The organism is Streptococcus sp. FSL W7-1342 (assembly GCF_037966635.1).
GTDB lineage: Bacteria > Bacillota > Bacilli > Lactobacillales > Streptococcaceae > Streptococcus > Streptococcus salivarius_D.
The window spans coordinates 921,691-1,844,436 of the sequence record NZ_CP150200.1; the positions used below are offsets into that span (position 1 = coordinate 921,691).

General features: G+C 40.0%; 870 protein-coding genes, 7 tRNA genes, 1 other RNA gene, 28 pseudogenes, 3 riboswitches and 2 other annotated features (1 of these 911 only partly in view). Of the genes and pseudogenes, 309 read left to right on the forward strand and 597 right to left on the reverse strand.

The window, feature by feature from the left end; translation table 11 throughout:
- Positions 1 to 62: 62 nt before the first annotated feature.
- On the forward strand, positions 63 to 1,031 hold the full coding sequence (locus NSQ79_RS04000) for a DUF1002 domain-containing protein (RefSeq protein ID WP_013990439.1): 969 nt from the start codon (positions 63 to 65) through the stop codon (positions 1,029 to 1,031).
- A 140-nt stretch (positions 1,032 to 1,171) separates the two neighbouring features.
- Positions 1,172 to 2,434, forward strand: coding sequence for an NRAMP family divalent metal transporter (locus NSQ79_RS04005; protein WP_164332277.1), 1,263 nt, complete (start codon positions 1,172 to 1,174; stop codon positions 2,432 to 2,434).
- A 126-nt stretch (positions 2,435 to 2,560) separates the two neighbouring features.
- Here the strand turns inward: NSQ79_RS04005 and NSQ79_RS04010 are convergent, their stop codons facing one another.
- The 4 genes from NSQ79_RS04010 to yghU all read right to left on the reverse strand — a co-directional run bounded on the left by NSQ79_RS04010 (position 2,561) and on the right by yghU (position 5,641).
- The gene (locus NSQ79_RS04010) at positions 2,561 to 2,803 is read right to left on the reverse strand and encodes a type B 50S ribosomal protein L31 (RefSeq protein ID WP_003093591.1); all 243 of its coding nucleotides are present in this window, start codon (positions 2,801 to 2,803) and stop codon (positions 2,561 to 2,563) included.
- A gap of 105 nt (positions 2,804 to 2,908) precedes the next feature.
- Positions 2,909 to 3,841, reverse strand: coding sequence for an FAD:protein FMN transferase (locus NSQ79_RS04015; protein ID WP_175062618.1), 933 nt, complete (start codon positions 3,839 to 3,841; stop codon positions 2,909 to 2,911).
- Positions 3,828 to 4,772, reverse strand: a complete 945-nt coding sequence (locus NSQ79_RS04020) for a bifunctional oligoribonuclease/PAP phosphatase NrnA (protein WP_060972466.1) — start codon at positions 4,770 to 4,772, stop codon at positions 3,828 to 3,830. The genes NSQ79_RS04015 and NSQ79_RS04020 overlap by 14 nt, the downstream gene beginning before the upstream one ends.
- An 80-nt stretch (positions 4,773 to 4,852) precedes the next feature.
- Complete coding sequence (gene yghU, locus NSQ79_RS04025; protein ID WP_070655777.1) at positions 4,853 to 5,641, reverse strand: glutathione-dependent disulfide-bond oxidoreductase; 789 nt, start codon at positions 5,639 to 5,641, stop codon at positions 4,853 to 4,855.
- A 174-nt stretch (positions 5,642 to 5,815) separates the two neighbouring features.
- Here yghU and add point away from each other — a divergent pair, with 174 nt between their 5' ends.
- The 16 genes from add to dltD all read left to right on the forward strand — a co-directional run bounded on the left by add (position 5,816) and on the right by dltD (position 21,705).
- Entirely contained in the window at positions 5,816 to 6,826 is a 1,011-nt protein-coding gene (gene add, locus NSQ79_RS04030; RefSeq protein ID WP_339313901.1) for an adenosine deaminase, read from the forward strand.
- A 184-nt stretch (positions 6,827 to 7,010) separates the two neighbouring features.
- A complete protein-coding gene (locus NSQ79_RS04035; protein ID WP_021144015.1) occupies positions 7,011 to 7,607 on the forward strand; it encodes a thymidine kinase in 597 nt (198 codons plus the stop codon).
- A 37-nt stretch (positions 7,608 to 7,644) separates the two neighbouring features.
- Positions 7,645 to 8,724: a peptide chain release factor 1 gene (gene prfA / locus NSQ79_RS04040; RefSeq protein WP_004182370.1), complete on the forward strand. Its 1,080-nt coding sequence runs from the start codon at positions 7,645 to 7,647 to the stop codon at positions 8,722 to 8,724.
- On the forward strand, positions 8,721 to 9,554 hold the full coding sequence (gene prmC / locus NSQ79_RS04045; protein WP_129852271.1) for a peptide chain release factor N(5)-glutamine methyltransferase: 834 nt from the start codon (positions 8,721 to 8,723) through the stop codon (positions 9,552 to 9,554). The genes prfA and prmC overlap by 4 nt, the downstream gene beginning before the upstream one ends.
- A complete protein-coding gene (locus NSQ79_RS04050; RefSeq protein ID WP_129852270.1) occupies positions 9,541 to 10,152 on the forward strand; it encodes an L-threonylcarbamoyladenylate synthase in 612 nt (203 codons plus the stop codon). The genes prmC and NSQ79_RS04050 overlap by 14 nt, the downstream gene beginning before the upstream one ends.
- Before the next feature lies 1 nt (position 10,153).
- Positions 10,154 to 10,591, forward strand: coding sequence for a GNAT family N-acetyltransferase (locus NSQ79_RS04055; protein WP_048790438.1), 438 nt, complete (start codon positions 10,154 to 10,156; stop codon positions 10,589 to 10,591).
- Positions 10,592 to 10,722: 131 nt separating this feature from the next.
- Complete coding sequence (gene glyA, locus NSQ79_RS04060) at positions 10,723 to 11,973, forward strand: serine hydroxymethyltransferase (protein ID WP_201712361.1); 1,251 nt, start codon at positions 10,723 to 10,725, stop codon at positions 11,971 to 11,973.
- Between the two features lie 5 nt (positions 11,974 to 11,978).
- The gene (locus NSQ79_RS04065) at positions 11,979 to 12,956 is read left to right on the forward strand and encodes a nucleoid-associated protein (protein ID WP_004182031.1); all 978 of its coding nucleotides are present in this window, start codon (positions 11,979 to 11,981) and stop codon (positions 12,954 to 12,956) included.
- 1 nt (position 12,957) lies between these two features.
- The gene (locus NSQ79_RS04070; RefSeq protein ID WP_201712360.1) at positions 12,958 to 13,569 is read left to right on the forward strand and encodes a lysozyme family protein; all 612 of its coding nucleotides are present in this window, start codon (positions 12,958 to 12,960) and stop codon (positions 13,567 to 13,569) included.
- A 30-nt stretch (positions 13,570 to 13,599) separates the two neighbouring features.
- Positions 13,600 to 15,339, forward strand: a complete 1,740-nt coding sequence (locus tag NSQ79_RS04075) for an ABC transporter ATP-binding protein (protein WP_060972473.1) — start codon at positions 13,600 to 13,602, stop codon at positions 15,337 to 15,339.
- Positions 15,329 to 17,077, forward strand: coding sequence for an ABC transporter ATP-binding protein (locus NSQ79_RS04080; RefSeq protein WP_014634614.1), 1,749 nt, complete (start codon positions 15,329 to 15,331; stop codon positions 17,075 to 17,077). Before NSQ79_RS04075 ends, NSQ79_RS04080 begins: the two co-directional genes overlap by 11 nt.
- A gap of 175 nt (positions 17,078 to 17,252) precedes the next feature.
- Positions 17,253 to 17,384 carry a teichoic acid D-Ala incorporation-associated protein DltX gene (locus NSQ79_RS04085; protein ID WP_002885174.1) on the forward strand — a complete coding sequence of 44 codons (132 nt, stop codon included), beginning with the start codon at positions 17,253 to 17,255 and terminating at the stop codon, positions 17,382 to 17,384.
- A gap of 8 nt (positions 17,385 to 17,392) precedes the next feature.
- Positions 17,393 to 18,943 (forward strand): D-alanine--poly(phosphoribitol) ligase subunit DltA, encoded by a 1,551-nt coding sequence (gene dltA, locus NSQ79_RS04090; protein ID WP_339313908.1) that lies wholly within the window; start codon positions 17,393 to 17,395, stop codon positions 18,941 to 18,943.
- Positions 18,940 to 20,187, forward strand: a complete 1,248-nt coding sequence (gene dltB / locus NSQ79_RS04095; RefSeq protein WP_339313910.1) for a D-alanyl-lipoteichoic acid biosynthesis protein DltB — start codon at positions 18,940 to 18,942, stop codon at positions 20,185 to 20,187. Before dltA ends, dltB begins: the two co-directional genes overlap by 4 nt.
- Before the next feature lie 17 nt (positions 20,188 to 20,204).
- Positions 20,205 to 20,444, forward strand: a complete 240-nt coding sequence (gene dltC, locus NSQ79_RS04100) for a D-alanine--poly(phosphoribitol) ligase subunit DltC (RefSeq protein ID WP_002891149.1) — start codon at positions 20,205 to 20,207, stop codon at positions 20,442 to 20,444.
- Positions 20,437 to 21,705 (forward strand): D-alanyl-lipoteichoic acid biosynthesis protein DltD, encoded by a 1,269-nt coding sequence (dltD, locus tag NSQ79_RS04105; protein WP_070475609.1) that lies wholly within the window; start codon positions 20,437 to 20,439, stop codon positions 21,703 to 21,705. The genes dltC and dltD overlap by 8 nt, the downstream gene beginning before the upstream one ends.
- 151 nt (positions 21,706 to 21,856) lie before the next feature.
- On the opposite strand, the gene NSQ79_RS04110 is transcribed toward dltD, so the two are convergent.
- On the reverse strand, positions 21,857 to 24,493 hold the full coding sequence (locus tag NSQ79_RS04110; RefSeq protein ID WP_339313913.1) for a calcium-translocating P-type ATPase, PMCA-type: 2,637 nt from the start codon (positions 24,491 to 24,493) through the stop codon (positions 21,857 to 21,859).
- A 216-nt stretch (positions 24,494 to 24,709) separates the two neighbouring features.
- Entirely contained in the window at positions 24,710 to 26,440 is a 1,731-nt protein-coding gene (pabB, locus tag NSQ79_RS04115) for an aminodeoxychorismate synthase component I (protein WP_138261524.1), read from the reverse strand.
- A 146-nt stretch (positions 26,441 to 26,586) separates the two neighbouring features.
- Between pabB and NSQ79_RS04120 the strand changes: the two genes are divergently transcribed.
- From NSQ79_RS04120 to NSQ79_RS04135, 4 genes are all read left to right on the forward strand, one after another.
- Positions 26,587 to 26,937, forward strand: a complete 351-nt coding sequence (locus NSQ79_RS04120) for a hypothetical protein (RefSeq protein ID WP_049527929.1) — start codon at positions 26,587 to 26,589, stop codon at positions 26,935 to 26,937.
- Between the two features lie 251 nt (positions 26,938 to 27,188).
- Positions 27,189 to 29,438, forward strand: a complete 2,250-nt coding sequence (gene metE, locus NSQ79_RS04125) for a 5-methyltetrahydropteroyltriglutamate--homocysteine S-methyltransferase (RefSeq protein ID WP_049554094.1) — start codon at positions 27,189 to 27,191, stop codon at positions 29,436 to 29,438.
- A gap of 186 nt (positions 29,439 to 29,624) precedes the next feature.
- Positions 29,625 to 30,500, forward strand: coding sequence for a methylenetetrahydrofolate reductase [NAD(P)H] (metF, locus tag NSQ79_RS04130; protein ID WP_021144026.1), 876 nt, complete (start codon positions 29,625 to 29,627; stop codon positions 30,498 to 30,500).
- 148 nt (positions 30,501 to 30,648) lie between these two features.
- Positions 30,649 to 31,635: an IS30 family transposase gene (locus NSQ79_RS04135; protein ID WP_339313329.1), complete on the forward strand. Its 987-nt coding sequence runs from the start codon at positions 30,649 to 30,651 to the stop codon at positions 31,633 to 31,635.
- Between the two features lie 86 nt (positions 31,636 to 31,721).
- On the opposite strand, the gene NSQ79_RS04140 is transcribed toward NSQ79_RS04135, so the two are convergent.
- The 5 genes from NSQ79_RS04140 to NSQ79_RS04160 form a co-directional block, all read right to left on the reverse strand.
- On the reverse strand, positions 31,722 to 33,440 hold the full coding sequence (locus tag NSQ79_RS04140; protein ID WP_045768628.1) for a phospho-sugar mutase: 1,719 nt from the start codon (positions 33,438 to 33,440) through the stop codon (positions 31,722 to 31,724).
- A 152-nt stretch (positions 33,441 to 33,592) separates the two neighbouring features.
- Positions 33,593 to 34,153 carry an ECF transporter S component gene (locus NSQ79_RS04145; protein WP_013990460.1) on the reverse strand — a complete coding sequence of 187 codons (561 nt, stop codon included), beginning with the start codon at positions 34,151 to 34,153 and terminating at the stop codon, positions 33,593 to 33,595.
- A gap of 66 nt (positions 34,154 to 34,219) precedes the next feature.
- On the reverse strand, positions 34,220 to 34,792 hold the full coding sequence (locus tag NSQ79_RS04150; protein ID WP_004182105.1) for an ECF transporter S component: 573 nt from the start codon (positions 34,790 to 34,792) through the stop codon (positions 34,220 to 34,222).
- A 28-nt stretch (positions 34,793 to 34,820) separates the two neighbouring features.
- Positions 34,821 to 35,366 (reverse strand): phosphopantothenoylcysteine decarboxylase, encoded by a 546-nt coding sequence (gene coaC, locus NSQ79_RS04155; protein WP_073687142.1) that lies wholly within the window; start codon positions 35,364 to 35,366, stop codon positions 34,821 to 34,823.
- Positions 35,359 to 36,042, reverse strand: a complete 684-nt coding sequence (locus tag NSQ79_RS04160) for a phosphopantothenate--cysteine ligase (RefSeq protein ID WP_073687143.1) — start codon at positions 36,040 to 36,042, stop codon at positions 35,359 to 35,361. The genes coaC and NSQ79_RS04160 overlap by 8 nt, the downstream gene beginning before the upstream one ends.
- Positions 36,043 to 36,236: 194 nt before the next feature.
- On the opposite strand from NSQ79_RS04160, the gene NSQ79_RS04165 reads away from it, so the two are divergent.
- The 3 genes from NSQ79_RS04165 to NSQ79_RS04175 all read left to right on the forward strand — a co-directional run bounded on the left by NSQ79_RS04165 (position 36,237) and on the right by NSQ79_RS04175 (position 40,185).
- A complete protein-coding gene (locus NSQ79_RS04165; protein ID WP_073687144.1) occupies positions 36,237 to 37,907 on the forward strand; it encodes a formate--tetrahydrofolate ligase in 1,671 nt (556 codons plus the stop codon).
- Positions 37,908 to 38,105: 198 nt separating this feature from the next.
- Positions 38,106 to 38,780 carry a response regulator transcription factor gene (locus NSQ79_RS04170; protein ID WP_002891134.1) on the forward strand — a complete coding sequence of 225 codons (675 nt, stop codon included), beginning with the start codon at positions 38,106 to 38,108 and terminating at the stop codon, positions 38,778 to 38,780.
- A complete protein-coding gene (locus NSQ79_RS04175; protein ID WP_049527921.1) occupies positions 38,770 to 40,185 on the forward strand; it encodes a HAMP domain-containing sensor histidine kinase in 1,416 nt (471 codons plus the stop codon). Before NSQ79_RS04170 ends, NSQ79_RS04175 begins: the two co-directional genes overlap by 11 nt.
- Before the next feature lie 83 nt (positions 40,186 to 40,268).
- Here NSQ79_RS04175 and rpsT read toward each other — a convergent pair whose 3' ends face one another.
- Positions 40,269 to 40,505: a 30S ribosomal protein S20 gene (gene rpsT / locus NSQ79_RS04180; RefSeq protein WP_004182129.1), complete on the reverse strand. Its 237-nt coding sequence runs from the start codon at positions 40,503 to 40,505 to the stop codon at positions 40,269 to 40,271.
- A gap of 69 nt (positions 40,506 to 40,574) precedes the next feature.
- Entirely contained in the window at positions 40,575 to 41,495 is a 921-nt protein-coding gene (gene coaA / locus NSQ79_RS04185; protein WP_004182393.1) for a type I pantothenate kinase, read from the reverse strand.
- A gap of 112 nt (positions 41,496 to 41,607) precedes the next feature.
- Between coaA and NSQ79_RS04190 the strand changes: the two genes are divergently transcribed.
- The 8 genes from NSQ79_RS04190 to NSQ79_RS04225 all read left to right on the forward strand — a co-directional run bounded on the left by NSQ79_RS04190 (position 41,608) and on the right by NSQ79_RS04225 (position 49,355).
- Entirely contained in the window at positions 41,608 to 42,198 is a 591-nt protein-coding gene (locus NSQ79_RS04190) for a class I SAM-dependent methyltransferase (protein WP_004182394.1), read from the forward strand.
- A complete protein-coding gene (locus NSQ79_RS04195) occupies positions 42,195 to 43,472 on the forward strand; it encodes a pyrimidine-nucleoside phosphorylase (RefSeq protein ID WP_004182395.1) in 1,278 nt (425 codons plus the stop codon). Before NSQ79_RS04190 ends, NSQ79_RS04195 begins: the two co-directional genes overlap by 4 nt.
- Positions 43,473 to 43,505: 33 nt before the next feature.
- On the forward strand, positions 43,506 to 44,168 hold the full coding sequence (deoC, locus tag NSQ79_RS04200) for a deoxyribose-phosphate aldolase (protein WP_004182396.1): 663 nt from the start codon (positions 43,506 to 43,508) through the stop codon (positions 44,166 to 44,168).
- Positions 44,155 to 44,553: a cytidine deaminase gene (locus NSQ79_RS04205; protein WP_049527913.1), complete on the forward strand. Its 399-nt coding sequence runs from the start codon at positions 44,155 to 44,157 to the stop codon at positions 44,551 to 44,553. Before deoC ends, NSQ79_RS04205 begins: the two co-directional genes overlap by 14 nt.
- Before the next feature lie 67 nt (positions 44,554 to 44,620).
- Positions 44,621 to 45,685 carry a BMP family protein gene (locus NSQ79_RS04210; RefSeq protein ID WP_284443953.1) on the forward strand — a complete coding sequence of 355 codons (1,065 nt, stop codon included), beginning with the start codon at positions 44,621 to 44,623 and terminating at the stop codon, positions 45,683 to 45,685.
- A 113-nt stretch (positions 45,686 to 45,798) separates the two neighbouring features.
- The gene (locus NSQ79_RS04215; protein WP_049527909.1) at positions 45,799 to 47,337 is read left to right on the forward strand and encodes an ABC transporter ATP-binding protein; all 1,539 of its coding nucleotides are present in this window, start codon (positions 45,799 to 45,801) and stop codon (positions 47,335 to 47,337) included.
- Positions 47,330 to 48,397, forward strand: a complete 1,068-nt coding sequence (locus NSQ79_RS04220) for an ABC transporter permease (protein WP_014633041.1) — start codon at positions 47,330 to 47,332, stop codon at positions 48,395 to 48,397. Before NSQ79_RS04215 ends, NSQ79_RS04220 begins: the two co-directional genes overlap by 8 nt.
- Before the next feature lies 1 nt (position 48,398).
- Positions 48,399 to 49,355 carry an ABC transporter permease gene (locus NSQ79_RS04225; RefSeq protein ID WP_013990475.1) on the forward strand — a complete coding sequence of 319 codons (957 nt, stop codon included), beginning with the start codon at positions 48,399 to 48,401 and terminating at the stop codon, positions 49,353 to 49,355.
- 104 nt (positions 49,356 to 49,459) lie between these two features.
- Here the strand turns inward: NSQ79_RS04225 and NSQ79_RS04230 are convergent, their stop codons facing one another.
- Entirely contained in the window at positions 49,460 to 50,095 is a 636-nt protein-coding gene (locus NSQ79_RS04230) for an MBL fold metallo-hydrolase (RefSeq protein WP_013990476.1), read from the reverse strand.
- A 95-nt stretch (positions 50,096 to 50,190) separates the two neighbouring features.
- Between NSQ79_RS04230 and NSQ79_RS04235 the strand changes: the two genes are divergently transcribed.
- From NSQ79_RS04235 to NSQ79_RS04315, 17 genes are all read left to right on the forward strand, one after another.
- Entirely contained in the window at positions 50,191 to 52,701 is a 2,511-nt protein-coding gene (locus tag NSQ79_RS04235) for a bifunctional DnaQ family exonuclease/ATP-dependent helicase (protein ID WP_013990477.1), read from the forward strand.
- Positions 52,702 to 52,834: 133 nt separating this feature from the next.
- Positions 52,835 to 53,317, forward strand: coding sequence for a DUF5590 domain-containing protein (locus tag NSQ79_RS04240; RefSeq protein ID WP_004182029.1), 483 nt, complete (start codon positions 52,835 to 52,837; stop codon positions 53,315 to 53,317).
- Positions 53,318 to 53,321: 4 nt separating this feature from the next.
- Positions 53,322 to 54,503 carry a pyridoxal phosphate-dependent aminotransferase gene (locus tag NSQ79_RS04245; RefSeq protein WP_013990479.1) on the forward strand — a complete coding sequence of 394 codons (1,182 nt, stop codon included), beginning with the start codon at positions 53,322 to 53,324 and terminating at the stop codon, positions 54,501 to 54,503.
- Between the two features lie 36 nt (positions 54,504 to 54,539).
- The gene (asnS, locus tag NSQ79_RS04250; RefSeq protein WP_002891115.1) at positions 54,540 to 55,886 is read left to right on the forward strand and encodes an asparagine--tRNA ligase; all 1,347 of its coding nucleotides are present in this window, start codon (positions 54,540 to 54,542) and stop codon (positions 55,884 to 55,886) included.
- Between the two features lie 26 nt (positions 55,887 to 55,912).
- Complete coding sequence (locus tag NSQ79_RS04255; protein WP_013990480.1) at positions 55,913 to 56,320, forward strand: hypothetical protein; 408 nt, start codon at positions 55,913 to 55,915, stop codon at positions 56,318 to 56,320.
- A 109-nt stretch (positions 56,321 to 56,429) separates the two neighbouring features.
- Positions 56,430 to 57,629, forward strand: a complete 1,200-nt coding sequence (locus NSQ79_RS04260; protein WP_013990481.1) for an MFS transporter — start codon at positions 56,430 to 56,432, stop codon at positions 57,627 to 57,629.
- A 353-nt stretch (positions 57,630 to 57,982) separates the two neighbouring features.
- The gene (locus tag NSQ79_RS04265; RefSeq protein ID WP_002891112.1) at positions 57,983 to 58,363 is read left to right on the forward strand and encodes a RidA family protein; all 381 of its coding nucleotides are present in this window, start codon (positions 57,983 to 57,985) and stop codon (positions 58,361 to 58,363) included.
- 174 nt (positions 58,364 to 58,537) lie between these two features.
- Positions 58,538 to 59,191, forward strand: a complete 654-nt coding sequence (queC, locus tag NSQ79_RS04270; RefSeq protein WP_004182407.1) for a 7-cyano-7-deazaguanine synthase QueC — start codon at positions 58,538 to 58,540, stop codon at positions 59,189 to 59,191.
- Positions 59,191 to 59,634 carry a 6-carboxytetrahydropterin synthase QueD gene (gene queD / locus NSQ79_RS04275; RefSeq protein WP_004182408.1) on the forward strand — a complete coding sequence of 148 codons (444 nt, stop codon included), beginning with the start codon at positions 59,191 to 59,193 and terminating at the stop codon, positions 59,632 to 59,634. Before queC ends, queD begins: the two co-directional genes overlap by 1 nt.
- Complete coding sequence (gene queE, locus NSQ79_RS04280; protein ID WP_004182409.1) at positions 59,627 to 60,343, forward strand: 7-carboxy-7-deazaguanine synthase QueE; 717 nt, start codon at positions 59,627 to 59,629, stop codon at positions 60,341 to 60,343. The genes queD and queE overlap by 8 nt, the downstream gene beginning before the upstream one ends.
- A gap of 122 nt (positions 60,344 to 60,465) precedes the next feature.
- A complete protein-coding gene (gene queF / locus NSQ79_RS04285; RefSeq protein ID WP_004182410.1) occupies positions 60,466 to 60,957 on the forward strand; it encodes a preQ(1) synthase in 492 nt (163 codons plus the stop codon).
- A gap of 257 nt (positions 60,958 to 61,214) precedes the next feature.
- The gene (locus NSQ79_RS04290; RefSeq protein WP_049527899.1) at positions 61,215 to 63,284 is read left to right on the forward strand and encodes a serine protease; all 2,070 of its coding nucleotides are present in this window, start codon (positions 61,215 to 61,217) and stop codon (positions 63,282 to 63,284) included.
- A gap of 126 nt (positions 63,285 to 63,410) precedes the next feature.
- Positions 63,411 to 64,181 carry a DUF1003 domain-containing protein gene (locus tag NSQ79_RS04295; RefSeq protein ID WP_013990485.1) on the forward strand — a complete coding sequence of 257 codons (771 nt, stop codon included), beginning with the start codon at positions 63,411 to 63,413 and terminating at the stop codon, positions 64,179 to 64,181.
- A complete protein-coding gene (rapZ, locus tag NSQ79_RS04300) occupies positions 64,162 to 65,052 on the forward strand; it encodes an RNase adapter RapZ (RefSeq protein ID WP_013990486.1) in 891 nt (296 codons plus the stop codon). The genes NSQ79_RS04295 and rapZ overlap by 20 nt, the downstream gene beginning before the upstream one ends.
- Entirely contained in the window at positions 65,049 to 66,023 is a 975-nt protein-coding gene (locus NSQ79_RS04305; RefSeq protein WP_014633047.1) for a YvcK family protein, read from the forward strand. The genes rapZ and NSQ79_RS04305 overlap by 4 nt, the downstream gene beginning before the upstream one ends.
- Entirely contained in the window at positions 66,020 to 66,931 is a 912-nt protein-coding gene (gene whiA / locus NSQ79_RS04310; RefSeq protein ID WP_004182012.1) for a DNA-binding protein WhiA, read from the forward strand. The genes NSQ79_RS04305 and whiA overlap by 4 nt, the downstream gene beginning before the upstream one ends.
- A 17-nt stretch (positions 66,932 to 66,948) precedes the next feature.
- Positions 66,949 to 68,346, forward strand: coding sequence for a C69 family dipeptidase (locus tag NSQ79_RS04315; RefSeq protein WP_339313924.1), 1,398 nt, complete (start codon positions 66,949 to 66,951; stop codon positions 68,344 to 68,346).
- A gap of 56 nt (positions 68,347 to 68,402) precedes the next feature.
- Here NSQ79_RS04315 and NSQ79_RS04320 read toward each other — a convergent pair whose 3' ends face one another.
- The gene (locus tag NSQ79_RS04320) at positions 68,403 to 69,224 is read right to left on the reverse strand and encodes a PrsW family glutamic-type intramembrane protease (protein WP_014633050.1); all 822 of its coding nucleotides are present in this window, start codon (positions 69,222 to 69,224) and stop codon (positions 68,403 to 68,405) included.
- Positions 69,225 to 69,383: 159 nt separating this feature from the next.
- Between NSQ79_RS04320 and NSQ79_RS04325 the strand changes: the two genes are divergently transcribed.
- The 3 genes from NSQ79_RS04325 to NSQ79_RS04335 all read left to right on the forward strand — a co-directional run bounded on the left by NSQ79_RS04325 (position 69,384) and on the right by NSQ79_RS04335 (position 72,004).
- A complete protein-coding gene (locus tag NSQ79_RS04325; protein WP_339313926.1) occupies positions 69,384 to 70,928 on the forward strand; it encodes a zinc ABC transporter substrate-binding protein AdcA in 1,545 nt (514 codons plus the stop codon).
- Positions 70,929 to 71,146: 218 nt separating this feature from the next.
- Positions 71,147 to 71,545 (forward strand): hypothetical protein, encoded by a 399-nt coding sequence (locus tag NSQ79_RS04330; RefSeq protein WP_004182418.1) that lies wholly within the window; start codon positions 71,147 to 71,149, stop codon positions 71,543 to 71,545.
- Between the two features lie 144 nt (positions 71,546 to 71,689).
- On the forward strand, positions 71,690 to 72,004 hold the full coding sequence (locus tag NSQ79_RS04335; protein WP_004182419.1) for a hypothetical protein: 315 nt from the start codon (positions 71,690 to 71,692) through the stop codon (positions 72,002 to 72,004).
- Positions 72,005 to 72,058: 54 nt separating this feature from the next.
- Here NSQ79_RS04335 and NSQ79_RS04340 read toward each other — a convergent pair whose 3' ends face one another.
- Positions 72,059 to 73,066 (reverse strand): YeiH family protein, encoded by a 1,008-nt coding sequence (locus NSQ79_RS04340; RefSeq protein ID WP_004182420.1) that lies wholly within the window; start codon positions 73,064 to 73,066, stop codon positions 72,059 to 72,061.
- A 172-nt stretch (positions 73,067 to 73,238) separates the two neighbouring features.
- On the opposite strand from NSQ79_RS04340, the gene NSQ79_RS04345 reads away from it, so the two are divergent.
- Positions 73,239 to 73,952 (forward strand): glycoside hydrolase family 73 protein, encoded by a 714-nt coding sequence (locus tag NSQ79_RS04345; protein ID WP_004182421.1) that lies wholly within the window; start codon positions 73,239 to 73,241, stop codon positions 73,950 to 73,952.
- Positions 73,953 to 74,044: 92 nt separating this feature from the next.
- On the opposite strand, the gene NSQ79_RS04350 is transcribed toward NSQ79_RS04345, so the two are convergent.
- Positions 74,045 to 74,953 carry a LysR family transcriptional regulator gene (locus NSQ79_RS04350; protein WP_004182422.1) on the reverse strand — a complete coding sequence of 303 codons (909 nt, stop codon included), beginning with the start codon at positions 74,951 to 74,953 and terminating at the stop codon, positions 74,045 to 74,047.
- Between the two features lie 207 nt (positions 74,954 to 75,160).
- On the opposite strand from NSQ79_RS04350, the gene glmS reads away from it, so the two are divergent.
- The 10 genes from glmS to NSQ79_RS04400 all read left to right on the forward strand — a co-directional run bounded on the left by glmS (position 75,161) and on the right by NSQ79_RS04400 (position 83,974).
- Positions 75,161 to 76,969 (forward strand): glutamine--fructose-6-phosphate transaminase (isomerizing), encoded by a 1,809-nt coding sequence (gene glmS, locus NSQ79_RS04355; RefSeq protein ID WP_048675607.1) that lies wholly within the window; start codon positions 75,161 to 75,163, stop codon positions 76,967 to 76,969.
- 117 nt (positions 76,970 to 77,086) lie between these two features.
- Positions 77,087 to 77,419, forward strand: coding sequence for a zinc ribbon domain-containing protein YjdM (locus NSQ79_RS04360; protein WP_156209689.1), 333 nt, complete (start codon positions 77,087 to 77,089; stop codon positions 77,417 to 77,419).
- A gap of 200 nt (positions 77,420 to 77,619) precedes the next feature.
- Positions 77,620 to 78,261, forward strand: a complete 642-nt coding sequence (locus tag NSQ79_RS04365) for an amino acid ABC transporter permease (RefSeq protein WP_002891087.1) — start codon at positions 77,620 to 77,622, stop codon at positions 78,259 to 78,261.
- A gap of 8 nt (positions 78,262 to 78,269) precedes the next feature.
- Entirely contained in the window at positions 78,270 to 78,899 is a 630-nt protein-coding gene (locus NSQ79_RS04370) for an amino acid ABC transporter ATP-binding protein (RefSeq protein WP_164332015.1), read from the forward strand.
- 12 nt (positions 78,900 to 78,911) lie between these two features.
- Positions 78,912 to 79,763 (forward strand): amino acid ABC transporter substrate-binding protein, encoded by an 852-nt coding sequence (locus NSQ79_RS04375; protein WP_021144064.1) that lies wholly within the window; start codon positions 78,912 to 78,914, stop codon positions 79,761 to 79,763.
- 113 nt (positions 79,764 to 79,876) lie between these two features.
- On the forward strand, positions 79,877 to 81,292 hold the full coding sequence (locus NSQ79_RS04380) for a Y-family DNA polymerase (RefSeq protein WP_164332014.1): 1,416 nt from the start codon (positions 79,877 to 79,879) through the stop codon (positions 81,290 to 81,292).
- The gene (locus NSQ79_RS04385; RefSeq protein WP_013990497.1) at positions 81,289 to 81,666 is read left to right on the forward strand and encodes a hypothetical protein; all 378 of its coding nucleotides are present in this window, start codon (positions 81,289 to 81,291) and stop codon (positions 81,664 to 81,666) included. Before NSQ79_RS04380 ends, NSQ79_RS04385 begins: the two co-directional genes overlap by 4 nt.
- On the forward strand, positions 81,644 to 81,925 hold the full coding sequence (locus NSQ79_RS04390) for a DUF5960 family protein (protein ID WP_164332013.1): 282 nt from the start codon (positions 81,644 to 81,646) through the stop codon (positions 81,923 to 81,925). Before NSQ79_RS04385 ends, NSQ79_RS04390 begins: the two co-directional genes overlap by 23 nt.
- A gap of 161 nt (positions 81,926 to 82,086) precedes the next feature.
- Positions 82,087 to 83,106, forward strand: coding sequence for an alcohol dehydrogenase AdhP (gene adhP / locus NSQ79_RS04395; protein WP_004182428.1), 1,020 nt, complete (start codon positions 82,087 to 82,089; stop codon positions 83,104 to 83,106).
- Between the two features lie 283 nt (positions 83,107 to 83,389).
- Complete coding sequence (locus tag NSQ79_RS04400) at positions 83,390 to 83,974, forward strand: GNAT family protein (RefSeq protein ID WP_339313931.1); 585 nt, start codon at positions 83,390 to 83,392, stop codon at positions 83,972 to 83,974.
- Between the two features lie 289 nt (positions 83,975 to 84,263).
- Here NSQ79_RS04400 and guaA read toward each other — a convergent pair whose 3' ends face one another.
- Entirely contained in the window at positions 84,264 to 85,826 is a 1,563-nt protein-coding gene (gene guaA, locus NSQ79_RS04405) for a glutamine-hydrolyzing GMP synthase (protein ID WP_002883901.1), read from the reverse strand.
- A 164-nt stretch (positions 85,827 to 85,990) separates the two neighbouring features.
- Here guaA and NSQ79_RS04410 point away from each other — a divergent pair, with 164 nt between their 5' ends.
- The 18 genes from NSQ79_RS04410 to trmFO all read left to right on the forward strand — a co-directional run bounded on the left by NSQ79_RS04410 (position 85,991) and on the right by trmFO (position 103,234).
- Positions 85,991 to 86,689, forward strand: coding sequence for a UTRA domain-containing protein (locus NSQ79_RS04410; protein WP_004182430.1), 699 nt, complete (start codon positions 85,991 to 85,993; stop codon positions 86,687 to 86,689).
- 65 nt (positions 86,690 to 86,754) lie between these two features.
- Positions 86,755 to 87,087, forward strand: a complete 333-nt coding sequence (locus tag NSQ79_RS04415; protein WP_002883908.1) for a putative DNA-binding protein — start codon at positions 86,755 to 86,757, stop codon at positions 87,085 to 87,087.
- 32 nt (positions 87,088 to 87,119) lie between these two features.
- Positions 87,120 to 88,682 (forward strand): signal recognition particle protein, encoded by a 1,563-nt coding sequence (ffh, locus tag NSQ79_RS04420; RefSeq protein ID WP_022496665.1) that lies wholly within the window; start codon positions 87,120 to 87,122, stop codon positions 88,680 to 88,682.
- Positions 88,683 to 88,794: 112 nt separating this feature from the next.
- Positions 88,795 to 89,322, forward strand: coding sequence for an ECF transporter S component (locus NSQ79_RS04425; protein ID WP_339313934.1), 528 nt, complete (start codon positions 88,795 to 88,797; stop codon positions 89,320 to 89,322).
- A gap of 22 nt (positions 89,323 to 89,344) precedes the next feature.
- A complete protein-coding gene (locus NSQ79_RS04430; RefSeq protein ID WP_004182431.1) occupies positions 89,345 to 89,860 on the forward strand; it encodes a transcription repressor NadR in 516 nt (171 codons plus the stop codon).
- 94 nt (positions 89,861 to 89,954) lie between these two features.
- Positions 89,955 to 90,644, forward strand: a complete 690-nt coding sequence (locus NSQ79_RS04435; protein ID WP_002883906.1) for an XRE family transcriptional regulator — start codon at positions 89,955 to 89,957, stop codon at positions 90,642 to 90,644.
- Positions 90,645 to 90,772: 128 nt separating this feature from the next.
- Entirely contained in the window at positions 90,773 to 91,627 is an 855-nt protein-coding gene (ylqF, locus tag NSQ79_RS04440; protein ID WP_073686981.1) for a ribosome biogenesis GTPase YlqF, read from the forward strand.
- Entirely contained in the window at positions 91,614 to 92,384 is a 771-nt protein-coding gene (locus tag NSQ79_RS04445; RefSeq protein ID WP_004182433.1) for a ribonuclease HII, read from the forward strand. The genes ylqF and NSQ79_RS04445 overlap by 14 nt, the downstream gene beginning before the upstream one ends.
- Positions 92,385 to 92,390: 6 nt before the next feature.
- Positions 92,391 to 93,311 (forward strand): ROK family protein, encoded by a 921-nt coding sequence (locus NSQ79_RS04450; protein WP_004182434.1) that lies wholly within the window; start codon positions 92,391 to 92,393, stop codon positions 93,309 to 93,311.
- Between the two features lie 66 nt (positions 93,312 to 93,377).
- Positions 93,378 to 94,217: a DNA-processing protein DprA gene (dprA, locus tag NSQ79_RS04455; protein WP_004182435.1), complete on the forward strand. Its 840-nt coding sequence runs from the start codon at positions 93,378 to 93,380 to the stop codon at positions 94,215 to 94,217.
- A 167-nt stretch (positions 94,218 to 94,384) separates the two neighbouring features.
- A complete protein-coding gene (gene topA / locus NSQ79_RS04460) occupies positions 94,385 to 96,529 on the forward strand; it encodes a type I DNA topoisomerase (RefSeq protein WP_004182436.1) in 2,145 nt (714 codons plus the stop codon).
- Between the two features lie 183 nt (positions 96,530 to 96,712).
- A complete protein-coding gene (locus tag NSQ79_RS04465) occupies positions 96,713 to 97,387 on the forward strand; it encodes an ABC transporter ATP-binding protein (protein WP_164332011.1) in 675 nt (224 codons plus the stop codon).
- Between the two features lie 4 nt (positions 97,388 to 97,391).
- Positions 97,392 to 98,120, forward strand: a complete 729-nt coding sequence (locus NSQ79_RS04470; protein WP_004182438.1) for a hypothetical protein — start codon at positions 97,392 to 97,394, stop codon at positions 98,118 to 98,120.
- Between the two features lie 445 nt (positions 98,121 to 98,565).
- Positions 98,566 to 98,754 carry a hypothetical protein gene (locus NSQ79_RS04475; RefSeq protein WP_254594024.1) on the forward strand — a complete coding sequence of 63 codons (189 nt, stop codon included), beginning with the start codon at positions 98,566 to 98,568 and terminating at the stop codon, positions 98,752 to 98,754.
- Between the two features lie 133 nt (positions 98,755 to 98,887).
- Positions 98,888 to 99,712: a TraX family protein gene (locus tag NSQ79_RS04480; protein WP_004182440.1), complete on the forward strand. Its 825-nt coding sequence runs from the start codon at positions 98,888 to 98,890 to the stop codon at positions 99,710 to 99,712.
- A 34-nt stretch (positions 99,713 to 99,746) separates the two neighbouring features.
- Positions 99,747 to 100,406 carry a response regulator transcription factor gene (locus NSQ79_RS04485; protein ID WP_004182441.1) on the forward strand — a complete coding sequence of 220 codons (660 nt, stop codon included), beginning with the start codon at positions 99,747 to 99,749 and terminating at the stop codon, positions 100,404 to 100,406.
- A complete protein-coding gene (locus tag NSQ79_RS04490) occupies positions 100,397 to 101,773 on the forward strand; it encodes a HAMP domain-containing sensor histidine kinase (RefSeq protein ID WP_004182442.1) in 1,377 nt (458 codons plus the stop codon). Before NSQ79_RS04485 ends, NSQ79_RS04490 begins: the two co-directional genes overlap by 10 nt.
- Positions 101,774 to 101,890: 117 nt before the next feature.
- Positions 101,891 to 103,234 (forward strand): methylenetetrahydrofolate--tRNA-(uracil(54)-C(5))-methyltransferase (FADH(2)-oxidizing) TrmFO, encoded by a 1,344-nt coding sequence (gene trmFO, locus NSQ79_RS04495; RefSeq protein WP_004182443.1) that lies wholly within the window; start codon positions 101,891 to 101,893, stop codon positions 103,232 to 103,234.
- A 60-nt stretch (positions 103,235 to 103,294) separates the two neighbouring features.
- On the opposite strand, the gene NSQ79_RS04500 is transcribed toward trmFO, so the two are convergent.
- On the reverse strand, positions 103,295 to 104,440 hold the full coding sequence (locus NSQ79_RS04500; RefSeq protein WP_004182444.1) for a cobalamin-independent methionine synthase II family protein: 1,146 nt from the start codon (positions 104,438 to 104,440) through the stop codon (positions 103,295 to 103,297).
- Positions 104,441 to 104,607: 167 nt separating this feature from the next.
- Here NSQ79_RS04500 and ndk point away from each other — a divergent pair.
- The 9 genes and pseudogenes from ndk to deoD all read left to right on the forward strand — a co-directional run bounded on the left by ndk (position 104,608) and on the right by deoD (position 115,802).
- A pseudogene (gene ndk, locus NSQ79_RS04505) lies at positions 104,608 to 105,021 on the forward strand (nucleoside-diphosphate kinase).
- A 1,142-nt stretch (positions 105,022 to 106,163) separates the two neighbouring features.
- Positions 106,164 to 109,277, forward strand: a complete 3,114-nt coding sequence (locus tag NSQ79_RS04510; protein ID WP_045772413.1) for a GbpC/Spa domain-containing protein — start codon at positions 106,164 to 106,166, stop codon at positions 109,275 to 109,277.
- Positions 109,278 to 109,436: 159 nt separating this feature from the next.
- Entirely contained in the window at positions 109,437 to 110,117 is a 681-nt protein-coding gene (gene rpiA / locus NSQ79_RS04515) for a ribose-5-phosphate isomerase RpiA (protein WP_002884973.1), read from the forward strand.
- 120 nt (positions 110,118 to 110,237) lie between these two features.
- Positions 110,238 to 111,449, forward strand: a complete 1,212-nt coding sequence (locus NSQ79_RS04520; protein WP_070847313.1) for a phosphopentomutase — start codon at positions 110,238 to 110,240, stop codon at positions 111,447 to 111,449.
- Position 111,450: 1 nt separating this feature from the next.
- Positions 111,451 to 111,996, forward strand: coding sequence for a DUF1697 domain-containing protein (locus tag NSQ79_RS04525; RefSeq protein ID WP_045768663.1), 546 nt, complete (start codon positions 111,451 to 111,453; stop codon positions 111,994 to 111,996).
- Between the two features lie 18 nt (positions 111,997 to 112,014).
- Complete coding sequence (locus NSQ79_RS04530) at positions 112,015 to 112,824, forward strand: purine-nucleoside phosphorylase (protein WP_014633078.1); 810 nt, start codon at positions 112,015 to 112,017, stop codon at positions 112,822 to 112,824.
- A 3-nt stretch (positions 112,825 to 112,827) separates the two neighbouring features.
- Positions 112,828 to 114,075 (forward strand): chloride channel protein, encoded by a 1,248-nt coding sequence (locus NSQ79_RS04535; RefSeq protein ID WP_045001701.1) that lies wholly within the window; start codon positions 112,828 to 112,830, stop codon positions 114,073 to 114,075.
- Positions 114,072 to 114,785 carry a type 1 glutamine amidotransferase gene (locus NSQ79_RS04540; RefSeq protein ID WP_013990524.1) on the forward strand — a complete coding sequence of 238 codons (714 nt, stop codon included), beginning with the start codon at positions 114,072 to 114,074 and terminating at the stop codon, positions 114,783 to 114,785. The genes NSQ79_RS04535 and NSQ79_RS04540 overlap by 4 nt, the downstream gene beginning before the upstream one ends.
- Before the next feature lie 306 nt (positions 114,786 to 115,091).
- Positions 115,092 to 115,802: a purine-nucleoside phosphorylase gene (deoD, locus tag NSQ79_RS04545; protein WP_004182452.1), complete on the forward strand. Its 711-nt coding sequence runs from the start codon at positions 115,092 to 115,094 to the stop codon at positions 115,800 to 115,802.
- A 73-nt stretch (positions 115,803 to 115,875) separates the two neighbouring features.
- On the opposite strand, the pseudogene NSQ79_RS04550 reads toward deoD, so the two are convergent.
- Positions 115,876 to 116,061 (reverse strand): annotated as a pseudogene (locus NSQ79_RS04550) (ISL3 family transposase); the annotation flags it as partial.
- 221 nt (positions 116,062 to 116,282) lie between these two features.
- On the opposite strand from NSQ79_RS04550, the gene NSQ79_RS04555 reads away from it, so the two are divergent.
- The 20 genes from NSQ79_RS04555 to NSQ79_RS04650 all read left to right on the forward strand — a co-directional run bounded on the left by NSQ79_RS04555 (position 116,283) and on the right by NSQ79_RS04650 (position 134,339).
- Positions 116,283 to 116,447 carry a hypothetical protein gene (locus NSQ79_RS04555; protein WP_002883920.1) on the forward strand — a complete coding sequence of 55 codons (165 nt, stop codon included), beginning with the start codon at positions 116,283 to 116,285 and terminating at the stop codon, positions 116,445 to 116,447.
- Positions 116,448 to 116,567: 120 nt separating this feature from the next.
- Positions 116,568 to 118,400, forward strand: a complete 1,833-nt coding sequence (gene lepA, locus NSQ79_RS04560) for a translation elongation factor 4 (RefSeq protein WP_004182454.1) — start codon at positions 116,568 to 116,570, stop codon at positions 118,398 to 118,400.
- Between the two features lie 47 nt (positions 118,401 to 118,447).
- Positions 118,448 to 119,566 (forward strand): hypothetical protein, encoded by a 1,119-nt coding sequence (locus NSQ79_RS04565; RefSeq protein WP_004182455.1) that lies wholly within the window; start codon positions 118,448 to 118,450, stop codon positions 119,564 to 119,566.
- A gap of 359 nt (positions 119,567 to 119,925) precedes the next feature.
- Entirely contained in the window at positions 119,926 to 120,267 is a 342-nt protein-coding gene (locus tag NSQ79_RS04570) for a hypothetical protein (RefSeq protein ID WP_004182456.1), read from the forward strand.
- A gap of 213 nt (positions 120,268 to 120,480) precedes the next feature.
- Positions 120,481 to 122,157, forward strand: coding sequence for an acetolactate synthase AlsS (alsS, locus tag NSQ79_RS04575; RefSeq protein WP_004182457.1), 1,677 nt, complete (start codon positions 120,481 to 120,483; stop codon positions 122,155 to 122,157).
- Between the two features lie 15 nt (positions 122,158 to 122,172).
- Positions 122,173 to 122,892: an acetolactate decarboxylase gene (gene budA, locus NSQ79_RS04580; RefSeq protein ID WP_073689341.1), complete on the forward strand. Its 720-nt coding sequence runs from the start codon at positions 122,173 to 122,175 to the stop codon at positions 122,890 to 122,892.
- Positions 122,893 to 123,071: 179 nt separating this feature from the next.
- On the forward strand, positions 123,072 to 123,503 hold the full coding sequence (locus NSQ79_RS04585; RefSeq protein ID WP_155164456.1) for a pyridoxamine 5'-phosphate oxidase family protein: 432 nt from the start codon (positions 123,072 to 123,074) through the stop codon (positions 123,501 to 123,503).
- A 4-nt stretch (positions 123,504 to 123,507) separates the two neighbouring features.
- On the forward strand, positions 123,508 to 124,374 hold the full coding sequence (locus NSQ79_RS04590) for a hypothetical protein (RefSeq protein ID WP_004182459.1): 867 nt from the start codon (positions 123,508 to 123,510) through the stop codon (positions 124,372 to 124,374).
- A 162-nt stretch (positions 124,375 to 124,536) separates the two neighbouring features.
- Positions 124,537 to 124,860, forward strand: coding sequence for a macro domain-containing protein (locus NSQ79_RS04595; RefSeq protein ID WP_050806086.1), 324 nt, complete (start codon positions 124,537 to 124,539; stop codon positions 124,858 to 124,860).
- Positions 124,861 to 124,946: 86 nt separating this feature from the next.
- Positions 124,947 to 125,396: a MarR family transcriptional regulator gene (locus NSQ79_RS04600; RefSeq protein WP_004182460.1), complete on the forward strand. Its 450-nt coding sequence runs from the start codon at positions 124,947 to 124,949 to the stop codon at positions 125,394 to 125,396.
- A gap of 18 nt (positions 125,397 to 125,414) precedes the next feature.
- Entirely contained in the window at positions 125,415 to 126,254 is an 840-nt protein-coding gene (locus tag NSQ79_RS04605; protein WP_339313950.1) for an SDR family oxidoreductase, read from the forward strand.
- A gap of 48 nt (positions 126,255 to 126,302) precedes the next feature.
- Positions 126,303 to 127,262 carry a zinc-binding dehydrogenase gene (locus NSQ79_RS04610; RefSeq protein WP_004182462.1) on the forward strand — a complete coding sequence of 320 codons (960 nt, stop codon included), beginning with the start codon at positions 126,303 to 126,305 and terminating at the stop codon, positions 127,260 to 127,262.
- Positions 127,263 to 127,991: an ABC transporter ATP-binding protein gene (locus NSQ79_RS04615; RefSeq protein WP_155164453.1), complete on the forward strand. Its 729-nt coding sequence runs from the start codon at positions 127,263 to 127,265 to the stop codon at positions 127,989 to 127,991.
- On the forward strand, positions 127,984 to 129,504 hold the full coding sequence (locus tag NSQ79_RS04620; RefSeq protein ID WP_004182464.1) for an ABC transporter permease/substrate-binding protein: 1,521 nt from the start codon (positions 127,984 to 127,986) through the stop codon (positions 129,502 to 129,504). The genes NSQ79_RS04615 and NSQ79_RS04620 overlap by 8 nt, the downstream gene beginning before the upstream one ends.
- The gene (locus tag NSQ79_RS04625; protein WP_049527197.1) at positions 129,501 to 130,121 is read left to right on the forward strand and encodes a DNA repair protein; all 621 of its coding nucleotides are present in this window, start codon (positions 129,501 to 129,503) and stop codon (positions 130,119 to 130,121) included. The genes NSQ79_RS04620 and NSQ79_RS04625 overlap by 4 nt, the downstream gene beginning before the upstream one ends.
- Before the next feature lie 106 nt (positions 130,122 to 130,227).
- Complete coding sequence (locus NSQ79_RS04630) at positions 130,228 to 131,028, forward strand: PhzF family phenazine biosynthesis protein (protein WP_004182466.1); 801 nt, start codon at positions 130,228 to 130,230, stop codon at positions 131,026 to 131,028.
- 318 nt (positions 131,029 to 131,346) lie between these two features.
- On the forward strand, positions 131,347 to 131,949 hold the full coding sequence (locus NSQ79_RS04635) for an ECF transporter S component (protein WP_339313953.1): 603 nt from the start codon (positions 131,347 to 131,349) through the stop codon (positions 131,947 to 131,949).
- Entirely contained in the window at positions 131,949 to 132,740 is a 792-nt protein-coding gene (locus tag NSQ79_RS04640) for an energy-coupling factor transporter transmembrane component T (protein ID WP_004182467.1), read from the forward strand. The genes NSQ79_RS04635 and NSQ79_RS04640 overlap by 1 nt, the downstream gene beginning before the upstream one ends.
- Positions 132,716 to 133,552, forward strand: a complete 837-nt coding sequence (locus NSQ79_RS04645) for an ABC transporter ATP-binding protein (RefSeq protein ID WP_049554291.1) — start codon at positions 132,716 to 132,718, stop codon at positions 133,550 to 133,552. Before NSQ79_RS04640 ends, NSQ79_RS04645 begins: the two co-directional genes overlap by 25 nt.
- Positions 133,539 to 134,339 (forward strand): ABC transporter ATP-binding protein, encoded by an 801-nt coding sequence (locus NSQ79_RS04650; protein WP_003005192.1) that lies wholly within the window; start codon positions 133,539 to 133,541, stop codon positions 134,337 to 134,339. Before NSQ79_RS04645 ends, NSQ79_RS04650 begins: the two co-directional genes overlap by 14 nt.
- A 155-nt stretch (positions 134,340 to 134,494) precedes the next feature.
- Here the strand turns inward: NSQ79_RS04650 and NSQ79_RS04655 are convergent, their stop codons facing one another.
- The gene (locus tag NSQ79_RS04655; protein WP_049554290.1) at positions 134,495 to 135,121 is read right to left on the reverse strand and encodes an IS6 family transposase; all 627 of its coding nucleotides are present in this window, start codon (positions 135,119 to 135,121) and stop codon (positions 134,495 to 134,497) included.
- Between the two features lie 39 nt (positions 135,122 to 135,160).
- On the opposite strand from NSQ79_RS04655, the pseudogene pnuC reads away from it, so the two are divergent.
- A pseudogene (pnuC, locus tag NSQ79_RS04660) lies at positions 135,161 to 135,484 on the forward strand (nicotinamide riboside transporter PnuC); the annotation flags it as partial.
- Positions 135,485 to 135,680: 196 nt separating this feature from the next.
- On the opposite strand, the gene NSQ79_RS04665 reads toward pnuC, so the two are convergent.
- Genes NSQ79_RS04665 through NSQ79_RS04675 form a run of 3 tightly spaced genes read right to left on the reverse strand, consistent with a single transcriptional unit; the run spans position 135,681 to position 137,089 of the window.
- Positions 135,681 to 136,028 (reverse strand): hypothetical protein, encoded by a 348-nt coding sequence (locus NSQ79_RS04665; protein ID WP_049527179.1) that lies wholly within the window; start codon positions 136,026 to 136,028, stop codon positions 135,681 to 135,683.
- A gap of 35 nt (positions 136,029 to 136,063) precedes the next feature.
- Positions 136,064 to 136,534 carry an HXXEE domain-containing protein gene (locus tag NSQ79_RS04670; RefSeq protein ID WP_049527176.1) on the reverse strand — a complete coding sequence of 157 codons (471 nt, stop codon included), beginning with the start codon at positions 136,532 to 136,534 and terminating at the stop codon, positions 136,064 to 136,066.
- A gap of 15 nt (positions 136,535 to 136,549) precedes the next feature.
- Positions 136,550 to 137,089 carry a TetR/AcrR family transcriptional regulator gene (locus NSQ79_RS04675; RefSeq protein WP_155222369.1) on the reverse strand — a complete coding sequence of 180 codons (540 nt, stop codon included), beginning with the start codon at positions 137,087 to 137,089 and terminating at the stop codon, positions 136,550 to 136,552.
- Positions 137,090 to 137,221: 132 nt separating this feature from the next.
- Here NSQ79_RS04675 and NSQ79_RS04680 point away from each other — a divergent pair, with 132 nt between their 5' ends.
- From NSQ79_RS04680 to NSQ79_RS04690, 3 genes and pseudogenes are all read left to right on the forward strand, one after another.
- A complete protein-coding gene (locus NSQ79_RS04680; protein ID WP_004182475.1) occupies positions 137,222 to 138,124 on the forward strand; it encodes a cation diffusion facilitator family transporter in 903 nt (300 codons plus the stop codon).
- A gap of 111 nt (positions 138,125 to 138,235) precedes the next feature.
- A complete protein-coding gene (hemH, locus tag NSQ79_RS04685) occupies positions 138,236 to 139,330 on the forward strand; it encodes a ferrochelatase (protein WP_045001710.1) in 1,095 nt (364 codons plus the stop codon).
- Positions 139,331 to 139,426: 96 nt separating this feature from the next.
- Positions 139,427 to 140,463: pseudogene (locus NSQ79_RS04690) on the forward strand (alcohol dehydrogenase catalytic domain-containing protein).
- 168 nt (positions 140,464 to 140,631) lie between these two features.
- Here NSQ79_RS04690 and NSQ79_RS04695 read toward each other — a convergent pair.
- Entirely contained in the window at positions 140,632 to 141,495 is an 864-nt protein-coding gene (locus NSQ79_RS04695; protein WP_049554287.1) for a LysR family transcriptional regulator, read from the reverse strand.
- A gap of 115 nt (positions 141,496 to 141,610) precedes the next feature.
- Between NSQ79_RS04695 and NSQ79_RS04700 the strand changes: the two genes are divergently transcribed.
- Both NSQ79_RS04700 and NSQ79_RS04705 read left to right on the forward strand, forming a co-directional pair.
- The gene (locus NSQ79_RS04700; protein ID WP_164332009.1) at positions 141,611 to 142,582 is read left to right on the forward strand and encodes an alpha/beta hydrolase; all 972 of its coding nucleotides are present in this window, start codon (positions 141,611 to 141,613) and stop codon (positions 142,580 to 142,582) included.
- An 84-nt stretch (positions 142,583 to 142,666) separates the two neighbouring features.
- A complete protein-coding gene (locus NSQ79_RS04705) occupies positions 142,667 to 143,524 on the forward strand; it encodes an alpha/beta hydrolase (protein ID WP_164332008.1) in 858 nt (285 codons plus the stop codon).
- Between the two features lie 50 nt (positions 143,525 to 143,574).
- Here the strand turns inward: NSQ79_RS04705 and NSQ79_RS04710 are convergent.
- Positions 143,575 to 143,820: pseudogene (locus tag NSQ79_RS04710) on the reverse strand (low temperature requirement protein A); the annotation flags it as partial.
- A 69-nt stretch (positions 143,821 to 143,889) separates the two neighbouring features.
- Between NSQ79_RS04710 and NSQ79_RS04715 the strand changes: the two are divergent.
- The 3 genes from NSQ79_RS04715 to NSQ79_RS04725 are packed head-to-tail and all read left to right on the forward strand — an operon-like array spanning position 143,890 to position 146,337.
- Positions 143,890 to 144,606, forward strand: coding sequence for an ABC transporter ATP-binding protein (locus NSQ79_RS04715; protein ID WP_037599909.1), 717 nt, complete (start codon positions 143,890 to 143,892; stop codon positions 144,604 to 144,606).
- 1 nt (position 144,607) lies between these two features.
- Entirely contained in the window at positions 144,608 to 145,690 is a 1,083-nt protein-coding gene (locus tag NSQ79_RS04720) for an ABC transporter permease (protein WP_164332007.1), read from the forward strand.
- 23 nt (positions 145,691 to 145,713) lie between these two features.
- Complete coding sequence (locus NSQ79_RS04725; RefSeq protein WP_164332006.1) at positions 145,714 to 146,337, forward strand: TetR/AcrR family transcriptional regulator; 624 nt, start codon at positions 145,714 to 145,716, stop codon at positions 146,335 to 146,337.
- Between the two features lie 98 nt (positions 146,338 to 146,435).
- Here the strand turns inward: NSQ79_RS04725 and NSQ79_RS04730 are convergent, their stop codons facing one another.
- Positions 146,436 to 147,479 carry an aminotransferase class I/II-fold pyridoxal phosphate-dependent enzyme gene (locus NSQ79_RS04730; RefSeq protein WP_081370417.1) on the reverse strand — a complete coding sequence of 348 codons (1,044 nt, stop codon included), beginning with the start codon at positions 147,477 to 147,479 and terminating at the stop codon, positions 146,436 to 146,438.
- 117 nt (positions 147,480 to 147,596) lie between these two features.
- Here NSQ79_RS04730 and NSQ79_RS04735 point away from each other — a divergent pair, with 117 nt between their 5' ends.
- Both NSQ79_RS04735 and NSQ79_RS04740 read left to right on the forward strand, forming a co-directional pair.
- The gene (locus NSQ79_RS04735) at positions 147,597 to 148,478 is read left to right on the forward strand and encodes a LysR family transcriptional regulator (RefSeq protein WP_339313959.1); all 882 of its coding nucleotides are present in this window, start codon (positions 147,597 to 147,599) and stop codon (positions 148,476 to 148,478) included.
- Between the two features lie 27 nt (positions 148,479 to 148,505).
- On the forward strand, positions 148,506 to 149,270 hold the full coding sequence (locus tag NSQ79_RS04740; RefSeq protein WP_164332005.1) for a nucleoside phosphorylase: 765 nt from the start codon (positions 148,506 to 148,508) through the stop codon (positions 149,268 to 149,270).
- Between the two features lie 62 nt (positions 149,271 to 149,332).
- Here the strand turns inward: NSQ79_RS04740 and NSQ79_RS04745 are convergent, their stop codons facing one another.
- Together NSQ79_RS04745 and NSQ79_RS04750 are read right to left on the reverse strand one after the other, a co-directional pair.
- A complete protein-coding gene (locus tag NSQ79_RS04745; protein WP_164332004.1) occupies positions 149,333 to 149,968 on the reverse strand; it encodes an HAD hydrolase-like protein in 636 nt (211 codons plus the stop codon).
- Between the two features lie 176 nt (positions 149,969 to 150,144).
- Positions 150,145 to 151,086, reverse strand: coding sequence for a VWA domain-containing protein (locus tag NSQ79_RS04750; protein WP_254594392.1), 942 nt, complete (start codon positions 151,084 to 151,086; stop codon positions 150,145 to 150,147).
- 128 nt (positions 151,087 to 151,214) lie between these two features.
- Between NSQ79_RS04750 and NSQ79_RS04755 the strand changes: the two genes are divergently transcribed.
- Positions 151,215 to 152,183 carry an ABC transporter substrate-binding protein gene (locus NSQ79_RS04755; RefSeq protein WP_164332003.1) on the forward strand — a complete coding sequence of 323 codons (969 nt, stop codon included), beginning with the start codon at positions 151,215 to 151,217 and terminating at the stop codon, positions 152,181 to 152,183.
- Positions 152,184 to 152,228: 45 nt separating this feature from the next.
- Here NSQ79_RS04755 and NSQ79_RS04760 read toward each other — a convergent pair whose 3' ends face one another.
- The 7 genes and pseudogenes from NSQ79_RS04760 to NSQ79_RS04790 all read right to left on the reverse strand — a co-directional run bounded on the left by NSQ79_RS04760 (position 152,229) and on the right by NSQ79_RS04790 (position 160,011).
- Positions 152,229 to 153,569 carry an MATE family efflux transporter gene (locus NSQ79_RS04760; RefSeq protein WP_339313962.1) on the reverse strand — a complete coding sequence of 447 codons (1,341 nt, stop codon included), beginning with the start codon at positions 153,567 to 153,569 and terminating at the stop codon, positions 152,229 to 152,231.
- Between the two features lie 81 nt (positions 153,570 to 153,650).
- Positions 153,651 to 154,349, reverse strand: coding sequence for an ABC transporter permease (locus NSQ79_RS04765; protein WP_339313964.1), 699 nt, complete (start codon positions 154,347 to 154,349; stop codon positions 153,651 to 153,653).
- Positions 154,342 to 154,905, reverse strand: coding sequence for an ABC transporter ATP-binding protein (locus NSQ79_RS04770; protein ID WP_339313966.1), 564 nt, complete (start codon positions 154,903 to 154,905; stop codon positions 154,342 to 154,344). Before NSQ79_RS04770 ends, NSQ79_RS04765 begins: the two co-directional genes overlap by 8 nt.
- A gap of 60 nt (positions 154,906 to 154,965) precedes the next feature.
- Complete coding sequence (locus NSQ79_RS04775; protein WP_171021848.1) at positions 154,966 to 155,985, reverse strand: IS30-like element IS1139 family transposase; 1,020 nt, start codon at positions 155,983 to 155,985, stop codon at positions 154,966 to 154,968.
- An 86-nt stretch (positions 155,986 to 156,071) separates the two neighbouring features.
- Positions 156,072 to 156,344, reverse strand: a pseudogene (locus tag NSQ79_RS04780) (ATP-binding cassette domain-containing protein); the annotation flags it as partial.
- A 290-nt stretch (positions 156,345 to 156,634) separates the two neighbouring features.
- A complete protein-coding gene (locus NSQ79_RS04785) occupies positions 156,635 to 158,179 on the reverse strand; it encodes a glycosyltransferase family 39 protein (RefSeq protein WP_254734797.1) in 1,545 nt (514 codons plus the stop codon).
- A gap of 173 nt (positions 158,180 to 158,352) precedes the next feature.
- Positions 158,353 to 160,011 (reverse strand): NFACT RNA binding domain-containing protein, encoded by a 1,659-nt coding sequence (locus NSQ79_RS04790; RefSeq protein ID WP_339313971.1) that lies wholly within the window; start codon positions 160,009 to 160,011, stop codon positions 158,353 to 158,355.
- A 676-nt stretch (positions 160,012 to 160,687) separates the two neighbouring features.
- On the opposite strand from NSQ79_RS04790, the gene NSQ79_RS04795 reads away from it, so the two are divergent.
- The 10 genes from NSQ79_RS04795 to nt5e all read left to right on the forward strand — a co-directional run bounded on the left by NSQ79_RS04795 (position 160,688) and on the right by nt5e (position 171,454).
- Complete coding sequence (locus tag NSQ79_RS04795) at positions 160,688 to 161,488, forward strand: TraX family protein (RefSeq protein WP_004182498.1); 801 nt, start codon at positions 160,688 to 160,690, stop codon at positions 161,486 to 161,488.
- Positions 161,489 to 161,621: 133 nt separating this feature from the next.
- Positions 161,622 to 162,170 carry a DJ-1 family glyoxalase III gene (locus NSQ79_RS04800; protein ID WP_164332000.1) on the forward strand — a complete coding sequence of 183 codons (549 nt, stop codon included), beginning with the start codon at positions 161,622 to 161,624 and terminating at the stop codon, positions 162,168 to 162,170.
- 339 nt (positions 162,171 to 162,509) lie between these two features.
- Positions 162,510 to 163,283: a dihydroorotate dehydrogenase electron transfer subunit gene (locus NSQ79_RS04805; RefSeq protein WP_241003659.1), complete on the forward strand. Its 774-nt coding sequence runs from the start codon at positions 162,510 to 162,512 to the stop codon at positions 163,281 to 163,283.
- A gap of 9 nt (positions 163,284 to 163,292) precedes the next feature.
- On the forward strand, positions 163,293 to 164,249 hold the full coding sequence (locus NSQ79_RS04810) for a dihydroorotate dehydrogenase (protein ID WP_014633111.1): 957 nt from the start codon (positions 163,293 to 163,295) through the stop codon (positions 164,247 to 164,249).
- Between the two features lie 235 nt (positions 164,250 to 164,484).
- On the forward strand, positions 164,485 to 165,180 hold the full coding sequence (pyrF, locus tag NSQ79_RS04815; protein WP_013990581.1) for an orotidine-5'-phosphate decarboxylase: 696 nt from the start codon (positions 164,485 to 164,487) through the stop codon (positions 165,178 to 165,180).
- 87 nt (positions 165,181 to 165,267) lie between these two features.
- Positions 165,268 to 165,897, forward strand: coding sequence for an orotate phosphoribosyltransferase (pyrE, locus tag NSQ79_RS04820; protein ID WP_004182503.1), 630 nt, complete (start codon positions 165,268 to 165,270; stop codon positions 165,895 to 165,897).
- A gap of 83 nt (positions 165,898 to 165,980) precedes the next feature.
- Positions 165,981 to 167,432 (forward strand): amidase, encoded by a 1,452-nt coding sequence (locus NSQ79_RS04825; protein ID WP_164331998.1) that lies wholly within the window; start codon positions 165,981 to 165,983, stop codon positions 167,430 to 167,432.
- 104 nt (positions 167,433 to 167,536) lie between these two features.
- Entirely contained in the window at positions 167,537 to 168,385 is an 849-nt protein-coding gene (locus tag NSQ79_RS04830; protein WP_118058029.1) for a transporter substrate-binding domain-containing protein, read from the forward strand.
- Positions 168,386 to 168,443: 58 nt separating this feature from the next.
- The gene (locus NSQ79_RS04835) at positions 168,444 to 169,097 is read left to right on the forward strand and encodes an amino acid ABC transporter permease (protein WP_118058028.1); all 654 of its coding nucleotides are present in this window, start codon (positions 168,444 to 168,446) and stop codon (positions 169,095 to 169,097) included.
- A gap of 110 nt (positions 169,098 to 169,207) precedes the next feature.
- Complete coding sequence (gene nt5e, locus NSQ79_RS04840; RefSeq protein WP_164331997.1) at positions 169,208 to 171,454, forward strand: cell surface ecto-5'-nucleotidase Nt5e; 2,247 nt, start codon at positions 169,208 to 169,210, stop codon at positions 171,452 to 171,454.
- A gap of 35 nt (positions 171,455 to 171,489) precedes the next feature.
- Here nt5e and NSQ79_RS04845 read toward each other — a convergent pair whose 3' ends face one another.
- The 3 genes from NSQ79_RS04845 to NSQ79_RS04855 form a co-directional block, all read right to left on the reverse strand.
- On the reverse strand, positions 171,490 to 172,431 hold the full coding sequence (locus NSQ79_RS04845; RefSeq protein WP_079119912.1) for an AraC family transcriptional regulator: 942 nt from the start codon (positions 172,429 to 172,431) through the stop codon (positions 171,490 to 171,492).
- 141 nt (positions 172,432 to 172,572) lie between these two features.
- On the reverse strand, positions 172,573 to 173,943 hold the full coding sequence (gene mnmE / locus NSQ79_RS04850; protein WP_045768697.1) for a tRNA uridine-5-carboxymethylaminomethyl(34) synthesis GTPase MnmE: 1,371 nt from the start codon (positions 173,941 to 173,943) through the stop codon (positions 172,573 to 172,575).
- Positions 173,944 to 174,070: 127 nt separating this feature from the next.
- Positions 174,071 to 175,414 (reverse strand): sodium:alanine symporter family protein, encoded by a 1,344-nt coding sequence (locus tag NSQ79_RS04855; RefSeq protein WP_004182511.1) that lies wholly within the window; start codon positions 175,412 to 175,414, stop codon positions 174,071 to 174,073.
- A gap of 96 nt (positions 175,415 to 175,510) precedes the next feature.
- Positions 175,511 to 175,617: riboswitch (glycine riboswitch) on the reverse strand.
- A 295-nt stretch (positions 175,618 to 175,912) separates the two neighbouring features.
- Between NSQ79_RS04855 and pcrA the strand changes: the two genes are divergently transcribed.
- From pcrA to NSQ79_RS04955, 20 genes are all read left to right on the forward strand, one after another.
- A complete protein-coding gene (pcrA, locus tag NSQ79_RS04860; protein ID WP_164331996.1) occupies positions 175,913 to 178,222 on the forward strand; it encodes a DNA helicase PcrA in 2,310 nt (769 codons plus the stop codon).
- A 120-nt stretch (positions 178,223 to 178,342) separates the two neighbouring features.
- A complete protein-coding gene (locus NSQ79_RS04865) occupies positions 178,343 to 179,623 on the forward strand; it encodes an O-acetylhomoserine aminocarboxypropyltransferase/cysteine synthase family protein (RefSeq protein ID WP_164331995.1) in 1,281 nt (426 codons plus the stop codon).
- Between the two features lie 60 nt (positions 179,624 to 179,683).
- Positions 179,684 to 180,439 carry an HAD-IIB family hydrolase gene (locus tag NSQ79_RS04870; RefSeq protein ID WP_164331994.1) on the forward strand — a complete coding sequence of 252 codons (756 nt, stop codon included), beginning with the start codon at positions 179,684 to 179,686 and terminating at the stop codon, positions 180,437 to 180,439.
- A 63-nt stretch (positions 180,440 to 180,502) separates the two neighbouring features.
- Complete coding sequence (gene tpx, locus NSQ79_RS04875; RefSeq protein WP_118185277.1) at positions 180,503 to 180,997, forward strand: thiol peroxidase; 495 nt, start codon at positions 180,503 to 180,505, stop codon at positions 180,995 to 180,997.
- 124 nt (positions 180,998 to 181,121) lie between these two features.
- The gene (locus NSQ79_RS04880) at positions 181,122 to 181,742 is read left to right on the forward strand and encodes a restriction endonuclease subunit S (RefSeq protein ID WP_164331993.1); all 621 of its coding nucleotides are present in this window, start codon (positions 181,122 to 181,124) and stop codon (positions 181,740 to 181,742) included.
- A gap of 88 nt (positions 181,743 to 181,830) precedes the next feature.
- On the forward strand, positions 181,831 to 182,064 hold the full coding sequence (locus NSQ79_RS04885; protein ID WP_004182516.1) for a DUF1858 domain-containing protein: 234 nt from the start codon (positions 181,831 to 181,833) through the stop codon (positions 182,062 to 182,064).
- Between the two features lies 1 nt (position 182,065).
- The gene (locus tag NSQ79_RS04890; protein WP_149561325.1) at positions 182,066 to 183,412 is read left to right on the forward strand and encodes a DUF438 domain-containing protein; all 1,347 of its coding nucleotides are present in this window, start codon (positions 182,066 to 182,068) and stop codon (positions 183,410 to 183,412) included.
- Between the two features lie 119 nt (positions 183,413 to 183,531).
- Entirely contained in the window at positions 183,532 to 184,413 is an 882-nt protein-coding gene (truB, locus tag NSQ79_RS04895; protein WP_014633124.1) for a tRNA pseudouridine(55) synthase TruB, read from the forward strand.
- Entirely contained in the window at positions 184,410 to 185,321 is a 912-nt protein-coding gene (locus NSQ79_RS04900) for a bifunctional riboflavin kinase/FAD synthetase (protein ID WP_014633125.1), read from the forward strand. Before truB ends, NSQ79_RS04900 begins: the two co-directional genes overlap by 4 nt.
- Before the next feature lie 69 nt (positions 185,322 to 185,390).
- A complete protein-coding gene (locus tag NSQ79_RS04905; RefSeq protein ID WP_013990597.1) occupies positions 185,391 to 185,804 on the forward strand; it encodes a Spx/MgsR family RNA polymerase-binding regulatory protein in 414 nt (137 codons plus the stop codon).
- Positions 185,797 to 186,078: a UPF0223 family protein gene (locus tag NSQ79_RS04910; protein ID WP_004182521.1), complete on the forward strand. Its 282-nt coding sequence runs from the start codon at positions 185,797 to 185,799 to the stop codon at positions 186,076 to 186,078. Before NSQ79_RS04905 ends, NSQ79_RS04910 begins: the two co-directional genes overlap by 8 nt.
- Positions 186,068 to 186,835: an inositol monophosphatase family protein gene (locus NSQ79_RS04915; protein WP_013990598.1), complete on the forward strand. Its 768-nt coding sequence runs from the start codon at positions 186,068 to 186,070 to the stop codon at positions 186,833 to 186,835. The genes NSQ79_RS04910 and NSQ79_RS04915 overlap by 11 nt, the downstream gene beginning before the upstream one ends.
- Positions 186,836 to 186,914: 79 nt before the next feature.
- Positions 186,915 to 188,225 (forward strand): RsmB/NOP family class I SAM-dependent RNA methyltransferase, encoded by a 1,311-nt coding sequence (locus NSQ79_RS04920; protein WP_118171831.1) that lies wholly within the window; start codon positions 186,915 to 186,917, stop codon positions 188,223 to 188,225.
- A 125-nt stretch (positions 188,226 to 188,350) separates the two neighbouring features.
- Positions 188,351 to 189,226, forward strand: coding sequence for a phosphate ABC transporter substrate-binding protein PstS family protein (locus tag NSQ79_RS04925; protein ID WP_049553689.1), 876 nt, complete (start codon positions 188,351 to 188,353; stop codon positions 189,224 to 189,226).
- Positions 189,227 to 189,228: 2 nt separating this feature from the next.
- On the forward strand, positions 189,229 to 190,143 hold the full coding sequence (pstC, locus tag NSQ79_RS04930; protein WP_002885101.1) for a phosphate ABC transporter permease subunit PstC: 915 nt from the start codon (positions 189,229 to 189,231) through the stop codon (positions 190,141 to 190,143).
- Positions 190,133 to 191,017, forward strand: coding sequence for a phosphate ABC transporter permease PstA (pstA, locus tag NSQ79_RS04935; RefSeq protein WP_022495957.1), 885 nt, complete (start codon positions 190,133 to 190,135; stop codon positions 191,015 to 191,017). The genes pstC and pstA overlap by 11 nt, the downstream gene beginning before the upstream one ends.
- 10 nt (positions 191,018 to 191,027) lie before the next feature.
- A complete protein-coding gene (gene pstB / locus NSQ79_RS04940) occupies positions 191,028 to 191,831 on the forward strand; it encodes a phosphate ABC transporter ATP-binding protein PstB (RefSeq protein ID WP_003092580.1) in 804 nt (267 codons plus the stop codon).
- A gap of 12 nt (positions 191,832 to 191,843) precedes the next feature.
- Positions 191,844 to 192,602: a phosphate ABC transporter ATP-binding protein PstB gene (gene pstB / locus NSQ79_RS04945; protein ID WP_045768705.1), complete on the forward strand. Its 759-nt coding sequence runs from the start codon at positions 191,844 to 191,846 to the stop codon at positions 192,600 to 192,602.
- A 28-nt stretch (positions 192,603 to 192,630) separates the two neighbouring features.
- Complete coding sequence (gene phoU, locus NSQ79_RS04950) at positions 192,631 to 193,284, forward strand: phosphate signaling complex protein PhoU (protein WP_175062682.1); 654 nt, start codon at positions 192,631 to 192,633, stop codon at positions 193,282 to 193,284.
- A gap of 133 nt (positions 193,285 to 193,417) precedes the next feature.
- Positions 193,418 to 195,958, forward strand: coding sequence for a M1 family metallopeptidase (locus NSQ79_RS04955; protein WP_175062614.1), 2,541 nt, complete (start codon positions 193,418 to 193,420; stop codon positions 195,956 to 195,958).
- Between the two features lie 162 nt (positions 195,959 to 196,120).
- On the opposite strand, the gene xerS is transcribed toward NSQ79_RS04955, so the two are convergent.
- Both xerS and NSQ79_RS04965 read right to left on the reverse strand, forming a co-directional pair.
- Complete coding sequence (gene xerS, locus NSQ79_RS04960) at positions 196,121 to 197,191, reverse strand: tyrosine recombinase XerS (RefSeq protein ID WP_164331990.1); 1,071 nt, start codon at positions 197,189 to 197,191, stop codon at positions 196,121 to 196,123.
- Positions 197,192 to 197,446: 255 nt separating this feature from the next.
- Positions 197,447 to 198,436 (reverse strand): lipoate--protein ligase, encoded by a 990-nt coding sequence (locus NSQ79_RS04965; protein ID WP_002885026.1) that lies wholly within the window; start codon positions 198,434 to 198,436, stop codon positions 197,447 to 197,449.
- Between the two features lie 123 nt (positions 198,437 to 198,559).
- Between NSQ79_RS04965 and NSQ79_RS04970 the strand changes: the two genes are divergently transcribed.
- On the forward strand, positions 198,560 to 199,687 hold the full coding sequence (locus NSQ79_RS04970; RefSeq protein ID WP_013990606.1) for a hypothetical protein: 1,128 nt from the start codon (positions 198,560 to 198,562) through the stop codon (positions 199,685 to 199,687).
- 109 nt (positions 199,688 to 199,796) lie between these two features.
- On the opposite strand, the gene glgP is transcribed toward NSQ79_RS04970, so the two are convergent.
- From glgP to NSQ79_RS04985, 3 genes are all read right to left on the reverse strand, one after another.
- Positions 199,797 to 202,058, reverse strand: coding sequence for a glycogen/starch/alpha-glucan family phosphorylase (gene glgP / locus NSQ79_RS04975; protein WP_339313294.1), 2,262 nt, complete (start codon positions 202,056 to 202,058; stop codon positions 199,797 to 199,799).
- A gap of 1 nt (position 202,059) precedes the next feature.
- Positions 202,060 to 203,559: a 4-alpha-glucanotransferase gene (malQ, locus tag NSQ79_RS04980; RefSeq protein ID WP_164331989.1), complete on the reverse strand. Its 1,500-nt coding sequence runs from the start codon at positions 203,557 to 203,559 to the stop codon at positions 202,060 to 202,062.
- A 252-nt stretch (positions 203,560 to 203,811) separates the two neighbouring features.
- Positions 203,812 to 204,816, reverse strand: a complete 1,005-nt coding sequence (locus tag NSQ79_RS04985; protein ID WP_164331988.1) for a LacI family DNA-binding transcriptional regulator — start codon at positions 204,814 to 204,816, stop codon at positions 203,812 to 203,814.
- A gap of 180 nt (positions 204,817 to 204,996) precedes the next feature.
- Between NSQ79_RS04985 and NSQ79_RS04990 the strand changes: the two genes are divergently transcribed.
- From NSQ79_RS04990 to NSQ79_RS05080, 19 genes are all read left to right on the forward strand, one after another.
- Positions 204,997 to 206,244: an extracellular solute-binding protein gene (locus NSQ79_RS04990; protein WP_164331987.1), complete on the forward strand. Its 1,248-nt coding sequence runs from the start codon at positions 204,997 to 204,999 to the stop codon at positions 206,242 to 206,244.
- Positions 206,245 to 206,333: 89 nt separating this feature from the next.
- Positions 206,334 to 207,692, forward strand: a complete 1,359-nt coding sequence (locus NSQ79_RS04995; RefSeq protein WP_339313297.1) for a sugar ABC transporter permease — start codon at positions 206,334 to 206,336, stop codon at positions 207,690 to 207,692.
- Positions 207,692 to 208,528: a sugar ABC transporter permease gene (locus NSQ79_RS05000; protein WP_004182537.1), complete on the forward strand. Its 837-nt coding sequence runs from the start codon at positions 207,692 to 207,694 to the stop codon at positions 208,526 to 208,528. Before NSQ79_RS04995 ends, NSQ79_RS05000 begins: the two co-directional genes overlap by 1 nt.
- Before the next feature lie 15 nt (positions 208,529 to 208,543).
- Complete coding sequence (ugpC, locus tag NSQ79_RS05005) at positions 208,544 to 209,680, forward strand: sn-glycerol-3-phosphate ABC transporter ATP-binding protein UgpC (RefSeq protein ID WP_002884983.1); 1,137 nt, start codon at positions 208,544 to 208,546, stop codon at positions 209,678 to 209,680.
- Between the two features lie 344 nt (positions 209,681 to 210,024).
- Positions 210,025 to 210,339, forward strand: a complete 315-nt coding sequence (locus tag NSQ79_RS05010) for a YdcP family protein (RefSeq protein WP_000420681.1) — start codon at positions 210,025 to 210,027, stop codon at positions 210,337 to 210,339.
- A gap of 15 nt (positions 210,340 to 210,354) precedes the next feature.
- Positions 210,355 to 210,741: a YdcP family protein gene (locus NSQ79_RS05015; protein WP_000985040.1), complete on the forward strand. Its 387-nt coding sequence runs from the start codon at positions 210,355 to 210,357 to the stop codon at positions 210,739 to 210,741.
- Between the two features lie 39 nt (positions 210,742 to 210,780).
- On the forward strand, positions 210,781 to 212,175 hold the full coding sequence (locus NSQ79_RS05020; RefSeq protein WP_002368310.1) for an FtsK/SpoIIIE domain-containing protein: 1,395 nt from the start codon (positions 210,781 to 210,783) through the stop codon (positions 212,173 to 212,175).
- A 2-nt stretch (positions 212,176 to 212,177) separates the two neighbouring features.
- Positions 212,178 to 212,333 (forward strand): hypothetical protein, encoded by a 156-nt coding sequence (locus NSQ79_RS05025; RefSeq protein ID WP_002390709.1) that lies wholly within the window; start codon positions 212,178 to 212,180, stop codon positions 212,331 to 212,333.
- Positions 212,334 to 212,365: 32 nt separating this feature from the next.
- Positions 212,366 to 213,556, forward strand: coding sequence for a MobT family relaxase (gene mobT / locus NSQ79_RS05030; protein ID WP_002368311.1), 1,191 nt, complete (start codon positions 212,366 to 212,368; stop codon positions 213,554 to 213,556).
- A 42-nt stretch (positions 213,557 to 213,598) separates the two neighbouring features.
- Positions 213,599 to 213,820, forward strand: coding sequence for a hypothetical protein (locus tag NSQ79_RS05035; protein ID WP_001009056.1), 222 nt, complete (start codon positions 213,599 to 213,601; stop codon positions 213,818 to 213,820).
- 116 nt (positions 213,821 to 213,936) lie between these two features.
- The gene (locus tag NSQ79_RS05040) at positions 213,937 to 214,434 is read left to right on the forward strand and encodes an antirestriction protein ArdA (protein ID WP_002368312.1); all 498 of its coding nucleotides are present in this window, start codon (positions 213,937 to 213,939) and stop codon (positions 214,432 to 214,434) included.
- A 13-nt stretch (positions 214,435 to 214,447) separates the two neighbouring features.
- Positions 214,448 to 214,840 (forward strand): conjugal transfer protein, encoded by a 393-nt coding sequence (locus NSQ79_RS05045; protein ID WP_025186755.1) that lies wholly within the window; start codon positions 214,448 to 214,450, stop codon positions 214,838 to 214,840.
- On the forward strand, positions 214,824 to 217,271 hold the full coding sequence (locus NSQ79_RS05050; RefSeq protein ID WP_002368314.1) for an ATP-binding protein: 2,448 nt from the start codon (positions 214,824 to 214,826) through the stop codon (positions 217,269 to 217,271). The genes NSQ79_RS05045 and NSQ79_RS05050 overlap by 17 nt, the downstream gene beginning before the upstream one ends.
- A gap of 2 nt (positions 217,272 to 217,273) precedes the next feature.
- On the forward strand, positions 217,274 to 219,451 hold the full coding sequence (locus NSQ79_RS05055; RefSeq protein WP_007556404.1) for a membrane protein: 2,178 nt from the start codon (positions 217,274 to 217,276) through the stop codon (positions 219,449 to 219,451).
- Positions 219,448 to 220,449, forward strand: a complete 1,002-nt coding sequence (locus NSQ79_RS05060; RefSeq protein WP_014262668.1) for a bifunctional lysozyme/C40 family peptidase — start codon at positions 219,448 to 219,450, stop codon at positions 220,447 to 220,449. The genes NSQ79_RS05055 and NSQ79_RS05060 overlap by 4 nt, the downstream gene beginning before the upstream one ends.
- Entirely contained in the window at positions 220,446 to 221,378 is a 933-nt protein-coding gene (locus NSQ79_RS05065; RefSeq protein WP_041250823.1) for a conjugal transfer protein, read from the forward strand. Before NSQ79_RS05060 ends, NSQ79_RS05065 begins: the two co-directional genes overlap by 4 nt.
- A gap of 289 nt (positions 221,379 to 221,667) precedes the next feature.
- Positions 221,668 to 221,739 carry a tetracycline resistance protein gene (locus NSQ79_RS05070; RefSeq protein WP_230373340.1) on the forward strand — a complete coding sequence of 24 codons (72 nt, stop codon included), beginning with the start codon at positions 221,668 to 221,670 and terminating at the stop codon, positions 221,737 to 221,739.
- Positions 221,740 to 221,754: 15 nt separating this feature from the next.
- Positions 221,755 to 223,674, forward strand: a complete 1,920-nt coding sequence (tet(M), locus tag NSQ79_RS05075; RefSeq protein WP_014262666.1) for a tetracycline resistance ribosomal protection protein Tet(M) — start codon at positions 221,755 to 221,757, stop codon at positions 223,672 to 223,674.
- A 117-nt stretch (positions 223,675 to 223,791) separates the two neighbouring features.
- A complete protein-coding gene (locus NSQ79_RS05080; protein ID WP_076640876.1) occupies positions 223,792 to 223,959 on the forward strand; it encodes a cysteine-rich KTR domain-containing protein in 168 nt (55 codons plus the stop codon).
- A gap of 56 nt (positions 223,960 to 224,015) precedes the next feature.
- On the opposite strand, the gene NSQ79_RS05085 is transcribed toward NSQ79_RS05080, so the two are convergent.
- Positions 224,016 to 224,369, reverse strand: a complete 354-nt coding sequence (locus NSQ79_RS05085; protein WP_014262665.1) for a helix-turn-helix domain-containing protein — start codon at positions 224,367 to 224,369, stop codon at positions 224,016 to 224,018.
- Between the two features lie 510 nt (positions 224,370 to 224,879).
- Here NSQ79_RS05085 and NSQ79_RS05090 point away from each other — a divergent pair.
- The 5 genes from NSQ79_RS05090 (at position 224,880) to NSQ79_RS05110 (ending at position 227,925) form a co-directional block, all read left to right on the forward strand.
- Entirely contained in the window at positions 224,880 to 225,305 is a 426-nt protein-coding gene (locus tag NSQ79_RS05090; RefSeq protein ID WP_000804877.1) for a sigma-70 family RNA polymerase sigma factor, read from the forward strand.
- On the forward strand, positions 225,302 to 225,532 hold the full coding sequence (locus NSQ79_RS05095; RefSeq protein WP_001224508.1) for a helix-turn-helix domain-containing protein: 231 nt from the start codon (positions 225,302 to 225,304) through the stop codon (positions 225,530 to 225,532). Before NSQ79_RS05090 ends, NSQ79_RS05095 begins: the two co-directional genes overlap by 4 nt.
- 461 nt (positions 225,533 to 225,993) lie before the next feature.
- Positions 225,994 to 226,197, forward strand: coding sequence for an excisionase (locus NSQ79_RS05100; RefSeq protein WP_000814510.1), 204 nt, complete (start codon positions 225,994 to 225,996; stop codon positions 226,195 to 226,197).
- 81 nt (positions 226,198 to 226,278) lie between these two features.
- Positions 226,279 to 227,496 (forward strand): tyrosine-type recombinase/integrase, encoded by a 1,218-nt coding sequence (locus NSQ79_RS05105; RefSeq protein ID WP_001291569.1) that lies wholly within the window; start codon positions 226,279 to 226,281, stop codon positions 227,494 to 227,496.
- A 336-nt stretch (positions 227,497 to 227,832) separates the two neighbouring features.
- On the forward strand, positions 227,833 to 227,925 hold the full coding sequence (locus NSQ79_RS05110) for a type I toxin-antitoxin system Fst family toxin (protein ID WP_004182539.1): 93 nt from the start codon (positions 227,833 to 227,835) through the stop codon (positions 227,923 to 227,925).
- Positions 227,926 to 228,071: 146 nt separating this feature from the next.
- On the opposite strand, the gene NSQ79_RS05115 is transcribed toward NSQ79_RS05110, so the two are convergent.
- From NSQ79_RS05115 to NSQ79_RS05185, 15 genes are all read right to left on the reverse strand, one after another.
- Positions 228,072 to 228,260, reverse strand: a complete 189-nt coding sequence (locus NSQ79_RS05115; protein WP_002884867.1) for a twin-arginine translocase TatA/TatE family subunit — start codon at positions 228,258 to 228,260, stop codon at positions 228,072 to 228,074.
- Positions 228,261 to 228,272: 12 nt separating this feature from the next.
- Entirely contained in the window at positions 228,273 to 229,001 is a 729-nt protein-coding gene (tatC, locus tag NSQ79_RS05120; protein WP_045772432.1) for a twin-arginine translocase subunit TatC, read from the reverse strand.
- On the reverse strand, positions 228,988 to 230,673 hold the full coding sequence (locus tag NSQ79_RS05125; RefSeq protein WP_164331985.1) for an FTR1 family protein: 1,686 nt from the start codon (positions 230,671 to 230,673) through the stop codon (positions 228,988 to 228,990). The genes tatC and NSQ79_RS05125 overlap by 14 nt, the downstream gene beginning before the upstream one ends.
- Positions 230,651 to 231,856, reverse strand: a complete 1,206-nt coding sequence (gene efeB / locus NSQ79_RS05130; RefSeq protein WP_049528419.1) for an iron uptake transporter deferrochelatase/peroxidase subunit — start codon at positions 231,854 to 231,856, stop codon at positions 230,651 to 230,653. The genes NSQ79_RS05125 and efeB overlap by 23 nt, the downstream gene beginning before the upstream one ends.
- 5 nt (positions 231,857 to 231,861) lie before the next feature.
- Positions 231,862 to 232,734 (reverse strand): iron uptake system protein EfeO, encoded by an 873-nt coding sequence (efeO, locus tag NSQ79_RS05135; protein ID WP_004182544.1) that lies wholly within the window; start codon positions 232,732 to 232,734, stop codon positions 231,862 to 231,864.
- Positions 232,735 to 232,990: 256 nt separating this feature from the next.
- Positions 232,991 to 234,037, reverse strand: a complete 1,047-nt coding sequence (locus NSQ79_RS05140; RefSeq protein WP_045002074.1) for an ABC transporter substrate-binding protein — start codon at positions 234,035 to 234,037, stop codon at positions 232,991 to 232,993.
- Between the two features lie 11 nt (positions 234,038 to 234,048).
- A complete protein-coding gene (locus NSQ79_RS05145; RefSeq protein ID WP_004182546.1) occupies positions 234,049 to 234,804 on the reverse strand; it encodes an ATP-binding cassette domain-containing protein in 756 nt (251 codons plus the stop codon).
- Positions 234,801 to 235,769, reverse strand: coding sequence for an iron chelate uptake ABC transporter family permease subunit (locus tag NSQ79_RS05150; RefSeq protein ID WP_004182547.1), 969 nt, complete (start codon positions 235,767 to 235,769; stop codon positions 234,801 to 234,803). The genes NSQ79_RS05145 and NSQ79_RS05150 overlap by 4 nt, the downstream gene beginning before the upstream one ends.
- Positions 235,766 to 236,719 carry an iron chelate uptake ABC transporter family permease subunit gene (locus NSQ79_RS05155; RefSeq protein WP_037605572.1) on the reverse strand — a complete coding sequence of 318 codons (954 nt, stop codon included), beginning with the start codon at positions 236,717 to 236,719 and terminating at the stop codon, positions 235,766 to 235,768. The genes NSQ79_RS05150 and NSQ79_RS05155 overlap by 4 nt, the downstream gene beginning before the upstream one ends.
- Positions 236,720 to 237,082: 363 nt before the next feature.
- On the reverse strand, positions 237,083 to 240,796 hold the full coding sequence (locus NSQ79_RS05160) for a pullulanase (protein WP_049528425.1): 3,714 nt from the start codon (positions 240,794 to 240,796) through the stop codon (positions 237,083 to 237,085).
- A 119-nt stretch (positions 240,797 to 240,915) separates the two neighbouring features.
- Positions 240,916 to 245,163, reverse strand: coding sequence for a GBS Bsp-like repeat-containing protein (locus NSQ79_RS05165; protein WP_339313305.1), 4,248 nt, complete (start codon positions 245,161 to 245,163; stop codon positions 240,916 to 240,918).
- 272 nt (positions 245,164 to 245,435) lie between these two features.
- Positions 245,436 to 247,193 (reverse strand): dihydrolipoyl dehydrogenase, encoded by a 1,758-nt coding sequence (gene lpdA / locus NSQ79_RS05170; RefSeq protein WP_049529174.1) that lies wholly within the window; start codon positions 247,191 to 247,193, stop codon positions 245,436 to 245,438.
- 171 nt (positions 247,194 to 247,364) lie between these two features.
- Positions 247,365 to 248,753 (reverse strand): dihydrolipoamide acetyltransferase, encoded by a 1,389-nt coding sequence (locus tag NSQ79_RS05175; RefSeq protein WP_049529118.1) that lies wholly within the window; start codon positions 248,751 to 248,753, stop codon positions 247,365 to 247,367.
- A 229-nt stretch (positions 248,754 to 248,982) separates the two neighbouring features.
- The gene (locus NSQ79_RS05180; protein WP_013990622.1) at positions 248,983 to 249,981 is read right to left on the reverse strand and encodes an alpha-ketoacid dehydrogenase subunit beta; all 999 of its coding nucleotides are present in this window, start codon (positions 249,979 to 249,981) and stop codon (positions 248,983 to 248,985) included.
- Between the two features lie 24 nt (positions 249,982 to 250,005).
- Positions 250,006 to 250,977 carry a thiamine pyrophosphate-dependent dehydrogenase E1 component subunit alpha gene (locus tag NSQ79_RS05185; RefSeq protein ID WP_004182555.1) on the reverse strand — a complete coding sequence of 324 codons (972 nt, stop codon included), beginning with the start codon at positions 250,975 to 250,977 and terminating at the stop codon, positions 250,006 to 250,008.
- 186 nt (positions 250,978 to 251,163) lie between these two features.
- On the opposite strand from NSQ79_RS05185, the gene NSQ79_RS05190 reads away from it, so the two are divergent.
- The gene (locus NSQ79_RS05190) at positions 251,164 to 252,420 is read left to right on the forward strand and encodes a hypothetical protein (protein WP_070849982.1); all 1,257 of its coding nucleotides are present in this window, start codon (positions 251,164 to 251,166) and stop codon (positions 252,418 to 252,420) included.
- Positions 252,410 to 253,699 (forward strand): hypothetical protein, encoded by a 1,290-nt coding sequence (locus NSQ79_RS05195; protein WP_045769105.1) that lies wholly within the window; start codon positions 252,410 to 252,412, stop codon positions 253,697 to 253,699. The genes NSQ79_RS05190 and NSQ79_RS05195 overlap by 11 nt, the downstream gene beginning before the upstream one ends.
- A gap of 167 nt (positions 253,700 to 253,866) precedes the next feature.
- On the opposite strand, the gene NSQ79_RS05200 is transcribed toward NSQ79_RS05195, so the two are convergent.
- From NSQ79_RS05200 to NSQ79_RS05210, 3 genes are all read right to left on the reverse strand, one after another.
- Complete coding sequence (locus tag NSQ79_RS05200; protein ID WP_004182558.1) at positions 253,867 to 255,804, reverse strand: DUF2207 domain-containing protein; 1,938 nt, start codon at positions 255,802 to 255,804, stop codon at positions 253,867 to 253,869.
- Positions 255,805 to 255,879: 75 nt separating this feature from the next.
- A complete protein-coding gene (locus NSQ79_RS05205) occupies positions 255,880 to 257,148 on the reverse strand; it encodes a dihydroorotase (RefSeq protein WP_164332315.1) in 1,269 nt (422 codons plus the stop codon).
- A gap of 19 nt (positions 257,149 to 257,167) precedes the next feature.
- Positions 257,168 to 257,821: a uracil-DNA glycosylase gene (locus tag NSQ79_RS05210; RefSeq protein ID WP_004182560.1), complete on the reverse strand. Its 654-nt coding sequence runs from the start codon at positions 257,819 to 257,821 to the stop codon at positions 257,168 to 257,170.
- A gap of 203 nt (positions 257,822 to 258,024) precedes the next feature.
- Between NSQ79_RS05210 and NSQ79_RS05215 the strand changes: the two genes are divergently transcribed.
- From NSQ79_RS05215 to NSQ79_RS05230, 4 genes are all read left to right on the forward strand, one after another.
- A complete protein-coding gene (locus NSQ79_RS05215) occupies positions 258,025 to 259,044 on the forward strand; it encodes an IS30-like element IS1139 family transposase (RefSeq protein WP_171021848.1) in 1,020 nt (339 codons plus the stop codon).
- Positions 259,045 to 259,209: 165 nt separating this feature from the next.
- Complete coding sequence (locus tag NSQ79_RS05220; protein WP_070578518.1) at positions 259,210 to 260,406, forward strand: cation diffusion facilitator family transporter; 1,197 nt, start codon at positions 259,210 to 259,212, stop codon at positions 260,404 to 260,406.
- A gap of 229 nt (positions 260,407 to 260,635) precedes the next feature.
- Entirely contained in the window at positions 260,636 to 261,982 is a 1,347-nt protein-coding gene (locus tag NSQ79_RS05225; RefSeq protein WP_164332314.1) for a DUF1958 domain-containing protein, read from the forward strand.
- A 186-nt stretch (positions 261,983 to 262,168) separates the two neighbouring features.
- The gene (locus NSQ79_RS05230; RefSeq protein WP_164332313.1) at positions 262,169 to 263,509 is read left to right on the forward strand and encodes a D-alanyl-D-alanine carboxypeptidase family protein; all 1,341 of its coding nucleotides are present in this window, start codon (positions 262,169 to 262,171) and stop codon (positions 263,507 to 263,509) included.
- Between the two features lie 26 nt (positions 263,510 to 263,535).
- Here NSQ79_RS05230 and NSQ79_RS05235 read toward each other — a convergent pair whose 3' ends face one another.
- From NSQ79_RS05235 to NSQ79_RS05255, 5 genes are all read right to left on the reverse strand, one after another.
- The gene (locus NSQ79_RS05235; RefSeq protein WP_164332312.1) at positions 263,536 to 264,387 is read right to left on the reverse strand and encodes a patatin family protein; all 852 of its coding nucleotides are present in this window, start codon (positions 264,385 to 264,387) and stop codon (positions 263,536 to 263,538) included.
- Positions 264,384 to 265,004 (reverse strand): SGNH/GDSL hydrolase family protein, encoded by a 621-nt coding sequence (locus tag NSQ79_RS05240; RefSeq protein WP_048790925.1) that lies wholly within the window; start codon positions 265,002 to 265,004, stop codon positions 264,384 to 264,386. Before NSQ79_RS05240 ends, NSQ79_RS05235 begins: the two co-directional genes overlap by 4 nt.
- A gap of 3 nt (positions 265,005 to 265,007) precedes the next feature.
- Positions 265,008 to 266,585 (reverse strand): lipopolysaccharide core heptose(II) kinase RfaY, encoded by a 1,578-nt coding sequence (locus tag NSQ79_RS05245; protein ID WP_048790926.1) that lies wholly within the window; start codon positions 266,583 to 266,585, stop codon positions 265,008 to 265,010.
- A gap of 17 nt (positions 266,586 to 266,602) precedes the next feature.
- Complete coding sequence (locus NSQ79_RS05250; RefSeq protein ID WP_004182567.1) at positions 266,603 to 266,881, reverse strand: hypothetical protein; 279 nt, start codon at positions 266,879 to 266,881, stop codon at positions 266,603 to 266,605.
- A gap of 247 nt (positions 266,882 to 267,128) precedes the next feature.
- Positions 267,129 to 268,565, reverse strand: a complete 1,437-nt coding sequence (locus NSQ79_RS05255) for a glycoside hydrolase family 1 protein (RefSeq protein ID WP_118058340.1) — start codon at positions 268,563 to 268,565, stop codon at positions 267,129 to 267,131.
- Positions 268,566 to 268,810: 245 nt separating this feature from the next.
- Between NSQ79_RS05255 and NSQ79_RS05260 the strand changes: the two are divergent.
- Positions 268,811 to 270,060 (forward strand): annotated as a pseudogene (locus NSQ79_RS05260) (ISL3 family transposase).
- A gap of 47 nt (positions 270,061 to 270,107) precedes the next feature.
- Here NSQ79_RS05260 and NSQ79_RS05265 read toward each other — a convergent pair.
- The 5 genes from NSQ79_RS05265 to NSQ79_RS05285 form a co-directional block, all read right to left on the reverse strand.
- Entirely contained in the window at positions 270,108 to 271,244 is a 1,137-nt protein-coding gene (locus tag NSQ79_RS05265) for an AI-2E family transporter (RefSeq protein ID WP_045771763.1), read from the reverse strand.
- Between the two features lie 78 nt (positions 271,245 to 271,322).
- Positions 271,323 to 271,919, reverse strand: a complete 597-nt coding sequence (locus tag NSQ79_RS05270) for a histidine phosphatase family protein (RefSeq protein ID WP_045771764.1) — start codon at positions 271,917 to 271,919, stop codon at positions 271,323 to 271,325.
- Positions 271,916 to 272,524, reverse strand: coding sequence for a histidine phosphatase family protein (locus NSQ79_RS05275; RefSeq protein WP_045771765.1), 609 nt, complete (start codon positions 272,522 to 272,524; stop codon positions 271,916 to 271,918). The genes NSQ79_RS05270 and NSQ79_RS05275 overlap by 4 nt, the downstream gene beginning before the upstream one ends.
- Entirely contained in the window at positions 272,521 to 273,123 is a 603-nt protein-coding gene (locus tag NSQ79_RS05280; protein WP_049529296.1) for a histidine phosphatase family protein, read from the reverse strand. Before NSQ79_RS05280 ends, NSQ79_RS05275 begins: the two co-directional genes overlap by 4 nt.
- An 18-nt stretch (positions 273,124 to 273,141) precedes the next feature.
- Entirely contained in the window at positions 273,142 to 273,960 is an 819-nt protein-coding gene (locus NSQ79_RS05285) for a Cof-type HAD-IIB family hydrolase (RefSeq protein ID WP_049529297.1), read from the reverse strand.
- Between the two features lie 194 nt (positions 273,961 to 274,154).
- On the opposite strand from NSQ79_RS05285, the pseudogene NSQ79_RS05290 reads away from it, so the two are divergent.
- Positions 274,155 to 274,292 (forward strand): annotated as a pseudogene (locus tag NSQ79_RS05290) (IS110 family transposase); the annotation flags it as partial.
- 318 nt (positions 274,293 to 274,610) lie between these two features.
- Here the strand turns inward: NSQ79_RS05290 and NSQ79_RS05295 are convergent.
- The 14 genes from NSQ79_RS05295 to NSQ79_RS05360 form a co-directional block, all read right to left on the reverse strand.
- Complete coding sequence (locus tag NSQ79_RS05295) at positions 274,611 to 276,047, reverse strand: flippase (RefSeq protein ID WP_164332311.1); 1,437 nt, start codon at positions 276,045 to 276,047, stop codon at positions 274,611 to 274,613.
- A gap of 2 nt (positions 276,048 to 276,049) precedes the next feature.
- The gene (locus NSQ79_RS05300; protein WP_049529298.1) at positions 276,050 to 277,990 is read right to left on the reverse strand and encodes an HAD-IA family hydrolase; all 1,941 of its coding nucleotides are present in this window, start codon (positions 277,988 to 277,990) and stop codon (positions 276,050 to 276,052) included.
- An 8-nt stretch (positions 277,991 to 277,998) separates the two neighbouring features.
- Positions 277,999 to 279,087: a UDP-N-acetylglucosamine 2-epimerase (non-hydrolyzing) gene (wecB, locus tag NSQ79_RS05305; RefSeq protein WP_014633177.1), complete on the reverse strand. Its 1,089-nt coding sequence runs from the start codon at positions 279,085 to 279,087 to the stop codon at positions 277,999 to 278,001.
- Between the two features lie 18 nt (positions 279,088 to 279,105).
- Positions 279,106 to 280,014 (reverse strand): glycosyltransferase family 2 protein, encoded by a 909-nt coding sequence (locus tag NSQ79_RS05310; RefSeq protein WP_004182577.1) that lies wholly within the window; start codon positions 280,012 to 280,014, stop codon positions 279,106 to 279,108.
- Positions 280,015 to 281,112, reverse strand: coding sequence for a polymerase (locus NSQ79_RS05315; protein ID WP_254594391.1), 1,098 nt, complete (start codon positions 281,110 to 281,112; stop codon positions 280,015 to 280,017).
- A 174-nt stretch (positions 281,113 to 281,286) separates the two neighbouring features.
- A complete protein-coding gene (locus NSQ79_RS05320) occupies positions 281,287 to 282,366 on the reverse strand; it encodes a glycosyltransferase (protein ID WP_045769158.1) in 1,080 nt (359 codons plus the stop codon).
- A 1-nt stretch (position 282,367) separates the two neighbouring features.
- Positions 282,368 to 283,237: a glycosyltransferase gene (locus tag NSQ79_RS05325; RefSeq protein WP_004182580.1), complete on the reverse strand. Its 870-nt coding sequence runs from the start codon at positions 283,235 to 283,237 to the stop codon at positions 282,368 to 282,370.
- A 4-nt stretch (positions 283,238 to 283,241) separates the two neighbouring features.
- A complete protein-coding gene (locus NSQ79_RS05330; RefSeq protein WP_049529299.1) occupies positions 283,242 to 284,063 on the reverse strand; it encodes a LicD family protein in 822 nt (273 codons plus the stop codon).
- On the reverse strand, positions 284,063 to 284,803 hold the full coding sequence (locus tag NSQ79_RS05335) for a WecB/TagA/CpsF family glycosyltransferase (RefSeq protein WP_004182582.1): 741 nt from the start codon (positions 284,801 to 284,803) through the stop codon (positions 284,063 to 284,065). Before NSQ79_RS05335 ends, NSQ79_RS05330 begins: the two co-directional genes overlap by 1 nt.
- 5 nt (positions 284,804 to 284,808) lie before the next feature.
- Complete coding sequence (locus tag NSQ79_RS05340) at positions 284,809 to 286,176, reverse strand: sugar transferase (RefSeq protein WP_014633183.1); 1,368 nt, start codon at positions 286,174 to 286,176, stop codon at positions 284,809 to 284,811.
- Between the two features lie 80 nt (positions 286,177 to 286,256).
- The gene (locus NSQ79_RS05345; RefSeq protein WP_004182584.1) at positions 286,257 to 287,003 is read right to left on the reverse strand and encodes a tyrosine-protein kinase; all 747 of its coding nucleotides are present in this window, start codon (positions 287,001 to 287,003) and stop codon (positions 286,257 to 286,259) included.
- A 9-nt stretch (positions 287,004 to 287,012) separates the two neighbouring features.
- Positions 287,013 to 287,705 (reverse strand): capsular polysaccharide biosynthesis protein, encoded by a 693-nt coding sequence (locus NSQ79_RS05350; protein WP_004182585.1) that lies wholly within the window; start codon positions 287,703 to 287,705, stop codon positions 287,013 to 287,015.
- An 8-nt stretch (positions 287,706 to 287,713) separates the two neighbouring features.
- Complete coding sequence (cps4B, locus tag NSQ79_RS05355; protein WP_096832812.1) at positions 287,714 to 288,445, reverse strand: capsular polysaccharide biosynthesis protein Cps4B; 732 nt, start codon at positions 288,443 to 288,445, stop codon at positions 287,714 to 287,716.
- Positions 288,446 to 289,906 carry an LCP family protein gene (locus NSQ79_RS05360; protein ID WP_118186165.1) on the reverse strand — a complete coding sequence of 487 codons (1,461 nt, stop codon included), beginning with the start codon at positions 289,904 to 289,906 and terminating at the stop codon, positions 288,446 to 288,448.
- 451 nt (positions 289,907 to 290,357) lie between these two features.
- On the opposite strand from NSQ79_RS05360, the gene NSQ79_RS05365 reads away from it, so the two are divergent.
- Positions 290,358 to 291,119, forward strand: coding sequence for an IS110 family transposase (locus tag NSQ79_RS05365; protein WP_002886742.1), 762 nt, complete (start codon positions 290,358 to 290,360; stop codon positions 291,117 to 291,119).
- 19 nt (positions 291,120 to 291,138) lie between these two features.
- Entirely contained in the window at positions 291,139 to 291,525 is a 387-nt protein-coding gene (locus NSQ79_RS05370; protein ID WP_045768432.1) for an IS110 family transposase, read from the forward strand.
- Positions 291,526 to 292,323: 798 nt separating this feature from the next.
- Here NSQ79_RS05370 and NSQ79_RS05375 read toward each other — a convergent pair.
- Positions 292,324 to 292,908: a uracil-DNA glycosylase family protein gene (locus NSQ79_RS05375; protein WP_004182588.1), complete on the reverse strand. Its 585-nt coding sequence runs from the start codon at positions 292,906 to 292,908 to the stop codon at positions 292,324 to 292,326.
- A gap of 40 nt (positions 292,909 to 292,948) precedes the next feature.
- Positions 292,949 to 294,355 carry a dipeptidase PepV gene (gene pepV / locus NSQ79_RS05380; RefSeq protein ID WP_118186136.1) on the reverse strand — a complete coding sequence of 469 codons (1,407 nt, stop codon included), beginning with the start codon at positions 294,353 to 294,355 and terminating at the stop codon, positions 292,949 to 292,951.
- Positions 294,356 to 294,707: 352 nt separating this feature from the next.
- Here pepV and NSQ79_RS05385 point away from each other — a divergent pair, with 352 nt between their 5' ends.
- The gene (locus NSQ79_RS05385; protein WP_002885057.1) at positions 294,708 to 294,893 is read left to right on the forward strand and encodes a 4-oxalocrotonate tautomerase; all 186 of its coding nucleotides are present in this window, start codon (positions 294,708 to 294,710) and stop codon (positions 294,891 to 294,893) included.
- A gap of 72 nt (positions 294,894 to 294,965) precedes the next feature.
- Here NSQ79_RS05385 and NSQ79_RS05390 read toward each other — a convergent pair whose 3' ends face one another.
- From NSQ79_RS05390 to NSQ79_RS05420, 7 genes are all read right to left on the reverse strand, one after another.
- Positions 294,966 to 295,487 (reverse strand): DUF2798 domain-containing protein, encoded by a 522-nt coding sequence (locus NSQ79_RS05390; protein ID WP_164332346.1) that lies wholly within the window; start codon positions 295,485 to 295,487, stop codon positions 294,966 to 294,968.
- An 85-nt stretch (positions 295,488 to 295,572) separates the two neighbouring features.
- Complete coding sequence (locus tag NSQ79_RS05395) at positions 295,573 to 296,046, reverse strand: GNAT family N-acetyltransferase (RefSeq protein WP_004182591.1); 474 nt, start codon at positions 296,044 to 296,046, stop codon at positions 295,573 to 295,575.
- A 43-nt stretch (positions 296,047 to 296,089) separates the two neighbouring features.
- Positions 296,090 to 296,449 (reverse strand): 50S ribosomal protein L20, encoded by a 360-nt coding sequence (rplT, locus tag NSQ79_RS05400; protein ID WP_002885090.1) that lies wholly within the window; start codon positions 296,447 to 296,449, stop codon positions 296,090 to 296,092.
- A 56-nt stretch (positions 296,450 to 296,505) separates the two neighbouring features.
- Complete coding sequence (gene rpmI / locus NSQ79_RS05405; RefSeq protein ID WP_002885093.1) at positions 296,506 to 296,706, reverse strand: 50S ribosomal protein L35; 201 nt, start codon at positions 296,704 to 296,706, stop codon at positions 296,506 to 296,508.
- A 38-nt stretch (positions 296,707 to 296,744) separates the two neighbouring features.
- Positions 296,745 to 297,275: a translation initiation factor IF-3 gene (gene infC / locus NSQ79_RS05410; protein WP_002885108.1), complete on the reverse strand. Its 531-nt coding sequence runs from the start codon at positions 297,273 to 297,275 to the stop codon at positions 296,745 to 296,747.
- A gap of 13 nt (positions 297,276 to 297,288) precedes the next feature.
- Positions 297,289 to 297,411 (reverse strand) — a sequence feature (ribosomal protein L20 leader region).
- Between the two features lie 23 nt (positions 297,412 to 297,434).
- Positions 297,435 to 298,115 (reverse strand): (d)CMP kinase, encoded by a 681-nt coding sequence (gene cmk, locus NSQ79_RS05415; RefSeq protein ID WP_002885119.1) that lies wholly within the window; start codon positions 298,113 to 298,115, stop codon positions 297,435 to 297,437.
- Between the two features lie 21 nt (positions 298,116 to 298,136).
- The gene (locus NSQ79_RS05420) at positions 298,137 to 298,775 is read right to left on the reverse strand and encodes an SAG1386/EF1546 family surface-associated protein (RefSeq protein ID WP_004182593.1); all 639 of its coding nucleotides are present in this window, start codon (positions 298,773 to 298,775) and stop codon (positions 298,137 to 298,139) included.
- Between the two features lie 45 nt (positions 298,776 to 298,820).
- On the opposite strand from NSQ79_RS05420, the gene NSQ79_RS05425 reads away from it, so the two are divergent.
- Entirely contained in the window at positions 298,821 to 299,018 is a 198-nt protein-coding gene (locus NSQ79_RS05425) for a ferredoxin (protein WP_004182594.1), read from the forward strand.
- Here NSQ79_RS05425 and NSQ79_RS05430 read toward each other — a convergent pair.
- The 11 genes from NSQ79_RS05430 to queG all read right to left on the reverse strand — a co-directional run bounded on the left by NSQ79_RS05430 (position 299,002) and on the right by queG (position 310,840).
- Positions 299,002 to 299,502, reverse strand: coding sequence for an EbsA family protein (locus tag NSQ79_RS05430; RefSeq protein ID WP_045001780.1), 501 nt, complete (start codon positions 299,500 to 299,502; stop codon positions 299,002 to 299,004). The two genes, NSQ79_RS05425 and NSQ79_RS05430, sit on opposite strands and share 17 nt — an antisense overlap.
- A 56-nt stretch (positions 299,503 to 299,558) precedes the next feature.
- Positions 299,559 to 300,782: a peptidase T gene (gene pepT, locus NSQ79_RS05435; RefSeq protein ID WP_014633191.1), complete on the reverse strand. Its 1,224-nt coding sequence runs from the start codon at positions 300,780 to 300,782 to the stop codon at positions 299,559 to 299,561.
- Positions 300,783 to 300,861: 79 nt separating this feature from the next.
- The gene (locus NSQ79_RS05440) at positions 300,862 to 302,988 is read right to left on the reverse strand and encodes a GBS Bsp-like repeat-containing protein (protein WP_301357479.1); all 2,127 of its coding nucleotides are present in this window, start codon (positions 302,986 to 302,988) and stop codon (positions 300,862 to 300,864) included.
- 157 nt (positions 302,989 to 303,145) lie between these two features.
- A complete protein-coding gene (gene lepB / locus NSQ79_RS05445; protein ID WP_002884860.1) occupies positions 303,146 to 303,703 on the reverse strand; it encodes a signal peptidase I in 558 nt (185 codons plus the stop codon).
- A gap of 121 nt (positions 303,704 to 303,824) precedes the next feature.
- Entirely contained in the window at positions 303,825 to 305,054 is a 1,230-nt protein-coding gene (locus NSQ79_RS05450; protein WP_164332338.1) for a tetratricopeptide repeat protein, read from the reverse strand.
- Complete coding sequence (locus NSQ79_RS05455) at positions 305,044 to 306,222, reverse strand: AI-2E family transporter (protein WP_138261856.1); 1,179 nt, start codon at positions 306,220 to 306,222, stop codon at positions 305,044 to 305,046. The genes NSQ79_RS05450 and NSQ79_RS05455 overlap by 11 nt, the downstream gene beginning before the upstream one ends.
- A gap of 9 nt (positions 306,223 to 306,231) precedes the next feature.
- Positions 306,232 to 306,714: an 8-oxo-dGTP diphosphatase gene (locus NSQ79_RS05460; protein ID WP_002885066.1), complete on the reverse strand. Its 483-nt coding sequence runs from the start codon at positions 306,712 to 306,714 to the stop codon at positions 306,232 to 306,234.
- Between the two features lie 154 nt (positions 306,715 to 306,868).
- A complete protein-coding gene (gene ftsX / locus NSQ79_RS05465) occupies positions 306,869 to 307,798 on the reverse strand; it encodes a permease-like cell division protein FtsX (RefSeq protein ID WP_003092823.1) in 930 nt (309 codons plus the stop codon).
- Entirely contained in the window at positions 307,791 to 308,483 is a 693-nt protein-coding gene (ftsE, locus tag NSQ79_RS05470; protein WP_002885005.1) for a cell division ATP-binding protein FtsE, read from the reverse strand. The genes ftsX and ftsE overlap by 8 nt, the downstream gene beginning before the upstream one ends.
- Before the next feature lie 87 nt (positions 308,484 to 308,570).
- A protein-coding gene (gene prfB / locus NSQ79_RS05475; protein WP_096833329.1) for a peptide chain release factor 2 occupies positions 308,571 to 309,669 on the reverse strand; the annotation gives its coding sequence in 2 pieces (ribosomal slippage) (positions 308,571 to 309,596 and positions 309,598 to 309,669; 1,098 coding nt in all).
- A 52-nt stretch (positions 309,670 to 309,721) separates the two neighbouring features.
- On the reverse strand, positions 309,722 to 310,840 hold the full coding sequence (queG, locus tag NSQ79_RS05480; protein ID WP_014633196.1) for a tRNA epoxyqueuosine(34) reductase QueG: 1,119 nt from the start codon (positions 310,838 to 310,840) through the stop codon (positions 309,722 to 309,724).
- A gap of 93 nt (positions 310,841 to 310,933) precedes the next feature.
- On the opposite strand from queG, the gene NSQ79_RS05485 reads away from it, so the two are divergent.
- Positions 310,934 to 311,791 (forward strand): metallophosphoesterase, encoded by an 858-nt coding sequence (locus NSQ79_RS05485; RefSeq protein WP_164332333.1) that lies wholly within the window; start codon positions 310,934 to 310,936, stop codon positions 311,789 to 311,791.
- A gap of 25 nt (positions 311,792 to 311,816) precedes the next feature.
- Here NSQ79_RS05485 and NSQ79_RS05490 read toward each other — a convergent pair whose 3' ends face one another.
- The 5 genes and pseudogenes from NSQ79_RS05490 to NSQ79_RS05510 form a co-directional block, all read right to left on the reverse strand.
- Positions 311,817 to 312,563, reverse strand: a complete 747-nt coding sequence (locus tag NSQ79_RS05490) for an NADPH-dependent oxidoreductase (RefSeq protein WP_004182603.1) — start codon at positions 312,561 to 312,563, stop codon at positions 311,817 to 311,819.
- Between the two features lie 109 nt (positions 312,564 to 312,672).
- Positions 312,673 to 315,357 (reverse strand): cation-translocating P-type ATPase, encoded by a 2,685-nt coding sequence (locus NSQ79_RS05495; RefSeq protein ID WP_138261852.1) that lies wholly within the window; start codon positions 315,355 to 315,357, stop codon positions 312,673 to 312,675.
- A 264-nt stretch (positions 315,358 to 315,621) separates the two neighbouring features.
- On the reverse strand, positions 315,622 to 316,008 hold the full coding sequence (locus tag NSQ79_RS05500) for a DUF1934 domain-containing protein (RefSeq protein WP_002884910.1): 387 nt from the start codon (positions 316,006 to 316,008) through the stop codon (positions 315,622 to 315,624).
- Between the two features lie 24 nt (positions 316,009 to 316,032).
- A pseudogene (locus NSQ79_RS05505) lies at positions 316,033 to 316,797 on the reverse strand (nucleoside phosphorylase).
- A 4-nt stretch (positions 316,798 to 316,801) separates the two neighbouring features.
- Complete coding sequence (locus NSQ79_RS05510) at positions 316,802 to 317,668, reverse strand: GNAT family N-acetyltransferase (RefSeq protein WP_004182606.1); 867 nt, start codon at positions 317,666 to 317,668, stop codon at positions 316,802 to 316,804.
- A gap of 178 nt (positions 317,669 to 317,846) precedes the next feature.
- Here NSQ79_RS05510 and yidA point away from each other — a divergent pair, with 178 nt between their 5' ends.
- Complete coding sequence (gene yidA / locus NSQ79_RS05515; protein ID WP_004182607.1) at positions 317,847 to 318,653, forward strand: sugar-phosphatase; 807 nt, start codon at positions 317,847 to 317,849, stop codon at positions 318,651 to 318,653.
- A complete protein-coding gene (locus NSQ79_RS05520; protein ID WP_339313323.1) occupies positions 318,653 to 319,867 on the forward strand; it encodes an aminoacyltransferase in 1,215 nt (404 codons plus the stop codon). The genes yidA and NSQ79_RS05520 overlap by 1 nt, the downstream gene beginning before the upstream one ends.
- A gap of 101 nt (positions 319,868 to 319,968) precedes the next feature.
- Here the strand turns inward: NSQ79_RS05520 and NSQ79_RS05525 are convergent.
- The 5 genes and pseudogenes from NSQ79_RS05525 to yycF form a co-directional block, all read right to left on the reverse strand.
- Positions 319,969 to 320,245: pseudogene (locus tag NSQ79_RS05525) on the reverse strand (ISL3 family transposase); the annotation flags it as partial.
- A 171-nt stretch (positions 320,246 to 320,416) separates the two neighbouring features.
- Positions 320,417 to 320,776, reverse strand: a complete 360-nt coding sequence (locus NSQ79_RS05530; protein WP_004182609.1) for a YbaN family protein — start codon at positions 320,774 to 320,776, stop codon at positions 320,417 to 320,419.
- Positions 320,777 to 320,834: 58 nt separating this feature from the next.
- Positions 320,835 to 321,647, reverse strand: coding sequence for an MBL fold metallo-hydrolase (locus NSQ79_RS05535; protein WP_004182610.1), 813 nt, complete (start codon positions 321,645 to 321,647; stop codon positions 320,835 to 320,837).
- Between the two features lie 5 nt (positions 321,648 to 321,652).
- Complete coding sequence (vicK, locus tag NSQ79_RS05540; RefSeq protein WP_002885062.1) at positions 321,653 to 322,993, reverse strand: cell wall metabolism sensor histidine kinase VicK; 1,341 nt, start codon at positions 322,991 to 322,993, stop codon at positions 321,653 to 321,655.
- A complete protein-coding gene (gene yycF, locus NSQ79_RS05545) occupies positions 322,986 to 323,693 on the reverse strand; it encodes a response regulator YycF (RefSeq protein WP_002884978.1) in 708 nt (235 codons plus the stop codon). The genes vicK and yycF overlap by 8 nt, the downstream gene beginning before the upstream one ends.
- A 285-nt stretch (positions 323,694 to 323,978) precedes the next feature.
- Between yycF and NSQ79_RS05550 the strand changes: the two genes are divergently transcribed.
- The 8 genes from NSQ79_RS05550 to NSQ79_RS05585 all read left to right on the forward strand — a co-directional run bounded on the left by NSQ79_RS05550 (position 323,979) and on the right by NSQ79_RS05585 (position 330,148).
- Positions 323,979 to 324,746 carry an amino acid ABC transporter ATP-binding protein gene (locus NSQ79_RS05550; RefSeq protein ID WP_070578559.1) on the forward strand — a complete coding sequence of 256 codons (768 nt, stop codon included), beginning with the start codon at positions 323,979 to 323,981 and terminating at the stop codon, positions 324,744 to 324,746.
- Positions 324,747 to 324,755: 9 nt separating this feature from the next.
- A complete protein-coding gene (locus NSQ79_RS05555; protein WP_004182611.1) occupies positions 324,756 to 325,589 on the forward strand; it encodes a transporter substrate-binding domain-containing protein in 834 nt (277 codons plus the stop codon).
- Positions 325,590 to 325,606: 17 nt separating this feature from the next.
- Complete coding sequence (locus NSQ79_RS05560; protein ID WP_002886251.1) at positions 325,607 to 326,305, forward strand: amino acid ABC transporter permease; 699 nt, start codon at positions 325,607 to 325,609, stop codon at positions 326,303 to 326,305.
- An 11-nt stretch (positions 326,306 to 326,316) separates the two neighbouring features.
- Positions 326,317 to 326,967 carry an amino acid ABC transporter permease gene (locus tag NSQ79_RS05565; protein ID WP_002886253.1) on the forward strand — a complete coding sequence of 217 codons (651 nt, stop codon included), beginning with the start codon at positions 326,317 to 326,319 and terminating at the stop codon, positions 326,965 to 326,967.
- Positions 326,968 to 327,157: 190 nt separating this feature from the next.
- Positions 327,158 to 327,925, forward strand: coding sequence for an amino acid ABC transporter ATP-binding protein (locus NSQ79_RS05570; RefSeq protein WP_002884172.1), 768 nt, complete (start codon positions 327,158 to 327,160; stop codon positions 327,923 to 327,925).
- An 11-nt stretch (positions 327,926 to 327,936) separates the two neighbouring features.
- The gene (locus NSQ79_RS05575) at positions 327,937 to 328,770 is read left to right on the forward strand and encodes a transporter substrate-binding domain-containing protein (RefSeq protein ID WP_164332335.1); all 834 of its coding nucleotides are present in this window, start codon (positions 327,937 to 327,939) and stop codon (positions 328,768 to 328,770) included.
- A gap of 17 nt (positions 328,771 to 328,787) precedes the next feature.
- Positions 328,788 to 329,486: an amino acid ABC transporter permease gene (locus tag NSQ79_RS05580; RefSeq protein ID WP_045772066.1), complete on the forward strand. Its 699-nt coding sequence runs from the start codon at positions 328,788 to 328,790 to the stop codon at positions 329,484 to 329,486.
- Positions 329,487 to 329,497: 11 nt separating this feature from the next.
- On the forward strand, positions 329,498 to 330,148 hold the full coding sequence (locus NSQ79_RS05585) for an amino acid ABC transporter permease (RefSeq protein WP_002886253.1): 651 nt from the start codon (positions 329,498 to 329,500) through the stop codon (positions 330,146 to 330,148).
- A 77-nt stretch (positions 330,149 to 330,225) separates the two neighbouring features.
- Here NSQ79_RS05585 and NSQ79_RS05590 read toward each other — a convergent pair whose 3' ends face one another.
- The 13 genes and pseudogenes from NSQ79_RS05590 to metK all read right to left on the reverse strand — a co-directional run bounded on the left by NSQ79_RS05590 (position 330,226) and on the right by metK (position 342,893).
- A complete protein-coding gene (locus NSQ79_RS05590) occupies positions 330,226 to 331,107 on the reverse strand; it encodes a DNA/RNA non-specific endonuclease (protein WP_175062606.1) in 882 nt (293 codons plus the stop codon).
- Positions 331,108 to 331,168: 61 nt separating this feature from the next.
- Positions 331,169 to 331,357: a DNA-directed RNA polymerase subunit beta gene (locus NSQ79_RS05595; protein ID WP_003097027.1), complete on the reverse strand. Its 189-nt coding sequence runs from the start codon at positions 331,355 to 331,357 to the stop codon at positions 331,169 to 331,171.
- A 1-nt stretch (position 331,358) separates the two neighbouring features.
- On the reverse strand, positions 331,359 to 332,630 hold the full coding sequence (gene murA, locus NSQ79_RS05600; protein ID WP_164332337.1) for a UDP-N-acetylglucosamine 1-carboxyvinyltransferase: 1,272 nt from the start codon (positions 332,628 to 332,630) through the stop codon (positions 331,359 to 331,361).
- 67 nt (positions 332,631 to 332,697) lie between these two features.
- On the reverse strand, positions 332,698 to 332,934 hold the full coding sequence (locus tag NSQ79_RS05605; protein ID WP_002890830.1) for a DUF1146 family protein: 237 nt from the start codon (positions 332,932 to 332,934) through the stop codon (positions 332,698 to 332,700).
- A gap of 321 nt (positions 332,935 to 333,255) precedes the next feature.
- On the reverse strand, positions 333,256 to 334,359 hold the full coding sequence (locus tag NSQ79_RS05610; protein ID WP_013990687.1) for a glycosyl hydrolase family 8: 1,104 nt from the start codon (positions 334,357 to 334,359) through the stop codon (positions 333,256 to 333,258).
- 8 nt (positions 334,360 to 334,367) lie between these two features.
- Entirely contained in the window at positions 334,368 to 335,678 is a 1,311-nt protein-coding gene (locus NSQ79_RS05615) for a glycosyltransferase (protein ID WP_014633211.1), read from the reverse strand.
- 144 nt (positions 335,679 to 335,822) lie between these two features.
- A complete protein-coding gene (locus NSQ79_RS05620) occupies positions 335,823 to 336,611 on the reverse strand; it encodes a hypothetical protein (protein ID WP_070578567.1) in 789 nt (262 codons plus the stop codon).
- Positions 336,612 to 336,613: 2 nt separating this feature from the next.
- On the reverse strand, positions 336,614 to 337,765 hold the full coding sequence (wecB, locus tag NSQ79_RS05625) for a UDP-N-acetylglucosamine 2-epimerase (non-hydrolyzing) (RefSeq protein ID WP_084871399.1): 1,152 nt from the start codon (positions 337,763 to 337,765) through the stop codon (positions 336,614 to 336,616).
- A gap of 1,079 nt (positions 337,766 to 338,844) precedes the next feature.
- Positions 338,845 to 339,090: pseudogene (locus tag NSQ79_RS05630) on the reverse strand (IS110 family transposase); the annotation flags it as partial.
- 15 nt (positions 339,091 to 339,105) lie between these two features.
- Positions 339,106 to 339,876, reverse strand: a pseudogene (locus tag NSQ79_RS05635) (IS3 family transposase); the annotation flags it as partial.
- A gap of 184 nt (positions 339,877 to 340,060) precedes the next feature.
- Positions 340,061 to 340,462: pseudogene (tnpA, locus tag NSQ79_RS05640) on the reverse strand (IS200/IS605 family transposase); the annotation flags it as partial.
- A gap of 105 nt (positions 340,463 to 340,567) precedes the next feature.
- The gene (locus NSQ79_RS05645; RefSeq protein ID WP_339313329.1) at positions 340,568 to 341,554 is read right to left on the reverse strand and encodes an IS30 family transposase; all 987 of its coding nucleotides are present in this window, start codon (positions 341,552 to 341,554) and stop codon (positions 340,568 to 340,570) included.
- A 145-nt stretch (positions 341,555 to 341,699) separates the two neighbouring features.
- Positions 341,700 to 342,893 (reverse strand): methionine adenosyltransferase, encoded by a 1,194-nt coding sequence (gene metK, locus NSQ79_RS05650; RefSeq protein WP_013990694.1) that lies wholly within the window; start codon positions 342,891 to 342,893, stop codon positions 341,700 to 341,702.
- A 279-nt stretch (positions 342,894 to 343,172) separates the two neighbouring features.
- Here metK and birA point away from each other — a divergent pair, with 279 nt between their 5' ends.
- Complete coding sequence (gene birA / locus NSQ79_RS05655) at positions 343,173 to 344,111, forward strand: bifunctional biotin--[acetyl-CoA-carboxylase] ligase/biotin operon repressor BirA (protein WP_013990695.1); 939 nt, start codon at positions 343,173 to 343,175, stop codon at positions 344,109 to 344,111.
- On the opposite strand, the gene NSQ79_RS05660 is transcribed toward birA, so the two are convergent.
- The 4 genes from NSQ79_RS05660 to miaA all read right to left on the reverse strand — a co-directional run bounded on the left by NSQ79_RS05660 (position 344,098) and on the right by miaA (position 347,598).
- On the reverse strand, positions 344,098 to 344,283 hold the full coding sequence (locus NSQ79_RS05660; protein WP_002883500.1) for a DUF3272 family protein: 186 nt from the start codon (positions 344,281 to 344,283) through the stop codon (positions 344,098 to 344,100). The two genes, birA and NSQ79_RS05660, sit on opposite strands and share 14 nt — an antisense overlap.
- Before the next feature lie 217 nt (positions 344,284 to 344,500).
- Positions 344,501 to 346,153 (reverse strand): DNA polymerase III subunit gamma/tau, encoded by a 1,653-nt coding sequence (gene dnaX / locus NSQ79_RS05665; protein ID WP_339313332.1) that lies wholly within the window; start codon positions 346,151 to 346,153, stop codon positions 344,501 to 344,503.
- The gene (locus tag NSQ79_RS05670; protein ID WP_282098161.1) at positions 346,153 to 346,653 is read right to left on the reverse strand and encodes a GAF domain-containing protein; all 501 of its coding nucleotides are present in this window, start codon (positions 346,651 to 346,653) and stop codon (positions 346,153 to 346,155) included. Before NSQ79_RS05670 ends, dnaX begins: the two co-directional genes overlap by 1 nt.
- Before the next feature lie 33 nt (positions 346,654 to 346,686).
- Positions 346,687 to 347,598 (reverse strand): tRNA (adenosine(37)-N6)-dimethylallyltransferase MiaA, encoded by a 912-nt coding sequence (gene miaA, locus NSQ79_RS05675; RefSeq protein WP_013990698.1) that lies wholly within the window; start codon positions 347,596 to 347,598, stop codon positions 346,687 to 346,689.
- A 75-nt stretch (positions 347,599 to 347,673) separates the two neighbouring features.
- Here miaA and NSQ79_RS05680 point away from each other — a divergent pair, with 75 nt between their 5' ends.
- Together NSQ79_RS05680 and NSQ79_RS05685 are read left to right on the forward strand one after the other, a co-directional pair.
- Positions 347,674 to 347,850: a DUF3042 family protein gene (locus NSQ79_RS05680; protein WP_003092510.1), complete on the forward strand. Its 177-nt coding sequence runs from the start codon at positions 347,674 to 347,676 to the stop codon at positions 347,848 to 347,850.
- A gap of 178 nt (positions 347,851 to 348,028) precedes the next feature.
- Positions 348,029 to 348,191 (forward strand): annotated as a pseudogene (locus NSQ79_RS05685) (IS3 family transposase); the annotation flags it as partial.
- Between the two features lie 30 nt (positions 348,192 to 348,221).
- Here the strand turns inward: NSQ79_RS05685 and NSQ79_RS05690 are convergent.
- The 3 genes and pseudogenes from NSQ79_RS05690 to NSQ79_RS05700 all read right to left on the reverse strand — a co-directional run.
- A pseudogene (locus NSQ79_RS05690) lies at positions 348,222 to 348,389 on the reverse strand (major capsid protein E); the annotation flags it as partial.
- Positions 348,390 to 348,662: 273 nt separating this feature from the next.
- On the reverse strand, positions 348,663 to 348,905 hold the full coding sequence (locus tag NSQ79_RS05695) for a hypothetical protein (RefSeq protein WP_013990700.1): 243 nt from the start codon (positions 348,903 to 348,905) through the stop codon (positions 348,663 to 348,665).
- A 205-nt stretch (positions 348,906 to 349,110) separates the two neighbouring features.
- Positions 349,111 to 349,824: a phage minor head protein gene (locus NSQ79_RS05700; protein ID WP_339313335.1), complete on the reverse strand. Its 714-nt coding sequence runs from the start codon at positions 349,822 to 349,824 to the stop codon at positions 349,111 to 349,113.
- 119 nt (positions 349,825 to 349,943) lie between these two features.
- On the opposite strand from NSQ79_RS05700, the gene NSQ79_RS05705 reads away from it, so the two are divergent.
- Both NSQ79_RS05705 and NSQ79_RS05710 read left to right on the forward strand, forming a co-directional pair.
- Positions 349,944 to 350,144, forward strand: coding sequence for a hypothetical protein (locus NSQ79_RS05705; RefSeq protein ID WP_228382819.1), 201 nt, complete (start codon positions 349,944 to 349,946; stop codon positions 350,142 to 350,144).
- A 17-nt stretch (positions 350,145 to 350,161) separates the two neighbouring features.
- Positions 350,162 to 350,404, forward strand: coding sequence for a tyrosine-type recombinase/integrase (locus NSQ79_RS05710; protein WP_231910695.1), 243 nt, complete (start codon positions 350,162 to 350,164; stop codon positions 350,402 to 350,404).
- A gap of 11 nt (positions 350,405 to 350,415) precedes the next feature.
- On the opposite strand, the gene NSQ79_RS05715 is transcribed toward NSQ79_RS05710, so the two are convergent.
- The 14 genes from NSQ79_RS05715 to NSQ79_RS05780 form a co-directional block, all read right to left on the reverse strand.
- Positions 350,416 to 350,487 (reverse strand) — tRNA-Arg (locus NSQ79_RS05715).
- Positions 350,488 to 350,537: 50 nt separating this feature from the next.
- Positions 350,538 to 350,885, reverse strand: coding sequence for a 50S ribosomal protein L19 (gene rplS / locus NSQ79_RS05720; RefSeq protein ID WP_002883489.1), 348 nt, complete (start codon positions 350,883 to 350,885; stop codon positions 350,538 to 350,540).
- A gap of 130 nt (positions 350,886 to 351,015) precedes the next feature.
- A complete protein-coding gene (locus tag NSQ79_RS05725; RefSeq protein ID WP_045772075.1) occupies positions 351,016 to 352,239 on the reverse strand; it encodes a voltage-gated chloride channel family protein in 1,224 nt (407 codons plus the stop codon).
- A 9-nt stretch (positions 352,240 to 352,248) separates the two neighbouring features.
- On the reverse strand, positions 352,249 to 352,521 hold the full coding sequence (locus tag NSQ79_RS05730; RefSeq protein WP_138261695.1) for a chorismate mutase: 273 nt from the start codon (positions 352,519 to 352,521) through the stop codon (positions 352,249 to 352,251).
- Positions 352,522 to 352,594: 73 nt separating this feature from the next.
- Positions 352,595 to 354,130 carry a ClC family H(+)/Cl(-) exchange transporter gene (locus NSQ79_RS05735; protein WP_138261696.1) on the reverse strand — a complete coding sequence of 512 codons (1,536 nt, stop codon included), beginning with the start codon at positions 354,128 to 354,130 and terminating at the stop codon, positions 352,595 to 352,597.
- 51 nt (positions 354,131 to 354,181) lie between these two features.
- Positions 354,182 to 354,625: a flavodoxin gene (locus NSQ79_RS05740; protein ID WP_002883520.1), complete on the reverse strand. Its 444-nt coding sequence runs from the start codon at positions 354,623 to 354,625 to the stop codon at positions 354,182 to 354,184.
- Positions 354,626 to 354,992: 367 nt separating this feature from the next.
- A complete protein-coding gene (locus tag NSQ79_RS05745) occupies positions 354,993 to 355,364 on the reverse strand; it encodes a hypothetical protein (RefSeq protein WP_061652392.1) in 372 nt (123 codons plus the stop codon).
- Between the two features lie 11 nt (positions 355,365 to 355,375).
- Positions 355,376 to 356,095 carry a matrixin family metalloprotease gene (locus NSQ79_RS05750; RefSeq protein WP_301357535.1) on the reverse strand — a complete coding sequence of 240 codons (720 nt, stop codon included), beginning with the start codon at positions 356,093 to 356,095 and terminating at the stop codon, positions 355,376 to 355,378.
- 119 nt (positions 356,096 to 356,214) lie between these two features.
- Entirely contained in the window at positions 356,215 to 356,997 is a 783-nt protein-coding gene (locus tag NSQ79_RS05755; protein ID WP_138261697.1) for an alpha/beta hydrolase family protein, read from the reverse strand.
- A gap of 134 nt (positions 356,998 to 357,131) precedes the next feature.
- Positions 357,132 to 358,793: a ribonuclease J gene (locus NSQ79_RS05760; protein ID WP_045768839.1), complete on the reverse strand. Its 1,662-nt coding sequence runs from the start codon at positions 358,791 to 358,793 to the stop codon at positions 357,132 to 357,134.
- 179 nt (positions 358,794 to 358,972) lie between these two features.
- Positions 358,973 to 359,731 (reverse strand): ABC transporter ATP-binding protein, encoded by a 759-nt coding sequence (locus NSQ79_RS05765; RefSeq protein WP_002883503.1) that lies wholly within the window; start codon positions 359,729 to 359,731, stop codon positions 358,973 to 358,975.
- Positions 359,728 to 360,597 carry a branched-chain amino acid ABC transporter permease gene (locus NSQ79_RS05770; RefSeq protein ID WP_002883493.1) on the reverse strand — a complete coding sequence of 290 codons (870 nt, stop codon included), beginning with the start codon at positions 360,595 to 360,597 and terminating at the stop codon, positions 359,728 to 359,730. The genes NSQ79_RS05765 and NSQ79_RS05770 overlap by 4 nt, the downstream gene beginning before the upstream one ends.
- A gap of 9 nt (positions 360,598 to 360,606) precedes the next feature.
- Positions 360,607 to 361,608: a tryptophan ABC transporter substrate-binding protein gene (gene trpX, locus NSQ79_RS05775; protein ID WP_014633226.1), complete on the reverse strand. Its 1,002-nt coding sequence runs from the start codon at positions 361,606 to 361,608 to the stop codon at positions 360,607 to 360,609.
- Positions 361,609 to 361,744: 136 nt separating this feature from the next.
- On the reverse strand, positions 361,745 to 361,966 hold the full coding sequence (locus tag NSQ79_RS05780; protein WP_014633227.1) for a DUF4649 family protein: 222 nt from the start codon (positions 361,964 to 361,966) through the stop codon (positions 361,745 to 361,747).
- 98 nt (positions 361,967 to 362,064) lie between these two features.
- Here NSQ79_RS05780 and tnpA (NSQ79_RS05785) point away from each other — a divergent pair.
- Positions 362,065 to 362,378 (forward strand): annotated as a pseudogene (gene tnpA / locus NSQ79_RS05785) (IS200/IS605 family transposase); the annotation flags it as partial.
- A gap of 358 nt (positions 362,379 to 362,736) precedes the next feature.
- Here tnpA (NSQ79_RS05785) and pyk read toward each other — a convergent pair.
- The 9 genes from pyk to NSQ79_RS05830 form a co-directional block, all read right to left on the reverse strand.
- Positions 362,737 to 364,239, reverse strand: a complete 1,503-nt coding sequence (gene pyk, locus NSQ79_RS05790) for a pyruvate kinase (protein WP_004182640.1) — start codon at positions 364,237 to 364,239, stop codon at positions 362,737 to 362,739.
- Between the two features lie 70 nt (positions 364,240 to 364,309).
- Positions 364,310 to 365,329: a 6-phosphofructokinase gene (pfkA, locus tag NSQ79_RS05795; protein WP_049528851.1), complete on the reverse strand. Its 1,020-nt coding sequence runs from the start codon at positions 365,327 to 365,329 to the stop codon at positions 364,310 to 364,312.
- A 94-nt stretch (positions 365,330 to 365,423) separates the two neighbouring features.
- The gene (locus NSQ79_RS05800) at positions 365,424 to 368,534 is read right to left on the reverse strand and encodes a DNA polymerase III subunit alpha (RefSeq protein ID WP_339313342.1); all 3,111 of its coding nucleotides are present in this window, start codon (positions 368,532 to 368,534) and stop codon (positions 365,424 to 365,426) included.
- 214 nt (positions 368,535 to 368,748) lie between these two features.
- Complete coding sequence (leuD, locus tag NSQ79_RS05805) at positions 368,749 to 369,339, reverse strand: 3-isopropylmalate dehydratase small subunit (RefSeq protein ID WP_002884116.1); 591 nt, start codon at positions 369,337 to 369,339, stop codon at positions 368,749 to 368,751.
- 11 nt (positions 369,340 to 369,350) lie between these two features.
- Positions 369,351 to 370,742 (reverse strand): 3-isopropylmalate dehydratase large subunit, encoded by a 1,392-nt coding sequence (leuC, locus tag NSQ79_RS05810; RefSeq protein WP_014633231.1) that lies wholly within the window; start codon positions 370,740 to 370,742, stop codon positions 369,351 to 369,353.
- Between the two features lie 30 nt (positions 370,743 to 370,772).
- Complete coding sequence (locus tag NSQ79_RS05815) at positions 370,773 to 371,054, reverse strand: DUF1294 domain-containing protein (RefSeq protein WP_004182644.1); 282 nt, start codon at positions 371,052 to 371,054, stop codon at positions 370,773 to 370,775.
- A gap of 4 nt (positions 371,055 to 371,058) precedes the next feature.
- Positions 371,059 to 372,096, reverse strand: coding sequence for a 3-isopropylmalate dehydrogenase (gene leuB / locus NSQ79_RS05820; protein ID WP_013990718.1), 1,038 nt, complete (start codon positions 372,094 to 372,096; stop codon positions 371,059 to 371,061).
- A gap of 18 nt (positions 372,097 to 372,114) precedes the next feature.
- Entirely contained in the window at positions 372,115 to 373,671 is a 1,557-nt protein-coding gene (locus NSQ79_RS05825; RefSeq protein WP_037601116.1) for a 2-isopropylmalate synthase, read from the reverse strand.
- Between the two features lie 346 nt (positions 373,672 to 374,017).
- The gene (locus NSQ79_RS05830) at positions 374,018 to 374,710 is read right to left on the reverse strand and encodes a phosphoglycerate mutase (RefSeq protein ID WP_002884137.1); all 693 of its coding nucleotides are present in this window, start codon (positions 374,708 to 374,710) and stop codon (positions 374,018 to 374,020) included.
- Between the two features lie 256 nt (positions 374,711 to 374,966).
- Here NSQ79_RS05830 and NSQ79_RS05835 point away from each other — a divergent pair, with 256 nt between their 5' ends.
- Positions 374,967 to 375,902, forward strand: coding sequence for a dihydroorotate oxidase (locus NSQ79_RS05835; protein ID WP_004182647.1), 936 nt, complete (start codon positions 374,967 to 374,969; stop codon positions 375,900 to 375,902).
- Here the strand turns inward: NSQ79_RS05835 and NSQ79_RS05840 are convergent.
- The 18 genes from NSQ79_RS05840 to NSQ79_RS05925 form a co-directional block, all read right to left on the reverse strand.
- Positions 375,899 to 377,377: an IS1182 family transposase gene (locus tag NSQ79_RS05840; RefSeq protein WP_339313346.1), complete on the reverse strand. Its 1,479-nt coding sequence runs from the start codon at positions 377,375 to 377,377 to the stop codon at positions 375,899 to 375,901. The genes NSQ79_RS05835 and NSQ79_RS05840 overlap by 4 nt on opposite strands.
- Before the next feature lie 149 nt (positions 377,378 to 377,526).
- Positions 377,527 to 377,727, reverse strand: coding sequence for a hypothetical protein (locus NSQ79_RS05845; protein ID WP_002883994.1), 201 nt, complete (start codon positions 377,725 to 377,727; stop codon positions 377,527 to 377,529).
- Positions 377,728 to 377,787: 60 nt separating this feature from the next.
- Positions 377,788 to 378,063 carry an HU family DNA-binding protein gene (locus NSQ79_RS05850; RefSeq protein WP_002884048.1) on the reverse strand — a complete coding sequence of 92 codons (276 nt, stop codon included), beginning with the start codon at positions 378,061 to 378,063 and terminating at the stop codon, positions 377,788 to 377,790.
- 136 nt (positions 378,064 to 378,199) lie between these two features.
- Positions 378,200 to 378,772, reverse strand: coding sequence for a YpmS family protein (locus NSQ79_RS05855; protein WP_004182648.1), 573 nt, complete (start codon positions 378,770 to 378,772; stop codon positions 378,200 to 378,202).
- Positions 378,765 to 379,640: an SGNH/GDSL hydrolase family protein gene (locus tag NSQ79_RS05860; RefSeq protein WP_164332255.1), complete on the reverse strand. Its 876-nt coding sequence runs from the start codon at positions 379,638 to 379,640 to the stop codon at positions 378,765 to 378,767. The genes NSQ79_RS05855 and NSQ79_RS05860 overlap by 8 nt, the downstream gene beginning before the upstream one ends.
- Positions 379,633 to 380,475 carry a DegV family protein gene (locus NSQ79_RS05865; RefSeq protein WP_045768844.1) on the reverse strand — a complete coding sequence of 281 codons (843 nt, stop codon included), beginning with the start codon at positions 380,473 to 380,475 and terminating at the stop codon, positions 379,633 to 379,635. Before NSQ79_RS05865 ends, NSQ79_RS05860 begins: the two co-directional genes overlap by 8 nt.
- Positions 380,476 to 380,544: 69 nt before the next feature.
- Positions 380,545 to 382,215, reverse strand: coding sequence for a DNA repair protein RecN (gene recN, locus NSQ79_RS05870; protein WP_004182651.1), 1,671 nt, complete (start codon positions 382,213 to 382,215; stop codon positions 380,545 to 380,547).
- 8 nt (positions 382,216 to 382,223) lie between these two features.
- Positions 382,224 to 382,670, reverse strand: coding sequence for an ArgR family transcriptional regulator (locus NSQ79_RS05875; RefSeq protein ID WP_004182652.1), 447 nt, complete (start codon positions 382,668 to 382,670; stop codon positions 382,224 to 382,226).
- Positions 382,657 to 383,484 (reverse strand): TlyA family RNA methyltransferase, encoded by an 828-nt coding sequence (locus NSQ79_RS05880; protein WP_004182653.1) that lies wholly within the window; start codon positions 383,482 to 383,484, stop codon positions 382,657 to 382,659. The genes NSQ79_RS05875 and NSQ79_RS05880 overlap by 14 nt, the downstream gene beginning before the upstream one ends.
- Entirely contained in the window at positions 383,477 to 384,349 is an 873-nt protein-coding gene (locus NSQ79_RS05885) for a polyprenyl synthetase family protein (RefSeq protein WP_045768845.1), read from the reverse strand. Before NSQ79_RS05885 ends, NSQ79_RS05880 begins: the two co-directional genes overlap by 8 nt.
- A complete protein-coding gene (locus tag NSQ79_RS05890; protein WP_002888853.1) occupies positions 384,349 to 384,564 on the reverse strand; it encodes an exodeoxyribonuclease VII small subunit in 216 nt (71 codons plus the stop codon). The genes NSQ79_RS05885 and NSQ79_RS05890 overlap by 1 nt, the downstream gene beginning before the upstream one ends.
- On the reverse strand, positions 384,554 to 385,882 hold the full coding sequence (xseA, locus tag NSQ79_RS05895) for an exodeoxyribonuclease VII large subunit (RefSeq protein WP_164332254.1): 1,329 nt from the start codon (positions 385,880 to 385,882) through the stop codon (positions 384,554 to 384,556). Before xseA ends, NSQ79_RS05890 begins: the two co-directional genes overlap by 11 nt.
- Before the next feature lie 186 nt (positions 385,883 to 386,068).
- The gene (locus tag NSQ79_RS05900; RefSeq protein ID WP_096832717.1) at positions 386,069 to 386,827 is read right to left on the reverse strand and encodes a hypothetical protein; all 759 of its coding nucleotides are present in this window, start codon (positions 386,825 to 386,827) and stop codon (positions 386,069 to 386,071) included.
- A 127-nt stretch (positions 386,828 to 386,954) separates the two neighbouring features.
- Entirely contained in the window at positions 386,955 to 387,599 is a 645-nt protein-coding gene (gene nth, locus NSQ79_RS05905; protein WP_070578600.1) for an endonuclease III, read from the reverse strand.
- Positions 387,599 to 388,297: a DnaD domain-containing protein gene (locus NSQ79_RS05910; protein WP_014634316.1), complete on the reverse strand. Its 699-nt coding sequence runs from the start codon at positions 388,295 to 388,297 to the stop codon at positions 387,599 to 387,601. Before NSQ79_RS05910 ends, nth begins: the two co-directional genes overlap by 1 nt.
- A gap of 72 nt (positions 388,298 to 388,369) precedes the next feature.
- Positions 388,370 to 389,314, reverse strand: coding sequence for a homoserine O-succinyltransferase (gene metA, locus NSQ79_RS05915; RefSeq protein ID WP_013990730.1), 945 nt, complete (start codon positions 389,312 to 389,314; stop codon positions 388,370 to 388,372).
- Between the two features lie 172 nt (positions 389,315 to 389,486).
- Complete coding sequence (locus NSQ79_RS05920) at positions 389,487 to 390,005, reverse strand: adenine phosphoribosyltransferase (RefSeq protein WP_002884049.1); 519 nt, start codon at positions 390,003 to 390,005, stop codon at positions 389,487 to 389,489.
- 81 nt (positions 390,006 to 390,086) lie between these two features.
- Positions 390,087 to 390,458, reverse strand: a complete 372-nt coding sequence (locus tag NSQ79_RS05925; RefSeq protein ID WP_339313350.1) for a hypothetical protein — start codon at positions 390,456 to 390,458, stop codon at positions 390,087 to 390,089.
- Between the two features lie 146 nt (positions 390,459 to 390,604).
- Between NSQ79_RS05925 and NSQ79_RS05930 the strand changes: the two genes are divergently transcribed.
- A complete protein-coding gene (locus tag NSQ79_RS05930) occupies positions 390,605 to 391,624 on the forward strand; it encodes an IS30-like element IS1139 family transposase (protein WP_171021848.1) in 1,020 nt (339 codons plus the stop codon).
- Positions 391,625 to 391,639: 15 nt separating this feature from the next.
- Here NSQ79_RS05930 and NSQ79_RS05935 read toward each other — a convergent pair whose 3' ends face one another.
- The 14 genes and pseudogenes from NSQ79_RS05935 to NSQ79_RS06000 form a co-directional block, all read right to left on the reverse strand.
- A complete protein-coding gene (locus NSQ79_RS05935; RefSeq protein WP_339313352.1) occupies positions 391,640 to 392,146 on the reverse strand; it encodes a hypothetical protein in 507 nt (168 codons plus the stop codon).
- On the reverse strand, positions 392,139 to 394,352 hold the full coding sequence (recJ, locus tag NSQ79_RS05940) for a single-stranded-DNA-specific exonuclease RecJ (RefSeq protein ID WP_164332252.1): 2,214 nt from the start codon (positions 394,350 to 394,352) through the stop codon (positions 392,139 to 392,141). Before recJ ends, NSQ79_RS05935 begins: the two co-directional genes overlap by 8 nt.
- A gap of 305 nt (positions 394,353 to 394,657) precedes the next feature.
- Entirely contained in the window at positions 394,658 to 395,062 is a 405-nt protein-coding gene (locus NSQ79_RS05945; RefSeq protein ID WP_045001800.1) for a GNAT family N-acetyltransferase, read from the reverse strand.
- A gap of 1 nt (position 395,063) precedes the next feature.
- Positions 395,064 to 395,774, reverse strand: coding sequence for a class I SAM-dependent methyltransferase (locus NSQ79_RS05950; RefSeq protein ID WP_014633247.1), 711 nt, complete (start codon positions 395,772 to 395,774; stop codon positions 395,064 to 395,066).
- A gap of 11 nt (positions 395,775 to 395,785) precedes the next feature.
- Complete coding sequence (locus NSQ79_RS05955) at positions 395,786 to 396,553, reverse strand: SDR family oxidoreductase (RefSeq protein ID WP_164332251.1); 768 nt, start codon at positions 396,551 to 396,553, stop codon at positions 395,786 to 395,788.
- Positions 396,553 to 397,482, reverse strand: a complete 930-nt coding sequence (gene rnz, locus NSQ79_RS05960; protein ID WP_002884122.1) for a ribonuclease Z — start codon at positions 397,480 to 397,482, stop codon at positions 396,553 to 396,555. The genes NSQ79_RS05955 and rnz overlap by 1 nt, the downstream gene beginning before the upstream one ends.
- A 31-nt stretch (positions 397,483 to 397,513) precedes the next feature.
- On the reverse strand, positions 397,514 to 398,155 hold the full coding sequence (locus NSQ79_RS05965; RefSeq protein ID WP_004182664.1) for a cystathionine beta-lyase: 642 nt from the start codon (positions 398,153 to 398,155) through the stop codon (positions 397,514 to 397,516).
- On the reverse strand, positions 398,148 to 399,386 hold the full coding sequence (gene hflX, locus NSQ79_RS05970) for a GTPase HflX (protein WP_164332250.1): 1,239 nt from the start codon (positions 399,384 to 399,386) through the stop codon (positions 398,148 to 398,150). Before hflX ends, NSQ79_RS05965 begins: the two co-directional genes overlap by 8 nt.
- A 378-nt stretch (positions 399,387 to 399,764) precedes the next feature.
- Positions 399,765 to 400,934, reverse strand: a pseudogene (locus NSQ79_RS05975) (FtsW/RodA/SpoVE family cell cycle protein); the annotation flags it as partial.
- 140 nt (positions 400,935 to 401,074) lie between these two features.
- Positions 401,075 to 405,874 carry a glycoside hydrolase family 70 protein gene (locus NSQ79_RS05980; RefSeq protein WP_175062568.1) on the reverse strand — a complete coding sequence of 1,600 codons (4,800 nt, stop codon included), beginning with the start codon at positions 405,872 to 405,874 and terminating at the stop codon, positions 401,075 to 401,077.
- 209 nt (positions 405,875 to 406,083) lie between these two features.
- Positions 406,084 to 410,640 (reverse strand): glycoside hydrolase family 70 protein, encoded by a 4,557-nt coding sequence (locus NSQ79_RS05985; RefSeq protein WP_045768855.1) that lies wholly within the window; start codon positions 410,638 to 410,640, stop codon positions 406,084 to 406,086.
- A 429-nt stretch (positions 410,641 to 411,069) separates the two neighbouring features.
- Positions 411,070 to 415,545 (reverse strand): glycoside hydrolase family 70 protein, encoded by a 4,476-nt coding sequence (locus NSQ79_RS05990; protein WP_339313356.1) that lies wholly within the window; start codon positions 415,543 to 415,545, stop codon positions 411,070 to 411,072.
- Between the two features lie 264 nt (positions 415,546 to 415,809).
- The gene (locus NSQ79_RS05995; protein WP_061652380.1) at positions 415,810 to 416,832 is read right to left on the reverse strand and encodes a glycosyltransferase family 2 protein; all 1,023 of its coding nucleotides are present in this window, start codon (positions 416,830 to 416,832) and stop codon (positions 415,810 to 415,812) included.
- 33 nt (positions 416,833 to 416,865) lie between these two features.
- The gene (locus NSQ79_RS06000) at positions 416,866 to 418,128 is read right to left on the reverse strand and encodes a carbohydrate-binding domain-containing protein (protein ID WP_049528828.1); all 1,263 of its coding nucleotides are present in this window, start codon (positions 418,126 to 418,128) and stop codon (positions 416,866 to 416,868) included.
- A 376-nt stretch (positions 418,129 to 418,504) separates the two neighbouring features.
- Between NSQ79_RS06000 and NSQ79_RS06005 the strand changes: the two genes are divergently transcribed.
- Both NSQ79_RS06005 and NSQ79_RS06010 read left to right on the forward strand, forming a co-directional pair.
- Positions 418,505 to 419,284 (forward strand): polyphosphate polymerase domain-containing protein, encoded by a 780-nt coding sequence (locus tag NSQ79_RS06005; protein ID WP_049528825.1) that lies wholly within the window; start codon positions 418,505 to 418,507, stop codon positions 419,282 to 419,284.
- Positions 419,277 to 419,960, forward strand: coding sequence for a DUF4956 domain-containing protein (locus tag NSQ79_RS06010; protein ID WP_004182674.1), 684 nt, complete (start codon positions 419,277 to 419,279; stop codon positions 419,958 to 419,960). Before NSQ79_RS06005 ends, NSQ79_RS06010 begins: the two co-directional genes overlap by 8 nt.
- A 135-nt stretch (positions 419,961 to 420,095) precedes the next feature.
- Here the strand turns inward: NSQ79_RS06010 and NSQ79_RS06015 are convergent, their stop codons facing one another.
- The 33 genes from NSQ79_RS06015 to cdaA all read right to left on the reverse strand — a co-directional run bounded on the left by NSQ79_RS06015 (position 420,096) and on the right by cdaA (position 448,783).
- Positions 420,096 to 420,686, reverse strand: coding sequence for a hypothetical protein (locus NSQ79_RS06015; RefSeq protein ID WP_224119022.1), 591 nt, complete (start codon positions 420,684 to 420,686; stop codon positions 420,096 to 420,098).
- Positions 420,687 to 420,726: 40 nt separating this feature from the next.
- Complete coding sequence (locus tag NSQ79_RS06020; protein ID WP_004182676.1) at positions 420,727 to 420,873, reverse strand: hypothetical protein; 147 nt, start codon at positions 420,871 to 420,873, stop codon at positions 420,727 to 420,729.
- 202 nt (positions 420,874 to 421,075) lie between these two features.
- Positions 421,076 to 421,390, reverse strand: coding sequence for a phosphoribosyl-ATP diphosphatase (hisE, locus tag NSQ79_RS06025; protein WP_045768861.1), 315 nt, complete (start codon positions 421,388 to 421,390; stop codon positions 421,076 to 421,078).
- 8 nt (positions 421,391 to 421,398) lie between these two features.
- On the reverse strand, positions 421,399 to 421,737 hold the full coding sequence (hisI, locus tag NSQ79_RS06030) for a phosphoribosyl-AMP cyclohydrolase (protein WP_004182677.1): 339 nt from the start codon (positions 421,735 to 421,737) through the stop codon (positions 421,399 to 421,401).
- Positions 421,734 to 422,492, reverse strand: coding sequence for an imidazole glycerol phosphate synthase subunit HisF (gene hisF / locus NSQ79_RS06035; protein WP_004182678.1), 759 nt, complete (start codon positions 422,490 to 422,492; stop codon positions 421,734 to 421,736). Before hisF ends, hisI begins: the two co-directional genes overlap by 4 nt.
- A 1-nt stretch (position 422,493) precedes the next feature.
- Positions 422,494 to 423,213: a 1-(5-phosphoribosyl)-5-[(5-phosphoribosylamino)methylideneamino]imidazole-4-carboxamide isomerase gene (gene hisA, locus NSQ79_RS06040; RefSeq protein ID WP_004182679.1), complete on the reverse strand. Its 720-nt coding sequence runs from the start codon at positions 423,211 to 423,213 to the stop codon at positions 422,494 to 422,496.
- Between the two features lie 48 nt (positions 423,214 to 423,261).
- On the reverse strand, positions 423,262 to 423,870 hold the full coding sequence (gene hisH, locus NSQ79_RS06045; RefSeq protein WP_045768862.1) for an imidazole glycerol phosphate synthase subunit HisH: 609 nt from the start codon (positions 423,868 to 423,870) through the stop codon (positions 423,262 to 423,264).
- Positions 423,867 to 424,451 (reverse strand): imidazoleglycerol-phosphate dehydratase HisB, encoded by a 585-nt coding sequence (hisB, locus tag NSQ79_RS06050; RefSeq protein ID WP_149561274.1) that lies wholly within the window; start codon positions 424,449 to 424,451, stop codon positions 423,867 to 423,869. Before hisB ends, hisH begins: the two co-directional genes overlap by 4 nt.
- A gap of 19 nt (positions 424,452 to 424,470) precedes the next feature.
- On the reverse strand, positions 424,471 to 425,754 hold the full coding sequence (gene hisD / locus NSQ79_RS06055; RefSeq protein ID WP_164332248.1) for a histidinol dehydrogenase: 1,284 nt from the start codon (positions 425,752 to 425,754) through the stop codon (positions 424,471 to 424,473).
- On the reverse strand, positions 425,751 to 426,401 hold the full coding sequence (gene hisG / locus NSQ79_RS06060) for an ATP phosphoribosyltransferase (protein WP_045768865.1): 651 nt from the start codon (positions 426,399 to 426,401) through the stop codon (positions 425,751 to 425,753). Before hisG ends, hisD begins: the two co-directional genes overlap by 4 nt.
- On the reverse strand, positions 426,394 to 427,374 hold the full coding sequence (locus tag NSQ79_RS06065) for an ATP phosphoribosyltransferase regulatory subunit (RefSeq protein WP_045768866.1): 981 nt from the start codon (positions 427,372 to 427,374) through the stop codon (positions 426,394 to 426,396). The genes hisG and NSQ79_RS06065 overlap by 8 nt, the downstream gene beginning before the upstream one ends.
- Complete coding sequence (hisC, locus tag NSQ79_RS06070) at positions 427,371 to 428,423, reverse strand: histidinol-phosphate transaminase (RefSeq protein ID WP_045768867.1); 1,053 nt, start codon at positions 428,421 to 428,423, stop codon at positions 427,371 to 427,373. The genes NSQ79_RS06065 and hisC overlap by 4 nt, the downstream gene beginning before the upstream one ends.
- Positions 428,424 to 429,194: 771 nt before the next feature.
- Positions 429,195 to 429,584: a hypothetical protein gene (locus tag NSQ79_RS06075; protein ID WP_048790760.1), complete on the reverse strand. Its 390-nt coding sequence runs from the start codon at positions 429,582 to 429,584 to the stop codon at positions 429,195 to 429,197.
- Positions 429,565 to 430,488, reverse strand: a complete 924-nt coding sequence (locus NSQ79_RS06080; RefSeq protein WP_070849136.1) for a phosphodiester glycosidase family protein — start codon at positions 430,486 to 430,488, stop codon at positions 429,565 to 429,567. Before NSQ79_RS06080 ends, NSQ79_RS06075 begins: the two co-directional genes overlap by 20 nt.
- Positions 430,489 to 430,649: 161 nt before the next feature.
- Positions 430,650 to 431,384 (reverse strand): PHP domain-containing protein, encoded by a 735-nt coding sequence (locus tag NSQ79_RS06085; protein ID WP_164332256.1) that lies wholly within the window; start codon positions 431,382 to 431,384, stop codon positions 430,650 to 430,652.
- 8 nt (positions 431,385 to 431,392) lie between these two features.
- Positions 431,393 to 432,037 carry a TIGR01906 family membrane protein gene (locus NSQ79_RS06090; protein WP_164332247.1) on the reverse strand — a complete coding sequence of 215 codons (645 nt, stop codon included), beginning with the start codon at positions 432,035 to 432,037 and terminating at the stop codon, positions 431,393 to 431,395.
- Positions 432,027 to 432,800, reverse strand: a complete 774-nt coding sequence (locus NSQ79_RS06095; RefSeq protein ID WP_164332246.1) for a TIGR01457 family HAD-type hydrolase — start codon at positions 432,798 to 432,800, stop codon at positions 432,027 to 432,029. The genes NSQ79_RS06090 and NSQ79_RS06095 overlap by 11 nt, the downstream gene beginning before the upstream one ends.
- A gap of 1 nt (position 432,801) precedes the next feature.
- Positions 432,802 to 433,545 (reverse strand): acyl-ACP thioesterase domain-containing protein, encoded by a 744-nt coding sequence (locus tag NSQ79_RS06100; RefSeq protein ID WP_164332245.1) that lies wholly within the window; start codon positions 433,543 to 433,545, stop codon positions 432,802 to 432,804.
- Positions 433,546 to 434,682: a radical SAM family heme chaperone HemW gene (gene hemW / locus NSQ79_RS06105; RefSeq protein ID WP_004182690.1), complete on the reverse strand. Its 1,137-nt coding sequence runs from the start codon at positions 434,680 to 434,682 to the stop codon at positions 433,546 to 433,548.
- A 95-nt stretch (positions 434,683 to 434,777) separates the two neighbouring features.
- A complete protein-coding gene (locus tag NSQ79_RS06110; protein WP_037605587.1) occupies positions 434,778 to 435,518 on the reverse strand; it encodes a hypothetical protein in 741 nt (246 codons plus the stop codon).
- Positions 435,519 to 435,723: 205 nt separating this feature from the next.
- Entirely contained in the window at positions 435,724 to 436,809 is a 1,086-nt protein-coding gene (locus NSQ79_RS06115; RefSeq protein WP_004182692.1) for a hypothetical protein, read from the reverse strand.
- A 64-nt stretch (positions 436,810 to 436,873) separates the two neighbouring features.
- Positions 436,874 to 437,920, reverse strand: coding sequence for a dTDP-glucose 4,6-dehydratase (gene rfbB, locus NSQ79_RS06120; protein WP_002884100.1), 1,047 nt, complete (start codon positions 437,918 to 437,920; stop codon positions 436,874 to 436,876).
- A 269-nt stretch (positions 437,921 to 438,189) separates the two neighbouring features.
- Entirely contained in the window at positions 438,190 to 438,783 is a 594-nt protein-coding gene (locus tag NSQ79_RS06125; protein ID WP_004182693.1) for a dTDP-4-dehydrorhamnose 3,5-epimerase family protein, read from the reverse strand.
- The gene (gene rfbA / locus NSQ79_RS06130; RefSeq protein WP_002883992.1) at positions 438,783 to 439,652 is read right to left on the reverse strand and encodes a glucose-1-phosphate thymidylyltransferase RfbA; all 870 of its coding nucleotides are present in this window, start codon (positions 439,650 to 439,652) and stop codon (positions 438,783 to 438,785) included. Before rfbA ends, NSQ79_RS06125 begins: the two co-directional genes overlap by 1 nt.
- A gap of 213 nt (positions 439,653 to 439,865) precedes the next feature.
- A complete protein-coding gene (locus NSQ79_RS06135) occupies positions 439,866 to 441,212 on the reverse strand; it encodes a PHB depolymerase family esterase (protein ID WP_004182694.1) in 1,347 nt (448 codons plus the stop codon).
- A gap of 185 nt (positions 441,213 to 441,397) precedes the next feature.
- Positions 441,398 to 442,486, reverse strand: coding sequence for an FAD-binding oxidoreductase (locus NSQ79_RS06140; protein WP_004182695.1), 1,089 nt, complete (start codon positions 442,484 to 442,486; stop codon positions 441,398 to 441,400).
- A 64-nt stretch (positions 442,487 to 442,550) separates the two neighbouring features.
- Positions 442,551 to 443,378 carry a ZIP family metal transporter gene (locus NSQ79_RS06145; RefSeq protein WP_004182696.1) on the reverse strand — a complete coding sequence of 276 codons (828 nt, stop codon included), beginning with the start codon at positions 443,376 to 443,378 and terminating at the stop codon, positions 442,551 to 442,553.
- A gap of 12 nt (positions 443,379 to 443,390) precedes the next feature.
- Positions 443,391 to 444,179, reverse strand: coding sequence for a Nif3-like dinuclear metal center hexameric protein (locus NSQ79_RS06150; protein ID WP_004182697.1), 789 nt, complete (start codon positions 444,177 to 444,179; stop codon positions 443,391 to 443,393).
- Positions 444,169 to 444,855 (reverse strand): tRNA (adenine(22)-N(1))-methyltransferase TrmK, encoded by a 687-nt coding sequence (locus NSQ79_RS06155; protein ID WP_004182698.1) that lies wholly within the window; start codon positions 444,853 to 444,855, stop codon positions 444,169 to 444,171. Before NSQ79_RS06155 ends, NSQ79_RS06150 begins: the two co-directional genes overlap by 11 nt.
- A 98-nt stretch (positions 444,856 to 444,953) precedes the next feature.
- A complete protein-coding gene (locus NSQ79_RS06160; RefSeq protein ID WP_037605588.1) occupies positions 444,954 to 445,394 on the reverse strand; it encodes a GtrA family protein in 441 nt (146 codons plus the stop codon).
- A gap of 2 nt (positions 445,395 to 445,396) precedes the next feature.
- A complete protein-coding gene (gene glmM, locus NSQ79_RS06165; protein ID WP_004182700.1) occupies positions 445,397 to 446,749 on the reverse strand; it encodes a phosphoglucosamine mutase in 1,353 nt (450 codons plus the stop codon).
- A 220-nt stretch (positions 446,750 to 446,969) separates the two neighbouring features.
- Complete coding sequence (locus tag NSQ79_RS06170; RefSeq protein WP_004182701.1) at positions 446,970 to 447,935, reverse strand: CdaR family protein; 966 nt, start codon at positions 447,933 to 447,935, stop codon at positions 446,970 to 446,972.
- Positions 447,932 to 448,783 carry a diadenylate cyclase CdaA gene (cdaA, locus tag NSQ79_RS06175; RefSeq protein ID WP_004182702.1) on the reverse strand — a complete coding sequence of 284 codons (852 nt, stop codon included), beginning with the start codon at positions 448,781 to 448,783 and terminating at the stop codon, positions 447,932 to 447,934. The genes NSQ79_RS06170 and cdaA overlap by 4 nt, the downstream gene beginning before the upstream one ends.
- 101 nt (positions 448,784 to 448,884) lie before the next feature.
- Here cdaA and murT point away from each other — a divergent pair, with 101 nt between their 5' ends.
- Together murT and gatD are read left to right on the forward strand one after the other, a co-directional pair.
- Entirely contained in the window at positions 448,885 to 450,228 is a 1,344-nt protein-coding gene (gene murT, locus NSQ79_RS06180; RefSeq protein ID WP_004182703.1) for a lipid II isoglutaminyl synthase subunit MurT, read from the forward strand.
- Entirely contained in the window at positions 450,228 to 451,016 is a 789-nt protein-coding gene (gatD, locus tag NSQ79_RS06185; RefSeq protein ID WP_004182704.1) for a lipid II isoglutaminyl synthase subunit GatD, read from the forward strand. The genes murT and gatD overlap by 1 nt, the downstream gene beginning before the upstream one ends.
- Positions 451,017 to 451,068: 52 nt before the next feature.
- Here the strand turns inward: gatD and mprF are convergent, their stop codons facing one another.
- The 5 genes from mprF to udk all read right to left on the reverse strand — a co-directional run bounded on the left by mprF (position 451,069) and on the right by udk (position 457,476).
- Complete coding sequence (mprF, locus tag NSQ79_RS06190) at positions 451,069 to 453,624, reverse strand: bifunctional lysylphosphatidylglycerol flippase/synthetase MprF (protein ID WP_164332244.1); 2,556 nt, start codon at positions 453,622 to 453,624, stop codon at positions 451,069 to 451,071.
- On the reverse strand, positions 453,621 to 454,340 hold the full coding sequence (locus NSQ79_RS06195) for an alpha/beta hydrolase (protein ID WP_013990774.1): 720 nt from the start codon (positions 454,338 to 454,340) through the stop codon (positions 453,621 to 453,623). The genes mprF and NSQ79_RS06195 overlap by 4 nt, the downstream gene beginning before the upstream one ends.
- A gap of 194 nt (positions 454,341 to 454,534) precedes the next feature.
- Positions 454,535 to 454,795 (reverse strand): YiaA/YiaB family inner membrane protein, encoded by a 261-nt coding sequence (locus NSQ79_RS06200; RefSeq protein WP_002883990.1) that lies wholly within the window; start codon positions 454,793 to 454,795, stop codon positions 454,535 to 454,537.
- Positions 454,796 to 454,884: 89 nt separating this feature from the next.
- Positions 454,885 to 456,804, reverse strand: coding sequence for an ABC-F family ATP-binding cassette domain-containing protein (locus tag NSQ79_RS06205; RefSeq protein ID WP_045772115.1), 1,920 nt, complete (start codon positions 456,802 to 456,804; stop codon positions 454,885 to 454,887).
- 36 nt (positions 456,805 to 456,840) lie between these two features.
- The gene (udk, locus tag NSQ79_RS06210; RefSeq protein ID WP_002890688.1) at positions 456,841 to 457,476 is read right to left on the reverse strand and encodes a uridine kinase; all 636 of its coding nucleotides are present in this window, start codon (positions 457,474 to 457,476) and stop codon (positions 456,841 to 456,843) included.
- 91 nt (positions 457,477 to 457,567) lie between these two features.
- On the opposite strand from udk, the gene NSQ79_RS06215 reads away from it, so the two are divergent.
- Positions 457,568 to 458,650, forward strand: coding sequence for a DEAD/DEAH box helicase (locus NSQ79_RS06215; protein ID WP_045772116.1), 1,083 nt, complete (start codon positions 457,568 to 457,570; stop codon positions 458,648 to 458,650).
- A gap of 52 nt (positions 458,651 to 458,702) precedes the next feature.
- Here the strand turns inward: NSQ79_RS06215 and NSQ79_RS06220 are convergent, their stop codons facing one another.
- The 4 genes from NSQ79_RS06220 to NSQ79_RS06235 all read right to left on the reverse strand — a co-directional run bounded on the left by NSQ79_RS06220 (position 458,703) and on the right by NSQ79_RS06235 (position 463,075).
- Entirely contained in the window at positions 458,703 to 459,866 is a 1,164-nt protein-coding gene (locus NSQ79_RS06220) for an ATP-grasp domain-containing protein (protein ID WP_164332243.1), read from the reverse strand.
- 46 nt (positions 459,867 to 459,912) lie between these two features.
- Entirely contained in the window at positions 459,913 to 460,653 is a 741-nt protein-coding gene (locus NSQ79_RS06225; protein ID WP_002884014.1) for an alpha/beta hydrolase-fold protein, read from the reverse strand.
- Between the two features lie 46 nt (positions 460,654 to 460,699).
- The gene (locus tag NSQ79_RS06230) at positions 460,700 to 461,527 is read right to left on the reverse strand and encodes an alpha/beta hydrolase (protein ID WP_002884105.1); all 828 of its coding nucleotides are present in this window, start codon (positions 461,525 to 461,527) and stop codon (positions 460,700 to 460,702) included.
- Positions 461,528 to 461,641: 114 nt separating this feature from the next.
- On the reverse strand, positions 461,642 to 463,075 hold the full coding sequence (locus NSQ79_RS06235; RefSeq protein ID WP_045772117.1) for an NADP-dependent glyceraldehyde-3-phosphate dehydrogenase: 1,434 nt from the start codon (positions 463,073 to 463,075) through the stop codon (positions 461,642 to 461,644).
- Positions 463,076 to 463,267: 192 nt separating this feature from the next.
- Here NSQ79_RS06235 and NSQ79_RS06240 point away from each other — a divergent pair, with 192 nt between their 5' ends.
- Positions 463,268 to 464,287, forward strand: a complete 1,020-nt coding sequence (locus NSQ79_RS06240; protein WP_171021848.1) for an IS30-like element IS1139 family transposase — start codon at positions 463,268 to 463,270, stop codon at positions 464,285 to 464,287.
- 181 nt (positions 464,288 to 464,468) lie between these two features.
- Here NSQ79_RS06240 and ptsP read toward each other — a convergent pair whose 3' ends face one another.
- The 5 genes from ptsP to acnA all read right to left on the reverse strand — a co-directional run bounded on the left by ptsP (position 464,469) and on the right by acnA (position 471,710).
- Positions 464,469 to 466,202: a phosphoenolpyruvate--protein phosphotransferase gene (gene ptsP, locus NSQ79_RS06245; protein WP_002884022.1), complete on the reverse strand. Its 1,734-nt coding sequence runs from the start codon at positions 466,200 to 466,202 to the stop codon at positions 464,469 to 464,471.
- A gap of 4 nt (positions 466,203 to 466,206) precedes the next feature.
- On the reverse strand, positions 466,207 to 466,470 hold the full coding sequence (locus NSQ79_RS06250; protein WP_045772118.1) for a phosphocarrier protein HPr: 264 nt from the start codon (positions 466,468 to 466,470) through the stop codon (positions 466,207 to 466,209).
- Between the two features lie 261 nt (positions 466,471 to 466,731).
- Positions 466,732 to 467,907, reverse strand: a complete 1,176-nt coding sequence (icd, locus tag NSQ79_RS06255) for an NADP-dependent isocitrate dehydrogenase (RefSeq protein WP_045768878.1) — start codon at positions 467,905 to 467,907, stop codon at positions 466,732 to 466,734.
- Positions 467,908 to 467,920: 13 nt separating this feature from the next.
- Complete coding sequence (locus NSQ79_RS06260; protein ID WP_002884029.1) at positions 467,921 to 469,045, reverse strand: citrate synthase; 1,125 nt, start codon at positions 469,043 to 469,045, stop codon at positions 467,921 to 467,923.
- A gap of 1 nt (position 469,046) precedes the next feature.
- On the reverse strand, positions 469,047 to 471,710 hold the full coding sequence (gene acnA / locus NSQ79_RS06265) for an aconitate hydratase AcnA (protein WP_004182713.1): 2,664 nt from the start codon (positions 471,708 to 471,710) through the stop codon (positions 469,047 to 469,049).
- Positions 471,711 to 472,041: 331 nt separating this feature from the next.
- Between acnA and nrdH the strand changes: the two genes are divergently transcribed.
- From nrdH to nrdF, 3 genes are all read left to right on the forward strand, one after another.
- Positions 472,042 to 472,266, forward strand: coding sequence for a glutaredoxin-like protein NrdH (nrdH, locus tag NSQ79_RS06270; RefSeq protein ID WP_045768879.1), 225 nt, complete (start codon positions 472,042 to 472,044; stop codon positions 472,264 to 472,266).
- A gap of 90 nt (positions 472,267 to 472,356) precedes the next feature.
- A complete protein-coding gene (gene nrdE / locus NSQ79_RS06275; RefSeq protein ID WP_013990782.1) occupies positions 472,357 to 474,516 on the forward strand; it encodes a class 1b ribonucleoside-diphosphate reductase subunit alpha in 2,160 nt (719 codons plus the stop codon).
- A gap of 157 nt (positions 474,517 to 474,673) precedes the next feature.
- Complete coding sequence (gene nrdF, locus NSQ79_RS06280) at positions 474,674 to 475,633, forward strand: class 1b ribonucleoside-diphosphate reductase subunit beta (protein WP_014633295.1); 960 nt, start codon at positions 474,674 to 474,676, stop codon at positions 475,631 to 475,633.
- A gap of 91 nt (positions 475,634 to 475,724) precedes the next feature.
- On the opposite strand, the gene ileS is transcribed toward nrdF, so the two are convergent.
- The 17 genes from ileS to NSQ79_RS06365 all read right to left on the reverse strand — a co-directional run bounded on the left by ileS (position 475,725) and on the right by NSQ79_RS06365 (position 493,197).
- On the reverse strand, positions 475,725 to 478,523 hold the full coding sequence (ileS, locus tag NSQ79_RS06285) for an isoleucine--tRNA ligase (RefSeq protein WP_045768880.1): 2,799 nt from the start codon (positions 478,521 to 478,523) through the stop codon (positions 475,725 to 475,727).
- 246 nt (positions 478,524 to 478,769) lie between these two features.
- The gene (locus NSQ79_RS06290) at positions 478,770 to 479,645 is read right to left on the reverse strand and encodes a DivIVA domain-containing protein (protein WP_002884119.1); all 876 of its coding nucleotides are present in this window, start codon (positions 479,643 to 479,645) and stop codon (positions 478,770 to 478,772) included.
- Positions 479,646 to 479,697: 52 nt separating this feature from the next.
- The gene (locus tag NSQ79_RS06295) at positions 479,698 to 480,501 is read right to left on the reverse strand and encodes a YlmH/Sll1252 family protein (protein WP_339313368.1); all 804 of its coding nucleotides are present in this window, start codon (positions 480,499 to 480,501) and stop codon (positions 479,698 to 479,700) included.
- Positions 480,501 to 480,758 carry a YggT family protein gene (locus NSQ79_RS06300; protein WP_004182719.1) on the reverse strand — a complete coding sequence of 86 codons (258 nt, stop codon included), beginning with the start codon at positions 480,756 to 480,758 and terminating at the stop codon, positions 480,501 to 480,503. The genes NSQ79_RS06295 and NSQ79_RS06300 overlap by 1 nt, the downstream gene beginning before the upstream one ends.
- 3 nt (positions 480,759 to 480,761) lie before the next feature.
- Positions 480,762 to 481,346 (reverse strand): cell division protein SepF, encoded by a 585-nt coding sequence (locus NSQ79_RS06305; protein ID WP_004182720.1) that lies wholly within the window; start codon positions 481,344 to 481,346, stop codon positions 480,762 to 480,764.
- A gap of 4 nt (positions 481,347 to 481,350) precedes the next feature.
- Positions 481,351 to 482,034, reverse strand: coding sequence for a YggS family pyridoxal phosphate-dependent enzyme (locus tag NSQ79_RS06310; RefSeq protein ID WP_004182721.1), 684 nt, complete (start codon positions 482,032 to 482,034; stop codon positions 481,351 to 481,353).
- A 2-nt stretch (positions 482,035 to 482,036) separates the two neighbouring features.
- Entirely contained in the window at positions 482,037 to 483,359 is a 1,323-nt protein-coding gene (gene ftsZ / locus NSQ79_RS06315; protein WP_014633298.1) for a cell division protein FtsZ, read from the reverse strand.
- Between the two features lie 28 nt (positions 483,360 to 483,387).
- On the reverse strand, positions 483,388 to 484,764 hold the full coding sequence (gene ftsA, locus NSQ79_RS06320; protein WP_014633299.1) for a cell division protein FtsA: 1,377 nt from the start codon (positions 484,762 to 484,764) through the stop codon (positions 483,388 to 483,390).
- 126 nt (positions 484,765 to 484,890) lie between these two features.
- Positions 484,891 to 486,033, reverse strand: coding sequence for an FtsQ-type POTRA domain-containing protein (locus NSQ79_RS06325; RefSeq protein ID WP_013990787.1), 1,143 nt, complete (start codon positions 486,031 to 486,033; stop codon positions 484,891 to 484,893).
- A 9-nt stretch (positions 486,034 to 486,042) separates the two neighbouring features.
- Positions 486,043 to 487,113, reverse strand: a complete 1,071-nt coding sequence (locus NSQ79_RS06330) for a UDP-N-acetylglucosamine--N-acetylmuramyl-(pentapeptide) pyrophosphoryl-undecaprenol N-acetylglucosamine transferase (protein WP_339313372.1) — start codon at positions 487,111 to 487,113, stop codon at positions 486,043 to 486,045.
- Between the two features lie 3 nt (positions 487,114 to 487,116).
- Positions 487,117 to 488,469 carry a UDP-N-acetylmuramoyl-L-alanine--D-glutamate ligase gene (gene murD, locus NSQ79_RS06335; protein WP_164332223.1) on the reverse strand — a complete coding sequence of 451 codons (1,353 nt, stop codon included), beginning with the start codon at positions 488,467 to 488,469 and terminating at the stop codon, positions 487,117 to 487,119.
- 127 nt (positions 488,470 to 488,596) lie between these two features.
- On the reverse strand, positions 488,597 to 488,866 hold the full coding sequence (locus NSQ79_RS06340; protein WP_049528741.1) for a DUF3165 family protein: 270 nt from the start codon (positions 488,864 to 488,866) through the stop codon (positions 488,597 to 488,599).
- Between the two features lie 19 nt (positions 488,867 to 488,885).
- The gene (typA, locus tag NSQ79_RS06345; protein ID WP_002884130.1) at positions 488,886 to 490,736 is read right to left on the reverse strand and encodes a translational GTPase TypA; all 1,851 of its coding nucleotides are present in this window, start codon (positions 490,734 to 490,736) and stop codon (positions 488,886 to 488,888) included.
- Positions 490,737 to 490,880: 144 nt separating this feature from the next.
- Positions 490,881 to 491,849 (reverse strand): ROK family glucokinase, encoded by a 969-nt coding sequence (locus tag NSQ79_RS06350; protein WP_045768883.1) that lies wholly within the window; start codon positions 491,847 to 491,849, stop codon positions 490,881 to 490,883.
- Entirely contained in the window at positions 491,842 to 492,048 is a 207-nt protein-coding gene (locus NSQ79_RS06355; RefSeq protein ID WP_004182729.1) for a YqgQ family protein, read from the reverse strand. Before NSQ79_RS06355 ends, NSQ79_RS06350 begins: the two co-directional genes overlap by 8 nt.
- Before the next feature lie 86 nt (positions 492,049 to 492,134).
- Positions 492,135 to 492,587 (reverse strand): Fur family transcriptional regulator, encoded by a 453-nt coding sequence (locus tag NSQ79_RS06360; RefSeq protein ID WP_004182730.1) that lies wholly within the window; start codon positions 492,585 to 492,587, stop codon positions 492,135 to 492,137.
- 88 nt (positions 492,588 to 492,675) lie between these two features.
- The gene (locus tag NSQ79_RS06365) at positions 492,676 to 493,197 is read right to left on the reverse strand and encodes a Dps family protein (RefSeq protein ID WP_004182731.1); all 522 of its coding nucleotides are present in this window, start codon (positions 493,195 to 493,197) and stop codon (positions 492,676 to 492,678) included.
- A 109-nt stretch (positions 493,198 to 493,306) separates the two neighbouring features.
- Between NSQ79_RS06365 and NSQ79_RS06370 the strand changes: the two genes are divergently transcribed.
- Positions 493,307 to 493,963: a prepilin peptidase gene (locus NSQ79_RS06370; protein WP_339313375.1), complete on the forward strand. Its 657-nt coding sequence runs from the start codon at positions 493,307 to 493,309 to the stop codon at positions 493,961 to 493,963.
- A 31-nt stretch (positions 493,964 to 493,994) separates the two neighbouring features.
- Here the strand turns inward: NSQ79_RS06370 and NSQ79_RS06375 are convergent, their stop codons facing one another.
- The 6 genes from NSQ79_RS06375 to NSQ79_RS06400 form a co-directional block, all read right to left on the reverse strand.
- Positions 493,995 to 495,353, reverse strand: coding sequence for a serine hydrolase (locus tag NSQ79_RS06375; RefSeq protein ID WP_013990793.1), 1,359 nt, complete (start codon positions 495,351 to 495,353; stop codon positions 493,995 to 493,997).
- Between the two features lie 97 nt (positions 495,354 to 495,450).
- Positions 495,451 to 496,056 carry a superoxide dismutase SodA gene (gene sodA, locus NSQ79_RS06380; RefSeq protein WP_004182735.1) on the reverse strand — a complete coding sequence of 202 codons (606 nt, stop codon included), beginning with the start codon at positions 496,054 to 496,056 and terminating at the stop codon, positions 495,451 to 495,453.
- 95 nt (positions 496,057 to 496,151) lie between these two features.
- Positions 496,152 to 497,186, reverse strand: a complete 1,035-nt coding sequence (holA, locus tag NSQ79_RS06385) for a DNA polymerase III subunit delta (protein WP_004182736.1) — start codon at positions 497,184 to 497,186, stop codon at positions 496,152 to 496,154.
- Positions 497,187 to 497,253: 67 nt separating this feature from the next.
- On the reverse strand, positions 497,254 to 500,076 hold the full coding sequence (ppc, locus tag NSQ79_RS06390) for a phosphoenolpyruvate carboxylase (protein ID WP_004182737.1): 2,823 nt from the start codon (positions 500,074 to 500,076) through the stop codon (positions 497,254 to 497,256).
- Positions 500,077 to 500,251: 175 nt separating this feature from the next.
- Positions 500,252 to 500,647, reverse strand: a complete 396-nt coding sequence (locus tag NSQ79_RS06395) for a DUF4430 domain-containing protein (RefSeq protein WP_004182738.1) — start codon at positions 500,645 to 500,647, stop codon at positions 500,252 to 500,254.
- Complete coding sequence (locus NSQ79_RS06400; RefSeq protein ID WP_037605591.1) at positions 500,644 to 501,117, reverse strand: membrane protein; 474 nt, start codon at positions 501,115 to 501,117, stop codon at positions 500,644 to 500,646. The genes NSQ79_RS06395 and NSQ79_RS06400 overlap by 4 nt, the downstream gene beginning before the upstream one ends.
- 289 nt (positions 501,118 to 501,406) lie before the next feature.
- Here NSQ79_RS06400 and NSQ79_RS06405 point away from each other — a divergent pair, with 289 nt between their 5' ends.
- The 4 genes from NSQ79_RS06405 (at position 501,407) to NSQ79_RS06420 (ending at position 504,656) form a co-directional block, all read left to right on the forward strand.
- Positions 501,407 to 502,135, forward strand: a complete 729-nt coding sequence (locus NSQ79_RS06405; protein ID WP_013990797.1) for a metal ABC transporter ATP-binding protein — start codon at positions 501,407 to 501,409, stop codon at positions 502,133 to 502,135.
- Positions 502,125 to 502,964, forward strand: coding sequence for a metal ABC transporter permease (locus tag NSQ79_RS06410; RefSeq protein ID WP_004182741.1), 840 nt, complete (start codon positions 502,125 to 502,127; stop codon positions 502,962 to 502,964). Before NSQ79_RS06405 ends, NSQ79_RS06410 begins: the two co-directional genes overlap by 11 nt.
- A 38-nt stretch (positions 502,965 to 503,002) precedes the next feature.
- A complete protein-coding gene (locus NSQ79_RS06415; protein WP_164332222.1) occupies positions 503,003 to 503,929 on the forward strand; it encodes a metal ABC transporter substrate-binding protein in 927 nt (308 codons plus the stop codon).
- A gap of 79 nt (positions 503,930 to 504,008) precedes the next feature.
- Entirely contained in the window at positions 504,009 to 504,656 is a 648-nt protein-coding gene (locus tag NSQ79_RS06420; protein ID WP_164332221.1) for a metal-dependent transcriptional regulator, read from the forward strand.
- A 50-nt stretch (positions 504,657 to 504,706) separates the two neighbouring features.
- Here the strand turns inward: NSQ79_RS06420 and htpX are convergent, their stop codons facing one another.
- From htpX to NSQ79_RS06505, 17 genes and pseudogenes are all read right to left on the reverse strand, one after another.
- Positions 504,707 to 505,606: a zinc metalloprotease HtpX gene (gene htpX / locus NSQ79_RS06425; protein ID WP_118185988.1), complete on the reverse strand. Its 900-nt coding sequence runs from the start codon at positions 505,604 to 505,606 to the stop codon at positions 504,707 to 504,709.
- 1 nt (position 505,607) lies between these two features.
- Complete coding sequence (locus NSQ79_RS06430; protein ID WP_164332220.1) at positions 505,608 to 506,168, reverse strand: LemA family protein; 561 nt, start codon at positions 506,166 to 506,168, stop codon at positions 505,608 to 505,610.
- A gap of 148 nt (positions 506,169 to 506,316) precedes the next feature.
- A complete protein-coding gene (locus tag NSQ79_RS06435) occupies positions 506,317 to 507,318 on the reverse strand; it encodes a DNA/RNA non-specific endonuclease (RefSeq protein WP_049528716.1) in 1,002 nt (333 codons plus the stop codon).
- Between the two features lie 148 nt (positions 507,319 to 507,466).
- Positions 507,467 to 510,973 carry a YSIRK-type signal peptide-containing protein gene (locus NSQ79_RS06440; protein WP_164332219.1) on the reverse strand — a complete coding sequence of 1,169 codons (3,507 nt, stop codon included), beginning with the start codon at positions 510,971 to 510,973 and terminating at the stop codon, positions 507,467 to 507,469.
- Positions 510,974 to 511,505: 532 nt separating this feature from the next.
- Positions 511,506 to 511,751: pseudogene (locus NSQ79_RS06445) on the reverse strand (hypothetical protein); the annotation flags it as partial.
- Between the two features lie 14 nt (positions 511,752 to 511,765).
- A complete protein-coding gene (locus tag NSQ79_RS06450) occupies positions 511,766 to 512,701 on the reverse strand; it encodes an Rpn family recombination-promoting nuclease/putative transposase (RefSeq protein ID WP_164332218.1) in 936 nt (311 codons plus the stop codon).
- Between the two features lie 77 nt (positions 512,702 to 512,778).
- Positions 512,779 to 514,383, reverse strand: coding sequence for a type I restriction-modification system subunit M (locus NSQ79_RS06455; protein ID WP_164332217.1), 1,605 nt, complete (start codon positions 514,381 to 514,383; stop codon positions 512,779 to 512,781).
- Between the two features lie 42 nt (positions 514,384 to 514,425).
- Positions 514,426 to 515,170 (reverse strand): annotated as a pseudogene (locus NSQ79_RS06460) (hypothetical protein).
- Between the two features lie 183 nt (positions 515,171 to 515,353).
- Positions 515,354 to 516,550, reverse strand: a complete 1,197-nt coding sequence (locus NSQ79_RS06465; protein ID WP_164332216.1) for an HAD family hydrolase — start codon at positions 516,548 to 516,550, stop codon at positions 515,354 to 515,356.
- An 18-nt stretch (positions 516,551 to 516,568) separates the two neighbouring features.
- A complete protein-coding gene (locus tag NSQ79_RS06470) occupies positions 516,569 to 517,744 on the reverse strand; it encodes a restriction endonuclease subunit S (protein ID WP_164332215.1) in 1,176 nt (391 codons plus the stop codon).
- Positions 517,725 to 518,480, reverse strand: coding sequence for a hypothetical protein (locus NSQ79_RS06475; RefSeq protein WP_164332214.1), 756 nt, complete (start codon positions 518,478 to 518,480; stop codon positions 517,725 to 517,727). Before NSQ79_RS06475 ends, NSQ79_RS06470 begins: the two co-directional genes overlap by 20 nt.
- Before the next feature lie 70 nt (positions 518,481 to 518,550).
- Positions 518,551 to 519,690, reverse strand: a complete 1,140-nt coding sequence (locus NSQ79_RS06480; RefSeq protein WP_164332213.1) for an AbiH family protein — start codon at positions 519,688 to 519,690, stop codon at positions 518,551 to 518,553.
- A 21-nt stretch (positions 519,691 to 519,711) separates the two neighbouring features.
- On the reverse strand, positions 519,712 to 522,702 hold the full coding sequence (locus tag NSQ79_RS06485) for a type I restriction endonuclease subunit R (protein ID WP_175062565.1): 2,991 nt from the start codon (positions 522,700 to 522,702) through the stop codon (positions 519,712 to 519,714).
- 163 nt (positions 522,703 to 522,865) lie between these two features.
- Positions 522,866 to 523,168, reverse strand: a complete 303-nt coding sequence (locus NSQ79_RS06490) for a helix-turn-helix transcriptional regulator (RefSeq protein ID WP_049528689.1) — start codon at positions 523,166 to 523,168, stop codon at positions 522,866 to 522,868.
- A 1-nt stretch (position 523,169) separates the two neighbouring features.
- A complete protein-coding gene (locus tag NSQ79_RS06495; protein ID WP_045001823.1) occupies positions 523,170 to 523,523 on the reverse strand; it encodes a type II toxin-antitoxin system RelE/ParE family toxin in 354 nt (117 codons plus the stop codon).
- Positions 523,524 to 523,760: 237 nt separating this feature from the next.
- Positions 523,761 to 524,525, reverse strand: coding sequence for an SDR family NAD(P)-dependent oxidoreductase (locus NSQ79_RS06500; protein ID WP_061652208.1), 765 nt, complete (start codon positions 524,523 to 524,525; stop codon positions 523,761 to 523,763).
- A 14-nt stretch (positions 524,526 to 524,539) separates the two neighbouring features.
- On the reverse strand, positions 524,540 to 525,712 hold the full coding sequence (locus NSQ79_RS06505; protein WP_045771825.1) for an Mbeg1-like protein: 1,173 nt from the start codon (positions 525,710 to 525,712) through the stop codon (positions 524,540 to 524,542).
- A 109-nt stretch (positions 525,713 to 525,821) separates the two neighbouring features.
- Between NSQ79_RS06505 and NSQ79_RS06510 the strand changes: the two genes are divergently transcribed.
- Positions 525,822 to 526,448 carry a Pr6Pr family membrane protein gene (locus tag NSQ79_RS06510; RefSeq protein WP_045771826.1) on the forward strand — a complete coding sequence of 209 codons (627 nt, stop codon included), beginning with the start codon at positions 525,822 to 525,824 and terminating at the stop codon, positions 526,446 to 526,448.
- A gap of 37 nt (positions 526,449 to 526,485) precedes the next feature.
- Here NSQ79_RS06510 and NSQ79_RS06515 read toward each other — a convergent pair whose 3' ends face one another.
- Positions 526,486 to 527,328: an HAD family hydrolase gene (locus NSQ79_RS06515; RefSeq protein ID WP_164332211.1), complete on the reverse strand. Its 843-nt coding sequence runs from the start codon at positions 527,326 to 527,328 to the stop codon at positions 526,486 to 526,488.
- A gap of 151 nt (positions 527,329 to 527,479) precedes the next feature.
- Between NSQ79_RS06515 and NSQ79_RS06520 the strand changes: the two genes are divergently transcribed.
- From NSQ79_RS06520 to NSQ79_RS06535, 4 genes are all read left to right on the forward strand, one after another.
- Positions 527,480 to 527,869 carry a sodium transporter gene (locus NSQ79_RS06520; protein ID WP_118058024.1) on the forward strand — a complete coding sequence of 130 codons (390 nt, stop codon included), beginning with the start codon at positions 527,480 to 527,482 and terminating at the stop codon, positions 527,867 to 527,869.
- 190 nt (positions 527,870 to 528,059) lie between these two features.
- On the forward strand, positions 528,060 to 528,962 hold the full coding sequence (locus tag NSQ79_RS06525; protein WP_118058017.1) for a glycoside hydrolase family 25 protein: 903 nt from the start codon (positions 528,060 to 528,062) through the stop codon (positions 528,960 to 528,962).
- Between the two features lie 112 nt (positions 528,963 to 529,074).
- A complete protein-coding gene (locus tag NSQ79_RS06530) occupies positions 529,075 to 529,548 on the forward strand; it encodes an aminoacyl-tRNA deacylase (protein ID WP_013990824.1) in 474 nt (157 codons plus the stop codon).
- 2 nt (positions 529,549 to 529,550) lie between these two features.
- Positions 529,551 to 530,189 carry a histidine phosphatase family protein gene (locus tag NSQ79_RS06535; protein WP_013990825.1) on the forward strand — a complete coding sequence of 213 codons (639 nt, stop codon included), beginning with the start codon at positions 529,551 to 529,553 and terminating at the stop codon, positions 530,187 to 530,189.
- A 149-nt stretch (positions 530,190 to 530,338) separates the two neighbouring features.
- On the opposite strand, the gene NSQ79_RS06540 is transcribed toward NSQ79_RS06535, so the two are convergent.
- From NSQ79_RS06540 to NSQ79_RS06550, 3 genes are all read right to left on the reverse strand, one after another.
- Entirely contained in the window at positions 530,339 to 531,241 is a 903-nt protein-coding gene (locus tag NSQ79_RS06540) for an HAD family hydrolase (RefSeq protein WP_013990826.1), read from the reverse strand.
- A 319-nt stretch (positions 531,242 to 531,560) separates the two neighbouring features.
- Complete coding sequence (locus NSQ79_RS06545) at positions 531,561 to 532,040, reverse strand: hypothetical protein (RefSeq protein WP_004182767.1); 480 nt, start codon at positions 532,038 to 532,040, stop codon at positions 531,561 to 531,563.
- A gap of 13 nt (positions 532,041 to 532,053) precedes the next feature.
- Entirely contained in the window at positions 532,054 to 533,307 is a 1,254-nt protein-coding gene (locus tag NSQ79_RS06550; RefSeq protein ID WP_045771831.1) for a LysM domain-containing protein, read from the reverse strand.
- A gap of 227 nt (positions 533,308 to 533,534) precedes the next feature.
- Between NSQ79_RS06550 and lysS the strand changes: the two genes are divergently transcribed.
- Together lysS and NSQ79_RS06560 are read left to right on the forward strand one after the other, a co-directional pair.
- A complete protein-coding gene (lysS, locus tag NSQ79_RS06555; RefSeq protein ID WP_045771832.1) occupies positions 533,535 to 535,025 on the forward strand; it encodes a lysine--tRNA ligase in 1,491 nt (496 codons plus the stop codon).
- Between the two features lie 53 nt (positions 535,026 to 535,078).
- Positions 535,079 to 535,624 carry a hypothetical protein gene (locus NSQ79_RS06560; protein ID WP_045771833.1) on the forward strand — a complete coding sequence of 182 codons (546 nt, stop codon included), beginning with the start codon at positions 535,079 to 535,081 and terminating at the stop codon, positions 535,622 to 535,624.
- A gap of 39 nt (positions 535,625 to 535,663) precedes the next feature.
- Here NSQ79_RS06560 and NSQ79_RS06565 read toward each other — a convergent pair whose 3' ends face one another.
- Positions 535,664 to 535,972, reverse strand: a complete 309-nt coding sequence (locus NSQ79_RS06565; RefSeq protein WP_038675707.1) for a hypothetical protein — start codon at positions 535,970 to 535,972, stop codon at positions 535,664 to 535,666.
- A 197-nt stretch (positions 535,973 to 536,169) separates the two neighbouring features.
- Here NSQ79_RS06565 and NSQ79_RS06570 point away from each other — a divergent pair, with 197 nt between their 5' ends.
- Positions 536,170 to 537,504 carry an Nramp family divalent metal transporter gene (locus tag NSQ79_RS06570; protein WP_038675706.1) on the forward strand — a complete coding sequence of 445 codons (1,335 nt, stop codon included), beginning with the start codon at positions 536,170 to 536,172 and terminating at the stop codon, positions 537,502 to 537,504.
- A gap of 35 nt (positions 537,505 to 537,539) precedes the next feature.
- On the opposite strand, the gene NSQ79_RS06575 is transcribed toward NSQ79_RS06570, so the two are convergent.
- Positions 537,540 to 537,752 (reverse strand): YdbC family protein, encoded by a 213-nt coding sequence (locus tag NSQ79_RS06575; RefSeq protein ID WP_002886106.1) that lies wholly within the window; start codon positions 537,750 to 537,752, stop codon positions 537,540 to 537,542.
- A gap of 124 nt (positions 537,753 to 537,876) precedes the next feature.
- Here NSQ79_RS06575 and NSQ79_RS06580 point away from each other — a divergent pair, with 124 nt between their 5' ends.
- Together NSQ79_RS06580 and NSQ79_RS06585 are read left to right on the forward strand one after the other, a co-directional pair.
- Positions 537,877 to 538,161: a hypothetical protein gene (locus NSQ79_RS06580; RefSeq protein WP_004182773.1), complete on the forward strand. Its 285-nt coding sequence runs from the start codon at positions 537,877 to 537,879 to the stop codon at positions 538,159 to 538,161.
- Between the two features lie 95 nt (positions 538,162 to 538,256).
- A complete protein-coding gene (locus NSQ79_RS06585; protein ID WP_045768912.1) occupies positions 538,257 to 538,796 on the forward strand; it encodes a biotin transporter BioY in 540 nt (179 codons plus the stop codon).
- 45 nt (positions 538,797 to 538,841) lie between these two features.
- On the opposite strand, the gene NSQ79_RS06590 is transcribed toward NSQ79_RS06585, so the two are convergent.
- The 3 genes from NSQ79_RS06590 to NSQ79_RS06600 form a co-directional block, all read right to left on the reverse strand.
- Positions 538,842 to 539,159: a CHY zinc finger protein gene (locus NSQ79_RS06590; RefSeq protein WP_080936856.1), complete on the reverse strand. Its 318-nt coding sequence runs from the start codon at positions 539,157 to 539,159 to the stop codon at positions 538,842 to 538,844.
- A complete protein-coding gene (locus NSQ79_RS06595; protein WP_004182776.1) occupies positions 539,159 to 540,445 on the reverse strand; it encodes a U32 family peptidase in 1,287 nt (428 codons plus the stop codon). The genes NSQ79_RS06590 and NSQ79_RS06595 overlap by 1 nt, the downstream gene beginning before the upstream one ends.
- 95 nt (positions 540,446 to 540,540) lie before the next feature.
- On the reverse strand, positions 540,541 to 541,470 hold the full coding sequence (locus tag NSQ79_RS06600; RefSeq protein WP_045768913.1) for a peptidase U32 family protein: 930 nt from the start codon (positions 541,468 to 541,470) through the stop codon (positions 540,541 to 540,543).
- A 238-nt stretch (positions 541,471 to 541,708) separates the two neighbouring features.
- Here NSQ79_RS06600 and NSQ79_RS06605 point away from each other — a divergent pair, with 238 nt between their 5' ends.
- Positions 541,709 to 542,005 carry a DUF3270 domain-containing protein gene (locus NSQ79_RS06605; RefSeq protein WP_002886140.1) on the forward strand — a complete coding sequence of 99 codons (297 nt, stop codon included), beginning with the start codon at positions 541,709 to 541,711 and terminating at the stop codon, positions 542,003 to 542,005.
- Positions 542,006 to 542,037: 32 nt separating this feature from the next.
- On the opposite strand, the gene NSQ79_RS06610 is transcribed toward NSQ79_RS06605, so the two are convergent.
- From NSQ79_RS06610 to NSQ79_RS06645, 8 genes are all read right to left on the reverse strand, one after another.
- Positions 542,038 to 543,024 (reverse strand): IS30 family transposase, encoded by a 987-nt coding sequence (locus tag NSQ79_RS06610; RefSeq protein ID WP_339313385.1) that lies wholly within the window; start codon positions 543,022 to 543,024, stop codon positions 542,038 to 542,040.
- Positions 543,025 to 543,145: 121 nt separating this feature from the next.
- Complete coding sequence (locus NSQ79_RS06615; RefSeq protein ID WP_004182777.1) at positions 543,146 to 543,586, reverse strand: YtxH domain-containing protein; 441 nt, start codon at positions 543,584 to 543,586, stop codon at positions 543,146 to 543,148.
- Between the two features lie 12 nt (positions 543,587 to 543,598).
- Positions 543,599 to 543,997: a DUF948 domain-containing protein gene (locus NSQ79_RS06620; protein ID WP_002885965.1), complete on the reverse strand. Its 399-nt coding sequence runs from the start codon at positions 543,995 to 543,997 to the stop codon at positions 543,599 to 543,601.
- 124 nt (positions 543,998 to 544,121) lie between these two features.
- Positions 544,122 to 544,913 carry a prolipoprotein diacylglyceryl transferase gene (gene lgt / locus NSQ79_RS06625; RefSeq protein WP_004182779.1) on the reverse strand — a complete coding sequence of 264 codons (792 nt, stop codon included), beginning with the start codon at positions 544,911 to 544,913 and terminating at the stop codon, positions 544,122 to 544,124.
- Positions 544,913 to 545,842, reverse strand: a complete 930-nt coding sequence (gene hprK, locus NSQ79_RS06630) for an HPr(Ser) kinase/phosphatase (RefSeq protein WP_339313388.1) — start codon at positions 545,840 to 545,842, stop codon at positions 544,913 to 544,915. Before hprK ends, lgt begins: the two co-directional genes overlap by 1 nt.
- 127 nt (positions 545,843 to 545,969) lie before the next feature.
- Positions 545,970 to 546,233 (reverse strand): PspC domain-containing protein, encoded by a 264-nt coding sequence (locus tag NSQ79_RS06635; RefSeq protein ID WP_002885986.1) that lies wholly within the window; start codon positions 546,231 to 546,233, stop codon positions 545,970 to 545,972.
- A 65-nt stretch (positions 546,234 to 546,298) separates the two neighbouring features.
- On the reverse strand, positions 546,299 to 546,739 hold the full coding sequence (locus NSQ79_RS06640) for a SprT family protein (protein ID WP_084871435.1): 441 nt from the start codon (positions 546,737 to 546,739) through the stop codon (positions 546,299 to 546,301).
- Positions 546,726 to 548,858 (reverse strand): Tex family protein, encoded by a 2,133-nt coding sequence (locus tag NSQ79_RS06645; protein ID WP_164332209.1) that lies wholly within the window; start codon positions 548,856 to 548,858, stop codon positions 546,726 to 546,728. Before NSQ79_RS06645 ends, NSQ79_RS06640 begins: the two co-directional genes overlap by 14 nt.
- Positions 548,859 to 549,127: 269 nt before the next feature.
- Here NSQ79_RS06645 and NSQ79_RS06650 point away from each other — a divergent pair, with 269 nt between their 5' ends.
- The 3 genes from NSQ79_RS06650 to NSQ79_RS06660 are packed head-to-tail and all read left to right on the forward strand — an operon-like array spanning position 549,128 to position 550,982.
- Positions 549,128 to 549,259 (forward strand): SPJ_0845 family protein, encoded by a 132-nt coding sequence (locus tag NSQ79_RS06650; RefSeq protein ID WP_002885949.1) that lies wholly within the window; start codon positions 549,128 to 549,130, stop codon positions 549,257 to 549,259.
- A gap of 5 nt (positions 549,260 to 549,264) precedes the next feature.
- The gene (locus NSQ79_RS06655; protein ID WP_004182784.1) at positions 549,265 to 550,167 is read left to right on the forward strand and encodes a permease; all 903 of its coding nucleotides are present in this window, start codon (positions 549,265 to 549,267) and stop codon (positions 550,165 to 550,167) included.
- Positions 550,167 to 550,982, forward strand: a complete 816-nt coding sequence (locus NSQ79_RS06660; RefSeq protein WP_164332208.1) for a TIGR03943 family protein — start codon at positions 550,167 to 550,169, stop codon at positions 550,980 to 550,982. The genes NSQ79_RS06655 and NSQ79_RS06660 overlap by 1 nt, the downstream gene beginning before the upstream one ends.
- A gap of 52 nt (positions 550,983 to 551,034) precedes the next feature.
- On the opposite strand, the gene NSQ79_RS06665 is transcribed toward NSQ79_RS06660, so the two are convergent.
- From NSQ79_RS06665 to NSQ79_RS06700, 8 genes are all read right to left on the reverse strand, one after another.
- Positions 551,035 to 552,696: a SulP family inorganic anion transporter gene (locus tag NSQ79_RS06665; RefSeq protein ID WP_049553772.1), complete on the reverse strand. Its 1,662-nt coding sequence runs from the start codon at positions 552,694 to 552,696 to the stop codon at positions 551,035 to 551,037.
- Positions 552,697 to 552,944: 248 nt separating this feature from the next.
- Positions 552,945 to 553,559 (reverse strand): hypothetical protein, encoded by a 615-nt coding sequence (locus tag NSQ79_RS06670; protein WP_045768919.1) that lies wholly within the window; start codon positions 553,557 to 553,559, stop codon positions 552,945 to 552,947.
- A 95-nt stretch (positions 553,560 to 553,654) separates the two neighbouring features.
- Positions 553,655 to 554,296: a GDSL-type esterase/lipase family protein gene (locus tag NSQ79_RS06675; protein ID WP_045768920.1), complete on the reverse strand. Its 642-nt coding sequence runs from the start codon at positions 554,294 to 554,296 to the stop codon at positions 553,655 to 553,657.
- Positions 554,297 to 554,322: 26 nt separating this feature from the next.
- On the reverse strand, positions 554,323 to 554,934 hold the full coding sequence (locus NSQ79_RS06680; RefSeq protein ID WP_045768921.1) for a type II CAAX endopeptidase family protein: 612 nt from the start codon (positions 554,932 to 554,934) through the stop codon (positions 554,323 to 554,325).
- Between the two features lie 103 nt (positions 554,935 to 555,037).
- On the reverse strand, positions 555,038 to 555,436 hold the full coding sequence (locus NSQ79_RS06685) for a hypothetical protein (protein WP_235289482.1): 399 nt from the start codon (positions 555,434 to 555,436) through the stop codon (positions 555,038 to 555,040).
- Positions 555,405 to 555,782 (reverse strand): hypothetical protein, encoded by a 378-nt coding sequence (locus tag NSQ79_RS06690; RefSeq protein WP_045768923.1) that lies wholly within the window; start codon positions 555,780 to 555,782, stop codon positions 555,405 to 555,407. Before NSQ79_RS06690 ends, NSQ79_RS06685 begins: the two co-directional genes overlap by 32 nt.
- A gap of 12 nt (positions 555,783 to 555,794) precedes the next feature.
- Positions 555,795 to 556,157 (reverse strand): TIGR02328 family protein, encoded by a 363-nt coding sequence (locus tag NSQ79_RS06695; protein ID WP_045768924.1) that lies wholly within the window; start codon positions 556,155 to 556,157, stop codon positions 555,795 to 555,797.
- Entirely contained in the window at positions 556,154 to 556,546 is a 393-nt protein-coding gene (locus NSQ79_RS06700; protein ID WP_164332207.1) for a YbgA family protein, read from the reverse strand. The genes NSQ79_RS06695 and NSQ79_RS06700 overlap by 4 nt, the downstream gene beginning before the upstream one ends.
- 176 nt (positions 556,547 to 556,722) lie before the next feature.
- Here NSQ79_RS06700 and NSQ79_RS06705 point away from each other — a divergent pair, with 176 nt between their 5' ends.
- Positions 556,723 to 557,142, forward strand: a complete 420-nt coding sequence (locus NSQ79_RS06705; RefSeq protein WP_045768926.1) for an SP_0198 family lipoprotein — start codon at positions 556,723 to 556,725, stop codon at positions 557,140 to 557,142.
- A gap of 99 nt (positions 557,143 to 557,241) precedes the next feature.
- Positions 557,242 to 557,439: a hypothetical protein gene (locus NSQ79_RS06710; protein ID WP_045768927.1), complete on the forward strand. Its 198-nt coding sequence runs from the start codon at positions 557,242 to 557,244 to the stop codon at positions 557,437 to 557,439.
- 246 nt (positions 557,440 to 557,685) lie between these two features.
- Here NSQ79_RS06710 and NSQ79_RS06715 read toward each other — a convergent pair whose 3' ends face one another.
- From NSQ79_RS06715 to NSQ79_RS06725, 3 genes and pseudogenes are all read right to left on the reverse strand, one after another.
- On the reverse strand, positions 557,686 to 558,435 hold the full coding sequence (locus NSQ79_RS06715; RefSeq protein WP_045768928.1) for a CPBP family intramembrane glutamic endopeptidase: 750 nt from the start codon (positions 558,433 to 558,435) through the stop codon (positions 557,686 to 557,688).
- Positions 558,436 to 558,526: 91 nt separating this feature from the next.
- Positions 558,527 to 558,838, reverse strand: coding sequence for a hypothetical protein (locus NSQ79_RS06720; RefSeq protein ID WP_037603930.1), 312 nt, complete (start codon positions 558,836 to 558,838; stop codon positions 558,527 to 558,529).
- Positions 558,839 to 558,945: 107 nt separating this feature from the next.
- A pseudogene (locus NSQ79_RS06725) lies at positions 558,946 to 559,531 on the reverse strand (TetR/AcrR family transcriptional regulator).
- 155 nt (positions 559,532 to 559,686) lie between these two features.
- Here NSQ79_RS06725 and NSQ79_RS06730 point away from each other — a divergent pair.
- Positions 559,687 to 560,280 carry a class I SAM-dependent methyltransferase gene (locus NSQ79_RS06730; protein ID WP_045768929.1) on the forward strand — a complete coding sequence of 198 codons (594 nt, stop codon included), beginning with the start codon at positions 559,687 to 559,689 and terminating at the stop codon, positions 560,278 to 560,280.
- Between the two features lie 96 nt (positions 560,281 to 560,376).
- Here NSQ79_RS06730 and NSQ79_RS06735 read toward each other — a convergent pair whose 3' ends face one another.
- The 7 genes from NSQ79_RS06735 to NSQ79_RS06765 form a co-directional block, all read right to left on the reverse strand.
- Entirely contained in the window at positions 560,377 to 561,066 is a 690-nt protein-coding gene (locus NSQ79_RS06735) for an alpha/beta hydrolase-fold protein (RefSeq protein WP_045768930.1), read from the reverse strand.
- On the reverse strand, positions 561,047 to 562,063 hold the full coding sequence (locus NSQ79_RS06740) for an ABC transporter substrate-binding protein (RefSeq protein WP_002885936.1): 1,017 nt from the start codon (positions 562,061 to 562,063) through the stop codon (positions 561,047 to 561,049). Before NSQ79_RS06740 ends, NSQ79_RS06735 begins: the two co-directional genes overlap by 20 nt.
- A 20-nt stretch (positions 562,064 to 562,083) precedes the next feature.
- Positions 562,084 to 562,839, reverse strand: coding sequence for an ABC transporter ATP-binding protein (locus NSQ79_RS06745; RefSeq protein WP_004182849.1), 756 nt, complete (start codon positions 562,837 to 562,839; stop codon positions 562,084 to 562,086).
- Positions 562,840 to 562,843: 4 nt separating this feature from the next.
- The gene (locus NSQ79_RS06750; RefSeq protein ID WP_045001837.1) at positions 562,844 to 563,887 is read right to left on the reverse strand and encodes an iron ABC transporter permease; all 1,044 of its coding nucleotides are present in this window, start codon (positions 563,885 to 563,887) and stop codon (positions 562,844 to 562,846) included.
- 169 nt (positions 563,888 to 564,056) lie between these two features.
- Positions 564,057 to 564,806 (reverse strand): CPBP family intramembrane glutamic endopeptidase, encoded by a 750-nt coding sequence (locus NSQ79_RS06755; protein ID WP_013990861.1) that lies wholly within the window; start codon positions 564,804 to 564,806, stop codon positions 564,057 to 564,059.
- Positions 564,807 to 564,855: 49 nt separating this feature from the next.
- Complete coding sequence (locus NSQ79_RS06760) at positions 564,856 to 565,695, reverse strand: DUF4300 family protein (protein WP_045768931.1); 840 nt, start codon at positions 565,693 to 565,695, stop codon at positions 564,856 to 564,858.
- Between the two features lie 282 nt (positions 565,696 to 565,977).
- Positions 565,978 to 566,520: a TetR/AcrR family transcriptional regulator gene (locus NSQ79_RS06765; RefSeq protein WP_014633356.1), complete on the reverse strand. Its 543-nt coding sequence runs from the start codon at positions 566,518 to 566,520 to the stop codon at positions 565,978 to 565,980.
- A gap of 171 nt (positions 566,521 to 566,691) precedes the next feature.
- Between NSQ79_RS06765 and NSQ79_RS06770 the strand changes: the two genes are divergently transcribed.
- Positions 566,692 to 568,458 (forward strand): MDR family MFS transporter, encoded by a 1,767-nt coding sequence (locus NSQ79_RS06770; RefSeq protein WP_045768932.1) that lies wholly within the window; start codon positions 566,692 to 566,694, stop codon positions 568,456 to 568,458.
- A gap of 52 nt (positions 568,459 to 568,510) precedes the next feature.
- Positions 568,511 to 569,941 (forward strand): IS1182 family transposase, encoded by a 1,431-nt coding sequence (locus NSQ79_RS06775; RefSeq protein ID WP_339313395.1) that lies wholly within the window; start codon positions 568,511 to 568,513, stop codon positions 569,939 to 569,941.
- Between the two features lie 70 nt (positions 569,942 to 570,011).
- On the opposite strand, the gene NSQ79_RS06780 is transcribed toward NSQ79_RS06775, so the two are convergent.
- The 3 genes from NSQ79_RS06780 to NSQ79_RS06790 form a co-directional block, all read right to left on the reverse strand.
- Positions 570,012 to 571,715: a glycosyltransferase family 2 protein gene (locus NSQ79_RS06780; protein ID WP_045768934.1), complete on the reverse strand. Its 1,704-nt coding sequence runs from the start codon at positions 571,713 to 571,715 to the stop codon at positions 570,012 to 570,014.
- Between the two features lie 475 nt (positions 571,716 to 572,190).
- The gene (locus tag NSQ79_RS06785) at positions 572,191 to 572,826 is read right to left on the reverse strand and encodes a copper homeostasis protein CutC (RefSeq protein WP_045771848.1); all 636 of its coding nucleotides are present in this window, start codon (positions 572,824 to 572,826) and stop codon (positions 572,191 to 572,193) included.
- A gap of 37 nt (positions 572,827 to 572,863) precedes the next feature.
- Positions 572,864 to 573,433 carry a TetR/AcrR family transcriptional regulator gene (locus NSQ79_RS06790; RefSeq protein WP_002885959.1) on the reverse strand — a complete coding sequence of 190 codons (570 nt, stop codon included), beginning with the start codon at positions 573,431 to 573,433 and terminating at the stop codon, positions 572,864 to 572,866.
- 125 nt (positions 573,434 to 573,558) lie between these two features.
- On the opposite strand from NSQ79_RS06790, the gene NSQ79_RS06795 reads away from it, so the two are divergent.
- Both NSQ79_RS06795 and NSQ79_RS06800 read left to right on the forward strand, forming a co-directional pair.
- The gene (locus NSQ79_RS06795) at positions 573,559 to 574,401 is read left to right on the forward strand and encodes a DegV family protein (protein ID WP_339313399.1); all 843 of its coding nucleotides are present in this window, start codon (positions 573,559 to 573,561) and stop codon (positions 574,399 to 574,401) included.
- Between the two features lie 228 nt (positions 574,402 to 574,629).
- Positions 574,630 to 575,802, forward strand: coding sequence for an MFS transporter (locus tag NSQ79_RS06800; RefSeq protein WP_339313401.1), 1,173 nt, complete (start codon positions 574,630 to 574,632; stop codon positions 575,800 to 575,802).
- Positions 575,803 to 576,198: 396 nt separating this feature from the next.
- Here NSQ79_RS06800 and NSQ79_RS06805 read toward each other — a convergent pair whose 3' ends face one another.
- On the reverse strand, positions 576,199 to 576,639 hold the full coding sequence (locus NSQ79_RS06805) for a GNAT family N-acetyltransferase (protein WP_070655130.1): 441 nt from the start codon (positions 576,637 to 576,639) through the stop codon (positions 576,199 to 576,201).
- Positions 576,640 to 576,651: 12 nt separating this feature from the next.
- Positions 576,652 to 577,425 (reverse strand): alpha/beta hydrolase, encoded by a 774-nt coding sequence (locus NSQ79_RS06810; RefSeq protein ID WP_316241181.1) that lies wholly within the window; start codon positions 577,423 to 577,425, stop codon positions 576,652 to 576,654.
- A 323-nt stretch (positions 577,426 to 577,748) separates the two neighbouring features.
- Here NSQ79_RS06810 and NSQ79_RS06815 point away from each other — a divergent pair, with 323 nt between their 5' ends.
- From NSQ79_RS06815 to NSQ79_RS06830, 4 genes are read left to right on the forward strand one after another with little or no spacing between them, the layout of a single operon-like run.
- Positions 577,749 to 577,994, forward strand: coding sequence for a hypothetical protein (locus tag NSQ79_RS06815; RefSeq protein WP_001813542.1), 246 nt, complete (start codon positions 577,749 to 577,751; stop codon positions 577,992 to 577,994).
- Positions 577,991 to 578,326, forward strand: coding sequence for a hypothetical protein (locus NSQ79_RS06820; protein ID WP_000806926.1), 336 nt, complete (start codon positions 577,991 to 577,993; stop codon positions 578,324 to 578,326). The genes NSQ79_RS06815 and NSQ79_RS06820 overlap by 4 nt, the downstream gene beginning before the upstream one ends.
- 12 nt (positions 578,327 to 578,338) lie before the next feature.
- Positions 578,339 to 578,707, forward strand: coding sequence for a hypothetical protein (locus tag NSQ79_RS06825; RefSeq protein ID WP_000567222.1), 369 nt, complete (start codon positions 578,339 to 578,341; stop codon positions 578,705 to 578,707).
- On the forward strand, positions 578,694 to 578,993 hold the full coding sequence (locus NSQ79_RS06830) for a DUF5960 family protein (protein WP_001072467.1): 300 nt from the start codon (positions 578,694 to 578,696) through the stop codon (positions 578,991 to 578,993). Before NSQ79_RS06825 ends, NSQ79_RS06830 begins: the two co-directional genes overlap by 14 nt.
- Positions 578,994 to 579,110: 117 nt before the next feature.
- On the opposite strand, the gene msr(D) is transcribed toward NSQ79_RS06830, so the two are convergent.
- The 7 genes and pseudogenes from msr(D) to rlmD all read right to left on the reverse strand — a co-directional run bounded on the left by msr(D) (position 579,111) and on the right by rlmD (position 588,650).
- The gene (msr(D), locus tag NSQ79_RS06835) at positions 579,111 to 580,574 is read right to left on the reverse strand and encodes an ABC-F type ribosomal protection protein Msr(D) (RefSeq protein WP_000420313.1); all 1,464 of its coding nucleotides are present in this window, start codon (positions 580,572 to 580,574) and stop codon (positions 579,111 to 579,113) included.
- 119 nt (positions 580,575 to 580,693) lie between these two features.
- Complete coding sequence (mef(A), locus tag NSQ79_RS06840; RefSeq protein WP_000417519.1) at positions 580,694 to 581,911, reverse strand: macrolide efflux MFS transporter Mef(A); 1,218 nt, start codon at positions 581,909 to 581,911, stop codon at positions 580,694 to 580,696.
- A 385-nt stretch (positions 581,912 to 582,296) separates the two neighbouring features.
- The gene (locus NSQ79_RS06845; RefSeq protein WP_000873143.1) at positions 582,297 to 582,467 is read right to left on the reverse strand and encodes a hypothetical protein; all 171 of its coding nucleotides are present in this window, start codon (positions 582,465 to 582,467) and stop codon (positions 582,297 to 582,299) included.
- A 944-nt stretch (positions 582,468 to 583,411) separates the two neighbouring features.
- A complete protein-coding gene (locus tag NSQ79_RS06850) occupies positions 583,412 to 585,499 on the reverse strand; it encodes a heavy metal translocating P-type ATPase (protein WP_339313407.1) in 2,088 nt (695 codons plus the stop codon).
- Entirely contained in the window at positions 585,483 to 585,845 is a 363-nt protein-coding gene (locus NSQ79_RS06855; protein ID WP_002890511.1) for a metalloregulator ArsR/SmtB family transcription factor, read from the reverse strand. Before NSQ79_RS06855 ends, NSQ79_RS06850 begins: the two co-directional genes overlap by 17 nt.
- Positions 585,846 to 585,859: 14 nt before the next feature.
- Positions 585,860 to 586,693: pseudogene (locus NSQ79_RS06860) on the reverse strand (ZIP family metal transporter).
- A 601-nt stretch (positions 586,694 to 587,294) separates the two neighbouring features.
- Positions 587,295 to 588,650: a 23S rRNA (uracil(1939)-C(5))-methyltransferase RlmD gene (gene rlmD / locus NSQ79_RS06865; protein ID WP_073950856.1), complete on the reverse strand. Its 1,356-nt coding sequence runs from the start codon at positions 588,648 to 588,650 to the stop codon at positions 587,295 to 587,297.
- Between the two features lie 213 nt (positions 588,651 to 588,863).
- Between rlmD and NSQ79_RS06870 the strand changes: the two genes are divergently transcribed.
- The 3 genes from NSQ79_RS06870 to NSQ79_RS06880 are packed head-to-tail and all read left to right on the forward strand — an operon-like array spanning position 588,864 to position 591,471.
- On the forward strand, positions 588,864 to 589,412 hold the full coding sequence (locus NSQ79_RS06870; RefSeq protein ID WP_339313409.1) for a carboxymuconolactone decarboxylase family protein: 549 nt from the start codon (positions 588,864 to 588,866) through the stop codon (positions 589,410 to 589,412).
- Positions 589,413 to 589,451: 39 nt separating this feature from the next.
- The gene (locus NSQ79_RS06875) at positions 589,452 to 590,516 is read left to right on the forward strand and encodes an acyl-CoA dehydrogenase family protein (protein ID WP_339313411.1); all 1,065 of its coding nucleotides are present in this window, start codon (positions 589,452 to 589,454) and stop codon (positions 590,514 to 590,516) included.
- Positions 590,517 to 590,532: 16 nt separating this feature from the next.
- Positions 590,533 to 591,471 carry an ethanolamine utilization protein EutJ gene (locus tag NSQ79_RS06880; RefSeq protein ID WP_339313413.1) on the forward strand — a complete coding sequence of 313 codons (939 nt, stop codon included), beginning with the start codon at positions 590,533 to 590,535 and terminating at the stop codon, positions 591,469 to 591,471.
- A gap of 15 nt (positions 591,472 to 591,486) precedes the next feature.
- On the opposite strand, the pseudogene NSQ79_RS06885 reads toward NSQ79_RS06880, so the two are convergent.
- The 12 genes and pseudogenes from NSQ79_RS06885 to NSQ79_RS06940 all read right to left on the reverse strand — a co-directional run bounded on the left by NSQ79_RS06885 (position 591,487) and on the right by NSQ79_RS06940 (position 603,038).
- Positions 591,487 to 592,908, reverse strand: a pseudogene (locus NSQ79_RS06885) (LCP family protein).
- Positions 592,909 to 592,919: 11 nt separating this feature from the next.
- Positions 592,920 to 593,744, reverse strand: a complete 825-nt coding sequence (gene pheA, locus NSQ79_RS06890) for a prephenate dehydratase (protein ID WP_301357140.1) — start codon at positions 593,742 to 593,744, stop codon at positions 592,920 to 592,922.
- Positions 593,735 to 594,226, reverse strand: a complete 492-nt coding sequence (locus NSQ79_RS06895) for a shikimate kinase (RefSeq protein ID WP_339313416.1) — start codon at positions 594,224 to 594,226, stop codon at positions 593,735 to 593,737. Before NSQ79_RS06895 ends, pheA begins: the two co-directional genes overlap by 10 nt.
- Positions 594,219 to 595,502, reverse strand: coding sequence for a 3-phosphoshikimate 1-carboxyvinyltransferase (gene aroA / locus NSQ79_RS06900; RefSeq protein ID WP_003093644.1), 1,284 nt, complete (start codon positions 595,500 to 595,502; stop codon positions 594,219 to 594,221). Before aroA ends, NSQ79_RS06895 begins: the two co-directional genes overlap by 8 nt.
- 80 nt (positions 595,503 to 595,582) lie before the next feature.
- Positions 595,583 to 596,533 (reverse strand): L-lactate dehydrogenase, encoded by a 951-nt coding sequence (locus NSQ79_RS06905; protein WP_070847375.1) that lies wholly within the window; start codon positions 596,531 to 596,533, stop codon positions 595,583 to 595,585.
- A gap of 89 nt (positions 596,534 to 596,622) precedes the next feature.
- The gene (locus NSQ79_RS06910) at positions 596,623 to 596,961 is read right to left on the reverse strand and encodes a YlbF/YmcA family competence regulator (RefSeq protein ID WP_070847373.1); all 339 of its coding nucleotides are present in this window, start codon (positions 596,959 to 596,961) and stop codon (positions 596,623 to 596,625) included.
- A gap of 9 nt (positions 596,962 to 596,970) precedes the next feature.
- Positions 596,971 to 598,077 (reverse strand): prephenate dehydrogenase, encoded by a 1,107-nt coding sequence (locus tag NSQ79_RS06915; protein ID WP_070847371.1) that lies wholly within the window; start codon positions 598,075 to 598,077, stop codon positions 596,971 to 596,973.
- A gap of 29 nt (positions 598,078 to 598,106) precedes the next feature.
- Positions 598,107 to 599,273, reverse strand: coding sequence for a chorismate synthase (aroC, locus tag NSQ79_RS06920; RefSeq protein WP_021144474.1), 1,167 nt, complete (start codon positions 599,271 to 599,273; stop codon positions 598,107 to 598,109).
- Positions 599,274 to 600,341, reverse strand: a complete 1,068-nt coding sequence (gene aroB / locus NSQ79_RS06925) for a 3-dehydroquinate synthase (RefSeq protein WP_013990891.1) — start codon at positions 600,339 to 600,341, stop codon at positions 599,274 to 599,276.
- A 12-nt stretch (positions 600,342 to 600,353) separates the two neighbouring features.
- Positions 600,354 to 601,211, reverse strand: a complete 858-nt coding sequence (locus NSQ79_RS06930; RefSeq protein ID WP_301357139.1) for a shikimate dehydrogenase — start codon at positions 601,209 to 601,211, stop codon at positions 600,354 to 600,356.
- A complete protein-coding gene (gene aroD / locus NSQ79_RS06935) occupies positions 601,201 to 601,878 on the reverse strand; it encodes a type I 3-dehydroquinate dehydratase (protein WP_049528987.1) in 678 nt (225 codons plus the stop codon). The genes NSQ79_RS06930 and aroD overlap by 11 nt, the downstream gene beginning before the upstream one ends.
- Positions 601,875 to 603,038, reverse strand: coding sequence for a class I SAM-dependent rRNA methyltransferase (locus NSQ79_RS06940; protein WP_339313419.1), 1,164 nt, complete (start codon positions 603,036 to 603,038; stop codon positions 601,875 to 601,877). Before NSQ79_RS06940 ends, aroD begins: the two co-directional genes overlap by 4 nt.
- 161 nt (positions 603,039 to 603,199) lie before the next feature.
- Between NSQ79_RS06940 and NSQ79_RS06945 the strand changes: the two genes are divergently transcribed.
- From NSQ79_RS06945 to NSQ79_RS06970, 6 genes are all read left to right on the forward strand, one after another.
- On the forward strand, positions 603,200 to 605,386 hold the full coding sequence (locus NSQ79_RS06945) for an LTA synthase family protein (RefSeq protein ID WP_070655107.1): 2,187 nt from the start codon (positions 603,200 to 603,202) through the stop codon (positions 605,384 to 605,386).
- 175 nt (positions 605,387 to 605,561) lie between these two features.
- Positions 605,562 to 605,747 carry a hypothetical protein gene (locus NSQ79_RS06950; protein ID WP_002886071.1) on the forward strand — a complete coding sequence of 62 codons (186 nt, stop codon included), beginning with the start codon at positions 605,562 to 605,564 and terminating at the stop codon, positions 605,745 to 605,747.
- Between the two features lie 641 nt (positions 605,748 to 606,388).
- Positions 606,389 to 606,739: a helix-turn-helix transcriptional regulator gene (locus NSQ79_RS06955; RefSeq protein ID WP_339313989.1), complete on the forward strand. Its 351-nt coding sequence runs from the start codon at positions 606,389 to 606,391 to the stop codon at positions 606,737 to 606,739.
- Between the two features lie 2 nt (positions 606,740 to 606,741).
- A complete protein-coding gene (locus NSQ79_RS06960) occupies positions 606,742 to 607,623 on the forward strand; it encodes a hypothetical protein (RefSeq protein ID WP_339313421.1) in 882 nt (293 codons plus the stop codon).
- Positions 607,624 to 607,868: 245 nt separating this feature from the next.
- Complete coding sequence (locus NSQ79_RS06965) at positions 607,869 to 608,234, forward strand: ImmA/IrrE family metallo-endopeptidase (RefSeq protein WP_339313423.1); 366 nt, start codon at positions 607,869 to 607,871, stop codon at positions 608,232 to 608,234.
- Positions 608,235 to 608,250: 16 nt separating this feature from the next.
- On the forward strand, positions 608,251 to 608,946 hold the full coding sequence (locus NSQ79_RS06970; RefSeq protein ID WP_339313425.1) for a hypothetical protein: 696 nt from the start codon (positions 608,251 to 608,253) through the stop codon (positions 608,944 to 608,946).
- Here the strand turns inward: NSQ79_RS06970 and NSQ79_RS06975 are convergent.
- Positions 608,941 to 609,705, reverse strand: a complete 765-nt coding sequence (locus NSQ79_RS06975; protein WP_339313426.1) for a hypothetical protein — start codon at positions 609,703 to 609,705, stop codon at positions 608,941 to 608,943. The two genes, NSQ79_RS06970 and NSQ79_RS06975, sit on opposite strands and share 6 nt — an antisense overlap.
- A gap of 159 nt (positions 609,706 to 609,864) precedes the next feature.
- Between NSQ79_RS06975 and NSQ79_RS06980 the strand changes: the two genes are divergently transcribed.
- Positions 609,865 to 611,028 (forward strand): site-specific integrase, encoded by a 1,164-nt coding sequence (locus tag NSQ79_RS06980; RefSeq protein ID WP_339313427.1) that lies wholly within the window; start codon positions 609,865 to 609,867, stop codon positions 611,026 to 611,028.
- A 57-nt stretch (positions 611,029 to 611,085) separates the two neighbouring features.
- Here NSQ79_RS06980 and eno read toward each other — a convergent pair whose 3' ends face one another.
- Positions 611,086 to 612,390, reverse strand: a complete 1,305-nt coding sequence (gene eno / locus NSQ79_RS06985) for a surface-displayed alpha-enolase (RefSeq protein ID WP_002886048.1) — start codon at positions 612,388 to 612,390, stop codon at positions 611,086 to 611,088.
- Between the two features lie 205 nt (positions 612,391 to 612,595).
- Here eno and NSQ79_RS06990 point away from each other — a divergent pair, with 205 nt between their 5' ends.
- Positions 612,596 to 613,051: a YueI family protein gene (locus NSQ79_RS06990; RefSeq protein ID WP_339313428.1), complete on the forward strand. Its 456-nt coding sequence runs from the start codon at positions 612,596 to 612,598 to the stop codon at positions 613,049 to 613,051.
- A gap of 30 nt (positions 613,052 to 613,081) precedes the next feature.
- On the opposite strand, the gene NSQ79_RS06995 is transcribed toward NSQ79_RS06990, so the two are convergent.
- Genes NSQ79_RS06995 through ccpA form a run of 3 tightly spaced genes read right to left on the reverse strand, consistent with a single transcriptional unit; the run spans position 613,082 to position 616,338 of the window.
- Complete coding sequence (locus NSQ79_RS06995; protein ID WP_339313429.1) at positions 613,082 to 614,197, reverse strand: glycerate kinase; 1,116 nt, start codon at positions 614,195 to 614,197, stop codon at positions 613,082 to 613,084.
- A gap of 12 nt (positions 614,198 to 614,209) precedes the next feature.
- Positions 614,210 to 615,277, reverse strand: coding sequence for an MmcQ/YjbR family DNA-binding protein (locus NSQ79_RS07000; RefSeq protein ID WP_339313431.1), 1,068 nt, complete (start codon positions 615,275 to 615,277; stop codon positions 614,210 to 614,212).
- A 59-nt stretch (positions 615,278 to 615,336) separates the two neighbouring features.
- Positions 615,337 to 616,338, reverse strand: coding sequence for a catabolite control protein A (gene ccpA / locus NSQ79_RS07005; protein ID WP_014634136.1), 1,002 nt, complete (start codon positions 616,336 to 616,338; stop codon positions 615,337 to 615,339).
- Positions 616,339 to 616,650: 312 nt separating this feature from the next.
- On the opposite strand from ccpA, the gene NSQ79_RS07010 reads away from it, so the two are divergent.
- Positions 616,651 to 617,733, forward strand: coding sequence for a Xaa-Pro peptidase family protein (locus NSQ79_RS07010; protein ID WP_339313433.1), 1,083 nt, complete (start codon positions 616,651 to 616,653; stop codon positions 617,731 to 617,733).
- A gap of 96 nt (positions 617,734 to 617,829) precedes the next feature.
- Here NSQ79_RS07010 and NSQ79_RS07015 read toward each other — a convergent pair whose 3' ends face one another.
- The 25 genes from NSQ79_RS07015 to argF form a co-directional block, all read right to left on the reverse strand.
- Positions 617,830 to 618,198, reverse strand: coding sequence for a S1 RNA-binding domain-containing protein (locus tag NSQ79_RS07015; protein ID WP_002886108.1), 369 nt, complete (start codon positions 618,196 to 618,198; stop codon positions 617,830 to 617,832).
- A 1-nt stretch (position 618,199) separates the two neighbouring features.
- Positions 618,200 to 619,606, reverse strand: a complete 1,407-nt coding sequence (locus NSQ79_RS07020) for a Cof-type HAD-IIB family hydrolase (protein ID WP_021144483.1) — start codon at positions 619,604 to 619,606, stop codon at positions 618,200 to 618,202.
- Between the two features lie 146 nt (positions 619,607 to 619,752).
- On the reverse strand, positions 619,753 to 620,217 hold the full coding sequence (gene smpB, locus NSQ79_RS07025; RefSeq protein ID WP_002885905.1) for an SsrA-binding protein SmpB: 465 nt from the start codon (positions 620,215 to 620,217) through the stop codon (positions 619,753 to 619,755).
- Between the two features lie 21 nt (positions 620,218 to 620,238).
- Entirely contained in the window at positions 620,239 to 622,692 is a 2,454-nt protein-coding gene (gene rnr, locus NSQ79_RS07030; protein WP_339313436.1) for a ribonuclease R, read from the reverse strand.
- 62 nt (positions 622,693 to 622,754) lie between these two features.
- Positions 622,755 to 622,991, reverse strand: a complete 237-nt coding sequence (gene secG / locus NSQ79_RS07035) for a preprotein translocase subunit SecG (RefSeq protein WP_002886135.1) — start codon at positions 622,989 to 622,991, stop codon at positions 622,755 to 622,757.
- 45 nt (positions 622,992 to 623,036) lie between these two features.
- Positions 623,037 to 623,183: a 50S ribosomal protein L33 gene (gene rpmG / locus NSQ79_RS07040; RefSeq protein ID WP_002890443.1), complete on the reverse strand. Its 147-nt coding sequence runs from the start codon at positions 623,181 to 623,183 to the stop codon at positions 623,037 to 623,039.
- A complete protein-coding gene (locus NSQ79_RS07045; protein WP_339313437.1) occupies positions 623,173 to 624,396 on the reverse strand; it encodes a multidrug efflux MFS transporter in 1,224 nt (407 codons plus the stop codon). The genes rpmG and NSQ79_RS07045 overlap by 11 nt, the downstream gene beginning before the upstream one ends.
- A 50-nt stretch (positions 624,397 to 624,446) precedes the next feature.
- Positions 624,447 to 625,040, reverse strand: coding sequence for a dephospho-CoA kinase (coaE, locus tag NSQ79_RS07050; RefSeq protein ID WP_037605601.1), 594 nt, complete (start codon positions 625,038 to 625,040; stop codon positions 624,447 to 624,449).
- Positions 625,037 to 625,858: a DNA-formamidopyrimidine glycosylase gene (gene mutM, locus NSQ79_RS07055; protein ID WP_004182932.1), complete on the reverse strand. Its 822-nt coding sequence runs from the start codon at positions 625,856 to 625,858 to the stop codon at positions 625,037 to 625,039. The genes coaE and mutM overlap by 4 nt, the downstream gene beginning before the upstream one ends.
- Positions 625,859 to 625,902: 44 nt before the next feature.
- On the reverse strand, positions 625,903 to 626,802 hold the full coding sequence (era, locus tag NSQ79_RS07060; RefSeq protein ID WP_002886016.1) for a GTPase Era: 900 nt from the start codon (positions 626,800 to 626,802) through the stop codon (positions 625,903 to 625,905).
- 22 nt (positions 626,803 to 626,824) lie between these two features.
- Complete coding sequence (locus NSQ79_RS07065) at positions 626,825 to 627,229, reverse strand: diacylglycerol kinase family protein (RefSeq protein ID WP_004182934.1); 405 nt, start codon at positions 627,227 to 627,229, stop codon at positions 626,825 to 626,827.
- A complete protein-coding gene (gene ybeY / locus NSQ79_RS07070; protein WP_002886021.1) occupies positions 627,210 to 627,707 on the reverse strand; it encodes an rRNA maturation RNase YbeY in 498 nt (165 codons plus the stop codon). Before ybeY ends, NSQ79_RS07065 begins: the two co-directional genes overlap by 20 nt.
- A 216-nt stretch (positions 627,708 to 627,923) precedes the next feature.
- Complete coding sequence (locus NSQ79_RS07075; RefSeq protein ID WP_049528961.1) at positions 627,924 to 628,763, reverse strand: PRD domain-containing protein; 840 nt, start codon at positions 628,761 to 628,763, stop codon at positions 627,924 to 627,926.
- Between the two features lie 103 nt (positions 628,764 to 628,866).
- Positions 628,867 to 629,463, reverse strand: a complete 597-nt coding sequence (gene recR, locus NSQ79_RS07080; protein WP_002889030.1) for a recombination mediator RecR — start codon at positions 629,461 to 629,463, stop codon at positions 628,867 to 628,869.
- Between the two features lie 141 nt (positions 629,464 to 629,604).
- Positions 629,605 to 631,719: a penicillin-binding protein PBP2B gene (pbp2b, locus tag NSQ79_RS07085; protein WP_049528957.1), complete on the reverse strand. Its 2,115-nt coding sequence runs from the start codon at positions 631,717 to 631,719 to the stop codon at positions 629,605 to 629,607.
- Between the two features lie 121 nt (positions 631,720 to 631,840).
- Positions 631,841 to 632,677, reverse strand: coding sequence for an NAD(P)H-hydrate dehydratase (locus NSQ79_RS07090; RefSeq protein ID WP_045768965.1), 837 nt, complete (start codon positions 632,675 to 632,677; stop codon positions 631,841 to 631,843).
- A 3-nt stretch (positions 632,678 to 632,680) separates the two neighbouring features.
- Positions 632,681 to 633,535: a bifunctional methylenetetrahydrofolate dehydrogenase/methenyltetrahydrofolate cyclohydrolase gene (locus NSQ79_RS07095; RefSeq protein WP_049554162.1), complete on the reverse strand. Its 855-nt coding sequence runs from the start codon at positions 633,533 to 633,535 to the stop codon at positions 632,681 to 632,683.
- Positions 633,536 to 633,684: 149 nt separating this feature from the next.
- Positions 633,685 to 634,461, reverse strand: coding sequence for an alpha/beta hydrolase (locus NSQ79_RS07100; RefSeq protein ID WP_049528953.1), 777 nt, complete (start codon positions 634,459 to 634,461; stop codon positions 633,685 to 633,687).
- A gap of 154 nt (positions 634,462 to 634,615) precedes the next feature.
- The gene (locus NSQ79_RS07105) at positions 634,616 to 634,756 is read right to left on the reverse strand and encodes a FeoB-associated Cys-rich membrane protein (RefSeq protein ID WP_002890392.1); all 141 of its coding nucleotides are present in this window, start codon (positions 634,754 to 634,756) and stop codon (positions 634,616 to 634,618) included.
- Positions 634,757 to 634,773: 17 nt separating this feature from the next.
- Positions 634,774 to 636,912 carry a ferrous iron transport protein B gene (gene feoB / locus NSQ79_RS07110; RefSeq protein WP_004182940.1) on the reverse strand — a complete coding sequence of 713 codons (2,139 nt, stop codon included), beginning with the start codon at positions 636,910 to 636,912 and terminating at the stop codon, positions 634,774 to 634,776.
- Positions 636,909 to 637,385, reverse strand: coding sequence for a ferrous iron transport protein A (locus tag NSQ79_RS07115; RefSeq protein ID WP_037599232.1), 477 nt, complete (start codon positions 637,383 to 637,385; stop codon positions 636,909 to 636,911). The genes feoB and NSQ79_RS07115 overlap by 4 nt, the downstream gene beginning before the upstream one ends.
- 171 nt (positions 637,386 to 637,556) lie before the next feature.
- Positions 637,557 to 638,291 (reverse strand): amino acid ABC transporter ATP-binding protein, encoded by a 735-nt coding sequence (locus NSQ79_RS07120; protein WP_013990918.1) that lies wholly within the window; start codon positions 638,289 to 638,291, stop codon positions 637,557 to 637,559.
- Positions 638,291 to 638,971, reverse strand: a complete 681-nt coding sequence (locus tag NSQ79_RS07125) for an amino acid ABC transporter permease (protein ID WP_002886081.1) — start codon at positions 638,969 to 638,971, stop codon at positions 638,291 to 638,293. The genes NSQ79_RS07120 and NSQ79_RS07125 overlap by 1 nt, the downstream gene beginning before the upstream one ends.
- Positions 638,972 to 639,284: 313 nt before the next feature.
- Positions 639,285 to 639,515 carry a DUF1797 family protein gene (locus NSQ79_RS07130; protein WP_002885970.1) on the reverse strand — a complete coding sequence of 77 codons (231 nt, stop codon included), beginning with the start codon at positions 639,513 to 639,515 and terminating at the stop codon, positions 639,285 to 639,287.
- 68 nt (positions 639,516 to 639,583) lie between these two features.
- A complete protein-coding gene (gene argF, locus NSQ79_RS07135; protein WP_049528950.1) occupies positions 639,584 to 640,564 on the reverse strand; it encodes an ornithine carbamoyltransferase in 981 nt (326 codons plus the stop codon).
- Positions 640,565 to 640,806: 242 nt separating this feature from the next.
- Here argF and NSQ79_RS07140 point away from each other — a divergent pair, with 242 nt between their 5' ends.
- The 3 genes from NSQ79_RS07140 (at position 640,807) to NSQ79_RS07150 (ending at position 643,990) form a co-directional block, all read left to right on the forward strand.
- Entirely contained in the window at positions 640,807 to 643,077 is a 2,271-nt protein-coding gene (locus NSQ79_RS07140) for an ATP-dependent Clp protease ATP-binding subunit (protein ID WP_037620401.1), read from the forward strand.
- A gap of 142 nt (positions 643,078 to 643,219) precedes the next feature.
- Positions 643,220 to 643,678 (forward strand): NUDIX hydrolase, encoded by a 459-nt coding sequence (locus NSQ79_RS07145; protein WP_049528946.1) that lies wholly within the window; start codon positions 643,220 to 643,222, stop codon positions 643,676 to 643,678.
- A gap of 9 nt (positions 643,679 to 643,687) precedes the next feature.
- A complete protein-coding gene (locus NSQ79_RS07150; RefSeq protein WP_002885967.1) occupies positions 643,688 to 643,990 on the forward strand; it encodes a DUF1827 family protein in 303 nt (100 codons plus the stop codon).
- Positions 643,991 to 644,035: 45 nt separating this feature from the next.
- On the opposite strand, the gene NSQ79_RS07155 is transcribed toward NSQ79_RS07150, so the two are convergent.
- From NSQ79_RS07155 to parE, 14 genes and pseudogenes are all read right to left on the reverse strand, one after another.
- A complete protein-coding gene (locus NSQ79_RS07155; protein ID WP_049528942.1) occupies positions 644,036 to 644,998 on the reverse strand; it encodes a Gfo/Idh/MocA family oxidoreductase in 963 nt (320 codons plus the stop codon).
- An 84-nt stretch (positions 644,999 to 645,082) separates the two neighbouring features.
- On the reverse strand, positions 645,083 to 646,318 hold the full coding sequence (locus NSQ79_RS07160) for an aminoacyltransferase (protein ID WP_164332194.1): 1,236 nt from the start codon (positions 646,316 to 646,318) through the stop codon (positions 645,083 to 645,085).
- On the reverse strand, positions 646,296 to 646,979 hold the full coding sequence (locus tag NSQ79_RS07165; RefSeq protein ID WP_049528939.1) for a VTT domain-containing protein: 684 nt from the start codon (positions 646,977 to 646,979) through the stop codon (positions 646,296 to 646,298). The genes NSQ79_RS07160 and NSQ79_RS07165 overlap by 23 nt, the downstream gene beginning before the upstream one ends.
- Before the next feature lie 82 nt (positions 646,980 to 647,061).
- Positions 647,062 to 647,682, reverse strand: a complete 621-nt coding sequence (locus NSQ79_RS07170) for a DUF3862 domain-containing protein (RefSeq protein WP_049528931.1) — start codon at positions 647,680 to 647,682, stop codon at positions 647,062 to 647,064.
- A 45-nt stretch (positions 647,683 to 647,727) separates the two neighbouring features.
- Positions 647,728 to 648,077, reverse strand: a transfer-messenger RNA (tmRNA) gene (gene ssrA / locus NSQ79_RS07175).
- A gap of 249 nt (positions 648,078 to 648,326) precedes the next feature.
- Positions 648,327 to 648,398: transfer RNA gene (locus NSQ79_RS07180), tRNA-Arg, on the reverse strand.
- Between the two features lie 69 nt (positions 648,399 to 648,467).
- Positions 648,468 to 649,670, reverse strand: coding sequence for a 30S ribosomal protein S1 (gene rpsA, locus NSQ79_RS07185; RefSeq protein ID WP_003094841.1), 1,203 nt, complete (start codon positions 649,668 to 649,670; stop codon positions 648,468 to 648,470).
- Positions 649,671 to 649,790: 120 nt separating this feature from the next.
- Positions 649,791 to 649,862, reverse strand: a tRNA-Gln gene (locus tag NSQ79_RS07190).
- Between the two features lie 68 nt (positions 649,863 to 649,930).
- Positions 649,931 to 650,011 (reverse strand) — tRNA-Tyr (locus tag NSQ79_RS07195).
- 60 nt (positions 650,012 to 650,071) lie between these two features.
- Positions 650,072 to 650,302 (reverse strand): DUF2969 domain-containing protein, encoded by a 231-nt coding sequence (locus NSQ79_RS07200; RefSeq protein WP_045771880.1) that lies wholly within the window; start codon positions 650,300 to 650,302, stop codon positions 650,072 to 650,074.
- A 118-nt stretch (positions 650,303 to 650,420) separates the two neighbouring features.
- Positions 650,421 to 651,452, reverse strand: a pseudogene (locus NSQ79_RS07205) (branched-chain amino acid aminotransferase); the annotation flags it as partial.
- Positions 651,453 to 651,608: 156 nt separating this feature from the next.
- Positions 651,609 to 654,065, reverse strand: a complete 2,457-nt coding sequence (gene parC / locus NSQ79_RS07210) for a DNA topoisomerase IV subunit A (RefSeq protein WP_049527438.1) — start codon at positions 654,063 to 654,065, stop codon at positions 651,609 to 651,611.
- A gap of 703 nt (positions 654,066 to 654,768) precedes the next feature.
- Positions 654,769 to 655,842, reverse strand: coding sequence for a hypothetical protein (locus tag NSQ79_RS07215; protein WP_004182951.1), 1,074 nt, complete (start codon positions 655,840 to 655,842; stop codon positions 654,769 to 654,771).
- A gap of 12 nt (positions 655,843 to 655,854) precedes the next feature.
- Complete coding sequence (parE, locus tag NSQ79_RS07220; protein WP_048790638.1) at positions 655,855 to 657,810, reverse strand: DNA topoisomerase IV subunit B; 1,956 nt, start codon at positions 657,808 to 657,810, stop codon at positions 655,855 to 655,857.
- A gap of 137 nt (positions 657,811 to 657,947) precedes the next feature.
- Between parE and plsY the strand changes: the two genes are divergently transcribed.
- Positions 657,948 to 658,589 carry a glycerol-3-phosphate 1-O-acyltransferase PlsY gene (gene plsY, locus NSQ79_RS07225; protein ID WP_339313439.1) on the forward strand — a complete coding sequence of 214 codons (642 nt, stop codon included), beginning with the start codon at positions 657,948 to 657,950 and terminating at the stop codon, positions 658,587 to 658,589.
- A gap of 117 nt (positions 658,590 to 658,706) precedes the next feature.
- Here the strand turns inward: plsY and NSQ79_RS07230 are convergent, their stop codons facing one another.
- The 9 genes from NSQ79_RS07230 to NSQ79_RS07270 all read right to left on the reverse strand — a co-directional run bounded on the left by NSQ79_RS07230 (position 658,707) and on the right by NSQ79_RS07270 (position 665,494).
- On the reverse strand, positions 658,707 to 659,084 hold the full coding sequence (locus NSQ79_RS07230) for a helix-hairpin-helix domain-containing protein (protein ID WP_002885939.1): 378 nt from the start codon (positions 659,082 to 659,084) through the stop codon (positions 658,707 to 658,709).
- 74 nt (positions 659,085 to 659,158) lie between these two features.
- On the reverse strand, positions 659,159 to 659,413 hold the full coding sequence (locus tag NSQ79_RS07235; RefSeq protein ID WP_002886199.1) for a DUF1912 family protein: 255 nt from the start codon (positions 659,411 to 659,413) through the stop codon (positions 659,159 to 659,161).
- A gap of 112 nt (positions 659,414 to 659,525) precedes the next feature.
- Complete coding sequence (gene mmuM / locus NSQ79_RS07240) at positions 659,526 to 660,476, reverse strand: homocysteine S-methyltransferase (RefSeq protein WP_049553995.1); 951 nt, start codon at positions 660,474 to 660,476, stop codon at positions 659,526 to 659,528.
- 11 nt (positions 660,477 to 660,487) lie between these two features.
- Positions 660,488 to 661,864, reverse strand: a complete 1,377-nt coding sequence (locus NSQ79_RS07245; protein WP_049553996.1) for an amino acid permease — start codon at positions 661,862 to 661,864, stop codon at positions 660,488 to 660,490.
- Positions 661,865 to 661,993: 129 nt separating this feature from the next.
- Entirely contained in the window at positions 661,994 to 662,593 is a 600-nt protein-coding gene (gene yihA / locus NSQ79_RS07250; protein ID WP_002885996.1) for a ribosome biogenesis GTP-binding protein YihA/YsxC, read from the reverse strand.
- Positions 662,594 to 662,602: 9 nt separating this feature from the next.
- A complete protein-coding gene (gene clpX / locus NSQ79_RS07255; protein WP_002890340.1) occupies positions 662,603 to 663,829 on the reverse strand; it encodes an ATP-dependent Clp protease ATP-binding subunit ClpX in 1,227 nt (408 codons plus the stop codon).
- A 17-nt stretch (positions 663,830 to 663,846) separates the two neighbouring features.
- Positions 663,847 to 664,017, reverse strand: coding sequence for a hypothetical protein (locus NSQ79_RS07260; protein WP_002886174.1), 171 nt, complete (start codon positions 664,015 to 664,017; stop codon positions 663,847 to 663,849).
- Between the two features lie 4 nt (positions 664,018 to 664,021).
- A complete protein-coding gene (locus NSQ79_RS07265; RefSeq protein WP_045001870.1) occupies positions 664,022 to 664,525 on the reverse strand; it encodes a dihydrofolate reductase in 504 nt (167 codons plus the stop codon).
- Between the two features lie 108 nt (positions 664,526 to 664,633).
- Positions 664,634 to 665,494 (reverse strand): thymidylate synthase, encoded by an 861-nt coding sequence (locus NSQ79_RS07270; RefSeq protein WP_014633426.1) that lies wholly within the window; start codon positions 665,492 to 665,494, stop codon positions 664,634 to 664,636.
- Between the two features lie 305 nt (positions 665,495 to 665,799).
- Between NSQ79_RS07270 and NSQ79_RS07275 the strand changes: the two genes are divergently transcribed.
- The 5 genes from NSQ79_RS07275 (at position 665,800) to NSQ79_RS07295 (ending at position 669,775) form a co-directional block, all read left to right on the forward strand.
- Positions 665,800 to 666,966 carry a hydroxymethylglutaryl-CoA synthase gene (locus NSQ79_RS07275; protein ID WP_014633427.1) on the forward strand — a complete coding sequence of 389 codons (1,167 nt, stop codon included), beginning with the start codon at positions 665,800 to 665,802 and terminating at the stop codon, positions 666,964 to 666,966.
- A 1-nt stretch (position 666,967) separates the two neighbouring features.
- Entirely contained in the window at positions 666,968 to 668,239 is a 1,272-nt protein-coding gene (locus tag NSQ79_RS07280) for a hydroxymethylglutaryl-CoA reductase, degradative (RefSeq protein WP_004182960.1), read from the forward strand.
- 168 nt (positions 668,240 to 668,407) lie between these two features.
- Complete coding sequence (locus tag NSQ79_RS07285) at positions 668,408 to 668,857, forward strand: DUF1836 domain-containing protein (protein WP_002885964.1); 450 nt, start codon at positions 668,408 to 668,410, stop codon at positions 668,855 to 668,857.
- Complete coding sequence (locus NSQ79_RS07290; protein ID WP_002886236.1) at positions 668,850 to 669,527, forward strand: hemolysin III family protein; 678 nt, start codon at positions 668,850 to 668,852, stop codon at positions 669,525 to 669,527. Before NSQ79_RS07285 ends, NSQ79_RS07290 begins: the two co-directional genes overlap by 8 nt.
- 56 nt (positions 669,528 to 669,583) lie before the next feature.
- Positions 669,584 to 669,775 (forward strand): PspC domain-containing protein, encoded by a 192-nt coding sequence (locus tag NSQ79_RS07295; protein ID WP_002886147.1) that lies wholly within the window; start codon positions 669,584 to 669,586, stop codon positions 669,773 to 669,775.
- Positions 669,776 to 669,849: 74 nt separating this feature from the next.
- On the opposite strand, the gene NSQ79_RS07300 is transcribed toward NSQ79_RS07295, so the two are convergent.
- The 15 genes from NSQ79_RS07300 to mvk form a co-directional block, all read right to left on the reverse strand.
- Positions 669,850 to 670,908, reverse strand: coding sequence for a DUF3114 domain-containing protein (locus NSQ79_RS07300; RefSeq protein WP_155164733.1), 1,059 nt, complete (start codon positions 670,906 to 670,908; stop codon positions 669,850 to 669,852).
- A 29-nt stretch (positions 670,909 to 670,937) separates the two neighbouring features.
- The gene (locus NSQ79_RS07305) at positions 670,938 to 671,876 is read right to left on the reverse strand and encodes an alpha/beta hydrolase (protein ID WP_155164732.1); all 939 of its coding nucleotides are present in this window, start codon (positions 671,874 to 671,876) and stop codon (positions 670,938 to 670,940) included.
- Between the two features lie 49 nt (positions 671,877 to 671,925).
- Complete coding sequence (thrS, locus tag NSQ79_RS07310; RefSeq protein ID WP_155164731.1) at positions 671,926 to 673,872, reverse strand: threonine--tRNA ligase; 1,947 nt, start codon at positions 673,870 to 673,872, stop codon at positions 671,926 to 671,928.
- A 400-nt stretch (positions 673,873 to 674,272) separates the two neighbouring features.
- A complete protein-coding gene (locus tag NSQ79_RS07315; protein WP_118184688.1) occupies positions 674,273 to 675,595 on the reverse strand; it encodes a glycosyltransferase family 4 protein in 1,323 nt (440 codons plus the stop codon).
- Positions 675,596 to 676,594, reverse strand: coding sequence for a glycosyltransferase (locus NSQ79_RS07320; RefSeq protein ID WP_045771897.1), 999 nt, complete (start codon positions 676,592 to 676,594; stop codon positions 675,596 to 675,598).
- Positions 676,595 to 676,724: 130 nt separating this feature from the next.
- Positions 676,725 to 679,730, reverse strand: a complete 3,006-nt coding sequence (locus tag NSQ79_RS07325) for an FctA domain-containing protein (RefSeq protein ID WP_164332197.1) — start codon at positions 679,728 to 679,730, stop codon at positions 676,725 to 676,727.
- A 392-nt stretch (positions 679,731 to 680,122) separates the two neighbouring features.
- Positions 680,123 to 680,815 carry a 5'-methylthioadenosine/adenosylhomocysteine nucleosidase gene (locus tag NSQ79_RS07330; RefSeq protein ID WP_014633435.1) on the reverse strand — a complete coding sequence of 231 codons (693 nt, stop codon included), beginning with the start codon at positions 680,813 to 680,815 and terminating at the stop codon, positions 680,123 to 680,125.
- A gap of 66 nt (positions 680,816 to 680,881) precedes the next feature.
- Complete coding sequence (gene macP / locus NSQ79_RS07335) at positions 680,882 to 681,142, reverse strand: cell wall synthase accessory phosphoprotein MacP (protein ID WP_004182968.1); 261 nt, start codon at positions 681,140 to 681,142, stop codon at positions 680,882 to 680,884.
- Between the two features lie 3 nt (positions 681,143 to 681,145).
- Positions 681,146 to 681,694 (reverse strand): NUDIX hydrolase, encoded by a 549-nt coding sequence (locus NSQ79_RS07340; protein WP_045768981.1) that lies wholly within the window; start codon positions 681,692 to 681,694, stop codon positions 681,146 to 681,148.
- A 79-nt stretch (positions 681,695 to 681,773) separates the two neighbouring features.
- A complete protein-coding gene (glmU, locus tag NSQ79_RS07345) occupies positions 681,774 to 683,156 on the reverse strand; it encodes a bifunctional UDP-N-acetylglucosamine diphosphorylase/glucosamine-1-phosphate N-acetyltransferase GlmU (RefSeq protein ID WP_164332198.1) in 1,383 nt (460 codons plus the stop codon).
- Positions 683,157 to 683,438: 282 nt separating this feature from the next.
- Positions 683,439 to 686,099 carry a magnesium-translocating P-type ATPase gene (gene mgtA / locus NSQ79_RS07350; RefSeq protein ID WP_164332199.1) on the reverse strand — a complete coding sequence of 887 codons (2,661 nt, stop codon included), beginning with the start codon at positions 686,097 to 686,099 and terminating at the stop codon, positions 683,439 to 683,441.
- A gap of 224 nt (positions 686,100 to 686,323) precedes the next feature.
- Positions 686,324 to 686,479, reverse strand: a riboswitch (M-box (ykoK) riboswitch).
- A gap of 463 nt (positions 686,480 to 686,942) precedes the next feature.
- A complete protein-coding gene (gene fni / locus NSQ79_RS07355) occupies positions 686,943 to 687,947 on the reverse strand; it encodes a type 2 isopentenyl-diphosphate Delta-isomerase (RefSeq protein WP_164332200.1) in 1,005 nt (334 codons plus the stop codon).
- Positions 687,948 to 687,995: 48 nt separating this feature from the next.
- Positions 687,996 to 688,991: a phosphomevalonate kinase gene (locus NSQ79_RS07360; RefSeq protein ID WP_164332201.1), complete on the reverse strand. Its 996-nt coding sequence runs from the start codon at positions 688,989 to 688,991 to the stop codon at positions 687,996 to 687,998.
- The gene (mvaD, locus tag NSQ79_RS07365; protein ID WP_164332202.1) at positions 688,984 to 689,928 is read right to left on the reverse strand and encodes a diphosphomevalonate decarboxylase; all 945 of its coding nucleotides are present in this window, start codon (positions 689,926 to 689,928) and stop codon (positions 688,984 to 688,986) included. Before mvaD ends, NSQ79_RS07360 begins: the two co-directional genes overlap by 8 nt.
- Entirely contained in the window at positions 689,910 to 690,788 is an 879-nt protein-coding gene (gene mvk / locus NSQ79_RS07370) for a mevalonate kinase (protein ID WP_164332203.1), read from the reverse strand. Before mvk ends, mvaD begins: the two co-directional genes overlap by 19 nt.
- Positions 690,789 to 691,050: 262 nt before the next feature.
- Between mvk and NSQ79_RS07375 the strand changes: the two genes are divergently transcribed.
- Entirely contained in the window at positions 691,051 to 691,614 is a 564-nt protein-coding gene (locus tag NSQ79_RS07375; protein WP_164332204.1) for a nucleotidyltransferase family protein, read from the forward strand.
- 354 nt (positions 691,615 to 691,968) lie between these two features.
- On the forward strand, positions 691,969 to 693,456 hold the full coding sequence (locus tag NSQ79_RS07380; protein ID WP_339313446.1) for an IS1182 family transposase: 1,488 nt from the start codon (positions 691,969 to 691,971) through the stop codon (positions 693,454 to 693,456).
- On the opposite strand, the gene NSQ79_RS07385 is transcribed toward NSQ79_RS07380, so the two are convergent.
- From NSQ79_RS07385 to NSQ79_RS07445, 13 genes are all read right to left on the reverse strand, one after another.
- A complete protein-coding gene (locus tag NSQ79_RS07385) occupies positions 693,433 to 694,749 on the reverse strand; it encodes an FAD-containing oxidoreductase (RefSeq protein ID WP_002886137.1) in 1,317 nt (438 codons plus the stop codon). The genes NSQ79_RS07380 and NSQ79_RS07385 overlap by 24 nt on opposite strands.
- A gap of 141 nt (positions 694,750 to 694,890) precedes the next feature.
- Positions 694,891 to 695,691, reverse strand: a complete 801-nt coding sequence (locus NSQ79_RS07390) for an alpha/beta hydrolase (RefSeq protein WP_164332268.1) — start codon at positions 695,689 to 695,691, stop codon at positions 694,891 to 694,893.
- A gap of 35 nt (positions 695,692 to 695,726) precedes the next feature.
- Positions 695,727 to 696,089, reverse strand: coding sequence for a hypothetical protein (locus tag NSQ79_RS07395; RefSeq protein ID WP_004182977.1), 363 nt, complete (start codon positions 696,087 to 696,089; stop codon positions 695,727 to 695,729).
- 241 nt (positions 696,090 to 696,330) lie between these two features.
- On the reverse strand, positions 696,331 to 697,443 hold the full coding sequence (ald, locus tag NSQ79_RS07400; RefSeq protein WP_164332267.1) for an alanine dehydrogenase: 1,113 nt from the start codon (positions 697,441 to 697,443) through the stop codon (positions 696,331 to 696,333).
- A 295-nt stretch (positions 697,444 to 697,738) separates the two neighbouring features.
- Positions 697,739 to 697,969: a gamma-glutamyl-gamma-aminobutyrate hydrolase family protein gene (locus NSQ79_RS07405; protein WP_084871515.1), complete on the reverse strand. Its 231-nt coding sequence runs from the start codon at positions 697,967 to 697,969 to the stop codon at positions 697,739 to 697,741.
- 99 nt (positions 697,970 to 698,068) lie between these two features.
- Positions 698,069 to 699,205 (reverse strand): amidohydrolase, encoded by a 1,137-nt coding sequence (locus NSQ79_RS07410; RefSeq protein WP_138261726.1) that lies wholly within the window; start codon positions 699,203 to 699,205, stop codon positions 698,069 to 698,071.
- Positions 699,206 to 699,451: 246 nt separating this feature from the next.
- Positions 699,452 to 700,171, reverse strand: a complete 720-nt coding sequence (locus NSQ79_RS07415) for a pseudouridine synthase (protein ID WP_138261727.1) — start codon at positions 700,169 to 700,171, stop codon at positions 699,452 to 699,454.
- 129 nt (positions 700,172 to 700,300) lie between these two features.
- Positions 700,301 to 700,984, reverse strand: coding sequence for a VIT family protein (locus NSQ79_RS07420; protein ID WP_002890291.1), 684 nt, complete (start codon positions 700,982 to 700,984; stop codon positions 700,301 to 700,303).
- Positions 700,985 to 701,074: 90 nt separating this feature from the next.
- A complete protein-coding gene (locus NSQ79_RS07425) occupies positions 701,075 to 701,845 on the reverse strand; it encodes a nucleoside phosphorylase (RefSeq protein ID WP_138261728.1) in 771 nt (256 codons plus the stop codon).
- 78 nt (positions 701,846 to 701,923) lie between these two features.
- Complete coding sequence (locus tag NSQ79_RS07430) at positions 701,924 to 702,418, reverse strand: DUF6773 family protein (protein ID WP_138261729.1); 495 nt, start codon at positions 702,416 to 702,418, stop codon at positions 701,924 to 701,926.
- A 13-nt stretch (positions 702,419 to 702,431) separates the two neighbouring features.
- On the reverse strand, positions 702,432 to 702,629 hold the full coding sequence (locus NSQ79_RS07435) for a helix-turn-helix transcriptional regulator (RefSeq protein ID WP_004182985.1): 198 nt from the start codon (positions 702,627 to 702,629) through the stop codon (positions 702,432 to 702,434).
- A gap of 178 nt (positions 702,630 to 702,807) precedes the next feature.
- Positions 702,808 to 703,791 (reverse strand): rhodanese-related sulfurtransferase, encoded by a 984-nt coding sequence (locus NSQ79_RS07440; RefSeq protein WP_155213925.1) that lies wholly within the window; start codon positions 703,789 to 703,791, stop codon positions 702,808 to 702,810.
- A gap of 189 nt (positions 703,792 to 703,980) precedes the next feature.
- Positions 703,981 to 704,682 (reverse strand): glucosamine-6-phosphate deaminase, encoded by a 702-nt coding sequence (locus tag NSQ79_RS07445; protein ID WP_060971296.1) that lies wholly within the window; start codon positions 704,680 to 704,682, stop codon positions 703,981 to 703,983.
- 151 nt (positions 704,683 to 704,833) lie between these two features.
- Between NSQ79_RS07445 and queA the strand changes: the two genes are divergently transcribed.
- On the forward strand, positions 704,834 to 705,877 hold the full coding sequence (gene queA / locus NSQ79_RS07450; RefSeq protein ID WP_045771918.1) for a tRNA preQ1(34) S-adenosylmethionine ribosyltransferase-isomerase QueA: 1,044 nt from the start codon (positions 704,834 to 704,836) through the stop codon (positions 705,875 to 705,877).
- Positions 705,878 to 705,973: 96 nt separating this feature from the next.
- Here queA and NSQ79_RS07455 read toward each other — a convergent pair whose 3' ends face one another.
- From NSQ79_RS07455 to NSQ79_RS07465, 3 genes and pseudogenes are all read right to left on the reverse strand, one after another.
- On the reverse strand, positions 705,974 to 707,761 hold the full coding sequence (locus tag NSQ79_RS07455; RefSeq protein WP_070847542.1) for an ABC transporter ATP-binding protein: 1,788 nt from the start codon (positions 707,759 to 707,761) through the stop codon (positions 705,974 to 705,976).
- Between the two features lie 12 nt (positions 707,762 to 707,773).
- Positions 707,774 to 709,510 carry an ABC transporter ATP-binding protein gene (locus tag NSQ79_RS07460; protein ID WP_164332265.1) on the reverse strand — a complete coding sequence of 579 codons (1,737 nt, stop codon included), beginning with the start codon at positions 709,508 to 709,510 and terminating at the stop codon, positions 707,774 to 707,776.
- Positions 709,511 to 709,744: 234 nt separating this feature from the next.
- Positions 709,745 to 709,900: pseudogene (locus NSQ79_RS07465) on the reverse strand (recombinase XerS); the annotation flags it as partial.
- Positions 709,901 to 710,121: 221 nt separating this feature from the next.
- On the opposite strand from NSQ79_RS07465, the pseudogene NSQ79_RS07470 reads away from it, so the two are divergent.
- From NSQ79_RS07470 to NSQ79_RS07490, 5 genes and pseudogenes are all read left to right on the forward strand, one after another.
- A pseudogene (locus tag NSQ79_RS07470) lies at positions 710,122 to 710,538 on the forward strand (cyanophycin synthetase); the annotation flags it as partial.
- Between the two features lie 109 nt (positions 710,539 to 710,647).
- Positions 710,648 to 711,430, forward strand: coding sequence for an ABC transporter ATP-binding protein (locus NSQ79_RS07475; protein ID WP_111686648.1), 783 nt, complete (start codon positions 710,648 to 710,650; stop codon positions 711,428 to 711,430).
- A gap of 18 nt (positions 711,431 to 711,448) precedes the next feature.
- Positions 711,449 to 712,390 (forward strand): ABC transporter substrate-binding protein, encoded by a 942-nt coding sequence (locus NSQ79_RS07480; RefSeq protein ID WP_111686649.1) that lies wholly within the window; start codon positions 711,449 to 711,451, stop codon positions 712,388 to 712,390.
- A 10-nt stretch (positions 712,391 to 712,400) separates the two neighbouring features.
- A complete protein-coding gene (locus NSQ79_RS07485) occupies positions 712,401 to 713,420 on the forward strand; it encodes an iron ABC transporter permease (RefSeq protein WP_111686650.1) in 1,020 nt (339 codons plus the stop codon).
- Positions 713,417 to 714,427, forward strand: a complete 1,011-nt coding sequence (locus tag NSQ79_RS07490; RefSeq protein WP_111686651.1) for an iron ABC transporter permease — start codon at positions 713,417 to 713,419, stop codon at positions 714,425 to 714,427. The genes NSQ79_RS07485 and NSQ79_RS07490 overlap by 4 nt, the downstream gene beginning before the upstream one ends.
- A gap of 90 nt (positions 714,428 to 714,517) precedes the next feature.
- Here NSQ79_RS07490 and NSQ79_RS07495 read toward each other — a convergent pair whose 3' ends face one another.
- The 3 genes from NSQ79_RS07495 to NSQ79_RS07505 all read right to left on the reverse strand — a co-directional run bounded on the left by NSQ79_RS07495 (position 714,518) and on the right by NSQ79_RS07505 (position 715,944).
- On the reverse strand, positions 714,518 to 714,721 hold the full coding sequence (locus NSQ79_RS07495) for a hypothetical protein (protein WP_037598693.1): 204 nt from the start codon (positions 714,719 to 714,721) through the stop codon (positions 714,518 to 714,520).
- Positions 714,722 to 714,750: 29 nt separating this feature from the next.
- The gene (locus NSQ79_RS07500) at positions 714,751 to 715,113 is read right to left on the reverse strand and encodes a hypothetical protein (RefSeq protein WP_250319948.1); all 363 of its coding nucleotides are present in this window, start codon (positions 715,111 to 715,113) and stop codon (positions 714,751 to 714,753) included.
- Positions 715,114 to 715,326: 213 nt separating this feature from the next.
- Positions 715,327 to 715,944, reverse strand: coding sequence for an SAP domain-containing protein (locus tag NSQ79_RS07505; protein ID WP_164332264.1), 618 nt, complete (start codon positions 715,942 to 715,944; stop codon positions 715,327 to 715,329).
- A 160-nt stretch (positions 715,945 to 716,104) separates the two neighbouring features.
- Between NSQ79_RS07505 and NSQ79_RS07510 the strand changes: the two are divergent.
- A pseudogene (locus tag NSQ79_RS07510) lies at positions 716,105 to 717,354 on the forward strand (ISL3 family transposase).
- Positions 717,355 to 717,552: 198 nt separating this feature from the next.
- Here NSQ79_RS07510 and rplL read toward each other — a convergent pair.
- From rplL to NSQ79_RS07600, 18 genes are all read right to left on the reverse strand, one after another.
- Complete coding sequence (rplL, locus tag NSQ79_RS07515; RefSeq protein ID WP_037613517.1) at positions 717,553 to 717,921, reverse strand: 50S ribosomal protein L7/L12; 369 nt, start codon at positions 717,919 to 717,921, stop codon at positions 717,553 to 717,555.
- Positions 717,922 to 717,995: 74 nt separating this feature from the next.
- Complete coding sequence (gene rplJ / locus NSQ79_RS07520) at positions 717,996 to 718,499, reverse strand: 50S ribosomal protein L10 (RefSeq protein WP_021152203.1); 504 nt, start codon at positions 718,497 to 718,499, stop codon at positions 717,996 to 717,998.
- 31 nt (positions 718,500 to 718,530) lie between these two features.
- Positions 718,531 to 718,667 (reverse strand) — a sequence feature (ribosomal protein L10 leader region).
- A gap of 122 nt (positions 718,668 to 718,789) precedes the next feature.
- On the reverse strand, positions 718,790 to 719,998 hold the full coding sequence (locus tag NSQ79_RS07525; protein ID WP_014633462.1) for an ABC transporter permease: 1,209 nt from the start codon (positions 719,996 to 719,998) through the stop codon (positions 718,790 to 718,792).
- 9 nt (positions 719,999 to 720,007) lie between these two features.
- Positions 720,008 to 720,712, reverse strand: a complete 705-nt coding sequence (locus tag NSQ79_RS07530) for an ABC transporter ATP-binding protein (RefSeq protein ID WP_045769013.1) — start codon at positions 720,710 to 720,712, stop codon at positions 720,008 to 720,010.
- Positions 720,705 to 721,958: an efflux RND transporter periplasmic adaptor subunit gene (locus tag NSQ79_RS07535; protein WP_045769014.1), complete on the reverse strand. Its 1,254-nt coding sequence runs from the start codon at positions 721,956 to 721,958 to the stop codon at positions 720,705 to 720,707. The genes NSQ79_RS07530 and NSQ79_RS07535 overlap by 8 nt, the downstream gene beginning before the upstream one ends.
- A 62-nt stretch (positions 721,959 to 722,020) precedes the next feature.
- Positions 722,021 to 722,776 carry a class I SAM-dependent methyltransferase gene (locus NSQ79_RS07540; protein WP_049529400.1) on the reverse strand — a complete coding sequence of 252 codons (756 nt, stop codon included), beginning with the start codon at positions 722,774 to 722,776 and terminating at the stop codon, positions 722,021 to 722,023.
- Between the two features lie 366 nt (positions 722,777 to 723,142).
- Positions 723,143 to 726,322, reverse strand: coding sequence for a carbamoyl-phosphate synthase large subunit (carB, locus tag NSQ79_RS07545; protein ID WP_049529401.1), 3,180 nt, complete (start codon positions 726,320 to 726,322; stop codon positions 723,143 to 723,145).
- Positions 726,323 to 726,552: 230 nt separating this feature from the next.
- Positions 726,553 to 727,641, reverse strand: coding sequence for a carbamoyl phosphate synthase small subunit (locus NSQ79_RS07550; protein WP_002885900.1), 1,089 nt, complete (start codon positions 727,639 to 727,641; stop codon positions 726,553 to 726,555).
- Positions 727,642 to 727,804: 163 nt separating this feature from the next.
- Entirely contained in the window at positions 727,805 to 728,731 is a 927-nt protein-coding gene (locus tag NSQ79_RS07555; RefSeq protein WP_002890256.1) for an aspartate carbamoyltransferase catalytic subunit, read from the reverse strand.
- A 24-nt stretch (positions 728,732 to 728,755) separates the two neighbouring features.
- Entirely contained in the window at positions 728,756 to 730,033 is a 1,278-nt protein-coding gene (locus NSQ79_RS07560; protein WP_045769018.1) for a solute carrier family 23 protein, read from the reverse strand.
- A gap of 189 nt (positions 730,034 to 730,222) precedes the next feature.
- The gene (gene pyrR, locus NSQ79_RS07565) at positions 730,223 to 730,744 is read right to left on the reverse strand and encodes a bifunctional pyr operon transcriptional regulator/uracil phosphoribosyltransferase PyrR (RefSeq protein ID WP_002886175.1); all 522 of its coding nucleotides are present in this window, start codon (positions 730,742 to 730,744) and stop codon (positions 730,223 to 730,225) included.
- Between the two features lie 220 nt (positions 730,745 to 730,964).
- The gene (locus NSQ79_RS07570; RefSeq protein WP_014633469.1) at positions 730,965 to 731,855 is read right to left on the reverse strand and encodes an RluA family pseudouridine synthase; all 891 of its coding nucleotides are present in this window, start codon (positions 731,853 to 731,855) and stop codon (positions 730,965 to 730,967) included.
- Complete coding sequence (gene lspA, locus NSQ79_RS07575) at positions 731,839 to 732,300, reverse strand: signal peptidase II (RefSeq protein WP_175062547.1); 462 nt, start codon at positions 732,298 to 732,300, stop codon at positions 731,839 to 731,841. Before lspA ends, NSQ79_RS07570 begins: the two co-directional genes overlap by 17 nt.
- 8 nt (positions 732,301 to 732,308) lie before the next feature.
- On the reverse strand, positions 732,309 to 733,214 hold the full coding sequence (locus NSQ79_RS07580) for a LysR family transcriptional regulator (protein WP_149561215.1): 906 nt from the start codon (positions 733,212 to 733,214) through the stop codon (positions 732,309 to 732,311).
- Positions 733,215 to 733,329: 115 nt separating this feature from the next.
- Entirely contained in the window at positions 733,330 to 734,568 is a 1,239-nt protein-coding gene (locus NSQ79_RS07585; RefSeq protein ID WP_175062546.1) for a CD20-like domain-containing protein, read from the reverse strand.
- Positions 734,569 to 734,814: 246 nt separating this feature from the next.
- Positions 734,815 to 735,282, reverse strand: a complete 468-nt coding sequence (locus tag NSQ79_RS07590; protein WP_014633472.1) for a helix-turn-helix domain-containing protein — start codon at positions 735,280 to 735,282, stop codon at positions 734,815 to 734,817.
- A 451-nt stretch (positions 735,283 to 735,733) separates the two neighbouring features.
- Positions 735,734 to 735,898 carry a hypothetical protein gene (locus NSQ79_RS07595; RefSeq protein WP_004183021.1) on the reverse strand — a complete coding sequence of 55 codons (165 nt, stop codon included), beginning with the start codon at positions 735,896 to 735,898 and terminating at the stop codon, positions 735,734 to 735,736.
- A 55-nt stretch (positions 735,899 to 735,953) separates the two neighbouring features.
- Positions 735,954 to 737,312, reverse strand: coding sequence for a hypothetical protein (locus tag NSQ79_RS07600; RefSeq protein WP_175062545.1), 1,359 nt, complete (start codon positions 737,310 to 737,312; stop codon positions 735,954 to 735,956).
- Between the two features lie 281 nt (positions 737,313 to 737,593).
- On the opposite strand from NSQ79_RS07600, the gene NSQ79_RS07605 reads away from it, so the two are divergent.
- Positions 737,594 to 738,352: a peptidylprolyl isomerase gene (locus NSQ79_RS07605; RefSeq protein ID WP_175062544.1), complete on the forward strand. Its 759-nt coding sequence runs from the start codon at positions 737,594 to 737,596 to the stop codon at positions 738,350 to 738,352.
- Between the two features lie 36 nt (positions 738,353 to 738,388).
- On the opposite strand, the gene NSQ79_RS07610 is transcribed toward NSQ79_RS07605, so the two are convergent.
- Positions 738,389 to 740,290 (reverse strand): beta-glucoside-specific PTS transporter subunit IIABC, encoded by a 1,902-nt coding sequence (locus tag NSQ79_RS07610; RefSeq protein ID WP_301357000.1) that lies wholly within the window; start codon positions 740,288 to 740,290, stop codon positions 738,389 to 738,391.
- 305 nt (positions 740,291 to 740,595) lie between these two features.
- Between NSQ79_RS07610 and NSQ79_RS07615 the strand changes: the two genes are divergently transcribed.
- Positions 740,596 to 741,231, forward strand: a complete 636-nt coding sequence (locus tag NSQ79_RS07615; protein ID WP_175062542.1) for a nucleotidyltransferase — start codon at positions 740,596 to 740,598, stop codon at positions 741,229 to 741,231.
- Positions 741,232 to 741,301: 70 nt separating this feature from the next.
- Here NSQ79_RS07615 and NSQ79_RS07620 read toward each other — a convergent pair whose 3' ends face one another.
- From NSQ79_RS07620 to NSQ79_RS07655, 8 genes are all read right to left on the reverse strand, one after another.
- Complete coding sequence (locus NSQ79_RS07620; protein ID WP_301356995.1) at positions 741,302 to 742,693, reverse strand: amino acid permease; 1,392 nt, start codon at positions 742,691 to 742,693, stop codon at positions 741,302 to 741,304.
- 168 nt (positions 742,694 to 742,861) lie between these two features.
- Positions 742,862 to 743,119, reverse strand: coding sequence for a DUF896 family protein (locus NSQ79_RS07625; RefSeq protein WP_045769030.1), 258 nt, complete (start codon positions 743,117 to 743,119; stop codon positions 742,862 to 742,864).
- Between the two features lie 12 nt (positions 743,120 to 743,131).
- Positions 743,132 to 745,168: a glycine--tRNA ligase subunit beta gene (gene glyS / locus NSQ79_RS07630; protein WP_045769031.1), complete on the reverse strand. Its 2,037-nt coding sequence runs from the start codon at positions 745,166 to 745,168 to the stop codon at positions 743,132 to 743,134.
- A gap of 208 nt (positions 745,169 to 745,376) precedes the next feature.
- On the reverse strand, positions 745,377 to 746,294 hold the full coding sequence (gene glyQ, locus NSQ79_RS07635; protein WP_002886077.1) for a glycine--tRNA ligase subunit alpha: 918 nt from the start codon (positions 746,292 to 746,294) through the stop codon (positions 745,377 to 745,379).
- 281 nt (positions 746,295 to 746,575) lie between these two features.
- Positions 746,576 to 747,820, reverse strand: a complete 1,245-nt coding sequence (locus NSQ79_RS07640; RefSeq protein WP_339313465.1) for a hypothetical protein — start codon at positions 747,818 to 747,820, stop codon at positions 746,576 to 746,578.
- A gap of 105 nt (positions 747,821 to 747,925) precedes the next feature.
- Complete coding sequence (nagA, locus tag NSQ79_RS07645) at positions 747,926 to 749,074, reverse strand: N-acetylglucosamine-6-phosphate deacetylase (protein ID WP_164332296.1); 1,149 nt, start codon at positions 749,072 to 749,074, stop codon at positions 747,926 to 747,928.
- A gap of 84 nt (positions 749,075 to 749,158) precedes the next feature.
- Positions 749,159 to 750,790 (reverse strand): Na/Pi cotransporter family protein, encoded by a 1,632-nt coding sequence (locus NSQ79_RS07650; protein ID WP_049529410.1) that lies wholly within the window; start codon positions 750,788 to 750,790, stop codon positions 749,159 to 749,161.
- A gap of 136 nt (positions 750,791 to 750,926) precedes the next feature.
- Entirely contained in the window at positions 750,927 to 752,003 is a 1,077-nt protein-coding gene (locus NSQ79_RS07655; protein ID WP_045769034.1) for an SH3 domain-containing protein, read from the reverse strand.
- 224 nt (positions 752,004 to 752,227) lie between these two features.
- On the opposite strand from NSQ79_RS07655, the gene NSQ79_RS07660 reads away from it, so the two are divergent.
- Entirely contained in the window at positions 752,228 to 752,737 is a 510-nt protein-coding gene (locus tag NSQ79_RS07660) for a YgjV family protein (protein WP_049529420.1), read from the forward strand.
- A 17-nt stretch (positions 752,738 to 752,754) separates the two neighbouring features.
- On the opposite strand, the gene NSQ79_RS07665 is transcribed toward NSQ79_RS07660, so the two are convergent.
- From NSQ79_RS07665 to NSQ79_RS07775, 23 genes are all read right to left on the reverse strand, one after another.
- Positions 752,755 to 753,576 (reverse strand): Cof-type HAD-IIB family hydrolase, encoded by an 822-nt coding sequence (locus tag NSQ79_RS07665; RefSeq protein ID WP_049553886.1) that lies wholly within the window; start codon positions 753,574 to 753,576, stop codon positions 752,755 to 752,757.
- Positions 753,577 to 753,593: 17 nt separating this feature from the next.
- The gene (locus NSQ79_RS07670; protein WP_004183048.1) at positions 753,594 to 754,250 is read right to left on the reverse strand and encodes a glucosaminidase domain-containing protein; all 657 of its coding nucleotides are present in this window, start codon (positions 754,248 to 754,250) and stop codon (positions 753,594 to 753,596) included.
- 90 nt (positions 754,251 to 754,340) lie between these two features.
- On the reverse strand, positions 754,341 to 754,682 hold the full coding sequence (locus tag NSQ79_RS07675; protein ID WP_002886165.1) for a P-II family nitrogen regulator: 342 nt from the start codon (positions 754,680 to 754,682) through the stop codon (positions 754,341 to 754,343).
- A gap of 10 nt (positions 754,683 to 754,692) precedes the next feature.
- On the reverse strand, positions 754,693 to 755,928 hold the full coding sequence (locus tag NSQ79_RS07680) for an ammonium transporter (RefSeq protein ID WP_013991001.1): 1,236 nt from the start codon (positions 755,926 to 755,928) through the stop codon (positions 754,693 to 754,695).
- Positions 755,929 to 756,064: 136 nt separating this feature from the next.
- On the reverse strand, positions 756,065 to 756,931 hold the full coding sequence (rsmI, locus tag NSQ79_RS07685; protein WP_049553887.1) for a 16S rRNA (cytidine(1402)-2'-O)-methyltransferase: 867 nt from the start codon (positions 756,929 to 756,931) through the stop codon (positions 756,065 to 756,067).
- Positions 756,932 to 756,933: 2 nt separating this feature from the next.
- Positions 756,934 to 757,254 carry a DNA replication initiation control protein YabA gene (yabA, locus tag NSQ79_RS07690; protein WP_002887582.1) on the reverse strand — a complete coding sequence of 107 codons (321 nt, stop codon included), beginning with the start codon at positions 757,252 to 757,254 and terminating at the stop codon, positions 756,934 to 756,936.
- The gene (gene ricT, locus NSQ79_RS07695) at positions 757,241 to 758,047 is read right to left on the reverse strand and encodes a regulatory iron-sulfur-containing complex subunit RicT (RefSeq protein ID WP_049529414.1); all 807 of its coding nucleotides are present in this window, start codon (positions 758,045 to 758,047) and stop codon (positions 757,241 to 757,243) included. The genes yabA and ricT overlap by 14 nt, the downstream gene beginning before the upstream one ends.
- Positions 758,044 to 758,919, reverse strand: coding sequence for a DNA polymerase III subunit delta' (locus NSQ79_RS07700; RefSeq protein ID WP_049529415.1), 876 nt, complete (start codon positions 758,917 to 758,919; stop codon positions 758,044 to 758,046). The genes ricT and NSQ79_RS07700 overlap by 4 nt, the downstream gene beginning before the upstream one ends.
- Before the next feature lie 8 nt (positions 758,920 to 758,927).
- Positions 758,928 to 759,557, reverse strand: a complete 630-nt coding sequence (gene tmk, locus NSQ79_RS07705; protein ID WP_045769039.1) for a dTMP kinase — start codon at positions 759,555 to 759,557, stop codon at positions 758,928 to 758,930.
- Positions 759,558 to 759,680: 123 nt separating this feature from the next.
- Positions 759,681 to 759,753: transfer RNA gene (locus tag NSQ79_RS07710), tRNA-Thr, on the reverse strand.
- Positions 759,754 to 759,845: 92 nt separating this feature from the next.
- On the reverse strand, positions 759,846 to 761,831 hold the full coding sequence (tkt, locus tag NSQ79_RS07715; protein WP_339313471.1) for a transketolase: 1,986 nt from the start codon (positions 761,829 to 761,831) through the stop codon (positions 759,846 to 759,848).
- 259 nt (positions 761,832 to 762,090) lie between these two features.
- A complete protein-coding gene (tpiA, locus tag NSQ79_RS07720; protein ID WP_002890214.1) occupies positions 762,091 to 762,849 on the reverse strand; it encodes a triose-phosphate isomerase in 759 nt (252 codons plus the stop codon).
- A gap of 254 nt (positions 762,850 to 763,103) precedes the next feature.
- Positions 763,104 to 764,300 carry an elongation factor Tu gene (gene tuf, locus NSQ79_RS07725; RefSeq protein WP_002890213.1) on the reverse strand — a complete coding sequence of 399 codons (1,197 nt, stop codon included), beginning with the start codon at positions 764,298 to 764,300 and terminating at the stop codon, positions 763,104 to 763,106.
- 236 nt (positions 764,301 to 764,536) lie between these two features.
- Positions 764,537 to 765,817, reverse strand: a complete 1,281-nt coding sequence (locus NSQ79_RS07730; RefSeq protein WP_164332297.1) for an FtsW/RodA/SpoVE family cell cycle protein — start codon at positions 765,815 to 765,817, stop codon at positions 764,537 to 764,539.
- A gap of 274 nt (positions 765,818 to 766,091) precedes the next feature.
- Positions 766,092 to 766,508, reverse strand: a complete 417-nt coding sequence (locus NSQ79_RS07735) for a F0F1 ATP synthase subunit epsilon (RefSeq protein ID WP_002890211.1) — start codon at positions 766,506 to 766,508, stop codon at positions 766,092 to 766,094.
- 12 nt (positions 766,509 to 766,520) lie between these two features.
- Complete coding sequence (gene atpD, locus NSQ79_RS07740) at positions 766,521 to 767,927, reverse strand: F0F1 ATP synthase subunit beta (protein ID WP_002885994.1); 1,407 nt, start codon at positions 767,925 to 767,927, stop codon at positions 766,521 to 766,523.
- 76 nt (positions 767,928 to 768,003) lie between these two features.
- Positions 768,004 to 768,882, reverse strand: coding sequence for a F0F1 ATP synthase subunit gamma (locus tag NSQ79_RS07745; protein WP_002886026.1), 879 nt, complete (start codon positions 768,880 to 768,882; stop codon positions 768,004 to 768,006).
- An 18-nt stretch (positions 768,883 to 768,900) separates the two neighbouring features.
- Positions 768,901 to 770,406, reverse strand: coding sequence for a F0F1 ATP synthase subunit alpha (gene atpA / locus NSQ79_RS07750; protein WP_014633492.1), 1,506 nt, complete (start codon positions 770,404 to 770,406; stop codon positions 768,901 to 768,903).
- A gap of 15 nt (positions 770,407 to 770,421) precedes the next feature.
- Entirely contained in the window at positions 770,422 to 770,958 is a 537-nt protein-coding gene (locus tag NSQ79_RS07755) for a F0F1 ATP synthase subunit delta (RefSeq protein ID WP_014633493.1), read from the reverse strand.
- Entirely contained in the window at positions 770,958 to 771,455 is a 498-nt protein-coding gene (gene atpF / locus NSQ79_RS07760; RefSeq protein ID WP_002886161.1) for a F0F1 ATP synthase subunit B, read from the reverse strand. Before atpF ends, NSQ79_RS07755 begins: the two co-directional genes overlap by 1 nt.
- Before the next feature lie 20 nt (positions 771,456 to 771,475).
- Positions 771,476 to 772,183 carry a F0F1 ATP synthase subunit A gene (atpB, locus tag NSQ79_RS07765; protein ID WP_004183075.1) on the reverse strand — a complete coding sequence of 236 codons (708 nt, stop codon included), beginning with the start codon at positions 772,181 to 772,183 and terminating at the stop codon, positions 771,476 to 771,478.
- A 33-nt stretch (positions 772,184 to 772,216) separates the two neighbouring features.
- Positions 772,217 to 772,414, reverse strand: coding sequence for a F0F1 ATP synthase subunit C (locus tag NSQ79_RS07770; protein ID WP_004183077.1), 198 nt, complete (start codon positions 772,412 to 772,414; stop codon positions 772,217 to 772,219).
- Positions 772,415 to 773,309: 895 nt separating this feature from the next.
- On the reverse strand, positions 773,310 to 774,329 hold the full coding sequence (locus NSQ79_RS07775) for an IS30-like element IS1139 family transposase (protein ID WP_171021848.1): 1,020 nt from the start codon (positions 774,327 to 774,329) through the stop codon (positions 773,310 to 773,312).
- Positions 774,330 to 774,447: 118 nt separating this feature from the next.
- On the opposite strand from NSQ79_RS07775, the gene NSQ79_RS07780 reads away from it, so the two are divergent.
- On the forward strand, positions 774,448 to 775,623 hold the full coding sequence (locus NSQ79_RS07780; protein ID WP_004183079.1) for a peptidoglycan bridge formation glycyltransferase FemA/FemB family protein: 1,176 nt from the start codon (positions 774,448 to 774,450) through the stop codon (positions 775,621 to 775,623).
- Between the two features lie 474 nt (positions 775,624 to 776,097).
- On the opposite strand, the gene NSQ79_RS07785 is transcribed toward NSQ79_RS07780, so the two are convergent.
- The 7 genes from NSQ79_RS07785 to NSQ79_RS07815 all read right to left on the reverse strand — a co-directional run bounded on the left by NSQ79_RS07785 (position 776,098) and on the right by NSQ79_RS07815 (position 781,073).
- A tRNA-Thr gene (locus NSQ79_RS07785) sits at positions 776,098 to 776,168 on the reverse strand.
- Between the two features lie 57 nt (positions 776,169 to 776,225).
- Positions 776,226 to 776,579, reverse strand: coding sequence for an arsenate reductase family protein (locus NSQ79_RS07790; RefSeq protein WP_014633495.1), 354 nt, complete (start codon positions 776,577 to 776,579; stop codon positions 776,226 to 776,228).
- Between the two features lie 34 nt (positions 776,580 to 776,613).
- Entirely contained in the window at positions 776,614 to 777,108 is a 495-nt protein-coding gene (locus NSQ79_RS07795) for a methylated-DNA--[protein]-cysteine S-methyltransferase (protein WP_045768746.1), read from the reverse strand.
- Positions 777,109 to 777,163: 55 nt separating this feature from the next.
- Positions 777,164 to 778,342 (reverse strand): 3-phosphoglycerate dehydrogenase family protein, encoded by a 1,179-nt coding sequence (locus tag NSQ79_RS07800; protein ID WP_004183085.1) that lies wholly within the window; start codon positions 778,340 to 778,342, stop codon positions 777,164 to 777,166.
- Positions 778,343 to 778,360: 18 nt separating this feature from the next.
- Positions 778,361 to 778,918 (reverse strand): GNAT family N-acetyltransferase, encoded by a 558-nt coding sequence (locus NSQ79_RS07805; RefSeq protein ID WP_045768722.1) that lies wholly within the window; start codon positions 778,916 to 778,918, stop codon positions 778,361 to 778,363.
- Between the two features lie 12 nt (positions 778,919 to 778,930).
- The gene (gene serC, locus NSQ79_RS07810; protein WP_045768723.1) at positions 778,931 to 780,025 is read right to left on the reverse strand and encodes a 3-phosphoserine/phosphohydroxythreonine transaminase; all 1,095 of its coding nucleotides are present in this window, start codon (positions 780,023 to 780,025) and stop codon (positions 778,931 to 778,933) included.
- Between the two features lie 154 nt (positions 780,026 to 780,179).
- A complete protein-coding gene (locus NSQ79_RS07815; RefSeq protein WP_049529419.1) occupies positions 780,180 to 781,073 on the reverse strand; it encodes an ROK family protein in 894 nt (297 codons plus the stop codon).
- 115 nt (positions 781,074 to 781,188) lie between these two features.
- Here NSQ79_RS07815 and NSQ79_RS07820 point away from each other — a divergent pair, with 115 nt between their 5' ends.
- On the forward strand, positions 781,189 to 781,584 hold the full coding sequence (locus tag NSQ79_RS07820; protein WP_002884456.1) for a VOC family protein: 396 nt from the start codon (positions 781,189 to 781,191) through the stop codon (positions 781,582 to 781,584).
- Positions 781,585 to 781,627: 43 nt separating this feature from the next.
- Here the strand turns inward: NSQ79_RS07820 and NSQ79_RS07825 are convergent, their stop codons facing one another.
- From NSQ79_RS07825 to folB, 8 genes are all read right to left on the reverse strand, one after another.
- Positions 781,628 to 782,527, reverse strand: a complete 900-nt coding sequence (locus NSQ79_RS07825) for an SPFH domain-containing protein (protein ID WP_004183097.1) — start codon at positions 782,525 to 782,527, stop codon at positions 781,628 to 781,630.
- Between the two features lie 311 nt (positions 782,528 to 782,838).
- The gene (locus NSQ79_RS07830; protein WP_045768446.1) at positions 782,839 to 783,906 is read right to left on the reverse strand and encodes an ABC transporter substrate-binding protein; all 1,068 of its coding nucleotides are present in this window, start codon (positions 783,904 to 783,906) and stop codon (positions 782,839 to 782,841) included.
- Complete coding sequence (locus tag NSQ79_RS07835; RefSeq protein WP_164332053.1) at positions 783,899 to 784,675, reverse strand: ABC transporter permease; 777 nt, start codon at positions 784,673 to 784,675, stop codon at positions 783,899 to 783,901. Before NSQ79_RS07835 ends, NSQ79_RS07830 begins: the two co-directional genes overlap by 8 nt.
- Positions 784,672 to 785,466 carry an ABC transporter permease gene (locus tag NSQ79_RS07840; protein ID WP_164332052.1) on the reverse strand — a complete coding sequence of 265 codons (795 nt, stop codon included), beginning with the start codon at positions 785,464 to 785,466 and terminating at the stop codon, positions 784,672 to 784,674. Before NSQ79_RS07840 ends, NSQ79_RS07835 begins: the two co-directional genes overlap by 4 nt.
- The gene (locus tag NSQ79_RS07845; protein ID WP_002884517.1) at positions 785,450 to 786,604 is read right to left on the reverse strand and encodes an ABC transporter ATP-binding protein; all 1,155 of its coding nucleotides are present in this window, start codon (positions 786,602 to 786,604) and stop codon (positions 785,450 to 785,452) included. The genes NSQ79_RS07840 and NSQ79_RS07845 overlap by 17 nt, the downstream gene beginning before the upstream one ends.
- 46 nt (positions 786,605 to 786,650) lie before the next feature.
- The gene (murB, locus tag NSQ79_RS07850) at positions 786,651 to 787,553 is read right to left on the reverse strand and encodes a UDP-N-acetylmuramate dehydrogenase (RefSeq protein WP_070579544.1); all 903 of its coding nucleotides are present in this window, start codon (positions 787,551 to 787,553) and stop codon (positions 786,651 to 786,653) included.
- A gap of 189 nt (positions 787,554 to 787,742) precedes the next feature.
- On the reverse strand, positions 787,743 to 788,234 hold the full coding sequence (folK, locus tag NSQ79_RS07855) for a 2-amino-4-hydroxy-6-hydroxymethyldihydropteridine diphosphokinase (protein WP_004183105.1): 492 nt from the start codon (positions 788,232 to 788,234) through the stop codon (positions 787,743 to 787,745).
- Positions 788,231 to 788,590, reverse strand: coding sequence for a dihydroneopterin aldolase (gene folB, locus NSQ79_RS07860; protein WP_004183107.1), 360 nt, complete (start codon positions 788,588 to 788,590; stop codon positions 788,231 to 788,233). The genes folK and folB overlap by 4 nt, the downstream gene beginning before the upstream one ends.
- A 220-nt stretch (positions 788,591 to 788,810) precedes the next feature.
- Here folB and NSQ79_RS07865 point away from each other — a divergent pair, with 220 nt between their 5' ends.
- Positions 788,811 to 790,262, forward strand: a complete 1,452-nt coding sequence (locus NSQ79_RS07865; protein WP_175062645.1) for an alpha-amylase — start codon at positions 788,811 to 788,813, stop codon at positions 790,260 to 790,262.
- A gap of 31 nt (positions 790,263 to 790,293) precedes the next feature.
- Here NSQ79_RS07865 and folP read toward each other — a convergent pair whose 3' ends face one another.
- The 9 genes from folP to NSQ79_RS07910 all read right to left on the reverse strand — a co-directional run bounded on the left by folP (position 790,294) and on the right by NSQ79_RS07910 (position 799,559).
- Positions 790,294 to 791,094, reverse strand: a complete 801-nt coding sequence (gene folP, locus NSQ79_RS07870; protein WP_045771948.1) for a dihydropteroate synthase — start codon at positions 791,092 to 791,094, stop codon at positions 790,294 to 790,296.
- 8 nt (positions 791,095 to 791,102) lie between these two features.
- Positions 791,103 to 791,666: a GTP cyclohydrolase I FolE gene (gene folE, locus NSQ79_RS07875; protein WP_002884345.1), complete on the reverse strand. Its 564-nt coding sequence runs from the start codon at positions 791,664 to 791,666 to the stop codon at positions 791,103 to 791,105.
- Between the two features lie 145 nt (positions 791,667 to 791,811).
- A complete protein-coding gene (locus NSQ79_RS07880; protein WP_164332050.1) occupies positions 791,812 to 793,656 on the reverse strand; it encodes an APC family permease in 1,845 nt (614 codons plus the stop codon).
- 66 nt (positions 793,657 to 793,722) lie between these two features.
- Positions 793,723 to 794,985, reverse strand: a complete 1,263-nt coding sequence (locus NSQ79_RS07885; RefSeq protein WP_084870981.1) for a folylpolyglutamate synthase/dihydrofolate synthase family protein — start codon at positions 794,983 to 794,985, stop codon at positions 793,723 to 793,725.
- A gap of 162 nt (positions 794,986 to 795,147) precedes the next feature.
- A complete protein-coding gene (locus tag NSQ79_RS07890) occupies positions 795,148 to 795,396 on the reverse strand; it encodes a KH domain-containing protein (RefSeq protein WP_014632751.1) in 249 nt (82 codons plus the stop codon).
- 11 nt (positions 795,397 to 795,407) lie between these two features.
- Positions 795,408 to 795,680 carry a 30S ribosomal protein S16 gene (rpsP, locus tag NSQ79_RS07895; RefSeq protein WP_002884675.1) on the reverse strand — a complete coding sequence of 91 codons (273 nt, stop codon included), beginning with the start codon at positions 795,678 to 795,680 and terminating at the stop codon, positions 795,408 to 795,410.
- 162 nt (positions 795,681 to 795,842) lie between these two features.
- Positions 795,843 to 797,222, reverse strand: coding sequence for a hypothetical protein (locus NSQ79_RS07900; RefSeq protein ID WP_049553626.1), 1,380 nt, complete (start codon positions 797,220 to 797,222; stop codon positions 795,843 to 795,845).
- A gap of 111 nt (positions 797,223 to 797,333) precedes the next feature.
- Positions 797,334 to 798,512, reverse strand: coding sequence for a GHKL domain-containing protein (locus tag NSQ79_RS07905; protein ID WP_004183121.1), 1,179 nt, complete (start codon positions 798,510 to 798,512; stop codon positions 797,334 to 797,336).
- Between the two features lie 309 nt (positions 798,513 to 798,821).
- Positions 798,822 to 799,559, reverse strand: a complete 738-nt coding sequence (locus NSQ79_RS07910) for a LytTR family DNA-binding domain-containing protein (RefSeq protein ID WP_004183124.1) — start codon at positions 799,557 to 799,559, stop codon at positions 798,822 to 798,824.
- 213 nt (positions 799,560 to 799,772) lie between these two features.
- On the opposite strand from NSQ79_RS07910, the gene NSQ79_RS07915 reads away from it, so the two are divergent.
- Positions 799,773 to 801,095 carry a matrixin family metalloprotease gene (locus NSQ79_RS07915; RefSeq protein ID WP_339313481.1) on the forward strand — a complete coding sequence of 441 codons (1,323 nt, stop codon included), beginning with the start codon at positions 799,773 to 799,775 and terminating at the stop codon, positions 801,093 to 801,095.
- A 776-nt stretch (positions 801,096 to 801,871) separates the two neighbouring features.
- Positions 801,872 to 802,750, forward strand: a complete 879-nt coding sequence (tehB, locus tag NSQ79_RS07920) for an SAM-dependent methyltransferase TehB (RefSeq protein ID WP_014634885.1) — start codon at positions 801,872 to 801,874, stop codon at positions 802,748 to 802,750.
- Between the two features lie 83 nt (positions 802,751 to 802,833).
- Here the strand turns inward: tehB and NSQ79_RS07925 are convergent, their stop codons facing one another.
- Together NSQ79_RS07925 and NSQ79_RS07930 are read right to left on the reverse strand one after the other, a co-directional pair.
- The gene (locus NSQ79_RS07925) at positions 802,834 to 803,586 is read right to left on the reverse strand and encodes a DUF4767 domain-containing protein (RefSeq protein WP_014634886.1); all 753 of its coding nucleotides are present in this window, start codon (positions 803,584 to 803,586) and stop codon (positions 802,834 to 802,836) included.
- 96 nt (positions 803,587 to 803,682) lie between these two features.
- Positions 803,683 to 804,048: pseudogene (locus tag NSQ79_RS07930) on the reverse strand (LLM class flavin-dependent oxidoreductase); the annotation flags it as partial.
- Between the two features lie 646 nt (positions 804,049 to 804,694).
- Between NSQ79_RS07930 and NSQ79_RS07935 the strand changes: the two are divergent.
- Both NSQ79_RS07935 and NSQ79_RS07940 read left to right on the forward strand, forming a co-directional pair.
- Positions 804,695 to 805,522, forward strand: coding sequence for an exodeoxyribonuclease III (locus NSQ79_RS07935; protein WP_014634889.1), 828 nt, complete (start codon positions 804,695 to 804,697; stop codon positions 805,520 to 805,522).
- A gap of 72 nt (positions 805,523 to 805,594) precedes the next feature.
- The gene (locus tag NSQ79_RS07940; RefSeq protein WP_064520968.1) at positions 805,595 to 806,074 is read left to right on the forward strand and encodes a QueT transporter family protein; all 480 of its coding nucleotides are present in this window, start codon (positions 805,595 to 805,597) and stop codon (positions 806,072 to 806,074) included.
- 40 nt (positions 806,075 to 806,114) lie between these two features.
- Here the strand turns inward: NSQ79_RS07940 and NSQ79_RS07945 are convergent, their stop codons facing one another.
- From NSQ79_RS07945 to NSQ79_RS08010, 14 genes are all read right to left on the reverse strand, one after another.
- Complete coding sequence (locus NSQ79_RS07945) at positions 806,115 to 807,743, reverse strand: hypothetical protein (protein ID WP_021143753.1); 1,629 nt, start codon at positions 807,741 to 807,743, stop codon at positions 806,115 to 806,117.
- Between the two features lie 109 nt (positions 807,744 to 807,852).
- Positions 807,853 to 808,839 (reverse strand): WYL domain-containing protein, encoded by a 987-nt coding sequence (locus tag NSQ79_RS07950; protein ID WP_021143752.1) that lies wholly within the window; start codon positions 808,837 to 808,839, stop codon positions 807,853 to 807,855.
- An 80-nt stretch (positions 808,840 to 808,919) separates the two neighbouring features.
- Positions 808,920 to 809,663 (reverse strand): hypothetical protein, encoded by a 744-nt coding sequence (locus NSQ79_RS07955; protein WP_227862308.1) that lies wholly within the window; start codon positions 809,661 to 809,663, stop codon positions 808,920 to 808,922.
- Between the two features lie 401 nt (positions 809,664 to 810,064).
- Positions 810,065 to 811,078, reverse strand: a complete 1,014-nt coding sequence (locus tag NSQ79_RS07960; RefSeq protein WP_070476696.1) for a diacylglycerol kinase family lipid kinase — start codon at positions 811,076 to 811,078, stop codon at positions 810,065 to 810,067.
- A gap of 9 nt (positions 811,079 to 811,087) precedes the next feature.
- Positions 811,088 to 813,046, reverse strand: a complete 1,959-nt coding sequence (gene ligA, locus NSQ79_RS07965) for an NAD-dependent DNA ligase LigA (protein WP_070476695.1) — start codon at positions 813,044 to 813,046, stop codon at positions 811,088 to 811,090.
- A 50-nt stretch (positions 813,047 to 813,096) separates the two neighbouring features.
- Entirely contained in the window at positions 813,097 to 813,606 is a 510-nt protein-coding gene (locus NSQ79_RS07970; protein ID WP_048790327.1) for a QueT transporter family protein, read from the reverse strand.
- Positions 813,607 to 813,696: 90 nt separating this feature from the next.
- Positions 813,697 to 814,656: a YihY/virulence factor BrkB family protein gene (locus NSQ79_RS07975; RefSeq protein WP_048790326.1), complete on the reverse strand. Its 960-nt coding sequence runs from the start codon at positions 814,654 to 814,656 to the stop codon at positions 813,697 to 813,699.
- A gap of 1 nt (position 814,657) precedes the next feature.
- Positions 814,658 to 815,518, reverse strand: a complete 861-nt coding sequence (locus tag NSQ79_RS07980; protein WP_004183173.1) for a methionyl aminopeptidase — start codon at positions 815,516 to 815,518, stop codon at positions 814,658 to 814,660.
- 39 nt (positions 815,519 to 815,557) lie between these two features.
- A complete protein-coding gene (gene spxR / locus NSQ79_RS07985; RefSeq protein WP_002884454.1) occupies positions 815,558 to 816,838 on the reverse strand; it encodes a CBS-HotDog domain-containing transcription factor SpxR in 1,281 nt (426 codons plus the stop codon).
- On the reverse strand, positions 816,831 to 817,376 hold the full coding sequence (locus NSQ79_RS07990) for a GNAT family N-acetyltransferase (protein WP_164332044.1): 546 nt from the start codon (positions 817,374 to 817,376) through the stop codon (positions 816,831 to 816,833). Before NSQ79_RS07990 ends, spxR begins: the two co-directional genes overlap by 8 nt.
- A 65-nt stretch (positions 817,377 to 817,441) precedes the next feature.
- Positions 817,442 to 818,704, reverse strand: a complete 1,263-nt coding sequence (locus NSQ79_RS07995; protein ID WP_013991032.1) for a UDP-N-acetylglucosamine 1-carboxyvinyltransferase — start codon at positions 818,702 to 818,704, stop codon at positions 817,442 to 817,444.
- 85 nt (positions 818,705 to 818,789) lie between these two features.
- The gene (locus tag NSQ79_RS08000) at positions 818,790 to 821,030 is read right to left on the reverse strand and encodes a DNA internalization-related competence protein ComEC/Rec2 (RefSeq protein WP_339313492.1); all 2,241 of its coding nucleotides are present in this window, start codon (positions 821,028 to 821,030) and stop codon (positions 818,790 to 818,792) included.
- Positions 821,020 to 821,715, reverse strand: coding sequence for a helix-hairpin-helix domain-containing protein (locus NSQ79_RS08005; RefSeq protein ID WP_004183181.1), 696 nt, complete (start codon positions 821,713 to 821,715; stop codon positions 821,020 to 821,022). The genes NSQ79_RS08000 and NSQ79_RS08005 overlap by 11 nt, the downstream gene beginning before the upstream one ends.
- A gap of 108 nt (positions 821,716 to 821,823) precedes the next feature.
- Positions 821,824 to 822,579: a 1-acyl-sn-glycerol-3-phosphate acyltransferase gene (locus NSQ79_RS08010; protein ID WP_048790321.1), complete on the reverse strand. Its 756-nt coding sequence runs from the start codon at positions 822,577 to 822,579 to the stop codon at positions 821,824 to 821,826.
- Positions 822,580 to 822,709: 130 nt separating this feature from the next.
- Here NSQ79_RS08010 and NSQ79_RS08015 point away from each other — a divergent pair, with 130 nt between their 5' ends.
- From NSQ79_RS08015 to NSQ79_RS08025, 3 genes are read left to right on the forward strand one after another with little or no spacing between them, the layout of a single operon-like run.
- Positions 822,710 to 823,645, forward strand: a complete 936-nt coding sequence (locus NSQ79_RS08015; protein WP_129852028.1) for a polysaccharide deacetylase family protein — start codon at positions 822,710 to 822,712, stop codon at positions 823,643 to 823,645.
- Positions 823,646 to 823,694: 49 nt separating this feature from the next.
- Positions 823,695 to 824,459, forward strand: a complete 765-nt coding sequence (locus NSQ79_RS08020; RefSeq protein WP_037599202.1) for a tRNA1(Val) (adenine(37)-N6)-methyltransferase — start codon at positions 823,695 to 823,697, stop codon at positions 824,457 to 824,459.
- 3 nt (positions 824,460 to 824,462) lie between these two features.
- Positions 824,463 to 824,732 (forward strand): GIY-YIG nuclease family protein, encoded by a 270-nt coding sequence (locus NSQ79_RS08025; protein WP_084870988.1) that lies wholly within the window; start codon positions 824,463 to 824,465, stop codon positions 824,730 to 824,732.
- 91 nt (positions 824,733 to 824,823) lie between these two features.
- Here NSQ79_RS08025 and NSQ79_RS08030 read toward each other — a convergent pair whose 3' ends face one another.
- The 5 genes from NSQ79_RS08030 to NSQ79_RS08050 all read right to left on the reverse strand — a co-directional run bounded on the left by NSQ79_RS08030 (position 824,824) and on the right by NSQ79_RS08050 (position 829,342).
- Complete coding sequence (locus NSQ79_RS08030; RefSeq protein WP_045768432.1) at positions 824,824 to 825,210, reverse strand: IS110 family transposase; 387 nt, start codon at positions 825,208 to 825,210, stop codon at positions 824,824 to 824,826.
- Positions 825,211 to 825,331: 121 nt separating this feature from the next.
- On the reverse strand, positions 825,332 to 825,991 hold the full coding sequence (locus NSQ79_RS08035) for a transposase (protein WP_339313495.1): 660 nt from the start codon (positions 825,989 to 825,991) through the stop codon (positions 825,332 to 825,334).
- Between the two features lie 271 nt (positions 825,992 to 826,262).
- The gene (locus tag NSQ79_RS08040; protein ID WP_301357180.1) at positions 826,263 to 827,849 is read right to left on the reverse strand and encodes a DEAD/DEAH box helicase; all 1,587 of its coding nucleotides are present in this window, start codon (positions 827,847 to 827,849) and stop codon (positions 826,263 to 826,265) included.
- Positions 827,850 to 828,043: 194 nt separating this feature from the next.
- Positions 828,044 to 828,949: a magnesium transporter CorA family protein gene (locus tag NSQ79_RS08045; protein WP_004183190.1), complete on the reverse strand. Its 906-nt coding sequence runs from the start codon at positions 828,947 to 828,949 to the stop codon at positions 828,044 to 828,046.
- 12 nt (positions 828,950 to 828,961) lie between these two features.
- Positions 828,962 to 829,342 carry a PH domain-containing protein gene (locus NSQ79_RS08050; protein WP_004183191.1) on the reverse strand — a complete coding sequence of 127 codons (381 nt, stop codon included), beginning with the start codon at positions 829,340 to 829,342 and terminating at the stop codon, positions 828,962 to 828,964.
- A 103-nt stretch (positions 829,343 to 829,445) separates the two neighbouring features.
- Positions 829,446 to 829,565: riboswitch (TPP riboswitch) on the forward strand.
- 81 nt (positions 829,566 to 829,646) lie between these two features.
- Here NSQ79_RS08050 and thiT point away from each other — a divergent pair.
- Positions 829,647 to 830,222: an energy-coupled thiamine transporter ThiT gene (gene thiT, locus NSQ79_RS08055; protein WP_004183193.1), complete on the forward strand. Its 576-nt coding sequence runs from the start codon at positions 829,647 to 829,649 to the stop codon at positions 830,220 to 830,222.
- Positions 830,223 to 830,511: 289 nt separating this feature from the next.
- On the opposite strand, the gene NSQ79_RS08060 is transcribed toward thiT, so the two are convergent.
- The 3 genes from NSQ79_RS08060 to murF all read right to left on the reverse strand — a co-directional run bounded on the left by NSQ79_RS08060 (position 830,512) and on the right by murF (position 834,532).
- The gene (locus NSQ79_RS08060) at positions 830,512 to 832,056 is read right to left on the reverse strand and encodes a peptide chain release factor 3 (RefSeq protein ID WP_002884210.1); all 1,545 of its coding nucleotides are present in this window, start codon (positions 832,054 to 832,056) and stop codon (positions 830,512 to 830,514) included.
- 348 nt (positions 832,057 to 832,404) lie between these two features.
- Complete coding sequence (locus tag NSQ79_RS08065; protein ID WP_339313499.1) at positions 832,405 to 833,070, reverse strand: TIGR02206 family membrane protein; 666 nt, start codon at positions 833,068 to 833,070, stop codon at positions 832,405 to 832,407.
- An 88-nt stretch (positions 833,071 to 833,158) separates the two neighbouring features.
- A complete protein-coding gene (murF, locus tag NSQ79_RS08070) occupies positions 833,159 to 834,532 on the reverse strand; it encodes a UDP-N-acetylmuramoyl-tripeptide--D-alanyl-D-alanine ligase (RefSeq protein ID WP_045769093.1) in 1,374 nt (457 codons plus the stop codon).
- A gap of 142 nt (positions 834,533 to 834,674) precedes the next feature.
- On the opposite strand from murF, the gene NSQ79_RS08075 reads away from it, so the two are divergent.
- The 3 genes from NSQ79_RS08075 to NSQ79_RS08085 are packed head-to-tail and all read left to right on the forward strand — an operon-like array spanning position 834,675 to position 836,737.
- The gene (locus NSQ79_RS08075; RefSeq protein WP_235289488.1) at positions 834,675 to 835,370 is read left to right on the forward strand and encodes a hypothetical protein; all 696 of its coding nucleotides are present in this window, start codon (positions 834,675 to 834,677) and stop codon (positions 835,368 to 835,370) included.
- On the forward strand, positions 835,339 to 836,064 hold the full coding sequence (locus tag NSQ79_RS08080) for a hypothetical protein (protein ID WP_149561203.1): 726 nt from the start codon (positions 835,339 to 835,341) through the stop codon (positions 836,062 to 836,064). Before NSQ79_RS08075 ends, NSQ79_RS08080 begins: the two co-directional genes overlap by 32 nt.
- A complete protein-coding gene (locus NSQ79_RS08085) occupies positions 836,036 to 836,737 on the forward strand; it encodes a hypothetical protein (RefSeq protein WP_045769091.1) in 702 nt (233 codons plus the stop codon). The genes NSQ79_RS08080 and NSQ79_RS08085 overlap by 29 nt, the downstream gene beginning before the upstream one ends.
- Before the next feature lie 100 nt (positions 836,738 to 836,837).
- On the opposite strand, the gene NSQ79_RS08090 is transcribed toward NSQ79_RS08085, so the two are convergent.
- The 22 genes from NSQ79_RS08090 to NSQ79_RS08195 all read right to left on the reverse strand — a co-directional run bounded on the left by NSQ79_RS08090 (position 836,838) and on the right by NSQ79_RS08195 (position 860,287).
- Positions 836,838 to 837,692 (reverse strand): cysteine ABC transporter substrate-binding protein, encoded by an 855-nt coding sequence (locus NSQ79_RS08090; RefSeq protein ID WP_339313503.1) that lies wholly within the window; start codon positions 837,690 to 837,692, stop codon positions 836,838 to 836,840.
- 42 nt (positions 837,693 to 837,734) lie between these two features.
- Complete coding sequence (locus NSQ79_RS08095) at positions 837,735 to 838,493, reverse strand: amino acid ABC transporter ATP-binding protein (RefSeq protein ID WP_045769089.1); 759 nt, start codon at positions 838,491 to 838,493, stop codon at positions 837,735 to 837,737.
- Between the two features lies 1 nt (position 838,494).
- Positions 838,495 to 839,172 carry an amino acid ABC transporter permease gene (locus NSQ79_RS08100; protein WP_002891585.1) on the reverse strand — a complete coding sequence of 226 codons (678 nt, stop codon included), beginning with the start codon at positions 839,170 to 839,172 and terminating at the stop codon, positions 838,495 to 838,497.
- A complete protein-coding gene (locus tag NSQ79_RS08105; protein WP_002884251.1) occupies positions 839,132 to 839,812 on the reverse strand; it encodes an amino acid ABC transporter permease in 681 nt (226 codons plus the stop codon). The genes NSQ79_RS08100 and NSQ79_RS08105 overlap by 41 nt, the downstream gene beginning before the upstream one ends.
- Positions 839,813 to 840,250: 438 nt before the next feature.
- Positions 840,251 to 841,297 carry a D-alanine--D-alanine ligase gene (locus tag NSQ79_RS08110; RefSeq protein ID WP_164332039.1) on the reverse strand — a complete coding sequence of 349 codons (1,047 nt, stop codon included), beginning with the start codon at positions 841,295 to 841,297 and terminating at the stop codon, positions 840,251 to 840,253.
- A 175-nt stretch (positions 841,298 to 841,472) separates the two neighbouring features.
- Positions 841,473 to 842,843: an LPXTG cell wall anchor domain-containing protein gene (locus tag NSQ79_RS08115; RefSeq protein ID WP_164332038.1), complete on the reverse strand. Its 1,371-nt coding sequence runs from the start codon at positions 842,841 to 842,843 to the stop codon at positions 841,473 to 841,475.
- A gap of 27 nt (positions 842,844 to 842,870) precedes the next feature.
- Entirely contained in the window at positions 842,871 to 843,926 is a 1,056-nt protein-coding gene (locus NSQ79_RS08120; protein ID WP_164332037.1) for a hypothetical protein, read from the reverse strand.
- A gap of 610 nt (positions 843,927 to 844,536) precedes the next feature.
- Complete coding sequence (gene copZ, locus NSQ79_RS08125; protein ID WP_004183213.1) at positions 844,537 to 844,740, reverse strand: copper chaperone CopZ; 204 nt, start codon at positions 844,738 to 844,740, stop codon at positions 844,537 to 844,539.
- Positions 844,741 to 844,814: 74 nt separating this feature from the next.
- The gene (locus tag NSQ79_RS08130) at positions 844,815 to 847,043 is read right to left on the reverse strand and encodes a heavy metal translocating P-type ATPase (protein WP_339313507.1); all 2,229 of its coding nucleotides are present in this window, start codon (positions 847,041 to 847,043) and stop codon (positions 844,815 to 844,817) included.
- Between the two features lie 3 nt (positions 847,044 to 847,046).
- Positions 847,047 to 847,478 (reverse strand): CopY/TcrY family copper transport repressor, encoded by a 432-nt coding sequence (locus NSQ79_RS08135; protein WP_002891594.1) that lies wholly within the window; start codon positions 847,476 to 847,478, stop codon positions 847,047 to 847,049.
- Positions 847,479 to 847,645: 167 nt separating this feature from the next.
- A complete protein-coding gene (locus NSQ79_RS08140; RefSeq protein ID WP_260449954.1) occupies positions 847,646 to 848,776 on the reverse strand; it encodes an MFS transporter in 1,131 nt (376 codons plus the stop codon).
- Between the two features lie 774 nt (positions 848,777 to 849,550).
- Entirely contained in the window at positions 849,551 to 850,333 is a 783-nt protein-coding gene (gene trpA / locus NSQ79_RS08145) for a tryptophan synthase subunit alpha (protein WP_221739263.1), read from the reverse strand.
- A gap of 3 nt (positions 850,334 to 850,336) precedes the next feature.
- Positions 850,337 to 851,545 (reverse strand): tryptophan synthase subunit beta, encoded by a 1,209-nt coding sequence (gene trpB, locus NSQ79_RS08150; RefSeq protein WP_084870992.1) that lies wholly within the window; start codon positions 851,543 to 851,545, stop codon positions 850,337 to 850,339.
- Complete coding sequence (locus tag NSQ79_RS08155) at positions 851,542 to 852,123, reverse strand: phosphoribosylanthranilate isomerase (protein WP_118184833.1); 582 nt, start codon at positions 852,121 to 852,123, stop codon at positions 851,542 to 851,544. Before NSQ79_RS08155 ends, trpB begins: the two co-directional genes overlap by 4 nt.
- Positions 852,110 to 852,877 carry an indole-3-glycerol phosphate synthase TrpC gene (trpC, locus tag NSQ79_RS08160; RefSeq protein ID WP_183138268.1) on the reverse strand — a complete coding sequence of 256 codons (768 nt, stop codon included), beginning with the start codon at positions 852,875 to 852,877 and terminating at the stop codon, positions 852,110 to 852,112. Before trpC ends, NSQ79_RS08155 begins: the two co-directional genes overlap by 14 nt.
- Complete coding sequence (gene trpD / locus NSQ79_RS08165; protein WP_138261716.1) at positions 852,874 to 853,878, reverse strand: anthranilate phosphoribosyltransferase; 1,005 nt, start codon at positions 853,876 to 853,878, stop codon at positions 852,874 to 852,876. The genes trpC and trpD overlap by 4 nt, the downstream gene beginning before the upstream one ends.
- Positions 853,879 to 853,967: 89 nt before the next feature.
- Positions 853,968 to 854,534, reverse strand: coding sequence for an aminodeoxychorismate/anthranilate synthase component II (locus tag NSQ79_RS08170; protein ID WP_013991050.1), 567 nt, complete (start codon positions 854,532 to 854,534; stop codon positions 853,968 to 853,970).
- On the reverse strand, positions 854,531 to 855,886 hold the full coding sequence (trpE, locus tag NSQ79_RS08175; RefSeq protein ID WP_118184839.1) for an anthranilate synthase component I: 1,356 nt from the start codon (positions 855,884 to 855,886) through the stop codon (positions 854,531 to 854,533). Before trpE ends, NSQ79_RS08170 begins: the two co-directional genes overlap by 4 nt.
- Positions 855,887 to 855,964: 78 nt before the next feature.
- Positions 855,965 to 856,243, reverse strand: a complete 279-nt coding sequence (locus tag NSQ79_RS08180) for a chorismate mutase (protein WP_045002037.1) — start codon at positions 856,241 to 856,243, stop codon at positions 855,965 to 855,967.
- A gap of 577 nt (positions 856,244 to 856,820) precedes the next feature.
- Complete coding sequence (locus NSQ79_RS08185; RefSeq protein WP_014634923.1) at positions 856,821 to 857,171, reverse strand: PBECR2 nuclease fold domain-containing protein; 351 nt, start codon at positions 857,169 to 857,171, stop codon at positions 856,821 to 856,823.
- A gap of 94 nt (positions 857,172 to 857,265) precedes the next feature.
- Positions 857,266 to 859,614 carry an HAD-IC family P-type ATPase gene (locus NSQ79_RS08190; protein WP_195214555.1) on the reverse strand — a complete coding sequence of 783 codons (2,349 nt, stop codon included), beginning with the start codon at positions 859,612 to 859,614 and terminating at the stop codon, positions 857,266 to 857,268.
- Positions 859,615 to 859,777: 163 nt separating this feature from the next.
- The gene (locus NSQ79_RS08195) at positions 859,778 to 860,287 is read right to left on the reverse strand and encodes a hypothetical protein (protein ID WP_061652303.1); all 510 of its coding nucleotides are present in this window, start codon (positions 860,285 to 860,287) and stop codon (positions 859,778 to 859,780) included.
- A gap of 302 nt (positions 860,288 to 860,589) precedes the next feature.
- Here NSQ79_RS08195 and NSQ79_RS08200 point away from each other — a divergent pair, with 302 nt between their 5' ends.
- On the forward strand, positions 860,590 to 860,889 hold the full coding sequence (locus NSQ79_RS08200; RefSeq protein ID WP_002884818.1) for a YbaB/EbfC family nucleoid-associated protein: 300 nt from the start codon (positions 860,590 to 860,592) through the stop codon (positions 860,887 to 860,889).
- A 119-nt stretch (positions 860,890 to 861,008) separates the two neighbouring features.
- Here the strand turns inward: NSQ79_RS08200 and NSQ79_RS08205 are convergent, their stop codons facing one another.
- Complete coding sequence (locus tag NSQ79_RS08205) at positions 861,009 to 861,626, reverse strand: hypothetical protein (protein WP_013991059.1); 618 nt, start codon at positions 861,624 to 861,626, stop codon at positions 861,009 to 861,011.
- 1,100 nt (positions 861,627 to 862,726) lie between these two features.
- On the opposite strand from NSQ79_RS08205, the gene NSQ79_RS08210 reads away from it, so the two are divergent.
- On the forward strand, positions 862,727 to 863,428 hold the full coding sequence (locus NSQ79_RS08210; protein WP_013991060.1) for an ABC transporter ATP-binding protein: 702 nt from the start codon (positions 862,727 to 862,729) through the stop codon (positions 863,426 to 863,428).
- A gap of 14 nt (positions 863,429 to 863,442) precedes the next feature.
- Positions 863,443 to 866,085 (forward strand): FtsX-like permease family protein, encoded by a 2,643-nt coding sequence (locus tag NSQ79_RS08215; RefSeq protein ID WP_049528382.1) that lies wholly within the window; start codon positions 863,443 to 863,445, stop codon positions 866,083 to 866,085.
- A 51-nt stretch (positions 866,086 to 866,136) separates the two neighbouring features.
- On the opposite strand, the gene NSQ79_RS08220 is transcribed toward NSQ79_RS08215, so the two are convergent.
- The 3 genes from NSQ79_RS08220 to NSQ79_RS08230 form a co-directional block, all read right to left on the reverse strand.
- On the reverse strand, positions 866,137 to 866,865 hold the full coding sequence (locus NSQ79_RS08220) for a MerR family transcriptional regulator (protein WP_013991063.1): 729 nt from the start codon (positions 866,863 to 866,865) through the stop codon (positions 866,137 to 866,139).
- 174 nt (positions 866,866 to 867,039) lie between these two features.
- Entirely contained in the window at positions 867,040 to 867,630 is a 591-nt protein-coding gene (locus NSQ79_RS08225; protein WP_049528387.1) for a 3'-5' exonuclease, read from the reverse strand.
- Between the two features lie 48 nt (positions 867,631 to 867,678).
- Positions 867,679 to 868,215 carry a DUF536 domain-containing protein gene (locus NSQ79_RS08230; RefSeq protein WP_002884601.1) on the reverse strand — a complete coding sequence of 179 codons (537 nt, stop codon included), beginning with the start codon at positions 868,213 to 868,215 and terminating at the stop codon, positions 867,679 to 867,681.
- 202 nt (positions 868,216 to 868,417) lie between these two features.
- Here NSQ79_RS08230 and NSQ79_RS08235 point away from each other — a divergent pair, with 202 nt between their 5' ends.
- Together NSQ79_RS08235 and NSQ79_RS08240 are read left to right on the forward strand one after the other, a co-directional pair.
- On the forward strand, positions 868,418 to 868,585 hold the full coding sequence (locus NSQ79_RS08235) for a hypothetical protein (RefSeq protein WP_153300619.1): 168 nt from the start codon (positions 868,418 to 868,420) through the stop codon (positions 868,583 to 868,585).
- Positions 868,586 to 868,731: 146 nt separating this feature from the next.
- Complete coding sequence (locus NSQ79_RS08240) at positions 868,732 to 869,091, forward strand: metal-sulfur cluster assembly factor (protein WP_013991066.1); 360 nt, start codon at positions 868,732 to 868,734, stop codon at positions 869,089 to 869,091.
- 157 nt (positions 869,092 to 869,248) lie between these two features.
- On the opposite strand, the gene ilvD is transcribed toward NSQ79_RS08240, so the two are convergent.
- Positions 869,249 to 870,952, reverse strand: a complete 1,704-nt coding sequence (ilvD, locus tag NSQ79_RS08245; protein ID WP_002884316.1) for a dihydroxy-acid dehydratase — start codon at positions 870,950 to 870,952, stop codon at positions 869,249 to 869,251.
- Positions 870,953 to 871,079: 127 nt separating this feature from the next.
- On the opposite strand from ilvD, the gene NSQ79_RS08250 reads away from it, so the two are divergent.
- Positions 871,080 to 872,261 (forward strand): NAD(P)/FAD-dependent oxidoreductase, encoded by a 1,182-nt coding sequence (locus NSQ79_RS08250; protein ID WP_049528392.1) that lies wholly within the window; start codon positions 871,080 to 871,082, stop codon positions 872,259 to 872,261.
- A gap of 71 nt (positions 872,262 to 872,332) precedes the next feature.
- Here the strand turns inward: NSQ79_RS08250 and NSQ79_RS08255 are convergent.
- The 5 genes from NSQ79_RS08255 to NSQ79_RS08275 all read right to left on the reverse strand — a co-directional run bounded on the left by NSQ79_RS08255 (position 872,333) and on the right by NSQ79_RS08275 (position 875,743).
- Positions 872,333 to 872,419: transfer RNA gene (locus NSQ79_RS08255), tRNA-Ser, on the reverse strand.
- 58 nt (positions 872,420 to 872,477) lie between these two features.
- The gene (gene trmB / locus NSQ79_RS08260; RefSeq protein ID WP_003096317.1) at positions 872,478 to 873,119 is read right to left on the reverse strand and encodes a tRNA (guanosine(46)-N7)-methyltransferase TrmB; all 642 of its coding nucleotides are present in this window, start codon (positions 873,117 to 873,119) and stop codon (positions 872,478 to 872,480) included.
- Positions 873,120 to 873,128: 9 nt separating this feature from the next.
- Entirely contained in the window at positions 873,129 to 873,920 is a 792-nt protein-coding gene (locus tag NSQ79_RS08265; protein WP_002884270.1) for a phosphotransferase family protein, read from the reverse strand.
- A 57-nt stretch (positions 873,921 to 873,977) separates the two neighbouring features.
- Positions 873,978 to 875,015 carry an ABC transporter permease gene (locus NSQ79_RS08270; RefSeq protein WP_049528398.1) on the reverse strand — a complete coding sequence of 346 codons (1,038 nt, stop codon included), beginning with the start codon at positions 875,013 to 875,015 and terminating at the stop codon, positions 873,978 to 873,980.
- On the reverse strand, positions 875,012 to 875,743 hold the full coding sequence (locus NSQ79_RS08275) for an ABC transporter ATP-binding protein (protein ID WP_149561190.1): 732 nt from the start codon (positions 875,741 to 875,743) through the stop codon (positions 875,012 to 875,014). The genes NSQ79_RS08270 and NSQ79_RS08275 overlap by 4 nt, the downstream gene beginning before the upstream one ends.
- A gap of 64 nt (positions 875,744 to 875,807) precedes the next feature.
- Here NSQ79_RS08275 and NSQ79_RS08280 point away from each other — a divergent pair, with 64 nt between their 5' ends.
- Entirely contained in the window at positions 875,808 to 876,227 is a 420-nt protein-coding gene (locus tag NSQ79_RS08280; RefSeq protein WP_037599159.1) for an HIT family protein, read from the forward strand.
- Entirely contained in the window at positions 876,224 to 876,523 is a 300-nt protein-coding gene (locus NSQ79_RS08285; protein ID WP_014634939.1) for a hypothetical protein, read from the forward strand. Before NSQ79_RS08280 ends, NSQ79_RS08285 begins: the two co-directional genes overlap by 4 nt.
- Before the next feature lie 180 nt (positions 876,524 to 876,703).
- Here NSQ79_RS08285 and NSQ79_RS08290 read toward each other — a convergent pair whose 3' ends face one another.
- The 24 genes and pseudogenes from NSQ79_RS08290 to NSQ79_RS08405 all read right to left on the reverse strand — a co-directional run bounded on the left by NSQ79_RS08290 (position 876,704) and on the right by NSQ79_RS08405 (position 898,206).
- Positions 876,704 to 876,871: a hypothetical protein gene (locus NSQ79_RS08290; RefSeq protein ID WP_014634940.1), complete on the reverse strand. Its 168-nt coding sequence runs from the start codon at positions 876,869 to 876,871 to the stop codon at positions 876,704 to 876,706.
- A gap of 575 nt (positions 876,872 to 877,446) precedes the next feature.
- Positions 877,447 to 878,055 (reverse strand): DUF4230 domain-containing protein, encoded by a 609-nt coding sequence (locus NSQ79_RS08295; protein ID WP_002884297.1) that lies wholly within the window; start codon positions 878,053 to 878,055, stop codon positions 877,447 to 877,449.
- A 17-nt stretch (positions 878,056 to 878,072) separates the two neighbouring features.
- The gene (locus NSQ79_RS08300) at positions 878,073 to 878,198 is read right to left on the reverse strand and encodes a hypothetical protein (RefSeq protein WP_002884447.1); all 126 of its coding nucleotides are present in this window, start codon (positions 878,196 to 878,198) and stop codon (positions 878,073 to 878,075) included.
- 435 nt (positions 878,199 to 878,633) lie between these two features.
- Positions 878,634 to 880,739 carry an ATP-dependent Clp protease ATP-binding subunit gene (locus NSQ79_RS08305; RefSeq protein ID WP_339313521.1) on the reverse strand — a complete coding sequence of 702 codons (2,106 nt, stop codon included), beginning with the start codon at positions 880,737 to 880,739 and terminating at the stop codon, positions 878,634 to 878,636.
- 725 nt (positions 880,740 to 881,464) lie between these two features.
- Positions 881,465 to 881,719, reverse strand: coding sequence for a Txe/YoeB family addiction module toxin (locus tag NSQ79_RS08310; protein ID WP_070579630.1), 255 nt, complete (start codon positions 881,717 to 881,719; stop codon positions 881,465 to 881,467).
- 3 nt (positions 881,720 to 881,722) lie between these two features.
- Positions 881,723 to 881,977: a type II toxin-antitoxin system Phd/YefM family antitoxin gene (locus tag NSQ79_RS08315; RefSeq protein WP_060971904.1), complete on the reverse strand. Its 255-nt coding sequence runs from the start codon at positions 881,975 to 881,977 to the stop codon at positions 881,723 to 881,725.
- Between the two features lie 141 nt (positions 881,978 to 882,118).
- A complete protein-coding gene (locus tag NSQ79_RS08320) occupies positions 882,119 to 883,210 on the reverse strand; it encodes a nucleotidyltransferase (RefSeq protein WP_070579632.1) in 1,092 nt (363 codons plus the stop codon).
- Between the two features lie 5 nt (positions 883,211 to 883,215).
- On the reverse strand, positions 883,216 to 883,956 hold the full coding sequence (locus NSQ79_RS08325; protein WP_013991077.1) for a class I SAM-dependent methyltransferase: 741 nt from the start codon (positions 883,954 to 883,956) through the stop codon (positions 883,216 to 883,218).
- Between the two features lie 443 nt (positions 883,957 to 884,399).
- Complete coding sequence (rsfS, locus tag NSQ79_RS08330) at positions 884,400 to 884,753, reverse strand: ribosome silencing factor (protein ID WP_014632696.1); 354 nt, start codon at positions 884,751 to 884,753, stop codon at positions 884,400 to 884,402.
- 23 nt (positions 884,754 to 884,776) lie between these two features.
- On the reverse strand, positions 884,777 to 885,367 hold the full coding sequence (yqeK, locus tag NSQ79_RS08335; RefSeq protein WP_049529230.1) for a bis(5'-nucleosyl)-tetraphosphatase (symmetrical) YqeK: 591 nt from the start codon (positions 885,365 to 885,367) through the stop codon (positions 884,777 to 884,779).
- Entirely contained in the window at positions 885,364 to 885,996 is a 633-nt protein-coding gene (locus NSQ79_RS08340; RefSeq protein ID WP_037599152.1) for a nicotinate-nucleotide adenylyltransferase, read from the reverse strand. Before NSQ79_RS08340 ends, yqeK begins: the two co-directional genes overlap by 4 nt.
- Before the next feature lie 107 nt (positions 885,997 to 886,103).
- On the reverse strand, positions 886,104 to 886,421 hold the full coding sequence (gene yhbY / locus NSQ79_RS08345; RefSeq protein WP_002884193.1) for a ribosome assembly RNA-binding protein YhbY: 318 nt from the start codon (positions 886,419 to 886,421) through the stop codon (positions 886,104 to 886,106).
- Between the two features lie 236 nt (positions 886,422 to 886,657).
- Entirely contained in the window at positions 886,658 to 887,776 is a 1,119-nt protein-coding gene (gene yqeH / locus NSQ79_RS08350; protein ID WP_049529229.1) for a ribosome biogenesis GTPase YqeH, read from the reverse strand.
- On the reverse strand, positions 887,776 to 888,303 hold the full coding sequence (locus tag NSQ79_RS08355) for a YqeG family HAD IIIA-type phosphatase (RefSeq protein ID WP_164332029.1): 528 nt from the start codon (positions 888,301 to 888,303) through the stop codon (positions 887,776 to 887,778). The genes yqeH and NSQ79_RS08355 overlap by 1 nt, the downstream gene beginning before the upstream one ends.
- Before the next feature lie 137 nt (positions 888,304 to 888,440).
- On the reverse strand, positions 888,441 to 889,358 hold the full coding sequence (locus tag NSQ79_RS08360; RefSeq protein WP_049529228.1) for a DMT family transporter: 918 nt from the start codon (positions 889,356 to 889,358) through the stop codon (positions 888,441 to 888,443).
- A gap of 76 nt (positions 889,359 to 889,434) precedes the next feature.
- Complete coding sequence (locus NSQ79_RS08365; protein WP_037611907.1) at positions 889,435 to 889,818, reverse strand: hypothetical protein; 384 nt, start codon at positions 889,816 to 889,818, stop codon at positions 889,435 to 889,437.
- 96 nt (positions 889,819 to 889,914) lie between these two features.
- Complete coding sequence (gene gatB / locus NSQ79_RS08370; RefSeq protein WP_003018306.1) at positions 889,915 to 891,357, reverse strand: Asp-tRNA(Asn)/Glu-tRNA(Gln) amidotransferase subunit GatB; 1,443 nt, start codon at positions 891,355 to 891,357, stop codon at positions 889,915 to 889,917.
- Complete coding sequence (gene gatA, locus NSQ79_RS08375) at positions 891,357 to 892,823, reverse strand: Asp-tRNA(Asn)/Glu-tRNA(Gln) amidotransferase subunit GatA (RefSeq protein WP_014632690.1); 1,467 nt, start codon at positions 892,821 to 892,823, stop codon at positions 891,357 to 891,359. The genes gatB and gatA overlap by 1 nt, the downstream gene beginning before the upstream one ends.
- Entirely contained in the window at positions 892,823 to 893,125 is a 303-nt protein-coding gene (gatC, locus tag NSQ79_RS08380) for an Asp-tRNA(Asn)/Glu-tRNA(Gln) amidotransferase subunit GatC (RefSeq protein WP_002884769.1), read from the reverse strand. The genes gatA and gatC overlap by 1 nt, the downstream gene beginning before the upstream one ends.
- Positions 893,126 to 893,264: 139 nt before the next feature.
- Positions 893,265 to 893,705, reverse strand: a pseudogene (locus NSQ79_RS08385) (glycosyltransferase); the annotation flags it as partial.
- A 20-nt stretch (positions 893,706 to 893,725) separates the two neighbouring features.
- The gene (locus NSQ79_RS08390; protein ID WP_014632688.1) at positions 893,726 to 895,165 is read right to left on the reverse strand and encodes a 6-phospho-beta-glucosidase; all 1,440 of its coding nucleotides are present in this window, start codon (positions 895,163 to 895,165) and stop codon (positions 893,726 to 893,728) included.
- A gap of 156 nt (positions 895,166 to 895,321) precedes the next feature.
- Positions 895,322 to 895,873, reverse strand: a complete 552-nt coding sequence (locus NSQ79_RS08395; RefSeq protein ID WP_014632687.1) for an isochorismatase family cysteine hydrolase — start codon at positions 895,871 to 895,873, stop codon at positions 895,322 to 895,324.
- 66 nt (positions 895,874 to 895,939) lie between these two features.
- Positions 895,940 to 896,725: a GTP-sensing pleiotropic transcriptional regulator CodY gene (gene codY, locus NSQ79_RS08400; protein WP_002884784.1), complete on the reverse strand. Its 786-nt coding sequence runs from the start codon at positions 896,723 to 896,725 to the stop codon at positions 895,940 to 895,942.
- A 266-nt stretch (positions 896,726 to 896,991) separates the two neighbouring features.
- Positions 896,992 to 898,206 (reverse strand): pyridoxal phosphate-dependent aminotransferase, encoded by a 1,215-nt coding sequence (locus NSQ79_RS08405; RefSeq protein ID WP_014632686.1) that lies wholly within the window; start codon positions 898,204 to 898,206, stop codon positions 896,992 to 896,994.
- 359 nt (positions 898,207 to 898,565) lie between these two features.
- Between NSQ79_RS08405 and NSQ79_RS08410 the strand changes: the two genes are divergently transcribed.
- Positions 898,566 to 899,018 (forward strand): universal stress protein, encoded by a 453-nt coding sequence (locus tag NSQ79_RS08410; RefSeq protein WP_002891687.1) that lies wholly within the window; start codon positions 898,566 to 898,568, stop codon positions 899,016 to 899,018.
- 81 nt (positions 899,019 to 899,099) lie between these two features.
- On the opposite strand, the gene NSQ79_RS08415 is transcribed toward NSQ79_RS08410, so the two are convergent.
- The 4 genes from NSQ79_RS08415 to NSQ79_RS08430 form a co-directional block, all read right to left on the reverse strand.
- Positions 899,100 to 899,852 carry a hypothetical protein gene (locus NSQ79_RS08415; RefSeq protein WP_014632685.1) on the reverse strand — a complete coding sequence of 251 codons (753 nt, stop codon included), beginning with the start codon at positions 899,850 to 899,852 and terminating at the stop codon, positions 899,100 to 899,102.
- Between the two features lie 69 nt (positions 899,853 to 899,921).
- Positions 899,922 to 900,722 carry a pyruvate formate-lyase-activating protein gene (gene pflA, locus NSQ79_RS08420; protein WP_014632684.1) on the reverse strand — a complete coding sequence of 267 codons (801 nt, stop codon included), beginning with the start codon at positions 900,720 to 900,722 and terminating at the stop codon, positions 899,922 to 899,924.
- Positions 900,723 to 900,908: 186 nt separating this feature from the next.
- Positions 900,909 to 901,631, reverse strand: coding sequence for an LPXTG cell wall anchor domain-containing protein (locus NSQ79_RS08425; RefSeq protein WP_014632683.1), 723 nt, complete (start codon positions 901,629 to 901,631; stop codon positions 900,909 to 900,911).
- A gap of 353 nt (positions 901,632 to 901,984) precedes the next feature.
- Positions 901,985 to 903,316 carry a hemolysin family protein gene (locus tag NSQ79_RS08430; RefSeq protein ID WP_339313528.1) on the reverse strand — a complete coding sequence of 444 codons (1,332 nt, stop codon included), beginning with the start codon at positions 903,314 to 903,316 and terminating at the stop codon, positions 901,985 to 901,987.
- 110 nt (positions 903,317 to 903,426) lie between these two features.
- Between NSQ79_RS08430 and NSQ79_RS08435 the strand changes: the two genes are divergently transcribed.
- A complete protein-coding gene (locus tag NSQ79_RS08435; RefSeq protein WP_014632681.1) occupies positions 903,427 to 904,209 on the forward strand; it encodes an ABC transporter ATP-binding protein in 783 nt (260 codons plus the stop codon).
- A gap of 183 nt (positions 904,210 to 904,392) precedes the next feature.
- Here NSQ79_RS08435 and NSQ79_RS08440 read toward each other — a convergent pair whose 3' ends face one another.
- The 14 genes from NSQ79_RS08440 to dinB all read right to left on the reverse strand — a co-directional run bounded on the left by NSQ79_RS08440 (position 904,393) and on the right by dinB (position 917,205).
- The gene (locus NSQ79_RS08440; RefSeq protein ID WP_164332028.1) at positions 904,393 to 906,459 is read right to left on the reverse strand and encodes a sodium:proton antiporter; all 2,067 of its coding nucleotides are present in this window, start codon (positions 906,457 to 906,459) and stop codon (positions 904,393 to 904,395) included.
- An 8-nt stretch (positions 906,460 to 906,467) separates the two neighbouring features.
- Positions 906,468 to 906,710, reverse strand: a complete 243-nt coding sequence (locus NSQ79_RS08445; RefSeq protein WP_002891697.1) for a hypothetical protein — start codon at positions 906,708 to 906,710, stop codon at positions 906,468 to 906,470.
- Positions 906,707 to 907,255, reverse strand: a complete 549-nt coding sequence (locus NSQ79_RS08450) for a class I SAM-dependent methyltransferase (RefSeq protein ID WP_049529030.1) — start codon at positions 907,253 to 907,255, stop codon at positions 906,707 to 906,709. Before NSQ79_RS08450 ends, NSQ79_RS08445 begins: the two co-directional genes overlap by 4 nt.
- Positions 907,252 to 908,196, reverse strand: a complete 945-nt coding sequence (locus NSQ79_RS08455; RefSeq protein WP_014632678.1) for a TIGR01212 family radical SAM protein — start codon at positions 908,194 to 908,196, stop codon at positions 907,252 to 907,254. Before NSQ79_RS08455 ends, NSQ79_RS08450 begins: the two co-directional genes overlap by 4 nt.
- An 83-nt stretch (positions 908,197 to 908,279) precedes the next feature.
- Positions 908,280 to 909,356 (reverse strand): SepM family pheromone-processing serine protease, encoded by a 1,077-nt coding sequence (locus tag NSQ79_RS08460; RefSeq protein WP_002884703.1) that lies wholly within the window; start codon positions 909,354 to 909,356, stop codon positions 908,280 to 908,282.
- Entirely contained in the window at positions 909,334 to 909,831 is a 498-nt protein-coding gene (gene coaD / locus NSQ79_RS08465; protein ID WP_014632676.1) for a pantetheine-phosphate adenylyltransferase, read from the reverse strand. The genes NSQ79_RS08460 and coaD overlap by 23 nt, the downstream gene beginning before the upstream one ends.
- 32 nt (positions 909,832 to 909,863) lie before the next feature.
- Entirely contained in the window at positions 909,864 to 910,412 is a 549-nt protein-coding gene (rsmD, locus tag NSQ79_RS08470; RefSeq protein WP_231910681.1) for a 16S rRNA (guanine(966)-N(2))-methyltransferase RsmD, read from the reverse strand.
- A gap of 139 nt (positions 910,413 to 910,551) precedes the next feature.
- Positions 910,552 to 911,472, reverse strand: a complete 921-nt coding sequence (trxB, locus tag NSQ79_RS08475) for a thioredoxin-disulfide reductase (RefSeq protein WP_014632674.1) — start codon at positions 911,470 to 911,472, stop codon at positions 910,552 to 910,554.
- Between the two features lie 65 nt (positions 911,473 to 911,537).
- Complete coding sequence (locus NSQ79_RS08480; RefSeq protein ID WP_002884393.1) at positions 911,538 to 911,762, reverse strand: DUF4059 family protein; 225 nt, start codon at positions 911,760 to 911,762, stop codon at positions 911,538 to 911,540.
- 211 nt (positions 911,763 to 911,973) lie between these two features.
- Entirely contained in the window at positions 911,974 to 912,717 is a 744-nt protein-coding gene (locus tag NSQ79_RS08485) for an amino acid ABC transporter ATP-binding protein (RefSeq protein WP_014632672.1), read from the reverse strand.
- A complete protein-coding gene (locus NSQ79_RS08490) occupies positions 912,717 to 913,463 on the reverse strand; it encodes an amino acid ABC transporter permease (RefSeq protein WP_096832659.1) in 747 nt (248 codons plus the stop codon). The genes NSQ79_RS08485 and NSQ79_RS08490 overlap by 1 nt, the downstream gene beginning before the upstream one ends.
- A 596-nt stretch (positions 913,464 to 914,059) precedes the next feature.
- Entirely contained in the window at positions 914,060 to 914,890 is an 831-nt protein-coding gene (locus NSQ79_RS08495) for a transporter substrate-binding domain-containing protein (protein ID WP_004183337.1), read from the reverse strand.
- A 214-nt stretch (positions 914,891 to 915,104) separates the two neighbouring features.
- Positions 915,105 to 915,995: a hypothetical protein gene (locus NSQ79_RS08500; protein ID WP_004183338.1), complete on the reverse strand. Its 891-nt coding sequence runs from the start codon at positions 915,993 to 915,995 to the stop codon at positions 915,105 to 915,107.
- 100 nt (positions 915,996 to 916,095) lie between these two features.
- The gene (gene dinB, locus NSQ79_RS08505; protein WP_045769047.1) at positions 916,096 to 917,205 is read right to left on the reverse strand and encodes a DNA polymerase IV; all 1,110 of its coding nucleotides are present in this window, start codon (positions 917,203 to 917,205) and stop codon (positions 916,096 to 916,098) included.
- 267 nt (positions 917,206 to 917,472) lie between these two features.
- Here dinB and pflB point away from each other — a divergent pair, with 267 nt between their 5' ends.
- From pflB to NSQ79_RS08525, 4 genes are all read left to right on the forward strand, one after another.
- Positions 917,473 to 919,785 (forward strand): formate C-acetyltransferase, encoded by a 2,313-nt coding sequence (gene pflB, locus NSQ79_RS08510; protein ID WP_045769046.1) that lies wholly within the window; start codon positions 917,473 to 917,475, stop codon positions 919,783 to 919,785.
- A 158-nt stretch (positions 919,786 to 919,943) separates the two neighbouring features.
- On the forward strand, positions 919,944 to 920,081 hold the full coding sequence (locus NSQ79_RS08515; protein ID WP_004183341.1) for a hypothetical protein: 138 nt from the start codon (positions 919,944 to 919,946) through the stop codon (positions 920,079 to 920,081).
- 14 nt (positions 920,082 to 920,095) lie between these two features.
- Positions 920,096 to 921,790 (forward strand): oleate hydratase, encoded by a 1,695-nt coding sequence (locus NSQ79_RS08520; protein WP_084871005.1) that lies wholly within the window; start codon positions 920,096 to 920,098, stop codon positions 921,788 to 921,790.
- 287 nt (positions 921,791 to 922,077) lie between these two features.
- Positions 922,078 to 922,746: the 5' portion of a carbonic anhydrase family protein gene (locus NSQ79_RS08525; RefSeq protein WP_014632664.1), read on the forward strand. Its footprint extends 114 nt past the window's final position; the window shows 669 of its 783 coding nt (coding positions 1-669); its start codon is at positions 922,078 to 922,080; the stop codon falls past the right edge of the window.

Here is a 922,746-nt window from a genome sequence, read left to right on the forward strand (position 1 = left end):
TCATAGCCAGTCGTCCTTTAGGAGATTATGGAATAATATTCTATTTTCGAAAGGAAACACACATGAAATTGAAAAAACTTCTTGTTACTGGGATGGCTTTATTGGCTTCAGTAACAGCCTTCACTTCGGTTGCGCAAGCAGCAACCTCATCGCAAGTCCAAAAGGTTATTGATGAATCTTATGTTCAACCAGACTATGTGATGGGTTATTCATTGTCGGAAGAGCAGCGAAATGAAACCTTGAATTTGTTAGGGTATGACAGTAGTAAGGATACTAATGTCAAGACCTTGACGACATCTGCATATGCGAATATTATGAACGTTGCAGATGATTCTAGTCTTCAGCTATATTCTTCGGTTAAGATTGCTAAGCTAGGTGCTAAGGAAACCTTGAGTGTAGAGATTGTGACACCGCAAAATATCACGAAAATCACTCCAGATATGTACCGTAATGCTGCCACGACACTTGGTATCGAACACGCCAAGATTACGGTAGCAGCACCAATCGCAGTTACTGGAGAAAGTGCCTTGGCTGGTATTTACTATTCCCTTGAGCAAAATGGGGCTAAGGTCTCAGATGAAAGCAAAGAGCTTGCGCAAGAGGAACTTAAAACCCTTTCTCAAATTAATGAGGAAAATTCAGGCAAGAGTGACTATGATGCGGACAAGCTTAATGTAGCTATGACTGATATTAAGTCAGCAGTTGCTGATAAAGGGGATAAGTTGACTGAAGACCAAGCTAAAACGATTGTTCAGCAGACTATCAATAATTACAACTTGGATCTTTCTGATACGCAAATTAACCTTCTGGTGAATTTTGCTATGAATTTATCTAAGTCTTCAATCATTGATAGTGCTAGCTTTAAGTCAACCTTGAGTTCACTTAAAGATTCTATCGTTTCGAAAGCTGGTAATACCTTCTCTGGAATCAACCTAAACTTTAATGCCAACAAAGCGGTTGAGAACAGCAAAAATATCTTTGCACAAATTTGGCAAGCTATCGTAGATTTCTTTACAGGACTGTCTAAATAGTAAAAGAGCTATCCGTTTGGATGGCTTTTTTCTATTTTTCAGAAAATATGTGAAATGCTATTGAAATTATTCCAACAATTGTGTACAATGGTAAACATCAATTCAGATTATTCTGAAAATTTGTTTTAGGAGATTCTCTTATGTCACAAACAAGTGTATCTAGTCAGTCTACCTGGCGTAGTAAAATAAAAGCAATGGGACCCGGTATCCTAATGGCTTCAGCGGCCGTAGGTGGTTCCCACATCGTTTCATCAACCCAAGCGGGTGGTTCTTATGGATGGGCCTTGTTAGGCTTGGTTATTCTTGCCAACCTCTTTAAATACCCGTTCTTCCGTTTTGGTGCTGAGTATACCGCAGATACAGGTAAAACCCTCGTTGAAGGTTATGCTGAGAAAGGTAAATTCTATCTTTGGGTATTCTTCATTTTGAATGTTTTCTCAGCTTTGGTTAATACTGCGGGAGTTTCTATTCTTTGTTCAGCCATCATTGCTAGTGCCTTTCCAATGCTTGGTTTGAGTATTACCACATGGTCAATCATTTTGGTTGCCATTATCTGGGGTATGTTACTCTTTGGTGGTTACAAACTTCTTGATGGTATGGCTAAATGGATCATGTCAGCTTTGACTATTGCAACAGTGGCAGCAGTTATTATTGCGGCAATCAAACACCCTGAGTACAGTGCTGACTTCGTTGAAAAAACACCATGGCAGCTCGCAGCCCTTCCATTTATCGTTTCACTTCTTGGATGGATGCCAGCACCAATTGAAATTTCAGCCATTAACTCACTTTGGTCAGCTGAGAAAAAGAAAACTGTTGATTTCAACACTGATGATGCCCTCTTTGACTTTAACGTTGGTTACATCGGAACAGCTATTCTTGCGGTATTCTTTGTAGCACTCGGGGCTCTTATTCAGTATCCAACTGGTAAGCCAGTAGAAGCAGCATCAGCCAAGTATATTGCACAGTTTGTTGGTATGTACGCATCAGTGCTTGGTGAGTGGTCACGCTATTTGATTACCTTTATCGCTTTCTTGTGTATCTTTGGTACTGTAATTACCGTTATTGATGGTTACTCACGTGTTAACGAAATTTCTCTTCGTCTTTTGTTTAACCAAAAAGAAAAAAATCAAACACCTTTGAATGTTTGGATGACCTTGACAGCTATTCTTGGTCTCATCATTATTTTCTTCTTCCAAGGTCAAGTAGCAACCATGCTTCGTTTCGCCATGATTGGTTCATTCCTTACAACACCTTTCTTTGCGCTTTTGAATTACGTACTTGTTACTAAAGAGAAGAAAGACCTTCCAATTTGGTTGAAAGGACTTGCTATCGCAGGTTTGATCTTCTTGTTTGGGTTTGCTCTCTTCTTTATCTGGGCTTTGGCTATTGGTAAAGCAGGTTAATAGGATTAAACGGTTTCCATGTGGAAGCTGTTTTTTTATTTTATAAAGATGGGAGTAGGAGAGTTTATACTCAAGAGCATACAAAAAAGCCATTCCAATCGGAATGGCTTAACAACAAGATGTTGCTTATTTGAGACCGTATTTTTTGTTGAAACGATCCACGCGTCCGTCTGCTTGAGTGAATTTTTGACGGCCAGTGTAGAATGGGTGTGAATCTGATGAAATTTCTACACGGATAAGTGGGTAAGTTTCACCTTCGAATTCAACTGTTTCGTTTGAGTGTTTAGTTGAACCGCTAAGGAATTGGTAACCAGTAGTTGTGTCCATGAATACTACTTGACGGTAATCTGGATGGATATCTTTTTTCATGTTAAAATATTTCCTTTCTGCCATGGTACTTTCCGCACCATAGTTTTTTTAACTATTTTAGTTTATCAAAAGGTGGTCTTCTTGACAAGTCTTTTTTACTATTTTTTAGGAAATTCGCATTTTGTAAATGCCACCTGTCTGAAAGCAGTGATTATCTTTATCAACGATGATTGCTTCAAGCTCAGCTTGTGAACTAACTTCTTGGAATATGTGTTCGAGACTAGAGCCAAATAAGCGGGTTGTCCAAATTTCACCATCCACTGAGAGGGATGAAATAATGGTAAGGCTGGCTAGGTCACTGGAGACTGGATAACCAGTCTGGCTATCAAAAATATGATGGTAGGTTTTGCCATCTATCTCAAAAGTTCGTTCATAGATTCCCGAAGTGACAACAGACTGATCTCTTATAGCAAGCACCATAAGATTTGTGTTTCTAGTCTCCTTAGGATTTTGAATACCAATTCGCCATTTGTGGTCAGGATTATGGAGAGCTGGTCCAAAGGTTAGGACATTACCTCCGAGATTGATTAGGGCACTGGTTACTTTTTCAGCTTTAAGAAAATCTGCAATACGATCTGCAATATATCCTTTTGCCAGAGCACCAAGATCAATTTTCATCCCTTTTTCTTTAAGAAAAACGCTTTGATTTTCCTCGGATAGAAGAATGGCATTGGGATTGATGATATCCAGGAGCGGACGAATTTCTTCAGGAAGAGGCAGCTTAGCATCAGAAAAACCAATACGCCAAGTCTGAATGAGAGGCCCAATAGCAATATTAAGGTGACTTCCAGGTTGGCAGCTATGCCATTTTCCAAGAGAAATAAGTTCAAAAAGTTCTGGGTGAACTGTCACTGAATGTAAGCCTGCTGCCTTGTTAATTTTCATGAGTTCGGAACTGTCGTCATTGGCTGAGAAGCGCTTATTGTAGGTATGCAGAAGTGCTTCAACTTGGTCTAGCAGGGGTTCTGGTTCTTCATGATAGATAGAGACGTCAATCACAGTTCCCATGAGACGTACACGACGATTAGTGAGTTGCATGGGCAACAGTATCCTTGATTTCTTGATAGATTTGTTCGTTTTCTTCTAAGCTGTAGGAATTGGCACCACTAGCAAGTGGGTGGCCGCCACCATCATGGCGTTTGGCAATCTCGTTGATGACAATGCTTTTACTACGTAGACGGACACGGTAATGTCCTTCAGGCTGCTCTACGAAAATAGCCCAAGATTCGACACAATCAATACGGCCTGGAGTGCCAACAATGGCAGAACTTTCAGCATCAGTGACATTGAATTCATCCAAAATCTTTCGTGTCAAGACAACTCGAGCTGCACCATTTTCATCAACTTCTAGATTATCGAAAACATAACCTTGTAGTTTAGCAATTTTGAAAGGGAAACTGTCCATACGACGAGCCATTGCTGCAAAATCAAAGTCGTATTCACGAAGTTTAGCCGCGATTTGAAGTGTTTTAGGAGTAGTAGATGGAAATAGGAAGCGGCCTGTATCGCCAACAATACCATTGTAGAGAACACGAGCAGCAACATCTGACAAGGAAAGTCCAAGGCTGAGGGCCCAGTCAGTCACAATTTCGCTGGCACTTGAAGCAGTCGTATCAACAAGTAGAAGATCACCGTAGGCATCATCATTAGGATGATGGTCAATTTTGATAAGGAAGTCACCTTTATCAAAACGGTCGTCGTCGATACGAGGGGTGTTGGCTGTATCGGTAACAATAACAAGCGCCCCTTCATAATCTTGGTCAGTTACCTCATCCATCTCAGCAATCCAAGATAAGGTAGGCTCATTGACACCTGCCGCAAGAACCTTTTTATCTGGAAAGTTTGTTTTTAAAATTTCCTTCAGTCCTACCTGACTACCAATGGCATCAGGGTCAGGTCTTTGGTGGCGGTGAATAATAATAGTGTCGTAGGCTTTGATTTTTTCTAAAATAGCTTGAAATACAGTCATGAATGTCTCCTTATAATTTTGCTTCTATTATATCATGAAACAATAGAAAAACGGTTGGCCTAGGCAAACCGTTATAAAAATTAGATCTCTTTATAGTCAACTTCAAGTCCACGTTTAACCGCTGGACGGTTGGCAATTTTTTCAGTCCAAGCTTGAAGATGCTTGTATTCTTTAACATCAAGGAAAATACCAGCCTTATCCCAAATCTTATCTTGAGCAAGACGACCATACCAAGACCAGATGGCGATATCAGCGATAGTGTACTCATCACCAGCAATATAAGGTTTGGTTGCTAATTCTTTATCAAGCAAGTCAAGTTGGCGTTTGGCTTCCATGGCAAAACGGTTGATGGCATATTCGATTTTTTCAGGTGCATAGTGGAAGAAGTGCCCAAAGCCACCACCTAGAAAAGGAGCAGCACCTGTTTGCCAAAAGAGCCAGTTGAGAACTTCCGTACGTTTTGCGTGATCAGTTGGAATGAGTTTGCCGAATTTTTCAGCCAAGTAAAGGAGGATGTTAGCTGATTCGAAGACACGAACCGGTTGGTCTTCAGAGTAATCCATCATGGCTGGAATCTTTGAGTTTGGATTGATTGAAACAAAGTCTGAGCCAAATTGGTCACCATCGCCAATCTTAATACGATAAGCATCATAACCTGCTTGAGTCACACCAAGTTCTTTCAATTCTTCCAGCATGATAGTTGCCTTGATACCATTTGGTGTCGGAAGAGTATAGAGTTGGAAAGGTTGGTCACCTTTAGGTAAAGTTTGTTCAAAACGTGCACCAGCTGTAGGTTGATTGAGGCCACCCCAGGCACCTCCCATAGAGGTTGGGTTTTCCCAAACTTCTGGTAAAATATAGTCAGACATAAAGTTTCTCCTTGTATTCTTGATAGTTACATCCTAACAAAATGCTAATGGCATTTCAAGAATCGACTACGTCCTATTAGGCGCGACACCTTGACTTTTTCCATAAGAATGATAAGATAGTAAAAATTATTTTTTATCTGATAAAAAACATATTGTTTAGAGAGGAAGAAAAGAATGACTGCTATTGATTTTCATAAGTTGGCTAAAACAGAACTACACTGCCATTTGGATGGTTCTCTATCATTGGAAACCATTCGCCACCTAGCTGACTTGGCACAGATTGAGTTACCTGAGGACGATGCGGAGCTCAAACACCATGTGACAGCACCGGCTACCTGTGAGAGTCTCCTAGATTATCTTGAGGCTTTTGATTATATTCGTCCTTTGCTTCAAACAAAGGAAGCTTTGACCATTGCGGCTTATGATGTTGCTAAACAGGCTGCTCTTGAAAATGTTATCTATATTGAAGTGCGTTTTGCTCCAGAATTGTCGATGGATAAGGGATTGACTGTCGCTGAAACCATTGATGCTGTTTGTCATGGCTTACGTCAAGCTCAAGAAGAATTTGGTATTGTAGCCAAGGCTCTAGTTTGTGGCATGCGCCAATCAGATCAAGAATTAACGGCTCGTATTCTTGATGAAGCAAATGAAGTTGAAAATAGTGACTTTGTTGGTTTTGATTTTGCCGGAGATGAGCATCATTATGGACCTAAAGCGATTAAACCTCTAATTGAACAAGTCCAAAGTTACAACCGTCCGATGACTTTCCATGCTGGTGAGTGTGGCTGCCCCGCCTTTTTGGCTGAGTCGATTGCCATGGGAATTAAGCGTAATGGACATGCAACGATCTTGGCTCAAGAGCCTGAGCTTTTGGAAGAGTTTGTCAAAAATGGTGTCACAGGAGAGTTATGTTTAACAAGTAATCTCCAGACCAAGGCAGCCGTTACAGTTGATGATTTTCCTTATCTAAAAATGAAAGCGGCAGGTGCTAATATTACTATTAATACGGACAATCGTACCGTTTCTGATACAAACCTGACCAAAGAGTACGAACTCTATCACAAGCATTTTGATAGCTCAGTTCAAGACTTCTATGCCCATAATAAGACGGCAATCGAAGCGTCATTTGCTAGTGATGAGGAGAAAGCAGAACTTCTTGAAAAATTGGCTAAAGCCTATTCATAGGAAGTAAATAGACTGGCGAAACTTTATAAAGGTGATAAAATTGAGCCAATTGGAACATCAGTCAAACCTATTATAAAAATAAGGGAGTGAGGCGAACTTTTTTCAAAAATTGTTCAGTCTCCCTCCCTTTTACGCTTGGAATTATGATAAAATAAGTACAATACATATTTTAGAGGAGACTGGTTTGGCACAACTTTATTTTCGCTACGGCACCATGAATTCTGGGAAATCCATTGAGATTCTTAAGGTTGCCTATAATTACGAAGAACAAGGAAAACCAGTGGTACTATTGACCAGTCGTTTGGATAATCGAGATGGGGTCGGCTATATCTCTAGTCGTATTGGCATGAAGCGGAAGGCCTATCCTATTGGTGATGATACGGATATTTTTGGTTACATTGCTAATATGGATCCACGACCTTACTGTGTTTTAGTTGATGAGGCACAGTTTTTGACCCGTGCGAATGTCTATGATTTGGCACGAATTGTTGATGAGTTAGATATCCCAGTGATGGCTTTTGGTCTCAAAAATGATTTTCAGAACAATCTCTTTGAAGGTTCTAAATATCTTTTGCTATTGTCTGATAAGATTGATGAAATCAAGACTATTTGTCATTATTGCTCGAGAAAGGCAACCATGGTTCTTCGTATGGAAGATGGTAAGCCAGTTTATGAGGGAGCACAAGTTCAAATTGGAGGACACGAGAGTTATATCTCTGTTTGCCGAAAGCACTGGTTTAATCCACCTCAAGAAAACATAATCCCTTTGAATAAGGCCTAAAAACGACTATTAGTTATATAAGGAGTAAAGATAACAAATGAATATTTATGATCAGTTACAAGCGGTTGAAGACCGTTATGAGGAATTGGGTGAATTGCTTAGTGACCCTGAAGTCGTTTCAGACACTAAACGCTTCATGGAGTTGTCACGTGAAGAGGCAAATACTCGTGAAACAGTGACAGCTTACCGTGAGTACAAGCAAGTCATCCAAAGTATCTCAGATGCTGAAGAGATGATTAAGGAAGCAAGTGGTGATCCTGACTTGGAAGAAATGGCTAAGGAAGAACTCAAAGAATCCAAAGCTGCTAAAGAAGAGTACGAAGAACGTTTGAAAATTCTTCTCTTGCCAAAGGACCCTAATGATGACAAGAATATCATCCTTGAAATCCGTGGGGCTGCAGGTGGTGATGAAGCTGCCTTGTTTGCAGGTGACCTTTTAGCTATGTACCAAAAATACGCAGAAACACAAGGTTGGCGCTTCGAGGTCATGGAAGCCTCTTACAATGGTGTTGGTGGTATCAAAGAAGTGGTTGCCATGGTTTCAGGACAATCAGTCTACTCTAAACTCAAATATGAATCTGGAGCACACCGTGTGCAACGTGTGCCTGTGACTGAGAGCCAAGGTCGTGTTCATACCTCGACAGCAACTGTTTTGGTTATGCCAGAAGTTGAAGAAGTAGAGTACGAAATTGATCCTAAGGACCTTCGTGTCGATATCTATCACGCTTCTGGTGCCGGTGGTCAGAACGTCAATAAGGTTGCGACTGCGGTTCGTATGGTTCACATTCCTACTGGAATCAAAGTAGAGATGCAAGAAGAACGTACACAACAGAAGAACCGTGATAAAGCCATGAAGATTATCCGTGCGCGTGTTGCGGACCACTTTGCACAGATTGCTCAAGATGAACAAGATGCTGAGCGTAAATCTACTGTTGGTACAGGGGACCGTTCAGAGCGTATCCGTACTTACAACTTCCCACAAAACCGTGTAACGGATCACCGTATTGGTTTGACCCTTCAAAAATTAGATACGATTTTGGCTGGGAAAATGGATGAAGTCATTGATGCTCTTGTTCTTTACGATCAAACTCAAAAATTGGAAGAGCTTAACAAATGATTTTAGCGGATGTTCTGGCTGACTATGAAAAGCAGCTTGAGGCTGTTGGAGAAGAGCCAGAGGCCCTTTCCTTTGTTTATCGTGGTTTGAAGCAATGGGACCTGACTCATTTTGTTCTTCAATTGCGTCAGGAAGTTTCAGAGGAGGATGCTGAGCTATTAGCTCATGCATTTAGCCAACTAAAGAATCACCAGCCTGCCCAGTATATCTTGGGCTATGAAGACTTTCATGGCTTACGTTTTCAGGTTGATGAGCGTGTCTTGATTCCACGTCCTGAAACTGAGGAATTAGTGGACTTGATTTTAGCGGAGAACCCAAGCACAGAGCTTAAGGTTCTTGATATTGGAACTGGGAGTGGTGCAATTTCGGTATCCATGAAAAAGAGTCGTCCTCTTTGGCAAGTAACAGCTAGTGACTTATCAGTGGATGCGCTAGAGCTTGCCCAGGAGAATGCTAAGCTAAATCAGGTAGCCATCAGCTTTGTTCAATCAGATGTTTTCGAAAATATTTCTGGTAGTTTTGATATCATTGTGTCAAATCCTCCCTATATTTCTGAAAATGATAAGAACGAAGTTGGGCTCAATGTCCTGGCTAGCGAGCCAAAGATGGCCTTGTTTGCTGATGAAGAGGGACTTGCCATTTATAGACAGATTATTGAGGAGGCAGATAAGTATTTGACTCCTAGTGGAAAGCTCTACTTTGAAATTGGCTATAAGCAGGGCCAGGATTTGAAGAAACTCTTGTCTCTACATTTTCCTGATAAGCGAGTGCGTGTCCTTAAGGACCAATTTGGACAAGATAGAATGGTCGTGATGGATGATGAAAAGTAAGAAAATATTAAGAGAAATCTTGGCTGACGGTGGTGCAGTTGTTCTTCCTACAGAGACTGTCTATGGTCTATTTGCTAAGGCTATGGATGAGAGTGCTGTAAACCATGTCTATGAGCTGAAAAATCGTCCTAGAGATAAAGCCATGAATTTGAATGTTGCTTCTTATGAAGATATCTTGTCTTATTCGAAAGAGCAGCCCAAGTATTTAAAACAATTGTATGATGCTTTTTTGCCTGGACCTCTGACCATCATCTTAAAAGCTAATGATCAAGTACCTAGATGGATTAATTCAGGTTTGGCGACAGTTGGCTTCCGTTTGCCAGACCATCCTGTCACTAGAGAACTGATTCAAGCGGAAGGTCCTTTAATTGGTCCCTCAGCCAATAAGTCTGGGAAGGCTAGTGGTCGTTATTTTGACCAAATAAGAGACCAATTTGATTTTCAGGTGACTGGCTATCAAGATGATGATGCCTTGTTAGGTGTAGATTCGACAATTTTGGATTTGTCTGGCAACAAGGTGAAAATTTTACGGCAAGGTTCTATCACTCAAGAAGACATTCTTGCCAAGCTACCAAAAATCCCTTTCGAGGAGGTATAACATGCTACGTGATTTGATAGCGTCAGATGTTGAAGCAATTTGTGAGATTAACAAAGAGGCTTTAGGTTATGCTTTTAGTTCAGAGGAAACGGCTAGTCAACTAGCTAGATTATCCAAAGACCCACATCATTTTCTACTAGGTTATGAGGATGATGGTAGTCATGAACTCCTTGGCTACGTTCATGCAGAGGTTTATGAATGTCTCTATTCCAATGCAGGATTTAATATCTTGGCTTTAGCAGTTTTACCTCAAAGACAAGGGATGGGGATCGGTAAAATTTTACTTGAAGGGTTGGAGCAAGAAACAAAAAGACGCGGTTATGAGTTTATTCGCTTAAATTCTGCAGACCATCGTCTGGGTGCGCATGCATTTTATGAAAAAGTAGGTTATACTTGTGATAAGATGCAGAAACGGTTTATTAAATTGACAAAAGGATAAGACTTATTGGCGGCTCTACCCGAGTTGACCAGAGAATAAATGACTAACAGAGACCTATGGAAGTGTGAGATAATTTCCAACTGTATGTGGGTGAGTTGATTGAACCCCATTAGACCTCAAAGGAGACCTCTATGATTTTTGATAAAGAAGATTACAAAGGATTTGACCCTGAACTATGGAACGCCATCGATGCTGAGGCAGAACGTCAGCAAAACAATATTGAGTTGATTGCCTCTGAGAACGTGGTATCTAAAGCAGTAATGGCTGCTCAAGGAACTCTCTTGACTAACAAGTACGCAGAAGGCTATCCAGGTAAACGTTACTATGGTGGTACAGACGTGATTGATGTGGTCGAGTCTCTTGCTATTGAGCGTGCCAAAGAACTTTTTGGAGCAAAATTTGCCAACGTGCAACCTCACTCAGGTAGTCAAGCCAATGCAGCAGTTTACATGTCTTTGATCCAACCAGGTGATACGGTTATGGGAATGGATTTGTCAGCGGGAGGACACTTGACACATGGTGCACCAGTTAGCTTCTCTGGTAAGACCTATAACTTTGTGGCTTACAACGTTGATAAAGAAACTGAACTCCTTGATTACGATGCTATTCTTGCTCAAGCTAAAGAAGTACAACCAAAACTCATCGTTGCTGGGGCTTCAGCTTACTCACGTATTATTGATTTTGCTAAATTCCGTGAAATTGCTGATGCTGTAGGTGCTTACCTCATGGTAGATATGGCTCACATTGCAGGTCTTGTAGCGTCTGGTCATCATCCAAGTCCAGTTCCTCATGCACATGTGACAACAACAACAACCCACAAGACACTTCGTGGTCCTCGTGGAGGTTTGATTTTGACTGATGATGAAGATATCGCTAAGAAATTGAATTCTGCGGTTTTCCCTGGTTTGCAAGGTGGACCATTGGAACACGTTATTGCTGCTAAGGCTGTTGCTCTTAAAGAGGCACTTGATCCTGCCTTTAAGGAATATGGGGAAAATGTTATCAAGAATGCTGCTGCCATGGCTGACGTTTTCAATCAACATCCAGATTTCCGTGTTATCTCAGGTGGCACTAACAATCACCTCTTCTTGGTTGATGTTACTAAAGTTGTTGAAAATGGTAAAGTTGCACAAAACGTTCTTGAAGAAGTTAATATTACTTTGAATAAGAATGGTATTCCTTACGAGCAATTGTCTCCATTCAAGACATCAGGTATCCGTGTTGGTAGTCCAGCCATTACAAGTCGTGGTATGGGTGAAGCTGAGAGCCGTAAAATTGCTGAATTAATGGTTGAAGCTTTGGAAAATCACGATAAACCTGAAGTTTTGGAACGCATTCGTGGAGAAGTTAAAGCTCTTACAGATGCTTTCCCACTTTATTAAAAACTATGTTAGATTTATATATTAAACGCATTATCATTCACCAGTTTTCGCCAAATGATACGGAGCTGGTTTTAGCAGAGGGGCCTCTTGAAATAACGCCACGCTTAGATGAGTATTTTCGAAAGAAACTCTCTAAAGTTTTCTCAGATGAGGCTAAACGTGGCTATTTCGATGCAGAGAATGTTTTCATCAGTCATCTAGGAGATGACTTGATGGAAAGCTCAGTCAAGATTGCCCAACTTTGGAAGGAAGAATTTGTCATTTCTGAAGATCAAAAGACCAATGATTTGGTCTTTATTCAGTTTGACAAAGAAGGGCAAGAATATTTTGCTTTCTTGCGTATTGCACTCAAGGATAGTTTGATTCATTCTTTGGGAGATAGCCAACATCCTATTCAATTGTCACAAAATAATTTGCCTTCTGCGGCCCAGACACCTGATGAAGCTTTGGTAATCAATCGTAGTAGTAAGCAGTATTATTTGATTGAAAAGCGAATCAAGCATAATGGAAGCTTTGCCAATTATTTCTCTGAAAATCTGTTGCAAGTCCAGCCTGAACAATCTGTCAAGAAATCGATTAAGATGGTTGAAGACACTGCCCAGAAGATTGCTGAGAATTTTAATCAGGATGACTTTAACTTCCAAGGAAAAATGAAATCTGCTATTTTCAATAATTTGGAAGAAGACCAAGAGTTATCACCTGAAAAATTGGCAGACCAGCTCTTTGATAATAATTTGACAGCTCGTTTGACCTTCGTTGATGAGCTCAAAGAGGCCATACCTGAGCCTATCTCGGTATCAGATATTGACCATTCGCGTCAAATTAAGAAATTAGAGAATCAAAAATTATCGTTATCGAACGGAATTGAGTTAATTGTGCCTAATAATGTGTATCAGGATGCTGATAGTGTTGAGTTTATTCAAAATCCTGATGGCACCTACTCTATTCTCATCAAAAATATCGAGGATATCATCAATAAATAATATGTTTAAATGGATAAGACGTCTGGCGGTTTTTGTCGTAGTCCTTATCATAGTTATCCAATGCTATCGAATCCATGCCAATATTCAACATGTCTTAACCTATGAATTCATGGTTAAGGAGGTTTTGGCAGAGGACGACATTGATAATACAACCAATGTCGATTTGGTTCTGGCTATGATCTACACAGAAACCAAGGGGAAGACAGATGACGTGATGCAGTCCAGTGAAAGTTCTACAGGGGTGACCAACTCCATAACAGATCGAAAAGAGAGTATTCGTCAAGGGGTGACGGTGCTGTCGGAAAATCTGGAAGAAGCTGCCCACCATAAGGTGGATCCTTGGACAGCAGTACAAGCCTATAATTTTGGTAAGGCCTATATCGATTATGTGGCTGATAATGGTGGAGTGAACACCGTCGAACTCGCAAAGGCTTACTCTAAAAATGTCGTTGCTCCGAGTCTAGGAAACACCAGTGGGCAAACATACACCTATTACCAACCGGTTGCCATGTACTATGGTGGCGGAAAACTTTATACAAATGGCGGAAATATTTACTACGCTAAGGAAGTACAGTTTAATCTCTTTTTGATGCGTATGTTCTCACGCCTCTAAGAGTAAGGACGTTAAACTTAGGAAAGACAAATGAAAGCATTATTAGTTTATTTTAGAGGATACGTCAAAGACAGTATCCTGGGACCCGCTTTTAAATTAATCGAAGCCAGTTTCGAACTCTTGGTCCCTCTAGTGATTGCTGGAATTGTCGACACAACTATTCCAAATAAAGACCAAAATCATCTGTTTATGATGATTTTTCTCTTGTTCGGACTTGCCGTTATTGGGGTTGTTGTTGCTATTTCAGCACAGTATTTTTCATCCAGAGCAGCAGTTGGCTATGCCCGAGGTTTAACCAATGATTTGTATGCGAAGATCATGCGTTTATCAAAGGAAAAGCGGGATGAGATTGGAACGTCAAGTTTGGTGACACGTTTGACTGGTGATACCTTTCAAATCCAAACGGGCATCAATCAATTTTTGAGGCTCTTTTTGAGGGCACCGATTATCGTGACGGGAGCCATTATTATGGCATTCCGAATCAGTCCACGCTTGACCATTTGGTTTCTTGGCATGGTCTTGGTATTGACCCTTATTATTGTAATAGCAAGTCGCATCGTCAATCCTTTATACGCCAAGATTCGAGTGATTAATGAATCAATTGTTACCAATACGCGTCAACAACTTGAAGGTATGAGGGTTATTCGGGCTTTTGATCGGAGTGAGCGTGAATTAGATAATTTTACTGCCGTCAATAAAGACTTGAAGAAGTGGCAGCTCAAAACAGGAGTGATAGCAAGTCTCATTAGTCCTTTGACTTTCTTGGTTGTTAATATGACCTTGATTGCTATCCTTTGGCAGGGAAATCTGCAAATTCAAGCTGGCCTTTTGTCTCAAGGGATGCTGATTGCTCTGGTCAATTATCTCTTGCAAATTTTGACGGAGCTCCTTAAATTAGCCATGATGTTGACCAATCTAAACCAAAGTTTTATTTCAGCGAAACGGGTAAAAGCTATTTTTGAACTCCAAGATGAGGATATTGAAGCACCTTTAGAAGTCCGAACTTCTAGTCAGGCTTCTACAGTGCTAGCTATTGATCAGATGACCTTTACCTATCCTACAGCTAGTTCGCCATCACTCCAAGAGATTCATGTAAGTCTTACTCAAGGTCAGTCACTAGGTATTATTGGTGGTACAGGTTCGGGTAAATCGACATTGGTGAACTTAATCATGAACTTATATCAGCCTCAGATTGGTTCATTAGCTATTTTCAAAGATCAAAAATCACCAAAAAATCTTAAAGAGTGGCGTTCTTGGGTTGCCTATGTCCCGCAAAAAGCTGAGTTATTTAGAGGAACCATTCGTTCAAACTTGTCATTAGGGCTTGACCACGAACCGAGTGAGCAAGAACTCTGGCATGCGCTTGACATGGCTCAGGCTGCTGATTTTGTAAGGGATAAGGACCTTGGTTTAGATGAGCCAGTTGAGTCATTTGGCCGTAATTTTTCGGGGGGTCAACGTCAACGTTTGACTATTGCGCGTGCGCTGATGAGACCAGCACCATTCTTGATTTTGGATGACTCCACCTCAGCCCTAGATTACTTGACTGAAAGTCGCTTACTAGCGGCTATCAGAGACAATCTTAAATCAACGAGTCTGATTATTATTTCGCAAAGAACAAATAGTCTAAAAGCTGTTGATCAAATTTTGGTGCTTGATAAGGGACATCAAGTTGGCTTGGGTAATCATGAAGAATTGCTTGCCACAAATAAACTCTATCAAGACATTCATTATTCTCAACATCAAAAGGAGGTCGCTGATGAAGGCTAGAAATAATAAATCAACGCTTAAACGTTTAAGTAGAGATATCTTAAGTCAGCGCTACCTCTTTGCCTTAGCAACTGTTGGGACCATTATTCAAGTTGCCTTAACGGTTTACTTACCTATCTTAATTGGTGATGCAGTGGACGCTGTTCTTAAGATGAACGCCGTTCTATTGATGTCACGTTTAATTTGGCAGATGCTTGTAGTTATCTTAGCTAATAGTGCAATCCAGTGGCTTAACCCTTTGATTTATAATCGATTAATTTATTCATATAGCGAAAGTTTACGTGAACGAGTCATGATGAAAATTCATGCTATGCCACTTAGTTACCTTGATCGTCAAGGAACTGGAGACATGGTTAGCCGTGTGACTACAGATAGCGATCAGTTAAACAACGGACTTCTCATGGTCTTTAACCAATTTTTCGTTGGGCTTTTGACTATCTTTGTCATAATCATTACCATGGCTCGGTTAGACTGGTTCATGATGCTCTTAGTTCTAGTGATGACGCCTCTGTCAATGCTTGTGGCACGTTTTATCGCAAAGAAGAGCTATCAACTCTATCGCAATCAAACTAAATGGCGAGGTGTGCAGACTCAGTTGATTGAGGAAAGTCTGACTCAAGAAGCTTTAGTACAGAGTCTAAATGCTCAAGACCAGATGGTTAGGAGTTTTAAAGACGTCAATGGTAAGTATGCTGATTATTCACAGGGTGCTATCTTTTATTCGTCAGCGGTTAACCCAGCTACACGTTTTGTTAATAGTCTAATCTATGCTCTCATTGCAGGTGTTGGTGCTTATCGAATCATGTCGGGTGGCGCTTTTACAGTGGGACAATTGACTACCTTCCTAAATTATGTCACCCAGTATACCAAACCTTTTAATGATATCTCATCTGTTCTATCTGAACTTCAAAGTGCTTTGGCCTGTGCTGATCGCCTTTATATGATATTGGATGAAGAGGAAATAACAGAAACAGGTAAGGCGGTCTTGGAAGAAGCAGATGTGCAGGGACGTTTTCAATTTGACCATGTCCAATTTGGCTATTTGCCTAATAAACCTCTTATCAAGGATTTGAGCATTGATATCCCTGCCGCAAGTACTGTTGCCATTGTTGGTCCAACAGGAGCGGGGAAATCTACCTTGATTAACCTACTTATGCGTTTCTATGATTTGGACAAGGGGAACATTCTACTGGACGGTAGACCTATTACAGATTATACTCGTGAGAGTCTTCGGAAACAGATTGGGATGGTTTTGCAGGAAACTTGGCTTGAGGTCGGCACTATTCATGATAATATTGCCTATGGAAATCCAGAAGCCAGTCGTGAAGAAGTCATAGCAGCGGCCAAGGCTGCCAATGCTGATTTCTTTATTCAGCAGTTGCCTCAAGGCTACGACACCTACTTGAATGATGCGGGGCAATCCCTTTCTCAGGGACAACGTCAGCTTTTGACCATTGCTCGCATATTTGTCAATGTGCCTAAAATCTTAATTTTGGATGAAGCCACTTCTAGTATCGATACTCGTACAGAGCTTCTCATTCAAGAGGCCTTCGCTAAATTAATGAAATGTCGAACAAGTTTCATCATTGCCCATCGATTATCTACCATAGAGAATGCGGACCTTATTTTGGTCATGAATAATGGAGATATCGTTGAACACGGAACCCATGAACAACTGATGCAAGCTAAGGGAATGTACTATCGTATGCAGACGGCCCAAAAGACACAAAATAGTTAAATCCGACAGAGCTTTTAAGCTCTGTTTTTTATGATTTTAGCCAATCATTTATCACGGAAGCTTATTAATGAAAAAGAAATGAAATTTAGTTATTTTTTCTTTTTTATTGGAAAAAATACTGATAAGATGGTAAACTAAAGAGGATATTATATAAAAAAAGGTATCGAAAATTAGAATGTTAAAACATAAAAACGTCCTAGTGTTTTTAGGACAAACCTTGCTTTATTTCGCCATTTTTATGGCCCTAATTTATCTCTACAATTACCTAGGACAAGGTCAAGGTAATTTTATCTATAACGAATTTTAGGAAGAATAATGACGAATACAAAAATTAAAGATATGATTGAAACGATTGAGCAGTTTGCTCAATCACAACCTGAATTTCCTGTTTACAATATTTTAGGGGAAGTTCATACTTACGGTGACTTAAAAGCTGATTCGGATAGCCTAGCTGCCAAGATCGATAGTCTTGACATTCCAGAAAAATCACCTGTTGTGGTTTATGGCGGTCAAGAGTATGAAATGTTGGCAACTTTTGTAGCTTTGACTAAATCTGGTCATGCTTATATTCCAATTGATAGTCACTCAGCTCTTGAGCGCGTGACGGCTATCGTAGAAGTAGCAGAGCCTAGTCTGATTATTGCAATTAATGACTTCCCACTTGAGGATGTTCAAGCGCCAATCGTGACATTGGACCAAGTGACGACTGCTTTTGAAAGTAAGACTAGCTACGAAGTGACTCATCCTGTTAAGGGTGATGATACTTATTACATCATCTTCACATCAGGAACTACAGGTAAGCCTAAAGGGGTACAAATTTCTCACAATAATCTCCTTAGTTTCACTAACTGGATGATTACGGACAAGGAATTTGCGACTCCAAAACGTCCCCAAATGTTGGCGCAACCGCCTTACTCATTTGACCTATCGGTAATGTACTGGGCACCTACATTGGCACTTGGAGGAACACTCTATGCACTTCCTTCAGCCATTACGCAGGACTTCAAGAAACTCTTTGAAACGATTTTCTCACTTCCAATTGCTATTTGGACATCGACCCCATCATTTGCAGACATGGCAATGTTGTCTGAAGACTTCAATGCAGAGAAGATGCCGAAAATTACGCATTTCTATTTTGATGGAGAAGAGTTGACTGTCAAGACTGCTCAAAAGCTTCGCCAACGTTTCCCAGAGGCACGTATTATCAATGCTTATGGACCAACTGAGGCAACAGTAGCCTTATCAGCAGTAGCAGTAACTGATGAGATGCTGGCTAACCTTAAGCGTTTGCCGATTGGTTATACCAAGGAAGATTCACCAACTTATATTATCGATGAGGATGGGAATATCCTTCCAAATGGTCAACAGGGTGAAATCATCGTATCAGGACCAGCAGTTTCCAAAGGCTACATGAATAATCCTGAAAAGACAGCTGAAGCCTTCTTCGAGTTTAATGGTCTCCCTGCTTACCATACTGGTGATGTTGGAACGATGACTGATGAAGGTCTCCTTCTTTACGGTGGCCGTATGGACTTCCAGATTAAGTTTAATGGTTTCCGTATTGAGTTAGAGGATGTTTCACAAAACCTTAATAAGTCTAAGTACATTGATTCAGCAGTAGCTGTACCACGTTACAATAAAGACCATAAGGTTCAGAACCTCTTGGCTTATGTGATTCTTAAGGATGGCGTTCGTGAGCAGTTTGAACGTGATATCGATATTACTAAGGCTATCAAGGCTGACTTAGAAGATATCATGATGTCTTACATGATGCCAACCAAGTTCCTCTATCGTGAGAGTTTGCCTTTGACACCAAATGGGAAGATTGATATCAAGGGCCTTATCAGTGAGGTTAACAACCGATGATAGACTTCTTGAAACAGCTACCTCATTTAGAAGCCTACGGTAATCCCTTCTATTTCATCTACCTTGGATTAGCTCTATTGCCAATCTTTGTGGGTCTCTTCTATAAAAAGCGTTTTGCGATTTATGAATGTTTGGTAAGTCTAGCCTTTATTGTTCTTGCTCTGACAGGAACACATGCTAGTCAATTACTAGCCTTACTCTTCTATATTATTTGGCAAATCATTTGGGTTTATTCATACAAACATTACCGTAGTCAAAAGGATAATAAATGGGTTTTCTATTTACACTCGTTTCTTGTAGTCCTTCCCTTGATTTTTGTTAAGGTAGAGCCTGCGATAAATGGTACTCAGTCGCTTTTAAACTTTTTTGGTATTTCTTACTTGACCTTCCGATCAGTTGGAATGATTATCGAGATGCGGGATGGTGTCCTTAAAGAGTTTACACTTGGAGAGTTCCTCCGATTCATGCTCTTTATGCCAACCTTTACGAGTGGTCCCATTGATCGCTTCAGACGCTTTAACGAAGACTATCAAGCAATTCCTGAGCGAGACGAGCTGATGAATATGTTGGAGCAAGCTGTAAAATATATCATGCTTGGTTTCCTCTATAAGTTTGTTTTGGCGCAGATTTTCGGAAGTATGCTCTTGCCTTCACTGAAAGCACAAGCTTTGGCTCAAGGTGGTATCTTTAATTTACCAACACTTGGTGTCATGTATGTTTTCGGTTTTGATCTCTTCTTTGACTTTGCGGGTTACTCGATGTTTGCCTTGGCAGCATCTAACCTTATGGGGATTAAGAGCCCAATCAACTTTGACAAACCTTTCGTCTCAAGAGACTTGAAAGAATTTTGGAATCGTTGGCATATGAGCTTGTCTTTCTGGTTCCGTGACTTTATCTTTATGCGTTTGGTTATGGTTTTGATGCGAAATAAAGTTTTCAAAAATCGTAACACGACTTCAAATGTGGCCTATGTCATTAATATGATGGTTATGGGATTCTGGCATGGGATTACTTGGTACTACATTGCTTACGGTATTTTCCATGGTATTGGTCTAGGACTTAATGATGCCTGGTTGCGCAAGAAGAAGACCATTAATAAAGAACGTAAGAAAGCTGGTCTTGAGCCACTTCCTGAAAATAGATGGACGAAGGCTTTGGGAATCTTTATTACATTTAACACTGTTATGTTGTCATTCTTGATTTTCTCTGGATTCTTGAATGACCTTTGGTTCACTAAAAAATAAGTAAAGGAATTATAAAAATGGATGTAAAATCAGAAGTTATTGAAATTATTGATGAACTCTTCATGGAAGATGTTTCAGACATGATGGATGAAGACCTTTTCGATGCTGGTGTTCTCGATTCAATGGGAACAGTTGAGCTTATCGTTGAATTGGAATCACGTTTCGATATTCGTGTGCCAGTTTCAGAATTTGGTCGTGATGACTGGAACACAGCTAATAAGATTGTTGAAGGGGTAACGGAGCTTCGCAATGCTTAAGCGTTTATGGCAAATTTTTGGCCCTATAATCTGTGCCTTAGTCTTGGTAGTAGTAGTTATTTTTTCCTACCCTCAAGGCAGAAAACATAATTATGAGGTTGAAAAACGTAACGCAGTAACCTTGACAACTGAGAACTTTAAGAGCCGTATTAATAAGACGACAGCTCTTTCTGATAAGAATCATCGATTTGTCCCTTTCTTTGGGTCTAGTGAGTGGTTGCGTTTTGATGCCCTTCATCCAGCTGTTTTAGCTGAAAAATACGACCGTAACTATCGCCCATATTTTATTGGACAACGTGGGGCTGCCTCTCTAAACCAATATTTGGGAATGCAACAAATGCTTCCTGAATTGAAAAATGGGACAGCAGTCTACGTCTTGTCACCACAGTGGTTTACTAAAAAAGGTTACAATTCTGCGGCTTTCCAGCAGTTCTACAATAACGACCAACTTAGTAGTTTCTTAAGTCAAAATCAGACGGATGCAAATTCTCAATATGCTGCTCAGCGTATCTTAGAGATGAAACCTGAGGTTACTATGAAATCTCAACTTTCTAAAGTGGCTAATGGACAAGATTTAAATTCTCTTGATAAGACTTATATTCAATTTATGGCAGAGCTTAATAAGCGAGAAGATGCCTTGTTCAGTCCTTTTGCAGCATCAAATAATGCAAATTACGACAAGAAGGTTCTTCCTTATCTTAAAGAGTTGCCAGACAAGTTCTCTTACGAGGCACTTGACCAGGTTGCCGTAAGAGATGCAGAAGCTCATACCAAGTCAAACGACTTTGGTATCGATGACCGTTTCTATAAGAAACGTTTGGCTAAAAAGATTGGTAAACTTAAAGGTTTCCAAAAGAATCTTTCGTATGAAGTTTCACAAGAATACGGTGACCTACAGTTAGTCTTAAATCAATTTGCGAAGTCAAATACTAACGTTATCTTTGTCATCCCACCTGTTAATAGCAAGTGGATGGCTTATACGGGACTAAGTCAAGAAATGTATGACGCTACGGTTTCTAAAATCCGTTATCAATTGGAAAGTCAAGGCTTCACCAATATTGCTGACTTCTCAAAAGATGGAGATCAACCTTACTTCATGCAAGATACCATTCATATGGGATGGAAAGGTTGGGTAGCCTTTGACAAGGCTGTTGATCCATTTGTAAGTAATCCAACACCTGCACCTAGCTATAACTTGAACGACCGCTTTTATAGTAAGGATTGGGCAGGTTATACAGGGGCTCCTAGTCAGTTTAAGTAGTATTACTTAATAAATCAATCAAAAAGGCTTGTTAAAGCCTTTTTATGTTATGATCTTTCCACGGTATTACCTTCGGAAATTATTAAAAAGGATTGGGATAACTCTCAATCCTTTTTATCCTTTTAAGTTTTATAATACGTTATACAGATAGTTATTTGTTTTTAGTTAGAGCTTTTCGAATTAAATCTGCAGGGATGATCAAAACCGCGATAAGAAGTGCAACGATATAGTGTTGAACGTCCATTGGAACGGTACTAAATACTTTACCACCGAATTGAATGATCAATGTTTGAACGACAGCAATAGAAATCATTACAATTGAGAATTTCTTGTTTTCGCCGATATGTTCAAAAACATTGAATCCATTACTACGTGTATTAAGTGAGTTGAAAATGACAGCATAGATAAATACTGTAAAGGTGAATGTTGTTACCATTTCAAAGTTGCCAGTTCCATTTGTGATAAAGTCTTGGATACCACCAACATTTTTAAGAATTGCTAAACATACGACAGTAATGAAGATGCTAGCTACACCGATAGCAGATTTCATATAGCCAGTAAGAATATTTGCCTTCTTAGCAACTGGTTTTTCATTCATGTAACGATCTAGCGTAGGTTCTTCACCAAAGGCAAGGGCAGCAAGTGTGTCCATGATAAGGTTGATCCAGAGAATTTGGATAATTGTAAATGGTTCTTTGAGGCCCAAAAGTGGTGAGAGAAGTGACATAGCAATTGTAGTCACGTTTACGGTTAATTGGAAGATAATAAATTTACTTACTGACTTACTCATAGTACGTCCATAGAGGACGGCTTTTTCAATCGAAGTCAATGAGTTATTCAAGATAACGATATCTGAGGCTTCACGTGCGACTTCAGTACCATCACCCATTGAGAATCCGACATCAGCCGATTTAAGGGCAGGTGAGTCATTGACTCCATCACCTGTCATACCAGCAACCATATCGAGGTCTTGAGTTGCCTCAATAAGACGTTTTTTATCCATTGGAAGGGCACGACTGACCACTTTTAAGTGAGGCAATTGTTGTTTGAGTTCTTGATCTGAGAGGGCAGAAAGTTCATCGTGAGTAAGGACAAGGTCATTTTGACCAGTAACGATACCGGCTTCTTTAGCGATAGCAACAGCGGTTTCTTTACGGTCACCAGTTACCATAACTACTTGAACCCCTGCACGGTTCATTGTTTCAACAGTTTGTTTAATTGAAGAACGAACGTTATCACGGATACATACGATACCAATCAAGACTTTATCATTACCATCTGTATTTAGGATAGCAAGCAAACGCATTGAACGATTAGCTTGTTCCAATGATAATTCTTGGAAACGAGCTTTAATATCATCTGTAAAGTTTTGTTTATTACCCTCTTTATCAAGATAGTAGTAGCAGTCGTTTAGGATGAATTCTGGAGCACCTTTGATGTAGGTTTTTCCATCGTTAGTCGTTACACTTGCGAATTTTGTTGCTGAGTTGAATTGTTGCTTCTCAGTAATTGTATTCGTATCGAAATCAAGTTGAGAACGTCCGATAAGGAAATCAAGAAGTGCACGATCAGTGGCGTTACTACCAACAGCACTGCCATCAGCTACCATGGCATCGTTATTAAGACCGATACCATTAATCATTTCAGCTTTTAGGCTATCTGACATTGTGTCAAAATCAGGAGCATCAGTTTCACCAGTAGCCGCATAAAGTGTTCCATCAGCAAGGAAGAAGTCAACTACAGATAGTTTACCTTCAGTGATAGTACCAGTCTTATCACTGAAGAGGATATTCATGTATCCGGCTGTTTCAATGGTATCAGGATGGCGAACCAAGATATTTTGAGCTAAAAGTCGTCCTGAGTTCATTGAAGAAACGAGTGCCAACATCATTGGAAGACCTTCTGGAACGGCCATGATGATGATTGTAACCGCAAAGAGAATTGTTTCAATGATAAGAAGGAAGATTGAACCACCATTGAGGTTATTAGCCTTATTAAGGGCAATAAAGCCTAAAACAAGGTTGATTACTGAATATGCAGCACCTGCACTATAACCGAGGACACCGATGTTTCCAGCAAGCTTGTTGAGTTTTTCTTTGGATGGTGAATCTTTACTATCTTCTTGAAGAGAAGTATTGATGCTTCCTAGAACGGTATTATCACCAATTTGTGTAGCTTCCATAACGGCTTCGCCTGAAGTAACAACTGTACCACGGAAGACTTTGAGCTCTGTAAAGAGGTCGGAAGAGTCTGGCTCTGCTTGATCACCAAGAGGAAGTTTTTTAGCATCTTCACTTTCACCATTAAGGACAGCTTGGTTTACTTTTAATTCACCTTCCAAGATGATACCATCAACTGGGATCTTGTCCCCTGATTGAAGGAGAATCTGATCACCTTTCACAATATCATCAACGAGAACCTCTTTAAGTTTACCATCACGATAAACCTTAGCATTAGTTTTTGAAGCCTCTTCCTGAAGAGTGTTGAACTTTTGCTCATTTCGGTATTGTGAGACTGCTGAAAATCCTGTAGACATCAAAATGGCGAAAATTAGTGAGATAGCCTCATACCAATTAGCTTCACCAATAGCAGGGAAAATCATTCCAACAAAGTTGAAGATGATTTTTAATCCTAAGGCAGCCAAGAGGATAAGAATCCATTGATCTTGGAAGGCTTCGATAAAGATTGAGAGGAGCGAGTTTGCCTCTTTACTAGAGAGCCTATTATCGCCATGGGCGTTTTTACTTGCTTGAACTTCAGCAGAAGTCAAGCCTTTAAATTTTTTCATTTAAGGTTTTGTATCCTTTCTAAATTATTACTGAGTTTTAAGGCTAGTAAATTATAAGCCAAAAAGTTCATCATTACAGTCACGATAACTGAATAACCATCAGTAAGTATTATACTTTATTTTACTATTAAGTTGTTGATTTTTCACCAATAGAATATTGAAGTTTCTTTTCTCTTTAGCAAGTGTAGGAGTGTACAAAGAACCCGCATTTTTTATTTAGAGATAATTCTGTTTTTTCACCTTCAATTCATACAACCCTCTCACCGCATTGCATCCATAGATGGCCTGAGCCTGTTCCATATCTTTTAAGGTCAAGACTTTTTCTTTAAGCTTATTATCAGCAATAAGTCTTTGTCTGTAGATGCCATTTAAGAGGCCGAGGTGAACGGGTGGTGTGTAGAGTTGGTCTTTGATTTTAAGAACGATGTTACCGATAGAGGTTTCTAGGAGTTGCCCCTCATGATTATAATAAATTTGTTCGTGAGGTTCGATACTAAGGTGAGGACGGTAACTTGTTTTGAAGAAGGTATAGGGGCTATCCAACGGATGCCTTTGCTCAACTAACCTTGCTTGGCAGAAGTCATTAGATAAGTTTGTTAATTGGGTATGTTCAAACTTCAGTTCACCATCTTTTGCAAGTGACATTTTAAGACGGTAGTCTTTGTCAAGGTTTAGTGATTGGCACAGAGCTTCGACTTGATAGTGTGCTTTTTCTGCATTGAAAGGATAGTCAAAGTAGCGACTGCTCTCTTGCAAGCGTTTCATATGCTCCTCAAGAAATAGCAGTTTTCCTTGATGGACACGACCAGTTGAAATGAGATTGAATTTGGGGTTCTGACGGTATAGAACAGCAGCTTTTTGCTTGGTTTCTTCATATTCAGCTTCCCAGTTGCTATCCCAGGTAATACCTCCTCCGACACCATAGATAGCTTTGGTTCCTTCCATTTGTAGTGTTCGAATGGCCACGTTGAAAATACTAGGTCCCTGTGGCATCAAGATACCAATAGCTCCACAATAGACACCTCGAGGCTGTTTTTCAACCTTCTTAATAATCTCCATGGTTGCTATTTTTGGGGCACCTGTAATCGAGCCGCATGGAAAAAGGGCTTGGAAGACATCGCTTAAACTACTATTTGGTAGGAGTTGCGTCTCAATAGTCGAAGTCATTTGCCAAACCGTAGAGTATTGTTCAACTTGGCAAAGGCTCTTGACATCCTCACTTCCTATTTTTGAAATACGATTCATGTCATTTCTAAGAAGATCGACAATCATCATATTTTCAGAGCGATTTTTCTGATCCTGAGCTAGCCACTGGGCTTGTTTGAGGTCAGATTCACTTGTCAAACCACGATTAGTAGTACCTTTCATAGGACGAGTGGTCAATCTATCACCATCTTTTTTAAAAAAGAGTTCTGGGCTTATGGAAATGATAGAGACATCATCGTGCTGAATAAAGGCATTGTAATGTGCATTTTGCTCAACAACCAATCGGTTATAGATGGCAAAGGGATCAGCTGTCAGGTTCTGTTGAAGTTGAACAGTATAATTGACTTGATAAGTATCACCTTGTCGAATATGGTGGTGTATTTGCTCAATAGCAGCCTTGTATTCCTCTGCAGAAGTTAGCTCTTGCCAAGATTTTGGTAAGGCAATTGGCTCATAAGCAAGTGGAATAGGCTCTATTTGAACAGTTTCATGAATAGTGAAGTAGAGGAGATACTCTGACATTAATGGACCAGCAATAACCTGAAATTTTGTCTCGAAGGCAGGGGCTGCTTCATAGGAAACATAACCTACTGCATAATAGCCTTCATTTTGATAGGCTTCGACTTCAGCTAAAAGGTGCTTAACTTCCTTAATGTTCTTTGTTTTTAGTTCTTTAATGGCATCAGTAAAGATTTGTCTGGCGCCAAGTTCCTTAAAATCAATAACAGTTTTCTTATGCATACTTAAAGTATAACATAAGAAGTTTCCCTCTGGTTCTTTTTCATGTTTTAATTCTCTTTCTCAAAATTTTAACTAAAAATGAACTTTTTTGACAGTTTTACATATGTTATAATAGTGGTGACTAAAAGAAGATTTCAGAGGGAAGTATGACAAAAAAAAACAATTTAAAGAAGGGCAACAGCAGTCTTTCAAACCATAAAATGAAAAAAGGCACTTCTAAGAATTCATGGAAGCATCAAATGTATGAGCTAGAAATTGCCATTGCTAAAGAGTCAAGTAACAAAAAAAGAAATGAACTAATTAAAATTCATAATGGCTATATGAGTGAGTATGATAGCTTAAAGAAACAAATCATTTGGTTAGCCGTATTAGGAATTTGTTTCTTATTGGTATTGGTAGTTTTTGGTTATTATATTTGGAAAAGTTACAATAGTGAGAATATGTCTTATACATCATCTTGCCTTCAAGAGAAAGTACTGAGCACTTATAGAGCTTAGTGTTCCAATCCTAGTAAATAATAGAGTCTCTAGACAAAAGTCTAGGGATTTTTTTGTTAAAAAAGGTTTTATCAGGTTGATGTATAGTTATTAGCTATAACAATATCTAAACAAAAGGAGATAACGGTAGCTAGAAACCCATTACTTTATAGGTTATAGTCTAAAACTATATATAGAGAAAACTAATAGCAATTATACAGCCACCCATTTCTTTGGTAAGATAAGTTCAACAACAAAGAGGAGGACACAAGATGTCAACTACTATCATTGGTTTCCCACGTTTGGGTGAATTCCGCGAATTAAAATTTACAACAGAAAAATACTTTAGAAATGAAATTACTGCAGATGAACTCTTAGCAGCAGCCAAAGACTTACGTGCAAAACACTGGAATATTGTTAAAGAGAAGGGTATCAGTGAAATTCCTTCAAATGATTTTTCACATTACGATAACTTCCTTGATGCAGCTTTCCTTTTCAACGTCGTACCTGAATCTGTTCAAAACTTGGATTTGACAGATCTTGAACGTTACTTTGCTTTGGCGCGTGGTTACCAAGGTGAAAAAGGGGATGTACGTGCCCTTCCTATGAAAAAATGGTTTAACACTAACTACCATTACATCGTTCCTAAATTTGAAAAAACAACAGAAGTTAAACTTGCTGGTCACAAGATTTTTGATGAGTACCAAGAAGCTAAAGAATTGGGACTTAACACACGCCCAGTTGTGGTTGGACCATTCACATTCCTTCAATTATCTGACTTTGAAGATGGTGTGAAAGCAGAAGACTTTGTAGACAGCTTTGTGGCAGCTTACCAAGAAGTCTTCGCAAAATTGGCTGAGCTTGGTGCGACTCGTATTCAACTCGATGAGCCAGCTCTTGTTAAAGATTTGACAGCAGAAGAAAAAACTCTCTTTTTGAACCTCTACAACAAACTCTTGGCTGATAAGAAAGGCCTTGAAGTCTTGATTCAAACTTACTTTGGTGATGTTCGTGATGTCTACAATGACCTTGTGAACTTGCCAGTTGATGGTATTGGTCTTGACTTTGTTGAAGGTAAGAAAACACTTGAATTGGTTAAAGGTGGTTTCCCAGCTGATAAGACTCTCTATGCCGGTATCGTCAATGGTAAAAACATCTGGCGTAACAACTACGAGAAGAGTCTTGAAATTCTTGAACAAGTGCCAGCTGAAAATGTTGTTTTGACAACATCTTGCTCACTTCTTCATGTACCATTTACAACTGCTAACGAAGAATTTGAACCAGCTATCTTGAACCACTTTGCTTTTGCGGTTGAAAAATTGGACGAATTGCGTGATTTGGATGCTATCCGCAATGGTCAAGGTGCAGAAGCCCTTGCTGCAAACAAAGAACTCTTTGCGACTGAGCGTGTTGGTGAAAATGCTGAACTTCGTGCCCGTATTGCAGGCTTGACTGAAGCTGATTACACTCGTTTGCCAGCATTTGCAGAACGTGAAGCGATTCAAAAAGATGCTTTCAAACTTCCATTGCTTCCAACAACAACTATCGGTTCATTCCCTCAAACTAAGGAAGTTCGTGCTAAACGTTTGGCTTTCCGTAAGAATGAATTGTCACAAGAAGAATACGATGCTTTCCTTGCTGAAATCACTGATGAATGGATTAAATGGCAAGAAGAAGTTGGATTTGACGTGCTTGTACACGGTGAATTCGAACGTAACGACATGGTTGAGTACTTCGGTCAAAACTTGTCAGGCTACCTCTTCTCTAAAAATGGTTGGGTGCAATCATATGGTATGCGTGGGGTTAAACCACCAATCATCTGGGGTGATGTCACTCGTCTTAACCCAATAACTGTGAAATGGTCTAGCTACGCACAAAGCCGTACTGACAAACCTGTTAAAGGTATGTTGACTGGACCTGTTACTATCCTTAACTGGTCATTCCCACGTGAAGACATCTCTATTAAGGATTCAACTCTTCAAATTGCTCTTGCAATCAAAGATGAAGTCCTTGACCTTGAAGCTGCAGGCGTGAAAATTATCCAAATTGACGAAGCTGCTCTTCGCGAAAAATTGCCACTCCGTCGTAGTGACTGGTATGAGGATTACCTTGACTGGGCAATTCCAGCCTTCCGTTTGGTACACTCAACAGTAGCACCAGACACACAAATCCACACTCACATGTGTTACTCAGAATTTACAGATATCATTCCAGCTATCGACAACTTGGATGCTGACGTTATCTCATTTGAAGCTAGTCGTTCAAATCTTGAAATCTTGGATGAACTTAAAGCTCAAAACTTCCAAACAGAAGTTGGACCTGGGGTTTACGATATCCACTCACCACGTGTCCCACAAGACGGTGAAATTGACCACACTATCGAAGCAATCTTGGCTAAAGTACCAAGCGGTAAAGTATGGATCAACCCTGACTGTGGTTTGAAGACTCGCGGAATCAAAGAAACTAAAGAAAGCTTGATCAAGCTTGTAGAAGCTGCAAAAGCAGCTCGCGAAAACTTGTAAGCAGAAGTTATCATATGTTGAAGACCTTCTTCCTTAAGTGTAGAAGGTTTTCAATAGCGAATAATGTTCTAAAGATTTTTGCAAGCAGGCTATGATTAACAAGTGTTTAACTGAACTCATGAAGTCAGTAGGCACTTAAAACAGCTTTCGTCTTAACAAAAATCTAAAAAGAAGAAGGTATAAAATATGACAAGCCAAACACCATCACTCTCTTTTGAAGTCTTTCCACCTAACCCAGCAGTAGGTAATGAAAAAATCCTACGTGCTCTTGAGGATATGCAAGGATTGGCTCCACACTTTATCAGTGTGACAGCTAGTAATAACAAATATAATATCAAAGAGACGACGGTTCCTTTGGCAGATCATATTCAAAATGACCTAGCCATCCCAACGATTGCCCACCTTCCAGCTATCTATTTGAGTAAAGAAAAGGTTGCTGATACCTTACGTGACTTGGATGCCGTTGGTGTACACCGTATCTTAGCCCTACGTGGCGATATCATTCCTGGTGTGGAACCTCTTAAAGACTTTAAATATGCCACTGATTTGATTGAATTTATCAAGGAAGAAGCTCCTCAATTTGATATCATCGGTGCCTGCTATCCTGAAGGGCATCCAGATTCGCCAAATCAAATCTCTGATATCCAAAACCTTAAGAAAAAGGTTGATGCAGGTTGTTCTGGTCTTTTAACCCAACTCTTCTTTGACAATGAACGTTTCTATGATTTTCAAGATAAATGTACCTTGGCTGGAATTGATGTACCAATTCATGCGGGTATTATGCCAATTTTGAATCGTAACCAAGCTCTACGTTTGCTTAAGACTTGTGAGAATATCCATTTGCCACGTAAGTTCCGTGCCATTTTGGATAAGTATGAGCATGATCCTGAGTCACTTAGAGCGGCAGGTCTTGCTTATGCGATTGACCAGATTGTCGACCTTGTTACTCAAGATGTTGCAGGCGTTCACCTCTACACCATGAATAATGCAGAAACTGCTCGTCATATTCACGAAGCTACTCATTCCTTGTTTAAGCATCATTCACAAGTTAGCGCTCTATAATTGAATCATAAAACTACCACCTATAGTTTAATCTATAGGTGGTTTCGTGTTTATAGTATCTTGAATATACAATATAAGTGCACAATAAAAACTCATAAGATTTTCTAGTAAAATAGAATTGAACGAACTAGTTACGAAAGGAAATCTTATGAGCTACCATCATTTTACCATAGACGAGCGTGAAAGTATTCTCATTTACCGTACGCAAGGCCTAAATTTTTCTCAAATTGCTAAGTTACTTCATCGTCATCCATCTAGTATTAGTCGTGAGTGGAAGCGCCATACAAAATCAGGAGCTTATTCTCCAAATCATGCACAGGAATCGTACCATAATGCCAAATCACACTGTGGGCGGAAACGGATGCTTGAAATAGATCACAATTTAAGCAATACCATCAAACATCTATTTCTCGATTACCAATGGTCTCCTGAAGAAATAGAAGGTCGGTTGCGCTTAGAGTATGGGAAAACTGTTGTTAGTTATCAAACAATCTATAGAGCCATTTATCGAGGACATTTTGAGGATGACTCATTATCTCATGGTGCTCGTGGTGTCATTCGTAAACTTCGTCATCGTGGGAAAACACGTCATACTAAAGGTCATGTTGAAAATAGAGGGAAAATATCCATTTCTCATACAATTCACGAAAGACCAGAAGAAGCTAATAATCGAACTAGAATAGGAGATTGGGAAGCCGATACTGTTGCAGGTAAAACTGGAAAAGCTTGTTTAGTGACTCTAACAGACCGTTATTCTCGTTTTCTAAAAATCAAAAAGGTAGCTGTTAAGAAAAGCAAGTTGGTAATAGAAGCTATGGTAAAACTGTTAGAACCCTTGACGAAGTATACAGTAACTCCTGATAGAGGGAAAGAATTCACCTATCATCAGAAATTGAGTGATCAATTGAACATTGAAGTCTATTTTCCTGACCCTCATGCTCCATGGCAACGAGGAACCAATGAGAACACGAATGGATTACTTAGAGAATATTTTCCAAAGGGTAGTGATCTAACATTGGTTGATGATCAGACTATTCAGCTATGGGAGAACAAACTTAATAATAGGCCACGAAAATGTCTTAACTGGAAAACACCTTATGAAGTATTCTATGGGGAAAGTATGCACTTAATTTGACAATTCAAGATGCAAAAAGTAACTTCCTTAATTCTAGTAGTGTAATGTATAAAAAAGACTTAGAGCTTAGCTCTAAGTCTTAAATATTATTCGCCTACGAAAGCATTGATCTCTGCTTCGATATTCGCAATTTTTTCTTTAGCATCTGCTTCAGATTCACCAACTGTAGCGATGTAGAATTTGATTTTTGGTTCTGTACCTGAAGGACGAACGGCAAACCATGAATCATCAGCCAAGATGTATTTAAGTACGTTACTAGGAGGAGTTGTTAATTTTTCAACGCCGTCAGCAGTAGTAGCTGTTTGTTCCAAGAAGTCTTCTGTCTTAGCAATGTCTGTGTTGTTGAATTGTTTAGGAGCATTGCCACGGAATTTATCCATGATTTTCTTGATTTCAGCAGCTCCGTCAACACCTGAAAGGGTAACAGAGATTGTTTTTTCTGCGAAGTAGCCGTATTGTTTGTAGATTTCTTCGATACCATCTGCCAAAGTCATACCACGTGAGCGGTAGTAAGCTGCGATTTCAGCAACGATAAGAACAGCTTGGATAGCGTCTTTGTCACGTACGAATGGTTTGATGAGGTAACCGAAGCTTTCTTCGAAACCAAGCATGTAAGTGTGGTTGTGTTGTGTTTCAAATTCATGAATTTTTTCACCGATAAATTTGAAACCAGTCAAGACGTTAAACATCGTTGCGCCGTAGCTTTCTGCAATCTTAGTAACCAACTCAGTTGATACGATTGATTTACAGAGGGCAGCATTGGCAGGAAGTGTACCAGCTGTTTTGTGAGCTTCAAGAATGTATTTAGCAATGATAGCTCCGATTTGGTTACCAGAAAGGTTGAGGTAAGAACCATCTGGTTGACGAATTTCAACACCAAGACGGTCAGCATCGGGATCAGTTGCAACCAATACATCAGCGTCTACTTTGCGACCAAGTTCTTCAGCAAGAGCAAATGCTTCTTGGTTTTCAGGGTTTGGAGATTTAACAGTTGAGAAGTCAGCATCTGGAACAGCTTGAGCTTCAACAACTTGAACAGCTTCAAATCCAGCTTGCGCAAGAGCACGACGTGCCAACATTTCACCAGTACCATGAAGTGGAGTGTAGACAATCTTCATGTCACGACCGTATTCATTGATTAAGTCTTGGTTGATGTTAACGCCTTTAACTTCTTTCAAGTATTCAGCGTCGACGTTTTCACCGATAACTTCAATCAAGCCGCTAGCTTTGCTTTCTTCAAGGTCAGCCAATTGCACAGTGAAAGGATTTTCGATAGCACGGATGTAGTCTGTCAATGCATCTGCATCTGCTGGTGGCATTTGTCCACCATCTTCTCCGTAAACCTTGTAACCATTAAATGGTGCAGGGTTGTGGCTGGCTGTTACCATGATACCAGCAAATGTGTGAAGATGACGTACTGCAAATGACAATTCAGGTGTTGGACGAAGGCTTTCAAATACGTAAGATTTAATACCGTGAGCTGCCAAAACTTGTGCAGATTCAAATGCAAATTCTGGAGAGAAGTGACGGCTGTCATAGGCAATAGCAACACCACGTTTTTTAGCTTCTTCCCCTTTTGAGTCAATCAATTGGGCCAAACCTTCAGTTGCTTGGCGAACAACGTAAATGTTAATGCGGTTAGTACCAGCACCAATCAATCCACGCATACCAGCTGTACCGAATTCAAGGTTGGTATAGAAGGCATCTTCTTTCGTTTTTTCATCCATTGCGACCAACTCATCATGAAGGTAAGCAGGCAATTCAGCGAAGTCGAGCCATTTTTGATAATTTTCAGTGTAAGACATAGCAATCTCCTTTATATTTTTAACCGCTTACATTATAACAAATTTTTTCAGAAAATTCTAGCGATAATTGTAAATCTTTTTAAAAAGAAAATGGTATCTAAAATGTAAATGAAAATAAAAGAGCCAAGACATATCAGTCTCGACCTAACTAATTATTTTAATCTTTCAAGTGTCGGAACGGCTGCAGTTGTGACAAGAACTGTAGCAATAACTTCAATAAGAGAGTTTGTTGTCAAAATTAAAGCAAGAAAATGTTGAAAACTACCACCATAGATGTTACCGAAGAAGATATAAATTCCCAATAGAACAAAAATGGTATTGGTCATAGACCCGACAATAGCAGCTGTCACTAAACCAGTACGATTGTGTAGCCATCGATAGACGAAGTAAGGAGTCACTCCGATTAAAATACGTGGAAACAGTGCAATAATGAGAGAATAGAGATTTCCATGTGAGACAAAGGGACTAAAGAGGAAACTTGCTGGCGTCAAAACCAATGTATTCATGGTCACACTAAAGAGGCCCATGAGGAGTCCCAAAATAGCTCCGATTCTAGGTCCATAAATGACGGAAGCGATAACAACAGGAATATGAACTAAGGTCGGTTGAATACCAGACGGAACAAATTCGAGAATGAAGGAAGTTACAAAATGAATGGTGAGCATTACTGCAAAAAAGATGGCAATTCTTGCAATAGCGGTTGATTTTTTCATAAAAATTCTCCTTAACAGTTTATAGAATAGTATCTGATTTTCGGCACTATCCATAGATTAAATGATTTACTTTTTCAATCGTAAAAGCATAGGAGTGATACTTACTGTCAAAAGTCCAGCAATAATCATTTCAGCAATCGAATTTGTTGTGAAAATGGTTGCCATTAGTGTTTTGCCACCTGCTGTGTAGAAGTTAGGGATTAGGAAGTAGATGCCAAGAAGTACGAAAAATGTATTTGTGAAAGCACCTAAAACCCCAGATAGAGCCAGACCTAGACGATTTTGAAGTAATTTGTAGACAAAGTATGGGAAAATACCGATTAGGATACGAGGGACGATGGCAATGACTGCAGATGCCCAAGTTCCCCCTTCAACAAAAGGACTAAAGAGATAGCTACTAACCGTATAGATAACAGTGTTGCGAATAATACTCATAATTCCCATGAAGCCACCCAAATAAGCTCCAATTTTAGGACCGTAGACGATGCTAGCGATAATAACTGGGATATGGGTTAGGGTTGGTTTGATTGGAAGTACAAAAGCAGCAAAGATGGTTTGACTGAGTACTTCGATTACAACCATTGTAGCTATCAAGAGGGATAACTGAGCCGTTTGGTTTGCTTTATTTTTCTTATTCATCATAAACTCCTTTTTATTCTCTGCAAGGCTATTTTGTTAAAGCATTGTCAATGGATTCAATAATGTCATCAATATTAGCTAAGGCACCACGTCCTGTATCTCCACAAGCCAGTAAACCTGATTTTGGAAGAATTTCTTGGTAGCCAAGGTCATGCAAAGTATCTAGATTCTTCTTAGTCAGTGGATTTTCATACATTTTCGTATTCATTGCAGGGGCAATTAGTTTAGGTGTGGTGCTAGGTAAAGCTAAAGCAGTAGCAGTAAGCATATTATCGGCTAAACCATGTGCTAATTTGGCAATGGTATTTGCTGAAGCTGGAGCTACAATAAAGAGGTCAGCTTCTTTACCTAAGTCAATATGATTAATACGTTCAGCCAATTTCTCTTCCATGACATCAGTGTGAACAGGATTCTTCGAAAGGACTTGAAGTGTCAGAGGAGTGATAAAGGCTTGCGCAGCTTCAGTCATAATGACGTGAACATCATAACTTTTTTTCTTTAACCTGCTTGTTAGATCAGCTGTTTTATAGGCAGAAATTGATCCTGAAACAGCAAGGATGATACGTTTAGTCATGGCATATCCTTTCAAATAAAGCTTGAGCAATAGCAGATTTAGTCGTAACCTTCTCCTCGTTTTTTTCGTCAACTAGATAAGCAATATGTTGATCTTGAGTGATATCACTCAAGTCGTTGGCAACAATAATATCAGCTTTATTGCGTTTCAGACTTGCACGAGCAACCTTAAAAAGCTCTTCTTTACTTACATTAACCAAAAGTTTGAAGCCAATCAATTGAATAGCAGGATTCCATTGTTTGACGAGGCTAATGACCTTCGGTGTTTTTTTAAGAAAAAGAACCTGATAATCAGAAGCTGATGAAATCTTGCTTTCAGTGTTAGATTTATGCAAGAATTGAGCGAGATCTTCGGTGTCCTCCAATTCAGCGAAATCCGTCATATAAATAGGAGTATAATCAGAGACTGCCATACTATGTATAAGAACATCGTGCTCTTTAACGAGTGGCTCCATTTTTTTGAGAAGACTTTCTACGTTCGTAATTTCTGTAATCTTTAGATTTTCTTTCGGTTCTGGTTTAACCGCTGTCTTGGTCGTTACTAAGGTTACATGGTGACCCTTAGCCAAGAAAAGTTCAGCGATTTCCTTTCCTAGATAACCTGTTGAATGGTTTGTGATTCCACGTACAGCATCAATCTTTTCAGTGGTACCACCCGATGTAATCAAAATTTTCATAGTAGTATTGTACTAAAAATTGAGTCTTTAGTAAATAAATAGTAGGTATTTTTGGGGTGTACCCCTATAAATTAAAGTTATAACGTTTTATAACAAAACAAAAACCGAACATTGAAAAGTAATTAACCAAAAATAATGCGTTTTTTATTAAACTCTGATATAATAGACTTTAGAAAAATATAGAGGAGTGTCTCATGAAAACAGATATCGAAATTGCTCAAAGTGTAGAATTAAAACCAATCACAGAAGTAGTTGAAAAAGTTGGAATCGGCTTTGACGATTTGGAACTCTACGGAAAATATAAGGCAAAATTGTCATTTGATAAAATCAATGCAGTCAAAGACAATAAGCCAGGAAAATTGATTTTGGTGACAGCTATCAACCCAACACCAGCTGGTGAAGGGAAATCAACCATGTCAATTGGTCTTGCAGACGCTCTTAACAAAATTGGTAAGAAAACAATGATTGCCCTTCGTGAACCATCTCTTGGTCCGGTTATGGGAATCAAAGGTGGTGCTGCAGGTGGTGGTTACGCTCAAGTGCTTCCGATGGAAGATATCAACCTCCACTTCACAGGGGATATGCACGCTATTACTACAGCAAATAATGCTTTGTCAGCCCTTCTTGACAATCATATTCACCAAGGAAATGCTCTCGGCATTGACCAACGTCGTATCATTTGGAAACGTGTGGTTGACCTTAATGACCGTGCGCTTCGTCATGTAAATGTTGGTCTTGGCGGACCACTTAATGGTATTCCACGTGAAGATGGTTTTGATATTACTGTTGCGTCTGAAATCATGGCGATTCTTTGCTTGGCTACTGATATTAATGACCTTAAAGAACGTTTGGCTAACATTGTAGTTGCCTACCGTTATGACCGTACACCAGTTTATGTACGTGATCTTGAAATTGAAGGTGCGCTTACCCTTATTCTTAAAGATGCCATCAAACCTAATTTGGTACAGACAATTTATGGAACACCAGCCTTGGTACACGGTGGTCCATTTGCCAATATCGCTCACGGATGTAACTCAGTTCTAGCTACAGCTACAGCTCTTCGTTTGGCTGATTATACGATTACTGAAGCAGGTTTCGGTGCTGACCTTGGTGCTGAAAAATTCCTTGATATCAAGACTCCAAACCTCCCAACAACTCCTGATGCTGTTGTTATTGTTGCGACACTTCGTGCCCTTAAAATGCACGGTGGGGTAGCCAAAACTGACCTCTCTGAAGAAAATGTTCAGGCCGTTCGTGATGGCTTCGCAAACTTGAAACGTCATGTGGAAAACGTTCGTAAATTTGGTCTTCCAGCAGTCGTTGCTATTAACGAATTTGTTGCTGATACAGAAGCTGAAATTGCAGCCCTTAAAGAACTTTGTGCAGAAATCGATGTTCCTGTTGAATTGGCTAGCGTTTGGGCTAATGGTGCTGATGGTGGTATTGACCTTGCCAACGCAGTAGTTGATGCTGTTGAAAATGGTAATGCCGACTATAAACGTCTTTATTCTGATGATGATAGCTTGGAAGCAAAAATCACTAAGATTGTTACTGAAATCTATGGTGGTAAATCAGTTGTCTTCGAGAAAAAAGCTAAGAACCAACTCAAACAATTTGCAGAATTCGGTTGGGATAAATTGCCAGTATGTATGGCCAAAACACAATATAGCTTCTCAGATAACCAATTCTTACTTGGAGCACCAGAAGGTTTTGATATCACTATCCGTGAATTTGTTCCTAAAACAGGTGCTGGATTTATCGTAGCTCTTACAGGTGACGTCATGACTATGCCTGGTCTTCCAAAAGCACCAGCAGCCCTCAAGATGGACGTAGCTGAAGACGGAACAGCTGTTGGTTTGTTCTAAGAAGAAATATCGATATAAAACAGTACCTATTGGTGCTGTTTTTTTGTTTGAGTTATGAAAAACTTAAGGAAAGTTTAGTAGACTAAAGCTAAATAAAATAAGATCAAAGCACTAGATGATTACGTCTATTTTAGATATAATGATAAAACTTAGTCAAAGTGTTATTTGTATCTTTGACACCTAACAAGGGGGATAACTATGATTAAAATACTACTAGTAGAAGATGATTTGAGTTTGTCGAACTCAGTTTTTGATTTTTTAGATGACTTTGCTGATGTGATGCAAGTCTTTGATGGAGATGAAGGCCTTTACGAAGCTGAAAGTGGTGTTTATGATTTAATTCTTTTAGACCTTATGTTGCCTGAAAAAGATGGTTTCACGGTTCTTAGAGAATTACGTGAAAAAGGTGTAACAACTCCTGTACTTATCATGACGGCTAAGGAAAGTCTAGACGATAAGGGGCACGGCTTTGAACTGGGGGCAGATGACTACCTAACTAAGCCTTTCTATTTAGAAGAGTTGAAGATGCGTATTCAAGCACTTTTGAAACGATCAGGTAAATTTGACCAAAACACACTTTCTTTTGGTGATGTTCGTGTCAATCTTGCTACAAATTCAACCTTTGTGGGGGATAAAGAAGTAGAGCTTCTTGGTAAAGAGTTTGATTTATTAGTTTACTTCTTACAAAATCAAAATGTCATTTTGCCTAAGTCACAAATTTTTGACCGTCTTTGGGGATTTGATAGTGATACCACGGTATCAGTTGTTGAGGTTTATGTTTCTAAAATTCGTAAGAAACTTAAAGGAACAGACTTTGCTGCCAACCTCCAAACCTTGAGAAGTGTGGGGTATATTTTGAAGAATGCTGACTAAATTTTTCAATTATCTCTTTAGGAGAATCAAGTCAGACGGATTTAAGTCGTTCATTCATTTCTTTGCTACTTTTTCTGGTATTTTCCTTATCATGACTGTCATGATTTTGCAGATTCTGAGTTACGGTGTCTATTCCAATGTGGACTCTAGTCTGAAAATGGCAGCCACTAAGACCAATTCTTATTTAGAAATGGAAATGCTCAAACGGGAACTTTTTCTGACTTCTGAGGTGGATCAAAATAATACGACAACCATTTACCAAGCCTATGATACTAAAGAGTCGACAGCTGAAACACCTGACTCGAGTGGCTCTAAAAAAGAACCTAAGAAGAAATCAAAAATTGAAGATACCCCTCACGATTTATCTGTTGCGGCAAATACTAGTGTCTTGGTACTTGATAAGAATGGAAAAGTCCTTAATGTCGTTGATAAATTTTCAAGCTTATCCAATTTACCAATAGACAAAAATAACATTGATGTTATCAGCAAGGGAAGTGCTCAGAATTATTTCGATCAAACGGAAAAGTACCGTCTGATTACTGAAAAAGTAGATAATAGCCTCTATCCTGATGCTAAGTACCTTGTTATTGCGATTAATACAACTCAATTGGAAGAAGCCACTGAACGTTATGTTAAGCTAATTGTCATCATGATGAGTTTCTTCTGGCTTTTATCTGTTGCGGCTAGTATGTATTTGGCTAAGTGGTCAAGACGTCCTATCCAGGAAAGCTTGGAGAAGCAGAAGGCTTTTGTTGAGAATGCTAGCCATGAGTTACGGACACCGCTTGCTGTGATTCAAAACAGATTAGAAGTTCTTTTCCGCAAGCCTGAGAGCACCATTCTAGATAATTCAGAGAATATTGCTTCAAGTCTTGATGAAGTACGCAACATGCGTCTTTTGACGACTAATCTTTTGAACTTGGCTCGTCGTGACGATGGTATTAAACCAGAAATCGAAACCTTAGAACCTGCTTTCTTTGATACAGTATTTACCAACTATGCCATGATTGCAGAAGAAAATGAGAAAGGTTTCACGGCTCAAAATCAAGTTAGTCGTCCAATCCAAACTGATAAAACGCTATTGAAACAGTTAATGACCATCTTATTTGATAATGCTATTAAATATACGGAAGATGATGGACATGTTACCTTTACTGTTCGCACTAATGACCGCCAACTTTATATTTCTGTAGCTGATAATGGTCCTGGGATATCAGATAGTGATAAGAAAAAAATCTTTGATCGATTTTATCGCGTAGATAAGGCTAGAACCAGACAAAAAGGTGGGTTTGGACTTGGCTTATCCCTAGCGCAACAAATTGTTTTAGCCCTAAAAGGAACAATTGTTGTTAAAGATAATCAACCAAAGGGAACGATTTTTGAAGTTAAGATCACTGGAGTTTAATTAACAAAGAAAACCTGCTAGACGATAAGCTAGCAGGTTTTTTAGGTTTAGGTAATAAAAAAACTCCTAAATGGAGCTTTTAATTAGTTAGCCAATTTAGCTGCAAGACGTGATTTATCGCGGCTTGCTTTGTTTTTATGAATCAAACCTTTAGAAGCGGCTTTATCGATGCTAGCTGATGCAGCACGGTAAGCTTCTTCAGTTGGGTTAGCGTTGAATGCTTTAATAGCAGTACGCAAAGCTGATTTTTGAGCTGAGTTTTTTTCGTTTTGTTTAACGTTAAGTTCAGCGCGTTTGATAGCTGATTTAATATTTGCCAATGTTTTCACCTCCAAAATTTATCTAACTATGTCATTATACGTTATTTTAGGCCCCTTGGCAAGCTTTTTCTATTTTTTTAAGTGGATGAAGTCGATTTTATGATTGTCTCCCTTGTGAAGAATCAGTTCAGCTCGACTTCGTGTAGGTTCGATATAATTTTCCAGGTTAACTAAATTGATATCACGCCAGGTTTTTTGTGCTAAAGATAAAGCTTCATCCTTACTAAATTTAGTGAAACGATGGTAGTAGTTGTTTTCATCTTTTTTGGCGAGCTCAAGAAGGGTTTGAAAACGTTCGAGATACCAGGATTCGATATTATTAACTTCAGCGTCAATGTAGAGAGAAAAATCGAAATAGTCACTCATGTAAAGTCGTTGGTTAATAGGGTTCTGGAAAACGTTAATCCCTTCGACAATTAGAAAATTAGGCTGTCTAATTTCTTGGGTAAGTCCTGGTACAATATCATAAATTTCATGAGAGTAAACAGGAATATTGACATCACCACCATTTTTTATAGTATCTAAAAAGTTGAGAAGAAGTGGCATATCGTAGGACTCAGGGAAGCCCTTACGATTAAGGATGCCTTTTTCTTTCAAGGTTTGGTTAGGATAGAGAAAGCCATCAGTTGTCACAAGTTCAACTTTAGATTGGGGGAAGGTACGCTGCAACAAGAGTTGAAGCAAACGACTGGTTGTGGATTTGCCAACAGCAACTGAACCAGATACCCCGATAATAAATGGACGGTTAGTCTGTGATTTTTGTAAAAAGATACTCTTAGAGAAGGTCAGGTCGTTGGCAGTTTTCTGATAGATACGAATGAGATTGATAAGAGGTAGATAGATGTCACTAACTTCTTGAACATCGATCTTATCATTAAGGCTTCGAATGGAATCCAGTTCTTCTGCAGTCAATGGGGCATTGTCCTCTTTATGAAGGCGTTGCCATTCCTTACGTGATATCGTTTCGAAATTTATAAATTCATTTAGCATAAATAACATTATAGCAGAAAAAAAGGTCGAATGTAAGCCTTGTCATTTCACTAGCCTTACTTTAGTATTTATGATACGATAAAGAAAAAGTACTATCTAGAAGGAAAAAATAATGTCAAAAATGTATTATGCTGAGACGCCAGATGCGGCTCACGATATTCACGATTTAAAAGTAAATTTATTAGGAGAAAGTTTTCAGTTTTATACGGATGCTGGGGTTTTCTCTAAAAAAATGATTGATTTTGGAAGTCAAGTGCTTTTGAGTGCATTAGATTTGGAAGCTGGCAAAACGCTTTTAGATGTGGGTTGTGGCTATGGTCCTCTTGGTATCAGTTTAGCCAAGGTTCAAGGAGTCAAAGCGACAATGATTGACATTAATAGTAGGGCAATTGATTTAGCTAAACAAAATGCTCAACGAAACAAGGTTGAAGCTACTATCTTCCAATCAAATATCTATGAAAATGTTACTGGAACTTTTGACTATATTATTTCTAATCCACCTATCCGTGCTGGGAAGAAGGTGGTTCATCAAGTTATTGAGGAGGCATATGATTATCTCAATCAAGGTGGTAACCTAACTATTGTTATTCAGAAAAAACAAGGAGCTCCATCAGCAAAGACTAAGATGGAGGATGTGTTTGGTAATGCTGAAGTCGTTAAAAAGGATAAAGGATATTATATCCTTAGAAGTGAGAAAATATGAGAACAGTTGATTTAATTGAAAAGAAAAGAGATGGTGGCGAGTTAAGCACAGAGGAAATTTCATATCTCATTAATGGCTATGTGTCTGGGGAAATACCAGACTATCAGATAGCAGCCCTGGCGATGGCGATTTATTATCAAGGTATGTCTATTCGTGAAATCCATGATTTGACCACTGATATGGTTGCTTCGGGCGAACAATATGATTTGTCAGAAATTCCAGGTGTTAAGGTGGATAAACATTCGACCGGAGGCGTTGGTGATAAGGTAACCATTATTCTGATGCCGCTTGTAGCTAGCTTTGGTGTTCCAGTGGCTAAGATGAGTGGTCGTGGTCTCGGACACACAGGTGGAACGATTGACAAATTAGAGTCTATCAAAGGCTATCAGGTTGAGCGTAGTAAGGAAGAATTCATTCAGCAAGTTAAAGACATTGGGATTTCCCTCATTGGTCAGTCTGAGCATTTGGTTAAGGCTGATAAACTTCTTTATGCCTTGCGTGATGTCACTGCAACAGTAGATTCCATTCCTCTAATCGCAAGCTCTGTTATGTCAAAAAAGATAGCAGCAGGCGCTGATAAGATTTTACTGGATGTTACTGTTGGTCAAGGCGCTTTCATGAAAAATATGTCTGACGCTGAGAAGTTGTCTGAGACCATGGTTGCACTAGGGCATGAGGTCAATCGTGAAACGATTGCAGTTATTACAGATATGAGCCAGCCACTAGGTAAGGCTATTGGTAACCGTTTAGAAATCACAGAGGCTATTGAAATTATGCAAGGTAAGGGACGTGAAGATATCACTGACTTTATCTGTGAGATGGCTGAGATTCTATTAGATTTAGCTCAGGTTGAAGCTAGCCAGGAAGAGATTCGTCAGCACTTAGTGGGTGGAAAAGCTCTTGCTAAGTTTGAAGAACTCATTCAAGCTCAAGGTGGTGATTTGACCGATCTTTATCGTCATAGCAGTGCTCCTGTCGTGACAGATATTCATGCTCATGAAACAGGTTACATTAAAGAGTTACCTGCAATGGCATTTGGAAAATTTGCTATGCAATTAGGAGCAGGTCGAGCTACGAAGTCAGATAGTCTTAATTATGAAACAGGAATTGTATTTGAAAAGAAAGTTGGCGATTCTGTGACTCAGGGAGACCTTATTGCCAAGGTCTATAGCCAAGAAATTTTATCTGAAAAAATGCTGACTGAATTCGAAAAAAATGTTATTATGGGTAGTGAATGTAAAGAAACGACAGAAATATTAAAGATAATTCGCTAACCCCTAATTTAATTCTAATCAAGGAGTTTGTTTATGTCTGTTAATAGCTATATTGACCATACCTTACTAAAAGCTGATGCTAATAAAGAACAGATTCTTTCCTTAATTGATGAGGCTAAGAAGTATGAGTTTGCCAGCGTCTGTGTTAATCCAACTTGGGTCAAAACGGCAGCTGAATTGCTTAAAGATAGTTCTGTCAAAGTTTGTACGGTTATTGGTTTCCCTTTGGGAGCATCGACCTCCGCAGTTAAGGCTTTTGAAGCCAAGGATGCTATTGCCAATGGGGCAGATGAAATTGATATGGTAATCAATATCGGTGCTCTTAAATCTAGAAATCTTAAATTAGTTGAAGACGATATTAAAGCTGTTGTTGAAGCTAGTGGAAGTAAACTTGTAAAGGTTATTATTGAAACTTGTCTATTGACTGATGAAGAAAAGGTAGAAGCTTGCCAATTAGCAAAACTGGCAGGTGCAGATTTTGTGAAGACATCTACAGGGTTTTCTACTGGTGGTGCTACCATTGAAGATATTGAACTTATGCGAGAAGCTGTTGGTCCTATTATGGGAGTCAAGGCATCTGGTGGAGCACGTACACTTGAGGCGGCTCAAGCCTTTATCAAAGCTGGTGCAACCCGTATTGGTACTTCGTCAGGAGTGGCCATAATGAAAGGGCAAGAAAGCCATGACAGTTATTGAAAAAGAGCAAGTGATAAATGCAGCACAAGAGGCAGCTGAAAATGCCTATGTTCCTTATTCTCGTTTTAGAGTTGGAGCAGCATTGCTTACAAAGGATGGGCAAATCTTTCAAGGATGTAACATTGAGAATGCCTCATTCGGACTGACAAATTGTGCAGAAAGAACAGCTATTTTTAAGGCGGTATCTGAAGGATATAGAGACTTTGAATGTCTCGCAGTATACGGAGATACCAAAGAACCTATTTCACCGTGTGGTGCTTGTCGCCAAGTTATGGTCGAATTTTTTAAATCAGATTCTAAAGTGATTCTTATCGCTGAAGATAAATCGACAGTCGAGATGACAGTCGGAGAGTTGTTACCATACTCTTTTACGGACTTACAATAGTCTAGTTGTTTTATTCTTTATTAAGCAAGTTTTCTTGCAAGTTATAGGAGGAGTGTTCAAGATGAAATTGAACAAGAAAATTATCGGGCTTGGCCTTGTTGCTGTTGCGGCACTTGGTCTTGCAGCATGTGCACGTGGCGGACGTGGCGGATCATCAGCTGATTCAAAAGTTAAAGCTGCTATCGTTACAGATACTGGTGGGGTAGATGATAAATCATTTAACCAATCAGCGTGGGAAGGACTTCAAGCGTGGGGTAAAGCTAACAAACTTAAAAAAGATTCTGGCTTCACGTACTTCCAATCTGGTTCAGAGTCTGACTTTGCAACAAACATGTCTTCAGCACAAAGTCAAGGCTACAACCTCATCTTTGGTGTTGGTTTCGCTCTTCATGATGCAGTTGCAGATGCAGCCAAAGAACATGAAGATGTGAACTATGTAATCATTGACGATGTTATTAAAGATCAAAAGAACGTTGAGAGCGTTTTGTTTGCCGATAACGAAGGTGCTTACCTTGCAGGTATCGCAGCAGCTATGCAGACAAAAACAAATAAAGTTGGTTTCATCGGTGGTCAAACATCAGACACAATTACACGTTTTGAAGCTGGTTTCACAGCGGGTGCTAAGTCAGTAAAACCTGATATCGATGTACAAGTTCAATATGCTGAATCATTCTCTGATGCAGCTAAAGGTACAACAATCGCTTCAACAATGTACGCTTCAGGCGTTGACGTAATCTATCAAGCTGCTGGTGGTACTGGTACTGGTGTCTTCACAGCTGCTAAAGAAGTTAACGAAAAACTTGATGCTGACAGCGATAAGAAAGTATGGGTAATCGGTGTTGACCGTGACCAAACAGCAGAAGGTAATTACACATCTTCAGACAAGAAAAAATCTAACTTTGTTTTGACTTCAACAATCAAACAAGTTGGTACAGTTGTTAAAGATATTGCTAACGGACAAGTCAAAGGCGATAAATTCGAAGGTGGTAAAACTAAGACTTACGGTATCAAAGACGGTGGTGTTGACATTGTAACGTCTAATCTTCCTTCAGATATCAAGGATGCAGTAGAAAAAGCTAAAGAACAAATCAAGAATGGTGAATTGAAACCAACTGATGGTCTTAGCAAATAATAGTTAAGCATAAGTCTTTATAGAGCTTAAACTGAGACAATTTTTGTCTCAGCAAAGGGAAGCAGTTAATGATCCCCTTTGCTGAAATTAAAATTATTCTGAAAGGAGATTGTATGACGAAGCCAAATGTCATTGAGATGCACGATATTACCAAAAAATTTGGTGAATTCGTGGCAAATGATCATATCAATCTTGATGTGAGACAAGGAGAAATCCACGCCCTCCTCGGTGAAAATGGTGCAGGTAAGTCGACTTTAATGAATATGCTTTCAGGTCTTTTGCAACCTACGAGCGGAACCATTAAGGTTAAAGGACAAGAGGTGACCATTGATTCACCATCTAAAGCAACGAAACTGGGGATTGGGATGGTTCACCAACACTTTATGTTGGTTGAAGCTTTTACAGTTGCTGAGAATATCATCCTGGGTAGTGAGGTAACCAAAGCTGGTGGAGTCCTTGATATGAAGAAGGCTATTAAGGAAATTACCGAACTCTCTGAAAGATATGGTCTTGCAGTAGATCCAACTGCCAAAGTAGCAGATATCTCTGTTGGTGCTCAACAACGTGTTGAAATCCTTAAGACTCTCTATCGTGGGGCTGATATCTTGATCTTCGATGAACCGACTGCGGTATTGACTCCGTCTGAAATTACTGAACTTCTAAACATTATGAAGACCTTGGTTAAGGAAGGTAAGTCGATTATTCTGATTACACATAAGTTGGACGAAATTCGAGCAGTATCTGATCGTGTCACTGTTATTAGACGTGGTAAATCAATTGATACAGTAACGATTGAAGGGTCAACAAATGCTGACTTGGCCGAAATGATGGTTGGTCATCAGGTTTCCTTCAAAACAGAGAAAATTCCTTCAAATCCAAAAGAAGTTGTTCTTTCTATTAAAGATTTGGTGGTTAACGAGAACCGTGGAATTCCAGCTGTGAAAAATCTGTCATTAGATGTTCGTGCTGGTGAAATCATCGGTATTGCCGGTATCGATGGCAATGGTCAGACAGAACTTGTCCAAGCGATTACAGGACTTCGTAAAGTTAAGTCAGGTGATATTACCATCAAGGGTGAATCGATTATCCATAAGACAACTCGTCAGATTACTGAAATGAGTGTTGGTCATATTCCTGAAGATCGTCACCGTGATGGTATGGTCCTTGAAATGACAGTTGCTGAAAATATCGCTCTTCAAACCTACTACAAAGAACCAAATTCTAAGAATGGTATCTTGAACTATAGTGTCATCAATGCAAAAGCGCGTGAATTGATGAAAGAATTTGATGTTCGTGGTGCGGGAGAGTTAATTGCTGGTGGTGAATTGTCAGGTGGTAACCAACAAAAAGCTGTTATCGCTCGTGAGATTGACCGTGACCCAGAACTTCTTATTGTAAGTCAACCAACTCGTGGTCTTGACGTTGGTGCTATTGAGTACATCCGTAAACGTATTATCGCTGAACGTGATAAAGGTAAGGCTGTTATTGTTGTCAGCTTTGAATTGGATGAAATTCTTGATATGTCAGACAGAATTGCGGTTATCTATGATGGTGCAATTCAGGGAATTCTAGATCCTGCTGAAACGAATAAGCAAGATCTTGGTATTCTTATGGCTGGTGGACAATTGAATAAGGAGGAAGCAAATGTCTAAAAAAGTACAAAATTGGGCAGTTCCTTTAATTGCTGTCCTCTTGGGAATGTTGATTGGAGCCGTTTTGATGTTAATCTTCGGTTACGATCCATTCTGGGCTTACTACGATCTCTTCACAACGGCCTTCGGTTCATTGAAAAATATTGGTGAAATTCTTCGTGCCATGAGTCCGCTGATTCTGATTGCACTTGGATTCTCTGTTGCCTCTAAGGCAGGTTTCTTTAACGTAGGTTTGCCAGGACAGGCCTTGGCAGGATGGGTTTCTGCTGTATGGTTTGCCTTGTCATTCCCTGATTTGCCAAAGGTGGTTTCAGTTATCTGTACAGTCATTATTGGTCTGGTTGCAGGTGGTATCGCTGGGGCTATTCCAGGTATTCTCCGTGCTTACTTGGGAACAAGTGAGGTCATTGTAACCATCATGATGAACTACATCATTTTGTATGTGGCGAACAATATTATTCGCTTTGGATTTACAGCTGATATGTTGCGTTCTTCAGAAGCATCTAACAAGGTTGTAGCCTCAGCTAGTTATCAAACAGAGTTCTTATCTCAAATAACTGGTGGTTCGCGTTTCAATATTGGTTTCTTCCTGGCTCTTGCAGCTGCCTTCTTAGTTTGGTTCTTGCTTAAGAAAACAACAACTGGTTTTGAAATTACCTCTGTAGGTCTTAATCCTCATGCATCAGAGTATGCAGGAATGTCATCTAAACGTGTTATTATCATGTCAATGATTATCTCAGGTGCTCTTTGTGGTCTTGGAGGAACAGTAGAAGGACTTGGTACATTCCAAAATGTCTTCGTTCAAAACGCTTCATTGGCTATCGGTTGGAACGGTATGGCGGTTGCACTTTTAGCGTCTAACTCACCTATCGGTATTCCATTTGCCGCCCTCCTTTATGGTGTCTTGTCTATTGGTAAGAGTGGTATGATTGGTGTGCCATCTGAAATTATCGATGTTGTTTCAGCCTTGATTATCTTCTTTGTTGGTGCTAACTACATCATTAGATATTGGGTTCGCCCTCGTCATAAATCAGTGAAAGCTAAAGGAGGACAAAACTAATATGGACTTTATTACAATTATAGCCTTGATTGTTGCCTCTATGTTGAAATACTCAGCACCATTGATTTTTACAAGTATCGGTGGAACTTTCTCTGAACGAGGCGGTATCGTAAATGTCGGCCTTGAAGGAATTATGGTAATTGGTGCTTTCGCAGGTGTTCTCTTTAACTTGACTTTTGCAGAAAGTTTTGGAAATGCGACACCTTGGATTGCTGCGATTGTAGCAGGTCTGGTTGGTGTTCTCTATTCATTGCTCCATGCGGTTGCGACAATTAACTTCCGTGCTGACCATGTTGTCTCTGGTACAGTGTTGAACCTTATCGCACCATCTTTGGCAGTGTTCTTGACACGTGTTATCTATGGTGCTGGTCAAACACCTGCTATCAGTCATAACTTTAAGACTGTATCATTCCCAATCTTGGATCATATCCCTTTCTTGGGTAAAGTTTTCTTCACTAACGTTTCCTTGGTAGCATATGTTGCTATCTTGGTTTCGGTAGCATCATGGTGGCTTATCTTCAAGACACGCTTTGGTTTGCGACTTCGTTCAGTTGGTGAGCACCCACAGGCAGCGGATACACTTGGTATTAATGTTTATCGTATGCGCTACTATGGTGTCATGATTTCAGGATTTCTTGGTGGTGTTGGTGGTGCGGTATACGCTCAATCTATCTCTAACAACTTTGCTGTTACAACAATTGCAGGTCCTGGTTTCATCGCCTTGGCTGCTATGATTTTTGGTCGTTGGAGTCCAATCGGGGCTATGCTTTCAAGTTTGTTCTTTGGATTGTCACAATCATTGGCGATCATTGGAAAACAGCTTCCACTCATTTCACATGTACCAAATGTGTATTTGCAAATAGCACCATATATCTTGACAATTATTGTCTTGGCTGCTTTCTTCGGTAAGGCCGTTGCACCTAAAGCAGATGGTGTTAACTACATCAAATCTAAATGAACACACTACAGTGTTTCAGATAAGAAGGTCTATCGGCCTTCTTTTTTATTCGAGAAAAAAGCTTGTCAATACTTACTAAAGTAGGTGTCGACAAGCTTTTGTTTTTATGAAAAATGTGGGTTAAAGACCTTCTCGTGACCAATAGTGGTGTCCCATCCATGACCTGGGAAAACTCTGTAGTGGTTAGGAAGTGTAAAGAGTTGTTCTTTAATACTAGTGAGTAATTGTTCGTGGTTCCCTGTTGGAAGGTCCCAGCGTCCAATTGTTTCTTTAAAGAGGGCATCACCAGAAAATACAGTTTCTTCTTTATCAAAGATAAAAGAAACACCTCCAATAGAGTGTCCTGGGGTTGGAACAACTTTAAACTGGAAATCCTCGATGTTATAGTTCTTAGTGAAATCGAAGTAGTATTCTGCTGGATTGACAATAACGTCTTCCATATCGTCATGACGTGGAAGTCCAGATAAATTATCAATAGGATTCAGCAACCAGTCTTTTTCAGCTTCAGCAACGTAAACAGGAGGATGATTGAAGGCTAGGCGGACTGCCTCAACACTCATAATGTGATCGTAGTGTGTATGTGTCAATAGGATAGCAGCAACTGGTTTGTCGATTGCTTTAAGTTCAGCTAAGATACTAGAAGTATCGCTTCCTGGATCAATGACTAGACAGGCTGTATCGTTTTCCAAAATATAGGTATTTTCCTGGGCAACAGGATTTAAAATTCGTCTTATTTTCATAGCTCTAGTGTAGCACGAATTTAAGGCTTTTTCCAATATCAGAATGATGGCTTTGTCTTTTTTTGGTGCTTTGGATATGCTATAATAAGGTCACTATGAGTGAAAAAAACACGAATAAATATGCCATTGTTGACTTGGAAGCAACCTCCGCTTCGTCAACGGCTAGTATTATACAGGTGGGAATTGTCATCATGCAAAATGGTCAGGTGATTGACGAATTTGCGAGTGATGTCAACCCACACCAAGAACTCGATGATCACATTATTCATTTAACAGGGATTACCGATCAGCAGTTGGCTCAAGCCCCAGATTTCTCAGAAATTGCTAGAACCATTTTTGAACTGATTGAGGACTGTATTTTTGTTGCCCATAATGTTAAGTTTGATGCCAATTTGCTTGCAGAGGCTCTTTTCATGGAGGGCTTCGAACTAAGAACTCCTCGTGTGGATACTGTCGAATTGGCTCAAGTCTTTTATCCGACGTTAGAACAATATAAGCTATCTCATTTATCCAAGGTTCTTAATCTTGACCTAGCTCAGGCCCATACCGCTATTGAAGATGCGAGAGCGACCGGACAGCTTTTGTTTCATTTGATGGATAAGATTGCCAGCTTACCTAGACAGACCATTGAGATGCTGTTGACCTTTTCAGATAATCTTCTTTTTGAGACTGAATTGGTTATTCGTGAAGCTATAAGAGGTCAAAATTTAGGCCTTTCAAAAGAATATGTCATGCTTGAAGAATCTGGAATTGTTCTTCGTAGACCTTTGACTTATAAGGCAGAACGAAAACTGTCTCAAGATTTTGATACCAATATTGCTCTCTTAGATTTGGAGTCACGGCCTAAACAAAAAGAGTTTGCTGAGGCAGTAATAAGGGAGCTTGATAATACTGATATTTCCATGATTCAGGCTCAGACTGGAATTGGGAAAACCTATGGCTATTTGCTTCCCTTGTTGGCGCAATCTGATGTAGATAAAGTGGTGGTGGCTGTTCCGACCAAGCTCCTTCAAAATCAGATTATGAATCAGGAAGCTAAAGCCTTGTCTGCTGTCTTTAATATTAACTTCCATAGTCTCAAAGGACCTCAGAATTATATCAAGTTAGATGCCTTCTACCAAACCTTACTTCGTCAGGATAGTAACCGTTTGGTTAATCGTTACAAAATGCAACTCTTGGTGTGGTTGACTGAAACAGAGACAGGGGATCTTGACGAAATCAGACAAAAACAGCGCTATATGGCTTATTTCGATGAGATTAAACACGATGGTAAGTTAAAAGCTGACAGTCTTTTTGCCGAATATGATTTCTGGCAACAGTCCTACCAAAAAGCACAAGAAGCTAGGGTAGTTGTGACCAACCATGCTTATCTGTTGACGCGTATGGAAGATGATCATGATTTTGTTCGAGGAAAGACTCTTGTGATTGATGAGGGGCAAAAGATGGTTCTGGCTTTGGAACAATTTTCACGTCATCAAGTCAATCTTACGGTCCTTTTGCAACATATTCATCGAATTCTTGATAGTGGTAGTCAAAGCTTGCTTCAACAACGCTTGCTCGAAAATCTGCAGTTTGAAGTTAGCCATCTAATCCAAGAACATCAACAATTTCCTCAGAAGCAGTATAATCGCCAGCAATTAGATCGTTTGCTACAAACCATTTCTGAACTGGAAGGTGAAAGTGATTTGATGGAGATGTTGTCTCCACTGAAGACACCCCTTTACAGTCATTTCTGGCTTGAAACAGATTATTATCAGGAACATCGGGTGACCTATTTAAAGGCGTCACGCCAAGAGCTCTTAGAGCTTTCAGCTTATCTACCAAGTGCTCAAAAAGTGATAATTGTTTCAGCAACTATTGATGTGGGACCTGATGTAGATGTGGCTGATTTGTTGGGCTTAGATCAGGTACGCAAGGTTAGCCTCCCAATGGATATTTTACCCAATCAAGCTATTTGGATTGATCAAAGCATGCCTATGATTGGTATTGCATCTGAGGAAGAGTATGAAGTTGCTCTTGCAAAACGTCTCCAGAAGCTATCTGAAATGGAATATCCAATTTTAGTACTATTTACATCTCGAAAGAGTATGATGGCTGTTTCAGATTTATTGGATCATAGGGAAGTTCGTCACCTAACTCAAGAGAAAAATGGGACAGCTTTTAATGTCAAAAAACGTTTTGATAGAGGTGAGACCAATCTCCTTCTGGGTATGGGGTCGTTCTGGGAAGGTGTTGACTTTGCCCAACAAGATAGGGTAATCGAGGTTATTGCACGTCTGCCGTTTGACAATCCTAAGGATCCATTCTATCAAAAGATTGAATCTTGGTTTTCTAAGCAAGGAAAGAGCACCTTTGATAGTTACAGTCTTCCCATGACGGTTTTACGTTTTAAACAAGCTATTGGACGTGCTCAGAGACGTCCAGAACAGCGCTCAGCTATTCTTCTTATGGATAATCGCCCGCTCGTTAAGAGTTATGGAAAACTATTTCTAAAAGAAGTTACACAAGAAGTGGCGCTTAAGCACGCTAAGTTTGAGGAAGTCAAAGAGGATATTCAGGATTTCTTAGAACAAGAAAGTCAACTTTTTAAAACCAACCTTTTCTAAGATTACTCAGGTTTTATAAATTTTACTGACTTATAAAAAAGATAGACTTAATTGTTCAATACTAGCTATATTGCTATGTAAAGATTTATCATTTTCTGATATAATAAATTCAGAAACTTTTTTAGGAGGCATTATGCGTAAACAACGTTCACCCTGGACCAAAAAGCAACAGTTCATTTTTGGAATAATTGTAATCGTTGTGACCTTAATTGCCTCTTTGACTGCTATTCTTATTGTAGCGACTAAGCCTTACGTAGACGCTGAAAAGAAGGTTATTGCCATAGCAGAGAGCAAAGCAGATATTAAGACTGTTACTGAATTTGATATCTACCATGGTGAGGCTACCTATTACGGACTTCTTGGAAAGTCTGGTCAAGGTGAGAAACTAGCTGTTATCGTGAGTCATGATTCAGGTGAGGTTGATATCTACAAGCAATCGGATGGTATTAGTAAGTCAGTGGCCAAGAAAGCTGCTAAGGCCTATGGTGCTAAGGATATATCCTATGTCCACCTAGGAAAATATGGCAAAACTCCTATTTGGGAAGTGAAGTCAGGAACCCAGTATTATCTGGTTGATTTTATCTCAGGTCAGGTTATTAAAGTGGAAGGACTATAATGAAATGACAAAATTATCAAATCGTGTATTACAAATGGAAGAAAGTGTTACTTTAGCTGCCAGTGCGCGTGCTAAAGCTCTTAAAGCTCAAGGACGTGATATCTTGAGTTTGACACTTGGTGAACCAGATTTTGTAACACCTAAGAATATTCAAGATGCTGCTATTGCTTCTATTGAAAATGGTAAGGCAAGTTTCTATACCGTAGCTTCTGGACTTCCAGAACTTAAGGATGCGATTAGCACTTACATGGAAAACTTCTATGGCTATGCTGTAAAACCAAATGAGGTTGTTGTCGGCACTGGTGCGAAGTTTATCTTATATGCTTTCTTTGCTACGGTTATCAATCCTGGTGATGAAGTCATTATTCCAACACCTTGCTGGGTTTCTTACGTAGACCAAGTTAAAATGGTTGAAGGTGTTCCGGTCACTTTCCAAACGACTGAAGCTAATCACTTTAAAGCAACGGTTGAACAACTTGAAGCGGCCCGTACTGAAAAAACCAAAGTTGTCTTGCTTAATTCTCCATCAAATCCAACAGGAATGATTTACAGCAAGGAAGAATTGCAAGCAATCGGTGACTGGGCGGTTGAGCACGATATCTTGATTTTGGCAGATGATATCTATGGTCGTTTGGTCTATAATGGCAACACCTTTACTCCAATTTCTAGTCTTTCAGATGCCATTCGTAAGCAAACAATTGTGATTAATGGTGTTTCTAAGACCTATGCTATGACAGGTTGGCGTGTTGGTTTTGCTGTCGGAGATCCAGAAATTATTTCAGGTATGGCTAAGATTATCAGTCAAACGACATCAAATCTTACAGCAGTTTCTCAATATGCTGCGATTGAAGCCTTAACAGGTGATCAGTCTTCTATCGAAGAAATGCGTCAAGCTTTTGAGGAACGTTTGAATACGATTTATCCACTCCTAGCTGAAGTGCCTGGCTTTGAAGTTATCAAACCTCAAGGTGCCTTTTACCTCTTCCCTAATGTTAAAAAAGCGATGGAAATCAAAGGCTACACAAATGTTAATGATTTTACAAATGCTATCCTTGAAGAGGCTGAAGTCGCTTTGGTAACAGGTGCAGGATTCGGCGCACCTGAAAATATTCGTCTTAGCTATGCAACAGACTTGGATACTTTGAAAGAAGCAGTCCGCCGAATCAAAGCCTTTATGGAAAAATAGAATTAATATAGATCGAAAGAAAAGAGAAGTAATTACATGTCTAAACAATTAGTTTCAATTATTGATGTGCCTAAACACGTGGGCGAAGAAATCACTATCGGTGCATGGGTAGCTAACAAATCAGGTAAAGGGAAATTGGCCTTTCTTCAATTGCGTGATGGAACTGCCTTCTTCCAAGCGGTAGCTTTCAAACCTAACTTCATCGAAAAATACGGTGAAGAAGAAGGTACTGAAAAATTTGATACTGTTAAACGTCTTAGCCAAGAAACATCAGTTTATGTGACTGGTGTGGTCAAAGAAGATGAACGTTCAAAATTTGGTTACGAGTTGGATGTGACAGCAGTAGAAGTCATCGGTGAGTCACATGATTACCCAATCACACCAAAAGAACACGGAACTGACTTCTTGATGGATAATCGTCACCTTTGGTTGCGTTCACGTAAACAAATGGCTGTCCAACAAATTCGTAATGCGATTATTTACGCAACTTACGAATTCTTTGATAAAAATGGTTTCATCAAATTTGATAGTCCAATTTTGTCAGGAAATGCAGCTGAAGATTCAACAGAATTGTTTGAAACGGATTACTTTGGTACACCTGCTTACCTAAGCCAATCTGGTCAGCTTTACCTTGAAGCTGGTGCCATGGCTCTTGGTCGTGTCTTTGACTTCGGTCCTGTTTTCCGTGCCGAAAAATCTAAAACACGCCGTCACTTGACTGAGTTCTGGATGATGGATGCTGAGTATTCATTCTTGTCACATGATGAGTCACTTGATTTGCAAGAAGCTTATGTTAAAGCTCTTATTCAAGGTGTTATTGATCGTGCGCCACAAGCTCTTGAAATCCTTGAACGTGATGTAGATCTTCTTAAGAAATACATTGCTGAGCCATTCAAGCGCGTGTCATATGATGAAGCTATCGATCTTCTTCAAGCACATGAAAATGATGAAGATACTGATTACGAGCACCTTGAACATGGAGATGACTTTGGTTCACCACACGAAACTTGGATTTCTAACTATTTTGGTGTTCCAACATTCGTTGTTAATTATCCAGCAAGCTTCAAGGCCTTCTACATGAAACCAGTTCCTGGTAATCCTGAGCGCGTTCTTTGTGCAGACCTTTTGGCTCCAGAAGGTTATGGTGAAATCATCGGTGGTTCAATGCGTGAAGATGACTACGATGCTCTTGTAGCTAAAATGGATGAACTCGGAATGGACCGTTCAGAATACGAATTCTACCTTGACCTACGTAAATATGGTTCAGTACCACACGGTGGTTTTGGTATCGGTATTGAACGTATGGTTACTTTCGTAGCTGGAACAAAACACATCCGTGAAGCTATTCCATTCCCACGTATGTTGCACCGTATCAAACCATAAGTAAAATTCTTTAGGAGTGCAAAAGTATGAAAAGATGGTTACTTGGTCTTTTGGCCTTACTTTGTATGGTTTCAATGGTAGCTTGCATCAAGTCTGCTCCCTCACTAGAGGGTGAATGGCATGCACAAGATGCCTTAAAGAAGGATTATGCGATTGTTTTCAAGAAAGATAAGGTCAAGATTGGTGAGCAGGATTATAACTATACAGTGGATGGTCCCAAGTCTAAAGATGACTTTACCTATTATTCGCTTAAAGTAAAAGATCAGGGAAAAGAAACGTCTTATACAGTATTTTTCCCAACTAAATCCAAAGAGGTTGCTCTCTTTTTAGAACCAAATGATGAGAAAGAGCCCCTTAAGGGTCAAATGCTCTTTGCACTTAATAAAAAAGAGAAACCAGACTACTATAGCTATGTTAAAAAGTATATGAAATAAAAACGCCAACTGGCGTTTTTACTTTAAATTAAGGAGGTGAGGAAAATGTAGGCAACTCTAAGTAAGTCTTTTAGAAACAATCAAATTACATATTGAAAGTGAGAAAACGATGTTTAAAAGAACTTACAAAGGCAATATTCCACTTCTAGCAGGACTGGAATTCACATCTTATTTTGGAATCACCAGTTTTTGGATTTTATTTTTCATTCAGAATGGTCTTTCCTTACTTCAAATCGGTTTACTAGAAAGTATCTTTCATGGGACAAGTCTCTTGTGTGAGATTCCATCAGGTATGTTGGCCGATCGGTTTAGCTACAAGACCAATCTTTATTTGGCTCGCTTGGCCAGTATTGGATCCTCTGTCTTGATCTTACTTGGTCAGGGAAATTTTTGGATCTATGCGATTGCCATGATGGTCAATGCTTGGTCTTACAATTTTGACTCGGGGAGCAGTACGGCTTTCTTATATGATTCAGCAGTTGAAGCAGGTCAAAAGGACCGCTATCTTCAGATTTCTAGCTTTTTGTCTGGTGTGGCAGAAGTCACCCGAACTCTAGGTACAGTTGTTGCTGGTTTCTTTGTTCACGGAGCCTTGGCCTGGACCTATCATATTGCGATTGGCCTTTCATTAGTTTCCATTCTCTTGATTTTTCTGATGAAGGAGCCAGAAACTAAGAGTGATGAAAGAGATCGCTTAACCTTAAAACGGATATTGGTGGTGGTGAAACAAGAATGGCAGGAGAAACCGGTCTTATTTTACTGGATGCTCACCTATCAACTGCTAGGAACCATCATGTGTATGTTTTATTTTTACTACCAACAGAAAATCAGTGACCTAGCCAGTTGGCAAGTATCGCTCATCATGCTTGTTGGTAGTCTCTTAAATCTTCTAGCTGTTTATCTAGCTAGTCAAATCGGGAAAAAATGGAATAGCAATCAAGTCTTTCCAATTCTGGTTGCGCTGACAGGGTTGGCCTTGCTGTTGGTATGGTTGAGAACTCCATTCGCCTATCTAAGTGTTTATCTCTTGACCAATGCACTTTATGCGGTTTATCAACCCATTTACTACAATGATTTACAAGGCTATTTACCATCCAGTGTACGGGCAACCATGCTGAGCATCAATTCGATGATGTTTAGTCTATCCATGATTGTCATCTTCCCACTGACGGGTTGGTTCATCGATAGTTATGGATTTGTAGTAGTCTTTATCATCCTGGGCCTTGTAACGCTATTCTCTTTCCCTCTCTTACTGATTGGATTGTGGAAAATGGGCAAGATAATAAATAAAGGGACAAAGATGGATTAATATTCCAGACTTTTATTAGTCTACATAAGTTTAAATTGGATAATAGCATCTTGCTTAACAAAATCCGAACGAACTCTCTCTGCTGTGCAGGGAGAGTTTTTTTTATCTGATAAATTGTGGTAAAGTAGGCACATCCTTTACAATAAGAATCGAGTCGTGTGAAATCTTTAGGCCAAATGCTCTTTGCACTTAATAAAAAAGAAAAACCAGACTACTATAGCTATGTTAAAAAGTATCTGAAATAGTAGGAGAAGGATTAGCCTAGCGCTGATTCTTTTCTTTTTGGAATTATATGTTTCAATTTTCAGAATATTTTGTTATAATAGCAACATATTAGTCAAAGGAGAACTATCATGGCAAAAACTATTCATACTGATAAAGCACCAGCAGCAATCGGACCTTATGTTCAAGGTAAAATCGTAGGCAACCTTTTGTTTGCTTCTGGTCAAGTACCATTGTCACCAGAAACAGGTGAAATCATTGGTGAAACAATTCAAGAACAGACAGAACAAGTTCTTAAAAATGTTGGTGCTATTTTGGCAGAAGCAGGTACAGACTTTGATCACGTTGTTAAAACAACTTGCTTCCTAAGTGACATTAACGATTTCGTTCCATTTAACGAAGTGTATGCAACTGCCTTTACATCTGATTTCCCTGCACGTTCTGCGGTAGAAGTGGCACGTTTGCCTAAAGATGTTAAAATTGAAATCGAAGTTATCGCTGAGATTGATTAATGAAGAGAGCCTTGGCTCTTTTCTTTTTTTCTCAACTATGTTAGACTATTAAAGATAAATCATTTTCGATGTTTGGGAGACACCATCGCTAAAAAAAACCATTACTGGCGTTTTTTTGGCTCCCCCAAGGGGCCTTTTTATGTGTCTCAGACATCACGAATAAAGAGGAATATTATGAAACGTCAATCAGCTTTGGTCGTCTTTAGTGGCGGTCAAGATTCTACTACTTGCCTATTTTGGGCTCTAAAACATTATGAAACAGTTGAATTAGTTACTTTTGCATATGGCCAACGTCATAGCCTGGAAATTGAAGTAGCTAAAGAGATTGCGCAAGAACAAGGGCTTAAACACCATGTTTTGGACATGTCTTTGCTTGGTCAAATCACTGAAAATGCCTTAACATCTGATATTGAGATTGAGGCAGAAGAAGGTGAAGTTCCTAATACCTTTGTGGACGGGCGTAATCATCTTTTCCTTTCTTTTGCAGCTGTTCTAGCTAAGCAACGTGGTATTACTGATATTGTTACGGGTGTTTGTGAGACAGACTTTTCTGGTTATCCAGACTGTCGTGATGTTTTTGTCAAATCGCTTAATGTCACACTTAATCTAGCCATGGCCTATGATTTCGTTATCCAAACCCCTCTCATGTGGTTAGATAAGGCTGAGACTTGGGCTTTGGCTGACCAACTTGGAGCTTTTGACTATGTTCGTGAAAAAACGCTAACTTGCTATAACGGTATTATTGGAACTGGTTGTGGAGAATGCCCAGCCTGTCACTTGCGTCAAAAAGGCCTTGAAAAATATCTAGCAGAAAGAGGAGAAGCTTAATGTTCTTTGCACCGAAAGAAATCAAAAAAGAAACAGGTGAGTCTTTGGTTTACAATCCTCACCGTACAATGGTTTCTAAAGAGTTTACTTTTGATGCTGCTCACCATCTCTTTAATTATGAAGGCAAATGCAAATCACTTCATGGTCATACCTATCATCTTCAGATTGCAGTTAGTGGTTACTTGGATGAACGTGGCATGACCTATGATTTTGGTGACCTTAAGCGCATTTATAAGGACCATTTGGAACCTCAGTTAGATCACCGTTATCTCAATGAGACTTTGCCTTATATGAACACAACTGCGGAAAATATGGTTTTCTGGATTTTCCAGATGACGAGTCAACATCTGCCTGAGGAGAGAGGACTTCGTTTGGAATATGTGCGTCTTTATGAAACACCAACAGCCTTTGCAGAGTTTAGACGGGAGTGGTTGGATGACTAGAGAACGTGTACTCAAACTACCAGTGCTTGAAATTTTTGGACCGACCTTTCAAGGAGAAGGTCGAGCAATCGGCCAAAAGACCATGTTTGTAAGGACAGCAGGATGTGATTACCATTGTGATTGGTGTGATTCTGCCTTCACTTGGGATGGTTCAGAGAAACCAACTCGTATGACAGCTGATGAAGTTATTGAGGCTTTGGATGCGCTAGGAACTTATGACTATGTTACTCTGTCTGGAGGGAACCCAGCTCTTTTAGCGGCAAATATGGCTGAACTCGTTTCAAAACTCAAGGCTAGAGGAGTAACTTTGGCCGTTGAGACACAGGGTTCTCGCTGGCAGGAGTGGTTAAAGGATATTGATCAAGTAACCTTAAGTCCTAAACCACCATCATCCAAGATGGAAGTCAATATGGAAACCCTTGACTTTATTGTTTCACAACTTGATCCTGATAAAGTTACCTTTAAGGTTCCTGTTTTCGACGATGATGATTTAGCCTTTGCTAAAATGATTCAAGAACGTTATCAGCCAGATGTCATGTTTCTTTCGGCTGGTAATCCTGAACCGAAAGCAGAAGGTAATATTGTCCAACATCAATTAGATCGCCTCAAAGAGCTTTGGGAGACAGTAGCCGCTGACGACTCGTGGGGCAATGTGCGTGTTCTCCCTCAGCTTCATACTCTGCTCTATGATAATGAGCGCGGAGTCTAATCTTCACATTCTATAAACTTAGAATTGATAGTTTTTTTACTTTTTTAATGATTAACATTAGAAATTTAGATTAAAAATTGACCATATAAAGGTCTAGAAAAATTAACAATAAAGGAAGAAAAATGTCACAACAAGAAGAAATGAAAAACCTCACTCTCCTTGGTAATAAGGAGACACCTTATATTTTTGAATACTCTCCACAAGTCTTAGAGTCTTTTGATAATCGTCATACTGATAATGATTACTTTATCAAATTCAACTGTCCAGAATTTACGTCACTTTGTCCTATTACTGGGCAACCTGATTTTGCCAGTATTTATATTTCTTATATTCCAGACCTGCTCTGCGTTGAGTCTAAATCTCTAAAGCTTTACCTCTTTAGTTATCGTAATCACGGAGACTTCCATGAAAACTGTATTAATACCATTGGTAAAGATTTGGTGGAGCTTTTGAACCCCCGTTACTTGGAAGTTTGGGGTAAATTTACACCTCGTGGTGGTATTTCGATTGACCCTTATTATAATTACGGTCGTCCTGAAACGAAGTATGAGAAGATGGCAGAGCAACGTCTCTTTAATCACGATCTTTACCCAGAAAATATTGATAATCGTTAATGTTACGCTAAAAGTCCTTATACAAATAGAGGGCTTTTTTTGTTTAAACACTTGCCTTTAAGCCCTAAAAGAGGTCCGCCTAACCGTTTTTCACAAAGAAAGTTAGGTCTTTGTTAGTCTTCTATTGGTTTAGTCTGAGAAACTTCTATTATTAAAATAATTTGACAATAGAAGTTTTATTTCTTACAATTAAAGTGTAAATGGAAATGTAAGCGATTGCTTATAAAAGGTATATTTTTTTAAAAGGGGAAAAGACAATGAGAAAGAGTTTACGATTATTTTCATGTGCTGTCCTAGGGGCAGCTATTTTAGCACCAACGGTAGTTGGCAACAATCATGCACAGGCCGATAGTTATTATGGCCGAGGTTACTATAATAACTATTCTTATAATCCATGGTATAACAACTATTATCCAAACTATGGTTATAACTACGGATATAATGGCTATTACCCAGGCTATAATTACAATTATGGCTATAACTACGGTTACAATAATTACTATCCAAATTATAACTATGGCTATAACTATAACTATAATTATGGCTATAACAACTATAATCCTGGTTACAACAACTACAATGAATCAGGTACTTATCGCTATAGCAATGGCTATTTGTACTACATCTTGAGTGATGGTAGCTACTATGTTAACTATAACGGTCGTTGGGTTCGTGGTGGTGACTATAATAACAACAATAGTGGTTCTAACAATACACCAACGACAGGTTATGAGGTTTTGAGAAATGACCCTCACTACCGTTATGAAAATGGTACTCACTATTATTTGAAAGATAATGGCGATTATTACTATTATTCAAATGGTAAGTGGGTACTTGTTAAGGCTTCAAGCACAGATTCTGAAGCTCCAACAACTTCAACTGTAGATTCAACGTCATCAGCAACTTCAGAAGCACCATCAACCGTAGATTCAACGTCATCTGCAACTTCAGAAGCGCCATCAACCGTAGATTCAACGTCATCAGCAACTTCAGAAGCACCATCAACCGTAGATTCAACATCGTCTGCAAGTTCAGAAGTAGCTTCAACTGTAGATTCAACATCGTCTGCAAGTTCAGAAGTAGCTTCAACTGTAGATTCAACGTCATCAGCAAGCTCAGAAGTAGCTTCAACTGTAGATTCAACTTCATCAGCAAGTTCAGAAGTAGCCTCAACTGTAGATTCAACTTCGTCTGCAAGTTCAGAAGCAGTATCAACTGTTGACTCAACTTCATCAGCAAGTTCAGAAGTAGCGTCAACTGTAGATTCAACCTCTGCCACAACTTCAGATGCTGCTTCAACAGGTAATTCAACTTCAGTAATCACCTCAGACTCAGTTGCTACTTCTGAGACAGGTTCAACATCAGAAACAAGTTCTGAAGCTCCTGAACTTGAAAAACCACCGTATGCGCCTGAAACAAACATTGACTATGATAAGTTGCCAAAACCAACATTGCCACCAACAGATTATCGCATGTATTCAGATCCACGATTTGTAGATGACAACGGTACCTATTACTACCGTGTGGCATTGACAGATGAAGATAATGCGCGTGGTATCGATGGTTACTACAAATGGGTTGATGGTAAGTGGAAACTCTACAATGGTACTGCCAATGATGACCCTGAGCTTGATCCAGATTTCCATAAACCAGCAGGAAACGACGAATACATGTACGATGACAATGCATCAAGTGTTAAGTTGTATTCTGAAAATGTAGTTGGTACTGGTAAAGCTGGTGAAGCTCTTCCATTCCAAAATGTGGATGAATTCAAAGATTATGTTATTAAGAATTTTGCTCCAAAATTCTTAGATAATGCTGGCTGGGATTGTAATGTAACTTGGGAAATTGAAGATGTTGACAACTTCAACGCTTCTAAGGGCAGTGCTTGGGCACGTGACTATGTTATTACAGCTAATCTCAAGAGTGGTGTTGACGACAAAAAATATAGTGATGTTGAATTTGGTTATGTTAAATTTGTTTATCATGTAGAACCAACTGAAAACTCTGATTATGTTGAAGTTGACTCAGCTAAGGCTGCCTTTAATGAAATCAATGCTCAACGTACAGCTGCTGGTTTGCCAGCACTTACATGGTCTGATGATCTTTACAATAGCACAACCCTTCCACATGCCAAAGATATTTCACACACTTACAACAGTGATGGTATTGTTTACCGTCGTGAATCTGATGGTTCAGTTGTAGCCAATAAATGGTTGAGTAGTGGTATTCGTGAACTTCTCATGAGTCCAGATGCTACTCAAGCAGCAGTAGCTTGTGTTGTCGCTGGTGACGGTACTTACTACTGGACTTTAAATTACCAATAAGAAGAGTTTAAATTAATTGTCCCAATAATGGAGGAGTCTGAGGTTAGTCTTGGACTCTTTTCCTTTATCTATTGAACGTTTAAGCTTTCAATATGGTATAATAGAGCCTAGAAAGAAGGCGAAAATATGCAGGTTAAGAGAGTTCAGGATTATATCTCTAAAGAGTGGTTCGATGAAACCGATGGCTCCTATTTCGAACGTCTAAATAGTCGTTTGCAAATACTTTTGAAAAAAGATTACCCTGATTTAAGAGGACATGATTTTATTAGTAATATCAGTCTTTTGGATTATAGGTTAGTTTTTCTTGATGAAGTTATTGCTAATGCTAATGAGAAAAACGAACATGTTCGGGAAACCGTTCACGATGTGACCAAGAGTTTATTGTACGAGGATCAAGACATCCAAGAACAATTGGATAGTAGGATCACTTTTGGTCAAAAAGTAGCGGATGAAGTGGCCCGATTTGGTGGATCTTGGACTTTTATCTTGTCATTCGTTGCTTTTATGGCTATTTGGATGGGGCTTAATGTTGTTCAACCTTTTGGGATTGCCTTTGATAAGTATCCATTTATTCTGTTGAATCTGGCCTTGTCCACTTTAGCGGCCGTTCAGGCACCATTGATCATGATGAGTCAGAATCGAGCATCGGATTATGACCGTTTACAAGCGCGTAACGACTATCACGTCAATACCCAGTCTAAGGAAGAAATTCGACTTCTGCATGAAAAAATTGACCACTTGGTTCAACAAGACCAATCAGATCTTCTGACAATTCAAAAATTGCAGACAGAAATGATTATGGGGGTTAGCCAACAAGTTGAGAAGATGTCAGACGATATTCGTGCCTTGAAAGAAGAAAGACTAGAAAGGGAGTCTCATGGGAACGAAAAAAATTAATTTAGTTGTTGTAACAGGGATGAGTGGTGCAGGTAAGACTGTGGCCATTCAATCCTTTGAGGATATTGGATACTTCACCATTGATAATATGCCACCTTCTTTGGTACCTAAGGTTATCGAATTGGTAAAACATAGTGAAGAGACAGATAAGATTGCTCTTGTCATTGATATGCGCAGTCGCTTGTTCTTCGATGAGATCAACGATATTCTGGATAAATTGGAAAGCAATGAGGAACTTAATTTCAAGATTCTATTCTTGGATGCCACGGATGGTGAATTGGTTTCTCGTTATAAAGAGACACGTCGTAGTCACCCACTGGCGGCAGATGGCCGTGTTTTGGATGGCATCAAGCTAGAGCGTGAGCTTTTGTCACCGCTTAAGAGTTTGAGTCAGAACGTGGTTGATACGACAGAATTAACTCCACGCCAGCTGCGTAAGGCTATTTCTGAACAGTTCTCATCTGAACAAGACCAATCTTCTTTCCGTATTGAAGTTGTGAGTTTTGGTTTTAAATATGGATTGCCATTGGATGCAGATTTGGTTTTTGATGTTCGTTTCTTGCCAAATCCTTATTATGATCCTGCACTTCGTAACCTCACAGGTTTGGATAAAGAGGTTTTTGATTATGTCATGAACCATAAGGAATCAGAAGAGTTTTACAATCATTTGACACAGCTTATTAAACCAATCTTGCCTGGCTACAAAAAAGAAGGTAAGTCTGTTCTCACTATTGCTGTTGGGTGTACAGGTGGTCAGCACCGTAGTGTAGCTTTTGCACATCGTCTGGCCCAAGATTTAAAAAATGATTGGACAGTCAATGAAACACATCGTGATAAGGATCGACGTAAGGAGACAGTGAATCGTTCATGAGAAATCCAAGAATTACAGTAATAGGTGGGGGAACTGGTATCCCAGTCATTCTTCGTAGTTTGCGTCATAAGGATGTTGATATCACTGCTGTGGTAACTGTAGCTGATGATGGAGGTTCTTCAGGAGATTTGCGTGATATCATGCAACTGACACCTCCAGGGGATTTGCGTAATGTTTTGGTAGCTATGAGTGATATGCCTAAACTTTATGAAAGAGTTTTCCAATATCGTTTTGATAAAACCGATGGTGCTTTGGCTGGTCATCCACTCGGAAACCTAATCATCGCTGGGATTTCAGAGATGCAGGGCTCTACCTATAATGCCATGCAGCTTCTGACGAAGTTTTTCCACGTTACAGGAAAAATTTATCCTGCTAGTGAGACAGCCTTGACGCTTCATGCCGTTTTTCAAGATGGCCATGAAGTAGCAGGTGAGAGTAGTATTGCCCAGTACGATGGCATGATTGAACGCGTTTATGTGACCAATACCTATAATGATGAAGAGCCTAAGGCCAGTCGTAAGGTTGTTGATGCTATTATGAATAGTGATATGATTGTTTTAGGTCCTGGATCTCTTTATACATCGATTTTGCCCAACCTAGTTATACCAGAGATTCGTCAGGCTCTTATCGAGACCAAGGCTGATGTCACCTACATTTGTAATATTATGACTCAGTACGGAGAAACTGAACAATTCTCAGATGCCGACCATGTGGCTGTTCTTAATCGTCATCTTGGCTCTGATGTGATTGACAATGTCTTAGTTAACATCAAGAAAGTGCCTAAGGAATACATGGCTAGTAATAAATTTGATGAATACCTTGTTCAGGTTGAGCATGATTTTGAGGGCTTACGTCGTGAAGCTAAAACAGTTGTGTCTTCTAATTTTCTGCGACTTGAAAATGGTGGTGCCTTCCACCATGGTGACTTGGTAGTGGATGAGCTCATGCACCTAGTGAGGAACAAGTCATGAGTTTTACGATTAAGGTTAAAGAAGAGATAATTGCTGCTTCAAGCAAAGACAAGGCTGAATTGTCAGCATTGATTAAGATGTCTGGTTCAGTTGGATTGACCAATCAAGGTTTGACTCTTTCCATCTCAACAGAAAATGCAAAGATTGCGCGACATATCTACCAATTAATGGAAAGTCGTTATCAGAGTAATCCTGAATTGAGACATCACAACAAGACCAATCTCAAGAAAAATCGTGTTTACACGGTTTTTGTCGCTGACCATGTCAATGATATTTTGTCTGATTTACAATTGGCGGATTCTTTCTTTGGCTTTGAAACAGGTATTGAAACATCAGTAATGGAAGATGACGAAGCTGGAAGGTCCTATTTACGAGGCGCTTTTTTGGCGACTGGAACAGTACGTGATCCTGAAAAAGGTCGTTATCAATTAGAAATTTTTTCCGTTTACCAAGACCACGCAGAGGATTTAGCTTCTCTCATGAAAAAATTTATGCTCGATGCTAAGGTTTTGAGTCATAAAAATGGGTTTGTGACCTATCTTCAAAAAGCTGAGGACATTATGGATTTTCTCCTTGTTATTGGCGCAATGAACTCTAAGGATACCTTCGAAGAGGTCAAAATTATGCGAGAAACCAGAAATGATCTGAATCGTGCCAATAATGCGGAAACAGCCAATATTGCTAGAACGATTAGTGCTAGCATGAAAACAATTAATAATATTATCAAGATTATGGATACGGTTGGCTTGGAAATTTTACCGGTGGAGCTGCGCCAAATTGCCCAACTCCGTATTGCCAACCCAGATTACTCTATCCAGCAGATCGCAGATAGTATAGAACCTCCTCTGACCAAGAGTGGTGTTAACCATCGTCTCAGAAAAATCAATAAGATTGCGGACGATTTGTAAGTAGAAAGGAAGCTTTTATGGCTTGTACAACGATTTTAGTAGGTAAGAAAGCCTCATATGACGGCTCTACCATGATTGCACGTACTGAGGATTCTCAATCAGGCGTTTTTACGCCCAAAGAATTTCTCGTCGTGACCCCTGAAGACCAACCGCGTCATTACCAGTCTGTGCTTAGCAATTTTTCAATTGATTTGCCAGATAATCCTCTACGTTATACCTCTGTCCCAGATGCGCTTGGGAAAGACGGTATCTGGGGTGAAGCTGGTATTAACTCAGCTAATGTTGCCATGAGTGCAACAGAAACAATCACGACTAATGCGCGTGTTCTCGGCGCTGATCCTCTTGTTAAAGATGGTTTTGGAGAAGAGGATATGTTGACTTTGGTCTTGCCATATATCAAGACGGCGCGTGAAGGTGTCCTTCGTTTGGGACAACTCCTTGAAACTTACGGAACTTACGAGTCTAATGGGATTGCTTTTTCAGACACTGAAGAAATTTGGTGGTTGGAAACAATTGGTGGTCACCATTGGATTGCAAGACGTGTTCCAGACGATGCCTATGTTACTAACCCAAACCAACTTGGTATCGATCACTATGAGTTTGAAAATCCAGACGACTATCTTGCCTCACCAGACATTCGAAATTTTATTAATAAACATCACTTGGATTTGACTTATTCTAATGAACACTTTAATCCACGTTATGCTTTTGGTAGCCAACGAGATAAGGATCGTCATTATAATACACCACGCGCCTGGGCTATGCAGAAATTTTTGAACCCAGAAAAAGACTATGATCCAAAATCATTCTTTATTCCATGGTGCCAAAAACCATGCCGCAAAATTACAGTTGAAGATGTTAAATATGTCTTGAGTCTTCATTACCAAGATACGCCTTATGATCCTTATGGACCTCAAGGAGATGCTGTAAGTCAACGCCAATTCCGTCCAATTGGTATTAACCGTACTAGTCAAACAGCTCTCTTGCAAATGCGTCCTAACAAACCATCAGAAACAACTGGTATTCAGTGGTTAGCCTATGGATCAATGCCATTTGGTACAATGGTGCCATTCTGGACTCAGGTCGGAACAACACCTGCTTATTTCCGTCAAACAACTGATAAAGTAGATACAGGCAATTTCTACTGGAGTAATCGCTTGATTGCTGCTATCTGTGATCCTCATTTCCAACAGCATGAGGCTGATTTGGATGCCTATGTAGAAACAACGATGGCTCTTGGCCATGCTATGATTAATCATGTCGACAATGCTTTAGCAAATGGTGAGAGTATTGATTTTGAATCTGAAAATCAAAAGATTAGTGACCAGATTCAGTCAGAAACAGATAAACTATTGGCAAAAGTCTTAGATGATGCAAGTAACTTGATGACCAATCGTTTTTCTATGAGTGATTAAAGTCATCAAAAAAGCCTTTCCATAAAATTGGAAAGGTTTTTTTAGTATTCTAAACATTACTTGTTTTCTTCATCTAGTTTTGAGAGGATCTGATAAAGTGTAATGAAGAAGAAAAGATTGAGTGAAATGAGGAGGCCTGATGCCCATGGCAAATCGCTTTCTAAATTTCGAAGGGGTGAATTCCAAGCAAAGTGTGCAGCAAAAGCACCGCAAGCATAAAGTATACCAATAAGACTGTATTTGGAATTAATGAGTTTTTGACGTGAACGCCATATAAGGACTAGCCCCATAGCAAGGAAGGACGTGTAAAGCCAGTGAGATGATACAGCACCAATAGTTCGACCAAGAATCCCTGAAACCGTATAAGAAAAACCATCAGGCAAATCTGAAAGAATATAGGAGAAATCTTCACTAATCTGGAAGCCAAGACCTGCCGTAATAGCGACAAGCAAGAGCCCCTTGTAACTTTTTGTTGGCACCATATAGATAGTAAAGAGAAAAGCTGCTAGTTTGAGGGGTTCTTCAACTAGGGGAGCCATAAGAGCATCCTCAAAGCGGTAGAAGAAACTCTTTGAAGAAAGATTAGCAGTCACCCAGTCGTGAGAAATGGTATTGGCATAGCCAGCTATCCATCCTGTAATAAAGACTCCACCAATTAGAGCAAATACGAGAACAAGTGGTTTCACCTGCCATCTCTTGCCTAAGTATCGAACCAGAAATATTCCTGGTAGGATATAACATAAGGCAATTAGTGTTGATAGTCCAATAATACCGTATGCTGAACCAGACAAGGCACCTGAGGTGTATGATTGCGTATCATAAGTCAGGCCAATGGATGCAAGCAATAAAAAAAGATATAGGGTTAATTTACGAAACATGTATAACCTACTTTCCAAATGATATTTCCAGTATATCAAATAATTCTTTTTCATCGAAATATTTCAATTTTTTTTATTTAAGTACTTGCAAAATAAATGAAGTGTGATATACTTAACCAGTAAACCATTAACTGGTTAAGTATTTTTGAAAGGAATATCATGAAAAAGAAACGCATTTTTGGCTTAGCAGGAATAGCAGCAGTTGTTTTAGCTGCTGGTGCAGGTATTTATTATACGACTAGTCACCACGGTTCAAAAGGAAATAGTGACTTGAAGGTTGTGACCAGCTTTTACCCTGTTTATGAATTTACAAAGCAGGTTGTTGGCGATGAGGGAGAGGTGTCTTATCTTATTCCCGCTGGTAGTGAAGCCCACGATTTTCAACCATCTACTAAGAATGTCGCTGACATTGAAAAAGCAGACACTTTCGTCTACCTAAATGAAAATATGGAAACCTGGGTTCCAAAAGTTGAAAAGTCTATCAACACTAAAAATACAAAAATCATTAAGGCAAGTCAAGGCATGGTTCTCTTACCTGGAATAGAGGAAGAAGATCATGATCACGGTGGAGAAGAGCATCACCACGAATATGATCCTCATGTTTGGCTCTCACCTAAACGTTCTCAAAAATTAGTTGAAACTATTAGGGACGGTTTGATTGCTCAACATCCAGATAAAAAAGCAGTCTTTACAACCAATGCTGAGAAATACCTTAAAAAATTAAAGACTTTGGATAAGGAGTATACTGAAGCCTTAAGTCAAGCGAAACAGAAAAGTTTTGTTACCCAGCACTCAGCTTTTGCCTACCTTGCTTTAGATTACGGTTTGACACAAGTACCAATTTCAGGTGTTTCAGCTGAATCTGATCCATCTGCAAAACGTATCGCTAGCCTTTCTAAGTATGTCAAAGAATATGACATTAACTATATCTACTTTGAGGAAAATGCTTCAAGTAGCGTTGCCAAAACCTTAGCTAATGAAGTAGGAGTTAAGACAGCAGTTTTAAATCCAATTGAATCACTAACTAAGGAACAGTTGAAAAAAGGTGAAGATTATGTCAGTGTTATGACTGAGAACCTAAAGAATCTTCGTTTAACAACAGATGTTGAAGGGAAAGCTATCCAACCTGAAACAGGAAGTGATGATAAGAAAACAGTCCAAAATGGTTACTTTGATGATAAAGATGTTAAAGATAGAGAACTTTCTGATTGGTCTGGTGAGTGGCAATCGGTCTATCCTTACCTCCAAGATGGTACTTTAGATCAAGTATTTGAATACAAATCTCTATTGAATAAGGATAAAACCGCACAAGAGTACAAAGAATACTACACTAAGGGCTATCAAACAGATGTTTCTAAAATTGCTATTGATGGTAAAAAGATGACCATGACTTTCACAAAGAATGATGGAAGTAGCGTGACACACACTTATCGTTATGATGGTTATAAGATTTTGACTTATGCTTCTGGTAAAAAAGGTGTCCGTTATCTCTTCACAGCAACTGACAGTCAAGCTGCTGACAATCCTTACCAATATGTCCAATTTTTAGATCATCAAATAGATCCAACAACTTCAGCACATTTCCATATTTTCTTTGGTAATAGTAGCCAAGATGAGATTCTAAAAGAGATGGATAATTGGCCAACTTACTATCCTGGAAAACTTAGTGGTTTGGAAATTGCCCAAGAAATGGTTAGTCATTAATACTAGAATTGCACTCATTCGTGAGTGTTTTTCTTTTTTTAAAAAATCTTTCATTTCTTAAACTCTTAGAAAATTGCTAGTGTCATTATTTTTAAACAGAAATTTAAAGCATGGTATTTTTTCTAAAAAAATCCTGTAAAAAATTAAATAATTACTACATTTTTTCATTCTTTAGTGGTACAATAATAGTACGATTTTCAGATGACCAGGAGAGACCCATGAACCAGTATTTAGTAGCGATACATTATATTCAACTGCTTCAAGCAGAACTCGATATTCTAAATCATGATGCACGCTTGCTTTTTGATTTAAAGATTGAACCGAATCTTGCTAAACGAGAGCTTGCTGACTTGAAAGTATCCCTATCTAAATTATCTGACAAAAACCTTTATATCGAAGGTACAATCTGGTATCAACCAAGTTTGTTTGCAATCATTGATCAAAATTTAGGGGTTATTGATGACTGGCTCAAGGAATTAGATGACTTCTTTGAATTTACCTATAGTACAACAGTTTTTACTGTTTTGAAAGAAAATGAAAATCGAAGTTACGACTTATTACTTGGTCTCTATAGCCGTCTTGAATACGTTATTTCAGAAATAAAAAATTGCCGTTAGTCCTTAACGGTTTTTAGTTTGTAATGGATTTACAATTTAGATTATAAACATCAAATAATTTGACAAAATCTCCAAATATATGTAGAATAAATTTGATAACGCTCTAATAAAAAGATTCTTAAATTAAAGGAAAATAATGAAGAAGTGAGTAATCAGGGGTTGAAATCAGGGGATTTTTTGAAATATTATTTGGTGAGCCTTAGTTCACTTAGTGTTTTGTGTCTTATTTTTTATGGACTCTATTCTCTAAACGGGCTTATGCCTTTGTCTTTAGATGGTTCTTCACATATTGATGTGAAACATTATTCTGGACAGGCACCTACTACATTAGTAAAAAAAGACGGTGTTTATAGGGTTCAGGATATTAGCGGTGAAACTAAAAGTTATCAAGTTGATTTGAAAGTAACTAACGATGGGGACAAGGTTATTCAAACCTATGTCTTTGAGTATAAAAAATGATTCTATAATAAAAACTCACAAACTTAGCAAGATTGTGAGTTTTTAAGATGCCTTTTACCAAAGTCCTAATACCTTTTGCATGAGAAGAGAAGCAAGACTGATTAATAACCAACAGACTCCTCCCACTAGAAGTGCTGGGCCTCCTTTAGTGATTAGTTTTTTGAGATTTGTTTGGAAACCAATAGCTGTCATGGCCATAATAATCATAAATTTCGAAAGGTCTTTTAAAGGTGAAAAGACGGCAGGTGTTACACCGAGTGACATTATAACAGTTGTAATCAGTGAAGCCAAAAGGAACCAAAGGATAAAGTTAGGCACTGCTTTGGTCAGCGAGAAGGCTTCCTTTGTATTGTCCTTTCGAGACTGCCATACAGAAAGCCCAAGAGTTATAGGGATGATAGCAAGTGTTCGAGTCAACTTAACAATTGTCGCCTGCTCTAGAATGGATGTTCCATGTAAGCTATCCCAGGAACTAGCTGTAGCTGTCACAGAAGAAGTATCGTTGACAGCTGTTCCGGCAAATATGGCAAAGCCTTGATTACTAAGTCCCAACCAGGATCCCAAGTGAGGGAAGAGTAGAGCTGCTAAGATGTTGAAAAAGAAAATTACAGAGATTGCTGTTGCAATAGATTCATCTTTAGCCTTGATTACAGGAGCAGTTGCAGCGATAGCAGATCCCCCACAAATAGAAGAGCCAACACCTACTAAAGTAGCAATTTCACTATCTAGCTTGAACACGCGATGGACGATATAAGCAGTAAGCAGTGCCGTAGTAATAGTCACTAGAATAATGGGAAGTGATGTTACGCCAACCTTAAAGACTTGGGAAAGATTTAGTCCAAATCCAAGAAGAATAACAGCGTATTGTAATACTTTTTTAGAAGTGAATTGCATTCCTGCTTTAAGTTTCTGAGAATCTCTTAAAATAATTCCTAGCAGAAGTCCTATAAATAAACCAAGGACAGGCCCACCAATAATAGGGAATAAGTTTCCAAGGAACCATGCTAGGAGAGATATAAGTATTGCAATACTTAATCCGGGTAAGAATTCTTTTATTTTCATTCATCTATCTCCTTAAAATTTGACTATATTATAGCTTATTATAAATATGATGTAAAGGTGATGTTTGCTTTATTTATCAAGGAAAATAGTTCTGAAAGTTGCGACTTGTCAGTTTTTCTGATAGAATAGTATTAAAATATTATAATCAAAAATCTTATGAAGGAAGGGTTGTATGTATCGTCATTTAAAGAAGTATATGATTTTTACCGTGGGAGCTTTTATGTGTTCACTTTTTTTGGTTCTAGCTTTTACAACAGATAGAAAAAATGATAACAGTGTTAATGCTAAAGCTGAAGCTGCTTACAATCAAACTACGACGGCTTTTATTGATAATATCGGAGAGACTGCTAGACAGATTGGTCAAGATTACAATATCTATGCTTCTGTTCTAATTGCTCAAGCCATTCTGGAATCAAATTCAGGTCAGTCAGGTCTGAGTCAAGCTCCTTATTACAACTTCTTCGGGATTAAAGGCACTTATAATGGGAATTCTGTGACCATGCGTACATGGGAAGACGATGGTACAGGGAAGACTTATGAGATTGATGAACCTTTCCGTTCTTATGGAAGTCTAAGCGATTCTTTAGCCGATTATGCTGCTTTGATGACGTCATCAACTTATGCTGGCACTTGGAAATCAAATACAGGTAGTTATGCAGATGCCACTCAGGCACTGACAGGGACTTATGCAACTGACAGTCTTTACGCTTCTAAATTAAATAGCATTATTGCATACTATGGTTTGACTGCCTATGATCAAGCTCCAGTTACCCAAGCAACTGGTTCAACAAGTGGCCTTGTTTGGAACAGCTATAGAGGCTCATACACAGATGCTGAGACCTTATCTATAGATGAGGCCTGGGCAAGCTATAAAAATTATAAATAACAATGAGAGTCGAAAGGCTCTTTTTTTGTGCTTTGAATTGGATAGTTTTGGCGATAAAAAGTCCCCAACATTATGTGCTGGGGACTAACCTATTAGTTGTCAAAAGTGACTTCTTTAACGAGGTTGTCAAGGAATTTTTCCCCCATTTTAGAGAGGGTTGCCTTTTCATGCTTCAAGTAAACAATATCAATTTCATCATCAATACCAAGTGGGATAGAGACAATGTTATCACCATTCAAATTACTATTTAAAATACCTGTAGCAATGGTGTAACCATCCAAACCGATTAATAGGTTGAAGAGTGTCGCTCGGTCTGAAACCACGATAGACTTTTTATGGGGAATCTGAGAGAGAATCTCTTCAGAATAGTAGAAGGAATTATGAATCCCCTGATCATAGCTAAGGTATGGAAATTCTTCTAAATCCTCCAAAGAGACAACTTCATGCTTAGCCAATGGGTTTGACTTGCTGACAAAGATATGGGGTCTAGCTTTGAAGAGACTGGTATATGTGAGACGGTTGTCGTCAAACATCTTAGTCAAGACATCTCGGTTATAGCTGTTAAGGAAGAGAACACCAATTTCTGAACGGAAGTTCTTAACGTCTTCAATAATTTCGTAAGTACGTGTTTCACGTAAGAAGAGCTCGTAACGTGTCATATCCGCTCTCTTAAGAAGTGAGACGAAAGCATTGACAACAAAAGCGTAGTGTTGAGAGGAAACACTAAACAATTCACGTGTTTCTGTGTGACTCTTGTAGCGTTCTTCCAAGAGATTTGTTTGTTCCACTACCTGACGGGCATAAGAGAGAAATTCAACTCCATCCTTAGTTAAGGTGATTCCCTTAGGGTTACGGATAAAGATATCGATTCCCATTTCTCTTTCCAAGTCACGAACAGCATTTGAAAGACTTGGTTGCGTAATGAAAAGTTGTTTTGCAGCTTCATTCATTGAGCCGGTTTCGACGATTTTGATAATATAATGTAATTGTTGAATTCGCATAGCCTTATTATAGCATATTTTAAGGATTATTCCTTAGGATAAGGAGCGACTAAAAGGTCTTTTTAGGACTATACCAATTTTTATGCTTGACAATGCCAAATATATCGAATATACTGTCCTCGTTAAGCTTTTTAAAGAGCTTATTGACTATACCAATTTTAAATGAAGGAGACATGACCTCTTTGATCAGAGGTTATTATTAAAAATATGTGTGGAATTGTTGGTGTTGTAGGTAACACAAATGCAACTGATATCTTGATTCAAGGACTTGAAAAGCTAGAATACCGTGGTTATGATTCAGCTGGTATCTTTGTAGCTGGCGATGCATCTAGTCAATTGGTTAAGGCTGTTGGCCGTATTGCGGAACTTGCTGCTAAAACTGAAGGAGTAGAAGGCACAGCCGGTATTGGACATACTCGTTGGGCAACTCACGGTAAACCAACAGAGGACAATGCTCACCCACACCGCTCAGAAACAGAACGCTTCGTTTTGGTTCACAATGGTGTTATTGAAAACTATCTTGAAATTAAGGAAGAATACCTTTCTGGTCATCATTTCAAAGGTCAAACCGATACTGAAATTGCAGTTCACTTGATTGGAAAATTTGTTGAAGAAGATGGTTTGTCAACTCTTGAAGCATTCAAGAAAGCTCTTCACATTATCCGTGGATCATATGCCTTTGCCCTCATGGATTCTGAAGATGCCTCAACAATTTACGTGGCAAAAAACAAATCACCACTTTTGATTGGTCTTGGTGATGGCTATAACATGGTCTGCTCAGATGCCATGGCTATGATTCGCGAAACTAATCAATACATGGAAATTCACGATCAAGAGTTAGTTATCGTGAAAGCTGATAGTGTTGAAGTTCAAGATTATGATGGCAATGTAAAAGAACGTGATAGCTATACAGCTGAACTTGACCTATCTGATATTGGTAAAGGCACATACCCTTACTACATGCTCAAAGAAATCGATGAGCAACCAACAGTGATGCGTAAGCTTATCCAAGCCTACACAGATGATAAGGGGCAAGTGACTGTAGATGCTGATATTATCAAGGCTGTTCAAGAGGCTGATCGTATCTATATTCTTGCGGCAGGAACATCATATCATGCTGGTTTTGCTTCTAAGAAGATGCTCGAAGAGTTGACAGATACACCAGTTGAGCTTGGTATTTCTTCTGAGTGGGGTTATGGTATGCCACTCCTTAGCAAGAAACCTCTCTTTGTTTTTATTAGCCAATCAGGTGAAACAGCAGATAGCCGTCAGGTTCTTGTTAAAGCTAACGAGTTGGGTATTCCAAGTTTGACAGTGACAAACGTTCCGGGATCTACTCTTTCTCGTGAAGCTGACCATACAATGCTTCTTCATGCTGGCCCAGAAATTGCCGTAGCTTCTACTAAAGCTTACACTGCTCAAATTGCAGCTCTTGCCTTCTTGGCTAAAGCAGTCGGTGAAGCGAATGGTAATGAAAAAGCTAAAGCATTTGACTTGGTACATGAATTGTCACTTGTAGCACAATCTATCGAATCAACACTCTCTGAAAAAGAAGTTATTGATGAGAAAGTAGCAGCTCTTCTTGCAGAAACACGTAATGCTTTCTATATTGGTCGTGGTCAAGATTACTACGTTGCTATGGAAGCTAGTCTTAAATTGAAAGAAATCTCATATATTCAATGTGAAGGTTTTGCAGCAGGTGAGTTGAAACACGGAACAATTGCTTTGATCGAAGATGGTACACCTGTTATTGCCCTCTTGTCTGACGCTGTTCTTGCTAGCCACACTCGTGGTAATATCCAAGAGGTTGCAGCACGTGGTGCTAAAGTGTTGACTATTGCTGAGGAAAATGTTGCTAAAGAAGGCGATGACATCGTTCTTAATAACGTTCACCCTTACTTGTCACCAATTTCAATGGTTGTACCGACACAATTGATTGCTTATTTTGCAACACTCCATCGTGGACTCGACGTTGATAAACCACGTAACTTAGCTAAATCAGTTACTGTTGAATAAAAATACCAACATCTCTTACAGTGTAAGGGATGTTGTTTGTTTTTATCGTTTTCACCCTTGCTTAATTAGGAAATCTAAAGTAGAATAGTATCTATATCACAATCTTAGGAGAGAATTATGTCATTACCAAATTGTCCAAAATGTGACTCAGAGTATGTTTATGAAGATGGAATCTTACTTGTATGTCCTGAATGTGCCTATGAGTGGGATCCAAACGAAGTTGCAGAAGAAGAAGGGCTTGTGGTTCTTGATAGCAATGGCACACGTCTTGCTGACGGTGACACTGTTACAGTTATCAAAGATTTGAAAGTTAAAGGTGCACCAAAAGATATTAAACAAGGCACACGTGTTAAAAATATTCGTTTGGTTGAAGGTGACCACAACATTGATTGTAAGATTGATGGTTTTGGTGCTATGAAACTTAAATCTGAATTTGTTAAGAAAATCTAAAATAAGCTTTAGAGATGCTAGACTTAAGTATTGTTTGTTTCTCAGGACAGACTATTTAAGTCTCTCAGGAGTGTGACTATGAACTCATTTTGAAAAATGGGTCTAGTCGCACTCCTTTTTACTATTTTCAAAATCTTATATCATTTTTTTAAATAATTTGGTATAATATTCAACAATACTAAATAATTATAGGAGTTTATATGTCATACGTTTTGGAAGTATTACCAGCCCTTTTGAACGGTGCGGTAGTCACACTTCAAGTATTCTTCATTGTTATCGTACTGTCGATTCCATTAGGGATTGTACTTGCTTTCTTAATGCAGATTAAATTCAAACCTTTAAATTGGTTACTAACCCTTTACGTTTGGATTATGCGTGGAACCCCCCTCCTTTTACAATTGATCTTTGTTTATTACGTTCTTCCGAGTGTTGGGATTGTCTTTGACCGTCTGCCAGCTGCTATTCTTGCTTTTACGCTTAATTATGCAGCTTATTTCGCAGAGATTTTCCGTGGAGGAATCTTGGCTATTCCGAAAGGACAATATGAAGCAGCGAAAATGCTTAAACTTAGTCCTTTCCAAACTATCCGCTACATTATCCTTCCTCAGGTGGTCAAGATTGTCTTGCCAAGTATTTTTAACGAGATTATTAACTTGGTTAAGGATTCATCATTGGTTTATGTGCTTGGGGTTGGAGACCTTCTTTTGGAAAGTCGTACCGCTGCGAACCGTGATGCTACCCTAGCACCGATGTTTGTGGCTGGAGCTATCTATCTTATCCTTGTGGGTGTGGTGACTGTGGCTTCGAAACACATCGAAAAGAAATTCAACTATTATAAATAGGAGACCTTATGTTAGAATTAAAAAATATTTCCAAGCAATTTGGTCAACACAAAATCTTTGATAACTATAACCTAACTGTCGAAGAAGGGAAAATCTTAGCTATTGTCGGACCATCTGGTGGTGGTAAAACGACTCTCTTGCGTATGCTAGCAGGACTTGAAACCATTGATTCAGGACAAATTATTTATGAAAATGAAGAGATTCCTTTGGATCAAATGGAAAGTCGTAACTTGCTAGGTTTTGTCTTCCAAGATTTCCAACTGTTTCCGCACTTGACAGTCTTAGACAATCTAATGCTTTCACCAATTAAGACGATGGGAATGTCTAAGGAAGATGCTCAGAAAAAAGCTCAAGCCCTACTTGACCGTTTAGGTCTTGGAGCTCACGAAAATGCTTATCCTTACTCTCTTTCTGGGGGACAAAAACAACGTGTTGCATTTGCGCGTGCTATGATGATTGATCCGAAAATTGTCGGTTATGATGAACCAACATCAGCTCTTGACCCTGAGTTGCGTCAAGAAGTAGAGAAATTGATTTTGCAGAATCGTGAGACTGGAATTACGCAAATCGTTATCACTCACGATATGCAGTTTGCACAGCACATCGCCGATGAGATTGTCACTATCAATCCAAAATAGTGAGGATTTTCCATGAAAAAAATAGTAAAAACGATTTTGCTAGGCTGTCTTGTCATTTTGCCTTTGTTTGCGCTATCGGCTTGTAGCTCGCGCTCACATTTTGCAACTCAGAAAGATCAGTGGCAGACCTATACCAAAGAAAAGAAAATCAAAATTGGTTTTGATGCGACCTTTGTTCCTATGGGATATGAGGAAAAGGACGGTAGCTATGTTGGTTTTGATATTGATCTTGCCACTGCAGTTTTTAAATTGTATGGTATCGATGTCGAATGGCAGGCTATTGACTGGGATATGAAAGAAACAGAACTGAAGAATGGGACAATTGACCTTATTTGGAATGGTTACTCAGTCACGGATGAGCGTAAGCAGTCTGCAGACTTTACAGTGCCTTATATGGTCAATGAACAAGTACTGGTAACCAAAAAGTCTTCGGGAATTGATTCTGTTGCAGGAATGGCAGGTAAGACCTTAGGTGCTCAAGCGGGTTCTTCTGGTTATGATGCTTTCAATGCTTCTCCGAAGATTTTGAAGGATATCGTGGCCAACCAAAAAGCAGTCCAATATTCGACCTTTACTCAGGCCTTGATTGACCTTGATAGTGGACGTATTGACGGCCTATTGATTGACCGTGTGTATGCTAATTACTACTTAGAAAAATCAGGAGTTCTGGATCAGTATAACGTTATGCCTGCTGGTTACGAGGGTGAAAGCTTTGCTGTAGGTGCTCGTAAGGCAGATAAGACACTGATCAAAAAAATCAATCAAGGATTTAGAACCCTTTATAAAAATGGAGAATTCCAAAAGATTTCTGACAAATGGTTTGGTGAAGATGTTGCCACCGACCAAGTTAAAGGGAAAAAATAGAAGGATAACAACATTCTAGAAGGGATGTTGTTATTTTTTTGTGGAAAATACTTGAAATAAAACAAGTTATATTTTATACTAATGTTAGTTTATAAACTAACGAAAGGGCAAGCATGGGATATTTTGATTATTCAAGAGAACCGCAAAGTGATATTGCTTTTGTAGATATGAAATCTTTCTATGCGAGTGTAGAGTGTGTTGAACGTGGGCTGCACCCTCTTAAGACTTCTCTATGTGTGATGAGTAGGGCTGAAAATGCTAATGGTTTGATACTAGCCTCCTCGCCCATATTTAAGCAGGTTTTTGGTAAGTCAAATGTTAGTCGTTCTTATGATTTACCTTTTGACATTCATTCTCGTAAGTTTCATTATTATAATGCCAAAAAGCAGGGACTTCCAACGGATAAAGATTTTGTAGATTACATCGAATCTTGGGCCAAGGTTACCTTTATCGTTCCTCCTAGAATGGACCTCTATATAAAGAAGAATATCCAAATTCAACACATTTTCCAGAATTATGCCAGTGTTGAAGACATTCTTCCTTATTCCATTGATGAGGGTTTCATTGATCTCACGTCGTCACTGAATTACTTTATTCCCGATAAGACTGTTACAAGAAAAGATAAGTTAGATATGATTTCAGGGCGTATTCAAAGAGATATTTGGAGGGAGACAGGTATTTACTCGACAGTTGGAATGTCTAACAGCAATCCCTTATTGGCTAAGTTAGCTCTTGATAATGAGGCTAAACATACGGCTACTATGAGAGCCAACTGGTCCTATGAAGATGTCGAGACTAAGGTTTGGAATATTCCCCATATGACTGATTTCTGGGGGATTGGTAAGCGGATGGAGAAGCGGCTAAACAAGTTGGGAATTTGCTCCATTAGAGAACTTGCTAATAGCAATCCTGATATTCTTAAAAAGGAGTTAGGTATTGTAGGTTTAGACCTCTTTTTTCATGCTAACGGTATTGATGAGAGTAATGTTCATAAACCTTATAAACCAAAGTCACATGGCTTAGGAAATTCCCAAATCTTGCCACGAGACTATGAGCGTCAAGCTGATATTGAATTGATTCTAAGAGAGATGGCAGAACAGGTAGCTATTAGGTTAAGACGAGCCCATAAGAAAGCTTGTCAAGTTTCCATTAGTATTGGGTTTTCAAAGTTAGAGGGCAAGCGTTCGCTACAAGCACAGATGAAGATTGAACCTGCTAATAATACAAGAGTACTAATAAGCCATGTCATTGAACTCTTTAGGAAGAAATATCAAGGAGGGGCTGTTCGAAGTGTCAGTGTCTCTTATGCAAATTTTGTAGATGAAAGGCTTCAAATTATTTCTTTATTTGATAATCCAGATGACATTGATAAAGAAGAAAGACTTCAGGCAGCTATAGATAGTATTCGACAGGAATTTGGCTTTACGACAATTCAAAAAGCAACTGCTTTACAGGAGGCATCTAGAAGTCTTGCTCGAAGTAAGCTTATTGGTGGACACTCTGCTGGAGGATTAGATGGCTTAAAATGATAGACCGTAGTTACCTTCCCTTTCAATCAGCTAGGGAACATCAAGATAGGGGAATGATGAAGTGGATGGGCTTTTTCTTATCAGAACATACAAGTTCCCTACATGAAGATAAGACTAAAGAAAATTTTAGGAGTCATTTGGATGATTTAGAGAAGTTTACTTTATTAAACCAGCTTTATTCAGGTCAATTATTGGGAAATTTCCAGATAAAGGATCAAGGTAGGCGCTGTAGATGTAGTGGCTATGTGGTCGACTTGGATTTTAATCAAGTTACCATAAAATCTTGCAAGCGACATAAATGTATTCGAACAAAGGATATATTAGAAATTAGTTTGGGGGTTGAAAACATAGATGAGGAAGAGAAAAATTTATGATGATAAATTTCAAATTGATTATTTTTCTGATAGCTATTTAAAATTTGAAGAAGACTTTTATCGCTATTCTGCCATGGATATTCCCTTAACCTTTTTGACGGATGATATTATGAGGGAAATGGCTATCAGTCAAAAGAATTATTTTTTATTAAATAAAGAGAATGCCAGAGATGGATGCAATCATTATTTCCATTTTGAAGTCAGCCTAGTTGATTCCAGGACGCTTGTGAGACAGTATAGGTATCTTGGAAATGATTGAAACAAAGTAATATCAGCAGCAGAAATAGCAACAATTCCACTTGTATAGAGAGTTTTCAAGAAAGTTTTCGCAAGCTAAGAAAAGCTTTATGTAAGCGTTGATATCATCTCTGTAAGTGCTATAACGAAGGTGTTAAAAGTTATCATATGGAGGTAATTAAGATGAGAGCAGTTGTTGTTAATCAAGCAAGTACAGGTGTTGAAGTTGTTAATCATGAAAAACCAGCAGTAGTTGGTCATGGTCAAGCTTTGGTTAAAGTTGAGTACTGTGGCGTTTGCCATACTGACCTTCATGTAGCTCATGGAGACTTTGGCCAAGTTCCAGGTCGTATCTTAGGACACGAAGGAATTGGTATTGTTGAAGAAGTTGGCGAAGGTGTTGAGACACTAAAAAAAGGTGACCGCGTATCAATCGCTTGGTTCTTCGAAGGATGTGGTCATTGTGAATATTGTACAACTGGTCGTGAAACACTCTGTCGTTCTGTAAAAAATGCTGGTTATAGTGTTGATGGTGGTATGAGTGACTATGCTTTGGTTACTGCTGACTACGCTGTGAAAGTTCCAGAAGGACTTAATCCAGCTCAAGCTTCATCTATTACTTGTGTGGGAGTTACAACATATAAGGCTATTAAAGAAGCTAAAGTTGAACCTGGTCAATGGGTAGCTATTTATGGTGCTGGAGGACTAGGTAACTTGGCTATTCAATATGCTAAGAAGGTTTTCAATGCACGAGTAGTGGCTGTTGATATCAACCAAGATAAACTTGATTTGGCTAAAGAATCTGGTGCTGATTTAGTGGTGAACGGTAAAGAAGTTGAAGATGTAGCAGGCTATATCCAAGAAAAAACTGGTGGTACACATAGTGCTGTTGTAACAGCGGTTTCTAAGGTTGCTTTCGACCAGGCTATCGATAGTGTACGTGCTGGTGGAACAGTCGTTGCGGTTGGTCTCCCATCTGAATATATGGAGCTCTCAATTGTCAAAACAGTTCTAGATGGTATCCGTGTTGTTGGATCTCTTGTAGGTACACGTAAAGACTTAGAAGAAGCCTTCGACTTTGGTGCACAAGGCTTGGTAGTACCGGTTGTTGAAACTGTTCCTGTTGATACAGCGGTAGAAGTCTTTGATCAAATGGAAAGAGGTGAAATTCAAGGACGTAAAGTATTGGATTTCACTAAGTAAGCAAACATCTATCTATGCTATTTTGACTATGTGAAGAGTCGAGTGGTGTAAACTTGAACTGATACTAGAAAGTTAGACAAATAATTTAAGTGAAGGATTTAGTTCTCTACTATATAGGACTAGGTCCTTTTAGTTTTACCTTAATTCGTTTGTTGTTGTAATATGTACTGTCCTCAAAAAGATAGACAAAATTTTAGTCATTTGAAAAGTAGTAAAAAAGTTATATAATGATTTCGTAAATAAAGAGTTAAAGAATATTATCATTTATAACAAGGAGTATGAAATGGATTCTACCAGCTTGGACTCGGAACTATTCATAGAGTTTAAATCACGTGGGAAACGATGCCAACTTTTATATATATCCGATAGCCATAGTGAAGGGTTATATGAGATTGTTTCTACTGAACGAGAACGTCTTGCTATGTGGCTTCCTTGGGTGGATGAAATGAAAAGTGTTAAAAATGAAAAAGCTTTTATAAAGTATGCACGAGAAAAAATGGAGCGCAATGAGTTATTTATGTTAACAATTTGCGTCAATCAGAAACCAGTAGGGATGATAGATATACAAAATATTGATTTACAAAAATATCAAGCTGAAATTGGATATTGGATATCAGAAAAATATGAAAATCAAGGTTTTGTAAAGCAGGGATTAAAAGAATTAATAAAAATCATTCCATCCAAATTTAAAATTGATAAGCTTTTGATTTATATAGATGTTGAGAATGTTAAAAGTAAGTTTATACCAATCAGTTTAGGTTTTAAAAAGGAAAGCGAAATTTCCCAATTCGAGTTCTATAATGGATCCTACCATGATTTTGAAATTTATGGGCTAAATGTGAATGAAGGAAATATAGCAAATGATTAAAGTGAATTTTTTTACAAATAAATAACTATCAGAGAGTTTTGATTTTACCCCATTATCTAGGTATGATGTAAGAGTTAGTATTGAACATCAGAAAAGCAAAAATTTTTCTGACCCCATAACATTGCTTATTGATTTATTTTTGTAATTAAGATATAAAAAATCCCCACCAGAAAGAAATTCTGGTGGGGTATTTGGTGGGGAACCAAATATAATTAATTATATTTTAGCGTTTTAAAACAATTCAAAATGCTGTTAAATCAATCAAGTCACTTTAAATTAGGTTTATATTTTATTCCCACTCTACAGTTGCAGGTGGTTTACTTGTAATATCGTAGACGATACGGTTAACGTGGTCAACTTCGTTAACGATACGTACAGAAATCTTTTGAAGAACTTCCCATGGAAGTTTCGCAAAGTCAGCTGTCATACCGTCAATTGAAGTGATAGCACGGATAGCGATTGTGTAGTCATAAGTACGGCCATCACCCATAACACCGACAGAGCGAACGCCTGTGTTAACAGTGAAGTATTGCCATACATCACGATCAAGACCAGCTTTGGCAATTTCTTCGCGAAGTATAGCATCAGACTCACGAACAGTTTCAAGTTTCTCTTCAGTGATTTCACCCATAACACGGATGGCAAGTCCTGGCCCTGGGAAAGGTTGACGCCAAACGACTTCATCAGGCATTCCCATCTCAGTACCAAGGGCACGAACTTCATCTTTAAAGAGGGTGTTGAGTGGTTCAATCAATTCAAACTGCATGTCTTCTGGAAGACCACCAACGTTGTGGTGAGATTTGATTGTTTGGGCTGTCTCAGTACCTGATTCAATAATATCAGTGTAGAGTGTTCCTTGAGCTAGGAAGTCTACACCTTTAAGTTTGCTTGCTTCGTCATCAAAGACGTAAACAAACTCGTTACCGATGATTTTACGTTTTTTCTCAGGATCATCAACACCAGCCAAGAGGTCTAGGAAGCGTTTAGAAGCATCAACACGGATAATGTTAAGGCCAAATTTACCTCCAAGCATCTCCATAACTTGGTCACCTTCACCTTTACGGAGAAGACCGTGGTCAACGAAGATACATGTCAATTGATCTCCAATAGCTTTTTGCAAAAGGACACCAACAACAGATGAATCAACCCCACCTGAGAGTCCAAGAAGGACTTTACGGTCACCAACTGTTTCACGGATTTGTGCAATTTGCATATCTACGAAGTTAGCCATTGACCAGTCACCTTTGGCACCACAGATACCAAAAGCAAAGTTTTTCAAGATATCGTTACCATATACAGAGTGACGAACTTCTGGGTGGAATTGGATACCGTAGAAGTTTTTCTCAGTATTTTCCATTGCGGCGAATGGGCAATCTACTGAGTCACCAACAAGATGGAAACCTTCTGGAATTTCTGTAACAGCATCACCGTGGCTCATAAGAACGACTTGTTCTTCAGGAGTCCCTGCAAAGAGTTCTGATTGGGCACGAAGGCGAAGTGTTGATTGGCCATACTCACGGTTACCAGCTTCACCAGCAGGAACAACTTTACCACCAAGTTTGTGGGTCAACAGTTGCATTCCGTAACAGATACCAAGAATTGGAATACCAAGTTCAAAAATTTCTTCGTCAATACCAAAGGCATCTTCGGCATAAACAGAGTTAGGACCACCTGAAAGTACGATACCGATAGGATCGATGGCACGAACTTCATCAGCGGTAATTTTATGGCTTTTCAATTCAGAGAAAACGCCAAATTCACGAATACGACGTGCAATCAGCTGATTGTATTGGCTACCATAGTCTAGAACAATGATTTTCTGCACATCATTCAAAGTAGAAATGTCAGTCATTATTACCCTTTCTTTTTACGTCACACATGGACTCTTATGCAATCATTGTATCACAATTTTAAGGACTTAGCACCTAGATTTATACGATAAACTGTAAGTCTTGTCGTCACCTTTACAATTCTATTAGTTTTTTTGTAAAATAGGGGTAAAGAAGGGGGTATTAGATGCTACCAGCATATATTCGCATACATGATAAGATTAAGGCAGATGTTGATGACGGCACTTGGAAAATAGGGCAACGTCTCCCTAGCGAGCGGGATCTTTGCAACACTTTTGATGTGAGCCGTATGACTGTGCGTCAGGCCATAACACTTTTAGTAGACGAGGGTATTTTAGAGCGTAAACCAGGCAGTGGTACTTTTGTGGCTAGCAGTCGAGTTAAGGAAAAGATGCGTGGAACCACGAGTTTCACAGAGATTGTAAAATCCCAAGGCAAGAAACCATCTAGTGAGCTTATTTCATATAAGCGTGTACATCCCAATGAATTTGAAATCAAAAATTTAGGTGTCTTACCACAGTCCTATGTGATTCGTATGGAACGTGTTCGTTTTGCGGACGATCTTCCAGTTGCCTATGAGATTGCCAGTATCCCTGAGAAAATTATCCGAGGTTTTAAGGAGTCAGAAATTACGGAACATTTCTTCAAGACACTGACCGATAATGGCTATGAAATAGGGAAAAGTCAGCAGACCATATCAGCTAGTTTGGCCAATAGTAGTTTAGCCAAGCACCTCAAGGTTAAGACTGGTGATGCTCTCTTGAGTCTGACACAAATTTCCTTCCTTCAAGACGGTCAGGCTTTCGAATATGTACGAAGTTACTATGTTGGTGATCGTTTTGAATTTTATTTGGAGAATAACTAAAAGTCACTGTTTTTTTCTGCACAAGAATCGTGCTAACACCATGATTTTATGGTAAAATGGAGCTTATGGAAATTGAAAAAACCAATCGCATGAATGCCCTTTTTGAGTTCTATGCTGCACTTTTGACAGATAAGCAAATGAACTATATTGAGCTATATTATGCGGATGATTACAGTTTGGCAGAAATTGCCGAGGAATTTGGTGTGAGTCGTCAGGCAGTATATGATAACATCAAGCGTACTGAGAAGATTTTAGAGGCTTACGAGATGAAATTACATATGTATTCAGATTACATCGTTCGTAGCCAAATTTTTGATGATATCATGGAAAAATATCCAGACGATAGCTATCTTCAGGAACAAATTGCTGTGCTCAGCAGCATTGATAATAGAGATTAGATTCAAGCAGAAAGTAAGAGAGGAAATGATATATGGCTTTTGAAAGCTTAACGGAACGCTTGCAAGGCGTTTTCAAAAATTTAAGACGTAAAGGAAAACTTTCAGAGAAAGAAGTTCAAGAAGTCACTAAAGAGATTCGTTTGGCACTTCTTGAAGCAGACGTAGCGCTACCAGTCGTTAAGACATTTATTAAACGTGTTCGTGAACGTGCTGTAGGTCACGAAATCATTGATACTCTTGATGCTTCACAACAAATTATCAAGATTGTTAATGAAGAATTGACAGAGATTCTTGGGTCTGAAACATCTGAAATTGAAAAATCTCCAAAGATTCCAACAATCATTATGATGGTTGGTCTCCAAGGGGCTGGTAAGACAACCTTTGCTGGTAAATTGGCTAATAAGTTAATCAAGGAACAAGAAGCCCGTCCAATGATGATTGCGGCGGACATCTATCGTCCAGCAGCTATTGATCAATTGAAAACTTTGGGGCAACAAATCAATGTTCCTGTTTTTGATATGGGAACAGAGACACCAGCAGTTGAGATTGTCAAAAATGGTTTGGAACAAGCGCGTGCCAATAAGAATGACTATGTCTTGATTGATACGGCTGGTCGTTTGCAGATTGACGAGACTCTCATGCAAGAATTGCATGATATTAAGGAGTTTGCTCATCCAAACGAAATTCTCTTGGTTGTGGATAGCATGATTGGTCAGGAAGCTGCTAACGTTGCCAAGGAGTTCAACGAACAGCTAGATATCACTGGTGTTGTTCTTACAAAAATTGATGGGGACACACGTGGTGGTGCGGCACTTTCTATTCGTGAGATTACCGGCAAGCCAATCAAATTTACGGGTACTGGTGAGAAAATTACGGATATCGAGACTTTCCACCCAGACCGTATGTCAAGTCGTATTTTGGGTATGGGTGACCTTCTTACCCTTATCGAAAAAGCTTCTCAAGAGTACGATGAGAAAAAATCTCTTGAGTTGGCTGAAAAGATGCGTGAAAACACTTTTGACTTCAATGACTTCATTGACCAATTAGACCAGGTACAAAATATGGGTCCAATGGAGGATTTGCTCAAGATGTTGCCAGGTATGGCTAACAATCCAGCCTTGGCTAATGTTAAAGTAGATGAGAAACAGATTGCGCGCAAACGTGCCATCGTATCATCTATGACACCTGAAGAACGTGAAAATCCAGATCTTTTGACACCAAGTCGTCGTCGCCGTATTGCCAATGGTTCAGGGAATACCTTCATCGAAGTAAATAAGTTTATTAAAGACTTCAACCAAGCCAAACAAATGATGCAAGGTGTTATGTCTGGTGATATGGAGCAAATGATGCGTCAAATGGGTCTTAACCCAAATAATCTGCCAAAAAACATGCCAAATATGCCGGATATGGGTAATATGGACATGTCTGCTCTTGAAGGAATGATGGGTGGCGCTGGTATGCCAGATCTTGGAAATATGGATCTTAGCCAAATGCTTGGTGGTGGCCTTAAAGGTAAGGTTGGTTCATTTGCCATGAAACATGCGATGAAGCGTCAAGCTAATAAGATGAAAAAAGCTAAGAAAAAACGTAAATAAGAAACATAAAACGCTAGGGCATTTTGCTCTAGTGTTTTTTTCTGAAAAACATTGACTTATATAACTATACACTGTAATATACTAATGTATATACAATAAAAAGGAGTAGATTATGAAACCTAAAAAGAGAATTCAAGAAATGACCTTTGCAGCTTTATTAACTGCAATTGCTATCCTTATCCCAAGTATCATGCCAATTAAACTGATCATCCCACCGGCTTCGTATACTTTGGGGGGTCATGTTCCAATATTTCTAGCTATGTTTATATCTCCCTGGGTAACTGCTTTTGTTATCTTAGCTTCTAGTTTGGGATACTTTATGGCTGGCTATCCGATTGTTGTTGTTTTTAGAGCCTTTTCTCATATTATATTTGGCTTTTTAGGCGCACTCTATTTGAAAAAATTTCCACAAACGATAGAAAACCATAAATCATCATTACTTTTCAACTTTGTTTTAGGTCTTATCCATGCCATAGGTGAAGTTCTTGCTTGCGTGATTTTTTATTCCGTAACAGGAGAGGATTTCCAAAAACTGTTCTATGTTCTCTTTGTTTTAGTTGGTTTTGGCACTATTGTCCATAGTATGATAGACTATGTAATAGCATTAACGATTTTCAAAAGTATTCGAAAAATACGCTAATTGAAAGAGGGATGGTTGGTCTATGGCTTCAAATCGAAAACAAGAATTATTGGCACTCTTAAAGGGAGCTAAAGAGGCAATGAATGGACAGAGTTTGGCGGAGCATTTTGGTGTGACACGTCAAATCATTGTTCAAGATATTGCACTCTTGCGTGCAGATGGTGCCCAGATTATTTCAACTAATAGGGGATATATCTATAAAAGTAGCGATGACAATTCTTATGTACATCGACTATTTAAGGTGAATCATAAAGTGTCCGATATGGAGGATGAGCTTTTGGCTATTGTTGATAATGGAGGCCGTATTCAAAATATCATGATAGATCATCCAGTTTATGGAGAAATTCAGACTTTGTTGAAATTGACTTGTCGTCGAGATGTTAGTCACTTTTTAGACCAAGCCTCGTCAAATGACTTTCGCCCCTTATCTGATTTGACAAACGGTGTTCATTATCATCTTGTCGAAGCAGATAGTGAGCAAGATATAGATTATATTGAAGAGGCACTTAACCATCTAGGATTTTTAGTTAAAGAATGAGATAAAAGAGAAATGTAAAAGTAGTTAGTTTCACTTGAAAACAACTGCTTTTTTTGATAAACTTATGTTAGTTTATTAACTTACGGAGGTAGCCATGTTTTCAGGACAAAGACTTAAGGAAATTCGAGAAGCACAAGGAATGAGCCAAGCATCAGTAGCTAAGCATCTAGGAATTTCACGCTCCTCTTATTTTAATTGGGAAAATGGTAAGACGAAACCTAATCAAAAGAACCTTTCGGTTTTGGCCGAACTTTTTGGTGTAGCTGAGACCTATTTTCTGTCTGAACATGAGATTGTAGAAGTCTACTTGGAATTAAATGAGGAAAATCGCCAAGAAGCTTTGCGACTCACTAAGGCTCTCTTAGAAGAGCAAGAAGCAGAAAAGCAAAAAGCACCTGTTATTCCGCTTTACTCATACAAAGTTTTCGAGCGTTTATCAGCCGGAACTGGTTACACTTACTTTGGTGATGGCAATTATGATGAAGTTTTCTATGATGAAGAATTGGATCATGATTTTGCGTCATGGGTTTTTGGAGACTCTATGGAACCTACCTACCTAAATGGTGAAGTAGTGCTAATCAAACAAACAGGTTTTGATTATGATGGAGCTGTTTATGCTGTAGACTGGGATGGGCAAACCTATATTAAAAAAGTTTATCGCGAGGAAGATGGGCTACGTTTAGTTTCTCTCAATAAACGTTATGGTGATAAGTTCGCACCCTATGACGAAGATCCCCGAATCATCGGTAAAATTGTCGGTAACTTTATGCCTGTTGAGGCTTAGTCAACTTTTATCGATTGGGCATCTTAAACTAAATCTGATATAATATAAGTAAAGTAAAGCCAAGTCTTTGGCTTTTTTTAAAGAGTTTAAATCATATTTTACTAAGAAAATAAAGAGGAGAGATAAACATGGCTACTATTCAATGGTTCCCTGGTCACATGTCCAAAGCCCGTCGACAAGTTCAGGAAAATCTTAAGCATGTTGATTTTGTAACAATTTTAGTGGATGCACGTTTGCCACTGTCAAGTCAAAATCCCATGCTAACTAAAATTGTTGGCGATAAACCAAAGCTTTTAATTCTCAATAAGGCTGACCTTGCTGATAGTAATCGTACAAAAGAGTGGCGTAGCTATTTTGAGAATCAAGGAATTAAAACCTTGGCCATCAATTCCAAGGAACAATCTACAGTTAAATTGGTGACAGATGCTGCTAAGAGTCTTATGGCTGACAAGATTCAACGACTTCGTGAACGTGGTATTCAGAAAGAGACCTTGCGAACCATGATTATTGGGATTCCAAATGCTGGGAAATCTACCTTGATGAATCGTTTGGCTGGTAAAAAAATTGCCGTTGTAGGAAATAAACCTGGTGTGACAAAAGGTCAACAGTGGTTGAAGTCAAATAAGGATTTGGAAATTCTGGATACTCCGGGGATTTTGTGGCCTAAGTTTGAAGATGAATTGGTCGGTTTGAAACTTGCTTTGACCGGTGCCATCAAGGACCAGCTCTTGCCAATGGATGAAGTTACAATTTTTGGCCTTAACTATTTTAAAACTTACTATCCTGAACGTTTAGAGGAACGCTTTAAAGGGATTGACCTTGAAGAAGAGGCACCAGAAATCATTATGGAAATGACTCGAAAACTTGGCTTCCGTGAAGATTATGACCGTTTCTATAATCTATTTGTCAAAGAAGTTCGTGATGGAAAACTAGGTCGTTACACACTTGATATTGTTGGGGTCGATACTGATGGCGACAATTAAAGAAGTCAAGGAGCAATTGGCTACTTTGACAGACCTTGACGATCACCGATGGACAAGTTTTGAGGAAGATAGTCGATCTGGTGTACAGACTGCCATTAAGCAACGCCGTAAAGCTATCCTAGCTGATATTGCTGAGGAAGAACGCTTAGAGATGATGCTCAGTTATGAAAAATCGCTTTATGCTCAGGGAGTTGAACTCATTGCAGGTGTTGATGAAGTTGGACGTGGCCCTTTGGCTGGGCCAGTAGTAGCTGCAGCGGTGATTTTACCAAAGCTTTGCAAAATAAAAGGTCTTAATGATAGTAAAAAAATACCAAAATCAAAACATGAAGCTATTTATAAGCAGGTCATGAAGGAAGCGGTAGCCGTCGGGATTGGTATAAAGGATAATCATGTGATTGACGATGTCAATATTTATGAAGCAACCAAGCTTGCTATGACTGAAGCTATTGAAAAACTTAGTCCCAAACCAGAACATTTGTTAATTGATGCCATGACTTTGGACCTACCAATAGGACAAACATCAATTATAAAAGGGGATGCTAATTCTTTATCAATTGCGGCAGCTTCTATCGTAGCAAAGGTAACCCGTGATAAGATGATGGCTGACTATGATCAGGAGTTTCCTGGTTACGCATTTGCCAAAAATGCAGGCTATGGTACTAAGGATCATTTGACTGGCATAGATAACTTTGGTGTTACTCCAATTCATAGAAGAAGCTTTGAACCCATAAAGTCAATAATAAAAAGTAGGTGAAGTGGCGTGATTTTAGCTATCGATATTGGAGGAACCTTTATCAAGTTTGGGTTAGTTGATGATGATTTTAAGATTAGCAATCAATCTAAAGTGTCAACGCCAACAACGTTAGACGGCTTTTGGTTGACTTTAGAGCATATTGTCTCGTCTCACAAGGATATCATTTCTGGGATTGCCATTGCGTGCCCTGGCGAAATCAATAGTAAACGTGGCTTCATTTTCAAGGGCGGTCTTATCCCTTATTTAACGGCTATTCCTCTTGGGTCACGATTGACTAAAACATTTCAACTACCTGTAAAGGTTATCAATGATGCAGACGCAGCAGCCTTGGCTGAAGCCAGATATGGAAGTCTACAAGACTTAGATTGTGGGGCAGCCTTGGTTTTAGGTACTGGTGTTGGTTTAGGACTTGTCTCACAGGAGGACTTGTTATCATCTCTGTCAGTCACCCAATATCTGAGAGTTCCAAGTCCCCAAAGTATGAGTCAAACCTCTCTACCTTTCCAGTGGGAATTGTTTATGCATGGCTTAGTAAGCCTTGTCGATAATAAGGGGTCTGCAGTAGGCTTTGTTCATGAAGCCAGTCAATTACTTGGGTTAAATCAAGACGATGGTCCAGCCGTATTCTCAGCTATAGAGGGAAATCAGTCGGAAGATCTAAATCTTTTATTTAAAGACTATTGTCATGAAATTGCTGTTCTTGTGCTAAATTTGCAGAGCTTCTTTAGGTTGGAGAAAGTTGTTATCGGTGGTGGTATCAGTAGGCAAGGTACTTTAATAGAAGGAATAAGTGATGCCTATGAGGAGTTATTTAAGGATAAGACTGAATTAGGTTTTGAGCCCATAACTATTCGAGCCTGTCATTTCCATAACGATAGTAACCTACTAGGAGCCACGTCTTATTTTGCTTCTGAAAATGATTTGTAATCACGGAAAGTTCCATAATGGAGCTTTTTTCTTTTCTGTTACGAATAATGAAAAGGAGGTATCTATATGAATAATTTTGAACTTTTTAAACTTAAAGCCGCTGGGTTGACGAATTTAAATATCTTAAATATTTTGGACTATCAAAAGACTCAAGATAGAAAATTGAGTTTACGTGATATGGCAGTGGTATCCAAGTCTAAAAATGCCGTTCTTTTTATGGAAAAGTATAAGAGTTTAGATATTAAGCAACTCAAAGAACAATTCGACCATTTTCCTACGTTATCGATTTTTGATAAAGAATATCCCATTGAGCTGAAGTATACCTATAATCCTCCTGTCCTCCTTTATTATCAGGGGAATCTTGATTTACTGAGTAAACCAAAGCTAGCTGTTGTTGGGGCAAGAAAGTGTTCTGAAACAGGCAAACAGTCTGTCCGTAAAATTGTTAGTGAACTTGGGAATCACTTTACTATTGTGAGTGGATTGGCGTGTGGGATTGATACTTGTGCGCATATGGAGGCCTTGAAAAATAAGGGGAACACGATTGCAGTTATCGGGACAGGACTTGATGTTTATTATCCTAAAGAAAATAAAGCTTTGCAGGACTATATGGCCAAAAATCATTTAGTTCTTACAGAATATGGACCGGGTGAACAGCCTCTCAAGTACCACTTTCCTGAACGCAATCGGATTATTTCTGGATTGTGTCAAGGAGTTATGGTCGTAGAAGCTAAGCTTCGCTCGGGAAGTCTGATTACTTGTGAGCGTGCTATGGAAGAAGGAAGAGATGTCTTTGCTATTCCAGGAAATATTTTAGATGGAAAGTCAGACGGATGCCATCATTTGATTCAAGAGGGCGCAAAGTGCATTACGACAGGGTTTGACATCCTTTCAGAGTTTTCTTGAAAATCAAACTTCTCCTATAGAGATAAAGTTTTTTATTGACAGTTAATGAAAAGGACGGTATCATGTTAGTTGCTCGGTCCAAGATGTTTCATTTTTTAATGTCTTGTGACCAGATTTTAGACAGATTAGTGGCGCAGCCAGTTTATAACATTATAAGGAAATAGTCTATGGCGACAGCAACGACAACAAAAACGAAAACTAAAACAACAAAGAAAACGACAGCCAAAAAGGCGACTAAAAAGAGAGCGACACCAAAGAAAAATTTGGTCATCGTGGAGTCTCCTGCTAAAGCGAAAACGATTGAGAAGTATCTTGGCCGCAATTATAAAGTTGTAGCCTCTGTTGGGCATATCCGTGATTTGAAAAAATCAAGTATGTCGATTGATTTTGAAAACAACTACGAACCTCAGTACATTAATATTCGTGGTAAGGGACCTCTTATCAATGAATTGAAGAAAGAAGCTAAAAAAGCCAAGCAAGTCTTTCTCGCAAGTGACCCGGACCGTGAAGGGGAAGCCATTTCATGGCATTTGTCACATATTCTTGGATTAGAGCCAGATGATAAGAATCGTGTCGTTTTTAACGAAATCACTAAAGATGCAGTAAAAAATGCCTTTGTAGAGCCACGCGCCATTGACATGGACTTGGTAGATGCTCAGCAAGCTCGTCGTGTCTTGGACCGTATTGTGGGTTACTCTATTTCACCGCTTCTATGGAAGAAGGTTAAGAAAGGTCTTTCTGCAGGTCGTGTACAATCAGTAGCGCTTAAGCTTATTATTGACCGTGAAAATGAAATTAAGGCCTTTAAACCAGAAGAATACTGGACTATTGATGGTGCCTTTAAGAAGGGTGCTAAGAAGTTTCAGGCTAGCTTCTATGGCTTAGATGGTAAAAAGCTTAAGCTCAACAATAATGAGGATGTTCAAGCCGTTCTCTCTCGTATCACAAGTGATGACTTTAACGTAGATAAAGTAGAGAAAAAAGAACGCCGTCGTAATGCGCCATTGCCATATACAACTTCATCTCTCCAACAGGATGCTGCTAATAAGATTAACTTCCGAACACGTAAGACCATGATGGTTGCTCAACAGTTGTATGAAGGAATTAATTTGGGTTCAGGAGCTCAAGGTTTGATTACCTATATGCGTACGGACTCTACACGTATCAGTCCAGTGGCACAAAACCAGGCTGCTGAATTTATTACAGAACGCTTTGGTTCTAAGTATTCAAAACATGGCAGCAAGGTGAAAAATAGTTCGGGAGCACAAGACGCCCATGAGGCTATTCGTCCGTCAAATGTTTTCCAAACACCAGAAAGCATCGCTAAGTATTTGGATAAGGATCAGCTTAAGCTCTATACTCTTATCTGGAATCGTTTTGTAGCGAGTCAAATGACAGCTGCAGTATTTGATACGATGAAGGTGACCTTGTCTCAAAACGGAGTCATTTTCACTGCAAATGGTAGCCAAATCAAGTTCGATGGTTATATGGCCGTTTACAACGATTCTGATAAGAACAAAATGCTTCCTGATATGGCAGAAGGTGATACGGTTAAGAAGGTTGTGACAACGCCTGAACAACACTTCACGCAACCACCTGCCCGCTATTCTGAAGCGACTCTGATTAAGACGCTGGAAGAAAATGGAGTTGGTCGTCCGTCAACTTATGCACCGACACTTGATGTTATTCAACGTCGTTACTATGTCAAATTGGTGGCTAAACGTTTTGAACCAACAGAACTTGGTGAAATCGTTAATAGTTTAATCGTCGAATTCTTCCCTGACATCGTGGATGTTAAATTCACCGCCGAGATGGAAGGAAAACTCGATAAAGTTGAAATCGGTAAGGAACAATGGCAGAAGGTTATTGATGAGTTCTTCAAACCTTTCCAAAAAGAATTGGAAAAAGCTGAAGAAGGTATTGAAAAAATCCAAATCAAGGATGAGCCTGCCGGTTTTGATTGTGACCTCTGTGGTCATCCAATGGTCATCAAACTTGGTCGATACGGTAAGTTCTACGCATGTAGTAACTTCCCAGATTGTCACAATACTAAGGCCATAACCAAAGAAATTGGCGTTACTTGCCCAACCTGTGGTAAAGGTCAGGTCATCGAACGTAAGACAAAACGAAATCGTGTCTTTTATGGCTGTGATCGCTACCCTGACTGTGAATTTACATCTTGGGATATCCCTGTTGGACGTAACTGTCCTAAATCAGGCGATTATCTTGTCGAGAAGAAAGTTCGTGGTGGCGGTAAGCAAGTTATCTGTAGTAACGAAGAGTGTGACTACAAAGAATCGATTGTTAAATAAAAAGAAAGCTATCTCAAGTTAAGTCTTGAGATAGCTTTTTTGCATTTTATCAAAAAAACTGATACTTTCCTTAAATTTGTTTTTTATACTAAGCATGAAAAGAAAGGAGAGTAAGTGGTTTTCTGATATTAGGTAAATATAAGCTTATATTGAAAACAGAACTATTCTAAAAGAGGTGTACAAATGCAAATAACTGTTAAACAACTTTCAAAATCCTACAAAGATAAGACTATCTTAGACAACATCACATTTACAATTGAATCTGGAACGGTTTCTGGTCTATTAGGAGTAAATGGGGCTGGTAAGTCAACTCTGATGAAAATTCTTTTTGGTTTAGTCCAAAAAAGTAGTGGAGAAATTCGATTTGATGGATCATCCAAAAACAAACATTCATTAGGTGCATTAATCGAAGCACCTGCAATTTATCACAACCTTTCGGCTTTTGATAATCTAAAAACAAAAGCGTTGTTATATGATATTCCTGATTCAAAAATTTTTGAAACCTTGGAAATAATTGGTCTTTCAAATACTGGAAAGAAAAAAGCCGGTAAATTTTCATTAGGTATGAAGCAGCGACTTGGGATTGGTATGGCCATTTTAACTGATCCCCAATTTTTAATTCTAGATGAGCCTACTAATGGCCTTGATCCCGATGGTATAAATGAATTGCTAGACCTTATTCGTTCCTTGAAAGCAAAAGGGATGACAATTCTGGTTTCCAGTCATCAACTTCTAGAAATTAGTAAGGTTGCTGATCATATTCTTATTCTCGATAAAGGTAAGATTCAATATGATGGTGAAAACAAAAATGTAGATAGTCTTGAGAGACTCTTCTTTAAAATTGTTCATGGGGGTTAGTGATATGCAAAAGATATTCTATTCGGAATTGCTCAAATTACGACATTTAGGAACTACTAAATTCTTAATCATCATACCATTTTTAACCGTTCTTATAGCCTTTTTAATGGGAGGGTTACAGATTTTTGTTCCTTTCTCGGTTTATTGGTGGGAAGCTATCTTTTTATATCTTGTAAATGGTCTTTTGTTTATAGTCGATAGACGTTTAGAAGACCAGGCTGGGCATTTTCAAAATGTTACAAATGGATATTTCACTTGGAAAATTATCTTGATGAAAATGGTGCTTATAGGAATGAGGACATTGATTTCTAGTTTATTCTTACTTGCTTTCCTCAGTCTCGTTGCATTTATTTACACAGGTTTTATTCCAATAAATATTCCTAAAACAGCTATTTCCTTAATCTTAATTTGGATGACAACTTTATGGAACATTCCTTTACTTTACCTAATGTCTAAATACATGAGTCAATTCATCCTATTAGCTCTTAATACATTGGTTTGTCTTTTAATAGCACCCTTTATTGCTCAGAGTCCACTTTGGTTCGTTTTCCCCTATACTTATCACTATAAAATAGCTCAATTTTTATTAAATCTTAAACCATCGGGGGATATTATTGTAAATACGAATCATACTAGCATTCTTCAAGTGTTACTTACGATGATACTATCAATAGTAGTGACATTGTTTTTATCTTTTTCACTTCAAAGGAGGCAATTAAATGCTAAGGAGTGAGTTACTAAAATTTAAGAATACTTTCGGTCTTTATCTTATTCTCAGTTTTGCTGTCTTAGAGATCATTACAATTCCAATGTATGTGAGCTTCGTTCCTAATGGTTTTTCTCTAACTAATTTAGCCATATTATCTTTTTTATGCTATCCGCTATTGACATCATTTTTGTCAATTTTAGGGATTGAACAAGAAAAACACGCTAATCATTATCAAGAAATATCGAGTTATCCTAAGCAAAGACGTTTATGGTTGGCTAAACTTTTAATATCAGACATAGTCCTTAGCCTACCTTCTTTATTCAGTTGGCTTATCATAAACCTCCTTCTTATGAATAGTGTTAATGGATTTGTAGTAAGTCTATCAAGTTGGATGTTAATAGTCTTTCTTAATCATTTTCACTACTTTATACAAGTGAGTCTGAACAGTGTTAGTAATATTATAATCTCTATGGTTGAAATTATTTTTATTATTTTTGCTAGTAATAAAGTTTTCTTGTCTACTCATTGGCTTCCTATTGCTTTACCTTTCAATAGCCTTATCCTTAGTGATTGGAGCCAACTCAATTCCCTTCCTTTATGGATTGTTGGGGTGACTTTGTTATTTATATGTTTAATAGATTATAGAACCAAAAAATAATATAAGAAATAACATAGATAGTGTATTAGTCTTTCGTGGTTATCCTAAAATTTGGTTAGTAGTTTGTCGGAAAAGTAAACTATGTTAGTTAATTTGTTTTTTATACTAAGGATGAAAAGAAAGGAGAGTTATTATGAAACGTTTTAGTCTATCAGGTTTCCAACTCAAATATATAGCCCTAATTACTATGGTATTCGACCATATTCAATATTTTTTTGAATATACAGGAAAAATACCCATTTGGTTTACTATGATTGGGAGATTAGCGGCCCCCTTATTTCTATTTGCTGTGATTGAAGGTTTCGTCCATACACACAATCGAAAAAAATACTTCCTAAGGATTTATGCTTTAGCTATTTTGATGGGATTGATTCAGTTTGGATTTTATAATTTTTTACATCCTCTTGTAAGGCCAGATGGTTTCTTTCCACAAAATATGATGTTGTCATCATTCGTTATCTTGCTCGTTGCTCTTCAAGGTATCGCTTGGATTCAAGAAAGGAAATATCTAAAAGGAATCCCAACCTTACTTTTTCCAATATTACTCCCATTGCTAATGTTGCCTTTTTATCTGCTAAGTGTGAACAAACCTATGTTAGGTTTTCTACTTAAATTACTCAATTTTACAGTGCTACCAGTTCATACATTTATCAGCGATGGAGGAACGTGGTTACTTTTGACTGGTATCGCTATGTATCTTTGTCACAAGAATCTTAAGAAAGAAGTGCTTGCTTTTGTGAGTGTTAGTCTAGTTTGGGCACTAATAGCGATTGTTCTAAGTAGACCTTCTTTTCACGATTTAATGTTTAAATACATTGAATGGATGGAAATATTTGCAGCTCCCTTAATGCTTTGTTATAACGGTCAAAGAGGTAAAGGGTCAAAATATTTGTTCTATGTCTTTTACCCAACACATATTTATCTACTTTACGCCTTGTCAGTTATCTTCTATAGATGATATGATAAGGGTACTTTGTATGAAAGGAGAGGTTATGGCTCAGATACTTGTCGTTGATGATCAGGAAGATATTGTTCAATTTGTTGTAAAGGCTTTAGAGCTCCAAAATCATAAGGTGACGGGGCTTACAAGTGTTTTAGATTTGGATAAGAACTCGTTGCCACGGTTTGACTTGATTTTACTGGATATTATGATGCCTGATGTTGACGGTCTCCAGTTTTGTCATGACATTCGGGATCAGGTGGATTGTCCTATACTCTTTATTACAGCTAAAACACAAGAGGCAGATATTGTCCAGGGGTTGACTTATGGTGCAGATGATTATATTTGTAAGCCATTTGGGATTAAAGAACTTCAAGCGCGTGTGGCTGCTCACTTGAGACGTGAACATCGTGAGCGCCACCATAAGCTATTAATTGAAAATATTCAGTTTGATTTGTCTGCTCAGGAGCTTTATGTTGAGAATCAGTTGTTAGATTTGACTAGGTCAGAATATCGTATTTGTCAGTTTCTGGCTGAAAATAAGGGCCAAGTCTTTTCCAAAGAGCAAATCTACACGCATTTGTACGGCTATGAGGATAAAGGGAGTCCGACAGCAGTGGCTGAACATATCAAAAATATCCGTGCAAAGCTCAAAAATGTTGGGCAAAATCCTATTGAAACAGTCTGGGGGATTGGTTACAAGTGGCACTAATTAAAAAACGAGAACACTCTCTAAGAACAATCTTATTATCTTATGTCGTCAGTCTTACAGTTCTATCAGCAATCAGTAGCCTGCTTATTTTGTCTTTGTTCAGCTTGTCTTATCGTTTTGGCGTTGTGTTTCCAGCAAATCAGGTAGAAAGTGATTTGTCTGCTGTCAGGAATGAAATTGAAACTTCTAAGGTCTTTAATCCAGATGTCTTGCCTGATGGTACAAGCTATGTCTTCTTGACTAGGGATTTTAAGCTTAAGAAGTCTAACATGCCAGATAATTTGCAAGAAGAATCCTTGCTAGATTACCAATTCAAGAATGTTCATGGTGGCAAATATGGCTATTTTCAGTCATTTGAACGGTCTGATGGCATCGTCATTGTCAATTATCAACTATCACCTCGGTACCGTAATGACTGGATGAACCAGCATTTTCCCAATGCTGATCTATTGATGATTGGCTCAATGATGGTGTCTATACTACTCATATTTATTACTTTAACTTTTTACTATGCTAGTAAATTGAGTCGAGAGTTAAGCACAATATTGAAGGCAACAGAGAAAATAGCAGAGCAAGATTTGGATTTTCAAACTTCTCAGTCTACAATTAAGGAATTTAATCAAGTGTTAAGTGGTTTGGATCATATGCGAGTAGCACTTCGTGAGTCTTTGATGGAAAATTGGAAGGCAGAGCAAGATAAACAAAATCAGATTTCTGCTCTGACACATGATTTAAAGACGCCACTGACAGTTGCCCGTGGGAATGCGGAACTCTTAGCTATGACGCCCTTAGATGCAGAACAGACGGATTTGTTAGAGCATTTTCAAAAAGGGATTGCACAGGTTGATGCTTATGTGAGAGAGTTGTCCGAACTCAACAAAACGAGTTTAAAGAAAACCTTGACGCTTGAAGAAATTCCAGTTAAGGAATTTGTTGAAGACATTTACGATCAAACCCTGTCATTAGCACAAATGAAACAAATCAAAGTGGTTTTTGACAAGAAAGAAATTGAGGAAGAAACCAAAGGCAATTGGGACAGCTCCTTGTTAAATCGAGCTTTTATGAATATCCTTTCGAATGCGGTAGAGCATACGCCAAGTGGTAGTCAGTTGCTCTTAACTGCTAGGGTAGAAGAAGATGAGTTCAAGTTTATCTGCCTTGATTTTGGTCCTGGATTTTCCCTTGAATCACTTGAAAAGGCCACTCAGCTCTTTTATCAAGAGGATAAAAGTAGACAGAGCCGCAATCATAGTGGACTTGGTCTGACTATTGCTAATGATATTATTCGCTTACACCACGGTAGTCTTTCTCTTTCAAACGACAATGGCACGGGTGGTGCTAAAGTGACTATCATTTTAACCCTTTAAATACAGATGACTCCTAGTCGCCAGATGAGGAGTTTTTTGCTATACTACTAAGAGTAAAAATGAAGAAAGATTTGTGGGAGCAGGATTTTATCTTGTTCCCGAAGAGGTATTAGTGTCATGTCTCAATCAAAAGCAGATTATATTAACGTGATTGGAGCTGGTTTGGCCGGATCCGAGGCGGCTTATCAGATTGCCAAACGTGGTATTCCAGTAAAACTTTATGAAATGCGTGGGGTCAAAGCAACACCTCAGCATAAGACAACAAATTTTGCAGAGTTGGTTTGCTCTAATTCTTTCCGTGGAGATAGCTTGACCAATGCTGTAGGGCTTCTTAAAGAAGAAATGCGTCGCTTGGACTCTATCATTATGCGCAATGGAGAAGCTCACCGTGTGCCAGCTGGTGGTGCCATGGCGGTGGACCGTGAAGGTTATGCAGAAGCAGTGACAGCAGAAATTGTAAATAACCCACTAATTGAAGTTATTCGTGAAGAAATCACAGAAATTCCTGATGATGCCATTACAGTTATTGCCTCAGGACCATTGACTTCTGATGCTTTAGCTGAAAAAATCCATGAGCTTAACGGTGGAGATGGCTTCTATTTCTATGATGCAGCTGCGCCAATTGTTGATAAAGCGACTATCGACATGAACAAGGTTTACCTTAAGTCACGCTATGACAAGGGTGAAGCAGCTTATCTAAACTGTCCAATGACCAAGGAAGAGTTCATGGCCTTCCATGAGGCCTTGACAACAGCTGAAGAGGCTCCTTTGAATTCCTTTGAAAAAGAAAAGTATTTCGAAGGGTGTATGCCTATCGAGGTCATGGCTAAACGTGGTATCAAGACAATGCTCTATGGCCCTATGAAACCGGTTGGTTTGGAGTATCCTGAGGATTACAAAGGGCCACGTGACGGTGATTTCAAGACACCTTATGCGGTTGTTCAGCTTCGTCAGGACAATGCGGCTGGTAGTCTCTATAATATCGTTGGTTTCCAAACTCACCTTAAATGGGGAGAACAGAAGCGCGTCTTCCAAATGATTCCAGGACTTGAAAATGCTGAATTTGTACGTTATGGGGTTATGCACCGTAACTCTTACATGGATTCGCCAAATTTGTTAAAACAAACCTTCCAATCAAAATCAAACCCTAATTTGTTCTTTGCAGGGCAAATGACCGGTGTTGAAGGTTATGTTGAATCAGCTGCTTCAGGTTTGGTTGCTGGAATCAATGCTGCCCGTCTCTTTAAGGGTGAAGAAGAAGTCATCTTCCCTCACACAACAGCTATCGGTAGTCTTCCATACTATGTGACTCACGCTGAAAGTAAACATTTCCAACCAATGAATGTTAACTTCGGTATTATCAAAGAGTTGGAAGGTCCACGTATTCGTGACAAGAAAGAGCGTTACGAAAAAATTGCTGAGCGTGCTCTTAAAGATTTACAACCTTTTATTCAAGCTTAGTCAACATTAAAATCCCTTACCGAATGCGGTAAGGGATTTTTCAGATCTAAAAGTATTCAATTAACCAAAGAATTTCTTAGCGATATCTTGACCTTGTTTAATTTTAGCCCATTGTTGTGGTGTTGCCAATTCATTACCTGAGTCACATGAGGCGAAACCACATTGGTGAGAAAGGAAGAGACGCTCTTTAGGAAGGATTTGACTAGCTTTTTCAAGCAAGTCAAGAACACGTTCTTCGTCATCAAGTTCAGTTGTTTTAGATGACAAAAGTCCTAGTACAACTTCAGCCTTGCTGTCTTTGAGGGCTTCGAGAGCCTTGATGTCGCCAGCAGTATCGCTGTCCCATTCAAGGAAGAAGCGATCATAGTGTTGCTCTGCCAAGAACTTCTTAGCAATGGCTTCGTAAGTTCCTTCGGCAGCAGAACGGCTTTCATAGTTACCACGACAGTTGTGTGTCCAAACCGTTAAACCAAGTTCGTGAGCATAGTCTACAACCTCGTTATTGATAGCTACAAACTCATCAGCCAATTCTGCCAAATCAGAATTAGCTTCCGCAAAGAAACTTGCAGGGTTTGATGGGTCAAAGAGTTCCCAGAGACAGTCATCAAATTGAACGATTTTTCCACCTACTGCCTTGTATTCTTCCAAGAATTCTTTATAGGCGTTAATCAAACCTTTTTTGAGGTCTTCATTAGTTTCATAGACTTGCCCAGGACCAGCCAAACGGTCAAAGATAGCAAGTTCAGTATAAGCATGAGCTGGACCCCAGATAGTTTGTTTAGTATCTTCATCACCAGCTTCAGCTTTAACCAATTTATAGATATCTAGATAATGGTGGTTTTTACCTGAGAGTGGTTCAGTGATACGAATACCAATATCTTTACGAGTCTCATATTGTCCGCCATCGTGGTCTTTGAATGTATAACCGTGCTCAGCAATGTAGCGTTCAATACCTTTGAGACCCCAGACAAAGTCCAAGTGCCACATAGAACGCCCAAACTCACCATCAGTAAGAATATCAATACCGTTAGCCTGTTGGTCAGCCACAATTTGCTTAATATCTGCAGTTTCAGTTTCTTGATAACCGTGGAGGGCATCGTAGAAAGGATACTGGATATCGTCACGGTGCTCGATTTCGTCCTTGTATTTACGGAGATCTGCAGGACGAAGGAGAGAACCAACTAATTGAAATTTAGATTTTGTCATAAGATTCACCTCAAAATAAGATTTTACAACTATAATACTTTTTATTTATTTCGATTGAAAATAGTTATTTTCTTTCTGTGGGTATAGTTTAAGACTATATAAGGTTTTGGTCTGCAAAATGATACTTCCTATAGTAGAATGAAAAGAAAACAATGAAGGTTGGGAACATGCAAAAAACATTTTTTATTATTAAACCAGATGCTGTAAAACGACACTTGATGTGACAAGTTATTGATCGTATTGAACGTCGTGGCTTCATTATTGAACGAATGGAAATGCTGACACTTGATGAAGAACGACTTAAAGAACATTATGCTCAATTGGTTGATAAACCTTTTTTCCCTAGCATTGCAGAATTCATGATGAGTGGTCCATCAGTGATTGGTATTATTTCTGGTTCAGGTGTTATCAAGTCATGGCGTGATATGATGGGAACAACTAATCCAGGCGATGCTGCACCTGGAACGATTCGTGGAGACTTTGCAACAGCACCAGATGGTGACATGATTCCAAATATTGTTCATGGCTCTGATTCAGATGAATCTGCGGCTCGAGAAATTAAGATTTGGTTTGGTGAGTAGGATGGATTTAAAGCTGGTTTATTTAATTAAAACACTTTAACTAAAAGGAGTTGTAGAATGAGCAACAGCGATAACTTTTGCTGTTGCAGTTGATGTGTCTATATAAACGTGAGCAACTGTCTTTTTGACACTAACAATTCTACTCAATATTATTACGAAAATTCGTAGGTGATATCGTTGTTAAACTTAACTTTTTGGCTGTTTATGGTGGTACTTAATTTGCTCTTCGTAGGTTTGTGGTACAATACAAACTTCGGTATATGACTTGAACGATTCAGGTACTATAGTAAATATCAAGGTACCGGTTACTGTTAAGACTTCAATATTGTTTGATATTCTACATTAAGTAGGAAAAAACGCTAATAATAACGATGATTTGTTAGTGACAAATGTTAGCATTTTTTTAAGAAGTTCCATTACTAAGTTTTTAGCCTAAGATATAAAAACTAATGACTTTCTAAAATCTTTGGTTTTAGGATTTTTTTATTTCTTGAAAATCACTAGTCATGCTAGTGATTTCAAAAAACTTCTAGTAATGTGTCAAAAAATGTCACAATGGAATTGAAAGTCTTTCATCTAAATATAGATATCAAATTATTTATGAAAAGTACTGAGCAATTATTAGTCAACTCTTTCATTTATTTTGCAACAAAAAGAGTGTAGAATACATGAGGTTGGGTCTTGTGCATGTTAATCAATATCTCCAAAACTAAGCATTTTATCAGTTAGGGGGAGCTTAAAAGTGTAAGAGTAACCTACTGGTATAGTTACCCGTAGGGATGAGTAGTTTTAAGTGATAATTATAAATAGTCTAAGCTCTGAACTACACTCCAAGAGTTAGATTTTTCTGTCTAACTTTTGGAGGTCAGTACAATTATAGTTGATTTTTTTCATAATCTTTCCAATAAAAATATTAAAGCGAATCAATCTATCTATTATAAAATTAAACCTTCTATTTGTAATGTCAACACTATTCACAATAGGATTTTGTCTATCAAATACTTTGATATTAAAAAGTATTTGAATTTAAGAATCTAATAGAGTTTAAAGGAATGGGTATTTTTATGAGATATCTCAAATTGACATGGTTCTTTCTTTTGTTAGAATATGAGCATAACTAAATATAGAAGGACGTAATTTAAATGGGGAAAAAGGAATTACAACGTTATTCACTCAGGAAGTCTAGCCTTGGTGCGGCTTCTGTTCTTTTGGGGACTGCAGTTCTTGCAGTAGGAGGTTCAAATGCAAGCGCTGATGAAGTTGCAACAACTACAGATTCAGCAACACCAGCAGTTGAAGCAACAGATGCTGTTGAAGAAAGCACTTCTGCCGTAGCAGATTCAACTGAAAAGAAAGTTGTTAACGTTACTGAGGAAGGTAACACAACTGTTACAACGAGTGAAGTAACAAATACAAGCTTAGAAGCTGCAAAAACAGCTGCAACTAACGAAGGGGTTGAGGTTAAGGAAGAACCTGCTCAAACCAAAGAAACTGTTGAAGCAGCTGCTGCAGATAATAAAGCACAAGCAGAGAAAATCAATACAGTCGTTTCTGATTATAAAGCGGCTAAAGAACAATACAAGTCAGATAAAGCTGACTATGATAAAGCAAAAGCAAACTATGATGCAAAATTAGCTGAGAAAGCACTTGCTGATAAAACAAATGCTGAAGCTCAGGCTAAATATGATACTGAAAAAACAGCTTATGATAAAGCTTCAGAGCAATACCAAATTGCTAAGCAAGCTTATGACTCAGCTCTTTCAGAGTACAAGACTAAGAAAGTTACTTATGATGCTAAGGTAGCAGAAAAAGAAGCCGCTGATAAAGAAAATGCGCTTTCTGCAGCTAAATACCAAGCAGAATTGGCAACATATAACCAAGCAAAAGCTGATTATGAAGCAGCTCTTGCTCAGTACAATAGCGATAAAGCCAAATACAATGCTGAAAAAGCTAACTATGATAATAAAGTAGCTGAAAAAGTTGTTACGGAAAAACGTAACGCTGAAGCTGAAGCTAAATATCAAACTGAGCTAGCAGCATACAATGAAGCAAAAGCTAAATATGATGTAGAAAAAGCAGCATATGACAAGAATCTTGAACTTTATAACGCTAAGAAAACAGCTTATGAAGCAGATCTTGAAACAAAACAAGCTATTGAAAAATACAATGCAGATGCTAAAGCTAAGTACGAAGCAGCCTTGGTTGTCTACAATGAGCAAAAAGCTAAATATGACCTAGAGTACCTTGAGTATCAAAACAAATTAGCTGTCTACCAAACAGCACTTAAACAATACCAAGATGCTAAAACAGCTTACGATAAATACATGAATGATCCTGTATATCGTAACCTTAAAGATGCTGAAGTTGTTCAAGAATTGACTTTCCAACGTGAAAACGATGCGACACACAAAGTTGAAGGTGTAAGCAACTACTTGACAAAAGAAGCACAAGAGCGTCTTAACACAAGTAATGTTTTCCAATATGACTCTAACAAGTTACAAGCATCTGACATTGTTTCAAATAGCCCTTGGACAAACACTGAAGACGAGTGGATTCAAGTTAAAGAAGGTGACAAATTTGTTGTTACTTATGATGGTTTGAACCAATCAAGCATGCTTGTTGAGAATGAAGCATCAGCAATCAAACGTGTTGTATACCGTTACGAAATCGTTAGCCTTCCATCAAACGACGGAAAAGGTATCGCGAAAATCAGTAAGGATCCAACAGTAACTATGACAGTTGGAGCGTCAACTGATCAAGATAAACCGGTTAAAGTAGCTGTAGATGTTGAGTTTTACGATAAAGATGGTAAAATGTTCAACCTTAGTGAGCGTAATGCTATCGTAGCACTTAACTCACTTAACCACTGGAACGGTGCAGCTTATGTTGAAACATCTGAGCGCCCACGTCCACTTACAGTAGAAGCGAAAGACGTTAATGGTAATACTGTTCGCGGTACTTACAATCCTTACGCAGATGGTTCTACTTTGGCAATCCAAAACGGTGAAGTTGTTACAAAATCTGGTTACGCAGATTTTGGTGGAGCTACTGTTAACGTTTCAGATGAGAACCCACTTAAGGTAGTGGTTCCTATCTCTGACTGGAATGGTTCAGAATGGGTTGTCTCACGTGAAATTCCAACTGATGTAACAACTCTTAATGCTTCAGGTAGTGGTAATGGCCACGCTCTTGGTAACCAAGATTATACGTTTGGTGATAAAGATGATGTTATTGGTTCATACAGTGTTTCTGCTGAAACTGGTTTGATTACATTCACACCTAAGAAAAAATACCAATCAACACGCCACCAAGAATATGTAAATATTGGTGATAACCAATTCATCGCTATTCCAAAATCATCAGTTACTTATGATGCTGCTACTAAAGAAGTAACATCAGTCAATGATAACCAATACATTGACCACGGTGCAGTCTTTAATGGTGAGACAACATCAGAATTGACAGGTTGGGATAACGCTGATTCACCTTACCTCTACTATGGAGGTGCAGGTATCAAGATGACTAATGGTCACTTGGTATTTACTGCTGAAGGTGCAAATGCTGATGGTGCACCAACAGTTTATTGGTTCGCAATCAACTCTAACCTTGGTTTGCCTAAGAATCCAGGTGAAAAACCTGAAGAACCTAAGGCACCAACACCACCAACAGCACCGGTTAAACCAGTGGTTAAAACAGTTGGTATCAATCCACAAGAACCAACACCACCAACACCTCCAAAAGAGCCAGTGGCACCAACGCCACCAACACCAAAAGTGGTTGAAGTTCCTGGTAAACCACAAGAACCAACACCTCCAAAAGAGCCAGTGGCACCAACGCCACCAACACCAAAAGTGGTTGAAGTTCCTGGTAAACCACAAGAACCAACACCACCAACAGGTCCAACGGCACCAACGCCACCAACACCAAAAGTAGTTGAAGTTCCTGCTAAACCAGTAGAACCTAAAACTCCTGAAAAACCAAGTGTTGTATGGCACAAGAACTATGTCGTTGAGAGAGAGTCTCACGTGGTACCACCAACTCCACCGACTACTCCACAAACACCACCAACACCTGTTACTCCTCCAACTCCAGTGACACCACCAACTACACCAACTCCAGATACTGAAGTTCCTGTAGTGCCTCAAGCTGAGTTGCCACAAACTGGTGAGCACACTAGCAATGCTGGATTGATTGGACTTCTTTCAATGATTTTTGCAGCCTTTGTAGGATTCTTCAAACGTCGTAAAGAAGATTAAGTGGTGCTATTAAATTAGTTCCCCATCAAAACTAGATTCTATTTAGGATCTAGTTTTTATTTTTGCTCGGTTTTCCTCCCTCATTTCATTTCTATTTACTGGTGAAACATGTTATAATTGTCTTGAACGACTATTATAGAAAGATGCAAGGAGACGAGCATGGAAGAACTTAAGAAAATCGCTGGTGTAACCGCTGCCAAATATGTTGAAGATGGAATGGTTGTTGGACTCGGTACAGGGTCAACAGCTTACTTCTTCGTAGAGGAAATTGGCCGTCGTATTAAGGAAGAAGGTCTTAGTGTTGTTGGTGTAACGACATCAAGTCAAACCACTAAACAAGCTGAGGGCTTAGGCATTCCTTTGAAGGCAGTGGATGACATTGACAGTATTGATGTTACTGTTGATGGAGCCGACGAAGTAGACCCTCAACTCAACGGGATTAAAGGTGGCGGTGGTGCCCTTTTGATGGAAAAAATTGTCGCTACACCTACAAAAGAATATATCTGGGTGGTTGATGAGTCTAAAATGGTTGATCAATTAGGTGCTTTCAAATTACCAGTTGAAGTGGTTCAATATGGTGCTGATCGTCTGTATCGTGTCTTTGAGTCGAAGGGTTATAAGCCATCATTCCGACTTACGGAGCAAGGTGACCGCTTTGTTACAGATATGAAGAACTATATCATCGATCTTGATTTAGGTAAGATTGAAAATCCAGTAGCTCTTGGTGAAGAACTAAAAGCTATGACAGGGGTTGTTGATCATGGATTGTTCAATGGCATGGTTAACAAAGTCATCGTTGCAGGAAAAGACGGTGTTAAGGTCGTTGAAGTTAAGGCCTAGTCCGATTTTTATTCCCCTCACTTTTAATGAGGAAAACTAATTAATTATTTTCAAACTATTAAATAATATAGAAAGGCAAGAGGTAATTTCGAAAAGATTTTAGCTCTTTGTGGTGTTATTATGTCCAAATTTAACCGAATGCATTTAGTCGTTCTTGATTCAGTAGGAATTGGTGCTGCTCCAGATGCCAATGACTTTGTCAATGCAGGTGTGCCAGACGGTGCTTCAGATACCCTTGGTCACATCTCTAAATCTGTAGGATTGAATGTGCCAAATATGGCTAAGCTTGGTCTAGGAAATATTCCTCGTGAAACACCTTTGAAAACAGTACCAGCAGAAAGCAACCCAACTGGTTATGCAACAAAATTGCAGGAAGTGTCTCTTGGTAAAGATACGATGACTGGCCACTGGGAAATCATGGGTCTCAATATTACTGAACCTTTTGATACTTTCTGGAACGGATTCCCAGAAGAAATTCTCACTAAAATTGAAGAATTCTCAGGCCGTAAAGTCATTCGTGAAGCTAATAAACCATACTCAGGTACAGCTGTTATTGAAGACTTTGGACCTCGTCAAATGGAAACTGGTGAATTGATTATTTACACTTCAGCTGACCCAGTTCTTCAAATTGCTGCACACGAAGACGTTATTCCTTTGGATGAATTGTATCGTATTTGTGAATATGCACGTTCAATTACTCTTGAGCGTCCAGCTCTTCTAGGGCGTATCATCGCTCGTCCTTACGTTGGTGAGCCTGGAAACTTCACTCGTACATCTAACCGTCGTGATTTGGCTGTTTCACCATTTGCACCAACTGTTTTGGATAAATTGAATGAAGCTGGTATCGATACTTATGCCGTTGGTAAAATCAATGATATTTTCAACGGAGCTGGTATCAACCACGATATGGGACACAACAAATCAAATAATCACGGTATTGATAATTTGATTAAAGCTATGACTTCTGAAGACTTCAAACATGGCTTCTCATTCACAAACTTGGTAGACTTCGATGCCCTTTATGGACACCGTCGTGATCCACATGGATACCGTGATTGCTTGCACGAATTTGACCAACGTTTGCCTGAAATCATTGCTGCTATGCGTGAAGATGATCTCTTGATGATTACTGCAGACCACGGAAATGATCCAACTTATGCAGGTACAGACCATACTCGTGAATATATTCCTTTCTTGGCTTATAGCCCATCATTCAAAGGAAATGGACTTATTCCAGTAGGTCATTTCTCTGACATCTCAGCAACTGTCGCTGAAAACTTTGGTGTAGATAAAGCCATGATTGGTGAAAGCTTCTTGGATAAACTTGTCTAAAATGAAGCGCTATGCATTTTTGGTTCGTGGGATAAACGTTGGTGGTCGTCACAAGGTAGTCATGAAAGAATTTTGTCGTGAGTTAGAAGAACTCGGTATGTCACATGTTTCTTCCTATATAAATAGTGGAAATCTTTTCTTTGATTCTACCTTGATGAAAGAGGAACTCCTCTTAGTTTTAGAGGGATTTCTAAATAAGGCTTATCCATTTATTAAGGTGTTTTCTCTCTTTACTCTGGAAGATTACCAAAATGAAGTGGCCTCATTACCCAAGTGGTGGGAAGATGATTTCTATAGAAAAGACGTCCTCTTATTTACTGAAAGACTTGATAAGAACGAAATGAAGAAGATTATTAACTCGATAGAGTTGAAAGATGAAATACTTTATTTTGGTCAGCTTGGGGTCTACTGGGGAAAGTATGATAAATCAACTTATAGTCAAACGGCTTATCATAAGAAGTTATTGAAATCACCTTTTTATCCTTATATAACCATTCGAAATGCAAGTACTTTTTCAAAAATTGGTCACTTTTTAAGAATGAAATAAAATTAAGGGAGAAATAACATGTCGCTACTTGAAAAAATTAGAGTTACTCAAGCATTTTTGGAAAGCAAAGGAATTGAAAAACCTGAGTTCGGTTTAATCTTGGGTTCTGGACTTGGTGAGTTGGCTGAAGAAGTTGAAGACGCAGTTGTCATTGACTATGCGGATATTCCAAACTGGGGACAATCAACGGTTGTCGGACATGCTGGAAAACTTGTTTACGGAACTTTGTCTGGACGTAAGGTTTTGGCTCTTCAAGGGCGTTTCCATTTTTATGAAGGAAATCCGCTTGAAGTCGTTACTTTCCCTGTACGTGTTATGAAAGCTCTTGGATGTGAAGGAGTTGTTGTAACCAATGCGGCAGGTGGTATCGGCTATGGTCCTGGTATTTTGATGGCTATCACTGACCACATTAACATGACTGGTCAAAACCCATTGATTGGTGAAAACTTGGATGATTTTGGTCCACGTTTCCCTGATATGTCTAAAGCTTACACACCTGAATACCGTGAAACCGCTCATCAAGTGGCTGATAAACTTGGTATCAAATTGGATGATGGTGTTTATATCGGTGTGACTGGTCCAACTTATGAAACTCCAGCTGAAATCCGTGCTTATAAGACACTTGGTGCAGATGCTGTTGGGATGTCAACCGTTCCTGAGGTTATTGTTGCAGCTCACTCTGGCTTAAAAGTTCTTGGAGTTTCATGTATTACCAACTTTGCGGCTGGTTTCCAAGAAGAATTGAACCACGAAGAAGTGGTTGAAGTGACTGAGCGTGTCAAAGGAGATTTCAAAGGATTGCTAAAAGCGATTCTTGCTGAACTCTAAAATATGATTGCTCGGGGAATAAAACCTATAACGTCATTACCCAAGTTTATTAGGTTAAGTTTAGCTGTTTTTGGAACTGGTATTACTTCAGGTTTGGTAGGCATTCTTTGCCATTACCTTTTGGAGTTTATACAAATTCTTGTATTTGGTAATGATAAATCGAATTTATTGTCACAGTTTAACTCTGTAAGTCCCTTTCGACGATTTGCAGTATTGCTTGTAGTAGGTGTTTTCGCTAGTTTATTTTGGTATTTCCTTCAGAGACGAGTGTCCCTCCTTTCTATTAGTAAGGCTAAGCAACTCGTTGGTAAGAAGAGTCCAAATTTTCTTGGCCAAAGTCTACATGCTTTGATGCAGGTTGCAATCGTTGGAGCTGGTTCCTCAATTGGTAAAGAAGGAGCGCCTCGAGAATTAGGCGCTCTATTTGGTGGTAGTCTCTCCAAAGCCTTGCATTTGGATGTTGTTGATAGACAATTGTTAATTGCTTGCGGGGCAGGCGCTGGCTTAGCTGCGGTTTACCAAGTCCCCTTTGCCAGTACACTGTTTGTTCTGGAAACCTTAGGTGTTGCTTGGAAATCAAAAAACATTGTTATCATTCTTGTGACAACTTACTTGTCAGCTTATTGTGCTCGCCCAATCGTTGGTAAGGAGGCAATGTATCAAGTCGGTAAAGTTAGCTCAGATCCTGCTAGTCTGATTCAGGTTATTGTTCTTGTATTAGTGATAACTCCGCTGGCGATGATGTTTAGCTTCTTAGCTAAAAAGGCTAGCAAAAGTCGTATTACTGATAAACGCATTCTGTGGACCATGCCACTATCTTATATAGTACTAGGTGGGATTGCAGCTTTATACCCTTTAATCATGGGAAATGGTCAGGTGCTAGCACAATGGTTATTTTCAGGTGGGGTTTCAGCATACCTACCTCTTATCCTTGTCGTCAAAGGACTTGTGGTATGTTTGCTTTTATGGGCAGGCTCTTATGGAGGAACCCTAACCCCTTCCTTTACTTTAGGTGCTGGATTGGGTTTCTTATTGACAAGTTGTCTTGAGATTTTTGGCTTATCACTCAATCCTACTCTAGGAATGTTACTCGGTGCAACCGTATTTTTAGGAATAACTTTAGATGCTCCTCTAACTGGGATAGCCTTAGTTCTAGGTTTTACTGGTCAAGGAGGGCTGGTAGCAGTACCACTAATCTTAGCGAGTCTACTATCGAGGATATTAAAAAATAGATGGAAGAAAAAACAATGAATATTCATTTTATCTTACACGAAACGTTTGAAGTCCCAGGAGCCTATTTAAAATGGGCACAAGACCGTGGGCATAATATCACATCAACCAAGGTATATGAGGAAGAGCTTCTTCCTGAAACCGTTGAAGGTATTGATTTTCTAATTGTTATGGGTGGCCCTCAGTCACCTGATGAGGATCGTCAGGCCTTCCCTTATTATGACCCAGAGGCTGAGATTGCATTTATGCAAAAGGCAATTGCTGCTGATATCTATATTGTAGGGGTTTGCCTAGGTGCTCAACTTTTATCTGTTGCCTATGGTGGTAAGTACGAGCATAGTCCAGAACGTGAGATTGGTGTTTTCCCTGTAACATTAACTGAGGCAGGTTTAGCGGATGAGCATGTCAAAGGTTTTGGCAAAACCCTAAACACTGGCCACTGGCATGGTGATATGCCTGGATTGACTGATAATGCAGTTGTTCTTGCTACTAGTCAAGGTTGTCCACGCCAAATTGTTCGCTTCAGTCCTAAACATTATGCCTTTCAGGCACACTTAGAGTTTGATCCTGAAGCTATTGATTTACTTATAGCTGCTGACGGTGAAGAGCATTTACGTAAGCAAAATAAAGAGTTACCTTTTGTTCAAACACCTGAACAATTGCGTGCCAACAATTATTCTGAAATGAACAAAAAGTTATACGATTTCCTTGATTCATTGACTCAAGCTTAATCCACTTTTAAAGTTGTTATTTATCCACTATATAATAGTAGAAAAATATTTAAAAATAAAAATTAAGAAAGGTAGAGCATGTGTTCTGATTTGAACACGAGCGGAAAGCTAGGAAAATAGATAATCTTCATTTGTTTTCTGTCTGCTTCTTTACCATCAAAAAATAGAAAGGAAGGGTAGTTCGGGTTTGAAACTGAACCCGGGCTAGAGGCTGTGTAAAAAAGATAAATCCTCCTAGATGCGAAGCATCTTTGTCGGATTTCCTATTTTTACTTTGCCTTTTTAACGCCCTTGGTATCTTATATTATGTCTATTCATATTGCTGCTAAGCAAGGAGAGATTGCTGATAAAATTCTTCTTCCAGGGGATCCATTGCGTGCGAAATTCATTGCTGAGAATTTCCTTGAAGATGCTGTATGTTTCAATGAGGTTCGTAACATGTTTGGTTACACAGGAACATACAAAGGTGAACGTGTCTCAGTAATGGGAACAGGAATGGGGATGCCATCTATCTCTATTTATGCGCGTGAGCTTGTCGTTGACTATGGTGTTAAAAAATTGATTCGTGTGGGTACTGCTGGTTCATTGAATGAGGATGTTCACGTTCGTGAGTTAGTTCTTGCACAGGCCGCGGCGACAAACTCTAACATTATCCGTAACGATTGGCCACAATACGATTTCCCACAAATTGCAAGTTTCGATCTCTTGGATAAGGCTTACCACATTGCCAAAGACCTTGGTATGACAACACATGTTGGTAATGTCTTGTCATCTGATGTTTTCTATTCAAATTATTTCGAAAAAAACATTGAGCTTGGTAAATGGGGAGTGAAGGCTGTTGAAATGGAAGCAGCAGCACTTTATTACCTTGCAGCTCAACACCAAGTAGATGCTCTTGCCATCATGACTATTTCTGATAGTTTGGTCAATCCAGATGAAGACACTACAGCTGAGGAACGTCAAAACACTTTCACTGACATGATGAAAGTTGGTCTTGAAACACTAATTGCAGACTAGTGAATTAGTGACAAAAGCCTTTTTTACCATTTGCCAAGTCCGTCTAGGTTTTAAGACAAGACCAGTAGCTATGAGGAATTTTAGAAGCTCTTTGAAATCCGTATTTAATCATCCTTCCTTGGCGGTAAGGGCATAATGGTGCAGGATAATCGAGTTTTGCATGAATCTTGATGTGAGTATCAGTTTCAAAAACGAGTGAAATAATGATATTTGGGTCTTTAGTTCCGATTAATTTTGTGGCGTTCTTAATAAGTCTCATAAGTTTTCCTAATGATGGTTTGGTTGCTTTTCATTATAGCTCTTATGGGATTTTTGTCTGCATTCAAAAAGCTTTATAATCTTTACAGTGGTTTTACCCACTACAGAAATTATAGAGGCTTAATAAAAGGGAGAGCGAAAAGCTCTCTTTTTTTGCTTGATGAAACATAATATTTCTGATAATATAATCGTAATTAATTATGATTTAAGAGGAGCTTTCCCATGTCAGACATTTTACATTATATTGTTGAGCATCCATTTTATTGCCTTATTCTATTAGGAGTTGTTGTACTAGCCTGTGGGTTGGGGCCATTTTCAAGTAGTTCAACAGAAAACAAGCGCTCAGCAATTATTAATAAGCACTACAACGATACTTTTAAGAAATAAGAAGGGCTAAATGCAGTCAGAAAGCAGATATTAGAGATAGGCAAAAGCCTGTCTTTTTTGTATAATAGAAGATAACGATTAGTTTTTTTATAATCACAAGTAAGAACTAGGAAGATAAAAATGCCAAATATTGAAGAATTAAAACAACGACAGGAGAAGATTCGTAACTTCTCTATTATTGCCCATATTGACCACGGTAAATCAACCCTTGCCGACCGTATCTTGGAAAAGACTGAGACAGTGTCAAGTCGTGAGATGCAGGCGCAACTCCTTGATAGCATGGACCTCGAACGTGAACGTGGAATCACTATTAAACTAAATGCCATTGAGCTTAACTATACAGCTAAAGATGGTGAAACATACATTTTCCACCTTATCGACACACCAGGACACGTGGACTTTACTTATGAGGTGTCACGTTCTCTTGCTGCCTGTGAGGGTGCCATCTTGGTGGTGGATGCAGCTCAAGGGATTGAAGCTCAAACTCTTGCCAATGTTTACTTGGCCCTTGATAATGACTTGGAAATCTTACCAGTTATCAATAAAATTGACCTTCCAGCTGCAGATCCTGAACGTGTGCGTACAGAGGTTGAAGATGTCATCGGACTAGATGCTTCTGAAGCTGTGCTTGCATCAGCTAAGGCCGGTATTGGTATCGAAGAGATTCTCGAACAAATCGTTGAGAAAGTGCCTGCACCTCAAGGTGATGTTGAAGCCCCTCTCCAAGCCCTTATCTTTGACTCTGTTTACGATGCTTACCGTGGGGTTATCCTCCAAGTGCGTGTGGTTAACGGAATGGTTAAACCAGGCGATAAGATTCAAATGATGTCTAATGGCAAGACCTTTGATGTTACTGAGGTTGGTATTTTCACACCTAAAGCTGTTGGTCGTGATTACCTTGCGACAGGAGATGTTGGTTATATCGCAGCCTCAATTAAGACCGTTGCGGATACCCGTGTCGGTGATACCGTAACCCTTGCGGATAATCCAGCTGCTGAGCCACTCCATGGCTATAAGCAAATGAACCCAATGGTGTTTGCAGGTCTTTACCCAATTGAGTCAAATAAATATAACGACTTGCGTGAAGCCCTTGAAAAGCTCCAGTTGAACGATGCCAGTCTTCAATTTGAGCCTGAAACGTCTCAAGCCCTTGGTTTTGGTTTCCGTTGTGGTTTCTTGGGTCTTCTTCACATGGATGTTATCCAAGAACGTTTGGAACGTGAGTTTAACATCGACCTCATCATGACAGCGCCATCGGTAGTTTACCATGTTAATACTACTGACGGTGAGATGCTTGAAGTGTCTAACCCTTCAGAGTTCCCAGATCCTACACGTATTGATGCTATTGAAGAACCTTATGTTAAAGCTCAAATCATGGTTCCTCAAGAATATGTTGGTGCGGTTATGGAGTTGGCACAACGTAAACGTGGTGATTTTGAAACCATGGAATACATTGATGATAATCGTGTGAATGTTATCTATCAGATTCCACTTGCCGAAATCGTCTTTGATTTCTTTGATAAATTGAAATCATCTACACGTGGTTATGCAAGCTTTGACTATGAATTGTCAGAATACCGCCGTTCACAATTGGTGAAAATGGATATTCTCCTTAATGGTGACAAGGTCGATGCCCTTAGCTTCATCGTTCACAAGGAATTTGCCTACGAGCGTGGAAAACTTATCGTTGATAAGCTTAAGAAAATCATTCCACGTCAACAATTCGAAGTGCCTATTCAAGCGGCTATCGGTCAAAAAATCGTTGCCCGTACAGATATTAAAGCCCTTCGTAAAAACGTCTTGGCTAAGTGTTACGGTGGTGACGTTTCACGTAAACGTAAACTCCTCGAAAAACAAAAAGCCGGTAAGAAACGTATGAAAGCCATCGGTTCGGTGGAAGTACCCCAAGAAGCCTTCTTGTCTGTGCTTTCAATGGACGAAGAAGAGAAATAAGAGTAATAGTCAGAATGTGATGTTCTGGCTATTTTTGTAAAAAAGTTATGATAAAGAAGATTCTAAAATTTCCCTTCTCAAAGCGTGGAGGGATTTATACTGCGACTATACTCACACTTTTCTTTTTAGGAAATGCTTATACAAAGCATAAATTTCACGAAAAAGCTGTAGAAGAGTTACAGACGGCCCTAAAAGCAGATAAGGTAACTTCCAATGAGATTTTTGGTAGCCGTCAACAATATGTTGCCATTAGTCATGAAGAACCCACTTACTATAATTCTGAAGATAATGTAGCTACAGAAATGATTGGTAGAAATCATTTTGTTCGCTATTACGATACCATGAGTAGTCTGCATCAAGCTCATTTCGTAGTTTATGATATTAACAAAAATTTTGAAAAGAAAATTATTAATTTGACCCCATATTTGAAGAAAATCAAAAATTTTAAAGATATTAAGGAGTTTGGTGTGTCTTTAAGAGAGATCGATGGTTATGATTATGTTTTCTTGACTCCTTCTCAAAGCGATAAGCAATTTGCTTATAATCTAGATACCAATCAATTTTTGACCAGAGACCTACCAGATTATTCTTACAGTAAAGATGAACTGCTATATTTCGGTGATAGGAGTTCTGCTCATAATCAGATGAATGATAGCACCATGTGGGGTTATTTAAAGAGAGAAGGAAACTTAGATGAGCTTTTAAGGAAGTCACCAGCCCCAAAGGACAGCTATTTATCTGCTCAGCTAAACCTTATCATAGAAATTGATAATGTAGACACTTCCAAAGAGGAGAATCAGATTAATCTATTTAATGACAATCCTGGAGTCAAGCATATTTACGAAGAAGCTGTAAATCAGACACATACAAATAGTAATACAATAAAGAAATTTAAAGTATTGACCCGTCAAGGCAAGGAAGGAGATTTCCCAGCTGGTCCAACTGAGCCAGTGAAAAGGAAAGGACCTGATAAACCAAGTGAACCAAAGAAAGTTTCAGAATTAAATGTTTTTCCTGATAATATTTTTCCTGTTAAAACCTTGAGTTTCAGTGAGATTCTTAACAAAAAGGCTCAACAAGACTATCAGAAAGACTATCGAGCTTACGAAAAAGCACGTCAAAAAGTTCAAAAGGATTATGACAAGGACTATAATGCCTATAAATAGCAATTAGCTCAATATGAGTCTTATAGAGATCGAGAGTACTAAAGACAATCACAAATCTATTTTTCTCCTGAAGAGCAAACAAATGATATCTTACATTGGTTAGGGACAAATGGAGAAGATACGATTGTAGTTTCTGTAGAGGATAGTGCTGGTTTTAAGAAAGATATCCATTCTTTTGCTGATATAAAGGATTGGGTGGATAAACATGATTATGATTCCACTATTAAGTCAGACTTTAGAGACTACAAAGGGGGCGACTAAGTATTCTTGAATGTCTATGTGGCTTCTACAAACCCTACACAAGCTTTTTTCTCGGCTTTAGGCTATAATAGACAAAAAGGAATGTTGGGAGGGCCAATATGGATATCACAAGTTTTATTCCTAGTCAGCGACAGGCTATTCTGGAGCGTTTTCAGCAAGTGGAGGCCTTGGGATTAGGCGCAGTTCGTATTGAGTTGAAGGTTGCGAATCCTGTTGGCATCATCTATGAGTGTTACATTATGGCAGAGGAAAATTATTTTTCTGATCAAGCAGTGGTGTCCTTCCGTATTCTTTACGAAAAGGACTTGGACCGCATTTCTTTGGATGTCGTTGATATCCCGGGTCGCTCAAGTTTGTCTAATTACCTCCAGTTACTAGAGATTTTTGAAGGCCTGCAAAATTATCTCAATCGAGAGTTTGCTAAGGTAAAAAATACATAAACATCTGATAGCAATCAGGTGTTTCTTTTTGTGATAGAAGTTCAAAATTTCACAATCTTTTTTTCACAAGATTGTCTGAAAACTGTGCTATAATGATAACAGAATTGTGAAGTGATGAAAGTTTGTGAAAAAACGAGCAGACTTTGACACTTTGTGACTTATACTTGAAAGGAAAGTTGGCTCTACCATTTTAGGGCCAGAAGGACTGTGTTCATGTCAGAAGAAAAGCAATTGTATGGTGCGGATTTAGTGGTTGATAGTTTGATCAACCATGATGTTGATTATGTCTTTGGGATTCCAGGTGCAAAAATCGATAGAGTTTTTGATACCTTGGAAGATAAGGGACCTGAATTGATAGTTGCCCGTCATGAGCAAAATGCTGCTTTTATGGCTCAAGGTGTTGGACGTATTACAGGGAAACCTGGTGTAGTATTGGTAACATCTGGGCCAGGTGTCTCTAATTTGGCTACTGGTTTGGTAACAGCGACGGATGAAGGTGATCCTGTTCTTGCTATTGGTGGTCAGGTTAAGCGTGCAGATCTCTTGAAACGTGCCCACCAATCAATGAATAACGTTGCTATGCTTGAGCCAATTACCAAGTATGCTGCTGAAGTACATGATGCTAACACCCTTTCTGAAACGGTAGCAAATGCCTATCGTCACGCTAAGTCAGGGAAACCAGGTGCAAGCTTTATTTCAATTCCTCAAGACGTGACCGATGCTCCGGTCAGTGTTAAGGCTATTAAGCCTATGACAGATCCAAAACTTGGTTCAGCATCTGTTTCTGATATTAACTATCTCGCACAAGCGATTAAAAATGCAGTGTTGCCAGTCTTTCTTTTGGGGAATGGTGCCTCATCAGAAGCCGTAACTTACTCTATTCGCCAGATTTTGAAGCATGTCAAATTACCAGTTGTTGAAACTTTCCAAGGTGCTGGTATCGTGTCACGTGACCTTGAAGAAGATACTTTCTTTGGTCGTGTAGGTCTTTTCCGTAACCAACCGGGGGACATGTTGCTTAAGAAGTCTGACTTGATTATTGCCATTGGGTATGACCCAATCGAGTATGAAGCACGTAACTGGAATGCTGAAATTTCGGCACGTATCATTGTAATCGATGTGGAACCTGCTGAGGTGGATACTTACTTCCAGCCAGAACGTGAGTTGATTGGTAATGTTGAAGCAACTTTAGATTTGCTCTTGCCAGCTATTCAAGGTTATAAATTACCTGAAGGATCAGTTGAATACCTTAAAGGGTTGAAGAATAACGTTGTTGAGGATGTTAAGTTTGATCGCCGACCTGAAGAAGGAAAGGTACATCCGCTAGATTTGATTGAAGTTTTGCAAGACCAAACCAAAGATGATATGACAGTCACTGTTGACGTTGGTAGTCACTATATTTGGATGGCTCGCTATTTCAAATCTTATGAACCACGTCATTTGCTTTTCTCTAATGGGATGCAAACTTTAGGGGTTGCTCTTCCGTGGGCCATCTCTGCAGCTTTGGTTCGTCCTAAGACAAAAGTCATTTCTGTTTCTGGAGATGGTGGTTTCCTTTTCTCAGCACAAGAATTGGAAACGGCAGTTCGTTTGAAATTGCCAATTGTTCATATTATCTGGAACGATGGCCATTACAATATGGTGGAATTCCAGGAAGAAATGAAGTACGGTCGTTCATCTGGGGTTGACTTTGGTCCTGTAGATTTTGTAAAATATGCTGAGAGCTTTGGAGCGAAAGGTTATCGTGCAACAAGTAAAGAAGAGTTTGCTAGCTTGCTTCAAGAAGCTTTGGCTCAAGCTGTAGATGGACCAGTCCTTATTGATGTTCCAATCGACTATAAAGATAATATTAAACTCGGCGAAACTATTTTGCCAGATGAATTTTACTAAAAAGAGGGTGTAGACATGTCTGAAGCCATAAAATTATTTCAATATAATACTTTGGGAGCCTTGATGGCTGGGCTTTATGGAGGTACTTTAACAGTTGGTGAATTGTTGGAGCATGGAGACTTGGGTCTTGGAACATTAGATTCTATTGATGGGGAGTTGATTGTTCTTGATGGTAAAGCCTATCAAGCTAAAGGCTCTGAAGGTAAAGTCGAAGTGGTAGAAGTTTCTCCAGATGAAAAAGTTCCCTATGCAGCAGTCGTACCTCACCAAGCTGAAGTTATCTTCCGTCAACGTTTTGAAATGACTGATAAAGAACTTGAGGATCGTATTGAATCTTACTATGATGGGGTTAATCTCTTCCGTTCCATCAAGATTAAAGGGCATTTTAAACACATGCATGTCCGCATGATACCTAAGTCTACTCCTGATACGAAATTTGCTGAAGTTGCGACTCATCAACCAGAGTATGAATCTGATAATATTTCAGGTACCATCGTTGGGATTTGGACACCAGAAATGTTCCACGGTGTGAGCGTGGCTGGCTATCATTTACATTTTATATCAGATGATTTATCATTTGGTGGGCATGTCATGGACTTTATTATTGACAATGGTATAGTTGAAGTCGGTCCAGTTGACCAACTCGATCAACGTTTCCCAGTTCAAGACCGTCAGTATCTCTTTGCTAAATTCAATGTCGATGAGATGCGTGAAGATATTACCAAGGCTGAATAAAATTTTTTAAGACATCATAAATCATAGAAAGAACTTTCCTAGATGATTAGGGAAGTTTTTTTGTTTTTTGAAGTTATTTCTATATCGAAATAGTTGACAGATGTAATTATAGATGTTACAATTCGTGATATAAAGTTCGATATGGAACTAAAATTCAAAGAAAGACATGGTGTTTTATAATGGATTATTTGAAAGTGCTAGTCGAAGAGATTCATTCAGTTGTAGTGGCAACGGTTGATGAAACGGGACATCCGCATACAGCTGTTATGGACATGATGTGGGAGGACGGGAAAACAGTTTATTTTTTGACTGCCGATTTTAAACCCCTCTACAAACGGCTTAAGGAAGATGGACGTGTAGCAGTGACAGGGATGACTCAAGGTGCCGGAACTATGGATCGTAAATCTATTTCCCTAACCGGTCAGGTGGAATGGATTGGAAAAGAGCATTTAGAAGAGTTGTTAAAAGCCAATCCATACATGTATGAGATTTATCCGACGGAGGAGGGACGTAGTCACCTACCAGTCTTTCGTTTTAAAAATTCAGTAGGCAATTTTTATGATTTGACGCAATTGCCTCCCTATCAAGCAAGATTTGAAATTGAGGGATGATAAGATGACAAAGATTCAAGATGCAAAGAGAATCATTGAAGAAGCAGATAAAATTGTGATCGGAGCGGGAGCTGGCTTATCTGCAGCGGCTGGCTTAACCTACTCAGGCTCACGTTTTGAGGTTTTCTTTAAAGATTATATTGCTCGTTATGGCATGCAGGATATGTATTCTGCAGCATTTTATCCTTTTGAGACCGCTGAGGAGCGCTGGGGTTATTGGGCTAAGCATATATATCATAATCGTTACCAACCGGAGGGATTTTCGCTTTATAGAGATCTTTTCGACTTGGTTAAGGACAAGGATTATTTTGTGATTACGACCAATGTAGATGGGCAGTTTATGAAGACAGGATTTGCTCCGGAACGTTTCTTTGAAGTGCAGGGCAACTACGGAGAGTGGCAGTGCTCCGTTCCTTGTCGTCAGAAAGTCTTTGATAATAGAGGAGCTGTCATGGAGATGCTAAATGAAATCAAGGACTTGAAAATTCCAACCGACTTGATACCGTATTGTCCTCATTGTGGAGCGCCAATGACCATGCATTTACGTGTAGACCAGGCTTTTGTCCAAAATGAGACTTGGGAGGCTTCTTATGAAGCTTATCTAGGATTTTTAGAAGGGATGGAAGATCAAAAGGTTGTCTTCTTAGAATTGGGTGTCGGATACAATACGCCGACCATCATTCGCTATCCTTTTGAGAAAATGACAGCATGTCCGCTATCCAGCACCGGTGACAGCCGACTTTCTCTACCAACAAGACCGTTATTTACAAGAAAAACTATTAGAAAAAGGAGTTGTAGACTTAAAAGAATTGACTCCGATTCGGCCCAATCTCTACCTGTGGCAAGGCGATATCACTCGTCTGGCGGTTGATGCCATTGTCAATGCGGCCAACAGTAAGCTTTTAGGCTGTTTTGTACCTAATCATTCTTGTATTGACAATGCCATTCACACAGCTGCGGGGGTTGAACTACGTTTATCCTCTCCTTGCTCCTGCAGGAGCAAGGAGAGGATGAAACTACGGGTCAGGCAAAGATGACCAAGGCCTATAACCTACCTTCCCGCTATGTCCTTCACACAGTTGGGCCTATTATCTATGACGAAGTGACAGATTTGGAAAGACAACAGTTGGCCTCTTCGTACGAAGAGTGTTTGAACTTAGCTTATGAAAAAGGTCTGAGAAGCTTGGCCTTTTGTTGTATCTCAACAGGAGAATTTCGTTTTCCAAATGAAGAGGCAACTAAGATTGCGATAGAGACGGTTCTACAGTTCCAGAAAGAACACCCTGATATGGTAGTTATATTCAATGTTTTTAAAGATATTGATTATACGATTTATCAAGCATTATTAAAAAAATAATGTTTCTATATAGAAGTAGTTGATGGATGTAACAGACAGTGATACAATAACTTTAATATTTCGATATCGAACAAAAAGGAGACATAATGGACAAGATGTTAGGGGGCTACCAAGCTCTACAGATTCGATTGTTAAACGGGCGTATTTTTCAAAAACTCTTGAGCAAAGAACCAGAAGCTCAATATAGAAGTGAACAAGGAAAAATTTTAACAGTGCTTTGGCAAAAAGAAGATGGTCGAGCGACTGCGACAGATATCGCCCTTACTTCAGGACTAGCCAACAATACCTTGACTAGCATGATTAAGAAATTAGTTGACCAGGGCTTGGTTACGATTGAACAGAGTGACCAGGACAAGCGCAAGAAGTTTGTCGTTTTGACCGAACTTGGTTGGGCGCAAAAAGAAATTGGAGACCGTGTCAGCAAAGAACTAGGAGAGATTTTCTACCAAGGCTTTTCAAATCAAGAAATCCGAGAATTTGAAGCCTATCAAGAGCGTATTATCACAAATCTAAAAGCTAAAGAAAATGATATGTAGGGAAAGGAAGTAACAGTTATGATTGGAATAACAGGTGTAACAGGGAAATTAGGCTCTTATGTGGCTGATCTTGTCGATCAGCAAGGAATTTCTTCTATCCATCTGGCAAGAAGCCCAGAGCGTGCAAAAGTCTACGCGTCAGCGGAAATTCGTAAGATGGTGTATGCCAATACTCCAGAGGTGGTTGAGGCCTTAAAGGGAATCGATGTCTTATTGATGGTCTCTGCTCGGGAAAATCCAGAGCGTGTTGAGGAACACAAGAGTTTTTTAGATGCCGCAAAGCTTGCTGGAGTGCAGCATATCGTCTATACCTCCTTTTACGGAGCAGATGAAAAAGCAACCTTTATCTTGTCTCGAGATCATGCCCAGACGGAAGCCTATATCAAGAAGTTAGGATTCACCTATACATTTTTGAGAGATAATTTTTACTTGGACTTCTTTATTGATATTGCTCTTGAAAATGGAGAAATTCGTGGTCCGGCTGGCAGGGGCCGTGTGTCAGCTGTTGCCCATAAGGACACTTCTAGGGTCGCAGCAGAGATTATCTTAAACCCTAAGGAATGGGAAAATCAAACCTTGAATCTAACAGGACCAGAGAATCTTTCTATGGAAGAAATCGTAGAGCTTCTCTCAAAAGAGACCGGTAATGCCATCACGTATGTAGACGAATCGGTAGAAGAGGCCTATGAGTCACGGAAAAAATGGCCAGCACAAAACTGGGAATACGATGCTTGGGTCAGTACCTATACAGCTATCAAAGTTGGGGAACAAGCTGGGGTTTCAACAGTTGTCGAAAAAGTCTTAGGACGTCCAGCTATGAGTTTGGTAGAAGTTGTAAAATCTAGTTTATCGCAATAGAATTGTCAAAGAAGCATGACGTTCTGTGTATAGATTGAGGGGATAGTAATGAAAGCAGTTGTTGTGAGCACTCCAGGTGGGCCAGAGGTATTAGAAGTGGTCGAACGACCAAAACCAGTCCTGAAGGCAGGTTGGACCCTGGTGAAAATCCAAGGCTTTGGTATCAATCACAGTGAAATTTTTACCCGCAAGGGACAATCACCATCTGTAAAGTTTCCTCGTGTGTTAGGGATTGAGTGTGTCGGTCTTGTGGAAGAAACGACTCGACCAGATTTGAAGATTGGCCAGCAAATCATTTCCATTATGGGAGAGATGGGCCGAGCCTTTGATGGAGGCTATGCAGAGTATACCCTTCTCCCGAATGATCAAATTTATCCGATCAAGACAGAACTTGATTTGGAAAGTTTGATTGCCCTTCCGGAAACCTATTACACGGCTTTTGACTCTTTTCTCAATCTCAAGATAGAGGAGAAAGATAGCGTGTTAGTTCGTGGGGCTACTAGTGGTGTAGGAATTGCCTTTGCTAAACTGCTGAAAGGAAAATTTCCTAATATTCACCTGACAGGAACTAGCCGAAATCTAGCTAAGGAAGAGCAACTGAAAGTGGTCGGATTTGATCAGGTGATTTTGGAAAAGGATGGTGTCCTGCACACGAAAGAGCAGTTCGATAAGGTTTTGGACCTTGTTGGTCCAAGCGCTATTCTCGATACTTTTGCGCGGACAGCAGAAGGTGGGATTATCTGTTCTTGTGGGCTACTGGGTGGTCAGTGGACTGTTCCAGACTTTGATCCGATCGAGATGCTCTCTCGCAATCTCTACTTGACGACTTTTGCTTCTGGCAATGTGTCTCAAGACAAGCTTCAGGCTTTGGTAGATTTTGTCGAGCAGTATCGTGTGGATGTACGGACTGAAAAAGTTTATCAAATTGACCAAATTCAGGAAGCGCATGCTTATCTGGAAGGAAGCCATTCTTTTGGTAAAGTGATCGTAAAAAATGAGGAAGATTAAATGATTGAATACAAACATGTAGCCTTGCGCTACACGGAAAAGGACATTTTGAAAGATGTCAATCTCCGCATTGAAAATGGAGAATTCATGGTGCTAGTGGGTCCTTCAGGATCTGGTAAGACCACCATGATCAAGATGATTAACCGTCTTTTGGAACCGACAGATGGCAATATCTATATGGATGGGAAACGCATCAAGGACTATGATGAACGGGAGTTACGTCTAAGTACCGGCTATGTCCTCCAAGCTATTGCCCTATTTCCTAACTTGACAGTTGCCGAAAATATTGCTCTCATTCCTGAGATGAAGGGCTGGAGCAAGGAGCAAATCGCTTCTAAAACAGAGGAACTCTTGAACAAGGTTGGCCTGCCTGCTGCAGAGTATGCAAATCGCATGCCTAGTGAATTATCGGGTGGAGAGCAACAGCGGATTGGCATTGTGCGAGCTATCATTGGGGAACCAAAGATTCTATTGATGGACGAACCTTTTTCAGCTTTGGATGCCATCTCTCGTAAGCAGTTGCAAGAATTGACCAAGGCCTTACATAAAGAATTCGGCATGACGACCATCTTCGTAACACATGATACGGATGAGGCCTTAAAATTAGGGGATCGAATTGCAGTTTTGCAGGATGGAGAAATTCGTCAGGTCGCAGAACCTGAAACAATTTTACAAGCGCCTGCGACAGAATTTGTAGCAAACTTGTTTGGAGGTAGCCTTCATGTCTAATTTGATTTCAACATTTCAAGAACGTTTTGGAGATTGGTTAACGGCCCTCGGACAGCACTTACAATTGTCTCTTTTGACCTTGATTATTGCAATTTTTCTCTCAATTCCTTTGGCCATTTATCTTAGCACGCGCGAACGTGCGAGTAACTGGGTCTTGCAACTCGCTGGTGTCTTTCAAACCATCCCTTCCATGGCCCTTCTGGGACTCTTTATCCCTATTATGGGAATTGGAACGCTTCCTGCTTTAACAGCTCTAGTTATTTATGCGATATTCCCAATTTTGCAAAATACTATTACAGGATTGCGTGGGATTGACCCTAGTTTGGAAGAAGCTGGGATTGCCTTTGGGATGACCAAGTGGGAGCGCCTTAAGAAGTTCGAGATTCCACTGGCTATGCCTGTGGTGATGTCAGGGGTAAGGACTTCTGCGGTAATGATTATAGGGACTGCGACCTTGGCAGCCTTGATTGGGGCTGGAGGACTTGGTTCCTTTATCCTTCTAGGTATTGATCGAAGAAATTATAGCTTGATTCTGATTGGGGCCATTTCTTCAGCGGTTCTTGCTATTTTATTCAATATTGTTCTAAAATGGATGGAAAAAGCCAAGTTACGCACGATTTTTGCAGCTTTCGCTATTATGGTGCTTGGTTTGGGAGCAAGTTACGCACCAAGCATGATGCCTCAGAAAGAGAAAGAAAATCTAGTCATAGCCGGTAAATTGGGACCTGAACCAGAGATTCTCATGAATATGTACAAGCTTCTCATTGAGGAAAATAGTGACATGACGGTGACGGTTAAGCCTAACTTTGGGAAGACAGATTTCCTTTATCAAGCGCTTAAAAAGGGTGATATTGATATCTATCCAGAATTTACAGGGACCATTACAAGCTCACTTTTGCAGCCAGCTCCTAAAGTCAGCAACGACTCCAAAGAAGTTTTCGAGGTTGCGCGTGATGGTATAAAGAAACAAGATAATCTAGCCTTGCTCAAACCCATGGCTTATCAAAACACCTATGCGATTGCTGTTCCGAAAAGTATTTCGAAAGAGTATAATCTGAAGACGATTTCTGATCTCAAGAAAGTTCAGGACAAGCTCAAAGCTGGTTTCACTCTGGAATTTAACGACCGTGAGGACGGAAACAAAGGACTTCAATCAGTTTATGGACTAAATCTTAATGTAGCTACCATGGAGCCGGCACTTCGCTATGAGGCAATCCAACAAGGCAATATCCAAATAACAGATGCCTATTCAACAGACCCAGAAATTGCTCAATATGATTTAGTTGTTCTAGAGGATGACCAACACCTCTTCCCACCTTACCAAGGGGCACCCCTCATGAAAGAAGCTCTTCTTAAGAAACATCCAGAATTGGAAGGCATTCTGAACAAGTTGGCCGGCAAAATCACAGAGAGCCAAATGAGTCAGATGAACTACCAAGTGGGAGTAGAAGGAAAACCTGCTGCTAAAGTCGCACGTGAGTTTTTGGTCAAACAGGGACTATTGAAGAAATGATCAAGCAAGAAAAAATACAAGAAACTCTTCTGCGACTCTGTAAGCACTATGGAGAACAAAATTGGTGGCAATCGGATAACAAGATTGAAGACTTGGTATCGACTATTCTGATCCAGCGAATAACAGAGAAGAATGCTAAGTTGGCTTTAGCTGGTCTTATGGATGTCATGACAGTAGAGGATATCCTGGCTTTACCGCTAGAAGATTTACAGGAACGTATTCGACCTGCCGGATTTTTTAAGCAAAAGTCTCAAACGATTAGAGGACTTCTGATCTGGTTAAGAGAAGTTGGTGGTTTTGAGGTTCTGTCCAAGATTGGAACAGAAGATTTACGGAAGCAACTTTTGAAGTTAAAAGGGATTGGACCAGAGACTGCAGATGCACTTTTACTTTATCTTTTTGATCGTCCAGTTTTTATTTCGGATGAATATGCGAGAAGACTTTTTCGACGCTTAGGATTTGGAAACTTTGATACTTATAATGACATGCATGCTGTTTACGGTAACGTCTTGGAGGGACTTACTCTCAAACAATGCCAAGAGATTCATGCTGTCATTGATGAACATGGGAAAGCTTTTCGCAAAAGTAAAGGCCAGTTAGACGAAAGTTGGTTATGATAAAAAAATTCTAGGACTTCTTGTCTTAGAATTTTTTTAGTTATTATTTGTCTGTTTTCTTTCCAATTTTCAGATATAATAAGAATAACAATTTAAGGAGCTGTCTATGTCAATGAATCAATATACCATCCCACAATTTATCGTCGATGCTTTTACAGATACCGTTTTTAAAGGCAACCCAGCTGCTGTTTGTCTTTTGGATGAATGGTTGTCAGATAATACCTTACAGAATATTGCCAAAGAGAATAATCTTTCTGAGACAGCTTTTACGGTTAAAAATGATAATCACTACGAATTACGTTGGTTTACTCCCGGTGGAGAAATCGATTTGTGCGGCCATGCAACCTTGGCAACGGCTTTTGTTCTTTTTAGATTTTTTGAAAAGGATGCTGAAAGTCTAACTTTTGCAACACAGAGTGGGGAACTTTTAGTTACCAAAAAAGGTGAGTACTATGAGCTGAATTTTCCAGCATATTCCATGCAACAGGTTGCGGTCACAAGTGAGATGGAAGAAGCAATCGGGGTCCGTCCACTTGAAGCATGGCTTGGAAGAGATCTAGTTTGTATCTTGCCACATGAAAATGATGCCATCAATGCAAGTCCAGATTTTGATAAAGTAAAAGCTTTAGATGGGCTCCTCCTGAATATCACTGCAAAAGGAAGCGAGTATGATACTGTGACTCGAAGTTTTGCCCCAAAATTATCAGTCAAGGAAGATCCAGTCTGTGGCTCAGGACACTGTCATGTCATTCCTTTGTGGGCTAATAAGTTGGCACAAGCTGAATTTAGGGCTTACCAAGCCTCTGAAAGGAGTGGACTGCTCTTTTGTCGTCTAGCAGGAGATAGGATTTACCTTGCAGGTAAAGCTGCCCTTTATAGTCGTGGTGAAATTTATGTCATGGACTAAATTTCTGTCGATTACGAAAACGTAGAAGTATTAGTGACAGTAATGAAAACAAAATCTCAGTCGAAAGATGTCTAGCTCAGCTAGGCATTTTAAATTTCACAACATTTTTTAAAGAATTTTCAGAAAAGACTTGACAATTTTGAAAATAAGCGTATTATAAGACTATGAACTTTTAAAAATAGTAATTTTACTATATTAACTCATGTCGACTACGGATGGTATGGTAAAGTGACTATATGGTTCTAATAACTATTCTATAGAGCGTTGCGTCCGAAAGTCATTCCTGACACGGCTCTTTAAAAACAAAAGGAGAAGATTATGAAAACAGAACCGATTCATCGTACTAGTATGTGGAAATTTAAGTTAAGTGCTGCCACCATGACTTTGATTCCCGCTGCCGTGGGGATTAACTATGTTGCCAAAGCCTTGGCGGAGGGGTTAAAGTTACCCGTTTGGCTGGGGTCTTTGGGAACCTTTCTTGCCAGCATGTTGGCTGGGCCGGTTGCCGGTGCCATCAGTGGTTTCATCAACAACGTGATCTATGGGCTGACCTTATCGCCAATTTCAACCGTGTATGCGATTACCAGCATCGGAATTGGGATTGCTGTCGGAGTTTTGCACGCCAATGGGTGGTTCTCGTCAGCGCGACGAGTATTTGTTTCTGCTATTATTATTGCCTTCGTTTCAGCTGTCATTTCAACGCCATTCAACGTCATCTTTTGGGGTGGTCAGACCGGTATCGCTTGGGGTGACTCATTGTTTGCGGTAATGGTCGCCAATCATGCACCGGTGTGGCTGGCCTCATTTACCGATGAGTTTGTCTTGGATATTTTGGATAAAGTCTGCGTGGCCTACCTGGCATTCTTCATCTATCGTCAGCTGCCGAAGCGGATGGTGCACTTCTTTAGCGGTGATAAATGATGACTGATCAAACATTGATTTCTGGAGCGCCACGGGTCAAGCTCAAGTGGTACCAGGTGATCGATCCGATTACTAAGCTCTTGTTCATCTTGGACATGACGTTGTTGAGCTTTGCCAGTATGAATTTATTGCTTCAGGCCGGATTAATTCTTGTCGCAACACTGCTATTGTTATTTTCCAAATTGAGTTCTACCATCTTTAAGGCGTTGGGATTCAGTCTGTTTCTGATTTGCACCATGCTGATCATCCAGGGGTTATTTTACAGTCGGAATCAAACTGTGCTGTTTTCTGTGCTTGGGGTGTCGTTCTACAAAGAAGGCCTGATTTACGCCACCACTCTGGGTTGTCGAGTATTGGTGATTATTTTGACCAGTGGCTTTTTTATGGTGACCACGAGTATTTCAGAAAACGCGGCCTATTTGGAACTGTCCGGATTGTCTTATAAAACCGTCTACGTTCTGATGTCGGTGTGTTATATTTTGCCGGAAATGATGCGCAATATGCGGAAAATCCAGCAGGCACAAAAAGTTCGCGGAACCAATCCGCAAAAAACGTTGATTCAGAAATTAAAGTCAGTCCTGCCGGTTCTAATTCCATTGGTGATTAAGACCTTGGATCAATCGATGACGCGGTCGATTTCTCTCCAACTGAGAGGTTTTGATAATCTCAATCGGACTGTCAGAACCTCCCAGCGCGTGTATCGCCTGTCGCGGACGCTGCACATTGGTCTGACTGGATTGGCAATTTTATTGATTGGGTGGAAGATATGGACGAAGATAAACGGATTGTAATTGAAAATTTGACTACCCGTTATCCGGGTACTGAGCAACCACAACTGCGTCAGATTAACGCGGAGGTTCATACCGGCCAGGTGGTTGGGATTATCGGGAATAGCCACTCCGGCAAATCGACTTTGTGCCATGTGCTAGCAGGGGTCATTCCCAAAATTGTGTCTGCTGAGATTGAGGGCGACTGGCACATGTTTGGCCAGCGAGTGTCCGACAATTGGCCCGTTTATAATGCCATGAATGGAGTTGTACTGCAAAATCCAGCTGGCCAACTAAGCGGGTTGGCAGACACGGTTGCCGATGAAATCGCCTTTGACTTGATTAATCAGGGAATGGCTGAAGGACTGATTCAAAAACGGGTTGAAGAAGTTGCCACGCAAATGGGGCTGATTGAACAGCTGAATTTGCGTCCCGAGAGCCTTTCCGGTGGTCAGAGCCAGCGGTTGGCAATTGCCACGGCGATTGTGGCTAACCCGGCTGTTTTGATTATGGATGATCCGACCAGTCAGATGGATCCCCTTGGCCGCCGACAATTTTTCCAATGGCTGGCCCAAGTCAAAGAGACGACTGTCTTCATTGTCACCAGTGAAATTGACGATTTGTGCGAAGTCGCCGACGTTGTGTGGGTGCTGCATGAGGGTCAAATGGTAGCCCAGGGCAGGCCGGGTGAGGTGTTTAATCATTTGGCAGCTGACTGGCAGATTCCAGCCTCGACAATCCAGCAACTTGCTCAAAAAATGGATTGGCACTTGGCTGATGGCCGGTATCCGGTGAATGACGCTGAACTGAAGGAGGTTTTTTATGTCCACAATTGAACTGAACCACCTGACGTTCACTTATCCGGAACGGTCCTTTAGCTTGGATGTTGAAGACAAACACTTCGCCGATCCGATGGTGGCGATTGTCGGCCAAAATGGTGCCGGCAAATCAACGCTCTTCAAATTGTTGACGGGCTTGCTGACACCACAAACCGGTGTGATTAAGATCGATGGAGAAAATTTTAATGATCTTAAACCAGTCGAAAAGTTACTGAAGGTTGGGATTACTTTTCAGAATCCTGACGATCAGCTTTTCAACCCGACCGTTCAACGAGAGGTGGAGTGGAGTGTCGCGCAGGTCATGGATGACCACGACACGATTACGAGGCGGGCTTTAGCGGCTCTAAAAAGAGTTGGCTTGGATGATAAAACAGCTGAAAGTCCATATGACCTGTCATTGTCGGAACGCAAGCTGTTGAGCGTTGCCACAGTTTTGGCAGTGGATCCGGCGATTTATTTATTTGATGAGCCGATGATGTCGCTTGATTGGGAAAGCCGGCGCAAGTTGACCGCAATTTTCCATCAGTTGGCTGATTCGGGCCACCAAGTTGTGACCATCACCCATGACATGGATTGGGTCGCCGCCGAGTTTGAGTCGGTGTATGTTATGGAACACGGGAAGTTTGGCTTCGCCGGCAGTCCACGGGAATTGTTCAGCGATCACGAACTTGTCCAGCGAGTGGGATTACTACCACCGCGGATTATGGACATAGCGGAGTCGCTGGGTGATTCACAGACATATTTATCGGTTAATGATTATTACCAGAAAAATCGAGATGTATAGAAAAAGTCACCTCTGCGGGTTTTCCAGGTTGAAGGATTAACTTCAGCTTCTGGCAAGAACTCACATGGGTGACTTTTGTGTTTAATATCGTTTCATGATCATCGGGTGCTTCCTCAGATCACTCGGTTTGATTTTACTTTGTTTCATGGTCATAATCATATACCATTTCTTCGGTTCTTTTTATATATTCCTCGAATGGTCTCCATCCCCTTAATCGTGGATGAGGCAGTCCGGAGACTTCGATAAAATTTATTCCGTCGCTTAATTGGCCTATGATCTTGTTCTATTAAATTGTTCAGATACTTCACAGTTCGATTTTCTGTTTTGGTGTATAATCCGTTTCTCTGTAACTTTCTAAATGCAGATCCTATAGGGGGTGCTTTATCTGTTACGATGACTCTAGGTTGTCCAAATTGTTTATGGAGTCGCTTTAAGAAAGCATACGCCGCCTGAGTATCTCGTTTCTTTTGTAACCAGATATCCAATGTTAAACCGTCCGCATCAATCGCTCGATAGAGATAATGCCAACGCCCCTTAATTTTGATATAGGTTTCATCCATTTTCCACGAATAGAAGGACTGTTTATTTTTCTTTTTCCAGAGATGATAGAGGATTATACTGTATTCTTGAACCCACCGATAAATCGTAGTGTGACAAACATTTATTCCACGGTCATAAAGCAATTCCTGAACTTCACGATAGCTCAGATTGTAACGTAGGTAATAACCAACAGCGACAATGATGACGTCTTGTTGGAATTGTTTGCCTTTAAAATGATTCATCTCTCAAGCCTTACTAACCTTTTTTCTGCTCTTTGAGAAGCTGAAGGTCGTGCCAGTAACTATCTCTTTGGTTTGATCAATTCCGTCATTTATCTTGTGCTTGCCCTTCAAAAAGGCTTCTACGGTGAGGTTTTGACAACTCTCTATTTCACCATCATGCAGCCGATTGGTCTCTTGGTTTGGATTTATCAAGCCCAATTCAAAAAAGAACAGCAGGAATTTGTTGCTCGTAAATTGGATACGGTTGGATGGACCAAGTACCTATCAATTAGTATACTTTGGTGGTTAACCTTTGGTTTCATTTACCTTATCAACAGTCTCGTTGGTTGGTACCAATGGAGTAAGGCAGCTAAGAAAGCTTAGTACTTATGTTTATCAATTAATAAGAGGATCCAGTAGGGTCCTCTTTTTGAGTTTATTTCTCTTATGTAGAAGCTAGTGACGATGCTTATCACATTTAGAATAAAGATAGTAATGTACGTTTACCTAAATCCTTAAAAAGACCTAGATTGGTACTCTAGGCCTTTTTGTATTGTATTATAGAAATGAGAATTACATGTTATTGGAATAGATAGAGCCAAACATATAGCAAAAAAGTAATAATCAAGTCAATTACAAAACGAATTTGGTGGTGTGATTTGTTGAAATTTTTGTTATTTTGACCATTCAGGAGGGCGCCCCCGCAAATTGTCGAGCTAGCAAATAGCCATATATAAAATGCTAAGGTACGATTAACCATAACAAGGAGAAGGGCTAAGATACCAAGAATGGCACCAATTATGATAAATCCAGTTCCTAAGCTTTTTTTGCCTTTTAGAATAGCTGATACAGCTGCAGCAAGATGAATCAGGACAAAAGCAAGGGCTAAGAAGACTGTGATGATGCTAAAGATGAGATAAAGCGACATAGATGTTTCCTTTCTTAAATATGATTGCCTGAATGCTATTTTTTATGACTGATTTTATTAAGAATCATAAATGATACTACAAGATTTAAAACGATAACCAATAAGGTAAATAGAGAGTAACCATAAAGTATAATTGGAAATTCATTTTTGATATTGCATAGAGTAAACAAACTCGTTAGAATTCCCGTCAACAATCCAGGCACATATTTTCGAATAACGATTGTCTGAATCAGATGTCCTAAGACATGGTAGATATAAGCGATTATGGTGCTTGCGTAAATGCTATAGTTGTTAAACTGGTAACTAAGATATAGCGACGTCATTAGGATCAGAAATTGCTCCAAGACAATGGTATTGAAAGCAAAAGGTGTGTAATAAGAAAGGATTTGATTGTTTGGATACTGGGGTGATATTTTTTTGATAAAGGATGGCATCCAAACGATTTCTTCAAGTTCGTGAAGCATGAATAGGGCTGGAAAAAGAAAATAAAATTGCACGATGGACATTGAAGACACGCCTTTCTAGTTGGAACCCACTTTTAAAATCTCCAAATAAAACTGGATCACTTCTTGTTCGCTATAATTTTTACCTTTCTTCAACCACCAGCTGAGAGTTTCGATGAAATGGCTGACGACCAGGTGTTTGAGGTAGGAGTGAGGGAGAGTTGGATGGGCCTTAATCAGTTCGTCAGCTACCATTGGATAGACGTCATGCTCTAGTTCTTTTCGTAGTTGCCGGATGAAATAATCATTTTTAGAGAGCAAGAGACTGGTCACATGGTCTTGATTTTTCTTGAAATGCTGAAAGATATGGGCCAGATAGTCTTGTGGTGAGAGGTGTTCAGCACGCTCAAAGAGATGGTGAAAGAGCTTTTGACAGAGTTCATCCAGTAGTAACTCCTTACTCTCGTAATGGCTGTAAAAGGTCGATCGCCCCACATCAGCAAGGTCTATGATTTCCTGAACCGTGATGGCCTCGTAGTCTTTTTGATTGAGTAGTTGTAAAAAAGCATTATAGATGGCTTTTCGAGTCTTAGTAATACGACGATCCTGAGCAGTCATATGGACAATTTGAACAAACTGTTCAGTAACGTACACCCTAAACGGTTTGCCCCTATCCTTTCTGTTGTGAATGTTAGATAATGATAATGAACATGATGTTCATGAATCTATTATACCAGAGGATTTAGGATTATGAAGACAAAACATGCGGTCTGGGTAGCTTTTTTCTTGAATTTGAGTTATGCCATTGTTGAGTTTATTGCAGGAGGAATTTTTGGGTCCAGTGCGGTCCTTGCGGATTCGGTCCATGACTTGGGTGATGCGATTGCTATTGGGATCTCCGCCTTTTTGGAGAGTATTTCCAATCGTGAAGAAGACAGCCACTATACCTTGGGCTACAAGCGCTTTAGCCTTTTAGGGGCCATGGTAACGGCTGTGATTCTCATGACAGGCTCCGTTTTAGTTATTTTGGAAAATATAACGAAACTCTTTCATCCACAACCTGTCAACGATGAGGGCATTCTCTGGCTTGGAATCATTGCAGTCAGCATCAATGTGCTAGCGAGCCTCGTCATTCGCAAAGGGCAAACCAAGAATGAATCTATTCTCAGCCTGCATTTTCTAGAAGATACCTTGGGTTGGTTGGCTGTCATCCTAATGGCCATTGTTCTTCGATTTACCGACTGGTATATCCTGGATCCGCTCTTATCTCTTGCCATTTCCATCTTTATTCTGTCCAAAGCCATTCCACGTTTTTGGAGCACGCTCAGGATTTTCCTGGATGCCGTGCCAGAAGGAGTAGATATCCAGCAAGTGAAGAGTGATTTGGAGCAGTTGGACCATGTGGCTAGTATCAATCAGCTTAATCTCTGGACCATGGATGGTTTGGAAAAGAACGCCATTGTCCATGTTTGTCTAGAGCATGTCAACCACATGGAAGTCTGTAAAGAGTCTATCCGCACCTTGCTTAAAGACTGTGGCTTTCAAAACGTTACCATTGAGGTTGATGAAGACCTAGCGACCCACCGTGCCCACAAGCGCAATATAGAGGAGTGGGAAGTGGGTCAAAATCATAGACATGGTCACCATCATTAAGAAACGTTATTTAAACTCTTAGAGTTTGTCTCTAGGGTTTTTTTGATACTTAGTTAACTAAAGTAAGCCTTTTCATGATAAAATAGAACAAACGTGGAACAAGGAGTAATTATGAGTAAAAGAGCTGTATTGATGATGACTTTTGGGTCCCCAGAAGAGATTACCTATGAAGGAGTAGCAGAATTTTTCACAAATATACGACGTGGAGTTCGTCCCGAACCACATGAAATTCAGACCTTATATGACCATTACCTACGAATCGGTGGAACGCCGCTCCAAAGGATAACAAAGAAAGAAGTTGACTTGGTTGCTTCCGCTCTTGGAGAACAAGTGTCGGTCTACTTTGCAAATAAATTTTCCCGACCTTTCATCATAGATGCGATTAAAGAGATGGAGAATGACGGAATTGAAGAGTGTTTGTGTTTGATCCTAGAGCCCCATTATTCCTACTATTCTGTTATGGGCTATGAAAAATTTTTAGAAAGTAATCAAATTAAGTTCCAAATTATCAAGGATTGGTACCGGGAACCTTCTCTACTTCACTATTGGGCTGATGAGATCCAAAAGATTTTAGATCAGATTGGAGACGATAGCTATAAGGTGATTTTTTCAGCTCACAGTGTCCCAGTTTTGGCACTGGATTTTGGTGACCCCTATATCGACCAGATTTATGACAATAGTCGCTTGATTGCGGAGATTTTAGGGCTTGAAGAGGAGCAGTACACCAATACTTGGCAGAGTGAGAGTGATATTGGTATTCCTTGGATTAAGCCGGATGTCTTAGAATACCTTCGTAATGAGAAGGAGCATCCTGACCACTATATTTTTGTTCCGATTGCCTTTATTAGTGAGCATATTGAGGTTCTTTTTGACAATGATGTGGAATGTAAGGAGCTTTGCCAAGAGCTAGGTGTAGCCTATCACAGACCTCCTATGCCAAATAGCGATCCTCGTTTAATCAAGGCACTTCTTTCGACAATTCAGTCTCATATAGACGGTGACTATAGTGACTATCAACCTCAGCTGGAGACCTTTGATGAGTTAGAAGCTCCATCAAGTACGAGTCAGATTTTGGAAGAAGAGAATGATATCCAAATGCCAGATTTTGTGAAGAAGTTAATTGCCAAGAAAGGCCGCGAAAATGTCAAAATGCCCTATTTGATTAAGAAAATGCTAGAAAAGAAGTATGGGAAAAAATATGATTAGTTGCTATTGTTTGAAAGTGATTTGGATGGCTTGATTTGAGCCAGAGCTTAATTAAAAGTGTATACTAACAGTAACTAAAGAAATAGAGGTAGATATATGAAATCAGCAATTTATACTAAAGCTGATCAGGTTGGTCTGGCAGAAATTGACCGTCCGCAAATTGAGGCGCCAGATGATGCCATTATTCGTGTTGTCCGTACTTGCGTTTGTGGTTCCGACCTCTGGAGTTACCGTAATCCAGACATTGAAGAGGGGCACAGAAATAGTGGTCATGAGGCTATCGGAATCGTCGAAGAATCGGTGAGTCCATTACAACGGTTAAGCCAGGAGACTTTGTCATCGCGCCTTTCACACACGGTTGTGGAGAGTGTGATGCCTGTCGTGCCGGTTATGATGGGACTTGTGACCGCCATATCGGCAACAACTGGTCTGGTGGCGTCCAGGCTGAGTATATCCGTTTCCATTTTGCTAATTGGGCACTTGTGAAAATTCCAGGTCAACCTTCAGATTACAGCGAAGGCATGCTTAAGTCACTTTTAACTCTTGCTGATGTCATGCCGACCGGTTACCATGCAGCGCGTGTTGCTAATGTGCAAAAAGGTGATAAGGTAGTCGTTATCGGGGATGGAGCTGTTGGTCAATGTGCGGTTATCGCAGCCAAAATGCGTGGTGCCTCACAAATTGTCCTTATGAGCCGTCACGAAGACCGTCAACAGATGGCCTTGGAGTCAGGCGCGACAGCAGTCGTAGCTGAACGTGGTGAAGAAGGCATTGCCAAGGTGCGAGAAATTCTCGGTGGTGGAGCAGATGCAGCTCTCGAATGTGTGGGTACTGAAGCAGCCGTCGACCAAGCTCTCGGTGTTCTCCATAATGGCGGGCGTTTAGGTTTTGTCGGCGTTCCTCATTACAATAACCGTGCTTTAGGTTCGACCTTTGCCCAAAACATTTCGGTGGCAGGTGGAGCAGCTTCAGTTACCACCTATGACAAACAAGTTTTGTTAAAAGCGGTTCTTGATGGCGATATCAATCCAGGACGCGTCTTTACTAATAGCTACAGCTTGGATGAGATTAATCAGGCTTATAAAGATATGGATGAACGTAAGTCTATTAAGTCTATTATTGTGATGGATTAGTTCAGTTCTACAAAAGGCTTGGAGATGCAACAGATAGTTGTATTTCCAGGCCTTTTTCTATGCTGTAAAGAAGATAATAGAATTTCTAAAACAAAAGATAAAAAAAGCCTCTCGTAGGGATTACGAGGGCTGGGATAAGGTTTGATGCTTGCTTCGATAGAAGTGAGATTAATTTTCTATTTCATAAAGTTGCGCTTCAATTTCTTCTAAAAAGGCTTTTTCTGTAGCGGTTTGATCGTGTCTGTCTTTCCAGATAAGATAGTAACCTTCATCACCTTGGTTAGTACAGGGAAGAAAAACCAGTTCAGGATGATCTACAATTCCGTCAAGACACAGAGCGATGCCAAGACCTGCTTGAACCAGACGACTTGCAGTATAGAGAAGATTATAAGTAGCAACTACTTTATAGTCATAGTTAGCAAAAGCTGATTTGTCAATGTCGGATTGATTAGAGACAATGAGCGGATAGCTCACAATTTCCTCTACTGTGACTTGTTCGAGCTTTGTCAAAGGATGATTCTTAGGGACCAAAACACCCCACTGGTCTTTTCTAGGAAGTTGAATCATCTTGTATTTCGCTGGGATAGCATGTGTGAATACAAGTGCGAAATCAAGAGTTCCTTTGTCCAGCTTCTCATAAAGACTATCTGCATTATCATCGTAAAAGTTGAGACGTATTTGAGGGTAGATTTCTAACAAACTACGACAGGCATCCGCTACAAAATCGAAACTAGCTGTTTCAGCTGTTCCTATATAAAGGTCTCCTCCAATCTCGCCTTTTCGGGTCAGATTTTCCTCTGTTTTACTGACTAATTGTAAAATTTCTTGTGCCCGATTATAAAGATACTGGCCATCTTCTGTTAGTGTCATCTCTCGATTAGCCCGATGAAACAGAGAAACACCTAATTCTTCTTCCAACTCTTTGAGCTGGCGAGATAGGGTTGGCTGGGTAATGAGTAGGCGTTCAGCAGCTCGAGTGATATTTTTCTCCTGAGCGATGGTGACAAAGTAATGTAAAATCCGAATATCCATATCTCTAGTATAACATAGCATGCTTTTTAGGCATAGTAGTTATATAAAATAGATATTGGGGTATATTACTCAGAAGAGCTATAATAGACTCATCAATAAAGAAAAGAGAAAGCAAATGACTGAAACAATGAATTTCACACAAGAATGGGATAAGACTTTCGAACTCAGCGAGGAAGTGGAACATAAAAAGGTTACCTTTACCAATCACTTTGGCATCACTCTAGTAGCAGATCTTTATCAACCAAAAGGGGTGACTGGAAAACTACCAGCTCTCGCAGTGTCTGGTCCGTTTGGAGCGGTGAAAGAACAATCTTCTGGACTTTATGCTCAGGAAATGGCGAAACGTGGCTATCTGACCATTGCTTTTGATCCTTCTTATACTGGTGAATCAGGTGGTTACCCACGTTATATCAACTCACCGGATGTGAATACAGAAGACTACCAAGCGGCTGTCGACTATCTAGCGACTCATGATCAGGTGGATGCCGACCGTATCGGGATTATCGGTATCTGTGGCTGGGGTGGTATTGCCCTGAATGCAGCTGCCATCGATCCTCGTATCAAGGTGACTGTCGTATCAACCATGTATGACATGTCTCGTATTGCAGGGAATGGCTACTTTGATGATCAGGACAATGAAGAAGCTCGTTACCAAGCACGTTTGGCATTGGCCAATCAACGGACCTTGGATGCCCAAACAGGTCAAATGCAACTAGCAGGTGGGGTGCCTGATGTATTACCAGAAGATGCCCCATACTTTGTGAAAGATTATTTTTATTATTACAAACAACCTCGTGGTTACCACGCGCGCAGTCTCAATTCTAACGATGGTTGGGCTGTTCAGGGCAATACAAGCTTTGCAAATACCCGTTTCCTCTATTACACAGATGAAATTCGAAATGCTGTACTCGTAATTCATGGTGACAAAGCACATTCTTATTACATGGGAAAAGATGCCTTTGAAAAACTCACAGGCGATAATAAAAAATTGATTACGGTCGAAGGAGCTAGTCACACAGACCTTTACGACCAGTTGGATGTGATTCCATTTGAAGAGATGGAACGCTTCCTAAAGGAAAATATGTAAGATGAAGGAGCACGTAATCAGATTTGCTAGTTAAAGAGTTGATGATCATCTAACTTATTCATAAAGTAAATCAGAAAGGTGTTTATGATTAAAAAGATGTTTTTTGGTATTCTTGCAATGCTTGCCCTTGTTTGTGCAGGCAGTTGGTATTATATTCACCAAAACCAAGCGCAGGCCGTAAAAGCAGAAGCAAGAAAAACATTTATTCAATCAAGCCGTCCGACCATTTTTTTCCATGGTTGGGGCTCAAGCAGTCGTGCGGAAAGACATATGGCTAATGCGGCTAAAAAAGCTGGCGTTACTCAGACAATCATCGAAGCTAAGGTAGCTGAGGATGGGACAGTCACTCTAAAAGGAACCATTCCTAGAGATGCTGTCAATCCGATTGTCCTAGTCAATTTTGACAATAATCGAGGAGCTAGCACTCAGGATCAGGGCAACTATGCCTACGCTGTTGTCAAAGCTCTCCAAGATACTTATAGAATTAAGGAGATGAATATGGTTGCTCACTCATACGGGAATATGGCCATCGTCTACTATATGCTCCAACACGGCAGTGATACGAGTCTACCTAAACTGGTCAAACAAGTGGATATTGCTGGTCACTTTAACGGAATCATCGGTATGGATGAACCGGAAAATATCACACTAGATGACGAAGGAAAACCATCTAGCATGACAGAGTCCTTTCAAGAGCTCTTGTCTCTTGGAAATCACTATCCTCAAGGTCAGGTTGAAGTTCTTAACATCTATGGGAATACAGGTAAAGGGAGTGATGAGCGCGTGACCAATTTGTCTAGTCAATCTTTGGGCTACCTGCTTAAAGGACATGTCAAATCCATTCAAGAAAAGGAAATCTCAGGTCCAGATGGCCAACACAGTAAACTTCATGAAACAGCTTTAGTTGATGGGCCGATGATTGCTTTCTTGTGGGGCAAATGAGTTTATAAGAAAACAAAAAATTCTAGTAGAGGATGTCTACTAGAATTTTTTTAATACAAATCCCAATCCAGAGTTGAGAATTTCTTGGTTCGGGTTATATAAAAATGCGTAAAATGAATTTCCATTGCTAAGGTCATCACAGTTGCGATGGAGATGACAGTAGTAGGATTGGCTGAAAAAAGAAGGGAGAGAGCCAGTCCGAAAAGGAAGATTCCTGCTTGGATACCATAAAATGTCTTATTATAGCGAAGGTAGCTCTTGTTTTTCTGAAAAAAATTAAATTTTCCGCTTGACAAGTGAGTGTTCACTCACTATAATGTCATTTGTAATCAAAAGTGAGTAAATACTCACTAAGGAGGATGCATATGAAAACATTGCTACATTTACAAGATTTACAAAAATCTTTTGGTCAACAACTGGTGTTAAACCACGTTGGTTTTGAATTACAGTCTGGGGAAATCATTGGTCTAATCGGTCCCTCAGGTGCTGGTAAATCAACCATGATTAAAACCATGTTAGGAATGGAAAAGGCAGATAGCGGTATTGCTTTAGTCTTAGAAAATACCATGCCCAATCGTCATATTCTAGGAGATATTGGCTACATGGCTCAGTCAGATGCCTTATATGATGCCTTATCAGGTCAGGAAAATTTGCAATTTTTCGGTAAGCTCAAAGGACTTTCTAAGAAAGACTTGTCATCTGAAATTGCCCATGTAGCTCAAGTGGTAGATTTGACAGATCACTTAAACAAGGCTGTATCTGGTTATTCAGGAGGGATGAAAAGACGTTTGTCACTAGCCATAGCACTTTTAGGAAATCCTCAACTCTTGATATTGGACGAACCGACAGTTGGGATTGACCCTTCTCTTCGAAAGAAAATTTGGAAAGAGTTGATGGCGCTCAGAGACAATGGTGTAGGAATCTTGGTTACAACCCATGTCATGGATGAAGCAGAGCTGACGGATAAGGTCGGACTACTATTAGGTGGAAAAATCATTGCCTTTGATACACCATCCAAGCTAAAAGAATCTTATGGTGTTTCAAGTATTGAAGAAGTCTTTTTGAAAGCAGAAGGAGAATGAAATGAGAACCATTGCCATTGCAAAAAAAGTCATCAAAGAATTGCTTCGTGACAAACGGACACTGGCCCTAATGTTTGTGGCACCAGTCTTTATTATGTGGCTGATGAACCTCATGTTTTCGGCTAGTACAACGGTGACTGTTAAGCTAGCGACACAAGATGTGCCAAGTAGTTTGGTAAGTAAGATGGACGACTTAGAACATGTCAGTGTCAAAACCTACAAAGACTTGGATAAAGCCAAAGAGGCTTTAAACGATGAAAAAGTAGATGCAGTTATCTCTTATAAGGATGGGGAATATCATGTAGCCTATGCTAATACAGATGCCTCTAAAACTTCGGTGACCCGACAAGTATTACGCACCAGTATTGCCAGTGAAGACACCAATCAATTATTAGCCCGTGTGAAGCAATCCCTTCCACAATTACAACTAAAGGTAAAATCTCCTGAAATTAAGGAATCTTATGAGTATGGTAACGAGGACACCGGCTTCTTTGCTAAAATGATTCCTGTTTTGCTTGGGTTCGTCGTTTTCTTCTTTGTCTTTTTGATTTCAGGGATGGCACTCTTGAAAGAACGTACTAGCGGAACCCTAGATCGTTTGTTGGCAACCCCAGTTAAACGTTCGGAAATTGTTTACGGCTATATGTTGTCTTACGGCCTTATTGCCATACTGCAGACAGGAGTAGTTGTTCTAGCAGCCATCTGGTTGTTGAACATTGAAGTTGTCGGAAGCCTGTTAAATGTTATAATAGTTAATGTGGTACTGGCTCTGGTGGCACTAGCCTTCGGAATTCTCTTGTCTACCTTGGCAAAATCAGAATTCCAGATGATGCAATTTATTCCTCTTGTGATTATGCCGCAACTCTTTTTCTCAGGAATCATTCCACTTGATTCAATGGGAGACTGGGCAAAAACGCTAGGGAAATTCTTGCCTTTGACCTACTCAGGTGATGCGATGAGTCAGATTATTCTTTACGGACGTGGACTTGGAGATATTTTACCAAATATTGGTGTTCTACTAGTCTTCCTTGTCGCTTTGACAGCTCTCAATATTGTCGGCTTGCGTCGTTACCGTAAAGTATAAAATATAAATATACGAGGATGAAAATGAGTGAGAGTGTTTTTGAGTCGTTTGAAGCTTATCTAAAGGGTGCAGACTATCCAAAGGGAAAGAAAAAAATCATGCAGGCGGCGGTCGATTTAATTTCTACTAAGAGTTACAATGGGACCTCCACCTTACAAATTGCCAAACATGCGGGACTTAGCCAAGCAACGCTCTTCAAGTATTTCAAGACCAAAGAAGATTTATTAACGGCTATTTTGCACCCTGTTGTTCCAGGACTTTTCGGTCGTTTTTTTGAAGAACTTTTAGCCTTAGAAACGACTGAAGAAAAGGTGCATTATCTGGTCCAAAATCGTATGGCCTATCTCAAAACGAATCGCGCTTTGATGAAAATTATTCTTCAGGAAATTTTTTCAAATAAGAAACTGAGAAAGGAACAACTTTATATTTGGAATACTCTCCAAGATAAACTCTTAAGACTCCACAAGGAATTGATAAAAGATTCACGAGTGAATCCTGAATTAACGATTCCACAAATGGTTCGTATATGTGTGGGTCCCTTATTGGGCTACTTTGCCCAACTCTATATCGTTGGCGACAAAGGTGACATAAGAGAAGAAGACCTTGACTTATTAGAAAAACAGATTTTAGGTGGTTTGTGGAAATAAAACCTGACTGCAATCATATTTCTTAAAGTAGCATACAAAAAGACATGTTTCTATCTAAAGCAGATTCATGTCTTTTTTTGTTGGATTTATAATTTTAATTATAATCCTTCAATCACCTGACACAGTGCCTCCACATCTTCCTTTTGAGTGGACCATGAGGTCGCAAAGCGAATGACAGTCAGTTCGTCATCATACTTTTCCCAGAAGGAGTAGACCACTTTCTCAGAGAGTTTTTCCATCTGCTCTTTTGTCACCAAACAAAAGATCTGGTTGGTCGGATTTTCAAAATAGAGAGGAAGTCCTGCTCTTTTACAAGCTTGACGGATCTGATTAGCATAAGTAATCGCATCATGGCCGATAGTGTTATATAGATGGTTTTTGAACAATTCGTCAAATTGGATGCCTAACAGTCTGCCTTTGGCTAAGAGAGCGCCATGTTGCTTGATGATGGTGGTCATATGAGGAAGGAGACGAGGATTAGGAATGACCACCGCCTCTCCAAACATGGCCCCGCACTTGGTGCCACCGATGTAAAAAGCATCACAGAGCTGGGCGAGGTCAGCTAGAGTCACATCATTTTCAGGACAAGCCAGAGCATAGGCTAGACGTGCTCCATCGACAAAAAGCTTAACATCGTGCTTTCTGCAGACTTGAGCAATAGCTTCCAATTCTTCTCTTGAATAAAGTGTTCCAAGCTCAGTCGGTTGTGAGATGTAGACCATGCCTGGCATGACCATGTGTTCGTGATTGCCATCTGCCCAATAATCTTCAATAGTTTCTTTAATTTGTTGGGCGGTCAATTTACCGTCTGCTGTATCGAGTTCTAGAACCTTGTGGCCGCCAAACTCGATGGCCCCAGCCTCGTGCACACTGACATGCCCAGTTTTCGCTGCGATCACTCCTTGATAAGATTGAAGGAGGCTATCGATCATGATTTGATTGGATTGGGTCCCGCCCATAAGAAAGCGAACTTCTGCTTGGAGACAGTCACAGGCCTCTCGAATCTGTTCAATGGCACTCTTGGTAATCGGATCTGTCCCGTAACCTGTCATTTCCACTTGGTTGGTTTCCATCATACGTTTGAGAATGTTAGGGTGTGCTCCTTGTAAATAGTCATTGGCAAAATTCAGTTGTGTCTTCATTTGAATGTTTCTCTTTCTTTGTTGATGCTATAAGTTTAAAATACTTTTTGATATAACACAAATGGCGAATACTCATCACATCTATGATATAATGTAATGGATAGAGAGGAGCAGTTTATGGATGCCAGTAAATGTCAGGCTGTTTTAGTTGCTAGTGAGACCGGTTCTTTTTCAGCAGCAGCTGAACACCTGAACTATACCCAGTCAGGAATTACGAGAATGATTTCAAGTTTAGAGGAAGAGTTGGACTTTCCAATCTTTATCCGCAACAAAAAGGGCGTTCGCTTAACGGAAAATGGCAAGTTGATGATTCCCTATTTCAGGGAGATTGTTGATGCCAATCAAGTAGCTACGCAAGTCAGTGAGGAAATTAAAGGAGTAGTCAGAGGTTCCATCACAATTGGCTGCTACTTTAGCGTGTCCTCCATGTGGATGCCTAGTCTCCTAAAGACTTTTTCCGAAACCTATCCATCCATTCAGATTACTCTGTTAGAAGGTGGTAATAAGGAGATTGCCAAATGGCTAGCCGAGAAATCTGTCGATATTTGTCTGTGCGCGGAGCCTCAGGATAGTGGAGAGTACAGTTGGAAAGAATTGTATCGAGACCCCTTGGTGGCTTGGTTGCCGAAAAATCATCCCAAAGCCAATCAGAAGACTTACAAGATTAAGGATCTGGAAACTGAAGATTTTATCCATACCTTACCTGGTCAAGATACGGATCAAGACCGCTTAATCAAACAAGAAGGTCTTGACCTGCAAACACGATTTACAACCAAAGACGGCTTTACGACCTATCAGATGGTTAAGGCTGGCTTGGGAGTCAGCTTTAACCAAGCTATGATTGCAAGAGACTGGAAAGAAGAAGTGGTGCAAGTTCCTCTTAGTCCGAAACATTTTGTTTCACTGGGAATTGCTCTCCCTAAAAAAGAAAAAACTTCCCCAGCTATCCAACGATTTATGGATTGCATTGATTATTGGTTGAAAGATTTGTTGAAATAATCTGTTATTAGCATATTAGGAGAGAGTATGATACATAAACATGAAATCCCAATTTTAGAGTTTGATGACAATCCTCAGGCTGTGATTATGCCAACCCATGAGGATTTAGGTTTGGACTTGCCGGCTAGGTGTGTTTACGGCTTTTTAGAGGAAGAAGTAGAACGCTATGCGATATCAGTTGGCGCTGAAAAAGTTGGCGAATTTGTCTCTGCCACCAAAACCTATCCTGTTTATGTCATGAATTACAATGGGAAGGAAATTTGTTTGGCTCAAGCTCCAGTTGGCTCAGCTGCAGCTGCACAATTTATGGATTGGCTAATTGGTTATGGCGTAAAGCAAATCATATCAACTGGAACTTGTGGCGTCTTGGTTGACATGCCAGAGAATGTTTTTTTGATTCCGACGAGAGCTTTGCGAGATGAAGGTGCAAGTTACCACTATGTTGCGCCATCTCGCTATATAGACATGAATGAAAAAGCTCTTGGAGCCATTGAGAAAACTTTAAAGCAAAAGAAAATCCCCTATAAAGAGGTCATGACCTGGTCGACAGATGGCTTTTATAGGGAGACACCAGACAAGATTTCCTATCGTATTGAAGAGGGCTGTAGCGTTGTAGAGATGGAATGTGCTGCACTAGCAGCAGTTGCTCAACTTCGTGGAGCTATTTGGGGCTTACTTCTCTTTACGGCAGATTCCCTTGCGGATATTGACAATTACGATCAACGAGATTGGGGCTCAGAGGCTTTTGATAAGGCTTTGGAGCTTTGTCTAGATATCATTGTTCAGATGTAATTTTGATTCAATAGAAAAAAGAGCATGACTATATAATCGTGCCCTTTTCGTCTGTTAAATTATTATTTCAAAATATCGCAAAGTTCTTGGGTGGTATCAGCTATAAAATCAGGATTTTCTGCCAAAAGAGTTTCGTTTTTCCCAAATCCCCAGGTCACCGCTATTGTTTTGATGCCAACGGTTTTTCCACCAATCAAGTCGAACTTGGTATCACCAACAATGACGGACTGGTCTTTAGGTGCTTTATTTTCAGTAATGGCACGCCGCAAGACATCAGCCTTATGAAAGGCAGTAGGAGTAGAACCATAAATGCCATCAAAATATTCAGTAATTCCAAGGTGTTTGCACATCTCTAGAGCAATAGGTTCATTTTTTGAAGTTGTAATAAAGATTTTTTTGCTAGGATCTTGACTAAGTTGTTGAAGGATTTCTTTTATACCATCATAGAGGTGAGCCTCCAATTGTCCTTTAGTCTCATAATAGTCACGATAAATTTTTACGGCTTGGTCAGCACTTTCTTCACTAACCTCTTCTTTAAAGGTTACCTCGAGAGGTGGTCCCATAAAGGTGCGAATTTTCTGATCACTAGGAACAGGAAGGCCTAGTCTTTCAAAGGTTTGAACAAAACCATTGTGGATTCCTTCAGAACTATCAACGAGGGTACCATCAAGGTCGAAAAAAATGTGTGTGAGTGTCATAGAATTCTCCAATATAGTGTCGTTGGTTTATTATATCATGATAGGCGGGAAATAATTAGATTAAAACAGCTAGGCGTATAAAATATCATCCTACCAATCCAAAAACACCCCAAAATTAAGCTTTTGGGATGTAAATCACGGGGTACAATAATTAAGTGTTTAACTCAAACGAGGAGTTAGTTACGTTTTGGTTTGACTGCCATGCCTAGGCCAAGTGCCGCACTGATAAGACCAAGTGAAACTAGTGCTGCAGATTGGCTAGAACCTGTTTCTGGGAGTTCTTTATGTGTTGCTTGCAATGGCGTTGGTGCCTCGTAGACCGTACCCTCAACGTAGTATACATTTCCTGGAACAGTTGGTGTTGCTGGTTGCACCGTTTCAGGCTGGTTAGTTGCTTTAGTAACCAAGTGAGTCGTTGCAATGACTTCGTAAGTATCCGTTTGAATACGATAAACACGTCCTTCTTGAACAGTTTCAATCACGTAGTTTGAGAATTGTTTGTTCAAAAGATCGGCGAAATCTTTATCGATATCGAGGTAGAGACCATTCGTTCCTTTTACCAATGGGTCAAAGTCTTTTTCATCATATTTCTTACCAACTACGGTCAAAGAAATCCCAGCATCTTGAAGGGCTTTTAGTGTAGCATCTTTAGTTGGTGTTTTGGGAGTAAGGTCTATATCTTCGTCAGTGACCAAGAAGGCGAAGCGACGATTGTTCTTTCCAGTTCCCCAAGTATAATCAGGTGAAGTTGCAATATGTGATAATGCTGTTGTTGCTTCCTCGTCTGAGCCAGTAGTACGGATGGCTTTTAATTTACCAACAAAAGCGTTCGTATCCGTGGTGAATTTAGAACCTCCGAAATCATGGTAAGTTGTGTTTTTGCTTGATTCATAGTCAACCAAACCAAGACGTGCTTGCACATTTTTAGATTCCAAATCACGCACAAATTTTTCAATGTTATTAGCTACGTCAGTGATATGGCTGTCCATTGAACCAGATTTATCGACAATAAAGACGATGTCAGTAGTTCCCTTGACTTCTTGGCGATTCACCACATCAGCCTCTTTAACAACCTCGACAACAGTCGTTTTATTGACCGTTTCAGTCGTTGTTGCCACATATAATACATCTTAGGAATCAAAAACACTCAATTCCTTCCCAAAAATCTTAGTCATAGATTGACATTAAAGAAGTTTTAAGATAACTTTAAAGTAACGATTTAATCCGATCTTATCGAGGAGTTGCCATGAAAAAAACAAATCTTCTTTATTTATTAGCTATTCTGGCCATCATATCTGGTCTTTTACTATATTACTTGCCAGACATGACGTCTGGACATAATGCAGAGTCAAATCAAACAAGTCAGACTTTTAAGGAGAAGACGATTGTTCATGATTTTGGTACGACAAAGTTGAAAAAAGTTCCTAAACGTATTGTTATCCTCGACAACCTCTATGGTGAAATCTTGAATCCTTTAGATATCACTCCAGTAGGGGCGACAACTGGTCAAGCTGATAGTCAAGAATTTTCAACCCTCTTTAAGAAACAATACAAGGATGCCAAAGTGGTTTCAGTTGGTTGGCAGGGTAATCCAGATTTGGATAAGATTGCTGAGTTAAAACCTGATTTAATCCTTATGACAGGCGAGCAGGAAGACCTCTATGATGAGCTGTCTGAAATTGCACCGACTGTTGGCTACCAAATCAACACCGATGAAAATTGGGACTATCATGAAACCTCTCTTAAGGTGGCAGAAATCTTTGATAAACGTGATGAGATGAAGAAGGATCTCGATAGATTGGATGCTAGGGAGGCCGTTTTCGCGGAGAATGTCAAAGCCAAGTTTGGCAACCAGAAACTGATGTATCTGCGCGTGACTGACAATGACATCCGTTATTATGCTTACGGGCATTTTGGTTATCTCTATGATACCTATCATTTCAATCGAGCGGAAACCTTCAATCCAGATGATATGTTACAAGTTATCGATCCAGATAAACTAAAAGACATTAATCCGGATCTCCTGATTGTTCAAGCAGATTCTCAAGAACTCCTAGATAATAAACTTAAGAATACCCCTGTCTGGACTAGCTTAAAGGCTGTTCAAAATAACAAGGTCATCTATGCTGACTACTCAACCTACATGCTGGGCTTTGGGATTGTCTCCCAAGAAGCTATTATGAAACAGATTTCTGATGAATGGGGATTAAATTAAACTAAAAACGACCGGTAGGGTCGTTTTTCTATGTTCAAAGTAAGTTTAACTGACAAACAAACGTTTAATATGTTTTCTCAAGGCAAAATAGAGCTGAATGGTCATGGGAATCCAAATCAAGGGCTCGCATAGGATAACGCCAAGGTAGCGCATAGAAGGAATGACCAAAAGAACAAAGAGAATTTTTCCAAAAAGCTCAATAAAACTTGAGGTTAAAGGTGTCAGTTTCTTACCAAGACCTTGCAGGCTATTTCTAAAGATGAAGAGCATTCCTAAAATAGGATAAAAGAGAGAACTGATACGGAGGTAGCGACTAGCATTATCAATAATCACAGCATTATCTGAACCGGAGATAAGACCAGCCAAGAAGGGGCTTGCTACATAGAGGAGGGCACAAGCAATGACAGACCAAGTTATAGAAACAAGACAAGATTGCTTTAACCCAGCTACTATGCGCTTAAACTGTTTGGCACCGAAGTTCTGAGAGGTGAAAGTAGTCACCCCGGCAGCAAGTGAAGTCAAAGGGAGAACAGCAAAGGACATAATCCGTCTTGCCGCCACTTGAGCACTAATGATGAGAGGACCAAAGCCGTTAATGGCATACTGTAAGGTCACAGTCCCAATAGAAACAATGGAGTTCATGAGTCCCATGGCCATTCCTTGTCCAAAAAGGTCCAAATAAAGACTTGAATCAAGAACAAAATCTGACTTGCTTGGTAGAAGGAAGGTCACTTTTTTCTTAATATAGTAAAGACAGAGAATTGCGGAAATCCCTTGAGAAATAATAGTTGCTAAACCTGCTGATTGAACACCAAGATGGAGTTGAGTAATAAAGAAAAGGTCTAAAACGATATTGACCAGAGCTGAAAATATCAGAAAATAGAGGGCTGTCAGACTATCACCAACCGCTCTGAGGAGACCTGCACACAGATTATAACCCAAAGTAACCCCAACACAGGAGACAATCATAGAAATATACTGGTAGGACTGCCCAATGATAGAAGCAGGTGTTCCTAAAAATCTTAGTAAAGGATAGAGTCCGAAATGTCCTAGAATCATAACCAAGGCACTTAGGCCCAGACCGATGACAACTGTGGCCGCCACAGACTGACGAAGTTTCCTATAGTCTTGCGCACCATAATAACGTGCGATAACAACCCCCATACCATTTCCAACACCTAAGGCAAATCCGATAACCAAATCAAAAATAGCAGAAGAAGCTCCTACAGCAGCCAAGGCATCTGGACCTAGAAAGCGTCCTACAATCATGACATCCGCAGTATTATAGAGTTGCTGGAAAATATTGGATATCAGAATTGGTAGGGCAAAGATTAAAAGAGACCGCAAAATAGGGCCTCGTAAAAGATCAACTGACGAATTTTTCATAGAACTATTATAACAAGATTGTAATTGTGAAACAATGACAAAAAGCCATCCTAGGATGACTTTCGAAAGAAATGATATAAATCAATGCTCACGGGCATTCCATTTAAATGCAAAATTTGAAATAAAGATAAGTATAACTACCCAACAAATTAAAGCAAACACACTTGACTCAAATATTTGAAATTTTTCAAGTTTTATAAAATATTCTGTGTTAGCTCCTATAAAAGAAAATCTCGTGATGTAGCTCATAATTTTATTGCTCATATCAGATGAAAGCATAGGTAAAAAAGTAGCAATAATCAAGACAATCATACTAAATAATGTTGTGTGAGTTTGAGTCTTAGAAAACAATCCTATTGATAAATTCAACAGAATAAATGCTAACGTAGTCAATACTACTACAACAAAATAAGTTAACCAACTTGGAATAGCTATTCCAAATATTACAGGCATAAACAAAGCCGATAAAACAGAAAAAATAAAAGGAAATGAAATGACAGAAATTATATAATTATATTTCGTAACACCACTCAATATCAATGTTCTTAAATTCTTCTTCTCTTTTTCTTCAGAAATCATCATTGAAGTAAAGGTGCCAGCTGTCATACTATAAATCAAACTAAGCCCAATGTTTAAAAAATACATTTCGCCATGAATCATAGGGATAGCTTGTAAAATAGCAAAATCAATAAACGGTGTAACTACACATACAAACAACAAAACTTTATTACTGATTAAGTATTCCCAACGCAACCATAAAAGTGCTATCAATCTATGCATTTTTTGAATCCTCCGAAATCTTTATAAAAATATCCTCAAGCGTATTTTCTAAAGTATGCACACTAGCTACATCAGAACCACCCAAATATCTAGCAGCCTCTGCTTGAGACACCATTATCGAATCTCCATTTTTAAAACGAATAACAGCTTTATCTTGCTGACTATATTTATCTATGATTTCTTGAGGAGAACCATATTCTAATATATGACCTGAATTCAACAATGATATACGGTCACAAATTTTAGTAGCTTCACTCATATCATGAGTTGTTAAAAATATTGTTGTTCCCTCATTTTTTAAATTCAACAGAATATCATGTACTTTATTTGATAAAGCAGGGTCCAACCCCGATGTAGGTTCATCTAAAAAAAGAATTTTAGGATGATGCAAAATTGACCGAATAAGAAGCATACGCTGTTTCATACCAGTTGATAGTTTTTCTGCCTTCTTATCTTTATCTTCAAATAATTCCAGTTCCTTCAACAAAACATCAAGTTTATCTAAACTCACATTGTGATACTTAGCAAAGAATTGCAAGTTCTTATAAACTGTCATCTTTCCCTAATTGTCAAGTCAAGTGCAACAAAGATGTTCCTCTGATTAAGTGAGTATCTTTCAAGCTGTTTGAGTTAGCTCAAACAGCTTTTTTGCGGACTGATAGCCATGAATTCGTCTAGGTCTTTCATTGATAGCCTTTGTATAGTCCTCTAAAAGATTCTGATTTAGTTCTTTTAACGAACACCCCTTCGGAATGAACTCTCTTAGTAGTCCATTGAAATTCTCATTTGTACCTCGTTCATAAGATGAATAGGCATGTGCAAAATAAACATCTAATCCCTCTATCTTACTCAATGATGAAAATTCGTTTCCATTATCTGCAGTTATGGACTTAATGGGATAAAGTTTCATACACTCTAAGACTGCTTGATTGACATACTCTGCTTTCTTTTCCACGAGTTTCTTTGTGACAGCATAGCGTGTTTGTCGTTCTACCAAGGTTAGAATAGAAGGTTCTCCTATTGTCTTTCCACCCAGAACAGAATCGATTTCCCAATCTCCAAAACGGGAACGATTATTGATTTCTTCTGGCCTTTCTTCAATTGACTTTCCTAGATGTTTCTTGGTAGAGGGGCGCTTGGTAAATTTCTTACGGATCCGCACTGCTCTTGGCAAATCAATGACCTTAATCTCTAACAATCCTTGATGGATATAGTTATAGAGCGTCTTGGTTGAAGGAACAACTGCATCTACATGTTGGAGTCTATAGGTATGAACAAAGGTATCCACGCTATGCACCCTTGGTTTCTCTCTCATTGCTTCTGTAAATGCTCTCAGAAAGTCATCCGATACGGAATCCAGTTTCAAATAATAGCTGGCTTCTCTAGCATGACGATAACGGTTATGAGCAGCATCTGCATAATAGTGTTGGTAATAGACCTTTTGCCCATTTACTTTTTTCACTTGTGTTATGGAACCACGATTAATTTCACGAGTAATAGTAGAGCGATTTCTCCCTAGTCTACGAGCAATCTCAGCAGGTTTGAGTCCTACGCTTAAATAAGCTTCAATTTCCCCTCGCTCAGCTTCAGATAAGTGCTTGTATGATTGATTTGTGGTAGAATAATTAGTGGACATGTTCATCTTCCTTTATACTGTTTTTCGCAACTCTAGTATATCAGATGAACATGTCTTTTGTGTTGCACTTCATTTTACAATAGGGCAACTGTCATCTTTCCATAGAATCCAACAGTATCACTCATTATACCAATATTTAAAAAATCCGAAGGAAGTAACCGATTAGACTCTTTATTTAAAATATAAGCTTTTCCGCTATCCTGTGATAACTGTCCTGTCAAAATATTTATAGTCGTCGTTTTACCAGCACCAGAAGGACCTAGAAAACCAAAGATTTCTCCTTCCTTAATGTCAAACGAAATGTCCTCTAAAGCGATTTTATTGCCAAAACGCTTAGAAAGATTGTCTACTTTTATCATTGGATTCCCCTTTTCTAATGTAAACACTTGTAATCATTATAAAAATGTTGAACTATACATATAATATAACTGCGAAGGTGAATGACATGTTTGTTAAAGCTATCGCTTACTATGTTACATAAGTTATTATCATTGCTGATATTAGTCGTCATGTGACCACTCACTAATAAAGAATGATATAACAAAGAAGCTATACATTAGTTTTTTATTATATCACTTTTCTTATCATTATCTAACAAAATGATAAGATTTTATCGTAGTCCGAGAATATCTATAGTTAAAAAGCCATCCTAGGATGACTTTCGCATATTTTTTAGATAGCGGCCGAGTATTTGTGTCATATGATTGTAACCCGCCGCGATCATTGGAATTTGTAAGTAAATATAAGGTAGGGTGTACTGGCTCTTAGTCTCTGATATGAGGTGAAAGAGGATGCCACCGAAGAGATAGAGGAAGGCATAGAGGCCTAGTGTTGCTCCATCTCCCATTCGTTTATAAGTGAAAGCATAGTAGAACGCACCACCAAGATATAGGACTAGGAGATAGCCTTGCATATAGGTCACAAAAAAGAGATGCAGGGTCCCATCGTGATAGATAGAGGTCGCAAACCTATTCCACAAAGGCTGAAACTTGTCTTTACTTGGACCGTTCCAGATGGACTGGAAGCTTCCCTCCGTCCAGGAGCTGATAAACTTGGTTCTGAAAAACCAACTTGCCTCATCGGGATGTGCTAGGAGGTATTGAACACGCTTATCAAAAAAATGGTTGGCGCTTTTTTCAATCTTTTCGATATTGCCCTTTTTCTTAGCATAAATGTCACGGACATAGCCGGTATACCATCCTGGCATTCGTTTAGAATCGGGTTTGTCCTGTAAGCCCATGGCCAACCAAGCAATCTGAGGTGTTCCAGAAATTTTTTGATGAGTGGTAATCTCATAGTAACTGGTTGTCGCCTTATGCAAGCTCATAGGAAAGGCAAAGAAAGCCAAAACCAAAAGTAAATAGCGGTAACGTTTCTCTCTGAGTGTCATTAGTATCAAAATACCAGATAATGCAATAATGAGAATAATATTATTGCTCCTTACCCAGTAAGCCAATGATAGCATGACCACCGAAAGAATCGCATTCCTAGCCTTACCACGTTTTAAGTAACGTAGAAAGAAGAGAATGGCAAAACTAGAAAAAAACAAACCATACATAAGTCCATAGGCAAACATAATGTTAAAGACTAGAGGCAAAAAACCGAAGCTCATGATGACAGCCAAACGACTGACTAACGGTTTCGTAAACAGTTCATCCGTGATTTTCCATGTAGCATAGTTCATACCAATGACCATGCCAAGATTCAATACATAGAAAACAGAGATAACTGGTAAAGGAATCAGATAGAGAACCAAGCGTTCAAAACTAAGCAAACCCAACTGATGAGGATAGCGGAAGAAGTAGGCTCCTGGTTTAATTAGCGAAAAGTCACCAGCATTAAACTGGACCGCCCCTTTAAAGACAGTACCTGCATCGTCTCGACCAGCAAAACTGGTCAGAAAAATCAACAGTAGGCCAAAACTCACAAAGCAAATGGAAAAAAAGATGAAAATCTGCTTTGTTGTCAGTTCCTTTAAGATTTTAGGCCAGAGAAGGGTCAAAAGCAGAATGGCCCCACCTGAAACATAAACATACCAAGGAACGCTACTAATCTCTGCCCACTCAAAGTATCCCGTCATCATGGTCGTGCGAATGAACAAAGCAGTCACAAATAATAACCCAAAGACTAAGAGCCCCACATAGCGCCCTAACCATTCTAAAACAGAACTCGTATATGACATAAGAGCCTTCATGCTGAAAGTCTCCTTTATTATAGGTAATTACCCTTATAGTTTAGCACAGCCGCCGGAAAAATGTAATGAAAACAAGAAAAAATCTCATTCATCAACGAAAGAAATTGCTCTTATGAAGACATAGAAAAACTCTCTCGTTTCTAAAACAAGAGAGTTTGATTTTGTAAAGCAGACTATTTAATCCGCATACTATCAATTTTTTCTTCAGTCGGTGTGACACGTAAGGTCTTTTGTCCCGTATAAGTTACAAATCCAGGTTTACCGGCTGTTGGTTTGTTGAGTTTCTTAACATCAATCATATCGACTTGAACCAAGTTTGATAGACGTGCCTTAGAGTAGTAGGCTGCCAATTCAGCCGCATCTGTCTTGACCTCGTCAGTTGGGTTAAGATTGTCCTTGATGACCACGTGACTCCCTGGGATATCCTTTGCGTGGAACCAGAGCTCACCCTTTTTAGCCATCTTGAAGGTCAACTCCTCATTTTGCAGGTTGTTACGACCAACCATGATAATGGTCTTACCATCAGAAGCCAGATACTGTTCAGGTTTCTTGCGTTTGTGACGTTTGTCAGTTGAACGACGCTTCATAAAGCCAGCCTGAACAAGCTCCTCACGAATATCCTCGATTTCATCCATGTTGGCTTGAGATAGACTGAACTCTACACTCTCCAGATAATCAATAGTCTGCTTGGTTTCCTCAATCAAACCAGTCAAGTGCTTAACAGCTTCCTTGAGTTTCTGGTATTTCTTGAAGTAACGCTGAGCATTTTGGTTAGGAGTCAGAGCCACATTTAGGGGAATGGTAATCTTTTCACCAGTGTAATAGTTGTCTAGCTCGACACTATCCTTGTCATTTGGTACCATGCTAAGATAGGTGGTCAAAAGTTCCCCTTTTTGACGGAACTCCTCAGCATTTTCGGTCGCCGCAAGCTCTTTTTCCTGTTTAACAAGCTTTTTCTTGTTTTTTTCCAGTTCATTTTGCACGCGGTGAATCAAATCACTAGCCTGTTGAGCCACACGGTCACGCGCCGCCTTGTCCAAGTAGTAGTAGTCTAAAAGGGCTGACAAGGTTTCAAACTCAGGTTGGTCCTGACTATCAGAGAATCTTACAGCTGAAAATGCCTTAGCCGTTAAGTTTGGCTCTACTTCACGATTGAAGAAGGCACGGAAATTCTTGAGCTTATCAGTCTCAAGTAAGGCTGATAATTCATTGGCCGTGTCACGCCCCAAACCTTGGAAAAGTTTTTGAAGGTTTCTAGCTGACAAATCCTCAGTCTGTAGGATCTCAAAGAGTTTTTCGTCTGGAATGTCGAAAGGATTCTTGGCGTCCGTCTTAGGAGGAGCAATATAGGTAGACCCAGGCAGAATAGTACGGTAACTATTTTGTGAGAAACCAACATGCTTGATAGACTCAATGATTTTGCTCTCGTTCTTGTCAATCAGGATAATGTTGGAGTGTTTCCCCATGATTTCCATAACAAGAGTAACCTTAACGCTATCACCGATTTCATTTTTATTAGAGACGGAAATCTCAAGGACACGGTCGTTTTCCAGTTGCTGGATATCCTCGATAACCGATCCCTGAAGGTATTTCCGCATAATCATGGTATAGGTGTTTGGATTCTGTGGATTTGGCAAGTCAGCCTTGGTCGTTTGAATACGTCCAAAAACAGGGTGAGCTGAAAGCAGAAGCTTGTAATTCTGACGATTGTTACGAATGGTCAAGACCAACTCACGCTCAAAAGGCTGATTAACCTTCTGAATACGTCCGTAGAGAACCTGCTCACGCAACTCAGCCGTCATATGATGAAGAAAAAAGCCGTCAAAAGACATGATGTACTTCCTTTCTTGTTAGTGATAATAATTGTTTTATTTAAAAAATAAAATTTTCTGTGAAACTTTCCTTAGGTGTTGGCGGACGTCAGCGAACTTTTACAAAGTTCCATGACTAATAAAGATACAAAGGGCGTCTGCGGATATAGTCAAAAAAGAAAGTTTGACGCAGAATCTTTAGATTCTAGGAGAACTTGTCTTTTTGACACAATCCGCAGCCCGTGTTCAATTGTTTTTGAGCCCCTTCGCTTTTTCATTTTTAGGCTCAGGCTAAAATAGTTCCCCGAACTGTTTTACTCTCAAAAATTCCGAGCGCCTGAAACCTTTTAGTTTCAGGCGCTTTTAACACGGCGGAAAGTCTCGGTTAATTGCTCGCTCTGCTCGCAAAAAAGTTATTTCAAAAACTTGAAGAGTTTATGAACTTTGTTAGTTATTTTTAAATAATTTGCATACGTTATGAACGTAAATATTGCCTAACTATTATAGCACAAAGAGAGTAAAAATGCTTTGGATGGGTAGTCGGAATTGAGTTTGTTATTATTATGGACCATTCTTTATTACAAAAATTGTTACGCTAAAACAGTTAAAAGTTATGTCTTAGATTATAATGAATACCTTTGAATTTATATCTGACTTGTGGTATCATTTAATATGCTGAAAATTAAAGGAGCATTAAATGAACGATTTAAAAAAGATTAGCAATGCGACTAATTTGAAATACCTAGCTGTTGCACTTATGTTTTTGGACCAAATCTATCAGATGTTCGGGAGTATGGGGGCACCTATATGGTTGACGATGTTGGGACGTCTGTCTTTCCCAATTTTCCTCTTTCTTGCTGCTGATAGTTTTCACTACACACACGATCGTATGGCTTTTCTCAGGCGTCTGCTTTACATGAGTTGGTTTATGATCATTGGCAACGCCATCATTGGTAGTATTTTTCATAATGGTAGTATCGGTTTAACCAACAATGCCTTTTCAACCTTCTTTATCACCGGGATTTTTATTTACTCTTGGGATTTGTTGTTTAAGGGACTTCGTGACAAGTCTTATAGGGAATTGATTCAGGGGATGGGTGTCTTTCTCTTGCCAATACTTTCAGCAATTCCAGTTGCTGTACTAGGGGGGATTTTTGAAACACCTAACGGAAATCCATTTGTTGCTCATAGTGTGGCTTTTCTCTTGTCTCTGGTACCAAGTGTTATCATGGTTGAGGGTGGCTTTGTGATGGTTATTCTTGGTTTACTATTCTATATTTTCCGTACCAATCGCATGGCTCAAATCATTGTCTTAGCTGTTATTTCAGTGATTGCCCATCTCTTTGATCCGACGGGTGTGCAATGGATGATGATTTTTGCTGCGATTCCTATGTATTTTTATAATGGTAAGCGTGGTAGTGGTAACAAGAATTTCTTCTATATTTTCTACCCAGCTCATATTTATCTCTTGTGGATCCTAGCAAGTTTGTTTAGATAAGATGACAAAGGCAGTCCTTGTGCTGTCTTTTTTTCATGCTCAAGAGCCATTTTTATGGTTTGTTTCCTGCTTCTAAAACTGCTATAATTTAAGGCGTAATAGAATCTTGTGATAAGTCAATTGGAGGTATATCATGACAAAAGTAGCAGTAGTATTTGCGGAAGGTTTTGAAGAAATCGAGGCCTTGAGCCCAGTGGATGTCTTCCGCCGAGCAGGATTTGACTGTAACATGCTAGGACTTGAAAGTGCGTCAGTAACTGGCTCACATGGGATTCAAGTCGTTATGGATGGTGTATTTGATGGTAATTTTGCGGATTACGACTTGGTGGTTCTTCCTGGAGGTATGCCTGGCTCAACTAATCTACGCGACAATCAGGCCTTGATTGCCTCTCTTCAAGAGGCTGCAAAAGCTGGAAAATATGTTGCTGCCATTTGTGCGGCACCAATTGTTCTCGAACGTGCTGGTCTTCTTGAAGGTCGCAAATTCACATGTTTCCCAGGTGTTGAAGAACAAATTGCATCTGGCGAGCATCAAACTGACTTGGTGGTCGTTGATGGCAATATTGTCACAAGCCGTGGTGCCGGAACAGCCCTAGCCTTTGCTTATACCTTGGTCGATCTGTTGGGTGGCGATGGTCAGCAGTTGGCTCATACTATGGTTTACGACAGATTGTTCCAATAATCTTATTTTAAGACTGTTATCCAATATTCTTAACACCTATTGTTAGGAATATTGACAATTTATGTTACCCTATGAGATGATTGAGAACGTATCAAACAGAGGGCCTAGTTATAGGCTGGAGAGACCTTAGCTTAGTTTTTTAAGCTTTGGTTTTTTCTTTTCTCCTTTGACATCCGTCTTGAAAACGGTTATAATAATCACAAAATAACCTTTAAATGAGTCCAGAGAGGCTTGAAAGGTCGGACAGGTGAAAAAACAGGGTTCTCCTGTGATTTTTTGTGCGACCTTGCCATGTGGCGAGGTTTTTTTATGACATTTTGCAGTTTAGAAAGGGTTGTCATGATATTAGTTGAAGATTTAACCATTGTGAGTCAGCGTGAGATTGCACCTCGTATTTTCGAGATGGTGCTTAAGGGAGAGATGGTTGCGGATATGCAGGTTGGACAGTTCGTTCATCTCAAGGTACCAGACCCAAGTAAGCTCCTTCGTCGTCCGATTTCCATTTCAGAGATTGACTACGACAAGAAAGAGGCAACCATTGTCTATCGAGTGGAACGCGAGGGAACAGCTATTCTGTCTAAGATGGTAGCTGGGCAAGCCATCGATACCATGGGCCCTCAGGGAAATGGTTTTGATATTTCCGTCATTGAGGCTGGGCAGAAAGCCCTCCTAGTTGGTGGTGGTATCGGTGTGCCGCCTTTGGTTGAGACAGCTAAGCAGTTGAAGGCTAAAGGTGTGGAAGTTGTATCGGTGATTGGTTTTGCCAATAAGGATGCCGTCATCTTGGAGGACAAGCTCAGAGCTTGTGGTGAAGTCTACGTGACGACTGATGACGGTTCATACGGTATCAAGGGTTACGTTTCGACAGTTATTGATGGTTTCGACTGGACACCAGATGCCGTGTATAGTTGCGGAGCCCCAGGCATGCTTAAATATGTCGATAGTAAGTTTGAAAATCACCCTCACGCCTATGTTTCTATGGAAGCTCGCATGGCTTGTGGTATGGGTGCTTGTTATGCCTGTGTGGTTCACGTTAAAGGAGAGTCGGACGCCAAAAATCTTCGTGTTTGCGAAGAAGGGCCAGTCTTCCCTACTGGAAAAGTCATCGTCTAGGAGGTTACCATGTCAGAGATTAAATCAGAAAATCGTTTAGCTATTAGCCTTCCAGGGCTTGATTTGAAAAATCCTATTATCCCAGCTTCAGGTTGCTTCGGTTTTGGTCAAGAGTATGCCAAGTATTATGATTTGGACAAACTAGGGTCAATTATGATTAAGGCAACGACTGCCAACCCTCGTTTTGGGAATCCAACACCCCGTGTGGCTGAGACACCATCAGGCATGCTTAATGCCATTGGCTTGCAAAATCCAGGTGTTGATGCTGTCTTGTCTGAAAAACTCCCTTGGTTGCAGGAGCATTATCCAGAGCTTCCAATCATTGCCAATGTGGCTGGATTTTCAAACGAAGAATATGCGGAAGTTTCTCACAAGATTTCCAAAGCTAGCAACGTCAAGGCTATCGAGCTCAATATCTCCTGTCCAAACGTAGACCATGGTAATAACGGCCTTCTCATTGGACAAGTTCCAGAGCTTGCCTATGCGGCAGTAAAAGCCAGCGTCTCTCACTCTGATGTGCCCGTCTATGTCAAACTGACACCGAGCGTGGCTGATATCACAAGTGTCGCCAAGGCAGTCGAAGATGCCGGTGCGACTGGTTTCACCATGATTAACACCTTGGTCGGAACACGCTATGACTTGGCTACTCGCAAACCTATCATTGCCAACGGTCAAGGTGGCATGTCGGGGCCAGCCGTATTTCCAGTAGCCCTTAAACTTATCCGCCAAGTTGCTCTAGCTTCAGACCTTCCAATCATCGGTATGGGTGGCGTTGACAGTGCCGAAGCGGCTATCGAAATGTTCATCGCTGGTGCCTCAGCCATCGGTGTCGGAACAGCCAACTTCGCAGATCCATATGCCTGCCCTAAAATCATCGACCGACTCCCTGAAGTCATGGACAAGTACGGCATCACAACACTTGAAGACTTACGTGAGGAAGTTCGAACAGACTTGTTGGGGAAATAGAATAAAAATAGCATTGTTAAGGAGTTCAACAAAGGTATAATTACTTTCATCTCCCTTTGACATTCCCTTATAAAAGCGCTATAATAGAACAAATTGAACTGAACCTTTAATCGAGTCCAGAGAGGCGAGAAAGGTGTACTGAGATGCTACGGCATCACTAAAGGGTAGGGACTGCCCTATTTTCGTGCAACCTTCGCTGACTGGCGGAGGTTTTTTGTGTGAAAGGATATAAGAAATGAGAGAAAATCGTCCTGTTATTGCCCTTGATTTCCCGACCTTTGAGGATGTGAAGGCTTTCCTTGCTAAGTTTCCCGCTGGTGAAAAGCTCTATGTGAAGATTGGTATGGAACTTTACTATGCAGCTGGGCCTGAGATTGTGCGCTACGTTAAAGAGCTTGGCCATAGTGTTTTCCTTGACCTTAAGCTTCACGATATTCCAAATACTGTGAAATCAGCTATGCGTGTCTTGTCTAACCTTGGCGTTGATATGACTAATGTGCATGCGGCTGGTGGTGTGGAAATGATGAAGGCTGCGCGTGAAGGCTTGGGAGATGGTCCAATCTTGATTGCTGTAACACAGTTGACCTCTACCTCTGAAGAGCAGATGCGTGATTTTCAAAATATCCAAACCACACTTCAAGAATCAGTGGTTCATTATGCTAAGAAGACTGCTGAAGCAGGTCTTGATGGTGTTGTCTGCTCAGCGCACGAAGTAGCGAAAATCAAAGAAGCAACAAATGAAGATTTCGTTTGTTTGACACCTGGTATCCGTCCAGCAGGAGCAGCAGTTGGTGACCAAAAACGTGTCATGACACCTGCCGATGCCCGTCAAATTGGTTCAGATTACATTGTTGTTGGTCGTCCAATTACACAAGCTGATGATCCAGTAGCAGCTTATCACGACATCAAGGCCCAATGGAACGGTCAATAAATTTTCAAAAAGACCTTATTTCATAGGAAAATAGATGGAATTAGGTTATAATAAAGAATAGAAAACGCTTTACGGAGGATAATAATTATGACATTAGCATCACAAATCGCATCTGACTTGCTTGATATCAAGGCTGTTTACCTTAAACCTGAAGAACCTTTTACATGGGCATCAGGAATTAAATCACCAATCTACACAGACAACCGTATTACTTTGTCTTATCCAGAAACTCGTACACTTATTGAAAATGGTTTCGTGGAAAAGATTAAGGAAGAATTCCCAGAAGTAGAAGTGATTGCAGGTACTGCAACTGCTGGTATTCCTCACGGTGCGATCATCGCTGACAAGATGAACCTTCCATTTGCCTACATCCGTAGCAAACCAAAAGATCACGGTGCTGGTAACCAAATCGAAGGTCGTGTGGTTAAAGGCGAAAAAATGGTTGTTGTTGAAGACTTGATTTCAACTGGTGGTTCAGTACTTGATGCTGTAGCAGCTGCAGAGCGTGAAGGGGCTGATGTTATCGGTGTTGTGGCTATCTTTACTTACGAATTGCCAAAAGCTGAGAAAAACTTTGCGGATGCTGGTGTGAAATTGGTTACTCTTTCAAACTACACTGAGTTGATCAAAGTCGCTAAAGTTCAAGGCTACATCACAGCAGACGGACTTCAACTTTTGAAGAAATTCAAAGAAAATCAAGAAACTTGGCAAGACTAATTATCAAGATTTAAGGCGGAACGTTTTAGGCGTTTCGCTTTTTTTAGTATAATTTAGGAAAAGATAAGCAGGGAGAGTATAAGATGACAATTAATGAGTGGTCAGATGCAACGGCAATGGCTGAAGCTGTGCAAAATAAGATGGTCAGTCCCCGAGAACTAGTGGAGGCTACCATTCATGAAGCAGAGAGGACGAATCCTAAAATCAATGCTATCGTCAGTCAACGCTACGAGAAAGCTATAGAAGAAGCAGAAACTAGAGACTTTTCAGAGAAACCTTTTGCTGGAATCCCGATTTTCCTAAAGGATTTGGGTCAAGAGCAAGCTGGTGAGCCGTCAACCGCGGGTTCTCGCCTATTTACAAGTTATCGTGCAACGGAAACGGATAATTATGTAAAGAAACTTGAGGAACTGGGCTTTATTATTTTAGGGCGTTCTAGCACTCCTGAGTTTGGCTTCAAAAATATCAGTGATGCTCAGATTCATGGTCCTGTTAACCTGCCTGATGATGTGACACGAAATGCTGGCGGGTCAAGTGGTGGTGCGGCAGCTCTTGTGAGTTCTGGCATTTCTCCCTTGGCCCCAGCTAGTGATGGAGGAGGCTCTATCCGTATTCCAGCTTCCTTTAATGGACTTATCGGGCTTAAGCCTACAAGAGGACGGATTCCTGTCGGTCCTAGTTCTTTCCGTGGATGGCAGGGTGCATCTGTCCAGTTTGCTTTGACAAAGACTGTACGAGATACAAAACGCTTGCTCTATCACATGCATACTTGTCAGATGGAAAGTCCTTTTATTCTACCGAAGCTTAGCAAAGTGTCTTTAGAAGAAGCAGTTAGACCTTTGAAGATTGCTTTTTCGACTGTTTCTCCTATTGGCGGTATGGTGTCAGAATCTGCTATTGCGGCGACAAAAAAGGCTGCTAGAGTATTAGAAAGTATAGGGCATCATGTGCATGAAATCAGCGACCAGCCCTTGAATGGGATTGAAGCTATGCAGTCTTACTACATCATGAATAGTGTCGAGACGGCTGCTATGTTTGATTCCATAGAGGCTGGTTTAGGACGGAAGATAACCTTTGAAGATATGGAGTTGATGACTTGGGCTATTTTCCAATCTGGGCAAAAGATTCCTGCTAAAATTTACTCTAAAATCCTTGCCCAGTGGGATCAGTATAGCCATCAGATGGCAAATTTTCATGAAACTTACGATATTCTTCTGACACCAACAGTTGCGGATGTGGCGCCTAAGCATGGACAGTTTGCCCTCTCTGAAAACTTACAAAATCAACTCAAACATATGGCTGATTTTGACTGGCCAAAGCAACAGGAACTTATTTGGGAAATGTTTGCGGATAGCTTAGATTGGACACCTTTCACGCAACAAGCAAACCTGACGGGACAACCATCAATTTCTTTACCTGTCTATCGGGATGAGCAAGGTCTTTCACTTGGAGTTCAATTAACAGCTGCCAAGGGAAGAGAGGACCTCCTCTTACACTTGGCCCAACAGATGGAAGAATGTTCGGTTTTTAGCTAGACATTCTCATTTGCAGTTCAATATTTTGTGAAACCCTTTCAAATAGTGTAGGCTAAGATTATAAGTTTTTAACTTAACTTCATTTTTTAAGGAGACACACATAGATGAAAAAGAGATTTTTCGCCGTATTTAGCCTAATTTTGGCTGCGGTCTTTTTGGTTGCCTGCTCGTCACAGAGTACAGATGAGAAGAACTGGGAAAAGATTGAGAAACGTGGAAGCATCAAGGTTGCGACTGCTGGAACACTTTACCCACAAACCTACCACGATGATAAAAATAATTTGACTGGTTATGACGTTGAGATTCTCAAAGAAGTCGGAAAACGTCTTAAGTTGAAAATTGAATTCACTGAGATGGGCGTGGATGGCATGCTTACTGCTGTAAATAGTGGTCAAGTAGATATTGCTAACTACTCACTCGAAGATGACAACAAGAACGTTAAAAAATTCTTGCGTTCTGAACCATACAAGTATTCATTTACTTCAATGGTAGTTCGTGAATCAGATAACTCAGGAATTTCTTCATGGAAGGACCTCAAAGGTAAAAAAGCAGCTGGTGCTGCAAGTACTAAGTACATGAAGATTGCCAAAAAGATGGGTGCTGAACTCGTCGTATATGACAATGTTACCAATGACGTTTATATGCAAGACTTGGTAAATGGTCGTACAGACGTTATCGTCAACGATTACTATTTGCAAAAGATGGCAGTAGCTGCTATCAAAGATAAGTACCCTGTTAAGATCAACGACGGCATCTACAGTAACCCTTACTCAACAAGCTTTACTTTCTCATTGAAGAATAAAACCCTTCAAGAAAAAGTTAATAAAGCTATCAAAGACATGAAGAAAGATGGTACCCTTACCAAAATTTCAGAGAAGTTCTTTGCTGGTCAAGACGTTACAAAGAAAACGAAAGTTGACTACACTGAGATTGACATCTCTGATGTTGAATAGTATAAGCGATCCAATTGGATCGCTTATTTGCTAAAGAAATGTTTAGAAAGAAAGACTTATGATTATTGATTTTTCACTGATTCTAAAAAGCATTCCCTATGTCCTATCAGGTTTGCCCTATACGTTGGGGATTTCCCTTTTAAGCTTTATGGTTGGGAATGTATTTGCCATCATCCTTGCCTTTATGCGGATGTCGCAAAAACCTTGGTTGAAGTATCCTGCCCGTGTTTATATTTCCATCATGCGTGGGGTCCCTATGTTGGTTGTCCTCTTCATTCTTTACTTTGGTCTGCCTTACGTTGGTGTACAGCTGCCTGCCCTTCTTTGTGCCTTTATTGGTTTCTCCTGTGTTAGTGCCGCTTATATGGCAGAGATTTTCCGTTCATCCATAGCTGCAGTAGATAAGGGGCAGTGGGAAGCCGCTCGCTCTCTTGGTCTTCCTCAGAAGTCTATTATCCGTCGAATTATCTTACCTCAGGCCATGCGTATAGCAGTAGCACCTCTTGGTAATGTCATCATTGATATGGTAAAGAGTTCCTCATTGGCGGCTATGATTACAGTGCCTGACATTTTCCAAAACGCTAAGATTATCGGTGGGCGTGAGTATGACTACATGTCCATGTATATCCTAATCGCCCTTATTTACTGGACTTTGAGCTTTACTCTTGAACTGCTTCAAGGTTATCTTGAAAAACGTTTAGCTACCTATTGATTTTTGAAAAAATTGTTTGAATATCTAATAAAATGTTGAAATTTATTTAATTCTAATCTTATAAATGTGGTATAATAAAAACGATTTAAAAATCAGAAAGGTATTTTGGAATGAAGAAGAAAACAGTCGTTGCAACGACCGTATCAACCCTACTTGTCTCAACTGCCATCTTGGCCAATGCTGTCCATGCTGACGAGGTAGAAACTCATGCAACTATAACAGCACCAAGCACTGAAGTAGTAGCTACAGAGGCAACTACCAATGCGACATCTACTGTAGCAACAACTGCATCTAGCGAGTCTGTAGCACCAGTAGCTAGTTCAACATCAGTTGTTACTGCTTCAACAGCTGAAACAAGCGAAACACCCGCTGCTACAGCAAGTGAAACTGCAACTGCAGCCGCAACTCCTACAACAGAAGTCGTGACAAATGCTAGCACAAGTGCCAGCAACGACACTGTAACTGTCCTTCACACCAACGATGTTCACGGTCGTATGGTAGAGGATGACCGAAATGGTGTCATTGGTGATGCCCTTTTGTCTGGTATCGTAAATGATTCTCGTTCAAAAGGAACAACCCTTGTCTTTGACTCTGGGGACTCATTCCAAGGTCTTCCAATCTCAAACAGTTCTAAGGGTGAAGACATGGCAAGCGTCATGAATGCTGTTGGTTTTGATGCCATGACAGTGGGGAACCATGAATTTGATTTTGGCCTTGATCAATTGCGTCGTTTGAGCAAACAAATCAATTTCCCAATCATCACATCTAACGTATATGTAAATGGCGTACGTCTTTTCCAACCATCTACAATCGTTGACAAAACACCTGGTGTTGATGGAGATGAAGTAGTCGTTATTGGTGTCACTACACCTGAGACAGCTACTAAGACACACCCACGTAATATCACTGGTGTCTCTTTCACTGATCCTATTACTGAGGTTAAGGCTGTTGTTGACCAAGTGGAATCAAATGCCCGTGCCGAAGGTAAGGAATACAAGACTTATGTTGTCCTTAGTCACTTGGGGATTGATACAACAACTCCAGTTGAATGGCGTGGATCAACTTTGGCAGAAGCTCTTTCAAACTATGCACCTTTGAAAGGAAAACGTGTTCTTGTCCTTGATGGTCACTCACACACTCTTCACACAGCGACATACGGCGATAACGTTACTTACAACCAAACTGGTAGCTACCTTAACAATGTTGGTCGCGTCGTTTATAATTCTGACCGTGTCTTGTCACATGGCGTGATTTCTCACGACGAAGCTAAAAAGAATTATCAAGTTAACCCAACAGTTAAAGCTATGATCGATGATATCCAAGCTAAGTACAAGGCGGATTCTTCAAAAGTCGTTATTGAAAATAGCCCAGTTAAACTTAGCGGTGACCGTATGGACGTTCGTGTTCGCGAAACCAACCTTGGTAATGTGGTCGCCGATGCTCTCTTAGATTACGGACAATCAGCTTTCACACACAAGTCTAACCTTGCCGTGACAAATGGTGGTGGTCTTCGTGAAACAATCGCCAAAGACAAACCAATCACTAAAGGTGATATCATTGCCGTTCTTCCATTTGGTAACTCAGTTGCTCAAATTCAAGTAACAGGTCAAAATATTCATGATATGTTTGTCAAATCTCTTGGTTCTATTCTCCAAGTTGACGAAAGTGGTAAAACTGTTCTGGACGAAAATGGCCAACCTCTTCTTGAACCATCTGGTGGTTTCCTTCAAGTCTCAGGAGCTCGTGTTTACTATGACACAACTCTTCCAGCTGAAAAACGTATCTTGTCAATTGACATTTTGGACCCAGAAACTGGTGTCTATAAACCACTTAACACTAACGAAACTTACTATCTTGTAACCAACGACTTCTTGGCTGCTGGTGGTGATGGCTTCACTATGCTAGGTGGTCCTCGTGAAGAAGGTCCTTCAATGGACACAGTCTTTGCTGATTACTTGACACGTGCAGACCTTTCTAAGTATGCCGTTATCAATCCAAACTCACGTACCATTTCAATTTCAAGTGCTGATTTTGCTGCCTTGAACAAAAAAGAAAATGCAGCAGACCCTACACTTAATCCATTGAAACCAGTCACTCCATCAACTATTACTAAAGATTTAGAAACTAGCAAACCAGTGGTGTCTAAAGTAGTGACAACGCCTAATGGAAAAGTATTCTTCATTTCAACAAGAAGCGAAGCACTTAAAGAAACTGAAAAAGTGACAGAAGCTTCTGCCCAAACTGAAATCCTTCCTACAACAGGTGACAAGGGCTCACACGCAGGTCTCCTCGGACTTGGTATGTTGCTCACTCTCTTTGGACTTAGTGGTAAACACAAAGGCAAAGAGAAAAACTAAGAAGTTTGCAGATAAAAAAAGAGTTAACCATTTGGCTAACTCTTTTTTGTTTTCTTCTTGTTGCTATGTGTTTTTCGATACTGGCTTGGTGTTTGGTCGTAATAGTGTTTAAATTGGCTGTTGAAATTGGATAGGTTATTAAAACCAACATTAGTAGCAATTTCCAAAACTGGTTTAACGCTATTACGAAGCTCCTCGCAGGCAGCATTGACTCTTGCCTGAATGATAAATTCTGTACAAGAGGTACCTGTATGTTGCTTAAAAATCGTCATAAAGTGGGTCTTACTATACCCCATAAGCTCTGATAACTTTTCAATCGTGAGATTTTCGGAATAATGTTGGTTAATGTAATCAATGATTTCCCGAATCTTTTCATTCTTACGATAATGATCATCAGAAGTTTTTCGCTCTACCAAACGATAGAAGTAGAGGAGGTAGATTAATTCTTCAAGTTTTGACTTGAGAAGAAGTTCATAGTGACGATCTTTCTGACGAATCATCTTAAAAATCTCAAAGAGGAGAGCTTTGATTTCCCTATACCCCTCGTCTGACGGTCTCAGGCATTGTTTAAACTTGAAATTAGAATTCTGTAAAGGCTGTAGGTAGCGTAGACTAAGCGGATCCACCAGCGACTGCCCCAACATATCCAAATGAAAATGTAGGGTGTCCGTATGATGAGGCTGATTATCTACGGGGTGAATCGAATGAAGGCCATTCGGACGTATTAAAAAGATATCTCCAGCCTGACTATCAAAATAGTCATAATCAATATGATAACGAGCAGTCCCCTCATAAACATATTGAATCTCAAGCTCAGGATGCCAATGAAAAAGAATATCAGGGCGCCCATTTTCAACCTTGGTTTCCGTCAATCGAAATGGAAGCAGATTATCGTCAAAGTCTATCAAATGTTTTAAATCAGTATCAGTAGTTGCTTGACTCATGGCAAACCTTTCAAAATCATAGGATAGTACCATGATAGCATTTTCTTTCTTAAAAAGCTTGAGTAAATCGTCTGATGGTATTGATAGGTTTTATTTTACATAATTTTATTTCTGTATTTATGATGCAAAAATAAAAAGATGACAGAGCATCTTTTTACATAAATTTAGTTATGTTTATTTTCCTAGACAGAACTGGCTAAAGAGTTGTGTAATGAGTTCATCTGGGGCAGCGTCACCAGTAATTTCTCCCAGAATTTCCCAAGTGCGTGTCATATCAACCTGTAGGAGGTCAACAGGCATGCCTAATTCAAGACCTTGATTGACTGCTTCAAGGCTTTCGAGGGCTTTTTCAATGAGTGAAATGTGACGGGCATTTGAGAGATAAGTAGCATCTTTCTCCACTAGACCAGCATTATCAAAGAAGAGCTGATTGATACGATCTTCAATTTTGTCAATGTTTTCATTCTTGAGGACTGAAATTGGGATAACATCTTCAGGAAGCTCTTCCATTTGGATTGCTTGTGGAAGGTCTGTCTTATTTAGGAGAATGATACGATTGCTATTTTGGCTGATTTCGAGTAATGTACGGTCTTGCTCAGTTAACGGTTCCGAGCTATTAAGGACAAGAAGAACCAGGTCAGCCTCTTCGAGAGCTTTCTTAGAACGTTCCACACCAATCTTTTCAACAACATCATCTGTGTCACGGATACCTGCGGTATCAATTAACTTAAGTGGAACGCCTTTGATATTAACGTATTCTTCAATGACATCACGTGTTGTACCCTCAATGTCTGTAACGATAGCCTTCTCCTCACGTAGGAGATTGTTAAGAAGACTAGATTTTCCGACATTTGGTCGACCAATGATTGCTGTTGAAAGACCTTCTCGTAGGATTTTTCCTCGTTTGGCAGTAGCCAAAAGATTTTCTAGAAGTGCTTGGAATTCTTGAGTCTTTTCACGGACAAGATTTGTAGTAACTTCTTCAACATCATCATACTCTGGATAATCAATATTCACTTCGACTTGAGCTAAAGTGTTAAGGATTTCTTGGCGAGTGTTGTTAATGAGATGCTTGAGCGAACCATCAAGTTGAGAAACGGCAACGGCCATAGCCTTATCAGTCTTAGCACGAATCAAGTCCATGACAGCTTCAGCCTGGGTCAAGTCCACACGACCATTCAAGAAGGCACGTTTAGTAAATTCTCCAGGTTCGGCCATACGAGCACCAGAACGGATAAGGAGTTGAAGGATTTCATTGGTTACAGCGACACCACCATGGGTGTTGATTTCCACGACATCCTCACGCGTAAAGGTCTTTGGTGCACGCATAACACTGACCATGACTTCATCAATGGTTTCATCATTTTCCACGATATGACCGTAATTGATAGTATGTGAAGCGACCGTTTCTAAATTTTTTCCTTTGAAAACCTTATTAGCAATAGCAACTGCATCGGTTCCAGATAGGCGAACGATACCGATAGCACCTTCACCTAAAGGTGTTGAAATTGCAGTAATCGTATCAAATTCTTTGGTAATTGACATAGTTATTCCTTTGGATTTTTTCTGAATTAGTTGTAAAATGATTTAATTTCATTGTAACGCAAAAGACCAGTAGTAGCAAGGATTGGTGCCGATAAAGTCAAGAAAAAAGAGCCTAGGCTCTTTTTGTTTATTTGTGACGTTCAAAGTATGATTTAGTTTCTTTGAAGATGATTGGTGAGAGAACAAGGAGGGCAATCAAGTTAGGCAATGCCATCAAACCGTTTACGATATCCGCAATTTTCCAAACAACATCAAGTGTGAGGTATCCACCAAGGGCAACCATGACTACAAAAATGAGGCGGTAGAGTGGAAGGAATTTCGTTGATTTGAAAATGAATTCGAAACAACGTTCACCGTAGTAAGACCAACCCAAGATTGTTGTAAAGGCAAAGAGAACCAAAGAAAGTGTTAAGGCAATTTCACCAAATGTACCAAAAACAGAAGAGAAGGCTGCTTGTGTCATTGGGGCACCTTCTAGGCTACCTGACCATTGACCCGTTACAAGGATAGCAAGACCAGTAAGCGTACAGATGATAATCGTATCAATGAAAGTACCTGTCATTGAAATCAAACCTTGTTCAACAGGTTCTTCAGTCTTAGCAGCAGCTGCAGCGATAGGAGCTGATCCAAGACCTGACTCATTAGAGAAGACACCACGCGCAATACCAAGACGCATAGCAACCATGACTGTTGCACCAGCAAAACCACCAACGGCTGCTTTACCAGTAAAGGCAGATTGGAAGACCATTCCAAGGACTGGAAGAAGTTGATTAAAGTTAGTAAAGATAACCACAAGAGCTGCTAAGATATAGAGCCCAGCCATAAATGGTACGACCTTTTCAGAAACTTTAGAGATAGATTGGATACCACCAAAAATGATAGCAGCAGTGATAAGAGCAAGAATGACACTTACGATTTTTGGTGACCAGTCAAAGCTATTTTGAAGTGAAGCGGTGATTGAGTTAACTTGAGAGAAAGTACCAATCCCCAACCATGCAACAAGCACACCTGCAAAGGCAAAGAAGTATGCTAAAGGTTTAGCGATTGTTTGCCATTTCCCAGAAAAACCATGTGTGATGTAATACATTGGTCCACCAGATACATTACCTTGGTCGTCAAGTGTACGGAATTTAATAGCCAAAAGACCTTCGGAATATTTGGTTGCCATACCAAAGAAAGCGGCAATCCACATCCAGAAAAGGGCACCAGGTCCACCTGTCTTGATGGCAGTAGCTACACCGACAATGTTACCTGTACCAACAGTTGCTGCGAGAGCAGTCGCAAGGGCTGCGAAACTAGAAATATCTCCTTCCCCTTTATCTTCAGCAAAGATAAGTTTAAAAGCTTTAGGAAGACGAAGAACTTGCAAAAGACCAAGACGAATTGTAAGGTAAATCCCAGTTCCTACAAGAAGGACCAGAAGGGGTGGACCCCAGACAAAATCATCAATGGTAGTAAAAAAGTCTAACATAAATTTACAATCTCCTTTAACCGAGACGTCAAAAAAGAGGTTTGGCTTAACCAGACCTCTGAGAATACAAAGCTATTACTACAAGTTAAAAAACTTGCGATGCTTTCTGTCCTTTTACCTGAGAGTTTCGGTTGTTACCCCTTGCCCCTTCGGTGTCTTGTATACAGCTAAGGCTGCTTCAAGATCTCTCCAGAAGTCCGTCAATCACCAGTCATCCTGATGACATCACTCGGTTCTTATTTTATTGTGATTCTATCTTATCGAAAAAAACGAACAGTGTCAACACTAATTTTCATCAAAACTATAAAAATCCGAATATTATTCTTTAGAATGTCTTCCTCTAAAGCTAGGAATATGGGCAATCTTAAGCAAAGTCCATCTAAATAAAAACAAACAATTATCTTCTAAAGTTATTTCAGATCCATTATGAATAGAATCTGCATTTTCATCCAAAAAATGATAAAATAGTAGAGCTTATTTTTGAGAATGGAGAATATGATGAACCCATTATTAACTGGTATGAATGACAAACAGGCCGAAGCCGTCCAAACGACTGAGGGGCCTTTATTGATTATGGCTGGTGCAGGATCTGGGAAGACACGTGTGCTTACCCACCGCATTGCCTACCTCATTGACGAGAAAATGATTAACCCCTGGAATATCCTAGCCATTACCTTTACCAATAAGGCAGCTCGTGAGATGCGTGAACGTGCTATGGCTTTAAATCCAGCAACTTCAGAAACCTTGATTGCAACCTTCCATAGTATGTGCGTGCGAATTCTTCGTCGTGAAGCGGACCATATTGGCTACAACCGAAACTTTACTATCGTAGATCCTGGTGAACAACGTACTTTGATGAAACGTATTCTCAAGAATCTTAACCTGGATCCTAAGAAGTGGAATGAACGTGCCATCTTAGGGACGATTTCCAACGCCAAAAATGACCTCTTGGATGAAGTGGCCTACGAGCACCAGGCCGGTGATATGTACACCCAAATTGTTGCTAAATGTTATAAGGCCTATCAAGAGGAGCTCCGTCGTAGTGAAGCTATGGATTTTGACGATTTAATTATGATGACTTTGCGTCTCTTTGACAAAAATCCTGATGTTCTCGCCTATTATCAGCAGCGTTATCAGTATATTCACGTGGATGAGTACCAAGATACCAACCATGCTCAATATCAGTTGGTAAAACTCTTGGCTTCTCGCTTCAAGAATATCTGTGTCGTAGGTGATGCTGACCAATCAATCTACGGTTGGCGTGGGGCTGATATGCAAAATATCCTTGATTTTGAGAAGGACTATCCTGAAGCCAAGGTAGTTCTCTTGGAAGAAAACTACCGTTCAACCAAGAAAATTCTCCAAGCAGCCAATGAAGTTATCAAGAACAACCGAAACCGCCGTCCTAAGAAACTTTGGACTCAAAATGACGACGGTGAACAAATCGTTTATTACCGTGCTAATGACGAGCGTGATGAAGCTGTTTTTGTTGCTTCAACTATTGATAACATCATTCGTGAAGAAGGTAAGAACTTCAAGGATTTCGCTGTACTTTACCGTACCAATGCTCAGTCTCGTACTATTGAAGAAGCCTTGCTCAAGTCAAATATTCCTTATACCATGGTTGGAGGTACCAAGTTCTATAGCCGTAAAGAAATTCGTGATGTCATTTCTTACTTGAACTTGGTTGCCAATCCTGCGGATAATATTAGCTTTGAACGTGTGGTTAATGAACCTAAACGTGGAGTTGGACCTGGTACGCTCGAAAAGATTCGTACCTTTGCCTATGAGCAAAACATGAGTCTCCTAGATGCATCAGCTAATATTATGTTGTCACCAATCAAGGGGAAAGCAGCTCAGGGTGTTTACGATTTTGCTAACATGATTCTGAATCTACGTGACCAGCTAGATGGGCTAAGTATTACTGAAGCGGTAGAGGCTGTTTTAGATAAGTCTGGTTATCTGGATGCTCTTTCTATGCAACAAACACTTGAAAGTCAAGCACGCATTGAAAATATCGAAGAGTTCATGTCTGTTACTAAGAATTTTGATGAAACCAACACCGATGGTACGGAAAACGAGACTGGTATTGACCGTTTAGGCCGTTTCTTGAACGATCTAGCGTTGATTGCTGATACGGATGATGGTGATATGGAAGCAGCAGAAGTAACCTTGATGACTCTCCATGCTGCTAAAGGACTTGAATTTCCAGTTGTCTTTCTTATCGGTATGGAAGAGGGGGTCTTCCCTTTGTCTCGTGCCTCAGAAGATCCAGAAGAACTCGAAGAAGAGCGTCGCTTAGCTTACGTAGGTATTACCCGTGCTGAAGAGATTCTTTTCCTTACCAACGCTAATACACGTACGCTTTTCGGTAAGACTAGCTATAATCGTCCTAGCCGTTTCTTGCGTGAAATTTCAGATGATTTATTACAATATCAAGGTCTAGCTCGTCCAGCCAATTCATCATTTGGTGTTCGTTTTACAAAGGAAGAGCCAACACAATTTGGTCAAGGCATGAGTTTACAACAAGCGCTTCAGACCAGAAAAGCAAATGCACAACCTCAAAGACATACTAGCGCTCAGCCATTTTCAAAAGCTACTGGCGGACTACCTTTTGGCAAGACTTCAGACTCTAGCAATTCAGCTACTGACTGGGAAATCGGAGATATTGCTCACCACAAGAAGTGGGGAGATGGGACTGTCCTAGAAGTAACTGGAAGTGGCAAGACACAAGAACTTAAGATAAAATTCCCAGAAGTTGGACTTAAAAAGGTTTTGGCAAGCGTAGCACCTATTGAGAAGAAATAGAAAGGGACCGAAAGGTCCTTTTTATAAGCCCTCCCTATCACATTGATAAAAAATTTCTATTAGACAGCTAGCTTTTCTGGGTGTAGAATGAAGGCAACTTTTGTTTTGGAGGACACCTATATGTCACGAGAATTTTCATTTGAAACCTTACAATTACACGCTGGACAAACACCTGATAAGGAAACAAAATCACGTGCTGTTCCAATTTACCAAACGACTTCATATGTTTTTGACGATGCTCAAGAAGGTGAAGATCTCTTTGCTCTTAGAAAACCGGGTAATATTTACACACGTATTACCAATCCAACAGTAGCAGTACTTGAAGAACGTATTGCAGCCCTCGAAGGTGGCGTTGGTGCCTTGGCTACGGCTTCAGGTATGGCGGCAATTACCTATGCGATCCTTGGTTTGGCACATGCTGGCGATCATGTTGTTGCTGCGACAACCCTCTACGGTGGAACATTTAATCTCTTAAAAGAAACTCTTCCACGCTATGGCGTCACTACAACTTTTGTAGATGTTGACAATCCTGAAGAAATTGAATCTGCTATCAAAGATAATACTAAACTTGTCTTGATTGAGTCTTTGGGTAATCCGCTTATCAACATTCCTGATTTTGAAAAGATCGCTGAAATTGCTCACAGTCATAAGATTCCATTGGTTGCTGACAATACTTTTGGTACTCCATATCTCATCAATGTTATCTCCCATGGTGTAGATATCGTGGTTCATTCTGCGACTAAGTTTATCGGTGGACATGGAACAACTATTGGTGGCCTTATCGTCGATTCTGGTAAATTTGACTGGGAAGCTTCAGGCAAATTCCCACAGTTGGTTGACGAAGACCCATCTTACCACAATATCAGCTATACACGTGATGTTGGTCCAGCAGCATTTATCACTGCCCTTCGTACACAACTTTTGCGTGACACAGGGGCTGCCTTAGCACCTTTCAATGCTTTCTTACTTTTACAAGGACTTGAAACACTTTCACTTCGTGTCGAACGCCACGTCGAAAATGCTAAAAAAATCGTAGACTTTTTGGAAAATCATCCAAAAGTTGAAAAAGTGAACTATCCTGGATTGCCATCAAGTCCTTACTATGACTTGGCACAAAAATACTTCCCTAAAGGACCAGGTTCTATTTTCACTTTCCATGTGAAAGGTGGACAAGACGAAGCACGTACCGTTATTGATAATCTTGAAATCTTCTCAGATTTAGCTAACGTTGCTGATGCAAAATCTTTGGTGGTTCACCCTGCAACAACAACTCACCAACAATTGGCAGAAGCGGATTTGCTAGCTTGTGGGGTCACTCCAAATCAAATTCGTATCTCAGTTGGTTTAGAAAATGCAGATGATTTGATTGAAGATTTAAAACTAGCTCTTGATAAAATCTAAGTATTTTGATACTAAATATTTTAACCAGCTCTTTTGCTGGTTTTTTGTTATACTATCCCTATGAAATTTGTTTTTGATTTGGATGGAACCCTGTGTTTCGATGGTATGACTATGTCAAAAGAACTACAAGAGGTTCTTTTAACAACACCTAAATACGGTCATGAGATTATTTTTGCAACAGCACGCTCTTACAGAGACTGTCTTAGTATTTTAGAGGGAGAATTGAAAAAGCTGACAGTAGTTGGCTTAAACGGTGGTGAAGTCTTTCAAGATGAGTGTTTAGTATCGCAATACACAATACCTTCCCATGCTCTCAGAACTATTGTTAGCTACTGTGATACCTATAATCTCCCTTATTTTATTGATGATACCTTTAATTATGCTATTCAAAATCCTGAACAGATTCCTTTTCTCTCAAATGTTGACCCATTAAACAAAGCAAAGATTTTGCCTGTCCAAGAACTTAATAAGCCCATTAAAGCTGTTATTCCACTTGCAGAGCATGAGGATATCCGGGAAGACTTTATCTTTAATCTAAACAAACTGGAATGTTTAGACCTTACTTACCACAATATCGAAAGGTGTCTATACATTAATCCTAAAGGTGTGACTAAGGCTAGTACTGTTTTAAACCACTTTGGCAGGGACTTTGTAGCTTTTGGAAATGACCAAAATGATATTTCTCTTTTCAAACATGCTATATATGGTGTGCAAGTTGGCGATTATCCCTATCTGAAAGACTTTGCGGATGAAGTCATTCCTCCAATTAATACAGTGATTGCTGAAAAAATTAAACTACTGTTTGAAAAGTTCTAAACAAATGCTTAGGCTTCTTGCTCTATTTGCAGTACAATAGTAAAAAAGTATTGGAGGACTAACATGCCAACATTTATTGGAAAACCAGTTACAGTAGCAGAAGACAAACAACTTCAAGTTGGAGATATCTTGCGTGACTTTAATTTGACAGCAACAGATTTGACTAAAAAATCACTTTCAGAATTCAATGGAAAGAAAAAAGTTATCTCTATCGTTCCATCAATCGATACTGGTATTTGTTCAACTCAAACGCGTACCTTTAACAAGGAATTGTCAGAACTAGATGATACTGTCGTTATTACTATTTCAGTGGACCTACCATTTGCGCAAGCTCGTTGGTGTGGTGCTGAGGGCCTTGAAAATGCCATCATGCTCTCTGACTACTATGATAATAGTTTTGGTAAAGACTATGGTGTCCTTATTGAAGAATGGCACTTGTTAGCGCGTGCAGTATTAGTGGCAGACGCTGACAACAAGATTACTTATGTCGAATATTTGGACAATATCAATACTGATCCAAACTATGAAGCGGCAGTAGCAGCAGTTAAAAGCTTATAAAAGGGGCTCCGGTCTCTTTTTTATTTTGCCTTTCTTACAGTTTTTACTTGCAAAAGTATTAGCTTCTTGCTATTATTGTATAGCAATACTCAATACGGATAGTAAAATATAAAAAGGAGATTCAATGTCTGAAAAAGAAAGACCTCAACTGATTATCGATTACGAAGCTAACACAGACAAACTTGTTCGTTTAGGCGATGTTGTCGATCAATTTAAAGGAAAAGCTGTCCCTGCTAAGGCAGAACCTGGCGAATTCGCTGTCATTAATCTATCGGATATGACACCCAACGGCATTGCTTACGATGACCTAAAAACATTTTCCGAGGAACGCCGCAAACTTTTACGCTTTCTCTTAGAAGATGGAGATGTACTTATTGCATCTAAGGGGACTGTACAAAAAGTTGCTGTTTTCGAAGATCAGGGCAAGCGTGAAGCTGTTGCCTCATCAAATATCACAGTATTACGACCTAAGGAAAAACTTCGTGGTTTCTACATCAAGTTTTTCCTTGAGACAGAGATTGGTCGTGCCTATTTAGACTATGCTGATAAGGGAAAGGCTGTCCTCAATTTATCGACGGCTGACCTTTTGGACATCAAAATTCCTGAGATACCGATTGTTAAGCAAGATTACCAAATTGCCGCCTATCTACGTGGTCGTGCCGATTTCCACCGTAAGATGGTTCGTGCAGAGCAAGAGTGGGAAAATATCCAGCATAATGTTACAGAAGCTCTATTTGGAAATTAACCAAAAGCCAGCAAACTAGGATTTGTTGGTCTTTTTTTATTATTCTCGTGTATAATGGTAGTAGTAAATATGTTATTAGGAGGTCATTATGACTACCAACACCATAGATTTATCACAACCAGTCGCAACAATCATAAAAGAGCATCCAGAGGTTAAGGATTTACTGATTGACCTTGGTTTTAAGCCCTTGTCTAACCCAGCTATGCTAAATACTGTCGGTAAGGTAACCAGTCTAAAAGCCGGCTCTAAGTTAGCTAATATTCCCCTAGATAAAATCAAGCAAACCTTACTATTCAATGGTTATGATGTCATCGGAGACTAATATGGAAAATAATCGTATTCAAATACTCAAAGAAATTCTCCTAGATTTACACCATGGAGCCAGTCCTGAGAGTGTTCAAGAGCGCTTCAATCAACACTTCAAGGGAGTATCTGCCCTTGAAATCTCTATGATGGAGCATGAATTGATGTCATCTGAAGATGGGGTTACCTTTGAAGATGTTATGAGCCTTTGTAATGTCCACGCTAACCTTTTTAAAGGAGCTATTGCAGATGTGGAAGTGGCGGACGCTAATCAAGAGGGCCACCCTGTCTATGTCTTTAAACAAGAGAATTTAGCCCTACGTTCAGCTATTCTCCGTATCCGACGTATCATAGAAAATATCAGTAAGCCTGAAAATGAAGACTTCAAATCTGACCTACTCAATGGGCTTAAGCATCAGATGTCTTTATTAGGACAATTTCATAACCATTACACACGTAAAGAAAAGCTCTTCTTTCCAATAATGGAGCGTTATGGTCATGATTCTCCTCCAAAAGTTATGTGGGGAGTAGATGATGACATCCGGAAACTCTTTCGAGATGCAGAGACTAAACTCCAAGAACTCCCAAAAGGAGATTTCGAAGAATTTTCAAAGTCCTTCGAGGCTTTTTCGGAAGAATTTGAAGCCATGATTTTCAAGGAAGAGGCTATCCTACTTATGATTCTGCTTGAAACCTTCACGCAGGATGATTGGCTTTCGATTGCCGAGGAAAGTGATGCCTATGGCTATGCAATTATAAAACCTACAGCCGTCTGGAAACCTAAGCGTGAGCGTTTTGAGGAAGCCAATACGGAGACATTGCAAGAACATTCTGGTCTGAGCACTGACGAACATACGGGCAATACCCGAATTATTGAAACCCCAGAAGGGCAATTTACCATCAGCTTCACCCCAAAGCCAAAAACCGAAACTGTCGTAGATAGAGAAACAACTCAACCTTTTGGCAATGGTTATCTTTCCGTGGAGCAGGCCAATCTCATCCTCAATCATCTTCCTTTGGAAATCACTTTCGTCAATAAAGACGATATCTTCCAATACTATAATGATAATGTTCCCGCCAATGAAATGGTTTTTAAACGAACACCTAGCCAAATTGGACGAAACGTTGAACTTTGTCATCCGCCAAAAGTGCTTGATAAGGTCAAGAAAATCTTTGAATTACTAAGAAGTGGAGAGCGTGACCAAGTTCCAATGTGGTTCAAATCTGAACGTTTAGGAAAATTCGTCTATGTTACCTATGCAGCTGTTAGAGATGACAAGGGAGACTTTCAAGGTGTCCTAGAGTATGTGCAAGATATTCAACCTTTCTTTGAACTAGAAAGCGATCTTAAAAGAGACATTGATTAAAAAGCTAGCAGTCCTGCGACTGCTTATGACTATAATCCGTAAGAGGTTAGAGACTTTGCTCTCTGCCTCTTTATGTTTCTACCTAGCTCTTTAGGATTGCTTTTGATATAATTAAAAGTATGATTTCAGGAATTATTAATCTAAAAAAAGAGGCTGGAATGACCAGTCATGATGCTGTATTTAAACTACGCAAAATATTACAAGAGAAAAAAATCGGACATGGTGGTACCCTTGATCCAGATGTTACTGGTGTCCTACCTATAGCAGTTGGAAAAGCGACTCGTGTCATTGAATACATGACTGAAGCAGGGAAGGTCTACGAAGGAGAAATTACCATTGGCTTTTCGACAACTACCGAGGATGCTAGTGGAGAAATCGTCCAAATAACTCCAGTAACAGAGCTTGATGAAGAAGCCGTTGACAAGGCAATGGCAAGTTTTGAGGGAGAAATCACACAAATTCCCCCTATGTACTCAGCAGTTAAGGTCAACGGAAAGAAACTTTATGAGTACGCACGCGCTGGAGAAGAAGTAGAACGTCCACAACGTCAAGTGACCATTACCGAATTTGTCCGTACCTCACCCATCGAGCTAGAAAACGACACTGCGAGATTCACCTTCCGTGTTGCTTGTAGCAAGGGAACTTATGTCCGTACCTTATCTGTTGATTTGGGTGCTAAACTCGGCTACGCGAGTCATATGTCTGCTCTTCGTCGAACAGCCTCAGCTGGTCTAACCTTAGATAAGGCACTAACACTCTCACAAATTTCAGAAATGGTAGAAGCAGGGGATACGTCCTTCCTCCTTCCTATCGAATTTGGTGTTCAGGATCTGCCAACAGTACAAGTCACTGAAGATGATGCTAAAGAAATCTCATTTGGTCGCTTTATTGCTATTGATAGCCAAGAACCCTTGGTTGCGGCCTTTTTAGAAGACAAAGTTCTAGCCATCATGGAAAAGCGAAATCAAGTTTATAAACCTAGAAAAGTATTAAGTCAATGAAAATAACTTCTATTAACGATTATAAAGATATCCATCAGGAAAAGGGTACAGTCCTTGTCTTAGGCTATTTCGATGCGCTTCATCGTGGTCACAAGGTCCTTTTTGATAAGGCGCGCCAGATTGCTGATGACAAACAACTTGAAGTAGCTGTCCTTACCTTTAATGAAAGTCCTCAACTGACTTTTCAACGGTATACAGATGATCTCCTTCTGCATATTACAGCACCTCAAAGGCGTTGTGATCTTTTTGAAGCCTATGGAACAGATCAGCTTTATTTAACAGATTTCAATAGTGATTTTGCCCGAACGAGTTCAGATGATTTCATTGCCCGCTATATTAAGCGTTTAAAAGCTCAAGAGGTTGTTGTGGGCTTTGATTACAAGTTTGGCCATCATCGAACAGATGTGGACTATCTTGCCCGTAATTTTTCTGGTAATGTCCATGTCATTGAAGAGCAACAAAGCGATGGTGAAAAGATTTCGTCAACACGTGTACGTCAATTAATACGAGAAGGTAATGTTAAAGAAGCCAATAAACTTCTTGGCCACGAATTCTCGACACGTGGCATCGTGGTACATGGTGATGCCCGTGGACGAACCATTGGTTTTCCAACTGCTAATTTAGCACCAATCGACAGAACTTTTCTACCTGCTGATGGCGTCTATGTTGCTGATGTGGTGATTGATGGTAAACGCTATCGTTCCATGACTAGCCTAGGTAAAAACGTTACCTTTGGGGGAACAGAACTCCGCCTTGAAGCCAATATCTTTGATTTTGAAGGCGATATTTATGGAAAAACAATCGAAGTTTTTTGGCTAGATTATATCCGTGATATGATTAAGTTCAATAATATAGAGGAACTTTGTGCTCAACTGGAGGCCGATAAAAAAATCGCGGAAAAATTTTAAGAAAGCGTAGCCAAAACTAATCAAATAATGTATAATGATTAGGAATGTTAAAGTGAAAGGGGTGTTTGCATGGTAACTTTATTTTTATCACCTAGCTGCACCAGCTGTAGGAAAGCACGAGCTTGGTTGACCAATCATGAAGTTGCTTTTGACGAACACAATATTATCACGAGCCCATTAACTCACGATGAGTTGATGAAGATTTTGTCTTACACGGAAAATGGTACTGAAGATATCATTTCAACCCGTTCAAAAGTCTTTCAGAAGCTGAATATCGATGTGGATGATTTGACCATCAAGGAACTCATTCAACTGATTTCTGAATATCCAAATCTTCTTCGTCGACCTATTATTTTGGACAACAAACGCATGCAAATCGGTTTCAACGAAGATGAAATTCGTGCCTTTTTGCCTCGTGATTATAGAAAGCAAGAATTGCGTCAAGCGACCATTCGAGCTGAAATTGAGGGTAACAATGACTAAAGGAAATTATTCCTACCCACTCGATCCATCATGGAGCACTGAGGAAATCACCACAGTGCTTCATTTTTTGAGTCAGGTAGAAAAAGCATACGAGAGCAAGGTTGACCGTGACCAACTCTTGCAAGCCTATAAGGCATTTAAAACCGTTGTCCCAGGCAAAGCTCCTGAAAAGCAACTAGACAAGGCCTTTGAAGAAGCTAGCGGTTTTTCAACCTATCAAGCTGTCAAAGCTGCTAAAGCAAAAGATAAAGGATTTGTATCACTTGGAAAATAAACTGATTTTCGCCAAAGAAATCATCAAAGAAGCTGGTGCTTTTATTAAAGAAAGTTTAAGTAAAACAATCACGGTCGAAGAAAAAACAGCTTTTGATGATTTAGTCACTAATATTGATAAACAAACACAAGATTTACTCGTGGCACGTATTAAATCTGCCTTTCCTTCAGACAATATTTTCGCTGAAGAAAATGGCTTGGTGCATAATATCAAGGATGGAAACGTCTGGGTCTTGGATCCAATTGATGGAACGGTCAATTTTATTGTCCAACAAGATAATTTTTGTGTGATGATTGCCTACTATGAAGATGGGCAAGGAAAATTTGGTCTCATTTATAACGTCATGGCTGATCAACTTTTCTATGGTGGTGGCCAGTTTGATGTGTATTGCAATGACAAATTGCTTCCAGCCTATAAAAGTCGCCCATTAGACCGCTGCCTAGTCGCTAGCAATGGAGCCATGTATGCTAAAAATTTTCACGGCTTAAAAGACCTTATTGATAAGACCTTAGGTGTTCGTGTCTACGGTGGTGCCGGTTTAAGCATGTCAAAAGTCCTATCTGGTCAAATTTTAGCTTACTTTTCAGTTATTTACCCATGGGACTATGCTGCAGCAAGTATTATGGGAGAAAAATTGGGTTATCACCTTGAGACCATTACCGGAGAACCACTGGATTATTCTAGTCGTCAAGCTGTGATGCTTGTGCCCAAAGACAGACTTGAAGAAATCAAGGATATTATGGGCTCAGAAAATTAATTTAAAACAAAAACCATACTGGACAAATCAGAACAGTAAGTTCTCTTGGTTAGTCCAGTTTTTTGATAGAAAGGAAACTATGCAATTTCCATCAGACTTTATAGAAAAATATAATAAGCTCCTTGGAGATGAAGCGGAGGAATTCTTTGCATCATTTGATCAAGAACCCGTGTCCGCCTATCGTACCAACCCTCTGAAAAAGCAACAGAAAAACTTTCCTGATGCCATTCCTGAAACACCTTGGGGCCATTACGGTAAAATTTCTGGAAAATCTGCCGACCATGCAACTGGTTTAGTTTATTCTCAGGAACCAGCTGCTCAAATGGTTGCTCAAGTAGCAGCTCCGGCCAAGGGAAGTCGAGTCTTAGACTTGGCAGCTGCTCCAGGCGGAAAGTCTACTCATCTTCTAAGCTACTTAGACAATACTGGACTGCTCGTCAGCAATGAAATCAATCCAAAGCGTAGTAAAATTCTGGTTGAAAATATAGAACGTTTTGGGGCTAGAAATGTTGTTGTGACTAACACGTCAGCGGATAAACTAGCCAAAGTTTTCAAAAATTACTTTGATACGATTGTCTTTGATGGACCCTGTTCTGGCGAAGGAATGTTCCGTAAGGACCCTGATGCAATCCAATATTGGCACAATGAATACCCTAGTGAATTGGCACAATTACAGAAGGACATCTTATCAAACGGTTTGAAGATGCTCGCTCCAGGTGGACAATTGATCTACTCAACCTGTACCTGGTCTCCTGAGGAAAACGAAGGTGTTGTCGCTTGGATTTTAGAAAATTACCCTGATCTTGAATTAGTAGAAATCCCTAAATGGAATGGCATGAGAGGTGGGATTGATTTTCCAGAAACAGCTCGAATGTATCCGCACCATTTCAAAGGTGAAGGCCAGTTTGTGGCAAAATTCCAGGATAAGCGCGTGGCTGAGCAGGCACGTATCAAAGAGGGAAAATCTAACCTTAACAAGGAGCAGAAGCAACTCTGGGAAGATTTTGCAAAAAAACACCTTAAGACTGATCTAGATGGTTTACTCCAAGTTTTTGGGGACAATCTTTATCTGCTTCCTAAGGGACTTCCTGACCTTTCTAAAGTTAAAATCGCTCGTAATGGACTGCATCTTGGTGTCTTCAAGAAAAAACGTTTCGAACCAAGTTTTGCGCTTGGAATTGCATTAACCTCAGATGAAGCTGTTTCAAGTATAGAGCTAACTCAAGACCAGTTTGCCCAATATGTTTCTGGTAATGTTGTTACTCTTGACCAAACGCAACCAAACGGTTGGTATCAGCTTTTAGTGGACGGCAATGGATTCGGATTTGCCAAAATCGTTGGAAACACGGTTAAAAACTACTATCCTAAGGGATTGAGATTCCATGTATAAGGGCCTGTAATCAAACTTTAATATGACTTAATTATCTTATACTTGGTATAATTAGATAGATGTCTTTTTACAGCATATATATAAGACACTATCTTACTTAAGTTACAAAATGTCGGAGGACAAAAATGAAAAAAACAAAAGTCCTTGCAGTGATTCTATCACTGGCAATGGCCATGCTAGTCTTAACTGGCTGTGCCTCTTGGATTGATCGTGGCCAGTCCATTACAGCAGTTGGTTCTACGGCCCTTCAACCCTTAGTGGAGGCGGCAGCAGATGGGTTCGCTGAAAAGAACCCTGAGAATATCGTTAACGTTCAGGGTGGCGGTTCTGGTACTGGACTTTCTCAGGTACAATCCGGTGCCGTTCAAATTGGTAACAGTGACCTTTTTGCCGAGGAAAAATCTGGAATCGATGCCAGTAAGCTTGTTGACTATCAAGTTGCCGTTGCTGGAATTGCAGTGATTACAAACAAAGAAGTCTCTGTAGATAACTTGACAACCGAACAACTTCGCAAGATTTTCACTGGGGAAATCACAAACTGGAAACAGCTTGGGGGTAAAGACCTAGAGATCACTATTATTAACCGTGCAGCTAGCTCAGGATCACGCGCGACTTTCGATGCAGTGATTATGGACGGCAAATCACCAATACGTACCCAAGAGCAAGATTCTAATGGTATGGTTAAGTCAATCGTTGCTCAGACACCAGGAGCTATTTCCTACCTATCATTTGCCTACCTTGATGATTCTGTTAAAACATTGAAGTTAAATGGATTTGAACCAAAAGCTGAAAATGTTGCAACAAACGATTGGCCTATTTGGTCTTACGAGCATATGTATACCAAGGGAAAACCGGATAGCTATACCAAACAATTCTTAGATTACATGATGAGTGACGAAGTCCAAAAAAATGTCGTCGCAAAAATGGGTTACATTTCCATCCATAGCATGAAAGTTACCAAGGATGCTGATGGTAACGTCTCAAAGAAGAGTGAGGAGTAAGCATGAAAAATGAAGAATTGGTGAAGCAATTAACATCACCCTCTAAAAATTCACGCCTTGAGAAGTTTGGTAAAACAATCACTTTCCTTTGCCTAGCTTTGATTGTTTTTATCGTAGCCATGATTTTACTTTTCGTTGCTCAAAAAGGGCTAGCGACTTTCTTTGTTAATAAAGTTAGCTTGATCGAGTTTCTCTTTAGTGGCGATTGGTCGCCATCTGAAGGCAAGTTCGGAGCTCTTCCAATGATTTTAGGGTCATTCGTAGTGACCTTGCTTTCAGCCTTGGTAGCAACGCCATTTGCCATTGGAGCAGCCATCTTTATGACTGAAATTTCTCCGAAAGGGGCTAAATTCTTACAACCAGCTATTGAACTTTTGGTTGGAATTCCATCTGTTGTTTATGGTTTCATTGGTCTCCAAGTGGTGGTCCCATTTGTTCGCTTAATTTTTGGTGGCACAGGGTTTGGTATTCTTTCAGGTACCTTTGTCTTGTTCGTCATGATTCTACCAACCGTAACCTTTATGACAACAGATACGCTTCGTGCAGTGCCTCGTCACTATCGTGAAGCCAGTCTGGCCATGGGAGCTACACGCTGGCAAACGATTTGGCGTGTGACACTTAACGCGGCTAAACCAGGTATTTTCACGGCCGTTATCTTTGGTATGGCCCGTGCCTTTGGTGAGGCTCTTGCCATCCAAATGGTGGTCGGAAATTCCGCAGTGATTCCAACTTCTTTAACGACACCAGCAGCAACATTGACATCTGTCTTGACTATGGGAATCGGGAATACAGTCATGGGTACTGTTTCAAACAATGTCCTTTGGTCTCTCGCCTTGGTTCTCTTATTGATGAGTCTTGGTTTCAATATGTTGGTGAAATTCATTACCCGTGAGAGAAAGAGAAATTATGAACGCTAAAAAAATTGATAAAATTGCCATCGGCACACTCTATGTGATTGCTGGCATTATTGTAACAATCCTGGCAGCCTTGATTCTCTATATCTTGGTTCGCGGGATACCACATATCAGCTGGTCATTCTTGACTAGTCGATCATCATCTTACAAAGCTGGTGGAGGAATTGGGGTTCAACTCTACAATTCATTCTTCCTTTTGGTTATTACCCTGATTATTTCTGTGCCTCTTTCTATGGGAGCTGGGATCTTCTTATCAGAATATGCTAAAAAAGGACGCCTTACCAACTTTGTTCGTACCTGTATTGAAATCCTTTCTTCACTACCTTCAGTAGTGGTCGGACTCTTTGGTTATTTGATTTTTGTTGTCCAATTCCAGTATGGATTTTCAATCCTATCTGGTGCCTTGGCTTTAACGGTCTTTAACCTACCACAAATGACTCGTACGGTTGAAGATAGTTTGCGAACAGTCCACCATACCCAACGTGAAGCTGGGCTAGCTCTAGGCTTGTCTCGATGGGAAACGATTTTACACGTTGTTGTTCCAGAGGCATTGCCTGGTATTGTTACTGGTATCGTTCTTGCTTCTGGCCGTATTTTCGGGGAAGCAGCAGCGCTTATCTATACAGCAGGTCAATCTGCACCAGCACTTAACTGGAGCGACTGGAATCCGCTTAGTATCTCTAGTCCAATCTCAATTTTCCGCCAAGCAGAAACACTTGCTGTTCACATCTGGAAGGTCAACTCAGAAGGTACGACACCTGACGCCACTGCAGTATCTGCTGGTTCAGCAGCAGTACTCTTGATTTTCATTTTGATTTTCAACTTTGGTGCACGTCGTTTGGGAGCTTACCTCCATAAGAAATTAACATCCGCTTAAAGGAGTTATCATGACAAAATACAATTGGGACGAGCGTCATATTATCACCTTCCCAGAGAAGGAGCTCGCTCTTGAAACAAAGGACTTGCATGTCTATTATGGTCAAAAAGAAGCCATCAAAGGTATCGACATGCAATTCGAGAAAAATAAAATTACGGCTCTTATTGGCCCTTCAGGATGCGGGAAATCAACCTTTCTTCGTAGCCTAAACCGTATGAATGATACGATTGATATTGCTAAGGTTACTGGACAAATCCTTTATCAAGGCGTCGATGTCAATGCAAGCAATATCAATGTTTATGAAATGCGTAAACATATTGGAATGGTTTTCCAACGTCCAAATCCATTTGCCAAGTCTATCTACAGAAACATTACCTTTGCTCACGAACGTAAAGGTGTAAGAGATAAGCAAACCTTGGACGAGATTGTTGAGACATCACTTAAGCAAGCAGGTCTTTGGGATCAGGTTAAAGATGATCTTCATAAATCTGCCTTTACCCTATCAGGTGGTCAGCAGCAACGTCTTTGTATTGCAAGAGCTATTGCCGTGAAACCGCAGATTCTCCTCATGGATGAGCCTGCAGCTTCACTGGACCCTGTAGCTACTATGCAGCTAGAAGAGACCATGTTCGAACTTAAGGAAGATTACTCTATTATCATCGTGACGCACAATATGCAGCAGGCAGCGCGTGCCAGTGATTATACAGCATTCTTCTACCTTGGTGATCTTATCGAATATGATGAGACCAAGAAAATCTTCCAAGATGCTGCCCTACAGTCAACTAATGACTATGTATCAGGACGCTTTGGATAGAAAGGAGCACTTATGACTGAACCTATCATTTCAATCAATGATTTATCGGTGTATTTCAATAAGAAAAAAGCCCTCAATAACGTGACAATGGATTTCTATCCAAATGAAATCACGGCCCTTATCGGACCTTCAGGATCGGGAAAATCAACCTTGCTTCGTTCTATCAACCGAATGGGAGATCTAAACCCCGAATGGACACTTACTGGTGCTGTTTCTTACAATGGTCACAACGTCTACAGTCCTCGAACAGACACTGTTGAGCTCCGTAAAGAAATCGGAATGGTCTTCCAACAACCCAATCCTTTTCCTATGTCTATCTATGAAAACGTGGTTTATGGGCTTCGTATCAATGGTATCAAAGATAAGGCTGTCCTTGACAAAGCAGTAGAAGAGTCACTAAAAGGTGCTTCAATCTGGGAAGAGGTTAAAGACCGTCTCCATGACTCAGCACTTGGACTTTCAGGGGGGCAACAACAACGTATCTGTATTGCACGGGTTCTTGCCACGTCTCCAAAGGTTATCCTTCTTGACGAACCAACGTCTGCCCTCGACCCTATCTCCGCTGGTAAGATTGAGGAAACCCTATATAACCTTAAAGACCAATATACCTTGCTGCTTGTTACACGTTCTATGCAACAGGCAAGTCGTATCTCACAACGAACAGCCTTTTTCCTAGATGGAGAACTCATTGAGTATTCATCAACGAAAGATATGTTCCTAAATCCACAACATAAAGAAACAGAAGATTATATTACCGGTAAATTCGGTTAAGAAAGGACAGATTACTAAAAAAATTATGATGTTACGAACACCCTTCGAAGAAGAATTAGAAAAACTCCACAACCAATTTTACGCTATGGGTACAGAGGTTGCAGCTCAGCTTAAGAAAGCTGTACGTGCCTTTATCAGCCATGACCGTGATTTGGCTAAGGAAGTCATTGAAAATGACGAAATCGTCAATAACTACGAAACCAAACTTGAGAAAAAATCGCTTGAAATTATCGCTCTTCAGCAACCTGTATCAAGTGATTTGCGAACAGTTATCACAGCTCTCAAAGCATCTAGTGACGTTGAACGCATGGGTGACCATGCCGTTGCTATTGCTAAAGCAACTATCCGCATTAAAGGTGAGGAACGCCTAACTGAAATTGAAGCTGAAATCAAGAAAATGGGGAAAGCAGTTCGCCACATGGTCGAAGATGCTCTAGATGTTTACTTGAACAGTGATGAACAACGCGCTTATGAAATCGCAGCTTCAGATGAAATCATCGATAACTATTTCCGTGGTATTCAAGCCATGACAGTAGAAGGTGTTCGCAAGAATCCTGATGCTGCCTTCGCTGCTAAAGAATATTTCCAAGTCCTTATGTATTTGGAACGTATTGGTGACTATGCCCGCAATCTCTGCGAGTGGGTTGTCTACCTCAAATCTGGGAAAATCATTGAACTGTAGGCAAAGCTTCCAATCTATGTTATAATGGGTCTGTATTGAATAATTCAGACCCTTTTCTTTTGCAAAAGAGTCTGATATCGAAACATTTGTCAGTCTGTTTCGATACGAAAAGTTAGATTAGGAGTATATACGTATGACAGCATCTGTTGCTCGTTTTATCGAAAGTTTCATCCCTGAAAATTACAATCTTTTCTTGGACATTAATCGTTCTGAAAAGACTTTTACAGGGAATGTTGCCATCACAGGTGAAGCCCTTGATAACCATATCTCCCTTCACCAAAAAGACCTTACCATTAGTTCCGTTCTCTTGGATAATGAATCATTGAACTTCCAAATGGATGATGCTAACGAAGCCTTCCATATTGAACTTCCAGAGACCGGTGTTTTGACGCTTGTCATTGAATTCTCTGGTCGTATTACAGATAATATGACAGGGATTTACCCATCATATTACACCTACAATGGTGAGAAGAAAGAGATTATTTCAACGCAGTTTGAATCTCATTTTGCGCGTGAAGCCTTCCCATCTGTTGATGAACCAGAAGCCAAAGCTACTTTTGATTTCTCATTGAAATTTGATGCTGAAGAAGGCGATATCGCTTTGTCAAACATGCCTGAAATCAATAGCCATTTGCGTGAAGAAACTGGGGTTTGGACATTTGAGACAACCCCTCGTATGTCAACATACCTCCTTGCCTTTGGTTTTGGAGCTCTTCAAGGTAAGACAGCGAAAACGCAAAACGGAACTGAAGTTGGTGTCTTCGCTACAGTTGCACAAGCTGAAAACAGCGTTGACTTTGCCCTTGATATTGCCGTTCGTGTCATTGATTTCTACGAAGACTACTTCCAAGTCAAATATCCTATCCCATTGTCATACCATCTGGCTCTTCCTGACTTCTCAGCAGGTGCCATGGAAAACTGGGGACTTGTTACCTATCGTGAAGTTTACCTACTAGTAGACGAAAATAGCTCAGCTGCAAGTCGTCAACAAGTAGCTCTTGTGGTTGCCCACGAATTGGCTCACCAATGGTTCGGTAACCTTGTAACGATGAAATGGTGGGATGATCTCTGGCTTAACGAAAGCTTTGCCAATATGATGGAGTATGTTTCAGTAGATGCCATTGAACCTAGCTGGAACATCTTTGAAGACTTCCAAACAACTGGTGTGCCTCATGCCCTCCAGCGTGATGCTACAGATGGTGTTCAGTCAGTCCACATGGAAGTTAATCACCCAGATGAGATTAACACCCTCTTTGATAGTGCTATCGTTTATGCCAAAGGTAGCCGTCTCATGCATATGCTTCGCCGTTGGTTAGGTGATGAAGCCTTTGCTAAAGGACTTAAAGCTTACTTCGAGAAACACCAGTACAACAACACTATTGGACGTGACCTTTGGAATGCACTCTCTGATGCTTCTGGAAAAGATGTCTCTAGTTTCATGGATACTTGGTTGGAGCAACCAGGTTACCCTGTTGTTACTGCAGAAGTTGTTGATGACACTCTTATTCTTAGTCAAAAACAATTCTTCATTGGTGAACATGAAGATAAAGGGCGTCTTTGGGAAATTCCATTGAACACAAATTGGAACGGACTTCCAGACACACTCTCAGAAGAGCGTATTGAGATTCCAAATTATAGCCAGCTTGCTGCTGAAAATAATGGAGCTCTTCGTCTTAATACAGCAAATACGGCACATTACATCACAGACTACCAAGGACAACTCTTGGACCAACTCTTAGAGGAATTTGCTAACCTTGACACTGTAAGTAAACTTCAAATTTTGCAAGAACGTCGTCTTCTTGCTGAAAGTGGCCGTATCTCCTATGCAAGCCTAGTGTCTCTTCTTGATCTTGTCGAAAAAGAAGAAAGCTTCTTGATTGCGCAAGCTAAGTCTCAAATCCTCGCTGGTTTGAAACGCTTTATCGATGAGGATACAGAAGCAGAAGTGCACTACAAGGCTTTGGTACGTCGTCAATTCCAAAACGACTTTGAACGTCTTGGTTTAGATGCCAAAAATGGAGAGTCAGATGAAGATGAAATGGTTCGTCAAACGGCACTAAGCTACTTGATTCAAGCAGACTATCAACCAGCAGTCCTTGCAGCTGCAAGTGTTTTCCAAGCTCATAAAGAAAACATTGAAAGCATCCCTGCAAGTGTTCGTGGTCTTGTCCTCATTAACCAAATGAAACAAGAAGACAGTCTTACCCTTGTTGAAGACTATGTCAACGCATACGTCACAACAAATGATAGTAACTTCCGTCGTCAATTAACTCAAGCAGTTTCATACCTTAAAAATCAAGAAGGCCTCGACTACGTGCTAAGTCAGCTTAAAGACAAACATGTCGTTAAACCTCAAGACTTATACCTCTGGTATATGAATTTCCTCAGCAAATCATTTGCTCAAGAAACCGTTTGGAACTGGGCAAAAGATAACTGGGATTGGATTAAGGCAGCCCTTGGTGGTGATATGAGCTTTGATAGCTTTGTTAATATCCCAGCATCAATCTTTAAAACGCAAGAGCGTCTTGATCAATATATTGCTTTCTTCGAGCCACAAACAAGTGATAAAGCCTTGGAACGTAATATCTTAATGGGAATTAAGACAATTGCTGCACGAGTAAACTTGATTGAAAAAGAAAAAGCAGCCGTTGAATCTGCTCTTAAAGATTATTAATAAGAAAAACAAGCTTTCCGTGAAGGAGAGTTTGTTTTTTGTGTATGATAGTTTACATAAATATAGTTATGTATTTAAAGGAATAACAAAACGTCCTTAGCATAATTAAATTTATGTAAAATAAAAACAACCACTCCAAATAGGAATGGTTGGGATAGCCAATTATAAATTGTCTAGAGCATTTTTTTGTTCATCATTAACAATATGCGTATATAGATCAGTAACCTGAGTGGAAGCATGGCCAAGTTGATGACTCACTAAAACTTGAGACTTGGTAGCATCATAAAGGCGTGTTGCCAGAGTATGTCGAAGCTTGTGGGGAGTCACACGAATTTTGAAATCCTGAGAATATTTGGCAACCATCTTTTCGATACTTGAAGCATCAATACGGTTTGGAACCCCTCGATATTCCGTTAAAAAGAGGGCAACATCTTGCTTTTCAGCCTTATAGCGTTTATCACGTATACTGAGATAAGTTTCAAGATAGGGCTTTGCAAAACTTGCTACATTAACTGAGTCCCGTTTGCCACCTTTTCGAGTGACGTCGATGACCATCATTTTTAGATTGATATCTTTAAGGTCCAGATTAACAGCTTCAGAGAGTCGAACACCTGAAGCCAGTAGCAAGGCAATGATAGCCAAATCACGTTCTTTATTCTTATAAAACGAAGATTTGGCGCGATTTGAGAGCTTGACTTCGTATTCATTTTCTACATAATCAAGGAATTCCATGGTTTCATCGCCAAGAAAGAGTTTTTGTTTGATATTCTCAGCACGTGCAGCTAGAGTTTCTTTCTTTTTCTTAGTAGAAACTTTTTTCATGACGTTACGATAGAAATAAGGCTCACCGTCAGGACCCTCGACCTCCTCGGTTAAATACTTATAGAGACTAGATAGGGCTGAAAGTGTACGATTAATAGTCGTTTGAGAGACACCCTGTTTCTTGGAATAGGTATTCAAAGATGGACGTTCACGTAGATAAAGGACAAATGACTCCATATCTTTTTTAGTTAGATTTTCCAAGGTTTTGATGTCAATTGAGGCAATATCATCAGCATCTGAAATACCTGAGTCAAACAACCAATCAAAAAAGCGTTTATATTCCTTAAGGTATTCGTATAAAGTTGTAAAAGAATACGGTACCGATAGTTTAGATTGATAATACTCCAGAACAAACCAGGGCATTAGAGATTTGTATTCCTCAATTTTTTCGAGTAAGAGTTCACGTTTCATTTGTTTTTTCTCCAAAGTTACTTAATAGAAGTATATCATACCCTTATCTTTCTTTCAAGAAAATTACAGTTTTTCGGAAAGATGTTATAAGGTGTTTTTCACTTAAAGGCTTTATAGGTTTAATGTCCGAATATATAAAAACCACACTAAATCAATCATAAACCAACTTTAAAAAATCTTTATAACGTATTATTTACTTTTAGAATTTTCCCAAGAAAAAACAACCTGAAGTTTTCCAGATTGTCCAAACAATGATTAAGCTACGATAGCTTTTGCAACCTCCTCAGTTGTCATACGGGAGAAATAATGTGTTGTGTCAATGGTTTTAAGTTTAGCCAAGACATCTTCGTACTCGTAAGGTACACCGACCAGCAAGTCTTCAATATCAGATACATCCCCGATACCAAAGAAATCTCCGTAAATCTTAACAGATTTAATAATTGAATTCTCAACATTGGCGTAAGTTGAGATCTTACCAGCTGGGTAACGAACGTTACGCTCTACTGTGTATTCTGGTGATTGACCGTATGTCCAGTCCCAAGTATTGAATTGCTTCTCATAAGACTCTTGAATTTTAGCTAATTCATCCTCAGAAAGGACGTATTCAGTCATATCAGGATAAAATTCCTTCATTTTTTCCAAGATTTTATCTGAGAATTCATTTACAGTGATTTTTTCTGGCAGTTCGTCTACGATGTTTGTAACACGAGCACGTACAGATTTAACACCTTTTGATTCAATTTTGTCTTTGCTGACTTTGAGGGCTTGGCCAAGAACTGACATATCAACGTCAAAGAGCAAGCAACCATGGTGCATCATACGACCTTTATAGTAAGCTTGAGCATTTCCACAGAACTTTTTACCGTCGATTTCAAGGTCATTACGGCCAGTAAACTCAGCCTTAACTCCCAAATCAGCAAGTGTTGCGATTACAGGTTGAGAGAAAGTCTTAAAGTCAAAAGCACCTTCATCTGCCTTGTTAGAGATGATAGTATAATTGAGGTTATTCAAATCGTGATAAACAGCGCCACCACCAGACAAACGACGAACGACCTTGATACCATGAGCATCTGTATATTCTTTGTTAATCTCTTGAATGGTATTTTGGTGTTTACCAACAATGATAGCTGGACGGTTAATCCAAAGAATGAACAATTCATCTTCATTCACCAATTCACGAAAGGCATAGGCTTCCAAAGCAATATTATAGGCAGGATCATTTGATGTGTTTACGATATATTTCATGAGGTCTCCTCTTGTAATGTGATACTTATATTATAAAGAAAAACGGTGACAAAGTACACGAAAACGCCTTAGGTATAAGGATTTTCATGATATAATAGTAAAAAATATATGGGGAGTTTTAGAATGTTACAAAATCCTAGTAAATTAAGTCTCTATTTCTCGAGGCTAACCAGTAAAATAAATAAAAAGGTCAAAATAGCATTTGCTCTGCTTCTTTTTGTTGCTCTTGGAATGTTTCTCTATAATGCCTACCAAAGAGCTTATAAGCCTTATCTCTACGATAAAAACAATTACTATTACAAGGCCTATAATTACAGCGTTGAGAAGATAAAACCTCAAAGAAAAGTTGTCAAAGATATTGAGATAGAGGTCTTCCACTTCGGAAAAGACGATTTCCCTGATAATCTGTCTACATATAAGGTCGGCCATTATATCGATAAAGGAATTGATCCCCGCAGACTTCTATTGCATATCACTTTTACTGATAAGACCAAAATCACTTTACCATTTGGACAGGTGACTTCTACTGAAAACTTTTTCGACCGTTATGAACGCTATTTTGACCGTAAAGTTTTTGAGGTCGGTCCGGGTTTTGATGAAGAATGGTTTTCGAATGCAGAGAATTACAGACAAATGATTGAGCGCTTCCCTGGATTACATGATAAAACAATGGATGCCGACTTCGAGTTATATCTAAGGGACTTCCTATTTATGATAGTTCCTGGTGATACCCTCTACCAAACTGGTGCTGTCAAAGATGGTGTTAGTAAATACCACTTTCAGTTGAAAAATCCTAAATCAGGAAAAATGCAAAGCTATATTATCTACGGAAATGAAGGAGACATCCCACTCTGGGATTGGCAGGCTCCCTTTGTTACCTTTGATAAGGATTTTGCTAACAAGGAAAGAATTCAGGAATTCTTCGATGACTACGATATTAGAGAGTATGGAAATTATTGGGATGGTATGTACAATATACAATTTCCTCATTTAAATTCTTTTAGAGGTGATGGGTATAACTTTTATAAAATGGCCTTTTACTCAGATAAGTTTACAAATTTCCCACTGAGCCTTGATTTAACAGGTAAGAGCGAGGATTTTAAGATTACCATTACAGATTCTTACCTACAAGAAGAATCAAGAACTGCAAAAAATGAAATCCATTATCTAAAATACTCAACATCTAAAACTTATGATTCATCAAATAAAGAAGCCTATATGAATGATATATTGCACCAATACCTAAAGTAACAGAATTTAATTTATGTAAATACAGTTAATTTATCTATTGGCTGTGTTTTTTCATGCAAAAAGAACAAGACCATTTCTGATCTTGTTCTTCTTTTATGCAACTAGAATATTATTTTGTGTGCCAGATGTCTTTGTCATACTGTTCGATTGTACGGTCAGATGAGAAGAATCCTGCTTCAGCAATGTTGTAAACAACTTTTTTGTTCCATGCATCTTGATCTTCGTAAGCTGCATATACTTCTTCTTTCTTGTCGATGTATTCAGCCAAGTCGATCAATGTCATGAACCAGTCTTTAGAGATAAGTTCTTTGTGGAGACGTTCCAAGCGTTCTTTATCTCCAACTTTAACGAGGTCTTCGCTTACGATAAAGTCAACAGCTGCTTTGATGTTAGCATCTTTTTCGTAGTAATCACGTGATACATAACCTTCTTTTTCATAAAGGTCAATGATTGTATCAGAGTCTTTACCAAATGTGAAGATGTTTTCTGGTCCTACCAATTCAGCAATCTCAACGTTGGCACCATCCATTGTACCAAGTGTAAGGGCACCGTTAAGCATGAATTTCATGTTACCTGTACCTGAAGCTTCTTTAGAAGCCAATGAGATTTGTTCTGAGATATCTGTTGCTGGGATAAGGTGTTCTGCAACTGTTACGTTGTAGTTTTCAACCAAGTGAACGTTGAGGTATTTGCTTACTTCTGGATCATTGTTGATGAGCTCAGAAAGTGACAAGATCAAGTGGATGATATCTTGAGCAATAACGTAGGCAGGAGCTGCTTTACCACCAAAGATGATAGTGATTTTACGTTTTGGAAGGTTTCCTTTTTTGATTTCCAAGTATTTGTGGATGACATACAAAGCGTTCATTTGTTGACGTTTGTATTCGTGGAAACGTTTGATTTGAGTATCAATAATTGAGTTTTCATCAAGATCGATACCTTTGTTGGCTTTAAGATAACGTTTAAGTGACAACTTGTTATCATATTTGATTTCAGCCAAACGTTTGTGAACTGCTGGATCATCTGCAAAGGCAGCCAATTTTTCCAATTGAGTTGCGTCAGTAAGGTAACCATCACCAATCAATTCTTTAATGTAGTCAGCAAGTTCTTGGTTTGAGAATTCCAACCAACGACGGAATGTAATACCGTTTGTTTTGTTGTTGAGGCGTTCTGGGTAAAGGTCGTAGAATGGTTTCAACTCAGAAGATTTAAGGATTTCTGTGTGAAGTGCTGCTACACCGTTAACGCTTGTAGAGAAGTGGATATCCATGTGTGCCATGTGAACACGGTTGTGTTCGTCAATGATTTGAACACGTGGATCTTCGTATTTTTCACGAATGATAGCATCCAATTTCTTGATGATAACAACAAGGTGTGGAACAACTTCTTCAAGGTAGTCAAGAGGCCATTTTTCAAGGGCTTCAGCCAAGATAGTGTGGTTTGTGTAACCAACCATTTTGCTTACGATTGCTACTGCTTCATCAAATTCAAATCCATGTTTTTCTGTCAAAAGACGAATCAATTCTGGAATTACCATTGATGGGTGAGTATCGTTGATTTGTACGTAAGCGTAATCTGGAAGGTCGTGAAGGTTAGAACCACGTTCGATAGCTTCGTCAATCAAAAGTTGAGCAGCGTTTGATACCATGAAGTATTGTTGGTAGATACGCAAGAGTTCACCTTTACGAGTTGAATCATCTGGATAAAGGAAAAGTGTCAAGTTCTTTTGGATTTCGTCTTGATCAAAAGTGATTCCTTTTTCAATCAAATCGTAATCCAAACCGTTGATATCGAAGAGGTTAAGGTAGTTCTTAGTTTCTTTCTTATAACCCAAGATATCCAAACGATCCAAACGTGATTTCAATGTGAAGTTTTTGAATGGAACATCATAAGAGATATCAGTTGGTACCAACCATGATTGATCTTCAATCCAGTAGTTTGGTTCTGCATCTTGTTTGTTATCTTTGAAGACTTGTTTGAAAAGACCACAGTGGTAGTTAAGACCAACACCTTCACCGTTGATGCCAAGTGTTGCCATAGAGTCGATGAAACATGAAGCCAAACGACCCAAACCACCATTACCAAGAGATGGTTCTGGTTCAACGTCTTCAACTTCGCTGATTGATTTACCAGCAGCAGCCAATTCAGCTTTAACATCTTTGTAGATGCCCAAGTTGATCAAGTTGTTAGACAAAAGTTTACCAATCAAGAACTCAGCTGAGATGTAGTAAACTTTACGTTTGCTATCGTTTTTAGGTTTTGGAGCAGCCGCTTCTTTTACGAATTCCAACAAAAGGTAGTAGATTTCTTCGTTTGAAAGGTCCTTAAGATTTTTGTTTTTTGCTTCAACATATTGTGTAAATGTAGCCATTTTAGTTATTACCTCGATTATATCTTTCTGTAATGTCTGTCAAAAATTCTTTCTTGTCTACAGTGATTTCACCTGGAAGCATACGCCATTTCCAGTTTTCACCAACTGTGTTAGGGAAGTTTGTACGGCTATTTTCAGGTTTATCAAGGATATCCTGCATAGTCGCAATAGCTGTGTTGCTTACTGTAGCAAAGAGTGTGCGAAGGAGAGCACGTGTAATTGGTTCACCTTGACGACGGTTAATGTAAGCATCAGTGTAATCACGTTGCTCTTGCGTCAAGTTGTCGTACCAACCGTTGATTACTTCGTTATCATGTGTACCTGTGTAAGCAACTGAATGTTGTGTGTATACATGTGGAATATCAATGCTGTTTCCAGTAGTATCGTAGAAACCAAATTGAACAATCTTCATTCCAGGGTAACCACAGTCTGCAAGAAGTTTACGTGTCTTATCATCAATGTTACCAAGGTCTTCGGCAATAATTTTAAGATCACCCAATTCTTCTTTGACCACTTTGAAGAGGTCATATCCAGGTCCAGGAACCCATTCACCATTTTCAGCAGTTTCATCTCCACCAGGAATTTCCCAGAAGTCAGAGAAACCTTTGAAGTGGTCGATACGCAAGTAATCATAAAGTTTGAATGATTCTTGAATACGGAATACCCACCAAGCATAATTTTCAGCTTTGTGTTTATCCCAAGCGTAGATTGGGTTACCCCAAAGTTGACCAGTAGCTGAGAAGTTATCTGGTGGAACTCCGGCAATGTAACGTGGTTTACATTCGGCATCTAGTTTGAAGAGGTGTGGTTGTGTCCAAACTTCAACACTATCAGCTGAGATGTAGATTGGCATGTCACCAATGATTTGAATACCATTTTTGTTAGCATAGGCTTTAAGTTCTGCCCATTGGCTAAAGAAGAGGTATTGCACTACTTGGTGGTAAGTGATGACATCAGCAAGTTCTTTGCGAAGTTTTTTAAGAGTTGCCTCATCGCGTTTAACTGCTTTTTTGTCATCCCAATCTTGAAGTGCTTTGTTATCAAAGTGTTCTTTGATAGCCATGAAATCAGCATAATCTGCTAACCAGTTAGCATTTTCAGATTTGAAAGCTTCAAACTTCTTAGCTTCTTTTTTGTCAGCCAAGATTGCTTTGACTGCTTTTTCAAGAAGTGGGCGACGTGCTTCATAAACTTTAGCATAGTCGATAAACTCTGGATCTGATCCAAAGTCAGCGTCTTTAACATCAGCTTTAGTTAGAAACTTGTCACGAATAAGGAAATCCAAATCGATGAAGTGTGTGTTCCCCGCTACCGCAGAGAATGATTGATAAGGTGAGTCCCCATAACTTGTTGTAGTAAGTGGCAAGATCTGCCAGTATGTTTGTTTTGTTTCTTTCAAGAAATCAACAAAGTCATAGGCTGCTTGACCGAAAGATCCGATCCCGTAGTCACCTGGAAGTGATGTGATGTGCATCAATACACCGCTTGCTCGTTTGTTCATAAAGTTTACCTCAAATTATTTTTTACACTTATGATTATAATGCAAACGTTTGCATAAGTCAAGAATTTTTAGCAAAAAAATAAAATTTTTTTATTTATTCTTGAATGATTGTTCGTAAAACAAGCGCTTACAGTATGAGAGAGGATTTTTTAATAATTACTTCTAATGAATTTCGGAAAAATAGGATTCTTATCAAAAGAAAAAAGTAGTCGGTCGTTTTACTAACCAACTACTTGAACACTCCTTAACCTATTACGGATAAGTTAGGACACTTTCTCTTTCTATAAGTTCAAATGGAATAATGACTTTTTGTGACTTAATCTTGGCTGCTTTTAGAAGTCCTAGAAGGCTTTGAACACTTTCTCTAGCTAGTGCCTGAATATTAATGTCAAATGTGGTCAAGAAAGGATGCATGATTTCTGCAAAAGTCGAATTATTGAAAGAAATAATGGCATAATCTTCAGGAACTCTAAATCCTTGATTGTTCAGCCATTGAATAAGACGAAGGGCGATAAGGTCATCCTTAACAATCAAAGCTGTCGGAGAAAATCTTTCCAATTCTTTCTTTAAATCCTCGATTGTTCGTGCTGAAAAGACAAGTTCAGGTAGGACATCCAAATTTTGTTCGTCACTTGCTTCCTTATACCCTTGATAACGTTCCTGCCCCACTTGTCCAAACAGATCATCAGTGACAAAACCAATCTTTCGGTGCCCTTTTGCCTGGAGGTAATTTACAGCTTCACGTCCTAATTCCTTATTATCATTATCAATATAGGTTACTTTATTTTCATTATCCACTGCTGCTCCAACCACTACAAAAGGTACTTTTGCTTTTAATAGGTAATCTTTAACAGGATCTTTCTTTTCTGAATAGAGGATTATAAAGCCATCTGCCCGTTTTTGACGATGCATGAGCTCAACTTGTTTAACTAATTCCTCTAGCGTTGCACCCGTAGCAATACTAACGACCTGAGAATGACAACTAGCTTCTTCATTGATTGCTGTTAGAATCTCCATATAGAAGGGCTGGCTAATATTTTCTCGGTCAGTTAAAGGAGGAAGCACGACCCCTAAGCTATGAGTTAAGCCCGTTGCCAACATTTGTGCTGCTGAGTTGGGTACATAACCTAATTCTTCCATAGCTGCTCTTACTTTTAGTTTGGTTTCTTCTGATATCGCAGGGTTATCCTTTAATGTCCTACTTACCGTTGATGGGCTGACACCAGCCTTCTTAGCGACATCTTTAATTGTAGCCATTACATCCCTCTCATCTCATAAATATTTTTATAGTCGAAAATTATAAGAACAATTATAAACCAAATAGGTTATTTTTGCAATCGTTTGCAAAAAGTTAAAAAATTTTTATAAAATACTTGACAGATTGTGGAAACGGTTGCATAACGTTTATCGTAAACTAAATTTCTGGAGGAAATAGAAATGAAAAAATGGCAAAAGGTATTACTTGGTAGTGCTGGATTACTTGTGGCTGGATCGCTCTTGGTAGCTTGTGGGTCAAACTCAAGCAAGAGCTCAAGCTCAGATAGCAAGACTTTGAAACTTTGGGTACCAACTGGTGCTAAGAAATCTTACTCAGATACAGTAGCACAGTTTGAAAAGAAATCTGGTTACAAAGTTGATATGGTTGAAATGGAAGATCCAAATGCTCAAGAAAACTTGACTAAGGATGCTTCTACTGCTGCAGATGTCTTCTCACTTCCACATGACCAACTCGGTAAATTGGTAGACGCTGGCGCTATCCAAGAAATCCCAGAGCAATACTCAAAAGAAATTGCTGAGCAAGATACTGAACAAGCTGCTGTAGGTGCTCAATACAAAGGTAAAACTTACGCCTTCCCATACGGTATCGAAACTCAAGTTACATACTACAACAAATCTAAACTTAATGAAGAAGATGTGAAATCATATGAAACAATCACTTCTAAAGCTAAATTTGGTAGCAACTTGAAAGAAGTTAATGCTTATGTAACTGCTCCTCTCTTCCTTTCAGTTGGTGACACACTCTTTGGTCCTAACGGTGAAGATGTGAAAGGTACTAACTGGGGTAACGAGGCTGGTGTGAATGTTCTTAAGTTCATCGCAGCTCAAAAAGACAATAAAGGATTTGTCAATGTCGATTCAGCTAACATGATGGCTAAATTTGAAGATGGTTCTGTTGATGCTTTCCAATCAGGACCATGGGACTACGCTGCAGCTGCTAAAGCTGTTGGTAAAGACAATCTTGGTGTTGCTGTTTACCCAACAGTTAATATCGGTGGTCAAGACGTTCAACAAAAAGCCTTCATGGGTGTTAAACTTTACGCAGTTAACCAAACACCATCTAAAGGTAACGCAGAACGTATCGCTGCTTCTTACCAATTGGCACAAGCTTTGACAAGCAAAGACAGTCAAAATAACCAATTCACTAATGAAGAACGTCACATCATCCCAGCTAACAAAGAAGTTCAAGCTTCTGAAGCTGTTCAAAAGGATGCACTTGCACAAGCTGTAATTACTATGGGTTCATCTGATCAGTACACAACTGTTATGCCTAAACTTAGTCAAATGTCAGTCTTCTGGACTGAAAGTGCTGCTCTTATGAGTGATGCATATAACGGTAAAATCAAGGAAGATCAATTCCTTACTAAATTACAACAATTTGATAAAGATTTGGCAGCAGCTAAATAAGAATCCTAACTATGAGAAGGTAAAGAGGCAGGTCAGGTTCCTAGCCTCTTTATCTATCACTAATTAAACATTTATCTGAGGAGATATCTATGTCACAAACAATCTACGACACAACTCCTATGCGCCAGGTCTTCAAAGAAGGTACATGGGATGTCAAATTATCCTTTCTGGTAATGGGATTGGCAAACTTGGTCAACAAACAGTTCACCAAGGGCTTGCTCTTCCTCCTTTCTGAGATTGCCTTCTTAGTAGCCTTCGTTATCCAAATCATCCCTGCACTTAAAGGGATGATTACCCTGGGGACTCAAGAACAAGGTGAGGCTATTAAAGAAGTTAATGGGGTTAAGCTTACTGTTCAGGTCGCTGGAGATAATTCAATGCTTATGTTGATTTTTGGTCTTGCATCATTAATCTTCTGTGCAGTTTTTGCTTATATTTACTGGTGTAACCTTAAGAGTGCTCGTCATCTCATGGCTCTCAAACAGTCTGGACGTAAAGTTCCTAACTTTGTCGAAGACTTCAAGACCTTGGCTGATGGTCGTTTCCACATGGGGCTTATGACTGTACCATTGATTGGAGTTTTACTATTCACAATCTTGCCTTTGATTTACATGATCTGTTTGGCCTTTACTAACTTTGACCACAATCACCCAGCACCTAAATCACTCTTTGACTGGGTTGGTTTCTCAAGTTTTGGTGAGGTTTTACAAGGTCGTATGGCTGGTACTTTCTTCCCACTTTTGACATGGACCTTGATTTGGGCAGTTGCTGCAACAGCAACAACTTTCTTCTTCGGTATTGTCCTTGCTCTCTTGCTCAACACTAAAGGACTTAAATTCAAGAAAGTATGGCGTACACTCTTTGTTATCACTATCGCCGTTCCTCAGTTCGTATCCCTTCTTTTGATGCGTAATTTCCTTAATGACCATGGTCCTTTGAACGGTTTGCTTCAAACCTTGCATCTCACTAATGGACCAATTCCATTCTTGACTGACCCTCTCTGGGCTAAGTTCTCTATTATCTTTGTTAATATGTGGATTGGTATTCCGTTCACAATGTTGGTCGCAACTGGTATCATCATGAACTTGCCAACTGAGCAGATTGAAGCTGCTGAAATTGATGGAGCAAGTAAATTCCAAATCTTCAAGAGCATCACTTTCCCACAAATTCTCTTAATCATGGCACCATCATTGATTCAACAATTCATCGGTAATATCAATAACTTCAACGTTATCTACTTCCTTACTGGTGGTGGACCTACTAACTCTGAATACTATCAAGCAGGTTCAACTGACCTCTTGGTAACTTGGCTCTACAAACTGACTGTTAGCGCTAAAGACTACAACTTGGTATCTGTTATCGGTATCTTGATTTTCGTCATCTCTGCAACCTTCAGTCTCTTGGCCTACACAAGATCATCTTCATTCAAGGAAGGGGCTGCTAAATAATGAAACGTAAGAAAAATCTTTACCTAACTGGTACTTATATTCTATTGACAGTTCTAGCTGTTATCTGGTTGATTCCTATTATTTGGATCTTCCTTACAAGTTTCCGTGGTGAAGGAGCTAATGCGGTGCCTTACTTCTTCCCTAAGACTTACACTTTTAATAACTACATTAAACTGTTTACTAGCGATGCTTACCCATTTGGAAAATGGTTCATCAATACTTTCATCGTTGCCACATGTACATGTATCCTCTCAACGTTGATTACCGTAGGTATGGCCTACTCACTTAGCCGTATTAAATTCAAACACAGAAATGGCTTCTTGAAATTGGCACTTGTACTTAACATGTTCCCTGGATTCATGTCAATGATTGCGGTCTACTACATTTTGAAGGCCCTCAATTTGACACAAACCTTGACATCTTTGGTCTTGGTATATTCTGCTGGGGCAGCTCTTGGTTTCTACATTGCGAAAGGTTTCTTTGATACCATTCCTTACTCATTGGATGAATCAGCAATGATTGATGGCGCAACTCGTCTTCAAATCTTCACTAAGATTACCTTGCCACTTTCTAAACCAATCATCGTCTACACTGCCCTCATGGCCTTCATGGGACCTTGGGTAGACTTCATCTTTGCATCTGTTATCCTCGGTGACGTTAAAGATAAATATACGGTTGCCCTTGGACTCTATCAAATGCTTAACCAAGACGCTATCAATGAATGGTTCCTTCCATTTACCGCAGGTGCTATTATCATCGCCATCCCAATCACCCTTCTCTTTATCTTCATGCAGAAATACTATGTTGAAGGTGTAACCGGCGGATCAGTTAAATAATAAAGGATAAATGATATGACAACTCTTAAACTGGATAAAATTTACAAAAAATACCCAAATGCAACTCACTACTCTGTCGAAGATTTCAGTATCGATATCAAAGACAAGGAATTCATCGTTTTCGTAGGTCCTTCAGGATGTGGTAAATCAACAACTCTCCGTATGGTTGCTGGTCTCGAAGAAATCACAGAAGGTAAACTCTATATCGATGGAGAGGTGGTTAATGACAAATCACCAAAAGACCGTGACATTGCCATGGTATTCCAAAACTACGCACTTTACCCTCACATGACTGTTTATGAAAATATGGCCTTTGGTCTTAAACTTCGTAAATATAAAAAAGACGATATCGACAAACGTGTGCGTGAAGCTGCTGCTAGCCTTGGTTTGACTGAGTTCTTAGATCGTAAGCCTGCAGACCTCTCTGGTGGTCAACGTCAACGTGTAGCTATGGGACGTGCCATCGTTCGTGATGCTAAAGTCTTCCTCATGGATGAACCTCTCTCAAACTTGGATGCTAAGCTTCGTGTGACCATGCGTGCTGAAATTGCTAAAATTACTCGTAATATTGGTGCAACAACCATCTACGTTACTCACGACCAAACAGAAGCCATGACTCTTGCTGACCGTATCGTTATCATGAGTTCTACTAAAAACCCTGATGGCTCTGGTACTATCGGTCGTATCGAACAAATTGGTACCCCTCAAGAACTTTATAATGAGCCAGCCAATAAATTTGTTGCTGGATTCATCGGAAGTCCTGCTATGAACTTCTTCAATGTTAAGGTTGATGGTAACCGTATCACTAACTCTGAAGGTTTGGATATTGCAATCTCTGAGGGTCAAGCTAAAATCTTGAAAGAAACAGGTTATCAAGGCAAGGAAGTTATCTTTGGTATCCGTCCAGAAGATGTTTCAAGCCGTCCAATTGTTCAAGAAGTTTATCCAGATGCCAATGTAGATGCTGAAGTCGTCGTTTCAGAGCTTCTTGGTGCAGAAACAATGCTTTACCTAAAACTTGGAGAAACTGAGTTTGCTGCCCGTGTCGATGCGCGTGACTTCCATAATCCAGGTGAAAAAGTTAACCTTACTTTCAACGTTGCTAAAGGTCACTTCTTCGACGCTGAAACAGAAAAACGTATCAGTTTGTAAGATAAAAACAGTATAAAAATCTAATTATCCGCATAAACACTGGACTTATCACACTTTATCAAGGTCAAAACCACTCAATTTACTACTAATTTACTACTTATGAATGAGCTTTGATACGACGATTTATCCTTGAAAAGTGAAGATACAAAGATACTTCCAATAAAATTGAATATTTAATAGGTAGACACTTCAAAAAATGAGGTGTCTATTTTTTTACCCAATATTTGAAAGGAAGTGAACTTATGAAAACAGAAAATCAAGAATCAAAAGGTCGCTCCCCTCCCTTTAAGACCATCAAACAAACAAGATTTATCAAACAATAAAAAGAAAGGATAGGTAAAAATATGGAACTTAAATTTGTGATTCCCAACATGGAAAAAACATTTGGCAATTTAGAATTTGCTGGCGAGGATAAAGTAGAACAGCGAAGAATCAACGGACAATTAACTGTCTTATCTCGAAGCTACAACCTCTATTCTGACGTTCAAAGAGCAGATGATATTGTGGTGGTGCTTCCTGCTGAAGCTGGAGAAAAACATTTCGGCTTTGAGGAACGTGTAATGTTAGTCAATCCACGTATTACCGCAGAGGGCTATAAAATTGGTACTCGTGGATTCACAAATTACCTTTTACATGCGGACGACATGATAAAAGAATAAAGAAAGAGAGGAAAAATGATGAGATTACCTAATGGCATTGTATTAGATAAAGACGCTACATTTGGAGAATTAAAGTTTTCAGCACTCCGTCGTGAAGTACGAATCCAAAATGACGACGGTACGGTTTCAGATGAAATCAAAGAACGTACCTATGATTTAAAATCCAAAGGGCAAGGACGTATGATTCAAGTGAGTATTCCTGCCAGTGTTCCTTTGAAAGAGTTTGACTATAACGCAAAAGTGGAAATCATCAATCCAGTTGCAGATACCGTCGCTACCGCTACCTTCCGAGGGGCAGATGTTGACTGGTATATCAAGGCAGACGATATTGTATTGACGAAAGATTCCAGTACCTTTAAAAATCAGCCACAACCTAAAAAAGAGCCAGCCACGGATAAATAGTCATGCTACTTCCACTAGAGAGAAAGGAGGAAATCCCGCATGAAACAGTTTGGCATTCGTGGTAAAAGGATTCGCCCAAGTGACAAGGATTTAGTCTTTCATTTTACAGTAGCGTCCTTACTGCCAATTTTCCTGCTGGTTATCGGACTGTTTCATGTGAAGACAATCCAGCAGATTAACTGGCAGGACTTTAACCTATCACAAGTAGACAAGATTCACATTCCCTATTTAGTTATTAGTGTTAGTGTCGCAATTCTTGTCTGCTTGCTGGTGGCATTTCTATTCAAAAGATATAGATATGATACAGTAAAACAACTGTACCACCGTCAAAAGCTGGCTAAGATGGTACTTGAAAACAAGTGGTATGAATCGGAACAGGTCAAAACAGATGGCTTCTTCAAAGATTCGTCCAGTCGTACTAAGGAAAAGATAACCTACTTTCCCAAAATATTTTATCGCCTTAAAGATGGTTTAATACAGATGCGAGTGGAAATCACGCTAGGAAAATATCAAGACCAGCTCCTACACTTGGAAAAGAAATTAGAAAGCGGATTGTACTGTGAGCTGACGGATAAAGAGTTAAAAGATTCTTATGTGGAATATACCCTGCTCTATGACACCATCGCCAGTCGTATTTCTATTGATGAAGTCCAAGCCAAAGATGGCAAACTACGCTTGATGGAAAACGTATGGTGGGAATATGACAAGCTCCCTCACATGCTCATAGCTGGTGGTACAGGTGGCGGTAAAACTTACTTTATACTGACACTGATTGAAGCCTTGCTTTATACAGATTCTAAGCTCTATATTCTTGACCCAAAGAACGCCGACCTTGCCGACTTAGGCTCTGTGATGGGGAATGTCTACTACAGAAAAGAAGATATGCTCTCCTGCATTGACCGTTTCTATGATGAAATGATGGCACGAAGTGAAGCTATGAAAGAGATGGAAAACTATAAGACTGGCGAGAACTATGCCTACTTAGGACTTCCTGCAAACTTTCTTATCTTTGATGAATACGTGGCTTTCATGGAAATGCTGGGAAATAAAGAAAATACCGCAGTCTTAAACAAGCTCAAACAGATTGTCATGTTAGGTCGTCAAGCTGGCTTCTTTTTAATACTGGCTTGTCAACGTCCAGACGCAAAATATTTAGGCGACGGAATCCGTGACCAGTTTAATTTCAGAGTGGCACTTGGAAGAATGTCTGAAATGGGCTATGGCATGATGTTTGGCAGTGATGTACAAAAAGATTTCTTCTTAAAACAAATCAAAGGTCGTGGCTATGTTGATGTGGGAACAAGTGTCATATCAGAATTTTACACTCCCTTAGTACCAAAAGGTCATGACTTTTTGGAGGAAATAAAAAAACTAACCAACAGCAGACAGTCCACGCAGGCGACGTGCGAAGCGAAAGTCGCAGGTGTGGACTGATCTTGCTGGCTGGTGTGGCGATAGCCACGCCAGCACCTAACCCCCCGTATCTAACAGGGGGGTACAAATCGACAGGAAACAGTCAAAAAAATAGCAGAAAATTCTTTGGTTACAAGGAGTTTAGAAAATTTCGTGGTATGTCAAATGAGCTTCAATAGTTGACATACCTTTTTTAATTGGAGGGATTTAACTGAATGAACAAACTTTGATACAGCATTTAAAGGAAAAACGGTTGGCTTATGGGCTATCTCAAAACCGACTGGCTATTGCTACAGGCATTACAAGGCAATATCTTAGCGACATTGAAACTGGCAAGGTTAAGCCATCAGACGAGTTGCAACAATCCCTTTGGGAAACTCTGGAACGCTTCAATCCCGATGCCCCACTTGAAATGCTCTTTGACTATGTAAGGATTCGCTTTCCCACAATGGACGTACAGCATGTGGTTGAAGAAATATTGCAATTGAAACTTTCCTATTTTCTTCATGAAGACTATGGCTTTTATTCTTATTCAGAACATTATGCCTTAGGCGATATATTCGTTCTCTGCTCTCATGAGATAGACAAAGGTGTTCTGGTGGAATTAAAAGGTCGTGGGTGCAGACAATTTGAAAGCTATCTTCTAGCACAACAAAGAAGCTGGTATGAGTTCTTTATGGACGCTTTGGTGGCTGGTGGCGTGATGAAACGCCTTGACCTTGCCATCAACGATAAAACAGGGATTTTGAATATTCCCACACTGACGGAAAAATGCCTACAGGAAGAGTGTATTTCGGTGTTCCGCAGTTTCAAGAGCTATCGCAGTGGCGAACTGGTACGCAAAGATGAAAAGGAATGTATGGGAAACACGCTTTATATCGGTTCATTACAAAGCGAAGTCTATTTCTGTATCTATGAAAAGGACTATGAGCAGTACAAGAAAAATGATATTCCCATTGAAGACGCAGAGGTTAAAAACCGTTTTGAAATCCGACTAAAAAATGAGCGTGCCTATTATGCAGTACGTGATTTACTTGTCTATGATAATCCAGAGCATACAGCTTTTAAGATTATCAATCGGTATATCCGCTTTGTGGATAAGGACGATTCAAAAGCACGTTCCGATTGGAAACTCAATGAAGAATGGGCATGGTTTATTGGAAACAATCGTGAACGATTAAAGCTAACCACAAAACCAGAGCCTTACTCTTTCCAAAGGACACTAAACTGGCTATCTCATCAAGTCGCCCCGACCTTAAAGGTTGCTATTACACTTGATGAAATTAACCAGACGCAGGTTGTGAAAGACATTCTCGACCATGCGAAACTGACAGACCGACACAAGCAGATTTTAAAGCAACAGTCGGTAAAAGAACAGGACGTGATAACGACAAAAAAATAACTTAAATACAAATTCACTGCATACAGAAAGGAGAACATTTTTATGAATTTTGGACAAAACCTTTATAACTGGTTTCTATCAAATGCTCAATCACTGGTACTTTTAGCAATCGTTGTAATTGGCTTGTATCTTGGCTTCAAGCGTGAGTTTAGTAAACTGATTGGCTTTCTCATCATTGCGATTATTGCGGTGGGCTTGGTGTTCAACGCTGCTGGAGTAAAAGACATTTTATTAGAGCTATTTAATCGCATTATCGGTGCTTAAATTAAACCGTTATTTTGTGGAATATAAGTGGTTTTCTTATGTTCCGCAAAAGAATGGTACACCAAACGAAGTGCGGTAGGGATTTTTGAATCTCTACAAAGAAAGGACGTGAACACATGGACGATATGCAAGTCTATATTGCCAACTTAGGTAAATACAATGAAGGAGAATTAGTCGGTGCTTGGTTTACCTTTCCCATTGATTTTGAAGAAGTCAAAGAGAAAATCGGCTTGAATGATGAATACGAGGAATACGCCATTCACGATTATGAGTTACCCTTTACGGTTGACGAATACACTTCTATTGGCGAACTCAATCGCCTATGGGAAATGGTATCGGAGTTGCCAGAGGAACTACAATCCGAGCTATCTGCTCTGCTCACTCATTTTTCAAGTATTGAGGAACTAAGCGAACATCAAGAGGATATTATCATTCACTCGGATTGTGATGATATGGCAGATGTCGCACGTTACTACATTGAAGAAACTGGAGTATTGGGCGAAGTGCCAACCAGTCTTCAAAACTATATTGATTACGAATCCTATGGTCGTGATTTAGAAATTTCGGGAACTTTTATCACAACCAATTATGGGATTTTTGAAATCGTCTATTGAAAGGATTGATTCTATGAAGAAAATACGAAGCTATACCAGTATTTGGTCTGTTGAGAAAGTGCTGTACTCCATCAACGATTTTAGACTTCCGTTTCCCATAACCTTTACGCAAATGACGTGGTTTGTCGTGTCACTGTTTGCGGTTATGATACTTGGCAACTTGCCACCTCTTTCCATGATTGAGGGAGCATTTCTCAAATATTTTGGAATTCCTGTGGCTTTCACATGGTTTATGTCTACAAAAACCTTTGATGGTAAAAAGCCTTATGGATTTTTGAAGTCTGTCATTGCTTATGCACTGCGACCAAAGCTGACCTATGCAGGGAAAAAAGTAACCCTTGGCAGAAACCAGCCACAAGAAGCCATTACGACAGTTAGGAGTGAATTTTATGGCATATCCAATTAAATACATTGAAAATAATCTGGTCTGGAATAAAGATGGCGAATGTTACGCCTATTATGAGCTTATTCCTTACAATTACTCATTCCTAAGTCCAGAACAGAAAATACAAGTGCATGATTCTTTCAGACAGCTTATCGCACAAAATCGTGATGGCAAGATTCATGCTCTACAAATCAGTACAGAATCCAGCATACGTTCTGCACAAGAACGTTCCAAAGAGGAAGTAACTGGCAAACTCAAAGTAATTGCCTATGACAAAATCGACCAACAGACAGACGCTTTAATATCCATGATTGGCGAAAATCAAGTGGACTACCGCTTCTTTATCGGCTTTAAGTTGCTTCTCAACGATCAAGAGTTTTCTATGAAAAGTCTTACCGTTGAAGCCAAAAATGCTTTGTCTGATTTTGTCTATGATGTGAACCATAAGCTAATGGGCGATTTTGTCAGCATGAGTAATGATGAAATCCTGCGTTTTCAGAAGATGGAAAAGCTCTTGGAAAATAAAATCTCTCGTCGTTTCAAAATCCGTAGACTGGATAAGGACGACTTCGGCTATCTGATTGAACATCTTTATGGACAGACAGGTACAGCTTATGAAGATTATGAGTACCATCTATCAAAGAAGAAGCTGGATAATGAAACGCTGATTAAATATTATGACCTTATTAAACCGACCCGTTGTCTGGTGGAAGAAAAACAGCGATACCTAAAAATTCAACAGGAAGACGAAACCGTCTATGTGGCGTACTTTACCATCAACAGCATTGTCGGCGAATTGGACTTTCCGTCCTCTGAAATCTTCTACTACCAGCAACAGCAATTTACATTCCCGATTGATACTTCTATGAATGTGGAAATCGTGGCAAACCGTAAAGCACTAAGCACCGTTCGTAATAAAAAGAAAGAACTAAAAGACCTAGATAACCACGCATGGCAAAGTGATAACGAAACCAGCTCTAATGTGGCGGAAGCTCTGGAAAGTGTCAATGAGCTGGAAAATAATTTAGACCAAAGCAAGGAATCCATGTATAAGCTCTCTTATGTGGTGCGTGTTTCCGCAAATGACTTGGACGAATTGAAACGTCGTTGTAATGAAGTGAAAGATTTTTATGACGATTTAAGTGTCAAGTTGGTACGACCATTTGGAGATATGCTGGGCTTACATGAAGAATTTTTACCATCAAGCAAGCGTTATATGAATGACTATATTCAGTATGTAACCTCTGATTTCTTAGCTGGACTTGGTTTCGGTGCTACTCAAATGCTTGGCGAAAATGAGGGTATTTATGTTGGCTATAGCTTAGATACAGGACGCAATGTCTACCTCAAACCTGCTCTTGCCAGTCAAGGGGTTAAGGGTTCAGTAACCAATGCATTAGCGTCTGCCTTTGTAGGTTCGCTAGGCGGTGGAAAATCCTTTGCGAATAACCTTATCGTCTATTATGCAGTGCTTTATGGGGCACAAGCAGTGATTGTTGACCCGAAAGCGGAACGTGGCAGATGGAAAGAAACCTTGCCAGAAATCGCTCACGAAATTAATATTGTCAATCTGACTTCTGATGAGAAAAATAAAGGCTTACTTGACCCTTACGTGATTATGAAAAATCCCAAAGATTCTGAATCACTGGCAATCGACATTTTGACGTTCCTTACGGGGATTTCATCACGAGATTCTGACCGTTTCCCTGTTCTACGAAAAGCCATTCGTGCTGTAACTAATAGTGAAGTGCGAGGTCTTCTGAAAGTGATTGAGGAATTACGGGTTGAGGGAACTCAAATAAGCACCAGCATAGCTGACCATATCGAAAGTTTTACAGACTATGACTTTGCACATCTGCTCTTTAGTGATGGATATGTGGAGCAGTCTATCAGTCTTGAAAAACAACTGAACATCATACAGGTTGCCGACTTGGTACTTCCCGATAAAGAAACCTCCTTTGAGGAATATACCACAATGGAGTTACTATCGGTGGCAATGCTGATTGTCATTAGTACCTTTGCGTTAGACTTTATCCATACAGACAGAAGCATTTTTAAAATTGTTGACTTAGACGAAGCGTGGAGCTTCTTACAGGTGGCACAAGGTAAAACACTGTCTATGAAACTGGTTCGTGCTGGACGTGCTATGAACGCTGGGGTATATTTCGTGACCCAGAATACAGATGACCTTTTAGATGAAAAGCTGAAAAATAATCTTGGTTTGAAATTTGCGTTCCGCTCTACTGACCTTAACGAGATTAAAAAGACCCTTGCCTTTTTCGGCGTTGACCCAGAGGACGAAAATAATCAGAAGCGATTGCGTGATTTGGAAAATGGACAGTGCCTTATCAGTGATTTATATGGTCGTGTCGGTGTGATACAGTTCCACCCTGTATTTGAAGAACTGCTCCATGCCTTTGATACCAGACCGCCTGTGCGAAAAGAGGTGTAAATGTGAAACCATCAATATTAAACAGAATAAAATCAAACTGGACGCTGAAGCGTCTAGGTAAAGTGGCAATGACAGTGGCTTTCACACTTGTGATTGCCATTTTTCTTTTAGCCATGATGGGAACAGTGGTTCAAGCTGCGGGCTTGGTAGATGATACAATCAATGTGGCAAATGAGTACAGCCGATACCCACTTGAAAACTATCAACTGGATTTTTATGTTGATAATAGCTGGGGCTGGCTACCGTGGAACTGGTCGGACGGAATTGGAAAACAAGTCATGTATGGCTTATATGCCATTACCAATTTTATTTGGACAATCAGTCTTTATGTTTCCAATGCGACTGGCTACTTAGTTCAAGAAGCCTATTCCCTTGACTTCATTTCTGCTACAGCAGATTCCATTGGCAAGAATATGCAGACCCTTGCAGGAGTTACGCCTAGCGGACTATCAACAGAGGGATTCTATGTTGGATTCCTCTTACTCTTGATTTTGGTTCTTGGGGTTTATGTTGCCTATACAGGACTGATAAAAAGAGAAACTACAAAAGCGATTCATGCCATTGTGAACTTTGTCATGGTATTTATCCTATCAGCTTCCTTTATTGCCTACGCTCCCGACTACATTAAAAAAATCAATGATTTTTCATCAGACATCAGTCAAGCCAGCTTATCACTTGGCACAAAAATTGTCATGCCCCATTCCGATAGTCAAGGCAAGGACAGTGTGGACTTGATACGTGACAGCCTATTTTCCATACAGGTTCAACAACCGTGGCTACTGCTTCAATACAACAGTTCAGACATTGAAAGTATTGGTGCTGACCGTGTGGAAAGTCTACTTTCAACCAGTCCAGACAGTAATAATGGAGAAGACAGAGAAAAAATTGTAGCAGAAGAAATCGAAGACAGAAACAATGTGAACATGACGATTACAAAAACTATTAACCGCTTGGGTACAGTCTTCTTTCTCTTTGTATTCAATATCGGGATTTCTATATTCGTATTCCTACTAACAGGAATCATGATTTTCTCGCAGGTGCTTTTTATCATCTATGCTATGTTTCTGCCTGTGAGCTTTATTTTAAGTATGATTCCATCTTTTGATGGTATGTCGAAACGAGCCATTACTAAACTCTTTAATACCATTTTGACACGAGCTGGAATCACGCTGATTATTACGACAGCCTTTAGTATTTCAACCATGCTCTATACCTTATCGGCTGGTTATCCGTTCTTTTTGATTGCCTTTCTACAGATTGTGACCTTTGCAGGAATCTACTTCAAACTGGGCGATTTAATGAGTATGTTTTCGCTTCAAAGCAACGATTCTCAAAGTGTGGGAAGTCGTGTGATGAGAAAACCTCGTATGCTTATGCACGCTCATATGCACCGCCTACAGCGTAAACTTGGACGCTCCATGACAGCTTTAGGTGCTGGCTCTGCCATTGCCAGTGCTACAGGAAAACAAGGACAGTCGGGTAGTTCTGGTAGGACACAAGCAGATCACACCCGTCCAGACGGACAGGAAAAATCAACACTTGGAAAACGTATCGGACAAACAATCGGAGCAGTTGCTGATACCAAAGATAAAATCGTTGATTCTGCTGGTAATCTCAAAGAACAGGTTAAGGATATTCCGACCAATGCAAGATATGCAGTGTATCAAGGAAAATCCAAAGCAAAAGAAAATGTTCGTGACCTAACTTCCAGTATTTCTCAAACCAGAGCAGACAGAGCCAGCGGACGCAAGGAACAGCAGGAACAAAGACGCAAAACCATTGCAGAGCGTCGCTCTGAAATGGAACAGGTCAAACAGAAAAAACAGCCAGCTTCTTCCGTTCATGAAAGACCAGCTACTAAGCAAGAACAATCTCATGATGGACAGACCGCAAAACAATCTTCTGTTCAGGCTTTACGCATGGAATCTCAACAAGCCAAACAGGAGCGTCCAGCAGTTAAGTCCGATTCTTCAAGTTTAAAAGCGGAACGTCAAAACCGTACTACACAAGAAAGAACAGTTCAAAAGCCAGCAACTTCAACTACACCAGCAGACAGAGCTTCACAACGTCCAGTCACAAAAGAGCGTCCGTCTACTGTTCAAAGAGTTCAAAGTCAAAACCTTAGAAATAGACCACCAATAAAATCCGCCACTATCAAGAAAGGCAGTAAGAAACCATGAAACTGAAAGCTTTAGTGATTGGTGGTTCTGGGCTATTCTTGATGGTCTTCTCACTACTTCTGTTTGTTGCCATTTTATTTTCAGATGAACAAGATGGCGGTTTTTCAAACATTCACTATGGCGGTGTGAATGTTTCCGCAGAAGTGCTGGCTCATAAGCCTATGGTAGAAAAATACGCTAGAGAATATGGCATTGAAGAATACGTCAATGTACTGCTTGCTATTATACAGGTGGAATCGGGCGGTACTGCCGAAGATGTTATGCAGTCCTCGGAATCCCTTGGTCTACCACCCAATTCATTGAGTACAGAAGAATCCATCAAGCAAGGTGTGAAGTATTTCAGTGAATTATTAGCCAGTAGAGATAGGCTCGGTGTGGATTTGGAATCGGTTATCCAGTCCTACAATTATGGCGGTGGCTTCTTAGGGTATGTGGCTAATCGTGGAAACAAATATACCTTTGAACTGGCTCAAAGTTTCTCTAAGGAATATTCAGATGGCGAAAAAGTGTCCTATCCCAATCCAATAGCCATACCCATCAATGGGGGCTGGCGATATAACTATGGCAATATGTTTTATGTTCAGCTTGTTACGCAGTATCTTGTCACAACTCAATTTAATGATAATACGGTACAAGCCATCATGAACGAAGCACTGAAATATGAGGGTTGGAAGTATGTCTATGGCGGAGCTTCCCCGACTACTTCATTTGATTGTAGCGGACTGACACAATGGACGTATGGCAAAGCTGGGATTAAATTACCACGAACCGCACAACAACAATATGATGTGACCCAACATATCCCACTATCCGAAGCAAAAGCCGGCGATTTAGTTTTCTTTCATTCTACCTATAACGCTGGTTCTTATATTACTCATGTTGGCATATACCTTGGCGATAATCGAATGTTTCACGCAGGAGACCCTATCGGCTATGCCTACTTAACAAGCTCCTACTGGCAACAGCATTTAGTAAGAGCAGGACGAATCAAACAATGAGAAAGGAAGATTCAATGATGAAATTCAGAAAAAATCAGAATAAAGAAAAACAGATACCAAAGGAAAAGAAACCTCGTATCTACAAAGTCAATCCTCGTAAAAAGGTTGTAATTGCCTTATGGGTGCTTTTAGGGCTTAGTTTTAGCTTTGCGATATTTAAGCACTTTACAGCTATTGATACCCATACCGTTCACGAAACAACTATCATAGAAAAGGAATACGTTGATACTCATCATGTAGAAAATTTTGTAGAGAACTTTGCGAAAGTTTACTACTCATGGGAATTAAACGACAAATCTATTGATAATCGAATGGAAAACCTCAAAGCCTATCTGACAGAGGAACTTCAAGCTCTCAATATCGATACGGTTCGTAAAGATATTCCTGTATCGTCTTCTGTAAGAGGGGTTCAGATATGGACGGTAAAAGCGGATGGCGAAAACCAGTTTGATGTGACTTATAGTGTAGACCAGTTGATTACAGAGGGGGAAAATATAAAGACCGTCCATTCTGCTTATGAATTGACAGTCTATGTTGACAGTGATGGAAATATGGTTCTTATTAAAAATCCGACGATTACCAGCGTTCCAGAAAAATCAGATTATACACCAAAGATAAAAGAAAGTGATGGCATGGTTGATTCCACCACAACCAATGAAATCAATGAGTTTCTAACAACGTTCTTTAAATTCTACCCGACCGCAACCGTAAAAGAACTTTCTTACTACGTGAATGATGGGATTTTGAAGCCGATCAGAAAAGATTATGTCTTTCAAGAATTGGTAAATCCTATTTATAATCGCAAGGATAATCAAGTCACGGTATCACTGGCAGTAAAGTATCTCGACCAGCAGACCAAAGCAACGCAAGTATCTCAATTTGATTTGGTGCTAGAAAAGGTAGGAAATAACTGGAAGATTATAAAATAACTTTTAGTACATGGTTATAGCTATTTGTAACTGCTATTTTGTAACCACGTTCTCCTTTGACAAAAAATCGGATATATCTTTACAAATGTACTCTTATGTGCTAATGTTAATGTAAGTATATAAAAGGAGTTAATAAATATGCGGCAAGGTATTCTTAAATAAACTGTCAATTTGATAGTGGGAACAAATAATTAGATGTCCCTTTTTAGGAGGGGTTAGTTTTTTGTGCCCAGTTTAAGAATACTTTTATCATGTGATTATGAAGTATACAGAAAATATCTGTATGCTTATGATTGTGCATTTATTTCCCAGTGATAAGAGTATCTGTCACTGGGATTTTTTATGCCTTTTTGGCTTTTGAATGGAGGAAAATCACATGAAAATTATTAATATAGGTGTTTTAGCTCATGTTGACGCAGGAAAAACTACTTTGACAGAAAGCTTACTATATACTAGTGGAGCGATTGCGGAGTCAGGAAGCGTGGATAGAGGCACAACAAGAACGGATACTACATTTTTAGAACGTCAGCGAGGAATTACAATTCAGACAGCAGTAACCTCTTTTCAGTGGAAAGATATTAAGGTAAACATCATAGATACTCCAGGACATATGGATTTTTTAGCAGAAGTATATCGCTCGTTATCAGTTTTAGATGGGGCAATCCTACTAATTTCTGCGAGAGATGGAGTACAAGCACAAACTCGGATATTATTTCATGCACTAAATAAAATGGGTATTCCCACAATCTTTTTTATCAATAAGATTGACCAAAATGGGATTGATTTATCAACGGTTTATCAAGATATTAAAGAGAAACTTTCTATGGAAATTATAATCAAACAGAAAGTAGAACTGCACCCTAATATGTGTGTGATGAGCTGTACGGAATCTGAACAATGGGATACGGTAATAGAAGGAAATGATTACCTTTTGGAGAAATATATACTTGGGAAATCATTGGAGATATTAGAACTCGAACAAGAGGAAATCAGAAGATTTCAGAATTGCTCCTTGTACCCTGTTTATCACGGAAGTGCAAAAAGCAATATAGGGATTGAGCAGCTTATAGAAGTGATAACAAATAAATTTTATTCATCAACATACAGAAAGAAGTCTGAACTTTGCGGAAATGTCTTCAAAATTGAATATTCGGAAGAAAGACAACGTCTTGCATATGTACGCCTTTATGGCGGTGTCCTGCATTTGCGGGATTCGGTTAGAATATCGGAAAAGGAAAAAATAAAAATTACAGAAATGTATACTTCAATAAATGGTGAATTATGTAAAATTGATAAGGCTTATTCCGGGGAAATTGTTATTTTGCAAAATGAGTTTTTGAAGTTAAATAGTGTTCTTGGAGATACAAAGCTATTGCCACAGAGAGAGAGAATTGAAAATCCGCTCCCTCTGCTGCAAACAACTGTTGAACCGAGCAAACCTCAACAAAGGGAAATGTTACTTGATGCACTTTTAGAAATCTCCGACAGTGACCCGCTTCTACGATATTATGTGGATTCTACGACACATGAAATCATACTTTCTTTCTTAGGGAAAGTACAAATGGAAGTGACTTGTGCTCTATTGCAAGAAAAGTATCATGTGGAGATAAAAATAAAAGAGCCTACAGTCATTTATATGGAAAGGCCGTTAAAAAAAGCAGAGTATACCATTCACATCGAAGTGCCACCGAATCCTTTCTGGGCTTCCATTGGTCTTTCTGTAGAACCGCTTCCATTAGGGAGCGGAGTACAGTATGAGAGCTCGGTTTCTCTTGGATACTTAAATCAATCGTTTCAAAATGCAGTTATGGAAGGGATACGCTATGGCTGTGAACAAGGATTGTATGGTTGGAATGTGACGGACTGTAAAATCTGTTTTAAGTATGGCTTATACTATAGCCCTGTTAGTACCCCAGCAGATTTTCGGATGCTTGCTCCTATTGTATTGGAACAAGTTTTTAAAAAAGCTGGAACAGAATTGTTAGAACCATATCTTAGTTTTAAAATTTATGCACCACAAGAATATCTTTCACGAGCATATAACGATGCTCCTAAATATTGTGCGAACATCGTAGACACTCAACTGAAAAATAATGAGGTCATTCTTAGTGGAGAAATCCCTGCTCGGTGTACTCAAGAATATCGTAATGATTTAACTTTCTTTACAAATGGACGTAGCGTTTGTTTAACAGAGTTAAAAGGGTACTATGTTACTACTGGTGAATCTGTTTGTCAGCCCCGTCGTCCAAATAGTCGGATAGATAAAGTACGATATATGTTCAATAAAATAACTTAACACATTTTATATTGTTATATAAATGTGGCTTCTTGTTAAACGAGATGAAATATTCTTTAATACAGATTTAAATTAAATGTAAAGGAGGAGATAATTATTATAAACTGTGAGTGGGTACTGTGTCCCATCTGTGGAAATAAAACACGTTTGAAAATAAGGGAAGATACTGAATTGAAGAACTTTCCTCTCTATTGTCCTAAATGTAGACAGGAAAATTTAATTGAAATAAAGCAGTTCAAAGTAACTGTGATTACAGAGCCAGACGCAAAGACGCAGAGCCGATAATTTGAGAAATCAAAATCTCATCTTATCGACTCTTTCTGTTATGTATAGGTTTTAAATTAGTCTTTGAGGTTTCTCGCTTCGCTGATACCATTGGCTAGGACTTCAATTAACGATAGTTCCTTATCAGTAAAGCTATCCAGTAGTTTTTCTACCTGTAATCTTCTGGTGCTTTTCGCCAGATCATTACGAGGTAAGAAGAATTCATCAACGGACACATCAAGTAATGATACAAGGTCATAAAGAACTTGTATGCTAGGGTGTTGCCCCTTATTTTCAATATTAGTTAAATAGCGTGGGTCAATTTCAATTAATGCTCCCACTTGTTCACGAGTCAAACCTCGTTTCATTCGAGCTTCTTTGATTGCTAAACCAAAGGCTCTAAAATCAAATTTATCTTCTTTTTTACGCATAATAGACCACCTCTATACATTTTACTGTTCCTATTAAATTTGAAACAGGTATAGAAAAACGTGTTATATAGTTTGTGAGTTCCTAAGGTTTATATATTAATACAAGCACTACTCAACTCCAATAAAAAAAAGCCGTTGTTTGGTAGTGCTATTTGTGCTGTAAAAACGTAATTCTCACTTTCAAATGGCGGTTCGTTGGAGGTCGAAGTTGCCATGAGATATATTACATACAATCTTATTCCTGTTACTGGGTTCTTATCAAAAAAAGTTATCCACCAGCAATAGATAAATACGTCTATCGATGTGGTTTTATACATCATATAGCAAGAACAATTAAAGCATATAAACAGATAAATCAATCTGTCTATGTGCTTTTTTTGTATCTATGGATAATTTTTAAAGTTTTTTCAATTCTTAATGCAACAAATCCCCCTTTCACATTGGGAGTAAGAGTGAAAGGAGATAAAAGAGCAAAGCTCACTTCCTTTCAAAAGAAAGGGGGTGAGAAACATGAAACCATCTTCTTTTCAAGAGAGAATTGAACATCAGTTTGATTTTATCTGTATGCGAGCTATGGACGATGAGCGGAAGAATTATTTCCTTTATCTTTCAAGGCTGGCAAAGCGTGAAGTGTCCTTTTCGGATATTGGCGAATATCTCGTCAACCAATTTGCGACGACAGACAGCTATTCATCTGATTTTCAAATTTTTACGCTCACTGATGTTTCGGTTGGTATCGAAAATGATTTATTGAGTGAAGCACTAAAAGAATTGCCAGACAAGAAGCGTGAAATCCTACTGCTGTTCTATTTTATGGACATGAGCGATTCAGAAATAGCGGATTTACTGAAATTGAACCGCTCTACTGTCTATCGGCATAGAATGAGCGGACTAGCCTTAATCAAGAAGTTTATGGAGGAGGAAAACGAAGAATGAGAAAAGAATATTCCAGAATTCCATTCCCATTGATTGTAAAGGCTTGTGATGGCGATACAGAAGCGATTAACCAGATTCTACATTATTACAGAGGGTACATTGCTAAACGCTCTCTACGGTTGATGAAAGATGAATATGGCAATCAAAGTATGGTCGTTGATGAGGTCTTACGTGGACGAATGGAAACCAGGTTGATTACAAAAATCCTGTCATTTGAGATTGAGTAGCACCGATTTATCTCTCTTTTCGTGGAAGTGCGGACGAGCTTTCCATACTTCCCGATTGGGGAGGTTTGTTATTCCATCAAAGCATATTGTCTTTCAGTATGTTTTGATAGGCTGACAAGCCATCTGTTCTTTGAAAACTGAATAACAGCAGTCGAATACATTTCGATAAGAAAAGAGCCAACGGAGCTGACCGCCATGACCTGCCCTGTAAAGATAGCGAGCGATTCATGTCAGTGATCCGAGAAGTAATCTTTAGCAGGATTGCCAGCGAAGACATTCTTATCGTAATAATGATACTCCTGTATCGTCATAGTCCGAGCGTTAAAAGCGTCGCAGGCAATGAGTACAGTTGGACGAGAACCGTGCAAGGGTGGAACTCCCGTGAGCTTTGCTAAAGCTGTTCGATTGCTTGTAAAACTACTTTTATGAAATCTAACGTGTGATTGGGAAAGGAGGATTTTATGAAGCAGACAGATATTCCTATCTGGGAGCGTTATACCCTGACCATTGAAGAAGCGTCTAAGTATTTCCGTATTGGCGAAAATAAGCTCCGTCGTTTGGCAGATGAAAATAAAAATGCTGATTGGCTGATTATGAATGGCAATCGTATTCAGATAAAGCGAAAACAGTTTGAAAAAATTATTGATAAATTGGACGCAATCTAGCGTCGCCAAAGGGTCTTGGATATGATAAAATAGCATTAAGTCGTATCAAGGCTCTTTCCATTTTGGAAAGGAGCGAAAGCCATGTCAGAGAAAAGACGTGACAATAAAGGTCGCATTTTAAAGACTGGGGAGAGCCAACGAAAAGACGGAAGATACTTATATAAATATGTAGATTCATTTGGAGAACCGCAATTTATCTACTCATGGAAACTGGTGGCTACAGACAGAGTACCAGCAGGAAAGCGTGATTGTGTTCCTCTTCGGGAAAAAGTTGCGGAGCTACTGAAAGACATTCATGATGGCATTGATGTTGTAGGAAAGAAAATGACACTTTGTCAGCTTTACGCAAAGCAGAATGCTCAAAGACCCAATGTGAAGAAAGGCACGCAAACTGGACGGAAATATCTGATGGATATTTTGACAAAGGACAAGTTAGGTGCAAGGAGCATAGACAGCATTAAACCGTCTGACGCTAAAGAATGGGCGATTAGAATGAGTGAAGATGGATATGCTTATCAAACCATCAATAACTATAAGCGTTCTTTAAGGGCTTCATTCTATATTGCGATTGAAGACGATTGTGTTCGGAAGAATCCCTTTGACTTCCAGCTAAATACCGTCATTGATGATGATACTGTTCCTAAAGTCGCATTGACAACGGAGCAGGAAGAAAAGCTGTTATCCTTTGCGAAAGCTGATAAGACCTACAGCAAGAATTATGATGAAATCCTGATACTCTTAAAAACGGGTCTTCGTATTTCAGAGTTTGGCGGTCTGACACTTCCAGATTTGGATTTTGAAAATCGTCTTGTCAAGGTAGACCATCAGTTACTACGAGATACTGAAAATGGATACTACATTGAAACTCCCAAGACTAAAAGTGGCGAACGACAAGTTCCTATGGTTGAAGAAGCCTATCAAGCGTTTCAGCGAGTGCTGGCGAATCGGAAGAACCGTAAATGTGTTGTGATTGATGGTTATAGTAATTTCCTTTTTCTCAATGGGAAAGACTATCCTAAAGTGGCAAGTGATTACAATGGTATGTTGAAAAACCTTGTCAAGAAATACAATAAATATCATGAGGATAAGCTACCCCATATCACTCCACACATTTTGCGTCATACGTTCTGCACTAACTATGCAAATGCAGGAATGAACCCAAAAGCATTGCAGTACATTATGGGGCATGCGAATATAAACATGACGCTGAACTATTACGCACATGCTACATTCGATTCTGCTATGGCAGAGATGAACCGCTTGGAAAAAAAGAAACAGCAGGAACGTCTTGTTGCTTAGTAGTACAGATGAATTTACTACTAATTTACCACTTCTGACAGTCAATTCATGAGGAAATATATAAGGAAACGTGAAGTATCTTCCAACAGTAAAAATGCTCGAAGCCCTTTAGAATAAGGATTTGCGAGCATTTAATGAGATTTAAAAGGATAATTAGAAATCTATGTTTTGTTTTATTTCAAAAAAATCAGCTCAAGAGGCTGATTTTTTGTTTGGTATGATTAAATCACATTCTAACTTTTACTTCCTATCACTCACTAAACATATCTCTTTCAATCTATGATATAATATCCTTTGGCACCTCGACACCGCCTACGAAGGGAGGTGAGTTTGCCTATGATGGATTTACTATTCAAAACTATCATCGGACCTATTGTGGTCGGTGTTATCCTTCGTCTGATCGACAAGTGGTTAAACAAGGATAGATAGTGCTAAAAAAGACCCCGAGCTTATGTGGAAGTTAGCTTGGGGTCTTTTCTTGCCTATGATATAGACTTACTATTCAATACAAGTGTATTATGTCATAAAAGCTTAGAATTGTCAAGAAACTTGAAGATAACCTTTAGATAGAGATCTTAGTCTTTAGTCTTGTCTTCTTCGTCTTTTTTATCATCATCAGTCTTATTTACGGCTGCTTTAAATTCGGCTAGCATTTTACCGATAGATTGTCCGAGTTCTGGCAAGCGTTTAGGACCAAAGATGAGGAGGGCTCCTAGGACGATAATGATAAGTCCTGGAGCTCCGATATCACGTAGAATTCCCATGAGATCTCCTTTCTATTTATCTTTATATTTTCTTTGTTTACGTCTATAAATGAGCTTACTAAGAGTTACGCTAACTTCATAGAGTAAGATTAAGGGAGCAGTCATAGCCAAGTCACTAATAAAGTCGGCTGGTGTCAAAACAACTGCCAAAACCAAGAGAATAAAGTAAGCATAGCGTCTATAGCGTGTCAGAAATACTGGTGTTATTATGCCGATAGATGTCAAAAAACTCACAACTACGGGAAGTTCAAAGAGAACAGCTAGAGGCACTGTCGTATGCAGTAAAAAACTAAGGTAGTTTTGTGCTGTAATTTGTGTATCAAAGAGCCCTTCACCTAGTTTCAAAAGCACTTCCAAGATAGCTGGACTAACAAAATAATAACCAAAGGCCAAACCCAATACAAAACAGACAAAAGTCGCTGGAATATAGGCAAAAATGGCACGCGCTTCATTGTCCCTCAAACCAGGTTTCACAAACTGCCAAATCTGGTAGGTGGTAAAAGGCAAGGTGACCGTAAAAGCCATGAGACTGGCTAAGTTAATGTAAATCCAGAGAATATCGTTAGGTCCTAGAACCAATAAGGGCTTATCAAATCCTCTAGTCAGATAAGCATAGAGCTCCCCAGCAAACAACAGGGTGATACAGAAAACTAGGAAAAAGCATAACACTACTGCAATAAAACGTCTCCGAAATTCCACCAGATGCTCAACAATGGTCATCTCGTCCTTACTTCTTGCCATGCTGTTTCACCGTTACAAAGGCAATAATAACAATAAAGATAAGTTGTGGAATTAGGACTTCCCAGCTAGGATAGATACCAGCCCAATCAATTGTTGGGAAACCACTAATCAAATGATTGGACATCATATTAGTCAACTGAAGGGCATGAATGCTGACACCGAGCATCTTGAAGGCCAAGGCATAAATCAACCAAGTCAAAATAAAGAAGATACGATGCGGTTTAATATAGTGACTAGCTTTAGTCATAGCCACAGCAATAATAACAAGAACTGCAATGGCTAAAGCAATACCAATCAAGAAATTAGCTGTCGTGATACGTGGGATAATACCAACATAGAAAAGAATGGTCTCGGCACCTTCACGGAAGACAGCCAAGAAACTAAGGGCAAACATGGATACAAAACTTCCAGTAGCCGTCACTGTCTTCATCTGACGGTCCATCAAGTCATTCCACTGTTTAACTGACGACTTGCTGTGGAGCCAGATTCCAATCAGAATCATCATCGCAACTGCAAAGATACCAACGCCACCTTCAATAATTTCACGGTTAGCCCCTGAGGTCACAGCTGGAAAGACAACTTGTAAGATAACTGCTATAAGTGCGCTGGCAAGAACACCAGCAATGGCTCCGCCATAAACCCATTTGAGTCCCTTACGCATCTTGGCTGCCTTAAGAGTTGTCACAAGGGCCATAACGATAAGGAGGGCTTCGACCCCTTCACGCAAGAGAATCAACATGGCATCAAAGGCATTATAAGGAGCACTGGTATCGATAGCTGCTAGGTCTGTAATCAAGGCTTGCAGTTTGTCCTGATAAGCTTTTTCTTTCCCCTTAACCATGATAACCGGTGTTTCACTCTCCACGCGCGTATAGAGGCTAGGGTTAGTCGTGCTTACATCACCTTCAATGGTTGGCCAGATAGTAATGAACTTCTTCATAGTTGCCGCAGCCGTTTTTTCATCACCTGATTGGAATTGACCAAGAGCTTTTTCCAAGAGTTTAATACCATCTTTTAGGGTTAAACTTGAGCTTTTACTATCAAGAGGGACGCCCTTGATAAAGTCATCAATCCCACCCTTGAGATCATCGTAAGATGACTGGATGCTGGTGAAATCAGTAGGCTCCGTCTCAATACTGCTTCGCAAAAGTGAAATGGCCGTCTCAATCTTGCCGTAGTAGGCAGTACTATGGTCACGGACAACAGCTTCATTTCGCGTCCAAGCATTATTCAATTCGCCGTAAGTTTTGCGGGTCGCAGTTAGGTCTTTAGCCGTAATGGCATTCTGTAAGTTCTTGAAATAAGGATTGAGGCGGGTTTCAAGTTTTTCCTTTTCAGCATCCAAGTCAACAGGATTTTGCTCTTTCTCAAATTTAAGAAGGGCTGACGAGATAGAGGTTAGGTCTTCTTCTGTCACGTCACCTTTAATATCAATAGCCTTGCTAACTTTTTTACCAGCCTTGGAATCGTGATTTTCTTTTGTTTCGAAATCAGTCTTAATCTCACCGACTAATTCCTTAGCTTTTACTTGATCCTTATTTTGAACAGCTGTTGTTGCATCTGTGATTTTGATATAGAGATCACTATAGGATTCAGCAGCAACTGGATAGGTCAAGAATAGAGCCAGAAGTCCAAGCAAAACGAGGAGTTTATTCAAAGAGTGCTTGACCAAGGTAGCCTCCTTTCTCCACGCCTGCAAAGCAAGCAAAGAGCCCACTTCCGATATGGGTGATGTACTCATTCATCTTGTCTACAGCACCAAGATTGGTCTGTATTTTGACAAAACGGTCTGGATCCTTCTGGTAGGCAATGAAAATCAATCCTGCATCAAACTGGCCAGTTCTCTCATCAATACCATCTGAATAAGAGTACGAACGACGTAAGATAGGAAGGTCTACTTCTTTAGCCAAACGCACATGAGAATCGACTGGTAGTTTTGAGAGATCTACTTCGTCAAACTCATCTTTCTTACCAAAGGGAGCACCTGATTCCTTATAGCGACCAAAGGTGTTTTCCTGCTCCTGCAAATTGGTACGATCCCAAGTCTCCAAGTGCATCTGTACTAGACGAAGAGCCATATAAGAACCACCCTTCATCCAATCTTTACTATCCGTCCAGACAACCTTGTCGAATTCCTTTTCCGTCGTAACATTGGCAGTACCGTCCTTAAAACCAAAGAGATTTCGCGGCGTCTCCTTACGATCTCCGATGGCTACAAAACCAGATTTGCTCCACTTCATGGTGATTTTATTACGACCTTTGCGAATCAGATTTCGAACAGCATGAAAGGCTACCTGTTCATCATCCGCACAGGCTTGAATAACGATATCTCCACCCGTATACTTGTCCTGTAACTGCTCCTTTGGAAATGGAGGCAAATCACGGAAGAGCTTAGGACGTTTAGATTCCAAACCAAGTTTTTTAAGAAAATCAGCCGAGACACCAAAAGTCAGGCTCAAGCGATAGGGGTTGAGTCCCACTGTTTCACCTGTATCTGTTGGAGGTAAGAGAGCATTAGAACCATCTTTTTTGACCAGCTCTCCTTCGACCAACTTACTACTATAGTCTGTCCAGTCTTTAAAAAGCTGAATCACTTCTTTTTTATCAGTTGTGTGAAGATCTAGCACCACCAAGTAGCAAGCCTTTTGCATAGGAGTTGTAATCCCAGCCTGGTGTTTGCCATAGAAGCTAATATCTTCATCTCCATCATAAGCTTTTTTACTTGAACTATCCTGATTATTGAAAAAAGCAGATGCACCAGAAAGACCAAGCGCTAGCCCAGCCCCTCCAATACCTGCTTTTTTAAGAAATTCACGACGGTCCATTTTTTGATCTAAAAATTTTTCGTCAGTCATTTTTCTTATTTCCCATCTAGGATAACACCCATTTGTGATAATGGTTCACCAAGTTTAGTTACAGCTTCGGCCAATTCCTTAGTATCTGCCTCACTCAAATCTGTATAAGACTTATAGTTTTTCTCATCAGTCATGTGTTTGTCCAAAAGACCATTGACATTCTTGAATTCTGTTTCCAAAGTCTTAACAAGCTTAGCATCTTTCTTTTGGATCAATGGCTTGAAGAGTTCAAAGATTTTTTCTGCCCCTTCAATATTGGCACGGAAGTCGTAAAGATCGGTGTGTGAGAAGACTTCTTCTTCACCTGTAATCTTTTGAGTAGCCACTTCGTTAAGAAGGTCTACAGCTCCAGTCAACATGATATCTGGAGTGACTTTAACAGTTGCAATTTTAGCCTTGAGTTCCTTGATATCGTTGACCAATTGATCTGCATAGGTAGCTGTACCATCGGTCGTGTTGTCTTGCCACATGATACGTTCAATACGGTGGAAACCTGACCAGCCATCTTCTGATTTATTTTCGTCCATGTAATCAACCAAACGGTAGTCGATTTTCACGTCAGACTCACCGAAGCTTTCGGCAATTGGTTCTGAACGTTCGTAAGCCATACGAACCAATGGGTATTGTTTCTTGGCTTCTTCAAGATTTCCTGACTTGAGGGTTTCACTGAATCCTTCAGTATCTTTCAAAAGCTGATCGATTTCGCCTTCAACGAAAGTCTTGTAATCACTTGTGGCCTGCTTCAATTGTTTTTGCTCACTAGCTGTGAGTTTTGAGTTAGTTGAGCTAGAATTACTTGAATTACCAGATTTGGCACAAGCCGTCAATAAAAGTCCTGATGCCAAAAGAACAACACCAAGTTTGTTAAGTTTTTTCATGAATGTCTCCTATTTTCAAGATAGTGTTCGACATTTGTCGTTATATATGTGAATCGTTTGTTTTTTCTAAATGAAAAACGAACGATAATAAGTCAATAATGGTCTCTCATATGTAAGAGAACATATTCTAAACTAACAGAAGAAACCAGCACTGTCAACGGTTTTAGGCTATTTAAGAACTATTCTAAAGAGCAGATAAGAATGATTCTAAATAAAAGAAAAACCAAGGGATTTTAGACTCCTTGGTTTTGACTATTTATTGTCCGGCATATTTTGATACTTCTTCAAACATCAATTTGGTTGATTCCAAACCACCACCTGAGAGGTACCACAAATCTGGAGTAAGGGTAACAATATGTCCATTTTTACCAGCATTTGTTTCTTGTAGAAGGCTATTATTTAGGATATCAGAATTTTGTGTATCATCACCACCAATAGCTAGTGTACGGTCAACTACAAAAATGAAGTCTGGATTGACTTGGTTAACACTTTCAAAGCTAAGAGAAAATCCATGATTAGCTCCACCTTTTTGTTCTTTTGAAGCTTTCTTCTCATTTTTTTCTTCCTTGCCTTTCTTACCTTCTTTACCTCCACCATGTTTTTCATTTGGAATTTCCAAACTTGTTGGTTTAAAGCCTAGGCTGTTGTAGATAAATGAGAAGCGACCTTCTGGCGAAACACCCGCCATGTTACCTTCGTTAAGCATGACTGTCAAAGTTGTTGACTGAGTATCCTTATTAGCTTCTTGCGATTTTTTAACTATTTGATCAATCTCAGAGATTTTAGTCTTGACTGTTTTTTCAGTTTTATCACCAAACACCTTAGCAAGTTCTTGAATATTAGATTTCACCGAACCCCAATAATCTTTGCTACTTGTTTCAAAATAAATAGTTGGTGCAATTTTTTTGAATTCATCCATTTGGCCTTGAGTACGTCCAGAAAGAATGATGAGATCTGGCTCAAGCTCTGCAACCTTCTCTAAATTGACTTCCTTCAAGTTTCCGACATTAGTAATCCCTTTCTTATTTTTTAAATCACTGAGATAACTTGGAAGACTGTCAGTTGGTAGACCAACAATACTGTCTTCTTTACCAAGTGCACGAATAGTATCCGCTGCACCATAATCTAAGACAACGATTTTTTTAGGATTTTTAGGTACTTCACTGTTACCTGTAGAAGTTTTAATTGTAACAGTCTTTTCTTGGACTGAACTATTACTTTTTCCTGAACCGTTTGAACAAGCCACAAGAGTGAGGATTGATACAAACGCTAGAAGAGCCAAAAACAATTTACGCTTTTTCATAAATTCCATCCTTATCTATATAAGCAGATTTTCTTGCCATCGATATCTGCGATTGTAATTTTCATATCATAAAGTCTGCCTAGGATATCCTCAGTCATTACCTGATCTGGACTCCCATGACTAAAGACTTTACCATCTTTAAAAGCGACCATGACATCAACGAACTGACTGGCAACATTAATGTCGTGGATAACAACGACGACCGTTTTCCCCAAATCGTCCACCAAACTTCTCAAAGTTTTCATCATGAGAATCCCCTGTTTGATGTCCAGATTATTGAGAGGTTCATCCAATAGAATAATATCCGTATCTTGTGCAAGGATCATAGCAATATTGACACGCTGTAATTGCCCACCAGAGAGTTGATCAATGCGTCTTTTTCGTAAAGAATCTAGGTTCATATAGGTAATTGCCTGATCGATTTTTTGATAATCTTCGGTTGACAATCTCCCTTGACTGTATGGATAACGGCCAAAGGAAATCAGTTCTTCAACAGTCAATTTCACCTGATAATCAACCTTTTGTTTTAACATTGAAAGTTCCTTTGCCAAGTTCAAAGAGTCCCAACTTTCAATTTCTTGCCCTTTAATATAAAGATACCCTTCCTCTTTAGGCATAAGACGACTAATCAAGGACAAAAGTGTAGACTTTCCAGCACCATTTGGACCAATAAAAGCTGTAAATTTTCCTTGGTCTATAGAAAGTCCAACTTCATCTAGAACTTGATCTTTTCCATAAGATTTTGAAACCTTATCTATGTTAATCATAATTTACGACGCTCCTTATACAAGAGATAGAAAAAGAATAGTCCTCCGCCCAGTTCAATCATAGTCCGAACACTGATACTAAAATTAAACACGCGTTCAACCAGTGTTTGAGCCACAAGAAGGACAACATAACCTAATAAACTCCCTACAATAAAGAGGGTTTGATGTCGGAAATCTTTAACCATCTGATAAGTTAAATTAGCCAAAATAAACCCAAGATAGGATAGAGGGCCCACTAAGGCAGTTGAGGTAGCTACTAGAATCACGACAAACCAAAGAATTTGAGTTTGCTCCTTTTCAACATTGATCCCCAGTAACCTAGCATTATCCTTACCAAGGTAAAAGATATCTAGAACTCTCCCCTTTCGATATAGGAAAAAACAGAGCACAACTGTGATTCCAACCGCAAGATAAAGAACTTCCTGATTGACGTTTTGCAAGGAAGCAAAGAGCTTAGATTGCAATTTATCGTACTCATTTGGATCCATAAGGACTTGTAGGAAAGTTGAAAGACTTCTAAAGAAAGTGCCCAAGGTCATACAGATTAAGAGAATTAATCCAACCCCTTTTCCTAACAGATTCTTTATCATAGGTTGCAAAGTCAGAAAGAAAACACATTGCAAGGTCATGACAATCAAAAATTCAGTCATTGACCTCGGTGCTACTCCCTGTGACCATCGCCAAAAGATAGCTAAAAAAAGAGATTGCATGAGGACGTAAAAACTCTCTAATCCCAAGACTGACGGTGTCAAAAAGCGATTACCTGTCACTGCTTGAAAGGACACCGTAGTAAAGCTTGAAATTAGCGCTACAACTAGATAGACCAAAAGTTTCTTTAGCCTCAGATTGAGAATATATGTGTTGGGTAGACTAGCCGTCGGAAAAAGGTAATATGCAGTTGCTAGTAGAGCTAGGCAACTTAATACCAGTAATAGGATAAGTGTAGAACGTTTAATCATTGTCATGTACCTTCTCCTTTCCAAATTAGCATCAGAAAGACAAGGGTTCCTATGACGCCCAAAATCAAGGACACAGAGACCTCATAAGGCCAAATAACAAGACGTGCTACAATATCACAAGCCAATACTAATATCATACCAACCAGAACAACTAAACTTCGGGTCTTTTTGAAGAAATCTCCAGCAAACTGACGAACTAAATTCGGTACGATAACGCCTAAGAAAGGAAGTGCACCAACCGTTATCATGGTAATAGCTGAAGTTAGAGAAACCAGTACTAAAGCAAGAGTCTCCATTGTCTGATAAGGTAATCCTAGGGTACGGCTAGCATCCTCACCCAATGCCATAACCGAAAACGTATTAGAATACAACCAAACACCTAATAGTACAATCACTAAGAGAAAAAGCCATTCATACTGATGTCGTTGAATCATCGAAAAGGAACCCTGACTCCATGAAGTCATTGATTGAATAAGGTTAAAACGAAAGGCGATCATTTCAGCAAAGGAACCAATAATACCACTATAGATAAGTCCAACCAAGGGAAGGACCCATTTTTCCTTAAACTTCAAACGACGAATAACTTGGATGAAAAGACTAGTAAATAGAAGAGACGAAATGAAGGCAAAGCTCATCTTTTGAAATAATGTTGCCTTACCAAAGAAGAACAACGATGAAAGTATACCCAATTGTGCTGCTTCAGTAGTCCCTGTTGTCGATGGTGCTGCATAAGGATTTTGCGAGATTGTTTGCATTAGCAATCCAGATAAACTTATGGCCGAACTCGCAAGTATTATGGCTAAAGTTCTAGGTAGACGAGACTCCCAAAAAAGCTCCCAAGATTCATGATGTCCTTGAAATAATCCAAAGAAACTGAACTGCCTATTTGAACCAATAGCCAATGATAATATAATGAGTAAGACAACTATTACCCATAAGATACTCTTTTTCTTCATAAAACCTCTTCTATTTACCAAAAAATCTTTAATCATAATCTCATCAAAAACCAATTCATAGCTGACTTCGATACTATTAATTAAAGATTATGTTCTTACCCTATCAAATGTTACAATCACTGTCAACGCTTTCTAAGTATATAAGAATCATTCTAAAATTTTGTTAATAATGAGTATAAAAAAATAGCGTTTTTTATAATAAATCAAAAAAAGCGAGACGGATCTAAACCTGAAAAATTTAGATTATCATCTCACTTATGTCAATTTGTTTTAAAAATTTTTTTATTTTTGAAAATTGAAGGAAGAGACTTATTTATAGTTTCTTTAAAACATTGCAAATATATCCCACAGCCTCAAAAATAATTACTTACTACGACGTTTTCGAAGGAATCCTAGGCTAAGAATACTTAGCAGACCTGCTACAAAGAGTCCACGATTTGTCTTTTCACCAGTGGATGGCAGTTGCTTATCAGTTTGACGACTAGCTTCAGTCTCAGCCTGACTATTGTCACGATTAACAAGCTCTACTTCTCCGACAAAGTCTTCTTGGCTTGAAGCCTTGGCAGTTGTTTTAGTTACCTCAGTCTCTTTTCCACCAAATGACACAGTCTTCTCAGAAGGCTTAGCTACTTCCTCAGTTGGTGTCTGAGCATTGGTTAAACGAATAATAGTCGCTGTTAATGGATCCAAAGTCAAGATGTTATTGTTGATTGCAACACCTGATAAATCACTAATTCCAGATAGATTAACTTGATTGCCATCTGCTAAAACCATATAGGATAGACCATTTGTAAGCTTGCTCAAATCAAACTGACGAGCCTTGCTATCAGCATTGACATAGACAAGGTAACGATCTCCATTGGAAGCAACAGTTTGGTATCCTAATACCAAATCTTCTTGAGCGACATTATCCTGACCAGGAACCGTCAATAGCGTCACACGTGCATCCACATCTGCTTTAGATTTGAAATTGAAGGCATCCGTAGACTTACGTAAGGCAATTAACCCTTTGGTAAAGGCACGGGTTTTCGTATTTTCTGGGAAGGCCTGACTATCAGTCGCCTTAGTCCAGTCAAAATGGTTAACCGCATCACTTGAATCATAAGAATCATGAATGAAGTAAGGATAGTCAAATGGATTACCCTTTTCATCAACTAAGAGGTGTGACTTGTTCGGCACCTTGTCCTCAGATACAGGATAACGGTAGGCAGGATCACGGAACTGTTTGGTGCGGCCGTATTCCTGACCAGAGTGAATAAATGGTGTTCCCTGAGCAGTCAAGACCATGAGGTTCCCTAGACGCAAGCGACGATGAATTTCAGCATTATTCTCAGGCTTGCTTGGATCCTTCTTGATTGATTGGGCAATGATATCAAAAAGGGTCAAATTATCATGAGCAGCAATATACTGGATAACGTCACCTGGAGAATCAGCCTCGAAGTTAGTTGGTTGTGCCTTGATATTATCAAAAACTTTATTAATATCACGTTTTCCACCTGTGATGAAGGCCGGTGTCCCCTCGTTTGGATAACCTGATTTGAGGGTATTTCGAATATCATCTGAAAATACTGCTACGGTATCTGTGTCTTTCATCCAAGACTGATCGGCAGGCTGAACAGGGCTATTTTCATCGCCAGCATAAGTCACCCAACCCTCACCGAGCATAATGAGGTTTGGATTAAGGGCGCGTGCAGTATTGTAAGCTTGCTCGATACTTTCAGCATCATGGTCACCCATCATATCAAAGCGGAAACCATCCACTTTGTATTCCTTAGTCAAATAAGCAATAGAATCTACCAAGACACGACGGCTCATATAGTGAGTCGTACCTAGACGACCGCCTCCAAAACTCGAACGAGGAGTGCCATCAGCATCCATAAAGTGATAGTAATTTGGCTCAAGGTCTTCAAAAATAGCTGTCTTGGCTGTATGATTGTAAACCACATCCAAGATAACACCCATACCATGGGCATGGATAGCTGCAACTAAATTCTTGAATTCTTCAATACGTTTAGCTGGATCACTAGGGTTTTCAGAATACATACCCGTCAAAGAGAAATAGTTTTGTGGATCATAGCCCCAGTTGTAGTTACTATCGCTTGAAGCATAGGCATCCAAACGTTTGCCATTTTGCAATTCATTAACAAAATAGTAGCTCAATACTGGCAAAAGCTGAATATGAGTAACCCCAAGGTCTTTAAGATAATCCAAACGCTCCGCAAAGGCTGCAAAAGTACCAAACTGGTGCTTCAATTCAGTTGAGATAGCCTTGTCAGAGGTGAAATCTCGGACATGAGCCTCATAAATGATGGCATCTTCTCGAGATTTAAAGTTAGGAATCTTAGCGTAGTCAAGGTCTTTTGGTCCATAATTAGCAGGATCTACAAAGGCAGCCTTGGCAATCTTGTGTTCAGGTCCCTTGTTGGCATCGTCACTATTCCAAGCTGCCAGAGATTTCGCATAAGGATCAAGAACAATTACTGACTGATCACCACGTTTAATGCGGTATTGATAGAAATAACCTGTTAAGTTTTCAAGGCCAAAATCAGTCGCAAGTAGGTCAGCTTGCCAAGTACCTCGAGGCCCTTTGCTTAGAGCGTGTTCAGCCAGCACCTTGTCTTGATTATTCTTATCATAGACAATGATATCTACTTGATTAGCACTTGGTGACCAAAGTGTCACATGTGCCTTAGTACCATTCTCTTCTAGTCGAGCACCCAATTCACCATCATAACTGTAGAGGGCATCCTTTAATTGCCAGCTCTCAGATGTTTTAAAACTATCACTGCCCAAAGTGACCTTATAAGGCAGATTTTCTGCAGCAAAATCACCTGTTAATGTAGCTTTTTTGAGTTTAGCATCCAAGTCAAGCTGTTTAAGAGTTACACTGTTACCATCCTTATCCGTCACCTTAAGGTCTTTGAGAATATCTTCAGATGAGACCTCGTCTAAGTTGGTGAAGCTAAGTTCGATTTGGCTTGGACTAAGCTGCTGAGCCCCAGTCAAACGCACATCCTTGACAAAGTAAGGGTTGGTGTAGACTGTCGGATCAGTATCTCGTACGAAAAGCTGACGAGATTTTTTCAAGTCACTAAATTTATAATCATTTGATTGAATTTTCACATCATCTCCTGTTTTGCTCTCATCTAAGAGTAAAAATCCTATCGATTTTGCCGCTTGTGTTAGTGGAATATCTAAGTAGGCACCATACTTACCATTCGGTTGGAAATTGACACCATCAGGCCAATTGCTTGGAGCGTCCTTAACATCACCCCAATACCAGACAGACTTATTGCTATAGTCACCATCCGTACGGAAATAATTGATACGAACGTGGTCTTGAGGGATAGGTTGATAGCTGTAAACTTGGAAATCCTTGTCAATCCAGGCTTCATTCATTTGAGGGCTAAGAATTTCGACTGCTTTATCCCCTGAAAGGTTCGTTCCAGCGGCATTATTAATCAAGAAGCTAAGTTTTTTAGGTGCTGAAGACAACTTCACATCTAAATAGACACCATAATCATCCTGTTTGGCTTCAGCAAATGAGGTTGCCCCTGTCGGCCAGGCCCCCTTCTGAGATGATGGTGTCTCAACATCATCCCAAGTCCAAAGACCAAGAGATGACTTGTCTGGACTTGGCAACTCTTGAAAATGCAAGCGAATAGTCCCCTCAGCAATAGGATCCTCAGACGCATTCGTAAGAGTTTGACTATTATTAGTACTTACTGTTTTTGGCGTGTTTTCGCTAGTTTCAGTTAGCTTGGGAATCTCAGTACGGCCAGTATTTTCTTCTGGAAGAGAAACTGGCTCATTTTCCTTGGATACCGTGGCATTCTCAGCTGCTACAGGAGCTGTTGGCGTTTCAGTTACTAGTCCACTGGTAGTAAGACTAGGATCAGCTTGTTCTACCTGTGTGCTAGAGTCGGGCGTTGATACTGCTTCATCTGCTTTTACTCCTTGAACTGCAGCAAAGCTCAAAAAAATAGCTCCAATGGTTACAGAAGCCAAACCTAACTTGTACTTGCGAAGGCTATAACGAAGAACTTTTTCATCATTAGCTTGAGTATTTCTTTTCATAGAAACTCCTTTTGTTAACGTTTTCATGTTTTTTAATATACCATTTAGCTTTCATTTATGCAAGCGTTTTCTCTCTTTGAAAATTAAAAAAGAGAGAACCATAAGATTCTCTCAATCTATTAATTATAAATAGAATAGTAACGCTTAATCCCTGCCACAATTGCATTAGCTAAAGTCTCCTGATAAGCAGAGGTATTCAAACGGGCTGCTTCTTGAGGATTTGACAAGAAACCTAGTTCAAGAAGGACTGCCGGAGCTGTTGTCTCACGCAAGACTGCAAAGGTTTGACGTTTCACACCTTGGTTCTGAGCGCCAGTCGCATTAATCAGGCTAGACTGGATAGCATTGGCCAAAGTGTCACTCATGCTCAATCGAGTTGGATTAGCATGGTAGGTTGCATTAATACGTGATGGGTATTCTGCATAAGGTTGGTAATAATAAGTCTCGATTCCTTGTGCTGCAGAACTTCCTGAAGCATTGATGTGAATACTTACGAAGATATCAGATTCAGAGGCATTAGCCGCACGTGAACGGTCCGCCAAGTCAACATAGGTATCACTTGTGCGTGTGGTCACAACTTGATAACCTTCTGCTTCTAATTTAGCTTTCACACGACTTTGGATAGCCAAGGTCAAGCTCTTTTCAGAAATACCAAAGTAAGAAGCACCTGGATCATAGCCACCATGCCCAGCATCCAGATAGACAATCTTATTTAAAACATCGTAGTTTCCTCTTGATGCCGAACCGATTTTCTTAGGGGCTACCACATCAGCTGAAGTTGCCCCAAAGCCGATATTCTTACCTGAAACATCAACAATATAGCCATGAACGATGTACTTGCCTGAATTCCACTTGTGTTGGCTTGCTGAAATAGTCACTTTATAAGAACCATCATCCTGTTTTGTAGCATTATGCCAAACAAGATCATCCTGGCCATTTTGCTCAGACCAAACAGGGATAACCACACCTGAAATACCGCTTGGATTCGTCAGGTTGGTGATGAGAACATCAAAAGTACCACGATTTTTATCATTATTGGCAATAGTTAAAGTTCCTTGAGTCTTAGTGATATCAAGTGTTGCTTGTTTGCCACCTAGGCCAATGTATTTACCATCATTGTCAACCAGATAGACATGAGAATTATACAGACCACTATCACCCTTATGGTTGCTTGAACGAACGGTTACCTTATAGTCTCCATTAGCTTGCATAGTTGCCTTGTACCAAATGATATCATCTTGACCGTTCTTTTCAGACCAGGTTGGAACTAAGACTTCTTTAAAACCTCGTGGTGCAATCAAATTTGAAATGACAACATCATAACTACCAGTAGCATTGTTGAGACCAGTGATAGCAAGGTCGGCTTTAGGTTCTGACAAAGTAACATTTGTTTGTGTGCCTCCCACACCGATTTGTGAACCATCGTTTTGGATATAGTAAAGATGAACATTATAAATACCTGTAGAGTATTTATGGTTAGCCACTTGGACAGTAACTTTGTAACTACCATTTGTTTGACGTACTGCTTCATACCAACGAATATCATCTTGCCCGTCAACCTCAGACCAGATAGGCACTTGAACCGTACGCACACCCTTAGGACTATAGACATCACTGATGACTACATCAAAAGTTCCTGAATCTTTATTATTTGTAATAGAAATAACACCTGTAGGTTTAGATGGATCATTTCGTTCTACAAAAGCTTTTTGAACAAAGCGTTTTTGACCTCTAGCATCAATGTAAAACACTTGCGCTTCATATCTACCATTAGCATTCTCGTGATCACTAGCTTTCACCGTTACAGTGTAAGAGCCATCTGCTTGTCTGGTCGGTGTATACCATTTGATATCACTCATTCCATTCGCATGTGACCAAAATGGAATTTTAACTTCTTTGTAGCCTTCTAAACCTTTGAGATTTTTGGCAATTATTGTAAATGTTCCATTGTTCTCATTTTTAGATATACTCAAGTTGGCAGATACTGGAACCGTCGGTTGGCCATGAGAATAGTCAGAAAAAGCTTTTTGAACAAAACGTTTTTGACCTTTAGCATCAATGTAAAATACTTGCGCTTCATATCTACCATTAGCATTCTCGTGATCACTAGCTTTCACCGTTACAGTGTAAGAGCCATCTGCTTGTCTGGTCGGTGTATACCATTTGATATCACTCATTCCATTCGCATGTGACCAAAATGGAATTTTAACTTCTTTGTAGCCTTCTAAACCTTTGAGATTTTTGGCAATTATTGTAAATGTTCCATTGTTCTCATTTTTAGATATACTCAAGTTGGCAGATACTGGAACCGTCGGTTGGCCATGAGAATAGTCAGAAAAAGCTTTTTGAACAAAACGTTTTTGACCTCTAGCATCAATGTAAAACACTTGCGCTTCATATCTGCCATTAGCATTCTCATGATCACTAGCTTTCACCGTTACAGTGTAAGAGCCATCTGCTTGTCTGGTCGGTGTATACCATTTGATATCACTCATTCCATTCGCATGTGACCAAAATGGAATTTTAACTTCTTTATAGCCTTCTAAACCTTTGAGATTTTTGGCAATTATTGTAAATGTTCCATTGTTCTCATTTTTAGATATACTCAAGTTGGCAGATACTGGAACCGTCGGTTGGCCATGAGAATAGTCAGAAAAAGCTTTTTGAACAAAACGTTTTTGACCTCTAGCATCAATGTAAAATACTTGCGCTTCATATCTACCATTAGCATTCTCATGATCACTAGCTTTCACCGTTACAGTGTAAGAGCCATCTGCTTGTCTGGTCGGTGTATACCATTTGATATCACTCATTCCATTCGCATGTGACCAAAATGGAATTTTAACTTCTTTATAGCCTTCTAAACCTTTGAGATTTTTGGCAATTATTGTAAATGTTCCATTGTTCTCATTTTTAGATATACTCAAGTTGGCAAATACTGATATTTCCGGCTTCTTACCAATAAAAACTTGAGTTGTTGTTCCACCAACACCAGTTAATTGGCCATCTTTTTGAACATAATAAAGGTGAACATTATAAAGGCCTGTTGAGTTTTTATGAGCTGAAGCTTTAACGTTTACTGTGTAAGTTCCATTATTTTGACGGTTAGCCGTATACCAGATAATGTCATCTTGGCCATTAATTTCTGACCAAATTGGAACAGAGACTGTTTGAACACCATTTGGTGCTTTGACATTAGAGATGACAACATCAAAGCTACCAAGAGTTGGATTGTTATTAACAATAGAAATAGTCCCACTCAAATCGCCTTGAGTTGGATCTGCTTCGACACTGGCATTAGCAGTAAATCGTCCTGTGTAGTCCACGCTTTGGTCAAAGACATGTTTACCTGGCAAGAGATTAGCTGTAGCTGAAAATTGCCATGCACCAGTTTTGGCATTATAGCGCATGTTTTTAGCGCTCGTTGCTGTAAGACTTGACGATGGGTACTGGGCAACCCAGAAATTCTCAATACCAAATTGAGAGGTTGAGACAGGTCCACGGTAGCCTAGATTGTTCTCATCCAACCAGCTGGCACTTGTGTAGAACATCAAGTTGTTGTATCCATGCTTACGCATTTCGTTAACCCAAGCTTGGGTGTTACGGTTGATATTTGGAAGCATATTAGAATCTTCGAAGTCATTAACCATAACAGTACTCTTTGGAAGGTTCAGTTTTTGTGCAGCTTGGATATAGAAACGAGCCTCTGCACGTGCTTCTTCCTCAGTTGTGTATCGAGAAAAATGATAGGTTGATACTTGAAGACCAGCAATTTGAGCATTGCGAACTTGTGATGGTGCTTTAGGGTTGTTGTACCAAGTGTCCTCAGTCAACTTGACAACGACACCACCCACACCTTGACGTGCAAGAGCACGATAGTCATCTACACTGATATCACCATTATGGCTGCTGACATCGATAAAAGTCTTTGGTTGGACCTTAAGCGTTGGCGAAGGAACATCCGTTGAATTCGTCAATTTAGCAGGTGTTGCTACAGCGCTGTTTGACGTTTCAGAATTTGTCGCACTTGTAGAAGCTGTTGCACTTTCTGAACTTACAACTGAAGACGTTACTGAAGTTGATGCCGTTGCAGCCTCGGAACTCTGTGAAGCAGGAGACGTAGATACCGCTGGAGCACTAGCTTTTGCCACTTCACTCGTAGCTGCGGGTGCTGAAACAGTTGATTTAGGAGTTACAGGTAAGGCTGCTTCTCCACCAAAAATTTCAGCCGCTATCACAGATTGATACTGATTTCCCTCAGTAACAGAAGGCGTTTGGGTCGCCACTTCATCAGCTTGAGCAACCTGAGTTGTGACAGCCAAAAGAACAGCCGCACTGGCATAGTAGATAAAATCTTTCGTTCGCATTTAACTTTCCTTTTGCATTTTTAATATGTCAACCATTTTACCATAGAAAAACTCTAATGGAAAGCTTATTGTTAAAAATTTCTAAATAAAATAAAAATATTATAAAACCTTAAGTACTTATGAACTTACTATTCGTACAACATGAAAACCTTTTAACTATATATTTGAATTACTCTTTGCAAAGCAGGGAAAGAATTATGCTATATCACTAAAGATGAAAATGTGTGACAAAAGAAAAATTCGCGAACTTCTGTCCGAGAATTTTATCAGCTTTATTTACGTTTTGGTGGGTTATGGATAGCTTCTCCAAGTACGTCAGCAAAGGCTTCATACATGTTTTCAGAGAAGGTTGGGTGACCGTGGATAGATTGCAAGAGTTCATCTACAGTCAATTCATTTTCCATAATTGTTGACGCTTCGTTAATCAATTCAGCTGCGGCTGGACCGATAATGTGAACACCAAGGATTTCATGGTACTTCGCATCAGCAACGACTTTAACAAAACCTTGAGCTTCATTTGAAGCAATGGCACGTCCGTTACCAGCAAAGCTTGATTTACCAATGAGAACATCACCGTATTTAGCGCGTGCATCTTCTTCAGTAAGACCACACATTGCTACTTCTGGGTGAGTGTAGACAGCTGCTGGTGTGTAGTCAAGGTGAGCCTTACGGACATTGCCACGCATAGCATTTTCAGCTGCAACTTCACCCATACGGTAAGCAGCGTGAGCAAGCATCTTAGTTCCGTTAACATCACCCGGTGCGTAGATTCCTGGGATTGATGTTTCTTGATAAGCATTAACTTTGATACGACCACGGTCAAGTTCAAGGTTAAGATTTTCAAGACCATCCAATTGTGGGACACGACCGATTGAAAGAAGGGCACGATCCGCTACAATCTCTTCACCATTATTAAGTTTAAGGGTCAATTGGTTGTTAGCTTCTACAATCTCAGAAACCCCAACAGATGTCATGATCTTCATACCCTTTTTAGCAAGGATTTTTTGAAGTTCAAGTGATACTTCTTTATCCATAGCAGGAATAATGCGGTCAGCCATCTCAACAACAGTCACTTCTACACCGTATGAGGCATAAACAAGACCAAGCTCGATACCAACGACACCACCACCCATAACTGCAAGTGATTTAGGCAATTCACGCAAGTCAAGGATATCATCTGATGTCATCACAAGTTGTGACTCAATTCCAGGGATATTGATACGAGACACTTTTGATCCAGTCGCAAGGATAATATTACGTCCCTTGATTGTTTCTGAACCAATAGTAACTGTCTTATCTGGATTAACTTGACCAAGACCATTGAAAATAGTAACTTTGTTAGCCTTCAAAAGACCTTGCACACCACCAGTAAGTGTCTTAACGACAGAGTTCTTAAAGTCAACTGTCTTATCCATATCGATAGTGTAGTTTGTTGACGCTAGGTTGATACCACGACCTGCAGCAATCTTAAGTCCATCAAGGATTTCTGCATTTTTAAGGTAGGTCTTAGTTGGGATACATCCTTTATTCAAACATGTTCCACCAAATTCAGATTTTTCAACGATAGCAACCTTACCACCAAGTTGCGCACCACGAATGGCAGAATAGTAACCAGCAGGACCACCACCGACAACGATAATATCGTACTCATTGTCAACAAGCGGTGCTTTTTCTGCAGTAGCTGCTGGAGCAGCTTGGGCAGGAGCTTTAGGAACTTCAAGACCAGCTGATTCCAACTGAACAGTTGCTTCTGCAACAGGTGCGCTAGCAGCGTTATCAGCCACAACTTCACCTTCTGCTCCAATATAACCAATAACCTCAGTAACTGGTACAGTTTCACCAGCCTGACGCGTAATCTTCAAAAGAACACCAGAATCTTCTGCTTCAAGTTCCATGTTCGTCTTATCTGACATGATTTCAAGGAGAATATCTCCCTCATTAACCACATCACCCTCTTGTTTTTTCCACTCGATGATTTCGCCTTCCTGCATGTCCACACCAAGCTTAGGCATAATAATCTCAAAAGCCATTTATAAGATACCAAGAGCGACCAGAAAGCGACTGAAAATTAGTCGTCTGACACGTCAGCCTGCTGACGTAGACAGACGGTCTATTTTCCAAGCTTTACGCTCGGGTTCAGTTATTCCCTCTGGTTCGCCCTCTCCTTTCTATTAAAACTTCAGTTTTTAGATATTTTTTTCTTAAATCAACAATTCCATAGGATTTTCAATCAAATGTTTCAAATCAACCATGAATTTGGCACCATTCATACCATCTACAATACGGTGGTCAATTGTCAAGCATAGACCCATGATTGGACGTACGACAACTTCCCCATCAACAACAACTGGAGTTTGAATCGTTGCTGAAACACCAAGGATAGCTGAGTTTGGTTGGTTGATGATTGGGTTAAATGACTTAGTTCCAAACATTCCCAAGTTAGTAATAGAGAAGGTTGAACCTGACATTTCTGCAGCCTTCAATTTACCAGCCTGAGCTTTCTTGATGACATCCTTAGAGGCCACAACAAACTCAGACAAACTCATCTTATCTGCACCATGAACGACCGGCACAATCAAGCCATCATCGAGACCAACGGCAATACCGAGATTAACAAATTTGTGTAATTCGATATTTTGGGCATCGTCAATCAAGGATGCATTGAGGTAACGGTGTTCCTCTTTCATAAGGGTACGCACAACTGCCAAACCAATAAAATCCGTGAAGGTTACCTTCATACCAGTCTTACTCATGATTGGGTCTAGGACTTGCTTACGAAGAGCCATAAGGTTAGTCATGTCCACGTCATAGTTGAGGGTAAAGGTTGGCGCAGTCAAGTATGAATGTGTCATTCCCTTAGAAATAGCCTTACGCATAGCAGACATTGGGATAACTTCCACGCCTTCTGGCAAGACTTTTTCAGGTTTAGCTTCAACCACAGGGGCAGCAGCCGCTTCCTTAACTTGCGCTGGAGCACTGATTGCAAGGATATCTTCCTTAGTAATCTTACCACCAAAGCCTGTTCCAGATACGCTAGCTAAGTCAATACCAAGGTCCGCTGCAATCTTACGTGCCAATGGTGTCGCCTTAGGTTGAGCACCCTTAAAGTTCTCAACGTCATCAGCATGAACACGACCTTTTGCTCCAGTTCCTGGAACTTGAGCGAGGTCAATACCCAACTCACGCGCCACCTTACGAGCCTTAGGTGTTGCACGTACTTTGCCACCTTCGTGAACGACAGGTGCTTGCGTTTGCGCTGCTACTACAGGCTCGGCTACAGCGGCAACTTTTTCAACTTTTGGCGCAGGTTCAGCAGCTGGTGCGCTAGCTACGTTATCAGCCACCACTTCACCTTCTGCTCCAATATAACCAATAACCTCAGTAACTGGTACAGTTTCACCAGCCTGACGCGTAATCTTCAAAAGAACACCAGAATCTTCTGCTTCAAGTTCCATGTTCGTCTTATCTGACATGATTTCAAGAAGGATATCTCCCTCATTAACCACATCACCCTCTTGTTTCTTCCACTCGATGATTTCGCCTTCCTGCATATCAACACCAAGCTTAGGCATAATAATCTCAAAAGCCATTTATAAGATACCAAGAGCGACCAGAAAGCGACTGAAAATTAGGCGTCTGACACGTCAGCCTGCTGACGTAGACAGACGGTCTATTTTCCGAGCTTTCCACTCGGGTTCAGTTATGCCCTCTGGTTCGCCCTCTCCTTTCTACTTTAAATTATAATTTCCGATACTCCCACAGTTAAAACAAGAAACACATTTTACTAGCGAGAAATATCACTTAACCATCGCTAGAAAGTTAGTTTCCTTTATTGGCCATCTTGATAATAGCAGCCTTAATCTTTTCAACATCTGGAAGAACCGCTTGTTCCAAGACACGCGCATAAGGTACAGGCACATCTTCACTTGCCAAACGTACAATTGGGTGGTCAAGGTAATCAAAAGCTTCACTTTCTGTAACCATAGCAGCAATCTCACCAATGAATCCACCAGTCTTATAAGCATCATTGACCAACATAAGTTTACCAGTCTTCTTAACTGACTCAAAAATCAATTCCTTATCAAGTGGGATAAGCGTACGTGGGTCAACAACCTCAACATTGATACCTTGTTCAGCTACTTCTTCAGCAGCCTTAAGAACACGTTCCAACATACGACCATATGTGACAATAGTAAGGTCAGTTCCTTCACGCTTGATTTCACCTTTTCCAAGTGGAATGTAGAAATCAGGGTCTTGTGTCACTTCCTCTTTCTTACCGTAAAGTGCTTTTGGTTCCATGAAGATAACAATGTTATTGTCTTGAATAGCAGATTTCAAAAGACCTTTAGCGTCGTTAGCATTACCTGGAGCAACCACTTTAATCCCTGGAATGTGAGTCAACCATGACTCAAGAGATTGTGAGTGCTGTGCCGCAGAACCAATCCCTGAACCAGAAGCTACACGGAAGGTTACAGGAGTCTTCAAACCACCACCAAACATGTAGTTGTTTTTTGCACCATTATTAACGATAGCGTCAAGGGCAATCGTGATGAAGTCCATGAAAGTCAAGTCAACGATTGGACGAAGACCTGTAATGGCAGACCCAACAGCTGCACCAGCGATAGCTGCTTCTGAAATTGGTGTATCTTTAACACGTTTCTCACCAAACTCTGCCAACATACCAACTGATGTACCGAAGTCACCACCATAGATACCGACATCTTCACCCATAAGGAAGATATTTTCGTCTTTACGCATTTCCTCGCTCATAGCAAGGTTTACTGCCTCACGCAAGGCCATCAATTTTGTTTCACTCATACTTGTATTCCTCAACCTTTCTCTTTAGTCTACCCATACATCTTCAAAGGCAACTGAAAGTTCTGGATCTGGGCTATTTTGGGCGAACTCATAAGCTGCATCAACCTCTGCCTTAACTTGGCTTTGGATAGCATCTAACTCTTCAGCGCTTGCGATATTTTCAGCAACGAGATAGTCACGGTATTTAATAATAGGGTCGTTATTGTTCTTCCACTCGTCAACTTCTTCCTTAGTACGGTAAACACCCGCATCGGCAGTTGAGTGACCGAACCAACGGTAAGATTCTACCTCAACGATAGCAGGACCATTGCCACCACGGACATGCTCAACAGCCTTGCCCATTGTTTCATATACAGCCAAAACATCGTTACCATCTTCACAGTAGAAACCAGGAATGCCATAAGCTTCCGCACGTGTATAAAGGTGAGGTGTATTTGTAGCCTTATGGATATCCATTGAGATACCATAACGGTTATTGATGATAAAGAAGATAACAGGTAATTTCCAAGTAGCTGCCATATTGACTGACTCATGGAATGAACCTTCGTTGGTTGCGCCATCTCCAGAGAATGCCACAACAATGTTTCCTGTTTTTTTGTATTGCTGAGTGAGGGCTGCACCTACGGCAAGAGCGTAACCACCACCAACGATACCATTAGTACCATAGTTACCTTTTTTAAAGTCTGCCAAGTGCATAGAACCACCACGGCCCTTAGAAACACCGGTTGCTTTACCAGCAAGTTCTGCCATCATTTTATTCAAATCCATGTCTTGGGCGATAGATTGTCCGTGACCACGGTGATTTGAAAAGAAGATATCGTCATAGCTCAAGTGTTGAACAGCACCAACGTTGGCTGCTTCCTCACCAACTGAAAAGTGAGTCATCCCTTGAACAAAACCACGACGAACCAATTTATTAATACGTGAATCAAATTCACGAATACGTTCCATTTTAGTGAACATCTCAAGATGTGTCTCTTTAGAAAGTTTTACCATATCGATCTCCTCTATCGAAATTTTTCTATACATCTAGGATAGGTTAAAAAAACTTAATGAGCAAGAAATATGCTTGAAAGATGAAAAGCCTTACAACCTTATCACTTATAGGCAATCCGTATGCTTTTTTTAAGCGCATTATGATATAATTGTATAGATTTTACCCGAATAGGAGAATATTGGACATTGAGTGACGTCATCGTTCACGGGCTTACGGCATGTATAGCTTTTATTTTACAAATTGTTATCTTCAAAGTGACCACACAGAGACCCCTTAGATACTGGATTCTTATTTTAGCAGGTTTAGCAATTTTTGCCTCTAGTTATTTTGGTATTTCCTTTCCAAAATCCGGTTTTATTGGACTTGTACTTCTTCTAGCTAACAAATCTTACAAAAATCTGAGACATACCATTTTGGAGACTTTCTTTATACCTTTCACCTTTGCCTTAATGGTGAGACTGGTCATTTTCCTGATTATTCCAATCTTTTTCCCTTCTGTCCTAGATTATTATTATGCTGGTCCATTTATACTTTTTCTTGCGTTTTTACTATGGTTTGCCCAAAGTGCCCTTCTTCAAGTGGACTACTCTCGAATGATGCAAATTGATAAAGCGAGACCTTGGTACAAATCAACCTCTGTCGCCCTTTGTGGCCTAGCCTTTATCTACTTTGCTTCTGAACTTCTTTCAACAAACATTCACTTTACTATTGCCTTTCTTATTATTACAGCTCTGATTCTATCTGGACAGGTTAATCTCTATAGAAAGGACCTCAGTGCACAAACACAAGAAGCTCAAGAGGAACATTCTCAGCTTCTTCAAAAATCAAGCCAGAACATCAATACTTGGTACCAGAAAAAGACTAGCCAAGAGCTCTTTATCAAGGACGAAGCTGAAAATCTCTACGATATCATCCGTTTCAAACAAAACGAGGAAGCTCAGGAGTTAATTGACTACTTGCTGACTCCGAATCCATTAGATAAGAAGATTGATCATTTTTATCGAGATAAACTTGAAAATATTAAACTTCCTGATTTGCGAGTCATCTTTGAAGCTAAATTCCTAAAGGCAAAAGAATTGGATGTTTGGGTTAGTATGGAGGTCCCAGAACCCATTACCGTTTATCCTATTTATCCTTTAGATTGGGTATATAGCCTTTCAACGATCTTGGATCATGTCATTGTCCAAGCACAAGATAGTGAACAGAAATACCTTAGCTATGCTTATTTTAAAGATGAGGATAGTCAACACTTTGTCGTTGAAAGTTCAAGCACTAAAGAAGATTCTGCCATTACATCTGATTTCTCTGATCCCGAACTAAAACGCGTCAACAGCATCCTATCCACATATTCAAACGTTAACATTGTTTCAAATACACGTGCTGGTATTTACCGCTTACAAATCGAGATTGACATGACAAAAGGAGGTTACAATGATTACTAATATTATCAATCCTCTCTTACAGGCTGTTAGTTTCATTTCTATTTGGTACCTCTACCAGACTATGTCTAAGGTTAAGCCACTGCGAGGACACCTCTTACTTCTATTTTTGTCCTATGTAGCTGCAGCATCCTATTTTAGTCTCGTAAAAATCGTTATAGATCCTCTTTTCTTCCTTGTTGCTGATTTGGCCCTTGTCAAAGAGCGTTCTTTCTATCATCGATTGCTTTACGCTTTTTATCCAACTATCCTTTTTGATATGGCTACACGACTACTTTCAATTGTCATTCTCCCTCACGTCTTACATATCAAAGGTGATATTACCCTCGACACTAACTTACATATCTTGACCTACATCTTAGCTCCATTAATCATTTACCTAATGCTTAAAATCTTCGCTGTAGACCTAAGTCAGATGAGTAGTCTTGACGAGGCTTGGGCTAGACGTAACTGGTTGCGAAGCACTGCCTTCCTTGCTGTCTATTATGTCTTCTTTACTGTTATCCATGGTCTTAACAGCATTCTTCCAACAGCCAATGACCCTAAAAATTTATTTGAAATAATTTTCAAGGTCAATGCTAATAGTTCTGTTATCTTTGTTCTATATATTGCTCTACTACTATGGGATTTTTACAATTGGAACCAGGCTATCCACCAACAATCTATTGATAGGCTGAACAAAGAACGTCATAAATTGTTGGGAACTATGACTAACTACAGCAAATCCTTTATCCAAATTATCACGCAAAAGCAAAAATCCTTCGACCTATTCAAAAAAAATCTCAAGGACGTTTCTCTTGCCTTGGAAAATGAAGATACCGCCAAAGCTACTAGCCTACTTGAAATTTATAAAACGGACAATGCTAGCATTGGTAATCCAGAGACTCAAGAACACTTGGATAAGCTTAGCAATCCAATAATAGCAAGTTTTCTTTCAAATCGTATTTTGGAAATGAGAGCGTCGCATGTCGATATCTCCATTAATATCAGTCCTCAGTTTGGTGAGATTCCTTTACCTGACTTAGATTTATATCAACTGCTCCAAGCTTCGGATAAAGCGATATTTAAACTACTTCGTCCTGATATCAAGGTCAACAGTAGTTACCTCCAACTAGATCACTCGCAACTCCTTGTCGTTGAATTACCAGTTTTGGCTGATAAGGTTAGCAAAGATAAAGAACTGAATGAGTTGGTTAAGACTTTGCCAAATGTTGACTATCGTATCGGTTTACATGCAGGTTATCTGACTCAAATAATTGAAATCTTTGAACCTGGATATTAAGATGATATTGAAAAAGAGCCGGTGGCTCTTTTTTTGTTGCTTTTTATCTCTTCACTCTCAAACTTCCTAGCATTTTTGAACGAAGATAATTCTTCGACATACAAAAAGACACCCAAAATCATATAGACTGAGTGTCTCTACAAATAGTAAACTCCGACTAGTGTAGCTTAGAAGGCACCGCCTCCGCCTCCTCCGCCACCACCAGAGAAGCCACCGCCTCCAAAGCCGCCACTACCACTGTTCGAATTGATAGAGAAGCTACTTACGCTATCTGAGGCAGAAACGTAAGATTCTAGATAATTGACATTATTCATCATGATAAACGGTGCTGCTGAATAAGTAAACTCATCTAGAGATGGATTGCTGAGGTGGATGTTGTAACGTTTTAACACATCACTAACTTTTTTCGCCTGTCCATAGAGTGTCGCATAAACCAAGATACGATTCCAAAGGATAACAGATTCTAGTTCGGATTCTTTAAAACTAGGAATACTCTTAATCATATTTTTAAAGCTATGCCACTGGTAATAGGTTGAAATTTGAGTTGCATCAAGACATCTCTGACGACGTCTTTTCACTAAGTACCAGAATAAAATGGTAACTCCTGCTATAGGTAGAAGACCAAGAATATAGTAAAAACCTAGTCCTGATCCAAAGGCAGCAAATAAGAACAAGGTTGAAAGAATACAAAGCACCATTGAAAGTACCAAAGCTGCTACTCCCAATATGTTAAATGTCTTTTCTTTCGGACTAAAATCTCTATAAATTTTAGGAAGTCCAAGCGCAAATTCCTCTTTTTCTACGCCTTTTGCTACTTGATAGCCGTCATTAGTGAATTGATATTTGACACGTTTTCCTTGGGAACGTATTGCTTCACGCTCATAGCTTGTTCTAGCACTCTTAAATTGTTTTTCTAAGCCATCTTTATCAAGATAATAGCGCGAGAACATTTCCGTATCTCTAATTTCCATGCGACCATCAAACAACATATCCAAGAAAGACACTTCAAATGAAGAGAGCACCTCCTTTTCAATACGTGTCAGAATATTACTATCACCTTCTTGTCTATAGGTGAGATGACCTCTATCAATCAAATCAAGGATGGTAGCTTGTACCATATATTTAAACTTCAGAGGACCCGTTTCTTCTTTTAGACCTGTTTTGTCGAACGACTGATTATAAACATTCTTGGCTAGGACCAAAGGTGCTAAATTTTGAGGGGCTTCATAAAGACGGGCATCTCGAGGGAAAGAAGGCATCCTAGTGCTATAAAGAACAATGAGGTAACAGAAAATACCAATAAGAACAAAGCTTAAGATCACAAGTGGTAAGATGACATAAAAAATGCGTCGAAAGTTTTCTTTAGATTTCTTGATATCTGCTTCTTTTTTTAGAAAGTCTGCCTTATTCGTCTTATTTAATAAGTAAGCCTGATTATTTTCTCGTAAAGCACTGGTCATCGGCCAGTAGGCGTGTAATTCCAATTTACCTGATGCTGGTAAATTGTCTACATGAACCTGATAACCTGTAGAAGTACGCTTAACCTGTGGGTCTTTTCCAAAATAGCCAGCGTGAGCGTAAAGCTCTCCTTGACTTGCATCCAGACCATCAACTGTGAAGTCAACTTGTCCAAATCCTTTATCCCAATCAGAAATAGGAAACCAATTTAAAACTGCAATATCTGAATATAGATTCAATAGGTGTTGGATCTGCCAAGTAACTTTGAGGACAACCCTATCACCATCTGAACCTGAATTATAAACTTTGAGTTTAACACCTTCATAGGAGTCTGTTTTTTCAACTGTAATATCTGTTTTTTCTTTCCCATTTACAGTTGCTGAAACCTTGGGATCATCCATAATAGAATAACCACCAATTTTCCCCAAGGTTACATACTGACCTTTATAATCACTATCAAAATCATAAGTCACTTCCTGAGTAAATGTCGCATTACCATCATCATGAATTGAAAGATGACCAACATAGGAAGGGAGACTATACTCTACCTCATCAGCTTTGACGTGATGCAAAGACAATGGCAGAAAACAGACTAACAAAACAGTTAAAGTAACATATTTAACAAGACCTTTCAGTATCTTTTTCATCATTTTGCTCCTTCAAAGATTAAAAAAGCAGGTGCAACACCAAGTGTCTCGATGTGCCCTGCTCTGATCCCTTATTTAGGCTTGATAAACAATCTCACCGTCACAGATAGTGTATTTAACACTGCCAGTAAGCTCTTCGCCTACAAATGGTGAATTAGCCGCCTTAGACTTAAAGTCTGCTGTGACCTGACGTTTTTCCTTGTCCGCAAAGATTACAAGGTCAGCTGGTCCATTTTCAGCCAAATAACCGGCATCGAAGCCATAAAGATCAGATGGGTTGCTAGTCATTACTTTCAAGAGTTCCGTCAAACTTAAGTGACCTGCTTCAACCAAGTAGGTCAATCCAAGAGATAGAGATGTTTCAAGACCAGTCATTCCTGATGGTGCTTTAGTCACATCATCGACATTCTTTTCATCGGCATGGTGTGGCGCGTGGTCTGTGGCAATAACTGAGATAACTCCAGATTTCAACCCTTCGATAACGGCCTGACGGTCAGATTCCAAACGAAGTGGTGGGTTCATCTTGGCATTAGCACCTTTTGAGAGCAAGAGGTCTTCAGTCTTAGAGAAATGCTGCGGTGCCACTTCGGCAGTAACTTGCGCTCCAAGTTTTTGGGCAAATTCAACCACTTTTACAGATTCAGCTTTTGACAAGTGTTGAATATGAACATGTGCTTGTGTATCATAAGCAATCATGACATCACGCGCAATCATACTGTACTCAGCTACACCAGTTGCCCCACAAATATGGAATTCTTTTTTAGCAATATTTTCATTGAAACCGAGAATACCATTTAGATCAGGATCCTCCTCGTGAAGGCTGATAAAGGTATTATTTTCTTTAGCAAGTTCCATGGCTTTTTTGACAATACCAGCATTGGTCAATGGAATACCATCATCTGAGAATCCGACAGCACCGGCTTCAAGCAAGCCCTTGAAATCAGTGATGTTTTCACCATCAAAGTTCTTTGTAATAGTCGCAACAGACTTAACATGGATATTTTCCTTAGCTGCTGAAGTCAAGACCTCCTCCAAGGTTTCCTTGTCTGAAATCGTTGGATTAGTGTTAGCCATCATGACAACTGTTGTAAAACCACCTGCAGCCGCTGCCAAAGATCCAGTATGAATGTCTTCCTTATGAGTTTGACCTGGCTCACGGAAATGAACATGGATATCCACCAAACCAGGAGCAACCACAAGACCAGTCGCATCGATGACTTGAGCATCTACAGCTTCGATATTTTCAGCAATCTTAACGACTTTTTTACCATCAACAAGAACATCAGCTTGCGTATCCAAACCAGACTTAGGGTCTACAACACGACCATTTTTAATCAGTAACATAATCTTCCAACTTTCTATTTTACTTCAACCAATCAATTGGGGATTGGCCTTGAGATACAAGGTAAGCATTGGCTTTTGAAAAAGGCCTGCTGCCAAAAAAACCACGATAGGCCGACAAGGGACTCGGATGGGCACTCTCAATAATGGCATGCTTTGGATTGGTAACCAGAGCTTTCTTCTTACGAGCATAGCCACCCCAAAGTATAAAGACAACAGGAGTATCCTTTTGATTGAGAACCTTAATCACAGCATCTGTAAAAGGTTCCCAAACCTGACCGGCGTGCCCATTTGCTTGACCAGCTGGAACTGTCAGACAGGCATTAAGCAAAAGCACCCCTTGCTCAGCCCATGAAGTTAAATCATGAAAGGGTCTAGGACCCAAATCTTCCTCTAACTCCTTAAGAATATTTTTTAAAGACGGAGGAGCAGGAAGGCTATCAGGTACTGAGAAGGATAGTCCTTGTGCTTGATGAGGCCCATGATAAGGGTCCTGACCAAGAATTACCACCCGCACTTCTTCAAATGGAGTCTCCAACAAGGCATTAAAAACCTTTTCACGTGGCGGATAAACCGTTCCCTGACTATAAACCTGATCCATAAACTGATTTATCTTTGAAAAATAATGATCTGGCAGTTCCTCTTTCAGAAGCTTGTGCCATGTCGAATGTTCCATAAAAACCTCTTTTTAGACTGTTTTACACCCTAAATTATACCATAATTTGTAGGGAATATTCGGAAAATACTGAAAAAACACCCTGATTACTAGGCATTTTCTATAAAGTTTTAAAAAGCCCTATTGTAAAATGAAGTGCAACACAAAAGACATGTTCATCTGATATACTAGAGTTGCGAAAAACAGTATAAAGGAAGATGAACATGTCCACTAATTATTCTACCACAAATCAATCATACAAGCACTTATCTGAAGCTGAGCGAGGGGAAATTGAAGCTTATTTAAGCGTAGGACTCAAACCTGCTGAGATTGCTCGTAGACTAGGGAGAAATCGCTCTACTATTACTCGTGAAATTAATCGTGGTTCCATAACACAAGTGAAAAAAGTAAATGGGCAAAAGGTCTATTACCAACACTATTATGCAGATGCTGCTCATAACCGTTATCGTCATGCTAGAGAAGCCAGCTATTATTTGAAACTGGATTCCGTATCGGATGACTTTCTGAGAGCATTTACAGAAGCAATGAGAGAGAAACCAAGGGTGCATAGCGTGGATACCTTTGTTCATACCTATAGACTCCAACATGTAGATGCAGTTGTTCCTTCAACCAAGACGCTCTATAACTATATCCATCAAGGATTGTTAGAGATTAAGGTCATTGATTTGCCAAGAGCAGTGCGGATCCGTAAGAAATTTACCAAGCGCCCCTCTACCAAGAAACATCTAGGAAAGTCAATTGAAGAAAGGCCAGAAGAAATCAATAATCGTTCCCGTTTTGGAGATTGGGAAATCGATTCTGTTCTGGGTGGAAAGACAATAGGAGAACCTTCTATTCTAACCTTGGTAGAACGACAAACACGCTATGCTGTCACAAAGAAACTCGTGGAAAAGAAAGCAGAGTATGTCAATCAAGCAGTCTTAGAGTGTATGAAACTTTATCCCATTAAGTCCATAACTGCAGATAATGGAAACGAATTTTCATCATTGAGTAAGATAGAGGGATTAGATGTTTATTTTGCACATGCCTATTCATCTTATGAACGAGGTACAAATGAGAATTTCAATGGACTACTAAGAGAGTTCATTCCGAAGGGGTGTTCGTTAAAAGAACTAAATCAGAATCTTTTAGAGGACTATACAAAGGCTATCAATGAAAGACCTAGACGAATTCATGGCTATCAGTCCGCAAAAAAGCTGTTTGAGCTAACTCAAACAGCTTGAAAGATACTCACTTAATCAGAGGAACATCTTTGTTGCACTTGACTTGACAATTAGGGAAAGTTTTAAAAATGAATGAATCCACAAGTTTAAAGGGCTTACAACCTTTAATTCGTTATATTTTTATGCTATAATTTAATCTTGTATTTTAAGAGAAAAGGTAATCCTATGACTACGTATGAAAATTTAAGAGCAGCCAGACGAGGTCCTATTGTCAGCATCGCTGCCTACCTTCTTCTTACCATTGCAAAACTTCTAGCTGGACACTTTTTAAACTCTAGCTCTTTGATTGCCGATGGTTTCAATAACTTGTCAGATATTTTAGGGAACGTGGCCCTACTCATTGGATTGCACCTAGCTAGTCAACCAGCTGATGCAGATCATAGGTTTGGGCATTGGAAGATTGAAGACTTATCAAGCCTAGTCACTTCCTTTATCATGTTCGTGGTAGGTTTCCAGGTCCTCATTCAAACAGTCCGAAAGATTTTTCTAAGAGAGGAAACTGTGGTTGATCCACTTGGTGCCACTGTTGGTATCCTATCTGCTATCGTCATGTGTGGCGTTTACTTTTACAATAAAAGACTTGCTAAAAAGCTAAAATCTAGTGCTTTGATTGCTGCTGCCAAGGACAATCTCTCCGATGCTGTAACTTCTATTGGTACCTCAATCGCTATCGTTGCAGCATCCTTCAACCTGACGATTATCGACTATATTACTGCCATTATCATTACCTTCTTCATCCTAAAGACAGCCTATGATATCTTCATGGAAGCAACCTTTAGTTTGTCAGACGGTTTCGATGAGAGAAACCTCAAGGCCTATGAAAAAGCCATTCTTGAGATTCCAAAAGTCACTAAAGTTAAGAAACAACGTGGCCGTTCTTATGGCAGCAACGTCTATCTTGATATTGTGGTTGAGATGAATCCTGACCTCTCTGTATACGAGAGTCATGCCATTACCGAACAAATTGAGGAGGTCCTCAGCAAGCGTTTCTCTGTCTATGACACTGATGTCCACGTAGAGCCCGCTGCCATTCCCGAAGATGAAATTTATGGCAATGTCCTTCACAAACTCTCTCGCAATGAAAAGATTATTCTGTCAAAAATTCCTGACTATGAAAATCTCTTGGCACCTGACTTCTACTTAATCGATGAAAATGGTCATCATCACACTCGTGAAGAAGTCATTGCTAATCAACAACCACTTCTCAATAACTTTGACAGCTTCAAGATGACATCTGTTAGTCAAAAAACGAAACTAATTAGTTATGAGTTGGGAGGAAATTTCCACACTAGTATCTGGCGTCGAAATGAAACCTGGTTCATGATTTACCACCAAGTGACAAGGATAAAAGATGAAAACTAACGAGCAAGTAAGCTCGTTTTTTTCTGTTTCCAACTATATTTGGGTAACACTCAATCAATTCTAAAAATTACATTAAAATACCGAATGTTAGGAAAACTCTAACTTTTATATGTTATAATGAAATTGTTTGTCACTACTGAATTTAGGGTTTTGACAGGCAAATGTTATTAATAGATAGAAATAGGTTCTACCAACTACAGAACCCCATAGATATTAAAGGAGACACATTGTGAAAAAGAAAATTGTTGCCGTCCTTTTAGCAGCTTGTCTATCCCTAGCACCGAGTTTGTCTAGTGCTGACGAATTAATGGATATCACACGCGCTGCTGGTTATAATGAAGCCACTGAGGCCTATCGCCCCAAATCAACCCTTTTAATTGATGGCAATACCGGAGATGTCCTCTGGGAAGAAAATGCTGATGAGGTGCGTGACCCTGCTTCTATGTCTAAGGCCATGACACTTTATTTGGTCTTTGAAGCTATGTCTAAAGGAGAGATTTCTGAAGATACTGTTATCACAGCTACTCCAACCGACCAAGCTATTGCCGATATTTACGAAATTTCCAACAACAAGATTGTTGCTGGGGTTGATTATACGGTTTCAGAACTCATCACTATGACGGCGGTGCCTTCCTCTAACGTTACAACCGTGATGCTGGCCAACTACTTGACCAATAATGATCCTGATAAATGGCTTGACATGATGAATGAAAAATCTAAAGAGCTAGGGATGACCAATACCAAATGGTTTAACGCTTCTGGTGCCGTTGCTGTTGCCTTCAAAGGTTACTACAGTCCTCAACGTTATGATAACAACCAAACCAACCAAACAACTGCACGTGATTTGGCTATCATGACCTATAACTTCATCAAGAAATACCCTGACATTCTCAAATACACTAGCAAACCTGTTGTCACAGTTAAAAAGGGAACACCTTATGAGGAAACCTTCGAGACTTACAACTACTCTATTCCAGGAGCTAAATACGGAATTGATGGGGTTGATGGTTTGAAGACAGGATCAAGCCCAGAAGGTGCCTTCAACTATATTGATACTATCAAGCGTGGTGATCAACGTATGATTGCTGTTATCATGGGTTCTGGTGATTGGTCTGACCAAACAGGTGAAGAAATCCGCCATACCTTTGGTAATGCTCTCGTTGAGAAAATGTATAAAGATTTCTCTTACAAGAAAGTTCTTAGCAAGGGTGAACAAGAAATCGACGGTAAAAAATACAATGTCCAAAAAGATGTCTACGCCACAGTCAAAAAAGGCAAAGACCCTAAAATCTCTGTTAAAGATGACCAAATTGTTATTGATAATGGTCTGAAGACAGTATCACCTAATATCAAGGCTACTTCTGTTAAGGCTACAAAAGTTAAGGGATGGTTCGATTTTGGAAGTAACCAAAAAGATAAAAAGGCTACTAAAGCAACGAATAATGGCCAACTCCCAGTTTATTTCTGGTTGCTATGCCTTATCCCAGTTGGTCTCCTCTACTTGATTTACCTTAATGAAAAAGGACGTCGTCAAAGAGTCAAAGAACGTCGACAAGCAAGACAAATCAATAAATAAAAGAAAGCGTGTCCATGACACGTTTTTTTATACTCTATTCAAGGAAGTCCCCCAAGAATACTGATAAAACCACCCAAAACTATGCTATAATAGTCAAGTATGACTTTTTTTACAAACAAATAACAAAAATAGATTAAAGGATGCTTTTTGAAAGAGCATAAAAACGTTGTTACTAAGGAGATTATTTTGAAAAAGAAATTGTTAGGACTCTTCCTGGTAGCTAGTCTGGCTTTAGCTCCCAGTCTGTCGTCCGCTGACCAACTGGTAGATATTGCACAAAAAGCGGGCTACAAGGAAGCCACCGAGACCTATCGACCTAAATCATCACTTTTGATTGATGCCAATACTGGTGACATTCTTTGGCAAGATAACATTGATGAAGTACGTGACCCCGCTTCCATGAGTAAGGCCATGTCTCTCTACTTGGTTTTTGACGCTTTGTCAAAGGGAGAAATCAAAGAAGACACCGTGATTACAGCCAAACCAACCGATGAGGCTATTGCTAATATCTACGAAATCTCAAACAACAAGATTGTTTCTGGAGTTAAATACACGGTTTCGGAACTTATCACTATGACAGCTGTTCCCTCTTCAAATGCAGCGACAGTCATGCTTGCCAACTATCTCAGTAATAATGATCCTGACAAGTGGATTGATCGCATGAACGAAAAGTCTAAAGAGCTCGGCATGACAAATACTAAATGGTATAATGCCTCTGGAGCTGGGGCGGCATCTTACAAAGGGTACTACACGCCTAAACGTTATGATAATAACCACTCTAACCAGACGACAGCACGTGATTTGTCTATCATGGCTTATAACCTTATCAAACATCACCCTGAAATCCTCAAATACACTAGCCAACAGACAGTAACTGTCAAAAAAGGAACACCATACGAGGAAACCTTTGAAAATTACAACTACTCCTTGCCTGGTGCTGATTATGGCCTCAAAGGTGTTGATGGCTTAAAAACAGGATCAAGTCCTCGTGGAGACTACAACTACATCTCCACATGCAAACGAGGAAATCAACGTGTCATTTCAGTTATCCTGGGCGTTGGAAACTGGGAAGATGAAAGTAGTGAAAAAATCCGTCATGCCTTCGGTAACTCCCTTATTGAGAAAATGTTTAAAGACTATTCCTACAAGAAAGTCCTAAGCAAGGGCAAACAAAAGATTGATGGTAAAAACTACGATATCCAAAAAGATGTCTATGCCACAGTCAAAAAAGGACAAGAGCCTAAGATTAGTGTTAAAGATGATTATGTCGTTATCGATAATGGTTTGAAAACAGTGTCACCTAAGATTAAAGCAAATACTGTCAAGGCGACTAAAACTGGCTTCTTCCTCTTTTCAGGAGGTAAAAAAGAGAAACAAAAAAGCAATAAGCATAACTTTATGAAACATTTTGCCTTGTTCTGCTTTCTCTTATTACCACTTTACGTGCTCTACTTAATTTTTATCAATGAGAAAAAACGTCGTCAAAAAGTCAAAAAACGCCGTCAAGCTCGACAAATCAATAACTAAAAGAACGTGCTCAACCGAGCACGTTTTTAGTTGTCTCCAAGAAATGTTTTGAGATGAGACATCTCATTTCGCATTTGTTCCAATCCCTCTTGATAGATGGCCTCAAATTTTTCAGGATCCTTCTCCAATCGACCAACTTCAAGCGCATGCTCTGGACGAATGGCATAAAGATTGCCAGTTTTTTCCAAAGCCTCAATCTTTTCAATACTCTTATTGTAGTGGATATGGCGATTTGATGCTACTTGGACAAATTCAGGGTATTTGCGGTAAAAGAGCTTGTAGATTCGCTTACTCGTTTTAGATGGCTCTTTACGGTAGCCCTTAGGACGCGTCAGAACGACAATGAGTTTGTCAAAGCCCAAATTTTCCATAAAATCAATGGGAAGACTATCAGACAGACCGCCATCCATATAGCGTTTACCCTTGTACTCGACAATTTCAGAAACCAAAGGCAGGGCGGAACTTGCACGAAGAGCTTCCATCTGCTCAAAGACATGATCAATCTTGATATAGTCTGGTTTTCCGGTCTCGATATCTGTAGTAACCACATAGAAGGGAACACCCGACTCCGCAAAAGCCTCCTGATCAAAAACGTCTAACTCCATAGGAACCTTATAATAAGAGAACTCCTTATTTACAAAGTTACCTGTTGTCAGCCATGACCAGAAACTCATGTAGCGACGGTCTCCCATGAATCGTTTGTTGTAGCGAAGGGCTCTTTTGGGCTGGTTAGAAAGGTAATTAACACCAAAAAGTGCTCCAGCTGATACTGATACAACGCCGTCTACTGTGATTCCAGCTTCTAAAAAAGCATCTAAAACACCAGCAGTGTATAAGCCACGCATGCCTCCGCCTTCAAGGACTAAGCCTACCTTCATTCTAAAATCTCCTTCTTGATTGGTTCTGCTAGGACTTGATAACCTTGTGGACTCAAGTGTAAACCATCCGTTGTGTAAGTGTCATTTAACTGTCCTTGGGCATCTGTCAGGTAATCATAAAGATCAACATAGGTCACACCAGGGAGAACAGCTAATTGTTGATTAAGTTCACGGACAGTCGCATTATTTCGAATCTTAACCTTAGAAGCATATTGTGATTTTTCACTAACCGGAAAGACACTCAGCAAATAGATTTCAGTAAAGAGGGATTCCTGACGAACTGTCATGACAATTTCGGAAATACGATTAACAATATCTCGAATGGGGTAGCCCCTTCCGATGTCGTTAATACCAATCAAGAGTACCATTTTACTGGGTTCCAAATCTAAGACCTGTTCTTTAAGGTGTTCTAAAAGCCAAACCGAGTCTGTTCCTGCAATCCCACGGTTTACCAAGGGGACCTCTCGACCCAAATATTTTTTCAATGCAAAAAACTCCGTGATGGAGTCCCCTGCAAAAACAATTTGACCTTTATCTAACTTATGATTTTCAGTCACAAATTTGGCTAAACGCTCTTCTTGATAGGCCACAAGCTCGGGCCTAGTTGTTTCAATCATACTTCATCCTTTTTTCTTAAATATTATACGCACTACCGTGATTAAAGCTAGAAAAGTTCCAAGTCCAAGAAATAGCCAGGCAAGATTTTCAAAACCTGATTTATTGGCCAAAAGGGCACCGGAAAGTAGAAATCCCAATGTCAACAAGGCTAAAACCAAATTATTTAAAACTTTCTCAAAGACTTTAATTCGACCTGAAAAGTTGATAAAATCATGGTTTACCACAATTCGTCCGTTTAAAATCTGCTCCAATAGCTGATGCAGGCGACGCGGAATATTTTTCCCATTGCGAATCAGATAAAAGAGTTCAATCAAGATACTCTCTTTATTCAGGGCCTGCTTAAGCATGTCAGGGCCCATGTTTTCTAGGAAATAATCCTTGGCCAAAGTCATCAAATCCATATTTGGGGCCAACTCTCGGAAAATACCTTCAATTTGAAGCGAAGCCTTCTCCAAAATGGTAATTTGAGATGAGGCTTTAAGATGATTCTTCTGGAAAATAGCCAGCAAATCCTCTAGCAAATCTGTCATCGATAGACTTCCCAAGTCAACACCAGAATAACGACCCAACATCTGCTCGACATCCTGACTTAGAACCGCACGGTTTAGCCCATTATCAAACTGGGTGACTGACAAGATAGCCTTAGTCATACCGTCAACATCCTGAGCAGTAAAACTATATAGGATGTCATTTAAGGACGCACGCATCCCAACTTCCAACTCACCCATAATGCCAAAGTCAATGAAACAAATCTTACCATCACGTACCAAGAGATTTCCAGGATGAGGGTCACCATGAAAATAGCCGTCTTTGAAAACCTGCTTGATAAATGACAACATTAGTTTCTTACCCACGTCTTCCAGGTCATAGCCAGCCTCAAGCAGTTGACTGTAGTCATTAAGTGGAATCCCATCGATGTACTCTTCGACTATGAGGTGTGGCGTCGTGAAGGTATCATAAACCTTTGGGACACCTAGACAAGCAACAGCCCTGTTATTTGCCTTAAAACGCTTCATGGCCTCTGCTTCATTTCTGAAATCAAGTTCCTTAATTAGGGTTTCTCGCAGATTTTCCAAAACCTCCTGAACATCGACCATAGGTATAAAGTGCTTTGGAATATGGCGTGCAAGCTTAATGAGAAGCTGAATATCTTCCTTAACGACCTCATCAATACCAGGTCGCTGAATTTTTACAATCACTTCCTGACCAGACAACAATCTAGCCCTATGGGTCTGAGCTACAGAACCAGAAGCCAAGGGCTCTTCCGAGAAATCAAGGAAACTGTCAGAAAGCCCACTGGGTAATTCTCGCCTAATGGCAGTCATGACTTCCTCTTTATTCAAGGGAGGAACTGAGCTCTGGAGTTTTGATAATTCTCTGATATAGGCCTCTGGCAAAAGGTCAGAGCGTGTGGATAGGATTTGACCAATTTTAACAAAACTAGGTCCCAATTGCTCAAAGGCTTGGCGTAGCTTGACAGGTGTTGTCTGTTGGTCTTGAGGAAGGTGTTTTTCACGATAAGAAAGGAGACCAACTGACGAGAAAACCTTCAACACATGTCTCAATCGTTTACTTGCCATTTTAGTCTCCTTACATTTTATTTATTTTGACTGAGCAAAGCGTCAAGTTTTTCTTCAAGACGTTTCACGTCATCCTTAGTCGCATACTCAACTGAAGATTTCTTAGCATCAAGTTTATTCAAAAATTCTTGAGCTTCTTCCTTACTTTGACGTTTGAGCTCTTGTTCCAGTTCCTTACCTTCTTCAACAGTCAAGCGCCCCTTTTCAACCAACTCTTTGACAAAACTATCAGCTTTATCTACTGTCATAGCAGTCAATCCGATTCCAGCCAAGAGAACTTTTTTCAAATCATTCATTATCGTTACCTCCATCTAAGTAGGAAAAGCAAAGAAATAGACTAGCTACTTCTTCAGAAAATATAAGAACGTTTTCACACTTTTATTCTACCACTTTTTCAGAAAATGTGTTAATTAACATAAATTGCATTCTGTAGTAGTTTAATACTCGATATGCAAATATATTCGCCGAAATACTTATTTATCAATGTTGTACCCAAATACTAAATAAGAATCTCGAGCTTTTGCTGAGATTCTTAACGATTTTCTATTTGTAAAGAGCTTCACCATTACTTTCGATAACAGACTTATACCAAGCTAATGATTTTTTCTTATAACGAGCCAAGCTACCACTACCATCATCATTACGATCAACGTAGATGAAGCCATAACGCTTACTGAGTTCAGCCGTTGAAGCTGAGACCAAATCAATTGGTCCCCAAGTCGTATAGCCCCAAAGCTCCACACCATCTTGAAGAGCTTCACCTACTTGAATCAAGTGTTTTTGAAGGTAATCAATACGATAATCATCTTCAACTGTTGGACCATCAGGACCATCAACAAGGACATCCTTAGCACCCAAACCATTTTCGACGATAAACAATGGCAATTGATAACGATCATAGAAGTCATTCAAAACTAAACGAAGACCGATTGGATCGATAGCCCAACCCCACTCAGATTTCTCAAGGTAGGGATTTTCAACACCACCCATAATATTTCCTTTACCAATCGTATAGTCTTCTGGATTATATGCGGTTGCCACAGACATATAATAAGAGAATGAAATGAAATCAACAGTATTTTTCAAGATTTCTTCATCTTCAGGAGAGAATTGTATTTCAATACCATTATCTTTAAAATAGCGTTTAATATAGTTTGGATATTTCCCACGCGCATGGATATCTGAGAAGAGATAGTTTTGATTTTCAAACTCGTGAACAGCCAACTGATCCAAAGGATTAGCTGTCATACCATAGGCAGGCATGGCAAGAACCATACAACCAATCTTAAAATCAGGGTTGATGTCATGTCCGATCTTGGTTGCTGAAGCTGATGCGACTAATTCATGGTGGACTGCTTGGTAAAGATCCTGTTTAGAGAGCTCTTCCATAGGTGTCGCAATACCACCTGACATGAAAGGTGCATGTAGAACAGAGTTCACTTCATTAAAGGTCAACCAATATTTGACCTTATCTTTATAGCGTGTGAAGACTGTACGGACATAGTTTTCATAAAAACCAATCAATTTACGATTTGTCCATCCATTGTATTCACGTGCTAAGTTTAGAGGTGTTTCATAGTGAGACAAGGTTACAAGCGGTTCAATGCCATACTTAGCCAATTCATCAAAGACTTTATCATAGAAGTCTAGACCAGCTTCATTTGGCTCAGCATCATCACCATTTGGGAAAATACGAGACCATGCAATTGACATACGAAAGACCTTGAAGCCCATCTCTGCAAAAAGTGCTATGTCCTCTTTATAACGGTGATAGAAATCTATACCTTCTAGCTTTAGATTATCTGGTGTTGGTTGGTCTGTAATCAAAGGATTCAAAGCCCCAGGTTCAAGTGGAACACCACCCTTTGGCGTCACATCCTGTACAGACAAACCTTTGCCATCTAAGTTATAAGCACCTTCAAATTGGTTGGCAGCTGTTGCACCCCCCCAGAGAAATTCTTTTGGAAATGTGTAAGTCATCTTTTATCTCCTCGTCTTGTTTAATATACTAATAGTATAACACTTAGAAAACGATTACACTTATACTATCTTATTGAATTCTGATACTATAGTACGAAAAAAACAGACCAAAGTCTGTTTTAATGGCTCTATAATTTCTGTAGTGGATAAAACCACTGTAGAGATTATAGAGCTTTTTAAGTGTACACAAAAAGTCCCATAAGAACTATAATGAAAAGCGACCAAACCATCATTAGGAAGAACTTATGAGACTTATTAAGAATACCACAGAATTAATCGGAATTAAAGACCAAAATATCAAGATCTCACTTGTTTTTGAAACTGGCACTCATATCGAGATTCAAGCAAAACTTGATTACCCTGCACCACCATGTCCTCATTGCCATGGAAAGATGATCAAATATGACTTTCAAAAACCTTCTAAAATTCCTCTTCTCGAACAAGCGGGAACTCCAACACTACTACGTCTGAAGAAACGCCGTTTCCAGTGTAAAAGTTGTAGACGAGTCACGGTAGCTGAGACATCAATCGTTGAGAAAAACTGCCAAATCTCCAATCTAGTCCGACAAAAGGTTACACAACTCTTGACTCAGAAGATGTCATTAACGGATATTGCCAGAAGACTTCGTGTGTCGACATCTACTGTTTATCGTAAGCTTGACCAATTCACTTTCAAGGAACATTATGACAAACTTCCAGCTGTTATGTCCTGGGATGAGTTTGGGTTCAAGAAAGGTGACTTGGTTTTTATCGCTCAAAACTATGAGACCAACGAGCTCATAACCATCCTTGATAATCGTCGCCAAACTACTATACGAAACTACTTTTTGAAGTATCCATTGGAAGATCGCCAAAAGGTACAGTTTATCACAATGGATATGTCTGGAGCCTATATCCCACTAGCCCGCAGACTCTTTCCAAACGCCAAAATCGTTCTTGATCGTTTCCACATTATCCAGCACCTTGGTAGAGCATTTTTAAAGACTAGAATTGCAATCATGAACCAGTTCGATAAGAAGTCTCTACCCTATCGAGCCTTGAAAAATCACTGGCGTCTCTTTCAAAAAGACAGCCGTAAGCTATCGCTCAACTCTTTCTATTCAAAGACCTTCCGACAAACTGTAGTACCACATGAAATCATTGAGAAGACATTGGTCTTTTCAGAAGAGCTCGCTAATGCCTACAAACTTTATCAGCTTTTGCTTTTTCACTTTCAGGAGAAGAGGGTAGATGAGTTTTTTGAGTTAATAGAGGAGAACATGAGCAAGGTCAATCACTCCTTTCAAACGGTCTTTAGGACTTTTCTTAGACACAAGCAATACATCAAGAATGCGCTAGAAACTGACTATTCAAACGCGAAACTCGAAGCGACTAACAAGTTGATTAAAGACATCAAACGGTTGGGCTTCGGTTTTAGAAACTTCATCAACTTTAAGAAACGTGTCTTCATCACTCTAAACATAAAAAAAGAGAAGACCTATCAGGTCCTCTCTAGATGTTAGCTTTTCGTCACCCACTACAGTTGACAAAGAGCCGTTTTAATTAATCATTATTTTCAATAGTATTTGCTGCTTTGGCCTCTTCTCGCCTAACAACATTATCTTTAACAATCTGATAAAGGGTCGCGGCTACTGGCACAGAAACCAACATGCCCAAGACACCACCCAAAGCAGAACCTATGGTGATAGCGAAGATAACCCAAATACCAGGAAGTCCGGTAGAGCCACCAACCACATAAGGATAGATGAGATTTCCTTCAAACTGCTGCAAAATAACCACGTAGGCAATAAACAAAAGTGCCAAGGTCACAGAGTGCGTCATAATCAAGATGGTACCAATCGTCACACCGATATAGGCCCCTACAACTGGAATCATAGCTGAAAAACCAATCAGGATAGAGATAGTCGCAGCGTATGGAAAATCAAAGATACGCATCCCAATATAACACAAGGTTCCCAAGATACAAGCCTCAATCGACTGATAAACGAAGAAATTGCGGAAGCGATTATTGAGAATAGCAACCACATAGTGGAAAGTCTTACCATAACGTCCTAAATAGACATCTACTAAACGATTGACCTGATTTCCAAGTTTTTCTTTCCCAGCCAAAACATAGCAAGAAAAGACGATACTGATAAAGAGATTAATCAAGGTTGATGGTAGACTTGTTAACGAAGTCAAGAAGCTGGTCAAACCATTCATGATTTGTTGAAGCAACTGAGCACTGTAGCTATTGATTAGCTCTCTAACCTGTGTCACACCACCAAGATCTTGAATAATTTTTTGCAAGGACTTGTTTTTAAGCAGCCAATTAATCAAGTTATTAATAGCTGAACGGTCTTGACTAATCAAGGTATTGATACTGTCAATCAAATCGGGAAGAACAGTGAAGACTACCCAAGTAAAGACCAAACCAATGGTCGCCAATGCCGAGAGCAAAGCAATGGGACGCTTGATCTTAGCGATAAAACCAAATGGAATAAACTTGACCAGTAGCTTCTCATAAAAAGACATCAGGATATTGACCACAAAGGCAATCCCTGCTCCAACAAGGAAGGGCTGACTGGCAACGTAGATAGTGTTACAAATTGAAACAACTGTTTCCCAGTAAGTATAAATCAAGAAACAGCTGAAAAAAAGGACAGCCAACCAAATGAACTGATTTTTTGTAAATTTCATAGGAACTCCAAAATTTAAAATACCCTTCCATTATACACTAAGAAAGGGTTTCTTACTATCTTTGATCATAGAAAGCCGCTAAAATTCCACCAACTCTTGATCAGCTATTGGATCAATCAGCTTGACAAAGTGAAAGCTCGATCCATCGTAATCAAAAACTAAGATGGCACAATTGCCTGGACACGACTCAAAGGCCCGCTCTGGCTCAACAGCATGAAGAAAAGTCATCAAGGCTCCAGCGTGACTAACGGCTAAAATAGATTGGTCAGGATGCTTATCTACTATCTCCTTAGCACTCGCAACCACACGCGCAACGAACTGATCTTGACTTTCTCCACCAAACTGGGCATAGTGGTCGCCAAAATGGCCCACAACAGATGTCTTGGGATGAAGATACTCTGGTTGACCCTCAAAGATACCAAAATGCATTTCTTTAAGCCCCTTAACACGTTTATAATCAGTACGCCCAGTCGCCAATTCAATGGTATCAGAAGCTCTTTCAGTTGTCGTACAATAATACTGATCAAAAGTCGTATCATGTTTTTCGAAATAAGCACGGACCTGACGAGCTTGTTCCCGACCTTTCTCAGTCAAGGGAGAATCACACCAACCTTGAATCCGATTAAGTGTGTTAAAAAGTGTCTGTCCATGTCGCATTAAATAGAGTCGTGTCATTCTTCGCCTCCAAAGATATACTCTTCTTCTACAGGATTATATACTGAAAGCAATTCAAATTGACCTTGATCATAAGTAAAGTGTAAGATGCAACAATTTTTAAGACCACGAATATCTGGGTCGGGATTTAAAACACGTCTACAGAACTGCAAAATAGATGGTCCATGACTAACAAGCAAAGACTTAGAACCATCGGCCACACTCTCCATGATGGCCCTAATCGTCAACTCCATACGATCCCTAACCTGGGTCGTACTCTCGCCACCAAATTGAACAAAGTAATCACCAAAGCCTTGTCCATCAGGTAAGGTTTTAGGAGTAAGATACTCTGGCTGGCCCTCAAAAGCTCCAAAATCCTGTCCCTTAAGACCTTTAAGTCTTTCATAGTCTGTTCGTCCAGTCACAATTTCTAGAGTATCACTGGCTCTCTCAGAGGTTGACGTAAAGACATGATCAAAAATTGGCTCCTGCTTGGCTAGATACTGACCAGCCTTTTTAGCCTGTTCGATCCCGACTTCCGTCAAAGGGGCATCGCAGACCCCCTGAAGTCTATGCTGAACATTAAATCGTGTTTGCCCATGCCTCATCAAATAAAATTCTTTCATAATGTTACCTCTAAACCAGAAATCGGATCAATCACCTGAAGAAGCTCCAATTGACCTTGGTTATAATCATAAACACAAACATTACAATTCCCAAAGCCCACTCCTTCAGGAAAGGCCAAATCCATGAAAATGATTAATCCCCATAAAGCCGCCCCATGACTGACGAATAGGAGATTCTCAGCACCATCTTTAGTGTGTTCTTCTGCTTTCTCTAACACAGTCTTCAAGACCCTCTGACCGACCTCGCGAATATCTTCACCACCGTATGGGACCAAGAGATCTTCAAAGGAGCGTGAACCTGGTCGATGTTTGGGGAGGAGGTGCTCTGGTTGAGCTTCAAAAGACCCAAAGTTCATTTCTTTAATTCCCTTGAGCTGGGTTACCGAATAGTCAGGTGCCACAATCTTTGCCGTATCAGTAGCTCTCTCTTGCGTAGAGGAGTAGACAGCATCAAAAGAAATACCTTTCTTTGCAAAGTACTGCTTGGCTTGTTCTGCCTGCCAAATGCCATTTTCAGTCAAGGGCGAGTCACACCAGCCCTGAACACGCTTTTGTGTATTAAATAGTGTCTCACCATGTCTCATTAAATATAACTTCATTACTCTACCACCCTATCTTTAAACCAATCCTAAATAATCTTCTAAGACAGTCAATACTCCTTGGTCTTTGTGGTGGGGAGCAATCTGATCAGCAACTTGTAAAATAGCTGGACTGGCATTTTCCATAGCATAAGAGCGGCCAGCCATTTGCAAGAGCTCAAGATCATTGTCTCCATCACCGAAGGCCATGACATTGGACTCAGACAAGCCCCAGTGGTTAAGAAGCTGCTTGAGCCCCCAAGCCTTATGCATGCCTTTTTGAATGAAGTCAATAGCACAAAAACCACTGGGAACAGCAACTAGATTGCCATCAAAATCACGATTAAAAGCCTGTGACACACGATCAGCCTCTTCAGGACTGAGCAACATGGTAATCTTGATGAAATCATCATCTAACTCCTCCAGCCCATTCAAACGTTGAATGGATGCTTCCATGGCGGCTTGCTCTTCTTCTGTTATCATCTCAGCAAAATTAACCCTAGTCCCTTTTAACATATAGGAGCCTTGAGCACCATTAAATATAGTCGGCCTATCTAACAAATCATAATTAAAATAGCCTAGCAAGTTTTCAACATCATTTGATGCCATAAACTCCTGACATAGAAGCTTGCCATAGCTAACAACCTGACCACCATTTTCAGCTACAAAATGCAGGCGGTCAAAAGTCTCCGCAAACATGGGTTTAAGACGGCTCATACTATTACCTGATGCAACGACAAAGTGCATATCACGCGCATCCATAGCATCTAAAATCTGACTAAAACGCTCCTTGTCATAGCTCCCTTTATCGTCTAAAAATGTACCATCCATATCTGTTGCAATCACCTTAATGGTCATAAAGCACCTCCTTGACTAACTTACTCTTATTATAACCCTTTTAGAAAACGCTTACCAGTACCATACTAAGAAAAACTGATACTATTCTTGGATATAAAAAAAGATTCCATCGGAATCTCTTAAATAGAGGCTCTATAATTCTGTAGTGGGTAAAAGTACTGTAGAGATTATAGAGCTTTTTAAGTGTACACAAAAAGTCCCGAAAAAGACAATCGACAATAGCTTCAACTAAGCCACATACGATTGCCTCTATACATCGTCTCATTCGAACAATATATTACCTCATTACGCATAACAAACTTTACGATTACTCTTTGAGCCAAAATCGATAAAGCTGTCTATGCCGTATTATTGTAACACCTTGTTTCAAAAAATACCAGATGAGGTGTTTTTTTAGCATGCCCTTTTATGGATCAAAAAGTGTTAAAAATAAGACAGTAACCTCAGAATAGCTACTGTCTTCTCTCTTTTTTTACTTAAAGCCTTGATAGACTTGACAAACGGTAGAAAAGAGCATTAGTTTTTCGTCACTCACAACAGTTGACAGAGAGCCACTTTTTTCACTTTTAGAATAGCACAATAAAGAACTCATAATACACTACTTATTTTTGATCTTTACGAAAAAAATTTACTTTTTTATTATATATAGTCTACTTTAAATTCCCAAATACATTCTTTATTGTTTTATCCCTAAGTAAAAGAAGTAAAGAAACATAAATTAAAAAGAACAACAAGCCTGATACAGTTAACTGAATAAGAGCATCCTTATAAATAAAAAGTGACCTAGTTAATAATAATATTAAAGCTGAAATAATAGCTGAAAAAATAAATTTAAAGATTGAGCTAACAGAGATACTTTTTTGTAAGAAATCTATAGAGTATTTAACCTGTATAACCATCTGAGTAATCTCTGCAAACAAGGTTGCTAAGCCTCCCCCTAAGATTCCATATTTCGGCATGAGCAAAAAATTTAATATTAAATTAACAAATGCACCACTGCTTACTGCAAGCATAAAATATTTTTCTCGTCCTGTCGGAATCAAAATTTGATTTCCAGTAATATTTGAAAAGCCTGAAATTAACAATATAGGCATTAGAACTTGCATAGTTAATGTTGCATCTAGATATTTATTACCTCCTAAAAGTAATATACTATCTCTTGCTTCGATTAGAAAAAAAACAGTTAATGGTATTGATATGAAAAAAATCACTGAAATGGATTCTCGTAAAACTTCTTTAAATTTTGAAATATCTTTCTGACTAATATAGAACGAAAAGCGAGGTAATAAAACAGTGCTAATAGAAGTAACTAATGATAGTAAAATCCATTTAACTTTAGTAGCAACTGAATAAAGACCGACTGCTGAATTACCACTAATAAACCCTAACATCACCGTGTCTAAGTTTGTATATACATTTACTGCCAAAAGAGATGCGAATAAATACCACATGGGTTTTAGATGATGTTTGAATTTAAGATCATTTCTTAATTTAAAAGATATAAATTTCCTACTTTGAAGAATATTTAAGATATTAGAACTTAATATAGAAAATAAAGTTATACTAGCATATACGATATAATCGTTGGGCTTTTTAACCAATAAAAAAGTAAGAATCAATGATATAAACTTTAATAAGATTGACCTTTTTGTTATATAAGAATATTCTTCTATACCACTGTAAAACCAATTAAGTGAAAAAGGTGAAGCCAATACAGTAACACAAGTAATGACTAACAACCCCATTTCAGATCTTAATTGTTCTATCCCCATTGCTAATAACAATAGTAAAACTGAAACAATGATTGCCATAAATAAATTAACTAATAATAACTCTTGAAATACTTTAGTTAATTTATTTTTATCATTACGAACCTTTGCAATAGCACGAATACCATAGGTAGAAATTCCGAGCGATGCTACTAAAGTACAGTAACTACTGATTGAAGTGAAAAAAGAAGTTACCCCAACTCCAGTGGGGTTTAAAACTCTAGAAATGTACGGAAAAGTAATTAGAGGAAAAACAATATTTGACAAAGTTAGTAAAACATTCAATATTGCATTAATTTTAATTGATTTCTCTTTCATTATTATATTCCATTTCTCAATTTCAAAATAAAGCGTTTTAAAAAGAAGACGAAATAACAATACAGTTTTGAGAAAATTTTCCCAAAACTTATCTTATAAAAAGCCATATATGCAAAATCGACCCAAAGAAAGTCCATCTTTAAAAGAAATAATGATTTCTTTGAAAGTCTTACTTTCTTTTTTATAACAACTTCACCAAAATTTTCTATTACATTATCACGTAATCTTTCCTTTAAAAGGTATAATTTAGGAGCGAAGATACATTCCTTTTTTAAAGAATTAATAATAAATAAATTATAATAATCATACGGAAGTTTACAAGAATTACTATACCCTTCCAATAAAGTTTTAAATCCCGTAATCATATTTTCTTGGTAGCTATGTACCATTTCATAAACTTTAACATGTTTCCGGTCATTATCAAGGATTGGAATTACTTTTCCATTAGTTGACTTATACGCAATTGTCGGGCCATGATCAGCTACAAAAATATCCTCATAAAATTCATAATTTCTACTAATAATATCAAAAAACTCCGTCTTCTCAGGAAAATCATTAAACATTATACCGAACTTATTCTTTTTCGAAATGTTATCATTATTTTGATATTTAAGACCAAAATAATACCCTATAATAATTTTATCAGATAACGCCCTTTGAATATTATCTTGAATTGTACCTTTCCAACCTATATCAACCAAATAAATAGTATCATCACTAGTTAAACTATTCACATAATCTCTAAAATTCGAGCTCTTTGATTTCTCAAACATATATCTCTTAAGAAAAACAGGGTTGGATTTCAGTAACTCTAAAAGCTTGGAATTTTTTTCAAGAGTCTCCTTAATTTCAACTCTTAAATCACCAGCTATCTGTTTAATCTCTTCATCTGAAAAATTTAAATTCAGAAGAAAATTTTCTAAACTAATTTTTTTATATTGTCTAAAAATGATATCAAAATCTTCAACATCAGGATTAGTTAAAGATGGAATTAACGTTGAACGTCTCGAAACATAAAAATAATATGTTTGAATCTTATTCTTATGTAAAAAAGTACTTTGATAAAGATCAAATAATTTCTTTAATAACTGACCTTCACGTGAACAGAATAAAACTTTGGTCACTCTATCCTTTGTAAGTTGAACATGTAATTTCGAAACAAAATATAAAATGTCTGCTAAGAATCCATTAAATGGAGCATCCTCGGCATCGGAAAAAAGAACATCTTTATAAAGTTTCTCAAGTCCTTTATCGTCAATTAAACTATCTTCAACTGGAGTATACTCTCTAAAATATGCGTTTAACCCTAAATTACTGGGATTGACAAAGTCAGAGATATAATTATCTCCAATCATAGTTACTTGGTGAGGCTCCAGTCCTGTTATAGATAAGAATTTTTCAAACAACCTACCACTAGATTTACGTGCATTATATTCGCTAGAAACTATAATATCTTCGAAATAATGTTTTATACCTAAATGTTCCAAAATCTTACCTATAAGCTTACTATCGGCATAGAAATCGGAAATAACGTATAATTTTTTCCCATTTTCATAATGAAACTTTATAATATCTAAAATTTCATTATCTATATAAATATGCTCTATTTCTAAAAGTACTTCTAACTCTTTCGAAAACTCAACAAAATCTTCAATATCAGGAAAATATTCTGATTTAGAAAGGTTCTTTAACCTATTATAAAGCTCAGATAAGAGATCTTGATAAGCAACTTCTTCAAAGCCATTACTTTTTTTTTCAGTTTCAATTTTCTTTCTTATTTGATAAATTACAGATGGACTAATCGAAAATCTTAAATAGCACGAAACCTCTTTGGCCCACTTAAATAAAATAATTTCAGGATTACAATCACGATGAACAATAGTATCAAAGAAATCGAATGCGACAATGTTGGTCTTAATTTTTTTATAATCAATTACAGACATCATTTCACCTAATTATCTAATAAAATTTTAACAATCTGTTTACAAGCCGTACCATCACCATAAGGATTGCTAGCTTCACTCATTTTATTGTACTCAGTTTGATCTTCCAGCAATCGCTTGAAATTATTATAGATGTTTTCCTCACTTGTTCCAACTAATTTCAAGGTTCCGGCAGCGACACCTTCAGGACGTTCTGTTGTATCTCGCATCACTAACACAGGTTTGCCTAACGAAGGTGCTTCTTCCTGAACGCCACCTGAATCCGTTAAAATCATATAACTTTGGTTCATGAAATTATGAAAATCAATCACTTCCAAAGGTTCAATAATTTTCATTCGTTCATTATTTCCAAATACTTTATTGGCTAATTCACGAACTTTGGGATTCTTATGAATCGGATAAACCACCTTCACATCTTCGAATTCATCCAAAATACGATTGACCGCTCGGAACATATGCTCCATTGGTTCACCCAGATTTTCACGACGATGCGCTGTCAACATAATGAGCTTACTTCCTTTGGCCCAATCTAAAATAGGATGGCTATAATCATTTTGAACTGTAGTCTTCAAGGCATCAATTACAGTATTCCCAGTAACGAAAATGTTCTTTCGACCTTCTCTCACTAGGTTTTCTTTTGAAACCTCTGTAGGAGCAAAGTTGTAATCAGAAACTATAGACGTTGCTTGACGATTAAATTCTTCTGGAAACGGACTATGTAAATTATAAGTTCGAAGGCCTGCCTCAACATGCCCTACTTTAATACCTTTATAAAATGCTGCTAGAGCTGTTACAAAGGTCGTCGTTGTATCACCATGAACTAGAACAATATCTGGTTTTTCTTCATCTAAAACTGATTGTATTTTATCTAAAATAGATGTTGTTATTGTAAATAGTGTCTGATTGGTTTTCATGACACCTAGGTCATAATCAGGTATAATCTTAAAAACATCTAAAACTTGTTCTAGCATTTCCTTGTGTTGACCAGTAACGCACACTACTGTTTCAATAGTAGTATGCTGTTTCAGTTCTTTAACTAAGGGACACATTTTAATCGCTTCTGGGCGCGTTCCAAAAACCAACATTACTTTTTTCATTTTACACCTTCCAATATATTAATCATTTTCAATCACAATAAACGGATATTTCGAATCAATTACTCCTCTTATACCATCAACGTAATACCTAATAATCTTAATATTTTTTTCTTTTCCTAAAAGAAGACGATAAGTAAATCTAAAAAGTAGATACATCAGAAATCTAATATATTTAATTTTGCTATTTATATTTCTTTTAACGAAAACTACTTTATTTCTATTCATCAAATACTCTTGTAATCCATTTATAGCATTAATAGATACCGATCCCTTGTGGTAAATATAGTAGTCCGTTAGACATATATTTTTAAACCCTTGTTCTTTGGCCTTGTAACACCACTCGGTCTCCTCATAAAATAAAAAATAACTCTCCGGTATATACCCTAACTTTTTAAGAACTTCAGTTCTGAATAACATACAGGCACCACCGATATAATCGCTCTCAACAATGGGAGGTAATTTTCTTCTTGAAACTTTATTATTTTTCAGATTAACGTATCCTTTTTCAATACAAATATCACCTCCAGTAGATTGAACTAAATCATCATCTTTATATTCCACAAGTGCTGGACTTATAAAAGCAATTGAACTATCATTCTTCAAGAAATCAACACAGGGTGTTAAAAAATCAATATCAATAACAGTATCATTGTTTAATATACATATATATATATATCCTCGGCTTTCAGCAATTTTTATACCAATGTTGTTACCATTAGCATATCCTCGGTTCACCTTATTGGGAATAATTTCAACATCATTCAAGCATTTTCTCAATTGACTAACACTATCATTAGAAGAGTTATTATCAACTACAATAATGTCGTACATATCACGTCGAATCGTTGACTGTAAACTATGAATACAATTAATCGTATCGGTGTAATTATTATAATTTAGAATGATAAAACATACTTTATTTAACATTTATCTCTCCTTAGTCAACTGATAATCATAAAAGAATATTAATGCAAAGATCAACACTAAAGAGTAAATCCTCTGACTACCAAATATGTTTAATGATGCGGCAGTTACCAATATGTTAGTCAACAAACCTATAAATAGAGAACATTCACATATATATTTTTTATTCTTTGTTCTTCTTATCAAGGTCACCAATTTATATATCAAATAACCATATAAAAAGAAAGAAAGTATTCCAAATTGAACGAAAAGTTCTACGAATCCCAAGTCGTCAAGATACATCTGAACCATACCGGGACCAAACAGTATAGAAAAACTATTTGCGTTTAAGGAGGTTAATATACCTAATCCGTATATCCAATGATTGTCTCTCAACAAACTCAAATAATACTTAAGTTCCCAATATCTAAATCCTAAGCCCAAATCAGTAGATCCATTATTAAACAGATTAATATACCCTTTTATCAAGTCTAAGCCACCAGTTAATAAAAAGCATACTATTCCTGCAATAATACAAAAAAGATAAAAATGCATATAAGGTTTTTTATAGTATAAATACATTAAAAACATTGATAACAACTGAGGGAAGATTAACATACGAGTTTGATTTACAAAAACTACAAAAATCATCATAAAAAGTAGTTTATAAAAATACTTTCTTTCACCATACTTTAAGAAAAAGTAAAAGGATAAAAAAAGTGCTATAGAAATTAGAGGTGTGCCATCAATTCGAATAGAAGTTTCATTTCTATACCATAACTTTCCAAACTCCATCAATATTTTTGGAAACAATTGAAATTTAAGTAATGAAAATGACAGCCATGATATAAAACGAATAACCAATGAAACAAGTAAAATGTTTATTGTATTATCAATTACTCGTTTCATCTTTTTTTCATTATTCCCAAATAAATAAATTAAAGTAAAGAATAATAAAACCCAAATATATTGTCTTATAGCATAAAAATATTCGATAAATGAATAAGAATAAGAACTTGCGGCTTTTATCGATGAAAATAATACACACAAAATATATGCAGCACCAAAAAAAAACGCAGACCTAGATATATACCTTCTATTAGCTATTAAAAGTGGAAGCATAAGGACAATAATAAAAATAGAGATAAGTGTAAGTAAATTCCTATGAATAAATAAACTTACATTTAAAAACAAGAATAATCCCACCGAAAATGCTACAGAAATGTAATACAACAGCTCCATTAATTCTATACGAAAGCTTCTCAATTTTTCCTCCCAGAATATGTTAAATACAGATTATAATTTTTCAATCAATGCTTCTATTCTTGAAATTCGATTTTCCCAACTATTACAATTCAAGAAATCTTCTCTCATCTTTTCATTGTATTTAATTTCTTTTGATTGCATTAATATTTCAAGCTGACTCTTAAATTCGTCATAACCATCGTAAGAATAAGTAAATTTACTAAATCTTTCTATCTCCTTATAACTTATCGTCAAGATATCCTTATTAAAGTTTATGTACTCATACAATTTTACGGGATCAACTGCTTCCACAATATCATTTAATTTAAATGGCATAATCAACGCATCAGCATCTTTGATATTAGAATAGATATCTTTGTGATCTACACTACCAACATACTTTATTCTTTCATTTTCGGGAATTGTAACTCCACTTACTGGTCCTATCAAACGATATTCAATATTCTTAAAATCTTTTAAACTTTTCAACAAAATATCGAAATCAAACCAATGACTTATTGTACCAACATAAGCTAAAACATATTTTTTTGCTTTTCTTTTTTCAGCCGGAACATCCAATACATCTCCATTATAGCCGTTTCTAACAACTTCAATTTTAGACTCATCTAGTACCTCTTGATAATCTTTCAACAGATTTGATAGTAATCTTTCACTAGATACTAAAATTAGATCTGCCCTAGCAATTAATTTAGTTTCAAGTTTCTTGATTCGTTGCTGCTCGTTATTTTCAGTAATGAAAGCAGTATGATAATCCATACAGTCATAAATGACCTTTCCTTTATAGTTATTATCAAATTTCTCAAATTGATTAGGATGTGTTAAATAAACAATATCTGGATCAAACTTTCTAGCTACTTTTTTTATCTTTCGGGAAACAATCCAATCATTTACTGCCTTAAGTTTTGCAAATCTAGTTACAAAGGGGATACTATAAATTCGAGAAAGCTTCACACTATTTTCATTCCTATTTAGAGTAAGACCTTTTCTATTATACCAATACCGATAAAGAACTTCCACATGGTGATTCTTAGACAATCCTTCTGCAATAAAGTGAGGTCGTTGTTTTATCCAATTCCACTCAACGTTCATTACATAAAGTATTTTTTTCATGTTATTTTTCCTTCCCCATCAATTCTAAGAAATAACTAGTAGATTCAAAATTACACTTGTTTGAAAAGATGGTTTTTTCTACCAAATTTGAATATACCTGATTTGTCGCAACATTTTGATGATGGAGAACTTTAATCTCTGGTGTATATAAACGCTTGTATCCTTTTTTTTCACATTCATAGTCCAGAATTTCTGTTTCAAAATAGAAAAACGTATTTGGATTAAAAGCAAACTCCTCATTTTTTATATAATCTTTAGAGTATACGATAAAAGAGCCATGTAAAATTGGATTTACGACGGTTTTCTTATAATTGGTTTCTGAGTTTCTTCTTTTCTGATAGATAAGTGTTCGTAATTTTTTACTTGCTTTAAGCCAACACTTTATTTTCAAAGAAAGACTAATCTGACTTTCTTTTTTAAATTTTTGATTCAGTTTCTTGACTTCATCATAAGTATAATGCGAACATCGTTTTGGATTCTGATGAAGATGATAAGTCGTTGAATAAATATCAGGACCGAGTAAATGAAATTTTTCTCGCTCATATATTTCACTAACTTTTTCCTCAAAATTGTTAGTTTCTATTTCTACATCATTGTTCATAATGACAATAAAATCCGGTTTATATTTGAATTTAGAATATTGATAAGCGACATTATTTCCTCTAGCAAATCCTAAATTTTTATCATTTATTAACACATCAATTTCTTCATCATCTTTATAAAATTCCTGTAACTGTTCACCTGTTCCGTTATTTGAGAAATTATCAATGATGATTATTTTTTTCTGATTGCAATTACTTTCCTGTATAGATTTCACACAAGAAACCGTCTCATCATAAACCTTGTAATGTAAAATAATATAACAAAACAAATTCTTACCCTCCTATATGCGACTTTCTATCTTCTTCAGCAGGTTCTTCGTAATAATAGTTTTCACCATACAACCTCTTCAGATAACTATCATAATCAGACGGAACTCTATACTCTATGTCTTCAAATCTCAAAAAAACACCTTTTCCCCAAATATCGGAAGGCATCACTTCTTTAGTGAATAAAGAAGCATTTACTGTACCAGCATAATGTTGTTTCTTCCAATCATATCGCTTATACAACCTATCCAGTCGGTTGTATACTGAATTTTGAGGAAACAGTTTTGCAAAACCTAATTTTTTAAATAATCCAATCAGCAATTTCTGCTTTTTAGAATGCATATCAATATGATCGCCTTTATAAGTTGTTCCCAAACTAGCTAAAAAACGGTACCAATACACTTTAAGGTAATACACCTTTCTGACTAAACTATTGTTAGGAGCGCCATCAAGAGGTATGATATCAATAAGATGCAAGCCAAGATTTGTATTCCTGGGTAGTCCCAATTTTATTCTCTCATCTTCAAGTAGAAAAAGACGTGGAAAATAACAGTGTAATTCTTCACAATACTGATGACAAAGAACCTGATACTTACCTGCAATTATTTTATTTTCAAAAATTTGTGGTAGCTGATCATAATCTTCTCTGGGAACGGCAATATCCACATCATCATCCCAAGGGATAAACCCTTGGTATTTAACTGCTCCCATCACACTTCCGCCTCTCAAGAAGAACATTAGATTATTTTCTTTACAAATCTTGTTGAATTCTTTTAAAGCATCCAGCTCAATTTCTTGAATTTTTTTTAAGACTTCAAACTGTCCCATTATTTCACCCGCTTTTTCTCTTTTACAACTTTATAAATAAAACTAACATTTCCCACAAAATAACGCTTAAAGAGCCGTTTGGGTTCATTGGCCACACGAAACAACCACTCTAAATTTGCTTTCTGCATCCACATTGGCGCGCGCTTGATATGACCTGATAGGACATCAAAACTTCCTCCAACTCCCATAAACACAGAGTTTACTCCATTATCCATAAACTTCTGGATCAAGTACTCCTTTTTAGGAGAAGTAATGCCGACAAAGACAAAATCTGGATTTTTTTTTCGAATATCTTCTTGAATAATTTCTTCCTCTTCAGCAGAAAAATAACCATTTCGATGGCCAACTACCTGTAAATTCGGATAATTCTTTTTAAAAATGGCCAACATATCGGTTAAGACTTCTTCTTTTGCTCCAAAGAAGTAGACAGAGTAACCTTTTTTATTGGCTAGAACAAGCAGTTCTTGCATCAAATCAATCCCAGCTACACGCTCAGGTACTGAGTATCCTAAATAGCGAGCAGCGATTACAACAGAAGCTCCATCTGCATTGATAACCTCAGACTCGTTGACAATCCTCTTTATCTCGTCATCAGAGTGACACTGGTTTATTTTATCAGCATTCACTCCCATTAAGTGAAGGGGCCTCTTATCTGAAACAAATTGTTCCACAACACTAATCGTTTCATTCATTGTTAATGGATCAATATTAATGCCAAGTAATTGAATTCTGTTTTTCATACTATTTATTTTGCTCCATCTTTCATTACTACAACTTTAATCGTTTTCAGTAAGATTTGAATATCTCGCCAGATTGTCCACCCATCCATATAAGCAACATCCAGTTTAACAACCTCATCAAAGTCAGTGATTTCACTTCGTCCACTTACTTGCCAAAGACCTGTGATACCAGGTTTAAAACTTAAACGACGTTTCTGTTCAGGTGTATATTTTTCATACTCATCAACTGTTGGAGGACGTGTCCCAACCAAGCTCATATCCCCTTTTAATACATTCCAAAATTGTGGAAGTTCATCTAAGCTAGTTCTCCGAATAAAATGCCCAATTTTTGTAATACGGGGGTCATTGTCTATTTTAAACATCCCCCCCTTCATTTGATTTTTATCCATCAATTGCTTTTTAATTTCCTCAGCATCAACACGCATTGAGCGGAATTTATAAAATCTAAAAATACGTCCATTCTGTCCAACACGATTCTGTACAAAGATAGCTGGTCCTCCGTCTTTTCGAATAAGAGGGTAAAGAAATACTCCTGCAACCCCACAAATTACAAGGCCAACTAAAGATCCTACAATGTCGAGCAAACGTTTTGCAAGTACGTCAACATAACTATAGAATTGAGCAGAGAATGTAATAACATTAAAAGGCCCTAGTTGTTGTAATCGTTTTTCACTCTCACTCAAAAACTCGATCACATTAATATTGATAGATACAGGGATACCCATTAATTCAAACGAAGAGATAAAATCCCATATCTTATACTTCTCACTTGGGAGATTAACAAACACCTCATCTACCACTGAATGAGTCGCATATTCAGTAAGATTTTCCTTGGATAAAGTTTTTAAAATAGGATCTGAAAAATTTGGATCATCTAGGACACAAACTGCTGTGATTTTACCATCCATATTATCTCTCATCCGACTCAAGACAGTATCCAATCTAGCTCTGTCAGTAATTAAAAGAATATTTTTATTAGCTTTACGACGCGTATAAATTGAAGATCTAAAAATTTTTAAACACGTATTTGTTATATAGAGAAACAAAGCATTTAGAACAACAAAAAAGAGGAGACCTCGGCGAGATATAGAAAAACCACCGTCTGAAAAAAAGGATATAAACGTAGCAATCAATACAAATAATAAACTATATTTAAATGTCGCCACAAATTCTTGTAAATATCCTCTATACTTGAGATTATTATGGTAGTTACTTAAATAATATGTCAACATATGAATTACAGCTAATAGTACTATACTACTTTTGCCAATCTCTGAATAAGGAATTTTACTGACTCCCCATGCAACAAAAGCAACTACTATCAACTGGACCATACCAATCTCAAAACGACGTATATCTTGTTTTTCTTTCACCTTAAACTCCTTCTCTTCCTTTTAATAATTTACTTGGAAGTTATGAAAAAGTTGCCTTCCCCCTTTCAACTTTTACAGTTCTATCCTCTCTTTCGACGATGTTTTCTCGACTTGTTTTCAGTATGTTTATCGCCTCCATACTCTCCATAAGACCCGTATGAGCCATAAGATCCATATGAACCGTACTTATCAATCGCTAAATCCACCTTATTCAAAACAACACCAAGAAACTCTGATCCACTTTGTTGCAATTGTTCTACAGCCTTAGTAACAAAACGGCGCTTAATTCTTCCAGCTGCTGTAACCAGTAGACTAGCATCTGCTTGGTGTGCAATAATAACAGCATCAATCACCAAACCAATTGGTGGCGTGTCAATGATAACGTAATCATATTGAGCACGAACAATCTCTAATAATTGTACAAAATTATCATTTTGTAACAGACTTGTTGGATTTGGTGGCACTGGACCTGACGAAAGAACATGAAGTCCGGGAACATCAGTTTCACAAATCACTTCGCCTAATGAAGCATTCCCAGATAAGAAGTTAGACAACCCCTTATAAGGTTCATTTGACTTAAATGTTCCTGACAATACAGAATTACGCGTATCCGCATCGATAAGAAGTGTCCTAAGACCAACACTAGCAAAGGAAATTGCTAAATTAACAGATGTTGTTGATTTTCCTTCACCAGGTTGAACAGAGCTTACTGCAATCACTTTAAAATTTGCACCAGAAAACTGGATATTTGTACGAATAGCGTTATAATACTCTTCCGTCTTTTTAGCAAAGTCTGCTTTTGATTTAACTAACTTTAATAAAGGCATTTCTTCTCCTTAAATTTTATCTGTATCAGGAACAATTCCAAGAAGTGTCATTTCAAGCACGTCTTCAACATCTTCAGGGCGACGAATACGATCATCTAAAACTTCACGAACTAACACAGCCACAATTGCTACAAAACCACCCAGAATAGCACCAAGTAACACGTTCCGTTTAATATTTGGTGAAGATGGTGAAGATGGCAACTTAGCCTCTTCAAGTGTTGTGACATCTTCAACTTTAGTTACAGTTTTAATTTTTTTAGACGCTACCTCACGTACTTTATTAGCAAGCACTTGAGCATCTTGACCAGTTTTGGCTTTTACTGAGATTGAAATAAGACGAGTATCTGTAGGAATATTAACTGAAACCATTTTAGACAGTTCTGCCTCACTCAAATTCAACTTTTCATCTTTAATAACTTCTGATAATACATCATTTGATGTAATAATCTCTTTATAGTCATTTACCAAATAGGTACCAGCTTGCAAATCTTGAGCAGAAAGATTCTTATTATCTGTTGCCTGATTAACAACATAGATACGCGTTGTTGATGTATATGTTGGTTGGATAAAGAAATAAGTACCTAAGAAACTGAAAGCAGCGAAATAAAAAGCTGTGAAAAGAATCAAAAGCTTCTTCGTCCAAAGTTTATGTAGCAATGCTAGTACGTCGATTTCAACACTTTTAGTGTTATCTTGATTCATAATATCTCCTATAAATATTGATTTTCTAGTAATGTTTTGGGATTTTCAATAAAAAGATTCTTAGCACGTTTGGGGCCGTAGTTCTTTTTAACAATTTCATAAGCATCTTTCATAAACGGTGGTCTCGGCCCAAGATTATGCATGTCGCTAGCAACCATATGAACCAAATTTTTCTCCAAGAAAAAGCGAACACGTTTCTTTCTTACTTTATCTTTATCTCCAAAGAGCTTTGGTTTTAGAACATGTGAACTATTGACTTGAGTATAGCACCCCATATTGATGATTTCTCGAACACGATCAGCATTTTCTTCGAGGGCATCATAGCGTTCAATATGAGCAACAATTGGTGTTACCCCTGCTCGTAAAACATTGCTAAGCCCAGTATGAATTTCTTTCCAAGATGTGCGAGCACTAAACTCAATCAAAGCAAATTGAGTGTTGTGCATGCGTGGAATGAGATTCTTTTCAAGCTTCTCCACAATGTCGGAGGTGTAATAAAGTTCACCACCATAAAAAATAGTTAAGTCTGGATAAAGTGCTTCAGCTTCTTCTTTTACTTTTTTAAAGTTTGCAAAGATTTTATCCTCTGGTGTTTCAAACATTCCCTTACGACGATGAGATGTTGAAACAATCGTACGCACTCCTTGCGCAAAGCTTTCGCCAATGAGGTCAAGACTTTCTTCTAAAGTTTTAGGACCATCATCAACATCAAAAACAATATGTGAGTGAACGTCAATCACTTATTTTTCCTCCATCAATTTTTTGATAGCTTGAGAGGCGCTTTCTACACTAGAATCATCCAGTTTCATCATGTAGAGACTAGAATTTGGCATCGCATAAGAGGTCAATTGTCCAGTTGAACCTGTACCTGTTACTGCTTGAGAAGCCACCGTAAATTTAGAACCTGAATCAAGTTGTGTATTGGCCAAAGCATTAATGGTATCTAAAGACATATTCGTTTGAACAGAGTCTTGAAGATTATTAACGATTGAAGTAAAGTTTGATACAGAATTTAGTGAAGCCAACTTGTTTACAATCGCAGAAATCACTTTCTCTTGGTTTTTACCACGATCATTATCGCCTCCATTCAAACTATAACGCTCACGAACAAAGCCAAGGGCTTGTTCAGAATTCATTTGGATATCTCCCACTGGGAAATCAAACTTCCCATGAAGACTCGTGAAGGCTTGATCATTATGAACTGTCACACCACCAAGTTGGTCAATCAGTTTAAGGAAAGATGTGAAGTTAATTCGTGCATAGTAATCAATCTTAATGCCATAAAGATTTTCCAGAGTTTGTTCAGACGTTTCAACGCCATAAATACCTGCGTGGGTTAATTTATCATACTGGTCTGCCCCACCACCAGGAATCTTAACGTATGCATCACGTGGAGTAGTCGTCAAGAGAATCTTATGTGTGTTCATGTTAACTGTCATAATGATATTGACATCTGAACGTGACACTGTTGAAATTGAACCGTAGGTATCAATACCACTAATATAAATATTGAAGACTTTTGAATCTACTTGTTTTGCAGAGTTGTTATTCTTCGTTTTAATTTTATAAGTATAGATTGTTTTTAGATGTGAAGCATAGTTACTATCAACAGACTCTAGTAGGCTTGCATAAGAACCACTCAAGACCATAGCTTTAGATTTGCCAGACTTAAGATTGTCATATGCTTCTTGATATGAAGCAACATCATCAACTTTGACATCAACTTTTTTATCTTTTTTTAGAGCTGACATCAAAGTGTCGACATTGTTCTTATCAACCTTAGTAGGTGCCTGTACGGTAGTAAGCTGATTCACATCTTTGATGTCACTATCCTTAGGAACAACAACGCTCATTTCAACTTCTGAAAATGCTGCCGTTTGATTCATACGGTTAGTGATATCAATCATTTGTTTAAAACCAAAGACACCGACCAAAGAAATAAGTGAAAAAACTACTAAAATAATAGTAGTCACTAGCGTTGATTTTTTAGCTTTCTGAAGGAAGATGCTAATGGCAAGAACTACCAATAAACCAATAGTGATAATAATGTTCAAAAACCTAAATGATAGGAAATTATAATTGAACATAATGAATAACAAAAATGCTACTAAAACAGTATACAGAATAGTCAACCCGATGTTAACCATTCCCCACATTTTTTTACCCGTTCGTTTCTGCTTACGATTCGTACGCGAACTCATATAAAATGCTCCTAAATATTAAAATTAGATATTTCCCACAGTAATTATAACATTACTATAACTTTATTTCAATTGTCATTCTTTTTTAAAAAGAAGAAACCGTATTCAATGAGGGTATTGAGCTTTTATTATCTACCTTTTTTTGTTATTTTATAAGCTTTTTTTCACATTTTTAAAATTTAATTTTGAATTGTCAGTTAATTGTTATAATTTTTCCATCAAAAAAGCTCTAAGCAGGCTTAGCCTGCTAACTCATGACAGAAAAGAAAGTTCGGCTTATAATGAAGGTGAACAATACCAATCCGTTGTCTTTAATAGGGCTTTGCCTAGCCTGTATCAAAAACTGGATGAACAAGAGTCATGAGATAACTCGAATATGCCTTGAGCATGAAAATAAAATTACTAATATCCTCTTGTTCTATTGTTCAATAGTTAACAGGAGGTTTTTGTAATGGAAGTTATGATTGAAACTTGTTGTGGAATTGATGTCCACCAAAAGTCTATCGTTTGTTGTATTCTAGATGGTCCACTAGAAAGCAATAAACCTAAAAAGATTCAGAAAAAATTTGGTACAACAACTATAGCTCTCCAAAACGCCTTAGATTGGTTATTGGAAAATCACGTCACACATGTCTTTTTTGAAAGCACTGGCCAATATTGGGTACCACTCTTTAATATATTCTCAGACTCAGAACTCAATTTGATATTAGCTAACCCCCAACATATTAAGAATGTGCCTGGTCGAAAAACAGACATGAAAGATGCCGAATGGATTGCACAGCTCGGACGTTGTGGACTTATTGAGCCATCTTACATTCCAAGCCCTGAAGTGATGCAGTTACGTTTACTCACTCGTAGGTTACGTTCTTACAAACAACGTCAAACTCAAATAAAGAATGAGATTCATAACCTCTTACAACGTGCTAATATCAAACTAACCAGCTATCTTTCTGATATCTTCTCTAAGACAGGACAGTCTCTTTTAACGCTCTTTATCAATGGGGAACTCATTGATTATGACAATGTGACAGCTTGTATTCACAAGCATGTCAAAGCAAGTCCCGAAGAATTAATGGAGGCCATGAATGGGAAGTTGTCACTGGAGGATCGATTTCTCTTGGAGCAAAGCCTAGAAGAATATCAATTGTATCAAAAACTCATGAATAAATTAAGGAGTGAAATAATAGCTTATATCGAAAAGGAGTTTCCCTGAAGAAAATAGATTACTTCAAATGATTCCTGGTGTGAGTGAAACTTGTGCAGCCACTATTTTAGCTGAGATTGGACCAGATGTGAAGGCTTTTCAATCAGACGCACACTTAGCTTCTTGGGCTGGGCTCTGCCCAGGATCTTATGAAAGTGCTGGCATTAAAAAATCCTCACATATCACGCAAGGAAATCGATATATCAAACAGGCTTTGACCATGTCGGGATTGATTGCGGCTCACTCTAAAGACAATGCGTTTTCATCTTTTTATAGCAAAATTTCCCAAAGAGGAAGTAAGATGAAAGCCGTCATTGCTTGCGCACATAAGCTGCTTCGTATCATTTACAAAATTCTCGCAACACACCAAGAATACGACAAAGAAAAAGTGCTAGGACTGAGGCAACAGTTCTAACACCGAAAATTTAAAAAATCTCAATTACAGTATAGCACAAGAAGAGTTTTTTGCGCTATTTTTAATGTTTTTTTCAAATAAAAGCTCGCGAAACTTGACTTTCTAAAATCCAAGATAAGGCCCCTTTTTTTATAACTAGGGTCATCATTTCAAAGTTTTTCGAGGTTTATTCGTATATATGTGAACATCTATAATGCAACGAATAATAGATTATCGGTGAATATCAATAACACAATATTTTTCAATCATAACTTCTCCCATAATAAAAAACCTCCCACTACTATTGAACAATAGAACAAGAGGTTGATTGTAAGATATTTTCTGACTAAATTTCTTGTCCATCCATTTTTTGTACAAGCTAGCAAAGTCCTCCCTACTATGGACCAAAAATTTATATTGTTCACCTTAATTATAAGAAGGACAATCTTCTCTATCATGAGTTAGCTGACTGAACAAGCATAGGATTCTATACCTAGTCAACAATTAGCTTTTTATACCATGGTCTTAACTACTTTAGTTTTTCAATTGGCTCAAACATCTATACTGTAACTCGTTTAGATTTTCTTATCATTGCAGTATAAGCTTCAATGCATAACTGTATAGTATTCGTTTTACACCTTCAGAACAACATAAACTGAAAATTGTATAATAAGATAAATATTAGAAAACAATATTTGTCCTTATTCTGATTAACTAAAAGCCTTAAAGTTTCTATCCAATTTTGAACACGTTTAGGATATTCAGTTTGATGACAGAATAAAGCTTACTTGGCACTCCCTGAATCAATGACTAAAAAAATCATTTAATCAAAATATCTTTAACTAAATTCTTCAAATCTGGGACTACTTCTTCCATAAACCACGGATTTTTGGCTTGCCATATATTATTTCGAGGAGAGGGATGAACGAGAGGAAAAAACTCTGGAAGATAATCTTTATAATGCTTAACTGTATCCGTTAATTTTGCCGATGATTTTTGATGCAAATAGTAACGCTGTGCATAGTTACCTACTAATATCGTCAATTGAATATCAGGAGCTAAAGCAAGAACTTTCTCATGCCACTTGTCTGCAAATCCTTTGCGAGGAGGTAAATCACCTGATTTCCCATGACCTGGGAAATAAAAATCCATTGGCACAATAGCAAACATGCCAGATTCATAAAATTCTTCGCGTGAAACACCCATCCAATCCCTGAGATTATCACCGCTAGGATCATTCCAGTAAAGGCCGGACTCTTGGGCACGAATACCAGGAGCTTGTCCTACGATATTAATTCGTGCGGTTTTTGGAATGGTAAACAAGGGTTTTATACCTTGTTCCGTAAAAGCTTTATTTTGTTCATCGGACATGATTGCTTGCGTTAATTCTTCAAGTGTTTCCATATTTTCCTCCTCAAAAAAGAGACAAAACTGTCTCTCTTTTTTATTTGATTAACTCATAGATAGCTTCTGCATAAATGGCAGCTGCACGGTACAAGTCTTCGACCTCAGTAAACTCATTTGCTTGGTGCATCGTGTTGACATAACCAGGGAACATAGCTCCATAGGCAACACCACGTTTGAGGAGACGTCCAAATGTTCCGCCACCAATAATTTGTTCATGACCTTTAAGGCCTGTTTGTTTCTCATAGACTGAAAGAAGAGTCTCCACCATAGGATCATCAACTGGTACATAGTGTGGCACATGACCATGTTCTGAGAGACTAACCGCCTTAGGATCTTCGAGTTTTTCAAGATCAGCCTTAATAGCGTCCGTATCAACCCCTTGAGGATAGCGGAAATTCAGAGCAATCGTATTATCTTCTGATTCCTTAGAGAAGTTAAATACACCTGCATTCATGGTCAATTCACCCATCTTAGGATCTGTAAATGCAAGACCTGTCTTTTCAGCAAAGAAATCTTTATGAAGTGTTTCAGCAATTATATCCAAATACGTTTTAGCATTGCCTTGGAAATCAAATTGACTAAGGAAGAGTGCCAAGTAGGTTGCCCCATTAATACCATTTTGAGGCATCATACCATGAGCTGATTTCCCATGAATAGTCACATGGAAAACACCTGCTTCTTCGGTCACTTGACCAGTTACTTCTTGTTCCGCAACAAAGTCGGCTAATTTGCCCTCAAGTTCTTTCAAAGTGATAGGTCCAGTAAAATCTGCACTTGCTGATTCAGGAACCATATTTTCACGTAAACCACCATTAAAGGACACAAGACTAAATTCACCATCATTTTGACCCTCAAAATGAAGATAGGCTGTAATATTACCCTTTTCACCATTGATAATTGGAAATTCTGCATCAGGAGAAAAACCAAAATCAGGATCCTTCAACCCATTATGAGCAAAGTAATAATCCATATCACCCCAACCAGATTCTTCATCTGTACCAACAATAAAGCGAACACGCTTAGATACAGGGAGACCTAGTTCTTTGATAATCTTCAAGGCATAGTAACAAGCCATTGTTGGACCTTTATCATCTGATGATCCACGAGCATAAAGTTTGCCATCTTTGATTACGGGTTCATAAGGGTCTGTATCCCAACCACTCCCAGCTGGAACCACATCCAAGTGCGCGAAAATACCTAAAACTTCATCACCTTGACCAAATTCAAAATCACCAGCGTAATTATCAATATTACGTGTTTTATAGCCATCACGCTCAGCTAAAGCAAGAAAATGTTCCAAAGCTTTTACTGGTCCAGGACCAAATGGGTGCTTATCATCAACCTTACTGTCATCACGTTCTGAGTTAATACGCAAAAGACCAAAAAGGTCCTCCATCAAAGCATCTTTGCGCTTATCAACTTCGGTACGAAAATCAATTGTCATAATTTACTCCTTACTGTCTCTAGTTAGCATTATTTTACCATTTTTAGTAAGAGTTTTCATCCCTTATAAATAAAGCCAATAAAAAATGCAATCACTTACCTATCATTACAAGACACCATACGATTTTGAATAGCATATGAAAATCAGGAATGCTCGAATCTAAAGTTATACTATTGCTTTCAACTAGGAACTCTCTCTCTTAGCTACCGGCCTCTTTTTACTTTAAGCTCTCCTATTAGAAATCACTCAAATTGTAGCATTGCGATAATATCATTTCAAGAATTTCCAAAAACTTTAGAATATTCTCTTAATTAATGCTATAATAGGACTATCAAAACTAAGGAGATGCATTATGCCATTTGTAAAAATTGATCTCTTTGAAGGTCGCACTGAAGAACAAAAAATCGAACTTGCTCGCGAAGTTACTGAGGTTGTATCACGTGTTGCAAAAGCACCTAAAGAAGCTATTCATGTTTTCATTAACGATATGCCAGAGGGAACTTACTACCCACATGGTGAAATGAAAAAGAAAAACTAATCATCATTAAGCAGTCACATCCGTGGCTGCTTTTAATATTAAAAGAACTGGAGAGAAACTCCAGTTCTATACTTAGATTATAGTTGGTAATTCGTCATCGTCTTCAAAATTCTCTACGGCTTCTTCACCAGGCAAGGGTTTTTGCAGTTTTCCCAAGATAAAGCGTGAGATGGGACCAACTACTAGAAAATTAAGTGGTAAGGCCATGATAACATTTGTCAACCAAGCACGGCCATAGGATGAGAGCGTCACCGACTGACCGTTGTACACTAAGCCATAGAGCAACATAAAGGTTACCATGAATAGCGCCATGGTTCCAGAAATTGCTAAAATCTTCGCCCATCGTTTATCATGGGCTTTTACTTTATGTAAAATTGCAAATGCAATTGTCTTAGCTAGTGGTCCCACCAAAAGCATATCCAGTAAGAAAGCAACTACAAATCCAGGAAGATAACCTTGGAAAAAGTGACCCCAAGCAAAGGGAACTACTCCAGTCCAATCAAGGATAAGAAGATTCCAGAGACTCATCCCACAGACCATCATTCCACACATTAAAATCGTAAAAAGCAAAGCTTCTTTAAAATTACGAGGCATTAAAATTCTCCATTTCTAAAAGTTCTCTTTCAGCATATCAAAAATTTTTATTCCTCGTAAGTTAAATTTCTCTCATGAAAACGTATTATTTTAGGATAGTTTCCATTTCTGTATATCTCGGTTTCATACCTAAACGTTCGTAAAAACGTACAGCTCCCTCATTATCATTCCAAACGTGAAGTGTCAGATTATAACAACCTAACTCCTTAGCATAGTCCAAGGCAAATTGATAAAGCTTCTCTCCCAATTTTTGACCTCGAGCCTCCTTATCAACGCATAAATCATCAATAAAAAGAGTCTTAACAGCCTTTTGTGGACCATTATTATCTGCTACTTCTTTAATCATTAAGAACAGATGGCCTAAGATACAGCCTTCTTCATCCTCATATACAAAAATAGGTTTATTTGGATCATTAATCACTGCTTCTAAGTCTGCATCTGTAAATTTACTGCCCTCTGACTTAAAAACATCAGGACGTGCATAATGATGCACTAGAAGAATCTGCCCCAATAACTCCTGTAATCTTGGAATATCTTCTGCTCTTGCTAAACGAATCATAATTACCTCCATAAAAAAAGATGGGTAAAACCCATCTTAATTCTTATTTACCAAGTTTTGCTTTAGCTGCATCTGCAAGAGCTGTGAAAGCTGCTGCATCGTTAACTGCCAAATCAGCAAGCATTTTACGGTTAACTTCGATTTCAGCCAATTTCAAACCGTGCATCAATTGTGAGTATGACAAACCGTTCAAACGAGCTGCTGCATTGATACGTGTAATCCAAAGTTTACGGAAATCACGTTTCTTTTGACGACGGTCACGGTATGCATAGTAGTAAGAGTTCATTACTTGTTCTTTTGCAGTACGGAACAAGATGTGTTTTGCACCATAGTAACCTTTAGCAAGTTTCAATACACGTTTACGACGTTTGCGTGATACAACGCCACCTTTAACACGAGCCATTTATATATTCCTCCGAATTAATTCTAGTTTAGTTAATTTGTAATGCTTTTAGCGGATTAACGCATTTGTGAAAGCATTGATTTGATACGTTTAAAGTCACCTGAATGTACCATTGACGCTTTACGAAGGTGACGACGTTGTTTTTTAGTTTTACCGTGGAAACGGTGAGATGTGAAGGCACGGAAGCGTTTCAATCCACCTGAACCTGTACGTTTGAAACGTTTAGCTGATGCGCGGTGTGTTTTTTGTTTTGGCATTTTAAAATTCTCCTCTTAAAATAGTGTTAGTTTGACAATTATTTTTTGTCAGGAATTGGTGCAAGTTGCATGAACATTTGACGTCCATCCATCTTCGCTCTTTGCTCAATAATCGCAATATCTTGCGTTTTTTCAGCAAATTCCGCCAAGACCTTAGCTCCGATTTCTTTGTGAGTAATCATACGACCTTTGAATCGGATAGAAACTTTAACCTTGTTTCCTTTTTCAAGGAACTTACGACCGTTACGAAGTTTAGTTTCAAAGTCACCTTTATCAATAACTGGACTCAAACGAACTTCCTTAACGGTAACAACGCTTTGTTTCTTACGTTGTTCTTTTTGTTTCTTTTGATACTCAAATTTGAACTTACCATAGTCCATAATCTTCGCAACAGGTGGCGTAGCTTGTGGTTGGATGAGAACCAAGTCAACATTTGCATCATCTGCAATAGCTTGCGCTTCTGACAATGGTTTAATTCCCAATTGTTCACCATCAAGACCAACAAGACGAACTTCGCGAACGCGAATTTCATCGTTAATGAATAGATCTTTCTTAGCTATGATCTTCACCTCTTTATTTTTTTAGAGAAAAACAAAGCGGACTTGATATACAAGCCCGCACACATAATATCCCTATAGGGATTTGACATGTTGGGCCAGACAACCTAAGTCGCAAGGCGAGAAGTTCTCACTTCTGCTTTTCTCATTGTTAATAGTATAACAAGTGAGTCATCCTTTGTCAATAATTTTTTTTGCTTTTTCTTGAATAAATTCCACAACACCATCAATAGATACACCTGTAGTGTCAAAAGTGATGGCATCTTCCGCTGGTTTAAGAGGTGAAACTTTACGATGACTATCTTTATAGTCACGTTCAGCAATTTCTTTTTTTAGAGTCTCAAGGTCAGCGGGAATACCTTTTTCGATATTTTCCTTATAACGGCGTTCCGCACGTTCATCAACTGAAGCAATCAAGAAGATTTTGAGTTCTGCATCAGGCAAAACCACAGTACCAATATCACGTCCATCCATGATAATAGCACCATCTTGAGCAATACGTTGTTGTTGTGCAACCAGTTCTTGGCGCACTTCAGGAATGGCTGCTACCCAAGAAACATTATTTGTGACTTGGTTATCACGAATGGGGTGTGTAATATCAACATCACCTACATAAACTTGCTGACTACCATCTGCTGCTTTTCCGAATGAAATCGGATGTTGAGATAGTTGCTCCAAAATTTCTGGTACATTTTCCTCAGTCAAACCATTCTGCAAGGCCAAATAAGTTGCAGATCGGTACATAGCACCTGTGTCAAGATAAGTATAGCCAAGATTTTTTGCAATAATCTTGGCTACTGTACTTTTTCCACTTGACGCAGGACCATCAATAGCAATTCTAATATCTTTCATGATGTTCCTTTGCTTTTAAAATTATTGAACGTTAACGACGTCACCTGGGTTAGCATACCAGTAACCACTTGTCATGTGATCAGGGTTAAGACGTTCCAACTCATCTACAGAGATACCTGCACGTGCAGCGATAGAACCAGCACCTTCACCAGATTGAACAACAATTGATGAACCATCTGCTGCTGCCGTAGCACTTGATGGTGCTGACTCAGTTGCATCTTCTTTTTCTACATGTTTAGAAGAGCTTGATGCTTTAGTTGAAGATGATTTCTCTTTTGAAGATTTTTCTGTAGTAGATTTCTCACTTTCCTCATCTTTGTTTGAGTCTTTCTTGCTAGATGAAGATTTAACAACTTTGCTAGTTGAAGATGAGTAGAATCCAGATGATTCCTTAGATTCCGCAGTTTTGTTTCCACCGACATTTGAAGTATAGAAAACAAAGAACAAAATACATACAACAATAACAAAGAATAATCCAAGCAAGACAGTCAAAAATGATGAATTAATGAAGCCGCCACCTTTTTCGCGTTTTTCATCTGAAGGAGTGACATCCTCTTCTTCATAATCCTCAAACTCATCTTCATCATCTAGAAAATCAGCGTCAACTACTTCTTCCAACTCTTCGTCAGAAACCTTATCTTCCCATGGTTTTTTACTCATGATATTCTCCTTGTAAAAACAATAAATCTATTTTAAAATAATACTATGAAAGTATCATTAATTCCAGAAAAATGTATCGCTTGTGGTTTGTGCCAAACCTACTCTCCCGTCTTTGATTATGATGACGAAGGTATTGTTAGGTTCAAAGACAGCGACCAACTCAATCAAATTATTGAAAATAGCCCTGAGACTTTGACTGCCGTCAAGTCTTGTCCCACTAAAGCCCTTATTTGCGAAGTTTAAGCTTCAGGGCTTTTTTTGATTCCTCATAAAAGGCAAAGTAATCAAAGTTTGTCATGTGATCCAATAACTCTACCTCACCTTTGAAATCAGGGTGAAGGGCTAATGCATCTAAGAAATATTTCTTAGGCCACTTTCTCATATAAAACTGACGTTTTTTACCATTTTTAAAAATAAGGCACAGGCCAGTTTTAATCACTTCGACTTTTTCAATATCACTAATTTTCACTTTGCGTGGTCTAAAAATATTGAAAGAAACAATACGCAGAATCCCATGATCTTCAATAATAAAGTATCGATGGAAACCTAAACCAAACAAGGCAACGAAAATAGTAAAGAGCATCAAAATATGTGAGGGCACCGAGTACAACTCGAATAGAAGGGCCGCCGCAATAAAGATTGGCGTGACGGCTAAAGACCAGTAGATAATCAGCCAAGATAATTCGGGTTGCCAATGGTAACGATACTTGCCGAAAATTTTAATCATCTCAGCACCTCCATTACTTCTAATTTTACCATAAAATCAGTATTTAGCAAGCTCAATTAAGGTTTACTGACAATTCCAAGAATAACATCTACGGCTTTTTCCATTGTCTGCAAAGAAACAAACTCATATCGACCATGCATATTTTCGCCACCAGCAAATAGGTTTGGAGTTGGAATACCCATAAATGAGATCTTTGAGCCATCTGTTCCGCCACGAATAGGTTCAATAACTGGCGTAATATCCAATTCCTCCATAACGCCCTTAGCCAACTCAACAGGCGTCATATCTTTTTCAATCACCTGACGCATATTATAGTATTGATCTTTAAGTACCAGATCAACTCGTATCTGACCGTAAGCTTTATTCATTTCATCGGCAATTTTTTGGAAGACTGCTTTTCGATTTTCAAAAGACTCTGTTTCAAAATCACGGATGATATAAGAAGATTTTGCTTCCTCAACAGTACCTGTCATGGTTTGAAGATGGTTGAAACCTTGATAGCCATCTGTCAACTCAGGGCGTTCTTCTGCTGGCAACTGATTATGAAAATCAATTGCCAACTGCAGGGCATTAACCATTTGGTCTTTTGCTGTTCCAGGGTGGACATTGCGTCCGTGGAAGGTAAGTTCTGCTCCTGCTGCAGAGAAAGTTTCATACTGTAATTCACCCAAAGGTCCACCGTCAACTGTGTAAGCAAAATCGACATCAAAATCTTCGACATCAAATTTATCTGCACCGATTCCAATTTCTTCATCAGGACCAAAGCCTACACGAATCTCACAATGTTTGATTTCAGGATGAGCCTTCAAATAAGCCAAGGCTGTCATAATCTCAGCAATACCAGACTTATCATCAGCTCCAAGAAGGGTGGTCCCATCTGTCGTAATAAGTGTCTGACCGACATAATTCTTGAGATTTGGAAAATCAGCTGGGTCTAGGTTATAACCTGAATTTCCAAGAGGAATGATACCTCCATCATAAGAGTCAATGACTTGCGGTGACACTCCCTCTGCATTAAAATCAGCGGTATCCATATGAGAGATGAAACCAATCTTACGTGTTAACTTGTCATCGTTAGCCGGAAGGGTTGCCACTAGGTAACCATTACTTTCCAAATAATGAATATTACTTAAACCTAGTTCTTCTAATTCTGGTTTTAAAACCTTCAAGGCAAAATCCACCTGGCTTTGTGTCGTTGGCGTTCTTGTCGCATTTTCATCACTACGTGTATTGATTTTGACGTAACGTAAAAAACGCTCTAAGAGTAAATCGTAGACCATAAGCACTCCTTTTGTTGTATTTAGTATTTACCTCAATTATAGCATAAAAACCCATCATAATGATGGGTTAACGTATAACTTAAACTTTAGATTCTTTTTCATAGTAAGACTTAATCCCTGCCACGATGGCATTAGCTAAAGTCTCCTGATAAGCAGAGGTATTCAAACGAGTGGCTTCTTGTGGATTTGACAAGAAACCAAGTTCAAGAAGGACTGCTGGAGCTGTTGTCTCACGCAAGACTGCAAAGGTTTGACGTTTCACACCTTGGTTCTGAGCGCCAGTCGCATTAATCAGGCTAGACTGGATAGCATTGGCCAAAGTGTCACTCATGCTCAATCGAGTTGGATTAGCATGGTAGGTTGCATTAATACGTGATGGGTATTCTGCATAAGGTTGGTAATAATAAGTCTCGATTCCTTGTGCTGCAGAACTTCCTGAAGCATTGATGTGAATACTTACGAAGATATCAGATTCAGAGGCATTAGCCGCACGTGAACGGTCCGCCAAGTCAACATAGGTATCACTTGTGCGTGTGGTCACAACTTGATAACCTTCTGCTTCTAATTTAGCTTTCACACGACTTTGGATAGCCAAGGTCAAGCTCTTTTCAGAAATACCAAAGTAAGAAGCACCTGGATCATAGCCACCATGCCCAGCATCCAGATAGACAATCTTATTTAAAACATCGTAGTTTCCTCTTGATGCCGAACCGATTTTCTTAGGGGCTACCACATCAGCTGAAGTTGCCCCAAAGCCGATATTCTTACCTGAAACATCAACAATATAGCCATGAACGATGTACTTGCCTGAATTCCACTTGTGTTGGCTTGCTGAAATAGTCACTTTATAAGAACCATCATCCTGTTTTGTAGCATTATGCCAAACAAGATCATCCTGGCCATTTTGCTCAGACCAGACTGGGATAAGGAGACCTGAAATACCACTTGGATTCGTCAGATTGGTGATAAGAACATCAAAAGTTCCACGATTTTTATCATTATTGACAATAGTCAAAGTTCCCTGAGTCTTAGTGATATCAAGTGTCACTTGTTTGCCACCTAGGCCAATGTATTTACCATCATTGTCAACCAAATAGACATGAGAATTATAAAGACCGCTATCACCCTTATGGTTGCTTGAACGAACGGTTACCTTATAGTCTCCATTAGCTTGCTTAGCTGCCTTGTACCAGATGATGTCATCTTGACCGTTTTTTTCTGACCAAGTTGGAACTAGAACTTCTTTGAAACCTTGTGGCGCAACCAAGTTTGAGATAACAAGATCATAGCTACCAGTAGCATTGTTGAGACCAGTGATAGCGAGATCGGCTTTAGGATTTTGACTCTCTACTCCTTCATTTTCTAGGACGGAGTTGGTCGTATTGCTCACTGCATCCCATTCATAAAGTTTATAGGCTTCAATCAAAGAGATAAGTTTTCCAGCGTAACTTGGATCTGTCGCATATCCTGCATTCTTAAGTTCCTGAGCCGCAATGCGATAATCTGTTTCATTTACAACTTTTCGGTAATTGTTTTTTCGCCACTCGGTACTCGTGAAAAATTTTGCATGGTCTACTACGCTATCATTCCATGAGGCATATTTTCGAAAAGCAGCATTGACTGTGATATAGTCACCATTAACATATTCCTGGGTAGGGACAGTCACGATTTCTCCATTCCAGTCCCCTGAATCCTTAATGCCAAAAAGATTATTGTTGGGAGCCTTAGCAAGTTCAGAGCTTCCCCAACCACTTTCTAGGATAGCTTGTGCTGCCGTAATAGAAGGAAGGACCCCTTCCTTGGCTCCATCCATAGCTCCTTGCTTAATGGCACTAAGAAATTGACTTTGATTCTGATCAATTTCGCTAGGATCATCTGCTTCTTGATAAGAGCTTGTGGTCACAAAACTATTGGTTAAGACAGCTATTTTTGAAGAATCTGCCAGACTTGTTTGCTCCTCCTCTAATACCTTTTCACTTTGTAGATTCATTTGGCTCGTTGAATCATCGTGTACTCCCACTTCAGAATAACTTGCCTCATGATTATCTGTACTTTCTTTCAAAGTTGAAGATGTATCAGTTGGTGACAACATTTCATCTGCTTTCACCGATTGACCAGACATTCCTAAAAATAAGATTGCTAGCATAACACCGCACAGTCCATAAGCTTTGCTTTTCTTAAATCCAAAATGAAATCCTAATTGCATCTTAATTTCCTTTTCTACTTACAATTTCTGCTGATTCATTTTAAGACAATTAAACTATCACTATCATAGAGTCATAAAATAAACCTTCACCAATTTATTCGCAAAAAAAGCTAGAAACTTATCAAAAGTTCCTAGCTTTTTTAGTAGTATTGAAATATTAATCGACATCAACGAAACCAAAACGTGATAGAGGATACAATCTGAAAGAGATAACACCTTTAATTTGGTCTTTTTCAATAAGACCAAACTTACGACTATCATCTGTATTACGACGGTTATCGTTCAGTACAAGATATTGACCCTTTTCAATCTTAGTTTGTTTATTATCTGTCAATGTTGCAATGGAAAAATCATCAGTGAAGAAGTTTCCAGGTGAAACTGTCGCCAAATAAGCTGATTTATCCTTGCTAATATAGGCTTCGTCAACTGACTTATCATTGACATAAAGGAAATCATCCATAGCTGTCACGCTCTTGCCCTCATCAGCAATAACACGACCAATATATTCCTTGCCATTAACTGTATAAAGAATAAAATCTTTTTTCTGAGGTTCAACATTTTTATTGAAAGTAACATAATCACCAGCATGAATATAGTCATTCGCCTGACCTTCAGTCACACGGTGTGTTGAAAAGACAAATGCTCTTAACAACAAAATCACTACAATGGCAAGAACTGCTATGATAATATTTCGAATTAAATCTCTCTTAACCATACTTACTCCTTATGGGTTCTAATAAAATCATAACATAAATAGAGAAATAAAAAAAGAGGGAGTGAACAAGCTCAATGTATCTCTCCCTCTCTTTAAACCAAGAATTAAAGCCTTTCGCATCTTAATAATCCTCAAGAAATGTTTGCATATTGACATCATCTGGAACTAAGGCAAGGTATTTTTCTGCCGTTGCACGCGCCTGATCTCTGTAACCAAATTCACGCAGGATATATGCATAATCATGGAGGAAATCAGGATTTTCAGATAAATCTGTAGCCAAATCTTGATAGATTTGAAAAGCTTCTTCTTCATCATCAAGTGCTTGGTAGGCCTTGGCAATATTCCAGCGAGCCAAAACAGAATCAACTTCGTAATCGGCTAAAGCTACTAGATCCTCGTAACGTTCTTCTTCCAAATAGAGAGTACTTAAACGTAGAACAATCTCATCTTGGTCCTCAGCTAGTGGTAAGGCTTGCTTCAGATAAGATTCAGCAGATTGAGTGTCATGCAACTCATAGGATAACTGTGATGCTAACAAAAGTAATTGAACATCAAAAGCATTTTTTGAAATCCCTTGTTGTGCCATACGTAATGCTTCTTCAGTTTTATGTTCTGCATGTAAGGACAAGGCGTAAAAATACTCATAACCCTCGAAGTCAGCAGACATGGTTTCTATCTGCTTAAAGTAAAAATTAGCTTTTTGATACTCTTCTTGATCATAGAGCAAAGTGGCTAACTCAAAAGCAATGGTATCATCGTATTCAATTTCAATAGCTTTTTCCAAAAATTCACGAGCAGCTTCAAACTTACCAAGACTGGCATAAGCCTTACCAATGCGTTCATAAGTAGAAACGCCAGTCATTGCCAGGAGGTCACGATTATCCAATTTAGCATAGTATTGAATAGCTTGTTCAAAATTTCCAAGTTCAAATTCCATCTCAGCCAAACCAAAAAAAATCAATGAGTCATCTGATAGTTGACTTGCCTCCAACAACTTATCACGTGCCACATCAGTTAAGCCCTCCATTTGATAGAGGTCTGCCTTTACAATTAAAGCAGACAAATAGTCGTCAGAGTCTTTAGGTATGGCATCCAAATAAAGAAAGGCCTCTTCAATATCGCCATCTTCAGCTGCAATTTGTGCTAGATTGACATTAACTTCTGGAAAATCAAAACGAACTTTTTCGTAAATTTCCTGTGCCTGTGGTAAGAAACCAATAGACTCTAGATATTGGCCCAACTCAACAAGAACCTCTGCAGGGTCTTCTCGTAAAGCTTTTTTAAAATATTTGTCTGCGTGGTCTAAATCTTGGTTTCCAATAGAGGCAACCATTTTTTCACTATTCAACATCGTCTTTTTGCCCTTCATTTTCTAGATCATCTTGATAAAGATTACTTACAGAACGGTACCAATCAAAAATCTCTCTAACAACAACCTTGACAGAGGCATAGATTGGAATACCCAATAGAACACCCCAAACACCGTACAGAGAGCCTGCTGTCAAGAGAATAAACATAATGGTAATAGGGTGAATGCTTAGTTTATTTCCCAAAACAAGTGGAGAAACAAAACGTCCTTCAATAGTTTGCTCAATGACAAAAATGATGAGGACCTTGATCAGCATAGCAGGTCCTTGCACCAGTCCCATGATTACAACTGGTACCATAGCAAGAAAACTTCCTAGATAAGGAACCATGTTTAGAAAACCTGCCATAATACCAAAAGTCATACCATATCGAAGACCTACAATCTTAAACATAATACAGAACATAATGGCGACGACAATAGCGACTGTAACCTGGCCTTGAACATACCCTTCGAGCTGACTATTAATATCTGAAAGCATACGAACAGTTGTTTCACGAAAGCGAGTTGGTAAGGCTGAGACAAAGCTATGTTTCATCTTTTGGCTATCTCTTAAAAGGTAGAAGAGAATGAAAGGTGCCAAAATGATAGCTACTGTCACCCTTGCTACTGTGCTCGCAAAAGTTCCAACCCACGTCAAAGCAGATGAAGAAAAGTTCTCAGCATAGTTGACCATTCTCGCTGAGAAATCACTAAGCATGGACTCTAAATCACCGTGGAAGTTGGAAAGAATAGGAAGATTAATCCAACGTTCCGTCTCACTATTGGCACGTGCAATATATGAGGGTGCATTTCTTATTAAAATCAAAATTTGATTTTGTAAGCTAGGAATAGCCGTCGAAATTCCCCAGACCAAGAGCAAACCAAGGATAGCGTAGATGACTAAGATAGACATGGTTCGGTTTAGTCCGGTTCTTTCTACAAGTAGTACCAAAGGTTTTATTAAATAATAAAGGAGCATGGAAATAACCAGTGGCAACATAATAATGGTCATAAACTGGATGACAGGTGAAAAAATAGGACTAATCTTGGTGAAAATCAAAACCGTCAAACCAATCAAAAGTAAGATGAAAAAGGCTACAACAGCCTGATTATTCAATATCCACTTAAAAAACCATGTTTCTGAAAAATGTTCTGTTTTTTTACGCTTCATAGTTCCTCCCTATTTATCATAAAAGGTTACAGTCTTGTCTACTAAGTTTTGGTTACGATCATAGACAAATTTTGCAGAGAAGAAAGGCTTATCTTCAAGAATCCACTTGAAGATCTCATAGTCACCTTCCCAAGTTGGTTTAGATAAGACCTCATCATAAGGTACCCATTCAAGCGTTCCTTCACGAGACTCCTCATCTGAGATGAGTTCTCCTTCAAAACCAGTTACCTTAAAGACATAGGTGTACCAATCATGACCAGGGGTAAATTCTGGAAAGGTAATCATCCCTTTAAAATCCATCTCAGTCACTGTAAAATGGGTTTCCTCGAGAATTTCACGACGAGCACATTCGTCAGGCGTTTCTCCCGCTTCTAGTTTTCCCCCAACAGAAATCCACTTTCCTTCATGAACATCATTAGGCTTTTTATTACGATGTAGGAGCAAAAGCTCCTTTCCATTGTCAATATAACAAATGGTAGCTAACTTTGTCATAATGCATCTCTTTTCCAATGTTTTTTAATATTATACCAAATATGGGATTGGATTTGGGCTTTGAGCAAACGATTTTGAGAATAGTTGAAAATCTGCTTTTCTGAATCTCCGGACAAAACAAAAAGAGAACCAAATTGGTTCTCCTTTAATTTCTTTAGTATTTCAAATAACGGCGCATTGCCATACGTGACCCAATCGAACCGATAATGATACCGACTGCAAAGAGGGTTCCGATAACCGCATAGACAAACCACTCTGGATCATACATCGAAATACCACCTTTGACAAAATCAGGGTTCAAAGATGAGTAAACCATGTGATACAAAAGATAAATCAGTCCTGAAGGAATGATAGCACCAAGTGCACCAATCCAAGCGCCTTCCATCAAGTAGGGACGACGAATATATGAATTCTTGGCACCTACCAAACGCATGATTTGAATTTCAGTCGCACGGGACATAATGGTAATACGGATGGTATTTGAAATCAATAGGACAGCCACAATCGTTAAGAGAGCTGTAGCAATGATGCCCCAGAACTGAACACGTTTCATAGTAGACATCAGAATTTCGGTATCTGACCCACCAAAGTTAGCATTATCAACGCCCTGAATGGCTTTAGCTTCCTTAGCAACTCGACTGACATCATCTGGTGATTTCGTTTGAACGATGTAAACATCAGATAGTGGGTTAGCATCCCCAGTCGCTGTCTCGAAACTTGACCCCATTGTTTCAATGAGTTGTTTCTTTTGTTCTTCTTTGCTAGAGAAGGTAACCTTATCTACACCTTTGATTTTGGTCAAAGCATCATAAATCTTATGGTAGTCTTTATTAGCTACAATCTGTCCAGAAAGTTCCTTGACTGTTTTCGAGGCATCTGATGAATCTGGATCCAAATAGACATTGACCTGAATGTTCTTTTCAATATCTGAAGCCAATTTCTGTGTATTTAAGATAACAGAGCCAAAGACACCTAAAAGTGAAAGAACGATCATTACCGAAAATACTGCCGTAAGTGTCGACAACAAATTACGTTTGAGATTCTTAATCGATTCTCCTAAATGGCGGAAAAAGCGTCTAATCATGGTAACCGTACTCTCCTTCCTCTTCATCACGAACAATACGTCCTTCTTCAATCGCTACGACACGATGACGAAGGTTATTAACGATAGTTGAGTTATGGGTCGCCATTATAATGGTAGTCCCTTGCAAGTTAATACGTTCAAGGACCTGCATAATTTCCCAAGAAATTTCTGGGTCCAGGTTCCCTGTTGGTTCATCCGCAATCAAAACTTTTGGATTATTTACAATAGCACGCGCAATAGCAACACGCTGTTGCTCACCACCAGACAATTGATTTGGGAACGAACGCATCTTGTGTTTAAGACCAACCAACTCGAGTACTTCTGCCACTCGTTTCTTGATATGACGAGGTTTCTCACCAATAACTTCCATGGCATAAGCAACATTTTCAAAAGCTGTTTTCTTTGGAAGGAGTTTATAATCCTGGAAAACAACTCCAATGGAACGTCTCAAGAGTGGAACGTCTTTCTTACGAAGTCGAGTTAAATCAAACTCTCCAACCTTCATAGAACCACTCGTTAATTTTTCTTCTTGGTAGAACAAGCGAATTAAACTTGATTTACCAGCACCAGAAGGGCCGACTAAGTAAACAAACTCCCCAGAGTTAACAGACAAATCAATGTGTCTAAGGGCTGTTGTTGACTTATCATACTTCTTAGTAACATCTTTTAATTCAATAAGAGCCATAATGTCAGTATTCAACTACTAAAGTAGCTGAACGCCTTCCTTTCATTGAGATAGAGTATATTAATACTTGAAATAAGTATGTTATTACTATTCTTCCATACGCCACTTGAGGTAGGCATCGATGAAGCCTTCAATATCTCCATCCATTACCTTATCAACCTGGGCAACTTCATAGCCTGTACGGTGATCTTTAACCATGGTATATGGCGTGAAAACGTATGAGCGAATTTGACTTCCCCAAGTGATTTCTTTCTTATCACCCTTCAAAGCATTCACTTCTTCTGCTTTCTTTTCTTGCTCCATTTGATAGAGTTTAGCTTGAAGCATTTTCATCGCACGATCGCGGTTCCCATATTGTGTACGGTCAACCGTTGAAGCAACAACAATACCAGTTGGAATGTGGGTCAAACGCACACCAGTTGAAACCTTGTTGACGTTCTGACCACCAGCACCACCTGAACGGAATGTATCCATCTTGATATCATCATCACGAATCTCAACTTCAATGGTATCATCTAGTTCTGGCATGACTTCCACAGATGTAAATGAGGTATGACGACGTTTAGCAGAGTCAAATGGCGAAATACGAACCAAACGGTGGACACCCATTTCTGACTTGAGGAATCCATAAGCATTAGGTCCTTCAAAAGCAAGAGTTACAGATTTGATTCCAGCCTCATCACCAGCCTGATAATCCAAAGTCTCAACCTTGAAACCTTTAGCATTTCCATAACGTTGATACATACGAAGTAACATATCAGCCCAGTCCTGAGCTTCTGTACCACCAGACCCTGGGTGAATTTCCAGAATGGCATTGTTATGGTCATATGGTTCAGACAAGAGCAGTGTCATCTCGTAACTTGTCATAATCTTATCAAGTTTTTCGAGCGTTTCTTCCAGCTCTTCTTGAACACTATCATCTTCTTCCAACATTTCTAAATAAAGCTCTGTTTCGTCAGAGAGTTCTTGCATATTGTTGAAAGTTTCGTATTTCATTTTGAGCTCATTCAACTCTTGCGAGGTCTTTTGAGCTGCAATATTATCATTCCAAAAATCTGGCTCAGTCATTCGGTTTTCAAGGAGCGCAATGTCCTCTTCCAAACGATCTAAGTCAAAGAGACCTCCCGAAGCTCACGAGCTTCTCTTGATTTTCAGAGATTTTTTGGCGAATTTCTGCCACTTCCATGGATAGGTTTCCTCCATTTTATAGTATTATGCTTAATTCTAGCATAAATCACTTAAATTTGCCATTTTGCACACACAAGCTCCCACTCGGCTTGGGATTCTTCATCCTTAGGTGACAGTTCCCTCATATAGTCTAACATAGCCTCATCGGGCTTCTTAACAATCTCACCGAGAGCCCAAATGGCAGTCGCCGTGTGAATGGGATTATTATTCTTATCGATAATCTCCATCAGTTTGACAATAGCATTGCGGTCATGTAAGTTGGCCAAGGCAATAATAGCATTACGTTGAAGAATATTCTTCCCTCGCCATGAACCGGCAATCATCCCAAATTTTTCCTTGAAAGATTTGTTGGTCAGCTCTAGAAAGGGGAGCAATTCGGGCATGGCAAGCTCAGGGTCAATGTCTGAAGCCAAGGGATTGTCGATACCTCTGTTATATGGACAGGAAATCTGACAAATGTCACAACCATAGATAACAGTCTTTATCTTCTTTCGAAACTCCATATCCATCATGCCCTTATCCTGTGTTTGAAAGGATAGGCAACGACGAGCATTCATGGTCCCATCGCCAATGAGACAAGATGTCGGACAGGCATCCAAACAACGACGACAATCCCCACATCCATAGTCTACTTCATGATCAGGTTCTATCTCTAGATTAGTGATAAGCTCACCGAGATACATGTAGGAGCCGTATTCTTTTGAAATCACTAGTCCATTCTTTCCGATAAAACCTATTCCAGCTCGCTTGGCCACTGCTGTATCGACCAAGGCTCCAGTATCCACCATACCTTTATATTCGAAGTTTTCCGTCAGTTTTTCAATGCCTTCTGCCAAGCGTTTTAGTTTGTCCTGCAAAACATAGTGGTAATCTAGACCCCACGAATTTGGAGTGATTTTGCCCCGCTTAAATTCTGTTTTTTGGGGTTGTTGCGGCAACTTATGCGGATAGGCTACTGCAATGGAAATGATGGTTTTAGCTGATTCTAAGGTCAACTTAGGATAAATACGCTCTTCAATATTTTTATGTTCAAACCCTGTTGTTCGCCCTTCTTCGACACCAAGTCGAAGGGATTTCTCCAGATAGGCAAAATCATCAGCGGTTGTAAAACCAATTTTTGAAATGCCAATTTCCTTGGCCATCTTTTGTATTTCTAACTTGATATCCATATTCTTATCATAATGAAAATGTAGTCCAAGGGCAAGTATTTTCCACCATCTTCATTTAGAGACAAGCTTTAACCTTTTTGTTACAATGATTCTATGACAAGACTTGCAGTAATGAGTGATTTACATATTGATTTGAATCACTTTGAAACATATGAAATCGATACTCTTATAAAGTGTCTAAAAGATCAAGAAGTTAGCCACCTCCATATCGCCGGTGATATTTCTAACCATTATTATGCTGACACGAAACCTTTCCTACGAAAACTGTCTAAGGCGGTCAAGGTCACCTATAATTTAGGCAATCATGATATGCTTGATTTAGAAGATGAGCTTATTGATAATCTTGATTTTCAGGTAATTGATTTAGGAAGTAAGACATTATTGGCTTTTCATGGGTGGTATGATTATTCCTATTCTGATGAAAAATTAGATAAGATTCTTAAACGTAAGAAGCAACTCTGGTTCGACCGACGACTTAAACGATTGGGTACTGATCCCGAAATCTGTCAAACTAGTCTCCAGAAGCTAGATAATATTCTAAATGATTTAGACACGAATAACCTTATAGTTGCCATGCATTTCGTTCCTCACAGTCGTTTCACCATGACGCACGTACGTTTTAAACCTTTTAACGCTTATTTGGGATCTGAACAATTCCATCAGATTTTCGTCAAGCACGGCGTTAAAGATGTTGTTTTTGGTCATGCCCACCGCAGTTTTGGGACGGTAACTATTGACGGTGTAACCTATCACTCGCGTCCTCTTGGATACAGACGAGAATGGGACTTAACCATTGACTTTGTTTCCAATCACCCTAAACTCAATCCTACTGGAACATGGAACCTCTCCAAGCGTTACAACCTAGTCAAGAAACGGCCGGAGTTTTTAGAATATGAAAAAAAGGAACTAGCAAATGAGTTCCTTTCCTCTATGACACTATTTGATTTGTAGAACGACTCTTACGGGAGTCGTTTTTTTAGTCGATGAAAAATCCCTGTTTTTGAAGGTCCTTCAAGGTATTAGCACGTTTGGCAACGGATTTATCCATGGTCTTAGCAATCTGAGTCGTAAATTCATCAACCCTATTATTGAGATCGCGGAGGTCGTAATACTCATGGACTTCAGCATCGTAATCTTTTAGCTCCTCTAAAGGATTTTCTAAATCCTGATAATAATTTTCCATATGGATAACGTGACGTGGCAAACGAGGTTTAAGCTGTGGTTCCTGATCTGGCCAACCAACTGCTAGGCCTACTGCAGGATAGACATACTTAGGCAGTTTGAGAAGCTCCGAAAGCTTGGCATTATCATTCAAGATACTACCTAAATAAACTGTTCCCATACCTAAACTCTCAGCAGCTACTACCACATTTTGAGCAGCAATCATTGCATCTGAAAAGGCCGAGATAAAGCGTTCGGGACTACCTTGCACCAAGGCTTCAGCACCCTTTGCCTCTGCAATCAAAGTATTACGTCTTTGGTCTACAACAAATACAAAAAGATGACCAGCATTTGGAATATAAGGCTGATTCGCAATTTCAGCAATTTCTTCCTTCAATTTTTGATCAGTAATACTGATAATCGAATAGGATTGTCTAAAATTACTAGTTGCCGTATGTCTGGCAACATCAACCAGAAGGTCAACTTCTTCCTGTGTCAAAGCTAGAGGTTTAAATTGACGGATGCTGCGGTGATTGAGTTGTGTCTTAATGGTCTCGTTCATGGCCTTCTCCTTATCTTGTGATTATTTCTCTTCAATTATAAACAAGACTCTTCCTGAATTCAAGATGTGATAAGAAAAAGCCAGAGACCATTATCTCTGACTTTGTGTCTTAAATAGCGTCTTTATCCTTACCAAGAGCACGTTGAATAGCTTTGACTAATTCAACCAATACCACAATCAAGAAGGAACCTACAATAACCGCAAGCCATTGTGTCAGACTAAGGTGTGACACATGGAAAAGGTTATTAAATCCAGGAACTACGATAGTTGCCATCAAAAGAACGAAGGCCACTGGAATTGCCCAGTTGAAAGTCTTGTTCCTAAAGAGACCAACTTTAAAGACTGATTGATAAACAGATTTAACGTTAAAGGCATGGAGCAACTGGATTAATCCAAGTGTGGCAAAGGCCATTGTAAGGGCATCCGCATGAATTTCTGCTTGCGTATGGTGCTCTGGGAAGGCAAGGCCCCAACCATATACTGCAAGAACAAGGATAGTTTGGAAGACACCTTGATACATAATCGCTCCGAAGACACCACCATCAAAGAAGTTTGATTGGCGACCACGAGGTTTGTGAGTCATAATACCTGGTTCAGCTGGCTCAACCCCAAGTGCGATAGCTGGAAGGGTATCAGTGACTAGGTTAATCCAGAGAAGGTGTACTGGTTGAAGCACATCCCAACCAAACAGTGTGGCAAAGAAGATAATGAAAACTTCGGCCATGTTGGCTGACAAGAGGTATTGGATTGATTTTTGAATATTTGAGAAGACCTTACGTCCCTCTTCTACGGCAACGATAATTGTCGCAAAGTTATCATCGGCAAGAACCATATCTGAAGCTCCCTTAGAAACCTCTGTACCTGTGATTCCCATACCGATACCGATATCAGCTGTCTTAAGTGAAGGCGCATCATTAACCCCATCACCTGTCATGGCAACAACCTTGCCATCATTTTGCCAAGCCTTGACGATACGAACCTTGTGTTCAGGAGACACACGCGCATAGACAGAGTACTGTTTGAAGACTTTTTGGAATTCTTCATCAGAAAGCTCATTAAGCTCAGCTCCAGTAAAGACATGATCTTCTGTATCATTTGGGTCGATGATACCAAGACGCTTAGCGATTGCTTCTGCTGTATCTTGGTGGTCACCTGTGATCATGATTGGACGAATCCCCGCTTCTTTAGCGACACGGACAGCCTCTGCTGCTTCTGGACGTTCTGGGTCAATCATACCTACCAAACCTGAGAAAATCAAATCAGACTCAACAACTGCAGATTCCAAGGTAGGAATGTCATTCGTTATCTTATAAGCCATCATCAAGACACGAAGGGCTTGTTTAGCCAAGTCTTTGTTGGTAGCAAGAATAGCTTTCTTATCTTCTTCTGTGATGGGGCGAACTTCCCCATTGACTTCAATACGTGTCACACGTTTGAGCAATTGGTCAGGCGCACCCTTGACAGCGATAAAGTAAGAACCGTCTGCTTCCTTATGGATGGTAGACATAAGCTTACGGTCAGAGTCAAATGGCAATTCTGCCACACGAGGCTCTGATTTCAAGACGTCACGCACATCAAAATTATGGTCCAAACCAAATTGAACAAGGGCTGTTTCGGTTGGATCACCGATTAGTTTACCATCTGGGTCTACCTTAGTATCATTGGCAAAGTTCATAATACGAAGGGTTGTATTGTCAGCACCAAGTTCCGTAGCAGCGCTTTGCAATTGACCGTTTGTATAGACTTTTTCAACAGTCATTTGGTTCATGGTTAAGGTACCAGTCTTATCAGATGCGATAATTTCTGTTGAACCAAGGGTTTCAACAGCTGGCAATTTACGAACAATCGAATTGCGCTTAGCAAGGCTCGTTGTCCCAAGTGACAAAAGAATGGTTACAATGGCAGGTAAACCTTCAGGAATCGCTGCAACGGCAAGAGCAACGGCAACCATCAAGCCTTCAAGAGGCTGTTCGCCACGAATGAAGACACTAACCAAGAATGTCACCAAGGCAATAGCGACAATAAGATAGGTCAAGGTCTTAGACAGTTGCTCCAAGCTTTGTTTCAATGGCGTTTGTGATTCGTCCGCATTAGCCAGCATATCGGCAATCTTACCGACCTCTGTATACATACCGGTATTGGTTACAACTCCTGTACCACGACCATAAGTAACGTTAGAATTTTGATAACCCATATTTACACGGTCACCGATACCTGCTTCTGCTTCAACTGTCTCAGTAACGTCCTTTTCAACTGGTACAGATTCACCGGTAAGGGCTGCTTCTTCAATCTTAAGTGAGGCAGCTTCGAGCAAGCGCATATCCGCAGGAACAACATCACCAGCTTCAAGCAAGACGATGTCTCCAGGAACCAATTCGCGTGAATCAATTTCAACGACATGCCCATCACGACGCACACGAGCCATAGGACTAGACATGTTTTTGAGGGCTTCAATAGCCGCTTCTGCTTGACCTTCTTGATACACACCAAAGGCTGCATTCAAAACAACAACGGCTAAAATAATGCAGGCATCCGTCAAACCATGCATACCTTCTGTAATAACAGAAAGGGCGGCGGCGACAAGCAAGATGATAATCATCAAATCTTTAAACTGATCGATGAATTTTGACAAGAGGCTGCGTTTTTCACCTTCATCCAACTCGTTATAGCCATAGGCATCTAAACGTTCCTTGGCTTGTGCAGTAGACAAACCATCAACAGAAGTGTCCAAGTTTTTTAGGACTTCTTCCTCTCCTTGTGTGTAAAACAAGGCTTTATTTTGTTCTTTAGACAAAATAATCTCCTCCTTCTATATAGGGAAAAATGGCTAACAAGACTCTTTTCATATAAAAAATCATACAAAAAGAGACTTGTTTAATAAAAAACAAGTCTCGCTGTTTAAGAATATGCCGGAAATGTAAAATTTCGTAATGACGACATAATCGCAACTGTTAATCAAATCTCATGATTACAGTCACCTGCTACTCCCTTATTTGTACTAAACATTTTATCATAAATTATTCTTTATTCAAGCAAAATGATTCTATTTTTTCAAAAATTAAAACCAAGAAACTTCTAATTCATAATCAGCAAAAACGTCTTCTGTTTCTGGATGTTTCAATTGATAATGAATATCAACTGTCTGTCCATTCGGGTCATGGGCAAATAGACTAGTGTCTGTCAGAAAATGCTGGGTACCAAGCGGTGTCGGAATGTGGACCAAGGCAGGTACTTTAGCAGAAAAACGCATGATGGATTTAGGATTAGAAAAGCGTGTCATCACTAGCTCATCCTGATTCAACTTAATAACCACTTTTTCTTTCTCGGAATTATGATGAACAAGATAGGTATAATCCCCTTTTTCCATAACCTCACAAGTGTGGATTTCTTCGATAATCTCCGTTTGATCCCCTACTTTAATTTTGTTTTTTATTTTTATTTCCATTGATTACTCCTTTTCTTTCTATACTTATTTTTCCAACTCTAATGCGATACTGACAGCAATCTCGAAGAAAGTCATTACATCTGTCTTTCTCTCTTCATGTCTAGCATCCCACTCATGATTGTGATGATCAACATAGTCAGCCGTGTAGAAAAACTGATAAACATTGGCTTGTCGATATTGGGCCTAGGCCATGATAGCCGAAGATTCCATATCTACAACTTTCGCTCCTGCTTCAAGTCTTCGTTTTACCTTAGCAGCTGTTTCACGATAGAAGGCATCTGTCGTCCAAACTTTGGTCCGAATGTGCTCAATACCAGATTTGTTCAAAGCGTTCTCCATGGTTAAGAGCAAAGTTTCGTCATAAGCTATCTCATCACTTGCAGGAGCGTAATGGTAACTTGTACCTTCATCACGTAGAGCTGAACTTGGTATAATAATTTTATCTGCTTGAATTGACTGATCTAGAACTCCGCAAGAGCCCAAAACGATAAAGTTGTTAAAGCCTCTCGCTTTGAGTTCTTCTAAGAAACCCACAACCATTGGAGCTCCAATAGTAGCCATAGCAACTGCAAGTTTAAATCCATCTACTTCATAGATATACCATGGATATTTGCTATTTAGGTTGGTGAGATAACCACCTTCATAGACTCCGTCTATCTGCTTTACTCGTTCAAGGATTTCTCCATTAAAAGACAGAATAATAGTATCACAGATTTCTCCACCACTAATAAGGCTTCGATCAGTTGGCTCTATCACAGCAGGTACATTTTCAAATTCTTCTAATAACATGTAATCATTCTTTCTGCTTCAAGTAAACCACCTGGGTTTGTTTGACAAAGCCAATCTTTTCATACAAGCGTTTGGCACCTATATTGCTATCTTCCACTGCAATTTGGAAGGACTTGTCATTTTGCGCAATAAGTTGGTTGACGACTGATTTTGCCAGATAGCTTCCATAGCCTTGGCCACGATAGGCTTCTGCTACGGCAAGTCCATAAAGGTAGTTGTTATTCCCAGATAAATCGACCGTACAAACTCCAATGACCTGAGCTTCTTTGAGAAGGATGTAAAGTAGGCCATCGGAATCCTTCAAGGCCTCTGTAATGTATCTGCGACTTGCTTCAAGTGTTTCCTCTGCATCAGAAAAGGCTTGCTGGTGGAGTTGGGCAATTTCATCTAGGTAAGAAGGTTCAGCTAAGAGCACCTTGACATCTGAACGGGAATCCAGAGCATATGGTGTTCTATCTCGCCCTAGCCAGGTTTCCGTCTCTTCATCCTCAACCAAACCCCAATGACTTGCCAAATCAGGATGATGATCGAGAAAAACACGCTCCGTCTGAAAGGTCACTGAGCGAATAGGGTAAGATGCCATTTCTTTTTCAAAGCTTCTATACATCGCACGCGCAATACCATGACGACGATAACTAGGGTCCACTAGGAAGCTCACTTCAACGTCTTCGTTATCCGCATAAACCGTTAACAACCCAAGCAACTTTCCTTCTTGATAATAGAGGAAAAAGGCTGGCATGATGGGGTCAAAATTAAGCATATTGGAGAGATAGGGTTCTCGAAAGGTTTGATCATGAGCTTGGCAGCTAGCAATCAATGCTTTTGCTACCTTCCGTTCTTGCTCCGTCAATTGGTTGGTTACTCGAATCACTTTATCTCTCCTTTATTTGTCTGACCTTATTTTACCAATTAAAAAGCATTTGGGCAATTCTTACCTAATCTACTTCTTTAAAGTAGGCAATATGTTTTTTCTCATGACAAACTATGACAAATCATTTAAATTTTAGTAGAATAGAAGAGAAATTAACTAAACGAAACAGGTAATTATTATGTCTATTAAACTTATTGCTGTTGATATTGATGGAACGCTTTTAAATAGCCAACGTCAAGTTACACCTGAAGTCTTTCAAGCGATTCAAGATGCTAAAGCTGCCGGTGTAAAGGTTGTCATCGCGACTGGTCGTCCCATTCCTGGAGTACTTCCACTTCTTGAAGAACTCAACCTCAACCAAGACGGAGATTATGTTATCACCTTCAATGGTGGTCTTGTCCAAGAAACTTCTACTGGTAATGAATTAATTCGTGAGACACTCTCATACGAAGACTACCTTGATATTGAGGTTTTGGCTAACAAGCTTGGTGTTCATTCTCACGCCATTACTAAAGATGGTATCTACACAAGTAATCGCAACATTGGACGCTACACGGTTCATGAGTCTACCCTTGTTCATATGCCGATTTACTATCGTACACCTGAGGAGGTAGCTGACAAGGAATTCGTTAAAGCCATGTATATTGATGAACCTGAAATTCTTGATGTAGCCATTGCCAAACTTCCACAGGAATTTTATGACCGCTTTACCATTGTAAAATCAACACCATTTTATCTAGAAATTCTTAAGAAAACAGCCAACAAAGGGATTGCTGTAACCCATCTTGCTGAAAAACTCGGTCTTTCGAAAGAAGAAACTATGGCTATCGGTGATGAAGAAAATGATCGTGCTATGCTTGAAGTCGTTGGCTCTCCTGTTGTTATGGAAAATGGTAATCCAGAATTGAAGAAAATTGCGAAACACATCACAAAATCAAATGATGAATCTGGTGTTGCTTACGCTATTAGAAAGTGGGTATTGTAATGTATAGTTATAAAATTGGAATTTCTGCTGAAGAACATGATCACTTTGTAAAAAACAGTGACCAAGTTAATCTTTTACAGAGCAGTAATTGGGCTAAAATTAAGGACAATTGGAATAATGAGCGAATCGGATTTTATAAAGATGGCAGACTAGTAGCAACTGCATCTATTCTAATACGTAGGCTTCCTCTAGGTCTGACTATGCTCTACATTCCGCGTGGTCCAATAATGAACTACTCTAATATAGAATTAGTGACTTTTGTTATTGATTCTCTTAAAAAAATTGCAAAAACAAAACGTGCACTTTTTATTAAATTTGACCCATCCCTTATTCTCAAATCTTACCTCATTTGTGAGAATGTTGAAGAAAATATTAATACACTAAAAACAATAGAAATCTTACAAAAATGTGGTGCCGAATGGACAGGTCGGACCCAAAACATTTCCCAGAGTATTCAACCACGCTATCAGGCTAATGTTTATACAAAGGAGAATATTATTAATACTTTTCCTAAACACACAAAGCGTTTAATAAAAGATTCTGATAAACGTGGTGTTCAAACTTATCGAGGAACAATTGATGATCTCAAAGCATTCTCTAATGTTATTGCACTTACCGAATCTCGTAAAGGGGTTTCCCTCCGAAATGAGGAATATTTCAGAAAGTTAATGAAAATATATGGTAATGATGCTTATCTTCATCTAGCAAAAGTTAATCTACCCAAGCGTTTGGAGCAGTACAAAGCTCAGTTAATTGAAATTCAAGATAACCTTTCTGAAACTTCAGATAATCAAAAGAAACGTTTGAAAAAATTGAAACAGCAAGAGACATCTATAAAAAAATATATCACTGAGCTCGAAGATTATGTAAAAGATTATGATAAGGAACTAGTTATTGCAGGTATTTTATCAATAAAATTTGGTAATACAATGGAAATGCTCTATGCTGGGATGAATGAAGATTTTAAGAAGTTCTATCCACAGTATAAGCTATATCCTAGAGTTTTTGAAGATGCATATAATGACAACATTATATGGGCCAATATGGGAGGAGTTGAGGGTAGTCTTGATGACGGTCTAACAAAATTTAAGTCTAACTTTGCCCCTCATATTGAGGAATTTATCGGTGAATTTAATATTCCTGTAAATAAAGTATTATATAGAGTTTCAAATTTTGTATACGAACTTCGCAAAAAACTCCGAAACAAACATTAAAAACATTGGCAAAATTATTTCATCATTTTGCCAAAGAGCCATTTTCTGTCTAACTTTTTTAAGGGTAGATCATCTTGCGGGTGGTTTGCTCTTCAACTGAATGTCTCTGCTACAGTTACTCTCTTACATCCTTTACACTGGGAACAGCGTTCCTTAAGACGTAGTAGTGTTGGAGTCCCAACTTGTTCGAGAAGAGTTTAGGAAGGGCTTTGAAAGTCATATTTTCTCATCTTTCCTTGGTAATGATAATAAAGTGGTGCAAGGCAATTAAGTTTTGCACGAATCTCGATGTGAGTATCAGTTTCAAAAACAAGAGAAATAATGATGTTAGGTTCTTTAAATTCCGATTAATTCTGTAGTATTCTTAATAAGTCTCATAAGTTCCTCCTAATGATGGTTTGGTCGCTTTTCATTATAGTTCTTATGGGACTTTTTGTGTACACTCAAAAAGCACTATAATCTCTGCAATAGTTCAACACACTACAGAAATTATAGTGCTAATTAATTTTTGTATCTTCCATCTTGGAAGTCTCATTTTTTGATGATAGCTTAGTCTTTATCAGGAATAACCTTAAAGAGATAATAAGTGATAAAGACTGTCAGGCAAAAGAGCCCAATTTTCACCCAAATAATTGGAGCAAAAAAGATTGAAATTCCCATCAGAACATAGATTTGGATAATAATTTTTTTCTTTCGTTCCTTGGCAATCGATTTGTTTTCTCGAAAATCGGCTACATAACTTTGATACAGCTTAGTATGATATAACCATTTCTCAAAACGTTTAGAACTTCTAGCAAAGCAAGCAATGGCTAAAAGTAGAAAAGGTGTTGTGGGTAAGATAGGGAGGGGAATCCCAAGAATTCCCAAACCGAGCGAGACAAACCCTAACGAGAGATAAATTACTTTCATAAATACATTCCTTTTAAAAAGCTGCACTAAACGTATTAGTGCAGCTCTTCTGCTATTTTTAAATGTCTGTCAGTGGAGTCGCTGTGTCTGGTGAGGTATCATAAACTTTAAAGTCAGTTCCAACACCAAAGTCAGCACGTGCCAACTGATTTTCCATCGTCATGTGGGCCAACTCCTTGATATTATTTTCTTTGGAAAGGTGACCCAAGTAGATCTTTTTAGTTTTATTACCAATGGTACGAATCATAGCATCCGCTCCATCTTCATTACACAAATGACCTTGATCAGAGAGGATACGTTGCTTGGTCGACCAAGGATATGAACCTGCTCTAAGGATTTCAACATCATGATTGGACTCAATCAGATAGCCATCGGCATTTTCAATAATACCTGCCATACGATCAGAAACATAACCCGTATCCGTCAACATGACAAAACTCTTTCCATCTTTCATAAAGCGATAGAACTGTGGATCAATAGCATCGTGACTAACTCCAAAAGACTCAATATCAAGGTCTCCAAAGGTCAGAAGCTTATCACGAGAAAAAACATGTTTCTGGCTATTATCAATCTTGCCAAGCATATTTTTACTATCCATAATCTGCCAGGTGTTCTCGTTGGCGTAGATATCCATGCCATATTTACGAGCTAAAACGCCTACACCATGGATGTGATCCTTGTGTTCATGCGTTACTAAGATTGCATCCAAATCACTCGGATCACGATCAATCTCAGCTAGCAAACTTGTGATTTTCTTACCAGACAAACCAGCATCTACAAGAATCTTCTTCTCTGGAGTTTCCAAGTAAAAGGAATTACCAGTTGACCCTGAAGCCAAAATACTATATTTAAACCCTAAATCTGAGGTCATTTCTATTACATCTCCCATTCATCAACCATCATGGCATCCTTGTCATATGGAAGCACAATTGTAAAAGTTGAACCCTTACCATACTCACTTTTAGCCCAAATAAAGCCCTTATGTTGTTTAATAATTTCTTTTGCAATGGACAAGCCTAGACCAGTTCCACCTTGGGCACGACTTCTGGCCTTATCAACACGGTAAAAACGGTCGAAAATCAAAGGCAAATCTTTCTTAGGAATACCCAAACCTTGGTCAGAAATAGAAACAATCAACTGTGAGTCAGTTGTCTTCATAGACACTGTAATCTTACCACCATCAGGCGAATACTTGATGGCATTGTTAAGAATATTATCCACGACCTGGGTCATCTTATCTGTATCAATCTCTACCCAAATTGAGTTTACTGGGTAATCTCGAATGATTTCGTAAGTTTTACCTGTATTGGTTTCTTGACTTTTAATCTGATCAAAACGATTCAAGATATAAGTCATGAAGGCCGTGAAATTGGTCATCTCAACGTCAAGTTGGGTACTCTTATTGTCAATACGTGACAGTGCCAAGAGGTCAGAAATCATTCGCATCATACGATTGGTCTCATCCAAAGAAACTTTGATAAAGTTAGGAGCAATCTCTTCGTCGAGAGCACCATCATCAAGTGCCTCCAGATAGGATTTTACAGAAGTCAAAGGTGTACGCAACTCATGACTAACGTTTGAGACGAAGAGTCGACGTTCACGCTCTTCTTTTTCTTGCTCAGTGGCATCGTGAAGAACGGCAACCAGACCTGAGATAAAACCTGATTCTTTACGAATAAGGGCAAAATTAACACGTAAGGTCACAAACTCATCATTGGCATCTCGACGTGACAAATGAATTTCAGGTGTCTTAGAGAGCAATTCACTATAAGTATAGGGATTTTCGCCATCTAATAAATCTAAAATGGACATCTGTGTCGCTGTTTCATAATCTAGATTCAACAAACGCTGAGCTGTGCTATTAATCATGGTAATTTGACCACGACGATTTGTCGCAATAACCCCATCACTCATGTAAGAAAGGACTGATGATAAGCGGTTTTTTTCCTGGGCTAGATTTTCATGCGTCAAACGAAAGACATCCGATAAATCATTCAAGCTGTCAGCTAGCTCTAAAAGCTCTGGATCACCCTTTAAGCGTAACTCCTCGTTATAGTTACCTGCCATTAAGGACTTGACCCTCTTGGTCAACTTTCGAATATTTTTGACTCGTCGATAATCACGATATGCAAGAAAAATAAAGTAGAAAGCCACAAAGAGGAGCGTAAAGAGTAAGGCTAGTTCAAAGCTTGTGATGTTTAAGCCAATACTAGTCATAATTCTTCATATAATAACCAACACCACGTCGCGTCAAAATATATTCAGGACGACTAGGTGTATCTTCAATTTTTTCACGGAGACGACGAATGGTTACGTCAACCGTACGAACATCACCAAAATAGTCATAGCCCCAAACAGTTTCAAGCAAATGCTCACGCGTCATCACTTGTCCCATATGAGTTGCCAAATGGAAAAGCAACTCAAATTCACGGTGTGTGAGCTCAACTTCATTTCCACGTTTTTTAGCAACAAACGCATCTGGAACAATAATCAACTCACCAATTGAAATCTCCTGCTTGCCAGAGTTAGAGCTTTCTTCTGCTGCTGTTTCAATAGTCTCTGTACGACGCAAGTGAGCTTTGATACGTGCCAACAATTCACGATTAGAAAATGGTTTCGTCACATAGTCGTCTGCCCCAATTTCTAGCCCGATAACCTTATCGAACTCGCTATCCTTAGCGGAAAGCATGATAATTGGTGTGTGACTTGTCTTTCGAATTTCCTTAGCAACTTCTAAGCCATCTAGTTCAGGCAACATCAAGTCCAGGATGACCAAGTCTGGCTTTTCAGCCTCAAACTGCTCCAAAGCTTCACGACCATCAAAGGCTGTAACCACCTCATAACCCTCTTTAGTCAGATTAAACTTGATGATATCCGAGATTGGTCTTTCATCATCAACTACTAGAATTTTTTTCATATAAACACCTCATCGGTTTTCTTAAGTCATTCAATTTTGTAAAGTAGAAAACTTTACGTATCAAACATATTATACCAAAAAATAGGTTTAGGACCAAGTTTCTACTATAGATATTAAGCTGATATACAAGCTTTCCTTCTTTTTTGAGATACCTTTGCTATGTGTAATCGGTTAAAAGGCGAACATTATGATTGAATTTTCAAACATTTTTGACATTTTCCTATATCTATAGTAAAATACACTCTTGTTGTTACATATATTAATGTAAAATTTTAGGAGGCTCTTATGGCACTTATTGAATTTAAAAATGTCAATAAATATTACGGAGATTATCATGCACTTCGTGACATCAATCTAGAAATTGAAAAAGGACAAGTTGTGGTTCTCTTGGGACCTTCTGGGTCTGGGAAATCTACCCTTATCCGTACAATCAATGCCTTGGAATCCATCGATAACGGTACGCTTATCGTTAACGGACATAATGTGACGGAAGCTTCTGCCAAAGACTTGGTAGAATTGCGTAAGGAAGCGGGGATGGTATTCCAGCACTTTAACCTCTACCCGCATAAAACCGTTCTTGAAAATGTAACCTTGGCACCAATCAAGGTTCTTGGAATCAGTAAGGCAAACGCCGAAAAGACTGCTGAAAAATTCCTTCGCTACGTTAACATGTGGGACAAGAAGGATTCATACCCTGGTATGCTTTCTGGTGGGCAAAAACAACGTATCGCTATTGCCCGTGGTCTTGCCATGAATCCTGAGCTCTTGCTCTTTGACGAACCAACGTCAGCCCTTGACCCAGAGACTATCGGTGACGTGCTTGCGGTTATGCAAAACCTTGCCAAAGGTGGCATGAACATGGTTGTCGTAACCCACGAAATGGGCTTTGCCCGCAGTGTGGCTGACCGTATCATTTTCATGGCTGAAGGTCAAGTTCTTGTAGACACTACGGATGTGGATGGTTTCTTCGACAATCCAACTGAACCTCGTGCAGTTCAATTCCTTTCTAAGATTATCGACCACAACTCTGATCGTGTCCAAGTGGACGCCTAAGGAGGACTTATGTTAATCAAGAAACTTAGTCGCATTTTAGCTATCTCTGTTATAGCTTTTCTAGCAGTTCTCCTCTGGAACACCAAAAGTAGTAAGGCAGATGAAAGCAGTAAACTACTCAATAGTGCTGCAATTCAAAAGATTGTCAAAAAAGGGACTCTAAACGTTGGTGTCAAACAGGATGTCCCAAACTTTGGTTACTACTCAGCCAAAACCAATACCTATCAAGGGATGGAAATTGACCTCGCTAAGAAAATTGCCAAAGAACTTAAGGTTAAGGTGAATTTTATAGCGGTTACTCCACAAACTCGTGAAGCCCTTATGGATAACGGGACTATTGACATGCTTATCGCCACTTATACCATTACAGATGAGCGTAAGGCTTCATATGCCATGTCAACTCCTTACTACTACGACCAAATCGGTTTCCTCGTTCAAACCAAATCTGGCTATAAGAAACTTTCTGACCTAAACGGTAAAACTATTGGAGTGTCTCAAGGGTCATCTGCCAAAGCTGCTGTTGAAGAGTACGCTTCAGCTAATAACCTTAAGTTTGACTACGTTCAACTTGGATCTTATCCTGAGTTAGCCGTATCACTCTATGCTTACCGTATTGACGCCTTTGCTGGTGATAAATCAATCTTGTCAGGTTACGAAAGTGATAAAACCAAGATTCTTGATGAAGGTTTCAAAACACAAGAGTACGGTATCGCTTCAAGCAAGTCTAACCAAGAGTTGATTGATTATACCAACGATTTGATTGCTAAATGGCAAAAAGATGGTAGCCTTCAAAAACTCTACGATAAGTATCACTTGAAACCAGCTAAGGCTGAAGATAAATAGAAAGGAGTCCTGAATTTATGTATCTTTTAACTGAAACGGCTAGTCCTTTCGCTCTTGAACGTTGGGCTGCTTTCTTCGCTAACTTTGGGCAATTTGCCAAAGGTTTCTTCTATACCCTTGGTATTTCAATTGGTGCCTTGATTGTAGCCCTTCTTCTTGGGCTCATCTTTGGGGCTATGAGTTCGACTCATAACAAGGTCCTTCGTGGCATCTCACGTGTTTATGTCGAAATCTTCCAGAATACACCCTTGCTCGTACAATTCGTGGTTGTCTTCTATGGGATTTCAATCTTGACTGATGGTCATGTCATGATTCCAATTTCATTGACGGCTATCCTTTGTGTAGGGGTCTACACAGGAGCCTATATCTCTGAAATTATTCGTACAGGTATCGAGGCGGTTCCTAAAGGTCAAACCGAAGCGGCTTTATCTCAAGGTTTCACCTACGCTGATACCATGCGTATCATCATCTTGCCTCAAGCCGTGCGTACTATCTTGCCACCATTGACCAACCAAGTGGTTAACTTGATTAAGAATACTTCAACAGTTGCCATTATCTCTGGGGCAGATATCATGTTCACTGCTAAGGCCTGGGCTTATGATACCACTAACTATGTGCCGGCCTTTGCTGGGGCTGCCTTCCTCTACTTTATTATGTGTTTCCCTCTTGCTACTTGGGCACGTCGTAAAGAAGAAGAGAATAAGAAAGCTTACTAAGGAGATCCACTATGTCAGAAGTTTTATCAGCTACTAACCTTAAATTCTTGGCACAAGGGATGTGGACGACTCTTTACTTGTCTTTCTTCATCATCGTGCTATCTACCCTGTTCGGTACTATTCTGGCGGTGATGCGTAACGGAAAGAATCCTATTCTTCGTTGGATTGCTTCTATCTACGTTGAGTTCGTCCGTAACGTTCCTAACTTGCTTTGGATTTTCATCATCTTCTTGGTCTTCCAACTCAAGTCAACTGCGGCAGGGATTACCTCTTTCACGGTCTTTACTTCAGCTGCCTTGGCGGAAATCATTCGTGGGGGACTGAACTCTATCGACCATGGTCAAACGGAAGCAGGTTTGTCTCAAGGATTTAACAACAAACAAATCTTTATTTACATCATCTTCCCACAAGCTATTCGTAAGATGTTGCCATCTATCATTTCTCAATTCGTAACAGTTATCAAGGATACTTCTTTCCTTTACTCTGTTATCGCCTTACAAGAATTGTTTGGTAAGAGTCAGATTTTGATGGGTGGTTACTACGAACCAAGCCAAATCTTTACCTTATACGGTATTGTGGCTTTAGCTTATTTCGTGGTTAACTTTGCTATTTCTAGCTACTCTCGCTACCTCTCTAAACAATGGGAGCAGGCTAGTGAATAAAACAGCAAAAAACTCACCTGTGGGTGGGTTTTTGTTTTTCTCATATTTATATCAAAAAATGATTAATTATTTAGTAAAAACCGAACGTTTTGAAAGAATATTCGGAATTTTTTGACTTTCGACTTTACTTATGCTAAAATTCAATATATGTTAGAAAAGCTAACAAGTAAATCCATTATAGGAGGCTCTTATGGCACTTATTGAATTTAAAAATGTTAATAAATATTACGGAGACTATCATGCACTTCGTGACATCAATCTAGAAATTGAAAAAGGACAAGTTGTGGTTCTCTTGGGACCTTCTGGGTCTGGGAAATCTACCCTTATCCGTACAATCAACGCCTTGGAATCAATCGATAACGGTACGCTTATCGTTAACGGACATAATGTGACGGAAGCTTCTGCCAAAGATTTGGTTGAGCTTCGTAAGGAAGCGGGGATGGTTTTCCAACACTTTAACCTCTACCCTCACAAAACCGTTCTTGAAAATGTAACCTTGGCACCTATCAAGGTTCTTGGCATCAGTAAGGCAGACGCCGAAAAGACTGCTGAAAAATTCCTTCGCTACGTTAACATGTGGGACAAGAAAGATTCATACCCTGGTATGCTTTCTGGTGGACAAAAACAACGTATCGCTATCGCCCGTGGTCTTGCTATGAATCCTGAGCTCTTGCTCTTTGATGAACCAACGTCAGCCCTTGACCCAGAGACTATCGGTGACGTCCTTGCAGTTATGCAAAAGCTTGCCAAAGGTGGCATGAACATGGTTGTCGTAACCCACGAAATGGGCTTTGCCCGCAGTGTGGCTGACCGTATCATTTTCATGGCTGAAGGTCAGGTTCTTGTAGACACTACGGATGTAGATGGATTCTTTGACAATCCAACTGAACCTCGTGCGGTTCAATTCCTTTCTAAGATTATCGATCACAACTCTGATAATGTTCAAGTGGATGCCTAAGGAGGTTGCCTATGATTTTCAAAAAAATCTTACGTTACCTAACTGTTGCAAGCTTGGCAATTCTCACTATTTTTCTTATCACGAGTCACAAGACTAAGGCGGAAGACACTAGTAAGCTTCTTGATAGTAAAGCAGTCCAAAAGATTGTTAAGCGAGGGACACTCAATGTCGGTGTGAAGCAAGACGTTCCTAACTTTGGTTACTATTCTGCTAAGACTAATACCTACGAAGGTATGGAAGTTGATCTTGCTAAGAAGATTGCTGATGAGTTAAAAGTTAAAGTGAATTATATCCCAGTAACGACGCAAACTCGTGAACCACTTATGGATAACGGTACTATCGACTTGCTTATCGCTACCTATACCATCAATGATGAACGTAAGGCTTCTTACGCCATCTCAACTCCTTACTACTATGACCAAATCGGTTTCTTGGTTCTTAAGGATTCAGGGATTAACAAAATCTCAGATTTGAATGGTAAGACTATCGGTGTTTCTCAAGGGGCGTCAACTAAGGCTGCTTTGCAAGAGTACGCTTCAGCTAATAACCTTAAGTTCAACTATGTTCAACTTGGATCTTTCCCAGAATTGGCAGTTTCTCTTTACGCTCACCGTGTAGATGCTTTCTCAGTTGATAAATCTATTCTCTCTGGATATGAAAGTAAGAAAACTAAAACCTTAAAAGAAGGTTTCAAAACACAAGAGTACGGTATTGCTTCAAGCAAGTCTAACCAAGAGTTGATTGATTATACCAACGATTTGATTGCCAAATGGCAAAAAGATGGTAGCCTTCAAAAACTCTACAATAAGTATCACTTGAAACCAGCTAAGGCTGAAGATAAATAGAAAGGAGTCCTGAATTTATGTATCTTTTAACTGAAACGGCTAGTCCTTTCGCTCTTGAACGTTGGGCTGCTTTCTTCGCTAACTTTGGGCAATTTGCCAAAGGTTTCTTCTATACCCTTGGCATTTCAATTGGTGCCTTGATTGTTGCCCTTCTTCTTGGGCTCATCTTTGGGGCTATGAGCTCTACTCACAACAAGGTCCTTCGTGGCATCTCACGTGTGTATGTTGAAATCTTCCAGAACACACCCTTGCTCGTCCAATTCGTGGTTGTCTTTTATGGGATTTCAATCTTGACCGATGGTCATGTCATGATCCCAATTTCAATGACGGCTATCCTTTGTGTGGGGGTCTACACAGGAGCCTATATCTCTGAAATTATTCGTACAGGTATCGAGGCAGTTCCTAAAGGTCAAACCGAAGCCGCTTTGTCTCAAGGATTCACCTACGCTGATACCATGCGTATCATCATCTTGCCTCAAGCAGTCCGTACTATCTTGCCACCATTGACTAACCAAGTGGTTAACTTGATCAAAAACACTTCTACAGTTGCCATCATCTCTGGGGCAGATATCATGTTCACGGCTAAGGCTTGGGCTTATGATACCACTAACTATGTGCCGGCCTTTGCTGGGGCTGCCTTCCTCTACTTTATCATGTGTTTCCCTCTAGCTACTTGGGCACGTCGTAAAGAAGAAGAGAATAAGAAAGCTTACTAAGGAGGTCCACTATGTCAGAAGTTTTATCAGCTACTAACCTTAAATTCTTGGCACAAGGGATGTGGACGACTCTTTACTTGTCTTTCTTCATCATCGTGCTATCTACCCTGTTCGGAACTATTCTGGCGGTGATGCGTAACGGAAAGAATCCTATCCTTCGTTGGATCGCTTCTATCTACGTTGAGTTCGTCCGTAATGTTCCTAACTTGCTTTGGATTTTCATTATCTTCCTGGTCTTCCAACTCAAATCAACCGCTGCAGGGATTACCTCTTTCACGGTCTTTACTTCTGCTGCCTTGGCAGAAATCATTCGTGGGGGACTGAACTCTATTGACCATGGCCAAACGGAAGCCGGCTTGTCTCAAGGATTTAACAACAAACAAATCTTTATTTACATCATCTTCCCACAAGCTATTCGTAAGATGTTACCATCTATCATTTCTCAATTCGTAACAGTTATCAAGGATACTTCTTTCCTTTACTCTGTTATCGCCTTACAAGAATTGTTTGGTAAGAGTCAGATTTTGATGGGTGGTTACTACGAACCTAGCCAAATCTTTACCTTATACGGAATTGTGGCTTTAGCTTATTTCGTGGTTAACTTTGCCATCTCTAGCTACTCTCGCTACCTCTCTAAACAATGGGAGCAAGCTAGTGAATAAAACAAAAAACTCACCTACGTGTGGGTTTTTGTTTTTCTGGATACTAAAAACGACTCCAATCGGAGTCGTTTGTTTCGTTAATTCACCGTTACTTTCCCTGAATAATAATCTAGGGTAATTCCCTGTTGGACATTTGGCACGAAGACATTGAACTCAAGCGATCCATCAGCTGACTTGGCTTCAAGATGTGAGCCTGATGGAATCAGGTTATCTCCTTCATAAATGAGGGTCACGCGGTAACGGACACGTTTGTTTTTATCCTGAGCTTTTCGTACCAGACTTTCATAATAGTTTTGGCCCGTGGAAGTTTCGCTATTAGCTTGGTTAGCCCAAGCAGTTTGAACAGCAATATTCTCTGGATTTGAAGTCGAGGCATCAAATCCTTTGAGACCACCTACAAGTGCATAGCCCAACAAATGACCTCGGTCTACGGCATGATTATACTCTCCCGAAAGATTGTGAACTTGATGCCATCCAGCTGGTGTCCAAGATGTTGAGCCATTCCCTGTTTCTTGACGATTTTTGTACTGTCTGGTTGCTTTACTTAACAAGGCATTCGCAACTGTAGGAACCGTTTGGCCTTGAACCGTTTTAACTTGGTTATTAGCATAGGGTTGACTAGATACCTTAGCATTAAGATTGGTTTTATTACCGTTAACAATATAAGCCCCTGCCCCATTCCATTCTATGGCGTTTCCTAGTTGACTCTTGACGTAGCTGGTCATCACCGTCTCAGCAAGCTGCTCTTGTGGCGTTGACTGACCACTTGTTGAGCCGTTTGATTTGGCGGAGTTATTGGATTTTCCCGAGACTAGACTAGCTACCTGCTTGATTGGATTGTTAGGTGAGAGCTTATTACTCGTTCCAATGTAACCTAACACTGCAATCAAGACCGCTATTAGTAACGAGACTAGCTGACGTTTCTGTTTATTTGTTAAAGATGTCTTTCTTTTTGCCATTGTTCTCTTTCTTTTATATGAATGTCATGACTAAAGGAGCGGGATTACTTCCCACTCCCTTTTATTTTCCTGTAAATTTAGCAACAATTGCCTGCCAAGTTTCTGGTTTTAAGATGCTTATCGGATCCTTGCCCTCTCCTAAAACAGCATAGCCTATCATCAAACCGATAGCTAGAAAAGCAAGGCCAATCACACACACACTCAAAACAAGTAATAATTGACGAAAAACATAGCCTTTACCAGTTTCCATACTAAGCCTCACTTACACGTGAAATATTTGCTCCTAGTTTAGCTAGTTTCTCATGGAATTGATAGTAACCACGATCCAAGTGTGTTAATTTACCAACAGTCGTTGTTCCTTCAGCCACCATTCCTGTAAGAATAAGTGTTGCCGAAGCTCGAAGGTCAGTAGACATAACTTGAGCACCTTGAAGTGGCAAACCACCGTGAATCATAGCCGTGTCACGAAGAATTTCTGAATGAAGTCCCATACGACGCATTTCTTCCAAGTGTTGGAAGCGATTCTCAAAGACAGTTTCAATCATGGTTGATTCCCCGTTTACCACTGCCATAAGTGCTGTAAATTGAGCTTGCATGTCAGTTGGGAAACCTGGGTGAGGTAGAGTTTTAACGGTTACTGGTTTCAATTGAGAAACATCAGATTTAACACGAATGCCACCTTCTTCTTCCTTAACATCGACACCCATTTCCAATAATTTTGAAATCAAAGGACGGTTATGTTCCCAGATAGCATCTTTGATGAGGACATCTCCAGAAGTCATGGCTGCTGCTACCATAAAGGTACCTGCTTCAATACGGTCCTGAACAACTGCATGTTTAGTACCATGGAGAGCTTTAACACCTTTAATCACGAGCGTTTCAGTTCCAGCACCTTTGACGTCTGCTCCCATCTCGTTAAGAAGGAGGGCCAAGTCAACAATTTCTGGTTCACGCGCAGCATTTTCAATGGTTGTAACACCATCAGCCAAAGTTGCTGCCATCATAAGGTTTTGAGTGGCACCAACAGATGGGAAGTCCATATAAATGGTTGCACCTTTAAGGTTTTCTGCTGTCGCCGTAATGTCACCACCAACTTGGGTAATTTTAGCACCCATTGCTTCTAAACCTTTGAGGTGGAGGTCGATTGGACGACTACCAATCGTACAACCGCCAGGCATTGAGACCTTAGCGTGACCATTACGGGCAAGAATAGGTCCAAGAACTACGATTGACGCACGCATCTTGCTAACATACTCATACGGTGCCTGATCGAGAATTTCTCCACTAGCATCAACGACAACGGTATTGTTTTCCTCGTCAAAGTCTACAGCAATATCTAAACCACGAACAACATTATTCATCGTGTAAACATCTGACAAGATTGGAACATTAGTTAAGGTTGTTTGACCTTCCGAGGCCAAGATAGTCGCCGCCAACAAAGGAAGGACAGCGTTTTTAGCACCTTCAATGACAACCTCACCACTTAATCGAGTGTTGCCACCCTGCACAATAATTTTATCCATAAGGATTCCTTTCAAGGGTCATTTTCATCTTTTTGTATTATATCAAAAGTCTTTTAAAATCACTAATTTAAGAAATCGAGCTGGCCATATTCTGTCCAAAAGCTAAAACCGACAGAATAAAGGAACTGATAAGGTAGCCTAAGGCAATACTGATAAAGAGCAAAAAGAGTTTCAATTTTCCAGTATTTTCAATCGGATTTTTGATAATCTTCGCCCAATCAAAGAGGCTAATCAGCATATGGTAGCTCAATCCTATAAATACAAGGTGACTCGCCAAAGTGACGAATTGATTAATAATAGTCATGGTACTATTATACCATAGAAAGCTAAGCTAAAACATAAAAAGAGGGTGAGACAGTTCTAAACATTTATCATATACAATCAAAAAACTTCCCTTAATATCTGTTTCTAGAGAACAGCTTTAGGGAAGTTTCTAAGTTATTCGTGATTAATAACTACTTTGTAATTTTTCTTAATACTCTAGCTATTTAAAAGACTTTTATCAATTAACGTTCTTAAATACTGAAAAAGAATACAATCACCATCTCATATTAATAGCTCAATAGTATACCTTCAAATTTACTTAAAGTATTCTTCTATTCAAACTAAATACTATAATGATAATTTAAAAAAATTCCATGGTAACCAAAGTAATAATTGCAGAATCATAATAATTATTTACTGGTAGGTTCTGCATAAAAACTATTTTATTTTGCTGAACCAATTTCAAATATCCTGAATCTTTATCAGCTGCAAGAGCAATTGGTGCTTTAAAACATGCAGCCTGATGGTCATCTAAAAAATTACCATCTAAATTATAATTAGAAAAAATATTCTTCTGTGTCATGAAGAAATCCAATAGCTTACTGAGGACTCTCTGACTCTTTTCATCGTTACTTTGTGTAAGATTGTATGGAAGACGACAAGCGTTATAAGAATAAGTAGAGTCAAACTGGGAGGAGATAGTATGAGGCTTAACATTACGAACTCCCGATTGGTCAACCCAGATAAAATCTGGAATTAATCCGGTTTCTGTTTGAGAACTAATTGTTTCCAGACTGCTTAACATCTTATCGCTAATACTCAACCATTTTTTATCTTTAGTAACTTCATAAAATGATTGGAATTGCTTTGGTAAAGCATCAGATGTTCTCATTAGATTATAATACTTTGAATCTCTGTTTGCCCAGTTCCCAACAGTTAAGATTCCAGTATTTTCATTATAATTATATTTGAGAATATCCTGCAAGATAGCCTTAGACTGCGTTTGATACTCGTCTTTCTGACTTGGCCACTGTTTTGAGGCTTCAATTAAAGCATAAGCAATATAAAGATCTCCGTCCGTTGCATTGTGTTCGTCAACATTTTTAGAACTCTTTTGAACAATTTGTTCCCAAGACATCAATTGACTTCCTTCAATACGATGAGATAAATAATATTTGTAGAGTCTTTCAAAATCTTGTTGACTCGCTAGACCTTTCTGAGCCGCTCTAACAGTTATTAGCATCCCGTAACTTTGGGACTCCGAGAGTACAATGTCCTTATCTTTATCATTTGTAGTTTTGATATAAGCTTCATTACCATCTTTTACTACGAAGTGTCTCTCCCACTGTTGGTAAATCCTATTACGAATATCTGTCTTGGTTTTAATTCTTACTGAAAACATCAAAAAAACAAATAGACCTAGGGTTACTATAAACCAAAAATATTTAAAGTATTTTATTTTCATATACACTCCTATTCTGCAAAACGTTTAGTTTTAACCCATGTTGTTCCTTCACGATGAAGAACTTTATCCATGATAATAGACCACAACGAATCTAAAGAAACAATAATGAACAACTGTGCGTAACTAAAATAAGAGAGAATCGCTAGCCAAACTTGCTTACTTGTCGCTTGTCCGAATTGCGATGCTAACGCAACATTGATTTGTAATAAATACAAACCAATCATTAATAGCCAATTAAATAACATCAATTGAGCTATGTATATATTACTTGCATCAAATGCAAACGGAATTTGTATAGTAGGAAAGAAAGGATGTAAAATAATAGCTAAAACATTGGCAAAGAAAATTAAATCTGATAAGACAATCGCTCCATTAAACCAGAAGAAAATACAAGAGTAATTAGCAACTTCTAGTTTTACTCGCCAATTTCCTTTACCGAACAAATGTTTAAAATTTGATAAAACAACTTCGTAATTACCTTTGGCCCAACGTTTTCGTTGCATATAGTAACTTTTAAGGGTCTCAGGTTCTTGTTGAAACGCCTCGGAATTATATGCCAATGCAATTAATTTACCACTTTGCATAATCTTGAAGGAAATATCTGTATCTTCTGTTAAAGCACCATTTCTCCAACCACCAATACTTTTTACAAAATCAGTTTGAATAATAAAATTAGTACCTGGAATACGACCTATTTTAAACAAATGCCACATTCCAACATGGTGTACACGTTGCGTTACGACAATTTCTTGATTTATACAACGTGTTAAGAAATTTTGTTTTGCATTTCTTGTTTTATTCCGTCCAAAAGCAGCTACTCTTCTTTCTGGATCTTTTAAAACTTCCTTAACTAAAAAGTAAAGTGCATTCTTTTCAGGCATGGCATCCGCATCATAAATACAAATATAATCACCTTCTGCCATCTTGAGCGCATCATTAAGAACGCCCGCTTTTCCACCAGTTCCTTTGCGGTTAATAATTGTGATATTACGACCTTCATATTCTGGTAATGCCTGAACAGATAAACACTCTTCATAAGTACTATCTGAACAATTGTCCGCAAATAAAAGTAACTCAACTTTGTCATGTGGATAATTCAAATTTAATATAGCTTTGGCAGTCTGTGCAATAACGACATCTTCATTATGTGCTGGAACAACAATAGTAACCTTTGGATAATAAGGCAATGCTTTCTTATCTACTTTAAAATCACTATGCTTTAGCCAAAAATGAACACCAGAAACTAGGATAACTACTCCCCAAATTAAAGAAATCCAAATCGATACTAGCGTAAAAATCATTAAAAATTGACTAACCATGTTCCACCGCCTTGAAATTATGGGAAACACGTTCATAGATAATTGTATACTGGATAAATAAAACTATGAAAGTAATAACAAAAAGAAGACTAATAGATAAAGCAAATACAAAAAACAAATTAGTAATGGTCATAATTTTTCCCCCTAATATTCAACAATTATATCCGTCTCTAGTTGACGATTTAAATTGCTAATTAACTCACTATAATCATCAAATTTTTTTAAATTATTCTTATTAATTTCAAGAAATCCTGTCTGAAATTGAATACTTTGATGATTATTTCCCCAATCGAATGTTATCCCTTTTAACTGTCTTTCAAGACTATTTTTATAAAAATCATTTAAGTTTCTTGAATCATTTTTTGATAAAATTAAGAAACTTCCATCAGCAACATAAAAAATTTTCTCAAAACGATTCAATTGTTTTGAAATTTTAAGATAAATACTAGTAATCAAATGATTATATTCTCGAGGATCCAACTCAAAAAACTGTTCTTCATGAGAGTAATGAATCAAAAGTGCATTAATAAATTTATTTTCATTCAATTTAATTTCTTTTAATACTGCTTGATAAGATTTTCTAGCTTTTCTTTCCTCAATTTGAACAGAAGAAATATATTTATAAAAATAAGACTTAATCTTTGATAAAATTCCAAGCAACAAAGGAAAACTAAAAATAAGTACTAAAGTATCTTGAAGTGATATATAGACAACACCACTAACCAAAATAAAAATACTTAAAGCAAAACTTAAAATTATCATCCAGGTAATCAGAAGTTCAGATAAAAAACATACTGCACCAATACCTAGAACCAGAAGGATAGACTCAAACATAAAGTACTCAGGATTGAATTGATAACAATAAGAAAACAATAAAGCTTCAAAGAAAATCAAAAATAAAATCCAATACCAGACTTTTTTATCTTTTTTCACACCTAATCTCCCCCTTCATGGAACTCTGAAACAGAATCTGCTAAATTAAAGTACACTTTAATAGCTTGAACTATTCTTTCAGCTGCTTTTCCATCACCATAAGGATTGGGAGCTTCAGACATTTCTTTATATAGAGCTTCATCTGTTAAAAGCGACTCCATTGCTTCTTTCACTTTTTTTGTATCTGTCCCGACAAGTTTCAGTGTCCCAGCTTTAACACCTTCTGGACGTTCCGTTGTATCTCGTAATACTAAGACAGGCTTTCCAAGTGAGGGAGCTTCTTCTTGAACGCCACCTGAATCCGACATAATAAAATAACTTCTAGATGCTAAATTATGGAAATCAAAAACATCCAAAGGAGCAATTAGATGAATTCTATCATGGTCACCCAAAACTTCTTTCGCTACTGCTTGTACAGAGGGACTCAAATGAACAGGATAAACTACTTCAATCTCAGGATGGTTATCAACCATTAGTCGAAGAGTTTTGAATACTCGATGCATTGGCTCACCTTGATTTTCTCTACGGTGCATCGTTACTAAAATAATCTTTCTTCTATCATCAATTTTATCTAGAACTTCATGATAATAATTATCTTTAACTGTTAGTTTTAGGGCATCTATCGCTGTATTACCAGTGACATAAATAGCCTCTTTTTTATGATTTTCTGACAATAAATTAGCCTTACTTTCTTGAGTAGGTGCAAAATATAAATCAGAAAAGCTATCAGTCATCTGACGGTTCATTTCCTCTGGATATGGTGAATATTTATCGTATGTTCTAAGTCCAGCCTCAACATGGCCGATACTTACTTTATTATAAAATGCAACTAAGCCGGCAGCAAAAGTTGTTGTTGTATCACCATGAACTAAAACCAAATCAGGTTTTTCTTTTTTTACAACAGGATCAAATTTAGACAAAATTTTAGAAGTAATTTCCTGAAGCGATTGATTTTTCCCCATGATATCCAAATCATAATCAGGAACTATTTCAAAAGTATCCAAAACTTGATCAAGCATCTGACGATGTTGTGCTGTCACCACTGTAATAGTATTAATAGTTTCTTGATGTTTTTTCAACTCAAGAATTAACGGCGCCATTTTTATTGCCTCTGGCCTCGTTCCAAAGACAACCATAATATTTAATTTTCCCATTAAATCCCCCTATAACCTATACAAAATCAATATAATATTGACATATAAAACTTTACATAAACACTTTATTTTTCCAAACAAAATAGATAAAACTATTTATCTTTTAAAAAAAGCACTAAAGGGTATACTCTTATCATTGGTCTTCTTAAGTAAGTTATGTAAAGTAGATAAAGAAAAAAGGTCTCAATAAAAGACAATCATAACTAATAAAATCAAGAAATTAAGACAAAAGAATCCTAAATGTAAAGCATCAAAAGATAGTAATATTAGAAACCATTTTAATCTTTACTTCCCAATTTAAAAAATAGACTATTTGATAAATAAAAAAACTGCAGGACAAAAAACGCTTTGCTAATAAAAGTGCTTTTGAATCCAGCAGTATTGCTAACTTATATATATTTCATAATAACTTCTCCCCATTTTAAAGAGCGTCCCCTTTACTTACGCTCTATCCCTATCTTATAAACTGAAACATCGGAATGACATACCTATCCAACATCATGTAGCAATAAACACAGATAAGTTCCATTTAACCCCCTTCCCCAAAGGGATTAAAGATGACTAACAAGGCTGCTCCAAATTACTAGTACCAATGTTTCATATTCATATAGATGGTATAATTATAGCATGTTATTTTTTTTTTTCAACCTTTTTCAATTTTTTATTATTTTAATTATTTTGTAATTATTTTAAAAGGTATCTCTAATTAACTACTCCTACTTAATATATATTTAAGAGGTATTTATATATCTTACTAAATTTTCAATTAATCAAACATTTATCCTTCAACCTACTTGGTATATAGTCAAAACCACTCGTTCTCTATACTCCCCGCTCCCGAAAAAAGTTAGACAAATAATTTAAGTAAAGGATTTAGTCCTGTATTGCACAGGACTAAGTCCTTTTCTACCATTGTCAAGTATATCAAAGTATTTGCCGAAAAATAGTTTGAGTTCCATAGTCAAACTAAGGAAATTGTCCTTTTTAACTATAATTCAGTGTAAAAAGTGTACACTAAACCAACATCTTATCTGATGATTTTTTTGATAAGGCGTTACAACAATATGGCATAAACAATTTTACCGATTTTGGATAGAAGTATAATCATAAAGTTTGTTATGCGTTATGAGGTAATACATTGTTCTAATGAGACGATGTATAGAGGCAATCGTGTGTGGTTTGGTTGAAGTCACTTGCGATTGTCTTTTCCGTTTCTCATAGAAGTCTGCGATATGACAAAGATTGGTGTGGCTAGCTGAAGCTATGTTATGAATGCACTTAAAGAGAATATTTCTGGTATAGGGATTCCCACGTTTGGTAATATGTCCTTGGCTAGAAAGTTTCAGTTTTATCTTAATACGTTTGTTGTTGTAATAATCAATATGGTCTACAATAGCTTGTTTCAAGTTCGGTGACGTTGAAAGATTATAAGCAATAATTTCACTGTTGAAACCATCTAAAACTGGTGATAAATAAAGCTTTTGAGTGCTTGCTGGGATGGCAAATCCTGTCACGTCCGTATAGCACTTTGCCATTGGTTTTGAAGCTTCAAACTGGGGTTGAATCAAGGTTATCACCTTTCTTACCAATATCTCCTTTGTGAGAAGAATACTTGCGTTTACAGCAAATTCTAGCCATTAAACCAAGTACGCTCATCAACCGCTGCACCTCTTATGATTGACCCCAAAAACACGATTTCGTAATTTAAAAGTCATTCGACGATGGCCGTAATTTCCTTTATGCTCAGTAAAAATAGCTTGAATTTCAGCTTTAACATCATAATCCTTATCGCTTTGATCTAGCTAATTTAAGTGGTAATAATAAGTTGAACGGGCAAGCTTAATAATCTTTAGAAGCATGTCTAAAGAAAACTCAGTTACCAATCCTCGGACAATTTCCGTTTTTCTTCCCTCAATCGGAGTACTCTCATTTTTTAGAACCGCATTTTCTGCTTTAATTCAGGAGAATAGTAACAATTCTTTCCTTTTTTGGCGATTTCTATTCCGTAGCGATCAATCAATTTAATCAGGTACTTAAGATTAGAAATATTTATCCCAAATTGATTTAAAAGTCGCTTAAAGCTTTCCCCCTTGCTTTCTCAGTTCATAGATAAGAACTTTATCCTCATAATTTCATAATAAAAACACCCCAAGAGTTAGATTTTTTCTGTCTAACTTCTGGGGTGCAGGTCATATCACCAGCGGTTTGTTCTTCGACTGAATGTCTATGCTAACGACCAAGGCCTAACAAATTGTTTTCCTTCAGCACTACCTTTGCTAGCTGGTCTTATCGAGACTACTTTCTTTTATTCTTCTCACCCGTAAACGAATCATAATCCTCACAAAGACTGAGCTGCTATCACGTCTTCTTATTATTGATTACGAATATATTCTTCAATTTGCTCCTGATCCCGAACCACCGTATCAACATAAAAAATTTGACACCAAAATTTGCGATTCCCATATTTATACCTGAAATTAGCATATCACTCGAATATTATTAAGCTACTCTTTTTACGTATCCCATAAAAGAGGAAATGCCTAGTTTTGCTGGTATACTGACCTACATATAAGTATGGTTTGGGCAAGAGCCCACTTCGTATATTTCTACACCGTATTGCCAATATAATAAACGTAAGATTCGAGCTATACTTGCTTTGAACTTACCATAAATTATTTGACGTTTATATTGAGATGCAAGGGAACACGATACTCACTATTTCATTAGCAACCTTTTTTGATACATCTCTAAAAACCTTTTAACCCCACCACCAGAGCTATTAGTTTTCTAGAGCTTGAATTGTCAAATTAAGTGCATACTTTCCCCATAGAATACTTCATAAGGTGTTTTCCAGTTAAGACATTTTCGTGGCCTATTATTAAGTTTGTTCTCCCATAGCTGAATAGTCTGATCATCAACCAATGTTAGATCACTACCCTTTGGAAAATATTCTCTAAGTAATCCATTCGTGTTCTCATTGGTTCCTCGTTGCCATGGAGCATGAGGGTCAGGAAAATAGACTTCAATGTTCAATTGATCACTCAATTTCTGATGATAGGTGAATTCTTTCCCTCTATCAGGAGTTACTGTATACTTCGTCAAGGGTTCTAACAGTTTTACCATAGCTTCTATTACCAACTTGCTTTTCTTAACAGCTACCTTTTTGATTTTTAGAAAACGAGAATAACGGTCTGTTAGAGTCACTAAACAAGCTTTTCCAGTTTTACCTGCAACAGTATCGGCTTCCCAATCTCCTATTCTAGTTCGATTATTAGCTTCTTCTGGTCTTTCGTGAATTGTATGAGAAATGGATATTTTCCCTCTATTTTCAACATGACCTTTAGTATGACGTGTTTTCCCACGATGACGAAGTTTACGAATGACACCACGAGCACCATGAGATAATGAGTCATCCTCAAAATGTCCTCGATAAATGGCTCTATAGATTGTTTGATAACTAACAACAGTTTTCCCATACTCTAAGCGCAACCGACCTTCTATTTCTTCAGGAGACCATTGGTAATCGAGAAATAGATGTTTGATGGTATTGCTTAAATTGTGATCTATTTCAAGCATCCGTTTCCGCCCACAGTGTGATTTGGCATTATGGTACGATTCCTGTGCATGATTTGGAGAATAAGCTCCTGATTTTGTATGGCGCTTCCACTCACGACTAATACTAGATGGATGACGATGAAGTAACTTAGCAATTTGAGAAAAATTTAGGCCTTGCGTACGGTAAATGAGAATACTTTCACGCTCGTCTATGGTAAAATGATGGTAGCTCATAAGATTTCCTTTCGTAACTAGTTCGTTCAATTCTATTTTACTAGAAAATCTTATGAGTTTTTATTGTGCACTTATATTGTATATTCAAGAGACAAAAAAACAGAATTTATATTAAAATTCTGTTTTTTGGAACTAATTTTATTCGTTAAGCTTCTACAGCTGCTTTGAGGGCATCTACCTTGTCCAATTTTTCCCATGGAAGATCGACGTCCGTACGTCCCATGTGACCATAGGCCGCTGTTTGACGATAGATAGGACGTTTAAGATCAAGCATTTGAATGATACCTGCTGGACGCAAGTCAAAGAGATCGCGGACAGCAGCTTCAAGTTTGCTTTCAGCAACTGTCGCCGTTCCGAAAGTATCAACACGGACAGACACAGGGTTAGCAACACCGATAGCATAAGCCAATTGTACTTCTGCTTTCTTAGCAAGACCAGCAGCTACGACATTTTTGGCAATGTAGCGAGCTGCATATGAAGCTGAACGGTCAACCTTAGTGGCATCCTTACCAGAGAAGGCACCACCACCATGTCTTGAGTAACCACCATAAGTATCAACAATGATCTTACGACCAGTCAAACCAGAGTCTCCTTGAGGTCCTCCGATAACAAAACGACCTGTTGGGTTGATAAAGAATTTAGTCTCATCATCCAAGTATTCGGCTGGAATAACTGCCTTAATGACTTTTTCAATAACGTCTTGACGAATTTGGTCGTTAGTCGCTTCAGGATCGTGTTGTGTTGAAATAACAACTGTATCAACGCGTACTGGTTGGTCATTCTCATCATACTCAACGGTAACCTGAGATTTAGCATCTGGACGAAGGTATGAAATCTCACCAGATTTACGCAAATCTGCCAATTTTTTAACCAATTTATGTGAGAGGCTAACTGGAAGTGGCATAAACTCTGGAGTTTCGTCAATAGCAAAACCAAACATCAAACCTTGGTCACCAGCTCCGATAAGATCAAGTGGATCTTGATCACCAGTTCCACGAACTTCAAGTGCTTCATTGACACCTTGAGCAATATCTGGAGATTGTTCAATCAATGATGGGTGAACCCCAACAGATTCTGCCGCAAAGCCGTATTCTGCATTGTTATAACCAATTTCAGCGATAGTATCACGAACCACACGGTTAATATCTACATAAGCTGTTGTAGAAACTTCACCGAAAACATGGACAGAACCAGTGTAGACAGCTGTTTCTGCTGCAACGTGTGCATCTGGATCCTCTGCTAAAATCGCATCAAGAATGGCATCTGAAATTTGGTCTGCAATTTTATCTGGATGCCCCTCAGATACTGATTCAGACGTGAAAAGTTTACGTTCTGACATATAAAATGTCCCCCTTTTAATATGAAAAATAGTATTAGACAGCACGGATTTAACCGTCTCCTAATAGGTAAAACGCTATACTCCTAATGGAGCTAGACGCCGTTAAAAAGTTACAAAGAACCAACAGCCAACTCTAGAATGACTGTTGCCTTATCGGGACTTAATAACTACCTTCCATTATATCATGTTTTTTCAGTCTAGTCATATAGTTATTTATTATCAAGCCTTATCAATAAGTTATAGTGAGCATTTTGCCATCATTTGTATTATACTTAGGATATGAAAACTTATGAACACGTTTATGACATCTTATCGAAGAGTCCTGACTTTGTGACGGGAGAGAGCTTGGCTAAAAGCCTTGGTGTCTCACGGACAGCCATTTGGAAGGCAATTCAAACACTTCAAGAACAAGGAATTGACATTACAAGTGTCCGCAAGAAAGGCTACTATTTAGAAAAGGGAGATATTCTTCTTCCTCAAGACATCTCTAAGCAACTCAACATTCCAGTCTACTTTAATCCAGATTCTAACTCTACCCAACTAGATGCTAAACATGGCATGGAAAAGAATAATCCGACGCCTGCACTTTACCTGGCATCAAGTCAAAAGGCAGCCAAAGGACGATTTGAACGTCACTTCTTTGCCAGTCCACAAGGTGGTATCTATATGAGTATCCACTTAAAGCCCAACTGTCATTTTGAGGAGTTACCACCTTATACGATGATGGCGGCAGCTGCTATTGTCAAAGCTATCCAGCGTCTAACTGGCATCAATACAGAAATCAAATGGGTTAATGACATCTACCTCAACAACAAAAAAATGGCTGGTATCCTTACCGAAGCCATTAGTTCTATCGAATCTGGTCGCATCACAGATGTCATTATCGGGGTTGGGCTTAACTTCTCAATCAGTGATTTTCCTGAAGAGTTAGCTAATAAAGCTACTAGTCTTTTTACTTCTGAAAAACCAAGCATTACTCGAAACCAGCTCATTTCAGAAATTTGGAGACTCTTTTTAACCATTCCTACTAGCGATTTGGTCAAGGTCTATAAAGAAAAGTCCCTCGTTTTAGACAAACAAGTGACCTTTGAACAAGCTGGAAAGACTTATACTGGTGTTGCCAAGGAAATTGGCGATAAGGGCCAACTTCTCGTTCTTACTGATGATGGTCGGGAAAAATGGTTGACCGCTGGCGAAGTGAGCCTTACTTCTTGGTAGACTTGTCGGCTGCACGCGCAATGCGTGAAACAACGTAGGTTGTCCAAAGACGACGAAACAGTAAATACCCAAAAAAGGCTGTAAAAAAGTAATAGCCGTGTTGTAAACTGTAATTAAAACAAACCGTTTCAAAAATAGTTTCAAGCGTTATAAACAAAATTTGTTGAATCATAAGATTATTATATCAATAGATAGAGCCTAGGACAAGCAGTCTAGGCTCTTTTCATTTTTACACGGATGGACCTTCCAATTATTAGCTTCAGAAATCTATCAAATTACACTTGACTATCTCGCCATCTAACTTACTGGGATTGGACCTAAAAAGGTCCACTGAACAGCCTCGCTTTTGGGTTTCTTGGCTCGGACCTAAAAAGGTCCACTGGACCTTTTTAGTCCTCTATTTCTACTACATCAGAGAGAAAGTCGAGTTCTTGAGGGATATACTCTTCGCGATCTTCTTTTTCCAATTCTTCTTTGGATTTGAGACTTCGTGCAAATTCTGTTCGGAGTTTTTCAAATTCTGCTTTTGGAACAGCCATAATATTAGGTGAGAAACCGGCAGCTGAACTCATGATATTGCCAAACATATCATTGAGATCACTGCGTTTCATGACCTGTTCAGCATTAAAAGCGGCATTAAATGCCAGGATAGCATTTTCCTGATTGGCCAGTACAGGCTCGGAGCCATTCAAAAGTGCCCTATTTTGTGGGCTAATAGAATCCAAGATTTCAGGCCAAGTTGCCTTTAGGGCATCCAGACACTGGCGTGATTTCTGCGGATTTTCCATGGTTTCACGCATAATAGTAAGAATCTTTTCACGATCCACCTTGTACTGATAAGCAGGTTTGGCTTTTCGAGTTGGTGCTACTTCTCCTTGGGCTTTGCCCTCTTTAAGAGCTTTACGTAGACCTTCTACCTCGCGACGAAGACTATCTAACTCTTCTTGCAAATTCCCCGGAATTTCTTGTGAAGCCTGAGTATGAGTCTCTGACAATTTTATAGTCAGCATTTCCGCATAGATTTTAGGATGTGTTCCAGTTTTAATTTCTGGCAAGGCACTTGTAACCAAGTCAATCAATTGGAAAAGTCGGTCTTGCTCCAGAGAAAGATTCTCTTCAAAAAGGGGACTATGGTGACTGTTCTCTCCGCCCGCTTTGACAATCAAAAGATCACGGAAATACTCCAAGAGATCCGTCGCAAAACGGCTCATAGACTTGCCATTATCAAAAAGAGTTTCAAGATTTGATAAAGCTTGCGTAGTCTCTTGATTGCGAACGTTAGCGACAAAACTGTCTAGGGCTGTTAAACCAATAGAACCTGTGATTTCTTCAGCTATGGCTTGGCTGACATGATTGTCCGGAGACAGACTCAGTGCTTGGTCTAAGATTGACAAAGCATCACGCATACCACCTTCCGCACGACGAGCAATAATGGTCAAAGCCTCATCATCAAAGGTTAATCCTTCTTTTTCCAGAATTGAAGCCAAATGTTCTTTAATAGCTCCCTGCTTGATCGATTTAAACTCAAAACGTTGAACACGAGAGAGGATGGTTGCTGGAATCTTATGTAATTCAGTGGTCGCCAGGATAAAGACCACATTTTCAGTTGGTTCTTCCAAAGTCTTCAAAAGAGCATTGAAGGCACCTGTCGAAAGCATGTGAACCTCGTCGATAATATAGACCTTGTAAGTCGCACGACTTGGAGCATAGGTCGACTTATCACGAATCTCACGAATCTCATCCACACCGTTGTTGGAAGCCGCATCAATCTCGATAACATCTTCGAGACTTCCGTTAGTAATATCGCGACAAATATCGCAGTGATTACAAGGCTCACCATCAACTTGATTAGGACAGTTCATAGCCTTGGCAAAGATTTTCGCCGCACTGGTTTTACCGGTACCACGTGGCCCAGAAAAGAGATAGGCATGGCTGATTTTCCCTGACTCTACCGCCTGTCTGAGCGTGGTTGAAATCACTTTTTGACCAACCATTTCACCAAAGGTCTGACTACGGTATTTACGATATAAGGCTTGATACATTAGTTTACCTCAAACATTCCAAATGTAAGCTCGGTTTTCTCGAGTAGAATTTTGATAAACGCTTCCAGATAATCTTGGTCTACGTCGTTATAGTCTCCTACTTGGTGAGAATCCAAATCGAGAACACCAACTAATTTGCCATCTTTGACCATTGGTACAACAATTTCACTTCGAGCAGCGGAATCACAAGCAATGTAATTGGCGTGTTTGGTGACATCTTCGACAATTAGGGTTCTATTTTCTGCTGCAGACTGGCCACAAACACCCTTACCTAGGGCAATTCGAACACAAGAAACATTACCTTGGAAAGGGCCAAGGATTAACTCATTCTTGACATTATCCATCAGGTAGAAGCCTGTGAACACAGAATTTGGTAGGGTTGTATTCAAGAGAGCTGAGGCATTAGAAAAGTTGGCCATAGCATTGTCTTCATTGGCAAAAAGCACCTTAGCCTGTGCTAGCATTAATTCATAGGCTGATTTTTTTTCTTCGTTAGTCATAACTACCATTATAGCAAAGATAGGTTCTTAAAACTAAGATTGACCTACCTTTTCTCCTTCCCTTTCATTTAAAAATAATTCAAGATCTTGAACGACATTTTTAGGATATTCTGGACTAGAAATCTGATAAAACTTAACAGTCATTCGATTTCTGAACCAGGTTAATTGACGTTTAGCAAATCGACGCGTATTTTGCTTGAGTTTTTCCAAGGCTTCGTCCAAGCTCTGGTTCCCAGCAAAATAAGGAAACAACTCCTTGTAGCCTATACCACGAGCTGACTGGGCATTAGGATAATTTTCGTACAGCCACATGGCCTCTTCCAAGAGACCATGTTCAACCATCTTGTCTACTCGTGTATTGATGCGGTCATAGATCAAGGAACGTTTATCATCTAATCCGATAAGAAAGGGATCATAAGTCGTCTCAGTATTTTCAAGATTCTCCGAAAAACGATGAAGTTCAAGTGCTCTAATGGCACGACGACGGTTAATCTCTTTAATCTCAATACCTAAGCGATCAATTTTTTCAAAAAGTTCCTGATCAGATAATTGCTCTAATTCCGAGCGATAGGCTAAAACCTGCTCCTGATCTACCTGTCCCCCTAGGTGATACCCTTCTAGGAGACTTTGTAAATAGAGACCTGTTCCTCCTACTATAATAGGCAGCTTGCCACGACTAACAATGTCAGAAATGGCAACCTCTGCCTCTATCACAAAATCATAGGCTGAATAGGACTCATCAACATCGCGAACATCAATCAGATGATGCACTGCTGCTGCCTGCTCTTCAGGAGTGGCCTTGGCGGTTCCTATATTCAATTGTCGGTAAACCTGCTGGCTATCTCCTGAAATAATTTCGCCATTAAAACGCTTGGCCAATTCAATTCCAAGCGCTGTTTTTCCTACAGCAGTAGGACCAGCTACTACAATAAGTTTGGTTTTCATAATGTTTTCACTTGCTATTCTAGATATTTTTTTAGATAATATAAGCATATTATAACATATACGGAGGATAGTCTCATGGCTAAAAAACATTCATTTGCTAAAGGTCTTGCTACTGGCGTTCTTGGAACTGCTGCTACCGTTGCAGGTGCCGTTTTCGCAGTTAAAAAGACAATTATCGAACCAGAAGAAAAGAAATTGGCTTTCATCGAAGAAAATCGTAAAAAAGCAGCTCGCCGTCGTGTAAGTCGCTAATAATGAGAACCAGGGAAACCTGGTTTTTTACTGTTATTTTTAACTCTTCATCTATGACTAGGAACAGAGCCAAATTGAAAAGAAAAGAAAAGAAAAGAAAAAATATAATATCATTACATTTGTGAACTGCACCCCAAAAGTTAGACAGAAAAAAATTAACTTTTGAGGTGTTTTTCTTATGAAATTAACTTATGGGGACAATGTTCTGGTCTATGAATTTAGAAATCAAGAAAAAATTAGACGAACTTTCAAATAAATTTGGAATAATCGTTTACAAACATAGGTACATACTTAAATTGATTAATCGTTACGAAATAGAGAGCATCAAAAAAGGAAAGAATCATTGATACCTTGGTTTGGTTGTTAACCTAGTCGATTGTTTTAGTAGTTGTAATTGCGAAACCTTGATCAACAACTTCAACTTCTGCTTCTGGAGTATTGCCAGATTGCAAATCTGACTCTTCTGGAGTTGTACCGAAAACGGTAGAACCCAATGAACCATTTGGCACCAAAGTCAAATGACCATCTGAATAGAATTCGCCAATTGCTCCTTTGTCATTTCGATATTGTTATCTTGTTCCATAATTTCCTCCCACCTAGTCCCCTAGTTGTACACCGTCAGAGCCACGAATGAGGTAGCTATCCCCTTCTAGTCTCATCTGAAATACTACGTTACAAGCCACGCTAGTATTGTTTATTTAGGGCTTAAATTAGCCCTATGCGCTGACGAGGTATCGAACCCCAAAGCCCTTTGGCTAGCACGGCTATCAGCGCATAAGAAAAAGCCGTATTGCTACGACTTCAATTATTTATTAAGCATACCTTACTTCGACGTTTTCCATCAATTTTGGCAGTGTAACGCCGTCCAGTTTCAGTTCTATGAGCTCATCAAACGACTTTACGATTATCTCCTTGCCATCGTAAACAACAACTATGTTATTTTCTGATTCAGGAAGAATGCTAACAGTTTTACCATCAACTTCAAAATCTGCATCCCAAAGATATTCGCAAAGTTGTTTTAATTCCTTTAGGTTTTGACTATAAGACATCGCCATTCTCACTCCTCTCTTCATCAGTTAACTTCCTGGTTGTTCTCTTCTTGGCTTTTGATTTACTAGGTTCGTGGTAATCAATATCGTGAGCGTATTCCCTGTTTTTTCAAAATGAATGTTTATCTGGTTATCTGTGATTCGTGAAGTGAATATCCTTATACCTCATACCATCATAGTTATAGAAAGAACACCCAAGAATATCACCGTTCTAAGCATTGTGTTGAATCACCTTTCTCGCCTCCCCGACAGGGTGCGGAGTTCCATTGATTACTTCATCCACTTGTACAATACCATTTTCATTAATTTTATGCAATTTCTCTTTGTCCAAATACACTTCAGCAACTGCACAATGACAATATGGGGGCATAGGCGGGGCATTTAGTCCGCTATCAATCTTGTCAATTGGAACAGGTTCCTTCTCGGTATCACGGCCAACCTGTTTACAATAATCGCAAGCTCTTGAATCTGGCATGAGTTTGAAATACTCAAAACCGTTTTCTTTCATAATATCTTTCTGCGCCAAAGTTTGAACTCTAGCATGTTCCGTGATACCTAAACGCTCTGCATTAGTACGGAGCACATCCATGTGTTTTCTAATGCGTCTCGCAATCGTTAAGCCGTTATTTCCACGAATTAAAGCCCTCGTTATCTCAGTTCTAACAAGTTGCCGTAGCTGAGCATTTCTACCCCAGATACGCTCCGACCATTTAGCGCCTTCGAAATTAGCGTTAACAGCCGTCGTCATGTACCTTTCAAGTGTTTTCTTGTTAGGCACCGTCTGATCAAGCAGGCTTCCTCTTACAATTTCGCTCTTATAGCCATTCATCAGATAATCGTTAGTTAATTGACGTTCGCCTTCAGATAAAACCAATAGTTCGAGTTCTAACTCTTGGATAAGAAGCTCTTGACGACCAACAGACATAGAAAAGTTGTAGTCTCGAAGCTCCTTGTTTGCCTCTGGACTAAAATCTTTGTCAGCTACATACTGTTTAGCTTATAGGTAAAACTGGCATACGTTTCGCCGAATGTTTAGGTTTGACGGTGGATGATGTTGATCACGATGCAGGCATGGTGTCCATCAATAAAACATGGGACTATAAAAATGATTCTGGTTTCATGCCTACAAAAACAAAAAGCAGTATTAGAGAAATACCGCTTAATGATGATTTTATAAAATTCGTTGACCACTTACCACCAACCAAGGATGGCAGGCTACTACCTCCTTATCAAATAATGGCATAAATAAAACCCTACGGAAAATCGTAGGGCGTGAGGTACGTGTCCACTCCTTAAGTCATACTTATACTAGTTACTTAATTGCCCACGATATCGATTTGATTTCTGTATCTCAAGTTTTAGGGCACGAAAATCTAAACATCACACTGGAAGTCTACGCCCACCAATTACAAGAGCAAAAGTCTCGTAACGACGAAAAGATAAAACAAATTGGGGCAAATTGGGGGCAAATTGGGGGCAAAATAGCTTTAAAACCGCATGCTTAAAGGCTTAAAAATGTCCCCTGCCGGAATCGAACCAGCAACGACTCCTTAGGAGGGAGTTGTTATATCCATTTAACTAAGAGGACTTATGAAAAAATCTGCCACGAGGACAGATTTTTTATGTGAAATCTGTAAATTATTTACGGATTTCTTTGATACGTGCAGCCTTACCTTGCAAAGCACGCAAGTAGTAAAGTTTAGCACGGCGGACTTTACCGTAGCGTACAACTTCAATCTTTTCAACACGTGGAGTGTGGATTGGGAAAGTACGTTCTACACCGATACCGCTTGAAATTTTACGAACTGTGTACATTTCTGAGATCCCTTGACCTTTGCGTGAAATAACTACACCTTCAAAGATCTGGATACGTTCGCGAGTTCCTTCGACAACTTTCGCGTGAACGCGAACTGTGTCACCAGGACGGAATGATGGGATGTCAGTACGAAGTTGACCTTCTGTCAAACTTTGGATCAATGGATTCATTTTTATATACTCCTATCTTACTAATCTTAAGAGCAACCTCTGTGTCTCAGCGGATTAGCCGTTATTTTTGTGTGTCCATTACACACTCTTAGTATTTTATCAAAAAATTATCAGGATGTCTAGTATCTTATTACATTTCTAGCATTTTTTGTTGTCCATAAATGCTCGTCTTATGATTAATGAGATAAGCAAAAGCCATGACAATCGCATAAGGGAGTGCATTAGCGGGACCAAAGACTTCAACGCCAATGAAAATAGGTGCTAAAAGGGTATTGGTACTGCTACCAAAGACAGACAGATAGCCAAGACCTGCTACAAGTGGAATTGGAAGTCCTAAAACTGGTGCTAGAACAGCACCAAGACTTGCTCCGATTGCAAACAAAGGGGTTACTTCTCCTCCTTGGAAACCAAGAGATAAGGTAAAGACGGTCAAGAGCAATTTCAAAAGCCAATCCAATGGATAAATGGTCCCACCACCAACACTTAAAGCAATCAAATTCGTTCCAAGACCTGTATAGCGTCCCTTCCACAAAATCAAAAGAAGACAGGTTAAGACGACACTTCCTAAGAGAACACGATAATAAGGATTTGGGAGCAGACTTGCTACTTTCTTTTTAGCTAGTGACAAGAGATAAGCAAAGAGATTTCCCGCTAGACCAAAGGCCAGACCTAAAAGAGCTAATTTGACGAATGTCTCAAGGTCAATAGTCAAACTTTCAGATACAAAGTGGCTAAATTTTTCAAGACCTAAGAGATGGCTTGTCGTACTAGCCACAAAAGATGCAATAAGAGTCGGTACCAAGATTGGCAGACTTAACTGTCCTAGGGTCAAGACCTCAAGCGCAAAGAAGGTCGCGGCGATTGGTGTTTGGAAGAGTCCTCCAAAACCAGCGGCCATACCCATCGTCAAGAAAATACGTGAAGCATTCGGGAGCTTAAAATAGCGACTAAAAGCATGAGAAACTGTGGCCCCCAGTTGTACAGCAACTCCCTCACGACCTGCAGAACCCCCGAAAAGGTGGGTCAGCCATGTGGTTACAGTCACCAGTGGAATTAACCTTAGGGGGACTTGATCCTCCTCATTATGTCCAACCTTGAAAATCAAGCCCATTCCTTGTGCTGCCTTACCCGCAAACTTTTGGTAAAGGTAAACTATCAAAAGACCAGCCAATGGGAGAGCAGGGACTAGATAAAAGAGATGGTGGTCACGAAATTCCGAGAGTCCTATCAGCACGCGCCCAAAAACAGCATCAATCAGTCCAACAAGCACCCCCAACAAGATTGCATAAAGACTTAACATTACTAAATGTAAGTAAGAAAGACCTTGACTATCACTTAATTGTCTTACTTTCATCCTAGTTGCCTACTTTTCTTCTAGCTTACTTGCTTGATAAGTACGTGAATGCTTCATAATATCCGCAAAACTAGCGACGATAGCTTCTCTATATTCGGGATTAACGACACTAGCGCCTACTTTGTCAAGCAGGGCTTGCTCTCGTTCGGGATCATAAATCGCCTTTCCAGTGCGTTGTTTATAAGCACTTACTCGAGTTACCAATTTCATACGTTTTTCCAACAAAGCCACAATCTCATTATCAACGGTGTCAATCTGTTGGCGAATCTCATTTAAGTCCATACTGACCTCCTTTTTTCTCTCCATTATAACAAAAATGACCTGAGGACAAAAGAGCCTCAAGCCATTGAATTGCTTATAAAAAGAGTTTTCTTACCTGACTGATATTACTTTCATTAACAACTAGATACAGGGTTGCTCCTGCTTTTAGACGTGTGTCTCCATGAACAACTTCAGACTGGTCTTGAAAAATCTGAGTAGAAATCAAAACTCCATCAGGTAAGGTTAAATCCTTAACCAATCGACCAGCTAGACTATCTGTAACCGGTAAGTCAATCATCGTCGGTATATTATCAACTTGCTCTGGTTTGTGAGCTATTAGATTGTGAAGCATGGCTTCATAGACAGGTTCTCCTCCCATGAAATCCATGACGAGATAGGCAATCAGGGTCACGACACCAATTGTCATCAATTGGTGAAGGTCACCCACCATCTCAGTCACTAAAATCATAGCAGTTAGCGGTGCCTTAGATACCGCACCGAAATAACCAGCCATACCAAGAATGATAAAAATAGGGAACTGACTGACTTGTAAGAATCCTAGATTTTCAAAAGCTGCCGCAAAAACGCTACCTGAAAGAGCACCTAGAGTCAAAATCGGCAAGAAAATCCCACCAGGAAATCCTGAACCAAAGGACAACATACTCCAAACAAAGCGAATAGCCAAATAGAGGATAGCCACAGCTAGAGCAGGATGTAAACCATTTAGGGCAAGAATCAATTCATTCCCACCACCTAAAAGATGTGGAAAATAGAGACCAATAGGAATGATAAACAGAACTGCCAAGAGGCCATGAAAATGAGATGGCAAGTGGAAGATTTTCCCTAACCCTTGGTAGGCCTTACCAATACGTAAGACAACCCACTCATAACCGTATCCAAGCACACCTAGAAAAATCCCCAAAACAATAAGAATCCAATAATCTTTCAAAGGAAATACGGGTAATTTTTCTGTCATAGCAAGGACCGGTACCTGGCCAAAGATGCGTAGGGAAACAGCATTAGCTACTAAAGATGCCGTTAAAGCTGTCACCCAAACATGACGAGAGAAGTGATGATAGATTTCTTCGACGACAAACAAAAGACCAGCAATTGGCGCATTGAAGGCAGCAGATAACCCTGCTGCTGCTCCTGCAGCAATCAAAACACGCTTCTCACGCGCAGAGAGCTTAAGTCCCTCGGCTAATCCCTTAGCAGTCATGGCACCTAGTTGAATACTAGGTCCCTCACGTCCCAACATCAGTCCCATTGAAATCCCAAGGACTCCACCTAGGAACTTACGCCATAATACTGACCACCAAGACGGATGTAAGAGACCCATCAGTTCCCCTTCAACGTGAGGAATACCTGAGCCCTTGATGTCTTTTTCCTGTTTAATAAGGTAACCAATAAAAAGGGCAATCAAGAGATTAACAAGTACAATTCCCAGAATCAGAAGTGGATTACGAAGGGCGTCTTCGTAAATAGCTACAGAAAATGCGGCCCCTTTGGCAATTAACCAACGAAAAAGACTGACCACTGCTCCTGCTGTCACCCCCACTAAAAGCCCTCGCCAAACGGACCAAAGGAGATGTTGAGATTGCGTCCTAAAATCTCTTTCTATTTCATTCATAAAAACTCCATTTCTGACTACAATAAAAGCAGACTTTACTCTGCTTTTTTCTTATGCTAATGCTTCTGAAACTTTTTCAGCGAAAGCTTCAAGGTTTTCGATATCTTCATCTTCAGCAGAAAGGTCAACCTTGACGCTATCAGCACCTTTAGTCGCCCCTGTGAATGTGAATTGATTTTCAAACTCATCCACTGAATGACAGAAATAATCGTAGAAGGTATCTCCTGAACCTACAACACCAAAGATTTTACCTGACAAGTCGAGGTCAGCCAAATCTTCGTAAAAGTCAACGATTTCATCTGGCAGCTCACCATCACCATAAGTGTAAGTCGCTACGATACAGATGTCCGCATCTTCAAAATCAGCGGCATCAACCGTTGTACACTCGTCTACATCTACAGTGTGACCTAATTCTTCCAATTTTTTGGCAACGATATCTGCGATTTCTTCCGTGTTACCGGTCATACTGGCATAAACGATTTTTGCTAAAGCCATAATGTCCTCCAAAATAATAAATTAGCTATATTATATCATATTTCTTCAGAAAATAAATGACCTAATAACTCAAAAAAACTGCCCATCAGGACAGTTTTAGATTCTTTTAACAAGTGACTTGGCGTCTAAACATATAGAACTTTCTGTAGATAAAATGATATAGTCCCTTTAATAAATTCAGAGCGAGCCATAGCCAAGACTTTTTGCTGTGAGAAAAGTGCCTAATGTTAAATAACTTTAGGCACTCGGAAGTTTTGAGACACTAGGCTCAAAACTTAGCTATGGAATTCCGAAGGAAGTCGCTAACGTCCGTACTCACCTAAGAAAAGTCTAAAAAGAAGAATTCATTTCAATTTAAAACTTCCCATCAGGACAGTTTTAGATTTTGTAGGAGTTCAAAGTGTCGATAGACTAGCCATAAGCCAAGACCAACTATCAGAATGAGAAGCACTGCTCTCATGAGACCTCTCAGAAAAGTCAAGAGCCAAGTAAGAAGCATAGAGGTGATTAGCCAACTCCAACCAGAGGCTCCGTATAGGGTTTGAATACTCTGTATAGAATGACTGGTCAGCGTTTTTACCCAATTGGGAATATAAATCCAAATACCATCACCTGATAGTCCCAAACGATTGGCAATCATGGTTCCTGTTGTTTGCAACCAAGTAAAGACCCCAGCATTGAAAAGAAAAAGGAAGGTTTGCATGGGGTAACGTCTAGCAAGGCGTTTCAAATAGCGCATGACACCCCTCCTTAATTTGCATAGAGAGCATGGACCGTATCAATATCCACCTGTTGAATCCCGTAATAAGATCCTGCTGATTGCATAACGGATGTCTTAGAGTCATCATGGTCTAAGCCAATGGCATGTCCCAATTCGTGTTCAGCCGTATTCACAATACGCTTGTGAGTATAACCAAAATCACTATTCAAGAGGAAATAACTGTTCAACTTCACATCCACATGAGTAATGCGATTGGTCAAAACATTGGTTTGAGTGTCTGCTAAACCTGCTGCCTGTGAATTCGCATCGGAATAGTCAGTCGCAACAATGTCAGCCGTTGAGGCATCATCAGTTAATGTAAAGATGAAAGCACCCGTGTTATTCCAGTTAGTAATAGCTTCCTTATAAGCTGCTACCAAGGTTTCATCTGTAGATTGTATATAGATGCTTGCTGTATTTTGCGCCCATCTAGCTCCATTAGACTCAGGAATAGTATCTGTCGTTGATAGGTTAGAGACAACTTTCTCAACGTCACTAGTACTGGTACCACTAAAACCTAGCTCTACTTGATGAAAGGCTTGGTTAATGTTTGTGGCTAAGGTACTTGAAGAATTATTGGCATAGTAGACGAGTCCATAACCAATAAGGGCTAGGACTAGGGCAAGTTTAAATATAGCCCAAATAAGATTCCAAATAAATTGTAAAAGAAGTTTGGGAATATAGAAGATTACTCTGAATAATTTTTTCATTATTGAGCCTCCTTTTCGAAACTTCCCCTAGTATATCAAGCTCTAATAGTTCTGACAAGCAAAAAATATCACTTTAAGCTTTTATCATCTCTTTGATAAGATGTTACAAACTTGACCTATTAAGACAAACGTTCTTCTTTAACGTAATCAATAGGTAACCATTCTAAGTAGGCTTCTAGTTGTTTTTCCCAGTAATACCACTCATGTCTTCCATGGTCTGTTCGGTAGTCAATGTCTAAACCAAGGGCCTTCAAATCAGCAACTGCCTTATCTTGAGAATCAAAAAGGAAATCCTCAAGGCCACACCAGGCAAAGAATTTGGTTTTCTTGTCATGTTGTTTGGCTAGGTTAACCAATTTGTGCTGCTCAATGTCTTTCCCTTCCAAATCGCCAAAGACACCTTGCCAGTATTCCTTGGACTCACTCGTTTCATCTGTAATCATCTCTACTGATAATCCAAGGGCACCAGAGAAGGAACCCGCACAAGCAAAGTTATTTGTCGTTAAGGCTAGTTTGAAAGAACCATAGCCACCCATAGAAAGTCCAGCGATAAAGGTCTTTTCACGCTTCTTAGTCATACTAGGGAAGAAACGTTGCATGACTTGAGGAAGCTCCTTAGCAATGGCATCGTAATACTTGACCCCGTAGTTGGTATTTGTATACCAGCCATTTTCCGTGTTAGGCATAATAACAATGAGATTAGTCTTACGAAGGAGACGCTGAATATTGGTACGGAAGGCCCAAGAATTATGATTGCCCCCCATGCCATGAAGGAGATAGAGAACTGGGATGTCCGTATCACTTCCCGTTTCAGCAATCTGATCGCGATCTGGATAGATGACATCCACTTGGCGGTATTGGCCTAGAACGTCTGAAGAGTATTCAATTTGAAAAAAAGCCATTTGTATTTTCCTTTCTTAATGTTAGAAAAGCTGGGACACCCCAGCTTTTGATTTTAGAACAAAGTCTTGTTAAAACTTTCCTCAATGTCTATGGTGCAAGCGATACGCTCACACTCTTATGTTTTAGTCAGTTATTAGCGGACTTCCATGACTACTGGAAGGATTGCAGGACGGCGTTTGGTTTGGTCAAAGAGGAACTTAGCCACATCGTCTCGGACGGCCCCTTTAAGTTCACCCCAGTCGAAGCTGTCTCCTGCCAAGTAATTTTCAACGGTAGCATTGACAATGTCAGCAGCCTCACGGAGAATGTCACGGCTCTTCTTCACATAAACGAACCCACGTGTATTCACACGCGCTTTAGAGACAATCTTACGTTCCTTCTTGTTAACAGTGATAGCTACGATAAAGATACCATCTTCAGACAAGACCTTACGGTCACGAAGGACGATATTACCCACATCACCAATGGCATTACCGTCAATCATAACATCACCAGCTGGAACAGCTCCTTCATGAAGAAAACCTTGGTCCTCTGACAAGTGCATGATGTCACCGCGTTTAACGATATAAATATTTTCTGGAAGAATACCAACTTCCAAGGCTAACTCTGCATGTGCTTGAAGGTCACGGTACTCCCCTTGAATAGGGAAGAGATACTGTGGACGAAGGAGGTTAATCATCAATTGAAGTTCGCGAGCATTGGCATGTCCAGAAACACGAAGGCTCTGCGTAATCATCTTAACAGTTCCACCAGCTTTATAGATAGCGTTGTTGACACGTGCCACTACGGCTTCCTTAGCAATGCTTGGAGTTGTTACGATATAAACCAAATCTCCATCCTTGATTTGAACGTAACGGTGACGACCAACAGCCATCTTTTGAAGGCCATCGATTGGTTCACCCATACGACCATTTTCGAGGATAATCAACTCGTGGTCTTCGAACTTGTTCATGTCTTTTGGTTTAACAATAAGTTTTTCATGCTCCACAGTCAATTTTTTGAGACGAATGGCTGTGCGGACAATATTTTCTACGTCAAAACCAGTAAGAACAACACGACGTCCGTGATCAGCAGCTGAATCAAAGACTTGTTGAATACGTACCAAGTTTGAGGCAACTGCAGCAACAATAACACGTCCTTCTGCATCAGCAATTACTTGGTCAATTTCTTGGCCAACTTCTGCTTCAGAAGCTGTTTGTTCCGTACTTGTCGCATTTGCTGAGTCTGACAAGAGGGCCAAAACACCTTCACGTCCGATTTCAGCCAAACGACCTAAATCAGTTTTGTAGTAAGGACGGGCAGCTTGATCAAACTTGAAGTCACCTGTATAGACAATATTTCCTTGGTCAGTACCAAGAACAATCCCCATTGATTCTGGAATTGAGTGAGTTGTTTTGAAGAATGAAACCTCAGCATCCTCAAATTCGATTTCAGTTTCTGCGTCAATAACATGGAAATTGTTGAATTTCTTAACACCAGCATTCTTGACAAAAAGTTTAGCTAACTCGATTGTAAGTGATGATCCAAAGACTGGTGCTTTGACTTCTTGCAAAATATAAGGTAGGGCACCAATGGCATCAGCGTGTCCGTGAGTTAAGAAAATCCCTTGGATACGATCTCTATTTTCAATCAAGTAATCTAAGTTAGGGATGACAAAGTCAACACCTAGTTGTTCATTTTCAGGATACTTTAGACCAGCATCCAAGATAAAGATAGAGTCGTTAATCTCAACAATATAGAGGTTCTTAGCATTTTCACGTACTCCACCTAGGGCAATAATTTTAATATCGCTCATGCTTGTTTTTCTCCTTTTTAGTTTGACTCTCTTCTAGAGCCTATTTTTACAGACGGTCCAAGAAGCTGAACGTTCGTGCGAACAGTCTCCTTGTCGATTTACAGGCCACAACAAAAAGTTGCATACCCTTTAAGTATACAACTTTTTGGCTTATTTTACAATTTAGAGTCAGACTAGGCTTACTCAAACATAGCGTAATAGTCTGTGATATCCAATTGGCCTTTTTCTTCCTTGGTAAGGTCTTTAATGATTTGACCATCCTTCATAACGATAAGACGATTTCCATATTTTAGGGCATCTTCCATGTGATGGGTAATCATCAAAGCTGTTAGATGGTCACCTGTTACAAACTCATCAGTCAACTCCATGAGGGCTACACTGGTCTTAGGATCCAGAGCTGCAGTGTGCTCGTCTAAGAGCAAGAGCTCAGGACGTTTAAGTGTCGCCATCAAAAGACTGAGAGCCTGACGCTGACCACCTGAAAGGAGACCTGCTGGTGTATCTAAGTGCTTTTCTAAACCATTACTGATACGTTCAATCAGACCTTGAAATTCCTCTGTGTAGAGGTGAATTTGGCGTGATTTAAGCCCTCGTTTTTCGCCACGGTATTTGGCAATCAAGAGGTTTTCTGCAACAGTCATACGAGGAGCCGTCCCCATTTTAGGATCTTGGAAGACTCGTGAGAGGTATTTGGCACGCTTCTCAGCAGGGAGAGCCGTAACATCTTCACCCATGATGAAAATCTGACCACTGGTCAACATGAGAGTCCCTGCAATGACATTGAAGAGGGTTGATTTTCCGGCACCATTTCCACCAAGAATGGTAATAAAGTCACCTTCTCTAATGGTAAGATTAACATGGTCCAGAATGGTTTTTTCGGTGTCAAAACCGTTATTGACCTTAACAGTCGCATCTTTGAGTTCTACAATAGCTGTCATCGTGATAAGGTCACCCCCTTAAAGAATTTTCGACGTAGGACAGGCGAAATCAAGCAAATAGCCAAAACAATCGCACTAAAGAGTTTGAGGTAGTTAGTGTTAAAGCCAAGAGCAATAACCGCTGTCAAAAGGAACTGATAAAGGATTGAGCCAATACAGATGGCAATCAAACGTTCCAACAGAGTCAAGTTAGTCGCATAAAGGACCTCACCAATGATAATGCTGGCAAGACCGATGACGATAACCCCAATTCCTTTAGAAACGTCGGCATAACCATCCTGTTGGCTAATCAGGGCTCCAGAGAGGGCAATAATACCGTTTGAGATAACAAGCCCCATCACTTCCATATTGTCTGTATTGATACCAAATGATTTGGCCATGTCTCTATTATCACCTGTGGCAATATAAGCTTGACCTAGGCGCGTGTTAAGAAAGGCAATCAAGGCAGTGATAACAATGGTTACCGCAATGAGACCAACAATCAAGAGGTTGTAGTCCTTGCTGAAAGGAAGCAAGTCTTGAATAGTCTTAATATCAAGAAGTCCTAGGTTGGCCCTTCCCATAATCATAAGCATGACTGAGTTAAGAGAGGTCATGACCAAAATCCCTGCCAAAATAGTAGGAATTTCTCCCTTAGTATAGAGGAGACCAGTCACAAGTCCAGCACCACAGCCCGCCAAGACGGCAACCAAGGTCGCCAAGATAGGGTTCCAACCAAAGTTCATAAGGGTTACTGCTACTGCCCCACCAAGAGGGAAGGAACCTTCTGTTGTCAAATCAGGAAAATCCAAGATACGGAAAGTCATGTAAATCCCAAGACCTAGGATTCCGTATAGAAGCCCCTGATAAATAGATGAAATAATCATAAGTCCTCCTTATTTATCAGCTTTAACAGCGATGTCTGACTGTTTAAGCACATCGTCAGGGATGGTGATGTTGAGGTCTTGAGCAACTTTAAGGTTAAGTGTTGGTGTGCCATCATCGATAACATCTACAGGAACATCCTTAACTTTCTTACCTTTAAGAACCTTAACGGCACTACGAGCTGTAGCCTTTCCAAGTTCATATTGGCTTTGAGCAACTGAAGCCAAACCGCCTTCTTTCACCATAGTATCAACCGTCGTATAAACTGGAATCTTAGCTTGGTTAGCTGATGAGATTACTGTTGAAAAGGCTGAGGCAATAGTATTATCTTGAGGCGTCCAGATGGCATCTACCTTACCAGTCATGACTGACATGGTTGTATTGATTTCATTGGTTGATGGAACGGCGTACTCGACCACATTCAGGCCATCCTTTTCTGCGTATTTCTTAAAGCTTTCAACCTGTGATTTGGAATTGTCCTCACTTGAAGCGTAGAGAATACCAATCGTCTTAGCGTTGGGTGTCAGTGATTTGACCAATTCTACTGTCTGCTTAATCGGCACTTGGTTAGAGGTACCGGTAACATTGCCTTCTGGATGCTTGAGATCCTTAACCAATTTTGCCCCAACAGGGTCTGAGATAGCCCCCATGATGACTGGAATATCCTTGGTAGCTGCCGCTAGCCCCTGTGCTGCTGGTGTGGCAATACCGATAACGACATCGTTCTTGTCATTAACCAATTGTTTAGACATGGTTTGAATTTTAGACTGGTCTCCTTCGGCATTTAGGAGGGTGATTTTAACCTTGTCCCCCTTATAACCAGCTTCCTTAAGGCCATCCTCAATTCCCTTCTCGATTTGATCCAGGGCGTCGTGAGTCACGAACTGGAGGATACCTACTTTGACGACCTTATTGGCATCTTGGTGTTCTTTTTTGAAAAAATCTGTACCAATAGAACCGAGCGTCAAGATAGCTAGGAAAACCAAAGTCCAAATTAAACGCTTGTTTTTCATATGTGTCTCCTTCTATAAATTCTTCCTTTCTATTGTAAGTCATTTTCAGTCAATTAGCAATATTCTTAATTTATAAAAATCACCTTGCTCAAAGAAAAAGAATCAGAACAAGATGTCTGATTCTTTTCCCTTATTATTACTGATACTGTGCCAAGTCTAGCTTCATAATAAAAAAGTAAAGGTCACCATATTGTCCTTTGTAGCCAATATCATGTCCGTTTATTGTCACCTTAGTAACTGGTGTTGCATCTGGCAAGGCAATCCAACAAGCTTGCTGGGCTCTGACAAATTCATTGTAATCTTCAAAGGAAGTGTGTTTTTCTTGCTTGGCAGTATTTAAATAAGTTACTTCAATCATTGAGGGAGACCTCCTTATAATCCTTTACCTAAGGTCTAGATTACGCTTCCTAGAGAGCAAAGTCAATCATGACGACTTAAAAAACAGCAGGCTGGGCCATACAAATAATAGAAGGTCACTTAATGCCAGATCATGTTCATATGCTAGTAAGTATACAACAACGAATGAGTGTGGCTAGTTTTATGGGATATTAAAAAGGTAAAAGTGCATTAATGATGTTTGATAGAAATGCCAATTTAAAATATAAATTTGGAAACAAACATTTTGGGGCAGAAGGTTTTTATGTAAGTACGATAGGACTTAATGAAGCCACAATTAAGAAATATATCTAGGAACTAGTGAAGTATGATACCGCATTGAACAATTAAGTGTGAAAGAATATAAAAATCCCTTCAGTGATAACGGTAAGTAATGCGTCTGCCTCTTTGAGAAGCTTATGACGAATAAAAGAAATAAAGGCTTGAACAAAGTGAAAGACTTCGTCTTAAGACGCTGGTTACTATTATGGACTTATAGCCCTTAATCAAACTACCCGTGAATTAAACTGCACCCCAAAAATTAGACAGAGAAAATCTAACTTTTGGGGTATTTTTATTACTTGAATATACGATATAAGATAACAAAAAACATCGATTGATGACTTTTTCAGTGGAATCCCTATCCGGTCCTCTCTAGATGTTAGCTTTTCATCACCCACTACAGTTGACTGAGAGCTGAGAGCAAAAAAAGAAGACCCCTAGGATCTTCTTTCTATTTAAGTTCTACTTAAATTATTTTACTGTGCGGATACGCATAGTGTTTGTACCACCTGTACCTACAGGAACACCAGCAACGATAACAATGTTGTCACCAGATTCTACAAGACCTGATTCCAATGCAACTTTTTCAGCAACATCAAACATGTCATCAGTTGAGCTTGGTTTTTCAGTAACTACTGGAATAACACCCCAGTTAAGCATCAATGATTTTTGAGTAATTTCATCGAATGTTACAGCCAAGATATCAGCTTCTGGACGGTATTTAGAAATCAAACGAGCAGTGTTACCTGATTCAGTAAGAGCAACAACAAGTTTGATATCCATTGAGTTAGTAGCATCTTTAACTGCAGACGCAACTACTTCAGTCTTAGTTGAACGGTCAAATGTTGATGAATCAAGACGACCATACTCTTTAAGAAGAGTTTGAGCGTTTTTATCAATTGTAGCCATTGTACGAACTGATTCAACTGGGTATTTACCATTTGCAGACTCACCAGAAAGCATTGTAGCATCTGTACCATCGATAACTGCGTTGAATACGTCAGATACTTCAGAACGAGTTGCACGTGGTTTTTCTGTCATTGTTTCAAGCATGTTTGTAGCTGTAACAACAACTTTACCAGCAGCGTTAACTTTTGTGATGATCATTTTTTGGTAAACTGGAACCATTTCGAATGGTACTTCGATACCCATATCACCACGAGCAATCATGATACCGTCAGCAGCTTCGATAATTTCATCGATGTTGTCGATACCTTGTTGGTTTTCGATTTTAGCCAACAATTGAACGTGACCGTTACCAGTTTCTTCACAGATAGCACGAACTTCTTGTACGTCTTTTGCAGTACGTACGAATGAGATAGCGATAAAGTTAAGACCTTGTTCAAGACCAAAACGGATATCAGCGTTATCACGTTCAGCAAGTGCTGGGAAAGGAATTTTAGTGTAAGGGATGTTTACACCTTTTTGTTTAGCGATGATACCATCATTTTCAACTTCAACGATGAATTCACGTTTTTCAGCATCTTTGTCCACAACACGAAGACCAAGTTTACCATCATCGACAAGAACTTGTTTACCAACTTCTACATCGTCAAAAACGTCAAGTGCACCTGCAACGTTCAAAGCGATAACGTCGCGAGTTGATTTGATACCTTGTTTAGTAGCAACACGAATTTGTTCACCCGTTTTGTATGCATACTCTTTAGCATCACCTTCGAACAATTCAGTACGGATTTCAGGTCCTTTTGTATCAAGAAGGAAACCTACTTTTTGACCAGCAAGGTCTTCTGCCATACGAACGACATCCATACGTTCACCTTGTTCAGCGTGGTCACCATGTGAGAAGTTGAAACGGAAAACGTTGGCACCTTCCTTGATCAATTGAGCAATGTTTTTAGCAGATGCTTCGCGGTCAAGTTTTTCACCCCAGTAACCATCTTCACCAAATTTTTTGCCGCCACGGATTTCAACCGCAGGACCAAGTGTTGCAACGATTTTTACACGTTTATTCATGATAAATAAAAACTCCCTTATATTTTTTGTCGCCTTAGCGACGGATTAACAATAATTTAAGTAACTGAGATTAGCTCAAGTTAGACAATGAACGGTTAAGATCTGCAAAGTCAAGACGAGCTCTGTGTGGATTATTAACGATAATTTTACCGTCTTCAGTAAGACTGAACAAAGCGCCTTCTTCTGCTGTACCAAGGATTGGGCTTTCAACAAGCTCTTCATTGTGGATACCAACAGCTACACCACCAATACCTTGTTTAAGGAGGTCAACCGCATGTGCACCCATCCATGAAGCAAGAACACGGTCACGCGCAGTTGGTGAACCACCACGAACCACGTGTCCAATGTTTGTTGCACGAAGATCTGAAGTATCTCCAGCTTCTTTCATTTTAGCTGCAAATTCTTCAGCACCCATAACACCTTCAGCAAGTACGATTACGTGGTGAGTTTTAGCACCTGATTCGTAACCTTCTTTAACTTTACGGACAACTTCGTTGATGTCGTACTCTTCTTCAGGTACGATAATTTGGTCTGCACCAGAAGCAATACCAGCCCAAAGAGCGATATCACCAGCGTTACGTCCCATAACTTCAACGACAAAAGTACGTCCGTGACTGAAAGCAGTGTCTTGAATCTTATCGATAGCTTCTGTTGCAGTTGCAACAGCAGTATCAAAACCAATTGTATAGTCTGTACCAACGATATCGTTATCGATAGTTCCTGGAAGACCAACAGCTGGGAAACCATGTTCAGTCAAACGCATAGCACCATGGTAAGAACCATCTCCACCAATAACTACTACACCTTCGATTCCATGTTTTTTAAGTTGCTCAATACCTTTAAGTTGACCCTCAAGTTGGGCAAACTCAGGATAGCGAGCAGACTGAAGGAAAGTACCACCACGGCTGAGGATGTTGTCTACGCCTTTGGCATCAAGTTGGAAGATATCTCCTTCAACCATACCAGCGTATCCACGGTTAATGCCGAATACTTCAATTCCTTCAGAAATTGCTTTGAGAACAACTGCGCGAGCGGCAGCGTTCATACCAGGGGCATCTCCACCACTAGTCAAAACAGCAATACGTTTCATTATTCCTGATACTCCTTTTATATATTTAACATTTTCATTATAACACAAAGAATTCTAAATGGCTTTAAATTTGAAAAGATTTATTGTTTTTTTTTTATCGTAAAACCGTTTTCAACACATAAGGTGCTAATTCCTGATTAAGTTCCTCGTTCTTGGCTACTCTATATCTTTGACTAACGATGGTTTCCTTACTTCCTTGATAACGAATAATTACAGGGATGTTTCCAGGATACTTAGCTAAGATTTGAGAAACGTCTAAGTCCTTATCATGATTCTCAAGTAGAATCCAGAATCGCTCCGTACTAGCTTCCTCCATGTTAGACAAAATTAACTGAATGCGTCCATCACGCTCCTGGGTCCGCCCATCAAGATAAAAGAGCCCACCTTCACTTAATTTATCCTTATGATAGAAATAAGTTTCTGGGAATAGGGTAACATCAAGTTTATTGATCCCATCAGTCACGTTCAGAAAGGCCATCTGATCACCTTTTTTAGTTCTGATAATTCGAACGGACTCTAGCTGAACCAAAACCGTCGCCATATTATTAACAGTCAAATCAGAAATTGGTTGATAGGGACGAGAGGCCATTTTTTGAGCTAGGTGTAAAGGATGAGGACTAAGCCCAACTCCTAGTAACTCCTGTTCTAAATTATAACGATCCGTCTGGCTATAGTCTTCATAATCAACCCAAGAATAAGAGGACTCTGCAAACAAACTTCCTAACTCATTGACAAAAGTAAAGAGGTTGTTTAAATTGCCAATGATTTTCTGACGGTTTGATTCAAAAATATCAAACAAACCAATTTGAATAAGAGGTGTCAAAATATCGACTTTCTGATATTTGCTAGGAATACGTGTTAAAAAGTCTTCTATAGAAATGTATTTGCCATTTTGTTTGCGATCCTCAATAATCCAAAGGGCAAAATCTCTTGGCAAGCCTTTGATAGTCTTGAGACCTAGTACGATCTTTCCATTTGAAATCTTGTCCAGATAGGGAATCCTATTAATATCGAGGCTAGCTAGGGAGAAGCCATTTTCAATTGCATCCTTAATGTAATCACTAGACGAATAATTCAACATGACGTCGTAGAATATCTGTGGGTAATGCGTTTTGAAATAGGCTAACTGAAAGGCCAAAGCTGAGTAGGCATAGGCATGACTTCTATTAAAACCATAACCTGCAAACTTAGCCATCATACTAAAGAGGCGTTCAGCAATCTGTGGGTCACGTCCCAATTGACGACTTCCTTCCATGAACTCCTCGGACATCTTGGACATTTCATTGGCATCTTTTTTAGACATCGCTCGACGAAGCAAATCGGCTTTTCCGAGTGTAAAGCCCGCAAATACTTGGGCAATCTGCATAACCTGCTCCTGATAGAGCATGATGCCATAAGTAGGCTCAAGGATTGGTGCAACTACTGGATCAATCAGATCTACTTTTTCCTTACCATACTTACGAGCAATGAAATTATCTGTATAATCGCTAGCTCCAGGACGGTTAAGTGAGGTTGTCGCTACGACTTCTTCGAACTTAGCCGGTTTAATCCGTTTAAGGAGGTTTATGGCACCTGCCTGCTCAAACTGAAAAATTCCCTTTGTCTTACCACTGGCAAAAAGTGCTAGGGTCTGTGGATCTTCCAAGTCAATGGATTTGATATCAATAGTGATGCCCTGCTCTTCTTCTAGCTTTTCCTTCATTTTTTGAACAAAGGTCAAATTACGGAGACCCAAGAAATCCATCTTAAGCAAGCCATTGGCCTCAACTGCGGAGGCATCGTACTGAGTAACCATCATATCCTCACCAGCTTTTAGAGGAATATGGTTAGTCAGGTCATCATCACTCATCACTATACCAGCAGCATGGATTGAGGTCTGTCTTGGCTGGCCTTCAATAGCCTTAGCAATCTCAAAAGCCCTCTGAAATTCCTGTCTCTGATTAATCAACTGTCTAAATGACATATTCTTCTCATAGACAGAAGTCAGGTTGTCGCGAAAAGAAATCTTTTTACTTAGTTGGGACAGTTCAAATTCCTTAGCACCAAAACGTTTAAAAACATCTCGAATAGCCTGCTTGGCTCCAAAGGTTGAAAAGGTAACAATCTGAGCAGAGTGATTACTACCATAACGGTCCCTAACATAATGAAGAAACTCGCTTCGATAGATATCAGGCAAGTCGATATCAATATCAGGCATGCTATAACGCTCTTCATTTAGGAAACGCTCGAAAAGCAAGTCATTTTTAACGGGATCAATTCCAGTAATATCAAGGACATAGGCCACCAAGCTTCCTGCAGCAGATCCACGTCCCATTCCCATATAATAACCACGGCTACGCCCAAAGCGTAACAAGTCCCAGACAATCAAGAAATAATCATCAAAGCCCATCTGATGAATAATAGACAATTCTTTGTCTAAACGTTCCTGATAAACTGCTGAGGTTAACTTTTTAGACTCCAATCCAGATTGAGCTAATTGACGTAATTGGTCAACAGCAGGCATATCTCGATTAAAACGTGGAAGCTTCAAATCCGTATCAAATTGATAAGTAATGTCTGAAACAAGTTGCTCCAAATTGTTCAAAGCCTCTGGAATATCACTATACGCACTTTCCATTTCTTGAGGCGAGAAAAGAAGCTGATTCATAGAACAAATAGAGGCCTCTGACAAGGAAACGTTTTGTGAGATGGCATGCAACATCTGAATCGTCGAGCGGTCTGCATTCTCAAAGTAACGCACTGTATGTAAGGGAACTACAGGATAATCAAACTCTTTACCCGCATCTTCTGGCCTTACCCCAATGAAAACCTCTGAACCAAGAGCCATCCCTGGCTCCCAGTCTTCACTTGGAAGGATGAGGGCAATAGCGTTTAGATAGTCCGAAAAAGCTGTAAATTCACGCTGTCCCGAGGAAAGCTCTGTTGCCAACTTCATCAAATTTTTATAGCCCTGATTATTTTTAGCTAATAGACGAAAAGGAATTTTTCTTCCCTCGTAAAATAGATTAGCTTCCATACCAATCAAAGGACGTAAACCGTTTCTACTTGCAAGCTGGGCAAAATGATAGGCAGCATAGAGATTGTCACGATCCATTAAACCAAGGGCTTGGTAGCCAAGCTCTTTGGCACGCGCAACGTAGCTGTTCAAGTCTACGACACTATCCATGAAACTATAGACGGATTTTGTATCCAATTGTGCAAACATGAAGGCCTCCTTTCTATCTTTCTATTATAGCATACGCTACTTGCAAAAACGCCTCTACCATATTAACTGTTTCAAACAAAAAGAATGAGATAGAACAACATTTTTGATATTGTCCTTATCCCATTCTTTTAAGTACTCATTATTTTTTTACTAACACATCATTGCTTCTGATAGCAAGATTGAATATCAAAGTTTAGAAAAACAACTTAGTCCCTTATTGCCAATATGATGGGCGTTGTTTTTCATAGGCAGCAATCAAATCTTCATATTGAAGAGTGATTCCAATATCATCAAGCCCTTCAACCAATTTACGTTTCCACTCATGATCGATATCAAATGGAAACTCTCCTGCTGAAGATTTAATGACTTGGTTTGGAAGGTCAATCGTGATTTCTTCACCCGCAGGAAGGGCAGCCAATTTTTGACGTACTTCCAAGGGTTGAACGATTGGCAACATACCATTCTTCAATTCGTTGTTATAGTGGATATCTGAAAATGATCCAGCGATAACACAGCGGAAACCATAGTCTTCCAATGCCCATGCAGCGTGTTCACGAGATGATCCTGAACCAAAGTTATCACCAGTAACCAAAATAGTCGCATCGCGATACTCAGGTTTGTTGAAGACAAAATCAGGATTTTCTTCGTAGTCATCATTAAGATAACGCCATTCAAACATCAAATTCTTACCAAAGCCTTTTTTATCAACAGCTTTCAAGAATTGTTTGGGAATGAGTTGGTCCGTATCGATGTTATCATTCATCAAAGGTACTGATTTCCCTGTATAGACGGTAAATTTTTCCATTATCTTCTCCCTTATGCTTGAACTTCTGGCATATCGCGTACATCTACAAATTTACCAGCGATTGCCGCAGCTGCTGCCATTGCTGGACTACAAAGGTGAGTACGAGCTCCATATCCTTGACGTCCCTCGAAGTTACGGTTACTTGTAGATGCACAGTGAACGCCTTCTGGAACATGGTCTGGGTTCATACCAAGACACATTGAGCAACCTGGATCACGCCATTCAAATCCCGCATCCAAGAAAATTTTATCCAAACCAAGACGTTCAGCTTCTTTCTTAACTGGACGTGAACCTGGAACAACAATAGCTGTTAATGTTGGTGCGATATGTTTTCCTTTGACGAATTTAGCAGCTAACTCAAGGTCGCTGAGACGTGCGTTAGTACAAGAACCAATAAAGACATAGCCAAGATCGATATCTTTAGCATATTCGCCAGGCTTAACATCCATATACTCGTAAGCACGTTCATCATTAAAGTCTTTGATTTCTGGGAATGGTTGATCAAACTCAACACCCATTTCAGGGTTAGTTCCCCATGTAACCATAGGTGCCAATTCTGAAACATCAATAGTGATTACTTTATCATATTCAGCATCTGGATCTGAAACCAAGGTTTTCCAGTCAGCTACTGCTTCTTCAAACTTCTCACCCTTAGGTGCGCATGGACGCCCTTCAACATAATCATAAGTTTTTTGGTCTGGATTCATAAGACCCATCTTAGCACCAAATTCAATAGACATGTTACAGATAGTCATGCGTTCATCCATTGAAAGTGCATCAATAGCTTCACCACAATATTCAACCGCGTATCCTACACCAGCATCAACACCATAGCGTGCAATAAGTGCAAGAATAAAGTCTTTTGAATAGACACCTGGCTGAGGTTTACCAACAAATTTCACCTTCATTTTCTTAGGTTTTACTTGCCACAAACATTGTGTCGCAAAGACATGTTCTACCTCAGATGTACCAATACCAAAGGCAATGGCACCAAAGGCACCGTGCGTAGCCGTATGACTATCCCCACAAACTACAAATTTACCGGGTTGACTGCGACCTGTTTCAGGACCAACCATGTGGACAATCCCCTGACGAGCAGTACCGTGGGTAGCCGCATCAATACCAAATTCTTCAACGTTTTTCGCCAAAGTATCAATTTGGTTTTTAGAAATAAGGTCACGAATGTTAAAAATATCAACCGTAGGAACGTTGTGGTCTGTCGTACCAAAAGTTAAATCTGGGCGACGAACTTTACGTCCAGCATCACGAAGTCCTTGAAAGGCCTGTGGACTTGTAACCTCGTGAATATAATGCTGATCCACATACATCAATTGTGGTTCGCCCTCGTTTCCAGTAACGACGTGGCGTTCCCAAAGTTTATCAAAAATTGATTTTCCGCTCATAAAATACTCCAAATATAATCTAAGGATTAGCTAATCCGAAAGTCTTGTTAGAATAAGGTATAAAATAACGACATCAATAACAATGCCCATAAGCCAACATAGCTTAAAATACCATTTGTTAATTTTATGTCTAAAAAATTTCCCACCTAGAAAGGCACCAATACCACCGAAAATCAGAGTCTGCAATAATAATGCCTTCTCAGAAATCCGTCTTTTATGTTGAATGGCCTTGCTTTTATCAAGTCCATAAGCACATAAAACAAGGAGATTCCATACCAACAAAACGCTTAGTAACACTAGTTTTAGTGTCATGAGTTTAGAGATTGCTAATAATAGCTGCTGTCATTTCAGCAGTCGAAGCCTGACCACCCAAATCACGTGTCAAGATGCCTTGGTTCAAGGTCTTATCAACAGCATTTTCAATCAATTCTGCCCCTTCAGTTTCATTGAAACTTTCACGCAACATCATAGCTACTGATAAAATCATTGAAATTGGGTTGGCAATACCTTGACCGGCAATGTCTGGTGCTGAACCATGAATAGGTTCATAAAGACTAGGACCATTTTCAGAATGACTGGCAGATGGCATAACACCTAAAGTTCCTGGAAGGACACTTGATTCATCAGACAAGATATCTCCAAAAAGATTTTCTGTCACAACCACATCAAAACGAGCTGGGTTGGTAATCATAATCATTGCGGCACTATCAACGAGTTGGTGTTCAAGAGTTACATCTGGAAACTCCAAAGAAACTTCATCAGCAACTTTACGCCACAATTTAGAAGTTGCCAAAACATTTTGTTTATCAATGCTAGTGACCTTTTTGCCACGACCTTGGGCAATCTTGAAAGCACGACGAATGATACGACGAATCTCATCTGCTGAATAATCATTGATATCACGAGCCTTGTCTTCTTCGAGAATATGCTCACCAAAGTAAATACCACCTGTAAGTTCACGCACAACGACAAAATCTACGCCCTCGATACGCTCAGGTTTAAGAGGTGACAAGTGTTTCAAAGCATCAAAGATGCGGACAGGACGGATATTAGCAAAGAGATTCAACTCTTTACGAATGGCCAAAAGTCCTTGTTCAGGACGAACTGGCGCATTGTCATATTTTGGTCCACCAATTGCAGCCAAGAGGATAGCATCTGCTGATTTAGCAGCATCCAAAGTTGACTTAGGAAGTGGATGACCTTCAGCATCAATACCAGCACCACCAAATGGTTTAGCATCAATGTCATAATCAAATCCAATTTTTGAAGCTACTTTTTCAAGAACTTCAAGACCTGCTGCCATAATCTCAGGTCCAATTCCATCACCTGAAAGTGTTACAATTTTCTTTGTCATGTTTAACTCCTCTTTGGCTTATGGAAGGTCACGATAAGAAACCTTACGTGCCATCTCACCAGCATTTTCTTTTTGAACCAATGTATTAGCATTGATATAGGCAATTGCTGATGCTTTCAAGACATCAAAGTCCAAACCAGATGCATTGAAAATAGTATCTGTATCTACATTTTCAACAGTTACAAGTACACGCGCTTGTGCATCAATACCATCAGTTACAGCGTCAATATTATAAGAAGTCAAGCGAACTGTTTGGTTGAAGAATTTATCAATAGCATTGAAAATAGCTTCAACTGATCCTTGACCGTTTGCCAAAAATTCTACAGATTCACCGTCTTCATTAGCCAAGCTAACTGTAGCAGTGATTGTTTCATCAGCATTAGTGGTCAAACGAAGATCTTCGAAGTGGAAACCTTCTGGATTATCTACACTAGTACCAGCAACAAGTGCACGAATGTCTGCATCAGTAATATCATGTTTTTTCCCAGCCAAGATTTTGAATTTGGCAAAGAGTGGCTTGATATCTTCTTCAACAAAGTCAAGCTCAAGTTCTTTCAATTTTTCAACAAAGGCATGGCGTCCTGACAATTTACCAAGAGGAAGACTGTTACTCTTGACACCTACCAATTCTGGTGTGAAGATTTCATAAGTTTGAGGGTTCTTAAGAACACCATCTTGGTGGATACCTGATTCATGAGAGAAAGCATTTCCACCAACAACAGCTTTATTTTTAGGAACTGGAATACCTGAGAAGCGAGAAACAAGCTCTGATGTATTCATAGTTTCATTCAAAACAATATCACAACTTGCTTGGAAGAAGTCTTCACGAATCTTCAAAGCAACAGCTACTTCTTCAAGAGCAACATTACCCGCACGCTCACCAATACCATTGACTGTTCCCTGAACACGTCCAGCACCATGTTTAATTGCTGTCAAAGTATTTGCAGTTGCCATACCAAGGTCATCGTGGCAGTGAACACCAAAGACAACTTTATGATCTGATTTAATATTTTCAGTCAAGTGATCAAAAATACGTGCAAACTCTTCTGGAGTCGTAAAGCCAACTGTATCAGGAATATTAATATATGAGGCACCAGCATCAACTGCTGTTTGAACAACTTCAGTCAAGAAATCAAGCTCAGTACGAGTAGCATCTTCAGGAGAAAACTCAACAACTTCAAATTTTGAACGTGCATATGACACATGTTCTTTTACAGCTTCAAGAATTTCTTCTTTTGATTTCTTCAATTTAAACTCACGGTGAATCGGACTTGTTGCGATAAAGACATGAATTTGTGGATACTTAGCATCTTTCAAAGCCTCATAACAAGCATCAATATCAGATTTCACTGAGCGAGCCAAGCCAGTAACAGAAGTTGTTGTCATAGCTTCTGCAATTTGTTTTACTGCTTCAAATGAATCTGGGCTAGCTGCAGGGAAACCAGCTTCAATTACAGAAATTCCCCATTTTTCAAGTTGCTTAGCAATAGCAACTTTTTCTTTAATTGAGAAGTTAACACCAGGTGTTTGTTCCCCATCACGAAGACTTGTATCAAAAAATTCAACTTTACGCATAGACAATCCTCTTTCTAAAAGTAAAAACGATAGTAGTAAAAAAACATCTCACTCGGAAACCCAAGCGAGATGTTTTTACCTCCCGCTTGGTAAGCCAAACAGGACTAATGCTTTTGCACTAGCCCTCATTACGCAATAGCAAAACAGTTGTAGTTGCGAATGTCATTTGACTCATTTCCTTTCGATGTATCTTGGTTAATATGATACATCTTTCCAACTTGAAAGTCAAGGAAAAATTACTGAATTGACTGACTTTTCTGACCACTATTTACAATTATTTTCAGTAAAAGAAAAAAGCTGACCTAAGTCAACTTTTTAATTGTTAATGATAACTACTTATCTCAGCTTATTTTCCGAGGTAGTATTCGTTAACAACGTTCAATTTTTCGTCAAATTCGAATACCAATGGTGGGAAGTTTGGAATTTCAACATCCATGATTTCGTCGTCTGACAATTGTTTGATGTGTTTTACAAGGGCACGGATTGAGTTACCGTGTGCACCTACGAATACGTTTTTACCATCTTTAAGAGCTGGAGCGATTTTATCTTCCCAGAATGGAAGGGCACGTTCCAAAGTAACTTTCAAGTTTTCAGCATCTGGAATTACTGAATCGTCAAGTGAAGCGTAACGACGGTCAGTGTGTGCTGAGTGCTCATCATCACGATCCATTGCTGGAGGCAATACATCGTATGAACGACGCCAGATGTGAACTTGCTCATCACCAAATTGTTCAGCAGCTTCTGCTTTGTTTTTACCAGTCAAACCACCGTAGTGACGTTCGTTCAAGCGCCATGATTTTTCAACTGGAACCCAAAGTTGGTCAGATGCTTCAAGAGCCAAGTTAGTTGTTTTGATCGCACGTTTCAATACTGAAGTGTATGCTTGGTCAAATTCGATACCAGCTTCTTTGATCAATTTACCAGCGTCGATAGCTTGTTGAGTACCTTTTTCAGAAAGATCTACGTCAGCCCAACCTGTGAAAAGGTTAGCTTTGTTCCATTCAGACTCACCGTGGCGAGCGAAAACCAATTTTACCATTAGTTATGTCTCCTTTTTATTTTGGGTTAAACCCATTTACTCCTTCTATTCTACCCAAAAAACCTTGAAAAAGCTAGCAAAATCCAAAAAATTCTGTAAAATTCTACTGCATCCTGTCAGTCTCAAAAGCGAGGGTATTAGAAATTCACTTTAGATGCTTTTGCATATCCATTATTTCCTTGTTTTAGGCCTTCATTCATGCTAAAATGAGATGAATTAGTAACATTTTACATTGTGATCTTTAAAGGAGGATCTTATGGTTTCTACTGCTACAAAAGTTGGTCAGTTTACATTTTCTAACTGTCTTATGAATGCTGCGGGTGTTCATTGTATGACTAAGGAAGAATTGGCAGAGGTCGAGGCTTCAGCTGCAGGTTCATTCGTCACAAAAACAGGGACACTTGAAGCCCGCCCTGGTAATCCTGAACCACGTTATGTGAATGTACCTCTTGGGTCAATCAACTCAATGGGCTTGCCAAATAACGGTTTTGAATACTACCTTGACTATGTGATTGAATTGCAAAAGCAACCCAATACCAAAAATCATTTCCTTTCACTAGTTGGTCTCTCACCTGAAGAAACCCACACGATTCTCAAAAAAGTTCAAGAAAGCGACTATGAAGGACTTGTTGAACTCAACCTCTCATGCCCTAACGTTCCTGGTAAACCTCAAATTGCCTATGATTTTGAAACAACAACCGAGATCCTTACTGAAGTCTTCTCTTACTTTACAAAACCTCTTGGTGTGAAATTACCACCATACTTTGATATTGTGCACTTTGACCAAGCTGCTGCAGTGTTTAACCAATTTCCACTTGTCTTTGTTAACTGTGTGAACTCAATTGGTAATGGCCTTTACATTGAAGATGAGTCTGTTGTCATCAAACCTAAGAATGGTTTTGGTGGTATCGGTGGTGACTACATCAAACCTACTGCCTTGGCAAACGTTCACGCTTTCTACCAACGTCTGAAACCTGAAATCCAAATTATTGGTACTGGTGGTGTCAAATCTGGTCGTGATGCCTTTGAACACATCCTTTGTGGTGCAAGTATGGTACAAGTGGGTACTGCCCTTCAAAAAGAAGGTGTCGCTGTTTTTGACCGTATTACTAAAGAACTTAAAGAAATCATGGAAGAAAAAGGTTACGAAACTCTTGAAGACTTCCGAGGAAAACTTCACTACATTGACTAGTCTACAAAAAAAGTTTGGAAGACCTTCCAAACTTCAGAATGAAGACAAACATCGTTTTTGATGTTTGTCTTTTTTATATTCTTACCTAATTCTCCTATAATCCAATAATATTGAGATATTGGGGTAAAATTATAGGTCTTTCCTGTCATCATTTTTACCAATTTTTTGATATTTAGACACGCTAAAGTAAGCCCAACCTTAGCTTCCATTTTGGACTTTCCTTTTTCTCTGGTATAACGTAAGTTATGATATTCTTTAGCTGTTCCGAATAACCGTTCTATCGTTTCTTTCCGGTGTTGATACCGTTCTTTCATACCACTTTGATGGCGAATATCTTCACAGACTTCTAGGGCATCTTTCCAAATATGACGCACAACAACTTTTTGGTGCTGGCGACTTTCAGTACAAATCGCTAACAAGGGACAGGTCTTACAAATTTTAGGATTACTTTTATACTCTCGATAACCTTCACGTGTGGTTGTACGATAAGTTAATACATGGTTCTCTGGACAAAGATAACAATCAAAATGCTCGTCATAGACAAAGTCTTTTGGACGTAAAAAATCTTTCTTACCTCTTGGTCTAGTGTAAGGGAAAACTGGTGTAATCCCTTTTTCTAGAAGAAACTTGGCAATACTAGGTGTTTTATAGCCTGAATCCGCAATAATGAATTCAGGAGAGAATGGTTCTAGTTTGACAAAAAGAGCAGAGAAAGCCTGACTATCATGGATGTTTCCTGCTTCAACCGTATAAGCTAAGGCCCAACCGTGTTTATCACAAGCTACTTGAGCATTGTAAGCGAAGACTTCCTTATGTTCCCCCTTATGAAACCAACCACTGTCTGGGTCTGTCGTTGATTGTTTCTTAGGTTTAGCCTCGCCTTTTTTGGCGGGCTTTAAGAACTTTTTTGCGTGTTTTTTCCTATCTAAATTAATCTCAATCTCCAGTTGTTCACTCATGAATTTAGCTTTTTGATCAATAACAACAGTTTTGTACTTATGATTATTAGCAGCTGCCTTGATATGGGTCCCATCAATGAAGATTTCTGAGGGATCAATGAGCCCCGCTTCCAAAACATGATGAAGCACATGACTAAAAATGTGTGCTAACACTTCCTTGTTTTGAAAGCGTCGGCTATAGTTCTTACCGTAAGTTGTAAAATGAGGCACCTTATCGTTCAGAGATAAGCCAAGAAACCAACGGTAAGCCGTATTCACCTCAATATCTTTAATGGTTTGGCGCATAGAACGAATGCCATAAAAACATTGAATCAACGGAATTTTAACTAATAAAACAGGGTCTAGACTAGGGCGACCATTATCCGAGGAATAACTATCTTCGACAAGATCATAAATAAAAGAGAAATCAATCGTTTCCTCGACTTTTCTTAGAAAATGGTCTTTAGGCACAAGTTCATCAAGCGTATAGAATCCTACTTGACGTCGATTGTATTCGGGATTTTCTTTGTGAAACATAGGAACACCTCATCAAATACCTTTTTCTTTTATTATACTCCTTCAAAGCAAGAAAAGTCCCCAGAAGTATAACTTCTGAGGACTTTGTCTTCAATCTGAAGTTTGGAAGACCTTCCAAACTTTTTTATTATTTGATGAGGATTCTCTTATTAGACAAGACCATCATCGTCACGTTCATCCCAGTCTTCAAAAGGATCCTTGCCCTCTTTCTCAGCTTGAAGACGTTTCTGACGAGCTTCTTCGATTTGTTTTTCACTTGGCTTCATCAGTTTGCTGATAGCAACAATACCTGATAGTTTAATAACAGTAAAAACCAAAAGAAAAATCAATACCACTGTTATGGTTTTCATAGATTTCCTTAACTTATTTTCATATAAATCAAAACCCCTAAAATTTTAGGGGTTTTTACATTATTTAACTGCGTCTTTAAGAGCTTTACCAGCTTTAAATGCAGGAACTTTAGAAGCTGCGATTGAGATAGCTTCACCAGTTTGTGGGTTACGACCTTGACGAGCAGCGCGTTCGCGTACTTCAAAGTTACCGAAACCGATCAATTGTACTTTTTCACCTGCAGCAAGGAATTCTTCGATAGAAGCGAAAACTGCATCTACAGCTGCTGCTGAATCTTTTTTAGTAAGCTCAGTTGCTTCTGCAACTTTAGCGATCAAATCTTGTTTGTTAGCCATTGTAACAATCCTCCAATTTATTTCTAAGCGAATAGTTTTTTTAGCGCTTGAACAAGTATTATCTTATCCTAAAAGGCCTATGAGGTCAAGTAATAAACGCTAATTTAATCGCTTTTTTGCAAAAAGTAAAGGCTTTTTAATTTATTGTCTTATAGATGTCAAATTCGATACGGTCATTAACCAAATCAAGGCTTTGAGCACGTGCTGTAATCCCCTTCTCATTCTTCATAGACTGAATATTTAAGGTAACCTTTCCCTTCTTACTATTGATGGCGATGTAATCAGGGAGGTTAGTTGAACGTTTAATCATCTTAAGGGCATCCGAAACAGGCAGTTTCAAGGTTCCAGCCGAAAGCTCAGAAACATGAAGTACAATTGCTCCTGATTCACTAACAACCGGCGTAAAGTAGACATAAAGAGGGACAGGGTGACCTAAAACCTTATAGCTACTTTCGAAAACAATTTTAGAATTAGTAACCTTGACCTTGAAACGCATCTTATCGGTCGAATAATCTTGGGCAAAGCCCGTAAGAGCAGCGTCAAGCTCCTCCCTTGTCATACTATACTTACCAATTTTAGTTGCTCCCTTAGGTAGGGATACAGAACTCGTCGTCTCCACTGGAGTCATGATTCTATAGGCCACAACACTTACTAAGGCTAGATTTAAGGCCAAGAGTCCTAAAAATAACCACTTCCATATCTTACTCACCTGACCACTCCTTCTTTGTTTGGTTAATACGTTTCAAAATGGCATCTGACATAATTTGATAACCTGTATTATTTGGATGAAAATGATCATCCTCAAAAAGAGCATCATTCAGGCTACCTTGAGAAGAGTTACTAGACTGAGACGTATCATCAGAGCTTGTAACACCGCCCTTACCGTCAATTCCCTTATAAAGCAAATTATTTACAGGAACAAAATAGACATTATCGTACTTCTTGCACACTTCTTCAGTAGATTGGTTCCAATTATCTACAATAGTTTGCATTTCTGTCATCTCTGGAAAATTAAGATAAAAAGGATTGTAAATACCAACAATATAAATTGGCAATGTTTTATTATCCTTACGAGCTAACTCAATAATCTGTCCTAATCTCTTTTGATAGGCCTGAGCTGGCTTAGTGAAGGTGTCTACATTAAGATTAGTGATATTGTCCTTAATGACATGGATTACATCATTACCACCAACTGTCAGAGTCATCACTTTAGCCTTCTTGAGATCTCTTTGAATATCCTTCTTTTCTTGCACTCTCTTGAGAATTTGATTGCTCGTATTCCCTGCGATACCATAGTTGCGAGAGGTCACTTGCCAGTCAAAATCTGACTCTAAGGCCTGAGACAAAACAGGAACGAAGCCCCCTTGATTACTACTATCACCTACACCTTGCGTAAGGGAATCACCGATAGCAACATAGGTGACCTTTTCATTTTTAATAGATTTAATTTTTTCTGCAATTTTTGATGACTGATGCGTACTAGGAACTACAAAAATAAAGAGGCCGATAAATAAGAGAAAAAGCAAGAAGAAGCCTACGAGGCTTCTAACTAATTCTGATTCTTTCCACTTATTCATAACGAACCATTACGGCAAAGGCGCCTTCACCAGTGTGCGTTTGAATGATGGAACCAGTCTCAAGGATTGAAATCGGAGCGCCCAAAACCTCAAGTTTTTCAGCCATTTCATGTGCAAAATCAGGTGTCCCTGCATAAGAAATACCAATCTCTGCCACTTTGCGGTCCTTATCCTTGATACCATTAATATAAGAATCCAACCATTTTGTGAATGTCTTAGCACCACGACCCTTCGCAATCGTATTCAACTGATAGTCTTTCAACTCCATAATGACACGGATATTGAGCAATGAAGATAGTAGACCTGTTACACGTCCAATACGACCACCTTTGACAAGATTCTCAAGGGTAGAAACACCGATATGTAGTTCAGATTTACTTTTCACTTCTTCCACACGTGCTACAATCTCATCTAGACTATCTCCTGCTTCAGCTAATTTGGCTGCTTCAACAACCTGAAACTTAAGGCACTGATCCGTAAAGCCTGAATCGATAACGGTTACATCTGCTCCTGACAGGCTAGCTCCTTGACGTGAAGCTTCACATGTCCCAGAGAGGGTGTGCATGAGGTGGATAGCCACAATCTGTTCTGCACCTTCTTTGACAAGTTTTTCATATGTCTCAGCAAACAAACCTACTGGTGGTTGGCTAGTCTTTGGTAACTCTTTACTATGCTTCATCATATCCAAGAAACGGCCTTCTTCTCGAAGATCACTATCTGAATAGATGACACCGTCCACCATAACCGACAATGGAACAACAGTGATATTATATTTTTCAACCAATTCTGGTTCAATCGTAATTGACGAATCGGTTACAATTCTGATTTTACTCATATTTTTCTCGCTTAACACAAATTTTTATTCTATTATAGCATGACTGGAAAACTTTTCCCAAGTCTTTTTCTAAAGAGAGTCATCTACCTTTAACAAGGCTCTTGCTTGGCTCAAGGCAGCCTCCGTCACATTATCACCTGCTAACATCTTAGCGATTTCTTGCACCCTTTCCTCAGGTGTCAAGAGACGAACACGAGAGACAGTCGTCTCATTATCGCTTTCCTTAGAAATAAAGAACTGATAATCAGCAATGGCAATAACTTGTGGAAGGTGACTGATGGCCAAAACCTGACCATGACTCCCAATCTTATGAATTTTCTGAGCGATGGCTTGGGCAACACGACCTGAAACGCCAGTATCAACCTCATCGAAGACGATACTTGTTTTGTCTTCTTTGCGGGCAAAGGCTGACTTAATCGCTAACATGAGTCGAGATAATTCTCCTCCTGAAGCAACCTTAACAAGCGGTTTAAAGCCTTCACCTGGATTGGTTGAGATGTAAAACTCAACCTGCTCATTACCATCACGGTTAAATTTCCCTTTAGTAAAGGTAACTTTAAAATCAGCCTTATCCATGTAAAGGTCGCATAACTCGTTCTTAATCTCAGCTTCAAGGGCTGTAGCAATTTGATGGCGTGCCGTTTGTAAGGTCTCTGCAGACGCAAGCAGATCTTTTTCAAGTTGCTTAAGCTCTTGTTCCATCGCATCTGACGAACTGGAATTGCCAGTTAAAAGATTATATTCTTTACTTGAATTTTCCAGATAATCTAAGACGTCATCGACAGTCCCACCATATTTACGAGTAATTGCATTAATCGTATCTAAGCGGTGTTCAATCTCTTGCAAACGCCCAGCATCAAAGTCCAAATTATCCAAAAGGTCACCGAGTTGCTTAGTGACATCTTCCAAAACATAATAGGCTTCTGATAGATTTCCAGAGAGTTCTTTGTAATCTGAGTCATACTCTTCAAGAGACTGGAGGTCATTCATGGCAGAACGAACATTTGAAAGACTTGAAAAATCTTCATTATCCAGCATGACATAGGCATTTGTTAAGGTATCAGCAATCTGCTTATGGTTAAGAAGCTTGTCTCGCTCCTTCATCAATGCCAAATCTTCTCCTGATTTTAGAGAGACTGCTTCAATTTCTGCAATCTGAAAAGCTAGCATTTCAATTCGAGCCTTATGCTCCTGCTCATTTTTCTGCTTTTCAAGAACGGCTTTTCTTAACTCACGATAGCGGTCAAAATACTCTTGGTATTCTTTCTTAGTTTGGAAAAATTCCTTGTCACCAAAGGCATCAAGCATGGTAATATGCAGAGCAGGTTTCATAAGCTCTTCCTGGTCATGTTGTCCATGGATATCTACCAAGAAGTGCCCAACGGCTTTAAGTGTCGTTAAATTGACCATCTGTCCATTGATGCGACTAACACTTCTACCATTTTGGAAGATTTCACGACGGATAATCAATTCATCCTCGACAGGAATCCCATTATCTTCCAAGATACTAACCAAGGCAGGATTTTGTTCGATTGAAAAGAAGCCCTGAATCTCAGCCTTAGATGCTGAATGACGGACGACTTCGCTAGAAGCACGTGCGCCCAACATAAGATTCATGGCATCTATAATAATGGACTTACCAGCACCTGTTTCACCAGTAAGGACGGTCATACCATTCTCAAAGTTTAGAGAAATCTCTTCAATAATTGCGAAATTCTTTATCGTAATTTCGAGAAGCATAGGCCCTCCTATTCTTCAACCCACTTAATGATTTGCCCCTGTAGTTCGATGGCTGCTAACTCTGACTGAGCCACTAAAAAGAGGGTATCATCGTCAGCAATGACACTAAAAATCAAATGCTTGTACTCATCCAAAAGAATCTTCTTGATGAGACGGCTTGTCCCAGGTTGAACAACGATATTCATAAAGGCATGTTGACGATCAACACGCAACAAGCGACGAGTCACAACAGAAGTTCCACCTACTCGTCTAGGAGCAGTTGAGAGTCCATAGATGTATGAACCGTCTTCCGTTGGTACCTTGGTAATACCAATTTCATTGATATCACGCGATACTGTCGCCTGAGTAGCCTTCAATCCCTCATTTTGGAGTAATTTTACCAATTCTCCCTGAGTCGTAATTTTATTTTCTTGGACAATCTTTCGGATTAACTCCAAACGATCATTCTTCTTCATTCTTTTTAAACTCCTTATGTGCTTGTGCTACAACTTCCTTAATAGAGGTTTGAGCATCATTTTGAGGAGAATTTGTCTTCTCCAAATGTGCGAGAAACTCAATGTTACCATGACCACCTTGGATAGGTGAAAAGTCCAGTCTCTTAACTGAAAAGCCATAGTCAAGCGCAAAGGCTGTCACTGTTTCTAACACTTTTTCATGGACACTGCTCTCACGAACAATCCCGTTTTTCCCAATTTGTTCACGGCCCGCCTCAAATTGCGGTTTCACAAGAGCAACAACTTGCCCTCCATCAACCAATATCTTAGCCAAGGCCGGCAGAATCAAATTTAGCGAGATGAAACTGACATCGATTGATGCAAAAGACGGTAGTCCTTCTGTAAAATCAATAGGTTCAGCATAACGGAAATTATATTGCTCCATGGAACGAACACGCTCATCTTGACGCAATTTCCAAACCAACTGATTGGTACCGACATCCACAGCATAAACCAGTTTGGCCCCATTTTGAAGCATAACATCGGTAAATCCACCTGTTGAAGCTCCAATATCGATGGTCGTCATGCCTTCAACCGACAGATTGAATACTTCCAAAGCTTTTTCAAGTTTGAGTCCTCCACGGCTCACATACTTGAGTTTTTCTCCTTTAAGCTTCAACTCTGTACCGTCGTCGATTTTTTCACCGGGTTTATCGTAACGTTCACCATTGATAACATTAACAACTAAACCAGCCATAACGCCACGTTTAGCTTGTTCTCGTGTTTCAAAAAGGCCTTGTTTATAAGCCAAGACGTCTACTCTTTCCTTAGGCATGGAGTCGTAACCTTTCTATGATTTCTATAATACTGTCTTTCTTGAAACCTTGAGTCTCAGATAGATTTCGGAAAATAGCCTCAGCTTTATCAAGTGATTCCTCTAGGATAGCATGTGATTTTTCAAGACCAAGCAGAGCCGGATATGTTGATTTTCCAGCTACTACATCTTTCCCAGGCGTCTTCCCAAGCTCTTCGAAATCAGCAGTCACATCCAAAATATCATCACGTACTTGAAAGGCAAGACCAATCAAGCGACCAGCTTCTTGAAGATTTTCCAAGACCTGTTGATCTTTTTGAGCAACAATACCAGCCGCTACAAAAGGAAAGGTTAAAAGCTTACCTGTCTTATGCTCATGAATCTTAGCCAGTTGCGATAAATCAAGTTCCTGACCTTCACCCTTCATATCCAACATTTGTCCACCTACCATACCGAAGGTTCCTGAAGAATGAGACAATGCTTGAATCAATTGAACTCGAATTTCTGCGGATAACTCTGTTTGTGCTAGGAGGTCAAATGGATCCAAAAAGAGAGAATCTCCAGCCAAGATTGCCGTTGCTTCATCGAATTTCTTATGGTTGGTTAAACGTCCTCGACGGTAATCATCATCATCCATGGCCGGCAGATCGTCGTGAATCAGACTTCCAGTATGAATCATTTCAAGACTTGCTGCGACATCGAAATGACTAGGAGTAAGCTCTAAACCAAATCCTTCAAGTAAATCTAAGAAAATCAGTGGACGAATACGCTTGCCTCCACTATCAACTGAATAAAGGATGGCAGTGATTAAATCACTTGATACAGGAAGATTCTTTTTTTGGTAGTAATCACGGATAGCCGCATCAATTTTATTTAGCTTGCTCATTAGGCATCCATTTCCGTTTCTGTACCATCTGCTTGCATGACCTTAACTAGTGTTTTTTCAGCATCTTCCAAGGTCTTCTGCAAATTTTTAGACAAGGCCATACCTTTTTGGAACTCAGCAATAGCATCCTCAAGAGCAACATCACCTGTTTCGAGCTTAGTGACGATGGCTTCTAAGTCCTGTAAATTTTCCTCAAATGTTTTTTTAGTTGACATTTTTCACCTCTACTTCTAGTTCTCCATCTTTCATTTGGACGGTTAATTGATCACCTTCGGTAATATTCTTGGTACTTGTTAAAGGTTTATCATCTTTCTTGACAATGGCATAGCCCCTTGCAACAATACGACTAGTATCTAGAGACAATAAGGCATCCTGTGCCTTTTCTAATCTCACACGCTTACCATTAATAGTATTCTTGGTTGTAGTCACCAATAAACGTTGCAAAGACTCTCGACGGTCTTGGTAGTTCTGAACACTAGTCAGAAGATTTAAGCCTTGTAATCGTTGTCTCAAAAGCTCTGCTTCTTTTTGTTTGCGTGCGAAATCTTGACTCATGAAGGTTTCAAGCCTTGTTGTTAGTCGATCCAACTTTTGTAGATAACCATCGTAAAGGCGCTCAGGTTGCCTAAAGACAACAGATTGTGACAATTTGGCCAAGCGTTCCTGGTTATACTGTATACGTCTCAAACAGGCTTGATAGGCTCTATTTTGTCTTTCACGAATCCAAACCAAGGTATCAGCCTTTGATACCGGAGTCGCAAGTTCTGCTGCTGCTGTAGGCGTAGCAGCCCTACGGTCTGCAACAAAGTCAGCCAAAGTTGTATCTGTTTCGTGACCAACACTTGAAATCACAGGTAGACGACTCTCAAAAATGGACTGGACGACAATTTCCTCGTTAAAAGCCCAGAGATCTTCAATAGAACCTCCACCACGGCCAACGATAAGTAAATCTAGGTCATCCCTTTGATTGGCTTTTTGGATATTTTCAGCAATTTCCTGTGCAGCTCCTTCACCTTGAACCTTGGTTGGGAAAAGTAAGATTTCTACCCCAGGAAAACGACGACTAACGGTCGTAATAATATCTCGAATAACCGCACCACTAGGACTAGTGACAACCCCAATTTTTTTGACAAAATTAGGCAGAGCTTGCTTATGACGATCATCAAAGTAGCCTTCTGCAGTCAATTTTTTACGAAGCTGTTCAAACTGGATGGCCAAAGCCCCAATACCATCCGGCTCAGCCTTCTCGATAATAATGGAATAAGAACCACTAGGTTCATAAATCTGGACCCGACCAACGACATTGATCTTCATCCCTTCTTCGAGTTCAAAACCAAGTTTTTTGAAAACTCCAGCCCAAATCGTCGCCTGAATAACAGCCCCTTCATCCTTTATCGAAAAATATTGGTGACTCGGACGTCGACGAAAATTGGAAACCTGCCCCGTCAAATATACCCTCTCTAGATAAGGATCACGGTCAAATTTCATTTTCAAATATTTGGTTAAGGATGTGACCGATAAATAGTCTGACACGACAACTCTCCTTTATTTAAGCAATCCTTGAAAACCTGAAGACATTAAAAAAGTTCTGTAGAACTATCATCCCCAAATCCTCTCAATCAGCTTTTTAATTGTATACACGATTACTTAAAATTATACCAAAAAAGACTGTCAAAAGACAGTCTCAACCACCATTGTCAGGTGTTTTATATAGTTTCATTAATCGGTTGTATATGTTTTTGAAACGACGTCCCAAGAATCGCTTGAACCGTCAATACCACCATAGGCTTCGAGTTGCCCCTTCTTATCTACACGGAAAAGAAGAACATCATTACCATAGGCATCATAAAGTTGAGCATAAACTAGGTTATCATCATCATCGGTCCAAGAATAGACTTTCCAACCTAGATTCTTATAATTTTCTCCTGTTGACCCTTGTTCTTTAGCATAAGTAGAAACTACCCAGTCTTCTAACTGTTGGTCAGACAAGGATGAGGTATCAACTTGAGAGGATTGATTATCAGATGATGCTGCTTGTTCCTTACTTTTAGCTAACTGACCATTTTTCCATGGATTTGTTACACTCTCTTTTTGGTTATTACTATACCACATCAAGGTAACCACAGGAATAACCACTGCAAGTACTGCAACAACTCCAATTACCCATCTAATAATATTAGGATCTTTGAGTTTATCAAAACTCGAAACTTTTCTTCCCTTTGTAGTTTCATTTTTACGACGTCTAAATTCGCTCACAGCTTTTTCCTCTTTTTCTTGAAAGTAGTCCCTTTTTTTCTTTTCCTCTTGTTCCAAGAGTTTTTGCACTTCCCTACGACCCTGCGGATCACTCGTTTGAGCCAATGAAATCTGCAACTGAAAAATACGATTATCCAAAGCTTGCTCATATTCTTTGGCTGCTTCTCTATCACCATTATCAGCTAAGGCTCTCAGATACTCTTCATTACTGAATTCAGCCATTCACTATATCGCTCCTGCTTCTAAATCGTTTCTTCTATTTTCTTAAAGCCTGAGACTTTTGTCAAGTTACTAGTTTGTAACAAATTCTTACAGCTGTAAAAAGCCGAAGAAAGTCACATTCTCCAGCTTATTTCTTGGTTGTTTCTTTATAATACTTACAATAACTTTGAAGAGGACATGTCTGGCACTTAGGATTCTTAGCTAAGCAATGATAGCGTCCAAAGAAAATCATACGGTGATGGCTGATAATCCAATCCCTCTTTGGGATTTTCTTCATCAGTTCCGCTTCGATTTCCTCTACACTAGCATCCTCTGGCACGATATTTAGCCTTTTAGAAACACGTGAGACATGGGTATCTACAGCAATAGAAGGGATGCCATAGACTTCAGCCAATACTACGTTAGCTGTTTTTCGTCCCACACCAGGTAGACTTTCCAATTCCTTATGCGTTTTCGGAACCTGTCCATCAAAATTCATTAAAACAGCTCTAGCAGTCTTGATGATGTTCTTTGCTTTATTTTTGTAAAGACCAATCGTTCTCAAACACATCTCAACGTCATCGAGATTAGCAGAAGCCAAATCCTCAATTCCTGGATAACGCGCCCACAAGCCTGGTGTGATCTTGTTAACAGCCTTATCAGTTGTCTGGGCTGATAAAATAACAGCAACTAATAGTTGGAAAGGAGTTTCCCACTCCAACTCCCCATGAGCGTTTGGAAACATCTCTCCCATGAGAGCTAGAGCCTCATTAACACGTTTTCTTCCTAACATTATTGGCCACCCCATAATTGACGGGCTGCATCCATTCCTGTTTTGAAGTCATCCGAAACTTGGTGATGTTGCTTCTTACCTTGATGCTCCAAACGACGCTCTTCAACTTGAATTTTCGTCGTAATACCACTCAATTTCCAGTTACGCAGAACCCCTTTGATGTAATTCCAATTTGTCTTGCGGTTAAATACTGCTTCTTTCAAAGCCTCACGGATAAGTTCGGGATCAGTATGTTCTTCTTGGATTTCCTTGTTTAAATCTTCAATAACCATAGGATTCAAGATTCCCAAAGCTTGTTCTAACTCATCTGTTAATTGCTTGATGAGCTGTGTATTTGTTGGCTGACCAACTACAGGCCCGGTCGTTGTCTTTTCATTGCTCACTAACTTGTCCAAAACTGCCAAGGCAGGTGAAGCATCTACAACCATCTCAATTTCATTATTAACCTTAATAGTCGTGAAATCAAGGAGCCCAGCCTCAGTCAATGTTGTAATACTTTTATTAACCTCAGTTGGTGTCTTTCCAGTTGCTTGCGCTATCTGGCTTGAAGCCACTTCTCCAATCTGAGTTGTCGTTTGTAGATAGAGAAACTGCCAAACTAGAAAGTCATCCGCAGATGGAAAAATATCCTTAAAGTGGAAAAATAAAGCATTAGGAAGGACCAGATTGCCTGATCGATACTGTTCAAAAAAACTCATATTTACCTTTCAGAATAGCTAGACACCCCAAAAAGTCTTTATGCGCTCACATAAGTCTTTTGAGATTGTCTACTACAAATAACCGTAGAATGAAAAATCGTCTTCCAACTCTTCTAAACGATAAGGTGTTTCTTGATATACCGCATAGTTAATCCAATTGCTAAAGAAGGCAGATGCCGCAAGATTCCAACGAAGTTTAGGCTCCTGACTTGGATCATCCTCTGGGAAATAGTTTGCCGGTACGTCTGGATTAATCCCTGCATCCAAATCTCTTCGGTATTCTCTGGCCAGAGTATCACGGTCGTATTCAAAATGACCGAAACTATATACTTCACGAAGGTTCTTACTTGCTAAGATGGATAAACCGACCTCTGGTCCTGACACAACAATATCTAAATCCGTCTTGTCTTTAATATCCTCGAGCGTAACCTCAGTATAGCGTGAGTGTGGTGACACAAAGCTATCATCAAAGCCATTCATAAGGAAGTTTTCAGGCATGTCAACCGTTTGTTTATAGATACCAGATAATTTCTCTGACAATGGGACCTTGTCGACACCATGCTTATAATAGAGACCTGCTTGAGCTCCCCAACACAGATGAAGGGTTGAATAGACATGCTTTTTAGACCAGTCAAAAACCTGTGTCAATTCTTGCCAATAATCAACTTCTTCAAAAGGCATTTGCTCAACAGGAGCTCCTGTTACAATGAGACCATCATAATACTTATGCTTAATTTCATCAAAAGTCTTATAAAAAGTTTCCATATGTTCAGCATGGGTATTTTTTGACTTATGACTAGCCATATAAAGAAACTCGACGTTAATTTGAAGTGGCGTATTGGCCAAAAGACGTAGTAATTGAGTTTCCGTAACTTCTTTAGTAGGCATAAGGTTAAGGATTAAGACCTCCATTGGTCGAATATCCTGGCTACTAGCTCTGTTCTCATCCATGATGAAGACATTTTCCGAACGCAATACATCAAGAGCTGGTAACTTATTATCAAGTTTTATAGGCATAACAATATCTCCATCCTTATTTATTCTATCTTCATATTATAAACCGGGGAGGTATTGTTATCAAATATATATTTTCTCTAGTTAGCTATAGCTTTAAACTATATTTAGAGGCCACCTTTGTTTTAAAAGAGTTAAAAAGGCCCTAAGGCCTTTTGTTAGTTCGTAGATAGATTTATCCTGGGAAGTTCATCAATACTTTAGTATCGTAACCTTCGATAGCATCACGTCCATTAAGACCATCAAGCTCAATCAAGAAGGCACAACCAGCAACGACACCACCTAGGCGCTCAATCATTTCAATTGTAGCTTTAACGGTACCACCAGTTGCCAAGAGGTCATCAACGATAAGTACACGTTGGCCTGGCTTGATTGCATCGGCATGCATACAAAGTGTATCAACACCATACTCTTTTTCGTAATTGGCTGAAATCACTTCACGTGGCAATTTACCAGGTTTACGAACAGGAGCAAAACCAATACCAAGTTCAAAAGCAACTGGACAACCAACGATGAAACCACGCGCTTCAGGACCAACAATCATGTCAATCTTCTTATCAGTCGCATACTGAACGATTTCACGGATAGCATAGCTATAAGCATTTCCATCAGCCATCAAAGGACTAATATCACGGAAAGTAACCCCTTCTTTAGGGTAGTTTTCAATAGATGCAATATAATCTTCTAATTTCATTTGTTCTTCCTATAGGCTTTTCGCCAAAAAAATATTTACATACCATTATAGCATGAATTCGGAGATATTAAACTATTTAGACTATAATAATTCGGGAAAATATTCTTCAAAGTATGCATTATCCAATTTAACTAATATAAACAATTCTTCTTCACCATCTATATTCCTCTGGACCTCGATTTTCTTAAATGTGGGTTTCTCCTCATCATCTTTTTTCCCTTGGTCCTCATTTTTTTCAACTGTAGGTACCAGTTTCATTTTATACGAATATTTATTATCAAGTATATCTCTTAATGTGAACTCAACAATCTCTTCACCTTTAAGTTCACCATCAAAACGAATAAGTAAAATATTGGAGGTCCCCTTATCAATCATAAACTTTTCATCTGGTTTTAATTTATGATTACAATTGTTATTTGTACATTTGACTTCTTCAAGTAATGCATGTCCCAAACCAATATTATTAATTTTAATCAAGATAGAATTCGTATCATTATCAGAAGTATTTTGTTCGCCCTATTGTAAAATGAAGTGCAACACAAAAGACATGTTCATCTGATATACTAGAGTTGCGAAAAACAGTATAAAGGAAGATGAACATGTCCACTAATTATTCTACCACAAATCAATCATACAAGCACTTATCTGAAGCTGAGCGAGGGGAAATTGAAGCTTATTTAAGCGTAGGACTCAAACCTGCTGAGATTGCTCGTAGACTAGGGAGAAATCGCTCTACTATTACTCGTGAAATTAATCGTGGTTCCATAACACAAGTGAAAAAAGTAAATGGGCAAAAGGTCTATTACCAACACTATTATGCAGATGCTGCTCATAACCGTTATCGTCATGCTAGAGAAGCCAGCTATTATTTGAAACTGGATTCCGTATCGGATGACTTTCTGAGAGCATTTACAGAAGCAATGAGAGAGAAACCAAGGGTGCATAGCGTGGATACCTTTGTTCATACCTATAGACTCCAACATGTAGATGCAGTTGTTCCTTCAACCAAGACGCTCTATAACTATATCCATCAAGGATTGTTAGAGATTAAGGTCATTGATTTGCCAAGAGCAGTGCGGATCCGTAAGAAATTTACCAAGCGCCCCTCTACCAAGAAACATCTAGGAAAGTCAATTGAAGAAAGGCCAGAAGAAATCAATAATCGTTCCCGTTTTGGAGATTGGGAAATCGATTCTGTTCTGGGTGGAAAGACAATAGGAGAACCTTCTATTCTAACCTTGGTAGAACGACAAACACGCTATGCTGTCACAAAGAAACTCGTGGAAAAGAAAGCAGAGTATGTCAATCAAGCAGTCTTAGAGTGTATGAAACTTTATCCCATTAAGTCCATAACTGCAGATAATGGAAACGAATTTTCATCATTGAGTAAGATAGAGGGATTAGATGTTTATTTTGCACATGCCTATTCATCTTATGAACGAGGTACAAATGAGAATTTCAATGGACTACTAAGAGAGTTCATTCCGAAGGGGTGTTCGTTAAAAGAACTAAATCAGAATCTTTTAGAGGACTATACAAAGGCTATCAATGAAAGACCTAGACGAATTCATGGCTATCAGTCCGCAAAAAAGCTGTTTGAGCTAACTCAAACAGCTTGAAAGATACTCACTTAATCAGAGGAACATCTTTGTTGCACTTGACTTGACAATTAGGGAAGTATTTTGTTCTTTTAAATCAATAAAATTTGTATACTTCAATTTTCCATCAGATGAAGTCATATATAAAATTCTTTGACTTGGAATTGTCTCTTCACCTAACGATTCCATTCTATCAAAGTCAGTCGTTATATTAAGAATAGGCCTTACCGAGTTTATTTGTTCTTTTTTGTATTGCTCATTTTGCTCTCTAAGCGTGATTTCAATACCCCGTAAAGTTATAAGACTAGCAATAATAGAACCATAATAAGCCAACCAATCGTATCCTAGATTTATACTTAAACCAAAATGGACATTGAAAAATCTTTCAAGAATTACATATATAACAGGTAATAAGGATAAAGCTACAAAAAAGAACTTAAAAGATTTTATTAATTTTTTCAATAATATCGGTATCTTTGCTAACAATTGATAGAAATTTATTTCTCTTTGATCATTTTCATTTTGATTATTTGTACTACCCATGCCTTTCTCCTTTAAGCCAATCATAAATTTCCTGTGGTGTTCCCAGAGCCATGAGTTCTTGGAACTTAACGAGTCGTTTCAGATCTTGGAAAATCTGACTGTCCTCAATCTCACGTTTTTCAGCTTCTTTATTGACTGTCATAACACCATTATCAATAGTCACAAAGTCCAATTCATCAAAGATTTGAATCATCTTAATCAGGAGAATCTTGTCGATTTTAAGGTAATGACTAAGCTCATCCAGTTTATAACGAACATCGAATTCTGGGAATTGGTAAATGGTTTTATAGAGCCTTGCAAATTGCTCTCTTGTTCCATAACCTGTCAGATAATAGGCTTCCTTTATATTATTTTTAAAATAGATAGCCTGGAAATCTTTACCTTCAAACCACTCTTTTAATTCTGTCGCTGATTCAGGTAGGGTGTTGAGGACAACGGCAGGTTCTGTGTCTGCTGCTTCTTCTACCGTTGGTACGCCTTCAGGTAGTGCCATATTTTTTGAACGGAAATCAAATAATTGAACACCATCCACACGCGCATCTTCTAGCATGAGCTGTAGCGTTGTCTGACCATTCCAAACATTAACAGACAAGGTCACTGCCAATTCCAAACCTTGAGCTTGTTGAAATTCTTGAAGCAGATTACCTTTATTAAAAGCGACAACGTCAAAGCTATCCTTGCCTTGCTTAACCTTAAACTTAAGATGGGCCCCATTTTGTCCCATTGTCCTAGCTTGAGTAACGGTAATATCATGTAGCCAAAAGACTGGCTTTTTATTATCCATACCAAAAGGTGCTAGTTTTTCTAGACTCTTAATAGTATCCAAGCCAAGCTCGCTGAGTTGGAGCTCCTCGTCTAAATTAAGCGTATTTTTGGCACTTGTATCAATCTCATTATCGTAGACATAATGACACAAAATATCTGAGAGTTGACCAAGATTTTCCTCCGGAAGGGTCATCCCAGCGGCTCCAGCGTGTCCTCCAAATGCAGTAAAGATATCTCGGTGATCATCAAGGGCATGGAAGATATTGATTGATTCCAAACTACGGGCTGAACCCTTAGCCAGACCATCTTCAATATTCAAAACCACTACTGTCTGGCTGATTTGTTCCATGATGCGCCCAGCCACAATACCTAGAACGCCAGGATGCCAACCTTCCTTAGCCAAAACCTGAACTGGTTTGTCCAAGTCTACCATGGTCATGGCTTCATCAAAGATTTTTTGAACAACTTCCTTACGTTCTTCATTTTTAGCATTGATTTCCAAAGCAATGGCCTGAGCTTCCTCATCGTCAAATCCGGTCAGTAGTTCAATGGCTGGATTTGGATCATCTAAGCGTCCCAAGGCATTGAGTTGAGGAGCTAGTTTGAAACCTACCGTTTCTTCGGAAATCGTTGTTAGGTCCACATCTGAAATGCGGAGCAATTCTTGAAGCCCGATACGCTCAGTAGTCTTGAGAATTTCCAGGCCGACCTTGACCATAATACGATTTTCATCCGTTAGGCTAACCATATCAGCAATGGTACCAATGGCTACCAAATCCAACATCTCTGTAGGAATAGTTTCAAGGAGGGCAGTTGCCAATTTGAAAGCTACACCACATCCTGCCAAATACTTAAAAGGATAATCGGCATCCGGATGCTCTGGATGTACAATGGCATAGGCATCTGGAAGCTGTGCCGGCATGCTATGGTGGTCTGTAACGATAACGTCCACACCTTGCTCTTGCGCATAAGCAATAGCTTCATTTCCCGCAACCCCATTATCCACTGTAACAATAAGTGAAATGCCTTCCTGCTCAATGAAATACTTATAGACACTTTCGTTTGGCCCATAACCATCTGTAAAACGGTTAGGCAAATAGACTCGAGCTTCAGCGCCCATCATTTCAAGAGCTTCCTTGACAATCGATGCTGACGTCATCCCATCCGCATCATAATCTCCATAGACTAAGATTTGCTCATAATTTTCAATGGCCTGACGAATTCTAGCCACTGCCTTGTCCATATCATGAAGAAGATAAGGGTCATGAAGATGTGATAAATCAGCCTTAAGAAAGTCTTCAAGGGCTTCTGCTGTCGTCACGCCACGTTCATAAGCAATCTTGGCTGCTGTTTCTGCCAGTCCATGTTCTTTGGCAAGTTTAAAAAAGCCAGCATCTGGCTCTTTTGTGTTTATTTTCCAATCATACGTTGATGTAATCATGTTTTTATATTTTCTCCCTGTCATCTAGTCTACCTATTATAACATGAATAATTTTATCATAGTGGATAGAAGCCTAAGTTTCCTAAAAAGAGAATGGAAAACATCGAAAGGTGCTTCGACTCGTGGTACATTTCCAATTAATACCTACTTTTCTAGACTAAATAAAAAACTGGGTATTGCTCCTTATTTGACTCATGTTTTCTCAAATATTCTTCTCTTCTTTTTATCTAGGTCTATTCTACTATCATTTTCAAGTAATATTAGGAAAAACAAGAAAAGGATTCCCTATTTGGAAATCCTTTTCATCAATATTTATAAATCATCCCTGTACAAGCTTGCTCTGAGAGTTCGACAAAGCCCAAGGATTGGTAAAAGGCTAAATTTTTCTCGCTACGATCAGTTGCAAGGAGCCGTTGATAGACATTGGGGAAAGTTGCTAAAGCCTCTTCTAAGAGTTTCTTTCCGATCCCTTGGCGTTGGTGATCTGGTCGCACCAAGAGGTCCTGTACAAAAATGACAGAGTGGCCATCTCCTACTAAGCGAATATAGGCTACTAACTCTTCCTCATCATAGACTGCCAACTGCCAGAGACTAGCTTTGACAGCTTCTTCCAACATGGTTGGATTGTTAGTATAATTGGTCCAGCCGACTGAACTGTACAGTGCGAGTAGGTCTGTCATCTCTGGAATCTCTTTTTTATAATTTAACATCTTAACTCCTTTTTAACCTATAGTGCTGGAAGAAGGCGATATCCCGATAAGGGAACTCTTGGCAGGCTGCCAGCTCCATCTTGAGCATAGACTCTCGCCAGCCTTCTTGGCCCTTGAAGCGGTTGTCCTGCAAGGCATAAAAGACACGGATTCCTTGGTAGTCTTTAATTTCAAGAACTAGATTTTCTATTACTGCATCAAGATCATAGGCCTGAGCCAAACCCATGGAGTGGGTTTCCAGATCTTGGCCTGCTAGTAAATTGAGGGCCTTCTGAGTATCATTTTCAAAGACGACGGTCTGTAGGACTCGGCCGACTTCATTATGCTTGACGATAGAGAGCAGGCCTCCTGGTTTCAAGAGGCGGATGAATGCCTTGAGAACAGCCTTGCGATTCTCTACATACTCTAAGACATTGTGGCAGAGAATGACATCAAAGCTAGCATCCTCAAAGCTTTCTAACTGATCCAGACTCCCGACTAGTTGCTGATATGGGTGATCCTGAGTCCGCAAGGCTACCATTTCTTCATTGGGTTCTACAGCTAGAACTTGATTTTCTTGAGCCAAGTGGTTGGCCACAAGGCCAAAGCCACTGCCAAAATCAAGAACTCGCTTACCCTTGATATCCTGTAATTGGTCAAAAAGAATATCATAATAGATTTGACCCCAGGGTTGCTTGAGATTCTCTAAATACGCTTGGATATTTGCGGCCATCTAGTATCCTCCTATTTGTAGTTAAACACATTCGTAGCTAGTTTGTCCGAGATGCGTGGAAAGAGCGCATAGCCTTTGTGTGCAACTGCTAATAGTCGTGGCAAGTTAACTTCACGTTTGTTTTTACCCAGAATACGGACAATCTTTTTAGCCACGTATTTAGGACTGAGGACAAACTTCTTAACACTCTCAAGATAAGCTCCAGAGGGATCTGCTTGGTCAAAGAAGCTTGTCTCAATTGGACCAGGATTGACTGTTGTCACATAGACTCCCTTATCAGCAAGCTCTAGACGAAGGGCATCTGAGAAGCCAATTACCGCAAACTTTGTCGCTGCATAGATACTTGAGTTGGCTGTCGCAATTTTTCCCGCCATACTGGCGATATTGATGATATGGCCATGGCCTTGCTCGACCATTTTCTCAGCCATCAGACGTGAAAAGGTCATCGTTGCAAAGGTATTGATATCAAACATATCACGTACCTCTTGGCTAGTGTAATGATCATAAGACTTGAATTCACCGAAACCAGCATTATTGATAAAGACATCAATACGTCCAAATCGTTGATAGAGATAATCGACCATTTCGTTTATGGCATTGTCATCTCTAAGGTCAATGGCAAGGCAGGTTTTATTTTCCACATGGCGATAACATTTCTCAAGTTTATCCTTGTCTCTTCCTAAGAGGATAATGCCATCACTGGGTGAGAGCTGCTTGACAATTTCTTGTGCAAGCCCTCCTGAGGCACCAGTAATAGCGATAATACGTTGTTTAGCCATTAAATCTCTACCTCTTCTAAGTCACGAACGATGTGGGTGTTTTCGAAAATTGTTTTAGCATCTGCTGCCATCTTACCGATATCACGCCCCAAGAAACGAGCTGATACGTGATTTAGAAGAAGGCGTTTAGCTGATGCATCCTTAGCAACTTGAGCTGCTTGCATGTTGGTTGAATGCCCATGGCTCTTGGCAATTTTTTCGTCACCCTTACCATATGTGGACTCGTGGACTAAGACATCTGCCCCCAATCCAAGACGAACACTGGCATTCGTCTTACGAGTATCACCTAAGATAGTAATAACCTTACCTTTCTTAGGTGCGGAAATAAAGTCCTTGGCAATGATTTTAGTTCCATCTTCAAGAACCACATCTTGCCCATTCTTAATTTGACCAAAAAGCGGACCAAATGGCACACCTGCTGCTTTAAGGGCCTCAGCATCCAAGGTTCCTTCAAGATCCTTTTGAACCACACGGTAACCAATACAAAAAATGGTATGATCCAACTTATCTGCATAAACAGCGAACTTGTCATTTTCCATAACCAAGCCAAGCTTATGCTCATCAATTTCCTTAAAATGTACATGGTAAGGGAGGCGTGTCCCAGAGGTACGAAGACTGGTCATAACATATTGTTTAATACCGACTGGACCATAAACCTCTAAATCTGTTTGTTCTTCACTCGATTGGAAAGAACGGCTAGCCAAGAAACCAGGTAGGCCAAAGATATGGTCTCCATGCATATGTGTGATAAAGATTTTTTTAACTTTACGAGGTTTGATTGTTGTTTCTAAAATCTGACGTTGGGTACCTTCTCCACAGTCAAACATCCAGACCTCATTGATTTCATCGAGTAACTTTAGAACCAGACTCGACACGTTACGGGCCTTGGAGGGCTGCCCGGCACCCGTCCCTAAAAATTGTAATTCCATGACTTCCTATACTTTCTATCTATCGTTCTTCTTATTTCTGGACAATATAAGCCAGGCATTCACGCTGAGCAAATCCGTAATAAACAGTTTGCCCTTTATATTGAGATAAAAGTTCCACTAATTCATCTTGATTGAAGCTAGCCAACTTAATGACATTCCCCTTCAACTTAGTTACACGACTAAGTAACTGTGTCTCAGGTGTTAACTCTTCCAATACTTCTTCGTCAAAATCAACCTTGGCCATCTTAATTTGAGTGCCTTCAAGATAAACCTTATACTGAGGAAAAACTTGAGCAAGCTCAAACAAAATACTGGCCGTTGGAACCTCTAAATGCTCGGCAAAGACTAAAGCCACCTCATCAGCATTTTCATAGCAAAATCCATAGGATTTTCCTGACAAATTGAGGCGAATAAATGGCTTGCGCTCATCAAAAGATGGTGCAGGGTTAAAGAGGTTCAACTCTTTTGAAAGGTCCAAGTAGTAATCCGTCGCTGCTTCAGGAGATTGTTTTTGGTAAATCTCTGCAAAATAAGCATTAATCACGCTTGGTGGCGGCGTAATGAAGGCCAATTTTTGACTGTCCGAAAGGTCTGACAAGGTATTTTTCAAATAGACCTTATCTAAACTTGTAAAACCACCATATTTTAAAGCTAAATCCATATAATCAGTCATAAAATTCTTCCAATTTCCATTTATTTTTCGGTGAAATATAACCTGTAATTTTTTCCACTTCTGTCTCAAATGTGTAGCTATCTAACAAAGCTAATTGACTCAATTGATAAAGTTTATAAGCTTGATCCTGATGGACCTTAATACTAAAAGGTTCAAAAATCTGTTGAATTTCATCAATCAAGAGTCTTCTGAGTGCCTCACGACTTCCCTTGTCACGTGCAGAGAGGCGAACATTAGGAAAGACTGTGGCTACTAGATTATCAGCTACATCCATCTTATTGTAAATTGCTAGGCGAGGGGTATCAGTCATGTCTAAGTCTTTTAGAATGTCTAAGACCACCTTCTCATGTTCTTCGTGATTAGGATCACTCGCATCAATGACATGCAAAAGAAGGTCCACATTACGACTTTCTTCAAGAGTTGACTTAAAGGCAGCAATCAATTCTGTTGGCAAGTCCTGGATAAAACCAACCGTATCTGTCAAGGTCACTTGAAACTGATCCTTTAAGTAAATTTTCTTAGTCGTTGCATCCAAGGTCGCAAAAAGTTCATTAGCCTCATATTGCTTATCATCCGTCATAAGGTTCATGATCGTTGATTTCCCAGCATTGGTATAACCAATCAAACCAATTTTAAAGGTACTTGAATCAACACGCTTTTCGCGAATGGTTTCTCGGTTCTTCTCAACAATTTTTAACTGGCGTTCAATATCAGCAATCTGGTTACGAATCGAACGACGATTAAGCTCCAATTGACTTTCACCAGGTCCACGGCTACCAATGCCCCCTGCTTGACGACTGAGCATAATCCCTTGACCAGCTAAACGGGGCAACATGTATTTAAGTTGAGCTAGGTGAACCTGAAGTTTCCCTTCATGGCTTCTGGCCCTCATGGCAAAGATATCCAAAATTAATTGCATACGATCAATAACTTTTACGCCAAATGCTGCTTCAAGATTGGTATTTTGACGAGGCGTTAAACGGTTATTGACAATGACCGTAGTAATCTCATCCGCATCCACCATGGCTTTAATTTCTTCTAATTTTCCTGAACCTACGAAAGACTTACTATCATAGCGTTCACGTTTTTGGGTATAGCTAGCTACAACCTCTGCTCCTGCAGTTTTGGCAAGACTGGCAAGTTCCTCCATTGACATGTCAAAATGCTCTATTTCTTGCAATTCAACACCTACTAAAATAGCACGTTCTTGCTGTTTGGCTGTCTCTATCATAGCAAACCCCTTTTCAAAATAGTCAACTTCTATTATACCACAGGCAGGGGCAAAGAAAAGGTCACAGACCTTAATTTTTTTTCAAAGAAAAACAAGTTGGATTAACCAACTTGCTTCTTCTTAATGTTTACGTGTCGGTTTCTTTTTCGAACCCTTACGACGCTTCCCTTGATGAATGCTTGGCGTATTTTGAGAAATGGTTTGACGCATTTTCTCAGTGGCCTTATCAACCTTATCTTTAGCCTTGACCAATTCTTGAGAGGCCTTGGTAACACTCTTCGAAGGCTTGTTTTTCTTAGACTTGCTCTTAGAAACAGGTTTCACTTGACTAGTTCCAGATGTACGCATACGACGAGACATAGCCAGGAGAATTTTATTTTCCTCGTTGAGGTTAGTCTGATAAGCCATTGAAAGTACCAAACCAACACCAATCAAGTTAGAGATGAGTGATGATCCCCCTTGAGAAATAAAGGGCAAAGGAATACCTGTCAAAGGAAGAATCCCAACTGCTGCCCCAATATTTTCAAAAATATGGAAGACAATCATCATGATAAAGCCTGTCGAAATAAAGGTATAGAAACGATTGTTAGATTTAAACGTCACTCGCAGCATGCGGTAAATAAGGAAGAGATAGGTTAGAAGAACCAATCCACCACCTACCAAACCAAAATCTTCCGCAATGACTGTGAAAATCATATCACTCTCACGAACCGGTACGTTCAACTCCAGATGATTAAAGCCTTTACCATAGATTCCTCCAGTACCAATCGAAATCATCCCTTGTGTCTGTTGAAAGGCGATACCATCTGCATAAGTGAAGGGATCCAACCAAGCTGAGATACGGTTAATCTGATAGGTTTGTACCCCCATCTTGAGCATAGCTTCCTTACCCCAATCTGTGGTAAATATCATTACAAACAAGGCTAACCCTGTTGCAAAAGCTAGAACTACCGGCAAGATAATACGCCAGGATATCCCCGAAACCACTACGATACCGGCTAAAATAGCCAGAAAGACTAAGGCCGTCCCCATATCTCCTTGAAGAACTAGTAAACCTAAAACAGGGAGCGTGACTGCAACATATTGGAAGAGCAATAACCAGTCATCCTGAAGGTTGGTCACTTCCTTACCTTGCTTAGCCCAAACACCTATTCTCGATAGAAAGAGAATGTAGGATATCTTCATAAATTCAGATGGTTGGAAAAGGGTGACTGATCCAATGCTTACCCAGTTTTTCGCTCCTGTTGAGGCAACCAAAGCAGGAGAATAGAAAACAAGAGGTAGAACCATAAGCCCCAGACCGAAAATATAGAGCCAGGGGGTTACCTTCCAAAGAAACTCTGTATTAAATAACATGACAACAAAAGCAAGTACTGAACCTAGAAAAATCCATAGTACTTGCTGAGACATGACTTGCACAAGATTCTTTGGGTAATCAAAATTTGTCGCTATAAATATCGAAACCAAACCAACCAGTAGCAATATGAGAACTGGCAGGAGAATCGAGTAATCTATCCGACTTTCAATAATATTTTTTGACTTAGCCATGTGTACTCCAAAATAAAGATTTAGCAAGAGTTATTATACCACTTTTTTACCCAGACAAATGACCTGAATGTATAAAAGTTAGACAATTTTTTACGAAAAAAGCAACCACAAAAGTGATTGACTTCTTTCATTCATTAAACTTAATTCGACACGTAGCCTTTACCTTGAGCGTTGAAGTATACCCATTGCCCTGAAGGAATTTTAACCCAACGATTAATAGACTTTTCCCCTGTATGAACATCATAGTAAGAGATTGAGCCATCAGGATTCGTAGCAGTTGCCCCCTTCACTTGCTTACCAGTTTGGTCAAAGTAAAGGTGTTGACCGTTGATCGTCTGTTCGCCAACAACAACTTCACCCTTGGCATCTGCATAATACCAGTTGTTATCTCCACTAGTGAAGAAGGTTGATACTAACTTATTACCAGTATTCCAGTGGTAGTATGAGCGACTACCGTCAGTGTTCGTTACGAAAGCACCTTTAACCTGCTTACCATCAGTATCAAAGAAGAGTTTTTGACCGTTGATAACTTGAGCTCCTGTAACGACATTACCTCTATCATCAGCATAATACCATCTATCATGACCGGTAGTGAAGAAGGTTGATACCAATTTATCACCGGTATTCCAGTGGTAGAATGAACGACTACCGTCAGTGTTCGTTACGAAGCCACCCTTAACTTGGCGACCATTAGCATCAAAGTAGAGGTGTTGACCATTGATGACCTGAGCACCTGTGACATTACGTCCATATGAGTCTGCATAGAACCAGTTGTTGTCCCCAGTAGTATAGAAGCCTGGTGTATGTGCCTTAGTCACAACACCCTTAGCATCGACATTAAAGGTTTGACCATCAACTACTAGTGATGTATCAACAAGTTTCACACCTGTGATTGCATCGTAGTATGAAGTCGTACCATCAGGATTGTTCACGAACTCACCTTTAACTTGTTTACCTGATTCATCAAAGTAGAGTTCGTCTCCATTGATGGTTTGCGCACCACGAAGAACGTCACCTTCGTTATTTGCATAGTATGTGGCATCACCAACTTGGAAGAAGCGGTTCTTAACTTGAACACCTTTTTCATTGAAGTAAAGGTTCTGTTTACCTACCTTAGTAAATCCAGTGGCAACATAGCCCTTATCATTAGCGTAGTACCAGTTACCATCTTGTTCAAAGAAGCCTGAGTACTTACGTTCACCTGAATCGCCACAGAAGAACATCAAATGGCCGTCTTTTGTAGGAATGAAGATACCTTTAGCTTGGTAACCATTGTCATAGAAATATTTTTCCTTACCTTCTACTTCAGTCAAACCAGTAGCCATGATGCCACCCTTGAAGAAGTATTGATAGAATTTCTCTTCCTTACCACTATCATCTTTAACGGTAACTTCTTTCCAACCAGTTTGAGTCGTCAATTTACCTGACTTACCATAAACCAATGATTGACCTTTGGCATTTTTAATAACACCATCAGTAAACATGACACCATTCGGCAAGAAGAAATAGTTTGAACCGTCGATAGCTTGTTCACCAGTTACAAGGTAACCCTTATCGTTAAAGTAGTATTGCTTACCGTTATAAGTTACAAACTGACTCTTAGCTTGAGTACCTGATGTTGTGTAATAAGTTACACCTGTACCATCATAGGCAAAACCAGTCTTAGCTTTTGTATCACCAGTCAAGGCTGCTGGGAGGAAGGTACCTTTATCGTTAACGGTGAAGTACAATTTACCATCGCTGAGAACATAGTCAGAACCACGTTTTTGGATGTTTGTACCGTTAAAGTATTTAGCTTCCCACTGTTTAATCTTCACAGATGGATCAATTGTCTTACCAGACGCTTCCATAACTTCTTTGAAGATTTCTGGATAAAGTTTTTGAAGTTTGTCGAGGAAGGCACCACCGTACTGGGCTTGGAAATCATTACCTGATGACTTGGTATTTGTCACATAAAGTTTATTAACCAAGCTAGTATCATCAAGGACCTTACCATGTGTATCAGTACGCGTAGCAGTCACTACTTCTTTACCTGGAAGGGTGTACAATTGGTCTGGAACCCAGTCAGCAATGACCTGAATACCTTGTTTGTGAAGAGCCTTGAGGGCATCACGAAGGTCTTCTTTTGAACCGTATTTATTGTTTTTGCTCATGGCAAAGTCGTAACGGTCTGTGAAGGCATAACCATTTTCAATAATAGAATCAAGGAAAGTGCCATCCTTAGATGAGACATATTGAGGTGCAATCTCAAATGACGTAATACCCCATGACTTGAAGAGGTCTGCGTTAGCTGCAATCAATTTGTTAGTGTATTGACTATCCTCTTTGACAAAGTCTTGGAAGTTTGAGAAGCCTTCGTAAATCACTTGTGCTTCAAGTGCTGCAGAAGAGCTATAAACCTTATCCCCTTCTTTATAGGCTTTTGTTGATGGTTTAGCAAGAACGTTTTGATCGTCAGTCGCACCTACTGGTACCCAAACTGAAAGGTAACCACTCATATCAACAGTCTTAAAGCCTTTGATTTCATCAGCTGTGAAGACAAGATTTCCTTGTGCATCTGTGTATTTAACAATCTTAGTATCTGAATCATTCAATGATGACACAATACCTTTTTCCGTACCAAGCAAGAGTGGACGATAAGCTTGATTCTTGTGGGCTGCACCCATATTTACAGTAATAGTTTCACCATCTGCTAATTTCAAATCCGGGTTATTAGCAATAAGGGTCAACATACCTGAATTGCGACCGTATTTTCCACCTTCTGTATCTGTCTTAGACATCAAATCTTGACCATAACGGACAGAGACAAGAACTTCTTTATTGTCTTTAGCAGATGATACCCCATCACCAGCAAGGTTGTGGATATAAGATGTTTGACCACCAGCTACATACTTAGGACGCGCTTTAAGAAGAGTTGTGATTTGATCAAAGTATGGTGATTTCTTAGCCATGTATTGACCATTATCAGTATACAAATCTCCATAATAAACACGTGTTGCCGCACCCATTGTTTGAAGCATCAAAGCATAGGCAGCAGGAATATTTGAATGCGTATATTCCTTATCAACTTTCAACATATCAGCATTATAAATATCGAAAGCTTGTTTCAATTGATCTAATGTGAAAGTGAAACCATCTGTTGTAGGATCAATTTTTTTACTGATAATGTCTGCGATAACCGTTTGAACTTCTGAGTCATGTGCACGAACAAAGAGGTAGGTTGCAAAACCAAGTTGATCATATGAAGTGACTTCTGCACGGTTTGAGAGACCGAAATAACCTCCGTTAATAAGGTCCTTCATTGATGCATTACGTGCACCTGTACCTTTATTAGTTACTGGACGAGTTAATCCGTGAACAATTGACAAACGGAGACCATTATCCATAGAAAGAGCTGCTGTGTTGTGCTCATTCACATAATATGGGTCATTGTGTGACCATGCTTCAAGAATAGAGATATTCGCAAGGGCACGAGCTTCCGACTCATTAACCTTGTATGCAGCCTTCATGTATGAAGACACTAATTGAAGCATGTCAACGCTAACATTATCCACAGCATCAACACGTATACCATCAAAGTGAGCATCCTTGTCCTTATCACCAAAGACGATTTGTCCCCAGTTCATAAAGTAATACAATTGGTTAAGCATTTCTGCTTGAACGACTGGATTAGAGTTGTCAATGTCATTTGAGAGCAAGAATTCATAACCACCATCGCTACCATTAACAATCTTATGATTTTTAATATAACTTGTCGCCGTTTGATTAAGCTTACGATAATCAGAGTTAGCCCATTTAGTTGAATCGCTGTTCACAAAAAGAAGCGCACCTTTTTGGAAGTGTTCCTTACCTGGCGATTCAGAATTAATGTTCCATTTATCTTGGTCTTTAACAAAAGCCTCGATTGACTGACGCAACCAGTCTGTTGACTTATTAGCAGCAATCTTAACTTCAATCTTACGTTGGAGGATTTGAGCTGCGGCATTCAAGCTAGCTTGAGAATTTTCAATCGTAAAGACATCTTTTGTTTCTTCACCGTTGCTAAGAGCCTTAGTCATGTAATTCAAGTAAGCTACTTGAGTATCCTTATCAGGCCACCAAGACATCAAAAGTGGACGAAAATCTTTTTCAGTTGACGCTTTCCAAGTTGTACCAGCTTCAAGGATTTCTTTTGGACGGTACCAACTGTCTGCTGTCAAATAACCATCAACAAGTTCAAAGCTTGCTTTAGTTGAATCGTAGGCAGCATTATTTTTTGTAAAATCAGTGACTAGATTTGTTGTTTCTTGTGTAAATGAATACGTTGATGTGCTTGAAAGGGCACCATTTTCATCAAAATAAAGGACCTGACCATTTACAGTAATGGCAAAGTTTTTCTTGTGTGATCCATCTTCTAAAAGATAGTAATATTTACCATCTTTTTCTTTTTTAATATTATCGAGTGAGACTGCAGCCTTAATTTCAGCTTCAGAAAGCTCTTTAGACTTCTCAGTCGTTGGAGCAGCTACTCCAGCATTTGCAGCGACTTCTGATGTTGTAGCTGTTTCTGGTTTAGTAGCAACTTCTGGCTTAGCAGTCGTTTCAGGTTTGGCTTCAACCTCTACTGCTGCAGCTCTATCACTAGTTGTTCCTGAATTTGGTTGAACTGTCGTTCCAGCTGGTTTGTCAGCAGTAACTTCTGCTCGCTCTGTTGTTGTGGCATTTGAAGTATTTGCAACCTCAGTTGTTGTGCCTACCTCTTTTTCAACCACAGGATTTGTATTTTCCCCGACCGTAGTTGTTGAAGGTGATCCATTAGAGTTATTTGTTTCTTCTGCCGAAGCGAGTGAAGATGTGGCAACACTACCACCAACAATGGTAGCCAAAGCTACTGAAGCGACAGCCAAAGTAACCCACTGCTTCTTCACTTTGTGCAGTTTATAGCGTACTTTATTTTCCATATTCAATTTTTCCCCAATATATTTTTTGTCTTAAAATCTACATCTTAAAGACTTACTTATTATATCATTTTTTATTATCAAAAAAAGTTAATAAAACTTATTTTAATGATATTTTTATCACATTAATAATAGATTATAATTTCGTCATAAAAAAGACTCGTTCCCATAAAATATAAAAAGGAGAACCAAAGTCCTCCTTTTTATATCAATTAGTTTAGCACTCTAGGTGGATAAGCAAGACCATTCTTATCAAAGTAAACGTAAACTCCTGGTTGAATTTCTATCCATGTGCTAACAGCTCTCTTACCACTATCACCATAGTAATAGCTAATTCGACCATTGCCAGCACTTACTGTTTGACCTTTTACTTGTTTACCATCCTTAGCGAAGAAATAAGTATCGTCACCAATTTTAACTTCACCAGTCACTGACTTACCATTAGCACCAATGTAGTACCAGTTGTTGTCGCCTGTTGTGAAAAACTCATTAGTCAAGCGTTCACCTGTTGAAGCATTATACTTACTATAAGTACCATCTGCATTCTTAACAACACCACCCTTAACTTGGCTTCCGTCTGCATTAAAGTATAGGTGTTGGCCATTGATGACTTGTGCACCTGTAACAGTCTTACCATTAGCGCCTGCATAGTACCAAACATTGCCATCAGTTGTGAAGAATTCGTTAGTCACTAGCTCTCCAGAACCTTCTTTGTACTTGCTGTAAGTACCATCTGCATTCTTAACAACGCCACCTTTAACTTGGCTTCCATCTTCATTGAAGTAAAGTTTTTGACCATTGATGACTTGTGCACCTGTAGCAGCAACACCGTTTGCATCAAAGTAGTACCACTTACCATTGATATTTCTCCAAGTATCCTTGATACCATTACCAGTGTGTGCGTCAAAGTAATAAGTTTTACCTTTAAAGGTTACTAACTTATCTTTAGCTTGGAAACCGTCTTCTCCAAAATATTGTGTGAAACCATCAATAACCGTAACACCTTTGGCCATGACACCTTCATTAGTGAAGTAACGGAATTTCACAACCTTAGATTCTTTACCGTCTTTATCAGTTTCAGAAACATCAAATTTAGTGTAACCACCCTTGTACATTTGACCTTTAGAGTTATAAAGGTAGGTATTACCATTAGCATCAATGTAGAAGGCATTACTCAACATGATACCATTTGGTAAGAAACGATAAACGTCTTTACCATTTGGTGAGTATTCACTGTTAGTAACCATGTGACCACGAGCATCAAAGTAGTAAGTGTTACCATTGAAGGTTACAAAGGCAGATTTAGCTTGTGTACCACTTGTACCGAAGTAAGTGATTCCTTTACCATCACTTGAGAATCCAGTAATAACCTTTTCTTTACCTGTCAATTGAAGAGGAATGAAGTTACCTTCTTTAGTGACAGTGAAATACTTACCAGTTGCTTCATCGCTAAGTACATAGCCAACACCACGTTCAAGAACGTTTGTTCCGTTGAAGTATTCAGCCTTCCATTGTTTCAATTTAACAGAATCATCAATTGGTTTACCAGTTGAAATCATGTTTACCTTGAACATTTCAGGGTACTTAGCTTTAAGTTCAGCCAAGAATTCACCACCGTATTTAGCTTGGTAATCTTTGCCTGATGACTTAGAGTTAGCCACATAAAGTGAGTGGTCAATGATAGCGTCCGCAATCTTACGACCAGCACCATCAGTACGAGTCGCTGTTACAACTTCTTTACCTGGCAATTGGTAAATTTGGTCTGGAACCCAGTCAGCGATTGCTTGAATACCAGCCTTATGAAGTGCTTTAAGAGCATCACGTAGATCTTCTTTAGAACCGTATTTATTGTTCTTACTCATGGCAAGATCGTAACGGTCTGCAAAGGCATAACCATTTTGGATAACTGAGTCAAGGAAGGTACCATCGTCAGCAGATACAAATTGAGGTGCCATTTCAAATGATGTTACACCCCATGATTTGAACAAATCAACATTTTCAGCAATCTTACGGTTAGTATAGACTGAAGGATCTGAACCATCTGGAATAGTTTGAAAGTTAGAGAAGCCTTCGTAGATTAATTGTGAATCATAAGCTTCAGTCGCTTTAAGAGTCAATTCACCCTCTTTTTTAGCTTCTGTTGAAGGCGCTACTCGGATATCTTGATTATCTGAAGCTCCAACTGGAACCCAAACTGCTACGAAACCAGACATATCAAATGTTTCATAACCCTTGATGTCATTAGCACCGAAAGTCAAGACACCGTTGCTGTCTGTTTCTTTAACGTAACCTGCTGCGATTGCATCTGCATCAGATGTAAAGTTCTTGATACCATCAGCTGTACCAACAATCAAAGCACGGTATTTTTGGTTGGCATGGATTTTACCCATTTCAACATTAAGTTTAGCTGATTGATCCAAATTCAATTTTGGATTGTTAGCTACAAGTGTTACCTGACCAGAAGTACGGCTGTATTTAGAACCTTCTGTATCATTAGCTGTCATAATGTCTTTACCATAACGTACTGAAGTGTAGACTTCATTTGTGCGGTAAAGTTCAACATCTGAATTGTCCATCTTACCATCAGTTGGCAACCAGTATGAACGTTGTGCTTGCCCACCAGATACATACTTGATACGACTCTTCATCAAGTTAACAATGGTATCGTAATATGGAGACTTAGTTTCCATGTAGTGACCATCATCTGTATAAAGGTCTCCATAGTAGACACGAGTGATAGTTTCCATGTTTTGCAACATAACCGCGTAAGCCGCTGGGATGTTGTTAAGCGTATATTTTTTGTCGCTGCTGAGCATGTCTTTGTTGTAAATCTCAAAGGCTTGCTTCATTTCAGCATCAGTAATCGTGAAACCATCTGATTTTGGATTGATTTCTTTCTTGATGATTTCAGCAATAATATCTTGAACGTTGTTATCATGGGCACGGATAAAGACGTAATTTCCTGACGCATCTCCGTATTTCTCGTTATATTTACCGATTGTAGACTGTTTAACTGTTCCGTCTTCGTTATAGGCCTTGCTTCCATCTTTGTTAATCCAATCAGTCTTTTCATCACGTTGTGTCGTGTTGAAAGTATTGTTATACAAAGGACTTACAGCTGGTGTACGTTCTTTGATTGGTTTAGCCAATGAGAAGAGGAGAGCCAAACGTTGTTTGTTTTCCATAGCAAGCGCAGCGCCATCTGTCTTGTCATTGTAGTGGTTGTCATTAAGGCTCCATGCTTCAAGGACTGAGATGTGAGCAAGAGCGTTTGCTTCAGATTTGTTAACACCATAGTACTCACGGAAGTAGTTTGTGTAGAGTTGAAGCATGTCTGCATCGACATTATCTACCGCGTCGACACGGATACCATCGAAGTTAGCATCCTTGTCACCCATAACGATTGAACCCCAGTTCATAAGGTAGTGGATTTGGTTCAATTGTTCCGCTTGAACAACTGGGTTTGACAAATCTACGTCATTAGCTAGCAAGAAGTCGAAACCACCCATGTGGTTTGGATCTGATTGCTCATCAAGAATTGATTTATCAATTGTACCAGTCTGGTTAGTTGCTGTACGGTTCAAACGACGATAGTCAGAATTCGCCCATGGTGTACGTGAATCATTCACATAAAGAAGGGCACCACCTTGAAGGTGATCTTCGCCGCCACCTTTAGAGTAGTTTTCAGTTTCTTTGTTCCATTGTGGTTGTGTCTTAACAAAGGCAGAGATAGTTTCACGCAACCATTGTGTTGATTTTTCAGCCTGAATCTTTTGCTCAATCTTGATTTGAATGTCCTTAGCAGCAACTTTCAAAGTTTCTTGCTTATCTGTACTTGAATATTTAGCATCCAAGTTAAATACTTTAGACATGTAGTTCAAGTAGTTAACTTGTGTATCTACATTTGGCCACCAAGCCATCAAAAGTGGACGGAAATCTTCTGCAGTTGATGCTTGCCAAGTTACACCATCTTTGATGATAGAAGCTGGACGGTACCAGCTATCTGCAGTCAAATAACCATCAATCAATTCAAAGCTAGCTTCAGATGAATCGTAGGCACGGTTATTTATTGAGAAACCATCAACAATATTTGTTGTTCCTGGTGTGAAAGAGTATGTTGATGAACTTGTAAGAGCACCATCTTTACCGAAGTAAAGCAATTGACCATTTACAGTAATGGCAAAGTTTTCTTTGTGTGAACCATCTTCATTAACATAGTAATATTTACCATCAATGTTTTTGATGTTTTTCAAGGAAAGCGCAGCTTCTACTTCTGAATCTTTCAAAGCAGCTTCTGGCGCCTTAACTTCTGTATTAACAACTTCAGCCTTCACTGTTGCTGGTTGTTCTTCTGCTTTTTCAGTTGTAACAGCTGGTGCATCTGTTGTCACAACTGCTTCTTTATTTGGAACAGCTGCCACTGCTACATCAGCTGTTGTTGCTGTTGTAGCTGCTTCAGCTGTTGCTTGTGTGTTCGTTGTAGTCGCTGTTTCTACAGCATTTGTTTCTTTAGCAGGTGTTAAAACATCTGCTTCTTTTGTATTTGTACGTTTATCGGCTTCTTTGGTTGCTTCAGGAGAAGTAACTAAAGAAGCTGTTGTACCTGAATTTGATTGAGTTACTGTCTTATCTTGAGTTTCATCCGCTGAAACTGAAGATGTTGTTACAGACAATCCTCCCAAGACAGTAGCAAGTGCTACAGAAGCAACTGCAATTGTAACCCATTGCTTCTTAACTTTATGAAGCTTATAGTGTATCTTATTTTCCATTATAATTTTCCCCGTGATTTTATTTGTCAAAATCAGACTGAAATCTATCCGATTTCAAACAGTTATATTATATCATTATTTTCTAACTATTTCTCGAATTAATTGTTTTTTTATAAAATATATATTACATAACATTAATATTAGAAAAACTTTGTAACACACCTATTTCATAGGTTTTCAATTCTCATTTTCATATCATTTGATAACTAAAACTATTTTTCATAAAAGCCGCCAAAGTCCTTGATACAATAGCTTTTACAATGATTCTGACTCAAAATTGATATTTGTCAGATTTTTTCTTTAAGGAGCATAAAAAGGCAAAATTTCTTTAAACGATTCTCGTTTTCAAGAAATTTCACCTATAAATTCATGTCAAATCATATCGTTTTTCACTTAATCTCTCAGATTAAGATTAGATTGATTGATTATTTATTTATCAAAATCAGCATAACCATTTTCATCGAAGAAGACAGTCGTACCGTCTTGGAAAGTAATCCATGTGTTTGTCACACGTTCTCCAAGAACTGATTCGTAGTATTCTACTCCTTTTGGTGTGCTGATTGGGCTACCTTTAACTTGACGTCCCAAATTATCAAAGTAATATTCTTTACCATCGATATTTTGGCGTCCTGTTACAGCCTTACCATCTTTGAAGTAGTACCAAACATTGTTACCAGTTGTCAAGAAACGGTTATTGAGACGCTCACCTGAATCTTTGTCATAGTAAGAAAGTGATCCGTCAGCATTCTTAACAAAGTCGCCTTTGACTTGACTACCATCTTCTTTGAAGTAATAGTTTTTACCACCAACACTATAGGCACCTGTCACGATTTCACCATTATCTTTGGCGTAGTACCATGTCTTACCACCATCAAGAGTGAAGAAATCAGATTTGACTTGGCTTCCATCAGCATTGAAGTAATAGTTAAGGTGGTCAATCGTTTGACGACCTGTAGCGAGGTTACCATCCTTATCAGCATGGTACCACTTGCCGTTCACTTCGAAGAACTTGTCTTTAACCTTGTAACCATTATCTACAGTGTAGTAGCTAATCTTGCCATTTTCAGTAACAAATTCACCTTTAACTTGGGCACCATTTGCACGGAAGTAATAGTCGTGACCGTCCAAAGTAAGGGCACCTGTCACATTTTTACCAGCTGCATCACGGTAGAACCATGTTGAGCCATCTGTTGTGTAGAATTCACCCTTCTTAGCTTGTGCATAGCCTTGATCGTTGAATTCATACCAGATACCATCGATTTCTGCCCAACGATTTGTGTAGGCATTACCTGAATTTTTATCAAAGAAGTAGAGTTTTCCGTCTGGAGTCACATACTTAGTACCTTTAGCTTGGAAGCCATTTTCATCAAAGTATTGCAATCCTCCACCAGCATAAGTCAAGCCAACAGCCATTTCTCCAGTTGGTGAGAAATAACGGAATTTAGCTTCTGTTTCTGAAGTACCTTCTTTCGGTACATCGAATACAAAGTAACCATCTTTGTATTGCTCACCAAAGCTACCAAAGTAATAATATTTACTATCTTGTTGATAAATAGAATCACGAAGCTGTACACCATTTGGCAAGAAGAAATAAGTCTTACCATCGATATCTTGACGACCAGTCAACATATAACCTTCTTTATCGAAGTAATAGTAATTTCCAGCATATTTAATGAAAGCATTCTTAGCTTGGAAACCACTATTATCAAAGTAGGCCATACCCTTACCATCATAGTAGAAACCTGTCTTACCACCTTGGTCTGTCAAAGGTTTTGGCAAGAAGATGCCATTATCAGTAACTTGATAATAGCGACCAGTAGCATCGTTACTGAGAACATAACGATTACCACGACCAAGGATATTAGTACCATTCATGTACTTAGCAGACCATTGCTTGATTTTAACAGATGGATCAATCTTCTTACCAGTTGATATCATCACATCTTCAAACAACTGTGGATATTTCTTTTGGAGCTCATCAAGGAACTCACCACCATATTGAGCTTGGAAGTCCTTACCTGATGATTTAGAATTTGCAACATATAAAGTGTTATTGATATAAGCATTGGCCTTTGGAGTACCATAACTATTTGCACGTGTTGCTGTTACAACTTCTTGTCCTGGCAATTGGTAAAGTTGATCTGGAACCCAGTCAGCAATTGCTTGAATACCTTGCTTGTGAAGCGCCTTAAGTGCATCACGAAGATCTTCTTTAGAACCATATTTGTTATTCTTACTCATGGCAAGGTCATATCGGTCAGTAAAGGCATAGCCATTTTGGATAACAGAATCAAGGAAGGTACGGTCATCAGCCGATACAAATTGAGGAGCCATCTCGAATGATGTGATTCCCCATGACTTGAAGAGTTCTGCATTTTCTGCAATCAATTTATTAGTATATTGGCTATCTTTTTCAACAAAATCTTGGAAGTTTGAGAAACCTTCATAGATAACTTGTGAGTCCAATGCTTCAGTAGCAGAAAATGTCTTGTCAAGTTTCTTATCTGAACCTTTAACACGGATATCTTGGTTATCAGGTGCACCTACTGGTACCCATACACCAAGATAACCTCTCATATCAACAGTTCGATACCCCTTAATCTCATCTCCACTAAAAGTCAAGTTCCCTTCAGCATCAGTGTATTTAATTTTTCCAGCTGCTGCTGCATCATTCTCGTAAGTGACAATTCCCTTATCAGTACCAAGAAGTAATGGACGGTAGGCTTGGTTAGCATGAAGTTTACCCATGTTAACTTTCAACGTACCATCACCCAATGAGAAATCCTGATTATTGGCAATAAGAGTCAACATACCAGAATGTTTACTTGTTTCTGCTACACCCGTAGTTTGGTCAGCAGTCATAATATCTTTACCGTAACGAACAGATGACAAGATTTCTTTTCCATTGAACGTGTCGACTTTCATCGATTGTCCACCTGAAACATATTTCATACGGTTCTTCAAGAGTGTTGTGATAGCATCATAGTAAGGAGACTTGGTAGCCATATATTGGCCGTTATCCGTATAAAGATCTCCATAATAAACACGAGTTACCTGCTCCATATTTTGAAGAATCAAAGCATAGGCGGCTGGAATATTGTTAATAGTATAACGTTTTTCTGCCTTCTTCATATCTTCATTATAGATTTCAAAGGCACGTTTCAATTCAGCATCAGTCATGGTATAACCATCTGATTTTGGATTGATTTCTTTTTGAACAATATCACGAATGATATCTTGAACAAGGTTATCATGAGCACGCGCAAAGATATAGTTAGCTTGTGTATCTCCATACTTACTATTATTTGTACGGTCTGTCAAACTGCTAGTAATCAAATCTTTCAATGAAGAGCCCGAACCATAAAGTGCACCCATAATTGCATAACGAAGGTTATTATCCATGGCAAGGGCTGCACCATCATGTTTTTGATTATAATCATTATCATTTAAATCCCAAGCTTCAAGGATAGAAATGTGAGCGAGTGCATTAGCTTCAGATTTATCCACACCAAAGGCTGCGCGGAAGTAGTTTGTATAAACTTGGAGAAGGTCTGCATCAACATTATCAACTGCATCAACACGGATACCATCAAAGTTAGCATCCTTATCACCCATAACAATTGATCCCCAGTTCACAAGATAGTGAATTTGGTTCAACTGCTCAGCTTGCACAACTGGGTTTGAGTTATCAACGTCATTGGCAAGTAGGAATTCATAACCACCCAAGTATCTTCCTGTACCATTTAGAGAACCATCTTGGTTACTTGGTGTACGGTTAAGCAAACGGTAATCGGAATTTGCCCAAGGTGTCTTATCATTATTGACATAAAGAAGAGCTCCCCCTTGAAGGTGGTCAGCAAGGGTATAGTTTTCAGTTGTAGTATTCCACTGGTCTTGTTCTTTTACAAAAGACTCAATTGCTTGACGAAGCCATTCAGTTGATTTTTTAGCTGAAATTTCTTGTTCAATCTTAATTTGAATTGTCTTAGCAGCTGCATTCAATTCAGATTGACTTTGGCTAGTTGAATACGTTGCGTTAAGGTTAAAGTGTTTAGAGAAAGTATTGAGGTAGGCAACTTGTGTATCTACATCAGGCCACCATGCCATCAAAAGTGGACGGAAGTCTTTCTCAGTTGATACACGCCATTTTTCACCATTTTCCAAAATAGTAACTGGACGGTACCAGCTGTTTGGTGTCAAGTACCCATCTACCAACTCGAAGCTTTCTTTCTTAGAATCGTAAGCACGGTTATGTGAAGAGAAAGCATCAACTAGATTAGTTGTACCTGGTGTGAATGAGTGTGTTGATGTGCTTGTCAAAGCACCGTCTTTACCGAAGTAAAGCAACTGGCCATTAACTGAAACAGCAAAATTTGTTTTGTATGAACCATCTTCTTTGACATAATAGTATTTACCATCAACTTGTTTGATGTTGTCCAAAGAGAGTGCGGCTGTTTCTTCTTTTTCAGTAACACCAGATTTTGGTTTTTCAGCTACTGTAAGCGTTGTATCTGTCGCTGCTGCAGCTGGTGTTTCTGTTGTCGCACCATTTGCTACTGCTGCACGATCTGTTGTTACTGGTGTTGCAGTATTAGTAGTTGTATCTGCTGCAGTGGTTGCTGCCGCAGGAGTTTCGACTGTTGCAGCATCAGCAGCCTTGTCAGTTGTTGTTGCTGTCGCATCTGTCGTAGCAGTTGCTGCAGGAGCGGCTACTTCATGCGTTTCAACGACAACATCGCTTTCAGCTGTCGTAGAGGCAACTGGTTTAGTTGTTTCATCAGCTGAAACTTTTTGATTGGCAACTGTAGCACCACCTACGATAGAGGCAAGTGCTGCCGAAGTGACGGCAATCGTCACCCACTGCTTCTTAACTTTGTGAAGCTTATAATGTACCTTTTTTCCCATTTTAGGTCCTCATTTCATTTTCCTAGTTTGAATAAAATCTACATAATTCAAACAATTTCATTATAGCATATTTTTTTCAGTCAACCAGAGTCTTTATCAAATCATTTCATTTTTTAATCATATTGTAAATTGATTAACATTTCGACAAATATTAAAAACTACCGAATGTAGAAAACGGTAGTCTTTTTCTATTTTTAGGAAAGTTTTTAGAGGTAATTTAATAAGCTATCTCTATTCAATCAGTAGCAATTTAAAAGTCAGCTATTAAGCAAAAACGACGTTATGTTGGACCCTGTAGCTAACTAAAAAGAGCAAGGTTTCTGTGACTAATTTTGCCAGAACCAGTCCTAAACCAATAGCAACTAGACTACTAAGTAAGAAATAGTTACAGGCCAGGAGGACCAAGACCAACATAAAGTAACGAACACTCGATCTAAAGAGAGAGCTTGTCGGATTGAAGACCACATTGGCGTTCAGCAAACACTGGCTGGAAGCCGAAATCACACGAGCTAGCACGACCGAAAGGAGCAGATTTTTCGTCAAGGCAAAGAGCACAAATAAGGCTGTTGCATCAATGACTGAGGCCAAGACGGCCGTGCCAGAGAACTTTAAAAAAGGGCTGTAAATACGGATGGAATCACGAATGGGCCGAAAGTGCGAACTTTTATTTTCCTCCAGATAAACGGTTTCGATAGGGACTTCAGAGATTTGGTGGCCTGATTTTTTGGCTTCAAGCAACATATTAAACTCATACTCGAAACGATTGCCGTCCAGGTTAAGAAGCCATGGAATCAGGTCGGTTGACATGCCTCGAAGTCCTGTCTGAGTATCTGTTACCTTCTGACCAGTTACCAGATGGAAGAGCCCTGCAGTCACCTTGTTGCCGATGCGACTACGTGCTGGTACCTTACCAACAAAGGCACGCGCACCTAAGATAAGATGGCTTGGATTTTCCTCGGTTGCCTTGGCCACACGGACAATATCTTTAATCAGGTGCTGACCATCACTGTCAACTGTGACTATAGGTTGAGCCGAAAGGTGCTGACCGACTACTTCTTCTTGAATATAAGCGAAAGCAGTCTTAAGAGCAGCTCCCTTTCCTTTATTAATCGGATGAGTTAGGACAGTCGCTCCAATAAAAGCCGTTTCGTCGTAATAGTCGTTATAGCCTGGGCCACTCCCATCATTAACAACAATAATACGGGCTTTAGGGAGTTTTATGGTAATATCTTGAACCACCTGAATCAGGCGTTTGTCTGGTTCATAAGCTGGAATAATAATATACATAGGCACTTCCTTTCTGTTTCATCCTATGACTCTTTAGTGACCTCCTCCAAAGCCACCTGGTTGTCCACCACCTTGGGGACCACCGCCACCAGGCATTGAGTTTTCAATCTTAGTTTGTTTCTCACCATTGATAGTAATGTCACCACCGGTATAGGTCGCTGAACCATCGAAGTCAAAGCCAGACTGACCAGTCAAATTGATTGTTCCACCCGATACAATAATATCGCCGTTAGAATCGATTGGGTCGGTATCGCCCTGGCCAACCTCAACATTTAGGGTTCCACCGGTCATCTTGAAGAAAATCTCACTTTGACTGGCATTAGCATTGGCCGCATTGACACCATCATCCGTTGCATAGACATCGATGTCTCCGCCATTGATGGTCACAGATTTACCTTCGATACCTTCAGTTGATTTTTCAACCTTGTAAGTACCACTATCAATAATCAGGTCGCCGGACGCATGGATACCGTCGTCACCAGCCTTGATGGTCATGGTATTGTCAGATAGATACATGGTACCTGCTGAAGTGTCGTCATCATTGTCGACCTTAACAGCATCTTCCTCAGCCTCAATGGTCATGGTTGTTCCCGTGATGTTGAGTTCATCATTGACATTGAAGGCATCACCAACTGAGGTAATCTTATAGGTACCACCAGTCATATGAAGGCTGTCATTGGCTTTAATACCGTTATTTTTCTTGGCATCAATGTTAAGAGTACCTGAACCGTTAATGGTCAAATCTCCTTTAGAGAAAATCACGGCATCCGCATCTTCATCACTATTAGAACTTGAATCAGAGAGGGTACTTGTGGTGCCATCTTTGAGGGTCAGATAGACATGACCAGCACTTGTGGCATTGATGGCTGCATTTGTATTCGTCATGGTAACACCATCTAGAACAATATGGACATCATCTGAATCGCCAGCGTCAACCTTGATTTGCACACCATCAGATTTTCCAGAAATCACATAGGTACCAGCTTTGGAGATGGTTACGGTTGAACCTGACACGGCTACGCCATCACCTGAAACATCCGCAGATGAGCCTGACAACTTAATCTTAGAGGCAGAACTTTCATCATAAGATGTGTCTGAATCTTTTGAAGTAAAATAGTTGCTGTTGTTCTTATTTGTTTTCTTACTGGTCGTTGCTGTTACAGCACTTGTTTTTGAAGTCGTGCTTGACGTCGTCCCAGTTGACTGACTGCTTGATTGGCTACAAGCCGTCATGACTGTTAGGGCTGTCGCACAGGTTAATAAAGTCGTCCATTTTTTTAGTTTTTTTGATTTCATATATTTTTCCTCCCGGGTTCGTTTTAGATGATTACAGTTTACGGGACTTACCTAAAACATTTCTAAAGGATAACTGAAACTTATCTTAAGTTAAGTTTGGTGAAAGTTTGATTTAGGAAAACTTTCAGAAAAGTCCCATAGACTAGTAGGCAAGCAAATGAATACTTTATATAGTAGTACTTTTGCTCTCAATTTAATTTTCTACTAAAAAAAGCCAAATCTTGAAGTGAGGGCTTTGTATCTTATCTAAGTGAACACGCCTACAACTCGTGGGAAAAGATGGGACCTGCTTGGAGTTAAACTCCTTCGACTGTTCCCCCTCTTTTCCTGAGCGTTGCTTTACGGCTTTGTATCTTATCTAAAAAGGAGTTTTTTCATGGTTAAACAATTGGAAACACGTTTTAAACGTATTGAAACAAAATATGTGGTCTCAAAGGACAATCTTGAAGACCTACTCGCTGATCTTAAGGAGTATTTAGTGGAGGACGATTATCCGACTTCTACCATTTCAAATATTTACTTTGATACGGATAATTTTGACGTCATCCAAGATGCCCTAGATGGTAATCACCGTCAAGAGAAAATCCGTATGCGTACCTACCTAGCCAATCCTAAAATTGATAGTAAGGTCTTTCTAGAGGTTAAAGCCAAAGATGATGAAGGAATCGGTCATAAGTTTCGTCTCGTTTCAACACCGCTTGCCATCACTAACTTGATGACAGACGGTAAGAATCATGGTCAAATCACTGACCGCCAGCTATTACAGGATATCCACCACTTACGTCAACGATATAATGAGGGGCTTAAACCTCGTATGTATATCTACTACGACCGTTTTTCGATGAAAGAAAAAGAGACTATCGAAGGCTATGCCTACAATAAAGTTCGTGTTACCCTTGACCAAAATTTGACTTACCGTGATGAAGACGTCAGTCTCTTTAAGGGAAATCATGGTTTTCCCCTTCTTGATGAAGATACGATTATCATGGAAATCAAAGCACCTGGCAAAAAGCCTGACTGGCTTCAAGCTATCTTAGATAAACATGGTTTGGAAGAGCAGAAATTCTCAAAATACAGCTGTGCCTACCATAAATCTCAAGGTCTAGACTACGGTCCACATCCAGTTCAGGAAAAAGGAGCTGCTGCCTATGTCTAATCTCTTCAATTCTATCTTTAATGATGCGACCGCAACCGCTAGTCCCCTTCAACTCATGCTGGCCTTACTGGTCAGCCTTGTTTTAGGATTGGCTCTAACCTGGACTTATAAATACCGAACCCTCTACACCAGAGAATTTGTCATTAGTTTGACCCTGCTTCCATGTTTGATGACCCTAGTTATCTTCCTTGTCAATGGCAGTTTGGGGACCTCTATCGCCGTGGCAGGGACCTTTAGTCTCATTCGTTTTCGTTCAGCGACTAGTGGTTCCAGAGAGCTAATCGCCGTCTTTATGGCCATGATTATTGGTCTGGCATCTGGGACAGGATATCTCTTACTGGCTGTCCTCTTTACCATTTTCCTTCTAGCTGTTTGGCTTCTTTTGGAAAATCGTCAAAGTCGTACCGACAACCAACGTCGTAGACTCCTGACCATTAACGTCTCCTACCAAGACCTGATTGATCAAAAAATCACTAAAGCCCTGCTCAATTTCACCAGTGAATGCGACTTGATTTCCCTTAATACCACAGGTGGAGGCGAGACCATGCAACTGGTCTACGAAGTGGACTTGAATCCCCAAGTGGACGACTTCCAATTGACTAATCATCTTATCTCAAGTATTGAAAATTGTGACCTTGCCCTAACCAAAAAGGCTAAAAAGAAAAAGAATTTGTAAGACAAAAAGACATCTCCGACTGATTTTCGGAGATGTTTTTACATGTTTTGAGGTTAACATTTTCACTTAGCTGTAACCCCACTTTTAACGGCCTAGTATGGCAGTCTAGCTTATCGATCAAAATCAAAATACTTTCTAATCATCTTCATCTTGGACAACCTTACCATCTTGTACGTTAAAGGTATAGCCAATGTGATTGTAATTATCTTCATCAATTGAGTAAAAATAAAATTCGTACTCTCCGTCTGGTAGCTTGCTAGCATCCAGTTTAGTTGTGGCCTCTTCTAAATCTTTCTTACTAGTATTATCTGTATCGCCTACTTCTATTCTCATAGTAACAAGGTGTTCTTCAATCATTGTTTGGTAGGGAATTTGATAATACCCATAAAAATCATCCTTCCCGTTTTTACGGTTTTCCTCAGCTAAATGCTTTTTACGATTACCAGCCTCTTGATCAATCGTAGTATTATCGCTGAAGGAGAATTCTTCGATATCAAGGCCTAACGATTGCTTTTTAAGCTCCTTAAAGAGTTTTTGCTCTTCTTTTTTTACAGATTTTTGTTGTAAGTAGCTTTCCCAGTAATGACCAGGGGTCTTATATTCTTCACCATTAACTGTCCAGTCCAGGTTAAAAGTAATTTGTGAATCTAATGATATGGTTTGATTATCGTAGGTTTCCTCTGAATAGGTATAATCAACATAAATACCATCTGAATCTAGAAACACCTTTTTGATAAGCTTAACTTGGACCTTTCCCTTAAAACCATTATGAGCCAAGATTTTTTGCGTTTTTTCCCCTAGCCTTGAAGTAAGAATTTGGCAGTACAACTTTACAACCAACTAAAAGACTAGAACAGAGGAGGAGAATAGCTAAGCAAGAAAGCTTTAAAATATTAGGAGTATTTTTCTTCATAGGACATCCTTCCTTTCCTCAATGATTTGTATAAATAAGCACACCAAATCCTTCAAATAAAACGAGCTTTCTTCACTCCTATTATAGCATTTTAAAGCGCTTTCTTATGCTGGTTAGAAGGCAGAAGATTAGGATTTCTCCAGCAAAAAAGCCTGAATCACTTCAGGCTTTTCGTTTTAGTCTCAATCAGTTGATATAATCCTCAATAATCCGTTACTTCTTTTCGGTCATGGACATTGCTTTGTTTGCCTTGACGGGCTTTAAGTACGGCTTCAATGTCTTCAGGGCTGACCCCTGTTTCAACGAGCATGACTGCTAGGTGATAGAGAACGTCTGCTGTCTCGTTGGCAATTTCTTCTTTATCAGCATTTTTGGCCCCAATCACAACTTCTGTTGCTTCTTCGCCAACCTTTTTAAGAATCTTGTCTAGCCCCTTGTCAAAAAGGTAATTGGTATAAGATCCTTCTTTGGGATTTTTTTTACGATCTAAGGCTTCCTTATAAAGTGTTTCTAACATAGCTACTCCTATCTATCTTGATTGTCATCATATATATCCGTAAAGAAACAGCTGTAGGCTCCTGTATGGCAGGCTGCTCCTTCTTGTTCCACAGCGATAAGCAGGGTGTCCTGATCACAATCTGTCTTGATGCTTTTGACATGTTGGAAATGGCCAGATGTGGCTCCCTTATGCCAAAGCTCATTTCTGGAACGGCTCCAGTAATGCATTTGTTTGGTCTCAAGGGTTAACTGATAGGACAGCTCATTCATATAGGCCAACATGAGCACCTGTCCCGTCTTGTAATCTGTCACAATGACTGGTACCAGTCCGCCTTGTTTGTCAAAATCAAGTTTAACCTCTGTCATTGTCTCACCTCGATTCCTGCATTTGCCAAGACTTGTTTGGTTTCGCCTATATTTACCTCACCAAAGTGGAAGATAGAGGCTGCCAGAGCACCCGTCGCTGTTGTCTTTTCAAAGACTTCTACAATATCCTCAATATTTCCTGCACCACCAGAGGCAATGATTGGAACATCGACGACCTCCGCTACACGATTGAGCATTTCCAAATCAAAACCAGACTTAGTGCCGTCCTTGTCCATGCTGGTTAAGAGAATTTCTCCAGCCCCCAAAGCGACGACTTCTTGAGCCCATTGGATAAGGTCCCTACCTGTATCCTTACGGCCGCCCGCCACAAAGACATGCCAGCTCCCATCAGCCATCTTTTTAGCATCAATCGCAGCCACTACACACTGATTCCCGAATTTTTGAGCACAATCAGCAATTAGTTGCGGATTGGCAAGGGCTGAGGAATTGACGGCAACCTTGTCAGCACCGGCTTTGAGCATCTTGTTCATGTCTTCAACTGAACGGATACCACCACCAACCGTGAAGGGGATAAAGACCTGATCGGCAACACGACGCACCATATCAACCGTTGTTTCACGATTATCCGAAGTCGCTGTGATGTCCAAGAAAACAAGTTCGTCACAACCAGCTTCATAATAAGCACGCGCAGAATCAACAGGGTCACCAACATCTGTCAGATTCACAAAATTAACCCCCTTGACAACACGGCCATCCTTGACATCCAAACAGGGAATAATACGTTTCTTAAGCATATTAACCTCCGAAAGCCTTGAGCTGGTCTAATGTGATATTGCCGTTATAGTAGGCTTTGCCGACAATGGTTCCTGCCACACCAATCTCTTCTAGGTGATCTAAGTCAGCTACTTCTGCAATTCCACCTGAAGCAATGACTTTGGCGGTTGTGAGTTCAGATACCAAACGTTTGTAGTGATCAAGATTGGGTCCTGTCAGTGTGCCATCTCGATCAACATCAGTATAGACAAAGAGGGTTACGCCCATCTTTTCCATTTCCTTAGCCAAGGTGATGTAGTCCACATTGCTTGTTTCCAACCAACCTTCGGTAGCGACAAACCCTGCCTTGGCATCAATACCTACGACAATTTTATCGGCACCAAATTCCTCTAAAGCTGCTCGAACGAAGTCAGGATTTTTAACGGCCATTGAACCGATAATGATACGGTCGATGCCAACTTCCAAATAGTCACGAATCTGCTCCAAGGTACGGATACCGCCACCAACTTCGATGCCAAGTCCAGAAACCTTCTTGACCTCTGCAATCAAGTCACGGTTAGTGGCACGACCATCTAGGGCACCGTCCAAGTCGACGACATGAATAAATTGAATGCCCGCATCCTTAAAGATCTTTGCCTGCTCAATAACATCTGGATTGACAACGGTTTGTTGGTTGAAATCTCCTTTAAAGAGACGAACAGCCTGTCCATCCTTAATATCAATTGCTGGTAGAATTTGCATCTCCCCTACCATCCTTTCTAAGTGAAAAAACTTTGCTCTCAAGAGCTTTTAGGCTTTGCATAAACCTACAAATTGTTCAATAATACCTAAACCAATATCACCTGATTTTTCGGGATGAAATTGAGCTCCATAAACATTGTCTTTATGAATCATGGCTGGCACCTCGATACTATAATCTGCGGTAACATCAATATATTGGCTAGGGACATCCGTGAAATAACTGTGAACGAAGTAGACAGCTTGGCCGTCTAAACCATCTGTCAAAGGGCTGGCTTGCTTAACAGCCAAATCATTCCACCCCATATGTGGGACAGGTTGCTCCTTGCTGGCTGGAATAGTACGGCAAACACCTGGAATAAAACCGAGACCATTTGTTTCCTCATGTTCCAGCCCTTTTTCCGTTAAAATCTGCATGCCTAAGCAAATTCCCAAAAGAGGAACTCCCTGTGCGACGGCCTCTTTGATAACAGCTACCAAGCCTCTTCGCTCAAGCTCTGCCATGGCTGTTGGATAAGCACCCACACCAGGTAAAATCAAACCATCTGCAGCTAGGATTTTTTCTTTATCGGCAGACAACTCTGCAGTCACACCAATCTTTTCAAGGGCACGCAGAACATTGGCGGTATTCCCCGCATCGTAATCAATGACGATAATCATAGCATCCCCTTTGTTGAGTTTACGCCATGAATATCAGGATTAACCGTGATAGCCTCACGCAAGGCACGTCCTGTTGCCTTGAAGAGACTTTCTGACTTGTGGTGATTGTTTTTTCCGTGGAGAATCTTGAGGTGGAGATTCATCTGAACATTGAAAGCCAAGGCTTGGAAAAATTCTTCTACCAATTCTGTGTCAAAATTACCCAATTTTGGATTATCAAAACTAGCATCAAAGACCAAGTAGCTACGTCCAGACAAGTCTAAACTTGCCATTCCAAGGGTTTCATCCATAGGTACAAAAGCCGTTCCATAACGGTTGATACCTGCTTTATCGCCCAAGGCCTCTTTAAGAGCTTGACCAAGGACAATACCGACATCTTCAACAGTGTGGTGACTATCAACCCAAAGGTCGCCATCAGCCTTCACCACCAAAGACATACGGCCGTGACGGGCAAACAAGATCAACATGTGGTCAAAAAATCCGACACCTGTTTGAATATCTACTGGTTCTTGAGCATCCAAATTGAGGCTTAACTTAATTTTGGTTTCAAAGGTATTACGTTCAATTTCTGCTTGTCTCATAACTTCTTCCTCTACTCTCTCAATTATTGTCGTTTCTGACTTCAATAGCCTTAGCGTGGGCCTGCAAACCTTCCGCATAAGCCAAGTTTGTGATATCGTGTTGAGCCTTATTGACTGCTGCTTTGTCATACTGCGTATATTGGATACGTTTGACAAAATCGTGCACACCTAAAGCTGATGAAAATCGGCTAGTTGCTGTCGTTGGAAGAACGTGATTGGCACCAGCATAGTAGTCACCAATTGGTTCACTGGTAAAGTGACCAAGAAAGACGGAACCAGCATTCTCCACTTTTTCTAGATAATCATAGGCGTTGTCCATAGCAATTTCCAAATGTTCTGGCGCAACCAAGTTCATGAGTTCAAACATAGCATCTGTATCATTGGCAATAATAATTCGGCCGTTATTTTCGATAGATGGACGAGCAGTCGCCTCACGTGGCAAAAGCTTGAGTTGTCGTTCAATCTCACTTTCAACTCCATCAGCCAAGGCTTGAGAATCTGTTACCAAAATGGCGCGTGCACGTGTATCGTGCTCTGCTTGAGACAAGAGATCGGCTGCCACATAGGTTGGATTAGCGCTACTATCAGCAATAACACCGATTTCTGATGGTCCTGCAATCATATCAATACCGACAATACCGTAAACTTGCTTCTTAGCAGTCGCCACGAAAATATTTCCGGGACCTGTAATCTTGTCAACCTTTGGAATCGTTTCTGTACCAAAAGCCAAGGCCGCAACCCCTTGAGCCCCACCGACTTGATAAATGCTATCCACACCAGCCAATTTTGCGGCTACTAGAATTGCAGGAACAAAGTGTTCTTGTGGCGGCGTAATCATAATAATCTCTTTAACCCCAGCAATTTTAGCAGGGATGACATTCATAAGAACTGATGATGGATAAGCTGCAGTTCCTCCAGGCACATAAACACCTACACGATTGATGGGACGAATCAATTGACCACGAATAACACCCTCACTTGGTTGGTCCTCAAAACCAGCCTCCAACTGATGCTTGTGGTAAGATTCAATGTTTTCTTTGGCATTAACTAGGGCTTGGTAAACCTCTGGATCAATCTCTTTAAAGGCTTGATCAATCAAATCCTGTCCAACCTCAAAATCAGTCAAGTCAACCTTATCAAATTTAGCTGAATAGTCACGAAGGGCCTCGTCTCCTCGTTTTTTGACATCCTCAATAATGGCTTGAACCGTGCTTTCAACGTCTCTATTTTCTTTTGAAAGTTCCAATTGCTCCTGATAAAGAAGCTCAGCAATTTCTTTATTTGTTCCAGTTAATCGTTTCATTCGAACGGTACCTCCTCGTTTCCTACAAGTGATTCAATCTTGCGAATGAATGGCAGGACTTCCTTGTTATTTTTCAAAGAAGCCTTGTTCACAATCATTCGTGCTGAAATACGGCAAATATCTTCATAAACTTTTAGGCCATTTGCAACAAGTGTATTCCCTGTTTCTACAATATCTACAATGGCATCTGCTAGACCAATGACGGGGGCAATCTCAACACTCCCTTGAATCGAAATGATTTCGACATCCTCACCCTTTTGATTAAAATAATTCGTCGCAATGGTTGGATACTTGGTCGCAATACGTTTACGCTTATGGTCATCAGGGTTATAGTCTTCTGTTGATGCTACGGAGAATTTACAAAGACCAAAATTAAGGTCTAGCATTTCCAAATAACCTGTCGGATGTTCGACCAAAACATCCTTACCGACAATCCCAATATCTGCGACACCATGTCGTACATAGGTAGTCACATCTGGAGCTTTAACCAAGAGAAAACGGAACCGGTTGTCAGGACTCTCGAAAATCAAATTACGTCCCTTATCGGCCATGAAAGACATATCAAAACCAGCTTTTTCCAGTAATTTAACCGTATCTTTCTCAATACGTCCCTTGGTCAAGGCAATTGTGATTTGATTGCTAGTCATCCAAGTCACCTCCAAATTCCACATCGTCATGTACTGCTTGATAAACTGAGTCAATATCAATGGCCCAGCCAACCGCTGTTAACTCGGTAGCTCCAAAGCGTTCAAATAGTTTATCGTAACGGCCACCTGATACAAAGGCATCTGGTACCTTGTCACCGAAGACCTTAAACATCATGCCCGTGTAGTAAGGCACTGCTGGCAATTGAGCCAAATCAAGCGTCGTCTCTGGGAGACTATCTGATAAACGATTGGTTAAAACTTCCAAACTATCCAAGGCCGTCAAAAAGGCTTCACTATCTGTTAACTGTCTAGCCTTGACCAGGACAGCATTTGTCTCACCAAACAAGAAGGGTAACTGCTCCAAGACCTTGTCATATTGACTTGGATTTTCTTTGGTGAACTCCTTAAGACCGGTAATCGATTTATCACGGATATAGGCCGCCAACTCTGCTTCTTTTACAGCTGGAAGGTTTAATTCTTCAAAAATGAGTTGTAGGAGGCGGGCATGTGAAAATTCAAACTTGTAATTTTTGACCCCTGCAGCATCTAGAGCCTCTTTAGCAGAAGCTATTGCTTCTTCCAATGCCTGATGAACTGGAAAACCAATGATTTCCACACCAGCCTGCGTATGCTCATTGGACAAGCCACGCATCTCCTCATTGTAGTTAAAGACTTTTCCAGAGTAAGAAAATTTGATCGGTGTATGAACTTGCGTCGAAGCAATCACACGCCCAATTTGGCTGGTAATATCAGGACGTAAACTAACAAGATCTCCATTTTTGTCAAAGAAATTATAGTTTCCATTGTCCACAAGATCACTAAAGACTTCGAAATGCTCTAAGGTTGGTGTCTCAATCCGAAGAAAGCCCTTTGTCATCAACAAGTCACAGATACGGTGTTCAATCTGATACATGGTACGGGCACGTTTGAAAAGTTTATCGTGCATTCCTAAGGCTAATGTCGTTTTTTTCATGCTTGTAACTCCTGTATTGTCATTAATACGCGCTCCATCTCATCCTGCGTCCCAATAGAAATGCGTAGTCTGTCTGAAATACGCTCCACTTTTGGAAAATAACGGACATAAATTTTCTTACTTTGGAGGTAGTCAAACAATTGACCTGCAGTCACTCCGTGAGGTTTGACCAAAACAAAATTAGTTTTTGAAGGTAGGATATCAAAACCAATCGCCTGCAATTCTTGGCTAAACCAGTCACGTGTTGCCATAATCTTAGCGCAAGTGTCCTCATAGTAGTCCCAGGACTTAACCGCTGCAGTCGCCAAGACTTCCGCAATGCTATCCACATTATAGGGGTTAACTGAATTCTTGACGGCATTGATTACAGCCATTAGTTTAGGACTTCCTATGCCGTAACCGACACGCAGGCCAGCAAGGGAGGCATCCTTAGAAAAGGTCCTAGTGATAAACACATTGTCATACTTTTCTATGAGCGGTAAGGCCGTCTCCCCACCAAAGTTAATATAGGCTTCGTCAATAATCACAACTACTGACAGATTGGCCTTTACAATCTCCTCAATTTGATTGAGAGGTTTATAAATACCTGTTGGTGCATTTGGATTTGTAATGACAATCCCACCATTTTCAACCAAATAATCTTGAGTATCAATCTCAAATGAAGAGTTCAAGGGCACTTCTCTAAATGGGATGCGATACAAATCTGCCCATACCTTGTAAAAACCATAGGTCAAATCTGGAAACAAAACTTCTTCCTCGCTATTAAAGAAAGCTAGAAAAGCCATTGATAAAATATCGTCTGACCCATTTCCAATAATCACTTGATCAGCAGGAACACCTAACTGTTCAGATAAGGCTTGACGCAAAGCCGCTTGATCCAAAGTCGAATACTTGCGTAACTGATGGGCATCAAAGGATGCTAAAGCTTGATGGACCGCTGGACTTGGTCCATAGGCATTTTCATTAGTATTCAACTTAATGATATTTTTCTCAGCAGGCTGACTACCCGCCACATAGGGTTCAATCTTTCGTAATCCTTTGATTTCCATAGTTTATCCTTTCTGTTCAACTCCGACCAAGTGTACGGCTAGCTACAAATACTAAAAGCAAGGGTAACAAAAAACGCCCTCGCAAAAACAACTTTTGCAAGGACGTTGGCACGTGGTTCCACCTTAATTCGAACAGGGGTCACCCCCTCTTCCTCATGAAGTCACAAGGTCTCTCTTGTAACTCCTAGTCTCTAACGGAACCACCCGTCGTACACTACTGTCATCCAGAGTTCGCATACGCTCTCAAGAATGTGTCGTCTTTGATCTCATGCGTTCTCAGCTTCCCGCATTCTCTGTGAAACGATCTGACTTTTTCTATCAACGATTTCGATTTTAGTTTATTTTACCTGAAAATTCAGAACAAAGCAAGTCTTTTTTGTATATTTTTATAAAAAGTTGAAAATCATGTATATTTAATAGCAGAAACAAGCCTTTTAAGACTTTTCTTAGGTGATGACGGACGCGGGTGAAATGATTCGGTGGGTGATTCTAGCTATCAAAAAAGTTCCATGCCTAAGTTTTGAACCTCATGTCTCAAAAATCCCTAGCGCCGGAAACACGATAGATTAAGGCACTTACATCACTATAGACAGTCTCGTTCTATCTAAATTCCTATCACAAAAAAATCAAGCTCAGTTATTTTTTATGAAAATGTCTTTAAGCAAATTCCTCATTTAAAATAATTTCTTCATTTTATGGTTTGTATATTTATCCTAAATATTTTTTCAATGCAAGACAAAAAGCCTGAAGCACAGCTCCAAGCTCTTATGGTTAAGCTAATTTTCTAGGTCTGATAAATCCTGTCATAATACTCAAACAAAGTAGCCCCGCAGCAACATACCAATAAGGCATATCCACGCTAGTCGTACGACCTGAAACCTCAACGATTCCCTTAACCAGACAAGCACTAGCTACAACTGCAATAGACGAATTAAAGAGTAGTTTTGAAAGACGTGTTCTCACCCAAGACATACCCACTCCTGTTAGCAGATAGATAAGTGCTCCAGCTAATGGGGCAAAAAACATCATACGCATAAACATGGACGATTCCCCATAAGAAAAGCGTTCATAGACAAAGGTAAATAGAAGGCTGAAAATAGTTAAAGCAATGTAAGTGAAAAAGTGTTTGCTGGCTGATTTTTTAGTAACCGATGTAAACAATATCGCTCACCGCCCTTTCTGAAATTTTGTTTCCGTTTGTGGTTGGCTTGTTAATGACTTGACCATTGAAGTACATAGTAGATGAGCCACCACCGTCAAGGTTATAGGCTGTCGTCACACCATAGGATTTCATCAACTCTGCCATTTCATAGAGGGTCAACCCTGACGATTCACTGGTACGACCATCAGAAACAATGACAATATAGTGCACACTGCCATCACTCTCTTCGATGACTCCGATGGCTGTACGTGGATTGTCAGCCATAGCTTGACCAACCTCTTCATTTTCCGATACAGCTATCTTGCCATTTTCAACCAAGGTTGGACCAAAGGCGAAGGTGTTCACCACACCTGAATCGACCAATTTTTGAGCTGTTGTATCGCTCTCCTTAAAGGTCTTGAAGCTACCATCTGAGTATACTGCAAGGTCCTCGTAGTCACTGTTTCGATCAGTATCACGATAGACTTGACCATTTTTAATCACATAGCCCGACTGGTTAGCTCCATAATAGTCACCATTGATGGCAAAGATTGCATTATTCTGCTGGGCAATACTTGAAGTAGTGTCGGTGATGTTAGTCCCATAGGTATTTTGTGCCAAAGCCGTTTTAAGGTAATCTGCACTCGAAAGCTTGATATCTGCCACATAGTATGTGGTATCACTGGTTTTACCTGTCGTGATTTTGATATCCATATTGTCATCTTTATAAGTCGTATCCGTCTTAGTTACCTTACCAGTACTGGTAGATGCCGTCGACGACGCTGTGGTTGAACTAGTTGTATTGGCTGAAACCGTTGAGACCGCTGAGGGAATGACAAAGACCTTTAAGAGAGAGTAAACATTTGCCCCCATCAGAAAAAGGGTAAAAACTAAGGCATAGGCATGCCTTTTGAGAAATTTCATAGAAGACCTCCAATTTTGAAAGATAAGATTGAAACCATATGTTCCTTTTACTTGACATTAGCATAACAAGCGAAGCTTAAAATCTTCTATAATTCCCATAACCACGCCTTTTCTTTAAGCTTTCCTTAAGAAAAAGACAGCTTCAGTTGAAGCTGTCTTCGCTATATAATCATATCTTTTGTAATGCCAAATTCTCTCAAGATCTCCTGAATCTTGTCAAAGTTCAGACGGAAATGCTCCAACTTATGACCATCAGACCCAATAGAATACTTACGACATCCCAAATCCCTAACAAGGCCTAGGGCATAACGGTAAAGGCCCTCGTGATGATAGAGGTACATACTCTTTGCATTCAGTTCAAAAGCCAAATCATTAGCAATCATTTTCTGGAAAATACGTTTGAGTTGTTCTTCATAGACTTTTAGCTCATCAACAGTCACATCAAACAGGCGGAAACCATAGTCAAAGTGGGCCAGAACATCTGCGTCCACACGACCAATAGCGTACTCCAACTTGTCCAGATACTCTTGAATAATGCTTGCCTTGTCCATATCCGCTACCTCATCATCAAGATAATCATTGACCCCATTATGGTGAACAGATAAAAGTTTGAGATCATAGTCCTTACCATCCAGAAAGTCTAAAATATCCCTTTCCCTAGGCTGGTAGTAACCAATCTCGATACCACGTTTAATACGATTGCCATACTTACGGTTAAGACTTTCAATCTCACGACTATAGGCCTCATACTCGGGCACATCATCCTGTTTGGTATAAGGATTAGAGAGATCATAATGCTCAGTCGTTACAATCTCCCCATCAAAATGCCTCAAATAATCAGTAAAGTTCGCATCCGAATCATAGGAATGATGGGTATGCAAATGGTTATCACGAATAGACATAACTACTCCTTATTTTTCAAATACATTTTAAGCTGCTTACGGGCCAACCAGGTCAGACTCACCATGATTCCCTCATAGACAAGAAAGAAAATGACAAAACACTGAAGGAAATACTCTTCTGGCAAAACATTGATAATCGGGTCCAACATTGGATTAAAGAGCCAACTGCTATCCCCAGGAAAGAGGGCTTCATGAAAGAGCGTAAAAAACTCATCAAATCCGAGAAAAAGTCCCACAACCCCAATAAGGACCGGCAAGAGTGCTAGACTCATATAAAGTTTAGCGTAAAGACCAAAGGTCCCTTTCTTCACATTTCGCCAAAGAAAAGTCAGAGCTGGATAGGCCAGTAGGATAACAAGCCCCTGTACCAAATGAAAGAGCCACTTCACATCATGAAAATGCTTAAGTCCACTCTCCGACGATGGAAAATCAGGCATGGACAGATGACCAACCCAAGGAAAGGTCAAGTACTTCATGAGGATATTGAAATTATGCCAGAGCTCTGTCTTGCCAAGAATGACATAGTTCAAAAGATGCATCCAATCAATATCAAAATAATAAAAGCCCCATGCCAGATAAATCGTCACTAGGATAGACAGGGCCAAGAGCCAAATCGGAGTCAGAACAGCCTCAATTTTAGTTCGCATCAAAATCCCACTCCACTAGACTAGAAAGTACATGGTCGGGTTTTACTGGTAAATTCGCAACCTCTTCCGCCTTGGTAAATCCAGTTGTCACAAGAAGTGTTGGAAAGTCATTTTTAATGCCAGCTGTAATATCAGTCAAGTAATTGTCACCAACCACGATAGTTTGGCTACGTTCTGTCCCAAGGATTTCAAGAGCCTTGTTCATGATAATAGCTTCAGGTTTACCGATAATGATTGGTTTCACGCGTGTTGCTGCCTCAATAAGGGCTAAAAGGGAACCGGCACCTGGAAGAAGGCCGCGTTCTGTTGGGATATTCAAATCTGGGTTTGTCCCAATAAACATAGCTCCTTTATGGATGGCAAGCGTTGCCTTTACCAACATTTCATAAGTGACTTCACGATCCAAGCCCACCACAACATAGGCAGGATTTTCCTCATCTACCGTATACCCCGCTTCCGCAATTGCAGATTTAAGTCCAGTCTCACCGATAACATAAACCGTCTTACCACGATTCATATCATTCATATAGTCAACTGTCGCCAAGGTTGCTGTATAAATGGTCTCAAGAGGCGTTTCCAATTCGCACTGATTACGCAAAAGCTCTTGGACCATTTCTGGTGTACGCATACTGTTATTCGTCACAAAAAGATAGGGAATCTGACGCTTCTGCAACTCCTTAACGAAGGCTTCTCCCTCAGGAATGCGGTCCTTCCCCTTGTAAATAGTTCCATCTAAATCAATCAAATAACCTTTATATGTCATCCTACTCGTCTCCTATTTCTTTCCATTGGATAATAGCCTGAGCATGAACATTACCATCCACACAAATCTGGTGTTGACTGCTCAAACTTTCTTGGTCAAACTCGTAACCTGAATAAATTTCTGATCCATGATGAATTTCCTTAACATACTTGAGGTCAATATGGGACGGTGTGTACTTGGTCAAAAAGTCCAAATCGAAAACATCCAACATCCACTCCAAGTACTTGCTATTATTAACATGACCATTCATGTCTAGGTCAAAATAACGCACACGATAAAGCGTCTCAATTGGATTTTCCAAAGCATTATAGCGAGGTCCTCTAAGCAACTTTTTAGTCTTATCAGCTCCATAAGGTGCTACCACCTCATCTGGTACTTCTGCTACCTTACGCGTTTCATAATCCATGAGAGCAAAGGTAGTCTTAAAGAGCATAATTTGCTGACCAGTTTCATCTGTGATGTAAAAATTACGGTAACAGAAAATCTTATTATAGGAAATAGCTTCCGTTGTAATGGTCACCTTTTCATTGTAGCGAGGCAGACGGTCAATCTCAATCGCATAGTCTGTCACAATCCAAACCAGACCGTACTTATCAAAAACGTCCTTATCCGTATTTCCCAGAGATTCTGACTGCATACCAGATACTTGCAATGAAAACGCCAATAAGTGCGGTAATTTCACCTGATGCGTGATATCCGTCTCATAAAACGGAATCTGATAAGAAATACTAAATTTTAATCCCATCTAATCCTCCAAGATAAATTGCTCAGCGACACTATCACCCAAAAAGAGTCCTCGTTTGGTCATACGAACCACCTCTGGATCCTTGACCAAGAGCCCATCTTCCTGTAGTTTTTTCACAATGTCTCCATAAGTATCCGCGAATGACAAGCCAAACTTCTCTTCAAAACGTTTGATGGACACTCCCGACTTTTTACGCAAGCCAAGGAAGAACTCCTCTTCCATCATCTCCGCCTTAGTCAGATGCTCCTCGTGAAGTCTAGCATGACCATCCTCAGCTATAGCCTTTAGATAATGCTGGATAGGCCCTCTATTGCGATAACGAACACCATTAACATAACCAGAGGCTCCAGCACCCACACCATAATACTCATCATTATTCCAATACATGAGATTATGTCGACTCTCCATCCCAGGTTTGGTAAAGTTTGAAATCTCGTAGTGCTCAAAACCATTGTCTTCCAACTCTTGGATAATATAGTCAAACATCTCTGCCTCCAAGTCCTCAGTCGGAAGATTGAGCTTACCCCGACGCATCTTATTCATAAAGACCGTATGATGTTCCAATATCAAACTATAGAGACTTAGGTGTGGAATATCCAGTTCCAGTGCCTTTCTCACATTTTCCTTGACCTGATCCATAGTTTGACCAGGTAGTGCATAAATAAGGTCAATGGAAATATTATGAAAACCAGCAGCCTTTAAGCTATCAATACTTTCATAAATCTGTGCTTGATTGTGACTGCGACCAATTTGACGCAAGTGCTTGTCATCAAAGGTCTGAACCCCTAAAGATACGCGATTTACAGCTGATTTTTTGAGCACCTCAATCTTATCAACCGTCAAATCCCCAGGATTGGCCTCAATGGTAAACTCCTCCAACTTAGACAAATCCAAATTTTTCTGAAGATTGCTTAAAAGGTAGTCCAATTGCTCCGCAGAAATAGCTGTCGGTGTCCCACCACCAATATAAAGGGTGCGAAGCTCCTTGATATCTAAAAGCTCCCACTCACGAATCAAAGCCCGTAGGTAGTCATCAACGGGCTGATTTTTAATAAAGACCTTGGAAAAGTCACAATAATAACAAATTTGTGTGCAAAATGGAATGTGCACATAGGCTGACGTTGGTTTTGTTTGCATGTAACTATTCTACCATTTTTTAAACAGAAATGAGACCTCGAATGATAAGAGTTTGAGCCAAAAAAGAAGCCATCTCTCCAGATAGCTTCTATTCTTTATTTTGTTAATGAGAATGGGAAAGCATTATAGTTGCTATAATCAAAGGTTGGTCCCAAGTCAGAGATGAATTGAACTGGCGTGTAAGTTCCATTTTCAAGAATAAAGCCAGGCTTAGCTTGAAAACCAGCTCCCCCTATTCCTGTAATACCAGGAAGCAAGGTAGAAAAATCGCCACCCTCCCAAACGTAGAGATTTCCAGAAATTTGAACAGCTTTTGCAGTTGTAGAGCTTTGACGATAGGGTTCGTAATCGACATTGAAATTTGCCTTTGAAGTGATGTTGCCATCAGCATCAACTGTAAAACTAATGTCCGTTGCTTGAGGACTTGTACCAGTCCAAGTTCCAACCAAAGCTGCTGGGACAGGAGCGTCACTTTGGGTATCAGCTGTTGCTTGACTAGACTTGTTTGACTCAGAAGCAACACTACCATTTGTCCCTGCTTGAGCATCATTTCCAGCTGAGGCTTGATTTTTTGAAGAGCTAGCTCCAGGAGCACTCGCTTCTTCTTGACCTTGAGAATCCTTTGAAGATGAAGCTTCTGTCTTTGACTTTTTAGCAGACTTCTTCTCAGATGTTTTTGTTTTAGCAGATGACTTCATTACTTTAGAAGTTGACGTTGTAGATGATGCTGCAGTGTCTTTTTCTGACTTAGAGCCACATCCGACAAGTGCTGTAGAAACAGCTACAGACAACAAAACAAGGGAACAAACACGGATAACTTTACTTTTCATTTTCATAAACCTCTTATATATATTTCTATTATATCTATTTTGTTACAAAAATCAAGTATTTTATGTAATTTTTGTAACAATCATGTAATTAATTGTATCGCTGTCATAAGTTAATATCGTATTTACAAGTAAAAAAAGCCCATCACTCCTAGAGGAATGATAGGCTTCTGCATCTTATTTAGGTACTTCTTACCTGCTAGAGGTATCGTGATTAATCTTTGTCTTGTCTTTCGATATAACCTGAATAGAGATCTCCATAGCTATCCTCTAAGATAACAATGCGCTTGCCACCATCTACAACTGCAAAATAGTAGGAACTTCTCTCATCGTGGTAGATATCATTAACACTCTTAGCCTGATAACCATGTGACTTAAGAGACTTCTGTATTTTATCAAATTCTTTCTGCACCTTATCATTATCTACTTTACCTGATTTGTTCACCAGATATTCTCTTAAAGGTTTAGCAATTAAGATATCTGTATCATCGGAATCTGTAGAAATAACACCATTTTCAGAGATAGTAGCTTTTCCTTCGGCGTCATCATCCTCATCAAATTTCTTCCAGTTACCAACAAAGGCTTTTGGAACCTCCGCCTTATAAAAAAGACATCTCTTTTTAAATTCTTTAGTGTTTGATCCGTGGGAAAATACTTCTGATAAGCCTATGTCTAAAATGACATTTGTTCCATCCTTCTGAACCAGATTATAGTAGCCATATCGTTCAGTCTTAACCAGTATGACCTCTTTTGTATGAAATTGGTACTTCTTGTCAAAATCAGCAATAGATTTTAGTTTTGAATCACTTACCGCCTTTATGCTTCTTTCAAACTCTTGTCGAACCTTCTTACCGAGAGCAACTTCTTTAATATTATCTTCCGTATAGCCAGTAAAAAGTTTTGAATTCTTTTCTTTTAAATCATAAACAAGCCCGTCATTATTACCATTTACCCACAAGCCACCCAAGTTTGTTCCTTTGGAAGAAAACAAAAAGAGGCCAAGACTTGTTGCTACAACAAGAAATAAAGCAATCCCAAGACCAAGAAAAGTCTTCTTGCCAAACTTTTTCTTCTTAACAAAGACAATTTGTTGTGAATAAGCTGGGTTGACCATTTGACCAGTCATTTGATTTGGAAAAGGCATGGCTCCTTCAGTCACGGAATTTCCATTGTTGGAAAAAGTAGCTTGTTTTCCTTCCATAACAAATTCACCATTTAGAAGGGCCTGCTGACACTCCTGAATAGTGGGTTTACGATTATTAATCGCTTCAAAATATTCAATCCATTCTTTTCTATTCATCATCTCTCCTAAGATTTCTTAATAGAAAAATCTATCACTAGCTTGGAAGTGATAGATTTTCCAATTATTTAAGCACTTCTTGTGTCTTAGCGTAGTTAGCTTCAACAGCTTCTTTTTCGGCTTTCCACCAGTCTTGGTGATCTGTGTACCACTTGATTGTTTCTTCCAAACCTGATTCAAAGTTTGTAAATTGTGGCTCCCAACCGAGTTCTTCACGCAATTTTGTTGAGTCAATAGCGTAACGCAAATCATGACCAGCACGGTCTGTGACACGGTCGTAAGCATCTTTTGGTTGCCCCATTTTTTCAAGGATGAGTTCAAGAACTTCCTTGTTATTCTTTTCACCATCGGCACCAATCAAGTAAGTTTCACCGATACGGCCTTTAGTGAGGATAGCCCAAACACCAGTTGAGTGGTCGTTAGTGTGAATCCAGTCACGGACGTTTTTACCTTCACCATAAAGTTTTGGTTTAATTCCTGACAAGATGTTGGTGATTTGACGTGGAATGAATTTTTCGATGTGTTGGTAAGGTCCATAGTTGTTTGAGCAGTTTGAAATAGTTGCTTTAACACCAAATGAACGCACCCATGCTTTAACGATAAGGTCTGAAGCAGCCTTAGTTGATGAGTATGGTGATGAAGGGTTGTACTTTGTTTCTGCTGTGAATTTTTCACCAGGACCTTCACCGTGTCCAGGAAGATCTTCACGCAATGGAAGGTCACCATAAACTTCGTCTGTTGACACGTGGTGGAAACGAATATCGTATTTACGAGCAGCCTCCAAGAGTGTGTAAGTACCAATGAAGTTTGTGTGGATAAATGGTGATGGGTCGTTCAATGAATTATCATTGTGGCTTTCAGCCGCATAGTGAACGATAGCATCAGCCTTAGCAGCCAATTTATCAACCAATTCAGCATCAGCAATATCACCAACAACCAATTCAACACGGTCACCAAGGATTTCTTCAATATTGGCACGGTTACCAGCGTAAGTGAGTTTGTCAAGGACAGTCACATGTACGTCTGGATGGTTGTTGTAGACATAGTGTACGAAGTTTGAACCGATGAAACCTGCGCCACCAGTTACGATGATATTTTTATATTCAGTCATTTTTTCTCCAAAAAATATTATTTTTCTTAATCGTTCCTTAAATCAATCTTTTTTAGCTTTCCTTAGGTGAGTACGGACGTCAGCGAACTTCGAAGAAGTTCCATGACTAAGTTTTGAGCCTGATGTCTCAAAACTTCCGAGCACCTGAAACACAATGATTCAGGTGCTTTTCTCACGGCGGAAAGCTAATCATATAGCTCGCTTCGCTCGTTTATAACAAAGCTAAAAACTATATAATGATTTTCTTAATTGTTTCAAGAGCTATATTTTTACAAATCCTCTGGTTTGAGGGGGGTAACGTCTTTGAGCAATGGGTGATTTTTATCTGCTTCTGAGACTTCTGCTTCTTCCAAGTTTTCCCACTTGATATCAAGGCTTGGGTCAGCATAGTTGACAAAGGCATATTTAGGTTTAAGTTCAAGTGCCCAGTAATCGTTTACGAGATAGCTGTATGATACTTTGTCAGACAGAACTTGGAAACCATTGGCAACACCACGAGGAACAAAGATTCCTTTTGAGGCATCAATAACAGTTTGATAAGTATTCCCAAACGTTTCGCCTTCACGGAGGTCAACCCAAGTTCCAAGAACCTTTCCTTCATCTGCCACTGAGATGTATTTATCCCAAGGCTCGGCGTGCAAGCCACGCAAAACATTTTTACGTGAGAAAGAAACGTTATTTTGCAATTTTCCTTCTGCAAAGAATGATTCTGGAAAACCAAGTGGCAACATCTTTTCCTTTTGGAAGTTTTCCTTGAACCATCCACGGTTATCTCCATGAACAGGAATATCAAATTCAAGCAGACCTGGGATGGCATCAATCTTGCGTGCAGCTAATTCTTTACCAAAAAATTGTTCAGTCATTATGCTTCTCCAATCAAACGGAGCAAATATTGTCCGTATTCATTTTTCTTAAGTGGTTGTGCCAATTCAAGAACCTGTTCTTTAGTGATATAACCCATGCGATAGGCAATCTCTTCAAGGTTAGCTACTTGGACATTCTGCAAACGTTGAACTGTTTCGATGTACTGAGCAGCCTGCAAGAGACTTTCGTGAGTGCCTGTATCCAACCAAGCAAAGCCACGTCCCATAAGCTCAACAGAGAGGTCTCCACGTTCTAGGTAAGCCTTGTTAACATCCGTGATTTCAAGTTCGCCACGAGGGCTTGGCTTGATGTTTTTAGCAATTTCCACAACATCATTGTCATAGAAATAAAGACCAGTTACAGCAAAGTTTGATTTTGGATGCTCAGGTTTTTCCTCGATAGAGATGGCATTCATATTGTCGTCAAACTCAACAACTCCAAAACGTTCTGGGTCCTTAACTTGATAACCAAAGACTGTGGCACCTTTTTCCTTAGCTTCAGCACGTTGAAGCATGGCAGAAAGACCATTGCCATGGAAAATGTTATCCCCGAGGACAAGTGCAACACTATCGTCACCAATGAAGTCTTCACCAATGATAAAGGCTTGAGCCAATCCATCTGGGCTTGGTTGTACTGCGTAAGAAAGTGAAATACCGAACTCAGAACCATCACCAAGAAGCTCTTCAAAACGTGGAAGGTCCTGTGGCGTTGAGATGATGAGAATTTCCTTAATACCAGCCAACATAAGCGTTGAGAGTGGATAGTAAATCATTGGTTTATCGTAAATCGGCATCAGTTGTTTTGATGCAGCACGTGTCAATGGATACAAACGTGTCCCTGAACCACCTGCAAGAATAATACCTTTCATAAGAAGGCTCCTTTTTTCTCTAATATATTATCTATATTTTAGCATTTTTCAGCCCTCTTGTCACGGTAAACCCTATGTTCTTAAGCTTTCATTAAGAAAATCACAAGTGCCCATTTTCTTAATCCAATCTAAAAAAGGATTTCGATTGAAACCCCTTTAGATTGAGGATAATATCTTGTAATATTCCCTTTGGGGAGTGTGATTATCATCCTCTTAGTGTCTTTGTGCACTCATCCAGTCAAAGATACTGTTATAAGTTTGTCCATTGACACTGGCACGAGAGCCACCTCCATTAGTTGGATCGGTGGCTACCATACCGCTGTAACCGTCCCAATTTTTCGTATTTTCAGGATGCTGAACGCCAATCACCTGGTCATGGAAGAAATAAATCCAAGCCCAATGCCCATCATACTCTGTCCCAGGAAGATCAGTCCCAGTAGCTGTTTCAAAGTATGAGAACCACTTGTTAGTAGCTCCAGAGGTAATCAAGCTCTTATATAAAGGCAAGACACTATTTTCTGGTTGGACTGTTGCGTCTGCCTTTGTGTGAATCAACCACATAGGCTGGTTCTTCAGTTTATCAATTCCAGATTGGTCAACAGTTAGTGGCGCTGCTATTGGAATGAGAGCTGCAAAATAATCTGGATAGGTTGCTCCCATGGTCAAGACCATACCACCACCATTTGAAACTCCCGCAAGATAGATTCGTCCCTTATCTACCTCAGGGTGATTAGCTAGGTAGGTATCAATGGTCTCTTTGAGTTGGGCTGCATTATCTGATCCCCAAGGTGTCTGCGTTTGAACAGCCAGAACATTAACCCCACGCGCCTGATCACCAGTTGTTAAGAAATGGCCTTGAATCTCAGGCTGGGTAAGCGCATAGACGTCATTTGAAAGAAGCGGAATATTCATATCTGTCCCTCTTTCACCAATACCGTGTAACCAGACTATCAATGGTTTGGTGCTATTCCCTGTACCAGTCTGGGCACTATAAGCCGCATACTGCATGTTACCTACCTCTCCTCGCTCGTCGAAAACCTCCGTCGTTGGCATCAAACGATTGTTGATGGCATCTTGCTCAGATGAAACCATCTGTGACTGACTACTACCTTCTGCCACTACTGACAAGTCTTTCATTGATACCATATAACTTTCCAGCCATTGGTTAGTCCAAGTAGAAAGGTTGAAATACATAGGTTCAGCATTCCCACCCATGTTGTAGCGGTTATAAGACGGTAGGCTCAATTCAAGCGTCACGTACTTGCTGTTATCATAATAGACCACATGCCCCTTATCATCAGAAACATAAGAGTTCGTTACCTGACGACTGACCCCTGCTGTTGTAACCTGAGTTGAGCTGTGGACAACCTCTGGCGTGACCTTCTGATTAAATTCAAAAATGACTTTGGTTACAGCCGGTCCAAACTCATAACTTTCTAGAACAATACTTGTCTTTGTCACAGCCAAGTCTTCTGCTGCCCCTGCTTTGACAGATAGGCCTAAACTTATGGCTAGCAAAGTAACAAGGACTGTCACATATACTTTAACTTTTTGGAACATAGTCCCTCCCCTTTTTTATTAGTATTCACCTACAATCGATGAACAGTTACTATTTTATCATTTTCTAATCAAATAAGAAATAGATGCAAAGAAATTCTAATAAAAAGAATCAGCTAGCATCCCTAAATAAGGAGAAATAGCTAACTGATTCATAAATTTCAATATATTGGAGGGCTTTAATACTATTAGTCTTTTTTCTTAACGTACTGAGCCACTGGATAATCTGCACTGTCCAAACTACCAGATCGGTTCATAACCAAATCAACCAAATTTTTTCCAATAAGTGGCCCTGTCGTAAGTCCTGAAGATCCTAAACCAGAGGCGACAAAGACACCCTCAAGCTCTGGAACTTCTCCAAAGAAAGGTGAGAAATCACTCGTGTAGGCTCTAGTTCCCACACGTTCTGAGAAGGACTTGGCCGTACTTAAGTCAGGGAAATAGGTCTTAGCCTCTTCCTCCAGACTTGCAAGTACAGTCTCATCAACTGTCAAATCAAAGCCTTGGTCATTTTCATGGCTGGCCCCTACCGAAATCTTTCCACCAGCAAAAGGAATGACATCCAATTCGCCCTCTGGCATCAGAACAGGTAATCTACCAGTATCCATGCCCTCAAAGAAATAGTCGCGCAATTGCCCCTTTTGGGGGCGAACATCTACGTCAAAACCAAGGGGCTCGAGTGTTTGACCTAGCCAGGCACCACAAGCGAGAATGACCTTATCAAAAGTTTGCCCATTAATCTCGTAAGTGCCATTATCAAGAGGAGATAGTATGACTAGACCCTCTACCTTTTCAAAACCAGAGGCCTCAATCAAAGTAGATGTTAATTCTGCCCCCTCCACTCTGGCACCTCCAGAAGCATAGAGATAACGGTCAAATCCAGTAAATTCAGGGAGGTCGGCAGCATTTTTTATAGAGAGTTCACCAATAATGGGTGATTCTTCTAGCCTAGTTTCTGCATGCTGATACAAACCGTCCAACTTACTATCATCTTTCTTGAGAAGGGCTACACCAGACTGATCATAGAAGCTCGTGTCATAACCATCATTTTCAAGATCTGAAACTAAATCTTGGTAAAAATCGGCTCCCAAACGGGCCATTCGATACCAGGCTTTATTACGACGCTTGGAAAACCAGGGGCTGATAATCCCTGCTGCCGCCTTGGTGGCTTGCCCGAGACCATGATCAAATACTGTAACCTCTGCGTCTTTTTCTTTTGATAAGTAGTAGGCAGCCGTTGAACCGACGATACCTGCACCAACAATTGCTATTTTCATTTTTTACTCCATCTATTTGAAAAGAGCTGAGTCCTATATCAATAGGCACAGCTCTCTAGTATTTTTAACCTAAGGCCACGTCCATGACCATCATGACGACAAAGCCAACCATGAGTCCTAAGGTGGTGACGTCAGTATTACCATTGGTTTGTGATTCAGGAATCAATTCCTCCGTTACCACAAAGATCATGGCACCAGCCGCAAAAGCCAAAGCATAAGGAATAATCGCCATCATCCACATAACAAGAGCAGCTCCCATAACAGCCCCTATAGGCTCCACGATGGCTGACATAGATCCCCAATAAAAGGCCTTGATACGAGATTTTCCATCTGCTCGAATAGGAATAGAGAGGGCTGCACCTTCAGGGACATTCTGCAAACCAATACCGATAGCTAGACCAATGGCTCCCATGAGACCAGCAAGTGTCATATTCCCACCAGCTAGGGCACCAAAGGTAACACCAACCGCCAATCCCTCTGGAAAATTATGAATCGTGATAGCCAAAAAGAGCAAGGCTGTTTTAGACAACTTTTTCTTACGAGGTTGAATCCCTTCTGCTTTTGAGATGTCATTTCCTAAATGCAAATGAGGAACGACGGCATCAATTAAACGGAGGGCAACACCACCAAGCAAGAAGCCAGCTGCCGCAGGGAACCAGGACCATTTCCCATAGCCATTTTGAGTCGCATAGGTTAAAGAGGGATCCAAAAGTGACCAAAAAGAGGCCGCAATCATGACACCAGCCGCAAAGCCCATCATGATATCTAACAATTTACGACTAATATTCTTGAAGAAGAAAACAATGGCCGAACCGACAATGGTACAGCCCCAAGTAAAAAGACCTGCAAGTAAGGCCAAAAAGACCACATTTTGATGTAAAAGCCAAGTCAAAGACACATCCTCCTACAAATGATCAAAAGGATTAGTTGAGGACTGACTCTCAAGTATGGTCACATTCCAATCATGCTCACGTTTCCAAGCCTCAAGTTTTTCAGCAATCTTTGAGATAAAGAGGGCTTCAACATGGTGCCCAGGGTCAATAGCCAAGAGACCATTAGTAATCATTTCTTGCCCTGTATGGTAGTAAACATCACCAGTGATAAAGACTTGTGCGCCCTTTTTCAAAGCATCCTTGTAAAATCCTTGACCACTACCCCCACAAATAGCCACACGGCTAACAAGAGGATTATTATGGTCATAACGAACCAAGCGAACACTGTCCAAGCCAAAAACTGCTTTTACTTTAAGAGCAAGTTCTTCAATGGTCTGTGGCACGATATCACCCACTCGACCGATTCCATGATTTTCAGAAGTCTGTGTTAAATAAGTGGTGTCTTTAATGTCAAGTATGTCACAAAACCAATCATTAAGCCCATCATTGACAACATCAATATTAGTATGACTCACATAGACTGCAATATCATGCTTAACCAGGTCAAGCAAAATATCTCGGTCAGGCGAAGAGACCAAATCCTTAACTGGACGGAAAATTGGAGCGTGTTTAGCAATGATAAGGTCCACACCTTTTTCAATAGCTTCAGCTACTGTATTTTCACGAACATCCAAGGTAACCATGACCTTCTGAATCTCCTTATCCAGACTGCCAATTTGCAAGCCAACCACATCACCTTCCATGGAAAGCTCCTGTGGACAAAATTCCTCATAAGTCTTGATAAGTTCACTAGCTAACATGGTTCAAAACCTCCTTAATGGTTTGAATTTTATCTTCAATAGCTGCACGGTCAGTCTGATTGGCAAGAGGAATGGATCCTAAGGCAATCTCAAGTTTATTGATTTCTCGCTGCCATTTGAGCTGGAAAACCTGAGATTGTTCTTTCATGAGATGAGGACCAAAACGCACTTCCTTGTCTGAAAGGCTCATATGTCCAGCTTCTGCCACCATGATTTCGTAGTATTTGCCATTTTCAGTCATGATGGATTCGGCAATAATCTCAAAACCATTTTCCATCAACCAAATACGGAGATCATCTTCACGATTATTTGGTTGTAAAATCAGACGGTCTACGCCTGTTAGTTTGTCCTTTCCAGCATCTAGGATATCCGCAATAAGACGTCCTCCCATGCCACAAATCGTGATAGTTGTTACCTCATCAGCAGGTTCGAAGGCAGCCAAGCCATTAGCCAAGCGCACGTCGATTTTATCTTGGAAACCAGAAGCTGAGACATTAGCAAGAGCAGATTCATAAGGGCCTTTTACCACTTCACCAGCAATAGCTGAAGTAATCAAACCTTTTTCAAGTAAATAAATCGGAAGATAGGCATGATCACTGCCTACATCCAAGAGTTTTGCGCCTTTCGGAACATAGGTTGCTACGTCCTTGAGGCGTTGAGATAATTGTACGTACATGTTTCATCTTTCTATTTTTTTAAGTCTCTTCAATTATATCAAAAAAGGAGGTTGGTAAGAAATGCTTTTAACACATTTCCTAACAACTTCCTTTTTGTTTATACTTTCTCGCCTGTAAAGACGAAAAATTTAGAAATAATGTAGTTCAATACAATGATAAGGACCTGAGAGAACAAACTCTCGATACCATTTACCCAAGCATGACTATGACCAACAAATTGACCAATAATTTCTGGATAGGTATCAACCAAGAAATAGGCCAGAGCCAAATCCAAGACCAAGGTCAAGAGGCGGGCTCCCACGAACTTAACAAAGCGCGTGACCATACCTGTCTTTTCCTGATTAAAGACAAACATGTCATTTGTAAAAAAGGCAAAGATAATGGCAATCGCATTTGCTAAGACTGCTGAAAGTGCTCCTTGTTGAGTAAACTGGAAAATCAAAGTACGACTAACCATATAGACCAAAGTTGCCAAGACACCAAAGAAAAGGTACTTGAAAACTTCGGTAGCCATGAAGGCTCTCAGTTTAGCTATCATACTTAGTCCAATCCAATTTCTGCACGAACAACATCAGCAATCGTATCAACGTAGTAATTCACTTCATCATCTGTTGGTGCTTCTGCCATAACACGAAGGAGAGGTTCTGTACCACTTGGACGAACCAAGATACGGCCATTTCCAGCCATCTCAGCTTCCATTTTTTCAATGATAGCCGCAATTGCAGGAACTTCCATAGCCTTATCTTTCATGCTATTTTCCACACGGATATTAACCAATTTTTGTGGATAGATAGTCACTTCTGAAGCCAATTCAGACAAGCTCTTACCTGTTTCAACCATGACTTTAGTCAATTGGATTGCTGTCAATTGGCCATCACCAGTTGTGTTGTAATCCATGATAATAACGTGTCCAGATTGTTCACCACCAAGGTTGTAGCCGTTTTTACGCATTTCTTCGACAACGTAACGGTCACCAACAGCAGTCACTGCCTTGTTAATACCTTCACGGTCAAGTGCCTTGTGGAAACCAAGGTTTGACATAACTGTTGTCACAATGGTATTTTTAAACAACTCGCCCTTTTGTGACAAATGTTTACCGATGATGTACATCACCTTGTCACCATCAACAATATCACCATTTTCATCAACAGCGATGAGACGGTCACTGTCACCATCAAAGGCAAGACCGATAGCTGAGCCAGTTTCTTTAACCAAGGCTTGCAACTGCTCTGGGTGTGTCGAACCAACACCAGCATTGATGTTAAGGCCATCAGGTTGGTCACCAATGACAGCGATTTCTGCGTTCAAATCAAGGAAAATATTACGTGCAGATACCGCAGCCGCACCATTAGCCGCATCCAAGGCAACCTTCATACCACCAAGGTCAACACCTGTAGCTACCAAGAATTTTTCATATTTACGAAGACCTTCTGGATAATCCACAAGGGTTCCAAGTCCTTCAGCTGAAGGGCGTGGAAGCGTATCTTCTGCAGCATCGAGAAGGGCTTCAATTTCCGCTTCACGCGCATCATCCAATTTAAAGCCATCACCACCAAAGAACTTGATGCCATTATCAAGAGCTGGATTATGGCTGGCTGAAATCATAACACCGGCACTTGCATTTTCTGTACGAACCAAATATGAGACACCAGGTGTTGCAAGTACTCCAAGTTTGTAGACTTCAATACCCACTGAGAGCAAACCTGCTACTAAGGCAGATTCCAACATCTCACCAGAAATACGTGTATCACGTGCCACAAAAACTTTAGGACGGCCAGTCTCATGTTGGCTAAGCACATAACCACCAAAACGACCTAATTTAAAGGCCAATTCAGGCGTAAGTTCAACGTTTGCTTCTCCACGAACACCGTCTGTTCCAAAATATTTACCCATAATTTTATTATTAGTGCTTGAGCACTAAATCCTCCTTAAACTGTGATGCTGTTTAGCAAGAGTCAATCTAGTGAAATCTATCTAGATAATCTAACTTTATAAGATTTCGCCAATATTTTCAACCCTTGATTTTAAACATTTTTAATTGGTTACATTTTTATGAGATTAGGCCCTCTCAGTCCCATCCATTATACATGAATTTGGGGAAAATGTAACTCCCCTATTTTTGCGTGACTTTTAAGTTAACCTTAACAGTGCCAGGCTGAACCGTAACACCTTCTGCCTTAAGGTCTATTGTTTTTGAAGTATCCTTAGTCACTTGGCTAATGTCCACAGGGACTGTGATGCTATCAATCTTATCCATAGCTTCTTGGCTACCAACGATAGTCACATGCCCACGATCAAAGCTATAGCTGATATTAGACACATTGCTAGCCTTATCTCCAGTCAGTTCAACCTTGACAGGAACAGATTTGCTTAATTTTCTCAAATTAATCTTGGCGTGTACCTTAGCTGGTGAGATAGAACTTGCTAGGACTGTTCCATTTGCCGAAACGGCTTGAAGAACCAGGTTACCATCATAATCTTCAGACAGGTTGGAATCACCTTCCAATACTGCTTGAACATGGTCAATCTGGTTAATGATATCTTCACTCGACGTCACTTCTACCTTGGTTTCATCCAGGCTAACTTTTTTCACTTCATAACCATTTGCCAACTTATCTGATGTAATATTAGCTACTACATCAAAGGTCTTGCTGGCTTTTTTGCCAATAGTTGCCGTCAAGGTTGATGGAGATACCTGCGCAGACATTCCGGCTGGAAGATCCTTAACCTGAATAGGTACTCGACTGGTTCCTTGGCCTAAATTTGACAAATCAGCAACTAATTTAAAGTGACGTGTATCACTACTTGTCTCAGTCGTTAAAGCCAGCTGTGTTGTCGCCGTCAAATAGACTTCGGCATCATAGGAATAACCACTGATAAAGTACTTATCACTATCATATTTTATATCCACAGGAACCGACTCAATGGTTTGTGTAAAGGTATTAGATGCACTTGAACTATTCTGTTTATTTTGCGCGTTCCCCGACCAGGCTGTGAAAAAGAGTACTACAGCAAAGAAGAGTGCAACTAGTATCTGCCATAAACGATCGTTTTTAAAGAAATTTACAAAACACTTCATTTTTTGCTACCTCCAATCCAACGTTGGAAGAATGACTGACGTGGTTCTTGTTCTTTCAACAAGATAAGACTCAACTCTTGTTCAAATTCTTGAACGGAGAGATCGTGTATGAAATTTCCCTTGTAAGCAATGGAAATCGCACCAGTCTCCTCGGAAACAACAAAGGTAAGCGCATCTGTTTGTTCTGAAAGACCAATGGCAGCTCTGTGCCTAGTTCCAAACTCTTTGGAAATCTTATTAGATTCCGTCAATGGCAGATAAGAACAAGCCGTCGCAACCTTGTTATCTCTGATGATAACTGCTCCATCATGAAGCGGTGTATTTGGGATGAAAATATTAATTAATAGTTCCCCAGTCACCACCGCATCAAGCGGAATCCCCGTCGCAATCTGCTCTTGTAAGGTCTGAGTCTGTTCAATAGAAACCAAGGCCCCAATCTTACGAGGACTCATGTACTTAACAGCTTTAACAAAGGCTTGAACCAACTTCTCGTCTGAACTAACCTCTTTACTTTGCAAAAAATGCTGAGGCGTACGCCCAAAGGTTTCAAGTGCAGAACGAAGCTCTGGCGCAAAGATCACAACCGCCGCAATGGCTCCATAGTTGATGACCTGATTCATCAAATAAGAAATCGTCGTGAAGCCTATAAAATCAGAAATCAGTTTGACAAAAATAAATAAGACAACCCCTTGAACAAGGGTCATAATTTTTGTCCCTCGTAGGGCCCTAATAAAGCGATAAATTAAAAAAGCAACAATCAATATGTCCAAACTATTGACGATAACTTTCAGCGGACTATCGAAGAGTGACCGCCAAAAATCAATATCAATGGACGAAAGTATTCCCATACATATCACACTTTCTTTTAATTTTTAAACAGTTTCTATTATACCACGAATTCTAACTATTTTGAGACTACAATCACTACTTTTTGTGATAAAATAAATTCATGACTATGAAAACTACCATGGGAATTCTGGCGGGTAAAGCTAGCCATTTCGTCCTTTCAAAATTGGGACGTGGTTCAACCCTGCCTGGAAAAATTGCCCTTAAATTTGACAAAGATATTTTAGACACTTTAGCCAAGAACTACGAGATTGTCGTTGTCACTGGAACCAACGGTAAGACTCTGACAACAGCTTTGACAGTAGGTATTCTTAAAGAAGCTTTTGGTGAGATTGTGACCAATCCTAGTGGGGCCAACATGATCACAGGGATCACTTCTACTTTCCTAACAGCTAAAAAAGCCAAGTCTGGTAAGAAAATTGCTGTCTTGGAAATTGACGAGGCCAGCCTTCCAAAAATCACTGAATACATCACTCCAAGTCTTTTTGTTTTCACAAATATTTTCCGTGACCAAATGGACCGCTATGGTGAAATCTATACCACTTATCAGATGATTTTAGATGGTGCTGCTAAGGCGCCTGAGGCTACTATTTTGGCTAATGGAGACAGTCCTCTTTTCAATTCTAAAGAGGTAGTCAATCCCGTGCGTTTCTACGGTTTTGACACTGAAAAACATGATCCAGAGCTGGCTCATTATAATACTGAAGGTATTGTCTGCCCTAAATGTGAGAGTATTCTTCAGTATCGCCTTAATACTTACGCTAACTTGGGAGACTATGTGTGCCTTAACCGCGACTTCCACCGTCCAGAATTAGATTATAAGCTGACAGAGTTGACTAAAATCACCAACACTACTTCTGAATTTGTCATTGATGGACAAGATTACAAGATTAATGTCGGTGGTCTTTATAACATCTACAATGCCCTTGCTGCTGTTTCTGTCGCTGAATTCTTCGGAGTGGCTCCAGAGCAAATCAAAGCTGGTTTTGATAAGAGTCGTGCTGTCTTTGGACGCCAAGAAACCTTTAAGATTGGTGACAAATCATGTACCCTCGTACTAATTAAGAATCCCGTAGGAGCCAGCCAAGCTCTTGACATGATTAAACTTGCCGATTATCCATTTAGCTTGTCAGTCCTACTTAATGCTAACTATGCTGATGGCATTGACACCAGCTGGATTTGGGATGCCAACTTTGAAAGTATTCTCGAAATGGATATCCCTGAGATTAATGCTGGTGGTGTACGCCATTCTGAAATTGCCCGCCGCCTTCGTGTGACTGGCTATCCAGAGGATAAGATTACGCAAGCAGAAAAACTTGAAGATATTATGGCCTTGATTGAAAAACAAGATTGCGATCATGCCTATATCTTGGCGACCTATACTGCCATGCTTGAATTCCGTGATATTCTTGCTCAACGTCATGCTGTCGGAAAGGAGATGAACTAATGACCTATACTTCACTCAAATCTCCAGAAAATCGTGACTACACCTATGACCTAAATGTTGCCCACCTTTATGGTAATCTGCTCAATACCTACGGTGACAACGGTAATGTCCTTATGATCAAATATGTGGGTGAAAAACTTGGTGCTAAGATGACCTTCGACATCGTTTCAGTTGGTGATGACTTCGACAAGGACCACTACGACATGGTCTTCTTTGGAGGTGGTCAAGACTACGAACAATCTATCGTTGCCAAAGATCTCCCCTCTAAACGTGATGCCATTGGTCAATTCATCCAAGATAATAAAGTAATCCTAGCCATCTGTGGTGGTTTCCAACTTCTTGGACAATATTACATCCAGGCTAACGGTGTCCGTATTGATGGTATCGGCGTCATGGGTCACTACACCCTTAATCAAGAAAATAACCGTTACATTGGTGATATCAAAATCCATAACGAAGAGTTTGATGAAACTTACTATGGTTTTGAAAATCACCAAGGGCGTACCTTCCTTTCTGATGATGAAAAACCACTTGGCAAAGTGGTCTACGGTAATGGTAATAACAAGGAAGATGGTACTGAGGGTGTCCACTATAAAAATGTTTATGGTAGCTACTTCCATGGACCAATTCTTTCTCGTAACGCCAACCTTGCCTACCGTTTGGTTACAACTGCCCTTCGTAACAAATATGGCCAAGACATTGAATTGCCAAGTTACGATGACATTCTCTCAAGTGAGATTGCTGAAGAATACGCAGATACTAAATCAAAAGCAGAATTTGAGAAATAATTTTAGAACATAGCAAAATAGCGAAACCCCAGGGTTTCGCTATTTTTTATATCTATTTCCAAAGACGTCTTTTCTTCAATCTGTCTTCAATTTTACGATTATCAATCCTTAAAATGGCAATCATATCAAACAAGAGCCAAGTTCGTTTAGGATAAACAATGTATTTTGGAGACCATATTGGAGAAAACTTCTCCTTATAACGTTGGAGCCCACTAAAAGAGTAAAAACGCTGCGCAAAGACATAGACCAAATTGGCAACCTTCTCTTCCAAGAAACTATCTTCTTCAGTACCCACATTCGCGAGTGGAGCCATCCCCATATCAAAGTATTGCTTTCCTTCTGCTTGGAAATACTGGAAGAGTTTGACAAAGAGGTAATCCATAATACCTTCAGGTGCCTTTTCAAAATCATAACGCATAAGGTCTATCGTCGCCACCCGTTTGTTTTTGGTTGGCATGATATTAGCAAAGGCTACAATTTCTCCATCCTCACTCTCAACAATAGCAATCGGTGCCTGCTGCAGATAAGCTTCATCAAAGAAACCAAGAGAGAACCCCTTCTCCTTACGACCGTTAAGCCAAATATCTGAGACAGCCTTCATTTCTTGCATCTGAGTCTCTGAAAATGGAGGATCAAGTAACTTAAACTGGAAACCTGCTTTTTCGACACGATTGGTTGGTTTACGGAACTTCTTACCATGCTTACCATCGACAGAGAATGTCGTCAAATCAACCATGGCGTTTTCCCCAAATTTCATAAAATCAAAGCCATAATCATGAAGCATCAGGGTAATACTCTCGTCTGCCTCATAAAACAAGGCTTGTAAATTCCAATCTGATAGTGTCTTCAAGAAAGATTCCCAAGCTGCTCGGTAATAGTTTTCATTACCAATTGGATTTCCCATAACCACACACTTATTGCTGGTTTGTGCAAATTGGAAAACTACCTGGTCTTGTCCATCGACACGATACCAAAAGAGGCGTTTATCATGTAAATAAGCCAAGGCACTTTCTGATGCACCTCCGTATTTCTCAAGGAGAGCTGTAAAGCGCTCATCATCCATACTTTGACCAAAAGTCCTGCGGGGTGCCAAAATTCTCAAGACTCCCCAAACAATAGTTGCAATGATAACTGATGCCAGTAAAATATCAAACCAAATATGAACAAAATGTCCAAGAACATCCCGGTTCTTAGGTGGCAATAAATGAGACCAAAAACCGCTGCCACCCAGAACAAGAAGAACCAGAATAGTAAAGGCTAGGAAAAGGAAATCCTTGGTTTTGTCTTCCCAACTATAAACAAAGTAACGATGATACAACCTCTTTCTGATGATCAACATAAGCACCAAAGAGAGTACAATTAGGAATGACATAGCCCAAGAAATACCATTGAGATTGACATAAATCAAGGTCAAGACAAAGGTTATTAAGGAAGCAATGAAAGCTCCCTTCACCCGACGTCTGATGAGACGAGCCATGAAAATGAATAGAGTTCCAAATAGGATACTTGGGAATTGCCAAATCAACTGTTCCTGAATAGGATTAAAACGGCTAATAAAGTAGACATTTGCCAAGCGTTCTGGGATTAAGGCTGACAAAATCAAGAAAATCCCTGAAAAACGTAGCAAATACACAAGAAAGCGGTGGAGACTTCCACCAAATACTCGTGAAGAAAGTTTGAAGTATTTCTCGTTGATACGCCCTCCCATGTGTTTGAAAAAGAAGACAACACCTAACAAGAAAGGAATAATGTAGTAGGTTAAACGAAAGAGCAAGAGCAGACTAACCGCTAGAGCATTGCTAACCCCCATAGAGGTCAGACCGGTAATCACAATCAAATCGAAACTACCAATCCCACCCGGAATCATAGAGAAGATACCAATAATAACTGCTAGGAAATAAAGAGGAATCAAATTATAAAGAGGAACATGCAAGCCCATTAAATAAGCTACACTTACAAAGCTTCCAAGGGCCGTTCCCCATTCAGCTGTCGAAGCTAAAAGAAGACTTAGCCTCGTTTTCAATGGTACTTGACCAAAATAGGCTAATTTTTCACGACTAGAAACAAAGAAAATAAAAGGCAGATAAAGGAAAATCCCCAATAACAGTAACCAATACTTTCTTAAATCTGGACTTAGAGGGAAGAACCAAAAGACAGCGAATACCAAACCACTTAAAAGGGATAGGCCCGACATAAAGTAAGGCAATAAACGAGAAAGTGCCTTAACACCCGTCTTTTCCTGCCCATCCTCAGAATAAAAGGAATATCTCAGACCCACATCGACCAAACCAGCAAAACCAGCTAAATTATTAATGGTGTTAACAGCCCAACTAGTTTCTAAGATATAGGATTTGGAATAATCCGTTTCTAGCTCCTTATTCAGTATGATGTCATAAAAGAGCATAGGGGAGACAGCGACTAGTCCGATGATAGCCATCAAAACAAGATGCCAAATAGACAAACCGCCCAGAGCTGACTCAAGTGACTCTAAAGTGATGGTCCGTTTGAGGCGAACCAATTCTATGACGACAAGAACCGTAATCGAGATAAAGAAGATAGATTTAACGGCCGCTTTTAAAGGTTGAAGTCTCTCTAAAAGACGCTTCATGCCACCACCTCTTTTCGACTAATTCTCACAAGCTCACGAATCATTTGATTGAAAATCTTATATTTACGTTGAGCTAGACGATGCCCTTCTCGACGTTGGACATAAAGCTTATGAATTGGAAAGAGTTCCGAAATCTCCCTAGAATGCCTGATACTGATAACATCCCTTTGCCCCATAACTACCCAAACAGGATAGGCAGCCTGATGTAGACGTTCCCTATCTAGTGGCAAGTCATGAAGCATAAGCCCCGTTACCTGAGCCATGATATCCATTTTAGATGAAAATGGTGACAAGGCTTTTAAGCAAAGATATTGTATATAGACCGCGAATCTTGAGCGTCTCGTCAACCCATTAAAGGTCATATTTCCCGCATTAAGCAAGAGCCCTGCAATCCGGTCAGGATAACGACTAGCATAAACCATAGCCAAATTGGCACCGTCACTATGACCGACAAATAAGGCCTTCTTGATATTCAAATATTGCAAAATTTCCTCCAAATCGGCAGCCATCTGTTCAAAGGTCATCTTAACACTTTGACGACTGGACCTGCCGTGATTACGACTATCAATGAAAATTAAACGATAGTCTCGATACAGAATTCCTTGCTTACCAAAGTAATTTCCTGACAAATTATTGCCATGCAAAAAAACAATTGGAAAGCCTTTACCGAGATCACGATAATAGATGATTTGACCATCTTTCACTTTGAATTCCATAATATTACCTACCTTTTCACTAACGCATTCTTATACGATAATTAGTCTTATAAGGCATTGAGGCTGATGAATTGGACTTACTCATTCCAAAATCATCTAACCCTCTTCACTCCATTATAACACTTCCACTAGGAAAGAGTCAGAATATTTGTGCATTTTCTGCAAAAAGAAAAAGCCTTTTCAGGCTTCTCTTCTTATTGTTCGAAAGTTTGTTGAGCGATGAGTTTGTTATAGTTTTCTTCATCTTCTTGGTTATCACGGACAACCTTAGATACTGTAAATGATGATGAAATCAATCCTACACATCCCATGAGGTAGTAACCCTTAACCATCAAAGGCTCTTTAAGGGTATAGAGGCCTACCAACATCAAGATTACGAAGAAGGCAAATGATCCCCATGCCATCATGTTGAAAGATGTTGTGTTACGATACACTTTTTTCTTTACTTTGTTCATAAAGTTAGTCTCCTTTTATATACTAAGACTAGTATACCAACAATGTAAGCCTTTCACAACTCAAAGCATGAAAAGGTTTTCATCATCCCTTAACCTTCCAATTGTTCTGATAAATCACTCCACTCTTCCATCAGAGCTTCTTGAGAAACTGATAAGTCATCCAGCTCTTTCTGCAAGTCAGACAATTCCACCACTTCATTTGTTTCAAGCATGGCAGCAGAAATTTCCTCCAAGCGTTCCTCAATTGTCTCTAGCTCATTTTCAATTTGCTCAATGCGTCGACTTAGTTTACGCATCTCTTTTTGATTGGCTTTTTGAGCTTGATAATCACTAGCACCCGCTGAAGCCACTTGGACTTCCTCTGATACTTGATTTTCCTCTGCCTCAAGACGTGCTAACTCTTCAAGCTCCGCCTTCTTCTCAAGGTAGTAATCGTAGTCTCCAAGATAAATGGTTGCTCCATCCTCAGAAATTTCCATCACTTTGGTTGCCACTCGGTTGATAAAGTAACGGTCGTGGCTGACAAAAAGAAGCGTTCCATCAAAGTCAATGAGGGCATTTTCCAAGACTTCCTTACTATCAATGTCCAAGTGGTTGGTCGGCTCATCTAGGATGAGGAAATTGTTGTTTTCCATTGATAATTTAGCTAGGAGCAGGCGAGCCTTCTCACCACCCGAAAGCATAGAAACCGACTTTTTGACATCATCTCCTGAGAAGAGAAAGGCTCCCAGACGGTTACGAATCTCAACTTCAGGAGTTGTCGCAAAATCATTCCACAACTCATCAAGAACAGTGTTGGACGGTGTCAAGGCAGATTGGGTTTGGTCATAGTAACCCACTTCAACATTGGCACCATAAGTTGATGTTCCCTTGATAAATGGCAGCTTACCTACTACCGACTTGATAAAGGTTGTTTTCCCTATACCATTAGGTCCCACAATAGCAATGGCATCCATCTTCTTAACATCCAGGGAAATCGGCTCTGAGAGAATCTCATCGTCATAACCAATGGCAGCATCCCTCACAGTCAAGACCACATTCCCAGAGACCTTATCCGCATGGAAAGTCATATTAGCTGACTTTTGACCTTCTGTTGGCTTATCCAGACGTTCCATTTTCTCTAGCTGTTTACGACGGGCTTGAGCACGCTTAGTTGTAGAGGCACGGACAATATTACGATTAACAAAGTCCTCCAGCTTAGCAATTTCCTTTTGTTGCTTTTCGAAGTTCTTTGCTTCAGTAGCCAATTTTTCAGCCTTGAGATCCATGAATTTTGAATAGTTTCCGACATAACGATCTAAACTATGTTTGGTCAAATCCAGGGTTACTGTCGCCACCTTGTCCAAAAAATAACGGTCGTGACTGACAATGATTAGAGCTCCCTGATAATTGACCAAGTAATTTTCCAACCAGGCAATGGTCTCGATATCCAAGTGGTTGGTCGGTTCGTCCAGTACCAAGAGCTCAGGCTTCTCAAGCAGCATTTTCGCCAAAGCCAGGCGCGTGTTTTGCCCTCCAGAAAGATCGGAAATGGGCATCTCCCACATGCTTTCATCAAACTTAAAACCATTGAGAATAGCTCTGATATCAGATTCATAGGTAAAACCACCACGCTGTCTGAAATCCTCGGAAAGGCGATCGTAGTCAGTCATTAACTTGTCCAATTCTATCCCAGTCAACTCGGCCATCTTCATTTCCATGTCACGCAGACGTTTTTCATCTGCACGTAGGTCTGAAAAGACATTTAACATTTCCGCATAGATGGTATTGCTAGACTCAAAGCGACTATCCTGAGCCAAGTAAGACAAATTCAAATCACGTTTTGTATTGATTTCACCACTCGTCGGCGCTTCCTCTCCAACCAAGATTTTCAATAAGGTTGATTTCCCAGCACCGTTACGGCCAACCAGGGCAATACGATCACGTTCATCTACCTGAATATTAATATTATCAAAGAGCACATCTCCTGAGAAAGAGCGCTCAATCTTGTTTCCTTGTAAAATAATCATAACGTTTCAATTATACCAAAAAAGCCAAGCTCCTGCTTAGGCTTTCTGACTTTCTTTCAAAATGCTTGCTACCTTAGTATTAATCAAGTCGATAGCAACAGTATTTGTGACACCTTCAGGAATCACCACATCTGCGTAGCGTTTCGTAGGTTCGATAAACTGGTGGTACATAGGTTTAACCACACTGATATATTGCTCAATGATACTATCCAAGCTACGGCCACGCTCTTCCATATCACGCTTGATACGACGGATAATACGAATGTCATCATCAGTATCTACAAAAAGCTTGATATCCATCAAATCACGCAAACGTTTATCCTCAAGTACCAAAATCCCTTCAACAATGAAGACATCCTGTGGTTCCTGACGATAAGTCTTTTCACTGCGAGTGTGTTGGGTGTAGTCATAAATCGGAATATCTACAGGACGCCCAGCAATCAGCTCATTGATATGTTCAATCATAAGATCTGTATCAAAGGCAAAAGGATGGTCGTAGTTCGTTGACACACGCTCTTCAAAAGTCAAATGTGACTGATCCTTATAATAAGAATCATGCTCAATCATGGCAATTTTCTCATCTGGAAAATTTGATAGAATGGCACGAGAAACACTGGTCTTACCGCCACCAGAGCCACCCGTAACCCCAATAATAATCGGTTTTTTAGGCATGGTAAATTCCTATCTAATATAGTCTTTCTTATCTATTCTACACTAAATCATGATATAATAAAAGCAAATCCATATAGAAAATGAGACTTTTATGTTTAAAAACTTTCCTGAACAATGGCAAGACCTCCTTAAAGAAAAAGGAATCACTACAGAGACTGCCATTCAAAAAGAACTCTTTGCACCAATCACTGAAGGAGACAATGTCCTAGGTATCAGTCCTACAGGAACAGGTAAAACCCTTGCCTACCTTCTTCCACTTCTTCTTTCACTCAAGCCAAAAAAAGCTCAACAACTGCTTATCCTAGCACCTAATTCTGAACTTGCTGGACAGATTTTTGATGTAACCAAACAATGGGCTGAGCCACTAGGACTCACTGCCCAACTCTTCCTTTCTGGCTCTAGTCAAAAACGACAAATTGAACGCCTGAAGAAAGGACCAGAAATTCTCATCGGAACCCCTGGCCGTGTTTTTGAGCTGATTAAACTCAAAAAAATCAAGATGATGAATGTCAACACCATCGTCCTCGATGAATTTGATGAGCTTCTCAGTGATAGCCAATACCACTTTGTGACAAAAATCAGCCACCATGTTCCTCGTGATCATCAAATGATCTATATTTCGGCAACCAACAAAATTGACGATCAAGTTCTTGTCGAAAATACTATCGTTTATGACTTATCTGATCAGGAATTAGATACTATTAAACATTATTATATCAGTGTTGATAAACGTAACCGTGTCGAACTTCTTCGTAAGTTCTCCAATATTCCTGATTTCCGTGGCCTTGTCTTTTTCAACAGTCTTTCTGACCTTGGGGCTACTGAAGAGCGCCTCCAATTTAACGGAGCTTCAGCAGTATCATTGGCTAGTGACATCAACGTCAAATTCCGTAAGGTTATCTTGGAAAAATTCAAGAACCATGAGATTTCACTCTTACTAGGTACTGACCTCTTGGCACGAGGCATCGATATTGAAAATCTGGAAGTGGTCATCAACTTCGATATTCCTCGAGACCGTGAAGCCTACACTCACCGTGCAGGTCGTACCGGCCGTATGGGAAATGAAGGTAGCGTCATTAGCTTGGTAACTCATCCAGAAGACCTCAAAAAACTTAAAAAATTCGCTAAAGTATCAGAACTGGTTATTAAAAACCAAGAGCTTCACGAAAAATAAGCCATTACAAAAGCACTTCAGAGTAAACTGAAGTGCTTTTAACATATACAGATTAGGCTTTTTTACCAAAGTCCTCAATCATTTGTTCCATTTCCTCACGACTTGGAGTTGTCAACATATAAAGGAAGTCACCTTGCAACTCTGCAAAGGCTGCAGGCATGATTTTCTTAACTTTAAGTTGTTCACGATACTTATCAAAAAGTTCTTCTTCTGAGTAAGCATAGTGTGAGCTTACACGACGTGAAGTAGCCAAACAGTAAAGTGGCTCAAACTGAGAAGCTGGGAATGGTTCGCCAGCAACGATATCCGCATAGCCCTTGTACAAATCAAACGAATGAGCATAGTTATAGACGTCGATTGTGAAACCACCTGCTGGACGGTTATTATATTCAATAGCAATATAATCGTCACCATCACGGAAGAACTCAATATGGAAGAAACGTTCCTTCATACCAAATTCTTTGACAATTGCCTCACCATACTTACGTAACTTAGGATCCATATCCTTAAGAACGTAGTAAGAATTATCCATCTTGTAAATCATCAAGTCAAGTGGAGTGTGGGCATAATCGAAAGTTGTTGAGAAAACAATATTACCATCATGGTCAATCAAACCATCGAAAGTACAGATTTCACTTGAAGTTACAAATTTTTCAAAGAAATAAACTGTTTCATGGTCCCACTCAGCCTTGAAATGATTGATATCATCTTCTGTTTCAAGTTTGAAGGTTGCAGCTGCACCAACCCCATTATCTGGCTTAGCAATCATTGGAAGACCGATTTCTTTCACAGCTTTATCCACATCTTCGTCAGTTTTAATGACAGCACCTGGCACAACTGGAACACCAGCTTTTTGGAAGAGTTTCTTCATTTCAGACTTGAATTTAGTCTTCTTAAGGTCTTCTGGCTTAGCACCAAAAACATTGAACTGTTCACGAAGAGTAGCATCCAATTCCAACCAGTATTCATTATGAGATTCGATACGATCGATTGGACCATGTTTGTAGAAAAGAAAGGCTACGGCACGCTTAACTTCATCCAAGTTTTCCAGATTATCTACACGGAAGTACTCTGTCAAAGCATCTTTCAAAGGTTGATCTAACTGTTCATAAGGCTCTTGACCAATACCAAGAACAGTGATTCCCTTATTAGCAAGTTCAACTGTAAACTGTTGGAAGTTTTGTGGATAGTATGGTGAAATAACAAGATAATTCATTAGTGATTCCTCTTTTATAGTTATTTAGATAGGATAGACAAAGAAATTATAGGTTCATATTGTCAAGGAAATAAGGCATTTGTTTACGCCACCATTCCCAATCGTGAGCGACATCATGGCCCCACTCAGAGAACCAGGCTGGAATATTCTTTTGTTCAAAGGCTTCCTTAAGTTTATAGTAAGAAGGAAGACCATCTTGTTCCCAAGCACCAAGACCTGTACATACGATGATTTCAGCTTGACGGTAGCGGTCGATAAACCAACCATCATTTTGGTTCCAGATATAATCTGATGGGGAATTTTGGTAAATAGCTTCATCCCCTCCAAACTCACCCACAAAGAAACGAGCATCGTAGACACCACTAAGAGCTACTACTTTATTGAAAACATCAGGATGTTGCAAGAAGAAATTAAGCGCATGGTAAGCACCCATTGAACATCCTGTTGTCATCATTGGATCAAACCAACCAGTTTTGTGTTTGATAAATGGAATAGCTTCTTCAATAACATAACGTTCATAAGCACGATGCATTTCAGCACGATCGTGTGGATTTTTCCAATCACAAAGCCAGCTTTCACTGTCCACACTTGACAGCGTAAAGAATTGTACGCGCCCTTCTTCGATAAAACGTGCACAAGCATCAATCATACCGAAGTCATAGTATTCGTTATGGCTACCACCTGATGAAGCAAAAACCACAACAGGGATACCAGCGTGCCCATAACGGTTAACATACATTTCACGATTAAGTTGACCACTCCAGTGGCTAAGATGTTCGATATTCATATTTATATACCTTTTCCTAAATTAAAATAATTTGCGTTAATATAGACTAGTCCCACTTTTCAGCGAAAAAGCGAAGACAGTCTGGTAAATTCTCAGCCCAAGCTTCTTCATTGTGTTCAGCACCAGACTGAATGTGAATCTTGATATTTTCCAAATCAACCCCACGAGCAATCAAATCATGGTAATAGCTCAATGAAGAGTCAATATAAGCCTGCTTAATGTTACCAGCCATCAAGGTCTTGTCAGTATCATCAGCTTCCTCAGTCCCTACATAAATGTAGACACGTTGATCTGCATCGAGCTTTTGACGCGACATGTAACGATCAAAGGCATCTTGATGCAACCAGTTAGCTGAAGAAAATACCCCAAGACAACCTATCTGCTCCTTATAATCAAGCCCCATAAACTGAGTGATATTACCACCAAGGGATGAACCAATCATAGCTGTATGCTGACGGTCTGAGAGGGTACGGTACTCCTTGTCAATAAAGGGTTTAACCACATCCATGACAAACTCCGCATACTCTACTCCCTTGCCTCCGAACTGAACACCAGGGATATTAGATTCTTGGTACTTCCACGCAGAATACTCATTCATACGGCCAGGACCATCATTATCGATGGCTACAACAATCATGCGCGAAATATCAGGATTACGCTTGATTGTTGGGATAATCTTCCAAGAATAGCCCGAAAATGACTCCTTACTATAAAGAACATTCTGACCATCATGGAAATACACGACAGGGTAAGAACGATCTGTATCCGTTTCATAGTTCTTAGGTAGAAGAACACGCACACGACGAAGTTTACCAGTGTATGGCACCTCTAATTCATGGGTCTTCATAACCAAGTAAAAATAAGATTTATTCATTGTCAGAAAACTCTCTATATTCGAAATTTAGTTCTATTATACCATATTTTAAAAGAAAAAGAGTCCCTATAATGGGGACTCTTTACACTTTTTAATGATTGAATAGCTAAACTCTTAGTAGTTTGCGATATCAAATACTGTTGATTTCACACGAGTCATAGCTTCGATAGAGTATTTCACACCTTGAGTTCCGGCACCAGATCCTTTAACACCAAGGAATGGGAAGTTATCTGTACCACGTTGTGTTTTGTTGTTGATGTGAACTGTACCAACTTCAAGTTGTTCAGCAATTGCAAATGCACGTGGGTAGTCTTGAGTGAAGACTGCACCTTGAAGACCAAATTCAGATTCGTTAGAAATCTTGATTGCTTCTTCAACTGAAGATACACGGATGAATGGCAATACTGGACCAAATGGTTCTTCCCAAGCAAGACGCATGTCAGTTGTTACATGATCAAAGACAGCTGGGTAGATAAGGTTGCCTTCACGTTTCAATTCAGTTTTAGCAGTAGCACCTTGTTCAACGGCATCATCAATCAAACCTTGAACGAAGTCAGCTGCTTTTGTATCGATAAGTGGTGTAACGCTTGCACTTTCTTCAGGCATACCAACAGTGATATTACCTACCAAAGCAGTTACTTTTTCTACCAATTCATCTGCAACACTATCCATTACAAGAACACGTTTGATAGCTGTACAACGTTGACCTGAATAGTCAAAGGCACCAGCAACAATGTTTTTAGCAGTCAAGTCAAGATCAGCATCTTCAAGAACGATAGCGGCATCTTTACCACCAAGTTCAAGCATGATTGGACGCATAGCTGCCAAACGACCGATATTTTCACCAACTGGTGTTGAACCTGTGAAGTTGATGAAATCAACTGCTTTGTGTTCAACGATATAGTCACCGATAACAGAACCACGACCAGTGATAGAGTTCAAGACACCTGCAGGGATACCAGCTTCAACAAATGCTTCAACCAAAAGAAGACCTGAGATAGAACCTTGTGTTGGTGGTTTGAAGGCAACAACGTCACCAGCAATCAAGGCAGGAGCAATTTTAGAACCAGCCAAGTTTACTGGGTAGTTAAATGGAGAGATAGCAAGGACAAGACCTACTGGTTCGCGACGAACAACAGCGATTTTTTTCTTGCTACCTGCGTCAAATGAACCACCTTCAAGTACTTCACCTTCCAAACGCAAACCTTCTTCAGCTGCATAGTGGATGATTTCAGCAGTACGAACAACTTCACCGATTGCAGATTTCAAACCTTTAGAGATTTCTTTAGAAAGAACTTGACCGATTTTTTCTGCATCACGTTCCAAGATATCTGCTGCTTTATGAAGGTAAGCTGCACGTTCAGCATATGAAAGTGCACGCCATGCTGGAAGTGCTGCTTTAGCTGCTGCGTAGACTTCGTCTACTTCAGCTTGGCTCATCGCTGGAACTGATCCAAGTTCCTCACCGTTTGCAGGTGCGTAGATAGTAATTTCGTTTTCAGATGTTTTCCACTCACCATTGACATAGTTTTTGTATTGTTTAGCCAAGATAGTAACTCCTTTTATCTATTATAAGACCTATTTTATCATTTTTTTAGAAATAATCCAAGATTTAAACGAGAATTATTCAGAAAATTTTGACAAAAAATAGTTTGCCCTATTGTAAAATGAAGTGCAACACAAAAGACATGTTCATCTGATATACTAGAGTTGCGAAAAACAGTATAAAGGAAGATGAACATGTCCACTAATTATTCTACCACAAATCAATCATACAAGCACTTATCTGAAGCTGAGCGAGGGGAAATTGAAGCTTATTTAAGCGTAGGACTCAAACCTGCTGAGATTGCTCGTAGACTAGGGAGAAATCGCTCTACTATTACTCGTGAAATTAATCGTGGTTCCATAACACAAGTGAAAAAAGTAAATGGGCAAAAGGTCTATTACCAACACTATTATGCAGATGCTGCTCATAACCGTTATCGTCATGCTAGAGAAGCCAGCTATTATTTGAAACTGGATTCCGTATCGGATGACTTTCTGAGAGCATTTACAGAAGCAATGAGAGAGAAACCAAGGGTGCATAGCGTGGATACCTTTGTTCATACCTATAGACTCCAACATGTAGATGCAGTTGTTCCTTCAACCAAGACGCTCTATAACTATATCCATCAAGGATTGTTAGAGATTAAGGTCATTGATTTGCCAAGAGCAGTGCGGATCCGTAAGAAATTTACCAAGCGCCCCTCTACCAAGAAACATCTAGGAAAGTCAATTGAAGAAAGGCCAGAAGAAATCAATAATCGTTCCCGTTTTGGAGATTGGGAAATCGATTCTGTTCTGGGTGGAAAGACAATAGGAGAACCTTCTATTCTAACCTTGGTAGAACGACAAACACGCTATGCTGTCACAAAGAAACTCGTGGAAAAGAAAGCAGAGTATGTCAATCAAGCAGTCTTAGAGTGTATGAAACTTTATCCCATTAAGTCCATAACTGCAGATAATGGAAACGAATTTTCATCATTGAGTAAGATAGAGGGATTAGATGTTTATTTTGCACATGCCTATTCATCTTATGAACGAGGTACAAATGAGAATTTCAATGGACTACTAAGAGAGTTCATTCCGAAGGGGTGTTCGTTAAAAGAACTAAATCAGAATCTTTTAGAGGACTATACAAAGGCTATCAATGAAAGACCTAGACGAATTCATGGCTATCAGTCCGCAAAAAAGCTGTTTGAGCTAACTCAAACAGCTTGAAAGATACTCACTTAATCAGAGGAACATCTTTGTTGCACTTGACTTGACAATTAGGGCAAAAAATAGTTTTAATTATTAACCTAGGTTAGCCGTATTCTACTCCTAACCAATGAATGAGTCAATTATTTTGTCTCTGTTTAGTTATAAAAAAAGTGAAAGCCTAGGCCTCCACTTTTTATGATTAGTCTACGTTAACGTATTCTTTTGAAAGTTCAAGAACTTCTTCCATTGTTGAACATTCAGTAAGCGCACGGTTAGCATATTCTTCCATTTTAGCTGTGTCAAGTTTCTTCATCAAGCTACGTGTACGAAGAACAGATGTCGCTGACATTGAGAACTCATCCAAGCCCATTCCGACAAGAAGTGGAACAGCAGTTTGGTCACCGGCCATTTCACCACACATACCAGCCCATTTACCTTCAGCGTGAGCCGCTTTGATAACATTGTTAATCAAACGAAGGATTGATGGGTTATATGGTTGGTAAAGGTATGAAACTTGTTCGTTCATACGGTCAGCAGCCATAGTGTATTGGATAAGGTCGTTTGTACCAATTGAGAAGAAATCAACTTCTTTAGCAAATTGGTCAGCAAGCATAGCTGCAGCAGGGATTTCAATCATGATACCTACTTCGATATCGTCTGCAACGGCAACACCTTCAGCAACCAATTTAGCTTTTTCTTCTTCAAGAATACCTTTAGCAGTACGGAACTCAGTCAACAAAGCAACCATTGGGAACATGATACGCAATTTACCGTGAACAGATGCACGAAGCAAGGCACGCAATTGTGTACGGAACATTTGGTTACCAGTTTCAGAGATAGAAATACGCAAAGCACGGTAACCCAAGAATGGGTTCATTTCTTTAGGAAGATCGAAGTAAGGGAGTTCTTTATCCCCACCGATATCCATTGTACGAACGACAACAGGTTTACCGTTCATACCTTCAAGAACTGCTTTGTATGCTTCATATTGGTCATCTTCAGTTGGGAAGTCTTGAGAATCCATATACAAGAATTCCGTACGATAAAGACCAACTGCTTCTGCACCGTTATCATTTACACCTTCAACGTCTTTAGGTGTACCGATGTTAGCAGCCAATTCGAAATGTTTTCCATCAGCAGTAACTGTTTGAGCATCTTTAAGGAGAGCCCATTCAGCTTTTTGTTTAGCGTAAGCTTCACCAGCTGCTTTAAACTCAGCAATTTGCTCTTCAGTTGGGTTGATAACAACTTCACCAGTAATACCTGAAACCGCCAAAATGTCGCCATCTTTGACAAGTTCTGTGATGTTATTTGTACCAAGAACGGCTGCGATTTCAAGTGTACGAGCCATGATTGCAGAGTGACTTGTACGTCCACCGATATTAGTAACAAAAGCTTTTACGTACTTTTTGTTCAACTGAGCTGTATCAGATGGTGTCAAGTCATGAGCAACAACGATTGATTCTTCGTTGATTGTTGCTGGGTTAGGCAATTTTTTACCAAGCAAGTTAGCAAGCACACGTTTTGTAACGTCACGAATATCCGCTGCACGTTCTTGCATGTATGGGTTGTCTTCCATACCTTCAAAAATAGCGATAAACATGTCTGTTACTTCTGTCAAAGCAGCTTCAGCATTAACTTGTTTAGCACGGATAGTTTCTTTAATTTGACCAGTCATTTCTGGGTCAGCAAGAACCATCAAGTGAGCATCAAAAACGGCTGCCGCTTCTTCACCAAGGCTTTCAACTGCTTTTTCACGGATAACAGAAAGCTCGTCTTGTGACGCCGCTAGAGCAGCATCTAGACGAGCCTCTTCTGCACTTGTATCTTCAACTGTTACAGTTTCAAATGACAAGTCCGGTTGAACAAGCAGATATGCCTTAGCAACTGCAACACCATCAGATGCTGCGATTCCTTTAAGCATTTCTGTCATATTCTTATGCCAATCCTTCTTTTGTCATTGTTTCTGCGATTGCTACGATTGCGTCATCAGCATCAGCACCTTCTGCAGAGATAGTTACGTCAGCACCTTGACCAACACCAAGGCTCATAACACCCATGATAGATTTAAGGTTAACTGCTTTACCTTTGTAGTCAAGAGTGATATCTGAAGCAAATTTGCTAGCTGTTTGAACAAGCAAAGTAGCTGGACGTGCGTGGATACCTGTTTCTGCAACAATGTGGAAATCTTTAGAAGCCATAATGGATTCTCCTTCTTCATTTGGAATATTTGAGTTATCAATGATAACCCTTACAATTTAGAATTATAACATAGCTAATTGAGATTATCAAGGTTAAAACGTACTTTCTACAAGTTTTTCGAAAGCTTGTCTCTCATTTTACTGGTCATTTTCATTTTTCAAAACATAAGCAAATACTAGTCTCTAGTTATTTACAACATTTTCAGAAAATTTCTTTCATGGTGTTTTCAATCGTTAATTTTCATTTTCGAGCAAAAACAATCACATAATTGAAAGAATTTGATTGCTAAAGGCACTCGTTGAATAAGCTTGTTTCCCAAATGCTAAGTCAGCTGTAAAGATATCAGCTTTAAATGTCTTCTCAATAGCACTTGTAATCAGTTGAGCTGCCTCAGTCCAACCAATATAATCTAGAAGCATGCAGCCAGATAATAAAACTGAGCAAGGATTAGCCTTATCTTGATCTGCAATATCCGGAGCTGTTCCATGTGTTGCTTCAAAAATAGCATGGCCTGTTTGATAGTTAATGTTGGCTCCAGGGGAGATGCCGATACCACCAACTTGTGCAGCCAAGGCATCACTGGCATAATCACCATTCAAGTTGGTTAAGGCAACAACATCAAATTTTTCTGGATTTAAAAGAATCTGTTGGAGAAAGTTATCAGCGATTATATCATTAATCTCTAAACGACCAGCCAGCAATTCTTCTTTATAGTCTTCCTGAGCTACTTCATAACCCCATTTACGGAAGCCACCTTCTGTGAATTTTTGAATATTCCCTTTATGAACCAATGTCACTTTCTTTAGATTGTTCTTGAGAGCATAGTCGATAGCAGAGCGAATGAGACGTTTACTTCCTTCTATTGAAATTGGCTTAATTCCGATACTACTTGACTCTGGGAAGCGAATTTTATTAACATTCATTTCTGTCTGGAGAAACTCAATCACGCGCTTGACATCTGCCGTTCCTGCTTCCCATTCAATCCCAGCATAAATATCTTCGGTATTTTCACGGAAGATAGTAATATTTGTTTTTTCTGGTTCCTTAAGTGGACTTGCTACTCCGTCAAAGTAACGAACAGGTCTAACACAAGCGTAGAGATCAAGTTCTTGACGTAATGCTACATTTAATGAACGGATACCACCACCTACTGGCGTCTCAAGCGGTCCCTTAATAGCTACTAAACTTTCTCGAATAGCTTCCAAAGTTTCTTTCGGCAACCATTCACCTGTTTTGTCATAAGCCTTCTTACCGGCTAGAAGCTCTTGCCATTCAATATGACGCTTTCCTTCATAGGCTACTTCTACTGCTTTATCAAAGATTGCTTGGGCATTCTTCCAGATATCATGTCCAACACCATCGCCTTCAATAAAAGGGATAATTGGACGATCAGAAACTTGAAGCTGTCCATTTTTCATTACGATTTTTTCTGCCATATAGCTTTCCTCCCTAGCGTTTTTCTAAAGGAATATACGTCATATTTTCTTGTCCGATGTATTGTGAGCGTGGACGAATCAATTTGTTATTTTTTTGTTGCTCTTGAATATGAGCAATCCAGCCGGCAACACGACTCATAGCAAAGATAAGTGTGAAGATATCGCTGTCAATTCCTAGAGTATGATATACAGTGGCTGAATAGAAGTCCACATTGGGAATCAATCCCTTCTTTTCTTTCATGAATTCTTCAATTTCTTGAGACATGTTAAAGAATTCTTCATTCTCAGTACCCTCTGTCAACTTTTTAGCCATATCTCTTAAGAAAATTTCACGAGGGTCCTGTTTCTTGTATACACGGTGTCCAAATCCCATGATTTTCTCTTTAGAGTCAAGTTTTTCCTGCAAGTAAGCATTAACATCACCAGATTCACGGATTTCTTTAAGCATATCAAAGACGCGTTCATTAGCTCCACCATGCAAGGGACCTTTTAGAGCACCAATAGCTGTTGTGACACAAGAATAGATATCTGTCAGAGTCGAGGCACAAACACGCGCTGCAAAAGTTGAGGCATTCAACTCATGATCAGCATGAAGAATTAAAGCCTTATTCATAGCTTCAATTTCAATTTCAGAAGGTTCAACACCATTCAGCATGTAGAGAAAATTAGCCGCAAAACCTAAATCTTCTCTTGGTTTGAGGGGCATTTTACCAGTACGTAAGCGTGCAAAAGTCGTAATAATTGTAGGCAATTTAGCCATCAATTCAATACTTTGCTGATAAATTGCCTCCATGGATCTTTCCTCGGCGTCCACATTGTAAACCCCAAGAAGGGAGACTGTTGAACGTAAAACACTCATTGGGTGCAAATGGGGACGAGATTGGATAAGAATGCATTGCTCAACAGCATCAGAAATATCATAGTTCTTACGCAACTCAGCTTCAAAATACTTGAGTTCCATTTGCGTAGGAAGATGACCATTCCACAAGAGATAAATCACTTCCTCAAAAGACGCTTTATTATCCATAAACTCGGAAATATCATATCCCGAATACGATAAATGATCATCAATAATAGATGAAATCCTAGTATTACAGGCAATCATGTCCTTAAGTCCATTAATTTCAACTGTTGTCATATTAGGCTCCCTTCAATTTTTTTCTTACAACCATTGGCAAGATACCACCATTTTTATAGTAGCGAATATCAGCATCTGCATCAAAGCGTACCAAAGCTTTAAAAGTTTTGGTTTGTTCAGGTGTTGAAGCTGTAACGGTGATAACATCATGGACACCTGGATTTTCTGAAAGGTCAAAGCTAAAGGTCTCATGTCCTGTCAATCCAAGACTTTCAGCATTTTCTCCTTCCATAAATTGGACTGGTAAAATCCCCATCATAACGAGATTTGAACGGTGAATACGCTCAAAACTCTCAGCAAGCACTACTTTTACACCAAGAAGATTAGCACCTTTAGCCGCCCAGTCACGACTTGAGCCCATACCATAATCCTTACCGGCAATTACAAGCGTATCTTGATTAGCTTCTTTATATTTCATAGCAGCATCGTATATAGGTAGAATGTCACCATCATATTTAGTATATCCACCAATTTTTCCATCTGCTAACTCATTCTTGATACGAATATTAGCAAAGGTTCCTCGCATCATGACTTCGTGATTTCCACGACGGCTACCATAAGAATTGAATTCTTGATAATCAACACCATTCTCAGTCAAATAACGAGCTGCTGGACTATTTCTGGCAATATTGCCTGCTGGAGAAATATGGTCTGTTGTTACCGTATCTCCGAATTTAGCCAAAACCTTCAAATCTTTCAATGGTTCAATGCTCAAATCATCTCCTAAAGCATCAAAATAAGGTGGGTTTTGAATATAGGTAGAGTTTTGATTCCATTTATAATTTTGACTTTGTTCAGTAGGAATGGCATTCCACTTCTCGCTATCAGAAAAGACATTAGCATATTCATCTTGGAAAAGTTGACGAGTGACGTATTTATCAACATAAGTCTCAATTTCTTCACGAGATGGCATAACATCCTCTAAATAAACAGCTTGACCATTGTCGTCAAAACCTAAAGGTTCAGTTGTCAAATCAATATTCGTGTTACCAGCTAAGGCATAAGCAACAACCAATGGTGGGCTAGCCAAGAAATTCGCTTTAACAAGTGGATTAATACGCCCTTCAAAATTACGATTTCCTGACAAAACAGCACTCGCTAATAAATCAGTGTCTACAATAGCCTTAGCCACCTCAGGACGTAAGTCTCCTGAGTTCCCAATACAGGTTGTGCAACCGTAACCTACCAAGTTAAAGCCAAGCTTATCTAGATAGGTTTGCAAGCCTGAAGCTTTGAGATAACCAGTAACAACCTTAGAACCTGGTGCCAAAGATGTCTTCACTGTTGGAGATACTTTTAATCCTTTCTCAACCGCTTTTTTAGCTAAAAGACCGGCTGCCATAAGAACGTAAGGATTTGAAGTATTGGTACATGATGTGATAGCTGCAATGGCCACATGACCTGTTTGAATTGTTTCTGAATGATCCTCAAAGTCAACGTTTGCAGTTTTTGCTAGCTCTTCCTTATCCAAACCAAAACCACGGACACCAGCTTCTCGTACCACTGCATCTTGAAATTCTTGCTTAGCATCTGATAAGAGAATCAAATCCTGTGGACGTTTAGGACCTGAGATAGAAGGTTTAATGGATGACAAATCAATTTCAACAATCTTAGTATACTTGGCTTCTTTACTTGGATCATAGAAAAGATGATTGGCTTTTGTATAGGCTTCAGTGACTTGGATGTGTTCCTCATCACGGTTAGTTAAACGCATGTAGTTAAGAGTCTCGTCATCAATAGGAAAATAACCACAGGTCGCTCCATATTCTGGTGCCATATTAGCGACTGTAGCACGGTCAGCTAGAGACAAACTCTTCAAGCCAGGTCCAAAGTACTCAACAAATTTACCAACCACATTTTCAGAACGAAGTACCTGAGTAATCTTGAGAGCCAAATCTGTTGCTGTAGCAATTTTAGGCAACTCTCCCGTCAGATGTACACCAATGACCTCTGGAATTGGGAAATAAGATGCTTCACCGAGCATAGCTGCTTCAGCTTCAATACCGCCAACACCCCAACCAAGAACGCCAATACCATTAATCATAGTTGTATGACTATCAGTACCAAACATAGAGTCAGGATATAGGAGCCCATCATTTTCAATAATAACATCACTCAAAAATTCAATATTAACCTGATGAATAATCCCTGTAGCTGGTGGAACAGCACGGTAATTTTCAAAAGACTGTTCGGCCCACTTTAGAAATTCATAGCGCTCGTTATTACGTTTAAACTCTAGATTAATGTTATCTTCAAGAGCAGTATCACATCCGTATGAATCCACTTGGACAGAGTGGTCAATAACCAAATCCACTGGAATCTCAGGGTTAATAAATTCGGCTTTACCACCATTAGCCACTATAGCATCACGCATTGAAGCTAAATCAACAACAACAGGAACTCCTGTAAAATCTTGTAAGATAACACGACTTGGTTTAAAAGGCACTTCGGAAACTGTCGGAAAATTCGGAAATTTCATCAGGTCAGAAATGTGAGATTCCTTAACATCGACGCCATCTTTTTTTCGGAGGAGACTTTCAAGTAGTATTCGAATGGTATAAGGTAGTTCTCCGACCTTAACATCATGAGATTTTGCTGCTTTTTCGAGATCATAGAAAGAGAATGTCTTACCATTTACAGTTAGATTTGAACAGTATTCTTGCATACTTGAACCTCCATTAGTTAAAAATTTTCTTTATTCTACACTGTTTTTTTTGAAAAAACAAATAGAATTGGCATTTTGATGTTATATTATATAACATGCATAGTTAGATATTTCTTTTTTCGTCATTTCCATATACAAATCCTATTTAATTTAGGAAACTTAAAAAAGCCTTTAAAACACAAGATATAGGGTTGTGTTTCAATACTAAACACAAAATATTGTATTTCCTTGAGATATTTAGCTTGATTTTTCCCAATATTTTGGGTATTCTATTAGAGTCGAAAAAGTGGCTCTTGGCCACTTAAAATCTTTTTATAAAGGAGTATTTGCAATGGCAAAGATTACATTGTTTTCTAAAAACAACTGCATGCAGTGCAAAATGACTAAAAAATTCTTGGAAAAGGAAGGTGCTGATTTCGAAGAAATCAACATTGATGAACAGCCAGAAAAAATCGATTACGTTAAAAGCCTCGGTTTCACTGCTGCTCCAGTTATTGAAGCCGGCGATATCATCTTTTCAGGTTTTCAACCGGCTAAACTTAAAGAAATCCTTTAATTATCAAGTTTTTATATAGAAAGGAACTTGTTTGCTTAGTTTAATGTTTCAACCTTAATATACTATTAAACTGAGCCTGGTATCTGTATTATGTCTTTAAAAAATCTTGGCGATGTCTCATACTTCCGCCTCAATAACGAAATTAACCGTCCTGTTAACGGTCAAATTCCTTTGCATAAGGACAAAGAAGCGCTTCGTGCCTTCTTCCTTGAAAACGTTAAGCCAAATTCAATGGCATTCAACAGCATCACAGATAAAATTAATTATTTGATTGAGAACGATTATATTGAGTCTGAATTCATCGGTAAATACGAACCTGCTTTCATCGAAAAATTGTCTGCAGAAATTCATTCTCAAAAATTCCGCTTCCAATCTTTCATGGCAGCCTACAAGTTCTACCAACAATATGCCCTCAAAACAAACGATGGCGAGTCTTACCTCGAAAGTATTGAAGATCGTGTTCTATTCAACGCCCTTTACTTTGCTGATGGTGATGAAAACCTAGCTAGTGACCTTGCCAACGAAATGATTCACCAACGTTACCAACCTGCTACTCCTTCATTTTTAAATGCTGGACGTAGTCGTCGTGGTGAACTCGTGTCATGTTTCCTTATTCAAGTAACAGATGACATGAATTCTATCGGACGTTCTATCAACTCTGCCCTCCAGTTATCACGTATTGGTGGTGGGGTAGGTATTAGCCTGTCTAACCTTCGTGAAGCTGGTGCTCCTATCAAAGGATATGCTGGGGCAGCCTCTGGTGTCGTGCCTGTTATGAAGCTTTTTGAAGATAGCTTCTCTTACTCAAATCAACTTGGTCAACGTCAAGGTGCTGGTGTTGTTTATTTGGATGTTTTCCACCCAGACATCCTTGCCTTCCTTTCTACTAAGAAAGAGAATGCTGATGAGAAGGTGCGTGTTAAGACACTGTCACTTGGTGTTACAGTTCCAGATAAATTCTACGAGTTGGCACGTAATAATGAAGATATGTACCTCTTCAGCCCTTACTCAGTCGAAAAAGAGTACGGTAAACCATATAACTACATTGATATTACAGCTATGTACGATGAGTTGGTTGCCAATCCAAATATCACAAAAACCAAGATTAATGCCCGTGAGCTAGAAACTGAAATTTCTAAACTCCAACAAGAATCAGGTTATCCATATATCGTCAATGTTGATACAGCCAATCGACACAATCCAATCGATGGTAAGATTATCATGTCCAACCTCTGTTCTGAAATTCTTCAAGTTCAAACACCAAGTGAACTTAACGATGCACAAGAGTTTGTTAAACTCGGTACAGACATTTCATGTAACCTTGGATCAACTAATATCCTTAACATGATGACTTCACCTGACTTTGGTCGTTCGATTAGAGCAATGACACGTGCGCTTACCTTTGTTACAGATAGCTCAAGTATTGATGCTGTACCATCTATCAAAAATGGTAACCAACAAGCTCATACCTTTGGTTTGGGAGCTATGGGGCTTCACTCTTACCTCGCTAAACACCATATCGAGTATGGTAGCCCTGAATCTGTTGAATTCACTAATATCTACTTCATGCTAATGAACTACTGGACTTTAGTTGAATCTAACAACATTGCCCGTGAACGTCAAGAAACCTTTGTCGGTTTTGAAAAATCAAAATATGCTGATGGTTCTTACTTTGACAAATACGTTACAGGCCAATACGTTCCTAAATCTGACCGTATCAAAGAACTTTTCGATGGCCACTTCATCCCACAAGCCAAAGATTGGGAAGAACTCCGTGAACTCGTTAAGAAAGATGGACTCTACCATCAAAACCGTTTAGCTGTTGCGCCAAATGGCTCAATCTCTTACATTAACGACTGTTCGGCTTCTATCCATCCAATCACACAACGTATTGAAGAACGTCAAGAAAAGAAAATCGGAAAAATCTATTATCCAGCCAACGGTCTTTCAACAGACACAATTCCTTTCTATACCTCAGCCTACGACATGGACATGCGTAAAGTTATCGACGTTTATGCCGCTGCGACTGAACACGTTGATCAAGGTTTGTCATTAACCCTGTTCTTGCGTAGTGAGTTACCAAAAGAAATTTACGAATGGAAAACAGAAAATAAACAAACGACTCGTGACCTTTCTATCCTTCGTAACTACGCCTTTAACAAGGGAATTAAATCAATCTACTACATCCGTACTTATACAGATGACGGTGAAGAGGTTGGTTCTAACCAATGTGAAAGCTGTGTCATCTAAGATGGTGATTTAACGATAACAACCTCACTACCCTTATTTACAAAATGCATTAAAAGGTCGGTTCGCCGACTTTTTTAATAGATCAACTCAAAAAACTATATCATGATTTTGAATTATGATAAAATAGTAACGATATCAATAAAGAAAGAGGTTTCTAATGGAAACTTACTACAAAGCCATTAACTGGAATGAAATCGAAGATGCGATTGATAAATCTACTTGGGAAAAATTGACGGAACAATTTTGGCTAGATACACGTATCCCACTTTCAAATGACCTTGATGACTGGCGTAAACTTTCAGCTGAAGAAAAGGATTTGGTTGGAAAAGTTTTCGGTGGTTTAACCTTGCTAGATACCATGCAATCTCAAACTGGTGTTGAAGCCATTCGTGCAGACGTCCGTACACCTCATGAAGAAGCTGTATTGAACAACATTCAGTTCATGGAATCTGTTCACGCGAAATCTTACTCTTCAATCTTCTCAACTTTGAATACTAAATCTGAAATTGAAGAAATTTTCGAGTGGACTAACAGTAACGAATACCTCCAAACCAAGGCGAAAATCATTAACGATATCTATGAAAATGGAACGCCTCTTCAGAAAAAGGTTGCTTCAACATATCTTGAAACATTCCTTTTCTATTCAGGGTTCTTCACTCCACTCTATTATCTTGGTAATAACAAGCTGGCTAATGTCGCTGAAATCATTAAGCTCATTATCCGTGACGAATCTGTTCACGGAACTTATATTGGCTATAAATTCCAACTAGGGTTCAACGAATTACCTGAAGAAGAGCAAGAAAGTTTCCGTGAATGGATGTATGATCTCCTCTACCAATTGTATGAAAATGAAGAGCTCTACACTAAATCTCTTTATGATGGTGTTGGATGGACTGAGGAAGTCATGACTTTCCTACGTTATAACGCCAACAAGGCTCTCATGAACCTGGGACAAGATCCACTCTTCCCAGATAGTGCGAACGATGTTAACCCAATCGTTATGAATGGTATTTCTACAGGAACATCTAACCACGACTTCTTCTCTCAAGTTGGTAATGGTTACCTTCTAGGTACTGTTGAAGCCATGCAAGATGATGATTATAACTACGGACTATAAGAAAAAACTAGCTGAGCTAGTTTTTTTATTGTGTTCAATACTATATTCGAAAAACAAATAGAAAAAGAGTTCAAATTGAACTCTTTTTATTTTATTTTGCTTTTACTTCAAAACCTTCTGCGACACCTTCTGCAAAGTTTTCTTCAACAATGCTAGCACAATGATCACAGATAGTCGCATTGTAGCTACGTTCTTTGGTAGTTGGATCGATACGACGGCAACGATCACAGACATCTCCTTCAGCACGTTCTACTGTGAATGCTACACCTTCAAAGCTTACAGCAGACTCAGGAGCATCTCCTTCAGCAATAGTCAATGCTGAAACGATCAAAAGTTGAGCAAGGTTAGTATTCAAACCTTCAAGAAGTTCTTTGACTTCAGCATTAGGATAGATTGTCAAATGAGCTTCAAGCGATTTACCGATAACTTTTTCGTTACGCGCTTCTTCCAAAGCTTTTTGAGCTTGGCCACGGAAATCCATGAAGGCATTCCAATTTTCAAGAAGTGCATCTTGACCAGCGAAATCTTCTGCTTCTGGCAACTCTGACAATTGAACATAGTCTTCTGTTTCAAATTCAAGATATGACCAAATTTCTTCTGCAGTGTGAGGAAGAATTGGAGTCAATAGTTTTGTAATCTTGACAAGAATATCGTAGAAGACTGTTTGCATTTGACGACGTTCAAGTGATTCTGCACTCTCAATATAAACCACATCTTTGGCAAAATCAAGATAGAAAGCAGACAACTCAACGTTAATAAAGTTAACCAAGGTTTTGTAGATAGTTAAGAATTCAAAGTTTGCATAGGCATCACGAATAGTCTTAACTAATTGGTTAAATCGAATAGTCATGTACTGATCTACAGAACGCAAGTCTTCAAAGGCTACTGCATCAGTTGTTGGATTGAAGTCAGATGTATTAGCAATCAAGAAACGAAGTGTGTTACGAATCTTACGATAAGATTCTGATACTTGGCTAAGGATATCCATTGAGATACGAACGTCATTAGTTGTATCAACACTTGTTACCCAAAGACGAAGAATTTCAGCACCAAATTGTTTCTCAACATCACTAGGAGCAATAGTATTACCAAGGGATTTAGACATCTTTTCACCCTTACCATCAAGCGCAAAACCTTGAGACAAGAGTTGTTTATATGGTGCAACACCATTATTAGCAACAGATGTGATAAGTGATGAGTTAAACCATCCACGATATTGGTCTGAACCTTCAAGATAGAGGTCAGCTGGATAAGTTAACTCAGGACGGTTAACTACAACACCATTCCATGATGAACCTGAGTCAAACCATACGTCCATAATGTCAGTTTCTTTAGTAAACTCTCCGTTTGGTGAACCTGGATGTGTAAAGCCTTCTGGAAGAAGATCTTTGGCATCACGTTCCCACCAGATAACTGAACCGTGCTCTTCGAAAAGTTTAGCCACATGTTCGATTGTTTCTTCAGTCATGATTGGTGTTTTATCTTCAGCATAGAAGATTGGGAGTGGCACACCCCAAGCACGTTGGCGAGAGATTACCCAGTCACCACGGTCACGAATCATGTTGTAAAGACGAACTTTACCCCACTCAGAATGGAATTTAACTTTTTCAATCTCATCCAAAATCTCTTGACGGAATTTAGAAACAGAGGCAAACCATTGTGGTACGGCACGCCAGATGATTGGTTTCTTCGTACGCCAGTCAAATGGGTATGAGTGTGAGATTTCTTCTTTAGCAAGGAGCAAATCACCGAGTTTTTCCATAACAATTGGAGCCACTTTATCGTAGAACTGACCTTCAAAATCAGGACCAGCATTTTCCATCATGATACCACGCTCATTAACAGTTACGGCAACTTCAAGGCCATTAGCAATACCTACGTTATAGTCATCCTCACCAAAACCAGGAGCCGTATGGACGATACCTGTACCTGAATCTGTAGTAACGTGGTCACCAAGGATAACAAGCTCATCAACTTCTGTATCCCATGGGTGTTCAGTGACGATTTGATTCAATTCTTCACCACGGTATGACTGAAGTACTTCCACATCAGTCCAACCAAATTTCTCAGAAAGACTATTAAGTAATTCAGAAGCAACGACAAATTTGCGGTTTTCTCCGGCAGGTTTTACGAGAACGTATTCAATATCAGCACCAACAGTCAAACCACGTGAAGCTGTTACTGTAAATGGTGTTGTTGTCCAAACTACGATATATGTATCTGTGTCTAGTACTCCTTTACCATCCTTTACCTTATTGGCATAGTAAAGTGAGGTTGAAACTAAATCATGGTACTCGATTTCTGCTTCAGCAAGTGCTGACTCTGATGACCATGACCAATAAACTGGTTTTGCACCTTGATAGATGTAACCTTTTTTAGCCATCTCACCAAAGACACGGATTTGTGCAGCCTCATAGTCTGGTGTCAAAGTAACATATGGGTTATCCCAATCAGCCGAAACACCAAGACGTTTGAAATCTTCACGTTGTTTGTCAACTTGTGAAAGTGCATAATCACGACACATCTTAAGGTATTCAGCACGATCAAGTTCTTTACGTTTCACACCTTGTTTTGCCAACACTTGCTCAATTGGAAGACCATGCGTATCCCAACCAGGAACGTAAGGAGCATAGAAACCAGACATTGATTTTGAACGAACAATGATATCCTTAGAAATTTTATTCATCGCATGTCCAACGTGAATATTACCATTGGCATACGGAGGACCATCATGAAGAGTGAAGTGAGGTTTACCTTGGTTCAACTCTTGACGACGTTGATACATCTTAGCATCTTCCCACTCTTTTTGCCAGATTGGTTCTTTGTTAGGAAGTCCAGCTCGCATTGGAAAAGCTGTCTTACCTAGATTTAAGGTTTCTTTGAGTTTCATTATATCTCCTCTTTAATTTAATTTACTAAATAAAAAGAGCCTTCATCAAAAAGGACGAAAGCTCGTGGTACCACCTTAATTCAGAGCAAAAAACTTTTGCTCCCTCATATGTCCGTAAGGAGGACCATCCTTCTAACTTACTTAATTCAGTTAGAATGCTTGAAAATGATAACTATCCAAATAGGGAATGTGGGACTCACACCATCTCCCACTCGCTGTTAATATACTTGGTAAGTTGTATTTTTCTTATTCGCTAATATTCAATTTAAACGTTTGTGTTTCGTTAAGATTAATTTCACCTGTTGACTCAGGTTGTAAATCAAAATCTTCATCTACTGGTGCTGAAGTTGGGAAATCTGCTACTTCACTCTCGAAAGTATCTGGAATACCAAAATCAACTGGAGTTGAAACAACTTCGTTTGTTTCATCAACTTCTGGACTAGAGAAATCTTCAACTTGCTTATTACTTTCAGCAACGCGACGTTGAAGTTCAGCCATTTCATCAGGAGTGAATTGACGAGTTGCATCAAATGAAGCTGCGTCATTTGAATCTGGTACATGTTCATCCAAAACTTTTTCAACAACTTCTTTAAAGGCAGCATCTGAATTTTGAAGATAAATAGCTGTTGGTTGCAACAATTCACCCCATTCTGGAGCACTTGCCAAGCTAAGCTGACCTTCAACTGCAGCCAATAGGCGTTGGTGGAAGACACGACTTTGACGTTTAAGTTCTTCCGTTTCGATGGCAACACGTTTGGCTTCATCTGTTGCATCACGAAGAATTTCAGATGCTTTAGATTTAGCTTCTTCAACCAAATGAGTAGCATTGAAGTTAGCCTTATTAATCAAGTTAGCTGATTCATCAGCCGCTGAAGCTTTAACTTTTTCAGCTGTTTCTTGAGCCAAAATAACTGATTGACTCAATGATTCTTTCATTTCATCAAAATAAGCCAATTTTTCTTCAAGCTCTTTTACACGAGCAGCAAGTTCACGATTGTCACGAACCAAATCTTCATAATCATCTACAATAATATCAAGAAATTCATCAACTTCTTGCTCATTATATCCACGAAATTTAGTTGTAAACTGTTTATCTTTAATATCAAGTGCTGTAATAGCCATTACAGGCCTCCTTTATTTTTCATTACCATATCTGATGGTTTAAATTAAATAACTACTTTTTTCTCCGTCTTAACAGACTTTCAATAACGATTTTAGCTTTCCTGGACTTTGAAAATCCGTCTTGTTGAGCTAGTCGAAATCGACCATAACCTCTAACCGAAATCATATCACCAATCATAACCGTCTGATTAGCCTTCTCAATTTGTCTATAATTTAATTTAACTTTTCCAGAAGCAATAAGTTTTAAGCCGTTAGAACGGGATAGGTTTAATACCGTCGCCAACACATTATCAAGACGCATACTGGAAAGTAAAACAAAAAATTGTGAATAGTTTTCTTGATTTGAAATCCAATCGTCTTTGCTTACTTCTTTTAGAGTAACCGAAACATTACCAATCTTAGTAATAGTCATTATCGCATAACTTGCTAAATGAGAAGCAATGGAAAATTGAACACGTCCTTCTTCATCAAGAATAATATCTCCAAATACTTGACGGTCAAGACCAAGTTGATTAATCAGTGCTCCCAAAACTTTTGGGTGTGTCAATTTATTGAACTGTCTCGCATAAGAGATTTCTAGTCGTTTAATTTCAAAGTCATCGTCATCAAGCTCGTAATATTCGGGAGCAAGAATGACTCTTCCATACTCTTCAGATTCAAGAGTAGAACTCACAAAAAATTTTAAATTGTAGTAATGAGCTAACTCTTCAACAATCTGAATTTCACGAGGATTCAAGAAATCAGTTAAGTAAGGACTGTACCTATCATCAACTAATTGACAAAATCCCCTAACCTTCTCTAGAAAAGGACGTTCATCTAACGAGTAATGCTGTTCAATATTTTTAATATCTGACATCAGAGTAGAATAAATCTAAGAATTCTAAGTGAAAAGTTTAGTAGAAGTACAATTACCAATATTGAAAAATCAATACCAGCAAAAGCTAAATTCAGGCGACGAAATGGTGCGAGAATCGGTTGAACAATTTGTCTAATGATTCTTCCAAGGCTAGTATCATAGGCCCCTGGGAACCATGATAAGAACGCATAGACTACAAGAAGAATCTCTATCACGTTAACAACACGTGCCCAAATAACATAAAGTAATACAGACATTGCTTAACGTCTCTTCATGTCGAAGTCAAAATTAGCTTCTTGGTTGCCATGCGCCAACCCAATCTCTTCGATGTCAACAACGACATTAATTGGCGTAAGCAAATACATTGAAGAACCAACTTTTTGCAAGTTGCCTGTAAGCACCTTGCTAGCACCATCAATAAAATCAAGACAACGACGAGCTTGCGCTTCCAACATATATTGAAAATCGATTAAAACACATTCGTTTTCAATCAATAGTTCTACAATTTCCTGAGCATCTTCATACTTTTTAGGATATTTAATTGCAATTGTTGCTTTAGTTGTATTCATTTGTTGTGGTCCCTGATTTGCTTGTGAACGACTCAGAGGTAAACTACGAAGGACTTGAGTTTCCTGTAAGTCTGAATGAACATGTTGGCGACGAGGAGGGACTGTAGCCTGATAACGCTCAGGTTGACGTTGCTGACGAGGAGGTGGTGTCTGCACAGGTTTCTGTGCTTTTACTGGACGTTCTTTAGCCTCTTCTTTAGCAGCATCTTCATAATCTGTTACTTCGTCGGTATCAAAATATGAAACAATTTTATCAATTGCGTCTTTTAATGCCATAAGGTTATTCTCCGTTCTCTTTAAAGAATGCACTGCCTATTCTGACAAAGGTTGATCCATTTTGAATAGCCATGTCATAGTCTCGACTCATCCCCATGCTTAACTGATCACAAGGAACATTCTTTAGTTTTTTCTCTTGAATTGATTTTCTAAGTTCATTTGTCTCAGCAAAAATCTTATCAAGTTCTTGAGCATCTGCATCAATTGGAGCCATAGTCATGAGTCCAACTATACAAATCTTATCAAGATTTTCAATTTGTTTTAGAACAGTATCAAGTTCTTCTGGAGAAAAACCATGTTTTGACTCTTCACCTGAAACGTTTACTTGTAGGAAGCAATTAATGGTGTGGTCGGCACGCTTTTGAATTTCCTCTGCCAATTTAACAGAATCCAAAGCATGAAAATAATCAACTAAATTAATAACATCCTTTACTTTACGACGTTGCAGGGTACCAATGAGGTGCCAAGTCAAATCATAATTTTTTAAAGCTTGATACTTATCTAAGAATTTATCAACGCGATTTTCAGCAATGTGCTTGATTCCCGTTTTAACCAATTCTTCAGCGACATCACTTGAAACATATTTGGTTACGGCAATAATATTGACTTCATCGCTAGAGCGATTAGCCTTTTCACAAGCTTTTTTTACCGCCTGATAAACATTATTTTTATTCTCTTCTATAGTCATTATTAACGATTTTTAAAGAATGGTGGTGTCTCCAATTCATCATCATCTTCAACATCACTTGAGAATGTAGACATAGTCAATTGACTATCTAGTTGACCAGTTTCAGGACGAGAAATATTATCACGTCTCAAATCCCAATTACCAAAAGCTGACTGCTCTTGTTGAGGAGTTGCTGCTGCAGGACGAACTCCTGGTTGTGGCATTGAAGGTGTTTCATTATAGTCAAAATTTGGTTGACGTTCAAATGAAGGTTGAGAAACTGGACGTTGCTCTCCTTGAGCAACTTGCTGAGTAGGAGCTGAGGGGTGTGAAGGAGCTGTAGTCACTTTACGTGGCTGAGCTTTCATACCAGATACTTTTTCAGCACGATCTTGGCGAACTCCAGTTGCAACAACAGTTACACGGATTTCATCTTTCAATGTATCATCGATAGATGTACCAAGCCAAATGTTAACACCGTTACCAGCTGCTTGACCAACAATTTCAGATGCTTCTTCTGCTTCTGTAAGGGTCATATCAAGACCACCAGTTACGTTAACGATGACATCTTCTGCACCATCAATAGTAGTTTCAAGAAGTGGTGAATAGATTGCTTTGCGTGCAGCTTCAACAATACGTTCTTCACCTGAACCAATACCAATACCCATAAGTGCATTACCTTTATTTGCCATAACAGTTTTCACATCGGCAAAGTCAAGGTTGATCAAACCTGGGTTAGTGATAAGGTCTGTAATACCTTGGACCCCTTGACGAAGAACATTATCTGCTTCACTAAGAGCTTCAAGAAGTGGTGTTTTCTTATCAACAATTTCAAGAAGGTTATTGTTTGAGATAATAAGTAGGGTATCAACTTGCTCACGCAGCTCTTGAATACCTTCAACAGCGAAGGCACCACGTTTGTTACCTTCGAAGCCAAATGGACGTGTCACAACTGCAACTGTCAATGCACCCAAGCTTTTCGCAATACGTGCAATAACTGGTGCTGCCCCTGTACCAGAGCCACCACCCATACCAGCAGTGATAAAGACCATATCAGCTCCTGTAAGTGCTTCTGTAAGTGTTTCTTCACTTTCTTCAGCTGCCTTACGACCAACTTCAGGTTGACCTCCGGCACCAAGGCCACGAGTCAATTTAGGACCCAATTGGATTACTGTTTCTGCTTTAGAAGAGCTGAGTGCTTGAATATCAGTATTAGCTGCAATAAATTCAACACCAGCAAGACCTTCTTCAATCATTCGGTTGATGGCGTTTCCGCCACCTCCACCGACACCGATAACTTTAATTACCGCACCTTGAACTGATGCGCTATCAAATGAAAAACTCATTTTATTTCCTCGCTTTTACTAGATTCAATTAATCAAACATACTGCCGAAAATACCACGAACACGATCACCAAGTTTTTGTTTTTGTTCATGATTTTCTTCTTCAACTGGCAGAGGTACCTCAATGGTGTTCTCAACTGGAACAGGATTTGGCTGAGGAGCCACTCGAGGTGCTGGAGTAGGAGTTCTATCAAAACTCAAGGCAGGAGCCTCATTGTCGATTGGTTTACGACGAAGATACTCTTCACCAGACACAGCCTGTTGTGCGATGATATCAACTTCTGTAAGAAGACCAACATACTCAACAAGACTAATCACATTTGCAAACATTGGATTACGGATACCAACTTGATTTGGCACGTAAAGTTTAACATTTGTCTCAAAAATTTCTTGAGCAACTTCAACCACACCTGGCATGATAGCTGTTCCACCTACAAGGACAATGCCACCAGGCAAATCAAGTAGACGTCCTCGAGTCAAGTCTTGTTTAACTCTATCAAGGATATGCTTCACACGAGCTGAGATAATCTCAGCAAGGTATTTTTCTGTAATCTCAACTGGTGAATTCTCACCTACAACTTCTACTTGGACAGTTTCTGTTTCGCTTGCTTCTTCAATATCTGCATTACCAAAATTGAACTTAAGTGCTTCAGCAATCTGCATTGAAGTCTTCAAAACTTTTGAAATATCCTTAGTGATGTACTCGCCACCTTCAGAATAAATATTGGTAAATTGAAGTTCTTGAGCACGCATGCTTGCAACAGTTGTTTGACCGCCACCCATATCAATAACAGTAGCACCAAACTCACGTTCACCTTCATTTAGAACAGCACGTGTCATTGCAAGAGGAGAGATGATAATATTCTCTACTTGAATACCCGCACGTTCAACTGTCTTACGAAGGTTGTGAAGAATCGTTGTTGGACCTGTGTAAATGAGACCTCTCATTTCAAGACGAATCCCCATCATTCCACGAGGATCACGAATTCCTTGGAAGCCATCAACAATAAACTCTTCAGGAACTAGTGAGATAACCTCACGCTCAGGTGTAATGCTCTTTGTCAAGGCTGAGCGAACAACACTTTCAACATCTTCATCTTTGATTTCTTTTGATTCACTTGTTACAGGAATCATACCTTGTGTAGGCTCAATTTGAAGAAGATTAGCTGGAAGCCCAACGTTCACTTGCTCAATAACAATCCCAGCTTTTTCTTCTGCTTGTTCAATAGCTGTTTTGATTGATTTCGCTGCAGCGTCAATGTCAACAATGATGCCATCTTTCACACCAGAACTCTTAACATTACTTACTCCGATGACATTCATTGATCCATCAATAAACTCAGCAACAAGAACCTTAATCGAGCTAGTTCCTATATCTAATCCTGTAAAAAAGCCATCTCTAGCCATTCACTCGACCTCTCAATCTTTCCATTCAATATCTTTGTAAACTGTATAAAAACAGAATTATTCGGATACTATTGTACCATAAAAAAACGTAAAATGTCAGCATTTTACGTTTTTTATTATTCAATATTAGCCTTGAGCAGGGGAAGTCCGATGAGTTGTTTCTTGACCAACAGTTGGATTTTCTTGTCCTTGAATACCCGGATTTTCAGAATTAGACTCTTCCTCAGAATGCTGTTCCATTGATGTTGTAGTATCTTGACCTTCTTCAGAAGTTGCATTTTCTTCTTTTTTATCAGTCTTATCTTTATCTTTCTTTTTATCCCCATCAGTTTTTGATGATTCAACTTCAGGAGTCGTTGTATAAAGTCCAACTTCCATATCTACAATACTTCCATCTGAAAGTTGACTCTTAATTTTCTCGTAGTAAGGAAGCTTAACTGTTAATTGAGAAAGTGGAACACGAATGGAATTGCCATCATACAGCTCAATCGTTAGTAAATCTGAAGTTGCTTTAGTAGGCGTAAGATTAATAATTTGAATATTATTCTTGATTTTTGTATCAAGTTTATTTAATTCTTTTACTAACTCTTCAATTTTCTTCTCGTCATCCATCTTTAAGGTGATGAATTTATCAGGTAGATTACTAGTTGAAACTGTTCCTCCTGTCTTACCACTTTGAAGAATAGAAACATAACCATTTGTAGTTTGACGATAAGCCACGATTGGGTATTCTTTTACTGCAATATTAAATTGATTTGGAAAACTATATGTTACTGTAGCCTTTTTAACCCAAACATTGGTTTTTTCAACAGTTGATGCAATCTTTCCTTGGTTGAAAAAGACATGAGTGATATAGTCTGTATCAAGAATACCACTTGCAACTTTCACATCTTCTGGTAAAGCATTTTTTGTTCCTGATACAGTGAGAACCTTTTGTTTTGACCAAGGTGAAATAAAGAAAAGTGAAAATACGATTAGGAGTGCAGCGATAAAAATAACTAGTCCTGCAAGATTTTGTTGTGCAATTGGAATATTACTAGCCGTGTTCCCTTTTTTTCGTTTCTTCCTTTTGGTCTTTTTTTTCTTTCTAACCTTCTTTTTCACTGGTGGCTGGTTCTCATTTGAAGTCGCTTCTTCTGAATGCACGACCTTTCCATTCGCAAATTCTTCAGAATCTTCGGTTTCTTTTTTTCTCAAAAATTCGAGGTTTCTCTTCTGCCACTCTGTGAGAACTTGTTTTTCTTGTGATTCTTGATCCTTTTTTGCCATGAAATTCCTTTATTTTTTTGAAATACTAGTCACTAATAGGTTATAAAAATCATCAGGAGAAGTGATTTCCTCAGATTTAGCCATAGCTTCTTTGTAAGTCTCTGCATGTTCAACAAGTTGTTCAAGCTCATGATTTAAGGTTTCCCAACTTAATTCTGTTTCCTGTAATTGACGTGCGTAACCTTTTCGTTCAAAATAAGCAGCATTTTCAAGTTGGTCTCCTCGGCTAGCTTCTTTCCCTAAAGGAATAATTAAATGAAGTTTTTTCATAGCCAACAATTCGAAAATCGTATTTGAGCCACCACGAGTTACAACTAAATCTGCCGTATCCATAAGAGGTTGGTACAAATCTGTCACATAATCAACTCTATAAAGATGACGTTTTAAGGTATTCAATGAAGAGTCCCCAGAAATATTAATGACATTATATTTTTCCGTCAGTTGTGGAGTATTACTAATAAAATCATTAAATACCTTTGCACCAGCTGATCCACCAATAAAAAGGACAGTTTTTAAGTTGTCATCAAACTGTTCTTTAATCTTATCAAGGGCATCAGACTGATTAGATGTCGCCATTCCTACCTTTGTAATCGCACCTACATGTTTTGTCTTCGCCAATCCTTTTGATTGTTCAAAAGTCGTAAACATAGTAGTCGCAAATTTGTAGGCAATTTTATTGGCCAAGCCCATAGAGAGGTCAGACTCATGCACATAGACAGGAACCCCTAATAATTTAGAAGCAATTACCGGTGGCACTGAGACAAATCCACCCTTTGAAAAGAGTGCTTGGGGACGAATCTTGGCAACAATTGCAATAGACTGTAGAATCCCCCAACCAACTTTAAAGACATCCAACATATTTTGCCATGAAAAATAACGACGTAGTTTACCTGTAGCAATACTATGGAAAGTCACATCTAAGCCAGATTTATCAATCTGCTCATGTTCAATCCCGTGCTTATCACCGATATAGTGCACTTCCCATCCATCTTTGAGAAATTTTGGAATTAAGATAAGATTTAAAGTCACATGTCCAACGGTTCCACCACCGGTAAAAACAATCTTTTTCGCTTTTGCCATAGACTATCCCTTCAATTGCTCAACAGTTGTAATAAATTCGTCACCACGCACTTCGAAATTCTTGTACATATCCCAGCTTGCGTTTGCAGGACTCAACAAGACAACATCTCCTGCACTGGCTTGATCAAAGGCAATACGTGTCGCATCTGCCACATCTTTGGCATCAAGATAAGTCACGCCCGCTTTATCAGCAGCACGTTTGACACGAGGAGCTGATTCCCCTAAAATCACCATTTTCTTAAGACCAGTAATGTCAGGAATGAGTTCATCAAATTCATTACCACGGTCCAAACCACCGGCAATCAAAATGACTTTACTATTATCAAACCCAGAAAGTGCTTTTTGTGTCGCTAAAATGTTTGTTGACTTACTGTCATTGTAGAATCTTACTTCATTGATAGTGTCAACGAATTGGAGACGGTGCTTAACCCCACCAAAGCTTGCGAGGGTTTCCTTGATAGCTTGGTTTGAAATACCTGACAATTTTGCTACAGCTATAGTTGCCAAGGCATTTTCAACATTATGACTACCAGGAACGCCAATCTCATCAGCTTGCATCACCAATTCACCTTTGAAGTAGAGGCCACCATTTTCAAGATAGGCACCATCTACTTTTTCCACTGTTGAGAATGGTACTACTTGTGCTTTAGTTTGTGTAGCTAATTCCTTAGCCAAATCTTGATTGAAGTTCAAAACAACAAAATCATCCGCAGTCATCTGATTTTGAATATTCCATTTGGCAGCCACATATTCTTCAAAACTACCATGATAGTCAATATGTGTCGGCATCAAGTTAGTAATCACAGCAATATGTGGATGGAAGCTATCAATCCCCATCAATTGGAAAGAAGACAATTCCATAACTAAGATATCTTGAGCAGTAACTGACTGTGCAACTTCTGACGCAGGGAAACCGATATTTCCAGACAAGACACCCGATTTGCCACCATGGTTTAGGACATCAGCAATCATAGTTGTCGTTGTTGTCTTACCATTTGAGCCTGTAATACCGATAATAGGTGCTTCAGATACTAGGTAAGCCAATTCCACTTCAGTCCAAACAGGAATGCCTTTTTCAAGTGCACGAGCTACCATTGGATTGTCATAACGAATTCCAGGATTTTTCACCATTAATTCAAAATTTTCATCCAAAAGTTCAAGAGGATGTCCGCCACAGACAACCTTGATCCCTTCTTCAAGAAGCGCCTGTGCTGATGGATTTTCCTCAAATGGTTTCCCATCATTTACTGTGACAATAGCACCCAACTTAACCAATAGGCGGGCAGCTGCTTCACCAGATTTAGCCAAACCAAGGACCAAAACTTTTTTATTTTCAAATTGTGTTACTGATTTCATAATTCGTCCATTCTCTCAAATTGTATCATAATCATTTTACCCTTTATCCCAAGCTATTTCAAGGAGTTACCTCTTCTTGGCAAAAGAAAAAGCCAATCTATCCGATTGACTTTTAATCTCATGCTACTTACTTATCTTCATGTTCAGCTTTTTCATGATTAAGCTCTGACATGGCGAAAAAATCTTTCAAGGTGAAATAGCTCAATACAAGCATTCCCACCGTAACAAAGAACTCACCAGGTAAACTGAAGAATTTAATGATTGATAGCAATGCTAAAAGTAGGAGCAATGCTAAAGTAGCCATGACAAAGAGAAGATTCATGGTGTTTTTTACCGACTTTGGTGCAATAAAGAAATAGAATGATGCAATCAATATAGCAACAATCAGATAAAACATCTCTTCTCCTCTCTATATATTATTCAGCTTCTGCTGCTTTTTTCTTACGTTTATTGGCTTTATCACGCTCTGCTTTATTCAAAATTTGTTTACGCAAGCGGATAGATTCAGGCGTTACTTCCATGTACTCATCATCATCCAAGAATTCAAGCGATTCTTCAAGAGTCAAGATACGTGGAGTCTTGATAACAGCCGTTTGGTCCTTAGTTGCTGAACGCACGTTTGTCATTTGTTTTGCTGTAGTGATATTGACACCAAGGTCATTTTCACGAGCATTTTCACCAACAATCATACCTTCATAAACTTCAGTACCTGGGTTAACAAAGATTGTACCACGTTCTTCAATACGCATGATTGAGTAAGTTGTCGCTTTACCAGTATCGATAGAAACGAGGGCACCACGGTGACGTCCACCAATTTCACCAGCAACAACTGGCAAGTATTGGTCGAAAGTATGGTTCATGATACCGTAACCACGTGTCATAGACAAGAATTCAGTTGAGAATCCAATAAGTCCACGAGCTGGTACGAGGAAGATAAGACGTGTCTGACCGTTACCAACCATTTGCATATCAAGCATATCACCTTTACGTTCTGAAAGGGCTTGGATAATAGAACCTTGGTACTCTTCTGGAGTATCAATTTGAACACGTTCAAATGGCTCACATTTCACGCCATCAATTTCTTTGATGATAACTTCTGGACGAGATACTTGAAGTTCGTATCCTTCACGACGCATTGTTTCGATAAGGATTGACAAGTGCAATTCCCCACGTCCTGAAACTGTCCATTTATCTGGTGAGTCAGTTGGATCTACACGAAGAGATACGTCTGTTTGCAACTCTGCCAAGAGACGCTCTTCAACTTTACGTGATGTCACGTGTTTACCTTCACGACCTGCAAATGGTGAGTTATTAGCCAAGAAAGTCATTTGAAGTGTTGGTTCGTCAATACGAAGAACTGGCAATGGTTCAACAGCATCAGTGGGTGTAATTGTTTCACCAACGAAGATGTCTTCCATACCTGAGATGGCAATCAAATCACCAGCTTTTGCTTCTTCAATTTCACGACGTTCCAAACCAAAGAAACCGAAAAGTTTAGTAACACGGAAGTTCTTTGTTGTTCCATCAAGTTTTGAAAGGGTAACTTGGTCACCGACTTTTACAGTTCCACGGAAGATACGTCCGATACCGATACGTCCAACGAAATCATTGTAGTCAAGAAGTGACACTTGGAATTGAAGAGGCTCATCTGAGTTATCTACAGGAGCTGGGATGTGGTCAATAATAGTGTCAAAGATTGGAGCCATAGTGTGCTCTTGATCAGCAGGGTTATCTGACAATGATGATGTTCCGTTAATCGCTGATGCATACACAACTGGGAATTCCAACTGATCATCATCGGCACCAAGCTCGATGAAAAGTTCAAGAACTTCATCAACAACTTCTTCAGGACGAGCTGATGGTTTATCAATCTTGTTAACAACAACGATAGGTGTCAAGTTTTGCTCAAGCGCTTTTTTCAACACAAAACGTGTTTGAGGCATTGTACCTTCGTAGGCATCGACAACAAGGACAACCCCATCAACCATTTTCATGATACGTTCAACTTCTCCACCGAAGTCCGCGTGACCTGGTGTATCCATGATGTTGATACGCGTACCATTATAAGCAACGGCTGTATTTTTGGCAAGGATGGTAATTCCACGTTCTTTTTCAAGATCGTTTGAGTCCATTGCACGCTCATCAAGCTCTTTACGCTCGTCAAGAGTGTGTGATTGTTTCAACAATTCATCAACAAGTGTTGTTTTACCGTGGTCAACGTGGGCAATGATGGCTACGTTACGGATATCTTCTCTAAGTTTAGTCATTTTTTCCTCTTTAATTTTTATTTCAACTTTTAAAGTATACCACATTTTCAACAAAATGGCAGAGCTCAGCTGATTGTAAACGTTTTTCAACAAGAAAAAGGTGCTGTCCACCTATAATTGGTCAGACACACCTTCTGTCATTCATTAGTTATCAATTGTAAGTGCAAGACTAGCAGCTCCGATGATACCAGCATCATTTCCAAGTTCTGCTAATTTCACTTTTGTTGTACGGCGAACTTGTGGGAATGCATAACGTGTAAAGTATCCTTCGACACGGCTACGCAAGAATTCACCAGCTGCTGAAACACCACCACCGATGACAACTGAATCTGGGTTAAGAATATTTGAGATATTTGCTGTTGCAAGTCCGAGGTATTCAGAGACTTTGTCAACGATGCTATCAGCAAATTTGTCGCCTTCGGCAGCGGCAACGAAAATATCTTTACTTGTTACTTGCTCACCATTATCTACAGCAGCTTTAATAGAAGAGTCACCTTCATATCCTTCTGCTAAATGACGTGCCAAACGTACGACACCTGTTGCAGAAGCTACAGTTTCCAAGCATCCTTTGTTTCCGCAAGTACATTCAAATCCTGTTTCAGCCTCAACGATAATGTGGCCAATTTCACCACCAGCACCGCCAACACCATGGATCAAGTTACCATCAGCGATAACGCCGCCACCAACTCCTGTTCCTAATGTCACAAAGACAACATCAGGATTGTTAGCACCAGCACCAACCCAACGTTCACCGAGGGCAGCAACGTTAGCATCATTATCAATTGCAAATGGAATACCGAGTTCTTTTTCGATGACAGATCCAACTTCTTGAGTTTCTGCCCAGTTCAAGTTGAAAGCACCAGTGACCGTTTTATTTTCACGATTAACAGCTCCTGGAGAACCCATACCAATTCCAATGAAATCTTCTGCAGTAAGTCCGTACATTTCCAAACGGTGTTTCAAAGACTCCACGATGTTAGGGACGATGTGACGACCATTTTCAAGCGTATTTGTTTCAATCGCCCATTTTTCTTGCACTTCACCTTCTGAAGTCAAAATACCAAATTTAACAGTTGTTCCACCAAGGTCAATTCCCAAGAGTTTTTTACTCATTTTCTTTCTCCATTTCAATGCGATGTTCACGTCGTAAAATCATTTCAGCAGTAAGATAGTTGTCCTTATCCACCAAACCATTCTGGTAGAGGGCTTCTAACTCAATCTTCATCATTTCGATATCATAAAGCCTTTTCCCTAGGTAAACTACTATGCCAAACTGTTTCAACAACTGTTGAACGTCATATAAAGTTTTCATAGCAATATTTTAGCAAAAAGCTTCTGCCATGACAAGATAGTTTTGAAAACCTTTACAGATTATTGTATACTTCAAAAAAACCTGAGTCATTTAGACTCAGGTTTTTGACAATTCGGGCAAATCCCATGTAAAATCATCTGTTCACGAGTAATGCGAAATCCTGTTTGTGATTCTACCTCTTCCTTGAAAGACGGAATCGGTAAGTCTAAGTCAGTAATGTGACCACATTTTTCACAAACAATGTTTAAGTGGTCATGCCCCATAAAATCATAATAGGTTGTATTATCATTATTAACCTTAATTTCAGAGACAATCCCTTCTTCAACCAACACCTTCAGGTTGTTATAGACCGTCGCTAAACTCATCCCAGGATTGTCAGGGAGTAGGTCATAATATATCACATCTGCACTAGGATGTTGATCAGACATCATCAAATAGCGAATAACAGCTTTACGAGATTCCGTCAACCGAATTCCTTTAGCTTTTAACTGATTTAGGACATCTTCATAAACGCCTAGACTACGTCGATGTACAGACATATCGCCACCCCCCCTTCTTCTAAAAGTATTTTACGTCTATTATACACTTTTAGAGGAACTCTTGACAATCATCTTAACTCAAAAATGCTTATCTCAAGCCTGGCGCTTGTCCAAGCTCAGCAGTCAACATCCAGATTGTCTTATCAATTTCAGATTTAGCTGCAGTGAAGATATCATTTGAAGGAGCATCTCCTTCTTCATCTGTGATATCCAAACCAACTTGGAACAATACTGACAAATATTTGTATGTATCAACCAATAATTGAATTTGATCAGACATTGGTTTATCAAATGTACCAGTAGTTTCAGTCAAGCCTGAATTGGATGAAAATTCTACCAAAGTTGAGTATGGTTCCCCACCAATAGTAATCAAACGCTCACTAATAACATCAAGATGAGCATTCAAACTATCCATCAATTCATCCATTTTTGGATGAAGATAGAGGAAACCAGGACCACGCATATACCAATGAACTTGGTGAACGATCGAAGCTGCTACAGACAAATCAGCAACTGCTTGATTCAAAACTGCTTTAGTTTTTGTATTTGAGGGTGTTTCAGCTTGTTGGTTAACTGTTTCATTGATTGTTTCTTTAATTGAATATACCATATTAATTCTCCTTATTTAGAATTACTATTATTTATATTTTTATTTTAGAATATTTCTAAATAAGATGCAAGCAAAATGTTTTTTCTCACTCTTTTTCGAATAATTAGGTATGTTAACTATCATTTATTTTTTTCTGGGAGCCTCTTTAGGTTCATTTATCGGACTGATTTGTGATCGTTTCCCTGAGAAGTCGATTATTTTTCCTAGTAGTCACTGTAGTCATTGCAAGCATCAGTTGCGTTTTTTCGAGATGATCCCTATCCTCTCACAACTTTTCTTAAGATCTCGATGTCGATCATGTCAGACTTCTATCCCTCTTCGTTACCTCTTTATGGAACTATTTTGTGGAGTAATATGCCTGCTATATTTCTATGACTTTTTGAGTCTTGAAGTAACCTACTTTCTTTACTTCAGCCTTTGTTTATCAATTTTTGATTTGAAGCATAAATCCTATCCGCTTCCGATTTGGATAGTTGGAACACTCCCGCTCCTATTCATGGGAAACCACTATCTCACTTTTACCTTAGGACTCATATTAGCAATTATATCCTATATTAAACGTTTAAACATTGGAGAAGGCGATTTTCTCTACTTAGCTAGTGCCTCACTTATTTTCCCACTTTCAAAAACACTACTAATTATTGAAATTGCCTGCCTATTAGGACTAGCTTACTTCCTTCTACGAAGAAATCTCAAGGAATACATCGCATTTGTTCCATTTCTTTTTCTCGGGATAGTACTCCTTACTTTTTGTTCAATTGTATAGAAAAAAGCCGATAAACCTCGGCTTTTCTTTATTAGTTCATATTAACACGGTGCCACTCATTAATGACATAACAAAGCATCTCTAATTGTTGCAATCCTACATTATTAATTTCTGAAGTCTCTTCGTCCGAACCACCTAAATAACGTGTATAAATGGCTATAAGATACGGTGTATCTTCCATCACGATAGCATCAACATTTAAGGCTTCACGAACATAACCTGGTTTCTGATAAATAGTCAATCCTTGATTATATGTTTTATAATAATATTCTGGGAAAGACTCTCCCAAATATTTGAGAATATCTTTATAATCCTCTTGGTGTTTCCAAAGATAATCCAAAACTTGGATATAATAATCCGTTGTTGTCTTATTACCATGCATTTGGATAGTCTTCACTTCACCTTTTGATTTACCGTATTTATCGAGCATACCATAGAATTTTTCCATACCACCAAGGCGTTCTGCCAAAGCGTAGGCTGGTGTATTCTCTGAGTAAACTAGAGAATATTCCTGCATCTCTGGAATAGTCATTGAACCACCAAAAGCAGCAACATAATTATCATGTTCACCCTGATACTCATACTCAGTATTAGTAATATCAAAACGTTCAGTTAAAGAAAGTTTGCCCTTATTAACCTCATCCATGACCAGCATGTTTAGTGGCAATTTATAAGTTGATCCTGCAGTCATTGGCTGAGTATCATTCATAGAGTATTGCTCATTTGTCTTGGTATTTTTATATGAAAAGGCAATTTGGCTAGACTCAATACCTTGGTCAGCCATAAATGCTTCAACCACTTGGCTCAATGTCATGTTAGCATAATCATAATACAATCCATTACCATACATGGTATCTGCATCTGCTTCCATGACTGCTTGTTTAGCTTCGGCTGATTTATTAGTTGGAGTTACCTTTTCCTCTTTTTCTTTGTCTTCTTTTTTAGTGACTTTAGAATTAGAACCGAAGATATTTCCAAGGCTACCGGTGTTACTAGCTTGTTTACCACGTCCTGCTAAAGCAAGCATAGCAACAAATAAAAGAATTACCAAAACACCTAGGAAAGCTAAGATAAGATAAGCTTTTTTATCATCACGAGATGATTTTGATCTAGATTTCTTAGAGCGCTTACTTCTAAGTGCCAAAGTTTCAGTTTTTGCTTCTTTTTCCTTGTGCTCTACTGGTACTACTGTTTCCTCAGTTGCTTTCTGGTCTACTGATTTTTTAGAAGTCTTTTTAGTATCTTCTTTTACTTCTTTTTTGTTGCCTTTCTTGACATCTTTATTAGTGTCTTTTTGAAGGTCTTGTTTTAACGAATCTTTTTTCTTATCTTTAGTTTTTCGGCGATTTCCACTATACTTTTTGCTTGAATGTTTTTCCTTTTTTTTCATAACAATTATAGTTTAAGATATAATTCACTAAAAATCAAGGAGATTTTACAATCATATTACAAAAAAATCATCCCCAATAGTGAGGATAATTTTAAACTTATTTAGCTGCTGCATAAAGCTCAGCAACTTTATTCCAGTTAATGATTTCAAAGAAAGCTTTGATGTAGTTTGGACGTACGTTACGGTAGTTTAGGTAGTAAGCATGTTCCCAAACATCAAGTGCCAAGATTGGTTTCTTACCGTCTGAGATAGGAGTGTCTTGGTTAGCAGTTGAAACAACTTCAAGCTTACCTTCAGCGTTAACAACAAGCCATGCCCAACCTGAACCAAAACGAGTTGTTGCTGCCGCTGTGAAAGCTTCTTGGAAGGCTTCAAATGAGCCGAAAGCTTCGTTAATAGCAGCTGCTACTTCTGCAGTTGGTTCTTGTTTTTCAGGAGACAAGAGTTCCCAGAAAAGTGCGTGGTTAAGGTGTCCACCACCATTGTTAATAAGTGCTTGACGGATATCTGCTGGAATTTGTTCCACGTCAGCCAAAAGTGCTTCGAGATCTTCACCAATTTCTGGGTGTTTTTCAAGAGCAGCATTAGCATTTGCTACATAAGTTGCGTGGTGTTTGTCGTGGTGAAGAGTCATTGTTTCAGCATCAATGTATGGTTCCAATGCATCGTAAGCGTAAGGAAGGTCTGGAAGGATAATTGCCATAGTAAAGATCCTCTTTTCATTTTTTCTTCATTTTACCGTAAAGTGGTAGAGATTTCAAAAATTTTGCTTACAAAATCAAAGAAGACTCTAAATCTCTAGCGGTTTGATACGATTTTTAGAAGTGCTAAATCAAACAAGTAATCTTTATCTAAAGTTCCTGTTTTTATCTGGTAATCTGTCTCTACTAAAATCTTAATCGTCATTTTTAAGAATGCTACTGACAAAGGACGGCTATCTCTCAATGCAAAACGAACCTGAAATTGGTTAACTTTACGCCCTAAATAATCTGACAGACTTGAAACAATTTGCTGCTCACTTTTTCCTTGAGCAGATAAGAGTTTAACCTGTAAATAGGTACGAAATTGTCCCAACATCACAGCAATCAACTTAATCTCATCTTCACCCTGAAGCCGTAAATCATGAACCAATTCACGAACACTCTGAATCTGACCTCGCAAAAGTAGTTGCGTCATATCAAAAATATTATCTTGCAAACTTTTCGGAATGGCTTCAGCAATATCTTGCGATGAGATAATTCCTTCCGTTTTATATCCCTTTAGAAAAGCTAAGTTTTTTTGAACATCTGAAAAGTCAAAATTTGACTTAATCAAAAGTTCCTCAAAGACTCCTGTATCAAATGTAAGCCCCTCTTGATGCGCCTGCTTTTGAAAATAGGTTCTAAGTTCTGCATCTTTCAAGGGACTGGCTTCAAGCACCATGGCATCACGCTTGAGAAGTTTGACTAAACGACGCTTTCCATCTAGCTTTCCTGCAGACATCAAGACAAGACGTGTTGTTTCAACAGGAGACTCAAGATAATTTTCAAGGCGCTTCAACTCTTTCTCATCCAGATATGATTTTTTAGCAGTAGTCATATCTGCGAAATGATCAAAAATAACCACCTTCTCATCTGCAAAAAAAGGCATGCTTTCTATATCGAGCTCAGCATCTTGATAATCAGTCTCAGACATATCAAAATAAGAATAGGTTAAGTCACTCGGATCAAAACCAATTTGTTTTAAAAATTTTTCTTTAGCTTGACTATACTGCCCTAAATCCTCGCCCGCTAAGACCGTTATCATGGGGAGCTTTTCTTTGGACAGCTTTTCAATCGTTTCCATAGCAATCATGGTTTTATTATAACAGAATTTTCACCATAACAAAAAGCCCACCACCAAAGTGATGAACTTTACTTTATTAACCAGAGTTACGAAGACCTGTTGCAATACCATTGATAGTAATGTGAATAAGGCTAATTTCGTCATCGGTCAAATCATTGTTACGAAGACGTTTAATCAATTCAATTTGGATGTAGTTCAAGACATTGAAGTATGGCAAACGGAAGTCCAAACTTGCTTTAAGCGATGGACTCTCATCAAGGAAGCCATCATGTTTTTCAATGGCAAGAATAACATCCTTAGTCATCTGCCACTCATCCAAAATAATATTGAAGACACTGCGTACTTCTTCACTCTCTGCCAATTGTGCATAGTGGAAGGCGATATTCATGTCTGATTTTGAAAGCACCATGTCCACGTTTGACAAAAGTGAACGGAAGAATGGCCATGTTTCAAACATATGTTGAAGTTTCTCGAGGTTGCCTTCTTCAGCTTGGATAAAGCGATTAAAGGCAGAACCCACACCATACCAACCTGGGAACATGATACGATTTTGTGACCATGAGAATACCCAAGGAATCGCACGAAGACCAGAAATCTCAGTAATTGTCTTACGAGCCGCTGGACGAGAACCGATATTCAAACTTGAGACTTCTTTAATAGGGCTTGCTTCAAAGAAGTAATCATAGAAATGTTCGTTTCCAAAGACAAGATCACGATAGATAACATTAGAATCATGAACAATACCGTCCATAATTTCACGGAAATCAACCAATTCATCTGGGTCGGCAATTTGACGTGTTACCATACGGTCAAGGGCAGCTGAAACAAGCATTTCAAGATTGTAGTAGGCAGCATCCTTATTACCATATTTATTACCGATAACTTCACCTTGCTCAGTCAAACGGATACGGTCCTTAATGGTACCAAATGGTTGAGACGTAATAGCATCGTATGATGGGCCACCACCACGACCGACAGTACCACCACGGCCATGGAAGAAGGTAATCTTAATGCCACGCTCTTCACCAATCTTAGTCAACTCATTTTGAGCTTTGTAAAGCGTCCAACCTGAAGACAAGTAACCACCATCTTTGTTAGAGTCTGAGTAACCCAACATGATTTCTTGGTAGTTGTTACTATTCTTGATCCAACGTTTAACGATATCATAACCAAGATATTGTTTCATGATATCATTAGAGTTTTCCAAGTCTTCGATAGTTTCAAAAAGTGGAACAATTTGGACACGCGCACGTTCAGTATCAACCAAACCAACTTCTTTAAGAAGGATAGCCAACTCAAACATATCAGAAACGCTCTCAGTGTGAGAAATGATATGTTGTTTGATGACATCTTCACCGATATAGTCTTTCAAGAGACGAGCAGTGCGGAAGATTGCCAATTCTTTTTCAAGTGTTTCAGACTTAGGCACATTAGTTGATGACAAGGTACGAGGATCTTCTTGCAATTCTTTAAGAAGAACAGCAACCTTTTCAACCTCTGTTAATTCACTATAGTTATCAACAATATTTGCAGATTTAAGCAACTCTGCTACACATGCTTCATGAACACTTGAATCTTGACGCATATCGATTGTAGCAAGATAGAAACCAAAGACTTCTACAGCTTGAAGAAGCTCTTCGAAATCACCTGAAATCAAGACAGCATCGTCGTTTTCAAGAAGTGAATTTTTGATTGCCAAAAGATCATCATGGAAGGCATCTGCTGTTTCGTAGAATTCTGTTGTTTGTTGTGAGACAGCTTGAAGACTTTGGCTGAGACGTTGTTGCACGTAATCAGCTACTACTTCACCTGTTGAAGCCGAACCCAGACGAACATTTTCAGAAAGGCGTTTAGCAACTCTTTCCTTGCTGAAGTTCCCTTCTTTAAAGAAAAGAAGTGTTTGAATCAACTTAGACTGGATGTAACTGAAAGCACGACGGTAAGGTTCATTTTCACGATAAACAGATGTATCTGGAGAATGTTTCGCCATCTCTGCTACTGTATCTGAAACCTCAGTCAAGCGTGATGAGAGGGAGAATGAACGGTAAAGATTATCAACTTTTTCGATATAGTAGTTGAGGATAACTTCACTTTGCAATGTTGCAGAAAGTTTAAGAGTTTCTGCTGTTACAAATGGGTTCCCGTCACGGTCACCACCAATCCACATACCCATAGTAATAGGTGTTGGATTGTCAAGTTCAATACCTTTTTCAACCGCTAAACGTTTGAATTCATGTGATAGGTTCGTAATCGCCTTAATCAATGAGGAGTTATAATACTCCATAACGTTAGTGATTTCGTTTTTAACCTTAAGTTTTTTCTCACGAATGATATCTGTTTGCATCATAATTTCTACATAACGACGCAAATCTGCATACCATTTATCCTTGTTAATAAGACCAGCCTTAACATCACGATGCTTACGAAGAAGTTCGTGAATGTGGTTAGTCAATTCAAGCATAGTTTTACGTTGAACCTGAGTTGGGTGGGCTGTCAATACTGGCACGACATTGACATGTTCAAGAATGTCACGTGCATTATCACTTTCAGCGACAACATCAAAGGTTTCAGACAACTTACCTAGATAAGATTCATCAATATTGTTCTTGTGGTTGACTTCATAAGCCAAATCCACGTCCTCAGAGATATTAATCAAGAGAGGTAACAAAGAGAAATAACGTGATGCAACGACCATATCGTCATTCGTCATTTCTGAAATGGCTTGTGTAAGGGCCACATAGTCACCTTCATCATAAAGTTCAACCAAATGTTGGATAGTTGTGAGACCTTGCTCTCCAGCCATGCCTCGTGTTGCATCATCCAACAATTCTTTCAAGATACCAACTTCTTCAGAGATGATTTCCTGGTTGTTACTGCTTTCCAATTTGTTAAAAGCCAAACCGTATTCTCCTTACTTTATGTAGTACCCTTTTATCATATCACTTTTAAAACAAAAGTAAACTATTTTCCTTTAAATCGTCAGTTATTTTGCAATTTTCCGACTTTTCCAAACAATTTTTTAAGCCCATTTCCGAACTTTATTAAAAAAAGACTCTGAAACAGAGTTCAGAATCTTAATTATACTTTTTTTGATAGAATTTGATTTCATCGCCATCTTCAACCTTAAGTTGGTTGGCTGCTTTTTCACCAAGTTTCCCATTAACATCAAACATCCAATAGATGCCCTTATCTTTATCTTGAGAAATACCATCAATCTCAGTGATGAAGCCATCATTTTCTTGAACAGGATATACCTCTTCCAAGACATCAAGCACTGTATCCCCTTTTTGGATTTCTACTGATTTTTTCTTACTTTCCTTTTCCGTTTTCAAAATCAAAGTCACCTGACCTTGAACCTTAGACTGATGATTGTTTGTGCTACTAGTAAGTTTAGCTGCCTCATTTTTTCCACAGGCTGCTAGGGTAACAAGTGATAAGGCAAGAAAGAGATAAGTTAATAATTTTTTCATTTCAAAAACCTCCTAAAAATAGACTGGATGAATGGATAAAATAGAAGCGTCGATACTGCATGATAGGTGTCGTAAAGTAGACCAGAAATAACAAAGGTAATCCCACTTTTAAATAGAAGACCATACCCATAATCAAGGAGAACCCCATAGAAAAAGGACAAAAAAGTTACCAAAGCAATCTGCCAGACAAGTGATAACCTAGGTGCAATCAAACTCCAAAGAGCCATTAAGACGCCGAAGGCCAGAATCTGATTAAAGACCCAGGGACCAAAACCAAAGATGAATCCTGAGATGGCCATGGTTAAAGCCATAATCAATAGACCATCTACCAAACCCAAATAAAGAACAGCCACAAAAAACATAGCTGTAATAGGCTGAATATTTGGCAATCCTATAAATGCTGACCGTAATCCTACTGCCAGAGCTGACAGAATAGCTATCCGAGCCATTCGTTGAATCGTTAGTTTCATATATCTATTATGCCAGAAATAAAGAAATATGACTAGTTTTTAAAAATAAAAACTAAAGATTTCTTGAAATACAGAGTGAGATCATACAAATTGTAGAAAATAATGTTCCTTGTTGCCTCTCCCAAATATCAAACAGTTTGAGCAGGCTGAATATTTGATATAAAAAGTGTACTCTCATTCACTATCCTCTGTCATCTTGATAACACTAAATAATTAAGTTATGTTAATTATAAAAGTTAACTTGACTTAATTATTATTTTAAAGTATATTAAACTTAAGGAGGCAACTAATGATCCAAATCGAAAATATTAATGTGTCTTACCAACAGACATTGGCTCTAGATAATATCACCTTAAACCTAGACGGACCAAGTATCACCGGAATTATTGGTCCTAATGGTGCTGGCAAATCAACCCTAATTAAAGCACTTATTGGTATTATCCCTCACTCCGGGCAATTCCTATTCAATAAACAGCCTATTCGTCAGCAATTAAATCGTCTTTCCTATGTTGCACAAAAGGCGGAAATTGATTTTAACTTTCCAATTACTGTCAAAGAGTGCGTCTCTCTAGGCCTCTATTCCAAAACCAAGTTCTTTAAACGTCTAACTAAAAGAGATTGGTCTAAGGTCACAAAAGCTTTAGCTCTACTCGGTTTAAATGATCTGGCCCATCGCCAGATAAGCCAATTATCAGGGGGCCAATTTCAACGGGTTCTGATTGCTCGTTGTCTTGTACAAGAGGCAGATGTCCTCCTATTAGATGAGCCCTTCGTTGGGATCGATTCTGTTAGTGAAGATATTATCATGAACACCTTGAGGGAACTTAAGAAACAAGGAAAGCTTATTCTCATTGTTCACCATGATTTGAGTAAGGTCCCTCATTATTTTGACCAAGTCATCCTCCTCAATCGTAAATTGATTGCTAGCGGGCCTACTAATCTTATTTTTAATGAGGATAATCTCCGTAAAACCTACGGTAACAGTTTATTTTATAAAGGAGATGCAAATGTTTTCTGAATTTATTGATGGTTTGCTAAATTTCCACTTCTTGCAGAACGCCCTTATAACGGCTTTAGTTATTGGAATTGTCGGGGGGGCTGTTGGTTGTTTTATTATTCTAAGAGGTATGTCACTAATGGGTGATGCGATTTCACATGCGGTTTTACCTGGCGTAGCCATTTCCTTTATCTTAGGTATCAATTTTTTCATAGGAGCCATCGTCTTCGGTCTTTTAGCTTCTACAATAATTACCTATATCAAAAGCAATTCCATTATTAAGAGTGACACAGCAATCGGTATTACCTTTTCAAGCTTTCTAGCTCTTGGCATTATTCTCATAGGTGTCGCAAATAGTTCCACAGATCTCTTTCATATTCTCTTTGGAAATATTCTAGCTGTACAAGACTTGGATATGTGGATAACGATTGCCGTTGCCCTTCTCGTACTAACAACAATAAAAATTTTCTTTCGTCCTCTACTCCTGACATCCTTTGATCCAATCTTAGCTAAGTCTATTGGAGTTAGAGTCACCTTCTACCATTACTTACTTATGGTTATTCTCACCTTGGTTGCTGTGACTGCTATGCAAAGTGTTGGCACTATTCTTATTGTGGCTCTTTTAATCACACCGGCTGCTACCGCCTACTTATATGCTAATAGTCTTAAAACCATGATTCTCCTCTCATCAGTTTTTGGGGCCCTAGCCTCTGTTCTAGGTCTTTTTATAGGCTATAGTTTTAACATTGCGGCCGGTTCAAGCATTGTGTTAACATCTGCCCTTCTCTTTCTCATCAGCTTTTTCATCGTCCCTAAACAGAGTGGCATGAATAAGACTTATCAACAATAAAATAAAAGGATGAAAATAATATGAAAAAAATACTATCTATGAAAAAAATACTATCAACAATGGCACTATTACTTTTAGCGGTAGTTGCTTTAGCAGCGTGTAATAATAAACAAGACAGTAGCAAAGATAAATTACGAGTTGTTACGACTAATTCCATTATTGCCGATATCACCAAAAATATTGCTGGAGATAAAATCACTCTCCACAGTATTGTCCCGGTTGGTAAGGACCCTCACGAATATGAACCTCTTCCTGATGATGTAAAGAAGACGTCACAAGCTGACTTGATTTTTTATAACGGTATCAATTTAGAAACTGGTGGGAATGCCTGGTTTACTAAGTTGGTCAAGAATGCCCATAAGACAGAAAACAAAGATTATTTTGCAGTTAGTGATGGTGTTGAGGTGATTTACCTTGAAGGTCAGTCAGAAAAAGGTAAGGAGGATCCCCACGCTTGGCTTAATCTGGAAAATGGGATTATTTATGCTCAAAATATTGCCAAGCAACTGATTGCTAAGGACCCTAAAAACAAGACCTACTACGAAAAGAATTTAAAATCCTATACTGACAAACTTAGTAAACTGGACCAAGAAGCTAAAGAGACTTTTAACAAGATTCCCGATGAGAAAAAACTGATTGTCACTAGTGAAGGATGCTTCAAATACTTCTCTAAAGCCTATGGCGTACCATCTGCCTACATCTGGGAAATCAATACAGAAGAAGAAGGCACACCAGACCAAATCAAAACACTCGTGGAAAAACTACGTCAAACAAAGGTACCAGCTCTCTTTGTCGAATCTAGTGTCGATGAACGCCCTATGAAAACAGTATCTAAGGATACCAATATTCCTATTTATGCAAAGATCTTTACAGATTCTATTGCTGAAAAAGGGCAAAACGGTGATAGCTACTACAACATGATGAAATATAATCTGGATAAAATCACCCAAGGCTTGAATCAGTAAAAATCTTATCTAAGAAATATTCTGTATTCTTATGATAAATCTGTTATACTAAGGTGAGACTATTTTCAAAGGAAGAGAAATGACACCTAACAAAGAAGACTACCTCAAATGTATCTATGAGATTGGTACTGAAGAAAGCAAAATAAGCAATAAGGAAATCGCAAACCGTATGCAGGTGTCTCCACCTGCTGTGACGGAAATGATTAAGAAATTGATTTCAGAAGACCTCATCATCAAAGACAAAGTCAAGGGCTATCTTCTAACGAAAACTGGTAAAATCAATGTCGCTGAACTCTATCGGAAACATCGCCTCATCGAAGTCTTTTTGGTGGACCACTTGCAATATACTTGTGACCTAATTCATCAAGAGGCTGAAATTTTAGAGCATACTGTCTCTGATCACTTTATCAATGCCCTTGACCGCCTACTCAATTACCCCCAAACCTGTCCACACGGTGGGCAAATCCCCAAGTCAGGTCAGCTCATAGAGGAGATCTACAACCAGACTTTTACACAAGACCTAACTCCTGGAGACTATGTACTTCGTCGAGTTCAGGATCAAATTGATTTACTCCATTATTTGGAAACTGTCGGTCTTAAAATTGGTGTAACTTTTACATTGAAAGGCTTTGACCCTTTTACACAACTCTACCGCCTGAATATTGATGGAAAAGAAATTCAAATTCCAGAAACTGTTGCTAGCAACCTGTATATTGAATCAAACTAAAAAAGCGAGGCTGATAGACACCCTTAGAAGTGTCATCAGTCTCACTTTTTTTACATTTGTTTCAAGCGTTCCACCCGTTCTGAAATTGGTGGGTGCGTATAAAAGAGCTTCTGCAAACCAGATTCCTTTTTAGGATCATTGATATAGAGAGCTGCGCTAGCATCATCCACATGATGTTGCATTGGCGCACTATTATCAAGTTTAAGCAGAGCATTTATCATACCTTGTGGGTTACGTGTCAATTCGACGCTAGAAGCATCAGCTAGAAATTCACGCTGACGTGAAATAGCCAACTGAACCAGGGTAGCTGCCAAAGGCGCAAGAATAATGGCAATCAAGGAAATAATGAGAAGAATAATCTCCAAGCCACTACTTCCATTACGGTCATCATCATTACGACGACGGCCTCCACCCCAGAACATCATATTGCGGGCCATACCAGCTAGCATGGTGATCGCAGATGCCAAGGCTACTGCAATAGTCGAAATACGGATGTCATAGTTACGAATATGGCTGACTTCGTGCCCTATGACCCCTTCAAGTTCCTCACGATTCATAACTGCAAGAAGACCTGTCGTAGCAGCCACAGCAGCATTTTTAGGGCTAGACCCCGTCGCAAAAGCATTCATTGAAGGATCATCGACAATAAAGACACGTGGCATCGGTATTTGTGCCACCATAGCCATATCTTCAACCACATGATATAGGTTGGGAGCTGTTTGTTCATCAACCTCTCGTGCACCATTCATAGCCATAACGACATTTGTTGATTGGAAAATCATGGTAACGGCATAGATAAAACCAATAACTAGAGCAAGAATCAAACCACCGAAGCCTGAACCTAACCAAAGATAGCCGACACCGTAACCAACAAGGCCCAACAAGAGGAAAAAGACCAGGAGCAAAAGCCAAGTCTTTCTCTTATTTCGAGCAATCTGATCAAATAACATATTAGTTACCTAGTCCACTGAAATCAACCTTAGGAACAGCTTTTTCTTCTTCAGGTGTTTCAAGGAATTCAGCAGCCTTAAAGCTAAACATTTTAGCAATAACATTGCTTGGGAATGTTTCCAATTTCACATTGTAGTTACTTGTCACACTATTATAAAGTTGACGTGAATAGGCAATTTTGTTTTCAGTGTTCGTCAACTCTTCTTGAAGTTGGCTGAAGTTTGCACTAGCCTTAAGGTCAGGGTAACTTTCAGCTACCGCAAAGATTCCAGAAACCTGGCGTGTCAATTCATCACTAGCACGCATAGCTTCTGCTGGTGAAGTCGCAGCTGCTACTTGATTACGAAGTTCTGCTACTTTTTCAAGCGTTGAACCTTCGTATTTTGCATATCCCTTAACAGTCTCAATCAAGTTAGGAAGAAGGTCATTACGACGTTTCAATTGAACATCAATTTGACTCCATGCCTCCTTAGTCTGCATACGGCTTTTAACCAAGCCGTTATAACTTGCAATAACAAAAATTACAAGAACAACGATAATGGCAATAGTAATCCAAATCATATTTTTATTCCTTTCTTGTACTGAAAAAGAGTCAATTAACCTCTCTTTCAAGTATCTTTGATAGTCTCAGTATATCAAATTTTCAGATAAAAGTGGTAAAATCTGAGTCGTTTTACAAAAAAGCTGGACATCTTGTCCAGCTTTTGTATTACTCTTTAGACGTGTGTCGTTTACCTTGGGCTAGGGCATCTGCTTCTGTCATTGTAACGACATTTGCTTTGTTGGTATTGCTAGGCATACTGTTGATGTCATACCAATAAACATCTGCTGTACCATGACGCGCCACATAAACTGTTCTACTTTCTTCTTGTGTAGGTTGCACAGGCTCTGGCTCAGAACTTGGTTGCTCAGTCACCTGTGAACTCTCAGAACTAGGCTCAGATGGCGCTTCAGTAAATTCAGTAACCGTATTTGTCGCTGTCCCATCTGCATAATTGATTTCTGCATTTGGTGATTGGTTATCCAAGATAACATGCGTAACTCCCTGACTGTCAAGAGTCTCCTTATCTCCACCAAGTTTAATTTCCAAGAGATTTCCAGAACTATCAATACCAACATACTGAAGTTCTACTTGACGAGGCAACAACTCGTCTCCACTGTAAATAGCTGTTACCTTATAGTCTAACCAATAGTTAGGGTGTAGTGCTAGCCAGTTATCCAAACGATTCTCGTAATAAAGCATACCTGACTGATTACCTTCGTCGGTTCCTTTATAATTTCCAGAATTCAACCAGGCAGTCATAGGTACTAAATTCTTGCCCTCGTCATTGACACCAGAAAACTGATAGCCAATCAAATGCCCTCGATTCATTAACCAAGATTTTGATTTACCGTCACCATAATAAAACTTATAGTTATGCCACCCTACAGGATTATATTTTATTTTACCGGGACGCTTATTCTTCGGCTCGTCCTTATCTTGTAACTGTATATGAGCACTGTGGGCACGTCCTAGCTGGTCCTTCTCCTCCATGACAAACTGCTTTTGACCATTAAAAGCCAAGATACCATTATTCTCATCCGCTTGAACCACTTGAGAACTCACAGCCAAAGATTGTTTGCTAGTATCTAATGAAAATCCGAAACCTAACGTAAATACTAAAACAAGAAGAGCAAATAAACGAATCCTACTATTTCTTTTTTCTTTCATTATCTTAACTCCTTAATTTTTCTTATTACTTTAATTATACAGGACCAAATCAAAGCGGATAATTAAAAATAAAGAATAATTATATTAGGTATCTTAGAGTTTGCTTAAAAACAAAAAAACACCCAATTTAATGGATGTTTCTTACCTATTATTTACCTGCTTTTTTACCTTGTTTTGTAAGATAAACTGTAGATATACTTAGTGCTGCAGCAACTCCGACAAGAAGGAAGACTGTTGTCGTGTTAGACTTACCTTTTTCTTTTGAAGTGCTAGCTTGGCTTTCAGAACTCTTGGCCACCTGTTTTCCCTCAGTTGCTTTATCAATACGAGCGACATTCTTAGGTGTGTCATCCTTCTTGCTTTCCGCCAATTCTGACAAATCATTGCTAATCTCCTTGGCAATACCTTCAGAGCTTGTAAGTGATGCCGCTTCTGAAGCTAATGTTTCAGAGGCCATAACCGCCATAACTTTACTTGCAATCACATCCACAGACTTCTCATTCAAAAGAGAATTAAAGCGAATAGCTTCTGAGGCGAGCTGACTGCTTGTTACAGGGGTTTTTAGGTCATTGTTATAAGCGACCTGACTATTTGGCGCGATGCTGACAACTTCAGATGTACGTGCTGTTGTTGGAGCTTCAGAAACTTTGACATCAACCTGACTTGTTGAACCTTTTTCAATAACTTCTGAAGAAACCTCGCTAATCGGATCCTTTTGTGTACTTTCTGAAGTTGGAGATTTCTCTGGGCTGTCAGAAGTAATTGCTACGTCAACCTGACTAGTAGATGAAGCTACTGAAGTTTCCTCATTCTTTGGTGACTCAGAAGCTGGAGCAGTTGAGCTTGCTTCACTCTTTGGTATTTCTGAAACTGAAGACTCTGAGATCACTTCACTAGTTGATACTTCAGAAACTGGAGTGCTTGAACTTGCCTCACTCTTTGGTGTTTCTGATGCTGATGTCTCGGATACCACTTCACTGTTTGATGCTTCTGAAACTGGGGTGCTTGAACCTGCTTCACTCTTTGGTGTTTCTGATGCTGAAGCCTCAGAGATTACCTCACTGTTAGATGCTTCGGAAACTGGAGCGCTTGAGGTTTCTTCACTATTCGGTGTTTCTGATGCTAAGGTCTCGGAAATTACTTCACTGTTAGATACTTCAGAAACTGGAGTGCTTGAACTTTCCTCACTTTTTGGTATTTCTGATGCTGAGGTCTCAGAGATTACCTCACTAGTCGATTCTTCAGAAACTGGAGCGCTTGAACTTTCCTCACTCTTTGGTGTTTCTGATGCTGAAGTCTCCGAAGCCACTTCACTGTTAGAAGTCTCGGAAACTGGGGATGATGAACTTACCTCACTCTTCGGTGTTTCTGATGCTGAGGTCTCGGAAATTACTTCACTAGTTGATGCTTCGGAAACCGGAGTGCTTGAACCTGCTTCACTCTTTGGTGTTTCTGATGCCGAAGTTTCAGAAACTACTTCACTAGTTGATGCTTCAGAAACTGGAGTGCTTGAACTTTCTTCACTCTTTGGTGTTTCTGATGCTGATGTCTCAGAAACTACTTCACTTGTTGATGCTTCAGAAACTGGCGCAGTTGAACCCGCTTCACTCTTTGGTGTTTCTGAAACTGAAGTCTCTGAGACTGGATTATTGACAGGTTTTGGTGCTGGTTTTGTTGGAGAAACTGCTGAGACAGCCCCAACAATCGTCGCCTTATTGTCAATCGTATTATTAGATAAACGGATTTCTCCATTACCATTGTCACCCATCTCAAAGTTTTTGGTAATCACTGGATCAGCCAAGGTATTCAATAGTTTATTATCGTAGACATCGACATTCTTGATTGTTCCACGAACTTGTTGGAAATCAATGGCACCACGATGGAGGTTATAGAGGTCATTAATTGTCCCTGAACGTAGAATGGTATTGTCATGAATCTTAATTCCAGAATCATTGAGGTCAAAATTGTGACCTGCAAAGACAGTGTTTACACGGATACCTGCTCCAGCAAAGACATCCTTGATGAGGTTTCCTGAAATTTCATGCCCCTTACCACCAAAAATACCGATACCAGCCGCACGCCAGCCTGATTCAATGGTGTTGTTAAGGAATTTATTATTTTCCTCAGCTGCTGCATTTGTCCCATTTGAAATACTTGACCAGATAGCTAAACCATCATCACCATTCCCACGGATATTAGAGTTTTTAACTGTTGAATTCTTGGTCCCTTGGGCAAAGTTAATACCATCAGCCAAGTTATTACGGATACGAGCATTTTCAACGACAAGACCATCCGTATACTTCATATTCCCCGTCTGGTCGTAGTCTCCAATCCACATACCGACTTCGAAATGCTGAACCCAGATATCGTGAATTTTCGAATCCTTGCCAAGTGTTCCCGAGATAGCCTTGTATTGTGCATCCTCGTTATAACGAGACGTCAAGTTGGAATCCATGTAAAGATTGCTCAACTCAATGCCATTACTATTATGACCGAAGACAATACCACCACCATAGCGTTTGTCACTTGTAAAGTGTAATTGTGTATGCCAAACACCGGCACCTGAGATTTTTAGATTATCAGCTTCGATATTAACTTGTTTATCAAAATTGAAACGTCCTTCTGGAATATAGACAGATTTTCCGCTGGCTTTAGCTTCTTCCACAGCCGCAAGTAGGGCAGCAGTGTCATCACTATCATCATTGGCAGAGGCACCCTTATCCACGATACTGATACTATTTTCACCTTGGGCAACAGGCGCTGGAGCCTGTTCAAGCTCAATAAAGTCAATACCGTAAGGGACATTGTCATCTTTCTTCTTAACTAGAGAAATCTTATCTCCAGATTTCAATTGGATATCCTTTAGGAGAAGACGTGTCTCATCAAAACGAAAACGTGCACTTGAACCATCAATGGCTTGATCATACTCATGGTCCCCTTTAAGGTACTGCCATGCTGAGTGAGATGACAAATCAAGATTACCAACGCTTGAACCATTGACCTGCACATCCAACTGACCTGATGCACCATCAGGTATTGTATAACGGACATTCAAAGCATTGGCTGGCTCAGTGACATTGAAAGTAACTGCCGCATCCTTTTTAGGAAGCTCAACATAAGTTTGGTTAGTCGCTTCCACAGCCGTAGATTCCATGTCCGTTGACTGCTGGATTGTAGCACCATTTTCAACACTTGCATTTTCTGCCTCATGAGTCGTATAAGGTATTTTTGCACCGTAACCTTCTGTGCTGTACTCCTTGCCTTGACCTTGGTCCTCAGTCGCATTGGTTAAGACATTTGCTAAAGTTTCTTGATTTTGTGAGTTGCTTGCCTCAACCAATTGATCAATGGTCGGAATCTGTTCAGCTGCTTGAACAGTGGTAACCTGTGGCTGAGCTGGCATAATATTGGCAGGCTGTGACGCTTGTACTGACTCAACTGATGCTGGTTCTGAAGTCGCCAATTGTGCCGTTGAAGCTGTTTGAGGTGTCTGTGCCTGATTTGAGGCATCAGTTAAACCACTAATCGATTGTGCCTCATCAGCCTGAGCTGCTTGCCCATTAGCAAGAGCCATAAAGCCAATCAAAGCTGATGCTGCGCCAATAGAATATTTACGGATGCTGTACTTTGGTTTCGTTTTTCTTTCTTTAAACAAGTCTATTCTCCTGATACTTTTTTTCACAATCTCTCTATCTTAGGACCAAGCCGTCCTTTGAAAGAAAATAAAGATTCCCTCATATTAAAGATTATTAATAATGCTGTTGTTTTTCTTATTAAAAACAAACCAAAGTAAATTATAAGGGATGAAAAAGTAAAAAAAAAGGCTAGGCTATCCATTTTAACAAGGCCTTAACAAAATTGTCATATTAGAAAGTTCAGTCATTCACGTCTAAATTATAGTCTAAAAATGTCGCACAAAAAGGTGATTTCTTTCACGTGTAAGAAAGAAAAAACTCTAAATTTCCATAAAGGCTTATTTAGCAAGAGTTATCAGGCAAAACAATCAAAATGTTTTAAATTTGTTTTCTCAGATTGCTGTCAAACGTTTGACAGTCTTTTTTAATTTTACGCTTCAAAGTATTATTTTCCGAATGTTTTAGTATTACAAATGTTAAACACCCAAAAATAAAAAAAGAGACAATAATCTGTCTCTGATTTTTCAAAAAAATAACTAACCTAACTAGATTTTACGATAACAATCCCTCTAATTCTTCAAGCGATAGACCAGTCACATCTGAGACAACTTCTAGAGATAGACCTTTTGAGAGCATCTTACGAATCATTTCTAGTTGTCCCTCATAACGACCTCGCTCTAGTCCCTGCTCTAACCCTTTCTCTATGCCTTCTTCACGCGCTTCATCAATTGCTGTTTCCATGGTCATGTCGTAATTTTCTTGAATACGTACGCGTTCATCAATCATCGCCTTTTCCTCCTATCGGTTGGCTCTTACGATAACAATCCCTCTAATTCTTCAAGCGACAGACCAGTCACATCTGATACCACTTCTAGAGATAAGCCTTTTGAGAGCATCTTATGAATCAACTCTAAACGCTCCTCATGACGACCTCGTTCCAACCCTTGTTTAAGTCCACGCTCTAGTCCCTGCTCTAACCCTTTCTCTATGCCTTCTTCATGCGCTTCATCAATTGCTGTTTCCATGGTCATGTCATAATTTTCTTGAATACGTATGCGTTCATCAATCATCGCCTTTTCCTCCTGTGTCCAGCTGGATGAATCCAGTAATGAATCGGCATGCGTGACCGCTCGGCTAGGTGCCTTAGAAAATGGGAGATTTCCAAAGAACTCTAGCCACTGCCGCCCTTCATCCCTGATATGCTTATCTTTATTATACTTATCCAACTCTAAAAAGGCAATCTGAAGAAGGTTCTGCTGTTTCCCATCCTTATAGAAAGAATGCAGAGGCTTGCCCGTCCGACTATTGGCCATCCAATAAGTATTAATCGGGGACTCCTCATCTGGCAACAAGGTCTTCTCCAAGATCGCAATACCATAGACCGGCTCCATCTGCTCATACATCTTATGCGTCTGCCCTTGTTGGCGTAATTGTTGCACATTTTCTACCAGCTGGTTAGCCAAATAATAATGAAAACGATTGAGAAAATAATGCTGCTTACGCACCTGAATCTCAATGATAACCTCGGTTCCATCATTCAACTTGGCTCGAACATCCACCGAGGTTGAAAAGAGCTCATCCTCATCAAAGTCCTTCTTGTGAAGCTGTGTTCCCTCCAAAATCTGAGCATCCACAACATCTAAATCCAAAATATCTCGAATAAATGCCACCGTCACCTCAGGCAGGCTAAAAATCTTCTTAGCCATAATATCCAAGGTCGGTGAGACATGCTTGTGTCTTTTTTCCATCTACTTCTCCTTAGTAAAAAATAGAGGGTTGTCCCCTCTACTTCTATTATTCGGAAAAAGTAAATGAAAGCTTGCAACTACCCCTTAAATGCTTCCACAAAGGCCTTGAGTTCTTCGTCTGCTTCTGGTGTTGTTCCATGAAGCTGGCCAAGCATGTCAAGAAGGGACGCTGTCTGGGTCTCAATCGTCGCATTAGTCTCATTAATCTTAGCCACAATCTCGGTCAAGGGCTCAACTTCTTCTTCCTCAAAGGTATCCACATAACGAGGAATATTAAGGTTGTAGTCATTTTCCACAATCTCTTCAAAGCTTGCCAGATGGGCGAACTTGTCCATATCCTCACGGCTCTTATAAGCATCAAGAATCTTCTCAATATGAGCATCCGTCATGATGTTCTGATTTTTCCCCTTATCAAACTCCTTAGAGGCATCGATAAAGTAAACATCACGATTGGTACGGTTCTTTTTGAGAATGATAACCGTCGTCGGAATACTGGTGTTAAAGAAAATATTAGCAGGCAGACCGATAACCGTATCAATAGCACCTTCTTCCAATAAAGCTTTACGAATAGTCCCTTCGGCATTACCACGGAAGAGCACCCCATGAGGTAGGACGATGGCCATAACACCATTGTCTTGTTTCAAGTGATAGTAACCATGCAAGAGGAAGGCAAAATCAGCCTTAGACTTAGGTGCCAGTTTCCCAAATGGTGAGAAACGAGGATCATCCATGAAACCTGAGCTAGCAGACCACTTGGCTGAATAAGGTGGGTTCATGAGAACACCATCAAAGTTAGTCGGCTCTTGGGTTGGCCAATCCTCATCCAAGGTATCAGCGTTGTGTAAAAACTGGTTTTCAATCGGCACACCATGCAGAATCATGTTCATACGTGCCAGGTTATAAGTTGAGGTATTCAACTCTTGACCAAAGTAAACCACTGTCTGTGGTTGGCGTGAATAGCGTTTGGCGTTAAGCAAGAGCGAGCCTGACCCCATAGTCGCATCATAAAGGGTAAAGCCTTGCTTGTCCTCACGACCTAAAAAGGCAATCTGAGTCATGAGCTTGGCAACAGGTTGCGGTGTATAGAACTCACCAGCTTTTTTACCTGAATCCGTCGCAAACTGACCAATCAAGTACTCGTAAGCATCACCAAGCATGTCACCAGCATGACCTGCCACATCTAGGACAGACAACTCTTTCATCACAGCCGCAACCGTTTGGTTTTGCTTTTGAGTAGTCGCCCCAAGTTTCTTAGAGTAGAGGTCAATATCTTCAAAAAGATTTTCATAAAGCTCGTCACTCTGCTCAATATCACGGAAGCCCTGGGCCAAGTCCTCTAGCTGGAAGCTTCCATCATTCACTCGCTCTACCAAGGCCGTAAAGGTCAAGTCAGGATGAATGGCATAGCTCATCTCATCAGTGATGACTGCCAAGAGGTCTTCGTGAGTCTCCTCGTCCTCATAGTATTTACGATAGACCGCTAGTGCCTCTTCCAAGCTTTCTGTCTCCTCCTCCATGGTCTCTGCCACGAAAAAGAGCATCTTGTCCGACAAATACTTGTAAAAGACCATGCCCAAGAGATAAGACTTGTAGTCATTGGCATCCATCTTAGAGCGGAGCACATCCGCTGAGTTCCACAGGGCTTGATAAAGCGACTGGGAGGTTTGTGTTGTTTCTGACATAATGTTTCTTTCTTTGTATTTTTAAATGTTATCCTATTAGTTCTAATAGCCAATCACGTTTGTTTCCACTTCCTTGATGACCTCATCTGAAATCTCAGAAATAGGAAGTTGGTAAATAGTGTTTTGACGTGGGTTAAAAATGCCTAGTTTTTCAATGGTTTGAAACTCTGGATGAATCGAACGCCTACCCATGAGATAGTAAATCAGTAGCTGCAAGGTATGGTCCTTATTAGGCTTGCTGGTGCTGACTTTAAAGTCCCAAAGGGGTATCTTTAGTCAAGAAATCCCCATCACCAGTCGTTATGGTAGCCGTATAAGCCCCTTCCATGGTAAAACCATCCGCAGTCACAGGACAAAAGGCCTTGAAAAAGCTCAAACTACGCTCAACCATGATACGAATATTAGCAATAGTCGCCTGATCTGGGACAATCCCCTCCACTGGGCGATAAGCCAGAGGATCAGCACGAAAGGCACTATCAAAACCTGCCAACTGACAGGCCCTAGTAATCGACAAATCGTCCATCCCCTTAACATCATCCAGAAGACCAAAAGCCTTGGCCTCCATCCTCATGGCCCTAGCACCAAGCAAGGAAATCTCAAAAGCCTCCTCAACAATTGTCCCATCCATGAGATAGTCCACAGCAGTCCCAACCAAACTAGCCCCAATAGACTCCTCAGGATTAAGAACCTGACCATCATCAAGCATCGTCACTGTAAAAGCCTTAACAGGCAGATAACCACCACGAGGCTGCTTAATCTGTTTAATACGTTGTGTTACTGAAACCATGTGTGTCCTCTTTGAAAATACCTTAGCTTAAATTTCGTATCTTTCGTCTACTATCACTGTAAAACTAAAACTTTCGTTACTAATCAGTCGAGTAAATAGACAATCCTTTTTTACTTTTTAGATGAACATCGCTTGCAAAAGTTCTTCTTCATAAATTAAGTCATTAGCGTATCATTACAGAGGTTACGATTCAAATTTTTGTTGAATTTTTTCTATTTTCTCTCTAGTTGAACCTTCATTAATACTACCAAGTTTTTCAATCAGATACTGGTAAAACTTTTTAATATCTTGATCATTTAAAATATGCCATACCTGTGTATTTTCCAGTGCAATTTCTAAAAGATCTTCTATTTCTTCTGGTTTCCAACTAGTGTATTTTGATAATTTTTCAATAATAGCATGAGTACTCTTAAAACTACCACTACCTTCTAAAGAGTTGATTAAATCTATCTTCTCCTGCTCTTCTTTTGGTTTTTCCTGCTTGATAGCTTCTTTTTGATTAATATACTTTTTCTCATACAGTTTTTCGTTGTATACAGTTTTATCAATAATCAATTTGACTAATTCATCAAGCTCACTTCCTTCCGAATAATCCGCAGGGGCAAAATAAGAAATGCGATTATCCCTCATCATCTTATAGACTTTATTTTTCGCCTTCACTTCATCTTTTTCATCTGGATTAAAAACACCTATAGAATATCCACCTTGAGAGTTTACTAATTTCATACAAGGAATATCCGTGTCGCTGTCTCCAAGATAAACCATATTTCGAAAAGGAACTCTGATTTCATCCGGAGCAAAAGAATCATTAACAGCATCATCGTTTACATCAAGTACGCCCTTTGAAATACGGAAAAGGAACTGTGTCTTGTTAGTATAATTAACTACTTGAGCTGGCCAAACAGCTACCCCATCTTCATCAAAATAGAAAGATGTCGCATACAGTTCTTTAAACTCTTTCGCAATTGGTGTTCCTTCTATCATCTCTTTCAAACCAGAAGAAATAATATAGTGCTCGATAATAATGCCTTTTTCTGCTCCATAATCTCTAATACGCTTAAACCAATCCTTAACACCTCGAAATAATGCCACTTTAGATCCATAGTCCGCAAGTTTTTCTTTTGTAAAAACAATTTGCCCACGTGCTTTTTTCTTCATTGTATACATATAAGCAATGTTTTTATCCATATTATTTGCTGCGGCACGATTATTTGACTCTCTCCAGAAATCTCCAATTACATCACTTCCTTCTGGTTGTACTGTTTGGATATAGCCCTGAGCTTGCATATCATCTGGAGATAGAGTCTTATCAAAATCATAGCAAAGTGCAATAACTGGTCTATCTGTTTTCTTTTCACGTTTAAAAGTTGTATCTGGCATAGTTAATTCACCTTTCAGTTAAATAAACATATCCTGCAAAAGTTTCTTTTTGAGTGTTTCGAGCTGAGAAATTTTTTCTTGATGAGAGTTGATGAGGTTATCGAGGTTTGAGAAATAGATGCCGATGGCTTGTTGTTCTTTTACTGTCGGTACTGCAAGCTTATAAGTAATAAGATTTTTATAGTACAACCGAACACGTGTACCACCCAATTTTTGCATAGTTGAAAATCTTAAAAATAACCTAGAGTTATTCAAATGATAAAGTAGAAAATCGATATCAGAATTATCATTATTAATAAAAACAGGATATTCTTTAGAAACCAAAACATCAGTTTCAAAATTATTCTTATTAAACTTAAAAATAGAATCATCTGACATATGACGATATGTGACATAGCCAATTGGAACTCTATGAAAATCAAGTGTCAAATCTATTCCTGTTCTTCCACCTTCAAAATAATCATTCTGTAAATAAAGACCTTTTCTAGAAGATGTTGCAATAGGAAAACCTGAAGTACCTGATATTACCTCGTCAAAATTTTCAATCAATGTTCCTAAGTTAACTACTTCCCACTCTCCTTCAAATCCATCTAAACGAATCTCAGGAATTGTCTGTCCGGCTTGGGGAAACATCTTAGAGAGCATGGCTGCCTTGAGTGATTGGTAGTTAACAAGATTATCCTTGTAGCTAGTCAGAAGCTCGTCGAGAGTACGAAAAAGAGAGCCGATGGCAGATTGTTCGTCATTAGAAGTAGGAATACTAAATTCTGTCTGTGAAACTGTCTTCCAATCAGAACGTGGCATCTTTGTTCCAGATGTATCATTTGCGACTCTTTGAAATTTTGGCGATTGTACTAATGAAAATAAAAATTTTGAATCACAATTTCTTGCCTGCAATACCCAAAAATCTCCTAATGCAATACCATTAAAATTAGGGTGTAGCCAATTTTTTAAATATGGACGTAACTTCCCATACAAAATATCATTTGTTTCAAACACTATTCCTTTCCGGCAATCAATATTTTTATTTAAATCTTTGCTCAATCTCCCTTCTCCAGAAATTATATCTTGATATTCAATTCTTGGTAAATCAGGGTTGTCAGAACTTTTAGTTCTCCTTTTTGCTATCTCTTCAAATGTATTTCTTACCCATGAATTTTTATTCTTTAAGAACCTAATTTTTGGTTTCTCCATCCCTATCCTGCTTTCTTACTATTTTAAATTTTAAATTAGATACATTATATTCTTGTTTTAGTATTTTTTCTGCCATTTTCTCTGGAGAAACTAACCTAAATGTAGTTTCTGTTATATACTTCGTTAAATAAGCCCTTAATTCATCACATTGTTCAGTTAATTTAGATTTTTCCAGAAAGTCTTCAGCGACTTCTTTATATTCTTCAAAATTCTCCACTTTACTTATTCTCTTATGATAGTCCACAAAAATTGAAACTTCCTTACGAACTTCTTCTTTTAATCTAGAGAGTTCAACATCATCTTGTATAACCAAGGTCAGTAATAACATATCTCTTAATTTTATAATTGAATTGTATTTAGGAAGCAGATAATCCCCGTACAATAAATTAAAATATTTTTTAAAATCGATATCTTCATCTGAATTTATATCATTAGGAAATCTCTTCAGTAATTCAAATACTGCATCTACAAATAGATTTTTTGCACTTCTTAAATCACTTAATATCTCATACGAATGCTCGGCTCGTTCAATAGTATATTGTAAAAATATACGTTCCCTTTCGTTTTCCTCTTGTTTTTCAAAAAATTCTCGTTGTAACTCATGTTCATTATTTAACTGTTTAAGTTGCTGTTTATTTTGTAGTCTTGCAACGTATACAGCAACTCCTGCACCTAAAAGAGCTCCAATCATTGAACTAATGAACTGAGAGTTGAAAAATGTGATTATAGTATCCATTTATTATCATTTCCCTTAAGTATCAAGTGTTAATAATATTATCGCAACTTACCTATTATTCAAATATTATTTAATCCAATAGAACTTCTCTCATCTCATCAATATCGTCGCTTTTAACGAAGACAACATTTTTATTCCCGGTTAATTCTACAAGTTTATTTTTTCCTAGAATAATAGCTAAATTCTTAATGATAGACCTTTTAGCAGACTCGTTATAATATGTAAAAATGAATCGATATTCATACATATTGTTACTTGTTAAAGTAAAACAATTTTGAAAAATTTCCTTATCTAGTGGGTCAACCGAATGTCCAAAAATAATAATATTTTTAACAATTCTTGGTATTCCATTTGATATATCAGATTCCTGGTCAAAAAATCTCTCATATGCATTTCCAGTTTCTTTAACAATACGTTGATAGAATTTTTGATAAGGTATTAAACTTTTATTAATTTCATTTCCTTTATCTTCAATACCAAAAACCATAGTATTAATTTTATGTTTTTGTCTTTTTAAATCAATTTCTCCATGTATAAAGTGAGTATTTTGTCTTGGAATATCATACAGTTTATTCAGTGTATGTGTATAGTTGAAATTAATTACATAGGAGTTCTGTATCTCAGTAATAACTTTTAAAGCTGTTTGCTGAAATTTATCAGGACTAACTTTAAATTCTTCCACATAAGTGAGATAAATTTCTAGAAGTTCCGTTAATGAGTATAAATGTTTAATAAATATATTATTGAACTGATTTAACGCTTCGTCTCTCTCTATGTTATTCCATTTTAGTTTGTCAAATAATTCTAAAAATATTTCTGCTGCATAAGATTTAGCTACCGAATTGCTTTCAGTCACAAGACGATCCTGTAACTTTTGTATAAAAAGGTCGTAAGGTTCATTCAAATCATTATCATATAATAAGTTAGTATTTGACTTAAAATAATCAATTGCTTCAGCTATCTGAGAGATTATCATTTCAAGATTAGACCAATTTTCTCCCAAATTATCTTTATGGTCCTTTAGAAATCTTAGATATAAATTATCTTTATATTTCTCAGTACAAATTTCATTTTTTTCGAGAAAATCTTTATATTCTTTATCGGGTTTAGGAAACAATTTATCAGCAAACTCCAAAAAATCTTTATAACTTGTTTTTCGACCCATGGCTAAATCAAAGCCGTTTCCTAAAATCAATATCGTATCTGCCATTTATTCTCCCTAGTTATTACTCTACCTCCCCACTCTCAATGGTTCAATCACCTCTTCAATGAGTTTGGTGTAGGCTTCTTTGATGTGTTTTTTGTAGCTGAGCGGGTTGAGGGCATCAGCTGTTTCTGCTTTATAGTCTTTGTAGCGTTGGCTCTTGGTGAGCTGGCTTTCTCCAGATTGCTTCTTAGCACCTTTACGATAGTGTTGGACGTAGTAACGAAGTTCATCGAGTCCGACATACCATTCTCTGGCAAAGCGTTTGAGATGGTCGTCGATAATGGCTTCAATCATGCTGTCCAAGACACCAGTGATAGATTGTCCTTGGTAATCTTTAGGATTAGCTTGGACTTCTTTCCACAGGTTTCGGATGATTTCGGCTAGTTTAGGATTGGTGCGTTCCAGACTCTGGATATAGTTATCAACCGTTTCGATGTCCTTGTCACTGAGGGCCTGTGGACTATCCTCTTCCTGCTGAATCATACTTTGAATCAAGGTCAGGATGTAAGCATAGTTAATCTCGTCGACTTGGACCGATTCCAGTTCGTAGTGGATATCAAAGAGATTATCATCACCATCGTCTTCTGCTCGGCTTTTGAGCTCTGCTAGGATATTTTGATAGATTCCTAGATAGGTTTCGAGCTTTCCATCTGATAGTCCTGTCTCCGCATAGATAGCCGCTTCATCGTATTCGCTATAGACACGGATAGAGGCCAGATACTTGTCAAAGGTTTGGTAAGCCTTGGCAATACGACGGAGTTGTGGGCTAGTGGCCTGCTCAATCGTGATGATGTAGTTTTCCACATCTTCCACTTTTACTTGAAAGTCTATCCAGGCTTGGATAAAGTTTGCTTTTTCTTCTGCCCAATCTGGGGCAGTGACGTCATTTTCACCACCGTTTGAGTAGAGTCTAAGGGCGTTATCCACAGCCTCTTTAAAGGCCTCAGGTCTTTGGAAGGTGATGATATGACCATAACGCTTTTTACTGCCAAAGATACGGTTAGTGCGACTAAAGGCTTGAATCAAATCCTGTGGACGCATGGGCTTTCGGTCGATAAAGAGAGTGGATAGACATGGGGCATCAAAACCAGTCAAAAGACGGTCAACAACGATGACCAAATCCAACTGCTCTTTACGAGGAATGTATTTGTCTAACTTTCTAGCTAAACGATTATTTATATCCGTGTTAAAGCCACGCAAATCAGCCATATTAAAATGCGTCCCATACTCTTGATTGTAATCGTCCATGACCTGCTTCATGTGCTCTTGGTAGCCGATAGATTCTTCTTCATTTTCCGACACTGAGTAAGTGACCGTCACCTTTGGAAAGTCAAGTAGCACGCGCTTAACCCGCTCTGACACCTTGACACGTTCCTGTCCTGCCTTGATACTCTTGAGCAGATTGTAATAGGCCTGAGCCTGTGGAATAGACTTAACGGTTAAGATAGCCTCGTAAGTCTTACCCTCACCATTTGGGAAGCCCAACTGTTGATAACTTTTGTTTAGGATAGCATCCAAGACTTCTAGCATGTGCTCTTTATCTTCATAGACAGAGTCAGGAAGGTCTTCTTCAGGAATCGGCGAAATAATGGTATTACGATAGTCCACCTTAAATCCCAGAACTGCCCCGTCATGGATGGCTTCTTTGACCGTATACTCATGGAGGCGTTCACCATATTGTTGGTGGGTGGTTTGTGCCAAATCACCTAATTGCTTACGTTTATTTTCCTTGAAAATCGGTGTGCCTGTGAAGCCATACCAGAGCGAATTGTGGAAAAAGCCCTTGATGTCTTTTTGGGTCTGAGGCGTAACCGCACGGTGACATTCATCCACAACAAAAGCCACACGGAGGTCCTTGATTTTCTCAGAATCCTTTTGATATTTACCTTCTTGGAACTTGCGCATCATGGTTGTGATTTTCTGGATAGTCGTCACAATCACTCGCTTATCATTTCCTGCCAAACGCTTAACCAAATCATGAGTATTGTCCGTTTCATCGATATCAATGACATCATTGGCAGCGTAGGAAAGGAAAGACGACGTCGTCTGCTGGTCAAGATCCCTGCGGTCCACGACGAAAATCGTCTTCTGAATAGCTGGAATCTGCAAGAGGTTGCGAGCTACCTTGTAGGAGGTTAGGGTCTTACCAGAACCTGTGGTATGCCAGATATAGCCTGATTCCTGACGGCGAGAGGCATCTTGAACAGACTCGATGGCATGGATTTGATAGGGACGTAAGAGGATGAGAGCTTTTTTACTATCATCAATAACGGAGTACTGCATTACCATCTGATGGGCACGTGGAATAGACAGGACCTCATGGGCAAAGTCCATGAGACTGGTCATGGGTTTATTATCTTTATCCACCCAAGATGTCAAGAATTGTTTATTGAGCTTATCTTCTCGTGCAGCTGCGATATAACGTGTGTCAACCTTATTAGTCACAACAAACATCTGAAGGGCAGAATAGATGCCACGTAACTTTCCTTCACGGTCATACTTTTTGATTTGATGAAAGGCATCCAAAAAGGCCACACGAGGACTCTTGAGCTCGATATGGATAAGAGGAAGGCCATTAATCATCAGCGTCGTATCTAATCGACGGTCCTTATCTTGTGGATAAGCCTTGTCACGTTCCACCTGATTGACCACTTCGTAACTGGATTTTCCAGCAGCAATATTATCACGCCAGATGACAGAAAGTCGGATAGTCCCAAGGCTAGCATCTTCACGCTGTACCTCAACTTTGGCAATACCATTTTCACCTGCCAACCACTTAGCAGCTTCATAATAGTTAATGAAGTTAAGCTGGTTCTTAATTTGGCGCTTCTCCTGCTCGGTCAAGGGATGGTCAGCAAGTAGGGCAACGTTATTTTGCGCTAACTTTTCAAAAAAGTTGTCCCATAATTGACCTTCGTTTTTTAAATCTGGGCGATAGGTCCACTGGCTCTCACCAGAGGTTAATTGCTCGATTAATTGACGTTCTATCTCAAGTTCTGGAGTAACTGGTGGCATGACTTATCCTTTCCATATTGTCGTAATCCCTTACATTATAGCATTTTCACAGTTTCTTTCATAGTTTTGGGAAAATTCAAACAAAAAAACACGGGAAGTCCGTGTTAATCGTTTTAGAATAGCAAATGATAATTGTTATGAAAGTACGTTGTCTTCCCTAAACTTACTTCACATGTGAATCAAGTGGGACTACCGCCAATGTCTTACCTAGACTCGCCAGTATTTTAAGAACCGTATCTAACTGAGGTGCTGTTTTACCTATCTCCATACGTGCGATAACAGGTTGTTTGACACCACTTAACTCTTCAAGTTTCTTTTGGGAAATGCCTTGTTTTTTACGAGCATCAATAATCTCAAGCATCAGTGCGACACGGAGTTCACTCGCCGCAATTTCCTCTTTAGTGAAAATAGTTTTCTGTAAATCATCCCAACTACTTCCAATTGCTGGATTCTTTTCTAGGGTCATCTTACAATCCTCGCTTTCTAATATCATCTAAAGCTTTTTGAGCCTTCATCAGCTCACGTCTTGGAGTCTTTTGTGTCTTTTTCACAAAATGATGAAGTAAAATAAAACCATCATCTAGCCATGCTGCAAATAAAATTCTATCTCTCAAGGGTCTTAGTTCCCAAATCTCTCCTTCCAAATGTTTAATGAATGGTTCACCAATCATGGTTCCTCTATTTTTTAACATAGTCAGGTAGTCTTGAATTTTATGTAATTTGATTCTAGAATCTTTGCTTGAATTTATGGATAATGTTTCAATATACTCTCTAACAGGTTCATGTCCATTTCTATCTTTATAAAAATGAATAGGATACATACAAATCTCTCTTCCTTTATTATAACTTATAAGTACTTACATGTAAATACTTATAAGTTATTATTTTTAAATATCACTATTTAAATTTATATTCGTAAAAGGTTAGGAAAAATGATAAAAAGCCACCTATAGTGGCTCAGAATGTATATTATTCATGATCTAGACATGGCAAAAATACGAGTAAGCGACCTAATTTTGTAGCCCTTTCCATCTGTGAAAAGGCTTATCGGAGACTTTTTATTCCTCCCTATGAATGGTAAACCCTGTAGCTTGTTGGTTAGCCATGATGGTCATGTCTGAAATTTGGACGCGTCGTGGTTGCTTGGTGACGTAGAGAACTGCGTCCGCAATATCTTGGGCTTGGAGGGCTTCTAACCCCTGATAAACCTTGGCTGCCTTGTCCTTATCACCGTGAAAGCGAACTTGTGAAAAGTCAGTCTCAACGATACCTGGCTGAATGGTTGTCACCTTGATATCTGTGGCAATGGTATCGATACGCAGCCCATCACTGAAAGTTTTTACTGCAGCCTTGGTTGCTGAATAAACAGCAGCACCTGCATAGGCATAGATGCCCGCCGTAGAGCCCATATTGATGATATGCCCCTCATTGGCAGCAACCATGCTTGGCAAAATCTGACGTGTCACCATCATTAAGCCCTTGATATTGGTATCAAGCATGGTCAGCATGTCCCACTCCGCATAGTCTTGGTAGGCTGTTAGACCTAGTGCCAGACCTGCATTATTGACCAAGACATGGACTTGACCTACACTTTTGAGAATAGCTTGGCAAACATCCTTAACCATGGCCATATCTGTGACATCCAGGGCAAAGGTCCAAACTTTTTGATTGGGATAAGTTGCTTGGAGCTCTTCTTTTAGAGCTTCTAAGCGCTCCACACGGCGACCTGTTAGGATGAGATTTTCTCCCTCTTTGGCAAAGGCACGCGCCGTTGCTTCACCAATTCCTGATGTTGCTCCTGTAATAAGTACATTTTTAGACATATAATTCTCCACTTCTATGATTCCGCTGCCCCTAAGTTGTTGGTTAATTCACTCAACTTCTTGATAAAATCAGGAAGTTCTAGCTTGGGGAGGTTAGATTTCTTATTTCCCGACTTCCAAAATATCCAGAGTAACTGGTTGAAACCATCCTGCAGCACCTTCTTTTGTTGGTCCGAGAGATTGCCAAATTCTTGCAACATCTGGCCTAGCTTAGGGAGAGTTTTTATCCCAATATCATCCAGACTTTCAATTCCAGAATCAAGAATGGTATCAAAGAACAAATCACAAACCTGCTTGAGTTCTTGATTTGGCAAGGTCTCAATCCATTCTTGGAAGGTCTCTTTTAAGCGTTGACTCAGGTCTGTCGGCCGGTCCACATAAACAAAATCATTTGTTTCCAAGTCAACCTGCCAAAGCAAGACATTGTGTTGAGCGATGCCTATGCCATCTGCTGCTACGAGCTTTGCGGTTTTGTCCCAGTAGAGCATAACTCCCACAACGGATTCTTGAGGTCTGACAACCGTCATCTTGGCTTTCAATTCTTGGTAAGAAGGCTTCTCTAAGAGTGATTTCATCAAGCCTGGAGAATCAAGAAGCAAGAGCTCTGCTATTTGCTCACGCAAGACAGTCGAACTCTGAACAGCCGAATAGAGGGCAAGATTGCCACCCTTGGAGTGTCCGGAAACAGCGATATGGCCACTGAGGTTTGGCAAGTGCTTCTCCAGAAAGGCCATAGCTGAGCGATGGGCAGGAATTTCCCGACTGTAGGTCAGTTGAAAATCCTCCTTCCAACCAATAACGCTATCATCTGTCCCACGAAAGACAATCTGCTGGTAGTCCAATTCAGGCAAGCTGAAAATCATAGCCGCAAACTGCTTTTCCACTTCCTTGTCCAAGACACTACAGTAGTCACTTAGATTAAGTCCAGCGAAACGCCTAGACCTGACCATGGCTTCAGCCAAATCTACCCGTTCCTTAGTCACCATGAAGCTGTAGTCTGGATTTAAGTCCTTCCCTTCAGCATAGTCATGTAAATTGATGGTTTCCTTCAAATCACTTGCTGAGAGCCATTTTTCATAAGTCAGGTAGCCAATTTCATTAATACAAACCTTATCCAAAATATTAAGAGGCTCTTGGTCGAAAGGCAAATCCTTAACCTTTTCAAGATAATCGATTAAATTGGACATCATTACTCCTTAAAGTCTTTCTTACTTTGATTTTACTAGAATTTTCAATAAATTGTTAGTGAAAAATGTGATATGATAAGAGAAATTATTTATTAGGAAAAGGAAGCTTATGACTATTTCACGATTTTACCGTATCTTACTAGCTCTCTGTGGACTAGTAGGAGTTTCTATCCAAATCCATGATGATGGTTGGGGCATGTTGCTCTATTACACTGTTTTGTCCAATATCCTGGTCTTCTCCAGTTTGATTTTCTTCATCTTCTATGACTTCAAAAAAGGGGATGCGACAACTAACACCAAACTCTTACGTTACAAGGGTGGTGTAACCATGGCCATCCTCATCACTGGAGTCATCTATCACATCCTCTTGGCCCCTATTACAGAACCTGAGAAATTCTGGACCCTCCGTAACTTCTTGGTCCACTATATTGTGCCTTGGGGATTGGTACTTGATACCCTCATTTTCGATGCTAAGAAAGCCTACCGTCTACGTGAGCCAATTTACTGGTCCGTGGTCCCTCTGTCTTACTTTGCCTTTGCCCTTTTAAATGGCTTGGTTCTAAAACTCCCTATTCCAGGTGCTAAAGATAGCCCCTTCGCCTACTTCTTTATCAATGTCAATAAATTTGGTTGGAACAAGGTTTTGGTAAACGTCTTGGTCATCAGTGCCGGGTATATCGCTGTTGGCTATCTCTTATATCTCTTGAAAAAATTTATCGGTCGTAAACCGGCATAAAACACGAACTGAGCTACCCTAGGTAACTCAGTTTTTTCTATTGCAACAAACCTAATTTATCAAATGCCTTATACAAGCCATCAGCCTCAACATCGTCTGTGACTAAGTCTGCCATGGCCAAGATTTCTGGCCCACCATTTCCCATGGCAACTCCAACCTCACAGTATTCCAACATAGGGATATCAATCTTTGCATCGCCAAAAGCAATGGTATCCGAAGGCTTAGCACCCAAATATTCCAAAATAACATCAATGGCATGGGCCTTGTTAATATGCTTAACACCCAAATCACCAAACAAGGCTGTCTCACCTCGACCTCCCCAAGTATGGGCTTCAAGCTGCGGAAAAGCTTCTTTAGAATCCAAGTGATCCTGATAAGACTCCAAAACGAAACTGACCTTGTTTAGGTCGTCACGGTAGAGTTCCCCACCATACTGGAGGCCATGAATGAAATCTTCTGGTTCCTTACCCTCCACAGACTCTGCAGATTGCCCTTTTTGAATAGCGTAAGTCTTAAGTGTCTCACGCGCCCGCTCCCGAAAATCAGGACTAGCAAAGAGACCATTATTGCTCTCCAGATAAAAGGCAAGATGGCGCTCTGTTAGCCAATCCACAATCTTTGCTGCATCTTCCTTGGATATCAACTGATGCATGAGGACCTGGCCATGATACTCCACATAAGAGCCATTACCACCAATCATCCCATCTAAACCAATTTCCCATAATTCTGGTTGCATTTCTGCCTTGCTACGTCCGGTACAAACATAGACCAGATGCCCCTTTTCACGCGCCTGACGAATTGCCTTTACTGCTGACTCTGGAATGCGGTTATGATAATTCACCAATGTCCCATCAACATCTAGAAAAATAAGTTTTGACATGTTTTCACCTCGAGTCCTCTTTTACTTTATTATACCCTGATACTGCTCCAAGAGATAATACTTTCCTCAGATAAACTGATACTATCCTATGATAGTGTTGTCTCCAATCCAAAGCATTGCCATTTCTCCTGAAAGAAGCTATGATGAAGGTATGAATGATTTAAAAACTCTACTGAATCACCTGCCCTATAAATTAGCAGCCTATGATGCCCAAGGAAACTTTCTCTACGACAACGGTGGCGCTGACGGTAGTTTCTTCCCCCGTGAGCCTGAAAATCTGCCTGATTGGGTCATGTCTGAAGTTCTAGCATCTCCTACAAAAGAAAGGAGTTATCAGATTCCAACAGACAGTTTTGATCAAGTCCTCATCCAGACCTACCAAGCTGCTATCGACAACGAAGGAAAGGTCCTAGGATTTTGGGAGACTATTTATGATTTGAAGCAACCTCTCAAGACCTATCTTGATAACTCTGCTCAAGCTCTTGTCGCCTGGTCTGATGCCACTAGTGGCGCTAGTTTCAAGGAAGAAACTGACTTTTAAGCTAAATTTCTTGCTTTAATAAATGAAAAATTCACTTAATTCAAGACTAGCTCAAAACACCCTTATTCATAAAATGTGCCTAAGTCAGCACTACAAAGGCTTTTTGGAAATCAGTCACTTTAATATCTCTCACAGAATTTATAAACACTCTATTTTGCATTTTTGCGCTATTTAAGGTAGAATGGGAGTAATGAGAAAAAGAATAAAACCGATCGTTGTTTACGTGGTTCTAGCTCTTTTAGGATTAGCATTAGTTATTGCAAATATTCACAATACGTCCAAACAGCAGGCGCATCTTCAAAACGTGAAGTCTGCTATTCCTTATGCTACTACACCAAAAACAACAACCAGTAGTACATCTAGTAGTTCCGACGAGGAGCTGAAACTCAATCCCATTATCGACCTTTCGGGGTGGCAACTACCTCAGGATATCGATTACGATGTCTTGTCAAATCATATTTCTGGTGCTATTATCCGTGTCTTTGGCGGATCACAGATTAGTAAGGATAGCAATGCCGCTAGTTCGAATGGGGTTGACAAATCTTTTAAAACACATATCAAAGAACTCAAAAAACGTGACGTTCCAGTTGCCGTCTATTCCTACGCTCAGGGTGCTTCTGTCAAGGAGATGAAGGAGGAGGCTCGTATTTTCTACAAAAATGCTTCTCCATACAAACCTACTTATTACTGGATTGACGTGGAAGAGGAAACCATGCCTAATATGGAGGAAGGTGTCCAAGCTTTTCTAGCTGAGCTCAAACGTCTAGGAGCTGATAAAGTCGGTCTCTATATTGGTGCTTATTTCATGCTTGAGCAAGAGGTTTCAACCAGAAACTTCGATGCTGTTTGGATTCCCGCCTACGGTACTGACTCTGGTTACTATGAGACTTTGCCAAACACTGATATTGACTATGATCTACATCAGTATACCTCACAAGGAAGTCTTCCTGGATTCGATAATATTCTAGATCTTAGCCAAATCAATCCCGAGAAAAACAAACGTAAAACCTTTGAAAAACTCTTTGGTAAGATTAAGCAAAAACCAACTAAAAATAAGAAGACTACTTCGACAAGTTCATCTAGTAGTCAGTAAAAACCAGTGTCTAAAGCACTGGTTTTCTTCTTGTCAAATTGGTTTAGGCTTGTTCGGACGAATATGGTATAATGGATGGTAGAAATGAATAACTTTAAAAGGAGATATGACAATGGCTAAGAAAGGCAAAGTCAAGAAGACCCTGGTTGACCAAATTCTTGATAAAGCTAAGATTGACCATGATAGCTTATCCTTCAATGGTTTAGAGGGGGAGCTTCCAGAAGATGTGGCGCGTGAAAGCATTTATAAAACCCTCGCCCTTAAGGGAGATAAGACAGGGCCTGTCATCGGCATTGTCCCTATCACCGAACACCTGTCTGAAAAGAAATTAGCTAAAATTTCAGGGAACAAGAAGGTTCAAATGATTCCACAAAAGGATCTCCAAAAAACAACTGGCTATGTTCACGGGGCTAACAATCCTGTGGGAATTCGCCAAAAACATAATTTTCCTATTTACATCGATCATTCTGCCCAAGATGCTGGCTTCCTCATTGTCTCAGCGGGGGAAATTGGGCGTTCTATTCGTATCAATAGTCAAGAACTTGCTGATTTTGTTAATGCTGAATTTGCTGATATTAAGGAGTAATCATGAAACTGTATTTTGTACGTCACGGTAAAACTGAGTGGAACTTGGAAGGCCGACTTCAAGGTGCCAAGGGAGACTCGCCTTTACTTAAAGAATCTATCGAACAAGTACGTGAGCTAGGTCACTACCTCAGTGACACTCATTTTGACTTGGTCTTCTCAAGTGACCTACCTCGTGCTAAAAAAACTACAGAGCTCATCATGGAGTCTCAAAAACCTAAAGCTAAAGTTACCTACACTAAAACTTTGCGTGAATGGCAACTAGGTAAACTAGAGGGGCAAAAGATTTCCCTTATCCAAGCCATCTATCCAAAAGAAATGGATGCCTTCCGTAACAATCTAGCCAATTTCCGTGCTAAGGACTTCCAAGCGGAATCTGTCTACAAAACAACAAAACGTGTGGCCGAATTTGTCAAAACACTTAAAGACAGTGATGCTAAAAATGTCCTCATTGTCGGTCACGGAGCTAACTTAACAGCTTCTATCCGTACCCTCCTTGGTTTTGAACCTGGTCTTCTTCGTAAAGCAGGAGGTCTTGACAATGCTTCTGTCACTATTCTCGAAACCAACGATTTCGAGCACTTCACTCTTAAATGTTGGAATGATACGTCCTATATGGATGAACAAAACAAGATTAGCTAAATCATCGACTGACTTCATAAGACAAGCGATCCTGATCAAGGGTCGCTTTTTAGCACTCAAAAAACCCTTAAAGCCTACTACTTCAAGAGCTTCACTTCTATTATTTCCTCCCTCTTGATAAATAAAACGGCCACACGAGGCCGCTCTATTTATCTTCCATATTTCATACGAAGGATTTTTTCCTGATTAGCATTCAAACGAAGAAGGATAACCACTTTATCAATACTCATATTGCTCTCAAGAAGACGTTCAGCCGCCATCATAAGACCATTATTGATACCTAGTTGAAGGACTGGATTTTCATTATCATTGATATCAAAGATATATTTGTTATTTGGAAGGTCGAAAAGGACTTTCACCGCTCCAAAGAGTTGCTCAAAACTATCGATTTCCAAGTCGAAGACTGGCTTAGTACCTGGTTTAAGGCTACGTCCACGGTGGTTAAACCACATTGAGTGCCAGCCACCATTGAAGGCACCCATGACATCATTGTCATAAGAATCTCCAACATAGAGTGTCGTCGATGGATTCATGTCAAATTGCTCAGCTGCGAGGTTGAAGATTTCCTTCTCAGGCTTTTGGAAACCTGTCGCCTGACTGACGATGACACGCTTAGGATCAACGTAATCATAAAGTCCCAACTTCTTAACCTTTTTAAGTTGGTGCTCTGTTGGTCCATTGGTAATAATACCCATAGGAACATTTTTTTCCTTTAGGAAATCAAGGGTCATGCGCATCTCATCAAGCATGGTGATATTTTCCAACTCATGCTCGTAAACCTCTTGAAAATGGCTGCCCGTTTCTTCATCAATTTCACGGTAGCCAAACTCCAAAAGCGTCTCTTTACAGCGCCAAAAACGGAAATATTCGGTTGTCCACTCACCGGCCATTACACGTGGAAAACCAACATCAGAATAGTGGCGGAAACGAATGTAGGCTTGATTCATGTGACTCATATCAAAGTCAGGGAAACATTTTTCCATGGCAATACGATAAGGTGCCTGTTGGTCGTAAATAGTATCGTCAACGTCAAAAACAATAGAGGTAATCATCTGTCCGTTCTTTCTTATATCATTCTCTTGTCAGAGACTTAGATAAATTAGGAAGCTAACAACTAAACTACTACATGAGTCTGCTCCTAATTTAATCTTCAGTCTTGCAAAAGTAAGCTTTAAGTCAACTGTCTAGGGGCAATCTTACTCGTCTGTTTTTTATCAGATTGCAATTGCCCAAACAGTCTTATTATACCGTTTTTACCTTCTTATTTCAATTTTCGACCCCACTTAAGAAAAGATTATTCGTGTTTTGAAGACAGAAAAAGGTTTGGAACAATTTGTCCCAAACCTAATGCATCTTGTCATATTCAGACACTTATTTAATTTCTTTAAAGGTCATTTTTTGTTTGACTTCACCCTGACCACCTTTGGCAATCTGGTAATAGAAATCTTTTGATGTAAAGTGGTCACCATAAGCAAAGACCTTGTTGTATTGCCATTGTGACAATTGATCGTCCTCTTTTTTACCAAGAGTCAATGTTGTCTTTGTCACACTGTATTCCCACTTAGCTGTTTGGTCATTATAAGCCTTGTCAAAATCAGTCTGACTCTTAGCAGCATTAACCACTGTCGTACGATCCTGACTCACAAGTGCCTTGTTACCGCCTTCTTGGAAAGCTACATACATGACACGATTATTGACCTCACCATTTAGAGAACTTGAGTATTGGTAAACCTTACCAGGTACAACACTATCCAAATGGTGTGTTCCCCAGTAATAGAAAGCACCAAATCCAGCTCCCGTAACCAAGAGACAGGCGAGAACGACACTAATAATGATATTTCTCTTTGACATGTCTTGCCCCTCTCTATTCGTCACCAGTTAGGTCAGAGAAAGTTGCCTCTGAGTCTGTTTCAGTGTGGCTTGAAGAACTTGATGATGAGCGTTCAACACTTGATGAAGCCTTAGATTCAGATGATTTTTCAGTGCTTGATGATGAACTTTCTTTTTCCTTGTAAACATCAACGTTGAAAGCCCACTTATCACCCTTATAACTTACCTGGATTTGGGCATATCTTGCCTTGATAAGATCTGACATCTTACTATCACTGTTAAGAACATCGTAAATCTTTTGAGCGAGAGCTTTGGCATTGTCTTCCGTTTTAGCACCATCTTTAGGTCCACCTACAATGTCTTGAGCCTTAGACGTTTCACCTTGACGGTAGAGGGACGTGCTTTCAGTGTCCTTCTTAGCAGTAGCATTTTCACCAGTCTTATCACCTTCATGTGAGAAGAAACTCCATGCAGGACGACCTGAACGTTTTTGTTGATATACTTGTTCGAATTCACTTTGAACCTTGTCTTGGAAAGCATCATCAGTCAATTCTTTTTCCTTAGAACTTTCTGTACTTGCTTTGCTTTCACTACTGCTTGCTGTTGAGCTTGATGCAGAAGATGATGATCCACTTGTTGAACTTGATGAAGCATCTTTAGATTCTGATGATGACGAAGATGAGTCCTTGCTATCTTTAGAATCTTTGTCTTTATCGTTATTATTGTTAGTCGTGCTATTTGAGAATGAAACGCTATTGTCAGAATTATCTGGAGCGTAGATCACTGTATTCTTAGAATGGTCATCAGAGACAAAAGTGCTGTTATTGATAATCACTCGGTTGTTATCACCATAATAGTTGTTGATAACAATCTTAGAATGTGCACAACGGTAACCATTACCAGTCACATGGTAACCTGCTGGGACATCACCATCACGTTTCAAGATGAGGACGTCACCTGCGAAGATAAGATCAATATTCTGAATATTGTTATCGTAAGCTAATTTTTCAATAGAAATTCCAGTTGCTTGAGAGATTCCCCACAAGGTATCTCCCCATTGAATCACGTACTGTTGGCCATCTAACTGCTGTGGATTGATGTTCTGAGTTGTCAAATTATTTGTAATTTGTTCAGGTGTGCTGGCAATCCAGTTTGTAATATCAGCAGCGTGAGCACTCGTTTGATTTTGATAAAAGCTATCTGCTAACACAGATACCGTAGGCATCCCAATAGGTGCTAGTAAAGCGCCAAGCATCACGGCTTTACTAACATAATTTTTCTTTTTCATCGTATTTCCTCCTTATATCATACGAAACTTACTTTGCTATTGTACACCCTTTTTATTATATTTGTCAATAAATTCTATAACTTTCTAATCGAAGGTTAATGCTAGTTAACGATTTGTCCTAAAAATAGACAAATCCTAGCTTTATTTATCTGACATTTAATCATTTGTCCTATCTTTAGAGGGTGATTTATGATACAATAATTACGACTATTTTATGGAGGACTAACATGTCAAATCAACACATGGAAGAATTGAACGATCAACAGATTGTCCGTCGTGAAAAAATGGCGGCCTTGGCTGAACAAGGAATCGATCCTTTTGGTAAGCGATTCGAACGCACAGCTACATCTGGTCAATTAAAAGAAAAATACGCTGACAAAACAAAAGAAGAATTGCACGAAATCAACGAAACTGCTACAATCGCAGGTCGTTTGATGACTAAACGTGGCAAAGGTAAAGTTGGCTTCGCCCACATCCAAGACCGCGATGGTCAAATCCAAATCTACGTACGTAAAGATGCTGTCGGTGAAGAAAACTACGACATCTTCAAGAAAGCTGACCTTGGTGACTTCCTCGGCATCGAAGGTGAAGTTATGCGAACAGATATGGGAGAACTTTCTATCAAGGCTACTCATATCACGCACTTGTCTAAAGCCCTTCGCCCATTGCCTGAGAAATTCCACGGACTTTCAGACGTTGAAACCATCTACCGTAAACGCTACCTCGATTTGATTTCTAACCGTGAAAGCTTTGACCGCTTTGTCACACGTTCAAAAATCATTTCTGAAATCCGTCGCTACCTCGATGCTCAAGGTTTCCTTGAAGTCGAAACACCTGTTCTTCACAATGAAGCTGGTGGTGCTGCTGCTAAACCTTTCATCACTCACCACAATGCACAAAACATCGACATGGTACTTCGTATCGCGACTGAGCTCCACCTCAAACGTCTCATTGTTGGTGGTATGGAACGTGTTTACGAAATCGGACGTATCTTCCGTAACGAAGGTATGGATGCCACTCACAACCCTGAGTTCACATCTATTGAAGTTTACCAAGCTTACGCTGACTTCCACGATATCATGAACTTGACTGAAGGTATCATCCAACACGCTACTAAAGCGGTTAAAGGTGATGGACCTATCAACTACCAAGGAACTGAAATCAAGATCAACGAACCATTCAAACGCATCCACATGGTTGATGCAATCAAGGAAATCACTGGCGTTGACTTCTGGCAAGATATGACTTTGGATGAAGCCAAAGCAATCGCTGCAGAAAAGAATGTTCCAGTTGAAAAACACTACACTGAAGTTGGTCACATCATCAACGCCTTCTTCGAAGAATTCGTTGAAGAAACATTGATTCAACCAACTTTCATTTACGGTCACCCAGTTGCTGTGTCTCCATTGGCTAAGAAAAACCCAGAAGATCCACGCTTCACTGACCGTTTCGAGCTCTTCATCATGACAAAAGAGTACGGAAATGCCTTCACCGAATTGAACGACCCAATCGATCAATTGTCACGTTTCGAAGCACAAGCTGCTGCTAAAGAACTCGGTGACGACGAAGCAACAGGCATCGACTACGACTACGTTGAAGCTCTCGAATACGGTATGCCACCAACAGGTGGACTCGGAATCGGTATCGACCGTCTCTGCATGCTTCTCACTGACACAACAACCATCCGTGATGTCTTGTTGTTCCCAACGATGAAATAAAAAGTGATATCCCATTAGTCAAATAATGGGATATTTTTATATGAGGTATAAACGTGTTCAAAAAACTGAAGTCCCTATTTAAGAAAAAATCAATTGTGGGTGAACAGCCTGAGACAAAGATAGAAGAAAGCCAATTAGACTTTCCCATAGACCGTGCAGATTATTTTTTCGATCACGCACTTGTATTTTATTGTGAAGAAAATAATATCCCTTCAGAAAAACTAAGCCAATCAGACATGCTAGAGATTAGTAAAAGAGCTGCTTTTCATCTCAGTATCTTCGTCGCCTGGCTAGCAAAACATGATTTTCTGAATCCCCAAAGTGATGGATTTAACCTTGAGGATGAACAAAAACTCAAGAATGAAACGATTACGGGTACAGACTATCTCTTTAAACATCTTGATGAAAAACTCTATTCAACTGATATCAGTAACACACTCCTTCCCTTCATCTCTGATTTTTATGAAGATTACATGGATTTCTGTTATACAGTCTTGGTTGATGATGTTGCTAGAACTGAATTTGACTGGAAAATCTATCACTTGGTTGAAGATGATATTGACGAGATGTTTAGTCAATATAAGACTCACATCAGATAATATTTAAAAACGCTTCCCTCAATCGAGAGAAGCATTTTCTTATTTCCAAAATTTTGCTTTTGAAGCTGCGACCCAAGCTGACAAACAAGCAAGGGCTACTACTGCATAGATAGCGTATTGTTTCGCAGGATAAATCCATGCTTTGTTTTCTTCATGCCAGCGAGACTTCCAGAGGCCGATGTAATCTCCGGTCATTCCAGGATTTTTAAGGCGCTCCATGTAATTTGCAGGTAGGTTATCAGGCTGATTCATCTGCACGTTAATGATAAAGATAAGCAAAGCAAGCGCAATGACAACTAGGAGTGCCAGGGTAATCTTTTTCTTAGCTGTTAGTTGAAATGTTTTCAATTATTTTTCTCCCTCATTTATGAAATAATCTACTCATATAGTTTAGTATAAAAAGGCAATTCTGAAAAGTCCTCTATGACACCAATGTAAGATAAGTCAAAACCTTGCACATCTTTCTCATAGTGTTATAATTAGGTTGTCTGGCTGAGTGGTAATGGTGATGCTTCCATTCAGATAAGACTTAGAAAGAGGTGCTTATGACATCTTTAAAAAAGGTTTCACTTTCTGAAGTGAACCAATCAATTGATACACCAAATAATAACCGTTTTGGGCAAAATCTCAGGGCTTTCTTAGGCCCTGGTGCACTGGTGGCCGTTGGATACATGGATCCGGGAAACTGGATCACCAGTGTTGTTGGTGGTGCAACCTACAAGTACAGTTTGCTTTTCATTATCTTAATTTCCTCTTTGATTGCCATGCAGTTGCAACAAATGGCTGGGAAATTAGGGATTGTGACCCAAATGGACCTAGCTCAAGCGACTGCCTATCACTCGCCCAAATGGTTGCGATACACACTTTGGGTGATTCTGGAGCTGGCCTTAATGGCGACGGATTTGGCTGAGGTGCTTGGTTCTGCCATTGCTCTTAACCTGCTCTTTGGTATTCCAATTATGGTTGCCATTCTGGTGACAATCCTAGACGTCTTCCTGCTACTGCTCATCATGAAGCTAGGATTCAAAAAAATCGAGGCTATTGTTTCAACCTTGATTTTGACCATCTTGGTTATCTTTGTCTACTTGGTAGCCTTGTCTGAGCCTAGTATTACGGGAATCCTAGAGGGTTATCTCCCTACGCCAGCGCTCTTCGAGCCACATGCTGCTGGACATACCAACCAGTTGACCTTGGCGCTTGGGATTGTGGGTGCGACCGTTATGCCACATAACCTATACTTGCACTCATCCTTGTCACAGACTCGTAAGGTTGACTATTCTGATGGCAAAGACGTGACTAAGGCTGTCCGTTTCATGACCTGGGATTCTAACATCCAGTTGACTTTGGCCTTTGTGGTTAACTCCCTCCTCTTGATTTTGGGGGCAGCTCTCTTCTTTGGTCATGCTTCTGATATTTCAGCTTTCTCACAGATGTACAATGCTCTTCAGGACTCTAAGATTGCTGGTGCGGTAGCTAGTTCGACACTTTCAACACTCTTTGCCTTGGCGCTCTTGGCTAGTGGTCAAAACTCTACCATTACTGGTACTTTGACTGGTCAGATTGTCATGGAAGGCTTCCTCCACATGAGGTTACCACAGTGGGTGATTCGTTTGTTCACACGTCTCTTCGCCCTACTACCGGTTATCATTGTAGCCATTCTCTACGGCGATCAAGAAAAGACACTAGATCAACTCTTGGTTTATTCACAAGTATTCCTTTCAATTGCCTTGCCATTCTCTATCTTCCCTTTGATTTACTACACTTCTAAGAAATCACTCATGGGAAAACACGTCAATGCTAAGTGGAATACTTTCCTTGGTTATGCCATCGCTATTGTCCTAACCATTCTCAATCTCAAACTTATCATTGATACGTTTTAAACAAAAAATAAGGCCAGCGCCATGCTGACCTTGTTTTAGTTTTTGAAGGCGTCAACGAGAACTTGGAATTCTTCATTGCTAAGGGTAATCCCCTTACCCATCTTGGTATGGTCTGGACTCCATGTACGGATGTCATACTTAGCTGGTGCGCCATTAAAGCTCACACGATTGAGTTCCTTAGTCCAGCCCTTGTCATTCTCAGACAAGACCAAGAGTTTTTCTTCAATTTCAAATGAAAATTCTGCCATTTGCTTACCTCCACTAGCTTTATTCGTTTTTTTCTGTGAAAATTGTGTGTTTTAGAAAGAAGTTATCCACAAAAATTCACCTTTCATGCTATAATTATTTTATCAAGAAACGAGGGAAATGACCATGATAAACTTTTTAGAAGCGGTAAAGCATCAGCTTCATCAGTTTGTGGAAACAGGTCACAGCAAACCTGTCCACCTAATGCAGAATCAACTTATTAACGATATCTACCATGCTATTGATCATAACCAAATGGTCATGCTAACATCCAATCAGAAAACCTATAAGGGCTACATCAACCGTTATGACAGGGAGCGACAAGCCATCTTTATCGAGCAAGATAAGATCATCAGCATGATTGAACTTAAAGAAATCAAACGTCTAAAAATCATATCACAACGAGGTTAAGTTTATCAGTTAACCTCGTTTTATTATTTGGTTGACTATTTTAAAATCACTTGCTATAATAAGTTAACTATTTGTTTAGGAAAGGTTAACTAAAAATGACACAAAATCGTACACTGTCGCTTATTCTTCCAGCTTTTGGTGCTGCCATCATTGCCGCACTGGCTCAAATTGTTATTCCTATCGGTGCAGTTCCTATTACTCTGCAAACTTTTGCTGTTGGACTTGTTGCTGCCATCCTTAAGCCAAGAGAGGCGACACTTGCTGCTACCCTCTACCTGATTCTAGGCGCCATTGGTCTACCAGTTTTTGCAGGTGGAGGCGGTGGACTCCAAGCCTTCTTTAGCCCTTCAGCTGGCTATTTGTTGGCTTATCCATTTTTCGCCTTTGTCACTTCAAAACTGACGCATGCTGAGACTCCTATTTGGAAAATCTTTGTGGCTTTTGTTTTGGGTGATGCACTTGTCTTTATCGGTGGTATCCTCAGCCTGCACTTTCTCGGAAAGATGGGATGGTCTGCAGCTGTGGCTGTTGGTTTGACACCTTTTATCATTCCTGACCTCTTAAAAGGTCTCATCGTCGCTTTGGTGACTAAGCCAGTCTTAAAAGCTCTTAAAAATCATAGTTACTTTAACTAAAAAAGATTGAAGACTTTGTTCATGTGAACAGAATCTTCAATCTTTTTATTTTTCAAAATAAATATCATAGTGCTTTGAACAAGCTGGGTTGAAGGCACTGTGACAATTAGGACAAGCTTCTACATCTTGATACTCCTCAATGGTCATCTCATGCCTACAAACGCCACAGATAAGGACCTTGTCCTGCTTCAATTGGCAAGGATAAGCTCGATAGCTATGAGCCTCCAAGCGATCATGACACTGATAACAGGCATAATACTTCTGGCACTCGAAGCATTTTAGGGCAACAATATCTAGTGGGGAATGGTAGTGCTGACATCTACTCTGATCATCTACCAGGAGCCCATTGATTTGACTTGTCATTAGGCACGAACAGTTTTGCTTGAACCGTCTTTTTGGTAGAGGTTAATTAAACCTTCTTTAGTTGAACGAATCATGTCACCAGGTTTAACTTCTTGTGGCACAGTAATTGTAAGAAGTTCCATTGGGTTTGGTGCACGGTCAATCTTGTTACCATTGGCATCGTGAAGGTCTTTGATATCACACTCGAAATGACGGAAGCCTGGTCCGTAGAATTCAACGTGGTCACCTTCGAGGATAACGTTACGTTGACGGATTGTAGCTGTCATAGTTGCTGGATCAAAGTCTACGACTTCACCAACGAATTTGTATTGTGGAATCTTACGACGGGCACCAAAGAGTTGTTCGTTTTCTGTTGGTGTCTTGTAGTAGAAACCTGTTGCCAATTCACGTTGGGCAACTTTCCAGAGTTCGTTAATCAAATCATCTTTGATGGCATAAAAGGCTTCTGCACTTTCCATGTAAGCGTCACAAGCAGCCTTGTAACAGTTGGCAACTGTTGAAACGTAGTGAACAGATTTCATACGACCTTCGATTTTAAGGCTGTCAACGCCATTATCAATAAGGTCTGGGATATTTTCAATCATACACATGTCAACGGCTGACATTGAGTATTCTTCAGGAACTTCACCGTGGATACTCTTTCGCTCTTGACCGAATGGCATGTCGTAAAGGTCATATTTCCAGCGACAAGACTGTGAACAACCACCACGGTTGGCATCACGGTCTGACATGTGGTTAGAAAGGGTACAGCGACCTGAGTATGAGATACACATAGCACCATGGACAAAGGCCTCAATTTCAAGATCCGTACGTTTACGGATTTCAGCCAATTCTTCCATAGTTACCTCACGTGCCAAAACAACACGGGTCAAGCCATACTGTTTCCAAAAATGGAAGGTTTCAACATTTGTCGCAGATGCTTGCGTTGACAAGTGGATGTTAAGTCCTGGAGCGTAGGTTGAACAGATTTCAATCAAGGCTGGGTCAGATACGATAACGGCATCGAGTCCCATATCACGCAATTCACGGAACCATTCACCAGCACCTTTTTCATTTCCTTCATGGGTAACCATGTTTGAAGCAACGTGCACATCAACGCCACGAGCGTGAGCGTATTCGATACCTTCACGAAGCTCATCCATGGTAAAGTTTCCGGCACGGCTACGCAAACCATAGGCTTGTCCACCAACGAAAACAGCATCTGCGCCGTAATTTACAGCGACTTTCAATTTTTCCAAAGTCCCAGCAGGTACCAGAACCTCTGGGCGTTTTTTAGTTGTAGTCATAATTTCTCCAATTTGCAAGATTGTCGATTTTAGTTTTTAGAAGGCTCCTTCGTTCCCTGAAAATGGAAAACTCACAAACGAAGGAGGAAGTATTTTTATTTTACACGGTCAGGTTCATAGTCATAGAAACCTGTGTCCAAACCACGGTTGGCTGGGTGTAATTTATGAATAGCCTCATCAAAGAGGAAGGCTTGGTCTTGTGAAAATTCACCAGCCTCGATGAGGTCACGAGCCTTCACAAAATACTCAGTGATTTTTACAAAGTTTTCACCTGGGCAATAAACACCGTCTAACTTCCAGTGATCAAAACCATGTTCAACGAGTTCTGAAAGTTTAGTCATCATATCCAAGTCATTGTTGGCAAAGATATGTGTTCCATGCAAGTCTTCATAAACTGAGTAGTGAGAATCTGGATCTCCTGGCTCAGAAAGGAAGAGGTCACGTTCTTTGGTAACAGCTTCATCCGTTTTGATAAAGTTGTAGTAGTTTTGAAGAAGCGGACGTTTTGAGTGGTGAATGATACTTGCACCATAAACCAAAACCTCAGCTGGAATTTTAAGATTTTCAGCCATGACGAAAAGTTCCGCAGATGGAATTTCACGAGCCAAAACAGCTTCAGAAGCTCCAGCTTGTTTGCCCCAGAAATTAATCTGACGGCTAGAGGTTACCATGGTTGAAGCATCATAAATCATTTTGAAGGGGCGTTTGTCACGGTTACAAATGTAGAAAACTCCTGCATCACCAACCGTGATATAATCTGCCTTGATTTCTTCAAGAAAATCAAGGTAGTCTGGAAGAGCATCCATCATACCTTGGTGCATGAGGGCGTTAACGGCAACAGTCAATTCCTTGCCAGACTCATGTACCAGCTCTGCAATCTTTCGCATCTCTGCGAATGAAAAAGGCTTAGGCAAACGAAGGCCAAAAGCTTTTTCGCCGATGTAAATACGATCTACGCCAAGTTCTAGGAGCTCACGTGCCTGCTCGTAGCTCTCAGCAGTCGCTGTAATCACTATTTTTTCCATAACTCACATTATAGCACAAATGATTTGATTTTTTTAGAATTTTTAGGCTCAAAACTCTGTATCTAAATATTTTTAATTAGTTTTTGAATACTATGATTTTTACAAAAATCAAAAAAAACTTTGCAATATAAAATTTTTGTGGTATTATTAATGAGATTCTAAATAGTGAAATACTGACTAAGTATTTTAACCTACACGAAAAAGTGATTTAGATATTTTATATAGAAAGGAGGCAGACATGGCTGACAACTTACACCGTCAATTTGATCACATCGAAGATTTCGAGACTGAGCGTCCTCAAACGACGAATTATCAAGATTATCAAGGTTTAAATAGTAATAGTATTAAGCTACAAGATATGATTTTCTTTGGACGTATCTCAAGCTTCTGTGTTTCAACAGTCCTAGTTGCCTTCCTTTTCTTGGTAGCACAGGTGGCTACCTTCTGGGCCTTCTTCTGGGCAATTACCATCAGCGTCATTGGTCAGATAGGCATTTATGTCCTGATCGAATATTATAAAGCACAAAAACGTTGACTGCTTGGTCAACGTTTTTGCGTCTTGAATTGTCAAATTAAGTGCATACTTTCCCCATAGAATACTTCATAAGGTGTTTTCCAGTTAAGACATTTTCGTGGCCTATTATTAAGTTTGTTCTCCCATAGCTGAATAGTCTGATCATCAACCAATGTTAGATCACTACCCTTTGGAAAATATTCTCTAAGTAATCCATTCGTGTTCTCATTGGTTCCTCGTTGCCATGGAGCATGAGGGTCAGGAAAATAGACTTCAATGTTCAATTGATCACTCAATTTCTGATGATACGTGAATTCTTTCCCTCTATCAGGAGTTACTGTATACTTCGTCAAGGGTTCTAACAGTTTTACCATAGCTTCTATTACCAACTTGCTTTTCTTAACAGCTACCTTTTTGATTTTTAGAAAACGAGAATAACGGTCTGTTAGAGTCACTAAACAAGCTTTTCCAGTTTTACCTGCAACAGTATCGGCTTCCCAATCTCCTATTCTAGTTCGGTTATTAGCATCTTCTGGTCTTTCGTGAATCGTATGAGAAATAGAAATTTTCCCTCTATTTTCGACATAACCTTTTGTATGACGTGTTTTTCCACGATGACGGAGCTTACGAATGACACCACGAGCACCATGAGATAGTGAGTTATCATCAAAATGACCTCTGTAAATGGCTCTATAGATTGTTTGATAACTAATAACAGTTTTTCCATACTCTAATCGCAACCGACCTTCTATTTCTTCAGGAGACCATTGGTAATCGAGAAATAGATGTTTGACGGTATTGCTTAAATTGTGATCTATTTCAAGCATACGCTTCCGCCCACAGTGTGATTTAGCCCTATGGTAAGATTCCTGTGCATGACTTGGAGAATAGCTTCCTTCTTTTAGATGCCGCTTCCACTCACGACTAATACTAGATGGATGACGATGAAGTAACTTAGCAATTTGAGAAAAATTTAGGCCTTGCGTACGGTAAATGAGAATACTTTCACGCTCGTCTATGGTAAAATGATGGTAGCTCATAAGATTTCCTTTCGTAACTAGTTCGTTCAATTCTATTTTACTAGAAAATCTTATGAGTTTTTATTGTGCACTTATATTGTATATTCAAGGTACTAAAAAAAGCCTCATGGGCTTTCTTTTTTTATTTTGCTTCTGCTGCTTCTTCAGAGATATCTTTGATATCAATGACGATATCATCAACGATAGCTTTGGTTTCTGCTTCAACATCTGCTTGCTCAGGAGTTACTTGTGCTGTTTTCTCTTTGATAAGTTCAAAGCTCTCTTTGGCAAAGTCAGCAACTTGAGCTGTTTTTTCTTGAACTGCTTTTGTCAAATCATCTGCAGTGATGTCGCCATTTTCAAATTTTGTTTTATAGTCTTGGAAAGTATCGACTGCCAAATCTTTGTAGTCGCTAGCTTTTTCCACCACTTGATTTTGATAAGCTTTTGGATCTTCTTTGAATGAAGCGATTTCTTCATCAATACGTGCTTTAACAGCTTTACCTTTTTCAGTTGTAAAGAAGTAAGCTGCTGCAGCTCCAGAAGCTACACCAATGATTAGGGTGTTTAAAAATTTACTCATGAAAAGACCTCCTTATTTTTTCTTGTCTTTTTTACCAAATAGTTTTGAAGCAACCTTACCGATAGCAAAGGCTGAACCTGCTTTACCGACACTTGCTCCTGCTGCACTTGCTTTCGCACCGAGATAACGAGCTTCAGTATTCAAGTCAGAGACACTTTCTGAAAGCTCAGCTACTGCTACGAAGAGAGGATCGATTGTTTGAACTTTTTCATTAACATCTTCAACCAAGACGTTTGCCTTAGCCAAGATTTCATTTGTTTGATGAAGGGTTACATTGATATCTGTACGAAGCACAGCAACTGTTTCTTCAACTTCTTTAACCACATGACGGGTACGAAGTAGAGTAGGGATTAATGCAATGAGAAACGCAGCAAGTGCGATTGCGATAATAAGAAATGCAATTTCTGCCATAGTTTAGGACTCCTTTGACCTTTTTAAACGGTCGCTACAAGAAAACTGAAGTAGAATCTCCAGTTTCCAGTGACCTTTGTTATGATAATTTTCATTATATTATAACAAAGTCTGAGCTATATGACTAGTTTTTCATTTTATAATCTGCCTCTGGGCGTTGCTTTCGCAAATAGAGCAAGGTTGCACCCAAGATGATAATAGCGATGCTAACCCATTGAGAAACACGCAAGCCAACAAACATGAGGCTATCCGTACGCATGCCTTCAATGACAAAACGTCCAAGACCATACCAGATAAGGTAAAATGAGGTCACATCTCCTTGACGCAGTTTCTTATTAAAGCGTCTTAGTCCTAGGATAATGATAAATCCGACCAAGTTCCAGAGACTTTCGTAAAGAAAGGTCGGTACACGATAACTACCATCAATGTACATCTGCTGGCGAATAAATTCTGGGACATAATTCAGATGACTAACTGCTTTTCCGTAGGCCTCCTGGTTAATAAAGTTTCCCCAGCGACCGATACTCTGAGCAATCATAACGCCAGGTGCCGCGATATCTAGAAAATCCAAGACAGCAATGGCATGACGTTTAGCAAACCAATAGAGGACAGCTGCTCCAGCAATCAAGCCACCATAGATGGCAATTCCACCATTCCAAATTGCAAAAATTTCAGAAGGATTTTGACTGTAGTAGGACCACTGGAAGATCACATAGTAGAGCCTAGCACCAACAATGGCTATCGGAAAGGCAAGAAGAATAAAATCTAAGATGTTTTCAGGGTCAATTCCCTTTTCAGGAGCCCAACGCTGAGCCAGATAAACGGCAAGTAAGAGACCAGATACGATACAGATGGCATACCAATGAATACTAATGGGGCCAAGCCTTAGAGCAATAGGATCAATAGTAGCAAACATTAGTCTTCACCATTCTTACTAATGAGGTTGGTCAAACGTTCTTCAAAGGTTTTGGTTGCATCAAATCCCATTTGCTTAGCACGGTAGTTCATGGCTGCAGCTTCGATAACGACTGATACGTTACGGCCTGTCTTAACAGGAATGCGGACACGTGGAATCTTAACGCCTTGCAATTCGATTTCTTCATTCCCATTTCCAAGACGATCAAAGACCTTACCGTCTTCAAAATTTTCAAGATAGATGGCCAACTGAACTTGAGAAGAATTACGGACAGCACTAGCTCCGTAGAGACTCATGACATCAATGATACCAACCCCACGAATCTCAAGAAGATGGCGGAGGATTTCCGCAGGCTCACCCCAGAGAGTTTCCTCATCCTTAGCATAGACATCCACACGGTCGTCAGCGACTAGACGGTGACCACGTTTCACCAACTCAAGCCCTGTTTCACTCTTACCAATACCAGAATCGCCCTGAATGAGAACACCCATGCCGTAGATATCAACCAAAACACCGTGAACGCTAGTACGCTCAGCCAACTGTGCATTAAGGTACCAAGACATATCACCTAAAAGAGAGGATGTGCCGTTACGACCTTGAAGAACCGCAACGCCATTTTCTTTAGCTGCTCGATACATCTCCTCAGGAATATCAAGTCCACGCGCCACGATAACAGCAGGTGTCTCTTCTTTAAACATGTTACTGAAAACAGAGTAACGGTTGTGGTCAGTCAAAGTTTTAAGGTAAGACCACTCCTTCATCCCAACCAATTGAATACGCTCTGGTGAATAAAAATCAAAATATCCTGTCATTTCTAAACCAGGGCGAGAGATATCAGCGGTTGTGATTGGTTTTGACAATAGTTTTTCATTCCCATAGATAACCTTAAGCTTAAGCTTATCAACCAGCATTTTAACGGTTACTGTCATATTATTTCCTCCGATTATTTACTAGTTTCATTGTATCATAAAAAGGTTTTCAATGCGGTTCTCAAAGCAAAAAAGACCTGTGACTAGCACCAGGGCCAATCACAGGTCAATGTCTATTAACAGTTACTTACCAATTCCACTCATCTTCAACAGGTTCAGCATTTTTACGTTTGCGTCCATCCTTGAGTTTGATTTCAGGATAAATATCTTCTTTGTAAGGAAGGAGAAAGGCCAAAACCAAGTATAGGAAGATTCCAAACTGCGTTGAAACCATGAGAATAATAGCCAAAATACGAGCCAGAGCTAAATCCCAGCCAAACTTATCTGCCAAACCTGCAACAACACCGGCGACGAGTCTATTTTTTCGTGTCTTATAAAAACGATTTGACATGGTCTTCTTCTCCCATCATTTCTTTGATTTAATTATATGATTTTTTTAAACCAAAAAAATCAGCCCTAGGACTGATTTAGAAAAATGAGTTTGCCTCGGCACAGACCGCAACCAAATTTCTGTGTATTGACACGGCGTTTGCGACGGTAGGTATGACCACAGGATTGGCACTGATAGAGGTAGTAGTTCTCCTCCTGACCTTGCATCTTTGGAGCGTACCTAAGGCCATCGACCTTGGCTAGTAAGTCCTTGAAATCTCTATCCGCATGCTTGTAGCCCTTCCCTTGAAAATAAAGGTGATAATGACAGAGTTCATGGCGGACAATTTTTCGAAAGGTTTCAAGACCATGTTCCTCATAGAGTTTTGGGTTAAAATCTAAATGACCATCCTTGGGAAAGAACCGACCTCCAGTGGTTCGGAGACGCTTGTTCCACAAGGCTTGATGCTTAAATTCCCAACCAAAATCTTCTATAGAAACAGTCTTAACATAATCAGTTAGATTCACGTGGATTCACCAAGGAGAGATTGAGTTTTTCATGCTCTAAATCAACTTTTGATACCCACACGGTAACCAAATCCCCAACAGATACGACCTGACTTGGGTGGTTAACGAAGCTCTTACTCATCTCTGAGATGTGGATAAGTCCATCCTCGTGGACACCGATATCCACAAAGGCACCAAAGTCCACAACGTTACGGACCGTTCCTTCAAGTTTTTGTCCTACTGACAAGTCTTTGAGTTCAAGAACATCTTGACGAAGCACTGGTGCTTCAAAATCGTCACGGAGGTCACGACCTGGTTTCAAAAGGTCAGCAATGATATCTTTGAGGGTTTCCTGTCCAAGTCCCAATCCTTCCGCTGTTTCTTTAAGATTAAGAGCCTTCAATTTTGCCTTGGCAGAGTCGTCCAAGTCTGTGATAGCCAACTGCTTGAAGAGGGCTTTTACCGCTGGGTAAGACTCTGGGTGGACCCCTGTATTATCCAAGATATTCTTGGCATTTGGAATACGAAGGAAACCGGCGGCTTGTTCGAAGGCCTTGGCACCAAGACGTGGGACTTTTTTGATTTCCGCACGTGATGCAATCTCACCATTCTCCTCACGGTAGGCGACGATATTTTCAGAGATGGTCTTGTTGAGTCCTGACACGTGTGACAAGAGGGTACTACTTGCCGTATTGACATTAACACCGACCTGGTTAACCACGGTATCGACGACGAAATCAAGATTTTCAGAGAGTTTCTTCTGACTAACATCATGCTGGTATTGGCCTACTCCGATTGATTTAGGGTCAATCTTAACCAACTCAGCTAATGGGTCTTGAAGACGACGGGCGATAGAAATGGCAGAGCGTTTTTCGACCGTTAAGTCTGGGAACTCATGACGGGCCAACTCTGATGCAGAGTAGACAGAGGCACCACTTTCATTGACAATGACATATGAAGTCTCTGGAAAATCCTTGAGAACTTCTGCCACAAAAGCTTCACTTTCACGACTGGCTGTTCCATTACCGATAGCGATAATCTCAATGGCATGTTTCTTAATGAGGTCAGCCAAGTCTTTCTTAGCTTGGGCAATCTTAGCCTGACTGGCTGGAGCCACTGGATAGATAACTTGCGTTGTGATGAGCTTACCAGTTTGGTCGACGACAGCCAACTTAGCCCCTGTACGAAAGGCTGGGTCAAAACCGAGTACCATCTTACCTTTAAGTGGCGATACTAGAAGAAGACTGCGAAGATTTTGAGAGAAAAGTTGAATAGCACCATCTTCTGCTGCTTCAGTCAACTCGCTACGGATACGACGCTCCATGGCTGGAATGATTTTCTTCTTGAGAGATTGGTTGATAACTTCCTCGATATAGTCATTTTTTTGTTTGAAACGAGCACTGTAAAAACGGTGCATTTTCTCAAGATTGTGCTTAAAGGCCACCTTAATAACACCTAGTTTCTCCCCACGGTTAAGGGCTAACGTACGGTAACCTTGAAGTTTAGACACCTTGTCTTCAAAATCATAGTAGATTTTGAAGGTTTCTTTTTCATCCAGAGATTGATCCTTGAGGGTTGAAGTGATATCACTGTTGTTCCAGATTTCGTTGTAGGTCCAAGAGCGCAAGCTATTGTCCTCAGAAAAGGCTTCAACCAAAATATCCACAGCACCTGCAAGAGCCTTGTCAGCTGTTGGAAAGGCCTCAGATGTCAGCTTTTCAGCTTCAGCCTTGAGGTTTGGACTATTTTGCAAGATAAGACGAGCCAAGGGGAAGAGACCTGCTTCACGGGCAACCGTCGCCTTGGTGCGGCGTTTTTCCTTATAGGGAAGGTAGAGTTCTTCCACATCTGCCAGTTTTTCAGCGGCTTCAATGGCTGCCTTGAGTTGGTCGGTCAATTTGCCCTGAGCCTCAATCTTGGAAAGAACCGTTTCCTTACGGTCTTGAAGAGCAGTCAAGGATTTGTCCATATCAATGATGGCCTTGATTTGCGTTTCATCCAGATTGCCTGTTTTTTCCTTACGGTAACGGGCGATGAAGGGGATGGTATTGCCTTCTGCGGTCAATTCTAAAACAGTTTCAACTTGTTGTTTTTTTAGGCCCAATTCCTGAGCCAATGTCTCTAAATTACGATTTTCCATAAGTTCTATTATACCACGAGAGGAGATTTGCTTGGGCAGAAAACCTTGTAGCTGAAGCAAGAATTTTTAAGCAAGAGGTAGTATAATAGAAAATGTTAGGGGCTATTTCTCTCAGAAAGGACGCCCTTAGTATCTTTTGTAACTGAACTCGGGCTATTTCTTTCGGAAAATAGATACATCCTCCTAGAAGCAGAGCTTCTTCGTCTGATGCCCTAATTTTCTGTCAGAAATAACGCCCTCAGTATCTTATGTAAACTCGGAGGCTTTTTATGGCAGTTATTCAGAAAAAAACAAATGAACTTGAAAGCATGATGGCATCATTTGCGGCTATCCCTGATTTTGAAAAGGCGGGAACTGATCCTAAGAAGGACAAACGTCTTCAAGAAGATAAGAAGAAATAATTTTTATGGCTATTTTTCATCAACTACCAGATAGCGTTTTGCAGCTTCTGGCAGTTTTTCTATCGATTATTATCGAAGCTCTGCCCTTTGTTTTGCTGGGAAGTATCCTATCTGGCTTTATCGAGGTCTTTGTGACTCCTGAAAAGGTCCAAGACTTCCTTCCTAAAAACAAGGTCCTGGCTATTCTCTTTGGAACCCTTGTTGGTTTTATTTTCCCTTCTTGTGAGTGTGGGATCGTTCCAATTATCACGCGCTTTTTAGAGAAAAAAGTGCCTAGCTACACGGCTATTCCTTTCATGGCAACTGCTCCTATCATTAATCCAGTCGTTCTCTTTGCGACCTATACGGCCTTTGGGAACTCTTGGTACTACGTTCTTTTACGTTTCGTCGGGGCTTTCTTGATTGCCATGATTTTGGGAATCTTGCTGGGCTTTGTGGTGGATGACCAGATTCTTAAGGACAATCGTAAGGCCAGTCATGTTCACGACTATAGTGGTTTGTCAGCTGGTAAGAGAGTCTTTCAAGCTCTGGTTCATGCTGTTGACGAGTTCTTTGACACTGGGCGTTACTTGATTTTCGGGAGCTTGGTGGCTGCCAGTATGCAGACCTACCTACCGACCCGTATCCTCACGACCATCGGTCATAATTCAGTGACAGCTATCCTGATCATGATGCTTCTGGCTTTCATCCTCTCGCTCTGTTCAGAGGCGGATGCCTTTATCGGAGCTTCGCTACTCTCTAGTTTTGGAGTAGCACCAACGGTGGCCTTTCTCATCATTGGTCCTATGGTTGATATCAAGAACTTGATTATGATGAAACACCAGTTTAAAACACGCTTTGTCGGTCTCTTTGTAGGAACCGCAAGTCTGGTGACAATCATTTACTGTCTGCTATTGGGGGTGATTTAATGTTACGTTTTCTCATCTTATCTGGGTATTTTGAGCTCGTCATGTACTTGCAAGTTTCTGGTAAGCTCAACCAGTACATTAACATCCACTACTCCTACTTGGCCTACATTTCCATGGTGCTTTCCTTTATCCTTGCTGTGGTTCAACTCATTGTTTGGATGAAGCAGATGAAGGTTCACTCGCATTTGTCAGGGCGAGTAGCCAAGGTAGCCAGCATCGTTCTCTTGGCCTTTCCAGTCCTCACGGGGCTCTTGGTTCCAACAGTAACCTTGGATGCCAATACCGTATCAGCTAAGGGCTATCATTTTCCACTGGCGGCAGGGAGCGATCCTAATCAGGCCGACCAAGAGGGAACGACTATCCAGTACTTAAAGCCAGACACCAGCTCCTACTTCACCTCCTCAGCTTATGAGAAGGAAATGACCAGAGAGCTCACCAAGTACAAGGGACGTGAGACCATCCAGATTACCACAGAAAATTACATGGAAGTCATGGAGCTCATCTACCTCTATCCTAACGATTTCGTGGGCAAGAAGGTCACCTATACCGGTTTTGTCTACAATGACCCACAAACCAAGGGTTATCAGTTCATCTTCCGTTTCGGAATTATCCACTGTATCGCCGATTCAGGTGTTTACGGATTGGCGACGACAGGAAGTGAGCAAACCTTTAAGGACAATACCTGGGTGAAAGTCACTGGTACCATCACTGTGGATTACTATCAAAATCTTAAACAGAGCCTGCCTGTCCTCAATTTAACTGAGGTTAAAGAGGTCGGTCAGCCTGACAACCCTTATGTTTATCGCGTATTTTAAAAAGCCAAGTTCAGTTGAACTGGCTTTTTCTTCTTGTATTAAAAACATTTGTCTAGGCTTCTTGTGCTAGGGCTGCTGCTTTTTCAAGGGCTTGATCGGTCGACTCGCAGATATGGTCTGCTCCAATAGTCTGGATAAAGCCTGATTTTTCGAGTACTCGGTAGGGTTGGTCGTTGACGTGAGAAAGAATCAAGGTCATGCCACGTTTTTGACAAATGGCCAGGGTTTCTTCAAGGGCATCTAGGCCTGAGATATCCATGGCTGGAACGTTTCGCATGCGTAGGATGAGAACATTCTTAGTTTCATCATTGATCACATTCAAGAAGTTATTGGCTGCACCAAAGAAGAGGGCACCAAAAACTTCATAGACGACAGTGTTTTTAGGGACTTGCTTCAAGTCGCTATCCTCAGACAAAACTGGATCGTCCAGATTTTCCTTGTCCACCCACTGACGGATTTGAGCCACGTCGGACATGCGTTTGAGAAAGAGGAAGGCTGCTAGGACCATACCAAATTCAATGGCAACTACTAGGTCAAAGAAAACGGTTAAGACAAAGGTCACTAGCAGGACCGCCACATCACTCTTAGGGGCACGTTTGATCATACGACCAACTGTACGCCAACCACTCATGTTATAACCGACAATCATAAGAATTGAGGCTAGACAGGTCATAGGAATCAATGAGGCGTAAGGCATGAGGAAGAGTAAAATCAGAAGCAGGGTGAAGGCATGAACCATACCTGCTACTGGTGTTCGTCCGCCATTTTTGACGTTGGCTGCGGTACGGGCAATAGCACCCGTTGCCGGAATCCCACCAAAGAGGGCTGACATGATATTTCCAACACCTTGACCGACCAATTCTGCATTAGAGCGGTGATTACCACCAATCATGCCATCTGAAACCACACAAGAAAGGAGCGATTCAATAGCTGCCAGTATGGCAATGGTGAAGGCTGGCGAAATCATTTGACGAATCAAAGAAAATGATAGGTCAGGAACCGTAAAACTTGGAAGTCCTGCCTTGATGGTGTAAAGGTCACCAATGGTTTTGACTGGGAGATGACCAAAGGCTACAATGGCTGTGGTCACAAAGATAGCAACCAGAGAACCCGGAATTTTCTGAGAAAGGCGTGGCCAAAAGATTTGAATGAGCAGGGCCAAAATACCAATAGCTAGGGTCGCCCAACTAATACTTGAAAGATGCTTTCCATAGGCAATCATCTTTTCCAGAAACTCAGCTGGCACGGACTTCATCTCAAGGCCTAGAAAATCCTTAATCTGTCCAGCCACAATCCCAACGGCAATCCCCAAGGTAAAGCCAAGTGTGATGGTTTTGGGAATGAATTTAATCAGGTCACCGAAACGCAGGAGCCCCATGATAATAAGCATGAGTCCCGCCATGAGTGTGGCAACAGTCAGACCCGCCATGCCATACTGGGCGATGATGCCATAGATGATGACAACGAAGGCTGCGGTAGGTCCACCAATCTGAACCCGACTACCTCCTAAAAAGGAAATAAAAAAGCCTGCAACCACTGCTGTGTATAGACCTTGTTCGGGATTAACACCAGAGGCAATCGCTAGGGCAATCGACAAGGGCAGGGCAATGATAGCCACGATAACTCCTGCAACCAGGTCCTTGATGAACTGTCCCTTGGAATAATCCTTGATGGTGGTGAAAAATTTGGGTGTGATATATTTTAAAGCGTCCATTTTTTCCTCCTAACTATTATCCTAAAACTCTTTGACTTAACTCTTTTTGCAATGAGTGTCAGACGCTTATCATTTTTACAGTCTAATGATAGCACAGGACCCCCCCCATTTTCTAGGGGATTGGGAGATGTAAACGTATTATTTCAAGAATTATTTAACTTTCTTAGTTTAGAAATGAAGGCATCAAAAAACAAGTCCAGACTATGGACTTGTTTTGACTTATCATGGATTGATAGATTCCTCTTAAATTACCAACTGGTTGGCAAGGAAATAGGAATTTTTAGCTTGACCTTCATCTTGCTGTTGGTTACAGTGGCTTGCTCAATTTCGTAGCCGATTTCAGGAAGCTTGAGCTGAATTTGGTTGTTAACCATGCGAACACCACTGCTTGACTGGGCAATACTCTTCTTGAGGTAAGGCAGAACCAGTGATTTAGGTACAGGGAGGCGACCTAGGTGGGCACCTGCCAAGTCTAGTAAAATGACTTCCTTGTTAGTGCTGACCGTGAAATCAAGGCTGAACGTTGATCCAATAGGTCCAAGAGACACTGGTAGCTTAGCTGTGAGATAAGAATCATTCAACTCTACAGTACTGTTTAGCAAGGTCTCGTCATTAGAATCAGCCATGCTTGCTTTTAGGATTTGACGAAACTGGTTGCTATCAAGATTAATCTCGGTTGAAACTCCACCTGATGAAAGGGACGCCCCACCAATACCAGCCTGGGCTAAATCAGCAAGGGATGTTTGTGTAGATACATTTTTTAATTGGTCCTGACTGTCAATCTTGTCCGGAATGAGTAGAGCCGCCACTGCAAAAAAGAGCACAATGACGAGGACAATGAGCCGTTTAAACCATTTCCACATAGGGATACCTCATTTCAATTTTTCACTTTTGACGTCTATTGTACTGTAATCAAGGAAAAAAAGCGAGTAAGAACTGGAAATTCTCTCATATTTTCTTAATTCAAGAGGTAGGGTTCGAGAGCTTCAAAGACTTTTAAGTAAGCATTGGCATAAAGGTGGACACCGTCATAAGTGTGCTCAGCCTTCTGCTCTTTCCTATCATTGACCAGCCCCGCATTACAATTAATAAAGTAACAACCATAGGTTTGGGCGATTTCCTCGAGTGCCTGATTGCAAAGGTCAAGATTTTCAGGTGTTCGCAGTTTCATCCACTGGATTGAAGCCTTGGTCTGCCAAGGTAAATGAAGATTGGCTGGGTAGAAAGCCATGAGGTAAATCTTGGTATGGGGCAAGACAGCTTGTGTTTGCTCCATAATCCGCCTGATATTTGCTGTCAGATGCTGGAACCATTGGTCTCCATAAGGCTCCTCGGTCATGTCATTGGTACCGATATTGATAAACACCTTGCTCGGTTGCAGATCCAAAAGCAGGGGATGGATATGCTGGATAAATTCATCCGTGTTCAGGCCGCTGATGCCTCGATTGTAGATGATGTCGTCGACACCTCTACTCCTAGCGATTTCACAAATTGGAAAAAGCTCCATGAGAGATGAGCCTGTGAAGAGCGTCTCCCCCTTGATAGCAACCTCATTTAAGTACTGATAATTTTTAAGTTTGATTTCTTTTAATTCATCCATGATAAGTTTCTTCTATATAGTTTTATCTAAATGAGGGAGAAGGCAAAGAGCAGCCCTACAACCGTATTGGCCAAGGCATGGATAAAGACACTTGGAAGGATAGACCCACTTGCTTTTTTCTCATTGATAGCACCAAAAACGTAAGCGATGAGACTGATAAAGGCCATGATAGCCATAGCTTTTAGGTAGCCCGTTAATTGGATAAACATAAATGCATGGATGAGGCCAAATAAGAGAGACTGAATCAGATTGGCCCCTAGGAATCCTAGTTTTCCTTGCAACCTTTTCAAAAGAAAACCTCTAAAGAAGATTTCTTCTGGCAAGGCAGTCCCTAAGATAGCATAGGCCAAGATAGCAGGAAAGGCTCCAAGTCCCTTTCCAGAAAAAGCTGCTGTGGCCGTTTGGCTAGAGTCGAACCAAGCGAAGACGACAATTGAAAAAAGAAGAAAAAGTAGACTAATACCCAAAATGGTCAGTAGTAATCGCCTCTTCTGCTGACTTTCAACTTTCTTCAACCCAATCCAGTCAAAGAAACCGACCTTTTTCCTGCTCCAAATTAACCAAGTGATAAAAGGAATGACAGAGACTATAAGCAGTTCCACAATACCGCTCATCAGTTTAGACATAAATAGGGTCATGAGTTTGTCCTCCTCTTCTAGTCAAAAGACAGTTTTTATCTTTTGAAAGCGTATACCTCTACATTTTCATTATACTACTTTTAGAGGAAGTGAAAGCTCATTCTCACCAATCTTGCCAGGTTTCTATGGCACGAATCACACGGTCCTGCTTATAGTCAATATGGTAAACACGCCAGCCACCAATCCAATCGTCAGCCAGCTGGTACTCAACACTTCCTTGAAGGTCGTCACCCTTGCCCAAGAGCTTCTCCACTTTTTCTCTCGTCATGCCCTCAAGCTGATACTGACGGTGAAAACTCCAAATGAGTTTGTGTCGCATGGGAGCTGGTGTTTGGGCCCATTTTTCAGGCGTAAAGACTCGGTCACGAGGGACAATGATTGCAAAATGAACCAGACAAATGATTTCAATGATTAAGCAAAAGACTTTTCGCCTTTTTCGTCTGGTTTCTGGGGTGAGGTAGGCCATAGGACTACCTGACTTTCTCTTGCTTCCAATGGTCATCCAAAATCACTGTGTGCTCTTTTGAAAAGCGAATAAGGATGTCTCTGGCAACTTGTTGGGATACACGCGCGACATTGGTCAAGTCTAGTCCTAGCTCAGGTGTGTCGTGTTCCAAGCGATACTTGTCATCCTCGTACTCAACAAAGATAAAGCTCGTTGACCTTTTATCGCCATAGGAGAGATAGAGACTATCGTAGGATACTGGGAGTTGCACCAAGGCATCCCAGATATCACTGTCACTTGGGTCTGTGATCGTCGCATAGTCTACCTGATCAGCTGTCGAAATACGCATGACAAGGCCTTCTGCTACTTTCTTTTTAGGTGCTAGCCACTTAAATAAATGCATCGTTTTCCTCTTTTAGATGATGATTCCTTTTTGCTTGAGATTGTCCAGACATTCCTGTAAATAGGCGGCATCATGCTCTGGGTAGATGATGGCTGGTAATTCCTCCGCTTCAAGCCTATCGTAGGCTGGCATCTGCTTGCCCCGATACTCCTTGTCTAGCCACTCAGGGCTGACACGATAACCTCGTTTCGTCATTTCTTGCATAATAAGCTCATGGTATTTAAACAGGCGGTACGGTGAATATTCAAAAACATAGTTAACCGTAGCGTGCTTGCGTTGCCATCCCTTGCCACGAAGGGCACAACATTCTCGGTGTTGTCCTAATAATTGCTGACGGGGTAGTTTTGCAATCAAGTCTTGATGCCACAGTCTCATTTTGAACCCCCATTAATTAAGGTTGACTCCTCCAGATAACGATTAGGATACTTGCTGAGGAGCTCTTTGACGGTTTCCACCAAACCTTGCTGAGGAATTTTGCCTGCTGCGTAGCTATCCAGTTGGGCCATAAACTTTTCCTTTTCGCTGGCAGTCGCCTTTTTCTTAAAATATCCCCAGATATGTTGGAAGGCATTGACAACCTGACCAGGATTTTCAGGAAGGTCAAGTGCTTGATCAATGTAGGCTTGAACCTGATCCAAACTAACCTCTTCGTTCTTGAGATAGTTACGGATTTCCAAGTAAATCTTGTTTGAATGGCTGAGCACCAGATACTTATTGGCTGCCCAAAGTCGCTCGCACTGGCGACGTGGATTGGTAGTTGTCATTAGGAACCTTCCTTGATTGCTTTTTTATCAGTATAGCATAGTTTAAATAGGGATAATAGATTATGCCTTTGAGAATTCGAAAGAGTGATTTTCAAGCATTTTCAGAAAAAGTTTTTTGCTTGGTTTGTTTGTAAGCGTTTGCTATACTTAATGTATCAAAGAAAGGAGACAAGCCTATGACATTGTCCAAAAAACTCACACTTTCTCTTGCCTCTATGGCAGTTCTTGGTCTTTTAGCAGCCTGCTCAAACCAGAAAGGTCAAACACCTGAAAGCTCTGCTAGCACCCAACAAAGTTCAAGTAAGGTTTCATCTTCACAAAGTTCTGAAGCCTCTAAACAGACTGAAGGGCTAGATGGCACCTATAAAGGGACTGACGAAAATGATCGTATTACTCTTACCATCTCTGGAAATACTGGAACTTGGGAAGAGGACGAGGCAGATGGCGAGAAGGAAAGCAAGCCTGTAACAGTTAACTCTGACAATCAAAGTCTGACAATCGGTGACGACACCAAACACTATAAACTCGACGGTAACCAACTGACTATCGAAGATGATGACCATGATCCAAATGATACGGTTGTCTTGACCAAATAACATGAAAAACCTTAGCCAACCCAATCTCTGGAATTTAGCTAAGGTTTTTTATGTTATACTATAAGCAGAAAGAAAACGGATACAAACAGGAGGTTGATGATGACTCAAAGAAGATTATGGGTGACGCTATTTGTTGTGTCGATTATTGTAACTCTTATTGGACTGGGATTTTCTGTCTATAACTATTATGTCTTTGATAAACCCTTTATGACTACCACTACAAAAGGTTTACTAGCAGCCTTTTTCCTGTGTGCGACAATGGTTGCTATTAGTCTATCCAAATCAAATAAGAAGTAAAAATAAGAAAGAGGTATAAGTTTGCGGAATTATACCTCTTTTCATACAACATTACTTAATCTTGTGTTTATTCATTTTTTCTTCAAAGATACCTGTCATGATTTTACGTAGCTCTTGGCCTTCTTTTTCAGTCTTTAGATGATGAAGCCAAACGAGTCACCTCCTAAAAATGACACTATGTCATTATCTCAACAAATAGGAAAGAAAAGCTCCCACCGAAATTCAGTGAGAGGTTAAAGTCTATTTCTATGATTTTCTCATAGCCACTAGCCAAGAGGCTATCATGATTTCAAAAATAACCAGAAGGATAATCTGAGTGAGTGAACTCTGAACCAGCATGAGAACAGCCAGACTATCAATTAGCATATGGGCAAGGATACAAGGAACAGCTCCTTTCGAGTACTCTTTAAGAGCTCCCAAAAGAAAGCTATTACCTAAAATCATCAGGTAAAAGATGAGATAGTTGGACGAGCCTGCTGTAATCCAAGGGAGTTGATAGATAGGGATATGCCAGAGGAACCAAACAATGGAAAGAACCATCATTTTAGTTATAAAGTGCTTACTAAAGTAAAGATGTTCTTGTAAAAACCAACGCCAACCGACTTCTTCCAGACCGCCATATAAAAAGGTCCAGGGGAAATATAGGAAGAAGGCCAAGAGGGAGTTCCCAGTAAAGCGAACATTCATGAGCAGGATTGAAATCCCATAATAGATGACTGGAATGAAGATAGCTAGGATCCAGGACAGGGGACTTTCTTTTTGAAGAAAGACCTTTTTGAAAAATTCCCCCAAGGATTTAACTTCCCTCAACACAAGAGAAAAGACAGCCGCCATAATCAGGGGAATACAGTTCATTAGGATAAACAGCAGTGAAGCCCCCATACTACTCCTATCTGGGAAAAACCAAAGGATAACTTGCCCAACTAGAAAGGTAGCAAGGAGGGCAGTCAGTGCATACCAGATAGCGACTGATTGTTTTGAAATAAATTTGCTCATTTTTCCTCCGTAAACAGGATAATAAATCAGATAGATCGCACCTTAATCCGCATCGACTCAAAGATGGTATTGTTCACGATCTTTATAAATCTTACTTAATCTTGTGTTTATTCATTTTTTCTTCAAAGATGCCTGTCATGATTTTTCGCAACTCTTGGCCTTCTTTTTCAGGAAGGTCCCCTTGGCGTTTGGCTACTGCGTAGAGTGCAGGATATTGCTTAGCCACACGCTCCACCGTCTTGGTCGTCGCATGGCCTCTGACAAAAAAAGGAATGCGTTTAATCCATTCTTGAGGTACGAGAGCGAGCAACTTCTTAGCCGCTTCCTTGTCAGAAATCTCAGCTGTACTCAAACCTTTTTCGATTTGCTTTTGTTCTTGTTCTGTAAAATCTTTTAATTCCATACCTTGCTCCTCTTTATCTTTGTATAGTAGATTTTACACCCTTGTATGAGAATATACAACTGATTAAGATGAATGAGGCAAGTCATAAAATACCATAAAAGATAGGCTCAATTTTTTCCAAAAATACCATACAAAAAAATCTGATGAATTTGCTCAACCTCTGTCTCTAAATTGTCACTGTTGTCTAACTGATTTCCCATACTATTAAGAGCATCCATGACATTTAAGATAAGCTCTGTCGATAGGTCTTCAGCAATAGCCCCCTCTTCTTTTCCTAGCTCAATATAAGCACGATAGATATCACGTTTTTTTGCAGTGATCGCTTTCGCTAAGAGAGTTGAAAAAGTAGGTTCTTTCACCATTTTATCTTGAAAATAGTCCGAGATTTGCCGACTCATTTTCTCCTGACATAGGGAAAAAGCCTGGTTTAATTTTGTTTTAAAATCTAGATTACTATTTAAAATGTCCTCAGCTCTCTGTGTTAATGACTTCTTCAAACAAGTCATTAACACAGAGAGCTACCAAATTATCTTTGCCCCCGAAATAATTGTAGATAGAAACTGGTGATACTTCTGCTACCTCTGCAATAGATTTTATACTCGTTTCCTTAAAACCTTTTTCTTTAAATAATTGTAAGGCTGCTTGAATAATCGCTTGCTTCTTTTTCTCAGTCGTCTTTTGATATTGATTCATGTGAACACCTCTGTTACTACCAATTGTAGCATAAGTTTGAAATTAATGAGCATATATTTCATTTTTTCTTGCTATTCTTACTAGCTTTCTCTATAATAAAGTTTGAATTTTAATCATGTATATTTCAAATTTTATTTTCAAAAATGGGAGGGAACATGCTCATTCAATATCTTATAAAGCAATCTAGAAAACCGAGTGGTCTTGTCGGTCGATTGATTACCAACATCTGGTCGTCCTATTTCAAGGAACTCAGCCTTTGGGCAATCAAACAAACCACTATCCCCAACAATAGTCGGATTTTAGAAATCGGCTATGGCGGTGGCAGCACTATTAAGAACCTTCTTGAGTTAGATAAAAATCTTGACATTCATGGTATTGATATTTCCGAAGAGTCTTATCATACTGCTAGACGAATTCATTCAGATGCTATAGAAAACAGAAGTGTTAAGCTGAGGATTGGCAATGTAGCAAACCTTCCCTACCAAAATAATGATTTTGATTTGGTATTTGCCATCCAGACACATATTTTCTGGGAGGATTTAAAACAGAGTTTTCAGGAAATCTATAGAGTCATGTCCAATCCTTCCACTTTGATTATTGCTTCCGAGAAAGAAAAAATAAAATATCATATGACAGATTATGGAACAAGCCATGAATTGAAACAGTTGTTAGCAAGCATTGGCTTTTCAAAGATTGAAGAAAAGCAAAATTACAAATGGGTTGTGTATGTTGTCACTAAGAGTGATTAGGAAATTAAGCATAACAAAAAGTAGTGAAGTGATTCCATCGTCGGAACTTTCTTCACTACTTTTCTTATCTCTTTCCTACTCACCACTATCAGCAATTCAGAGTTGCCACTGCTCAATCAACCAATCCGAAAAAGCGTCATATCTTTCTTGGAGATGGTCATGATGTCCGTAGGGGTCAAATGCTGAATAAGTAGACACGCTCTGTTTTTTGATAAGTTCATGCACTTCTTTGGCATAACTAGGAGCTTTGGCCAGTCTATTCTTATGATTAGCCCCCTCGGTCAAACCGTTATGTAAATAGACTGAGCAAGACTTATTGATGGGCTGGTGGGCTTTGCAGTAAGCTACAAAATTTGGATACCAGAAGGATCCACAAATGGAGAAGAGCAAAGGCATCTTATCACTGCTATAAAGACTGGAAATAGCAGCCAAACCACCCAGCGAGTATCCTCCGTAAGCCATACGACTTTCATCCAGTCGAAACTCCTGTGTGATGCTTTTGAAAATATGCCCAAATAGATGGTCATGATAGCTGGCTAGCTTTCCGCCAAAATCAGAGCTTCCAGGTCTCAGAGCCTGAGCCTGCCAAGGCGTAAAATCATCCAAGCGACTCTGAGGTTCAAGTCCAACCAGGATAACAGAATCTTCCAACTTTCCCAGATAATCAAGCTGCCCATCGTTCAGAAAAACTACTGGATAAGCCTTCTTGGAATCATAGGACTCAGGAAGGGCAACTGTAACCTGAATGTCATGGCAGACAAAGTCTTTATTTATTAACAAAGTCATTAACCTTTTCAAGAGAATCAATCACAGATGGACCGTAATCCATAAGCTCATCATAAGAAATAGTCATGATTTTCTTGTTTTTAACGGCTGGAACATTTTCAAGAACAGCGTTCTTTTCCATCTTGTCTGTTGCTTCCTTGTCCATGGCCTTATTACGGTCACTGGTTACATAGATAATCAATTCTGGTTCCATTGACACGAGATTTTCCAGAGTCAAATCTGATGTTCCTGTCGCAACATTGGTATAACCAAGCTGATTGAGCATACTTTCTTGAAGGGCAGATTTGTAAGTTCCAAAGGTCTCATCGTTGTAAGCACACATGATAAGAGCCTTCTTCAAGTCTTTGTCAGAAGACTTGTTTTTCTTTTTAACAGCGTCGATACGCTTTTGAAGTTGTCCCGCATACTTGTCTGCCTTGTCTTGAACGTTGAAAATGTCACCAATATTTTTAACATCTTCGATGATATTATTCAAATCTTGTTTAGTTGTTGAAACAGAAGCTTTTTGCGTATAGACAGGAATGTCGTTGCTGTTCCATGTACTGATGGTTCCCATTGACTTGTCTGAGAACATCATGTTACGACCAATAAGAGCATCTGGTCCGTAAGCCAAGATGGCTTCTTGAGAAATTGTTTTCTTATCACCGATATGTGGGATTGAAGCAATGTCATCCTTATATTTATCGGTTACTTCATTGTCAGGGTTAAGCATACCGACAATTTTGTCTTTCAAACCAAGCTCAATCAAGATTTCAGTTGATGAAAGGTTGTTGGTGATAACCTTTTCTGGTGCCTTTTTGAAGACTTGATCTAGCTCAGTTCCTTTATCGTCATAAGTTTTGACAGTCAAAGGATACTGGGTTTCTGACTTGGTCTTTTTCACCGTTTCTTTTGCTGATGATGACGATGATGTGCTGTTTTTATATGTAGAACTGCATGCTGTCAATGTGAGGACTGCTGCAGCGATTAATGCGATACGAAATGTTTTCTTGTTCATAAGGCCTTCCTTTCCTAGGCTTATAAATACTGAATCATTGCCTGCTGATCATCCGTCCAGGTAATACGACTCTGAACATCATAAACCGCCTGCAAGGATTGTGGGGTTACGGCATCCCTTGGGACACCTTGGGCAACAATCTCACCCCCTTTCATTAAGTAGATATAATCTGAAAAACGACAGGCCAATTGAATATCGTGGAGAACTGCGAGAACATTAATGCCGAGTTCCTTGACCAAGGCCAACATCTCCAACTGATACTTTATGTCCAAATGATTGGTAGGCTCATCCAATAAAAGGAGTTTGGGTTCCTGAGCCAAGGCACGCGCCAGGATGACTCTTTGTTTTTCTCCACCTGATAGGGACGAATAATAGCGTGCCTTCTTTTCAGACATGCCAACCTTGTCTAGGGCATCCTGAACGAGCAAGTGGTCCCGATCCGATTCTTTTTGCAAAAAGGAAAGATGGGGCGTTCGGCCAAGCATGACAATTTCTTCCACCGTACAATCAAACTGAAGGGTGTTAAACTGTGTCACAACTGCCATTTCTTTTGCAGTTTCCTTGAGGCTTACCTGATCTAGGGATTTCCCATCAAGAAAAATCTGACCGCTATCTGGTTGCAACTGGCGGTAAATGGTTTTGAGCAAGGTTGATTTGCCACTCCCATTTGGTCCCAGTATGGTCTGGAATTGCCCACCTTCAACCTCTAGGGAGACACCGTTTAGGATTTTTTTCTCTCCAATCGAATAATGAATATCCTGACACTTTACATCCATAAGTCTAAACCACCTTCCTACGATTTCTAGTCACAATATAAATAAAGAAAGGTGCGCCAACTAAGGCTGTAAAGATACCGATAGGTAGCTCTGCATTTTTGACGAGGATTCTCGCTAAAACGTCTGCCCAAACCACAAACAATGAACCTAAGAGAGTTGCCACTGGAAAAAGCTTACGATAGTTAGTCCCGACTAAACTTCTAGCAATATGAGGGGTAATCAAGCCGACAAAACCGATAATCCCACAGCTAGCAACCAAGACGGCCGTTATGACCGCAACAATGGCAATATAAAGATACCAGTAGAGTTTAAGTGGAATCCCTAAAGTCAAAGCTGCCTCATCTCCCATCATCATGGCATTGAAGACACGATACTGAGTTGAGAAAAAGAGAAAGGCCAAACCAACCACTACTGCTGGAAGCATCAAATCTGACCAAGATGTTCCTGTCAATGAACCCATGGTCCAAAACTTAATGGTCATAACACTGTCTGCTGTCGCTCCAATAGAGATTATAAAATTGGCAAAGGCAATGAAGAGGGCGTTGACAACTGTTCCAGATAAAATCAAGCCAGATGTGGTCACTCTCCCCTGCATAGAGGCAATGATTAGGACAAGAACCGTCGCTAGGATAGCCCCCATAAAGGCACCCAAGCCTACCACAGCTTTAAGGCCTAAAATGATGGCCAAGGTTGCTCCAAACGTTGCTCCTGCCGAGATTCCCAGGATATAGGGTTCGGCAATCGGATTATTAACCGTTGACTGCATGACACTCCCAGACATGGAAAGACCTGCACCAACTATTAACCCTAGGAGAACCCTAGGAACTCGCATATTCCAGATAATAGCTTCAAGTGGCTTGGCTATACTATGACTGGCAACCGGAAGCCCCAATTTACTGAAGATGACACCATAGGTATCACCTATATCTATAGTGACCGCCCCTAAAGACACTGCTACAAAAACTGACGCTACTAGTAAAACTAGAAGCAAACAGAGCAGGCTTAGGTAGCGGGAAAAAACAAGGTGTTTTGTTTTTTTAAAAGGCATTAGCACCTCCTTTCCACCTGTAATGTCAGAAAATTTTGACAATACTCTTCTAGTATAACATGCCTCAAAAAGATGGGCAAGGTCATTTGAGTATTACATAGAAAAAAGAGTAGTCATTGAACTACTCTTGGGAATCATAACTAACTGAAGCAATGAAAATCAAGCCAGCTTAGGATTTCACTTTCTCCATACTGCTACCAGCAATTTTCATGGCAAGAAGAATTATCAACACCTTAATCACAAGGGATAACCAAAGGCTCTCCGCTGATGACAGTTGCGATAAAGCATTGATTAGTGCATGGGTCATGACACAAAGCCAAAGACTTCTGGTCTTTGTATAAATGGCGGATAAGATGAAACAATTGCTTAATAAGCCTAGCAAGAAAGGCAATAAATGAATCGTGACCAGAGAGCCATCAACGTAAAAATAGAGGATATGCCATAGTGACCAGGCTACAAAGGTACAAAGCGTGGACACTAGATAGGTCAACTTTTCTTGCAAAGTAGGCTGGAAAAAATAGCGCCAACCGATTTCTTCGATTCCACCAAAGACAAGGGCTTTGCAAAATAACATAATGGGGAGATACCAAGCCTTGAAAATCATACCTCCACTCAAGACTAGTGGTAAAAAATCCAATCCTAGAAAAATGAGGACTAAGAGATAGTTACTAAGAGGCTGTTTGACTTGGAAAAAATCTCTGACAAGTTGTTTAAAACTAGAGTGATGATAGCGGATGCTAACATAGCCTCCCCAAATGGCTGATGACAAGCCACCTAAGATAAGGGTAAAGAGGCCAATTGGAGTTCCATAATCAACCCTAACTCCTCCTGCTCTTAGCAACCAAACTAGGAGACTGACCAGTAAGATTTGTCCAAGGGTCCCCACTAGATAAAGCAACAAGGCTTGTTTTCTTTTCATATCTTGCTTCCTTTTTCTTGCCTATTTAAAACCTTCTTCTCACCTTAAGCTAGTCCATATCCACCCATTTGCCATTGTCCATGATAAAGGGTTTGGCTAGACCCGGTCCGGTATAATCCTTGTACTTGGTTGTGAGATACTTGTAGCAATCTTTCTTACTAGCAAATTTTATGGCTTGGTAGGGCTCTTCGAAGGTCAATTTTTCGACAAATAAGTATCCATCTGTCGTAGGTACCAGGACGCCAACGTGACCGACAAAAAGGGAATCTCCATCCAGATTATCGTGGACAACGACTGACAGCATGCGTGCCTTGTCATCAAAGGTAAACTGCTTGTAGTAATCCTCCATATGCTTGGCGTGAATCTTGACATCTTGGGTGGCCTCAGTCTTGACCCTTGAAAAAAGAATCTCAAAATTTTCCTGATCCTTGGCATCAAAGAGCTTGCCCTTGTCAGTCGCATCCTTATCTTGGAAAAGGAGCTCACTATCACTCTTGACCTGTGGAATCTTAATTTTGCCTTTCAGTAGCGTATAGGTGTTGATACGACAGTTGGTACCGATAAAGTCACCATGCTTAGCTGTCCACAGGCTACTGATTTTTTCCACATCATAGTCTGTTTTGCTAAATGGTGCAAAATCCCCAGAAAGTCCAACAGAACCCACGGTATCATTGTAATCCCTAACCAGATTGATAAAGTTATCCACACTCCCCTTTTCCAAATGTTTCGAGAGAATGGAGCGCACTTCATTAAGACTGGCCTTGCTATTAAGGTTGGAGTAGCTTGGTTTTTCCTCCTTTTTGTGGATATGTGCAAAAACTGCTAGACCGACGAGTAATAGGCTAGCGATAGATAAAAGAATTAGCGTCTGTTTTTTCAGATGTTTCATAGGCGCCTCCTTGGCTTCATTATACCAGATTTTGCTGACTGCTCATTCTCAAGATGCTTTTTCTTGTGGATAAAGACTTTTACTTGAGACTTTCCTTAGGTGATAGCGGACGCCAGCGAACTCCTTCGAAGTTCCATGGCTAATTTTTGAGCCTAAAGTCTCAAAAATTCCGAACGCCTGAAATACCAATGCTTCAGGCGTTTTTATCACGGCGTAAAGTCTCAGTTTAGACTCACACCATTTGAAGACTATGGAATGTTATCTTTTTTTCTCTATTTTTTATTATTTCCAAAATAGTTGTTCAATTTTTATTATATTATCTACAACTTTTTCGGGACTTTCCGATAAATCATTATCAATCCAAAAAGAAATAATGGTTTCAAAAGATGCAGAGAAGGCTTTTATCACAATTTCATCTGAAATCTTCGTATTTTTCTTGATCTTTTCTCTAATAGTTTTGTTGTTATTTATTAAGTCGCAAATTAGTTGTTGAACTTTATCTTTAAATTGAACGTGAGGTGCTTTTGATATTGCTTTAAAATGTTTATAGTCATTTTTAATTAATAGTAGAGCCTTTAAAAGCATGTCCTCTTTATCTAAATTTCCTTGAGCTAAAATCTCCCAAAATCTTTGCATCGTCTCTGTTCCGATAGAGTATGCTAAATCATCCTTATCAAGAAAATGTTGGTAAAATGTTCCCCTACTAACATTTGCTCTCTGAGTTATATTTCCAATGGTTATTTTTGAGTACTCCATTTCAAGTAGGAGGTCTATCAAGGCAGCCTTGAGGTTAGTAACGCTATTAGTCTTTCTTTTATTTGTCATTTTTTCCTTAATTAAACATATTGTTTGATGTTGTCATGGTCAATATATGGGTATTATTATATTCTTTTTATGTGAATTGTAAAAGTAAAAAAAGACTGTTTTATGTTCACTAAGATAATTGATGCATCATTAATCATTTAACAAAATAATTAATGAAGGGAATAGAATTTAATGACAAAATCAAGAAAAATTCTAGGATTTATAGGGCTAGTTTTAGCAATGTTTATGGGAGCTTTAGATGCAACGATTGTTAATATCGCCCTACCAAATATTATGGAAGACTTACATACTGGATTGACTGATACAAGTTGGGTAGCAACAATCTATGTTTTAGCAATGTCTGTATTTATTATTACTGTTTCAAAACTCGCTGATATCTACGGTAGAAAATTGGTTATGCTAATTGGTGTTGTAATATTTGGTATTTTCTCATTCGCCTGCATGATGGCTGATTCATTATTACTCTTAATTATTTTTAGGTTCTTCCAAGGAATTGGAGGTGCCATATTAACTCCAATTGTTCTCCCCATGGGAATTGAACTATTGGGGAAAGAGAATACCAGCCGTATTACTGCTATTATGGGGGCCTTCAGTGCCTTAGCTGCAGCGGGAGGACCAGTAATTGGTGGTTTAATTGTCCATTGGACAACATATCATTGGATTTTTGGTATTAATGTTCCAATCGCCATTATTGCATTTTTGATGATCCTAGTGGGAACAAAAGAATCATATGATTTAACAATTTCAAAGAATATTGACAGGCTAGGTATTATTTTTCTTACTTGTACTTTAGGTGGACTTATATTTGGTTTATTAGAAGGTCGCGAGTATGGTTGGGGTTCACAAACCATCATAGCTAGTTTTGTTATTAGTGTCGTAGGCCTATTTTTCCTTTTTTTAACCGAAAGAAGAGTAAAATCACCTGTCATTGACTTAAAATTATTCAAGGAAAGTACGTTTACATCTTCAAGTCTTATTTATATGATTTTTGGATTTGCGATTATCGTACCTTCATTAATCTTAAACTATTTCTTGCAAAATGTTCGCAACTATTCTGCTTTGCATTCAGCATATCTTATTATTCCTACTTCTTTAGCTATCGTAGTAGGTATGCCGTTAGCAACTAAAATGTACCAAAAAATTAGTGCAAGATTGCTCATTAGTATCGGTTTAGTTATTACAGCAGGTGGATTATTTATGCTTAGTCTTATTCAGTATAATACCTCACAAAGCATCATTGTTTGTTGTAATGTAATTATTGGTTTAGGACTAGGATTTATGGCAATGTCCTTAACATCATCAGTAAAATATTTACCAATTAATAAGGCCGGAATTGGGTCAGGTATCGTTAACTCTTCTAGATATGTTGGACAGGCCATTGGTATGGCTCTTCTCGTTACCATTTTAAATAGTAATGTCAATATTGCTAAAACACAAATTAAGGAAACAGCGTATAACCAAATTGAAAAACGGGTTTTATCAACAGACGTAAAAAAAGTTGCTAAGAAGGAAATTGCAAAAACTTTCGATACGACTAAGAATAGTAATAGTATTTCAACCAAACAAAGCAATATGGGCGATACAATCAAAACAGCTGCTCAAAAAACAGATAATCTTCCAGAACCTAAAAAGGGGAGCAATTATAGAAAGATTTATGATACAAATCAGTTATTGATCAATGGAGTTGAAACCATTAGTTCAAGTGTCTCTCAGTTATCAAGCAGTTTAAAAACTATATCTGGAGAACAAGCTAAAGTTGGTACAGCGGTTAAATTATTAGCTCAAAGGGATGAATTATCATCTGCTCTTAAAGTCATTGTCAATGAAAAAAATGATCAGTTAAGCAGGGCATTTGATAATGTATTTATTGTAGGAGCAATCGTTGTATTGATATGTACTCCGTCAGCTCTGATGACAGAAAAGCGAAAAGTTGAATAACTAAATTATTTTATAATAGGAAAAGCCAGTCTAAACTTTAGGCTGGCTCAAAATGAAGACAAGGTCCTCAGAAGTTATACTTCTGGGGATTTTTCTTGCTTTTTATGAACTTGTTCCTAAAGACCATTTTCTAAGAAAAGTCGAGGAAACGATTGATTTTTCTTTTATTTATGATCTTGTCGAAGATAGTTATTCCTCGGATAATGGTCGCCCTAGTCTAGACCCTGTTTTATTAGTTAAAATTCCGTTGATTCAATGTTTTTATGGCATTCGTTCTATGCGCCAAACCATTAAAGATATTGAGGTGAATACGGCTTACCGTTGGTTTCTTGGCTTATCTCTGGACGATAAGGTGCCTCATTTTACAACTTACGGTAAGAACTATAGCCGACGCTTTGAAAACAAGGAAGTGTTAGCACACATTTTTAGTCATGTGCTTCATCATGTTTTGGAAGCAGGGCTCATTGATCCCTCAGAAATCTTCATTGATGGGACCCATATCAAGGCAGCTGCTAATAATCATAAGTACAAAACTGTTGTTATTGATCAAAAAGCTAAATTCATGAGTGAACAACTGGAGATTGAGATTAATTTAGATAGGAAAAAACACGCAAAAAAGTTCTTAAAGCCCGCCAAAAAAGGCGAGGCTAAACCTAAGAAACAATCAACGACAGACCCAGACAGTGGTTGGTTTCATAAGGGGGAACATAAGGAAGTCTTCGCTTACAATGCTCAAGTAGCTTGTGATAAACACGGTTGGGCCTTAGCTTATACGGTTGAAGCAGGAAACATCCATGATAGTCAGGCTTTCTCTGCTCTTTTTGTCAAACTAGAACCATTCTCTCCTGAATTCATTATTGCAGATTCAGGCTATAAAACACCTAGTATTGCCAAGTTTCTTCTAGAAAAAGGGATTACACCAGTTTTCCCTTACACTAGACCAAGAGGTAAGAAAGATTTTTTACGTCCAAAAGACTTTATCTATGACGAGCATTTTGATTGTTATCTTTGTCCAGAGAACAAGGTGTTAACTTATCGTACAACCACACGTGAAGGTTATCAAGAGTATAAAAGTAATCCTAAAATTTGTAAGACCTGTCCCTTGTTAGCTATTTGTACAGAAAGTCGCCAGCACCAAAAAGTTGTTGTGCGTCATATTTGGAAAAATGCTCTAGAAGTCTGTGAAGATATTCGCCATCAAAGTGGTATGAAAGAACGGTATCAACACCGGAAAGAAACGATAGAACGGCTATTCGGAACAGCTAAAGAATATCATAACTTACGTTATACCAGAGAAAAAGGAAAGTCCAAAATGGAAGATAAGGTTGGGCTTACTTTAGCGTGTCTAAATATCAAAAAATTGGTAAAAATGATGACAGGAAAGACCTATAATTTTACCCAAATATCTCAATATTATTGGATTATCGGAGAATTAGGTAAGAATATAAAAAAGACAAACATCAAAAACGATGTTTGTCTTTAGAATAATTATTAATTAAGCTTAAATTCTCTACAATTACAAGAAAGGTACTATTACTTATCAAATTATTGCCTCATCGTAGAGAAGAATCTAGATGATGCTTACGTAAAGCATGTAGGTGATAATTTCCTCCCAATTCTGTCCATTCAATATTGTGATAAAACCACCAAATATTGCGATATTCTTGATTACTTTGAACACCCCGAGACTCACTATAAGGTGAATAGCTAATAATTCCCGGAAAATCCTGGTCTGAAACCATAGAATCATTAGTGAAGTACATACAATGATTCAAAAAGTTACCGTCAGAATCTAACTCCAACCAATTAGATTTACAGAGACAATCAAGATTATTTTGACAAACTCCTTCGACCTTCACTGAACTTTCATCTTGTTTATCAGTCATTGCCCGAAATGCTTTTTCTTTCTTTAAAGAACTGATATTTACCAATATAACACCTGTATCAAAACTAAATTTTCCTTGTTTCAATGACATATTACTATCATGCTCTCTCACAGTGGCTACCGGATACTCTCCCATATCCATATCAAAAAGATCATCTAATTTTTTTGTAATAATTACATTTTGTCCGAGGTATAGTACTTTATCTTCCCCTACAAAATCTCCTATCACGGAGTACAAACTTTTAATATCATAAATAATACACTCATGATTCAAATTACCATTATCAGGTATACGACAGTCTACAATCTCCGAGTCAAATTCCTCCAAACGTCTATCCATTAGTTGAAACCACTCACAGGGAAAATCATGATTTACAAGATAAAAGCGGAGTGAGCGATTATGAAAACAAATGGACTTAATAGTCGTTTGAATTTCGTACAGATTGCGAAAGTGGGATACCAAAATAATGGCTTTTTTATTGTCTTTATGCATCGGTGTAAGATAGTTTAATAAATCTCTCTTTTCTTTCATTTGGTAAAAGATATGAGACTTTGGTAACTTCCTATTTTCAATTTCTGAAATAAAGAAATTTAACGAATCCATATAACCTTTTTTATAGGCTCTCAGTGGATATCCCAGAGTCGCCAACATTGATAATCGTTCCTCTTGAATTAAAAGACTCTCATTAAACCAGTCAACCGTCCAATTACGCGATAAACTCTCTCCTCGATGTCGATAAATATAAGATCCTTTATGGATGTAGACTATTTTTTCTGATTTCAAGAAAACTTTCAAATTAAATAAGGCATCTTCCCCCGTCCTTGCCAATGGAAAGTGAAGATCATTAAGAATTTCTTTTCGATAAATTTTTGCCCAAGGAACAATTAAAGCGGCATTTTTCGACTCTCTAGAATCATTTAATAAGTTCATTACTGAATAATTGTCATAAATTTCTTCATAATAGTCATTTGACATATGGAAGTAAAAGTTAGAATCTTCATCATTGAAGCTGGTATAATTTTCAAAAACAATATCTGCTTGATATTCTTCAATTTTTTCATATAAGACTTCAACATAAGTCGGTTCAATCCAATCATCAGAGTCTATAAAAATAATATATTCAGAAGTAGCAAAGTCTAATCCTAAATTACGCGCTTCGGACACGCCTTCATTTTCCTTTTCTAGATAAACAATTCGGTTATCTCGTGCTTCATATTCCTGACAAATGGCACCAGAATTATCCGTCGAACCATCATTCACAATAATGACTTCGAACTGATTAAAAGTCTGTCCTAAAATACTATCCAGACATTGCCTTAAGTATTTTTCTACATTAAAGACTGGCACAATAATGCTAACGAGTTTTTTCATTTATAAATCTCCATCATAACTACAATTAGTTTTTATCTGTATAATCCTTTTTTAATAATGTCACGATTAATTTCATATTCATAAACATTAATACTATCTAAAAATAGGTATTATTCATAAGATTTCATTAACTTCTCACTATACATATTTTCTAATCACTATTTACTCTATTATTACTAGTTACACTTGGTCTATCAATTACTAAGTATTCATTCAAAATTTCTTCAACTGCTATGAGGCGTAAACTATCACATAACCTATCACTGAAAGTTCCTTGCTCGCAAGTTTTATGACAAACAAAACACTTACTATCATTCATTATTGCATTTTACACTTTTTCCGAAGTCAAAGAAAAATATTACTAATACTCTTTGTGAACAGTACAATTAAAATGTTCGGAAATACTAGAGATATATGGGTAAGTTCATTTTAATAGTAAACTAGAACCAAGCCAAGAAGCTGGTTCCATTGAAATCTAAAAGGCGACACGTGTTCCATGAACTTGCTCAAGACCAGGTATGGCAAGAAATTGGTCACGATTAGCCAGGGAGATACCACCACCGGCTAAAATCTCCAACTGACCTTCTGCTAACCCAACCAATTCTGCATAACGTTTCAAGCGTGATTCTAAATCAGTCTCGGGAGTCCCAGCACGTGTGAGAAGACGCGTCACACCGTGGTCCTTAAGCCATTGGATAGCACTAGGTTGATCTGCTTTAGGAATCTGGTCAAAGGCCATATGCATGGTAACCTCTAAGCCTCGACAGGCATCTAGCAAGGCCTTTAGAGCCTCTGTATCGAGTTGATTTTCTGAAGTCAAAGCACCAAGTGCAAAGCCGTCAACACCCAAGTCACGCGCACATTTGATATCTTCTAGCATGATAGCCAATTCCTGCTGGCTATAGACAAAGTCGCCCCCTCGTGGACGGATCATCACAATCACCTTAGCCTGATAATCCTTGGCCAGCTCAACGGCTGCCTTTATGACACCATAAGAAGGCGTCGTGCCTCCAACAGCCAGATTATCACACAACTCCACGCGTTGAGCACCGGCTTTAAAAGCTTTTTCTAAGTTAGTGACATTCTCTGCACAAAATTCATAAATTGGCATACTGAACCTCCTATTAGTTGTAGTAGCGAGGGGATTACTACTTCTTCTTATGTGGAAAAAGCGGAAGACCAAGTTTGGCAATCTTTTCCGCTGGGGTCTTCATGCCATCCTTGACCCATTTGGAAATTACTGAAACAATAGCCGAGCTCCAGAAGGAATTAAGGTAGCTACCAGCACCATTTGATGAGCTACCATTTCGTTTTTCCAAAAAATCATAAACAGCCTTGGTCAATACTTGCTCAAAATTGTAATCAATGGCAAGACTGATGATTTTGGCTTCTTTTTTGACTTCCTTAAGGAGATAAACCCAGACTTGGTAAAGATCTGTCTTGAGATTATAGCCATCTAAAGATTTGGTTATCTTTGCAATGCTAGACTCAAAAATAGACTTCAAAATCTCTTCCTTAGAACCATAATTGCGATAAAAGGCAGCACGAGATACACCCGCACGCTCAACCAGTTCCGATATGGTAATCTTTTTAAAGTCTTTTTTCTCCAACAATTGCAGGAGAGAAATTTCGATGGATTCTCGTGTAATTGCTTTATTTTCTTGGTTAAATCGTTTGAGATTTTCCAAGGATTTCTCTGAGATTTTTCTTTCTGCCATAACATTCACTTTCTATCTGTCACACCTGATGAGATCTGCTTTGATAGCAATGCACTTCATGATAAAATTGTAAAAGAAGACAAATAACTTGTCAATGTACATTATGCAGATATGAGGTGTAACCTATGAAATGGAAAATTATTGCGGATTCAGGCTGTGACTACCGTTCTTTGGACAATCTGGCACCAGATACGGAGTTTGTCAGTGTTCCTTTGACTATCCAAGTGGGCGAAACCATTTACAGGGATGATGCCGAACTCAATATTGATCAAATGATGGAGGAGATGTATGCAACTACAACTGCTTCCAAATCTGCTTGTCCAAGTCCTGATGACTATATGAAGTCCTTTGAAGGGGCGGACAATATCGTCGTCGTGACAATCACTGGAACCCTTTCTGGTAGCTATAATAGTGCTGAAATTGCTAAGAAAATTTATCTGGAAGAGCATCCTAATGCCAAAATTCATGTGATTGATAGCCTGTCAGCTGGTGGCGAGGTCGACCTGCTCGTTCGTAAGCTCAATCACTTAGTTGCTGAAGGCCTTGAGTTTAACCAAGTCGTTGATGGCATCACAGCTTATCAAGCCAAGACTAAGTTGCTCTTTGTTTTAGCCAAAGTTGATAATTTGGTGAAGAATGGTCGTCTAAGCAAACTGGTTGGCACCGTTGTTGGACTTCTCAATATCCGTATGGTCGGTGAAGCTAGTAAAACGGGTACCCTTGAGTTGCTTCAAAAAGCTCGTGGCCAAAAGAAAGCTATCAAAGCTGCCTTTGATGAACTGATCAAGGCAGGTTATACAGGTGGACATATTACGATTGCCCACCGCAACAATGACAAATTTATCGAGCAATTCTCTGCATTGGTTCGTGAAAAATTTGCCCAAGCAAGCATCGAAGTCCTTCCCACTTCTGGACTCTGTAGTTTTTATGCTGAAGAAGGCGGACTCCTTATGGGGTATGAAATTTAAGAAGACATTGAAAAGAGACTGGACTAGATGTTCGGTCTTTTTGAAATCAAATGATGTTATCAGATAATCAGTAGAATAGGATTTTAAAACTAAAAATTCTCTATTTTCCTTTTGATAATCTAGCGTAATCGCTTTCATCACCCCCTTCATTTATGGTAAGATGGAAGTAACGCATTAGTATCATATGCTTATTAATTTAAATACCCTTATTAAACATGGAGATGCTTTATGAAACAGAAACATTCACATTTTCTAATCCCTGGAATCCTTCTTCTAGGGATCGTTTTGCGGGCCCCGTTCACAACCTTGTCTACGGTCTTATCAGACATTGCTTCCGGTCTAGGCGTTGAGGTCAGTTCTCTCGGTCTCTTGACAAGTCTGCCTCTCTTGACCTTTGCGATATTCTCACCTTTTGCGGCTAGCTGGGCCAAACGCTTTGGTATTGAAAGACTCTTCCTCGGTGTTTTAATTGTGATGACACTTGGTTCTGCTTTGCGTACCCTTAATCTCCCTCTTCTTTATGTAGGAACGCTGCTAGTCGGAGCTGGAATTGCCTTTATCAACGTCCTTCTCCCAAGCCTAATTCAGGCTAATGAGCCAAATCAGTTAGGATTCTTAACCACACTCTACATTACAGCCATGGGCTTGTCCACAGCTGTGGCTTCATCGGTAGCCGTTCCAATCACTAAGGCAACCTCATGGCAAGGCTTGGTCTGGGTATTGACAGCAGTCTGTGCCCTGGCTCTTGTAGTTTGGCTTCCTAATGTCCGTCACAATCATTACTTAGAACAAGAAACGTCTACCAGCGAAAATTCAGGCAGTTGGTATAAGAGTGGCAAGGTCTGGGCTATCATGATTTTCGGTGGATTACAATCACTCTTCTTCTATACCACTATCACTTGGCTCCCAACCATGGCTACACAAGCCGGTGTTGGTGATGCCAATGCCGGAATTCTAGCTTCCGTTTTCACACTGACGAGTATTCCATTCTCTATGATCGTTCCTAGCCTAATCACGAAACTTTCTGATCGCAACCGCCATTTGATGCTAGTGACTACCGTCCTAGCAGGACTTATCGGAGTGGCTATGCTTCTAGTCAATACAGACAGCTTTGTGTATTGGTTGGTCCTTAACCTCTTAATCGGAAGTTCTGCTAGTGTCCTATTCCCTTACATGATGGTTTCCTTTTCAATGAAGGCTAGCACGCCTGAAAAAACAGCCCAACTATCAGGTTTAGCCCAAACCGGAGGCTATATCTTTGCAGCCCTTGGTCCAGTCTTGTTCGGTTCAAGCAAACAACTCTTTAACTCTTGGACCCCTGCTGTTTTAATTCTTCTTGTCTTGACCATAATCATGGGAATTGCCCTCTATAAAGTCGAAAAAACAGACGTTATTTTGTAAGTGAAGAACTAATAAAATGAATAAATGATTTAGTAAAGGCTTATTCTATTTTCATTTAGAAAGTAGCTAGGGCTAAGCATTAGAGTTTTACTCATGTACAACTTTAATCTTTCTTTTATTCGTGATGAGATAACTCAAAAAACTGATAATGGTGTGGACAGATTATAATGGGGGAAAGCTTTCATTAACTTGTTGTAAACAAAAAAAGAGATAATTGTAAAATCACATAAAGAGAACACCAACAAAAAATCATCTGTTGGTGTTCTCTTCATTTTTAGATTTCTGAACAAAACTCTTGTCCATGGATCAGTAGGTACCCTTTATCTCTTTTTTCATGAACATTATTTTATAAACAGCAGATTACCTTCTTAATATATATGGAAATATACAACTGTTCTATATCAACTTATATTCATACCACTCTTCATCTACTTTCTGAAATCCCAAAGCCAAAAACATTCTTTGACTTTGAGTATTAAAAGGATATATTTGTACAGAAACCTTTAGCATTTTTTGTTCTTTCGCCAGATGTATCATTTCAGAAACACATCGTCTTCCGATCTGTAAATTCTGATACTCTTTGCTGATAACTATAGAAAGTTCCGAGTTATCTAGGAGTGTCACATCTCCAACTAACACTCCTTCATATTGGATATAATAGCAAGAACCATGTGAAGTTAGGTAATCATACATTTTATGAAGTTTTGTTAGATTGTAAATCTGATCAGTATTATCTACTTGTTTGCAAACCTCACTATCTTGATACCAAATAAGGGAGATGTCATCATTTCTATAATAAGGAATAAGCGTTATCTGATCGTCTACTATTCTATTCATCTTTATTTTTCCTTATTTCTTCTTTAAAAAAGGCTCAACCAAATCAACCCACTCTTGAGGCAGGTAAGCTGATAAATAGCCGTGATTATAGCGCTTTGCTTCATACAAAATTGTATTTGAATGTAGCTGATGAAATAATTTCGCTGATTCTTTCACACAGTTCAATTCTTTTTCACCATAGATATACAGAACCTGAGCCTTGCTAGCAGAAATCATATCTTTCAGCTTGTAACATCCCATATAGTTTTTGTAAATGGTCACCAATGTTTTGACAGGGGTTCTTGGCAAATCCTCCAAATAATAAGCTTTTATTTCCTCTGGATAAGCCAGTTTAGGATAGAGTTTGTTCATCATGCTTAACTGAAGTTTGCAAGAGAATTTATTGAACATCAATTTACCAAATAGAGACACTAGAAAGATGCTGATTTTAGCTAACCTTGGTTGAGGAATACAGAGGCTTCCATCTATGATGGCCTTCTCAGCAATTTCACTGTCTAAAGACAAAAGCTCCATGGCAATTTGACCACCAAGTGAAACACCACCGATTGCAAACAATTTCCCACCATAGTTTGCTTTGATATAGTCTAGAATCTCCAAAGCAGAATCTTCAGTAGAAACATAATCAAGTTGATATTCCTCGCCGTGGCCATTCAAAGTGGGTAGAATAATACGATATTCTTCTGACAAGATTCGTGCTTGACGAAGATAATTCCACCAAGAACTTCCACCACCATGTATCAGTAAAATAGGAGGCAAATTCTTATCACCAAATTCATGGAATTTCATGTTTAAACTCCTTACTGTAGAACTTTCACTAGCTACACCCATGTTTAATCAGCTCGTACAAGCAGTGATACCGCCTCAACATGTGCTGAGAGCTTTCTTCTATACTAATAGACGAAAGGGTGTGAAAATGATTTTTAAATGATACTGTGGAACGGAACAGTAGCCCTAGTATTGACTACTGTCGTTTCTATTCATATTGGCTATTCTAGGACTGAGATGAAAAAATCTATAAATGCTCAGAATAAAATTGAACCCGCAAATCTCCCCAAAACAATGGTGAGTCATGTACTTGTATTATTCCGAAAAAATACACCTCTGGTGCAGTGAGACAAATTGGTGTATCTTATAGTGGCTTCGTAGATGAAAGCTATACTCTACTATCACTCTTTGATGATGTAGAACAAATTGAAAAAGATAATAGACTTCAGACAGCTATTGATGTTGTCAGAGAACAGTTTGGTTTTTTAGCCATACAAAAAGGAACCGTCCTAACTGAAGGTTCCAGAAATATTGAACGCAGTAAACTTATCGGTGGTCATTCCGCGGGTGGATTGGAGGGATTAAAATGAAACAAGAAAAAAATACAGTACAATTTTCAGAAATCCGTAGCAAAGGATGTAATGATATTGAAATGCTTGAAAGATTTTTACATGGAATCGTTGAAACAGCAACTTCAAAACTTCGTCAGAGAAAACTCAAAACAACTGAAATATCGATACGACTAGTACATGCTAAATCTGAAAACCGATTACCATTGGAATTTACATTTAGCATTAAGCCAACAAGCTCATCTGTGATAATCTATACTGAGGTAATCAATCGCTTTAAAGAATGTTACACAGGTGGGGGAATTCAAGGTTTTACGATTCAATTTGATAAAAATACCCTTGCCTCTGCATAGAAAGGATTTGATATGATTGACCGTTCATATTTACCATTTCAATCAGCAAGAGAGTACCAGGATACAAAGATGCAAAAATGGATGGGCTTTTTCCTATCTGAACATGCATCAGCACTCTCTGATGATACAAACAAAGTAACGTACATGTCTGACTTATCACTAGAGAAGAAATTATTACTCCTCAGTCAAGTATACGCCGGGCAGCTACGCACACGCATTCAAGTGATTGAAAAAAACAAGCGTGTTTCCTACACTGGAACAATACCAAGTCTGACCAAAGATTTCATTTTGATAAAAACTACAACAGGTCACATCAATTTGAAATTAAAAGACATTATTAGTATTGAACTTGTCGAGGAGGTGCTCTATGAATCAGCTTGAGTTTCAGCGTAATCACCTACAAATGGACTATTATAGCGAGAGCTACCAAGATTTTGAACGTGACTTCTACCGCTACTCTAACATGAATATTCCATTGACCTTCCTAACTGATGATATCCTAAAAACAATGGCGACTTCACGTAAGAATTACTTTGTCCTCAATAAGGAAAAGTCCAGAGATAACCGCGATCACTTCTTCATATTTGAAGTAAGTACCGTAGATGAGAATCCGCTAATCTATCATTATACATATAAGAAAACTACAATATATTTAGCAGAAAAATAGGAGCAGTTCAATTGACTGTTCCTATTTTTAATATTCATAAAATCTAAAGTCTTTATACTCTTTAACAATGGAGTCGCCAACCAGAACAGACTATACTGACCAGCGACTACCTTAAATTTAATGTTTCAGATTTATTTTCTTATCTCTAATTTCATAAACTACATCTGCTACATTTTCGAGTAATCGTTTATCGTGGGTGATAAACACGATAGTTCCGGTGTACTCCTTCATTAGTATTTCCAAAGCCTCTAAACTTGGTATGTCAAGGAAGTTACTGGGTTCATCCATTATTAGGATGTTATATCTACCCATGAGCATTTTAGCAAGCAACAATTTTATAATTTCTCCACCGCTTAAAACAGATAAACTTTTTCCAATATCGTTCTGTTTGAACCCCATAGATGCTAGCACTGAACGAATTTCTGATATATTGTAGTCACAATCCTTCTGCATAAACTCCATAACATTCTGATTACTGTTGTACTTGTAACCATTCTGTGCAAAGTAACCTATTTTTGCCTTAGGCGAAATAGAAATTCCTTCTTCATGGTTTAAGATCATTTGGATTAAAGTTGTTTTTCCGATTCCATTACCACCAGTTAACGCCACTTTTGCTCCTAACGGAATTTGAAAAGATGCATTTTCAAACAGAGCCTTATCCCCAAATACTTTATTAATTTCTGCACCGACTATAGGGTATGGATTATGGAGCTCCAATGCTTTACTTTGCCTGAAACGAATTCTGCGAATGCCTTCCGGAGCTTCTACTTTTCCTAAGGCCGCAATCCTGTGCTCTAGGGTTTTAGCAGCATTATACATCTTTTTTTCCTTACTTCCTATTGATTTTTGATGAGCTAAACGCCCTCCGTCTTCAGTACTTTTTTTCTTTGAAGAACCTTTTGCCTTCTGTTCTATTTTACGAGCCTGTTTTCGCTTTTCCTCCGCAGCCCTTTCCAATCGGGCACGTTCCGCAATAAATTGTTCGTATTCTGCAGCTTGGCTCTTACGTTCTTCCTCTTTCTGACGAAGATAATCAGAATAGTTTCCCCAATACTCAGTGATTTTGCCATCTTTCAGTTCCCATATTTTATCTACTATTTCATCAAGAAAATAGCGGTCATGGCTAATAACTAACAGTGCACCTGTAAAATATTTTAGCTGTCCTATTAGAAAATCAATTCCTTCACGGTCTAAATGGCTCGTAGGTTCATCCGCTAAAATACCATGAACCTGTGCCGATAAGGCCTGTGCTATTTTAAGCCTTGTTTCTTCACCACCGCTCATAGTCTGTATATTTAATTGCTCAACACCTAGCTTGCCTACAAGTGCAAAATCTTTTTCCTCCTGCAGAGTTACTTCGTCCAACTGGGGAATATAGGCAAGTTCACCCAGACGATTCATTTTACATCCTGGGGGAGTTAATTCTCCTAAAAGTACCCTGAGTAAAGTGCTTTTTCCAGCACCATTTGCTCCTACTAAACCAATACGGTCATAATCATATACTTCTAATTCATTTATATCTAAAACATCGCGTCCTTTGAATTCCACACGAATGTCTTTTGCTTTTAATATTAATTCCATAACATTTCCTCCTGTCTATAATCGCATGCTTTCATTTGCTTGTATGCAGGGAAAACCCTGCGATTTTAGCAGGAAGAGTTACATGAAAATAAGATACATAAATATTCCTCCAATATTGTTTATTTTAAATCTAATTTTCTAACCTCAGTTATCATTTGGCAAACTATAGCAATGCCAATAATTAAAATACCTGATAGTAAAAACCAATGATTTACACCGATTTTATCAGCAAAGAATCCAGAAAGAATTAACCCAATTGGCATAGCAAGTGACATGATACTTCCGATCAAAGAAAATACACGTCCTAAATATTCAGGCTTAATTTTCTCCTGAAAAAGAGCTGTTTGCACACCGCTATAAAATGGCACCGAAAGCCCCATTATTGCACAGCAAACTACGAATATTACAAATCCATTTGGAGGAAGTATTCCCGAAACGGCTAAACTGGTCCCCATTATAAAAAATGAACTTGTTATTAGTAATACATGCTTTTCGAAGCCCCCTAATCTTCCTAATAATAAGCCTCCTGCTAGCATCCCAAATGCAAAGGAAATTTCCGTAATAGAAATATGCACAGGCGTTCCATTAAAGTGTTCCATGCTTATTAAAGGAAATAGTGCATTGATTGGCATATAAACAAAAGTATATAGTGTTCCTAAGAGTAATAAGGCAAACAATCCTTTGTTTTGTCTCAGAACCACAACTCCTTCTTTCATCTCCCTTATGAAATTTGGTTCTAAACTTTGCACTTGATTACCCAGCTTAGGTATACGTACAATTGCTACCGTAATAGATGCAATCACAGCACCCAATACGTCGATGGCAATAATAGCATTTAAATCCCAAACGGAGTATAAGAGTGCTGCAACTGCCGGACTAACAATATAGCTTATAGACTGCAAAGACTGACTATAGCCTGCGCATTTCGTTAGCTGTTCTTCTGGTACTAAAAGTGGTGTAACCGCATTGAGTGCTGGGGTATGAAAAGCTGTTCCAATGCTACGGATAAACAATACTATCATAATCATCCAGACAGGTAGCTCCATACAGAATGCAACAATAGCAAGCACTGCACCAGCTGCTGCGATAATTAAATCGGCACCAATCATTATCTTCTTCCTATCATGACGATCCACTAGCACACCAATGGCAGGTCCCAAAATCGCATAGGGTAAAAAACCTACTAATGAAGCCATAGACAAGACCATCGCAGATCCTGTTTTTTCTGTAAGGTAAAAAATAATCGCCATTTGCAGGATGGCACTAGTGATTAATGATACTGCTTGCCCTGCCCATATTGCATAAAATTTTCGTTTCCAATTGTTGTATTTTTCCATTTATATTATCTCCTGCATATTATTTTGCTTGAATTTCTATTTTGAATAGCATTCTAGGCAATAAAAAATGCAGGCCAAACCCCACAATGTGGCTTTTGGTCTGCATACATACAATTTGGAAACATTCATATTAAAGACATAGTTAAATAAAGGTATAGTTAAATAACCAATATCCTCACCGTAACTAATGAATGCTCAATATCGTATAAATAAGCACAACAAAAAAGCCTATCATCGGGTATAGATTCTGCTTTTTTTATTGCCAGCTTATCTTAAACGCATTGAGGCTGTCATAGTTTCGGTTCCTCCTACATCTTTGTTTATATCAATTTATAGTATAACACAACAAGATGATATGTTCAATATAAAAGTTATGGAATGAGACTCATACTTCCAATTCGATGCCAGATTTAAAGGATATGACGAAGTTTTCTTCATAGACTGTAACGCTCTGGATTATCTTCCTTAGTAGCAAGCGATTAGCTTTCACAAAATCTTCTGTTTGTAGTTTTAAAAATTCATCAGGATTTTCTAACTCAACCTCAAAATATTTCATTTTACATTCCCTCATTTCATTTATTGATAAATTGAGTTTGCAAAAAAGAGTGGACAATTTTTGTCTACTCTTAACCTTTAAAATAGTTTTTTTTAATCGATTTGAAGTTGCCTAAATTATTACTTATTCGGTAAAATGAAGTATTGCTTTCAACAGATTTCCTTCAACTACACTTCACTTGATTCAAACAAGGTGGGTACATTTCTATTCCCACAAACTCCTTGTCAATGGAAACAAACACGTACCCACAGGGTAAATGGAAATAGAAACTGATAATTTCTAGCTATCACTTCTACTCATTCCAAAAATTTTCTCACTCTGATACTTACCCACCATAAAGCAAAAAGCCTTGCAATCAAGGCTTTCATTATCCCTTTCGTTCAAAGGTTTCTAAGCTTTTACGAGCAGAGCGACACACTCAGCGGTTCGCTATCTCCGTTCTGTCTGCGTGCTAGCACTTGTCAATCACGGACAGCTATCGCATGGGCGGAAGTAAATGCTAATCTTCGTCGTTTTACTCCTTGACTAGCAAACTTACCGCCTCAACATGTGGAGTTAGTCAACATCTATATTATATAACGAAAGTGATAGAGTTGTTGTTTAAAATTAAACTTTAGAATGAAAATATTTAAAAAAAGTAGATCACTTTTAGAAGTGTCCTACTTGTATTATTTTTATTTAAAAAGGGATAAATCCTTAACAAAAGGGGTGTACTCCCGCGCCTTCGGGAAGGAAAAAAAAAATGGCGCAAAATCAAGGTTTTATTTTTGAAATTTACCAGAAAATACCCTTAATGAAAGTAACGTAGTTCTTGTTGATGGTCATAGTGTGTTCTATTGATGCACGTTCAACGGTTACTAGATTTAGGTTAAAATCGTTAAAGCCCATATCATAGTTTAAAAAAGCGATTATACAAAAACTTGTATATCGCTCTGTTTGTTCACTTACTTTGACAAAGTGGAGGTATCTATCCTCAAGGTCCTCAATGCATTCCATACTGCCAGTAGCGTTACACCAACATCTGCAAAGATTGCCTCCCACATATTAGAAATTCCCAATCCACTTAGAACCAAGAAAATTAGTTTAACTACAATAGCCAAGGTCATGTTTTGCCGAGCTATTCTGACTGTCTTTTTAGCCAGTCGAATGACTTGAGGAAGTTTTTCAAGGTCATCATCCATCAGTACAACATCTGCTGATTCAATGGCTGCGTCCGAACCTAGCCCTCCCATAGCAATACCAACATCTGCCCTAGCAAGAACCGGTGCATCATTCACTCCATCTCCAACAAAGGCAACAGCCTGCTGAGACTGAGTCAGAATTTCCTCAAATGTACTCACCTTATCCTGAGGCAAGCAATCTCCAAATGCATCATTGAAGGCAAATTGCTGTGCAAATTCATCAACCACTGCCTGACGATCACCTGAAAGGAGAACCGTTTTTTTAATTCCGACCGCCTGTAAATCCTTCAAGGCCTCGATGCTCGTCTCCTTCACTTGGTCTGTGATAAGGAAATAGCCTAAAAAGTGACTGTCCTCTGCCAAATAGAGAACTGTTCCTGTGCTGTCAATAGCTGGATAAGCAATCCCTTGAACTTCCATTAATCTAGCATTCCCAAGATAGAGCTGTCTGCCATCTATCCTACCGGACATGCCCTGCCCTGGTAGCTCGGTAATCTGACTCACCCTATTCTCGTCCACTTCCTGTCCATAGGCTGTTCGAATCGAGTTTGCGATTGGATGATTGGAATAGCTTTCCAAATGGGCAGCGAGGTACAGAATATTATCCTCGATACCTTCTGCGTTGACAACGGTATCTACCGCAAAGATACCTTTTGTAATTGTCCCCGTCTTATCAAATACGACCGTATCCAACTTGGCAAGAGCCTCTAAATAATTTCCACCTTTCACTAAGACACCTAATTTAGATGCTCCCCCTAGCCCGCCAAAGAAACTCATTGGTACCGAAACCGCAAGAGCACAAGGGCAAGAAATGACTAAAAAGGTAAGTGCCCGATAAAGCCAAGTCGACCACTCCCCTAAACCAAGCAAGGGAGGCAGGCTTGCAAGCAGAAAAGCGATTCCGACAACCACTGGTGTATACACACGCGAAAAACGTGTGATCATCCGTTCCGTCTCCGCTTTTTTATTGCTTGCATTTTCAACTAATTCCAAAATTTTGTTGACCGTTGATTGCGAAAAAGTCTTACTCACTTCAATTACCAATGGACTAGTCAAATTGATCACACCACTTGTAATGTCCTCACCAACGCCAATTTCCCTAGGCAGTGATTCTCCTGTCAAGGCTGACGTATCCAGAATAGAACGACCTTCTCTGACCAGACCATCTAGGGGCACCTTCTCCCCAGGCTTAACTAAAATATGGTCCGCAACCCTTACTGTTTCAGGGTCTACTTGAACGGTTTCTCCCCCCTCTAGTCTCCAAGCCTTATCCGACCGAATATCCATCAATCGTGCAATGGACTGACGAGATTGAGAGGTGGCCTTATCTTGGAAATACTCCCCAATCTGATAAAAAAGCATGACGGCTACTGCCTCTGGAAATTCTCCCAAGAGAAAGGCTCCTAAGGTCGCGATACTCATCAAAAAGTTTTCATCAAAAAGATTACCACGTTGAATATTTTGAACCATCTTGATAAGAACCTTATGGCCGATAATGATATATAGGGTCAGATAATGGACCAGACGAATCCAGAAATACTCCTCTGGCAGGAAAAAGCCGAAGGCAAATAGAATCATAACAGCAAGTAGCAGCTCTTTCGCCCAATCTCGTTTTTCTGGAAGTGCCTCTTCCTTTTTCTCACTGATAACTTCGATTCCAGGTTCAATAGCATCCACCAAGTCAATAATTTCCTTATCTATCCCATCTTCGCTTTTTGTTTCCAAAATCAGCTTTTGAGCTATCAGATTGACAGTGGCAGATTCTACCTGCTCCAATTGATTGACAGCACGTTCAATCTTAGCAGCACAATTGCCACAGTCAATTCCTCGAAGTTCATACTCTTTCTTCATGTTTTTCCTCTTTCAAATGTTTCAGTGTCAAAGACAAGACTGCTGCGACATGATCGTCCGCAAGTTCATAATAGGTCATCCTTCCTTTTTTCTCCCCCTTGACCAATTGGCAGTCCCGCAGATAGCGTAGTTGGTGAGAAATAGCAGACTTGGTCATCTGTAACGCAATCGCTAAGTCTCCGACACAAATTGGATTTTGCCGTACTGCTTGTAAAATCCGCAAACGAGTTGGGTCAGAAATCGCCTTAAAAAAATTGGACATATTTAGCAATGTAACGGTATCAAACTCCGTCTCATGGACCCCTTGAATTAAATCTGGATTACAAGCTGTTAAACACTGTGACATATTTTCTATTCCTCCTATACTAAAGTTGTATCAAGTAACATCATGATTAGAAATCCGGCCATAACCCCACCTGTCGCAATATCGGTATTCTTGTGCTCTTGAGCACCTGGCACAAGTTCTTCCACTGCAACATAAATCATGGCTCCCGCCGCAAATAAGAGAGCATAAGGTAGTAGCTGGGTCATAGACATAACAGCATAGGCCCCTAAAACAGCTGCAATCGACTCAACAATCGCTGACATGGCGCCATAGTAGAAAGCTGATTTCCTACTTCGCCCTTCTACCCGTAGTGGCAAGGACAAGGCAGAGCCTTCTCGAATATTTTGGATGCCAATTCCCAAGGCCAATCCAAGGGCACTCATTCACGTAAAGGAAAGTCTAGTTGCGAGATTTGCCACACTAGCAAATGCCACACCAACTGCTAAGCCCTCTGGTATATTATGAAACACTACCGCCAGATAAAGCAGCATGGTCTTTGATAAGGGTCTTTTGGGATTCAAAATCCCTTCCTTATCACTCATCTGATGATTCAAATGTAGGTCGGGAACCAAATAATTAATAAAGCGGATAAATAAGCCCCCGACAATAGAACCAACAGCCGTCGTCAACCAGTAAAATCTGTTCGTAGCTATTGACTGGCTATAGTCCAAAGAAGGGACAAGCAAAGGCCAGACTGCCACTGCCGTCATAATGCCCGCTGCCAAGCCCATCATCATATCCATGAATTTTTGATGAATGGTTTTGACAAAAAAGACCAAACTAGCACCGATAAGGGTACAAAACCAGTTGAATAAGCCAGCTAATAAAGCTTGCATTACTGGTGATAGAGAAGAAAAATTACATCTCATACCTCAATAATCGATGATTCAGTTGAACAACCACTCAACTATTATCATTATAGTTGAACACTAGCTCAATTGTCAAGGAAGAAAGTAAAAAAGCTATGAGAAATCCCCATAACTTTGTAAATTATTGAAGCAATCTCGTGTTCTTAGAGAATATCACAATGCCATAAAAAGCCCAAAGGACTATTTGGAATTATCATATCATATAACGCTTCGACACAATTTAACGATTACTATATTGAGAAACAAACTTTACTCCTCAAGAAAGTTAGATGTTCCCAATGCTATCCGTAAGAGTACTTAAAACCTTGAAACATACTGATTTCAAGGTTTTTATAACGTGTTATTGTATCACCTAATTTCTACTGATTTCCATAGATCAAACCTTTCGTGATTTTTTCATATAGGTGGGTACGTTTCTATTCCCTCAAACTCCTTGTCAATGGAAATAAAAACGTACCCACAGTGTAAATGGAAATAGAATTTGAGAATTCCTAACTATCACTTCCACTCACTCCAAAAATTACTTACTCTAATACTTCCCCACCATAAAGCAAAAAGCCTTGCAATCAAGGCTTTTCATTATCCCTTTCGTTCAAAGGTTCTAGGCTTTTACGAGCAAAGCTACACACTCCACGTGGTGCGTTTGCGGAAATAAATCAACCGGTTGTACTTTCTTCAATTCATATCCCAATTCTTGGTAGAGTTTGATATCACGCGCCATTGTTGCTGGGTTACATGAGACATAGGTAATCTTTTCAGGTTGCATGGCAACACTGGCTTTGATGAAGCTTTCTGTCAAGCCCTTGCGTGGTGGATCCACAATGATAACATCTGGTCTGATGCCATCCTTGCTCCACTTGGCCATGGCATTTTCAGCTGAGTCAGCCACATAGTTGGCGTTAGTAATGCCGTTGCGTTCTGCATTTTTCTTAGCATCTTCGACGGCTGTTTCAATGACTTCAACGCCATAGACTTCCTTGACCTGTTTGGCGAATGACAAACCGATTGTCCCGATACCTGAATAGGCATCAATAACAATACTGTCGCTGTTTAGGTCTGAGAAGTCAATGGCTGTTTGATAGAGTTTTTCAGCCATCTCGGTGTTAACCTGATAGAATGACTGGGCAGAAATCTCATAGTCATTGCCCAACATACTATCTGTAATGGTATCTTGACCAAAAAGGGTACGGAACTCCTTACCAAAGATGGCGTTAGTGTTCTTATCGTTGATGTTTTGGATGATAGAAACGACATTTGGGAAGGCTTCTGTAATTTTAGCAATGATTTGATCAATACGGAAAATTTTTGGTCTAGTCGTTACAAAGACCAACATCATCTGACCTGAATAATGGCCACGACGGACCACCAAATGACGAATCAACCCTGTCTGCTCCTTCTCGTCATAAGGTTTGAGGTCATAGCGACGGAGAAGGTCACGGACAAAGACAATGAGTTTATCAATTTCCTTGTCTTGGATGAGAAAATCTTCAATTGGAATCAAGTCGTGCGAATTCTTGCGGTAGAAACCTGTTTCAAGCTGACCTTTAACACGGCGAACGGGTACCTGCGCCTTGTTACGGTAGGCGTAAGGAGTCTCCATTCCCAATGTTTCAGCGACCTCTACGTCTGAGATACCTGCTGTCTTATAGAGGTTGTCCACAACTTGTTTACGCTTGAACTTGAGCTGCTCCTCGTAGGTCATATGGCCAAAATCAGCAATCCCTGAACGTAGATAGGTCGCATCAATGTCCTGATTACGGTTTGGTGAAAGGGTCACATACTCTTCAACCTTACCAAAGCCGATATTTTTCTTGAGCTTAAGCACGCGCATCTTGATGACTTCACCTGGTAGGGCATTATCCACGAAAAAGACAAAGCCATCCACCTTGGCAACGCCTGCTCCTTCATGTGTCAAATCGACAATTTCAACTTCTACAATATCGTTTTTATTTAACATAATTCAACTTTCTTTACTCTTATAGGGCTTAAACATATCTTCTAAAGCCTTTTACTACCCTCCATTATAGCACATATAAATCAAATTTATGGCTGGCCATAAATAATATAGATTTTTCAGAAAAGTCATACAGTGCTATCATAGGTCCATGACAAAAAATTAAACGACTCAGCAACTTAGCTAGATGTCGTTTCTATATAAAGGAGAATAATCATGCCAGATATTACCATTCATACAATCGAAACTGCACCAGAAAAAGTCAAAGACGTCCTTCAAACAGTTAAAGATGCCAATGGGGGATACATTCCAAATTTGATTGGTCTCCTTGCTAATGCGCCAACTGCGCTTGAAACTTACCGTACTGTCGGTGAAATCAACCGTCGCAATTCATTGACACCAACTGAACGTGAGGTTGTACAAATTACAGCTGCTGTTACTAACGGCTGCGCCTTCTGTGTGGCAGGTCACACAGCCTTTTCAATCAAACAAATCCAAATGACACCTCAACTCTTGGAAGCTCTTCGTAACCGTACACCAATCGAAGACGATCCAAAACTTGATACCCTTGCTAAATTTACTATTGCCGTGATTAATACTAAAGGTGCTGTTGGTGACGAAGCCTACAATGACTTCTTGGAAGCTGGCTACACTGCTCAAAATGCCCTTGACGTTATCTTGGGTGTCAGCCTTGCTAGCTTGTGTAACTACGCTAACAATCTCGCACAAACACCGATTAACCCTGAACTTCAAGAATTCGCTTAATTCAAAACCAAAGGATAAACTAGAGGAGGACCTAAGCCTATGTCACATTTTTCAAAAGAATTCCTTACTTGGTTGGACACCAACGCTGACCATATTGACCAAGAGTCTGGACCAATTGCGGACCAACTTCTTGAAAAAATTGCTGAAAACGACGTCTTTAAAATCGGCGTACCTGCTGAGTTTGATGGCCTAGGTGGTGGTCCTACTCAAGTTGTTGATGTGCTTAATGAATTGGCACAACATTCTTTAACAGCTTCCTTTATTTCTTGGGGACACCGTACTTTCATCGAGTATATCCTAGCTAGCGACAATGCTTACCCTCGTGAAACATGGTTGAAAGAATTGTATACTGGTGAGCGTGCTGGTGGAACTGGCTTGTCTAATGCAGTCAAATTCTTGTCTGATATTGAAGAATTGAATGTTACTATCAGCCAAGAAGGTGATGACTACTATCTCGATGGTCGTTTGCCTTGGGTGACTAACCTTCGTTCTGATAAATTCGCTGCTCTCTTTGCTGCTGACTTTAAAGACGGTAGCCAACCTTGGATTATTACTATTCCATCTGAAGCTGAAGGCCTCAGCCGTTCTGAAGATTTGGAATTTGTTTCCCTTCAAGGTGCTAACACTGCCTCTCTTACTTTTGATCACGTTAAGTTAGATCCTAATTGGGTCCTTTCAAAAGAAGGTACAGACTATATTGCCAAAACACGTCCGAACTTCCTTGGTTTCCAGTTTGGTCTTGCCTTTGGTTTGGCACAACGTTCTCTTGATGAGGTTGAAGCTAGTCTAAACAGTAACCGTAGCGTTCTTCGTGAAGAATTTGAAACTACACGCAATAATCTTCTTGCTATTCAAGACCAACTCTTTGCGGGTCTTAATGATGCTAATTATTTCATTGAAAAACCACGTGAACTTTTCCAATTGCGTATCGATATTGTCGACGTCGTAGCCAACAGCCTGCTCCTCGAACTTCAGGCTAGTGGTGGTCGTGGCTATTTGAAAGAATCAGAGTCAAGCTTTATCCGTCGTTGGAATGAAGGCGTCTTCCTTCCAATTGTATCTCCGAGTGCGGTACAGCTTCGTCACATTCTTGCAGCTAGCTAGAAAGGCCGGTAGACCAATGAAGGTATTTTTTAAGAAAATTCCCTTGGCCCTATCTAGTCTAGTTCTTGCCCTCTTTAGTTTATCCAATCAAATAAACCACTATGCCCTGATTGCTCAGGGCATTTGGTTTCTGGCAAGTATAGGTTTTATGCTTATACTAGGACGCTTGATTCTTGGCTTTGAACAAGTAAGGGAAGATTTGCACAATCCAGTCATTGCTTCGGCCTTTGCTAGCTACTTTATGGCTGCCTTTCTCTTTGCCAGCCGCCTTCCACTAGCTCAAATAGGCTTAAGTGTGACTTGGGTTGGGCTCCTTGGACTTTATATTGCCTATATTATTTTTTTCAGTCTGCGTTTTATGCGCCCACTATCTTTGAACCAAGTCTTTCCAAGCTGGTTCGTGATCTACGTTGGACCTGCTATCAGTCTTGTGACAGTACCAGCTAGTGTTCCAACTAGCATCAAGGGACTTATTCTGGGAGTAACGGCATTAGCGACTCTGGCCCTCTTTCCACTTGTTTTGTGGAGAATGAGACAGATAGCCATCCCTCACCTCTATCGACCTATACTTGCTATTTTAGCAGCACCTCTGGCCCTTCTCATTACCAGCTCAATCAAGAGTAATCAAAGACCTGCAACTATTATTTTACTTGCCCTACTCTTATTCTCGCAAGCATTCTTTTTCTATGCTCTTGATCTCTTCGTAAAACTGGTTAGAAAAGGCTTTATGCCACTTTTTGCAGCTTTTAGCTTTCCCTTGGTCAATAGTGTCAATGCTTTTAAGGCAGCCACTACCAGTCTTGGACTAGTCAATCCAGCTACCCAATTGGTTTATAAGGTAGAGTTCGCCTTCGTTCTTGTCATCATGACCTATTTGCTCTATCATTTTCTAAAACTCTTATACAAGGCGCTTATACAAGCTCTTAATACCAAAAAACAAGCAGGTTCAGTGTGAACCTGCTTTGTTTTCTTATCTAAATCCTAGTTCTTTTAATTTTGACTGATAGTTATCAAAATCAATTTCAATCCCTTGACCGCCATACAAATCATAACTGTCAATCCAATCACCATCCGAAGGAATGGTTTGCGAATTGATCCCTTTTTTGAAACTACCAGCATTTGAAAGTCCCAAATCCAACATATCAGTCATACTCATATTGGTTGAGGTCAGTGAGTAAACCTTCCCCAAAGCCTCAGGTCCATTGAAGAGATTAAGTGGATTCTTAAGCTGCTTCATAACAGCCTGCATCACTTGTTGCTGGCGCTTGGTACGGCCATAATCTCCCTCGTCATCCTTACGGAAACGAGCATAATTCAGAAGGGTGCGGCCATCCATATCTTGCTTACCAACTTTAATGGTTTGATTTGGCACGTGACCGTTCTTGTCCATCTTCAAATCATCTGGAACTTGAACCGAAGATACTTTTTTACCATCGATGGTCGCAAACTTCGCATTGATTTCTACACCATTTGGGAAGAGGGTATCAACCCCTGTCGCAAAGGTTTCAAAGTCAACCATGGCATAGTACTTGATATCAATATCAAAGTTGCGTTTGAGCGTCTCACGCATGAGCTCTGCCCCTTGATGATTATTTTGCTCACCAATATTGAAAGCCGTATTGAGTTTCAAGTCCTGAGAATAGTCGGTTTCTGAAGCCCCCTTGATATTGACTAAGGTGTCTCGCATAAAGCTAACCATCTTAACCTTACCTTCTTTATTGCCCACGTTGACTACCATAATGGAGTCTGTTCTGGCATCGGTAGATTCTTGGCTAACGCGCTGGTCAGAACCTAGAATAAGGATATTGACCCCATCCTTGGTATCCTTACCATTAAAGGTCTCAACTATGGCAGGCTGGTAGGATTTACCATTATTACCCGCGGCAGAAAGGTCTGTTCCCTTGTAAAATTGATAAGCCATGGCTATCACTAGGAACACAACTCCAAGACTCAAGCAACTAAGTACTAGCTTAACAACCTTCTTGAGCCTTCTCTTTTTCTTTGGTCGCTTCTTCTTGGCTACTTGCGACTTGGACCTTGGAGCCGACGTTGCTGAAGGGGACGCTTGTCTTTGAACCTTTTTACGTTTAGGTTGACTTTGAGCAACTTCCTCTCGATAGATGGGAAGCCCTTCCTCTGTCAGCTGATTGGCAGCCTCATAATCACGCTCTTGATAGTAGTCATAACGATTGTCATAAGGCTGACGCCATGCTGCTTAATAGTCCTCTCTTTGCGCTTGATATCTCCGCTCAGCTTCATAGGCATCTAACTTTCCTTGGAGATAATTGAATTCTGAAGCCTGCTGTCCATTCAGGTGAGCAAGATTTTTTAAAAGATAGCTGTAACGTAACCGTTCATGATGTGTAAACGGCCCATTGTTAGATTTGGTCATAAGATTTCCCTTTAAATTTCATAGACTTGGTAAGCACCCAAGATTTTATATCCAATTCCAACTGCAGTTAGCTCTTCAAGAGCGAACTGAGCCAACTTTTCCTTTGTATAATCACAATCAATAATGAAGAAATACTCGCCAAGTACCGTCTTCAAAGGACGGCTTTCAATCTTGGTCAAGTCAATGCCTCGCCAGGCAAAGGTCGATAGGGCCTTGTAAAGTGCCCCTGGCATATTGTCAGGCAGGGTCAAGGCCAGCGTTAATTTACAATCAATCTGATTGAGCAGAATCTCAGGCACAGTGTTCCCCAGCACCCAAAATCGGGTATAATTCTTTTCAATCTCCTGGATATCCTTAGCCAATATTTGAAGACCGTATTCCTTAGCAGCTGCATGAGGAGCGATTGCTGCATAAGTCTGATCTGGATTATCAGCGACAAAACGAGCCGCAAAGGCTGTACTTGCTGTTGTCTCAATCTTGGCATGTGGAAAATGCTGTTTAATATACTTTTTCCCTTGGGCAATGGCCTGTGGGTGTGAGAAGATTTTCTCAATTTTCTCATGATGTTTAGTCGCCATCAACTGCTGCTTGATGGGCTGAACAATCTCTGCCACAGCACGAATATCGGCCTGATGGAAGAGATAGTCTAAACTCTCATGAACAGAGCCCTCAATGGAATTTTCCACCGGAATGACCGCGTAATCCACACGTTCCTCTTCATAAGACTTGATAACCTCAGTAATGGTGCCTAATGAAACCAATTCTGCCTCAGGAAAAGCCTTTAAGGCTGCATTATGTGTAAACGACCCACTTGGGCCCAAATAACCTACATACATTTGATAAACCTTGCTACTTCTTCTGGCGTTCGGTTATCAACTGTGACAACCAAATCTGCTAAATCTTGATAGAGTGCCATTCGACCGTCGTAAATAACCTTAAAATCCTCTTTTGAATGATTGAGAAAGACTGGGCGTTGATTTTTGGTATCCTTTTGAATGCGATCATAGACCACATCGAAAGAAGCGTGGAGCCAAACGTTATGCTTACGATTCTTGATCAAGAGCTGACGATTACGCTCCGTTACAACGACACCACCTCCAGTAGAGATGACGACATCATCTCCCTCTTGGAGAAGTTCTTCCAAAGTCTCAGACTCAATCTGACGAAAGGCTGCTTCACCTTCTTTTGCAAAAAAATCAGCAATGGACATGCCGATTTTCTCCTCGATGACCTGATCCATATCAACGAAACGACCATCCAGGTATGGGGCGACGGAACTCTTACCAACTCCCATAAAGCCCAATAAAACTTTAGCCATTGAGCAATCCTTCCAAGTCACTAAAGAAGCTTGGGTAACTTGTATTGATAGCTTCTGCACGTTGCAAGTCAACCTCACCATCTTGAACCAAGAGAGCAGCAATAGCTGTCATCATACCAATTCGGTGGTCACCAAAGGTATTGACCTCTGCTCCATGAAGAGCGGTCTTACCAGTGATAATCATACCATCCTCTGTTGGAACAATATCAGCCCCCATAGCATTCAAGGCATCTGCCACCACCTGAATACGGTCGGTCTCTTTGACCTTGAGTTCTTCAGCATCACGAATCACTGTCTTACCTTGGGCTTGCGTCGCCAAGAGTGTGATAATCGGAAGTTCATCAATCAAACGTGGAATGATATCGCCACCAATTTCAGTTCCTTTAAGTTCTGAAGTTTCAACCGTAATAGTCGCAGATTTGGCAACTTGGTCAATATCTGAAAGGGTAATCTTACCACCCATATCTTTGATCACATCAATGATACCCGTACGTGTCTCGTTGATGCCGACATTTTCCAAGACAATCTTAGAGTTAGGCACCACGAGTCCCGCTACCAACCAAAAGGCCGCTGAAGAAATGTCACCTGGAACCACGACTTCTTGAGCAGTAAAGCTTTGGCCACCAGAAATACGAATTTCCTTGCCATCTACTTGAAGCTGACCACCAAACTGCTGAATCATATCCTCTGTATGATTACGTGTTTTTTCCTTTTCAATGATGACAGATTCACCATCAGCTTGAAGCGCTGCAAAAATAAGAGCAGATTTAACCTGAGCAGAGGCCACTGGCAATTGGTAATGAATAGGTTTAAGGGACTTGCTACCGTGCATTTTCAATGGTGGCAAATCACGGTCTGTTTGACCAGAAACCTCTACACCCATCTGACGCAAGGGAATGGTCACACGGTCCATCGGACGTTTTGAAAGGGAATCATCTCCAAACATCTCTACATCGAAATCTTGACCTGCAAGCACACCTGAAATCAAGCGAATGGATGTTCCAGAGTTACCCATGTCCAATTTGTTTTGAGGAGCCTTGAGACCATCAAAACCAACACCGTGAATGCGTACCACATCACCATCATCCTCGATAGTCACACCCAAATCACGGAAGACCTGCATAGTTGAGAGGACATCCTCACCTCGTAAAATATCACGAACAGTTGTCACACCTTTGGCAAGACTTCCGAACATAATCGAACGGTGACTGATTGACTTGTCACCAGGGATACGCAAGCTGCCATGAAGACCTTGGGCCTTGGTTTCTAGTTTCATAGGTTACTCCTGAAAATTTTATAGTTATTCCCATTATACCATATTTGAAAGCCTAACCATAGACTGAATTGTCAAAATATTCACTCGCTTGTATTGCCATACTTTTCTTTCAAGAAGGCAACCGCCTCTTGAACACGGTTCCGAATCAAGTTAGCAGACTCCTGCAAAAGATTTTTTTCCTCAGCCGACAAAGACAAGCGAACTGGAGCAGCCACCCCATGACGCCCTAGGATGACTGGATAGCCAAGATAGGTTTGATATGCTTCTTGATAGCTTGATACTGCCACTTCTTCTTGAGCATCCGAAAGGATAATAGACACCAAACGAAGAGCCGCACTGGCAATGCCGTAAGACGTATACCCCTTACCATAAAAGACTTTGTGGCCACCCTTCATGGATGCCATGAACAAATTTTGTCGCTCTTCTTCGCTTGTCAATTCTGTAATGTCTTGCCCTTTAACCTTGACTTGACTCCAGGCTGTAAATTGGGAATTCCCATGTTCGCCAAGATTGTAGCCAGATACTGATTTGGGATTGACTGATAAATCATCTCCTACCGCTGCCTTCATTCTCGCCGTATCGAGTAAAGTCCCTGTCCCAATCACACGTTCTCTTGGCCAGCCTGTGAATTCCTGATAGAGGGCCGATACAGCATCTACAGGATTCGAGATAACCAAGAGTATGCCTTTAAAATTCAATTTTTTAAGTGCCTGAGAAACCTGATAAACGGCTTCTCGAGTAAATGGAAATTCAGCAAAGCGATCCTCACCAGCATTATGCTGTAACTGAATGTTTCCAAGAGATGAAATAATCACATCAGCATCTTCAAGTGCCGCATAATCATTGACAACAATGCTTGCATAGCTAGGCAGATTTGCCATGGCATCCTTAAAATCCTGGGCATCTGCCTCGGCCTTCTTCTCATTGATATCTATAAAGACATAGCTATCAGCCAAGCCTTGAGCAATTGCTCCATGAGCTACTGCAGCTCCAACATTTCCCATACCAATAATTCCAATCTTACGACTCATCATTTTCCTCCTTAATATTTCTAGCTTCTTCCTTAGACAATCTCTTTTGAATGCAGAAAAGGGCCTGTCAATTGACACACCCTCTTTGATTAACTATTCAATTCTTGCAAAGGTTTGAAGATGATACGTTCAATATCGTTCAAATAAACAGACAAACCTTGTTGTGCAGTCAAGTATTCTTTCAAAAGGGCATTAGCTTCTACCTTTTGACCCAATTCTTGAACAGCAGCTTGTTCTTCTGCTGTTGGCATTGTACCAGCTTGCATTTTAGCATAGAAATCCTCTTGGAAATCAGTAAACTCTTTGAAAAGAGCGCTAGCTTCAGCATCAGCTGCAATCGCTTCTTTTTTCTCTACCAAAGTTTTGTACTCAGGAAGGGCACGAATGCCACGTTCCAACTCATTTGCTAAATCATAAATATTTGTCATTTTATTCTCCTAGGCGATCACCACATGATAATCCGTATTGGCTTCAATAACAGTCTTAGCATGTGTGCGATCTTTTTCATTTTTAAAAGTAATTTGGAGGATACCGTGAATATCCTCACGATTTTCCTCATTAATACGAAGGTTAACCAAAGACGTTCCTCGCAGCAATTCCATAATGTTAAGGATAACGTCTTCTCGGTCAGGCACATCCACGAAAATATCGAAGGCACTTTCCACGCCACCTTTTTTGTGGATCTCCATCTCTTTACGTTTCTTACGACCGTTGTCAAAGAACTCCCAAATGGCATTCTCATCTTCAGCCTTAATCAAGTCAGCCACATGGTCCAAACGTTTTTTGAAATCTTCAATACGATCCAAAACAGCTGGCCCATTGGTCATGAGAATGGAAGCCCACATGCCAGGTTCACTTTCTGCAATACGGGTCATATCTCGGAAGCCCCCAGCCGCAAAGTGATTGGTCATCTCGTGAGCCTGCGCATAATCAGCTGCCTGCTCCATAAGTCCAGAAGCTAAAAGGTGTGGAAAATGACTGATTTGACTGGTTACACGATCATGTTCAGCCGCATCAATCTCCACATAACGTGATTTAAGCCCTGACAAGATGTCCTTAAGTTCAGGGATAGTTGTCTCTCTTGTTAGACTCGTCGGTGTGAAAATATAATAGGCATTTTCGAAAAGTGTCACGTCAGCTGCAATAGCCCCTGATTTATGGGAACCAGCCATAGGGTGAGAACCTACAAACTGAACATTTTTACCTGTTAGGTAACGTTCAGCTGCCTCAACGATATCCAACTTAGTAGACCCTGCGTCCGTGATGATGACATTATCTTTGAGATCCAGGTCAGCCAACTCCTTCAAGTAGGCCACCGTTTGCTTAATTGGCACTGCAAGGACAATAACATCCGCAAGGGGAGCAAATTCTTTGAAATCACTTGTTGCACGGTCAACAATCCCACGCTCAAGTGCAATATTTCGAGAATAGTCAGAGCGATTATATCCAAGAATCTCATAATCAGGGTGGTCCCTTTTAATCCCTAAGGCTAAAGAGCCACCAATCAAGCCCAATCCTGCGATATAAATAGTTTTCTTACTCATTACTACTCCCATCTATTGTCTGATGCTGCTTAAAAGTTTTTCACATAGTCACGGTGACGTGCTACCGCTTCTTTCAATTCTTCCATGTTGTCAGAAGAGAATTTGTCCAAGATTTCATTGGCTACGACTGTAGCGACTACGGATTCCATAACGACACCCGCTGCAGGCAAGGCCGTTGGATCTGAACGCTCGACTGTTGCCTTGTATGGTTCATGTGTTTCGATATCTACTGACATCAATGGCTTGTATAGGGTTGGAATAGGTTTCATAACCCCACGGACCACAATCGGTTGCCCGTTGGTCATACCACCTTCAAAACCACCAAGGTTGTTAGTGCGACGCGTATAGCCATCCTCTTCATTCCAGAGAATCTCGTCCATTACTTGAGAGCCCTTGAGGTAGCCATCCTTGAAACCAAGACCAAATTCTACACCCTTGAAGGCATTGATGGACACCACTGCTTGAGCAATCTTAGCATCAAGTTTGGTATCCCATTGGACATAAGAACCAAGGCCAACAGGGACGCCGCCAACAACAGTTTCAACGACACCACCGATTGTGTCTCCCTCTTTTTTGATTTGGTCAATGAAATCTTTAATTTCCTGTTCACGTTCTTGGTTAACAACTGAAATCTCTGATTGTTGGGCCAATTCCTTGATTTGAGCTACTGTCAAATTCTCAGGCACATCAATTTCCTTACCACCAAAGACAACGACATGGTTAGCAATTTCAATATCAAGCTCAGCCAAGATACGTTTAGCGACAGCACCTACTGCCACACGCATGGTTGTTTCACGCGCACTAGAACGTTCCAAAGAATTACGCAAATCATCGAAACGGTATTTCATTCCACCAACTAAGTCAGCATGTCCTGGACGTGGGTGAGTGATTTTACGTTTGGTTTTCAAACGGTCCTCAATATCTTCCACAGCCATGATGTCCAACCATTTTTGATGGTCCTTATTGATAACATGAAGGGTGATTGGAGCCCCTGTTGTTTTCCCATGACGCACACCAGAAGTGATTTCAACCTTATCAGACTCAATTTTCATACGGCCACCACGACCATAACCACCTTGGCGGCGTTTCAAATCGCCATTGATATCTTCTGCCGTCAAGGGAAGACCAGCTGGAACACCTTCGATAATTGCTGTTAAACGTGGGCCGTGAGACTCACCTGCTGTTAAATATCTCATTTATTTCTCCAAGTACTCTTTCATTTCAACTAAAGGAATTTGATTGATTGCTGCCTTACCAATCTCAGGAACGATAACTGTCTTAATGCTATTACCACGGGCTTTTTTGTCATGTGTGAGGGCTGTATAAAGCTCCTCAACACGCCATGGCTCATAGTCTACTGGCAAGCCAAACTTAACACACATCTCAGCAATTTGACGTGTGATTCCCTTAGGCATGAGGCCTTTTTCCTCAGCAACACGTGAAATCTGAACCATTCCGATAGCCACCGCTTCACCGTGCATGACTTTACCGTAACCAGCTGTTTGTTCAACGGCATGCCCAATCGTATGACCAAAGTTTAGATACATACGGACGCCACCTTCAAACTCGTCTTCAACCACAATTTTACGCTTAACATTACATGAACGATAAATGATAGTTTCTGAGTTTTCTAGGATACTGTGAACTGAACCATCAATGCTTTCAAGCAAGTGCCAAAGCTCAGGGTCATCAATCAAACCGTATTTGACAACCTCACCCATACCTTCAATCAATTCGCGTTTACCAAGTGTCTCAAGAACATTAGGATCAATCAAAACCCCATCAGGCTGAGCAAAAGTTCCCACGATATTTTTAGCAAATGGTGTGTTCACACCTGTCTTACCACCAATAGATGAATCCACTTGGGCAGTTAGACTAGTTGGAACCTGAACGAAGTGAATGCCACGCATATAGGTCGAAGCGACAAAACCTGCCAAATCACCAACAACGCCACCACCAAGAGCAAGGATACCATCACTACGAGTCATGCCATTCTTAATCAAAAACTCATAAGCCTTATTAACAGTTTTAAGATTCTTACTTGCTTCACCTTCTAGGAAATCAAAAACGACTACCTCAAAACCTTCGTGCTCCAAGCTAAGCTTAACTTTTTCTGCATATAGAGCTCCCACATGATTGTCCGTGATAAGTGCAATCTTTTGTGGTTCCCAAAGTGACTTCACCCATTGACCTACGGTCTTAAGGGCTCCTTTTTCAATAATAATGTCATAAGGGTTATGTGTTAAATTTACCTCTAGTTTCATAGTCGTCCCCTCCTAGCTATTGTAAATATTTTCTAATTCCTGCCAAATGGCGTCTGTTGGCATGTCCTTGCCGGTCCACATTTTAAAGGCACCTGCCGCTTGATGAAGCAACATGCCAAGTCCATTCACAGCCTCGATTCCCTGTTTTCTAGCCAAGGCCAAGAAAGGTGTTTCAAAAGGCTGATAAATGATATCAGCTACCAAGAGTCCCCTAGGAAATTTTGTGTCTGTAGGAATGGGCAAGGATTCGCCATCCATCCCCACACTCGTCGCATTCACCAATAAATCAGCCTGGCCTAGTTCCTCTTGAAAATACTCAAGATCATTTAAAGCATGAAACTCCAAGTGGCAAGTTGCCTGTTCAAGTAAGGACTTAAAACTTTCTTTTGCCTTATCCAATGACTGAGGGCGAACGTAGACACTGACTTTTTTTGCACCATCAAGAACTGCCTGCGTCACAATAGCTTTAGCGGCACCACCAGCACCCAAAATCATCAGATGAGCGTCTCTAGGGCTAAAGTTCTTTAGACTAGCAAAGAAGCCAAAACCGTCCGTATTATGACCAATCAAATGACCATCACGATTAACAACTGTATTGACGGCACCAATCAGTTGAGCTGCAGGACTAATTTCATCCAAAAAAGGAATGACTGCTTCCTTATATGGCATCGACAAGTTGATACCGAACATGTTGTAACGTCTAATATTTTCAACTGTCTCGGCTAGGTCTGACTCTGGAATCTCCCAGGCCACATAAACACCATTAACTTGTGTCTTTTCGAAGGCCGAATTATGAATGAATGGTGAAATAGAATGCTTGATAGGATTGGCAACAACAGCCGCTAGGCGTGTGTGTCCATCAATCTGCATCCAAAACCTCCCTGATTCTACGCATATCTGCAAGACCAACTTGTCCCGGAGCACTAGCATTATCAAGACTAGCAAAGGTCCATGATGACCCCACCAAATCTCCCGCAAAACGTGACAAACGACCTAGTTTACCCATTGACATAGTTACAAACTCTTGTTCAGGATTATAGGCCTTGAAACCACGTGTGAAGTTCATAAGGTCAAGAACATCCTGCTCATGCTTAGGCATAACCGCCACCTTAACCACTCTCGGCGTTAAGTTTGTCATCTCAGACAAAAGCTCCATAAGGTTTTCAGGGGTCTCCTCAAAGTTATGATAGGACAAAACCAAGTTTGAAAATTCGAGCATTTGGTCAAAGACAGCCTTACGTGTGAAATACTCAAAATCAATATAATCTGGCGAATAGATAGCAGCTACATCCTTAATTAGTGCGATGTATTCCGCATCCGTTAACTCAAGCTTGCCACCCTCACGCGTCGTACGGATGGTAAAGACAATCTCAAAGCCTGCGAATTTCTCGAAAATAGCTGGAGCAACCGTTAAGATACTATCCTTATCTAAAAAATCTGCACGCCATTCTATAATGTCTGCCCCCTCAAAACGAGACAGTTCAAGCTCTTGTGCCTCCTCTAAACTAGTTGGCATAATCGGAACTACAATTTTCATTTATTTACCCTTATTGTGTATACTTTCAAATAATTTGATGTTGGATCATTAGGATTGACGGTAAAATCCGCTGGTAATTGTTGCAGGTTAACGAAGTCCGCTGTAACATCTCCCAAACCCTTACGCAGTTGTTTTTTAAACTGTTGCACGGTCATATTAGCAGCATTGGTACTTGCAATGATTGTCCCATGCTCTGATAAAATATCAAGACTCTGTGCAATTAACTTGTGGTAATCCTTATTTGCTGAGAAAGTGCGTTTCTTATTTCTGGCAAAGCTTGGCGGATCGATGACGATAAGGTCATAAGATAAGCCTTTTTTCTTTGCATATTTGAAATAATCAAAGACATCCATCACGACCAAGCGATGATTGTCCATACTGAAACCATTAGCTTCAAAATGAGCCGTCGATAATTCACGTGAACGCTTAGCCAAATCAACTGATGTCGTTTCAATCGCTCCACCCATAGCCGCAGCAACTGAAAAAGCTGCCGTATAGGAGAACATATTCAAAACTGATTTACCCAAAGCTAGGCCATTAACTAAACCATCACGCACTTCATGCTGATCAAGGAAAATTCCCGTCATTAGCCCATCATTGAGGAAAACTTCATAAGTGACCCCATTTTCTAAAATGGTGAAGGTATCAGCCGCCTCTTGCCCAAAAAGATGGTCTGATTCGAAATCAAGACCCTTGAAGCGGATTTTCTCATAGCCTCCCAAGACCTCAGGAAAGACCGTTTGGAAAGCCTCTACAATAATATCCTTCAAGAAATAAACAAAGGCATTGTACCATGAAAAGAGGGCATAATCCCCATATAAATCAATTGTGAGTCCACCAAAATCGTCACCATCTTGGTTGAAAAGACGAAAAGCTGTCGTCAACTCATTACCATAATAGGATTGACGTTTGGCCTTAGCCTTTTCAAAAAGTCCTTGAAAATAAGTCACTGTCAATTTTTGTTTTTTAGGGGACAGAAACCATCCTATCCCCTTATTTTGACTTGACAAATAGCCCGTTCCTAAAAAATCTTTGGACTGGCTATAAAGGTAAACCAACTGATCATTTTCAGTGATATTTGGAAAATCTTCCGCTAAAAGAAGCTGTTTTCCTTGTTTGATTTTTTTCTCCGCAAAGGGACTTACCGTCAATATACTCATGTTACTATTATACCAAAAAAATGCTATTATTTCTGTTTCGTAACTAGATTTTATCAATTATATGTCAAGGAATATCACACTCAATGGCAGTAAATTTTTGAGAGTCATTATCTTATTTGGTATAATGATTAAGATAATATAGAATCAAAGGAAGTATTACTTTGAAAAAAATTAATGAAGCCTTTTGGAAAGGAGTTTCATCAAGACTTGGATTTATCCTCTTGTTACTCTTCTTTTACTGGCTAAAAACCATATTCGCTTATTACGTCAACATTAATCTTGAGTTGGAAAGCAGATATCAGGTTATGCTTTCGCTGATTAACCCTATTCCACTAGGATTAATGCTTCTAGGTTTAGGACTATACTTTAAGAAACGACGTTTCTTTTATAGCATTACCATTGCTATCTATGTCATCCTCAACCTCTTACTTATTGCTAATGTGATTTACTTTGGAGAGTTTACAGACTTCATCACTGTAAATACCATCCTAGCAAGTTCTAGTTCAGCAGCAGGACTAGGAGACTCCGCCAAGAACCTTCTTGAGCCAAGCTATCTCTTCTACCTGATTGATGTACCTTTCTTCATCTATGCTGGTTTCAGGAAGAAGCTTAAGATGGACAGCAAGCCATTTAACAAACGAGCTAGTTTTGCCGTCACTGCACTCTCAACACTCCTTCTCTCAGTTAACCTCTTCTTAGCGGAAGTTAACCGTGGCGAGTTGTTGACACGTGGTTTCTCAAATAACTATATTGTTCGTGCTATGGGGATTCCCTTCTTCACAGCCTATTCTGGTAACTTAACTTATCAGGCCTCACAGGCTCGTTCATCTGCAACAGCTGAGGATATGAAAAAGGTTGAAGCTTACGTTAAAGAGCACTATGCAGCACCTGATCCTAAGTATTACGGAATTGCTAAAGGAAGAAACGTCATCGTTATTCACCTGGAAAGCTTCCAACAGTTCCTCATTGATTACAAGCTCAAAGTAGACGGTCAAGACTATGAGGTTACACCATTCATCAATTCCATTTACCACTCAAACGAAACCCTAGCCTTTTCAAACTTCTTCCACCAAGTTAAATCAGGGAAAACTTCTGATGCTGAAACCTTGATGGAAACGTCTCTCTTTGGACTAAGCACAGGCTCATACATGGTAAACTATGGTGGTACCAATACAGCCTATGCTGCGCCATCTATCCTAGCTCAAACAGGCGACTATACGTCAGCTGTTTTCCACGGAAACACTGGATCCTTCTGGAATCGTAATAATACCTATAAACAATGGGGTTATAACTACTTCTTTGACTCATCAGCCTTCACTGAAAAAACTGATGAAAACTCCTTCCAGTATGGTCTAAATGACAAGTACATGTTCCCAGATTCCATCAAATATCTGGAACAAATGCAACAACCTTTCTACGTTAAATACCTTACAGTATCTAACCACTACCCATACACTTCACTCTCAGGCGATGAAAAGGAACAAGGTTTCCCACTCGCTGAAACAAAAGACGAAACAGTCAACGGATATTTTGCAACAGCTAACTATCTTGACTCAGCAATCAAAGACTTCTTTGATTACCTTAAGGAAACCGGTCTTTACGATAACTCGATTATTGTCATGTACGGTGACCACTATGGTATCTCTGATACACGAAGCAGCAATCTTGCTGAACTTCTCGGTAAGAACCCTGAAACTTGGTCAAACTATGATAAAGCCATGCTTCAACGTGTTCCTTACATGATTCATATTCCAGGTTATACTGGTGGTGGTATCTCTAACACCTTTGGTGGTGAGGTCGATGCCCTTCCAACTCTCCTTCACATTCTTGGTGTTGACACCAGCTCTTATATCCAGATGGGACAAGACCTCCTATCTCCTGATAACAAGCAAATTGTCGCATTTAGAACCTCAGGTCAATATGTTACTCCTCAATACACTAGCTATTCTGGTCGACTCTATAATACTCAAACAGGGGAAGAAATTACCAACCCTGATGAAACGACTAAAAAGGATAACGAAGCCATTCGTAAGGCAGTAGCCACTCAGCTTTCAATGAGTGACGCTGTTCAAACAGGTGACCTCCTTCGTTTCTATACGCCAAATGGTTTGAAACCTGTTGATTCTAGCAAAATTTCCTACACTAAACAGATGGATCAACTGAAACAGATCAACAAAAAGCTGAAAGATAAATCAACTAGCCTCTACAAGCAAAAAGGCAATAAATCAACAGCTGATCTATTCAAGACCCCATCTTACAAGGAGCTACATCCTGCTGAATCCGAATCAAGCTCTAGCTCAAGTTCGGGTGAATCAGAGCCAAGCAGCTCTTCAACGGAACAACAATAACCCCTAAAGGCAGTCCAATATGGACTGCCTTTTTTAGATTAAACAAGTTTCAATACCACTTGGCTGCAAAATTGTAACTCTCATCTCACTAGTTACTCTCAAACATATTTCTTGCTAGTTTGCTATAAGCGTGATTAAATAGGATTTGTAAGAAAACTTATAAAGGAGAACCGATATGAATCCAATGGAATTATTTAACCAAGTAAAAGAAATGATCGAAAAGAAAGATTTCGAAGCTGCTAAAAAGTTTGTCGATGAAAACAAAGATGATTTGGGCGAGTACTTCGACCAAGCTAAATCTCTTGTGTCAGGTAACGAAATGGTCAGTGGCGCTTTAGACAAGATTAAAGGTCTATTCTAAGACTAAATCCCCGCAGTCAATAGGATTGCGGGGGCTTTTTATGTCTAGAAGTCCTATTTAGAGACGGTGCCTAGCTTAGTCAAAAGTTCTTTAGAACAAGCAAAAAAAGAGATTCCCTAAGGAACCTCTTTTTATTCTATATGACTATAGAATTATTTTTTCAAGTTGTAGAATGATTTCAAACCACGGTATTCTGTTAGTGCAGTTTGAAATAAGTATATAATAGGAAGAAAACCTATTAAATAAGGATATATGCGTGTAAGATATAGTCGGTAAAACTTACATAAAGTTACTAAAGTTTACACTTATTGCCCCTTATTTGCCCCATTTTATAATAAAAAAGACTTGGCAGCAACGGCTACCAAGCGACATGAAAAAAACAAAAACATTCTGCACGCAACTGCTCAAATGCCTATGTATAGTGTACCTCTATTTAGGTTAAATGTCTAAATAAAAAACCCCGACTAAAAGCCGGGGGACAGTTCGAGAAAATACCGAAATGACGCCAAATATTCCTTAATCATAGTATCACTTATATAGTGAAATAACAAATAAAAAAAAAGTTTATCTTCGGGAACATATTGTGTATTTTTGGGAACTGATGTATAATGTATTTACTATTAAATAAAGGGAAAAAGCGCATGAGAAACAACGAGGAAATTATTTCGCTAATAAAAAGCTATTTAGATAATAGTTCTATGTCGATGTCTGAATTAGCTAACAAAGCGGGGGTTTCAAAATCGACTTTATCAAGATACCTTTCTGGAAGTCGAGTGTTCCCGCTGAACAAAGCGGACGATTTTGCCAGTGCTTTAGGTTTAACAACAGAACAATTCTTGAATGTAAAACCTAGCTCGAATGATACCAACACCCACGACATCGACGAAATCATAGCTAACGCTATGATGTTCGACGGCAAGCCGCTGACAGAGGACGACAAACGTGCCATTCGTGGCATCATAGCGGGTTATATGAGCAGCAAGGAGGATTGAGGATGAAAGAGATAATCTATTTGGATACAAATTTAGTTAACTCTCTGCTCGCCCAGAAAAATGCGGGGTTGGTCACAAAATTGGTTGATGAAAACAGTGAATCTGACTCTAATGCAGAGGGCGGTGTTAAACAAACTGCGGTTTCTGTTTCTGGTGGGGTTTCTACTTTAGTCAAGGCAGACGTTAATCACTCAGCCACTGAGAACGAAAATTACAATATTGTCTTCTCACGATCAAATAGAAATCTAATCGAGACAGCATTAGACGATTACTCTCTTGATTTGCTACTTCAAGAATTGGAAGGTGACAAGCTTTTAAAATCTTCCGACTTTCAAGATGGCGACTTTGTCTTCACTGAAGGAAAACTTGACTTCTTCGACTTTGAGCAATTGAAAAAAGTCTTTACTTTTGATGAAATCGAAGATATTCTTCCCGGATATGACGAGTTTAAAAAACTTCAGTCTGAATACAAAAAAGTAAAGAATAACACCAAAAAAGAGCAATTAAAAGACGAGATTTCGCATAACGGATGGAATAACCTCGATTCCATTCGGTCAATGTCAGCCTATTTCGAAAGGTTATTTCCGTCCTCTAATTTGGCCAAAGTGTCAAATACTATTAGTGTTTTGCCTAAGGAGTTCATGAAGACCCCGACTGCCCAACTTGGGCTCATGCAACTCAGTGGAAGGCAAATAAAAATACTAGGTATCTGCTCATCTACATTTGATGAACAGACACCTAGTGACTTGTCTATGATGGCTAGCAGTATGGAACTTTTGAAAAAGGCACCTACAGCAATTATTACTACAATGCTTGATTCATTCGGTTTGGTATCAAGTGGCGATTATTTGATTCGTCCTATTGCTATTTACTATGAGGGCTAAAAAGGTGAATATATCTACTTTCGAAAGTCTTTTGCTTAGATTCCAGTCTCTCCTGACCGTTCTTAATTAAGATATGATTATCTGACATATTCTTTAGGTTACGAGCTGCAATTTTTGAGTGCTGGTCTTCGATAGATTGCTTGTTGCGTTTTATTTGTTTAAAAAATGACAACTAAATCACCACCTCTCTATATATAAATTTTAGCAAAAAGATACTTGCTAGTAAATAAACTAATGGAGGCTTTATGCCTGAAAAAGAATTACTTGAGCAGTTCCACGTCTCTATCTGTGAGTTTGATTCTAGTCAGTGGTCCAGAAACGGCTTTATCGACCCGATAAATAGAGGTTGTTTACATCAACGGGGATTTACCCCAGACACTCGTTTAAAAGTCATTCTGCACGAATTAGGGCACTTAGAACACAATTCTAAAAACTATGAACGGTTACGGGAAAAGTATGAGGTCCAAGCAAATAGAGACATGATCCGTGGACTGCTCGAAAACGAAAATCTTGACGATTTTGACTACGTCCGTTTTATGGAACGGTATAATTTAAAAACCATCGCTAATGAAACGATGGTGATTGATGAATATAGATCTTTAATTGATTAAAAAAGGAGAAATTATTATGGGAGCTACTTCTATTTCTGTTAGACAAGTTTCTGAATTTGAAATACCGAACGGGACTACAGATATCAAAAAAGCCAATGTTACCATTGGCTCAATTACAACAACTGACAAAACATTGACCATAGAAGGAAAAGTATACACTAAATTTAAAGGAAGTTATACAAAGACAATCGACGATGAAATCTTGGTATATAACTCTGATGCTGACGAATATCAACAATACGACAATTACCAAAAAGCTTTTGAATTCGATATTTTTTATTCGCAAACTGACCAATTATTATTTTTGGCTACAACAACTCCTACCGCAAAAAAATTTTTAAAAGAATTGGAAAAAATTGATACACTAAATATTAAATATACATCGTTAAAATTTGATTTAATGGCAATTTCCAACATGATGCCACAAACAAAAGGAGTTAGTTTTAATAGTACTGATGCCGGTGTCTCAAGTAAGTCATTTTCAGGAGACGAGGTCGATGTAAACGATGAAGCAAGCGAAGCTTTGGAGAATGATGAAGCAACAAAGATAATAGGTACATTGGATATATTGGGTAAATCAAGAACAATAATGCTGACTCAGTCTGGTACTATTCTCTCTTTCACATCTTTGACAGATATCTCCGAACAAAAAGAATATCCGATGCTAGAATTTTCTATCGCAACACTAATGAAAATTGGAGTGCTATCATAACCGTGACAATGGTATATATTCTTTAATTAATTTTTCTATGTCTTGACGATTAATAGAAGTTCCATAAATCTTATTTAGGGTAGTTTTGACCGATAGATCATTGTCCTTAAATTGCAAATCAAATTTCTTTACTTCTTTTTTTCCAAGATGCCGTACAGTCATTCTGTAAAATGGATTATATTCCCTGTGTTTATCAGTCTTAATGGTTACATCAAACCGTTCTTTGCTACTTTCTTCCATAGAATAAATCGAAAACAGATTATCTCTTAGTGACAAAAAAGAGTCCCACTGTTTTTTTACATCTCTATACGCTAATTGATAGTCAGCCTTGAATATCAATCTCTGTCCATTGCTTTCTGGATGTAAACTAATACTCAACTTATTTCTTATACCTCTTGTTGATTCTATATCTATATAGATATCTTCATGAGTTTTGCTGAAAGTAGCTTCATTTATGGAATAGTCATTTTCCTTAAGTATGGATCGGGTTTGCTTTTCTAATTGGTTAAGTGTAATAGTTTCTTTTAAAAACTTAGAACTTTTTGGGGTAAAAGAAACTGTTTTTAAAAATAGATAGGCTCTAAATTTGTTCCAATGAATATAAAGCCAATCAATTTCGGAATACAAAGCAGCAATAATGGGAACAATTCCGATGAAACTAGTCAGATTTATCACAGTAGGTGAAAGTAAAGCTTGATAAAAGTTCGCCAATGTCCATATCAGAGAAGTAATTATAAGAATTATTTTTATTTTTTTCATATTGTCGCTCCAAATAGTCTTTTATAGTATTGTAACATAAAAATCCCCACTCTCGCCATCGTCAAACTTTGAGTGTGAGGATATCGTCTATAAGAAACAACCATTCAAAAGGTCGTTTTCTTATACCCATTTTAACAAAAAAGTGAGGTAAAAATCAATGTGGATGGAAGAACTTCCCAACGAAAATACAAATTTTTTGAGCGTTACAAGGACGCTTACACCGAGAAATGGAAACGAGTGTCTGTTACGCTTAATAGCGGCTCAAATCGAGCGAAAAAAGAAGCTCAACGCTTACTTGATGATAAGATAGCCCAGAAAATAGAATCATCAAGCACTACTAACGTATCATTCCATAGTGCCTTCAACGAATGGTGGGAGTTTCATCAAAAGCAGATTAAGTTAAGTTCAATCAAGAGCCTTGCAGCATCCGTTAAGAGAATATCGGACACTATTGAGCAAGGGACAATTCTATCAAACATCAATGTCCGACTTATCCAATCATTACTAGACACTGAAGACTGGACAGATTCACAAAAGTATCGTGCCAAGACTGTACTAAATACATTCTTTGATTACACTATGGATCAACAACTTATCTCTGATAATCCATCACGGAAAGCACGACTGCCAAAGAAAAAGAATAAGCTCGAAAAACAGCAAGCTGCCAAGAATAAATACTTAGAACCAGACGAATACAGCCGCTTATTGAAAGAACTCTACCGAAAGGACATAACGCTGAGATATGCTCTAGCGTGTGAATTTATGCTTTTGAATGGTTGTCGAATCGGTGAATTGGCTGGGCTGACCGTGTCAGATTACCATAAAGAGACACGCTCTCTGGATATCCACACATCATTTAACAGGTATATTCCAGAAAATGAAGGAACAAAAACCGTTGCTAGTTATCGAACTACCTACCTCACCAATCGTGAAATGGAAATCATTGACCAGATACTAGAATTGAAAGCATTAAGCGAATCAACTAACCCAAACTGGTATCATAGCGATAAAATCTTCACGACCAATACTGGCAAGCCTATCCATAGCACAATCTTAAGTGCATCACTTCAACGGGCTAATACTAGACTGGAAACGCCTATCAACAAACACCTATCCCCTCATATCTTTAGACACACCACGATAAGCATACTAGCTGAAAATAACGTGCCACTAAAAACCATCATGGACAGAGTTGGGCATGCTGATTCGGAAGTGACCACTAGCATCTATACCCATGTCACAAGAAATATGAAGGATCAAGCGGTCAATGTTTTAGATAATATTATTACGAATAATCTTGCCCCCTCTTTGCCCCTTGAGTAGAAAAAAAGAACCCTAGGTTTAGCCTAGAGTTCTTAGAAACGTTGTTAAATCAACGTTTTATTTTTTCAAGTTGTAGAATGATTTCAAACCACGGTATTCTGCAACTTCACCAAGTTGGTCTTCGATACGAAGCAATTGGTTGTATTTAGCGATACGGTCAGTACGTGACAATGAACCTGTCTTGATTTGACCAGCGTTAGTTGCAACTGCGATATCAGCGATTGTTGAATCTTCAGTTTCACCTGAACGGTGTGATACTACTGCTGTGTATCCAGCTTCTTTCGCCATTTCGATAGCGTCGAAAGTTTCAGTCAAAGTACCGATTTGGTTAACTTTGATAAGGATTGAGTTAGCAGCGTGTTCTGCAATACCTTTTTCAAGGTAAGCTGTGTTAGTTACGAAGAAGTCGTCACCAACCAATTGAACTTTACCACCAAGACGTTCAGTAAGAGCTTTCCAACCGTCCCAGTCGTTTTCGTCCATACCATCTTCGATAGTGATGATTGGGTATTTGTTAACCAATTCTTCAAGGTAGTCGATTTGTTCTGCAGCAGTACGAACAGCAGCGCCTTCACCTTCAAATTTAGTGTAGTCGTAAACTTTACGTTCTGCATCGTAGAATTCAGATGATGCACAGTCAAATCCGATAAATACGTCTTTACCTGGTACATATCCAGCAGCTTCGATAGCTTTGATGATAGTTTCAACACCATCTTCAGTTCCGTCGAAACGAGGTGCGAAACCACCTTCGTCACCTACGGCTGTTTCAAGTCCACGTTCTTTAAGGATTTTCTTAAGTGCGTGGAAGATTTCAGCACCCCAACGAAGAGCTTCTTTGAATGTTGGTGCACCAGCAGGTACGATCATGAATTCTTGGAAAGCGATTGGAGCGTCTGAGTGAGAACCACCGTTGATGATGTTCATCATTGGAGTTGGAAGAACTTTAGTGTTGAATCCGCCAAGGTAGCTGTAAAGTGGAACTTCAAGGTAGTCAGCAGCTGCGCGTGCTACAGCGATAGACACACCAAGAATAGCGTTGGCACCAAGTTTACCTTTGTTTGGAGTACCGTCAAGAGCGATCATTGCGCGGTCAATACCTTGTTGATCACGTACGTCGAATCCGATGATGTGTTCAGCAATAACGTTGTTTACGTTATCAACTGCTTTTTGAGTACCAAGACCACCGTAACGAGCTTTGTCACCATCACGAAGTTCTACTGCTTCGTGTTCACCAGTTGAAGCTCCTGAAGGAACCATACCGCGACCGAATGCACCAGATTCAGTGTAAACTTCTACTTCAAGTGTTGGGTTACCGCGTGAGTCAAGGACTTCGCGTGCGTAAACATCAGTAATAATTGACATTACAATACTCTCCTTATGAGTTAAAATTTTTTACACCTATATATTACCATAATATCAAGGCTTAAGCAAATTAAAACCAGAATTTTCTAGCGATTTTCTATTTTTTAATATTTTCAATTGTTTTTGAAAATCTCAGAAAACTACTCAAATGAAAAGGAATTCAAAATATTGTATAATACTAGTAGAAAACTTACAGGAGATTCCTATGACTTCACTTGAAAACAAAGTGCTCCAATGCGCTAGTGGCGAAAAACGCCTTAATCCCGATGAACTTCGTCAGTATTTTGGAACCTATGCGGAACGTGTAGTCCTAGCTGTTCTATTGGAAAATGCTGAAAAGAAAACTGTAATTGACCATTTTCCGCAGATTTTAAAAGACTTACAAGCCGTTTACCCGAATCTTAGTCTCAAGATATCGCCAAAATTAGCTGACCAGATACAATTTACCTATATCAAAACGGCTCAAGCACTCAACATTTCAGCTACTATCGTGGACGAGGCCAAGGCCCATTCACCATACGGTCTTATTGTACATAGTAATCAAGCAGAGAATCTTGATAAAGTGTTATTTTCAGAGCTCTATCCTGATATCCTCGCTCCTAAAGAAACTGAACCTGTTACTGAAAAAAAGGGATTTTTTGCTAAACTATTTGGAAAATAAAAGCTGACGCAAGGTCAGCTTTTTCTTATATCACAATGTTTTACTGAGCTTGATGAGATTCCCAATATTGAGTCCTGTTCGATAGAGATTCTCCTTAGCAGTAGCTAAAACTTGGTCTAAGTCTGCTACTTGACCAATAATGGGAAAGGCAGCTGAAATGCCCGCTACTGGAAAATCAGGCAAGTCATCCTTTAGACTACCGCAGATAGCAATGACGGGAATAGCTGATGGTGTCCGCCTAGCCACCCCGACCGGTGCCTTACCAGACAAGGACTGGCTATCCATACGTCCTTCTCCTACTATAACCAAATCAGCAGACTTCACACGTTGGTCAAAATCAACACAATCAAGTACAAAGTCAATCCCTGATTTAATTTCTGCACCTGCAAAGGCCACCAGGCCTGCAGCCATGCCTCCCCCTGCTCCTGAACCAGCCAGTTTTAAAACTTCTGGAGCAAAGTTAGTGTAGAATTGTGACATATCTTGATCAACTTTTTTAAATTGTGAAGGAGACAAGCCTTTTTGTCCACCAAAAATATAGGTTGCTCCATCTTGGCCACACAGGGGGCTATCTACGTCAGTAATCAGACGAATGGTGACACCAGACAAATCAAGCTTATTTTTAGAGAATACCTTCTTAATGAGACCAAGATTAGCACCTATTGGCTCAAGCTCCTGTCCTTCAGAATCATAAAAACGATAACCCAATCCATATGCCATACCAATACCACCATCATTGGTAGCAGATCCACCTACGCCTATAATAAACTCTCGGATGCCAGATTGAACCAAATGAACAATTAGTTCACCTACGCCTTGTGTCGTTAGAGCTAGAGGATTTCGTTTTTCCTTAGAAATATGCTCTAAGCCACAAATCGCAGCCATTTCAAAAATGGCAGTCTGACCATTACTGGCAAAAGAAACACTTCCATCACTTGTATAGGCATGAGGAATCTTGATACTTTTCTTCTCAAGATTTAGATTTTCAGCAAGAGCATCTAAGGTCCCTTCACCACCATCGCCTATTGGCATAAGGTCAAAATCAGCGTCGGGTAAGGCATTTTCAAAGCCCGATTTGAGAGCTAAGGCGACCTCTTTTGCAGATAAACTTTCCTTAAATGAATCAGGTGCAATCAAAATTCGCATGATGTCCTCCTTCTATTTTTCTTTTAGGTAAGGGGATAAGGCCTGAACTAACTCTTCCGTCATATGTCTAGGACCCCGAACAGTTTTAATACCTAAACTCTTTAGTCTATCACTATCAAAGTCAGTGTCATTAAAAGTGTATAAGGGCTTAATCCGCATCAACTCTTTAATACTCTCCTCTTCACGATAACCTTGATTAGGGATATTTGCCTCTAAAACCTGACAGAGGTAACGGATGGCCTTGGTAGGTGCCGTAATATAGATAGCCACAAAATCTCCCTTTTGCATACTAGCTTTCTGTGTCCAAAGAATCTCCTCATTTGCGGAAAACTCATCCCCAATATCGTAGTATTTCAAATTTACCGGGATAATCCAATAATGAGGCTCCGAAGCCTTTCTAAGATGTTTGGGAGCCACTAGGGAACGACTTTCACTAAGAAGCTCAAAAACAGTCTGGTCTGGCAAGGTCTCATCTAAAACAAGACTAACCCAGGTCTTCTTGGACATATGGTAGCTAGGAAAAACGCCATCCATTTTCAAGAGTTTATCCATTTGCTTAGGATTAACCTTGAGGTTAACCACATCATATATTAAATCTGCCTTTTCTCCATCAAGCCCTAGTTTTTCGCCCTTAAGAGGAAAAAACAAGGCATACCATTTACCATCAACTCTAAAAGATAGATAGCTTGGTTCTTTCTCGAAAGGATGGTCTGCTTGGTCTGAAAATTCTTGAACTAAAAATTTAGCCAGACGATTAGCTTGCGGAGATGAGAATAATTGATCTTCATAACAAGAATCAGCTACCTGTGACAGAAGTTCTCCATAAGCTTCTCTGACTTGACCAACGTAAGTTCCAGTAGCCTGAGGACTCCTGAAGATATCATAAGGCTCATCAAAATCACTATCGACAACCTGTCCCGTCAGCTTACCTTCTAAATCAATAAACAATCGAGCTTCAAGTTCTTCAGCTATCAGTGGTTTTCTGAACTCATAGCCTTGCTCGGTAGCTGTAAAACCAAAAGGCTCTAGGCTATCAGGTTTTAGGACTTTCTTTTTAAAATAAGCATCCTCAAAAGTCATTGGTTCTCCCTTTTTCTAAAAAAGAGAAGTTGAGACAAACTTATGTCCCAACTCCTTTTTTATTTTGTTGACTGACGTAAGGTAATACCGTGATTAAGAATAACATCTTTTTCTTCAAGCTCTTCCTTATTCATGATTTTAGTCAACATACGCATGCTAACTGCCCCTAAATCATAGAGAGGATGATTAATACTAGAAAGGTTTGGACGTGTGTAGCTTGTAATTGGTGAGTCATTGCTTGTGATGATTTCGAAGTCTTCTGGAACTGATTTACCTGCAGCAAAGAGGCCATTCAAGAGACCCGCAGCCAATTCATCTTCCCCAACATAGGCAGCAGTGGCACCAGAGTTCAAGACACGTTGTGCTAAATCAAAGCCGTCTTTATAGCTATATTTAGCTTCAAAGACAAGTCCTTCATTGTAGCGCAAATTATTCTTTTCAAGTCCAGCCTTATAACCAGCTAGACGGAGCTTGCCATTAATATCATCAATTAGTGGTCCTGATACAAAGGCAACCTTTTCATTATTCTTGGCAAGCTGCGTTACAGAATCCTCAACGGCAGCTTTATAGTCGATGTTAACACTCGGTAATTGGTGTTCGAGGTCTACTGTTCCTGCTAGAACAATCGGCGTACGGGTACGAGAAAATTCTGCACGAATTTTTTCCGTCAAGTGGTAACCCATGAAGATGATACCGTCTACTTGTTTGGCAAATAGAGAGTTAATCACGGTAACTTCATGATCGTCATTTTCATCACTAGATGCAAGAACAATATTGTACTTGTACATCGTAGCAATATCATCAATCCCCCTTGCTAAAGTAGCAAAATAACTATTAGCAATATTTGGAATAACAACTCCTACAGTAGTGGTTTTCTTACTCGCCAAGCCACGCGCAACCGCATTTGGACGGTAATCCAAACGATCAATGACCTCAAGCACTTTTTTTCGGGTGTTTTCTTTTACATTTTTATTTCCATTTACCACACGAGACACAGTCGCCATCGAAACACCTGCTTCACGCGCAACGTCGTATATAGTAATTGTTTCATCAGTATTCATAAAAACACTTCCTTTCTCATTTTACGCTCACTTATTCATGCTAATTGTATCAGATTCTGAAAACACTTTCAATTATTTTGACTGATTTTTTACAAAAAAATGAAAGGGATTCCTTCTTTATGGTTACGAGGAAGAAAGCCATTTCAGAAAAAGGCCTCTCATTTCGTGTTTCCAAGACTATCCATCGCTTACAAAACTAGCCTAAAAAAGTCTCAATGAAAGTAAATGATTTAATGAAAAGCCAAAAAACAACTTGCATTTTCCCTATAAAAGTGACAGAATGAGTGTAAGAAATACAAAGGAGTTTTTTCTATGTCTAAACTTGATCGCATTCGTCATTTTTTGAATGAAAATAAAGCAGGGCTAGCTGTTGTTTCAGATCCTGTAACTGTCAATTATCTTACTGGTTTTGATTGTGACCCACATGAACGCCAAATGTTCCTCTTCGTCTACGAAAATCGTGAACCTGCCCTCTTTGTTCCTGCTCTTGAGGTTGCACGTGCCTCTGCTGTACTCGACTTCCCAGTCTTTGGTTATGTGGATTCTGAAAATCCATGGCAAAAAATCAAAGCTGGTCTAGCAAGTACAGACAGCTCTATTATTTATGCAGAGTTTGACAATCTCAATGTGACTAAGTTCCAAGGATTGCAAACAGTCTTTGAAGGTCGCTTTGAAAACTTGACACCATTCATTCAAAAAATGCGCGTTATCAAGTCAGCTGATGAAATTCAAAAAATGATTGTTGCCGGTGATTATGCTGATAAAGCTGTTAATATCGGTTTCGACAATATCTCTCTTGACGTTACTGAAACAGACATCATTGCTCAAATCGAATTTGGCATCAAACGCTTGGGCTATGAAATGAGCTTTGAAACTATGGTCTTGACTGGTAACAATGCAGCCAACCCACACGGCATTCCTGGAAGCAACAAAATTGAAAAAGATGCTCTTCTTCTCTTCGACTTGGGCTGTATGGTGAATGGCTATGCTTCAGATATGACGCGAACAGTCGCTGTTGGAAAACCCGATGATTTCAAAAAAGAAATCTACCACTTGACTTTAGAAGCTCAACAGGCTGCCCTAGATATGATTAAACCAGGTGTAACTGCCAGCGAAGTCGATGCTGCAGCACGTAATGTTATTGAAAAAGCTGGTTATGGTGAATACTTCAACCACCGCCTCGGACACGGTATCGGAATGGATGTGCATGAATTCCCTTCAATCATGGAAGGAAATGACTTGGTAATCGAAGAAGGAATGTGCTTCTCTGTTGAACCAGGTATTTACATTCCTGAAAAAGTTGGTGTTCGTATCGAGGACTGTGGTTATGTGACAAAAGATGGCTTTGAAGTCTTCACACACACACCAAAAGAATTGCTCTATTTTGATGTCTAATTAATAAACATGGGTCTTCAATTAAATTGAAGATCTTTTTGTTTGTAGCCAAATCGAAAACACCAAAAAAGCTGACTCATCGAGAGTCAGCTTTTACTATTTTTCCTCATGCTCTTGTCTAAGATAGTCAAGTCCTTCTTCAATCCATCCTGGCATTGCTTCTGCCAAGGGTTTAAAGCCATAGTTCAAACGACTATCAGAGAAACGATGACGATGAGGGATTTTATTTTTTTCTTCCTCAAGGGTTCTCAAAGAAAGACTAGCCTTTTGTGTAAATTCATCAAAATCAACAACTTGAACCAAGACCTCCTGGTCTACCTTGAGGGTATTGTAGATGTTGTCGATATAACCTGTCTTAATCTCCGAGATGTGAATCAAGCCTGTGGTACCATTTTCCAATGAAACAAAGGCACCGTAAGGCTTGATGCCTGTGATAACACCCCTAAGCTTGTCTCCAATTTTCATCTTAGTCTGCTACCTCAACTGTTTCAATCACAACATCCTCAAGTGGCTTATCTTGAGCCCCAACCTCAACATTGGCAATCTCATCAAGCACCTTGTAAGAGTCTTCATCCACCAATTGACCAAAGACTGTATGGCGACGGTCTAGGTGAGGTGTTCCCCCATTTTCAGCATAAGCTTCTGCGATTGGTGCTGGCCATCCACCACGTTCGAGTTCCTTTTTAGCATAAGGAATTTCAGGCGTTTGAACGATGAAGAATTGGCTACCATTTGTATCTGGTCCAGCATTAGCCATAGAAAGCGCACCACGGAGGTTATAGAGCTCTTCAGAAAATTCGTCCTGGAAGCTACCACCAAAGCTTGACTCACCACCCATACCAGTACCAGTTGGGTCACCACCTTGAATCATAAAGTCCTTGATAATTCTGTGGAAAATCACACCATCATAGTAGCCACTCTTGGCCAAATTGACAAAGTTAGTAACTGTTAATGGTGCATGATAAGGGAAGAGTTTGATGACCAAATTACCATGATTTGTTTTAATTGTTGCGACTGGACCTTCTACTGTATCCAAGTCAAGTTGTGGGAAATGAAGTTCTTTTTCTACCAATCCGAGTTCCTCCAAGGCATTGAAAATGCCATCTTCTTCTATTGTTCCTGTAACGTAATCTGCTTTTTCTTTCAATTCTGGTGTGGCATTACCCATAGCAATCTTAAGTCCAACATAGTCAAAGATTTCCATATCGTTTGGACCATCACCAAACATCATGGCATTGACTGGTTTAAGATTTTCATGCTCCAAGACATGCTCGACACCAGAGGCCTTTGAGATACCATTTGCTACGACGTCAGAGGAGTGTTCGTGCCAGGGTACCATACGGACATGGGATGCGAGTTCTTCTGGTAATTCAAGGTCACCATCATTTTCCGCAAAAGTCCACATATGGTAAACATCATTCGACAAGTGAAAGTCTGGCTCCACATCACAAAGACCATAGACCGGTTTCATAGCATTATCAATCAAATCTGAACGCTCTGAGACAACTGGCTTATCCTTACCAGCAAAGCCCCAAGCAATTCCAATCTCTTTGCACCAAGCAACAAAAGCTTCTGTAACCTCACGAGCGAGGGGTTGGTTATAAATTTCTTCCCCTTTTCGATTAATCACATAAGTTCCATTGATGGTTACAAAATAATCGGGCTCTAGGTCTCGAATGTCCTCAACGACACCATAGTAGCCACGTCCTGTGGCAATCCCCGTCAAAATTCCTTTTTCTTTAAGCCCTTTGAAAACAGCCTTAATAGATTCAGGAATGTAGCCTGTCTTTTTGACACGAAGGGTGTCGTCAATGTCGAAGAAAACAATCTTTGTCTTCTTGGCCTTGTATTTTGTTTTAGCATCTACTGGCATCGCTAATCTCCTTTACAGTATCACGTCCAGAGTTAGGTATATCTGCTATCCTAACTAAAGACCGTATGGTACTCCCATTATATCATGTCTTAAAGCCAAAAACAAAAAATCATCTAGAACTATAGCGGTCTTAGATGATAGGCGTTTTAACGGTTAACACTCTTGATAATACGTTTAATATCACGTTCTTGTTCACGACGTTTGATAGACTCACGTTTATCGTAATCGTGTTTCCCTTTAGCAATACCAAGCAATACCTTGGCAAAACCGTTTTTTAGGTACACCTTCAAAGGAACCAAGGTCATTCCTGTTCCCTTAAGGTCATTTTGAAGTTTGGTGATTTGCTTCTTCTTAAGCAATAATTTTCTCGTACGGTCTGGATCTTGATTCCAAATATTACCTTGCTCAAACGGAGCAATATGAACATTGATTAACCAAGCCTCACCGTTCTTGATTTGGGCATAGCCATCTTTTAGTTGGATGCGTGCCGCACGAACGGATTTGATCTCCGTCCCTGTCAGCACGATACCCGCTTCAATAGTATCAACGATACTATAGTCATGTCTAGCCTTTTTATTCTGAGCAACAACATTGCCTTCACCCTTTGGCATAGCAGTCCCTCCATTCTCATCCTATTTTCGTTTTTTAGCAACGTCCTTGTAGAAAGGTTTGTTCCCTTTCTTCTTACGACGGCCACTCTCACGTCCCTTGTTATCATTATGAGGACGGTTTTGATTCTTACGCTTGTCGGGTTTCTTAGATGACTTACGTTTTTCGTCATAAGAGCCTTTACGACCATTAGCATCTTGATGGTTACGGTTATCCCCACGTTTACCACGACGTTCGAAGTCTCCATTTTGACGGTCACGACGTGGACCTCTATTGCGGAAGGCTTTCGCCTTCTCTTCACGTTCCTGACGAGCCTTGTGGTCTACTTTCTCAGTAACATCATACTCGCTTGGAAGGTATTGGAAGTCAATGTCTCCCGTTTCCTTATCCGCGCGTGTTAATTTGACACGAATAGGCTGACCAACACGGAAAGTCTTACCAGTTTTCTCACCCTGAAGTGTCATGGTACGTTCATTGTAATTGTAAAATTCTGGAAGGGTCGTGATGTGAACCAAACCTTCGATGGTATTTGGCAATTCGACAAACATACCGAATTTAACCACACTTCCGACAATACCATCGAATTCTTGACCAACAAACTCTTCCATGTATTCCGCTTTTTTCATAGCTTCAACGACACGTTCGGCATCAATGGCACGACGTTCAAGAGTTGAAGATGATGTCGCTAATTCAGGAATAACCTCTTCAAAATGTTCACGCGTTTCTTGAGACATATTGTTAGTGTACTCACGAATCATTCGGTGAACCAAGAGGTCTGGGTAACGACGGATTGGACTAGTAAAGTGGGTATAATACTGAGCCGCAAGTCCATAGTGTCCGTGATTGTGTTCTGAATAGCGAGCTTGTTGCATTGAACGAAGCAGCATCATGTTCATGACCTCTGCTCCAGGTTTCCCCTGAACTTTGGCCATAAACTCTTGCAAGTCTAGCTGATCCATCTTATTGGCAGTCCCTTTGATTTGAACACCAAAGATAGAAGCATAATCCATGAAGCGTTGCCATTTCTCAGCTTTTGGCTCTTCGTGGATACGGTAAATAAATGGCAACTTAGCTTTGGCGAAGTGCTCTGCCACACATTCATTGGCAGCCAACATGAAGGATTCAATCATTCGCTCGGCTGTTCCACGTTCACGCACCACGATATCCACTGGCATCCCCTTCTCATTGACCAAGATACGAGCTTCAGATGTATCAAAGTTAAGGGCACCACGACGCTCACGCATGTCTTCTAAAATCTTATGCAATTCTGCCATAGCTGATACAGAATCCATGATTGGCTTAAACTGCTCAATCTTTTCTGGATTTCCAGCCAACATCTCATTGACATCACTGTAGGTCATACGGAAGGTTGTATTAATCACAGATTGACAAATCTTATGATTAACCACCTTACCTTTTGGAGTAATCTCCATGATGGCTGACTGCGTTAAGCGGTCAACATTGGGATTTAGTGAACAAATACCATTTGAAAGACGCTCAGGCAACATTGGCACCACGCGGTCTGTCACATAAACAGAGGTCCCACGTGCTACAGCCTCACGGTTAAGAGCAGACCCTTCAGTGACATAGTAGGACACATCGGCAATATGAACACCAAGTTCAAAGTTACCATTTGGCAAATGTTTGATATGGACCGCATCGTCCAAGTCCTTAGCATCGGCTCCGTCAATAGTAAAGGTTACTTCTTGACGAAGGTCAACACGACCAACGAGGTCTTCTTGACTCGGTGCATCTGGGACAGCTTCTGCTTCCGCCATGACATCCTCTGGGAACTCTGAAACAATATCCATTGATTCCAAGACTTCCAAGACATCAATACCAGCATCCCCCTGATGACCAATAATGTCACGAACACTTCCTACGAAATAATCATAGTGACGGTTAGGGTATTTTTCAATATCAACCTTGATAATTTCAGTACCATCTAGGGCAACTGGTTCTTTCTTGATATAAATTGGCTGCTGAATTTTTTGGTTTTTAGACTTAATGTAACCCGCATAGGGTTCTTTCTCGTCGCTAAGGATAAATTTCCCTACAACAGTCTTAAGTGAACGTTCTACAATTTCAACAACTCGTGCTTCTGCTGCTGTCCCACGCAAACGATCTGCTGGTTTCTTGATGACAACGGCAACAGTATCACCGTCAATGGCATGGCCAACATCATTACGACCAATGAACATATCATCTTCACTGTCATCGACATGCAAGAAACCAAAACCGTTCTTATTGGCACGGAAGACACCTTCAACAGTCACCTGATTAGGGTTTTCTTTCTTAGGACGCAAGGATACAGATCCATCTCGGTTAAAACGCAACTGTCCCTTACTTTCCATGGCTGATATGGCCTTGATGAGCTGAGGGAACTTTTCTCCCCCAGCATGATTAAGAGCCTGGGCAATGTCGTTTACACTGGATTTCCCATGCTCCTTCAAATAATTTATAATAGATTCTTTCATGATTTCCTTTTCTTTTATTTATTGACTATAACGCAAAAAATGAGCCAACCTCAGTCAGCTCATTACTTACTTGAGAGAATGGAAAGGACGATTGCATCTACAATCCATAGAAAAACCATGATTCCTGTAAAGCGTTGCATAAAGGCTTCAAAACCACGTGGTTTACTACGTTCAAATAGTGCTTCTGACCCACCACCATCAAAGACATTGCTACTTGGATTTTTTTGTGGCTGCATGAATACCGCAATCACAATAATAGCTGACATCACCAAGAGCAGCGTTAATAATAAGTCGTACATAGTTATTCCTCCGAAAAAGTCCTTTTTATTCTACCATAGAACCCTTTAAGATTCAACATGTAAGGTTACTTTTCTATCCTTAGGGCAGAATTTGGGTACCTGAATTTTCTCAGGATGATTTTGTTTATTTTTACTTGTGAGATAGTTGATGCTCCCACATTCACTACACTTTAAATTGATTTTAACTCTCACCTATATTCTTGACTCCTAGCGATTTTCTAAAGATGATTAAGGACCAGACAAAATTTCCAGAGACGATCATTGCCGTCACAAAGAAAACCCAGCGATAACCTAGACCTGTCGCAACTGCTGACCCAACAAAGGGACCTAAAACTTGTCCAATATATGAAAAGCTTTGATTAAAGCTAAATATTCTTGAGATTCCTTCTTTGGGTGTCATCTTGGTCAATAAAGAATTGACACTAGGCATAAGAGCACCCACGCCAAAGCCATAGGCAAAACGTAAGATACCCAGCTGCAAGGCTGAACCGGCAAAACCACAGAGGAAATACAAGAGAAAACTATAAAATAGCCCCATTAAAAGCAAGCGATGATTCCCAATACGGTCTCCCAATTTTCCCAGATAAGGAGTACTTAAGAGACTAGAGAAGCCCATAGCAGAAACTATTAACCCTGAGTAAAAAAGGATATTGTCCCTCTGACCTAAATAACGAATGTAAAGGGCCAACATAGGCGCAATCGATTGGGCAGAAATCTGGATAATCATACTGGTCACAAAAAGGCCAATCAACATAGATTTGCTGGGAATTTTTGCAAAAACCTGAGAAAGAGTCATCATCTCTCCCTTTTCGACAGGCTGGAAATTCTCTCTCAAACCAAAGATAGTTAAGAGGCAACAGATAAATAGAATGAGTCCAACCAATAAAAAGGTACCCCTCATGCCAAACGCCTCAGACAAGGTACCACCTAACAAAGGGCCAATCAGAACACCTGCCGTTAGACTCGTAGACAAGGTCCCCAAGGCATAGCCAGAACGGTTCTGAGGAACCTGGCTAGCAATTAAAGCTGTGGCATTTGGGACATAGCCAGCAAACAAACCATTCAGCGTTCTCAAGAAAAGTAGCCAGAAAACATTGGGGACCAAAGCAAGACCTCCCATTGTAAAAGTCATCACCATGCTGGCCCTAATCATCATGGGCTTTCGACCATAACGGTCAGCCAGGCGTCCCCAAACAGGAGAAACCAAGGCAGAGGCTAAGGCAGAGATGGCAACAGACAAGCCAGCATACCATTCGACCATATCTCCTTTAACACCCAGTTCCTCAATGTAGAGGGCCATGAAAGGCATAACAATGGAGAAACTAGCTCCAGTAAAAAAGGTTCCTATCCATGCAATTTTAAGGTTACGTTGCCAATCAGTACTTTTAAGTTCTTTTTGGCGCAAATAATCATCTTCTTTCTAAAATTCACTATCCATTATATCACAATGGCTAGCTATGAGGAGCTCGTTAAATCATTTATTGCGCTCTTCACCTTCTCCTTCAAATCATCGAGACTACCGTTATTATCAAGAACCAAGCTGGCATAAGGCATTTTCTCAGCTAAAGACATCTGGCTATCAATACGCATCTTAGCTTCCTCAACACTTAAGTGATTACGTTTCATCAAGCGTTGGCACTGGACCTCCGGTGACACTGCCACCAACCAAATCTGGTCAAACCAGTCCTGATACCCATTTTCAATAAGCAAGGGAATATCCATGAAAAAAACATCTTCTTCCTTGGCCAAACGCTCCCTCTGGGCTGCTAGTTCCTCTCGAATAATTGTCCCTTGAATCTCAGCAGACCGCTGTCTCATCTCCTCATTGGAAAAAATCAGTTGCCCTAGTTTTGGACGATTCAATTCTCCATTAGGAAGGAGAATTCCCTCTCCCAACCAATCAAGCAAGGCACGGTACAGACGGCCCCCTTGGGCCTGCATGTCGTGTACAAGCTGATCAGCGTCAATGACCTTGTAACCTGCCTCTTTAATCATTTCAACAACAGTAGATTTTCCTGAAGCAATACCACCTGTTAATCCAATAATCATCGTTTTTGACAATGAGGACACAAATGTGTTCCTCTCCCTCCTAACTTGATTTTCTCAATTGTGCTTGCGCAGCGTGGACAAGGCTGTCCCGTCTTTCCGTAAACCTGCAAATAGTTCTGCATGGTCCCATCCTCACCAAGGGCATTACGGTAGGTCCTTATGGTTGAGCCACCTTTTTCAATTCCTAGCTGTAAAATAGCAATCGTTTGATCGTGGACCCGCTTCATGGCTGCCTTGCTAAGTTTCTTTGCTGGCGTCTCAGGATGAACCTTAGCTGCCCAAAGCACCTCATCAACATAGATATTGCCTAGACCAGCCACTAATTTCTGCTCCAAAAGGAGACTTTTAATAGGCTTGGCAGAGGTCATCAAGGCTCTCTCAAACGGAGCATATTTAAAAGCCTTCTTAGTAGGCTCAGGACCAAGCTTTTTCTTTGTAAAATAAGCCTCCTCTTGATTTTTAGCCAATAAATCAAAGGTCCCAAACTTGCGGACATCCTGATAAACAAGAGTCGATCCATCATCTAAGGTAAAGAAAAGATGGAAATGCTTATTAACAGGAACCTGATCTGTAAACAAGAGGTATTTTCCTTCCATGCGCAAGTGGGAAATCATAATCAACTGTCCAAAGTCAAAAATCAAGTACTTGCCTCTACGTCGCATGGCTTGAATAGTTTGACCAGCTAAGTCATTCAGAAAACTATCGTAGGAGGTCTTTATCATTTTCGGGACCTTAACTTCAACAGACGAAATGGTCCGACTTACTACCAATCTTTCTAACCCTCGTCTAACAGTTTCTACCTCAGGTAACTCAGGCATTTGCTCCTCCTTCTAACAAGAAAGCCGAGCAAATGCCCAGCTTTTTAATATTCTTTTTCGTTGTATCCGAAATCGGCAAGATCTAATTTCTTATCACGCCAATTTTTCTTAACCTTAACCCAGGTTTCAAGGAAGACCTTGTCCCCTAGCATAACTTCAATATCTTTACGGGCAAGGGTACCAATTTTCTTGAGCATGGAACCTTGCTTACCAATGACAATACCTTTTTGGCTGTCACGCTCAACCATGATTGTCGCACGAATATGAATCTTATCCGTGTCTTCATCACGCTTCATCTCATCAATGACAACCGCAACAGAGTGTGGAATTTCTTCACGTGTCAACTGAAGGACTTTTTCACGAATCATCTCCGATACCAAGAAACGCTCTGGGTGGTCGGTGATTTGGTCCGCTGGGAAATATTGGAACCCTTCCTCAAGGTTATCACTCAAGACATCCACAAGATGAGAAACGTTGTTTCCTTGGAGGGCAGATATCGGAATAATCTCCTTGAAATCCATTTGTGTACGGAAATCCTCAATCTGCTCTAAGAGCTGATCTGGATGAACCTTGTCAATCTTATTGATTACCAAGATAACTGGAACCTTAGCTTGTTTAAGACGTTCGATAATCATATTATCACCCTTACCACGGGGTTCATCCGCTGGTACCATAAAGAGGACGGTATCCACTTCACGAAGGGTTGAATAAGCAGATTCCACCATGAAATCTCCAAGAGCCGTCTTAGGCTTGTGAATCCCTGGTGTATCGATAAAGACAATCTGTTCCTTATCAGTTGTGTAAATCCCCATAATTTTATTACGGGTTGTTTGAGCCTTATCACTCATGATAGCAATTTTTTGCCCCATAACATGGTTCAAAAACGTTGATTTTCCTACATTAGGACGGCCAATAATAGCCACAAATCCTGATTTAAATGTCATATAACTTATTTCCTATTTTCTTTTAATTAAAAATTAAGTGCCAAATTTTAGGTATAAAAACAATCATACCCGTAATGAGTGCATAACAAGAAACCACTAAAACAGCTCCTGCAGCCATATCCTTGGCATTTTTAGCTAGCATCGAAAAGTGATAATTACTGGCCAAATCGACAACATTTTCAATGGCAGAATTAACAATCTCTAGGGCAATTACGAGAAAAACTGCCATCAAAAGAAAGAGCCATTCTGTCGCAGACACCCGAAAAATCAAGCCAGCCAATACCACCAAGATAGCTGAAACCAAGTGCTTGCGCATGTTACGTTCTTCTTTAAAAGCTGTGATAATCCCTGTTAGAGCAAACTCAAAACTAGCTGTAAATTCTCTGTTTTTCCACTTTTTTTGTGGGTTATTGTCGCGTAAGTCCATAAGCAGTCAAAATTTCTTCCTGTAATCCAAACATTTCCGCTTCTTCTTCTGGGGTGTAATGGTCGTAGCCATTGATGTGAAGAAAACCGTGAACAGCCAAGAAGCCCATCTCACGCTCGAAACTATGGCCATAATCCTCAGCTTGCTCGTGAGCCTTATCAACAGAAATAAAGAGTTCACCGATATAACTATCAAACTCTCCCATCATTTCAGCTAATTCAGGATTTTCAGCCAACTCTTCCTCATCAAAGCTAATGTCTAATTCAGGCTTATACTCCAAACTAATAACATCCGTTGGACGGTCCGTATCACGATATTCCAGGTTTAGCTCGTGGCTACGTTCGTTGGTTACAAATGTAACCGCCATTTCCTTGTCTTCCTTGCCAAGTCTTTGTGCTGCAAAATCTAGCAACTCCAAGGTTTGTTCTTTTAATTTCTCAGAGACTTGTCCAGTCTCATCAATCATTTCAATATACATAAGATACTTTAGGAACGGCTATGATCACTTCAAGCATAGAACCGCTCGCTTCCTTTCACTAACTCATTAGCTTTTTTATACAAATACTCAAATACATAGAATACTAGTCCAGAGTATTTTTGGTCTAATATTAATCATCTCATTATACCATAAGGACACAGAAAAAGCAGACTTAAGGCTAATTGTCTGCTTTTTGTAGGACGTCTCTGGGAAGCGTTACTTATCTAAATTATCCCTAAGACGTTGAATATGAATGGTTAAAAAGACTTGTTCGTCTAAACTCAGCTCAAAGACATAACTTGTCTTGATATATGCAGCAATCTTTTGGGTACAGATAAAGGACTCTGGATAATTTATCTTAACTTGTTCATATAGAAAAGCATCATTCTTGCCACCACTAACTCCACTCACAATACGTTGTGCTAGGTATTGGAGATGGGTCATAAAACGGTTATACGAGAAACTATCCTCCTCCAAATCATAACCAAAATGAAGACGGACAATGTCACTAATCCCAACCACAATTTGAGTCATCTGCCGGTCTTTTTCATGGAGACCTGCATCTTTTTGTGCATTAACAAAATGTAAAGCGACAGAGGCAGCCTCATCATCTTCCAACTGGACTTCTAAATCCTTGGCAATCAAACGAAGGGCTTGTTTCCCAATTTCATACTCCCGAGGATAAAATTTTCGAACCTCCCAAGCCAGAGGATTCTGCAAAGAAATACCCTCTCTACTTCTTTCAATAGCGTAATGTAGGTGGTCTGCAAGGGCAATGAAAAATGAGGGATCAAACTTGGTTTGCAGAACAGCCTCAGCAAAAGTAAGGATATTCAAAAAGACCTGCATTTCACCGTCAGGCAAATCGACATAAACACGAGACCATTCCTCTACTGCCTCTGTATTTTCCAAAACAAAAGTCTTTTCAATCTTTTCCTTATCAACAAGGTCTCCAACCCTCTTTTGAAAGCCGAGTCCCTTACCCATGACAATATATTCCACATTATTATCCAAAGCTTGGACAACATTGTTGTTTAAAACCTTTTCAATCTTCATCATGATTCCTCGTTATAAAAGCGCTTACTTTATTTTACCAAATTTTTAATGAGAAACCTATTTACTACAAACAAAAAGTGCTGGCCTGACCAACACCTCTTACTTATAATTCTGTTCGATTTTCGATAGCTCTTAGCAAGGTCACTTCATCAGCATACTCAATGTCAGAACCGACGGCCAAACCACGCGCTAAACGAGTCACCTTGATTCCTGCAGGTTTAAGGACACGAGAAATATACATAGAGGTTGCCTCACCATCTGCTGTTGCATTAGTGGCGATGATAACCTCGTCAACCTCGCTGTCCATAAGACGGGTAATCAAACTTTTCAGGTTAATATCGTCTGGCCCAACACCATTCATAGGGGAAATAAGCCCTTGAAGCACATGGTAGAGACCACGGTATTCCTGAATCTTTTCCATAGCTGAAACATCTTTGGAGTCTTCAACAACCAAAATCTTAGTACGGTCTCTAGTTTCATCGGTACAAATGTTACATGGATCATCATCTGTCAAACGACCACAGACCGAACAATAAGTCAATTCACGTTTTGCTGCCAAGAGGTTTTTTGCGAAATCATTGACATCTTCATCAGACATGCTAATGGTATAAAAAGCTAGGCGTGTCGCTGTTTTAGCCCCAATTCCAGGGAGTTTTGAAAAGCTATCAATCAGCTTCGCAATTGGAGTAGGATAAAGCATGAAGGCCTCCTGTTCTTTATATTTTTTTATTCATCACTTATCTTTTGTCACTTTCATGGATAAGTCTTTACCCAAGAACAAATACTCAAACACTATATCACAGAAAAATCCCTCGTGCAAGGCACAAGAGATTTTAGATATTTAGTGAGTATTTTGATAAAGCTCCATGATAGATTTTACCGCATTTTGTTGGGCCTTGCTCTTAGAATCTAGAGCGTGTGGATACATAATACCTACAGCCAGCTTAGTGCCATCTTTGGCAGTCGCATAGGCAACCGCATTAAGGTTAACCGTTGTTACAGAATTACCGGAACCATCCGTCGCATATGTTTCGGCTGTCCCTGTTTTACCACTAATCGGAATGATAGAACTTGCCATAGCTTTACCAGTCGCAAGGCTAGAGCCAGAATTGACCACATCATTGAAACCTTGTTGGATAAGGCCTAATTGCTCAGAATCGAGAGGTAAGGTATTTAATACACGTGTATCTACCGTTGAAGCTAGAGTTCCTAGACTACCATTAGCTCCTGCATCGTAGATACCTCCAACAATATGGGGTGCTACACGTTTACCACCATTGGCAATTGAAGCAACATACTGAGCCAGCTGAATGGTTGTATAAGAGTCGTACTGACCAAAGGCCTCTGTCAAGACGTTGGCTACATTGTAATTCTTAGAAATGTAACCTTCTGATTCTCCAGGTAAATCAAGTCCTGTAGACACCCCCATACCAAAATCAGCATAGGTGTCACGAAGCGTCGTCATGGCCTTATCCATATTGTCAGTCGACAAGGCCATACCTGGAACATACTGTTGGCCAAGTAGTTTAATTGCAATCTGCACCATATAGGTATTTGATGAGTATTCTAGAGCCTGTGTCGCGGTAATAGCACGGCTACCTTGATCTGTAAACCAAGATGTGATAGGGGCTGAACCGGCAATGTTGATGGGTTGGTCAGTCAAGACCTGATTTCCATAAATGGCACCTGAACGCCAACCAGCAGTTAAGGTTGCTCCCTTAACAACAGATCCTGGGATGAAGACATCAGTGATTGTTCCTAAGGCATTGGCCTTAAAATCTTGTGCTCCTTGTTCATGTTTTTGCCCTGCCATAGCAAGTACAGCACCAGTGTCAGCATTCATAACCACTGCATACATTCCTTCAGAATAGGTTGCTTTATTCTCTGAAATTTCTGAAGAAAGCTGTTGACCTAGGATATCTTCAACTCCTTTTTGGAAATCAAGGTCGATGGTCAACTGCAGATTGTTCCCCTTGCTGCCCTTTTGAGTGATTTTATCACTAGCAACTTCGCCTTCCTTGTCTACTGTAATCTCACGAACAGTATGTTTTCCTTGTAGTTTCTCTTCATATTCTTTTTCTAGATAGGACGTTCCTACACGGTCATTAAGGGCATACCCTTTTTTGAGGTACTCCTTGGCATCTTCTTGTGGCAAACCTGCTTCTGAACTTGAGACTTTCCCGATAAGAGGTGACAAGGCTGAATCAACCGTATGACGTTCCCAATCCTTAGCAACCGTAATACCATTGAGTTCCTTCTGTTTAGCTGCTACAATCGCAATTTGTTCAGGCGTCAAGTCTCCTGTTTTCAATGTAACTGTTGAGAAATTAGAAACAGCATTCATCTGTGAGTAAATGTAGACAATCTTAAGCTCATCCTCAGAGTAATCCACTGCTTCATCAGGAACTGCATCAACAGCATTGTTGTAAATAGTAGCTTCAGCTAATTTATTACCAAATTTATCTGTTTTCTTGTCGTTTGGAAGATCATTAACAACACGCTTATAAGTGGCAGAGTCCGCTAGATAGAAATCTCGTTTTTGACGTGCTGTTACCTTCGTTTCCGTCAGAGTCACCATGGTCGCCAACTTTTCAGCGACCTTCTTCATCGTATCTGATGACACCAAATTGCTACGTGTGAAGGTGATAACATCCTTACTCTGGTTGGTCGTGAGGGCAACCCCTTTAGCATCAAAGATTTGCCCACGTTCGCTTGCAATCCTAACTGTATACTTAGAATTATCCTCTAATTTCTTCGTATAAAACGATTTGTTATAAACCTGCATATAGGTCAAACGTGCAAAAAGCAACAAAAAAAGGACAAAGACTACACCAAAAAGCAAGTAAACACGACGGGAGATGCTTACTGGCTTTCTAGGTTTATTCGCTCGTTTTTCTTTTCGTTTTTGGCGCCGTTTTTCCCATTTTTGACTGAGTTTTTTCGAAAATAATGTCACTTTTTTTCCTCTATATTCTCATAAAAATTCTCTTTTATTTTATCACAAATAAGCTTTAGCAAACTTAAAAAAATGTCGAAATCTAAAAAAACTTGCCTCACTATAAGACATGTTTTTTAGATTATAATGACAACTTTTTCATCCAGCTAGGAATGGCTTTACTGATATGAGTCGGTAAAACCACATAGGCATTTTTAGCCAAATCATCTGCGATAGCTGAGTGAAGCCAGACAGCAACTGTAACTGCTTTATAGGAGTCAACCGAAGCGAATTGGACCAGAAAACCAGTAATCATACCAGCCAAAGTATCTCCCATGCCTCCTGTGGCTTGATAGGGGCCACCAACTTCTAAATGAGCTACTGTTTCACCTTGATAGACAGCGGTCTTGTGACTCTTGGCAACTAGGATTGTCCCAGCTTGGAACTCTCCCAAGGCTTTCTGGGTGTTAGAGACTGTCTGCTCTGGAATCCTTAAACCAGACAAACGTTCCCATTCTTTTTGATGCGGGGTGAGAGTAAGGTGACAATCTGGTAAGTCCTTCTTAGTCTTCTTAGCCAAAAGATTAAGAGCTGAGCCATCAACAACCAAGTTCTGATCTGCCTTAATATTTGCTAGAACCAAATCCATAGCTTGTCTAGCTACACCATCCTCACCTAGGCCAGAACCGATTAATACCACATCAGCTGCCCTAAGATTATCAAGAAATCTTTCAGTCTCTCTAAGGTCAAAAGCCATGGCTTCAGGGAGATGGGCATGAAGGGCTGTGATGTTGTCACGATCCGTAGCCACTGTGACCAGGCCTGCCCCACTATTGACACAAGCTATGGCAGCCATAATGATGGCACCACCATAAGGGTAAAGCCCACCAACTAAAAGCACTCGACCGTAAGAACCCTTATGGGACTCTCTCAAGCGAGGTTTTATCACTTGCCTAGCTAAATCGTCATCAACTTTCATAAACTATCCTTTCGCACTACGAAGAGCAGCTTGATAGGTCTGTTCCATAAGCATGGTAATGGTCATAGGGCCTACACCACCTGGAACAGGCGTGATCATGCCAACCTTATCTTTCACTTGATCAAAATCAACGTCACCACAAAGTTTGCCTTCTTCATCACGGTTGATTCCCACATCAATGACAACAGCACCCTCTTTGACATAGTCTTCTGTTACAAATTTTGCACGTCCAATAGCTACAATCAAGACATCTGCCTTGCTGCAAACCTTAGCCAAATTCGGTGTTCGTGAGTGGGTCAAGGTAACTGTAGCATTTTTTTCCAAAAGAAGCTGAGCCATAGGTTTACCAACAATGTTACTACGTCCGATAATAACCGCTGTCTTACCTTCTAATTCAACATTGTACTCACGAAGGATTTCCATAATCCCAGCAGGTGTACAAGGTACCATTTGACGACGACCATTCCAAAGATTACCAGTATTCATAGGATGGAAACCATCGACATCTTTTTTAGGATCAATAGCCAAAAGAATACGCATTTCATTAATATGATTTGGCAATGGCAACTGAACCAAAATACCATGGAATAGCGGATCCTGGTTATATTGTTCAATAACCTCAATCAATTCTTCCTCACTAATACTCTCAGAAAGATTGATCGTCTGGCTATGGAAGCCAGCTTTTTTAGCAGCACGTTCCTTATTACGCACATAAACCTGACTGGCAGGGTTATCACCAACCATGATTACCACTAGTCCAGGCACAATCCATTCATTTTCTTTAAGACGTGCTACCTTTTCTTGCAATTGATCCTGCATTTTAGCAGCTAGGGCCTTACCATCCATTATTATCGCCATGGGTGTTCTCCAATACATACTTTTTTTCAATTATACCATAGTGAGAGCTCTTTGTGACTAAATTTTCTAAATTTTCAAAAAGACATCTTAAATACGAAACTAAAAAAGCTGGAATCACCTTCCAACTTTTTTCTGATTATGCTTAGTGACTAGTCCACAAAACCATTTTGCTGACTCCAGCCCTTAATAACCTTCAAGGTCTTCTGCTGGAATTTGCCACTTTCATACATGTGATCTGCACCCGTTAAGGAGACAAGAACGGAATCACGGTAGTTCTTAGCCGTTCTTCTGGCAATATTAGGATGAGTCATCTTATCCTTAGTCCCAGAAATGACGAGAACAGGACATGAAATCTGACTAAAGTCAACGTAAGCTGCTTTTGTCTTATCAAACCAATGAAGAGCCATCTGAGTATAAACTTTTCCTGATTCAGGAACCAGATCAGCAAAAACTTCCTCTTTCAAAGATTCCTCTTGTTCATTCATGCAATACTTGAAAAACTCCTTTTTATACGGAGGCATGGCTTTTTTCCAAAATCCCCAACGTAAAAAGTGTTTGCCAAAACAAGCTAACATGGTTGGATAAAAGGCAAAAATATCTGCTGTTGGTGCTGGTCCCATGAGAATCATACCAGCTACTTCTGTTTTTTCGGCAACCATCTGAGCCACTAAACACCCTAAAGAGTGTCCCAAGATAAGTGGTGGTTGGTCAAGACTTTCAATCAAAGCCACTAAATCATCTCGATAGTCCTGCAGGGTAACAGTCCCAACCTTAGCTAGGCACTCTTGATAAGGTAGGTCATGGTAACGAAAGCTAGGTGTATGCACCTTATATCCCATTTGACGTAGACCTGTCGCAAATTCTCCCCAAACATTGCCATCACACCAGGTCCCATGAATTAGGACAATCTCTTTGTTCAAAACCATTCCTTATACATCTCCCTTTTTTGTTAAAAATTTAGATTATTTATCTATCTTATAGTATCACACTTCCAACCTAGATACCTTTATACATTTCTTACAATCGTAAGAAAATGGTCTCTTAAACGAATAAGAGACCATTTTTCTATATATTATTTTATTAGCGATTAGCCTTATGCATTTCTTCCTTAACCGGACAAGAACACTCGCAATCGCCACAAGAGCCTTTTCCTTTGATATAGTGACGGATGCCAAGACCGGCTAAAGCAAAAATAATGAAAGCAATGATAAAGGTAGACATAACAATTCCTCCTAAACCTAAATATGAGCTTCTCGAAGATTATCCAAGCTAATGATTTGATCCTTAATCTGACGTGGTTTACGAACAACAAAGTAAATCATCGTTACTAAAAGTAAGAAAGCAACAAAAGTCCAAATCGTCATTGACTTGCCGTACAGGATAACTTGACCAAACTGGTAAAGGATTAAACTCACACAATAAGCTAGACCTGTTTGGAAACCGATAGCCCCAACTGTCCATTTCAGATTGGCCATTTCACGCTTAATAGCTCCAATAGCCGCAAAACATGGCGCACAAAGCAAGTTAAAAATCAAGAAGGAATAGGCAGCTAAGGAAGAATAATCTCCTCGTAGAGCCGCAGCCAGACCCGCCTCACTGCTATTATGATAGAGAATACCAAAGGTGGCAACAACGGTCTCCTTGGCAGCTAAACCTGTGAGAGCCGCAACTGTTGCCTTCCAATTTCCAAATCCGAGTGGGTCAAAAATCCAAGACAAGCCCTTCCCTATAGTCGCCAAAATGCTAACTTCCGTATCTACAGTATGTAGGGTAAAGTTGTAGTTAGACATAAACCAGATAAGAACCGTCAAACTGAAAATGATGGTTCCCGCACGTTTGACAAAACTCATAGCCTTACCAAAGGCATAACGCAAGACCGACATGGCTTTAGGCCAGTGGTAGGCAGGCAATTCCATAATAAACGGACTGGTTAAACCACCCAAAAAACTCGTCTTTTTGAGGGCAATACCTGATAGGATAATAGCAGCCATCCCAATAAAATAGGTACTTGGTGCTACTAAAGAATTACTAGGGAAGAAAGCTCCAGCAATCAAGGCAATAATTTCTAACTTGGCCGAACAAGGCATGAAGGTTGTCGTCATAATGGTAATGCGACGGTCCCTTTCATTTTCAATGGTTCGACTAGACATAACCGCTGGTACCCCACAACCTGTAGAAATCAACATAGGAATAAAGGATTTCCCAGAAAGTCCAAAACGACGGAAAATACGGTCCATAACAAAGGCAATACGACTCATATATCCAATGTCCTCAAGCACACCCAAACAGATAAAGAGCACAAAAATTTGAGGAAGGAATCCTAGTACTGTCCCAATCCCAGCGACAATCCCATCAACAATCAAAGATTTAAGCCAGTCCTGAACTTGAAGATAGTCAAGACCAGAAGTTACCAAATCTGGAACATACTTACCAAAAAGCACATCGTTAGCCCAGTCTGTCCACATGGTACCAACGGTCTGAATAGATAAGAAATAAACCAAATACATAACTGCTGCGAAAATTGGCAAGGCCAAAATACGATTGGTAACAATTCTATCAATCTTATCTGACAAGGTCAGGGCAAAATCTTCTGTATGACTTTGAGCCATCTGACAAACTCGTTCGATAAAGGCATAACGCTCATTAATGACAATTGACTCCGCATCTTCTGTGAAAACTTCCTCAGTGATTCGAATGATGTCTTTGATTTCTTTTCGTTGGAATGGGGACAAGTCTAGCTCAGCCTCAACTAAAGCATCGTGTTCAAAGAGTTTAATGGCGTAAAAACGCGCAGACCTTTGCGGCACCGAATTTCCCAAGACTTCCAAAATTTGTGAGATGGCAGCTTCTAATTTATCGTCATAAATTGGAAAGGCAATATCAGCAACTGTAGAGGTTGTCGTATGAGCCGCCCTCTTCACAACCTGATCAACACCAGTTTGCTTGAGAGCACTAGTGGCTACTACTGGTACGCCTAAATGATAAGATAATTTATCAACATTAATCTGCTTTCCCTGAGCCTCTAGAACATCACTCATGTTAAGCGCTAAAGTGACTGGAATACCTGTCTCAATCAACTGCGTTGTCAGATAAAGGTTACGCTCCAAATTTGTCGCATCGACTACATTTAAAATGCTGTCGGCCCTTTGGCTCAACAAATAGTCACGCGCCACCTTTTCTTCAGGACTATAGGGTGACATTGAGTAAATCCCTGGTAAATCCTGGATTACTAAATCTTTATTCTTTTTGACCAGCCCACTTTTTCGTTCTACAGTAACACCCGGCCAGTTACCAACACGCTGATTGTTCCCTGTTATCAGGTTGAATAAACTGGTTTTACCACTATTAGGATTACCTATTAACGCAATTTCTGTCATTTTTCCTCTCCCTCGTCCAGCATGACCACACTAATCATTTGCGCTTCCGACTTGCGTAGGGTTAATTCATACCCTCTCAAACTAATTTCTAGAGGATCTCCCAAAGGGGCTACCTTACGCAACAACACCCGAGTACGCTTTGTAATTCCCATATCCATAAGACGTCGTTTGGTTTCGTTTGCTGAAAAAATATCAGTAACGATAGCCGAACGTCCAACTGGTAATTCAGAAAGAGGTATCTTTTCCTGATCTTCCTCGGCAGGTGCCAAATCAATCTTATCTAGAATCGAAGCATCAAAGGCTAAGCGACTCCCTTTAACGATAATAATAGCACTGTTCTTGGTCTTAGTTACCACCTCAATCGTTTCACCGGCAGCCAACCCTAGGTTAGATAAGTGCAAAAGACTATCCTTAGGGAGGTTAATGCCAAGAATCCGGTAAGGCGTTTTTAAGGCCGCATCATATATGAGCATATTTCTTGACCTACTTTATTATTTTTGATATGGCATCATTATAGCATATTTATCCATCTTTTCCGCAATATTATCCTAAACAAGAATGATTCTAGAAAAGCAGAACACACAAAGAAAAGGCTGGAACTTTTCCAGCCTTCACAAACAATGTATACATACTTAATGAATATCTTACAAAACTTTACTCAAGAAATCCTTGGTACGATCTTCCTTAGTATTGTCGAAGATCTCTTGTGGTGTGCCTTCTTCGACAATGACACCGCCATCCATAAAGATGACACGATCTGCCACTTCATAAGCAAAGCCCATTTCGTGGGTAACGATTGCCATTGTCATCCCTGACTTAGCAAGGTCCTGCATAACTGATAGAACTTCACCAACCATTTCTGGGTCAAGGGCTGATGTTGGTTCGTCAAATAAGAGAACGTCTGGATCCATAGCCAAACCACGTGCGATAGCGATACGTTGTTGCTGACCACCTGATAAACTTGTTGGGTAGGCATCTGCCTTATCTTTCAAGCCAACCTTTTCTAAAAGTTCCATAGCCTTTGCTTCTGCATCAGCTTTAGAAACACCCTTAGTCTTAATTGGTGACAAGGTGATATTTTCTTTAACTGTCATATTAGGGAAGAGGTTAAACTGTTGGAAAACCATTCCCATCTTCTCACGCATTTTGAAAATGTCGTTATTTTTATCTGTAATATCCACACCTTCAAAGGAAATAACACCTTTTGTAGGTTTCTCAAGCAAGTTCATTGAACGTAGGAAGGTCGATTTTCCTGATCCTGAAGGACCGATGATAACCACTACCTCACCCTTTTTAATATCTAGATCAATCCCTTTGAGAACTTCGTTCTTACCAAAATACTTGTGAAGATTTTTAATCTCAATAATTGTTTCTGCCATTATTTACGTCCCTCCCCAAGTCGTTTTTCCATTTGTTTCAAGAGTGCCGTCATAGCCGTTGTCACAATCAAATAATAGAAGGCTGCGAACAAGAGCGGCGTTAAGGTCAAGTAGGTTGTTGTCGCAACAGTTTGTGCACCATTCCACAATTCCATAACCCCGATGGTTTGCAAGAGCGAACTATCCTTGATAATAGTAACAAACTCGTTACCCAAGGCAGGCAAGATATTTTTAATGGCTTGAGGCAAGACCACATAACGCATGGTATTCCATGGACGGATACCAAGTGAGTAGGCAGCTTCAACCTGACCTTTAGGAATAGACTCGATACCTGCACGCACACTCTCAGAAATATAAGCACCACTGTTCAAAGAAAGGACGATAATACCTGGAACGATACGTGACAAATCAAGGTTCAAAATGCCAAACTGAACAGTTGGAAGATTCATGTGGATGAGGTTAAAAGCAATCATAATCTGTACAACCATAGGAGTCCCACGGAAAACCCAAACATAAAGGCTTACCAACCACTCCAAAGGTTTGATTCCAGAACGCTTGGCCAAGGATACCAAAACTCCAAGGATGGTTCCGAAGAAGACCACGCAGACCGAAATCATAATTGTTACTAAGACACCATAGTTAAAGTAAGACCAAAACTGTGGTAGAAATGAAAAATTCATCTAGATACTCCTTACTAATATTCTTCAATATTATATCAGAAGACTGTATAATAATAAAGTATTTTCTTATAAATGCGATATTTCAGTATAAAAACTAAGTTATAGACCTAGCTAGCAAAACTCTTAAGCAATACACCTCATGTATTTCCAAGATGACACCACGCCAAAAACTTTGCCAATGAGTTGAAACACTGCCTGTTTTGACAAGCCATACAAGCATCACCCCATGCTTTCATCCTGATAAAAATGCCTGAAACTCGATAGTTTCAGGCATTCTGATTTTTGGAACCTTGTAAAGTTCCAAAATAATTTATTAGTAAAGCAAATCGTAGATTTCCATTGCAATCAAGTCGATGCTATCAAATGAATAAGATTCACGTGCTTCAACATCACGCAATGTGAAAACTGGACCATTTTCAGGATCGTTGCTAAATGATACTTCGGCAACAACCACTCCTTCACGTTCAAAATTACGTTTCAAATTACCACCATCAGCCGCCATCATTTCAAGACGGTTAATGATTCTCACCAAATGTGATTCCATGTTATTTCTCCTATTAATTGTGTATTTCTTACTTATTTTATCACACTTATGGGAAAAATGGGGGAATTTTAGATATTTTTCAAGGAATTGTACATAATGGCCTTGATAGAATGCATACGATTCTCAGCTTCTTGGAAGATGATATCGCTGTATTTTTGGAAGACTTGATCGGTGATTTCTAATTCTGCCAAACCATATTTGTCATAGATTTCTTGCCCAATTTGGGTATTGAGATCATGAAAAGCTGGGAGACAGTGCATAACGATGACATCTGGATTTTCCGTCTTGGCAAGTAGGTCTTCACTAATTTGATAAGGCAGGAGTAAATCAATACGAGATTTAAAGTCTACTTCTTCACCCATAGATACCCAGACATCTGTATAAAGCATATCCACTCCCTTAACCTCTGAAATATCATCTGTAATGGTTAAATCGGCACCATTATTATGTTTCTGAGCTAGAGCTACAATTTCATCTTCGGGTTGCAGCACCTCTGGGGCAATAATCTTAACATTAACCCCTAAAATAGCCGAAGTAACCAAAAGTGAGTTGGCCATATTATTTCTACCATCTCCAATATAGGCAATAGTCAAGCCTTCCAAACTACCAAAACGCTCCTTCAAAGTCATGAAATCCGCAATCATTTGCGTTGGATGCCAGGTATCCGTCAAACCATTCCAGACCGGAACACCTGAGTACTTTGCCAAATCTTCGACATCTTCTTGCTTAAAACCACGGTATTCGATTCCATCAAACATAGAACCAAGCACCTTGGCTGTATCAACTACAGATTCCTTTTTACCTAACTGAATGTCTCCAGCACCAAGGTAGGTCACATTCATACCTAGGTCCTGACCAGCCACTGTAAAAGCTGAGCGGGTTCTTGTAGATGTTTTTTCAAAAATCAAGGCAATATTTAAGCCATCTAAATATTTATGCGGAATTCTTTCCTTCTTTAGCTGTTTAAATTTTATAGATAAATCGATTAACTCCTCAAGTTCCTGCTTAGTAAAGTCGATTTCTTTCAAAAATGATTTAGCTTGTGTCATAGGTATCTCTCTTTCGTTCTGAATAATATAAAATCATTATATAATATTTATACATTTTAGACAAGTGATTTTGAATTAAAATTCAATATTAGCACTCTTGTTGAGAGAGTGCCAAATCTAGATGCTTTTTACTTGCAATCTACCTTCCGCATGCTATAATGGAGACATAGATTTGACCTTTTTTGACCAAGATTGTTTTCAATAAAGGTCTTACCCAATTCAGATAGAAAAGAGGTACTGATATGCTCTGTCAAAACTGTAACCTTAATGAAGCTAGTATTCATTTGTATACCAATGTAAATGGTAATCAGCAACAAGTTGACCTCTGTCAAAATTGTTATAAAATCATGAAATCTGACCCAGAGAACCCACTCAATCAATTCAATCAAACAGGAGGTTCCAACTTCTTCGACGATTTCTTCAGCGACCTAAATAACTTCCGTTCTTCTAACGGCGATCTGCCCAATACACCTCCAACACAAGAAGGTGGTAACCGAGGAAATGGCGGCAATACACAGGGGCCAGGCCGTCCAGGAGGACCACGCCAACAAGCTCCTCAACAGCCCCAAGGTCTTCTCGAAGAGTTCGGCATTAACATCACTGACATCGCTCGTCGTGGAGACATTGATCCTGTTATTGGTCGTGACGAGGAAATCATTCGTGTCATCGAAATTCTTAACCGCCGTACCAAGAACAACCCCGTCCTCATCGGTGAACCCGGTGTCGGTAAGACTGCTGTTGTTGAAGGCCTAGCTCAAAAAATCGTTGACGGTAGCGTGCCACAAAAACTCCAAGGCAAACAAGTCATCCGTCTTGATGTGGTCAGCCTGGTTCAAGGGACTGGTATTCGTGGCCAATTTGAAGAACGCATGCAAAAACTCATGGAAGAAATTCGTCAACGTCAGGATGTTATCCTATTTATTGATGAAATCCATGAAATCGTAGGAGCTGGTAATGCTGGTGATGGCAATATGGATGCTGGAAACATCCTAAAACCCGCCCTTGCTCGTGGAGAACTTCAACTGGTCGGAGCAACTACACTCAACGAATACCGCATCATCGAAAAAGATGCTGCCCTAGAGCGTCGTATGCAACCAGTTAAGGTTGACGAACCAACGGTTGAGGAAACCATCACTATTTTGCGTGGTATTCAGCCTAAATATCAAGACTACCACCACGTCAAATATACAGACGAAGCTATTACTGCAGCTGCAGAATTGTCCAACCGCTACATTCAAGACCGTTTCTTACCAGACAAGGCCATCGACCTTCTTGATGAAGCAGGTTCTAAGATGAACTTGACCCTCAATTTTGTTGATCCTAAAGATATCGACAAACGTTTGATTGAGGCTGAAAACCTCAAGGCTCAAGCTACTCGTGACGAAGACTTTGAAAAAGCTGCCTATTTCCGTGATCAAATTGCCAAATACAAGGAAATGCAAAAACAAACCATCAAAGACCAAGATATGCCTGTCATCACAGAAAAACATATCGAAGCCATTGTGGAACAAAAAACCAATATTCCTGTCGGTGATTTGAAAGAAAAAGAACAATCACAACTTCTTAGTCTTGCTGATGATCTTAAATCACATGTTATTGGACAAGATGCTGCAGTTGATAAGATTGCCAAAGCTATCCGCCGTAATCGTGTTGGATTGGGTGCTCCAAACCGCCCAATTGGTAGCTTCCTCTTCGTAGGTCCTACAGGAGTCGGTAAAACTGAGCTCTCTAAACAATTGGCTATTGAACTCTTTGGTTCAGCTGACAGTATGATTCGTTTCGATATGTCAGAATACATGGAAAAACACGCCGTTGCCAAATTGGTCGGTGCCCCTCCAGGATATGTCGGTTACGACGAAGCTGGTCAGTTAACTGAAAAAGTCCGCCGTAATCCATATTCACTCATTCTTCTGGATGAGGTTGAAAAAGCCCACCCAGACGTTCTTCACATGTTCCTCCAAGTTCTTGACGACGGTCGCTTGACTGATGGTCAAGGGCGAACTGTAAGTTTCAAGGATACCATCATCATCATGACTTCAAATGCTGGTACAGGTAAAGTTGAAGCTAGCGTTGGGTTTGGAGCTGCCCGTGAAAATCGTACCAATTCTGTGCTTAACCAGCTTGGAGATTTCTTCAGCCCTGAATTCATGAACCGATTTGATGGTATTATCGAATTCTCTGCCCTTAGCAAGGAGAATCTCCTTACTATCGTTGACCTCATGCTTGATAATGTCAACCAACGCTTGGCTAATAACGGTATCCACCTCAGTGTAACTGAGAAAGTTAAGGAAAAATTGGTTGACCTTGGTTACGATCCTAAGATGGGGGCTCGACCACTACGTCGTACCATCCAGGACCATATTGAAGATGCTATTACTGACTTCTACCTTGAAAATCCAAATGAAAAAGATCTCAAGGCTGTCATGACTTCAAAAGGCCACATCACCATTAAGTCTGCTAAAAAAGCTGAAAAAACTGCTCAGAAAGCTGAGACAGCAAAAGAAACTGATTAAATAAAGAAACCAAGTCGCAATGACTTGGTTTCTTTATCGTTTCATTTCCTATTTTCAAATTTATCCCTAATTCTGCCTAAATCAATAGGAAAATGAGCAAAATTTTAGTATAATATAGGCAAATAAACGTAAGGAGCAACTCATGAATCCAACATTTGGTGACAAGGTTGAGGGAGCTCATTATCAAACACGTTACGGTGTTTATGCTGTGATTCCTAACCAAGAAAAGACAATGATTATTTTAGTCCAGGCTCCTAACGGGGCTTGGTTTCTCCCAGGTGGGGAAATCGAAGCAGGCGAGGATCACTATAGCGCATTAGAACGCGAGTTAATTGAAGAACTTGGGTTTACAGCCACTTTGGACCAGTACTATGGCCAGGCTGATGAATACTTCTATTCAAGCCACCGTGACACTTACTATTACAATCCAGCCTATATTTATGAAGTTGTAGATTTTTCAAAAATTGGCAAACCTCTCGAAGATTTCAATAACCTAGCCTGGTTTCCAATTGACGAAGCCATTGCTAAACTTAAACGTGGCAGTCATAAATGGGGAATCGAACAATGGAAAGAAACTAACACAACAACTGGCAAATCCTAGGAGGAAACTATGAAACTCATTAATACGACCCGTACACACCAAGAACTCGTTCAAAACCAACTAGACAATACGGATGCCTTTCTCGTAGAGACCTACTCTGCTGGGAATACTGATGTTGTCTTTACACAAGCACCTAAGCATTATGAACTCTTGATTTCAAATAAACACCGTGCTGTTAAAGACAATGAATTAGAAGTTATCCGTGAATTCTTCCTCAAACGAAAAATCGACAAGGATATCGTTTTGATGGACAAACTCAGAACAGTACACACTGACAAATTGATTGAGATCTCATTCCCAACAACTGTATAAGACAAAACAAGCAATGGCTAATACCACTGCTTGTTTTTTAGTATATTACAAAGCTTTCGAAGCTTGATCCAGAACTTTCATAACCTGACGACTATGTTCCAACTGCTTGGCAACACTGTCAAAATCCTTGGTAGCCACCATTTTTTCAAAAGCCACAAATTCATCATGCATACGATGTTGTGGACTATTGAGATTGACAACTCTCTCTTTCTGATCATTGAGAGTGACTCCAATCTCAGGAAGAGTATTGGTTGCACCAAAAATGGTAATAGCTCCCTTATCCCCTTGAATAGTTGAACGAATCTCCGCACTACAGTCTTTAGCTCCAATGGCAACAGCCTTAAAGTTACCATAGTCCAAAACTAGAATCCCTGACGTATCCACTCCTCGCTCCACATTAGGGAGATATTCCACACGATTAGGCTTACCAAAGAGGCCAACCAAAAGATGGATATTATAGATATTAAGATCTCTAAGTGCTCCCCCACCCATTTCAGGGTTGAAGGCAGGAGCAATCTCTCCTCGCTTAAAGGCGTCATAACGTGACGAATATTGAGAATAATTGATATTCACAATCTTAATATCTCCAATATCAGACAAAGCTTCCTTAATCGCTGTAAAATTAGCCAAATATTGATTGGTAATAGCCTCCATCAAGAGAAGCTCTTTTTCTTGAGCAAGCTTAGCTAGCTCTTCAAACTCTTCCAAATGTAAGGTGAAGGGTTTCTCACAGATAACATGCTTGCCGGCCAAAAGTGCTTTCTTAGCATAATCATAGTGGGTATGGTTGGGCGTTCCCACATAAATCGTATCGACTTCTGGATTGGACAAAATTAACTCATAATCACTAGTCGCCTGAGACAAACCATATTGCTTAGCTAGAGCTTCTGCCTTATCAAGTGAGCGTGGTGTCGACAAGATAGCTTCAAGCTCAATACCCTCAATAGTCGTTAACACAGGAAGAACCTCTGTCACAATCATTCCTGTACCCAATAATGCAAGTTTCATCAACTTACCTCCTTATTTCTATTCTATTTCTAAGCCCAAAGAAAGACTTTTAAAAAGAGGACTCCAATAAAAGCCCTCTACATCTTAAGAACGTCCAAGCAGTTTCTTAATTCCTTGAATGGCCTTATATTTAAGAGGTTGTGGATAATAACGGAAAGTTCCCATTTTACGAACGATATAACCATTAAAGTTTTGTTTAAAACGCAAAACCCCATCTGAACCATCAAAAATTCCCATAATGCCAAGGAAATTATAGAAAGTAATTCCACGTTTAATGGCTTGGGTCATTACATATTCTTGAAGAGCTACCGGAGCATAAAAACGATTGAATTCTGTATAAGAACCGCTAAAAAGATATACTGCCTCTTGAGGTGTATAAACAAATAGACTTCCAGCAAGAACAATATCATTTGAGCCATATTTGGCAATAAAATCATTCGCCTCACTGATACGAATATTCAATGTTTCAATTTGCATTTTCAACTGTGATACTCGCTTATTAACCTTAGCAGAGTTAACACCCTCTGCAATCTTCTCTTCTAAAGGAAACAACTTTTCTTGGATAACATTTTTATCTAACTCTAAATTAGACAAATACTCCTTAAAGTTAATTGAAGCAACCATAAATTCACAATCATCACCAAAACTATCGTAAAAATCCTGGTAATAATCAAGAGTTTTATCTGTATAATCTCGTCTTCCAGAAGTTGATGAGGTTATCTCTTTAAAAATGCCTAATTCAGAACGATCCAACTTTCGTATTTTAATACCAAAGCTAGATGTCTTATTCATTAATGGTCTACCTTTTTTACTAAAAGATTTTCTCAAATTTTCTACTGTCAACCCAGATAAATCCTTCACATAATGCCAGACAGGCTCACCATTAGGATAGCCTGTCTGTAAACCATCAAAGCTATAACCTAAATCAGTTAATTGACTAATCAGTTGCTTCTGCTCATCACTAGTTGGTTCACCATTACTATCAAAAGTTTGATAAGCATCATAAGGTTTGATCAACAGTTCAAGAGCACCATTTGCCTTAGCATAGTCCTTCAAACCTTGGTAAAAGTCGCTCAGATGAGCCGCATTTGAGTGAATCGGTCCACAATTCACCTCCATACGAAGCCCACCAGTCATAGGCATGCTGTAGACAATTGCTGAGACTTCTAGCTGATTTCCTTCTTTCCAAGCGACATAGCTAATGCTAAATCCACGTTTTTCAAGAAGCTTAGCCATTTCCTCAGTTTGCATAAAAGAACGCTCAGACACTTGTTGAGCATGTGTGTTAAATTCTTCTTTAGTTATTTGAATGAAACTCATTTTTTTCCTTCCTAAAATGGATAAAGTAAATGACGAGTGAGATAAAAAGCAAGATGGCAAGTACTGCCACTAATGGCATTCGGATTGGACGGATATTAAGCAACAAATCTCCACTAACTGCATAAACAATCGATACTGGCGTCACTCCAATAAGTGTCGCCAAAATCCTCGTCCTTGTGGGTAGATTCATCTGAACACAAGCATAATTGACCAGAGCTGATGGTATAAATGGAATAGAGAAGGCCAGTGAAATCCCAATAAAGCGATGCTTAAAGTTCTCAATATAGTTTAGAAGTTTCTCCATGCGTTTGGACTTCTCTGGCTTTTCGAGTCTTCTCAGAATTTCAAAACTAGTTAAATTCCCAAAAGTATTACCAATAATATTCATCGGAATCGCAAGCAAAGGGCCATAGAGTAGCCCAACAAAAATACAAAAAATAGAACTTGAAACTCCAGGAATAGCCGATGACAGAATCATGAGACTAAGAAGGATCAGTGCATTTTGGAAATTAGCCTGCTTAAAAACTTCTCTTAAAAAGGCCTGATCATGCTTAGCGTTGGTCCATTCCTTGATTAAGGGGATGAAGTTATTTAAAAGAGGCCATAAGAATACCAGTATTAAACCGGCTATCCCTATAAAAAATAGTCTTTTTTTGGTCATTACATCTCCACAATTTTAATCACCCCTTTTATTATAACAAAAAAATGCCTTCATTGATTTAGAATGGCATCTTTTACTGTGATTACTTATTAATCAAATTCGCTTGTGTCTTGTTTTCCAAGGCACCATTTTTAAAGTTAAGGGTAAGGCTACCTGTTTCACCCTTCTTAGCAACAAGGTTCGAAGACCAAAGTGCTTGTGTCATTGTTGCATCTGAAGAAACAGCAATCGAATAAACATCCGGTGTACCAAGCGTTTTGACAGCATCGTCATAGCTAGTTCCATTTTTGAGATTTTCGTACATCTTCAGTGTGATTTTAGGATCACGGACGTAAGAAAAGTTTGAAATTGACTTAACAACAGTGCTATTGTTAAAGAGTTTCGCTGTAACAACAACATTGTCATACTGCCAATTATAAACATCAAGCTTAGCATCTCCTGCCTGCTCCTGACTCGTTGATGAAGGTTCACCAAACCAGCCCTTCAAGCTATCAAGATTTGAGCCTCCTGAAAATTCCTGAGAAGCATTTGCCATGGTAATCTTATCAAAGTTCTGGCGAACATTTCCATGCTTAACGGTTAAAATCTTTGATGCTTCATTATCCAAAGATCCCTTCGTCTCTGTCTTAGACGAAGATTTTCCACAAGCAGCTAGAGTAAAAAGTGAGAGACCTAAAACGGTCAAAGACAAAAGTTTTTTCATAATAAATTCCTATATATACAAATAAAAGGCTGACGCCTCTGGTTTATATGGAGCCGGTGGGAGTCGAACCCACGTCCAAACACCTGCCAACATATTCGTCTACAACCATAGGTTATGTCTTTCATTTAACAGATAGACGACACATAACTCAAGCCTTCTATCTGCGAGCCTATAAATCTCTTTTCAACCAGCTAGGCAATGGTCAAACGTAGCTTATAAATCAATAAAACCTCTAAACAAACATAAGCAATCTGCTAGAAGTCACGCGAGCAGGTGTTTAGGCTGCTACAGCGTAAGAATTAGTATTTTTTGCAGTTATATTTAACTGAGCGTTTACGTCGCCACACGAGTCGCAGAATATGCCTCATAATGCCTGTCGAATCCGTAACGACCCCAATATGAGATACTGAGTATTATAGCAAATTTTTTAATCAATTGCAAAAGATTAGCCAAACTGCCTCCCCAATAAATCAACCATGGAATTGCTAATAAAGTAGCTTACTTTGGTTTTAGGATAAGCTAATAACTTTTTTCTGTATGCTTGTCTTTTCCCTTTCAATGCTAAAAGATTTTATAAAATACTTTCACTAAAACTTACCGAGTAAAAAACGTTGAGAGAACAAATCTTTCAACGCTTTTCTTTTTGCACCCTAAGGGAATCGAACCCCTATCTCAAGAACCGGAATCTTACGTGATATCCATTACACTAAGGGTGCTAACAGTATACTATTATAGCATACTCTAAAATAGAAAAAAAGACATGTTTCCATGCCTCTTTTTTTATCTTACAATTCGATATCTCCGAAAAGATCCGCCATTGAGAATCCAGATTGAGTTTCTGGAAGTTCGTAATCACGTTTTTCTTGACGTTTTGGACGACGTGGACGTGATTGACGTTTTTCGTTGTTTTCACCTTCAGCGTTAGCTGGACGTTCTTCAAGAGCTTTGATAGAAAGTGATACACGTTCTGCATCAGCGTTTACTTCAAGAACTTTAACAGTAACGTCTTGACCTACTGAAAGAACATCTTTTGGATTTTCAACACGTTTGTGTGAAATTTGTGAGATGTGAACAAGTCCATCGATACCTGGCAATACTTCAACGAAAGCACCGAAGTCAGTCAAGCGTTTAACTTTACCTTCGATAACATCACCAGCAGCAAGTTTTTGTTCAACGCCATCCCATGGTCCAGGTGTTGTTGCTTTAAGTGAAAGTGATACACGTCCTGCTTCTTCGTCGATAGCAAGAACTTTAACTTCAACTTCATCACCTACAGATACAACTGATTTAGGTGAAACGTTACGTTCGTGAGACAATTCAGTCACGTGAACAAGTCCGTCAACACCACCAAGGTCGATGAAAGCACCGAAGCTTGTCAAACGAGCAACTTTACCAGTTACGATTGAACCAACTTCAAGTTTAGAGAAGACTTCTTTACGAGCTTCTGCAGCTTCTGCTTCAACAACTTCACGACGTGAAAGGATGAAACGGTTTTCAGCTGGATCAACTTCTTTAATTTTAGCGTCAAATTCTTGACCTACAAATTGTTCAGTGTTACGAACAAAACGAGTATCGATCATTGAAGCTGGAATAAATCCACGAAGACCTTCAAATTCAACTGAAAGTCCACCTTTAACAGCGCGTGTTCCTTTAACAGTAACAACTTCTTCTTCACGACCAACAAGTTTATCCCAAGCTTTGCGAGCTTCCAAGCGTTTTTTAGATACAAGGTAAGTTACAGTATCAGTATCTTTACCAACAACTTGACGAAGAACAAGCACTTCAAGTGTTTCACCAACTTTAACAAGGTCTGCAACGTTTGCGTCACGGTCGTTTGTCAATTCACGACGTGTCAAAACACCTTCGATACCAGTTCCTTCGATAACAACATTTGCTTGATCATTATCTACTGAGATAACTTCAGCTGTTACAACGTCACCTGTGTTAACTTCGCTAACACTGTTTAGCAATTCTTCAAATTCGTTCATTCTAAAAAGATCCTCCAACAAGAGCCAGCCAATTCTGACCCTTGATAACAATATATTTTTAAAGGTACCCGCAAAGACAATGGTTAACTTAGACGGTGCCAATGCACCCGATACCTTTTACTGGGGTAGCTGGATTCGAACCAACGCATGAGGGAGTCAAAGTCCCTTGCCTTACCGCTTGGCTATACCCCAATAGCAAAATGCTATAAAAAAACATCTAAGTACTTGATATCGACTATCCCGATTCAGTTTCTTAGACATGGAGAGAGAGGGATTCGAACCCCCGAACCCGAAGGAGCGGATTTACAGTCCGCCGCGTTTAGCCTCTTCGCTATCTCTCCTTAAGAACAAGAAATAGTATATCACAGTTTCTTGACCAAAGCAAGCCTTTACTTTGGATTTTAATGATTAAGATTGTATGATTCAATAATGGTAGCTACTGCATCATCCATTTTTTTGTGGAAACCTACAACATTTTCCTTGTCAACAACGGCAAACTTACCATCAATTTCCACAATTTGTCCGATGACTTTCTTACCAACAAGAAGTTCAAAACCTTCAATAGTTGCTTTATTGACGACTACTTTAGCATCATTAATTTGAATTTCAATTTTTTTATCTTTTTTACTCATAGATTTATACCCGATCCTTGGCTCGAGCCATCCTTTCTTAATGTATCTTCTTAATTCTACCGAAAAAGAAAAAAGCTTGCAAGAGCAAGCCTTAAAATAATCATTTATCTATTAAGAATTAGTCAACTTTGACAATCCATCCTTCTGGTGCTTCAACATCACCAAATTGGATACCTGTCAACTCATCATAAAGTTTACGTGTTACAGGACCTACTTCTGTTTCTGAATAGAAGACATGGAAGTCATCACCATGTTGTACCCCACCAATTGGTGAAATAACGGCAGCTGTACCACAGGCACCTGCTTCGACAAATTTATCCAATTCGGAAATCTTAACATCACCTTGGATAGCTTTCATGCCAAAGCGATTTTCAGCCAAGTAAAGCAATGAGAACTTAGTGATAGATGGCAAGATAGATGGGCTGAGTGGTGTAACGAATTCGTTATCGGCTGTGATACCAAAGAAGTTTGCAGAACCCACTTCTTCAATCTTAGTGTGAGTTGCTGGATCAAGGTAGATTACATCAGAGAAGTTACGGTCATGTGCAATCTTACCTGGCAACATACTTGCTGCGTAGTTACCACCAACCTTAGCAGCACCTGTACCATGTGGAGCAGCACGGTCATAATCATCTTGGATAAGGAAGTTTGTTGGAGCCAAACCACCTTTGAAGTAGTTACCTACTGGCATAGCAAAAATGGTAAAGATATACTCATCTGCTGGATGCACACCAATGATATCACCAACCCCAATCAACAATGGACGGAGATAAAGTGTTGCACCTGTACCATATGGTGGAACATATTCTTCATTTGCACGTACAACTTGTTTACATGCATCTACAAATTTGTCAACGGGAACTTGTGGCATCAAAAGACGATCCGCAGTACGTTGCAAACGTTTAGCATTTTCATCTGGACGGAACAATTGAATAGAGCCATCTTTAGTACGGTAAGCCTTGAGGCCTTCAAAAGCTTCTTGACCATAGTGAAGGGCTGGAGATGCTTCTGAAATATGCAAAGTCGCATCCTCAGTCAATTGCCCCTCATCCCATTTACCGTCTTTGTAATATGAGATATAACGGAATGGAAGTTTACTGTAATTAAATCCTAGATTTTCCCAGTCTAAATCAACTGTCATGTGTATATCCTCTTTTCTGTTACTATGTGCTTTCTAGTATAGTCCTTTTCATTGAAAATTTCAAGGTTATGTTGCAAAATTCTGACAATTCTTTTTAAAACACTTATTTTGCCCATCAAAGAAAAAAACTCTGCCCTCTAATAAGAGAACAAAGCTTTCTTATCTTTATCTTTCAATAATCTTGGCAGAAAAGACTTCTTTGTCTGCTAATCCTTCAATGAAACTACCGTTGCTAGTACGGTCTGAAATATTTAGAAGGGACAAGTCAACCTCTGCCGTTTCGCCTGTTGTTGCTGTTACAAGCAAGGTCTGAGGAGTCTCTTCCACTGGTGTTGCTAGAAGATCTATTTCGCCACCAGCATTTTCCGTAAAGACTGGACCCGCAGTAAAGACACGATGTGGTTTAGTCTTAAGCTCACGAAGAACTTGGAGACCTCGACCAGCTCGCTTAGCCTGTGGAATATCTGCTGTAGCCACACGTTTGAGACTAGCTCTTTGTGTCAGAAGGTAGAAACTTTGAGTATTTGCTACAAAAACAGCCTGAACGGTATCATCATCCTTAAGATTGATTGCCTTAACACCTGCTGCCTTGGCACCAACTACGGGCACTTCGTCAGCATTAAAGCGAAGGGCATAACCCTTTTGAGTGATAATCATGATATCATCCAATTGAATCGGCGTAACCGTAACAATAAAATCACTATCATCCTTGAGTTTAGCGTATTTAACCGACTTAGACTTGTAGGTACGCCATGGTGTAAATTCCTTGCGTTCGAAACGTTTAATCTGACCCAGCTTGGTAGCTGATAGGTAAGTACCTGTTTCAAAATCATCCAGGATTTCTGCGTAAAGCACTTCTTCATCCTTAGATAAATTGGTGATAGTTTGTGATAAATGCTCTCCCAAATCCTTCCAACGAATGTCTGGTAACTCATGGATTGGACGATAAATCACATTGGCCTGATTAGTGAAAATCAAGAGGTGTTGTGTCGTCTTAGCTTGCTGAACCAGAATCAAATCATCATCATCACGTTTTCCGACTTCGTCAATCGTTGAAGCATTGAAAGAACGTGGGCTTGTACGTTTGACGTAACCACCGCGAGTGATGCTGACATAGGTTTCTTCTTCAACAATCAAACTTGCAGTATCAATTTCAATGGTCTTGGTTTCTGCTTGCAACTCTGAACGACGGTCATTACCAAATTTCTTCTTAATGTCACGGAGTTCACGTTTCATGACATTAAACATGGTACGCTCATCACCAATGATAGCAGCCAAGGTTGCAATTTGTTCACGTAAATCAGCTTCCTCATTTTGGAGGGTAACAATATCCGTATTGGTCAAACGATAAAGCTGCAAGGTCACGATAGCTTCGGCTTGTTCTTCTGAAAAATCATAGCTGACCTTAAGATTTTCCTTAGCATCAGCCTTATTTTCAGAAGCTCGGATAAGAGCGATAACCTCATCCAAAATAGAGATAACTCGGATCAATCCTTCAACAATATGAAGACGTTTTTCAGCTTTTTCCTTGTCAAATTTTGAACGAGCAACAATAATATCACGACGGTGGGCAATATAGCTAGATAAAATCTTTTGTAAGCCAACTTGACGTGGGGTGAAATTATCAATAGCCACCATGTTGAAATTGTAGTTAACCTGAAGATCCGTATATTTCAAAAGGTAGTTAAGAATAGTTTGGCTGTCAGCATCCTTCTTAAGTTCAATAGCAATACGCAACCCTGTACGGTCAGACTCATCACGAACTTCTGCAATACCTGGAACCTTGTTATTAACACGAACATCATCGATTTTTTTAACAAGAACTGCCTTATTGACATCGTAAGGAATTTCAGTAACGATGATTTGTTCCTTGCCACCTTTGAGTTGTTCAATTTCAGTACGTGAACGCACAACGACGCGGCCCTTACCAGTTTCGTAGGCCTTACGAATCTCATCTTTACCCTGAATGATAGCCCCTGTTGGGAAATCTGGACCAGGCAAGAATTCCATCAATTTATCCAGTTTAGCAGATGGGTGATCAATCATGTAGACAACGGCATCGATGACTTCTGACAGATTATGCGGTGGAATGTCCGTGGCATAACCAGCAGAAATCCCTGTAGCACCATTAACCAAGAGGTTTGGAAAGGCTGCAGGTAAAACGGTTGGTTCCTTCTCTGTATCATCAAAGTTCCAAGCCCAAGGAACGGTGTTTTTATCAATATCTTGAAGAAGGTAGCCAGCAATCTCTGACAAGCGCGCCTCTGTATAACGCATAGCCGCTGGTGGATCACCATCCATAGAACCGTTGTTACCGTGCATTTCAACTAAGATTTCACGATTCTTCCAGTCCTGGGACATACGCACCATGGCGTCATAAATGGAACTATCACCATGTGGGTGAAAATTACCCATAATGTTACCCACCGACTTGGCAGATTTACGATAGCCCTTGTCATGGGTATTGCCATCCTTATTCATGGAATAAAGAATACGACGTTGAACGGGTTTCAAACCGTCACGAATGTCAGGAAGCGCACGCTCCTGAATAATGTACTTGGAGTAGCGTCCAAAACGCTCCCCCATGATGTCCTCAAGGGACATGTTTTGAATATTAGACATAAGATACAAAGGGACGATTCGGCTTGCCGAAAATTTCTGTAGAAAAATAGGAAATCGATGTAGGGTTCGATAAGCCCAAAGCGATTTATCTTTTTTCCTAAGAAATTAGTCCCGTGTTCAGTTACATTCAGTAACCAAACGACCCTTTCTGTAGTTTAAAATACGTTGTTAAACGGTGAGGACGGAGCTTTCACACAGCATATAAGGCCTGTTCAACTCCTTTCAAAAAATGTATAGCAATTATGATAGATAAAAGATATTTTACGGAAAAATTATTACCTGTTTAGTTAAAATACAAATGGACAATTAAGCTTGGAACAATATAAAGCACCTTGTAGGATCTGAATAAGCTTTTCCACGTTCCAAAGTTTACTAGTATAAATGTGCTCAGACATATTTGATTTTCTAGAAATCCCTAACTAGTGTTCGCTCTATGATAGAAGTTAGAAAAATTTAATGCTCTCTATATCTCGTAGAATTAAACCAGCGATATTCTAATTTATTACATTTTTTAATCATCTGATTTTTTTTATTTTAACTCTAATTCTCTTTTTAACTTTGCTAATTTCTAGAAAAATATTTTTGCTTTAAAATTGCTCATTAAAAAATCAGGTAACCTTACTTTATTCCTAGTTAAGTTGTAAGAAAATCAGATAAGTTGAAATTTCACTTCTATAATACTTTATTTCATTAAACATATTAATTAATATCCTGGATATAGAGGATCTTCTACGCTTATGACTTTATCTGAAAGATAACGTCCCAATGCATGAAAATTATTATCATCTGATATAGAATTTGAAAAATTGAATTCTTTCCCTTTTGTTAGCTCATCGATATTCCATTTAACTCCAGATAATACGCATAATCTCTGTTTATCCTCCTCCGATAATTTATTATCATTTCTTGGAAGAAGTCTCTCAAATTCTTTATCTAAATACGAAAAGGTATTATCATATATATTCTCGTCTCCAGATGCCTTCATCTCATTCTCAGGAAAATGAGCCATATTTTTGGTATAGTTTTTTAAATCTTCATACCGTTCATCTGGAAGCCTTTCTTTCCCAAAGGGAGTTGTTAAAAATTTTTCAGTAATTTTCTTAGATGGATTATCTTTATAAGAATATTCAATATCAGTAAATATTGCTAAGAAAGGATAAACTCTCAATTCAAATGCAATGTCATCCGAACCAGGTTTACCGTATATTTTTTTTCTCAAATCCTTAGCACCTAATTTACCAAAAAAATTTTTCGGCAAAACTGACGTCTCAATTTCATCGATTGTTTTACCTGTACTTGTTTGACTTATGACATTATCGTAAGAGATCGGCAAAAGAATAAGACTGGATACTCTCCTACCATCTTTAAAAATATAATATAACTTTGCTGGAACATACATGAAATATGATGGTTGAGGAGGAGAAGTTAGAGGTTTTTGTGATTCATTATATAAGGTATAACTTGGATTACTCTGCCACAAATTTTGAATGATATTAAAATTTGTAGTATCTAAATAACTATTTCTTTCTTGATTTTTTAAATTATTTTCAATGGTTTGATAACTCATGAAGGCTGTAATTATAAGCGAAACCAGTGAAATAATAATTGATATGTTTTTTTTATACCACGGTTTATTCTGTTCCTCTTGTTTGATTAGAAATGGTTGTGGTAATTGAGGTAATTCAATTTTTGTATTTTCGACATTACTGCTATCGTTTTTTAAATCTTCTTTCACCTTTCTTGGAACATTAACTTTTTGACTCTTTTTTTTAGACATCCATTTCTCCTCCTAAAACACCATTTCCCCACTTTCCTCAAGTGTAAATTTAACGTTATCTTCGATCCATTGACGGCGTGGTGCTGCCTTATCTCCCATAAGGACTGAGACGCGACGTTCGGCACGCGCTAGATCGTCAATCGTCACTCGGATAAGGGTTCTTGTCTCTGGATCCATGGTTGTTTCCCAAAGCTGGTCAGCATTCATCTCACCAAGCCCCTTGTAACGTTGGAGAATAGCTCCACGACCAAATTTTTGACGAAGTTCCTCAAGCTCCCCATCTGTCCAAGCGTATTCGACAACTTCCTTCTTGCCTTTTCCTTTGGACATCTTGTAAAGAGGAGGCAAAGCGATATAAACGTGTCCTGCTTCAACCAACGGACGCATATAACGATAGAAGAAAGTAAGAAGTAAGGTCTGGATGTGAGCCCCATCGGTATCGGCATCGGTCATGATGATAATCTTGTCGTAGTTGATATCGTCAAGATTAAAATCAGCTCCAACACCTGCACCAATAGTGTAAATCATGGTATTGATTTCTTCATTTTTGAGAATGTCAGCCATTTTGGCCTTCTCAGTGTTTAGGACTTTACCTCGAAGAGGCAGGATAGCCTGAAATTTACGATCACGACCTTGTTTAGCTGATCCACCGGCAGAATCCCCTTCGACTAGATAAAGCTCATTTTTCTTAGCATTTTTAGACTGGGCTGGCGTCAGTTTCCCTGATAAGAGCCCCTTGTCTTTTTTATTTTTCTTGCCATTTCGACTCGCATCACGCGCTTTTCTAGCAGCTTCACGGGCATCACGGGCCTTGATAGCCTTACGAACCAAGTTAGAAGCTAAATCCCCATTTTCCATAAGGAAGTAAGTCAGATGCTCTGAAACAATACTATCAACAATAGGACGAGCTAAAGGAGATCCAAGTTTGTCCTTGGTTTGTCCTTCAAACTGAAGGTGTTCTTCAGGAACCAAAAGCGAGATAACTGCTGACAAGCCCTCACGGTAATCTGAACCTTCAAGGTTCTTATCTTTTTCTTTGAGAAGACCCGTCTTACGCGCATAATCGTTAAGAGCCTTGGTAATGGCAGACTTGAAGCCTGTTTCGTGGGTCCCTCCGTCCTTAGTACGGACATTATTGACAAAGGAAAGGATATTGTCAGAGTATCCGTCATTATACTGGAGGGCTAATTCCAAGTGAAATTCTTGCTGATCTCCATCAATATAGATAACTGGTGTCAGCGTTTCCTTGTCCTCATTCAGGTATGACACAAAGTCTTGAACTCCATTTTCATAATGGAATTCTTCACGAACTTCTTCTTCGCCACGCAAGTCTGTCAATGTCATAGTGACATTTTTAAGAAGGAAGGCTGATTCTTTGAGACGCTCTGAGATAGTGTTAAATTTAAAGTCAGTTGTTGAAAAGATGCTCGCATCAGGCATAAAGGTAACTTTTGTACCTGTCTTAGACTTAGGCGCTTTACCAATCTTTTCAAGCCCTGTTACAGGGTGACCACCATTTTCAAAACGTTGGCGATAAACACTACCGTCACGGGTAATTTCTACCTCAAGCCAACTAGACAGCGCATTAACAACTGAGGAACCCACACCGTGAAGACCTCCAGAAGTCTTATAACCACCCTGTCCAAATTTACCACCCGCGTGGAGAACAGTGAAAATAACTTCAACTGTTGGTTTACCCATAGCATGCATACCTGTCGGCATCCCACGTCCAGAGTCAGAAACAGAAACGGAACCATCCTTATTTAGGGTAACAGCGATAACATCACCAAAACCAGAAAGAGCTTCATCGACCGCATTGTCGACAATCTCCCAAACTAGGTGGTGAAGTCCTGTTCCATCTGTTGAGCCAATGTACATTCCAGGGCGCTTGCGAACCGCATCCAACCCTTCTAGTACCTGAATGGCATCATCATTATAATTATTTACATTAATTTCTTTTTTAGCCAAGAGTGACCTCCAAAATTTTCATCCTTATTATTTTATAAGTTTTCAGAAGAATTTGCAAAAGAAATCAAGAAAGTCCAAAAGATATCTTAAGGCTGACTGACTTTGTCAATTACTAGGCTGTATGCTATAATTATCTCATGAAAATCTTATTGTTAATCCTAATCGCCTACTTGCTAGGTTCCATTCAGACCGGCCTCTGGATTGGGAAACTTTTCTTCCATACCAATCTTCGTGAGCATGGCTCTGGAAATACTGGAACAACCAATACCTTTCGTGTTCTAGGTAAGACTGCTGGTACCATCACCTTCTTGGTTGATATGTTCAAGGGGACCTTGGCTGTTCTTCTACCTATCTGGCTTGGTGTTACAGAGGTTTCACCTCTAATCATTGGTTTCTTTGCTATTATCGGACATGTTTTTCCAATCTTTGCTGGATTTAAAGGTGGGAAGGCCGTTGCGACAAGTGCTGGGGTGCTTCTTGGTTTTGCCCCACTCTACTGTGTATTCCTACTCTTGGTCTTTGCTCTAACACTCTATCTAACCAGCATGATTTCATTTTCAAGTGTCACTGCTGCAATTGTTGGACTGATTACCTTGGCTGTCTTTCCAGCCATCCACTTCTTGCTAGATGGCTATGACCTTATTTTCACTGGGGTCCTCACCATCATGGCTTTGATTATTTTCTTTCGCCACACTGAAAATATGGGGCGAATCCGTAGGCATCAAGAAAACTTGGTACCTTTTGGACTTAATTTAACCAAACAAAATCCAAATAAATAATACAGATCTATCAACCACTAGCAAAAAGCTAGTGGTTTTCTTGTTCTCCTAATCAAACAATGCTTACCAAGTCAAAGAATAAAGATCCGAAGTCTACACCTCGGATCTTTTTTAGGCTTAAGCTTTAAAGCTGACACCATTTTCTTTCAATTTTTTAACTGTCGCAGGTCCGACACCCTTGAGGGCAAGAACTTCTTCTTCAGTCACAGTAGCAAAAGCCTCTGCTGAAGTCAAACCTTCATTGTAAAGAGTCTCTACAAGGTTTGAACGAAGGCCTTCAACTTCTGGAAGTTCTGCAAAAGCTTCAAGACTAAGGTCTTTTGCTGCTACTTCTTCCTTAGCAACTGTCTTAGTTTCAGCAACAGGTTGTGGTGCTACTGGTGGCACTGGTGGAACAGGCGCAACTGGTGGAACAGGGGCTTTAACATTATTGAAAAGTCCTTGTTTTTTCAAACGGTGTTTAAAAGCTTTCTTTTTATTTTTTACTTTAGCCATGTTTAGTATTCTCCTATTTTAATCGACGACAACTTTCCATAAAGTACTGTCGCCATTTTCTTTTTCATCCTCTATTAATAGTGACGTTCCCCGAACAAGCCATCTGGCATATCATGGAAACCTTTGCCAGCACGATAGTTGGCAAACTTACCAATTAGGAAATTGTAAGCATCCAATTTGGCTTCATAACGGTAACTTGCATCACGTGCACGCTCATCGCCATCTTCTTCCCAGATTTTCTTGCTAGCGGCCAAGGCCGTTTCGTTTACTTTAACTTGGGTAACAACCCAGGCTTCGAAGTCTTTTAGAAATTCTTGTTCGTAGGTCATATTTTCCTCTTCATTTTAAAAACCAGCTTAACGCTGGCTTCATTTTCTACTAATAGTGTGTAGAGCTCATAGCCTTACAGTCTCCTATTATAACAAATAATTAGAAATTTGACTAGGTTCTAAACTCTGCATATAAGGCTTTAATGTCATTTGGACGTGTGCGGCAGCAACCACCTAAAATCTTAACCCCAAACTGAGCATGCCAATCCTTGCTGTGTTCAACTAAGGTCAGAGCATCCTTATCCTTAGGTTTCCAAGTCTGCGTACTACCATCATAAACCTCACCTGAGTTGGGGTAAGTAATGAGAGCTTTTCCAGCATTTTTAAGAACAGTAAGAGCCTGATTATACAGCAGAGGCGAACTACAGTTAATTCCTAGAGCCAAGATTTGGTCTGACTGGGCAACAAGCTGGGCAATCTCATCTAGAGAAGTCCCATCACTGATAGTTCCTGGTTCTTGGACTGTAAAACTGATATAAGCTTCAGCTTCTGGAAATTCTTCAGCCAGAAGTTCAATCAAAGCTTGTGCTTCCAGACGATTCGGAATGGTTTCCAAAGCCAACAAATCGACACCCTGGTCTAGGAGAATTTGAATTCGAGGACGATGAAACTCCTTGAGAGCCTCTATGGTAATCTGACCATAATCACCAGTGTACTCAGAACCATTGGCCAAATAGGCTGCGTAAGGACCGACATCACCAGAGATCAATGGATAAGGACGATTAGCTTTCTCACTGTCATCCAAAGTTGCCCAGACCTTATCGCGTGCATTCTTTGCCAACTGAACTGTCAAGGCAATAATCTGCTCCGCTTCTTTCTCATTAAGTCCAACGTCTATCAAGCCTGGCAAGGTTGCCTGATAAGACGATGTGGTAATCAAATCAGCCCCAGCAGCTACATAGGTTTCGTGGATTTTTTGAATAACTTCTGGCTTTTCAAGCAGGTACTTGGCTGACCAGAGTTTGCCAGAAATATCATAACCCAAGCTCTCCATCTCTGTTCCCAGAGCCCCATGAAGAATGAGGGGAGATTTATTCTCTAAATAGTCTTTAAATATTGCCATACAAGGCCTCCTTACCATTTTTTAAAGCGAAGGTAGTGATAGAGGTAGCAGAAAATCATGAAAGGAATACCAAAGTAGAGTCCCGCACGCTGCGAACTATCCCAAGCAATCCCGAGAACAGAAATGGCCAAGAGAACGATTGTAATATAAGGTAGGATTGGGTTAAACGGCGTCTTGTAGTCCAACTCATCATCAGAATGTTCTAAATTCCACTGTTTACGGAAGTTGATTTGTGCCATAGGAATAGAGAGCCAGACAACAACAACTGCAAATCCAGCGATTGATACCAAAGCTAGGTAAACTGTATCTGCTGCATAGATACTTGAAAAGAGCGATAAAACTGCTCCTGCCATAGAAATCAAAAGAGCTGTCATTGGAACACCATGCTTATTAATTTTCACTAGCTTTTTATTGAGCATCCCCTCATTGGCCAAAGACCACAGCATACGGCTTGACGCATAAAGTCCTGAATTTCCAGCAGAAAGGATAGCTGTCAAGATAACAAAGTTCATGATGTCCGCCGCAAATGGAATTCCCATCTTGTCAAAGACATCAACGAAAGGTGCTGAAGAAACTCCTGCTTCTTTCATTGGAAGTAGCGAAGCCAAGACCACAATAGTCAAAACAAAGAAGATCACCAAACGACCAATTGTTGTTTTAATCGCCCGAGGAACTGCCTCTTTAGGGTTGTCCGTTTCACCAGCCGCTATACCGATTAACTCTGTTCCTGAAAAGGCATAGTTAACAGCCAACATAACTGACACAATGGCAATACCGCCATTTGGAAAGAGACCATTAGCCGTCAAGTGCTTGAACATAATGGCCTCATGGTGACCATCAAAACTCACCAATTCAAACATAGCCCCAAGACCTAGTATGATGAAAACTAAAATAGCAATGACTTTTATTGACGAGAAGAAGGACTCTGCTTCCGCAAAAGACCTCACACTCAGAGCATTAATCCCAAAAATCACCAAGGCAAAGAATGCCGCAAAAATCCAAGCCGGAACTGATGGAAACCAACGTTGCATCAACATGGCAGCACCGAGAAATTCTGTTCCCAGGGCTACCGTCCAACAAATCCAATAAAGCCAAGCTACCGTAAAGCCGGTTCCCGGACTGATAAATTTAGTAGCATAGGTGTGAAAGGATCCTGTTACTGGCATGGCAACAGCTAGCTCACCTAATGAAAGCATGACCAAGTAAACAACAATAGCTCCCACAAGATAAGATAGGATAGCTCCAAGGGGTCCAGCTTGTGCAATCGTATAGCCTGAACTCAAGAAAAGACCAGTACCAATGACACCACCCAGCGATAGCATAAAGAGGTGTCGAGAAGTCATCTTCCGTTGGAACTGACCCTCATTTTCATAATTATGGTTTTCCATAGATTCCTCCAATATATGTGATAAAACAAGCTTATCACAATATCATTTCCTTGGATAATAAGTGAAAACTATCAAAGAGATAGTTAAAGACTATCACAAGAAAAAAACTCGGATTTCTCCGAGCTTTTCTTACAATTCTGCCAAAATCGTATCCCATGCTTCATCATAACCGTCACGTGTGACAGATGAAAAGACGATGAAATGGTCATTTTTATCAAAATTGAGTTTTTTCTTAATGATAGATTCGTGCTTATTCCATTTTCCGCGAGGAATCTTGTCAGCCTTAGTCGCCACAACAATAACTGGAATTTCATAATACTTAAGAAATTCATACATTTGGATATCGTCTTGAGTTGGTTCATGTCGGAGGTCAACCAAGCTAACAACCACACGAAGATTGTCTCGAGTCACGAGGTACTCCTCAATCATTTTCCCCCATTTGGCACGTTCTTTTTTAGAAACACGGGCATAACCGTAACCTGGCACATCCACAAAGCGTAGCTTGTCGTCAATATTGTAGAAATTGAGCAACTGGGTTTTTCCTGGTTTCCCAGAAGTACGTGCTAGGTTTTTACGACCAAGAAGTGTATTGATAAAGCTTGATTTACCAACATTCGAGCGTCCTGCTAGGGCAACCTCAGGGAGGTCATCCTGGGGATAGTGACTCTTATTTGCTGCACTGAGCAAAATCTCAGCATTGTGCGTATTTAGGACTTGTTCTTCAGCCATAGGTCCTCCTTACGCTGTTTCCAAAACTGGAGCAGCTGTACCGTCAACGGCTTCTTTAGTAATACGAACCTTAGTCACATCTTCCTGGCTAGGAATTTCAAACATGACATCCATCATGACTTCTTCAATGATAGAGCGAAGCCCACGCGCACCAGTCTTACGTTCAATCGCCTTACTTGCAATAGCTTCAAGAGCATCCTGGTCAAACTCAAGTTCAACCCCATCATAAGACAAGAGGGTTTGATACTGTTTAACCAAGGCATTTCTAGGCTCTGTCAAGATACGAACCAAGTCATCCACCGTTAACTGTTCAAGGGCCGCAAGGACTGGCAAACGTCCGATAAACTCGGGGATAAGACCGAATTTTTGGATATCTTCAGCCACAATTTCTTGCATGTATGATGAGTCATCATCAATAGCCTTATTATTTTGACCAAAACCAATGATTTTCTCACCAAGACGTTGCTTAACGATATCTTCGATACCATCAAAAGCACCACCTACGATAAAAAGAATATTCTTTGTATCAATTTGAATCATCTCTTGGTTAGGGTGTTTACGGCCACCTTGAGGTGGAACGCTAGCTACTGTTCCTTCGATAATCTTCAAGAGGGCTTGTTGAACCCCTTCACCAGAAACGTCACGAGTGATTGATACGTTTTCACCTTTTTTAGCAATCTTATCAATCTCGTCGACATAGATGATGCCACGTTCCGCACGTTCAATATTGAAGTCTGCCGCTTGGATCAGTTTGAGGAGGATATTTTCCACGTCCTCACCCACATAACCTGCCTCAGTCAATGATGTCGCATCCGCAATCGCGAAAGGAACATTCAAGCTACGAGCCAAGGTCTGAGCCAAGAAAGTCTTCCCTGAACCAGTTGGTCCAATCATGAGAATATTTGATTTTTGCAAATCAACATCATTGTCTTCACGACTTTCTGTGAAGTTGATACGTTTATAGTGGTTGTAAACAGCTACCGCCAAGGCACGTTTAGCACGGTCTTGCCCCACGACATAATTGTTCAAAATATCCAAAAGTTCTTTTGGCTTTGGTGTTTCAGCCAAGTCAGCCAAAACTTCTTCTGCCATTTCCTCACGAATGATTTCTTGTGACAAGGCCACACATTCGTTACAGATAAAGACGCCATTGCCGGCAATAATTTTCTTTACTTCTTCTTGGTTTTTGCCACAAAATGAACAATAAACCATTTCTTCATTACGATTTCCAGCCATTTATTCCTCACTCTTTTCTAAAATAGGGTGCCATAGAAGGCGTGAATAGTATTGACAAGGTTGGTAAAAGCATTTAAAAAGAGAAAAACTGCTAACCCATAACGTTTCTTGCGAAAGGCAGGAATGGCAGAGAGCACACAAAGTACCCCCAATAATGCAGTAAATAACCCAAAAACACTACGTTGCATGAACCTAGTCTCCTTCTTTTTCATAGCGACTTATGATAAAGTCGTAGGCATTTTTATCATCCTTGGCCACACGTTCGTGTGATACCTCTTTAAATGCCGTCATATCTAGTTGTGGAAAATACGTGTCTCCCTCTAAATCAGCCTCAATAGTTGTCTTGATGAGTGCATCATAATGTCCATCAAAAGCCTTGTAGACACCAGCACCACCAGCAATATAGAGATCCTTATCTTGCTGTTCAAACCAGGCTAGGGCTTCCTCAACACTCGTAACGGTCGTTACACCCTCACAGTCGAAGTCCTCGTCTCGTGTCAAAATCAAGGTTTCACGTCCTGGCAGGCAACGACGGTTCATGCCATCAAAGGTCACACGCCCCATGAGAATTGCTGAGCCCATGGTCGTTTTCTTGAAATGTGCCAGTTCAGCAGGCAAATGCCAAGGCATGGTGTGATTCTTCCCAATAACATGGTTACGAGCTTCCGCCCAAATAGCAATGAGTTGTTTAGACAAAGTATTTCCTTTTCTTTTTAAGTTTACAATCCATTCTAACAAAAAAAGAGAAAAAGAGCTTGGAAAAAACTTTGCCAGCTCTTTATGGACTTAAATTATCAACGTTTATTAAATTGCTAAGTCAAATTTGAGTTGAGGCTTAACAGGATCATAGTCAACCAATTCAAAATCTTCCGGTTTGATATCAAAGAAATTAGTTCCATCAGGAATATTGAGGACTAAACGTGGTTGGCAATCAGATGGCTGACGTTTGAGAAGTTCTTCAGCTTGCTCAAATTGATTGTCATAGATATGGAGGTTGTTGATGAAATAAAAGAATTTACCAACTTTCCAACCAAAGTGCTTGGCAATCATCATCTGAAGAGCCACATACTGCATGGCATTAATATGATGAGCCACCAACATATCGTTAGAGCGTTGCGTCAAAGTGGCGTCCAAATAAATGTCCTCACCCACACGACGAACATCAAACATGGTTTGGAAAGCACAAGGCTGAAGTCCTGCTGTCTCCTCGAAGGCCTCGTAATCCCAAAGGGAGATGACATTGCGACGATTCCATGGATTAGCCTCCAACTGAGCCAGCAAACGGTTAATGATATCGTGCTTCTTAACGACCGCCCCATAACGCTGACCAATTGAACGCTTGTCCCCATTATTGGCAGGCACGCCTTCAACTTCCCAATCATTCCAATAATGCACATTATACTTGTCTTCAAGGACATCTAGGCTGTTTGTCTGGTCTTGATAAATCCAAAACACTTCTTTGATAGCAGATTTGATAGCGATAGGACGAAGAGTGGTAATTGGAAACTCTCCCTTGCTCAAGTCATATTCTGCAAAAGCTCCAGTGATGTATTTGGAATTGGCTGTCGTACCATCCTTATATTTAGGACGTGCTTGCTCTGACCAAACGCCTTCTTCCATGATTTTAGTGATATTTTCTTTAAAAATAGTGTCTGCTTTTGTCATGATTTTCCTCTTTATTCAATGTCACATTTAACGCTCGCAACATATATAGAAACAACTTTACTTCTCTAACATAGCTAGAAAACTACTAGAGTGCCACTTCAATTTTACCTTATTCTGGTGTAAATGAGAAATATAAGCTATGGAATAGCAAAAGTAAGTCGTGTAAAATCCCCCAGTTCCTATCAAAAAATAAGATATAACTAACTATCAAAGTTTTTTCAAGGCGAAAGCGCTCTTTTATGGTAAAATCACTATAGATTAGTATCATCTGGATACTCTACAATGAAGAAAAAAGGAAACATCATATGTCTATTGGAATTGATAAGATTGGTTTTGCGACCAGTCAATATGTTCTAAAAATGGCTGATCTCGCTCTTGCCCGTGGGGCGGAGCCTGAAAAATTCAGCAAGGGGCTGATGCTTGATGCAACCAGTATTACGCCGATTACAGAAGATATCGTGACGCTTGCCTCTGATGCGGCGGCTGATATTTTAAATGACGACGACAAAAAAGCTATCGATATGGTCATCGTGGCTACTGAGTCTTCCATTGACCAGTCCAAGGCTGCTGCTGTCTATGTTCACAGTCTTTTAGGTATTCAGCCTTTTGCCCGTTCTTTTGAAATGAAGGAAGCTTGTTACGCTGCAACAGCTGGACTTAACTACGCTAAATTGCACGTGGCAGCCCACCCAGATAGCAAAGTTCTGATTATCGCTAGTGATATTGCCCGCTATGGTGTCGGATCTTCTGGGGAGTCAACTCAAGGAGCTGGTGCTGTAGCTATGCTAGTCAGTCAGAATCCACGTATTTTGGAACTTGCTGATGATAATGTGGCACAAACTCGTGATGTCATGGACTTCTGGCGTCCAAACTATAGTTCAACGCCTTATGTTCAAGGCATCTATTCAACCAAACAGTACCTTGACAGTTTGAAGACAACTTGGGCAGCTTATCAAGAACGCCATCAGGCTGACTTTGCTGATTTTGCCGCTTTTTGTCTCCACCTTCCTTATCCTAAGCTAGCTCTTAAGGGACTTAACAAGATTATTCCAAAAGATTTGAATCCAGAGAATAAAGAGCGTCTGACAAATAACTTTGATGCTTCAATTACCTATAGTCGTCAAATTGGAAACATCTATACAGGGTCACTCTATCTTGGACTTCTTTCTTTGCTTGAACAGTCGCAAGACCTTAAAGCCGGAGATAAGATTGGCTTCTTCTCTTACGGTTCTGGAGCTGTCTCTGAAATTTTCTCAGGACGTCTGGTTGAAGGTTACAAAGACCTGCTTCGTTCGGATCGTCTAGATATCTTTGCCAAACGTCAACACTTGAGCGTTTCTGATTATGAAAAACTTTTCTATGAAGAGGCTCAGTTGGATGACACTGGTTCTACTCAATTCGCTGATTACCAAACCGGAGCTTTCCGTTTAGCCGAAATCTCTGAACACCAACGTATCTACAAAGGAAATTAATATGACTAAACTCTCTTGGACTGGTTTTTCCAAGAAGACACCGCAAGAACGTAAGGAGCATTTGAAAAAGAATGCTCTTTTGTCTCAGGAAAATCAAGATCTTCTGGATAAGGACCAACAACTTGCCCTTGAAACAGCCAATCAAATGGCTGAAAATGTTATTGGTCGATTCACACTACCCTTTGCCATTTGCCCAGATGTATTGGTAGATGGTGTGACCTATCAGGTTCCCATGGTTACCGAGGAACCCTCAGTTGTGGCTGCTGCTTCCTATGCTAGCAAGCTCATTAAGCGCTCTGGCGGTTTCACAACTACGATTCATGACCGTCAGATGATTGGCCAAGTCGCCCTCTTTGATGTCCCTGATAAGGTTTCTGCTTCAAGCAAAATTCAAGCAGCCAGTCAGGAACTTATTGAGATTGCCAAAGAGGCTCACCCTTCTATTGTTAAGCGTGGGGGTGGCCCTCGCAAGCTCTGGACTGAGACTAAAGGAAACTTCCTCATTGTCTATCTAGCCGTTGATACCCAAGAAGCCATGGGAGCCAATATGGTCAACACCATGATGGAAGCCCTGGTGCCAGAATTAGAAAACCTGTCAGAAGGTCAAAGCCTTATGGCTATTCTCTCAAATCTAGCCACTGAGAGTCTTGTGACAGCGACTTGTCGTCTTAGCACACGCTTCCTCAGTCGAAATAAGGAAGAGGCACATGACCTAGCCAAGAAAATGGAGATGGCCAGCCAACTGGCTCAGGTAGACCCCTACCGAGCAGCTACCCATAACAAGGGAATTTTCAATGGTATCGATGCCCTAGTTATCGCAACCGGAAATGATTGGCGAGCAGTTGAGGCCGGTAGTCATGCCTTTGCTAGCAAGGATGGTAGCTACCGTGGTCTGTCCACATGGACTTATGATCAGGAAGCTAAGGAACTTGTTGGAGAATTAACCCTCCCCATGCCAATCGCAACCCGTGGCGGTTCTATCGGACTTAACCCCAGTGCTTCTATCGCCCATGACTTGCTTAATCATCCAGATGCCAAAACTCTAGCCAGTATCATCGTCTCTCTTGGTTTGGCACAAAATCTGGCTGCTCTCAAAGCTCTGACTTCAACAGGAATTCAAGCAGGACATATGAGACTCCAAGCCAAATCTCTGGCCTTGTTAGCCGGAGCTAGTCCTGAAGAAATGCCTCAAGTTTTGGCTGAACTTCTCAAGGCCAAACATATGAACCAAGAAACTGCACAAGCAATTTTGGAGAAACTCAGAACCCCATAAGAAGTGATTCAAAAGCATAAAAAATCACTCTGCCTTATCACATAAAAAATAAAGATGTTGGAAATTTTATCTCAACATCTTTTTCATATCTTCCAAGTTCTGACTTGACTTGAATTTCTATAATGTTATAATCTAGTTATGAAAACTAGATAAAGAGGTTTTTATAATTTGACAACACAACAATACCCTCTCTGGGAAGAATTACCAGAGATCGAACTCTATTTGGATCAGGTTTTGCTCTATGTCAATCAGGTCACCCAAAGCACTTTGGGACCAAACGACAAGGGGCTAACCGCCTCTATGGTCAATAATTATGTCAAACATGGCCATGTCGCAAAACCCATCAAGAAAAAATATAATGCCGCTCAGGTAGCTAGACTTATTGTCATCACTAGTCTAAAGACCGTCTTTGAGATTTCTGAGATTGCTAAAACCTTGGAAATCCTACGAACAGATGCTGAAAGTCAAAAGAGCTACTACAATGACTTTGTAGCCTGTATGAATGGTCAGTTTCCCCAAGAAGCTCCACAAGTCATACTCTCAGCCTGTCAGACGCTACAATGCTACCGAGCTACTCATCAACTTTTGAACGACCTTGAAGGAGGAAATAATGTCTAATACTGCTACTTTTAATACTTCTCCCAACCTCAAACTCAGTAAAAAACTTAGCTTTGGTGAGGAAGTGGCAAACAGTGTGACTCACGCCGTCGGAGCTGTGGCCATGTTGGTCTTACTGCCAATTACTGCTGTTCATGCCAACAACGGCTACGGCATGACTGCTGCTGTCGGAATGTCTGTTTTCGTTATCAGCCTATTCCTCATGTTTTTGAGCTCAGCCATCTACCATGCTATGGATTACAACTCACCCCACAAGATGGTTCTAAGAATTATTGACCACAGCATGATTTATATCGCCATTGCTGGAAGCTACACCCCTGTTGCCCTCTCATTGGTTGGCGGTTGGCTAGGCTATAGCATCATCATCCTTCAATGGGGAACAACAATTTTTGGTATTCTCTATAAAATCTTTGCTAAAAAAATCAATGAAAAATTCTCCCTCTTCCTCTATCTAATGATGGGATGGTTGGTTATCTTTATCATTCCAGCTATCGTCACTAAGACAGGCCCAGCCTTTTGGGGACTCATGCTTGCTGGAGGATTGTCATACACGGTTGGAGCAGCTTTCTATGCTAAGAAAAAACCATACTTCCACATGATTTGGCACCTCTTCATCATGCTGGCTTCAGCGCTTCAATATCTGGGTATCGTCTACTTCATGCTTCCTTAAGCTAATACCAGACCGCAAGTTGTTATGGTATAATAAGGCATACGGAGGTAAATCATATGAAAAAAGAACTCAGACGAGATCCAAACAACAAAATCATTGCTGGTGTTTGTTCTGGTATTGCTAAATATCTTGATATCGACCCTGTCATTATTCGCCTCATTTGGGCTGCAGCGATTTTCTTATTCGGAACAGGCTTTCTTTTCTACATCATTTGCTGGATTATTATCCCAGAAGAAAGCAAGTGGTAAGTTATCATTGAATATACAAAAAAGTGATACAGACCTAAATTTCTTACCATTTAGGTCTGTATCACTTTCTTTTTTTATTTTCTCAAGCGGAAAATCAAATAGCTGACATTAACAAGGAGTAAAACACTCCAAAGAATGAGAAAGGGAATATTTCCTCGGACAGCATTGTGCCAAATACCTAGGGCGTATAAAGCCATAAAGACTAGTGAGCCTAGAACCGCTGTTCCTTTATTGTTTTGTGGTTGTTTAGACATATGAACCTCCTTTGTTTGCTTTTTCTGAACCGGTTTAAAGCCATAAACCAGAGCGAGAAAAAGTCTGGCTTGGTGTTTAACATCATTTGCCAAAGACCTATGGGACTGGGCATAGATGCCTTTTGGATTGTAGAAAGATTTATCAAACTGTTCAGACGCTTGCTGTCCCCAACGTTTTTTCAATTTGTTGGGTGAACGAAAGCCCCTAGTCATTCGATTACGAAAATCAGGGTCATGTGGTTGGACCGGCTCCACATCCAATTGCCAGTGGCGCTTGAAATTACCATAGTTAAAACTGGCACCATTAACAACCCCACTCTCAGTCACCTGCTCCACATCGACCTCATTGAGAAAATTCCCCTGACTATCCAGAATAAACTCAATCCGATTATAGAGAAGAATTTTCAAATTAACACTTGGAATCCCATCAGGATAAACCGCCTTGCCATCACAGATAGAAATCTTTTGGTGCAAACGTCCCTGATCAAACATGGTGAAAGGCTTCCATCTCAGATAGACAGCCAAAGCTTCTTTATCTGTCATCCCTGGCTTTTTATAATGCGTTCGCACATACTGGGCCTGTTGACTAGAAATCAGGTAACGTAGCTGATGGATTTGTCGCTCTATAGAAACATTCTTAGACAAACTATCATCAGGAAAAGCCAGATCTACCAATTTCACGACATCCTTCCAGAAGGAATCATGCGGTGCTAAGTCAGGATCGAAATAAGATAAAAGGTGTTGGGTTTCTTCAAGCTCTCCCGATAAATCCTCTGGCATCTCTATATAAGCTAACAATAAGCTCAACACCTGCAATGGTTGGTAGTCCCTTTGCCAGTCCTTCCATAAGTGTCGAAAGGCTTTTGAACCAATGAGCATCACATCTCTCCTCAATAACATACGTAAATTTAATCAGTCGTCTCTTTGATGAACCCCTCTATCTTCTCGGACACCTCTTTGGTCTGATAGTGATAAAGATAATGAGGAGCATCATAAAAAGTCACTTCGATATTTTTCTGGTCCTTTGCAAAGCTAGTCGCATAATGCCGCCAGTCCTTCTGGCTAAAACCAGTACCCTCACCATTCGAGACCATCAGTAAGGTTGGAATATGTGAATCAATGCTAGAAGTAACCTTTTTAGCATTTTCCTTAACAGACAGGCTCTCATTTAACATAGCCTTTGATAATATTTGACGATAGGCTATCCGTTGATAGAGGCGGCGGTCGCCACTACTGAGATTGGCATTAGGCACATATAAGCGACTCGGTAAATACCTTAATAAGCCTAATTGACTTCCCCAACGAGCCATACGTAAGATCTGGGGATGCATTGTTAAATGAGAGTAACTTTCTGGTAGGGCCCAATCTAAACCAATGATAGCTTTCACTTCACTAGGGTATTTTTCCTGCCACAGAAGTGTCTCTAAGGAGGCCATCGAATGAGAAAGGATAATATAAGGACCTGAGACATGAGCCCTGGCTAGGGCTTGACGTGTCTCTAAAAGAACCTCAGAAACATCTCGGGACTTGGATGTGTCCTCACTGTAACCATAGCCAACCCTTTCAACAACGACTATCTTATACTGCTTCGAAAGCCCATCATACAAGTCTTTAAAATCTAGAATGGGAGAGGCCGTTCCAGCACCAGATAGAAAAACTAGAATTTGTGCCCCCTCCCCCTTTACAAAAATGCTCATGTCATGGCCATTGACAGACACCATTTGCCCCATAGGTTTGAGAGAAACCTTCTCTCTTTGCAAGGCCAATCTATGGTAAGTAAAGCTAGCCAGTAACAAGACTAGAACTGCTCCCAGCAGAAATAAAAGTCTTTTCCTAAAAACATGCATAGTTTATCCTACTAAAAAGTCAGCTAGCTTAGCTAACCGACTTTCTGATTTATTCGGCATCTGGGCGTGATTTGCGAGCAATATCAGCAAGGATATTTTCTACAAATTCTGACACAGCTTCAGTGTGTGTTTGTTTTTGTCCATAACGACGAACGTTAACAGTTCCGTCTTCCATTTCCTTATCCCCAACAATCAATTGGTAAGGGATTTTTTGTGTTTGAGACGCACGAATCTTGTATTGCATTTTCTCGTTACGTTCATCCACTTCAACACGGATACCACGGTCACGAAGTTGTTTAGCAACTTCCCAAGCGTAATCTGTGTGGGCTTCATTTGAAACTGGAATAACAGTCACTTGTTGAGGTGCCAACCAAGTTGGGAAGGCTCCTTTATAGTTTTCAATAAGGATAGCTGTAAAGCGTTCCATTGTTGAGATAACACCACGGTGAATCATTACTGGACGGTGTTCTTCCCCATCAGCTCCGATGTATTTAAGGTCAAAGCGTTCTGGAAGCAAGAAGTCCAATTGGATAGTAGAAAGTGTTTCTTCATTACCAAGGGCAGTCTTCACTTGGATATCAAGTTTTGGACCGTAGAAGGCAGCTTCACCTTCTGCTTCAAAGTAGTCGAGTTCCATGTCATCCATGGCTGATTTCAACATGCTTTGAGCATTTTCCCACATTTCGTCATTGTCAAAGTATTTGTGAGTATCTTTAGGGTCACGGTATGACAAACGGAAACGATAGTCAGTCAAGTTGAAATCTTCGTAAACGTCGATAATCAATTGAAGCGTACGTTGGAACTCATCTTTGATTTGTTCAGGTGTTACGAAAGTATGACCGTCATTAAGTGACATTTCACGCACACGTTGAAGTCCTGTAAGGGCACCAGATTTTTCATAACGGTGCATCATACCAATTTCAGCGATACGGATAGGCAATTCGCGGTAAGAGTGAACATGGTGTTTGTAAACTTCGATGTGGTGAGGACAGTTCATTGGACGAAGGACAAACTCTTCTCCATCCCCCATATCCATTGGTGGGAACATGTCTTCACGGTAGTGATCCCAGTGACCTGAAGTTTTGTATAGCTCAACTGAGGCAATTGGTGGAGTGTATACGTGTTGGTAGCCTGCTGCTACTTCCTTGTCCACGATGTAGCGTTCCAAGACACGACGAATTGTCGCACCGTTTGGCAACCAGAATGGAAGACCTTGACCAACCTCTTGAGAAATCATGAACAAATCAAGTTCTTTACCAAGTTTACGGTGGTCACGTTCTTTAGCTTCTTCAAGGCGTTTAAGGTAAGCCTTGAGATCTTTTTTATCGAACCAAGCTGTACCGTAGATACGTTGCATCATAGCATTATCGCTATTTCCACGCCAGTAAGCACCTGCAACATTCAAAAGGTGGAAGACTTGGATACGACCAGTTGATGGTACGTGTGGGCCACGGCAAAGGTCAACGTACTCACCTTGACGGTAGATAGTCAAACCACCTTCGTCTTCTGAGTGCTCTTCAATCAATTCCAATTTATATGGGTCATTTTTGAAGATTTCACGCGCTTCGTCTTTAGTCACTTCTTCACGGATTGATGGGAAGTTTTCTTTAACGATTTTCTTCATTTCTTCTTCGATACGAGGAAGGTCTTCGTTAGAAATTTGACCAGCTTCATTGTCAGTATCGTAGTAGAAACCATCTTCGATAGCTGGACCAACACCCAAATGAATATCTGGGAAAAGGCGACGAGCTGCTTGGGCAAACAAGTGAGCCGCTGAGTGACGCAAGATTGGAAGAGCGTCTTCGTGATCAGGTGTCACGATTTCGATGCTTCCATCTTCAGTGATCGCACGAGTTGTGTCAATCAATTTGCCGTTAAATTTACCAGCAAGAGCTTTCTTAGCCAAAGAGTTGCTGATAGATTGTGCAATTTCAAAAGTTGTAACGCCAGATTCGAATTCACGAACAGCGCCATCTGGGAAAGTAATGTTAATCATCGTATTCTCCTTTATTATTGTTAGCATGAATAATTTCGAGGTGCTCTTGAAATCAGGAACAGAAACGTTTTACTATCTTAAATATAAAAAAGCGACATCCTCAAAAGGACGTCGCAACGTGGTTCCACCTTAGTTCATGTACGACAAAAAACGAGTCTGTCCTACACCTCTGATTGGCTCTAACGTGGCCACCGTTTTATGTTTGCATAAAAAGTTAATCGAGTAGTCCCAATCATGTCCTCTGCGTGATTTCCAGCACCACACGCTCTCTGAAAGATTTCCCATGACTGATATGTCTCTATGCGTTATTATAGCATGAAACTGTAATTTTTCAAGCTAATTATCTCTTTTATTAATCAATTCTAAGATTTTATCTGACTAGAAAAATCTGGTAGCTTTCCTAATCCAAAAGTTTCGTGATATTTCTGATTTTCTTGACCTGTTTGGCTGATCCTTTGAGGATACGAACAGAGCCATTAACAGGCAAGGTAATAGCCTTAGTTGGCAAATAAGTTACCATACGCGTCAAGCGCTTCATGGTACTATCTTCACCATTCAAATCATTGTGGAAATCCTTAGAAATCGTAAGGTCCAAGTAATACTCATACACACGTTTTCCAAAGTTTTCCGCAGAAATTTCATAAAGCTTGTCAGCCCACTTAGTTTCGTCTTTTTCTGGTGTTGCAATGGCAGCTTCCAAAATGGCCCCGGCTAAATCATTATCATGATAATAAAGCGTTCCAAACATCTGGTCTGTAATCACATTATCCAAATAAGGATTTCCATGAGCGATGATAGGGGTACCACTAGCCAAAGCTTCCAGATAGGTCAAGCCCTGAGTCTCACTGGTTGATGCCGAAATAAAGAAATCAGCAGCCTTATAATAAAGTGCTGTCTCACTAGGCGCAATCATACCTGTGAAAACCACCTTGTCCTGAATACCAAGTTTTTTGGCTTGAGACTTAAGATCTGGTAGGTAAGGACCATCACCGGCCACTACCAAACGCACCTTGTCATCTTCCTCCAAAACAGAAGGGAGAGCAGCCAGCACAGCCTGGATGTTTTTCTCATAGGATACACGAGAGAGGCTCAACAACATGGTCTCATCAGAAGCAATACCAAGCTTGGCTCTCAAGTCCGCCACATCATCTTCAGTAATCTCTGGACGTTGGAACTTTTCAAGTTCAATCCCAGTTGGAATGACACGTTTTTCAGCTGCAACCTTGTACTTGAGCAAAAGGTCATAAACAATCTCACTCGGACAGATAACTCCATCCAAATCGCTCATAAAGCCACGAACAATGTACTTAACCATACTTGGACGGATAACCATACCTTTGGCAATATAGCGGACATAGTCTTCATACTGAGTATGGTAGGTATGCACTACAGGAATCCTAAGTTCGCGTGCAATGGCAATCCCTAGCAGACCTAGTGAAAACTCTGTCTGCGTATGAATAATATCAAGCTTATATTGTTTGGCAATCTCTAGTGCCTTGGAAAAGCCACGATAAGCTACACGGCGGTCCTTAAAAGCAAAGAAAGGCACACTCGGAATACGGACAATCTGCCAGTCTTCATAGCGGTCAACATCTCTATCAGTCGTGGTAAAGATAAAGACTGTATGTCCCATTTTTTCCAACTGCGTCTTCAGCGTGCGAATACTGGTCGCAACACCTGATACCTGTGGAAAATAGGTATCTGTAAACAATCCGATACGCATTTAAATCTCCAATACTTCTTTGTAGGCTTCAACAAGCTTTTGGGCGACATCATCAATCGAGCGACTTTCTGCAACCTTATAGCCTTCTTCACGTTTGTCCACTTTACCATCGATAATATCTTGCAAGGCTACTACAAATTCGTCCACGTTGTGCCCAAATGAGGCCGATTTGTCATCAACCCAGCCTTCATAAACAGGAATATCACGCAAGACCACATGCTGGTGACTGGCAAAGGCTTCTAGCACCACAATCCCTTCAGTTTCCTCGTAAGATGGGAAAAAGAAGGCGTTAGCACCACTCATAGCTCCTTGGAAGACGGCTCCCTTGAAATAACCTGGGAAGCTGACATTATCAGGATGCTTACCATTGACAATGTCTCGAATCTTCTTAGGGATCAACCATTTACTGATACTACCTAACCAAATGAAACGAACATGAGGCATCTTTTCGGCAACCTTGACGAAATCTTCAATTCCCTTGCGTTGGAAATAAAGCCCCGCACAAATAACCACTGGCTGTCCTTCCCCGATACCAAAATAGTCTCGGAAAACTTCTTCCTTACGTGGATCCTTACCGTATTTTTTCAGATCAATCCCATTTGAAACAGCAATGATTGGTGTGGTAACTCCGTAAGACTGAATCAATTTTTTGGAATACTCAGATGGCGTAATCACGTAATCGGCCTTTTGGTACATGTGGGCCAAATATTTCCCAAAAAGTGGGGCCAAGAGGTTAGAACCGATGAATGAATTTTCAAAGTCCTCACGTGTCGAATGACCATGCATGATGACCTTCTTGCCACGGCGTTTTGCAGCATGCAACAACATCAAGCTGCGTGGCCCATAAGTATTAATATGAACGACATCATAATCACCCAAGATGTCCGTTGTATAGGGAATCCCCGCCAAGTCCAAGGCATGCATCTGATGGTGGAGAGCCCGTCCGATTCCTGATTTTTCAAGAACCGATTTTCCTTCAAGATAAAGTAGAACTTTCATACTCTTCATTATAGCTTAATTTAGTAGAAATTTCATCTTGCAGTTGGCTTTATCTTGATTTCTCATTTAATGAGATAGGCGGCCAAATACTAAAAAAGATCGAGAATACTCGATCTTTTAGGTCATCATCTTAAACATCTTTACGGCGACGATGGCTATATGCTACACCCATGACTGCTGCCACACCGAGGGCAAGCAAGGCAGTATCGTTAGCTTGACCAGTCTCTGGAAGTTGAGGTCCTGATTTCTCAGAGGATTGAACTGGCTTAGCTGGTTTTGGAGTCACCGGTGGAGTAGGCGGAGTTGGGGGTGTTGGGGGTGTTGGCGGAACCACTGGTGGTTTAGGTGGGACACTTGGTGGTGTCGGTGGTGTTGGCGGTGTTGGAGGAATGTAACTATTGTTAAATTCTGTATCCAAAGGAAGGAGAACGGCTGCTACCAGCAGATTTTCCTTTTCACCTACAGTCTTAGTAACGGTCACCTGGAACTTAGCCACCATGTTATCATAAACCACGTCAGCTTCATTGCCCTTGACTTCTTCAACAGTGTAGTAGTAAACACCTGGTTTGTCGTAGACAATATTTCCAAAACTAATATTTCCTTGTGCATTATTGGTCACTGTTTGGATAACATTACCCTTGTCGTCCTTGAGAACGAAACTAAACTCACCATCTTTGAGGTTACGACCTGTAAGAACCTTGGTCAATTCGAATTTAGCCTTAGCTGGTTGCACATCTTTAACATAGTTATTGAAAACAGTGTCTTTTGGATTAGCAACTGTTGATACCAAAGCATCACCATCTCGTGTCACTGTAATCCAGACAGTCGCTTTCATACCATCATAGATGATATCTTCGTTAGTTCCCTTAACTTCTTCAACAGTGTAAGTGTAGGTTCCTGCCTTATCAAAGTGAAGTTCACTAAAGGCAACACGGCCATCAGCTGTATTACCAACAGTTTCGACAATATGGCCGGCACTATCTTTGAGGACAAATTGGAACTCATTAGCAGTCAAAGTTTGGTTTACACCTGCCTTAGTCAATTCCTTACTGAACTGAATAGCGGCTTTAGCTGGAGTCACAAACTTATTGTTAAAGATAGTGTCTTTAGGATTAACCACGGTTGAAACAAGGGCGTCGCCATCACGTGTTACCGTGATAGAAACAGCAGCTTTCATGCTGTCATAAACAATTGAGTCATCCTTACCTGTAAGCTCTTCAACAGTGTAGTTGTAAGTACCTACCTTGTTAAAGGTTAACTCACTAAAAGCAACCTGACCATCAGCTGTATTACCAACAGTTTCAAGGACTTTTCCAAAACGGTCTTTGAGAACAAATTGGAATTGATCTGCTTTTAGATCTTGTTTAACGCCTGCCTTGGTCAATTCCTTACCAAATGCAATTTTGGCCTTGGCTGGTGTTACCAATTTATTGTTAAAGATAATGTCTTCTGGATAGGCAACCTTGGCAACCAATTTGACTTGATTGTCCACAGTTTCACGAACAACCTGAATGGTGATATTGGCTTCTAGTTTGTCATAGACCACATCTTCGTCATTACCTGCAACCTCTGTCACACGATAACGATAGATGCCTGGCTTACTGAGTGAGAGATCTGAAAAAACGATTTTACCCTTGGCATCATTAGTGGTTTCCCCTAAGTCAACAGGATTGGCACTATCAGTCACATCAACCAATTTGAAGGTAAATTCTTTGTCCTTGAGGTTTCTGCCTGCCAAGTCCTTCTCAAACTCAAGATTGAAATACGTTTGTTGTTCACCACCTGCATTTCCACGACCTCCAACTAAACGTACTTCATAATCATAATTTTTTGTCTCAGCATTCGTGTATAGGTTAACTTTATTCGTAGTATTATTCTGATTAGATGTTAGCTTTCCTAATCGTGTTTGATACCAAATATAAACCATACGATCTAGCTGATTAAGATTAAGTTCGAATTTAGTATCGTCGTGAGAAAAACTCTTGATTAACTCCATAGCAGATCCCTTGTCAATCCAAGGATCTGCTGAATCAATATAGCGAAGCTGTAGAGATCCATCCACAAATTTTTGGTTATCAGACCAGGTATCAATCAATTGAAGGTTATTTAAAACACGCCTAGCATAATTAACACACATCCCCCAATTAATCAAAGTAGGATCATTCTTATCTTGACTACCCCACTTAGAAATAATTTCATCTTCTGGGATAGGATTAGCTTTCCCAACTGTAACATCTATAATATGGCCATCAAAATCAAGGTGTAAATGTTCCCCACCTTCAAAATCCTCTGAAAAGAGAGTATCTAACTCTAAATTCATAAATTTCCCGATAGGATAATCTTCAAAATAACGATTAAATGTGGTTTCAATTTTGTTTGTCTTGGGATCAACCTGAGCAATCCCTACAACTTCGTTATTAGGATTGTAAACATTAACACTATAACCCGTCCTAAACTGTAATGCACTTGGTATAGTGAGAATGACCTTATCACCTGAATTAATAGCTATATCATCAGGAAAAGGAATATTGTGATAAACAACCTTGTTAGTCGCGTACTTATTATTACCATTTGGAAATTCCATTTCCACATCAGGATTTTGAATATGGATTTCAGTTCCTATCTTTGTCACCTTGACATCCGCTGAGACGGGATTGGTCGAGTTGGTAATCTTAAGTCCAAAATTATCAAAAGACGTTGTGCTACTATTCTTTGCTTCTGCAAGAGCACTAGCTTCACGTGTCTCATTAACGGCTACAGGTGTCTCACTGAGCCCCTCACTAGTCTTATCTTGTGATGTACTCGTTTGTTCAGAGCTTGCAACCGTTTGCTCTTGAACCGCAGCTTCACTAGTAACAGCAGTCACTGAAATAGCACTGATACTTTCTGCATGAACGGTAGGTTCAACTGTCGCTTCATGACTTGAGACACTAGTGCTTGTCCTTTGGCCCCCACCATCAGACTCGCTAGCTTCCTCAAGTACACTCGTCGCTGGTTGCCCTTTAGGCTCCTCAGCTTGCTCTGCTTTGGCGGTACTCACACCAAAAACTGCAAACAAAAGTAAGACCGATGCAACGCCCACCGTAAACTTACGAATGGAGAAACGTTGCCTCGAATCACCGAATCGGTTATTCATGATTCTATCCTCCCATTATTACAAATCTTAACATTTTTGTAACCCTTTTCATTTTGGATTATACACTATTTTCAGAATTTTGCAAGAAAATTATTTACCTATTTAGATGTTTTGTAAAGCTTTCTAAGATATCAATAGATAGTGAATTTTGTAAACCCTTATATTATAAGCTTTCTTTCGGGACCCCTCTTTTAATATTGTTTTTATTTCTCATTTTATCGCCATAATTTTAATTCAATTTCCGTCTGAAAAATGCTAAAATTCAGATTTTCTCTTAGAAAAATGAGAAGATTATCTTATCTAAAAGCAGAAAAAAACTGCCATTCTTAAATGAATAGCAGTCGTCTTTAAATTAATTAAGAAAATGAGCATAAACACTCATTTAATGTAATTTAGGCAAGTTCTTGGAGAAACTCTACTAGAATAGCAGCTGATTGTTTCCCAGCCTGAATAATGAATTCATCAAAGGTAATGTTAGCATCATGAGCCGCTGTATCACTCATGGCACGTACAACGATGAAAGGCTTTTTAACACTATGTGCGGCTTGAGCAATAGCTGCTCCCTCCATCTCTACTGCCAAGACTTCTGGAAAATGCCCCTTAATAGCATCAATCTTGTCTTGACCTGCAATGAAGCTATCACCCGTAGCGATAAGCCCAATCTTAGAATCAATGGAAGCCTGAGCTAAGACCTTCTCGAAAGTCTCTACGAAGGTAGAGTCACTTTCAAAGTAGAGTGGCTGCATAGACATTTGCCCATAATCATAGCCAAAGGCTGTCAAATCAACATCGTGATAGGCTAATTTTGAAGCTACAACCACATCTCCAATTTTAAGTCCAGGTGCTACTGCTCCTGCAGAACCAGTGTTAATGAGGGCATCAACGCCAAAATGGTCTACCAAGACAGCCACAGACATGGCTGACATAACCTTACCAACACCTGATTGCACCAAAACGACGTCGTGTTTGCCCAAGCGTCCTGTGTAGTAGGTATTGCCAAGAACAGTTTCTTCAACCTTATTTTCCAATTGCTCCACTAGAAGCACTAACTCCTGCTCCATGGCAGCGATAATTCCGATTTTCATATAGTTCCTTTTCAGCTTGTAATCTTTCCTGAATCAGTAGCTAGGGCTATCTGACTCATAGACTTCTTAGAAATAAAAGACAGCAATGAAGAGAAGAATCAAGAGGACCACAACCCAAAAGAGGATGCGATTAAGCTTGTGTTGAAATTGATTGCGTTTAGCATTCTCAATTCGACGACTCTTGTAGACAGAAGGCTGGTAATCAGCCTCATAATCCTCATCGTAGAACTCTTGATCATAGTCCTCATAATAAGGATGTTCCTCTAAATCAATTTCCCCACGCTTGGCCTGCTCAATGATATCGTCGGTCAAAAGTGGTTTTCCCATTGCTTATTTTCCTCCGAAATGAAGTGCATAGTATTGGAGTGCAATGATGGTTTTGGCATCCTGAATAGCCCCTGAAGCCACAAGTTCCATACACTCCTCATAGGTCAATTCATAGAGTTCAAGGAACTCATCATCATCAAGTGGACGTGGATTTTCCACAGGTTTAAGGTTGGTCGCTACATAGAGTTTGATTCTCTCATTACAAAAGCCAATGGCTGTGTAAAATTCATAAATCAATTCCAGATCACCCTTGTATTGAGTCTCCTCTTCAAGTTCACGCGCTGCTGCAGCCATTTCATCGCCAGCTTCACCGACTTCCAGTTTACCTGCAGGAATCTCGTAAGAAACCGCCTCAATAGCCTTACGGTATTGTTTGACGATAATGATTTTCCCTTCTGGGGTAATCGCTAAAACGGCTACTGCTCCCTTGTGGAAGATGAGCTCACGACCAGCTGTCTTACCGTCTGGTAAGAGGACTTCGTCTACTGCAACTTCAAAAATATGTCCCTTAAATTTTGACTCACGTTTGAGTGTTTTTTCTTCAAAATCCATGAATTGACTCCTTTTACTTCTGACCTCATTCTAAGCTACCCCTACTCTACAAGAGAATCTAGCTCAGATAGCCTTAAGCTTACTTTTGTTGGCTTGGGTGGTGAGGTTTCTTAATGGCATAGCCTTCTTTATTGACCTGACGGCCACGTCCAATGGCTACGCTGTCAGCTGGCACATCATCTGTGATGGTTGAACCAGCCGCTGTGAGGGCGTTAGCCCCAATTTCAAGCGGTGCAATCAAGGTTGAATTGCTTCCGATAAAGACATTGTTGGCAATTTGTGTCTTGAACTTGTGTTGTCCATCATAGTTTACAGTAATTGTTCCGGCACCAAAGTTAACGTCAGAACCAACTTCCGCATTACCAATGTAGGTCAAGTGACCAGCTTTGGTATTTTCACCGATAGTAGACCCCTTAACCTCAACGAAATTACCGATATGAACCTCTTTTTTGAGGGTTGAATCTGGACGAACATGGGCAAATGGACCAACGGTAACACCTTCTTCAACCACTGAGTGTTCAATCATAGAGTTAGTGATAACCGTTTTGGCACCGATAGTTGAATCAACAATATAAGTACCATTAGTAAGCACTGACTCTGCACCAATCTTAGTTTTGCCTTTAAGGGTTACATTAGCCTCAACCACAACATCTGTCTCAATTTCCACATCAACGTCGATATAAGTAGCCTTTGGATTTTGGAAAGTAACACCATTGACCATGTGAGCTTTGTTGATACGACGACGCATAACATCTTCTGCTGTAGCTAGGGCAACACGGTCATTAACCCCAAGACTTTCTTCGAAGTCACGAAGGGTGAAGGCACCTACTTTTTCACCATTCTCACGGAAAATAGAAATAACATCAGTCAAATAGTATTCCCCTTGAGCGTTGTTAGTATTGATGTTTTTAAGTGCTTCAAAGAGACGTTTATTGTCAAAAACATAAGTCCCTGTATTGATTTCTTTGACTTGTTGTTCAAACTCGTTGGCATCTTTTTGCTCAACAATCTTAGTCACTTCGCCATTTTCGTTACGGATGATACGCCCATAACCAAATGGATTGTCCGCAGTTGCAGTCAAGATAGTGGCAACATTTTTGTGATTAACGTGGAAATCAATAAGATTTTTAAGGCTTTCACCAGTAATCAAAGGCGTGTCACCAGCAATAACAAGCGTTTGACCTTCAAGTCCAGCCAACTCATCTTCAGCCATCATTACTGCGTGACCAGTCCCCAACTGCTCAGTTTGCATAGTGAAGGCAGATTGACCATCCAAAACCTCACGAACAAGTTCAGCCTTGTGACCAATAACAGTAACGTTTTTAACTGGATCAATGGCTGAAACTGCACGGAAGACATGCTCAAGCATAGTGATGCCTGAAACCTTGTGCAAAACTTTTGGAAGATCTGATTTCATGCGAGTTCCTTTACCCGCAGCAAGGATAATTGCGTAATTACTCATTTTCTTTTTCCTTCTTAAGATTTTTTTGATGGTTCCTTCGTGACGGTCTTAGCCTTGAGCCCCAAATCTCAGGGCCTCCACCTCCCACTGGGATAGCCTACGAAAGAAAGGGGCCTTGAAAACATAGTCTCTCATTTCTTAGAAAATATGTCCTCACAACTGACGTTTTTTAGGGCCTCTGATTATCTATAATCGCCCTATTATACCATAAATGAAAAGGTTTTGGCAGAATGAAAGGTAATGAAAAAAGAGCTAACGCTCTTTTTTCTAAGGATAGTTGTCCTATAACCATTCTTTATATTTCTTAATATAGATATGCTTCACAAAGGTAACACTAAGCATATACAAAACGATAATAACAAACAAGAGAATGAAATAGAGACCATTTAGATGGCTGAGTTTTAAGAGACTAGCCAATGGACTATAAGGAAGAGAGGTTACAAAAACAGCGGCAAATAGGGTTGTCACAACAACAGATAGTGCTGGGTGGCTTTGAATAAATGGTAGTTTTGGTGAACGTAACATGTGGATAACCATAGTTTGAGACCACATAGATTCGATAAACCAACCTGTTTGGAAAATGATGATAAAGGCTACTGCTTCTGGTGAACCATGAACATAGCCATGCCCTAAAATCATTGGCACAATGATGAAGTAGAGCAAGATGTAAGTCAAAATATCAAATACAGACGAAATTGGTCCAAACCAAGCCATGAAACGCATGATTGATTTAGCTTCCCAGATATGTGGCTCTTTAAGAAATTCCTTGTCCACATTGTCAAATGGAAGAGCGATACAAGAGATATCATAGACAAGATTAAGGACAATCAAATGCACAGGTGCCATTGGTAGGAATGGTAAGAAGATGCTGGCAAAGAGGAGAGAAAAAATATTACCGAAATTTGAAGAAACGGTCATCTTGATATACTTGGTCATATTGGCATAGACCTTACGCCCTTCAACTAGACCTTTTTCCAAGACCATTAGATCCTTATCAAGCAAGATAACATCTGCAGTTTCTTTGGCAATATCAACAGCTGTATCCACAGAGATACCCACATCTGACACCTTCATAGATGGGGCATCGTTGATTCCATCACCCATATAGCCTACCTTATGGCCATTTTCCTTAAGGCTTAGGATAATTCGTGCCTTTTGGTCTGGGGATAACTTAGCAAAGACTGTTGTCGTTTCCACAGCCTTAGCCAAATCTTGATCTGACATGGTATCAAGATCACTTCCAAGTAGGATATGTGTCACATCTAGACCAACTTTTTCACAGACAGCCTGTGTCACCTTATCATTGTCTCCAGTCAAAATCTTTGTGGTCACACCATACTCAGCCAAAGCCTTGATAGCAGGTGCTGCTGATGGTTTTGGTGGGTCAAGGAAGGCAAGATATCCCGTCAAAATCATGTCACTTTCATCTTCGACACTAAAGACGTCATTTTCATTAAGCTGTGATTTGTAGCTAACACCGAGAACACGCAAACCTTGTTCATTCAACTGTGCGACTTCCGCAAGGACTTCCTCACGAACATCGTCTGTTAATGGGATAATGTCACCCTTGTATTCCACATAGTTAGAAACTGAGAGCATTTCTTCAAGGGCACCTTTTGTCACCATGCTGACAAAACCATCATTGTCCTTAACAATGACACTCATGCGACGGCGTTCAAAATCAAAAGGAAGCTCATCAATCTTGTGGAAGGTTTGGTCAAGATTACGAACGATCTCGTGTTTCTTAGCTTCTCTTTCTGTTCGGCTAATAATGGCACGGTCCATAAGATTTTTTAAGCCAGTTTGGAAATAAGAATTAAGATAGGCTCTCCGAAGTACTGATAGGTCAAGGTCACCATGGATATCAAGAGGGTACTCAAGAACGATTTCATCCTGAGTCAGGGTTCCTGTCTTATCCGTACAAAGGATGTCGATAGCCCCTAGGTCTTGAATAGCATTAAGTTTTTTGATGACCACCTTTTCCTTGGCCATAATGATAGAACCCTTGGCAAGACTGGCTGTGATAATCATCGGCAACATTTCTGGGGTCAAACCGACTCCCACACTAAGGGCAAAGACGCCGGCTTCAAGCCAGTCCCCATCTGTTAAACCGTTAATCACAAAAACAACAGGAACCATAACCAACATGAGTCGAATCAAGAGCCAAGAAATGGAATTCATCTCACGTTCAAATGAAGTTGGTTCGTCATAAGTATTGATGGTCTGCTCAATTGCTCCCATCATGGTTTCATCACCAACAACTAAAACCAAGGCTGTTGCACGACCAGAGATAACATTAGTTCCCATGAAAGCAAGGCTCTCACTCTCAAGCAAACTCTCTAGATTTTGACCATCTGCTTTAGCCAGACAAGCTTTTTCCACAGCATCACTTTCACCTGTCAAGCCAGACTGTTGAACAAAGAAATCACGAGAATCTAGTAAGACCACATCAGCCGGAATCATATCTCCCGCACTTAGTTTGACCACATCACCAACCACAATTTCATCAATTGGGATTTCTTGCTCACTGCCATCTCGAAGTACTGTTGCTGTATTGACAATCATGCGAGACAAATTACTGGCAGCCTTGTCGCTACGAAGTTCTTGAATAAAACGGATACCACCAGATATCAAAACTAGAGTGACAATGATGATAGAAGTCGTTGGGTCTTCTTCACCCGGTTTAGCAAGCCAGACATTGGTGATAAAGGAAACCAGAGCAATGACTAAGAGAATGACAGTAAAGGGATTGATGATAGATTCATAAATCTTTTTGATGATAGAATCCTCTTGTCCTTTGGTTATGACATTTTCCCCATAAAGGTCACGGTTTTCTTCTACTTGGTCTTCCTTCAAGCCATCCAAATGAGTCTTGTAGCGAGTAAGGGTTGTTTCAAGTGGCTCTTGAAGAGCAGCAATAAGTCTTTCTTTATTTGTTGACATTGGAATCTCCTTATTTAATCAGGAGCCAATCACTTATGGAGTCCCTAAGACACTAATCAGCGATTGACTGGTTAGGTGCGGTTCGGGGTGATCGTCGATTAGTCTCATAGGTTTCTCCTTTCATTTTTTTACATAGTGGGTGGACCTCAGACAAAAGAAAAGAGTCCTACCCATATACAGGTAAGACTCTATAAACTCGAGGTTGATTTTTTAATAGATTCTGTCAAAAAATGGACCGTTCAAGCTTTAGCTCCGCAAGGCGATGAAATGGGCTTAGTCTTGACCTTGACGATCAGGACTGTTGACCAACGAGTAGTGTCTCCACTGCTTTGCGGTAGTCATCCGTATCCTTGTGGTAGCCTCACCTACCGTATTTCACTGAAAATAATACTCCTAAGGCGGTAACTTGTCAAGGGGAAAAGTTACTTTTTGCTTGAGTGGGTAATAAAAAAAGAGCTTCCGCTCTTTTTTGTAAGATATTCTTTTGTAAAATGGATTTTTTTAGATTTTCCTTAAGTGAGTGCGGACGTCAGCGAACTTCTTCGAAGCTCCATGACTAATTTTTGAGCCCCTTCACTTTTTAATTTCTAGGCTCAGGCTAAAACAGTTCCCCAAACTGTTTTACTCTCAAAAATTCCGAGTTCTAGAAATACAAGTATTTCTAGAACTTTTCTCACAGCGGAAAGTCTCATTAAGTGCTCGCTTTGCTCGCTAGAAACAAATCAAATCAAGAATGTCATTATTTATCCTTGACCGGTGTTAAAATGATGTCTCCATAATATCATCGCCTAGAGAAATTGTTTTATCATCTTTAAAAATTAAAAAAGAGCACTTGGCTCTTTCCTACTTCTCTTGTTTGACGTAAGTCCCTTGTAGCTTACCGTGTAAGATGTAATCTACAGATTTGAGCTCATCAATAGTGCAACAATCAAGGGCACACATGATGAGACGAAGGTCATCCTTCCAGCCATTGACAATAGCCACAACCTTATCCACAGGGTAGCGTTCTACCAATTCAAGGACTGTTCGTGAGAGGCCAACGCCTTTTGCTCCTAAGACCAGACATTTAACCATATCGAGTGGATTGCGCACTCCTCCAGAGGCTAGAATTTCCACATTATCACGAAGGTCTTGGGCTTGCAAGAGGGTCTGAACGGTGCTTTGTCCCCAGTCATTGAGGTAATCTCGGTTGCCACCTCGACTATTTTCAATATAGGCGAAGCTAGTCCCACCACGACCTGAGATATCCACAGTCTTAATGCCTTGAGACATGGCATAACGAATGGTTTCCACATCCATACCAAAGCCGACCTCCTTGAGTACAAGAGGAACCTCTATTTTCTGTGCATAAGCCGCCACATTTTCCTTCCAAGTGTGGAAAATACGCTCTCCCTCAGGCATGAGAAGCTCCTGCATAAGGTTAACATGGAGCTGTAAAAAGACTGGATTCATCGCTTCCACCGTCTTAATCCCTAGGTCCACAGACTTATCCACACCGATATTAGTCGCTAGGTCTAAGTCTGGAAACTCTTGGCGATAGTCAAAGGATTCTGGTTCTTCTCCCTTTAGAGCAGCACTGTAGGAACCCGTCACCATGAGAATACCTGTGTGGCTGGCCACCTCAGCTAGTTTTCGATTGACAGCCCCACCCTTGGCAGAACCACCTGTCATGGCATTGATATAAAAAGGAAAGTCCCAATCTCGTCCAGCAAAATGTGTGGACAAGTCAATCTGATCTAAATCATAAGTCGGTAGAGACTTGTGGATAAGTTCCATATCGTCAAAACTATTGTAGGGCGACTGGTACTTAAGGGCATAACGGATGTGATCGTCTTTACGATTTGTCATAGGTTATTTCTTTACTTTCTTGCGTGATAATGTCTACTTAGCTGACCCCTAAACCTCATACAAAAGCTCTATACCTTCCTGCTGCCAGCGATCAACTAGGCTATCTCGGCTAGCTTCGTCAAAGGCAAAGGCGATACCACAGTCGCCACCACCTGCTCCAGAAGACTTAGCGATAGCATCGAGTCCTTGCTCTGCTTCTTTGAGTTTTTTCAGCTTGGCCACATAAATATCTGGACTAAGTGATTCCAACTGGTCACTGACAGCCTGAAGGCTGCTCTTAAGTAAATTCTTATTTCCTGTTACCAGAGCCTTGATGGCATCTTGAACAGCCACTTCGGTTTCACTTAGGTACGTGCTTGATATGCGAGATTTGGCCATTTTAACCATGTCTTTTGAGATAGCAGCTTGCTTGGTCCACCCCACCAAAAAGTGAGCTTGGAGAACTGGCACTATAGGACTGATACGATAGCCCCAATCTTTTTCCAAAAGCTCTGTTAGAGTTATTTGATCTATAAGCTCTGCTATTTTTGCACGGTCAAAGGAACGATAGGAAATCAGGCCCTCGTATACGATACAAGCTAAATCTCCCATAGAACCATTATCTCCCTGCTTGAGGAGGGTGTAACTAGCTAGCTTAAAGAGAATGTCTTTGGATAAGTCTTTCTGAAGGGCTGCTGCCAAGGCCTTGAGGGTCAATACCACAACAGAACCCGAAGAACCGATACCAAATTTAACCCCATCTCGTTCCAACTTTCCAGTGATGGAAATGTCCAGAGCGGGTAACTTCTCACCACAAAATGCCTCAAAAGTATTCAAAGCCTCTTGAATGAGGGCGTAATTTGCGTCTAGCTCACGGCCCACACTATAGTCAAACATGTCTGAGGACAACTGGGTAGTTTGTGCTTCCTTGACATCTGCTGACATGAAAATAGGAATAAATTGGATTAGGGCTGTCTGCCCAGCTGTTAAGACTGAGTATTCTCCAGCAATGTAGAGTTTCCCACCTGTTTTTACTGTGACCTGATTGACCGACTGCTTAGGCATCTGGCAACTCCTTGGTGCGTGAAACAATGACCTGATAGTCCTTACGGAAGTGGTCTGCTAGGCGGTCTAGGTCTTCTTCCAGACAGAGCACCTTAACATTTGGTCCTGCATCCATCGTGAAATAACATTGCTCACCAGAGGCACGGAGGGCCTTAACCTTGTCCATTGCCTGATAGGAAGCAGCCGTCAGATATGAAAATGGTGGGTTAGCCGTACTTGTGGTTTGGTGCATACGAAGAGCATTAGCTTCAGTGAGCTCACCGACCGCTTGGAAATCATTTGCTTTGAGATAGGTCAACATATCCTTATAATCCAGCTCAGACTGTTTAATCCACTCTGGGAAAGAGGTCGATGTTTCGGTGCACAATTTCATACCGTCCCGGCTTGATACGGGTTTCTTTTGATCTGTTAACACCAGCATAATCATGGCCAATTTAAGTTCTGTTTCAACCGGGTAAACCTCACCACTATCCTTGTCCCAGGCTGCCAATGGTCCAAAGAAGGACCGTGATGACGAACCTGAAGCAAACTTGGCAATTTGAGCTAATTCAAACTGCGTTTTTCCGACTTGGAAGAGCTCGTTAGCTGCTTTAACTAGGGCAGAAAGTCCTGAGGAACTTGAGGATAGACCCGCTGCTGTTGGCATGTTGTTCCAAGTTTCAATCTTGACATGTTGGTTTGGATTAGTACGGAAGAGATCTAAAACCTTGCTGGCCTTGGTTGTTTCTTTTTCCCCTTGGAGCTCATCATCGATATACATGACATCACCAGTCGCATCCTCAGGCAGAAAAGATAACTTGGTTTTCGTATACATATTTTCCAAAGTCAGTGAGATACTACTGGTTGAAGGAATCATACGCTCCGCATCCGCCTTACCCCAGTATTTGACAATAGCAATATTTGCGTACGATTTGACGCTTACAGGCTTTCTATCCACGTGTTTACGGCTCCTTTTTCTTGAAGTTTTTTAGCAATCGTTCGGGCTTGGTCTTTAGTACTTGTCAGGGCAATAATACAGCCACCAAGTCCTCCGCCTGACATCTTGGCTCCCAGTGCACCATGCTCCAGAGCAGTTGCTACTAGAAGATCCGACAAATCACAAGACACCCCTAAAGATTTAAGGTGATTATGGGCTTGAGACATGAGTTTTCCAAGAAGCTTTTGATCCTTGGCTTTGAGGGCACGTTCTGCCTTCTTACTTAATTCGCCCAGTTGGTTGAGATCTGACAAGGCATCTAAACCAATGGCCTCAACCTTTTCCACAGCCTCACGGGTATTTCCATGGATACCCGTATCAGCAATGACCAGATAGGCACCTAAATTGACCTCAATTTCCTTGAAACCGACATTACGCGTAAAGCTAATGGCTTGATCACTCAAGCAGGTCTTTGCATCTAAGCCACTAGGTTTACTATGGGCTATGGTCTCCGCCTGATGAACCAGCATTTCCAAGGTCTCCTGGCTAAGCTCCTGATCAAAATAATCAAAGACCGCTCGAATTGCCGCAATAGCCACAGCCGCAGATGACCCCATGCCACGCTTTTCAGGGACACTAGACGAAATATCATAACTGATAGGCTGATTCTTGATTTTCAGATAGTTAAGAGCTGAAAAAATAGCCGTCGTCAAGGGATCTTGAGCCTTAAGAGTTAAAGGAATCTCAGCCGCCTGAATCTGACAGACAACCTCAATATCCTTAAGAGGAAGAGCAAGGGCAGGATGACCATAAACAACCGAGTGCTCCCCCATCAAAATAATCTTACTGTGGGCCTTGCCCACTCCTACTTTCTTAGTCATAAGCTATACACACTCACAGACCAGTTGGCATACGAGTATCTTTCTAAGTTTTTCATACAGTTTCTAGTGGTGACTCAAGGTCTATCAACCTCCCTGAGTGGATTAAGAGTATCAATCTAAGGAATTTTCCTATGTCACTTCTATCTTATCATCAAAGCGCAAAAAAAGCGACATCTAACCTAGAGTGTCGCTTTGCATTAGAGATATGATCTTATTTTGATATTTCTATCTTAAACTAGTACAATACCAATGAGGTTTTAAAATGATTAATGTCGAAAAACTAATTAAACAGAACTCCGAACTAATGGCACTATTAAAGATTATTCACTCTTTCCAACTAAATGACTGTTGGCTTTGTGCTGGAACTATACGCAATTATATTTGGAACTACTTAAGTACCGGAAATACATTTTCAAATATCAATTTATCTGATATCGATGTCATTTTCTTTGATAAAAATATATCATATGAACAAACTCTTGAAATAGAGAATCAAATAAAGAGAAGACATCCTGAATACAATTGGGAAATAAAAAATCAGTATTATATGAATATACATAGTCCTAATACTGAAAAGTATATCAGCTCTACAGATGCTGTTTCAAAATTTCCCGAAAAATGTACTGCCATAGCTGCTAGACTAAATGACTATCAGGAACTAGAGGTATTTATTCCTTTTGGAACAGACGATTTGATTAACTTCAGAGTATCACCCACACCGCATTACTTTTCAGATAAAGAACGACAAACGGTCTATAACGAGAGAGTAAAAAAGAAAAATTGGAATACAATATGGCCAAACATTTCTATAGAATTTATCAAATAGATTATACTATGACTTGAGATTTATTTTTTACAAGACTTTCCGCTGTGGGAAAAGTGCCTGAAGTAGTTTCAGGCACTCGGAATTTTTGAGAGTAAAACAGTTCGGGGAACTGTTTTAGCCTGAGCCTAAAAATAAAAAAGTGAAGGGGCTCAAAAATTAGTCTTGGAACTTCGAAGAAGGTCGCTGACGACCGTACTCACCTAAGGAAAGTCTTAAAAAAATTTCTCTTCTACATAAAAAAGAGCCTCTCGGCTCTCAGATTGAAGACAAAGTCCTCAGAAGTTATACTTCTGGGGATTTTTCTTGCTTTGAAGGAGTATAATAAAAGGAAAAGGTATTTGATGAGGTGTTCCTATGTTTCACAAAGAAAATCCCGAATACAATCGACGTCAAGTAGGATTCTATACGCTTGATGAACTTGTGCCTAAAGACCATTTTCTAAGAAAAGTCGAGGAAACGATTGATTTCTCTTTTATTTATGATCTTGTCGAAGATAGTTATTCCTCGGATAATGGTCGCCCTAGTCTAGACCCTGTTTTATTAGTTAAAATTCCGTTGATTCAATGTTTTTATGGCATTCGTTCTATGCGCCAAACCATTAAAGATATTGAGGTGAATACGGCTTACCGATGGTTTCTTGGCTTATCTCTGGACGATAAGGTACCACATTTTACAACTTACGGTAAGAACTATAGCCGACGCTTTGAAAACAAGGAAGTGTTAGCACACATTTTTAGTCATGTGCTTCATCATGTTTTGGAAGTGGGGCTCATTGATCCCTCAGAAATCTTCATTGATGGGACCCATATCAAGGCAGCTGCTAATAATCATAAGTACAAAACTGTTGTTATTGATCAAAAAGCTAAATTCATGAGTGAACAACTGGAGATTGAGATTAATTTAGATAGGAAAAAACACGCAAAAAAGTTCTTAAAGCCCGCCAAAAAAGGCGAGGCTAAACCTAAGAAACAATCAACGACAGACCCAGACAGTGGTTGGTTTCATAAGGGGGAACATAAGGAAGTCTTCGCTTACAATGCTCAAGTAGCTTGTGATAAACACGGCTGGGCCTTAGCTTATACGGTTGAAGCAGGAAACATCCATGATAGTCAGGCTTTCTCTGCTCTTTTTGTCAAACTAGAACCATTCTCACCTGAATTCATTATTGCGGATTCAGGCTATAAAACACCTAGTATTGCCAAGTTTCTTCTAGAAAAAGGGATTACACCAGTTTTCCCTTACACTAGACCAAGAGGTAAGAAAGATTTTTTACGTCCAAAAGACTTTGTCTATGACGAGCATTTTGATTGTTATCTTTGTCCAGAGAACCATGTATTAACTTATCGTACAACCACACGTGAAGGTTATCGAGAGTATAAAAGTAATCCTAAAATTTGTAAGACCTGTCCCTTGTTAGCGATTTGTACTGAAAGTCGCCAGCACCAAAAAGTTGTTGTGCGTCATATTTGGAAAGATGCCCTAGAAGTCTGTGAAGATATTCGCCATCAAAGTGGTATGAAAGAACGGTATCAACACCGGAAAGAAACGATAGAACGGTTATTCGGAACAGCTAAAGAATATCATAACTTACGTTATACCAGAGAAAAAGGAAAGTCCAAAATGGAAGCTAAGGTTGGGCTTACTTTAGCGTGTCTAAATATCAAAAAATTGGTAAAAATGATGACAGGAAAGACCTATAATTTTACCCAAATATCTCAATATTATTGGATTATAGGAGAATTAGGTAAGAATATAAAAAAGACAAACATCAAAAACGATGTTTGTCTTCATTCTGAGAGCCTCTCGGCTCTTTTCATTTTAAATCGCAAACAAATCGTTTAGGTTCTCAGCCATAGTTGGGTGAGTGAAAATTTGTTTAGCTAAATCTGTGTATGGAATGTGATGATTCATAGCTAGGGTAATTAGATTGATAATTTCATGAGATTCTTGACCAAAGAGGGTTACACCCAAGATTTCCTTAGTTTCAGGATTTACCACAGCTTTGAAGGCACCACGCAAATCACCGTTAACATGGCCACGAGGCATGCCAGCAACTGGAAGTTCCTTGACTGCAACCGGTCCACCTGCTGCTCTGGCTTGATCTTCAGTAAGACCAACCTGTGCCAAAGGTGGGTTGAGGAACATAGCAGTTGGAACAGCTCCACGTGTTTCAAGGTTATAGCTACCATCACCAGTTAGGTAATTAAAGACAATACGGAAATCGTCTAGTGAGATATAGGTAAATTGAAGGCCACCATTAACATCACCAACTGCAAAGACACCAGGAACACTTGTTTCCAAATGCTTATTGACCTGGATGCCACCACGTTCAGTCAAGGCAATATCAGTATTTTCCAAGTGAAGGGGTTCGATATTAGGCTTGCGTCCTGTCGCATAGAGGAGTGCATCAAAACGGAACTCGCCTTTGTCAGTAACAACGACAACTTCATCACCGTCATTTTTCACTTCGGAAGTTTTAACACCTTGCTCAAAGACAATGCCGTCCTCTTCCATGTATTCCTTGGCCAACTTAGCAATAGATGGTTCCACACGTGGCAAGAAGCTAGTAGCTGCATCCAAAACAGTCACTTGGCTTCCCAAACGGTTATAAAGGCCAGCAAATTCAAGGCCGATATTACCACCACCAAGGACACCCAGACGTTTTGGCAAGGCTTCAAGGGTTTGAATACCAGTTGAATCGTAGACATGCTTAGTTGTTGTCAAGCCAGGAATAGGCAAGACATTAGACACGGCACCTGTGTTAATGACAATAGTCTCAGCTGTTAGCTCTTGGCGGTCATCACCAGCCACTACTTCAATAACCTTATTTGACACAAAATGTGCCTCTGCATCAATGACATCAACGCCATTGTCTGCCAACATTTTATAATTCTTAGCATTAAGACGACCAGTCACTGCACCACGTTCTTTCATGGTATCGTCAAATGACCAGCCCTTCTCAGCCGCAACAATCATAGTCTTAGTTGGGATACAAGCAATATTAATGCAAGTACCACCATACATCGCTTTACTGCGCTCGATGACAGCAACTTTCTTACCAGCTGCATTCATCTTAGCAGCCAGAGTTTTACCGGCTTTACCGAAACCGATAACAATCAAATCATAGTTTAACATTTCTGTATCCTCCTATCTACCGCCATTCTATCATTTAATTTTTCAGACTGCACATATTTGAACTGGAAATAAAAAGAGGCTACAGCTTTAGTTGAAACCCCTTTCTCATCTGTTTTTAATAGATTTCCATAAGTCCATTGCCTAAGTGTTTTCTCGCAGAAATTCTAATATCATTTTATTAAATTGCTTACTTTCGATAAAGGCTGCATGCCCCTGTTTGCTAAATTCATAATAGGAAGCATTTGGAATGCTATTTGCAAGTTCCCTTGCACCATCCACTCCCAGAACCAAATCTTTTTTAGCTCCCAAGACAAGAGTCGGGCAGGTGATTTTATCAAGGGACTTATGGCAATCAAACTCAAGAATTGACTTGGCTAAACGGACAAATCGTTCTTGTTTTTCAACACTCACAGTCTTCAAAAATAGTTTATTAATCACATATAATTTCTTTAACATAGGAGACGAAAATGTTTTACACATTGAATCCTTATTGAGCTTAGCCATCTCACCATTTTCTGCCATCTCAATCCAGCCTCCGATGGTTTTTCTACTGATATCATTATTTCGAGAGAATGTCAGAGCTAACACCAGACTAGTCACCTTTTGAGGATACTTAATAGCAAACAGCTGAGCAATCATACCACCTTGTGACATGCCTATGATAGAGGCATTAGCAATATACAATTCTTTCAAAGAATGGTAGAGGTCATCAGCTATATTCTCAATAGAAATGCCTTCTTCAATATGGTCCTTTCTATCAAAAATATAGACCTTATACTCCTTAGCGTATCGATAAAATAACGAGTAAATGGCAAGGTCAGACATATCACTTAAGCCTTGCAAACTTAATCCCGTAATGATAACGAGAACCTTATCTCCTCGACCAAAAGTGACATAGTCAACGCCCTGGTCTGACAAATGATTTCTGTGAATACTAAACATTATCTAAATTCTTTCATTGCAAAATTTAAGTATTATCATGCGTCCGGTGCATTATTTGATGCCATGATGATAATACTTACCAAGACAACAAAGGTAACTTGCCAAAGAATGAAAGCCATGAAATCCCCACCTTTAAAAATAAGCAGGTCACAAAGTAAAATAGCCAACAGCACAGCATTTTTTCTAAAAAGTTGGTCACAGTTTTTCCAAAAAGTTTCAAAAGAAATATTGGCTCCTATCTTACGAACAAGCTTCACATGATAAATAATCTCAACCAGGGATGCCACAGCTACTGTAGTTAGCAGTCCGGTCAAAGACACATCCATACGAAAACCAAAATAAAGAACGACAAGTTGAGAGAAAATAATTGCTGTGATTACACGAATATGGTTGGCCACGATAAAACCTCCTTAAGATAAGCAAGAATAAAAAGCATTATAGGTGCTCATTACTGCCCTTAATATGTCTACTCATTATATCATAAAATAAGACCAAAATTAGAAAAATCCAACAGTTTCAGGCTTTGCGAGCAGTCGCCAATCAACTTGCAAAAAATAGTTCACTTCTTGCTCAGACTGCAAAAAGGAGTCACCCCCTATCATGGTGCGACTCCTTTTTAATCAGTATAAATAACTCTGTTTAGGCCAATTCGTCAATTGATGTATATTCTCTGTTTAGACCCTTTGCAACTGGTTTGCTAGTGATATGACCTTGGTAGGTTGTAACCCCTTGACGAAGACCTTCGTCGTCGTTAATTGCCTTTCTGAATCCTTTTCCTGCAAGGGCTTCGATATAAGGCAAAGTGACATTGGTAAGGGCAATGGTTGATGTACGTGCCACGGCTCCTGGGATATTGGCAACGGCATAGTGAAGGACACCATGTGTTTCATAAACAGGCTCATCGTGAGTAGTCACGCGATCTGCAGTTTCAACAACCCCACCTTGGTCAACGGCAACGTCCACAATAACTGAACCTGGACGCATTTGTTTAACCATATGGTTAGTAACAAGTTTTGGTGCTTTTGCCCCTGGGATAAGAACTGCACCGATAACCACGTCAGCATCACGAACACTCGCTTCAATGTTGAGCGGATTTGACATCAGTGTTTGAATTTGGCTACCAAAGACCTCTTCAAGGACAGACAAACGTTTGGCACTGATATCAAGGATAGTCACTTGAGCTCCAAGTCCAAGGGCGATACGGGCTGCATGTGTCCCTACGACACCACCCCCGATAATAGTTACTTTACCTTTAGGAACACCAGGCACACCACCTAGGAGAACGCCAGAGCCACCCTCTTGTTTGGTCAAGAAATGTGCACCGATTTGAACAGCCATACGTCCTGCTACTTCACTCATTGGAACCAAAAGTGGTAGGTGACCTTCTTGGCTACGTACTGTTTCGTAAGCCACACCTGTTGTCTTCGCATTAACCATAGCATCTGCCAATTCTGGAGCTGCTGCCATGTGCAAGTAGGTAAAGAGTAAAAGGTCTTCACGAAGGAAGCCATATTCTGCAGCAAGAGGCTCCTTTACCTTAACCACGAGCTCAGCTGCCCATGCTTCTGCAGCAGTAGCAACAATTTTAGCACCTTGTTTTTCGTAGTCTGCATCAGTAAAGCCAGAGCCAAAACCTGCATTGGTTTCAATAAGGACTTCATGACCTTTAGCTACAAGACTTTGCACCCCAGCAGGCGTTAGAGCCACACGGTTCTCATTATTTTTGATTTCTTTTGGAATACCAATTAACATACGTTTCTCCTTATTCGGAAGTTATAAGGTAAAACATCATAAAGATGACTTGACCACTTCCTATCTATTTTTTGAAATGATAACGCTTTCATTTTATCTAAAAAGCTCAAAAATAGCAAGTGAAAAATTCTTACTCCTTTTTAAGTCCTGAAATCTTGCTTCTAAAATACGACAAAAGAACCCAACCAATCGGCTGGGTTCTTAAGTGTAAACTAAATGATCAAAAGAATATTTCTACTTAGGCACTTCCTCCTTTTCAATTTCAAAAGTGGTATCAATTTAAAGTCCTAAAACCTTATTTAAAACTCTTAACAAAATAATAAAAGAGTCCTTGGTCTGCTAATTGCTTATGTCCCAAGAGAAACTCAAGATGCCACTGAACACCTATAAATGGAGCGTCAGTGAAACTCTCAACACCCTCTATAACCTCATCCTCGGAACTCCTAGCAGTTACCTTCAAATGCGGAGCTAGTTTTTTCAAACTCTGACGGTGAACAGAATTGACCTCCTGCTTTCTTAACTCCATCCGCAAATAATGTACTCACAGATAGATGGATGATGGGACTTCCTTCTTCGACAGGTTTTTCATTACTGGTAATACCGATTAAGGGAATGGTCATTTTTCTTACTCCTTAAAATAGTCAAGTAGGAAGAGGGCGTTTTCCACATAGTAATTAACAGCTACTGGCAAGGCCTCATCTTTCACAAGGAAATCATCATGGTGCCAGTCTGGTGCATTCTCTTCGCCATTAGAGCCAACAAAGGCAAAGACTCCTGGTATTTCCTTTTGATAAGCCGCAAAGTCTTCGCCCCCTGTTGATGGCAAGGTTTCAATCACTTCTGCGAAGGCCTTAGAATTTTCAAAGATGAGAGGTGTGAGTGTCTGGTCATTGTAGGTCACGTAAGGCGAATTGCCCCAAGTGATGTCAACTTGAGCACCAAACTGGTCTGCTGTCGCCTGAACGACCTTTTCAAAACGAGCAATGACATCTTCACGAACCTTAGGCTCAAAGGTACGAATCGTTCCTTCAAAAAAACCTGCTGCTGGAAGAACATTCCAAGTATTTCCAACTTCGATATGAGTAACTGACAATACTGCTGATTCAAAGGGCGATACTGTACGAGCCACAATCTGCTGTAAATTGTTGATGATAGTCGTAATGACCAAGACCGTATCAACACCCAAATCAGGACGGGCCGCATGGGAAGAAACACCCTTAACATCAACCCTAAACTGCTCCACACCAGCCATGATAGCACCCGAACGAAGACCAATCTGACCCGGTTTCAAGTGAGGATTATTGTGATAACCGATGATAGCTGACACACCGTCAAGACCACCCGCTTCAATGACCTGATAGGCCCCTTGGAAGTTTTCCTCGGCTGGTTGGAAAATCAATCGAACGGTCCCCTTAAGCCCTGCTTCTCTTTCTTTTAAAAGCTGAGCGGCTCCAAGTAGAGAGGTTTGGTGAAAATCATGACCACAAGCATGCATAGCCCCATTGTCGCTGGCATAAGGAAGTCCTGTCTTTTCCTTAATCGGTAGGGCATCAATATCAGCACGCAAAGCAATAATCGGATGACCTGACCCAATCTCAGCGATGAGTCCCGTCTTCAAGGGATAATTTAAAGGCTCAATACCTAGATTTTTCAAATAACCTTTCAAAAAGACTGTCGTCTCATGCTCCTCTTCAGAAACCTCTGGATGTTGGTGAATCTGATGACGTATCTTTGCTAAATGTTCATAAAATGCTTCTGTCATAATGAACCTCCCTCTCTGATTAGACCTGCTCATTGCCCTGACTTACTTAAGTTCTCAATCGAATTGATACCATCATACCACCAGAAATAAGGCTTGAAAAATTAAAAAAACTTATAGAATGTCATAAGTTTTACTTATACCCCTAGAAAAGACCGTTGTTATGGGCCTTACAGTATTAAGCCTAGTGATAGGATGGACCTATCAGGAGATTGAAAGTTCCTATCATACCTTAATAAGAAGAAATGACTAGCCCAAATAAGTACGCAAAATCACTTTTTCCGCTTCCGTTAACGCTCGATAGGAACCTACTGCTATCTCTTCATCAAGCTTAAACGCTCCAAAAGAAATCCGCTTAAGATAGGTCACCTTGACTCCATAAGCCAAAAACATCTTTTTCACTTGATGAAACTTCCCTTCCGAAATCGTAATGTGAGCACAACTCTTGTTACGCGCAGAACTTAGAATTTCTAGCTGAGCAGATTTACAAACAGTACCATCCTCAAAGACAACACCTGACTCAAAAAATGAAGGTGCATCAGGCCCAAGAATATCATTGACCTCAACATAATAAGTCTTAGCTACATGATAGCGGGGGTGAAGCATGGCAAAGCCCAGAGGCCCATTGTTGGTAATCAGCACCAAACCCTCCGTGTCTCTATCCAATCGGCCCACAGGATAAAGACCGTCTCGCTGATCTTCAGGCTTAATCAAATCAATGACTGTTTGGTGTTTCTTGTCCTTTCGAGCTGACACTACACCTGCTGGCTTATTCATGAGATAGTAAACTTCTGGCGTATGCTCCAGTTCCTTACCAGAAACCGTGATGGTTTGAAGACTAGCATCCACATTAAGATTATCTCTATCCGCCAAGACACCATCTACATAAACTTGACGACTACGAATGAGCTTCTTAACCTGATTGCGGGAACCATAGCCTGCCTGTCCTAATAATTTGTCTAAACGCATAACCTTATTGTACCACGGATAAGCCTGGTCTAGCAGACTAAAAAAGGAGGACATAAGAAAGGTATCAAAAGAACTCTGGATGAAACAAAAAGTCTACCTTAAAAGATAGACTTATCACATTATTAACACTTACACATTTACATGGAAGATATGCCCGACCAAGAAGGTCACAAGCATGGTCAAGAGTCCTACTGTCAAGTTACGCAACATCGCTTGCTTAACAGGTGCTTTTCCGAGCTTGGCACTGATATAACCAGTCAAGAGCAAGGTAAGGGCAACCACGACCACTGTTACAGGAATACGGTAAGGCTCAGGGAACAGCATAATAGCTAGGGCTGGTGGCAAGGAACCAACTGAAAAGGCCAGGAAACTAGAGACAGCAGCATGCCATGGATTCGTAATTTCATCTAAATCCACCCCATATTTTTCCTCAACTAAGACCTTAATCGGATTCTTATTGAAGGCTTGATTAACCTTAACTTCAGCTGCCGTTTCACAATCCCCCTGACTGAGGAAGGTTTGATACAAACTCTCTCTAGCTGCCTCAGGAGAGCGGTCCAAGAGGGCTTGTTCCTTAGCGATAGCAGCTTCTTCAGTATCTTTTTGCGTTGACACACTGACATATTCGCCACCTGCCATCGAAAAGGCACCAGCAAAAATCGCTGATAAAGCAGAAATCAAGATGAACCAGATGTTTGATGTCGCACTGGCCACACCGATAACCACTCCTGCAATGGAAATGATGCCATCATTGGCACCCAAAACACCAGCTCTCAAAATATTTAAGCGTTCTGCAAAATTCTTATCTTCCAATTCTCTTACTCCTTATTTAGAATGATTCTAAAAAGTATTATAGCAGTTATTTAGAATGATTACAAATAAGAAGTTTGAAAAGTAGAATTTTTAAGGTTTACTCCAGTCACATGCAAACTCCAAAGCTAATAAAGCCACCTTGTCCTTTTCATCCAAGTCCATATGATTCATCAGGTTACGAGCGTCCCAATTACCTTCAGAAAGGTGATCCGCAGCATAGAAGAAGTGGCAGACCTCAACACCTCTAAACTTTGCTAAAGCTGCAACTGCAGAGCACTCCATATCCACACAAATGGCCCTTGCTACCTTTCGAGCTTTGAGTTTAGCACTCGTCTCACGGTAAATACCATCAGTTGTCCAGACCTTGCCTTCCTTATGAGGAATCTGACGCTCATTGAGATAGGAACGAAAACAAGCTAACACACCCACATTTACCGCAATCTCATTGCTAGCTTCCACATAGTGAAAACTCGTTCCTTCATCTCTAAGAGCATGACTAGGGATAATAATAGAAGTCTCTTTAATATCTTCATCAAGCACCCCACAAGTCCCAAAGAGCACCAGTTTATCAGTTCCCAAAGCAAAAATATCCTCTAAAATAGCCACACAGGCAGAGGCACCTACAGGTGCATTAAAAAGAGCCAACTCCTGCTCATCAATAACAAGCTTATATATCGGAATAGCCACATTCGCCATGGACGTTTCATAGATAAGTTCATGAGGAAACATCTCAAGCATTCGTTGAAAGGTCGAACGAGAAAAACAGGATACAGCTATTTTAGGAAACCCCTCAAGAGGCTCATTCAAGTCCTCGGGATTGATAATCGCTTGTCTATTATCATCAAATTCAGTTAGTAGCATACGTGACCTCCTTAGTTTTAGGACCCATTATAATACAAAAAAATCAGACCAAAAAGAACGGTCTGATTCTCTCACTATCTATTCTTCATTTTCCAAATCGTCCAGCTGTTTTTCAAGACGTCTTCTCTCATATCTTCCCAATGCAGCAATAGCCCAATTCATAAAAAAGACAAAGGGAGCATACAACATATAAGTAACTGCCCAAGCCATGAGATATCTAGGATCCAAGGGATTATTATGATAGACATTGTGGTATGACTGATAGTTAACTATCATTATTTTAAGGATGATAAGCCCAGTCACCAGTAAACAACCTAGGACTGTCATACTCGAACCTCCAAAAGCACTTACAGCAAGACGTTCAGCTCTATAAACAGACCAAACCCATGCAATTAATATTGGAAAAATTAAGTAATTAGAAGTGATGACACCATTGTTAAAGAGGGAGCCATAAAGTAAGCATACAAGCGTCCCTGCAATCATTATGTAATAGCATTCGGCAGCAACTTTATTAGTTAGAGCTTCTTCGCGTTCATCTGTAACCTCATTATTAATCAGTTTGAATTTCATCATCTTTACTTCCTTCCTAATTCTCCCAAAACAGTTGATCCAAGGTCCTGTCCAGTGTCTTGCAAATGGCAATGCATAAGGCTAGGCTGGGATTGTACTTTCCGGCTTCAATCAAACCTATGGTTTGTCTTGTTGCACCTACCGCTTCTGCCAAGTCACCCTGGGTCATATCATGCTCTGCTCGAGCTGCTTTTAAGCGTAAATTCTTTGCCACATGCCCCCTCCTTTTCATCTTATCTGATATTATCGTCGACATTGATTAGGTTCACCATCTGTTTTCATCTTAATTATACACTATATATTTCTAATTGCAATATATATATGTCATTATTTTAGAAATAAATTGCAAAATAAAAAGCCGAGATCCCTCTCAGCTTCTTCACTATTTAAACTTAAGCAGGTGTTACATCCAAGCTTTCACCAATTGCCGCAAGACGTTCGACAACTTCTTCTTGGCTCAAACCATTTTCAGAGACATAACGGTTGCGTGGGTGAACACGGCATTCATGTGAGCAGCCACGGAGGTATTTATCTTCATTTTCCTCTGAAGCAAGGATACGACGGTTACAGAATGGGTTACCGCAGTTAACATAGCGTTCGCAAGGCGTCCCATCGAACCAGTCCTTACCGACAACGACAGGATCTACATGGTTGATGTCAACGGCAATACGCTCGTCAAAGACATACATCTTACCATCCCAAAGCTCTCCTTGAACCTCTGGATCTTTACCGTAAGTCGCGATACCACCGTGCAATTGACCAACATCTTTGTAGCCTTCACGGACCATCCAACCTGAGAATTTCTCACAGCGGACTCCACCAGTACAGTACACAACCACGCGCTTGTCCATGAACTCTTCTTTATGGTCGCGGATCCATTGTGGCAATTCACGGAAGTTGCGAATATCTGGACGAATGGCTCCACGGAAGTGACCAAGGTCATACTCATAGTCGTTACGTGTATCGAGGACAACAGTGTCCTCATCTAGAAGGGTGTCTTTAAACTCTTTTGGTGACAAGTAGGCACCTGTTGTTTCAAGCGGATTGATGTCGCTGTCAAAGTTATCGTCCTCTAAACCAAGGTGAACGATTTCCTTCTTGTAACGCACAAACATCTTCTTGAAGGCTTGCTCTTCTTCCTCATCAATCTTGAACCAAAGGTCCTCCATCCCTGGAAGGCTGTGAACGTAGTCCATGTATTTTTGAGTAGTTTCATAGTCACCAGAAACCGTTCCATTGATTCCCTCGTCGGCGACCAAGATGCGTCCTTTCAGACCGATTGACTTACAGAAAGCCAAGTGGTCAGCCGCAAATTGCTCAGCGTTTTCGATGGGAAGGTATTTATAATAAAGCAATACTCGAATAGGTTTTGCCATTGTATATCCTCTTTCTTTATGAAATATCTATATCTGTTGTTTGATAGTCAAAGTCAACTTAACTATTATAGCGCTATCAAAGAGGGCTAGGCAATTGATTTGCTTGGAAGTGACTTTTCACAAAAGAAAAAGGCTGAGTGTCAAATGGCTCAACCTGAGTTTCGTAAGATTGTTTTTCAAAAGATAGTATTACAATTTCGCAGCGGCTGCCTCATCTAAGATAAGAGTCACATCTGGATGATTTTGCAAGACACTAGCTGGGACTTCCTCCGTCACAGGACCCTTGACCATTTTGAAAATGGCATCTGCCTTCTTGTCACCATAGGCAAACAAGATAATCTTCTTAGCAGCCATAATGGAAGCAATTCCCATTGAAATAGCCTTCGTAGGGACTTGGTCACGACTGGCAAAGAAACGGCTATTGGCTTCAATGGTGCTGTCCGTCAAGTCGACCACATGAGTTTGACTATCAAAAGGTGTACCTGGCTCATTAAAGCCAATATGCCCATTACTTCCGATTCCTAGGATTTGCAAATCAATGGCATGTTGTGCCAAGACGTCATCATAATCCTTAGCCGCCTGCTCCAAGTCCTCAGCCATACCGTCAGGCAAGAAGCTCTCCTTAAATGGCTTGGCATCAAAGAGTTGAGCCTTCATAAAGGCATGATAGCTCTGCTCATGGTCTGGTGCTAGTCCGACGTACTCATCCAAATTGACACTATAAAGCTCCGAAAAATCCACGTCGCTTTCAACCATCTCTTGGTAAAGAGCGATAGGTGAACTACCTGTCGCCAAGCCCAAGGTTTGAGCACCTGCTGCAAGGCTCTCTTTAAGAAGATCAAAGGCAACTTGTCCTCCCTCAACTTGATTCTTAACTAAAATCTTTTTCATTCTATTCACCTCGATATTGGTATATACCATTTTTCTTTATTATCTCTTTTTTTAACCTTTTTGTCAAGCGCTTTCACTCAACTCCTTTAATGACTGTCATCCTATATCGTGCTATAATAAAAAGGCTGAAAATTTTTAAACGAGGAAAGAAATGAATACAAACGATTTTGATTTTGAACTACCAGAGGAACTGATTGCCCAAACCCCATTGGAACAACGTGATGCCTCTAAACTCTTGGTCATTGATCCTGTAACCAAGGAAATGACTGATACCCACTTCGACCACATCATTGACCAGCTTAACCCTGGCGATGCCTTGGTCATGAACAATACGCGCGTGCTTCCTGCCCGCCTCTATGGTGAAAAGCCTGATACCCACGGCCATGTGGAATTTCTCCTTTTGAAAAATACCCAAGGGGATCAATGGGAAGTTTTAGCCAAACCAGCCAAACGCCTTAAAGTAGGTGCTAAAGTCAGTTTTGGTGATGGCCGTTTGACTGCCACTGTTACTGAGGAACTAGATCACGGTGGACGAATCGTAGAATTTAACTACGACGGTATCTTCCTTGAGGTTTTGGAAAGCTTGGGTGAGATGCCATTGCCACCTTATATCCATGAAAAATTGGAAGACCGCGACCGTTACCAAACAGTCTATGCCAAGGAAAATGGCTCTGCCGCTGCTCCAACAGCTGGCCTCCATTTCACTCCTGAATTACTTCAAAAGATTGAAGCTAAAGGCGTAAAATTGGTCTACCTCACCCTTCACGTTGGACTGGGAACCTTCCGACCTGTTTCTGTCGATAATGTCGACGAACATGAGATGCACTCAGAATTTTACACCCTCAGCCAAGACTCTGCCGATACCCTCAATAGTGTCAAAGCCGCTGGAGGACGCATCATTGCAGTGGGAACAACCTCTATCCGAACACTGGAAACCATCGGCAATAAATACGATGGTCAACTCCAAGCCGACTCAGGATGGACCAATATCTTTATCAAACCAGGCTACCAATTCACAGTCGTAGATGCCTTCTCAACCAACTTCCACCTTCCAAAATCAACCTTGGTGATGTTGGTTTCAGCCTTTGCTGGCCGTGAATTCGTCCTTGATGCCTATAAACACGCCGTCCAAGAGCGCTACCGCTTCTTCAGTTTCGGAGATGCCATGTTCGTCACACGACGTGCTGAGAAATAATATTGATTTTGAGACTTTTCCCTATAGGAGAAGTCTCTTTTATTGATCTCCACATTCAGAAAAAATCCACCAGTTATGAACTGATGGATTTTTTGTTTATTTCTCCGCAAACTGGCTATTATACAAGTCGTAATAGAAACCTTTGTCTGCAAGGAGGGATTCATGGTTTCCTTGTTCGATGATTTGACCATCTTTAAGGACCAAAATCTTGTCTGCTTCTTGGATAGTTGACAGACGGTGGGCAATGACAAAGCTTGTTCGACCTTGCATAAGGGTCTTCATGGCTTTTTGAATCAGGAGTTCCAGACGGGTATCAACCGATGAGGTTGCCTCGTCCAAAATCAAGATTTTAGGATCAGCCAAAAGCGCACGCGCAATGGTCAAAAGTTGCTTTTGTCCTAGTGAGATGTTACTTGATTCCTGGTTCATTTCCATGTTGTAACCACCAGGTAGTGTACGGATAAAATGGTCCACATTGGCTGCCTTAGCGGCTTCAACAATTTCTTCGTCAGTTGCCTCAAGATTACCAAAGCGAAGATTTTCCTTGATAGTTCCTTCAAAGAGCCAAGCATCCTGAAGCACCATACCAAACTGCTTACGATAATCCTGACGAGACAGGTTACGGATATCATGACCGTCAACCGAGATAGACCCGGCAGTCACATCATAGAAACGCATGAGAAGGTTGATAATCGTTGATTTTCCGGCACCGGTAGGACCGACAATGGCCACCATTTCACCAGGATTAACCTCAAGATTAAAGTCACGAATCAAAGGTTTATCAGCCACATACTGGAAGTCCACATGCTTAAAGCTAACTTGGCCAGTCAAATCTCCCTCTAGCACTTCAGTAGCATCATTAGCCTCGTCTGGTTCATCCATGAGTTGGAAAATACGGTCTAAAGAGGATTTAGCACTCTGCAATTGCCCAGCCAACTGAGTCAAGTTCTGAATAGGTTGGTTAATCTGCCAAACGTACTGAACAAAGGCCTGCATATTACCAATCGTCAAGTGACCAGCCAAGACTTGCAAACCACCTAGAACAGCAACAATGAGATAGGTCAAGTCAGATAAACCGTTAAGAACCGGCATCATAAGTCCTGAAATGAAATTAGCCTTAAAGCCTACCTTCTGAAGGTCTTCCGTGATTTCTTTAAAATCATCCAAGGATTTATCCTCACGCCCAAAAAGCTTAAGCACATTGAAGCCAGTCAGATTTTCCTGAACAAAACCATTAAGAGTACCTAGAGCATCAGCCTGCTGTTTAAAGTAGGGCTGAGACTTACTCATGATATAGCGGGCACCAAAGAATGTAATCGGAATAGTGATGACAACTATAGCTCCCAATTGAAGATTAAGGTAAAGTACTGTTCCAATAACCAAGGCTAGAGTAAAGACGGCATTAACAACCTGCAAGAATGACTGCTGCAAGGCATTAGATACTGTCTCGACGTCACTGGTAAAGCGTCCCAAGAGGTCACCAAACTGGTGCTTATCAAAGTATGACACTGAGGTACGATTGATTTTCTCAGTCATCTCATTTCGCATATCTTGAACCGTTGCTTGCACAGCATTGGTCATGAAATAGTTGGAATAGTAGGCGGCCAACTCATAAATAAGACCACGCAAGAGATAAACAACGAGAACCAAACCAACATAGGAGACGTTGATATGAGCACCTTCCACACCTTTGATGATGGCCAGCGTATTTTTAGTCAACTCGGTAATAGCTAAACCAATGACTACGGGTTCAAGGACACTCATGATGACACTAACAATTTTCAGGAAAATGGCTAGGTAAAGTGGGAAACGATAAGCCTGCAAGTAGGACCAAAGGCGGCCAAAACTTGAGGAATGATTTGTTTTCTTTTTATTATTCTTCATTTCGACCTCCTTCTAGTCTTCTGTAAGACTCTTTTGATTCAATTGAGAATTAGCAATTTCACGGTAAATCTCATTGCTTTCCATAAGCTCTTCGTGACGGCCACGACCAACGATTTCACCCTTATCAAGAACGATAATCTGGTCTGCATCCATGATAGTACCCACACGTTGAGCCACAATCAAGACTGTCGCATCCTGGGTCACTTCTTTCAGACGACGACGCAAGGTTGCATCAGTCTTGTAGTCCAAGGCAGAGAAGGAATCATCAAAGATGTAAAGGTCAGGACGTTTAACAACTGCACGTGCAATTGACAAACGCTGCTTCTGTCCCCCAGAAAGGTTGCTACCACCCTCAGCCAAGTGAGAGTCATAGCGTTCTTCCTTACTTTCGATGAATTCCTTAGCCTGAGCGACATCCGTAGCTTGATTCAATTCTTCATGACTGGCATTTTCCTTACCATAACGGATATTTTCACCGATGGTTCCTGTAAAGAGCAGGGCCTTTTGTGGAATAAAGCCAATCTTACGACGCAGAGCCTTCAGATTATAGTCACGGACATCCACACCATCAACAAGAATGCGTCCAAGTGTCACATCATAAAAGCGTGGAATCAACTGCACAAGTGATGATTTTCCTGAACCCGTAGATCCAATAAAGGCAATGGTTTCACCTGGTTTAGCCTTGAAAGAAATATTGTGTAGGACAGGACTTTCAGTTTCACCAGGATAAGCAAAGGTCACATTGTCAAACTCCAAATATCCCTTAGTCTCAGTCTCTGTCACCCCATCTTCATTTGGATTGATAGAAATAGGCATGTCCATAATTTCCTGCAGACGCTCACTAGATACCGCCGTACGAGGATACATGGTAAAGAGGTTGGCTAGGAAAAGGAAAGACAATAGCGCATGGAAACTGTACTCAATAAAGGCAACCAAATCCCCGATTGCCAAAGTCCCAGAACCTAATGGCTCAAGGGCAAACCAAACAATAGCCACAATCATGGCGATGATGATTTGCACAAAAAGTGGCTCAGTCAAACCAGTTAATTTAAAGAGCTTGTTTGAATTATCCGCATAGACAGCATTTTGAGAAGCAAACTTCTTCTCTTGAAAATCTTCTCTAGCGAAAGCTCGGATGACACGAAGTCCAGTTAGATTTTCACGAGCGTACTGGTTAATCTTGTCGAGAGTTGCCTGTTGCTTCTCAGAAAGCGGACGTGTTTTTACCGCTACATACCAGACTACTACGGCTAGGAAAGGCAAGGAAATTGCCACAATCCAAGCCAAAGACGGACTTGTCGTCAAAATTAAGAAGACACTGGAAACCATCATCAGAGGAGTAATGACACCCATCTTAAGAATCTGTTCTGCAAATTGCATGAGAACAAAAGCATCAGATGTAATACGAGTTACCAAAGAGGATACGCCAATCTGCTCGTACTCATGGTGGGAATACTCCTGAAGCTTAGCGTAAATGTCATTACGCATGACCTGCACCATTGTGGTCGTCAATTTACTAACCGCATAGGACAAGAGCACACGACCAACAATCCCAGTCAAGACCACACCGAACATGACCCAAGCATAGGTATAAAGCTTGTCAGCATCTCCACGGTTAATCCCCTCATCAATCATTTTGGCAAGAACCGTCGGCAGACCTAAGTTAGCAATAACAAATAAAATAGCCGCCGTAAAATTCATTGCTAGCCACTTAGGATAACGCCTAAGATAAGACCAAATATAAGCCATAAATTTCTCCTTTTCTTTTTTGCATTTACCATGCCTTTAGGATTTTTATAGTTATTTACAACTACTAAAGCCGAAAAAGGCACAGAAAAAGGGCGTGACAAGCACGCACATTACCTACATTCTAACAAATGAAAATATTAAAAGCAATAGAAAAAACCAGAGCTGATGCCCTGGTTTCTACCTATCATAATCTGCGTATCGTGTGGTTTCACTCAATTTCTCATGAACGCTAATCAACCATTCAAAAAATCTTCTATATTCTTTTAAGTACTCATACAATGTCTTATAGCTATATGGAATAACGAGCTTTGCTTGATAATATTCCTTAACATACCAAGGCATAATCTCAAGCAACTCGTTTATATTTTTCATTAGTGTTTCTTGTTTCATATTAGCCTCAAATCTAACAATTTTCTTGTTAGCAGTAGTTTATCATAGCTAACATGTGTATTCAACAAATACCTGTTTTCCGAATAGTTGTTTTAATTGGTAATACTTTTCTCAAATTGTAACTATCTAGCTGGAGTTTTTTCTAAGCTTTTAGTTATATGCGAAAAAAGATATTGTATTAAATATGCCAGTTATAAAATTTTGTAATGCTTCCATTCTTCTTTATCGACTATGCGCATAACGGTGACAGTCTTGAGAAACTCCTCTCCGTTGTCGAGCCTCATCAAGCGGGGAATATCACGCTGATTATCGGAGCAATGGGCAATAAAGGCGAGAGCAGACGTAAGGACTTTGGCAAGGTCATCAGCCAACATCCTCGTATCTCTCCTATCCTCACCACTGACGACCCAAATTTTGAGGATCCAAGTGCTATCTGCACTGAAATTGCTAAGCATATCAATCGCCCAGCCACGATTATTGTCGATCGGGCGCTATCTATCAAAACTGCGCTCTCTAAGACCAAAACTAGTGATGACGCTGTCATTATCGCTGAAAAAGGTGCTGACGCTTTCCAATTAGTAAACGGCGAGCGCACCGCTTACGCAGGAGACCGAGCTATTGCCAGCCAGTTTCTGTAAACGGCTTATTTATAACGATTCCAATATACACGAAACCCTTAAAAGAGACTTAATTAAGTCTCTTTTCTATGTTATAATGCAGTTACAGTCAAACAGAAAGGAGGTCAGTATGTCACAGATTTCAGCTGAACATATCTCGGTTGCTTATGAGGATAAAGTGATTTTAAAGGATTTATCCCTTGATTTGCTTGACGGCAATATCACGACTATCATCGGCAGCAACGGTTGTGGCAAGTCAACGCTTTTAAAAGCACTGACTCGCATTCAAGCGATTAAGAGCGGACAGATTTTGATTGATGGGGAGACTATCGCAAAACTTTCCACCAAGGAAGTCGCCAAAAAAATCGCTCTCTTGCCACAGGTGTTAGAAGCAACAGAAGGTATTTCAGTTTATGAATTGGTCTCGTATGGGCGCTTTCCACACCAAAAGTATCTAGGCAACTTAACCAGCTTTGACCGTGATAAGATTCACTGGGCGATGGAAGTGACCAGGGTCACACCTTACGCCAATCTCGATGTGGATAGCTTATCTGGCGGGCAACGCCAGCGTGTCTGGATTGCTATGGCTCTTGCTCAAGATACGGATACCATTTTTTTAGATGAGCCTACGACTTATCTGGATATGAATCACCAACTGGAAATCCTAGAGCTCCTCTATCGCCTCAATCAGGAAAACCATAAGACCATCATCATGGTTCTGCATGATTTGAACCTTGCTGCACGCTTTTCCGATTGCCTCGTCGCTATGAAAGACGGCGAAATCAAGTACCAAGGAAGTGCAGAAGAAATTATGACAGATGCTATTCTAAAAGACATCTTTCATATCAAAGCGCAAATCGTTACAGACCCTATCTTTAATCGTCCTACGCTACTGTCTTATCAGTTATTATAGATTTTACGGAGAAACCCTATGAAAAAAATCGCCTCATGGCTCACACTGTTACTAGCTGCACTTGTTTTAGTCGCTTGTGGCAATCAAAGTAAAACAAGTACAAGCTCAAGCGAAATCTCTAGCATGCCAAAAATTTCTGGCTTTACCTATCACGGAGATATTCCTAAAAATCCTAAAAAAGTCGTCAACTTTGCCTACTCCTACACTGGCTATCTCCTAGAATTGGGTGTCAATGTCAACAGTTATTCGCTGGATTTGGAAAAAAATAGCCCTGTCTTTGGGGATGACCTCAAAAAAGCTAAGGCTGTGCAGCTTACTTCAGACGATACCGAGGCTATCGCTACGCAAAAGCCTGACTTGATTATCGCTTTTTCAACAGACCAAAACCTTGAATCCCTCAAAAAAATCGCACCTGTCCTTGAAATCAAGTATGGCGAGCGCAACTATTTACAAATGCTAACAGACCTTGGAAAAGTCTTTGGCAAAGAAGATAAAGCCAAAGCTTGGCTAGCTCAGTGGAAAAAATCTGTCGCTAAAGCCAAAAAAGAACTGGCTAACTACATCTCACCAACATCAACCTTTACCGTCATGGACTTTTACGACAAGAATCTCTACCTCTACGGTAACAACTGGGGACGTGGGGGAGAGTTGATTTACGATGCCCTTGGCTATCAAGCTCCTGAAAAGGTCAAAGAAGATGTCTTTAAGCCAGGCTGGCTAGGTATTTCACAAGAAGTTATCGGAGACTACATTGGCGACTATGCTCTTTTAAATGTCGACAGAAAAACCAGCCAAGCAGCTGCTAGTCTAAAAGAAAGCGACGTCTGGAAAAATGTCCCTGCTGTCAAGGCTGGGCATATCTTAGAGGTATCTGAAGGCACTTTCTACTTCTCAGACCCACTATCTCTTGACGCTCAATTAAAAGCCTTTGTGTCTGACATCAAGAAAATGGACAAGTAGAGGATTTTCTATGACGACATCACCTTTGCGTCACAAAACAAAGCCAAGTCACCTTTGGCTTGTTTTTTTCATCACGCTCACTCTTTTTCTCTTTGGCTGGTATGTTAGCTTACGCTTTGGAGCGGTTTCTTACAGTAATCAGACACTTCTAGAGGTGGCAAAACATCCGCTGACAAACTCTAGTGCGCAAGATGTCATCTTTGATTTGCGTTTGCCACGCTCTCTTTCTGCCATTCTCGTTGGCGCTAGTATGGCGCAAGCAGGCGCTATCATCCAAGGCGTCACACGTAATCCCATCGCTGACCCTGGGCTTTTAGGAATCAATGCTGGCGCTGGGCTGGCTTTGATTTTAGCTTATGCTATCTTTGGTAGCCTACACTACACCAGCGTTTTACTGGCTTGCCTTATGGGGTCACTGCTTGCTGCTCTCTTGGTTTTTGGGCTTTCTTACCACAGGCAAAGAGGCTACAGCCAGCTGCGCCTTATCCTTGCAGGTGCCATGGTGTCCACACTCTTTTCAGCAATTGGACAAGCTGTCACACTTTATTTTGACCTCTCAACGGCCATTATCGGCTGGCAAGCTGGGGGACTGGCACAGACCAACTGGAAAATGCTTGCCATCATTGCTCCTATTCTCATCATTGGTCTGCTGCTCGCTCAAATCCTTAGTCATCAGCTGACCATCCTTAGCCTCAATGAAACAGTCGCAAAAGCTCTGGGACAGCGCACTCTTCTGACGACTCTATCGCTTTTAGTTGTTGTTTTGATATTGTCTAGCGGAGCCGTGGCTTTGGTGGGGACCATTTCCTTTGTAGGGCTCATTATCCCACACTTTGTCCGACTGTTTGCAGGCAAGAACTACAAACTGCTTCTGCCTCTGACAGCTTTTCTGGGTGCGACCTTTATGCTCTGGGTGGATGTGATTGCTAGAGTCATCCATCCGCCAGCTGAAACGCCAATCAGTGCTATTATAAGCCTTGTTGGTTTGCCTTGCTTCTTGTGGTTGATTAGAAAGGGGAAAAGTCTATGATGACACGTCAAAGACTCATCACGTCCTATCTTGTTTTGACAGGTCTTTTGGGGCTTTCTATTCTCCTATCGCTATCTATGGGTTATGCTAGGTCGTCTTTTCTTGATGTGATTGACCTCATCCTAGGACAATCCAGCTCTGCCATGACCTTTATCATGACGACCATCCGTTTGCCAAGAATTATCGCCTGTCTCTTTGGCGGCGCTTCTCTTGCTATTTCTGGCATGTTGTTGCAGACACTGACTAAAAATCCTCTCGCTGACTCGGGTATCCTAGGCATCAATACAGGCGCTGGTTTTATGATTGCTCTTGTGATTGGCTATCTGAATATAACTAGCGCAAGCGCCATTAGTTTGCTTCCTTTTATGGCTATGCTTGGCGGGATTGCTACCATTGCTACTGTCTATCTCATGGCAAGAAAGAAAAATCATGGCATAAGTCCCACTCGCTTGATTGTCACTGGTGTCGGTGTCTCGACCATGCTCTCTGGTGTCATGGTCTCTATCACAAGCACCCTCTCCCCTGACAAGATGGACTATATCATCTCCTTTCTCAGCGGTAAGGTGAGTGGAGCTACTTGGGAAAATATATCTCTCTTTGCGCCTATCTTTGTCCTTTTATGGATCATCACTTATAGCCGTAGTCGCTATCTCAACATCATGGCGCTCAATGAACAGACAGCTCTTGCCCTAGGACTTGACCTCAAGCGTGAGCGCTTGATAACCATCATCCTATCCACAGCCCTTGCTGCGCTTAGTGTGGTCATGATTGGCAATATCACTTTTGTCGGCTTGGTAGCTGGGCATATCACACGGCGCTTTATGGGCGGTGATCACCGTATCATCTTGCCTTTTGGTATGATGACTGGCATGATACTTCTTCTCGTCGCAGATACTATCGGACGGGTGCTTTTGGTTGGCTCTGGCATTCCGACAGGGCTTATCGTCTCTTGTATCGGCGCCCCTTACTTTTTATGGCTCATGTCAAAGACAAAGGAAAATAGCTAGGACTTGTGTCCCAGCTATTTTTAAATCCCTTATAATTCTTTCTTCAACTCAAAAAAGCTGATTTCTCAGCTTTTTAATCAATCATGGAGCTTATTTACTTTTGAATTGCATCGCTTCATCGCTCTGCACAAATTCTCGTTGAGCATCTGTTAATTCCTCAAGTTCATCACAGCCAATAAGTCCAAAGACTTCCATGCCATCTTTTGTACTTACGATGTATGCCTCAAGTTCTCTAGCTTTTTCAACATCTGACACTAAGTAAATATTCTTTTTAGTCATTACTTCATCAGTCATTTTACTCTCCTTCAACCCTTTATTTTTGTTTAATCTTCCCCCAATTTATCATGTTGGGCCCTGAAGGCGTATAATAGATCAAAATCTGAATCAAGTTTATTGTTGTCGTCAGCTTGTTCAGCCATCTTAGCATTTAAACTATTTTCCATCCTCCTAATACAATCCATTATCTTCCTTATCATTGTAAGGGTTTCAGAGGTAATTTTCAAGACTTCACTTGAATTTTCATTGTTTTTAATTTTATCTGAGCTTTTCATTTTCTGCTTTAGACGTTTTTCGATTTCGTCTAAACGTAGCTCTTTCATACTTTGTTGAAGTTCTGAAATGGCTGATACTGGCTCTAAAGGTTTTATCCTTTCAACCGTCAAATCCTCAATTTTTGTGACGTACATAATGACCTTTGCGCGTGCTTCTTCTTTTTCATTATGACCTGGTATATAGATATTCTTGCACACCGCAAATTATTTTTACTATCAAGCTTCAGAACGTCTTGAAAATAAAATTTCTAACATCAATAATGCAATTGATGAATCTCAAAGCCAGTATCCAATAAAGCTGAGAACGTCTTTAATACTTTATATTCCGTTCGACAAACTTGAAGTTGTTTACTTACAGTACTCCTCTATTTTGTAGATATATTCTTTTAGAAGTCTCCGTGAATAAATTTTTTTATTTTTTGAATCTCTAACTTCTTTCCAAAGTATAGCCGCAACTTTTAACTTGTTGGAGTAATGATTGCTAAATTCATCTGCACAAAAGTCTTTTAGAAATTGATTCCATTGGCAAGCTGAATTATCATACTTGGCGTAGTCTGACTCTCCATAGTATATTTTAATCATATCTTGGATTGTAAAATTTATGTTGTTGTCCCGTTTTACTTTTCGCCAAGCTGTTGCCATATCAGCATTAAATTTAAACGAATTAACACCTGTTACAGCTGAAAAATAATCACGAAATTTCTGATTAAAGGAAAACCCACATTCAAGTAATGATGTATTTAGGGTTATTATTTCGGTTTGATTTTTGTTTCTTTTCCTCAAAAATTTTTCTACTCTATTTCCCTTAAAATATTGTTCTATAATATGATTTAATTCTTTTTTTGTACATCTGTATTCTAATCCAAGGTACTTACAAATTTGTGAAAGCTCTTCTCGATACCAGTAGTATCTGTTAAATTCTTCAAATGATTTTATATCTCTAAAATCAGGTCTGTTTTCTTCCAAATGCTCACCTCTACAACTCCAAATTTATCTTATTATATCGGCTCTATAATTTCTGTAGTGGGTAAAACCACTGTAGAGATTATAGAGCTTTTTGAATGCAGACAAAAAGTCCCATAAGAACTATAATGAAAAGCAACCAAACCATCATTAGGAAGAACTTATGAGACTTATTAAGAATACCACAGAATTAATCGGAATTAAAGACCAAAATATCAATATTTCACTTGTTTTTGAAACTGATACTCATATCGAGATTCAAGCAAAACTTGATTATCCTGCACCATCATGTCCTCATTGCCATGGAAAGATGATCAAGTACGACTTTCAAAAGCCTTCTAAAATCCCTCTTCTTGAGCAAGCTGGAACTCCAACACTACTACGTCTGAAAAAACGTCGTTTCCAGTGTAAAAGTTGTAGACGAGTCACGGTAGCTGAGACATCTATCGTTGAGAAAAACTGCCAAATCTCCAATCTAGTCCGACAAAAGGTTACACAACTCCTAACTGAGAAGGTGGCATTAACGGATATTGCCAGAAGACTTCGCGTGTCAACGTCCACTGTTTATCGTAAGCTTGACCAATTCACTTTCAAGGAACATTATGACAAACTTCCAGCTGTTATGTCCTGGGATGAGTTTGGGTTCAAGAAAGGTGACTTGGTTTTTATCGCTCAAAACTATGAGACCAACGAGCTCATAACCATCCTTGATAATCGTCGCCAAACTACTATACGAAACTACTTTTTGAAGTATCCATTGGAAGATCGCCAAAAGGTACAGTTTATCACAATGGATATGTCTGGAGCCTATATCCCACTAGCCCGCAGACTCTTTCCAAACGCCAAAATCGTTCTTGATCGTTTCCACATTATCCAGCACCTTGGTAGAGCATTTTTAAAGACTAGAATTGCAATCATGAACCAGTTCGATAAGAAGTCTCTACCCTATCGAGCCTTGAAAAATCACTGGCGTCTCTTTCAAAAAGACAGCCGTAAGCTATCGCTCAACTCTTTCTATTCAAAGACCTTCCGACAAACTGTAGTACCACATGAAATCATTGAGAAGACATTGGTCTTTTCAGAAGAGCTCGCTAATGCCTACAAACTTTATCAGCTTTTGCTTTTTCACTTTCAGGAGAAGAGGGTAGATGAGTTTTTTGAGTTAATAGAGGAGAACATGAGCAAGGTCAATCACTCCTTTCAAACGGTCTTTAGGACTTTTCTTAGACACAAGCAATACATCAAGAATGCGCTAGAAACTGACTATTCAAACGCGAAACTCGAAGCGACTAACAAGTTGATTAAAGACATCAAACGGTTGGGCTTCGGTTTTAGAAACTTCATCAACTTTAAGAAACGTGTCTTCATCACTCTAAACATAAAAAAAGAGAAGACCTATCAGGTCCTCTCTAGATGTTAGCTTTTCGTCACCCACTACAGTTGACAAAGAGCCATTATATCATGATTTTGAGTAAAAAAATAAACCCCACCAAGGTTTAATCTTGGTGGGGTTCTAGTGGGGAATGAAATTATTCCACCGATTTTTAATCGCTCTAAGCAATCATTAAACCTTGATTTACTAGGCTTTTGCAATCAAATTTTGGTACTCTATTATTTAAGAGTAACTGAAGCTCCAGCTTCTTCAAGTTTAGCTTTAAGTTCTTCAGCTTCAGCTGCAGCAACACCTTCTTTAAGAACTGATGGTGCACCGTCAACGATAGCTTTAGCTTCTTTAAGACCTTCGCCTGTGATTTCACGAACAACTTTGATAACAGCAACTTTCTTGTCGCCTGCAGATGTCAATTCAACGTCGAATGAATCTTTAGCAGCACCAGCGTCAGCAGCACCAGCTGCAGCAGCAGCTACAGGAGCAGCAGCAGTTACGCCAAATTCTTCTTCGATAGCTTTTACAAGGTCGTTCAATTCAAGGATTGAAGCTTCTTTAATTTCAGCAATAATGTTTTCAATGTTCAATGCCATTGTGATTTCCTCCAAATGTGTTTTTTAATATAGTGTTTTAAACGTAGCTTAGGCTACGAGTTGTGAAGATGGGCTTATGCAGCACCGTCTTCTTTGCTTTCTGCAACCGCTTTGACAGCGTATGCAACGTTGCGCACTGGCGCTTGAAGTACAGAAAGGAGCATAGAAAGCATACCTTCTTTGTTTGGAAGTGATGCAAGAGCGTTGATTTCTTCGACTGAAGTGAACGCACCGTCAACAACACCACCTTTGATTTCAAGAGCTTCTGCGTCTTTAGCAAATTCGCTAATAACTTTTGCTGGTGCGATAACATCTTCATTTGAGAATGCTACTGCAGATGGTCCAACGAAAAGTTCTTTAAGGTCTTCAAGACCTGCTTCTTCAGCTGCACGAGTCAAGATTGAGTTTTTGATAACTTTAAATTCAACGCCTGATTCACGAAGATTACGACGAAGAACGGTATCTTGGTCAACTGTAAGTCCACGAGAGTCAACAACAACGATAGATGATGCTGCTTTCATTTTCTCAGCGACGATAGCAACTTGTTCAGCTTTTTTAGCAATAATAGCTTCACTCATTAGTAGTTTTACCTCCGTTTTTATTTTTGGGCTAGGCACAAAAAAATCGTACCTAAACCTAGACACGAAAGTACAATACGTTACAAAAAAATAGTTACGTTTTGTGCCTCGGTTGGATGTTTATGAGTTTAACTCCCCAACTGTCTTAGGTCAGTTTTTTCAAACCTTATATATAATATCATGACCTAAATCAGACGTCAAGAAAAAAATGCAAATTTTTTTATTTTTTTCTCTATCTTTTTTGAAAAGCATTAAACCTCTCAAAATCCAAAGATTTCAAGAGGTTATGTCTAATCATATCTAAGTGCTTCGATAGGATCAAGTTTCGAAGCTTTATTAGCCGGTAGGAGACCAAAGATAATTCCTACGGCTGCTGAGAAGGCAATGCTTCCCATGGCTACACCAAGAGAGACTGTCGCTTTAAGATCCATGGCACTCCCGATTGGTCCAACGACTAGGGCCGCAAAGCCTAGCCCAATCAAACCTCCCAGGATGGTCAAAACCATAGACTCAATCAGAAACTGTGTCAAGATTTTACGACGTGTAGCACCTAAAGCCTTACGAAGACCAATCTCTCGTGTCCGCTCAGTTACTGAAACCAACATGATGTTCATAACACCGATTCCACCAACTAAGAGTGAAATCCCAGCAATAGCACCGACAACGGTGGTAATCGTTCCAAAGATTGTGTTCACCTGATCTAAGGCCGAGCTCATATCTGCTGCCTTGTACTCCCCGTTATCATCTTGGGCCAACTGGGTCAAGCGTTTGGCAGCATCCTTAGCGACACTACTACTATTTTTCACATCGGTCACATGGAAAAAAATCTGGCCAATAGCATCAGTGTTATTTTCAGCTGCTAACTGGGTATTGGCCACAAGAGCTGTTCCAATTTCACCATAGGCACCGATTGCTGTGTCTTTATTCTTATAAACACCAATCACACGATAATCATTTTTCCCAATAGTAACCACTTGGTTAAGGGCATCCTCATTCGTCTCAAAGAGTTTTTTAGCCACCATCTGATCAATGACAATGACTCGTGAAAAGTTTTTATAATCATTGTCTTGCAAGGAACGTCCTGTCAACATCTCTAACTTTTTAGCTTTAAAGTAGCCCTGGCTGGCACCTGTGATATTAACATTCTTCACAGTCTTTTTCTGGAGGGAGATAGAGGAAGTTAGGCTGTTGGTCACAAAATAACTATCGATACCAGGCGTCTGCCTAGCCACTTGCTCCAACCAAACTTCTTTAACCGGTTTGGTCGGATGTGACAGGTCCGCATAGGCAGGATCTAGCTCCTCACCCTTGGCTTCATAGTAGACTTGAACAGTATCCTTATCACCTGTCACACTATCGGTAACACTCTGACGCATCCCATTTCCTAGACCCATGATAAGTACTACCGCAGCAACACCAATGATAATCCCCAACATGGTCAGGAAGGACCGCATCTTGTGAGAACGAATAGAACTAAGAGCAAATTTCCAATTTTCCATTCTTACCTCCTAGTCTATCCGAACGCTGTCCGTTGTGTCTTGGGTGATTTCCCCATCACGGATGACAATCTTACGTCGGGCATAATCCGCAATCTCAGGTTCATGGGTAACCATGACAATGGTCTTCCCTTCTCGGTTTAGCTGGGTTAAGAGATCCATAATCTGGGTTCCTGTCTTGGTATCAAGCGCACCCGTAGGTTCATCCGCCAAAATGATTGCTGGATCGTTAGACAGTGCACGCGCAATAGCCACCCTTTGCTTCTGTCCACCAGACAGCTCTGACGGCAAATGATGGCTGCGGTCTGACAAGCCGACTTTTTCCAAGAATTGTTGTGCCCTTTGCTTACGTTCACGTGGAGATTTCCCCGCATAAATCAGGGGAAGCTCTACATTCTTTTGGGCACTTAACTTTGGCAAGAGAAAAAACTGCTGAAAGATAAAACCAATCTGGTCATTTCTTACCTTAGCCAAGCGGTTTTCAGAAAGCTCAGCTACATCCTCACCCTCGAGTTGATAGGAACCTGTTGTCGGTTGATCTAGAAGTCCAATAATATTCATGAGGGTTGATTTTCCTGATCCAGAAGGGCCCATGATTGCCACGAAGTCACCTTCATCAACTGATAAGTCAATCCCCTTAAGGACCTGCAAGGACTCCTGACCATTTTTGAAAGACTTGGTGATGCCTTTTAAGACCATAAGTGCTGGCTTAGTCACTAGACTTCACCTCTTCTCCAATAGTCTCTTTTGATTTTTTGCTATCGGCATCTGTCACATCCTTCAGGGTCTCTCCATCCTTAAAGGATTTCTCAGCCTTAGTAATAACCTTTTGACCTTCTTTAAGTCCTGAGGCAATTTCTTGTTGCTTAGCATCTGCATTGCCAAGTTTAACCTTGACCTGCTTGATTTTTTGACTCTCGTCATCGTAAACCCAGACGTAGTTGTCAGAGCCTTTCTTGGTCACAGCAGTTACTGGAACTAACAGGGCATCATCATCTTTGGTCACTTCAAGGGATACATTGAAACCTTGCTTGAGCTTGCCTATAGGACTGGTCAATTGAACCTTGTATTCATACTGGGAACCTGTCTGTCCTGAATTGCTAGATGTACCTGCTGACTGACTGGCATTTTGCTTAGGATAATTGGAAACGTAGCTGACTTTCCCTGTCCAAGTTTGATCAGGGTATACCTTGGAAGTAATCTTGACCTTTTGACCAACTGAAATATTTGGAATGTCATATTCCGTTAAGGTTCCTTGAATCTCAAATTGGCCTTCACTGGTCACATGAACTAGAGTCTGGCTCTCTTTTGAAGCAGGGTCCACAGAGTCCGCAACTTCCACAACTGTCCCATTAACATCTGAAACAATGACTGTTTGGTTGAGAACGTCTTGTGCCTTTTCTAGCTCTGAGGCTGCGTTAGCAACGGCATCATTATAATCTTGCAAGGTTTGGTAATTACTTGCCTCGGTTTGCTGACGCTGTTGAGGGCTAACGGTAGTCGTCGAATCATCCTCATCCGAATCACTACTTGTTTGTGCCGAAGCCACAGGAGCTGTCCCATACTGTTGGAAATAATTACGGTCACGAACTGCCTTATTATAGGCACGACTAGCCGTATCATATGCTGCTTGGGCAGAGGTACTGTCGTATTGGACCAGTTGCTGACCAACGCTAACTTCCTCACCAACAGAAACTGTCACAGTGGCATTGCGTCCAATGGTATTGTCAAAATAAACGTACTGTTCCGACTGAGCCTTCACCATGCCAGTCAGAAGGGTGGACGAGGCCAACTGCCCCTTGGTTACCTTACTTGCTGTAGGGGACTCGGAAGCCTTATCATCTTTGCCACCACCTGCAAAAAGGTTAAAACCTAGGACCAAAAGGACAAGGAAGCCAATTCCTCCAATGATCCAAACCCTTTTTTTATTTTTAAATAACTTTGGACTGATTTTTTTTCGCATAGGTCTCTCTTTTCTTTTGTATCGTATAAATAAAACAATTGTAATACTTTTAACTTTCAGTGTCAATGGCCTTCGCTTAAATCCATAACACCATAGTGCAGCTTTTGATTGGGACGAACCTGGCGTTCGAACCCTAGTTCCTCAAAAACGGTATCTCGAAAATGCGCCTTGATGATAATTTTTTCTCGTGCGACACGCTTAGCCTCATTTAACCATTCTTCAGTCAGACGGCTGCCATTAGCTAGAGGTTTGATAGCTTGTAGATTTTCCGATTCCTTGATAGTCTCTGAAAACATAGGATCGGCATAGATGATATCAAAAGAGTGATCAGCCTGGTATTTCAAAAAGGATAAGCTATCGCTCTTAATAGCCTTAATAGAACGCATCGCTTTTTCAAGCTGCTTGTCATCTGTCTGATATGTGGCCAGACCACGAGAAACCACCTGAAAAATCACTTCTTGACTCTCAAGGGCTGTCACCTTATTTCCCGCTGCCGCCATAACTAGACTATCGGAAGCCAAACCCATAGTCGTGTCTAGAATAGACTTGGTAGACGAACCTAAAAGATTGACTAGAGCATCGTGTGGCGCCTTAATCCGAAGAACTGCCGTATCTGGATGAAAGGACAGCTCACTGACATCCGCATTGACAAAAGACAATCTGTCTTTATATAGAAGATAAAAAGCTCCAAATCGCTCTAAACATTTTGCCAAGGATAACTTGCGACGAGGCTGGTAGTCAACTCCTAACTCGTGAGCTAGTTCTTGGGCACGCGCAATCAAGGTCTCATTTTCACGTAAAGATGTGGTAATAATCATGTTTCTAGTATAGCAGAATCTTAGGAAACAAAACCATAGTCTTAGCTTTCATTTTAATTTGTTAGCTTACATTTGTGTAAGAAAAAAGCCCCAGCAAGGCTGAGACTCAGAACATAATTAAACTATTTTTAAATATGAAATAGATTTTGCGAACCTAGTAAGCTTATACCGAGATTTTTCGCAGTGATAAAAACGTCTGAAACGATTAGTTTCAGACGTTCGGAAGTTTTGAGACTTTCGGCTCAAAACTTAGTCATGGAACTTCGCAGAAGGTCGCTGACGTCCGCCATCACTTAAGAAAAGTCTCAAAAGAAAACTTTGTCTTCAATAAAAAAGCCCCAGCAAAGCTGAGACTTTATTTCGTGATTAGATAGCTTCTGTTGTAAAGCTACGGCTTTCAAGCACACGCACCATAGCATCTGCTGTATCAAGCGCTGTGAAGAGTGGAATTCCAGCTTCAATAGCTGAGCTACGGATAGCTGCTCCGTCTTCGTCATAAGTACGTTTGTTACCAACCGTATTGATAATGGCTTGCGCTTTACCTGTACGAACGAGGGCTGGAATGTCATTATCATCATTTTCACCCAATTTGTTAACAAGCGTTGCGTGAACCCCGTGTTCATTCAAGAACTTAGCAGTTCCTTCAGTCGCGTAGATACCATAACCGATAGCATCGAAACGACGGGCCAAGTCAAGGGCTTCTTCTTTAGTATCATCATGAATAGTAAAGATAACATTACCAAAGGTTGGCAAGTGGAGGTACGAAGCTTCAAAGGCTTTATAGAGCGCTTTTTCAAGAGTCGCATCTGTACCCATAACTTCACCAGTTGATTTCATTTCAGGTCCAAGGAGGCTATCTACCTTAGCCAATTTTGTGAATGAGAAGACTGGTGCTTTGACATGGACATGGTTACTTTCTGAGTAAAGACCATCTTTGTAACCTTGCTCAGCCAATGATTTACCAAGAATCAAGTTTGTAGCAACTTGAGCCATTGGGATATCAGTCACCTTAGACAAGAATGGTACGGTACGACTGGCACGTGGGTTAACCTCGATAACATAGACCGTTTCATCCTTAATAACGAACTGAATGTTCATCATACCGATACAGTTAAGACCAATAGCCAAGCGTTTAGTGTAGTCAGCGATAGTCTCTTGGATTTTCTTAGAAAGGGTTTGTGGTGGGTAAACTGCCATTGAGTCCCCTGAGTGAACCCCTGCACGTTCGATGTGTTCCATGATACCTGGAATCAAGACATCCTTACCATCAGAGATGGCATCCACTTCACACTCGCGTCCGATGATATAGCTATCAACAAGGACTGGGTGGTCTGGACTTGCCTTAACGGCTGTACGCATGTAAGAACGAAGGTCATCTTCATTTTCAACGATTTCCATGGCACGTCCACCCAAAACGTATGACGGACGAACAAGAACTGGGAAGCCAATCTTACGAGCTGCTTCAACCGCTTCTTCTTCATTTGTCGCTGTTTGTCCTGGTGGTTGTGGGATATCAAGGTCTTTAAGGGCTTGTTCAAAGAGGTCACGGTCTTCGGCACGGTCAAGGTCAGCAACCTGTGTACCCAAGATTTTCACACCAGCTTTAGATAATGGCTCTGCCAAGTTGATAGCTGTTTGTCCACCAAACTGAACCACGACACCCTTAGGTTGTTCCAATTCGATAACGTTCATCACGTCTTCGAAAGTCAATGGTTCGAAGTAAAGTTTATCTGAAACTGAGAAGTCTGTTGAAACTGTCTCAGGGTTAGAGTTCATGATGATAGCTTCGTAACCTGCAGCCTGGATAGCTTTTACAGAGTGAACTGTCGCATAGTCGAACTCAACCCCTTGTCCGATACGGATAGGACCTGAACCAAGAACGATGACAGATTCTTTATCAGATTTGATTGATTCATTTTCCCACTCGTAAGTTGAGTAGAAATATGGTGTTGATGACTCGAACTCAGCCGCACAGGTATCGACCATCTTGTAGACAGGAACAATGTTATTTTCCAAACGTGTCGTACGAACTTGGTCGGCTGTTTGATTCCAAAGATCAGCAATCTTACGGTCAGAGAAACCGTTACGTTTAGCTTCTTTCAAAACTTCAACATCGCCTACGTGAGTAGCCAGTTCTTGTTCCAATTCAAAGATATGGAGCAATTTGTCAAGGAAGAAGATATCAATCTTAGTCAACTCTGACAATTCTTCAATAGTATATCCACGACGGATGGCTTCAGAGAGGTAGAAGAGACGGTCGTCTTGAGCTTTGACAATCTTCTCAACCAAAGCATCGTCTGTGACGTCCGCAAGCTCAGGCATTTCATTGTGGTAAACACCGATTTCAAGTGAACGGCAGGCTTTAAGAAGTGATTCTTCGATGTTACGACCGATAGCCATAACTTCACCTGTTGCTTTCATTTGAGTACCAAGACGACGTTCACCGTGTTCAAATTTATCAAATGGGAAACGTGGAATCTTAGCAACCACATAGTCAAGAGCTGGTTCAAACATAGCGTAAGTTGTACCAGTGACTGGGTTAATCATTTCATCAAGTGTCAAACCAACAGCGATCTTGGCTGCCAATTTGGCGATTGGGTAACCAGTTGCTTTTGAGGCAAGGGCTGATGAACGTGATACACGAGGGTTTACTTCGATAACATAGTACTTGAAGCTATTAGGGTCAAGAGCCAACTGTACGTTACAGCCACCCTCAATTTTAAGGGCACGGATAATCTTCAAGCTGGCATCACGAAGCATTTGGTTTTCAATATCTGACAAGGTTTGCGTTGGGGCAAATACGATTGAGTCCCCTGTGTGGATACCAACTGGGTCAAAGTTTTCCATGTTACATACCACAAGAGCATTGTCTGCGGCATCACGCATAACTTCGTATTCGATTTCCTTGAAACCAGCGATAGAACGTTCAATCAAACATTGTGTTACTGGTGACAATTTCAAGCCATTTTCGGCGATTTCACGAAGTTCTTCTTCGTTGGCACACATACCACCACCAGTACCACCAAGGGTAAAGGCAGGACGCACGATAACTGGGTAACCAATTTCTGTCGCAAAGGCAACTGCTTCTTCAACCGTATTGACAATTTCAGATTCTGGAATAGGTTGTTCCAAATCTTCCATCAATTGTTTGAAGAGGTCACGGTCTTCGGCTTGGTCAATGGCAGACAATTTTGTTCCCAAAAGCTCTACTCCGAGTTCTTCAAGAATACCAGCTTTTGACAATTCCATTGCCATGTTCAAACCAGTTTGTCCCCCAAGTGTTGGCAAGAGGGCATCAGGACGCTCTTTACGAAGAATACGTGTGACAAATTCAAGCGTAATTGGTTCAATGTAAACCTTATCTGCGATTTCTTTATCAGTCATGATTGTCGCAGGGTTAGAGTTGACAAGGACAACACTGTAACCTTCTTCTTTCAAGGCCAAGCAGGCTTGCGTACCAGCGTAGTCGAACTCAGCAGCCTGACCAATGATGATAGGACCAGACCCGATAACCATAATTTTTTTAATATCAGAACGTTTAGGCATAATTTATGATACAAAGCCCGTTAAGGACCCAGTGAAAATAGGAAACGTGACGACGACGCCCAAGCGTCTAGTCACCGTTTATCTTTTTCACACAGTCCTTAGGGCGTGTTCACTTCCGTGAACCTGTATCTTCTCCTTTCTATTTGACAACTCTCTGGTTGTCATTAAATAAGGTAGTAGACTGGGGAGAACAAGAGTCACACCCCACTATAGTCACTAGACAGTTGCAATTAACGACGTGCTTTTTCAGCCTGGAAAGCATCAATCAATTCCAAGAACTCATCAAAGAGATAGCTAGCATCGTGTGGACCAGGTGCTGCATCTGGGTGGAATTGCACTGAGAATGCAGGGAAGTCACGGTGACGAACACCTTCAACTGACTTATCGTTAATTTCTTCATGTGTTACCATGAGGCAATCTGGAAGTGACTCACGGTCAATGGCATAACCATGGTTTTGGCTAGTGAAATCAACACGACCAGTCGCAATTTCACGAACCGCGTGGTTAAATCCACGGTGACCAAACTTCATCTTGTAGGCCTTGGCACCATTAGCCAAACTAAACAACTGGTGACCCATACAAATACCAAAGATTGGAATTTTACCTTGGATGCCACGAATCATATCAAGTGCGTACGGTACATCTTCAGGGTTACCTGGACCATTTGACAACATCACACCATCTGGATTGAGGTGGAGAATTTCTTCAGCAGTGATATCATGTGGCACAACAGTCACGTTACAATCACGTTTTGAAAACTCACGCAAGATAGAGTGCTTGAGACCAAAGTCAACCAAAACGATATTTTTACCAACACCTGGTGCTGGGTAAGCTGTCTTAGTTGATACCTGCTCAATATTGTTGGTTGGCAAAACAGTCGCACGCAATTGATCTTGCAAGTGCTCAATACTGTCACCAGGGCTGGCCAAAGTGGCTTTCATAGTACCGTGTTGACGGATAATCTTAGTCAAGGCACGTGTATCAATACCAGAGATACCAGGGATGTTTTTCGCTTTCAAAAACTCATCCAAGGTCATTTGGTTACGCCAGTTGCTGGCACGACGGCTGGCCTCTGACACAACGACACCCTTAGTCGTTGGCTTAATTGACTCATAGTCGTCACGGTTAACACCATAGTTACCAACAAGTGGATAAGTAAAAGTCAAAATTTGACCATTGTAAGACTGGTCTGTGATAGATTCTTGATAACCTGTCATACCAGTATTAAAGACGATTTCACCCGTCACATCCACATCAGCACCGAAGGCCTGACCTTCAAAAATAGTGCCGTCTTCCAAAATAAGTAAACGTTTTGCCATTATAGTAAATTGTTCCTTTCACTAAGATACAAAGGGCGTTAAAATCTGAATGAAAAGCAAATCTGACAGAGAAGCTCTAGCCTCTAGAAAGATTTGTCTATTTTCCAAAGATTTAGCCCATGTTCTTTTTCGTCTGATTCTCTCAGGAATCGGTTAACGTTGTTTACGCTTTGCCATTTAAAATAGCTTCAATAATTGCCATACGGACAAAGACTCCGTTTTGCATCTGAGCAACGATACGAGCCTTAGGCGCCTCAACCAGGCTATCAGCAATCTCCACATCACGATTAACCGGAGCAGGGTGCATGATAATCGCCTGATCAGCTAACTTGGCATAACGTTCTTCAGTCAAACCATAGAGAGCATGGTAGTCTTCTTTTGAAAATCCTTTATCATCCCCATGACGCTCGTGCTGAACACGAAGCAACATGAGAACATCCAAGTCCTCAATGACATCGTCAATGGCCACATGCTGACCATAAACATCAAACTCATTCGAGTACCACTCTGCCGGACCAGCAAAATAAAGCTGAGCACCCAAACGCTTGAGAATCTGCATATTTGACTTGGCGACACGCGAATGCGTAATGTCACCTGCAATACAAATCTTAAGATTTTCAAAGGTTCCGAACTCTTCGTAAATGGTCATCAAGTCAAGCAAACACTGACTTGGATGTTGCCCTGAACCATCACCACCATTGACAATAGAGGTCTGGATGGTCCTACTATCAATCAACTGCTTGTAGTAATCGACTTCCGAGTGGCGGACCACACAGATGTCAACGCCCAAAGCAGACATGGTTAAGATCGTATCATAGAGGGTCTCACCCTTGTTCACCGAGCTAGTTCCAGCATCGAACTCAATCACATCCAGGCCAAGTTTTTTCTCCGCCACTTCGAAGGACTTGTGCGTTCGTGTTGAATTTTCAAAAAAGAGATTGGCAGCGAAATACTGTCGATCCAGCTGGAAGTCAGCTCTGCCATTTTTAAAATCTCCACCTCGACGAATCAGGCCCAAGACCTCTTCATTCGTGAGGGTTTCCATTGTCACCAAATGTTTCAGTGACACTTTTCCATCTGCAATCGCCATAGTTTTTCCTTTTAAATTGATTGACTAATCTTTGCTACCTTTTTTAGGATCTGGCAAGATTTGGTAAAGCAAGATACCAAGAATGGTTGAACTTGCCACACCCGTGATTTGAAGACCGCCAAGGTCAATCATCAAACCACCGATACCAGATACCAAGATAACACTAGCAATCAAGAGATTCTTTTTGTTATCAAAATCAATCTTATGTTCAACTAAAATTTTCAAACCGCTAGCAGCGATAACCCCAAAGAGGGCAATAGATAATCCGCCCAATACAGGAGTTGGAATAGAATGCAAGAGTGCTGATAGCTTACCAATAAAGCTCATCAAGACCGCAATCACTGCTGCGCCCGCAATAACGTAAACTGAGTAGACCTTACTGAGGGCCATAACCCCAATATTTTCACCATAAGAAGTTACCGGAGGAGCTCCAAAGAACCCAGCGATAATCTGTGCCAAACCATCACCAGTAAGGGTGTGGTCAAGTCCTGGATCTTTGAAGTAGTCACGCTCAGTCAAACTGTTTAGAACCATGACGTGACCAAAGTGTTCGGTCATCGTCACAAAGGCAATCGGAGCCATGGTCAAAATCGCACTTGGATAGAGCTTAAAGCTATAATCCACAAATGGAATATCAAAGTTTGGAACTTGAATCCAATGTGCCGCCGCTACCTCTGAGAAATTGATAAAACTATGTCCTGTCAGCAAACCAAGAACCGCTGAGAAAATATAGCCCACAATTAAACCAAGCAAAATTGGGATGACACCGACAATCTTCTTGCCATACATGTTAAAGAGGATAACCGCAAAGAGAGTGACCATCGAAATCAATAGAGCATAGATACTATAGCTTTTATTTAAAGTTGTCGCATCATTGACTGCATTGGCTGCAAGGTTCAAACCAATCACCATGATAATGGGACCAACCACGATTGGTGGAAGGACCTTATCAATCCAGTCTTTACCCGCATACTTAACAATCAGAGCCACAAGCAAGTAAACCAAACCACCAGCCATGGCACCTTGAGCGACCGCTGCAATTCCATCAGTCTTCATAAGTGTCTGCATAGCCGCAATATAGGCAAAGCTAGACCCCATGTAAGCTGGAATTTTGTACTTGGTCACCGTCAAGTGAGCCAAAGTTCCCAAACCAGATGAGAAAAGAGCAATAGCGGGATCAATCCCAACCAAAATCGGCACAAGCACCGTCGCACCAAACATGGCAAACAAGTGCTGGAATGACAAACCAACCAATAAACCAGGTTTTGGCATATCATTCACATCATATTTTACGTTATTCACGATATCAAAGGACTCCTTAAATTAAGATACAAAGGGACGCTTTGGCTTAGCCAAACATTTCTGTAGAAAAATAGGAAGTCGACACCGCACTCCCAAGAGTGCTAGGAGACTTATCTTTTTTCCTAAGAAATGAGTCCCGTGTTCAATTAACAAGATACAAAGGGCGTTTCACCCTATCTGTCAGCCAACTTAGCTTGGGTCAATAATGTTGACGCTATCTTTGCCATCAACTTCTGCGACCAAAACTTCAATTTCTTCTGACTCACTAGTTGGGATATTTTTACCAACATAGTCCGCACGGATTGGCAATTCACGGTGACCACGGTCAACCAAGACAGCCAAACCAACACGCGCTGGACGTCCATGGCTAACGATATTGTCAATAGCTGCACGAATCGTACGACCTGTGTAAAGCACATCATCCACAAGGATAACATCTGTTCCATCAATTTCAATAGGGAAAACAGATGTGTCTTGTTCAGCCTTAACATCATCACGGAAAGCCTTAGTATCAAGCTCAATCAATGGCACATCAAGGTTTTCCAACTGTTTCAAGCGCTCTTGAATACGCTGTGCAATATAAACACCACGTGTCTTAATACCAGCCAAGACAATCTTGTCGAGATTTTTGTTACGTTCAATAATCTCATAAGTGATACGTGTAATGGCACGTTTCATGGTTACGTCATCGACGATCTCTTTTTTCTTCATAAAAAGAACCTTTCTAAATACAAAAAAATCCCCTCGAAAACAAGGAGATACACAAAAATATGAGTACAGTTCACCCGTACACTTCTCATGGCTCCTTGCCTGCCTCTCTGGACAGTGATTAAAGGACTTATTTAATTAGGTAAATTATAGCAAATTTCAGACTCTTTTACAAGAAAAAAACGGACGCCCCTCCCAAGAAAGACTATCCGTTTAATAACTGTTAAGCTTCTCTCAACTTCTCCAAGGTTTCCTTGAAAATAGCAGGTTCTTCCGCTGTAAATTTGACCAATTCTCCAGTCGTAGGATGTGTGAAACCAAGAGTCTTAGCATGTAGAAATTGTCCAGGGCCCTTGAGGGTCTTGCGTGGCCCATAAAGAGGATCTCCCGCCACCGGGTGACCAATATAAGCCATGTGCACACGAATCTGGTGTGTGCGACCTGTTTCTAGCTGCAACTCTACCAACGTATAGTTGCCAAAACGTTCAAGAACGGTAAATCGTGTTACTGCAGGTTTTCCTTTAGCTGTAACTGCCTGCTTCTTACGATCCTTGGCTGAGCGCCCAATCGGAGCCTCAATCACGCCTCGATCGTTAGGTAGATTGCCATGCACGATAGCCACATACTTACGAAGGGACTTCTTATCCTTAAGCTCAGCCGCCAAAGCATTGTGGGCCTTATCATTCTTAGCGATCATAAGGAGACCAGACGTGTCCTTGTCGATACGGTGGACAATCCCTGGACGAACCACACCATTGATAGACGAGAGGTCCTTGACATGATACATCAGAGCATTGACCAAGGTACCAGACGTGTGACCAGCTGATGGATGGACAACCATGCCTTGAGGCTTGTTGACCACTGCCACATCCGCATCTTCGTAGATAATATCCAAAGGAATATCTTCAGCCTTGTATTCCAAGACCTCTTCTTCTGGCAATTCATAGGTGATGACATCACCCTCTTTAACCGCATACTTGGCCTTTGCCGACTTACCATTAACCAAGACCGTTCCAGCCTTAATCGCTTCATTAGCCTGACTACGTGACAATTCTGTCAAATCTGCCAAAGCCTTGTCCAGACGGTTTCCCGCCTCTTTAATGATGACTTCCATTTTCCTCTTTCCATAAGATTAAAATCAAGAGCAGTACGCCCACCGTTAGATAGGAGTCTGCCACGTTAAATATTGCAAAATCAATAAAATCAAGCTGAACCATATCAACCACGTAACCCAAGTGCACACGATCGATAAAGTTACCAATACCACCTGAGATGATCAAAACCAAAGATAGCACCAGCCAAAGACTCTTCTGGTAATTCTTAACCAGATAAACCATAGCCGCACCAATCACTAGAACCGTCAAAATCACAAAGAAATATTTCTGATCCTGTAAAATGGAAAAGGCAGCACCACGGTTCTGTAGATAGGTTAAGCTGAAAAATCCAGGAATAGCCTTGATAACTTGGTTAAGGGCAATATTTGCCACAACCCAATGCTTAACCCACTGATCCAAACCAATCAGAGCCAGAATAGCCAAAGGAATCGCAACCTTACGCATAAGTCCTCCTATGGTTTGTAAGTATCAAAGTAGTCAAACATAACATTGACAAACTTGAGAGCACAAGATGACAAGTTAATCCCCTTACGACGGACATAAACCATCTTGTTATCCAAATTATCCTCAAGGGGAATAACCGTAATCCCGTTCACACTTTGTGCATCCAAGAAACCAGATCCCGTCGCATAGGCATCCGTACGTTCCAAGATACCGTTCAAGGTCGCACGGTCTGTCACGTTAAACATCAGAGACGAATCTGACGTATCCACAAAGTTTTCAGAATAGTAAAGATACTCGTCCTTCTCCTGAGTGAAACGCACTGCTGGCAAGGCCGCCAAGTCCTCCATGACAAGACTTTCTTTTTTAGCCAGAGGATGCCCCTTACGGAGATAAATATGCGTCTTAAACGGAATCAAATCAATAGCTTCAAGCCCAAGCTTGTCCATATTTTGCTGGATTCCCTTGCTATTTTGACGATTCAAATAGATAATCCCAATCTCACTGTGCCCCTTGGCTACCTCATCCAAAATCTGAATGGTCGTAGACTCAAAGATACGGAAATCCTTATAATCAGGATAACGCTCTGAAAAAGTCGTAATCAAAGGTGGCAAAAAGTCATAGTGCTGGCTGGCAATCGAAAACTGGTTGCCCTTTTCAGAAGCATTAAGATAGCGATTTTCAAAACTATCAAAACTGCGTACCACCTCAAGCGCACGCTCGTAAAAAGTCATGCCCTGACTGGTCAAGACAGCCCCCGTCGTTGTACGGGTGAAAATTTGGAAATTCAGCTCCTGCTCCAAATCCTTGATAGCCACCGAAAGGCTAGGCTGACTCACAAAGAGCTTGCTGGCTGCCTCACGGAAGGTTCCGCTGTTGGCAATGGCTACGACATAACGTAGTTGTTGTATGTTCATGTGTGACACTTCTTTCTTGAAAAATCAATCAATGCTATTATACCAGATTTTATCCTCTTTTGTTGATACTAAAAAGCTCAGGCAACCCTGAGCTTGAATTCATTAAAAAGTAGTCTTATTCGTCTGATTTGTCTGTCAAGAAGTACTCGTTTTCACGTTTGTCATAGTCGAAGGTCAAACGAACAGCATCTACCTTACCACTTTCTGGATTATAATCACGGTAGCTAAGACTGACTGACTGAGTGAGATCGCCTTGTTCAGTTTGTGTCATTTCATGATAAGTGAAGCTAGCCTCTGGGTGTTTTTCAACCACCTCAGAAAGTCGTGTCCCCTTGAGCAAATCAGCTTGTGTACCTACAGACAACTTTTCATAGTCATCTTTTGTCCAGTTGCTATGATAGTCATCAACTTCTTTGACCTTATCATAGTCGAAGGTTGCTGAGGCAGATTTCAAAACATAGACACCGTCTTTTTTCTCGAAAGTCAAACGAACATAGTTGTTCCCATCTGTGTTTTCTTTTCTATAGGTAAGATCTAGCAAATCTGGTTTATCTTCCTCGTAAGCATCACTATACTCGGCATCAGTCGCCTTACCGTGAGCATCCAAGACCTCATCCAATGTCAAAGTACCAACCTTCAACTCCTTAAACTGATCCTCAGTCCAGTCAAACTTATTATTCTCATCGATATACAGATAAGCTCTATCGTGACCGTCACTTTGGAACTGCTCAGCATGGTTCATGACATATTTCACCGCTTGATAACCTGCTCCAGCAAGCGAAGTCATAAAGAAGATGATTGACATGACTAGGGCAATAATAGATAGTGCCTTGCGTGTCGACTTCAGACTCAAAACCAAAGTCACAATAGCTAAAATGATAAGGAAGAAGGCAAGGAAAGTAAAGACAAAACCGATAGGAAGCGTCCAAGACAAAATGACAAATAGAATCCCCAAAACTAGGATAATGATTGGCAAAGCAATATTAACAAAAGCATTGTTCTTGGTTACTTTTGGTTTGTAATAAGGGTTTTCCAAAGGTATCTGACTTGCCTTTGGAGCTTCTTTTTCTTGCTCTTTCTCCATATTCAACTCAGGCATTAGCTTAGGAGCTTCCTCCTCTAATGCCACCTGAGCCTCGTCTGGTTGCGTATCTGCTACTGAGTCAGCTGACACCTCTTCAGTAGCTTCAGAGCTATCCACCTGCTGAGCCTCAACCTGCTCAGACACTTGGACACTTGGTTCCTCCGAAGCAATGACAAAGCTCTCTTTCTTAGCTTCCATAAACTCCTCAGGACTTGGTTTACGTCCATTGACGTCCTCAAAGTGACGCACCCATTCTTCTCTAGTTGCCATAGCCGACTCCTTTATCTCTTTTTCTTTATTTTATCATACTTTAATCTGGTCTTATGAAAATAAGGTCGGATATAAGAGAGAATTTTTTGAGACTACCTTAGGTGCTTAAGCGACAAGCCATCTCATGAAAATAGACGAAAGAAGAAAAGAAACTGCACCTAAAAGTAAGATTTTTTCGATCACACTTTTTGGGGCAGTTCAATATTAGTAAGAGTAGTTTTTATATTTATATGTATAGTTATGTATCTAGTCCTTTTTAATCTCCAAACTAAGCTTATAAAAACTATAAAGGCTATAAGCAATTGCAATGATCCCCAAGAAACCAAAGTATACATTATCCTTTAAACTCTTCATATAAATCCCAATTATTATAAAGAGAAGGGTATTGATCAAAATGACTAATCTTTTATTTTCTATCTTGCCTATTTTAAGTACCAATAGTCTAATAATAAGTATCGATGGAGAGAATAAAACGGCAATTATTGTAAGTAAAAATTTTTTTCTGCTAATTAAATTAGCTTTAATGTCTTTTTGAGATTCTTTTTCAATATTCATCTCTTTAAATAATAGTTCCAGTGAAACATTATCAGGTTCACTTTTTCCTAATTCCCATTTAGAAATCGTCTGACGAGTAACAAATACTTTATCTGCAAGTTCTTGCTGAGTCATACCTGTTTTAATTCTATATTCTTTAATCAACGTAGCAATGTCCATTTTAATACCCCTAGCTTATTTCTATTCTTTGATAAAAGGCTCTGCTAACAAAATTGCTATTACTATTATATAGAGAGGATGTTTATAAATAAAGTAAGTAGCAACGAGTAATAGAAACAATAACATTCTCGTAACCCACGGATATCTGTTTGATAAACTGACCAATAAATTAACTAAAGGTTTCAGTATCAACCCCATTAATCCAAAAGTAAGCACCTATATAAAATTAGTTTTGTTTTTCTTAATAAATTGTAACATTAAGAATACCTCCTCAGATTTGTTACTTTAAATTTATCAAGACCCATGACTAAAAGCACGCAACGAATAGTAAAATATGCGCAACGTCCTTAGAAACTAGGATGCAACGCTCCAAGTCATTACGCAACGAGGAGAATAGTACCTCTTAAAAGTACGAAATGGTAGTACATTAGAACCTAAAGGCAGTAAAATTTTACAATACTACAAAAGACATGGCAATAGAGAAGAAATAAATAACAATTGAAGTGATAAACAAGCCAATAAATCGTTTCCAGCTCCCTTTTTGATTGAGCTTGTCTACAGTTTCCTTAGTGACAAGAGACTGGCTTTGCTCGAATGTATAATTTAAGAATTTCAATAGCTTTCTCCTTCTATCAAGAAAAAACAGGAAGGTTTCCCCTCCTGTCCCTTAATTAATCCTCATCTGGACCTGATTTATAAGTAAGGTAGAATGTATCTTCACCTTCTTTGGTATCAAATGACAAGTAAACACTCTTGAGTTTGCCATCTTCAGCCTTATAATCACTATAAGAAATAGTCATTTCTTTTGTGAATTCACCTTGACGAGATGTTGAAATCGTGTATTCTGCACTTGAAGCTTTAGGGTGATCCTTAACGACATCTTCAAGTTTCGTACCATTTGATGGATCAGTGTAATCACCCTTATTGAGAGCATCAAACTGTTCTTTTGTCCAATCAGATTTATAAGACTTATCAACTTCTACCTTATCTTGAGGGAATCTACCTGAAGCATATGACAAGATAAATGTACCATCATATTGTTTCGTAAAGGTTAGGTAAACACTTTCACCATAGTCTTTACCAGAGTATGTCAACTTCAACTCATCACCTGACACCTCAGCATCTGACGCCTTACCGTATGTTTTAACGATTGATTTAACAGTGTCTTTACCTGCTTTCAACTTCTTGAACTTAGATTCATTCCAATCAAATTTAGCATTTTTGTCAATGTAGTCGTTGACATCAGTACTATCACCTTTTGAGTCTGATTTTGAATCGCTGTTGTCATCTTTCTTGTCAGCGTCATCGTCGTCTTTATCAGCAACTTTTGATGTCTTGCTTGAGCTTGTGTTGTTGCTAGCATTTTGAGAGATTTGGAAAATCAAACCACCAATAGACACAAAGAGCATGAGACCAGCAACACCTGTTGCAATGATTGAAAGCAATTTCTTGCTTGATTTAAGGCTAAAGACAAGCGAAACAACTGCTACCGCAACTGCGAGGACTGTCAAGATGATGAAGACCCAAGCAGGACTTACAAACCATGCCAAGATTGCAAAGATTAATGAAAGTGCAATCGCAACGATTGGCAAGATAAGATTGAAAAGAGGTTTATCTGCTGAGCCAGCTGCTGCTGGATTAGGAACTGTTCCAAATCCCTGAGCTGAAGAGATAGGTGCCTTTTCAAACATGCTTGAATCAAATTGTGGTGTTGGTTGTTGCACAGGTGCTTCTGAGAAAGATTCTGCACCAAATGGTGATTCACTACTTGCTTGTTCTGCGACAGCATCTTCAGCTGTTTCAGCCACATCTGCGATATCATCTTGTTCTGTGACTTCTTCAGTAGCAACTGGTTCTGGAGCTACTTCTTCAGCAACAGGTTCATTAGCTGGTGCTTCTACAGATGCTGCTTGAGCAGCCAAAGCACTTGTATCAAAGTCAGCTGCTTTAGCATCCAAAAATTCTTGGGGGCTAGGCTTACGCCCGTGTACCGACTCAAAGAGTTCAGCCCATTCTGCTTTAGTTGACATAAAAATCTCCTTTTTTCAAGAAATCCAAACAAGAGGTCACTTCAGCTTAGCGAAGTTTTCTATAGTTAGGATTTAGACACCTATCTCTGATAAGAGCAAGTAGCATGCGTCCCTTCAAAAGCCAGGCATAGCCTAAGGCAACCTTTTCCCTCTATCTAGTCCCATTGTTCATTTTCTTGTTGATAATCCCATTCTACCATATTTAAAGACCCCTGTTAACCGTTTCCCAAAAGGTTTTTTTCTGCTACAATAGTAGGTATAATGCACCAAAGGAGTTATATATGAAAAACATTAAAAAGTACATTCCATTAATTATTGTACTTGTTATCGCAGGCCTAGGTTTTGCCTTTCGTGAGAACATCGCACGCGCCGTTCGTGGAGATGCTTATGTTGATAATAAGATATTCACTAAACAATTAGAAAAAGCCCAAAAATCTGGAAAAGATGCCTTCCCACAGTTGTCAGATAAGGTCGGTAAGGACGAAGCTGAAGTTATCCTCCATACTTCAAAGGGTGATATCACAGTCAAACTCTTCCCTACACTTGCTCCTAAGGCTTCTGAAAACTTCTTGAAACATGCCAAGGACAAATACTATGATGGACTTACCTTCCACCGTGTCATCAAGGACTTCATGATTCAAAGTGGTGACCCTAAGGGTGACGGTACTGGAGGAGAATCTATCTGGAAGAAGGGTTTCGCTGTTGAGCCTACACCATTCCTCTACAACATCCGTGGCGCACTTGCTATGGCCAATACTGGTGCTAAGAATTCAAACGGCAGCCAATTCTACATTGTTCAAAACAAGGACGATCAAAGCAAGCAACTAGGAAATGCCGGCTATCCAAAACCTATCATTGACGCCTACAAAAAAGGCGGTTACCCAGCTGGTGATACCAAATATACTGTCTTTGGACAAGTCATCAAAGGCATGGATGTCGTTGATACCATTGCTAACCTTGAAGTCAATGACAACAGCAAACCAAAAGAAAATGTAATGGTTAATTCCGTTGAAGTTGTTAAAGACTACAAATTCAAATAAACAAAAATCCGAGAAGTTGATTCTCGGATTTCTTTTTTATTTAACAGCAGTGAGGAGATAGTCACCAGTGTTAACACGAGCTTCTTTAGTCGTTAAGACATCATCAAAGTCAGCTGTATTGGTCACAATAACTGGCGTGATAACTGGTAATTTAGCCTCTCGGATAGTTGCTAGGTCAAATTCTATAAGTTTTTGCCCTGCTTCTACAACTTCACCTGCTTCCACATAGGTCTTGAAGCCTTTACCGGCAAGAGAAACAGTGTCCATGCCAATATGAATGAGAAGCTCTGCACCATTTTCAGTTGTCAAACCAATCGCATGTCCAGTAGGGAAGACTAAATTAACGGTTGCCTTAGCTGGTGTGACAACCACCCCATCAGTAGGGTCAATAGCGATACCCTTACCCATAGCTCCTGAGGCAAAGACTTGGTCAGGAACTTGGTCAAGTGGGACAACATTCCCGATAATTGGGCTCGCAATAATTTCTTGTTGAATTTCCTTAGGAGCAGGTACAGCTTCTTCAGCTTTTTCCTCAACCTTAGCTGCTCCACCACCGTATAGATTTGGTACTCGTACAAAGAGTTGGATAAGGAAGGATACAAGAGCACCCACAATGGCAATAATAATTGCAAGAGTGACTTTGCTAAGACTACCATCAGGACCAATCAAAGTTGGGAAGACGAAGATACCCATAGCACCTGCTGAATACATTGGAATATTGAATCCCATCATCGCAGCTCCAAGGAACCCTGAAACTACACATGAGATATAGAATGGGACTTTCATCGGAAGGGTCACCCCATAGATAGCAGGTTCTGTAACCCCAAAGATTGATGAAATGAAGGCTGGCATAGAGATGGTACGCACTTTGTCTTCTTTTGTCTTAAGCATGATAGCTCCTAGAACCCCTGTTTGCGTGAAACATGGAAGAAGAGCAGCAAGCAAAATCGTAGAATGACCTTTAGTCGTAACTTCAAGGATACCAAGTGGAACAAGTGCCCAGTGCATACCAAACATAACAAGAATTTGCCAGAGAACACCAAGGACAAAACCGTAAACGACTGGACTGAATCCCATAATTGCTTGGAACACATTAGTCAATAGGTCTGAGAAGCTATTAGCAAGCGGACCTACAACCAAGAAAGTCAATGGCACTGTAATCAGTAATGTAAAGAAAGGTACCGCAAAGACTTTAATGACATCAGGAGTAATCTTGGTAAAGAATTTTTGAATGTAGGAAGCCACCCAAATTGCCAAGATAGAAGGCATTACTGTTGATAGGTACCCCCCTGCAGGAAGCGTAAACGGAATAACCCCTAGAACATGACCTTGACCTGCCTTTTGAAGAGCTGTCACTAGCGTAGCAATATCAGGATAAACAAGTGCTCCTGCAATCGCAATAGCTGTAAACTCATTAACCTTGAAACGACGAGCTGAAGTCAAGGCAATCAAGATTGGCAAGAACTGGAAGAAACCATCCCCCGCCGCATTAAGGATGACATACATAGGACTTGTCGCAGCTGACAGGCCACATGCTGCCATGATAGCGACTACCCCTTTGATAATCCCGGCTGCAGCCAATGGACCAAGGAAAGGTTGGAAAATACTTGATACCAAAGATACAAAGCGGTCAAAGAGATTTCCCTTTGGTGCATCCCCCTCATCAAGATCAATACTTCCACCTGCTGGAAGACCTCCAACTTGGAGAACCTCCGCATAAACATCAGGCACATGGTTACCGATAACTACCTGATATTGTCCACCTGCCTTAACAACAGTAACAACTCCGTCACGGTTCTTAAGGTAGTCATCATCTGCTTTAGATTCATCTTTCAAATCAAAGCGCAAACGTGTCACACAGTGTTTCAAGCTATTAACATTTTCCTTGCCACCAACGTGTTTGAGAATGTCCTCAGCTAATTCAGTATATTTAGCCATAAGGGCTCCTTTCTTGTCTAGGATCCTAGTTTTCTTTGAGGCTTTTTCAACGAAAAAAACCTAAATAAATACCAAGAACCAATCGGGATGAGCATACACTACTCCCATTAGTTTTTCGTATTTATCTAGGTTTTGCCTGCTGACCAGTAACAATCCTTTTGCTATGGTTCTATCTTATCAGAGTTCAAATATTTTTGCAAGCCCTTACAAAAATATTTTTGTTTTTGGGGGTAAAATCTTGACCAAGATTATAAGTCATGATAAACTATTGTTAGTTTATAAACTAACAGAAAGAGAGTTACACGATGAAAACAAGAGCAATTATTGAATTTAAAGACACATACGCTAGTATGGAATGCCACGAGCTTGGTTACCAAACCAAGGAAACGGCCTTGGCTATTATTTCTCCCACTGGACATATTCTATCAAGTACACCGCTTTTCAGAAAGGCATATGGTTCAAACACTGCTCACATCAACCAGCTTCCTTTCAATATAGATGATCTCAGTATCACAGCAAAAGGTCTCAGTAAAAAAGCTAAAGCCAACTTGGAAGATTGGATTGCCCATACTATCATTCTTCCAATGGACTATGATAAGTACTTTACTAAGCATCAAGAACTTTTGCACCTCTTAGCAGAGTCACCAATCGTCGAGTCTGTCCAAGCTTTAACTTATAAGACAGTTAAGATTCATTTTTCCGAAGCCCTCAATGATGAGCATAGTCGCCAACTGCAAGGGTTTATTCTTGCTCAGGCAGGTATCTATAGCTATATTGGGACATCTACAGTTTCAGATCGAAATGCCTACCAGGCTCTTGAATGGGCTAAACTTGATGTTAATGGTCGTTCACACAACGATCATAAGCCTGCTATTTTCCATCGTAGCAAGGGCCTCTTAGGTGGCTTCTTTCACCATGGAAACCAAGAAAGTATTGCATAAATAGTTACTGGGACACCTTGTGTCCTTTTTTTGCAACAAAAAACTCACCATAAAGGTGAGCTAAATTGATTTATTTACTGTGTTTCCAGTTACTATAGATACTAAATACGACAATCCAGATGGCTGCCCCAATAGCTCCGACAACTGTTGACTTTTGCAAGAAGAGACAAACAAAGACGAAGATGAAGAAAAGGATAGTCAATGGATTAAGAATCTTGTAGGCTGGCATAAGGAATCCATCTGCCATAAACTCTTGAGATTTGCGGTACTTGAGATGAGCAAGCATGGTCAAGATATAGATGGCAATGTAGACCCCTGATGATGATGCGGTAATCAAAGCGAAGGCATCAGATACACCAGGCAAGACATTGATGAAGGCTGAAACACATACTACAATAGCTGAAACAATGATGGCACGTGAAGGAATACCATTACGTGACAAAGTATCTAGCTTCAAAGCTTTCATGACTTTACTATTTGGTGTTTCCTTAGCAATTTGGAAAAGGTGACGACCTGTAGAGTAAAGTGTTGAGTTCAATGATGACGCCGCTGCTGTCAAGACTACAAAGTTAATGAAGGCTGCTGCCCACTTGATACCAGCCATTTGGAAGACCGTTACGAACGGTGATTCATTAACTGGAAGTTTTTGCCATGGGAAGATAGCCATGATGGCAATGAGGGCACCCACATAGAAGATGACAATACGAATCGGAATCTCCTTGATTGCCTTTGGTAAAACCTTACGTGGATTTGCTGTCTCAGAAGTTGTAATCCCTACAAATTCGATGGCTTGGTAAGCAAAGAAGACCATTTGGAAGGTCATAACAAAGCTTACCCAACCTTTAGGGAACATCTGGAAGCCGTGTGTAATATTGGCAAGGCTAGCATGTCCAGCAGGCGTTTCAAAGTTGGTTGCTACCATGAAGATACCTGTTGCGATAAGAGCTAGAATAGTGACAATCTTGATCATCCCAAACCAAAACTCAACTTCTCCGAAAATCTTAACCGCAATCAGGTTAACCGAACTCAGGATAATCAAGAAGACAATCTGAATCTGCCAGGCAGGCCAACTTGGGAACCAATATTGGACATAAGTTGATACGGCCGTAATTTCTGCCATTCCAAGGAATATCAGTGATACCCAGTAAGACCAACCCGAAAAGAATCCCCAGCCCTTACCAAGGTATTTGGTAATAAAGTTGATAAAAGTGTGCTGGTCAGGATCCATATAGAGCATCTCACCGATCGCTCGCATCATAAGATACATGAAGATACCAGTTAGTATATATACTAAGATAATTGAAGGTCCTGTTAGGGAGAGAGAACGCCCTGCCCCTAGGAAGAGACCTGTACCGATGGTACCAGCGATGGCAATCAGCTGGACGTGACGGTTTTGAAGACCACGTACCATCCCATTCTCAGTCTGGTTGTCGTCGTCTTTATGATGTTGCTTTTGCGACATTTTTTTCACTCCAATTCTATTGAGCACGACTCATTGAATCATGCCATTTTTTAACATAACTTATATTTTACCATTTTTGAAATAATTGGTCAATTTTATACAGAATATTCAGAATTTTATACTTCAAAACAAGGGCTTGGAAAAATTCCAAACCCTTGTTCATCGTTATTATGATTCAGGATCATCAAGGCTACGGCCATGCAAACCTTTTTCACGTTGTATTTGACGTAGTTTTTCAGGTGTCACATCGTTACCCTCTTCGTCAACGACTTTAATTCCTTCGATATGATGTCGAACCGAACGACGATAACCTTCAATGTATTCTTCACGAAGTTTTGCTTGTTCCACTGCTTCTTCTGGAGTCAAACCTTCTGTTTTCTTCTTTTTAGCAAGCTCATTGATACGAGCAATTTTTTTAGGATCCATTCCCTTTCACCTCTATTTTGTGTTCAATTGGTTGAAGGCTGCAACAGCATTAGCTTTAGACACAAGACCTGCAAGAAGGGCCAAACGGTTGTTTTTAACAGCCTCATCTTCTGCCATAACCATAGTATTGTCAAAGAAGGCATCGATGACTGGGCTAAGAGCGAAGAGCTGTGCCAATTTGTCACTTGCTGAACCTGTCAATTCAAGCTCTTCAATCGCTTTAGCAAGGGCTTTTTCTTGGTCGTTTTCAAAGAGACTAGCATCGACTGTCACTGAAGCATCCGCTTTTTCTGCCAAGTTGAAGGCACGAGAAAGTGACTCAACAGCTGACTTATAGCCATCAGCCTTAGCAGCTTCTGAGAGGGCGTCAGCTGCTTCAAGCATATCAGCCACGACAAAGTTTGAACCAGCAAGAACGGCTTCTTTGATATCTTTTGAAGTGCGTCCCATCATCTTGTCCACACGCGCTTTGATGAAGTTGATGACTTCTGCTTGATTGTCATATGAAAGACTATCAAATGAAAGTCCGTAAAGGCTGTCAATCAACTCATCCATAGGGATATGCCAACCAAAAGCATCCAAGATACGAACAATCCCTTGTGTTGCACGACGAAGCGCATAAGGGTCATTTGAACCTGATGGAATTAAGCCAACTGAGAAGAATGAAAGTAGGGTATCCAATTTATCTGCAAGCGCAAGGATAGCACCAACCTTAGTCTCTGGAAGAGCTCCGTCTGCTGAATCAGGAAGGTAGTGCTCACGGATAGCTGTCGCTACCGCAGCATCTTCACCAGCGAGAAGGGCGTATTTTTCACCCATGATTCCTTGCAATTCATCGAACTCTCCGACCATACCAGTCAAGAGGTCAAATTTGTAGATTTCAGCTGCACGAGCTACGGCTGCTGTTTCTTCAGCAGTCAAACCAGCTTGCTCAGCTAGTGACGCTGCAATAACACCCGCACGAGCCATGTGTTCTGAAAGAGAACCGATTTTTTCATGGAAGGTTACGTTAGCCAATTTAGCAACGAGGTCTTCAATCTTAAGTTTTTGGTCTTCACGCCAGAAGAATTCACCATCTTCAAGACGTGCCACCAATACTTTTTCATTTCCTCGGATAACATTTTCCAAGTGCTCAGCGTTACCATTACGGACTGAGATGAAGTTTGGTTTAAGTTTACCATCAAGGTCACGTACAACAAAGTAACGTTGATGTGTTTCCATTGAGGTAACCAAAACTTCTTCTGGAACGTCCAAATATTTAGTGTCAAAACTTCCCATAAAGGCAGTTGGGTATTCGACCAAGTTCAAGACTTCATTCAAAAGTCCCTCTTCGATTTGAACTTGAACACCTTGTTCTGCTTCGATAGCCTTGATTTGCTCACGAATCATATTTTCACGTTCTTTGCTATCCGCAATCACGTAAACGGTACGAAGGTCTTCTTCATAAGAATCCGCATTAGTAATTTCCACTTCATGTCCAAGGAAACGGTGTCCACGACTCACACGACCTGACTTGATATCCAAGAAATCAAGGTCGAGCGCTTCGTCGCCCAAAAGAACTGTCAAGGTGTGAACTGGGCGAATGTATTCAAATGTATTGTTAGCCCAGTGCATGCTGACAGGGAAGGTCAATGAAGCAAGCACTTCTGGAACGCCAGCCAAGACTTCTTTAGCTGGTTTTCCAGCTTCGTGCTTAGTGACATAAACGTACTCTTCACCTTTGACTTCACGGAATTCAATATCATCAACCGTCAAGCCTTTCCCACGGACGAATCCTTGTGCCGCTTTTGAGAAGTTTCCATCTGCATCCAAGGCAATTTTCTTAGAAGGTCCTTTAAAATCTTCGGTCAAATCAGATTGTTGATCAGCCAAACCAATCACACGGACTGCCAAACGGCGTGGTGTTGAAAAAGTTTGAATGCTTTCGTATGAAAGACGGTTGTCATCCAAGAAGGCTGCCATTTTCTCACCGAGTTGTTTTTCACTTGGTGTGACAACGTAGGCTGGCAACTCTTCAAGTCCTAGTTCTACTAATAAGTTTTTTGTCATGTTTTTTCTCCGAAAAATATCTTTTTTTCCAGTTTGCCTTATGTGATTGGCACGCAAGCAACCGACTTCGTCGTTTCATTGCTAAAATTGGAGCCTAAGGTCTCCAATTTTGCCTGGTATCGTTAGTTTCTCTAACGATACCTTTATCACTGCGGCAACTGGTTCTTTAGGATTGCTCGATCAGCCAATCCCATCTAATACGCTCTCGTTATTCTTCCTCTTCTGCTAGGAGTTTTGCGCGTGTGGCTTCGTCAAGAAGTGGGTAACCAAGTTTCTTACGTTCTGCGACGAAGGTTTTGGCTACGACACGGGCCAAGTTACGGATGCGGGCAATGTAACCGGCACGTTCTGTAACGGATACTGCTCCACGAGCATCAAGCAAGTTGAAGGTATGTGAACATTTCAAAACGTAGTCATAGGCCGGGTGAACAAGACCCAATTCCAAAGCACGTCCTGCTTCTTTTTCAAATTTTTCGAAGTTTTCAAGAAGCATATCTTGGTCAGAAACTTCAAAGCTGTATTTTGAGTGTTCATATTCTGGTTGAAGGAAGATTTCTCCGTATTTAACGCCTGGAGCCCACTCAATATCGTAAACAGAATCTACTTCTTGGATGTAAGAAGCCAAACGTTCCAATCCGTAAGTGACCTCAGAAGTTACCGGACCAGTTGCCAATCCCCCAACTTGTTGGAAGTAGGTGAACTGAGTGATTTCCATACCATCAAGCCAAACTTCCCAACCAAGACCAGCTGAACCAGTTGATGGGTTTTCCCAGTTATCTTCAACGAAACGGATATCGTGTTCCAAAGGATTGATACCCAATTTTTCCAATGACTCAAGGTAGAGTTCTTGGATGTTTGATGGTGATGGTTTCATCACCACTTGGAATTGGTGGTGTTGGTAAAGACGGTTTGGGTTTTCTCCGTAACGTCCATCAGCTGGACGACGTGATGGCTCTACATAAGCCGCATTCCATGGCTCGGGACCAATAGCACGAAGGAAAGTGTAAGGACTCATTGTTCCCGCACCTTTTTCATTATCATAAGCCTGCATGAGCATACAACCCTGGTCATTCCAGTATTGCTGCAAAGTAAGGATGATTTCCTGGAAAGTCAATTTTTTAGACATTATTTACTCCTTATTCATAAAGTTTCTTGTGACTCAGGATACAAAAAGAACCGTGTCTCTGCTCCTAAGTCGTTTGACCTAGGGGCGTCAGAAACGCGGTTCCACCCTAATTTATTACTTCATTTTATCTGTTTGTACTCAGCTCTTTACTGAGAGAAAGCGCCACTTGCCTACTTTGCTCTACTTGGCTTTCACTATCCCAAGCTCGCTAGAAAAACGCCATAAGCCCTTCTTTCTTGTCAGTATTATAGCAGAAATAGAGAAACTTGTAAAATAAAATCCTAATCCTTCTCACTGATTCCCATTTCCTGACGAACATGTGCATGGCTATCTTCACGGAGAATGTCATTATCAATAATTGAGGCTTCTCGAAGTTCTTTGGCCTTTTTCTTGTCCTGATGGGTTAAATCTTGATTGGGATCATAAGCTTTCTCAACGATAGACAAAAGATGATTTCGAATTTCCTTTTCCTTACGAATTTTGGCTTTTTTGCGGTAGCTAGCCACAACCAGCACAACCAACATCAGCATTCCCAGATAACCGATAATAGGATACATAACCGCTACCAGTTGACGGAAGCCCATGAAGGAAATAGCGAAACCAGCAAGGGCAAATGCAACCACAAACAACTTGAAGCGCTTATCACTACCTGCTGAGAAACGTTTCCCAAGGGCATAGTAAAGACTAAAGACGGTATTAAAAATCAAGCCAAAGATGACCAAGGCATAGAGCGTCGCAAAGATAGGGGTCACTTCCTTAGCAATAGCCAACATAGGAACATCCGAGCTAGCAATTTTATCACTGTTAGCAAAGAGAATCAAGGTCGTGACGAAGAAAATCACACCAACCATAAATCCTCCCCAGGCTCCACTCTTTTCAGCTTCATTGATTTTGAGAATAGAGCCACCCATCACAAAGGCCATGGCTATTGCTGACATGACACAAACGGCAAAATAGTTAACCACTGACAGCCAGATACTCGGAAAAGGAGATTGAATGGTTTGCGATACCTTATCCATCTCAGCAAAATCCCAGTGACGCCCTATAACATTGGTCACAAATATCATGGCAATCATAACCAGAATCATAGGGGTAAAAACTCCAATAACACCGATGATTTTTTTGAAATCTAGGAAACTCACAAAGATAGTCAGAGCTGTACAAAGGAAAGCACCTACCCAAATCGGAAAGCCGAACTGTTGGTTTAGGTTAGCCCCTGCACCTGCTGTCATCACAAAACCAAACAGGAAACAAGTGATAATCAAAGCGATATCCAAAATACGGCAAATCACAGGATGACTGATTTCTGCCAGGACTACCGAATGATCATCTGAACGGTAATAACTTCCCAGAGCAATCATGAGTCGCCCAAAGCCAACATGCAAAACTCCTAGAACTATGACACCTATCAACCCCCAGGCTCCAAAACTAACAAAATACTGTAAGAGGTCCTGTCCTGAAGATACTCCTGCACCAATCATTACACCGACATAGGCCAGAGCAATGCTCCAAATACGTTTTGACATATTACCTCCTGTCAAATACAAAGTATTTCTATTTTACACTACTCTTAAACCTTTGTAAAAATCAACTAAAAATAGCACCTTCTACAGAAAGTGCTACTTAAACTGTTACTTTTCCCAACCTTTTCGTCCATCAATATAGGTTGCTTGTAAGTCCAAGGAGTCATCTAAGACGATAAAATCAGCTGGTAGACCTGCTTTTAGGCTTCCACAAGTATTTTCAATCCCAACCGATTTAGCTGGAACACTGGTTGCCATTTGTAGAGCTTGAGCAACCGTCGCAAGTCCCCAGTCAACCACATGTTTGACACCGTCTTTAAGTTGTAGGATAGATCCAGCTAGATTACCACCTTCTTTGAGACGGGCGGTACCATTTTCGACGATGACAGGAAGTTCACCCAGCATATAATCGCCATCAGGACGTCCTCCCGCTGACATACAGTCTGTAATAAGGGCAACTCCTTGAGGAGTCTTTTGCTTGATAAGAACCTTACAAGCTGCAGGGACCACATGATGACCATCAGCGATCAACTCACCAATCGTTTCTGGACTATCGAAGGCTGCCCCAACCATACCAGGCTCACGATGCGTAAAACCACGCATTCCGTTATAGACGTGGACCCAAACGGACGCCCCGGCTTCCACTGCTGCCATAGCTTCTTCATATGTGGCATCGGAATGACCTAGAGCAATAGTTACACCTTGCTTGGTTGCTTCCTGGATAAATTCAGCTACTCCCTCACGTTCAGGGGCAAGAGCCAATTTAATCAATTTGCCTTGAGCTGCCTCCTGCCACGCCTTCAATTGTTCCACACTTGGATTGTCCATGTATTTAGGATTTTGAGCCCCCTTATAGGTTTCAGTGAAATAAGGTCCTTCAAAGAAGAGCCCTTGAATTTTGGCACCAGTTTCCTTACCAACCGTATTAGCTGTTGTTTGGCAAATAGCCTTCAGCTCTTCAAATGGGGCTGTTAGGGCTGTCGGTAAGAAGGAGGTCACACCTGCTGAAAGCAAGGCTTGACTCATACCTAGAAGACTTTCCTCAGAATTATCCATGACATCATAACCCGCAAATCCATGAATATGAGTATCTACAAGACCCGGAGCAATCTGATAATTACTGTAGTCCAGTATTTCTGCACCTTCTGGTACATTTTCCGTCCAGTCACCGAAACGGCCATCCACAACCGCTAGGTAGCCACCTTCCTTGATTTTATTTTCAAAATAAAAACGTTTGGCTGAAATATAATAGGTCATAGGACCACCTCTCATCATTTTTCTATATTCTTAATACGCTTTCATTATATCAAAAAAGCCGAGAAATTATCTCGACTTTCTCTATTAAATCACACCTTCTGTAACCTTTTCAACAAGGTTAATCGCATGGTCTGCGATACGTGTGTAATGTGAGAGGTAATCAACATAGTTGATACCTGCTTGCGCAGTACATTCACCATTGTTAAGACGTTTGGTATGTGTTTTACGCAATTGTTTTTCAAGTTTTTCCAACTCTTCATGACGAAGGATGACTTGACCTGCAAGTACCTTGTCATCATCTACAACCACACGAATACTATCAAGGGCGATGCGGTGAGTACGGTTGTAAACATCCGCAAGCTCAGCCTTGGCAGTATCAGAAAATTCAATTCCCTTATTATGAATGTGTTGTGAAAGGTTTGCACTTGCAACTGCAAGGTCACCAATGCGCTCCAAGTCACGAACAGAGTCAAGCACACTTGCCAACACTTCATTTTCAGAAACGCTTAGAGATTCGTTAGAGATGTCAATCAAGTAAGTTGTCAACTCTTCGTCAATACTATTAACTGCTGTTTCATACTTCTCAACCTTATCGAAGTATTTCTCATCTCCCTTAGCAAAGAAAGCATAGGAAGCTTCCAAAGACTGGATGGCGTATGACGCCAAGTGTACCAATTCTTTCTTAGCATTACCAAGGGCAATAGCTGGTGCTTGTGTAATAAGCAAACGGTCCAAGTAGAGTGCTTCGTACTTGTTAATCTCATCTTCACCAGGAATAATCTTAGTTACAAGGTAAGCTAGAACTCCGATGAATGGGAATTGAACGATAGTATTTGCAATGTTAAAAGTACCGTGAGCAAAGGCGATAGTCATCTCTGGTGTCAAACCAAGCACAGATTTAAACCATTGAATCAAGGCTGTGAATGGTACCAAGAGAATCAAACACAAGACCGTCCCAATAACATTGAACAGGACGTGAGCCCCTGCCACACGTTTAGCTGCAATGTTTGAACCAAGAGCAGCTAGAACCGCTGTGATAGTTGTTCCGATATTATCCCCAAAAAGGATTGGAAGGGCACCTTGCAGGTCAAGCAAACCACCTGAGTAGAGACTCTGAAGAATACCGATAGTTGCTGCTGATGACTGAATCAACATGGTCAAACCAGCACCAATGATAACCCCCATGATTGGACGATTACCGAGTGTCGCCAAGTAGTCCTTAAAGGCTGTAACTGACTTCAAAGGCTCAACCGCATCTCCCATAAGGTTAAGGGCAAAGAAAATTCCCCCAACACCAAACAAGATACGACCTAGGTTATTGAGCTTCTTATTGCTTGTAAAGAAGAGAAGCGCAGCCCCCAGGAAAATCACTGGAAGGGCATAGTCACCAAGCTTGAAACCAATCATGAAGGAAGTTACGGTTGTACCGATGTTTGCCCCCATGACAATCCCAATAGCCTGACGAAGACTCAAGAGCCCTGCCGAAACCAGACCGACGACAATAACGGTAACCCCTGAACTCGATTGAATCAAGGCCGTCATGACAATACCAATCAAAACCCCTAAAAACGGGTTGCTGGTATACTTATCGATGTAAAAGCGCAACTTATCTCCGGCTGCTTGTTGAAGACCATCTCCCATGTACTTGATACTAAAGAGGAAAAGCCCCAAACCACCGAGGAAAGAAAACGCAATATCTTGCCAATTTACTGACACATTTTTGTCCTCATTATTTAAAAATTTTCGGTAAAACCGACCTTTCTATTGTATCTATTTATCAGGGAATAGACAAGACTTTTTCCACAAAATAATAGAAAGATCAGAAGAAAATCTGACCTTTCTAGATGTCTCATTAATCCACTTGAACATAACGACGAACACCACTATAGCTGATGTAAGAAATCCAACTATGACCGTCTTGAGTAACCTTCATATCAAAGTTAATCTTATCACCTGCTTCTAAGTAAAATTCAACTGGAGCTGTATCACTAGGAGTATTTTTGACAGCTGTACGTTTGGTAAGCGTGTAGCTGCCAGATTCTGCAATACCACCATCAATTGGAAGTTGATTGTCAGTAACTGTCACGTCTTTAGGTAGCGTCACATTATCTGATTCTTTAAAGTAGACTTTTGTTCCACCAGTACTGGTTACTTGAATGGTATCTTGTTCATAGCTTGGACCAGAAACAGCTACCTTTTTAGAGACAAAGCTGATATCGCCAACAATACCAGAAGTGTCCCCTCTATCTCTTGAAAGGGTAGCATCATACTTACCTGAACCCTCTTGATAATTATCTTTCGGATGCACATAATTGTGAACTGTCGCTTGACCTTGGGCAGTGATATCTCCTACTAGGCTGGTGTTATTAAAGACCAGACGACTGCCATCACTGGACTTCCAAGTTCCAGCAATACTATCAAACTGACCACGCGCTACCGCACTCACATCCATATCCACAGGGGTCACTTGCGTATCTGTTTTAGCTTGAGCTTGACTGCTAGATTGAGTGCTTGAAGTTTGACTATCACTTGAGTTCTTCGGAGCTTGAGATTGACTCGCTGAAGATTGATTCTCGTTTGAAGACTTAGGAGCCTGTGACTGACTGCTTGAGGGAACTGATGAACTATTTGAAGATGATGACTGAGCCTGACTACTACTTGAACTTGGGGCAGAAGCCTTTTTGCTACTTGGTACACTTGAAGATTCTGTCTTTGAACCCGAAGATTCCTTGACCTTAGCACTAGACTTGCTAACCTTACCGCTATCTTTACTGGATGTTTTAGCCTTACTTGATGAGGTCACCTGGCTGCTCTTAGGCATCTTATCTGCTGAACTCGATTCCTTATGGCTGGAACAGGCCGTCAGCAAAGCCACTGAGGAAAGGGTAACCATGGAAAGCACGATTGCTTGGGAAAATTTGTTTTTCATAATTATTTCCTCATTTCTAGTCTATCGTAAAAAGTAAAGATAGGACCTATGTCACAAGGCAACATCGGGTTCTCTCTACTTTTAAGGGAACAATCTTTTCTACAATTTCATTATATCATTTTCTAATGTAAACGCTAACATATTAGGGTTGTAAATTCTAAAAAAGACATGAAAATCTCTTGAATCCTTGTGATATAATGGAGACAAAAATTGAAAGTTATATCATGACAGTCTATCTTCTAGCACAAGTATTCTCAGCCATCGGAGCTCTCTGTGTCGCTATTTCCTCTTTTGCAAAATCAAAAAATAAGATGCTGGTCTGGCAAATTACCGACTACATTTTTACTGCTATTGCCAACCTCTTATTGGGTGGCTATACCGGTGCTTTAACCATTAGTATTTCCATCATACGTAATAGCTTGATGGTCAAAAAGAAGATGACCAAGACTATCTTGACCATCCTCATCGTTATTCAAATCATTGTAGGAACCTATCTCAATCAACTTGGACTTATTGGCTATCTGCCAATCATCTCTTCAGTCTCTTATAGTTTAGCCATTGCCATCACACGAAACCTTCAGTGGCTTCGCTGGGTCATCATTGAGAATATGTTACTCTGGCTAATTTACGATTTGACCATTAAGGCCTACCCCGCTGCTATCACTGACGTCACGATCACACTAACTACCCTCATTGCCATTATCAAAAATCGAAAGACCTTTAGCAAACAATAAAGCTAAAGGTCTTTTTCTTATAAAGCCCAAGTACGAATGGCGTGTGCCACACCTGCTTCGTCATTTGTCAAGGTCACATACTTACACAACTCTTTAATGTCGTCACTAGCATTACCCATGGCAACACTCTGACCGACGAATTGAAGCATTTCAAGGTCATTAGCAGCATCACCCAGAGCCATGATTTGATCTGGAGAAATTCCAAGTTTTTCAGCTAAATGCTTAAGTCCACTGGCCTTAGTTGCCCCCTGTGGCATGATTTCAAAGATATAGTCTTGGCTACGAACTGTGCTATAGCTTTGATCAAGTCTGTCTTGCACAGCGTTTTGGAAGGCGTCCAAAGGTTCAGTATCAGCCATATACATGGCTTGGAAAATCACTTGCCCTTCCGCAAAGATTTCTTCCAAACTTCTAGCCTTCGCTTCTGTGAAAACAGTACCAGCATCATAAGCTACTAGCTCAGGCACTTCATCGCCCACAACATAGTAAGTCTTCTCACCAGTCAAGGTTAGAGCCACCTCTGGAAAGTCTTCGCAAGCCTGCAAGAGTTCTTCCATCTCAGAGCGAGATAAACTTTCATATTGAAGCAACTTCCAATTTTTTGTCTCATAAGTTGAACAGCCATTATTCATGATAATGTACTCTTCTTCACTCAGTCCTAATTTCTCAAAATGCGGAAGAATGCCTGAACGCGGGCGTCCTGTACAAAGGACAATTTTGATACCTGCCGCAGCTGCTTCTTGAATAGCCTTAATATTCTCGACAGGAATCTCTTTTTGGCTATTTAAGAGTGTTCCGTCCATATCTATTGCAATGAGTTTCACTTGGTTCTGATTCATTTTACTCTCCTTCGACCCTAATAAGTGTCATAAATGGTTAACTGGTATTGTTCAATGATGCTGTTTAATTTGTCTCCGTAGGTTGTGTCCGTAGCGTAGACCCCTGTTAGGGCAGCTGTCGCATCCTTATAATTCTTAGTATTGGAACGGTGCACCCCTACATAGTAGCTCCCCTCAAGGAAATCCACATAGTCCTGTAAAGAATTTTCCACAGAACCATAAGAACGAAAAGCCGCATCAATATAGTAAGGATTGCCCTTACCATCATCCTCCCAGGTCGGTAGGGTCACACTTTGACCATTGTAGTCCCCCTTAATCCCAAAGAAGTTATAGGACGGCTTCTGACTCAAAGTAGATTGTCCAGAGTCGGATTCCAAGATGGCCTGAGCAATCATGACAGATGCATAAAGATCGTTTCTAGCTGCCAAATAGCGGGACGTCTCGCCAATCTCGGCAATAAAAGCAACCGTCCTCTCATCTGTAGATGTCATGTTTTTTTCCATAGTCAACTTTGGAAAATTCAAACTAGCTAGGAGTCCCAATAAGGCAAATAGGCCAATAAAAATCAGACTCCACTTTTGGAAAAATTTAGGAAAGAGCAAGAAAGACTTCTGTTTCTTTTTAGTTTTCTTAGGTCTAGCTTTAGACTTACCTTTCTTTTTTCCTTTTGCCAATCGGTCACCCCCTCAATCATACTAACTCCTCTAAGTATATCAAAATTCACTAAAAAAGACCCAAACCAACCGGTTTAAGCCTTCATTATATTAAATGGCGTCTCCACCACGTTCGCCTGTACGAATACGGATAACATCATCAATAGGAACAATAAAAATCTTCCCATCACCAACTTCTCCTGTCGCCACGGCGCTCCGAATGGCATCAACAACTTCGTCAACCGCCATATCCTTAACTACAATTTCAACCTTAACCTTAGCTAATAAGGTAGGAACAATGCGCTGTCCACGAACAAACTCTGCAAAGCCACGTTGATTACCATAACCTAGAACTTGACTTACAGTCATCCCCTTAGCCAAGCCACTACCAGTCAAGGCATTTTTCAAATCTTCCAATTTATCCGAACGAATAATCGCTTCTACTTTTTTCATCTGTATTCTCCTACGAATCTAAGCCCATAAAGGTTGGATAGGCTGTCTCTTTGTGTTCACAGTCATCAAGACCAATAGCTTCATCACGGTCACTAACACGCAAAGGCATATAATGAGCAATTACTTTAATAATACCATAGGTCACAAGAGCAGACCAAATAGCTGTAAAGATAATAGCTAAAATGGTCACAATAAAGAGATGGGCCTTTCCATAAATCAAGCCAATATTGGCCTTATCTAGGGCTAAATCCGGTGTCGTAAAAATCGCGGTAGCCAAACCACCAAAGATTCCTCCAACGCCGTGGCAACCAAAAGCATCCAAAGCATCATCATAGGCAAAACGTTTCTTCAAGACAGAAATAGCATAGAAACAAATCGGACTAACCATAAGACCAATTAGAATAGCGCTCCAAATTGAAACAAAACCTGCTCCAGGTGTGATTGCAACCAGTCCTGCCACCAAACCGGTTGAACCACCAACCAAGGATGGATGTCCTGTGACATGTTTTTCAATTGCCAACCATGAAAACATGGCTGCAGCAGCTGAAACATGGGTGGTTACTAGCGCGTGCACTGCCAAGCCATTAGCAGCCAAGGCTGATCCTGCATTAAAGCCAAACCAGCCAAACCATAAGAGACCCGCTCCCAATAGGACAAAAGGAACATTATGAGGACGGTGTTCTAAAATGCCAAAATCACGACGTTTACCAACAACGATTGCCAAAACCAAGGCCGATACCCCCGAGGTAATATGAACCACATCACCACCTGCGAAGTCAATTGTCCCCCATTTAGCAAGGAGCCCTTCGTCCCAAACCATATGTGCAAATGGATAGTAGACAAGAAGTAACCAAAAGACAACAAAGATGGCTAAAGGTGTAAAGCGCATCCTTCCTACTACTGAACCCGTCAAAATCGCCACACAGATAATCGAAAACATCATCTGAAAAGCAGCAAACAGCATATCAGGAATGGTTAGACCACGACTTGAGGCAGTTTCAGACACGCCATTTAAAAAAAGGTGACTGAAATTACCGAAGATATTCCCATGACCGCCAAAAGAAAGCGAGTAGCCAGCAACAATCCACAAGAGGGAAGCTATAGCTAAGGGAAGAACAGACATCATCATGGTATTGATAACATTCTTACGACGTCCAAGCCCACCATAGAAGAAGGCCAAGGCCGGTGTCATCAAACAAACCATGGCTGAACAAATCAATATAAAGGCACTGCTACCTGTATCCATGAAACCACTCCAATTCACAAATTATTCTATGTCAGATAATATAACACAAAAATATGAGATAAACAAGCGTATTTACGGAATTTTTTGATAATTCTTTCTTTTCTGACATCTTATGTCGCCACAAAAAAAGAGCCTCTTAAACCCCATGGAAAAGGTTATAAAGCTCTTGTCTGTTTATTTTTCGCTCTTTAGCAACGGTTTTTATAGCCTGATTAGGTTTCATGCCAGAAGCAATTAAAGCTTCAACAGCCTCTACTGGCGTAACATCTGATGTTAGATTTTCTTCCCTATTATTTTCAGAAGCTCCAGCCACAATCAGTAAACATTCTCCCTTGAGAGGATTACTAGCAATATAATCTAAAATTTCTGAAATTGACCCTCGCTGGTACTCTTCATAAAGCTTGGTTAATTCTCGAACTAGCGTTACTTGACGATTGCCATAGACCTCATGCATATTTTCAAGGGTATCCGCCACACGGTATGGTGACTCGTAAAAAATCTGTGTCTCAGGATAAGATACTTTTTCCTTGAAGAAATCAATCTGCTGTCCCTTTTTACGAGGCAGGAAGCCATAAAAAATATGAGGTTGGGGTGCTAAACCACTAGCAATCAAGGCTGTAATACCAGCTGATGCTCCCGGTAAGGCCACCACAGGAATATTCTCAGCAATGGCGGCTTTGACCAAATCATGCCCAGGATCCGAAATGGAAGGCATACCAGCATCAGAAACCTGAGCCAAAGAAAGACCTGATTTCAAGCGCTCCAGTAAATCTGGAATTTTCTCATAGGCATTGTGCTCATGGAAAGAATACTGCTTGGTTTCAATCTCAAAATGCTTGAGCAAGAGACCCGTATTGCGCGTGTCCTCCGCACAAATAAGATCCACCTCTTTCAGGATTTGCACACTACGAAAAGTCATATCCTGCAAATTTCCAATAGGAGTAGGAACCAGATAGAGGGTACCGTAACTAGATTGCCCCTTAAAACTCTTTTGAACCTGCATGTTTAGTCTCCGTACAACAATTCTGCACAGAAGCCGCAAGCTTCATTATTGTCACGACGTTGGCCGTAGAAATCTGGACAAATATGGAATCCATCATCGTAAATAGCCTCGAGGTTCACCTTACCATGAGACATTTTAGTTCCTGTCTCCTCTTGAACCACTTGACTCAAGTGCTCACGCAACTTGTCATTTTCCAACTTGAGGGCCGTATTTTCATCAAGAATCCCTGAGAAGTTCGCCTTAATTGCTTCCACTTCTGCCAACATCGACATCAAATTTTGTGATAATTCCTCGAATTTATCATACAATTCACGCTTTTCCATTTAGCTGAACTTCCTCCACTCCATAAGTTAGGGGCGCACGCCCTTTTTCAAATAAAACCTTAATGGTCCCTGCAATCACATCAATGGCAACGACCTGACCCGTGCCATCCTTGGTTTCAATTTCATCACCCAAGTCAGGATAACTCGCCTTGCTATCTCGGTAAAAGTCATCTTCATAACTGAGACAACACATAAGTCGACCACAGACCCCATTCATCTTACCAGAATTCAAAGATAAACTCTGATTTTTAGCCATCTTAATCGATACTGGTGGGAATTCACCCAAAAAACTAGAACAACAAAGTGCTCGGCCACAAGGTCCTAAGCCACCATAGATTTTTGATTCCTCACGACTTGAAATTTGACGCAACTCAATACGTGTCTTAAAGTAAGAAGCCAGATCTTTGAGCAACTGACGAAAATCTACCCGTTTTTCAGCTACAAAACTGATTAACACATAAGAGTTATTTAGTGGAAAGACAATATCAACCACCTTCATATCTAGCTGATTTTGAGCAATTAAATCAGCCACTACTCCCATACTCTTTTCAGCTTTCAAAAGATTTTCATCATATCTAGCAAAATCTTTCTCCCCTGCCAATCCTTCAACCCGATTCAAATCCGCAGGCAAACTAACCTCAGGAAAATCTGTGTTTTCCATGACAACCTGGGCTAGGCGCTTATCTTTTTTCTCCAAAACGACTACAAAGTCATCTTTGGCGTAATTTTTATCAGGAACAACGTATTCTACTGCTCCAGTTTCTTCAAATTTTATTCCAATGACTTCTGTCATGATAATACCATATACTCTATTGCATTTTGAAAGCTGACATTAGCTAGCCACATTTTTCGTGCCTCATAAACTAAGTCTAGCCATCGCCTTGCTTGTGGATTTTGTATATCCTTCCCCATTTGATAAGTTAAAAAAGCCCAGACCATCTCTTGTTCCGACTTTTCACTACACTGGACAGCCAGTTTTGCAACGTCCAAATAAAGCAGGTCCTGATTAGATAGCAGGGACTGTGTGAAACGCTCTACTGTATTAATCAGATCAAGAATCTTATTATCTTTAGCTAAGTCTAAAGCCTGAACATCATCTTTAGCAAAGTCCGCCAACACTTTGGCTTGTGTCAGCAACAAGCCTTCCTTCTGCAGCAATTCTTCCAGATATGCCCGATTCTTTGGAAAATAAAAGAGTTGAGCTCGGCTTTTAATCGTAGGTAACATACGACTATCATCAGCTGTCAAAAGAAAAATATAAATCTGACTTTGAGGCTCTTCAATAAACTTTAATAGACTATTAGCAGCATTGATATGCATCTTATCTGCATCACGAATGATAAAAACCTGAGCCTGCCCCTCAAAACTTGATTGACTAAACTCTCTGGTCAACTGACGAATCGTGTCCGTCTTAATAATCTGTCCTTGTGGCTCTACTAATTTAACATCAGAAAAGTCCCCCTGTGCAATCAAGCGACAGGAACGACAGTGGCCACAAGGTAGACCATCCTCAGGAGTTAGGCAAAACCGACTCTGTGCTAGCCAAATAGCCATGTCGAGACTTCCAAAATCACCCGAAAACAAATAAGCATGACTCAAACGATTTTCCCTGATAATTTGTGAAAACTCTTCAAATAGTTTGCTTTGACTTTCAGCTAACTTCATCTTGCTCCTTATAAATAGCCTTTAATTACTTCCCAAGCTTGCTCTACAACATCCTCAAAAGCCTGTGAGGCATCGATTAACTTGATACGTTCTGGTTCAGCCTGTGCCAAATCTAAATACCCTTGACGTACACGCTGATGTAGGTCAAGTTTCTCTAAATCCAACCGATTAACTTCACGTTCACCGCTAGCTGCAATGCGGGCCAAACCAGTCTCAGAATCCACATCAAACAATAGGGTCACATCAGGTTTATACCCATCAGTCGCATAGGCATTTAACCAGGCAATCTCATCCTGATCCAAGCCACGACCAGTCCCTTGATAGGCAACTGATGAATCAATAAAACGATCCATGATGACCATATTGCCCTTTTCAAGCTCTGGCAAAACCTTCTCAATCAGATGTTGACGGCGAGCCGCAATATAGAGCAAGAGCTCTGTCTTAGCATCCATAGACGTATTATCTACATCCAGAATAACCTCACGGATTTGCTCTGCAATAGCTACTCCGCCTGGTTCACGTGTAGTCACGACTTGAGCTGGATAAGCTTCTCTAAGACGAGGTAAAAGTGCCTCCAAAACTGTTGTCTTTCCAGCACCATCTGGCCCTTCGATTGAGATTAATAACCCTTTTGACATGATACTTCCTTTTTGATTTCTTTACTTTCTATTTTATCAAATTTTAGCTCAAATGAACAATCAAGGACAAAAGAAAACAGAGGTTTCTAAAAACCCCTTTTTCTATCTTAATACTTCTGACCATGCCGATTGCAGGTTTCGAACCTGTGACCTACGCGTTACGAGTGCGTTGCTCTACCAACTGAGCTAAATCGGCTGACACAGTCATTCTAACACTATGCCCTAAAAAGTCAAGTTCTATATAATATTTACAAAAAAGAACTTGGACTAGCCAAGCTCTTTCTCTTCTTACAATGATTTGTAAAGTTGACTTGCATTTTCAACAGTGAAACCATATTCTTTAAAGATACGGTCACCAGGTGCTGAGGCACCCCAAGTATCAATAGTAAGTGTTTTACCTGCAAGACCAACGTATTTGCCCCAACCAAAGCTAGTTCCAGCTTCGATAGCCAAACGTTTTGTCACAGCTGCTGGAAGAACTTCTTCTTTATATGCAGCATCTTGTTCATCAAAGAGATTTTGTGATGGCATTGAAACAACACGGACATGCACGCCTTCAGCTTCAAGAGCCGCTTGAGTATCAAGAGCCAATTTCACTTCAGAACCAGTCGCAATGATGATACCATCAAGATCACCTTTAGCTTCTGAGATAATGTAAGCCCCTTTATTGACACCAGCTTCAGCATTTTCAGCTGTACCATCAAGGACTGGCAAGTTTTGACGTGTCAAGACTAGCATTGTTGGACGTTCAGTCTCAGCCAAAGCACGTTTCCATGCAGCATTAGTTTCATTACCATCTGCAGGACGGATAACGTTAAGGTTAGGCATTGAACGCACACTTGCCAATTGTTCGATTGGTTCGTGAGTAGGTCCATCTTCACCAACTGCTACTGAATCGTGTGTCATAACATAAGTCACTGGCAAGTTTTGAAGTGCTGCCATACGTACTGCTGGAAGCAAGTAGTTTGAGAAGACGAAGAAAGTACCACCATAAACACGAGTACCACCATGAAGAGCAATACCATTCATCGCTGCAGCCATAGCAAACTCACGCACACCAAACCAAATATTACGTCCAGCATAGTTGTCTGCTTGGAAATCAGACTCAGCCTTAACCATAGTATTGTTAGAAGCTGAAAGGTCTGCTGAACCTCCCCAGAATGAAGGAACTTGTTCAGAAATCTGTTGGATAGCTTGTTGGCTTGACACACGGCTAGCTACTGCTGAACCCAATTCATGAGCCTTCAAGTCAACGTGTGCAGGTTCATTCGCAAAGGCAGCCTTGTATTCCGCAGCCAATTCTGGGTAAGCAGCTTCATATTCTGCAAATTTAGTTTGCCAAGCATTTTCAGCAACTTCACCACGGAATTTAATACCAACTTCAAAACGACGAGCTACTTCATCTGGAACTGTAAATGCCGGTGCATCGTAACCGTAAACACCTTTTGCGTGATCAATGCCGTCTTGACCAATTGGAGCACCGTGGACAGCTGATGTTCCTTGGCCTTCAGCTCCGTAACCAATGATTGTCTTAACTTCGATAATAGATGGTTTATCTGTCTCAGCTTTAGCTTCTTCGATAGCTTTAGCAATAGCTTCCAAATCATTACCATCCTTAACAAGAATGTGTTGCCAACCATAAGCTTCAAACTTAGCCTTAACATCTTCTGTGAAAGCCATTGAAGTTGGTCCATCAAGTGAGATATCATTTGAATCGTAAAGAAGTACCAACTTACCAAGTTTAAGGTGACCAGCAAGACTAGCAGCTTCTTGAGAAACACCTTCCATCAAACAACCATCGCCATGGAGGGCATAAGTATAATGGTCAACAATATCAAAACCAGGTTTGTTAAATTTAGCTGCCAAGTGTGCTTCAGCCATTGCCATACCTACAGCATTAGCAATCCCTTGACCAAGAGGACCTGATGTTGCTTCAATACCATCTGTATGGTTAACTTCAGGGTGACCTGGAGTCTTAGATCCCCATTGACGGAAGTTCTTCAAGTCGTCCATTGTCACGTCGTAGCCAGAAAGGTGCAAGAGACTATAAAGCAAGGCAGAACCATGACCTGCAGAAAGAACAAAACGGTCTCGGTTTGTCCAGTTACGGCTTGTCTTTGGATTAACATTCATCACATGGTTCCAAAGCACATAAGCCATTGGCGCTGCACCCATAGGAAGACCTGGGTGCCCAGAATTCGCGGCTTGAATTGCCTCGATCGAAAGCGAACGAATAGTGCTGACCGCCATTTGGTCAATTGCATCAAAAGTCATGATTCTAACTCTCCTTTTTTGGAAAAAATGCGGAGCATACAGACTATTAGCATCTGAGCTCTAGTTATACTACTTTAATTATAGCATATTATCTGTCTCTTTGGGCAATCCAATTCTATTTGTCAAACCCTAAACCTATAAAATATAAAGCCTAAAGCGTTCGTTTTTACAAACCTACACCATTTGTCTTATCCCAAGCAATTTATTTGTAAAGCAATTCATCAAAAAAAGCCGAGGAAACCCCCGACTTTATGTAAAATTATTTAACGAAGTCAAGCAATGCCAAGAAGCTTTCAGCTTCAAGTGATGCACCACCTACAAGAGCTCCGTCAACGTCTGGACAAGCCATGTATTCAGCAACGTTTTCAGGTTTAACTGATCCACCGTATTGGACACGTACTTTGTCAGCAACTTCTTGACCAAAGTCAGCAGCTACAACGTCACGAACAACTTTACACATTTTTTGTGCGTCGTCTTGTGAAGCTGATTTACCAGTACCGATAGCCCAGATTGGTTCGTAGGCGATTACTGTTGAAGCGACTTGTTCTGCAGTCAATCCAGCAAGAGCAGCTGAAACTTGAGCACCTACGAATTCTGCTGCTTTACCAGCTTCGTAAGTTTCAAGTGATTCACCACAACAGATGATTGGAAGCATACCGTTAGCAAAGATTGCTTTTGCTTTTTTGTTGATGTCTTCATCAGTTTCGTGGAAGTAGTCACGACGTTCTGAGTGACCGATAACAACGTAGTCAGTACCGATTTCTTTCAAAACTTGTGGGCTAGTTTCACCAGTGAAGGCACCAGCATTTTCAAAGTAAGTGTTTTGTGCAGCAACTTTAAGGTTTGAACCTTTAGCAGCAGCAAGTACAGCTGTCAAGTCAACTGCAGGAGCTGCGATACCAGCTTCAACAAGATCTGATGAAGGAAGTTTTGATGCTACAGCTTCAACGAATGCTTTTGCTTCTTCTGGATTTTTGTTCATTTTCCAGTTACCAGCGATAAATGGTTTACGTGACATTTCACATACCTCTTCTTTTATTTATTTACTCGTTTATTTTATCACAAATCCCTTACTATTACTAGGATTTTAGGAAAATTCCGAAAACTCAACCTGCTTTATGTCTATTTATCACTATCAAAACTTAGCTTAAGCATCTAAAACACCCCAAAAATATAATATTACGAGTATTTTTAAACACCAAAAAGAGCCGAGTAACCTCGACTCTCTCAATTATTGTCTGACGAATAATTGTATTGGGAACTTAATATTAATTAAGCTTCAATTTCAGATACGATACCTGAACCAACAGTACGTCCACCTTCACGGATAGAGAATGTTGTACCTTGTTCAACGGCGATTGGGTGGATCAACTCAACGTCGATAGTCACGTTATCACCAGGCATAACCATTTCAGTACCTGCAGGAAGTTCGATTGAACCTGTTACGTCAGTTGTACGGAAGTAGAACTGTGGACGGTAGTTGTTGAAGAATGGAGTGTGACGTCCACCTTCTTCTTTAGAAAGGATGTAAACTTCACCTTTGAATTTAGTGTGTGGGTTGATTGAACCAGGTGCAGCCAATACTTGACCACGTTCGATTTCATCACGTTGGATACCACGAAGAAGAACACCGACGTTATCTCCGGCAATACCTTCGTCAAGTTGTTTACGGAACATTTCAACACCAGTAACAACTGCTTTTTGGATTTCTTCTTTAAGACCAACGATTTCAACTTCGTCATTAACACGAACAACACCACGGTCGATACGTCCTGAAGCAACAGTACCACGACCAGTGATTGAGAATACGTCTTCGACTGGAAGCAACAATGGTTTGTCAGTGTCACGTTCTGGTTCTGGAATGTATTCGTCAACAGTGTTCATCAAGTCCATGATGATGTCTTCGTATTTAGAATCACCTTCAAGAGCTTTAAGAGCTGAACCTTGGATAACTGGAATGTCATCACCTGGGAAATCGTATTCTGAAAGAAGGTCACGGATTTCCATTTCAACCAATTCAAGCAATTCTTCATCGTCAACCAAGTCAACTTTGTTCATGAAGACGATAAGGTGTTTAACACCAACCTGACGTGAAAGAAGGATGTGCTCACGAGTTTGTGGCATTGGTCCGTCAGTAGATGCTACTACAAGGATCGCACCGTCCATTTGAGCGGCACCAGTGATCATGTTTTTAACGTAGTCCGCGTGTCCTGGCGCATCGATGTGAGCGTAGTGACGTTTTTCAGTTTCATACTCAACGTGTGCAGTGTTGATTGTGATACCGCGTTCACGTTCTTCTGGAGCAGCGTCGATTGAAGCGTAGTCTTTTGGTGTGTTAACTGCGCTAGGAAGACGACGAGCCAATACAGTTGTGATAGCAGCTGTCAAAGTAGTTTTACCGTGGTCAACGTGTCCGATTGTACCAATGTTAACGTGTGGTTTACTACGATCGTATTTTTCTTTTGCCATTTAGGAAAAGCCTCCAATAAAATATATTTTATAGATAGACAGTAGGCAATACAGTCTAACTTTACTCTACTATTCTATCAAAATGTCATAGAATTGCAAGTATTTTATATAGTTTTCAATTTTTCTTTAGAGTAATCACAAATATTTCTTTCAGTATTTCTATTTCTACTACTTCTACAAGCTTTTAGTATTACCTTTACTAATGCAAAACGCTATCAAGTAAAAAAGAAGCCGAATTAACGACCTCTTCTTAAAGGTACAATTTTTTCATCTTGATTTTCCAATTCTTGAGTCTGAGATAACTCGTCCTCAATAGCTTGAACAATATTATCACGCTTTTCGTTGGCAGCAATATTTAAAACAAAAGCAATCCCAACAGAAGTTACCAGAAGCGAGTTACCACCTTGTGAAAGGAAGGGGAAGGTAACCCCTGTCGATGGGATTAGCCCTGAGATTCCCCCAATATTAACAAAGACCTGCATAAGCATGAGAGCTCCCACACCAAGCGCCATCATAGAGTTAAATGGATTTCTGGCCTTAACTCCCACAATCATAATACGAAGAATGAGGAAAAAGAGGAGGGCCAGAATCAAGCCGGCTCCGATAAGACCTAATTCTTCAATAACAATCGAAAACACAAAGTCTGTTGTAGCTTCTGGTAAATAACCAGTTTTCTCAATTGAATTTCCAAGCCCGAGACCAAACCATCCTCCATTACTCATAGCATAGTATGAATGAGATAGCTGAAGACCAGATCCTGTCAAATCCTTGAACGGATTAAAATATGCTGCGAAACGCTTGGCAACATATCCAAAGATAGGTACCTTAGCCATGGTTTGAACCCCAACCAAGGCAATTAAGCCTAGGAAGGCCGACGAAATCCCTACAATACTGGCAAATAAGGCCGTAAACCAACGGTAGCCAACACCAGAAATTGAAAACATCACTACTGTAGTCAATACAATGATAGCCGCATTCCCCAAGTCAGGTTGGATAGCAACCAAACCGATCATACCAAGCAAATAGACACGCCAGTCATTAAGTTCCTTACCATTCCTAGGAATCCATCTATTCTTCGTCAGGGCTTGGTAGTCATAACGTTCTATGGCAGACTGTTTTTTTGAAAAGGTGTGTGCCAAAAACCAAACAACAATGATCTTAAGGTACTCCGCTGGTTGGAAAGACAAGGGACCTAGCACAATCCAACCATTGGCACCATTGATTTCCCTGGTGAAAAATTTGGCAATGACCAAAAGTAAAATCTCAAAGGCAATAACAACACCCAAAAGCTTATCTTTCCTGAGAAAGTTCAATTTCAGTCGGTAGATGAAAGAAATAGAGAACAAGGATAGCAACCAGAAGCCTCCTTGGTTCATAACAGATGCGAAGGGATTGGCCCCCAAGGTTACTAAACGAGCACTCGTTGTTGAATACACTACTATTAAACCAACCACGGATAAGATTAAATAAGGTATCAAAATGGTGTAATCTAAAAGATGCTTCTTTTCAATTTTCATATCTTTAAAAAACTCATACTTTCTATTACGTTACTCTACATTTTCTCTTAAAATATAAAGCTAACAGCTTATATTATAACACTTTGATACCTTAAACTAAAGCAAAAGCTAAATTAACCGTTTTCAGGACTGAAAATCTGATTATTTTATCTTACCTTCAGATAGGTTTTACAATGAGCTTTCTTTGATAACCTTGCTACTTCTTATGTTTTCTTTTTATGTTTTCTTTTAAGACAAACAAAAAACAAGACCTAAGTCTCGCTTTTTGTTTATCTTATTTTGTACCGACACTGATACGATTAAGTGCTCGACGGAGAGCAACCTGAGCACGTTGAACTTCATCAATACGGTCAGATTTAGTTGCTTCTTCCAAGTCACGTTCGGCACGTTGCTTGGCACGTTCGGCACGAGAAACGTCAATGTCGCGTTCACGTTCTGCTGAATCGGCAACGATAGTAATAAAATCATCTTTAACTTCGATGATACCACCATTTACGGCAATCCAATCGACGTGACTCTCGTCATCCACACGACGAACCTTGAGTTCATCCACTTCAAGTGGCGCAATCAAGTTAATATGGCCTGGCAAGATACCAATTTGACCATCTTTAGTAACCGCGTGGATAAAGCTGGCATGGTGGTCATATTTAAGACCATCCGGAGTTACCACTTGTACGGTCATTTGTGCCATATATTCACCTCATTAGTAGCCCATAGCTTTAGCTTTAGCTACTACATCCTCAATTGGACCTACGCTACGGAAGGCATCTTCTGGAAGATTGTCATATTTACCTTCAAGGATTTCTTTAAAGCTACGAACAGTTTCAGCAACTGGAACATAAGAACCTGGTTGACCTGTAAACTGTTCAGCAACGTTGAAGTTTTGTGACAAGAAGAATTGGATACGACGAGCACGTCCAACCAATGTTTTTTCTTCGTCTGACAATTCATCCATACCAAGGATAGCGATAATATCTTGCAATTCACGGTAACGTTGAAGCACACGTTGAACTTCAGTCGCAACAGCATAGTGTTCTTCACCAACAATTTCAGGTGAAAGGGCACGTGAGCTTGATGCCAATGGGTCAACGGCTGGGTAAATACCCATTTGTGTCAACTTACGTTCAAGGTTGGTTGTTGAATCCAAGTGAGCAAATGCTGTAGCTGGCGCTGGGTCAGTATAGTCATCGGCTGGAACGTAGATGGCTTGGATTGATGTAACAGAACCTTTTTTAGTTGATGTGATACGTTCTTGCAATTGACCCATTTCAGTAGCAAGTGTAGGTTGGTAACCAACGGCTGATGGCATACGACCAAGAAGGGCAGAAACCTCAGAACCTGCTTGAGTGAAACGGAAGATGTTATCGATGAAGAGAAGCACGTCTTGACCTTCGACATCACGGAAGTATTCCGCAATTGTCAAACCAGTAAGGGCAACACGCATACGTGCTCCAGGTGGTTCATTCATTTGACCGAAGACCATGGCTGTTTTCTCAATAACGCCAGATTCTTTCATTTCCCAGTAAAGGTCATTACCTTCACGTGTACGTTCACCAACACCTGTAAACACGGAAATACCACCGTGCTCTTGGGCAATGTTGTGAATCAACTCTTGAATAAGAACGGTTTTACCAACACCGGCACCACCAAAGAGTCCGACTTTACCACCTTTAAGGTAAGGGGCAAGCAAGTCGATAACTTTAATCCCTGTTTCAAGGATTTCAGTAGATGTTGACAATTCATCGAAAGTTGGTGCTTTTTTGTGAATTGGTTCACGCTCTGCATCGTCTGCAAAAGGTGCTTCCAAGTCAATGGTATCACCAAGAACGTTAAAGACACGTCCAAGGGTATCTTTACCAACAGGAACGCTGATTGGACGTCCAGTGTCCAGAACTTCTAGTCCACGAGTCAATCCATCAGTAGATTCCATGGCAATGGTACGAACCACACCTTCTCCAAGTTCAAGAGCTACTTCGAGCACGATACGTTTAGACTTTTGTTCATCAGTATAAACGACCAATGCATTGTTAATCTCAGGAAGTTTATCACCAGCTGCAAACGCTACGTCTACAACAGGACCAACAACCTGAGCAATTTTGCCTGAGCTCATTGTTTTCTCCTTATGATAGTTTTCTGGATGACAATCATCCTTTTTTCATGTGTGTCTAATTAAGACAAATCTCTAGCTATTCAAGTGCACTTGCACCGCCAACGATTTCAGTAATTTCCTGAGTGATGGCAGCTTGACGCGCACGGTTATATTGGATTGTCAAATCGTTAATCACATTCTTCGCATTATCAGTGGCTGTCTGCATTGCAGTCATACCAGCTGCGTGCTCAGCTGTTTTGGCATCTACGATAGCACCGTAGATAAGACTCTCAGCATATTGTGGTAAGAGTTGATCCAAAATAGTGTCACGATCTGGTTCCAATTCAAACTTGGTCAACACATGACCTTCTGATTCATTGGGATCCAAATCAGCGATAGGAAGCATTTGTTCCACACGAACCTCACTAGACAAACTGTTGACATGGTGGTTGTAGCACACATAGAGTTCATCAAAAAGTTCATTTTGATACATTCCTACTGCTTTAGAAATGATTTTTCCGACTTGTTCAAAACTAGGTTGATCTTCAAGGCCACGAAGTTCAAAAGCAACATTCATGTTACGAGCCTTGAAGAAATCTGAACCTGTTCCACCAATAGAAATGATAGCATATTCATCTTCAGAATCATGGTCACGTTTAATCATGTCCAACACAGCTTTAAGAATTGTTGAGTTATAACCCCCAACTAGTCCCTTATCTGAAGTAATGACAATGTAACCTGTCTTACGGACTGGACGTGCGTCCAACATTGGATTTGACGAACCATTAATCAATTCTGAATGTAGAAGATCTGTTGTGATCTGTCTAATTTTTGAGGCATAGATTTGGAAATCTTTAGCAGCTTGCTCAGAACGTGTCAATTTTGATGCAGAAACCATTTGCATGGCTCCTGTAATTTGACTCGTTTTCTTTGTTGAAGCAATTTTTGCTTGGATTTCTCTTAGAGAGCCTGCCATATGCTGTCCTCCCTATTTCTATTTATATTCTGACTGATCTTTGAAAGCTTGGATAGCTTCATTAAGTACAGATTCCTCAGGAAGATCCTTAGTTGTACGAATAGTTTCAAAGATATCCTCATGGTGACCATCAAAGTAGTCATAGAGTGCTTCTTCAAAATCCAAGATTTGATCAACCGGAACACTATCCAAGAAACCGTGTGTCAAAGCGTAAAGGATAACAACTTGTTTCTCAACTGGAAGTGGTTTATGAAGCGGTTGTTTCAAAACTTCGATTGTACGACGACCACGGTTCAATTTCGCTTGAGTCGCAGCATCCAAATCTGAACCAAATTGCGTAAAGGCTTCAAGTTCACGATATGAAGCCAAGTCAAGACGAAGTGTACCAGCAACCTTCTTCATCGCTTTAATTTGCGCTGATCCACCTACACGTGATACGGAAGAACCCGCATCAATGGCTGGACGAATACCTGAGTTAAACAAGTTTTCTTGCAAGAAGATTTGTCCATCTGTGATTGAGATAACGTTTGTTGCGATATATGCTGAGATATCTCCGGCTTGCGTTTGGATGATTGGCAAGGCAGTAATTGAACCACCACCAAGATCATCCGAAACTTTAGCTGAACGTTCCAAAAGACGTGAGTGGAGATAGAAGACATCCCCTGGGTAAGCTTCACGACCTGGTGGACGACGGAGAAGCAATGAAAGTTCACGGTAGGCCACGGCTTGTTTAGACAAATCATCATAAACAATCAGTACGTGTTTTCCGTTATACATGAACTCTTCAGCCATTGCAACACCAGCATAAGGCGCAATGTAAAGCAATGGTGATGGTTGTGATGCAGAGGCAGTCACAACGATTGTGTAATCAAGAGCACCGTGTTTACGGAGAGTTTCTACTTGTGTACGAACTGTTGATTCTTTTTGACCAATAGCCACATAGATACAGATCATATCTTGACCTTTTTGGTTCAAGATCGCATCAATGGCTACTGAAGTTTTACCAGTTTGGCGGTCTCCGATAACCAATTCACGTTGACCACGTCCGATTGGAACCAAGGCATCAATGGCCTTAAGACCAGTTTGCAATGGCTCAGAAACTGATTTACGTTGCATAACACCTGGAGCAGGTGTTTCAACTGGACGGAAACCTGTTGTTTCGATGTCACCAAGACCATCAACTGGTTGCCCAAGTGGGTTTACTACACGACCAATAAGGGCTTCACCAACTGGAACTTCCATAATTTTTCCAGTACGTTTAACAATATCGCCTTCACGAATTGCTACGAAATCCCCCAAGATAATGATACCGACATCATTAGTTTCAAGGTTTTGGGCCATACCATAGGCACCATTTTCAAATTCGAGCAACTCACCACTCATAGCATTATCAAGACCACGAGCACGTGCGATACCGTCACCGATATAGGTAACGACACCAGTTTCAGTGACGTCAAAGTTTGGCTGGAAGTTTTCAATTTGCTTTTTAATTAAAGCGCTAATTTCTTGTGCGTTAATTGCCAAAAGTCACACCACTTTCTATTTCAAATTCGTTTTAAAGGTTTGCAATTGACTGCGAATTGACGTGTCAACAACCTTATTTTTTGCTTTGATGACGAATCCTCCGATGAGGTCCTCATCAATTTTTTTTACTAAACGACGTGTCTTAATCTCAAATTTTTGTGAAACAATCGCCAAAAGTCGAGCTTTTTGTTCTTCAGACAAGGGACTTGCTGATGTCACTGTGACATCGTAAGTATTGTCTTCTTGATCAAAGAGCTCAAGGACCAACTTCAACACATCATAGAGAATGTTGGCACGGTCATTGAGTAAGATTACCTCAAGAAAATTGTTCATATACACTGAACAAGACTCTTGAAACAAGCTCAAACTTTCTTTTTTAGCTTCACTTGTCACATTTTCCTGCGACAAGAAGGTTTTTAGATTTGTTTCAGCAAAAACTGTTAGGATTTGCCTTACTTCTTCTTGGATTGTTGACACGGCGTCTTGTTCAAAAGCGACTTCTACCAGGCTTCTGGCATACTGCTCAACAAGAGCTTGTGTTTTCTTATCCATTAAGCATCTCCTAATTGATCAAGATAGCTATCAATCAAGTCAGATTGCGCTTTAGCATCAAGGTTTTGTTTCATAACTTTTTCCGCCAAGAGGACAGTCAAGTCTGCAACTTCACCTTTAACTCCAGCAAGTGCTTCCACACGGCTTTGGGCGATGTCTTGATTTGCTTTTTCTTTCAAGCGTTTAGCTTCATCATGTGCTTCTGCAATGATTTTTGATTCTTGAGTTTTACCAGTTTCCTTGGCCCCATCAATAATTTGAGCCGCTTCAGTGCGAGCACCTGCTAACTCATCTTGACGTTTTTGTGCCAAGCTTTCTGCTTCTTGACGAGCATTTTCAGCACTATCAATATCTGTGGCAATTTTCTTTTCACGAGCAGCAAAGATTCCTGTAATTTGATCCCATGCGAATTTACGGATGAGGTAATACAAGAGAAAAACTGAGCCGAGTGTGATAATGATATTACCAAGTGTCGTACTATTAATCAGTAATGACATTTCATTTCTCCCTTTCTTAATTATTCTTCGTTGACTTTATCACCAATATAGTTTGAACTTAGGATAATAAAGACATAGGCTTGGATGAAGCCGATAAAGGCTGAAAAGGCAACCCAGACAAGGTTCAAAGCAAAGGATACAGGTGCTGCAAAGACAGACCATGTCACCAATTTAAGAATCAAGCCAGTAAGTACCTCACCAGAATAAATGTTACCAAACAAACGCAAGGCCAATGAAGCAAGGTTGGTTAATTGTTCCAAAATGTTCATTGGGAGCATAGCTGGGTATGGTGAAAGGTAGCCTTTTAGATAGCCTTTAAACCCTTTTTTACGGATCCCCTCAATATGACTAATGAGGGTAATAATCAAAGAAAGAGTGATAGTAACACCGAAGTTCGATGTTGGAGAAGTCCAAAAATTGTAATGCTCACTTTTTACAGATACAAGCAAACCTAAGTTGTTCGCTGTAAAAACAAAGGTGAAAATTACAAACAAGAGCAAACTATAATTCTTCGTGAATTTCCCAAGATTTTGAGAAATGGTACTGTTCACAAACTCATAGATGAACTCAAGCACATTTTGTTTTCCCTTTGGTTTAATGGTCATCTTACGACTTGACCAGAAAACCACTCCAAAAACGATAATTACTGTCAAGAGAGACATGGCAAGGACAGTCAAGTCAAAATCAATCCCAAATAATGAGACGGTTGGATTACTTGTAGTTTCCACTGCTCATCCCTCCTTCATCTTTTTATTTGTCTATTAGACAATGTAGCTAAGGGCAAACAATACGAAGAAGGTACCTTCGATAAAGGCAACACCAGTAAACATCAATGTTTGAAGTTTGCTAAACATCTCAGGTTGGCGAGCTGCAGCTTTAGCGACATTGGCAACGAGGATACCCTCACCAATAGATACACCCATAACGGCCAAACCGAGGCCTAAGATAGTTAAATTCATAGTAGAATTCTCCTTTTAATTTTTTTTACCCTGTTATTTTAGTCCTATTTTCCACGAAAGTCAACGAATTAACGGTTTTTTAGACGTTTTCACTGAATTTGCCTAACGTTTTCACTAAATTTGCGTAAGCGTTTACTTTTGATGAAAAGGCTGATTTGCTTATTCCAAAAAACAAGCCCAACTATGGTAGGTTAGACTTGTTTGGGAAATTTATGAAAAAAAGAAAGTTTCACTGTCTGACTCAGCGTCAGAGGTGTGAGTTCTACCGAACCATGTTCAGCAATACTTATTAGGATGATTATAGTGTAGCTTGGGTTGCTTAAAGAAAGCTGAAGGAAAGCTGATTATTTTTTTCAAATTGCTCCATTATTTCTTTTAAAAGTCCTGCTAACTCCAAACGTAGGAGACACTACTCCGACACTTTTTAATATTGGTATCGATCTATATCAAATGATTAACTTATCAATAATCACCATTGATGTTGCTTCTTTCCTTGAATAAAATAAACACTAATATTATCAGATGTTAGACGACTTACCCAGCCTTGATTTTTTATAGCCTAGGAACAACAATACCAACCCTTGGAGACTTTGTATTTTTCATAAAATGACGTGTATAAAACGGTAACTCGTCAGATTTAACAACTTCTGTTGTTCAAAAAGCTTCTGCTATCTTCCTTTCGTTGTCAACGATAGAATCTGGAAGCTCACTGTACCTAGATTTATATAATGTAAAATTACTAGACTTTATCATTCTGTGATTATAGTCAATTTGAAATACAGATAGTTTGAAGCATCTGAACTTATTTTTGTTATAATATTTTATATAACTATTTACTTCCCTAATTGTCAAGTCAAGTGCAACAAAGATGTTCCTCTGATTAAGTGAGTATCTTTCAAGCTGTTTGAGTTAGCTCAAACAGCTTTTTTGCGGACTGATAGCCATGAATTCGTCTAGGTCTTTCATTGATAGCCTTTGTATAGTCCTCTAAAAGATTCTGATTTAGTTCTTTTAACGAACACCCCTTCGGAATGAACTCTCTTAGTAGTCCATTGAAATTCTCATTTGTACCTCGTTCATAAGATGAATAGGCATGTGCAAAATAAACATCTAATCCCTCTATCTTACTCAATGATGAAAATTCGTTTCCATTATCTGCAGTTATGGACTTAATGGGATAAAGTTTCATACACTCTAAGACTGCTTGATTGACATACTCTGCTTTCTTTTCCACGAGTTTCTTTGTGACAGCATAGCGTGTTTGTCGTTCTACCAAGGTTAGAATAGAAGGTTCTCCTATTGTCTTTCCACCCAGAACAGAATCGATTTCCCAATCTCCAAAACGGGAACGATTATTGATTTCTTCTGGCCTTTCTTCAATTGACTTTCCTAGATGTTTCTTGGTAGAGGGGCGCTTGGTAAATTTCTTACGGATCCGCACTGCTCTTGGCAAATCAATGACCTTAATCTCTAACAATCCTTGATGGATATAGTTATAGAGCGTCTTGGTTGAAGGAACAACTGCATCTACATGTTGGAGTCTATAGGTATGAACAAAGGTATCCACGCTATGCACCCTTGGTTTCTCTCTCATTGCTTCTGTAAATGCTCTCAGAAAGTCATCCGATACGGAATCCAGTTTCAAATAATAGCTGGCTTCTCTAGCATGACGATAACGGTTATGAGCAGCATCTGCATAATAGTGTTGGTAATAGACCTTTTGCCCATTTACTTTTTTCACTTGTGTTATGGAACCACGATTAATTTCACGAGTAATAGTAGAGCGATTTCTCCCTAGTCTACGAGCAATCTCAGCAGGTTTGAGTCCTACGCTTAAATAAGCTTCAATTTCCCCTCGCTCAGCTTCAGATAAGTGCTTGTATGATTGATTTGTGGTAGAATAATTAGTGGACATGTTCATCTTCCTTTATACTGTTTTTCGCAACTCTAGTATATCAGATGAACATGTCTTTTGTGTTGCACTTCATTTTACAATAGGGCTAACTATTTACTTGTAATCGAAAGGAAATAAAATGAGTTTTACAATTTTGAAAGAGGAAGAGTTTACATCTTTCATAGAAAAATGTAAAGAACATTCGTTCATGCAAACAGTATCAATGTCTAATCTCCTAAGAAAAAGAGGATTCGAGACTAAGTTTTTAGGTTGGAAAAGTAATAATGAAATTACTGTTGCTGCTATTGCTTTCATGAAGCATTTGACTGGAGGAGTCAGAATAGAAATTAATAGTGGTCCATCGTATACAAATGAATCCGATTTAAAGAGTTTTTATCATGAATTACAACTTTTTGCTAAGAAACAGGGAGCTCTAGAATTGGTTGTGAAGCCAGACGACACTTATCAGACATTTGAAATTGATGGAAAGCCTACTGAACCTGAGAAAACAGAATTAATTTCTACACTAACAGATCTTGGCTACAAATTTGATGGTTTACAGGTAGGCTATCCTGAAGGGGAACCAACTTGGCATTATTTGAAAAATCTTGAGGGCTTTGATGAAACATCTTTATTAAAATCATTTAACAAAAATAGCGTCAGAAACATCAAAACTGCTCTCGACTATAATGTTATTGTTCGCAAAATAAATAAAGGCGAAATCCCAGAATTCAAAAAGATTATAGAAGAAACCGGAAAAAGGCAAGGGTTTGAAGATAAAAGTTTAGATTATTATACAGATCTATATGATGCATTTGGTGATAACGCTGATTTCTTGGTAGCAGAGTTAGATTTTGAAAAAAGCTTAGATCACATAAATAGTAAACTTACCTCACTGAACCCTAAGAGCAAACAGTATGAGCAACAAGCTCAAAAATTGAATAAACAAAAACAGATCATTTCAGAGCTCAAACAAAAAATTAATACAGAGAAGATACTTCTTGCTTGTGCTTTAATACTATATACACAAGATCAGGCCACCTATCTTTTTGGAGGTTCCTATACAGAATTTCAAAAATTCTCTGCTGCTTTCTTAATTCAGTATCATGCCATGAAATGCACTTTGAAGAGAAATATTATGAGTTATAATTTCCTTGGAATTACAGGCGTGTTTGACGGCTCTGATGGAGTTCTACGATTTAAACAAAACTTTAACGGTTATATTGTTCGTAAGATGGGAACCTTCCGTTATTACCCACAACCTTTAAAATACAAACTTATCCAAGGACTTAAAAAGCTTCTTAAACGTTCTTAGTTTAAAGAATACTGTTTGCTATTCTCTCCTTGAAAATAAACACAAAATTCTAATACAACAAAAAGTCATCATATGATGACTTTTTGTTGTATTAGAATCGACGTGAGACTATTCTCAATAGTCATAATCACCCGTCTAACAGTTAATTTGCTTAAACGCTATAAAACCAAACACCGACCAGTGCCCAAGCATTTTCTTCAAATCTTAGTGCACTTGACTCGTCACAAACTCTCAAAGAAGAATTCGCAGTACTTAGTATTATCAGTAAACTTTTTATATTAATTTATCCAAAGCTATATCATGTCTTTGGCACAAAATAAATCAGCAGGCATAGCCTATTTAAAGTTTTTACTACACTAGAGCTTTCAATACACTCTCGCATAATAGGTGATTTATTTGTCTCATACCTTCGAAGAGAGACAAGCTTAAACTCATATAAAAAAATCCAACCCTAAGGCTGGACTTTATCACAGATGCCACCACCGAGAATTGAACTCGGAACGGAGCATTACCATTGCTCTATTATACCATTTAACTATAGCGGCAACTGTTTTAATCTTACCATACTTTTATTTACTGTGGCAAGATTTTTTGCTTATTTTTTATAAATTTAAGTTTTGGTAAGGCGTACGGTAACCAACCTGTAAGACCTTACCATCTTTAATCAAGATAGGACGTTTAATCAACATACCGTCTGAAGCTAAGAGTTCAACAGCTTCATCAAGAGATAGGGTTGGCAACTTATCCTTTAGACCTAGAGAGCGGTAGGATTGACCACTCGTATTGAAGAATTTCTTAAGTTCTAAATCTGACCCTGCCAAAAGCTCTTTTAAAAATTGAGCCGAAGGTGGATTTTCCTTAATATTAATAGATTCAACATCTAAACCTAATTGATTGAGTTCTGCCTTTGCCTTACGACAAGTGCTACATTTGGGATATTCATAAAAAGTGTACATGTTTTTCTCCTTTTTTCTAGCATAAGATATCTGTCTAAGGATTGTCAAACCTAATGCCTTCTAAATGAAGTAAGAAACGCTTGGCGTCTTCTCCTGCGGCGTAATTTCCTATATGACCACTACTAGGAAGAACCCGATGGCAAGGGACCAGAATCAACCAAGGATTCTTACCAACAGCAGTTCCTACGGCCTGTGCCGATTGACATAAAATCACTTTACCAATCTGACTATAAGTTCTGCTCTCCCCCACAGGAATGTCCCGTAAAGCTGACCAAACCTTTAGCTGAAAGGTTGTCCCTCTATCAGCTAGAGGGAGGGTATCTGGACTTGGATGATCACCTTTAAAATAAGCCTCTAACCAATTCTTGGTCATTTTCAAGATAGGATTTGAGGTGTCTACTAGCTCCTCTTCCCTGATTCCTGACTGAAAATGTTTTTGCCCCTCCAACCAAACACCATAAAGCGCTTGGTCACTTGCCACCAAGCACAAGCGTCCAATAGGAGATAAATAATACTGACGATAAAGCATGTCTTTATTATAACAAAAAAGACAGGAATCTCTTGTTCCTGTCAATTAACTCTTATTATTTACCTTTAATCAAACGCACACGAACGATATTGTCACTAGCTTCAAACTTAGCAACCAATTCATCAATCTTAGACTTGTCTGTTTCATCAAGGTCAAGAAGTGTATAGGCATAGTCGCCCTTAGAACGGTTGATGATATTATCGATATTGATATTAAAATCAGAAACCGCAGTAGAGATACGAGCCACAATATTAGGCACGTTTTTATTAATCAAAGTGATACGGTATGGGGCACTCAAGGCCTGTTGCACACGTGGGAAGTTAACAGAGTTAACAATTTCACCTGTTTCCATGAAACGACGGATGGTTTGACCAGCCATAATCGCACAGTTAAGTTCTGCTTCACCTGTTGATCCACCAACGTGTGGGAAGACAGTCACATTAGGTTTGTTGAGAAGATCTTCTGTACCAAAGTCTGTGATATAGCGTTTAACCACACCTGTTTCCAAAGCATCAAAGAGAGCATCGTTATCTACCAACTCTGCACGGGCAAAGTTAATGATAGTTGTCCCTTTTTGCATAAGGTTAAAGGCATCCGCATTGAAAGTTCCCTGTGTATCTGGTGTCAATGGAACGTGAACAGTGATATAATCACAGTTTTCAAAAATCTCTTTAAGATCAGAAACACGTCTTACATGGTGAGAAATATTCCAGGCAGCTTCAATAGAAACATATGGGTCGTAACCATAGACCTTCATTCCCAAACGGTAAGCATCATTGGCAATACGTGCACCAATGGCACCGAGCCCGATAACACCCAATGTCTTACCAGTAATCTCGCTACCTGCAAACTGTTTCTTACCTGCTTCAATTTGTTTAGGAACATCGTCACCACTAAGTGTGTTAACCCAAGCATTGGCTGCAATATAGTCACGTGCTGAGAGTAAGATAGAGGCCAAAACAGCTTCTTTAACAGCGTTAGCATTGGCACCTGGAGTATTGAAGACAACAATCCCTTTTTCAGTTGCTTCGTCAACTGGGATATTGTTAGTTCCTGCACCAGCACGTGCGATAGCTTTCAAGTTGTCAGGAAAAACAGTGTCATGGAGATTTTGACTGCGAATGATATAAGCATCAGGGTTTTCCGCTAAATCACCATCAATTTGGAAATGATTTCCAAGTTCTTTCAAACCAATCTGGTTAATATTGTTATACGTTTTTACACTAAATACCATAATTTTATTCCTCTTAAATCAATGTATCCCGTGGTGAGCTGCTTCATCAAGTTCTTGATAGAAGGCTTTCTCTCGCTTAGTTTTGATTTTCTGATAAGCAAGACGTTCACCATCAATAGGAACCTTGCCACAATAGACATAGCCAAGTTTCTCCAAAATATGCTGCATGACAGTATTCTTTTCATGCGTATCGCAACGGAAATCATGGGCATCCGTTCCCTCAATAAGGCCTTGAATGAAGGTTTGAGCAATGCCCTGACCCGTAAATTCACTTAAAACGGCGATTCTATGAAAAGTAATATAGCGCTTATTGTGGTGTTTCCAGTCCCCATCATAGATTTTGTCGTAAGCAGGGTCTCCATCAACAATCACCGCAGCATAAGAAACGATTTGACCATCAACAATTCCTACATAGGCCTGCCCACTAAGGACATCGTCAAAGATAGTTTCTTCAGTAGGGTAACCATCAGCTCCTTGCCATTGGGTACTCCCCGCTTCTGCTAAAGCAGTTCTAGCACTCTCAATCACAGTCATGATAGCCCCAATTTCATTTGGGAAGGCTTGTCTAATTTCCATCTCTTTACCTAATTATTTATTTTCGGCTTCAAATTTCTTCATAAAGTCAATCAAGTCAAGTACACCCTGACGTGGGAAAGCGTTATAAACACTAGCACGCATACCACCTACAGAACGGTGTCCTTTGATATTCTTGAAACCAAGAGCATCTGCTTCTGCTACAAATTTAGCATCCAACTCTTTACTTGGTGTTACAAATGGGATATTGCAGACAGAACGATCCTTGGCATCTTTGACAGGATTTGTGTAGAAATCAGATGATTCAATGTAGTCGTAGAGAAGACCTGATTTCTCACGTTGAATTTCAGCCATCTTGTCCACGCCACCAATTTCATTTTTAACCCAGTCAAAGACAAGTTTTGAAATATAGATGTTGAAACATGGTGGTGTATTGTAAAGTGATCCTGCTTCAGCTTGAATACGGTAATCCAACATGGCAGACAATTGTGGTTGGTCGTTAAGGAAATCTTCACGAACGATAACCACTGTCACCCCAGCAGGTCCAATATTTTTCTGAGCACCAGCATAGATAAGAGCAAAGTCCTCAACATTGTAACGAGCAGCCAAAATATTTGAAGACATGTCAGCTACAATTGGCACACCATTAGTATCAGGCAAATCGTAGATAGATGTTCCTTCAATGGTATTGTTCGTTGTCAAGTGAACATAGGCAGCTTCTGGATCAATTGTTGCTGGGTCAAAGCTTGGGATGTGATCGTAAACAGTTTCTTCTGAAGAGGCCAAAAGAATTGGTTCAAAAGGAATGGTTTTTGAAAGTTTAATAGCTTCTGTATAAGCTTTTTTACCCCATGAACCACCTACAAGGTAGTAAGCTTTCTTACCTTGAGCGAGGTTAAGTGGGACCATTGTAAATTGTGTTGAAGCACCACCTTGCAAGAAAATAACCTTATAGTTATCAGGAATGGCCATGAGCTCACGAAGTGTCGCTTCCGCATCTTTAACGATTTTGTCAAATTCTGGAGAACGGTGGGACATTTCTAGCACGGACATACCGGAATCTTGATAGTTAAGCAATTCAGCTTGGGCTTTTTCAAGCACTGGTTTTGGTAATGTAGCAGGTCCTGCTGAGAAATTATAAATTGTCATAAAGACACCTCCAAAATTTTAATGGTCCTATTATAGCGAATTTTCTGAATATTGTAAAGTGTTAACAGTAAAAAACGAACGGGATTAACCGCTCGCCTCAAAAAAGTTAGGTATTTTATGTATATTCTTATCAGTAATTGATTTTAGTATCCGTTTATTTTTGCTTAAGAAAATAGGCTGCCCCAATTAGATTAGCTCCACTATGATGATGACAAGCAACAATCTCGGGACGTTTAATAATTTTACCGATAAAGTCAATCTCATGGTGAACCTTATCAAACTGGCGGTTGACCTCCTCGATAAGAATCGGCTGGGCTGAAATGCCACCTCCAATAACAAAGGTTTCCATATCAAAGATGGTTTGAAGATTCAAAATGGTAATGGCTAGATTACGACAATAGTTTTCAAAAAGCGAATAGACTGTTTTATCTCCTGCATTTATGGCCTTAAATGCGGCTAAACCATCCTTTAAATCTGAATTACCTAGCACTTCATTTACCTTGGTAATTAAACCTACAGCCGACAAAGTCATGCCTCGCATCAATGAAGGATCAACTTTTTCCATTTGAACTGGTAAAAGAAAGGTCAACTCACCCGCTTGAAAGTGGCTTCCTTGAAAAAGTTTACCATTAATAATAAATCCACCACCTAGACCTGAACCCAAAACAAGGGCTGCACCATTGGTCACTCCTTGCAAATGACCTGTGGCTAGCTCTGCCAAGGCTACTGCTTTACCGTCATTAAGAGCCATCACAGGCAGATGGTACTTAGCTTCGAGGACCTCTTTAATACGAAAGCCGTGAAAGAACCTCAATAAGCCACCATGATAAATGACACCCTCCTCAGTATCAACCGTCCCTGGAACACTAATTGCAATACCTGATAGTTCTTCTTCAACCGAAGTAACTATCTGATCAATCACGTCAATAGCTTGTTCCAAGGTTTGTGGGGATGACTGCGTCGGCAGACTCTTTTCAATGGCAAACTCCTCCGAAACAAGTGCTGACTTCACCTGTGTTCCCCCAAAATCAATCGCTAAAATCGTCATAAGCATCCTCCACAGATTGTTATTCGTCATTATAACACAAAATAGCAAAAACTAGAAAAAACGGTTCCAAAATGCTATCATAAACTTACAGAATTAGATAAAAGGAGTATCTCACATGACTAAATTTCTACACACTTGTGTCCGTGTCAAGGACCTAGAAGCCTCACTTAAATTTTATAAAGAAGCTCTTGGTTTCAAAGAAGCTCGTCGCAATGATTTTCCAGAATATAAGTTCACCCTTGTCTACTTGCAACTCGAAGATGATCCTGATTACGAGTTAGAATTAACCTACAACTACGACCATGAAGCTTATGATCTCGGAGATGGATATGGTCATATCGCCGTTGGTGTTGATGACCTAGAAGCTACACACCAAGCTCATAAAGAGGCTGGCTATACTGTCACAGACCTCTCAGGTCTTCCTGGTAAACCAAAAATGTACTACTTTATCACTGATCCAGATGGCTATAAGATTGAAGTTATCCGTTTGACACAATTCCTAGAAAAATAAAACAAAAAAAGTCAGATCGTATAGATCTGGCTTCTTTTTGTGCTTAATTTTTATTATCTGTCTTTAAGGCTGACAAAATTTGGGTACGAATATCATCCACACCGTTTGGATTATTTGGTAGGAATAAGGTTTGATTGCCTTTAGCCGCAAAAGTATTAAGCGTATCTAAGTATTGGTTAGTCAAGAGAATAGACATAATCTGCTCTTCAGACATACCCACATTGGCCTCTTTAAGTTCTGCGATAGATTCAGCCAATCCATCAACGATTGCCTTACGTTGTTGGGCAATACCAACCCCGTGAAGACGATCTTTTTCAGCTTCGGCTTCAGCTGCTGTGACAATCTTAATCTTATCAGCTTCTGCCAATTCTTGAGCTGCTACACGCTTACGTTGAGCAGCATTGATTTCGTTCATAGACTGTTTAACTTCAGCATCTGGTTCAACTTTGGTAATCAAGGTCTTAACAATGATATACCCATAAGTTGTCATTTCTTCGGCCACTTGGTGTTGAACCTCAAGGGCAATTTCATCCTTCTTCTCAAAGAGCTCATCAAGTGTCAATTTAGGAACTGATGAACGGAGAGCATCCTCAATGTATGATTTAATTTGAGCTTCTGGACGCATGAGTTTATAGTAAGCATCTGTTACATTTTGCTCATTAACACGATATTGAGTAGCCACATTCATCATGACAAAGACATTGTCCTTTGTTTTAGTCTCAACCACAATCTCACTTTGAAGCAAACGTAGTTGAATACGAGCGGCAATTTTATCGATACCAAATGGTAAACGCATATGAATCCCACTCGTTGCAATTTTTTGATAACGTCCAAAACGTTCGACGATAGCCACTGACTGTTGACGTACAACGTAAAGCATACTGATGAGAATTCCCAAAATAATCAGGAAGGAAAACAGTAAAAAGAGAAGTGCTGCTTGCATGTTAAGTCCTCCAAAATAAACATAAAAAACTTCTTTGCTTTATTATAGCACAGTGATACAATTTTTCAAAAAAAAATAGTATAGCTCGTTCGAAATAGTATAAAAGAGACACTTTCTTTATCGCTTATGTGTTAGCACTCCTAAAAAGTTGGAAGCTCCTGTCAATCGAGAGAGTTGTACGCAACAGGCGAGACTTTTTGATGTAAGAAAAAAGGCTGAAACGATTACGTTTCAGCCTCTTAGTATTTTCGAAAATAAAATCGTTTGAAGAATCATTCTAGATGGCATCTAAAACTCAAATCTCAAAAGACTTATTTACGATACATCTTGACTTGAAGGTAAATATCGTTATAGATTCCTAGCCATTTTTGTCCCAAGTTGTTATAGACTTCAAGATTTTTAATGGTTAATTCTGATGGATAAAAGGCTTTATCATCGGTGATACTCTTTGGAAGCAAGGCTTTAGCTGCTTGGTTAGGTGTGGCGTAACCGATATATTCAGCATTTTGGGCTGCATTTTCTGGTTTAAGCATGAAGTTGATAAAGGCATATGCCTCTTTTTCATGCTTTACAGTCTTAGGAATCACCAGATTATCAAACCAAAGGTTTGAGCCTTCAGATGGAACAACATAACGTAGGTCCTCATTTTTATCAAGCATCTCACTAGCTTCCCCTGAGAAGGTTACTCCTATGGCCGCATCACCTTGAACCATGTAGCCCTTCATCTCGTCACCAACAATAGCCTTGATATTTGGTGTTAGACTATTAAGTTTAGTTTCAGCCAAACGCAATTCAGTCATGTTCTTCGTATTCAAGCTATATCCCAGGCTATTGAGTGAGAAACCAAGGACTTCACGCGCACCATCAACTAGCATAATCTGGTTTTTGTAATCTGGTGACCAAAGATCATCCCAGTGCTGTGGTACTTTTTTCACCAATTTTGTATTATAAACAATACCGACAGTTCCCCAGAAATAAGGGATGGAATAGTCATTGTGAGGGTCAAAACTAAGCCCTTTAAAGCTTGAACCAATCTGGTCAAAACCTTTGATTTTAGATTTATCCAACTTCACCAAAAGGTCTTCCTTAACCATTTTATCAATGGTATAGTCTGACGGCACAGCGATATCGTAGGTTGTTCCGCCCTGCTTAATCTTGGTATACATGGCTTCATTGGAATCAAAGGTTTCGTACTGGACCTTGATGCCCGTTTCTTTTGTAAACTTGGTCAGAAGGTCTGGGTCAATATAATCACCCCAGTTATAGATAACTAATTTGTCTGACACATTTCCTGTACGACTCTGCATGTAGGCAGAGATGCCCCAAAGGAAGAAGATAATGGATAAGATACCTGCCAGAAATTGATAGAGTCTACGCATCCTGCTCCTCCTTCTCCTTGGTAATCGCATAATAACCTATCACTAAAAGAATAGAGAATAGGAAAACAACGGTTGACAAGGCATTGATTTCCAGAGAAATCCCCTTACGTGCACGTGAGTAAATTTCCACTGCAAGTGTTGAAAAACCATTCCCCGTTACAAAGAAGGTTACTGCAAAGTCATCCAATGAATAGGTAAAGGCCATGAAATAACCAGCAATAATACCAGGTGTCAAGTATGGCAACATAACCTCACGTAACATCTGCCATTGAGTTGCACCTAGGTCATAAGCGGCATTCACCATATCTCGATTCATTTCCTTGAGACGTGGCAACACCATGAGAACCACGATTGGGATTGAAAAGGCAATGTGACTCAATAAGACAGATACAAAGCCTAGTTGGAAACCAATCAAGGTGAAGAGAATCAAGAAACTTGCACCAATCATGACGTCCGGTGCAACCATGAGCACGTTATTTAGGGATAAAATCCCAGTCTGTTGCTTCTGTTTACTCTCATAGATAAAGATAGACCCAAAGGTACCAATAATCGTTGCCAGAAGAGCGCTAAGGAAAGCTAAAAAGAAGGTTTGAGCCAGAATTAACATAAGACGGCTATCTGAAAACATGCTCTGGTAGTTATACAGAGTAAAACCTGTGAAACTATTCATATCGCCACCACTATTGAAAGAATAGGCGATTAAATAAAAGATTGGCAGGTAGAGGATAACAAAGACAAGAGCTAAATAGAGATTTGCAAATTTTTTCATTGACGTCTCTCCTTTGTTAACCACATTGTCGCAATCATAGCAACAATAAGAACAACACCAATGGTTGCCCCCATTCCCCAGTTTTGTGTCGTGAGGAAGTGCTGTTCGATAGCTGTCCCTAAGGTGATAACTCGGTTACCACCAATCAAACGTGTCAGCATAAAGAGGCTGAGACTAGGAATAAAGACCGACTGGACGCCAGAGCGTACCCCATTAAGCGATAAGGGAAAAATAACCTTGGTAAAGGTCTGCCAATCATTGGCTCCCAAATCTTTACTTGCATTCACAATATTTTCATCCAAATCATCCAGTGCATTGAAAATCGGTAGAATCATAAAAGGAATTTCAATGTAGCTAGCTACGAAAATAAAGGAGAAATCCGTAAAAAGGATTTGCATGGGTGCAATCCCAAAGAAACCAAGAAAGGCATTGATACCGCCTTGTTGACCAAAAATCCCCATAAAAGCATAGGCTTTCAGAAGGAGATTGACCCAGGTTGGCAAAATAACCAACATTAACCAAAGTTGCTTATGCTTCAGTCTGGTTAAAAGGTATGCCGTCGGATAAGAGATAAGGAGAGTTACCAGAGTAATGATGGTTGCATAAAGAACCGAGTTAAAACTCATCCTTAAGTAAGTCCAACTGGAAAAAAAAGTACCATAATTATCCAATGTAAAGTTACCACTAATATCAAAGAAAGACTGATAGAGTAGCATGAGCACTGGAGCAACCACGAAGAGTAAGAGCCATAGGAGGTAAGGTACCGAGAAGAGGCTAGCTGTTTTCTTCATAGCGCTCCTCCTCAATGGCATTAATCAAGCCATCTTCATGTTCTTCCACTTCCACATATTCTTCAATACGTGCATCGAATTCTTCTTCTGTCTCATTAAGACGCATGATATGAATATCCTCAGGCGTAAAATCAAGACCGATAATCTCACCCTCAATCGCCTTACGGGTTGAGTGAATCATCCATTCATTACCAAGATTGTCATAGGCAATGATTTCATAGTGGACTCCACGGAAGAGCTGAGTTTCCACGCGAACTTGCAATTTGCCTTCCTCAGGAAGTGTAATCTGTAAATCTTCAGGACGAATAACCACTTCGACAGGTTCATTAGGACGCATTCCTCCATCGACAGATTCAAAACGTTTCCCATTGAACTCAACCAAATAGTCCTCAATCATAACACCTGGCAGGATGTTAGATTCTCCAATAAAGGTTGCAACGAAGTGATTGATAGGTTCGTCATAGATATCAACTGGAGTTCCTGATTGAACAATTTCACCATCGTTCATAACAAAAATCCAATCCGACATGGCCAAGGCTTCTTCTTGGTCGTGGGTAACAAAGACAAAGGTAATCCCTAGACGTTGCTGCAATTCGCGCAACTCGTATTGCATTTCAGTACGTAGTTTCAAATCCAGTGCTGACAAGGGCTCGTCCAAAAGGACCACACGTGGCTGGTTAATAATTGCTCGGGCAATGGCCACACGTTGACGTTGACCACCTGATAATTTTTGAATTGAGCGTTTTTGATAACCATTGAGTTGAACCATCTTTAAGGCTTCTTCTACACGCTCTTCGATTTCCTTTTTTGGCACCTTTTTCAATTTAAGGGCAAAAGCCACATTGTCAAAGACATTCATATGTGGAAAGAGGGCGTAAGATTGAAAAACGGTGTGGACATCCCTTTTATTAATAGGAATATCATTGATACGCTTTCCATCCAAAAGGACGTCACCACTGGTCGCATCTAAGAGACCTGCAATGATGTTCAAAATCGTTGATTTACCAGAACCAGAAGCCCCGAGTAGGGTATAGAACTTACCTTCTTCTAGTTCAAAGTTGATGTCTTTTAAAACTTGTGTGCCACTATCTTCAAACACTTTTGAGACGTTTCGAAAGGCAATAATCGGATTAGTCAATTGTCATAAATCCTCCATGGATAGCAAATATAGGGATAGGGTTTTATTAGTTTAATTTGTCGCCAATGATACGTACTTCAGGCTCAAGTGTTACACCTGAATTTTCCTTAACCTTAGCGATGACATCTGCAATAAGATCTTCATAGTCTTTAGCTGTTCCGTGATCAACATTGACCATGAATCCAGCATGCTTAGTTGACACCTCAACACCACCGATACGATGTCCCTTGAGATTTGCTTCCACAATAAGCTGACCTGCAAAATGACCTGGTGGGCGTTTAAAGACCGAACCACATGAAGGGTATTCAAGAGGTTGTTTAAGCTCTCGCAAATGATTAAGACGATTCATCTCATTCTTGATTTGCTCGTAATCTCCTGGTTTGAGGTTAAATTTAGCTGAAATAACCACTTCACCTGTTTCTTGGAGCACTGAACGACGATAACCAAAACGCATATCTCTTGCGTCAATCGTACGAACATCACCGTCTTTTGTAAGAACCTGAGCAGAAACCAAGATATGGGCAATCTCGCCACCATAGGCACCAGCATTCATAAAGACGGCACCACCAACACTACCTGGAATCCCCGCTGCAAATTCAAAACCAGTCAAACTTTGAAAACGGGCTACCTTGGTCGTCGCAATCAGGTTAGCTCCCGCTTCAGCTTCAATTTGATAACCATTAACTGCGATACCATTAAGTCTGTCAAACATAATCACAAAACCTCTGATACCACCGTCACGGACAATCAAATTACTAGCATTACCAAGAACCAACCAAGGAATGTCATGCTTATTAGCAAATTTGACAATACGAGAGAGTTCATAGCGGTTACGTGGAAAGGCCAAATAATCTGCTGGACCACCAACCTTGGTATATGTATAACGTTTTAAGGGTTCGTCGAAACGAATATCAATTCCCACTAAATCTTCTTTAAGTTCATCTAACATGTTATTTTCCATACTTTTTCTATACATTGATTTCTTTGTAGGTATCGTGATAGACTCCCCCATGTTACTATCACTACCTAAAAATGAGTTAGTATTTTTCCCTAAAAATTAGAAGAAAAATACAGCAAAAAGCCAAGTTTAATTATAGCAAAAATTCCCCATCTTGACGACAAGGAATTTCACGCAAAGCTAGTCCATAAGTTCCAATTTACGGACATCACTAGTGTTTAAGTGACTCAAATAATTTTTGTAGGCTTGCCCAGTTTTGGGGTCAACCAAATCATCTGCTATTTCTACTAAGGGCACCAAAACAAAAGCTCTCTGGCTCATATAAGGGTGGGGCACTTTAAGGTGCTCAGTCTCCCAAATTTCCTGCCCATATAGAAGAATATCGATATCTACTGTCCGAGGCCCCCAATGCTCATGACGAACGCGATCAAGATCTTTTTCAATTTGCTGACATGACCTTAGTAAGGTCTCTGCTGGCAACTTCGTCTCTAAAGCCAAGGCAAGATTCAAAAAATCAGCCTGATTTGTCAGTCCCCAAGCAGCCGTTTCATAATAAGAGGATACCGCTTTAACCTCCGTCTCAGGTAGGTCATTCAAGGCCTTCACAGCTTTTTGAAGATAGCCCTGACGGTCTCCCATATTAGATCCCAAACTCAAATAAACTCTTGTCATCGGCTACGCTCCAATTCGATACCAACACTCTTATAATGCCCATTAATTGGGGGATTTTCCTTGGTAATTCGAACTTTAATAGATTGAATTGGTGGAAACTGTGCAAATAGATCCTCGCAAATTGCACCAGCTAAACGCTCAATCAAAATGTACTTTTTATCTTCCACTTGTTTTTGCACAGCTTCAAAAACCAATCCATAGTGAACCGTATCATCTAGATTGTCACTCTGTGAGGCCTTGGTTAGATCAACAGCCAATTCCAAATCTACCACAAAAATTTGTCCCAGGGTCTGTTCCTCAGCAAAAGCCCCGTGATAGCCATAAAAACGGCAACCATTTAAAATAATTTTATCCATAGTTTCTCCTTCACACGACTAGACTCCTCTTTATTCTAGCACAAAACAGTTGAAAAGTTGGTCTCTAATTAGTATGATATTTTAGACAGATCTGAAGTTATTGTGTTTACGCGTATGCAATCGGTTGCATAATTCTTCTGATTTGGTAAAATATAGGCACAGGAGTTAAAAAGATTCCTGATTACAAGCAAGACTATCTCAACTAATTAAGGAAAAAACTATGACAAATCAAACCGCAATGCAATACTTTGAATGGTATCTTCCAAGTGACGGTCAACACTGGAACAATTTGGCTGATGATGCCCAACATTTAGCAGACCTGGGCATCAGCCACGTTTGGATGCCACCTGCTTTTAAGGCCACCAACAAAGATGATGTTGGTTACGGAGTCTATGACCTCTTTGACCTTGGAGAATTCGACCAAAAAGGAACAGTCCGCACCAAATACGGCCTCAAAGAAGAGTATCTCAATGCTATCAACCAACTCAAAGAAGTTGGTATTGTACCTATGGCCGACGTTGTGCTTAACCACAAGGCAGCAGCCGATAAACTCGAGACCTTCGAAGTGGTCGAAGTTGACCCAGAGGACCGTACCCAAGAAATCAGCGAACCATTTGAAATCGAAGGTTGGACACACTTCACCTTTGACGGACGTAATAAAGCCTACAACGATTTTGAATGGCACTGGTACCACTTTAACGGAACTGACTTCGATGCCAAACGTAATAAAAGTGGCATCTATCTTATCCAAGGTGACAACAAAGGTTGGGCAGACAACGACTTGGTTGACAATGAGAATGGTAACTTTGACTACCTTATGTATGCTAACCTAGACTATAAACACCCTGAAGTTATTGAAAACATTTACGAATGGGCAGATTGGTTCGTTGAAACAACAGGTGTTCAAGGATTCCGCATGGATGCAATCAAGCACATCGATTCATTCTTCATGCGTAACTTTATCCGTGATGTCAAAGAAAAACAAGGGCAGGATTTCTATGTCTTTGGTGAATTTTGGAATGGTAATGAAGAAGATAATAATACCTATCTTGAAAAGATTGAAAAACGTTTTGACCTCGTCGATGTTCCGCTTCACAACAATCTACACAACGCTAGCACAGCGGGATCTGATTATGATTTGACGACAATTTTCGATCATTCCTTGGTCAAAAATCATCCTGAACATGCTGTAACCTTCGTAGACAACCACGACACTCAACGCGGACAAGCTCTAGAATCTACTGTTGAAGAATGGTTTAAACCAGCTGCTTATGCTCTCATCCTTCTCCGTGAAGACGGTCTTCCTTGCCTATTTTATGGTGACTACTATGGCATCGAAGGTGAATTTGCCCAAGAAAATTTCCAAGAAATCCTAGATACCTTGCTCTACGCTCGTAAAGACCTAGCTTACGGAGAGCAAACAGACTACTTTGATGATCCAAACTGTATTGGATGGACACGCTCTGGCAACGAAGATGGCTCTCCATTAGCTGTAACAATCTCTAATGATGCTGCTAACAGCAAGTCTATGGAAATTGGTAGTGATTGGGCCGGCCAAACCTTCTACGACATTCTTGGAAACTGCTCTGATACTGTAACCATCGACGAAGACGGATGGGGAGACTTCCCAGTTTCTGAAAAATCTGTCAGCGTTTGGACAATTCAAGACTAAGAAAAAAAGCTCAATTGAGCTTTTTTTAGTGTCATAAAATTCCTGAAATAGTTTTAACAATATCACGATTGGCATCAACATTGTGCACACGGACAATCTGACAGCCCTTGCTAACAGCATAGCCAGACAGAGCAGCCGTTCCCTGATCACGGTCCTTAGCTTGGGTATTTCCACCTAGTAGGTAGTCCACAACACGCTTACGAGAAATCCCAAAAAGAACAGGATAGCCCAAGTCAACGACCTTGTCCAAACCTTTTAGCAGGTCAATATTGTGTTGGACATTTTTCGCAAAGCCAAAGCCTGGATCAATCCATATATTGTCCTTGGCCACACCTGCTTCCAAGGCGGCCTGGGCACGTTGACTAAGGAATGTACAGACATCTTCTGTGACATCATTGTATACTTCTTCTTTTTGATTATGCATGAGGATAATCGGCACATTCTTTTCAGCTGCTAGAGCTAGCATCTGACCATCATAGAGTCCTGCCCAGACGTCATTTAGAATATCTGCACCTGCTTCAAGAGCAGCTCTGGCAGTAGCTGTCTTATAGGTATCAATACTGATGAGCACATCATATTTTGCCTTGATAGCCTGAATAACTGGCACGATACGAGCAATCTCTTCTTCCTCAGTCACAAATTCTGCTCCTGGTCTTGTAGATTCGCCACCTACATCGATAATGGCAGCCCCCTGGGCAATCATACGCTCAACCTGGGCCAACGCATCCTCTACAGTGTCAAAATCGCCACCATCTGAGAAAGAATCAGGGGTGACATTCAAGATTCCCATAATACAGGCCTTACCTGCAATCTCATGTTTGCCAATAAACATCTTAACTCCTAAAAATCACGCATCAATGAAAGAATTTCCTTGCGTTCTTCACGGTCTTCTTTATAAAGGCCCTTAGCGACAGTTGTGATTGTCTTACTTCCTGGTTTCTTAATGCCTCGCATAGTCATGCACATGTGCTCTGCTTCAACCATGACAAAAACTCCTCGAGGATTCAGAGCTTCTTCAAGTGCTGTAGCAACTTGATCGGTAAGACGTTCTTGCAACTGTGGACGACGAGCAGCTACTTCAACCGCACGCGCTAATTTGGAAAGTCCTGTCACCTTGTCTCCACTTGGCAAATAAGCCACATGGGCCTTACCATAAAATGGAACCAAATGGTGCTCACACATAGAGTAAAAAGGAATATCCTTGACAAGGACAACTTCGTCATGGACTTCTGAAAAGACAGCTGTAAATTGATCCTTAGGGTCTTCATTTAGACCTGAAAACATTTCAGCATACATCTTAGCCACACGTTTTGGTGTGTCCAAAAGTCCCTCACGCTCAGGGTTTTCACCTAGAGCTTCCAATAGTTGATAGACTGCTTGTTCTACTTTTTCTTGATTTGCCATAATTTCCTCTTGCAACGTTATAATACTATCTATTATACCTTATTTTGCTGGATTTTTCTTGCAAAAAATAAAATTTCCTAGCTACCTAATTCTCAAAAAAAGCGAAGACTCACCTCCTCACAAAGGCTGTCATCGCTTATATTTTTTAGTCTTTCAAGTGGTAAGAATAAGATGAAATGACAATATTCTCACGCCATTTGAGGTAATATTTCAATCGCAAACTCATCTGGTTATGAAGCATGGTTTGCCATGATTTTTTAGGCACAAACTGAGGAATCATGACTGTCAGAGTCGCATTATCCTTCTCAGCTTGAGTAGCGACCTCGTCCACATACTGAATGGTTGACTGAGTGATTGAGCTGTACGGTGATTGGATATGAACCATCTCGATTTCAGGGAAATATTTTTTAAACTCTTGTTCAGTTTCCTTGTCCTTGTTCTCTGTATCCTTAGTAGATACATGCATGGCGATAACCTTGTCACCAATAGAACGTGCATAGGAAATAGCTCCGATATTAGCCTTGGTAACATTCCCAACAAGGATAAGAACAATATTTCCTTGATAATGGTGTTCTTCTACCGCTCCATCAATACGCAACTGTTGAGCAACACCATTATAGTGTTTTTTAATCTTAAGGAACATCCACATCAAGATTGCAATAATCGGGAAGAATGGCCAGATATCTCCTAAACGGAAAAGGAAGAGAATGAGAACGATAGCATAACAAATGAGGGCACCTAAGATATTTGCTAAAGAGTGTTTCCAGAATCCCTTACCATATTCACGAATCCAATGGATGACCATCCCCGTTTGAGAAAGAGCAAATGGAATAAATACACCGATGGTGTAAAGCGGAATCAACCGTTCCGTACTTCCTCGGAAAATAAACAAAAGGGTAATGGCACCAATTGCAAGTGTCAAGATCCCATTAGAGTATCCCATACGTGCACCTTTTTCAAGGTACATGTGAGGCATGTATTTATTTTTCGCCATATTAAAGGACAACATCGGAAAGGCTGAAAAACCTGTGTTAGCTGCTACTGCAAGAATCATGGCAGTAGAGAATTGGAAAACGTAAAATAGAATACTACCAATCCATGACTGACCGAGAATTTCTCTAGCCATTTGTGACAAGATGGTTACTCCTGCATGAGGTGTAATACCTGTCCACCAGTTGAGGAAGGTGATTCCCGCAAACATAGCCCCCAAAATGCTAGACATGATAAAGAGGGTTGAAGCTGCATTTTTGGCCTTAGGTTTCTTAAAGAAAGGCACCGCATTAGAGATAGCTTCTACCCCTGTCAATGAGGCAGAACCTGAAGTAAAGGCCCTTAAAATAAGAATCAATGACACACCTGTAATTGGTTGTCCTAAATGTGCTGTGGCTGCGTAAGGCATATGACCCATTAAAATTTGAAAGAAACCAAATCCCAACAAGAATAGGGTCGAAACAATGAAGAGATAAACTGGTATCATCAAAGATTTTGCCGATTCACGCATTCCCCTAAGATTCATAACCATCAAAACAAGTACCAAAATCATTGATATCTCAAGATTGAAAGGATGAAGGAAGGGAAGGGCTGAAGTAATGGCATCTGCACCTGAGGCCACTGAAACAGCAACTGTCAACATGTAATCGACCAAAAGACTGCCACCAGCTATCAAGCCAAACTTAGGAGACAGATTTTCCGTCGTTACCATATAGGCACCACCACCTTGAGGATAGGCTTTGATAACCTGTCTATAAGAGATGGTAAGGCTGGCTAAAAGGACGAGAACCAAAAGCCCAATAGGGATTGACCACCAAATAGCCGCACTAGATACAGCTGTCAGAACCAAGATAACTTGCTCTGGCCCATAGGCGATAGATGATAGCGCATCACTCGACAACATGGCCAAGGCCTGAATCTTGGACAATAAGTGTTCATCACCACTATCATCATGAGTTAAAGGTTCACCGATTAAAATATTTTTCAGACGTTGAAACATTGCGATCTCCTTGCTTTTAAAACATACGAGGGTTATTATACGCCCCTAAACGTCATCTTTCAAGTCTTAAACATCACTTGCCTGCTCTAAAACCCATTTTCTGACCTGAGAAATAAAGTATAGAGATCCCGTAATCACATAAAGTTTCTTATTGTCAGTCGTTACATGTTCTTTAATCCATGTTTTGAAATCTGGTACCTGCTTATAAACCTCTGGGTATTTATCTAATTTAACACTGTTTGGATAGTCAAAACTCGTTACAGTCAAGTCACCAACCGATTTTAGTTGGGCAAGCATTCCGTCAATAGGCTTGGTGTCAATAGCTGCAAAGAGAAGTTCAATCTCCTTATCTGCATATTCTGATTGCAACAAGTCAATCAAAACTTTAACACTCTCATTATTATGAGCACCATCAATCATGAGATTAGGTCTTAAAAATTCTGTTCGACCTCTCCAATGGGCATGAGCCAGGGCATCCTTTATGAGTTCAAGAGTTACTTTAGGATAATCTTTTTGAAGCAATAAAGAAGCCATGATAGCCATGCTAGCATTTGCTACTTGGTGTTGACCGGCCATAGCCAAAACTATATCATCTAACCTTTGCTCTCCATAGGTAAAATCAAAGGAATGGCTTGACCCTTCAGCTGTGAAATCTCTCCCCAGCTCATAGGTCTTAGACCCTTCTTCACGCGCCTTCTTCTCGAAAACATCTCGAACATCAGTACGATCAGTCGCATAAATAAAGGGAGCCCCATTCTTCAAAACACCAGCTTTTTCTGCTGCAATTTCAGCATGGGTATTTCCCAAAATAGCCTGATGATCCAAACCAATCGATGGACACAGGACTGCCAAGGGCTTAAAGAGATTAGTCGAATCATGAAGACCACCCATTCCAGCTTCAATGAATGCGATATCCACAGGATGGGCCTGACCAAAATAGAGGAACATCAAGACTGTGATAATTTCAAACTCTGTCGCATTTTCATGCTCTGTCTCTTTTGGCAGCCGTTCAACCACAGGCTTCACACGATTAACCAGGTCAAGTAAGTCCTCTTCTGAAATCATCTGACCATTAAGAGAGATTCGTTCCTTGAAGTCAATAATATAGGGTGAAGTAAAGGTTCCAACTTCATAGCCCGCCTGGGTAAAAATGGTTTGTAGGGCATTGACTGTAGACCCTTTGCCGTTTGTTCCCACGATATGCACAGCCTTGAGATTATCTTGTGGATTTCCCAACTCTTTAAGCATCCAAGCCATACGCTCCAAGCCAGGCTTGATGCCAAATTTTAATTGTCCATGAATCCAATCCAACGCTTCCTGATAAGTCATAACTACTCCTTTTTTAGGCTAATGCTTCAACTTAGTCATTAAGCTGACCTCTAAACTAGATTTCTAGTTTTTCCTTGAGCTTAATGCTTTGACGCTCTTATTATACCAAAGACTTCTAGGTATAACCAAAATATGCAAAAAAGGCAACCCTAGGGTCACCTCTTAAGCTTTCTCTTTTTCGTCAATAACAAGACGAACTTTTTTACCTTGAGTAGGTACCGAATAGACAATCGCTCTTATCGCCGTAATAGTACGTCCTTTTTTCCCGATAACTCGCCCAATATCGGCTGGGGCAAGATCAAGATGGTACTCCAAAAACTCAGGACCGTCAAAAATTTTGATGGTCAACTGATCTGGTGAAGCAATTAAAGGTTTAACGATAGCGATAATAAGATTTTCAATGGTATCCATAGGCTAAAAAATTATTTTGAGAATTTTGATTCGTGGAATTTCTTCATAACGCCTTCTTTTGAAAGGATGTTACGAACTGTATCTGAAGGTTGTGCACCTTTAGACAACCACTCAAGAACACGTTCTTCTTTAAGTGTTACTTGGTTTTCTTCAACGAGTGGGTTGTAAGTACCAACTGTTTCGATGAAACGTCCATCACGTGGAGCACGTGAATCTGCAACGTTAATACGGTAGAAAGGTTTTTTCTTAGAACCCATACGAGTCAAACGGATTTTTACTGCCATTTTTAATATCTCTTTTCTTTAGTTTTTTATTATGGTGGAGGCACTTATCGCCCCTCGACCTTAACTAGTATACCATATCATTTTTATGTGTCAAGAAAAAAACTTGACAGACTTAAAATTTCTACAAAAAAAGTTAGAGTCAAACTCTAACTTCCTTTTCGACTATTTCTTAGTCGTAGTCTTATGATTTTTTTCATAAGCTACCTTTGCTCCAGCATATTCAGCTTCTAAACCCTTAGCCGCTGCCTTCGACACTTTCTCGTAAGTATCACGACTGGTCAACTTGCCATCCTCGTTGTAGGTAGAAACAACCAAGGTATCTTTATTTACAGTATAGGACTTGGTGCGTTTCCCTTTACGGTAGAGTCGGTAGTTATCTACGTTATCCGAAATATAGTAATCTACTAGATTCTTATCTGCATTTGGATAAAGTTGCGAGACAACTTTAGTTAACTCACGCTTAAATTCTGAAACTTCTTTAGTATAGGTGATCGATTTATTCCACTGATCAACAACTTGATATTCCTTCAAATAATCTGAAGCTGTAAAAGTAGGCTGATCCTCCTCACCTTTTTTATAAAAGTAAGAATGTGTTTGTAAATTATTAGACTGATCAACTTTAAGGAAAGAGACGTAAATTTCATCTTTATCTTCATGTTCTTTCAGAGCATTGGTTAACTTTCCAGAATTTTCATCCAAGACCTTAGACGATTTTAATTCCCAAGTCCCCTCAATGTTCCCCGAAGCATTACGCCAAAAACCGTAGACACCACCGACAAGCAACATCAAAACAACAGCAACAAGACTAGATATCAAGGCTCCTTTACCCCAATTTTTGGCCTTTTGCGATTTTTGATTAGCGTTTTGAATCGTTTCGAGAAGACGAACCTGACTTTCCAATCTCTTTTCTAGTTTGGCAACTGTCTGTTCTTCCTTAGATTTAGCTTTAGCAGCTAATTTTTCAGCCTTTTTCTTATCACGAGCAGCTTGACGAGCAAGCTTCTTAGCTGCTTTTTCTTCCTTATGATCAAGTTTTGTCAAATCCTCAGACAATCCAAGATGCTGTGCTTGGTTACTGAAAACTGGAATAGATTGATTAGGTTCACTCGAGGTATTAACAGAATGATTTCCTGCATCTGGACGGGTTGGCGCATAACTTGCCAAACGCTCCTTAGCCTCTGCGACGCGTTTACGTTGTTCCTCTTCTTTTTGAATATCCTCAGCCTGACGGCCCGACTGAATGGTTCTTACTTGACCAACAGTCTCTTGAGATAGGGCCTTCCGCTTTTCTTGGGCCGCATTTGCCATAGCCTCTTGCGCGTTGTCACGCTCTTTCTGAGACTGGGCTAGTGCTCTGGCAGTTGCGGTTCCTTCTTCAAACTGTTGGTCAGCTGATGTTTCTCCTTGATCAGCTACTTGGTTAGCCTCTGCACCTTCAGAGAGAACAAACTCTCCTCGTTCCAAGGCTTCTTTAAAGTCGATTGGTCTTGGTTTTCGGCCATTCACAGCCTCAAAGTACTCTAACCATTCGTCTTTCAACATAATAAATCCCCCTGAATTAAAAAACACATGATTAACTTCCCTATTTTACCATACTTTTTAACATAAAAATAGGGATTAATAAGAATTCTAAAAATTCTTATTAAATCCCCATTAATCTTCTTTTGGTGTAATAGACAATAATTGGACAAAACGGTGTTGTGCTGATTCCGTTTCAAGCGTGACATTATCGTATCTAAAGAGAATCTCTTCGATATTTGCCAAGCCCAACCCTCGACCTGTTCCTTTTGTTGAAAATCCTCTTTGTTTCAAAGGAGTTACATCAATATAAGCTTCCTTAGTTGAATTTTCAACAACAATAACTGATTGATTTCCCATCTTAAAGATAGCAATAGATAATTTTGGTTTATCTGCCAATACAGTAGCTTCAATAGCATTGTCACAAAGAATGGATATGATTGTGATCAAGTCTAGAGCACGCACTTCCGTGAAGAAAACACCTTCTTCAACCTCAACATGACATTGAATTCCCTTATCAAAAGCTTCAGCCAATTTAGATGATAGAAGACTCTTGAGTGGCATGTTGGTCACTCGTGTTAGTTTTGCTAAATCAAACTTTTGCTGATTCAGATCTGATGCAGAATCTTTAAGGACACTGTCATAAATCATCTTAATCTGGTCAATGTCTTTCATCTGAATGGCTTCATTAAGCGAAATCATGACATTAGTATAGTCGTGACGGAAACTGCGTAACGTTTCGTAAAGGCTTTCAACCTGCTCAGAATACTTCTCTAGGTCATCCAAGTGACGACGATTTTCTTTTTTTCGCTCATTTTCAAAGTACTCATCTGCATATCTATTGACACTGTAAACAGCATAAAGAATCGCAATATATCCAATCAAGGTTATAATATGGCCAGCATAGTACAAATCAAAGAAACGCGAAGCCACAACTACGGAATAGTTCAGAATCACATAACTAATCAAAACAAAGTTAGTGAAGAACATAATCCGACCAAATTTGCGATCTCGTTCCAAGACCCTCAAATATTTAAAATCAATATTAAGAAGTTTGGAAAGAGCAACAAATGTTGGAATAATTAAAAGGTCAAAGAAAATAAAATAAAGATAACTTTTGTTAAGAAAATCCGATGTGATACCAAATCCCGGCATCAAAAAGTAGGCATAACCATTAAAAATCAAAAGATAAAGAACAAGAGGATAGAAGGCATAAAACGCCAACATATTGGTGGTTCTTTCCTTGCCATAGAAATAAGCATAGAAAAGAAGGTAGAAAGGTGTCATAAAGGACAAACCGACATTATATGACATCCCCAGTATTCCCCCTATACATTCAACTAGGAACGCAATAGGAAGAATCATACGTGGTATCCTAACCAGGCTAGTCTTTTCGTAAATCCACTGTATAACGATGAAATGCAAAAGAAACTCTAATGCAATTTGTAAATTGAGTATCATTTAATGGTTAGCCACTTCCTTCTAAAGATTCTAAATAAACAACAAAAGGTCATACTGCTATTCTAGCATAATTCCTGATAATAAATGAGATAAAGTTGAATAGTTATCTCTAATTTCAGAAAAATTTCAATAACAATTAGAGAAAAAAGGAGAGCTAAAACTTTAACGGTTTTTCAACCGTTCCAAAAATTCCTTTTTACGTGTGCGCGAGAGCAGACAAGACTCGTCACCCTCAAAAAATACCATATTAGCTGTACGATCAACGCTGGCGACATTGCTAACATTGACAACAAAGGAGCGATGCGTTTGGAAGAAAATGTCATCCAACTTTGCTACCTCTGCAATCTTTCCATAGAATTCTACCAAGTTTAACTTGGTGTGGGCAATCAACTTATGGGGTACCGGAGCTGTCTCAATATATAAAATATCTTCATAAGGAAGATTGACATCATTTTTATCTGTTTTGACAGTTAGGCTCTGAGCCTTAGTTTCTTGTTCAACCTGTGACTGAGCAAAATCTAATAGTTCTACTAGGGCTCTCTTAAGATCCACATCGTCCATGGATTTATCTACAAAATCAAGGGCTTGAATCTTATAACGAAAGGTCAAAGGCATAAATTCGGAATAGGCCGTTACAAAAGCAATTTGTGCCTTTAAATCTTCTTTTCGAATCTCCAAGCCAATATCTAGTCCCTGCTTGGTCTGATTCTTGAGGTCAATATCCAAAAGATAAACCATGGATTTACCTGAATCCCTGTCAGTATCTAACAATTCCTGACCCTGCTCATAAAAGGTAATCCCATCAACAACGGCCTTCGACTCCTCAACTGCTTCGTCCAATAAACGACTAACACGATGACGCTGCAAGGCATCATCTTCAAGGACGATAATAGAAAGCATCTTATTTCCCTCTTTCTTTCTAATATACTTTAATATACCTACCTAACATTTTATCATAATTAATCGGATAATATTCCTTTTTTCACAGCATAAAGTCTTTTTATCTCACCTAATTTCATTTATAAAACAATTGTTATCCCATTGTCACTTTATATTCATTTTTAGGTGTTATCATGAGAACTGTTTTTGTTTTAAATTAAAAAGGAGAAAGTTATGTTACATTCTTTTAAAACGCAAGGGACTAAGACAAAGACCTTGTTGACCCTTGCAACTGTCGGTATAATTAGTGCTTTTCTTGTAGGAAGTCCTCAGTATGCCTCTGCGGATCAAACCTATGTTTCAGATCCTAACCAGGCTCAAACATTTTCCGAACTTGAAACAGGTACAACTACAAATACCATCGCTCAAACAGGTGTTTCTACTGAAACACCTACTACTGTGACTACTATATCACATACCTCTGTGGATGATTTTCATACACATGAAAATGACTATGAACAAACTCCCACAAACACTCCAACTTTTGAGGAATTGAAACAAAATAGTCAAACAGCTAGCAGTACTGTCGACAGCCAGACTGGAATCAAAACCTATGAGACTAGAATTCCGACAAATACAGATAGCAATCATAAGGCTGTAGAAAACCAGTCTGAACCAAAGACCGAAACTGTCGCTCAAGCACAAACCTGGTCAAAAGATGGTGCCACATGGGTTTCAACAGAAATTAATAATGGTAATGTTCATAAGATTCTATCTACTTATATTCCAAAACCATTAACACCTTCTACAAAACCAACGACAACAGCTACACCAAAATCTAAACAATCAACTCCTGCTGTTAGTCAACCTAAAAAACCAGCCACAGTTGCTAACAAACCTACAACATCTACAACTCAACCTAAGAAACCAACGACTGTTGTAAACAAACCAGCGACTTCTACAACGACACAACCTAAGAAGCCAACAACGACTGTCACTAAAACGACAGCTCCTAAAGCCACTCCTATCCAACCTGCTAAACCAGTGGACCGAATTGCTCAAGTATGGCAAAAGAATAACGAACTCGTAAAAGAGAATTACGATACTCCTCACTGGTCAAGCAAGGAAGCGACAGTTTTCATCAATGCTAAAAATCCTGAAATCGTGAATGCCTACAAACAGGCTATCACTTCTTGGAATAACACTGGTGCCTTTAATTTCTTGCTCACTAACGATAAACAAAAAGCCAACATCATTGCTGATGAACGTTATGAAGGTAATGTGGCAGCTCCTCTTGGAGTTACCTACTCTACTTACTACCTCCCAACTAAGCAATATAGTAATGCTACTGTTTACTTGAACACCTTCCATGTTCAAAACAATTATTACCAAAAGAACGGTGGGAAACTCCTTAACACTGCGCAACACGAATTAGGACACTCAATTGGACTTGAACACAACAGTGCCGTTGCCTCTGTAATGGAACCTAAAGGTGGTAAGACAAGTATCCAACCTGTTGATATTAACAATGTTAAGAAACTCTATAGCAAGATTTAAGTTCTTACACTATCACTACAAATATAAGCAGACCTATCAGGTTCTGCTTTTTTTATACAAGTGAGATGACCATTCAAGACCAGAAAATGACTGTTCACGATTTTTTCTTACATATTTTAGAATTATGTAAAGTTTTCTTCATTTTTTTTGGTAAAATAGAAAATGTAAAGAGAGACCGGATGAGTTAGAAAACTCAACTTTGTTAGTTTTTGCTCATTATTCTCATAAGCAGAATAAAAATAGTCTAGGAACCCTTCTTAACATTTATACCTATCTTCCCCAAACACTTTTCCCCCATTCCTAGATTTCCAGATCTCTCCTAATAAAGAACGTCTAGCAACAGCAGCTAGGCGTTTTTTAGTGTAGTTAAAGGACATAGTCATCGATATTATCCCAGTAGATTTGTAAACACTCAGAAAAATTTTCACAAAATTACCATTCAGGACCAGAAAATGACTGTTCATGATTTTTTTACAAATTTAAAAAATATGTAAGTTTTCTCTGAATTTTTTTGGTACAATAGATAATGTAAAGAGAGACCTAATGAGTTATAGATAAGTATTCTATTATTTAAAACTTATTGTTCTCATAAACGTTTTCTAAATAGTCTAGGAACCCTTCTTAACATTTATACCTATCTTCCCCAAACACTTTTCCCCATTCCTAGATTATCAGATCTCTCACAAGAAAATCGTCTAGCTCACCCGGCTAGGCCTTTTTTCTTTTTCCATACTTTTGCTATAATAGAGTCATACCGTTTGAAAGGAACTCATAAAATGACTATAGATCAGCAACTTCTTTGCTACAAACGTTTACCAAACTGGACAGCTACAACACTGCCAGAAATGGTAACGCAAAAACACAATACTAAGGTGGGAACTTGGGCTAAATTGACCATTCTATCAGGATCTCTTCACTTCTACGAATTAGATGAAGAGGGGGAGGTTACTGCAGAGCACCTCTTTACCCCCGAGACAGAGATTCCTTTTGTTGAACCACAAGCTTGGCATCGCATCGCTGCTGCATCAGATGATTTGGAATGCTATCTTTCTTTTTACTGTAAACCTGAGGACTACATGGCTAAAAAGTATGATACTAAAGCCCACTCTGAGGTTCTTGAAGCAGTCCAATCTGGCCATATCAAACCTGGTCGCACCCTTGACCTAGGCTGTGGTCACGGTCGTAACGCTCTTTATTTGGCATCTCTTGGGCATGATGTTACAGCCGTTGATGTTAATAACGAAGCTACACAACGCATCCAAATGATTGCAGATGAGGAAAATTACAATGTTAGAGCTGGCTACTACGATATCAATGCTGCTGCTCTTCCTGAGTCTGAGACCTTTGATTTCATCCTCTCAACAGTCGTCTTTATGTTCCTTGATCCCGATCAAATTCCGGCTATTATCAAGAATATGCAAGAGCGTACTGTTGTCGGTGGTTACAACCTAATTGTTTGTGCCATGGACACTGAGGAGCACCCTTGTACCATGCCTTTCTCATTTACTTTTGAAGAAGGTGAGTTGAAAAACTACTATAGTGACTGGGAATTAGTCAAGTATAACGAAAATCTTGGTCACCTTCACCGTTTGGATGAATATGGCAATCCCATCGCCCTTCAATTTGCAACCATGTTAGCTAAGAAGGTTAAATAAGAGCGAATGGCTGTAAAAGAGTTGAGCACAGCTTGACTTGTCTTCAAAGTAAAAACTAGGAACCCAGTCGGATTCCTAGTTTTTTAATTGTTTACAATGTCTGCATATCCTGATTTAAGGTCTGCATTTTCTGTTTCTTTGACATAATAGACACCACCATTAGTAGTTGGTGAATAAAGAACAAAGGGAGTCCCATCTTTTTTAATGGTAAAGAAATAACGGTGAACAGATACATTTTCCCATCTCTCGTATACCGAAACAATGGTATACTCCGAATTGCTATTACCATTTGCAGCATAAGTAGCATCCACAGTCTGGTTATGATCCGACATCCAACGGATAGGCAAGGAAGAGGCTTCATTGGTAATTTCTTTGTATCCTGGCTGATTCATCTGATTGCCCCAAGAAACCATCAAACTAGCAAGGCGACTAGCTTTGTCATTGGTCCAACGTGGATTTTCAGTATAGGCTTCCTTAGCATGGTTAGCGTCAGGTGTATCAATACTTGCACTGCTAGATTCACTCGTCTTCGCATTTTCGATTGATGACGTACTTGGCTTGGCATTAGCCTTATCTGTCGATGAGAATATCGAGCTAGCCACTGTGGCAGACGACCTAGTCTGTTTGACGTTCTTCATTGAACTAGAGACTAGAGTCAAGCCAATGCCAACGACGATCGCTACTAGAGCCCCCAGAAGAATATAAATATAATTATAATTTTTCGAGATTCCAATAAGGCCAGACTGATAAGCTAATTGTAGTTCATCGGGTTTCGGTTTACGCCCCTGAACTTGCTCAAAACGACTTATCCATTCTGCTTCTGACAGCTTTCGCATAATTTTCCTCTTCTCTTTATCATTTCACCTTTCATCCTATCATAGAACAGGGATGATGACAATAGTAGAGAGAACTTGAGGCTTACCTTCAACCTATTATCCTTTATTTTCAAAATAACGACGAACAATCGGCGCCACTTCTTCACCATAAAGTTTAATAGCCTTTAGAACAGCCTCATGTGGCATAGAACCAATTGGGAGATGAAGCATGAAGCGATCTAGCTGTAAATCCTCAATAATACGAATGATTTTTTGAGCGACGTGAGCGGGGTCCCCAACGAACATGGCTCCGTTTGGTCCAACACTAGCATAGTACTGCTTTTTAGTCATTTCAGACCAATGTGGGCGATCCTTAGCAATGTTATCCACCGTTTGTTTCGTTGGATAAAAATAATTTTCTATCGCTTGGAAATTATTTTCTTCAATCCATCCCCAAGAATGAGCAGACAATTCAATTTCTTCAACGAGCTCTCGAATACGTTGGTCATGAGAGATAGATTTTCCAGTCGATTCTAGGAGGGTTGTTTCTCCAAAAGTTGAAATGCCAAGTTCAATCGTCATAAATCTTTCCTCCAGTAATTCTTTTATTTGTTATGAGAATACATTATAACTAGTTAGTGATAATTACAAATAAAAAAACCTAAGACTCTATTTTCCAAGAAAAACTAATAGGGTTAGGCAGAAAAGTAAAACTAAAACACCCACAACTAGTAGGAGACTAATCTTATAGCCTAGGGGATTTTTGGGATTTAAACCAGTTCCAAGGCCATACCTACGGAGGACAAATAAGGGTTCTGAAGGAGACTGATTAAGGTTGTAGCCTAAGAGGTACTTTAAATAAAGCAGGAAGAAGAAACTCATCCCCGGAAAAATAACAAGAGGAAGCACTAGCCCCTGTGACCACCAAATCATGATTGTAAGAAAGACTTGTATCAACAAGAGCACCCAAAACAAGTAATAAATGTACGATTGCTTTTTCATTAATATGTACCTCTCAATCTAAGATTAGTATACTCCTCCTAGCTTCCCTTATCAAGCCCATAACTCGCCTGACACCTTATTTTCTGCTACAATAGAAAGGAAAGATTCAAAAAAGGAAACTGTACACATGAAATTAATTTCTTGGAATATTGATTCCCTAAACGCCGCTCTTACTAGTGATTCTGCACGCGCTCAATTATCACGTGCTGTTATCGACACTTTAGTCGCCGAAAATGCAGATATCATTGCTATTCAAGAGACAAAACTGTCTGCCAAAGGTCCGACTAAAAAGCATTTGCAAATCTTGGAAGACTACTTCCCTGACTATGACAATACTTGGCGTTCATCTGTTGAACCTGCCCGTAAAGGTTATGCTGGAACCATGTTCTTGTATAAAAAAGAACTGAATCCAGTCATTACCTATCCTGAAATCGGAGCACCTTCAACCATGGACTGTGAAGGGCGTATCATAACTCTCGAATTTGGCAATTTCTTTGTGACACAGGTCTACACACCAAATGCTGGTGATGGCCTCAAACGTCTACTTGAACGTCAAATATGGGATGAAAAATATGCGGATTACCTAGCTGAATTGGACGCTCAGAAACCCGTTCTTGCGACTGGTGACTATAATGTTGCCCACAAGGAAATCGACTTGGCTAACCCTTCAAGTAATCGTCGTTCACCTGGTTTTACAGATGAAGAACGTGCTGGCTTCACTAACCTCCTTGCCAAAGGATTCACAGATACCTACCGTCACCTCAATGGCGACGTTACAGGAGCCTACACTTGGTGGGCTCAACGTAGCAAAACATCTAAAATCAACAATACAGGCTGGAGAATCGACTACTGGTTGACTTCAAATCGTATTGCCGATAAGGTTACAAAGTCAGACATGATTGACTCTGGGGATCGCCAAGACCACACACCTATTGTCTTAGAGATTGATTTATAAAGTATCTCTAGACATAAATCACAAAAAGAGTAGACCTGCTACTCTTTTACTATGTCCAATTAAGGAGAAATTATGAAAACCAAACTTAATACCACTCAAAAACTTGTTCTGTCAGCTATAATGATGGCCCTTTATATCGCTATTCTCTTTGCTTCACAAGCCGTTTCCTTTGGTGCGGTTCAGATGCGTCTGGCCACTGCTTTATATGGATTAACTTATATCTTTCCATTTTTGGTATTCCCTATCAGCATAGCCAATGCTATTGGTAACTCTTTTGGCGGATTGGGATTGATTGACGTGGTTGGTGGTTTCTGTGCTAGCTTTTTAACAACTGGTAGCATCTACCTCATCCGTAAAGCTAAGTTATCTAGCTGGTTCATCATCCTTCCAATCCTACTCGTTCCTGCCTTAGTGGTACCAATCTGGCTTAGTGCCTTGCTCAAACTTCCTTATTTTGCTCTCGTTATTAATCTCCTCTTAGGACAATTAGTGCCTGCGATTTTGGGAGCAGTCCTGGTACGAGAGCTAGCTAAACGTGGATATAAAGACTAACAAAAACAAAAATATCTCTGCAATGTGCAGAGATATTTTTTTAGTAATGATATGCTTTCTTGTAAGCTTCTCTTGGTGTCAGTTTATCACCAGAAATAAGCAAACGGTAGTCAACATTAGTAGGATCTTTCTGATACTCATCAACCCAATCTTGATTCATTTCGAGGTAAAGATTATAGGTTCCCAACTTAGTCGAAACAGTACCTATCTTGTAAAAATCTTTATAACGCTTTTGGTTATCTGTTTTTTTCAATTTTTCATATCGATAATAGGTTCTGGCAAAGTCTGTGAACTGGTATTCTTTCTTATCTTTTCCAGAGCCAGTTGTGACTTCAATGGTGCCCTTGTTATTTGTTAAATGTAAATCATAATCATAGTCATTGTGACTATTCACTTGGAAGACACCTGAAGTGATATCACTGTCATCAGAGAATGTCTGAATATCAGCGAACTTAGCAGCCTGCCAAGAAGCAGGGACTCCTTCATACTCACCATCGCTTTGCAAGCCTAAAAGTGACCAATAATGACCAAGATAGAAGGTATTAGACTTATCACGATCTGTCACCAGTTCACCTACCATCTTAAGGTTTTCAGCACCTAGACGGTAAGGGTTAGAAAGGTAACCAAAGACTGGGAAGAAATAAATGATGACTGTAAAGGTCAAGAGAGTCTTCATATTAATCTTATTGATAGCCCAGAAGAAATAGGCAGCTGAGAACAATAGAGCGTAAGCAGCACCATAGCTAAACTTATGCGCATGGGCAATCAAAAGCAAAATGAAGAAAATAGGTTGGATAGGACGAACCTTATGATAGATGATAGAGAAAACATCCTCCTTGTCTTCCTCAGATTTGAAAATCAAGGACAAGACAATAGTCAAGAGTACAAAGAAGGCGCCAAACCCGAAACCAACATCATTTGGACGGAAGAAGTAAGCCAAGATGGACATGTCCATTACCAATAGCCAGACAGATGCAAATTTGACCATGTTGTTACCAAATTTTGCAGCTGTTTGACTTGGTGCCTTCAAAGGTACTTCGAAGGCTTGTGCAAGTGCTCTTTCTTTGGCTTGGCGTTCGGCCTCTATTGCCGCTTTCATTTCCTTAGTACGGCGTTCCTTTTGAAACAAATGGGCAACCTTGGTCGGTTCATCTTGTCTCGACTTGGTAATGCTCAAAAAGAGCAAATATTGCATAGCAAAGATGAGAGCTGTGTTCCCACCGTATTCTAGGAAGGAACCATCCCAAATACTAGAAACAACTGCAAAAACGATATAACCTCCAATTGAGATTAAAACCGTCAAAAGCAAATGAATCCAACGATAGCGGTAAGTGTATTTATCAGTTGTATCTCGTCTCAAAAACGTGTCACGTGGGTAAAGATACCAAATAACGAAGATAAGTTCAATGGCCTGAACTGCTGTTAGAAAACCAACATAGTTGAAGCCAAAAACGGCTGCTACCACATTGATGAGATAGGAAATAATAGCCAAAACTCGCAGACTGGTGCGCTTAGACAAGAGTCCAATACTCATCAGGGTGATAGTTGAGAAGGCAGAAAAACCAGCGCCCATCTTATTATCAAAGATAAACACATTGACAAAGGCAAAAATCAAGATTCCTAGAAGAGTTAAGACTTGTTTTTGCATTTCTTTTTTCTTTTCTTTCATATTTTCCCTCCTTATGAAAATGATAACGCTTCCGTATTCCTATTTTAACACAATTATACTATTTTTGTCAGATTTAAAAAGACATTCGGATAATCGAATGCCTTTTTCATTAATTATCCATTGCTTCAATCTTAAGGAAAACAAAATCTCCATCAAAGCGTTGAATATACTTTTGAAAGCCTAATAAACTAAAGGTTTCAATCTCATAACGAACCTGATCAACACCATCACTAGCGCTTTCCTCTAGCAGTTTAAGTTTTGGAATATCGGATTCCAAGACATCACGGTAAAGTCCTTTATACTCAAAGGTAATTCGAGCCCACTCATTACCAGAAAGCATTGAGAAAGCCTGATAACGCACCTGCTCATCTGTAATAAGACGGGCTTCTTGTTCTGGACTTAACGTGAAAGCCAAATCATTTTCAGATTTGTGAATGGTTTGAAAACGATCAACACGGAAATAACGGATTTCAGAGAACTGATAATCACAAGTAAAGTTATCATCCAGTTTGTATGAAATACAGTAGAAATAATGGTTATCAAAAATGACTGAAATTGGAAAAACCTTATATTCCTCCACTTTTTCTCCTGGCTTACGGTAACTAAAAGACAAAGGACGTTGGTCCACAATGGCATCGAAAATGGCTGAAATAGCTGGTAAGAGTGACTTATCTTGATCCTGATAAATCTTAAGTTCTTGATAACTATCTAGTTCTAGCTCAGTCAATCGCTTGATACGTCTGCGCTCCTTGTCGTCTACAGCCCTCTCAACAAAGATGTTGATAATTTCTGCTACTTCATCCTTTCGAAGGGCACGACTCTCTAAAAGAATCTTAGATAGGATAACTGCCTGATTGTATTTAAGGTTACCATAGCCCTGTTCATACTGGGCATGATAGGAACCGTATTTTCTGGAATACTTAACCTTCATATTTGGACGTAACTCAGTCAAATTTTCCTTGAGTTCACTCACGTCCTCTTTAAGTGTACGCTCACTTATGCCAAAGCGAGCTAGGTAGTCCGTTTTTGAAATGTCATTTCCCTTTTCTAATTCGGACATAAAATACAAGAGACGTTTGGTTTTTGATGCTGTCATTATAAAATCCCCCTTTATAATCAAACCCCTTATTACTAAAAAATTGCTGTTTAGTTATTCATTATCATAGATAGTCATCCCTAGTAGCAACGAGCCACAGAATTATAGCTCAAATAATAGTCCTTTTTCTTTTCGTTATACTCAAAAGATAGTCTTAACAATTGTGCTTTCTCAATAGGACTATTCTGATCAGTGTAATCAAGATCAACTGACTTATGTATGATTCCTGATGAATGGACGTTGATACTTCTCCAGGACCTTTTTGCCTGAGAATGTTCCCTCACTACCTCAAACAAGGATGTTGCTGGACCCAGATAGTCTTGGTCTTTAGTACGTAAGCTATTTATCTGCTCTTCCGTCCAATTACTGCTATAGTTATCAACCTCAGTGACGCCATCAAGTGGATAAGTCGCTGTTCCACCATCATAGACAAAGCGTCCCTTTTCATCCTTCACAAAAGAGAGATCACTATACTCATTGCCATCTCCACGGTCATATCTCACCTTGAGACCACTAGACTCCATCTCGACATAATTGCCCTTACCATGACTTTTAATAATCGAACGTAAGGTATCAGCCTTGGGTTTCAGATTTTCAAAATCTTCTTCCGTCCAGTTATAAATCGCAGACTCATCTTCGTAGTCTTTGAGATCATCGCTATCAGGTTTATCCTCATCAAGATCTGACTGAGATACCTGCTGAATCAACCTGTATTTTTTCATAGCCCCTCGATAGACAGAACCACCTAAAGTGGCAAAGAAGGATAGCACAATCAAGCCAACCACGATTGCGGTGAAGAGAAATCTACCTAGCTTCTGTCCCATTCTAAAGAGAATGATAGCAAGGACAAAACATGCCACAATTACAGCCCGATACACAATTATCGGCTTATACTTCCAAGATAACAAGACTGAGCCCCAGCTCACACTTAAGAGTATCAGTGGTAGAGCAAGAGTCAAAAAGAAATGTCGCTTCTCAGCTTTTTCCTCCTGAAAAGCAGATTCAAACTCTGGTCCTTTATTACTAAAAGCCGACTCGAAAGCCTGATCACCATTCTTTAGATGATCATCACTTAAATAATCTTCGTTCTCTTTATTAAACCTCTACTCCTCTAAATATTCTATATAACAATTTCCCAGTTTTTTCTATTGTAACAAATGAAAGCGTCATTTTCTACAAATATACTAAAAAAGCAACCTATCTTAGGTTGCTTAAAGGTTTAACATTAGTCATTCTCAATTTTTTCAGCTTCTGTACTGAATTTTTGTGCGATGGCTTCAAGAGCTAATTCATCTGTATCTGGAAGAGTGATGGCATCATCAGAAATCTCATCAATATTTGCATAAAATTCAATATGATTCTTCAGATTTTGGAGATGAATTGGTGCATCACCACCGTATTCGCCATCGAGGTTAATCATCATACGATCATCACTTAAAGGCTCAATATACAGCGAGCTCGTTTTGATATAGGAAATTCTCTTGTCATAGATGTGTTTACCACCTTGGAGAATTTGACGAATGAGGTCAACCAATTCAAAGAGGTTAGCTGTCTTAACCATGATTAGAGTAAATTTACCATCATCCAGTTTAGCATCTGGGGCAATCGTTTCAAAGCCACCAACTGAATTGGTCAAGGCAACGAAAATCATGGAAAGACCACCTTCAAAGACACCCTCGTCATGCGTAACACGAACAGGAACCTTCTTTACCTGTGGCAACAACTCTGCCCCCTTAACAAGGTAGGCCAAATAACCAAGTACTGTCTTTAAGCGACTAGGTACACTATAGGTTAGTTCCGTAAAGGAACCAGCAGCCGCAATATTGATGAAGTATTTGTCATCATAGGCACGGCCAATATCCATCTGAAGGGTCTGATTTTTAGCGATAACCTTGGCTGCTTCAACAGGATTTCCTCTTGGAATCTTCAAGGCGCGTGCAAAGTCATTTGTCGTTCCCGTTGGAATAACCGCCATTTGTGGGCGTTTTTTAAGCGGGGCAACCCCAGAAACAACCTCATTGATTGTACCATCGCCACCAGCAGCAATAACTAAGTCAAAGCCTGCTTTGGCCGCACGAGTGGCCTCATTTTTTGCTGAGTTCTCATCTGGTGTTGTTTGAAAGGCTGACGCTTCAAAGCCAGCACCTTCCAGAATATCCAAGACCTCGGCAACATTTTTTTTCATAATTTCTTGTCCAGATGTTGGATTATAAATTAAGCGGGCACGTTTTTGTTTCATATTGAACTCCTATAAATCCAGCAACCAAGCCTCATCTTTTACTTCAATTCCTAGGCTTTGTGCTTTTTCCAACTTACTTCCGGCATCACTACCAGCAACTACTAAATCTGTTTTCTTAGAGACAGAACCTGTCACCTTAGCACCCAGAGCTTCTAGTTTTGCCTTTGCTTCACTACGTTTAAGATGCTCCAATTTTCCTGTCAAAACAACTGTCTTACCAGATAAGATAGCATCATCTGCCACCTTTTGTCCAAGATAGGACAAATTAACGCCATAGGATTCCAGTTCTTTCATAAGAACTTGAGCCTCCTCCTTAGCAAAATAGCGCTGGATGGACTTGGCAATAACCTCTCCTAAACCATCTACAGCAGCAATAGCCTCGACATCTGCACTGGCTAACTCTTGTATACTTCCAAAAGCTTCTAGCAACTGCTTACTAACTTTGGCGCCAACATGACGAATACCCAAGCCATAGAGCAATTTCTCTGCAGAATTTTCTTTTGATGCTTGAATGGCTGCGTAAAGTTTTTCAGCCGACTTTTCCTTGAAACCTTCCAATTGAAGGAAATCCTGACTGTTCAAGCCATAGATATCAGCCACATCTTTAACCAATTCAGCTTTAAAGAGCTTTTCAACCACTGAAGGTCCCATACCTGCGATGTTCATGGCATCTCGAGAGGCAAAATGAATCAGGCCTTCCTTGATCTGAGCAGGGCAAGAAGGATTGATACAACGTAGGGCAACTTCATCTTCAAAATGTAAAAGACCACTGCCACAAGATGGACATTGAGTCGGTACTTCCATCGGCTCCTGTGTCGTACGCTTACTCTCTACTACACGAAGTACAGCAGGGATAATATCACCAGCTTTGTAGACAATTACGGTATCACCGATACGAATGTCTTTTTCGGCAATGTAATCTACATTATGAAGGGTGGCCCGACTAACCGTTGTCCCCGCTAATTGCACTGGAGTCAAATTAGCAGTCGGCGTTACTACACCCGTACGACCTACCTGCCAGTCCACTGAGAGAAGCTCTGCTTCCTTTTCCTCAGCCGGGAATTTATAAGCAATGGCCCAACGTGGCGCCTTAACTGTAAAACCGAGTTCTTCTTGCATAGCCAAACTATTGACTTTGATGACAACACCATCAATGTCATAGGCCAAGTGATCACGATCTTCTACAACAGCTTGAATAAAGTCCCAAATCTCATCCATCGATGATGTGACAATACGTCGTGGATTAACAGAGAAACCGAGTTCTGCCACTTCATTTAAGACATCATTTTGTGTTAGACGCTCCGTTGGACTAGCTTCCTGATAAAGGAAAGTCGCCAAACGACGCTCTGCAACCACTTTGGTATCTAATTGACGAAGAGTTCCTGCTGCAGCATTACGTGGATTGGCAAATTCGGCCTCACCATTTTCCTGGCGTTGGATGTTGATGCGTTCAAACTCAGCCCGTGGCAGGTAACACTCCCCACGCACCGTAATATTAAGAGGTTGGTCCAACTTCAAAGGAATATCTGAGATACGCTTGACATTTTCAGTGATATTCTCACCTACAGAACCATCACCACGTGTCGCACCTACCTGAAGAATACCATCCACATAGGTCAACGAGATAGAAAGCCCATCGATTTTGAGTTCAGCCATATAATCAGCATTAGGAAATTCGTCCTTAACCCTCTTATCAAAGGCATCTAGCTCTTCTCGTGAAAAAGCATCCTGCAAACTATAAAGCGGATACTCATGTTGATATTTTTCAAAACCATCAAGTACCAGCCCTCCCACACGATGTGTTGGACTATCTGCTTGAACAAGTTCTGGATGTTCAGCCTCCAAAGCTACAAGCTCACGATAAAGCTTATCATACTCGGCATCTGACACTGATGGATTATCTTCCGTATAATACTCTTTTGCATACTGGTTAAGTTTAACAACCAGCTCTTTCATTCGTTTTTCCATAGGAACATTTTAACATAAAAGCAGAAAAAAACGCCTTTACAGACGTTAATTTAGGAAACAAAATCAATAACTTTGGCCAATTTCTTAATGAGAATTGCACCAACTAAGAGAGAAGCCAATTCTCCTATAGCAACAGTGAACCAAGTTGCCCAAAATGGTGCCTGAGTAACCAAGGTCAACTCAGCCGCAATTGTCACCATGAAGAATGAGAAGTAAAAGGCAAAGTAAACATGAGCCTTGTCAAAAAGTCCACCTAAAATATCTTGGTTCTTAAATCGGTCGAAGAAATAAACACCTGAACCGACAAAGACCAGTGTCGAGAGACTTCCGACAACCACATCAATCATGTTAAAGCTAAAGAAATTAGCAATCACACAGCCCAAAGTCACGGCAATGATATACTTGCGATTATAAAATCCTAAAAGATTGAACATTTCTGCAATTCGGAACTGGTAGGGACCATACGAAATTAAGTTAAAAGGTGGCACAACAGTCAAGACTACATAAAGAGCTGCCACAATAGCAATATGTGTTAAATCACGAACAGTTTGTTTTTTCATTTTTCCTCCATAATCATTATCTTTTTATTATCTACAAAGGATAATATTCCCGTCAAAAGAGCCTGGATCTCACCAAGCTCTCTTTATCATCTAGGAATCATCCTCATCTTTTTTGTGTTTTTTGCTGTCACTACCATCTCCAGAAAAGCTCTGAATAATAGTAATCACATCTCCTCTTCTACTTTTCAGTTCACCTTGTCTAAGCTCTTGATAGGTCGCATTAAAGACGGCCCCCAAAATCAAAATCCTGGCCAAGAAGATGAACCAAAGCATGAAGACGAAAATCATAATGGATCCAAATAACTTGATATCAACTAATCGACTCAAGGTACGAATCACATAAGTTCCAAACAAGTTGCTTAAATAGCCAATCACCAAAGTCGTAAAGATAGTCCCTGGCATAACAAAGCGGATTTTTCGAATCTTCACATTCGGAAGCACAAAATAAAGCACCATCATTCCCAGGAAGACAACTGCAATACTCAGAGGCTGGATACTATTTAAAATAAACTGAGTCATCTTGGAACCAATAGGATAGGTCTGTGTAATAACTCTAAGGACCGACTGAATAATCGTAGACAGCATTAGTGCAAAGGTGAGCAGGAACAAGATGACCAGACTCATGAAACCACCAACAATATGACTAATAAAGACATCACGGTGTTCTGAAGCACCATATACCTTGTTAATCGCCTTTTGAAGCGAAGACAAGGACTTAATCATTGTCCAGAATCCCGTCAAAGAGGCAACTCCCAACAACTGTCCAGAAGGTGTCGAGAAGATATCCTGAACAACGTTGGCTGCAGGTGCATAAAACTGCTTAGGAAGGTGCTCATTCATAAACTTCAAGAGATCAGTCGTATCAATATTCAGATAGGGAAAGACATTTGCCGCAATGACAATAAGCGGAAAAACCGTCAAAATGAGGTAGTAAGCCACTGCGATAGTTGAAATATCTATCTCTGCACTACGATAATGCCTAAGATAAACCTGCAAAGGGCGCCATTGGAGTTTATCCAATAGACGGGACATTAAGCCTTGTCGTTTCATATTAGTAAGTTCTTTCTTCGCCTTGAGAAGTCAAAATTACTGGACCATCCTTAGTGATAACAAATTGGTGCTCATATTGACAAGAAAGTCCACCGTCAAGAGTTTTGTGAGCCCAACCCGTTTCAAGGTCAGTATCGATTTCCCAAGTACCAGTGTTAATCATTGGCTCGATAGTCAAAACCATTCCTTCTTTAAGACGGAGACCTCGTCCAGCCACCCCATAGTTTGGCACCATTGGTTCTTCGTGCATTGTTGGTCCAACTCCGTGTCCAACCAAATCACGAACAACACCGTAACCACGACTTTCAGCGTATTCTTGGATAGCTGCACCGATATCACCGATACGGTTACCGACTACCGCTTGTTCAATGCCAAGGTACATAGCCTCACGTGTTACTTCCATAAGTTTTTTAACTTCGTCAGATGGCGTTCCAATCGCATAAGCCCAACATGAGTCAGCCAAACCGCCAGAATATGATTCCGTGTATTTTTTAACCTGAGCAACATTGTCAAAATCCAATTTTGACACATCAAGGACTGACTTATCGATAGGTTCTGACAAGACCATATCAACCTTCAAGAGGTCACCATCTTTCAAAATATAGTGACGTGGAAAGGCATGTGCCACTTCGTCATTAAGGCCACAGCATGTCGCATAAGGGTAATCCATAATGCTTCCCTCAACCCCAATCTGAAGGGGAAGGACATTCTCTTCTTTACAACGACGACGCACATACTCTTCCACTTCCCACATGTCTACTCCTGGTTTCAAGAGGTCACGTAGACCAATGTGAATACTAGCAAGAAAATCCCCTGCCCTATCCATTGCTTCAATTTCACGTGCTGATTTTAATGTAATCATTGTTTTCTCCGTTTTCTTTATATCTTTTATTTTTAGTTACTAAGTTTTCTTAACCACAACGACTGATTTGCAGACGGTATGATTCCCGTGAGTAACCATAAGGTCCAGATGAGCTCTACGTCTGGTCTCAGCAATAATACTTGGTGTAATCGTCACCTTGTCATCGATCTGAGCTGCCTGAAGAAAGTAAAACATCATCTCTTCAATCACAAGACCATTTTGCTCCTGCTTTTCCATGATACGATAGACAACCTCTTTAACCATCTCTGCAAGAACACCCTGAGTGAGGTTCCCAGAATTGTCAATCATAGTGGGCTCTACCTCAAAACTGAAAGCATGCTTGTCCTGGTTCAGGTTAGCTATCATTTGATCGCTAAAGGTATGCAAGTTGCCACGATTATTGTCCTGAAGTTCTTCCAAAACCTGACGACGGGTGATAACACCTAGATAGTGTTTTTCTTCGTCCACAACAGGAATGATATCAAAGTCTTCAAAAATCATCTTTTGGGCAACAGTTGCCAGACTAGTCTCAAGTCGTGTCACCGTCGGCTTGGTCATGATTGCCTTAAGCATGGTCGTCGGTTGCTGATTAGACACATCCCGCATGGTCACAATCCCAATCACTTTTTCAGACTCAGATAGAATTGGAAAACGTACCAAGTTGGTCCGTTTAACCAAATTCTGAAAATCCCTGACCGTCATTTCTGGAGTCATGTAGTTGTAGTCTTCTCGTCTGGTATAGACTTGAGCTACAGTCTTGATGTCTGTTTTGATGCGGACATTCGAAAGTGCCTGGTTAATCATGGTTGCCACGGTAAAGGTATCGTAAGTTGTTACCATGACCGGAAATTGCTTCAAACGAGAAAGCTCTTTTACCCTGTCGGAAACCTGAAAGCCCCCTGTCACTAGAATAGCATTATTGTGTTCCAGGGCAAGCAATTGAATATCCTCACGGTCCCCAACAATAAGAAGATCTCCCTTGGTGAGATAACGGGTGATATTCTCAATAGTCATGGCTCCAATATAGAACTTACTGAAGACACGTTCCAGACCTTCATGACCAGAGATAACCTCAGACTCCGTAATCTCTGCAATCTCCGCAAAGGTCAGCCTATCAAGACGAACTTGGACTTTCTTTTCAATTCGAACCGTCCCACTCCGAGGACGTGTCTCAACCAATCCTCGATTTTCAGCTTCTTTAATTGCTCGATAGGCAGTTCCATCAGAAACCTGTAAGTGATTCGAAATACTACGCACACTAACACGCTTACCGATGGGCAAGGCCTCAAGATAATCTAGAATTTCTTGATGTTTACTCACAGTTCTCCTCCTTCTCAAAGCGGAGATAATCACGCATGGTACGAGTGTATCGGTCTGCTCCCTTAAAGCGAGACACAAGTTTAAAGCCAGATTTTTCCGCTACACGAATCGATGCCTTATTTTCCAAATGTGCAATAAGGATAATACGATCCATTCCCATAGCTGTCAAAGCCAAATCTGACAGACAGGTAACCGCCTCAGTCATTAGACCTCTACCCCAGTAAGAGGCATTCAGAAAATAGCCAAGCTCTGCAGTCCGTTTCTGGGCATCTATCTTTTCAAAACGAACGACGCCAATCACCTTATCTAACTCTTTATCTACAATCGCCCATACACCTAGAGGCTCCTTCATGAAATAATGGACCAAAAGGCAATCCGTTTCATGCTGTGTTTGAGTGGCAGGAAAGAAAAATTGTAGATTCTGAGGATTTGATACAATTTCGTGTAAATCAAAACGATCCAAAAAGATGAGTGGTCTAAAAGAAAGGCGCTCCGACTCAAAAAAGGCAAAAGCACCCAGACTAGTCCAAATATCCATGATAGTATTATAACACAGTTTTAGAAATGGAAAAAGGCTCAACCACTAGGGGTTGAACCTTAGACTTAATCTTCAATCAAACGAATATCTGCACCAAGGTCAGAAAGTTTCTCAATGATATTTGAATACCCGCGAAGGATAAACTCAATATTGGTAATTTCAGTTTGACCTTCTGCCATAAGACCTGCCGTAACAAGCGCCGCACCCGCACGTAAATCACTAGCTTTTACTGGTACACCTGAGAGTTGCGTTGGACCGTTATAAACAATCTGTCCACCGAGTACTTGAATATCAGCTCCCATACGAGCCAATTCAGGAACGTGGTTCACACGTTTTTCATAAATTGTATCTATGATTTTTCCTCGACCACTTGCTTTCAATAACAACGGTGTCATCGGTTGTTGTAAATCTGTTGCAAAACCTGGATAAGGCGACGTCTTAATGTCAACAGGTTTTAGATCACCTTGCTCTTCCACAAAGATGGCATCTTCTTCAACTGTCATACGAACACCCATTGCTTCAAGTTTAGCAATAAAACTTTCAAGGTGTTCATAAAGAACATTTTTAACCTTAACTCCCTTACCGATAGCTGCGGCCATAGCAATGTAAGAACCCGCTTCAATACGGTCTGGAATAACTTGGTGACGAGTGCCATGTAAGCTTTCTACACCGTCAATCGTGATAACCTCTGTACCAGCGCCACGTACACGCGCGCCCATATTGTTAAGAAGAGTTGCTACATCAATAATCTCAGGTTCACGCGCCGCATTTTCAATAACCGTACGACCCTCAGCCTTAGCTGCTGCCAACATGGTATTGATAGTCGCTCCAACACTGACCGTATCCATGTAAATATGAGCACCCTTAATGCATTGACCAGCATCAGTCGCAATACGCATAGACTCCGCTTCATAGGAAATGCTAGCACCCATCGCTTCAAACGCCTTAAGGTGAAGGTCAATAGGACGTGGTCCCAAATCACAGCCACCTGGCAAACCTACTGTTGCCTGTCCGTAACGTCCAAGCAAGCTACCGTAGAAATAGTAAGAAGCACGAAGGCTGTTAATCTTACCAAATGGCATTGGCATATCCTTAACGCCTCGTGGATCAATTTCAAGTGTTTCGCCATCACGCTTAACAGAACCACCCATTACTTCTATAATTTCAATGAGGTTATCGACGTCGCTGATTGCTGGTACCCCGTCAAGGGTAACCACTCCATCAGATAAAATAATAGCTGGAATCAATGCAACAACTGAATTTTTAGCCCCTGATACTGTAACTTCTCCCTGAAGTTTCTTACCACCATTGATGATAATTTTACGCATACTGTTCAATCTTTCTTATACTGGAATATTAGCCTTTACATTCTACCATAGATTGAGGTGCATGACAAATTAAGAACTCTAACAATTATCGGACAGTTTCACTTGACCACTTAAACCACCCCTTAAAACGGATAGCACCGTTCTGGTCTGTTCGTAAAACCTTAATGTGACGTTTCTTAAAACGCTTCAAAGTTTCATCATTTGGATGTTTATAACGATTGTTCTCACCGGCTGAAACAAGGGCAAGGGAGGGCTGCAACTGGTCCAAAAACGCTTCAGACGATGACCCTTTTGAACCGTGGTGCCCAGCTTTGAGGATGCCTGCCTTTAAATTGGGATAACTGACCATCAGTTCCTCCTCTCCTTCCTTTTCCAAATCACCCGTAAACAAAAAACTGTTTCCTAATAGTTTTCCGTAAAGAACTATCGAATCATTGTTACCACCATCACCAATTTTATTTGGATAAAGAACCTGTAGCTTACTTCCCATCATAGGCAGTTTATCACCAGCTTTTAGAGTGCGAACTGGGCGTTTTAAAGTCCGAAGTCGTTTCACAAAACTAGGCTTAGTCAAAGCCCCCTGACTGACACAGACTTCCTTAATCTTAAACCGCTTGGCTACTTCTTCCAAATCACCAATATGGTCTGTGTCCGTATGAGTCAGGACCAGATGATCAATTTGAGACACTCCCCTAGCCTGTAGATAGGGAATCAAGGTTTTCTCCGCATTGCTCGTCTGACTAGCCTCTTGCCATTTTTCCTTTGAGCCGAAAGTCACCTTGCCACCCACATCAATTAGGATGGTATCGCCTTTCATACTCCTCAGAAAAATACTATCTCCCTGACCAACGTCAACCATAGTCACCTCATTGGTTAAAGGATGTTTGACCCAGACCATCAAAAGACCAAAAATCATCAAAAGGCAAATCCTAAACTGGGGCTTTTTCCAAAAATCAAAGAGCAGAACCAATACAGCTATCATCAAGCCAAACTGAAACAAACTAGGTTTCCCTAAAATCAAAGGCTGGCCTATCCAGGATTGTATCCAAGTCAAAAAGGCCTCCATCCATTCAAAAAGTGGGTTGATTTGAGAAAAGATTACCAGTCCTGAAAGAGCAAAGAAGACTGTCAATACAGGCAAGAGAAAGCTATCAAATACTATCGAAAACATCGCCGTCAGAATTAAACTCACCGGTTGAAAGGTCCCATAATAGAAAGTTAGAAAAGGCAAAATCCCAAGACTCAACACTAAGCTCGTACAGATTGACTTTTTAAGAGATGGCATCTCCTCAAAATCAAACAAACACAACAAGAAGGCGTAGGAACAACTTAAAACACCTCCCACTGTTAAAAGAAAATGAGGTAAAAAGAGAAACAATAGAAGCAAGGTTATCCCCATATTGTCCAGTTTTTTAATACCAAACTCCGCCAGCAAACTTTGAATCAGGGAACGTAGGACTGAAGCTGTCCAGCCTGTCATTAAGCCATAGCATAAGGAAAAAGGCAGTAAAACAATAAATAGATAATCTTTAGGAAGGCCCAAGCGTAGGAGTCCGTAGCGAAACCATCCCAGAAAAAAGCCCACTTGCATCCCTGAAAGTGCGAATAGATGAATAATCCCTAAACTTGTGTAAAGCTGACTTTGCTCATCAAACTCCTTATCCAAATACCCAAAGAGTAGGCCTGTCATATAGTGTCTCATAGGATTAGGAAAGTGCGTCTGGATATGAACCAAAGCCTTCCTCCTCAGTTGATGAAAAAAAGCTAGGGGAGATGTGGTTTTTTGAGGCACCACATGGTCCAAGCGCTCAATCTGAGCCATTCGATAAATACCTTGACTGGATAGATAAGACTGATAATTAAACCCTTGAAAATTACGTTGACCAGTTGCTGGGGATAACTTTATTTTCCCTTTTAATACCAGCGTTTGGCTAGTAGTCTTATAAAAATGCTGCTCCTTCTCAGATTTAAGTCGGTAAAAGACCTGATAGGTTTGTCCCTTTGCCTTTCCGATAGCTGATAATTGCTCACCATTAACCGACAGCGTATCAGCAACCAGAGTCACCTGATTAATTTCAGCAGGAGCTTGTTTATCTTGTATGATAGCTCTGTGATGCAAGAATAAAAAGTAGACCAAAAAGAAACTACCTACAAGTCCCACCAACTTTAGGGCTGCCTTATTCTTCCAATGATGCTTCAAAAAACATCCTAAAAGAAAAGCAAAAGCCCCCATAGCATAAACATTAGTGACAAAAATCGTAAAATAAAGAGCAGCTATTAAAAGAGTCAAGGAAAAAAGATTGATGGGAGCTTTTTTAAGCCACATAGAGGGACTCTCTGATTTTATCTAAAGTTTTATCACCAATTCCTGAGACATTTTTCAAGTCATCTACGGATTGAAAACCTCCATGACTTTCACGATAGGCAATGATATCCTCTGCCCGCTTAGCTCCAATTCCAGAAATGGTTTGCAACTCCTCTGAGGTCGCTGTGTTTAAGTTGATTTTACCATCCTTAGCACTAGTTTGCCCTCCTTTGTCAGAGACCTGACCAGTTCCTGATTGACCAAGAACAGAGAGGTTTTCATCCTTAGTTGCCACATAGACAACCTCTTCGTCCGACAGACTTGCGGCTAAATTAACACTCTTAGCATCCGCATCCTCAGTCATTCCCCCAGCAGCTTTGATGGCATCAGTCACCCTAGCGCTTGCTTTTAAGGTATAAACACCCGGATTAGCCACAGCCCCCTTAACATCTACCGTTACTTTTGACTCACCCTTTTCACTTCCTTCAGTCTTTGACTGGGAAGACGCCTCAGAAAGAGACTGTGAGCTTTGTTTGGAGGAGGAGGTTGACAAAGCTGTCACATCTGTATAAGACGTCTCCGCCTCCATGCTGTTGCCGGCACCGTAAGTCATCCATAGGAAGAAGCAAAAAATCACCATCAGTACAGCAATAACACTCACAAACAGACAATTATCTTTGACATAGGCTAGAATCTTTTCCTTCACGCTATTCTCCTTAATTGATATATTTTCTTTCTTATTCGTAAAAAATTTGAAAAATATATCAAAAAGTAAAAAAACTCCATCAGATCTATGTCTGACAGAGTTATTAGCTTATTTCTGCGTTTCTTTGGCACGGTGTTTTTCAGGGTTCCAAACAAAGCTAGCTACATATGAGAAAGCCATGGTCAAAAGCACTGCAATAATAGCCACAAGACCGAGAGGTACACGGTAAATATAAGTGAATGGGTTTGGTTTCTTGCCTGTTTGATAGCTCAAAGCTTCTTCATCGAGACGATCAAATTCAGACTGGATACGACGAGCAACCTCTTGAATATTTTCATCATTCAAACGCTTCAAATCTGAAATATCAATAGGATTACCATAGTTCATATCCACACGTTCGCCCGTCAAGAGCCCCTTGAGCTCACGAGGTCCTTGATAGACAACTGGCATAATCTTAACCTTGGCCATCTTAGCGATAACCGCAACCCCACCCTTAACATCAGAAGAATGACGACTACCACTTGGGAACATAATCAAACTACGATTACTCTTCTTAAGCATGTTAACAGGGTACTTGATAGCTTCTTGACCAGGATTTTCACGGTCAATTGGGAAGGCGCCACACATGCGGATCCACCAACCAAAGATACGGCTCTTGAAGAGTTCTTTCTTAGCCATGAAAATAAACTGCTTAGGACGGGCTGAAAAAGCCATATAAACAGGGTCCCACCAAGTTCGGTGCGGAGCAACCAAGATATAGTTTTCATCCTTGTTCAATAATTTATCGCGATTGTGGTAATGGGCATTACCATTGATAATCCATAGAAGGAAGACAACAAGCCCACGTAAATAAGCGTAAAACACGTTTTTACCTCTTTTTCTACAAGTTTTTTACTATTATACCAAAAAAAGGAGATCTTTTTTCATCGAATTTCTTTGTAAAAGTCTTGAAAATGGTGTGGCACTTTCTAATAGTTTGAGCTATAATGTAACTATGAAAAAAAGTATTGAGATTATAGGGAAAAATCGAAAGGCACTTAATCTTTGCCTCATTATTGCAAACTTGGCTGTTTTGGCTATCCTAGGCTTTGTCCTATTCCAACGCCATAACACGAAATCTGAACAAGTAGCCAAGTCTGAAAAGACTGAACAAGTCACTAATGGCGCAAGTTCATCTTCAGAAAAAGCTAAAGAAGATGATAAGACACAACTTAAGAAAGGTAGTAACCACAGCATTGCAGCTTCTGACTATGCTTACGATGTTACTGCTGTGAATAACACTATTCAAGGCAAGTCTCAGGATATCGACGACAAGGTAGTCTTTTTAACATTTGACGATGGGATTGATCCAACACTGACCCCACAAGTCATGAGTATTTTGAAAGAATACGGTGTTCACGCCACATTCTTCCACATTGGTTACACCATTACACAAGAAAATGCGGACATCCTCAAACGCCAAATTACAGAAGGACATGCGATTGCCAACCATAGCCTCAGCCATAACTTTAATCTCCTTTATCCAGGACGTGTTCCTAATCAAAGTCAGATTGTTTCTGAGGTTAACCAAACCATGGCTAATTTCCAAGCCGTCCTAGGTAAAGACTTCAAGACAAGAATCTTCCGTTATCCTGGTGGTCATATGTCATGGCAAGGTCTAGAAAGTACTGACCAAGCTCTCGCCAAGGAAGGTGTCCAGTGGATTGACTGGAATATGCTTTGTGGTGATGCAGAACCAGCCTCTGTTCGCCCAACGACATCTGAAAGCATGATGGCCTACTTGGATGGTTCACAAAAATATTTCCCTGAGAGTCATGTTAAGGTTGTCCTTATGCACGACACTGCTGGTAAGGAACTCACAGTTCAGACCCTTCCACAAATCATCGAATACTTCAAAGACCAAGGCTACACCTTTGGTGTCCTAGAGTAATCACTCACAACAGTTCCTTTGGGAGCTGTTTTTTGTTACAATAAAAGCTATGACAAATCCAATTTTAAAAGATGGAGAACGCATTGACCAACTCTTCTCCACAGATGTAAAAATCATACAAAACAAGGAGGTCTTTAGCTATTCTATCGACAGTGTCCTCCTCTCTCGATTTCCAAAAATTCCCAAGAAGGGGTTAATCGTCGACCTCTGTTCGGGAAATGGTGCCGTTGGCCTCTTTGCTAGTACACGTACTGAGGCACCAATTACCTTGGTTGAGCTACAAGAACGTCTGGCTGACATGGCCAAGCGTTCCGTCACTCTCAACCAGCTAGAGGACCAGGTGACCGTTGTCAATGACGACCTAAAAAATTTGCTTGACCATGCCCCACGATCTCAGGTAGACCTTATTCTCTGTAACCCTCCCTACTTTAAGGCGACAGAAACGTCCAAGAAGAATCTGTCCGAGCACTACCTCTTGGCCCGTCACGAAATCACGACCAATCTAGAGGAAATTTGCCAGGTCGCTCGTCATGCCCTCAAATCTAACGGACGTATTGCCATGGTGCATCGTCCTGACCGCTTTTTGGATATCATCGATACTATGCGCCAGTATAATCTAGCGCCTAAACGCATCCAGTTTATTTATCCTAAGATGGGACGTGAGGCAAATATGCTCCTGATTGAAGCCATTAAAGACGGCTCGACAGATGGCTTGAAAATCCTTCCGCCTCTCTTTGTGCATAAGGAAAATGGCGACTATACCGACGAAATCTTTGAGATTTACTTTGGAAAAAAGACTGAGGGTGAGTCCTAGACGATGACAGAAAAGGATAACAAGGCCTACATGTATGTGGTTGAGTGTGCCGATGGCACCCTCTATACAGGCTATACCACAGACGTCGAACGCCGCCTCAAAACCCATAATGCAGGCAAAGGCGCCAAGTATACCAGAGCCCGCCTACCAGTTAAACTCCTCTATTCAGAAGTCTTTGACAGCAAGCCTGAAGCCATGAGCGCCGAAGCACTCTTTAAGAGAAAAAGCCGAGAGAAAAAACTAGCCTATATCAAAGAACACACGGAAAAATAACCGTGTGTTTTTATTTGAAAAAAACATCAAAAATAGCGCAAAAAACTCTTCTTGTGTTATACTGTAATTGAGATTTTTTAAATTTTTGGTGTTAGAACTGTTGCCTCAGTCCTAGCACTTTTTCTTTGTCGTATTCTTGGTGTGTTGCGAGAATTTTGTAAATGATACGAAGCAGCTTATGTGCGCAAGCAATGACGGCTTTCATCTTACTTCCTCTTTGGGAAATTTTGCTATAAAAAGATGAAAACGCATTGTCTTTAGAGTGAGCCGCAATCAATCCCGACATGGTCAAAGCCTGTTTGATATATCGATTTCCTTGCGTGATATGTGAGGATTTTTTAATGCCAGCACTTTCATAAGATCCTGGGCAGAGCCCAGCCCAAGAAGCTAAGTGTGCGTCTGATTGAAAAGCCTTCACATCTGGTCCAATCTCAGCTAAAATAGTGGCTGCACAAGTTTCACTCACACCAGGAATCATTTGAAGTAATCTATTTTCTTCAGGGAAACTCCTTTTCGATATAAGCTATCATTTCACTCCTTAATTTATTCATGAGTTTTTGATACAATTGATATTCTTCTAGGCTTTGCTCCAAGAGAAATCAATCCTCCAGTGACAACTTCCCATTCATGGCCTCCATTAATTCTTCGGGACTTGCTTTGACATGCTTGTGAATACAAGCTGTCACATTGTCATAATCAATGAGTTCCCCATTGATAAAGAGCGTTAAAAGAGACTGTCCTGTCTTAGAGAAGATATCAGAAAGATAGCTGGTTAGTTTGATATTAGCACGTTGTAAGAGGTTATGAATCTCATTCTTTATTTGAGTTTGACGTTGTTTGTAAGAACGTAACCTACGAGTGAGTAAACGTAACTGCATCACTTCAGGGCTTGGAATGTAAGATGGCTCAATAAGTCCACAACGTCCGAGCTGTGCAATCCATTCGGCATCTTTCATGTCTGTTTTTCGACCAGGCACATTCTTAATATGTTGGGGGTTAGCTAATATCAAATTGAGTTCTGAGTCTGAGAATATATTAAAGAGTGGTACCCAATATTGGCCAGTGCTTTCAAAAAAGACATGTGTGACGTGATTTTCCAATAACCAATCTAAGGCGTTTTGGAGAGCTATAGTTGTTGTACCAAATTTTTTCTGAATCTTTTTAGGTTTATTGCTTTCTAGTGGACCATCTAGAATACAACAAACGATAGACTTTTGGTGGACATCAATTCCACAACAAGTTTCAATCATAACTTCCATTACAAAAACCTCCTGTTAACTATTGAACAATAGAACAAGAGGCTATTAGTAATTTTATTTTCATGCTCAAGGCATATTCGAGTTATCTCATAACTCTTGTTCATCCAGTTTTTGATACAGGCTAGGCAAAGCCCTATTAAAGACAACGGATTGGTATTGTTCACCTTCATTATAAGCCGAACTTTCTTTTCTGTCATGAGTTAGCAGGCTAAGCCTGCTTAGAGTTTTTGATATTGGAAAACGCTCTATTTTCATAGAGCGTTTTCATTGTTTATTTATCACCCTTGTTACGGATAACAAAGCCGTTTTTCTTTTCGCTTGAGGTACGGTGTGGGCGTTTATTGCCACGGTTTTCGAAGTCACGGCTATTCTTCTTAGACTTGCGTTTGAAGTCACGACGGCCACCATCTCGGTCATCGCGGTTACGGTCGCCACGGTATCCACCACGACGGTTGTTATCGCGACCACGGTTGCCACGGCCACCTTTGCCGCCTTTACCACCAAAGCCACCACCTGATGGTTTGAATGGCAATGGTTTTTCACGGGCAATTTCCACTTCTGGCATTGTCTCTGGGTCTTGAACGGTCAAGCTCAAGATGTAAAGTGCCAATTCTTCAGGAGTGAATTCTTGAGCCAATTTTACCGCATCACCCTTGAACTTGTCAAAGTTAGAACGGATAGCTTCATCCGCAAAGTCGCGTTCGATCTTCTTAAGGGCAACTTTCTTCTTAGCTTGGAAGGCTTCTTGAGCTGTTGGTGGCTTAAGACCTTTCATGCGTTTCTTGGTCAAGTTTTCGATGATTCCCAAGTAACCCATTTCGTTTGGTGCTACGAAAGTAATAGATTGACCTGATTGGCCTGCACGTCCTGTACGTCCAATACGGTGAACGTAGCTTTCTGGATCTTGTGGAATATCGTAGTTGTAGACGTGAGTGACACCTGAAATGTCAAGACCACGCGCTGCAACGTCTGTCGCAACCAAGATATCGATTTGGTCGTTCTTGAAGTCACGGATAACACGAAGACGTTTGTTTTGGTCAAGGTCACCGTGGATACCCTCTGCACGGAAACCACGAAGTTTCAAGCCACGTGTCAACTCGTCCACACGACGTTTGGTACGACCAAAGACAATTGACAATTCTGGTTGGTCAACATCCATAAGGCGAGTCATGGTATCAAACTTCTCTTGTTCCTTCACTCGGATAAAGTATTGGTCAACGTTAACATTGGTCAATTCTTTAGCCTTGATTTTCACATGCTCAGGGTCTTTCATGAACTGCACACCAATACGTTTGATGGCATCAGGCATAGTTGCTGAGAAAAGGAGAGTTTGACGTTCTTCTGGTACTCGGCTAATGATAGCTTCAATGTCTTCAAGGAAGCCCATGTTAAGCATTTCATCAGCTTCATCCAAAATCAAAGTCTTGATGTTATTGAGTTTAAGAGCCTTACGTTTGATAAGGTCAAGGAGACGACCTGGTGTCCCTACAACGATGTGGGCACCTGAACGAAGGGCCTTGATTTGTTTTTCAATGCTAGAACCACCGTAGACTGAGCGAACTTTAACGCCTTTGTCACGACCAAAACGGAAAAGCTCTTCTTGAGATTGCACTGCCAACTCACGTGTTGGGGCAATAACAAGGGCTTGGATTGTATTTTCTTCTGTACGAATTTTATCTAGGGTAGGCAAACCAAAGGCAGCTGTTTTACCAGTACCAGTTTGGGCCTGACCGATAACATCCTTACCTTCAAGAGCGAGTGGAATTGTCAACTCTTGGATAGGTGATGGTTTTTCAAAACCGGCAGCTACAACAGCTGATTGGATGTCTTCTGATAGGTTTAAATCTGTAAATTTCAAAGTATTCTTCTTTCTATTTGAAGGCGGTGCGAAGCCACCTTATGAGACTTGGTTGTGTAGTAGATTAACTACCTGTATTTAATAGTCGTTTATTTTAACAACTCATCTAGTCTATCATATTTAGAAATAAAAAGACAGGAAATAACGTTTTAAAACCGCCTTCAATTTGAGAAGACGGTTTCACTCACTAATTATTATTTATGGACCAACCAACGCAGGTAGCGGGCCAAGACCAAACAAAGAATCACACTACCGATAATGATGAAAATCCAGGCTGGACTAACCGTCATAAACGGTAAAGGAACATTCATCCCAAAGAAACCGGTAATGACGGCGAGCACTCCCAAGAGTACCTCAATAATGGTCAAATTACTCAAGTTGTTGTTCAGGTTATTGTTTAGGATATTATTATAAGAACCTGACAGTTGCTGTAAGACCTTAGAAATGAGGTCCGTCATGGCTACTAACTGTCTGGCTTCAATCATGGCATCATCAAACTGTTCTTTTTCAACCTCGTTGAGACGACGATAAATGGCGTGCCCCTTGATGTGCTCCAAAAGGAGACGGTTTTGTGTAGCGGCAGCTACCAAATAGACCATGCCTGTTTCCAAATCTGAAAGGTCGTAAAGATTCTTACTTGTCGTAGTCTGCCTTAGACGTCGACTAACCTCATCTTTTTGCTGATCCAAACGTTCAATGACGGGATAGTAGGCATTTGAAATCATCTCAAGTCCTGCAAAGAGCAATTTATAAATGGACAAATCCTCATGGTTATCCACATAGTCTTGCATTTTGCTGATCACATAAGCATTATCCTCGTTACTAATGGTCACCAAACGTGTATCTTGTACAATAAAGGTCAGAGGAATGGTTTCATAGTATTCCTTGTCCTTCTCAAGAGCTAGGACATTATAGATAAAAGTGATTGTTCCATTCTCACGGTTGTAGTCCATGTGAGCTCGTTCATTTTTATCCAAGGCATACTCTATGGTTTCCTGGTCAATATCATACTTGGTATAAAGGTAGGATTGCTCAGAAATAATATCTGAGTCAATATTAATCCAGTGACGCTTATAACCCAGTTCTTTTTCAATAAACATTTTTCTTCCTCATTACTTTAGCACTGCTGCTGCCAAAGCTTGTTGAATTTCAAAGACATTATTATCACTCTTAAATTGAAGGACCTCTGCGGGCTCCAATGCTGATGAAATCCAAATCTTAAGTTCAGCATCTAGGTCAAAGTGCCCTGAACTTTCTACAGTAAAACGAGAAATCGAGTGATAAGGGATAGACTTGTAGGAAGTCTTCTTCCCTGTAACACCTTGCTTATCGACTAAAATCAAGCGCTTCTCTGTAAAGACAATCAAGTCACGAATAAGGACATAGGCTAACTCCACCTGTTCACCTGGAATTAAGATGCCCTCCAATTGGCGCTCAACTTTATCATTATCTTTTTTAGATGCGTTACCAAGCAGTCCTGAAAAAAGTCCCATAGTTGTTTCTCCTTTTTTATTGTAAAGATAATCCTTGCTTTAACTATACCACAATTTTAGGATTTCAGACACTTGCAGAAATGGGTTTCTAGTAGTACAATTAAGGAGTCACAAGAGGAGCAATTGCTGAGAATGGCTAGCTTGATTATTTCTTCAAGACATGCCTAAACTCTTACCACCTGATCAGGTTAGGACCTGCGTAGGGATGTGTCTCAAAATAGATTGAAATAGAGGAACTTCTATGACGTCGTTTTGATGTGGCAAAAAACAGCCAATCAAGACGATTGGTATAGGAGGTTTTTTTATGTCGAAAACAAATATTCGACCAATGATTGAGGTTGCCCTTTTTGCAACCATTGCTTATATCCTGGACCTAGTTACCCAGCCCATGTCACTAGGCCCTTGGATTTCCCTTTCCTTTAAGATGGTACCTATCTTTCTCCTCAGTTTTCGCTGGGGGGTTAAAGCTGGTGCTATGGGCGGTCTTATCTGGGGGCTACTTCAAGTGGTGACAGGACAGGCAGCCGGTGGTTGGCTGACCTTGACACAAGGGTTTCTGGAGTACTTTGTCGCCTTTAGTCTGATTGGTATCAGTGGTGTGGTCAAACCAGCCCTTGATAAAGCCATTAAACAAGGCAATAAAGTCAAGTCTCTGATGGTGATTACTGAGGGGATTCTTCTTGGTAGCTTCGCTCGTTACCTCATTCACTTTATAGCCGGTGTCATCTTTTGGGGAAGCTATGCCCCTAAAGGACAAAGCCCTTATCTCTATTCATTTATTGTCAATAGCTCATCCTTCCTTGGGGAAACATTGGCCAGCCTCATCGTTTTCTTCGCCCTACAACGATTCCTAGGCAGGTTACTAAATACAGAAAAATAAAAGAAACCATAGGACAGTCTTAAGTGACAGTCCTATGGTTTTTCTTGTTTTTATAAGATATTACGACATGAGAAAACGGAAACGAGAATTTTCCGTTTTCGAGTTAGTAAAGGACTTAGCCACGGTCTCATAGAACACTTCATAAATAACATCATTAAGATATTACGACACGAAGTCAGACGAATCGATATTATTCGTCTGACGTAGTTAGTGAGACGGTTAGCTAGCCACAAGATAGGGGCTAGCGTCAAAAGATGAACGATTTAAAATCGTCATCTTTTGTGCCGTATTACATCTTCTCTTCCAATGTTACATCTGGATATTTATCCGCAAACCAACGGAGGGCAAAGTCATTTTCAAAGAGGAAGACTGGTTGGTCAAAGCGGTCTTTGGCCAAGATGTTTCGGCTTGATGACATGCGTTCATCGAGGTCCTCAGGTTGGATCCAACGCACAGTCTTTTTACCCATTGGAGTCATGACGACTTCGGCATTGTATTCATTTTCCATACGGTGTTTGAAAACTTCAAACTGAAGTTGACCAACGGCACCAAGCATGTATTCGCCTGTTTGGTAGTTGGTGTAAAGCTGAATGGCTCCTTCTTGCACCAATTGTTCAATTCCTTTATGGAAGGACTTCTGTTTCATGACGTTTTTAGCAGAAACTTTCATGAACAACTCTGGCGTAAAGGTTGGTAGTGGCTCAAATTCAAATTTGTTTTTACCTACAGTAAGAGTATCACCAACCTGATAAGTTCCTGTATCGTAAACCCCGATAATATCTCCTGCCACGGCATTTTCGACATTTTCACGAGATTCAGCCATAAACTGAGTGACGTTAGAGAGCTTAGCTCCCTTACCCGTACGGGTTAGGTTAACACTCATACCACGCTCGAATTCACCAGACACGATACGAACAAAGGCGATACGGTCACGGTGACGTGGGTCCATGTTGGCTTGGATTTTGAAAACAAAACCAGAGAAATCCTTGTTAAGAGGATCAATCTCGTCGCCATCAACTGTCTTGTGGCCATGTGGTTCTGGCGCAAATTTAAGGAAGGTATCGAGGAAGGTTTGAACCCCAAAGTTTGTAAGGGCAGAACCGAAGAAGACCGGCGTCAATTCACCAGCTAAAATAGCTTCCTCAGAGAATTCATTACCCGCTTCTGTCAAGAGTTCGATATCTTCTTTAGCTTGCTCATAGAATGGGTTGTTGGCAAAAAGAGTATCACCATCTTCAATCTTGGCAAAGCGCTCGTCACCCTTGTAAAGCTCCAAGCGTTCGTTATAGAGGTCGTAAAGTCCTTCGAAGGCTTTACCCATACCGATAGGCCAGTTCATTGGGTAGCTGGCAATACCAAGCACTTCTTCCAATTCTTCCAAGAGGTCAAGCGGCTCACGTCCATCACGGTCCAATTTGTTCATGAAGGTGAAGACAGGAATACCACGGTGTTTGACAACTTCGAAAAGTTTTTTGGTTTGGGCCTCGATACCTTTGGCTGAGTCAACGACCATGACGGCAGCGTCGACCGCCATAAGGGTACGGTAGGTATCTTCTGAGAAGTCCTCGTGCCCTGGGGTATCAAGGATATTGACACGTTTGCCGGCATAGTCAAACTGCATCACAGATGAGGTTACTGAGATACCACGTTGTTTCTCGATATCCATCCAGTCTGATTTAGCGAAGTTTCCGGTTTTCTTACCTTTTACGGTACCAGCTTCACGGATTTCACCCCCAAAGTAAAGCAATTGTTCAGTGATTGTTGTTTTACCAGCATCGGGGTGAGAGATGATGGCAAAAGTACGGCGTTTTTTGATTTCGTCTTGAATACTCATAGTTTTCTTTCTTCTTTAAAAATAATCTTTTTGATACTTTTCCTTAGCGGTATCGGACGTCAGTAGCTTCCTTAGGAATTGTAAAACTTCCATGCTCAATAGGAACTGACAGTCATAGGTTTTTACCAGATTGAAAAGTAAGATAGTTGTAGCACTTCTTTCAGAAAATTTCTCTCTTTTTAGGGCTACATTTGTTGTCGAGGCTTGCGATAATCTCGCAGGCACAGCTCCTTTATTATATCCAAATTACAGTGTGAAAGCAATTCTGAAAGCGTTTTGTGTTAGAATAAAACAAATAAAATGAAAAAACACGCTATCAACTTTCGGATAGCGTGTTTCTTCATTTATTTAATATTTGTCTTCAAAATGCTCCAGACCTTTTTTCAGGATTATCATGAGAACAATCAGAGCCCCTGAAACGGCAAGGTATTTGACAAATAAGGGAGTTCCCATAATAAATGGCGTGTGTTTAAGCATGCCATAGTTTCCACCGATAGTCTGATTAACTATTACCAAAGCTAGATTCAGTAATAAGGTGGCCACTACAATCAGCCGCTTACTGATGGGATGAGTTTTATAACTATTAAAAATTACATTCAGGCTATTGACCAGTAGGGCATAGTGGCCAATTAGGAAAGAAAAGCCTGTGATATGAGGAAACTCATAGGGATCAAATACTGGATAAATCAATGCACAGTAAGTCCCAACAACTCCCATAATAGCAAAATAGCTCTTTATCCTACTATCTTTCAAGAGGAGAACAGCAAACGTGGCCATGCGGCAATGGTAAAGGGGCAGACTAATATAAAGAGGAAAGCCCTGCCAGAGGTACCAGGTATAGAGGGCAAAGAGTTGGATGGCTTGGATAGTGAGAAAGGTCCAACGCCATATCTTATTCTTATACCATCGCCAACTCAAGTAACTCAAGACTACCATCGCCAAAAGCATAAGCAAATAATAGGGCAAAGGTATCTGGGGTGGATGAGTTTGGGTGGTTGTCAAAAAATCCTTCATTCTCTTCTCCTGCTGAAATTACTATGCCTGCTATTATATCAAATTTCAGGATAAAGCAAAAACCTGCTTGGAGAGCAGGTTAGAGAACTTAATTCTTAGCTTGGAGTTCTTCCACGACCTTGGCTAGGTTCATAGAGTTAGAGCCCTTGAGCAAGATTTGATCGTGCTCGCCTAGGCTTTCTTTGATTTGCTTAACCATAAAGTCAAATTGGTCTTCGTCAGCTGTTTTCTTGAAATAATAGACATGACCAAGTGGAAACATTTGGCTAGCAAGTTGTGACAATTCTGCAATGTCTTCACCGTAGAAAATCACCGTATCAATCGCATCTGGTGTCAGGCTGAGAATCATCTGTATGTGAAGTTGAACAGACTGTTCACCGAGTTCTTTCATATCAGCTAGGACAGCGATTTTCTTGCCTCCTTCATTCTTAGGAATAGCTGAGAAGGTCTCCAAAATGAGCTTCATGGCTGTTGGATTGGCATTGTAGACGTCGGAAAGAATATCAGCACCATTGGCTGCTTTTTTCCATTCGGTACGGTTTTTTGTAAGCTGCAAGTTAGCAAGAGCTGAGAGGATATTTTCTTCAGTTACACCCAAGTGTTTAGCCACATAGGCAGCAACCATGGCATTTGTGGCATTGTATTTTCCAGTGACTGGCAAGGTAACTTGTCCGTCTAGGAAGTTTGTTGAAAAGGTGAGATGGTCCTTGAATTCTGTCAACTCAGAGACTGTAAGCTCTGCACCATCCCCAAAGCGTAGCACTTCAAGATTGCTTGGCAAGAATGGATCTACGATAGGATCACTTGGCACAAGTAAGAGGCTACCATCAGGCATACCGTCTTGCATTTGCATTTTACCTTGGGCAATCTTGTCACGGCTACCGAAGAATTCCAAATGAGCCTCTCCGATTAAGGTAACAACGGCTGTTTTTGGCTTAGCTAAGGTTGACAAGAGGTGAATGTCTCCCATGTGGTCTTGTCCCATCTCAAGGACGATTTTCTCTGTATCATCAGGCATGTGGAGGGCTGTATAAGGAAGACCAATCTCGTTGTTGTAATTTCCTTGAGTTTTGTAAGTACGATAGGTTGTTGCCAAGATATCATGAATCATGTCCTTGGTTGTTGTCTTACCATTAGAACCAGTCACAGCAATAACATAAACCTCAGTCTTTTCAAGATAGTAGGCAGCTAGCTTTTGGAAAGCTTCAAGAGCGTCATCAACTAGGATGTGGACTTGATCAGCTGGTAATTCTTTTTCTGTGAATGTCGCTAGGGCACCATTGTCAAAGGCTGTTTGGATAAAATCATGCCCATCACGCGCACCTTTTAGTGGCAAAAAGAGGTCGCCCGCTGTAATCTTACGGCTATCAAACTCAATCTGGTTAATGGCAACATCTTCATAGGCTGTGACATCATTTTTAGCGCCAACAACCTTGGCAATTTCATGGAGTGTCAGTTTCATCTTAAAATCCTCTGTTTTATTTTTACAAGTCTGGCAAGAAATAAGATTTTCTTACCTGCAATCACTCCCAATTATATCACAAATCAGGCTAGCTTTTGCTTGGGAGATGAATTTGTTACAATGGTTGATGAAAGGATTAGGCATGACAAAGAAAAGATTAATCAACCTCTCTAAGGGAGAGGAAAATATAAATAGCGACTGTCAAAGTATCGAAGAACCTAAAGGGTGGTGCTTTAATTGGAGAAAGATCATCCTACTAGAACCAACAGCTGAATTGATTATTTTAGTGCTACTGGCACTGCTGTATGGTGGCTTTTATTATTATGATCATTATACAGTCAATAAAGATAACATATATGGTCTCTGGCAGTCTGATCATCATAAGTTAGCGATTTCCTATAAGCATATTTGGAAACGAGGAAATATCGACTGGCAAGTCGTACAGGATGGTAAGTATATTATCTATGCTGCTAGAACTCGCCCGGTCAAACGGCTTAATGACGGGACTCTTCACATGGAGCTCTACACTGTGGAAGACTACCTGACAGACCTACCCACCAAGGACGGCTTAAGCTATATGGATTTCTATCTTCGCAAAAACAATTATCTTACCTATGACGGTGAGTCCTACAAGCGTATCAATTCTGGAAACAAGTCCATTACTTGGAAAGATGGTTCTACCAGCCCTTGTGGTGAACGAAAAACCACTATAGATGAGGTTTTTGAAGCCCTCTATTTGATACTTATGGGGATTTGCTCAGTTCTTATCATTACAGAGGCTCGGCAAAAGAGGAGAGAAAAACTAAGTGAGACACCAATCAAAAAGAAAATACGCTGACCGAAAGAAACTCAACCGAAAGTATCATTCACAAAAAGCATATCGAAAAGAACAAAAACGCAAAACAGGATGGCGAGCACGCTGGGATAAATTTACAGACCGTTTAGCCAACATTTTTGGGATATGTTTCCTACTCATGATACCTGTTTTCATCGTCTATATGATTTTCTTTAACGATGGGGTTTATAAAGATGGTATCTACGGTCTGTGGCAATCTGAAAATCATAAGCTTGCCATATCCTACGAAAGAGGGCGCAAAGAAAGTAAGCGTGATTGGGATATTGTTCAAGATGGAAATGTTCTCATCAAAGACGCACGCGTTGATGATATTAAACGCTTAGAGGATGGGACCCTCTACATTGAAGTTTACGCTGAGGAAAGTCTGTTTTCAGACCTTCCCACAAAGAACGGCTACAACTATTTGAATATGTATGTCCGTAAAGACAATTACTTGACCTATGATGGTGAATCCTACAAACGGATTGATGATGAAAACAAGAGTATTACCTGGAACGATGGTTCAAAATCCCTTTATGGTCAACGAATAACCTTGTTTGATCGTCTGAAACCTTATATCGTATTTGGAATTATTGGTTCTATGATTTTGTATGCCATTTTTGTCGATTGGCGAATAAAAAGAAATCTAAAAAGGAAAAATAGGCTAAATGAGGCATCAAAAAAAGAAAAAATATAGTGATCAACAGGAAATTAATAGTAAAGACCATTCACAAAATGAATATCGAAGAACACAAAAGTACAAAACTGGATGGCGAGCACGTTGGGATAAATTTACAGACCGTTTAGCCAACATTTTTGAGATATGTTTCCTACTTATGATACCTATTTTCATCGTCTATATGATTTTCTTTGATGATGGGGTTTATAAAGATGGTATCTACGGGCTATGGCAGTCTGAAAACCACAAGCTTGCTATTTCCTATAACGAAGGAGGAAGAAGTCGTAAGTACGATTGGGAGATTGTACAAGATGGAAAGCTCCTTATCAAAAATGCTCGAACTCAGAAAATTAAAGGTCTTAAAGATGGAACCATCTACATTGAAGTTTACGCCAAGGAAAGTCTGTTCTCAGACCTTCCCACAAAGAACGGCTCTAACTATTTGAATATGTATGTACGGAAGGATCATTATTTGACTTATAATGGGGAGTCCTACAAAAGGATTGATGATAGGGACAAAACCATTACTTGGAAAGATGGCTCTACCTCGGTCTATGGTGAACGCAAAACTTTTTTTGATTATATTGACGCTTTTCTTTCTTGGGGAATCGTGGGAGCTGCTTTCTTGCCAATTATTGTCATTGGGTGGAGAAACATAAAAAACAAAAAGGTAAGAAAAAAATCAGCCTAAAACAAACAAACCACCCCTGCTTCTAGCTGAGCTAGATAGCCACGGGGTGGTTTGTTTTATTCTTATTAAGCTAGACTTGCTCCTTAAAGAAGAACTAGTCTTATTTCACTTCGCCACCTTCAACCACGAGGTCATCAGCTTTAGCTGCATCACCGTAAGTTGGGTGAAGTGTTTTTTCATAATCTTTGTGGAAGAAATTCTCTTCACCAAGTTTCTTAATGTCTTTATTGATAAAGTCAAGGAGTTCTTTGTTACCTTTTTGAACGGCTGGGGCAATGGTATCTGGGTCACCAAGTGATGTGATTCCAACTTCGTAACCTTTATTTTCTAGAGCCCAAGCAAGAACTTCTGTATTATCAGTTGAGAAGGCATCGCCACGACCATCAAGGAGGGCTTGGTAAGCATCGCTATATTGGTCATACTTTTGCAATTTGATATTTGGGTAGTTCTTTTCAAAGTAAGTTTCAGCAGTTGTTCCCTTAGTAACAATCAAAGTCTTACCTTCAAGTTCTTTAACGTCCTTAATGACCTTGTCTTTAGGTGACACCACACCGATTGAGACTTTCATGTAAGGAAGGGCGAAGTCCACTTGTTTCTTACGTTCATCAGTTACTGTAAAGTTAGCAAGGGTAATATCTACCTTGTTTGAAATCAAGAATTCTGCACGGTTGGCCGCATCTACTGAGACGTATTTAGGTTTAACACCCAAGTCTTTTGCCAAACGGTTCCCAAGTTCAATATCGTAACCTTGGTAAGCACCCTTGTTATCTACATAACCGAAAGGTTTCTTATCCGCAAAGACGGCGATACGGAGTTCACCACTCTTCTTAATTTCTTCGATGGTACGTGCTTTGGCTGTTGATTTACCAGAGCTATTGTTACTTGAGCAAGCAGTCACTGCCACCAAAGCAAAGACGAGGGCTAATAGGACAAAAATTTTCTTTGTTAATTTCATAAATATCTCCTAAAATATTATATTTTTACTAAAAACAATGGGTTACAAATAGGCACCAAACTGACTGAAATCAAAGACATTGAGGAACTCTTGAGCTCGCTGTGTCTTTGGTTGATTGAAGAATTCTTCAGCAGTACCTTCCTCAGCGATGACTCCCTTATCCATAAAGATAATACGGTCAGCGATGGCACGCGCAAACTGAAGCTCATGGGTCACAATCAACATGGTACGCCCTTCTTGAGCGAGGTCGTTAATCAATTCCAGAACCTCACGAACCATCTCAGGGTCAAGCGAAGCCGTCACCTCGTCAAAGAGGATAACTTCAGGATGCATGAGCAGGGAGCGGACAATGGCCACACGCTGCTTTTGACCACCTGACAGTTGTCGTGCGAAGCTATGCTTCTTGTCCAGAAGTCCCACACGATCCAAAAGTTTCTCAGCCTCCGCAATGACTTCTTCCTTGTTACGTCCTTGAGCTTTGACTGGACCCAAGATCAGATTTTGTAGGATATCCAAGTGTGGAAAGAGGTCATAACTTTGAAAGACCATTCCGATTTTCTGACGAATCAGGTGGAAATCCTTCTTACTGCCAGTGATAGACTTGCCATCCAGGAGAATATCGCCTCCTTGAATGGTCTCCAAGCCATTGATGCAACGTAGCAAGGTCGATTTCCCACAACCTGAGGAACCCAGGATAACAACGACTTCACCTTGTTTAACATCCAAGGAGATGCCTTTGAGAATCTCATTGTCCCCAAAGGACTTTCTCAAATCCTTGATTTGTAAAATGCTTTCTGTCATCTTAGTTCCTCCAACGATTTTCAAGATAAGTAGACAGCTTAGATACTGGATAACAAATGGCAAAATAAAGAATCAAAATCGTGCCATAAATCCAAAAAGAAGCTGTTGGAATAGTCAGGCGGTTACTGTCGATAATCTGCTGACCAACCTTGGTCACCTCAACCACCCCAATCAAAACCACCAAGGACGTCGTTTTAATCATCCGTGTCACCAGGTTAATAGCCTGAGGCAACAAGCGACGCAAGACCTGTGGAATAATCACATAGGTATAGAGTTGACCATTGGTTAGACCAAGGGCCCTTCCGCTCTCAAACTGGTGTCTAGGTAGTGACGTGATTGATCCACGCACCAAATCACCCATCTCAGCCGTTCCCCAAAGGGTAAAGACGATAATAGCCGATAGCTCGCCTGAGATGTTGATGTTAAAGTTCCTAGCCAGACCAAAATAAACAATAAATAGCAAGACCAACTGGGGCATGATACGAATAAATTCCAGATAAATACGTGACAAAAAACGAACAATCTTAGACTTCGAAGTCATGACAATTCCAAAAAGGGTTCCTAGTAAAAGGGACAGAAGAACTGAGACGATGGAAATTCCAATAGTTACGCCTAAACCTTGTAAGATACGTAGGAAATTATTCCCCTGAAGAAGAACCTGAAAGCCCGAATCCTGCATAGCGTAACCTCCTTTCAATCCAACTAAAGACTAGAGAAATCGGCAGCAACATCAAGAGATAAGCCACCACCAACATGCCTAGAGCCACATCGGTTTCGTAGTAAAGACCAATCAAATCCTTGGCCACATACATCAGATCCGCCAAGGCTACCGCTGAGAATACTGACGTTTCCTTGATAAGGAAAATGACGTTAGCACTAAATGACGGAAGCGCCACAGCCACTGCCTGAGGAAGGACCACATAGCGAAAGACTTGGAATGGCGTCAAACCAATAGACAAACCCACTTCATGCTGGGTCTGACTAACAGCCTCTAGGCCACTTCGGAAGGACTCCGCCATATAGGAACCACCCAAGAAAATCAAACCTACCACAGCACAAGCCTCTGAGGATAGAACCAAACCTATACGAGGCAAGCCAAAGTAGAGAAAGAAAAGCTGAATCAAGAGCGGCGTATTACGAGATAACTCAATATAAGCCGTCGAAAGCTGACTCAAAATCGGTACTCGATAATGACGAATAACACTCACCACCAAGCCCAAAAGGAAGGAACCAAGAATCCCCAGAACGGCAATATGTAAGGTTAAAAAGAATGCCTTCTGATAAAAGGGCAAATACTGTTGAACAATGGACCAGTCCAAAACTTACCTCCTCATTTAAGATACAAAGGGCGTAGAAAATTCCGTAAGGCAAATAGGAAACTGACGACGTGTGCTGGCACACTAGGAAGTTTATCTTTTGCTCTAGGAATTTAGCCTGTGTTCAATTCCATAAGATACAAAGGGCGTGTAAAATTCCGTGAGCATTCACTGCCATCTACTTCTAGCCCTTTGACCTTCACTCGCCCCTGATAATCATTGCGGTACGCAAATCTTCATCAAACACGAACGAATTGCTTTATTTCATTTGAAACGTTAGATTTATTCTACCACCTGTTAGATTATTTGGATAATATGTATTTTTTATCGAGGTGATAAAGAAAAGATATAAATAAAACCTGGATTTCTGTAAAGAAAAAAAACACCTCAGTCTCAGAGATTTCTCCGAGACTAAGATGTCTGTGTTCTAGATACTATTTCTTAAATTAAATGGCTTTCACGTTTGTCAAACATTTCTTGTCCCAAGGCTACCAATTCCTTGATAAGGTCTGAGTAAGAAAGTCCCATATTTTCCCAAAGAAGTGGATACATTGACCATTGGGTGAAACCTGGCATGGTGTTGAGCTCGTTAAGGTAGATGGCTCCATCCTCTGTCAGGAAGAAATCACAGCGGGCAAGACCACAACCACCAAGGGCACGGAAGGCCTTGGCCGCATAAGCACGCATTTGTGTCATGACTTCTGCAGGCACGTGAGCTGGGATGTCCATGGTAATCTTATTGTCAATGTACTTGGCTTGATAGTCATAGAAAGCCACATCTTTGACTACTTCACCTGGATCAGTCGTTTTGACATTTGTATTGCCAAGGATACCAACCTCGATTTCTCGGGCAACCACACCTTGCTCAATCAAGATACGACTATCATATTTGAGAGCCAAATCAATCGCTGCACGAAGCTCTGCTTCATTTTCAGCTTTAGAAATCCCAACAGATGACCCCATGTTAGCAGGTTTGACAAACACTGGGAAGGTTAATTTTTCAAGTGTCTCTGCTACTGCTGCTTCCAAATCTTCACCCTCGATGAAGACTGTGTAGGCAACCTGAGGCACACCAGCAACTTCAAGAATGTGTTTGGTCATAATCTTGTCCATAGCCACACTTGAAGAAAGAACATTAGTACCCACATATGGCAATTTGAGGGTTTCGAGGAAACCTTGGATAGAACCATCCTCACCCATAGGACCATGAAGAACTGGGAATACCACAGCGCCTTCTTCATAAATATCGCTTGGTTTGATAGCTTGACTAGCCACAACTGTGTCATTAGTCATGAGCTTCTCGTCATCACCTGGTGTTTCTGTAAATTCTTGTGTTTTGATAAAATCACCAGACTGAGTGATAAAGTAGGTTTTAACCTCAAATGCGCTGTAATCCACCGCACGCATAACACTCTCAGCTGAGAGCACAGACACTTCACGTTCTGCTGAACGTCCACCGTAGAGAAGGATAAGGGTTTGTTTAGACATAGGTATACCGTTTTCTTTTCTTGATTTTCTAGTCTCAATTTTGAGAACATTATTGCTTTAATCATATCACAAAAGGAAGGGATTTTCAAAAAGATTATGGGCAGAAAAAAACAGCCTAAGAGCTGTTTTTTTCCTGTCTTAAACCATATGGTTTATTATTTATAATTTACACTTCTTAATTTGTATTTTTACGGTGTTTACCAGTATACAGTAAACCAAATAGAGACATTATTGTGATACCCATAGTAGTGAGAATTGAAGACTCTTCTCCAGTTGATGGTAATTGGGTTTGTCTGTTAACACTCATAGAATTTATACTTCCAGATTCACATTTTGGACTAGTAGAAGTTTGATTTTTGTAAGCTTTAAGTTCAGAAGATTGAACTGGGTTGCTTGAGCTATACAATAAATTGGAATTCCCATAATATTTTATGTTAACAAACTGGGAACCAGGTTTAGATTTTGCTACTGGTTTTGGCGTAAACTTAAGAACATCGGCTTGGGCTTTCACATAAGCTACAGACAATTCGTCAACTTTAGATTTAGCAATATCGTAAGCAGATTTAGCTTCAGCAACCTTAGCTTTAGCGGTTGCAACAGCTTTATCGAGTCCTTCTTGCTTAGCTACTAGTCCATCACGAGTTTCAGTCAAAACTTTCACATCAGATTCAAGTGTTTTAACTTTTTCTTGAAGGGATTTAACTTTATTGATGGCCTCAGTGTATTTATCACGAGCATCAGTTAAAGCTTTATTTTTAGCTTGAACTTCAGTAAGTTTTGCATCAGCCTTTTCTTTGTCAATGTTCGCAGCATTTACATCTGCAGTAGCCTCAACAAGTTTTGATTTCAAGTCATTCAAAATTGCGTATGAATTTGAGAGCTTGACTTTAAGAGCATCAAGTATTGTTTGATGAGATGTCAATTCAGCGTCAGATTTGGCTAACTGTCCATCAATATCAGCAACTTTGGCTTTAGTTTCATCAACTTTGGCTTGGGCATCTGCCAATTCTTTTGCGGCTTGTACTTTGTAAGCGTCAAGTTTAGCTTGAGCATCTAATTTGGCTTTTGATGGTGTTACGATTTTCTTGTTTGATACATAGTTAAATGTCATTTCAGGCAAGAATTTCACACGTTTACCGTTGAAGTACATTACAGTACGGCCATCTTCAGTTTCGTATGTCACATCTTTCATTGCTTCAGATTTTGAGCTTTGACCTGGGTATGCGAATACATCCATTGCCACATAGCCATTCATTTCGTTAGCTTCAGCGTCAGTCTTGGTTGCAGAACCAAATCCAATGTTACCTACTGAAAAGAGCAAATTAAGGCGGTGTCCATATTGCAAGTTTCCTGAACCAGACGCGTAATTACGGTATTCTGTAAACCAGTGCGACAATTCCATGTAAGCAAATTGTTGGTCAGACAATACAATTCGTGGATTGTAAAAGTAGTCGCTGTTAGTTTGGTAAAGAGTTCCGCCAATGTTTTCCCAAGAATGTGGATGGCCAAGAGCTGTACGGTGAGACAAGTCATCATTCTTAAGCATTTCATCCGCACGAGCTTGTGCAAATGCTTAAGCCACGTCATCTGTAGTCACTTTATCAGTGATTCCATTAATTTCGCGAAGACGATTAATGTACGCAACCAAATATTTGTTTACTTCAGCCATATTTGGTGTGTAAGTAAATGCACCTGTTGATTGATAATCCAATTGTTGTTCAGGTGTCAAGTCAATGTTGACTGTTTCTTTGCCGTCAGTGATGACAACTTCACGTTGTTTACCCGGACCTTCATTTGCGTCGCCACGGTCGTAGTCAAATGCGTTAAGTGTTTTTGCGTCAGTACGTTCATAAGTGATGATGTCAGGCTGTTTGTCAACATTGCTTTGTAATTCATTGATTTTTGAATCAACTTCATTTTGTTTTTCAGCTAATTTACTTTCCGCATTGGTTTGATTTGAATGTGCGTCGGTTGATGCCTTTGTCAAATCTTTAACGTTTTTAGTCAATTTATCTACTGTATTTTGCTCAGTAGATAAATTATTTTTCAAATTAGTTGCAGATTTATCAGCACTTTCAAGTTCCTTTTGCACATCAGATTTATGATTTTCGGCTGCGATTTTAGCTTGGTTTGCTTTTTGTGCATCAGTTTCCGCTTTAAACAAATCAGCCTCAGCTGTTGGATTTTTGGCAACCTCTTGGTCGAGCGCTTGACTATCTTTGTTAGCTTCGACTTGGGCATTAGCCACATTATTCTTAGCACCGTTAAGTTCGGCGACTTTTGCTTCAAGTTGTGCATTGGCATCGTTAGTGGCTTTAATATTTTGGTTTGAAGCTTCGACAGCTTGATTTTGAGCAGAGGTAGCCTCATTCATATTAGTTTGAGCATTTGTTAACTCAGCTGTAGCATTTTGATAAGAGTGCTCGATTTGTTTTAAGTTTGCATTTGCTTCTGCGAGGTTTGTTGGTTCAGCATGAGTTGTTGAGTTTTGATTAGTACCTGAATTTACAACAGGTGTTTCTAAACTATCAGCTGATGCCGTTGTTTGGGTGAACGTTGTTCCTACGCCTAGTGCAGCAGTTGCTACAATCCCGACGAAAGCAGTTTGTTTCAAATCTGATGTTTTCATTTTCATGTCTCCTGTACTGAAAATAAATAACTATCTACTTTGAAATTTTTATCAGTCGAAACAGATTTAATCCCAATAGAAATTAATTCGTTCCACCTCTAAAATATCCGATAACTGTTTACTAATTAACCCATCTTACAAATTTACAATTTTTATAATATACCTGCTATCAAAAAATGTCAATCCTATTTTTTATATTTTCTGATAAATTTTAACTAAATTATTCCCTTAAAAACTCTTAATTAGACCTATAATATGTATTTTTCAAGCTAATTCATATAATACTATTTTCAACAATCGTTTTTAATGTAGTTATTATTTTGCGAAAATGCTAATTTAATCATTAAAGAGTATATAACCAAAAACTAAAAGTGAATATAAGGAATATACTTACCTTACCAGTCATTTATAAGACTTATATAATTTAACATTTTTCTTATAGATACTAAGAAAGTTATATATCAAATGATTTAATATAACATTACTATAACACTTAGCTGTTTAGTAAGGATAAGCTATTGCAGATATCTAATTTTTTTAGATCTGGTTCTAAAAAATAAAAAAAGAGAGAACTTTTCGATTCTCTCGATATATCAATTTCATTCCTGTCTTAAATTTCATCACCAAGTTCGAACTTAGTGCCTTTGAGGGCACGTTTGAGAGACCACTTCCATGGCTTACCTTCAATAGTGACTTGTTTGTTTTCGAGGTCAACTTTAACATTCTCAACGCCTTTGACAGCAGAGAGTTTTTCGGTAACGGTGTTGACACAACCTTGGCATTTCATTCCTGTAATATTATATGTTTTTGTCATTTTTCTTTCTTCCTTTTCTTTAATTATTTTTTTGATACACAGCTTAAGTGGCGGGAGTTATAAGTAACTGACGCTTAGACTTTGCGGCGTTTGAGTCGCAGAGCATTGAGAACGACGGAGACAGAGCTAAAGCTCATGGCCAGTCCTGCTATCATTGGGTCAAGTAGGGGACCTCCAAAGAGGTGGAGGACACCCATGGCCACTGGGATAGACAAGATATTGTAGATAAAGGCCCAGAAGAGGTTCTCTTTAATCGTTGTGATTGTCGCCTGACTAATTTTCAAGGCCTTAACGACATCCATGAGGTTGGGTTTCATAAGGACCATATCGGCACTTTCCATGGCAATATCTGTCCCAGAACCCATGGCAATACCGATATCTGCAGTCGCAAGGGCTGGGGCATCATTGATACCATCACCAACCATGATGACTGATTTTCCTTCTGCTTGAAGGTCGCTAATCACCCTAGATTTCTCTTGCGGAAGCACTTGACTGATAACACGCTTGATACCAACCTTTTGAGCGATGGCTTGAGCTGTTTGGTCATTATCACCAGTCAACATGATGACTTCTTTGCTCATTTGATGAAGAGCGGCCACCATATCGGCGCTATCTGCTTTAACCTGATCAGCTACACCAAAGAGTCCGATTAACTTACCATCTTCAGCCAAGAAAATAGGTGTCTGACCATCCGCTGTCAAGCTTTGGAAATCAGCTTGTGCTGAAGTCAAGTCGACTTTTTCCTCAGCCATAAGAGTTTGATTCCCAGCTAGATAAGTTTTGCCTGCATAGCTTGCAGTTAGTCCTCGTCCAGTCAAACTTGAGAAATTGTCCATCTCTAACAAGTCCAAGTTAGCATTTTCTGCTGCCACAAGGATGGCTTGACCCAAAGGGTGTTCGGACTTGGCTTCCAAGGATGCCAAAAGTTGCAAGGCTGCTCCGCTATTGTCATAAGTATAGCTAGAAGCGAGCTGAGGTTTACCCTGAGTAATGGTTCCTGTCTTGTCAAAAACGAGAACATCAGACTTGTGAGCTAACTCGAGCACATCTCCACGCTTATAGAGAATACCATGCTCGGCACCAAGCCCTGTACCAACCATGATGGCTGTCGGTGTCGCAAGTCCCAATGCACATGGACAAGCAATAACCAAGACGCTGACTGCTACAGTCATAGCGAAGGTAAAGGTTTGTCCCATGATAAAGTACCAGAAGAGACCTGAAACAAGGGCGATAGCCATGACAACGGGAACAAAGACCGCTGACACCTGATCGGCAATCTTAGCAATCGGTGCCTTGGTTTGTTGGGCATCCTCAACCAATTTGATGATTTGGGAAAGCAAGGTGTCCTTACCAATCTTTTCAGCTTCATAAATCAAGCTACCCTGACCATTAATAGAACCTGCAAAAACTGGTTTACCAGCTGATTTTTCAATAGGGAGTGACTCACCTGTAAGCATACTCTCATCAATAGCAGAGCTACCAGAAATCACTCGACCATCCACGGCTATCTTTTCCCCAGGTTTGACCACAATATGGTCACCAAGAACAACCTTATCCACAGGAAGCTTGACTTCCTTACCATCACGAAGGACAGTTGCTTCCTTGGCTGACAAGTGCATAAGTTTCTTAATAGCTTCTGAAGTTCGACCCTTAGAGAGGGTTTCAAAGTACTTCCCTAGAGTAATCAGGGTCAAGATAACAGCCACTGACTCAAAATAAAGTTGGTGGGCGTGATGGGCATGCCCCAATGAAATATGGTAAGTACCATAGAGACTATAAATAAAGGCCGCCGATGTTGCCAAGGCTACCAAGGCATCCATATTAGGATGACCCTTGGCCAAAGTACGAAAACCATTACTATAGAAAGAACGGCCTAACCACATGACGGGCACTGTCAAAACTAGCAACACCAAGGCATAAGTCAAAGCTGCATGATGAGGAGACAAGAAGTTTGGCACAGGTAGACCGACCATTGGCCCCATAGCTAGATAAAAGAGAGGAATGGTGAAGACCGACGACCAAATAAGTCGCTCACGCACCTTGTGAATCTTGTCTTCTTCACGTTCTTCCTGGCTTTTGGCTGTGTCTGGATTGTAGACTTCAGCTTCATAACCGGCATCAGCCACGGCCTTTTCAATAGCTTCTGGACTAACTTTATCCCCAGCATAATCCACAGACATTTTTTCCGTGGTCAGATTAACCACAGCCTTGTCCACACCATCCAACTTATTAACAGCATTTTCTACATTGGCTACACAGGATGCACAGGTCATCCCATTAACCACAAAAGTTTCTTTTGCCATTTCCTATATCACCTCCATATGATGCCCACAAGCACATTGGCCAGGCACACAGTCACAAACCACCTGATCCACAGGTTCTTTTGCTGCAAGCAAGGCCTGTAACTTATCCACATCGGCTTGGGTCATCGGCGTCTTTGCCATGAGTTGACCCAACAAATCGCTATGTTTGGTCAAACAAATCTTGTCAAAAACAGCTTCTAAAGCCTGAAAATTCGCCTCATCTTCCCCCAAGCTAGCTTGATAGATAAACCCTCGTCCTTGACGCTGACTAGTTAGGTACCCCTTGTCCGCCAAACGTCCAATCAAGGTCTTTACTGTCGAAGCCGACCAGTCTAGCTTCTTAGATAGAATTGCTATAATCTCTGAAGAAGTCGCTTGCCCCTTAGCCCAGAGCACTCGCATGACTTCCCATTCCGCAGATGAAATTGTCAGCATGATAGGTCCTTTCTGAATGTTATTATTTGTTTACGTTTGTAGATTTATTTTAACGCTGCTATAGGGATATGTCAAGAGTTTTGTCTACATTTGTAGATTTATTTTTTAAAAAATTTCCAAGACCACTTCAAGGACCTTGGAACGCTTTCATTATCTTAGGCAAAAAATTATGACTTTAGATTTTTCTGATACAGTTTAGTCATAAGCATTATTCCCAAGACGAGTATAATGACTGGAAGACTGTATCCCAAATAAATCGTAGTGACCTGCAGACCTCTCTTGATAAGCATACCACTGACAAATACAACAATCCCTGTCAAAACCTGATTCAAGACTTCAATTTTCAAATAAAGATTGTTGAGCTGTAGGGGATTCAACTTCTCTTGTAGGTAAACATTTTGCGAGATTCCAGATATCGTTTGGCCAACTGCTAAAAAGATATAGCTAAGCAAAACAGTCGGTAGGTTAGGTACGAATGGAAAGACGACAACGTAACCCAAATAGACAAGAGAGCCTAACAAGTAAACGGTCATAGGGGAGTATTTAGTGAGACTTTTGAAAGATAGAATTGAACTCGTTGCTAGAAAGACAATGGCTAAGAAGGACAGAGAGAAAGAATAGGCCTGACTAGAAATACCGACATCTTTGGTCAGGAAGATAACCTCATATGCATCATATAAGACACCCACTGACTGTAAGAGTATAGTCATCATAACCATCTTAAGGACGATACTCTGCCTTCCAAAAATAGGACTACCTTGACTGGAAGAAACCTCCTCTTCTGATTCATTCTCACGGTCAAAAATAATCGGTCCCAGTTTAAACAATAAGAGGGTTGCTAGTAGCGTTAGCACACTGTAGACCAAAAATAAGCTTCCTAAATCAAGGCTACCCCAGAGACCAACTATCATAGGTGCTAAGAAATAGGAAGCTGACCCAATCATGGTATAGGTACTGTTAAATTTTTGTAAGTTGACTTTTTTAACAAGCACAGGCACCGCTGAGGACAACAAACTGTTAAAGTAGGTTGTCAACACTTCAGTCAGAACCACCAAAGCAAATACAAAAACACTGCCCATGGCAAGATAGATCAAAGCCAGACAGACTGCCTTAAGCAATGCAATACCAATCAAAACATATTTTTTATTTGCGATTTTTCCTACAAATTGATGTCCCACATTGGCAAGAATCCCTCCTAAGAATTTGGCAATCCATAGCCCTAAGACATAGTCCACCGAGATTTTAGAGAAGATAATGCTCAGTGCTATCGCATAACCGTACTCGATAATCAGCGACAAAAACCTATTAAGGAAAATAATTCTGGAATTGTTGGTAAACATTAATGATTTCTAAACCTTTTCTTTTTCATTGTCCTTATTGTAACACTGAGCATACTAGCCTTCAATAGTTCAACGCATTAAAAAAGCACCTCCTAAGAGGTGTCACACTTTACTAAGATAAAATTGAGTTAACAAGGCTACGTCCAAAATCCCTACCTTCACCATACAAAAATGTAAACATGTTAGGGTAAATAATAGCCAAGCAAATTATCATAAAGAGTATTGCCAGAGCTTTCTTGTGTGATACAAAGAATGACAAGATATGATAAATCATGTTCAAAGATGCCTTTTCTTCCTTTTTTTTAACTCTAAATAAGCTATAAAATCATTCTATAGTTTTCGAAAAGAAAAAAATAGTGACATCTATGTCACTAAAAAACCTTATTCATTTGATACAAGATATACGAAAGCTGATTACGAGATTTAACCCTCAGCTCAAGCCCTTGTAGAGATACAAGGCACCAACTAAAAGGAAAATCAGTGCATAGTGATTCTCTCCCCGACAGAAAAAGAGTAAGGCTCCTATTAAGAAACAGACCCCTAGTATTACCCTCAATGATACTTTCATTTGTCTACCTTCTTTCTATAAGTAAGACGAAAATAAAAACAAGAGATACATTTAATTCGCTACAATCCACCCATATTATAAGCTTGATAACTAAGAAAATCAAATCGTCCCCAAAGAATGATTTTGAGGAAAAAATACTCCCCATTTCTGGAGAGCATCATCTTCTATTTTTCAAAGTGTGAACCGAATGTAACAAATTCAGCGACTTCTTCTTCCTTCCCGTCGTGGAGGTCACGGACGATTTTTGATCCTACGATAACACCGTCTGATACAGCGTTAAAGCGTTTGATATCGTCTTCAGTTGACACACCAAAACCTGTGAGGACTGGAATGTCTGCATGGGCAGTCAAGTTAGCCAAGTGTTTGTCAAGGTCATCACGGTAATTACCAGTCTTACCAGTGACACCATTGATGGCAACGGCGTAGATAAAGCCTTCAGCACCATCAATCAACTGTTTTTGACGATCAATACCTGTAGTCAAACTTACCAAAGGCACGAGAGCAATATCACTGTCTTTCAAATAAGGGGTGATAAAGTCAGCGTGTTCATCTGGCAAATCAGGAATAATGAGCCCCTTGACAGATGTATCTGCCAGGTCCTTAACAAAGGCCTCAATACCATATTGATAAACTGGGTTGATGTAGGTCATGATAACCAAAGGCACCTGTGTTTTTTGTTCTTGAAGCTTCTTGATAATAGCTGTCAAAGTCACATCTTTAGCCAAACTACGTTGTCCTGCTAGTTCAATAACGGGGCCGTCAGCCACTGGGTCAGACCATGGAATACCCACCTCAATAGCTGAGACACCACTATTTTCCAAGAGAGCAATGGTCTCAAAGAGTCCGTCTAGGCCTTTAGCGTGGTCACCAGCCATGATATAAGGTACGAAAATACCGCGTTTACTGTCTTTGATAGCTTGTAGGTGTTTTGTTAGTGTTTTTGTCATGGTTTATTTCCCTTCTGCTTCAGCTTCGAAACGTTCTTTAACCTGCATAACGTCCTTGTCCCCACGACCTGAGAGGCAGACGATGAGGCTTTGGTCTGGCGACATCTTAGCTGCCACTTTTTGCGCAAGTGCAATGGCATGGCTAGACTCAAGAGCTGGGATAATACCTTCCAAACGTGACAGAAGTTTGAAGCCTTCAAGAGCTTCTTCGTCTGTGATAGAGTCGTAAGTCGCACGGCCAATTTCGTTGAAATAACAGTGCTCAGGACCAACCCCTGGGTAGTCCAGACCAGCTGAGATAGAGAAGGCTTCCATGATTTGACCATGAGCATCTTGGAGGACATCCATAAGCGCTCCGTGAAGGATACCTGGACGGCCTTTGGCAAAGGTTGCGGCATGTTTTTCAGTATCAAGCCCCAAACCAGAAGCCTCAGCACCATACATGGCTACTGACTTATCATTAACAAATGGGTAGAACATACCGATAGCATTTGAACCACCACCGATACAAGCCATTACAGCATCTGGCAATTTACCACCTGAAATCTCAGCGTATTGGCGTTTGGCTTCACGACCGATGACAGATTGGAAGTCACGAACAATTTCTGGGAATGGTGCAGGACCAAGGGCAGATCCCATGATGTAGTGCGTATCCTCGATACCTGCAACCCAAGCACGAAGGGCTGCATTTACGGCATCCTTAAGCACTCGCGAACCATCTGTTACGCTAAATACCTTGGCACCAAGCAATTCCATACGGAAAACGTTAAGCGCCTGACGTTTAACATCTTCTTCACCCATATAGATTGTACAATCCATGTCGAAAAGGGCTGCGGCTGTCGCTGTTGCAACACCGTGTTGACCTGCACCTGTTTCGGCGATGATTTTCTTCTTGCCCATACGTTTGGCAAGCAAGACTTGACCAAGGGCATTGTTAATCTTGTGGGCACCTGTATGGTTAAGATCCTCACGTTTAAGATAAATTTGTGCTCCACCAATATGGTCAGTCAAACGTTTGGCGTGGTAAAGAGGTGTCTCACGTCCCACATAGTTTTTGAGGAGGTCATCCAATTCCACTTGGAAACTTGGATCTTCCTTGGCTTCACGATAAGCCTTGTCCAATTCAATAACGGCTGTCATCAGCGTTTCTGGAACGAACTGACCACCGAATTTTCCGTAAAATCCTTTTGCATCAGGTTGTTGATATGTCATGCTTTCACTCTTTCTATAAATGCTTTAATCTTGTCTAAATCTTTGTGACCATCTGTCTCGACACCTGAGGACACATCTAAGGCATAGGGGTGGAAAATCTCCTTGGCCTCTGCCACATTGTCCACAGTTAAGCCACCAGCGATGAAATAGTCCTGCTCAATCTGCTTATCAGCCAGGAGTTGCCAGTCAAAGGTCTGACCACTACCAGCAATGGGAGCATCAAAGAGAAGATAATCCGCCTGGCTCTTGACTTGAGAATCACTATCCGAAATCTGAATAGCTCGAATAACTGGTACTGATATCTCTGGAATCAGAGCTTCATCAAAAGTTCCATGAATCTGAACGATATCTAAGGGAACCTTACCGATCGCTTCTTCCAGTTCTTCAAGACTGGGTGAAACAAAGACACCGACGATTTTTGTCTGACCTGTCACACCTTTAGCTAGCTGGTGAGCTTGTTCAAGACTCACTTGACGCTTACTCTTGGCGAACACAAAGCCAATGTAGTCAGCACCTGCTTCAACTGCAGTTGCTACCGCTTCTGGTGTCGATAGTCCACAAATTTTAACCTTTGTCAATTTGCAACTCCTTGACCTTTTCAGCCACATTGTCAGCTGTCATAAGGGCAGTTCCTACTAGAATCCCATTAAAATATGGGGCAACTAAGGCAGCATCCTGACCTGTAAAAATAGCCGACTCAGAAATATAAACAGGCTTGTCCTTGAAATGCGTTGATAACTCTAGACTGGTGTTGATATCTGTCTCAAAAGTAACCAAATTACGGTTGTTAACGCCGATAATCTCAGCACCAATACGATGAGCAACTTCCAATTCTGGCAGATTATGCGTTTCAACCAAGACTTCCAAGCCAAGGCTTGTCGCAAAATCGTAGAGCTCCTTGAGACGAGCCTCTGGCAAGGCCGCTACAATCAAGAGAATGACTGTCGCACCCGCATTACGACTACGCACAATCTGTTTCTCATCAATAATGAAGTCCTTAGCCAAGGTTGGAATAGCCACCTGTGACGAAATCTCTTTCAAATAGGAAATATCACCCTTGAAGAAAACCTCATCCGTCAAAACAGAAATCATGACTGCCCCATTTACCTCATAGGTCTTGGCCTGAGCCACAATATCCACATCTAGGTTAATATCACCCATACTTGGACTAGCTTTTTTCACTTCAGAAATAATTTGCAGCTTGTTTTGATTTGACTTGAGAAAATCATAAAGACGATAGGTCTGACGCAAGGGTTGCAAGTCTTCCATGACCAACTGGGCCACTTCTTTTTCTTTTTGTTCTAAAATTGTTGGGAGAAAGGCTTTACTCATACTTGTACCTCTTGGAGTTGGCGAAGTTTTTCTAGGGCTGAGCCGTCCGCAATCAATTGACGAGCAAGCTCAACACCTTCTTTAATGGTCGCAACCTTACCATTGGCAAAGAAGCCGAGACCCGCATTAAGCACTGTTGTTTCAAGATAAGGAGTAGCTTCATTTTTCAAGACACTTAGAAGAATCTCTGCATTTTCCTTGGCATCGCCACCTGTGATGTCAGACAACTCAACCTTTTCCATACCCAAATCTTCATAAGTGAAAGTGTGCTGACTAATGTGACCATCTTCCAAAAGGGTGTAGGTGTTAGTGCCATAGAGGGCAGCTTCGTCCATATTGTCAGGACCTGTGATAATAACCGCACGTTTCCGTCCCAACTGTTGAATAGCATTAGCAACAATTTCTTGTAATTCCACACGATAAAGCCCCATGAGTTGTGTCTCAAGGTCAAGAGGATTAGCCAGTGGCCCAACCAAGTTCATAATCGTTGGAATCCCAAGAGCTTGGCGGGCTGGACCGATAAAACGCATAGCTGGGTGCATGGTTTGGGCAAAGATAAAGGCTAAACCAACTTCATCAAGTGCTTTAGATAGGGTTTCTGGTGATGCCGCAACGTTGATTCCAAGGGCTTCAAGAACGTCTGCCGAACCAGATTTAGAGGAAATCGAACGGTTACCAGCCTTGGCCATACGAATACCGCCTGCTGCTAGGATAAAGCAAACAGTAGTCGAAATGTTGAAGCTATAAGACTGGTCCCCACCAGTTCCACAGTTACACATAGCGTCTGTGAAAGTCTCAGGCAAGACAGTCGCATGTGATTTGAGGGCACGCACGATACCTGTGATTTCATCTGCTGTTTCCCCCTTAGTCTTAAGCCCCATAAGGAAGGCAGCAATTTGGCTTTCTGAGACTTCATTTTTAAGAATGCGGTCAAAGACTGCTTGGACTTGGTCTTGAGACAAGTCTTGACGGTTTGAGATTTGTAGGAATATTTCTTTCATATCTGTTTTCCTTTAAAAAACTGTTCAATGTTTTCTGATGCACGCGAGAGATTTTGAGCGTAGAAAAATCTAGTCCAAAGACTGTCCAACTAGCCTGCAACAATTTTTACGAAATTTTCAACCATCTTAAGTCCATCTGGACTTCCGATGCTTTCTGGGTGATATTGCAAACCGTAAATAGGTAGCTCCTTATGTTGAATGGCCATAATTTCTTGATCATCAGTTGTGATAGCTGTCACATCAAAGCCCTCTGGCATTTGGTCAACAACGATGGAATGGTAACGCATGATTGGGACATCATTGTCGATATCCTTGAAAATAGGTGATGGCGTTTCAAAAGTGATGTTACTTTGTTTCCCATGCATGACATTCTTAGCCAAGCCAAGTTTACCACCAAAAGTTTCCGCAATAGCTTGATGCCCCAAGCAAATTCCCATCATCGGTTTTTTACCAGCGAAATCCTTGATTAAGGCTTCCATTTTACCCGCATCAGCTGGCCAACCTGGACCCGGTGAAAAGACAAGCCCGTCAGCTTTTTCCGCCTCTTCATAGAGGGTCTCATCATCGTTACGCAAGACCTTTACCTCTGTAAATGTCCCTAGGTATTGTGCCAAATTATAGGTAAAAGAGTCATAGTTATCAACTAATAAAATCATTGGGCATCTCCTATTCTTGTCATAGCTTTCGCCTTGTTAATCGTTTCGTAAAATTCATTTTCAGGAACACTATCGTAAACAACACCAGCACCTGCTTGAACATAGGCTTTTTGATTTTTGAGAATCATAGTACGGATGGCAATGGCAAAGTCCATATCTCCTGTCGCAGACAGATAACCAATAGCTCCCGCATAAATACCACGTTTTTCCTGCTCAAGCTCATATATACGACGCATGGCACGAATCTTAGGTGCTCCTGATACGGTTCCAGCTGGAAGGGTTGATTTTAGCGCATCCAGTGCTGTCAATTCCGGCAAGAGTTGTCCCTTAACCACACTGGTAAGATGCATCACATAGCGGAAATACTCAACTTCCATATACTTGGTCACCTTGACCGTACCATTTTTAGCAATCTTACCAATATCATTACGTCCCAAGTCAACCAACATACGGTGTTCCGCAGTTTCTTTGACATCATGTGAGAGTTCATCTGCCAAAGCAGCGTCTTCCGCCTCATTGGTACCACGAGGGCGAGTTCCAGCAATCGGATTGGTTACCACCTCTCCATTTTTCACTGAAACCAAACTCTCTGGGCTAGCACCAATCACCTGATAATCTCCAAAATCGTAGAAATAAAGATAGTTTGATGGGTTGGTCACACGCAAGTTACGGTAGTAATCCAAAGGATCTCCCTCAAAGTCCGCTGAAAAGCGTTGGCTAAGCACACATTGGAACATATCTCCCTCACGAATGAGTTTCTTGGCCTTAGCCACCATATCCATGAAGACTTCTTTTTCGATATGATTTGAAAATTGCAAGGCTTGCAAGGCTTGAGGCGTAAACTCGTTTGGCGCCTGAGTCTGGAGGTTGGTTACCACCTGACCAAGAGCTTGACGCACCGCATCGTTGTCACGACCAGAGTAGATATTGTCCTCAACCACATAAACCTTTTCCTTCTTGTGGTCAAAAATCAAATAAGACTCATAGATGAAGAAATGCATATCAGGTGTCCCAATCGTATCTTCTGGAATCTCACCGATATTTTCATAGAGACCAATCATGTCATAGCCTGCAAACCCGATAGCACCACCTGCGAAAGGTAGATCAGACTTGATGCCCTTGACTGTTACTTGGTCCAAGTATTCGAAAGGATCTTGATTAATAACCTTACCATTTTCATAAAGAACACCATCCTTGAAGGTTACTTCAAAGACCGGATTGTAGGCAACAATAGAAAAACGTGCATTTTCCTTCTCACGAGGAATCGATTCAAGGATAACCTTGTGTTCCCCTTGAACACGCATATAAGCCAAGATTGGTGTTAAGGTATCGGCTGGTAAAATTTTTCTCATAATATTTCCTTTCAAACTGGTTTATCAAGAGTAATAAGACTGATGCAAGGCCCCTTTATAGGATGTATTGGCACCATATTATTCTTTGTTCACTTTCTCTTCCAAAGCAATAAATGCTTTAATCATGCTTCTCCAAACACTTTCAGCCACATCTGGCGATAAGCCAAGCTCTAGTGCCTCCTTACGACGGTTTGCTATCACTTGAGCAACACGATCACTAGCCTGGACAGCAACCTTGTCTCCCTTGGGTTTAAGCCGTCCTGCCTTTTCCACAAGTATTTGACGTTGGGCCAGTAATCGAATCAACTGTCTGTCAATATTATCAATCTCAATTCGAATATCGCTTAATGCATCCATAAATACCCAACCTTTCATTGAATAATGACATAACACTTCTTTAAAGATAAAAGTAAACAAAAAACCTCACAGAGAAAAACTCTGTGAGGGCATTAAATCTAGTTTAACACGGTACCACCTCAGTTAATGGTCTCCAAAAAAACGACCATCATCTCTATCTCCTCTAACAAGGAGTTGCACGGTAAGGGGTGCCAACCGAGAAGAATATGTATTACCTTCTCATTATCATCCAATCAGCCCAATGTTCGCTCATCTCGATTACCTACTCACAATCACCGCAGGCTCCCTGAAAATCTAAGACCAGTTACTTTCTGATTTACCAACTATTGTACTCCTTTTTAGAGAGATGTCAAGAATTTTCTGTTAATTTTGACAATTCCTCCCTTATAAGATTCGTCCATACCTCATTCAGAGAGTGAGATAGTCTTGTCACCACACTTTACAAAATAAAAAAGCCCCCAAAGGGACTTCTTGGATTGATAAACAACGGCAGGGTGACAGTCCTGCATCTCTTTCAGACCCGAAGGTGCGGCGGCTGCCTCTTCCGCCCTCGTTGTTATTTCTTACCCATATTATATCACATTTTCTTAGCTCTACCAGCATTTAGATAGTTTTTCAGCTTAGAATCTTTAATCACAAACATGGTACGGACATTAAGTTTATCACATAATCTGACCGCTACCAGAACATTACCATCAATACGTTTGATATATTCCAAGGACTGGCCATTAGGATGGCGACCGATATAGTCCGGATGAGCAATAATCTCTGGAATACGTTCATAGGTAGCATCAAAATCACTGAATTCCTGGCGGTGTTTTTCCATATGCTTCTTACGTTGTGCAGACAGCGTGATTTCTTCACCAGGCTTGTAGTCCAAATCAAAAGCTTTAATGACTTTTGGCGTCAAGTGCCCTACTGTTTTCATGCCTCTATTGTACCATACCTCATACACATCAAGATCTTTCCTACTGTTGAGGTATCAAAAAAACTCAAGCCTGTTACCAAGCTCGAGTTTTGACTTATGTTTTTTGGAAAGCACCTTGTTTATAGCTAATCCAAAAGAAAAGCGGTATACAGATAGCCATTGCTACCAGATAGATTGGCAAGGTGTAGCTATTAAGTGTCGAAATTTCAATCACATCTCGAAGATAGTAAGAGCTAATTAAGAAACCAAAGACTGAGTAAATAATCAAGGCCACACGTCCCTTGTTCAACGGGATACAAGCACGAATAACGGCAAGAACACCCGTTGATCCCATCATATAGTAAGACAGCGTCAGCATGTCCGTATTGCTCATACCAAGATAGACCTGAGATAGATGGAAAATAAGAACACTGATAACCAGCATCAAGGCATTAGGAATAGACAACTGAAGCGAACGTCTGAGGAAATGTTTCTCAACAGGTCGTATATTACGTTCGAAGGTCAAAATAAATGGTGGAAGACCCTCGATAAATTGCCCCGCTAATGTCATCTGAACCTGAATGAATGGGAAGACCAAGAGGTACTCTGCCTTTCCAAAAACAATACTGGCAATACAGATAAGCCCCAAAAGGAAGGAATAGACCGTTTTGATGAGGAAAATAGGTGCAATGTGGGCAATATTATTAACCACACGACGTCCCTCAAATAGAATTTCAGGAATATCCTTAAACTCTGAATCCATAAGCACCAAGTTGGCAATCTGACGTGTAGCGGGATCCCCTTCAGCCATAACAATCGAACAGTCCGCCTCACGTAGTGCCAAGATATCGTTGACACCGTCACCAGTCATAGCTGTGGTATGCCCATTGGCATTAAGGGTTTGGATTAACAACTTCTTCTGATGTGGAGATACGCGACCAAAGATTGCCGTATCTTCAGCCAAAGCCTCCAACTCCTCATCACTGACCTTAGAACAGTCAATATAACTTTGATAATCCGCAAAACCAGCCTGGTGGGCAATATGAGAAACCGTCACAGGATTGTCACCAGAAATAATCTTAAGCGTCACATCTTCTGAACGTAGGTATTCCAAAGTTTCTGCAGCATCCTCACGAATAGGATCGGCAATTTCGAGCAAGGTCAAGCCTTCAACATCATTCGGCAAACTCATAGTCTCTGTATCAACCGCTGACTGACTCCATGCCAAAATCAAAACACGAGAACCACGAGCCTGCGCCTGATCGACTGCTTTTGGGTTTTCCTTAAGAAGCATCTCAGGTGCTCCCAAAAAGAGAGTTCCGACCCCGTCAATGCTCATAGCACCCCATTTACGATCACTTGAAAATGGGATAACATCCCCTACCTGATAGTGATGCTCCAGACGTTCATAGGCATTTCGAATCGCCTGAGCCGTTGCATTGTTATCCTTGCTATGCTGCATATAGGCCGCAAGCAAGCGCTCCAAATCCTCTTTAGTGAAACGCTCCGACAGTAGTTTCAAACCCTTAACGGTCATCTTTCCTTGCGTAATTGTTCCTGTTTTATCTAAACAAAGCACATCGACACGCGCCAAGGTTTCGACAGAGTACATCTCCTGCACCAGGATATGTTTCATTCCAAGCTTAATAACGGCCGTCAAAAGAGAGGTAATTGTCAAAAGGGCAATTCCCTTAGGCAACATTCCCAGAAGGGCTGTCGAACTGGTAACTACCGACTCTTGAAGAGAGAGCTGTTTAATCAAGTAAGCCTCAAAAAAGAGCGCAAGCCCAAACGGTATCACAATCTTGCCCGTAAACTTGGCAATCTTATCCATATTATAGAGGATACGTGACACGATTGGCTTATGCGTCTTGGCCTCAAGCATGAGCTTATTGGCATAATTATCCTCGGCTACGTTAATAACCTTAGCATAAACCTGACCACTCACAAGGTAAGAACCTGAGAGCAACTCCTTCCCATCCTTCTTGAGAATAAGGTCACTCTCACCTGTCAGCATAGCCTCGTTAAGCTCAGCCATCCCATCAACAACCACGGCATCACTAGGCACCTGCTCACCCGCAGACAAGAGCATGATATCATCCAAGACAATATCCTGAGGATCAATACAAGTTACCTCACCATCACGCACCACACGGATTTGATCCTTATTCATGAGATTGAGCTTATCAATCATGCGACGGGCACGCAACTCTGTCATCATCCCCGTAAAGGCATTAAGCACAATGATTCCGAAGAAAAAAAGATTCGACCAAGCCTGAACAGCAATCAAGGCCACAAAAATAGCAAAATTGAGCATATTAAAGGAGTTAAAGACATTACGCCTAAAAATCTCCCAGTTGCTGGAGCCAGTTTTTGCTTTAAAATGATTTGTTTTACCGGCATCTATCCGCCGCTTGACCTCCATCTGCGTCAAGCCTTGTAACTGTTTTTCCATAACTTTCATAGTAGCATAAAAATGAGGTGTTTTCAAAGGTTAGCCGTCATGGAAAGCCAAGAAATGGACCTATTATATCGAACCACTCTCCCGACTATTTCACTCAACCTAAACTACTTTCAAATAGCAAAGGCAAGAGTCCCTACAAAACACTTCTATGCTATCTTATTCTCTAATTAAACCTACTTTGATAAATTAAATTAAACAACCACTGAAGATTAATTAATGGTTTTGGTTGAGCATCAATCACTGGTTGGACGGTCTCTCTAATTTCTTTTTGGACGGTTCGTTGCTTATATTTAATAGTATGATAATGTTCATCTAAAGCATATTGGTTAGAAAAATTTCGATTAAAAAGATAGCCATTACCTGATGCCGAAATAAAAAATAGAGTATCACCTGAAAAATCTAATATGGACGTTTTGGTTCCTTTTTCTCTAGTTATTGCGTACGACCCATCATCATCATAGCTAATACCATCTATTTCCGGTGTATAAATCCAGTCATTATTCTCCATCAGCATAATGATGTCCGGTTCTGTCCCCTCCTTATGAGGGATGTGCTGAGCATAATAAACAGAGTGGTATTTTAAATTAAAAAAAGTAAATAGGCTCATTCCTAAGACTGTATACAGCCCTATAATTAGTCCTACAAAAATCACCAAAATATTTCTTTTTTGCATCCTTATCTTCTCTTTCTTTCTTATCTCCAATCGAATTTTGACTGGATTAACAATAAACCATTGTACCGTATTTATCATAAGTCTTACAATTTAATGATTTGTAATTGCTCTAACATTTGTTATGAATAAGAAAAAATCAGGTCTTTATAAATTTCTCCAACGCCTCTCCCCACTTTGTCAATCAAGCTAAACATGGTATAATAGTTAAGATTTTTATACTACTTATTTCTGGTCAGAAGTGGGCAGTAAAATTTAAGAAACAGGGGCTAAACCCTTGGTATGAAAGGAATCTAGAAACTATTATGATGAACATGCAAAACATGATGAAGCAAGCTCAAAAGCTTCAGAAACAAATGGAAAAAAGCCAAGCTGAATTGGCTGCTACAACCTTCACTGGAAAATCAGCACAAGACTTGGTTGTTGCTGAATTAACTGGTGATAAAAAAGTGGTTAACATCACTTTCGCTGATGCTGTCGTGGATCCTGATGATGTGGAAACACTTCAAGATATGACTGTTCAAGCACTTAACGATGCTCTTGGACAAATTGACGAAGCGACTAAAAAATCAATGGGTGCCTTTGCCGGTAAATTGCCATTCTAAAAAATAAAAAGGAATCTCGCGGTTCCTTTTTTCTATACACTCATTTAGTAACTCAGTCATAACATACAAAAGACTTGGACAAGAAATCCAAGTCTTTTTGTGATAGTCATATAAAAATTTTATTCTTCAACTAAAGCAAGACCTGACTGTGCGTCTTCTTCGTTGGCCAATTCATAGCGATTCTTTTGACCTAAGTAGATGCTCGCTGAATTTAATGAACTTTCTAAATTAGGGTAATTCACATCTTCATTCGCTGTTTGGATAGGTACCGGTCCTGAAATTAATAGCTCATCAGCATTCTTGACATAAATCTGGTATTCTCCAACTTCGCTAGTTTGAGCTAAAATCTCATTCAACAAGTCTGGGTCAAGCGTTTGAGCGACGCCATCAACCACTTGATTAGAGTTCTGCTTATGCTCTGACGAATCCACTACTTCAGTGATAACGATGTAATCAGGTGTTTCCTCATCTGAAGTCTTAGCTCCTTCAGTTTCTGGCTGTTTTTGCCCAGGTGTTTCTTGCTTCTTCGTATCTTGAGCTTGCCCATCATGAGTCTTCATTTCCTCATCACTAACGGTTTGAACCTTAGTCTGATTGGCATCTAAATCGAGTTTTGGAGCTTCTTTGACGTCAGCTGAGACCCCACTAGTACCCATGAATAGAGCTAGAGTCCCCAAAGTAGCAATCAAGCTGATTACTGCTTTGCCGATAAAACCATTATCTTTGTTTTTAATCATAAATCCCTCACTATTTGTTTGGTTAGCTCTAACTGGCTAACAACGAGTCCAATTTGCTGCTGTAGGTGGTAAAAGGTTGGTTGAGCTGTTTGACCAACCCTTCACCCAGATAACAATCTTAGCATGCAAAAACCTTGATTTCAAGCATTTCTTTAATTTTTAAGCATTTTAAATAAATGACAACTTCATGTCTTAAAATTGATGACAATCTATTATCTGATTAGCTTTTTTACGCTATGCAAATGGTAATTTCTTTAAATGGTACTTAGGGAAATAATACTTGTTTTTTAGACAGATTCTTCAGAAACCACTTTTGCTGACTTACCTCCCAAAAAAATTTATCGGATAGCAAAATTCTGTCCAAACACTTTAAATGCAACTATAAAAAGAATTCTTGATTCAGGAAGTGGAGTTTTCAACATCCTAAAATACTATTAGAAACTAAAACCCTCAATTAGACCAAAGAAAGCTACAACAAAAGGATTTATAAATAACTTTATAAAACGCCTCCCAATAAACAACTCATTCTAAAAATTCGCACCTCTCATTTAGATATCACATTTTAAGTCATTTACAACTTCTTTAAAAATAACTAACACACGAAAAATGATTACGAAAAGGCCGCTATTTCCCCACGAATAAATTAACCCATATAGAAAATGTATCTTCCAAATGCAAAAAAATGGCGGTATTCTGGATAGATCCATGCTCGAAACTATGAAAAACTCTTTATTCACCATCGACTCTGATACAAAAGCAGATCCCTTCTGACACCCCTATGGTGAAACATTTACCGACCTAAACTCTGCAATAATTATGGAAATTTGGAAAAATAACAAATCTACGCAGTAAAAGACTAAAAATAACCTAACTTTATAACTATTCCACCAAATCTCCACCTCACTCAAAGCTCATCTAGAATAGGTTTTTCTCATGTGTAAGCGCTTCGCTCAAATTTCTGTCACATGTAAGAAAGTCTTATCGTCTTTTAAACCTTTTTTTGCCACAAAACCTAGATATTCCAAGGAAAATCCGTTACAATAGAGTACGGAAAGATAGGTAATTATCAGCATCATTATTTTCATATGAAAGGGAAATTCATGGCTTATATTCAAATGAAGCATAGCTATAAACGCTATAAAACCGGTGATCTGGAAATTATCGCAAACAACGACGTAAGCTTTGATATTGAAAAAGGGGAGCTTGTCGTCATTCTCGGTGCCTCTGGTGCAGGGAAATCAACCGTTCTTAACATCTTGGGTGGTATGGACACCAATGACGAAGGCCGCGTCATTATTGATGGTAAGGATATCTCTGAATACACAGCTAAAGAACTGACAACCTATCGTCGTGAGGACGTTGGCTTTGTGTTCCAATTTTACAACTTAGTTTCAAACCTTACGGCCAGGGAAAACGTCGAACTAGCATCCGAAATCGTTCCAAGCGCTAAAGATGCTACTCAAACACTCGTCGAAGTCGGTTTGGGAGACCGCTTAGACAACTTCCCATCACAACTATCTGGTGGAGAGCAACAGCGTGTTGCCATTGCACGCGCCGTTGCCAAAAATCCAAAGATCCTTCTTTGTGATGAACCAACAGGGGCTCTGGATTATCAAACAGGGAAACAAATCCTGACCCTCCTTCAAGAAATGGCTCGCAAACAGGAAACAACTGTTATTATCGTGACCCATAATGCTTCTCTAGCTCCAATTGCCGATCGTGTCATTCGAATGCACGATGCCAAGATTAAGAGTGTGGAACTTAATCCTAATCCACAAAAAATCGAGGACTTGGAATACTAGAAAGGAGCACCGTCATGAAAAAAACAACTTATTGGAAAGATGTTTGGCGAACCTTTGTAGCTTCTAAAGGGCGTATGCTCTCTATTGCCTTGCTTATGGCACTGGGATCCTTTGCCTTGATTGGTCTTAAAGTAACTTCTCCTAATATGAAAAAAACTGGGGAACACTTCTTCAAGACGCATCAAACCGCTGACTTGAGCTTAATCAGTACTTACAGTATCAACCAAACCGATCAGGACCTTCTCAATTCGATTAAGAAAAAGAATGTAGACATCGAGTATGGTTATTTCAAAGATGCTGTTATCAAGGGGACGAATACGGCATTTCGTATTTTCTCTAAACCTAATAAAATCTCTACTTACGACCTTATTGAGGGGAAACTTCCTACTAAGGACGGGGAAATCGCTCTTTCCTCAACTTATAAAGAAGAATATAGCGTCGGAGATAAGATTAACTTTTCTGAGCCAGTAGATAGCTCAGGGCAAAAACAATTAAAGGAACAAACATATACCATTACTGGTTTTGTTAATTCCTCTGAACTTCTCTCTAGGAACCGCCTTGGTAATGCCAGTGCTGGTACGGGGAAACTGGATGGCTACGCCATTGTTCCAGAGACGGACTTCACCTCTAATGATTACATGATTGCCCGCATCCGCTACAAGGATTTGGAAAATGTTAGTCCTTTTAGTGAGAAATACGCAAATAAGATTTCTGAACGAAAGGCTGAACTCAAGGAACTCTTTAAAGACGAACCTGAGAAACGCCTCGCTGAAATCAAGTCACAGTCTCAAGCTCAAATTACTCAAGCTAAACAAGAACTTGAAACAGCACTCGCACAGACCCAGCAAATGGCTACAAGCAACCCAGCCGAAGCCGCTAGCGTCAAAGAAGCTACTACCAAAATTGAAGCCAAGCAAAAAGAACTCGAAGAAAGTCAAGCAATGGTTGATAATTTACCAGCGCCTAGCTATCAATTCTACTCTCGTCGTGAGATTCCGGGTTCTGAGGGATATGTTGCTTATGAAAGTAATATTAACATCATTCACGATGTGAGTAACATCTTCCCTGTCGCTCTCTACTTTATGGTAGCTTTGGTTACCTTTGTAACTATGGGACGCTTTGTTGAAGAAGAACGTGGTAAGGCTGGTATTTTCAACGCCCTGGGCTACAGTAGTCCGAGAATTATCCATAAATTCGTCATTTATGGTTTGATAACGAGTATTACTGGTACAACCGCAGGTGTTATTACCGGTCATACACTACTTCCGATTCTAATCCACAATACTTATAAGAGCGATTTGCAACTTCCTGCTTTCGAGTTGCACTTCTACCTAGGACTTACTCTTGTGGCCTTCCTTTTAGGTCTCTTATCTGCTGTGCTACCTGCCTTTGCGGTTGCCAAGAAAGAGCTCTGGGAAAAACCTTCCCAACTCCTTCTTCCAAAACCACCTCGTGCAGGAGCTAAGATTGTCCTAGAACGCATCACACCTCTTTGGAAACGTCTCAGCTTTACGGAAAAAGTTACCATGCGTAATATTTTCCGCTATAAGCAACGGATGTTTATGACCCTCTTTGGTGTCGCAGGTTCTATTGCACTGCTCTTCGCAGGTTTAGGCATTCGATCTTCTGTATCTAACCTTAACCAGCAACAGTTTGAAGACATCATTCACTATGATATGATTGTTGCCAAGCAACCAAATACGTCAAGTGCTTTGGATGAGGAACTCACTAAACTCCTCGATAGCAAAGACGTTAAAGAATACTTGAATGTCCATTTTGAAACCTTGCAAAAAATTGCCGGTAGCAACAAGGACACTCAGGAAATCTCAACCCTTGTCTTTAATGACCGTGACGATAAACTCGTTGATAGTTACGTTAGCTTGCATGACCGAGACCGTAATAAGACTCTCAAGCTATCTAATGACGGAGCTATTATCTCTGAAAAAATGGCAAAACTCCTAAACCTCAAGGTTGGAGATACCATTACTGTGCAAAACAGTCAGGATGAGTCTGCCAAGATTAAGATAGCTGGTATCACTGAAATGTACATGGGGCATTTCCTCTTTATGAATGCTAGCTACTACCAAAAAGCTTTTGGGACACCTTCAGTGAATAATGCCAACCTTGTTACTCTTGCTGAACCAACTAAGCAAAATGTTGAAAATATGGCAGCCAAATTCATCAACTTACCTAATGTTTACGGTGTTGTTCAAAACAACAACCTTAAACTGCAAATCAGCACTATGGTCAATTCATTGACACAGGTTATTGGTATCTTGATTACGGTTTCCATTCTCCTTGCTGTGGTTGTTCTCTATAACCTCACTAACATCAACGTTTCAGAACGTATCCACGAACTTTCAACCGTTAAGGTTCTTGGTTTCTACAATAACGAAGTATCCCTCTACATCTATCGTGAAACCATTTACCTTTCAATCATCGGTATCTTCGTAGGGTTCGGTCTTGGACAGGCACTCCACCAATATATGGTAAGCATCATTCCGCCAGATCGTATCATGTTTGATCCATCTATCGGACTGGCTACCTACCTTTTACCAGCTGTTCTTATCGGCATAATCCTTATTATCCTTGGCTTCGTCGTCAACAAACGTCTTGCCAAACTTAATATGCTTGAAGCCCTAAGCTCAGTTGAATAAGCTAAAAACGCCTGAGAAGTAATTCTCAAGCGTTTTTTTATGTTCGATAACTTATTTTGTTTTAGTCTTAGCCAACTCTAGACAGTAGGTTTTCACATGACAATGAGGACAAGTCAGCTTACGAGTCCTTGGTGTATGTCCTCCAATGGCAAATTCTTTAAAACTTGGATCAAAGGTCCTATGACAATTAGGACAGAGGTATTCAACCTGCTTTCTATAGTGAAACACCACTAAATTCATTACTAAAAAATAAGCAGGACCGACAATAAAGATACCTCTGGAATCCTTAAAATAATAAATGACAACCAGTAGGCTCATCAGATAAAGAAGGGAGATTAGAATGACACTCCCATATATTCTCAACTGCAAATGACGCCATGATTTTTGATTTTCCATAAGACGTGAAATGTCTGACAAATCTTCCAGCGAAAGTTGATGTCGTTTAGCAGTTGCTTTTTGCAAGTGACGGGCACGTTTTAGTTTGACCTCTATTTCCTCTGAAGACTTTTCCAAACTCTCGATTTGGTCTGTCAACAACAGCTCTAAAACCTGTTCCCTATTCTCCTCTTGCAAGAGTTTTTGGATCTGTTTGATTGAGAAATCCAAATCTCTTAAGAAACAAATGACTTGCAAACGTTCCAAATCTGATTCGTGATAGATTCTCCGACCACCCTCCGTGACTTCAGATGGCGTCAAGATACCTCGTTGATCATAGTACTGGACAGTCCTAACAGACACTTCTGCTGCTTTAGCCAACTCTCCTGTTGAAAACTGCGACATCTCAGTCACCTCCTTTTAAGATTTTCTATCAAAGAAGGTCTTTCACCACCTTTGATACCTAGATTCTACCTTATAACGCAAGGTAATATGCAAGCTATAACCCTAGAGGATTTTCTTTTCTTACAGAAAAAGTTAGCTATCACTCTTTACAACCTTTACAGCTCTTGTAAAGCTTTAGTCGAAAAGACCGCCCAAACCTAAGGCTGCAAAAGGATTGTTACTGACTTCTTCCTGTTGCTCCAGAAGCTTGGCATTCTCATCTAATTCGAGAAACTTCTCATAAATCTGTGCGGTCATGCGAGCATCCTCCAAGCTGTTATGGCCATGTCCCTTAATTCCAAAGAAATCTGCCACACTAGTCAACTTAAGGTTAACAATACCGTTCAAATCAGTAGCACGACGATCAAAAGCCTCATCAAAAACATCTAAAGCATACTGCTCTTCCAGGTCCAAACCATTTTCCGACAAAATAGGTAAGTCCGACTTAAGGGCATTGTAGCCGATAAGTGGAGTGTCGCCAACAAATGATTTAAAGTCCGTCAGAACGGACTCTAGCATTGGTGCCTTGGCAATCTTGTCCGCTGTAATTCCCGTCAAACCATTGATAAAGGACTGCAAAGGAACATCCGAATAGACGAAAGAATCAAACTGGCCCACTTCCTTGTGCTGGTCCATCTTAACGGCCGATACTTGGATAATATGGCTAACCCCATCCACTGTGTTAAACTCCAAATCAAAGGCAATATAAGTTTCTAAATTTTCCATTTTATCTCCTATAATAGTTAAAGCTGAGACTGAGTCCCAGCTTCTTTTTTATTTTCCAAATAGACGTCCAAAGAAACCTTTTTTAGAAGCTTCTTCTTGTTTGGTCTGGATTTCTTCCACTTGAGCCTTGGCTTCGTCAACCTCAACCTTAGCCTCATCGAGTTCCAGTTTAAGCTCTTCCTTGTCCTTCATAGCAGTCAAGGTCAATTGTTGCTGTTGATCGATTTGCTTGTCCTTTTCAGCGATTTGAACGTCTTTGACACGCAATTGATCATCCATGTTAGACAACTGCTCATCCTTAGCCTTCAACTGAGCATAAAGACGGGCAATCTCAGAGTTTTTCTCGTCTACAAGAATTTCCAACAACTCACGTTGCTTTGTTTCTTCATCGATTGGCTCATCGTCAAAGATGGTTTTCTTGTAGATTTCCTCCAACTTAATCAAGCCACTGCGTTTAACGACAGTAACCCCTTTAGCATTTTTTTCTAAATCTTCTTCTGGAAGTTGTTTGACACGATTATTGACTGCTTGACGACTAACGCCAAGGATTTCAGCAATCTCGCTGACTGTCTTTTCAATACTCATAATAGCCTCATTTTCTCTTGAAATGTCTTACTATGAGAATATCACAATCACTCCTTTCTGTCAATTTGACTAGTTATTCTGAATATCTGAAGAACTCTTTTTAAGTTTCTTTTTCCTTTCACTCTTCAAACAATTTACTTGATAGGAAGCTAAGCTTTTGGTAAACTATGTGTGGGTATAAATGTATATAGAAGGAAAGTCTTTGACTAAAACAATCGGTACTTCCAAATTGGGTTTGGTCGGTATCAGATCTGTTGTATCTAGGAATGGTGAGAACAATTCCACAAGGTTTGGGATTTTCATTCTTGCTCCAATTATGGGTGGCATTCGAGCAACCTTGGTTGCAAAACTACTTGATATTGAAGCATAAATCACATTATCTTCAACGGTTTGACTGTTGGAGTTTTTTTATTGTCAATCCACTCGCTCACTAAAGCCTCATATTGCCATCCGAGATTGAAAAAAGCCCTAAATTATGCCATAATAAGCAAAAGCAAAATAGAAAGAATGAGTCCTATGAAAAACTTCCGTGATGATATTAAGGTCAATGATTTGGCCCAGCCCTTCTTAGAGCCAATCGTTGAACAAATGACCACTGTATTCGACCCTGAAATTGAGCTAGATATTTACAACCTTGGTTTGATTTATGAAATCACCGTCGATGAAAATGGCCACTGCTACTTCCTTATGACCTTTACTGATACTGGTTGTGGCTGTGAAGAGACAATGCCTTATGAAATCGCTGAAAAGCTAAAAGCCATCGACGGCATTAACTCTGTCAAGGTAGAAACCACTTATTCACCTGTCTGGAAGATGACACGTATCAGTCGTTATGGACGTATTGCTCTTGGTATCTCACCTCGAGGCGGAAAATAAAAGGAAAACCGATTGGACATTTCCAACCGGTTTTTTTGAGGCTAACAGCAGATAGACGATCACTTTTTCATGATGCTGCCATCAACTGTCTCAGGATTTAACACCAAAAAATCACATCGAACAAATGTCCGGTGTGATTTTATTTTATATCATGTAATTAGGCTTTACCTGATTTATCCATGTTCCAGAAGTCGGTAACGGCACCACGAGATGCTGATGAAACGATGTGAGCATACTTACCGAGGACACCACGGCTATAAAGTGGTGGCAACTCAGTTTCAGCTTTACGTTTCGCCAACTCTTCGTCTGAAACGTGCATAGTAATTTCTTTAGTATCTTGGTCAACTGTAACCATATCACCTGTACGGAGGTAGGCAATAGGTCCACCAACCTGAGCTTCAGGAGCAATGTGACCAACAACGAGTCCGTAAGTACCACCTGAGAAACGTCCATCTGTCAAGAGGGCAACCTTGTCCCCTTGACCTTTACCAACGATCATTGATGACAATGACAACATTTCTGGCATACCAGGACCACCCTTAGGACCTACAAAACGTACAACAACTACGTCGCCATCAACGATTTCATCAGAAAGAACGGCTTCGATGGCATCTTCTTCTGAGTCAAATACTTTAGCAGGACCAGTAATGTTACGAACTTTAACCCCTGATACTTTGGCAACCGCACCTTCTGGAGCCAAGTTACCTTTCAAGATAATCAATGGACCATCAGCACGTTTAGGATTTTCAAGTGGCATGATGACTTTTTGACCTGGTGTCAAATCATCGAAGGCCTCCAAGTTTTCTGCAACAGTCTTACCAGTACATGTGATACGATCACCGTGAAGGAAACCATTCTTAAGAAGGTATTTCATAACGGCTGGCACACCACCGACATTGTAAAGGTCTTGGAAGACATATTGACCTGATGGTTTCAAGTCAGCCAAGTGAGGCACACGCTCTTGGAAATCGTTGAAATCTTCAAGTGTCAAATCAACATTAGCGGCGTGAGCAATAGCGAGCAAGTGAAGTGTCGCATTGGTTGAACCACCAAGTGCCATTGTGACGGTGATGGCATCTTCAAAGGCTTCACGTGTCAAGATATCTGATGGTTTAAGACCTAGTTCAAGCATCTTAACAACCGCACGACCTGCTTCTTCGATATCTGCTTTCTTCTCAGCTGATTCTGCAGGGTGAGATGATGATCCTGGAAGACTCATCCCCATTACTTCGATTGCTGTCGCCATTGTGTTGGCAGTATACATACCACCACAACCACCAGGGCCAGGGCAGGCATTACATTCAAGCTCTTTAACCTCTTCAGCGGTCATATCACCGTGGTTCCATTTACCGATACCTTCGAAAACAGAAACCAAGTCGATATCCTTACCGTTAAGATTACCTGGTGCAATGGTACCACCATAGGCAAAAATCGCTGGAATATCCATGTTAGCAATGGCAATCATAGAACCAGGCATGTTCTTATCACATCCACCGATAGCCACAAAGGCATCGACGTTGTGACCACCCATAGCTGCTTCGATTGAGTCAGCAATGATATCACGAGATGTCAATGAGAAACGCATCCCTGGTGTCCCCATGGCAATACCATCAGCAACGGTAATCGTACCAAATTGAACTGGCCAAGCACCCGCGTCTTTAACACCTTCTTTGGCAATTTGACCAAAACCGTGCAAGTGGATATTACATGGTGTGTTCTCAGCCCAAGTTGAGATAACCCCAACAATAGGCTTTTCAAAACTATCATCCGTCATCCCAGTCGCACGAAGCATGGCACGGTTAGGCGATTTAACCATGCTATCGTAGACAGATGAACGGTGTTTCATGTTATTTTCAGACACGATATTTTCCTCCATAGTTAATAACTATTCTAATTTAGACTTCTACTCCTATTCTAACATAAATTGTCTAAAAAAACTGACCATTTACCAACTATTCTCCCTTTTTAAATTATGCTAAAATAAAGGCATGAAACATTTTGATACTATCGTTATTGGTGGGGGACCTGCTGGCATGATGGCGACCATCGCCTCAGCCTTCTATGGCCAACAAACCCTCCTAATTGAAAAAAACAAACGTCTCGGAAAGAAGCTGGCTGGTACTGGCGGTGGACGTTGTAATGTTACTAACAACGGGACTTTAGACGATCTTCTAGCAGGCATTCCTGGTAATGGACGTTTCCTCTATAGCGTCTTTTCACAATTTGATAACCACGATATCATTGCTTTTTTCGAGGACAATGGTGTCAAACTCAAGGTTGAGGATCACGGACGTGTCTTCCCTAAGACAGATAAATCACGGACCATCATCCAAGCTCTAGAAAATAAAATTCAGGAACTGGGTGCTAGTATCCTTACCAATACAGAAGTTGTCTCTGTCAAAAAGGTTGATGAGCAATTCCAAGTTAAGTCTTCAGACCAGACTTTTACCAGTGATAAGCTCATCGTCACAACTGGAGGAAAATCTTACCCATCGACTGGTTCAACTGGTTTTGGACATGATATTGCCCGCCATTTTAAACTCCATGTCACTGATCTTGAAGCTGCGGAAAGTCCACTCCTAACCGACTTTCCCCACAAGGCTTTGCAGGGAATTTCTCTTGACGATGTCACTCTGTCCTATGGCAAACACAAGATTACTCACGACCTTCTCTTCACCCATTTTGGCCTATCTGGACCAGCCGCCCTACGTCTTTCTAGCTTTGTTAAGGGTGGTGAGATCGCTCATCTGGACTTTCTTCCCAACCAAAGCCAAGAAAATCTCAAGACTTACTTTGAAGAAAACCGTGAGAAATCTGTCAAAAACACCCTCAAAGCGCTTGTGCCTGAGCGTGTTGCTGAATTCCTAGCAGAAGATAAGGCTGATAGCAAGGTTAAACAACTGCACCCCAAAGACTTGGAAAATATTATCAGTCAGCTTAAGGACATGGAAATTCCAATCACAGGTAAAATGTCACTTGCCAAATCCTTTGTGACTAAAGGTGGCGTTGACCTTAAGGAAATTAATCCCAAGACCCTAGAAAGTAAAAAAGTCCCTCACCTACACTTTGCAGGAGAGGTCCTTGACATCAATGCCCATACCGGCGGTTTTAATATCACTAGCGCCCTCTGTACTGGTTGGGTAGCAGGTATACAGAGCCCTTGGGACTAGGAAGATTTTTCAATTAACGACAACAAAAAGGTCCCTTCTATGACAGAAGGGACCTTTTGTCTATTACTCAAAGGAGAGGAGGGGATTCGAACCCCCGAGCCCCGTTAAGGACTACACGCTTTCCAAGCGTGCGCACTCGGCCTCTATGCGACCTCTCCACAACAAACGATTAGCCATTAATAGACTAATCGTTATTTTTAATCAAGTTTTCAAGAGTTAATCTTTAAACTGAGCCTCTACTCGGTAGATGACCTGACCTTTTTCCGAAAACTTACGCTCATATTCAGTCATGACGTTGCCTTCATAATCACTGGCATGAAGGTCCAACCAAACTTTGTTGAGAACCATTCCATATTGTGAAAAGCTCGCCAAACTGTATTCAAAAAGTCCACGATTGTCTGTCTTAAAGTGAATCTCTCCATTTTCAGGCAAAATTTGCTTATAAGTATCTAGGAAAGTCTTGTATGTCAAACGACGTTTCTCGTGGCGACTCTTAGGCCATGGATCTGAGAAATTCAGATACATCATATCCACTTCGCCATCTTCAAAATAATTGGTCAAGGCTGAACCATCCACGCGCAAGAGTTTGACATTTTCAGCACCCGAAGCCAAAACCTTATCCAAGGCATAGCTCAATACAGACAGCTGAATATCAATACCAATGTAGTTGATGTCAGGATTTTGTTGGGCCATACCAGTAATGAAGGCCCCTTTACCCGATCCTACCTCGATATGGATAGGATTGTCATTACCAAAAAGCTCATGCCACTTACCTTTAGCAGCTTCCGGCTCAAGGATAACGTACTGAGGATGGTTAGCTAGGTGTTCCTCTGCACCTTTACGTTTTCTAACTCGCATGTCTACTTTCTAATATCTGTGCAAGGTCTCTCTGAATTTACGAAGTTCATAAATTTCTCGGTTGGCATGTTCCATATCACGACTATCAAAGAATTTTGAAATCTGTGTCAAATATGAAAACTGCCCATACCAGTATATCTTGTCCATCACAAGGTCGTTGTTCTTATAGCCATAGTATGACAACCACTGTGGCCAATGTGCCAATGGAATGTAATGGCTGAGGATCTGTGCCACATCATACATACGATCTGTTAGACGTACAGAATCCCAATCAACCAAATAAATCAATCCTGAGGTTGTGATGACAAAGTTACTATGACGAGCATCTCCGTGAACAATTGTTGCAATTTCCGCACGAAACTCTGGAAGATGACGTTTCAAATCTCTAACAACGTCTTGAAGGAAGCCGTTCTCACGCAATTGGTAAGCAGCATTCTCCTCCCACTCATGCAGAAGATCAAAAGGATTTTCAATATGATAATCCAACTGCAAGAGTTGATTAACCAAGTGTTTAGAGCGGTGCAAATTACCAAGAATTTGGATAATCTGTTTACTATTCATGTCATGTTTGGTCAAAATACGACCATCAAGCCACTCCTGTGCACTCATCATGTCACCATTTCCCAGACGCTTAGCCCACAAGAGCTGTGGTGCAATCTGTTCCTTGGCAAGAGCTGCCAAGATTGGTGTTGTATTCATCTTCACAAAGACGCGATCTCCGTTTGGGTAAGTTCCCATATAGGCCTTACCACTATTTCCTTTGAGAGGAGTCAGGCTCAAATCTTTATCTGTTGATGTCACCTAGGCATCTCCTTTTTCTTTAGTCATTCGTTTCTATTTTAACTTATTTAATAGGTGTTAGTCAATCATCTTCTTAAGCTTGGCTGGTAGGTAAACAAGGCTCAAAACTAGCATAATTCCAACCAAAATCAGGCTAAATTTAAGGTCGAAGAGACAAATAGCCTGTACCAGAGTCAACACAAGTACAATCTGTGTAATCAAGCGCTTAAGATTGCTCACCTGCATGTCTTTTCCAACTGGCATAAGGTTAGCCATTCTCTGATAAGCAAAGTGCGATTTAAGCGCCGTGAGCTGGAAGAGCAAAAGGTAGTCAAAAACAACCACAAGCACCATAGCCAGCCATTTTTCAGGAACCAAAAAGATAACTAAAAGCGTTAGGGCAAAAAGACGTAGGCTAAGAGCAAAGTAATCCCCAGAACGTAAGAAGGCTCTTAGGTAAAGATTGTACCAGGTATGTTCCTTGTCTTTCTTTGTACGTCTGAGAATACCATCCAAATAAGCACGACGTTTAACACTCGACGTAATCCCCTTAACATTGGTAAAGAGTGAAAAGAACTTCAGAATCGATTGTTGACGCTTATTTTCTCCTGCAATAGCCTCAGTCCAATTCAGTCCAGACTGCTTATAAAAAGGTTGAGCCTTTTTCTGGAAAATAAAGTACTTAAGAATGGCCATTGCCACAGCTACAAGGATAACTCCCCAAACTGGCAGCCCCAAGGCTAAAAAGAGGGGAATTACCAAAATAAAAATCAAGGTCTGGATAAAGGCCCAAAATCTGAAAGCACGCCCCGTTGCCTTCTTAACATGGTCTAGCACCTCTTCTTCCTTAACCAAAAGGTAGTGTTTGTCCGCAGGTTCTAGATAAGTCGCAATATTCCCCCAGAAAGGTAATAACAGACAAAGCATAAGTAAACCAAGAATGATTGCCCACGGATTCTTTGGAAAATGTCGAAGCAACTGGCTATACTGAACCAAGACAAAACCTAACAGAAAGAGGAGAACCAAGATAAAGTGATCATTAAAGACGTAGCGGCTATACTTAGCACAGCGGGCATTGAATCGCTTGCTACGCTCCTTAAATAGCTTAGCTATCATGACAATTCTCCCTTAGTTAACTGCATGTAGATATCGTTAAGACTAGCACTATCGTCGCCAAAAATCTGACGGAGCTCCTCGAGAGTCCCCTGTGCTAAGACTTGACCGTGATGTAAGATGACAAAACGGTCACACATTTTCTCAGCCGAATCCAAAACGTGTGTAGACATGAGAATTGCCTTGCCCTTAGCTTTTTCCTCAGCTAAAAGCTCAATCAAGTCCGAAATCGCCAAGGGATCCAAACCTAGGAAGGGCTCATCAACAATGAGAAGACTTGGACCAACAATAAAGGCACAGATAATCATGACCTTCTGCTTCATTCCCTTTGAAAACTGAGTCGGGAACCAATCTAACTTTTCATCTAAGCGAAAGAGTTTGAGGTACTTGTCCGCACGTGCCATACCCTCAGTCACATCAAGACCATAGGCCATCAACACCGTTTCCAAATGTTCACGAAGCGTCAATTCTTCATAGAGGCTTGGGGTTTCAGGGATGTAACCAATCTTCTGACGATAGCTAGCTGAATCTTGCTGAATGGTTAACCCATCAATGGCAATCTGTCCCCCATAAGGTGTTAAGAGACCAATAATCTCGTTAATTGTTGTTGATTTTCCAGCACCATTAAGACCAATGAGACCAACCAATTCACCATCAGCCACCTCAAAGGTCACATCTTTTAGGACGGGAATATTAGCGTAACCACCCGTCACCTTTTCTAATTTAAGCATTATCTTTTCTCTCTTTGGTATGATATAATCTATTATAACAAAAACTCATGGAAAGGTCGTTATTATGGATAATTGTATTTTCTGTAAAATTATATCTGGAGAAATCCCTTCATCAAAAGTCTACGAGGACGACAAGGTTCTAGCCTTCCTCGATATTTCACAAGCTACAAAAGGACATACCTTGGTTATTCCTAAAGAGCACGTTCGTAACATCTTAGAAATGTCTGCTGAGACTGCTGAGACTGTCTTTAGCCGTGTTCCAAAAATTGCTCGTGCCGTGCAAAAAGCAACTAGAGCAATCGGCATGAATATCCTTAATAACAACGAAGAAGTTGCTGGACAAACCGTCTTCCACGCTCATATTCATCTCGTTCCTCGTTACGGTGCAGACGATGGTATCCACATGGGATTTGACGAACACGAACCAGACTTCGCTGCCCTGGCTGACCTTGCTGACAGCATCGCTAAAGAGGTAACAGAATGAAAATTGGACGCTTTCTAGCTCTTGGAGCCCTCGCCTACGGTGCCTACTACGCCTATAAACGACGTGAAGACATCAAAGAGGAAATCCTAGACCTCAACCAATCACGAGAAAATATCTCTCACGATCTGGACAATATCAAACGCAACCTTGACATCATCAAGGAACAAAACCTTGTTCTCGCTGACATCAAACAAGACCTTAACTATAAAACACGCGTCTTCAAGAAAAACCTCGAACCCCGACTCAACATCATCCAAGAACGCTTGAAAAAATATCAGGGTGAGGATAAAGAATAAAGGTAAGTAGCCTGTGCTACTTACCTTTTTTATCAATGATGAAAACTTATAAAAAGTTTATGGATAGTGTAATAGTCACTCAATGTTCCTTTTTTTCACAACAGAAAGTACCATTCAATAATAAAAGGCACCACTAATCAGATTAAAGAGAACACTACTAAACCTATTTTCATATAATTACTATTTCTCTTTTAAAGCATTAATAATAGAACGTGTTGCTGATCTCGTTAAGCCTTGATTTTTAGGATGTGTCCTTAAATAGGAATGGACTTTGGTACCAGTATCTGAACGTGTGTAACCATTTGTATTAACAATCTTATTACTTAACAGTTTATCCAATAAATCCATTCTGCATCTCCTCACAATTAGTAATTAAAATTTATACTAAATGAATTCATTGTATCATAGTTACCATTCTGTATATTAGCAGTCCACCCAATATTTTCACCGCTCTTCATTTTATGCTTATAGTAGTTTGCTTTTTTTTGCTTTTTCGTCTGATTCCTCAACTTTCTGTCCTGGATTAACTGCAACAAATTCTGATATAGATACTGACTGCTTTCCTTTCGGATCGATACTAGATTGTGACGAACTAAATGGTGTTGCTTCAATACTATTGTTAATTACAATAGTTGATTCAATATTAATTTCTTTATCCGTTAAGTTATCAATAATAATATTTCCACCAGTTCTTGTTATTTTAATATTTTTATCACTATATAGTTCTTCCGTTTTTGCTACTTTTTTTTCGAACCCGTAATACTTTGTCCTACTTTTGACGTATTATTGCCATTAGTAGAATTTTCATTCGAAGAATCTCTAATAGCCAAAAAAATTATTAACAATGTAAATATAAATCCAAAAACTGCAAATACATAAACGCTAACATTAAAAATTTACTTTAACATATCTTTTCCTTACCTTTATTTTTGAGTTTCAATTGTCACTTTTGCCTCGTGGTCCAAAGATTTAATCATTGTAGAGTAGTACTTCTCGGCTGACTCCTTTAATAATTTTTTATTGTCCTTTATAAAACCTTGTTGTTCCTTATTTGAAAAACCTTCTGCAACAGCCTCACCAGTATCTATGTCTTTAGTCGAATAACTAAGAATCCCTCCACTAGTATCGTAGAGTGTATAAGGTTTGTCTTTATCTAATTCAACACCAATAACTTCAAATTTGGGTAATGTAACTTGATAATTATGATTACCATTATCTTTAATGGTTACATCATTCTTAATACCGAATTTTGCCGTATAATTTAGAATAATGAGTGCTTTCTTTTCTGAACCAGGTATTACAAAGTTACTACCAAATAACTTTGTATTATTTTCTATTGACTTAACTTTTTGAATAGATGCATTGAGTAAAACTAACTCACTGACCTTTTCCAAAGATTTTACATTTACTATGATTTCTGTCTTTGGTTTTTGATTACCAGATGACTCACTCCCTTTATATACGCTAAGAAAAATGAATCCTACGACAATCACTAATAAAATCGCTAAAATACCATATATTATCTTTTTCATACTTTTTTCCTATTAACTCATTTCTTCAAAAACAACTGGATTAACAATCCTGCAATCACAATACCAGCTGCAATTAGGGGGTTCAACATTGCTATTCCTACAAGAAGTAGAATAGCCAAAATCCATAAAACTACTTTTAACATTATTTCTCCTTATCAAATAACAAAAGATTGTAATATTAAACCCAAGAAATCACTAACTAAAATTTAATTTTACACAAAAATTATATAGCGATATGAATGCGTTGTCAACGCTTTCTTGAAAATAGAATATATTTTTAACTATTTACCATATTATCATAATTTAAACAATTTTATCTCATTTTATATTTAAGAATAAATATAAAAGTCACAGCTATACACAATACAAGACTTTCCGCTGTGCTAAAAGTGAGAGAAGCAATAATGTTTCCCTCACTCGGAAGATTTGAGACCCAGGCTCAAATCTTAGGAATGGAATCCGCTAGGAAGTCACTTCCGTCCCTAGCACCCAAGGAAAGTCTAAAAAATTTATAAAAAGAAAAGCAGAGACGTTTAACATCTCTGCTTCATAAATAGGATTAGGAGGCTTTATGCTTTTTATTTAGCATCTTTTTCTTTGATAACCAAGACACCATCTTCCATATCAGCTTCTAGGTGTTTAGCATCAAGGTTATCCAAGTGGAAGTCTGTGACTTTGTCACGGATTTGTTGTTCAACCACACGGCGGAGTGGACGAACACCCATGACTTCATCGTAGCCTTCTTCAGTCATGTATTCTTTAGCAGCTTCGCTAACTGCCAAGTCAATGTCTTTCTTAGAAAGAGTCTTGTTAACTTCAACCAACATAAGGTCTACAATCTTAGAAAGATCTTCTTTGCTCAAGTGTGAGAATTCGATGACAGCATTGAAACGGTTAAGGAATTCTGGACGGAAGTAAGGTTTCAAACGATCCATAAGTTCTGGTTTATCAGCATCTTCTGTCAAGTTAGCTTCATAGCCAAATCCTGCGTTTGAAGTTGCGATAATCACAGTATTCTTGAAGTTTACAGTGTTACCTTGACCATCAGTCAAACGACCATCATCCAAAACTTGGAGAAGAAGTGTGATAACTTGAGGGTCAGCCTTTTCAATTTCGTCGAGAAGGACGATTGAGTATGGGTTACGGCGAACACGTTCTGTCAAAGTATTGCTATTGTCATCATAACCAACATAACCAGCTGTTGTACCAATCAATTTAGAAACGGCTGTGCGGTCGCTGTATTCTGACATATCCAAACGGATGATAGCATCTTTAGTTCCGAACATATCAAGAGCCAATTGTTTAGCCAACTCAGTTTTACCAACACCAGTAGGTCCTACAAAGAGGAAGCTACCAATTGGACGGTTACCTTCGTCAAATCCTGCACGGTTACGACGGATGGCACGTGCCACTGCTTCAACGGCTTTATCTTGACCGATAACCTTAGTTTGCAAACGGTGACCCATATCTTTCAAACGTTCGATATCAGTTGCACCCATTTGTGACACTGGAATACCAGTCATACGTTCTACAGATTCAGCCACATCGTTAACAGTTGCTGTGACTTTAAGGTCTTCTGTATGGTTAGCAATTTTCTTTTCAAGTTCTTCAATACGAACTTTAGCGTTTAGAGCTGCTTCGTAGTCTTCTTTGGCAGCTGCAGCTTCTTGTTTAGCTTTTTCTTCTTCGATTTCATGTTCAACAGCATTCACATCAGTCACTGGGTGTTGAGCAGCCAAGTGAGCCGCTGTCACATCGACAAGGTCGATAGCCTTATCTGGCAAGCTACGTTGTGGAATGTATTGCACAGAGAAATCTACTGCTGCTTTCAAGACTTCATCCGGCAAGATAACATTGTGGTGTTTTTCATAAAGATCACGAATACCTTGGAGAATCTTGAAAGTATCTTCTGCAGAAGGAGCATTAACCTTAACTTCGTTGAAACGACGAGCAAGAGCTGCGTTCTTCAAGATAGTGTTACGGTATTCATCCTGAGTTGTTGCACCAATCACTGTCAATTCACCACGTGAAAGAGCAGGTTTCAAGATATCAGCAAGACCTTTAGATCCTTGACCATCACCAGTGCTTCCGGCACCAAGAATTTGGTGGATTTCATCGAAGAAGAGAATGATATTTCCAGCTTCTTTGACTTCATTTACCAAGTTTTGAATGTTTTCTTCAAAGCTACCACGGTATTGCGTACCAGCTTCAAGTCCAGAAATATCAATTGAGATGATTTCTTTGTTCTTGATAGCAGCTGGGACATCACCATTTACGATGGCTTGAGCCAAACCTTCAACTACGGCTGTTTTACCAACCCCAGCGTCCCCGACAAGGACTGGGTTATTCTTAGTACGACGAGCCAAGATTTCGCAAGCTTCTTGGATTTCTTTGTTACGTCCGATAACTGGATCCAATTTACCTTCGCGAGCTTCTTCAGTCAAGTTTCGACCAAGTTTAGCAAGGATGCCATCTTGTTTAGATCCTTTACCTTGATGTTGAGTTGGGTTCACTGCTTCACCTTCATTACCAGGCAATTGACCTGTTTGACGGTAGATAGCAAATTCTTCAGGTGTCACTTCACGACCGTTAATCATGTAGCGACGGTTTTCTGAACGGTAACCACCCATGTTACCCATCAATTGATTGAAAAGATCATCCATATTGTTAAAGTTGTTGTTCATATAATTACCTCGTTTTGTGTTTTCTTGTGAAATTTTTTAAGTGTTATTTTTTATGTTAATGTGTAAGTTTTGACTTTTACTGACCAAAACCCTAAAAATTTTTAGTAGCTTCAACTACTCTTCTAATAATTTCAGGTTTTGCTCTTGGTAGGAGACTGAGAACTTTCTCAGTCTTAAATAAATTGTCATTTAGCATAAGAGCCACCTTCTTTCTGTGAATCTCTCAATATAGCTAACTTCCAAGCCCCTTTCGAAACTATAAATAGTTCTTTCAGAAAGAAACTTGAATATCAAGGAATCTCTTTTCCTTATAGTTTTATCATATACCTTTCATTTGATCAGGTCAAGAATTTAGTTTTGACTTTCACTGACCTTTCAGATGAAAATTTTTGCAGACTAGCTACAATACTTTTTTATTGGTACATGGGCTATTGACATAACCTTCATAAGGATTTCATTTCCTTATGTTTATATTGTACAACATTGGTCAGTAATAGTCAATAGTTTTTTTGACTTTTTTTGACCTTTGTCATATTTTTTTGCAGTCAAACCAAAATAACTTTATGACAAGTATTTAGGCAAGCACTGCAAGATTTATAAGGAAGCTAAATCCTTATGACACTATCATACACTATTAGTCAGTAAAGGTCAATAGATTTATTTGATCTTTTTTGACCTTTTGGAAAATAATTTACGGAAAGTAAAAAAGCCTACCAAAGGTAGACCTAATAATGATCTTTGAAAGAGAGAAAGGCGACACTCTTACCATCAACCATATAAATCAAACGATTTTCAGCATCAATTCGTCGAGACCAAGCTCCTTGAAAGTCATACTTCAAGGGTTCTGGTTTCCCAATACCTGAAAAAGGATCCCGTTGAATGTCTTTAATCAGCTTATTGATTCGCTTAAGTGTCTTCCTATCCTGATTTTGCCAATAACAATAATCCATCCATGCATCTTCAGTGAAAGTGAGTAACATTTTCTACTCCTTTAGTGCATGCTCTTGAGTCTCTCCAGCACGTACCTGAGCCATTCCTCTTAAAACCTTGTCTGATAGTTCTTTATTTTGAACAATACGCAATGTTTCTTGAATGCTATCCCACTCACTCTTTGAGACTACTACAATATCTTCATCAGGATTTTTATTGACTACAGCTAGAGGTTCAAATTCATCATTAACCTTTTTCATATAATCCTTTAAATGATTTCGAAACGTTGAATAGACGACTGCTTCCATCAGCATACCTCATTTTCCTCTTTTCTTTTATTATATACCAAAAGTATAAACTTGTACAAGTTCCTGACAAGTTTATACTTTCTACAATATTTATTCGAAAAAAGATTTAAAAAGCCTACCAGAGGTAGACCTTCTATAAAACTATTTTACTCTAATCGGTACACGTCCAAAGTTTTGTTCACAAAGCTCGGGGTTACCTAATTGATAAACATTATCCGCTTGCTGTGTAAGCATATCCCAAGGCTCCCTTCCAATACGAGCCACTATATCCACAGACTTTTTCACAGATTTGAGATGAGACTGCCCTTTTTGAGAAAACCCAAGCACATGAATGGATTCAGCTAGAGGGTTGTCCACAGCTCCGACTAGGATATAAGTCAAAATACGACGTACACGTGCTTTGGTGTAGCGTTTGGTTGCTACCTTATCCACCAATTCCTCCACAGAAGAGGCCTCACGGATAGCAGCTTTTAAACGACTGGCAATCTCTTCATTCACTTGGAAAACACTAGTCAAATCGGGGTTTGTAAGAATCTGATAAACCAACAATTGGAAATAATTATCCCAAGAGGCCTGTGGAGAAGTCTGAAAAAGTTTGCTATTGGGCATGAACTTATCCACAAAATCACTATCTTGCTTGTGGAGTCGTAGACTGGTCGCCGAGGCGAAAGATACTTCCTTGTCTGAGGAATGATAGCCAGCCCCTTGTCTCTGGATAGGATTCAACTTAATGCCCTTACCAGCACAAGCTTTGGCATAGGCTAATCCTAGAATATGGTTGGGTGTATTGCCAGTAAAGTCCACACCAGCAAATTTCTCCCACATTTTTTGTGTCTTTTGTGGATAAGATAGGTCACTCGGCAAGTTTTCCACAAAGGCTTCCATGTCCTCTGACTTTTCAGCATAGACATCTGCTATTGCCTGGTAATCTAGGTCTTCTTCCGTTCCAAAAGTAAGGCTATCAATCCCCAGTCGGGACAAGATATCGACGGCTCCAGCAGCAAAATAATCGGCAGACTGGACTGACGTCAAGAAAGGCAACTCAACCACGAGGTCTGCCCCATTTTCCAAAGCCATCTGAGTCCTAATCCACTTATCCACAATAGCTGGCTCACCTCGCTGAACAAAGTTCCCAGACATGGCAACGATTTTTACACCTTCAGCCTGATCCAAGAGATATTTGTGGCCGTTATGAAAAGGATTGAACTCAGCAATAATACCTGTAACTGTCATAGCTCTTATTTTTGGGCTACAAAGAACCAACGGGCACTAGTTTCAGTCGGTTCCTTGTCCTCGAAATCGGCATAAAGTTTGAAAGATTTGAAGCCAGCCTGCTCCAACAAGATATCATAAGTCAAAACCTCATAAGTACGCTCCTCATGCACCTCATCATGACGGCTAAAGCTCCCATCTTCCTCTTGGACAAAGAAAGTTAATTCATGGACAATAGAATGCGGAGCCGCATCCTCATAGGTATCCCAGAGCATAGCAAAGTCTTCTGCATTTTCATGGTAGGAATAGCCAGGGAAAACCTCATCCGTCTGATAGGTTGAGTGCACATCAAAGATAAAGACGCCATCTTCATTCAGTGCATTATAAACCTCCTTGAAGACGTCCCCAACCTCTACTTCATCCTGCATATAGCAGATTGAATCTGAGTAGCAAGTCACAAAGTCATACTTACCAGCTTGCGATAAATCCAACATGTTGCCTTCAATAAAGTCAATTTTCTGTTTGGCGGAAGACGCACGCTTCTCCGCAATCTTCAACATATCAGCACTCAAATCGAGTCCAGTTACATCAAAACCAGCTTGAGAAAAACGTACAGATTGAATCCCAGTTCCACAAGCCAATTCGAGCAATTTCTTTTTGTCCTTAGTCTTTGGCAAATGACGAAGCGAAAAATCCGTCCACAAATCGTAAAGACTATCATCCATAACAGCGTCGTAGACCGCCGCAAAAGTTTCATAAGTAGCCATAATGATGATACCAAGTCCGTCCGTAATCGGAATGAAAATTAGGGGGAGTGAGACAGAACGAGTTTTCTTAAAAAAATCGTTCGTTGTCTCACCCCCGCAAGGCTGATTAGGTACTCTTCCGAGCTTAAAAAGCGAATGAAGAGTCCAATCAGCTACTGCGCCAAATAATAAATTTTAATAATGATAATTTGACATAGAACTATCTATTTTCCGACGATTACAGGACGGGTTCAAATCCTTTCTAAGATACAAAGAGCGTCAAAAGCAAAGAAAAAATAGGAAACTTTCTGCCGTATCGCTAGATACAAAGAAAGTTTATCTTTTTCTCACAGCTTTTAGCTCGTGTTCAGTTGACAAATTAACTAAACACGAGGCTCTATCCTTCCTATTAAATCTTTAGTTTAAGCAACAAAACCCAGTTGTCGCCAACTGAGTTCAATTTCTTATGCCAAATAAGCTGACACATCCACCATTGGTGCTTCATGCCAGAGTTTTTCGAGGTTATAGTGTGCACGTTCATCTTCTGTAAAGATGTGAACAACAACATCGTTAAGATCCAAAAGAATCCAACCACCCTTGTTGTCACCTTCCATGTGACTAGCATCAAGGCCAGCTTCTTTCACTTTCTCACGGATGTTGTCGGCAATAGCTTCCAACTGACGGCTGTTCATTGCACTCAAAATAACAAAATAATCTGTTAGGCTTGTAAGGCCGTACAAATCAAGGGCAACAATGTCTTCAGCTCGCTTTTCATCAGCAGCTTTGACAACCAATTCAAGTAATTCTTCTTTAGTCAATGATATTCTCCAGTAATTTGTTATTAATCTTTTAAGTAATGCACAAAAGCATTATAGGTTTCCAAGGTTTGCGGGAAAATCGGCAAGGCCTGATGAGCCAAGTGTTCCACAGTATGAACTGTCTCAAAAGCAACGGCCTTATCCAAGGATTGCTCTGCTACTTGTCTAGCTTCCTCTACCAAAGGGAAATTACGATTATGCTCAATATAATCAGCCACATAAACAATCTTATCTAGGGTTGACATTTCATGGCTTCCGACGGTATGAATTTCAATACTGCGTAGAATTTCGGGATCAGTCAATCCCAAATCTTCTTGGATTTTGTAAATCCCAACCATGCCATGCCAGACATTATTCCCCCAATTTTTCAATGCAGGATCAAGCTCATACTTATCGATAAGTTCCAAGAATTCCTGATCTGGAAGTTCCTTGGCATAATCATGAAGCAAACCAGCCAATCCGGCTTTCTCAGTATCATAACCGTACTTTTCAGCAAGAGCAATAGCAGCTCGCTCAACACCCAGAACATGATTGAAGCGTTTAGGGCTCATGACCGCTCGAACTTTTTCAAGAAGTTCTTCACGAGAATAGTCTAGATATTTTTCATAGGTCATTTATAGAGCCCCGCTTTCTTGATGTAGGCAAGTACAGACTGTGGTACCATAAAGTTAGGTGTGCGATCCTTCTTAATGTAGGCTCTGACTACACTTGAACTAATATCCATAAGGGGCACATCCACCCAAATAACTGGGTAAGAGGTTCCAGCCTTATACTTAGGACGCTGAACACCAACAAATTGGACCATCTCGATAAGTTCATCAATACGATGCCACTTAGGTAGGTATTCGACCATATCCGCTCCAATAATAAAGTAATAATCCGTATCAGGATTGGCTTCCGTCAAGAGCTTCATGGTGTCATAAGTATAACTGATTCCCTTACGTTCCAACTCAATGGTTTCGATGTCCAATCCTTCGATACCGTTAATAGCCAACATAAGCATATTAAGGCGGTGTTTTTCATCAATGGTCTCTTTTTTATCGACATGAGGTGGCTCATATTCAGGCATGAGAAGAACTTCATCGAGGCCTAACTGCTGACGCACCTGGTCAGCAACAACCAAGTGGGCATTATGAACAGGATTGAAATTTCCACCTAATATTCCCACTTGCTTACGGCCTGTATCTTTGATTTCTTCCTCTAGTTGAACCTTTGTAAATGGGGTTACGAGATCTAATGCCATGTACGTCTCCTCTATCTCAAGCATTATACAACTGACTTAAGGCTAGCTTTAATGCTTCGAAAGTGTTCCTATACCTTAGTTTGTCCTTCACCAAGCAAAATCAGCAACTATTTTTGGATTGCTTTGACCTTTGGTGACAACTTACGATTTTCTTTTTTAGCTGATTCTTTATAGAGAATCAAGATACGTCCAATCTTAAGGACTGTATCACAGCCAATTTCTTCTTCCAAGATTTCAGCAACCTCATGAATATCTTCCATAGTATTTTGGAGTAGGGTTACTTTAATCAATTCACGGGCATCAAGAGCGTTACGAACGCTAGTTTTGATGTGGTCGTTAAGACCGTTTTTCCCGATTTGTACAATAGGTTTAAGGGTGTGCGCTTCCGATTTGAGGAAGGCACGTTGTTTTGATGTTAATGACATGTTTATTCCTTTTAATTTTTTTGCTGTTTTTCTTAGGTGATACGGTGCTAGCAAACCTTCGATTTCATAGCTAATTTTTGAGTCTAGGGTCTCAAAAATTCCGAATCCAAGTCACATTTTATGTTACTCGGATTACTATCACAGCGAAAAACACATCGTTTGCTCATGACGTAAATCTAGGCAAACTTCATGTTCATTGAAAAGACTCTTTTATACTTTTAACTACTTTATTAAGTTTAAATAATCGCTTTTCGTACGACGACGCCAACACCTTCTGGTGCCCAGGCAGCAACGATGGTTGGTTGGTCAGCTTTTCCTTGGACACGAATCCAACCTAATCCCGAGAAGACAATGTCTGTCTTATCTTTGACAGTAAATTCGTGACGAACAAGTTTTGGAAAATCAGCCAGATCCTTTGGCCTAGGAGGCATGAGAAGGCTTCCAACATGCTTATCATAGAAGGCATCTGCACCTTCAAGTTTGGTACGATGAAGCTTCAAGTTATTATCAAAGAAGGCTGTAAAACCTTGCTTATTCCCATCAATAAAGTCAAATCGTCCAAGACCGCCTAGAAATAGTGTTTGGCCTGCATTTAACTGGTAAGTTTTTGGCTTAATTTCCTTCTTAGGACTAACGTACTTGAGGTCCTTCGCTGACAGATAGTGTGCCATCTGGTGGCGGTGGATGATTCCTGGTGTATCAAAAATGTAAGTACCATCATCCAAAGGAATTTCAATCTTATCAAGGGTTGTTCCTGGGAAACGAGAAGTCGTGATAATATCTTTATCACCTGTAATTTCCTTGATAATTGCATTAATTAAGGTTGATTTACCAACATTCGTCACACCGACAACATAAACATCACGACCCTTACGGAGTTTTTCAATACGTTGAATCAACTCTTTAATGGCGTGATGATTTTGGGCAGACGTCAACATGACATCCACGGGACGCATGCCTTCTTCATGGGCACGTTCTGTCAACCATTGGGTTACCTTACCATCTTTAACGGATTTAGGTAGGATATCCTTTTTATTTCCGACCAAGAGCACATCATTACCAGAAACAAAGCGTGACAAGCCTGGAATGATTGATCCATTAAAATCGAAAATATCAACAACATTGACAACGAGGGCATCACTGTCTCCAACTTCATGAAGCAATTTTAAAAATTCATCATCTGTGATGTGGACATCCACAATTTCATTGTAATGACGAAGGCGGAAACAACGTTGACAGTACAACTCACCTGTTTCTTCAGCTTTTTTTATAGAGCTAGCAGGTGTGTAACCAGCCTTTTCTTTATCTTCTGTTTGAATTTGGGCTCCACAGCCAATACAAAATAATTCTTCCATTAAATTCCTTTGTTAAAGGTCATTGGACCATATGCTTTTTCAATCTTTTTCCACATGCGACGCTCACGCCAACGATTAAACTTGGTTACCCAAGCATCTGATTGCACCAAGGGCTTAACCAAAATCGAGCGAATACCAGCTCGGTGGCTCGCTCTGATGTCAGTCATGAGCTGATCTCCCACCATAACGACCTCGTCACGGTTAAAGTGGTAACGCTCAATCGCTTCATTAATCCCTTTCGTAAAAGGTTTCATGGCACGACTCACGAAATCCACATGGAAATTGGCAACCGCACGTTCAACACGTTCATGTTTATTGTTAGAGACCACAACAACTGGAATGTCAGCCTCTGTCATCTCGTCTAACCAAGCACGTAGCTCTAGAGTCCCATCAGGGTTGTTCCAAGCAATCAAGGTATTATCCAAATCGACCAAGACAGCACGAATACCGTGTTCACGTAGCTGGTCAGGTTTCAAATCATAAACAGCCTCCACCATAAAATGGGGCCTGTAATCGTCTATACTCATTTTCTCTCCAAAATGTTAGTTTACCTCTTATTTTACCATATTTTTAAGGTTTATGTGTGAGACTTAAGTCCTATTTTTTAAGAACATCTTTGACACGACGGTATAGAAAAAGAGCCACAATCACTTGGGCTCTATCTTTATCTTTGAATTTTCTCTTGTTTTTTAAGGGCTACTAAATCCTTAAGCGAAATGAGGATGACAGCAAGAACAATTAAAATCATTCCAAGCACATCAATGGCAAAGAAGTGGTCACCCATGATTAAGACCGTTAAAATGACCGATGCCACAGGTTCTACCGAAGCTAAAAGACTCCCTTTTACGGCTCCAACCATGGTCGTCCCCTTAAGGAAAACCGTATAGGCAAAGACTGTCCCAATGAAGATCAAGCCAAAGAGTGCTAGAAGATTTCCACCAGTCAAGGGTAGCTCGTACTTCCAAGCTTGGATAGCAATCGGAAAGACCAGACCACCAAGTAACATTCCTAGACCGATGACAATCAGACTGCCCCACTTTTCAATAGCTTTAGCAGGCAGTAAGATATAGAGTGCATAGGTTACTGCCGAGAAGAGTCCCCAGAACAAACCAATAGGTGTGATGGCTAGCTCTGTCACCTGACCATGCGTGGCGATAATAAAGGTTCCCGCAATAGCCATGATAATCGCCACTAACTCTGAGACCGTTGGAAATCTGCGGTTCTTAGCACAAACAAAAGCCAGAATAAGGACTGGTGTGACATACTGTAAGACTGTCGCAGTTCCAGCGTTGGTGTACTGAATAGCACTAAGATAGGCATATTGATTCAAGACCAGACCAAAGAGAGCAAATAAAACGATACTTACTAAGGTTTTCTTATCTTTAATCGCTTGCACTAATTTGTCTCGCTGCCTAAAAAAGACCGAAGCCGTTAGTAAGGTCCCAGCTAGAATCAAACGTAAACTCGTCAAAAGATTGACATTAACCCCATGAGCCATCAGGTATTGACCAGAAACCCCTGAGATCCCCCAGGCAATCCCAGCAGTTATGACCATCAGACTACCTTTTAATTGTTTAGACATGTGTTTTCCTCGATTATAATAATGCCTATTTATTATAACACAGGGAGTTGCCAGCCAGGCGATAACTTCAGAAAAATTAAACTGTTTTTCTTGAAGAATTTTCCAGCCACCAACCGACAATCCAGCCAAGGACTAAAAGATAATTCTCAAAAGCTCCAACAGCATTAACAGAGTGATGGTATTGAAGATAGCTAAGGAAATGATTGGTTCCAATACCTAGGCCTCCCAGAATCAAAGCAATCAGAACTGCTCTCAGATAAAACCAATCGTACTTTAAGTTAACGGCAAGGAGGATGACCAGAACCGCCACATTCCAAATACCAATCTCCCTCTGCCATCCAACTGAAATACCGTAACCCGAATGACTTCCCATATAGGTGGGAAAGAATAGCTGAAAAATAATGGCACCAGTCATGGCGATGATGACTAGGATAAATAAGACTCTTAAGAATTTGTTCATTGGTTTGCTCCTGAAATCTTCTATAAAAATATTCCCAACTAGTCTAACACAAATATTGCAAAGAAAAAACCAACCTTTCGGCTGATTCTTTATCTATTACTCTTCTTTCAACTTAGCCAATTCTTGAGCAAGTAGTTTAAGAGCTACTTGTGGGTTGGCTTGGCCTTTGGTTGCTTTCATGAGGAAGCCTGTGAAGGCCTTGTCAGCGTTACGTTTACCTGATTTGAAGTCAGCTACGGCTGCTTCATTATCTGCAAAGACTTGGTGGATGATTGGGATCAAGACTTCAGGATCTGAAATCTGTACCAAACCAGCTTTTTCGACGTATTCACGCGCACCGCCACCGTTTTTCGCCAAGTGAACGAAGACTTTCTTGGCAATCTTAGATGAAATGGTTCCATCTTCGATGATGGCAATCATTTCGACCAAGTTTTCTGGTGTCAACTTGATTTCTTCAAGCGTTTTGCCTTCTGCGTTCAAGAATTGCGCGACTTCACCTTGGAGCCAGTTAGACACTTGTTTAGCATCTCCGCCAAGGGCTACCGCTGCTTCAAAGAAGTCAGAAGTAACTTTCGTCGCTGTCAATTGGTTGGCATCATAGTCAGACAAGCCAAGCTCTGCCACATAGCGAGCACGACGGTCTTTTGGAAACTCTGGCAACTCCGTACGCATTTCCTCGATCCACTCATCTGAGATTTCAAACAATGGAAGGTCTGGTTCTGGGAAGTAACGGTAATCCGCTGCTCCTTCTTTGACACGCATAAGGATAGTGCTCTTATTAGCTTCATCATAACGGCGTGTTTCTTGACGAATGACACCACCTGAACGCAAGATTTTCGCTTGGCGTTGCACTTCGTATTCAAGACCTTTACGGACGTTTGAGAAAGAGTTCAAGTTTTTCAACTCAGTCTTGGTACCAAATTCCTCTTGACCATATGGGCGAAGGGAAATGTTGGCATCTACACGCATAGATCCTTCTTCCATCTTGACGTCTGAAATACCAGTGTACTGGATAACTTCTTTCAAAGCTGTCAAATAGGCGTAGGCTTCTTCTGGAGAACGCATATCTGCTTCAGATACGATTTCAATCAATGGAACCCCTTGACGGTTAAGGTCTACGTAAGAGAATCCATCTGTTCCGTGCGTGTTCTTACCGGCGTCTTCTTCCAAGTGGGCACGTTCAATCCCAATTTTCTTAGTTGAGCCATCTTCCAATTGCACTTCAATCCAACCGTTATATCCGATTGGCTCGTCAAATTGCGAAATTTGGTAGGCTTTTGGATTATCAGGGTAAAAATAGTTCTTACGGTCAAAGTGCATGTGCTGATGGATATCCATATTCAGCGCCAAAGCAGCCTTGATACCAGCATCCACAACACCCTTGTTCAAGACAGGAAGCACCCCTGGGAAAGACCAGTCAATCACATTAGTGTTGGCATTTTGCTCATTCCCAAAGTGAGCAGAGGTTGGTGAGAAAATTTTTGAGTTTGTATTCAATTCAACGTGGACTTCAAGTCCGATGACTGTTTCAAAGTTCATTAATTGTCACCTCCGAAAATAAGGGGTTGTTGCTTGTGGTAATCCGTCGTTGCTTCAAAGGCAGCTGCAGCTTGGTAGATGGTTTCTTCAGAATACTTAGGACCAATCAACTGCAAACCAACTGGAAGACCTTGCGCAAAACCTGCAGGAATCGAAATCCCTGGAAGACCTGCCAAGTTGACTGGAATGGTCAAGAGGTCAGCCAAGTACATGGCAACTGGATCATGGTTGAGCGAATCCAAATCAAAGGCTACACTTGGAGCTGTTGGTCCAAGGATAAGGTCGTAATCCGCAAAGACTTTTTCGAAGTCTTGGATAATGAGGGTACGGACTTGGCCAGCTTTCTTGTAGTAAGCATCGTAGTAACCAGATGACAAACTAAAGGTACCAAGCATGATACGGCGTTTGACCTCATCACCAAAGCCTTGGCTACGAGTGTTCACGTAGATATCATCCAAGTTTTTAGCATCTTCTGCACGGAAACCATAGCGAATACCGTCGAAACGTTGCAAGTTTGAAGAAGCTTCAGATGAAGCGATGATGTAGTAAACAGCAACCCCGTATTTAGAGTGTGGAAGGCTAACTTCTTCGACAGTTGCTCCCAATTTTTCAAAGTGTTTAGCCGCATTGAGGATAGTTTCTTTGACTTCTGGGTCAATCCCTTCACCGAGGTATTCCTTAGGAAGGGCAATCTTCATACCTTTGATGTCTTGACCAATCTTAGAAGTAAAATCGGCTACGCGTACTGGTGCTGAAGTTGAATCCTTGGCATCTTCACTGGCAATGACATTAAGCAATTGGGCATTTTCCTTAACCGTTGGTGAGAAAGTACCAATTTGGTCGAGTGAGCTACCAAAGGCAATGAGACCAAAACGGGAAACCGTTCCATAAGTTGGTTTGAGACCAACAATCCCGTTGAAGGCAGCCGGTTGACGGATAGAACCACCTGTATCTGAACCAAGGGACAAACGGACTTGCCCTGAAGCGACAGAAGCTGCTGAACCACTAGAAGATCCACCAGGCACCTTGCTGTGGTCCCAAGCATTCTTGGTTGGTCCATAGTAAGAAGTTTCTCCAGATCCACCCATGGCAAATTCATCCATGTTGGTCTTCCCGATGACAATCATATCTTTGGCTTTGGCATTGGCAACAGCTGTCGCATCAAAGATTGGCTCGTAGTTGTAGAGCATTTTTGATGCCGCAGTAGTCAAGATGCCATCTGTTGAGATATTGTCTTTGACAGCGAGTGGAATCCCTGACAAGAGGTTATCTGCATCAATTCCCTTTTCATCAATGGCCTTGGCTTGCGCAAGAGCCACTTCTTCTGCCACTGTCACAAAGGCATTGACTGCTTCTTCACGCGCCTTGATATCGTAAAGCGTTGCTTGGGTCAATTCCGTTGCCGAAATTTCCTTAGAGACAAGGAGGTCGTGCAACTCTTCAATGGTTTTATTGTTGAATGACATTAGGCATCTCCTCCATCTTCTAGGATAGCTGGTACCTTGATGTAATAGTTATCTTTTTCAGGTACATTTTTAAACAAGCGGTCACGGTCAGTCCCTTTTTCAGCAACATCCGGACGCAATACGGTCTTGCGGTCAGCCATGGTCGTTGTTGGGGCAACACCTGTTGTGTCCACTTCTTCCAACAATTCCACCATGTCGACAATTTTAGACAAGGTTGTCGCAAACTCAGCTGTCTCTTCTGGAGAGAATTTCAATTTTGAAAGATTGGCAACGTGGGTTACCTCTTCTTGCGTAATTTTCATCTTGCTTCCTTTCGTGAAATGATGATTTTTCAATACCCTCTATTTTACCATAATTTAGCCTATTTTGCTTGGAGGATAAAAAAACTGTAGTAACTTTTTTGTCACTACAGTTTACAGAGATAGAGCTTTTTCAAAACACTTATCGTATGGCTATCAAGAGCTTTCTCCAAGCCTCTAGAATTACAGGTTTCAAATACTGTTTTGCCAGGTCGTATGAGACTTGGTGCATAGACTCAAGATCACTCTCTAAGGCAAATACAATTTTATCCGCCATCTGAGAAACAAGCAGGTCCTCATCCATAGTCTCGCTATAAGGAACCAGATAGCCATTCTCACCATCTTTGATGAAGGTTGGATTGCCATAACGGGCATCAAAACCAACTAGGGCTAAACCTGCTCCTACCGCTTCCATCAGGGTCAAACCAAAGGTCTCCCACTGAGAGGTAGTGACATAAAGTTCGTACTGTGGGTAGACGTCACGCAAATCCGCATGTCCTCTAAGTTTGATATAATCATTCGCCCCAAGAGTATCAATCAGATCTTGTAGATTCTCTTGCTCCCCACCTTTACCGTTGATGTCATTAGTCGAGAACTCATAGACTATTCTACAGAGGCACCGTTACTTGCGATAACTTCTTTGTACCAGTTAAATGATTTCTTCTTAGAGCGTTTAAGGCTACCATTACCATCGTTGTCACGGTCCACATAGATAAAACCATAACGTTTCTTCATTTCACCAGTTCCAGCAGAAACAAGGTCAATACAACCCCATGTTGTGTAGCCCCAAAGCTCTACACCATCTTCATTGATAGCATCACGCATGGCCTTGATGTGGGCTGCCAAGTAGTCGATACGGTAATCATCTTCAACATAACCATTTTCATCTGGTGTATCCACAGCACCGAGACCATTTTCAACAATAAACATCGGTTTTTGGTAACGATCCCAAATAACGTTAAGGGTAATACGAAGACCTAGTGGGTCAATTTGCCAACCCCATTCTGAAGCTTCCAAATATGGATTTTTAATAGAGGCAAAGATATTTCCTGCTGTCTTTTCATTAACTTCTGGATCACCTGAAGCCACACGACTTGCATAGTAAGAGAAGGAAATAAAATCTACAGTATACTCTTTAAGAAGGGCCAAATCTTCTTCAGTCATCTCAATCTCAATGCCATCACGTTCCCACTGCTTCTTAGCATAATTTGGATACTCTCCACGAGCCTGAACATCAATAAAGAAATAGCTACTACGATCTTCTTGCATGGCTGCCCAGTAGTCACGTGGGTGGGCTGTATTTGGATAATACTGACCTGCTGCCAACATACAACCAACCTTATTTTCAGGGTCAATCTCATGGGCCAACTTCGTCGCCATAGCTGAAGCTACCAACTCATGGTGAGCTGCTTGGTATTTAACCTGTTCCTCATTCTCACCCTCTTCAAAGCAGAGTCCTGCTCCCATAAATGGTGCATGGAGAATCATATTAATTTCATTGAAAGTGAGCCAGTACTTAACCAAGCCTTTAAAGCGTGTGAAAAGGGTACGGCAAAGATTTTCATAGAAACCAAGCATCTTACGATTACGCCATCCCCCATACTCTGTAATCAAGTGCATAGGACAATCAAAGTGCGTGATTGTCACCAAAGGTTCAATGCCATACTTGTGACATTCTTTGAAGAGGTCCTCGTAAAAGGCAAGCCCAGCTTCATTTGGCTCAGCTTCATCCCCTTTAGGAAAAATACGTGACCAAGCAATAGAAAGACGATAAGTCTTAAAGCCCATTTCACCAAAAAGAGCAATATCTTCCTTGTAACGATGGTACATATCGATACTTTCCTTGGCTGGATAAAAATAGCCATCCTCAAAATCAAACATCTTACGACGTCCTGTGATAATTGAAAGGCGATCCTCACCAATTGGCACCACGTCAACGTTGGCTAAACCACGTCCATCAGCATCATAGGCACCCTCACATTGGTTGGCTGCTGTCGCTCCACCCCACAAAAATCCATCAGGAAAAGTCATTTTTTTAGTCATTGTTCTACCTCTTTATGATTCAAGAATATTTCAGTAATAGTATATACTAGTCTGAAATCGTTTTCTTATAGTAAACTACGAAAAACTGATACTATCCTATGATTTTAGACAAAAAACGAGAGTAGGATGGATTCCCACTCTCGATTATAAATCTTCTTACTCCACAATGGTTGCTCCAAGAACATTTTTAAAATGCCCAATAGCAAAGTCATGAGCTTCAGGCGTCAAGGAGGCTGTTGCACTTACTACAACCTCGATATCATAACCTAAATTATAGGCATCAATGGCTGTATGTAGGACACAAATATCTGTTAAAACTCCTGTCAAAACAACTGTCGTCACACGACGCTCACGCAAACGAATATCTAAATCCGTTCCCGAAAAGGCTGAGTAGTGTCGCTTATCCATCCAAAAGACACGATTATCATCCTTAATAGCATCATATACACCAGCTAACTTACCATAAAGTTCTCGCCCAGACGTCCCTGCAATATTGTGCGGTGGAAAGAGCTTGGTTTCAGGATGGAAGGTATCTCCTTCATCATGTCGGTCCATAGCAACGAAGATATAATCCCCATTATCATAGGCCTCTTGAGTTACCTGGGCAATGCGGTCTTCAATGGCTTGGGCAGGCTTTCCAGCCGTCAACTTCCCATCATCTGCCACAAAATCATAAGAGTAATCAATTGATATCAATGCCTTTGTCATATTACTTTCTCCTTTTAAAAAAAGTGGGGCAGGTTCCTCCTACCTCACTTTCCTTCAGTATTCTTCTTATTCGTATTCTTTCAATTTATCGTAGATACCTTCGTTAAGGACTTTAAGATAAGTCCCTTTCATACCGAGTGAACGGCTCTCAATAATACCAGCTGATTCCAACTTACGAAGGGCATTAACGATAACTGAACGTGTGATTCCAATACGGTCAGCGATAACAGACGCTGTCAAGCGGCCTTCCAAACCGTCCAACTCATTCAAGATAGCTGAAACTGCCTTGATTTCTGAGTAAGACAAGGTATTAATAGCCATGTTAATAGCTGTTTGTTTACGAATTGTTTCTTCCAAATTCTCTGTTTGAAGGTTCAACAACTGCAACCCAACTACTGTAGAGGCAATCTCAACCAAGATAAGATCTTCATCTACAAAGTCATGATCGTTACGCCAAATGATGAAAGAACCAAGACGCATACCACCACCATAGATAGGTGCAATTGTAGTCAAACCATCTGGGAAGTCATCTTTTGACTCCACAGGGAAAATGGTCAAGTCACTGTCAATACCAATGTTTTCTTGAGTGTCATAAACACGGCTGATACCACGTGTATATTCTTCTGGAAGTTGTTTGGCTTCAAAAAACTCCTCCACACGATCATTGTTGGTTTTGTACTTCATGGCAAAACCAAGGAGAGCACCACCACCATTAACGATAGCAGCGTTACAATCAATGATATCCGCCAATTGAGCAGCCATGTTGTTGTATGGAAGATCTCCTTCCAAGCTATCTACTGAGCGTTGCAAGATAGATGTAATTTTACGTGTTTTAGCCAGCAAATTTGCCATATTTATTGTCTTCACTTTCTATTGTAATCATAATAATATCAAGCCTTGTACTAATCTTCTGCGTCAAGACCTACTAGCCCTATCATTATAGCACACTTAACCCAGAAATTGCAAACAATTGTCTGAAAATTATTTATTATTCTACTATTCATTATATTAAGTATATTATGGCATTATTAGGAAAATGTTCGGATTTTGCTCAAATATGTCCCCTTTTTAGAGACAATAAAAACTGGACAAGCCTTTTTGTCCAGTTTTTCAAGAAATTAACGCTTGTAATATGACAAGACTCGTTCGATTTTGTTACCGAGATCAGCCAACTCTTCCACACGAGGAAGGTAGACAATACGGAAGTGATCTGGTTCATTCCAGTTAAAGCCTTTACCTGGAACTAGGAGAACCTTCTCCTTCTTCAAGAGACGAAGACAGAATTCTTCATCATCCTCAATATCATACATGTTACGGTCAATCTTAGGGAAGATATAAAGACCTGCATCTGGCTTAACAGCTGAAAGCCCTGGAATAGCGTTTACGGTATTCGTGATAAACTCACGTTGTTCATAGATACGCCCACCAGGGATCAAGAGTTCATCCACGGATTGGTAACCACCAAGTGAAGTCTGAATAACGTGCTGAGAGAGCACATTAGCACAAAGACGCATGTTGGCCAACATATTAAGCCCTTCAATATAGCCTTTGACATTCTTTTTAGGTCCAGAGAGAACCATCCAACCTACACGGAAACCACAAATGCGGTGAGACTTAGAAAGACCATTCATAGACACACAGAAGACATCTGGTGCAAGACTAGCAATCGCAGTATGCTGTTTACCATCCATAACCAAGCGGTCATAAATCTCATCCGCAAAGATAATCAAATCATTTTGTCGAGCAATATCCACAATCTGTTCAAGGACATCCTTAGGATAGAGTGAACCTGTAGGATTATTGGGATTGATGACTACAATTGCCTTAGTATTTGACGTAATCTTTGATTTGATATCATCAATATCTGGATACCAGTTAGATTTTTCATCACAGACATAGTGTACGGCATTACCGCCTGCTAGGCTGACACAGGCTGTCCAAAGAGGATAGTCTGGCATTGGGACCAAGACCTCATCTCCATCATCAAGCAAGGCCTGCATAGACATGGAAATCATCTCTGAAACACCATTACCAATATAAATATCATCAATATCTACATTTGGGAATCCCTTTAGCTGGCAATACTGCATAATCGCCTTACGAGCTGAGAAAATCCCCTTACTATCTGAATACCCTTCACTGTTACGAACATTCATAATTAAATCACGAATGACTTCATCCGGTGCTGTAAAGCCAAATTCCGCAGGATTTCCCGTATTAAGACGAAGAATCTTTTCACCTTTAGCAATCATACGGTTGGCTTCATCCAAAACTGGTCCACGAATATCATAGGCAACGTGTTCCAACTTTGATGATTTATCAAATGTTTTCATAAGTTAATCCTTTCAAAAGATACTAAAAGTAGATACATCTAGCAGAAAATAAGAAAATTCAACACCTGATGAGGATTTCCACTTTTATTGACACCAACTTTAGGCTCAGCCATTTGGTATCATTTCTGAAGACTTGTCTTCCTCTTTTTTAATTATCATGTTTCTTACGAAGCTAATAACAGATTGTATTATACCTCTTTTTCAAGCAATCTTCAATTTTTAGATAATACTGAAATCTTCACATTACTAAGAGCATCCTAAAGTAAGCAGTCAAAAAAAGATTTCAGAAAATCTATAACAACGCTTTCATTTTTTAGACTAAAGGAGTATAATAAAGCTAAAGATAGGAGGTAGAGCTTATGTCTCAACAATATGAACGTATTATGGTAGCTATCGACGGTTCTTACGAATCAGAACTGGCCTTTATTAAAGGTGTGCACGTTGCAAAACGTAATAATGCTCAGTTACTATTGGTACACGTTATCGATACACGCGCCCTTCAAAGCGTTGCGACTTTCGACTCTTATATCTATGAAAAACTAGAAGACGAAGCTAAAGCTGTTTTGGCTGACTTTGAACGCCAAGCCAGAGAAGCTGGTTTAACCAAGATTCGCAAAGTTATTGAGTTCGGTAATCCTAAGAGCCTCTTGGCTGTTGATATCCCTGATAAGGAAAATGTTGACCTTATTATGGTTGGTGCCACTGGTCTCAATACTTTTGAACGCTTGCTTATTGGTTCGTCTTCTGAATACATTCTCCGTCACGCAAAAGTTGACTTGCTCATTGTTCGTGACTCTGAAAAAACACTTTAGTCACCTCTCACAAAAGCACCTCTGGTGCTTTTCTCATATGAAAAAGAACCGAGATCCTAACTCTCAGTTCTTTTTTCTGTTCTATTTTTCAGACTTTGCTGATTCAGACATCACTTCTGACTCTGAAGTTGACTGGCTTTCTTCTACCAAATCTTCACTAGCAGATTGACTTGAAGCACTTGCTTGCTCCAAAGCAAGGCTAGTTGAAAGGCTCTCACGTTCTGCTTCCTGACTAAGGCTAGCTTCAACAATCATGAGTTCCTTTTGACGTTCTGTTTCACGAAGATATTCACGTTCTTCAAGTTCTTCCTGACGACGTCTCTCCTGCTCACGTCTTTGAGCTTTTTGACGCTCACGCTTAGCATGACGTTTTTGTGTCTCATCAATCAAGACCTTAGTGTTGTCTTTAATATGCATCCACTTAACAAGACGAACTAGAAGTCTCCATAGGAAGACAATAATTGACTCTGCAAAGAGAAGAATCTCAACCAGAATAACTCCCAACAAGCTCCAAGCCATGAAGAGTGTAATCAATAATTGCGTGAAGATCTTCTTCAAGTCACCCAAATGATTATTGTGAATATTAAGGGTTTCAAGGAAAAGATCTAAAATCCCTTGCAAGAGGTGTGATTTAACAGATTTGTCTCCCTCTAGGCTCAAGTCCGTCTGGACTTCTGCCGGAGTAACAACTGTCAAGTCCCCATCTTGGTAGACATCAATACGATCTCCTAATTTTATATCAAAATCAAAAAGCGTGCGATCTATTTTCTTAAGTCGCCCGTCAGGATGACTGAGATAAACAAAGTCATCATCAAATTTTAAAATACGAAACATAATTTACCTGCTCTTTATTGCTCCCTAAATAATAGCAAAGTTAAAAAGCCCTTGTCAAGAGCTTCTTTTTCAATCCAAGGTTTTCACACCGATACGATTTTTATACTCTTGATACGTTTCAGTGTGCATGAGAGCTTTAGCATTTTTGACCCGATCTGCAGTTGGTGGTTTAACCCCTTCCAAAGGATATGGGATACCGAGCTCACGCCATTTGAACTCACCCATTGTATGATAGGGAAGAATTTCAAATTTATCGACATTTTTCAAGGTCTTTACAAACTCACCAAGCTTAATCAAGTGATCGTCAAAGTCTGTCAAACCAGGTACCAAGACATGGCGAATCCAGACTGGAACTTGTTTGTCAGATAGATATTGAGCAAATTCCAAAATATTCTTATTAGGTTGACGGGTCACAAACTTGTGTTGTTCGGGGTCAATCTCTTTGATGTCAAGTAGGACCAAGTCAGTCACAGCCAAAAGTTTGTCAACAACTTCATGATACTCAGGAGTATTGCGGTACGCAAACCCACAAGTATCAAGCGTACAGTGAATCCCTAGCTTCTTAGCCTCTGTAAAGAGGGCAGTGACAAAATCAATCTGAAGCATGGCCTCACCACCTGATACAGTGATACCACCATGCTCACCCCAGAAATGACGGAAACGAAGAGCCTCATCTAAGACATCTTCAACTGTACGTTCAACAGCCTTATTTGACTCCATAGCCCAAGTATCTGGGTTATGACAATATTGGCAACGCATCTTACAGCCTTGCATGAAAACAATAAAACGGATACCAGGACCATCTACGGATCCAAAACTTTCGGTTGAATGAACAAGTCCAGTCACCTGACTGTAATCAATTTCTGCCATGGCAGCCTCCTTGAAAACGCTTTTTACATGTTTTTATTATACCTCTTTTATCAGAAACATGCTCCATATCTGCCTGAATTCAGGCAAAGGTTATACTATAATACATCTGAAATTAAGGAATATCTATACTATACCAGAAGAAAAACAAAAAAACTGGAAAAATCCAGTCTTTTATCATCTATATTATTAGGCACGTTTCTTAAGCCCCAAAAAGGCTGCAGCAGCAAGGAAGAATGTTCCTGCCATTGTCAAGATTACTGTTGATGCTTCACCAGTCTTAGGAAGTGTAACTTCCTTACCTTTAGCATCTTTACCAGTCAATGTACCGTCAGCGTTCACTTTGAATCCTACTGTTTCAGGAGCGACAACACTTGTTGTACCATCAGTGTTAGCGATAACAATTTGGCTATTTTGTGTAGACACAATTGTTTGGCCAGCTGCAGTGATAACTGGAGCTGTTGGTGTTACAGTAACAACAGGTTGTCCATTAACATTCACCGCTGGAGTTTCAGAGTTTTGAGGTGCTTCGCTTGTCCCTTTATCAGTTGCTGAAGCTGGGTCTTCTGGCTTATCGGCTGGTTTTGTTGATGAATCAGCTGTTGGAGCCGGTGTCGCAGGTGCTTCCGGAGTTGCTGGTGTTGTTGGCTCAGCTGGTACTTCAGGAACTGTAGGTGTTGGTGTTGTTGGCGTTGCCACACCTGTGTTTGAATCATTGCTACGAGCCAAGTCACCATCACTTGGGGCTGTTGAAGGACCAGTTGTTGCACGATCTGTCGTTGGTTGTGTAAGAACAGCATCATTTGTCGCAATACCATCATCCGCAAAAGAGGTTACTGGTACAAAAGCTCCTAGGGTAAGGGTGAGTAAAAGCAAGCTACTATATATAGATATAGATTTTTTAGAAGCCATTAAGATTCTCCTTTTTTCATTTATCAGTTAACCTACATTCTACCATAAAAAAGTAATAAAAGACCGCTTTAATTAAAATCTTATTTATTTTTATTCTAAATCTTTCAACACGCTGAAATATGTTAGATTATCTTCAAAATTATGGTTGTTTTCCTGACAAAGTCCGGCAGTTTTGATAGGTAAAAAAGGCTTTATGACGTACTTTATAGACGTTTTCTAATCTTATTATTTTGATAAGCTGATATTCCAAGATAGATAAGAAAAAACACTTTCACTCATAATGAGAGAAAGTGCCTAATTAGTAAATAGTCGCTTTTAAGTTCCAATATTTTCTAATAAAAACATGTAGAAAACTATTCTTCTGCCTCTTCTGGAGCTGCCGTGATGATTACCTTAAGTTTGATTACACGACCATCCTTAACTTTATCATTGATAAATTCGAGGTGTTTGTCCTTGTTGATAACTGAATAGTGTTCCTTGACTTCTTGAGTTGGAATGGCTCCCACACCAGTCAAATAATAACCTGCGATAGTATCAACGTCATCACTCTCAAGTTCTGTATCAAAATGTTCATTGAAGTCGTTAAGAGTCATAGCTCCCTCGACAATATAGGTATTCTCACCAATTTCACGAACTTCCACACTAGATTTATCTGTTTCGTCGTCAATCTCACCAACGATTTCTTCCAAAAGATCCTCGAAGGTAACAAGACCAGCAACGCCACCGTACTCATCAAGCAAGATAGCCATCTGATTATTGGTGTTACGAAAGGCTGCCAAGAGATCATCTACGAAGATAGTCTCAGGAACAAAGAGAGGTTCGTTCATGATTCGACGAAGTTTGATATTTTCGAAACCAAGTTCGAAACCTGCTTTAAGAAGATTTTTGGTATGAATGACACCGATAATCTTATCCTTGTCATCTTCGTAAACAGGAATACGAGAGAAACTTTCCTTGAGAATAGCTTGGATATTTTCTTGAGTGTTGTCTTCAATATCAATCATGAAGGCATCCGTACGAGGGACCATAACCTCACGCGCCATCAATTCATCAAGAGAGAATACCCCTTGGAGCATTTCAATTTCTTCAGCCTCAAGCGTATCCTCACTCTTGGTCAACATGTACTCAATCTCATCACGTGTCATCTGCTCATCGGCATCATCAAAGGTCATAGGTGTCAAACGAGACAAAAGATTGGTTGACGCCGAAAGAATCCAAACAAAGGGACTAACAATCTTACCTGTAACAATAATAACAGGAGCTGAGTAGATGGCTAGATTTTCCTTGAGGTTCATAGCGATACGTTTTGGATAAAGTTCCCCAAAAACGATAGAGATATAGGTCAAGACAACCAAAGAAATCATGCTACCCGCTGTCTTAGCCCAAGCCGCATGACCAAACCAAGTCGCTATCACTGCACCTAGTGACGCAGAGAGACTGGCCCCCTGTAAGAGGCTAATAAAGGTAATACCAACTTGGATAGTTGATAGGAAGTTGTTTGGATTTTCAAGAACCTTGAGCAGGCGGATAAATTTCTTATCGCCTTCTTCTGCCTTTTGCTCTACACGTGAGCGGTTAAGTGATACAAGAGCCATCTCAGATGCTGAGAAAAAGGCTGTAAGCAAGGTTAAAATTAGTAGTAAAATAGATTGAAATAATAAGGACTGACCACTAGAGTCTTCCATTTTTTCTTCTCCTCTAAAAAAAATTCTGACTTTCATTATACCATAATTTCCCAATAAAGGCGTCTATTTTATGCTATAATTAGGGTAATTTATCATCAAAGGAGAGACTTATGTCACTTATACGATTAGAAAATGTCAGCTTGGTCCGCCAAGGAAAAACACTTTTATCTGACCTTAACTGGACAGTTGAAAAAGGACAAACCTGGGCTATCCTGGGACTTAACGGTGCTGGAAAATCAACCCTCCTACGTTTGTTGACAGCTGAATTTTTCCCTTCTGAAGGGAAGGCTGGGATACTAGGCTACACCTTTGGTAATGGAGACATCACAGGTCTTCGTCAACACATCGGTATCGTCAGCTCCTTCATCACTGAGCGTCTACCTCAACATATGACTGCTGAAAAAATCGTCCTTACCGGTAAGTACAAGAGCTCAATCCTCTACAAAGCCTATGGAGACAAAGAGCTACAAGAAGCCAAGGATATGCTAACTTCACTTGGTGCTGGAGATTTGATTGGTCGTAAATACCATGGCCTCTCTCAGGGAGAAAAGCAAATCTGTTTGATTGCTCGTAGTCTTATGGAAGATCCCGACATCATCATCCTTGACGAAGCAACTGTGGGCTTGGATCTCTTTGCCCGCGAAAAGCTGTTACGTCAGATCGACCGTATCACCTCGCTTCCTCACGCACCCCTGGTCCTTTACGTCACCCACCATGCTGAAGAGATTACTGAGAAGATGGACCACATCCTCCTACTCCGTCAAGGAAAAATCGTGGCACAAGGACCAAAAAATGATATCATCACACCGGAAGTTTTAGCTGACTTCTACCAAAATCCTGTTCAAATTATTCCAATTGATGACCATCGTTTTTACATTAACCCTCTTCTATAAAAATCGCTCAAAGAAACAAGTCCCCTAGACATTATCTGGGGGACTTGTTGTTTTATCACTACTCCTCTTTTATTTTAGATACACCATACAAAATTAAGGCTGGAACGATATGCTGTTCTATAAAAATATATGAAAAAGAAGCCAAGAAAAATCTTGGCTTCTTTTTGTGATAACATTCATTGCTTAAGCCCGACCTCGAGCCAGATTAATCATATCATAGGTTAACGTGTTGCTAGTTTCTTTGAGAGAGTAATCCTCCAAAGTATTGACTTCCTTACGAAGCTGCTTGGCATAACGGCTAGAGATAAGTTCAGCCTGCTCGTACTCGTTGATAACCTTACGTTCCAAATAGTAGCCTCGCAACATTTCATCAATATTGTCTGGATGAAGGTGGGTGATAACCCGCTCAACAAAGGCACCTGATTGAATAATCTCAGCCTCTTGAAGGCGACTGCGTTTCAGATAAGACAAGAGATCTGAGTGATAAACACCTTCCAGATTACTCAAGGCTTCCAAAATCTGCTCAGTATTTGTCAAATAGAGCTCAGTCATATGGTCGCGGTTTTCTTCCGTCAACCTAGGACCTCTTCTAGTATCATCCTGATCAATACGAAACTTGAAAGTAAGAGCTAAGTGCAACAATCTACGAAGGCCACGCACAAAGACAGCTAGGGCGTAAGAAAGGCTAGAGACAAAACCACGGTTGATACGACGTTCCAAGCCCTTGATATAACGTTGGTAGAGATTGTATTCGAGTTCTGAAATCTTCCCCTTCTTGTAGGCATATTCCAGACCCTCACTCTCGATTTCCATAATCATTACTCGAATATTGGCCAACTCTTCTTTGACATCATTTGATTCCTGCTCCAAGATTAAATCTTCCAAGCGTTGATTGTAGTTGTCAATCGTAGCATAGACAGCTCTTTGATTAGTTGACTGTTTTAGATCTTTTTCCAACTCGCCGACCACATCATTAAGAATGGCAATCTGCATATAATGGTTGGTCGTGTGGGCTGGTCCAGTGGCTAGCTTAGGTAGGACTAAAATCCCTGTTAAGAAACTTAATAAAGTGACACCCGCTACCGTAAAGAGCAAGAGACTATGTTCCAAAGCCGTCATATTGGCAACCGGAAGCAAAAGGATGGTTGCAATGGAAACCGTTCCTTTAACACCTGAAAAGGTTAACAGAGTAGAACCCTTCCAGATTTTTTTTAGTGATCGTTTGGCCCTCCAAGCTCTTTGGGCAAATACTGCACTAATCATAACAAAGCGAATGCCAAACATGGTCGCTGTTAAAAGGATGATAGCAAGAAGCATCCAGAGATTATCGTAAGTGCTGCTACGCAGTACTGGGGCTGCTAGGGTTGGAAGTTCTGTTCCCAAGAGGAAAAAGACCATACCATTAAGCATGAAGGTAATGGTTCCCCAAATCGTATGAGAAACACTATCCAACTTGGCATCAAAAACGGTGATTTTTTTGAACCGACTGGCAAGCGAAATCCCTGCTACGACAACGGCAATAATTCCAGAAGCATGAATTTCCTCGGCTACAAAGTAAGAGGAAATCGGTAGTACCAACTCTAGTAAGAGAGCACCTGTGACATCTGCAGCATCCATATTGTCCAAAATGGTCAAAAAGAGGCGATTAAATAAGGCTGTAATCAAGCCAATTAAAAAACCACCAAGCACAGAAATAACCAAATTCCAGCTCGCACCAAGGAGGGAGAAGGTCCCTGTTGTCAATGCAGTCACTGCCACCTGAAAGGCAACCAAGCCAGAGGCGTCGTTCAGAAGACCTTCACCCTGCAAAATATAGCTAATCCACTTTGGAAAACTGAAACGTTTGGAAATAGCGGAATAGGCAACCAAATCCGTTGGTCCAAGGGCGGCACCGATGGCTAGGCAGGCAGACAAGGGTACCGAAGCAGGCAAGACGGCCTTAGCAAGATAACCGATTCCCAAGGTAGACACAAAGATAACTGGGAAAATCAAAAATAGAATGAGTTTCCAGTTACGTAGAATACTAGTGATATCACTTTCTTCACCCTCACGAAACAGCAAGGGAGCAATAATGAAAGCTAGGAAAAGTTCTGTTTCAAGCTCGAAAGCGCGTCCCTTTAAAAGTAAACCAATACCAACCCCAAAAATAATTTGAATCAAAGGTAGGGGAAGACGTGGAAAGACACGATTGATAACGTTCGATAAAATCAAGCTAAAAAGAAGAACAAGCAAAGCTAATGATAAATGCATAGCTCCTCCTACCCTTCCTTATGACAACAGTTTGAGAATAGTTCTTTTTGCTTACTAATTTTTTTATCAATGGCAGTGACATCTTCCTTAGCCAAAAGTTTATGGCAACGTTCGACCTCAAGACTAGCTAACTTTTTCTTAATTTTAGCCGTTTTACGATTATCAACCTTTTTCAAAGTACCCTCGGCACTCTGCTTATCGATATATTTGGCCTGCATATCTGCAAGTTTTTCTTTAATATCTGTAATCATTGTAATTTCTCCAACATCACCAAAAATGGTGGGGTATTAATTTGATTAAGGGGTTGGTAAAGCATAGCTGTAAAATCACGCTGGTCCAAACCGATAACGTACTCAAGCACAGCATCCTTCTCCATATCGCCACCATCATGACCATAGTAAATCATAATAGCTAAACGACCACCCACCTCTAGACGGTCAAGAATTTTCTCAATGGCCTCAAGGGTCGTGTGGGGTTTGGTAATAACACTCTTATCTGCAGATGGCAGATAACCCAGATTGAAAATAGCTGCACGAATAGGTTCCGTGACATAACGGTCCAGATTTTCGTGACCGTCTAAAATGAGTTCCGCATTTTCAATTTCCAAATCTGACAAGCGTTGACGAGTCTTTTCGAGCGCCTGCTCCTGCACGTCAAAGGCATAAACCTTCTTGGCAAGACCAGCCAGAAAGGCTGTGTCATTGCCGTTTCCCATGGTTGCATCGACAACTACACTCTCATCGTCCAGCACTTGAGCTAGAAAGTCATGAGATAGATGAATTGGTCGTTTAATCATGCTTTTTCCTCCTTCTCGTTAGCTACTTTGCACCCTTGCCATGAGTCACGACGTTCCATCTCTTTGTCAATGGCATTGAGGACTTCCCATTTGTTGAGACTCCACATAGGACCTATCAACATATCTCTCGGCGCATCACCAGTAATTCGATGAATGACGATATCCTTAGGGATGATTTCCAACTGGTCACAGATGATGGACACATACTCTTCCTGACTCAGCAATTTAAGACGCCCCTCGTGGTAGTCTCTTTGCATACGCGTATTGGTCATCAGATGGAGGAGGTGGAGTTTAATTCCCTGAATGTCATTGTCCGTCACACAACGTCGAACATTTTCCACCATCATCTCGTGGGTTTCCCCTGGTAGCCCATTAATCAGATGCGATACAATCTCAGCCTTTGGCGCACGCTCACGCACACGCTTAACCGTCTCCACATAGAGATCATAGCTGTGTGCTCGGTTAATGAGTTCTGACGTTTCTTCATAAGTCGTTTGCAAGCCAAGTTCAACGGTCACATGCATACGTTCTGTGAGTTCTGCCAGATAATCAATCACATCGTCTGGCAAACAGTCCGGGCGGGTACCGATATTGATGCCAACAACACCAGGCTCATTGATAGCCTGTTCGTAGCGTTCCTTGATAACTTCAAGCGACGCGTGGGTATTGGTAAAGTTTTGAAAATAAACCAGATATTTCTGAACTTCTGGCCACTTGCGGTGCATGAAGTCAATCTCATGGTAAAACTGCTCACGAATCGGTGCCTCAGGTGCTACAATAGCATCCCCAGACCCCGATACCGTACAAAAGGTACAGCCACCGTGGGCCACTGTGCCATCACGATTGGGACAATCAAAACCCGCATCAATTGGTAGTTTGAAAATCTTTTCGCCAAAAATTTCACGATAGTAATCATTGACTGTTCTATAACGTTTTTTCATAAAGACTATTATAACACTTTGACCTAAAAAAGAGAGTAAGACTCAGACAAAAATCATGAATTTCTGCCTGTCCTACTCTCTTCTTATTTAGTCTTTTTCAAATAATCAATGGCTTCTTGAGCTGTTTTAACAGGGACGATTTTCATCTTGGTTCCCAGTTTCTTGGCAGCTTCCTTGGCCTCTTGATAGTTGGTTTTGGCATCCGGATCAGCCTTTTTCATTTCCTTGGTTACTGGATTATTTGGCACGAAGAAAATGTCTGCACCACTATCAGCCGCTGATTTCACCTTGAGGTAGGCACCACCGATATCACCGACCGAACCATCCTTTTCAATGGTTCCTGTTCCAGCAATCTTACGGCCAGCCTTGAGGTCTTGACCAGATACCTGATCGTAAATAGCTAGGGTAAACATAAGACCCGCACTTGGTCCGCCAACGCCATCAAGTTTAAACTTCACATTTTCAGGACTCTTAACCTCGGTATGATCTGTCAAACCGATACCAATACCATTTTTACCATTGGCAATCTTGATAATCTTACCAGTGGCAGTCTTTTCTTTGTCATCTGTCGTATAAGTGACCTTGACTTTTGAACCCAGCTTAAGTCCTTGAACGTATTTAATCAAGTCAGCAGAATTATCAAAGGTCTTGCCATTGACAGCTGTCACCGTATCCGCAATATTGAGGACACCCTTGAAGCTAGAATCATCAGCCACCTGAAGCACATAGACACCCATATACTCCAAGCTAGCCTCCTTACCGGCCAGAGTCAAGCCCTGATAAATCGCTTGGTTTTGGGAAGTCTCCATGTAAAATTGGTTGATACGCATGAAATCTTCATCAGAGTAATTCCCAGTTGCCTCTTCAGCTGTTTGAAGCTTTGCAAAATCATTAAGCTGAGCATAGAGCATCAAGGCTAAAGTCGCCTTGGTTTGGGCCACTGCCACAAAATTGTAGGATCCTTTTGAATCATCAGCTTTCTTGTCTACAGTCAAGACTTCCTTAGTATCAAAAGCACCACCCGGAAGCTCAACATAATAATTATTTAGCGGGAAAAAGAGGGCAAATAGGAGGAAAAGTACCGTAAAAATACTTAACAACCACCACTTAATCCGCCAAATTTTCCCTAATAGTGATTTAGATTCGTTCTTGTTTGCCACGCTTAGCCTCCACTTCCTTAACAACTGCTTGAGGAACATAGGAACTAATATCCCCCTCAAAATAAATCAACTCACGCACACGACTGGAAGAGACTGGTGTTACCTCATGACTAGCAATCAAATAAACCGTTTCAATTTCAGGGGCCAACCCCTTATTGAAATAATCCATATTAGCCTCATAGTCAAAATCTGTCGCATTACGAAGGCCTCGGACCAAATAAGTCACCCCAAGATCTCTGGCGACATCTACAGCCAGACTATCGTGAGCCGTTATAACCTTTACATTGGGAAGATCTGCCACGACCTCTTCCAAGATACGCTTGCGAGTCTCCACGTCCCAGAAGCCCTGCTTATTTTTATTATAAAAGAGACCGATATAGAGCTCATCAAAGAGCTTGCTGGCTCTGGCAATAATATCCATATGCCCATTAGTAATCGGATCAAAAGACCCCGTAAACATAGCAATCTTTGTCATAGCATTCCTTTCTACAACTTCCCTATCAAAGGCTAACGCACGTAAACGGTCACCTTACTGATACCATAGGTTTTCTGTTTCCAAATCCCAAAGTTTGAAATTTCTTCAGGCAGGTCCACAGCCTTATCCGTCTCGCAAACCAACATAACCTCCTCAGCTAAGAGCCCTTGCTCCTCTAACTGAGTAATATTGGCCACAATCTGCTCTTTGGCATAAGGCGGATCTAAAAGTACCAAGTCAAACTTTCCTGTCAATTGTGTCAGCGCACGCGCCGCATCCATCTTCAAAAGCTGGAACTGCTTCTCACTCTTGGTCATCTTGATATTTTCCTGAATAACAGCCTGTGCCCGACGATCCTTTTCCACGAGGACAGCAGACGACATACCACGACTGATAGCCTCAATAGCCAGACTACCACTTCCAGAAAAAAGATCCAAAACACGCCCTCCATCAAAGAAAGGACCAATCATATTGAAAATGGCACCCTTGACCTTGTCCGTTGTTGGACGAGTCGTTTTGCCTTCTAACGTTTTAAGCGGACGTCCGCCAAATTCACCTGCTACAACACGCAAGTCGGTCACCTCGTTTTTACTGATTTTTAGTAAGACTTTTCTATTATAACAAAAAACACGCATAGATGTTGGTCCAAAGGGGACTAGACAAGCTAAATCCCCCCAAGAGAACACAAAAAACTCGAGAACATCCCGAGTTTTTATTATTTTACTTATCACCAAGTGCAGTCACGTAGTTGTAGGCTTCGATACCAGCTGTGGCACCATCACCTACGGCTGTTGTAATTTGGCGAAGGTCTTTCTGACGGACATCCCCAATGGCAAAGATACCAGGAATACGTGTCGCCATCTTATCATCTGTAATTACCCAACCATCTTGGTCAGTGACGTCGAGACCTGTCAAGTAATCTGAAACAGGATCAAGTCCCACATAAACGAAGACACCGCCAAATTCGTGGTTAGTCACCTCACCAGTTTTGACATTCTTGATATCAACACTGCAAACCTTGATGTCATCACCCTTAATTTCTTCAACGACTGAGTCCCAGATAAACTTAACCTTTTCATTGGCGAAGGCACGGTCTTGAAGGACCTTTTGAGCACGCAATTCATCACGACGATGAACAATGGTCACGCTATTGGCAAAGCGTGTCAAATAAATTCCTTCTTCAACGGCAGAGTCTCCACCACCAACGACCAAGAGGTCTTGATTACGGAAGAAGGCACCATCACAGACCGCACAGTAAGATACCCCACGGCTGTTGTACTCTTCTTCGCCAGCAACACCAATGTGGCGATGTTTGGCACCAGTCGCAATGATCACTGTCTTGGTTTGGTACTCTTCATCACCAGTTTTGACAACTTTATAGTCACCCTTGTCTTCGATACCAGACACGATACCATAAAGATTTTCAACGCCCAATTTTTCCAAAGGTTCGAACATCTTCATTGACAATTCTGGACCAGAAATACTTTCAAAACCAGGGTAATTTTCAATATCAGACGTGTTATTCATCTGTCCACCAGGAGCACCTTGCTCCAAAGTTGCCACTTTAAGGTTGGCACGTGCTGCATAGAGTGCTGCAGTCATCCCCGCAGGACCAACTCCAATAACAATTGTATCGTACATAAGTAACTCCTTATATGATTTTCTTGTAGAGATATCTTACACCTAATGTGCCAACAAAGCTAGAATTATGCATTCAGCACGATAAGAATCGCCATAAAAGCAAATGCCAAAACTGGGATCGAAACCATCGACATCATAATAGCATCATAGAGGGCACCTTGACGCTCCTTAACAGTTTTGTCCGCACGACGTAAGGCACGCCATCCAAGCCAAATGGCACCAATCACCAAGCACACAAAGAAAGCAATCACAAGGCCTAAGAGGTAAAATTTAAAAATATTTAATAACATAAATCATCCTAAAGTGAGAAATAGAAAAGGCTGAGATAACATTCTCCAACCTCTAAATTCGACTAGTAATAACTGCACGATGCAGTTTCTGATTGGACTATAGTCGCCTTTGAAACATTCAAAAGTTCCTAATCATCCTTGTGGGACTTTGACTATGGACTAAAATGTCGTCCACTCCCACCACCTTTTCTATTGTAACAAAAATCTCATCTTAAAGATATTGTTTTGAATAAGAAGCGAAAAATTCTTTTGTTCGTTCTTCTTTTGGATGGTTAAAGACTTCGTCAGGTGTTCCTTGTTCAAGAATACGACCTTTTTCAAGGAAGAGCACCTTGTCAGCCACTTGATAAACAAAGTTCATGTCGTGACTGACCAAAATCATAGTTTGACCTGACTTAGCTGCATCAGCGATTGATTTTTCAACCTCACCAACCAACTCAGGGTCAAGAGCAGATGTTGGTTCGTCAAGCAAGAGCACATCAGGCTTCATTGCAAGGGCACGAGCCAAGGCCACACGTTGCTTTTGACCACCTGACAAGTGACGTGGGTAGTGGTTTTCACGATTAGAAAGCCCAACCTTAGCAAGCTCTTCTTTCGCAATCTTGGTAGCTTCTTCGTCAGAAAGTTTCTTAACAATCTTAAGACCTTCCTTAACATTATCCAAGGCTGTACGACGTTCAAAGAGGTTGAACTGTTGGAAAACCATGGCCAACTTACGGCGAAGGGTAAGGATTTGTTCTTTAGTGATAGTCTTAAAGTCGACTTTAAAATCATCAATGGTAATGGTACCAGAATCAGGTTGTTCCAAATAGTTTAAGCTACGAAGAATTGTTGATTTCCCTGCACCAGAGGCACCAACAAGAGCTACAACTTCACCCTTTTCAATGTCAATATCAATACCATCGAGAACCTTTTGACCTGAAAATTCCTTGGTCAAATTTTTGATACTAATCATTAGCGGTCACCTCCAATTCCAGAAATGTCAGTCACTTCAGGCGCCTTAATGGCCATGTGATTTTCAACTGAACGACCAATGTACTCAATCAAGATTGAGATTACCCAGTATACAAGGGCAACTGAGATATAACGTTCAAAGTAACGGTAGTCAGCACCACCCAAGATTTGAGCCTGAGCATACATTTCGACGATACCAGCACTAAAGGCAAGTGATGTTCCCTTAGTCAAGCCAATCAAACTGTTAATCAAACTTGGTGTTGCAATAACTGCCGCATTTGGAATAATAACACGACGGTAAACCTGTGCCGATGTCATCCCAAGAGAACGGGCAGCTTCGATTTCCCCAGCGTCAACGGCCTGAATCGCTGCACGAATGGTTTCACTCATGTAGGCTGCTTCGTTAAAGGCAAAGGCCGTAATCGCGAAGATAGCTGGTGGAATCTCATTGATATTCCAATCCAAACCAAATTCACCATTCAAATAACGAAGGAAGAGTGGTATTCCATAGTAAGTCAACATGAGTTGTACAAGGATTGGTGTCCCACGCAAGAAGCTCACAAAAACTGCTTGAATTGGATAAAGGATACGTACTCGATTGATCTTAACGACCGCAAAGACAAGGGCCAAAATCAAACCGAAGAAAGCACCTGCAATGGTCAATCCCAAAGTCAAAGGCAAGCGTTCCACAATCTTAGGAACAGCATCAAAGACTGCCTTCCATGAGAAGAGCTTACCAGCTGGCATCCAAGACGAAATCCATTTGAAGATAATCGTAATCAGTTGCAAAACATAGCCCCAAAGAATTTCTACTAGCCAAGACAAGGGAATGGCTAAAGCAACAGCTACTGCCAAACCAACCAAGCCAATGATAACTTGGAGATACCAAGGTGACCGATTAAATGCTTCTATACTCTTTTTCACAATGTCGCCCTTTCTTTCTAAAAAAGTAGGTTAGCCTAGTGCTAACCATTCAAATATCTTATCATAATTTTATAGTATTCATTTTAGCACGACTCAGAAAGTCTGTGAAATAGTCTTTTCTTATCATAGTGATAAGAAAATCGTATCACTGATAATAATACCTTGTTAAGACCAAAAAGATTTGAACTAATTCCTTATTTAACGAACAAAGTGAGCATAAACCGAGGCTTTCCGGCGTGAGAAAAACACCTGAAACTTTAAAGTTTCAGGTGTTCGGAAGTTTTGAGACCTTAGGCTCAAAACTTAGTCATGGAGCTTCGACGAAGGTCGCTGACGTCCGTCATCACCTCAGGAAAGCCTCAAAAGAAAGCTTTGTGTTAAATCCAAAGCTGAGACAGCAGTCTCAACTTTTAACAGTCTTATTTCAAATCACTGACGTAATCGCCACCGAAGTATTCCTTGCTGAGTTTGGCAAGGGTTCCATCCTTCTTAAGCTCTTTGATACGCTTATTAACAAATGTCTTGAGTTCCTTACCTTGCTTATCATTTGAGAATAGAAGATATTCCAGACCATCAGTCTTCATACCGATATCGTCTTTAATCTTGTTTACAGCTAGCTTATAGCCTTGATCTTTGACAATGTACTCAGACGAAATCGCATCGTAAAGGATAAAGTCAATTTTTCCTTCTTGAATGTGTTGAATACGTGTTGAAAGACCCGTTGAGCTAGAAGCATAGTTGATAGTAATTGGTGTCTTGTCCGCATTGGCATGGTTCCAATTTTCAAGCAACTGAGCATAGTTAGAGCCAGGAAGCACCTCTGTCGTCTTACCAGACAAATCGTCTAGGCTAGTATACTTGGTACCCTCAGCACTAGTGATGGCATAGTTAGAACGTGAAATCGGATCTGAGAAACCATATTTCTGAGCACGTTCTTCATTGTAGTTGAAGTCGTTAGCCGCAATCTGATAACGTCCAGAATCCACCCCTGTCAAGATGGAATCAAAAGGTGTCGTTACAAACTTGACCTCATATTTGTCCGAATCCTTGAAAATAGCCTTGACCAAATCAATATCATAACCCTTGAAGTCGTCACCTTTTTTGAAAGTGAAAGGTGCCGTATCAGAGTCCGTCGCAACAGTAATCGTCTGCTTTTCACCAGATCCCTTACTGTCACTCTTGTTTCCACAAGCTGCCAAAGTCAAAACTGACAAGCCAAGAATCCCTAAACCTGCAAGCCATTTTTTCATATCTATAATCCTCGATACTTTCATTAATAGTTAGTGATAACAGTTTATCATCTTCATCCTTAGTCGTCTAATAATAAAAACCTAAGTGGTGATAGAAAATGGTTATAGGGGAATCGATACAACGAACAATAAGAAAAGAGCTGCCACTGGTGTGACAACTCTTCTCGTCCAAAAAAGCTTTCCGTACATGTTTAACATCAAATGCAATAAAACTCTATTTTCCCTTACTTGATGACTTACTGCTTGAATCGCTACTGTCTTCAGGTTGATAATCTGATAAATTCTTATGGATACGTTCAGCGTAAACGGCTCTGCTTCCTGATTCATCATGGTCAACCAAGGCTTCGGCAAGCTCTTTATAATCTTCTATAGAAATCGTCCAGTTGCCTCCATCATCTTTGGTTAGCTTGAAGGTCTTTTCTAGATTATCAGCACCTGTCAAAGGTGTATAGGCCATTTCTTTATCAATATCCTTAAATTGTGTCAAATCTCCGTTAAAGTTTTCACCATAAAGGAATTTCGTTGTGAGATCTTTGGCTTTACCTTTTTCCACATCGTTGTTATCAGCTTGATTCCATTGTTTCAACTTGTCAATATCGTTGTCATAGAGACTCATAAGGAGAGTACGAACAGCAGCTGCAGCACCATAGGCACTAACAGAACGTGAAGTAAAGGTAACTGTCGCTTCATTTCCTTTAACTTTGACATCTTTCAGCTTATAGTCCTGAATCTTACCAATCATATTACGACGGACCTTGAGGAACTTAGAAAGCACTTGGGTTGGAGTCTTGGCATCATAACCTTCAATGTATTTAAACGTATACTTGTCTTCCGGTGTATACCCCTTTTCTTCGATAGTATCTGCAACTTGTTTTTCAAAAACATTCGTTTCAGTCCAGGTTTCGTAATTTTCACCGTAGAGTTTTGAAAAACCGTTACTAGATTTTCCAAGCATAGTATCAATTAAAACTGTCGCATCAGCCTTGGCACGTTCTGTCGGAGTTGGTGTCGCTTTTTTCTTCTCAGCTGGTTTATTGGAAGCACAAGCTACGAGAACCAAGCAAGCTGCTAGAATCAGTCCTAAATAGGTAAGAACTTTTTTCATTAATATTATTCCCTCATTTCTTTTAGTTACTCTTTAAGATAGCATAGGTCTGATGATTCTTCAAAGTCACTTTCCAAAAGAAAAAATCAAAACTCTACTATTATAATGACTCCAAATCATCTAGGTCCAATTGCCTGCCTTCTTGATCTTCCAGACCCGTCAGCGTCACACCGAGCAGGCGAACACCGCTGCTATTTTCCTCTAATTGATCAAAAATGGTATGGGCAATCCTTTCGATGGTGTCGAAATCCTGAGTCGATTTGTCCAAGGTCATACGCTTGGTTAAGGTCGAGAAATCCGAATAACGGACCTTGATGACAATAATTCGACCGACTTTTTTATTTTTCTGAGCACTTTCAGCTACCCGCCTAGCATTCTTAGTCAACTCAGCCTTGATGTCATCTTCATTATAAAGAAGTTTGCCGTAGGTTCGCTCACTTCCAATAGATTTACGGACACGATTGGGCCTAACAGGACTATTGGAAATCCCTCTAGCCTTTCGAAAGAGATCAAATCCAAAACGTCCAAAACGATCAATCAGCGTCATCTCAGGAATCTTCAGAAGATCGGCACCGGTGTATATTTCCATGTCATGAAGACGTTCAACTGACTTTTTACCTACCCCATGAAACTTTTCAATAGGTAGCTTTCCCAAAAATTCCTGAGCTTCCTCTGGAAGCACCACCGTCAAACCAGCAGGCTTTTGAAAATCAGAGGCTAGTTTGGCGATAAATTTATTGTAGGAAACCCCTGCTGAACAAGTCAGGTGAAGTTCCTGCCAGATATCATACTGGATAAGTTTGGCTACCTTAACCGCCGATTTGATACCAAGCTTATTTATCGTCACATCAAGATAGGCTTCGTCGATAGACATAGGCTCTACCAAGTCGGTGTAGCGTTTAAAAATCTCACGAATTTGCATCCCTACCTCTCGGTAATGGCTATAATTTCCTGAGATAAAGACAGCATTAGGACAACGTTCATAGGCTTCCTTAGAAGACATGGCTGAATGGACACCATATTTTCTAGCCTCGTAATTACAGGTTGATACCACACCACGTCCCCCAGTTTTTCTAGGATCGTGACCGATAATAACCGGTTTGTCCTTAAGACTGGGGTCATCCCTCATCTCGACCTGAGCAAAAAAGGCGTCCATGTCAATATGGATGATTTTCCGACTGGTATCATTTATTAGAGGAAACTCTAACATGGCTCCCTGCCTCCTTTCTCAGATTTATCTCATTGTAAAGCTTTTCACATAAAACTTTGGGACTACAAAGCATTCTCCCCTTATGATACCAAAATCTATCAAAAAACAGAAATTTATAATACAGATTTGTCGTTTTCGAAACTGTATTATAAAAGAATGTCTCTAAAAACGCAGTTTTAAAGTTGTGTAAGCGGTTACTGTGTGATAGAATACTTCTAGAGAATGTAACAGATGATTTTGTTACTAGAATTATAGGAGATCCAAACTATGGCAACGGTTAAAACTAACACAGATGTTTTTGAAAAAGCGTGGGAAGGCTTTAAAGGAACTGACTGGAAAGAAAAAGCTAGCGTTTCACGTTTCGTTCAAGCAAACTACACACCTTATGATGGTGACGAAAGCTTCCTTGCAGGACCAACTGAACGCTCTCTAAAAATTAAAAAAATCGTAGATGAAACTAAAGCAGGCTATGAAGCTGAAGGACGCTTCCCAATGGATACTCGTCCAACTTCAATCGCTGACATTGACGCAGGATACATTTCAAAAGAAGATGAACTTATCTATGGTATCCAAAATGATGAGCTCTTCAAATTGAACTTCATGCCTAAAGGTGGTATCCGTATGGCGGAAACTGCTTTGAAAGAACACGGTTATGAACCAGACCCAGCTGTACACGAAATTTTCACAAAATACGTGACTACAGTTAACGATGGTATCTTCCGTGCTTACACTTCAAACATCCGTCGTGCACGTCACGCTCACACAGTTACTGGTCTTCCAGATGCTTACTCACGTGGACGTATCATCGGGGTTTACGCTCGTCTTGCCCTTTACGGTGCTGACTACTTGATGCAAGAAAAAGTTAACGACTGGAATGCTATCAAAGAAATCGACGAAGAAACTATCCGTCTTCGTGAAGAAGTTAACCTTCAATACCAAGCACTTCAAGACGTTGTTCGCCTTGGTGACCTTTACGGTGTAGATGTTCGTCGTCCAGCCTTCGATACTAAAGAAGCTATCCAATGGACAAACATCGCCTTCATGGCAGTATGTCGTGTAATCAACGGTGCCGCTACTTCACTTGGTCGTGTGCCAATCGTCCTTGACGTATACGCAGAACGTGACCTTGCTCGTGGTACTTACACTGAATCAGAAATCCAAGAATTCGTTGATGATTTCGTTATGAAACTTCGTACAGTTAAGTTTGCTCGTACAAAAGCTTACGACCAATTGTACTCAGGTGACCCAACATTCATCACAACTTCTATGGCTGGTATGGGTGCTGACGGACGTCACCGTGTTACCAAGATGGACTACCGTTTCTTGAACACTCTTGACAACATCGGTAACTCTCCAGAACCAAACTTGACAGTTCTTTGGACTGACAAATTGCCTTACTCATTCCGTCGCTACTGTATGCACATGAGCCACAAACACTCTTCTATCCAATACGAAGGTGTAACTACTATGGCTAAAGACGGATACGGTGAAATGAGCTGTATCTCATGTTGTGTATCACCACTTGACCCAGAAAACGAAGAACAACGTCACAACATCCAATACTTCGGTGCTCGTGTTAACGTGCTTAAAGCCCTTCTTACTGGTTTGAACGGTGGTTACGACGATGTTCATAAAGACTATAAAGTATTTGACATCGAACCAGTCCGTGATGAAGTTCTTGACTTTGACACTGTTAAAGCTAACTTTGAAAAATCTCTTGACTGGTTGACTGACACTTACGTAGATGCCCTTAACATCATCCACTACATGACTGATAAGTACAACTACGAAGCTGTTCAAATGGCCTTCTTGCCAACTAAACAACGTGCTAACATGGGATTTGGTATCTGTGGTTTCGCAAATACTGTTGATACATTGTCAGCAATCAAATACGCTACAGTTAAACCGATCCGTGACGAAGATGGCTACATCTACGACTACGAAACAATCGGTGAATACCCACGTTGGGGTGAAGATGACCCACGTTCAAACGAATTGGCAGAATGGTTGATTGAAGCTTACACTACTCGTCTTCGTAGCCACAAACTCTACAAAGATGCAGAAGCTACAGTTTCACTTCTTACAATCACTTCTAACGTTGCTTACTCTAAACAAACTGGTAACTCTCCAGTTCACAAAGGGGTATACCTCAACGAAGATGGTTCAGTGAACTTGTCTAAATTGGAATTCTTCTCACCAGGTGCTAACCCATCTAACAAAGCTAAAGGTGGATGGTTGCAAAACTTGAACTCACTTGCAAGCCTTGACTTCGGTTATGCAGCTGACGGTATCTCACTTACTACTCAAGTATCACCTCGTGCCCTTGGTAAGACTCACGACGAACAAGTTGACAACCTCGTAACTATCCTTGACGGATACTTCGAAAACGGTGGACAACACGTTAACTTGAACGTTATGGACTTGTCAGATGTTTACGAAAAGATCATGAGCGGTGAAGATGTTATCGTACGTATCTCTGGATACTGTGTAAACACTAAATACCTCACTCCAGAACAAAAAACTGAATTGACACAACGTGTCTTCCACGAAGTTCTTTCAATGGACGACGCTTTGGGATAAATCTAAGCATATAACAAGAAACAAGCATCCTAGTGATGCTTGTTTTTTCTTAGCTTCTTAAACAGTTTCTACCAAACTGTACAAAACCTTACATTAACAGTTGTTAATAATTATGGATAGGACTATAATACAAACTGAATTTGAAAGAAGGTATTATTATGAAAAAAGTGTTTTTCAAAACTAGTCTTGGAATCACACTTAGCGTCCTAGCTAGTGTCTTATTCCTTGCCCACAAATCTGAATTCTTCAAGGACGATAGTGCCTTATATGATGAATTTGATTCTACGTTGGATTAAGGAGGAGAACTATCATGCAAAAGAAAAAAGCAATTATGATCGGTGCTGGTTTATCAAATATGGCTGCCGCTGTTTACCTCATTCAAGAAGGTAAATGGTCAGGAGACCAAATCACTTTCTACGCTCTTGATAATTACGGATCAAACGACGGTTCCCCTACCCAAGATGTTAAGGATGACTATTGGAATAAAAATCATCCGATGGAAAATCAAAAGGGTTATATTGCTCGCGGTGGTCGTATGCTTAACTACCGTACCTATGTTGACTTGATGGATTTGCTTGATCGGGTTCCTTCAATGACAGAACCATGTCTTACAGCTGCTGAGGATACTCGCCAATTTGATGCCGCACACCCAACCTATGACAAGGCTCGTCTCTTAACAGGCGGACAAGGTATCGTTGATGGTGGTAAGCTTGGTTTGAATAATAAAAGTCGTAAGCTCCTTACGCAGTTAATTATGATGCCTGATTCACAAGAAGAAAAACTAGATAACATCACGATTGCTGACTATTTCAAAGACAATACTGAGTTTTTCGAAAGTAACTTTTGGTTTATGTGGGAAACGACATTCGCTTTTAGGACTCGCAGTTCTGCACAAGAGCTTCGTCGTTACATGCACCAAATGATTTATGAATTCACTCAGATTGAGCATTTAGTTGGTGTTAACCGTACACGCTATAATCAATACGAAAGCATCATGAAGCCTTTGATTAATTACTTGGAAAAAGAGGGCTGTCACATAGTCCTTAATCGTCGTGTTGTTGACTGGAAATTCAAGGACAGCAAGATGCAAGACGAAATTACTGTTACTGGTCTTCACATGGTCAATACTAAAACTGATGAAAATGAGTTCGTCCCAGTGGATAACGATACAGCAGTCATCTTTACAAACGGTTCGATTACTGACTCTGCAACACTAGGTGATTTCAACACTCCGGCTGCAGAAAACATGGATTATGGTGCTGCTTCAAGTCTTTGGAAAAAGGCATCAGATCATTTTTATAACCTTGGTAATCCTGATAAATTCTTCGCTGATCGTGATGCCAGTGAATGGGTAAGTTTCACTCTCACTACTAAAAATCATCTCTTCTTGAACGAAATTGCTCGTATTACCACTCAGGAACCAGGCAACGCCCTTAATTCCTTTATTTCTACAGAACCAGTGACACCACTCGGTCAAAAAGATGTAACCATGTCAATCGTTGTCCATCACCAACCTCACTTCACTAGTCAAAAACCAAACGAAACGGTTCTTTGGGGATACTTCCTCTACCCTCGTCGTCACGGGGAAATCATTGATAAACCTTATATCGAAATGACTGGTAAAGAGATGCTCCAGGAACTTATTGGACAACTTTCAAAGGTAGACCCAGGGCCTATCAATATCAGCGATAAAGAAGAGGAAATCATGGACAGTGTTATTAACTGTATCCCTGTCTATATGCCATATGCTTCTGCTCTCTTTAACAATCGAGCCAAGTCAGATCGTCCTAAGGTTATTCCAAAACATTCAACAAACCTTGCCTTTACTGGAGAATTTGTCGAACAACCTTATCAAATGATTTTCACAGAAAATAGTGCTGTTCGTTCTGGAGAAATCGCGGCTTTCCATTTTGCTGGTATCCCCATGTCACGTTTGGTGAAAACACCTCGTTATGATAAAGATGTCAAAACCTTGTTAAGAGCTGCAAAGAAAATGTTCGATTAAGAATCATTACACACATTAAAGACAGTAAACATCATGATTTCAAAATGTTTGCTGTTTTTTTATTTTTGCAAAAACCAGCTTTCATTATATTTTTCTAAATCTACTATAATTTACATTTGACTTTTTATCAGATTAGCTATAAAATAAAAGCGTTTCCGTTTGGTATCTCCAAACACTTCCTTCTCAGAAGCACCATAGAGAAACGATACTCAATTACGTCAAATGGATAGTGTCTAATAACACGTAAACTACCATTGTTATAAGATTAAAGAATATAAGGAGGACAAATGAATAAGAAAAGTTTTAAACTAATTGGATTAGTAGCTCTCGTAGCAAGTACTATCCTACTCGTAGCCTGCCAGTCTGATACCAAAACCGAATCCTCAAAGTCCAAGGACGTTCAATGGGGTTATACTGGTGCTACTGGTCCAGACCATTGGGGTGACCTTTCTAAAGATTATAAACTCAGCAAAAATGGTAAAGAACAATCTCCGATCAATATCACCGGAGCTGAGGACGTTGATCTTCCAGAACTAAACCTTAATAATCAAGAATCAGAGGCTCAAGTTGAAAATAACGGGCATACAATTGAAGTCAGCTTTAAAAATCCAAAGAATACCCTAACGATTGGTGATGATGTCTATAAATTACAGCAGTTCCATTTTCACGCACCTAGTGAGAATGAAATTGATGGTCAGACTTATCCTCTAGAGGGTCACTTCGTCTACAAGACTGATAATGGAAAAATCACAGTTATCTCAGTTCTCTATAATTATGGCGATGAAAATCAAGCCTTAAAACAAATCTGGGATAAGATGCCTCAGGCTGCTAATACTGAAACCGAGTTGTCTCAACCTATCTCACTAGATGATTTCTATCCTGAAGACAAGGACTACTACAACTTCGAAGGTTCCTTGACAACACCACCATGTACTGAGGGTGTTAACTGGATTGTC

What these genes read in the sequence shown, in the direction of transcription:
- NSQ79_RS04000 (WP_013990439.1), top strand. Translation starts at nt 63, where the DNA reads ATGAAATTGAAAAAACTTCTTGTTACTGGGATGGCTTTATTGGCTTCA.
- NSQ79_RS04005 (WP_164332277.1), top strand. Translation starts at nt 1,172, where the DNA reads ATGTCACAAACAAGTGTATCTAGTCAGTCTACCTGGCGTAGTAAAATA.
- NSQ79_RS04010 (WP_003093591.1), bottom strand. Translation starts at nt 2,803, where the DNA reads ATGAAAAAAGATATCCATCCAGATTACCGTCAAGTAGTATTCATGGAC.
- NSQ79_RS04015 (WP_175062618.1), bottom strand. Translation starts at nt 3,841, where the DNA reads ATGCAACTCACTAATCGTCGTGTACGTCTCATGGGAACTGTGATTGAC.
- NSQ79_RS04020 (WP_060972466.1), bottom strand. Translation starts at nt 4,772, where the DNA reads ATGACTGTATTTCAAGCTATTTTAGAAAAAATCAAAGCCTACGACACT.
- yghU (WP_070655777.1), bottom strand. Translation starts at nt 5,641, where the DNA reads ATGTCTGACTATATTTTACCAGAAGTTTGGGAAAACCCAACCTCTATG.
- add (WP_339313901.1), top strand. Translation starts at nt 5,816, where the DNA reads ATGACTGCTATTGATTTTCATAAGTTGGCTAAAACAGAACTACACTGC.
- prfA (WP_004182370.1), top strand. Translation starts at nt 7,645, where the DNA reads ATGAATATTTATGATCAGTTACAAGCGGTTGAAGACCGTTATGAGGAA.
- prmC (WP_129852271.1), top strand. Translation starts at nt 8,721, where the DNA reads ATGATTTTAGCGGATGTTCTGGCTGACTATGAAAAGCAGCTTGAGGCT.
- NSQ79_RS04050 (WP_129852270.1), top strand. Translation starts at nt 9,541, where the DNA reads ATGATGAAAAGTAAGAAAATATTAAGAGAAATCTTGGCTGACGGTGGT.
- NSQ79_RS04055 (WP_048790438.1), top strand. Translation starts at nt 10,154, where the DNA reads ATGCTACGTGATTTGATAGCGTCAGATGTTGAAGCAATTTGTGAGATT.
- glyA (WP_201712361.1), top strand. Translation starts at nt 10,723, where the DNA reads ATGATTTTTGATAAAGAAGATTACAAAGGATTTGACCCTGAACTATGG.
- NSQ79_RS04065 (WP_004182031.1), top strand. Translation starts at nt 11,979, where the DNA reads ATGTTAGATTTATATATTAAACGCATTATCATTCACCAGTTTTCGCCA.
- NSQ79_RS04070 (WP_201712360.1), top strand. Translation starts at nt 12,958, where the DNA reads ATGTTTAAATGGATAAGACGTCTGGCGGTTTTTGTCGTAGTCCTTATC.
- NSQ79_RS04075 (WP_060972473.1), top strand. Translation starts at nt 13,600, where the DNA reads ATGAAAGCATTATTAGTTTATTTTAGAGGATACGTCAAAGACAGTATC.
- NSQ79_RS04080 (WP_014634614.1), top strand. Translation starts at nt 15,329, where the DNA reads ATGAAGGCTAGAAATAATAAATCAACGCTTAAACGTTTAAGTAGAGAT.
- NSQ79_RS04085 (WP_002885174.1), top strand. Translation starts at nt 17,253, where the DNA reads ATGTTAAAACATAAAAACGTCCTAGTGTTTTTAGGACAAACCTTGCTT.
- dltA (WP_339313908.1), top strand. Translation starts at nt 17,393, where the DNA reads ATGACGAATACAAAAATTAAAGATATGATTGAAACGATTGAGCAGTTT.
- dltB (WP_339313910.1), top strand. Translation starts at nt 18,940, where the DNA reads ATGATAGACTTCTTGAAACAGCTACCTCATTTAGAAGCCTACGGTAAT.
- dltC (WP_002891149.1), top strand. Translation starts at nt 20,205, where the DNA reads ATGGATGTAAAATCAGAAGTTATTGAAATTATTGATGAACTCTTCATG.
- dltD (WP_070475609.1), top strand. Translation starts at nt 20,437, where the DNA reads ATGCTTAAGCGTTTATGGCAAATTTTTGGCCCTATAATCTGTGCCTTA.
- NSQ79_RS04110 (WP_339313913.1), bottom strand. Translation starts at nt 24,493, where the DNA reads ATGAAAAAATTTAAAGGCTTGACTTCTGCTGAAGTTCAAGCAAGTAAA.
- pabB (WP_138261524.1), bottom strand. Translation starts at nt 26,440, where the DNA reads ATGCATAAGAAAACTGTTATTGATTTTAAGGAACTTGGCGCCAGACAA.
- NSQ79_RS04120 (WP_049527929.1), top strand. Translation starts at nt 26,587, where the DNA reads ATGACAAAAAAAAACAATTTAAAGAAGGGCAACAGCAGTCTTTCAAAC.
- metE (WP_049554094.1), top strand. Translation starts at nt 27,189, where the DNA reads ATGTCAACTACTATCATTGGTTTCCCACGTTTGGGTGAATTCCGCGAA.
- metF (WP_021144026.1), top strand. Translation starts at nt 29,625, where the DNA reads ATGACAAGCCAAACACCATCACTCTCTTTTGAAGTCTTTCCACCTAAC.
- NSQ79_RS04135 (WP_339313329.1), top strand. Translation starts at nt 30,649, where the DNA reads ATGAGCTACCATCATTTTACCATAGACGAGCGTGAAAGTATTCTCATT.
- NSQ79_RS04140 (WP_045768628.1), bottom strand. Translation starts at nt 33,440, where the DNA reads ATGTCTTACACTGAAAATTATCAAAAATGGCTCGACTTCGCTGAATTG.
- NSQ79_RS04145 (WP_013990460.1), bottom strand. Translation starts at nt 34,153, where the DNA reads ATGAAAAAATCAACCGCTATTGCAAGAATTGCCATCTTTTTTGCAGTA.
- NSQ79_RS04150 (WP_004182105.1), bottom strand. Translation starts at nt 34,792, where the DNA reads ATGAATAAGAAAAATAAAGCAAACCAAACGGCTCAGTTATCCCTCTTG.
- coaC (WP_073687142.1), bottom strand. Translation starts at nt 35,366, where the DNA reads ATGACTAAACGTATCATCCTTGCTGTTTCAGGATCAATTTCTGCCTAT.
- NSQ79_RS04160 (WP_073687143.1), bottom strand. Translation starts at nt 36,042, where the DNA reads ATGAAAATTTTGATTACATCGGGTGGTACCACTGAAAAGATTGATGCT.
- NSQ79_RS04165 (WP_073687144.1), top strand. Translation starts at nt 36,237, where the DNA reads ATGAAAACAGATATCGAAATTGCTCAAAGTGTAGAATTAAAACCAATC.
- NSQ79_RS04170 (WP_002891134.1), top strand. Translation starts at nt 38,106, where the DNA reads ATGATTAAAATACTACTAGTAGAAGATGATTTGAGTTTGTCGAACTCA.
- NSQ79_RS04175 (WP_049527921.1), top strand. Translation starts at nt 38,770, where the DNA reads ATGCTGACTAAATTTTTCAATTATCTCTTTAGGAGAATCAAGTCAGAC.
- coaA (WP_004182393.1), bottom strand. Translation starts at nt 41,495, where the DNA reads ATGCTAAATGAATTTATAAATTTCGAAACGATATCACGTAAGGAATGG.
- NSQ79_RS04190 (WP_004182394.1), top strand. Translation starts at nt 41,608, where the DNA reads ATGTCAAAAATGTATTATGCTGAGACGCCAGATGCGGCTCACGATATT.
- NSQ79_RS04195 (WP_004182395.1), top strand. Translation starts at nt 42,195, where the DNA reads ATGAGAACAGTTGATTTAATTGAAAAGAAAAGAGATGGTGGCGAGTTA.
- deoC (WP_004182396.1), top strand. Translation starts at nt 43,506, where the DNA reads ATGTCTGTTAATAGCTATATTGACCATACCTTACTAAAAGCTGATGCT.
- NSQ79_RS04205 (WP_049527913.1), top strand. Translation starts at nt 44,155, where the DNA reads ATGACAGTTATTGAAAAAGAGCAAGTGATAAATGCAGCACAAGAGGCA.
- NSQ79_RS04215 (WP_049527909.1), top strand. Translation starts at nt 45,799, where the DNA reads ATGACGAAGCCAAATGTCATTGAGATGCACGATATTACCAAAAAATTT.
- NSQ79_RS04220 (WP_014633041.1), top strand. Translation starts at nt 47,330, where the DNA reads ATGTCTAAAAAAGTACAAAATTGGGCAGTTCCTTTAATTGCTGTCCTC.
- NSQ79_RS04225 (WP_013990475.1), top strand. Translation starts at nt 48,399, where the DNA reads ATGGACTTTATTACAATTATAGCCTTGATTGTTGCCTCTATGTTGAAA.
- NSQ79_RS04230 (WP_013990476.1), bottom strand. Translation starts at nt 50,095, where the DNA reads ATGAAAATAAGACGAATTTTAAATCCTGTTGCCCAGGAAAATACCTAT.
- NSQ79_RS04235 (WP_013990477.1), top strand. Translation starts at nt 50,191, where the DNA reads ATGAGTGAAAAAAACACGAATAAATATGCCATTGTTGACTTGGAAGCA.
- NSQ79_RS04240 (WP_004182029.1), top strand. Translation starts at nt 52,835, where the DNA reads ATGCGTAAACAACGTTCACCCTGGACCAAAAAGCAACAGTTCATTTTT.
- NSQ79_RS04245 (WP_013990479.1), top strand. Translation starts at nt 53,322, where the DNA reads ATGACAAAATTATCAAATCGTGTATTACAAATGGAAGAAAGTGTTACT.
- asnS (WP_002891115.1), top strand. Translation starts at nt 54,540, where the DNA reads ATGTCTAAACAATTAGTTTCAATTATTGATGTGCCTAAACACGTGGGC.
- NSQ79_RS04255 (WP_013990480.1), top strand. Translation starts at nt 55,913, where the DNA reads ATGAAAAGATGGTTACTTGGTCTTTTGGCCTTACTTTGTATGGTTTCA.
- NSQ79_RS04260 (WP_013990481.1), top strand. Translation starts at nt 56,430, where the DNA reads ATGTTTAAAAGAACTTACAAAGGCAATATTCCACTTCTAGCAGGACTG.
- NSQ79_RS04265 (WP_002891112.1), top strand. Translation starts at nt 57,983, where the DNA reads ATGGCAAAAACTATTCATACTGATAAAGCACCAGCAGCAATCGGACCT.
- queC (WP_004182407.1), top strand. Translation starts at nt 58,538, where the DNA reads ATGAAACGTCAATCAGCTTTGGTCGTCTTTAGTGGCGGTCAAGATTCT.
- queD (WP_004182408.1), top strand. Translation starts at nt 59,191, where the DNA reads ATGTTCTTTGCACCGAAAGAAATCAAAAAAGAAACAGGTGAGTCTTTG.
- queE (WP_004182409.1), top strand. Translation starts at nt 59,627, where the DNA reads ATGACTAGAGAACGTGTACTCAAACTACCAGTGCTTGAAATTTTTGGA.
- queF (WP_004182410.1), top strand. Translation starts at nt 60,466, where the DNA reads ATGTCACAACAAGAAGAAATGAAAAACCTCACTCTCCTTGGTAATAAG.
- NSQ79_RS04290 (WP_049527899.1), top strand. Translation starts at nt 61,215, where the DNA reads ATGAGAAAGAGTTTACGATTATTTTCATGTGCTGTCCTAGGGGCAGCT.
- NSQ79_RS04295 (WP_013990485.1), top strand. Translation starts at nt 63,411, where the DNA reads ATGCAGGTTAAGAGAGTTCAGGATTATATCTCTAAAGAGTGGTTCGAT.
- rapZ (WP_013990486.1), top strand. Translation starts at nt 64,162, where the DNA reads ATGGGAACGAAAAAAATTAATTTAGTTGTTGTAACAGGGATGAGTGGT.
- NSQ79_RS04305 (WP_014633047.1), top strand. Translation starts at nt 65,049, where the DNA reads ATGAGAAATCCAAGAATTACAGTAATAGGTGGGGGAACTGGTATCCCA.
- whiA (WP_004182012.1), top strand. Translation starts at nt 66,020, where the DNA reads ATGAGTTTTACGATTAAGGTTAAAGAAGAGATAATTGCTGCTTCAAGC.
- NSQ79_RS04315 (WP_339313924.1), top strand. Translation starts at nt 66,949, where the DNA reads ATGGCTTGTACAACGATTTTAGTAGGTAAGAAAGCCTCATATGACGGC.
- NSQ79_RS04320 (WP_014633050.1), bottom strand. Translation starts at nt 69,224, where the DNA reads ATGTTTCGTAAATTAACCCTATATCTTTTTTTATTGCTTGCATCCATT.
- NSQ79_RS04325 (WP_339313926.1), top strand. Translation starts at nt 69,384, where the DNA reads ATGAAAAAGAAACGCATTTTTGGCTTAGCAGGAATAGCAGCAGTTGTT.
- NSQ79_RS04330 (WP_004182418.1), top strand. Translation starts at nt 71,147, where the DNA reads ATGAACCAGTATTTAGTAGCGATACATTATATTCAACTGCTTCAAGCA.
- NSQ79_RS04340 (WP_004182420.1), bottom strand. Translation starts at nt 73,066, where the DNA reads ATGAAAATAAAAGAATTCTTACCCGGATTAAGTATTGCAATACTTATA.
- NSQ79_RS04345 (WP_004182421.1), top strand. Translation starts at nt 73,239, where the DNA reads ATGTATCGTCATTTAAAGAAGTATATGATTTTTACCGTGGGAGCTTTT.
- NSQ79_RS04350 (WP_004182422.1), bottom strand. Translation starts at nt 74,953, where the DNA reads ATGCGAATTCAACAATTACATTATATTATCAAAATCGTCGAAACCGGC.
- glmS (WP_048675607.1), top strand. Translation starts at nt 75,161, where the DNA reads ATGTGTGGAATTGTTGGTGTTGTAGGTAACACAAATGCAACTGATATC.
- NSQ79_RS04360 (WP_156209689.1), top strand. Translation starts at nt 77,087, where the DNA reads ATGTCATTACCAAATTGTCCAAAATGTGACTCAGAGTATGTTTATGAA.
- NSQ79_RS04365 (WP_002891087.1), top strand. Translation starts at nt 77,620, where the DNA reads ATGTCATACGTTTTGGAAGTATTACCAGCCCTTTTGAACGGTGCGGTA.
- NSQ79_RS04370 (WP_164332015.1), top strand. Translation starts at nt 78,270, where the DNA reads ATGTTAGAATTAAAAAATATTTCCAAGCAATTTGGTCAACACAAAATC.
- NSQ79_RS04375 (WP_021144064.1), top strand. Translation starts at nt 78,912, where the DNA reads ATGAAAAAAATAGTAAAAACGATTTTGCTAGGCTGTCTTGTCATTTTG.
- NSQ79_RS04380 (WP_164332014.1), top strand. Translation starts at nt 79,877, where the DNA reads ATGGGATATTTTGATTATTCAAGAGAACCGCAAAGTGATATTGCTTTT.
- NSQ79_RS04385 (WP_013990497.1), top strand. Translation starts at nt 81,289, where the DNA reads ATGATAGACCGTAGTTACCTTCCCTTTCAATCAGCTAGGGAACATCAA.
- NSQ79_RS04390 (WP_164332013.1), top strand. Translation starts at nt 81,644, where the DNA reads ATGAGGAAGAGAAAAATTTATGATGATAAATTTCAAATTGATTATTTT.
- adhP (WP_004182428.1), top strand. Translation starts at nt 82,087, where the DNA reads ATGAGAGCAGTTGTTGTTAATCAAGCAAGTACAGGTGTTGAAGTTGTT.
- NSQ79_RS04400 (WP_339313931.1), top strand. Translation starts at nt 83,390, where the DNA reads ATGGATTCTACCAGCTTGGACTCGGAACTATTCATAGAGTTTAAATCA.
- guaA (WP_002883901.1), bottom strand. Translation starts at nt 85,826, where the DNA reads ATGACTGACATTTCTACTTTGAATGATGTGCAGAAAATCATTGTTCTA.
- NSQ79_RS04410 (WP_004182430.1), top strand. Translation starts at nt 85,991, where the DNA reads ATGCTACCAGCATATATTCGCATACATGATAAGATTAAGGCAGATGTT.
- NSQ79_RS04415 (WP_002883908.1), top strand. Translation starts at nt 86,755, where the DNA reads ATGGAAATTGAAAAAACCAATCGCATGAATGCCCTTTTTGAGTTCTAT.
- ffh (WP_022496665.1), top strand. Translation starts at nt 87,120, where the DNA reads ATGGCTTTTGAAAGCTTAACGGAACGCTTGCAAGGCGTTTTCAAAAAT.
- NSQ79_RS04425 (WP_339313934.1), top strand. Translation starts at nt 88,795, where the DNA reads ATGAAACCTAAAAAGAGAATTCAAGAAATGACCTTTGCAGCTTTATTA.
- NSQ79_RS04430 (WP_004182431.1), top strand. Translation starts at nt 89,345, where the DNA reads ATGGCTTCAAATCGAAAACAAGAATTATTGGCACTCTTAAAGGGAGCT.
- NSQ79_RS04435 (WP_002883906.1), top strand. Translation starts at nt 89,955, where the DNA reads ATGTTTTCAGGACAAAGACTTAAGGAAATTCGAGAAGCACAAGGAATG.
- ylqF (WP_073686981.1), top strand. Translation starts at nt 90,773, where the DNA reads ATGGCTACTATTCAATGGTTCCCTGGTCACATGTCCAAAGCCCGTCGA.
- NSQ79_RS04445 (WP_004182433.1), top strand. Translation starts at nt 91,614, where the DNA reads ATGGCGACAATTAAAGAAGTCAAGGAGCAATTGGCTACTTTGACAGAC.
- dprA (WP_004182435.1), top strand. Translation starts at nt 93,378, where the DNA reads ATGAATAATTTTGAACTTTTTAAACTTAAAGCCGCTGGGTTGACGAAT.
- topA (WP_004182436.1), top strand. Translation starts at nt 94,385, where the DNA reads ATGGCGACAGCAACGACAACAAAAACGAAAACTAAAACAACAAAGAAA.
- NSQ79_RS04465 (WP_164332011.1), top strand. Translation starts at nt 96,713, where the DNA reads ATGCAAATAACTGTTAAACAACTTTCAAAATCCTACAAAGATAAGACT.
- NSQ79_RS04470 (WP_004182438.1), top strand. Translation starts at nt 97,392, where the DNA reads ATGCAAAAGATATTCTATTCGGAATTGCTCAAATTACGACATTTAGGA.
- NSQ79_RS04475 (WP_254594024.1), top strand. Translation starts at nt 98,566, where the DNA reads ATGGTTGAAATTATTTTTATTATTTTTGCTAGTAATAAAGTTTTCTTG.
- NSQ79_RS04480 (WP_004182440.1), top strand. Translation starts at nt 98,888, where the DNA reads ATGAAACGTTTTAGTCTATCAGGTTTCCAACTCAAATATATAGCCCTA.
- NSQ79_RS04485 (WP_004182441.1), top strand. Translation starts at nt 99,747, where the DNA reads ATGGCTCAGATACTTGTCGTTGATGATCAGGAAGATATTGTTCAATTT.
- trmFO (WP_004182443.1), top strand. Translation starts at nt 101,891, where the DNA reads ATGTCTCAATCAAAAGCAGATTATATTAACGTGATTGGAGCTGGTTTG.
- NSQ79_RS04500 (WP_004182444.1), bottom strand. Translation starts at nt 104,440, where the DNA reads ATGACAAAATCTAAATTTCAATTAGTTGGTTCTCTCCTTCGTCCTGCA.
- NSQ79_RS04510 (WP_045772413.1), top strand. Translation starts at nt 106,164, where the DNA reads ATGGGGAAAAAGGAATTACAACGTTATTCACTCAGGAAGTCTAGCCTT.
- rpiA (WP_002884973.1), top strand. Translation starts at nt 109,437, where the DNA reads ATGGAAGAACTTAAGAAAATCGCTGGTGTAACCGCTGCCAAATATGTT.
- NSQ79_RS04520 (WP_070847313.1), top strand. Translation starts at nt 110,238, where the DNA reads ATGTCCAAATTTAACCGAATGCATTTAGTCGTTCTTGATTCAGTAGGA.
- NSQ79_RS04525 (WP_045768663.1), top strand. Translation starts at nt 111,451, where the DNA reads ATGAAGCGCTATGCATTTTTGGTTCGTGGGATAAACGTTGGTGGTCGT.
- NSQ79_RS04530 (WP_014633078.1), top strand. Translation starts at nt 112,015, where the DNA reads ATGTCGCTACTTGAAAAAATTAGAGTTACTCAAGCATTTTTGGAAAGC.
- NSQ79_RS04535 (WP_045001701.1), top strand. Translation starts at nt 112,828, where the DNA reads ATGATTGCTCGGGGAATAAAACCTATAACGTCATTACCCAAGTTTATT.
- NSQ79_RS04540 (WP_013990524.1), top strand. Translation starts at nt 114,072, where the DNA reads ATGAATATTCATTTTATCTTACACGAAACGTTTGAAGTCCCAGGAGCC.
- deoD (WP_004182452.1), top strand. Translation starts at nt 115,092, where the DNA reads ATGTCTATTCATATTGCTGCTAAGCAAGGAGAGATTGCTGATAAAATT.
- NSQ79_RS04555 (WP_002883920.1), top strand. Translation starts at nt 116,283, where the DNA reads ATGTCAGACATTTTACATTATATTGTTGAGCATCCATTTTATTGCCTT.
- lepA (WP_004182454.1), top strand. Translation starts at nt 116,568, where the DNA reads ATGCCAAATATTGAAGAATTAAAACAACGACAGGAGAAGATTCGTAAC.
- NSQ79_RS04565 (WP_004182455.1), top strand. Translation starts at nt 118,448, where the DNA reads ATGATAAAGAAGATTCTAAAATTTCCCTTCTCAAAGCGTGGAGGGATT.
- NSQ79_RS04570 (WP_004182456.1), top strand. Translation starts at nt 119,926, where the DNA reads ATGGATATCACAAGTTTTATTCCTAGTCAGCGACAGGCTATTCTGGAG.
- alsS (WP_004182457.1), top strand. Translation starts at nt 120,481, where the DNA reads ATGTCAGAAGAAAAGCAATTGTATGGTGCGGATTTAGTGGTTGATAGT.
- budA (WP_073689341.1), top strand. Translation starts at nt 122,173, where the DNA reads ATGTCTGAAGCCATAAAATTATTTCAATATAATACTTTGGGAGCCTTG.
- NSQ79_RS04585 (WP_155164456.1), top strand. Translation starts at nt 123,072, where the DNA reads ATGGATTATTTGAAAGTGCTAGTCGAAGAGATTCATTCAGTTGTAGTG.
- NSQ79_RS04590 (WP_004182459.1), top strand. Translation starts at nt 123,508, where the DNA reads ATGACAAAGATTCAAGATGCAAAGAGAATCATTGAAGAAGCAGATAAA.
- NSQ79_RS04595 (WP_050806086.1), top strand. Translation starts at nt 124,537, where the DNA reads ATGACCAAGGCCTATAACCTACCTTCCCGCTATGTCCTTCACACAGTT.
- NSQ79_RS04600 (WP_004182460.1), top strand. Translation starts at nt 124,947, where the DNA reads ATGGACAAGATGTTAGGGGGCTACCAAGCTCTACAGATTCGATTGTTA.
- NSQ79_RS04605 (WP_339313950.1), top strand. Translation starts at nt 125,415, where the DNA reads ATGATTGGAATAACAGGTGTAACAGGGAAATTAGGCTCTTATGTGGCT.
- NSQ79_RS04610 (WP_004182462.1), top strand. Translation starts at nt 126,303, where the DNA reads ATGAAAGCAGTTGTTGTGAGCACTCCAGGTGGGCCAGAGGTATTAGAA.
- NSQ79_RS04615 (WP_155164453.1), top strand. Translation starts at nt 127,263, where the DNA reads ATGATTGAATACAAACATGTAGCCTTGCGCTACACGGAAAAGGACATT.
- NSQ79_RS04620 (WP_004182464.1), top strand. Translation starts at nt 127,984, where the DNA reads ATGTCTAATTTGATTTCAACATTTCAAGAACGTTTTGGAGATTGGTTA.
- NSQ79_RS04625 (WP_049527197.1), top strand. Translation starts at nt 129,501, where the DNA reads ATGATCAAGCAAGAAAAAATACAAGAAACTCTTCTGCGACTCTGTAAG.
- NSQ79_RS04630 (WP_004182466.1), top strand. Translation starts at nt 130,228, where the DNA reads ATGTCAATGAATCAATATACCATCCCACAATTTATCGTCGATGCTTTT.
- NSQ79_RS04635 (WP_339313953.1), top strand. Translation starts at nt 131,347, where the DNA reads ATGAAAACAGAACCGATTCATCGTACTAGTATGTGGAAATTTAAGTTA.
- NSQ79_RS04640 (WP_004182467.1), top strand. Translation starts at nt 131,949, where the DNA reads ATGACTGATCAAACATTGATTTCTGGAGCGCCACGGGTCAAGCTCAAG.
- NSQ79_RS04645 (WP_049554291.1), top strand. Translation starts at nt 132,716, where the DNA reads ATGGACGAAGATAAACGGATTGTAATTGAAAATTTGACTACCCGTTAT.
- NSQ79_RS04650 (WP_003005192.1), top strand. Translation starts at nt 133,539, where the DNA reads ATGTCCACAATTGAACTGAACCACCTGACGTTCACTTATCCGGAACGG.
- NSQ79_RS04655 (WP_049554290.1), bottom strand. Translation starts at nt 135,121, where the DNA reads ATGAATCATTTTAAAGGCAAACAATTCCAACAAGACGTCATCATTGTC.
- NSQ79_RS04665 (WP_049527179.1), bottom strand. Translation starts at nt 136,028, where the DNA reads ATGTCGCTTTATCTCATCTTTAGCATCATCACAGTCTTCTTAGCCCTT.
- NSQ79_RS04670 (WP_049527176.1), bottom strand. Translation starts at nt 136,534, where the DNA reads ATGTCCATCGTGCAATTTTATTTTCTTTTTCCAGCCCTATTCATGCTT.
- NSQ79_RS04675 (WP_155222369.1), bottom strand. Translation starts at nt 137,089, where the DNA reads ATGACTGCTCAGGATCGTCGTATTACTAAGACTCGAAAAGCCATCTAT.
- NSQ79_RS04680 (WP_004182475.1), top strand. Translation starts at nt 137,222, where the DNA reads ATGAAGACAAAACATGCGGTCTGGGTAGCTTTTTTCTTGAATTTGAGT.
- hemH (WP_045001710.1), top strand. Translation starts at nt 138,236, where the DNA reads ATGAGTAAAAGAGCTGTATTGATGATGACTTTTGGGTCCCCAGAAGAG.
- NSQ79_RS04695 (WP_049554287.1), bottom strand. Translation starts at nt 141,495, where the DNA reads ATGGATATTCGGATTTTACATTACTTTGTCACCATCGCTCAGGAGAAA.
- NSQ79_RS04700 (WP_164332009.1), top strand. Translation starts at nt 141,611, where the DNA reads ATGACTGAAACAATGAATTTCACACAAGAATGGGATAAGACTTTCGAA.
- NSQ79_RS04705 (WP_164332008.1), top strand. Translation starts at nt 142,667, where the DNA reads ATGATTAAAAAGATGTTTTTTGGTATTCTTGCAATGCTTGCCCTTGTT.
- NSQ79_RS04715 (WP_037599909.1), top strand. Translation starts at nt 143,890, where the DNA reads ATGAAAACATTGCTACATTTACAAGATTTACAAAAATCTTTTGGTCAA.
- NSQ79_RS04720 (WP_164332007.1), top strand. Translation starts at nt 144,608, where the DNA reads ATGAGAACCATTGCCATTGCAAAAAAAGTCATCAAAGAATTGCTTCGT.
- NSQ79_RS04725 (WP_164332006.1), top strand. Translation starts at nt 145,714, where the DNA reads ATGAGTGAGAGTGTTTTTGAGTCGTTTGAAGCTTATCTAAAGGGTGCA.
- NSQ79_RS04730 (WP_081370417.1), bottom strand. Translation starts at nt 147,479, where the DNA reads ATGAAGACACAACTGAATTTTGCCAATGACTATTTACAAGGAGCACAC.
- NSQ79_RS04735 (WP_339313959.1), top strand. Translation starts at nt 147,597, where the DNA reads ATGGATGCCAGTAAATGTCAGGCTGTTTTAGTTGCTAGTGAGACCGGT.
- NSQ79_RS04740 (WP_164332005.1), top strand. Translation starts at nt 148,506, where the DNA reads ATGATACATAAACATGAAATCCCAATTTTAGAGTTTGATGACAATCCT.
- NSQ79_RS04745 (WP_164332004.1), bottom strand. Translation starts at nt 149,968, where the DNA reads ATGACACTCACACACATTTTTTTCGACCTTGATGGTACCCTCGTTGAT.
- NSQ79_RS04755 (WP_164332003.1), top strand. Translation starts at nt 151,215, where the DNA reads ATGAAAAAAACAAATCTTCTTTATTTATTAGCTATTCTGGCCATCATA.
- NSQ79_RS04760 (WP_339313962.1), bottom strand. Translation starts at nt 153,569, where the DNA reads ATGAAAAATTCGTCAGTTGATCTTTTACGAGGCCCTATTTTGCGGTCT.
- NSQ79_RS04765 (WP_339313964.1), bottom strand. Translation starts at nt 154,349, where the DNA reads ATGCATAGATTGATAGCACTTTTATGGTTGCGTTGGGAATACTTAATC.
- NSQ79_RS04770 (WP_339313966.1), bottom strand. Translation starts at nt 154,905, where the DNA reads ATGACAGTTTATAAGAACTTGCAATTCTTTGCTAAGTATCACAATGTG.
- NSQ79_RS04775 (WP_171021848.1), bottom strand. Translation starts at nt 155,985, where the DNA reads ATGTCCACTAATTATTCTACCACAAATCAATCATACAAGCACTTATCT.
- NSQ79_RS04785 (WP_254734797.1), bottom strand. Translation starts at nt 158,179, where the DNA reads ATGAAGGCTCTTATGTCATATACGAGTTCTGTTTTAGAATGGTTAGGG.
- NSQ79_RS04790 (WP_339313971.1), bottom strand. Translation starts at nt 160,011, where the DNA reads ATGTCTTTTGACGGCTTTTTTCTTCATCATATGACGGCTGAGTTGCGT.
- NSQ79_RS04795 (WP_004182498.1), top strand. Translation starts at nt 160,688, where the DNA reads ATGAACGATTTAAAAAAGATTAGCAATGCGACTAATTTGAAATACCTA.
- NSQ79_RS04800 (WP_164332000.1), top strand. Translation starts at nt 161,622, where the DNA reads ATGACAAAAGTAGCAGTAGTATTTGCGGAAGGTTTTGAAGAAATCGAG.
- NSQ79_RS04805 (WP_241003659.1), top strand. Translation starts at nt 162,510, where the DNA reads ATGATATTAGTTGAAGATTTAACCATTGTGAGTCAGCGTGAGATTGCA.
- NSQ79_RS04810 (WP_014633111.1), top strand. Translation starts at nt 163,293, where the DNA reads ATGTCAGAGATTAAATCAGAAAATCGTTTAGCTATTAGCCTTCCAGGG.
- pyrF (WP_013990581.1), top strand. Translation starts at nt 164,485, where the DNA reads ATGAGAGAAAATCGTCCTGTTATTGCCCTTGATTTCCCGACCTTTGAG.
- pyrE (WP_004182503.1), top strand. Translation starts at nt 165,268, where the DNA reads ATGACATTAGCATCACAAATCGCATCTGACTTGCTTGATATCAAGGCT.
- NSQ79_RS04825 (WP_164331998.1), top strand. Translation starts at nt 165,981, where the DNA reads ATGACAATTAATGAGTGGTCAGATGCAACGGCAATGGCTGAAGCTGTG.
- NSQ79_RS04830 (WP_118058029.1), top strand. Translation starts at nt 167,537, where the DNA reads ATGAAAAAGAGATTTTTCGCCGTATTTAGCCTAATTTTGGCTGCGGTC.
- NSQ79_RS04835 (WP_118058028.1), top strand. Translation starts at nt 168,444, where the DNA reads ATGATTATTGATTTTTCACTGATTCTAAAAAGCATTCCCTATGTCCTA.
- nt5e (WP_164331997.1), top strand. Translation starts at nt 169,208, where the DNA reads ATGAAGAAGAAAACAGTCGTTGCAACGACCGTATCAACCCTACTTGTC.
- NSQ79_RS04845 (WP_079119912.1), bottom strand. Translation starts at nt 172,431, where the DNA reads ATGGTACTATCCTATGATTTTGAAAGGTTTGCCATGAGTCAAGCAACT.
- mnmE (WP_045768697.1), bottom strand. Translation starts at nt 173,943, where the DNA reads ATGTCAATTACCAAAGAATTTGATACGATTACTGCAATTTCAACACCT.
- NSQ79_RS04855 (WP_004182511.1), bottom strand. Translation starts at nt 175,414, where the DNA reads ATGTTAGACTTTTTTACTACCATTGATGATTTTGTCTGGGGTCCACCC.
- pcrA (WP_164331996.1), top strand. Translation starts at nt 175,913, where the DNA reads ATGAACCCATTATTAACTGGTATGAATGACAAACAGGCCGAAGCCGTC.
- NSQ79_RS04865 (WP_164331995.1), top strand. Translation starts at nt 178,343, where the DNA reads ATGTCACGAGAATTTTCATTTGAAACCTTACAATTACACGCTGGACAA.
- NSQ79_RS04870 (WP_164331994.1), top strand. Translation starts at nt 179,684, where the DNA reads ATGAAATTTGTTTTTGATTTGGATGGAACCCTGTGTTTCGATGGTATG.
- tpx (WP_118185277.1), top strand. Translation starts at nt 180,503, where the DNA reads ATGCCAACATTTATTGGAAAACCAGTTACAGTAGCAGAAGACAAACAA.
- NSQ79_RS04880 (WP_164331993.1), top strand. Translation starts at nt 181,122, where the DNA reads ATGTCTGAAAAAGAAAGACCTCAACTGATTATCGATTACGAAGCTAAC.
- NSQ79_RS04885 (WP_004182516.1), top strand. Translation starts at nt 181,831, where the DNA reads ATGACTACCAACACCATAGATTTATCACAACCAGTCGCAACAATCATA.
- NSQ79_RS04890 (WP_149561325.1), top strand. Translation starts at nt 182,066, where the DNA reads ATGGAAAATAATCGTATTCAAATACTCAAAGAAATTCTCCTAGATTTA.
- truB (WP_014633124.1), top strand. Translation starts at nt 183,532, where the DNA reads ATGATTTCAGGAATTATTAATCTAAAAAAAGAGGCTGGAATGACCAGT.
- NSQ79_RS04900 (WP_014633125.1), top strand. Translation starts at nt 184,410, where the DNA reads ATGAAAATAACTTCTATTAACGATTATAAAGATATCCATCAGGAAAAG.
- NSQ79_RS04905 (WP_013990597.1), top strand. Translation starts at nt 185,391, where the DNA reads ATGGTAACTTTATTTTTATCACCTAGCTGCACCAGCTGTAGGAAAGCA.
- NSQ79_RS04910 (WP_004182521.1), top strand. Translation starts at nt 185,797, where the DNA reads ATGACTAAAGGAAATTATTCCTACCCACTCGATCCATCATGGAGCACT.
- NSQ79_RS04920 (WP_118171831.1), top strand. Translation starts at nt 186,915, where the DNA reads ATGCAATTTCCATCAGACTTTATAGAAAAATATAATAAGCTCCTTGGA.
- NSQ79_RS04925 (WP_049553689.1), top strand. Translation starts at nt 188,351, where the DNA reads ATGAAAAAAACAAAAGTCCTTGCAGTGATTCTATCACTGGCAATGGCC.
- pstC (WP_002885101.1), top strand. Translation starts at nt 189,229, where the DNA reads ATGAAAAATGAAGAATTGGTGAAGCAATTAACATCACCCTCTAAAAAT.
- pstA (WP_022495957.1), top strand. Translation starts at nt 190,133, where the DNA reads ATGAACGCTAAAAAAATTGATAAAATTGCCATCGGCACACTCTATGTG.
- pstB (WP_003092580.1), top strand. Translation starts at nt 191,028, where the DNA reads ATGACAAAATACAATTGGGACGAGCGTCATATTATCACCTTCCCAGAG.
- pstB (WP_045768705.1), top strand. Translation starts at nt 191,844, where the DNA reads ATGACTGAACCTATCATTTCAATCAATGATTTATCGGTGTATTTCAAT.
- phoU (WP_175062682.1), top strand. Translation starts at nt 192,631, where the DNA reads ATGTTACGAACACCCTTCGAAGAAGAATTAGAAAAACTCCACAACCAA.
- NSQ79_RS04955 (WP_175062614.1), top strand. Translation starts at nt 193,418, where the DNA reads ATGACAGCATCTGTTGCTCGTTTTATCGAAAGTTTCATCCCTGAAAAT.
- xerS (WP_164331990.1), bottom strand. Translation starts at nt 197,191, where the DNA reads ATGAAACGTGAACTCTTACTCGAAAAAATTGAGGAATACAAATCTCTA.
- NSQ79_RS04965 (WP_002885026.1), bottom strand. Translation starts at nt 198,436, where the DNA reads ATGAAATATATCGTAAACACATCAAATGATCCTGCCTATAATATTGCT.
- NSQ79_RS04970 (WP_013990606.1), top strand. Translation starts at nt 198,560, where the DNA reads ATGTTACAAAATCCTAGTAAATTAAGTCTCTATTTCTCGAGGCTAACC.
- glgP (WP_339313294.1), bottom strand. Translation starts at nt 202,058, where the DNA reads ATGGCTACATTTACACAATATGTTGAAGCAAAAAACAAAAATCTTAAG.
- malQ (WP_164331989.1), bottom strand. Translation starts at nt 203,559, where the DNA reads ATGAACAAACGAGCAAGCGGTGTATTGATGCACATCACATCACTTCCA.
- NSQ79_RS04985 (WP_164331988.1), bottom strand. Translation starts at nt 204,816, where the DNA reads ATGGCTACAATTAAAGATGTCGCTAAGAAGGCTGGTGTCAGCCCATCA.
- NSQ79_RS04990 (WP_164331987.1), top strand. Translation starts at nt 204,997, where the DNA reads ATGAAAAAATGGCAAAAGGTATTACTTGGTAGTGCTGGATTACTTGTG.
- NSQ79_RS04995 (WP_339313297.1), top strand. Translation starts at nt 206,334, where the DNA reads ATGTCACAAACAATCTACGACACAACTCCTATGCGCCAGGTCTTCAAA.
- NSQ79_RS05000 (WP_004182537.1), top strand. Translation starts at nt 207,692, where the DNA reads ATGAAACGTAAGAAAAATCTTTACCTAACTGGTACTTATATTCTATTG.
- ugpC (WP_002884983.1), top strand. Translation starts at nt 208,544, where the DNA reads ATGACAACTCTTAAACTGGATAAAATTTACAAAAAATACCCAAATGCA.
- NSQ79_RS05010 (WP_000420681.1), top strand. Translation starts at nt 210,025, where the DNA reads ATGGAACTTAAATTTGTGATTCCCAACATGGAAAAAACATTTGGCAAT.
- NSQ79_RS05015 (WP_000985040.1), top strand. Translation starts at nt 210,355, where the DNA reads ATGATGAGATTACCTAATGGCATTGTATTAGATAAAGACGCTACATTT.
- NSQ79_RS05020 (WP_002368310.1), top strand. Translation starts at nt 210,781, where the DNA reads ATGAAACAGTTTGGCATTCGTGGTAAAAGGATTCGCCCAAGTGACAAG.
- NSQ79_RS05035 (WP_001009056.1), top strand. Translation starts at nt 213,599, where the DNA reads ATGAATTTTGGACAAAACCTTTATAACTGGTTTCTATCAAATGCTCAA.
- NSQ79_RS05040 (WP_002368312.1), top strand. Translation starts at nt 213,937, where the DNA reads ATGGACGATATGCAAGTCTATATTGCCAACTTAGGTAAATACAATGAA.
- NSQ79_RS05045 (WP_025186755.1), top strand. Translation starts at nt 214,448, where the DNA reads ATGAAGAAAATACGAAGCTATACCAGTATTTGGTCTGTTGAGAAAGTG.
- NSQ79_RS05050 (WP_002368314.1), top strand. Translation starts at nt 214,824, where the DNA reads ATGGCATATCCAATTAAATACATTGAAAATAATCTGGTCTGGAATAAA.
- NSQ79_RS05060 (WP_014262668.1), top strand. Translation starts at nt 219,448, where the DNA reads ATGAAACTGAAAGCTTTAGTGATTGGTGGTTCTGGGCTATTCTTGATG.
- NSQ79_RS05065 (WP_041250823.1), top strand. Translation starts at nt 220,446, where the DNA reads ATGAGAAAGGAAGATTCAATGATGAAATTCAGAAAAAATCAGAATAAA.
- NSQ79_RS05085 (WP_014262665.1), bottom strand. Translation starts at nt 224,369, where the DNA reads ATGCGTAAAAAAGAAGATAAATTTGATTTTAGAGCCTTTGGTTTAGCA.
- NSQ79_RS05090 (WP_000804877.1), top strand. Translation starts at nt 224,880, where the DNA reads ATGAAACCATCTTCTTTTCAAGAGAGAATTGAACATCAGTTTGATTTT.
- NSQ79_RS05095 (WP_001224508.1), top strand. Translation starts at nt 225,302, where the DNA reads ATGAGAAAAGAATATTCCAGAATTCCATTCCCATTGATTGTAAAGGCT.
- NSQ79_RS05100 (WP_000814510.1), top strand. Translation starts at nt 225,994, where the DNA reads ATGAAGCAGACAGATATTCCTATCTGGGAGCGTTATACCCTGACCATT.
- NSQ79_RS05105 (WP_001291569.1), top strand. Translation starts at nt 226,279, where the DNA reads ATGTCAGAGAAAAGACGTGACAATAAAGGTCGCATTTTAAAGACTGGG.
- NSQ79_RS05110 (WP_004182539.1), top strand. Translation starts at nt 227,833, where the DNA reads ATGATGGATTTACTATTCAAAACTATCATCGGACCTATTGTGGTCGGT.
- NSQ79_RS05115 (WP_002884867.1), bottom strand. Translation starts at nt 228,260, where the DNA reads ATGGGAATTCTACGTGATATCGGAGCTCCAGGACTTATCATTATCGTC.
- tatC (WP_045772432.1), bottom strand. Translation starts at nt 229,001, where the DNA reads ATGGCAAGAAGTAAGGACGAGATGACCATTGTTGAGCATCTGGTGGAA.
- efeB (WP_049528419.1), bottom strand. Translation starts at nt 231,856, where the DNA reads ATGACTGACGAAAAATTTTTAGATCAAAAAATGGACCGTCGTGAATTT.
- efeO (WP_004182544.1), bottom strand. Translation starts at nt 232,734, where the DNA reads ATGAAAAAACTTAACAAACTTGGTGTTGTTCTTTTGGCATCAGGACTT.
- NSQ79_RS05140 (WP_045002074.1), bottom strand. Translation starts at nt 234,037, where the DNA reads ATGAAAAAGCGTAAATTGTTTTTGGCTCTTCTAGCGTTTGTATCAATC.
- NSQ79_RS05145 (WP_004182546.1), bottom strand. Translation starts at nt 234,804, where the DNA reads ATGATTAACATAGATAAGGTTTCAAAATCTTATGGAAAAGATCAAGTT.
- NSQ79_RS05150 (WP_004182547.1), bottom strand. Translation starts at nt 235,769, where the DNA reads ATGACAATGATTAAACGTTCTACACTTATCCTATTACTGGTATTAAGT.
- NSQ79_RS05155 (WP_037605572.1), bottom strand. Translation starts at nt 236,719, where the DNA reads ATGAAGAAAAAGAGTATCTTATGGGTAATAGTTGTCTTACTCATTATA.
- NSQ79_RS05160 (WP_049528425.1), bottom strand. Translation starts at nt 240,796, where the DNA reads ATGAAAAGAAATACTCAAGCTAATGATGAAAAAGTTCTTCGTTATAGC.
- NSQ79_RS05165 (WP_339313305.1), bottom strand. Translation starts at nt 245,163, where the DNA reads ATGCGAACGAAAGATTTTATCTACTATGCCAGTGCGGCTGTTCTTTTG.
- lpdA (WP_049529174.1), bottom strand. Translation starts at nt 247,193, where the DNA reads ATGGCTTTTGAGATTATTATGCCTAAGCTTGGTGTGGACATGCAGGAA.
- NSQ79_RS05175 (WP_049529118.1), bottom strand. Translation starts at nt 248,753, where the DNA reads ATGGCTTTTGAGATTATTATGCCTAAGCTTGGTGTTGATATGCAGGAA.
- NSQ79_RS05180 (WP_013990622.1), bottom strand. Translation starts at nt 249,981, where the DNA reads ATGAGTGAAACAAAATTGATGGCCTTGCGTGAGGCAGTAAACCTTGCT.
- NSQ79_RS05185 (WP_004182555.1), bottom strand. Translation starts at nt 250,977, where the DNA reads ATGGTAAAACTTTCTAAAGAGACACATCTTGAGATGTTCACTAAAATG.
- NSQ79_RS05195 (WP_045769105.1), top strand. Translation starts at nt 252,410, where the DNA reads ATGATTACTAATATTATCAATCCTCTCTTACAGGCTGTTAGTTTCATT.
- NSQ79_RS05200 (WP_004182558.1), bottom strand. Translation starts at nt 255,804, where the DNA reads ATGAAAAAGATACTGAAAGGTCTTGTTAAATATGTTACTTTAACTGTT.
- NSQ79_RS05205 (WP_164332315.1), bottom strand. Translation starts at nt 257,148, where the DNA reads ATGTTACTGATTAAAAATGGTCGTGTTGTAGACCCTAAGTCTGGTTTG.
- NSQ79_RS05210 (WP_004182560.1), bottom strand. Translation starts at nt 257,821, where the DNA reads ATGGAACATTCGACATGGCACAAGCTTCTGAAAGAGGAACTGCCAGAT.
- NSQ79_RS05215 (WP_171021848.1), top strand. Translation starts at nt 258,025, where the DNA reads ATGTCCACTAATTATTCTACCACAAATCAATCATACAAGCACTTATCT.
- NSQ79_RS05220 (WP_070578518.1), top strand. Translation starts at nt 259,210, where the DNA reads ATGACTACGTATGAAAATTTAAGAGCAGCCAGACGAGGTCCTATTGTC.
- NSQ79_RS05235 (WP_164332312.1), bottom strand. Translation starts at nt 264,387, where the DNA reads ATGAAGGTAGGCTTAGTCCTTGAAGGCGGAGGCATGCGTGGCTTATAC.
- NSQ79_RS05240 (WP_048790925.1), bottom strand. Translation starts at nt 265,004, where the DNA reads ATGATTGAAACAACTAGGCCCGAGCTTGTGGCCTATCAAGAAGAGCGT.
- NSQ79_RS05245 (WP_048790926.1), bottom strand. Translation starts at nt 266,585, where the DNA reads ATGGCAAGTAAACGATTGAGACATGTGTTGAAGGTTTTCTCGTCAGTT.
- NSQ79_RS05250 (WP_004182567.1), bottom strand. Translation starts at nt 266,881, where the DNA reads ATGAATGATTTGAAAAAAGTTCTCTTGGCTGGAATCGGATTGACTGCT.
- NSQ79_RS05255 (WP_118058340.1), bottom strand. Translation starts at nt 268,565, where the DNA reads ATGACTTACACATTTCCAAAAGAATTTCTCTGGGGGGGTGCAACAGCT.
- NSQ79_RS05265 (WP_045771763.1), bottom strand. Translation starts at nt 271,244, where the DNA reads ATGAAATTTACAAAAAATCAGTTCATTTGGTTGGCTGTCCTTTTTTTC.
- NSQ79_RS05270 (WP_045771764.1), bottom strand. Translation starts at nt 271,919, where the DNA reads ATGACACGACTCTATTTAATGCGACATGGACAGACACTTTTTAACACA.
- NSQ79_RS05275 (WP_045771765.1), bottom strand. Translation starts at nt 272,524, where the DNA reads ATGAAAGAATTTTATTTGATGAGGCATGGGCAAACACGATTTAATGTT.
- NSQ79_RS05280 (WP_049529296.1), bottom strand. Translation starts at nt 273,123, where the DNA reads ATGAAGTTATATTTAATGAGACATGGTGAGACACTATTTAATACACAA.
- NSQ79_RS05285 (WP_049529297.1), bottom strand. Translation starts at nt 273,960, where the DNA reads ATGACCATTAAGGTGATTGCAACAGATATGGATGGTACATTTTTAGAC.
- NSQ79_RS05295 (WP_164332311.1), bottom strand. Translation starts at nt 276,047, where the DNA reads ATGAAAGAGAAATCAATTAAAATTAATGCAATATTGAATGTTTTACTA.
- NSQ79_RS05300 (WP_049529298.1), bottom strand. Translation starts at nt 277,990, where the DNA reads ATGTCTGTAATTGATTATAAAAAAATTAAGACCAACATTGTCGCATTC.
- wecB (WP_014633177.1), bottom strand. Translation starts at nt 279,087, where the DNA reads ATGAAAAAAGTAATGTTGGTTTTTGGAACGCGCCCAGAAGCGATTAAA.
- NSQ79_RS05310 (WP_004182577.1), bottom strand. Translation starts at nt 280,014, where the DNA reads ATGTTAAATAAAGTATGTTTTATCATTCTAAATTATAATAATTACACC.
- NSQ79_RS05315 (WP_254594391.1), bottom strand. Translation starts at nt 281,112, where the DNA reads ATGCTTCCACTTTTAATAGCTAATAGAAGGTATATATCTAGGTCTGCG.
- NSQ79_RS05320 (WP_045769158.1), bottom strand. Translation starts at nt 282,366, where the DNA reads ATGAAAAAAATACTTTATGTAATGAACGTTGAGTGGAATTGGATAAAA.
- NSQ79_RS05330 (WP_049529299.1), bottom strand. Translation starts at nt 284,063, where the DNA reads ATGGGACAGTTTGAAGTCTTAAAAAAAATTCAAGAAATTGAGCTGGAT.
- NSQ79_RS05335 (WP_004182582.1), bottom strand. Translation starts at nt 284,803, where the DNA reads ATGAAAAACAGAATTCAATTACTTGGCATTAATATTGATCCATTAACA.
- NSQ79_RS05345 (WP_004182584.1), bottom strand. Translation starts at nt 287,003, where the DNA reads ATGCCTTTATTAAAGTTAGTTAAATCAAAAGCAGACTTTGCTAAAAAG.
- NSQ79_RS05350 (WP_004182585.1), bottom strand. Translation starts at nt 287,705, where the DNA reads ATGAATCAAGATAACACTAAAAGTGTTGAAATCGACGTACTAGCATTG.
- NSQ79_RS05360 (WP_118186165.1), bottom strand. Translation starts at nt 289,906, where the DNA reads ATGAGTTCGCGTACGAATCGTAAGCAGAAACGAACGGGTAAAAAAATG.
- NSQ79_RS05365 (WP_002886742.1), top strand. Translation starts at nt 290,358, where the DNA reads ATGGAAGTTATGATTGAAACTTGTTGTGGAATTGATGTCCACCAAAAG.
- NSQ79_RS05370 (WP_045768432.1), top strand. Translation starts at nt 291,139, where the DNA reads ATGATTCCTGGTGTGAGTGAAACTTGTGCAGCCACTATTTTAGCTGAG.
- NSQ79_RS05375 (WP_004182588.1), bottom strand. Translation starts at nt 292,908, where the DNA reads ATGGAAACACTTGAAGAATTAACGCAAGCAATCATGTCCGATGAACAA.
- pepV (WP_118186136.1), bottom strand. Translation starts at nt 294,355, where the DNA reads ATGACAATTGATTTTCGTACCGAAGTTGATAAGCGCAAAGATGCTTTG.
- NSQ79_RS05385 (WP_002885057.1), top strand. Translation starts at nt 294,708, where the DNA reads ATGCCATTTGTAAAAATTGATCTCTTTGAAGGTCGCACTGAAGAACAA.
- NSQ79_RS05390 (WP_164332346.1), bottom strand. Translation starts at nt 295,487, where the DNA reads ATGCCTCGTAATTTTAAAGAAGCTTTGCTTTTTACGATTTTAATGTGT.
- NSQ79_RS05395 (WP_004182591.1), bottom strand. Translation starts at nt 296,046, where the DNA reads ATGATTCGTTTAGCAAGAGCAGAAGATATTCCAAGATTACAGGAGTTA.
- rplT (WP_002885090.1), bottom strand. Translation starts at nt 296,449, where the DNA reads ATGGCTCGTGTTAAAGGTGGCGTTGTATCACGCAAACGTCGTAAACGT.
- rpmI (WP_002885093.1), bottom strand. Translation starts at nt 296,706, where the DNA reads ATGCCAAAACAAAAAACACACCGCGCATCAGCTAAACGTTTCAAACGT.
- cmk (WP_002885119.1), bottom strand. Translation starts at nt 298,115, where the DNA reads ATGAAAGATATTAGAATTGCTATTGATGGTCCTGCGTCAAGTGGAAAA.
- NSQ79_RS05420 (WP_004182593.1), bottom strand. Translation starts at nt 298,775, where the DNA reads ATGAGTAAAAAACCATGGGAAGATAAGGTTTCTGACGAAGAGTTGGAA.
- NSQ79_RS05425 (WP_004182594.1), top strand. Translation starts at nt 298,821, where the DNA reads ATGAAAGTATCATTAATTCCAGAAAAATGTATCGCTTGTGGTTTGTGC.
- NSQ79_RS05430 (WP_045001780.1), bottom strand. Translation starts at nt 299,502, where the DNA reads ATGATTAAAATTTTCGGCAAGTATCGTTACCATTGGCAACCCGAATTA.
- pepT (WP_014633191.1), bottom strand. Translation starts at nt 300,782, where the DNA reads ATGGTCTACGATTTACTCTTAGAGCGTTTTTTACGTTACGTCAAAATC.
- NSQ79_RS05440 (WP_301357479.1), bottom strand. Translation starts at nt 302,988, where the DNA reads ATGCAATTAGGATTTCATTTTGGATTTAAGAAAAGCAAAGCTTATGGA.
- lepB (WP_002884860.1), bottom strand. Translation starts at nt 303,703, where the DNA reads ATGGTTAAGAGAGATTTAATTCGAAATATTATCATAGCAGTTCTTGCC.
- NSQ79_RS05450 (WP_164332338.1), bottom strand. Translation starts at nt 305,054, where the DNA reads ATGTTGAATAGTGAAAAAATGGTTGCCTCTATTGGAAACCAAGATTTA.
- NSQ79_RS05455 (WP_138261856.1), bottom strand. Translation starts at nt 306,222, where the DNA reads ATGAAGCGTAAAAAAACAGAACATTTTTCAGAAACATGGTTTTTTAAG.
- NSQ79_RS05460 (WP_002885066.1), bottom strand. Translation starts at nt 306,714, where the DNA reads ATGACAAAGTTAGCTACCATTTGTTATATTGACAATGGAAAGGAGCTT.
- ftsX (WP_003092823.1), bottom strand. Translation starts at nt 307,798, where the DNA reads ATGATTAGACGCTTTTTCCGCCATTTAGGAGAATCGATTAAGAATCTC.
- ftsE (WP_002885005.1), bottom strand. Translation starts at nt 308,483, where the DNA reads ATGGCTCTTATTGAATTAAAAGATGTTACTAAGAAGTATGATAAGTCA.
- queG (WP_014633196.1), bottom strand. Translation starts at nt 310,840, where the DNA reads ATGGATATCAAGTTAGAAATACAAAAGATGGCCAAGGAAATTGGCATT.
- NSQ79_RS05485 (WP_164332333.1), top strand. Translation starts at nt 310,934, where the DNA reads ATGACAAGACTTGCAGTAATGAGTGATTTACATATTGATTTGAATCAC.
- NSQ79_RS05490 (WP_004182603.1), bottom strand. Translation starts at nt 312,563, where the DNA reads ATGAACGAGACCATTAAGACACAACTCAATCACCGCAGCATCCGTCAA.
- NSQ79_RS05500 (WP_002884910.1), bottom strand. Translation starts at nt 316,008, where the DNA reads ATGGAAATAAAAATAAAAAACAAAATTAAAGTAGGGGATCAAACGGAG.
- yidA (WP_004182607.1), top strand. Translation starts at nt 317,847, where the DNA reads ATGTCTATTAAACTTATTGCTGTTGATATTGATGGAACGCTTTTAAAT.
- NSQ79_RS05520 (WP_339313323.1), top strand. Translation starts at nt 318,653, where the DNA reads ATGTATAGTTATAAAATTGGAATTTCTGCTGAAGAACATGATCACTTT.
- NSQ79_RS05530 (WP_004182609.1), bottom strand. Translation starts at nt 320,776, where the DNA reads ATGAAAGTAATTTATCTCTCGTTAGGGTTTGTCTCGCTCGGTTTGGGA.
- NSQ79_RS05535 (WP_004182610.1), bottom strand. Translation starts at nt 321,647, where the DNA reads ATGACCTCAGATTTAGGGTTTAAATATAGTATTTTGGCTTCAGGGTCA.
- vicK (WP_002885062.1), bottom strand. Translation starts at nt 322,993, where the DNA reads ATGACTAGTATTGGCTTAAACATCACAAGCTTTGAACTAGCCTTACTC.
- yycF (WP_002884978.1), bottom strand. Translation starts at nt 323,693, where the DNA reads ATGAAAAAAATTCTAGTAGTTGATGATGAAAGACCAATCTCGGATATC.
- NSQ79_RS05550 (WP_070578559.1), top strand. Translation starts at nt 323,979, where the DNA reads ATGGCACTTATTGAATTTAAAAATGTCAATAAATATTACGGAGATTAT.
- NSQ79_RS05555 (WP_004182611.1), top strand. Translation starts at nt 324,756, where the DNA reads ATGTTAATCAAGAAACTTAGTCGCATTTTAGCTATCTCTGTTATAGCT.
- NSQ79_RS05560 (WP_002886251.1), top strand. Translation starts at nt 325,607, where the DNA reads ATGTATCTTTTAACTGAAACGGCTAGTCCTTTCGCTCTTGAACGTTGG.
- NSQ79_RS05565 (WP_002886253.1), top strand. Translation starts at nt 326,317, where the DNA reads ATGTCAGAAGTTTTATCAGCTACTAACCTTAAATTCTTGGCACAAGGG.
- NSQ79_RS05570 (WP_002884172.1), top strand. Translation starts at nt 327,158, where the DNA reads ATGGCACTTATTGAATTTAAAAATGTTAATAAATATTACGGAGACTAT.
- NSQ79_RS05575 (WP_164332335.1), top strand. Translation starts at nt 327,937, where the DNA reads ATGATTTTCAAAAAAATCTTACGTTACCTAACTGTTGCAAGCTTGGCA.
- NSQ79_RS05580 (WP_045772066.1), top strand. Translation starts at nt 328,788, where the DNA reads ATGTATCTTTTAACTGAAACGGCTAGTCCTTTCGCTCTTGAACGTTGG.
- NSQ79_RS05585 (WP_002886253.1), top strand. Translation starts at nt 329,498, where the DNA reads ATGTCAGAAGTTTTATCAGCTACTAACCTTAAATTCTTGGCACAAGGG.
- NSQ79_RS05590 (WP_175062606.1), bottom strand. Translation starts at nt 331,107, where the DNA reads ATGGCAAAAAGAAAGACATCTTTAACAAATAAACAGAAACGTCAGCTA.
- NSQ79_RS05595 (WP_003097027.1), bottom strand. Translation starts at nt 331,357, where the DNA reads ATGGAAACTGGTAAAGGCTATGTTTTTCGTCAATTATTACTTGTTTTG.
- murA (WP_164332337.1), bottom strand. Translation starts at nt 332,630, where the DNA reads ATGGATAAAATTATTGTGCAGGGTGGCAACACTCGATTAAGTGGTGAG.
- NSQ79_RS05605 (WP_002890830.1), bottom strand. Translation starts at nt 332,934, where the DNA reads ATGACTATTATTAATCAATTCGTCACTTTGGCGAGTCACCTTGTATTT.
- NSQ79_RS05610 (WP_013990687.1), bottom strand. Translation starts at nt 334,359, where the DNA reads ATGAAAATAAAATACTTTAAATATTTTTGGTTTATAGTAACCCTAGGT.
- NSQ79_RS05615 (WP_014633211.1), bottom strand. Translation starts at nt 335,678, where the DNA reads ATGGTTAGTCAATTTTTAATGATTTTTACGCTAGTATCGATTTGGATT.
- wecB (WP_084871399.1), bottom strand. Translation starts at nt 337,765, where the DNA reads ATGGGAAAATTAAATATTATGGTTGTCTTTGGAACGAGGCCAGAGGCA.
- NSQ79_RS05645 (WP_339313329.1), bottom strand. Translation starts at nt 341,554, where the DNA reads ATGAGCTACCATCATTTTACCATAGACGAGCGTGAAAGTATTCTCATT.
- metK (WP_013990694.1), bottom strand. Translation starts at nt 342,893, where the DNA reads ATGTCAGAACGTAAACTTTTCACGTCTGAATCAGTATCTGAGGGGCAT.
- birA (WP_013990695.1), top strand. Translation starts at nt 343,173, where the DNA reads ATGAAAACTTATGAACACGTTTATGACATCTTATCGAAGAGTCCTGAC.
- NSQ79_RS05660 (WP_002883500.1), bottom strand. Translation starts at nt 344,283, where the DNA reads ATGATTCAACAAATTTTGTTTATAACGCTTGAAACTATTTTTGAAACG.
- dnaX (WP_339313332.1), bottom strand. Translation starts at nt 346,153, where the DNA reads ATGTATCAAGCCTTATATCGTAAATACCGTAGTCAGACCTTTGGTGAA.
- NSQ79_RS05670 (WP_282098161.1), bottom strand. Translation starts at nt 346,653, where the DNA reads ATGACTAACGAAGAAAAAAAATCAGCCTATGAATTAATGCTAGCACAG.
- miaA (WP_013990698.1), bottom strand. Translation starts at nt 347,598, where the DNA reads ATGAAAACCAAACTTATTGTAGTAGCTGGTCCTACTGCTGTAGGAAAA.
- NSQ79_RS05680 (WP_003092510.1), top strand. Translation starts at nt 347,674, where the DNA reads ATGGCTAAAAAACATTCATTTGCTAAAGGTCTTGCTACTGGCGTTCTT.
- NSQ79_RS05695 (WP_013990700.1), bottom strand. Translation starts at nt 348,905, where the DNA reads ATGGCGATGTCTTATAGTCAAAACCTAAAGGAATTAAAACAACTTTGC.
- NSQ79_RS05700 (WP_339313335.1), bottom strand. Translation starts at nt 349,824, where the DNA reads ATGTCTGTTGGTCGTCAAGAGCTTCTTATCCAAGAGTTAGAACTCGAA.
- rplS (WP_002883489.1), bottom strand. Translation starts at nt 350,885, where the DNA reads ATGAATCCATTGATCCAAAGTTTGACAGAAGGTCAACTTCGTACTGAC.
- NSQ79_RS05725 (WP_045772075.1), bottom strand. Translation starts at nt 352,239, where the DNA reads ATGAAAGTAAGACAATTAAGTGATAGTCAAGGTCTTTCTTACTTACAT.
- NSQ79_RS05730 (WP_138261695.1), bottom strand. Translation starts at nt 352,521, where the DNA reads ATGGACTTAAATGAGATTCGCCAACAGATTGACACCGTTGATAATGAG.
- NSQ79_RS05735 (WP_138261696.1), bottom strand. Translation starts at nt 354,130, where the DNA reads ATGAATGAAATAGAAAGAGATTTTAGGACGCAATCTCAACATCTCCTT.
- NSQ79_RS05740 (WP_002883520.1), bottom strand. Translation starts at nt 354,625, where the DNA reads ATGGCTTTAGCAAAAATCGTTTATGCCAGTATGACCGGTAACACGGAA.
- NSQ79_RS05745 (WP_061652392.1), bottom strand. Translation starts at nt 355,364, where the DNA reads ATGCGCTATTTGAAACGCCTTGCTAGACGTTACCCCATGCAAACCTTC.
- NSQ79_RS05750 (WP_301357535.1), bottom strand. Translation starts at nt 356,095, where the DNA reads ATGAAAAAATTATTCAGAGTAATCTTCTATATTCCCAAACTTCTTTTA.
- NSQ79_RS05755 (WP_138261697.1), bottom strand. Translation starts at nt 356,997, where the DNA reads ATGGCTTTTTTTCAAATTGAATACTCTTCAGACGTTCTAGGCCAATAC.
- NSQ79_RS05760 (WP_045768839.1), bottom strand. Translation starts at nt 358,793, where the DNA reads ATGAGCGATATTAAAATTATTGCCCTAGGTGGAGTACGTGAAAATGCT.
- NSQ79_RS05765 (WP_002883503.1), bottom strand. Translation starts at nt 359,731, where the DNA reads ATGACAGCTATTGTAGAACTCAAAGATGCGACTGTTAAGGTCAATAAC.
- NSQ79_RS05770 (WP_002883493.1), bottom strand. Translation starts at nt 360,597, where the DNA reads ATGATTATTTCATCTATTTATCAGGGGCTTCTATACGGAATCCTAGGT.
- trpX (WP_014633226.1), bottom strand. Translation starts at nt 361,608, where the DNA reads ATGAAAAACAAGCGTTTAATTTGGACTTTGGTTTTCCTAGCTATCTTG.
- NSQ79_RS05780 (WP_014633227.1), bottom strand. Translation starts at nt 361,966, where the DNA reads ATGATTGAAGTAACTTATTTAAATACTGCCAAGCAAGAAAAACACACT.
- pyk (WP_004182640.1), bottom strand. Translation starts at nt 364,239, where the DNA reads ATGAATAAACGTGTAAAAATCGTTGCAACACTTGGTCCTGCGGTTGAA.
- pfkA (WP_049528851.1), bottom strand. Translation starts at nt 365,329, where the DNA reads ATGAAACGTATTGCTGTTTTGACTAGTGGTGGAGATGCCCCTGGTATG.
- NSQ79_RS05800 (WP_339313342.1), bottom strand. Translation starts at nt 368,534, where the DNA reads ATGTTTGCACAATTGGATACAAAATCCGTCTATAGTTTCATGGATAGT.
- leuD (WP_002884116.1), bottom strand. Translation starts at nt 369,339, where the DNA reads ATGGAAAAATTTACCGTCTATACAGGGAAATCAGTACCTTTGATGAAT.
- leuC (WP_014633231.1), bottom strand. Translation starts at nt 370,742, where the DNA reads ATGAGCGGAAAATCAATTTTTGATAAACTTTGGGAACGCCACGTCGTT.
- NSQ79_RS05815 (WP_004182644.1), bottom strand. Translation starts at nt 371,054, where the DNA reads ATGACACTAAAACTAGTGTTACTAAGCGTTTTGTTGGTATGGAATCTC.
- leuB (WP_013990718.1), bottom strand. Translation starts at nt 372,096, where the DNA reads ATGACAAAGAAAATTGTAACACTTTCAGGTGATGGAATTGGACCTGAG.
- NSQ79_RS05825 (WP_037601116.1), bottom strand. Translation starts at nt 373,671, where the DNA reads ATGCGTAAAGTTGAATTTTTTGATACAAGTCTTCGTGATGGGGAACAA.
- NSQ79_RS05830 (WP_002884137.1), bottom strand. Translation starts at nt 374,710, where the DNA reads ATGGTAAAATTGGTTTTCGCTCGCCACGGTGAGTCTGAATGGAACAAA.
- NSQ79_RS05835 (WP_004182647.1), top strand. Translation starts at nt 374,967, where the DNA reads ATGGTTTCTACTGCTACAAAAGTTGGTCAGTTTACATTTTCTAACTGT.
- NSQ79_RS05840 (WP_339313346.1), bottom strand. Translation starts at nt 377,377, where the DNA reads ATGTTTCACAAAGAAAATCCCGAATACAATCGACGTCAAGTAGGATTC.
- NSQ79_RS05845 (WP_002883994.1), bottom strand. Translation starts at nt 377,727, where the DNA reads ATGAAAACCATAACAGTGGTATTGATTTTTCTTTTGGTTTTTACTGTT.
- NSQ79_RS05850 (WP_002884048.1), bottom strand. Translation starts at nt 378,063, where the DNA reads ATGGCTAACAAACAAGATTTGATCGCTAAAGTTGCAGAAGCAACTGAG.
- NSQ79_RS05860 (WP_164332255.1), bottom strand. Translation starts at nt 379,640, where the DNA reads ATGAATAAGTGGAAAGAATCAGAATTAGTTAGAAGCCTCGTAGGCTTC.
- NSQ79_RS05865 (WP_045768844.1), bottom strand. Translation starts at nt 380,475, where the DNA reads ATGAGTAAAATCAGAATTGTAACCGATTCGTCAATTACGATTGAACCA.
- recN (WP_004182651.1), bottom strand. Translation starts at nt 382,215, where the DNA reads ATGCTTCTCGAAATTACGATAAAGAATTTCGCAATTATTGAAGAGATT.
- NSQ79_RS05875 (WP_004182652.1), bottom strand. Translation starts at nt 382,670, where the DNA reads ATGAAGAAGAATGATCGTTTGGAGTTAATCCGAAAGATTGTCCAAGAA.
- NSQ79_RS05880 (WP_004182653.1), bottom strand. Translation starts at nt 383,484, where the DNA reads ATGCCTAAGGAAAGAGTAGACGTCTTGGCTTATAAACAAGGCCTTTTT.
- NSQ79_RS05885 (WP_045768845.1), bottom strand. Translation starts at nt 384,349, where the DNA reads ATGAGCAAGCTAAATAAAATTGATGCGGCTATCCGTGATTACTACCAA.
- NSQ79_RS05890 (WP_002888853.1), bottom strand. Translation starts at nt 384,564, where the DNA reads ATGTCAACTAAAAAAACATTTGAGGAAAATTTACAGGACTTAGAAGCC.
- NSQ79_RS05900 (WP_096832717.1), bottom strand. Translation starts at nt 386,827, where the DNA reads ATGGCTGAATTCAGTAATGAAGAGTATCTGAGAGCCTTAGCTGATAAT.
- nth (WP_070578600.1), bottom strand. Translation starts at nt 387,599, where the DNA reads ATGTTAGGAAGAAAACGTGTTAATGAGGCTCTAGCTCTCATGGGAGAG.
- NSQ79_RS05910 (WP_014634316.1), bottom strand. Translation starts at nt 388,297, where the DNA reads ATGAGTTTTTTTGAACAGTATCGATCAGGCAATCTGGTCCTTCCTAAT.
- metA (WP_013990730.1), bottom strand. Translation starts at nt 389,314, where the DNA reads ATGCCTATAAAACTTGATAATAAGTTACCAGCTCTTGATGTATTGCGT.
- NSQ79_RS05920 (WP_002884049.1), bottom strand. Translation starts at nt 390,005, where the DNA reads ATGAAATTAGAAGATTATATTGCATCTATTGAAAACTACCCTAAAGAA.
- NSQ79_RS05930 (WP_171021848.1), top strand. Translation starts at nt 390,605, where the DNA reads ATGTCCACTAATTATTCTACCACAAATCAATCATACAAGCACTTATCT.
- NSQ79_RS05935 (WP_339313352.1), bottom strand. Translation starts at nt 392,146, where the DNA reads ATGGGTAGTACAAATAATCAAAATGAAAATGATCAAAGAGAAATAAAT.
- recJ (WP_164332252.1), bottom strand. Translation starts at nt 394,352, where the DNA reads ATGATTACATCAACGTATGATTGGAAAATAAACACAAAAGAGCCAGAT.
- NSQ79_RS05945 (WP_045001800.1), bottom strand. Translation starts at nt 395,062, where the DNA reads ATGTTAAATTATAAAAAAGAGATTCCAGAGATGACAGACCTACTCGCA.
- NSQ79_RS05950 (WP_014633247.1), bottom strand. Translation starts at nt 395,774, where the DNA reads ATGGCCGCAAATATCCAAGCGTATTTAGAGAATCTCAAGCAACCCTGG.
- NSQ79_RS05955 (WP_164332251.1), bottom strand. Translation starts at nt 396,553, where the DNA reads ATGGCTAAACAACGTATTATCGCTATTACTGGTGCCTCAGGAGGGCTT.
- rnz (WP_002884122.1), bottom strand. Translation starts at nt 397,482, where the DNA reads ATGGAATTACAATTTTTAGGGACGGGTGCCGGGCAGCCCTCCAAGGCC.
- NSQ79_RS05965 (WP_004182664.1), bottom strand. Translation starts at nt 398,155, where the DNA reads ATGACTGATTATATGGATTTAGCTTTAAAATATGGTGGTTTTACAAGT.
- hflX (WP_164332250.1), bottom strand. Translation starts at nt 399,386, where the DNA reads ATGATAGAGACAGCCAAACAGCAAGAACGTGCTATTTTAGTAGGTGTT.
- NSQ79_RS05980 (WP_175062568.1), bottom strand. Translation starts at nt 405,874, where the DNA reads ATGGAAAATAAAGTACGCTATAAACTGCACAAAGTGAAGAAGCAGTGG.
- NSQ79_RS05985 (WP_045768855.1), bottom strand. Translation starts at nt 410,640, where the DNA reads ATGGAAAATAAGATACACTATAAGCTTCATAAAGTTAAGAAGCAATGG.
- NSQ79_RS05990 (WP_339313356.1), bottom strand. Translation starts at nt 415,545, where the DNA reads ATGGGAAAAAAGGTACATTATAAGCTTCACAAAGTTAAGAAGCAGTGG.
- NSQ79_RS05995 (WP_061652380.1), bottom strand. Translation starts at nt 416,832, where the DNA reads ATGTATATTATTATTCCAGCTTATGAACCAGACAAACGCCTGATTCAG.
- NSQ79_RS06000 (WP_049528828.1), bottom strand. Translation starts at nt 418,128, where the DNA reads ATGAAATCAAAAAAACTAAAAAAATGGACGACTTTATTAACCTGTGCG.
- NSQ79_RS06005 (WP_049528825.1), top strand. Translation starts at nt 418,505, where the DNA reads ATGGTTAAACAATTGGAAACACGTTTTAAACGTATTGAAACAAAATAT.
- NSQ79_RS06010 (WP_004182674.1), top strand. Translation starts at nt 419,277, where the DNA reads ATGTCTAATCTCTTCAATTCTATCTTTAATGATGCGACCGCAACCGCT.
- NSQ79_RS06020 (WP_004182676.1), bottom strand. Translation starts at nt 420,873, where the DNA reads ATGAAGAAAAATACTCCTAATATTTTAAAGCTTTCTTGCTTAGCTATT.
- hisE (WP_045768861.1), bottom strand. Translation starts at nt 421,390, where the DNA reads ATGTTAGAAACACTTTATAAGGAAGCCTTAGATCGTAAAAAAAATCCC.
- hisI (WP_004182677.1), bottom strand. Translation starts at nt 421,737, where the DNA reads ATGACAGAGGTTAAACTTGATTTTGACAAACAAGGCGGACTGGTACCA.
- hisF (WP_004182678.1), bottom strand. Translation starts at nt 422,492, where the DNA reads ATGCTTAAGAAACGTATTATTCCCTGTTTGGATGTCAAGGATGGCCGT.
- hisA (WP_004182679.1), bottom strand. Translation starts at nt 423,213, where the DNA reads ATGCAAATTCTACCAGCAATTGATATTAAGGATGGACAGGCTGTTCGT.
- hisH (WP_045768862.1), bottom strand. Translation starts at nt 423,870, where the DNA reads ATGATTATCGTCATTGATTACGATGCGGGGAATACCGCCAATGTTCTG.
- hisB (WP_149561274.1), bottom strand. Translation starts at nt 424,451, where the DNA reads ATGAGACAAGCAGAAATTGAACGTAATACCTTTGAAACCAAAATTAAG.
- hisD (WP_164332248.1), bottom strand. Translation starts at nt 425,754, where the DNA reads ATGAAACGATTAACTGGAACAAATAAAGAAATTGCTGAGCTTCTTTAT.
- hisG (WP_045768865.1), bottom strand. Translation starts at nt 426,401, where the DNA reads ATGACTAGCAATCAAATCACAATTGCCTTGACCAAGGGACGTATTGAG.
- NSQ79_RS06065 (WP_045768866.1), bottom strand. Translation starts at nt 427,374, where the DNA reads ATGAAAAAAACGACATTAGCCTTAGGAATGCACGATAAACTTTTCAAA.
- hisC (WP_045768867.1), bottom strand. Translation starts at nt 428,423, where the DNA reads ATGGAAATCAAAGGATTACGAAAGATTGAACCCTATGTGGCGGGTAGT.
- NSQ79_RS06080 (WP_070849136.1), bottom strand. Translation starts at nt 430,488, where the DNA reads ATGAAATTTCTCAAAAGGCATGCCTATGCCTTAGTTTTTACCCTTTTT.
- NSQ79_RS06090 (WP_164332247.1), bottom strand. Translation starts at nt 432,037, where the DNA reads ATGCGAACTAAAATTGAGGCTGTTCTGACTCCGATTTGGCTCTTGGCC.
- NSQ79_RS06095 (WP_164332246.1), bottom strand. Translation starts at nt 432,800, where the DNA reads ATGACATATAAAGGTTATTTGATTGATTTAGATGGAACTATTTACAAG.
- NSQ79_RS06100 (WP_164332245.1), bottom strand. Translation starts at nt 433,545, where the DNA reads ATGGGATTAAAATTTAGTATTTCTTATCAGATTCCGTTTTATGAGACG.
- hemW (WP_004182690.1), bottom strand. Translation starts at nt 434,682, where the DNA reads ATGCAAACAAAACCAACGTCAGCCTATGTGCACATTCCATTTTGCACA.
- NSQ79_RS06110 (WP_037605587.1), bottom strand. Translation starts at nt 435,518, where the DNA reads ATGAAAATGAAAAGTAAAGTTATCCGTGTTTGTTCCCTTGTTTTGTTG.
- NSQ79_RS06115 (WP_004182692.1), bottom strand. Translation starts at nt 436,809, where the DNA reads ATGAATAGAAAAGAATGGATTGAATATTTTGAAGCGATTAATAATCGT.
- rfbB (WP_002884100.1), bottom strand. Translation starts at nt 437,920, where the DNA reads ATGACTGAATATAAAAATATCATCGTAACTGGTGGCGCAGGTTTCATC.
- NSQ79_RS06125 (WP_004182693.1), bottom strand. Translation starts at nt 438,783, where the DNA reads ATGACTGAACAATTTTTTGGTAAAGAATTAGCTGCACGCAAGATTGAT.
- rfbA (WP_002883992.1), bottom strand. Translation starts at nt 439,652, where the DNA reads ATGAAAGGTATTATTCTTGCAGGTGGTTCAGGGACACGTTTGTATCCA.
- NSQ79_RS06135 (WP_004182694.1), bottom strand. Translation starts at nt 441,212, where the DNA reads ATGTTCCAAAAAGTTAAAGTATATGTGACAGTCCTTGTTACTTTGCTA.
- NSQ79_RS06140 (WP_004182695.1), bottom strand. Translation starts at nt 442,486, where the DNA reads ATGAAAATAGCAATTGTTGGTGCAGGTATCGTCGGTTCAACGGCTGCC.
- NSQ79_RS06150 (WP_004182697.1), bottom strand. Translation starts at nt 444,179, where the DNA reads ATGTTAGCTAGTGAACTTATCAAGACTTATGAGGAATTTTGTCCACAG.
- NSQ79_RS06155 (WP_004182698.1), bottom strand. Translation starts at nt 444,855, where the DNA reads ATGTACGTACAATTATCTCAACGCCTCAAGGACGTAGCAACCTATGTT.
- NSQ79_RS06160 (WP_037605588.1), bottom strand. Translation starts at nt 445,394, where the DNA reads ATGATAGCTAAACTGAGAGCCTTCATGGCTACCGAAGTTTTCAAGTAC.
- glmM (WP_004182700.1), bottom strand. Translation starts at nt 446,749, where the DNA reads ATGGGTAAATATTTTGGAACAGACGGTGTTCGTGGAGAAGCAAACGTT.
- NSQ79_RS06170 (WP_004182701.1), bottom strand. Translation starts at nt 447,935, where the DNA reads ATGAAGTGTTTTGTAAATTTCTTTAAAAACGATCGTTTATGGCAGATA.
- cdaA (WP_004182702.1), bottom strand. Translation starts at nt 448,783, where the DNA reads ATGGGAATACTTTCGTCCATTGATATTGATTTTTGGCGGTCACTCTTC.
- murT (WP_004182703.1), top strand. Translation starts at nt 448,885, where the DNA reads ATGACTATGAAAACTACCATGGGAATTCTGGCGGGTAAAGCTAGCCAT.
- gatD (WP_004182704.1), top strand. Translation starts at nt 450,228, where the DNA reads ATGACCTATACTTCACTCAAATCTCCAGAAAATCGTGACTACACCTAT.
- mprF (WP_164332244.1), bottom strand. Translation starts at nt 453,624, where the DNA reads ATGAAGCGTCTTTTAGAGAGACTTCAACCTTTAAAAGCGGCCGTTAAA.
- NSQ79_RS06195 (WP_013990774.1), bottom strand. Translation starts at nt 454,340, where the DNA reads ATGGAATTCAAAGTGAAAGATGGTCAAATCATCTATTATCGTGATCTC.
- NSQ79_RS06200 (WP_002883990.1), bottom strand. Translation starts at nt 454,795, where the DNA reads ATGAACAAAGTAAAGAAAAAAGTGTATCGTAACACAACATCTTTCAAC.
- NSQ79_RS06205 (WP_045772115.1), bottom strand. Translation starts at nt 456,804, where the DNA reads ATGATTATTTTACAAGGAAACAAGATTGAGCGCTCTTTCTCAGGAGAT.
- udk (WP_002890688.1), bottom strand. Translation starts at nt 457,476, where the DNA reads ATGCCTAAAAAACCGATTATTATTGGGGTTACGGGTGGCTCTGGTGGC.
- NSQ79_RS06215 (WP_045772116.1), top strand. Translation starts at nt 457,568, where the DNA reads ATGTTTAAAAACTTTCCTGAACAATGGCAAGACCTCCTTAAAGAAAAA.
- NSQ79_RS06220 (WP_164332243.1), bottom strand. Translation starts at nt 459,866, where the DNA reads ATGAATTATCTTGTTATTTCACCATACTATCCACAAAACTTCCAACAG.
- NSQ79_RS06225 (WP_002884014.1), bottom strand. Translation starts at nt 460,653, where the DNA reads ATGAATATCGAACATCTTAGCCACTGGAGTGGTCAACTTAATCGTGAA.
- NSQ79_RS06230 (WP_002884105.1), bottom strand. Translation starts at nt 461,527, where the DNA reads ATGAATAAATCTTATTTTTACTTGGTTATGAAGACCCATGAATTAGAG.
- NSQ79_RS06240 (WP_171021848.1), top strand. Translation starts at nt 463,268, where the DNA reads ATGTCCACTAATTATTCTACCACAAATCAATCATACAAGCACTTATCT.
- ptsP (WP_002884022.1), bottom strand. Translation starts at nt 466,202, where the DNA reads ATGACAGAAATGCTTAAAGGAATCGCAGCATCTGATGGTGTTGCAGTT.
- NSQ79_RS06250 (WP_045772118.1), bottom strand. Translation starts at nt 466,470, where the DNA reads ATGGCTTCTAAAGATTTCCACATTGTTGCAGAAACAGGTATCCACGCA.
- icd (WP_045768878.1), bottom strand. Translation starts at nt 467,907, where the DNA reads ATGGCAGAAAAAATCGTAATGAAAAATGGACAGCTTCAAGTTTCTGAT.
- NSQ79_RS06260 (WP_002884029.1), bottom strand. Translation starts at nt 469,045, where the DNA reads ATGACAACAGTTGAAATTAATGGACTTAAGGACATGATTGCCTGTAAT.
- acnA (WP_004182713.1), bottom strand. Translation starts at nt 471,710, where the DNA reads ATGCAAGAATACTGTTCAAATCTAACTGTAAATGGTAAGACATTCTCT.
- nrdH (WP_045768879.1), top strand. Translation starts at nt 472,042, where the DNA reads ATGGCAAAGATTACATTGTTTTCTAAAAACAACTGCATGCAGTGCAAA.
- nrdE (WP_013990782.1), top strand. Translation starts at nt 472,357, where the DNA reads ATGTCTTTAAAAAATCTTGGCGATGTCTCATACTTCCGCCTCAATAAC.
- nrdF (WP_014633295.1), top strand. Translation starts at nt 474,674, where the DNA reads ATGGAAACTTACTACAAAGCCATTAACTGGAATGAAATCGAAGATGCG.
- ileS (WP_045768880.1), bottom strand. Translation starts at nt 478,523, where the DNA reads ATGAAACTCAAAGAAACCTTAAATCTAGGTAAGACAGCTTTTCCAATG.
- NSQ79_RS06290 (WP_002884119.1), bottom strand. Translation starts at nt 479,645, where the DNA reads ATGGCTATTACAGCACTTGATATTAAAGATAAACAGTTTACAACTAAA.
- NSQ79_RS06295 (WP_339313368.1), bottom strand. Translation starts at nt 480,501, where the DNA reads ATGTCAGATATTAAAAATATTGAACAGCATTACTCGTTAGATGAACGT.
- NSQ79_RS06300 (WP_004182719.1), bottom strand. Translation starts at nt 480,758, where the DNA reads ATGTCTGTATTACTTTATGTTATTTGGGCACGTGTTGTTAACGTGATA.
- NSQ79_RS06305 (WP_004182720.1), bottom strand. Translation starts at nt 481,346, where the DNA reads ATGGCATTAAAAGACGCAATTGATAAAATTGTTTCATATTTTGATACC.
- NSQ79_RS06310 (WP_004182721.1), bottom strand. Translation starts at nt 482,034, where the DNA reads ATGACTATAGAAGAGAATAAAAATAATGTTTATCAGGCGGTAAAAAAA.
- ftsZ (WP_014633298.1), bottom strand. Translation starts at nt 483,359, where the DNA reads ATGAGTTTTTCATTTGATAGCGCATCAGTTCAAGGTGCGGTAATTAAA.
- ftsA (WP_014633299.1), bottom strand. Translation starts at nt 484,764, where the DNA reads ATGGCTAGAGATGGCTTTTTTACAGGATTAGATATAGGAACTAGCTCG.
- NSQ79_RS06325 (WP_013990787.1), bottom strand. Translation starts at nt 486,033, where the DNA reads ATGGCAAAAAAGGATCAAGAATCACAAGAAAAACAAGTTCTCACAGAG.
- NSQ79_RS06330 (WP_339313372.1), bottom strand. Translation starts at nt 487,113, where the DNA reads ATGGCAAAAGCGAAAAAGATTGTTTTTACCGGTGGTGGAACCGTTGGA.
- murD (WP_164332223.1), bottom strand. Translation starts at nt 488,469, where the DNA reads ATGAAATCAGTAACACAATTTGAAAATAAAAAAGTTTTGGTCCTTGGT.
- NSQ79_RS06340 (WP_049528741.1), bottom strand. Translation starts at nt 488,866, where the DNA reads ATGTTTTATCTGATTGTTGCTATATTGATTGCATCATTCTATTTCTTT.
- typA (WP_002884130.1), bottom strand. Translation starts at nt 490,736, where the DNA reads ATGACTAAACTTAGAGAAGATATCCGTAACGTAGCCATCATTGCCCAC.
- NSQ79_RS06350 (WP_045768883.1), bottom strand. Translation starts at nt 491,849, where the DNA reads ATGAGTAAAAAACTCTTGGGAATTGACCTTGGTGGAACAACTGTTAAA.
- NSQ79_RS06355 (WP_004182729.1), bottom strand. Translation starts at nt 492,048, where the DNA reads ATGAAAACTTTATATGACGTTCAACAGTTGTTGAAACAGTTTGGCATA.
- NSQ79_RS06360 (WP_004182730.1), bottom strand. Translation starts at nt 492,587, where the DNA reads ATGTCTGTACATCGACGTAGTCTAGGCGTTTATGAAGATGTCCTAAAT.
- NSQ79_RS06365 (WP_004182731.1), bottom strand. Translation starts at nt 493,197, where the DNA reads ATGGTATATTCAATTAAAGAAACAATCAATGAAACAGTTAACCAACAA.
- NSQ79_RS06370 (WP_339313375.1), top strand. Translation starts at nt 493,307, where the DNA reads ATGTTAACTATCATTTATTTTTTTCTGGGAGCCTCTTTAGGTTCATTT.
- NSQ79_RS06375 (WP_013990793.1), bottom strand. Translation starts at nt 495,353, where the DNA reads ATGAAAAAAAAGGAAAAACATTCAAGCAAAAAGTATAGTGGAAATCGC.
- sodA (WP_004182735.1), bottom strand. Translation starts at nt 496,056, where the DNA reads ATGGCAATTATCCTTCCAGACCTTCCTTACGCTTACGATGCATTGGAA.
- holA (WP_004182736.1), bottom strand. Translation starts at nt 497,186, where the DNA reads ATGATTGCTATGGAAACGATTGAAAAGCTGTCCAAAGAAAAGCTCCCC.
- NSQ79_RS06395 (WP_004182738.1), bottom strand. Translation starts at nt 500,647, where the DNA reads ATGAAAAAATTATTAACTTATCTCTTTCTTGCCTTATCACTTGTTACC.
- NSQ79_RS06400 (WP_037605591.1), bottom strand. Translation starts at nt 501,117, where the DNA reads ATGAAACTAACGATTCAACGAATGGCTCGGATAGCTATTCTGTCAGCT.
- NSQ79_RS06405 (WP_013990797.1), top strand. Translation starts at nt 501,407, where the DNA reads ATGATCCAAATCGAAAATATTAATGTGTCTTACCAACAGACATTGGCT.
- NSQ79_RS06410 (WP_004182741.1), top strand. Translation starts at nt 502,125, where the DNA reads ATGTTTTCTGAATTTATTGATGGTTTGCTAAATTTCCACTTCTTGCAG.
- NSQ79_RS06415 (WP_164332222.1), top strand. Translation starts at nt 503,003, where the DNA reads ATGAAAAAAATACTATCAACAATGGCACTATTACTTTTAGCGGTAGTT.
- NSQ79_RS06420 (WP_164332221.1), top strand. Translation starts at nt 504,009, where the DNA reads ATGACACCTAACAAAGAAGACTACCTCAAATGTATCTATGAGATTGGT.
- htpX (WP_118185988.1), bottom strand. Translation starts at nt 505,606, where the DNA reads ATGTTATTTGATCAGATTGCTCGAAATAAGAGAAAGACTTGGCTTTTG.
- NSQ79_RS06430 (WP_164332220.1), bottom strand. Translation starts at nt 506,168, where the DNA reads ATGATTTGGATTACTATTGCCATTATCGTTGTTCTTGTAATTTTTGTT.
- NSQ79_RS06435 (WP_049528716.1), bottom strand. Translation starts at nt 507,318, where the DNA reads ATGAAAGAAAAAAGAAATAGTAGGATTCGTTTATTTGCTCTTCTTGTT.
- NSQ79_RS06450 (WP_164332218.1), bottom strand. Translation starts at nt 512,701, where the DNA reads ATGGAAAAAAGACACAAGCATGTCTCACCGACCTTGGATATTATGGCT.
- NSQ79_RS06455 (WP_164332217.1), bottom strand. Translation starts at nt 514,383, where the DNA reads ATGTCAGAAACAACACAAACCTCCCAGTCGCTTTATCAAGCCCTGTGG.
- NSQ79_RS06465 (WP_164332216.1), bottom strand. Translation starts at nt 516,550, where the DNA reads ATGCCAGATACAACTTTTAAACGTGAAAAGAAAACAGATAGACCAGTT.
- NSQ79_RS06470 (WP_164332215.1), bottom strand. Translation starts at nt 517,744, where the DNA reads ATGGAGAAACCAAAAATTAGGTTCTTAAAGAATAAAAATTCATGGGTA.
- NSQ79_RS06475 (WP_164332214.1), bottom strand. Translation starts at nt 518,480, where the DNA reads ATGGATACTATAATCACATTTTTCAACTCTCAGTTCATTAGTTCAATG.
- NSQ79_RS06480 (WP_164332213.1), bottom strand. Translation starts at nt 519,690, where the DNA reads ATGGCAGATACGATATTGATTTTAGGAAACGGCTTTGATTTAGCCATG.
- NSQ79_RS06485 (WP_175062565.1), bottom strand. Translation starts at nt 522,702, where the DNA reads ATGCCACCAGTTACTCCAGAACTTGAGATAGAACGTCAATTAATCGAG.
- NSQ79_RS06490 (WP_049528689.1), bottom strand. Translation starts at nt 523,168, where the DNA reads ATGACCCTAGAAAAGAATCCAGCAATTGGAAGTAGTTGGGATGATTTA.
- NSQ79_RS06495 (WP_045001823.1), bottom strand. Translation starts at nt 523,523, where the DNA reads ATGTATCCTATTCATTTTTATAAAGATAGAAATGGACATGAACCTGTT.
- NSQ79_RS06500 (WP_061652208.1), bottom strand. Translation starts at nt 524,525, where the DNA reads ATGTCTAAAAATGTACTTATTACAGGAGCAACATCAGGAATTGGTGAA.
- NSQ79_RS06505 (WP_045771825.1), bottom strand. Translation starts at nt 525,712, where the DNA reads ATGTCCAATTTAATCGATTATCTTGAAAAGGTTAAGGATTTGCCTTTC.
- NSQ79_RS06510 (WP_045771826.1), top strand. Translation starts at nt 525,822, where the DNA reads ATGACTATTTCACGATTTTACCGTATCTTACTAGCTCTCTGTGGACTA.
- NSQ79_RS06515 (WP_164332211.1), bottom strand. Translation starts at nt 527,328, where the DNA reads ATGTCAAAACTTATTTTTCTAGATGTTGATGGGACATTGGTGAATTAT.
- NSQ79_RS06520 (WP_118058024.1), top strand. Translation starts at nt 527,480, where the DNA reads ATGAATGATTTAAAAACTCTACTGAATCACCTGCCCTATAAATTAGCA.
- NSQ79_RS06525 (WP_118058017.1), top strand. Translation starts at nt 528,060, where the DNA reads ATGAGAAAAAGAATAAAACCGATCGTTGTTTACGTGGTTCTAGCTCTT.
- NSQ79_RS06530 (WP_013990824.1), top strand. Translation starts at nt 529,075, where the DNA reads ATGGCTAAGAAAGGCAAAGTCAAGAAGACCCTGGTTGACCAAATTCTT.
- NSQ79_RS06535 (WP_013990825.1), top strand. Translation starts at nt 529,551, where the DNA reads ATGAAACTGTATTTTGTACGTCACGGTAAAACTGAGTGGAACTTGGAA.
- NSQ79_RS06540 (WP_013990826.1), bottom strand. Translation starts at nt 531,241, where the DNA reads ATGATTACCTCTATTGTTTTTGACGTTGACGATACTATTTACGACCAA.
- NSQ79_RS06545 (WP_004182767.1), bottom strand. Translation starts at nt 532,040, where the DNA reads ATGTCAAAGAGAAATATCATTATTAGTGTCGTTCTCGCCTGTCTCTTG.
- NSQ79_RS06550 (WP_045771831.1), bottom strand. Translation starts at nt 533,307, where the DNA reads ATGAAAAAGAAAAATTATGTTAGTAAAGCCGTGATGCTTGGCGCTTTA.
- lysS (WP_045771832.1), top strand. Translation starts at nt 533,535, where the DNA reads ATGTCAAATCAACACATGGAAGAATTGAACGATCAACAGATTGTCCGT.
- NSQ79_RS06570 (WP_038675706.1), top strand. Translation starts at nt 536,170, where the DNA reads ATGACATCTTTAAAAAAGGTTTCACTTTCTGAAGTGAACCAATCAATT.
- NSQ79_RS06575 (WP_002886106.1), bottom strand. Translation starts at nt 537,752, where the DNA reads ATGGCAGAATTTTCATTTGAAATTGAAGAAAAACTCTTGGTCTTGTCT.
- NSQ79_RS06580 (WP_004182773.1), top strand. Translation starts at nt 537,877, where the DNA reads ATGATAAACTTTTTAGAAGCGGTAAAGCATCAGCTTCATCAGTTTGTG.
- NSQ79_RS06585 (WP_045768912.1), top strand. Translation starts at nt 538,257, where the DNA reads ATGACACAAAATCGTACACTGTCGCTTATTCTTCCAGCTTTTGGTGCT.
- NSQ79_RS06590 (WP_080936856.1), bottom strand. Translation starts at nt 539,159, where the DNA reads ATGACAAGTCAAATCAATGGGCTCCTGGTAGATGATCAGAGTAGATGT.
- NSQ79_RS06595 (WP_004182776.1), bottom strand. Translation starts at nt 540,445, where the DNA reads ATGACTACAACTAAAAAACGCCCAGAGGTTCTGGTACCTGCTGGGACT.
- NSQ79_RS06600 (WP_045768913.1), bottom strand. Translation starts at nt 541,470, where the DNA reads ATGGAAAAAATAGTGATTACAGCGACTGCTGAGAGCTACGAGCAGGCA.
- NSQ79_RS06605 (WP_002886140.1), top strand. Translation starts at nt 541,709, where the DNA reads ATGGCTGACAACTTACACCGTCAATTTGATCACATCGAAGATTTCGAG.
- NSQ79_RS06610 (WP_339313385.1), bottom strand. Translation starts at nt 543,024, where the DNA reads ATGAGCTACCATCATTTTACCATAGACGAGCGTGAAAGTATTCTCATT.
- NSQ79_RS06615 (WP_004182777.1), bottom strand. Translation starts at nt 543,586, where the DNA reads ATGAGTAAATTTTTAAACACCCTAATCATTGGTGTAGCTTCTGGAGCT.
- NSQ79_RS06620 (WP_002885965.1), bottom strand. Translation starts at nt 543,997, where the DNA reads ATGGCAGAAATTGCATTTCTTATTATCGCAATCGCACTTGCTGCGTTT.
- lgt (WP_004182779.1), bottom strand. Translation starts at nt 544,913, where the DNA reads ATGTTTGCTACTATTGATCCTATTGCTCTAAGGCTTGGCCCCATTAGT.
- hprK (WP_339313388.1), bottom strand. Translation starts at nt 545,842, where the DNA reads ATGACAGTAACCGTTAAAATGCTGGTTGATAAGCTTAAGCTTAAGGTT.
- NSQ79_RS06635 (WP_002885986.1), bottom strand. Translation starts at nt 546,233, where the DNA reads ATGTCAAATCGTTTTTATAAGACACGAAAAAATAGACTCGTCGCCGGT.
- NSQ79_RS06645 (WP_164332209.1), bottom strand. Translation starts at nt 548,858, where the DNA reads ATGGAAAATCGTAATTTAGAGACATTGGCTCAGGAATTGGGCCTAAAA.
- NSQ79_RS06650 (WP_002885949.1), top strand. Translation starts at nt 549,128, where the DNA reads ATGGCAGTTATTCAGAAAAAAACAAATGAACTTGAAAGCATGATGGCA.
- NSQ79_RS06655 (WP_004182784.1), top strand. Translation starts at nt 549,265, where the DNA reads ATGGCTATTTTTCATCAACTACCAGATAGCGTTTTGCAGCTTCTGGCA.
- NSQ79_RS06660 (WP_164332208.1), top strand. Translation starts at nt 550,167, where the DNA reads ATGTTACGTTTTCTCATCTTATCTGGGTATTTTGAGCTCGTCATGTAC.
- NSQ79_RS06665 (WP_049553772.1), bottom strand. Translation starts at nt 552,696, where the DNA reads ATGGACGCTTTAAAATATATCACACCCAAATTTTTCACCACCATCAAG.
- NSQ79_RS06670 (WP_045768919.1), bottom strand. Translation starts at nt 553,559, where the DNA reads ATGTGGAAATGGTTTAAACGGCTCATTGTCCTCGTCATTGTGCTCTTT.
- NSQ79_RS06675 (WP_045768920.1), bottom strand. Translation starts at nt 554,296, where the DNA reads ATGGATGAATTAAAAGAAATCAAACTTAAAAATTATCAGTACTTAAAT.
- NSQ79_RS06680 (WP_045768921.1), bottom strand. Translation starts at nt 554,934, where the DNA reads ATGACCCTATTTATGTCTAAACTGATGAGCGGTATTGTGGAACTGCTT.
- NSQ79_RS06685 (WP_235289482.1), bottom strand. Translation starts at nt 555,436, where the DNA reads ATGACCATTGGAAGCAAGAGAAAGTCAGGTAGTCCTATGGCCTACCTC.
- NSQ79_RS06690 (WP_045768923.1), bottom strand. Translation starts at nt 555,782, where the DNA reads ATGCATTTATTTAAGTGGCTAGCACCTAAAAAGAAAGTAGCAGAAGGC.
- NSQ79_RS06695 (WP_045768924.1), bottom strand. Translation starts at nt 556,157, where the DNA reads ATGAGACTGTGGCATCAAGACTTGATTGCAAAACTACCCCGTCAGCAA.
- NSQ79_RS06700 (WP_164332207.1), bottom strand. Translation starts at nt 556,546, where the DNA reads ATGACAACTACCAATCCACGTCGCCAGTGCGAGCGACTTTGGGCAGCC.
- NSQ79_RS06705 (WP_045768926.1), top strand. Translation starts at nt 556,723, where the DNA reads ATGACATTGTCCAAAAAACTCACACTTTCTCTTGCCTCTATGGCAGTT.
- NSQ79_RS06710 (WP_045768927.1), top strand. Translation starts at nt 557,242, where the DNA reads ATGACTCAAAGAAGATTATGGGTGACGCTATTTGTTGTGTCGATTATT.
- NSQ79_RS06715 (WP_045768928.1), bottom strand. Translation starts at nt 558,435, where the DNA reads ATGAGCAAATTTATTTCAAAACAATCAGTCGCTATCTGGTATGCACTG.
- NSQ79_RS06720 (WP_037603930.1), bottom strand. Translation starts at nt 558,838, where the DNA reads ATGGAATTAAAAGATTTTACAGAACAAGAACAAAAGCAAATCGAAAAA.
- NSQ79_RS06730 (WP_045768929.1), top strand. Translation starts at nt 559,687, where the DNA reads ATGCTCATTCAATATCTTATAAAGCAATCTAGAAAACCGAGTGGTCTT.
- NSQ79_RS06735 (WP_045768930.1), bottom strand. Translation starts at nt 561,066, where the DNA reads ATGACTTTGTTAATAAATAAAGACTTTGTCTGCCATGACATTCAGGTT.
- NSQ79_RS06740 (WP_002885936.1), bottom strand. Translation starts at nt 562,063, where the DNA reads ATGAACAAGAAAACATTTCGTATCGCATTAATCGCTGCAGCAGTCCTC.
- NSQ79_RS06745 (WP_004182849.1), bottom strand. Translation starts at nt 562,839, where the DNA reads ATGGATGTAAAGTGTCAGGATATTCATTATTCGATTGGAGAGAAAAAA.
- NSQ79_RS06750 (WP_045001837.1), bottom strand. Translation starts at nt 563,887, where the DNA reads ATGCCTTTTAAAAAAACAAAACACCTTGTTTTTTCCCGCTACCTAAGC.
- NSQ79_RS06755 (WP_013990861.1), bottom strand. Translation starts at nt 564,806, where the DNA reads ATGAAAAGAAAACAAGCCTTGTTGCTTTATCTAGTGGGGACCCTTGGA.
- NSQ79_RS06760 (WP_045768931.1), bottom strand. Translation starts at nt 565,695, where the DNA reads ATGAAACATCTGAAAAAACAGACGCTAATTCTTTTATCTATCGCTAGC.
- NSQ79_RS06765 (WP_014633356.1), bottom strand. Translation starts at nt 566,520, where the DNA reads ATGACAAATAAAAGAAAGACTAATAGCGTTACTAACCTCAAGGCTGCC.
- NSQ79_RS06770 (WP_045768932.1), top strand. Translation starts at nt 566,692, where the DNA reads ATGACAAAATCAAGAAAAATTCTAGGATTTATAGGGCTAGTTTTAGCA.
- NSQ79_RS06775 (WP_339313395.1), top strand. Translation starts at nt 568,511, where the DNA reads ATGAAGACAAGGTCCTCAGAAGTTATACTTCTGGGGATTTTTCTTGCT.
- NSQ79_RS06780 (WP_045768934.1), bottom strand. Translation starts at nt 571,715, where the DNA reads ATGAAAAAACTCGTTAGCATTATTGTGCCAGTCTTTAATGTAGAAAAA.
- NSQ79_RS06785 (WP_045771848.1), bottom strand. Translation starts at nt 572,826, where the DNA reads ATGCCAATTTATGAATTTTGTGCAGAGAATGTCACTAACTTAGAAAAA.
- NSQ79_RS06790 (WP_002885959.1), bottom strand. Translation starts at nt 573,433, where the DNA reads ATGGCAGAAAGAAAAATCTCAGAGAAATCCTTGGAAAATCTCAAACGA.
- NSQ79_RS06795 (WP_339313399.1), top strand. Translation starts at nt 573,559, where the DNA reads ATGAAATGGAAAATTATTGCGGATTCAGGCTGTGACTACCGTTCTTTG.
- NSQ79_RS06800 (WP_339313401.1), top strand. Translation starts at nt 574,630, where the DNA reads ATGAAACAGAAACATTCACATTTTCTAATCCCTGGAATCCTTCTTCTA.
- NSQ79_RS06805 (WP_070655130.1), bottom strand. Translation starts at nt 576,639, where the DNA reads ATGAATAGAATAGTAGACGATCAGATAACGCTTATTCCTTATTATAGA.
- NSQ79_RS06810 (WP_316241181.1), bottom strand. Translation starts at nt 577,425, where the DNA reads ATGAAATTCCATGAATTTGGTGATAAGAATTTGCCTCCTATTTTACTG.
- NSQ79_RS06820 (WP_000806926.1), top strand. Translation starts at nt 577,991, where the DNA reads ATGAAACAAGAAAAAAATACAGTACAATTTTCAGAAATCCGTAGCAAA.
- NSQ79_RS06825 (WP_000567222.1), top strand. Translation starts at nt 578,339, where the DNA reads ATGATTGACCGTTCATATTTACCATTTCAATCAGCAAGAGAGTACCAG.
- NSQ79_RS06830 (WP_001072467.1), top strand. Translation starts at nt 578,694, where the DNA reads ATGAATCAGCTTGAGTTTCAGCGTAATCACCTACAAATGGACTATTAT.
- NSQ79_RS06845 (WP_000873143.1), bottom strand. Translation starts at nt 582,467, where the DNA reads ATGAAATATTTTGAGGTTGAGTTAGAAAATCCTGATGAATTTTTAAAA.
- NSQ79_RS06850 (WP_339313407.1), bottom strand. Translation starts at nt 585,499, where the DNA reads ATGAAGAAAGAGTATGAACTTCGAGGAATTGACTGTGGCAATTGTGCT.
- NSQ79_RS06855 (WP_002890511.1), bottom strand. Translation starts at nt 585,845, where the DNA reads ATGTCACAGTGTTTAACAGCTTGTAATCCAGATTTAATTCAAGGGGTC.
- rlmD (WP_073950856.1), bottom strand. Translation starts at nt 588,650, where the DNA reads ATGTTAAATAAAAACGATATTGTAGAAGTTGAAATTGTCGATTTGACA.
- NSQ79_RS06870 (WP_339313409.1), top strand. Translation starts at nt 588,864, where the DNA reads ATGCCAGATATTACCATTCATACAATCGAAACTGCACCAGAAAAAGTC.
- NSQ79_RS06875 (WP_339313411.1), top strand. Translation starts at nt 589,452, where the DNA reads ATGTCACATTTTTCAAAAGAATTCCTTACTTGGTTGGACACCAACGCT.
- NSQ79_RS06880 (WP_339313413.1), top strand. Translation starts at nt 590,533, where the DNA reads ATGAAGGTATTTTTTAAGAAAATTCCCTTGGCCCTATCTAGTCTAGTT.
- pheA (WP_301357140.1), bottom strand. Translation starts at nt 593,744, where the DNA reads ATGTATGTAGGTTATTTGGGCCCAAGTGGGTCGTTTACACATAATGCA.
- NSQ79_RS06895 (WP_339313416.1), bottom strand. Translation starts at nt 594,226, where the DNA reads ATGGCTAAAGTTTTATTGGGCTTTATGGGAGTTGGTAAGAGTTCCGTC.
- aroA (WP_003093644.1), bottom strand. Translation starts at nt 595,502, where the DNA reads ATGAAACTAGAAACCAAGGCCCAAGGTCTTCATGGCAGCTTGCGTATC.
- NSQ79_RS06905 (WP_070847375.1), bottom strand. Translation starts at nt 596,533, where the DNA reads ATGAGTCGTAAGATTGGAATTATTGGTATGGGAAATGTTGGAGCTGCA.
- NSQ79_RS06910 (WP_070847373.1), bottom strand. Translation starts at nt 596,961, where the DNA reads ATGACAAATATTTATGATTTAGCAAATGAGTTGGAACGTGGCATTCGT.
- NSQ79_RS06915 (WP_070847371.1), bottom strand. Translation starts at nt 598,077, where the DNA reads ATGAGTAAGAAAACTATTTATATCGCAGGATTGGGCTTGATTGGTGGC.
- aroC (WP_021144474.1), bottom strand. Translation starts at nt 599,273, where the DNA reads ATGAGATATTTAACAGCAGGTGAGTCTCACGGCCCACGTTTAACAGCA.
- aroB (WP_013990891.1), bottom strand. Translation starts at nt 600,341, where the DNA reads ATGAAACTAGAGGTAAATTTAACACATAACCCTTATGACATTATTATT.
- NSQ79_RS06930 (WP_301357139.1), bottom strand. Translation starts at nt 601,211, where the DNA reads ATGCAGATTGATGGACACACACGCCTAGCGGCTGTTGTTGCCAATCCT.
- aroD (WP_049528987.1), bottom strand. Translation starts at nt 601,878, where the DNA reads ATGAAAATTGTAGTTCCGATTATGCCAACTAGTTTAGAGGAGGCACAA.
- NSQ79_RS06940 (WP_339313419.1), bottom strand. Translation starts at nt 603,038, where the DNA reads ATGAGTATATTGACGGTAAGTCCCTTTGCGGAGAAAAAAATCAAACAA.
- NSQ79_RS06950 (WP_002886071.1), top strand. Translation starts at nt 605,562, where the DNA reads ATGAATCCAATGGAATTATTTAACCAAGTAAAAGAAATGATCGAAAAG.
- NSQ79_RS06955 (WP_339313989.1), top strand. Translation starts at nt 606,389, where the DNA reads ATGAGAAACAACGAGGAAATTATTTCGCTAATAAAAAGCTATTTAGAT.
- NSQ79_RS06960 (WP_339313421.1), top strand. Translation starts at nt 606,742, where the DNA reads ATGAAAGAGATAATCTATTTGGATACAAATTTAGTTAACTCTCTGCTC.
- NSQ79_RS06965 (WP_339313423.1), top strand. Translation starts at nt 607,869, where the DNA reads ATGCCTGAAAAAGAATTACTTGAGCAGTTCCACGTCTCTATCTGTGAG.
- NSQ79_RS06970 (WP_339313425.1), top strand. Translation starts at nt 608,251, where the DNA reads ATGGGAGCTACTTCTATTTCTGTTAGACAAGTTTCTGAATTTGAAATA.
- NSQ79_RS06975 (WP_339313426.1), bottom strand. Translation starts at nt 609,705, where the DNA reads ATGAAAAAAATAAAAATAATTCTTATAATTACTTCTCTGATATGGACA.
- eno (WP_002886048.1), bottom strand. Translation starts at nt 612,390, where the DNA reads ATGTCAATTATTACTGATGTTTACGCACGCGAAGTCCTTGACTCACGC.
- NSQ79_RS06990 (WP_339313428.1), top strand. Translation starts at nt 612,596, where the DNA reads ATGACTTCACTTGAAAACAAAGTGCTCCAATGCGCTAGTGGCGAAAAA.
- NSQ79_RS06995 (WP_339313429.1), bottom strand. Translation starts at nt 614,197, where the DNA reads ATGCGAATTTTGATTGCACCTGATTCATTTAAGGAAAGTTTATCTGCA.
- NSQ79_RS07000 (WP_339313431.1), bottom strand. Translation starts at nt 615,277, where the DNA reads ATGACTTTTGAGGATGCTTATTTTAAAAAGAAAGTCCTAAAACCTGAT.
- ccpA (WP_014634136.1), bottom strand. Translation starts at nt 616,338, where the DNA reads ATGAATACTGATGAAACAATTACTATATACGACGTTGCGCGTGAAGCA.
- NSQ79_RS07010 (WP_339313433.1), top strand. Translation starts at nt 616,651, where the DNA reads ATGTCTAAACTTGATCGCATTCGTCATTTTTTGAATGAAAATAAAGCA.
- NSQ79_RS07015 (WP_002886108.1), bottom strand. Translation starts at nt 618,198, where the DNA reads ATGAAAATTGGAGACAAGCTTAGGGGTGTTATCACAGGCATCAAGCCT.
- NSQ79_RS07020 (WP_021144483.1), bottom strand. Translation starts at nt 619,606, where the DNA reads ATGCCAGTAGATGCTAAAACAAAATACAAGGCCAAGAAGACAAAGATT.
- smpB (WP_002885905.1), bottom strand. Translation starts at nt 620,217, where the DNA reads ATGCCAAAGGGTGAAGGCAATGTTGTTGCTCAGAATAAAAAGGCTAGA.
- rnr (WP_339313436.1), bottom strand. Translation starts at nt 622,692, where the DNA reads ATGAAAGAATCTATTATAAATTATTTGAAGGAGCATGGGAAATCCAGT.
- secG (WP_002886135.1), bottom strand. Translation starts at nt 622,991, where the DNA reads ATGTACGACTTATTATTAACGCTGCTCTTGGTGATGTCAGCTATTATT.
- coaE (WP_037605601.1), bottom strand. Translation starts at nt 625,040, where the DNA reads ATGATTATTGGATTAACAGGTGGTATTGCTTCAGGAAAATCTACTGTT.
- mutM (WP_004182932.1), bottom strand. Translation starts at nt 625,858, where the DNA reads ATGCCTGAGTTACCTGAGGTAGAAACTGTTAGACGAGGGTTAGAAAGA.
- era (WP_002886016.1), bottom strand. Translation starts at nt 626,802, where the DNA reads ATGACATTTAAATCAGGATTTGTGGCTATTATTGGCCGTCCTAATGTA.
- NSQ79_RS07065 (WP_004182934.1), bottom strand. Translation starts at nt 627,229, where the DNA reads ATGGACTTACGCGACAATAACCCACAAAAAAAGTGGAAAAACAGAGAA.
- ybeY (WP_002886021.1), bottom strand. Translation starts at nt 627,707, where the DNA reads ATGTATATTGAAATGATTGATGAGACTGGACAAGTCTCTGAGAAATTA.
- NSQ79_RS07075 (WP_049528961.1), bottom strand. Translation starts at nt 628,763, where the DNA reads ATGAAGATTGAAAAGGTTTTAAACAACAATGTTGTCCAAGCTTTGGAT.
- recR (WP_002889030.1), bottom strand. Translation starts at nt 629,463, where the DNA reads ATGCTTTATCCTACTCCAATTGCGAAGCTGATTGATAGCTTTTCAAAA.
- NSQ79_RS07090 (WP_045768965.1), bottom strand. Translation starts at nt 632,677, where the DNA reads ATGAAAGTTGATGACGATTTAGCTAGGCAAGTGATAAAACCTCGCTTG.
- NSQ79_RS07095 (WP_049554162.1), bottom strand. Translation starts at nt 633,535, where the DNA reads ATGGCGATAATAATGGATGGTAAGGCCCTAGCTGCTAAAATGCAGGAT.
- NSQ79_RS07100 (WP_049528953.1), bottom strand. Translation starts at nt 634,461, where the DNA reads ATGGTTTTGAACAAAGAGATTGTCCTAATTCATGGGACCTGGTGTGAT.
- NSQ79_RS07105 (WP_002890392.1), bottom strand. Translation starts at nt 634,756, where the DNA reads ATGTCTACCTTTATCATTGCTTTCATTATTTTTGCTTTAGCCGGTCTT.
- feoB (WP_004182940.1), bottom strand. Translation starts at nt 636,912, where the DNA reads ATGACAGAAATTGCGTTAATAGGTAATCCTAATAGTGGTAAAACCAGT.
- NSQ79_RS07115 (WP_037599232.1), bottom strand. Translation starts at nt 637,385, where the DNA reads ATGCTCATATATGATGCGGCCTTAAAAACGCCTTACCGGATTCTTGGC.
- NSQ79_RS07120 (WP_013990918.1), bottom strand. Translation starts at nt 638,291, where the DNA reads ATGGCAGAAACAATTATTGAGATTAAAAATCTTCACAAGTATTTTGGT.
- NSQ79_RS07125 (WP_002886081.1), bottom strand. Translation starts at nt 638,971, where the DNA reads ATGAATTTTTCATTTCTACCACAGTTTTGGTCTTACTTTAACTATGGT.
- NSQ79_RS07130 (WP_002885970.1), bottom strand. Translation starts at nt 639,515, where the DNA reads ATGGAATCACATTTGGTGAGAATCATTAACCGTCTTGAAATGATGGCG.
- argF (WP_049528950.1), bottom strand. Translation starts at nt 640,564, where the DNA reads ATGACACAAGCTAAATCATTTTTGAAAGAAATCGACTTTACTAAGCAG.
- NSQ79_RS07140 (WP_037620401.1), top strand. Translation starts at nt 640,807, where the DNA reads ATGCTCTGTCAAAACTGTAACCTTAATGAAGCTAGTATTCATTTGTAT.
- NSQ79_RS07145 (WP_049528946.1), top strand. Translation starts at nt 643,220, where the DNA reads ATGAATCCAACATTTGGTGACAAGGTTGAGGGAGCTCATTATCAAACA.
- NSQ79_RS07150 (WP_002885967.1), top strand. Translation starts at nt 643,688, where the DNA reads ATGAAACTCATTAATACGACCCGTACACACCAAGAACTCGTTCAAAAC.
- NSQ79_RS07155 (WP_049528942.1), bottom strand. Translation starts at nt 644,998, where the DNA reads ATGAAACTTGCATTATTGGGTACAGGAATGATTGTGACAGAGGTTCTT.
- NSQ79_RS07160 (WP_164332194.1), bottom strand. Translation starts at nt 646,318, where the DNA reads ATGAGTTTCATTCAAATAACTAAAGAAGAATTTAACACACATGCTCAA.
- NSQ79_RS07165 (WP_049528939.1), bottom strand. Translation starts at nt 646,979, where the DNA reads ATGACCAAAAAAAGACTATTTTTTATAGGGATAGCCGGTTTAATACTG.
- NSQ79_RS07170 (WP_049528931.1), bottom strand. Translation starts at nt 647,682, where the DNA reads ATGAAAAAACTTTTGTCTTTGACCGTTTTAGGTCTCTCACTTTTTACT.
- rpsA (WP_003094841.1), bottom strand. Translation starts at nt 649,670, where the DNA reads ATGAACGAATTTGAAGAATTGCTAAACAGTGTTAGCGAAGTTAACACA.
- NSQ79_RS07200 (WP_045771880.1), bottom strand. Translation starts at nt 650,302, where the DNA reads ATGAGTAAAAAAGATAAAAAAATTGAAATTCAAATTAATGATGCTAAA.
- parC (WP_049527438.1), bottom strand. Translation starts at nt 654,065, where the DNA reads ATGTCTAATATTCAAAACATGTCCCTTGAGGACATCATGGGGGAGCGT.
- NSQ79_RS07215 (WP_004182951.1), bottom strand. Translation starts at nt 655,842, where the DNA reads ATGTCTAAAAAAAAGAGTCAAAAAGTTAATGTTCCAAGAAAGGTGAAA.
- plsY (WP_339313439.1), top strand. Translation starts at nt 657,948, where the DNA reads ATGAAAATCTTATTGTTAATCCTAATCGCCTACTTGCTAGGTTCCATT.
- NSQ79_RS07230 (WP_002885939.1), bottom strand. Translation starts at nt 659,084, where the DNA reads ATGGCTAAAGTAAAAAATAAAAAGAAAGCTTTTAAACACCGTTTGAAA.
- NSQ79_RS07235 (WP_002886199.1), bottom strand. Translation starts at nt 659,413, where the DNA reads ATGACCTACGAACAAGAATTTCTAAAAGACTTCGAAGCCTGGGTTGTT.
- mmuM (WP_049553995.1), bottom strand. Translation starts at nt 660,476, where the DNA reads ATGGCAATATTTAAAGACTATTTAGAGAATAAATCTCCCCTCATTCTT.
- NSQ79_RS07245 (WP_049553996.1), bottom strand. Translation starts at nt 661,864, where the DNA reads ATGGAAAACCATAATTATGAAAATGAGGGTCAGTTCCAACGGAAGATG.
- yihA (WP_002885996.1), bottom strand. Translation starts at nt 662,593, where the DNA reads ATGGCTGAAGAACAAGTCCTAAATACGCACAATGCTGAGATTTTGCTC.
- clpX (WP_002890340.1), bottom strand. Translation starts at nt 663,829, where the DNA reads ATGGCTGGAAATCGTAATGAAGAAATGGTTTATTGTTCATTTTGTGGC.
- NSQ79_RS07260 (WP_002886174.1), bottom strand. Translation starts at nt 664,017, where the DNA reads ATGCAACGTAGTGTTTTTGGGTTATTTACTGCATTATTGGGGGTACTT.
- NSQ79_RS07270 (WP_014633426.1), bottom strand. Translation starts at nt 665,494, where the DNA reads ATGACAAAAGCAGACACTATTTTTAAAGAAAATATCACTAAAATCATG.
- NSQ79_RS07275 (WP_014633427.1), top strand. Translation starts at nt 665,800, where the DNA reads ATGTCTATTGGAATTGATAAGATTGGTTTTGCGACCAGTCAATATGTT.
- NSQ79_RS07280 (WP_004182960.1), top strand. Translation starts at nt 666,968, where the DNA reads ATGACTAAACTCTCTTGGACTGGTTTTTCCAAGAAGACACCGCAAGAA.
- NSQ79_RS07290 (WP_002886236.1), top strand. Translation starts at nt 668,850, where the DNA reads ATGTCTAATACTGCTACTTTTAATACTTCTCCCAACCTCAAACTCAGT.
- NSQ79_RS07295 (WP_002886147.1), top strand. Translation starts at nt 669,584, where the DNA reads ATGAAAAAAGAACTCAGACGAGATCCAAACAACAAAATCATTGCTGGT.
- NSQ79_RS07300 (WP_155164733.1), bottom strand. Translation starts at nt 670,908, where the DNA reads ATGCTCATTGGTTCAAAAGCCTTTCGACACTTATGGAAGGACTGGCAA.
- NSQ79_RS07305 (WP_155164732.1), bottom strand. Translation starts at nt 671,876, where the DNA reads ATGCATGTTTTTAGGAAAAGACTTTTATTTCTGCTGGGAGCAGTTCTA.
- thrS (WP_155164731.1), bottom strand. Translation starts at nt 673,872, where the DNA reads ATGATTAACATTACTTTCCCAGATGGCGCTGTTCGTGAATTCGAATCT.
- NSQ79_RS07315 (WP_118184688.1), bottom strand. Translation starts at nt 675,595, where the DNA reads ATGCGTATCGGATTGTTTACAGATACCTATTTTCCACAGGTATCAGGT.
- NSQ79_RS07320 (WP_045771897.1), bottom strand. Translation starts at nt 676,594, where the DNA reads ATGAAAGTTCTACTTTATCTTGAAGGAAAATCGGTTCTTGAAAAATCA.
- NSQ79_RS07325 (WP_164332197.1), bottom strand. Translation starts at nt 679,730, where the DNA reads ATGAATAACCGATTCGGTGATTCGAGGCAACGTTTCTCCATTCGTAAG.
- NSQ79_RS07330 (WP_014633435.1), bottom strand. Translation starts at nt 680,815, where the DNA reads ATGAAAATCGGAATTATCGCTGCCATGGAGCAGGAGTTAGTGCTTCTA.
- macP (WP_004182968.1), bottom strand. Translation starts at nt 681,142, where the DNA reads ATGGGAAAACCACTTTTGACCGACGATATCATTGAGCAGGCCAAGCGT.
- NSQ79_RS07340 (WP_045768981.1), bottom strand. Translation starts at nt 681,694, where the DNA reads ATGGATTTTGAAGAAAAAACACTCAAACGTGAGTCAAAATTTAAGGGA.
- glmU (WP_164332198.1), bottom strand. Translation starts at nt 683,156, where the DNA reads ATGAGTAATTACGCAATTATCCTTGCTGCGGGTAAAGGAACTCGCATG.
- mgtA (WP_164332199.1), bottom strand. Translation starts at nt 686,099, where the DNA reads ATGTCAACAAATAAAGAAAGACTTATTGCTGCTCTTCAAGAGCCACTT.
- fni (WP_164332200.1), bottom strand. Translation starts at nt 687,947, where the DNA reads ATGACAAATCGTAAAGACGATCACATCCGTTATGCCCTTAAGTACCAG.
- NSQ79_RS07360 (WP_164332201.1), bottom strand. Translation starts at nt 688,991, where the DNA reads ATGCCTAAGCAGTCGGTCAATCAGGTCACAGTAAAAACAGGTGGGAAA.
- mvk (WP_164332203.1), bottom strand. Translation starts at nt 690,788, where the DNA reads ATGACTAAGAAAGTAGGAGTGGGCAAGGCCCACAGTAAGATTATTTTG.
- NSQ79_RS07375 (WP_164332204.1), top strand. Translation starts at nt 691,051, where the DNA reads ATGATTAATGTCGAAAAACTAATTAAACAGAACTCCGAACTAATGGCA.
- NSQ79_RS07380 (WP_339313446.1), top strand. Translation starts at nt 691,969, where the DNA reads ATGTTTCACAAAGAAAATCCCGAATACAATCGACGTCAAGTAGGATTC.
- NSQ79_RS07385 (WP_002886137.1), bottom strand. Translation starts at nt 694,749, where the DNA reads ATGTTAAACTATGATTTGATTGTTATCGGTTTCGGTAAAGCCGGTAAA.
- NSQ79_RS07390 (WP_164332268.1), bottom strand. Translation starts at nt 695,691, where the DNA reads ATGTTTAGTATTCACAGAAATCATTTGTCAGACCAGGGCGTTGACTAT.
- ald (WP_164332267.1), bottom strand. Translation starts at nt 697,443, where the DNA reads ATGTTAATTGGTATTCCAAAAGAAATCAAAAATAATGAGAACCGTGTG.
- NSQ79_RS07405 (WP_084871515.1), bottom strand. Translation starts at nt 697,969, where the DNA reads ATGGAGTTAAGAAAGCAGGAGGTCAATTCTGTTCACCGTCAGAGTTTG.
- NSQ79_RS07410 (WP_138261726.1), bottom strand. Translation starts at nt 699,205, where the DNA reads ATGACAGAAGCATTTTATGAACATTTAGCAAAGATACGTCATCAGATT.
- NSQ79_RS07415 (WP_138261727.1), bottom strand. Translation starts at nt 700,171, where the DNA reads ATGCGTTTAGACAAATTATTAGGACAGGCAGGCTATGGTTCCCGCAAT.
- NSQ79_RS07425 (WP_138261728.1), bottom strand. Translation starts at nt 701,845, where the DNA reads ATGCTACTAACTGAATTTGATGATAATAGACAAGCGATTATCAATCCC.
- NSQ79_RS07430 (WP_138261729.1), bottom strand. Translation starts at nt 702,418, where the DNA reads ATGATGAAATTCAAACTGATTAATAATGAGGTTACAGATGAACGCGAA.
- NSQ79_RS07440 (WP_155213925.1), bottom strand. Translation starts at nt 703,791, where the DNA reads ATGGCAAAACCTATTCGAGTATTGCTTTATTATAAATACCTTCCCATC.
- NSQ79_RS07445 (WP_060971296.1), bottom strand. Translation starts at nt 704,682, where the DNA reads ATGAAAAAGATTTTAGTTAAGAATCAAGTTGAGGGAGGACAAGTTGCC.
- queA (WP_045771918.1), top strand. Translation starts at nt 704,834, where the DNA reads ATGAATACAAACGATTTTGATTTTGAACTACCAGAGGAACTGATTGCC.
- NSQ79_RS07455 (WP_070847542.1), bottom strand. Translation starts at nt 707,761, where the DNA reads ATGAAGAATAATAAAAAGAAAACAAATCATTCCTCAAGTTTTGGCCGC.
- NSQ79_RS07460 (WP_164332265.1), bottom strand. Translation starts at nt 709,510, where the DNA reads ATGGCTTATATTTGGTCTTATCTTAGGCGTTATCCTAAGTGGCTAGCA.
- NSQ79_RS07475 (WP_111686648.1), top strand. Translation starts at nt 710,648, where the DNA reads ATGTCACAGATTTCAGCTGAACATATCTCGGTTGCTTATGAGGATAAA.
- NSQ79_RS07480 (WP_111686649.1), top strand. Translation starts at nt 711,449, where the DNA reads ATGAAAAAAATCGCCTCATGGCTCACACTGTTACTAGCTGCACTTGTT.
- NSQ79_RS07485 (WP_111686650.1), top strand. Translation starts at nt 712,401, where the DNA reads ATGACGACATCACCTTTGCGTCACAAAACAAAGCCAAGTCACCTTTGG.
- NSQ79_RS07490 (WP_111686651.1), top strand. Translation starts at nt 713,417, where the DNA reads ATGATGACACGTCAAAGACTCATCACGTCCTATCTTGTTTTGACAGGT.
- NSQ79_RS07495 (WP_037598693.1), bottom strand. Translation starts at nt 714,721, where the DNA reads ATGACTGATGAAGTAATGACTAAAAAGAATATTTACTTAGTGTCAGAT.
- NSQ79_RS07500 (WP_250319948.1), bottom strand. Translation starts at nt 715,113, where the DNA reads ATGTACGTCACAAAAATTGAGGATTTGACGGTTGAAAGGATAAAACCT.
- rplL (WP_037613517.1), bottom strand. Translation starts at nt 717,921, where the DNA reads ATGGCATTGAACATTGAAAACATTATTGCTGAAATTAAAGAAGCTTCA.
- rplJ (WP_021152203.1), bottom strand. Translation starts at nt 718,499, where the DNA reads ATGAGTGAAGCTATTATTGCTAAAAAAGCTGAACAAGTTGCTATCGTC.
- NSQ79_RS07525 (WP_014633462.1), bottom strand. Translation starts at nt 719,998, where the DNA reads ATGGAAAATTGGAAATTTGCTCTTAGTTCTATTCGTTCTCACAAGATG.
- NSQ79_RS07535 (WP_045769014.1), bottom strand. Translation starts at nt 721,958, where the DNA reads ATGCGAAAAAAAATCAGTCCAAAGTTATTTAAAAATAAAAAAAGGGTT.
- NSQ79_RS07540 (WP_049529400.1), bottom strand. Translation starts at nt 722,776, where the DNA reads ATGATTATTACCACATCTTTACGTGAAAATGAGACCTTGATTGCGCGT.
- carB (WP_049529401.1), bottom strand. Translation starts at nt 726,322, where the DNA reads ATGCCTAAACGTTCTGATATTAAAAAAATTATGGTTATCGGGTCTGGT.
- NSQ79_RS07550 (WP_002885900.1), bottom strand. Translation starts at nt 727,641, where the DNA reads ATGGCAAAACGTTTACTTATTTTGGAAGACGGCACTATTTTTGAAGGT.
- NSQ79_RS07555 (WP_002890256.1), bottom strand. Translation starts at nt 728,731, where the DNA reads ATGGCGATTGCAGATGGAAAAGTGTCACTGAAACATTTGGTGACAATG.
- pyrR (WP_002886175.1), bottom strand. Translation starts at nt 730,744, where the DNA reads ATGAAGAAAAAAGAGATCGTCGATGACGTAACCATGAAACGTGCCATT.
- NSQ79_RS07570 (WP_014633469.1), bottom strand. Translation starts at nt 731,855, where the DNA reads ATGGAAGTCATCATTAAAGAGGCGGGAAACCGTCTGGACAAGGCTTTG.
- lspA (WP_175062547.1), bottom strand. Translation starts at nt 732,300, where the DNA reads ATGCGTAAGGTTGCGATTCCTTTGGCTATTCTGGCTCTGATTGGTTTG.
- NSQ79_RS07580 (WP_149561215.1), bottom strand. Translation starts at nt 733,214, where the DNA reads ATGAACATACAACAACTACGTTATGTCGTAGCCATTGCCAACAGCGGA.
- NSQ79_RS07585 (WP_175062546.1), bottom strand. Translation starts at nt 734,568, where the DNA reads ATGGCAACTAGAGAAGAATGGGTGCGTCACTTTGAGGACGTCAATGGA.
- NSQ79_RS07590 (WP_014633472.1), bottom strand. Translation starts at nt 735,282, where the DNA reads ATGGACATTGCTACGTTGATTAAAGAATATAGAATTAAAACAGGTATG.
- NSQ79_RS07600 (WP_175062545.1), bottom strand. Translation starts at nt 737,312, where the DNA reads ATGTCAACTAAAGCAGAATGGGCTGAACTCTTTGAGTCGGTACACGGG.
- NSQ79_RS07605 (WP_175062544.1), top strand. Translation starts at nt 737,594, where the DNA reads ATGAAAAACATTAAAAAGTACATTCCATTAATTATTGTACTTGTTATC.
- NSQ79_RS07610 (WP_301357000.1), bottom strand. Translation starts at nt 740,290, where the DNA reads ATGGCTAAATATACTGAATTAGCTGAGGACATTCTCAAACACGTTGGT.
- NSQ79_RS07615 (WP_175062542.1), top strand. Translation starts at nt 740,596, where the DNA reads ATGAAAACAAGAGCAATTATTGAATTTAAAGACACATACGCTAGTATG.
- NSQ79_RS07620 (WP_301356995.1), bottom strand. Translation starts at nt 742,693, where the DNA reads ATGTCGCAAAAGCAACATCATAAAGACGACGACAACCAGACTGAGAAT.
- NSQ79_RS07625 (WP_045769030.1), bottom strand. Translation starts at nt 743,119, where the DNA reads ATGGATCCTAAAAAAATTGCTCGTATCAATGAGCTTGCTAAAAAGAAG.
- glyS (WP_045769031.1), bottom strand. Translation starts at nt 745,168, where the DNA reads ATGACAAAAAACTTATTAGTAGAACTAGGACTTGAAGAGTTGCCAGCC.
- glyQ (WP_002886077.1), bottom strand. Translation starts at nt 746,294, where the DNA reads ATGTCTAAAAAATTGACTTTCCAGGAAATCATCCTTACTTTGCAGCAA.
- NSQ79_RS07640 (WP_339313465.1), bottom strand. Translation starts at nt 747,820, where the DNA reads ATGTCAAAACGTATTTGGAGCATTGCTCTGGCCTATGTCGGTGTAATG.
- nagA (WP_164332296.1), bottom strand. Translation starts at nt 749,074, where the DNA reads ATGACCTATTATATTTCAGCCAAACGTTTTTATTTTGAAAATAAAATC.
- NSQ79_RS07655 (WP_045769034.1), bottom strand. Translation starts at nt 752,003, where the DNA reads ATGAAAAACAAATTTTCCCAAGCAATCGTGCTTTCCATGGTTACCCTT.
- NSQ79_RS07660 (WP_049529420.1), top strand. Translation starts at nt 752,228, where the DNA reads ATGACAGTCTATCTTCTAGCACAAGTATTCTCAGCCATCGGAGCTCTC.
- NSQ79_RS07665 (WP_049553886.1), bottom strand. Translation starts at nt 753,576, where the DNA reads ATGAATCAGAACCAAGTGAAACTCATTGCAATAGATATGGACGGAACA.
- NSQ79_RS07675 (WP_002886165.1), bottom strand. Translation starts at nt 754,682, where the DNA reads ATGAAAAAAGTAGAAGCGATTATTCGTTCGGATAAATTGGAAGATTTG.
- NSQ79_RS07680 (WP_013991001.1), bottom strand. Translation starts at nt 755,928, where the DNA reads ATGGATACAGGTAGCAGTGCCTTTATATTGATTTGTTCAGCCATGGTT.
- rsmI (WP_049553887.1), bottom strand. Translation starts at nt 756,931, where the DNA reads ATGCAGGTTCAAAAGAGTTTTAAGGGGCAATCTAGTTACGGTACCCTC.
- yabA (WP_002887582.1), bottom strand. Translation starts at nt 757,254, where the DNA reads ATGGAAAAGCGTGAATTGTATGATAAATTCGAGGAATTATCACAAAAT.
- ricT (WP_049529414.1), bottom strand. Translation starts at nt 758,047, where the DNA reads ATGACAGAAGTCATTGGAATAAAATTTGAAGAAACTGGAGCAGTAGAA.
- NSQ79_RS07700 (WP_049529415.1), bottom strand. Translation starts at nt 758,919, where the DNA reads ATGAAGTTAGCTGAAAGTCAAAGCAAACTATTTGAAGAGTTTTCACAA.
- tmk (WP_045769039.1), bottom strand. Translation starts at nt 759,557, where the DNA reads ATGTCAAAAGGGTTATTAATCTCAATCGAAGGGCCAGATGGTGCTGGA.
- tkt (WP_339313471.1), bottom strand. Translation starts at nt 761,831, where the DNA reads ATGACTTTTGATGCAATTGACCAAATGGCGGTCAGCACTATTCGTTCG.
- tpiA (WP_002890214.1), bottom strand. Translation starts at nt 762,849, where the DNA reads ATGTCACGTAAACCATTTATCGCTGGTAACTGGAAAATGAACAAAAAT.
- tuf (WP_002890213.1), bottom strand. Translation starts at nt 764,300, where the DNA reads ATGGCAAAAGAAAAATACGATCGTAGTAAACCACACGTTAACATTGGT.
- NSQ79_RS07730 (WP_164332297.1), bottom strand. Translation starts at nt 765,817, where the DNA reads ATGAAAATTGAAAAGAAGCATCTTTTAGATTACACCATTTTGATACCT.
- NSQ79_RS07735 (WP_002890211.1), bottom strand. Translation starts at nt 766,508, where the DNA reads ATGGCACAAATGACCGTACAAGTGGTAACTCCGGATGGTCTTAAATAT.
- atpD (WP_002885994.1), bottom strand. Translation starts at nt 767,927, where the DNA reads ATGAGCTCAGGCAAAATTGCTCAGGTTGTTGGTCCTGTTGTAGACGTA.
- NSQ79_RS07745 (WP_002886026.1), bottom strand. Translation starts at nt 768,882, where the DNA reads ATGGCAGGCTCTCTAAGAGAAATCCAAGCAAAAATTGCTTCAACAAAG.
- NSQ79_RS07755 (WP_014633493.1), bottom strand. Translation starts at nt 770,958, where the DNA reads ATGGATAAGAAAACACAAGCTCTTGTTGAGCAGTATGCCAGAAGCCTG.
- atpF (WP_002886161.1), bottom strand. Translation starts at nt 771,455, where the DNA reads ATGTCATTACTGATTAATAGTACGACACTTGGTAATATCATTATCACA.
- NSQ79_RS07770 (WP_004183077.1), bottom strand. Translation starts at nt 772,414, where the DNA reads ATGAATTTAACTATCTTAGGCCTCGGTTTGGCCGTTATGGGTGTATCT.
- NSQ79_RS07775 (WP_171021848.1), bottom strand. Translation starts at nt 774,329, where the DNA reads ATGTCCACTAATTATTCTACCACAAATCAATCATACAAGCACTTATCT.
- NSQ79_RS07780 (WP_004183079.1), top strand. Translation starts at nt 774,448, where the DNA reads ATGAGTTTTACAATTTTGAAAGAGGAAGAGTTTACATCTTTCATAGAA.
- NSQ79_RS07790 (WP_014633495.1), bottom strand. Translation starts at nt 776,579, where the DNA reads ATGTACACTTTTTATGAATATCCCAAATGTAGCACTTGTCGTAAGGCA.
- NSQ79_RS07795 (WP_045768746.1), bottom strand. Translation starts at nt 777,108, where the DNA reads ATGCTTTATCGTCAGTATTATTTATCTCCTATTGGACGCTTGTGCTTG.
- NSQ79_RS07800 (WP_004183085.1), bottom strand. Translation starts at nt 778,342, where the DNA reads ATGGTATTTAGTGTAAAAACGTATAACAATATTAACCAGATTGGTTTG.
- NSQ79_RS07805 (WP_045768722.1), bottom strand. Translation starts at nt 778,918, where the DNA reads ATGGAAATTAGACAAGCCTTCCCAAATGAAATTGGGGCTATCATGACT.
- serC (WP_045768723.1), bottom strand. Translation starts at nt 780,025, where the DNA reads ATGACAATTTATAATTTCTCAGCAGGACCTGCTACATTACCAAAACCA.
- NSQ79_RS07815 (WP_049529419.1), bottom strand. Translation starts at nt 781,073, where the DNA reads ATGACGATTTTAGCGATTGATTTTGGGGGAACACAGGTGAAGTCAGCA.
- NSQ79_RS07820 (WP_002884456.1), top strand. Translation starts at nt 781,189, where the DNA reads ATGACTAAATTTCTACACACTTGTGTCCGTGTCAAGGACCTAGAAGCC.
- NSQ79_RS07825 (WP_004183097.1), bottom strand. Translation starts at nt 782,527, where the DNA reads ATGCAAGCAGCACTTCTCTTTTTACTGTTTTCCTTCCTGATTATTTTG.
- NSQ79_RS07830 (WP_045768446.1), bottom strand. Translation starts at nt 783,906, where the DNA reads ATGCGTAGACTCTATCAATTTCTGGCAGGTATCTTATCCATTATCTTC.
- NSQ79_RS07835 (WP_164332053.1), bottom strand. Translation starts at nt 784,675, where the DNA reads ATGAAAAAATTTGCAAATCTCTATTTAGCTCTTGTCTTTGTTATCCTC.
- NSQ79_RS07840 (WP_164332052.1), bottom strand. Translation starts at nt 785,466, where the DNA reads ATGAAGAAAACAGCTAGCCTCTTCTCGGTACCTTACCTCCTATGGCTC.
- murB (WP_070579544.1), bottom strand. Translation starts at nt 787,553, where the DNA reads ATGTTAGATGAACTTAAAGAAGATTTAGTGGGAATTGATATTCGTTTC.
- folK (WP_004183105.1), bottom strand. Translation starts at nt 788,234, where the DNA reads ATGACAAGAGTTTATTTGAGTTTGGGATCTAATATGGGAGACCGTCAG.
- folB (WP_004183107.1), bottom strand. Translation starts at nt 788,590, where the DNA reads ATGGATAAAATTATTTTAAATGGTTGCCGTTTTTATGGCTATCACGGG.
- NSQ79_RS07865 (WP_175062645.1), top strand. Translation starts at nt 788,811, where the DNA reads ATGACAAATCAAACCGCAATGCAATACTTTGAATGGTATCTTCCAAGT.
- folP (WP_045771948.1), bottom strand. Translation starts at nt 791,094, where the DNA reads ATGTTTATTGGCAAACATGAGATTGCAGGTAAGGCCTGTATTATGGGA.
- folE (WP_002884345.1), bottom strand. Translation starts at nt 791,666, where the DNA reads ATGGCAAATCAAGAAAAAGTAGAACAAGCAGTCTATCAACTATTGGAA.
- NSQ79_RS07880 (WP_164332050.1), bottom strand. Translation starts at nt 793,656, where the DNA reads ATGTTTCAACGTCTGAAAAATATTTTAATCGGTGAACCTTTAACTCAT.
- NSQ79_RS07885 (WP_084870981.1), bottom strand. Translation starts at nt 794,985, where the DNA reads ATGACTTATCAGGAAGCGTTGGATTGGATTCATGGACAATTAAAATTT.
- NSQ79_RS07890 (WP_014632751.1), bottom strand. Translation starts at nt 795,396, where the DNA reads ATGGATACCATTGAAAATCTTATTATCGCTATCGTTAAACCTTTAATT.
- rpsP (WP_002884675.1), bottom strand. Translation starts at nt 795,680, where the DNA reads ATGGCAGTAAAAATCCGTTTGACTCGTATGGGTTCTAAGAAAAAACCT.
- NSQ79_RS07900 (WP_049553626.1), bottom strand. Translation starts at nt 797,222, where the DNA reads ATGTTGAAAGACGAATGGTTAGAGTACTTTGAGGCTGTGAATGGCCGA.
- NSQ79_RS07905 (WP_004183121.1), bottom strand. Translation starts at nt 798,512, where the DNA reads ATGTCATATAATGTCGGTTTGTCCTTTATGACACCTTTCTACCTTCTT.
- NSQ79_RS07910 (WP_004183124.1), bottom strand. Translation starts at nt 799,559, where the DNA reads ATGCTTTCTATTATCGTCCTTGAAGATGATGCCTTGCAGCGTCATCGT.
- NSQ79_RS07915 (WP_339313481.1), top strand. Translation starts at nt 799,773, where the DNA reads ATGTTACATTCTTTTAAAACGCAAGGGACTAAGACAAAGACCTTGTTG.
- tehB (WP_014634885.1), top strand. Translation starts at nt 801,872, where the DNA reads ATGACTATAGATCAGCAACTTCTTTGCTACAAACGTTTACCAAACTGG.
- NSQ79_RS07925 (WP_014634886.1), bottom strand. Translation starts at nt 803,586, where the DNA reads ATGCGAAAGCTGTCAGAAGCAGAATGGATAAGTCGTTTTGAGCAAGTT.
- NSQ79_RS07935 (WP_014634889.1), top strand. Translation starts at nt 804,695, where the DNA reads ATGAAATTAATTTCTTGGAATATTGATTCCCTAAACGCCGCTCTTACT.
- NSQ79_RS07940 (WP_064520968.1), top strand. Translation starts at nt 805,595, where the DNA reads ATGAAAACCAAACTTAATACCACTCAAAAACTTGTTCTGTCAGCTATA.
- NSQ79_RS07945 (WP_021143753.1), bottom strand. Translation starts at nt 807,743, where the DNA reads ATGAAAGAAAAGAAAAAAGAAATGCAAAAACAAGTCTTAACTCTTCTA.
- NSQ79_RS07950 (WP_021143752.1), bottom strand. Translation starts at nt 808,839, where the DNA reads ATGACAGCATCAAAAACCAAACGTCTCTTGTATTTTATGTCCGAATTA.
- NSQ79_RS07955 (WP_227862308.1), bottom strand. Translation starts at nt 809,663, where the DNA reads ATGGGACAGAAGCTAGGTAGATTTCTCTTCACCGCAATCGTGGTTGGC.
- NSQ79_RS07960 (WP_070476696.1), bottom strand. Translation starts at nt 811,078, where the DNA reads ATGAAACAAAAACGTGCCCGCTTAATTTATAATCCAACATCTGGACAA.
- ligA (WP_070476695.1), bottom strand. Translation starts at nt 813,046, where the DNA reads ATGGAAAAACGAATGAAAGAGCTGGTTGTTAAACTTAACCAGTATGCA.
- NSQ79_RS07970 (WP_048790327.1), bottom strand. Translation starts at nt 813,606, where the DNA reads ATGAAAAAACAAACTGTTCGTGATTTAACACATATTGCTATTGTGGCA.
- NSQ79_RS07975 (WP_048790326.1), bottom strand. Translation starts at nt 814,656, where the DNA reads ATGAAACGACAAGGCTTAATGTCCCGTCTATTGGATAAACTCCAATGG.
- NSQ79_RS07980 (WP_004183173.1), bottom strand. Translation starts at nt 815,518, where the DNA reads ATGATTACATTAAAATCAGCACGTGAAATTGAAGCAATGGATAGGGCA.
- NSQ79_RS07990 (WP_164332044.1), bottom strand. Translation starts at nt 817,376, where the DNA reads ATGGATATTTGGACTAGTCTGGGTGCTTTTGCCTTTTTTGAGTCGGAG.
- NSQ79_RS07995 (WP_013991032.1), bottom strand. Translation starts at nt 818,704, where the DNA reads ATGCGTAAAATTATCATCAATGGTGGTAAGAAACTTCAGGGAGAAGTT.
- NSQ79_RS08000 (WP_339313492.1), bottom strand. Translation starts at nt 821,030, where the DNA reads ATGTGGCTTAAAAAAGCTCCCATCAATCTTTTTTCCTTGACTCTTTTA.
- NSQ79_RS08015 (WP_129852028.1), top strand. Translation starts at nt 822,710, where the DNA reads ATGAAAAAAAGTATTGAGATTATAGGGAAAAATCGAAAGGCACTTAAT.
- NSQ79_RS08020 (WP_037599202.1), top strand. Translation starts at nt 823,695, where the DNA reads ATGACAAATCCAATTTTAAAAGATGGAGAACGCATTGACCAACTCTTC.
- NSQ79_RS08025 (WP_084870988.1), top strand. Translation starts at nt 824,463, where the DNA reads ATGACAGAAAAGGATAACAAGGCCTACATGTATGTGGTTGAGTGTGCC.
- NSQ79_RS08030 (WP_045768432.1), bottom strand. Translation starts at nt 825,210, where the DNA reads ATGATTCCTGGTGTGAGTGAAACTTGTGCAGCCACTATTTTAGCTGAG.
- NSQ79_RS08035 (WP_339313495.1), bottom strand. Translation starts at nt 825,991, where the DNA reads ATGGAAGTTATGATTGAAACTTGTTGTGGAATTGATGTCCACCAAAAG.
- NSQ79_RS08045 (WP_004183190.1), bottom strand. Translation starts at nt 828,949, where the DNA reads ATGTTTATTGAAAAAGAACTGGGTTATAAGCGTCACTGGATTAATATT.
- NSQ79_RS08050 (WP_004183191.1), bottom strand. Translation starts at nt 829,342, where the DNA reads ATGGGACTTTTTTCAGGACTGCTTGGTAACGCATCTAAAAAAGATAAT.
- thiT (WP_004183193.1), top strand. Translation starts at nt 829,647, where the DNA reads ATGTCGAAAACAAATATTCGACCAATGATTGAGGTTGCCCTTTTTGCA.
- NSQ79_RS08060 (WP_002884210.1), bottom strand. Translation starts at nt 832,056, where the DNA reads ATGAGTATTCAAGACGAAATCAAAAAACGCCGTACTTTTGCCATCATC.
- NSQ79_RS08065 (WP_339313499.1), bottom strand. Translation starts at nt 833,070, where the DNA reads ATGAAGGATTTTTTGACAACCACCCAAACTCATCCACCCCAGATACCT.
- murF (WP_045769093.1), bottom strand. Translation starts at nt 834,532, where the DNA reads ATGAAACTGACACTCCATGAAATTGCCAAGGTTGTTGGCGCTAAAAAT.
- NSQ79_RS08075 (WP_235289488.1), top strand. Translation starts at nt 834,675, where the DNA reads ATGACAAAGAAAAGATTAATCAACCTCTCTAAGGGAGAGGAAAATATA.
- NSQ79_RS08085 (WP_045769091.1), top strand. Translation starts at nt 836,036, where the DNA reads ATGAGGCATCAAAAAAAGAAAAAATATAGTGATCAACAGGAAATTAAT.
- NSQ79_RS08090 (WP_339313503.1), bottom strand. Translation starts at nt 837,692, where the DNA reads ATGAAATTAACAAAGAAAATTTTTGTCCTATTAGCCCTCGTCTTTGCT.
- NSQ79_RS08095 (WP_045769089.1), bottom strand. Translation starts at nt 838,493, where the DNA reads ATGACAGAAAGCATTTTACAAATCAAGGATTTGAGAAAGTCCTTTGGG.
- NSQ79_RS08100 (WP_002891585.1), bottom strand. Translation starts at nt 839,172, where the DNA reads ATGCAGGATTCGGGCTTTCAGGTTCTTCTTCAGGGGAATAATTTCCTA.
- NSQ79_RS08110 (WP_164332039.1), bottom strand. Translation starts at nt 841,297, where the DNA reads ATGTCTAAACAAACCCTTATCCTTCTCTACGGTGGACGTTCAGCAGAA.
- NSQ79_RS08115 (WP_164332038.1), bottom strand. Translation starts at nt 842,843, where the DNA reads ATGCTTAAGAATGATGACTTGTCTCACCGTACAGCTCTTGGCCATCCA.
- NSQ79_RS08120 (WP_164332037.1), bottom strand. Translation starts at nt 843,926, where the DNA reads ATGAAAACATCAGATTTGAAACAAACTGCTTTCGTCGGGATTGTAGCA.
- copZ (WP_004183213.1), bottom strand. Translation starts at nt 844,740, where the DNA reads ATGACAAAAACATATAATATTACAGGAATGAAATGCCAAGGTTGTGTC.
- NSQ79_RS08130 (WP_339313507.1), bottom strand. Translation starts at nt 847,043, where the DNA reads ATGGCAAAAGAAACTTTTGTGGTTAATGGGATGACCTGTGCATCCTGT.
- NSQ79_RS08135 (WP_002891594.1), bottom strand. Translation starts at nt 847,478, where the DNA reads ATGCTGACAATTTCATCTGCGGAATGGGAAGTCATGCGAGTGCTCTGG.
- trpA (WP_221739263.1), bottom strand. Translation starts at nt 850,333, where the DNA reads ATGACAAAAACACTAACAAAACACCTACAAGCTATCAAAGACAGTAAA.
- trpB (WP_084870992.1), bottom strand. Translation starts at nt 851,545, where the DNA reads ATGACATATCAACAACCTGATGCAAAAGGATTTTACGGAAAATTCGGT.
- trpC (WP_183138268.1), bottom strand. Translation starts at nt 852,877, where the DNA reads ATGAGTAAAGCCTTTCTCCCAACAATTTTAGAACAAAAAGAAAAAGAA.
- trpD (WP_138261716.1), bottom strand. Translation starts at nt 853,878, where the DNA reads ATGAAAGAAATATTCCTACAAATCTCAAACCGTCAAGACTTGTCTCAA.
- NSQ79_RS08170 (WP_013991050.1), bottom strand. Translation starts at nt 854,534, where the DNA reads ATGATTTTATTAGTTGATAACTATGACTCTTTTACCTATAATTTGGCA.
- trpE (WP_118184839.1), bottom strand. Translation starts at nt 855,886, where the DNA reads ATGAGAAAAATTTTACCAGCCGATACCTTAACACCAATCTTGGCTTAT.
- NSQ79_RS08180 (WP_045002037.1), bottom strand. Translation starts at nt 856,243, where the DNA reads ATGGATGCATTAAGCGATATTCGAATTGAGATTGATAATATTGACAGA.
- NSQ79_RS08185 (WP_014634923.1), bottom strand. Translation starts at nt 857,171, where the DNA reads ATGAAAACAGTAGGGCACTTGACGCCAAAAGTCATTAAAGCTTTTGAT.
- NSQ79_RS08190 (WP_195214555.1), bottom strand. Translation starts at nt 859,614, where the DNA reads ATGAAAGTTATGGAAAAACAGTTACAAGGCTTGACGCAGATGGAGGTC.
- NSQ79_RS08195 (WP_061652303.1), bottom strand. Translation starts at nt 860,287, where the DNA reads ATGCAAAAAAGAAATATTTTGGTGATTTTTGTAGGACTAATTATAGGG.
- NSQ79_RS08200 (WP_002884818.1), top strand. Translation starts at nt 860,590, where the DNA reads ATGATGAACATGCAAAACATGATGAAGCAAGCTCAAAAGCTTCAGAAA.
- NSQ79_RS08205 (WP_013991059.1), bottom strand. Translation starts at nt 861,626, where the DNA reads ATGATTAAAAACAAAGATAATGGTTTTATCGGCAAAGCAGTAATCAGC.
- NSQ79_RS08210 (WP_013991060.1), top strand. Translation starts at nt 862,727, where the DNA reads ATGGCTTATATTCAAATGAAGCATAGCTATAAACGCTATAAAACCGGT.
- NSQ79_RS08215 (WP_049528382.1), top strand. Translation starts at nt 863,443, where the DNA reads ATGAAAAAAACAACTTATTGGAAAGATGTTTGGCGAACCTTTGTAGCT.
- NSQ79_RS08220 (WP_013991063.1), bottom strand. Translation starts at nt 866,865, where the DNA reads ATGTCGCAGTTTTCAACAGGAGAGTTGGCTAAAGCAGCAGAAGTGTCT.
- NSQ79_RS08225 (WP_049528387.1), bottom strand. Translation starts at nt 867,630, where the DNA reads ATGGAAAATTTAGAAACTTATATTGCCTTTGATTTGGAGTTTAACACA.
- NSQ79_RS08230 (WP_002884601.1), bottom strand. Translation starts at nt 868,215, where the DNA reads ATGAGTATTGAAAAGACAGTCAGCGAGATTGCTGAAATCCTTGGCGTT.
- NSQ79_RS08240 (WP_013991066.1), top strand. Translation starts at nt 868,732, where the DNA reads ATGAAAAACTTCCGTGATGATATTAAGGTCAATGATTTGGCCCAGCCC.
- NSQ79_RS08250 (WP_049528392.1), top strand. Translation starts at nt 871,080, where the DNA reads ATGAAACATTTTGATACTATCGTTATTGGTGGGGGACCTGCTGGCATG.
- trmB (WP_003096317.1), bottom strand. Translation starts at nt 873,119, where the DNA reads ATGCGAGTTAGAAAACGTAAAGGTGCAGAGGAACACCTAGCTAACCAT.
- NSQ79_RS08270 (WP_049528398.1), bottom strand. Translation starts at nt 875,015, where the DNA reads ATGATAGCTAAGCTATTTAAGGAGCGTAGCAAGCGATTCAATGCCCGC.
- NSQ79_RS08275 (WP_149561190.1), bottom strand. Translation starts at nt 875,743, where the DNA reads ATGCTTAAATTAGAAAAGGTGACGGGTGGTTACGCTAATATTCCCGTC.
- NSQ79_RS08280 (WP_037599159.1), top strand. Translation starts at nt 875,808, where the DNA reads ATGGATAATTGTATTTTCTGTAAAATTATATCTGGAGAAATCCCTTCA.
- NSQ79_RS08285 (WP_014634939.1), top strand. Translation starts at nt 876,224, where the DNA reads ATGAAAATTGGACGCTTTCTAGCTCTTGGAGCCCTCGCCTACGGTGCC.
- NSQ79_RS08290 (WP_014634940.1), bottom strand. Translation starts at nt 876,871, where the DNA reads ATGGATTTATTGGATAAACTGTTAAGTAATAAGATTGTTAATACAAAT.
- NSQ79_RS08295 (WP_002884297.1), bottom strand. Translation starts at nt 878,055, where the DNA reads ATGAAAAAGATAATATATGGTATTTTAGCGATTTTATTAGTGATTGTC.
- NSQ79_RS08300 (WP_002884447.1), bottom strand. Translation starts at nt 878,198, where the DNA reads ATGTTAAAAGTAGTTTTATGGATTTTGGCTATTCTACTTCTTGTAGGA.
- NSQ79_RS08305 (WP_339313521.1), bottom strand. Translation starts at nt 880,739, where the DNA reads ATGAACAACAACTTTAACAATATGGATGATCTTTTCAATCAATTGATG.
- NSQ79_RS08310 (WP_070579630.1), bottom strand. Translation starts at nt 881,719, where the DNA reads ATGTTACTCACTTTCACTGAAGATGCATGGATGGATTATTGTTATTGG.
- NSQ79_RS08315 (WP_060971904.1), bottom strand. Translation starts at nt 881,977, where the DNA reads ATGGAAGCAGTCGTCTATTCAACGTTTCGAAATCATTTAAAGGATTAT.
- NSQ79_RS08320 (WP_070579632.1), bottom strand. Translation starts at nt 883,210, where the DNA reads ATGACAGTTACAGGTATTATTGCTGAGTTCAATCCTTTTCATAACGGC.
- NSQ79_RS08325 (WP_013991077.1), bottom strand. Translation starts at nt 883,956, where the DNA reads ATGGCTACTTATGAAACTTTTGCGGCGGTCTACGACGCTGTTATGGAT.
- yqeK (WP_049529230.1), bottom strand. Translation starts at nt 885,367, where the DNA reads ATGACCTATGAAAAATATCTAGACTATTCTCGTGAAGAACTTCTTGAA.
- NSQ79_RS08340 (WP_037599152.1), bottom strand. Translation starts at nt 885,996, where the DNA reads ATGGCATTAGATCTCGTAACCCCATTTACAAAGGTTCAACTAGAGGAA.
- yhbY (WP_002884193.1), bottom strand. Translation starts at nt 886,421, where the DNA reads ATGTCATTAACATCAAAACAACGTGCCTTCCTCAAATCGGAAGCGCAC.
- yqeH (WP_049529229.1), bottom strand. Translation starts at nt 887,776, where the DNA reads ATGGAAGAATTATTTTGTATTGGCTGTGGAGCCCAAATTCAAACAGAA.
- NSQ79_RS08355 (WP_164332029.1), bottom strand. Translation starts at nt 888,303, where the DNA reads ATGAGTATAGACGATTACAGGCCCCATTTTATGGTGGAGGCTGTTTAT.
- NSQ79_RS08360 (WP_049529228.1), bottom strand. Translation starts at nt 889,358, where the DNA reads ATGTCTAAACAATTAAAAGGTAGTCTGATGGTCATAACTGCTGGGATT.
- NSQ79_RS08365 (WP_037611907.1), bottom strand. Translation starts at nt 889,818, where the DNA reads ATGAACAAATTCTTAAGAGTCTTATTTATCCTAGTCATCATCGCCATG.
- gatB (WP_003018306.1), bottom strand. Translation starts at nt 891,357, where the DNA reads ATGAACTTTGAAACAGTCATCGGACTTGAAGTCCACGTTGAATTGAAT.
- gatA (WP_014632690.1), bottom strand. Translation starts at nt 892,823, where the DNA reads ATGTCATTCAACAATAAAACCATTGAAGAGTTGCACGACCTCCTTGTC.
- gatC (WP_002884769.1), bottom strand. Translation starts at nt 893,125, where the DNA reads ATGAAAATTACGCAAGAAGAGGTAACCCACGTTGCCAATCTTTCAAAA.
- NSQ79_RS08390 (WP_014632688.1), bottom strand. Translation starts at nt 895,165, where the DNA reads ATGACTAAAAAAATGACTTTTCCTGATGGATTTTTGTGGGGTGGAGCG.
- NSQ79_RS08395 (WP_014632687.1), bottom strand. Translation starts at nt 895,873, where the DNA reads ATGACAAAGGCATTGATATCAATTGATTACTCTTATGATTTTGTGGCA.
- codY (WP_002884784.1), bottom strand. Translation starts at nt 896,725, where the DNA reads ATGGCAAATTTGCTGGCTAAAACACGTAAAATTACATCTATCTTGCAA.
- NSQ79_RS08405 (WP_014632686.1), bottom strand. Translation starts at nt 898,206, where the DNA reads ATGAAAACATTTGATAAATCATCAAAGTTGGAACACGTTGCCTATGAT.
- NSQ79_RS08410 (WP_002891687.1), top strand. Translation starts at nt 898,566, where the DNA reads ATGTCTCAACAATATGAACGTATTATGGTAGCTATCGACGGTTCTTAC.
- NSQ79_RS08415 (WP_014632685.1), bottom strand. Translation starts at nt 899,852, where the DNA reads ATGTTTCGTATTTTAAAATTTGATGATGACTTTGTTTATCTCAGTCAT.
- pflA (WP_014632684.1), bottom strand. Translation starts at nt 900,722, where the DNA reads ATGGCAGAAATTGATTACAGTCAGGTGACTGGACTTGTTCATTCAACC.
- NSQ79_RS08425 (WP_014632683.1), bottom strand. Translation starts at nt 901,631, where the DNA reads ATGGCTTCTAAAAAATCTATATCTATATATAGTAGCTTGCTTTTACTC.
- NSQ79_RS08430 (WP_339313528.1), bottom strand. Translation starts at nt 903,316, where the DNA reads ATGGAAGACTCTAGTGGTCAGTCCTTATTATTTCAATCTATTTTACTA.
- NSQ79_RS08435 (WP_014632681.1), top strand. Translation starts at nt 903,427, where the DNA reads ATGTCACTTATACGATTAGAAAATGTCAGCTTGGTCCGCCAAGGAAAA.
- NSQ79_RS08440 (WP_164332028.1), bottom strand. Translation starts at nt 906,459, where the DNA reads ATGCATTTATCATTAGCTTTGCTTGTTCTTCTTTTTAGCTTGATTTTA.
- NSQ79_RS08445 (WP_002891697.1), bottom strand. Translation starts at nt 906,710, where the DNA reads ATGATTACAGATATTAAAGAAAAACTTGCAGATATGCAGGCCAAATAT.
- NSQ79_RS08450 (WP_049529030.1), bottom strand. Translation starts at nt 907,255, where the DNA reads ATGATTAAACGACCAATTCATCTATCTCATGACTTTCTAGCTCAAGTG.
- NSQ79_RS08455 (WP_014632678.1), bottom strand. Translation starts at nt 908,196, where the DNA reads ATGAAAAAACGTTATAGAACAGTCAATGATTACTATCGTGAAATTTTT.
- coaD (WP_014632676.1), bottom strand. Translation starts at nt 909,831, where the DNA reads ATGACAAAGATTGCTATGTTTACGGGGTCTTTTGATCCGATTACTAAT.
- trxB (WP_014632674.1), bottom strand. Translation starts at nt 911,472, where the DNA reads ATGTACGATACAATTGTTATTGGAGTTGGTCCTGCGGGGATGACTGCA.
- NSQ79_RS08480 (WP_002884393.1), bottom strand. Translation starts at nt 911,762, where the DNA reads ATGTTATTAAATATTTTTAAATTTTACCTCTTAGGCCTTGTGATTGCT.
- NSQ79_RS08485 (WP_014632672.1), bottom strand. Translation starts at nt 912,717, where the DNA reads ATGATTAGTATCAAAAATTTGACCAAGGAATTTTCAGGTCAAAAGGTT.
- NSQ79_RS08490 (WP_096832659.1), bottom strand. Translation starts at nt 913,463, where the DNA reads ATGCCAGCTGGTAAGCTCTTCTCATGGAAGGCAGTCTTTGATGCTGTT.
- NSQ79_RS08495 (WP_004183337.1), bottom strand. Translation starts at nt 914,890, where the DNA reads ATGAAAAAATGGCTTGCAGGTTTAGGGATTCTTGGCTTGTCAGTTTTG.
- NSQ79_RS08500 (WP_004183338.1), bottom strand. Translation starts at nt 915,995, where the DNA reads ATGAAAAAAGTTCTTACCTATTTAGGACTGATTCTAGCAGCTTGCTTG.
- dinB (WP_045769047.1), bottom strand. Translation starts at nt 917,205, where the DNA reads ATGTTAGAGTTTCCTCTAATAAATGATACCAGTCGGAAAATCATCCAT.
- pflB (WP_045769046.1), top strand. Translation starts at nt 917,473, where the DNA reads ATGGCAACGGTTAAAACTAACACAGATGTTTTTGAAAAAGCGTGGGAA.
- NSQ79_RS08515 (WP_004183341.1), top strand. Translation starts at nt 919,944, where the DNA reads ATGAAAAAAGTGTTTTTCAAAACTAGTCTTGGAATCACACTTAGCGTC.
- NSQ79_RS08520 (WP_084871005.1), top strand. Translation starts at nt 920,096, where the DNA reads ATGCAAAAGAAAAAAGCAATTATGATCGGTGCTGGTTTATCAAATATG.